Below are 914683 nucleotides of genomic sequence, written 5' to 3' on the forward strand. Positions count from 1 at the left end.
TGATTCACGGCGATCAGTTCGATGTGATCACACGCTATCACCGCTGGCTGGCGTTCCTTGGTGACTCCGCCTACGAATTCACCCTGACCCTCAATCGCTGGCTCAACCACTGGCGTGCGCGCTATGGCTACGGTTATTGGTCGCTGTCGGCGTATCTGAAGCACAAGGTGAAGACGGCAGTGAGTTTTATCAGCGACTTTGAAGAAGCCATCGCCCACGAATGCGTGAAGCGCGAGTTGCATGGTGTGGTGTGCGGGCACATTCACCACGCCGAGATCCGCAAGGTGGGCGAGGTGGATTACCTCAATTGCGGTGATTGGGTGGAGTCGTGCACAGCGCTGATCGAGCATTGGGACGGCACGATCGAGTTGTATCGACTGGCAGATGCGCAGGCGCGGGAGGCGGAGCTCAAGGCGGCCAAAGTCGCTGAACTCGCCTAATGCTCTGGTGATTGAGAGGGCCTCATCGCGAGCAGGCTCACTCCTACAGGGGTACGCATTTCAACTGTAGGAGTGAGCCTGCTCGCGATGAACCGCGCAGCGGTTCCCGAGGATGATTACGCTGGCGAGTGTTCCTCCATCGCGGCCTTGTAAATCGAGTTCTTCGGCTGCGCAAACAACCGCTCCATCATCGGCTCAAAGAAGCTCAACGGCAGCGTGTCATAGTCAGGATCAAACGCCGCCGCATCGTATTTGGCACAAAACTCGGCGGTCGCTTGATACTGCGGATGGCCGGCGAACTGCTCGCGCAGATGCCGATCCATGCCCAGGTGATGAAAGAAGTAATAACCCTGAAACACACCATGCTTTTCGACCATCCACAGATTCTCGGCACTGACGAATGGCTTGAGAATCGCTGCGGCAATGTCCGGATGGTTATACGAGCCGAGCGTGTCACCAATGTCATGCAGCAACGCGCAAACCACGTATTCCTCGTCGCGCCCGTCACGAAAGGCACGGGTCGCGGTTTGCAGCGAGTGGGTCAGGCGATCCACCGGAAAGCCGCCGAAATCGCCTTCGAGCAATTTCAGGTGAGTCATGATCCGCGAGGGCAACTGTTTGGCGTAGGCACTGAAATCTGCGGCGATGATCGCCCAGTCTTCCTGCGTACCGTCCTTCATGTGAGTGAAGCGGGCATTGGCATTCATTGGCTGACCCTCATTCAGAACGCCACGCGACCCAGAATCATGTCGCGGTACATGACGAAGTCGCCGAACAGGCTGTACAGCGGATGCTGGAAAGTCGCCGGCCGGTTCTTTTCAAAGAAGAAGTGCCCGACCCAGGCAAAGCTGTAGCCGGCCAGCGGCACGGCCAATAACAGCAGCCAGGCGCCCTTGGCGATGGTCATCGCGACAATGAAGATCACCAACGTGGTGCCGATGAAATGCAGGCGCCGGCAGGTGCTGTTGCTGTGTTCGCCGAGGTAGTACGGATAGAACTCAGCGAAGCTGTTGAAATGCTTGATGTTTTCCACGACCGCGTTCTCTGTGGTTATTGTTCTGGCGACGAGTTGTTCTGCGGGTAGCTTATTTGAGTCTAGAGTGATCATTGGCGTGGGCCAGTGACAATCGGCGCCACTTTAGTATCCTTGGCAAATCAGGCCGTAGCATGCGGCCCCTCATGTAAAAGAAAAACGCCATGAGCGAACGAACGACTTCTGCAAGCTGGGCGATGGGGATTGTCAAAGCATTGGAGATGGACGGCCTGGATTGCCGGGTTCTGTTCAAGCAACTGGGGCTCGATTACACGGCTCTGGATGATCCGGATGCACGCTTCCCGCAAGATTCCATGACCCGTCTCTGGCAACGGGCGGTCGAGGTGTCCGGTAATCCGGCGATCGGTCTGAACATGGGCAAGGTGGTGCGACCGGCGTCGTTTCATGTCGCCGGCTACGCGTTGATGTCGAGCAATACCCTGGCCGAAGGCTTCCAGCGACTGGTGCGTTATCAGCGGATCATCGCCGAAAGTGCCGACCTGAGCTTCCGTCTGCTGGAAGAAGGTTATGCGCTGATTCTGACCGTGCACGGCGACCATCTGCCGCCGACCCGGCAGAGTGCCGAAGCCTCGCTGGCCTGTGCACTGGGGCTGTGCGGCTGGTTGACCGGGCGCACGCTGCATCCGGTCAAAGTGCTGGTGCAGGGTGATCAGCCGGAAAATCTGCAACCCTACAAACAAGCCTTCCACGCGCCATTGGTGTTCAACGCGCCGTACGATGCGCTGATCTTCGAACGCGCCGACATGGAAGCACCGCTGCCCACCGCCAACGAGGCGATGGCGCTGTTGCATGACCGCTTTGCCGGGGAGTATCTGGCACGATTTTCCGAAAGCCGCGTCACCCATAAGGCGCGACAAGTGCTGTGCCGGTTGCTGCCACAAGGCGAACCGAAGCGCGATACCGTGGCGCAGACCCTGCATCTGTCGCAGCGCACCTTGCAGCGGCGGTTGCAGGAGGAGGGCACGAGTTTTCAGCAACTGCTCGATGACACGCGCCGCGAACTGGCCGAGCAGTATCTGGCGCAGCCGAGCATGACCTTGCTGGAAATCGCATACCTGTTGGGTTTTGCCGACCCAAGCAACTTCTTTCGTGCGTTCCGCCGCTGGTTCGACACCACGCCCGGCGATTACCGGACGCGGTTGTTGCAGGCGCCGGGTGCGATCAGTGACGCCAAAAGGCCGGAATACACAGTACAAACACCGTAATGATCTCCAGTCGGCCGAGCAGCATGCCGAACGACAGAATCCATTTGGCCGCATCGGGCAGGGTGGCGAAGTTGCCCGCCGGGCCGATGGTTTCGCCAAGGCCTGGGCCGACGCCGGACACGGTACTGGCGGCACCGGTCAGGGCGGTCATCCAGTCGACGCCGAGCAGCGACAGCAGCAGAGCGATCACGCAGATCGTGATGGCGAAGAAGAACGAAAAGGTCAGAATCGAGCGCACGATCTCTTCGTCGAGGCGGTGACCGTTGTACTTCTGCTTGATCACCGCGCGCGGGTGAATCAGCTGATTAAGGTTGGCCTTGAGCAGGATATAAGCGACCTGGAAACGGAAAATCTTGATCCCGCCCGCCGTCGACCCGGAACAGCCACCGACAAACCCCAGATAGAAAAACAGCATCAGCGAGAAGTTGCCCCACAGGCTGTAATCACCGAGGGCAAACCCGGTGGTGGTGACCACCGACGTCACGTTCAGCGCCACGTGGCGCAGCGCTTCGAGCCAGTGCAGCTTGGTCGTCCACCAGTACCAGGTACCGAGCACCAGCCAGGTCACCAGCAGCATCCCGAGCAAACCCTGCACCTGTTGATCCCTGATCAGCGCTTTGCGGTTGCCGCGCAGCGTCGCCACGTACAGGGTGAACGGCAGGCTGCCGAGAATCATGATGACCACCGCGACCCAGTGCACCGCCGGTTGCGTCCACTTGGCCAGGGATTGGTCGGAGGTCGAGAATCCGCCGGTGGAAATCGCCGACATCGCATGGTTGATCGCATCGAACGGGCTCATCCCGGCCCACCAGAATGCCAGGCTGCCAAGGATGGTGATGCCGACGTACGCGGCTACGATCAGCCGCGCCACCATGTGCGAGCGGGGCATGACTTTTTCCGAGCGGTCCGAGGACTCGGTCTGGAACAGGCGCATGCCACCGATGCGCAGCAGCGGCAGAATCGCCACCGCCATACCGATAAAGCCGATGCCGCCGATCCAGTGCAGCAGCGAGCGCCACATCAGAATACCGGGGGACATGGTGTCGAGGCCGTTGAGCACGGTCGAACCGGTGGCGGTGATGCCGGACATGCTTTCGAAGAACGAATCGGTGTAGCTGATGTGCTGGGTCAGCAGAAACGGCAGCGCGGCAAAGATGCACACCACCAGCCAACTGCTGACCGTCAGCAGATACATGTCACGCGGACGCAGGTGAATGTGTTCCGGTCGGCCGGGAATCACCAACGCAAGGCCGGCGACGAAAGTGATCATGCTCGCCCAGAGGAACGACGGCAGGTCGCTGGTGCGCTCGAAAATCACCAGGGTGGCCATGGGCACGACCATGGCGACAGCCAGGGTGATCAGGAAGATGCCGATGATGAAACCAATGATCCGTAAGGTCGGCAACGCCATGAAGTCCGCTCGGGCTGATGTGGGAAGGGCGCCATTCTACCCGTGGGGCAGGGCATGTAAACCGGCATCCTGTGTACAGATGAAGCTAGAATAGCTGCACATTTTTCTCAGGAGGTGGCCGATGCAGGCTCTCGACGCGTTGCTCAACCGTGTTTCCGTTCCACGACTGGTCGAACCGGCCCCCACTGCCGAGCAGCGCGAAGCCCTGTTTGGTGCAGCATTGCGCGCGCCGGATCACGGGCATTTGCAGCCGTATCGCTTTCTGACTGTCGAAGGCGCGGCGCGTGAGCAGATGGGCGAGTTGCTGGCCGAGGCTGCGCAGATGCAGGATGGCGAAGTCACCGAAGCGATGATCGACAAGGCGCGCAACGGCCCGCTACGGGCGCCGCTGGTGGTTGTGGTGATCGCCAGGTTGCAGGAACACGTCAAGTACCCGAAGGCCGAGCAGTTGCTGGCGGCCGGGTGTGCGGCCCACGGGATTTTGCTGGCGGCGTATGCGCAGGGGATTGGTGCGGTGTGGCGTACGGGTGATCTGGCGTATTCGCCGCATGTGGCCAAAGGTTTGGGGCTGGCGGACGGTGAAGAGGTGATTGCGTTTCTTTACCTCGGCACGCCGCAGAAAGAACCGCGTGTGGCGGAGAAGGTTGATCTGGCTGAGTTTGTTAGTGCCTGGCCCGGTAAGGCGTAAAGCGAAGAGCCCCTCACCCTAGCCCTCTCCCAGAGGGAGAGGGGACTGATTGGGGGATGCTTTAGAGATACGCCGACCTGAAAGTGCTCGGCTGAATCCAGAATCGATAACGGCTCCAATGCATTTCGAGCTCGGAGTCGATAACGGTTCCGATGCATTTCGAACCCAGAGTCGGCGACGATTCACGTGCCTTCCGGGCCCATAATCGACTCGGTGTTTCAGGTCGATGTATGACGCAAGACACCGCGGTCGGCCCCCTCTCCCTCTGGGAGAGGGTTGGGGTGAGGGTCGCTTTTAGCTCTTAAAGTTGCACCACCGCTCCCGGCACCAATGGCAATTCCAGACTGGCAATAAACCCACCCTGCGGATGATTGGCCAACGTCAAACTCCCGCCATGGCGCTCCGCCGCCCTGCGTGCAATCGCCAGCCCCAAGCCATGCCCTGCCGCCGTCTGCCCCGGAGCGCGATAAAACGGCTCGCCCAACTGACTCAAATGTTCGGCCTGCACCCCCGGCCCATGGTCACGCACACTCACGACAATTTTTTCGCCCTGACGAGAGGCCTGCATTTCTATCGCCTGACCTTCCGGGTTGAAGCGCTGGGCATTGCGCAACAGGTTATCGACGGCGCGCTCGATCATGGTCGGCCAGCCCTTCAGATTCAGTTGCGGCTCGGCATCGAGACGCACGATCTGCTCGGGCGATCCAAGTTCCGCATCCTTCTGCAACGTGCCGAGCAGGACATTCAGATCCACATCTTCGGCACTGGCGTTGTCGGCATCGACTCGCGCCAGCACCAGAATTTCACTGATCAACGCTTCCAGCCGATCACACTCGCGGGTCAGCCGTGGCCAGAGTTTCTCGCGTTCTTCAGGATTCGCTCGTTCGGCCAGCGCCAAGGCAATCCGCAGCCGGGCCAACGGTGAGCGCAATTCATGGGAGACGTCGCGCAGCAACTGACGCTGGCTGCCGATCAGGCTTTGCAGGCGCGCACCCATGCGGTTGAAATCGGTAGCGAGTACGCCGAACTCGTCGCGGCGGTTGGCCAGTTTCGCCAGGCTGTTCTGCTGATACGTGGTCTGCCCCAGATCATGCACTGCGCCGCGCAAACGGCTGAGCGGGCGGGTGATGGAGAAGGTCACCAGCAGACTGAACAAGGTCAGCACCACCAGCGCGATGCCCAGCGCGCTCAGCGGCCAGAGCAGGCTTTCGCGGTGCCAGGCGTCGAGTTCCGGGTGCGGGATGCGGTAGATAAAGAGGTAGGTGTCACCGGTTTTTTCGCTGGTGAACTCATCGGTCAGGCGGCGCCAGGGCAGACGGCGGTCGTCGTTATTCTGGCGAGCTTCGAAGGCAGCGGCGCGGCGCGGGAAGGTGCCGCGCACTACCGGGTCGCCGGATTCGTTGAGTACCTGAACGTCGATGTGATATTGGCGTTTGCGCTGTTCGAGAATGTCCTGAGCGGCTTCTTCGCCCTGGGCTTCGTAAGTTTGTGTCCATTCGCCGGCGAGGGTGTTGAGGCCCGGATGACGGCTGAGGATCCACGCGTCCTGGTTGAGCATGTGCCCGAGCAGAATGGACAGCCCGGCCACCAGAGCGATGGCCAGCCAGAAGCTCGCGAGAATACGCCAGAACAATGAACGCACAGAAAATCCTCAATCAAACACAAATCCCTGTAGGAGTGAGCCTGCTCGCGATAGCGGTGAGTCAGACAAGTATCCGTTGACTGACACACCGCTATCGCGAGCAGGCTCACTCCTACATTGGATCGGTGGAAAAAGACCCGACGGTGTTTAGCCGTCGGGTCCGGGGTCAGAACATTATTGCGCCTTTTGCGCCTGTTGCGCCTTCCACGCCTTGAACTCGGCCCATTCGGCGCGACGCTCGGCCTGTTTCTTCTGGATCTCGTCGAATTTCTTCTGTTGATCCGGTTTCAGCACGGCGCGGACATCGGTCTCGGCTTTCTTGTGGTTGGCCGCCATCTCGTCCTTCATGGCTTTCTGGTCAGCCGGCGAGAGTTTTTCCAGGTACTTGTCGACCACTTGCTTACGCTCGTGCATCTGCTCGCCCATGATCTTGCGGATCTGTTCGCGCTGTTCGCGGGACAGGTCGAGTTGGCTGTACGGGCCTTTGCCGTGCATGCCGTGCATCTGACCGCCGTGGCGTGGGCCGTCAAGCGGGCCACCCATCGGGCCGCCGTCTTGCGGCATGGCCATGGCGACGGTTGGCAGAGCGGCAGCGAACATCAGAGCGATAAGAGTCTTGCGCATGGTGAATCTCCTTGTCTCGTTCCCGGTACGTTCCGGATGAGTACAGATTACGGAGATCAAGGTCAGCGGCGGTCAGCGCTGCGTAAAGCTTCGGTAAAGACGCTCAAGCGCTGACCTGACAAAACCTACAGGCTATAGAAGTAACCGCGGCTGCGCAGAGCGACGATGCGCGGGCGGCCGTCGGGGTGCGGACCGATCTTCTTGCGCAGGTTGCTGACGTGCATGTCGAGGCTGCGGTCGTACAGGGTCAGCTTGCGGCCGAGGGCGAGCTGCGCCAGTTCCTGTTTGTCCAGTGGTTCGCCAGGCTGCTTGAGCAGCGCTTCGAGCAGACGGCTTTCGGACACGGTAAGGGTCAGTTCTTTTTCGTCGATGCTGACCACACCACGCACCGGGCTGAAACTCAGGTCGCCCAGTTCGAGTTGCGTCGACACGGCCGCAGGATGACTGCGGCGCAACACCGCACGCAGGCGCGCAGTCAGTTCGCGCGGATCACAAGGTTTGGCCAGGTAATCGTCGGCGCCCAGTTCCAGGCCGAGGATACGGTCCAGCGGCTCACCACGGGCCGAGAGCATCAGCACCGGCAGGTCGGCGTGATCGTTGCGCAATTGCTTGAGCAGCTCCAGACCGCTGCCGTCGGGCAGCATCACGTCCAGCACCACCGCCGCCGGGGCCGTTTCAGCCAAGGCCTTGCGGGCGCTCTGGCCATCGTGGCAGGCACGCACCTGGAAGCCTTCCTGGCTCAGCCAGCTACTCAGGAGTTCGCACAACTCCTGGTCATCATCAATCAGTAACAGCTCGCTCATGACTCACTCAATTTAGCCATTGCCGACGTTTTCGGCTTGCTCCACTGGCAAAGATACCGCAGAGCAGCGCCAATAGCGCTACTCCGCCTCCCGTAACGAACCACTGCTGCTGGTCGGTCAGCAGGCGCGGCAAGGGACTTGCCTGGGCTTCCTTGAGTTGCAGCTTGAGACGCTGGTTCTCCTGGCGCAACCGGGCAAGCTGGGCGCTCTCGCGGGTATTGTCGGCATTTTGCAGTTGCTTGCTCAGTTCTTCCCGCTGCTGCTCGCTGGCCTTGAGGCGCTGCTGCAACTCGGTGATCTGGCTGCCGGCGCTTAACGACAATGGCGTGGAGCTGCCGCCTTCGGTGGATTCCTCACCATGGGCGGGCGCCATGATCGACAACGTGACCAACATCAGACACAACGGACCCTTGCGCATCGCAACACCTGCTTCCAAATGGATATTGGGCAGGTTGTCGGCAGGCAAACGAGAATAATGAGCGATTGAGAACGCGATGAACCGACAAGGTTCATCGCGTGGGAGAGACTTGCGCAGGAAAGTTACGGCAGGACTTGCTTGAATGGTTTGACGACCACGTTGGCGTAGACGCCAGCGGCGATGTACGGGTCGGCGTCAGCCCACGCTTGCGCGGCGCTCAGGGAGTCGAATTCGGCAACGATCAGGCTGCCGGTGAAACCCGCTGCGCCCGGATCATTACTGTCGACGGCCGGGTGCGGGCCGGCCAGTACGATGCGGCCTTCGCCCTTGAGCGCTTGCAGGCGTTCCAGATGCGCAGGGCGCGCGGCCAGGCGGGCTTCCAGCGAGTTGGCGACGTCGGTGGCAATGATGGCGTAGAGCATGTCAGTCCTCGGTTTTTGGAGTTGTGGTATCGGCATCGTGCAGATGGCGCGACAGGTAAATGCCCTGTGCGACCAGGAACACCAGGGTCATGCCCAGGCTGCCGAACACCTTGAAGTCCACCCAGTAGCTCTGGAAGGTGAAGGCGACGAACAGGTTGGCAGCGCCGCAGAACAGGAAAAAGGCGATCCAGGCGATGTTCAGGCGGGTCCAGACCGGATCCGGCAGGGTCAGCGCGTGGCCCATGATACGTTTGATCAACAGGCGATCGCCGATGAAGTGGCTGCCGATGAAGGCCACGGCAAACAGCCAGTTGACCACCGGCGCTTTCCACTTCAGGAAGGTTTCGCTGTGGAAGGCCAGTGTCAGGCTGCCGAACACCAGGCAGGCGATCAGGGTCAGCCATTGGCTCTTTTCCAGCTTGCGCTGTTTGATGAACAACGCGCCGTACACCACCAGGGAACTGATGATCAGCATCGCCGTGGCGCTGTAAATACCGCCTACAGTCACTTCATGGCCAGCGATGTCGACGACCCGTGGATCAAGTTTGTAAACGATGAAGAACAGCAGAAGCGGGATGAAATCGATGAATTGTTTCACAGTGAGAGCCAGAAGCTGGATGTGGCGGCATAATAACAAACATATGGGCGCGCGATAGCGCCAGCTGATTTGAGGTTACAACTCCCCGTGAATGTTGATTTGCACTGCCATAGCACGGCCTCCGATGGCGCCCTGGCGCCTGCGGTTCTGGTTGCGCGTGCGTTCGAGAACGGCGTGCGAGTCCTGGCGTTGACCGACCACGACACCCTCGAAGGTCTCGCCGAAGCGCGCACGGCGGCCAATGAATTGGGCATGCAGCTGGTCAACGGCGTCGAGTTGTCCTGCACCTGGGGCGGCGCGACCATTCATGTGTTGGGCTACGGTTTCGACGTCAATGCGGTACCGTTGGTCGAGGCCATCGCCAAATTGCACGATGGCCGCTGGCTGCGGTCGGAAGAAATAAGCCGCAAGCTCGCCCTTAAAGGCATGCCCGGTGCGCTCGACGGTGCGCGGAAAATCCAGCAGGAACTGGGCGACAGCGGCAACGCGCCGGCCCGTCCGCATTTCGCCGACTGGATGGTGCGTGAAGGTTTTGTAAAGGATCGCGCCGAGGCATTCCGCAAGTGGCTCGGTGCCGGCAAGCTGGGCGACGTCAAGTTGCACTGGCCGACGCTGGAAGACACCGTCGGTACACTGCGAGCCGCCGGAGCCTGGGTCAGCCTGGCGCATCCGTGGCACTACGATTTCACCCGCAGCAAGCGCCGAAAGCTGATTGCCGACTATATTCAAGCAGGCGGGCATGCGATCGAGGTGGTCAATGGCCATCAGCCTGCGGAACAGGTGGGCAGCCTGGCAATCCTTGCCCGTGAGTTCGGTCTGCTGGTCAGCGCCGGCAGTGACTTCCATGGCCCTGGCGGCTGGTCCGAGATCGGCCAGTACCGGCCGGTTCCCGAGGACCTTCCACCCCTGTGGTGTCGGTTCAAACATGACACAGATATTGCCGCCGTCTGAACAGGTAGAGAATGTGAGTCAATTTTTCCAGATACATCCGGAAAACCCGCAAGCGCGCCTGATAAAACAGGCGGTCGAGATCATCCGCAAGGGCGGGGTGGTGGTTTATCCCACGGACTCTTCCTACGCGATCGGTTGCCAAATCGGCGATAAAACCGCGATCGAGCGCGTGCGTCGCCTGCGTCAGCTCGATGAAAAGCACAACTTTGCGCTGATCTGCAGCGACCTGTCGCAACTGGGCAACTACGCCAAGATCGACACCGGCACCTTCCGCATTCTCAAGGCGCACCTGCCGGGGCCGTACACCTTCATTCTCAACGCCACCCGCGAAGTGCCGCGCCTGCTGCTGCATCCGAAGAAGCGCACCATCGGCTTGCGTGTGCCGAGCCATCCGATTGCGCTGGCGCTGTTGGCCGAACTCGGCGAGCCGCTGATGAGCGTGACCCTGATCATGCCCGGCGATGAAGACCCGCTGAGCGATCCGTACGAAATGCGCCAGTTGCTCGAACATCAGGTGGACTTGATCGTCGACGGCGGCTTCGGCGGCATCAAGGCCTCCACGGTGATCGACCTGACCGGTGACGACCCGGAAGTGGTTCGCGTCGGTTGCGGCGATCCGACGCCGTTCATGGTCGAGGCCTGAATGTCCGCAGTGGAAACCGTTGCCGATCCCCAGGCCGGCGCTCAGCAAGAGCTGCCGTTTGCCATGGTCTATGGCCAGGCGGTCATGGAAATGCCGCTCGACCTGTACATCCCGCCGGATGCGCTGGAAGTCTTTCTCGAAGCCTTTGAAGGGCCGCTCGACCTGCTGCTGTACCTGATCCGCAAACAGAACATCAACATCCTCGACATCCCGGTGGCGGAAATCACCCGCCAGTACATGGGCTATGTCGAGTTGATGCAGTCGGTGCGCCTGGAACTCGCCGCCGAGTATCTGGTGATGGCCGCGATGCTCGCCGAGATCAAGTCGCGCATGCTCCTGCCGCGCGCTGAAACCGTCGAAGACGAAGAGGACGACCCACGCGCCGAACTGATCCGCCGCTTGCAGGAATACGAGCGCTTCAAGGCGGCCGCCGAAGGTATCGACGGCTTGAGCCGGGTCGGTCGTGACGTGATCGTGCCCAGGCTCGACGCCCCGGAAGCCCGCGCGCGCAAGCTGTTGCCGGATGTCGCGCTGGAAGAGATTTTGATGTGCATGGCCGAAGTGCTGCGCCGTGGCGATATGTTTGAAAGCCACCAGGTCAGCCGCGAGGCACTGTCGACCCGTGAGCGCATGAGTGATGTGCTGGAACGGCTCAAGGGCGGCGGATTTGTGCCGTTCGTCGAACTGTTCACCGCCGAAGAGGGCAGGCTGGGTGTGGTAGTGACCTTTATGGCGATCCTTGAACTGGTCAAGGAATCCTTGGTCGAGCTGGTGCAGAATGAGCCGTTCGCCGCGATCCACGTGCGAGCCCGAGCCGAATAACGAGTCGAAACATGAACCTGACTGAACCCCGCGAGCTGGCATCCCTGCTTGAAGCCTTTCTGTTGGCCTCGGGAAAGCCGCAATCCCTTGAGCGCCTCTTTGAACTGTTTGAAGAGGGCGAACGCCCCGAGCCTGCAGTTTTCAAGAAAGCCCTGACCCTGCTCGGCAAGTCCTGCGAGGGCCGTGCTTTCGAACTCAAGGAAGTCTCGTCGGGCTATCGCTTGCAGATCCGCGAGAAGTTTTCGCCGTGGGTTGGCCGCTTGTGGGAAGAGCGCCCGCAGCGTTATTCCCGTGCGCTGTTGGAAACCATCGCGCTGATCGCCTATCGCCAGCCGATCACCCGTGGCGAGATCGAAGACGTGCGTGGCGTGGCGGTAAACAGCAACATCGTCAAAACCTTGCTGGAACGTGAGTGGATCCGCGTCGTCGGCTACCGCGATGTGCCGGGCAAACCGGCGATGTTTGCCACCACCAAGATGTTTCTCGATCACTTCAACCTGAAGAACCTCGAAGACCTGCCGCCGCTCGCCGAACTGCGCGAGATGGAAACTGACCCGGTGCTTGATTTCGACGACGCCCCGGTGCCGCAGGGCTTGCAGGAACTGGCCGACGCCAGCGCCGAGCCGGAGGAGGAGAAGGAAGAGACCAGTTTCCATACGCTGCTCCTGGAACTGGACAGCATGGAAGAGGGGATCAAGACCGACTTCGACGATTTGCTGCGGGATGCGGTGGATGGTGAGGCACCGACGGTTGATGCAGAAACCGAGACTGAGCCTGAGCCACAGATCGCCGAGCCCACCATCGAAGTTGAACTTGAAGCCGAGCCAGAAGCCGAACCGGAAGAGGACATTCTTGGCGTCGCCGAAGCCCGCGAAAAGCTGTTGGCTGTCGTCGCCGCCCTCGAACAACCGGCGCCAGAACCCGAACCGGAGCTGAGCGAAGAAGAAGCCGAGGCCCGCGCCCTGGCCGAAGCCATCGAAGCCGAACGCCGCGAATTCGAAGACTGATTACGAACAACTGTGGGAGCGAGCCTGCTCGCGAATGCGGTGTGTCAGACAACGATGATGTCGACTGACAGGGCCCTTTCGCGAGCAGGCTCGCTCCCACAGGAAACGGTGCATATTTGGAGTGAGTGATGAGTTCCACCAAAGACCCGTGCATCAGCCTCTGCAAATTCAGCGACGACATCTGCCTCGGCTGCGGCCGCAGCAAGCGCGAAATCAAAGCCTGGAAGAAACTCGACAAGGACGACAAGCGCACCGTGCTGGCCGAAGCCGCGCTGCGCCTGATCAAACTGGGCAGCGCCGGTCGGCGGAAAAAGAAATAACTGTCGATCGATCAGCTAGTCTCTGATGCGCGACGGCGCACATCCGCGTATGATTCGCGACCCTTCGCCGATCCCTTCGGCTGAGTACCCAGATTTCAATGCTTCAGGCGCCGCCTGAACAGACCACACCGGGAGGTGCCCAGATGAGCGACATCATTCAGAAAGACGACCAGGAAATCGGCCCAGCAGGCGAAAAACTGCAGAAAGTCCTCGCCCGTATCGGCGTCGGCTCGCGCCGTGACGTGGAATCCTGGATCAGCCAGGGCCGGATCAAGGTCAATGGCAAAGACGCCACCCTCGGTCTGCGCGTCGACATGCACGACGCCATCACCATTGATGGCAAGGTCATCAAGCGCGAAGAGGCGGCCGAATCGGTACGCCGCGTGATCATGTACAACAAGCCCGATGGCGAGATCTGCACCCGTGACGACCCGGAAGGCCGTCCGACCGTGTTCGACAAGCTGCCGCGTCCGAAAGAAGGTCGCTGGATCAACATCGGTCGTCTCGACATCAACACCACCGGTTTGCTGATGTTCACTACCGACGGTGAACTGGCCAACCGCCTGATGCATCCGTCTTACGAGATGGACCGTGAGTACGCCGTGCGTGTACGCGGTGAAGTCGACGACGAAATGATCGAGCGCCTGAAGGCTGGCGTGGTGCTGGAAGATGGCCCGGCCAAATTCACCGACATCAAGCAGGCCCCGGGTGGCGAAGGTTTCAACCACTGGTATCACTGCGTGGTGATGGAAGGTCGTAACCGTGAGGTTCGTCGTCTGTGGGAATCCCAAGGTCTGGTGGTCAGCCGTCTGAAACGCGTGCGTTTCGGCCCGGTGTTCCTCAACTCCGACCTGCCAATGGGCCGCTGGCGCGAAATGAGCCAGTACGAAGTCGACATCCTCAGTGCTGAAGTCGGCCTGACGCCGGTTGCGATGCCGCAGCTGAACGCCAAGAGCAAAGACAAGCTTGAGCGCATGCAGCGCAAATCGTCGCGTCCGATGGGCAAGACCGAGCGCGTCCGCACGCTGCGTCCAGCCGCTGGCGCGCCGACCGGCCCACGCCCAAGCCGTGAGCCGCAGATCGAAGGCGAGCGTCCAGGTCGCAAGCCAGTCGCCCGTGACGGCGAGCGCGCTCCGCGTCCGGCCAACGGTCGCACTGAGCGTGGCGAGCGTGGTGCACCTGCCGGTCGTGGTACGCCAGTGGCGGATCGTCCAGCAGACACCACCAACAAGCGTCCGGCCAAGCCTGCGCCGAAGCGTCCGGGGATCAAGCTGGTTGATGGCGACAAGCCGTCGGGCAAACGTCGTGGTGCACCGGCAGGTTCCGGTCAGCGTCCGGGGTTTGGTCGCAAGAAACCTGAGTGATCGGGTTTAGCGCCGAATGAAAAAACGCCAACCGCAGGGTTGGCGTTTTTTTTCGTCTGGCGCACACCGATCGTTCCAACGCTCTGCGTGGGAATGCCTCAACGGACGCTCCGCGTTCGGCTCTAGAGGGACGCGGAGCGTCCCGGGCTGCATTCCCACGCGGAGCGTGGGAATGATCAGGTGCCGGCCCTAAAACACAAACCGCCCATCAAACACCGGCTTGTCATCCAGCGCCAACACCCCGCCAGAAAAGATCAGATCCAGATGATGACTACCCTTGGCGCCACCACCCAACCCAAGGTGCAACCCACAATGCCGTTCCTCAAACCCGGCATTGCGCGCATACAGATCCTTCACGCCTTCGTTGGTGCCAATCCCCAGCTCTTCAATCCGCCGGTTCGAAGGATTGGCGTCCAGGTATTTGTTGAAGTCATGCTCCAGCCCCGGCACGTCCGTGGCGATGCGGCTGATGGTCGAGTTCTCGATCCACAGTTCCAGCGGTGATTCCAGCACGCCGTATTTGCGTGCAAACGGAATGGTGCTGAGGAATGTGCCCTTGAATTTCACATGGCCGTTGATGGCTTCGCTATGAGTCGCGATTTCCCCGGGGGCCAGGTCGAAGTTGCCGACGCCGTTGATGTCGGTCCATTTCTTGATGCTGCTCAGCGGCGTTTCAAACCATGAGCCGTCGTCGTCCTTGAAGCTCAGCGTGGTCGCCTGGGACATGCGCTGGATCAGGTGACTGTTGAGCCCGGCAATCCGCTGCGGGGTGACGCTGAAGGTGTCGTAGAAATACTCGCCGTAGTCCTTGAACAGCAGCGACTTCTTCCAGTTTTCCGCCATCACGCCTTGCAGCGCGCGGACGAACTCCGGGCCATCGGGGCGCGGGTTGGGCAGGGTGGAAGAGTCGTAGAAGAAAATGTACAGATCGCTGTCGGTGATTGCCGAGGTCAGCGTTGCGGTGCTTTCCAGGTCCAGGCGTCGGGCGCTGAACTGGAAACGAGGATGATCGCCAGCCTGTTCGGCGATGGCGCCGGTCAGCGCTTCGTAATCAGCCGTGTGGCCGAGCAGTACCTTCGCCGAGTCGAGGCCGGCAAGGGCAGGGTGGTGTTCGAGGTAGTAAAGGAAATGCGAGATCGCGCGGGGCTTATCCATGAGTCCTCCCTGACTGACCGTGAAGAAAGCGGCAGGCACGACCGGCCGGATCGTGCCTGCCCGGGATGTCTTACAGAGGCCACATCGCCGTGCCGAACGGAACTACCGCGTCGGCTTGCATCATTTCTACAGCCGCCTCGTGGGTCGGTGCTTCAAACCATTCGTCCAGTTGCAGTTCGGTATCCAAGTCTTTTTCCAGTGCTTGCATGGTCGATCTCCTAGATGACTTTCACGGTTGTGACTGGCCGGTCGAGGTGGCCGGCGAGACGTGAAGAACCTAGTTCAGGGACTTTTGTAATGCAAAAAATTATTTATTTAATTTTTAAATAGACTTTTTATTCTGTTTTTCAGCGGCAGTTTTCTTATTTGAAAACAAAAAACTAAACGGCACGTTTCATTAGCAAGCTAGCTACCGTCAATTTGCAGACGTCTGACAGATATTTCTGAAATGGAAACTCTGCGTTACGCGTCGTAAAGAAATGTTTACAAAAAAGCCGATAAAACCGAGTGAATCCAGACTTCCATGCGCGCTGTAAGGAAAAGCTGCCGAAGCCTGATTGGCCGGGCGTTGCGCAAGGCTCTGGCGCGCTTGTTTCAGCGGCGTTGGCAGGGTGAGATGCGCCCCATGCCTGTCGTGCAGGTGCATAACAAGAAGGAGGCGCAATGAACGCCGCGACTGATCTCCACCTCTCTCCGTGGGACGGTTTTTTCCTCGTCCACGCCGATGGCCTGCAAAGGCCTGACTCAATTTTTGCAGCCGCCCGAGCGTCTCGAGGCGGACACACGCAATCCCGGCAACCGACACGCTGATCCAGCGGGGTCTGGCAGCAGGGGGTTAGCGGTGTACAATGCGCCGCGTTTTAACTGTGACCCTCTGCGTAATCGCGCAATCTCAAGGCTACCCGCCTTGTTCACTCCGTGGCGCCACAAGCGTTTCGGGTTCGATTTCGTCACAGATAAAAACAAACAGGTGACGCATGACCGTTGTAAACAAGCTGAACTCCTGGTGCCTGCGCTGGGGTTTGATCGGGGCTGCCTGAAATCGCAACCTTGCAGCAACGTCTACTGAACACCATCAAACCTTGCGTGAGACCTTTTTCATGAGTGGACAACCCTCGCAATCAGGCGAGCTGAAACGCGGCCTGAAAAATCGCCACATTCAACTGATCGCCCTCGGTGGCGCGATCGGTACCGGATTGTTCCTCGGCTCGGCCGGGGTGCTGAAATCCGCCGGCCCGTCGATGATCCTCGGCTACGCCATCTGCGGCTTCATCGCCTTCATGATCATGCGCCAGCTCGGCGAGATGATTGTCGAAGAGCCGGTGGCCGGTTCCTTCAGCCATTTCGCGCACAAGTACTGGGGCGGCTTTGCCGGCTTCCTGTCGGGCTGGAACTGCTGGATTCTGTACATTCTGGTGGGCATGTCGGAGCTGACCGCGGTCGGCAAATACATCCACTACTGGGCGCCGGACATCCCGACCTGGGTCTCTGCGGCAGCCTTCTTCGTGCTGATCAACGCGATCAACCTGGCCAACGTCAAAGTCTTCGGTGAGGCCGAATTCTGGTTCGCGATCATCAAGGTCGTGGCGATCGTCGGCATGATTGCGCTCGGCAGCTACCTGCTGGTCAGCGGCAACGGCGGCCCGCAGGCCTCGGTGAGCAACCTGTGGTCGCACGGTGGTTTCTTCCCCAATGGCGTCAGCGGTCTGGTGATGGCCATGGCGATCATCATGTTCTCCTTCGGCGGTCTGGAAATGCTCGGTTTCACCGCTGCTGAAGCTGACAAGCCGAAAACCGTGATCCCGAAAGCGATCAACCAGGTGATCTACCGGATCCTGATTTTCTACATTGGTGCGCTGGTGATCCTGCTGTCGCTGACCCCGTGGGACAGCTTGCTGGAAACCCTCAACGCCTCCGGCGATTCGTACAGCGGCAGCCCGTTTGTGCAAGTGTTCTCGATGCTTGGCAGCAACACCGCCGCGCACATCCTCAATTTCGTGGTCCTGACCGCCGCGTTGTCGGTGTACAACAGTGGCACCTACTGCAACAGCCGCATGCTGTTGGGCATGGCCGAGCAGGGCGATGCGCCGAAAGGTCTGGCGAAGATCGACAAGCGTGGTGTACCGGTGCGTTCGATTCTGGCTTCGGCGGCGGTGACGCTGGTCGCTGTGTTGCTCAACTATCTGATCCCGCAGCACGCGCTGGAACTGTTGATGTCGCTGGTGGTTGCAACGCTGGTGATCAACTGGGCGATGATCAGCTTCTCGCACTTCAAGTTCCGCCAGCACATGAACAAGACGAAGCAGACGCCGCTGTTCAAGGCGCTGTGGTATCCGTACGGCAACTACATCTGCCTGGCGTTCGTCGCGTTCATCCTTGGCGTAATGCTGCTGATCCCGGGCATTCAGATCTCGGTGTACGCGATTCCGGTGTGGGTCGTGTTCATGTGGGGCTGCTACGTGATCAAGAACAAGCGCGGCGCGCAGCAGGCCGTGCATGCGGCAGGTGCCGCCAAGTAAGCGCTGACGCAGAAACAAGAAAACCGGCCTGAGTGCCGGTTTTTTTGTATGCGCAAATGCTGTGAGTCGAGGTGCTATACGTAGTCGGCGACCGGATAATCCCTGCACAAGGTTTCGACCTCTGAGCGAAACTGCGCAAGGAGCAGGGGTTCCAGCGTGTAATCCTGTTCGCCGAGCGGCGCCACAGTATTCAGAATCCGGCCGATCAAATTGACGATCTGGCGGCTGCCGTGGACATCGACCCGGCGTTGCGCCAAGGCACCCGTGCCGATGCGCAGCCCGCTGGTAACAAGTGCCGAGCGGGGGTCGCCGGGTACGCGATGTTTGCTGACGATGATCCCGCAATGCCCCAGCGCCGCCTCCGCGATGGCGCCCGTAATGCCGCCACGCAAGCGAACCAGTACCGTATGGTTTTCACTGCAGCCGCCGACCACTTCATAGTCCAGTGCCTGAAACGCCTTGGCCATTTCATCCGCCGTACTGCGGATCTGCGCCATGCAGGCATCGAATTCGGCAGACATTGCGTAGCCCAGCGCCGCAGCCTTTGCCGCGATCATATTGGCGGCAGGCGTGCCCTGCATTCGCGGGTAAGCGGCTTGATCGAGGAGGCGGCTGAAGGTGGTCCGCAAGCCGGGAATCTTGGTGTTCGCGTCACGCCCGCTGAGGATCACGCCACCCCGAGGTCCGGCGAGTTGTTTGTGCGTGCAAGTCACGGTGACGTGTGCGGCGTCGATCGGGCTTGGGTGCCTCCCGGTGGCGACAAGCCCGGCGATATGCGAAATGTCGGCGAGCAGGATGGCACCGGCTTCATCGGCAATTTCACGAAACCTTTTGAAGTCCACCACTCGCGAATAGGCGGTTGCGCCGCAGAGGATGACGCGGGGGCGATGGGCGAGCGCCAGCAGGCGTACCTTGTCGTAATCGATGAGGCCGTCGGATGTTGTGCCGTACTGGATCGCCTTGTAGTAGGCGCCGGAAAACGCAGCGAGGCTGCCATGCGTCAGATGACCACCGTGTTCCACTGCCATGCCCAGCAAGGTATCGCCCGGCTCCAGCAAGGCTGTCAGCACCTGGTAAACGGCGTTCGACGCCGAGTGCGGCTGGACGTTGGCGTATTGGGCCGCGAACAGTTCCCGCGCCCTGCGGATGGCCAGCGACTCGACCCGTTCGACGTTCTCGCATCCTGCGCTGTGAGGCTTGCCGGATATGCCTTCAGCTGTCACGTTGACCAGCACTGAAGCGCATGCCACCAAGGTTCGTGGTTGCACTGCGCAGGAAGATGAGATCAACGAAAGCGTGTGCTGTTGACGCGTGACTTCAGCATCGAGAATGGCCGCCAGTTCGGCATCTTCTGCGCGAAGATCCGCCAGGCCACGTCGCAACAAGTCAGCCTGATTCTTGAGCGGTTCAGTAGTGAATGCCATTGCTTGATTCCTTCCCTGTTTACTGTGCGCTGCGAACAGCAGCGCGCCTTCCCTGGTTTTGCGTGATGCGAACATCCTGCTTGCCGAATCTGTACAGGCGAATCCATGTTCTGCCGCGGTGCGTGCAAAACCAAACCCTGTACAGGCCTCCCGTTTTTTGTTGTTTCACTCTCTAAAATGAGAAGCCGGCTCGACGCATCATAGATTTTTCAGTGAGGAACGCCACAGAATTAATCAAAAAAATGAACATTATTCAAAGAAAATGATTCTTTTTGTAGGCGCTGCGGGTGTAAAACAGGCATTGCTCAGTGCCGACTTTCAGGCACCGGGTGAAAGGCAACAGAACGGACGGATCAGTCCAGAGGCTGAAATGATCCTGCAAGTGGGCGGGTTACAGCCTGTGAAAGCTGACTTTTTATACCGAATCCAGGGAGGGAGGGTGCTATGATTTCGCGCGGCACTGACAGGGATAAAACTGCAATTTCCTACCTCACTTGTGTATGTCCGGAATGATCATTCGGGACGTGACATTGATTGCAGTTCAAAATGGATGATAAGCATGTGATGCATAGAAGAGAAAGATCGGAGAATCTGAAGAACAATATCAAGTACCTGATCAAGAGTCGCGGGGAGACGCAGCTGTCCTTGTGTCACTCCAGTGGTTTGACCCGAACGACCATCTACAACATCCTTGAAGGCAAGGTGGTTAATGTCCAGCAGTCCACTGTTCGCAAGATTTCCGATTTCTTCGGGGTGTCTTACGAAGAAATAGAGACGCTTGATTTTGAAGAAAAGGAAATCATCGAAAGCAGTATTTCGCCACAGGGCAACATGAATCCAGCCGCTGTGCCTGTCATCAAGGAAAGCATGCTGCTGCAAAGTCTGGATAAAAGAATTGGTGAGTTGGCCACGATTTATCCGCTGACTTACTATTTTGGCGCGTCTTTCAACCTGATTGGCGTACTTCTGGAAAACGAAATCAGTGGCATGAATGAGCCCGGCGATCTGTTGATCGTGCAGAAAGGAGCGTCGAGCAGCGACAGGGAAAAACTGGTGTATGACAAAATCACAGCGAAGTTATCTATAAGCCATGAAGGCAGCTTTGACACGGATCGTGTATGCGTGATCGGAGATGTAATCGAGGAACGATTTAATGGATTGCAGTGTTGAAATGGAAAACAGCAAGTACAAGTTGCTGGGATTCGAGAATGGAAAAAGCCTGGCCGTCATCATGGTCATCGCGACAGGCAAAATAATTAAAATAAAGCTAAGTGAAGTGTTGAATAGTGAGATTATGGATAATCTGAACAAGATCGAAGTGAAAAACCTCTACAAGAAGTTTTACTCGCAGGGTGGAGCACTCACCGCTTACGAAATAAATGACCGGCATGAGAGTTCCTGGATGATCTACATCATCCTGAACCTGATGCTGTTCACGCTTTACATTTTCACCAGTATTGCTGCGACAAAACCGATCTACCTCGAGTATTTCGATATTGTCGTAACGCCGGGTACCTTCCTCTATCCGCTGACGTTTCTGATCGTCGACTTGCTCAACGAAACGTTTGGCCTGAGGCTCGCGCGAAAAGCGATCCTGTTCGCATTCATCAGTAATGCCGCGATTATCATTCTGCTGGCCATCACTACCCATCTTCCGGGACTGCCGGGCTGGAAACTCGATGGGGCTTACAATGATGTTATCAGTCAGTTGTCCGCAGTCCTGGTAGCGTCTTCTATATCCTTTCTGGTTTCCGAGAACATAAATTCATATCTGTTGTGCAAGATCAAGGAACTCACGAATTCCAGATTCCTGTTTTTGCGAGTGTTTTTAAGCACACTGTTTGCCGTGATCATCGACAGTTTTCTTTTCTGCTACATCGCTTTCTACGGGACGATGGAAAATAGCGCGATACTGGGCATGATCTACGTTCAGATCGCAATCAAAGTGGGTTTCGCATTCTTTAATATTTTGCCTGCGTACGGGGCAAGGTCTTTGTTCAAGAAATATCTGACGGGTGCGCAGACGCAGTAAGAGAGGAGGGCGCTCACTGTTGGCGGCATGCTGGAGTGAGCGCTTCTTGTCGCGGTTTTACTTTAAGCCGAGTTTCTCTTTCAAGCTTTGAGTGACCTGCAATTTATTGTTCAGGAACTCATTCAAGCCTTTTGCACGAAGATGGCAGGCATCGCAATCGGAACATCCAACGCCTTTGATGCCGTTGTAGCAAGTCAAAGTCTCTTCGCGAACCAGTTCCAGTTGATGGTGGTAATCAGCCAAGGCCCAGGTCTCTGCCTTGTTCAGCCACATCAATGGCGTATCAAGTTGCAGCTTATAGTCCATGCCTGATTCAAGGGCTTTATTCAAGGCCTTGACGAACTCATCCCGGCAATCGGGGTAGCCTGAGAAGTCGGTTTCACAAACACCGGTAATGACCGTTTTAGCCTGGACTTGATAGGCATAGATAGAGGCCAGGGTCAGAAAAAGAATGTTACGCCCCGGGACGAAGGTGCTTGGCAGGCTCTCGCCGGAGCTGTTAACGGTCGGGACCGGAATGTTGTCGCGCGTCAGACTGCTGATGGCTAGCTCGTTGAGCAAGGACACATCCAGCGTTTTATGCACGGTCACGCCGAGTTTTTTGGAAAGTTGCTGCGCAACTTCAATTTCCGCGTGGTGACGCTGACCATAATCAAAGGTAATGCAGTGGACTTCATCGTAGTTGGTCAGTGCATGGATCAGGCAAGTCGTAGAGTCCTGGCCACCACTAAACACGATAACTGCCTTGTTGCTCATAAGTCTGCTTCCTGCATTAAACGGGTAGTTTTAAAGGTCGCAATGGTAACTCGAAATGACGCTCGATATAAGTGCGCCGGAAGTTGCGCCTGCAGGCCACAGGTCGCTTTGCGGTTAATCGCGGTATCCTGTGCGCTCTGATTAAGGGCGTTTTTCCATGCTGGTGATTTCCAACAACGTGCATCTGCCGGATGCCGAGATCGAACTGACGGCCATTCGCGCACAAGGCGCCGGTGGGCAGAACGTCAACAAGGTCTCCAGCGCCATGCACCTGCGCTTCGACATTCCAGCCTCGTCGTTGCCCGAGTTCTACAAGGAGCGGCTGCTGGCGCTGCGCGACAGTCGCATCACCAGCGATGGCGTGTTGATCATCAAGGCCCAGCAATACCGCACGCAGGAAGCCAATCGCGCCGATGCGCTGGAGCGTCTGGTCGAGCTGATTCTCAGCGCCACCAAAGTCGAAAAGAAACGCCGTCCGACCAAGCCGACCCTCGGCTCAAAGAAGCGTCGGCTCGAATCGAAAACCAAGCGCGGCAGCATCAAGGCCGGGCGCGGCAAGGTGGATTTCTAGTCTTCGCGGTACTTTGCGGTGTGCTTGTAGAGATACACGCTCAGCGCCAATCCACTTAGCGAGGCGAGGGCGGCGAACAGGAAGATCGAGGCGAAACCGAAGCCTGCCGCAATCGCCCCGGCCAGTGGCCCGGTGATCCCCAGCGACAAATCAATGAACAGCGAATAGGCGCCAACCGCTGCGCCACGGCTGGACGCCGGCACCAGATTCACCGCTTCCACACCCAGCGCCGGAAATACCAGCGAGAAACCAAACCCGCTCAACGCCGCGCCGGCCAACGCCCAATGCGCGTCCGGCGCGAGCCACAACAGCAGCAGGCCAAGGGTTTCCACCGACAGACAGGCAATCGCCACGCGAAAGCCGCCGAGACGGTTGATCAGGTTGCCGAACAGCAGGCGCGCGCCGATGAAGCTGGCCCCGAACAGGCTCAGGCACAAAACCGCGTTGTCCCAATGCTGGGTGGCGTAATACAGGGTGATGAAGGTGGCGATGGTGCCAAAACCGATCGAGCCCAGCGCCAGACCGCAACCGTGGGGAAACACTTTGCCGAGCACATGCATGAACGGCAGGCGTTCGCCGGCGACAATCGGTGCCGGGGTTTTTGGCCAGGCGAGCAGAAGGCCGAGCGCGGCCAGCAGGATGATGCTGACGCCCATGCTCCACAAACCCAACTGGGCGACCAGCCACACGCCGAACGGCGCGCCGACCGCCAGTGCGCCATAACTGGCGATGCCGTTCCAGGAAATCACCTTGGCGGTGTTTGCCGCGCCAACGCGGCCAATGCCCCAGCCAATCGAGCCGGAGCCCACGAGGCTTTCCGCGCTGCCCAATACCAGTCGACCGATCAGCAGACTGATCAAACTAAGCATCGGCAGGTTTGGTGTCCACGCCGAAATCAGCATGAACACACCGCTCAAGCCGCACCCGGCGAGGCCAATCATCACCGCGCGCTTGCTGCCCTGGTTGTCGATGATCTTGCCGGCATACGGGCGGCTGAGCAGGGTGGCGAGGTATTGCACGCTGATCACCAGGCCAGCGATCACTGCGCCAAAGCCCAGATCGCTGTGGACGTAACCCGGCAATACCGCGAGCGGAATACCGATGTTCAGATAACCGATAAAGGTGAAGAGCACGATGGAGACGACTTGCAGCGTGACCGCCAGGGGACGCTGGGGTTCTGGCATAGAGGACGACATGGGTAACGATCCACGGGAACGGCAGATTAGATAGGCTGCTTATGATACCGGCGTGGAGGACTCTGGGGCGGGAAAAGTAAAACTATTTGCCGTAGGGCGGCTTCAAGGCTTGTCCGGGGCGACCATCTGCGTGGTAACCAGGGCAGCGAGGGCGTTTTCTTCAGTGCCGAAACGGGCGAGCAGGGCGGCCTGTTTCTCGGGCGAGAGGCGATTCCAGATCTCGATCATTTTCTCGGTCGCACCGATCAGTACGGCGGCTTGGCTTTCAGAGAATTCGTCGGTCATGGCAGGCTCGGGTTCAGGCAGTGTGGAAAGCGCATGTTAGCGCTTTCCACACGGTCTGTACGACGGGGTCTTACTCTTCGTTGTCGGCCGGGCGGCTCTCAACGGCTTCTTTCGGCTCGGGCTGTTGGGCGCCGGCTTGCTGCGTGGTCGTCTGCTCAGGTACGTGCAGGCTTGGGAAGGGGAGATTAGGAATCTCGTGCATGGTTGCGCTCCTCGCTAAGTCTGTTGATAGATCTGGTAGATCCGCGCTTTTGGAAAGCCTGCGCAGGATACAGCAGGAAAAATGACAATCAGACTTTTAATTCAAATTAATGCGACAGATGGCCGCAGGGGAGCAAAGTGGGCGGGTTGATCGTTCCAACGCTCTGCGTGGGAATGCCTCAATGGACGCTCTGCGTCCGCTGTTGGGACGCGGAGCGTCCCGGGCTGCATTCCCACGCGGAGCGTGGGAACGAGCATGGGAGGGATTACTTGCAGACGCTGGCGATGGCGTCGGCCAGCAGCGCGAGGCGCGTAGCGTCGATACCGGCAACGTTCGCCCGGCCTGAGCTGACCATGTACACGCTGTGATGCTCGCGCAGTTGTTTCACTTGCTCCGGCGACAGGCCGGTGTAAGAGAACATCCCGCGTTGCACGCCAATGTGCGCAAAGCGCTCGCGCAGGCCATGCGGCTCCAGGGCTTCGACCAGACCGCTGCGCAGTTGCGCAATACGCAGACGCATGGCTTCCACTTCATCGGCCCAGCGCGTTTTCAGCTCTGGGTCGGCGAGGATCGTTGCGACCACCGCCGCACCGTGATCCGGCGGCGTCGACCACAGGTTACGGGCGATATTGGCCAGTTGGCTGCGGATGTCGATGAGCTTGTCGGCGCTTTTCGCGCAGACGATCAGCGCACCGGTTCGATCGCGGTACAGACCGAAGTTCTTCGAGCAGGAACTGGTAATCAGCAGCTCAGGCACCTCGGCCGCGAACAAGCGTGTCGACCAAGCATCCTGTTCCAGACCATCGCCAAAACCCTGGTAGGCAAAGTCGATCAGCGGCAGCAGATTGCGCTTGCGCACCACTTCGAGCACGCGCTGCCAGTCGTCATGGCTCAAGTCAAAACCGGTCGGGTTGTGGCAGCACGCGTGCAGCAACACAACATCACCGTTCGGCACTTCATTGAGCACGGCAAGCATGGCTTCGACGTCGAGGCGGTTGTCACTGCCCACGTACGGGTAGTGACTGACCTTGACCCCGGCCGCGGCGAAAATGGTTTCGTGGATCGGCCAGGTCGGGTTGCTCAGCCACACGCCTTTGCCCGGCAGGCACTGAGCGATGAAGTCGGCAGCCAGACGCAGGGCACCAGTGCCGCCCGGGGTCTGAGTCGTGCCGGCACGTTGTTCGGCGATCAGCTTCGAGTCGGCGCCGAGCACCAGCTCATTGATGACTTTGCCGAACAGCGGGTTGCCGTGGCCACCGATGTAGGTCTTGGTGTCCTGGCTTTCGACCAATCGTGCTTCAGCAATTTTCACCGCTTCCGGGATCGGCGTCAGGCCCTGGGCGTCCTTGTAGACGCCAACGCCCAGGTCGAATTTGCGCGGGTTAGTGTCCTGCGCATACGCCTCCATCAAGCCGAGGATCGGGTCGCCGGGTACCCGGCCGATGGCGTCGAAGTGCATTACTTGCGTCCTTCTGCAGTCTTGGCCACTTCGTCAGTGCGCGCGGCCATGATGAAGTCGTTGCGGTGCAGGCCTTTGATCGAGTGGCTCCACCAGGTCACGGTGACTTTGCCCCACTCGGTCAGCAGGCCCGGGTGGTGACCTTCGGCTTCGGAGATTTCACCGACAGCGTTGGTGAAGGCCAGCGCGTGTTTGAAGTTCTTGAACAGGAAGACCTTCTCCAGTTGCATGATGCTGTCGCGTACTTCGATGTTCCAGTCAGGGATCTGCTTGATCAGGATCGGCAGTTCTTCGTCGCTGACTTGTGGCGCATCGGCGCGGCAGGCTTCGCAGTGGGCTTGGTTCAAAGTCGACATGGTGTATTCCTGAAATCGAGTGTGTTTTTTTTATTCAAGCGTTTGAGCCGTCAATGCCGTCACGCTAAACCAAAGTGGCGGCGACTGACAGGCTCAATTGTCAGCAAAAGTCGCGGTTCACGCGGCTTTGGGTTTCGGCGGAAATTTCGGTGCGTGCAGACCCAGCTGCATGCCTTGGCGAACCATGGCCATGATGTCTTCATGAGCCACGTCGAACAGACGCTTGAGGTTCGGCAGAACAAAGTACAGCGGTTGCAGGATGTCGATGCGATACGGCGTGCGCATGGCTTCGAGCGGATCGAAGGCTTGATGCTCAGGCTCGTCCGACAGCGAGTAAACGGTTTCTTTCGGTGAGGACAGAATGCCGCCGCCGTAGATGCGCTTGCCTTGCGGGGTGTCGACCAGGCCGAACTCGATGGTCATCCAGTACAGACGCGCCAGGTACACGCGTTCTTCCTTGGTCGCCTGCAAGCCGAGCTTGCCGTAGGTGTGGGTGAATTCGGCGAAATACGGGTTGGTCAGCAGCGGGCAGTGACCAAAGATCTCGTGGAAAATATCCGGCTCTTGCAGGTAGTCCAGCTCTTCGCGGGTACGAATAAACGTAGCGACCGGAAATTGCTTGCTGGCCAGCAGTTCGAAAAAGGTCTGAAAGGGAATCAGCGCCGGAACACGAGCAACCTGCCAACCGGTGGTCTCGCCGAGCACCTTGTTGATCTCGCCGAGTTGCGGAATGCGGTCGTGGGGCAGACCGAGTTTTTCGATACCGTCCAGGTACTCCTGGCAGGCACGCCCTTCGATCACTTTCAATTGGCGAGTGATCAGCGTGTTCCACACCGCGTGTTCTTCGGCGGGGTAGTCGATAAAACCTTGCGCATCGGGCTCGCGGGCCACGTATTGCGTCTGCTTCATACTGCTCTCCTGCTAGGGGAATTCGTTCTTGTTATGTCCAGCGATGGATTCAGAATTACCTGAGAGCGGGTTGATGTGCAGCAGGTTGAATGGCTTGCGCGTAGGAAATTTCTCTTTAATTCGTAAAGTTATCGTTACGGATTGACCGCCGTCGCGCATTTTCGGTGATTTTCAGGTTTGAAAAGCCTGATGGCTGTCACATAATCTTGACAACTATCTGCGTGCCACCACAGAAAAGTCTGGCGCGGTCCCCTGTAGGAGTGAGCCTGCTCGCGATAGCGGTGTATCAGTCAGCATCAATATCAACTGACCCAAAGCCATCGCGAGCAGGCTCACTCCTACAGGTTTCTCATCGTTTATTCGGGCGATTTATATGCGCATCAAAGTCCACTGCCAGAACCGCATCGGCATCCTGCGCGACATCCTCAACCTGCTGGTCGCCTACGGGATCAACGTGGCGCGCGGTGAGGTCGGTGGCGAGCATGGCAATGCGATCTACCTGCACTGTCCGAACCTGATCAATATTCAGTTTCAAGCGCTGCGCCCGAAGTTCGAGGCGATCGCCGGGGTGTTCGGCGTCAAGCGGGTAGGGCTGATGCCCAGCGAGCGGCGGCACATGGAGTTGAACGCCTTGCTCGGCGCGCTGGAGTTTCCGGTGCTGTCGATCGACATGGGCGGCTCGATCGTCGCGGCCAACCGCGCGGCGGCGCAGTTGCTCGGTGTGCGCGTTGATGAGGTGCCGGGGATTCCACTGTCGCGCTATGCCGAAGATTTCGACTTGCCGGAACTGGTGCGCGCGAATAAATCGCGAATCAACGGCATGCGGGTCAAGGTCAAGGGCGACATCTTTCTGGCCGACATCGCGCCGCTGCAATCGGAGCATGACGACAGCGAAGCCATGGCCGGCGCGGTGCTGACCTTGCATCGCGCCGACCGCGTTGGCGAGCGCATCTATAACGTGCGTAAGCAGGAGCTGCGGGGCTTCGACAGCATCTTCCAGAGTTCGAAAGTGATGGCCGCCGTCGTGCGTGAAGCGCGGCGTATGGCCCCGCTCGATGCGCCGCTATTGATTGAAGGCGAAACCGGCACCGGTAAGGAGTTGCTGGCGCGTGCCTGCCACCTCGCCAGTCCGCGTGGGCAGTCGCCGCTGATGGCGCTCAACTGCGCCGGCCTGCCCGAGTCGATGGCCGAGACCGAGCTGTTCGGCTACGGCCCCGGCGCCTTTGAAGGTGCGCGGGCCGAAGGCAAGCTCGGGCTGCTGGAGTTGACGGCGGGCGGTACGCTGTTTCTTGATGGCGTCGGTGAGATGAGCCCGCGCTTGCAGGTGAAACTGCTGCGCTTTCTTCAGGACGGTTGCTTCCGTCGCGTCGGCAGCGATGAAGAGGTTTACCTGGATGTGCGGGTGATCTGCGCCACCCAGGTGGACCTGTCCGAGCTGTGCGCGCGCGGCGAGTTTCGCCAGGATTTGTATCACCGCTTGAATGTACTGTCCTTGCACATCCCGCCGCTGCGCGAATGCCTCGACGGCTTGACCCCGCTGGTCGAGCACTTCCTTGATCAGGCCAGTCGGCAGATAGGCTGTTCGCTGCCGAAACTGGCGCCGGCGGCGATGGATCGACTCAGTCATTACCATTGGCCGGGCAACGTGCGGCAGTTGGAAAACGTTTTATTCCAGGCAGTTTCGCTGTGCGAGGGCGGCACGGTGAAAGCCGAGCATATTCGTCTACCGGATTACGGCGTGCGTCAGCCGCTTGGCGATTTCTCGCTGGAGGGTGGGCTGGACGAGATTGTCGGGCGCTTCGAGAAAGCGGTGCTGGAGCGGTTGTATTCCGAGCATCCGAGCAGTCGGCAGTTGGGTAAGCGTTTGGGGGTTTCGCATACCACCATTGCCAACAAGCTGCGTGAATACGAAGTCGGCAAAGAGTCGGGCAGCACGTGATCGTTCCCACGCTCTGTGTGGGAACGCAGCCCGGGACGCTCCGCGTCCCAAAGCGGACGCAGAGCGTCCATTGAGGCATTCCCACGCGGAGCGTGGGAACGATCATTCGAGGGATTGCCGCCAAGCGGCATAACACCGCCGGTTTTTCGACTTCGATACATTTCACATTTCCCCTCGCCATCCCTCAAGTCCTTTGTTTACCGGGCCTTTGTGCGCCAGAAAAAAGTTGGTCTGCAAATTGCTTATGGCTCAGCAGTACAGCGGTGGGCGGCAAACGTCCGGCATGCAGAGGAAAGAGTGTGGACAAGTACCTTTATGTGGCAATGACCGGCGCCAGCCAGAACGCGCTGGCGCAAAAGGCGCATGCCAACAACCTGGCGAACATCTCCACCAACGGTTTTCAGCGCGACCTGGAGCAGGCGCGTTCGATGCCGGTGTTCGGTGACAGCTTTCCGGCGCGTGCGTTTGCCATGAGCGAACGGCCCGCCACCGACTTCACGCCAGGCTCGCTGGTGCAGACCGGTCGTGACCTCGACGTCGCCGTCACCGGCAACGGTTTTATCGCCGTGCAGAACCCGAACGGCGGCGAAAGCTACGTGCGCACCGGCAGCCTCAACGTTGACGCCCTCGGCGTGCTGCGTGCCGGCAACGGTATGCCGGTCATGGGCAATGGCGGTCCGATCGCCGTGCCGCCCGAGCAGCAGATCGAAGTCGGCGAAGACGGCACCATCAGTATTCGTGCGATGGGCGAAGGCCCGCGTGTCATGGCGGAAGTCGACCGGATCAAGCTGGTCAACCCGGACATCAAGAACATGAACAAGGGCCTCGACGGCTCGATCTACACCAAGGACGGCCAGCCTGCGCCGGCCGATGCCAACGTCAAACTGGTGTCGGGTTTCCTTGAGTCGAGCAACGTCAACGCCGTTGAAGAGATGACCTCGGTGCTGGCCTTGGCCAAGCAGTTCGAGTTGCACGTCAAAATGATGAACACCGCCAAAGACGACGACCAGGCCATGGCTCGGGTCTTGCAGATCAGCTAATTATCAGAACGTCGCGCCGAAAAACAGGCGCACGAGGAGAATCGAATGCTTCCGGCTCTATGGGTTGCCAAAACCGGTCTGTCCGCCCAGGACACCAACCTGACCACCATTTCCAACAACCTGGCGAACGTGTCGACCACGGGTTTCAAACGTGATCGCGCCGAGTTCCAGGACTTGCTGTATCAGATCAAGCGCCAGCCAGGCGCCCAGTCGACCCAGGACAGCGAACTGCCGTCGGGTCTGCAACTGGGTACCGGTGTGCGCATCGTCGGCACCCAGAAAAACTTCACCGCCGGCAGCCTGCAAACCACTGAGCAGCCGCTGGACATGGCCATCGACGGTCGCGGTTTCTTCCAGATTCTGCAGCCGGACGGCACCACGTCCTACACCCGTGACGGTACCTTCCACCTCGACTCCAACGGCCAGATCGTCAACGCCAGCGGTTTCGCTCTGGAACCGGCCATCGTCATTCCGAACGATGCCCAGACCTTCACCGTCGGCCGTGACGGCACCGTGTCCATCACGGTTGCTGGCAACGCTGCGTCTCAGGTGATCGGCAATCTGCAGACCGCCGACTTCATCAACCCGGCCGGTCTGCAAGCCGTGGGCAACAACCTGTTCCTGGAAACTGCCGCTTCCGGCGCGCCGCAAGTCGGCACCCCGGGTCTGGCCGGTTTCGGTACGACCCTGCAGAACACTCTGGAAACCTCCAACGTCAGCACTGTTGAAGAGATGGTCAACATGATCACCACTCAGCGCGCTTACGAGATGAACTCCAAGGTGATCTCCACCGCTGACCAGATGCTCTCGTTCGTAACGCAGAATCTGTAATCAAGTCTATGAGGCGGCCATGAGGTCGCCTGCAACACCGTGAGGTAGGGTCATGAATCGCTTTGTATCTGTTCTGGCATTGAGTGGGGTCGTCTCGCTCGCGGGCTGCGTCGCCCCGACGCCCAAGCCCAATGACCCTTACTACGCCCCGGTGTTGCCGCGCACGCCGTTGCCGGCTGCCGCCAATAATGGCTCGATCTATCAGGCCGGCTTCGAGCAGAACCTGTACAGCGACCGCAAGGCTTTCCGGGTCGGTGACATCATCACCATCACCCTGAACGAGCGCACGCAGGCGAGCAAGAACGCCAACTCGCAGATGGACAAGAACAGCGACAACAAGGTCGGTCTGACCTCGTTGTTCGGCTCCAGCCTGACCACTAACAATCCGATTGGGGGCAACGACCTGAGTCTGAACGCCGGCTATAGCGCCGACCGTTCGACCAAGGGCGACGCCAAGTCCGGGCAGAGCAACAGCCTGACCGGTTCGATCACCGTGACCGTCGCTGACGTGCTGCCCAACGGCATCATCGCCGTGCGCGGCGAGAAGTGGCTGACACTGAACACCGGTGACGAACTGGTGCGCATCGCCGGTCTGGTGCGCGCCGATGACATCGCCACGGACAACACCGTGTCGTCGACCCGGGTCGCCGATGCACGCATCACCTACTCGGGTACCGGCGCGTTTGCCGATACGAGTCAGCCAGGCTGGTTCGACCGTTTCTTCCTCAGCCCGCTGTTCCCTTTCTAGGTGGCTACGTTGAATCTGAAAAGCCTTATGGTGGCCGCGCTGTTGATGTCGGCGGCCTTCAATGCACAAGCCGAACGGTTGAAAGACATCGCCAGCATTTCCGGCGTGCGCTCCAACCAGTTGATCGGTTACGGCCTGGTGGTCGGGCTTAACGGCACCGGTGACCAGACGACGCAGACCCCGTTCACCCTGCAGACCTTCAACAACATGCTCTCGCAGTTCGGCATCAAGGTGCCGCCAGGATCGGGCAACGTGCAATTGAAGAACGTCGCGGCGGTGTCGATCAGTGCTGACTTGCCGGCGTTCGCCAAGCCAGGTCAGCAGGTCGATATCACGGTGTCTTCGATCGGTAACTCCAAGAGCCTGCGCGGCGGCACCTTGCTGCTGACCCCGCTCAAGGGTATCGACGGCAACGTCTACGCGGTCGCTCAGGGCAACCTTGTCGTCGGCGGTTTCGACGCCGAAGGCCGTGACGGATCGAAGATCACCGTCAACGTTCCGTCGGCCGGTCGTATCCCTGGCGGTGCCTCGGTGGAACGTTCGGTACCGAGTGGTTTCAACCAGGGCAACAGCCTGACGCTGAACCTCAACCGTTCCGACTTCACCACCGCCAAACGTATCGTCGACAAGATCAACGACATGCTCGGCCCTGGCGTCGCGCAAGCCATCGATGGCGGTTCGATCCGCGTCACCGCGCCACTCGATCCGAGCCAGCGCGTCGACTACCTGTCGATCCTGGAAAACCTCGAAGTCGATCCGGGTCAGGCGGTGGCGAAAGTCATCATCAACTCGCGTACCGGCACCATCGTCATCGGCCAGAACGTGAAAGTGTCGCCAGCCGCCGTGACCCACGGCAGCCTGACCGTGACCATCACCGAAGACCCGATCGTCAGCCAGCCCGGCCCGCTGTCCAATGGCCAGACCGCTGTTGTGCCGCGCTCGCGGGTAAATGCCGAGCAGGAAGCCAAACCGATGTTCAAGTTCGGCCCGGGCACCACCCTCGACGAGATCGTGCGTGCGGTGAACCAGGTCGGCGCGGCACCGGGTGACTTGATGGCCATCCTCGAAGCGCTGAAGCAGGCCGGTGCGTTGCAAGCCGACCTGATCGTGATCTGAGGCCGACCCTTATGGATATGCGCAAAAGCGGTCTGGTCAGCAGCAGCGATTCGGGTTCCTACTCGGACCTCAATCGCCTGAACCAACTCAAGGTCGGCGACAAGAACAGCGATGCGAACCTGCGCAAAGTGGCGCAGGAATTCGAATCGCTGTTCCTTGGCGAAATGCTCAAGTCGATGCGCTCGGCCACTGAAGCGCTGGGCCAGGACAACCCGCTCAACACGCCGGCAGCCAAGCAGTATCAGGAAATGTACGACCAGCAACTGGCCGTTTCCATGTCCCGCGAGGGCGGTGGTATCGGTCTGGCCGACGTGCTGATGCGGCAGATGTCGAAGAACAAACCGCTGGCGCCGGGTGAGGCGGCGGCCGCGTCCGCCGCCAAGCAGGAAGAGGCCAAGGCGAAAGCTGCGGCCGTGGTCACACCGGTTGCCGCTGGCACCGTTGCTACCAACGGCCCGTTGTCGCGGCTCAATGGCGAGCGTCCGTTGTGGGCATCGCGTTCGGTGAGCGCGCCGAACACGCAACTGGCTCATCGCAATGACATGGAGCTGATCAATCAGCGTCGTCTGGCTCTGCCACCGAAACTGGCCGATCGTTTGCTCGCAGGCCTGGTGCCATCGGCTACGCCGGCAGCGGCCACGCAATTGCCGCAGCGCGCGACCACGGCTGCTACCACCGGCGCCGGCCCGCTGTACAACGGCGACTGGCTGGCACGTGCCGAGAGCGAAAAATCCGCTGGCGGGCAGATGCAGATCTACGGTCGCGCCATGGCGCAGATTCCGCTGGCGCCGGCGAAGAAAGCCTTCAGTTCCGCCGATGAATTCGTCAACACCATGCTGCCGATGGCCAAGGAAGCGGCCGACCGTATCGGCGTCGATCCGCGTTATCTGGTGGCGCAGGCGGCACTGGAAACCGGTTGGGGCAAATCGGTCATGCGCGCCCAGGATGGCAGCAGCAGCCACAACCTGTTCGGCATCAAGGCGAGCAGTAACTGGAAGGGCGATTCGGCCCGGGCGATCACCAGCGAGTTCCGCGATGGCGCGATGGTCAAGGAGACGGCCGAGTTCCGTTCCTACGCCTCGTACAAGGACAGCTTCCACGATCTGGTGACTTTGCTGCAGAGCAATAATCGCTATCAAGATGTCGTGAAGTCTGCCGATAACCCAGAACAGTTTGTACGCGAGTTGCAAAAGGCCGGTTACGCAACCGACCCGAACTACGCCAGCAAGATTTCGCAGATAGCCAAGCAGATGAACAGTTTCCAAAACTACGCTGCGGCGGGTGTATCCACCACGCCTTTATAAGGCACAAGGTATAAGGTCTGAACCATGAGTTTGCTCAATATCGGGATGTCGGGACTGTCGGCCAGCCAGTCCTCTCTGGCTACGACAGGCAACAACATTGCCAACGTCGACACCGCCGGTTATTCACGCCAGCAAACCGTGCAGGGCACCAAATCCTCGCAGCAGTACGGCACCGTGTTCATCGGCACGGGCACCACCCTGGCCGACGTGCGCCGGGTGTACAACTCGTACCTGGAAAGCCAACTGCACACGGCAACTTCGCTCGACAGCGAATCTGCCGCGTTTCTGGCTCAGGCCACACCGCTGGACTCGATGCTGTCGGACACCAACACCGGCCTGACCGGCGTGCTGCAGAAATTCTTCACCACGATGCAGGGCGTTTCGACCTCGGCGACCGATGACACTTCCCGTCAATCGGTGCTGACCGGCGCACAGGCGCTGACCAGTCGCTTCAACACCATCGCCAAGCAGCTCAACGACCAGAACACCACCATCAACGGCAGCCTTGGCGACATGGCAGCTCAGGTGAACAAGCTGGCCACCTCGATCGCCAACCTGAACCAGAAGATTGGCGAGATCTCCACCAGCGGTGGTGCGCCGAACGATCTGCTGGACAGCCGTAACGAAGCCGTACGTCAGTTGTCCGAGTTGACCGGCGCGCAGGTCGTCGAGCGTGGTACCAGTTTTGACGTGTATATCGGCAGCGGCCAGCCGCTGGTCATCGGTAACACCACCAACACGCTGAGCACCGTGCCGCTCAAGGATGATCCATCGCGCATGGGCATCCAGATGGATCGCGGTTCGAGCACCATCGACATTACCTCGGCGATGAGCGGTGGCGAAATCGGTGGCCTGCTGACCTATCGCAAAGAAGTCCTCGATCCATCGCTCAACGAGCTGGGCCGCGTAGCGCTGGTGATCGCTGATCAGGTCAACAGCCAGCAAGCCCAGGGCATCGACAAGAACGGTGACTTCGGCGCTGCGATTTTCAACAACATCAACAGTGCCGCGCTGGTCAGTTCGCGCAGCATCGCGCAGTCGGGCAACAGCACCGGTTCGGGTAACCTCGATGTCACCATCAAGGACACCGGCAAGCTGACCACCAGCGATTATCAAGTGACGTTCACCAGCGCCACTGACTACACCGTCAAGCGCTCCGACGGCACCGACCTGGGTGCCTTCAGCACCACGACCAATCCGCCACCAGTGATCGACGGTTTCACCCTCGCTCTCAAGGGTGGTGCGTTGAGCGCCGGTGACAGCTTCAAAATCACCCCGACCCGCAATGCGGCCGCGAGCATCCAGACGGTGCTCACCGATCCGAAGAAAATCGCCGCGGCCGGTCCGTTGACCGGTGTGGCCAGCGCCAACGGTCTGGGCACTTTCACCCAGCCGACGCTCACCAGCAAGATCGATATCTACAACCCGACTGCCCAGGCTGACATGCAGGCGGCGCTGAAGAACTCGACGCCGGTCAAACTGGTGTTCGGTGCGGTTACCGGGGGCAGCCAGTCCTACACTTTTGTGGATGCCAAGGGCGGCCTCATCAGCAGCGGCACTATCGTTCCCGGTCAATCGAACACGCTGGAACTTAAGGTCGGTATCGTCGATGCCAGCGGCAACCCGGTGCTGGACACCAGCGTTACGCCGAACGTGCAGAAAACCTTCTCCGTACAGACCACCGTTGGCGGCACGCCGAAGTCGGGCGAAACCTTCACCATGAACCTGACCGGTGCGGCGTCTTCGGACAACCGCAACGCGCAATCGCTGGTCGCCCTGCAAACCAAGCAGACCATCGACACCGGTTCGGCCAGCAAGGGCATCAGCCTGACTGACGGCTACAACAAGCTGGTGACCAACGTCGGCACCAAGACCGCTCAAGGCAAGTCTGACAGCGCCGCCACCACAGCGATTCTGGACAACGCCAAAGGCGCCCGCGATTCGCTGTCCGGGGTCAACCTGGATGAAGAAACCGGCAATCTGGTCAAATATCAGCAGTACTACACAGCGTCTTCGCAGATCATCAAAGCTGCGCAGGAAACTTTCGCCACGCTGATCAACAGCCTTTAAGGAGTCGTAATTCATGCGCATTTCCACCGCCCAGTATTACGGCACGCAAGCGTCGGACTATCAGCGTAACTTCAACAAGGCTGTTGCCAGCGCCAGCGAGGCGAGCAGCCTGCAGCGCATTACCAATGCGTCCGATGATCCGATCGGTGCCGGGCGTTTGCTGCAATTGGGTCAGCAGGCGGCGATGCTGGATCAGTACAAGACCAACGTTGATACCACCAAAAGTGCGTTGACCGTGCAGGAGTCCACGCTGGAGTCCATCACTACCGCATTGGCGCGCGCCAAGGAACTTGCCCTGGCGGCCAACAACGGCACGGCCACCGACAAGGACCGCCAGGCTTACGCATCGGAGCTGGGCCAGATCCAGCAACAAGTGCTGGGCCTGATGAACTCCAAGGATGCCGGCGGCAATTACCTGTTCTCCGGTTCGAAAACCGATACCGCACCGTACTCGCAGAATGCCGACGGCACCTACACCTACAACGGTGACCAGACCACGATCAATCTGGGCATCGGCGACGGTATGACGGTTGGCACCAACACCACCGGTTGGGCCGCTTTCCAGCAGACCATCAATACCGCGCGCACCAACGTCACCATGACGGCGCCGGCCGTGGACGACGGCCGCGTTGTGCTGTCCAACGGTACGGTCGGCACTGCCGCCACCTATGATTCCAAATTCACTGCCGGCCAGCCTTACACCGTCAGCTTCCTCAGCAGCACCCAGTTGAAAATCACTGATGCCCTGGGCAATGACGTGACCGCTGAAGCGAGCCAGAACGGTCTGGTCAGCAACAGCAGCGGCGCCAACCAGACGGTGAGCTTCCGTGGCGTCGACATGAAGTTGAATATCAACTTGAAGACCGGCGACACCAACCCGGACGCGGTGATTGCCGGCCACAGCTTCCAGTTGTCGACCGCGCCGGACTCGTTCACCACGACGCGCAGCCCGGGCAACCCGTCGACCGCGGTGATCACTGGCTCCAGCATTACCGACCAGGCGGCCTACACCGCGGCATTCCCGCAGGGCGGCGCCGTCCTCAAGTTCACCAGCGCCACCGCCTTCGATCTGTACGCAGCGCCGGTCACTGCCGACAGCAAACCCGTGTCCTCAGGCACTATCGTGGGTAACAACGCTACCGCGGCGGGCGTCACGTTCGCACTGGGCGCTGCCCCGGCTGCCGGTGATCAGTTTTCGATCCAGCCGAACGACCACCAGACCCAGAACGTGCTCGACACCCTGGGCCAGATGATCACGGCGTTGAACACTCCGATCGATGGTGATCCGGTGGCCAAGCAGAAATTCCAGGGCGCGATGGAGGCGGGTATCGGCAACATCGATGCGGCCAACAATCAAATCGGCAACGCAGTCACCGAGATCGGTGCCCGTGGGCAGGCTCTGGATATGCAAGCCATCACCAATGACAGCCTGAGCACCGCGAACACCACCACCCAAGGTTCGATCCGTGATTCGGATCCGGCCGAAGTGATGACTCGTCTGACCCTGCAGCAAACCATGTTGCAAGCCTCGCAACTGGCGTTCAGCAAGATCAGCCAGTTGGGTCTGTTCAACAAGATCTGACCGTCAGCGGGCGTGTAAGCGCCCGTTTGGCCTGCCCCTCAGTTATGTTTTTTAGCGGTTTCAAGGGCTCGCTTTTCCGAGCGGGCTCGTACCGCCTGTGAGCCCGCCGTGAATTCACTTCCTCTTGTCAGCCTCGTTATTCCCGCCTTCAATCCGCGCTTCTTCGAGCGGACGCTGAACAGCGCCGTCAGCCAGAATTACGCCAATCTTGAAATCATCGTATGCGATGACAATCGTGGCCACGAGATCGAAGACATCGTTACGCAGGTGACAGAGCAGACCGGGTTTGCAGTGCGTTACGTGCGCAACTCACGAACGCTGGGCCTGGTTGGTAACCTGAAGGCCTGCCTTGAGCAAGCCCGGGGCGAGTTCATCAAATTCCTGTGTGACGATGACCTGCTGTATTCGGCCTGTATCGAACAGCAAGCCCATGAGATGCAGCGCGAAGAAGTCAGTCTGGTGGTCGCGCAACGGTTGCTGTGGGATGCCAACGACATCATCCTGCCCGCACGTCTGGAAAACAGCTCGTTGTCGCCGGCCAGTGGCTTGCTCAAAGGCGACGACGTACTAAGCATCTTCGAAAAATTTCCAGTCAACGTGCTCGGCGGTTTCAGCAGCGCAATGTTCCGGCGCGCTGACGTCGCCGAACTGCTGCCGGCCCTGACCGAGGATGGAGCCTGCTTCGTCGCGACCCTGGATTTTGCCTTGTATGTCTGCCTGCTGCGGCGCGGCAACCTGGTGGTTTCCAACAATGTGCTGAGTGCCGAACGACTTTACCCTGAGCGTCTGAGCGCGCAGCAACCGATGAAAGACGCGGCGGAGATCGAGCGCGAGTGGATCTCGCAAATGCTCAAGGTCCGCAGCGGAGAGTCGGCGCCGGCGCCGGGATGGGTGCGCTATGTGCAATTGACCAAGGCCGACGAGACACCTCGGGTCTGGGAAGAACTGCCGCTGAGCCGTACCCTGGGTTCCAAGCAGAGCCGTCAGGAGTTGGGGGTCGGTGTCGACAGCTTCAGTTTCGGCGAACTCTATGCGCAGTGGCTGGCGTGTCGGGTGCTGACCGCGGCACAGCGCAAATGGCTGCCGGAAACCCTCGCCGGCTGGTCGCATCAGCCGCGCATCGTGCCGATCATCATTGATGGGCAAGGCAGCCGCGATGGTCTGGAACGTACGCTTGATGCGCTCGCCGCTCAGGATTATCCGCCGGAGCTGGTGCTAGTGCTGTCCACGGCTTGCAGCGAAGCGAAGCTGGACGGTCGGGTGTTCCACATGCCGTTGCAGGGTGACGGCCTGGAGCAGATCAACGCTCTGCTGCCGCAACTGGAAGGCGCCGACTGGTTTTATCTGCTGCAGCCAGGTGACTGCCCGGTGGCACCAGCGTTGCTGGTGATGGCTGATCGCATTGCACACACCAGCGCGCTGACGTGCCTGTACAGCGACGAAGGCAGCCTGCGCGATGGCGAGTCGGCAGAGCCTGCGTTCAAACCTGATTTCAACCTTGATCTCATGCGCAGTTATCCCTACGTCGGGCGTGCCTTGGCATTCCAGCGCGAACGGTTTCTGGCCCTTGGCGGTTTTACCTCGACGTTCGCCGAACTGGCGCCCCACGATGTGCTGTGGCGCATGGTTGAAAGCGATGGCCTGCAAGTCGTCGGGCACATTGCTGAAGTGCTGCTGGAGTCGAAATACGACCTGTCGCAATGGCTTATCAATCCCGGCGTCGTCGAGCAAAGTCCGCGAATCCTCGAAGCGCATCTGCAACGCCTTGGCATCGCTCATGAAGTCCGTGTCGGTAATAGCGGGCTGCTCAATCGTGTCGACTATCACCATGCCCGGCGCCCGCTGGTGTCGGTGGTCATTGTCACGCAGGACCAGACCGCCGCGTTGCAGCGCTGCGTCGAGACCCTGCTGGAAAAGACTGCCTACACCGAGTACGAATTGCTCTTGGTCGACAACGGCAGCGAAAGCGCCGAAGCGCTGGCGTGGCTGGACGGTATGGCGCAAATGGGCAGCGAGCGGATGCGTGTGCTGAGCTACCCGCAAAAGGGCAATGCGGCAGCGGTGCACAACTTTGCCGTCGGCCAGGCGCGCGGTGAGTATGTGCTGATGCTCAATGCCTTTGCGGTAATCACCCAGAGCGATTGGCTCGACGAACTGCTCAATCATGCGCAACGACCGGAGGTCGGGGTGGTCGGCGCCAAGCTGTTCAACCCGGACGGTGGCGTGCTGCACGCGGGTCTGATTCTTGGCTTGAACGGGCCGGTCGGGTTGCCGTTCTATGGCCAGCCGATGCAGTCGGAAGGGTATATGCACCGCCTGCAAGCGGTGCATGACCTGAGTGCCGTCGGCGGTGATTGCCTGATGATTCGCCGGTCGGTGTACGAAGCGGTCGGCGGGCTGGACGAGCAGGACCTCAAGCAAACGCTCAATGTCGTCGATCTGTGTCTGCGTGTTGGCCGTGACGGTTATCTGGTGGTGCTCAACCCTCATGCGGTGCTGGCCGTGGGGGCACGGCCAAGTGCAATGGCAACGCCTGAGGAAGAAGCGCAGCACACCGAGGAGAGGGAGACGTTTTACCAGCGCTGGCTGCCGCTCGTGGCGCGCGATCCGGCCTACAACGTCAACCTGACGTTGCAGGGCGTGGGCGCCACCAACTTCAGTCTGGAGCCTGGCCTGCGCACCGGTTGGAGTGCGTTCTCCAAGGCACAGCTGCCCAATCTGCTGGTGGTGCCGATCAACGCTTCAGCCATCGGCCATTACCGCATGAGCCAGCCGATGATCGAGCTGGAAGCGGCCAATCGGGCAGAAGGGCGCATTTGCTACGGCTTGCCGTCGATCATCGATATCGAACGTCAGTCGCCTGATGTGATCGTTCTGCAAGGGCGCTACTCGGAGCACGCCATCGATGAAATCCCACCGTTGAAAAAGTACTTCAACGCTCGACGGATCTTCGAACTCGACGACTACGTCATTGATGTTCCCCACCGCAATGCGCACATCCGTAATATGCCGAGCAAGCAGGACATGGAGCGTATGGTGCGGCGTGCCATCGGGCTGTGTGATCGCGCGGTCGTATCCACCGCGCCGCTGGCCAACGTGCTGTCGGACATGCACCACGACATTCGTGTCGTCCCTAACATGTTGGCCAAGGACTTGTGGGGCCACCTGCGCAGCCAGCGTCGGACCTCGAAGAAACCGCGGGTCGGTTGGGGCGGCGGCACCAGTCACCACGGTGATCTGGCAGTGATCGCCGAGGTTGTTCGTGAACTGGCCAATGAAGTCGACTGGGTATTTTTCGGCATGTGCCCGGATGATCTGCGGCCGTACATGCATGAGTTCCATGGCGTCATCGGCCTGGACGTGTACCCGGCGAAACTGGCCAGCCTCAACCTCGATCTCGCGTTGGCGCCGCTGGAATTCCATATCTTCAACGACTGCAAGAGCAACTTGCGGCTGCTGGAATACGGCGCCTGCGGTTACCCGGTGATCTGCACCGACACCGAGGCCTATCGCGGTTACTTGCCGTGCACGCGGATCAAGACCAACAGCACGGATGAATGGCTGCAAGCGATCCGCATGCACCTGGCGGATCCGGATGCCAGTTATCGCATGGGTGATGAATTGCGTGAGGTGGTGCTGCGCGATTACGTGTTGCGCGGCGATAACCTGCGCTACTGGGAATACGGCTGGCTGGCCGATTGATCGAGCCAGGCGTGATCTGAAAAAAACAGGCGACTTTTATAGTCACCTGTTTTTTTTTGCTTCTGAAAATCGTCTTTGCACCAGTTTCGATACAAATTTTTGCCGACGCTCAAGCTTCGCGTCTTTGCAGTCGATACCTCTTTATTCGTTTACTCATCCGGCAGGGATTGCACGCTTGAACGGTCTCTCTCTGCCGACAGAACCGCTTTCAACAACAACGCAAGGAAGACGCAAATGTCAGTAGTGAATGGAACGAGTGAAGCGGATGTCCTCTTGGGCACCGACGATAATGACGAACTCTATGGACTGGAGTCGGATGATGTACTGATCGGCAGTGCAGGTTCTGATGTGCTGGATGGCGGAGAAGGGTTCGACACGGCGACCTATTACGCGATGTCGTCGGGTGTCAGTGTCGAGTTCGGCAAAGATGCCACGACTGTCGCAGGGGCTGAAGGCAAGGTCGACACCCTCATCGGTGTCGAGAAAGTCTTCGGTACGTTCCACAACGATACGTTTACCAGTTCGGTCGGCGGTGTGACGTTCGAGGGTAGCGTCGGGGATGATCTGTACATCGTCGACAGTGAGGGTGTGACAATTGTCGAGGAAGACAACGGGGGTTTTGACGAACTGCGCACCAGCCTCAACACCCTCAAGATGGACCCGTTCATTGAAAAGCTGACGTTCACCGGCACCGGCGATTTCAAGGCTTACGGCAATGCCAGTGACAACGAAATCATTGGCGGTGCCGGTAACGACTGGCTGTGGGGCGGGGATGGTGCCGATCACTTCGTTGGTGGTGATGGCTACGATACGGTCAGCTACAGCGACAGCCTTGAGGGCGTGAGAGTCGAAGACTTCGCCAACTTTGACGGGCTGACCATTGCCTACGGTGACACCTTCACCGGCATTGAAGCGTTGCAGGGTTCGGGCTTCGATGATGTGATTTATCGTCACAAAGACTTTATGAGCATCGATGGTAGTGACGGCCATGACACCGTGAGTTATCGCTACGCTTTCGATCCGGTCAATGTTTTGATCGGCGGCGGTGTCAATGCGGCGGGCGACACACTGATGAATGTGGAAGAGGTTATTGGTTCCACCGATGCCGACCACTTCACCGTGAACACCAGTGGTGTGGTCGTCGCTGGCGGTGGCGGTGACGATGTCTACACGATCAACAGCGCCGGCGTGACCATCGAGGAAATCGAAGGCTACATGGGCGGTACCGATCACGTGTTCACCAGCCTGTCCGAGTTGAGACTGAGTGCGTTCGTTGAAAACCTGACCTATACCGGCAGCGCTGACTTCGTTGGCTACGGCAATGACGAGAACAACACCATCGTCGCCGGCGCCGGCAATGATGTGCTGTTGGGCGGTGCGGGTGCCGATAACTTTGAGGGTGGCGCTGGTATCGATATCGTCAGCTATGACGACAGTAGCGAAGGCTTGAGCGCTTCGCTGAAATGGGGCGTGCAGAGTGGTATTGCGTTCCACGATGTTTACATCGATATCGAAGGCTTGCGTGGTAGCCAGTTCAATGACGTTCTTGAGGGCGACTGGGGCGATAACATTCTTGAAGGCGGCGCGGGCGACGACCAGATTCAGGGTGGCGATGGCAACGATCACCTCTATGGTGGCCTGGCCTCCGGTCTCGATGTCGCCGGTCAGTCCGACAGCCTGTCGGGTGGCGCCGGTGATGACGTTATCGTTGGTGCGGTCAATGATCTGTTCACCTGGGCCAGTGGTGACGATGGCAATGACAGCATCACGCTGGGGCGAGGTTTTGCTTTCGGCGGCGAGGGTAATGACGTGCTCACCGGCACTGGCAGCGACTACATGCTGCAGGGCGATGGGGGGAATGATGTGTTGATTCTTAACCTTGCCGGTCAGTCGAATTCCGGAGGCAGTGCGTATGGCGGTCAGGGCGATGACACCTACGTGGTCAACACCACCGGGCTGGTGACGATTCAGGATGAGGGCTGGGATCTGAACGACACCCTGATCCTCAACACGATCGCCAATGCCAGCCAGTTGAACGTCACCCGCATCGGTGATGACGCTTATCTGCACAGTGCCAATGACGGCAGCACTGGTGTGCCGGACAACGGCGTGAAACTGGCGGGCTGGTACGCCGGGTTCAACAACATCGAGCACCTTCAGACTGCCGATGGTCAGGTTTTTGAGGTGCCGGTTAGTGGTGATGGGTTTGCCATGTTTGGGTAGTCGTTTGCATTGTTGATCTGGCTTGTGGAACGGGATGAATCTTTGGGTTCATCCCTTTTTTTGTCTGGGGCTTGGCGGCCTTTGGGCTGACCATGCTCTTGGGGGTTTGGGGGTGTATCCGTTGCTGTGGGTGTTGCTGATCAGGGTTCCGCCCTTACGGCGGGTCACTTTTTCCAGACGCCGAAAAAGTAACCAAAAAGGCTTGCTCCTGCGTGCGGCCCGCTCGCTGGGGCTCGGGGTTCCTTCGCTCCGGGATCGATCCGGGCGCAGCGCCTACGGTTTGCTTCGCTGCACCTCCTCTCGCTGTGTTTGGCTGCGCCAAACGGTCGCTGCGCTCCCACGCCCGGATCAATCCCTCCACTCAGCCTTCCGACGTCGCCCGTGGATCAAGATCAAGAGCAGGCGAGCTGACACTCGGCCTATTGAGTGGTGAGGAGCGCGGCGTGATCGGCTTTGGGTTTGTGGTGGATTTGCCCTTGCCCCAGCCCTCTCCCGGAGGTCGAGGAGCCGATTTTTGGGCTTTTCAACGCTTGAGTTCGACTCGGTATCGCACGTCGGCGTACTTCTCCCGAACTCCTCGGTCAGTCCCCTCTCCCTTTGGGAGAGGGTTAGGGTGAGGGGCTTGTGGAGCTGGCGCGTTTCCTGCAAGTCCCCTTTAAATCGCCATAAAACGAGCGCTCGCGGTCACTCCAGCGGCGCACGGATCGGCAAAAGGTTTAGCCAGAAGGCCCGCAAAGCTCAAGAAAGCGGCGCGCAGCCCGGTGAAGAACAAGAGGGGAGACGATGAAGGCAGTTATTTTGGCGGGTGGCCTCGGCACGCGCATCAGTGAAGAGTCGCACCTCAAGCCCAAGCCGATGATCGAGATCGGCGGCAAGCCAATTCTCTGGCACATCATGAAGCAGTATTCCGCCCACGGGATTCATGACTTCGTGATCTGCCTCGGCTACAAGGGCTATGCGATCAAGGACTTCTTCGCCAACTACTTCCTGCACACCTCCGACGTCACCTTCAACATGCGCGAGAACCGCATGGATGTGCACCAGAATTACAGCGAGCCGTGGAGCGTCACGCTCATCGACACCGGTGAGGAAACCATGACCGGTGGCCGGCTGCTGCGGGCCGGCCGTTATCTGAAAGATGAAGAGGCGTTCTGCTTCACCTACGGCGATGGCGTTTCCGACATCAACATCGCTCAGCTTGTGGATTACCACAAAGCCCACGGTCGTCTGGCGACCGTCACCGCTGTGCAACCGCCGGGTCGTTACGGCGCGCTTGAGCGTCAAGGCGATCAAGTGCTGGGCTTTACCGAAAAACCTCGCGGTGACGGTGGCTGGATCAACGGTGGCTTCTTCGTGCTCTCGCCAAAAGTGCTGCCGTACATCGCCGATGACGCTACCACTTGGGAAGCCGAGCCGCTGGCGCGTCTGGCGGCCGACGAACAGTTGAAAGCCTTTGAGCACGAAGGCTTCTGGCACCCGATGGACACCTTGCGCGACAAGAACCATCTCGAAGCCCTGTGGCAGAGCGGGGAGGCCCCATGGAAGCAATGGGCCTGAGTGCGGATTTCTGGCGCGGCAAACGCGTTCTCGTCACCGGACATACCGGTTTCAAAGGCAGTTGGCTGACCCTGTGGCTGCAAAGCCTCGGCGCGCAAGTCAGCGGCTTTTCCCTTGAGCCGTCGACCGAGCCGAGCCTGTTCGAGCTGGCGCGGGTGCACGAAGGCATCAACGATCAGCGCGGTGATTTGCGTGATCTGGGCGCCTTGCTGGAAATCATCGCCGAAACCGAGCCGGAGATCGTGCTGCACCTGGCCGCTCAGCCGCTGGTGCGCGAAGGCTATCGCGATCCGCTCGGCACTTACTCCAGCAACGTCATGGGCACGCTGAACCTGCTCGAAGCGATTCGTCAGGTCGGTTGCGTGCGCGCCTGTGTGCTGGTGACCACCGACAAGGTCTACGCCAACAAGGAATGGCTCTGGCCGTACCGCGAAGACGAAGCCCTCGGTGGCCACGATCCTTACAGCAGCAGCAAGGCCTGCTGTGAACTGCTCGCGCAATCCTATGCCGCGTCGTTCTTCCCGGCCGACAAGTACGCTGAACACGGTCTGGCCTTGGCCACTGCGCGTGCCGGTAACGTCCTCGGCGGCGGTGATTTTGCCCCTGAGCGACTGATTCCCGACGTGCTCAAAGCCTGGACGGCCGACGAGCCGGTGACCCTGCGCTATCCGCAAGCCGTACGTCCGTGGCAGCACGCGCTGGAGCCGTTGGCCGGTTACCTGCAACTGGCCGCCGGCCTCTACGAACAAGGGCCGGAATATGCCGGGGCGTGGAACTTCGGCCCGGGCGAAGCGGACATGTGCAGCGTTGGCGAAGTCGTCGAATTGCTCGCCAGCCGCTGGCCGCAGGCGCGCGGTTTGCGCATCGAGAAAAGCGAACTGCACGAGGCCGGCCTGCTGCGTCTGGACAGCAGCCGCGCCCGCCAGGTACTCGGCTGGCAGCCGCGCTGGACCTTGCAGCAGTGCCTGACCCAGACCCTCGACTGGCACCTGGCGTGGCAGAACGGCGATGACATGCGCAGCGTCACCCTCGGCCAATTGAACCTGTATCGAGGCGCGCTGTGAGTGAGTTTTCTCTGAAAGCGTTGCCGCTGGCCGGATTGTTCAGCGTCCAGCACAAACGTTTCGAAGATCAGCGCGGGCACTTCGCACGGCTGTTTTGCGAAGGCAGCCTGAGTGCGTTCGGCAGTGAATTCCATATCCGTCAGATCAACCATTCCTGCACCCGCGAGAAGGGCAGTGTGCGCGGTCTGCATTATCAGAATGGCAACGCCCCGGAAGCCAAACTGATCACCTGCCTTCGCGGTGAAGTGTGGGACGTGGCGGTGGACCTGCGTCCGGATTCCGAAACGTTTCTGCACTGGCACGCCGAGCATCTGAAGGCCGGTGATGGCCGCAGCTTGTTAATCCCGGCTGGCTTCGCCCACGGTTTCCAGACCCTGACTGAAGACGCCGAATTGCTCTATCTGCACAGCGCCGATTACGCGCCGGAGCACGAGGGCGGTCTGTCGGTGAACGATCCACGGCTGGCGATTGCCTGGCCGTTGCCTGTCAATAATTTGTCAGCGCGCGATTCCAGCCATCCCGCGCTCGATCAACACTTTGCTGGAGTGCGTCTATGAACTGCCGTGGGTGCGCCGCACCGCTGAGCCTGCCGCTGATCGACCTCGGCACCTCGCCGCCGTCCAACGCCTATGTGCACGCCGATCGCCTGGAACAGGCCGAGCAGTGGGTCCCGTTGAAGGTCGCGGTGTGCCAGCAATGCTGGCTGGTGCAGACCGAGGATTACACCAGCGCCGATAGCCTGTTCGACGCCGAGTACGCTTACTTCAGTTCGTTCTCTAGCACCTGGCTGGCCCATGCCGAACGCTATGTCGCCGAGATGGTCGAGCGCTTCGGCCTGACCGCCGATAGCCGTGTGGTGGAAGTCGCCGCCAACGATGGTTACCTGTTGCAATACGTGGCGGGCCGGGGCATTCCGTGCCTCGGTGTTGAACCAACGCGCAGCACCGCGCAAGCGGCTCGGGAAAAAGGCCTCGAAATTCGTGAACTGTTCTTCGGTCGTGAGACTGCTGCGCAGTTGCAAGCCGAAGGCTGGGGCGCCGACCTGATGGCGGCCAACAACGTGCTCGCGCATGTGCCGGATATCAACGATTTCCTCGGCGGCTTCGCGACGCTGCTCAAGCCAACCGGCGTGGCCACCTTCGAATTCCCGCAACTGCTGACGCTGATGGCGGGCGCGCAGTTCGACACGCTCTATCACGAGCACTATTCCTATCTGTCGCTGACCGCCGTGCAGACCCTGTGCGAGCGCAATGGTCTGGAAGTGTTCGACGTCAGCCAACTGACCACCCACGGCGGTTCGCTGCGCGTGTTCGTGCAGCGCAAGGACGGCCAGCGCCGAGCGGTTCAACCTGCGGTGCAACAACAGTTGCAAGCCGAACTGGATGCCGGGGTGAAAACCGCTGAGTACTACGCCACCCTCGCGCCTGCCGCTGAACGCATCAAGCATGAACTGTTGCGTTTCCTGTTGCAGGCCAAGGCTGACGGTAAACGTGTGGTCGGTTATGGCGCGGCGGCCAAAGGCAACACCTTGCTCAATTACGCCGGGGTCAAACCGGACCTGCTGGCCTGGGTCGCCGATGCCAATCCGCACAAGCAGGGCAAGTTCCTGCCGGGTAGCCGCATTCCGATTGTGGCGCCGGCGCAGATTGATCTCGAAAGACCGGATTACGTGCTGGTGCTGCCGTGGAACCTGCTGCACGAAGTCAGCCAGCAACTGGCGCAAGTGCGTCAGTGGGACGGCCGCTTCGTGATCGCCGTGCCTGAGTTGAAAGTGCTGTGAAGGTTCTGGTCACTGGCGCCACAGGGTTTGTCGGTCGGCATCTGGTCGCAGCATTGCTTGCACGCGGCTGCGATGTTCGCGCCGTGGCGCGCAACGCAGAAACCGCGCAAGGCATGCCGTGGATCAAGGACGTCGAGTTCGTCAGCGCGGATATTCACGCCGCCGATCTCGATGTCGCTGCATTGATCGCAGGTGTCGATGCACTGGCGCATCTGGCCTGGCCAGGCTTGCCGAACTATCGCGCGCTGTTTCATTTCGAGCACAACCTGATGGCCGATTACCGCTTTATCAAAAGCGCGGTCGAGGCGGGCGTGCAGCAGGTGCTGGTCACCGGCACCTGTTTTGAATACGGCATGCAGAGCGGGCCACTCAGCGAAAGCACCGAGCCTCAGCCGAGCAATCCTTACGGTCTGGCCAAGCACACGCTGCACCTGTTTTTGCAAAATCTGCAGCAGGAGCATCCGTTTACTTTGCAGTGGACGCGCCTGTTCTATCTGCATGGCGAAGGGCAAAACCCCAACAGTCTGTTGGCCGCACTGGACCGGGCGATCGATGCCGGTGAAGCGTCGTTCAACATGTCCGCCGGTGAGCAGTTGCGCGATTTTCTGCCGATTGAACGCGCTGCCGGTTACCTCGCCGCGATCCTGCAAAAAACCGACTTCAACGGCGTGATCAATTGCGCCAGCGGCCAACCGGTGTCCGTGCGTGCGTTGGTCGAACAACGCCTGCGCGAACGCGACGTGTCGCTGCATCTGAACCTCGGCCACTACCCATACCCAACCCACGAACCGCTGGCGTTCTGGGCGGTGAGCGAGCGTTTGCAACAGTTACTGGGAGAGCCGCAATGAAGCACGAGTTGTACCGGGTCACCGACCTGCCGGTGCTGCAGAACCGCACCTTTGCCGATGCCGCATCGGCACAGGCCTCGGCCAGTGCCGACATGCTGTTGGTGCAGGACGAGCGCAGCGGTTTGATCTACAACGCCGCGTTCGACGCCGACAAGCTCAGCTACGACGCCGATTACCAGAACGAGCAGGCGCATTCCGGCCAGTTCCAGAAGCATTTGAGTGACGTCGAAGGCATCATCGCCAAGCACTTCAAGGGTCAGGAACTGATCGAAGTCGGCTGCGGCAAGGGCTACTTTCTTGAGTTGCTCAAGGGCCTCGGTTATGCGATCACCGGCATCGATCCGGCTTACGAAGGCGAAAACGCCGACGTGATCAAGGCGCCGTTCAACCGTGGTCTCGGGCTCGCCGCAGACGCCATCGTGCTGCGCCATGTGCTGGAACATATTCAGGATCCGGTGAGCTTCCTCGCCGAAATCGCCAATGCCAATCAGGGCGGGCAGATCTACATCGAAGTGCCGTGCTTCGACTGGATTCTCGAGCACAAAGCCTGGTTCGACCTGTTCTACGAACACGTCAATTATTTCCGCCTCGATGACCTGCGGCGGATGTTCGGCACGGTGCACGAAGCCGGGCACCTGTTCGGTGGCCAATATCTGTACATCGTCGCTGACCTTGCGACGTTGCGCCTGACCCCGGAACAACCGGTGCCGCGCCTGACGCTGCCTGACGGTTTCACCGCCAGCCTTGATCGCGCCGTGCAGATCATTCAGTCCGCCCCCGAGCAGGGGTCCGCGATCTGGGGCGCCTCGTCCAAAGGCGTGATCTATTCGCTGTTCCTGCAACGCGCAGGTGTCGCAGTGGATCGCGTGGTGGATATCAACCCGGCCAAGCAGGGGCGTTATCTGCCGCTGAGCGGTGCCCGCGTTTCTTCACCGCAAGAGGCGATGGACGCGTTGCCCGAAAGCGCCAACCTGTTTGTGATGAATTCCAATTACCTCGAAGAGATCAAGCGGATGACCGGTGGACGCTACGTCTATCACGCCGTCGACAGCGCTTCGTTTCAGTGACCCTTGAGATTATTAAAATGACCGACAACAGCATCAACCAAGCCTTCGAAGCCGAGTGCCGGGAACAGATTGCCCAGCAGGGTGACGACCAGAAACTCACCGGTCTGGCCCGCGATTTCTTCAATGAATCGGCCAAGCACAAATACAGCTACCACTTCTCGTGGATGGGCCGTCCGATCATCCAGTTGCCACAAGACATGATGGCCATGCAGGAGATCATCTGGCAGGTCAAACCGGATCTGGTCATCGAGTGCGGCATCGCCCACGGCGGTTCGATCATCTACTACGCCTCTTTGCTGGAGCTGCAAGGCCACGGCGAAGTGCTGGGCATCGACCTCGACATTCGCCCGCACAACCGCGAGGCGATCGAAAGCCACCCGATGGCCAAGCGCATCAAGATGATCGAAGGTTCGAGCATCGACGCCGGCATTGCCGCCCAGGTGCAGGCTGCGGCCAAAGGCAAGAAAGTCATTCTGGTGCTCGACTCCAACCACACCCACGATCACGTCCTCGAAGAGCTGCGTCTGTACGCTCCACTGGTGTCGGTCGACAGCTACTGCGTGGTCATGGACACCGTGGTTGAAGACATGCCGGCCGATTTCTTCCCGGATCGTCCATGGGGCCCGGGCGACAACCCGAAAACCGCTGTGTGGAAATACCTGGAAGAGAATCAGGATTTCGAGATCGACCAGCAGTTGCAGAACAAGCTGCTGATCACCGTGGCGCCGGACGGCTATCTGCGTCGCGTCCGTTAATTCGCAACATCCCCAAAGCGTTATCTCGGCGAGTCGCCGGTTGTGGAGAGAAGTTATGCAAGGCAAGTACAGTTCTGAACTGACGCTACCGCTCAACGATCTGTTGACGGTGGTGCTGATTACTCACAATCGGCCGGCGTTTCTGCGCCGGGCGGTGAAGTATTACAGCAGCTTGCCCTGCAGAATCATGGTGCTCGATTCGACACTCGAACGACCTGAAGGCGACTTCTGCGCCGTCGATTACCACCATGTCCCGCAGTTCGCCTACTGGGGCATGCAGGCCAAACTGGCCTATGGTGTCGAGCATCTGACCACGCCATACATGGTGCTGGCGGCCGACGACGACTTCATCCTGCACGATTCACTGGCAGAGTCCGTCGGCTTCCTGCATGCCAACCCTGACTACGGCATGTGCCACGGCTATTGCCTGATGTACCTGTCACTGGCTCATGGCGTGAACTACTACCGCCGCGACAAGAAAGTCCAGGAAGACTATGCGTCCGAGCGCGCGCAGGATCGTGTCCTCGATTACATGAGCCAGTACATCCCGCCGTTCTACGCGGTAACCCGTACTGACTTGATGAAAAGCTGGCATTCGGCGTTGCCGCCGGGGACCAATTTCCAGTGGCAGGAAATCGGTCATGTCTACTACCTGCTGGCCAGTGCCAAGGCCCGCATCCTGCCGATTCCTTATGTGGTGCGCGAGATCAACTACGGTGTCTCCGAGCACAATACCGATGTGTATCACTCGCTGACCTACGTCGACGCCAAGTCGGTCGCCGAACGAGAGGCTTTTGCCGAGTTCCTCGTCTCACTGCCTACCGCTATCGAAGGGCTGGATATCGCGCAGGCCAAGGCCTTTGCCCTGGAAAGTTTCGAGGCGATGGCCGACAGCCTGAAGTCCGGGCGTGCGCTGACTGCCGAGCTGATTTTCGAATCGACCTGGAACCAGGCGTTGAAGGCGCCAGATCGTCGTTTTGGCCCGCTGCAGTATGTCGAAATGCCGTTTTACAACCAGGCATTCTTCGATCGTCTGGAGCAGTTCGAATTCATGTTGCACGCGCTGCCGGCCGGTCGCATGCAACTGGAAGGGCTGGAAGGCGTGTGGGCCCGTCAGGCGCACCTGTTGCAGGCGCGCAACAACGACACGCCGGAAAGTGTGGTTGACCGGTTGTGGCAGGCCCATGATCTCAACGCCTTCAACCAGGCTGTGGTCAAACGTCTGGCGGCGCAACTGGACGTTGTCGGTGACGAGAGCGCCGCGCAAGCCATGCACGAGTGGATTGCCCGTCTCGAAACGCTGACGGTCGACGATCATCAGCCGGTCTTCGGCAAAATGAAGTCCGGCCGCCTGTTGCAGTGGCTGGCGGCTCGCGCGCCGGCGATCGAACAGCTTGAGTCGATTGGCCAGCATCTGGCGACTGAAGGCGGCGGCCCGCAGTTCGGTATTTTCCTGCTCGACCTGGATAACGACATCGACAAGTTGCAGGTGTCGCTCGACAGCCTGCTCGAAGGTCACTGCAAAGCGTTCAGGATTGTCGTGTTCACCACCGGCGAAGCACCGGCGGCGACGACTGCACAAAACACGCTGCACTTTGTCCGAGTCACCCAAAGCAACTTTGTCGACAAACTCAACCAGGCCGCTCAGCAGTCGCCAAGCGATTGGTTGCTGCTGGGTGAGGCGGGTGATCAGTTCACCGCCAGCGGCCTGTTGCGCGCCAGTCTGGAATTGATGTCCGCCGAGGGGGTGCGTGCCGTCGCCACCGACGAGATCCAGCGCAAGGACAATGGCGCGCTGGTTGACGTGTTCCGCCCCGGTTTCAATCTGGATCTGCTGCAAAGCGTGCCGTCACTGATGGCGCGTCATTGGTTGATCCGTCGTGAAGTCTTGCTCGAAGCCGGCGGTTATCAGGCTGACTTCAGTAAGGCGCTGGAATTTGACCTGTTGCTGCGCATCATTGAGCAGGGTGGCCTTGACGGCCTGGCCCATCTCGACGAGCCGCTGCTGATCACTCGGGCGGCGGAGCTTGAAGAAAATGCCCATGAACGCCAGGCGTTGCTGCGTCATCTGGGCAATCGCGGCTACAAGGCCAAGGTCACATCGACGGTGCCGGGTACCTGGCAGATAGATTACCGTCACACCGAACAGCCACTGGTTTCGATCATTGTGCCGGTCATCGACGATCTAGCGGTGCTGCGTCGCTGCCTGGAAGGCGTGTTGCTCAGAACCCGTTACAGTCGTTATGAAGTGTTGCTGGCGGCAAACGCCAATCAATCGGCAGCGGTCAACGACTGGCTTGGCACGCTGCGCCACGCCAAGGTCAATGTGCTGCGTGCCGATCAGCCGCTGAGCGAAGTCGCACTGTACAACGCCGCCAGCGAGCAGGCTCAGGGTGAGTATCTGGTGCTGTTGGCCGCAGACAGTGAAGTCGTCAACCCGAACTGGATCGATTCGCTGCTCAACCACGCCCAGCGTCCGGAAGTGGGTATCGTCGGTGCCAAACTGGTCGACCGCGACGGCAAAGTCTCCCAGGCCGGCTTGATTCTAGGCTTTAACGATGGTGTGGGTTCGGCGTTCATCGGCGAAAAACACGCCGCCGGGGGCTACATGCAGCGTTTGGCTGTCGAGCAGAATTACTCGGCTGTGTCGAAGGTTTGCCTGATGGTGCGCAAAGAGCTGTTCAACGCCCTCGGCGGTCTGGATGAAGTGACGTTCGCTGACGGTTTCAGCGATGTCGACCTGTGCCTCAAGGCCGGTCAGAACGGTTTCCTCACTGTGTGGACGCCCTCGGTGCAGGTGCTGCATACCGGCGCGTTGCCAGAGGCTCCCCAAGCACTGGCGACACTGCGTGAGAAATGGAGCGGCGTCTTCGCGCAGGATCCGGCTTACAACGCCAACCTGGCCCTGACCGGCAAAGGTTTCACTCTGGGTGAAAATGCCTCGATCAACTGGGCTCAGTTGCTCGCTTAAGCGTGCCGGACAGGAATCAGCATATGTTCAACGGTAAATCAATTTTCATCTCCGGCGGCACCGGTTCGTTCGGGCGCAAATTCATCGCCCGACTGCTCGAGCAATACCAGCCCAAGCGCGTGGTGGTGTTCTCCCGTGACGAGCTGAAGCAGTATGAAATGCAGCAGACGTTCAACGCGCCGTGCATGCGTTACTTCATTGGTGATGTGCGTGACGCCGATCGTCTGCGCCAGGCCATGCGCGGCATCGACTACGTGGTGCATGCCGCGGCGTTGAAGCAAGTGCCAGCGGCGGAATACAACCCGACCGAATGCATCCGCACCAACGTCAACGGCGCGGAGAACATCATCGCCGCCGCCATCGATAACGGCGTGAAAAAAGTTGTCGCGCTGTCCACCGACAAGGCGGCCAGCCCGATCAATCTGTACGGCGCGACCAAGTTGCTTTCGGACAAATTGTTTGTCGCCGCCAACAATATTGCCGGCGAGCAGGAAACCCGTTTTGCTGTGGTGCGCTACGGCAACGTGGCCGGCTCGCGCGGTTCGGTGGTGCCGTTCTTCAGCAAGCTGATCGCCGACGGTGCTCAGGAGTTGCCGATCACCGACGAGCGCATGACGCGGTTCTGGATCACCCTCGACCACGGCGTGCAATTTGTCCTCGACAGCTTTGCGCGCATGCACGGCGGCGAAGTGTTCGTGCCGAAGATCCCGTCGATCCGCATCGTCGATCTGGCGCGCGGCATGGCTGAACATCTGCCGCACAAGCACGTCGGCATTCGACCCGGTGAAAAGCTGCATGAGTTGATGGTGCCGCTGGACGATGCGCGGATGACCCTTGAGTTCGAAGATCACTACACCATCCAGCCGTCGATTCGCTTCACCAGTGTCGATGTCGATTTCGCCGTCGACAGACTCGGTGAGCAGGGGCGTGTCGTCAGCGAAGATTTCGAGTATCGCTCCGACACCAACCCGCATTTTCTTTCGGTCGGCCAGATCGCCGATCTGCACGCGAAGCTCTCGGTATGATTCCCTACGGTCGGCAGAGCCTCGATCAGGCAGACATCGATGCGGTCGTCGAGGTGCTGCACTCGGACTGGCTGACCCAAGGGCCGAGCATCGAGCGTTTCGAGCAGGCAATGGCCGAACGTTGCCAGGCAGACTTCGCCGTTGCGGTGTGCAACGCCACGGCGGCGCTGCACATTGCCTGTCTGGCCGCAGGCTTGGGGCCGGGTGATCGTTTGTGGACGACGCCCAATACCTTTCTTGCCTCGGCCAACTGTGGACGTTATTGCGGGGCCGAAGTTGATTTCGTCGACATCGATCCGCTGACCTGGAACCTTGATGCCTTCGCCCTCGACGCGAAACTCGATCAGGCCGAGCAGGAGGGCACTTTGCCCAAAGTGCTGGTGGCGGTGGCGTTCTCAGGGCAGAGCTGCGACATGCGCAAGATTGCCGAACTGGCCGAGCGCTACAACTTCACCGTGATCGAAGATGCGTCTCACGCGGTCGGTGCGTGCTATGCCGGACGCCCGGTGGGTTGCGGCGAGTTCGCGGCGATGACCGTGTTCAGTTTCCACCCGGTGAAGATCATCACCAGTGCCGAAGGCGGCATGGTGCTGACTAATCGCCCGCAACTGGCCGAGCGCTTGCAGCGTCTGCGCAGCCACGGCATGACCCGCGATCCGCAGCAGATGACTGAATCGAGCCACGGCCCGTGGTACTACCAGCAGATCGAGCTGGGCTTCAATTACCGGATCACCGATCTGCAAGCCGCGCTGGGCTTGTCGCAACTGGGCAAACTGGACGAATTCATCGCCCGGCGCCGCGAACTGGCCGCGCGTTATGATCGCCTGCTGACGTATTTGCCGGTGACGTTGCCCAGTCTCCAGCCGGAGGCGGATTCGGCTTGGCATCTGTATGTCATTCGCTTGCAGACGGATCGCATCAGCCGCAGCCACCGTCAGGTGTTTGAAGGCTTGCGTGCTGCCGGTGTTGGCGTGAATCTGCATTACATTCCCATGCACTTGCAGCCGTACTATCGCGACCTGGGTTTCGCCGAGGGCGATTTCCCCGAAGCCGAGCGTTATTACGCCGAGGCGATCAGCCTGCCGCTGTTTCCGCTGTTGAGCGATGAACAACAGGATTACGTGGTCGAGCAATTGCGTCGGCTGACCGAATAATTGCCGCTGAGGCAAAGGATGAGTATCTGCAATGCGTCATTTGAGTGAGCAGGAAAAGTTCTGGCAGGGCGACTTCGGTAACCAGTACGTCGAGCGCAATGTCGGCCAACCGCTGGTGGCGACGAATCTGGCGTTGTTTGCCAAAGCCCTGAGCCGTGCCGCAGGCATCGAGAGCCTGGTCGAACTGGGCACTAACGCCGGTAACAATTTGCAGGCGTTGCATCAACTGCTGCCCCGTTGCGAGCTGTTCGGCGTCGAGATCAATGACAGCGCCTGTGCTCAGGCACGGGCGTTGGACATCGCACAGATCTGGCATGGCTCGCTGTTCGATTTCCCGCGCGAGCGCCGCTACGACCTGACCCTGAGTAAAGGCGTGCTGATTCACTTGGCCCCGGAGCTGTTGCCGACCGCTTATGCGCAGTTGTACGAGCTGAGCCAGCGCTACATCCTGATCGCCGAGTATTACAATCCGGCACCGGTGGAAGTGTCCTATCGTGGCAACAGCGGCAAGCTGTTCAAGCGCGATTTTGCCGGTGAGATGCTCGATCGCTATGCCGATCTGCACCTGCTCGATTACGGTTTTGCCTATCACCGCGATCCGCAATTCCCGGCGGACGACATCACTTGGTTCTTGTTGGAAAAACGTCCTTGAGCAACGTTGCAATCATCCCGGCCCGTGGCGGCAGCAAACGCATCCCGCGCAAGAATCTCTTGCCATTCGATGGCGTGCCGATGATTGTCCGTTCGATCCGCACTGCGCTGGAATCGGGCTTGTTCGATCAGGTCGTGGTCAGCACCGACGATGCCGAAATTGCCGATGTGGCGCGAGCCCATGGCGCGCAGGTGCCTTTTTTGCGCCCGGCAGACCTGGCCGACGATTTCACCGGCACGGCGGCAGTGATCGTGCATGCCTTGCAGCAGTTGCCGGCGTTCGATTACGCCTGTTGCGTGTATGCCACGGCGCCGCTGTTGCAGGCACGCTATCTGCGCCAGGGCATCGAGTTGCTTGAGCAGCACATGGACAAGTCTTTCGCGTTCTCCGTGTGCAGTTTCGGTTTTCCGGTGCAGCGTGCGCTGACGCTGGACGGGCAGGGTGCGTTGAGCGCTTTGTATCCGGAATTTCGCAATACACGTTCGCAGGATTTGCCCGAAGCATTTCAGGACGCCGGTCAGTTTTACTGGGGGCGCACTGAGGCGTGGTTGCGCGGCGAGGTGCTCTATTCGCCAGCCAGCCTGCCGGTGATTCTGCCCCGGCATCTGGTGCAGGACATCGACACCCTTGAAGACTGGAAGCGCGCCGAATACCTATACGCCGCGCTCAAGGCGGGTGGAGAGTTGCAATGAGAGTACTGATTCGTGCCGACGCCTCGCCAACCATCGGCAGCGGCCACATTGCCCGCTGCCTGACGCTGGCGCGAGTGTTGCGCGGGCAGGGCAGCCATGTCGCGTTTGCCTGTCGAAAATTGCCGGGGCATCGGCTCGATATGCTGAGCGCCGAAGGGTTCGAGACATTTGCGTTGCCGGATCTCTATTGTGATGAAGACCCACAGCAAGCCATCGAATCCATGCTGCCGTGGCAGGCCGACATCGACGCGCTGGATCTGTTGTTGGCCGGCCATGCCGGGTTCGACTGGATCATCGTCGATCATTACGGCCTCGATCATCACTGGCAAACCGCCGCCCGGCGCTGGGCGCAGCGCATAGCGGCAGTCGACGATCTGGCTACCCGGCGCTACAGCGCGGATCTTTTGCTCAATCAGAATCTGTCCGGTCTGCATGAAAATTATCAGCCGCTGTTACCCGACGGCTGTCGCACCTTGCTTGGCCCGCGCTATGCCATGTTGCGCGAAGAGTTCTGTTGCCCGGCCATCGAAATCAAACCCAGGGCTCGCCGCGTGCTGGTGAATTTCGGCGGCTTCGATGCGGCCATGCAGACTCATCACGCAATGCTCGCCCTGGCCGAATACAGCGATCTGCAAGTGGACTTTGTCGCCGGTGCCGACAATCCGGCGTGGACGCCGATGCAGGCCTTGGCCGAGACGCGGCCGAACTGGCGCCTGCACAGCTTCGTCAGCGATTTCCATCAGCGCATGACTGAAGCGGATCTGTTTATCGGCGCCGGTGGCGGTACCAGTTGGGAGCGGGCGGCGATGGGGTTGCCGACGATCTGTATCGCCGTGTCGAACAACCAGCAGAGCAACGGCGAAGTCATGGCCGCGGCGGGCGCGCATGTGTTCATGGGCGCTCGTGAGCAGGTCAGTGTCGAGCAGTTGCGCGACGCCATCGGCTTTGTCACCGGCAATCATTATTTGCGCCAAAGCCTGGCCGAGCGCTCGCGACAACTGGTCGACGGGCGTGGTGCCGAGCGTGTCGCGGTGGCACTGGCCGGTGCGGTGCTGAAGGTGCGTGCGGCGACTCTGGATGATGCGCAGTTGCTGTTCGAGGGGCGTAATGCCGAAACGGTACGGCGCTGGTCGCTGGACAGCGGCGTGATCGACTGGCCGCAGCACCTGAACTGGCTGACGGCGAGTTTGCGCAACCCACAGCGTCTGCTGTTGATCGCCGAGGCGGATGACGGCGCGGTCGGCGTTGTGCGGTATGACCTGCGCGGGTTTGAAGCCGAAGTCTCGATTTACCTGCTCGAACGGCGGATGGGTCTGGGGTGGGGCAGGGCGCTATTGGCCCGTGGTGAGGCATTTGTTGCCGCGCACTGGCCGCAACTGAAGGTCATCACCGCTCGGGTGTTGCCGGACAATCGTCCCTCGTTGAATGTGTTTCGTGACGCCGGGTTCACTCAGAGTGCTTGTGCGTTCACCCGTGTTTTGAAGGATTCCCCGCATGACTAGTTTCAAGATCGGCAACCGCTTGATCGGTGCCGACGCGCCACCCTTCATCATCGCCGAGATGAGCGGCAACCATAACCAGTCACTGGACGTCGCCCTGCAAATTGTCGAGGCAGCGGCCAAGGCGGGGGCGCATGCGCTGAAGCTGCAAACCTACACCGCCGAAACCATGACGCTGGATTTGTCTGAGGGCGAATTCTTCATCAAGGATCCGGGCAGTCTGTGGGCGGGTACTTCGCTCTACGATTTGTATGAAAAAGCCCATACACCGTGGGAATGGCATGCACCGATTTTTGCTCGTGCCAAGGAACTGGGGATGCTCGCGTTCTCGACACCGTTCGATGACAGCGCCGTGGACTTTCTCGAAAGCCTCGATGTTCCGGCCTACAAGATCGCCAGTTTCGAAAACACCGATTTGCCGTTGATCCGTCGTGTGGCCGCCACCGGCAAGCCGCTGATCATTTCCACCGGCATGGCCAGCATCGCTGAACTGGATGAGGCCGTTCGCGCCGCGCGCGAGGCCGGTTGCAAAGATCTGGTGTTGCTCAAATGCACCAGCACTTACCCGGCAACGCCGCTCAACAGCAACGTGCGCACGATTCCCCATCTGCGTGAGTTGTTCGGTTGCGAAGTGGGGCTGTCCGATCACTCGATGGGCGTTGGCGTGTCGGTGGCGGCGGTGGCGCTTGGCGCGACGGTGGTGGAAAAGCACTTCACCCTCGACCGTTCAGCGGGTGGCGTCGATGCCAGTTTCTCGCTGGAGCCGGCAGAAATGGCCAGTCTGGTGGTGGAAACCGAGCGCGCCTGGCAGGCCATGGGGCAGGTGCATTACGGCGTCACAGAGGCTGAACGCAAGTCGCTGGTGTATCGCCGCTCGCTGTATGTCACGGCTGACATGGCCGCCGGTGACACCTTTACCGGGGACAATCTGCGCGCCATTCGCCCGGGTCTCGGTCTGCCGCCCAAGCACACCGACGCCGTCCTCGGCCGCCGCGCCCGCGCGCCGATCAAGCGCGGCACGCCTCTGGACTGGTCGTTGGTCGAATAACCCGATCTGCACCGATTCGGCAAAATAGCGTGACCTGCGAGTCATAACGCGCATCTTCACTGTATTGTATTGATCGGGGAGATGGCGCCTGGCTCGTTTTCGATTCCAGTGATAGCCCTTTGCGCTCCCCGTGGCTGCCCGTTGTGGCGGCCGTTTTCTATTTGTCGGCGCCCCTCGAAATCCTTGCGAGCGGTGGTCTTGGGCTGTTTTTTATTGGGAAGCCGTAATGATTGGCATAAAAAGCATTGCGAGCTACGTTCCTGTAGCCGGCGTGGACAATTACGCACAAGGTGCAAAATTCGAGAAGGATGAAGAGTTCATCCTTGGCAAGATCGGTTCGGCGTTTCTGCCACGCAAAGACGCTGAACAGGAAACCTCCGATCTGTGCGTGGAAGCGGCCAATGCGCTGTTTGCCAGCAACCCTGAACTGAAGCGTGAGTCGATCGACGCCTTGATCGTCGTCACCCAGAACGGTGACGAAGAAGGCCTGCCACACACCGCCGCCATCGTGCAGGACAAACTCGGTCTGCCGACCAACGTTGCGGCGTTCGATATTTCCCTGGGCTGCTCCGGTTACGTCTACGGCATCTACGCGATCAAGGGCTTCATGGAAGCCGCTGGCCTGAAGAATGGTCTGCTGATCACCGCTGACCCGTATTCGAAAATCGTCGACCCTGAAGACCGCAACACCACCATGCTGTTCGGCGATGCCGCGACGGCTACGTGGATGGGCGAAGAGCCGACCTGGGCACTGGGCAAAGCCAAGTTCGGCACTGACGGTTCCGGTGCACCGCATTTGAAAGTGACCGATGGCGTGTTCTTCATGAACGGTCGTCAGGTGTTCAACTTTGCCTTGCTGAAAGTCCCGGCACACTTGCACGAGTTGCTGGATGACTCAGGTCTGAAGGCGGATGACATCGATGCCTTCTGCATTCACCAGGGCAGTGCGGCAATTGTCGATGCGGTGGCGCGACGTTTCGAAGGCGAGCCGGAAAAATTCATCAAAGACATGGTTGAGACCGGTAACACCGTGTCGTCGAGCATTCCGTTGCTGCTGGAAAAACACGTCATCGATTCCGACTGGCAGCGTATTGCCCTGAGCGGTTTTGGTGTCGGTCTGTCGTGGGGCTCGGCGATCATCTATCGTCCTTGAGTCTGATCAAAAACGGCGGATACAAAAATAGCGTTCAAGGTTAACCTTGAACGCTATTTTTTTGCCTGTAAGGGAGCGCGAGGCGCCATGAGCGAGTTTTTTCAAGCCAATGCCGAGGTGTTGCAACGGCGCTGGCCGGCGCTGTTCGAGCGACTGATGGCGGAAGACAGTGCGGCAGTCCAGGCCGAACTGGTGCAGGGGTTGGGATCGACGCTCAGCGTTAATGGTGTTCAGCTCACCAGCCGCCATGACCGCATCCATGAAGCCCGGATTCAGGCGGCAAGCCTGGCGGACAAGCCGCAATTGCATGTCTACGGTACCGGCCTCGGCGATTTGCCCAGCGTGCTACTGGAGCGTGAAGGGCTTGAGCGTCTGTACGTGCACATCCTCAATGGCGCATTGTTCGCGCTGGTGGTGCAACTGCTCGATCAGCGCCATTGGCTGGAAGATCCGCGCGTCGAGTTGTTTTACGCCGGCGACCATCCAGACTTTTTTACGCCGTTTTTTGCCCTGCCTGCCGAGATGCTGCTGGCCGACGATTTCAACGCGAAAGTGCGTGATCGCTTGGTCAGCGAAGTGCACCTGAGCTTCAACAATCGGGATTTCGATCCGCAGTCACCGCAGATTCAACAGCGTTTGCAGGAATGCCTGCCGGTGCTGCTCGCCGATGCGGATGTGGCGCAGTTGTTCGGCACCTGTGCCGGCCGGGAAGTCTATGTGATCGCCACCGGGCCGACGCTGGAGCAGCATTACCAGCGTCTGGCGGCAATCCGTCAACGCGCCGAACGCCCGTTGTTCATCTGTGTCGACACTGCGTATCGACCGCTGCGCGAACACGGGATTGTGCCTGACCTGGTGGTGAGCATTGATCAGCGCATCAGCTTTCGCCATCTGCCGTTCGAGGAGTCCGACGGCATCCCGCTGGTGTATCTGCCGATGAGCGATCCGTCGGTGTTGAAGGCGTGGAAGGGCAAGCGTTACGGTGGTTATTCCGCGAGTCCGATCTACGCGAATCTGCGTGAGCAACACCCGCGAGCGCAGTTGCACGTGGGCGGCAGTGTGATTCACCCGGCGGTGGATCTGGCGGTAAAGATGGGTGCCACCGGCATCACGCTGTTTGGTGCTGACTTCGCCTTCCCGATGAACAAGACCCATGCAGGCTGGAACGACGGCGATCTGGGGCCACCGGTGAATCAGGCGCGGCATTGGGTGCGCGATGGCCATGGTCAGCGGGTGACCACACAGCTCAACTTTCGCGGTTATTTGTGTGTGCTGGAGCGCTATATCGCTGCACATCCACAGGTCGAATTTCTCAACAGCAGCCGCTCCGGGGCGCTGATCGCCGGAACCGGCTTCAACCCGGAGTTTGTGCGATGAGTACGCTGAGCCTCTGTAAGGATGAATGTCGCCAGTGTGCGGGTTTGTTTCGCCTCGGGCGCGATGTCGAAGCGGCGCTGACGATGGTCGATGTGTTTGAAAAGGCCCAGCAATGTTTAGCGTCTGCCCCGGCAGAGGTTCAGCAGGAGTGGGCGCAGCTGTTAATGCAAATGCTCGAGTGCCAGGAGCGCCAGGACTGGTTGGGGCTGGCTGACTCTATGGAGTACGAGCTGGTGGATTTGCTGGGAAGTGTTCGGGCCTGAACACGCCGACAGCACTGGCCCGCAGGTTTGCGCGGCAGTCGGTTTTATGACGTCATTTTTTCGCGGCGGATGGGCTGCTAAGTCTTTGTTTTCTCGGGGGTGGCAGGGTGATGGCAAATTTTTTTCAAAAAGCCCTCAAGCAACCTGCAAACCCGACGATAACTATTACGAAGGTTCTCTAGGCCATACCCGGCGGTTGCCAGGGCCGGAAGCCGCAGTACCCAACCAACGAGGAATTCGTCATGGCTTTAACAGTAAACACCAACACCACGTCGTTGAACGTTCAGAAAAACCTGAACCGCGCTTCCGACGCTCTGTCGACTTCGATGCAGCGCCTGTCTTCCGGCCTGAAAATCAACAGCGCTAAAGACGACGCCGCTGGCCTGCAGATCTCGAACCGTATGTCCTCGCAGATCCGTGGTAACACCCAAGCCATCCAGAACGCCAACGACGGTATCTCCGTTGCCCAGACCGCTGAAGGCGCTCTGCAAGCTACTACCGACATCCTGCAGCGTATGCGTGAACTGGCTGTTAAAGCACGTAACGGTACCAACGGCACTGCTGACCAGACCGCTACCAACGCTGAATTCGCTCAGATGTCCGACGAGATCACCCGTATCTCGGCTTCGACCAACCTGAACGGCAAAAACCTGCTGGACGGTTCGGCTGGTACTGTGACCCTGCAAGTGGGCGCAAACACCGGTTCGGCTAACCACATCGACCTGGTACTGAGCTCCAAGTTCGACGCAGTAAGCCTGTCGGTAGGTAGCGGTACTCTGTCCCTGACCGGTGCTACCGTAACTGGCGCTTCGCAGAACATCGACAACGCGATCACCGCGATCGACGCTGCAATCGCTGCCATCGGTGCAACTCGTGCCAGCCTGGGTGCTTCGCAAAACCGTCTGACCAGCACCATCCAGAACTTGCAGAACATCACCGAGAACACCACTGCTGCACAAGGTCGCGTACAAGATACCGACTTCGCCGCAGAGACTGCTAACCTGACCAAGCAGCAAACCCTGCAACAGGCTTCGACCTCCGTACTGGCTCAAGCCAACCAACTGCCTTCCGCTGTACTGAAGCTGCTTCAGTAATTTCGGAATGAGTTTGAGCGGGGGGGTGCGCTTGTCGCGCTCTCTCGCTTTTTTCGTTAAGAGGTGATGGGCATGGACATGAGCGTAAAGCTTAACGTGTCTTATCCGGCTCCCAAGCCAGTGCCACCGGTTGCTGACAAATCGTCAGAGATGCCTAAAGTTGCCAAGACTGAAGCGCCGGTCGCTGCCAAGAGTCAGGAAACGGACGACGCCAAGTTGAAACTGGCGGTGCAGGAGATCGAAAAGTTTGTACAGTCGATCAAACGCAATCTGGAGTTTTCGATCGACGAACACTCCGGGAAGGTCATCGTCAAGGTGATCGCAAGCGAGACGGGTGAGGTCGTAAGACAGATTCCCTCCGCAGAAGCCCTCAAGCTGGCAGACAGCCTCGCCAATGCGAGTCACGTGTTGTTCGACGCCAAAGTCTGATAGCTGGCATGAATAGTGTTTGTCCGTTCTCAGGACGCGTGTAACGGTCAAAAGAATGGCAACAATCTGAAGGGAGATGCACATGGCAAGTCCAATTCTACCGGGTTCCGGACTGGGTTCCGGCCTGGACATCGGCGCGATCGTCACCGCGCTGGTAAACGCCGACAAGTCGCCGAAGCAGACGCAGATCGATACTGCGACCAAAACCAACACCCTGAAGATTTCCGGTGTCGGTACGCTGAAAAGCGCATTGGCGGCCTACCAGAAGGCAATGACCGATCTGAGCAGCAAGACCAACCCTGCGTTTGCCGGTTACACGGCGACCTCGGCTACCCCGGCAACGCTGACTGCTACTTCCGATAACACGGCTGTTTCGGGCACATACAGTGTCGTGGTGAATAACCTGGCCACCGGCTCGAAAGTAGCCAGTGCATCCTTCGCCGGCGGCGCGGCCAGTGCCATTCCGAGTGGTACCCTGAAAATCAGTCAGAATGGCACTGATTACAATGTCGATATTCCGGCCAATGCCACGTTGCAGACCACCCGTGACGCCATCAACAAGGCGCAGGGTGTCAACGGCATTTCCGCCAACATCGTGACCGACAGCTCGGGTGCTTCGCGTCTGGTGATCAGTTCGAACAAGACGGGCGCCGGCTCCGACCTGACGGTCAGTGGCATTGCCGGTCTGGAAATCGATGGCACCAAGGTCATGTCTGCCACCCCGACCGCCGGTGATTCAGGGTCTGTGGGCGCCATTGCCAAGGATGCGAAGCTGACCATCGATGGTCTTACCGTGACCAGCAAAAGCAACACGGTGAGCGGCGCCATCAGTGGCTTGACCATGAACCTGGTAGAAGCCAGCCCTACGGCGGTGAAGGTCTCAGTCGATACCAACACCAAGGGCTTGCAGGCTTCTGTTCAGCAATTCGTCGACGCCTTCAACACGCTCAAGACCACCATCGATAGCCTGTCCAAGGCAACGCCAGACGAAGATGGCAAGTTGACGGTGCAGGCCGCGTTTACCGGTGACTCTCTGCCGCGTACGTTGATTGCAGACATTCGTGCTCAGTTGACCACTTCGTCGCCAGGCGAGCTGGGTGTGCTGTCGCAGATCGGTGTCATGACTGATCGCGACACCGGTAAGCTGACGCTGGACGCTACTGCCTTCAACAAGGCTATGTCTCAGCCAGGCATGACGGGTCAGGTTCAGCAGTTGTTCACCGGCACCGACGACAAGAACGGTCTGCTGGCGCGCATGACCAAGGCGGTCGATCCGTACCTCAAAGCTTCTGCTGATGGTAAAACCACCAGCGGTCTGCTTGATCAACGTATGACCATTCTGAACAACAACACCCGCAGCCTCACGTCGCAGCAATTGGCGCTGGACCTGCGTGTGGCCAACCTGACCAAGACGTTGACTGCCAAGTACAACGCCATGGACTTGCTGGTAGGGCAGATGAAGGCTACGGCGAGCAACATCACGTCGTTCTTCAGCTCGCTGAACGCGCAGCAATCCGCGAAGTAACAGGCAGGAACGACAAAAACCCGGCTACGCTTTATCGGCGTGTGCCGGGTTTTTGTCTTCTGCTCTAAAGTTTTGTGATTCGTTGGCGATACACTGGTTATACGAGTCATTGTGGCAATGAGGTAGAACATGAATCCGATGTTAGCCCTTCGGCAGTATCAGAAAGTCGGCGCACACGCTCAGACATCCGAAGCGAGCCCGCACCGTCTGGTGCAAATGTTGATGGAAGGTGGACTGGCCCGTATCGCTCAGGCCAAAGGCGCCATCGAGCGCAAGGACATTCCAGGCAAATGCACTTCGATCAGCAAGGCGATCGGCATTGTCAGTGGTCTGCGCGAAGGCCTCGACCTTGAAAACAGCGCAGACACCCTGGCTGATCTGGACGGGCTGTACATCTACATGATGAAGCGCCTCGCCGAGGCGAACATCAGCAGTGATCTGCGCATTCTCGACGAGGTTGCAGGCTTGCTGAGTACGGTAAAAGAAGGCTGGGATGCGATCGCGCCTACGCCAGCTCCGCAGTTCTGAAGGAGATCGTCATGAGTCTTGTATTGCAGCGAATCGCCGATACCCGTGAAGCGTTGGTCACAGCATTGGCCGAGCGTAATTGGGAAGCCATTGGCGAGCTGGATCTGGCTTGCCGTTCCTGCATGGAAGACGTCATGGCTGAGGCTGCGCTTGATGAAGTCGCGTTGCGCGACAATCTTGAAGAGTTGCTCCATGTCTACAAGGAGCTTCTTGAGGTGGCCATGGGTGAGCGGCAAGCGATTGCCAACGAGATGTCGCAGATCACCCAAGCGCAGAACGCGGCAAAGGTTTACCATCTGTTTGGTTAATTAACCCCCAGTTAATCCAGACATGTGCGCCATAAATTTGACTGTGCACGGTTTTTTGACTTAACTAGTGGCTGTTTTCAGATTTCAGGCGTCTACAGGCACATGGTGTCCTGCAAGCGTCTCGCTTGCCCCATTTTTCGGGCATTGAGTTGACTAGGGAAGTTGCTATTGCATGTGGCGTGAAACCAAAATTCTGCTGATCGATGACGATAGCGTCCGCCGCCGCGACTTGGCGGTGATTCTAAATTTTCTCGGCGAAGAAAATTTACCCTGCGGCAGCCATGACTGGCAGCAGGCAGTCGGCTCTTTGTCGTCTAGTCGTGAGGTCATTTGCGTACTGATCGGGACCGTTAATGCTCCTGGCGCGCTTTTGGGCTTGTTAAAGACACTCTCAACCTGGGATGAGTTCCTTCCGGTTTTGTTGATGGGCGATAATTCTTCCGTTGACTTGCCTGAAGACCAGCGTCGCCGAGTGCTTTCGACCCTCGAAATGCCGCCCAGCTACAGCAAATTGCTCGACTCCCTGCACCGTGCCCAGGTCTATCGCGAGATGTATGACCAGGCCCGCGAGCGCGGTCGTCATCGCGAACCCAACCTGTTCCGCAGCCTCGTTGGCACCAGCCGTGCGATTCAGCACGTGCGCCAAATGATGCAGCAGGTCGCCGACACCGACGCCAGTGTTCTGATCCTCGGCGAGTCCGGCACCGGCAAGGAAGTGGTTGCGCGTAACCTGCATTACCATTCCAAGCGTCGCGATGCGCCATTCGTTCCGGTCAACTGCGGGGCGATCCCGGCAGAGCTGCTCGAAAGCGAATTGTTCGGTCACGAGAAGGGCGCCTTCACCGGTGCGATCACCAGTCGTGCCGGCCGCTTCGAACTGGCCAACGGCGGTACGCTGTTCCTCGACGAAATCGGCGACATGCCGCTGCCGATGCAGGTCAAACTGCTGCGCGTCCTGCAGGAGCGCACCTTCGAGCGCGTGGGCAGCAACAAGACCCAAAGCGTCGACGTGCGCATCATTGCCGCAACGCACAAGAATCTCGAAAGCATGATCGAGATCGGCACCTTCCGCGAAGACCTTTACTATCGCTTGAACGTGTTCCCGATCGAGATGGCGCCGCTGCGTGAGCGCGTCGAAGATATTCCGTTGCTGATGAACGAACTGATCTCGCGCATGGAGCACGAGAAGCGTGGTTCGATCCGTTTCAACTCGGCGGCGATCATGTCCCTGTGCCGTCATGGCTGGCCGGGCAACGTCCGCGAGCTGGCCAACCTGGTCGAGCGCATGGCGATCATGCATCCGTACGGGGTGATCGGCGTGGTCGAACTGCCGAAGAAATTCCGCTACGTCGATGACGAAGACGAGCAAATGGTCGACAGCCTGCGCAGTGATCTCGAAGAGCGCGTGGCGATCAATGGCCATACGCCGGACTTCACCGCCAACGCCATGCTGCCGCCGGAAGGCCTGGACCTGAAGGACTACCTCGGTGGTCTGGAGCAGGGCCTGATCCAGCAGGCGCTGGACGATGCCAATGGCATTGTGGCGCGTGCCGCTGAACGTCTGCGTATCCGTCGTACCACGCTGGTCGAGAAGATGCGCAAGTACGGCATGAGCCGGCGCGATGGAGATGAACAGGCGGAGGATTGACGCCTGTTTTTCAACTGCTTCATTTATAAGCAGTTTTTTTTAGGCACGGGTATTGCTACAGCCCTCGCAACGTTCCGTTTAACTGACGGTCAGCCAAGCGAGAAGCACAATGCCCCAAGCCGCCCAGATGTCTTCTGCCTCCAGTCCCGAGGGGCAACCGTCCTCCGTAGAACAGGCAAGCCGACAGGGTCTTGAGCAGGCCTTCGAGCTGTTCAGCCAGATGTCCAGCCAACTGACAGACTCCTACAGCATGCTTGAGGCGCGGGTGACCGAGCTCAAGGGAGAGCTGGCGGTAGTCAGCGCCCAGCGCATGCAGGAGCTGGCCGAAAAAGAGCGCTTGGCCAATCGTCTGCAAAACCTTCTTGATCTGTTGCCCGGTGGTGTCATCGTCATTGACGGTCACGGCATGGTGCACGAGGCCAACCCGGCTGCCATCGAGTTGCTCGGGCTGCCGCTTGAAGGCGAATTGTGGCGCCACGTCATTGCCCGCTGTTTTGCCCCGCGTGAAGACGACGGTCATGAAATATCTCTGAAAAATGGTCGACGCCTGTCGATTGCCACCCGCTCGCTGGACGCCGAGCCGGGTCAGTTGGTGCTGCTCAACGACCTGACAGAAACCCGTCATCTGCAAGATCAACTGGCGCGCCACGAGCGTTTGTCTTCGCTGGGGCGCATGGTCGCCTCGCTGGCGCATCAGATCCGCACGCCATTGTCGGCTGCCTTGCTCTACGCCAGTCATTTGACTGAGCAGGAGTTGCCGGTCGCCACCCAGCAGCGTTTCGCCGGGCGCCTGAAAGAGCGTCTGCATGAGCTGGAGCATCAGGTGCGCGACATGTTGGTGTTCGCTCGCGGTGAATTGCCGTTGACCGACCGCCTCACACCCAACGCTTTGATGCAGGCCCTGCAAGCTGCGGCGCTGACCCATGTGCAGGATCTGCCCATCCGCTGGCAGTGCGACAGTCATGTCGGCGAGCTGTTGTGCAATCGCGACACGCTGGTCGGGGCACTGTTGAATTTGATTGAAAACGCGATTCAGGCCAGTGCCGGCGACGTTCGCCTGAAAGTGCATTGCTACACCCGCGACAACAGCCTGCGCCTGTGCATCAGCGACAGTGGCAGCGGCATCGAACCGGCTGTTCTGGCGCGGCTCGGCGAACCGTTTTTTACCACCAAAGTCACCGGTACTGGCCTCGGCCTGACCGTGGTCAAAGCGGTAGCGCGTGCACATCAGGGAGAATTGCTGCTGCGTTCGCGAGTCGGGCGTGGCACGTGCGCGCAGGTCATCCTGCCGCTGTTTTCCGCAGTACAGGGAGCTGAGTGAACGTCATGGGCATCAAGGTTTTACTGGTCGAGGATGACCGCTCGTTGCGTGAAGCACTGGCTGATACGTTGCTGCTGGCCGGGCACGATTATCAGGCGGTCGGATGCGCTGAAGACGCGTTGACGGCGGTCACGCGCGAAGCGTTCAGTCTGGTGGTCAGTGACGTCAACATGCCAGGCATGGATGGTCATCAATTGCTCGCGCTGTTGCGTGCTCGCCAGCCACAATTGCCGGTGTTGCTGATGACCGCTCATGGCGCCGTCGAGCGCGCGGTCGATGCGATGCGCCAAGGCGCGGCGGATTATCTGGTCAAACCGTTCGAACCCAAGGCTTTGCTGGACCTGGTGGCGCGGCATGCACTGGGCACTATTGGCGCGAGCGAAAGCGAAGGCCCTATTGCCGTCGAACCGGCCAGTGCGCAACTTCTCGAATTGGCCGCACGAGTGGCGCGCAGCGATTCTACCGTGTTGATTTCCGGCGAGTCCGGTACTGGCAAAGAAGTGCTGGCGCGCTACATTCACCAGCAATCCCATCGTGCCAGCCAGCCGTTCATTGCGATCAACTGCGCGGCGATCCCGGACAACATGCTCGAGGCGACGCTGTTCGGTCACGAGAAGGGTTCGTTCACCGGTGCCATCGCGGCGCAGGCCGGCAAATTCGAACAGGCTGACGGCGGCACGCTGCTGCTCGACGAAATCTCGGAAATGCCCCTTGGCCTGCAAGCCAAACTGCTGCGCGTGTTGCAGGAGCGCGAGGTCGAGCGCGTCGGTGCGCGTAAACCGATTGCTCTGGATATACGCGTGGTCGCCACCACCAACCGCGATCTGGCCGGCGAAGTGGCGGCGGGGCGGTTCCGTGAAGATCTTTTTTACCGTCTGTCGGTTTTTCCTCTCGCTTGGCGTCCACTTCGCGAGCGCACTGCCGATATCTTGCCGCTGGCCGAAAGGTTGCTGGCCAAACACGTCAATAAAATGAAGCACGCCACAGCGAAACTCTCGCCTGAGGCGCAAGCGTGTCTGACGGCTTATCCGTGGCCGGGCAATGTGCGTGAGCTGGATAACGCCATTCAGCGTGCGCTGATCCTGCAGCAGGGTGGTTTGATTCAGCCGCAGGATTTCTGCCTGGCCGGTCCCGTGACGTACACCGCGATGCCCGTCAGCGCGCCGGTTTCTGCTGTGATTCGCGAAGTGGAAATCGAAGCGGATTCTGCCGGTGCACTGGGCGATGACCTGCGCCGCCGGGAGTTTCAGATGATTATCGACACCCTGCGCGCCGAGCGTGGACGACGCAAGGAAGCCGCAGAAAAGCTCGGTATCAGCCCGCGCACCCTGCGCTACAAACTGGCGCAAATGCGCGATGCCGGGATGGACGTCGAAGGTTATCTGTTCGCCACCTGAGACGTGCCGCAAAAAATTGAAAATGCTTTTCTGAAAGGGGTGTCCATGAGCTGGCACCCTTGTTGCTAATACCTGTGTACCCGCCGAGTGAGTGTCAAAAAATTGCGGGCCGCCCAAGAGAGTAGACCATGAGCCAAGGTATTGAATTTAATCGGTTGATGACAGACATGAAGGCCATGAAGCTGGATGCCATGTCTGCGCCGAAATCGACGACCGCTGTCCCTGAACTGGCGGGCAGCAGCTTTTCCGACATGCTCGGTCAGGCGATCAACAAGGTCAGCGATACCCAGCAGGCGTCGACTCAGTTGGCCAACGCATTTGAAGTGGGCAAGAGCGGCGTCGATCTGACGGACGTGATGATCGCTTCGCAAAAAGCCAGCGTGTCGTTCCAGGCTCTGACCCAGGTGCGCAACAAACTGGTTCAGGCTTATCAAGACATCATGCAGATGCCGGTTTAAGGACGAGATTGAGTCATGGCAGAAGCAGTCGCCGATAACGTTCCGGCCAAGGCCACCCCGATAGACGGCAAACCGCCGCTGTTCGGCCTGTCCTTCCTGGAAAACCTCTCCGAGATGACCATGCTGCGTCAGGTGGGCCTGTTGGTCGGCCTGGCTGCGAGCGTGGCGATTGGCTTTGCCGTGGTGCTGTGGTCGCAGCAGCCGGATTACCGCCCGTTGTACGGCAGCCTTGCCGGCATGGACGCCAAGCAGGTCATGGAAACCCTGGCCGCCGCCGACATTCCTTACAACGTCGAACCGAATTCCGGCGCCTTGCTGGTCAAGGCCGACGACCTGTCCCGTGCGCGGATGAAACTCGCTGCTGCTGGTGTCACTCCCAGCGACGGCAACATCGGTTTCGAAATCCTCGACAAGGAACAAGGTCTGGGCACCAGCCAGTTCATGGAGGCGACGCGTTACCGTCGTGGCCTTGAAGGTGAACTGGCGCGGACCATTTCCAGCCTGAACAACGTCAAGGGTGCCCGCGTGCACCTGGCTATTCCGAAGAGTTCGGTGTTCGTGCGTGATGAGCGCAAGCCAAGCGCCTCGGTCCTGGTCGAGTTGTATTCCGGTCGTTCGCTGGAGCCGGGTCAGGTGATTGCGATCATCAACCTGGTGGCGACTTCCGTTCCCGAGCTGAGCAAATCGCAGATCACCGTCGTCGATCAGAAGGGCAACCTGCTCTCCGATCAGGCGGAAAACTCCGAAATGACCATGGCCGGCAAGCAGTTCGACTACAGCCGTCGCATGGAAAGCATGCTCACCCAGCGCGTGCACAACATTCTGCAACCGGTGTTGGGCAACGATCGCTACAAGGCTGAAGTCTCGGCCGATATCGATTTCAATGCCGTCGAATCCACAGCCGAGCAGTTCAACCCGGATCAACCGGCGTTGCGCAGCGAGCAGTCGGTCAACGAACAACGTACCGCCAGCAATGGCCCGCAAGGTGTGCCGGGTGCCCTGAGCAACCAGCCGCCGTCGCCAGCCTCGGCACCGCAAACCACCGGTGGCGCCGCCGCGCCGGCCGCGATGGTGCAGCCAGGTCAGCCATTGGTCGATGCCAATGGTCAGCAGATCATGGATCCGGCCACCGGCCAGCCGATGCTCGCGCCGTACCCGGCGGACAAGCGTCAACAATCGACCAAGAACTTCGAACTCGACCGTTCCATCAGCCACACCAAACAGCAGCAGGGTCGCCTGAATCGTCTGTCGGTGTCGGTGGTGGTCGACGATCAGGTCAAGGTCAACGCGGCCAACGGCGAAACCACCCGTGCGCCGTGGAGCGCCGACGAATTGGCGCGCTTCACCCGTCTGGTCCAGGACGCCGTCGGTTTCGACGCCAGCCGTGGCGACAGCGTCAGCGTGATCAACATGCCGTTCTCCGCCGAGCGCGGCGAAGTGATTGCCGATATTCCGTTCTACTCCCAGCCATGGTTCTGGGACATCGTCAAACAAGTGCTGGGTGTGTTGTTCATCCTGGTGCTGGTGTTTGGTGTGCTGCGTCCGGTGCTCAACAACATCACCGGCGGCGGCAAAGACAAGGAGCTGGCCGGTCTTGGCAGCGACGTGGAACTCGGCGGGATGGGCGGCCTGGACGGCGAACTTTCCAACGACCGCGTGAGCCTCGGTGGTCCGCAGAGCATTCTGTTGCCGAGCCCAAGTGAGGGTTATGACGCGCAACTGAATGCAATCAAGAGTCTGGTGGCCGAGGATCCGGGTCGCGTGGCTCAGGTCGTGAAAGAGTGGATTAACGCAGATGAGTGATAACCGAGCCGCAACCGTCAAACTGAACAAGGTCGACAAAGCCGCGATTCTGCTGCTGTCCCTGGGTTCGACCGATGCCGCGCAAGTGCTGCGCCACATGGGCCCGAAAGAGGTTCAGCGCGTCGGCGTGGCCATGGCGCAGATGGGCAACGTCCATCGCGAACAGGTCGAGCAGGTCATGAGCGAGTTCGTCGACATCGTCGGCGACCAGACCAGCCTCGGCGTCGGTTCCGACGACTACGTGCGCAAAATGCTCACCCAAGCCCTGGGTGAAGACAAGGCTAACGGCCTGATCGACCGCATCCTGCTCGGTGGCAACACCAGCGGCCTCGACAGCCTGAAATGGATGGAGCCGCGCGCCGTTGCCGACGTGATCCGTTACGAACACCCGCAGATCCAGGCGATCGTGGTCGCGTATCTCGACCCGGATCAGGCCGGTGAAGTGCTCGGCAACTTCGACCACAAGGTGCGTCTGGACATCATCCTGCGCGTGTCGTCGTTGAACACCGTGCAGCCAGCAGCACTGAAAGAGCTCAACCAGATTCTCGAGAAGCAGTTCTCCGGCAACTCGAATGCCTCGCGCACCACCCTGGGTGGCATCAAGCGTGCGGCGGACATCATGAACTTCCTCGACAGCTCGATCGAAGGCCAGCTCATGGACTCGATCCGCGAAGTCGACGAAGACCTGTCCGGTCAGATCGAAGACCTCATGTTCGTGTTCAACAACCTTGCCGATGTCGACGACCGTGGCATCCAGGCGTTGCTGCGCGAAGTGTCTTCCGACGTGCTGGTGCTGGCCCTCAAGGGTTCGGACGAAGGCGTCAAAGAGAAGATCTTCAAGAACATGTCCAAACGTGCCGCCGAACTGTTGCGCGACGATCTCGAGGCCAAGGGCCCGGTGCGCGTCAGCGACGTCGAAACCGCGCAGAAAGAAATCCTCACCATTGCCCGTCGTATGGCCGAAGCCGGCGAAATCGTACTCGGTGGCAAAGGTGGCGAGGAAATGATCTAAGCCCATGGACAAGCACGACGACGATGTGACGGATCTGATCCGTGCCCGCGATGTCCGTGGTTTCGAATCCTGGGCCATGCCCAGCTTCGACCCGCCGAAACCGGAACCCGAGCCCGAGCCGGAGCCCGAACCGCCGGAAATGGAAGAAGTGCCGCTGGAAGAAGTCCAGCCACTGACCCTGGAAGAACTCGAAAGCATCCGTCAGGAGGCTTACAACGAGGGCTTCGGCATCGGCGAAAAAGAAGGTTTTCACAGCGCCACGCTCAAGGTCCGTCAGGAAGCTGAAGTGGCGCTGGCGGCAAAACTTGCCAGCCTTGAGCAACTGATGGCGAACCTGTTCGAGCCGATCGCCGAGCAAGATACGCAGATCGAAAAGTCGCTGGTCGACCTCGTGCAACACATCACCAAACAGGTGATCAAGCGCGAACTGGCCATCGATTCCAGCCAGATCGAACACGTCATGCGCGATGCGCTCAAGCTGTTGCCGCTGGGCGTCGACAACGTGCGCCTGTACGTCAATCCGCAGGACTTCGAACAGGCCAAGGCCCTGCGCGAACGTCATGAGGAAACCTGGCGCATCGTCGAGGACGAAGCGCTGCTGCCGGGCGGCTGCCGGGTTGAAACCGAGCACAGCCGCATCGATGCCAGCATTGAAACCCGCATTGTCCAGGTTATGGCCAAGCTGTTCGATCAGTTGCACGAACAGGCTTTGCACCCGGCTGAAGCGGATCTGAGCCTGGACATTCCAGAAGACGTAAAACCGGCGTCCTTGCCTGAAGAGCCGCTCGCGGACGAACCCGATGCGCCTTGAACGCACCAGTTTCGCCAAGCGCCTGAGCACTTACGCTGAGGCCACCGAGATTGCCGGCGCGCCGATTCTTGAAGGTCGCCTGCTGCGCATGGTCGGCCTCACCCTCGAAGCCGAAGGCCTGCGCGCGGCCATGGGCACACGTTGCCTGGTGATCAATGACGACAGCTATCACCCGTCCCAGGTGGAAGCGGAAGTCATGGGGTTTTCCGGCAGCAAAGTCTTTCTGATGCCGGTCGGCAGCGTCGCCGGCATCGCCCCGGGTGCCCGTGTGGTGCCACTGGCTGATACCGGGCGTTTGCCGATGGGCATGAGCATGCTCGGTCGCGTGCTTGACGGCGCCGGCCGTGCGCTGGACGGCAAGGGCGGCATGAAAGCCGAAGACTGGGTGCCGATGGACGGCCCGACGATCAACCCGCTCAACCGTGACCCGATCAGCGTGCCGCTCGACGTCGGCATCCGTTGCATCAACGGTTTGCTGACGGTCGGGCGTGGCCAGCGTCTGGGTCTGTTTGCCGGTACCGGTGTCGGTAAATCGGTATTGCTGGGCATGATGACGCGCTTCACCGAGGCCGACATTATCGTCGTTGGTCTGATCGGTGAGCGGGGTCGAGAAGTTAAGGAATTCATCGAGCACAGCCTCGGTGAAGAAGGCCTCAAACGCTCCGTCGTGGTTGCCTCGCCAGCGGACGATGCGCCGCTGATGCGTCTGCGCGCAGCGATGTACTGCACGCGCATCGCCGAATATTTCCGCGACAAGGGCAAGAACGTCCTGTTGCTGATGGATTCGCTGACCCGTTTCGCTCAGGCGCAGCGGGAAATCGCCCTGGCAATCGGCGAGCCGCCGGCGACCAAGGGTTATCCGCCATCGGTGTTCGCCAAATTGCCGAAACTCGTTGAACGTGCCGGTAACGCAGAGAAGGGCGGCGGTTCGATTACCGCGTTCTACACCGTGTTGTCCGAGGGCGATGACCAGCAGGACCCGATTGCCGACTCGGCCCGAGGCGTGCTCGACGGTCACATCGTCTTGTCCCGGCGTCTGGCCGAGGAAGGGCACTATCCGGCCATCGACATCGAAGCGTCGATCAGTCGGGTGATGCCGGCGGTGGTCTCGCCGGAACACATGCAGCGCGCGCAATACTTCAAGCAGTTGTGGTCGCGCTATCAGCAGAGCCGCGATCTGATCAGCGTCGGTGCCTACGTTGCCGGTGGCGACCGCGAGACCGATCTGGCGATCTCCCTGCAACCGCAGTTGGTCCGGTATCAGCGTCAGGGCCTCAACGACAAAATCAACATGGGCGAAAGCCAGGCTTACCTCGAAACCCTGTTTGCCCCGGCGGCGGGCGGCTAACCGGTCATGGCCACTGTCAGTCGAGCCGCGCGTCTGGCGCCGGTGGTGGACATGGCCGAACAGGCCGAGAAAACCGCCGTGCAACGCCTGGGCTATTTTCAGGGTCAGGTGAAGGTCGCCGAAAGCAAACTCGCCGACCTCAATGCCTTCCGTCTGGACTACTCCGAGCAATGGATCGTACGCGGCGCCACAGGCGTGACCGGCCAATGGCTGCTGGGTTTTCAGGGCTTTCTGGCGCAACTCGACACGGCGGTTGATCAGCAGCGCCAGAGCCTGGTCTGGCACCAGAACAAGCTCGAAAAGGCCCGTGAGGAATGGCAACAGGCGTTCGCCAAGGTCGAAGGGCTGCGCAAACTGGTGCAGCGTTATCGCGAAGAGGCGCAGCGCCTTGAAGACAAGCGCGAGCAGAAGTTGCTTGATGAGTTGTCGCAGCGCTTGCCACGGCAGAATCCGTTTTAAAACGCACCGCCAGACCCTGTGGGAGCGAGCCTGCTCGCGAATGCATTCGGTCAGTTGACTCAATTGTTGACTGGCACGACGCCTTCGCGAGCAGGCTCGCTCCCACATTTGTTCCTGCGTTGCGCCTTGCTGCAACCCTGTCCAAGTGCTAAACCTTGTACAGGTTCGTCAATGACAAGGAAGCCAGTCAATGTCAGTCGTTACAGAAGTCTCTCCAGATGGTCAAAAACTGACGATTTTGGTCAAGGGTCGTTTTGATTTTGGTCGCCATCAGGAGTTTCGCGAGTCCTATGAGCGACTTCCCAAGAAGCCTGACTCCATCGTGGTCGATCTGAAAGAAGCCACCTACCTCGACAGCTCGGCACTGGGCATGCTGCTTCTGCTGCGGGATCACGCCGGCGGCGATCACTCGGACGTGCGAGTAGTCAACAGCAGCTCCGACGTGCGCAAGATCCTCGCCATCTCCAATTTCGACAAACTCTTCGACATCACTTGACGGCCATGCAGGTGCAAGAGCCGCTGACGATCCTGATCGCCGAAGACAGCGCCGCCGATCGCTTATTGCTGTCGACCATCGTCCGCCGCCAGGGCCATGAAGTCCTGACGGCGGCCAATGGTGCCGAGGCGGTCGATCTGTTTCGTCGGCAACAACCCGATCTGGTCTTGATGGACGCGATGATGCCGGTCATGGACGGCTTTGAGGCCGCAAGGCAGATCAAGGCGTTGGCCGGTGAAACTCTTGTGCCGATCATCTTCCTGACGTCGCTGACCGAAAGCGAAGCGCTGGCCCGTTGTCTTGAAGCTGGTGGCGACGACTTTCTGGCGAAGCCTTACAACCAGGTGATCCTTGCCGCCAAAATCAAGGCGATGGATCGCTTGCGCCGCTTGCAGGCAACGGTTCTGCAACAACGCGACCTGATCGCTAAACACCATGATTACCTGCTCAACGAACAGCGCGTGGCCAAAGCGGTGTTCGACAAGGTTGCGCACTCCGGCTGCCTGAGCGCGGCGAATATCCGTTATCTGCAATCACCGTATGCCTTGTTCAACGGTGATCTGCTACTGGCGGCCTACACGCCGGCGGGCGACATGCATGTGCTGCTGGGCGATTTCACCGGTCATGGCCTGCCAGCAGCGGTCGGGGCGATGCCCTTGGCCGAAGTGTTTTATGGCATGACCGCCAAGGGTTACGGCCTGGCGGAAACCCTGCGCGAAATGAACGCCAAGCTCAAACGCATCCTGCCGGTGGACATGTTCTGCTGCGCCACGCTGCTGTGCCTGAGTTTTCAGCGACGTTCAGTCGAAGTGTGGAACGGCGGCATGCCTGACGGTTATTTGCATCGGATCGCCAGCGGTGAGCGTGTACCGCTGGCAGCGCGGCACTTGCCACTGGGTGTGCTGAGTGCGCAGGCGTTCGACGACCGTACGGAAGTGCATCCGATGGCCGCTGGTGATCGGGTGTTCCTGTTGTCCGACGGCGTCATCGACACCAGTGATGCCAGTGATCAACTGTTCGGCGTCGAGCGCTTGCAGCAGGTGTTCGCCGCCAACCGCGAGCCGGATCGCTTGTTCGAGGACATCGAGCAGGCGCTGCGGGATTTTCGCGGCGAGGCGCGCGACGATATCAGCATGGTTGAGGTCAGCCTGCTGGAACCGGCGCAGGTCAAGCCGTCGGCACCGGTGTACTCCGACAGCGGCCAGTCTTGTCCGCTGGACTGGTCGGTGAGCTTCGAATTCCGTGGCGCGACGCTAAAACGTTTCAATCCGTTGCCGTACCTGTTGCAGTTGCTGCTTGAGGTGCATGGGCTGCGGGCGCAGAGTGGTGCTTTGTACAGTGTGCTGGCCGAGTTGTATTCCAATGCGCTGGAGCATGGCGTGCTCGGTCTGGATTCCAGTCTCAAGCGCGATGCGGCGGGGTTCGCTCGCTACTACCAGCAGCGCAACGATCGGCTGGAGGCGCTGCAGGACGGTTTCGTGCGCGTGCATTTGCAGGTGCAGCCACAAGGCGAGGGCGGTTGTCTGGTGATTCGGGTTGAAGACAGCGGCAAGGGTTTTGATGTAGCGCGAGTCATGGAGCGACCGCTGGACGGAGTCCGTTTGTCGGGACGTGGCGTCAGTCTGGTCCGGCAATTGGGGCGCAACGCCAGTTGGTCGGACGAAGGTCGTAGTGCTCGCGTGGAGTTTTCCTGGGAGGTTGAGGCATAATCCGCGCAATTCTTGATCAAGGAGTGAGCAAGTGGCTGACACACATATTGATCGCGAGGCGCTGAGCGTACTGCGCGAAGTCATGGAGGAGGGTTATCCGGAGCTTCTGGATACCTTTCTGACGGATTCCGAAAGTCGCTTGGTTGTGCTGCAAAAAACAGCGGATGCCAAGGTGTTGTCGGAAGTGGCCCATAGCTTCAAGGGCAGCGCCAGCAATATGGGAGCTGTCCGCTTGGCGGCGCTCTGCCAGGAGCTGGAATCGGAAGCCAAAGATAAAAGCCCCTCGGAAATCGCCAGGCTGGTGGCTGACATCAGTGGCGAGTTCGCAGATGTCCGCCCGGTTTACGAAGACGAGCGACAGCACGCGTTGACTCACTGATCCCGCCGTCCGGCGCTTTTCTCAAGCGCCGGACAAAACTGGCCCGGCACTTGCAGCTATCTCCGCAACTGTACCTACGATCCCAGTGCAGCGGAGACCGTTTCATGCCTGCGACCCCCAACATCCTTCTTCAGAACGCCGCTCAGGCCAAGGCGCAAGCCGCCTCTGCGAAAACGTCGGCCATGGCCGTAGATACCGGGGATAAGGCCTCAAGCTTCGCAAAAGTGTTCGCCGATCAGGGACCGGGCAAGCCAGTCGCAAGCACCGATAATTCGCCCAAGGCGTCGCGCGACAAAGTCGCTGACAGCAGTGGCAAAAAGGATGTCGGCAAGGATCCGTCTGCCGCTGCGCAACCGGCGGTTGCCGATAGCGGCAACGACTTGCCTGCCGATAAAACCGCAGCTAGCGATGACACATCCGCCAGCAGCGACGACAGCACCAATACTGCCCAGACGCCAGTGGTTGATGCGGCACCGGTTGACCCGACACTTGATCCGGCATTGGCCGTCGCTGTGCAGCCGGTTGTCACCACGCCAGTGGTGCAAGCCCCGGCCGCCGTCCAGCCTGAAGCTGAAAACCCCGCGCTCGCCGTGTTGCCGGGAGTGGTCAAAGATCCGGCACCGACCACCGACAGCGATTTCGACCCTTCGGCCGATCCGCTCGACTCGATGCCGGCCGTGCGTATGGCGATGGAGCAGGGCGGGCACATTTCCGCTGCCAGCCAGGCGCAACCGAAGGCTTCGCCGGCTCAGGCTCAGGCTGACGGCGAATTGACTGCGGCGCAGAACTTCGCCGCCGGCATGGCCAGCATGCTTGACGTGCAAGCCGACAAGGACAGCACCAGCCAGGGCGGCGAAAAAGCCTTCAGTGGTTTGATCGACGATGGCCTCAAAGATCTCAAGACGGCGACCAGCGATACCCGCGTGGATGACTTCGCCAACCGTCTGGCGGCATTGACTCAAGCCGCCACGCCGAAGACCGCGAACGCGGTGCCGGTAAATCAGCCGATCGCCATGCATCAGAGCGGCTGGACTGAAGAAGTGGTCAACCGCGTCATGTATCTGTCGAGCGCCAACCTCAAGGCGGCGGATATTCAGTTGCAACCGGCCGAACTGGGGCGCCTGGATATCCGCGTGAACATGGTCCCGGATCAGCAGACGCAAGTGACGTTCATGAGTGCGCACCCGAGCGTGCGTGAAGCGCTGGATGGTCAGATGCATCGCCTGCGCGACATGTTCAACCAGCAGGGCATGGGCCAGGTCGACGTCAATGTCTCCGACCAGAACCGTGGCTGGCAGGGGCAGCAAGGCCAGGAGCAGGCACAGCAGGGCCGGAGTGGTCGCACCAGCGCCGCCGGCGGTCGCCTCGACTCGGCGGATGAAGAGTTGGCGCCTGCCGCCATTGCTGAAGCCGCTGCTCAAACCACCAGCGTGATTGGCACCAGCGCCGTCGACTATTACGCCTGATCAAATCAAGAGCCCCTCACCCTAGCCCTCTCCCAGAGGGAGAGGGGACTGATTAGGGGATATTGGAGATTTACACCGACTTGAAATAGCGTCTGTGAATCCATGATCGCCAAGACTTGTTGGATGACTCCCTAATCGACTCGGTCTTTCAGGTCGACGTATCACGACAAAGCAACTCGGTCGGCTCCCTCTCCCTCCGGGAGAGGGCTGGGGTGAGGGTGCCTTTGACTTTAGCGTTGTGTCCACCATCACCGACACTTCTGGCATAACACTTGCTCTTGCCTTGCCGTGCGACTGTGAAAACCCGAATAGTGACGGATTATTGGCATGGCGAAGAGCGAAACAGCAGCAGTGAAAGACCCCGCAACCAAAGGCAAACTCAAGCTGATCATTGTGATCGTGCTGGCGTTGCTATTGGCCATTGGCGCATCCGTGGGGGCGACCTGGTTCTTCATGCACAGTGCCCAGAGCAAGCCTGCCGAGGCCGCCGATGCAGCGCCCGTCGGCAAGCAGCCAGCGATTTTCGAGCCGATGGCGCCAGCCTTCGTTGCCAACTACAACCAGAACGGCCGTCAGCGCTACATGCAGGTGAGCATCACCATGCTGGCGCGTAATCAGGCCGATCTGGAAGCGCTCAAAGTGCACATGCCGGTGATCCGCAACAACCTGGTAATGCTCTTCTCCGGTCAGGATTTCGCCACCTTGGCGACCCCGGTCGGCCAGGAGATGTTGCGCCAGAAGGCCACAGCCAGCGTCCAGGAAGTGGCGCAGAAAGAGCTGGGCAAAGTGGTGATCGAACAGTTGCTTTTCACTAATTTCGTACTGCAGTAGGAACACGACATGGCCGTGCAGGATCTGCTGTCCCAGGATGAAATCGACGCGCTTTTGCACGGCGTCGACGATGGTCTGGTACAGACCGATAACGCTGCCGAACCCGGCAGTGTCAAAAGCTACGACCTGACCAGTCAGGACCGCATCGTCCGTGGACGCATGCCGACTCTGGAAATGATCAACGAGCGTTTTGCCCGCTATACCCGCATCAGCATGTTCAACATGCTGCGCCGCTCGGCGGACGTTGCCGTCGGTGGCGTGCAGGTGATGAAGTTCGGCGAATACGTGCATTCGTTGTACGTACCGACCAGCCTCAACCTGGTCAAGATCAAACCGTTACGCGGCACCGCGCTGTTCATCCTTGACGCCAAACTGGTGTTCAAACTGGTGGACAACTTCTTCGGCGGCGACGGTCGTCACGCCAAGATCGAGGGGCGTGAATTCACCCCGACCGAACTGCGCGTGGTGCGCATGGTGCTGGAGCAGGCCTTCGTCGATTTGAAGGAAGCCTGGCAGGCGATCATGGAAGTCAATTTCGAGTACATCAACTCGGAAGTGAACCCGGCCATGGCCAACATCGTCGGCCCGAGCGAAGCGATCGTGGTCTCCACGTTCCATATCGAACTCGACGGCGGTGGCGGCGATCTGCACGTGACCATGCCGTACTCGATGATCGAGCCGGTACGCGAAATGCTCGACGCCGGTTTCCAGTCGGACCTCGACGATCAGGACGAGCGCTGGGTCAACGCGCTGCGTCAGGACGTGCTCGATGTCGATGTGCCGATCGGTGCCACCGTGGCGCGCCGCCAGTTGAAGCTGCGCGACATCCTGCACATGCAGCCGGGCGATGTGATCCCGGTCGAGATGCCGGACGAAATGATCATGCGCGCCAACGGCGTGCCGGCCTTCAAGGTCAAGATGGGCTCGCACAAAGGCAACCTCGCGTTGCAGGTGATCGAGCCGATCGAGCGTCGCTGAAGCAGCGCTCAAATCCCCAAGCCTTTAACTGAATTTTTGCCCGCCGAGGACAAATGATGAACGATGATATGAACGCCCAGGACGATCAGGCACTGGCCGATGAATGGGCTGCGGCTCTGGAAGAAACCGGTGATGGTCAAGCTGACATCGACGCCCTGCTGGCCGCCGACGCAGCTGGCGGCTCGCGTCTGCCGATGGAAGAGTTCGGCAGCGTGCCGAAGAACAACGATCCGGTGACCCTCGACGGCCCGAACCTGGACGTGATCCTCGACATCCCGGTATCGATCTCGATGGAAGTGGGCAGCACCGACATCAACATCCGTAACCTGCTGCAACTCAACCAGGGTTCGGTGATCGAGCTTGATCGTCTGGCCGGCGAGCCGCTGGACGTGCTGGTCAACGGCACCCTGATCGCGCACGGCGAAGTGGTGGTGGTCAACGAGAAGTTCGGCATCCGCCTGACTGACGTGATCAGCCCAAGTGAACGCATCAAGAAGCTGCGCTGAGTGAAACGGTTTCTCTGGGCTCTGCTGGCATTGCCATTGAGCGTGCTGGCTGCCGAGCCGTCGACAGCCACGACAGTGCCTGCCGCCACCGCGCCGATGGTCACCAGCGGCGTGGCCGGGCAACTGACGCAACTGGTGTTTGGCCTGTTGCTGGTGCTGGGCGTGATCTTCTTCCTCGCCTGGCTGTTGCGCCGGGTGCAGCAGGCCGGGCCGGCAGGCAAGGGGCAAGTGATCGAGCTGATCGGCTCACGCGCACTGAGTCCGCGTGACCGCTTGCTGCTGGTGCAGGTCGGCAACGAGCAGATCCTGCTCGGTCTGAGCCCCGGCACCATCACCGCGCTGCACGTGCTCAAGGAACCGGTCGACGTGCCGGCGACCAGTGAAAAAGCGACCCCGGAATTTGCCCAGCATCTGCTGAAGATTCTCGGCAAGGATCAGAAGGATACGAAGTAATGGGTGCGCTACGCATCGTCTTGACGCTGGCCCTGTTGCTGGCCGCGCCACTGGCGTTCGCCGCCGATCCGTTGTCGATCCCGGCGATCACGCTGGGCACCAACGCCGATGGCGCGCAGGAGTATTCGGTCAGTCTGCAGATCCTGCTGATCATGACCGCGCTGAGCTTCATCCCGGCGGCCGTGATTCTGATGACCAGCTTCACCCGGATCATCATCGTCTTCTCGATCCTGCGTCAGGCCCTCGGCCTGCAACAGACGCCGTCGAACCAGATCCTCACCGGCATGGCGCTGTTCCTGACCCTGTTCATCATGGCCCCGGTGTTCGACCGGGTGAACAAGGACGCGCTGCAACCGTATCTGGCGGAAACCCTTACCGCCCAGCAAGCGGTGGAGAAGGCCCAGGTGCCAATCAAGGACTTCATGCTCGCGCAGACCCGCACCAGCGATCTAGAACTGTTCATGCGTTTGTCCAAGCGCACCGACATCGCCACCCCGGATCAGGCGCCGCTGACCATTCTGGTGCCGGCGTTCGTCACTTCCGAGCTTAAAACCGCGTTCCAGATCGGCTTCATGATCTTCATTCCGTTCCTGATCATCGACCTGGTCGTGGCCAGTGTGCTGATGGCGATGGGTATGATGATGCTCTCGCCGCTGATCATCTCGCTGCCGTTCAAGATCATGCTGTTCGTGCTGGTGGATGGCTGGGCGCTGATCATCGGCACCCTGGCCAGCAGTTTTGGAGGTGTCTCGCCATGACGCCGGAAGTTGCGGTCGATATCTTTCGTGAAGCCCTTTGGCTGACCACATTGATGGTCGCGATTCTGGTGGTACCGAGCCTGTTGGTCGGCTTGTTGGTGGCGATGTTTCAGGCCGCGACCCAGATCAACGAACAGACCCTGAGCTTCCTGCCGCGTCTGCTGGTGATGCTGGTGACGTTGATCATCGGTGGTCCGTGGATCGTGCAGACGTTCATGGAATACATCATCCAGTTGTACAAAAACATCCCGATGGTCATCGGCTAAGCCATGCAATCGCTGCTTCAGCTGACCGACACCCAGATCAGTACCTGGGTGGCCTCGTTCATGTTGCCGCTGTTTCGCGTGGCATCGATGCTGATGGTCATGCCGGTGTTCGGCACCACCCTGGTGTCGCGGCGGGTGCGCCTGTATTTCGCCGTGGCCATTACCGTGGCGATCGTGCCGAGCCTGCCGCCGATGCCGCCGGTCAGCCCGCTCGACCTGAGTGGCTTGATGCTGATTGCCGAGCAGATCCTGGTCGGTGCCGTGCTCGGGTTTTCCCTGCAGCTGTTTTTCCAGGCGTTTGCCGTGGCGGGGCAGATTGTCGCGATCCAGATGGGTATGGGCTTCGCCTCGATGGTCGACCCGGCCAACGGCGTTTCGGTGGCGGTGATCGGGCAGTTCTTCACTATGCTCGTCACGTTGCTGTTCCTGTCGATGAACGGCCATCTGGTGGTCTTCGAGGTGCTCACCGAGAGCTTCACCACGCTACCGGTCGGCAGCGGTCTGATGACTGCGCATTACTGGGAGCTGGCCGGCAAACTCGGCTGGGTCCTCGGTGCAGCGCTGTTGCTGGTATTGCCGGCAGTTACGGCGCTGCTGGTGGTCAACATCGCGTTTGGCGTGATGACCCGCGCCGCGCCGCAACTGAACATTTTTTCCATCGGTTTTCCGCTGACCTTGGTCCTCGGCCTGTTTATCGTCTGGGTTGGTCTGGCGGACATTCTCAATCAGTATCAGCCGCTGGCCACTGAAGCCTTGCAGCTGCTACGCGAACTGGCACGGGCGCGCTGAGTCATGGCAGAGAGCGAAAGCGGTCAGGACAAAACAGAAGACCCCACGGACAAACGCAAAAAAGATTCCCGTGAGAAGGGTGAGATTGCCCGTTCCAAAGAGCTCAACACCCTCGCCGTGATGATGGCCGGCGCCGGCGCGCTGCTGGTGTTCGGCGGCATGCTGGCCGAAGACCTGATGGAGCTGATGCGCCTGAACTTCACGCTCTCGCGCGAGGTGATCATGGATCAGGGCGCCATGGGCGCGTTTCTGTTGCAGTCCGGCCAGATGGCGCTGGTGGCGATCCAGCCGATCATGATCACCCTTTTGCTGGCGGCGCTGATCGGGCCGATATCTCTCGGTGGCTGGCTGTTTGCGGCGGGTTCCTTGGCCCCCAAGTTCAGCCGGATGAACCCGGCGGCAGGCCTCAAACGGATGTTTTCGTTCAAGGCTGTGGTCGAGCTGCTCAAGGCGCTGGCCAAGTTTCTGATTACCTTGGGTGTGGCGTTGGTGGTGTTGTCGGCGGACGTCGATGACTTGTTGCGTATCGCCCACGAGCCGCTGGAAATGGCGATCATTCACAGCGTCACGCTGGTGGGCTGGAGTACCTTGTGGCTGGCCTGCGGCCTGATCATCATTGCCGCCGTCGACGTGCCGGTGCAGCTCTGGGAAGCGCACAAGAAACTGCTGATGACCAAGCAGGAAGTGCGCGACGAGCACAAGGACCAGGAAGGTCGCCCGGAAGTCAAACAGCGCATCCGCCAGACCCAGCGCGAAATGTCCCAGCGGAGGATGATGGCGGCGATTCCCGACGCCGACGTGGTCATCACCAACCCGACCCACTACGCCGTCGCGCTCAAGTACGACTCGGAGAAGGGCGGCGCGCCGATATTACTGGCCAAGGGCAGCGACTTCCTCGCGTTGAAAATCCGCGAAATCGCCGTCGCCAACAACGTCATGCTCCTCGAATCGCCGGGGCTGGCGCGTTCGATCTATTACTCCACCGAACTCGAGCAGGAAATCCCCGGCGGGCTGTATCTGGCGGTGGCGCAGGTGTTGGCCTACGTCTACCAGATCCGCCAGTACCGCGCTGGCAAGGGCAAGCGCCCGGATCCGCTCAAGGACGACTTGCCGATTCCGCCGGATCTGCGTCGCGATTCCTGACGGTGCTGTGCAGCCATTGGTCTGAGATCTCCCTTCACTGTCAACTCTGACAGGTGCGCTCATCGTGATTTTGCAGTTTGATGCAAGGTGCTGCCGCGAACCTGGTGCGGTCATGCGAGCGAGTGCAAGGGAGCACGACAATGAAAGGTATTTTCAGCAGTTATGATGAAAAAACCGGAAGCGGCACCATCACGCCGAAGCAATCGGGACGCTGTCTTTCGTTTGCCGAAGCCACGGGTTTTTTTCTGACCGCCAAAGAATACCGCTTCAGCATTCCATTGGCTGATGCCTTGCAGGCGAATATCAAAGTGGGCGGCGAGGTCGAGTACGAATTGCCCAGGAACAAGAATGGAAAAGTGAAAATTCTTCGGTATTGAGCAATTGATCGCAAAGCCGCTGAAAACGGGGCGGCGGTTTTTTATGATCGTTCCCACGCGCAGCAAAGGAATGCAGCCCGGGACGCTCCGCGTCCCTTCCAAAGCCGAACGCGGAGCGTCCGTTGAGGCATTCCCACGCAGGAGCGTGGGAACGATCATCGCGTGTCGCTACTGCGGCAACTCCAGATTATCCATCACCCGATTCACCGCCAGCTCCCTGAGCATGATCAATTGCGCAATCCCCAACAGCGTCCGGCGCTGCGACGCGGGTATGAGGTGGGCGAAGTCATGGGCGATGGTTCTGGTTGAGGCGAGCGTTTCGCTGGCATCGGCCAGCAGTTCCTCGTTTTTGAAGTCGGCGGTAACGGCGTACATTCGGCGGGTTTTGCGTGACGGTGGCGGCTGTACGCGGGTGAACAGTCGGACGACGGTCTGGGTGAAGAAGTGATCTGTCCCCGATAACCAATGCTTACCGTTTGTCTGAAAAGCATATGCACCTGTCAACTCTGACAGTAGACGGCCCCGCTTCAAAAGGTTGTCATCGCTTCGGGGATATTCATAAAAGATCCCGATAGCAGCGCTTCAGTCCTACGGACGTGAGTTCGCGGGATAGGCGAATCATCAAGCAGAGGACGCGAGCATGACAGATATACCGGGTAGAAAGCTGCAAGGCATGGAGGTCGAGTTCGTTTCAGGGGAAATGAAAGAGTGTCCTGATGATCGCTCGATCGGCTATACCGTGACGTTCAAACTGTTCCTTGATTTCACCCATTTCAAGCAAATGGCACACCTCTACAGTGCAAACTTCTTTGACGTAACGACCAATGCGGTGCGGCCGCAAATGAAGGGCCTGGCAGCTCACCTCCATTACGAGGTCATTGGGCCCGCTGCCGGGAAAATCGTGAATAACGCGACGTTTTTCGAACTCTTTACCGACCCGGCTAACTATCTGGATGGCTGGATCAACCATGATATGGAGTGGCGCTACGCCAAACCCGTGTTTGAGTCCAGAGTCGATCACTTGCTGATCACTGCGCAGCAATATTTTCGCTGGGAAGACCCGGGCCGCCAGATCAGGATTGAAGATCTTCCCATCATCCCGTTCGATTGGGCGATTACTCTGATAGAGCAGCGTTTCAGAGGATCCTGGTGGTGGCCGTGGCGCAGGACGCCTGTATCGATAGTGACCTTTATGTACACGCAGGAAGAGGTTGTCGAAATCGAAGGTACGTTATTGCTCAAGGGCGGACGCTACTTGAAAGGCAACACTCTCAGCTTCGGACCCATTGCGCCTGAGCAGGTATTAACGGCGTAGGTCTTTGTCCAGCGAAAAGCCCGCCGTCCCGGTTGATACGGGACGGCGGGCTTTTCTGTCTTGATCGTTCCCACGCTCAGCAAAGGAATGCAGCCCGGGACGCTCCGCGTCCCTTCAGAGCCGAACGCGGAGCGCCCGTTGAGGCATCCCCGCGCAGGAACGTGGGAACGATCTGATCGGGGGAGGCGCTACTGCGGCAACTCCAGATTATCCATCACCCGATTCACCGCCAACTCCCCCAGCATGATCAGTTGCGCAATCCCCAGCAGCGTCCTGCGCTGCGACGCGGGGATGAGATGAGCAAAGTCATGGGCGATGGTTCTGGCTGAGGCGAGTGTTTCGCAGGCATCGGCCAGCAGTTCCTCGTTTTTGAAGTCGGCGGTGACGGCGTACATCCGGCGGGTCTTGCGCGGTGGCGGCGTGGAGCCAGGTGGGCAGAGGTAGTGATCGAGGGCGCGGTCGGCGGCTTCGTGGAGTTTTTTTGAATCGAGGGATTCGTAGGGGGAGGTGGGGTCGGTTTCGGGTGGGTTGGGTGTTGGTTTGATCATGGTGAGACTCCTTTGAAGTGGAGCCGCTACAACCTGTCGCTAAACAGGAGGGGTGGCGGCTGTACGCAGGTTAGCGAACCGGTCAAAGGCACCCGGCAGACCCGAAGGTCTCCCGCATACAGCCACCATGACGAAATCGCGAAAATACAGATCCGCAACGAAGCCTGGAACGCCGATGCACCTTTGACTTGAATTCGAGTCGCTAAACCCGATCGCTGATTCGTCAGCGACCGCACCACAATAGAACCCGACCCCAAGGCGCACAAGCCGGCGGATTCTGGCGTAGCTGTAGGCAAAGGCGCAAGAATTTGTAGCCTTGAAGGCGTGTCTGAAGGTGTCTTTTAAACACCTGAGTTAAAAAGCGATTTGCGCTGACTTCACTGGCCCCTTCGTGAGCAAGCTCACTCCCACATTTGGAATGAGTTTTCCTGTAGGAGTGAGCCTGCTCGCGAAGGGGCCATCCAGGTCAGCAAAAAAATCTCGGTCAAGCCCCGCTGTTTAAATCACTGGTTAAATAAATCCGTCCCCTTTGTGCTCAAGAATTTGTAGCCTCGAAGGCGTGTCTGGAGGTGTCTTTTAAACACTCCAGTTTAAAAGGCGAAAAGTCGGGCGAAGATCTGGGACGTAAATAAATGCGTCCCTTTTTCCCCTTTAAGGCCCTCCTATTAAGGGGAGTAAGTTGTTTTAATTTTTGAATGGCTCAATCCGGATATTGTCAAGCCAAATGGTGTCCCTGTATTTGGTAGGGCTTACGAACTGAGTAGATATAATAAAATAAGTAAACCATTGCTCTTCCGGTAGCTTGAAGTTCCCTAGTTGGGCGTAGAAAGTTTGTACTGTGCCTTTCTCATTGTAAAGGGTGATTTCGTTGTTCGGTGTTTGATTATCTATGAGTACGAAGTTGATGCTGTTTGCTCTATAATTTTTTAAATCTATTCTTGTTATGTCCGAAGTGACTAGGGCTTTGTTCTTATTTTGTAGGTCGTAAGCTACTCCGCAAGTTCTACCATTTGGGTATACGTTGTCACCCCTCATATTGATGATCATCATAGAACCTAAATCGTAGGATTCGCCTACTCGCAATTCTTTAGTCCCTATATTTGTAAAGTCTTCAAATATAGGGGCGATGGCCGCAGTCACGGTCAGCGACCTGACCGCCGACTCGGCACCTGTGCCATACAACGCCTTGGCCTTGAAGCTGTGTGCGGCCTCGCTCAGGCCTGTAACCGGAAGTTCCCATATGCCCGTTACGAGATCGGCAATCGATTTACCTTTCGAGGTTGTACCGTCGAATACTTCGATTTGCTGACCCTTGGCAGCGACCCCGGACAGCGTTACGGCGGTTTCTACCGTGGTGCCATTCTGCGGAATTTCATTGCCGCTGATTGTGCCTATAACAGAGTCAATGGTCGGGACAATATCTTCTGTCACCGTCAAATTACGCACATTCGAATACAACGGATTACTCGGATAACAGGCCTCGGCGTACAGCCGCCGCGCGCCGAGTGGCACGGTAATCGGAAGTTCCCAGATACCTGTCGTTCCGTTGGCGGTCGCGGTTCCCCTTGTGGCCGAGCCGGAACCGGTGCCGTCACGGATATTGATCTGCTGACCCAGGCTCGCGGTTCCTTTAAGTGTCAGCTCGGTACTGACCGTCGTTGTGCCTTCCAGCACTTCCACATTGCTGGCGTCCCATACATTGCTCAGCGTTGGCACAACTACGGCCGTGACGATCAACGTTCTGGCAGCCGAGGAGGCCCCCGAACCGTATAACGCCCTGGCGGTAAAACTGTGCGGCGCGACGCTCAGGCCGGTGACGGCCAATGTCCAGATCCCGGTTGCTGAATCGGCGGTCGGTTCACCTTTGGACGTTGTGCCGTCAAGCACGCTGACTTTCTGGCCTTTGGCGGCACTACCGGTCAAGGTCACGGCCGTTTCGACGATGATTGCGCCCTCGATAACTTCATCACCGCTGGGCGATCCAGTGACCAAAGTGATGCTCGGCGTCACATCTTCGATGGCCCTGATCGTATAAACCTTCACCGGCGCATCAATCGCCTCGGCTTCCTCACGACTCAACGTCAACGCCGCTTTGAAATACAACTCCAGCCGACTGCCATCCGCCAGGTCCTTGATGGCGTTGTACGCCAGCGTATGTGTGTATTGACCGCTGTTGAACCAGTTTTGATTAACGTAGGAAGACGGCCACGGCCATACCACGTGATGGAAGGCATCGCCGTTACTCTTCGTACCTTTGAAGTTCAGTCCTACCCGATGATTGGCGGCTATAAACGCCCAGACGCCAGCGAGAATCGTTGCGCCCAACGTCACCTTCGCCAGATCCAGCACCGTGCCCTCGGCTTGTTCAATGCTGATTTTGTCCAGCTCTGTCGCAGGCAGCGGCGTGACGCTGACGGTCAAAGGCAAAGATGGAGTTGTCTGGCCTGCGGTGACTTCGTAGCTGAGTGTGAAGGTTTTGGTTTCATTGCCGATGTTGGCTGCGATGGCTGTGGCGGGAATCAGGAACTCGACGCTGCCGCTGGCGACGCCCGGTTTGGCGGGGATTTCCGGTGAGCCGACGCCGGGTGTCCCGAGCATGCTCAGTTTGATGTTATGTGTTTCGTTCATGCCGGTGTAGGCCACGATCACGCGGGCGCCCGCTTGGGCGTCGAGTGGCGCCAGGGTCACGCTGGCACCATTGCCTGTGGCTTCCGGCATTTGTGGCAACGGTAAAGGATTTTCCAGCGCCACCCCGACACTGAACTCCAACGGCTCGGCATAACTCGTCCGCCCATCCGCACGCTTGATTTCGTACCTGGCGATCACCGTCCCGCCTTCATTGCCCTTGATCTCCTCGGCCGGGATGGTGAACGGCACTTGCTTACCGGCGGTGAATTCGTTCAGCTTGATCGAATCGGGGTATTCGCCGGTGATCGAGCCGATCCAGAACATGAAGACTTCATCGCCTTTGACCGTTTCGGTGTACGGCACCGTCAGGGTTGTGCCGGCGGTGTCGGCAGGCAGAACCCCGTCGACCACGCCAGCCACCACCGGTTCAGGCAGTTCCAGGCGCGGTTCGCCGACTTGCAGTATGTCGGTGTGGATCGACTCGCGAATGGCGCGGGTGGCCTCGAACGGGTTCAGTGTGGCGAGCACTGCGTCGGCGATCAGTTGCTGGTAGTAGAACTCCGCCGTGCCACCGTTGACCGGGGCCAAGTGTTTGCCGTCGATGCTGTACGCCAGCGGTGCCTCCGCGATGATGTCGTTGCGTGTGATGGGGCGAAGAGGCAAGTCAGGCAGGTAAGGCTTGAGACCAGGCGTGGTGCCGAGCATGAATATCTTGAGGACCTGGCCTTCGGCAAAGGATTTGTCGAATGGAATCTCCAGGCGTATCTGGGCCAGCGTGGGGTCCAGCGCCCCGGAGTCCTCGTCCAGCATGATCGGCGCGGCCAGCCGCTGGACTTCGCCGATGGCGCGGATGAATTGGCTTTTGGATTTCAGATCTTTGGAACCGTCGGCTTTTTTCAGGCGGTATGACAAGGTGATCTGCGACTTGGCCAACTGGCGCAGCACGGCGTTGGGGGCCTTGATTTCAATAATGCTCGGCACGCTGGTCAACGCCGCGCCTTCTACTTCCAGATCAATCGGCGCACCTTCGACCGGCGTGCCCTTGATCTTGATGAACGGGATGTCACCGATTTTGAAGTTGGTCGTGTCTGTGGCGATAATTTGCACGGTGCCGTCAGCGTCACCCAGTTGGTCGACATCCAGCACGTTGTTCAGCGTTTCCTTGAGCAACGGCGCGATCAGCCGGGTCGCATCAACGGCCACTACCACACGCTGTTCGGGGCTCCAGTCCTCGGAACGGTTGAAGACCTTGTCGTACACCTCGAACACCACGGCTACGCCGGGAAACTCTGCATCACCGGCGTCGGTGATGAAGTCTTTTTCGATTTTCACGATGATCGGCGTCTTGCCTTCGGCCTGTTCCTGAGTCAGCGGTTCACTGAGCACGAAGATCCCGCCCCAACTCACGCGACAAATATCGCCGGCTGCGGCGTAGGGATAGGGGGGTGTGCCGTCGGCCTTGCCAATGCTGATCTTCACGCCTTTTTCCGCAATCTCCTTGTCGATGCCACCGTCAAGAATGTCTTGGGGAATGATCATGATCAGCTTGGAATGCCCGCCGTCACCGTTTTCGTCATGGCCGCCCGGGCGCGTCAGCTTGACCAGCACCTGCATGACTTCAGACGGTTGATCCGTGCCGCCCAACGGCTTGACGACATAGGACACCGCGAACTGACCATCGACCATGTGCCGGGAAGGCACGAACATGCGCAATTGCGTGCCGACCTCATCCTTGAGGACGGTCTTGCCCCCCGCGTCCAGCCCGGTGCCCCAAAAGATCGTCAACCTGTCGCCGCTCGCCATATTCCCCCATGGTCCGGCCTGGCACTGCAGGCCATGCAGGGGAAAGTTGCCCAGCGCGGCGGCGATGTTGATGCCCCAGATATCGGGATCCGTCGACACCGGGTCCTTGCTGCGACCCGGGATGCCGAGTTCCGCGAGTAGCAGGGGTTTGTTGGGGCTGGCCATGGCAACGACTCCGGGCGGGAAAGTGACGGAGTGATTGAACGGCTAAAAGCGAGATTGCGCACCTGTCAGATCTGACAGGTGGCGACGAGTGGTCATTGGCGCGAGACTGAAAAGCCAAAGATCGCAAAAGCGGAAAGCGTGGTCTGGCCTGTTTAGCCCGGCAACTCCAGATTATCCATCACCCGATTCACCGCCAGCTCCCCGAGCATGATCAATTGCGCAATCCCCAGCAGCGTCCTGCGCTGCGACGCCGGTATCAGATGGCCGAAGTCATGGGCGATGGTTCTGGCTGAGGCGAGTGTTTCGCTGGCGTCGGCCAGCAGTTCTTCATTTTTGAAGTCGGTGGTGACTGCGTACATTCGGCGGGTTTTGCGTGGCGGTGGGGTGGAGCCGGGTGGGCAGAGGTAGTGATCGAGGGCGCGCTCGGCGGCGTCGTTGAGTTTTTTTGAATCGAGGGATTCGTAGGGGGAGGTGGGGTCGGTTTCGGGTGGGTTGGGTGTTGGTTTGATCATGGTGAAGCTCCTGGAGTCGTTGGAGCTGCCAGCGTTCGCTGCGAGACGAATGAGGGTGGCAGCTATACGCGGGTCGCAGACCGGGACTCTAGAACCGGCAGACCCGAAGGTCTCCCACGTACAGCCGCCATAAGCAAAGCGGATGTTGTGCGTCCAGAGATCGACGGGCTGCGAGACCCGATCGCTGATTCGTCAGCGACCAATTCACAATAGAACCCGACCCCAAGGCGCACAAGCCGGAGGATTCTGGCTTGGCTGTAGGCAATGGCGCAAGGATTTGTAGCCTTGAAGGCGTGTCCTGAAGTGTCTTTTAAACACCAGAGTTTAATAGGCACTTTGTGCTGACTTCACTGGCCCCTTCGCGAGCAGGCTCGCTCCCACATTTGGATTGCATTCCACTCCAATATTTGGAATGCATTTCCCCTGTGGGAGCGAGCCTGCTCGCGAAGGGGGCATCCCGGTCAGCAGAAAATCCACGGTCAAAACCCCTCTGTTTAAATTCCAGGCAAAAGTTGGAAAGCTTCTTGCAGTACCCGCCGTGAGCCCGCTCTGGGCGTCAAAAGTTTGCTTTAAAGGAACGGGGAAAACCGGTGGATCGCTCTCAGTTATTCAACACTGCTCGCACGAATGTTGCCGACCTCAGTCGAGGCAATCTGGGCGTGCCGTTGTTGCTGCTGGTTATGTTGGCAATGATGATGTTGCCGATTCCGCCGTTCCTGCTCGACGTGTTTTTCACCTTCAACATCGCGCTGTCGATCGTCGTCCTGCTGGTCTGCGTGTATGCGCTGCGGCCGCTGGATTTCGCCGTGTTCCCGACGATTCTGCTGGTCGCGACGTTATTGCGGCTGGCGTTGAACGTGGCCTCGACGCGGGTGGTGATGCTCCACGGTCAGGACGGCCACGCCGCTGCCGGTAAGGTGATTCAGGCCTTCGGTGAGGTGGTGATCGGCGGTAACTACGTGGTCGGTATCGTGGTCTTCGCGATCCTGATGATCATCAACTTTGTCGTGGTGACCAAAGGTGCCGGGCGGATTTCCGAGGTGAGCGCGCGTTTCACCCTCGATGCGATGCCCGGCAAACAAATGGCGATCGACGCCGACCTCAACGCCGGTCTGATCGACCAGAACCAGGCCAAGGCACGCCGTCAGGAAGTCGCCCAAGAGGCCGAGTTCTACGGTTCGATGGACGGTGCCAGTAAGTTCGTCCGTGGTGACGCCATCGCTGGCCTGCTGATTCTGTTCATCAACCTCATCGGCGGCATGGCCGTCGGTATCTTCCAGCACAACATGAGCTTCGGCGATGCGGGCAAGGTTTACGCCTTGCTGACCATCGGTGACGGTTTAGTGGCGCAATTGCCATCACTGTTGTTATCGACAGCGGCAGCGATCATGGTGACCCGTGCTTCCGGTTCGGAAGACATGGGCAAACAGATCAATCGCCAGATGTTCGCCTCGCCGAAAGCGCTGGCAGTGGCGGCCGGTCTGATGGCGGTCATGGGTCTAGTGCCGGGCATGCCGCACTTCTCGTTCCTGACCATGGCCGCGCTGGCTGCGGGCGGCGCGTACCTGTTCTGGAAGAAGCAGAACGTGGCCAAGGTCGTAGCGCTGGAAGAGGTCAAGCGCCAGCAGGAACTGCTGCCGTCGCCGGCTCGCGCCATGGAAACCAAGGAGCTGGGCTGGGACGACGTGACGCCAATCGACATGATCGGTCTGGAAGTCGGTTATCGCCTGATCCCGCTGGTGGATCGCAACCAGGGCGGGCAGTTGCTGGCGCGGATCAAGGGTGTGCGCAAGAAACTCTCGCAGGATCTGGGCTTCCTCATGCCGACCGTGCACATCCGCGACAACCTCGATCTGGCGCCAAGCGCCTATCGCCTGACCCTGATGGGGGTGATCCTCGCCGAAGCGGAGATCTATCCGGATCGTGAACTGGCGATCAACCCGGGTCAGGTCTACGGCACGCTCAACGGTATCAACGCCAAAGATCCGGCTTTCGGCCTGGAAGCGGTGTGGATCGAAATCAGCCAGCGCGCGCAGGCACAATCGCTCGGTTACACCGTGGTCGACGCCAGCACCGTGGTTGCGACGCACTTGAACCAGATTCTGTACAAGCACTCCAGTGAGCTGATCGGCCACGAAGAAGTGCAGCAACTCATGCAATTGCTGGCCAAAAGCTCGCCGAAACTGGCAGAAGAGCTGGTGCCGGGCGTGGTCACGTTGTCGCAGTTGCTCAAAGTGCTGCAAGCGCTGCTCGCTGAACACGTACCGGTGCGCGATATCCGCAGCATTGCCGAAGCCATCGCCAACAACGCCGCGAAGAGTCAAGATACCGCCGCGTTGGTGGCCGCTGTGCGGGTCGGCGTATCGCGCGCCATCGTCCAAAGCATTGTAGGCACTGAGTCCGAGCTGCCTGTGATCACCTTGGAACCAAGGTTGGAACAAATATTGCTCAATAGTCTGCAGAAGGCAGGACAAGGCTCGGAAGAGGGCGTTCTGCTGGAGCCAAGCATGGCCGAGAAGCTGCAGCGCTCGCTCATCGAAGCGGCGCAGCGTCAGGAAATGCAAGGTCAGCCGGTGATCCTGTTGGTCGCTGGCCCGATCCGCGCGATGCTCTCGCGCTTTGGCCGCCTCGCAGTCCCTGGGCTGCATGTGCTGGCCTACCAGGAAATACCGGACAACAAGCAAGTGACCATCGTTGCGACAGTAGGGCCCAACGGCTGAGGTAGTGGTTTATGCAAGTTAAGCGTTTCTTTGCCGCCGATATGCGTCAGGCCATGAAGCTGGTTCGTGATGAGCTGGGCGCTGATGCCGCCATCATTGGCAACCGCCGCATTGCTGGCGGTGTCGAGCTGACGGCGGCACTGGATTACAAATTGTCGGCGCTGGCGCCACGGGTTCCGAACATGGAACTCGAAGACGAGCTGCGCAAGACCCAGTCGCGCATCGTCACCGCCCAGGCCGAACTGAGCCTGCGTGGCGAAGCCGACGGCAACAGCAATCGCCAGATCTTCGCCGGGCTGCCGTTGACCGCTGGCCTGCCGCTGACTGCCGCTGAACCGCTGAGCGAGCCGACTTACGCTGCTCCAGCGCGTCCGGCCCCGGCGCCTGCGCAGTCTTCTGGCGGCGTTGATCCGCGTGCACTGGATTCGATGCGCTTTGAATTGAACAGCCTGCGTGAGCTGATGGAAGTTCAGCTCGGCACCCTGGCCTGGAATCAGTTGCAAGGCAGCCGTCCGGCGCAAGCCAACCTGTATCGCCGTCTGCAACGTATCGGTCTGTCCGGCCCGTTGTCGCGCGATCTGCTGGCGATGATCACTGACATCGAAGAGCCGCGTCAGGCCTGGCGCATGCTGCTTGCGCACCTGGCGCGGATGATTGCCGTACCGGAAGTCGAGCCGCTGGAAGAGGGCGGTGTGATTGCCATGGTCGGCCCGGCCGGCATGGGCAAGACCACCACGCTGGCCAAGCTGGCCGCGCGTTATGTGCTGAAATACGGCGCGCAGAATGTCGCGCTGGTGAGCATGGACAGCTTCCGCATCGGTGCGCAGGAACAGCTGAAGACGCTGGGCCGCATTCTCAATGTGCCGGTGACTCACGTCGATCCGGGCCAATCGCTGGTGCAAGCGCTGGATCCACTGCTGCGCAAACGCGTGGTATTGATCGATACTGCCGGCCTGCAAGCCAGTGATCCGGCCCTGCGCATGCAGCTCGAAAGTCTGGCCGGGCGTGGCATTCGTTCAAAAAATTATCTGGTCTTGGCAACCACCAGCCAGAAACAGGTTCTAACCGCCGCTTATCACAGTTACAAGCGTTGCGGGCTTGCCGGCTGCATCCTGACTAAACTGGATGAAACGGCCAGCCTTGGCGAAGTGTTGAGCCTGGCGATCAGTCATGAATTGCCGGTCGCGTACCTGACCGATGGCCCACGGATTCCGGATGATTTGCATCTGCCGCGCCGTCATCAACTGGTCAGCCGCGCCGTCAGCGTGCAAATGCAGGAAGAACCCAGCGAAGAAGCCATGGCTGACATGTTCGCTGATATCTATCACAGCCCGACCAAGCAGGTAGGCTGAGGTATTCATGAACAGTTTTTGTACCTACATCGATGGTCTGCCATGCATTGTTCCGGTTGTGAACGCGCAGCCAGTAATGTGGCCTCCGTCTATGCAAGACAAGGTAAAGAAATAACATGGGCAGCATGCATCCCGTACAGGTGATCGCGGTGACCGGCGGCAAAGGTGGCGTCGGCAAGACTAACGTGTCAGTGAACTTGTCTCTGGCGCTGGCAGAGCTTGGCCGTCGGGTCATGCTGCTGGACGCCGATCTGGGACTGGCGAACGTCGACGTTTTGTTGGGTCTGACCCCTAAACGCACATTGGCCGACGTGATCGAAGGCCGCTGCGAATTGCGCGACGTGCTGTTGCAAGGCCCCGGTGGCATTCGCATCGTCCCGGCCGCGTCCGGCACGCAGAGCATGGTGCACCTGAGCCCGGCGCAACATGCCGGTCTGATTCAGGCGTTCAGCGACATCGGCGACAATCTCGACGTACTGGTGATCGACACCGCTGCGGGTATTGGTGACTCGGTAGTCAGTTTCGTACGCGCAGCGCAAGAAGTGTTGCTGGTGGTCTGCGACGAGCCGACCTCGATCACCGACGCCTACGCGCTGATCAAATTGCTCAACCGCGATTACGGCATGAACCGCTTCCGCGTCCTCGCCAACATGGCGCAGAGCCCGCAGGAAGGGCGCAACCTGTTCGCCAAGTTGACCAAGGTCACGGATCGCTTCCTTGACGTGGCCCTACAATACGTCGGCGCCGTGCCTTACGACGAAAGCGTGCGTAAAGCGGTGCAGAAGCAGCGTGCGGTGTACGAAGCCTTCCCGCGTTCCAAGTGCGCACTGGCGTTCAAGGCGATCGCGCAGAAGGTCGACACCTGGCCGCTGCCCGCCAATCCGCGTGGCCACCTTGAGTTTTTCGTCGAGCGCCTCGTGCAGCAAACGGCAGGGCCCGTGCTATGACCGCAAGCGGTATGAACTACTACAAGAAGTCGGCACGTGACGCGCAGTACGAACTGATCGAGCGTTACGCGCCACTGGTCAAACGCATTGCCTACCACTTGCTGGCACGCTTGCCGGCGAGTGTGCAGGTCGAAGACCTGATCCAGGCCGGGATGATCGGCCTGCTCGAAGTCTCGACCAAATATGACGCCAGCAAAGGCGCCAGTTTCGAAACGTACGCGGGCATTCGAATCCGCGGCGCGATGCTCGACGAAGTGCGCAAAGGGGACTGGGCGCCACGCTCGGTTCACCGCAATACCCGTATGGTCAGCGACGCAATTCGCTCAATTGAAGCTAAAACCGGCCGTGATGCTAAAGATCACGAGGTTGCGGCCGAACTCCAATTGAGTCTCGACGATTACTACGGGATTTTGAATGACACCTTGGGCAGCCGCCTGTTCAGTTTCGACGACCTGCTGCAGGACGGCGAACACGAAGGGCTGCACGAGGATGGCGCGAGTGCTCATCTTGAGCCGTCACGCGATCTGGAAGATGAACGTTTCCAGGCTGCGTTGGCGGACGCGATTGCCAATTTGCCGGAGCGTGAGCGACTGGTGTTGGCGCTGTACTACGACGAAGAGCTGAACCTCAAGGAGATCGGTGAAGTCCTTGGCGTCAGTGAATCGCGGGTCAGCCAGTTACACAGCCAGTGCGCGGCCCGTTTGCGGGGGCGTTTGGGGGAGTGGCGAGCGCGCTGAAGGCAGTGTGGGGACACTGCGAACGAGGCTGGTGCGGTGATGAACGGCACCGGTCTTGCTCTGTTGTGCTCCAGACAGTCTTCGAGTGCTGCGCCGATTGATTGAAGTGGCGCGTCCAGGTGCTGGGCGCGTTTAAGACTGCTTGGAGGTCGAATTGAACAAAGACATGAAAATCCTCATCGTTGATGACTTCTCAACGATGCGGCGGATCATCAAGAACCTGCTGCGTGATCTTGGGTTCACCAACACCGTCGAGGCTGACGATGGCGTCACTGCCATTCCGGTGCTCAACAGCGGCAGCATCGACTTTCTGGTAACGGACTGGAACATGCCGGGCATGACCGGTATCGACCTGCTGCGTCACGTGCGTGCCGATGAAAAACTCAAGCACTTGCCGGTGTTGATGGTGACGGCTGAAGCCAAGCGCGAGCAGATCATTGAAGCCGCTCAGGCCGGTGTAAACGGCTACGTAGTCAAACCTTTCACGGCTCAGGCGTTGAAAGACAAAATCGAGAAGATTTTCGAACGCATCGGCTGATGAACGCGCGGGGGAGCTATGGAGCATAACGAATCTTCACAGGGCGATTTCGAGTCGACCCTGAAAAAACACGCGGTCGAACTGGTCGAAAGCCTTGAAAAAGGCAGGTTCGGTGACGCTGTGCAACTGATCCATGAGCTCAATCAGACCCGTGACCGTGGCCTGTACCAGGAAGTGGGCAAGCTCACACGTGAACTGCACAGTGCGATCGTCAACTTCCAGATCGACCCGAACATGCCGCAGGCCGAGGAAGTGTCGCAAATCACCGACGCCACCGAACGCCTGGGCTATGTGGTCAAGCTGACAGAGGCCGCGGCCAACCGCACCATGGATCTGGTGGAAAGCGCCACGCCGGTGGTCAACAGTCTGGCTGATGAAGCGCAGACGTTGAGCGCCGATTGGGGTCGTTTCATGCGTCGCGAGGTCGGGGCTGAAGAGTTCCGCGAACTGGCGCGCCGGGTCGACGGTTTTCTGTCACGCAGCAGCACGGACAACCGTGCGGTGTCGAGCAATCTCAACGACATCCTGCTGGCCCAGGATTACCAGGACCTGACCGGTCAGGTGATCAAGCGTGTGACCCAACTGGTCACCGAAGTCGAAAGCAATTTGCTCAAACTCGTGCTCATGGCCAGTCAGGTTGACCGCTTTGCGGGCATCGAACATGACCGCGCCGCGATGCTTGCAGAAAAAGATCCACAAAAACATCTCTCGCAGGGTGAAGGTCCGCAGATTCATGCCGATAAACGAGAAGACGTTGTGTCCGGTCAGGACGATGTGGACGATTTGTTATCCAGCCTTGGATTCTAGTGTTTTGGAATTTTAGGTTTTTTGGGTTTTTAGACCTGTAGGAGCACCCCATTAATGAGCTTCGGCGCCGATGAAGAGATCCTTCAGGATTTCCTGGTTGAGGCCGGCGAGATTCTTGAGCAACTGTCCGAACAACTGGTCGAGCTGGAAAGCCGCCCGGATGACGCAGATCTGCTCAACGCAATTTTTCGCGGTTTCCACACTGTAAAAGGGGGCGCCGGCTTCCTTCAGCTCAATGAGCTGGTGGAGTGCTGTCACATCGCCGAAAACGTGTTCGACATCCTGCGCAAGGGTGAACGTCGCGTTGATGCAGAACTGATGGACGTTGTTCTCGAAGCACTGGACGCGGTGAACAGCATGTTCACTGAGGTTCGTGAGCGTGCTCCGATCACCGCCGCCACCCCGGAACTGCTGGCCGCCCTGGCGCGTCTGGCCGAACCGCAATCGGCGGACGCCGCCCCGGCTTCGCCAGTGGCCGAGATGATCGAAGAACTCGTCGTTGAAGGCGACGCGTCGGGCGACATCACCGATAACGAATTCGAACAGCTGCTGGATTCGCTGAACGCCGTCAAGGCCGAAGCCGAAGCCCCGGCCGCTGCTGCACCTGCGCAAACGGCCAATGAAGCAGCGAGCGATGAAATCACCGATGCCGAGTTCGAGTCGTTGCTTGATCAGTTGCACGGCAAAGGTCAGTTCGCGGTGGACGCAGTTGCACCAGCGGTGGCAGCCCCTGCGGCACCGGCCAAGGGCGACAGCTCTGACATCACCGACGACGAATTCGAAGCCCTGCTCGATCAGTTGCACGGCAAGGGCAACTTTGCCGTCGATGCGCTGGAGTCGGCGATTGCTTCGGCACCGGCGCCGGCTGCTCCAGCGGCCGCCGCTGCCGGCAGTGATCTGATCAGCGATCACGAGTTCGAATCGCTGCTCGACGAATTGCACGGTAAAGGCAAGTTCTCCGAAGTCGGCACCGCTGCTGCTGGCAGTGCTTCGACCGTCGCCACGCCTGCTGCCAAGGCACCGGCCGCTGCTGCAGCGCCCAAGCCTGCCGCCAAGCCTGAGCCGAAAGCCGAAGCGCCAAAACCGGCTGCCGCTGCTGCACCGGCTCCGGCCCGTGCTGCGCCGACACCGCCACCGGAAAAACCGGCGAGCGAAGCCGAAACCACCGTGCGCGTCGACACGGCACGTCTCGACGAAATCATGAACATGGTCGGCGAGCTGGTGCTGGTGCGTAACCGTCTGGTGCGTCTGGGCCTGAACAGCGGCGATGAAGCCATGCAAAAGGCAGTGTCTAACCTCGATGTGGTCACGGCTGACTTGCAGACCGCCGTAATGAAGACGCGGATGCAGCCGATCAAGAAGGTCTTCGGGCGCTTCCCGCGTCTGGTTCGAGATCTGGCGCGGCAGTTGAAGAAAGAGATCAACCTGGAACTGGTGGGCGAAGAAACCGACCTCGACAAAAACCTTGTCGAGGCCCTGGCCGACCCGCTGGTCCACTTGGTGCGCAACGCGGTCGACCACGGCATCGAGTCGCCGGAAGAACGCGAAGCGTCGGGCAAGGCCCGTGGCGGTCGTGTTGTTCTGGCGGCCGAGCAAGAGGGCGACCATATCCTGCTGTCGATTTCCGATGACGGCAAAGGCATGGACCCGAACGTCCTGCGCGCCATCGCGGTTAAACGCGGGGTGATGGACAAGGATGCGGCCGATCGCCTCAGCGATACCGAGTGCTACAACCTGATTTTCGCCCCGGGTTTCTCGACCAAGACCGAGATCTCCGACGTGTCCGGCCGTGGCGTCGGCATGGACGTGGTGAAGACCAAGATTTCCCAGCTCAACGGTTCGATCAACATCTACTCGACCAAGGGCCAAGGCTCGAAGATCGTCATCAAGGTGCCGCTGACCCTCGCGATCATGCCAACCCTGATGGTCATGCTCGGCAATCAGGCGTTTGCGTTCCCGTTGGTCAACGTCAACGAAATCTTCCACCTCGACCTGTCGACCACCAACGTCGTCGACGGTCAGGAAGTGGTGATCGTGCGGGACAAGGCGCTGCCATTGTTCTACCTCAAGCGCTGGCTGGTCAGCTCCGCCGCTCACGAAGAGCAGCGTGAAGGCCACGTGGTGATCCTTTCGGTGGGCACGCAGCGGATCGGCTTCGTCGTCGATCAACTGGTCGGTCAGGAAGAAGTGGTCATCAAGCCATTGGGCAAAATGCTGCAGGGCACTCCGGGCATGTCCGGCGCCACCATTACCGGTGACGGCCGCATCGCGCTGATTCTCGATGTTCCAAGCATGCTCAAGCGTTACGCCGCACGGCGTATTTGAATCCGGGGCGGCGGGGCGACAACGTCCCGCCGCACCTAATGGAGTGTTTATGGCAGTCAAAGTCCTGGTGGTGGACGATTCGGGTTTTTTCCGCCGCCGCGTCTCGGAAATTCTTTCAGCGGATCCGAGCATTCAGGTGGTCGGCACCGCTACCAACGGTAAAGAGGCGATCGATCAGGCGCTGGCACTCAAGCCGGACGTGATCACCATGGACTACGAGATGCCAATGATGGACGGCATCACGGCAGTGCGGCACATCATGCAGCGCTGCCCGACCCCGGTGTTGATGTTCTCCTCGCTGACCCACGAAGGCGCCCGGGTCACCCTCGATGCGCTGGACGCCGGCGCGGTGGATTTCCTGCCGAAGAATTTCGAAGACATCTCGCGTAACCCCGAGAAGGTCAAGCAATTGCTGTGCGAGAAGGTGCATAGCATCTCGCGCAGTAATCGTCGTTTCAGTGCTTACAGCGCACCGGCTCCCGTTGCTGCCCCAGCACCGACGCCTGCTCCGGCGCCGTCGAGTTTCGGCAGCCACAGCAGCAGTCACAGCACCAGCGCGCCGGCTCGTCCGGCTCCAGCGCCAGCACCGACTCGCGCCCCGGCCGCCAGCGCTTCGTCGCCCGCGCCGAAACGCAAAGCTTACAAACTGGTTGCCATCGGTACTTCGACGGGCGGCCCGGTTGCTCTGCAACGTGTGCTGACTCAGTTGCCAGCGAATTTCCCGGCGCCGATCGTGTTGATCCAGCACATGCCGGCGGCATTCACCAAGGCTTTCGCCGAACGTCTCGACAAGCTGTGCCGCATCAGCGTCAAGGAAGCCGAGGATGGTGACATCCTGCGTCCGGGCCTGGCGTTGCTGGCACCGGGTGGCAAGCAAATGATGATCGACGGCCGTGGCGCGGTGAAAATCCTCCCGGGCGACGAGCGTCTGAACTACAAGCCATGCGTGGACATCACCTTCGGTTCGGCGGCGAAATCCTACGGCGACAAAGTTCTGGCGGTGGTGTTGACCGGCATGGGCGCTGACGGCCGTGAAGGCGCGCGTCTGCTCAAGCAGGGCGGCAGCGCGGTGTGGGCACAAGATGAGGCAAGCTGCGTGATCTACGGCATGCCGATGGCCATCGTCAAAGCTGACCTCGCCGACGCGGTGTACAGCCTCGACGACATCGGCAAACACATTGTCGAGGCGTGTATCTGATGGATGTTTTAAGCCTTATCGGGATCATCATGGCGTTCGTCGCCATCATCGGTGGTAACTACCTTGAGGGTGGTCACCTCGGTGCGCTGGCCAACGGCCCGGCGGCATTGATCGTACTGGGCGGCACCATCGGTGCCGCACTGCTGCAATCGCCGATGAGCGCGTTCAAACGCGCCATGCAGATCCTCGCCTGGATTCTGTTTCCGCCACGGGTCGATCTGGCCGGTGGCATCGATCGCGTCGTCAACTGGAGCCTCACCGCGCGCAAGGAAGGCTTGCTTGGTCTGGAAGGCGTGGCCGATGCCGAACCCGACAACTACTCGCGCAAAGGCCTGCAATTGTTGGTCGACGGCGCCGAGCCGGAAGCGATCCGCAGCATCCTCGAGGTGGATTTCTACACCCAGGAAGCCCGCGATATCGAAGCAGCGAAAGTCTTTGAAAGCATGGGCGGCTACGCGCCAACCATCGGTATCATCGGTGCGGTGATGGGCCTGATCCACGTGATGGGCAACCTCGCCGATCCGACGCAACTGGGCAGCGGCATCGCCGTCGCCTTCGTCGCGACCATTTACGGCGTCGCCAGTGCCAACCTGGTGTTGCTGCCAATCGCCGCCAAGCTGAAGTCAATCGCGTTGCGGCAGTCGCGTTATCGCGAAATGTTGTTGGAAGGGATCCTGTCGATCGCCGAAGGTGAAAACCCTCGCTCCATTGAGTTGAAGCTGCAAGGCTTCATGGACTAAGGGAATAACCTCATGGCTCGTCGCAGGCATCAGGAAGAACACGTCAATCACGAGCGCTGGCTCGTGTCCTACGCGGATTTCATCACGCTGTTGTTCGCGTTCTTCGTGGTGATGTACTCGATTTCGTCGATCAACGAAGGCAAGTACAAGGAAATTTCCGAAGCGCTGGTCGGTGTCTTCAAAGACTCCGACCGCGCGCTCAAACCGATCCAGATCGGCGACGAACGGCCGAAAACCGTGACACCGGCCAAGCCGCTGGTCAAGGACGCCGAGCAGATCGATGCCGGTATCGCCGGCGCCAGCGATCCGTTGAAAAGCATCGCCGATGACATCAGCGCCGCATTCGGCGACTTGATCAGCTCCAACCAGATGACCGTGCGCGGCAACGAGTTGTGGGTCGAGATCGAACTCAACTCCAGCCTGCTGTTCGGCAGTGGCGATGCCATGCCAAGCGACATCGCCTTCAACATCATCGACAAGGTGGCGGCGATTCTGAAACCGTTCGATAACCCGATTCACGTCGAGGGTTTCACCGACGATCAACCGATCCGCACGGCGCAGTATCCGACCAACTGGGAACTGTCTTCGGCGCGTTCGGCGAGCATCGTGCGCATGCTGGCCATGCAGGGTGTGAACCCTGGCCGATTGGCATCGGTGGGTTACGGCGAGTTTCAACCGGTGGCCAACAACGCTACCGCTGAAGGCCGGGGGAAAAACCGCCGGGTGGTTCTGGTGGTCTCGCGAAACCTCGATGTGCGCCGCAGCCTGACGGGCACTGGAACCGCTAACGCGCAACCGGACGCTGCGTTGAAGCGTGCTGGCACACAAACTGCACCGACCCCGGTCAAGACGCCGGGACGCGAGAGTGCCGTCAATTCTCCGTCACCCGCATTAACACGCTGAGCTATGTCTCGGTCGAGCATATCGGCCGGGAGGAACGAACTGAATGAGAGTCTGGGCAGTCGCCAATCAAAAGGGTGGTGTCGGTAAAACCACATCTTCCATCGCTTTAGCCGGATTGCTGGCCGAGGCGGGCAAGCGCGTGGTTGTGGTCGATCTCGACCCGCACGGCTCGATGACCAGCTATTTCGGCTACGACCCCGACAGCCTGGAACACAGCAACTACGACCTGTTTCTGCACAAGGGCAGCGTGCCGCAAGGCCTGCCGGGGCAGTTGTTGTTGTCGACCAGTGACGAACGTATTTCCCTGCTACCGTCGAGCACCGCACTGGCGACCCTTGAGCGTCAGTCGCCGGGGCAGAGTGGTTTGGGTCTGGTGATCGCCAAGAGTCTGGCGCAGCTGTGGCAGGATTTCGATTACGCGGTGATCGACAGCCCGCCGTTGCTCGGTGTGCTGATGGTCAACGCCCTCGCGGCGAGCCAGCAACTGGTGATCCCGGTGCAGACCGAACACCTGGCCGTCAAAGGTCTGGAGCGCATGGTCAACACCCTGGCGATGATCAACCGCTCGCGCAAACAGGCGCTGCCGTTCAGCATCGTGCCGACCCTGTTTGATCGCCGTACCCAGGCCTCGATGCATACCTTGCGCGTGCTGCGCGACAAATTTCCCGACGAGATCTGGCAGGGTTATATCCCGGTCGATACCCGTCTGCGCGACGCCAGCCGGGCCGGTGTCACGCCTTCGCAATTCGACGGCAAGAGCCGTGGCGTGCTGGCGTATCGCGCGCTGCTCAAGCACCTGTTGGCGCAACAACTTGTTCCGCAGGTGGCTTGAGATGAACCTGTCCCGATCACGCCTGCCTGACTTGCACAAATCCTGTGGGAGCGAGCCTGCTCGCGAAGCAGGCGACGCGGTTTCCCTATCCGGCGCTGTTGACCGATGAACCGCCCAGTCAAGCTCACATCGCGTCCGCAATTGGCGCTGCAGTCTTATCTGGATAATTTGCTGCAGGAAATTCCTGAGGAGCTGCCGCCGGTCATTGAGGCGCAGCCTGAAGTTGTGGAAAGCAGCGAGGCGCTGGACGAGTTCCAGGCTGCGGTACTGGAAGAGCAGGCACGTGATGCGCAGAAGGCTGCCCGGCCTGCTGCGCCGGTTGCCGCGCCTGCCGCCGCAGCGGTGACCAAAGCACCGGTTGCATTGATCGAAGAGGCCGAGCCGGTTCGCGCATCGGTGTCGACACTCGCACCGCTGCTGCAAACCCAGTTGCTGAAAACCGCGCCGGAACCGGAAGTGGTCGAACCGGCCCCAGCACCTGCTCCGGTTGCACCCGCACCCGTCGAGCAGACGCTGGTGCCGCCGCTGGTGGAAGTGCATCTGCCGCCTAACAACACGCCGCCACCGGTGGAAACCGATGGTCGCCCGGCCTGGGCCTCTGAAGCCTTCGAATGCCTGCTGTTCGACGTCGCCGGCCTGACCCTCGCGGTGCCACTGGTGTGTCTCGGCTCGATCTATTCGCTGGCCGGTCACGAGCTGACGCCGTTGTTCGGTCAGCCGGAATGGTTCCTCGGGATCCTGCCGAGTCAGGCCGGCAATCTGAAAGTGTTGGATACCGCGCGCTGGGTCATGCCGGATCGCTATCGCGATGACTTCCGTCAGGGCTTGCAGTACGTGATTTCGGTACAAGGTTACGAGTGGGGGCTGGCGGTGCATCAGGTCAGCCGCTCGTTGCGTCTGGACCCGAATGAAATCAAATGGAGAAGTCACCGGGGTCAGCGGCCATGGCTCGCCGGCACCGTGATTGAGCACATGTGTGCATTGCTTGACGTTTCCGCACTGGCCGAGTTGATCGCCAGCGGTGGGGCAAAGCACCTGAGCGGCCACAAGCCGCTACATAAACCGACATAGCAGCCGACATAACAATCAGGCGACGGCATTGTTGAATGCCGCCACACAGAACACACACCGCCCAGAGCGGTTTTTTCGAGGGGTCAGGGTATGAGTAGTCAGGCGACGAATGCAAAAGGTTCTGAAGATCCGATCCTGCAATGGGTTACCTTCAAACTGGACAACGAAACCTACGGCATCAACGTGATGCGCGTTCAGGAAGTGCTGCGCTACACCGAGATCGCTCCGGTGCCGGGCGCGCCAAGCTACGTGCTGGGCATCATCAACCTGCGCGGTAACGTGGTTACCGTGATCGACACCCGTCAGCGCTTCGGCCTGAACAGTGGCGAGATCAGCGACAACACCCGTATCGTCATCATCGAAGCCGACAAGCAAGTCGTCGGCATCATGGTCGACAGCGTGGCCGAAGTGGTTTACCTGCGTCAGTCGGAAATCGAGACGGCGCCGAACGTCGGCAACGAAGAGTCGGCCAAGTTCATCCAGGGCGTGTGCAACAAGAACAACGAGTTGCTGATCCTGGTCGAGCTGGACAAGATGATGAGCGAAGAAGAATGGTCGGACCTGGAGAATATCTGATTGATTCTCGAGGTTGCGGTCATTGTCCTGTTCCTCTTCTGGGCAGGCACGCTGGCAATGTTTGTGTCGTACATCAAGGCGCAAAAAGTCATTGCTGCGCAACAGGCTCAGGGCGATGCGCTGCGTGATCAGCGCATCAAGGACCTGGCCAAGCGCGTCGACGATTACCAGAACGGTAATGTGCGCATGGGCGAGGCGCTGCACGAGTTGCGTGCGGTAGTCAGCCCTTTGCCGGACAAGATCGTTCAGCTGGAACAGCGCGATCCATCGAGCCTGTCGTTCGCCCAAGCGGCGAAACTGGTGGGCATGGGTGCGAGCGTTGATGAACTGACTCAGTCCTGCGGGTTGACCCAGGCTGAGGCGGAGTTGATGCGCAAACTTCACAAGAACTGATTGTCGTACCGGGATCGTTCCCACGCTCTGCGTGGGAATGCATCTTGGGACGCTCCGCGTTCCGCCTGTGAAATGTGACGCAGAGCGTCACGGGCGGCATTCCCACGCAGAGCGTGGGAACGATCAGTAATCATCCCCGCGATCGGTGATGTCCTTCTCGACCATCGGCGCATTCGGGTCCTGCCCCTCTGGGAATTTGCCCTTCAGATTCCACGCAAACGCGATGATCTCGGCGATGGTGCGATACAGCTCCTCTGGAATGCTGTCGCCCAATTCCATGCGCGCCAACAAGCGCACCAATTCGGCGTTCTCATAGATCGGCACTTCGCAATCGCGAGCAATGCGCAGGATTTCTTCGGCCAGTTCCTCATCACCTTTGGCGGTGAGGGTCGGGGCGTGGTTGCCGTCGTATTTGAGGGCGATGGCCTGGCGTGGGGCAGTGGAATCGTTCATGCGGTTTCGTCGACCCAGCGGTGTTCGAGGCGGGTTTGGTTGCCTTGCGGCGGGGTGCCGAGGTGGCAGTCGATGTCGCCGACGTTGAGCCCGCGATCAAGCAGGCGCTGACGCAGGGCGAACAGGTTGTTGCCGATCAGATCGGCGGTGTACGGCCGTTCGGCCCACAGTTGGCTGGACAGGCTGCCGGCGATCAGTTGCGCCTGAATCTGCATCGGCCCGAGCGGCTCCATGTCGAACGCCAGATCGACGCGCCACAGCTGTTGCTTGGGCTCGCGCTCGTCGCGGCGTTCGTTTGGTTGCGGCTCTCGCTCCGGCGCTTCTTCACGCTGGAACTTGACCTGCAACGGCACGATGTCCTGCAGGTTGCGCATGGGGATCTCCAACTGCCAGGTGCTGAGCAGACGCCCGTCGTCGGTAACGCCGGTCTGTTCCAGGCTCGACAGTTGGTGGCTTTGCAGGCGCGAAACCGCTGCGGCGGCGAGGCGCAACAACTGTTCCAGATCACCTTCGCCGTCCAGGCTTTGCAGCAAACGCTCGGGCAGCGGGAAGCTGCTCGGTACCGGTTTGGCGCTGACCTGGCCGAGCATGCCGAGGGCGTTGCGGACGAAACTCGGCAGCGCTTGCGCCAGGGTGTTGGCGGCGATGATCGCGTTGAAACTGGTGTTGCTCGGCAGGCCCGGGGTCAGTTGTGCGATCAGCTTGAGCAAATCGGCTTTCATGTCCGGAGCCAGCGTCGGGTTCTGGCCGGTCAACAGTTTGGCTTCGAGGAACACGCCGCTGTTGGCCAGCGCCAGTGCCACGCCTTTGGCGGTGCTCAGTTGTTGCACGTCCGGGAGGCTGGCGAGCAGTTTTTCGACCGCCGCACGCAGATCTGCCGAGGTCGAGTCATCGGCTGGCGGCAGATTCTGTAATGCGTTCAACAGACCGCTGAGCGAAGCCTGGCGACTTTGCTGGCCGACCAGTTGCTGACTGACGGCCAGTTGTTCCTGGCGGCTGCTCATGGGCAGAAACTTGAGAGTTTGTGAATCTTCCACCAACGCCGAAAGCAAAGTGCCAATGCGCAGCGGCTGCGGGCTGTCGATGGTCAGTGTGCTGCCGCTCTGCGCGGTATTGAGCAGGGTGACCAGCGAGCGGAATACCGCGGCTTGCCCCGGCGTCTGCGGCAGCGCCTGCGAGGTCAGCACCTTGCCTTGCAGCAGCGTACCGACCGGCAATTGTGCGGTGTCGATGCGGGTGAGGGCGGCGACGCTGCTGGCAATGGCTTGCTGCACGGTAATCGCCAGGTTGCCCGCCGATGGCTGGGTGATCGCCAGGCTGGTGCCTTGGGGCAGCGGCAGATTGCTGGTCGCCTGCACGGTGGTCTGGCGTCCGCCGTCGACGGTGACCTTGAGCAATAACTGAAAGGTCTGATCCGCCTGCTTGAGCGACAACACCTCGGCCTTGGCGCTTTGCCCGGCGCCGATCAGGCCTTCGACCGGGGTCAGCAGCTTGAGCAGCTCACCGACCTGCGGGCGAACGGTCGCCGGGGTAGTGGGCGGGAGCGGGAGGATGTTCATTTCGCCTGTCATACGCGGACACAACCTGAGGAAAATGCACTCTTGAGAGTAAGGCACGACATGTATAATGCCGCCCGTCTTGCGCTTCGAATAAAAAACATAGCAATTGTTTGACCCAGCTCTCTAGATCGAGCCGTCAATGCATCTATGCTGCATCTCTTTAACGGCCGCGCCAGAGCCGACTTGAACCGTATAAGGCCCGTGATCCCTTGACCAGTCCTGTCCTGCAAACCGTTGCCCTCGCGTGTGAACGTGATCTGCGGCTGCTCTTCGAAAATCTCGAATTGAGACTCGCCAGTGGCGATATGGTGCAGATCAGCGGACCCAACGGCAGCGGTAAAACCAGCCTGTTACGCCTGCTGTCCGGGCTGATGCAGCCGACCGCTGGACACGTCCTGCTCAATGGCCTGCCGCTGACCGAACAACGCAGCGAACTCGCCCGCAACCTGCTGTGGATCGGCCACGCCGCCGGGATCAAGGATCTACTGACTCCGGAGGAGAACCTGTCGTGGCTCTGTGCCCTGCATCATCCCGCCGAACGCGAGGCCATCTGGCAAGCGTTGGCAGCTGTAGGATTGCGCGGCTTCGAAGATGTTCCCTGCCACAGCCTGTCCGCCGGTCAGCAACGCCGTGTGGCGCTGGCGCGTTTGTATCTGGACAGCCCGCCGTTGTGGATTCTCGATGAGCCGTTTACTGCCCTTGATAAACAAGGCGTGGCACAACTTGAAGAACATCTGGCCGGGCACTGCGAACGCGGCGGTCTGGTGGTGTTGACTACGCACCACACGCTGAGCCGGATGCCGGCCGGTTATCGCGACATCGATCTGGGGAACTGGGCAGTATGAGTGTGTTTGGCCTGCTGGTTGCCCGTGAATCCCGACTGCTGTTTCGCCGCCCGGCGGAGCTGGCCAATCCACTGATTTTCTTCGCCATCGTCATCGCATTGTTCCCGTTGGCCGTCGGCCCGGAAACTCAAGTGTTGCAAAACCTGTCCCCCGGGTTAGTCTGGGTGGCGGCGCTGTTGTCGGTCCTGCTCTCGCTGGACGGTCTGTTCCGCAGTGATTTCGAAGACGGATCCCTGGAACAGTGGGTCCTTTCGTCGCACCCGCTGCCACTTCTGGTCTTGGCCAAGGTGCTGGCACACTGGCTTTTCTCCGGTCTGGCACTGGTTCTGCTCTCACCGCTACTGGCGTTGATGCTCGGTTTGCCTGCCGCCTGCCTGCCGGTTTTGCTGTTTTCGTTGCTGCTGGGAACACCGGTGCTGAGCTTGCTCGGCGCGGTGGGCGCGGCACTGACAGTCGGTTTGAAACGTGGCGGCCTGTTGCTGGCGCTGCTGATTCTGCCGTTGTACATCCCGGTGTTGATCCTTGGCAGTGGCGCCTTGCAGGCCGCCTTGCAAGGCATGCCGGCGACCGGGTATCTGCTGTGGCTGGGTAGCCTGACCGCCCTGGCGATCACCCTGACACCTTTTGCAATAGCTGCTGGCCTGAAGATCAGCGTCGGCGAATAATGAGGTCTGGTTAAAATTTAACCAGCAAAGACCCTGAGACTGCTCACACCGATGAGCGGCACCCGTGATGGAAACAGTATGAACTGGACCTGGTTTCACAAGCTCGGCTCGCCCAAGTGGTTCTACGGCATCAGCAGCAAGTTCCTGCCGTGGTTGAGCATTGCAGCGTTGCTGCTGATTGGCGTCGGCGTCGTTTGGGGCCTGGCCTTCGCGCCGCCGGACTATCAGCAAGGCAACAGCTTTCGCATCATCTATATCCACGTACCCGCCGCGATGCTCGCTCAGTCGATCTACGTGATGCTGGCGGTGTGTGGTGTGGTCGGGCTGGTGTGGAAAATGAAACTGGCCGACGTCGCCCTGCAATGCGCCGCTCCGATCGGCGCGTGGATGACCGCCGTGGCGCTGGTCACCGGGGCGATCTGGGGCAAACCGACGTGGGGCTCGTGGTGGGTCTGGGATGCGCGCCTGACCTCGATGCTGATTCTGCTGTTCCTGTATTTCGGCGTGATCGCGCTGGGCAATGCGATCAGCAACCGCGACAGCGCCGCCAAGGCCTGCGCGGTGCTGGCCATCGTCGGTGTGATCAACATTCCGATCATCAAATACTCGGTGGAGTGGTGGAACACTCTCCACCAGGGCGCGACCTTCACCCTCACCGAAAAACCGGCGATGCCGGCGGAAATGTGGCTGCCGCTGTTGCTGACGGTGCTGGGTTTCTACTGCTTCTTCGGCGCCGTGCTGTTGCTGCGCATGCGCCTTGAAGTGCTCAAGCGCGAAGCCCGCGCCAGTTGGGTGAAAGAAGAAGTGCAGCACAGTCTGGAGGCCGCTCGATGAGTTTTGCTTCATTCGGCGACTTTCTCGCCATGGGTCATCATGGCCTGTATGTCTGGTCGGCTTACGGCATCTGTCTGGCGGTGCTGATCCTCAACGTGGTGGCGCCGATCGCGGCCCGCAAGCGCTATCTGCAACAAGAGGCGCGTCGTCTGCGCCGGGAGAACGGCAAGTGAATCCGCTGCGCAAGAAACGTCTGATCATCATTCTGGCCATTCTGGTCGGGGTCGGCGCTGCCGTCGGCCTGGCCCTCAGCGCCCTGCAGCAGAACATCAATCTGTTTTACACGCCGACTCAGATCGCCAATGGCGAAGCGCCGCAAGACACGCGCATTCGCGCCGGCGGCATGGTTGAGGCCGGTTCGCTGCAGCGCTCGAAGGATTCGCTGGACGTCAAATTCGTCGTCACCGACTTCAATAAATCCGTGACCATCGCCTATCGCGGCATCCTCCCGGATCTGTTCCGCGAAGGGCAGGGCATCGTCGCCCTCGGCAAGCTCAACGCCGACGGCGTGGTGGTGGCCGATGAAGTGCTGGCCAAGCACGACGAAAAGTACATGCCGCCGGAAGTGACCAAAGCCTTGAAAGACAGCGGTCAATCCGCGCCAACGCCTGCGAAGGAGGGTTGATCGATGACGTCGGCAATTTTTATTCCTGAGCTCGGCCATCTGGCGATGATTCTGGCGCTGTGTTTCGCGCTGGTGCAGGCCGTGGTGCCATTGATTGGCGCCTGGCGCGGTGACCGTTTCTGGATGAGTCTGGCCCAGCCGGCGGCGTGGGGGCAGTTTGCTTTTTTGCTGTTTGCATTTGGCATTCTGACCTACGCGTTCATGACCGATGACTTCTCCGTCGCCTACGTGGCAAACAACTCCAACACCGCGTTGCCGTGGTATTACAAATTCAGCGCGGTGTGGGGTGCCCACGAAGGGTCGTTGCTACTGTGGGCGCTGATTCTCGGCGGCTGGACCTTCGCCGTGTCGGTATTCTCACGCCAGTTGCCGCAGGTGATGCTCGCCCGCGTTCTGGCGGTGATGGGCATGATCAGCACCGGTTTCCTGCTGTTCCTGATCCTGACGTCCAACCCGTTCAAACGCATCCTGCCGCAGATGCCCAGCAACGGCGCTGACCTCAATCCGCTGCTGCAAGATATCGGCCTGATCGTTCACCCGCCGATGTTGTACATGGGGTACGTCGGCTTTTCGGTGGCGTTCGCCTTCGCCATTGCGGCGTTGATGGGCGGTCGACTGGATGCCGCGTGGGCACGCTGGTCGCGTCCTTGGACCATCGTCGCCTGGGCCTTCCTCGGCATCGGCATCACCCTCGGTTCGTGGTGGGCGTACTACGAACTCGGCTGGGGCGGCTGGTGGTTCTGGGACCCGGTGGAAAACGCTTCCTTTATGCCTTGGCTGGTCGGCACCGCGCTGATCCACTCGCTGGCGGTCACGGAAAAACGTGGCGTGTTCAAGAGCTGGACGGTGTTGCTGGCGATTGCCGCGTTTTCGCTGAGCCTGCTTGGGACTTTCCTGGTGCGTTCCGGCGTACTGACTTCGGTGCACGCGTTTGCTTCCGATCCGGAGCGCGGCGTGTTCATTCTGATCTTCCTGCTGTTCGTGGTCGGTGGCTCGCTGACGCTGTTCGCCCTGCGCGCACCCGTGGTCAAGAGTCAGGTCGGTTTCAACCTGTGGTCGCGGGAAACCTTGCTGCTGGGCAACAACCTGGTGCTGGTGGTGGCGGCGTCGATGATTCTGCTCGGTACGCTGTATCCGCTGATTCTTGATGCCCTGAGCGGCGCGAAAATGTCGGTCGGCCCGCCGTACTTCAATGCGCTGTTCATTCCGTTGATGGCGTTGCTGATGACGGTCATGGCGGTCGGCGTTATCGTGCGCTGGAAAGACACCCCGGTGAAATGGCTGGCCAGCATGCTGACGCCAGTGCTGCTCGGCAGCGTCGCGCTGGCCGTGGTGGCCGGTGTCGCTTACGGCGATTTCAACTGGGCAGTGATCGCGACCTTCCTGCTGGCCGCGTGGGTGTTGCTCGCGGGCGTGCGCGACATCGTCGACAAGACTCGCCACAAAGGTTTGATCAAAGGCCTTCCAACCCTGACCCGCAGTTATTGGGGCATGCAGATCGCGCACCTCGGCATCGCCGTGTGCGCGCTGGGCGTAGTGTTGTCGAGTCAGAACAGTGCCGAACGCGACTTGCGTCTGGCGCCGGGCGAGTCGATGGACCTGGCCGGTTATCACTTCGTCTTCGAAGGCGCCAAGCACTTCGAAGGGCCGAACTTCACCTCTGATAAAGGCACCATTCGGGTGATCCGCGCCGGCAAGGAAATCAGTGTTCTGCACCCGGAAAAACGTTTGTACACCGTGCAGAACTCGGTGATGACCGAAGCCGGGATCGACGCCGGTTTCACCCGCGACCTCTACGTTGCCCTCGGCGAACCGCTGGACAACGGCGCGTGGGCGGTGCGGGTGCACGTCAAACCGTTCGTGCGCTGGATCTGGTTCGGCGGTTTGCTCACCGGGTTCGGTGGTTTGCTGGCAGCGCTGGATCGACGGTATCGGGTCAAGGTAAAAGCCAAGGTGCGTGAAGCGCTGGGCATGACGGGAGCGGCGGCATGAGACGTTGGTTGATGCTGGTGCCATTGGCGATTTTCCTGCTGGTGGCGGTATTTCTTTATCGCGGTCTGTACCTCGATCCGGCGGAGTTGCCGTCGGCGATGATCAACAAGCCGTTCCCGGAGTTTTCCCTGCCAAACGTGCAGGGCGACAAGAGCCTGACCAAGGCTGACATTCTCGGCAAACCGGCGCTGGTCAACGTCTGGGGCACCTGGTGCATTTCCTGCCGGGTCGAGCATCCGGTGCTGAACAAGCTCGCCGAGCGTGGCGTGGTGATCTACGGCATCAACTACAAGGACACCAACGCCGATGCCTTGAAATGGCTGGCCGAATTCCATAATCCGTATGCGCTAGACATCCGCGACGACGAAGGCTCGCTGGGCCTGAATCTCGGCGTCTACGGTGCGCCGGAAACGTTTTTCATCGACGCCAAGGGCATCATCCGCGACAAGTATGTCGGCGTGATCGACGAGCAGGTCTGGCGCGAAAAACTCGCCGCGAAGTATCAGGCGCTGGTCGATGAGGCCAAGCCATGAAGCGCTTTATGGCTGCGCTGGTATTGGGTTTGAGTCTGGTCGGTGTTGCCCATGCCGCCATCGACACCTACGAGTTCGCCAAAGAAGGTGATCGCGAGCGTTTCCGCGAACTGACCAAGGAACTGCGCTGCCCCAAGTGCCAGAACCAGGACATCGCCGACTCCAACGCGCCGATTGCCGCGGACTTGCGCAAAGAGATTTTCCGCATGCTCGGCGAGGGCAAGGACAACCAGCAGATCATCGATTTCATGGTTGATCGCTACGGTGATTTCGTCCGCTACAAACCGGTGCTCAATGCCAAAACGGCGTTGCTGTGGTTCGGCCCGGCTGGGCTGCTGCTCGGCGGTGTCGTGGTGATCGCGGTGATCGTCCGCCGTCGTCGCAGCCAGCGTGCCGAGACTCCGCAAGCGCTGTCCAGCGAAGAGCGTCAGCGCCTCGACCAACTGTTGGATAAAAACCAAGAATGATTGATTTCTGGCTTGCCGCAGGGCTGTTGCTTCTGGTCGCCCTGAGTTTCCTGCTGATCCCGGTGCTGCGTGAACGTCGCGCCCAGCGTGAAGAGGATCGTACTGCCCTGAACGTCGCGCTGTATCAGGAGCGTGTCGCCGAGTTGCAGTCGCAACAGGCTGAAGGCGTACTCGACGCTGCGCAAATGGACAGCGGTCGTGCCGAGGCTGCGCGCGAGTTGCTGGCGGATACCGAAGGGGTTGCCGCACCGCGTATCTCGAAACTGGGTAAACCGTTGCCGTTGCTGGCGGCGGTGTTGGTGCCTGTGTTGGGTCTGGGCCTGTATATGCACTTCGGTGCTGCCGACAAGGTCGAGCTGACCCGCGAATTCGCCCAGGCACCGCAGTCGATGGAAGAGATGACCCAGCGTCTGGAACGTGCCGTCGCGGCGCAACCGGATTCTGCGGAAGGCCTGTATTTCCTCGGCCGTACTTACATGGCGCAAGAGCGCCCGGCGGACGCGGCGAAGATGTTCGAACGCGCCGCCAATCTGGCCGGTCGCCAACCGGAACTGCTCGGCCAGTGGGCGCAGGCGCAGTATTTTGCTGATGGCAAAAAGTGGTCGGCGAAGATACAGGCGCTGACCGACGAAGCACTGAAGGCTGATCCGAAAGAGGTCACCAGCCTCGGTCTGCTCGGTATCGCTGCGTTTGAAGGCGAGCGTTATCAGGAAGCCATCGATTACTGGAACCGCTTGCTCGCGCAACTGCCGCCGGAGGATAACTCCCGCGCCGCGCTGCAAGGCGGGATCAAGCGCGCCGCCGAACGTCTGGAAGCCAGCGGTGGCAAGGTTGCTCAGGCACCGGTAGCCGCGAAAGCCGCGCTGTTGAAAGTCAGCGTCGATCTGGCCAGCGAACTCAGAAGCAAAGTGCAACCGGGTGACAGCGTGTTCATCTTTGCCCGCGCCACCTCCGGCCCACCGGCACCGCTGGCGGCCAAACGTCTGACCGTGGCCGATTTGCCGGTGACCGTCGAACTGGGCGATGCCGACGCAATGATGCCGCAGTTGAAACTGTCGAACTTCCCTGAAGTCCAACTGGTTGCGCGCATCTCACGGGCTGGTCAACCGACCGCCGGTGAGTGGGTCGGTCGCAGCGGCCCTCTGGCCAGCAGCACCACTGCGCTACAAAAACTGACCATCGACAGCCCGGACAAATAGCCGGACACAACAGGAAAGCACCGCCATGCACACCATCGCCCGAATCACAGTCCTCACACTGGCCCTGGGCTTGAGTGCATGTGCGGTGCAACGACCGGAACCGACGACGAATTTGCCACCAATCCCGCCGTCGCAACCAAGCCCGACCCCATCGACTTCGCCGACCCCAGGCAAAAGCATCCCGGCAAAACCGGCCAAACCGGTTCCGCGCACCTCAGCCAGCTTCGCCCCACCACCGGGCGGCAACAGCCACTGGGACCAGAAACTCGGCGTCTACGTCCTCGACGACCAGACCAATACCTTCTACCGCCAGCGCACCTATTACCGCTGGAACAACGGCTGGAGCCGCTCCGTCAGCCCCAACGGCCCGTGGGAAGACACCAACATCCACGGCGTGCCGCCGGGGCTGGGCAAGCAGTTCGGGCAGTAAATGAAAACGGCGATCTTTGGATCGCCGTTTTGCTGTGTGCCTGTTGGGTTCGCACAGAAATTGCTCAAGGAAGCGCTGCGCAAAGCTCAGGGCCTAGCGTTTCAATCACACTCTGTAAAACAACCGGACGTCGCTCTCTGGATTCCTGTGCTTGAGTAAAGATAACTCTAGGGTTATTTTTAAAGGACCAAGCCAAGGAGGCGATTGGTGCAAAGCAGGCAATTGATCAAGGAGCTGGAGGAGGCTGGCTGGGTGCTGGATCGGATCACCGGCAGTCATCACATCTTCACTCACCGATACAACCCGTACACGATTCCCGTCCCTCACCCGAAAAAGGATTTGCCGCTGGGGACGGTCAAAAGCATCAGGAGGCGTGCCGGGTTGCACAACCCGCCAGCCAGTTATCAAGGAAATCCATAATGCAATATCCAATCTGCATTGAATGGGGTGACGAAAATACCGCCATCGGTATTCAGATCCCCGATATTCCCGGCGCCGTTACAGCAGGGGATAGCTTTGAAGATGCCTACAAGGCGGCGGTTGAAGTCGCCCACATCATGCTGCAGGAGATTGCGGCGGACGGGGAGTCGATTCCTATGCCGACTTCGGCATCCGCTCATCGCAGTAATCCCGAATTTGCCGATATGGGCTGGGGCATGCTTGAGCTGGACATTTCGCCCTATCTCGGCAAGACCGAGAAGGTCAACGTAACGCTGCCCGGTTACGTGATTCAGCGCATCGATCGTTATGTGCGCGAGCACAACGTCAAAAGCCGCTCCTCCTTTCTGGCGGATGCGGCGATGGAAAAGCTGGTTCGATATTAAGCCTCATCGCTCCCCCAGGCTCAATGAATAACTTGTGGGAGCGAGCCTGCTCGCGAAGCTTTTGCGGCCTTACGCCGTTGCCAATGAACTGCGCTGCGAAGCACTCAAAAACCGCAACAACGCCAACAGCGGAAACACACTGCCCACAATCACGATCCACAACCAGCCGCCATGCTCATACACCGCACTGGCCACCGACGAGCCGAAGGCGCCGCCGATGAAGATGCTGGTCATGTACAGCGCGTTCAAACGGCCACGGCTTTTCGCGTCCAGCGAGTAGACGGCGCGCTGACCGAGGACCATGTTCATCTGCACGCAGAAATCGAGCACCACGCCGGTCACGGCCAGGCCGATGACGCTGTAAGCCGGGTGAATGAAGGCGGGCAGGAAGCTCAGGCTGGCGAACAGCATGGCCAGCAGCGAAGCGATGCGAGTGTGGCCGGCGTCGGCCAGGCGTCCGCTGATCGGTGCGGCGATGGCACCGATGGCGCCGACCAGGGCGAAGATGGCGATTTCGCTTTGTGACAGGCCATGGTTGCGTGCCAGTTCCAACGGCACGGCAGTCCAGAACAGGCTGAACGTGGCGAACATGCAGCCTTGGTAAAACGCCCGTTGGCGCAGTACCGGTTGCTGGCGCAGCAACGTCCACAGCGAACCGATCAACTGACCATACGTGGCGCTGTGATCCGGCTTGCGCTTGGGCACGGTCAACGCGAGCACCACGCTGATCGCCGCCATCAGTGCGGCGGCAATCATGAACATCGCCCGCCAGCCCAAGTGGTCGGCAACCACGCTAGAAACCGGCCGCGCCAACAAAATGCCCAGCAGCAAGCCACCCATGATCCCGCCAACCACCCGGCCACGGGATTCTTCCGGTGCCAGATGCGCCGCCAGTGGAATCAGGATCTGCACCGACACCGAACTGAAGCCCACCAGCAACGAGATCAGCAGGAACACGTTCGGCTGATCGGTAAACGCCGCCGCCAACAGGCTGGCAATCGCCACCACCGTGGTGATGATCATCAACCGGCGGTTTTCCAGTAGATCGCCCAGTGGCACCAGGAAGAACAGGCCCAGCGCATAACCGATCTGCGTCAGCGAGACGATGAAGCTGGCCATGGTGTCGGAGAGACCGATGTCCGGCGCGATCAGGCCGATGATCGGCTGTGCGTAGTAGATGTTGGCAACGATGGCGCCGCAGCAGAAGGCGAACAGCAGCACCATGCCTCGGGTCATTATGTGAGTGGTGGTCATAAGGTTTCTCGATCCAGCGAAAGGGAATGCGGTGAGGCTATGGGACAAACCCGAAGGGCAGAAGACGCCGTCGGTTGATATCAGTTATTCCGTTGCGGAATGACCGGGGCTATCGGCCTGTCATCCATCGGCAGACCTTGCGTCTGACCGCTGAGGGTCGATGATACATTCACTTACATCCTGTTCGATAGCGTGCTTATGTTTGCATTGGCTTGTTCAATCTTGATGACTGGAGGATTGCAATGTTTCGTCAGAGGCTTCACCACATAGCAACGATTGTCGTGATCAGCCTGCTGGCTGCGATGAACGTGCAGGCCGCCGATGCTCCTGGCATGCGCCTAGGCGTGCGCGGCGAGATCACCGGGGTCAGCGCCGACACCTTGAAAGTCCACGTCAACAGCGGCGAGAACGTGGTGATTCAGTTGACCGGTGACACCAAGGTCCGCGCCGTCACCCTGGCCAATATCGAAGACATCAAACCCGGCAGTTACATTGGCTCGGCGGCCATGCCGCAGGAGGACGGCACGCTCAAGGCGCTGGAGGTGCATGTGTTTCCGCCGGAGCTGGCGGGCAGCGGTGACGGGCATCGACCGTTCGACCTGGCTAAGGGCAGCAGCATGACCAATGGCAGCGTCGGCGATCTGGTGGTGAGCAACGGGCGGGTGCTGACGGTGAACTACAAGGGCGGGCAGCAGAAGATCTTGGTGCCGGAGGATGTGCCGATCGTTAATTTGATGCCGGGGGATCGGAGCTTGCTGAAGGTTGGGGTGAAGATCGTTACGTTCGTCACGCAGAGTGCGGATGGCACGCTGACGGCGCAGTCGATTTCTGCGGGGAAGGATGGGGTGACGCCACCGATGTAAAAGCCCCTCACCCTAACCCTCTCCCGGAGGGAGAGGGGACTGATTGGGGGATGCATGAGAGGTACGCCGACCTGAACGTGCTGTGGTGAATCCATAATCGATAAGGTCTTTCAGGTCGATGTAACTCGCCAGACACCTCGGTTGGCCCCCTCTCCCTCTGGGAGAGGGCTGGGGTGAGGGTAAAGCGGCCACAAAAAAAGGCGACCTTAGTGGGTCGCCCTTTCATACCTGCTTAAACCTTACTGCCCGCTATAGATCTGATCGAAAACCCCACCATCATTGAAGTGAGTCTTCTGCACCGTACGCCAGTCACCAAAGGTCTTCTCCACCGAGAGGAAATCAACTTTCGGGAAGCGATCGGTGTACTTCGCCAGTACCGCCGGATCACGCGGACGCAGGTAGTTTGCCGCGGCAATCTCCTGACCTTGCGGCGACCACAGGTACTTCAGGTACTCATCCGCCGCCGCACGCGAACCTTTTTTGTCGACCACTTTGTCGACCACAGACACCGGCGGCTCAGCCTCAGCCGAAACACTTGGATAGATCACTTCAAACTGATCACGACCAAACTCGCGGGCAATCATTTCCGCTTCGTTTTCGAAGGTCACCAGCACGTCGCCGATCTGGTTGGTCATGAAGGTCGTGGTGGCGGCGCGGCCACCGGTATCGAGCACTGGCGCTTGCTTGAACAGTTTGCCGACGAAGTCTTTTGCCTTGTTCTCATCGCCACCGTTCTTCAGCACATAACCCCAGGCCGACAAATAGGTGTAGCGGCCATTACCCGAGGTTTTCGGGTTTGGCACGATCACTTGCACGCCATCCTTGAGCAGATCCGGCCAGTCTTTCAGGGCTTTCGGGTTGCCTTTGCGGACGATAAACACGGTGGCCGAAGTGAACGGTGCGCTGTTGTTCGGCAGACGCGTGACCCAATTCTCCGGGACCAGTTTGCCGTTGTCGGCGAGGGCGTTGATGTCGGTGGCCATGTTCATGGTGATGACGTCAGCCGGCAGGCCATCGATCACCGAACGCGCTTGCTTGCTCGAGCCGCCGAAGGACATCTGTACGGTGATGTTTTCGTTGTGCTCGGCTTGCCAGTGTTTCTGGAACGCAGTGTTGTAGTCCTTGTAGAAATCGCGCATCACGTCGTAGGAAACGTTGAGCAGCGTCGGGGCTGCCTGGGCGATGTTGGCCAAGGCCAGGCCGGCGGCGAGAAGTGAGGCGCCAAAGAGTTTTTTCACTGCGCATTCCTTGTTTTATCTGTGTAGGAGCAGGGGGTGATATTCAATTGCCACTGACTATAACGGGGCGCGCATAGTCGTTTAAAGATTTAAAAGCTCTTTGCTTATTCCAATTTCTTGAACAACGCATTGCCACATCGCGAGCAAAACGCCGCGCCGTGTTCATGGCTGTTTTTCTTGCACACCGGGCAATCGTGTTGCAGTTGTTCACCGCGCATGGCGTTGGCCAGTTCAGCGGTGAAAATCCCCGTCGGCACGGCGATGATCGAGTAACCGGTGATCATCACCAGCGACGAAATCACCTGACCCAGCGGGGTCTTCGGCACGATGTCGCCGAAGCCGACGGTGGTCAAGGTGACGATAGCCCAATAGATGCCTTTGGGAATGCTGGTGAAGCCGTGCTCCGGGCCCTCGATCACGTACATCAAGGTGCCGAACACCGTCACCAGCGTGCAGACGCTGACCAAGAACACGACGATCTTCTGCTTGCTGCCACGCAGCGCTGACATCAGGTAATTGGCTTGCTTGAGGTACGGGCTGAGTTTGAGCACACGGAAGATCCGCAGCATGCGGATGATCCGGATGATCAGCAGGTACTGCGCATCGCTGTAATACAGGGCGAGGATGCCGGGCACGATCGCCAGCAAATCCACCAGCCCGTAAAAGCTGAAGGCGTAGCGCAACGGCTTGGGCGAACAGTACAAGCGCAGGATGTACTCGCCGAGAAAGATGATCGTGAAGCCCCACTCGATGTAGGCCAGCACGTTCGCGTAGTTCTGGTGAATGCTGTCGATGCTGTCGAGCATCACGATCACCAGACTGGCGAGGATGATCAACAGCAGGATGCCGTCGAAGCGACGCCCGGCGCGGGTGTCGCTCTGGAAAATCATCACGTAAAGCCGTTCGCGCCAACTGTTGCTGCTGTCCATGGATAACGCCTGAATCGAAGATCAGCGCAGCCTAGGTTGATTCTCCCCGTGAGCGCAAGACGCGTTGTCGACCGAGGCTTTGCCAAGCATCTGAATACCGGCGCGGATCAGCCAGCAAGCGAGGATGAATGGCGCGGTCAGAGTGGCGAGGCCGACGGCAGCAAATAGCGGAGTGACCAGCAGCGCCAGCACGATGCCGAGTAGTGGCAGCCATGGTTGTTGGCGTTGCGTGCTGAAGGCGAGGGCGGCGAGCACGGCGTTGTAGCTGCCGAGACCGAGCAAAGCGGAGCTGGTTTCGTGATGCAGCAGGCTGGAGGCGAGGCCGATTGCAGAAGCCAGCATCGCCCAGCAAAACGCGCGACGATCAGCGATCAGCAATCCGGCAGCGATCAGCGCGCCGGCCAGCGGATGGCCGAGGAACATCACCTGGCCCAGTCCACGGAGTTCGGCAGCGAGCAGATTGATCGTATTCGTCTCGATCTGCGCTATCGGTGCCGAAGGTTCGGCAAACAGCAGCAATACCCAGCTCATGGCCACGAACGGCGAGGTGTAGGCCGGTATGGAGCGGCTGCTGTATACATGTTTCAGCCATTGCTGCGTGACCATCGCGCTCAAGCCGCCAGCGGCGAGAATCAGCGGTGGCAGCAGCGGCGACCACGGGAAATAAAGGCTCAGCAACAGGCCAAGCAAAATGCCGTTGTAGCTGAACAGCCCGGCCTGGCGATCAGCCTTGGCGTAGTTGCGCCGTTGCGCGGTGAGCAATCCGGCGACGGCACCGAGCAGCGCTCCGGCGAACAGCACCGGCGCGGTCAGCAGGATCGCCAACAGACACAGCAGGCCGCACAGCGGATGGCGCTGGAGGAATATTTGACTGAAGCCGTTGAGCAAAGCCTCGGCCCAGTCGGGGCAGTGGGTGTTGAAATGATTGGCAGGCATGGCAGGTCATTCGATACTGATCGTTCCCACGCTCTGCGTGGGAATGCCTCAAAGGACGCTCTGCGTCTGCTCTTGGGACGCAGAGCGTCCCGGGCCGCATTCCCACGCAGAGCGTGGGAACGATCATGGTGGGGGGCTTAAATCAATGTTTCGATCCGCAGCGAGTTAGTCGAACCCGGCTGGCCGAACGGCACGCCGGCAGTAATCAGCAGCGTGTCACCACGCTCGGCCATACCCTGCGCCTGGGCGATTTCCAGCGCGGTCGAGCAGACTTCGTCGACCTGACGCAGGCGATCGTTGACCACCGAATGAATCCCCCACGCCACGCTCAAACGGCGTGCGGTTTGCAGGTTCGGCGTCAGGTTGAGGATCGGCGCTTTCGGCCGCTCCCGCGCCGCACGCAAGCTCGACGTTCCCGACTCGCTGTAGTTGACCAACACCGCCACCGGCAGCACGTTGCTGATGCGCCGGATCGCGCAACTGATGGCATCGGAAACGGTTGCCTCGGCTTTCGGCCGACTGACGTCGAGCTGGGTCTGATAATCCGGACCGTTCTCAACCTGGCGAATGATCTTGCTCATCATCTGCACGGCTTCCAGCGGGTACTCGCCGGAGGCGGTTTCCGCCGAGAGCATCACCGCATCGGCACCTTCGGCCACGGCGTTGGCAACGTCCGTCACCTCAGCGCGGGTCGGAGCAGGGGAGAAGCGCATCGATTCCAGCATCTGCGTCGCCACCACCACCGGTTTGCCCAGTTCACGGCAAGTGGTGATGATGTTTTTCTGAATCTGCGGCACGCTTTCGGCCGGCACTTCGACGCCGAGGTCACCGCGAGCCACCATGATCGCGTCGCTCAATTCAGCGATTTCACGCAGCTGCTCAACGGCCGAAGGCTTCTCGATTTTCGCCATCAAAAAGGCTTTGTCGCCGATCAGTGCGCGGGCTTCGATGATGTCCTGCGGGCGCTGCACAAACGACAGCGCGACCCAATCCACACCCAGTTCCAGCCCGAAGCTCAGGTCGCGGCGATCCTTGGCGGTCAGCGGGCTGAGGTCGAGCACCGCTTGCGGCACGTTGACGCCTTTGCGGTCCGACAGTTCGCCGCCATTGAGCACGGTGGTATCGATCGCATCGTCGTACTTGGTGACCACGCGCAGACGCAGTTTGCCGTCGTCGAGCAGCAGATCCATGCCCGCTTCCAGCGCCGCGATGATTTCCGGATGCGGCAGATTTACCCGGCGTTCATCGCCCGGCGTCGCGTCCAGATCCAGACGGAACGCCTGTCCACGATGCAGCTGCACCTTGCCGTCAGCGAACTTTCCGACGCGCAGTTTCGGCCCCTGCAAGTCCATCAGAATGCCCAGCGGATAGTTGAGCTGGCGCTCGACTTCGCGGATCCACTGATAGCGCTTGGCGTGGTCGGCGTGATCGCCGTGGCTGAAGTTCAGGCGGAAGATATTCACCCCGGCCTCGACCAGCTCACGGATGTCTTCAATGCCGTCGACGGCAGGCCCAAGGGTGGCGAGGATTTTGACCTTTTTATCAGGCGTCATGATTTGCAGCTCTCAAGGATCAGAATGGCGCGGAAGTCGTTGACGTTGGTGCGGGTCGGCTCGGTGACGATCAGCGCATCGAGCGCCTCGAAATAGCCGTAGCCGTTGTTGTTATCCAGCTCGTCGCTGGCGCTCAAACCGAGGGCGGCGGCGCGGGCGTAGCTGTCCGGGGTCATGATCGCGCCGGCGTTGTCTTCCGAGCCGTCGATGCCGTCGGTGTCACCGGCCAGGGCGTAAACGCCGGGTTGGCCTTTGAGGTTCTCGGTCAGGCTCAAGAGGAATTCGGCGTTGCGCCCGCCACGGCCATTGCCGCGCACGGTCACGGTGGTTTCGCCGCCGGAGAGAATCACGCACGGCGCTGCCAATGGCTGACCGTGATGGATGATCTGGCGGGCGATGCCGGCGTGGACTTTCGCCACTTCACGGGATTCGCCTTCGAGGTCGCCGAGGATCAGCGTGCTGAACCCGGCCTGACGGCATTTCACCGCAGCAGCGTCCAGGGATTGCTGAGGACGGGCGATCAACTGGAAGTGGCTGCGCGCCAAGGATGGATCGCCGGGTTTGACGGTTTCCGACTCAGGGCTTTGCAGCCAGTTGCGCACGGAAGCGGGGATCTCGATGCCGTAGCGTTTGATGATCGCCAGCGCTTCAGCGGAAGTGCTTGGGTCGGCCACGGTCGGGCCGGAAGCGATGACCGTGGCGAGGTCGCCCGGTACATCGGAAATCGCGTAGGTGTAGACAGTGGCAGGCCAGCAAGCCTTGCCGAGACGGCCGCCCTTGATCGCCGAGAGGTGCTTGCGCACGCAGTTCATCTCGCCGATGGTCGCGCCGGATTTCAGCAGGGCTTTGTTGATCGACTGCTTGTCAGCGAGGGTGATGCCTTCGGCCGGCAACGCCAGCAGGGCAGAGCCGCCACCGGAGAGCAGGAAGATCACGCGGTCGTCTTCGCTCAGGTTGCTGACCAGTTCGAGCACGCGTTTGGCCACGGCCAGACCGGCAGCGTCCGGCACCGGATGTGCGGCTTCGACCACTTCGATTTTTTCGCACGGGGCGCCGTGACCGTAACGGGTCACCACCAGGCCAGACACTTCACCTTCCCAGCAACGCTCGACCACTTGCGCCATCGCGGCGGCGGCTTTGCCGGCACCGATGACGATCACCCGGCCGCTGCGATCGGCAGGCAGATGGGTTTCGAGGACCTGGTTCGGATGGGCCGCGTCGATGGCTGTGGCAAACAGCTCGCGCAGCAGTTGTTGCGGATCGACCGACATGGCGGGCTCCCAATCTTATTGTTCTTGGTTAATGCTGATGATCGTTCCCACGCTCTGCGTGGGAATGCCTCAATGGACGCTCTGCGTCTGCTTCGGCAGGGACGCGGAGCGTCCCGGGCTGCATTCCCACGCGGAGCGTGGGAACGAGCGACGGGGCAGGGCTTATTTGTTGTCGCGAATCGAGAAGTTGGCCATGTGCTCCAGACCTTTGATCAGCGCCGAGTGGTCCCAGTTGCTGCCACCGATGGCCGCGCAGGTGCTGAACACTTGCTGGGCGTTGGCGGTGTTCGGCAGGTTGATGTTCAGCTCCTTGGCGCCTTGCAGGGCCAGGTTCAGGTCCTTCTGGTGCAGGCTGATGCGGAAGCCTGGATCGAAGGTGCCTTTGATCATGCGCTCGCCGTGCACTTCAAGGATCTTCGAGGACGCGAAACCGCCCATCAGTGCTTCACGCACCTTGGCTGGATCGGCACCGTTTTTCGAAGCGAACAGCAGGGCTTCAGCGACGGCCTGAATGTTTAGGGCAACGATGATCTGGTTCGCGACTTTGGCGGTTTGACCGTCGCCATTGCCACCGACCAGGGTGATGTTCTTGCCCATGGCCTGGAACAGCGGCAGAGCGCGTTCGAAGGCATCGGCGTCGCCACCGATCATGATGCTCAGGGTCGCGGCTTTGGCGCCGACTTCACCACCGGATACCGGTGCGTCGAGGTATTGCGCGCCTTTCTCGTTGATCTTCGCCGCGAACGCTTTGGTAGCGGTCGGCGAGATCGAGCTCATGTCGATGACGATTTTGCCTTTGCTCAGACCTGCGGCAACGCCGTCGGCGCGGAACAGTACGTCGTCGACCTGTGGGGTATCCGGGACCATGACGATGATGAATTCTGCTTCCTGCGCGACTTCGCGCGGGTTGGCCAGGGCGACGGCGCCAGCGGCAACCAGGTCAGCAGGGGCGGCGTCGTGGTGCGCCGACAGGAACAGGCTGTGACCGGCTTTCTGCAGGTTCGAAGCCATTGGGTGGCCCATGATGCCGGTGCCGATAAATCCGATTTTAGCCATGAGAAAATCCTCTTGTTTTTATAAACAGCCGTAGGAGCTGCCGAAGGCTGCGATCTTTTGACTTTGCTTTTGAAGGTCAAGATCAAAAGATCGCAGCCTTCGGCAGCTCCTACAGGGTCATGTGTAAGTCAGATTGCGTTGTGGGTTTTCAGCCAGCCCAGGCCTGCTTCGGTGGTGGTCAGCGGCTTGTATTCACAGCCGACCCAACCCTGATAACCGATGCGATCGAGGTGTTCGAACAGGAAGCGGTAGTTGATTTCACCGGTGCCTGGTTCGTTACGCCCAGGGTTGTCCGCGAGCTGCACATGGTTGATCTCGCTCAGGTGCGATTGCAGGGTGCGGGCCAGATCGCCTTCCATGATTTGCATGTGATAGATGTCGTATTGCAGGAACAGATTGGCGCTGCCGACCTGTTCGCGAATCGACAGGGCTTGCGCCGTGTTGTTCAGGTAGAAGCCCGGGATGTCGCGGGTATTGATCGCTTCCATCACCAGTTTGATGCCCGCTGCCTGCAGCTTGTCGGCGGCGTATTTCAGGTTGGCAACGAAGGTCTTTTCCACGGTGGCTTCGTCAACGCCTTGCGGACGGATACCGGCCAGGCAGTTGATCTGGGTGTTGCCCAGCACTTGCGCGTAAGCGATGGCCAGATCGACACCGGCGCGGAACTCTTCGACACGATCCGGCAAGCACGCGATACCGCGTTCGCCCTTGGCCCAGTCACCGGCCGGCAGGTTGAACAGCACTTGGGTCAGACCGTTGGCGTCGAGCTTGGCCTTGATTTCGGCGGAGCTGAAGTCGTACGGGAACAGGTACTCGACACCGCTGAAACCAGCCTTGGCGGCGGCGTCGAAACGGGCAAGGAAATCCTGTTCGGTGAACAGCATGGACAGGTTGGCTGCGAAACGCGGCATGGTGGTCTCCCGTTCTAGATTCTCGTTCCCACGCTCTGCGTGGGAATGCCTCAATGGACGCTCTGCGTCCGCTTTGGGACGCAGAGCGTCCCGGGCTGCGTTCCCACGCAGAGCGTGGGAACGATCAGCGGTCAGCAGTTAATCAAGCAGCGAAATCGCCGTTGGCGCATCGTTGCCGACCAGCGCCAGGTCTTCGAATTCGTTGACGGCGTTGATCTCGGTACCCATGGAGATGTTGGTCACACGCTCCAGAATGATCTCGACGATCACCGGCACTTTGAACTCTTCGATCATCTGTTCGGCCTTGCGCAGGGCAGGGGCGATTTCCGAGGGTTCGAACACACGCAGTGCCTTACAGCCGAGGCCTTCAGCCACTGCGACGTGGTCAACACCGTAACCGTTGAGTTCCGGCGCGTTCAGGTTATCGAAGGACAGCTGCACGCAGTAGTCCATTTCGAACCCGCGCTGTGCCTGACGGATCAGACCCAGGTACGAGTTGTTCACCACGACGTGGATGTACGGCAGTTTGAACTGAGCGCCGACCGCCAGTTCTTCGATCATGAACTGGAAGTCATAGTCCCCCGACAGGGCCACGACTTTACGGTTCGGATCGGCCTTCACCACGCCCAGCGCTGCCGGAATGGTCCAGCCCAACGGGCCTGCCTGGCCACAGTTGATCCAGTGACGCGGCTTGTAGACGTGCAGGAACTGCGCGCCGGCAATCTGCGACAGACCAATGGTGCTGACGTAGCAGGTGTCCTTGCCGAACACCTGGTTCATTTCTTCGTAAACGCGCTGTGGTTTGACCGGCACGTTATCGAAGTGGGTTTTGCGATGCAGGCTGGCTTTGCGCTGCTGGCAGTCTTGCAGCCAGGCACTGCGGTTTTTCAGCTTGCCGGCGGCTTGCCATTCACGGGCCACTTCGATGAACACGGTCAGTGCTGCAGCGGCGTCGGAAACGATGCCCAGATCCGGCGTGAACACACGACCGATCTGCGTGCCTTCGATGTCGACGTGAATGAACTTGCGACCTTCGGTGTAAACGTCAACCGAACCGGTGTGACGGTTGGCCCAGCGGTTGCCGATCCCCAACACCACGTCGGATTTCAGCATGGTCGCGTTGCCGTAACGGTGCGAAGTCTGCAGACCAACCATGCCGACCATCAACGGGTGATCGTCAGGGATGGTGCCCCAGCCCATCAGGGTCGGGATCACCGGGATGCCGGTCAGTTCAGCGAATTCAACCAGCAGATCGCTGGCGTCGGCGTTGATGATGCCGCCGCCGGCCACCAGCAGTGGACGTTCAGCCTGATCCAGCAAAGCCAGAGCCTTTTCGACCTGCACGCGGGTCGCGGTCGGTTTGGCCAATGGCAGCGGCTGGTAAGCGTCGATGTCGAATTCGATCTCGGCCATCTGCACGTCGAACGGCAGATCGATCAGCACCGGGCCTGGACGGCCGGAGCGCATTTCAAAGAACGCTTTCTGGAACGCATAAGGCACTTGGCCTGGTTCCAGAACAGTGGTCGCCCACTTGGTGACTGGCTTGACGATGCTGGTGATGTCGACAGCCTGGAAGTCTTCCTTGTGCATACGGGCGCGGGGTGCCTGGCCGGTGATGCAGAGGATTGGAATCGAGTCGGCCGAGGCGCTGTAGAGCCCGGTGACCATGTCGGTACCGGCAGGGCCGGAAGTCCCGATGCACACGCCGATGTTGCCGGCCTTGGTGCGGGTGTAGCCCTCGGCCATGTGCGAGGCGCCTTCAACGTGGCGAGCAAGGACGTGATCGATGCCACCGACTTTCTGCAAGGCGGAGTACAGCGGGTTGATGGCAGCGCCCGGGATGCCAAAAGCGGTATCAACCCCTTCACGGCGCATCACCAGAACGGCGGCTTCGATTGCTCTCATTTTGCTCATGGTTTTGTGCCTCTTTACGTTTTGTAATTGTATACAAGTGGCTTTGCGCAGAGTGTATTCACGGCGGACGGCGCAGGTCAATCCATTTTCTCAAGCGCCTGTTTCATTCGTCGGAAGCCTGTCTGAGTGTGGCTTTTCGTCGCATGTGGCGCTTTTCGAGAATTATTGTATACAAAAAAATAACTCATTGTGTTCTATTTGTTGCATCGGCCTGCGGCAGAAAACCGCAGGTCCACGACTTTCCCTATAACAAAATGAGGACGGCACCATGAGCGCTTTAACCTTGAAAGTCGCAGTCAACCTGGTCAACGAAGCCATCAATACAGGGCGGGGCATCAACGCCGCGCCGCTGACCATCGCGGTACTCGATACCGGCGGCCACCTGATCGCCCTGCAACGCGAAGACGGCGCCAGCCTGCTGCGTCCGAATATCGCCATTGGCAAAGCCTGGGGCGCCATCGCCCTCGGTAAAGGCTCGCGCCTGCTCGCACTGGACGCACAACAACGCCCGGCGTTTATTGCCGCGCTCAACAGCATGGGCCAGGGCAGCGTCGTGCCGGCGCCGGGTGGTGTGTTGATTCGGGATCAGGCGGGGAATGTGCTGGGCGCGATCGGGATTAGCGGGGATTTTTCGGATATTGATGAGCAGGTGGCGATCAGGGCGGTGGAGGCGCTGGAGTTGCGGGCGGATGCGGGGGGGGCTGCTTGAATCTGCGTTGATTGAATAACCGCTATCGCGAGCAGGCTCACTCCTACAGGAATTTTTGTTCAGACACAAAATGTATGAACACCCCAGATCCCCTGTAGGAGTGAGCCTGCTCGCGATTGCTATCTACCAGACACATCCAGCCAACAGTTGACCGCTCCATTTGTCTTTCCCGGTACTAGCCTTTTCATGACCTGATCACAGAGGGCAAAGGAATGCCGGATCTACCTGCTGCACATAAATTGCGAGTCGGGCGCTATACCGAAGTCAGTCGAATCTATCTGTTAACCAGCACCACTTATCAACGAAAGCCGATTTTCACGGATTTTGCCTTGGGAAAACTGGTCGCTGATCAATTTCGACACGCGCAAGATTCGGGGCTGGTGAACTCATTAGCCTGGGTAGTGATGCCAGATCATTTCCATTGGCTGATTGAATTGCGACGAGGTTCATTGAGTGAGGTGATGCAAAAAACCAAATCGCTGAGTACCAAGGCCGTCAGGCAAGCTTCCGGTGGAAACAGCGTTCTCTGGCAGAGAGGGTTTCATGACCGCGCGCTGAGGCGGGAAGACGATTTGGTGAAAATGGCGCGATATGTCGTGGCCAACCCGTTGCGGGCCGGGCTGGTGGAGAAGCTTGGCGACTATCCGCTGTGGGATGCGATTTGGGTTTGAGCGTTATTCTGTGTTGCCGCCATTCGCGAGCAGGCTCGCTCCCACAGGGGATTTGTGAACGCCACAGATCCAATTTGGGAGCGAGCCTGCTCGCGAAGCAGTCTCCACGGTGTTTCAGTCCGGCTCACACCCCTTCAACACCAACCGGATAATCGTCTGCGCCGCCGCTTCATAATCTGCCTCGTCCAGCTTGTCTTTACCCGTGACCGCAGAAATCTGCCAGTCGAAGTCGGCGTAGGTCTGGGTTGCGGCCCAGATGCTGAACATCAGGTGGTTGGGGTCGATCGGGGCTATTTGCCCGCGGTCGATCCAGCTCTGGATACAGTCGATGTTGTGCTTGGCCTGGCCGTTGAGCTGCTCGACCAGGTCGGCGCTCAGGTGCGGGGCGCCGTGCATGATTTCGCTGGCGAATACTTTCGAGGCGAAGGGCAGGTCGCGGGAGATGCGGATCTTCGAGCGGATGTAGCCACTCAGCACTTCGCTTGGCACGCCGTCCGGGTTGAACGGGGTCGAGGCCTGCAAAATCGGCACGATGATGCTTTCCAGCACCTCGCGGTAGAGGTTTTCCTTGGACTTGAAGTAGTAGTAAACGTTGGGCTTGGGCAATCCCGCCTTGGCGGCGATGTCGCTGGTTTTGGTCGCAGCGAAGCCCTTGTCGGCAAACTCCTCACTGGCGGCACGCAGGATCAGTTCTTTGTTACGCTCGCGGATTGTGCTCATAAACCCGGTGGTTCCTTGCCTGTTCTGGCGGTTGCTCATGGTAGCACCGGCCTCGCGCGACGCTCAAGAATGCCCCGCGTGGTCTAAGGTCGCGTTATGCTTCGCAACATTCATACATAAAAGGAAACAGGATTCATGGCAGGAAGCAGTTTGCTGGTGCTGGTCGACGATATTGCCACCGTGCTGGACGACGTGGCGTTGATGAGCAAAATGGCCGCCAAGAAGACTGCCGGCGTGCTCGGCGACGATCTGGCGCTCAACGCCCAGCAGGTCTCCGGTGTACGTGCCGAGCGGGAAATTCCCGTGGTCTGGGCTGTAGCCAAAGGCTCGTTCGTCAACAAACTGATTCTGGTGCCCTCTGCGCTGGCGATCAGTGCGTTCGTGCCGTGGCTGGTGACGCCGCTGTTGATGGTCGGTGGTGCGTACCTGTGTTTCGAAGGTTTCGAGAAGCTTGCGCACAAATTTCTGCACAGCAAGGCTGAAGACGAGGCCGAACATGCGCAACTGACTGAAGCAGTTGCTGATCCGGCGACCGATCTGGTGGCATTCGAGAAGGACAAGATCAAAGGCGCGATCCGCACTGACTTTATCCTCTCGGCAGAGATTATCGCGATCACCTTGGGCACCGTGGCGGATGCATCGTTGACGCAGCAAGTGATTGTGATGTCTGGTATCGCCATCGTCATGACTGTCGGCGTTTATGGTCTGGTGGCGGGCATCGTCAAGCTCGACGATCTCGGTCTGTGGCTGACGCAAAAACCTGGGCAGTTCGCGAAGAAAGTCGGCAGCGCCATCCTCAGCGCCGCACCGTACATGATGAAAACCTTGTCGGTGGTCGGTACGGCAGCGATGTTCCTGGTCGGTGGCGGCATTCTCACCCACGGCGTGCCGGTGATTCATCACTGGATTGAAGGTGTTGGCGCGGCGGCCGGCAGTGTCGGGTTTGCGGTGCCGATGTTGCTCAATGGCGTGGCGGGGATTATTGCCGGTGCGGTGGTGTTGGCGGTGGTTTCTGTCGTCGGCAAAATCTGGAAAGCCCTGAAAAACTGACATTCAACACAAAACCCTTGTAGGAGTGAGCCTGCTCGCGATAGCGGTGTATCCGCCTCATAAGTGTCGCCTGACACACCGCCATCGCGAGCAGGTTCACTCCTACAATTTGATCTGTGTGATGCCATGAAAAAGGGCCATTCGACTCGCATCGAATGGCCCTTTTTTGTGCCTGTCGGAATTACTCGGCGATCTGCAACTTGCGCGCTTCGGTGTACACGTAACGCACTTTCTCGTACTCGAACGGCGAGTTCATCTGGCCATAACGGAAACTGGTCTGATAACGCTTGTCGACCGCACGCAGGGCCCAGACTTCCGGATGGTTGGAGCTGACTTCCGAGACGTTGAGGAAGTTGATCGCCGATTCGGTGGTGTAATCCACGGCCAGACCTGCGGTATCGCGGATGTTCGACGGGCCGAAGATCGGCAGCACGAAATACGCACCCCCCGGCACCCCATAGAAGCCCAACGTCTGACCGAAGTCTTCGCTCTGACGCGGCAGGCCCATGGCGGTGGCCGGATCCCACAGACCGGCGATGCCGATGGTGGTGTTGAGCAGCAGGCGCGCGGTGGTTTCCATCGAACGCTGGCCCTTGAACTGCAACAGGCTGTTGACCAGGTTTGGCACGTCACCGAGGTTGTTGAAGAAGTTGCTCACGCCCGTGCGCAAAAAGCTGGGTGTGATGTAACGGTAGCCATCGACCACCGGCAGGAACACCCATTGGTCGAAGCGATAGTTGAAGTGGTAAACCCGGCGGTTCCACGATTCCAGCGGGTCGTAGACGTTCAGCGCGTTGAGCGTCGAGCGCTCGAACTCGCGCTGATCCAGCCCCGGGTTGAATTTGAGTTTGGACAGCGGCTCCTTGAAGCCGTCGCTGTCGACCACGACGGGCGCGTTAGCTTTGCTGTTGTCGGCCTGGGCCACGCCTGCGCAGAGAAGCGCTGCAATCAGCAGGAGATATTTAGCCACGGAAGAACTCCAGCATGGCGTCGCTGTTGACGCGGTAGTTAAGGTTGCCGCAGTGGCCGCCCAGTGGGTAAACGGTCAGGCGATCACCGAAGGTCTTGCGCAGGAAACCGAGGTCGCCCGGGCCGAGGATCACGTCATCGGCGTTGTGCATCACGGCGATTTTCGGGCTGTCATGCAGATAATCCTTCAGCGCATACAGGCTGACCTGATCGATCAGTTGCAGCAGGCTGCCGCCGTCGGTGCGCGCACGCCACATCGGGATCACTTGATCGGTCAGGTAGCAATCGAAATCGCATTGCAGCGCACGCTTGAGGAACGGCGTGAGGCTGGTGCCTTCGGTGATCGGGAATTTCGGCGGGGTGATCAGGCCGCGACGGTTGATCAGGTCCGAGGTGAACGCAATGTCGGCTGCCGAGAAACGGAACGAGGTGCCAATCAACATCGCCATCTGTTCGTTGGTCAGGTGTTGCTTGGACTGCTGGAAGTCGTAGAGCAGCGCGTCATTGAGGTCGATGTAGCCTTTCTGCTGGAAGTAGCGAGTCAGCTTGGACAGCACCAGCTCATAGAATGTCGTGCTGGTGTTGATGCCTTTAACTTCGGTTTGCACCAGTTTGTCGAGGTTGGTGACCGAGGTGTAAAGGTTGACCGGCGGGTTGAGCAGCAGGACTTTCTTGAAGTTGAAGCTGCGGCGCGTCTCGTCCAGATGCGCGACGAACGCGGCATCCAGAGCACCGAGGCTGTAACCGGTCAGGTAATACTCGGTCACCGGCAGTTTCGGATTCTGCGCCCGTACAGCCTGCATCACCCGGTACATGTCTTCGGCGTCTTCCTTGGTCACGCCCGGGGTGGCGAAACGCGAGGCAGCGCTGATGAAGTCAAAACTGGTCGGCGACGACAACTGCACGACGTGGTAGCCGGCCTTGTAGTAAAGCTTTTTCAGGTATTCGTTGAGCGTGCTGTCATAGCGTGCGCCCGTGCCGGCGATCAGGAAGATCAGCGGAGCCGGTTTGTCCTGGGTGGCGATGCGGTAGGTGAGCTTTTTCACCGCCCAGAAGTTGTCTGGCAGGATGAACTCTCGCTCGGGGCGCAACGTCAGGCTGCGGTCCGACTGATTGATGTCGTCGTCCAGCGGCAGCTCCGGGCGTAAATCGGGCGGGGTCGTGGCGATGGTCGCCTCGAACGGATTGGTCAGCGGGTAGCCATAGCTGGCGGCATCGATATCCACCGCCAGTGCGGACGCACTCAAAATAAGGCCGCTGAACAGCGCGGCGAAGCGCAAGGAACGGAGCATGACTAGATCCCTTAGAGGAAGGTGCCGAATGAAGTTCGCAGGCTATGACCACCGGGGTTGCGCCAAAGTGCCATGCTGCGGCACCAAACAGGCAGAATTCGGAGTAATAGTAGCTGGACGATACACTTTGCACCGACTGAATGAACAGTTAACAGTTGTTAGTTCTTGCGAACGGCTGGCGGCAGATTAAGCTGGCCGCCGATTCCCGAAGATTGGAGTGTTTCATGTCCCGCCGCTTGCCCGTGATTTTGCTGCTCGTTCTGTTGCCGTTGTGGCTGGCCGCCAGTTATGGAGCGCGTTATGGCTTTATGGAAGACGGAAAATGGGTGGGCATCTGCGTGGATGAGGCCAGCCGCTGGGAATGTCAGGTGCGTTCGAATCTGGGCTTGATGATTCACTTCAAGGTGCTGGGCTGGACGGCGCTGGGCGCGGCGCTGATCGGTTTTGTCGTGCCCGGGCGGGCAGGGTGGTGGCTGGCGGTGCTGGCGCTGGTGTTTGGGGTGCCGGCACTGGCGTTGTACAACACCACGTTGGCGGTGTTTGCGTTGGTGATTGCCGGGTTGCGGTTGGTCCGTAAGTCCCGCAGCGTCTGATCGTCAGCTATCGCGAGCAGGCTCACTCCTACAAGGGGAACGCATTCCAAACTGTAGGAGTGAGCCTGCTCGCGATTGGGCATTTCAGTCGATGAATATTAAATCTTGTGAACGCGCAGGCAGCGCCACAAAGCAGCCACCATCAACACACTCACCAGCGCCCAGCCCCACGCCTGCTGATTCTGCAAACCTTCCTGATACAACTGTGGCGCAATCCCCGCGCCGACAATAAACGTCAGCAGGGCAATTTCCCGGCGCGGCACACTCACCGGGCGACACAGATAAACCAGCGCCGGCAGCACAAACGCCATGCTCGCAAAGCTGCGATAACGCGGATCGAACACCATCTCCAGCATCATCACCGCAGCGGCAAAACCTGCCGCCGCGACCAGCCAGCCGGCGCGTCGCTCCAGCAGATTGAACGCCCGTTCACGCCAGCCAGTGCGCGGGCTCAACGTCAATGCTGCGTGGGCCAACACCAACAGATTCAACGCGGTCAGTACACCGACCCATAGCCACTCACTGGCAAATCGCGTAGTCACCCGCGCCAGATCACCCCAAGCGCCAATCGAGCAGGCGGCGAGGGCGCCCAGCAGCGGCAACACCAGCGCCGAGCGCGCCGTGCGAACGCGACCGCCGAGCATCAGTGTGCCAAGAAAAATCAAACCACCGACCGCCAGCCATTCCTTCCAGTACGGCACGTTGGTCACCGGCCCGGCGAGCACGCCTTTGTCCTGACGATCCGCGTCGAACAGCCCCCAGTAACCGCCGACCGCGCCTTCACTGCCGCGCTTCCACGGTTGGTCAAAGGCTTCGATCAGGTTGTAATGCCAGCCTTCTTTCTCGGCCATTGCGACAAAACCACGAATGAATTTGGCCTCGTTGACCCGACTCGGCAGGGCGGTCTCACGCTGGCGGCCTTCGCTCGGCCAGCCGGTTTCACCGATCATCACGTCTTTCGGTGCGAACTTGTTGCCGAACACTTGGCGCACATCCGCGACATGTTGCAGGGCGGCATCGATGTTTGATGGATCATCTTCCCAGTACGGCAGCAAATGGATGGTCAGGAAGTCCACTGCCGGCGCGACTTCCGGATGCTTGAGCCAGAACTCCCAGACATCGGCGTAGGTGACCGGTTGCTTGATCTGGCTCTTGACCTTGTTGATCAAACGGACCAGTTGCGCGCTGGTGACTTCCTTGCGCAGCAGCGCCTCGTTACCGACGATCACTGCACTGACCACGTCCGGGTTGGCGTTGGCCGAGGCGATCAGCAGGTCGACTTCTTTCTCGGTGTCTACCGGGTTGCTGTTGACCCATGCGCCGATCATCAATTTGAGACCATGTTTACGCGCCAGATCCGGTAGCGCCTCAAGGCCCGTCATCGAATAGGTACGAATGCACTCAAAGCGAGTCGCCAGCAACGCGAGGTCGGCGTCCATGCGCTCCGGGCGCAGTTTGAATGGCACGTCGAACGGTGATTGGTCTTTATCGAACGGTGTGTACGAGGCGCACTGCAGCTTGTGCGTCGGCGTCGCCGCATCCGGCAGAATCACCGGTTGGCCGAGGCCGTACCAGAAACCACCGAGGGCAAACAGCCCGAGCAGGCAGGCGAAGAGATAAGGCAGAGTGGGGAAACGGGAAGTCGCGGACATGGTCAGGCCGAGTGGCTGCAAAGCGAGGCATGTTACCTGCATTTATAGAGGGGTTGGTGACCTGCATGATTTGCACATGCAAAGTTCGGGCGGATTATTTGGCGTCATTTATATAGTCGCGATTAATGGCCTTCTGATGTCGTTTCTCGTTGCCTTGAGGTCGCTGACAGAGCAGGTCGCCTGCGGCGTCAGGTTGATGATCAGGGCATCAGTACTCCGCTGATGTTCGAGTTGGTTTGCGGTCAGGCGTGATGGGGGCGCTGTGCACCATAACAATACGTTGACGATGCCCGGCATCCGTCGGGCGCAGCATTTCGGGGAAGTAACGATGAAGATGCGACGACTTTTAGGCGCAGGTGCCGCTCTGGTGCTTGCGATGAGTTCCACTTTCGCCAGCGCAGAAAAACAGACCCTGAACATCGGTTACGTTGACGGTTGGTCCGACAGCGTCGCGACCACCCACGTGGCGGCCGAAGTCATCAAACAGAAACTCGGCTACGACGTGAAGCTGCAAGCCGTCGCCACCGGGATCATGTGGCAGGGTGTTGCCACCGGCAAGCTCGACGCCATGCTCTCGGCCTGGCTGCCAGTGACCCACGGCGAATACTGGACGAAGAACAAGGATCTGGTCGTCGATTACGGCCCGAACTTCAAGGATGCGAAAATCGGCCTGATCGTGCCGGAGTACGTTAAAGCCAAGTCGATCGAAGACCTGAAAACCGATGACACCTTCAAGAATCGCATCGTCGGCATCGACGCCGGTTCAGGCGTGATGCTCAAGACTGATCAGGCGATCAAGGATTACGGCCTCGACAAGTATTCCCTCAAGGCCAGTTCCGGCGCCGGCATGATCGCCGAGCTGACCCGTGCCGAGAAGAAAAACGAATCCATCGCCGTCACCGGTTGGGTGCCGCACTGGATGTTCGCCAAGTGGAAACTGCGCTTCCTCGACGACCCGAAAGGCGTGTACGGTGCAGCTGAAACCGTGAACAGCATCGGCAGCAAAGAACTGGCAACCAAAGCGCCGGAAGTGGCCAAGTTCCTGAAGAACTTCCAGTGGGCGTCGAAAGACGAAATCGGCGAAGTCATGCTGGCGATTCAGGACGGTGCCAAGCCTGACGCGGCGGCCAAGGATTGGGTGGCCAAGCACCCGGATCGCGTGGCTGACTGGACCAAATAAAAGCTTCACCGCCTAACCCTGTGGGAGCGAGCCTGCTCGCGAATGCGATCTATCAGTTGATACAAACATCGACTGAACCGACGCCTTCGCGAGCAGGCTCGCTCCCACAGTTGTTTTGTGGCGTACCGGAAATTGGCAAAAGTGTCATGGCGTTCTACTACTAAGGTCGTCTGTTACCGCGCTCGCAGCCGCATACATTAGCTATGTTCCAATAATAATCTGTGCTGCGAGGATAAAAACAATGAACGACAGCATTTACCTCTCGATTCAAAACAGTCCCCGATTCAAGGAGCTGGTGCGAAAAAGGGAAAAGTTCGCCTGGATACTCTCGGCGATCATGCTTGGGCTTTACTCTGGCTTCATTCTTCTGATCGCTTACGGGCCGCATATTCTGGGCGCGAAACTCAGTCCTGAGTCCTCGATTACCTGGGGCATCCCGATTGGTGTCGGACTGATTCTTTCTGCATTCATCCTCACCGCTATCTATGTGCGCCGCGCCAATGGCGAGTTCGACGACCTGAACAATGCGATTCTCAAGGAGGCTCAGCAATGATCCGGCGTCTACTGGCTTTATTGAGTGTTGCGACTTTCGCACCGGGTGTCTGGGCGGCTGACGCGTTGACGGGGGAGGTGGCCAAACAGCCGCTGAACATTCCTGCGATCCTGATGTTCGTCGCCTTCGTTGGCGCGACGTTGTACATCACCTACTGGGCCTCGAAGAAAAACAACTCGGCGGCCGACTACTATGCGGCGGGCGGTAAAATTACCGGTTTCCAGAACGGTCTGGCGATTGCCGGTGACTACATGTCGGCGGCGTCCTTCCTGGGGATTTCCGCACTGGTGTTCACCTCCGGCTACGATGGCCTGATCTACTCGATCGGCTTTTTGGTGGGCTGGCCGATCATCCTGTTCCTGATCGCCGAGCGTCTGCGTAACCTGGGTAAATACACCTTTGCCGACGTGGCGTCCTACCGCCTCGGGCAAACCCAGATTCGCACCCTGTCTGCCTGCGGTTCGCTGGTGGTCGTGGCGTTCTACCTGATCGCGCAAATGGTCGGTGCCGGCAAGCTGATTCAGCTGTTGTTCGGTCTGGACTATCACGTCGCGGTGATTCTGGTCGGTGTGCTGATGTGCATGTACGTGCTGTTCGGCGGCATGCTGGCGACCACCTGGGTGCAGATCATCAAGGCTGTGCTGTTGCTGTCCGGTGCCTCGTTCATGGCGCTGATGGTGATGAAGCACGTAGGCTTTGACTTCAACACATTGTTCTCCGAAGCGATCAAGGTTCACGCCAAGGGCGAAGCGATCATGAGCCCGGGCGGTCTGGTCAAGGACCCGATTTCGGCCTTCTCGCTGGGTCTGGCGCTGATGTTCGGTACCGCTGGCCTGCCACACATTCTGATGCGCTTCTTCACCGTGAGTGACGCAAAAGAAGCTCGCAAGAGTGTGCTCTACGCAACTGGCTTCATTGGCTACTTCTACATCCTGACTTTCATCATCGGCTTTGGCGCGATCCTGCTGGTCAGCACCAACCCGGCCTTCAAAGATGCTGCTGGCGCGCTGTTGGGCGGCAACAACATGGCGGCGGTGCACCTGGCCAACGCAGTTGGAGGCAGTATCTTCCTCGGCTTTATCTCGGCGGTGGCGTTCGCAACCATTCTGGCGGTTGTGGCAGGCCTGACGCTGGCGGGTGCCTCGGCGGTTTCTCACGACCTGTATGCCAGTGTGATCAAGAAGGGCAAGGCGAACGAGAAGGACGAGATTCGTGTCTCGAAGATCACCACCATTGCCTTGGCTGTGTTGGCGATTGGCTTGGGTATCCTGTTTGAAAGCCAGAACATTGCCTTCATGGTGGGCTTGGCGTTCTCGATCGCGGCGAGCTGTAACTTCCCGGTGCTGTTGCTTTCGATGTACTGGAAGAAGCTGACCACTCGTGGGGCGATGATTGGCGGCTGGTTGGGGCTGGTCAGTGCCGTTGGTTTGATGGTGCTTGGGCCGACCATCTGGGTGCAGATTCTGCATCATGAGAAGGCGATCTTCCCTTACGAGTACCCGGCGTTGTTCTCGATGATCATTGCTTTTGTGGGGATCTGGTTCTTCTCGATTACTGACAAGTCGGCGGCTGCGGACAATGAGCGGGCGCTGTTCTTCCCGCAGTTTGTGCGTTCGCAGACTGGGTTGGGGGCGAGTGGGGCGGTTTCGCATTGATGGTTTGATGGTTTTGTAATGTTGTGCTGAATGCCCCGGTTGAGAGATCGGGGCATTTTTATTGGGCGGTTATCGGCTAGAGCTGTGTACATATCCGTTGCTGCGGTAACGGCTTCTTAGGGTTTCGCCCTTACGGCGACTCACTTTTTTTACAAACGCCTAAAAAAAGTAAGCAAAAAAACGCTTGCTCCTACGTGCGGCCCGCTCGCTGGGGCTCGGGGTTCCTTCGCTGCGGGATCGATCCGGGCGCAGCGCCTACGGTTTGCTGCGCTGCACCTCCTCTCGCTGTGTTTGGCTACGCCAAACGGTCGCTGCGCTCCCACGCCCGGATCAATCCCTCCACTCAGCCTTCCGACGTCGCCCGTGGATCAAGATCAAGAGCAGGCGAGCTGACACTCGGCCTATTGAGTGGTTAAGAGCGGATGTTCGGCTTTTGATTTGCGTTGTTGCTGCCCCTCAGCCCAGCCCTCTCCCGAGGGAGAGGGAGCCGATTTGTGAGCTTTTCAGAATCTGAGTTCAACGCGGTATCGCACGTCGGCGTATCTCCCCCAAACACCACGATCAGTCCCCTCTCCCTCCGGGAGTGGAAGGAGAGGGTGCTGATTTCGGTGCTTTTCAAAGCCTGAGTTCAACGCGGTATCGCACGTCGGCGTAGCTTCCCCAAACACCTCGATCAGTCCCCTCTCCCTCCGGGAGAGGGCTAGGGTGAGGGGCTCTTGATCTGGCTTTTGATCTTGCTTTGGCTTTGGCTTTGGCTTTGGCTTTTGATCTTTTGCCCCATCGGCAGGCCGAGCGTAGGTGTTCATCCGGGGGGTAGGCGCGCAGCGCCGTGCGGCGCAGCCGCATTCAAGCGAAGCAAACCGTAGGCGATGCCCCCGGATGGACACCGTAGCGAGGGAATACTGAGCCTAAGCGAAGTGCCGTACGCCAGGGGCAAAGCCTGTTGGTTCCTTTTTGGCGTTTGAAAAAGGGACTCGCTGTAAGAGCGAAACCGCCAGCGGCAGCACCCGAAGAAACGGATATGCCCCCAATCCCAAACCCCAGACAAACAAAAACGGCCCCTATATAAATAGAGGCCGTTCCCGGTACAACTCAAGACTTCATCGCAAGACAAATCTTATTTGCGGTCTTCCAGCTTGGTAATGTCACGCGACTCGTAGCCGGTGTACAACTGGCGCGGACGGCCAATCTTGTACGGGCTGGAGAGCATTTCTTTCCAGTGGGAGATCCAGCCAACGGTACGTGCCAGCGCGAAAATCACGGTGAACATGCTGGTCGGAATGCCGATCGCCTTGAGGATGATCCCCGAGTAGAAGTCGACGTTCGGGTACAGCGAGCGTTCGATGAAGTACGGGTCGGTCAGCGCGATCTCTTCCAGGCGCATGGCCAGTTCGAGTTGCGGATCGTTGTTGATGCCCAGTTCCTTCAGTACTTCGTCGCAGGTCTGCTTCATTACAGTCGCGCGAGGATCGCGGTTCTTGTAAACGCGGTGACCGAAGCCCATCAGTTTGAACGGATCGTTCTTGTCCTTGGCCTTGGCGATGAACTTGTCGATGTTGGAAACATCGCCAATCTCGTCAAGCATGGTCAGCACGGCTTCGTTCGCACCGCCGTGGGCAGGGCCCCACAGTGCGGCGATACCGGCGGCGATACAGGCGAACGGGTTGGCACCCGAAGAGCCGGCCAGACGCACAGTGGAAGTCGACGCGTTCTGCTCGTGGTCGGCGTGGAGGATGAAGATCCGGTCCATGGCCTTGGCGAGCACCGGGCTGATCGGTTTGATCTCGCACGGGGTGTTGAACATCATGTGCAGGAAGTTTTCCGCGTACGTCAGATCGTTGCGCGGGTACATCATGGGTTGGCCCATGGAGTACTTGTAAACCATCGCTGCCAGGGTCGGCATCTTGGCAACCAGACGGATCGCGGAAATTTCGCGATGCTGCGGGTTATTGATGTCGAGGGAGTCGTGGTAGAAGGCCGAGAGGGCGCCGACTACACCGCACATGACGGCCATCGGGTGGGCGTCGCGACGGAAACCGTTGAAGAAGGTTTTCAGCTGCTCGTGAACCATGGTGTGGTTTTTCACGGTGCTGACGAACTGGGCCTTCTGCTCTGCGGTCGGCAGTTCGCCGTTGAGCAGCAGGTAGCAGGTTTCCAGGTAGTCCGATTTTTCAGCCAGCTGTTCGATCGGGTAGCCGCGGTGCAACAGAATGCCGTTGTCGCCGTCGATATAGGTGATCTTCGATTCGCACGAGGCGGTCGACATGAAACCTGGGTCGAAAGTGAAGCGGCCCGTGGCCGTCAGGCCCCGAACATCGATTACATCGGGACCAACGGTGCCGGTTAAAATGGGCAGCTCGACGGGGGCTGCGCCCTCGATGATCAACTGCGCTTTTTTGTCAGCCATGTGGCCTCCTATTTATGCTTGAACCATCAGACAGACCCCCCACGCAGGGCCCGCACCACTATAGTGAGATAAATTCGAATGTCAATTTGCCTAAAGTCTTGCTCCAGAAGGCTTTAAGCGCACTTTTTCCTCGAAATTGACTGCCATTTACGCCTTTTATACGACTTGTGCAATCAGCTATTGGGGGTAGGTGATTGCGTTGTCATTAGTAACCTAACTGTCTATACTCGGCCACCGACCGCCAAGGGCTTTTGGGCCAGCTTTGTTGGGGGTCGCATCCCTGGGTGGTGGTTACCTGACCAGTGCACTCCCCAACAACTTTGCCCTGATTGTTAGGGGCTCTTCAGTGTGAAAAAAAAGCCGTGAAAAGCCAACGACCTGTAAACCTAGACCTAAGGACCATCAAACTCCCCATCACCGGCGTTACGTCGTTTCTTCACCGTGTTTCCGGCATCATCCTCTTCCTGGGTATCGGCTTCATGCTTTATGCATTGGGCAAGTCTCTGGGTTCCGAGGAAGGTTTTGCCGAGGTGAAGGCATGCTTGACCAGTCCGCTGGCCAAGTTCGTAGCATGGGGCCTCCTGTCCGCTCTGCTGTATCACCTGGTAGCCGGTGTGCGCCACTTGATCATGGACATGGGCATCGGTGAGACGCTGGAAGGCGGCCGCCTGGGCTCGAAAATTATCATCGCCGTTTCCGTGGTGCTGATCGTTCTGGCAGGAGTTTGGATATGGTAACCAGCGTTACGAACCTTTCGCGTTCGGGCCTCTATGATTGGATGGCGCAACGTGTGTCTGCGGTTGTTCTCGCGGCTTATTTCATCTTCCTGATCGGATACCTTGCAGCGAATCCGGGCATTGGCTACGACCAGTGGCACGGCCTGTTCGCTCACAACGGGATGCGTATCTTCAGTCTGCTGGCCCTCGTTGCCCTTGGCGCTCACGCCTGGGTCGGCATGTGGACCATCGCGACCGACTACCTGACGCCAATGGCGCTGGGCAAGTCCGCGACTGCAGTACGTTTCCTTTTCCAGGCAGTATGCGGCGTTGCGATGTTCGCTTACTTCGTCTGGGGTGTGCAGATTCTCTGGGGTATCTGAGTCATGGCTAACATTCCAACGATTTCTTTCGACGCCATCATTATTGGTGGTGGCGGTGCCGGCATGCGCGCTGCGCTGCAACTGGCACAGGGCGGTCACAAGACTGCCGTGATCACCAAGGTCTTCCCGACCCGTTCGCACACCGTATCCGCCCAGGGCGGCATCACGTGCGCAATCGCGTCCGCTGACCCGAACGATGACTGGCGCTGGCACATGTACGATACCGTCAAGGGTTCCGACTACATCGGTGACCAGGACGCTATCGAATACATGTGTCAGGAAGGCCCGGCTGCAGTTTTCGAGCTGGACCACATGGGTCTGCCGTTCTCGCGTACCGAGCAGGGCCGTATCTACCAGCGTCCGTTCGGTGGTCAGTCCAAGGATTACGGTAAAGGCGGTCAGGCTGCACGTACTTGCGCCGCTTCCGACCGTACCGGTCACGCACTGTTGCACACCCTTTATCAGGGCAACCTGAAAGCCGGTACCACGTTCCTGAACGAGTACTACGCTGTCGACCTGGTGAAAAACCAGGAAGGTGAATTCGTCGGTGTGATCGCTATCTGCATCGAAACCGGCGAAACCACCTACATTCGCGCCAAGGCCACCGTACTGGCTACCGGCGGTGCAGGTCGTATCTACGCTTCCACCACCAACGCCCTGATCAACACCGGTGACGGCGTCGGCATGGCTCTGCGTGCTGGCGTGCCGGTACAAGACATCGAAATGTGGCAATTCCACCCGACCGGCATCGCCGGCGCCGGTGTACTGGTTACCGAAGGTTGCCGTGGTGAAGGTGGTTACCTGATCAACAAGCACGGCGAGCGTTTCATGGAGCGTTATGCTCCGAACGCCAAAGACCTTGCCGGTCGTGACGTGGTTGCTCGTTCGATGGTTAAAGAAATCATCGCCGGCAACGGTTGCGGTCCGAATGGCGACCACGTAATGCTCAAACTCGACCACCTGGGCGAGGAAGTGCTGCACAGCCGTCTGCCAGGCATCTGCGAACTGTCGAAGACTTTCGCTCACGTTGACCCGGTTGTTGCGCCGGTTCCGGTTGTTCCGACTTGCCACTATATGATGGGCGGCGTTGCCACCAACATTCACGGCCAGGCGATCACCCAGAACGCTGAAGGCGTGGACCAGATCATCCCTGGTCTGTTCGCAGTAGGTGAAGTGGCTTGCGTATCGGTGCACGGTGCCAACCGTCTGGGCGGCAACTCGCTGCTCGACCTGGTGGTATTCGGCCGCGCTGCTGGTCTGCACCTGGAAAAGGCGCTCACCGACGGCATCGAATACGACGACGCTACCGAAGCCGACATCGAAGCTGCCCTGTCGCGTCTGAACGCGCTGAACAACCGTACCGATGGCGAAGACGTTGCTACCCTGCGTCGCGAGCTGCAAAGCTGCATGCAGAACTACTTCGGTGTATTCCGTACCGGCGAATACATGCAGAAAGGTATCGCTCAGCTCGCTGACCTGCGTACCCGCATTGCCAACGTGAAGATCAACGATAAGTCGCAGGCGTTCAACACTGCCCGTATCGAAGCGCTGGAACTGCAAAACCTGCTGGAAGTGGCTGAAGCTACCGCCATCGCGGCCGAAGTACGTAAAGAGTCGCGCGGTGCTCACGCCCGTGAAGACTTCGAAGATCGTGACGACGAAAACTGGCTGTGCCACACCCTGTACTTCCCGGGTGACAAGCGCGTCACCAAGCGTGCCGTGAACTTCTCGCCGAAGACTGTTCCGACTTTCGAACCTAAAGTCCGGACTTATTAAGGGTGACCGCCATGTTGCAAGTCAGTGTTTATCGCTACAACCCTGATCAGGACGCTGCGCCGTTCATGCAGGAATTCCAGGTCGATACCGGTGGTAAAGACCTGATGGTGCTGGACGTGCTGGCCCTGATCAAAGAGCAGGACGAGGGTTTCTCCTATCGTCGCTCTTGCCGTGAAGGCGTCTGCGGCTCCGACGGCATGAACATCAACGGCAAGAACGGTCTGGCGTGCATCACGCCGCTGTCCGCCGTTGTAAAAGGTAACAAGTTGATCGTTCGTCCGCTGCCAGGTTTGCCGGTTATCCGTGACCTGGTTGTCGATATGAGCATCTTCTACAAGCAATACGAGAAGGTGAAGCCTTACCTGCAGAACGACACGCCGGCTCCGGCCATCGAGCGTCTGCAGTCGCCAGAAGAGCGTGAAAAACTCGACGGTCTGTACGAGTGCATCCTGTGCGCTTGCTGCTCGACTTCGTGCCCGTCCTTCTGGTGGAACCCGGACAAGTTCCTGGGTCCAGCTGCGCTGCTGCAAGCTTATCGCTTCCTGGCAGACAGCCGTGACACCAAGACCAACGAGCGTCTGGCTTCGCTCGATGACCCGTTCAGCGTATTCCGCTGCCGGGGCATCATGAACTGCGTCAACGTATGTCCGAAAGGCCTGAACCCGACTAAGGCCATCGGTCACATCCGTAACATGCTGCTTTCGAGCGGCGTGTGATTCAGCTGCTGTAACCGCTGCACCGTAGAGGCTGTGGCGCGGGCTTCAACCCGCGTCATGGCTATAACCAGAGCAGTAGCCATAAGCTGCGGCTCTTATTTTGAAGAAATGAGACAAGCAGGGGCATCCGGGCTGGTACCCGGACTATCAGTGTGATCCTAAGTGGCTTGTTTTAGTCGCTGCATTCGGACTTCTGCAAGTTTGCTCGGTGTCGACATCGATGGTGTTCCCCTAACCGAGGGTGACCAAGCATGCAAGAAAGCGTGATGCAGCGCATGTGGAACAGCGCCTACCTTTCAGGTGGAAACGCTGCCTATGTGGAAGAGCTTTATGAGCTCTACCTGCACGACCCTAACGCTGTGCCAGAAGAGTGGCGCACCTACTTTCAGAAGTTGCCTGCCGACGGCAACTCTGCCACTGATGTTTCGCACTCGACAATTCGCGATCATTTCGTGCTGCTGGCAAAGAACCAGCGCCGCGCCCAACCGGTTTCCGCCGGCAGCGTGAGCAGTGAGCACGAGAAGAAGCAAGTTGAAGTGCTGCGATTGATCCAGGCCTACCGTATGCGTGGCCACCAGGCAGCCCAGCTTGACCCGCTGGGGCTGTGGCAGCGTCCTGCACCTGCAGACCTGTCGATCAATCATTACGGCTTGACCAATGCCGATCTTGATACGACCTTCCGTGCCGGCGACCTGTTCATCGGCAAAGAGGAAGCGAGCCTACGCGAAATTCACGAAGCGTTGCAGCAGACATATTGCCGCACCATCGGCGCTGAATTTACGCACATCACCGATTCCGAGCAGCGCCAGTGGTTCCAGCAGCGTCTGGAAAGCGTGCGTGGTCGTCCGACGTACTCCGCCGACATCAAGAGCCACCTGCTTGAGCGCGTGACCGCCGGTGAAGGCCTGGAAAAATACCTGGGCACCAAATACCCGGGCACCAAGCGTTTCGGTCTGGAAGGCGGCGAAAGCCTGATTCCGATGCTCGACGAACTGATCCAGCGTTCCGGTTCCTACGGCACCAAGGAAGTTGTCATCGGCATGGCCCACCGTGGCCGTCTGAACGTACTGGTCAACACCTTCGGCAAGAACCCGCGCGAGCTGTTCGACGAGTTCGAAGGCAAGAAGAAGGTCGAGCTGGGTTCCGGTGACGTTAAGTATCACCAGGGCTTCTCGTCCAACGTGATGACCGCCGGCGGTGAAGTTCACCTGGCCATGGCGTTCAACCCGTCCCACCTGGAAATCGTTTCCCCGGTGGTAGAAGGTTCGGTTCGCGCCCGTCAGGATCGTCGTAACGACCCGACCGGTGAGAAGGTTCTGCCGATCTCCATCCACGGTGACGCTGCATTCGCAGGTCAAGGCGTGGTCATGGAAACCTTCCAGATGTCGCAGACCCGCGGTTTCAAAACCGGCGGTACCGTGCACATCGTGATCAACAACCAGGTCGGTTTCACCATCAGCAACCCGCTGGACTCGCGTTCCACCGAGTACGCCACCGACGTTGCGAAGATGATCCAGGCGCCGATCCTCCATGTGAATGGTGATGATCCGGAAGCCGTGTTGTTCGTGACCCAGCTGGCCATCGACTACCGCATGCAGTTCAAGCGTGACGTGGTGATCGACCTGGTCTGCTACCGTCGTCGCGGCCACAACGAGGCCGACGAGCCAAGCGGCACCCAGCCTCTGATGTATCAGCAGATCACCAAACAGCGCACTACCCGTGAGCTGTACGCTGATCGTCTGACCCAGGGTGGTGTGCTGGATGCAGAGCGTGTTCAGGCGAAAGTCGACGAATACCGCAACGCGCTGGACAACGGTCTGCACGTCGTGAAATCGCTGGTCAAAGAGCCGAACAAAGAGCTGTTCGTGGACTGGCGTCCGTATCTGGGCCACGCCTGGACCGCGCGTCACGACACCCGCTTTGATCTGAAGACCCTGCAAGAACTGTCCGCCAAGCTGCTGGAAATTCCGGAAGGCTTCGTGGTTCAGCGTCAGGTCTCGAAGATCTACGAAGACCGTCAGAAAATGCAAGCCGGCGGCCTGCCGATCAACTGGGGTTACGCCGAAACCATGGCGTACGCGACCCTGGCGTTCGAAGGTCACCCGATCCGCATGACCGGTCAGGACATCGGCCGCGGTACGTTCTCGCACCGTCACGCTGTGTTGCACAACCAGAAAGACGCAGGCACTTACATTCCGCTGCAGCACCTGTACGACGGTCAGCCACGCTTTGACCTGTACGACTCGTTCCTGTCGGAAGAAGCGGTACTGGCATTCGAATACGGTTACTCGACCACCACGCCGGATGCGCTGGTGATCTGGGAAGCCCAGTTCGGCGACTTCGCCAACGGTGCACAGGTTGTAATCGACCAGTTCATCACCAGCGGCGAGCACAAGTGGGGCCGTCTCTGCGGTCTGACCATGTTGCTGCCACACGGTTACGAAGGTCAGGGCCCTGAGCACAGCTCGGCACGTCTTGAGCGTTACCTGCAACTATGCGCCGAGCACAACATTCAGGTCGCCGTTCCGACCACGCCAGCACAGATCTACCACTTGCTGCGTCGTCAGGTGATTCGTCCGTTGCGCAAGCCGCTGATCGTGCTGACGCCGAAGTCGCTGCTGCGCCACAAACTGGCCATCTCGACCCTGGAAGATCTGGCCGAAGGTTCGTTCCAGACCGTGATCCCGGAAATCGATACTCTGGACCCGAAAAAGGTCGAGCGTGTTGTTCTGTGTAGCGGCAAGGTCTACTACGACCTGCTGGAAAAACGCCGTGCCGAAGGCCGTGAAGATATCGCCATCGTGCGTATCGAGCAGCTGTACCCATTCCCTGAGGACGACTTGAAAGAAGTCCTGGCTCCATACACCAACGTCAAAAATGCCGTTTGGTGTCAGGAAGAGCCGATGAACCAGGGGGCCTGGTACTGCAGCCAGCACCACTTGCGTCGCAGTATCGGGAACCTCGACAAGTCTCTCGTACTTGAGTACGCGGGCCGTGAGGCTTCTGCTGCCCCAGCTTGTGGTTACGCATCGATGCACGCCGAGCAGCAGGAAAAACTCCTGCAAGACGCGTTTACCATTTAATGCCTTCGCGCACCTGAAACCGAATTTAAGGAACCACAGATAATGGCTATCGAGATCAAAGCCCCCACTTTCCCGGAATCGGTTGCTGATGGCACCGTTGCCACCTGGCACAAACAACCGGGCGACGCTGTCAAGCGCGACGATCTGATCGTCGACATCGAAACCGACAAAGTCGTACTGGAAGTGCTGGCCACCGCTGACGGCGTGCTGGGCGCAATCGTCAAGAACGAAGGCGACACCGTTCTGTCCGACGAAGTGCTGGGCTCCATCGAAGCGGGCGGCGCTGCTGCCGCTGCTCCCGCCGCCGCTGCTGCTCCGGCCGCTGCTGCAGCTGCACCGGCTGCTGCCGAAGGCGAAGATGATCCTGTTGCTGCACCGGCTGCGCGCAAACTGGCTGAAGAAAACGGCATCAACATCGCTTCCGTTGCCGGCACCGGCAAGGGCGGTCGTGTGACCAAGGAAGACGTGGTTGCAGCTGTTGCTGCCAAGAAAGCCGCTCCGGCTGCCGCGCCTGCCAAGGCTGCTGCTCCTTCGGCCGCCGCTCCTGTGTTCGCTGCTGGCGACCGCATCGAGAAGCGCGTACCGATGACCCGCGTTCGTGCCACCGTGGCCAAGCGTCTGGTTGAAGCTCAGTCGAACATGGCGATGCTGACCACTTTCAACGAAGTCGACATGACTGAAGTCATGGCCCTGCGTTCGAAGTACAAGGACCTGTTCGAGAAGTCCCACAACGGCGTACGCCTGGGCTTCATGTCGTTCTTCGTCAAAGCAGCTACCGAAGCGCTGAAACGCTTCCCGGCTGTCAACGCGTCGATCGACGGCGGCGACATCGTTTACCACGGCTATGCGGACATCGGCGTTGCCGTTTCCAGCGACCGTGGCCTGGTGGTTCCGGTTCTGCGTAACGCCGAGCTGATGAGCCTGGCTGAAATCGAAGGCGGCATCGCCACTTTCGGCAAGAAAGCCCGTGACGGCAAATTGTCGATGGACGAGATGACCGGTGGTACCTTCACCATCACCAACGGTGGTACCTTCGGTTCGATGATGTCGACCCCGATCGTCAACCCGCCGCAGGCAGCGATTCTGGGCATGCACAACATCATCCAGCGTCCTATGGCCATCAACGGTCAGGTCGTTATCCGTCCGATGATGTACCTGGCACTGTCCTACGATCACCGTCTGATCGATGGCAAAGAAGCTGTGACCTTCCTGGTGACCATCAAGAACCTGCTGGAAGATCCGGCTCGTCTGTTGCTGGATATCTGATAGAAGCAGTCGCGGGCTTCAGGTTTCAAGCTGCAGGAAAGGGCAGCTTGGCTTGGGGCGCGCGGCTTGAAGCTTTTCGCTAAAGAGGATTTTTTGAATGTCGCAGAAATTTGACGTAGTAGTGATCGGTGCTGGCCCTGGTGGCTACGTGGCTGCCATCAAGGCCGCGCAGCTGGGTCTGACCACTGCCTGCATCGAGAAGTACACCGACGCAGAAGGCAAGCAAGCCCTGGGCGGCACCTGCCTGAACGTGGGCTGCATTCCTTCCAAGGCGCTGCTCGACAGCTCCTGGAAATACAAGGAAGCGAAAGAAAGCTTCAACGTTCACGGTATCTCCACTGGCGAAGTCAAAATGGACGTCGCTGCGATGGTTGGCCGCAAGGCTGGCATCGTCAAGAACCTGACCGGCGGCGTTGCCACCCTGTTCAAGGCCAACGGCGTTACTTCGATCCAGGGCCACGGCAAACTGCTGGCTGGCAAGAAAGTCGAAGTCACCAAGCCAGACGGCTCGGTTGAAGTCATCGAAGCTGAAAACGTGATTCTGGCTCCAGGTTCGCGTCCGATCGACATTCCGCCAGCTCCGGTTGATCAGAAAGTCATCGTCGATTCGACTGGCGCACTGGAATTCCAATCCGTACCTAAGCGTTTGGGCGTGATCGGCGCTGGCGTGATCGGTCTGGAACTGGGTTCGGTGTGGTCGCGTCTGGGTTCGGAAGTGGTTGTCCTCGAAGCTCTGGACACCTTCCTGATGGCAGCGGATACCGCTGTTTCCAAGGAAGCGCTGAAAACCCTGACCAAGCAAGGTCTGGACATCAAACTGGGCGCTCGCGTGACCGGCTCGAAAGTCAACGGCGACGAAGTCGTTGTGAACTACACCGATGCCAACGGCGAACAGACCATCACTTTCGACAAGCTGATCGTAGCCGTTGGTCGCCGTCCGGTGACCACTGATCTGCTGGCTGCCGACAGCGGCGTGACCCTCGACGAGCGCGGTTTCGTGCACGTTGACGATCACTGCGCGACCACCGTACCGGGCGTTTTCGCCATCGGTGACGTGGTTCGCGGCATGATGCTGGCGCACAAGGCATCCGAAGAAGGCATCATGGTTGTCGAGCGCATCAAGGGCCACAAAGCCCAGATGAACTATGACCTGATCCCTTCGGTTATTTATACTCACCCGGAAATCGCGTGGGTTGGCAAAACCGAGCAGGCCTTGAAAGCTGAAGGCGTTGAAGTTAACGTCGGCACCTTCCCGTTCGCCGCTTCCGGCCGTGCCATGGCCGCCAACGATACCGGTGGTTTCGTCAAGGTCATCGCTGATGCCAAGACTGACCGCGTATTGGGCGTGCACGTGATTGGTCCGAGCGCTGCAGAACTGGTTCAGCAGGGCGCGATCGGTATGGAATTCGGCACCAGCGCTGAAGACCTGGGCATGATGGTTTTCTCCCATCCGACCCTGTCTGAAGCCTTGCACGAAGCTGCTTTGGCTGTGAATGGCGGCGCCATCCACATTGCCAACCGCAAAAAGCGTTAACAGACAATAAGAAACCACGGCGGTAACGGCCCGTCGTGAGCCTTGCGAGCAAGTCTCACCGCGGAATGTCCGCTGGACGCAGTCTTGCGTAGCTCAGCTACGCAAGCAGCAGTCACAGGTGGCGCGGCACTCAAACGAGCGCAGCGCCGAATGCGCAGTACCTAACGAAGACGGTAAAAAGCATGAATCTTCACGAGTATCAGGGTAAGCAGCTGTTCGCTGAATACGGCCTGCCAGTTTCCACTGGTTACGCAGTAGACACCCCGGAAGCAGCAGCAGAAGCTTGCGACAAAATCGGCGGCAGCGAGTGGGTTGTCAAAGCCCAGGTCCACGCCGGTGGTCGCGGTAAAGCGGGCGGCGTCAAGCTGGTTCGCAGCAAAGAAGACGCCAAAGCCTTCGCACAGCAGTGGCTGGGCAAGCGTCTGGTGACTTACCAGACTGACGCCAATGGCCAGCCAGTCACCAAGATCCTGGTTGAATCGTGCACTGATATCGCTAAAGAGCTGTACCTGGGCGCTGTCGTTGACCGTTCGAGCCGTCGCATCGTGTTCATGGCTTCCACCGAAGGTGGCGTGGACATCGAGAAAATCGCTCACGACACTCCAGAAAAAATTCTCAAAGCCACTATCGATCCACTGGTTGGCGCTCAGCCATTCCAGGGTCGCGAGCTGGCATTCCAGCTGGGTCTGGAAGGCAAGCAGGTTGCTCAGTTCGCCAAGATCTTCGTAGGTCTGGCCAAACTGTTCAAGGATCACGACCTGGCTCTGCTGGAAGTGAACCCGCTGGTGATCAAGGCTGACGGCGATCTGCACTGCCTGGACGCCAAGATCAACATCGACGCCAACGCAATGTACCGTCAGCCTAAGCTGAAGACTTTCCACGATCCGTCGCAAGACGATCCGCGCGAAGCGCACGCTGCCAAGTTCGAACTGAACTACGTGGCACTGGAAGGTAACATCGGCTGCATGGTCAACGGTGCTGGCCTGGCCATGGGTACCATGGACATCGTCAACCTGCATGGCGGCAAGCCAGCCAACTTCCTCGACGTAGGTGGTGGCGCTACCAAAGAACGCGTAACCGAAGCGTTCAAGATCATCCTGTCCGACACCAACGTCGCTGCAGTACTGGTCAACATCTTCGGCGGCATCGTTCGCTGCGACATGATTGCCGAAGGCATCATCGGCGCTGTGAAAGAAGTCGGCGTGAAAATCCCGGTTGTTGTTCGCCTTGAAGGCAACAACGCTGAGCTGGGCGCTAAAGTACTGGCAGAAAGCGGTTTGAACATCATCGCTGCTACCAGCCTGACCGACGCTGCTCAACAAGTTGTCAAAGCTGCGGAGGGCAAATAATGAGCGTCCTGATCAATAAAGACACCAAAGTTATCTGCCAGGGTATTACCGGTTCGCAAGGTAGTTTCCACACCCAGCAAGCCATCGAATACGGCACCAAGATGGTGGGTGGCGTTACTCCTGGCAAAGGCGGCACCGAGCACCTGGGTCTGCCAGTGTTCAACACCGTTAAAGACGCAGTAGAAGCCACTGGCGCTACCGCCAGCGTGATCTACGTTCCGGCTCCTTTCTGCAAAGATTCGATCCTGGAAGCAGCTTTCGGTGGCATCAAGCTGATCGTCTGCATCACCGAAGGCATTCCTACCCTGGACATGCTGGACGCTAAAGTTAAGTGCGACGAGCTGGGCGTAGTCCTGATCGGCCCTAACTGCCCAGGCGTGATCACCCCAGGCGAATGCAAGATCGGCATCATGCCAGGTCACATTCACTTGCCAGGCAAGGTCGGTATCGTTTCGCGTTCCGGCACCCTGACCTACGAAGCTGTGAAGCAGACCACTGACGCCGGTTTCGGTCAGTCGACTTGCGTCGGCATCGGTGGTGACCCGATCCCGGGTTCGAACTTCATCGACATCCTGAAGCTGTTCCAGGAAGACCCGAAGACCGAAGCGATCGTGATGATCGGTGAGATCGGCGGTTCGGCTGAAGAAGAAGCGGCTGCCTACATCAAGGCACACGTGACCAAGCCCGTTGTTTCCTACATCGCTGGTGTGACTGCTCCTCCGGGCAAGCGCATGGGCCATGCTGGCGCAATCATCTCTGGCGGCAAAGGCACTGCAGACGAGAAATTCGCTGCACTGCAAGACGCAGGCGTAAAAACCGTGCGTTCGCTGGCAGACATCGGCAAGGCCCTGGCCGAGCTGACTGGTTGGGCTGTCAAGTAAGCCTCGCGCTTAGCTTGCAACTCTGCTGACAAAGGCCACCTTCGGGTGGCCTTTGTCGTTTCTGGCATTCGCTGATTTATAGGCTTGCCCCCAATTACATGCAAAAACGCGACACGGAAACGTCGCGTATCGGATAGTTCGCCCTCTAACAGTGCGTTTGCAAAGCAAATTGGTTAGGCTAGCAGCCATTTTTGCGTCTGCCGCCCACAAGGCATGCAACGCGCTTTAAGGGTCAGTCCCATACGGATCGACAGCATTTCCCTAATTACACAGGGCAATCCCCCTCTAAATTCCGATTCAGTAGTGTGGTATTACCTTAATGAAAGTTTTGAAAGGTCAGGACATCCTGGCACTTGGCTTTATGACGTTTGCCCTGTTCGTCGGGGCTGGCAACATCATTTTCCCGCCTATCGTTGGCTTGCAGGCCGGACCTCACGTCTGGATGGCCGCGCTGGGCTTCCTGATCACCGCAGTGGGTCTGCCGGTGATCACCGTCGTTGCACTGGCCAAGGTCGGTGGGGCAATGGATGCGCTGAGCAGCCCGATCGGCAAGCTGGCTGGCGGCATTCTGGCGGCGGCGTGCTATCTGGCGGTCGGCCCGTTGTTCGCCACCCCGCGCACCGCGACGGTGTCGTTTGAAGTAGGTCTGGCGCCGCTGACCGGCGAGAGCCCGTTGGCACTGTTCCTCTACAGTTCGGTGTACTTCCTGCTGGTGTTCTTCATTTCGCTCTATCCGGGCCGTTTGCTGGACACCGTTGGCCGTTTCCTCGCGCCATTGAAGATCATCGCGCTGGCGGTCCTTGGCATCGCTGCATTCGCCTTGCCGGCGGGTGACATCGGTCACGGCACGCCGGAATACGTGGCGGCACCGTTCTCTCAGGGCTTCATCAATGGTTACCTGACCATGGATACCTTGGGTGCACTGGTGTTCGGCATCGTCATCGTTAACGCGATCCGCTCCCGTGGCGTCGAGTCGCCGGCGCTGATCACCCGTTACGCGATCATCGCCGGGCTGATTGCCGGTGTCGGTCTGGCGCTGGTGTATGTCAGCCTGTTCCGCCTCGGTTCCGGCAGCCACGAAGTGGCAGCAGGCGCGACCAACGGCGCGGCGGTATTGCACGCTTACGTGCAACACACCTTCGGTTCGCTGGGCAGCGGTTTCCTTGCCGTACTGATCTCGCTGGCGTGTCTGGTGACAGCGGTCGGCCTTACCTGTGCTTGCGCTGAGTACTTCAGCCGTGTGCTGCCACTGTCCTACAAGACCCTGGTGATCATTCTGGCGGCGTTCTCGCTGCTGGTGTCCAACCTGGGCCTGACCAAGTTGATTGCCTTCTCGATTCCGGTGCTGACCGCGATCTATCCGCCGTGCATCGTGTTGGTGGCGCTGAGCTTCTGCAAAGACTTCTGGCATGAGCACGGCCGGATTCTCGGTCCGGTGATGCTGGTGTCGTTCATCTTTGGCACCATCGACGCGCTGAAAGGCGCCGGTCTGGCCGACTGGATGCCATCGCAACTGGCGCACTTGCCGCTGAGCGAGCAGGGCCTGGCGTGGCTGGTGCCGTGCGTGATGACCCTGGTGGTTGCAGTGGTTTGCGATCGCCTGCTGGGCAAGCGCAGCGAAGCGGTTGCCTGACGTTGCCTGACCCGCCATAAGCGGGTCTTCAACGCTTGAACAGAAATGCCCCGTATCAATCGATACGGGGCATTTTTTATGCGCGTCAGGCAGTGTCTTTTTCCCTAGGCTAACGTCGAAGGGTTGCCGAAATCTCAATGTGGGAGCGAGCCTGCTCGCGAAAGCGGCGTATCGCGCAACATTGATGGCGGCTGACACACCGCTTTCGCGAGCAGGCTCGCTCCCACAAGTAATCAGTGCGTGTACACACCTCACAAGGAATTGCATGTCGTTCATCCAAGCCAACCTGATCCACCTGCTCGCGGCCGTCTGGTTCGTCATCTGCTGGGGCGGTTATACCCGTTATGCCTCTTGGAAGGGCCGCGATACAGCATGTCTGGCGAGTGTGCTGCACCTGTACCGCGAAGACTGGATGCGTCGCATGTTGCTGCGTGACAACCGCATCGCCGACGCCAGTGTGATCGGCAATCTGGAGCGCAACGCTTCGTTCTTCGCCTCCAGCACGTTGATCATCCTCGCCGGCATTCTCACCGTGCTTGGCGCGTCCGAGCGGGCAGTGTCGTTGCTGGCAGACATTCCGATGGTGCAACAGGCGTCGCAGGGCATGTCGGAAATCAAGTTGCTGTGTCTGGCGATGGTGTTCGTCTACGCGTTCTTCACCTTCAGTTGGTGCATGCGCCAGTACAACTTCGCGGCCGTGTTGGTTGGCTCGGCGCCGATGATCGGTGAACGACATGTTTCCGAACAGGAGCGCAAGGCTTTCGCTGCGCGGGCGGCGCGGGTGATTTCGATGGCGGCCAACCAGTTCAACTTCGGGCTGCGCTCCTACTACTTCGGCATGACCATGCTGGCCTGGTTTGTCAGCCCGTGGTTGTTCATGCTGATGAGCGCCGGAGTGGTATTGGTCTTGTACCGCCGCGAGTTTCACTCCGACGTTCTCGATGTCATGGTCTATACCCCTACAGAAGCCCCCCTTCCTGAAACAAACAAAGAGGTCGCTTGATGAGTATTCCGTTCTGGTGTGTCTTTATCACTGCGCTGTTGATTTATATCGCGCGTATGCCGGTGGGCAAGGCGATGAAAGAGCAGGGCGGGTACAACAATCACCTGCCGCGCCAGCAGCAGGCGCAACTGACCGGTTACGGTGCGAGGGCGCTGGCGGCTCACCAAAACAGTATCGAAGCTTTCATCCTGTTCGCAGTCGGTGTGTTGATGGCGCACACCACGCAAACGGCAGGCTGGCTGATCGATACATTGGCGATCATTTTCGTGATCGCGCGGATCCTCTACTTGTGGTTCTATCTGGCCGATCTGCCCAAGCTGCGCAGTCTGGTATGGCTAGTTGGTTTAGTCTGTTCGCTGTTGTTGATGATTAGTCCGACTTTTAGAACGGTCTTGCTCTAAGGCGACCTTGTCACTAAATGACAGGCAAAAGAAAACCCGCACTTGGCGGGTTTTCCTTTTTCTGCAGCAAAAAGCGAATTATTGCTTCTTGGCAGCTTCTTCTTGTGCAGCAGCGTTCGATTCAGCCTGAGCTTTGGCAGCTTCGGCGTTTTCTTTCGCAGCGTCGTTCACTTTATCCTGAGCTTTGTTCATGTCTTGCTGAGCTTGTTCAGCATGTTGGTTGGCATCTTGAGCTTTGTCCTCGGATTTTTTATCGCAGGCAGCGAGACCGAGGGAAGCGGTCAACATCAAGGCAATAGCAAAAGTCTTACGCATGGGGTGTTTCTCCTTATGGAAAATAACTACTGGCCTTAAGAACTCGGCGCTACAGGTTAAGTTCCTCATTTCTTTCAGATATATAAGTTTGTTTTGCTACGGAACTTTTGGTCTGTTCGCTACTACTGGCCAATGGCTTTAACGAGAGTAATTATCATATGGCTGAAAACCCCGTTTTTGAGCGCGCGACGCGATTTCTTTCAGCGTTAAGACACTGTCAGGTACTTGGTTTGCGAGTACATGAAGCCTCCAGCGAAGGGCTCACGGTGGTCCTGCCTTATAGCCCGCAAATAGTCGGTAATCCGCAGACCGGGGTTATTCATGGTGGCGCAATTACCTCGTTAATGGACACCGCTTGCGGGATGTCAACGCTCTGTGTGTTGCCGGAATTCGAAGTCTGCCCGACCCTCGATTTGCGCATTGACTATATGCACGCCGCCAAACCGAACAAAGACGTCTATGGCTTCGCCCAGTGCTACCGGGTGACCACCGATGTGATCTTCGCTCGCGGTTTCGCCTATCAGGACGATCCCGAACAACCCATCGCCCACGTCGTCGGTACATTCATGCGCATGGGTAAGGGGCTCAAAGGCACCAAAGGCTTTGGCGGCGTGATCAAGGGAGAAGGGCAATGAGCGACGACCTGAAGCTGCAGTTGCAGCAGGCTCACGCTCAGGGCGATTACGCGCCGCTGTTGCAGTTGATTCCCTACGCCGGGCTGATCGGCATCGAATGCTCACGCGTCGGCGATGAACTGTTGTTCAAGCTGCCGGCGAACAAGGACAACATTGGTAACCCTTTATTGCCGGCGATCCACGGCGGGGTGATTGCCGGGTTCATGGAGCTGGCCGCCGCCCTGCATCTGTTGATCTTCACCGGCGCACCAGGTGTGCCGAAGATTATCGACTTCTCCCTCGATTACCTGCGTGCCGGGCAATTCCGCGATACCTGGGCCAAGTGTCAGGTCTGCCGCCAGGGCCGGCGCGTCGCCAACGTCGCGATCACCGCCTGGCAAAGCACGGAAAGCGAACCGATTGCCACTGCTCGTGCGCACTTCAAAATCGATGAGCCCTTGAAATCCTGAACAGCGCCCCAAACTCACAAGACAACCCGCCGCAGACCATTTCGGGTCGCGGCCACTGCCATCTGATTGGAGTTTGATGACCATGAGTGTGGAAACTCAAAAGGAAACCCTGGGCTTCCAGACCGAGGTGAAGCAGCTGCTGCACCTCATGATCCATTCGCTGTATTCCAACAAGGAAATCTTCCTTCGCGAATTGATCTCGAACGCCTCTGACGCTGTCGACAAGCTGCGCTTCGAAGCCCTGGCCAAGCCAGAGTTGCTCGAAGGTGGCGCTGATCTGAAAATCCGTGTGAGCTTCGACAAGGACGCCAAGACCGTCACCCTCGAAGACAACGGTATCGGCATGAACCGTGACGATGTGATCACCCATTTGGGTACCATCGCCAAATCGGGCACCGCCGATTTCATGAAAAATCTTTCGGGCGATCAGAAGAAAGATTCGCACCTGATCGGCCAGTTCGGTGTGGGCTTCTACTCCGCCTTCATCGTTGCCGACCAGGTTGACGTGTACAGCCGTCGCGCCGGCACTCCAGCCAGCGAAGGCGTGCACTGGTCGTCGAAAGGCGAGGGCGAATTCGAAGTCGCCACCATCGAAAAAGCAGAACGTGGTACCCGCATCGTCCTGCATCTGAAAGCGGCAGAAGACGAATTCGCTGATGGCTGGCGTCTGCGCAACATCATCAAGAAGTACTCCGACCACATCGCTTTGCCGATCGAGCTGCCGAAAGAAGCGGCTGCTGCCGAAGGTGAAGAGGTTCCGGCCGTTGAATGGGAAACCGTCAACCGCGCCAGCGCCCTGTGGACCCGTCCGCGCACTGAAGTGAAGGACGAGGAATACCAGGAGTTCTACAAGCACATCGCTCACGACTTTGAAAACCCGCTGGCCTGGAGCCACAACAAAGTCGAAGGCAAGCTCGAATACAGCTCGTTGCTGTACGTGCCGGCCCGCGCCCCGTTCGACCTGTACCAGCGTGAAGCGCCGAAAGGCCTGAAGCTGTACGTGCAACGCGTGTTCGTCATGGATCAGGCCGAGTCGTTCCTGCCGCTGTACCTGCGCTTCATCAAAGGCGTGGTCGATTCCAACGACCTGTCGCTGAACGTGTCGCGTGAAATCCTGCAGAAAGACCCGATCATCGATTCGATGAAGACTGCGCTGACCAAGCGCGTGCTCGACATGCTGGAAAAACTGGCGAAGAACGAGCCTGAGCAATACAAAGGCTTCTGGAAGAACTTCGGTCAGGTCATGAAAGAAGGCCCGGCAGAAGACTTCGCCAACAAGGAAAAAATTGCCGGTCTGCTGCGTTTCGCATCGACCCAAGGCGACGACGGCGAGCAGATCGTCGGTCTGGCCGACTACCTGGCACGCGCCAAGGAAGGTCAGGACAAGATCTACTACCTCACCGGCGAAACCTACGCGCAGGTCAAGAACAGCCCGCACCTGGAAGTCTTCCGCAAGAAAGGCATCGAAGTGCTGCTGCTGACCGACCGTATCGACGAGTGGCTGATGAGCTACCTCAGCGAATTCGACGGCAAGACCTTTGTCGACGTGGCACGTGGTGATCTCGATCTGGGCAACCTGGACTCGGAAGAGGACAAGAAGGCCGCAGAAGAAGTCGCCAAGTCGAAAGAAGGTCTGGTTGAGCGTCTGAAAACCGCGCTGGGCGATTCCGTGGCTGAAGTACGGGTTTCCCATCGTCTGACCGATTCGCCGGCGATTCTGGCCATCGGCGAGCAGGATCTGGGTCTGCAAATGCGCCAGATCCTCGAAGCCAGCGGGCAGAAGGTGCCGGATTCGAAGCCGATCTTCGAATTCAACCCAAGCCACCCGCTGATCGAGAAGCTCGATGGCGAGCAGAGCGAAGAGCGTTTTGGCGACCTGTCGCACATCCTCTTCGACCAGGCTGCGCTGGCGGCGGGTGACAGCTTGAAGGATCCGGCCGCTTATGTGCGCCGTCTGAACAAGCTGCTGGTTGAACTGTCGGTTTAACCAAGTTGTAGAAAAGCCCGCTTCGGCGGGTTTTTTCATTCTGGTGTTTAACAAATCAGGAGTCAGAAATGAGCCAAGTCACTGTACGTTCCGTGGTCTATCAGATTGACGGCCAGCCTTATGAAGGTCGTCTGGCGTTCGACGTCGAGCACAAAGGTGCGCGTCCGGGTTTGTTGATGGCGCCGAACTGGATGGGCGTCAGCGCCGGTGCAGAGGAAATCGCCAAATCGGTCGCGGCCAAGGGCTACGTGGTATTGATCGCTGACGTTTACGGTCAGGCTGTGCGTCCGCAGAATGCCGATCAGGCTGGCGCGGCGATGATGCCGTTGAAGGACGACCGTGCGTTGCTGCGCACGCGTATGCAAGCGGCGTTCGAGCAGTTGCAGAAGCAGGGTGAGGCGGCGGTTGATACGTCGAAACTGGCAGTGTTCGGCTTCTGCTTTGGCGGTTGCTGTGCGCTGGATCTGGCTCGCACGGGGGCGGCGGTGAAGGCTGCGGTGTCGTTCCACGGTACGCTGGATTCGCCGAATCCTGCCGATGCGCAGAACATCAAAGGCTCGGTTCTGGTGTTGCACGGTGCCGCAGATCCGTTGGTGCCGAAAGAGCAGTTGCCGGCGTTTGAAGACGAGATGAATGCGGCGAAGGTCGATTGGCAGTTGCTGAGCTATGGCGGTGCGGTGCATTCGTTTACCGATCCGCATGCCAATGTGCCGGGCAAGATGATGTACGACGCGAAGACCGCCAAGCGTGCGTTCAAGTCGATGCATGATTTGCTGGATGAAGTGTTTAAGGGCTAAAAGCCTGAAAAGCAAAAGCCCCTCACCCTAACCCTCTCCCAAAGGGAGAGGGGACTGAATGGGGAATGCTTGGGAGTGACGCCGACCTGAAAGGGCTGTGCTGAATCCATAGTCGCCAAGACTTTTCAGGTCGATGTATGACGCAAGATACCTCGGTCGGCTCCCTCTGCCTCCGGGCGGTCCGACGTTTCGGGAGGGCAGGGTGAGGGTGCTGATGGTGGACGCTCAACCAATGCGCCGACCTGATAGGGCATTACCGAATCCATAATCGATAAGGTCTTTCAGGTCGGCGTATAACCTGAGACCACTCGGTCGGCCCCCTCTCCCTCCGGGAGAGGGCTGGGGTGAGGGTGCTTTTCAGCGCGGCAACTCGATCCGCTCAACTTCCCCCGGCACCGTCGGCCAGTCCCCGGCCGCCCATTTACGCCGTGCTTCATCAATCGCCGCCGGATCGCTCGCGACAAAATTCCAGTTGATCCGCCGTGGCCCGTCCAATGGCGCACCGCCAAATACCACGGCATGCACATCGCTTTCGGCAAACAGACTCATCTCTTCCCCCGCCGGCAATACCACCAACGCATGCGGCTCAATCGCTTCGCCATTCAATTGCGCATCCCCACTCAACACATAAACCGCCCGCTCTTCATGCTCGGTCGGAATCAGCAAAGTGGTCGCGGTTTGCATGTTCACTTCCGCATACAACGTAGGAGAAAGCACCGGCACCGGCGATTCCAGGCAAAAGCCTGACCCGGCAATCATGCGGATCTGTACGCCAAGGTTATCGCTGACCGGCAATGTCGCTGCCGGGTGATGGCTGTAATGCCCCGGGCCTTGCTCGTGATCCTTGGGCGACGCCAGCCAGATCTGCAAACCGTGCATCGTGAAACTCTGGTCCCACAACGGTTCCGGTGTGCGCTCGACGTGTGCAATCGCACTACCAGCGGTCATCCAGCTGACGTCACCGGCACTGACCACCTGATCCGAGCCAAGGCTGTCCTTGTGCTGGATCTGTCCTTCAAACAAATAGGTGAGCGTCGACAGACCGATGTGCGGGTGCTGTCGGATGTTCATGCCTTTGCCCGTCGGATAAACCGTTTCGAGCATGTGATCAAAAAACACGAAAGGCCCGACGCTGCGGCATTTGGCTGACGGCAGCGGGCGCAGAATCGGCTGCCCTTCGACGTCTTCGGCGCGTGGGCGGATGATCAGAGGTTGCGTGTCCATGGTGCATTCCAGGCTGAGCGGGTGATGCCAGAAGCATAACCCGCCGCTGGCGTGAGGAGGATTACTGGCTGTCGAAGCCTTGTGGGGCGTGGGTTTCGATGCTGACGTCGGTGGTCGTCATCAGTTTGTGAATCGGGCAGCGGTCGGCGACGCGCAGCAGTTCCTCGCGCTGGGCGTCGGTGAGCACGCCTTTCAGGGTGAGGGTGACGTGCAGCACGTATTTGCCTTTCTGCTCTTCACTGTTGTCACGTTTGACGTCGACACCGACGCCGGTCAGCGGGATGTCTTTCTTCTTCGCGTACATCTTCAGGGTCAGGGCTTTGCAGGCGCCGAGGGCCGCATCGAAATAGTCGTGCGGCTCAGGTGCCGAGCCTTCGCCGCCGGCCGTTTTTGGTACATCGGCAAACAGTTCGTGGTCATCAATCTGTACGGTATGGCGAAAACCTTCAGCGGAGACGGTATTGACGGTAACGGTCATGGGAACCTCACTGGCAGTAGGAAAAGTCGCTTCGATCAAAAAAGACCTTGCAGTTATAGAGCATTCCCACCGGTACGCGTTCCACTTTCCTGCGGGATGAACCCTTGTCCTCAGGGCGGGGTCTAGGCTATGCCTACTTTCTGGAGATTACTTGTGTCCCTGTATCGTTTGAGTCTCGCCTGCCTTCTGCTGCTTGCCGGCAACGTCAGCGCCCGCGAATACGCCTACAGCGATGCGCACCTGCATTACGTGGATTTTTTCCAGGAAAGCGCGGGCATGGCGAAATTGCTGACGGCCATGCAGGACAATTCCATCGAGCATGTGATGATTTCCGGCATTCCGGTTGCTAAGAAGTGGCATGAGGACGAACCCAAGCGCCCGCGCTATTACGCCGGGGATGACGCCGATGCTTACTGGTATAGCGCGACTGACGTGATTGTCGCCGACGCCGTGCAAAAACTGAGCGCAGAACAACGCCCGTACTTTCATCCGTTTCTTTCCGGATTCAACCCGAACGACAAGAACTCCGCCGCGCACATCCAGCGCATGCTCGATCTTTATCCGGGGCTGTGGCAGGGCATCGGCGAGGTGTTCACCCGCCATGATGACCTGACAGCGCTGACCTCTGGCGATACGCCGCGCGCCAACAACGAAGCGATGACCAAGATCTATCACCTGGCAGCCGAGAACGATCTACCGGTCATGCTGCATTCCAACATCACTTCCAAGCGTGAGAAGAATCCGCTGTACCTGAAGGAAATCGAAGAACCGCTGCGTAATCATCCGCACACGCGATTCATCTGGGCCCACGCCGGGACCAGCGCGGAGATTCATCGACATCAGACCCAGCTGACATTTCTGCTGCCAACCCTGACGCGTATGCTTGAGGCGTATCCCAACCTGTTTATCGATCTGTCCTGGAGCATGCTCACGCCGTATCTGCTGGACGAGCAGGGCAAACCGCGACCGGAATGGCTGGCGTTGGTCGAGAAATACCCCGAACGCTTCATGCTTGGCTCCGATGTGGTAGGGCGTTTCAATAAGCTCGGTCAGGAAATACACAGCTTCAAGCCGTTCCTTGATGCCCTGCCGGAGAACATTGCGCAAAAGGTCGCGAGAGATAACTTCCTGGCTATCTTGCCGCGAACGGAGTTCAAGTCCGGCAAAACCACGCTGAATCGTTAATGCCGACGGTTCGAAGGATCAAGGCCTTTTGATATCGCCTTTTCGTCTTACGCAAATTTTCACCGGGCCGATACCTTCTAAAGCAACCAGCTGCAGGGTTGATGCAGCGCTTTTGGAAGGAACCAGAGCAATGAGTATCCGTAGTCTCAATATTGCCCCGCGCGCCGGCCTCGGTTTTGGCTTGTTGGCGTTGATGGTATTTGCCCTTGGGGCGTTCGCTTTATTGCAAATGTCGAACATGCGCGCGCAGTCCGACGAGGTTGATAACAACTGGCTGCCGAGTGTCATGGCAGTCGGTGAGATGAGTCAGGACATGCTGCGCCTGCGCGCGCTGACCATGCGTCTGTTGCTCAATCGGGATCCGCAGACGCTCGAACAGAACGTTGCCAAGCTCAATGAATTACGCGGTGTGCTCAGTGAGGCCCAGCAGCGTTATGACGTGCTGATCGTACTGCCCGAGGAGCGCAGGCTGTTCGACCGCTTCAAGGTTGCCGAGCACCAGTATCTGGAGTTTCAGGCACAGGTCATGCAGTTGTCGGCGCAGAATCGGGTCGAGGAGGCCGCGACCATTCTCAATGGGCAGATGAGTCCCTTGGCCGATGAAATCGCAGTGCTTTTGCGCGAGCTGGTTGAGCTGAATAAACACAATGCCAATCTCGCCACCGAAGCAGCGCGGCTGGTGTTTACCAATTCGCGGGTTTGGGTCGGGGTGATGATCGGCGTTACCGCGCTGATCACCATAGGCCTGGCCCTGCTGCTGACGCGCAGCATCGTGCTGCCGCTGGCGCAATCGCTGGGTGTCGCCGAGGTGGTGGCCGGTGGCGATCTGACTGGCGATATCAGCATCAGTGGCAAGGACGAGCCGGCGCGACTGCTGCACGCACTCAAGAGCATGCAGCACAACCTGCGCGACACGATTCGGCAAATCTCCGAGTCCTCCAGCCAATTGGCCTCGGCGTCGGAGGAGCTGAGTTGCGTCACGGAAGACGCTACGCGCGGGTTGCACCAGCAGAGCCTGGAAATCGAACAGGCGGCTACGGCGGTCAATCAGATGACGGCCGCAGTGGAGGAAGTGGCAAGCAATGCCGTGGCCACCTCCGAGGCGTCTCGTGAATCCGATCGCATTGCCCAGCATGGCCGCGAGCAGGTGCATCAAACGGTGCTGTCCATTGAGTCGCTGGCCGATGATGTGACAGCCAATGCGAGTCAGGTGGAAGATCTGGCGCAGAAGGTCTACAGCATCAGCAAAGTGCTGGATGTGATTCGTTCGATTGCCGAGCAGACCAATTTGCTCGCATTGAATGCCGCGATTGAGGCTGCTCGCGCCGGTGATGCCGGGCGTGGGTTTGCGGTTGTAGCGGATGAGGTGCGGGCGTTGGCCCATCGCACGCAGCAGTCGACCCGGGAAATCGAGCAGATGATCGGCGGGATTCAGCAGGGCACCGATTCGGCGGTGAGTTCGATGCAGCAGAGTAATGTGCGCGCGCGTTCGACGCTGGAGCTGGCCAAGGCGGCCGGGACTGCGCTTGAAGAGATCGCCTCGGCGTTCACGCTGATCAACGAGCGTAATCTGGTGATCGCCAGTGCCTCGGAGGAGCAGGCAGCGGTGGCGCGTGAGGTGGATCGCAACCTGATGAACATTCGTGATCTGGCGATGCAGACCTCGGCGGGGGCCAATCAGACCAGTGCGGCGAGTCAGGAGCTGTCGCGGTTGGCGGTGGATTTGAACAGCATGGTCGCCAAGTTCTCGGTTTGAGGTTTGCCTTCAAAAGCCCCTCACCCTAACCCTCTCCCAAGGGGAGAGGGGACTGACCGTGGGGAATTAAAGAGCTACGCCGACCTGATCTTGCTTTGGCGAATCCCTAATCGACTCGATTTTTCAGGTCGATGCATAAAGCCAGACACCTCGGTCGGCGCCCTCTCCCTCGGGAGAGGGCTGGGGTGAGGGGCGAGCCAGGCACAAGTCTCCAATCCAGCAGGCAAAAAAAAGCCCCGCATTTCGCGGGGCTCTTTGTTCTTGCGGCGGATCAGCTGCCTTTAACGGTTTTACCGTTGACGGTGCCGTCCTGGAGCATGATGTTGTACTCCTTGCCGTCGGTTTCAACCTGTTGCAGGCGAACCAGCAGGTAATCCCAATCCTTGGCGAACCACAGCACGGTAGTGCGCTTGCTTTGTGTCGGGTCGCGTACGCGCTCGACCTTGATCGCATCGATCTTGCCAGCCTTGGTCTCGACTTTTTCCGAGCCCAGCACGCGGAAGTCATAGGTATCGACTTCACCATCATCGACCACTTGATAGCTCATGGTCTTCTTGCCGGCAGCGACGTCATGCTGCAGTGCCAGCTGATAGGTGGACTTGTCGACCATGCCACGGTTCAGCGGGATCTTCACCGCGTCGCCACGGTCGGTACCGGTGACCATTTTGCTGTTCCAGTCGAAATCCAGATCAGCCTTTTTCGCTTTGCCCAGACCACCACGTTCAAAGTGGTAGGACTGCGGCAGCAAAGTGTCCTTGTCCAGGGTCAGGGTGCTTTCTTCCGTCAGGCTGGCGATCATCATCGAGGCCTTGAAGCTGAGCTTCCAGACGCCGTTGGCTTCCTTGACCAGGCTGCGCTCGGCGGTGCCGCTCATTGGCAGTTGCTTCCAGTCGGCGGTGTAGCTGGCGGAGAACGGTTGAAGGTCCGCTGCCTGCGCGAAGGGCAGGGCGAGCAGAGCGCAAGCGAAGAGCAGGGCGCGACGCATAATATCTCCTAGTGTCGAATCAAGTGGCCGCTGGCCGCGAGTAACTGGCCATCCAGTAAAGCACCGTGTTCACCGAGTGCCAGTCTGCCCTCGGCGAACCAGCGAACTGCCATCGGGTAGATCAGGTGTTCCTGAACGTGTACTCGCTGCGCAAGACTCTGCGGCGTGTCGTGCAACTCTACCGGTAATACTGCTTGTACGACCAGTGGTCCGCCATCGAGTTCCTCGGTGACGAAGTGCACGGAGCAGCCATGCTCAGTGTCGCCGGCCTCCAGCGCGCGCTGATGAGTGTGTAACCCTTTGTATTTGGGCAGCAGCGACGGGTGGATGTTGAGCAGGCGACCCTGGTAGTGGCGAACGAAATCAGCGCTGAGAATGCGCATGAAACCGGCCAGCACCACAAGTTTCGGATTGAATTCGTCGATCAGTTCGATCAGAGCAGCATCGAAGGCCTCGCGACCTTCGAATGCCTTGTGATCCAGCGAGCGGGTAGCGATACCCGCGTCACTGGCGCGTTGCAGGCCGTAGGCGTCGGCGCGATTGGAAATCACTGCAGCGATGCGGACCGGGTTGTCGCCGGTCCGCGTGCTGTCGATCAGAGCCTGCAAGTTACTGCCGGTGCCGGACAACAGCACCACGACATCACAGGTTGCGGACATTAATGAGCCTTAAGGTTCTGCAGATCAACCTGGGCAGCGCCTTCGGCAGCGGCAGCGATCTGACCGATGACCCAAGGCTGTTCGCCGGCGTCACGCAGGGTGTTCAGGGCCACTTCAACGTGCTCCTGAGCCACGCAGATAACCATGCCAACGCCGCAGTTCAGCACGCGGTGCATCTCGGTTTCGTCAACGTTGCCTTTTTCCTGCAGCCAGTCGAATACCGCCGGGCGAGTCCAGCTAGCCACGTCAACCACCGCCTGAGCGCCTTTTGGCAGAACGCGCGGGATGTTGTCGAGCAGGCCGCCACCGGTGATGTGGGCCATGGCTTTGACGGCGCCGGTGTCTTTGATCAGCTTGAGCAGCGGCTTCACGTAGATGCGGGTCGGGGCCATCAGCAGGTCGGTCAGCGGTTTGCCGTCGAGCTGGATGTTTTCGATGTCGGCACCGGAAACTTCGATGATCTTGCGGATCAGCGAGTAGCCGTTGGAGTGCGGGCCGGACGATGGCAGCGCGATCAGCGCGTCACCGGTGGCGACTTTCGAGCCGTCGATGATTTCAGCTTTTTCCACGACGCCGACGCAGAAGCCGGCCAGGTCGTAGTCTTCGCCTTCGTACATGCCTGGCATTTCAGCGGTTTCGCCGCCAACCAGCGAGCAACCCGACAGTTCGCAGCCAGCGCCGATACCGGTTACCACTTGGGCAGCGGTGTCGACATTGAGTTTGCCGGTGGCGTAGTAGTCGAGGAAGAACAGCGGCTCGGCGCCGCAAACCACCAGGTCGTTGACGCACATGGCAACCAGGTCGATGCCGATGCTGTCGTGCTTGTTCAGGTTCAGCGCCAGACGCAGCTTGGTGCCAACGCCGTCGGTGCCGGACACCAGCACTGGCTGCTTGTAGCCGGCCGGGATTTCGCAGAGGGCGCCGAAACCGCCCAGGCCGCCCATGACTTCCGGGCGCGCAGTGCGCTTGGCGACGCTCTTGATGCGTTCGACCAATGCTTCACCGGCGTCGATGTCTACACCGGCGTCCTTGTAGCTCAGGGAGGGTTGCTTGCTCATGATCCAGGCCTTTAGGGGAGGGGATTCAGGGGTAACGACCGAGTTCAGCGGGAACTTCGAAATCGTGGGGGCGATGGCCTCACGCGAGTTTCGAGGTGCCCGGCTGTTGCCGGTCTGCGAAGGCGCGCGATTTTATCAGGCTTGAGGGGCAGCGGCCATCCTCGCACCGACGGGCAGGGCCATATCAGCGGAAATTTTTTGCAATTGAGGTGTATGAACGCCTGTATAAGGTGGGGCGATTAACCGTCTATCGTTATCACTGTGCAAAAACTTACCGCTGTCGTGTGAATGTTTGGCACTGGCAGATTGTCACAGCCTTGCTCAACCGGTTCACGCGGCGTGTTCCAGCCGCTCCTGTCGACGGGAATTCTCCATGCGTTTTTGTAAATTGTTGTTTGTGGGTTGTTTGTCTCTGATCAGCCTGGCGAGTCACGCCGAAAACCTCAAAGGCCTTTATCAAGTGCGCGAGCCGGTCAACGGTCAGGCGCCGGAAGAACGTGATCGCGCCACGCAGGCAGCGCTCGATACCCTGGTGTTGCGCCTGACCGGTGATCCCAAAGCCCCGCAGAGTCCGGGGCTGGCGGCGGTTCGCAAGGATCCTCAGCAAATCATCAGTCAGTTCGGTTTTGATGCCGGGCCACCGGAGGTGCTGAAGGTCGATTTCGATCCGGCGACCACCGAGCAGGCGTTGCGGCGTGCCGGGTTGTCCGTGTGGGGCGCCAGTCGCCCGTCGATTCTGAGCTGGTGGCTGAATGATTCGGCTGAAGGTTCGAGTCTGGTCGGTGATGGTCAGGCCGCTGCGGCGCCGTTGCGTACGGCTGCGCAACACCGCGGCTTGCCGTTGCGTTTGCCGCTGGCTGATTTGAGTGAGCAGTTGGTTGCCACTGCGCCAGCGCTTGAGGGCACGGATCCGGCGCCACTGCGCGGTGCTTCGGAGCGCTACAACGCTGACGCCCTGCTGGCGGTGCATGCCCGTGAAGAAGGCGGGCAGTGGCAGGCCAAATGGCACTTGTGGCTGGGCGATCAGAAAGAGGCGGGCAGCGTGCAGGGCGCCGATCAGGCTGCTGTCGCTGACGCAGTGATGCTGGCGGTGGCTGAGCGGCTGGCGCCACGTTTTGTCGCAAAGCCCGGCGCTTCGGGGCAGCAAACCCTGGAAGTGCAGGGCATGAATCTGGAGCATTACGCGGCGCTGTTACGGTTACTCGAACCGTTTGGCGTGCGTCTGCAAAGTGTTGATGGCGATCGTATCGTTTATCGGGTCAATGGCAGTGCCGATCAGATGCGTGCGCAGTTGTCGCTGGCCAGGTTGCAGGAGTTGCCCGCCGAAGCACCCGCCCCGGTGGCGGCGCCGCAGCCAGTGGCTGGCGGTGCAACACCTGTCGCGGCGCCAGCCCCGACACCGGCAGCACCATCGTTGCGGTTTCGCTGGTAAGTCTTTCTTTATATAGAAGCAACAGGAGTGGTAAATGGCCGATACGCGGCGTTGGTTCTGGCTCGGTGGGGTTGTCCTGCTTTGCGCGTTTGTCTGGTTGCTGCACCCGATCCTCACGCCGTTTCTGGTGGCGCTGCTGCTGGCCTATCTGTTCGATCCGCTGGTGGATCGCCTGGAGCGGCTTGGTTTGTCGCGAACCTGGGGTGTGATCGCGGTGTTTGCTCTGTTCACCTTGATCGTCACGGCGCTGATGCTTGTGCTGGTGCCGATGCTCGCCAAGCAGTTGCTGCGTTTGTACGAACTGGCGCCGCAAATGCTCGATTGGCTGCAGCACACGGCAGTGCCGTGGGCGCAGTCGAAGCTGGGGTTGTCGGACGGTTTCTGGAAGTTCGATAAGGTCAAGGCTGCGATCAGCGAGCACATGGGGCAGACCACCGATATTGTCGGCGTGGTGCTGAGTCAGGCAACGGCCTCCAGCCTGGCGCTGATCGGCTGGCTGGCCAATCTGGTGCTGATCCCTGTGGTAAGTTTCTACCTGTTACGCGACTGGGACGTGATGATGGCCAAGATCCGCAGCCTGCTGCCGCGTGATCGGGAAGAGACCATCGTATCGCTTGCCGGTGAATGTCATGAGGTACTGGGCGCGTTTGTTCGCGGTCAGTTGCTGGTGATGGTGGCGCTGGGCGTGATTTACGCGGCGGGCCTGATGATTGTCGGTCTGGAGCTGGGGCTGTTGATCGGTTTGATCGCGGGTCTGGCGGCGATCGTGCCGTACATGGGCTTCGTGATCGGTATTGGCGCGGCACTGATTGCCGGGTTGTTCCAGTTCGGTGGTGATCTGTATCCGATGGTCGGGATCGTCGCGGTGTTCATGGTCGGTCAGGCGCTGGAAGGCATGGTGCTGACACCATTGCTGGTGGGTGATCGTATCGGTCTGCATCCGGTGGCGGTGATTTTCGCGATTCTGGCCGGCGGCGAGCTGTTCGGTTTCACCGGCGTGCTGCTGGCGTTGCCGGTGGCGGCGGTGATCATGGTGCTGGTGCGCCATGTGCACGACTTGTACAAGGACTCTGACATCTATAGTGGCGTTGACGATCCGCAGTTGTAATGGCACAGGGGCGGCCCGGCGAATAGCCGGGTTGGCCCGTGTCCTGCAGGCGCTGGCGCCAAAGAATCTGTCATAAAACCAGCGTGTTAACGCAAACCTTTGATTTTGCTTGGACTCTGTCGCATTGTGCGCTCAGCTTCACGGGTATAAACTTCGCAAACTTTACACAGAGGCCACTAACGGTTCCTTGAGAACTGTTCAGTCAGCATGAAACCGATTCAGCTGCCCCTAGGTGTGCGTCTGCGTGACGACGCCACCTTCATCAACTACTACCCAGGCGCCAATGCCGCTGCACTCGGCTATGTCGAGCGTCTATGCGAAGCCGACGCCGGCTGGACAGAAAGCCTGATCTACCTGTGGGGCAAACACGGCGTAGGGCGTACGCATCTGTTGCAGGCGGCGTGTCTGCGATTCGAGCAGATGGGGGAACCGGCGGTGTACTTGCCGTTGGCCGAGTTGATGGACCGCGGCGTCGAAATCCTCGATAACCTCGAACAGTACGAACTGGTTTGCCTGGATGACTTGCAGGTGATTGCCGGCAAGGCTGACTGGGAAGAGGCGATGTTTCACCTGTTCAACCGTCTGCGTGACAGCGGTCGGCGCTTGCTGATTGCCGCTTCCACCTCTCCGCGTGAATTGCCGGTCAAACTGGCTGACTTGAAATCGCGCCTGACCCTGGCGCTGATTTTCCAGATGCGCCCGCTCTCCGATGAAGACAAATTGCGCGCCTTGCAATTGCGCGCGTCGCGTCGCGGTCTGCACCTGACCGACGAGGTCGGGCATTTTATTTTGACTCGCGGCACCCGCAGCATGAGTGCGCTGTTTGACTTGCTTGAACAGCTCGATCAGGCCTCTTTGCAGGCTCAACGCAAGCTGACCATTCCCTTCCTGAAGGAAACGCTAGGCTGGTAACGGCGCGGCTTTCAGCGTGTTTCGGCATATTTCAGGCGCCAGAAAATCCGCTTTCCAGCGCAGTGTGCAGGCCGCGTATCGGTTCAAATGGGCTTAAGCGCTTAGATGTAAACGAGAAACCGGGAAGTCACAAAAAGATCGATTGAATTTGCAAATGAGACTGATAGCGGGCATAGTCTCGGCTTCTTTACAACTATCAGCCACGGTCGTGCCCATGCTAAAGCGCTTCGCACCCCTCGTGCCTCTCGCACTCGTCACCCTGTTGTACGGTTGCGCTGCTCATTCTCCAGTCCAAGAGCAGCCTCAACAGGTTAAAAATTCTGCCACGGCTCAGTCTTCCGTTATTTACCAGGAAGAACTGGACACCGAAAAAGAACTCAACGAATTCAATGGCAAGAAGCCTTATCAGCTTCCTGTTCTGGCCGACAGCATCCTCGAACGCGGCATGTCCCTGATTGGTACCCGTTACCGTTTCGGCGGTACCTCTGAAGCCGGTTTCGATTGCAGCGGTTTCATCGGCTACCTCTTCCGTGAAGAGGCCGGCATGAACCTGCCGCGCTCCACCCGCGAAATGATCAACGTGGATGCGCCGCTGGTCTCGCGCAGCAACCTTGAGCCGGGCGATCTGCTGTTCTTCGCCACCAACGGTCGTCGCGGTCGTGTCAGTCACGCCGGGATCTACCTCGGTGACAACCAATTCATCCACTCCAGCAGTCGTCGCAGCGGCGGTGTTCGCATCGACAGCCTGGGTGACAGCTACTGGAGCAAGACCTTCATCGAAGCGAAACGCGCTCTGGCCAACGCTCCGACCGTAGTCACGGCTCGTAAGTAATCCCCCCGTTGTCGCTGCGTTCGCGGCGACAATCGGGCTTCCGGCAACGGAGTAGACGTATACTTTACAAGGTGAAGTTAAAGTCTTACTTGAAGTTTGCCGCGTAGCCGCTAGAATCCTGAATCTATATTGATGGCAAACCGCCTGCGTGCTCACGCAGGCGGTTTTCTTTTCTGTCCATCGGCAGAAAAAGCCGCAGCCAGATCAGGATGTTCTGCTTATGACGATGTCGGCCCGCCTCACATTGATGCTCTGCGCAGCGCTGCTCAGCGCCTGCGCCAGTCGCACGCCGCCACCTGCGCCGGTGGTTCGTGCCCCGGTCGTGTTCGGCCCCTCCCAAGCTTTTTCGCCTGCTGCTGAAGACGTGCTGTTTCGCGCGCTCGGTCTGGTCGGCACGCCTTATCGCTGGGGCGGCAACACGCCGGATTCAGGGTTTGATTGCAGCGGGCTGATCGGTTTTGTCTACCGTGATGCGGCGGGCATTTCTTTGCCACGTTCGACGCGTGAGCTGATCGTCATGCAGGCACCGAATGTCGGTAAGGAAGGCTTGCAGACCGGCGATCTGATCTTCTTCGCCACCAATGGCGGCTCGCAGGTCAGTCATGCGGGGATCTACGTCGGCGAAGGGCGCTTTGTGCATGCGCCGGCCACGGGCGGCACGGTGAAGCTGGACAGTCTGTCGAAGGCGTATTGGCAGAAGGCTTATCTGAGTGCCAAGCGGGTGTTGCAGCCGGAGCATCTGGCGCATAACCCGTAGTAAAAATCGCAGCCGTTCTAATGTGGGAGCGAGCCTGCTCGCGAAAGCGGTGTATCAGTCAACTCAATGGATGCTGACACTATGCATTCGCGAGCAGGCTCGCTCCCACAGTTGTTTCAGGTCACATTCAACATCACTTCGTGGCTGAGACTCGCCAAACCTTATTGCCAACATCATCCGCCACCAGCAAGCCACCCTGCTGATCGATCACCACGCCCACCGGGCGGCCCAGTGCATTCTCATCCTTGTCGAGGAACCCGGTCAGCACATCCACCGGTGTGCCACTCGGCTTGCCGCCGGTAAACGGCACGAAAATCACTTTGTAGCCACTGTGCGGTTTGCGATTCCATGAGCCGTGCTGGCCGATAAAGGCACCTTCCTTGAACTGCGCCGGCAGGTTGTTGCCCTCGGCGAACGTCAGGCCCAAAGACGCAGTGTGCGGCCCGACGGCGTAATCCGGGGCAATGGCCTTGGCCACCAGATCCGGGTTTTGCGGCGTAACGCGGACATCGACATGTTGGCCGTAGTAGCTGAACGGCCAGCCATAGAAACCACCGTCCTTCACAGAGGTGATGTAGTCCGGCACCAGATCACTGCCGATCTCGTCACGTTCATTCACTGCCGTCCACAGCGCGCCACTGGTGGGTTCCCAGGCCAGGCCATTGGGGTTGCGGATGCCCGAGGCAAAGATCCGGTGATTGCCGGTCGCCCGATCAACTTCCCAGATCGCGGCGCGACCTTCTTCCTTATCCAGACCATTTTCGCCGACGTTGCTATTCGAGCCGACCGTGACGTACAACTTGCTGCCGTCCTTGCTGGCGATGACGTTTTTGGTCCAGTGGTGATTCAGCGTGCCGCCAGGCAAATCGACAACCTTGATTGGCTGCGACTTGATCTCGGTCGCGCCCGGTTCGTAGTTAAAGCGCAGCAGGCGATCGGTATCGGCGACGTACAGATCGTTGCCGACCAGCGTCATACCGAAAGGTGAGTTGAGGTTTTGCAGGAACACTGTGCGCGTCTCAGCGACGCCATCGTGGTCGGCGTCACGCAGCAAGGTGATGCGGTTTGGGCTGGGCACGCCAGCGCCGGCCTTGCCCATGACCTTCTTCATGACCCAGCCGCGAATCCCGCTGCTGTCATCCGGTTTTGGCGGAGCATTGGTTTCCGCCACCAGCACATCGCCGTTGGGCAGCACATACAACCAGCGCGGATGATCGAGGCCTTCGGCGAACGCTGCCACCTGGGTGCCAGCCGCCGCTGTCGGTTTGCCGCCCTCGGGCCAGCCGATCGCCGGGGCGATGTTCACCGTCGGGATCAGGGTCTTGTTCGGTTCGGGCAGCTTCGGCGACGGGCCGGTGCCGTCGGAGACTTGCAGGCTGGAGGTCTCACCGCAGGCGGCGAGCCCTCCGGCGAAGGCGATGACAAAAACGAGCTGGGGCTTGCGCATTGCTGATCTTCCCTATGAATGCATTCCTAATCATAGAGGAGGGCGCAAGCCCGATGGTTCAACTGCTCAGCCGCGGGCTTCCTTGAACAGCACGGCGATTCCCGGGTGATAGTTGCCCGCTTCGCTGCGCAACTTGCGGTAGGCGTAAGGGAAATACCAGGCGACCGCGCAGGTGTGTTCCTTTTGCAGATCGTCGACCATGTCCTGCAGCTCTTCGGGGCTGGCGCTGTGCTGGGGTTTTTGCGGCGCGATAAACAGGCAGCCGAGCTTGAGATCGCTGGCGTAGCTGATGCGTTTGGCGTCGTTGGTGATATCGAGCAGGGCTTGGGTCAGATTCAGGTTGGTGACCTTCGGCCAGCGCTGAGTGGCCTGGATAAAGGCGCGGTCTTCGGCGCCGGCAAGAAACAGATCGGCGCGAGCGTTGCGCTCGCCTTCTTCGTTCTGCTTGCGCGTGGGAGTTTCGTTCAAGGTCACCAGCTCAGCCATCCAGGCCGCCGCCGAGAGCAGTCCGAGATTGGCTTTCTCGTCATGCCAGTAAGGGGTATCGCTGTCGCCGCGCACGGCGTTGTAACGGTCGATACAGTCAAACCAGCGTTCGAGCACCGGGCGCAGGAATTCCAGGCGCGGGTTGCTGATGATCATGCCTTGCATCGTCATCATCCTTTATTGTTGTGGTGGGCTTTTCGGGAAAAGCATGGCTCTTTGATATCATTTGTATCAGTGTGGCACAAGATTGGCGGCAGATAATTGATCGGCGGCAGTTATTCGCCCGATGGCCGCCTCTTTAATTGACGCTCCACCCCCAACCCTCTAACCTTCGCGGCTTGTTTCAGGTGCTCTGTGACCTGCGTCGACAGAGTGAAACAGGGAAGCCGGTGAGGGTTGTCTTCAAGCGAAGAACTACCACGATCCCGGCGCTGCCCCCGCAACGGTAAATGAGTGAAAGCTGCGCCTTGAGCCACTGCCTCGAAAGAAGCGGGAAGGCGCGCAGTCAGGCCAACGCCGCTCATGAGCCCGGAGACCGGCCTGATCCATCCAGCGGCATCACGGTGGGCGATGCCAGGCTTTTTGCCGTCTATTCTTGTGCCTGCCCGCCGTTATCCAGCCTCAACGGAGAGCTCCCCATGACTGATTCCCCCGAGCGCGACGAACGCCATCTGGCGCGTATGCAGCGCAAAAAAGCCGTGATCGACGAACGTATCGCCAACTCGCCTGACGAGTGCGGCCTGGTGCTGGTGCTGACCGGCAACGGCAAAGGCAAAAGCAGCTCGGCGTTCGGCATGCTCGCCCGTGCCATGGGCCACGGCATGCAGTGCGGTGTGGTGCAGTTCATCAAGGGCCGCAACAGCACCGGCGAAGAGTTGTTTTTCCGCCGCTTCCCTGAGCAGGTGCGCTTCCACGTGATGGGCGAAGGCTTCACTTGGGAAACCCAGGATCGTCAGCGCGACATCGCCGCCGCCGAAGCCGCGTGGGCGGTGTCCCGCGAACTGCTGCGCGATCCGTCGATTGGTCTGGTGGTGCTCGACGAATTGAACATCGCTCTCAAGCACGGCTACCTCGATCTTGATCAGGTGCTCAGCGATCTGCAGGCGCGTCCGCCGATGCAGCACGTGATCGTCACCGGTCGCGCGGCCAAGCCGGAAATGATCGAGATGGGCGACACGGTCACCGAAATGGGCATGCTCAAACACGCCTTCCAGGCCGGCATCAAAGCGCAGAAAGGCGTCGAACTTTGAATCAACCACGTCACTGCCCGGCGGTGCTCATCGCCGCGCCGGCTTCCGGTCAGGGCAAGACCACCGTCACCGCCGCGCTCGCCCGTTTGCATCGCAATCAGGGGCGCAAAGTGCGCGTGTTCAAATGCGGCCCGGACTTCCTTGATCCGATGATTCTCGAGCGCGCCAGCGGTGCGCCGGTGTATCAATTGGACATGTGGATGGTTGGCGAGCAGGAGAGTCGTCGTCTGTTGTGGGAAGCCGCTGCCGAGGCGGATCTGATTCTGATCGAGGGCGTGATGGGCCTGTTCGATGGAACGCCGTCCAGTGCCGATCTGGCGCGGCACTTCGGTGTACCGGTGCTTGGCGTGATTGATGGGACGGCGATGGCGCAGACCTTTGGTGCGTTGGCGCTGGGTCTGGCGAGGTATCAGCCGGACCTGCCGTTCGCTGGCGTGCTGGCCAATCGTGTCGGTACTTTGCGCCATGCGCAATTGCTCGAAGGCAGTCTCACTGAAGGCCTGCGCTGGTACGGTGCATTGTCCCGCGAGACCGGTATCGAACTGCCGAGCCGGCATCTCGGCCTGGTGCAGGCCAGCGAACTGAATGACCTCGATGTGCGTCTCGACGCCGCTGCCGACGCTCTCGCCAGCAGCTGTGAGGTAGCGCTGCCACCGGCGGTTGAGTTCGCCGCGCCTGACATCATCGCTGTCGAGCCACTGCTGAAGAATGTACGCATTGCCGTCGCCCGTGATGAGGCGTTTGCCTTCACCTATGGCGCGAGTCTGGATCTGCTGCGGGCGATGGGTGCTGAGTTGAGTTTCTTCTCGCCGATCCGCGACACGCAATTACCTGAAGCGGACAGCGTGTATCTGCCCGGTGGTTATCCGGAGTTGCATCACGTTGCGCTGGCGCAGAACACCGCGATGGTTGAAGCGATTCGTGCGCATCATTCAGCGGGTAAACCGTTGCTCGCTGAATGTGGCGGGATGCTGTATCTGCTCGATTCGCTGACGGACGTTGAAGGTACTCGCGCCGAATTGGTTGGGCTGCTCAAAGGCGACGCGGTGATGCAGAAGCGTCTGGCGGCGTTGGCGTTGCAAGCGGTGGATCTGCCGGAAGGTTCGCTACGTGGGCACACTTATCATCATTCCCTGACGACTACCGAACTGGCGCCGATTGCACGGGGTTTGAGCCCGAATGGTGGGCGTGGGGCCGAGGCGGTTTATCGGGAAGGGCGGATGACGGCGTCGTACGTGCACTTTTATTTCCCGTCGAATCCGACTGCGATTGCCGCATTGTTTACGCCAGACCGTGAGGCCGCCTTCGCGAGCAAGCTCGCTCCCACAGGGGATCGCGTTTCTTGAGCAAGCACCCCGTCCAATGTGGGAGCGAGCTTGCTCGCGAAGAGGCCATGACCGACAACGCATTCTCCGAAGCCGAGCGCGAAGCGGTTTACCGAGCCATCGCCGAACGCCGCGACATGCGCCATTTCACCGGTGGCAGCGTTGAGCCGGATCTGCTGCGCCGACTACTGGAAGCCGCCCACCAGGCCCCAAGCGTCGGCCTGATGCAGCCCTGGCGTTTCATCCGTATCAGCGACCGAGCCCTGCGCGGGCAGATCCAGAACCTCGTGGAAGAAGAACGCGTGCGCACCGCTGAAGCCCTCGGCGAGCGCAGTGACGAGTTCATGAAGCTCAAGGTCGAGGGCATCAACGATTGCGCCGAAGTGCTGGTCGCCGCGCTGATGGATGATCGCGAAAAGCACATTTTCGGTCGTCGCACGCTGCCGGAAATGGACATGGCGTCGTTGTCTTGTGCGATCCAGAATTTGTGGCTGGCCTCGCGCGCCGAAGGCCTCGGCATGGGCTGGGTCTCATTATTCGAGCCGCAGGCGCTCGCCGATTTGCTGAAGTTGCCCGAAGGTGCCAAGCCTCTGGCCGTTTTATGTCTGGGCCCGGTCAAGGAATTCTATCCGGCGCCGATGCTGGTACTCGAAGGGTGGGCGCAGGCGCGTCCGCTCAATGAGTTGCTGTACGAAAATTATTGGGGAGTGAGTCAATGAGTGTGGCGTTGTTGAGTGTCGCCGCGGTGGCGCTGGATGCGCTGCTCGGTGAACCGAAACGCTGGCATCCGCTGGTGGCGTTCGGCAATTTTGCCGGGCGCATCGAGCAACGTTTCAACGCCGGTGGTCGTGGCTGGCGCAGCCATGGCGTCACCGCGTGGGTGATCGCGGTGCTGCCGCTGACCTTGCTCGCCACGGCGTTTTCCTGGGCGCCGTACGTGGGCTGGGTCGTCGAGATTCTCGCGTTGTATTGCGCCCTCGGCATGCGCAGCCTCGGCGAGCATGTCGCGCCAGTGGCTGCTGCCTTGCGCGCGGAAGATCTTGAAGAGGCGCGCAAACGCGTCGGCTATCTGGTCAGCCGCCAGACCGATGAACTCGACAGCACCGCCGTCGCCCGCGCCGCCACCGAATCGGTGCTGGAAAACGGCAGTGACGCGGTGTTCGCCGCGCTGTTCTGGTTTGTCGTGGCGGGTGCGCCGGGCGTGGTGCTCTATCGCTTGAGCAATACGCTCGATGCGATGTGGGGTTATCGCAACGAACGCTTCGAACGTTTCGGTTGGGCGGCGGCGAAAATCGACGACGTGCTCAACTACATTCCTGCGCGTCTGGTGGCGTTGACCTACGCGCTGCTCGGCAAAACCCGACTCGCGTTGAAGTGCTGGCGTACGCAGGCGCCAAAGTGGGACAGCCCCAACGCCGGCCCGGTGATGGCGGCCGGAGCCGGAGCCTTGGGCGTGGAGTTGGGCGGCCCGGCGATCTATCACGGCGAACTGCACGAGCGACCGCAACTCGGCGAAGGCGCTCCAGCGGATGCCGATTCCATCGACCGTGGCTGGCAATTGGTCCAGCGCGGCGTATGGTTATGGCTGCTGATTCTCTGCGTGGGGGCTGAATTCTATGCTTGAGCACGGTGGCCGGCTGCGCAAGGCTGCACTCGATTACGGCATTGCCGAAGCGGATTGGCTCGACCTGTCCAGCGGCCTCGCGCCGTGGCCGTTCCCGATCCCGGAAATCCCGCTGCGCGCCTGGGCGCGTTTGCCGGAAACCGATGATGGTCTGGAGCAAGCTGCGTGCGATTACTACGGTGCCGCGCAAGTGCTGCCGGTGGCCGGTTCGCAGATGGCCATTCAGTTGCTGCCGCGCTTGCGCCGCGCCGGCAAAGTCGGCGTGTTGTCACCGTGTTATGCCGAACATGCCGAAGCCTGGCGCCGCAGCGGTTACATCGTGCGCGAAGTGCTGGAGCAGGAAGTCGAATTTTTTCTCGACAGCCTCGACGTGCTGGTGGTGGTCAACCCGAACAACCCGACCGGCCTGAGCCTGACCCCGGCACGATTGCTCGACTGGCACGCGCGGCTTGCCCGGCGTGGCGGCTGGCTGGTGGTCGATGAAGCGTTCATGGATAACACGCCGCAACTGAGCCTGGCGCCGCATGCGCATCAAGTCGGGCTGATCGTGTTGCGTTCGTTCGGCAAGTTTTTCGGTCTGGCCGGGGTGCGTCTGGGCTTTGTGCTGGCCGAGCGCAAGTTGCTCAAGCTGCTCGCCGAACAGGTCGGGCCATGGGCGGTGAGTGGGCCGACGCGGGTGCTCGGGCAAGCGTGTCTGCAAGACACCGAAGGGCACACACGCCAACGGATTCGCAGTGATGAGGCCAGTGAGCGGCTGGCAGCGCTGCTTGAACGCTACGGCTTCAAGCCGCAGGGCGGTTGCGCGCTGTTCCAGTGGCTGATCACCGAGCATGCCGAAGCGATGCACGGGTTCATGGCCCGTCGCGGCATTCTCCTGCGCATCTTCACCCACAACAGCAGTTTGCGTTTTGGCCTGCCTGCCAATGCAACTGAAGAGGCACGTCTCGAACACGCTTTAAGCGCTTTTGCCAAGGATCACCCATGACCACCCTGATGGTGCAGGGCACCACTTCCGACGCCGGTAAAAGCACACTGGTGACGGCGCTGTGCCGCTGGGCGACCCGCCAAGGTGTCGCGGTCGTCCCGTTCAAGCCGCAGAACATGGCGCTCAACAGCGCGGTGACCGCTGATGGTGGTGAGATCGGTCGCGCGCAAGCCGTGCAGGCGCAAGCGGCGTTTCTTGAACCGCACACCGACATGAACCCGGTGCTGCTCAAGCCCAACAGCGACACCGGCGCGCAAGTGATCATCCATGGTCGCGCCGTGACTTCGATGAATGCCGTGGCGTATCACGACTACAAAGCCATCGCGATGAAAGCGGTGCTTGCGTCCCACGAGCGGCTCAGCGCTGCGTATCCGCTGGTGATGGTCGAAGGCGCGGGTTCGCCGGCGGAGATCAATCTGCGTGCCGGCGACATCGCCAACATGGGGTTTGCCGAAGCGGTGGATTGCCCGGTGCTGCTGATCGCGGACATCAATCGCGGCGGGGTTTTCGCCCATCTGGTCGGCACCCTGGAGTTGCTCTCGCCAAGCGAACAGGCGCGGGTCAAAGGTTTCATCATCAATCGCTTCCGTGGCGACATCGCCTTGCTGCAACCGGGCCTTGACTGGTTGGAACAGCGTACCGGCAAACCGGTGGTGGGCGTGTTGCCCTACGTGATGGATCTGCATCTGGAAGCCGAGGACGGCATCGATCAGCGCCAGACCGACAAGGCTGAGCAGGTGCTGAAAGTGGTGGTGCCGGTGCTGCCGCGCATCAGCAATCACACCGACTTCGATCCGCTGCGTCTGCATCCGCAAGTTGATCTGCAATTCGTCGGCCCGGGGCAGGCGATTCCGGCGGCTGACCTGATCATTCTGCCGGGCTCGAAAAGCGTGCGCAGCGATCTGGCTTATCTGCGCGCCAATGGCTGGGATACGGCGATCTCTCGGCACTTGCGTTACGGCGGCAAAGTGCTGGGGATCTGCGGCGGTCTGCAGATGCTCGGCGAGCAGGTGCATGACCCGCTCGGCCTCGAAGGCGCGCCGGGCACGAGTGCCGGTTTGGGCTTGCTGGCGTTCGAAACCACACTTGAAGCCGAGAAGCAGTTGCGCAATGTGCGTGGACGGCTGGCGCTGGAAGATGCTGACGTCAGCGGTTATGAAATTCATGCGGGCGTGACCAGCGGATCGGCGCTGGAGAATGCGGCGGTGCATCTGGATGACGGCCGTTGCGACGGTGCACAGAGTACCGATGGGCAGGTGTTCGGCACGTATCTGCATGGGCTGTTCGAATCGCCGGCGGCGAGTGCGGCGTTGTTGCGCTGGGCCGGGTTGAGCGATGTGCAGGCGGTGGATTACCACGGCTTGCGCGAACGCGATATCGAACGGCTGGCGGATCTGGTGGAGAAGTATCTGGATACGGATCTATTGCGTCGACTCTGTGGGATTTGAGTTGCCTGGGCTGGCCTCTTCGCGAGCAGGCTCGCTCCCACAGTGAATGCGGTTAGCCATACATTTTGAGTACAACTCATAACCCTGTGGGAGCGAGCCTGCTCGCGAAAGCGGCGGCTGCCTCACTTGAATTTTCCTGGATGAACCCATGCTCCAACTGATCCTCGGCGGCGCCCGCTCCGGCAAAAGTCGCTTGGCGGAAAAACTCGCCAGCGATAGCGGCCTCGCTGTGACCTACATCGCCACCAGCCAACCGCTGGACGGTGAAATGAGCGACCGCGTCGCCCACCACCGCGCGCGCCGTCCCGCCGAATGGGCGCTCATCGAAGAGCCGCTGGAGCTGGCCCGCGTCCTGCGTGAATCCGCCAGCGCCGAGCGTTGCTTGCTGGTCGATTGCCTGACCCTGTGGCTGACCAATCTGCTGATGCTCGATGACGCCGAACGCCTCGCCGCCGAGCGCGAAGCCTTGCTCGAATGCCTGGCGTCTTTGCCGGGTGAAATCATTTTTGTCAGCAACGAGACCGGAATGGGTGTCGTGCCGCTGGGCGAATTGACTCGCCGCTACGTCGATGAAGCCGGTTGGCTGCATCAAGCTTTGGCCGAGCGCTGTCAGCGTGTTGTCCTGACCGTTGCCGGCCTGCCCCTGACTCTGAAAGGACCTGCGTTATGACTCAAACCTGGTGGCTGAACCCGTGCAAACCGGTCGATCTCTACGTCGTTGAGCAAGCGACGGCGCGACAGCAGCAATTGACCAAACCGGCCGGTTCCCTCGGTCGACTGGAATCGGTCGCGGTGCAACTGGCCGGCCTGCAAAGCCAGGTCAAACCGACACTCTCGCAAGTGTGGATCGCGATTTTTGCCGGTGATCACGGCGTGGTCGCGGAGGGTGTTTCGGCGTTCCCGCAGGAAGTCACCGGGCAGATGCTGCTCAACTTTGTCAGCGGCGGTGCGGCGATCAGTGTGTTGGCGCGGCAGCTCGGCGCGCAGCTGGAAGTGGTCGATCTGGGCACCGTGAATCCAGCGCTGAACCTGCCGGGTGTGCGTCATTTGAACATTGGCGCGGGCACGGCGAACTTCGCTCAGGGCGCGGCAATGACTCAGGCCCAGGGCGAACTCGCGTTGCAGGCCGGTCGCGACAGTCTGCTGCGAGCAAAAGCGGCGGGCGCGCAGCTGTTCATCGGTGGCGAAATGGGCATTGGCAACACCACCGCGGCGAGCGCATTGGCCTGTGCCTTGCTCGATTGCCCGGTGGCGCATCTGACCGGCCCCGGCACCGGGCTGAATGCCCAAGGCGTCAGCCATAAAGCACAAGTGATTGAGCGTGCATTGGCGTTGCATGCTGCACAGCGTGGCGATGCGTTGCAGACGCTGTTCAATCTCGGTGGTTTTGAAATCGCCGCGTTGGTTGGCGCGTATCTGGCGGCGGCTCAAGAAGGTGTGGCGGTGCTGGTTGACGGCTTTATCTGCACGGTCGCTGCGTTGGTCGCGGTGCGTTTGAATCCGGCCTGTCGCGAGTGGTTGCTGTTCGGTCATCGTGGCGCGGAGCCGGGCCATCGTCATGTGCTGGAAACCCTGCAGGCCGAGCCGTTGCTGGAACTCGGTTTGCGTCTGGGCGAGGGCAGTGGCGCGGCGCTGGCGGTGCCATTGTTGCGTCTGGCCTGTGATCTGCACGGGCAGATGGCGACATTCGCCGAAGCGGCGGTGGCGGATCGTCCGGCATGACCTTGCAACTGGATCTGCTGCGCCACGGTGAGACGGAACTGGGCGGTGGTCTGCGTGGCAGTCTCGACGATGCGCTGACTGAAAAGGGCTGGGCGCAGATGCGTGCGGCCATGGTCGAGGGCGGGCCGTGGGATCGGATCGTCAGTTCGCCGTTGCAACGTTGCGCGCGGTTTGCCGCAGAGCTGGGTGAGCAACTGAACCTGTCAGTGCATCTGGACAAGGATCTGCAGGAACTGCATTTCGGTGCGTGGGAAGGGCAGAGCGCGGCAGCGTTGATGGAGACCGATGCTGAAGCGCTGGGGTTGTTCTGGGCCGATCCGTATTCGTTTACGCCGCCGCAGGGTGAACCGCTCAGCGAGTTTTCTTCTCGAGTGCTGGCGGCCGTTGCGCGCCTGCACAGTGCTTACGCCGGTGAGCGGGTGTTGCTGATCAGTCATGGCGGCGTGATGCGTTTGTTGCTGGCGCAAGCGCGCGGGTTGCCGCGCGAACAACTGCTCAATGTCGAGGTCGCTCACGGCGCGTTGTTTGCGCTGACGGTCGAAACTGATGGTTCGCTCAAGGAAGGTCACTGACATGTTGCCGCTGTGGATCGCCCTGCAATTTCTCAGCAGCCTGCCGATTCGTTTGCCGGGGATGCCCGAACCGGAACAGCTTGGGCGGTCGCTGCTGTTTTATCCGCTGGTTGGGCTGCTGTTTGGCGTGATCCTGTGGGCGTTGAATCTGGCGTTGGCGGGCGCGCCGTTGTTGTTGCATGCGGCGCTGTTGCTGACGGTGTGGGTGTTGCTCAGTGGCGCGTTGCATCTCGATGGCCTGGCCGACAGCGCCGACGCCTGGCTCGGCGGTTTTGGTGATCGCGAGCGCACGCTGACGATCATGAAAGATCCGCGCAGCGGGCCGATTGCGGTGGTGACGCTGGTGTTGGTGTTGCTGCTCAAGTTCGCGGCGCTATTGGCGCTGGTCGAGCAGCAGCAAGGCCTTGCGTTGATCATCGTGCCTTTGCTCGGGCGGGCGGCGTTGCTTGGGTTGTTTCTGACCACGCCGTATGTGCGCGCGGGCGGGTTGGGGCAGGCGTTGGCGGATCATTTGCCGCGCAGGGCTGGTTGGTGGGTGTTGGGCTTCAGTGCGTTGGCCTGTGTGTTGATCGCCGGGTTTGGTGCGGTTGTGGCGCTGGTGATTTCGGTCGTTGTGTTTGTCTGGCTGCGGCAGGTGATGATGCGGCGGTTGGGCGGGACGACCGGTGATACGGCGGGGGCGTTGCTGGAATTGCTGGAGATGGTGGTGCTGGCTGGATTGGTTTTGGTCTGACAGTTTTGGATTGTCTGTGCTGGCCTCTTCGCGAGCAGGCTCGCTCCCACAGGGGATCGCATTGCAAATGGGGGAGCGAGCTTGCTCGCGAAGGCGGCCTCACCGGCAGCACAATGTTATGGGTAAACTCATCTGTAACTTGATTTAACACAGTCGCGGGTATATACACGCATCATGCTTCCATCTCAGTGTTTGTGCACCAACCTGCGTCGCGCCGCTCGTGGCGTCAGCAGGCATTACGACGGCGCTCTCGACGGCTTCGGGATCAACGTTGCCCAGTATTCTTTGCTGTGCAATCTGCAGCGTCTGGATCAACCGAGCATCTCGGAACTCGCCGAAGCCATGGGTCTTGATCGCAGCACTCTCGGGCGCAATCTGCGGGTGCTGGAAGGCGAGGGGCTGGTGGCGCTGGCCGAGGGTGAGGACATGCGTAACCGCATCGTCAAACTCACCGAAACCGGCGTGCAACGCCTGGCCGCAGCACTGCCGGCCTGGGAGGCGGCGCAGCAGCGGTTGATCGATCGACTGGGTGCCGAGAAGCGTGAAACCTTGCTCAGATTGCTGGATGAACTGGCCTGAGGCCGGTTTTTTCCAAACTCAAGCGGGTATATACCCGCAAGCGGAGAACAACAATGACATCGATGTGGCGTACGTGCGGTTGGGTGTTGGTGGGGAGTGCGCTGATCCTGGCGTTGTCATTGGGCGTGCGACACGGTTTTGGCTTGTTTCTGTCACCGATGAGCGCGCAGTTCGGCTGGGGGCGCGAGGTGTTTGCCTTCGCTATCGCTTTGCAGAATTTGATCTGGGGCCTGGCGCAGCCGTTCACCGGGGCACTCGCTGACCGCTTCGGTGCGGCGAAAGTGGTGCTGATCGGTGGTGTGCTCTATGCCTTGGGCCTGGTGTGCATGGGCCTGTCGGATTCGGCGATGACGCTGTCGCTGAGCGCTGGTCTGCTGATTGGTATCGGCCTGTCCGGCACGTCGTTCTCGGTGATTCTCGGTGTGGTCGGCCGTGCCGTGCCGCCGGAGAAACGCAGCATGGGCATGGGCATTGCCAGCGCCGCCGGTTCGTTCGGCCAGTTCGCCATGTTGCCGGGCACCCTCGGGTTGATCGGCTGGCTCGGTTGGTCGGCAGCGCTGTTGGTGCTGGGCCTGTTGGTGGCGTTGATCGTGCCGCTGGTGAGCATGCTCAAGGACAAGCCGCTGCCGGTACTCGGCCATGAACAAACGCTGTCCGAGGCCCTGCGCGAAGCCTGTTCACATTCGGGTTTCTGGTTGTTGGCATTCGGCTTTTTCGTCTGCGGTTTTCAGGTGGTGTTCATCGGCGTGCACCTGCCGGCCTACCTGGTCGATCAGCATCTGCCCGCCAGCGTTGGCACCACGGTGCTGGCGTTGATCGGATTGTTCAATATCTTCGGCACCTACACCGCTGGCTGGCTCGGCGGACGCCTGTCCAAGCCACGCTTGCTGACCGCGTTGTATCTGTTGCGCGCGGTGGTGATCGTGCTGTTCCTGTGGCTGCCGGTGACGACCACGTCGGCCTACCTGTTTGGCATGGCGATGGGTTTCCTGTGGCTGTCGACGGTGCCGTTGACCAACGGTACGGTGGCGACCTTGTTTGGTGTGCGAAACCTGTCCATGCTCGGTGGCATCGTGTTCCTGTTCCATCAGCTCGGCTCGTTTCTGGGCGGCTGGCTGGGCGGGGTGGTGTATGACCGAACCGGGAGTTACGACTTGATCTGGCAAGTGGCGATTCTCTTGAGTCTGCTGGCGGCCGCGCTGAACTGGCCGGTGCGTGAGCGGCCGGTCGCACGTCTGCAAGCCGCTGCGAGCGCCGTATGAGTCAACTCTGGTCGCGAATCGTCATCAGCGCACTCGGCGCCGCATTGCTGGCGCTGGTGTGGTGGGGCTGGCAGCAGGGTGGTCTGGCCCTGATGCAGTTGGGCATGAGCATTTGCTAGAAACAGGCATGGCGAGTAACGTCAAACTCTGACGACTGCTCAAGGATGTTCGACATGCTGATGCGCTGGTGTGCTGTTCCCGCGTTGTTGATGGCGTTGACTGGTTTGGCCCAGGCCGCTGACTGTCCCGAATTGCTGCAAGGCTCGCTGCCCAAGCTGCGAGCCAAGGAATCCATCGATTTGTGCAAGCAGTACGCCGACAAGCCGTTGGTGGTGGTCAATACCGCGAGCTTCTGCGGTTTCGCGCCGCAGTTCGAAGGCCTGGAGGCGCTGCATAAGCGCTACGAAGGTCAAGGGCTGGAAATGCTCGGTGTGCCTTCCAATGACTTCAAGCAGGAGTCCAAGGACAGCGCCGAGACCGCCAAGGTCTGTTACGCCAATTACGGCGTGACGTTCGCCATGACCGAGCCGCAGAAGGTTCGTGGTGATGACGCGACGCATCTGTTTCAAGTGCTGGCGGCACAGAGCAGCGCGCCGAAGTGGAATTTCTACAAGTATGTGGTCGATCGCCAGGGCAAGGTGATCGCCAATTTCTCCAGCCTGACCAAGCCTGATGATCCGGAATTTATCGCCGCGATCGAGAAGGCCATCGCCTCGAAACCGCTGAAGCCTTGAATCCGAAGGCCGGCGATGATTTTGTAGGAGCTGCGGCACGCTGCGATCTTTTGACTTTAAAAAACAGATCAAAAGATCGCAGCCTCGTTGCACTCGACAGCTCCTACAGGTCGCACAAATTTCAGGCATAAAAAAGCCCCGCCTCTGCAAAGAGAGCGGGGCTTTATTGTGGGCGAGGGGTCAGCCTCGCCATGCAGCATCAGAAGCGGTAGGTCGCGCCGACACCGAAACCGTTTGCCGAGTTTTCATACTTGGCGTCGTAGGTCTGGCCACGATTGTTTTCGTTGCGGATCTTCACCGACTCTTCCTTCAGGTACGAGTAAGCGACGTCGATGGTCAGGTCGTCGGTCGGGCTCCAGCCGGCACCGATACTGAAGATAGTGCGGTCGCCAGTCGGAATGCGTGGCGAACGGTCTTCGTTATTGGTCGGCGACTGGTCGAAGGTCAGGCCGGTACGCAGTACCCATTCCTTGTTCAGCTGGTACGAAGTACCCACGGCGTAAGCCCAGGAGTCGTGCCAGTTCTGGTCTTCGTTGATCGAACCGAACTGGCCGGCCAGCAGCGGCTGAACGCCAGAGTTTTTCACGGTAATTTTTTCCAGCTGGCTCCAACGGGTCCAGGTGGTACCGGCATACACGTTCCAGCGATCGTTGATCGCCTGGGTAACCGAGAGGTCGACCGATTCAGGTGTGGTGATCTTCAACGAAGCGTCGTACTTCTGGCTGGAGCCCAGGCCGACTGCGGCCAGTGCGCCGTAGTTGACCTTGGTGTTGCCTTCGAGCTTGTAGTCGACTTTCGAGTGGTAGGTCAGGCCCACGCGAGTGGTGTCGGTGGCTTGTACCAGCAGGCCGACGTTGTAGCCCAGTGCGGTGTCGTCACCCTTGATCTTGACCTTGCCGTCCGGCAGGGCTTGAGTGATCGACAGGTTGGATTCCAGCGCACCGTCAATGCGGTTGATGGTTGGGCCGAAACCGATCGACACTTTGTCGTTGAAGGCGTAGCTGACGGTCGGTTGGAAAGTGATGACTTGCACTTCGGACTTGCTGCCGAAGTAACGGCCGGCAAAGCCGTTTTCATAATCCGTGATCAGGCCGAACGGCACATAAACGCCGAGGCCGAATGCCCAATGCTCATCGATCGGTTTGACGTAGAAGCCCATAGGTACAGCGGTGAGGGGCACCATGTCGCCTTTGTTGCTGCCGCCATTGGGGCTGGAACTGGCATTGCTGATATCGGTGTGAGCATCGACAACGGCTACACCACCGGTAACCTGTTCGCGCTTGATGCGCGACATGCCGGCAGGGTTGCCATAAACAGTGCTTGCGTCGTCGGCAGAAGAAGATCGCCCGGCAAAACCAGTCCCCATCCCACTGATGCTTTGTTCGTTGAGGGCAAAGCCGGCCGCGAAAATTTGCGTGGAGGCGAGGGTAACGGCGAGGCTAAGGGTGGTTTTGAGCATGACTTTTTTCATTATTAGAACTCCTGGTGATCACCGGGGCGAAAATTACCAACATTTTCGTCCCAGCGCCATAGTCCGTATGCCTTGAGTTAGAGCGGTTTTGTAGGACAATCAGACCAGATTCGCCACCTGTTGGCAGATCTTCGGAAACCGGTCGGTCAGCACGCGACCTGATTCACCGGTGAAACACAGGTGCGCCATGCGTAAGTGAAATCACGCAGACGACCCTGGGGTTGAAAGGTCTGACGCCAGATACGCGCCATTGCGAGCAAATCGTTCGGATCGGGGAGGGTGGGGTTTTGTTCTTCAACCAGTAGCCAGGCGATGGCGGTGGCGTAACGCAGATTCACCGTCAGTTCCAGGTGTGGGCCAGTCAGGAATGCATGCTGACTGGCGAGACCGCGAACCAGGCTGGCGCGTTCCGGATCGAGCGCCAGATAGTCGTCCCACAGGGCTTGATGGCGATGCTCGGCGATGCGGTAGAGGCCGTGGCCACGGCGGTCATGCAGGGCGGATCCGAGGGCTGACTGGCTGGCGGCGATGCCCAGCAGCAATGATTCGGCGGTGGCGCAGTGACGTCCCAGATAGATCAGCGTTGGACGGATCACATATCGACACAGTTCGCTGGCAGCGATACCCATAAAACCCTCGGATCTTGTTAGGAATGGCGAGTCCTGAAGGGGGCTTGGCAGCAATGGATCGGTTCAGGCTCGCCGTAAGCGGATCACGCCGCTTGAGTTGAAGTGTAGTGTCATATTCGCGACGTAAAGGCCTGTTTTTAAAATATTTCCGGCTTCGAGTTATAACCGTTATACCCGTTGGTGCTTAGGCGCCAAGGGCAAAAAGTGAAACATCGGGCAATAAAAAGCCCCGCATTTTGTGCGAGGCTTTTGCTTTTGCAGCCTTTTCGGCTCTCAGGCAATCAATGCCTGACGTGTACGGTCGATCACGGCCTGCAGCGGTTCGGCGCTGGAGTACTGATCGGGGTACAGACGCTCGCTGTGGCGGGCGATACCGTGTTCGTTGACCAGTGTGAAGCTGAAGCAGCCTTTGCGAGCGGCCATGATCAGGCAGTTCATTGGTGCAAAAGCGTTGGTTAGGGTGCGAATGGCATCCTGAGTGTGGATTTGAGTAGACATAGTTATTAGGTGTTCCTACAAATGACACGGATAAGAACCGTGCAACGTTAAAACGTTCCAGTAACGTCGACCACCATTGGTCGAACGAAGAACCCGACTGGAACAAAGCAGCCAGTTTGAAGCGCTATTAAGTTGGCGCGCTTGGGCTGGCAGGTAGGTACTTAGGAGGGCAGGCAGCACAACGAGGGCAAAGGTTCTGGGCCCGGGGTGAAGATCCTGATCAATTTGCAGGTTGGTTCGGTCAGAGTAAGTGGTCTTCGCAACACCCTTCGCATCATTGGAAGGCAGTGTTGTCGCAAGATTTACCTGGAAACCATCGAGGGGTCGTTCCCGCTTTTTTCGGTAGGTCTTCTTTGTAGAAGGCTGACCGTGGGGATGTGTTCGACCGGAATTGACTTTCAGCTTGGTACTAACGCCGCGGATACTAACGGATCGAAACCGGTAACGCAAACTTCCTGTGGAAAAAGATTGCAGTGACTGACCGAGTCTGCTTTGCGAGCCGCTTGATTGCGCGTAATTGGCGCATTTTTTGACCGCCGGTCGGTGAAGATATCTTCATCAAAGCGTGCGCCAGACTGGCTTATCCCCAGACCGACTGCCAAAACGACCCGAAAAAGCGCACCGATATAACCGGGTAACAGGTACTTGTGCACATTAGTTGCGCAAGCTGTAACGGCACTGTCACATCAATCCTGACCCCGATGGCTGCCTGTATCGAAAGTTTAAGTCAATGAAAAACATCGCTTTTTTTTGTTGGTGAAAAAATCGTCAGTTTGACTGCGAGCCCCATTCCATAAGGCTTTGCGAGGGTTGGAGAGCGGTTGTCCACTGAGTTATCCACAGCTTCTGTGGATTGTCCCGAGCGCTTGCTCTAGGACGGGCGTGCCGGGTTGTTTTTCGACTTTACCTGTAAGAAAAAGAGAGTAGAGTGGCGCGCCTTCCGATTCGTCCCACAGTGCTTTATGAAGTTTCGCTCAGTATCAGACTCTGTTACCTCACAACCTCCTCCTGTTACCCCGCCCAAGCGATTTACTGTTCGCGTCGCCGAGTGGTTGCTCGACAGCCCGCGCCTGAGCGACAGTCATAATGCCAAGCACCTTGCTGGCCGCCTCCTCAAGCAACCGGCACGAGAAGGTGTGGTGGCTGCGCAAAGCCGTCTTGGGCAGTTGATGTGCCGTGAGTGTGGCAACGCACGGGATCGTCGCATCGGTCAGGATCTGCTGCGTCAGGCCGCCCGCGCCGGCGACCGTCGCGCGCAACAGGAACTCGGTCTGCTCGAAGACTGAGCTGTCCAAGACCTGACGCCTTGGTTAACCTTCAGGCTTTATAAGATCGGCGGGAGTGGCTATGGCTATGGACTTGACCAGCGTCTTGCTGGGGCTTGCAGGGGCGGGACTGCCACTGTTGGCGCTGGCCTGGCAACTGCAACGCCGGGCAAGCAACGGCCAGGCCGAGGTCGCTTTGCTCGAAGAACGGCTGGCCATGGCGCAACTGGCGCAGGACGGACTCAACGCGCAGCTCGACGCCAGCCGTGATGAAATCGCCGATCTTGGCCAGGCCAACGCCGCCAAACAGGCTGACCTGGCGGCCCTGCGCCGGGAAGTCGAACTGTTGCAGATCGAGCGCGACGACGCCCGCGACGCCTCCCACGCCTGGAACCTCGAACGCGCCAACAAGGAAGCTGAGCTGCGCCGCCTGGATGCACAGGCCGCTTCGCTGAACGCTGAACTGCGCGAGCAACAGGAAAGCCACCAGCAACGCCTCAACGACCTGCAAGGCTCACGCGATGAACTGCGTGCGCAGTTTGCCGAGCTGGCCGGGAAGATCTTCGATGAGCGCGAGCAGCGCTTTGCCGAGACCAGTCAGCAACGGCTCGGTCAGTTGCTCGATCCGCTCAAGGAACGCATTCAATCCTTCGAAAAACGTGTGGAAGAAAGTTATCAGGCCGAGGCCCGCGAGCGCTTCTCGCTGGCCAAGGAACTGGAGCGCTTGCAGGCACTCAATCTGCGTCTGAGCGACGAAGCCACCAACCTGACCCGTGCCCTCAAAGGCCAGAAAACCCAAGGCAACTGGGGTGAGCTGATTCTCGAACGGGTGCTTGAACACGCCGGCCTGGAGAAGGGCCGCGAGTATCAGACCCAGGTCAACCTCAAAGGCCCGGATGGCGAGCGCTTCCAGCCTGACGTGATCATCTATCTGCCGGGCGACAAGCAAGTGGTGGTGGATTCCAAGGTGAGTCTCACCGCCTATCAGCAATACGTGGCTGCCGACGACGACACCCTCGGGCAGATCGCGATCAAGCAGCACGTCCTGTCGTTGCGCAATCACGTCAAAGGTCTGGCCGGCAAGGACTACAAACGTCTGGAAGGCCTGCACAGCCTCGATTTCGTTTTGCTCTTCGTGCCGATCGAAGCGGCGTTTTCGGCGGCGTTGCAGGCGGAGCCATCGCTGTTTCAGGAAGCCTTCGACCGCAACATCGTCATCGTCAGCCCGACCACCTTGCTGGCGACTCTGCGGGTGATCGACAGTCTGTGGAAGCAGGAGCGTCAGAGCCAGAACGCCCGGGAAATCGCCGAGCGCGCCGGGTGGCTGTACGACAAGTTCGTGCTGTTTATTCAGGATCTGGACGAGGTTGGCAATCGTCTGCAACAGCTGGATAAAGCCTACAGTTCAGCGCGCAACAAGCTCACCGAGGGGCGCGGCAATCTGGTCAGTCGCAGTGAACAGCTGAAATTGCTCGGCGCGCGGGCGAGCAAAAGCTTGCCGGCAGATTTGCTGGAGCGGGCGATGACCGATGTCGATGGTCTTGTCGAACTCCCTGAATAAAGATCAAAAGATCGCAGCCTCTATAGCGGCAAGTACCGACTCAACAACGCCCGCAACGCCGCCGGTTTCACCGGTTTCGGCAGATAATCCAGCCCCGCCGCATGCACCTGCGCAACCATCTCCGGTCGCCCGTCAGCACTGATCACCACCCCCGGCACAGGCTCGCCCAACGTGGTGCGCAACCACGCCATCAGCTCGGTGCCGGTATCACCGTGGTCGAGGTGATAGTCGACCAGCGCCAGTTGCGGTCGTACGCCTTCACTCAACAGTGCCGCACATTCCTCACGATTGCGCGCCGTCCACACTTGGCAGCCCCAGCGGCTCAGCAGGCTGTTCATGCCGATCAGAATGCTGTCTTCATTGTCGATGCACAGCACCTGCGCGCCGCTCAGCAACTTGCCATTCAATTCGACGGCGGCGCTGGCCGGCACGGCTTGTGAGCGGGCCAGCGGCACGCTGACACTGAACACACTGCCGCGCCCCGGCCACGAGCGCACCCGCAAGGTGTGACCGAGCACCCGGCACAAACCATCGGCAATTGCCAAACCCAGGCCGAGGCCTTTTTCAGCGCGGGTCTGATGACTGTCGAGGCGTTTGAACTCTTCGAAAATCACTTGCTGTTTATCTTCCGGGATCCCCGGCCCGCGATCCCACACTTCCAGACACAGTTCGCCGCCACGTCGGCGCACGCCCAGCAACACCGGGCCTTTGGCATAACGGAATGCGTTGGTGAGGAAGTTCTGCAAAATGCGTCGCAGCAATTTGATGTCGCTGTCGATGCGCAAATGACTACCGCGCACTCGAAAGGTCAAACCCTGTTCCTGCGCCAATGCCTTGAACTCGGCGCCGAGAATGTCGAACAGCTCATTGACCGCAAACGGCTTGCGATCCGGGTTGATCTTGCCGTTTTCCAGTCGGGAAATATCCAGCAGATCACTGATCAAATCCTCGGCCGAACGTAAAGAGCTGTCGAGGTGCTGCACCAGTTTCTGCGCCTCGCTGCTCAAACCGTCGTCCTGATGGGAGAGGGCGGCGGAGAACAGTCGGGCGGCGTTCAGCGGCTGCATCAAGTCGTGGCTGACCGCCGCGAGGAAGCGGGTTTTCGACTGGTTGGCGGCTTCGGCGGTGCCCTTGGCTTCGGTCAACGCGACGTTGAGTTGCGACAGTTCCTGAGTGCGCTCGCTGACCCGTTGCTCCAGCCCTTCGTTGGCCTCGGTCAGCGCTTGTTCGGCTTCGCGGAACGCGGTGATATCAGTGAAGCTCATAACGAAACCGCCACCGGGCATCGGGTTACCGATCAGCTCGATCACCCGGCCGTTGGGGAACAGCCGCTCAGACGTGTGGGCGCGGCCCTGGCGCATCCAGTGCAAACGGCGGGCAACGTGCACTTCGGCTTCACCGGGGCCGCACAGACCACGTTCGGCGTTGTAGCGAATAATGTCGGCAATCGGTCGGCCGACGCTGATCAAACCGTCCGGGTAGTTGAACAGTTCCAGATAGCGGCGGTTCCACGCCACCAGTTTCAGCGACTGGTCGACCACGCTGATACCTTGGGTGATGTTTTCGATCGCGCCTTGCAACAGCGCGCGGTTGAACTGCAGCACTTCAGAAGCTTCGTCGGCGATGCGGACTACGTCCTCCAGTTGCATTTCCCGACCTTCGATGGCGGCTTTTACTACAGCGCGCGTCGAAGAAGCGCCGAGAACACCGGCCAGCAAACGCTCGGTATGAGCAATCCATTCGCCGTCGGCATTCTGGTTCGGGTTGAAGCCTTTGCCCTGGCGATAGGCGAAGCGAATAAAGCTCTGGCGTGCACGTTCTTCACCAACAAAGCGCGCGGCCAATTGCAGCAAATCGTCGATCTGCACCGCCAGCATCGAGCGAGCACTCGGGCGGGCGCTGATTTCCTGACCGATGAAACGCCCGGCCTGCCAGTGCTCCGAGACGCGCGTACGCGACAGCACCGAGACCCAGGCGAACAAAGTGAAGTTGCCGGCCAGCGACAGCACCACACCTTGGGTCAGCGGGGTGATCGGCAAATTCAGCGGATTGCTGTGCAGCCACGCCAGCCCCGGAAAACTGTTCAATGACCAGCCGAGACTGTGCGCGGCGATCGGCAGAATCAGTGTGTAAAACCACAGGAAAGTGCCGGCGGCCAAACCTGCAAAAACGCCACGGCGGTTGGCCTGCTTCCAATACAAGGCACCGAGCATGGCGGGTGCCAGTTGCGTGACGGCTGCAAAAGCGATCTGGCCGATGGTCGCCAGGCTCGCCGTTGAACCGAGCAAGCGATAGCTGACGTACGCCAGCAACAGAATCACCACGATGCTCACCCGGCGCACCGAGAGCATCCACTGACGGAACACTTCGAATGGGCGCTCGGCGTTATTGCGGCGCAGCAACCACGGCAACAGCATGTCGTTGGAGACCATGGTCGATAGTGCCACGCTGGCGACAATCACCATGCCCGTGGCCGCCGACGCGCCGCCGATAAACGCCAGCATCGCCAGCGCTGGATGCGCCTGTGCCAAGGGCAGGCTGATCACGAAGGAGTCTGGCAGTACGTCGCTGGGCAACATCATCTGACCGGCTAAAGCGATCGGGACTACAAACAAAGCAGCCAGTGCGAGGTAGGCCGGAAACACCCATTTGGCCAGACGCAGATCCTGCGGATCGATGTTCTCCACCACGGTGACGTGAAATTGCCGGGGCAGGCAGATGATCGCCATCATCGCCACGCCGGTCTGCACCACCATCGACGGCCAGTTGATGGTTTCTTTCCAGTATTCCTCAAGTCGCGGGGCGAGCATGGCCTGGTTGAACAGGTCTTCGAAACCGTCATACAGCCCATACGTGACGAAGGCGCCGACGGCGAGAAAGGCGAACAGTTTGACCAGCGACTCAAAGGCAATCGCCAGGACCATGCCGCGGTGGTGCTCGGTGGCGTCGAGGTTGCGCGTACCGAAAACGATGGTGAACAGCGCCAGCACCAGCGACACGATCAGCGCGGTGTCCTGGGCGCGGGTGCCCATGGCGTCTGCCCCGGCACCGATCAACAGGTTCACGCCGAGGACGATACCTTTGAGTTGCAGGGCAATGTAGGGGAGGACGCCGACCAGGCAGATCAGCGCAACGACCACTGCCAGCGATTGTGATTTGCCGTAACGCGCGGCGATAAAGTCAGCGATGGAGGTGATGTTCTCCTGTTTGCTGATCATCACCATTTTCTGCAGGACCCACGGCGCGCCCACCAACAGCAGGATCGGTCCGAGGTAAATCGGCAGGAATGACCACAGTTGTTCGGCTGCCTGGCCGACCGCACCGAAGAACGTCCAGCTGGTGCAGTAAACCGCCAGCGACAGGCTGTACACCCAGGCACGCATACGCGGCGGCAATGGCGCGCTGCGTCGGTCGCCGTAGAAGGCGATGGCGAACATGATGGCCATATAGGCCAGGGCGACGGCGGCGATCAGCCCGGTGGACAACGACATGCAACACTCCCGACAAAAGACTCCCCGGCACTCCTGCCCGGGCGGACAGTCTCGCATGCGCGGGGCGGTTAGTCAGTGTCGACCAAGGTCGTGGCGTGGCGGGGTGTCGCAGGGGCGGAACCGGGTGGTTTTGGTGGTGACTCTTGAGGCCTCATCGCGAGCAGGCTCACTCCTACATTTGAAATGCATTCCCCTGTAGGAGTGAGCCTGCTCGCGATGGCGTCAGTCCAGCCGCAGCGCGATATCGATCAGATAATGCAATTCTTCCACTTCAAGCGCCGCCGCCGAAAACAGAATCCGGAACACCACCGGCGCCACCACCAGATTGATCAACCGATCAACGCTCGGCGCCACCTCATCCGGGTGCCGCTCAATGATTGTCTGCAACTGCGCGCCAATGATCGTCACGCAATAGCCCGGCGTAGCGCTCGCCTGCACGTCGCGCATCATGTTGCGCCCAGGCTCCGAACTCATCTCATCGAGATACTGCTCGGCCCACGCACGAATATCGCTGCGCAAGCTGCCGGTTTGCGCCGGTTCGCTGTCCGGGCGCATGCGGGCGAGGGCGACGTCTGCTAGCAACGCGGACAGATCACCCCAACGCCGATAAATCGTCGATGGCGTAACCCCGGCGCGAGCGGCGATTTGCGGGACGGTCACGGTCGAACGCTCCTGTTCTTGCAGAAGCGCGCGGACTGCCGAATGAATTGCATGTTGCACCCGGGCACTGCGGCCGCCGGGGCGTAAACCTTCTTTAATAGCCATGGCGCAGACCTTAACACAAAGAATTTGCTTTAAGCGCGAAGCGGTAGCACACTCCGCAAAAGCAAAAAATTAGCTTTTGCGGAGTGTGCACATGACCAGCCTTGCTTCCAATCGATCCAGCCTGTGGTTTCTGGCGATCACCTTACTCAGTTTTCTCGCCGCCTCCACCGCGCCGACGCCGTTGTATCACCTGTATCAGGATCAACTGCAATTCTCGGCTGCGGTGCTGACGCTGATCTTCGGCGTTTATGCGCTCAGTCTGTTGGCGGCCTTATTAACCGTCGGCTCGCTGTCCGATCACCTTGGACGCAAACCGGTGATCTTCACCGCCGTTTTGCTCAACGCCTTGGCGATGCTGCTGTTTATCTACGCCGACAGCGTCGCATGGCTGATCAGCGCGCGAGTCCTGCAAGGGTTTGCCACCGGCATGGCCACCGCTGTTTTAAGCGCGACATTGCTCGACACCGATCGTCAGCAAGGGCCGCTGATCAACAGTGTTGCACCGTTGCTCGGTATGGCATTGGGCGGCATGGGTTGCGGCTTGCTGGCGGAGTTTGCGCCTGCGCCGTTGCAACTGACCTATTGGCTGCTGCTCGCGCTGTTCGTCTTGCAGGGCGTCTATGTCTGGCGCTTGCCGGAAAGCGTCACCCCGCAAGCCGGGGCGTGGGCTTCGTTGCGCCCGACCTTGCACGTGCCGGTGCAGGCGCGCTCGACGTTGTGGCGCGTGTTGCCATTGAACACCGCGACCTGGGCGCTCGGTGGTTTCTATGCGTCGCTGGCACCTTCGCTGGTGCGCACCGCCACCGGTTCGACTTCCAATCTGATCGGCGGCGCAACCGTGGCAGCCCTGACGGTGACCGGAGCATTGATGATTTTCACGCTACGCAATCGTCCCGCGACAAGGGCGTTGCAGTTGGGCGCGAGCCTGTTGCCGATCGGCCTGGTGTTGATTCTGCTGGGTGTACACAGCGCCAGTCTGTCGCTGTTTTTCCTCGGTACGCTGGTGGCCGGTTGCGGCTTCGGTTCGGGATTTCTCGGCGCCGTGCGCAGTTTGGTACCGCTGGCTTTGCCCCATGAACGAGCAGGATTGATGGCAGCCTATTACGTGCTCAGTTATCTGGCGTTCTGCCTGCCGGCGTTGCTCGCCGGGCACTTGTCGCGCAATTACGGTTTGCTGGCGACCACCGATGGTTACGGTGCGGTGTTGATTGTGCTGGCCGTCGGCGCACTGTTGCTCAGCCTGCGTCCCGTGGCAGCCAAGGCGTGCAGCGCTCCATAAGCGTTGCGGTTTCGGTTAGCCTTGGCCAGCCCTGTTCTCACGGATCGACTCATGAAGATTATTCGCAGCAAGACCTTCACTGCCGAGCGCGCTTGGGGCGCGCTGGACATCGCCAACATGAACGGCATCACTACGCGCCTGCACTGGACCGATCAGCCGTACAAATGGCACATCAACGACGGCGAGGAAGTGTTTGTGGTGCTCGATGGCCAAGTGGTCATGCGTTACCGCGAGCTGGGCGAAGAAAAACAGGTGCAGCTCGACGTTGGTGACATCTTCTACGCGAGCGTCGGCACCGAGCACGTCGCCCATCCGCAGGGCGCAGCGCGGATTCTGGTGATCGAGAGCGAAGGCAGCGTATAACCGCTTATTGGTAAAACAGATAACAGTTAGAGATATTACCCGTTATATAGATATTCGATTCGGTTCTACCATGGGCTCAACCTCACCAGAGGACAGGAGTTCATGATGATTTGCCCCAATAGCGCCAAACCCGGCATCAAGCCGTTCCGCCAGCTTCAGCATCCGCGCGAAGTGATCCGCCAGTTCACCCCGAACTGGTTCGCTGCCACCATGGGCACGGGTGTGCTGGCGTTGGCGCTGGCGCAATTGCCTTTGGCCATTCCAGGCCTGCACGCCATCGCCGAAGGTTTGTGGTTGTTCAACATTCTGTTGTTCAGCCTGTTTACCGCTGCTTATGCCGCGCGCTGGATCTTGTTCTTTGATGAAGCGCGGCGGATCTTCGGTCACTCCACGGTATCGATGTTCTTCGGCACGATTCCGATGGGCCTGGCGACGATCATCAACGGCTTTCTGTTGTTTGGTCTGTCGCGTTGGGGCGACGGTGTGATTCATCTCGCCGAAGTGCTGTGGTGGATCGATGTGGCCATGTCGCTGGCTTGCGGCGTGTTGATTCCGTACATGATGTTTACCCGTCAGGAACACAGCATCGACCAGATGACCGCCGTTTGGCTGTTGCCGGTAGTCGCAGCCGAAGTGGCGGCGGCCAGTGGTGGTCTGCTTGCGCCGCATCTCACCGATGCTCACTCGCAACTGGTGGTACTGACAACGAGCTACGTGCTCTGGGCCTTTTCCCTACCGGTAGCGTTCAGCATTCTGACGATCCTGCTGCTGCGCATGGCCCTGCACAAACTGCCCCACGAAAACATGGCTGCCTCGAGCTGGCTGGCCCTCGGCCCGATCGGCACCGGTGCGCTGGGCATGTTGCTGCTGGGCGGTGATGCGCCAGCGATCTTCGCGGCAAACGGTCTGCCGGGCATCGGCGAAATCGCTTCGGGTCTTGGACTTATTGCAGGGATTACGCTGTGGGGCTTTGGTCTGTGGTGGATGCTGATGGCGCTGCTGATCACCGTGCGGTATTTGCGTGACGGCATCCCGTTCAACCTTGGCTGGTGGGGATTTACCTTTCCGTTGGGTGTGTATTCGCTGGCAACCCTGAAACTGGCGAGCACCTTGAACCTGACGTTTTTCAGCGTAGTCGGCACGCTGTTGGTGATGTTGCTGACGGTGATGTGGCTGATCGTCGGTAAACGCACGGTGCAAGGCGCCTGGCGTGGCGAGCTGTTTGTCTCGCCGTGTATCGCAGGTTTGAAGAGGTTTGAAGAAATAACCTGAAAAGTTTAGGTAAGGTGTGGCCTGGATCGCGGTTCGAGAATCCAATAAGCAGTACCCAGGCCTCTCTACCTTAAACATCAGGGAAACACGGAAGATGAGTCACCCCTCACAGTTCAACCTGCTGCGCACCCGGCGCTTCTTGCCGTTCTTCATCACGCAGTCGCTCGGCGCCTTCAACGACAACGTGTTCAAGCAGTCACTGATCCTCGCCATTCTCTATCGGCTGACCATCGAGGGTGACCGTTCGATCTGGGTCAACCTGTGTGCGCTGCTGTTTATCCTGCCATTTTTTCTGTTCTCGGCCCTGGCCGGGCAGTTCGGCGAAAAGTTCGCCAAAGACGCGCTGATCCGTCTGATCAAGCTCGCGGAAATCGCGATCATGGCCGTGGGATCGGTCGGTTTCCTCTTCGATCACTTGTCGCTGATGCTGGTGGCGCTGTTCGCCATGGGCACGCACTCGGCGCTGTTCGGGCCGGTGAAGTACTCGATCCTGCCGCAGGCGCTGCGCGAGGATGAACTGGTTGGCGGCAACGGCCTGGTGGAAATGGGCACGTTTCTGGCAATTCTCGCCGGGACGATTGGTGCCGGGGTCATCATGTCTTCGAGTCACTATGCGCCGTTGGTGTCCTGCGCAATCGTCGGGATTGCCGTGCTGGGCTATCTGGCCAGCCGCAGCATTCCCCGTGCCGCGGCGTCCTCCCCGGAAATGCGCCTGAACTGGAACATCTTCAGCCAGTCGTGGGCGACGTTGAAACTCGGTCTGGGCCAGACTCCGGCGGTGTCACGCTCGATTGTCGGCAACTCGTGGTTCTGGTTTGTCGGGGCGATTTATCTGACGCAGATTCCGGCTTACGCCAAGGAATGGATGCACGGCGATGAAACTGTTGTAACGCTGATTCTCACTGTGTTCTCGGTCGGTATCGCGCTGGGTTCGATGCTTTGCGAGAAGCTGTCCGGGCGCAAGGTCGAGATCGGTCTGGTGCCGTTCGGCTCATTTGGTCTGACTGTGTTCGGCCTGCTGCTGTGGTGGCACTCCGGCGGAATTCCCGACAGTGTCACTGGCCACAGCTGGATCGAGGTGCTGGGCTTCGTGCACACCTGGGCGGTGTTGGTCGATATTCTTGGCCTCGGCATCTTCGGTGGTTTCTACATCGTGCCGCTGTATGCCTTGATCCAGTCACGTACCGCCGAGAACGAGCGGGCGCGGGTGATTGCCGCCAACAACATTCTCAACGCGTTGTTTATGGTGGTATCAGCCATCGTCTCGATCGTGCTGCTGAGCGTGGCCAAGCTGTCGATCCCGCAGTTGTTCCTCGTGGTGTCGCTGCTGAACATCGGCGTCAACGCCTACATCTTCAAGATCGTCCCCGAGTTCAGCATGCGCTTCATGATCTGGCTGCTCAGCCATTCCATGTACCGCGTCGAGCACCGCAACCTTGAAGCGATTCCCGATGAAGGCGCGGCATTGCTGGTGTGCAACCACGTGTCGTTCGTCGACGCCTTGCTGATTGGCGGCGCGGTGCGTCGGCCGATTCGCTTTGTCATGTACTACAAGATCTACAACTTGCCGGTGTTGAACTTTATCTTCCGCACGGCGGGGACGATTCCGATTGCCGGACGTAATGAAGACATCCAGATTTACGAAAAGGCCTTCACGCGCATTGCTCAGTATCTGAAGGACGGCGAGCTGGTGTGCATCTTCCCGGAAGGCAAGTTGACTGCCGATGGCGAGATGAACGAATTCCGGGGCGGGCTGACGCGGATTCTTGAGGAGACGCCAGTGCCGGTGATTCCGTTGGCGTTGCAGGGGTTGTGGGGGAGTTTCTTCAGTCGCGATCCGAATAAAGGTGTATTTCGGCGGTTGTGGTCGCGGGTGACGTTGGTGGCGGGATCGCCGGTGGACGTTGAAGCGGCTGTGCCGGCGCAGTTGCAGGTGTTGGTCGGGGAGTTGCGCGGGGCAGTCAGATAGTCGGCGATTTTAAAGGGCTCTTCGCGAGCAGGCTCGCTCCCACAGTTGATCGTATTCCTCTTGCGGAGCGCGATTGAATGTGGGAGCGAGCCTGCTCGCGAAAGCGGTAGTGGCTTAAGCGCTGACCTTAAGGCCAATCAACCCGGTAATGATCAACGCCACACTGGCCAGGCGAATCAACGCCATCGATTCGCCAAACAGGATAATCCCGGCAATCACCGTACCCACGGCACCAACACCGGTCCAGATCGCATAGGCCGTGCCCAGCGGCAATTCCTTCATCGCAAGGCCCAGCAGGCCCAGGCTGATGGCCATGGCCGTGATGGTCAGAACGGTGGGGAGTGGGCGGGTGAAGCCGTCGGTGTATTTCAGGCCGACGGCCCAGCCGACTTCGAACAGGCCGGCGAAAAACAGAATGATCCAGGACATGAAAGACCTCCATCGATTGACGGGGTCGTCCCCAGATTAATGACTCGATCGAGCCGCAGGGTCGTCCCCGCGTTGCGCAATAGTTTGACGAGCATTAACCCGGGGATCAAGTTTCGAGGTCAGTCAGCCGCTCGCTGCGCCAGTGTTTCGCGATCTTCCTTTTCACTCATACGCCGGAAGTACGTCGACAGCAGTGCGCCGGAAATATTGTGCCAGACGCTGAACAGCGCACTCGGCACCGCCGCCAACGGCGAAAAATGCGCACTGGCCAATGCCGCGCCCAACCCTGAATTCTGCATGCCCACTTCCAGCGCCAGCGATTTGCGCTGGGCCAACGGCAACTTGAACAGGCGCCCGGTGAAATAGCCCAGCAAATAACCGAAGCTGTTGTGCAGCATGACCACGGCCATGATCAACAGGCCGGACTCGGCGATCTTTGCCTGACTGGCGGCCACCACGGCGGTGACGATAATCACGATGCTGACCACCGACACCAGCGGCAATACATCCACTGCGTGACGCACTTTGTCGCCGAGCAAACGCTGGGCAACCACACCGAGAATGATCGGCAGCAGCACCACTTGCAGGATCGACCAGAACAGCTCCATGAACGACACCGGCAACCACGCTGAAGCCAGCAGCCAGATCAGCGCCGGCGTCAGCAGCGGGGCGAGGAGGGTGGTGACGGCAGCGATAGCCACCGACAATGCCAGGTCGCCGCGAGCCAGCCAGGTCATGACGTTGGAAGAAGTACCACTCGGGCAGCAGCCGACCAGAATCACCCCGACGGCGATTTCCGGTGGCAGGTGAAACACCTGGCAGAGTAACCACGCCACGCCGGGCATGATCACGAAATGTGCAACCACGCCCAGCGCCACGCGCCACGGATGGCGGGCAACGGCAGCGAAGTCGTCGAGTTTGAGGGTCAGGCCCATGCCGAACATGACAAGCCCGAGCAACGGTACGATCGCGCTTTTCAGGCCGAGGAACCATGCTGGTTGCAGGAACGCAATCACAGCGAAAATCAGAACCCAGTAAGCGAAGGTATTGCCGACAAAGCGGCTCAGTGCAGCCAGTGCGCGCATGGCCTGATCCTTATTATTAAATGAACAACACAAAACAAATGTAGGAGTGAGCCTGCTCGCGATAGCGGTCTTTCAATCAACACATTAGTTGAATGTCAGTCCCTCATCGCGAGCAGGCTCACTCCTACAGTTTGGACATCACAAGGCGTTAGATCCCCTGCGGAGTCTCTTCGCCACCCAACGCTTCAACCAGCGCTGGCAGGAAGTCGCCGAACGTCAGCATCATCAGGGTGAAGCTGGCGTCCAGTTGCCCCAGTGCCTCATCACCGCCGTCCTGTTCCGCTTGATCCTGCAGCAGATCTTCGAACTTCAGACGTTTGACGGTCATCTTGTCATCGAGCATGAACGACAGTTTGTCCTGCCAGGCCAGCGACAGTTGAGTAACGACTTTGCCGGTGCTCAGGTGCAGCTGGATTTCTTCGCTGGTCAGGTCCTGACGTTTGCAGCGGACGATGCCGCCGTCCTCGTGGGTGTCGCGCAGTTCGCACTCGTCCAGTACATAGAAGTCATCGGCCGCTTTCTGCGTGGTGACCCACTCGGTCATGACGGCTGTCGGTGCCATTTTTACCGTCAGCGGACGGACGGGCAGGGTGCCGATTACTTCGCGCAGGGTCGACAGCAGGTCTTCGGCGCGTTTCGGGCTGGCCGAGTTGACCAGAATCAGGCCTTGTTTCGGCGCGATGGCGGCGAAGGTCGACGAGCGACGGATAAAGGCGCGCGGCAGGAACGCCTGGATGATTTCATCCTTGATCTGATCGCGTTCCTTCTTATAGACCTTGCGCATCTGTTCGGCTTCGATCTCTTCGACCTTTTCCTTGACCGCGTCGCGCACGACGCTGCCTGGCAGAATGCGTTCTTCTTTACGCGCGGAAATCAGCAGGAAGTCACCGCTGACGTGCACCAGCGGAGCATCTTCGCCTTTGCCGAACGGCGCGACGAAACCGTAGGTGGTCAACTCCTGGCTTGCACATGGACGCGCCAGTTTGGTGGCCAGTGCAGTTTCCAGCGCCTCGGCATCGACAGGCAGGTCTTGGGTCAGGCGATAGATAAGCAGGTTTTTGAACCACATGGGGTGAGTCTCTCCTTTATACAAAGGGGGGCATTATTGTCTTCGCCGTCTCATAGGCCAACCCTTCTCTAAGCCTTTGGAAGGCCTGAGAAAATTATTTAAAAAAGTGCTTGCCAGAGGTTGGGTCGCTCCGTAGAATGCGCGCCACACCGAAGCGAAGGGTGATTAGCTCAGCTGGGAGAGCGTCTGCCTTACAAGCAGAATGTCGGCGGTTCGATCCCGTCATCACCCACCATTCGTTTCAAGTGTTTAGCGCAGCGGTAGTTCAGTCGGTTAGAATACCGGCCTGTCACGCCGGGGGTCGCGGGTTCGAGTCCCGTCCGCTGCGCCATATTCGGTAACCTGGACCACTGAACGCCAGGTCACCACGGAAGAACCCGCCAAGGCGGGTTTTTTTCTGCTCCAAGGTTGTACCCGCGGGATGTGTCGTTTCACCGGTTTTCGGATTTATTTGAAAAAAAATTCAATTAAATCAACACTTTACGAAAACTTGTGGCATAATGCGTCCCGTAACGAAGCGAAGGGTGATTAGCTCAGCTGGGAGAGCGTCTGCCTTACAAGCAGAATGTCGGCGGTTCGATCCCGTCATCACCCACCATTCGTTTCAAGCGTTTCGCGCAGCGGTAGTTCAGTCGGTTAGAATACCGGCCTGTCACGCCGGGGGTCGCGGGTTCGAGTCCCGTCCGCTGCGCCATATTCGGAATCTGGAACACTGAACGCCAGATTCCACAGAAAGCCCGCCTTGTGCGGGCTTTTTGCTGTCTGGCGTTTGGGTATTTTTCGCTGCGTATAACTATGTAGTGCCTGCCGGGCGTGCCGCTTTCGGAGAATGGGCGATGTTTTTCATGACTCTCTGCCGTCATGAAATCAAACCCATTGCCTGACGAGAGCTGCCCCAATGTCTGCAAATCCTGCTGAAACCCTTGCTCCGCCCGTCGCCGATGATGTGCAGGCGTTGTCCTTTCTGTCGTCCAGCCCAGCCTTTCTTTCGAGCGATGACGCCGCGGCATGCCTGCACGCTCTGTTGAAGCATCCGCGAAACAGTGAGTTCAATGGATTCATTCTGAAAACTCGCGATGCGCGATTCATTTGCGCACAGCTTATCGAAGCGCCAATAACCGCTGCCGATAATCATCCGGGCGCCACGGTATCCGTTCAGAGCGGCACACCGGCTGTAACAGTCGGCGTAGCGGGGGAGCTGATTATCCCGAGTGGTCTCACTCTCGAAGCAAGTTTTCACGCCCGTCCTGTCAAAGCTCAAGGTATTGATGAGGCCACCGCCGAATGGATTCAGCGCACTCGTTTTTTCGCGATAGCGGATTTGTCGGCCGTGATGAGTTCGCATCGTAAATATTCAAAATGTTATCTGGCCGCACGTAACGGTGGCCTGCTTTCCTACACATCGAAAAATCGGCCTTTTGAACAGGAACTGGCGCCCCGGCTTTCCAGGAAAAATGATGGTCAGCCACGACAATTCGAGACGTTGTATGAAAATGGTTCGATTCCCAGCAGTCTGTGGATCTTGCTGGCTTTGGCGGCCGGGGATGTAAGGGTCGTGGTAAACGGTGATCTTTGGCGGCGCCGAGGGCAGCTCAAAGCCAGTTGGAGGGCGGACCTTCTGCAGGTGCCGGCTAAAATCGAATCAATGCCGATTTTCGGGCCGATTTTTCGCGATGCCAAGGATGTTGCGCTCTACCTGCGAAACCAATTGCCTGCGCCGACCGCTGTTCTGCCCAACACAGGCTTCATTCTTAAACATAATGTCAGTGACTTCTTTATCGTCACCGAGCCGGTTTCCAGTGATTACGCCACCTTTGACCAAGAGCGAATGTTTCCCAAGGGGCGGCAGGGCACGCCATTGATCCCTCGCGAGTTTCGGATGCATGGCCTTTACCATTCAATCCTGCCTCTGCCTGCGGCACTCCTGGCACCTCGTGAGGCGGAACTTCAGCAGAATTTCTTTTCTGCAGCGGATCTCAAGGTCGGTCTGGAACGTGTCAGCGTGGCACCGCATCAACGTTTATTTTTCGTCACCCCCGACGGGGCGGTGCTGCGTTTTGCCAAGCCAATAATGCCCAAGGTCCGGGCGTTGCTCGTTGAGTTGGCGGACAGTCTTGAGCAGAAAATAATCTCAGGTGCGATCGCACCGCAGATGCTGGTCGACAAAGTGGCGAGCGCCGGCATTCTCAGCGTCCTGCTGGCAAGCAAAACCTGGCCCGACACTGGAAGGATCCGCGCATCAGCCACTGCCATTACACAATGATCACTCGCCATTTCGCTGATGGCGATAGTCACTGACGGCCTCGTAAACCGCTTTGCGCAGCCGGTTGATTCCGCCGATCGGTCGATGCGCCTCAATGCCAAACCACGGGTTGAACGCCAGATTGTCGCATTGCAGATTCAGCGCCGGAGTATCGAAATCCTGCGGCGGCAAAGTGATCCGCGCGACGGTTTCGAAGGGCGAATCCTGCTCGCGCCATTCGATGCTGGTGTCCTCGATCGGCATGTATTGATGGGCATCCTGACGCTGGATCTGCAGTACGAAACAGGCCGGCGCGCGATCCGTCGACAACTGCTGACTCAACGCGCTGCGCAGGAAGTTCGGCAGGTCGTGGTTCTGTTTGGGTAATGTGTACGCAGGGCAATTGTCCGGATCCGGCGCGACCCGGAACTTTGCATTCGCCTCACCGAATTTGTAGGGCGAAACTGAAAAGTAGGTAGTCCCGGTCGGGCTGTCCGGCGGCGGCGACAAGGTTGCCAGTGCAATAAACAAATGACGGATCTGCCAGGTGCGTGGATCCCATCCGGGGAAAAACGCCATGACCTTTTTGCCTTCAGCCTGCGCCGCCACATTCTGACGGTACTCGGCGACATCACTGACAAAGAAGTTCGGGTGGCTGAACATCACGAAGTCCTGTTCAGGCTGTGCCTGGCGGTTGCCGAGCAGCTGTTTTGCGGAAACGTCGAGCAGTTTGATCGCCATGCCTCTGGCATCGCGAATGCTGTCGAACTGCGGGTAGGCATTGCCGTTGGACAGACGAATCATCGCTTGCCAGGTTTTGCCTGGCTCACTGAACACGCCCTGTCGCAGCGACTGCGCGAGTTCCGGCAGCACCTGCACTTGCGCCTTCACACAGCCATGGGCCTTGGCATGGGCGTCGCGAAGATACCGTGTGCTTTCGCGATGCTGATCGACGATGCGCACGGCGGTCTGGATCACGTCCTGGGTCATTGCCGCTTCGCCGAGTGGAATCTGTTCCAGCGCCGACACCGGGCCGCGGTGTTGCCAGGCAAACCATGCTGTGGCGATGGCCCAGCCGAGCAGGCCAATGGCGAGCGCTATCAGCAGCGCTTTGCCAAGCAGACGCCCAAGCCATAACCAGATTCTGGCCAGCAGTGACTGTTCTTTCTTGAAGGTCGAGATCATGGCAATTGCGCCTCCAGTGGACCGCCAAGGACTTTCAGGTATTCAAGCAGCGCCCAGCGTTCTTCCGGCTGCAACAACCGGCCAATAACGCCGTTACCGCGCTCGCCTGCACGGAATTCATGGCCGCTGTTATGGTTGCCGGTGATCCGCGTATCGAACAGGAAGCCATTGGTAAACGCTTCAGTGCGATACCCCAGGTGGCGCGGATCGAATTCGAAGGTGCCTTTGAAGAAGGTCGTGGCGCGCTCGTCCTGTGGCGACAGCAACTGATAAATGCTCGGCACCGAACCGTTGTGCAGGAACGGCGCGGTGGCCCACACGCCAGCCAGCGGGCGCGCCTTGTAGGCGACTTTTTCGCGCACGCCGATGGGCAGGCCGAAACCGTCCATGCGGGGTTTTTCCTGCGGCGTGATCTTGGCTTCGCGGTAGGCGCGCTCTTCGACAAAAGCGGTGACGTAAGCCAGGCCCTTGGCCACCGACAACCGACTGAGGTCCAGCGGCTCCTTGGGCGTCGGGTGCAGTTTGACGTCCATGGTTTCGAGTTCCTTCAGGTCCCATTGCAGGGCGGTCAGATCGAAACGGTGAGTGGCGATATTGTTGGCGGCATTCGGATCGGTGCCGATGACAGCGACCGGCAGCATGTGCAAATGCTGCACCCAGCGATCACCTTCCTGAGTCTGGCGCGGGACGTGGCAGCCGGCGCAATTTTCGCTGAACAGCGTGCGTCCCTTGGCGGCGAGGGGCTTGTCGATGGCGCCAAACAGCTCCTCTGGCCAGGCGGGCGGCTTGAGCTTTTGCAGGGTTTCTTCGATCTTGTGCAAATCACGCACGCGCACGCTCGAGGCATAACGCGCATCGCCTTGCAGAGGCTGGCCGTTGGTGTCAAAGAAATTCAGAGTGGCGCCGACGCCCAGTGCCTCGCCGATGTTGCGCGCCATCGGCTGCTGCGCCGAGCCGTTCCACTGCACCCAATCAAATGTCCACATGTCCCACAGTTGCGGGTAATCCACTGGCGCATTGGCCACGCGGTAGTTGGCCGGGGATATCGCATCGCCGAACGTCGCATTGGCAATGCGGCCAAAGGCATCGGTGCGACCGGGGCCTTCTTCGGTCGGATAGAGGCCGCGATGGGTATCGTTCCAGGCGACCTTGAGGAATGTGTTCAGAGAGGTTTTGAAGTCTTTGCGCAATTGCTCGTGGCGCGCGTCGTACTCGTCGCCCAGCACGGTTCTGGCAAAACGTTCGAACTTCCATGGGTTGTAGTAAGTCGAGGTCAGGCTTGCCACCAAAGCCTGTCCGAAACTGCCGCCTCGTAAAGTAGGAACACTGGAAGGCAGCACGTGTTGCGCTGTACCGCCGTCAATCCGCACGGCCTGGCCTTTAAAGCGCAATTCGCCGGTGTGGCAAGCGGCGCAAGTGATGTCCAGATATTGCTCGGAGCTGCCCGGATTTTGATGCCGGGCAAAACCGACGGGGAGGTTGCCGGGGTTGTTCGACGTGGCGTTCTGCTGCGGATCGATCAGAAAACCAAAGCGTGCGAGGTAATCGGGTGCGGCGAAACGTTGCTGCGAGAATGGCAATTCCAGCGCCTGGAACCACTCATAGCGCAGGCCTTTGACCTGCGTGCCCTGAGGCGTGAAATAGTAGGTTTGCCGCTCTTCGTCACTCCACTGATTCAGGTAATGCACCTGCTCGGCGGGGGTGTAGAAGGGCAATTTCGGGTTGGCGACGTAATACAGCACCACGGCGAGAACGAGCACCAGCAGCACGACGATCAGGGTCAGCACACGGATTAAGAGGCGCAAGATAAACATCCTTGTCGAATTGTTGCGCAGTTATGCCTGAGCCGGACCCTATGCGGCAAGTGGCCATTACGCCAGATGATGCAAGCAGAGTCGCCGGGCATTGTCGGGACAAGATGACAGAAGCTTCATCGCGCCTTTGCCCAAATGCGTTTTAATCCCTGAACTTATCGTCGCTTTACTGCTCTCATGCCGGTAGCCATTGGTCGTGGCGGCCTGATAAGCTCGCGGCTTTACTCGATTGCCCTTTCGGCGCATGAACAAGGAAATAGCATGAAACAGCATCGGTTGGCGGCGGCGGTTGCCCTGGTTAGCCTGGTCCTCGCGGGTTGTGATTCGCAGACCAGCGTAGAGCTGAAAACCCCGGCGCAAAAAGCTTCCTACGGTATCGGCCTGAACATGGGCAAGAGCCTGGCTCAGGAAGGCATGGATGATCTGGACTCCAAAGCGGTAGCCCAGGGCATCGAAGATGCCGTCGGCAAGAAAGAACAGAAGCTGAAAGATGAAGAACTGGTCGAAGCCTTTGCCGCGCTGCAAAAGCGTGCTGAAGAGCGCATGGCCAAGATGAGCGAAGAGTCGGCTGCGGCTGGCAAGAAATTCCTCGAAGAAAACGGCAAGAAGGCTGGTGTGACTACCACCGCTTCCGGCCTGCAGTACGAAGTGGTCAAGAAAGCCGACGGCCCACAGCCTAAGCCGACTGACGTAGTGACCGTTCACTACACCGGCAAGCTGACCAACGGCACCGTATTCGACAGTTCCGTCGAGCGCGGCAGCCCGATCGATCTGCCGGTAAGCGGCGTGATTCCGGGTTGGGTTGAAGGTCTGCAACTGATGCACGTTGGCGAGAAGTACAAACTGTACATCCCTAGCGATCTGGCTTACGGCGCTCAGTCGCCAAGCCCGGCAATCCCGGCCAACTCGGTTCTGGTCTTCGACCTGGAACTGCTGGCCATCAAGGATCCAGCCAAAGAAGCTGCCGCTGCCAAGTAATTGGCAAAGGCTTCAACAACAACGCCTCGCTTATGCGGGGCGTTGTTGCATCTGGAGTCTGGCAAGGGTAAACAGAGCGAACCGATGGCGGTCGCGAGAGTCATAGCCATTGAGGCTGCCCGCGCTAGCCGCCCTGAGCAGCCAAGTCAATGAAATATTGGGGTTTTTTATGTGAGTAAAAAACGCCCGATCTGAGCGCAGCCCTTATGAAACGGGGCTTTCAGCGCTGAAATGCAGCTCTGTTCACAAGGTTATCCACAATTTGTGTGGATAACATTTCAACGGGAGGAATAGATGAAAGCTCCGTGGAATTTCGCTCGATTCCTGCCTCTGGCCGGCCGTTTGTTAGCCCGTGGACGTTTGCCAACCTTATTGTTTGCGGTCGCCAGCAAAGGCGCCGCGCAAGGCAATCGCCTCGGCAAACTCAAAGACGATTTACGTTTACTCCAGGCATTGTGCCTGGCCTATTGGCGCGGTGAGTATCGGGCCATCAGCGGCAAAGCACTGGTTTCGGTGGTGGCGGGTCTGATGTACTTCCTCAGCCCGGTCGATGCGGTTCCGGATTTCATTCCCGTGTTCGGCATGCTTGACGACATCGCTGTCCTCGCCTGGCTGATGAAAACCCTCGACGATGAACTCAATGCCTTCCGCCTCTGGCGCAACCGCCAGCAGCCGGAAAAACTGGCAGTCGTCGAACGCCTGCCGGATACCCCCGAACAATTGCAACTTCAGGGGCCGAAAAAGTCCTGATTATCAACCCCCTCTTACAGATAGATACCCCCCGCGACCTTGGCCGCTGTTAGGATTACACTTCTAGGGAAAAGTGCCGACTCGCTAAGTGTTGTTGTCCTACGGGGTAGTCATGGATATTCAGATAATTGCACGCGATGGCGAACCCGAATACGCGGTTCTGCCGTGGGCTCAGTATCAGGCTCTACTAAAAGCAGCAGGCATCAACGAAGCACCGTCGCGTCCGGCAGCCACGCCGCTCGCGGCCACACCAGACACGATTCTTCCAGGTCTGGATCAACTACGCAGTTTGCGCGAAGGGAAGGGCATCGCCATTGAGGCGTTGGCCCGCACGGTAGGCATCAGCCCGTCATATCTGGCCATGATCGAAAGTGGCGAGCGTCAGCCCGACGCCGCGATTCGCCGCAGCCTGGCCTGGGAATTGACGGTGCCAGGGTGGAGGGATGAATCGTGAGCGTACGCATTAGTCGTCAACATTGGGACGGATTGCTGGGGGAACTGGATCAGGCGCGTCGCCAGCGCCATCTGCTGACTTATCGGGCCTTGCTGGAGCGGTTGCAACTGCCGACACCGGCGATGCAGACCCTGACCGCCGCCCTCGAGCATCTGGCCGCGCTGGATGCGAAGGCCGAACAACCGTTGCGCAGCTCGCTGGTGATCAGTCAGGGCGCGAGCCGCCTGCCACGCACCGGTTTCTTTGAATGTGTCGAACGTCTGGGGCGTTTTTCCGGGCCATCCGATGGTGTAGCAGCGGCCTCTTGGCATGCTTCGGAAGTCGTCCGGGTTTTTGAATACGAGTACCCGGAATCGGCGGAGGCCTGAGTGTTTTTACGACTCAAGGCGCGGGCAAGTTACTGGCTGGCCCTCCGGCTGTTTCACTGGTCATGGTTTGTCCGCCAACCACGCGGCTGGCGTTGGCTTGAGGGTCAGTTTGCGCGCATGGCCAACCTTGGCGATGTCGGTGCGCAAAGCTTTTATGGGCATATCCTGACCTTTCGTGGCGCCGGCCTCGGAGCACGTGAAGAAGGTGTGCGCCTATTGCGGCTGGCGGCACTTGCGGGTGATGGCAAGGCGGCTTATCAGGTCGGCGTGATCAGCCTGGCCGGAACCCCGAGCAAGCCCCCGGATCCTGTTGAAGCCGCACGCTGGTGGGGTATGGCTGCCAAGGCCGGACACCCGTTGGCTGAGCTCAAATTGAAAGAGCTGAGCGCTCGGGATTCAACGCAGTAAATCCAATTTTGTCCGTCCTGATAAACGCGGCGTGAGGTTTTCCTCACGCCGCGTTTGCGTTTTGCGTGACTGTTTATCTATTGCTCATTTATTACAGACAAGTCCTACAGCCATCGCCTACTTGCCTGACTTCTTTCCTGATTGATCCCCCGCACAGTTCCCGCGCCTAATTTTTTTGCGCGAGGGAACGCTCATGTTTGATCCACTTATTCAGTCCACTTCGCACACCCGCGTGCGCTGATGGAAGCCGTCACCCGCATCGAGCAAGCACTCGACAGCTTTCCCGCCACCCTCAGTATTTACCGCGAACAGCTCAGGCATTGGGCCAGTCGAGCGGCGGACAAGGTCAGCCACGCGGCGGATCTGCCGTCGTTGATGGGGATGGAGCGGGTCATCCGCTTCGGTGCCGACAGCACTGTCGTCAGCAGCACCGACAACGAGTTTTTCTCCGGCGTCGTCCAGTGCCCGAAGGGCGGGGTGATGGAGATCGAGAGCAAGTTTGAGTCGGTGTACGACATTGCGCTCGGCAACATTGTGGTCGATGTGATCGCCATGGATGGTGGTGAAACCACGCCCGTGACGCTCGACGCGCAGGGCAAGGGCTCGTTCAGAGGCGTCGCGGGGAAGTTCTACCGGGTGCAGGTGCACAGCGAGGTCACTGAGAGTCAGGTCGAGGCCCTGTTCAAAGCCTATGACGGCCTGACCGCTGAGCTGGACGGCTGGTTACGCAGCGAGTGGCAGGGTTTCAAACCGCAGTGGTCGCAGTCGGTGGCGACGGCAGCGGGCAACGGCATGCTTGCCGGGAGTTGGGCGGCGATCGAGGGGGTGTGGGACAGCATTGGCCTGCTGTCGGACATTCTCAAGGATCCCGGAGCGTTCGCCGAGCGGCTGGGTGAGGGCGCCACGCAGTTGATGGCGCTGGCAGCGACAGCCCCCGACGTCATGGAAAAGCTTCAACTGCTGGTCAGTGACGAAGCTGCATTGTGTTTATTGCTGCGCACGGCCAGCCTTTGGCTGGAGATGCTGTCGCCCAGTGAAATCGCCGGCAAAACCGCGGAAGCGGCGTCGATGATGATGGTGCAGTTGCTCATCGATGTGCTGATCAGTGTCGTTCTGACGTTCGTCAGTGGTGGCGCAGGCATCGCTTATCTGACGTTGCGTCTGGCGGATCGCGCCGTTCAATTGCTGTCGGCGGTGAAGCGTTTGGTGAAGGCGATGTTCGGCATCGTCGAAGGGTTCATCAAATACGTCGATCAATACAAAGCCGTTGCCGCCCGCGGCATCGCCGCCGGGGTGAAAAAGGGCCGGATGCAGTTGCGCTGGGATGCGCAGCGCAACACCTTGTTGAAGAAAGACGAGCCTCACGACGACTCGCCGGATCAGGCGAAAAACCCCAACGGCGACAGCGCCGATTGCGTGCCGCGCACCTGCACCAACGGTTGTCCGGTGTCGATGGTCACTGGCGAGGAACTGCTGACCCTGACTGATGGGGTGCTTGATGGCGTGTTGCCGTTTGAGTTCACGCGGTTGTATCGCTCTAGCGCCGCTGAGATCGATGTCGGGCTGGGGTTTGGCTGGAGCCATTCGCTGGCGCATCGGCTGGAATTTTTCGCTGATGAGGTTGTTTGGGTCGATCACGAAAACCGGCGTACCCGTTTTCCGTTGCCGAGTATTGAACGCCCGGCGATTCACAACAGCCTGTCGCGGGCGGCGATCTTTCTGGGCGATGAGCCGGAGGAACTGATCCTCGCGCTGGCCGGGGACGCGGCGCGGTTTTATCACTTTCGTGCAGGACGGCTGACGGCGATCAGCGATGCCTATGGCAATCGTCTGACGGTGCAGCGCGATCGATCTGACCGGGTGCAGCGACTGGATAACGGCGCCGGGCGTTCGCTGCTGTTGCGGTATGTCCGCGCGCAGTTGCTCGGTGTGGATTATCAGGTGTTTCGCGAAGGTGCCTGGAGTACCGAGCAAGCGCTGGTCAGTTACCGCTACGACGCTTATCGGCACCTGATCGAAGCGACCAACGCCGTCGGTGAAAGCGAGCGTTACGACTACGACGACACGCACGTGATTCTGCAGCGGCAACTGGCCGGCGGCGCGAGTTTTTTCTGGGAGTGGGAGCGGTCGGGGAAAGCCGCGCGTTGCGTGCGTCACTGGGCCTCGTTTTCGCAGATGGACACGCGTTACGTCTGGAATGACGACGGCAGCGTGGCGGTGCATTACGTCGATGGCACTGAAGAAACGTACGTCCACGACGAGCGGGCGCGGCTGGTGCGCAAGGTCGAGGCCGACGGTGGCGAGCAGCTCAAGGCTTATGACGATGCCGGGCGCTTGATCGCCGAGCAGGATGCGTTAGGCGCGGTCACCGAATACCGCTACGACGAGGTCGGACGGCTGATTGCGCTGATTCCGCCGGATGACGCGCCCACGTCCTACGAGTATCGCAACGGTTTCCTGTTTCGCCGTTCGCGCGGTGACGCGGTGTGGATCTACCGGCGCAATGCCGAGGGTGATGTCACCGAAGCGGTCGACCCCGACGGTCAGGTCACCCATTACTACTACGACACCCGGGGTCAGTTGCTGTCGATCCGTTATCCGGACAGCAGCCGCCATCGGCTGGTGTGGAATGCCCTCGGCCAGTTGACCGAGGAAACCCTGCCCGACGGTGGCGTGCGGCGTTTTTCCTACGATGCATTGGGGCGGCGGACCACAACCGCAGACGAACACGCTGCGGTCACCCGTCAGCATTGGGACGCCGTTGGCCGACTGATTCAGACGACATTTCCTGACGGTGCGACCCGCGCCTACAGCTACGGCGCCTACGGTCAGGTCACCGCCGAGCGCGATGAACTCGGGCGCATCACCCGCTACGAATACGACGATGACCTGCACCTTGTCTCGCGGCGGATCAACCCCGACGGCACGCGGGTGCAGTACCGCTACGACCATGCGCAACTGCTGCTCACCGAGATCGAAAACGAGTCCGGGGAAAAGTACCGACTCGACTACACGCCGACTGGGCTGATTCGTCAGGAAAGCGGTTTTGACGGCCGGCGCACGGCGTACGCCTATGACCTCAACGGCCATCTGCTGGAGAAGACCGAGTTCGGCGATGACGGCTCTTGTTTGCTCACTGCGTATGAGCGCGATGCTGCCGGGCGTCTGCTGATCAAGACCCTGCCCGACGGCCTCAAGGTCACCTACCAATACGACCGTCTCGGCCGTTTGATTGGCGTCGACGACGGCCAGCAACACCCGCTGGCCTTCGAGTACGACCGCCAGGACCGCTTGATCACCGAGCATCAGGGCTGGGGCACCCTGCGTTACCGCTACGACGCCTGCGGCCAGCTCAAACGCATGCGCCTGCCGGACAACAGCGTGCTCGACTACCGCCACGCCAAGGGCGGCGCGCTGACCGACATCGACCTCAACGGCACGCCGCTGACCCGTCACGTCTATAAGTCCGGTCGCGAACAACAACGTCAGCAGGGCCTGCTGCTCAGCGAATACTCCTACGACGATCAGGGACGATTACTCGCCCACGCCGTAGGCCATCAGCGCGATGCGTTGTACCGCCGCGATTATGCCTACAACGCCAACGGCAATCTCGCGCACATTGCCGACAGCCGCCACGGCCAGCGCACCTACGGTTACGACGCCCTCGACCGGCTGATCCGCGTACGCCACTCACGCGACGAACTGCCGGAAAGCTTCGCCCACGACCCGGCCGGCAACCTGCTGATGCAGGACCGTCCCGGCCCGAGCCAGATCAAAGGCAACCGCCTGCTCATGCAGGGCGATCGTCATTACGACTACGACGCCTTCGGCAACCTGATCCGCGAGCGTCGTGGTCGCGCGCAGACTCTCGTCACTGAATACCGCTACGACTGCCAGCACCGTCTGATCGGCCTGACCCGTCCGGACGGCCAGACCGCGTCCTACCAATACGACGCCTTCGGCCGGCGCATCCGCAAAACCGTCGGCGACGCCACCACCGAGTTCTTCTGGCAAGGCGACCACCTCGTCGCCGAAAGCAGCGAAAGCGAATACCGCAGCTACGTCTACGAACCCGGCACCTTCCGCCCCCTCGCGCTGCTCGACGGCAAAGGTCCGAAAAAAGCCTGCCCGTTCTACTACCAACTCGACCACCTCGGCACCCCGCAGGAACTCACCGACTACAGCGGCGACATCGTCTGGTCCGCGCAATACGACGCCTACGGCAAAGTCGCCGCCCTGACCTTGGCCGGCGAGGACTACCTGAACCAGCCGCTGCGCTTTCAGGGGCAGTACTTCGACGGCGAAAGCGGCCTGCATTACAACCGGCACCGGTATTACGACCCGAGGCTGGGGCGGTATCTGACACCGGATCCGATCAAGTTGGCTGGTGGGTTGAATCAGTACCAGTACGTGCCGAATCCGACAGGGTGGGTGGATCCGTTGGGATTGAGCTCTAACTGCCCTCCACCCAAAAAAAATAAGAACCAGAAGTGCTCGGTACCAACTCAGGCTAACAAGCCTAATGTAAATCAAGGGTTGCCTGTCGTTCCGGCTGTTGGCAAAGATGGGCCGCAAAATGAAGCTGAAGCTAAGCGTCAGGTATTAGCTTGGAACAGACAATACAGAATGCACTCAGTAGAAAAACATGGGCCAGAGATTGATGATGCAGCTTTAAAGCAGAGGTCAATAGACGGCTCGCATCCAACAAAAAAAGGCGTTAGAGGGATGGTGGGCCCGAGCTCTCAATTCAGTAGTTGGATGATGCAATTTCGAGCGTTGCATTTTGCTTTATCTAGAATGCATAAAAAAAATCCTGAGCCGACAGGATATGATGCTGACCAAAACCCTATTGTTAGGATGAAACTGCCAGGGGCAGGCCGTGGCTACAAGCCCAATACAAGAGATCTAAGCAATCCTCGTTATATAGATAGCTTGGATGGGGCAGAAGTGAAGTTTGACAAGCGAGATGTTACACGACCATTTACTGGCTTTCCAAGATAGGTGAACTTATGTTGATGCTACCATTTACAAGGTTGCCATATGAGCCCCGGCTCTCTAACGTTCTGAGTGGGATATCGATTTATGATCGGGAAGAGACGCTTGGTCAGGCATTGTGGAATTATGATCCAAATAAGTATGCTGATCGACAAGAAATAATTAAAAATTTCATTGTTCCGGAGTTTGATTATTTAACCTATCGTCATAGATATTTGATTCATAATCTCATTGAAAGTCATTTGCAGGATGCTTGTTTTGATTTTTCTGGAGAGTTTGAAAGTAACTATGAAGATCCGAGAGTGCTCGCATGGGACGAAACAAAAATAATAGACGCTCGTGGTTTTTTTGAACATATATACGAAGTCGTAAGTGAGTCATGGAAGGATGATTTACTTCGGGCGAGTCTTGAAGATCAAACACAATGGTGATTTTGATTGATCTAGCTAATTCGCGAAGTTGAAGGAATCAACGTTGGCCGACTAGTTGCGATGGATGGAGGTCTGGAGCAGTGAGACTATCTATCACGTGCACGCTATACCCCGGAACATTCTTCGCATGATGCTTCGCCTGGGAAGCCATTTCCGCAAGCTGACTGGCGTCGAGTTGTGCGCAGGCTTCAGGGTGTAGATGCACCACGCCAATGGAAAGCGACAACAGCGGAAACTCCTGCCGCACCCCTTGGCGATTCGGCGCAATAAAACATCCCGCCTCAAGGTGTTCGGGGCGATAGAAGCGTCGGCATTGGCTCTGAAAGTCATCAAGCAGTTGATTGAGGCGTTTGCGCCAGTCTTCCGGGCCGAGGACGAGCAGGAAGTCGTCGCCGCCAATATGGCCAACGAAGTCGCGGGACGGGTCGACCCGTTCATTCAGGCATTGCGCCAGACACAGCAGAACTTCATCACCCCGTCCGTAGCCGTAGATATCGTTAAAGGGTTTGAAACTGTCGATGTCGACGTAGCAGATGACCGACTCTCGGCCTTGTTGCAGCAGGCGAGTCAGGCACTGCTGGATCGGCACATTGCCGGGCAGCAGAGTCAGTGGGTTAGCGTAGCGAGCCTGTTGGATTTTCAGTTCGGTGATCAGTTTGAGCACGTCGATCACTCTGCCAAGGCCGAGATACCCGCCGTTGAGGGTGATGATGAAGTCCTCTTCGATGCGCTGGCGGGCACGGCTGGTGATCAGGCGGCTGATCTGTTGCAGCGACTGGCTCATTTCCACGGCGAGGAAGTCGTCGTTCATCAGGCGACTGATCGGTTTACGGGCGAACAGGTCGGTGGCGAACGGTTTGAGCAGGGCATCGGACAGGGAATGACGATGGACGATGCCGCAGGGTTGGCCTTGTTCGTCGAGTACCGCCAGTGAATTGAGGTTGGCCTGGCGGCGAAAGGCCTCCAGTACGTTGGCGGTGGGTGTGTCGCGATGCACGGCCGGTTGCTCGTTGAGCAGGGCGCTGAGGTCGCTGCCTTCGTCGTTCAGCGCAACGCTGCTGCTGTCGTGTTTGGGCATCAAGGCGCGGGCATCGCGCGGTGGGTGTTCCTGAGGGCGGCCGAGCAAGTAACCCTGAACCAGATCGACACCCATCTCGGTCAGCACCGCGAGTTCTTCCGGCAACTCGATGCCTTCGGCGATGACTTGCGCCCGAGAGGCTTTGGCGATTTGCAGAATCGAGCCGACGAACTCGCGCTTCAACGCATCCTGATGAATGCCGTCGATGAAGTGTCGATCGATCTTCACGTAGTCCGGACGAAGTTCTGACCACAACCGCAGGCTCGAATAGCCGGCACCGAGATCATCCAGTGCAATCGAAAACCCCATTGCCCGATAGTGATGCAAGGCAGTTTGCAGCAACTGAAAGTCGTCGATCGGCGTTTGTTCAGTCAGTTCGATGACGACCTGGCTGGGCGGAATGCCGAAATCCTGCAGCAACTGCAACGTGCGCCCCGGTTGATGCGCGGCTTCAAGCAAGGATTCCGGCGAGACGTTGAGAAATAGTTTGCCCGGCAGTTGCTGCTCGTTGAAGCGGCGACAAGCGCTCTGGCGGCAGGCGATCTCCAGTTCGCTCAAACGTCCGGCCTGACGTGCCACGGCGAACAGTGCGATGGGCGAGTGAAGAGGGCTGTTGGACGGGCCACGGGTGAGGGCTTCGTAGCCGAGAATGCGGCGTTCCGAGAGAGAGATGATCGGTTGGAACAGGCTGTGTAAACCGCTTTGAGTCAGGATCGAGCTCAAGGCACTCAGCTGTTCGGTCGTGGTCATGGCAATCTCTGGCGATAAAAAAAGGACTGGGAGCGTTCTCGATGAAGAGAGTGGCTCCCAGTCCTTTATTGCACGACAGAATGATGACTGTTTGATGACGATCCGAGGATCGTCAGCATTAAATTGCCATCACCTTACTTCTTGGCCACCTGATTGCTCAGCTTCAGGTAATCCAGCAACACGCGCCCGGTTTCGCTCAGGTAGGCATCGTCTTCTGGTTTGACCTTGTCCGGGTCGGCCGCCGCGAGGGCGTCTTCATCTTCCTTCTTCAGCTCTTTGAGCGGTTCTTCGCCTTTGGCTTTGCGACGGATGTTTTCCATCGTCAGTTGCTTGGCGTCGATGTCGTTGTGCTGGGCACGGCGCTCGGCTTCGTTAAGGCTGACGGTTTTTTCTTCCATCAGTTTCTGCGCCAGGGCCAGCTTGTCGCGGATGAACACGAACTCGGCATCCTTGGCGGTGCGCGTGTCATGCTCGGACTTGAGCTGGGCCAGGAACGGCTTGAACGGATCGGCCGCCGGTTTGATTGCCGCGCGGATGGTGTCCCACGGCATGGCTTCCGGCAGGGCGCTCTCGCCGATTTCCTTGGTGTCGATCAGCGACGGATAGTCGATATCCGGCAGCACGCCTTGATGCTGGGTGCTCTGACCGGACACACGGTAGAACTTGGCCAGCGTCAGCTTCAGTTCGCCATGGTTCAGCGGTTGAATGGTCTGCACGGTGCCTTTACCGAAGGTCTGGCCACCGATGATCAGCGCGCGGTGGTAGTCCTGCATGGCGCCGGCGAAGATCTCCGAAGCCGAAGCGGACAAGCGGTTGACCAGCAACGCCATCGGGCCTTTGTAGAACGCGCCCGGGTTTTCATCTTCGAGTACGTCGACACGGCCATCGGCATTACGTACGAGTACGGTCGGGCCTTTGTCGATGAACAGACTGGTCAGCTCGGTGGCTTCCTGCAGGGAACCGCCTCCATTGTTGCGCAGGTCGATGACCACGCCGTCGACTTTGTCTTTCTGCAGCTCGGTGAGCAGCTTCTTGACGTCGCGGGTAGTGCTCTTGTAATCCGGATCACCGGCACGGAACGCCTTGAAGTCGAGGTAGAAGGCTGGAATCTCGATGACGCCGAGTTTGTAGTCCTTGCCGTCCTGTTTCAGGTTGAGCACGGACTTCTTCACGGCCTGGTCTTCGAGCTTCACCGCTTCCCGGGTGATCGGCACGATCTTGGTGGTCTGGTCGTTCGGCGCATTGCTCGCCGGAATCACTTCCAGACGCACCACGGTGCCTTTCGGACCACGGATCAGTTTGACCACTTCGTCCAGACGCCAGCCAACCACGTCGACCATTTCTTTGTTGCCTTGGGCAACGCCGATGATCTTGTCGGCCGGGGCGACCTGTTTGGTCTTGTCGGCCGGGCCTGCCGGCACCAGACGCACGACTTTCACCTGGTCGTTGTCGCTCTGCAACACGGCACCGATGCCCTCGAGGGACAGGCTCATGTTGATGTCGAAGTTTTCCGCGTTATCCGGCGACAGATAGTTGGTGTGCGGATCGTAAGACATGGCGAAGGTGTTGATGTACGCCTGGAAGATGTCTTCCGGACGGGTCTGGTCCAGGCGCGCCAACTGATTTTTGTAGCGCTTGGTCAGGGTTTCCTGGATCTGCTTCGGCTCTTTGCCGGCGATCTTCATCCGCAGCACTTCGTCCTTGACGCGTTTTCGCCACAGGTCGTCGAGTTCAGCGGTGGATTTGAGCCAAGGGGCGTCCTTGCGATCGATCAGCAAGGTTTCCCTGGTGGTGAAGTCCATCTTGTCGACGCCTTTGTTCAGCTCGGCAAGGGCGAAGTCCAGACGCGACTTGACGCGGTCCAGATAGCGCTTGTAGATGGTGAACCCGGCGTTGAGGTCGCCGCTTTTGAGGAAGTCGTCGAACTGCGTCTTCCACTTGTCGAATTCGGTGATGTCGCTGGCCATGAAGTAGCTGCGCGACGGATCCAGCAGCTTGAGGTAGCTGTCGTAGATGATCACCGAGCGCGCATCGTCGAGCGGCGGCTTGCTGTAGTGGTGACGCTTGAGCAACTCGACGACGTTCAGGCTGGCGATGACTTCATCGCGATCAGGCTGCAATTTGTCCCAGCTGTTGGCTGCGAATGTATTGCCCGACACCGGCAACAAACCGATACCGATGAAAAGAGCGAGGGCGGTGCTGGGGAGCAAATGCTTCATGCTGATTCGACGCGGGGACAATTGATAACGCATATTAGGCCGTCTTTGAAGTCGCCGGTTCTACGAGAGCCGGTCGCATAATGCAAAAAGCCCGGCGCTACAGCTTCGGGCTCAGTCCAGACTCACTATGGAGGCACTGTGAAGGCATTGCAAGGCGTTGACGGTCAAGTGGCATGGGTTGAAGAGCCGAGTCCTACGTGCGATGTAGGACAAGTCCGCATCCGAGTGGCGGCTGCGGGTCTCAATCGCGCCGATTTATTACAGAAAGCAGGGCTCTATCCGCCGCCGCCAGGGGCCAGCCAAGTGCTTGGTCTTGAGTGCTCAGGGGTCATCAGCGAGGTCGGCGCGGGCAGTGCGTGGCAGGTCGGCGATCGGGTTTGCGCCTTGCTGGCCGGGGGCGGCATGGCCGAAGAGGTGGTGGTTGACGGGCGGCACGTGCTGCCGGTTCCCGAAGGCGTCTCGCTGATCGAGGCGGCAGCATTGCCCGAGGTTTATGCAACAGTCTGGCTGAATGTGTTTCAACTTGCGGCGCTCAAACCGGGTGAGAAAGTTCTCTTGCACGCCGGCGCAAGTGGAATCGGTTCAGCCGCCATTCAGTTGTGCAAGGCGTTTGGCAATCCGTGTTGGGTCAGCGTCGGTTCGACCGAACGTTTGGCTTATTGCGAGGCGCTGGGCGCGCAGGGCGGGGTGGTGCGCACCGATGATCTGGAGAGCCTGCGTGATTTCGGGCCGTTCAATGTGATTCTCGATCCGGTGGGTGGCAATTATTCGGCGTTGAATCTCAAGCTGATGGCGCTGGATGGGCGATGGGTGTTGATCGGTTTGATGGGCGGTCGTGAGGCGAAACTGGATCTGGCGCAGGTCTTGGCCAAGCGTGTGCAACTGCTGGGCTCGACGTTGCGCAGTCGTGACGATCAGTTCAAGGCGGATCTGTTGAGTGATCTGGGCCAGCAGGTGTGGCCGTTGTTTGCTGAAGGGCGGTTGCGTCCACAGTTGGCCAACGCGTTTGCGGTGAAGGATGCCGAGGCGGCGTTTGCGGAGTTGGCGAGCAATACTGTTGCTGGAAAACTGGTTTTGGTGATCGACGACAGTCTGAGCTGAGCACGGAAAAGCCCCTCACCCTAACCCTCTCCCAAAGGGAGAGGGGACTGACCGGGTTGTTCTGTCGGGCTACATCGACCTGATGCATCGGGTCGAACTCAGGTTTGGAATATCAGCCTGCCTGTGCAGATTAAATCTTTGTCATTTCCAGAGATGGATTGGCCAGTTGGCCTTTTCGGCGTGTTCCAGCAGCACTGGGTCTGGATTCACCACGTGCGGGAAATCCACTTTCAGCAACAACGGCAGATCATTGCGTGAGTCGGAATAGAAACTCGCACCTTCCAGGTTCTCTTCTTCAGCATCCAGCCATTCCAGCAAACGGGTGATCTTGCCTTCGCGGTAGGTCAGGGTGCCAACGGTATGCCCACTGTAAACGCCATGGGCGACTTCCAGTTCAATCCCCAGAATTTCATCAATGCCCAATCGATCGGCAATCGGTCTGACCAGGTGCGTGCCTGACGCCGAGATCACCAGAATCCGGTCGCCGGCCTTGCGGTGGGCGGCGATGGTTTTGGTCGCGTCGCTGAAGATGATCGGTTCGATGAAGTCTTCAACCCATGGCCCGACCAGGTGTTCGACTTCTTCCGGCGTACGCCCGATCAAGGGCTCCAGGCTGAATTCCATGTAGTCTTCCATGCGCAATTTGCCATGGCTGTAGGCGTCCATCAGTTCGTTGTTCTTGCGCATGAACGACTCGGGATCGACCCAGCCCAGGCGCCCCATCTGCTCGCTCCAGAGGGTGGCGCAGTCGCCGTGGATCAAGGTTTCGTCCAGATCAAAAATTGCCAGGGCCATCAGTGCAGTTCTCTCTTCAACGTCAGCAAAGTCATCAGGCTACCTCACACAGGGCCGTTGGATCGATGGAAAGCGCCAGACGCTGACCGTCGGGATGGAGATCGGCCGCCGAGCGGTTGAGCACATCCACCACCAGTTCCACGCCGCGCGCTTCGATCCGGTAGCGGATGACGTTGCCAAGAAGGCTGTGGCTACGGATCTGCGCGTCGAGTTCACCTTCGAGGCTCAATTCGATGGCTTCCGGGCGAATGGCGATGCGGTGGCTGATCGGGCGCTGCAGCAGCTTCGACGCATCGTCGGCATCGAGCAGGTTGTAGTTGCCGATGAAGCCTGCGGCGAACACATCGACGGGTGCGGTGTACAAGGTTTCGGCATCGCCGCTTTGTACGATTTTTCCCTGATTCATCAGGAAAATGCGATCAGACATGGTCAGCGCTTCTTCCTGATCGTGGGTGACGAAAATCGTCGTCAGGCCGAGTTCGCGCTGAATCTGGCGGATCTGTTCACGCAGGTGTTTACGAATCCGCGCATCGAGCGCCGACAGCGGCTCATCGAGCAGCAGCAAACGCGGACGTGTGACCAGCGAGCGGGCGAGGGCCACGCGCTGACATTGTCCGCCGGACAGTTGATGTGGATAGCGGCTGGCGAAGTCGTTCAGTTCAACAAGTTTCAACACCTCGGAAACGCGTTTATGGCTGTCGTCGGCATTGACCTTCTGCATGCGCAAACCGAAGGCGACGTTTTGCTCGACGGTCATATTGGGGAACAGCGCATAACTCTGAAACACCATGCCAATCCCGCGTTTCTGCGGACTCAACGGCACGATATCGACGCCATCCAGCAGAATCTTGCCGCCATCGACCGGCGTCAGACCGGCAATGCAACGCAGCAGGGTCGACTTGCCGCAGCCGGAGGGGCCGAGCAGGGTGACGAACTCGCCCTTGTTGATCTCGCAGTCAATGTCGCTGAACACGGTGGTGCCGGCGTAACTTTTCTGCAGGTGTTGGACGCTGACATAGCTCATTCGCTTTTGTCCTTGTTCAAGATGTTGGCGATCCAGGTCAGGACCAGCACGAAAAAGAAATACGAAATAACCAGCGCGCTGGTGAAGTGGCCGCTGCTGTTGCGCATGTTGTTCAGATAAACCTGCAAGGTTTCGTAACGCGTGCCGACCAGAATATTGGCGAAGACGAACTCACCGAACAGGAACGAGAACGACAGCAGCAACGCGACCATCAGGCCTTTGCGCAGGTTCGGCAGCACCACCAGAAACGCTGCCTGAAAGGTGCTGGCGCCGAGCAGTTGCGCAGCGTCCATCAGGTCTCGCAGGTTGATCGCTTGCAGGTTGTTGGTGATCGCCCGGTACATGAACGGCAGCGCCACGGTGAAGTAGCAACCGATCAGAATCCACGGCGTGCCGACCATCGCCATCGGCCCGGAACCGTAAAGTTGCAACAGTCCCACCGACGACACCACTGGCGGCACCGCGAAGGGCAGCAGGATGAGGATGTTCATCAGCGCATCGAGTTTCGGAAAGTGGTAATGCACCACGAACAGCAGCGGCAGGATCAGTACCACCGACAGCACCAGCGCGCCGACACACACCAGCAGCGACTGGCCGAAGGCGTGAAGAAAGCGCGGATCGCTCCACAACTGGATGTACCACTTGAAGGTGAAACCGCTGGGCAGGATGGTCGCCGACCAACTGCTGGCGATCGAATAGACCAGCGTGCCCACGAGTGGCAGCAAGAGGATGGCGAACAACAGATAAACCACGACGCGGTGGTAGAGGCCGGCCGGGCCGGATTCAGCGCGAGACATGGTAGCTCCTCTTCAACAGCAGTTGATGCACGACGGTGACGATGGTCATCAGCGCCACCAGCACCACGGCCAAAGCGCTGGCCAGATTCGGATCGAGGGAAATATCGCCGGAGACCATCGCCGCAATGCGGATCGGCAGGACGTTGAAGTTGCCCGTCGTCAACGCGTACACCGTGGCGTAGGCACCGAGGGCGTTGGCCAGCAGGATCACGAATGTACCGAGCAGCGCCGGGGTCAGCACCGGCAAGCCGATATGCCGCCAGAATTGCCAGCCATTGGCGCCAAGCAGTGCGGCGGACTCGCGCCAGTCTTCACGCAAGGCGTCGAAGGCGGGATAGAGCAGCAGCACACCAAGGGGAATCTGGAAGTAGGTGTAGAGGATGATCAGCCCGGTTTTCGAGTACAGGTTGAAATCCTGAATGATCCCCGACTGCTTCAGCATGATCGTGATGCTGCCGTTGAAACCGAGCAGGATGATGAACGCGAAGGCCAAGGGTACGCCGGAAAAATTGCTGGTCATGTTGGCGAAGGCATTCACGAAATTGCGCAGTTTCGAATCGACCCGGCGCAGGGAATACGCACCCAGTACGGCAATGATGATGCCGAACACGCTCGACCAGAAACTGATTTCGAGGCTGTACTGGATCGCCTGCAAATAGAACTTCGAGCTGAAGATCTTGCTGAAGTTGGCCAAGCCCCAGCCGAATTCTTCTGATTGCAGGCTGCTGATCATCACCCAGGTCAGCGGAGCGATTTCGAAGACGATAAAGAACAGCGCGAAGGGCACCACGCACAGGGCTGCCAGCCATTTACCGCGAGTCATTGAGTTCACTTGAGCAACTCCCGGCACACCGGTTTGTCATGGGGCACGCCGAGCAGTTCGCAGACCGTGCCGCAGATTTCGGTCTGCTTCGGTGCGGCGTCAGCGTTGAGGCTGAACGCGTCACCGAGGACAAACAGCGGCACCTGACGCTCTTCCGGCAGCAGGCCGTTGTGCGAGCGATCGTTGTTCATGCCGTGGTCGGCGGTCACCAATACCTGATAGCCAGCGTCGAGCCAGTTCTGCAGATAGTCGGCGAGGATGATGTCGGCGAAGCGCGCGCTGTTGCGGTATTGCGAAGAGTCGAGGCCGTGTTTGTGCCCGGCGTCGTCAATGTTCATCGGATGGATCAGCAGGAAATCCGGATCGTGGCGCAGGCGCAGGTTTTCTGCGTCGGCGAACAGGTGCGAGTCCGGGTAGTGATCGCTCCAGTAGAAATGCCCGTGCTGGATCGGCAGCGACAGATTGTCGGTGTGGCGGTCGCGTGCTGCCACGAACGGCGAACGGTTATACAACTCGCTAACCCAGTGATACGCCGCTGCCGCGGTTTTCAGGCCGGCATCGCGGGCGTAGTGATAAATGCTGCGCTGATTGGACAAGCGCGAGACGTTGTTGTGGACGATGCCGCTGTCGATCGGCGGCACGCCGGTGAGGATGCATTCATAAAGCGGTCGGGACAGGGCCGGCAGTTCGCACTCCAGTTGATAGAGCGCGGCGCGTCCTGCGCCAACATAAGCCTGCAGATGCCCCATGGCGTGACGCGCGACCTCGTAGTTGAGGCCGTCGAGCACGACAAGGATGACGTTGTGCTTCATAGGGGCAAAAACTCCGCGAAACAGGAAATTTCAGATTCAACCGAGATCCCCTGTAGGAGTGAGCCTGCTCGCGATAGCTGTTGAACATTCAACGACAATGTTGACTGAATTACCGCTATCGCGAGCAGGCTCACTCCTACATGGGGATTTGTTTCAGATCACACAGTAGTGATCAGTCGCTTTATTTCATCTCTACGATGACTTCCTCGTTCCACTGCTGTGGCAGGGCCTTGGAAGTCTTTTCCCACGCATCGGCGTCTTTGATCGGGGTGACCTTTTTGTACTGCTCGTTCGGCAGCAGTTTGGCTTTCACGTCTTCCGGCAGTTGCAGGTGTTCGGCGCGGATCGGACGGGCGTTGCCGCGCGCGAGGTTGGTCTGGCCGGCGTCACTGAAGATGTATTCGCGGGTCAGCTTGGCGGCGTTCGGGTTTTTCGCGTACTTGTTGATGATCGTGGTGTAGCCGGAAATCACCGAACCGTCGGACGGGATCAGCACCACGTAGTCATCCGGGTTGGCCATCTTGGCTTTGTAGCTGAGGCCGTTGAAGTCCCAGACCACACCGACTTCGATCTCGCCTTTTTCCATGGTGGCGATGGTCGGGTTAGCCATCGACAGACGACCTTGCTTGGCGATGTCGGCGAACAGCAGCAGCGCAGGCTTGATGTTTTTCTCGTCGCCACCGTTGGCCAGTGCTGCAGCCAGAACGCCGTTGGCGGCTTGTGCGGCGGTGCTCACGTCACCGATGGAAACCTTGTATTTGCCGCCCTTGAGGTCTGCCCATTTGGTCGGTACTTCGGAGCCGTGCAGCAGTTTTTTGTTGACGATGAAGGCGATGGTGCCGGTGTAGGCCAGCGCCCAGTTGCCGTCCTTGTCCTTGGCCCAGTCCGGAACCTGATCCCAGGTGCTTGGCTTGTACGGTTGCACCACGCCTTGCTTGACCGCGATCGGGCCGAAGGCCGCACCGACGTCGCCGATATCGGCGGTGGCGTTATCTTTTTCCGCGGCAAACTTGGCGATTTCCTGGGCCGAGCTCATGTCGGTGTCGATGTGTTTCAGGCCGTAGGTTTTGGCCAGGTCTTCCCAGGTGCCTTTCCAGTTGGCCCAGTCATCGGGCATGCCGACGCTGTTGACGGCACCTTCCGCTTTCGCAGCGGCTTCGAGGGTTTTCAGATCGGTGCCGGCCGCCATGGCGGAGGTGCACATTGCAATGGTCGAGCCTAACAGTGTTGCCAGGAAAAGCTGTTTCATTCCGAAGCTCCTTGGTCGTGTTCAACGCTGCGATTGCGGTGTGTGTTGGTCTAGGTCAGCAATACCTGAGCCAATTTAGGCGGGCTGGATGACACTTTGATGTCGGCGGCCCTGCGGCAGGTCTTTTGTTTGCTCGGTATCAGCGGTTGCCAGATAAGCGTAGACCATGCCCAAGCCCCGGCGGACAAGGGACTTGGCCGATGTATTGCAAGTCATGAGGACGACCGTTCGGTAGTTTTGTCATCTCTCGGTCATCTGCACTGCCTAGGCTTGCAATACCACGCAACGGCTCGATTGCCGTGCGATTTTGCCCTGAAACAGTGCTGGTCTAGTCCAGATAGGTAACGTTGATGCGCGATGAGGCAACAAAAGCGGTGACAGCGATTGGCCAGGTGCTGCAGGAACAACTCGATCACGGGTTGCTGGCGGCGGGCAGCAAGTTGCCGGCCGAGCGCAAGCTCAGTGAGTTGTTCGGTACGACGCGGATTACCGTGCGTGAGGCGTTGTTGCAGTTGGAGGCGCAGGGGCAGATTTATCGCGAGGAGCGACGGGGCTGGTTCGTTTCGCCGCCGCGTCTGGCGTACAACCTGATGCAGCGCAGTCACTTTCACGCAATGGTCAGTGCGCAGGGGCGGGTGCCGTCGACCGAGGTGATTTCGGCACGTTTGCAGCCGGCGTCGGCGGCGGTGTGTGCCTGGTTGCAGTTGCCGGCGTTGTCGAGTGTGATTCAGATTTGTCGGTCACGGCGGATTGATGGGCGGTTGGTGTTGTATGTGGAGCACTATTTGAATCCGCAGTTTTTTCCGGGGATTCTTGAGTTTGATTTGAATCAGTCGATGACCGAGTTGTATGCGCGGCATTACGATTTGCACTATGGGCGGGTGCGTTTTGAGATTGTGCCTACGTCGTTGTCGGTGGATGCGGCGGCGGCTTTACGGGTGTCGGTGGGGAGCCCGGGGTTGCGGATTGCTCGGGTCAATTATGATCAGCATGAGCGGTTGATTGATTGTGATCTGGAGTTTTGGCGGCATGATGCGATTCACGTTGGGGTTGATGTTGTTTGAGCTTTGAGCTTTGACCTTGGCGGCCTGTGGGCCGACCAGGCTATTGGGTTCTGTGTGAATATCCGTTTCTGCGGGTGTCGCGGCTGGCGGTTTCGCTCTTACAGCGACTCACTTTTCCAGGCGCCGAAAAGTAAGCAAAAGGCTGGGCCCCGGCGTTCGGCCCGCTCGCTGGGGCTCGGGGTTCCTTCGCTCCGGGATCGATCCGGGGGCATCGCTTCCGGTTTGCTTCGCTGCACCTCCTTTCGATGTGTTCGACTTCGTCGAACGGCGCTGCGCGCCCACCCCCGGATCAATCCCTCCACTCAGCCTGCCGAAGGGGCCAGCACGGCAAGATCAAGAGCGGTACTCGAGCTTGCGCTCATTGTGTTGAGTGGGGCGGCTTTGCCGCGTGGGTTGTTCGCAAATCAAAACTGTGGGAGCCAGCCCTGCTGGCGATGGCGGCCTGACAGCCGACCAATTTCTGGAAGGGTGCATATAGTCCAAATGTGGGAGCGAGCCTGCTCGCGAAAGCGCCCCCACAGTCACCTCATCCCTATTTGCCTACCCCCGCATTGGCATACAAATAATCCGTCGCCAACGAGGCCAATGTCCTCACGCCCACCACCAGCGCCGACTCATCCACAAAGAACCCGGGATTATGATTCGGCGCTGCCTTGCTCATGTCCTGATCCCTCGGTGTCACGCCGAGAAACACAAACAGCCCCGGCACTTCCTTGGCAAAGAACGAAAAATCTTCCGCGCCCCCCACCAGCGGTGCATTCACCACATCATCCTTGGCCGCCCACTTCAACGTCGGCAGCATCTTTTCCGTCAGCACCGGATTGTTGATGGTCGGGTCGTATTTTTCGATGATGGTGACGTCGGCTTTGGCGCCGCCGCTTTCGGCGATTTTTTTCCACGGTCTGGCGTACGTCGGCATGCAGTTTCTGGCGGATGCCGTAGTCGTAGGAGCGGATCGTGCCGGTCATGTCGACCGTTTCGGGAATGATGTTGTAGCGCGTTCCGCCGTTGATTGTGCCGATGCTGACCACTGACGGATAAGAGGAGATGTCGGTGCGGCGGCTGACCACGGTTTGCAGGCCGACGATGGTTTGTGCGCCGACGGTGATCGGGTCGATGCCGTCCCATGGGCGGCCGGCGTGGGTTTGTTTGCCGAGGATTTTGATGCGCAGGTCGTCGGAGCTGGCGAGGGTGGCGCCGGGGCGGTAGGCGATCTGGCCGGCGGGGACGCCGGCCCAGACGTGCAGGCCGAAAACGGCGTCGGGTTTCGGTGATTTCATCACGCCTTCCTCTACCATCATTTTCGCGCCCCAGGTGTTTTTGCCGTCGGGGATGAAGTCGCTCGGGCCTTCCTCGGCGGGCTGGAAATAGAACACCACGGTGCCGGGCAGGGTGTCGCGCATGCCCGTGAGAATTTTCGCCGTGCTCAGCAGGATCGCGGTGTGGGCGTCGTGGCCGCAGGCGTGCATGACGTCGACTTCTTTGTCCAGATAGATGCCTTTGGCTTTCGAGGCGAACGGCAGGTCGGCGACTTCCTTGACCGGCAGCGCGTCCATGTCGGCGCGCAGGGCCACGGTCGGGCCGGGCAGGGCGCCTTTGAGGACGGCGACCACGCCGGTACGGGCGACGCCGGTTTTCACTTCCAGGCCCATGGCCTTGAGTTGTTTGGCGACCAGTTCGGCGGTGCGTTTTTCAGTGTTGCCGAGTTCTGGATGAGCGTGGATGTCGCGGCGGGTTTCCAGCAGTTCCGGCTCAAGCTTTTGCGCTTGTTCGGCGATTTGCGTGCGGGTGCTTTCCAGCGTTGCGGCGCCAGCGTGGCTGGCGAACAGGGTGAATAGAACGGCTTGGGCAATGCGCGTCAGTTGCATCGGGTTCTCCTTGATTATTGTTGTCGGGCTTCCCTGCCTGTGACTGCAACCGCGCGCCTGAGTGCTATTCCTTCGGCTGACCGCCACCGGCAGTGATCACTTGCACGCTCATGCGCGGCGTTGCCAGATCGAGTCCGGCTTCGTCGAGGTGGCGTTTGAGCGACAGGTTGAAGGCTCGGGACACTTCCCATTGTTTGATCGGCGCAGTCTTGAACCGCGCGCGCAGAATCGCGCTGCCGGATTCGAAACTCTCGACACCCTGAATCTCCAGCGGCGACCAGATATTGCGCCGCTGTAGCGGATCGGTACGCATCTTCTGCCCGACTTCACGCATCAGTTTGATCGCGTCGTCGATTTCCATGTTGTACGGCACCGCGACGCGGAAGATCGCGTAGCCGAATTCGCGGGAGTAGTTCTTGATGCTTTTGATTTCGCTGAACGGGATGGTGTGGACGATGCCATCGATGTCGCGCAGGCGCACGGTGCGGATGGTCAGGCCTTCGACGGTGCCGAGGTGGCCGCCGACGTCGACGTAGTCATCGATGGCCAGCGAGTCTTCGATGATGATGAACAGGCCGGTAATCAAGTCCGCGACCAGCGACTGTGCACCGAAACCGATGGCCAGACCGATCACACCGGCACCGGCCAGCAGTGGCGTGACGTTCATGCCCATGTTCGCCAGCGCGACGATCAGCGCAATGATGAAGATCGCCACGAACAGCACGTTGCGGATCAGCGGCATCATCGTTTGCGCACGGGCATTCGCCAGGCCTTTGCGCGAGCGGGTGAGGGCGTGGTGTACAGCGGTGTCGGCGAGGATCCAGATCAGCCAGGAGAAAATCAGTGTGCCGATCAGGCTGAACAGTTTGACGCTGACATCATGCCCTTCGCCCTCGGCGAAACCGATCAGCGACTGGCCCCAGACGCGCAGGCCGAGTTCGATGAAGACCAGCCACACCAGCAGATGCGCGAGGGTGTAGAAGAAGCTTTTCAGCCGCTCCGAATACAGCGCGTGACGTTTCGGCCCGCGTTGCGGTTTCAGTGAGTGACGGCGCACGAGGCCGTTGATCACCATGCACAACACCAGCAACACGGTGCAGATCAGTGACTGGCGCAGTGCGGTGCTGGTGTCGCCGGCGGAAACGAACGTTGCAAACAGCGAGATGCCGACCAGCACCAGCGCCGGCACGTACCAGAAGGTGCCGAGGATTTCGATGGTGTCGCTGAGGGCGCGGCGGGTCAGGCGTCGTGACAGCGGCTGGTTGCGGATCAAGTGCGCGATCGGTCGACGGAAACGCAGAATGAACAGGCCGGTCGACAGTGCCGCGAGGACATTGGCGATGGTTGCGGCGGTGTGGGCCAGATGCACGCCGAGGCTTTCGATCAGGCGCGGATCATTCAACGCTTCGCCGAACGCGGCGAAGCTGCCGATCAGCCACAGCGGACGGAACGCCTGATGACGCAGGATATACAGCGCACGATGGCGGTGCGGGCCATCGAGCAGGGAAAACGCGATCACGCAGATCGCCGAGAAGCAGGTGCCGACCACCAGCGCATAGGCCAGCACCATCGCCAGGCTTTTGCCCAGCGACGACGGCAGGGCGTAGCTCATGTAGACGGTCATCACCAACGCGATCAGCCACGGCCCGAGCTTGCGCAAAGCGAAGCGCAGCATGTCGAGGGCCTTGGGGTGTTGCGGCAATTCTTCGGTGAGGCCGAAGCGCATGCGCACCCGGTGACCGAGCCAGATCAGCGCAGCGGCGAGCAGACTCCACACCATCAGAATCATGGCGAAACCGAAGATGATCGGCAGCCATTCGTTGGCCGGCAGCATCATCGCGCTCAGTTCGTCCTTGGCCTGTTCGAACTCGTTGCCCCAGCGGTTGAGCGGGCTGTCGGCGCCGGTGAATTGTTTTTCGAAGTTAGCGAGGGTGCCGCCGATCAAGCCGAGCACGCCTTCTTCAGGGCTGGCCTGAGCCTTTTTGGTGGCGTCGCGCAGCTTCTTCAGATCGGTCAGCAGCTGTGCGCGTTGCTTGTCGTTTTCCAGCGACTTGATGACTTCGTCGAGGGACTGGCCGAGCGGTTCCTGGGCTTCCGGTTGGGCTTTGTTGGTGTTGAGCAGACCGGGCAAGCCGACCGCGTGGGCGGGCGCCAGCGGCAACAGCGTCATCAGGCAGACGAGGAACAGACTGGGCAAAGCAAAAAGACGAGCGAACACTAGGCGATCAACCTCGCAAGGGGCGGATTCGCTGGAGTGTACGAGGCCCACCCCGTCAATGCGAGCCGGGTGCGGATTTATTCGTTGAGTTTGGCGAGGATCTTGTACACCACGGTGGCGAGGATCGTCAGCATGCCGACCCACATGGCAAACACCCCGGCGTTCTTGTCGCGGAAGTTGAAGCCGATGGCCAGCAGGATCATTCCGCTCAGAATCGGAACGAGCATGGCGTGGAACGAAGACATCGAGATCATGGAGACTGCCTTGTCGAAATGAATGATGTAAGTCTAGGTCGGTTTTGGCGGAGCGGTTCTGATGTGTATCAGAATTGAGCCGGTTTCAGGATGAAATTTGTAGGGTCTGAACTGGCGCTTTCGCGAGCAGGCTCGCTCCCACAGTTTGGAATGCATTCCAGGGTGGGAGCCAGTCTGCTGGCGAAGTTTTACGGCAACTCGCGGCAGGCGTAGAACGCGCTGAGCACTTTAACCAGGTGCGCCAGGTCGTGGCTGCCGCACAGTTCGCGGATCGAGTGCATGGCGAAGGTCGGCAGGCCGATATCAACGGTGCGCACGCCGAGGTGGCTGGCGGTGATCGGGCCGATGGTCGAGCCACAGCCCATGTCGCTGCGTACCACGAAGCTTTGCACCGGGACTTCTTCGGCCATGCACAGATGACGGAAGAAGCCGGCGGTTTCGCTGTTGGTCGCATAGCGCTGGTTGCTGTTGACCTTGATCACCGGGCCGGCGTTGAGTTTCGGGCCGTGGTTGGCGTCGTGCTTTTCGGCGTAGTTGGGGTGTACACCGTGGGCGTTGTCGGCCGAGACCAGCAGGGATTTCTGGATGGTGCGGACGAACTCGTCACCTTCCGGCAGCAGACGGCGCAGGGTCTGTTCGAGCATCGGGCCGTCGGCACCGCAGGCCGAGCAGGAACCGACTTCTTCGTGGTCGTTGCACACCAGCACGCAGGTTTCGTCGGTTTCGGCGGTGAGCAAGGCTTGCAGGCCGGCGTAGCACGACAACAGGTTATCGAGGCGCGCGCCGGCAATGAAGTCGCCATTGAGGCCAATCACTGCAGCACTTTGCGTGTCGTAGAAGCTCAGCTCGTAATCGAGCACGACGTCGGCGTTCAAGCCATGTTCGCGGGCCAGTTGATCGGTGAGTACGGCACGGAAGTCGACGCGTTCGTCACCGGCAAATTGCGCGAGGATTGGTGGCAGTTCGGTCTGCGCGTTGATCGCCCAGCCCTGATTGGCTTCACGGTTGAGGTGAATGGCCAGGTTCGGAATGATCGCGATTGGCGCCTTGAAGTCGATCAATTGGCTTTCGACTTTGCCGTCGCGGCGGAAGGTGACGCGGCCGGCCAGCGACAGGTCGCGGTCGAACCACGGTGCCAGCAACGCACCGCCGTAGACTTCAACGCCCAGTTGCCAGAAGCCCTGACGCTGCAGTTCCGGTTGCGGCTTGACCCGCAGGCACGGGCTGTCGGTGTGTGCGCCAACCAGGCGGATGCCGCCGTGCAGGGGGGAGGTGCGGCCCATTTTGATCGCGACGATCGAAGAGTCGTTACGGGTGACGTAGTAGCGGCCGTTAGGCTCGGTGGTCCATGGCTCACGCTCGTCGAGGCGCACGTAACCGGCAGCCTCCAGACGCTGCACCAGACTGGCGGTGGCGTGGAACGGGGTAGGGGAGGCCTTGAGAAAGTCGATCAGGCCTTGGTTCAACTCTTCGCGCATAAGAAACTCCAGACAGCAATGGGCGGGAGTTTAACGCATCGGCCGGGGAATTGAATCTGCACCCGAACCCTTGTGGGAGCGAGCCTGCTCGCGAAAGCGATTGATCAGTCAACATCAATGCTGAATGTGAAACCGCTTTCGCGAGCAGGCTCGCTCCCACAGGGAGTCAGTGTGGTCTTTCAGAACGGCGCGGGGCACTCGAAGCGCAGGCGTTCGCCGGTTTGCGGATGAGTAAAGCTGAGCATGCTCGCGTGCAGGCACAAACGGGGCCATGCCGCCAGCGCCTGCTCATGGGCGTAGAGCCCATCACCGAGCAGCGGATGCCCGATCGACAGCATGTGCACGCGCAATTGATGCGAACGGCCAGTAATCGGCGTCAGCTCTACACGACACCAGTCACCGCAACGCTCCAGCACACGCCAGAAAGTCAGCGCATGCTTGCCGAATTCATGGTCGACCACATGACGCGGCTTGGTCGGTGGGTCGTAACGCAGCGGCAAGTCGATGCTGCCACTGTCGAGTTCCGGCTGACCCCAGGCCAACGCGGTGTAGGCCTTTTCGGTTTCGCGGTCGTGAAACTGGCGCGACAGTTCGCGATGAGTGTCGGCGTCACGCGCGAGCAAAATGATGCCGGAGGTTTCCCAGTCCAGGCGATGGACGATGCGCGCTTCCGGGTAGCCGTTTTCCTGCAAACGGGTAATCAGGCAGTCCTTGTTGTCGTCAGCGCGACCGGGCACCGAAAGCAGCAAGGTGGGTTTGTCGACCACCAGTACAGCGGCGTCCTGATGAATGATGCGGATGTTGGACAGCGGCATTAAAACAGCCTCGTAACAAATGCCAACGGCGGTTCAGGGCCATTTCACTGAAGGAATGGCCCTGAACCGCCGTCGTACCTGCCAAATCGACTCAGCGATCGGGCAGGGTGATGTTGAGTTCCAGAATCGAGCAACTGCCCTGGCTTTCCAGTGCAACATGTACGTCGTCGTTGCCGATGTTGACGTACTTGCGGATCACGTCGACCAGTTCCTTCTGCAAGGCTGGCAAGTAATCCGGCGTGCTGCGCTGGCCGCGCTCATGCGCCACGATGATCTGTAGACGCTCTTTCGCTACCGAGGCGGTACTTGGCTTTTTGTTGGCACGAAAGAAGTCAAAAAGGTTCATTACCTACCTCCAAACAGGCGCTCGAAGAATCCCTTCTTCTCGACATCGAGGAAACGGTGGGCTTTTTCTTTGCCCAGCAAACGGTCGACGGTATCGCTGTACGCCTGACCGGCATCGCTCTGGTCGTCGAGAATCACCGGAACGCCCTGGTTGGATGCCTTGAGCACCGCCTGGGATTCCGGGATCACGCCGAGCAGCGTTACCGAGAGGATTTCCTTGACGTCTTCAACGCCCAGCATTTCGCCCTTTTCAACACGCTCCGGGTGGTAGCGGGTGATCAGCAGGTGTTCCTTGATCGGATCTTCGCCACGTTCGGCGCGGCGCGATTTGCTCGCCAGCAGGCCGAGCATGCGGTCCGAATCTCGTACCGAAGACACTTCCGGGTTGGTCACGACGATCGCTTCGTCAGCGAAGTACATGGCCAGGTGCGCACCTTTTTCGATGCCCGCCGGGGAGTCGCAGACGACGAACTCGAATTGTTCCTTGAGCTCCATCAGGACTTTTTCCACGCCTTCGACGGTCAGCGCGTCTTTGTCGCGGGTCTGACTGGCGGCCAGTACGTAGAGGTTTTCCAGGCGCTTGTCTTTGATCAGGGCCTGTTGCAGGTTGGCTTCGCCGTTGACCACGTTGACGAAGTCATACACCACGCGGCGCTCGCAACCCATGATCAGGTCAAGGTTACGCAAGCCCACGTCGAAGTCGACGATCACTGTTTTGTGGCCGCGCAGTGCGAGGCCGGTACCGATAGCGGCGCTGGTGGTGGTCTTACCCACACCACCCTTGCCGGATGTAACCACGAGAATCTTGGCCAAGGTGTTTCACCCCTAAGGAAGAAGGACTTTTTAGCCCCTGAAAAACATCTCTTGAAAACTACTGCAGTCGGACAGCCTTGGCTGGAATTCGGCGTTGAGCCTTTTTCCTACTTCGTTTGAGCCGTTTTCGCTACGTTTTAGAGATGCTTGGAAAATGCGGCAGTATCCGTTAAAGCCGAATGATGTTCAACACGTCGCCCGACAGGCTGACCTGTACGCCCGAGCCCCACATCGGGTCGCGGCGCAAATCTTCGGAAACCTTGTAATGACCGGCGATGGAGATCAGTTCAGCGCTCAATTGCTGACAGAAAATCCGTGCCTTGGTGTCACCCTTCACGCCGGCCAGCGCCCGACCACGCATCGGGCCGTATACATGGATGTTGCCATCGGCGAGAAGTTCCGCCCCCGGACTGACCGAAGACACCACGACCAGATCGCCACCCTGGGCATATATCTGTTGGCCACCACGTACTGGCGTGGTGATGACGCGGGTCGGTTTGACCGTTGGCTCCGGCGGTTTTTCCGGCTTCTTTTTGACTTCGGCTTCGGGAGTTTCCAGCGGCCGTTCGCGGGCGCCCGACGGCGGCAGCACCGGAATATCGATGGCGATGGCGGCGGCGATGTCTTCGATGCGGCTGGCGCGAATCGCCAGGGTGCGCAGGCCATGTTGACGGCAGACGCGCATCAGGCCCGGCAGATCGACGGCGCCTTCGCTCGGTGGCAGTTTGTCCAGCGCCAGAACCAGCGGCGCGTTGCTGAAGAAGTTCGGCGCCTGGGCGACTTTGGCGGCCAATTGCCGATCGAGGCTTTCGAGGTCGTTACGGGCCAGTTCCAGCACAGTAATGGCCAGCATGCTGCCCTTGAGCTGGAATACGGGATCTTGGTCTAACGGTTCGGTTTGGCTCATGTCGGCATACAACGGCTTGTCACTAAAAGTGCCGAGACTTATAACGAGAACGCCCGCGAGCCGCAAGCCGGGTCGAACGATGTAGAATGCGCGGCCACTGTATTTACGGAAGCTTTAATGGATCGCCCGCGTTTTCGAAAAGCATTTTTATCGCCACGCTTCTGGCCGCTCTGGTGCGGTCTGGGGCTTTTGTGGCTGATCGTGCAGCTGCCTTATCCGGCGTTGCTGACCATCGGTCGAGTTTTGGGCGCCTTGATGTATCGCGTGGCTGGCGACCGGCGGCGCATCGCCAAGCGCAATCTTGAGCTGTGCTTCCCGGAAAAATCCGCCGCCGAGCGCAAACGTCTGCTCAAGGAAAATTTCGCCTCCACCGGCATCGCCTTTTTTGAAATGGCCATGAGCTGGTGGTGGTCGCGTGAGCGCCTGGCCAAGCTGGCCCATGTCGAAGGCCTGGAGCATTTGCAAAAGGCCCAGCGCGAAGGCAAAGGCGTGATCCTGATGGCCGCGCATTTCACCACGCTGGAAATCGGTGCAGCGCTGCTCGGCCAGCAGCACACCATCGACGGCATGTACCGCGAGCACAAGAATCCGTTGTTTGACTATGTTCAGCGTCAGGGCCGTGAGCGGCACAACCTCGATTCGCTGGCGGTGGAGCGTGACGACGTGCGCGGCATGCTCAAGTTGCTGCGTTCCGGTCGCGCGATCTGGTACGCACCGGATCAGGACTATGGCGCCAAGCAGAGCATCTTCGTGCCGCTGTTCGGCATTCAGGCAGCGACCGTGACGGCGACCACCAAGTTCGCGCGTCTCGGCAAGGCGCTGGTGGTGCCGTTCACGCAGGAGCGTCTGGCCGACGGCAGCGGTTATCGCTTGGTGATTCATCCGCCGTTGGAAGATTTCCCCGGCGAAACCGAAGAAGCCGACTGCATTCGCATCAATCAGTGGGTCGAGAGCGCTTTACGTGCCTGCCCTGAGCAATACCTGTGGGCGCATCGACGCTTCAAGAGCCGTCCACCGGGCGAGCCGAAGTTGTACGCCAAACGCGGTTGATTGACCCATCCCTATAAGCACCATGGAGCGTTGCGATGAGCCCAGCTGAACCGGTCACAGGTTTGATTCTTTCCGGCGGCGGGGCTCGGGCGGCGTATCAGGTGGGGGTGCTGGCGGCGATTGCCGAATTGCTGCCGTTGGGTGCGGACAATCCGTTTCCGGTGATCGTCGGCACCTCGGCCGGGGCAATCAATGCGGTCAGCCTCGCCAGTGGCGCAACCGATTTTCGCGCTGCGATCGAGCGTCTCACCTTGTTCTGGCAAGGCTTTCGCAGCCATCGCGTGCTACGCAGTGACTGGCCCGGTGTTATTCGTCAGGCCAGCCGCTTTGTCAGCCACAGCTTGTTGGGGATGGGGCGGCAACTACCGGTGGCGTTGCTCAACAGTTCACCGCTGCGCAAACTGCTCAATGAAAAACTGCACATGCCTGGCATCGCCGAATCCATCGCGCGCAAGCAATTGCATGCGGTGGCGGTGACCGCGTTCGGCTATGAGTCGGGGCAAGCGGTGACGTTCTATCAGGGCGGCGGCACGATCGATTCATGGCTGCGCCATCGGCGTATTGGTGTGCCGACGCAACTGTCGGTGGACCACTTGCTGGCCAGTTCGGCGATACCGTTGTTGTTCGCGCCGGTGAAAATTGGCGATGAATACTTTGGCGATGGCGCGGTGCGGCAGTCGGCGCCGATCAGCCCGGCGCTGCACTTGGGCGCGAGCCGGGTGCTGGTGGTCGGTGTCAGCGGCAACCCGCGCGGGTTTGATCCGCAGCAGCCGCTGGAGCGCACTTACACGGGGCAACAGCCGACGCTGGCGCAGATTGGCGGGCACATGCTCAACAGCACGTTCATCGACAGCCTCGAGAGCGATATCGAGTTGCTCCAGCGTCTCAACCAGTTCAGCCACTTGATGCCTGCCGGCACGCCGACGCGCGAGCTGGGCGTGGCGCCGGTGGAGGTGCTGGTGATTTCGCCGAGTCAGCCGATCGACGAGATTGCGGCGCGGCATCGCCAGGAGTTGCCGGCGGCGTTGCGTTTGTTTCTGCGTGGGCCGGGGGCGACCAAGACCAGTGGGGCAGGGGTGTTGAGTTATCTGCTGTTCGAGGCGGGGTATTGCAGCGAGTTGATTGATCTGGGGCGCAGGGATGCATTGGCCAAGCGCGAGGAGCTTTGCCGGTTTTTGGGCATATCCGAAGCGGTGGTCCCGGCCTGAAATCTGCGGGGAGGCCTTCGCGAGCAGGCTCGCTCCCACATTGGAACTCGGTCGAATGTGGGAGCGAGCCTGCTCGCGAAGCTCTTGAAATCAGAAGTGGAACTTCACCAGGAAGCTCGTGGTGCTCTGATTGGTCTTGAACGCACCGGTGTCGTCGATGCCGTACTTGTCTTTCCAGTAGTCGTATTCAACACCGACATACAACTGCTTCTCGCCAAAACTCAACGCCTTGCCCAAGTCGTATTTGACCTGTGGGTTGAAGTGCAGGTTGGCGTGGTAGTCGCCTTTGGAGTTGGAGTCGTTGTCGGTGACCCAGTCCATGAAGCCGTCGATCAGGATGTCCGACTTGCCGACCGGGATGGTGTAGGACCAGACCGGGGTGATCTGCCAGACGTTGTCACCGGCGCGAGCACCCTGGGTGTGACGCTGGTAGAAGTTCAGCTGGAAGTAGTCGAAGCCCGGAATCGCCAGGTCGAAGCCTGGACCGATCAGGTACGACTCGGTGTCGCCTTCGCCGAACTCGTAAGTCATCGCCACCAGGACGTCTTTGATCGGGCCGAACTCGATTTTCTGGTCGAGCACTTTGCCCAGCGAGATGCGCGGGCTGAACTCACCGTAGTAGGTGTTTGGACCGTTGCTGAAGTCCTTGCCACCGTTGTAGAAGATCTTGTCGAAGAAGAAGAAGTTGTCCCCATAAGTCCACGCATCGGCGTGCTCGAAGGTAACGGTTTGCTGGATGCGCGGGTTGACCTGGAAGTCCTTGCCATACAGGTAGGTCAGGCTGTTGTTCTGCCACTGCAGCAGGCCCTCGGCCATGGCCTGGCCGCCGGCCAACATCGATCCCGCGAGCATCAGGCTGGTGCACATACGTTTCATTCGGTTGCTCCCAAAGTAGGTGTTCCACGTTTATTTTTTTAAGATCGGCGCTCTGGTGTGGCGCCTTTTTTCGTTGCTGCAAAAGTCATCCGATCGGTCAGCTTCGTTGCTGTTAGCAAGAGCCGAGCCAAGGCTTTCGAAAAGCAAAAAAACACCCGCTCGGCTGCTGAAAAACAGTCGATTGAGTGTGTTTTCGGGATGCCTCGGTACTGACCGGGGCCGGGATAAGTTGGCTTTTCGGTCAGGAATTAAATCCGGGCTTTTTTTTAGACCGAATTCAAGAGGCCGCGGAGAATACTGACTCAACGGCCAGGCCTCAAGTGCCCCGCAACAGAGCACCGACGACAGGTATGGGGCACGGTTGCGGGCCATCTTAAAAGTGCACCTTGACCAGCAGGCTGGCGGTGTTCTGATTGGTGTCGAAGTTGTGCGTGTTTTCAACGCCGTATTTATTTTTCCAATAGCTGTATTCGGTGCCGACGTACAGCTGCTTGTGGCTCCAGCCGAGGGCTTTGCCCAAGTCATATTTGATCTGCGGATTGATGTGCAGGTTGGCGTGGTAGGTGCCGCGCGAGTTCTCATCGTTGTCGACCACCCAATCGAGATAGCCGTCGATCAGCACATCGGAATTACCGAGGGGAAAGCTGTAGGACCAGCCGGGGGTGATCTGCCAGACGCCGTCGCCGGGGCGCGGGCCTTCGGTCTGGCGGCGGAGAATGTTCAGGGTGACGTAGTTGAAGCCAGGCACCTTGAGGTCGAAGCCGGGGCCGATCAGGTAGGCCTCGCTGTCGCCTTCGCCGTACTCGTAAGTCATCGCCAGCAAGATGTCTTTGATCGGGCCGAACTCGAGTTTCTGGTCGAAGATCTTGCCGAACGAGAAGCGCGGGGTGAATTCACCGTAGAAGGCGTGCGGGCCTTTGTTCGCGTCTTCTTTGCCGTTGTAGAAGATCTTGTCGACGAACAGGAAGTTGTCGCCGTACTTCCACTTGTCGGCGTGCTCGAAGGTCAGCGTCTGCTGAATCGACGGGTTGATCGCGAAGTTCTTGCCGTACAGATAGCTGAGGCTGTTGGTCTGCCACAGCAGCAAATCGCCGGCCATGGCCTGACTCGCGGCCAGCAGGCCGCCACTCAACAGAACGTTGGTTTGCGTGCGAATCATCTGTTGCTCCCTCTTGTTTTTATTGTTTGAGGCGCAGAGCTGTTGCGCGCCCTTGTAGGAGCGAGCCTGCTCGCGAAGAGGGCGTGTCAGTCGCCATCACTGTTGAATGACATACCGCTTTCGCGAGCAGGCTCGCTCCCACAGGGTTTTGTGGTGACTCCGTCAGTGCTGGTGGGCGTGGCAGTCGTTGATCGCTGCGCGCTCTTTACCGCCGAGAATGTTGAACAGCAGGTTCAGCGTCAGCGCGCTGAGGGTCGCCATGGCGATGCCGCTGTGTGTAATCGGGCTCATCCACAGTGGCAGATGCGCGAAGAACTCCGGACGCACTACCGGGATCAGGCCCATGCCGATGCTCACCGCCACCAGCAACTGGTTGCGACGGTCACCGATGTCGGCTTCCTGGAGAATCTTGATGCCGGTGGCCGCGACCATGCCGAACATCGCAATCGCTGCGCCGCCGAGTACTGCCGGTGGAATCGATGCCACCAGGAACGCGGCTTTCGGCAGCAGGCTCAGCACGATCAGCAAGCCACCGGCAACGATGGTCACCGAGCGGCAGCGCACGCCGGTCATCTGCACCAAGCCGATGTTTTGCGCGAACGAGGAGTGGGTGAAGGTGTTGAAGAAACCGGCGACAAACGACGCGCCGGCATCACACAGCAAGCCGCGACGCAGCATGCGCGGGCAGACTTCCTGGCCGGTGATTTTGCCCAGCGCGAGGAACATCCCGGTAGATTCCACGAAGATGATCACCACCACCAGACACATTGACAGGATCGGCGCGAGTTCGAATTTCGGCATGCCGAAATGCAGCGGAGTGACGAACTGAACCCATGGCGCGTTGGCCATGCCGCTCAGATCCACCATGCCGATCGCGCCGCACAGGATGTAGCCGAAGCACATGCCGATCAGTACGGAAATGTTGACCCAGAATCCGCGCATGAAGCGGTGGACCAGCAGAATGGTACCCAACACCAGTGCGGCGATGGCCAGATAAATCGGTGAGCCGAATTGCGCTGCGGCGGCGCCGCCACCGGCCCAGTTCACGGCCACGGGGAACAGCGACAAACCGATCGAGGTGATGACCGTGCCGGTCACCAGCGGCGGAAAGAAGCGCACGACTTTGGACATGAACGGCGCGATGAGCATGCCGAAGAAACCGGCGGCAATCGTCGCACCGAAGATGCCTTGCAGACCGATACCGGGCATGCCGGCCATGGCGACCATGCTGCCGACAGCTGCAAAACTGGCGCCCATCATCACCGGCATGCGAATGCCCATCGGGCCGATGCCCATGGACTGCACGATGGTGGCGATACCGGCGACCAGCAGGTCGGCGTTGATCAGGAAGGCAATTTCTTCACGACTCAGGCCAGCGGCCTGTCCAATGATCAGCGGCACCGCGATGGCACCACCGTACATCAGCAGAACATGTTGCAAACCGACCAGGATCAGTTGCAAAAGGGGCAATCGCTGAATGGCGGGTGCGTCGGGGATGCGCGCTTTGGACAGCTCGGACATGCAACACCTCGGATCTTTTTATTCTTGTGATTGAACAGCTGCCGGGTTGCTCACAGCTGTTTCTTTGCATCAGGCAGACCGCATTGCGGCCATTCGCGAGCAGGCTCGCTCCCACAGGGATTGAAGGTGTCCTTGTGGGAGCGAGCCTGCTCGCGAAGCTTTGTTGCTTAGTTGGTCTGTGCTCCCTGGGCAATCCATGCACCGATCAGGTCACGTTCCTGCTGGGTCATCTGCGTGATGTTGCCCAGTGGCATGATCTGCGTGGTGATGGCTTGCGCCTGGATGCGCGCCGCGTTCTGACGGATCTGCTCAGGGGTGTCGAGCATCACACCCGCTGGAGCTGCGCTGAACAACGGACTGGTTGGTTTGGCCGAGTGGCAAACCGCACAACGTTCTTGAATCACGGTGTGGACTTTGTCAAAGCCAGGACCTGCGTTGGAGGCTTGTGCGGGTGCAGCAGGTTCAGCAGGGGCTGCCGGTGCTGCTTCAGCCGATTTCGCGCCACCGCCCAGTGCCGTTTCCGGCAGCGGTTGGTACTCGATTTTCGCTGGTGCCTTGGCCACTTCCGGCGCGGTCGACATCGGCATCGGGCCGGTGACGTACGCCAGACTGATCATGCCCACCGCTGCCACAGGCAAGGTCCAGGCAAACTTGTGGCTGTCGTGACGGGTGTTGAAATAATGACGCACCAACACCGCCAACACGGCGATCCCGGCCAGGATCAACCAGTTGTACTGGCTGCCATAGGTGCTCGGGAAGTGGTTGCTGATCATGATGAACAGCACCGGCAGGGTGAAATAGTTGTTGTGACGCGAACGCAGCAAGCCTTTGGCTGGCAGCGCCGGATCCGGCGTACGGTTCTCGGCAATCGCCGCGACCAGTGCGCGTTGCGCCGGCATGATGATGCGGAACACGTTACCGACCATGATGGTGCCGATGATCGCGCCGACGTGCAGGTACGCACCACGACCGCTGAACACTTTGCTGAAGCCATACGCCGCGCCGATGATCAGCACGAACAGAATGAAGCCCAGCAGAGCAGGGCGTTTGCCCAAGGCTGAGTCGCACAGGAAGGAGTAGATGAACCAGCCGATAAACAGCGAGCCGATACCGATGGCTACGCCTTCAGGGCCGCTCAGTGTGCTGCCCGGAGCCAGCAGGTAGAGCGTTGGATTGGAGTAGAACACCACGCACAGCAGCGCGATACCCGACATCCAGGTGAAGTAGGCTTCCCATTTGAACCAGTGCAGGTTCTCCGGCATCGCCGGCGGGGCCAGTTTGTATTTTTCGAGGTGATAGATACCGCCACCGTGGATCGCCCACAGGTCACCGGCCAGACCGGTTTTCGGGTTGACGCGGTTGAGGTTGTTCTCCAGCCAGACGAAGTAGAACGACGCGCCGATCCAGGCCACGCCAGTAATCATGTGAACCCAGCGCACGCTCAGGTTCAGCCATTCCAACAGATGTGCTTCCACAGTCTTTACCTCTCGCCTGTCACTCTTGTTGTCGAGTGATCAGACCTTCTCTTATTGGTGGGGGGCGAGGATCAAACGCTCATCCTCTTTGAAAAAATGCTCATCGCAGTTATTGCCTGTGCCACTGCGATCAACCACCAGGAAGTCATCCCGCTTTTCGATCGTCAGCACCGGATGGTGCCAAACGCCGCGATGGTAATTAATGCCCTGCCTGCCGTTGGTGACGAAGGCGCGGACCAAGCCTGATACAGGTTCATCACCAAGTGGCGCGACCACGATCAGAAAGGGGTTGCCGAGCAGCGGTATGAAAGCCTGGCTGCCCAGCGGATGGCGTTCCAGCATGCAAACGGTCAGCGGCATGTCCTGCGCGTCGGCGCGGAAAATGCTGATGATCGCGTTGTCCTCAGGCTGAGCGGTTTCGACCGTCGCCAGTTTATGGAAGCGCATGGTCGAACCGTTGTTGATCATGAAGTGATCGCTGCCGTCGGTTTCGATCACGTCACCGAAAGGGGCGAAGGCTTCTTTGGTCAGCGGTTCAATCGTTAGTGTGCGCATGCTGTTCTTCTTTTCGTTGAGTGATCGTTCCCACGCTCCGCGTGGGAATGCAGCCCGTGACGCTCCGCGTCACATCCAGAGTGGACGCAGAGCGTCCAGTGATGCATTCCCACGCAGAGCGTGGGAACGATCATTGCGGTGTTATTTAGCGACCTTGCCGAGAACGCGCAGGCGACTCACACCACCATCCGGGAACACGTTCAGGCGGATGTGGGTGATCGGGCCCAGCGCTTTGATCTGCTCGACGAAGGTGTGCTCGGCGTGCATTTCCAGCTTCTGGCTTGGCAGCAGTTCACGCCAGAACAGCGACTGGGTTTCGATCTGGCTGTCAGTACCGCCCTTGACGAACGCGCCCTGGATCGAGCAAGTGTCCGGGTAGTTGCCTTTGAAGTGCAGGGTGTCGACGACGATCTTCTCGATCTCGCCCGGGTGACCCAGTGCGACGATCACCCAGTCATTGCCCGGCGTGCGGCGACGTGCGGTTTCCCAGCCGTCGCCCATGTTGATGCCACGACCCGGGTTGAGGATGTTGCTCATGCGGCCGAAGTGTTCGTCGGAGCAGGCGAGGGCGCGGCCACCATTGAGGGCTGCTGCCAGATCGACTTGCTCGTTGTCGCCAACAGCGGACCAGTCGCGGAACGGAATGCCATACACGCGCAGACGGGCTACACCGCCGTCCGGGTAGATGTTGAAGCGCAGGTGGCTGAACGCTTGGTCGTTGCTGATTTCGTGGTAGTGGTGGCTGTTGCCCTGCAGCTCGACGGCCGACAGCACTTCCGTCCACTGGGTGTTTTCATCAGGCTCGCCCGACGCCAGGAAGCACGCTTCCAGAGAGGCCGATGGCGGGAAGTTGCCGGTGAAGAATGAAGTGTCGATGTCCACGCCTTTGATCGAGCCCGGTACGCCCAGACGGATCACTGCGCTGTCGAAGCCTTCGAAGCGCTTGCGGCGCGATTCCCAGCCGTCCATCCACTTGCCGTTGTCATCGAACACGCCCTCCTTCCATACGGCCGGGGTCGGTTGGAACAGACGATTGGCGTCTGCGAACCAGTCATCGGTGACCGAGATGATTTTGGTGCCCAGACGGGCATCGGCCAGGTTGACGAATTTTTCGAAAGGTACGGCGTAAGCTTTCATTCTTCTTGTCTGCCTTTAAATAAGTGGCTGGGGATGCTTGCAAGACCCTGGGTGCTCTCCGCGTCTGATGCACTCGGGTCAGGCTTCGCTAAAGAGTCAGTAAACGGAACAGGGCGATCTTGTTGATCTCCGCCAGCGCGCATTTGAACTCGGTGTCTTGCGAGTTGTGAATACGCGTTTCGAACGCCGCGAGGATCTGATGCCGGTTGCTGCCTTTTACCGCCATGATGAAGGGAAACTTGAACTTGGCTTTGTAGGCGTCGTTCAGCTCGGTGAAGCGCTGGAACTCTTCGGCCGTGCATTGGTGAATACCGGCGCCAGCCTGTTCATTGGTGCTGGCTTCGGTCAGTTGGCCCTGGACGGCGGCTTTGCCGGCCAGGTCCGGGTGAGCGTTGATCAGTGCCAGTTGACTGGCGTGATCGGCGCTCAACAGGATGTCGCTCATGCGCTGGTGCAGGGTTTCGATCTCGTCGATCGATGTGTCCGCGCCCAGGTCGTAGGCCTTCTCGGCCACCCATGGCGAATGTTCGTAGATGTCGGCGAAGGCTTTGACGAAAGCGTCGCGGCTCAGGCTCGACGGTTGCAGGGTTTGAAAGCGGCTCATTGGGCGGCCCCTTGGTACGGCTGGGTTTCGTGCCAGTGACGCGCGATGTCGACGCGACGGCTGAACCACACCTGTTCATGACTTTTGGCGTATTCGATAAAGCGTTTGAGCGAGGCGATGCGACCCGGACGGCCGATCAGGCGGCAGTGCAGACCGATCGAGAGCATTTTCGGTGCTTCAGCGCCTTCGGCGTAAAGCACGTCGAACGCATCTTTGAGGTATTCGAAGAAATCGTCACCCTTGTTGAAACCCTGCACTTGGGTGAAGCGCATGTCGTTGGTGTCGAGGGTGTACGGGATCACCAGATGCGGTTTGCCGGTCGGGTTGTTCGGTTCCCAGTAGGGCAGGTCGTCGTCGTAGGTATCGCAGTCGTAGAGGAAACCACCTTCTTCCATGACCAGACGACGGGTGTTCGGCCCGGTGCGGCCGGTGTACCAGCCCAGTGGGCGCTCACCGGTGATTTCGGTGAGGATGCGGATTGCTTCGAGCATGTGCTCGCGTTCCTGCGCTTCGTCCATGTACTGGTAGTCGATCCAGCGGTAGCCGTGGCTGCAGATCTCGTGGCCGGCATCGACCATCGCACGGATCACGTCCGGGTGGCGCTGAGCGGCCATGGCCACGGCGAAGATGGTCAACGGAATGTCGAATTCCTTGAACAGTTTCAGAATCCGCCAGACGCCGGCACGGCTGCCATACTCGTAAAGCGATTCCATGCTCATGTTGCGCGCGCCTTGCAGCGGCTGAGCGGCAACCATTTCAGACAGGAAGGCTTCGGATTCTTTGTCGCCGTGCAGAATGTTGCGCTCGCCGCCTTCTTCGTAATTGAGTACGAACGACAGAGCGATGCGGGCATTGCCCGGCCAGTGTGGGTGAGGAGGGTTACTGCCGTAACCGATCAGGTCGCGTGGGTAGTCAGCGCTCACTGCAGTCTTCCTTCTTGTTCGTTGACAGATGTATGTGGCGGCCTGGTAGGCTGGCGTCACAGCGATGGGCTGATTGTATACAACTTTATTCGCAATTTGTAAGCCTGAATTTTCGCATTTTTCACCGACTGTCATCTTTAACTGCTATTGGCGTGAGCCTGCAAGAAACCTGCCTGACCAGTCAGCTAATGGATAGGAGGTTCAATGAATAGGCGTATCGCTGGCTCATCGGCTGGAAACCCCCGAATGGCGGGGGTGATGAGAAAAATGTCGTTTTTATTGTGTACAATTTTTTTGAAAAGTGTCTTAATCAATCGCTCGCCGCAGCGTTTCGTGCTCCGAATCGGTGCGGTCTCCTTTTTATCTGACTTCGGGAGGCGCGAGGTCTGACTGCTCCACGCAGGCAGGCGCGCAGAATCAATGGGACGTTTGACAACACACGTTTTGGACGCTGCACACGGTTGCCCGGGCAGTTCGATCAAGGTCGAGCTGTACCGCGTTGAAGGTTCGCACCTGGAATTGGTCGCCAGTGCGATAACCAACAGCGATGGCCGGGTCGATGCGCCGCTGCTGCAAGGCGACGATTATCGCACCGGCGTTTATCAGGTTCAGTTCCACGCGGGCGATTACTACCGCGCCCGTGGCGTTCAGTTGCCGGAACCGGCATTTCTGGACGTGGTTGTGCTGCGCTTCGGCATTTCTGCCGAACAGGATCACTACCATGTGCCATTGCTGATTTCGCCGTACAGCTATTCCACGTACCGGGGCAGCTGACCCCCAAGCAGCTGCCCCCACCGGGAAGCGACTGCGCATATAGCTTCTTTGGTCTTTCGCCCGCTCACACTGCGGGCTTTTTTTCGTCTGCGCACTTGCCTGTCAATGAATGGCAGGCCAAGAAGTGGCTGAGATTTTTCAGTTCAAGTGAATTTCGCCAGTTTGCGTTGCGTCGAGGAAAAGTCAGCGAAGCCTGGTGATGACAAGACTGTTTCCCTTGGCGGAATGCGGATCGTTGGTACCCACTAAATAAATGATCTTGTCCGCAGCGAGATGATCTTGCAGGGTTATTTTGTCGTGGACTGCGATTTTATTGACCAGTGCCTTTTTCTTCAGCCAGACAGTCGGGTCCTCGGCAAACATGCTGTCGCCCCTGAATTTGTTGGTGAGCAGGATGAACACCGTATCGATACCCTGTCGCTGGATCAGCAGTGCATCCTGCGCTTTATTGCGAAAGCTATAAGACACCCGGTAGCCATTTCCGCGAAGAACAACGTTGAACAAATCGCGTATGGAGTGACCCTCTGTCAGATAGTGCGTTTCGAAAAACGTGTGTGCCTTGAAGTCGATTCGCTGCAATCCTTCAGCGGAAGGCAGAGGCATATGGACGTAATCGTTCGCGTCGACCGCAAGGGGGGACAGGAGCATCAACGGATCGCTCAAGTCCTGGCGCAGGGTTCTTTGATCGCTTACCGACGTTGGGCGATTTTCCCAGTACTTGATCGTGTCGAATAAATCATTGATACCCGGACCAGTCAGTTCTTCCGAGTGACTGGCCCGATTGAAAATCTCCCGCGCCACCTTGTTCGCGGAGTGATTTGAAAGATAAGCAAAGTGGTCGCTGACGTACTGCGTCAGGCTTTTACGAAATGGCAGGCCATCGACGATTCGCCATGAGTCTGCAGCGTGGCCGGTTCTCGAATCCGCCAGCTTCACCACGCCTTGGGGTTGTAACTGTGGAGTAGTGAGGAGCATGTTTTCGAAAGCATCGAAACGTGTGGCAGAAAACTGTGGATGTTTGATAAAGGCCAGCGCGTCAACAGCGTGCGTGGGTTGATCAAGTATGGAAAAGTGCCTGCCGGCGATTTCGATGGAGTCGCCTGCAATGGGTTTTGTGGCGCTCCCCCAGGTTTGCCAGTCGCCAGGATTGTTTACAGAAATCGATGGGCCGGGCAGGTCGCTGTCTCCGGGTAAGCGCGCACGTTTGCTCGGGCCTGGGCTGGCCTCTTCCGGCGGCTGGAGGGTTCGCGAGGTGCCCGGTTGTGGATCCGGTTGCGCACTTGCGGTCTGAAACTGGAGGCGCCAGAGAAATTGCCCGGGAATCTGTTCGACAGTTAAATCGGGCACGTTCGTAGTCGTCGCAGAGGTGAGTTTGTATTCGCCTCGTTCATTCCTGCGAACCATGATGGTTCCGTCTGCAATATCGACGTAGGTTTTCCCCCGTGGCCCTTTTCTGATGCCATTCGGGGATTCATGTGCGGCCGGAAGCAATGTCGCCAGATACGGGTCGACGAAGAGAATCGTTGATGGCAGCTCGGCAGCCACTCCAGGCACTGGCAGACGTCCCGTCGCGGATCGGGCGACATACCACGGTGCTTCAAGGCGCCAGCGTGGCTGGCCGTCGATTTTTCTCAGAATAGGCGGCGTTACCCCCGGTGCCGCGGGCCACGGGATCTGGTAGATACCGTCGCTGTTGAGTTCTGCCCGGTAATACCCGCCTTCTTCCAGCTGTGCGTAAATCTGCCCTTCTGGTGTTACATGCAGCCCGTCAACGGATTCGTGCGCCCGTAACAGGTGAGCCTGCAATCCTGGCAGGGAAATCTCTGCCAGCCGGGCGTTGGCTTCGGTAATCAGCGGATCGGTAATGTAGCTCACCACCACATGGGGCTCGGCTACGACGTCGCGGCCTGACGCAGTGGCAATCAACGGGTCGGGCACTCGATTGGGGTCAGGAGATAAAGTGGCAGGATGTCCGTTGTTGCTTGCACGGTCCGTGACGACATCGACATCGACATCGACATCGACTTCGATCACGGGCCTGGTGGTTGTGGATGTGTCGGGCGACACAGGGCGAACGGTGATTTTGCTCGTTTTAATCATGGCAATTGCTCTAAACGGTCCTTCGTCATATCGCCGACTGGCTCGATTGATTTCTCATCGATCCCTGATGATAAAAAGCGTGATTTGCCCCAACGCATCGGTCTGGATTCCACCGAGCAGATAGCTGATCCGGTTTTCCTGCCGGTAAGCAGCGAGAGGCTTTTGTCCACTGATCGGGGTTTGCAATAACGCTCCATTCAGTTCGGCACCCTCTGCGCTAAATCGCGGCAGTCTGCCGTTGACGAGAGCTGGCAGTTTGAGCACAAACACATGATCGATTTTCTCGCGATGAAACACTAACGCGTCGCCATCGAGCCTCTGCTCCGTCGAAGTCATGACGTAACCGTCATCGTTCAGAAGCTGGCTGAACAGTCTTCGCAGGTGGGCCGCAGTCGGCTTGCTGGCGTAGTCGTTCCAGTGCCTGGGGAAGCGGCCCGGATCAAAATCCAGGCGCATCAGACCTTCACCGAGCGCTAAGGGAATCGCCAGGGTATCCGCCGTTTCGGGCTGGCTGCGTAACATCAACAGTGGGTCAGCCAGTTCTCGATGTGGCGCCTTGCGCAGCCCCCTGTTTTCCCAAAAGCGAAACACCTGATTGAGCATTGCCAACCCCGGGCCGATGATGATCTCGGAGCGGTTCGCTTGATTGAACATGGCCCGGGCAAGTGAACTGACCGATAGATCCGACAGGTATTTGAAGGTTCTGGAAATGTACTGCGTGATCGGCATTTCAAACGGAACGACGTCGTCCAGTACCGTCCAGTGTTCGGATCGTTTAACGGCGAATTTTGGCTGCAGCGACGGGTTATCCCGCAGCATGAATTCGAAGGCGTCATACAGGGCCGGTGAAAACAAGGGATGTTGCAGATACACCAGATGCGGGTCCGGTCCCAGTTGCTGTTGCACGATTCGGTAAAACTGTCCGTCTATTTCAATGTGCTGACCCAACTGCGGCCGGATACTGCGCCCCCAGTTTCGCCACAAGCCGAAACTCAGGTTGATCGCCTCGGGATTGGCTGACAGCAAGCTTTCGGTCAGCGCATGCGTGGTATCTGCCCCTTCGTCCACATGAGGGCGTTTGCTGGGGCCTGCCGTGGCTTCTGGCATTTCGGTCGCGACGACACCCGCTTCCCCGGTGGAACTCTGCGAGTCAGGTTGGTCGTCAGCAAACTTGCGTCGCCACAGTCGGGTTCCGGGAATCTGTTCGAACAGCAACTTGGACGAGTTGCGTGTCGTCGCAGAGGTTTGCTCATACTGACCGTCGGCGTTTTTACGCACCCTGACGGTGCCATGCGCGGTGTCGATGTAGGTCTTGCGGTGCTTGTCGTAGCGGATTCCTTCGGCGGTATACAGGGGCGAAGAGAGCAGGGCGGCGTCATCGGGGGCCAGGTACATTGGCTGTTCGACAGCGGGCCCTTCAGCGCCCGCATTTCGCCTGTCGCTCTCTGAGTGTTGCGTCATCCAGGCCGGTCGTTCGAAAGTCCACAGGGGTTGGCGTTCTGCTTTGACCAGAAAGGGTCCAGGCAGGTGCGGAGCGAACGGGAAAGGAATCTGGTAGCGACCATCGCGCTGAAGTTCGACCAACAGGTGCCCTTCATGCTCGACATGGGCATATAGCTTGCCGTCAGGGCTGATGAACAGTCCGCTTTCGGCATCCATACGCTGCAGCAGATGTACTTGATCGGCAGGCCAGGTGATTGAGCGCAGAGCGGCTGCGACTGACAGTGGCGAAGGCGCTGGTATTTCGTTGACGTGCACTGACGGTTGCCGCGCAGGTGTGTCTGGCAAACCTGTGGAGGATTGTGTGGTGATCAGGCTTTCGCCCGAGAGTCTGTGGGAGGTGCTCCCGGTGTTCGGACGGATATCGGGCGCAGTAATCCCTGCCACACGCTTCGGTGGTTTGACCATTGATTTAATCTCGCTGTGTGAAATGAGCGGTTGTTCAGATTGAGGGTTGCCCACAGGCACTTGCGGACAACTCGCTGAAAAGCCAGTTGGCGCAGTCAACCTTCTCTGACAATGAACAGGGTCGAGCTATCGGGGGATATCTGCTCTTTGCCGCCCAGCAGATAAATCACTTCGTATTTTTGCAAATGCTCGGCCAGCGCCTGTTTATCCTTTGCACTGAGTGTGCTCAGGAAAAGCGGTTGGGAAAGTTCGGAACCAACGGCGGTATAACGAGGAACAGGTCCTTGCGTAGCAGGGGACAACCTCAACACGAACACAGCGGCGATGCCGTCGCGGTGAAAGATCATGACGTCTTCGCCACTCGGATGCGGATGTCTTTTCGGATTGATGCTGTAGCCGCTGAGCCCAAGGAACCTTTCGAACAAGTCGCGTGTGCTTGAAGGGTTCGGCATGATATCCGGTTGTTGGACGTCGAAGTCCAGGCGCTGCAATCGGTTCGAGGAGTACGCCGGCAAGGAGAGTGTTCCGCCGGCATATTGGGCATGGTGCTGGGCGGGCAATGTGGGTAGCAGCATCAGCGGGTCGGAAAGAACGCGCTGGGGCGAGGTGTTGTTGATTCTGTCTGTCCAGTGCCGAAACGTCTGCGTCATTACCGACAGCCCAGCGGCATCAATCCCTTGATGTGTAGACACACGATCAAACACGGCTCTGGCGAGGTTATTTGCCGAATGTTCAGACAGGTGGCTCATGGCCCGGGATGCATATTGCGTAGGCGACATTTCAAACGGCAGTTGATTATCCACCACCCTCCATTGGCCATCGCGTTTAAGCACCCATTTCGGCTGCTTCGAGGGTTCATGGCGCAGCATGTTTTCGAACCCGTCAAAATCCTCAGGTTTAAACCCCGGGTGTTGCAGATAAACCAGTTCGGTATCGGCGCGTAAAACCTGCTTCACCGTCGGATAGTGCAGTCCATCTATCTCGATCGACTCACCCGTTTGCGGTTTCGTGGTTTTCCCCCAGTTCTTCCACTGTGCCGTGGACAAATCCAGCGCAGGTGACCGTTGGACCGACAGGCGTCTGACCAGCGTGCCTGCATTCGATGTCACGTCGACTTCTTCGGACAGGTGTGGGCGCTTGCTCGGACCGGGCGTGGCATCGGTCGTTTCAGTGGACGCTGCATCGGTTGCGGCTCGATGGCCTTGTCGAGGCCCGTCAATTTCACGCCAGAGCTTAGAGCCTGGAATCTGTTCAACCCTTTTACCCGTCGGCGTCGATTCTCCGGCATACGTCTGCCTCCAGCCGTCCGGGGTACTGCCCAGCATGATCATGCCGCCTTGCATTTCGACATACACTTTATTGTGCTTGTCGTACCGAATTCCCTCTTTGGTGTCTGGCTGCAACTTCAGCCGGTTTGCCGATTCGGCGTTGATAAAGACCGGGTGTTGCACTCGCCCGCTTGTGGAGCTGCTTGCGACCGCAGCCTGCTGGTTTTCGCTGTAGTGAAGGGCTACCCAATTTGCGACATTTGATGGGCCAGCACCCTCAGGGAAGTGGTGAACGATGACCGAGGGGCGCTCGGCGACGGGAGCCGGAAGGTGGTGGATGGTGATAGTGGGGCGGTGTTCGGGCAACGCCCCAAAGGCGCTTGAAGAAGACGAACCGGCTGCGGCAGGCAGGCTAGCAGTGCCTGGAACAGGATGAACGATTTCGCCGGTAGTGGCCCCTCGAGGATTGCCTGAATGTTCGGTGGGTGTCCCGGACGAATCGGCTGGAAGCGTGCGCGGAACTTTCTTGGGTGGCTTGGCCATTGGGTGACTCCTTGGAATTGCTGATCCGGTCGTTTGCATAGAGGCAGATGATCAGGTCGACGCGGTGAAGCTCTCTGACCACTGACTGTGGAGGGGGCATGTTCGTGAAAAAATCTCCCGGATGTGCGGTACATATGTATTGCTCTGCCAGCAAGTACCGCACGATGTTGCACAATCTTCCAAGTGTGAAAAAACGCTCGCCGGCGCACGGCCGACGAGCGTTTTTTATCGTTCCTCAGCGCTCTCTGATGATGAATACCGAGTCCGGAGTCGACTCGACCTTCAAGACGCCACCGATCAGCCATACCACTTTGTTTTGTGCCGTTGCGGTGGTCAGGGCGAGAAACGCATCGTTGCCAATCCTCGCCGGCAACCCCGGGTCTGCCAGTTCATTCCCCGGGGTGTGCGACAGGCCGACATGTTCTACCGAGCCCAATTTCAGAAAGTAAACCTGATCATGGGTGGCATGCCTGAACACCAGCGTTGGCATGTGATGTTCGTGTGTCAGTGGAAAAACGTCGTAGCCGCTGCGAATCAGCAAGGCACCGAGCAGGCGTCTGAGGTTCAGGTCTGTGGGGTACGTTTTATAGTGGCCCCACTCGATGGGAAACCGCTGTGGATCGAAGGTGAGCCGTTGCAGTTCGCTGTCCACCTGGGAGGGCATCGGAATAAGCTTTTTTCTTCCGGCATCGATGGATGGCGCCACCGCCAGCATATTGAGCGGGTCGGCGTACGCCGGTGCGGTGGGAAACGGCTTCTGCTTCCACTGATGCAGGACAGCCTGAATATTGACCAGGCCGGTGCCGGTAATGACGGCGGAGTTGTCTGCCAGTTCGTAGAGTCTTCTCGCAACAGCCCATGAGGTCGGCGCAGAAAAGTCGGGAAACGCACTGGCCACCGACTGCGCTAAAGGCTCCTCGAAAAAGCGTTTGCCGGGGTGTACTTCTCCCGGATCGTTACCGATGCGAAAGGTGGCAACAGGTTGCAGTGACGGTGCTGTGCGCAGCATCGTTTCAAAGGCAACGAAGCCGGCCGGGGCAAAGTCAGGGTGCTGCACAAAATAGACTTTTGGTGAGCGGTTGGAGCCAATCGGCACGATCGGATAATGAAACCAGCCAAGCTGCACCGACTCGACCACTGGCGGCTTGTTCAAATGCCCCCACGGTAACCAGAAGAACGGTGTCTGTTCGGTCGGGACGGTGGCGTCGAGAGTGGCCGCTGGAAATGGCTCGGGTGGCCTGGACGTATCAAGGCGTGGACGTTTGCTGGGGCCGGGTACTTGCTCGTCCGGTTCCGCGGCGGGCCGGGACTGACCCGCAACAGGGCTGTCAGCGGCCTGTGCTGTTTGAACCCTTTGGCGCCAGAGTAGCGTGCCGGGCATCTGTTCAAACGTCAGATTGAGCGAGTCTCTGCTGGTCGCTGAGGCATATCGGTATTCACCCTGTTGGTTTTTACGCACCATCACCGTGCCTTCTGCCGTATCGACGAAGGTTTGCTTGAGCTTGTTGTAACGGATCCCCTCCGATGAAAGTTCCGCTCGGGTCAGGGTGTTTGCATCCTCCGGCGACAGGTAGGCGAGGGGCTGCGCTGTGACAGGCGTCTCGGATCGGGTCCGCATGGGTTGCCAGCCGGGGCGCTGAATGTGCCAACTGGTCAGGCCTTCAGACCTCGTTACCACCGGTCCCGGCACACCGGGTGCAAAGGTCAGCGGCACGTAATAGTTGCCTCGCCGATCCTGTTCGACGACGAACCGGCCTTCGTTGCCGAGTTGGGCGTAGGTTCGTTGATCCGGTCCGGTGAACAGTCCGGGGGTTTCTGCGACCGGTGTCAGCTCATTCAAACGGTTCTGTGGCCAGGCTATCGCACTGCGTGCGGAGCTGTAGGTGTCGCTACCGAGGCCCGGCATTTCGCTGACGGTAACAGCCGGCGGCCGTGTGACTGAGGTCCCGGACGCCGTAGATCCAGTGGTCGAATCGATGCCAGACATCGGGGTGTCGGGCAAGTGAATACTGTGAGGAGCGCCTGAGCCTGCTTGCACAGGTCTTGTTGTAACTGTTGTATCGGCGGCGGCTGCTGTCACAGAAACTTTCTTGGGGGGCTTGGCCATACTCAATTACTCATGGAGGGGTGATATCGAGCGCAAAAAGCGTCTCGTCGCATTGTTCAGGCGCACTCGTCGACATCCCGCAGGGCCGTGGCCGGGAACGAGATGAAGAAGTCGGGTTACTTCAATTTCGGAGTGCGCGAGGGGAATGGGGCTTGGCTGATGGAGGCAGGTTACGCAGGAGGAACTTTGAGCAAGGTAATCAGGGGGGCCTGATGGGTACAACGATTGACGACCCGAAGTTCTGAAAACTCAACGCGGGACTTGTCGCTGCGCAGGATCCAGCTGTAAGCGGAAAAACTGTAACTGAACGCTCCCGGCCAGTTGTCGGCAAAGATGATATTGCGCACTTTGACCTCTTGATTGGCCATCGACGCAAAAGCGTCAGGCAAGGCTTTTGTCGAGTCAGGCTCTTCAAAGAACCGCGCATCAAGCCCATCCAGATAGATCCGGTCAAAGGAAAGATCCACTACATGGACAATGCCATGTTCGGAAATAACGCGTACCTGATCGATCAGGTCTTCTTCGTTTTCGTAAACCGGTAGATGAACAATGCAGGAGCCGATGAGTAACTGATTGTTTTCCAGTTTGACCTCGACCTTGCCGAGCTTGGTCGCATCGAGTTCCCAGGTCGATGAGTAAGGCAGTCTTGTCACAGCGTTCGCCAACGCACCGGGGGTCGTGAGTTTCAAGGTCATATTGGCAACCAGATGGACCAGGTAGGTGGCACCTTCACCTTCCAGGCTTTCCATCGCGGTCCGAATGGCTCTGGACTCGATGCTGGCGCAAGCATTCAGTGCATTGAGCTTGTACGCCTCGTTTGACGGCAACTCATAGGCGAATTGCTTCTGTCGAAATTTCAAGGGCAAGCGAAGTGGTGTTGTCCAGTGCTTGAAGGAATGCATCTCGTAATTGTCGTCGGCCGGAGCCACGTCTGTTTCAGGTGTAAGCCCGGCATTAAGAGCGACGCCGTCATTGAAAATCAGCAAATATTTATGACTTGGGCGAACAGCCATGGTCCGCAGGATCTTGATCATGTTCTTTGGATCAGAACCGCCACGCGCCCAGGAAAAGTGTTTTAGCGTCACGATCTTTTCGCCAAAGTGATAGGTCAGATCACAGCCGGCTATCAGATCTTCACGTTTTTCGGACTGCCTTGCACTAAAGTGCGCTTCAACTTTGCTCAATTCGTCGCTGGCGTAATCCAGGTAAACGAAGGTGACGACGTCGGGACGATCGGCTGAATAGAATGTGACACTTTGCTCGGAGCGCGGAATGTAATAACGCGCTTCATGCTGGTGCTTTGTCCAGCATTCGGAGTTGTAAACAATCAGCGGTTTCGCGGGTTGCCCGTGTTTAATGATGTCGACTTCGATATCGATATTTTTGCCGCTTTCGATTGTTTCAGGCAGATCAGGTTTCAGCTGATAACGGTCCTTGGTCAAAAAGACCAGTTTGCCGTTTTTCAGTCGGGTTTCTTTCTCGTCTGTTTCATAGATGTCGTGGATGACGACGACGCTTTTTGGCTTGTCGTGAAAGTAGAATCCGGAGGTAATGATCAGCGAATTCTTTTCGATTACCCAACTTTCAATGAGATCGATCGGCCAGTTCAATTCAATGGTACTTTGCTGTTTACCATCCTCGAAGATGCACACACGACCTTCCAGGTGGTCGATGAAATACTCGTCGATACCTTCTTCACCCGAGGCTGTTGCACTTTTATGCAACAACTGTATCTGGTCGTTCCCAGCCCCCGCTTTTATGACGTCCTGGCCGCGAGACTTGATAATGTTGCGCTCATGGGTGCCTGTCACTACGTTCGCCGCGCCGCTCAGGGTTTCAACGTTTTCGATATTTTCCAAAAGACTGTGAAATTTATAAGTCGCGCCGTCCTCTGCATCGGGATTCGGAGTTCTTACCTGCAGTGTGCCTGCGCTTAAATCGATGTCATATCCTTTCGGCGTCTGGTGAACACCGTTCAGAGACAGGGTGTCGTTACCGGCGCCCCCCTTCACCTTCGAATAGGTTGATACTTCGATGTTTTTCTTGATCAGATCGGCGGCAGCCTCGAACACGAAGTGATCGTTTTTTTCACCACCTGTCAGGTCTTTGATCCCCGAGCCATAGTGGAAAATATTCGGTTTTTTTATCACTCCTTTGATCGAATCACGACCGTCACCCAAGTACCACAAGGTATTTTTGTTTTCCCCGGCAACGCCTACTACTGCGCCGGGCATATCCTTGGTAACGCCGTCGCTAGCATCAATAGTGTCGTCACCACCGCGTATTACGGGTACGTTTTCCGTTTGCCAAGAGTCTATTTTCGTCCACCAGTTGCGCTTCCAGACTTGCGTGGGAACGAGATCAACTTCAAACGAGCCATTGACGACGGCTTCGGTGGAATCCTTTAGCTGAACGTCGAGCAATCTGCGAGCATTGCGTTTTAGCTGTTCCGTGTGCTGGATCAGGGTTCTTGCCTGGTTGTAGCGGTCCTTGACGCCTTGCTCGACGTCCCACATGCAGAATGAAAGGAAGCCCGAGCGCCACCGCTCACCCAAGGTCAGTTCAATGTAGTCATCAATGTCATCGACAATGCGCACCGCGCCATACACCTGTGATCCGATTGCCAGAAACGCACCGAACAAAAGGCCCGCCGGACCCACAAAAGACAATCCTGCCATTGCCGCTGTACCGAGGATAACGGTCATGGCCGCGCTGGTGATGCTCAACCCGGCGCTGATGTAATGATCCATGGCTTCTTTGCCGGTGGCATTGCTTGCGGCCTTCAGGGAGTTGACGGTGGTGTACACATCAAATGGCAAAGTCAGCGCCCCGCCAATCAAGCCACCGGATCGACTCAACCTCAGCGCAAACCTGGTTTTGGCGAAATCCTTGAAAGCATTTTTTCCGGCCGCCAGCATCTCGTTGGCAATCTTGCTGACGCCAACGTCAACGGCGATGGAGCCAATTTCCGAGGCAACACCTGTGGCGTTGATTACAACCTCTTTGGTATCGCCGGATTTCATCGCAACCAATATTCCGCGCAATCCCGTGTATATCCCGAATGCCTGGAGTCCGACACTGGAGCCGACTGTCAAGTGGGCCTTTACCGAGGCGACCCAGCGCCGAGTATTGTTTGGTAGTTGCGTGTGCTGCAAATCCAGCTTCTGCGCAGAGCTCAGAAGCTTCTCGATTTTGCTGCGGTAGTTTCCAGGATCAACCTCGATTGATGATGTTTCTCGGGTTATGTTTGGGGCGGTTATCGGGCGGTGGCTGGCCATGTCGAACAGCAAAGAAGGCAATAGATAAATATCGTAACCCGTCGCGGACTTCATATGATGTGCGATATCGCTGGCGCTGAATTGTAACGAGTTGATGAATGAGCGCTTGGGAATGCGGAAGAATGTGTTTGTGCCGTTCAGCGGGTGCCCGTCAATTGTCGCACCCAAGGCGTCGAGGGATACCCGTGTTATCGATATCTCGCCAATTTGTATTGGCCCGAACACCGAGTCGTTAGTTCTTAACTGTTCGATTTTTCGCTTTTGAGGCTGGTCCAGTGGCTTGTCGGAATTGCTGTTGATATCGATGGTTGAATCAGTATGTTTGTTCGACTCGGCGTGCATATCGGTAATGACGACTGCATCACTGTCTATTAAAGCTTCGCTTATCAGGGTGGCCATTTGAACTTCCTTGTTCTGGCGGGTGGGAAAAGCAGGCCGAGATAGTACGGGGGACGTACGAGGAATGTATATAAACGGGTTGTTGCGGTGTATTGCATATCAAAGGCATGCAATTACTGTCGGGAGAATCTGTAGTGCGCGATGCCGATCGGTCGTGGAGAACACCAGCCAGACTCGGAACTTTCAAGTCTGGCTGGCTGCAGCCAAGTAACAATCAGCCAAACAACCATTCAAATGCCTCAGTGACTGCTGAGTAACGATGCTGCCCCAGCGCCGCCGAACAAACCGGCGCTGATCCGGTTAAACCAGCTCTGTCCTTTGCCGCTGCGCAGATAACGCGCGGCACCGTGGGCGCCCAGACCGTAGGCCAGTTTGCACAGCAGATCCAGCAGGGTCCAGGTTACGATCATCACCAGCAGTTGTGGCAGGAATGGTTGCTCGGCACTGAGAAACTGCGGCAGAAACGCGGCGAAGAACAGGATGTCTTTGGGGTTGCTGGCACCGAGCACGAAAGCGCGTCCGAACAACGCGCGAAAACGTGGCACAGGCGCGGCTTGCGGCACGTCAGCGCCGACTGCTGGCTGACGCGATTGTTGCCAGCTCTGCCAGGCGAGGTAGAACAGATACAGTGCGCCGACGATTTTCAGCACGCTGAAGAGTTGCTCCGAGGCCAGCAGCAATGCGCCAAGGCCCAATGCCGATGCACTGAGCAGACAGATCGAAGCCGTCACGCCGCCGAGAAATGCCGGGTAGGAACGACGCAAACCGTAATTCAGACTGTTGCTGATCATCAGCAACGACAGTGGCCCCGGAATCAGGATCACCACCAATGCAGCACCGCTGAACAGCAGCCAGGTTTCCAGACTCATCACTTTGCTCCTTTCTATTGTTATCAAGATGCACAAAAGCCCCACCCGCAAAGGTGAGGCTGTTTGGAAACCTGAACCGCGTAGCGCTTACAGGAAAATGAACTTGGCGATGAAGATCGCGCAGAGCACCCACAGGCTGACGGAGATTTCCTTGTACTTGCCGGTACCGGCCTTCAACGCCACGTAGGTGATGAAGCCCAGCGCAATGCCGTCGGCGACCGAGAAGGTCAGCGGCATCATGATTGCGGTCACGATGGCCGGGATCGCATCAGTGGCTTCGTCCCATTCGATGTGGGCCATGCCGCCCATCATCAGCATCGCAACGTAGATCAGTGCACCGGCGGTGGCGTAAGCGGGAATCATGCCGGCCAGCGGTGCGAAAAACATCGCCGCTATAAATAGCACACCTACAGTGACGGCGGTAAGACCAGTCCGACCACCAGCGGCCACGCCGGCAGCACTTTCCACATAGCTGGTGACTGGAGGCACACCGACCACGGCGCCGAAAACGCTGGAGGCACTGTCGGCTTTCATGGCGCGGGAGAGGTTTTCGATACGGCCGTCAGCGTTGACCAGATTGGCGCGCTGGGCCACGCCCATCAGGGTGCCGGCGGTGTCGAACATGTGCACAAAGAGGAAGGCCAGCACCACGCTGATCATGCTGACGTTGAACACGCCGGCGACGTTCATGGCCATGAAGGTCGGCGCCAGACTCGGCGGCGTCGACATGATCCCTTCGTAGTGCACGATGCCCAGGCCCCAACCGGCGAGGGTCACGGTGATGATGCTGATGAGGATCGCGCCGAATACACGGTGATAGCTGAGGATTGCAATCATCAGGAAGCAGATGGCCGCTAGCAGCGGGCCGGGTTCACGCAGGGAGCCGAGTTTGATCAGCGTCGCCGGACTGTCGACGACGATGCCTGCGGTTTTCAGACCGATCAGGCCGAGGAACAGACCGACACCGGCGCCCATCGCAAAACGCAGACTGACTGGAATACTGTTGAGCAGCCACTCGCGAATCCGCGAGAAGGTCAGGATCATGAACAACACGCCCGAGACAAACACCGCACCGAGCGCGGTTTCCCAGTTGTACCCCATGGTGCCGACCACGGTGTAGGTGAAGAACGCGTTGAGGCCCATGCCCGGCGCCAAACCCACCGGCCAGTTGGCGTAGAGGCCCATCAACAGGCAGCCCAATGCAGCGGCGATACAGGTGGCGACGAAGGCTGCACCGTGATCGATCCCGGCATCGGCCATGATGTTCGGGTTGACGAAGATGATGTAGGCCATGGTAATGAAGGTTGTCAGACCGGCAATCAGCTCGGTCTTCACCGTGGTGCCATGCAAGCTGAGTTTAAACAGACGTTCCAGCAAGCCACTGCGTAATGGTGGCGAGAGATCCAGCGGCGATGCTTCGGATTTGCGGCTTTCCACAGCGAGTACTCCTCAAGAGTTTTATTGTTATTTCCAGGGCCGGACCCATGAGGGGTGGCAGCGGCCCTTTGAGGCATACGCGAATTTGTTGACCATGCGGTCAGGAACTCGCACGCTGTGGATTATGCTTTTGTGTACAAATAAAGCAAATATTGTTTTTGGTTTTGTTTACGAAAGTTCCGTCGATAGCGATATATCGCCTGTACTGGCCCCTTCGCGAGCAAACTCGCTCCCACATTTGAAATGCGTTCCCCTGTGGGAGCGAGCTTGCTCGCGAAGAGGCAGTCCCATTCAATCGAGAGCCGTCTGACTTTTCCCCAATGCCAGATTCACCGCCAACCAGCCATTCACCGCCGCCTCCCCAGCCTCGGCGAACACCCGCTCCAGCAACTTCACCTGCTCACGCCGCAAAGCCTGCTCAAACTTCGCGCCTTCTGCCGTCAACTCCAGCAGGCGCTTACGCTTGTCGGCCTCGGACGCCACGCTGTCCACCAAATGCATTTCCTGCAACTGCCGCAACGGCATGTTCAGCGCCTGCTTGCTCACACCGAGCAATGCCAACAACTCCTTCACGCTCAAGTTCGGATACCGCGCGATGAAAAACACAATGCGTTGATGCACTCGGGAGAGGCCGCGCCGCTCGAGCATTTCATCAGCCTTGGCGGTGAACGCCTGATAGCCGAAGAAAAAAGCTTCCATCGCCTGTTGCTGACTGGAGGGGTTTTTAAGGTCAAGCATGTTGACGTACTCGCTCAAGCTGTCGTAATTTCAGTCAACCAGTTTGACTCATATTTCACACGCCTCGCTACCGGTGACTTCCATGGCTTTTTCCGAACGTGTCTCGCGCCTTAAAAGTTCTTTGATTCGTGAAATCCTTGCCGCCGCCCAGCGCCCGGAAGTCATGTCGTTTGCGGGCGGCTTGCCCGCCGAAGCCATGTTGCCGAAGGTCGAGTGGGCCGACATGCCGCTGTCGCTCGGCCAATATGGCATGAGCGAAGGCGAGCCGGCGTTGCGTGAAGCGTTGGCGGCGGAGGCGAGGGCGCTTGGGCTGGAATGTCAGGCGAGTCAGGTTCTGGTGGTCAGTGGGTCCCAGCAAACCCTTGATCTGGCGGCCAAGCTGTATATCGACAAGGGCACGGAGATTTTGCTGGAAGCGCCGACCTATCTCGCCGCGCTGCAAATCTTTCAGTTGTTCGGTGCTGATTGCCTGACCGTGCCGCAAGAGTCCGACGGCCCCAACCTCGCGCAATTGCGCGAGCGTCTGGAGCAACATCGTCCGGCGTTCATCTACTTGATCCCGACCTTCCAGAACCCGTCAGCCGTGCGCTACAGCGAAGCCAAGCGCGCAGCGGTCGCGGCATTGCTCGATGAATTCGGCGTCACCCTGATCGAAGACGAACCCTACCGCGAACTGACTTTCGATGGCGGCAGCGCCAAACCGATTGCCGGTCGACTGAAAAAATCCAGCTGGATCTACACCGGTACCGTATCGAAAACCCTGCTGCCGGGTCTGCGCGTTGGCTATCTGATCGCCAGTCCCGATCTGTTTCCGCACTTGCTCAAACTCAAGCAATCGGCGGATCTGCACACCAATCGCATCGGTCAATGGCAGGCGTTGCAGTGGATCGGTAATGACAAGTATCAGCAGCATTTGAGTGAGTTGCGCGGTTTCTATCGGCAGCGGCGCGATGCCTTTCAAACAGCACTGGAAAGGCATTTTGCTGATCTGGCCGATTGGAACACGCCACAGGGCGGGCTGTTTTTCTGGCTGACGTTGAAGCAGCCGCTGGATACGCGAACGTTGCTCAACGAGGCGTTGGCCAATGATGTGGCGTTTATGCCGGGGGAGCCGTTCTTTCCAGAACCGGATAACCATCATGGGCACTTGCGCTTGAATTTCAGCCACATTGATCCGTCGCGGCTGGATGAAGGATTGAAGCGATTGGCGGCGGTGGTGCGTCAGGCGCAGCTGGATAAGGCTGCCTGAAAACAAATAAACCGGCTCACACGCCGGTTTATTTTTGACTGGTATTCGTGGTGACTGAGAGGGCCTCTTCGCGAGCAGGCTCGCTCCCACAGTGGAAATGCATTCCAAAGGTGGGAAGGGGCCATCAGCCCCAATACAGAAACATCAGACCGCCGCGAAGCGCTTATCCAGATAATCAATGATCACCTTGGACTCATACATCCAGGTCGTCTGCCCGTTCTCTTCAATCCGCAGGCAAGGCACCTTGATCCGGCCGCCCTGATCCAGCAGGGCCTGACGATCCTGTTCATTGTTCTTCGCATCCTTCAGCGTCACCGGCACATTCAAACGACGCAAGGTGCGGCGGGTTTTCACGCAGAACGGGCAGGCGTGGAACTGATACAAGGTCAGGTCTTTTGCAGCTGCATCCACCTGAGCCTGAGCAGCGGCGGGGCGCTTTTTCTTGCCCGGACGGGTGATGAAGTCGATGAAGATAACCAGTTGGCCGAGGCCGACACGAAGCGCTTTGACGAACACGTTGAAGCCTCACGGTGCATATTGAGAAAGGCGCGCAGCTTACCCGATTTTTCACGGACGAAAAAAAACCGGCGATGAATGCCGGTTTTCTTCGTGCCGCAAATTACTTGATGAGGCTGAGGAATTCGCTGCGGGTCGCTGCGTTTTCACGGAACTCACCGAGCATCACCGAGGTGATCATCGACGAATTCTGCTTCTCGACACCGCGCATCATCATGCACATGTGCTTGGCCTCGATCACCACGGCAACGCCCAGCGCGCCGGTGACTTGTTGCACTGCATCGGCGATCTGACGGCTGAGGTTTTCCTGAATCTGCAGGCGGCGGGCGTACATGTCGACGATCCGCGCGACCTTCGACAGGCCCAGCACTTTGCCGCTCGGGATGTACGCAACGTGCGCCTTGCCGATGAACGGCAGCAGGTGGTGTTCGCACAACGAGTACAACTCGATGTCCTTGACCAGCACCATTTCGCTGTTGTCGGAGCTGAACAGGGCACCGTTGGTAACCTCTTCGAGCGTCTGTTCATAACCGCGGCAGAGGTACTGCATGGCTTTGGCGGCACGCTTTGGCGTGTCGAGCAGGCCCTCGCGGGACACGTCCTCGCCCAATTGGCCGAGAATCGCGGTGTAATTCTGTTCCAGGGACATGAAACTACCTGTGGGGATTTTCGCAAAGGGCAAGGGTACGGTGGCGGACACAACCCTGCAAGTTCGGTGTAACGCGATTATTCGTCGCGGCCTTCCATCATGGTGCGTTTGAGCATCACGTAAACCGCGCCGGCACCACCGTGTTTCGCCTGGCATGAGCAGAAACCCAGCACTTGGGCATGCTGGCGCAACCAGGTGTTGACGTGGCTTTTGATCATCGGCCGCTTGCCGTCCAGGCGCACGGCCTTGCCGTGGGTGACGCGTACGCAGCGGATTTCGAATTTGGTCGCTTCGGCGAGAAACGCCCAGAGGGTTTCGCGGGCCTTTTCCACGCTCATGCCGTGCAGGTCGAGGCTGCCTTCGAACGGAATCTGGCCGACCTTGAGCTTGCGCATCTGACTTTCCTGCACGCCGTCGCGGGCCCACATCAACTCGTCTTCCGGGCCGACGTCTATCACGAATTGATCGGACAGACCATCCACGGTAGCGGTGTCGGTGCGCACGGTGGCGGACTGGCGCAGCTTGGCAATTTGCGCGCGGTCAGCCTTGGGTTTGCCGGTGTCGGCGCGGTCGTGCTTGATCGGCTTGACGCCTTGGATCGCACTTTTGAACAGGGAAAAATCGTCGTCTTGCATGTCAGCCTCCGCGAAGGGCGGCCAGTTTACCCAAGTCGAAACAAAACGGCCCGGCAAAAAGCCAGGCCGGTGAGTCAGTCGTGTTTTTTCATCAGGTGCGGGGACATGTTCAGTTCCCGCGATTGCCGTGCGCGACGGCGGCAGCGGCGCCACAGGGCGACACCGAAATACAGAAACAGCAAGCCGACCGCCAGAATGATCGCCGAGCCCATCGGCGTAGCGTTCAAGTCACCGAGTGCCGGTGGGCGCCCGAGCAGGCTGGCCGCCCCGGCCATCGCCAGCAGCACGCCGAACGTCGCCAGAATGGCCGCGATCGCCGCGCCGAATCGAAATCGCCAGTTGCTTTGGCCTTTGGGCCGCAAGCGGCGTGCGTCAAATCCATCGGATAACTTCATTCCGACCTTCCTCAATGGGTATCGGCCCTTCGACCGGGAGTTGACCGGGTTGTTCCTGAGGCTATGGCATTTGCGGCAAATGAGAGGGATTTGCGGATGAGCGGCGTGCTGAGCCGCTCATCAGAGCAGATCAGATCAGGTCTTGAGTCAGTGCGAGGGTGGCGAAGTTATCCGCCATGATCGCCATTTCAGCTTCCTGCACGACTGCGGCGCTGAGCACGCGGCCCTTGAACGGCAAGTCGCGGGTGGCGCAGGCGTCTTCTACCAACGTACAACGGAAGCCCAGATTTTTAGCCGCGCGCACCGTGGTGCTGACGCTGGAGTGGCTCATGAAACCGCAGACGATCAAGTCCAGCGAGCCAAGGTTTTGCAAACGATCGAGCAACTCGGTGCCATGGAACGCGCTCGGCAGCAGTTTGCCGATAATGGTTTCATCACCTTGTGGCTCCAGGCCCGGGATGAACTCGCCGCGCTCGCCCTGCGGGTCGAACAGGCCACCGACGGTGCCGAGATGACGCACGTGCACGATCGGCCGACCGGCTGCACGGGCTGCGGCAACCACTTGTTTGATGTTCGCGACGGCCGCGTCCATGCCGCTCAGGGCCAGCGGGCCACTGAGGTATTCTTTCTGGGCATCGATGATGACCACGGTGGCATGGCTCAGTGTGGCCGCTGCGTAACCGCGACCGCTGAGTTGAAACATCGTTTTTGGAACGGACATTCTGGGGCTCCTTGGGGTGGGGCTTTTGCGACATTGTCCTCTGGCTGAGCGGTTCTGTGAATCGCTACCATCGTAGGCACCGTCGTTACTGGCCTGCAGCCTTGTCAAGTTACACGTTCTGTTCAATAGCTGATGCAAAAAACAGAAAACTCCTACCGTCGGGGCGATGTTTTTCCTGCGTCGTCGTCACGCGTTTTGGCTGGTAGAATCGCCAGTCGTTTTTTCTGGAGTTCTGCCCCGTGATCACTTCCCGACTTCGTACCCTGCGCGACCACATCCGTTGGGCCGTCAGCCGCTTCCATGGGGAGGATCTGTTTTTCGGCCATGGCACCGACAATGCCTGGGACGAAGCCCGGCAACTGGTGCTCGGCGCGTTGCACCTGCCGTGGGAAATCGCCGACAGCTATCTCGATTGCGCGCTGGAAGACGACGAGCTGGTCAACCTGCAACGCCTGCTCAAGCGCCGTATCGAAGAACGCATTCCCACCGCTTACCTGTTGGGTGAAGCGTGGTTCTGCGGCATGTCGTTTATCGTCGATGAGCGTGTGTTGATCCCGCGTTCGCCGATTGGCGAATTGATCGAAAACCACTTCGCCCCGTGGATCGGCACCGAACCTGCGCGCATTCTCGACCTGTGCACCGGCTCCGGTTGCATCGGCATCGCCTGTGCCTACGAGTTCCAGAACGCCGAAGTGGTGCTGGCGGATCTGTCGTTCGAAGCGCTGGAAGTGGCCAACCAGAATATCGAGCGCCATGGCGTTGATGAGCGCGTCTATACCGTTCAGGGTGATGGTTTCGATGGTTTGCCGGGTCAGCGCTTCGACCTGATCGTGTCGAACCCGCCCTACGTGGATGCGGAAGATTTCGCTGACATGCCGGACGAGTATCAGCATGAGCCTGAGCTGGGTCTGGCGTGTGGCGATGATGGTTTGAATCTGGTTCGGCGGATGCTGGCTGAAGCGGCGGATCACCTGACCGAGAAGGGCTTGCTGATTGTCGAAGTGGGCAACAGCCAGGTGCACGTTGACGCGCTGTACCCGGAAGTCGATTTTGCCTGGCTCGAATTCGAGCGTGGTGGGCATGGGGTGTTCATGCTGACGGCGGAACAGTGCCGCGATCATCAGGCCTTGTTCGCTTCCCGCATCTAATCGAGACTGATCGTTCCCACGCTCTGCGTGGGAATGCCTCAATGGACGCTCTGCGTCCGCTGTTGGGACGCTCTGCGTCCCCGGCTGCATTCCCACGCGGAGCGTGGGAACGATCAAGCAGGGTTGGTGTACGACACAAATCCTGTGGGAGCGAGCCTGCTCGCGAATGGCCGCGACGCGGTCTCAAGCCATCAACGGTGCGTAGCAATCCAGATCAACAGCCCCGCCTGAAACACCGCAAACGCCACCAGACACGTAATCGTGAAGCGCAACCCGGCGTCTTCACGCTTGAACTTGCTGACTTTGTCTTCCTGCTTCTTCAGCTTCACTTCCTGCTCGGCCAGATTCTGCTCGGCCTGTTGAAGCATTTGCGCCGCTTCAAGAATCTCGACGATCTGCAGCTTCTCGCTGTTCCAGTCACCGAGCAAATCGCCAACCTGCACTTCCTTGACGCTGCCCTTCAAATGCTGGGCATCGGCGTACACCACATCAAAACCATGCACACGCAGGAAATGATCGCGGCGCAGACGCGTGTCTTCGTTCAGCGCGTCCTTGTTGTTCAAGTCCATGCCGTCGACGGTGTAGGTCGGCCAGCGCTTTTTCGCCCAGTTGATACCTTGCGCGGCCATGTAACGGCCGATGCCACGGTTCATCGGTTCGATCTGCAGGCCGCTGTCCGGGCCGAAGTGCACACGCTTGGTGGTGTGAGCAACCCACACATCCAGCTGATTCTGCTCTTTGCGCACACGCTGACCGGGTAGTTTGATCGCCATGCGCATCAGGCTTTTTTCTTTGCTGCTGCGCTCGGCATAGCCGAACTCGACGAAGCGCAAGGGGCGGCCGCCGGTGTTGCGGTCGGTTTGCAGCGGGGCCAGGCGGAGCATCTTGTGGTGCTCGACGTGGACATCCGCCCACGGCAGCTCGACCGCTGGCGGTGCGTCTTTTTCAGCGGTGGTGTCGGGTGAAGTCTGGGTATCAGTCATAACGGCGAGATCCTGTCCAAGCCCTGCTTGCCGCCAGCCATTGCGCTGGCGACAAAGGCTTATCGGCCGTTTTTTGCAGGACTAGAGGGCAAACAACGGTTAACTGGCGCGAAGTCCGTCAATAAATTCGATGATTTTGCTGCCCAGTTCCGCAGCCAGCGGCAAATTAGGATCCTTGTACGAAGCCAATTGCCGCTTCATATCGTTGTGCACGATGCGCATGACGTGGTTCATGCCTTCGATCACCACCAGATCGGCGTCCGGTTTGACGGCTTTGAGGCGTTTCGCGTCCTCGGTACCGACCTGAATGTCGTTGCTGCCCTGAACAATCAGCGCCGGCATCTTCAGTTGCGCGAAGGCTTTTGCCGGATCCTGACGGAACAGTGAAATCAGATACGGCTGCACACTCGGGCGGAAAATCACCTGCAACGGCTGCGGCACATTGTCATCGGTGTGACCGGCCTTGAGGCTGTCGAGCAGTTCGTTACTGCGCAGCATCAGCGGTGGCGGCAGGCTGCGGGCCAATTGCTCGCGGATCACCTGATCGACCGGTCGGGCACTGCCGGACAGAGAAATCACCGCCGCCGCATCGACTTTCGGCGCAGCGAGGCTGGCAATCAGCGCGCCTTCACTGTGGCCGAGCAGGATCAGTTTGCCGAAACGCGGATCGGCCTTGAGCTTCTGCCCCCATGCCACCGCATCCGCGGCGTAGGCTTCTATCGACAAATTGCGCTCATCCGGCGTCGCCGCCAGGCTCGCGGCCACCCCGCGTTTGTCATAACGCACGCTGGCGATATTGTGTTTAGCCAGCACCCAGGCCAAGCGCTTGAGGCTATCGTTGCGCCCGCCGTCGGGGTTGTTTCCGTCACGGTCTGTAGGACCCGAGCCAGAAATAATCAGGACAACCGGCACCGGGTTGTCAGATTTTGGCAGCAGCAGCGAACCGAAAAGTTCGCCGGTGCCGGTATCCAAAGTAACCGGGCGTTGTAGGACCGTCGCTTGGGCAAAGCCCGTAAAGAGGGTAAGACTCAAGATCAAAACTCGCAGCATCATCACGCCATCATTCGCTAAGGTGCCGGTTGGACTCGCCAGCACCACTAAGGTTCGAGGATGAACTACTCGGTTAGCCTGCGTATACTGGCGCGCATCAAGAATTTGGGTTTGATTTCACGGAGCGTCCTGCATGTCCGGCAATACCTACGGCAAGTTGTTCACTGTCACCACCGCTGGCGAAAGCCATGGTCCGGCGTTGGTCGCCATTGTCGACGGCTGCCCACCGGGCCTGGAGATCTCCCTCGAAGACCTGCAGCGCGACCTCGATCGGCGCAAGCCGGGCACCAGCCGCCACACCACCCAGCGTCAGGAAGCCGACGAAGTCGAAATCCTTTCCGGCGTGTTCGAAGGGCGCACCACCGGTTGCTCGATCGGCCTGCTGATCCGCAACACCGACCAGAAGTCCAAGGACTACTCGGCGATCAAGGATCTGTTCCGCCCGGCCCACGCCGACTACACCTATCACCACAAATACGGTGAGCGCGACTACCGTGGCGGTGGCCGCAGCTCGGCGCGCGAAACCGCGATGCGCGTGGCGGCGGGCGCGATTGCCAAAAAGTATCTGGCCAGCCAAGGCATCGTCATTCGTGGCTACATGAGCCAGCTCGGCCCGATCGAAATCCCGTTCAAGACCTGGGATTCGGTGGAGGAGAATGCCTTCTTCAGCCCCGATCCAGACAAAGTCCCGGAGCTGGAAGCCTACATGGACCAATTGCGCCGCGATCAGGACTCGGTCGGGGCGAAGATCACTGTTGTTGCCGAAGGCGTGATGCCGGGTCTGGGCGAGCCGATTTTCGACCGCCTCGACGCCGAACTGGCCCATGCGCTGATGAGCATCAACGCCGTCAAAGGCGTGGAAGTCGGCGCCGGTTTTGCGTCGGTCGCTCAACGCGGCACCGAGCACCGCGATGAAATGACCCCGGAAGGTTTCCTCAGCAACAACGCGGGCGGCATCCTCGGCGGCATTTCCTCCGGTCAGCCGATCGTTGCGCATCTGGCGTTGAAGCCGACTTCCAGCATCACCACCCCGGGCCGTTCGATCGACATCCACGGCAACCCGGTCGATGTCATCACCAAGGGCCGTCACGACCCGTGCGTTGGCATCCGCGCCACGCCGATTGCCGAAGCGATGATGGCCATCGTGCTGATGGATCACCTGCTGCGTCACCGTGGCCAGAACGCCGATGTGCGCGTGAGCACGCCGGTGCTGGGTCAGCTTTGATGGCAGGCCTTAAAGCCGTCGCGGCATAACCGGCGTGGCGGCGCTTCCTTACTGGCGACTGTCCAGTTTCTACCTGTTCTATTTCGCCTTGCTCGGATCGACAGCGCCGTTTCTGGCGCTGTACTTCGATCACCTCGGCTTCAGTCCGGCGCGGATCGGTGAGCTGGTCGCCATCCCGATGCTGATGCGCTGCGTGGCGCCGAACATCTGGGGCTGGCTCGGCGATTACACTGGCAAACGCTTGGCCATCGTACGCTTTGGCGCGGTGTGCACGCTGCTGACCTTCTCGTTGATTTTTGTCAGCAAGACCTACGCCTGGCTGGCGATGGTCATGGCGCTGCACGCATTCTTCTGGCACGCGGTGCTGCCGCAATTCGAAGTCATCACCCTGGCGCATTTACAGGGGCAGACTTCGCGTTACAGCCAGATTCGCCTGTGGGGCTCGATCGGTTTCATCATCACCGTGGTCGCGCTCGGCCGGTTGTTCGAATGGCTCAGCCTCGATATCTACCCGGCGGCGCTGGTGCTGATCATGGCCGGCATCGTCCTCAGCAGTCTGTGGGTGCCGAATGCGCAACCGCCGCAGGGCAATCGGCCGAACGGCGAGGGCTTTCTCAAACAGCTGCGCAATCCCGGCGTGCTGGCGTTTTACGGTTGCGTGGCGTTGATGCAGATGAGCCACGGCCCGTATTACACCTTTCTGACCCTGCACCTTGAACGACTCGGCTACACACGCGGCACCATCGGCATGCTCTGGGCCGTGGGTGTGGTCGCCGAAGTGCTGATGTTCATGGCGATGAGCCGGATTCTTGCGCGGTTTTCCCTGCGTCGGGTACTGATGGCGAGTTTTCTGCTGGCGGCGCTGCGCTGGTTGCTGCTAGGTTCGTTCGCCGAGTTTCTCTGGGTGCTGTTGTTCGCGCAGATTCTGCACGCAGCAACCTTCGGTAGCTTTCACGCCGCTGCCATCGCGTTCGTGCAACGTAGCTTCGGCGCGCGCCAGCAAGGGCAGGGCCAGGCGCTGTACGCCGCACTGGCCGGCACCGGCGGTGCGCTCGGCGCGTTGTATTCCGGTTACAGCTGGAATGCCCTCGGCGCGACATTGACCTTTAGTATTGCCAGTCTCGCGGCGCTCGCTGCTGCCGTTATCATTGCCACACGTATGCAAGAGGACAGGCCATGAGCCTTACGCGTGAACAACTCGCCCAGCAAATCGTCGATGCCGGGCGCTTTCTTTATGGTCGCGGCTGGTCGCCGGCCACCAGCAGCAATTACTCGACACGCCTGTCGCCGAGCGAAGCGCTGCTGACCGTGTCGGGCAAGCACAAAGGCCAGTTGGGTCTGGACGATGTGCTCGCCACCGACCTGTCGGGCAACAGTCTGGAACCGGGTAAAAAGCCGTCCGCGGAAACCCTGCTGCACACTCAGCTGTATAGCTGGCGGCCGGAGATCGGCGCAGTGCTGCACACCCATTCGGTCAACGCCACGGTGCTGTCGCGCCTGACCCCGCAAGACTTCATCGAGTTCGAAGACTACGAACTGCAGAAAGCCTTCAGCGGCATCTCGACTCACGAATCACGGGTGCGCGTGCCGATTTTCGACAACGATCAGGACATTGCGCGCCTCGCCGCCAAGGTGCAGCCTTGGCTCGACGCCCATCCCGATTGCGTCGGTTATCTGATTCGCGGTCACGGCCTCTACACCTGGGGCGCGCAGATGAGCGATGCGTTGCGGCAGATCGAGGCCTTTGAATTTCTGTTTGAATGCGAGTTGAAAACCCGCAGCGTCATGAACCGCCAAGGCTGACTTCACCAGAAGTAGCCCATTTGCCTGATGAAATGCTGTGCCCGACCGGTCTGCAAGAACCGGACGGCAAGGCCGATACCGAGGAATTGCCCCAATGAGCAGCCTGTCCGTCTATCACGTTTCCAGCCCCGACATTCCGAACAAGGTGCTGACCCATTTCGAAGACATCGCCTCGACCCTGGCCGAGCAGGGCGTGCGCTTCGACCGCTGGCAAGCCGCCGCAAAGATTCAGCCCGGCGCCACCCAGGAAGAAGTGATCAGCGCCTATCAAGAGCAGATCGACCAACTGATGACCGAGCGCGGTTACATCACTGTCGACGTGATCAGCCTGAACAGCGATCACCCGCAAAAAGCCGAATTGCGCGCCAAGTTTCTCGAAGAGCATCGCCATGGCGAAGACGAAGTCAGATTTTTCGTCGCCGGCCGTGGCCTGTTTACCTTGCACATCGACGATTATGTCTACGCCGTACTGTGCGAGAAGAACGATTTGATCTCGGTTCCGGCCGGCACCAAACACTGGTTCGACATGGGCGAGCATCCGCACTTTGTCGCGATCCGTCTGTTCAACAACCCGGAAGGCTGGGTTGCCAACTTCACCGGCGAAGACATCGCCGGCCGCTTCCCGCGTCTGGAGGACTGATTCGATGTCGATCAAAGCCATCGTCACTGACATCGAAGGCACCACCAGCGCGGTGAGTTTCGTCTTCGACGTGCTGTTTCCGTATGCCGCTAAACACCTGCCGGATTTCGTCCGCCAGAACGCCGAACGTGCCGATGTTGCCGAGCAACTCGACGCCGTACGCCGTGACAGCAATGCGCCGCAAGCCGATGTTGAACGGGTTGTTGAAATCCTCTTGAGCTGGATCGAGGAAGATCGCAAAGCCACGCCACTCAAGGCCTTGCAAGGCATGGTCTGGGCCCAGGGTTATCACGCCGGGCAGTTGAAGGGGCATGTTTATCCGGATGCCGTTGAAGCGTTGCGACGCTGGCATGCTGCCGGTTATCAACTGTTTGTGTACTCGTCGGGATCGATTCAGGCGCAGAAGCTGATTTTCGGCTGCTCGGAGGCGGGGGATCTGACACCGCTGTTCAGTGGTTACTTCGACACGACGTCGGGGCCCAAGCGTGAGGCGCAGTCGTACACCAATATCCAGAAAGCCATCGGCGTTCAACCGCAGGAGATCCTGTTCCTCTCGGACATCGTCGAAGAACTCGACGCTGCTCAAGCAGCCGGCCTGCAAACCTGCGGCCTGGCCCGTGAAGGCGGGGAGCTGGGAAGCCACGTCACCGTCGACACCTTCACCGGCATCGAACCCGAAGCCTTCTGATCTCACCGATCTAGTGTGGGAGCGAGCCTGCTCGCGAAAGCGTCCGTTCAGCCAGCATTTTCAGTGGATGACACACCCTATTCGCGAGCAGGCTCGCTCCCACAGGGTTTTGCATCAGGCACAAAAAAACAGGCCGTGAAGCGAAAGCTCCACGGCCTGTTTTGTTTAAAGCGCTTTAAAAATTACAGCGAGTGATACGTCGGCAGGGCAAAACGCTGCTGGCTCTGCAGCATGGCAATTTGCGGCAGTTCACTGGCTTGTTCAGCCAGGTCGCGGCGAATTGCACTGATCGCCCACGACAGTTGGTCGCCGGCATGCAGTTGTTGATAAGTCAGTGCACGCTTAAACACTTTGCCGTCGCTGCTGCGCAGAGTCAGCAGAATCCCGCCATCGGGACGTGGCGCAGTGGTGACGTCGAAGTTGGAGAACAGGGAGGTAAATTTTTCTTGGATCAGGCTCATGTCTATCAGCTCCGTATGCACTTGAATGGCAAGCATGCAGAGGAGGTTGCAGCGATTGTGCCAGCATTTGAAAATAATAAAGTTCTTATAAATCAATAAGTTAGAAACTATGAAAATTCAAGTCGTCGTGCAAACTGCATGAATGGCCATCGTGCATCCTGCATTTTGCGGGATCGTTATCGAAACAACGGAACCAATCGCTTACCCGATGATCACCGCCACCGTCGGCCGATCAGCGGATACAAAACATTGCAAAAACCGCGTGTACAGCCCGAGAAGCGCTGACGTATTTTCGATCTCGACCCGCGCTTGAGTGCGCTGGTTGCTTCAAGCAAGCCCGAAAAATAAAAACATCGACCTGCACGCCAAGGTCGGACGGGGAGCTTTCATGAGCCACGCGCCAAGCGACACGATTACCTGGGGCATGATGCTCCGCAAACTGCCGATGATTGCCAAAGCCATTCCGCGAGTGGTCAAGGGCATGAAGGTGGCCAACGTCACGGATCCGACTCAAAGCTGTGGCCTTGGCTGGACATTCGAACAAGCGACGCTGCGCAATCCCGAGGGCCCGGCGTTACTGCAGGGCGATGTGCGGCTGACCTATGCGCAGGTCAACCAGTGGGCCAACCGCATCGCGCACTATCTGAACGGGCAGGGCATCGGCAAGGGCGATGTAGTCGCGGTGTTTATTGAAAACCGCCCGGAATTGCTGGTGACCATTCTGGCGCTGGCCAAGGTCGGCGCGGTCAGCGCGCTGCTCAATACCTCGCAGACGCGCGACACGCTGATCCACAGTGTGAATCTGGTGGCGCCGGTGGCGATTGTGGTCGGCGAAGAACTGCTTCCGGCTTATGCGGCGATTCGCGAGCAAGTGGCGATTACCGCGCCGCGCACCTGGTTTGTCGCCGATCAGGACACCTATAGCCATCCGGGCATTGCGCCCGAAGGCTACGTCAATCTGATCAGCGCCAGTGCCGATGCCTCCAGCGAGAATCCGTCGAGCAGTCAGCAGGTGTTTTTCGACGATCCGTGTTTCTACATTTACACCTCCGGCACCACCGGCCTGCCCAAGGCCGGGGTGTTCAAACATGGCCGCTGGATGCGCAGTTCTGCCAGTTTCGGCATGATCGCCCTCAATATGGGCCCCGACGATGTCGTCTATTGCACCTTGCCGCTGTACCACGCCACCGGTCTCTGCGTGTGCTGGGGCTCGGCAGTCAACGGCGCCTCAGGCTTCGCAATTCGCCGCAAATTCAGCGCCAGCCAGTTCTGGAACGATGTGCGCCGTTATCGCGCGACCACGATCGGCTATGTCGGCGAGTTGTGCCGTTATCTGGTCGATCAACCGGCCAGCGCCGATGACAACCGCCACGACGTGCGCAAAATGATTGGTAACGGCTTGCGCCCGGGCGCCTGGGCCGAGTTCAAGACCCGTTTCGCCGTCGACCACATCTGTGAGCTGTACGCGGCGAGCGACGGCAACATCGGCTTCACTAACATTCTCAACTTCGACAACACCATCGGTTTTTCGCTGATGGCCTGGGAGTTGGTGGCTTACGACCATGACAGCGGTGAGCCGCTGCGCAGCACCGACGGTTTCATGCGCAAGGTCGGCAGGGGCGAGCAGGGCCTGTTGCTGGCGCGGATCGACGAGAAGGCACCGCTGGACGGTTACACCGATCCGCAAAAAACCGCCAAAGTTGTCCTTCACGACGTGTTTAGCAAAGGCGATCGTTTTTTCAACACTGGCGATCTGCTGCGCAACATCGGTTTTGGTCACGCGCAATTTGTTGATCGCCTCGGTGACACCTATCGCTGGAAGGGCGAAAACGTCTCGACCACTGAAGTCGAAAACCTGCTGCTGCAACATCCGCACATCTCCGAGGCGGTGGCGTATGGCGTGGAGATCCGCAATACCAACGGCCGCGCCGGCATGGCGGCGATTACGCCGGCGGAATCCCTCGCGACCCTGGATTTCGCCGAGTTGCTGACCTTCGCCCGCGAACGTATGCCGGCCTACGCGGTACCGTTGTTCCTGCGGGTGAAGGTGAAAATGGAAACCACCGGGACCTTCAAATACCAGAAAACCCGACTGAAAAATGAAGGTTTCGACCCTGGCCAGACGGGCGATGATCCGATCTACGCATGGCTGCCTGGCACGCAGACTTACGTTCGGGTCACCGATGAGGTGCTGGCGGAAATTCATCAAGGCAAGCATCGTTATTGAATCTGGCTATGAGTCGGCTTGAGAAAAAGGGGGTGACAGCCACCGTCTCGCTCGGGAAACTGTCGGCTTTCCGATTGACCGAAAGTGGAGTTGCCCCATGTCCGACCAAAGCCGCCAGATGACCCCTGAAGAAGCTGCCGAATTCACCGAGCAGGTTTTCAACAAGGCGCGCGACGGTGATGCCGAGATGCTCGATCGCCTGGTCACCGCCGGTTTGCCGGTCAACCTGAAAAACAGCAAGGGTGACACGCTGCTGATGCTGGCCAGTTACTACGGCCATGTCGATGCGGTGAACGTACTGCTTAAACACAAGGCTGACCCGGAAATGCGCAATGGCAACGGCCAGAGCCCGATTGCCGGTGCGGCGTTCAAAGGCGATCTGGCGGTGGTCACGGCGTTGGTCGAGGCGGGCGCCGAGATTGAAGGCTCGTCGTTCGATGGACGTACGGCGCTGATGATGGCGGCGATGTTCAACCGTGTTGAAATCGTTGATTACCTGATCAGCAAAGGCGCCAACGCGCAAGCCAAGGACGCCAACGGCGTGACGGCGCTGGACGCGGCCCGCACCATGGGCGCGGTCGACACCACCGCACAGCTGGAAAAACTGTTGGGTTGATAAGATCAGAAGATCGCAGCCTGCGGCAGTTCCTGCACGGATCCCTTGTAGGCGCTGCCGCAGGCTGCGATCTTTTGCTTTGTGCGCTATCCTCCGCGCCCTCGAAATTCACCTGCCACAGGATCCGCCCTCATGAAAGCCGCACTCGCCGAACTCATCAGCAAAATCAGCTCCGGCTGCATGGGCGAGGACGAGATCCTGAAAGTCGCCGACGAAGCGGCGCAGGCCTACGCCGATGCTGATGCCTTTCTGACCGCCAACCCCGACATCAACTACGACGAGACCTTCCCGATTCCGCTGGGCGAGTGGGTCGTGGTCGGCAGCCTGCCGGAAACCGTGCTGTTCCAGGCAGACACCTATGTCGACCTGTTCGCGCAGATCGTCGCCTCGTTTGGCCCAGGTGTGGATTTCAACCTCAAGCCCAAGCAATTGGCCAAGACCGAAGCCCTGACTGCACTCAACCGCATCCAGGTGCAGATGAGCAGCATGAACAAGGAAAACGGCGGCTACACGCTGATGAACTTCAGCCAGTTGCTCGACGACGAACTGCAGATGGTTTTGGTCTACGGCAACGACGTGCCTCGCGTACTGGAGTTGTGCGCCGAGGTCGGCATCGCCGCCGCTCCTTCGCTGGAAGCCTTGAAGATCGCCGTTCACGTCTGAACGCAATAAAAGGGAACCCTGCGCGCGACCGTCTATCCTAAAAGTGCATGCCACTATTCTGGAGCGACACCATGGGTTCCACGTTCAACGGTCTGATTGGCCTGATCATTCTTGCCCTCGACATCTGGGCCATCATCAACGTGTTGAAAAGCGGCGCGACCACCGGGATGAAAATCGTCTGGGTGCTGCTGATCATCCTCCTGCCGGTGCTGGGCCTGATCATCTGGGCGATCGCCGGACCGCGCGGCAACGTGCGGATCTGAATCAGCTAACACCGCAATACCCCTGTAGGAGCGAGCCTGCTCGCGAACGCGGTAGATCAGTCATCGACAATGTTGGCTGACACGCCGCCTTCGCGAGCAGGCTCGCTCCCACATGGGATTGTGGTGGGCCGATGAAGTGAGGTTCGACCTGTCATCTTCGGCAACGTAGAATGCGCGCCTTTCCCGGGCAATCGTCCCCACGATTGACGCCCGCGCATTCATCGGAGCACTTCACCATGACCGTTACCAAAACCAGCGAGTACCTGGAAACCCTCTACGAAGGCTACGGCCAGCGTTTTCGCATGGAAAAACTGCTGCACGAAGTGCGCACCGAACACCAGCACCTGGTGATCTTCCAGAACCCGCGCATGGGCCGTGTCATGGCACTGGACGGCGTGATTCAGACCACCGAAGCCGACGAATTCATCTACCACGAAATGCTCACCCACGTGCCGATCCTCGCCCACGGCAGCGCCAAGCGCGTGTTGATCATCGGCGGTGGTGACGGCGGCATGCTCCGTGAAGTGACCAAACACGCCGGCGTCGAGCACATCACCATGGTCGAGATCGACGGCACCGTGGTCGACATGTGCAAAGAGTTCCTGCCGAACCATTCCAGCGGCGCCTATGACGATCCGCGTTTGAACCTGGTGATCGACGACGGCATGCGTTTCGTCGCCACCACCACGGAAAAATTCGACGTGATCATCTCCGACTCGACCGACCCGATCGGCCCGGGCGAAGTGCTGTTCTCGGAGAACTTCTACCAGGCGTGCCACCGCTGCCTGAACGAGGGCGGCATCCTCGTGACCCAGAACGGCACGCCGTTCATGCAGATCGACGAAGTGAAAACCACGGCCGGTCGCCTGAACAGCCTGTTCCCGGACTGGCACTTCTATCAGGCTGCGGTGCCGACCTACATTGGCGGCTCGATGACCTTTGCCTGGGGCTCGACCAACCCGGCTTACCGCAAGCTGAGCCGTGAAACCCTGCAACAGCGCTTCATCGGCAGCGGCATCGTCACCCGCTACTACAACCCGGAAATCCACATCGGCGCGTTCGCCTTGCCGCAGTACGTGCTGCAGGCGATCAACAAGCCAAGCAACGACTAAAAGAACACTGCAACTCCCCTGTGGGAGCGAGCTTGCTCGCGAAATCGGACTGTCAGCCAACATATTTGTTGAATGAAAAACCGCTTTCGCGAGCAAGCTCGCTCCCACATTTGCTTCCCCGTAATGTAGATTTCGTTTTATTCATGTTCGTGCGCTGTAATCCTTTTGAACCAACTTTCGGCGCACCAGTCGATTTAGGTGTAAGCCCATTTGCGGGTTTGATCGAGGAGGCACCGATGCAAAAGTGGAAAGTCACTTTCGTGGACGATCATGGTGAAATTGTCGATGAGGTGTTCGAGCGCGCGGAATGCCCCAGCGACGATGAGGCCGCTCGATTGATCAAGGCACGGCTCCTGCCCGTCGCCGCCGAACTGGATCTGAACGATCTGGAAGGGCGCACCGCCGATGCTGGCGTCAAAAGCCTGAAAACCCAGAACAGCATCGAAATCCGCAGCATCACCCCAATCTGAAAATCTTCCTTCATCCGAAGCAACCAGGCCTTGGCAGCAGCTCTATCTTGGGGCTACTCTGCAAGCGAGATCAGCGAACGGATCGCTAAGGTCTGGTCTTGTCAGCTACATGCTTGTTCCCGCGTGCAACCACGTTGCCGTCGTACTTTGGCCAGAGGCCCGGGGCGGGAATACGGAAAGTCTATCCATCTATGCGAGGGGGACGATTCATGAGCACAGCCTATCAAGAAGACATCAGCAGCAATGTTCTGCGCCGCATGAAAGAAGGCGGTTTCGATTTTTCCCGATTCCATCCCATCGAGTTCTACGCGATTTTCCCGGACGAGGAGCGGGCGCGCAGGGCGGCAGGCAAATTTCGCGGTGAATCCATCAATGCCCAGGTCAGCGTGCGTGATGACGGTGCGTGGGCGCTGGAATTAAGCAAAGTGATGTACGCGACCTATGACGATATCGGCGACTTCGAGCAGGGATTCTCTGCCGTGGTTGAGCCTCTGGGCGGCATTATCGAAGGCTGGGGTGTGAAACAGGAGGTGCGCAACCGCCACCGTTTGAACTGATCTCTGGTTCCATTTGTTGAACAACGGCTGACCTTCGGGTTGGCCGTTGTCATTTCCGGCGTAAGCAAACGCTGTGGCAAAACCCTGAAACAAGAAACCGAGGCAAAAAAAAGCCACCGGAGAGGGTGGCTAAAAGGGAAGACCGATAAGGAGAGGAAACCGGTCAGGGTTACAGCGGGGCGGGCTGCCGAGGCAATCCCGATCAGTTGAGCTGGGCGCTTCGTGACGTGGTAGTCGGCGAAGTTTGCAGCGAATGCGCGGATTATCCGCAGGCAGCGCCGGGCAGTGAAATCAACTCTGACTATGCTGGTGATAGGCGATGCAGTGCGTCGCAATGAAGCGGGGGCAATCCGGTTGGGGCATTTGCCGCACAGGAATGGTGCGGTGTCTGTAGCGTGAATATCCAACCGATTGAAATCAAAGCGTTTATGCCGATGGCACGGGCCTTGCGAAGGCCTGTAGGTCCGGGTGACAAGGAGTACGGCATGATCCGCACCTATTTTGATGAGATGTACGATGCCGGCGGCCAGGTTCGCCCGCATTATCGGGAGTTCGCCCGATGGCTGGCCGACACGCCTGACGAGCTGCTGGCTCAACGGCGACGCGAGGCCGATCTGCTGTTCCATCGCGCCGGCATTACTTTCACGCTCTATGGGGATGAGCAGGGCACCGAGCGCCTGATTCCCTTCGACACCATTCCGCGCAGCATTCCCGCCAGCGAGTGGCGGATCGTCGAGCGCGGCTGCATCCAGCGGGTCAAGGCGCTGAACATGTTTCTCGCCGACCTCTATCACGAGCAGCGCATCATCAAGGCCGGGATCATTCCTGCCGAACAGGTGCTGGCCAACGAGCAATATCAGTTGGCGATGCAAGGTCTGGATCTGCACCGCGATATCTATTCGCACATCTCCGGCGTCGATCTGGTGCGCGATGGCGACGGCACCTATTACGTGCTTGAAGACAACCTGCGCACACCGAGCGGCGTCAGCTACATGCTCGAAGACCGCAAGATGATGATGCGCCTGTTCCCGGAGCTGTTCGCCGCCCAGCGCATTGCGCCAATCGATCACTACCCGAACCTGCTGCTCGACACCCTGAAGAGCTCGAGCCCGATTGACGACCCGAGTGTGGTGGTGCTGACGCCGGGTCGCTTCAACAGTGCATTCTTCGAACACGCGTTTTTGGCGCGGGAAATGGGCGTGGAGCTGGTCGAGGGCGCGGATCTGTTCGTGCGTGATGACAAGGTCTTCATGCGCACCACCGACGGCCCGAAAGCGGTGGACGTGATCTACCGCCGGCTCGACGACGCTTTCCTCGATCCTCTGGCGTTCAACCCGGACTCAATGCTCGGCGTGCCGGGGCTGCTGTCGTCCTATCGCTCGGGCAACGTAGTACTGGCCAACGCCATCGGCACCGGTGTGGCGGACGACAAATCGGTGTATCCGTTTGTCACTGACATGATCCGTTTTTATCTCGACGAAGAACCGATCCTGAAGAACGTGCCAACCTGGCAGTGCCGCAATCCGTCTGAACTTTCCCATGTGCTGGCCAATCTTCCAGATCTGGTGGTCAAGGAAACCCAAGGCTCCGGCGGGTACGGAATGCTGGTGGGTCCGGCGTCGACGACGGCCGAAATCGACGCGTTCCGCGAGCGGATCAAGGCCAAGCCCCACGCGTATATCGCGCAACCGACGCTGTCGCTGTCGACTTGTCCGACCTTTGTCGAAAACGGCATTGCGCCGCGCCATATCGACTTGCGTCCGTTTGTCTTGTCCGGTCGCGAAACCCGCGTGGTGCCCGGCGGTTTGACCCGCGTCGCGCTGCGCGAAGGCTCTCTGGTGGTGAACTCCTCCCAGGGCGGCGGAACCAAGGACACCTGGGTGGTCGAGGATTGAAGGAAGCTTGCCATGTTAAGTAGAACTGCCTCGGATCTGTATTGGATGTCGCGTTACCTGGAGCGGGCGGAAAACCTCGCCCGGATGCTCGACATCAGTTATTCGCTGTCGCTGATGCCGCAGGACGGTCGCGGCGATGGTCTGCACGAACTGGCGATGCCGCTGCTGATCACCGGCACCCTTGATGATTATCTGGAGCGTCACGGCGCGTTGCATGCCGAACGCCTGCTGCACTTTTTTGCCCTTGATGCGGCTAATCCGGCGAGCATCTACAGTTGCCTCGGCGCGGCGCGGGCCAGCGCCCATGCTGTACGTGGACGCATCACCGCAGACATGTGGGAAAACATCAACGCGACGTGGCTGGAGATTCGCGGGATCGCCGAGCAGGGTCTGAGCCGTTACGGCATGAGCCGCTTTTGCGAATGGATCAAGGAACGCTCGCACCTGTTTCGTGGCGCGTCCTACGGCACGATCATGCGCAACGATGCGTTTCGCTTTATTCGTCTCGGCACGTTTATCGAGCGCGCCGACAACACGCTGCGGTTGCTCGATGCACGTTATGAAATGGCCGGCGATCAGGCTGAAGCGGTCAGTGACGGCACGGCGCACGCTTATTACCAGTGGAGTGCCTTGCTGCGCGCCTTGTCATCATTCGAGGCCTACACCGAAATCTACCGCGATGCGCCCGGCGCCCGTCACGTCGCCGAGTTGCTGCTGTTGCGTGCCGATGTCCCGCGTTCACTGCGTGCCTGCACCGAGGAGATCGATCAGATTCTCGCGCAGTTGCCCGGCGCCAATGGCCGACCGGCCCAGCGCCTCGCGGCAGAGATGGACGCGCGCCTGCGCTACACCGGCATCAACGAAATTCTCGAGGAAGGCCTGCACGCCTGGCTGACCGAATTCATCCCGCTGGTGCGCCAGTTGGGTAACGCCATTCACAGTTCCTACCTGGAGGCTGCATGAGACTTTCCATAAGCCACGAGACCACCTATCACTACGAAGATCAGGTGCGGGCGAGCATCCAGTACCTGCGGCTGACACCCCACGACAGCGAGCGTCAGCACGTGTTGAGCTGGCAACTCGACCTGCCACGCCCGGTGCGCGCGCAACTCGATCCGTTCGGCAACATCCTGCACGTGCTGACCATGGATGAACCGCACGAAGCGATCATCATTGGTGCTCGCGGTCAGGTTGATATCGATGAGCTGCGCGAGGCCGAGCATGAGAGTCAGTCGGCGCTGCCGTTCCTGCGCTTTACCCGATTGACCGAGGCCGACGAGGCATTGCGCGCGTTCGCCGAGAGATCCTGCAAGCAGCGGCGCGATCGCACCGCGCTGATCGATCTGATGCACGGTTTGAATCAGCACATGACCTACACACCGGGTTCCACCGAAGTCGACACCAGCGCGGCGGAAGCCTTCGCCGGGCGTGCCGGGGTTTGTCAGGATCACGCTCATGCGTTCCTGGCTTGTGCACGTAGTCTCGGGATTCCGTCGCGTTATGTGTCGGGCTACTTGTACAGCGAAGATTGCGAGCATCTGGCCAGCCATGCCTGGGCGGAGGCCTGGCTGGATGACGCTTGGTACAGCTTTGACGTGACCAATGAACTGGCACGGCCGGAGCGGCATCTGAAACTGGCGGTGGGTCTGGATTATCTGGATGCCTGCCCGGTGCGCGGCATGCGCCGGGGCGGTGGGTGTGAGCAGATGCATGCGAAAGTGTTCGTCTCACCAACCCCAGTCATCTCCGTGCAACAACAGTAACGGGCTAACACAAAACCCTTGTAGGAGTGAGCCTGCTCGCGATAGCGGTCTGACAGTTGAATTATCAGTGTCTGACACTCCGCTATCGCGAGCAGGCTCACTCCTACAAGGAAATATGTTCAGGGCTTAACTTTGCGTCCGGCCATGTGCTTGAGATATCCCACCAGCAATTCCAGATCCCCATCCGGCAACACCTCCACCGAAAACCCCGGCATCTTCGCCTGCGGCCACTGCCGCAAACTCTGCGGATCACGAATGTAGCGCTTGAGGAAATCCGCGCCGAAATACTCGGTCGGGTTATACGGAATGTTCAAGTCCGGCCCGAATTGCGCATCCCCCGCACCGTTCAACCGGTGACAGGCCAGACAATTCTTCTGAAACAGCGAAAAGCCCAGATTGACTGGGTCATCCGCCTTCAACGCAGGATCCGGCAGCAGGGCAGGGAAGCGCTCAGCCACCGGCGCCATGCGCTTGATGCTCGCGACTTCGAACGGCCATTGCTCCGGGCTGATATTGCCGGCCTGCGGATCGGTCCAGACCAGATAGAACGGCCCGGCGCTGTGCTTGCCCTCTGACAGCGCTGGCCACGGCTGAGCCGGATCCTCAATGGCCAGCCAGGCCCGTGCGCCCTTTGCGTTGAGCAGCGGCGCTGCGGCCAGCTCGGCCGCGAACCCGTCCAGCGCCACCGCTTGCAGGTGATCTTGCGGTTTGATCCCGGTCAGCAGCGCGGCCACGGGCACGGCGCGATAGGTCATGTCCTTCTTGTAGGACACATCGTTTTTGATGGTGAGGGTTTGTACCTGAGGATGCTTGAGTAATTCCTCGGTCTGCCAGGTGCGGCTGTTTGCGCCCAGCTGCAGATCCAACTGTGCGGCAGCCAAGGGCATGCTCAGCAGCATGGCGCCGAATACGATGAGCGCTTTCAAATGATCGCCGTCCATGTCGTGGGAGTGCGCAAAGATTGGCACAGCCACGCTGGCCCGGGTAGCGGGCCAGTCACATTTTCAGTGGCGATAAACAGCACCTGCCGCTCGATTCAGCCGATGACCTTGGTCAGATTCGGCAAAATCAACAACAGCGTCGTGGCGAAAAGAATGAGCCCTGCTTGACGAACTTTCGGTTGTTTGAACATGGCTTGACCGCCTTTATTGTTATTTCCTGATGCTTGCCTGCATATCCATGACGGCAAGCGCTGCACTTCCTGTTGAAGAACGTCGGCCTCGGCAAAACCCGACGACCCTGACGTACATGTACTACCTTAGGGCCCGCGTCACGCTTGGCTTAGATCCATTTCATATGGAGCTGTGGTGAATTGCGATTAAAAAGGCATGAGGCTTATTGCCAGCTTCTGTGCCGCCCGCTTGCTAGACAACTCGCCGACCTGAACCGGTTCACCCAGCCGCCGACGACCGTCCGTCTGAGCGCGTGCGTCAAGCGCATTGAGCGCTGTGGTCATTGAATCAATGGCCGCTCGGGGCAAGAGTGGAGCCACAGGAAATCACTCACCGCACTGGTTCGAGGACGTCATGACCCAAGCTTTGATATTCGATGCGTTACGTACGCCACGCGGCAAAGGCAAGGCCGATGGTGCCTTGCACAGCGTCAAACCGGTGAACCTGCTGGCCGGTCTGCTGACCGCGCTGCAAGCGCGCACCGCGTTGGACACCAGTCAGGTCGATGACGTGGTGGTCGGCTGCGTGACGCCGATTGGCGATCAGGGCTCGGACATCGCCAAAACCGCTGTGCAAGTCGCCGATTGGGACGTCAGTGTCGCGGGCGTGCAGATCAACCGCTTTTGCGCCTCGGGGCTGGAAGCGGTCAACCTTGGCGCGATGAAAGTGCGTTCGGGCTTCGAAGACCTGGTGGTGGTCGGTGGCGTCGAGTCGATGTCGCGGGTACCGATGGGCAGCGATGGCGGCGCCTGGGCGCTGGACCCGCAGACCAATCTGCACAGTCATTTCACCCCGCAAGGTGTTGGCGCGGACCTTATCGCCACGCTGGAAGGCTTCAGTCGACAGGACGTCGATGCCTACGCCTTGCACTCGCAACAGAAAGCCGCACGGGCGCGGGCTGACGGCTCGTTCAACAAGTCGCTGGTACCGGTGCAGGACCAGAACGGCATCATCCTGCTCGATCATGATGAGTTCATTCGTGCCGAGTCGACCCTTGAAGGCTTGGGCAAGCTTAAGCCGAGCTTCGAAATGATCGGGCAGATGGGTTTCGACGCGACGGCATTGCGGGTCTACAGCCATGTCGAGCGAATCAACCACGTGCATACGCCGGGCAACAGTTCCGGGATCGTCGATGGCGCGGCGCTGATGTTGATCGGCTCTGAAGCCAAAGGACGGGCGCTGGGCCTGCAACCTCGGGCGCGCATTGTCGCCACAGCGGTCACCAGTACCGACCCGACCATCATGCTCACCGGCCCTGCGCCGGCGACGCGAAAGGCACTGGCCAAAGCCGGGTTGCGCGTTGAAGACATCGACCTGTTCGAGGTCAACGAAGCGTTCGCTTCGGTGGTGCTGAAATTCATCAAGGACATGGCTGTCGATCCGGACAAGGTCAATGTCAACGGCGGCTCCATCGCCATGGGCCACCCGCTGGGCGCCACCGGTTGCGCGATCCTCGGGACTTTGCTCGATGAGCTGGAAGCCCGGCGCCTGCGCTATGGCCTGGCGACGCTGTGCGTCGGCGGCGGCATGGGCATTGCCACCATCATCGAACGCCTCTGAGCCCCGAATACAAGGAACCTTGTTATGAGCGAAGCCATTCGTTACGAAAAAGGCCAGGACGCTATCGTCGTGCTGACCATCGACATGCCGGGCCAAAGCGCCAACACCATGAACGCCGTGTACCGCGAGGCGATGGCCGAGTGTGTCGCCCGTCTGGTGGATGAAAAAGACCACATTGCCGGGGTCATCATCACCTCGGCGAAGAAAACCTTCTTTGCCGGCGGCGACCTCAATGAGCTGATCAAGGTCGGCAAGCCTGAAGCCAAAGCTTTCTACGACATGGTGCTGACCCTCAAAGCGCAATTGCGTACTTTGGAAAACCTTGGCAAACCGGTGGTCGCGGCGATCAACGGCGCGGCGCTGGGCGGCGGTTGGGAAATCTGCCTCGCCTGTCATCATCGCGTGGTGCTGGACGATGCATCGGTGCAGCTCGGTCTGCCGGAAGTGACTCTCGGCCTGTTGCCGGGCGGCGGCGGGGTGGTGCGCATGGTGCGCATGCTGGGCATCGAGAAGGCGCTGCCGTATTTGCTCGAAGGCAAGAAAGTGCGTCCGCAACAGGCGTTGCAGGCGGGTTTGATTGATGAACTGGCGGCGAACCGCGATGAAATGCTGGCCAAGGCGCGCGCCTGGATCGTTGCCAATCCGACGGCAGTGCAGCGCTGGGATGTGAAGGGTTATCAGATTCCGGGCGGCACGCCGTCGAACCCGAAAGTCGCGCAGATGCTGGCGATTGCGCCGTCTATTCTGCGCAGCAAGACCCAAGGGACAATGCCGGCGCCGGAGAAAATCCTCTGCGCGGCAGTCGAGGGCGCTCAGGTCGATTTCGACACTGCACATCTGATCGAAACCCGTTACTTCACTGAACTCACCACCGGGCAGATTTCGAAAAACCTGATCGGCACGTTCTGGTTTCAGCTCAATGAGATCAATGCTGGTGGTTCGCGGCCACAGGGATTTGCGCCGTATGTCACGCGTAAGGTTGGCGTGCTTGGCGCAGGGATGATGGGCGCGGGGATTGCCTTTGTCAGTGCTTCGGCGGGTATTGAAGTGGTGCTCAAAGACGTCAATCTGGCGGCCGCCGAGAAGGGCAAAGCACATTCTGCAGCGTTACTGGACAAGAAAGTCGCTCGCGGTCAGATGGATGCTTCGAAGCGTGATGAGGTGTTGGCGCGCATCACCCCATCCGAAAGTGATGCGGACCTCGCGGGTTGCGATCTGATCATCGAAGCGGTGTTTGAAGATCGCGATCTCAAGGCCAAGGTTTCCTCTGCCGCCCAGCAAATTGTCGGCGCCGAAGCTGTCATCGCCTCGAATACATCGACGCTGCCGATCACCGGCCTGGCAAAGGCTGTGCCTGATCCTGGAAAATTCATCGGTCTGCACTTCTTCAGCCCGGTGGAAAAAATGCCGCTGGTGGAAATCATCAAAGGCGCGCAGACCAGCGACGAAACCCTGGCTCGAGGTTTCGATTTCGTCCTGCAAATCAAGAAAACCCCGATTGTGGTCAACGACAGCCGCGGCTTCTTTACCTCGCGGGTATTCGGCACGTTCACCAATGAAGGCATTGCCATGCTCGGCGAAGGCGTGAGCGCGCCAATGATCGAGACCGAAGCGCGCAAGGCCGGGATGCCGGTCGGACCTCTGGCGATCTCCGACGAAGTTTCCCTCAGCCTGATGAGCCATATCCGTCAGCAAACTGCCAAGGACCTACAAGCAGAAGGGAAATCGCTGATTGAGCACCCGGCCTTCGCCGTGATTGACTTGCTGCTCAATGAATACAAGCGCCCGGGCAAAGCGGCGGGTGGCGGTTTTTACGATTACCCAGCGGGTGCACAGAAACATTTGTGGCCAGAACTGAAGGAGCGTTTCGAGAAGGTCGACGGGCAGATTTCGCCCAAGGATGTGCGTGATCGGCTGCTATTTGTACAAGCCATCGAAACCGTGCGCTGTGTTGAGGAAGGTGTGATGACTTCGACGGCGGACGCCAATGTCGGTTCGATCTTTGGTATCGGTTTTGCCGCGTGGACGGGCGGTGCGTTGCAGTTCATCAACCAGTATGGCGTGAAAGATTTCGTCGCTCGCGCGCAGTATCTGGCTGAGCAATATGGCGAGCGTTTTGCGCCGCCTGCGTTGCTGTTGGATAAATCAGCGAAAGGTGAAATGTTCTAAGGGCAGCGAGCATTCCGGGGCTTGCCTTGCCAGGGTGTTTCAAGGCAGGCTCTGGGGTGTTCATTATTCCCATCACGTGTCAGGTATTTTTTATGTCGCTACGCATCTGCATTCTGGAAACCGACATCCTGCGTCCGGAACTGGTCGATCAATATCAGGGTTACGGGCAGATGTTTCAGCGCCTGTTCTCGCAGCAACCGATTGCCGCCGAGTTCACCGTCTACAACGTGATGCAGGGCGAATACCCGAGCGACGACCTGAGCTTCGACGCGTACCTGGTCACCGGCAGCAAGGCTGACTCGTTCGGTACTGATCCGTGGATCCAGACCCTCAAGGAATACCTGCTGACTCGTTACGAGCGTGGCGACAAACTGCTCGGCGTGTGCTTCGGCCATCAACTGCTGGCGCTGTTGCTCGGTGGCAAGAGCGAGCGTGCGACGCAGGGTTGGGGTGTCGGCACCCATAACTACAAACTGGCGGCGAAGGCGCCTTGGATGAGCCCGGTGCGTGAGGAACTGACGCTGCTGATCAGCCATCAGGATCAGGTCACAGCGCTGCCGGAAAACGCGACGGTTATTGCTTCCAGCGATTTCTGCCCGTTCGCGGCGTATCACATCAATGATCAGGTGCTGTGCTTCCAGGGGCACCCGGAGTTCATCCACGATTATTCGCGAGCATTGCTCGATTTGCGCCAGGAGGCGCTCGGTTCGCAGATATACAGCAAAGGCGTGGCGAGTCTGGAGCAAGAGCACCATGGTGCGACGGTTGCGGAGTGGATGATGCGTTTTGTGGCGCATAAGCCAGAAACTGTCTAAGGCCAAAAGCTTCGCGAGCAGGCTCGCTCCCGCATTAGATTTTCGGTGCACCACCGATCAATGTGGGAGCGAGCCTGCTCGCGAATGTTCCAGACAACTCGGTCTGCTCTACAACCACCCGGATTTCTTGAAACTCGCCCACAAACTCACACACCCCACCGCAATAAACCCCAGCACGCCGAAATAGCCGTAGTGCCAACTCAACTCCGGCATGTTCTGGAAGTTCATCCCGTAAATCCCCGCCACCGCCGTCGGAAACGCCAGAATCGCCGCCCAGGCAGCAAACTTGCGCTGCACCACGCTTTGCCGTGAGGCCTCGAGCAATACCCCAATCTCAATGGTCTGGCTGGCAATGTCGGCGAGCGTGCTCAGGTCTTCCATCTGCCGCGTGACGTGGATCTGCACATCGCGGAAGTACGGGCGCATGTTCTTGTCGATGAACGGGAAGCTCAGCTTCTGCAGTTCCTCGCCAATCTCCACCATCGGCGCCGCGTACCGGCGCAGGCGTACAACGTCACGGCGCAAGCCATGCAGCCTCTGAATGTCACGCTCATTCAGTGCGCTACACAGCACGTTGCGCTCCAGTTCATCGATTTCGGCATGGATCGCTTCACCGACTGGCTGATAGTTCTCGATGACGAAATCGAGCAGCGCATAGAGTACGAAATCTTCCCCATGCTCCAGCAACAGTGGACGCGCCTCACAACGTTGGCGGACATGGGCGTAGGACGCCGAGTGGCCGTTACGCGCGGTGATGATGTAGCCCTTGCCGGCAAAGATGTGCGTCTCGATAAATTGCAGAATGCCGTTTTCGCGTATAGGCGAGTAGGTGACGATAAACAAAGCGTCGCCAAAGGTTTCCAGCTTCGGTCGACTGTGTTTTTCCAGAGCATCTTCGATGGCCAGTTCGTGCAGGTTGAACTGACGTTGCAGATTGGACAGTTCTTGAGCGTCCGGCTCTTCCAGACCGATCCAGACAAAATGTCCGGTTTTCGCGGCCCAGGCGGCGCCTTCGTCGAGGCTAATATTGGTGACTTTCTTGCCTGCGCTGTACACCGCAGCAGCAACAACTCGACCCATGGTGGTGATTCACTTCTTCTTGGCAGGTGGCAGGGAATGCAAGGCTTCAGCTTAGCCGTGTCGCTGCTTGAGAGTCAGTGAAATCTGTACAGTTCACCGGGCAAAAGAAAACCCGCACAGGGCGGGTTTGCTTTTCACGCGGCTTGTAGCTGTCGATCCATCGAATCAATGCACTCGCGCATCTGTTCTCGGCACTGATTGATGAGCATGGGCATGTCATCCATGGTCAATCCGGCTGTGGGAATTGCCGGCAGCGAGCGTATGAGGACTTTCCCGCTGCGCCAGCGATTCAGACGCATGTGCTTGATGTAACTGCTCACGCAAACCGGAACGATCGGTACACCAGCGGCAATTGCCATCTGGAACGCGCCTTTCTTGAACGGCAGCAATTCTTCGCCGAGGTTGCGCGTGCCTTCCGGGAACACCCAGATCGAGGTGTCTTCGTTCTGCAAGGTATTGGTGGTGGTCAACATCGACTGGCGCGCTTTGTGCGCATTCCCGCGATCGATCAGTACATTGCCAGCCAGCCAGAACAGTTGCCCGAACAGCGGCACCCACTTCAGGCTCTTCTTGCCGATACACACAGTACGACGGGGCACGACGTTGCCGAACACGAACAGATCGTAGTTGGACTGATGGTTGGCGATGATCACGCAGCTGTCAGGCTTGTTCATCAAGCCACTGACGTCTGTTTTCACCCGCAGGCGCAAAATGCACATGGCTGGCAATGCGTAGAGGCGGGCGCACAGACGGCTGTTGTCCGGATTGAACGGACGGCAGATCCCGAGGATCACCCCGAGCACACCCGCCAGAATAAAGTGCAGGCCCATCAATAACATACGAAACACGAACAGCATTTTCAGGCCCCACCGGGACAAAAGGTGGCGCAGTGTACGGATGTGCACTGTTTTCGGCAATTGCCGCTATAGAGTGCGGAGATAGCCGATGTTTAAGCGCATGTTTCAGACTTGCTTGTCAGACCCGTCCTAGAGCAGCCACGGCGTCTTCAACCGAGCGTGCAAGAAAAAGCCCGACACGATGGTCGGGCTTTTCTTTATTGCATGTGTCTGGGGTTAACCGAGATGTTCCTGATCCTGGATGATCGCGTTATCCAGGGTTTCCAGCAGCGCCTTGCGTACTTTCAACTTGGTGTTTTTGTGCGCAAGCATGTTGATCTTCTTCAGCTGACGCGCAGCGGCGAGGGCGGCACCTTGCAACTCCTCGGCGGAAACCACTTTGTCGAGGAAACCGGCATCCACGGCGCTTTGCGGATCGAACATCTCGCCGTTGATCACTGAGCGGTGGAACGCCGAACGACGCAGACGATCACGCGCCAACTCGATACCAGCGTGGTGCATGGTCATGCCGATCTGCACTTCGTTCAGGCCGATGCTGAACGGACCGTCGACGCCGATACGGTAGTCGGCAGATAACAGAATGAAAGCGCCTTTTGCCACAGCATGACCCGGGCAAGCGACGATGACCGGGAACGGGTGAGAGAGCAGGCGACGCGCCAACGTCGAACCGGCAGTCACAAGCGCCACGGCTTCTTTAGGGCCGGCGGTCATCACTTTCAGATCGTAGCCGCCGGACAGAATCCCTGGCTGACCGGTAATGATCACGATGGCACGATCAGTCACTGCCTGATCCAGCGCCGCGTTGAATGCCGCAATCACGTCCGGAGAAATGGCATTGACCTTGCCATTGCTCAAGGTCAGGGTCGCGATACCGTCTTCGAGGTGGTAGGAAATCAACTCACTCATGACGCTATTCCTTGTAAGAAAGATGGGCAGACGTTACCCACCGCCGCAGGCCAGGTAAAGCGCCGTGACTGACCCGCCAGTCACCGTTTCCCGGCGTAGCCAGCGCGGCGAGGCATTCTGCTTCTATATAGAAGGGTCACCTCCACCGAAGATTGGCCGGTTTGCCATGGCCTGACGGTCGGCGAAACGGCTTTTTCTCTTAACCGCATGAAAATTCTGAAAAAAAGTTTGCCATCGCAAAAGCTTTCGACTACATTAGCGCGCCTCGACAGACAGAACATGTTTGAAGAGATACGGTGAAGTGTCCGAGTGGCTTAAGGAGCACGCCTGGAAAGTGTGTATACAGGAAACTGTATCGAGAGTTCGAATCTCTCCTTCACCGCCACATTAAGTACACAAAACCCCTGACTTCGAGAGAAGTCAGGGGTTTTGTGCATTCTGGCGTCCGGATTTTATTGGCGGCGAGTTGAGTTCAGCGTTGAGCGATTACAATCGCCGACTTATCTATCAGTAAAGGAACGCCATTCCATGATCATTTCCACCACTCACGCCATTGAAGGCCGGCAGATCACGGCCTATCTGGACATCGTCAGTGCCGAGTCGGTGCAGGGCGTGAATGTGATCCGTGACATGTTTGCCGGTATGCGCGACTTTTTCGGCGGGCGTTCGCAGACCCTGGAGCGGGCTTTGAAGGAGGCGCGTATTCAGGCGACCGAAGAAATACGGGAGCGTGCGCGTGCTCTGCAGGCTGATGCGGTGGTCGGGGTGGATTTCGAGATCAGCATGCCCGGCGGCAAGGGCGGGATGGTTGTGGTGTTTGCGACGGGAACGGCGGTGAAGTTGCGCTGAGTTTGCTTGACGGTGTGTGAGCCCGTTCAGAGATTGAACGGGCTCAATCTTTCTGTGTAATCAGCCTTGTGGCTTGAGGATCACAGCGCCTCTCGCGTCATAGGTGAGCGGCGTGTCGATGGCGACAAGCGGAGGTGTGTCGGAAGGTTGGTTCGGTTGCACTGGCTGGCTCGGATGGTAAATGACGCCAGGCTGCAGAACCGGCGTATCGGGGCCCGGATATTTGATGGTGATTTCACCGGAAGCGATCTTGTCCTTGAGTTTTTCCGCCCCGGCTTTGCCGGCTGCGATTTGTTCGTCCGTGAGCTTTACGACAGGTAGATTCGGGAATCCGTTGATTTGCATGTTCTCTCCTTGAGATTCATTTGTATGAAAAAGGGCAACGGCCTACCTCCGGAATTCTTTAGCGGTGCAGGACCAATGGCAATTCTTCGCGTTGAGTTTTTGTAGGCCATTCGTCGGGCATCAGGAGATCTGAATAACAAGTCCAGGAATGACCAGCTAGTCTCAAAAGCGTTGGAGGTCGATATTTTTTCAGGCGAATGGGTTTTTGCCGGTGTCGACCGGTGGCGAAGGGGCGATGGTATGACTGATCCGTATATCGAAGACGATGGCGCTGAATTTTCCTTCAATAACTGTGTACGGTGCGGTCAGACCGAGTACCAGTCAGGCTTTGGCGAGGACCGGGTACAGACCGGCAAGATCAAATCCACAGCACCGAAAGGGCCGAAGGCAAAATTTCTGCCCAAAGTCAGCGCGCGATCCAGAAAATAATCTGTCACTGGCATAACCCCGTCATTGAACGGGGTTTTTTATGGCTGATTGAGTGAGGACATGTCCTACGCAGTTTGGTGGCGAATGCAGTGGGCTTTCACAAACTTTTCACGTCTACCCCGGTAGGGTGAAGCCATCCGTTAGAAAGCAAGTCTCCAGCCCGTCTCCCCAGCGGGCTTTTTTTTGCCTGTCATAAAACCTTTTCCGGAATCGCTGTCCAATCGGCGCCAAGTGCGCGAAGCCACTGATTTCGGCTGGACTTTTTCGCGGCGACGGCATTAAATCCCGGCCCTTTTTGTCATCCCAATTTTTGAGGTTTTCGTCATGCGTTTAACACTGCCTGCTCTGGTTCTGGGGCTTCTGGTTGCTCAAGGTGCAATGGCTGCCGGCGATGGCACCGCTGCGCTGGGCGGTGGTCTGGGTGGCGCGCTGGGTAATGTGGTCGGCCAGAAAATGGGCGGTAGCACTGGCGCGGCAATTGGCGCAGGCGTTGCTGGCGCGGCAGGTAGCGCAATGGCGGCGCGTAAGGGCAGCCGGACGAAAGCGGCGATTGGCGGTGGTGTTGGTGCAGCTGGCGGTTCGGTGATCGGCAACAGCCTGGGCGGCAAGACTGGCGCCACGATTGGTGCAGGCCTGGGCGGTGCGGCTGGCGGCGCGGTGGGCAGCAACCTGTCCAAAGGGCATAAGCGTCACTGAGATTGATCGTTTGTCAGAGAAAGCCCGGCTTGATGCCGGGCTTTTTCATGGCTGAACGTTTTTCCCGTTTGCGTCTCCAATCTCACATAGGCCCATGTCTGGGCGGACTGTCCCGCTTCGGGAACTGTGAGGTTCATATGCGATTGTCATTATCTGCACTGTTTTTCGGGTTGCTGGTCGCTCAGGGGGCTATGGCCGCCGGTGATGGCACCGCCGCTGTGGGTGGCGGCTTGGGCGGCGCGCTCGGCAATGTGGTCGGTGGACAACTCGGTGGCAGTACTGGCGCGGCGGTAGGTGCGGGTGTTGGCGGCGCGGCCGGCAGTGCCGTCGGGGCGAATAAACGCAATCGAACCGAAGCGGCCATTGGCGGTGGTCTCGGCGCGGCGGGTGGCTCGGTCGTCGGCAACAGCCTCGGCGGCTCTACGGGTTCGACCATTGGCGCAGGGTTGGGCGGCGCGGCGGGTGGTGCGGTCGGTAATAACCTCGGTGACGATGGTGGCTCTCATTCGGGTGGTGGTCACAAACACAAGAACAAACATAAAAACCGCCATCATTGATGGTGGGTTAAACGGAAACCCGGCATTTTGCCGGGTTTTTTGCATTTGCTCGTCGGACTCTGGAACGATTGGCTGTAGGGCTATTCGAAAGTCATACACTCCACCAGATGACGAGGTTTGCCATGACTCCCGAAACTGAAGGCAAGGAAGAGAAAGGTTCGAGTGGACTGCCGTTTATCAATGACCCGGGGAATGAGGATCCGGGGTCGTTGATGGATGATGCGACGGTGCCGTTGAATGATTCGGATGAGGCGGATATGGAGTATGAAGAGGATGAGGATGAGCAGTGAACGGTTGTTTTTAAACCGAGCCCACTGATTATCTGAACCTGAATCCACGGGCCTGTAATGTCAGGCCCTTATAGGCGTGCATGATAGTCAGCCAGATTTTCGTTTAACTTCCTTTCGATGTGACGCAACCAAGCTTCACCAGAGGCCCATTCGTTCCAGTAGCAATAGTAACAATGCAGTTCTTTTAAGAAAAACGCTCGCAGGTCGATTTCGTTTAGCTTGTTACTGAGCAAGGCTCGCAGTTCGTTACGAACTAAAATCAATACTGCTTTATCTGAGTTTCTCAAAAAATCGTCAATCACTTGATCAGCTGTGTCGTGCTCCACCGGCCAATCTTGATGAAAGTAGGCGCCAAAAAAATCTTTAGCCTCTGGAAAGTCATTTGTCATAGTTCTGGAAATCCCGTTAATAAAAAATATCCCAAAGGTAGCGCAGGGTCTTTTTTCAAGACCAATAGTAATTTTGATGCTGATTGAGAGTGCGTAAGGCCACTGAGCATACTCACACCCACTGGTCGGCCGAGAACATGCGAAAAACTCGTTTTTCCTTTGTTGCTGTTCAAGAATTGAGTCACTTTTTGCGAGTTCGAGCTTAATGCTTCAGATACTGCAGCTTCAGCTTCGGCGCGATTCATGAAAGTAGAAGCTGCAGGAATGTTGGGCTCTGCTTGTAGTCTTTGAGCCAGTTGGATATCAGTTCTTCCAACATGCTTGATAATCAGATGACCACCCTGGGCTTCGTGAGCTGCTAGTCCCCCACCTGGAACAATTTCACTATACGGCCCATCTGCCTGTATCGCTCCCGGGCACGGAGTGCAGGCCAACCCCAACGGATCCACCCACCCCGTCGGATTCGGCACGTACTGGTACTGATTCAACCCACCGGCCAACTTGATCGGATCCGGCGTCAGGTACCGCCCCAGCCTCGGGTCGTAGTACCGATGCCGGTTGTAATGCAGGCCGCTTTCGCCATCGAAGTACTGCCCCTGAAAACGCAGCGGCTGGTTCAGGTAGTCTTCGCCGGCCAGGGTCAGTGCGGCGACTTTGCCGTAGGCGTCGTATTGCGCGGACCAGACGATGTCGCCGCTGTAGTCGGTGAGTTCCTGCGGGGTGCCGAGGTGGTCGAGTTGGTAGTAGAACGGGCAGGCTTTTTTCGGACCTTTGCCGTCGAGCAGCGCGAGGGGGCGGAAGGTGCCGGGTTCGTAGACGTAGCTGCGGTATTCGCTTTCGCTGCTTTCGGCGACGAGGTGGTCGCCTTGCCAGAAGAACTCGGTGGTGGCGTCGCCGACGGTTTTGCGGATGCGCCGGCCGAAGGCGTCGTATTGGTAGGACGCGGTCTGGCCGTCCGGACGGGTCAGGCCGATCAGACGGTGCTGGCAGTCGTAGCGGTATTCAGTGACGAGAGTCTGCGCGCGACCACGACGCTCGCGGATCAGGTTGCCGAAGGCGTCGTAGTCGTAATGACGATCGCCCTGCATGAGCAGGCGGTTGCCTTTGATCTGGCTCGGGCCGGGACGGTCCTGCATCAGCAGGTTGCCGGCCGGGTCGTGGGCGAAGCTTTCCGGCAGTTCGTCGCGTGAGTGGCGTACGCGGATCAGCCGGTCGAGGGCGTCGTAACCGTAGGTGCGCTGGCCGTGGCGGCTGTCGGCAATGTGCGCGAGATTGCCGTTGGCGTTGTAGGCATAATCGCGGCGGTACAACGCATCGCGCTGATGGCCTACGGCGTGGGCGAGTAATCGTCCCTGATCGTCGTAGGAGTATTCGCTGAGCAGCAGGCCCTGCTGACGTTGTTGTTCGCGACCGGACTTATAGACGTGACGGGTCAGCGGCGTGCCGTTGAGGTCGATGTCGGTCAGCGCGCCGCCCTTGGCGTGGCGGTAGTCGAGCACGCTGTTGTCCGGCAGGCGCATGCGTTTGAGCTGGCCGCAGGCGTCGTAGCGGTAACGCAGGGTGCCCCAGCCCTGATGCTCGGTGATCAAGCGGTCCTGGCGGTCGTACTCGAAGGCCAGCGGGTGTTGCTGGCCGTCGTCGACGCCAATCAAACGGCCGAGACGGTCGTATTGGTAGGTGACCTTGAGGCCGTCGGGCAGGGTCTTGATCAGCAGACGCCCGGCAGCATCGCGCTCATACGCAGTGAGCAAACAAGAGCCGTCATCGCCGAACTCGGTCTTCTCCAGCAGATGGCCGTTGAGGTCATAGGCGTACGCCGTGCGCCGGCCGTCAAAACCGCTTTCCTGACGAATCAGCCCAGTCGGCGTGTAGTCGAGTCGGTACTTTTCCCCGGACTCGTTTTCGATCTCGGTGAGCAGCAGTTGCGCATGGTCGTAGCGGTACTGCACCCGCGTGCCGTCGGGGTTGATCCGCCGCGAGACAAGGTGCAGGTCATCGTCGTATTCGTAGCGGGTGATGCGCCCGAGTTCATCGCGCTCGGCGGTGACCTGACCGTAGGCGCCGTAGCTGTAGGCGCGGGTCGCACCGTCAGGAAATGTCGTCTGAATCAGTCGGCCAACGGCGTCCCAATGCTGACGGGTGACCGCAGCGTGTTCGTCTGCGGTTGTGGTCCGCCGCCCCAATGCATCGTAGGAAAAACGCCGCACGCCACCGTCGGGCAGGGTTTCCTCGGTCAACTGGCCGAGGGCATTCCACACCAGCCGATGCCGGCTGCTGTCCGGGTAGCGGATCGACAGCAACTGACCCCGGGTGTCGTAGTAGTAATGGGTGACCTGACCGTCGGGGTCGACCGCCTCGGTGACATCGCCCTCGGCATTGCGCCGGTAGATCCACACCGCGTCACCGCGAGAGCGTTTATGCAGGAAACCGTTGCGATACTCGTAGGACGTTGGCGCGTCAGCCGGCGGAATCAGCGCGATCAGCCGTCCGACCTCGTCGTAGCGGTATTCAGTGACAGCGCCCAAGGCATCCTGCTCGGCGATCAACCGCCCCGAAGAGTCATAGGCCTTGAGCTGCTCGCCACCGTCGGCCTCGACCTTGCGCACCAGCCGCGCACGCTCGTCGTGGACGTAAACCTCTTCGGTGCCATCGACGTAATGCACCGCGACACTGCCGTCGTCGTTCCAGACGTAGCGCGTGTCCATCTGCGAAAACGAGGCCCAATGCCTGACACAGCGAGAAGCCTTGCCCGAGCGCTCCCACTCCCAGAAAAAACTCGCGCCGCCGGCCAGTTGCCGCTGCAGGATCACGTGAGCGTCGTCGTAGTCGTAACGCTCGCTTTCACCGACGGCATTGCTGGCTTCGATCAGGTGCTGATAGGCGTCGTAGCGGTAACTGACCAGCGCCTGTTCGGTGCTCCAGACACCCTCGCGAAACACCTGGTAATCGACACCCAGCAACTGCGCGCGGTCATAGCGCAACAGCAGCGAGCGCCCGGCGCCGTTATCCAGGCGTTGCACCCGGTCAGATCGATCGCGCTGCACCGTCAGACGATTGCCATAGGCATCGCTGATCGCCGTCAGCCGTCCTGCACGAAAGTGATAAAACCGCGCCGTTTCCCCGGCCAGTGCGAGGATCAGCTCTTCCGGTTCATCGCCCAGGAAAATCGCCGCCCGCGACAGGCTGTTGTGAATCGCCGGTCGCTCAATACTCGGCAGCGGAAAGCGGGTGCGCCGGTTCTCGTGATCGACCCAAACAACCTCATCAGCGAAAAATTCCAGCCGATGCGCCAGCGAATGACTCCAGCCAAACCCCAGCCCGACATCGATCTCAGCGGCACTAGAGCGATACAACCGCGTGAACTCAAACGGCAACACGCCATCAAGCACCCCATCAGTCAGGGTCAGCAGTTCTTCGCCAGTGACCATCGACACCGGGCAGCCGTTGGTACAGGTGCGCGGCACGCAATCGGCGCTGTCACCGTTGGGATTTTTCGCCTGATCCGGCGAGTCGTCATGCGGCTCATGTCGCTCGATCCGGCTCGAACCGCCAGACTTGTCCCGCACAACAGGCGCCGGATTCGGCACCGTCAACACCACAGAATCAGCCTGACGAATGTTCAGCGGTATCGACGGTGTCGGTTTCAACTCAACGTCACGCACATTGAGCATCAGCGGCTTCAAAACGCTGGCATGCCGCGTCAAATCCGCCGAGGACGTCAGTTCGGCCAAGCGCAAAGCCGAAGCCGCCAACCACTCCCGAGCGCGTGGTGACTTGACCTTCGCCAGCACCTTGCTGCTCAAGCGCAGTGGCACGCCGATGCCACCCGACAACCCCATCAACAGAAAACTGATCAGCAGTTCGACCCGCACCTCGGCCACCACTTCGGCCAGGTATTGCGGCGGCAGCATCTTCAGCCAACTGGTAAACGCGGCCAGATGAATGAACAGCAGCGGTTCGTCACTGAGGATCAGCAAGCCGTTGGCAATGGCGTCGCTGGAGGCATTCAACAACGCCTCAAGCTCGGCCTCGCTGAGGTATTCCAGAAGCTTTTCGCTGTTGGCCTGCAGGTCGGCGAGGAGGGCGAATACCTGTTTAATGTCGTCCCAAACGCCATTCAGGGCTTTCTCGAACCCGCGCCAGTCGGCCTGTTGCAACTGACCGTAACGCTGAAGAAACCCGGCGCTGGAAAACTCCGTCCACTGGGGTTGAAACCCTGCCCACTCAGCGCGCAGCCAGCCTTCCAGGCCTGCAATGACACTTTCATAAGAGGCATACAGCGCACGCACATGGTCGGTGGACACATCGGGAAAGAAGGTGATGCGATAACGCTGGCCCCGATCGCAGTCGGTCACTTGCAGAATGCCGCTGGGGCCGATGGTGTAATGCAGCGCTTCGCCGAAAGTCAGCACGCCGCCGACATCGGCAAGCACCGCTTCGAGCGTCACCGGGGTGTTGCCAATCGGCACGAACCGCGCGGCCTCGAACATGTGCACCAGCGTCAACGTCCCGCTGGCCGAGCACATGACCATCGATGAACTGAGCGGTTGTTGCGACTTGATCGGCGCGCTGAGGCGCACGTCGTTGCCGACAGTGAACACCTGCTCGATATCCAGCGCGGCGCCTGTCCAGAACTGCTCGGCCCAGGCGTCGTAGTGGTTCAGGCACAGGCGGAATTCGCGGATCAGATGTTCGAAGTCCGGCTCATCGGGATTCAAAGCAGCAACAACGAGCAGGCCGATGCTGTTGTTCAGGGCCAGCAGCCGATCGGTTGGAAGCATTCGCAGTCTCTCGCGCACATCAAAAAGGTGCGGGGACTTTGCGGGGGATCAAACAGGAAAGAAGTCGGGCGAGTAGGTGATGTCTGTAGGATGTTTCGCTAAATGTCTGCGAGTAGTTCATCGCCCAACAAACATTGCCCGTTGCTCAATGTCTGTCGCGCTCGTTATGCTGCTGAACCCTTTAATCAGATCCGAGCAGCGGCATCACCTGCCGCCTGGGATGTCTTTGTTAACGGATCCGATGATGAATGCACCGCTGAAGGCGTTCGGCCCGATCAAGGCCGTGATTTTCGATATGGACGGTTTGCTGCTGGACACCGAGGGCATTTATACCGAGGTTACCTCGCTGATTGCCCAGCGTTACGGGCGCACCTTCGACTGGAGCGTCAAGCAGAACATCATTGGTCGCGGGGCCAACGATCTGGCCAATTACGTGGTGCAGGCGCTGGATCTGCCGATCACCGCCGAAGAGTTTCTGGTCATCCGTGAACCGCTGATGCGTGAGCGTTTCCCCACCGCGCAGGCGATGCCCGGTGCCGAGGAGCTGATTCGCCATCTCAAGGCGCACAACATCCCGATTGCCGTGGGTACCAGCTCGTCGCGTCAATCGTTCGGGCAGAAAACCACGCTGCACCGCGACTGGTTTGCGTTGTTCGACTTCATCGTCACTGCAGACGATCCGGAAGTCGGCGCGGCCAAACCGGCACCGGATATTTTCCTCACCGCCGCTCGCCGTCTGGGCGTGGCACCTGAGGATTGCCTGGTGTTCGAGGATTCGCCGTTTGGCGTGACCGCTGCGAAAGCCGCAGGCATGACAGCGATCGCCATCCCCGATGCCGCCATGGCCGATGAAAAATACGCACACGCTGACGGGATTCTTCGTACTCTGAAAGCGTTCACGCCCAGTGCCTGTGGTTTGCCGGCGCTGGAATGGGCGTAAACATCTGACACAAAAAACGCCGCCCCTCTGTAACAAGATGGGCGGCGTTTTTCGTTCGGGCGACGCGGAGATATCAGGCGCCGAAACCACCGTCGATGGTCAGGCTTGCACCGGTGATGTAGCCGGCTTCCGGACCTGCCAGATAAGCGACGAAGCTGGCGATTTCTTCGGCTTTACCGTAACGACCCACCGCCATCAGCGGAATCAGGCTTTCGGCGAAGTCACCGTGCGCCGGGTTCATGTCGGTGTCGACCGGGCCGGGCTGCACGTTGTTGACGGTGATACCGCGTGGGCCGAGGTCGCGGGCCAGGCCTTTGGTCAGGCCGACCAGTGCCGATTTGCTCATTGCATACACACCGCCACCGGCGAAGGGCATGCGGTCGGCGTTGGTACTGCCGATGTTGATGATGCGCGCGCCTTCGCCCATGTGTTTGGCGGCTTCCTGCGAGGCGATGAAGACGCTGCGAATGTTGATCGCTACGGTCTGGTCGAAGTCTTCAAGTTTGAAGTCTTCCAGTGGTGCGACGGCCAGCACGCCAGCGTTGTTGACCAGAATGTCGAGGCGGCCAAAAGCTTCGACGGTGGCGCTGACGGCGTGGCGGATGGCAGCGGCATCGGCGCTGTCGGCCTTGATCGCCAAGGCTTTGCCACCGTTGGCGGTGATGCTGTTCTGCAGCTCTTCGGCTTTTGCGCTGGAGCTGACGTAAGTGAAGGCTACAGCGGCGCCTTCAGCGGCCAGGCGGTTGACGATGGCAGCACCGATACCACGGGAACCGCCTTGAATCAGAGCGACTTTGCCGCTGAGGTGTTGAGTGGTCATGTTCGATCTCCAGACTATTCAAGGCGAAATGCCTTGGTGTTGGTGCCGAGTATCGGCGTGGTATCGACAACTGTGTAGACCATGATTGCTATAGTCTGTGTAAACCAGAAGTTTATAGTGGCGAACATGGAAACCTTCAGCAGCATCGAATGTTTTGTGCGTAGTGCCGAAGTCGGCAGCTTTGCCGAGGCCGCACGACGCTTGAGTCTGACCCCGGCAGCCGTCGGCAAAAGTGTGGCCAAGCTCGAAGTGCGGCTCGGCGTGCGGCTGTTCCAGCGTAGTACACGCAGCCTGACGCTGACCGAGGCCGGGCAACTGTTCCTCGATCAGGTGAGTGGCAGTTTGACGACCATTCAAAATGCCGTGGCCAATCTGTCCAGTGTCGAAGGGCTACCGGCGGGAACGCTGAAAGTCAGCATGGGCGCAGCATTTGGCTGTCTGCATATCGTGCCGATGCTCGGTGAGTTTCTACAACGATATCCGGCGATCAATCCGGACTGGCACTTCGATAATCGACAGGTCGATCTGATCGCCCAGGGCTTTGATGCGGCCATCGGTGGTGGTTTCGAACTGCCGCAAGGCGTGATCGCACGCAAGTTGAGCCCGGCGCATCGGATATTGGTCGCGTCCACCGACTATTTACAGGCCAATCCCGAGATCATCGAACCAGACGACCTCAGCCACCACGACGGTATTCTGATCCGCTCGCCGCAAACCGGACGCGTGCGTTCCTGGCAATTGACCGGACGTAATCCACAGAATTGTCGGCCGTTGATGCTCAAGGCGCGAATGACCATGAGTGATTCCGAGGCCGCTTGCAGGACTGCAGCACAAGGCTTGGGAATCGCGCTGGTGAGCATGCCGTTTGCGGTGGGCTATCTGCAGGCGGGGACGTTGCAGCGGGTGTTGCCGGACTGGTTTGTCGATGACGGCAACATCTCGATTTACTACGCCGAGCATAAATTGTTGCCGGGGAAGACGCGGGCGTTTGTCGATTTTCTGATTGAGCAGTTTGCGGAGCGGGGGTTGGCGCAGCGGTTCAGTGCTATCTGAGCAAGGTATCAGATCGAGTTGTCGCCTTCGCGAGCAGGCTCGCTCCCACATTTGGAATGCATTTCCCCTGTGGGAGCGAGCCTGCTCGCGAATGGAGCGACTCGGTCTACGATGAAGAATTCAGCGGGCAAACCGCCCCGGCCAGCCAATAATGTTCTTCGGCCGTGGCGTTGCATAAGTCCGCACTTTTGACGTCGATAAGCGCAACCGCACAAGCGATTCCGCAATCGTCACCGCCGCCGTCACCCCATCCACCACCGGCACGCCAGTACGTCGACGAATCTGCTCATCCAGCCCGGCCATGCCGCCGCAACCCAGGCAGATCACCTCGGCTTTGTCCTGCGTCACCGCCAACTCCGCCTGATGCACGATCGCTTCCAGCGCGCGCTGCGGCTCGTGCTCCAGCTCTAGAACGGCCAGGCCACTGGCCCGCACCGATGCACAACGATCCCACAGACCGGACAATTTCAGCCGATCCTCGATCAGCGGCACGGTGCGATCCAGTGTGGTCACCACCGAATACGCGTGCCCCAGAAACATCGCCGTACTCGCCGCCGCATCGGTGATGTCCACTACGGGCACATTGAGCAATTCCTGCAAACCTTCACGGCCATGTTCGCCATAACCGGCCTGAATCACCGCATCGAACGGCTGATCGTAGGACATCACCCGATCCATCACCGCGATGGCCGCCAGATAGCTTTCGAAGTTGCCTTCAATCGAATCGGCGCCGAAGTACGGCGTCAAACCGACAATTTCAGTTCCGGGCGAAGCAACGGCCTGTGCCGAACGGGCGATGGCCTCAGTGATGGATTCGGTGGTGTTGACGTTGACCACGAGAATACGCATGGGGAAATCCTTATAGCGGGCAGTTCTGCGGCCCGAAGTCCGGGCCGCGAGGGAGTTAATGGCAGACGTTGTCGACAGCGATCGATTCGCCGCTGATGTCGGCGTAGTGCGGTTGGCGTTTGGCGATGATCAGATAGAGCATTCCGGCGATCCCGGCGCCGATCAGCCAAGAAAACGGCGAGACACTGTGGAAGCCCGGAACCAGCGCCAGGACAATGGCGATCAATGCCGCAGGAATAAACGCCGCCACCGCGCGGAAATTGACGCCGTGGCTGTAGTAATAAGCGCCGTTGGGATCTTCGCTGTAGAGCTGCGGTACGTTGATCCGACCTTTGCGGATCAGCCAGTAGTCGACCATGATCACGCCGTACAACGGGCCGAGCAGGGCGCCGAGGCCGGACAGGAAATACACGATCACCAGCGGGCTGTTGTAGAGATTCCACGGCAGGATCAGCACGGCGATGGTCGCGCTGATCAGCCCGGCGCGGCGGAACGTCAGGTACTTCGGCGCCAGGTTGCTCAGCACGAAGGCCGGGGCGACGAAGTTGGCCATGATGTTCACCGCAACGGTGACGATCAGAAACGCCAGGCAACCGAGCACCAGGAAAAAGGTGTTGGGAATCGAGGCGATGATCTCGGTCGGGCTTTCGATGATCCGGCCATTGATCTGAAATTGCGCACCGCAGAGCAGGACCGTGATCGCGGCGAACACCAGAATATTCACCGGCAAACCCCAGAAGTTTCCTACCTTGATGGTCTTGCGGCATGGCGAAGAGCGGGCGAAGTCGCAGAAATTGAGGATCAACGTGCCGTAGATCGCCAGCCACAAAGCGCCGCCGGCAAAGATGTTGCGCCACATCTCGCCACCCGTGAGCGGTTCGCGGGTCGACCAGGCGATGGTCGCGTCGGCCTGGAAGTACATCCACGCGGCGAGGGCGGCCACGGTCAGCAGAATCACCGGTCCGGCAAACGCTTCGTAGCGGCGCACCATTTCCATGCCGTAGGCAAGGATCGCCAGTTGCACGAACCAGATCGCCACGAAACACACCCAACCCAAAGTCGACAGACCCAGAATCGCGTTGTGGTCGTATTCGGCGAAACCGGGATGCACCGCTGTGAGCAGTACGCGGAACACCACTGAGGCCAGGTACGTCTGAATCCCGAACCAGGCAATAGCGATAACCGCCCGGATCAGTGCAGGAATTTGCGCGCCATGGATGCCGAAACTGATCCGGCTGATCACCGGAAACGGCACGCCGGTTTTCTGCCCCATGTAACCGGACAGGTTCATGAAGAAGTACACCAGCGCCGCACCAATCCCCAGCGACAGCAGAATCTGCCAGCCTCCCAGGCCCAAAGCGTAGAGGCCGATGGCGAAGGAGTAGTTGGCGATGTTGTGCACGTCGTTCGTCCACAGGGCGAAGATGCTGTATTTGCCCCAGCGCCGACCCTCGGCCTTGGTCGGCGCGAGATCGCTGTTGTGCAGGCGCGGGCTCAGTTGTAACGGCTCGGTCAGACCGTCATCGGGTAACGGTTGGTCGAGGGCAGAGGCGGGCAGATTCAGCGCGATGTTATTGGAGAGACTTGTACGCATTCCGGCAGGCTCCTGATGTGCAGGGCCGCGATGACTGTGCATGAGCGTTCAGGCTCGACATATCTTCGTCGCGGCCAGCGAACATCACTGGTTACGGGGCATCTGCAGCCTGTACGGGATAGGGCGCTTCAGGCTTGCGGATCGAAAGTGTGTATGTTTTGCAGTTTTGTATACAAAACATGTATGCACTAAAGCCAGATTTGTGCCAGTTGGCGATCTATGCGCAGCCGTGTTCATTTCGAAAAGTTATCGATGAACGCTAAGTGGTTGAAAATAATTGGTTAAAAATTGACCGATTGAACAAGTATTTATTTTTGGCGGGGGATTTTGACAGCGGGCGAGGGCGGGGAATTTTTAGGCGTGATGTAACTTTTCAGGGCGTGGAAACAAAAAAGTGCACACATAAATGGCACCGATGGTGACATTGCTGTGTACACATTTATTGAGTCGCTAGTGACCTTTGTAGGAGTGAGCCTGCTCGCGATAGCGGTGTATCAGCCAAAAAATTTATCGACTGAGACACCGCTATCGCGAGCAGGCTCACTCCTACAGGGGGAAATCAGCGCGGCAGGGCGTTACGCCTTGCTAATGATATTGCCGGCATGCAGTCCGCACTCTTTCTGCGTCGCCTCTTCCCACCACCAGCGGCCTTCGCGCTCATGCTGGTTCGGCAGCACCGGGCGGGTGCACGGTTCGCAGCCGATGCTGATAAAGCCGCGTTCATGCAGGCTGTTGTACGGCAGCTCAAGCATGCGGATGTAGCCCCAGATCTCTTCGCTGGTCATCTGCGCCAACGGGTTGAACTTGTACAACGTGCGCTCCGGCGTGGAGAACGCGGTGTCGATTTCCATCACCGCCACAGCGCTACGCGTGCCCGGGCTCTGATCGCGGCGCTGGCCGGTGGCCCAGGCTTTGACGCCGGAGAGTTTGCGCCGCAGCGGTTCGATCTTGCGGATGCCGCAGCATTCGCCGTGGCCGTCCTTGTAGAAACTGAACAGGCCTTTTTCCTTAACGAACGGTTCCAGTTTCGTGTAGTCCGGCGACACCAGTTCGATGTCGATCTTGTAGTGCTCGCGCACCTGATCGATGAAGCGGTAGGTCTCCGGGTGCAGGCGGCCGGTGTCGAGGCTGAACACCTTGACGTTCTTGTTGAGCTTCCAGGCCATGTCCACCAGCACCACATCCTCGGCGCCGCTGAAAGAGATCCACAGGTCATCGCCGAACTCGGCAAACGCGAGTTTCAGAATGTCCTGGGCGGATTTATTGGCATAGGTCGTGGCGAGTTCCACGACGTCGAACGTTGCACTCATCAGGGCGGCTTCCTACAGGTCGGTGGCGCTGGGCGCTCTATATGGCGCTGATGGTAACAAAAAGCTGCACGGCTCGGGGGCGTGCTGTGCGTTGCGCGTCTGCATGTGAGTCGCTAGAGTTCGGCCTCGCTCGACTCAAATAATCAATACAAACGGGAGTGTCTTGTGGAAATTGCTTGCCTGGATCTTGAAGGGGTGTTGGTGCCGGAAATCTGGATCGCCTTCGCCGAAAAAACCGGAATCGAATCCCTCAAGGCCACCACCCGGGACATTCCCGATTACGACGTGCTGATGAAGCAGCGTCTGCGCATCCTCGACGAGCACGGCTTGAAGCTGTCGGACATTCAGGAAGTGATCGCCACGCTCAAGCCGCTTGATGGCGCGGTGGAGTTCGTCAACTGGCTGCGTGAGCGCTTTCAGGTGGTGATTCTGTCGGATACGTTTTACGAGTTCTCGCAGCCGCTGATGCGCCAACTGGGCTTCCCGACCTTGCTTTGCCATCGTCTGATCACTGACGAGACCGGGCGGGTGACCAGCTATCAGTTGCGTCAGAAAGATCCCAAGCGTCAGTCGGTGCTGGCGTTCAAGAGCCTGTATTACCGGGTGATTGCGGCGGGGGATTCGTATAACGACACGACGATGCTGGGCGAGGCGGATGCGGGGATTCTGTTCCATGCGCCGGAGAATGTGATTCGCGAGTTCCCGCAATTTCCTGCGGTGCATACGTTTGCTGAGTTGAAGCAGGAGTTCCTGAAGGCTTCGAACAGAGAGTTGAGTTTGTAGTCGTCTGAAAAGACGCCATCGCGAGCAGGCTCACTCCTACAGGGGATCGCATTCCAAATGTAGGAGTGAGTCTGCTCGCGATAGCTTTTAAAGGTTTTGCAGGGTTTCGAGGAGGATTCTGACTTTGGTGATCGACTCCTGATACTCCGCCTGCCAATCCGAATCGGCGACAATCCCGCCACCGCCCCAGCAGCACACTTGCCCATCCTTGACCAACAGACTGCGAATCGCGATGGAGCTGTCCATCTCGCCGCGTACGTCCAGATACAGCAACGAGCCGCAATACAAACCGCGTCGGGTCGGTTCCAGCTCATCAATGATCTGCATCGCGCGAATCTTCGGCGCGCCGGTGATAGAGCCGCCGGGGAAACTGCCGGCAATCAAATCCAGTGCGTCGCGATCATCCGCCAGTTCACCGGTGACGCTGCTGACCAGGTGATGCACGTTCGGATAGCTTTCCAGACTGAACAGCTCCGGCACGCGTACCGAGCCGATGCGGCAGGTGCGGCCGAGATCGTTGCGCAGCAGGTCGACGATCATCAGGTTTTCTGCGCGATCCTTGGGGCTGGCCAGCAGTTCGGCGGCGTTGGCGGCGTCTTCGGCGGGTGTCAGGCCACGGGGGCGAGTACCTTTGATCGGGCGGGTTTCCACTTGGCGTTCGCTGACTTTGACGAAGCGCTCCGGCGACAGGCTCAACACCGCGCCGCCCTCGGGCAGGCTCTGGAAACCGGAGAACGGTGTCGGGCAGGCTTCGCGCAATGCGCAATAAGCCAGCCACGGATCGCCCTGACACGCCGCACGGAAGCGCTGAGCGAAGTTGACCTGATAGCAGTCGCCGGCCTGGATGTAGTGCTGAATGCGTTCGAAGGCTTGGCGGTAATCGTCGGCCGAGAGGTCGGCGGTCATCGGGGCGTTCAATTTGAACGGGGTCAGCGCATCAGCATGTGGCTGAGTGAATAACGCAATCAGGCGTTGTTTTTCGCCGTCGATCACGGACGGGTGGAAGACCAATTGGCTGGTGGCCATCTGGTGATCGCTGATCAATGCCCAGGCGTACAGGCCAAAACGCGCGTCCGGCAATTGCAGATCATCCAACGCCTGGCTCGGCAGGTTTTCCAGATGCCGACCGAAATCGTAGCTCAGGTAACCGATCAAACCGCCAGCGAATGGAAGCTCGAAACTTGCTGGCAAATCAGCCTCACCGAGGCGATTCAGATTGTCACGCAGACGTTGCAGGAAATGATTGCCGCTTTCGTCGGGCAACACCGCCAGTTGTTCCAGCGGCCAGGCGCTGAGCAGGTCATAACGACCACGGTCGGCACTTGGCCGGCCGCTGTCGAGCAGTACGGCGCCGGGCGCGTTGCGGATGGCCGCGAAGTAGTCGGCGGGATTGGCGCGGTAGGGCAGCGGGTGTACGGAACAGGTCAACATGGGCGGGGCAGATCGGCCGTTGAGGCGGGGAGGGGATTGTAGTCCTCTCTCGGCTGTCAGATCAAAATCAAAAGCCTACCCCCTCACCCCAGCCCTCTCCCCCAAGGGGGGCGAGGGGGAAAGGGAGCAGATCGGGGGCTTTTCAAAACTTGGGTTCGCTCGATATCTTGGGGGATGGAGCCGATCTGCATGCTTTTCAAGGCCTGAGTTCGAATCAAGACTTTCAAGTCGGCGTAGCTCTAATATCCACCTCGGTCAGTCCCCTCTCCCTCTGGGAGAGGGCTAGGGTGAGGGGCTTTTAGCTTTTCAGCTCTTGAGCTTTTAGCCTTCGACCGCAGGAATATGCCCAAACATTTCCTGAGTAAACGCCACCCGCTCTTCAACCGATTCCGTCACCCCACGCGCCTTCAGCTCTTCCAGTCGCGCTTCCACCGCGTGCGTGCGCAACGTCAGCCCACAGTCATTGGCAATCTGGATATTCAGCCCCGGCCGCGCATTCAGCTCGAGAATCAGCGGGCCTTTCTCTTGATCGAGCACCATGTCCACACCGATATAGCCCAGCCCGCACAGCTCATAACAGCCTGCCGCGAGCTTCATGAAACCGTCCCAGTAGGGCAGTTGCACGCCGTCCACCGCGTTGGTGGTGTCGGGGTGTTTGGTGATGATGTTGTTCAGCCAGGTGCCGCGTAACGTCAGACCGGTGGCCAGATCCACGCCGACGCCGATGGCGCCCTGGTGCAGGTTGGCCTTGCCGCCGGACTGCCGGGTCGGCAAACGCAGCATCGCCATCACCGGATAGCCCATCAAGACGATGATGCGGATGTCCGGCACGCCTTCGTAGCTGATGCTTTTGAAGATCTGGTCCGGGGTCACCCGGTATTCGATCAGCGCCCGATCGCGGTGGCCGCCCAGCGAATACAAACCGGTGAGGATGCTCGAGATGTGATGCTCAAGCTCTTCGTGGGCAAGGATCTTGCCCGACACCGTGCGATAGCGACCCTCGAAACGGTCGGCGATGACAATGATGCCGTCACCGCCAGCGCCCTGGGCCGGTTTGATCACGAAGTCGCTGCGCCCGCCGATGATCTCGCCGAGCTTGTCGATTTCCTTTTCGGTGGAGATCACGCCATACAACTCCGGCACGTGAATGCCGGCCTTGATGGCGCGCTCCTTGGTGATGATCTTGTCATCGACGATCGGGTACAGGCTGCGCTTGTTGTACTTGAGCACGTAGTCGGCGTTACGCCGATTGATGCCCATGATGCCCCGCGCCTCCAGCGCCTTCCAGGTCTTCCAGAAACCGAACATCAGGCGTCAGCCTTCTTCAGGAAAGCCTTGAAACGCACCAGTTCGGTCAGGCGGTAGCCGCGATAGCGACCCATCGCCAGCATGAAGCCGACCAGAATCAGCAGGATCGCCGGGAAGGTGAACACGAAGTACACCAGCTCAGGCACGGTCATGATCAGGTGCGCCAGAGATGCGGCGAACAGCGTACCAATCGCGACTTTCATCGCATGGCTGGCACCGCGCTCTTCCCAGGTGATCGACAGGCGTTCGATAGTCATGGTCAGAATCACCATCGGGAACAGCGCTACAGACAAGCCACGCTCCAGACCCAGTTTATGGCTGAACAGACTGATCGCCGCGATCAGCACCACGACAAAGGTCAACACCACCGAGAGTCGCGGCAGCATTTGCAGCTTCAGGTGTTCCAGATATGAACGTAATGACAGGCCCAGCGCCGTGATCACGGTAAACAGCAGAATGCCGAAGCCCAGCTGCGTTTCGCGGAAGGCGAGGGCGATCAGTACCGGGGTAAACGTGCCGAGGGTCTGCAGGCCGATCAGGTTGCGCAGAATCAGGATCACCAGCACGCCGATCGGGATCATCACCATGATCATGAAGGTCTGCTGGGTCTGTAGCGGCAAGCCGTACAGCGAGTATTCGAGGAAGTTGGCGTCGGTGTTTTCGTCGGTCAGCTTGGCCAGACGAATCGCATTCATCTCGCTGTTGTTCAGGCTGAAGGTCACGTTGGCTTTTTTGCCACCGTCGACGGTGATCAGGTTTTCATCGCCGGTCCACCACAGCAGGCGGTCGGTCGGCAGGCCTTGCTCGCCGGTTTCCGGGTTGAAGTACAGCCAGTCGTTGCCGTTGAAGCTGCGCAGCCACAGCTCAGGCATTTGTGGCTGGTCGGCGACGAGGCGGATGGTGTGGACCTTTTCCACCGGCACGTGGGCGATGGACAGCAGCAGTTCGACGATTTTGGCTTTGTGCGCGGTCGATGGATCGCCGGCCAGCAGCAGTTTCACGTTGTCATCGTTGACGTTGTTGACGCGCTTGATCGCCTCGCCAATAAAGGTTTCGACGTCAGCCGAGTGCTGGCGGATCGGCGCAAGCAGGGCTTCGGCGGCGATTTTCTCCGGGCCTTCGATGGCCATGCTGTCGCGGAAGGTCGGGCCTTTGACCTTGGATTTTTCGGCGGTGTAACGCTTGGTCAGTACCAGACGGTAATAAAGGGTCTGGTTGCCCTTGGCGCGGCGTGCCGACCAAGTGACCTTGCGGTTGCCATCGACGCGGTTCACCGCAACGCCGTAGTTATTGGAGATAAAGCTCTCGTTGAGGCTGACGTAATCGCGGCTCAACGGCGGCACAAACATCTGGATCTTCACCGGATCCTTGGTGCTGGCGACGAACTCGACCTTGGCGTCGATGTTCCACAAGTCGTCGGTGGCGTCTTCGGTCACCGGGATGCCGAGCACGAAAATCTGATAGGCCGTAACCGAAACGCCCAGGAGCACCAGAATGGTGATCAGGATTTTCAGGTGGAAGGTTAGAGAACGCATGGAAATTACTCGGCGGTATGAGCGGCGATGGTGCAGGCGGGTTTGCCGGCAGCGTATTTAAGACTGGGGTCGACCAGCGCGTCGAAGCGTTTCAGCGCCTCGGAGCCGATCAAAAGCGGATATTGGAACGCACTTCGGTCGGTCAGGTTCACTTCGATGCTGCGCATCGCTGATCCCATGCAGATATCCAGCTCGATCACCGGACGGGCGGTGTACTTCTTGCCTTCTTCCGGGTCGTAGTCGCCAGCACGGCGCTTGATCTTGCTGACCCGGGCCAGCGGCCGTTCGATCGGGTGCGAGTGCGCGGCGTCGATGGCCAGGTAGAAACGAACCCAGGACTCACCGTTGCGTTTAAAGCGTTTGATGTCGCGGGCACTCAGCGAGGCGGTTTTCGCGCCGGTGTCGAGCTTGGCCGCGACTTCGAGATTGATGCCGTCAAGCGAAGCGTATTCGTTGAGGCCGTACACGGTTTTTTCCCCCGCGGCGGCGAGGCCGGGCAGGCAAAACAGGGCAAAGAATGTGGGGAAGGGCTTGAGTCTCATAAATCCTGGTGCGCAGCGTTCCGTTTTCGGTTCAGGTCCTTGGCAAAACTTGCGCAAGGCCCTTCGTGTGCCTGGCAGCTTTATATGACAAGCCGTACAAATGGCCAGCAAATGCGGGCGGCATTCTAGCACGGTGGGTTTATGGCGCCAGCGCCCGAGCCGGTCTATACCCCTTTGGGAACCCTGTGGGAGCCTGCTCGCGAAGGCGGTGCGTCATCCCATGCAGATGCTGACTGACAGTACGCTTTCGCGAGCAGGCTCGCTCCCACAGGGATTAATCGACCAATGGGAGATTGCCTACGGTTATTAGACGATTGTCGACAATACCTATTTATCCTTTGACTGATGCGGGCGAATTGGCTAGTTTTTGCCGCATTGGATTTGAAGGTGTCGACAATCATGCTGGATCAACTCGATCCCCCGGTCATCAGCGGCGACGATTCCGAGACACTCTCGGAAAACGTCTTCCGGCGCATTCAGGCAGCCATCGTCAAAGGCGAGATCGCCCCGGGCAGCAAGATCTCCGAACCGGAGCTGGCACGCACCTACGGCATCAGCCGTGGACCGTTACGCGAGGCGATTCACCGTCTCGAAGGCCAGCGTTTACTGGTACGCGTGCCGCACGTCGGCGCGCGGGTGGTGTCGCTCAGCCACGCCGAATTGCTCGAACTCTATGAAATCCGCGAATCCCTCGAAGGCATGGCCTGCCGTCTGGCGGCCGAACGCATGAGCGTTGAAGAAATCGACGAACTGCGCCGGGTGCTGGAAACCCACGAGCGCGACGCGGCGTTTCAGGCTGGCGTTGGCTACTACCAGCAGGAAGGCGATTTCGACTTTCACTACCGGATCATCCAGGGCAGCGGCAATCGCACGCTGACGCAGATGCTCTGCGGCGAGCTCTATCAATTGGTGCGCATGTACCGCATCCAGTTTTCCACCACACCGAACCGCCCGCGCCAGGCTTTTGCCGAACACCACCGGATTCTCGATGCCATCGCCGACCGTGACGGCGAGCTCGCGGAATTGTTGATGCGCCGTCACATCGGCGCCTCGAAACGCAACATCGCCCGTCATTACCAGGACGGCGCCCACAATAAGACAGCCACTGAACGAGGTGAGTCATGAGTTCCAAGCACAGCACTCCAGGCCAGCGTTTCCGCGATGCGGTCGCCAGCGAGCATCCATTGCAGGTGGTCGGCGCAATCAACGCCAACCACGCGCTGCTGGCCAAGCGCGCCGGTTTCAAGGCGATCTACCTGTCCGGTGGCGGGGTGGCCGCAGGTTCCCTTGGCGTGCCGGATCTGGGCATCACCGGTCTGGACGATGTGCTGACTGACGTTCGGCGCATCACTGACGTCTGCGATCTGCCGCTGCTGGTCGACGTCGACACCGGTTTCGGCTCCTCGGCGTTCAACGTGGCGCGCACGGTCAAGTCGATGATCAAGTTCGGCGCGGCGGCGATCCACATCGAGGATCAGGTCGGCGCCAAGCGCTGCGGCCACCGTCCGAATAAAGAGATCGTCAGCCAGCAGGAAATGGTCGACCGCATCAAAGCCGCCGTTGACGCCCGTACTGACGACAGCTTCGTGATCATGGCGCGCACCGATGCGCTGGCGGTGGAAGGTCTGGAATCGGCACTCGATCGCGCTGCCGCGTGCATTGAGGCCGGTGCGGACATGATTTTCCCGGAAGCGATCACTGAGCTGGAGATGTACAAGCTGTTCGCCAACCTTGTGAAAGCGCCGATTCTGGCCAACATCACCGAGTTCGGTTCGACACCGCTGTACACCACCGAGCAACTGGCCGGCGCCGACGTGTCGCTGGTGCTCTATCCACTGTCGGCGTTCCGCGCGATGAACAAAGCTGCGGAAAACGTCTACACGGCGATCCGCCGTGACGGCACGCAGCAGAATGTCATCGACACCATGCAGACTCGCATGGAGCTTTACGATCGCATCGATTACCACACCTTCGAGCAGAAGCTCGATGCGTTGTTTGCCGCCAAGAAATAAAGATCAAAAGATCGCAGCCTGCGGCAGCTTCTACACAGCTCCCTGTAGGAGCTGTCGAGTGCAACGAGGCTGCGATCTTTTCGCCACACTCCCTAACAAATTCAAGATTGGAGAACACAATGGCCGAAGCAAAAGTACTCAGTGGCGCCGGGCTCCGTGGCCAGGTCGCCGGGCAAACCGCACTGTCCACCGTGGGCCAGGCCGGTGCCGGGCTGACCTATCGCGGCTACGACGTGCGCGAACTCGCTGCCGATGCGCAATTTGAAGAAGTCGCTTACCTGCTGCTCTACGGCGAGCTGCCAACCCAGGCGCAACTCGACGAATACCAAGGCAAACTCAGCAAGCTGCGCGACCTGCCACAAGCGCTGAAAGAAGTGCTCGAACGCATCCCCGCCGACGCCCACCCGATGGACGTGATGCGCACCGGTTGCTCGTTCCTCGGCAATATCGAGCCGGAGAAAGACTTTTCCGAGCAACGCGACAAGACTGACCGCTTGCTGGCCGCGTTCCCGGCGATCATGTGCTACTGGTATCGCTTCAGCCACGACGGCAAACGCATCAATTGCGTCAGCGACGAGCCGACCATCGGCGGCCACTTCCTGCACCTGCTGCACGACAAGAAGCCGATCGAATTGCACGTGAAAGTGATGAACGTCTCGCTGATTCTTTACGCCGAACACGAATTCAACGCCTCGACGTTCACCGCGCGCGTCTGCGCCTCGACCCTGTCCGATTTGTATTCTTGCGTAACGGCCGCTATTGGTTCGCTGCGCGGTCCGTTGCACGGCGGCGCCAATGAAGCAGCGATGGAAATGATCGAGCGCTTCGCGTCGCCGGAAGAGGCGATCAAAGGCACCCTCGGCATGCTTGAGCGCAAGGACAAGATCATGGGCTTCGGCCACGCGATCTATAAGGACAGCGATCCGCGCAACGAGGTGATCAAGGGCTGGTCGAAAAAACTCGCGGATGAAGTCGGCGACAAAGTGCTGTTCCCGGTTTCCGAAGCCATCGACAAGACCATGTGGGAGCAGAAAAAACTGTTCCCCAACGCCGATTTCTACCATGCCTCGGCGTACCACTTCATGGGCATCCCGACCAAGCTGTTCACGCCGATCTTCGTCTGCTCGCGCCTGACTGGCTGGGCTGCGCATGTGTTCGAACAACGCGCCAACAACCGCATCATCCGTCCAAGCGCCGAGTACGTCGGCGTCGAACAGCGCAAGTTCGTGCCAATCGAACGTCGCTGAAATGGTGAGCTGACGCGATCCCGGAAAACACCGCAAATCCCTGTAGGAGTGAGCCTGCTCGCGATGACGGACTGACATTCACCATCGATGTCGACTGATCCACCGCTTTCGCGAGCAGGCTCGCTCCCACAGTGGATGGTGTGTAACTCAGGTTTGTGTCAGCCACCCTTTGCAACTACCGTGACCCGAGTCCTGACCCGATGAACACAGAATTTCGCAAAACCCTGCCCGGCAGCCCTCTGGATTATTTCGACGCCCGTGCGGCTGTCGAAGCGATTCAGCCCGGCAGTTACGACACCCTGCCGTACACCTCCCGCGTGCTGGCGGAAAACCTTGTGCGTCGCTGCGACCCGGCCACGCTCACCAATTCCCTCAAGCAACTGATTGAACGCAAACGCGACCTCGACTTCCCGTGGTTCCCGGCGCGCGTGGTCTGCCACGACATTCTCGGTCAGACCGCGCTGGTCGACCTCGCTGGCCTGCGCGACGCGATCGCCTTGCAGGGCGGTGACCCGGCGCAGGTCAACCCGGTAGTGCCGACGCAATTGATCGTCGACCACTCGCTGGCAGTGGAGGCAGGCGGTTTCGACAAGCAGGCGTTCGAGAAAAACCGCGCCATCGAAGACCGTCGCAACGAAGACCGTTTCCACTTCATCAACTGGACCAAAAAGGCCTTCAAGAACGTTGACGTGATCCCACCGGGCAACGGCATCATGCACCAGATCAACCTGGAGAAAATGTCTCCGGTGATCCAGGTGCGTGAGGGCGTGGCGTTCCCCGACACTTGCGTCGGCACCGACAGCCACACCCCGCACGTCGATGCTTTGGGCGTGATTGCCATCGGCGTTGGCGGTCTCGAAGCCGAGAGCGTGATGCTCGGTCGCGCCTCGTGGATGCGCCTCCCGGAAAGCGTCGGCGTCGAACTGACCGGCAAGCTGCAACCGGGCATCACTGCCACCGACATGGTGCTGGCGCTGACCGAATACCTGCGCAAACAGAAAGTCGTCGGCGCGTGGCTGGAGTTCTTCGGCGAAGGCGCCGCTGCGCTGACCCTTGGCGACCGCGCGACCATCTCCAACATGGCCCCGGAATACGGCGCCACGGCGGCGATGTTCTACATCGATCAGCAAACCATCGATTACCTGAAACTCACCGGTCGTGAAGACCAGCAAGTGCAGTTGGTCGAGCAGTACGCCAAGCTCACCGGCCTGTGGGCAGACAGCCTGAAAGGCGCGCAATACGAGCGCGGTCTGACTTTCGATCTGTCCTCGGTGGTGCGCAACATGGCCGGCCCAAGCAACCCGCATGCTCGCGTTGCGGTGTCGGATCTGGCCGCCAAAGGCATCTCCGGTCAGTGGGATGACGTGCCGGGGCAAATGCCTGACGGCGCGGTGATCATCGCCGCCATCACCAGTTGCACCAACACCAGCAACCCGCGCAACGTGATTGCCGCCGGACTGCTGGCGCGTAATGCCAACAAACTCGGTCTGACCCGCAAGCCGTGGGTGAAATCTTCGCTGGCGCCAGGTTCGAAAACCGTGGCGCTGTACCTCGACGAAGCGGGGCTGACCACGGAGCTGGAGCAGCTCGGATTCGGTGTCGTCGCCTTCGCTTGCACTACCTGCAACGGCATGTCCGGTGCGCTCGATCCGGTGATTCAGCAGGAGATCATCGACCGCGATCTGTACGCCACCGCCGTGCTCTCGGGCAACCGCAACTTCGACGGCCGCATCCACCCGTACGCCAAGCAAGCGTTCCTCGCTTCGCCGCCGCTGGTGGTCGCCTATGCGATTGCCGGGACCATCCGCTTCGATATCGAAAAAGACGTGCTCGGTGTCGTGGACGGCAAAGAAATCCGCCTGAAAGACATCTGGCCGAGCGACGAAGAAATCGACGCTGTGGTGAAATCTTCGGTCAAGCCTGAGCAGTTCCGTCAGGTCTACATTCCGATGTTCGCCGTCCATGAAGACACTGGCCCGAAAGTCACGCCGCTGTACGACTGGCGCGAGATGAGCACCTACATCCGCCGTCCGCCGTACTGGGAAGGTGCGCTGGCCGGCGCGCGTCCGCTCAAGGGCATGCGCCCGCTGGCGGTGCTGCCGGACAACATCACCACCGATCACCTGTCGCCGTCCAACGCAATCATGCTCGACAGCGCCGCCGGCGAATACCTGGCGAAAATGGGCTTGCCGGAAGAGGACTTCAACTCCTACGCAACGCACCGTGGCGACCACTTGACCGCGCAGCGCGCAACGTTTGCCAACCCGAAACTGTTCAATGAAATGGTCGTGGAAAACGGCAAGGTCAAACAGGGTTCGCTGGCCCGTGTCGAGCCGGAAGGCAAAGTGATGCGCATGTGGGAAGCCATCGAAACCTACATGGAACGCAAGCAGCCGCTGATCATCATTGCCGGCGCCGATTACGGTCAGGGTTCGTCCCGCGACTGGGCGGCGAAAGGCGTGCGTCTGGCCGGTGTCGAAGCGATTGCCGCTGAGGGTTTCGAACGCATTCACCGCACCAACCTGGTGGGCATGGGTGTGTTGCCGCTGGAGTTCAAGCCGGGCACTGACCGTCACACGCTGGCCATCGACGGCAGCGAAACCTATGACGTGATCGGCGAGCGCAAGCCGCGCGCGGACCTGACGCTGGTGATCCATCGCAAGAACGGCGAGCGCGTTGACGTGCCGGTGACTTGCCGTCTGGATACCGCTGAAGAAGTCTCGATCTACGAGGCTGGCGGCGTGTTGCAGCGCTTCGCTCAGGACTTCCTTGAAGAGTCGGCGGTTGCCGTTTAAATCAACTGATGCGGGCATGGGATTTTAAGTCCCATGCTTTCGGTAAGGAGCAATATGGCTCACGCACCACAAATAAAAATCCCCGCCACCTACATGCGCGGCGGCACCAGCAAAGGCGTGTTTTTCAGCCTCAAGGATCTGCCTGAAGCGGCGCAGATTCCCGGTCCGGCTCGCGACGCTTTATTGCTGCGCGTGATCGGCAGTCCCGACCCGTACGACAAACAAATCGACGGCATGGGCGGCGCGACGTCGAGCACCAGCAAAACCGTGATCCTGTCGAAAAGCATCAAGGCTGATCACGACGTCGATTACCTGTTCGGTCAGGTCTCCATCGACAAGCCCTTTGTGGATTGGAGCGGCAACTGCGGCAACCTCTCGGCAGCGGTCGGTTCGTTCGCCATCAGCAATGGCCTGGTCGATGCCAGCCGCATTCCGCACAACGGTGTCGCGGTGGTGCGCGTGTGGCAGGCCAACATCGGCAAAACGATTATTGCCCACGTGCCGATCACCAACGGCGAAGTGCAGGAAACCGGTGATTTCGAACTCGATGGCGTGACTTTTCCGGCTGCTGAAGTACAAGTCGAATTCATGGACCCGGCGGCGGAAGAAGAGGGTGGCGGTGGTTCGATGTTTCCTACCGGCAACCTGATCGATGAGCTGGAAGTGCCGGGCGTTGGCACGTTCAAGGCGACCATGATCAACGCCGGCATCCCGACGATTTTCGTCAACGCCGCAGACATTGGTTATACCGGCACTGAGCTGCAAAGTGCGATCAACAGCGATCCGAAAGCATTGCAGATGTTCGAGACGATTCGGGCTTATGGCGCGCTGCGCATGGGACTGATTGCTAATCTTGATGAAGCGGCGAAACGGCAGCACACGCCGAAAGTCGCGTTCGTTGCCAAGCCTGTGGATTACGTGGCGTCGAGTGGTAAAGCGGTTGCCGCTGGTGACGTGGATTTGCTGGTGCGGGCGTTGTCGATGGGCAAGTTGCATCACGCGATGATGGGCACGGCGGCGGTGGCGATTGGTACGGCGGCAGCGATTTCCGGCACGTTGGTGAACCTTGCGGCGGGTGGCGTTGAACGGAATGCCGTGCGCTTCGGACATCCGTCCGGAACGTTGCGTGTTGGCGCTGAAGCCAGTCTGGAAAACGGCGAGTGGGTGGTGAAGAAAGCCATCATGAGCCGTAGCGCACGCGTTCTCATGGAAGGCTACGTACGCATCCCGGGTGATTCTTTCTGATTTGAGATTTTTCACCCTCACCCCAGCCCTCTCCCAAAGGGTGAGGGGGCCGATCGAGGTGTCTGGAGTAGTACATCGACCTGAAAGATCGAGTCGATTATGGGTTCAAGGGGCCGACCGAGGTGTCTGGGGTTGTACATCGACCTGAAAGAACGAGTTGATTATGGATTCAGGGGCCGACCGAGGTGTTTGAAATTGTGCATTGACCAGATCGATTATGGATTCAATGGCGATCGTTCACGTCGGTGAACCTCCACAGCATCCCCCAATCAGTTCCCTCTCCCTCGGGAGAGGGCTAGGGTGAGGGGCCTCCGACTGAAGAAACACAAAAAGAGCAGGCACCCCAGACCTGCAATCACCCAGACCAAACCCGCCAAGCCCTGAGGAAGACCGCACCCACTCATCATTCCCGCACAGGAGAACCGCAATGAGCGCCAACGTCGACCTGAACAACCGCCCCGACTACGACCATGTCCTGCAGGACATCGCCGACTACGTCCTCACCTTCAAAGTCACCTCCACCGAAGCTCTCGACACCGCCCGCAACTGCCTGATGGACACGCTGGGCTGCGGCCTGCTGGCACTGCGCTTTCCCGAATGCACCAAGCATCTTGGCCCAATCGTCGAAGGCACCGTCGTGCCGTTTGGTGCGCGAGTCCCGGGTACGTCTTATCGCCTCGACCCAGTGAAAGCCGCGTGGGACATCGGCTGCATCGTCCGTTGGCTCGACTACAACGACACCTGGCTCGCCGCCGAGTGGGGCCATCCATCGGACAACCTGGGCGGCATTCTTGCGGTGGCCGATCACCTCTCGCAGAAGCGTCTGGCCAATGCTGAAGCGCCGCTGACGATTCGCGATGTGCTGGAAGCGATGATCATGGCCCACGAGATTCAAGGCGTGATTGCTCTGGATAACTCCTTCAATCGTGTAGGACTCGATCACGTCATTCTGGTGAAAGTCGCCTCGACCGCCGTTACCGCCAAACTGATGGGCGCCAATCGCGAGCAATTGTTGTCGGCGCTTTCCCATGCGTTCGCCGATGGTCAGGCGCTGCGCACCTATCGTCATGCGCCGAATGCCGGCTCTAGAAAGTCCTGGGCGGCGGGGGATGCGACGAGTCGTGGCGTGCGTCTGGCCGACATCGCCATGCGCGGCGAAATGGGTATTCCCGGCGTGCTGACTGCGAAACAGTGGGGCTTTTATGACGTACTGTTCAGCCACACCAATAGCGATCTGGCGCTGAAACCGGAAGATAAACGCGCTTTCAGTTTTTCGCGGCCGTTCGGCAGTTACGTGATGGAAAACGTCCTGTTCAAAATCAGCTTTCCCGCCGAGTTCCACGCGCAAACCGCCTGCGAAGCGGCGGTGACCTTGCACCCGCAGGTGCGCAATCGTCTGCACGAGATCGACAAGATCGTCATCACCACCCACGAATCGGCAATTCGCATCATTTCCAAGGTCGGGCCGCTGGCCAACGCCGCCGACCGCGACCACTGCATCCAGTACATGACCGCCGTGCCGCTGGCGTTCGGCAATCTGGTCGCCGAGCAGTACGAAGACGATTTCCACCGGGCGCATCCAGTCATTGATGTGCTGCGCGAAAAAATGGTCATCGTCGAAGAGCCACGTTTCACCCGCGAGTATCTCGAGGCCGACAAACGTTCGATCGCCAACGCCGTACAAGTTTTTTTCAAGGACGGCAGCAGCACCGAAAACGTCGTGGTGGAATACCCGATCGGCCATCGCCGGCGCCGTGCCGAGGGCATTCCGTTGCTGGAGGACAAGTTCAAAGCCAACCTGGCCACGCGCTTCACCGGTCAGCGCAGCAGCGAGATCTTCGCGTTGTGCAAGGATCAGGCGCTGCTTGAAGCAACGGCTGTTAACCGCTTTGTGGATATGTTGGTTATCTGAACCACTTTTCCACAGGCAATTTGGTGATCGCAAAACCGCTCAACAAAATCGCCGAATAGATCATCAGTTCCCGGGACAGGGTTTGCCCTTCGTACCAGGCGCCGATGATCACGGCGAACACCGGGAAAATGATAAACACGAACGACAGGATGATCGGGCTCAAGCGTTTAAGCAGCAAAAAGTAAACGATGAATCCACCCACCGATGCCACCAACCCGAGATACAGCAGGGCGCCCCACGAGCGGGCGCTGACGTCACTGAACGCCGGCGTCTCAATGCTCAGACCGACAATAAATAACATCAGGCCGGCAATGCCGATCGGCAGCGTGTTGTAGGTGATCACGCTGATCGCGCTGCCGTGTTTTTTCGTCACCACGTAGCACAGCGCATGCATCACCGCTGCACACAGAATTGCCAGTACGCCAAGCCATTCCGCCTGATCCAGATGCAGACCCTGACTGCGAATAATCATGAACAGACTGCCAAAGCCAATCGCGATGCCGAGCATTTGCGACGGGTAGATTTTCTCGCGCAGAAACAGCGCCGAGAACAGCAGGATAAAAACTGGCATGCAACTGAACAGCAGGGCGGTCAGGCCCGATGACACGTGCATCTCGCCGTAGTTGAGCAGGTAGTAGGGCAGGCTGAAATACGACAGCGTGACGAACACAAAGAACCAGCGACTTTGCTTTGGAAAAAACAGCGGTTCCTTGCGCAACAGCGCGAAGCTCAGGAACAGCGGAAAAGCGATCAGAAAACGCAGCCCGGCGGCGGTCAGCGGTGGCACGCTTTCCACCGCAATCTTGATACCCAGCCACGTCGTGCCCCAACTCAGGCAGACGATCAGAAACAAGGTACTGGTGATCAATCCGGCGAGCCAGGGTTTGCTGATGTTCATCGGTGTGCTGACGGCGGTCGACATGCGGCGTGCTCCGAACGGTGGAATTGACCTGATCGCGGAAACGGTCTATTCCTGATTGAATCTGTTTTAAGCACGCTATTCGGGGTGACAATGACTGTCAAAGTAAGTATTGCCATGGTGTCAATCCTTCGCGATGGCCTCGTCAACGGCGTGGGCGTGAAGTACAAACGTCTGGCGGATGCAGTCGCGCAAGCCATCGATGAGGGCGTCATCGATGCGGGATGCAAGTTGCCGCCGCACCGTTTGCTGGCGGACAGCCTGGGGGTGACCATCGGCACCATCAGCCGTGCCTACGGTGAACTTGAGCGTGTCGGATTGGTGGTGGCTCGCGTAGGAGATGGCACCTATGTGCGTCAGCGCGGGATGGAGCGGCCGCAGGACAAAGGCTTTCGCAATGTCAGTGATGAGCCTTCGGCCTGTTTCGACATGAGCCGCAATCAACCGATTCCAGCGCAAGAAGCGGCGTTCATGAGCCAGAGCCTGCAGGAGCTGGCCAGCGATCCGCGGGTGTTGCAGCAATTGACCGGGTATACCGCTGAAGGTGGGCTGGCACGGCACCGCTTGGCGGGTGCGGTCTGGCTGCAGCACGGGGCGTTTGTCCCGCACGTCGATCAGGTGTTGTGCGTCAACGGTGGTCAGCATGGTCTGTTGTGCGCATTGATGGGCTTGCTCAAGGCCGGCGACACCGTTGTGACCGAGCATCTGTCCTACCCGGGATTGATCGGCGTCGCACGCCAGCTCGGGATAAAACTCCTTGGCGCGGCGATGGACGACGAAGGGCTTTTACCGTCGGCGCTGGAGGATATTTGCCGTCAGCATCGTGTTTCAGCGCTGTATTGCACCCCAACGATCCAGAATCCTACAGCCGCTGTGATGTCGATCCCACGGCGCGAGGCGCTCGCCGAGCTCTGTCGCCAGCACAATTTGTTGATCATCGAAGATGAAGCCCACGCAGTACTGGATCGCCAGCGCCCGTTGCCGCTCAGTTATTTTGCGCCGGAGCGTTCAGTGCTGATCGGCAGTTTGAGCAAGGCTGTTTCAGCGGGTTTGCGCGTTGGTTATCTGCACGCGCCGCAAGCGTTGATCGGGCGTTTGAGTGCCGCCATCCGCGCCACCTGCTGGATGGCCAATCCGTTATCGATGGAAGTGGCGAGCCTGTGGATCGAAAGCGGCATGGCCGAGCGTTTGCTGGACGAGCAGATCAGCGAGATCGCTCGGCGCAAAGCGTTGGTGGCGCCTGTTCTGCAGGGTTTGAATTACAAGACTCACCCTTACAGTCCGCATTTCTGGGTGGAGGTGCCTGAGCTGTGGCGGGCGTCGCAGATTGCGGCGGAGTTGAAGGAAAACAACTATCTGGTAGCCACCGCCGAGGCGTTTGCGGTCGGGCATTCAGCGGTGCCGCAGTTCATTCGGGTAAGTGTGTGTAATGCGGTGGGGGATGATCGGTTGTTGCTGGCAGGTTTTGAAGCTCTGGCCAAGGCATTAACAGACACCGTGTAATAGTTCTTCGCGAGCAGGCTCGCTCCCACATTCGACCGCATTTCAACGGGATAAACGCGATCAAACTGTGGGAGCGAGCCTGCTCGCGAAAGCGTCAGCCCAGACACCACAAATCTATTTGAACCGCCGCTCCACACCTTTCTCCACCAGAATCTTCGCCGAAATCTCTTCCACCGAAAAATGCGTGGAGTTGATGTTGGGGATGTTTTCGCGGCGGAACAGATTCTCCACTTCACGCACTTCGAATTCGCACTGGGCGTAGCTCGAATAGCGGCTGTTGGGCTTGCGCTCGTTGCGGATCGCGGTGAGGCGGTCCGGGTCGATGGTCAGGCCGAACAGCTTGTGCTGATGCGCGCGCAGGGCAGTAGGCAGGGTCAGACGCTCCATGTCGTCTTCGGTCAGCGGATAGTTGGCCGCGCGGATGCCGAACTGCATGGCCATGTACAGACACGTCGGCGTTTTGCCGCATCGCGACACGCCCACTAGTATCAAATCGGCTTTGTCGTAATAGTGCGTGCGCGCGCCGTCGTCGTTGTCGAGGGCAAAGTTAACCGCCTCGATGCGCTCCATGTAATTGGAGTTGTGCCCGATCGAATGGGATTTGCCGACGGTATAGGAAGAATGCTCGGTCAGTTCCTGCTCCAGTGGGGCGAGGAAGGTCGAGAAAATGTCGATCATGAAACCATTGGACGTTGCGAGAATCTCACGGATGTCCTGATTGACGATGGTGTCGAAGATGATCGGACGGAAGCCGTCGGTTTCAGCGGCTTTGTTGATTTGTTGTACCATGGCTCGCGCTTTATCCACGCTGTCGATGTACGGTCGCGTGAATTTGCTGAAGGTAATGTTTTCGAACTGCGCCAGGAGGCTTTGACCCAGGGTTTCGGCAGTGATGCCGGTGCCATCGGAGATGAAGAAAGCAGATCGTTTCATTTGCACCTTGGGCCTTAAGCTAGTCATCAATCTTGGATATGATAGGCGCGATTTGCCGGCCGCCAATGGCCAGCATTCTCACTTATTTTCCAGGTCCAGGCCATACAACCGGCCAAGGCTCCCCCGGGCCGCCGGTTTCTGAGCTTTTCCAACACAGTTAGTGGAGAGATCACCTTGGTAGAGTACGTAGTTTCCCTCGATAAGCTCGGCAAACACGATGTTGAGCATGTGGGGGGCAAGAACGCATCCCTGGGCGAGATGATCAGTAACCTGGCAGGCGCCGGTGTTTCGGTCCCCGGCGGCTTCGCCACGACGGCTCAGGCCTATCGTGATTTCCTCGAACTGAGCGGCCTCAACGACCAGATCCACCAGGCCCTCGACGCGCTCGACGTCGACGACGTCAACGCCCTGGCCAAGACCGGCGCGCAGATCCGTCAATGGATCATGGAAGCCGAATTCCCCGAAAAACTGAATGCCGAGATCCGCACCGCGTTCGCCGCGCTGTCGGCCGGCAACCCTGACGTGGCCGTGGCCGTGCGTTCTTCCGCTACCGCCGAAGACCTGCCGGACGCCTCCTTCGCCGGTCAGCAGGAAACCTTCCTGAACATCCGTGGTGTGGAAAACGTTATCCGCGCCGCCAAAGAGGTGTTCGCTTCGCTGTTCAACGACCGTGCGATTTCCTACCGCGTGCACCAGGGCTTCGACCACAAACTGGTCGCCTTGTCGGCTGGCGTGCAGCGCATGGTGCGTTCGGAAACCGGCACTGCCGGCGTGATGTTCACCCTCGATACCGAATCCGGTTTCCGTGACGTGGTGTTCATCACCGGCGCTTACGGTCTGGGCGAAACCGTTGTACAAGGCGCGGTCAACCCGGATGAGTTCTACGTCCACAAGGGCACGCTGGAGGCCGGTCGTCCGGCGATTCTGCGTCGTAACCTCGGCAGCAAAGCCATCAAGATGATCTACGGCGACGAGGCCAAGGCCGGTCGTTCGGTCAAGACTGTCGATGTCGACAAGGCTGATCGTGCACGTTTCTGCCTGAGCGACGCTGAAGTCAGCGAGCTGGCCAAGCAAGCGATGATCATCGAAAAGCATTACGGCTGCCCGATGGACATCGAGTGGGCCAAGGACGGTGACGACGGCAAGCTGTACATCGTGCAGGCCCGTCCGGAAACCGTGAAAAGCCGCACCCAGGCCAACGTCATGGAACGTTACCTGTTGAAAGAAACCGGCACCGTGCTGGTGGAAGGTCGTGCGATTGGCCAGCGCATCGGCGCCGGGAAAGTGCGCATCATCAAGGATGTGTCCGAGATGGACAAAGTCCAGCCGGGCGACGTACTCGTTTCCGACATGACCGACCCGGACTGGGAACCGGTCATGAAGCGCGCCAGCGCCATCGTCACTAACCGTGGCGGTCGTACCTGCCACGCAGCAATCATCGCTCGCGAGCTGGGTATCCCGGCAGTCGTCGGTTGCGGCAATGCCACCCAACTGCTGAAGGATGGCCAGGGCGTGACCGTGTCTTGCGCCGAAGGCGACACCGGTTACATCTTCGAAGGCGAGCTGGGTTTCGACATCAAGAAGAACTCCGTCGACGCCATGCCGGAGCTGCCGTTCAAGATCATGATGAACGTCGGCAACCCGGACCGCGCCTTCGACTTCGCGCAGCTGCCGAACGCCGGTGTCGGCCTGGCCCGTCTGGAATTCATCATCAACCGCATGATCGGTGTGCACCCGAAAGCGCTGTTGAACTACGACGGTCTGCCGCAGGAAATCAAGGAAAGCGTCGACAAGCGTATCGCTGGTTACGACGATCCGGTCGGTTTCTATGTCGAGAAACTGGTTGAAGGCATCAGCACCCTCGCTGCCGCGTTTGCACCGAAGAAAGTCATCGTGCGTCTGTCGGACTTCAAGTCCAACGAATACGCCAACCTGATCGGCGGCAAGCTCTACGAGCCGGAAGAAGAAAACCCGATGCTGGGCTTCCGTGGCGCTTCGCGTTACATCAGCGAATCGTTCCGCGACTGCTTCGAGCTTGAATGCCGCGCGCTGAAGCGTGTGCGCAACGAAATGGGCCTGACCAACGTCGAAATCATGGTGCCGTTCGTCCGTACCCTCGGCGAAGCCAGCCAAGTGGTGGATCTGCTCGCCGAAAACGGCTTGAAGCGCGGCGAGAACGGTCTGCGCGTGATCATGATGTGCGAATTGCCATCCAACGCGATCCTTGCTGAAGAATTCCTCGAATTCTTCGACGGTTTCTCGATCGGTTCCAACGACCTGACTCAGCTCACGCTGGGCCTGGATCGCGATTCCGGTATCATCGCGCACCTGTTCGACGAGCGTAATCCGGCGGTCAAGAAGCTCTTGGCCAACGCGATTGCCGCGTGCAACAAGGCCGGCAAGTACATCGGTATCTGCGGTCAGGGTCCATCCGACCACCCGGATCTGGCCAAGTGGCTGATGGAGCAGGGCATCGAAAGCGTGTCGCTGAACCCGGACACCGTGCTGGAAACCTGGTTCTTCCTGGCGGAAGGCCAAGCGCCGGCCTGATAAGTATGTGAACGGCCCGTTCCCTGTGGGAACGAGCCTGCTCGCGAAGACGGAGCAACATCCGCCATGGATATTGGCTGACACTCCGCTTTCGCGAGCAGGCTCGCTTCCACAGGAGGCGGGTTTTGAGATTCAAGTAGGGCGGGCTCCTGTAGATGCCGCCCTTTTTTGTGCAAGAGCATTATGCAAAGCAGCAGTGACCTATTTCCTGTCGCCCTGATCAGCGCCGAACGGCGCGGCGATCTGAGCGAAGACGTGTATCGCCTGAAACCCGGCAACAGCCCCGACTGGTCCGTGGAAATCGCTGTGACCCGGTTGGGCATGGCCGATGACTCGGCGCCTCGCGGTGTGCCGGTGATTTTGCTGCACGGCAGTTTTTCCAATCGACGTTTCTGGTTTTCACCGAAAGGCCTGGGCCTGGGCGCGTATCTGACGCGACTTGGGTTCGACGTGTGGATTCCGGAGATGCGCGGTCACGGTTTGTCGCAGCGCAACGAGGAATACCGGCGCAACCGTGTCGCCGACTACGCCCGTTACGACTTGCCGGCGATTGCCGCGTTCGTGCGAGAGCAGAGCGGGCAGGTTCCGCACTGGATCGGCCATTCGCTGGGCGGCATCACCCTGGCGGCGGCACTCGGTGGCGAATATCTTGGCGAGCCGGCAGTGGCTTCGGCGGCATTTTTCGGCACCCAGGTCAGCCGTACTTACTGGCCGCTGAAAATCCCGCCGGTCGAGTGGAGCGGGCGCTTTATTCTCAAGCGCTTTGCGCAATTGTCGGGTTCGCGGCTTAAACGAGGCCCGGAAGATGAACCGATCGGCCTGGCGCTGGAAAGCATGCGCTGGTACGGCTTGTTCGGCCGTTTTGGTGACAAGGACAAGGATTGGTGGGCGGGTCTGGCCGACGTCAAGGTGCCGGTGCTGGCAGTGACGGCGGCGGGGGATCATCAGGATCCGGCCTGGGCCTGTCGCAAACTGTTCGAACAGATCGGCTCCGAGCACAAGCAATTCGTCAATCTGGGGCGCGAGCAGGGTTTCACCGATAATTTCGGTCATGTTGAAATGTTGGTGAGCAAAGCGGCGCAGAATGAAGTGTGGCCGTTGGTAGCGCGCTGGTTGAACGATCAGCACACGCCGTTACTGGGCGAGAAGCCTGATCTGGCTGCTGCGGTCTGAGACGGGGCTGGGTAAAGGGCATTTCGTTCAGGTCGGCTTGCGGCTAAGATATGACGAATTGTGCGGTTCTGGTCATATTCGGTGGCAGTTTAGCGATTACGTTTCAGCGTTTGTTCAGGTTCATTCAGCGAACATTCAATGAGCTAAGGTAAACAGCGACCACCGGCACTCGTCTCTTCAGAACGCGGCATCCTTGATCGTCTTGCTTTTTACAGGAGTTTTTCGATGAACCATTACCTTACGCCTGACCTGTGCGACGCCTATCCGGAGCTGGTGCAGGTGCTGGAACCGATGTTCAGCAATTTCGGTGGCCGTGATTCATTCGGCGGCGAAATCGTGACTATCAAATGCTTCGAAGACAACTCGCTGGTCAAGGAACAAGCCGAACTCAAAGGCAACGGCAAGGTGCTGGTGGTCGATGGCGGCGGTTCGCTGCGACGTGCATTGCTGGGCGACATGATCGCCGAGAAAGCCGCCAGGAACGGTTGGGAAGGGCTGGTGATCTACGGCTGCATCCGTGACGTCGACGTCATTGCCCAGACCGATCTGGGCGTGCAGGCGCTGGCCAGCCACCCGATGAAAACCGAAAAACGCGGCATTGGTGACCTCAACGTCGCGGTGACGTTTGCCGGCGTGACGTTCCACCCGGGCCACTACATTTATGCGGACAACAACGGCGTGATCGTCTCGCCGAGCCCGCTGAAAATGCCTGAATAAGATTTTCGACAAAGGGATGCGGATGTTCGAGGAAGAAAACGCGCAATGGGGGCTGGTGCATGCCCTGGTGCTGGACGGTAAAGGCGGTGCGCGTTCGATAGCCCGGACTGAGCTCGACGATTTGCAGTTGCAGGCCCATGAAAGCCTGTGGCTGCATTGGGATCGCAGCCATCCGCAAACCCAGACCTGGCTGCGCAAATCCAGCGGCCTAAATGAATTCACCTGCGACTTGCTGCTGGAAGAGAACACTCGACCGCGCCTGTTGCCGTTGACCGATTCCGAATTGCTGTTGTTCTTGCGCGGCGTCAATCTAAACCCGGGTGCCGAGCCGGAAGACATGGTCTCGGTGCGGATTTTCGCTTCCGCCCAGCGGGTGATTTCCCTGCGTTTGCGTCCTTTGCGTGCCACTGATGAACTGTTGGTGCAATTGGCGGACGGCAAAGGCCCGAAAACGGCTTCTGAACTCATTCTTTATCTGGCGCAGTTCCTCACCAACAAGGTGCAGGATCTGGTCACCTGCCTCTCGGAAATCGCCGATGAGGAAGAAGAAAAGATGGATGCCGACGAACGGTATACCCCCGAGCATGGTGCCATTTTGCACATCCGGCGCAGGGCCGCTGGGTTGAAGCGTTTTCTTGCGCCGCAGCGGGATATTTTCGGACAACTGACGCGGATAAAACTGCCTTGGTTTGTCGATGACGATGCCGATTACTGGAACGAATTGAACAACAGCCTGACCCGCTATCTCGAGGAGCTCGAATTGACCCGGGAGCGCGTGGGGCTTGTGCTGGAGGCGGAAGACCGGCGTTTGAGCGAGCGCATGAATCGCACGATGTACCGCTTCGGGATCATCACCTGCATCTTTTTGCCGATGAGTTTCATCACCGGTCTGCTGGGCATCAACGTTGGCGGAATTCCATTCTCCAGCAGCCCTTATGGCTTCCTGATCGCCTGCTTGACGGTGCTCGCTCTGGCCTTCGGTCAGTGGTGGTTATTCCGTCGTTTGCGCTGGGTCTGAAAATGGCGCATGTGACCCGACCACATCTGCCCGCGTCTTTCACAGACATCACGAGAGGTGCGTATGCACGATCCGTTTGAACAGTCTTTGCGCGACATGCTCAACGCTTCGCCGTCCAGCCGCGACGACGATGCCTGTCTGGGCCGCGTACTCAAAACCGCCAACCGCCAGGTTGGCGCCGGTGATCTGTTCAGCCTGCTGGGCCGCTGGCTGCCCGCGCTGATGATCGCCCTGAATAACGGCTCGGCCCATGTCTCGCCGGTTTCCCGTCTTCGTAAACCTACCGCTCGCACTGCTGATAAGGCTGATTGAATATGGAACTCGACCTCTGGACTCAGAGCCTCGTCACTGCAATGACTGCGTTGTGGACCAAAGTAGCCAACTTCATTCCGAACCTGTTCGGCGCACTGGTCGTGCTGCTGTTGGGTTTCGTCGTGGCCAAGCTGCTCGATACTTTGCTCTCCAAACTGCTCGCCAAACTCGGCCTCGATCGCCTGATGGGTGGCACCGGCCTGACCAAATTAATGTCGCGGGCCGGGCTGCAGGTTCCAATCTCGACCCTGATCGGCAAAATCGTTTACTGGTTCGTTCTGCTGATCTTTCTGGTTTCGGCAGCAGAATCCCTTGGCCTTGAGCGAGTTTCAGCTACGCTGGATATGTTGGCGCTCTATTTGCCGAAAGTATTCGGCGCGGCGCTGGTGTTGCTGGTGGGTGTATTGCTTGCGCAATTGGCCAACGGGCTGGTGCGCGGGGCGGCAGAAGGTGTGGGCCTGGACTACGCTTCGGGGCTTGGGCGAATTGCCCAAGGGCTGGTGATCATCATCAGCATCTCGGTCGCGATCAGTCAGCTCGAGGTCAAGACCGACCTGCTGAACCATGTGATTGTCATCGTTTTGATTACCGTTGGTCTGGCGGTTGCGCTGGCCATGGGGTTGGGAAGCCGGGAAATTGCCGGTCAGATTCTTGCGGGAATCTATGTGCGTGAGTTGTATCAGGTTGGGCAACAAGTGCGTGTTGGCGAGGTCGAAGGGCAGATCGAGGAGATCGGCACGGTGAAAACCACATTGCTGACCAATGAGGGTGAGCTAGTCTCTCTTTCCAATCGGATCCTGCTGGAACAGCATGTGAGTAGCCGCTAATCCGGCAAACCCTGCTAATGTATGCCGCCGCGAAATGCCAGCTGATGCTGGTCGCGGTGGACATTGACCTGACTGTCGGCACGACTTGTTTTGAATAAAGCCCAAACGCTATCCACGCGCTACGACCCCCGCGAGCTCTCTGATGAGGAGTTGGTCGCGCGCTCGCATACCGAGCTGTTTCACGTAACGCGCGCCTATGAAGAACTGATGCGGCGTTACCAGCGAACATTATTTAACGTTTGTGCGAGATATCTTGGGAACGATCGCGACGCAGACGATGTCTGTCAGGAAGTCATGTTGAAGGTGCTGTATGGCCTGAAGAACTTCGAGGGGAAATCGAAGTTCAAAACGTGGCTCTACAGCATCACGTACAACGAATGTATTACGCAGTATCGGAAGGAACGGCGAAAGCGTCGCTTGATGGACGCATTGAGTCTTGACCCCCTCGAGGAAGCGTCCGAAGAAAAGGCGCCGAAACCCGAGGAGAAGGGCGGGCTTGATCGCTGGCTGGTGTATGTGAACCCGATTGACCGTGAAATTCTGGTGCTACGATTTGTCGCAGAGCTGGAATTTCAGGAGATCGCAGACATCATGCACATGGGTTTGAGTGCGACAAAAATGCGTTACAAACGTGCTCTAGATAAATTGCGTGAGAAATTTGCAGGCATTGCTGAAACTTAGTTCAGCGCAAATATCTCTTACGTGTAGGCAAGTTCTGATAGACTTGCCGCCGAGTTGTCCCCCGGTTTGCGGGACTGCTTCACAATCACCAGATGGGGATTTAACGGATGAAACTGAAAAACACCTTGGGCTTGGCCATTGGTTCTCTGATTGCCGCCACTTCGTTCGGCGCTCTGGCACAAGGCCAAGGCGCAGTTGAAATCGAAGGCTTCGCAAAGAAAGAACAATTCGACAGCGCTCGTAACTTCAAGAACAACGGCAACCTGTTCGGCGGCTCGATCGGTTACTTCCTGACCGACGACGTTGAACTGCGTCTGGGCTACGACGAAGTGCACAACGTACGTGCCGATGATGGCAAGAACGTAAAAGGCGCTAACACCGCTCTGGACGCTCTGTACCACTTCAACAACCCAGGCGACATGCTGCGTCCATACGTCTCGGCCGGTTTCTCCGACCAGAGCATCGACCAGAACGGTTCGAACGGTCGTAACCGTTCTACCTTCGCTAACGTTGGTGGCGGTGCCAAGCTGTACTTCACCGAGAACTTCTACGCCCGTGCCGGCGTTGAAGCTCAGTACAACATCGACCAGGGCGACACCGAGTGGGCTCCTAGCGTTGGTATCGGTGTGAACTTCGGTGGCGGCTCCAAGCCTGCTGCTGCTCCAGTTCCAGCACCAGCTGAAGTCTGCTCCGACAGCGACAACGATGGCGTTTGCGACAACGTTGACAAGTGCCCGGACACCCCAGCCAACGTAACTGTTGACGCTGACGGCTGCCCAGCAGTTGCTGAAGTTGTTCGTGTTGAGCTGGACGTTAAGTTCGACTTCGACAAGTCGGTTGTGAAGCCAAACAGCTACGGCGACATCAAGAACCTGGCTGACTTCATGAAGCAGTACCCATCCACCACCACTACTGTTGAAGGTCACACTGACTCCGTCGGTCCTGACGCTTACAACCAGAAACTGTCCGAGCGTCGTGCAAACGCCGTTAAGCAAGTTCTGACCAACCAGTACGGTGTTGAATCGTCCCGCGTTCAGTCTGTTGGCTACGGCGAATCCCGCCCAGTTGCTGACAACAAAACTGACGCTGGCCGCGCTGTAAACCGTCGCGTAGAAGCGCAGGTTGAAGCTCAAGCTAAGTAATTAGCTGCCGCTCTGAGAAAAGCCCGGCTTAGGCCGGGCTTTTCTTTGCCTGCGATTTGGCTTTGCAGCTTTAAAAGATCGCAGCCTTCGGCAGCTCCTACATGAAATCTGCATACGTCCTGTAGGAGCTGCCGCAGGCTGCGATCTTTTGATCTTCACCAGCAGCCGCCACCGCACCAATCACCAGAATCGCCGGGCTCTTCAATCCGAAAATTCCTGCGTCATCGCTCATGCTCATCAGATCACTGCGGCATTCGCGCTGCTCTGGCAACGAGGCATTCTCGATCATCGCCACCGGCGTATCTGCGGCCATCCCGCCCGCCAACAACTGATCGCGAATCTCGCCCAGCTTGGCCACGCCCATATAAACCACCAGCGTCGTCCCGCCCTGCGCCAGCGCCTGCCAGTTCAATTGGCTGTCATCCTGCGTGTGCGCGGTCACCAGGGTCACGCCGCGTGCCACACCGCGCAACGTCAGCGGAATATCGCACTGCGTCGCCCCAGCGAGCCCAGCGGTGATGCCATTGACCAACTCCACCTCAACGCCACGTTCACGCAACCACTGCGCCTCTTCACCGCCACGGCCGAAAATGCATGGATCGCCACCCTTGAGCCGCACCACACACTTGCCGTGGCGGGCATAGCGCAGCATCAGCCGATGGATGAACGCCTGCGGTGTCGAACGGCAACCACCGCGTTTACCCACGGCAATGATTCGCGCGCCAGGGCAATGTTCCAGCACCGCGTCGTTGACCAGATCATCGATCAGCACCACATCGGCCTCGCGCAACGCACGCACCGCTTTTAGGGTCAGCAATTCGGGATCACCAGGACCTGCACCCACCAGCCAGACTTTTGCGTTCATGGTGTTTTCCTCATCAGATGACGGCGACCGGCTGCACATCGGCAGCCAGCAAGCGTTTTATTTCCGGGACACAGGAGCCGCATTGCGTGCCGCAGCCCAAATTGTTTTTCAAACCTTGCAGATCCAGACCCTGGCGAATGCCGGCGCAGATCGCGTTGAGGCTGACGTTCTTGCAGTTGCACAGGGTTTTATCCGCAACAATTTGCGCCCCGGCACTGCCCGGCGGCGCACTCATCGGTGCCAGCAACCAGCGCCGCAGTTGTTCGTCTGCACGACCTTCCAGCCACAACCCCTGTAGCCAATGCTGGGCAAGGGTTTCACCGGCCAGGCGGATGGCGGTGATGCGGCCGTTTTCAATACGCACGCGCTTGCCAATGGCCCGGCGCGGATCGTCGTAGGCCAAAACCGGGCCGTCGATCAGCGACAAGCAATGATCGATTTCACTGAGCAATTGCGCATCCGGTGCCTCTCTGTTGGCAGCGCGTATCAGCAATGCCGATCGTTCACGTCCGACAAGGCTGAGACTCACGTAGGAAAATGCCTCACAGAGCGGTCGTAGGGCCTCGAAATGCCGTTGAACATCACCCTCGATGAGTGCGAAAAGCTGCCACGGCAGATTGACCGGCTCCAGGCGCACGCCGCTGTGTTTCAGTTCCGGTTGTTTCGACAACGGATCGAAGGCCGGCAGGGTCAGGCTGTTCACGCCGCCCTTGAGAAACCGGTCACCCCAGTGCATAGGTAGAAACGCTTGTCCCGGACGTACGCTGTCATCACTACCGACAGCAACAATTACTGCGCCGCGACGACTTTTCAGATTGACCAGATCGCCCGGCTGCAAACGGTGCCGGCGCATTTCGTCTGGATGCAGACTCAACACCGCTTCGCTGACATGCCCGAACAGTTGCGCCGCCGTGCCGGTGCGGCTCATACCGTGCCATTGATCGCGCAAGCGGCCAGTGATCAATGTCAGCGGAAAGCGTGCATCACGCTGTTCTTTGGCGGCGCGGTAAGGTTCGGCAATGAAATGAGCGCGTCCGTTGGCGGTTGGGAAAATCCCGTCTTCGTACAGTCGTGGTGTTCCTTGTCGTGCGCCGACAGGGAAGGGCCATTGCTGCGGTCCGATCTCGTCGATCAGCGCATGACTGATCCCGGACATATCCAGATCGCGGCCATGCGTCAGCCCTTTAAATTCATCGAACAACTGCGCGGGCTGAGTGAACGTGAACAGGCTTGGCTCGGCGGGACGCAGACGTTTCTCCAGACGTTGTGCGAAATCTACCGTGATCGCCCAGTCCGGCCGCGCTTCGCCCGGTGGGAGGATGGCTTTGCGCACGTGGGAAATGCGTCGCTCGGAGTTGGTCACCGAGCCTTCCTTCTCGCCCCAACTGGCGGCAGGTAGCAGGAGATCGGCGAATGCTGCGGTTTCGGTGGTGCGAAAGGCTTCTTGCAGAACCACAAACGGGCAAGCTTCCAGCGCCGCGCGCACCGCACTCTGATCCGGCATCGATTGCGCAGGGTTGGTGCAGGCAATCCACAACGCCTTGATCTTGCCGCTGCGCACTTGCTCGAACAGTTCGATGGCGCTGAGACCAGTGCTTTCCGGCAGTTGATCCACACCCCAATAAGCCGCCACTTCGGCGCGGTGTTCGGGGTTGGCCGCGTCACGATGACCCGGCAACAGGTTCGACAAACTGCCAGTTTCCCGTCCGCCCATGGCATTCGGCTGACCGGTGAGAGAGAAAGGTCCTGCACCCGGACGGCCAATTTGCCCGGTGGCCAAGTGCAGATTGATCAGCGCGCTGTTCTTCGCGCTGCCGGCTGTGGACTGGTTCAGCCCCATGCACCACAGCGACAGAAAACCTGGCGAAGTGCCCACCCATTCGGCGCACTGCTGCAATTGCTCAACGCTGATGCCGCACAACTGCGAAACCATTTGTGGGGTGTAATCACGCACCAGACTTTTCAGTTCAGCGAGGCCATCGGTGTGCGCCTTGACGAAGTCGCGATCAATCCAGTCTTCCCACAACAACAGATGCAAAATCCCATGGAACAAGGCGACGTCGGTGCCGGGCAGAATCGCCAGATGCAGGTCGGCGAGGTCGCAAGTGTCAGTGCGCCGTGGATCAATGACGATGACTTTCATCTGCGGGCGGCGGGATTTTGCCTCTTCCAGCCGACGGAAAAGTACCGGGTGGGCGTAGGCCATGTTACTGCCGACAATCATCACGCAATCGCTGAGTTCCAGATCCTCATAACTGCAAGGCGGGGCGTCGGCACCTAGGCTGCGCTTGTAGCCGACCACGGCTGAGGACATGCACAGGCGCGAATTGCTGTCGATGTTGTTGGTCCTGACCAGTGCCCGTGCCAGCTTGTTGAAGGCGTAATAGTCCTCGGTCAGCAACTGTCCGGAGATATAGAACGCCACACTGTCCGGGCCATGCTCGGCGATGGTCTCGGCGAACACGTTGGCGGCGTGTTCCAGTGCGGTGTCCCAGTCCGTGCGGCTGCGGGCCAGGCCTTTGCCCAGGCGCAGTTCCGGGTACAGCGCGCGAGCCGCGAGGTCGCCGGTCAGGTGCAGGGTCGAGCCTTTGCTGCACAGTTTGCCGAAGTTGGCCGGGTGCGCCGGATCGCCGCTGACGCCGAGGATGCGCTCGCCGTCATGCTCGATCAGCACGCCGCAGCCGACCCCGCAATAACAGCAGGTCGAGGCGGTCGTCTGGCGGTTCATCAGATGGCGTCCCGCAGGGCCAGTTGCACACGACCGTTTTCGACCCGCGCCGGGTGATGGTGCGCGCAACCGATGTCCGGCGCCTGAGCTTCGCCGGATTCGAGGTCGATTTGCCAGTTGTGCAGCGGGCAGGCGACGCGTTTGCCGTAGATCAACCCTTGTGACAGTGGTCCGCCCTTGTGTGGGCAGCGGTCGTCGAGGGCGAAAACTTCGTCGTCGCTTGTACGAAAAATCGCGATGTCGCCTTTCGGTCCGGCAATGATCCGCGAACCGAGGGTATTGATCTCGTCGAGGGCACAGATATCGAGCCAGTTCATGCCGGCACCTCCAGATTTTTCACCGGGATTACGTCGAATTCTTTCTTCAGTTGCGGCTGCGCCAGACGTTCTTTCCACGGGTCTTGCTCGAACGACAGGGAGAATTGCAGGCGCTCGTTCAGGGCTTTGCGGCGCTCGGGATCTTCCAGCACGGCTTTCTTGATGTGTTCCATGCCGACCCGTTGCAGGTAGTGCACGGTGCGTTCGAGGTAGAAGGCTTCTTCGCGATAAAGCTGCAGGAAGGCGCCGTTGTATTCGCGTACCTCTTCGGCGGTTTTCAGCTTGACGAAGAACTCGGCGACTTCGGTTTTGATCCCGCCGTTACCGCCGATGTACATCTCCCAGCCGGAGTCGACGCCGATGATTCCTACGTCTTTGATCCCCGCTTCCGAGCAGTTGCGTGGGCATCCGGAGACAGCGAGTTTCACTTTGTGCGGCGACCACATGTTGAACAGGTCGTGCTCAAGCTCGATGCCCAGTTGTGTCGAGTTTTGCGTGCCGAAGCGGCAGAACTCGCTGCCGACGCAGGTTTTCACCGTGCGGATGGATTTGCCGTAGGCGTGGCCGGAGGGCATGTCGAGATCCTTCCAGACGCCGGGCAGATCCTGCTTCTTGATGCCGAGCAAATCGATACGCTGGCCGCCGGTGACCTTGACCATCGGCACCTGATACTTGTCAGCCACATCGGCAATTCGCCGCAGTTCCGAAGGGTTGGTCACGCCGCCCCACATGCGGGGTACCACCGAATAGGTACCGTCCTTCTGAATGTTGGCATGCGCACGCTCGTTGATCAGGCGCGATTGCGGGTCGTCCTTGGCTTCGCCGGGCCAGGTGGAAATCAGGTAATAGTTGAGGGCAGGGCGGCACGTTGCGCAGCCGTTCGGCGTGCGCCAGTTGAGGTAGCTCATGGTGCCGGCGATGGTCAGCAGATGCTGTTCGCGAATCGCTTGGCGAATCTGCCCGTGGTTGAGATCGCTGCATCCGCAGATGGCTTTTTCGCTTTTCGGTTTGACGTCGGCCGCGCCGCCAACGGTGTTGATCAGGATCTGTTCGACCAGCCCGGCACAGGAACCGCAGGAGCTGGCAGCCTTGGTGTGTTTCTTCACCTCATCGACGCTGAACAGGCCGTGTTCCTGAATCGCTTTGACGATGGTGCCTTTGCACACGCCGTTGCAGCCGCAGACTTCGGCGGTGTCGGCCATGACCATGGCTTTGTCCTGGCCCTGATGTCCTACGTCGCCGAGTGCGTTTTCGCCGAACATCAAGTGATCGCGGATCTCGCCGATGGCGTGATTCTCACGAATCTGGCGGAAATACCAACCGCCATCTGCCGTATCGCCGTACAGACAGGCGCCGACCAGCACGTCATCCTTGATCACCAGTTTTTTGTACACGCCGCCGATCGGGTCGGAGAGGGTGATGGTCTCGGTGCCTTCGCCGCCCATGAAGTCGCCAGCGGAAAACAGGTCGATGCCGGTGACTTTCAATTTGGTCGACGTCACTGAGCCCTGATAACGGGCGAAACCCAATTGTGCGAGGTGGTTGGCGCACACCTTGGCCTGTTCGAACAGCGGCGCGACGAGACCGTAGGCAATCCCGCGATGGCTGGCGCACTCGCCGATCGCGTAGATGCGCGGGTCGTAGGTTTGCAGCGTGTCATTGACCAGAATCCCACGATTGCACGGGATGCCAGCCTTTTCCGCCAATTCGGTGTTGGGGCGAATGCCGGCCGCCATCACCACCAGATCAGCGGGAATGATGTCGCCGTTCTTGAATTGCACCGAGCCGACCCGGCCATTGCCGGCATCGTGCAGGGCCTGGGTCTGTTCGCACAGACGGAAATGCAAACCTCGGGATTCGAGGGCAGTTTGCAGGAGTTGGCCGCTGGTTTTGTCCAGTTGCCGTTCCAGCAGCCATTCGCCGATGTGCACCACGGTGACGTGCATGCCGCGCAGCATCAGGCCATTGGCGGCTTCGAGACCGAGCAGACCGCCACCGATGACCACCGCGTGTTTGTGGGTTTTGGCGGTGTCGATCATCGCTTGGGTGTCGGCGATGTCGCGGTAACCGATCACCCCGTGCAAGGTGTTGCCGGGGATCGGCAGGATGAACGGCGTCGAACCGGTGGCGATCAGCAGGCGATCGTATTCGGCTTCGGTGCCGTCCTCGGCGATCACCCGGCGTTTGACCCGGTCGATCTCCACCACTTTGCGGTTGAGTAGCAACTTGATGTGGTTTTCCAGGTACCAGTCGAGGTCGTTGAGCACGATCTCCTCGAAGGTCTGCTCACCGGCCAGCACCGGTGAGAGCAGGATGCGGTTGTAGTTGGTGTGCGGTTCGGCGCCGAAGACGGTGATGTCGTACAGCTCGTTGCTCAGCTTGAGCAGTTCTTCGAGGGTGCGGACTCCGGCCATGCCATTGCCGATCATCACCAGTTTGAGTTTTTTCATCAGGTTCTCCGGGGAGCTGCGGCTGGCCTCTTGTGGGCAGTCAGGCCTTGCTCGAGAAATTTTGCGCAAACAAAAAAAGGCGTCCCGCTAGTTGCCTAGCGAGGACGCCTTTGTCCTGGTCCCGTTCTCTCGGGAAGCGCAGCCTTCGTCGTTGAAGGTTGGGCTTTATGTGTGTGTTGAGTGGGGTAATGCAGTGGTTGTGCCAAGTGGGGACGGTGGCGGGTTTATTGGGGGGGACAGATTTTGAGGGTGGATTTTTTGCACTGATTCGAAGCGGGTTGCTCGTTCGTGGGGCATTCAGGCAGTTGAATTTGTAGTGATTGGGTGGGCGCCTTCGCGAGCAAGCTCGCTCCCACAGGTGATTTGCGAACGACACGAATCCCTTGTGGGAGCGAGCCTGCTCGCGAATGGCGCGACGCGGTGTCAGCCATGAAACAACAAAACCAGCAGCACCAGATTCCCCAATAAAGCCACGATCGCCATCGTCCGCCAGACCTTCAGCGGCTCACGCTCCAGCAACGGCCGAGGCCGCGCACTCAAACTCCGCCGCTCGCCCTGTTCCAACACCAGCAACCACTCCTCAGCCGTTTCAAAGCGCAACTGCGGATCAGCCGCAACGCCGCGCTCCAGACTCTGCGCCAGCCATTCCGGCAGGTCCGGCCGAAATCGACTGGCACTCACCGCCACACCAAATCGCGGCCGCTGAAACGCTTCGATCTCGCCGTAGGGAAAATGCCCGGTGAGCAAGAAATACAGGGTCACACCGACCGCATACAAATCCTGCTGCACATTCGGCGGATCACCGCGAAACGCTTCCGGGGCGATGTAACTGGGGGTTCCGGGCAGCGTCGACGGCGCGTCTTCGGACAGGCCAGGACAATACGCCAGGCCAAAATCCAGCAGCCGCAGTTCACCGTCATCACTCCAATGCAGATTTTCCGGTTTGATGTCCCGGTGCAGAATCTGCCGTCGATGCAGCAGTCCGGCCGCGCGTAGTAGACGCTCCGCGATGTCCTGCCATTGCGCTAGGGGTAAAGGCCCATTTTGTTGAAGAATCTGCGCCAGCGTCGTCCCGGAATATTCGCGCATCACGTAGTACAAATGCTGACGTTGCTGGCACGCATGGACTTCAGGAAAATGCCGTCCGGCCACACGTTTCAGGAACCATTCTTCGGACAACAGTGCTTGCCCGGCGTAGGAATCATCAGCGGAGCGCGTGGGCAGGGTTTTCAGCAACCACCTCTGACCCTGACCATCCAGCACTCGATACAGCAGCGATTGCTGGCTCTGAGCAACAACGTCCAGCACTTGCCAGCCTTCGAACGACTGACCGGGTTTTAACGGTGGCGGCAGGGGCCATTGCTGCAGATGAATCAGCGCATCGCCGATACTGGCCTCACCCAAAGCATCCACCCGCACCAGCAAGGCACTGGCATTGTCCTGGCTCCCCGCCAGATGCGCGGCGTTGACCAGCGTCTGCGCGGCGCTGTGAAGATCCGGCTGATCACGCAGAATCGCCGCAATGGCGGTATCGCCGAGTGTCGACCAGACACCGTCACTGAGCAAAACAAAGCACTCGCCGTGGCGCAGTTCACCGTCAAGGAAGTCCAGCACCAGATGCTGATCCAGCCCCAATGCACGTTTGAGCACATGCTGCATGCCCGGCTGATCCCAGACATGATCTTCAGAGATCCGCTGCAAACTGTCGGCGTGCCAGCGATACACCCGGCAATCGCCGACGTGGGCGAGGGTGAAGCGCCGACCGCGCATGACCAAGGCGCTGACCGTGGTGAGCAGCGGTTGCCCACCGCCATTGGCCTGCAGCCAGCGGTTTTGCGCGAGCAGCAGGCGATCCAGTGCCTGCGCCACGCTCCAGGTTTCCGGCGTGGCGTAGTAGTCGAGCGCCAAGGCCTGCAAGGTCGAGCGCGCAGCCAGTCCGCCATCGGCGCATTGGCTGACGCCGTCGGCGATGGCAAACAGAAAACCTTTGCTCGCCGCCAGCGCCGGAGCGGGTGTGACCAGGCGCAAAGCGTCCTGATTCTCCGCGCGTGGGCCGGTGGCGCTGGCTTCGGCAAAGCTCAGTTGCAGGGCCATTGATGCCTCAGACCCGCGCCGCCGTCACCGCTGCCGAGCCCCAGGTGGTTCTCCAGCGACGCTTGACGCCGTGCAGACCAAACCACGCCAATACGCCGAGGCTGGCGAACAACCACAGGGCCAGTTGATAGCTGCCGGTGCTCTGTTTGATCGCGCCCATGCCGGCGGCCAAGGCAAAACCGCCGATGCCGCCGGCCATGCCAATCAACCCGGTCATCACGCCGATCTCCAGGCGAAAGCGCTGCGGCACCAGTTGGAAAACCGCACCATTGCCTGCCCCTAAACCGAGCATCGTGCAGACGAAAAGCGCCAGTGCCGCGTAGGAACTTGGCAGGTTGAAGCCGACGGCCGCGATGCACACGGCAGCGACGGTGTACATCGCCAGCAAGGTGCGTATGCCACCGAAACGGTCAGCCAGGGCGCCGCCCAGCGGACGCATCAGACTGCCGCCGAACACGCAGGCTGCGGTGTAGTAACCGGCCGTCACCGGGCTCAGGCCGTATTGATCGTTGAAGTAGCCGGGCAGGGCGCTGGCCAGACCGATGAAACCGCCGAAGGTCACGCTGTAGAAAAACATGAACCACCAACTGTCACGGTCGCCGAGGGCTTTGAAGTAGTCAGCCATGGCTTTGGCTTTTGGCCGCTCAGGCGCATTTTTTGCCAGCCAGGCGAACAGCACCAACGTCAGGATCAACGGAATCAGAGCGAAACCGAAAACATTGCTCCAGCCGAACGCAGCGGCGAGCACCGGCGCAAGCAATGCGGCGAACACGGTGCCGGAGTTGCCCGCACCGGCAATGCCCATGGCTTTGCCCTGATGCTGCGGTGGATACCATTGCGAGGCCAAGGGCAGGGCGACGGCAAACGACGCGCCGGCCATGCCGAGGAACAGGCCGAGTATCAGCGCCTGCTCGTAGCTATGAATGCCGATTTTCCAGGCGCCGAACAGCGCGCAAATCACAATGACCTGACCGATCAGCCCGGCGGTTTTCGGCGACAACCGATCGGCGAGCATGCCCATCACAAAACGCAGCACCGCACCGGCGAGGATCGGCGTGGCGACGACGAGGCCGCGTTGTTGGGTGGTCAGGTGCAGGTCGGCGGCAATCTGCACCGCCAACGGGCCGAGCAGGTACCAGACCATGAAGCTCAGGTCGAAATAGAGGAAGGCCGCGAACAGGGTCGGGGTGTGGCCGGATTTCCAGAAGCTTGAATTCATCGCGCACCTCAGCTGAAAAGAGTCTCGAAAGGAGTCATGCAACAGCAGGTGGGGCGCCGCCACGGCCGCACCACCAGCCCCGAGCTGTGGGGCCAAAACGCAAAAACGCCGCTACCTGATTCGCCGAAGGGGCGAACGGGGTGAGCGACGTCTTTGTCGTGGGTGGGGCAACCGCCGTTGGTTACCTGTGCGTTTTACATAGCGAGATTTGTGCCAACTGGTGAAAGAGCAAAAGCCCCTCACCCTAACCCTCTCCCGGAGGGAGAGGGGACTGACCGAGGTGTCTTGCGCCAAACATCGACCTGAAAGACCTAGTCGATTATGGATTCACAGCAGAAATTGCAAGTCGGCGTACATCGCGAGCATCCCCCAATCAGTCCCCTCTCCCTTTGGGAGAGGGCTAGGGTGAGGGGGCTCTTAAGAGGACACCTCAACCCAGCAACTCACTCATGGCAATAATCTGCTCCGCCACCTGAATCAGCTTCTGCTGCCGGCTCATCGCTTGGCGCCGCATCAAGGTGTAAGCCTCTTCCTCATTGCAGTCCTTCATCTTCATCAGCAACCCTTTGGCCAGCTCAATACGCTTGCGCTCAGCCAATTGCAGGTCACGCGCCTGAAGCTGCGCGCGCAAGGCCTGATCACTCTCGAATCGTGCCATCGCCACATCGAGAATCGGCTGCAAACGCTGTGCGTGAATGCCTTCGACGATGTAGGCACTGACCCCGGATTTGATCGCCTGGCGCATCACTCCGGGGTCATGCTCGTCGGTAAACATCACGATTGGCCGTGGTTGGTCGCGGCTGACCAGTACCACTTGTTCCATGACATCGCGGCTCGGTGACTCGGTATCGATCAGGATTACGTCCGGACGCACCGTTTCGACGCGCGCGGGCAGGTCGATGGTCAGGCCGGACTCATCAATCACCTCGAAACCGGCTTCGGTCAATGCGGCTTTCAGGCGCCCGACTTTTTTCGCGGTGTCGTTGATCAACAGAATGCGCAACATGTTCGCGGTCTCCTGTCAGCGGCGGGCGAGAAGAGGGGCGTCGTCGTTCAACGCGTGCAGCTTGAAACTGCGCGCGTAAGCGGCCGGGTCGCTGCCGTCCCAGATTTTGCCGTCGAGCAACTGGCTGCTGCGCATGTCGGTGCCCCACGCGGCAACACCGACCTCAGTAGCGGCGTCGCGATACAGATCGAGTTGCTGAACCTGACGGGCGACAGCGAGGTAATCCGGGTCTTCGCGCAGCAAGCCCCAGCGGCGGAACTGGGTCATGAACCACATACCGTCCGACAGATAAGGCAGATTCACTTCGCCGTTACCGTGAAAGCGCAGCGCGTGCGGATCCTGCCAGCGATTGCCGAGGCCATCGGCATAATCACCGAGAAAACGCGGCTCGATGCACGAAAGCGGCGCGTCCAGATACTCCGGCGCGCTGAGCAATTGCGCGGTGCTGCGACGGTTCTCCGGGCTTTCCTCAATGAAACGGCTGGCCTCAAGAATCGCCATCACCAACGCCCGCGCGGTGTTCGGGTATTGCTCGACAAAATCGCGGGTGCAACCAAGGACTTTTTCCGGGTGATCGGGCCAGATGGTCTGGCTGGTGGCCAAGGTAAACCCGAGATTCTGCTGCACCGCGCTAGCAGCCCAAGGCTCGCCGACGCAAAAGCCGTCGATGCGCCCGGCTTGCAGATGCGCAACCATTTGCGGCGGCGGCACCACCACACTGTCGACATCCTGCAACGGATGAATGCCCTGACTCGCCAGCCAGTAATACAGCCACATCGCATGAGTGCCAGTGGGAAAAGTCTGGGCGAAGGTGAGTTTTGCGCGGCTTTGGTGCACGTGCCGATCCAGCGCTTCAGGACTGCTCACGCCGAGGTTCTGCAGGCCGTGCGACAGGTTGAGACTTTGGCCGTTCTGGTTCAGCCCCATCAGCACCGCCATGTCAGTCGGGGCGACACCGCCGATGCCCAAGTGAACGGCGTAGATCAGACCATACAGACTGTGGGCGGCATCCAGTTCGCCGCTGACCAGATTGTCGCGCAGATTCGCCCAAGAGGCCTGGCGCTTCAGGTTCAGCGTTAGTCCATAAGGCTGGGCAAAGCCCTGTGTAGCAGCAACGACAACCGATGCGCAGTCGCTCAACGCCATGAAACCGAGGTTGATTGCACTTTTTTCCGGGGCATCGCTGCCGTTGACCCAGGCCAGTGGCCCTACCGAAGGTTCATTCATACACCGCCACCTCGAAAAAAAGCGCCGCCGCGGACTTTGCGCAGGCAAAACCCGGGACGACGCCATTGTCCTTGCCCGCGTGCCGTCATTGGCCTGCGCGCTGATAGTCAAGGAGGGTGCAAGGCATATGCCAGTGCCAGTGATTTGCGCGTGCGCCTCGCGCCGCAGGTCGATGCCCGGCTATAATCGCCGCCTCTTTTCGCCGCCCGAGTCATCGCCGCCCATGTACACCCTGGCCCGTCAGCTGTTGTTCAAACTTTCCCCGGAAACCTCCCACGATCTGTCGCTGGATCTGATCGGCGCGGGTGGGCGTTTGGGTCTCAACGGCTTGCTGTGCAAGGCGCCGGCGAAGAAGCCGGTGACGGTCATGGGCCTGGAGTTCCCGAACCCGGTGGGGCTGGCGGCCGGTCTGGACAAGAACGGCGCGGCCATCGATGGCTTCGCGCAACTGGGTTTCGGTTTTGTCGAAATCGGCACCGTGACCCCGCGCCCGCAGCCGGGCAACCCGAAACCACGGATATTCCGCTTGCCGGAAGCCGAGGCGATCATCAACCGCATGGGTTTCAACAACCTCGGTGTCGATAACCTGCTGGCGCGTGTGGCCGCAGCGAAATACAAAGGCGTGCTGGGCATCAACATCGGCAAGAACTTCGATACGCCGGTTGAACGCGCGGTCGACGACTACCTGATCTGCCTGGACAAGGTCTACGCCCACGCCAGCTATGTGACGGTCAACGTCAGTTCGCCGAACACCCCGGGCCTGCGCAGCCTGCAGTTCGGTGATTCGCTCAAGCAGTTGCTCGCCGATCTGGCCACGCGCCGTGCTGAACTGGCGTTGCGTCATGGCAAGCATGTGCCGTTGGCGATCAAGATCGCGCCGGACATGACCGATGAAGAAACCGCGCAGGTTGCCCAAGCGCTGATCGAAACCGGTATGGACGCGGTAATCGCGACCAACACCACCCTGAGCCGTGTTGGCGTTGAAGGCATGGAGCATGGCGACGAGGCGGGCGGTTTGTCAGGTGCGCCAGTGCGTGAGAAGAGCACCAATACCGTGAAGGTGCTGGCCGGTGAGTTGGCTGGGCGGTTGCCGATCATTGCGGCGGGTGGGATTACTGAAGGCAAGCATGCGGCCGAGAAGATTCTCGCCGGTGCGAGCCTGGTGCAGATCTATTCCGGCTTCATCTATAAAGGCCCGGCGCTGATCCGTGAATCGGTAGACGCGATCGCCGCCCTGCGCTGATCCAATTGTGGGAGCGAGCCTGCTCGCGAAGGTGCCAGTTCAGTCAATACTTCTGTGACTGACACGCCGCTTTCGCGAGCAGGCTCGCTCCCACAGGTTTCGTGTTCCAGCACAAAAAATGAGTTTTCCGGCATAAAAAAGGGCTCCTCGAAGGAGCCCCTGGGCCGGAGCCCGCCGTCCGGGAAGGACGTGCATGGTAAGTCGTTACAAATTCAGATTGTCGTGTCGGAATTAATGCCCTGTGTCAGCCGACGGCGTGAAGTTCGTTGAGTCTGTGGATTCCCGCAGTGCCGGTCATACCGTCCCAGTTGTCGCCGCGTCCTTCTCGCCAGCCGTTAATCCAGGCTTGGCGTACCGACGGTAGAGTAAATGGGCAAAGCTCACGGGATTTGCCACCAACGCCATATTGATATCCGCGCAAAAATGCTCTTTCCAACGGATCACGCTTAAGTCTTCTCATAGGGTGTTTCCCTCACTTGTTGACTGTTTTGTGTCGCGTTGACCTCAACTGAGGTCTGGCAGAAGAAACCTGCCATGGTGCGGCTCGCTGCCGGCGTGGCGAGCCAAGGTGTTGACGCCGTTGCGACGTCAACCTGTGTTCATTTCTAACCAATGAGTCACAGCGATGGAATGACCGTTTTGTCATAAGGACGTAACGAAAAGAGTGCTATAGCGATAAGTAACCGCTTATTTATTGAACGTTTATTGAGCAAACCCCGGTATGATCGGCCCCGCGCTGGATGATGGGGTTAATTCTTTAGTGAGAATGACCCACGTTTGCGCTGGGGTATAAAGCGACGAAGGGTCGCTTTAAGACTTTTTGTTGCATCACCTTTTTTATCTGTCCCGGCATCTAAGCTCTTTTAACCCGAGCAGCGGGGATGGAACGGCACACCTTCGTGCCACGCGGGCGCTCTTTTAGAAAAGCGCCTGATTGAAAACCGGATCGGCAATGCGTTGCCGATTCACTAGCCAAAGGCTCTGGAAATACCATGTCCGACCGTTTCGAACTCTTCCTCACTTGCCCTAAAGGCCTTGAAGGCCTGCTCATCGAGGAAGCCGTCGGGCTTGGCCTTGAAGAAGCGCGCGAGCACACTTCCGCCGTGCGTGGCATGGCGACCATGGAAACCGCTTATCGCCTGTGCCTCTGGTCGCGTCTGGCCAACCGCGTATTGCTGGTGCTCAAGCGTTTCCCGATGAAAGACGCTGAAGACCTCTACCACGGTGTGCTCGACATCGAGTGGCAGGATCACATGCTCAGCGACGGCACCCTGGCCGTCGAATTCAGCGGCCACGGCTCAGGCATCGACAACACCCACTTCGGTGCCCTGAAAGTCAAAGACGCCATCGTCGACAAACTGCGCACCCCGCAGGGCGACCGTCCGTCGATCGACAAGCTCAACCCGGATCTGCGCATTCACCTGCGTCTGGATCGCGGCGAAGCGATCCTCTCCCTCGACCTGTCCGGCCACAGCCTGCACCAGCGCGGCTATCGCTTGCAGCAAGGGGCGGCACCGCTGAAGGAAAACCTCGCGGCAGCCATCCTGATCCGTTCCGGCTGGCCGCGCATTGCCGCTGAAGGCGGCGCGCTGGCTGACCCGATGTGCGGTGTCGGTACGTTCCTCGTCGAAGCCGGCATGATTGCCGCCGACATGGCGCCGAACCTGCGCCGTGAGCAGTGGGGCTTTACCGCGTGGCTCGGTCACGTGCCGGCGCTGTGGAAAAAACTCCACGAAGAAGCCGTCGAACGTGCCGCTGCCGGTCTGGCCAAGCCACCGTTGTGGATTCGTGGCTACGAAGCTGATCCGCGTCTGATTCAGCCGGGTCGCAACAACGTTGAGCGTGCGGGCCTGAGCGAGTGGATCAAGATCTACCAGGGCGAAGTCGCGACCTTCGAGCCGCGTCCGGATCAGAACCAGAAAGGTCTGGTGATCTGCAACCCGCCGTACGGCGAGCGTCTCGGTGACGAGGCCAGCCTGCTGTATCTCTACCAGAACCTCGGCGAGCGTCTGCGTCAGGCCTGCTTGAACTGGGAAGCGGCGGTGTTCACCGGCGCCCCGGATCTGGGCAAGCGCATGGGCATTCGCAGCCACAAGCAGTATTCGTTCTGGAACGGCGCGCTGCCGTGCAAGCTGCTGTTGATCAAAGTGCTGCCGGATCAGTTCGTCACGGGCGAGCGTCGCACTCCGGAACAGCGTCAGGCCGAGCGTGAGCAAGCGGCTTACGACCAGACCCCGGACGAACCGCAAGAGCGCAAGTTCAACAAGAACGGCAACCCGATCAAACCGACGCCAGCCCCGGTTCCGGTGATCGAGCAGCCGCGCTTGAGCGAAGGCGGGCAGATGTTTGCCAACCGCCTGCAAAAGAACCTCAAGGCCATGGGCAAGTGGGTCAAGCGCGAAGGTATTGATTGCTACCGCGTCTACGATGCCGACATGCCAGAGTACGCGATGGCCATCGACCTGTACCACGATTGGGTGCACGTTCAGGAATACGCCGCGCCAAAATCGATCGACCCGGAAAAAGCCTCGGCACGCATGTTCGATGCACTGGCAGCGATCCCGCAGGCACTGAACGTCGACAAGAGCCGCGTGGTGGTCAAACGCCGCGAGCGCCAGAGCGGCACCAAGCAGTACGAGCGTCAGGCTGCGCAAGGCAAGTTCAATGAAGTCAGCGAGGGCGGCGTGAAGTTGCTGGTCAACCTCACCGACTACCTCGACACCGGTCTGTTCCTCGACCACCGCCCAATGCGCATGCGCATCCAGAAAGAGGCCGCCGGCAAGCGCTTCCTCAATCTGTTCTGCTACACCGCGACCGCCAGCGTGCACGCGGCCAAGGGCGGCGCGCGCAGCACCACCAGCGTCGACCTGTCGAAGACTTATCTCGACTGGGCACGTCGCAACCTGTCGCTGAACGGCTATTCGGACAAGAACCGTCTGGAGCAGGGCGATGTGATGGCGTGGCTGGAAAGCAGCCGTGACGAGTACGACCTGATCTTTATCGATCCGCCGACCTTCTCCAACTCCAAGCGCATGGAAGGCATCTTCGACGTGCAACGTGATCAGGTGCAGTTGATTGACCTGGCCATGGCCCGTCTGGCGCCGGGTGGTGTGCTGTATTTTTCCAACAACTTCCGCAAGTTCCAGTTGGAAGAAAACCTCGCCGAGCGTTACGCGGTCGAGGAAATCAGCGCGCAGACCATCGATCCGGATTTCGCCCGCAACACCAAGATCCACCGCGCCTGGAAAATCACGGCTCGTTGACGCTTTGCGCAATTGGATCCACAGAGCCTTGATTTTTAAAGGCTCCGTGGATCTGCCCGCGCTAGCTAAATTAGTGGCTAATAGCTATAACTCACACACGGTCAATGGGGTTTTCCCGTAAATGCTGGCGTAGTGAGTTGTCTTTATGTCGTTGCACCCCGTGCGCCCAAAGATTCTGGGTTTCATCAGCGAAGACGTCTCGGCCTGGCTGGTCGCGCTGCTGGTATTGCTCGCCGGTGGGATTCTCACGGGGCTGCTCGCCTGGGCCACCCTCAATCAGTTTCAGCAACAATCCCGTCAGCGTTTTCAACTGTTGGCCAACGAACGTTACAGCCGCATCGAAGAACGCTTTCAGGATCAGGAGCAACGCCTCGACGGTCTGCGCCGCTTCTTCGCCAACTCTGAATCGGTATCCCGCACCGAATTCGACGGTTACACCCAACCCTTATTAATGCGTACCCAGGCCTATTCGTTTGCCCTCAAGGTCAGCGGTGCCGAGCGCGCGGCATTCGAGCAGCGGGTGCGTGATGAAGGTCTGAGCAACTTTACCCTCCGTGAATTGAATGCCCAGGGCGAGCTGCAACTGGCTGGCGTGCGCGATGAATACGTGCCGGTTCTCTACAGCCAGACGCAAAGCCGGCTCGGCTCACCGTTGGGTTATGACTTGCTGGCGCAACCGCTGCGGCGCGACACCCTGCAACGTGCCGATAAGCTCGGCGGGCTGGCGGTGTCGCAACCGATGCACCTGGTTAGCATTGAGCCGTCCTACGCGCGCGGCGTGTTGCTGGTGGCGCCGGTCAGCCGCAACGGCGAGCGGCAGTCGTTCGGCTACGTGATGGCGGTGATCAGCATGCGCCAGTTGCTGGCTGACGGTTTGCCGGATGCCTTCCATGATTACCTGTCAGTGCGCATTCTCGACATGTCGACCCATGATCAGCACGAGGTGTTGTTCGAGTCGAGCAACGACCCGGCACTGAGCGATTTGTCCGCCACGCGTCTGGTGCGCATGGCCGATCACGACTATCAGGTCGATATCTTGCCGAGCGACGCGTTCGTTCAGGCCAACCATTCGTCGGTGGGCAGTGTGATCATTCTGGGTGGGTTACTCAGTCTGCTGCTCAGCGCCTTGCTCTACGTGTTGGTCAGTCAGCGCCAGCGCGCCTTGCTTATGGTGGAGCAGCGCACGCAGGAATTGCATGCCAGCGAACAGGAGCTGCGCGGCACCCACGGCCAGTTGCGCGGCGTGCTGAATGCGGCGACGCAGGTGGCAATCATCGCCACCGACTTGCGCGGGGTGATCAACACCTTCAACCCCGGCGCCGAACAAATGCTCGGCTACAGCAGCGCCGATGTCGTCGGCCACATGACCCTGGAAAACCTGCACCTGCCCCGCGAGCTGACGGCCCGCGCTGCCGAGTTGAGTGCGCGTTACGGCAAGACCATCCCGACCTGCCACGCGATGCTGGTCGAGGGCGGCGAAGTCGGCGGCCATGAGGCACGCGAGTGGACGCTGGTGCGCAGCGATGGCAGCCATATTCCAGTGAACATGCTCGCCACCCCGGTGCTCGATGAGCAGGGTTTGTGGGTCGGGCATCTGGCGATCTGCATCGATATCACTGAGCGCAAGCGCGTGCACGAGGTGCTGGCGGCGCGGGATGTGTTGCTGAAGAAGCTCAGCGCTCACGTGCCCGGTGGCATCTATCAGTTCAAGATGGAATTCGACGGACGCTTCAGTGTGATCTACGCCAGCGACGGCATTCGCGAGATCTACGAACTGGAGCCGGATGTGCTGCTGTTCAACGCGGAAGCGATCTTCACGCGCATTCATCCACAGGACGTTACTCGTGTGCGCTCTTCGATTCGCGCCTCGGCCGACAGCCTCAGCCCGTGGCGCGAGGAATACCGTGTGCAGTTGCCCGAGCGCGGTCTACGCTGGGTACGCGGCGAGGCGACGCCGGAAGAACTGCCGGGCGGCGGCGTGCTGTGGCATGGCTATATCTCGGACATTTCCGACCTCAAACGCGTGGAAGAAGAACTGCGTGCGCTGTCAGTGACCGACTCGCTGACCGGCATTCATAACCGTCGCTATTTTCAGGAACGCCTGACCACCGAAATGGCCCGGGTCGAGCGCGGTGGCGGCGAGCTGTCGGTGATCATGCTCGACATCGACCATTTCAAACGCATCAACGATCAGTATGGCCACGCCGTCGGTGACCGCGTGCTGCAAGCGGTGTGCGAACGCATCGGCCATCGTCTGCGGCGTACCGATGTGTTCTGCCGGTTGGGCGGTGAGGAGTTCATGGTGCTGTGCCCGGACATCGACGGCGAACATGCGTACATGCTGGCGGTTGAACTGTGGCAGGGTTTGCGCAGTGCGCCGGTGGATGTGGTCGGCGTGGTCACGGCGAGTTTCGGTATCGCCAGTTGGCGGTCGGGGGAGGGCGCGGATGCGCTGTTGCTCAGGGCGGATTCGGGTGTGTATATGGCAAAGCAGCGCGGACGCGATCGTGTCGAGCAGATGAGCTAGCCGCGACGCTAAACCCTTGTAGGAGTGAGCCAGCTCGCGATCGCGATATGTCAGTCACTTTGATGTGCCTGAACTGACGCTATCGCGAGCAGGCTCACTCCTACAGGGGGCCGCGGTGATCAGAGGACCGAAGCGGTCTGCGCCAGTTTCGGTTGCTTGTACAGATCCAGCAGCACCTGATCGAGCACCGACGACGCGCCAAACGGCGCCTTGTCATTGAGGATCGCCACCACCGCCCAGGTATTGCCATTCACATCACGGCTGAAGCCGGCAATCGCCCGCACAGTGTTCAACGTACCTGTCTTGACGTGTGCCTCACCGCGCATCGCCGTGGTTTTCAGGCGTTTACGCATGGTGCCGTCGGTACCGGCGATCGGTAGCGAGCTGATGTATTCCGCGGCATACGGGCTGTGCCACGCCGCTTGCAGCATGCCCGCCATTTCACGGGCGCTGACGCGTTCGGCGCGAGACAGGCCGGAACCGTTCTCCATTACCAGATGCGGCGCGGTGATGCCTTTCCTGGCCAGCCACTGGCGCACGACGCGTTGCGCAGCCTTGGCGTCGTCACCGTCGGCATCGTTGCGGAATTTTTGTCCCAGGCTGAGGAACAGCTGCTGGGCCATGGTGTTGTTACTGTATTTGTTGATGTCGCGGATGATCTCCGCCAGATCCGGCGAGTAGGCACGCGCGAGCAGTTTGGCGTTGCCCGGTGTCGAGGCCAGACGATCCTTGCCCTGAATGCTGCCGCCCAGTTCTTTCCAGATCGCGCGCACGGCGCCGGCGGTGTAGGTTGCGTGGTCGAGCAGCGACAGGTAAGTCTGCGAGCTGCAACCTTCGCCCAACTGGCCGGCAACGGTCACGTTGACGCTGCCATCGGCCTGCGCCACCGGGTTGTAGCGCACGCCACCGGTGCATTGTTTGGACGGCAGGGCTTTGACGGTGTTTTCGATGTGGATGCTGGCAATCGGCGGTTCTACCGAGATCAGCACGCGACCGCCGTCATTGCGCGCAACGAAGCGCAGGGCCTTGAGGTTGACCAGCAGCGAATCCGGTTTGACCAGGAACGGTTTGTTCTCGTCATTGCCGTCATCGTTGAATTCCGGCAGTTGCGGCTGCACGAAGAAGTTGCGGTCGAGTACCAGATCACCGGTGATCTGCGTCACGCCGTTGGCGCGCAGGTCGCGCATCAGCAGCCAGAGTTTTTCCATGTTCAGCTTCGGATCACCGCCACCCTTGAGGTAGAGGTTGCCGTTGAGGATGCCGCCGTTGAGGTCGCCGTCGGTGTAGAACTCGGTTTTCCACTGATGATTGGGGCCGAGCATTTCCAGCGCCGCGTAAGTAGTGACCAGTTTCATGGTCGAGGCCGGGTTGACCGACACGTCGGCGTTGAACACGGTCGGCGTGCCCGGGCCGTCGAGCGGGACCATCACCAGCGACAGGGCGCTAGGCTGCAATTTGCTCGCCTTGAGGGCTTTTTCAACGTTGGGGGTCAGGGAAGTATTGATGGTGGCAGCAGAAACAGGCAGCGCCAGAGGCAGAAGAAGGCCGGCGAGAAACAGTGGACGCAACGATTTGATCATATGAAATAAAACCCTACAGCCGAGGGGAAAAAGACGAGGACATGGATGAAAAGGTCCTCAGTGGTCACGAAAGTGTCGGCATTATGCCCCAACCTGTAACAGGTTGTGCCTTGTCCGGGCAGGCCAATACGTTATTTTTTTACAGGCGGTCGGTCGCTGTGTCCAGAGAGTCGGGCAATCGATTGCTTAAACTGGTAAAGTGCCCGCCGTATTTACTTAAGAGGATTGTTCCAATGGCGACTAACCGTTCCCAGCGTCTGCGCAAAAAACTGTGCGTTGATGAATTTCAAGAGCTGGGTTTCGAACTGAACCTGGACTTCAAAGAAGACTTGTCCGAAGAAGCCATTGACGCTTTCCTCGAAGCCTTCATCAAAGAAGCCATGGAAGCCAATGGTCTGGGTTATGTGGGCGGCGACGACTTCGGTCTGGTTTGCCTGCAGAAGCGTGGCTCGGTCAACGAAGAGCAGCGCGCTGCCGTTGAAGCCTGGCTGAAAACCCGCTCCGAGCTGACCAAGTATGAAGTCAGCCCGTTGCTGGACGTTTGGTATCCGGAAAAGCCGATCAACGCGGCTAAGTGATACTGAAAAAAACGGCGACCTGAGGGTCGCCGTTTTTTTTCGTCTGGTGGTTGGGTGTTTGGGTGTTCGGTTTGGGATTTGTGGTGAGTCTGCCCCTCACCCCAGCCCTCTCCCGGAGGAGAGGGAGCCGATTTGCGAGCTGTTCAACACCTGAGTTCGACTCGGTATCCCACGTCGGCGTATTTCTTCCAAGCACCTCGGTCAGTCCCCTCTCCCCCGGGGAGAGGGTTAGGGTGAGGGGCTTTTGACCTTAAGCCTTACGCCAATTCAAAATCACCAGCGTCAAAACCCCCGCGACAATCCCCCAAAATGCCGAACCAATGGAAAACAGCGTCAACCCCGATGCCGTGACCATAAAGGTAATCAACGCCGCCTCACGCTCCTTCACCTCGGTCATGGCAATGCTCAAACCATTGATGATCGAACCAAACAGCGCCAGCGCCGCAATCGACAGCACCAGTTCCTTCGGCAACGCGGCAAACAACGCCGCCAACGTGGCGCCGAACACCCCGGCAATCCCGTAGAAAATCCCGCACCAGACCGCAGCGGTGTAGCGCTTGTTGCGATCCTCATGGGCGTGCGGCCCGGTGCAGATCGCTGCGCTGATGGCCGCGAGGTTGATGCCGTGGGAGCCGAACGGCGCCAGCAATAGTGAAGCGATGCCGGTGGTGGTGATCAGCGGTGAGGCCGGGACGTTGTAGCCGTCGGCGCGCAGTACGGCGATGCCGGGCATGTTCTGCGAGGTCATCGCCACCACGAACAACGGAATGCCGATGCTGATGGTCGCGGCGAGCGAGAAGTGCGGCGTGGTCCACACCGGCGTCGCGACTTCCAGATGAAAGCCGCTGAAATCCAGCAAGCCCATGAAGCCCGACAGCGCGGTGCCGATCAGCAGCGCCGCGAGCACGGCGTAACGTGGCGACAGGCGTTTGACCAGCAGGTAGGTGAAAAACATCCCTAGCACCAGCCCGGTACGGTGCTGCGCGGCGACGAAAATTTCGCTGCCGATCTTGAACAGAATCCCTGCCAGCAATGCCGCCGCCAGTGAGGCTGGAATCTTTTTCACCAGCCGTTCGAAGCTGCCGGTCAGGCCGCAGATCGTCACCAGCACCGCACAGGTGATGTAGGCGCCGATGGCCTCGCCATAGCTGACGCCGCCCAGACTGGTGATCAGCAACGCCGCGCCGGGCGTCGACCAGGCGATGGTGATCGGCGTGCGATAACGCAACGACAGGCCGATCGAACACACGGCCATGCCAATGGAAATCGCCCAGATCCACGAAGAAATCTGCCCGCTGGTCAGGCCCGCCGCTTGCCCGGCCTGGAACATCAGCACCAGCGAGCTGGTGTAGCCGGTCATCATCGCGATGAAACCGGCGACGATCGCCGAGGGCGAGGTGTCGGCCAGAGGGCGCAGTCGGATTTGGGTGGCGTCGTTCATGACGGCGGTGTTCCTTATAGCAATGAAGATGTCCCCTGTACGCCAAACCCCTGTGGGAGCGAGCCTGCTCGCGAAAGCGGTGTGTCAGTCAACATTCATTTTGAATATGAAACGGCTTTCGCGAGCAGGCTCGCTCCCACAGGGGATTGTGGTCGACCAGCGGATTCTGCGAACAAGCCTAAACTCAAACGTAACGGATCGTTGCAATACAGCCGAAGTCACAAACAGCCGTACAGTCGTGTTGCCACCTTTCATTGTGTACAATCGCGCTGTTTTTTACGCGATACTTGCCAGCGACCTACTGTGCCGTATTACAGTCACGGTCTATTCGCCGCAGTTCTCCCGACTCGAGTGCCCATGAACGAACAGTTGCAACCCCTCAAGAAACAACCGCGAGCAGGCAAAGCCGGTCGCAGCGGAACCCAGGACGATATTGTCTACGCACATATCTTCGAGGCCATCCTCGAACAGCGTCTGGCGCCCGGCACAAAATTGAGCGAAGAAGCGCTGGGGGAAATCTTCGGGGTCAGCCGCACCATCATTCGCCGCGCGCTCTCGCGTCTGGCCCATGAAGGCGTCGTGCTGTTGCGGCCGAACCGTGGCGCCGTGGTCGCCAGTCCGAGTGTGGAAGAGGCGCGTCAGGTGTTTCTCGCCCGCCGTCTGGTCGAACGCGCGATCACTGAGCTGGCGGTGCAACACGCCACCGCCGAGCAGATCGCCGAGCTGCGGCAGATGGTCAACGATGAGCGCGACAGCTTCTCCCGTGGCGATCGCGGCGCCGGTATTCGTCTGTCGGGCGAATTCCACCTGAAACTGGCGGAAGCGGCGATGAACGCTCCGTTGATCAGCTTCCAGCGCAGCCTGGTGTCGCAGACATCGCTGATCATCGCTCAGTATGAAAGCGGCAACCGTTCGCACTGTTCGTATGACGAACACACCCAGTTGATCGACGCGATCGAGAAACGCGACGATGAGCTGGCGGTGAATTTGATGATGCATCACATGGATCACATCGACAGCAAGCTCAATCTCGACGAGGAAGGCGCGTCGGATGATCTGCATGCGGTGTTCTCGCATTTGTTGCAGACCAAGAAGCCGGGGCGCCCTGCGGCCAAGCTCTAACTGACCGATAGAAAAATCCCCCGCAGCTGAAAAGTTGCGGGGGATTTTTTGTGCCTGCCTGATCGTTCCCACGCTCTGCGTGGTAATGCCTCTGGGGACGCTCCGCGTCCAGTGACGCGGAGCGTCACGGGCTGCATTCCCACGCGGAGCGTGGGAACGATCATGGGGCGGGGGAAATTAGCGCTGATGCACCAAAGCACCCGCCGCATACGTCTGCTGCACCGTGCGGTCATCGCCCAGCGTCATCAACACAAACAACGTCTCGGCAATGTTGTTGGCCTGCTTCAGGCGATAGCTCAGCAGCGGCGTGGCATTGTAATCCAGCACCAGGAAGTCAGCGTCGGAACCCGGTTGCAGGTTGCCGATCTTGTCTTCCAGGCGCAGCGCCCGTGCACCACCCAGTGTCGCCAGATACAGCGACTTGAACGGGCTCAGTCGCGCACCTTGCAGTTGCATCACTTTGTACGCTTCGTTCAGCGTCTGCAGCAGCGAGAAACTGGTACCGCCGCCGACGTCAGTACCCAGACCGACATTGAGTTTGTGCTTCTCGGCCATCGGCAGGTTGAACAAGCCACTGCCGAGGAAGAAGTTGGAAGTCGGGCAGAACGAGATCGCCGAGCCGGTTTCTGCCAGTCGCGCGCATTCTTCGTCGCACAGGTGCACGCCGTGAGCGAACACCGAACGCTCGCCGAGCAATTGGTAGTGATCGTAAACGTCGAGGTAGCCCTTGCGCTCCGGGAACAGCTCCTTGACCCACTCGATTTCCTTGAGGTTTTCGCTGATGTGGGTCTGCATGTACAGATCCGGATACTCGGTCAGCAGTTGGCCGGCGAGGGTCAGCTGTTCCGGGGTGCTGGTCGGTGCGAAACGCGGGGTGACCGCATAGTGCAGACGACCCTTGCCATGCCAGCGCTCGATCAGCGCTTTGCTGTCGACGTAGCTCGATTCGGCGGTGTCGGTCAGGTAGTCCGGGGCGTTGCGATCCATCATCACTTTACCGGCGATCATCCGCAGGTCGAGCTTCTCGGCCGCTTCGAAGAACGAGTTCACCGATTGCGGGTGCACGCTGCCGAACACCAGCGCGGTGGTGGTGCCGTTGCGCAGCAGCTCTTTGACGAAAATGTCAGCGACTTCGTCGGCGTGGGCCTTGTCGCTGAACTGGCTTTCGCACGGGAAGGTGTAGGTGTTCAGCCAGTCGAGCAGTTGCTCGCCGTAGGCACCGACCATGCCGGTTTGCGGAAAGTGAATGTGAGTGTCGATGAAGCCCGGGGTGATCAACGCGTCTTGGTAGTGCTCGATTTCGATGTCCGCCGGCAGGGTCGGCAGCAAATCACTGGCGTGGCCAAGGGCGCTGATCTTGCCGCCATCGACCACCAGCAGGCCGTCCTCGAAATATTCGTAGGAGGCTTCGATCCCGACTTCGGCGGGGTCGGCGATGCTGTGCAGGATGGCGGCGCGGTAGGCTTTGCGAGTCAGAGGCATGAGGGTTCTCTAATCAGTTTGAGGCTTTGAGTTTGGTCGCCTGACTGCGCCGCGAAACCGGCAGCAGTTTGGCAATCGGTTCGGCGCTGGCAGTCTGCTGGCCGAAGTTGGCGTTGTAGGTGGCGATGATTTCGCCGGCGATGGAGATGGCGATTTCCACAGGCAATTTGCCTTTGACTTCGCCGATGCCCATCGGGCAGCGCATGCGTTGCACCACGCCGCTGTCGAAACCGCGATCACGCAAGCGATGTTCGAACTTGACCCGTTTGGTCTTCGAACCGATCAGGCCGAAGTAGGCGAAGTCGTTGCGCTTGAGGATCGCAGCCGTGAGTTCAAGGTCGAGCTGATGGTTGTGGGTCATGACGATGCAATAACTGCCAGCGGGCAGCTCATCGATTTCATCCACAGGCTCTTCGGCGACGATTTTACGCACGCCGTGGGGGATCTGTTCGGGGAATTCGGCATCACGCGAATCGATCCAGCGCACGCGGCAGGGCAGGCTGGCGAGCAATGGCACGAGGGCGCGGCCAACGTGGCCGGCACCGAATACAGCGATCTGCGCCTGCACCTGGCCCATCGGTTCGAACAGCAACACGGTGGCGCCGCCGCAGCACTGACCCAGGCTGGCGCCGAGACTGAAGCGCTCCAGATGAGTGTCCTGCTTGCCGCTGGCGAGCATCTCGCGGGCGATCTGCATGGCTTTGTATTCCAGATGCCCGCCACCAATGGTGTCGAAGCTCCGGTTAGCGCTGATGACCATTTTCGAGCCGGCGTTGCGTGGCGTCGAGCCGAGTTCTTCGATGATCGTCACCAGCACACAGGGTTCGCCCTGGTTCTGCAGGTCGGCGAGGGCGTCGATCCAGTTGTACATACACACCTCTCAGATCGTTCCCACGCTCTGCGTGGGAATGCATCACTGGACGCTCCGCGTCCGCTGTTCAGGATGCGACGCAGAGCGTCGCGGGCTGCATTCCCACGCAGAGCGTGGGAACGATCATCAAACAACCGCGGTTTCAGCTTCAACGGCTTTCACCGCTTTCAACTGACGCATCTGCTCACACCCCCACAACACCCGCTCCGGGGTCGCCGGCGCATCGATCTGCGGCTGATGTTTGTAGTCACCGAGACTCGCCACTGCATCCTTGATCGCACACCACGAAGCAATCCCGAGCATGAACGGCGGCTCACCGACAGCTTTGGAATGGAACACCGTGTCTTCCGGGTTCTTGCGGTTTTCCACCAGCTTCACGCGCAGGTCCAGCGGCATGTCCGCCACGGCCGGGATCTTGTAGCTGGCCGGGCCGTTGGTCATCAGCTTGCCTTTGTTGTTCCAGACCAGCTCTTCCATGGTCAGCCAGCCCATGCCCTGAATGAAACCACCCTCAACCTGACCGATGTCGATGGACGGGTTCAGCGAGGCGCCGACGTCGTGAAGAATGTCGGTGCGCAGCATTTTGTACTCGCCAGTCAGGGTGTCGACGATGACTTCGCAGCACGCCGCGCCGAAGGCGAAGTAGTAGAACGGACGGCCACGCGCCTGGCTGCGGTCGTAGTAGATTTTCGGGGTCTTGTAGAAGCCGGTGCTCGACAGCGACACCTGATTGAAATACGCCTGCTGGATCAGCGCTTCAAAGGTCAGGATATGGTCGCGAACGCGCACGTGGCCGTTGTGGAATTCAACGTCTTCCTCAGTGACTTTGTAGTGCCGCGCAGCGAATTCGATCAGGCGTTTCTTGATGATTTCCGCCGCGTTCTGCGCCGCTTTACCGTTCAGGTCAGCACCGCTGGACGCCGCTGTCGGCGAGGTGTTCGGCACCTTGTCGGTATTGGTCGCGGTGATCTGCACGCGATCGATTTCAACCTGGAACACTTCGGCCACGACCTGCGCGACTTTGGTGTTCAGGCCCTGGCCCATTTCCGTGCCGCCGTGGTTCAGGTGGATGCTGCCGTCGGTATAGATGTGGATCAGCGCACCGGCCTGGTTCAAGAAACTGGCGGTGAAGGAAATACCGAATTTCACTGGGGTCAGCGCCAGGCCTTTTTTCAGGATCGGGCTGTTGGCGTTGTAGCGACGGATCGCTTCGCGGCGTTCGTGATACTGGCTGCTTTCTTCCAGTTCGGCGGTCATCTCTTCGAGCATGTTGTGCTCGACGGTCTGGTAATAATGGGTGACGTTGCGCTCGGTCTTGCCGTAGTAGTTGGCCTTGCGCACCGCGAGCGGATCGAGTTGCAGGTGACGGGCAATCGCGTCCATCACTTCCTCGATGGCGACCATGCCTTGCGGGCCACCGAAACCCCGGTAAGCGGTGTTCGACGCGGTGTTGGTCTTGCAGCGGTGACCGTTGATGGTCGCATCGCCGAGGTAGTACGAGTTGTCCGAGTGGAACATCGCGCGGTCAACGATCGAGGCAGACAAGTCCGGCGAGCAGCCGCAGTTGCCGGCCAGGTCCATGTTGATCCCGTGCAGGCGCCCGGTGCTGTCGAAGCCGACGTCGTACTCGACGTAAAACGGGTGACGCTTGCCGGTCATCAGCATGTCTTCGACGCGCGGCAGGCGCATCTTCGTTGGCTGACCGGTGAGGTGCGCAACCACCGCGCACAGGCAAGCCGGGCTGGCCGCCTGGGTTTCCTTGCCACCGAAACCACCGCCCATGCGGCGCATGTCGACGACGATTTTGTTCATCGACACGTCGAGCACTTCGGCGACCAGTTTCTGCACTTCGGTGGGGTTCTGCGTCGAGCAGTAGACGATCATGCCGCCGTCTTCGGTGGGCATCACCGAGGAGATTTGTGTCTCCAGATAAAAGTGTTCCTGGCCGCCGATGTGCAGCGTGCCTTGAATGCGGTGTTCAGCCGTCGCCAGTGCGGAAACCGAATCGCCGCGCTGGTGAGTGTGGCTGTCGAGGACGAAGTGGCGTTTGCGCAAGGCTTCAACCACGTCGAGCACAGGTTCGAGGTCTTCGTATTCGATGATCGCGGCCATCGCGGCTTTGCGCGCGGTTTCCAGATCTTTCGCGGCGACGGCGAGCACCGGTTGACCGACGAATTGCACGTCATCGATGGCCAGCAGCGGGTCGCCCGGCATCAACGGGCCGATGTCTTTCAAGCCCGGGACGTCTTCGTGGGTGATGGCGATGCGCACGCCTTCGAAGGCATAGCACGGCGAGGTGTCGATGCTGATGATTTTCGCGTGGGCGCGGTCCGACATGCGTGCATACAAGTGCAACTGGTTGGGAAACTCCAGGCGATCATCGATGTACTGCGCTTCACCGGACACGTGCTTGGCGGCGCTGTCGTGCTTGACGCTGCGACCGACACCGGAGGTCAGATCCTTGGCGAACAGTTCAGCCAGTTCAGCCTGGGTTTTCTCTACGCCGTGATGGTTAGACATAAGCGGTCACCCGAGTCTCGATGTGCGGTGTTTGCAGTTCGATGAAGTATTTGCGCAGCAGGTTCTGCGCGCTGAGCAGGCGATATTCCTTGCTGGCGCGGAAGTCCGAAAGCGGCGTGAAATCTTCGGCCAGCGCGGCGCAGGCACGTTCGACCACGGCGTTGTTGAACGGCGCACCGATCAGCGCGGCTTCACAATGGGCGGCGCGTTTCGGGATCGCAGCCATGCCACCGAAGGCCATGCGCGCATCGGTGATCACGCCGTTTTCGACGCGCAGGTTGAACGCGGCGCAGACGGCGGAGATGTCGTCGTCCAGACGCTTGGAGACTTTGTAGGCGCGGAACAACTGCTCGGCAGTGGCGCGCGGCACGATGATCTTCTCGATGAATTCACTTTCCTGACGGGCGGTGACTTTGTAATCGATGAAGTAATCGTCGAGGTTCAGGGTGCGGCGGGTTTCGCCTTTGCACAGCACCACCTGCGCGCCGAGGGCGATCAGCAGCGGTGGCGAGTCACCGATCGGCGAGGCGTTGCCGATGTTGCCGCCGAGGGTGCCCTGATTGCGGATTTGCAGCGAGGCGAAGCGGTGCAGCAGTTCGCCGAAGTCCGGGTACTCGGCGTTCAACGCTTCGTAGCAGTCGGAGAGGGCGGTGGCGGCGCCGATTTCGATGCGGTCTTCGAAGGTGTCGATGCGCTTCATTTCCGCGACGTTGCCGACGTAGATCATCACCGGCAAGGTGCGGTGGAACTGGGTGACTTCCAGTGCCAGGTCAGTACCGCCAGCGAGAAGCCGTGCTTGTGGATAAGCGTCATAGAGATCGGCCAGATCAGCGACGGTCAGCGGTACCAGGCAGCGCTTGTCGCCGCTGTTCAGTTCGCCGATATCGGTCGGGGCGATGGCTTTCAGTCGGGCGATGGTTTCCGCTTCGCGGGCATCGAACTGATCCGGTTGCTTGCCGCAGCAGGATTGCTCGGCAGCCGCCAGAATCGGCCGGTAGCCAGTGCAGCGGCAGAGATTGCCGGCCAGCGCTTCGTGGGCCTTGGCGTGATCCGGTGCATCGCTGTTCTTTTGCAGGGCGAACAGCGACATGACGAAACCGGGGGTGCAGAAACCGCACTGCGAGCCGTGGCATTCGACCATGGCTTTCTGCACGCTGTGCAGTTCGCCTTGGTGTTTGAGGTCTTCGACGCTGATCAGTTGTTTGCCGTGCAGCGACGAGACAAAGGTCAGGCACGAGTTGAGGCTGCGATAGCGAATGTGTTCGCGGCCAGCGTCATCCGTTTGCAACTCGCCGACCACCACGGTGCAGGCGCCGCAGTCACCGCTGGCGCAACCTTCTTTGGTGCCGGACTTGCCCACGTGTTCACGCAGGTAATTGAGCACAGTCAGATTCGGGTCCAGGGCGTGCTCGCTACGGAGTTCCTGGTTAAGTAAAAACTGGATCACGGAAGGCCTCGCAGACTCATTATTGTTGTTAACCGACTTGAGCCGAATTTAGCAGGTCTGACTTTTCGGTCAATGGTTTTCTGACTTAAAGGTCAGGAAAGTCCATTTCGTCGATCAACAACGTGTCTATTCATTATTGACCTTCATCGGTCACCCTGCTTTTTTGCGGGAATCGTGCCAAAAACCGCTGAGTGGGCACTCCGCCATGACCGTGCATTTGCGCTACACTGCGCCGCTTGTGCAGATCGATAGAGTTTGAAGGACAACCATGACGTTCAAGGCGCCGGACAGCCTCGCCGAGCAAATCGCTCACCACCTCGCCGAACGCATCATTCGTGGCGAAATGAAGCCGGGAGAGCGCATCCAGGAACAGAAGGTCACGCTGGCACTGAATGTCAGCCGCGGCTCGGTCCGCGAAGCCTTGCTGATCCTCGAACGCCGCCACCTGATCGCGATCCTGCCGCGCCGTGGCGCGCACGTCACCGAGCTGACGCCGCACAAGGTGCAGAGCCTGTGCACGCTGATGAGCGAGTTGTACATCCTGCTCGGCAACTCGGTGGCCAATGGCTGGCAAGTGCAGTCGGACATGGCGCCGTTCGTGCAGATCCAGCAGCGCCTGACCGCCAGCTACGAGCGTCAGGATATCCGCAGCTTCGTCGACGACAGCTTCAGCGTGATGCGCGCCGCCTATCCGTTCGCCAACAATCCGTACCTGCAAGAAACGGTAGAGAACCTGCAGCCGGCGATGAGCCGCGCCTATTTCCTCGCCCTCGAACAGCGCAAGGCCTCAATGAGCGAGTTCCTCGAACTGTTCGAACGCCTGCTAGCTGCCGTGCTTGCCCGTGATTTGCCGCAGATCCGCATCGTGCTGACGGCTTACGCCCAGCGCAGTTGCGATCTGGTGGTCTCCGCGCTGACGGTTGCCTAAGCGTGCGGCTCAAGTGCATCAAACTGGCGGGATTCAAATCCTTCGTCGACCCGACCACGGTGAACTTCCCCAGTAACATGGCGGCGGTCGTCGGGCCGAACGGTTGCGGCAAGTCGAACATCATCGACGCCGTCCGCTGGGTGATGGGCGAAAGTTCGGCGAAGAACCTCCGTGGCGAGTCGATGACCGACGTCATCTTCAACGGTTCGACCAGCCGTAAACCGGTGAGTCAGGCGAGTATCGAGCTGGTCTTCGACAACTCCGACGGCACGCTGCTGGGCGAGTACGCCGCCTACGCCGAGATTTCCATTCGCCGCAAAGTCACCCGCGACAGCCAGACCACGTATTACCTCAACGGCACCAAATGCCGGCGGCGCGACATCACCGATATCTTCCTCGGCACCGGTCTCGGCCCGCGCAGCTATTCGATCATCGAGCAGGGGATGATCTCCAAGCTGATCGAATCCAAGCCCGAAGACCTGCGTAACTTCATCGAAGAAGCGGCCGGCATCTCGAAATATAAAGAGCGCCGCCGCGAGACCGAAAACCGCATCCGCCGCACCCACGAAAACCTCGCGCGTCTGACTGACCTGCGTGATGAGCTCGAGCGTCAACTTGAGCGCCTGCACCGTCAGGCCGAAGCGGCGAAGAAGTATCAGGAATTCAAAGCCGAGGAGCGCCAGCTCAAGGCGCAACTGTCGGCCTTGCGCTGGCAGGATCTCAACGATCAGGTCGGCCAGCGCGAGTCGATCATCGGCACCCAGGAAATCAGTTTCGAAGCGCTGGTCGCCGAGCAGCGAAACGCTGATGCGGCCATCGAACGCCTGCGTGACGGTCACCATGACCTGTCCGAACGCTTCAATCTGGTGCAGGGGCGCTTCTATTCGGTCGGCGGCGACATCGCCCGGGTCGAGCAAAGTATCCAGCACGGCCAGCAGCGTTTGCGGCAGTTGCAGGACGACTTGAAAGAAGCTGAACGTGCGCGCCTCGAAACCGAGTCGCACCTGGGCCACGACCGCACGTTGCTGCTGACCCTCGGCGAAGAGCTGGACATGCTCACCCCCGAGCAGGAAGTCACCAGCGCCGCCGCCGAAGAAGCCGCCGCTGCACTGGAAGATTCCGAATCCGTGATGCACGGCTGGCAGGAACAGTGGGACGCCTTCAACCTGACCGCCGCCGAACCGCGCCGTCAGGCCGAAGTGCAGCAATCGCGCATCCAGCAGCTGGAAACCAGCATGGAGCGTCTTGCTGACCGGCAAAAGCGTCTTGGCGAAGAGCGCGCGTTGCTCTCGGCCGACCCGGAAGATGCGGCGATCATGGAACTCAACGAGCAGCTCGCCGAGTCCGAAGCGACCCTCGAAGATTTGCAGACCAGCGAAGAAGCCCAGGTCGAAAAACTCGAACAACTGCGTCAGGAATTGCAGCAAGCGCTGACCGCGCAGCAGCAGGCGCAGGGCGATCTGCAGCGCCTCAACGGTCGTCTCGCGTCCCTTGAAGCCTTGCAACAAGCCGCGCTCGACCCGGGCACCGGCACCGCCGAATGGCTGAAGGAACACAACCTCGCCGAGCGTCCGCGTCTGGCCGAAGGCTTGAAGGTCGAGGCCGGTTGGGAACTGGCGGTGGAAACCGTGCTCGGCGCCGATCTGCAAGCGGTGCTGGTCGACGACTTCAGCGGCTTCGATTTGTCCGGTTTTACTCAGGGCGATTTGCGCCTGCTCAGTCCGGCCAGCGATGGCGTGCGCGTGGCGGGCAGCTTGCTCGACAAGGTCGACGCGCAGATCGATCTGTCGCCGTGGCTCGGTCAGGTCAAACCGGTCGACAGCCTTGAGCAGGCGTTGGCCTTGCGTGGGCAGTTGAGCACCGGCGAAAGCCTGATCAGCCGCGACGGTTACTGGGTCGGTCGGCACTTTTTACGCGTGCGTCGGGCCAGCGAAGCGGAAAGCGGCATGCTCGCCCGGGGCCAGGAAATCGAAGCGCTGCACCTCGAGCGGGAAGAGAAAGAAGCCACGGTCGAGGCCATGGAAACCCGTCTGCAAACCCTGCGCGCGCAACAGCGTCAGCAGGAAAACGGCCGCGAGCATTTGCGTCGTTTGCTGCAAGACGAAGCGCGTCAGCAGGGCGAATTGAAAGCGCAGCTGTCCGCTGGCAAAGCCAAGGCCGAACAGTTGACCCTGCGTCGTACCCGTCTTGATGAAGAGCTGGTCGAACTCGGCGAGCAACGCGAACTCGAGCACGAGCAGATCGGCGAAGCGCGCATGCAATTGCAGGACGCGCTGGATGCCATGGCGCTGGACACCGAGCAGCGCGAGTTGCTGTTGGCCCAGCGCGACAGTCTGCGCGAACGCCTCGACCGGGTGCGTCAGGAAGCGCGGCAGCACAAGGATCACGCGCATCAATTGGCCGTGCGTCTTGGCTCGTTGCGCGCGCAGCACGACTCCACGCGTCAGGCGCTGGAGCGTCTGGAAATGCAGGCCGAGCGCCTGACTGAAAAGCGCGAACAGTTGAGTCTGAATCTGGAGGAGGGCGAGGCGCCGCTGGAAGAGTTGCGCCTGAAGCTCGAAGAGCTGCTCGACAAGCGCATGACCGTCGACGAAGAACTGAAGACCGCGCAGATCGCCCTCGAAGACGCCGACCGCGAATTGCGCGACGCGGAAAAACGCCGGACTCAGGCTGAGCAGCAATCGCAGTTGATTCGTGGCCAGCTCGAACAGCAGCGCATGGAATGGCAAGCCCTGACCGTGCGCCGCAAGGCTTTGCAGGACCAACTGCTGGAAGACGGCTACGATCTCAATGGCGTCCTTGCCACACTGACTGCACAAGCCAGTGAACGCGAAGCCGAAGAAGAACTCGAACGCATCAACGCGCGGATTCAGCGCCTGGGTGCGATCAACCTCGCGGCCATCGACGAATACACGCAACAATCCGAGCGTAAACGTTATCTGGATGCGCAGGACGCCGATCTGGTCGAAGCGCTGGAGACCCTGGAAAACGTTATTCGCAAGATCGACAAGGAAACCCGCAACCGCTTCAAAGATACCTTTGATCAGATCAATGGCGGTTTACAGGCACTTTTTCCAAAAGTTTTCGGTGGTGGACGGGCGTATTTGGAACTGACGGGCGAAGATCTACTCGATACAGGGGTAACGATCATGGCGCAGCCGCCAGGGAAGAAGAACAGCACCATCCATTTGCTCTCCGGCGGGGAAAAAGCCCTGACCGCGCTGGCACTGGTTTTTGCCATCTTCAAATTGAACCCGGCGCCGTTCTGCATGCTCGATGAGGTTGACGCGCCACTGGATGACGCTAACGTTGGACGCTACGCACGATTGGTCAAAGAGATGTCGCAGACCGTGCAGTTCATCTATATCACCCACAACAAGATCGCCATGGAAATGGCCGAGCAGTTGATGGGCGTGACGATGCATGAGCCGGGTTGTTCGCGACTGGTAGCCGTGGATGTCGAGGAGGCGATGGCGATGGTGGACGCCTGAGCCAGCGTGGTGTCGGAAAGGTAATTGAGGGTTGTAGGACTTTTTTACCGGGTTCGACTTGCTGGCCAATCGACATATTCGCGCAAGCCAATGAGACAGACGGTGTAAAGTTGTCTTTGGTCGTGCTAGTTTAATGTCAATTTTTCGTATACGTGGGCAAAACGCCTGTCAGAACATAGAGTTGGCGCCACGTTTTAAAGCGGTTTGCACAATGTAAACCCCTTATTTTTCAGCATTTTTTATAGAGGCACGGGATTACATGGAAATCGGTCTGCGCGAGTGGCTGATCGTCATCGGCATCATTGTGATAGCCGGTATTCTTTTCGATGGCTGGCGCCGTATGCGCGGCGGCAAGGGAAAACTGAAATTCCGTCTTGACCGAAGTCTGTCCAACCTGCCGGACGAGGACACCAGCGCTGAGTTGTTGGGCCCGGCCCGTGTATTGGATACGCATCAAGAACCGCAACTGGATGAACACGATCTGCCGTCGGTGAGCATGCCGGCCCGCGAAGCACGCGAGCCTCGCGAGTCCGGCTCGAAACGTGGCAAGCGCGGCAGCAATGGCCCGGCTCAGGGCGACCTGAACCTCGACCTGGATCTGGACGGCGGCCCGAGCTTCAGCAGCCGTGACGACGACTTCGTTGAAGGCACCAAGCCTGCGCCGGCGGCGGTCGACAAGGATCAGCCACAAGCCGAAGAAGTATTGGTCATCAGTGTGATCTGCCGTGACGCTGCCGGCTTCAAAGGCCCGGCACTGTTGCAGAACATCCTGGAAAGCGGCCTGCGTTTTGGCGAGATGGATATTTTCCACCGTCACGAAAGCATGGCTGGCAACGGTGAAGTACTGTTCTCCATGGCCAACGCGGTCAAGCCGGGCATCTTTGATCTGGACGACATCGACCATTTCAGCACCCCGGCGGTGAGCTTCTTCCTCGGCTTGCCAGGTCCGCGTCATCCGAAGCAGGCCTTCGACGTGATGGTGGCAGCAGCACGCAAGTTGTCCCAGGAACTGAACGGCGAACTGAAAGATGACCAGCGCAGTGTTCTGACCGCGCAGACCATCGAGCACTACCGTCAGCGCATCGTCGAATTCGAACGTCGCGCCCTGACCCAGAAGCGTTGATTGAAAAGATTGCCTCGGCATAAGAGGCAGTCGGCAATATAGATTGAGCAGCCTCGGCTGCTCTTTTGCTTTATGAGAGAACACCCATGACCGCCGCCAAAAACCGCATTCTCGAGCTGCGCGCTGAACTCGATCAGCACAACTACCGTTATCACGTCCTCGATGAACCAAGCATTCCGGACGCCGAGTACGACCGGTTGTTCCACGAGCTCAAGGCACTGGAAGCGGCCAATCCGGAATTGATCACCAGCGACTCGCCAACCCAGCGCGTCGGCAGTGTGGCGCTGACCGCGTTCACCCAGGTGCGTCACGAAGTGCCGATGCTCAGCCTCGGTAACGCCTTCGAAGACACCGACATGCGCGAGTTCGATCGCCGCGTCACTGAAGGCCTGGATCTACCGGTCGGCGATCTGTTCGGCGGCAGTGCGGCGGTGGAATACAGCTGCGAGCCGAAACTCGATGGCCTGGCGGTCAGCCTGCTCTATCAGGACGGCGTGCTGGTACGCGGCGCCACGCGTGGCGACGGCACCACTGGCGAAGACATCAGCGTCAACGTGCGCACCGTGCGCAACATTCCGCTGAAGCTGCACGGCGAAGGCTGGCCGGCGACCCTGGAAGTGCGCGGTGAAGTGTTCATGTCCAAGGCCGGTTTCGAGCGCCTCAACGCCTCGCAACTGGAAATCGGCGGCAAGACCTTCGCCAACCCACGTAACGCTGCGGCTGGTAGCCTGCGCCAGCTCGACTCGAAGATCACCGCCAACCGTCCGCTGGAGTTCTGCTGCTACGGCATCGGTCAGGTTTCCCACGATATTTCCGACACCCACATCGGCAACCTCAAGCAGTTGCAGAAGTGGGGCATGCCGATCAGTCACGAATTGAAATTGGCCAAAGGCATCGATGAATGCCTGGATTACTACCGCGACATCGGCGCGCGCCGTAACTCGCTGACGTATGAAATCGACGGCGTGGTGTTCAAGGTCAACAGCATTGCCGATCAGCGTGAACTGGGCTTCCGGGCTCGTGAGCCGCGTTGGGCGATCGCGCACAAATTCCCGGCGATGGAAGAACTCACCGAGCTGCTCGACGTGGAATTCCAGGTTGGCCGCACCGGCGCCGTGACGCCAGTGGCGCGTCTGAAGCCGGTCAAGGTCGCCGGCGTCACCGTGGCCAACGCCACGCTGCACAACATGGATGAAGTCGCACGTCTGGGCTTGATGATCGGCGACACCGTGATCATCCGCCGTGCCGGTGATGTGATCCCGCAGGTGGTGCAAGTGGTCACCGAGCGTCGTCCGGAACACGCGCGCGCGGTGCAGATTCCTGAAAGTTGCCCGGTCTGCGGTTCGCACGTTGAGCGCACGCAACTGATCAAGCGCAGCAAAGGCAAGGAAACCGTCAGCGAAGGCGCGGTGTATCGCTGCGTCGGCCGTCTGGCCTGTGGCGCGCAACTGAAGCAGGCGATCATTCACTTCGTCTCGCGCCGCGCGATGGATATCGAAGGCCTCGGCGACAAAAGCGTCGAGCAACTGGTCGATGAAGGCCTGGTCAGTTCGCCAGCCGATCTGTATGCGCTGAAGTTTGACGATATCGTCGATCTGGAAGGCTTTGCCGAAGTCTCCAGCAACAAGTTGTTGGCGGCGATCGAAGACAGCAAGAAGCCGGGGCTCGCACGTTTCATCTATGCCTTGGGCATTCCCGATGTCGGCGAAGAGACCGCCAAGGTGCTGGCGCGCTCGCTGGGTTCGCTGGAGCGCGTGCAGCAGGCGTTGCCACAAGTGCTGACCTACCTGCCGGATGTCGGCCTGGAAGTGGCGCACGAGATTCACAGCTTCTTTGAAGATGCGCATAACCAGCAGGTGATCACCGAGTTGCTCGGCCATGGTTTGCAGATTCAGGATCAGGGCGAGTTGGGCGCCGAGTTTGCTGCCAGCACGACGCTGGGTGGCTTCCTCGACAAGCTGCACATTCCTTCGGTCGGCCCCGGTGGCGCGCAGAAACTGGCGGACAAGTTTGGCTCGCTGGAAGCGGTGATGGATGCGGACTGGCTGGACATGCGTCAGGCTTTGCCGGAGAAACAGGCGAATTCGGTGCGCGAGTTTTTTGCACTGCCTGAGAACCGGCAACTGGCTGAGGCCTCCGAGAAGCAACTGCGTGATTTCGGCATGCACTGGCAGAGCGAGAAGAAAGTTGTCGAGGGCTTGCCGCTGTCCGGAGAGACCTGGGTGCTGACCGGCAAAGTTGAGTTGATGAGCCGTGATGTCGCCAAGGAACATCTGGAAAGCCTTGGCGCCAAGGTTGCCGGTTCGGTGTCGGCGAAGACTCATTGCGTTGTGGCAGGCCCCGGTGCCGGTTCCAAATTGACCAAGGCCAATGAGCTGGGTGTGAAGGTGATGGACGAAGAAACTTTCATCGCGTTCCTAAAAAAACACGGCCTGAACGTCTGATCGTTCCCACGCTCCCGCGTGGGAATGCCGCTCCGGACGCTCCGCGTCCGCTGTGACGCAGAGCGTCACTGGATGCATTCCCACGCAGAGCGTTGGAACGATCAACCCGCAAGAATGATCTAGTCTTGGCAAGCCCCAGGGAGAGATCGCCATGCACCGCTTTTTCGAGCAGCTCAGTTCCCGCATCATCGCGCCGTTCATGGGCGAATCCTCACGCAACAGCAAAGTCTGGCCGTGCCGCTGCGGCCAGTCGCTGTTCTTTCGTAACAGCCAGTGCCTGGCGTGCAATGCCTTGCTCGGTTATCAACCCGAAGAAAGCCGTCTGACTTCGCTGCAACCGGGCCCGTACGAGGGCACCTGGACGCTCGACGCCGATTCCGACGCTGGGCTGTTCCGCCGCTGCGCCAACCTCGACACAGCCGCCGCGTGCAACTGGCTGCTGCCGGCCAACGATCACGACAGCCTGTGCATCGCTTGCAGCCTCAACCGCACAATCCCCGACCTTTCTGATCCGGACAATCCCGAACGCTGGCGCAAAGTCGAAATCGCCAAGCGCCGTCTCGTCGCGCAACTGATCACCCTCGGCTTGCAGGTCATCCCGAAAACCGTCGATGAAGACACTGGGCTGGCCTTCGATTTCATCGGCGTCGACCTCGAAGGCAACGCGCCGATGACCGGCCACGCCAACGGCCTGATCACCCTCGACATCAAGGAAGCCGACGATGCTCACCGTGAGCAGGTGAGGGCGGCGATGCACGAACCCTATCGCACGCTGCTCGGGCATTTCCGTCATGAGGTCGGCCATTATTACTGGGATCGCCTGATCGCCAACGGTCCATGGCTCGGCTCATTCCGCAACCTGTTCGGCGACGAGCGCGCCAGTTACGCCGAGGCGCTTGATCGCCACTATCAGCAAGGCGCACCGCTCGATTGGCCGCAGCACTACGTCAGCGCCTACGCAACCATGCATCCGTGGGAAGACTGGGCGGAAACCTGGGCGCATTACCTGCACATGATGGATGCGGTGGACACGGCGCTGGGTTTTGGCATGAGCGCACGGGAAATGGATTTCGACTACCAGCCGTTTCCGACCAGCACGCTCTACGACCCGGAGCATCCCGGTGGCGAGGCGTTCCTGTCATTCGTCAATGCGTGGATCGAATTGGCGGGGATGCTCAACGAATTGTCGCGCAGCATGGGTCAGCCGGATTTCTACCCGTTCGTGCTCCCGGCGCCGGCGATTGCCAAGCTGCACTTCATTCATCTGGTGATCCAGCAGGCGGGCGGCAGGGCGGATGAGGTTCTGGCCCTCTAGAAGCTGCCGCAGGCTGCGATCTTTATGTCCTTGAACCCGTTCATATTTTTAATCTGCAACCAACGGTTGTAACTTCGTCTCAGATAGGTACAATGGCGCGGCTCGCCGACAGGCAAGCGTCGTTATGGTGACCCCATCGGTCCCCCCGCAACGATTACCCGTGAACCTGGTCAGAGCCGGAAGGCAGCAGCCACAGCGGGAACATTGTGTGCCGGGGTGTGGCTGGTGGGGTTACCACCTTAACGAACAATCGAACGCTTCAATCAGAACTGCATGGGTTTCGCCCACTGCGGTTTTTTTGTGTCTGCGATTTGTCAGGTCGGCACAAATCCCTTGTAGGAGTGAGCCTGCTCGCGATGGCGGTGTGTCAGTCAGTTCATTTTTGGGAGACAGGACGCCATCGCGAGCAGGCTCACTCCTACAGGGGTTATGGGGTGTTTTCAGAGCTGCCGGTATAGAGCCGGATAATCTGATCAATCTCCCCCGACATTTTCATCCGCAACAACGTGCGCAATATCCGCTGCACCGGCACCTTCGGATCATTCCTTACATAACAACCAACCTTCTGCTCCTGCAAAACTGCTACCCCTTGCAGTTGCTGCGCGGGCATCAAGCGCTGATTGAACCAGTCCAGCGTCCACTGATTGCTCACCGCATAGCGATAACGGCCGGCCAGCAGTTTCTCCAGCACCTGCTCCTGATTGCGCGCATCTTCGCGTTGCAGCCGATCAGCATCAAACAGCGGTTGCAGAGTGGGGTAGGTGTAGCCGAGGACGGTGCCGATGGATTGGCGGGGCAAATGCGCGGGGACGATACTGGCAGGTTGATCCTTGCGGCTGATCAATAGATCGCGCTGGAAGAACAACGGCAGACTCCAGATGTAATCCCCCGACTGGTTCGGCAGCCACGACTGTGCGGCATAGCAGCGCACGTCGATCTCGCCGTGTTCCATGGCGCTCTGCACGCGGGCGCGGGGCAGGACGTGAAACTCGGCCGGTACGCCGACCTGCGTGGCCAGGCTGAGCATCAGGTCGTAGAGAATGCCTTGCGTGGGTCGGCCGCGTTCGTATTGCACCATCGGCATCGCCCAGCTGTCGGGCATGGCAAAGCGCAACGGGGCTTGCGCTGCCGTTACATTCAGGCTGATTCCCAGCAACGCCCCCACGGCCCACCGCATAAACGCTCCGGTAATTCCCGATCCCGAGCCGATAAAAGCCTCTGCTGATGCAGCTTAGCCATATTAGACGAGGACACCGGATGCAATTTTGCCCTTGCTCCGCTAGCATTAGCCGCTTCTGCTTCCTTCGCTGCGACGGTTTTCGATGAGTTATCAGGTTCTTGCACGTAAATGGCGTCCGCGCTCGTTCCGCGAAATGGTCGGCCAGACCCATGTGCTCAAAGCTCTGATCAATGCCTTGGACAGCCAGCGGCTGCACCACGCGTACCTGTTCACGGGTACGCGCGGGGTGGGTAAAACCACAATTGCGCGGATCATTGCCAAATGCCTGAACTGTGAGACAGGTATCACTTCCAGCCCGTGCGGCGAATGCTCGGTGTGCCGCGAAATCGACGAGGGTCGTTTCGTCGACCTGATCGAGATCGACGCCGCGAGCCGCACCAAGGTCGAAGACACCCGCGAGCTGCTCGACAACGTGCAGTACGCGCCGAGCCGTGGGCGCTTCAAGGTCTACCTGATCGACGAAGTGCACATGCTTTCCAGCCATTCCTTCAATGCGCTGCTGAAAACCCTCGAAGAGCCGCCGCCGTACGTCAAGTTCATCCTCGCGACCACTGACCCGCAGAAACTTCCGGCAACGATTTTGTCGCGCTGCCTGCAGTTCTCGCTGAAGAACATGACGCCGGAACGTGTGGTCGAGCATTTGACCCACGTCCTGACCGCCGAAAACGTGCCGTTCGAAGACGATGCATTGTGGTTGCTCGGTCGCGCCGCTGACGGTTCGATGCGTGACGCCATGAGCCTGACCGATCAGGCCATCGCCTTCGGTGAGGGAAAGGTTCTGGCCACGGATGTGCGGGCGATGCTCGGCACGCTGGATCACGGTCAGGTCTATGACGTCCTGCATTCGTTGATCGAAGGCGATGCCAAGGCGTTGCTTGAGGGCGTGCGTCATCTGGCCGAGCAAGGCCCGGACTGGAATGGCGTGCTCTCGGAAATTCTTAACGTGCTGCACCGTGTGGCCATCGCTCAGGCGTTGCCGGAAGGTGTCGACAACGGGCATGGCGACCGCGATCGTGTGCTGGCTCTGGCCCAGGCGTTGCCGGCCGAAGATGTGCAGTTCTATTACCAGATGGGCCTGATCGGCCGCCGCGATTTACCGCTGGCGCCGGATCCGCGCGGTGGTTTCGAGATGGTCTTGCTGCGGATGCTCGCCTTCCGGCCGGCAGATACGGCGGACGCCCCGAGGCAACCGCTAAAGCCAGTGGGGATCAGCCAGGCCACAGTTGATTCCGCAAACTCCGTGGCTGCCGCGCCTAAGCCTGCGCCGGTAGTCGCTGCGGCGGTTGCGCCGGCTCCAGCTCCGGCACCCGTGGAGGTACCAGCGCCTGCACCGGCTCCCCAGCCCGCGCCGGTTGCTCCTGTTGCCGCGCCAGAACCTGCGCCTGTCGTTGCCGAAGCCGTCGTCGATCTGCCGTGGAATGACCCGGTAGCGCCCGAGGCTGAGCCCGAGCCCGAACCCGCGCAGCAACCCGCCGTCGAACCCGTGCTGGAAACCACCGCCGAGCAACCCGAGTTGCCGCCAATGCCGTTGCCGACCCCGGACAGCGTCGTTCCGGAGGCTCCAGAATGGGCTGCCGCACCGATTCCCGAGCCGTCGGTCGCCGACGTCGATGCCGCCACACCGGGCATGGACATGGACGACGAGCCGCCACTGGACGAGGACTACATCGAGCCGGACATGGATTCGGCCTACAGCTACCTCGACGAACTGGCCAGCGAACACGCCGCCGAGCCTGCCCCGGAACCCGAGCCAGAACCGGCTGCGGCGCCGGCCACAGGTCTGGCGCTGCAGTGGCTGGAGCTGTTCCCGAAACTGCCGATTTCCGGCATGACCGGCAGCATCGCCGCCAACTGCACATTGATCGCCGTCGATGGCGATCATTGGCTGATGCACCTCGATCCGGCGCACAGCGCACTGTTCAACGCCACGCAGCAGCGGCGTCTGAACGATGCGTTGAACCAGTTCCACGGTCGCACGCTGAGCCTGACCATCGAGCTGATCAAGCCCGAGCAGGAAACCCCGGCCCAGGCCGCGTCCCGTCGCCGTGCCAACCGTCAGCGCGAGGCGGAGGAATCGATCCACGGTGATCCGTTCATCCAGCAGATGGTTCAGCAGTTCGGCGCGGTGGTGCGACACGATACTATTGAACCTGTCGAGGCTCTGGTCACTCAGGGCTAATAACTGAAGGCGTTCGGCTCCATTGGCCGGGCGCTGTTTTGATCCAAGTACTTTGAGGTGATTCCCATGATGAAAGGTGGCATGGCCGGCCTGATGAAGCAGGCGCAGCAGATGCAGGAAAAAATGGCCAAGATGCAGGAAGAGCTGGCCAACGCCGAAGTCACCGGTAAGGCCGGCGGCGATATGGTCACCGTGGTGATGACCGGTCGTCACGACGTCAAAAGCGTGAGCATCGACCCAAGCCTGGTCGAAGGCATGAGCGAGGACGACAAAGAGATGCTGGAAGCGGTCATTGCCTCCGCCGTCAACGACGCTGTGCGCAAGATCGAAAAAAACAGCCAGGACAAAATGGGCAACATGACCGCCGGCATGAACCTGCCAGCCGGTATGAAACTGCCATTCTGATTCGCCAATCGGCGGCAGATGAGCTACACAAAATGCCAGGCATTGCGCCTGGCATTTTTGTTTCTGACTGATCGTTCCCACGCTCTGCGTGGGAATGCAGCCCGGGACGCTCCGCGTCCCAAGTACAGAGCCGAACGCGGAGCGTCCGATGAGGCATTCCCACGCGGAGCATGGGAACGATCAGCCCCGACACCTGAATAAACATCGAACGCCCCATCGCCTCAACGGTCTGCTCCCTATACCCGCTGAATTCACCATTCACAGGAGACGCTGACATGTCCGACCCGCTTACGCTCAACCAACGCTTCGTCCTCGCCTCGCGCCCGGTCGGCGCGCCGACCCCGGAAAACTTCCGCCTCGAACGCGAAGCGCTGCCGGATCTGGCGGACGGCGAGGTACTGCTGAAAACCCTGTACCTGTCCCTCGATCCCTACATGCGCGGACGCATGAGCGACGCACCGTCCTACGCTGCCCCGGTACAAATCGGCGAAGTGATGACCGGCGGTGCTGTCAGCCGTGTCGAGGATTCGCGTCATCCGAAATTCCATAAGGGCGATCTGGTCGTTGGCGCCACCGGTTGGCAGAGCCACAGCATCAGCGACGGCCGCAACATCATCCCGATCCCGGCCGGGCTGCCGAGCCCGTCGATGGCCCTGGGTGTGCTGGGCATGCCGGGCATGACCGCATACATGGGCTTGATGGACATCGGCCAGCCGCAAGAAGGCGAAACCCTCGTTGTCGCAGCGGCTTCCGGTGCGGTCGGCTCGGTGGTCGGGCAAGTGGCGAAGATCAAAGGCCTGCGCGCGGTTGGTGTGGCCGGCGGTGCCGAGAAGTGCAAATACGTGGTCGAGGAACTGGGCTTTGACGCCTGCATCGATCACAAGGCGGCGGATTTTGCCGAACAACTGGCCAAAGCCTGTCCCGATGGCATCGACATCTATTACGAGAACGTCGGTGGCCATGTGTTTGATGCCGTGGTGCCGCTGCTCAATCCCAAGGCGCGCATTCCGTTGTGTGGCCTGATCGCCGGTTACAACGCCTCCGAAGCGCCGCAAGGCCCGGATCGCCTGCCGATGCTGCAACGCACACTGCTGACCAAACGCGTGCGGATTCAGGGTTTCATCGTGTTCGACGACTACGGTGATCGACAGCCGGAATTCATCAGCCACATGGTGCCGTGGGTGCGCGACGGCAAGGTCAAATTCCGCGAGGACGTGGTGGAAGGCCTGGAGCAGGCGCCCGAGGCGTTTATCGGTCTGCTGGAGGGGCGCAACTTCGGCAAACTGGTGGTGAAGGTCGCCCAGGACTGAGTATTTGACGCTGGCCAGAGGCGCGGGTATAAACCGCGTCTCGTTGTTTTGTCGGACTTTTTACCCATGAGCTTCAGCCCTTTGATTCGCCAACTGATCGACGCGCTGCGCACCTTGCCGGGCGTGGGGCAGAAAACCGCCCAGCGCATGGCGTTGCAGATGCTTGAGCGTGACCGCAGCGGCGGCTTGCGCCTGGCCCAGGCCCTCAGTCAGGCCATGGAAGGGGTCGGTCACTGCCGCCAGTGCCGCACGCTGACCGAAGACGATCTGTGCCCGCAGTGCGCCGATACCCGCCGTGACGACACGCTGCTGTGCGTGGTGGAAGGGCCGATGGATGTGTATGCCGTCGAGCAGACCGGCTTCCGTGGGCGCTACTTTGTGCTCAAGGGGCATTTGTCGCCGCTTGATGGTCTGGGCCCGGAAGCGATCGGTATTCCGCAGTTGATGACGCGGATTGAAGAGGCGGGGACGTTTACCGAAGTCATCCTCGCAACTAACCCGACGGTGGAAGGTGAGGCGACGGCGCATTACATCGCGCAGCTGCTGAGCAACAAAGGTCTGATCGCTTCGCGAATCGCTCACGGCGTGCCGCTGGGTGGTGAGCTGGAGCTGGTCGATGGCGGCACGCTGGCGCATTCGTTTGCCGGGCGTAAACCGATTTCCCTCTAAGTTATGCGGCGTCTGATTTGACGCCTTCGCGAGCAGGCTCGCTCCCACATTGGTTTTGTGTCATTCACAAATCCCCTGTGGGAGCGAGCCTGCTCGCGAATGGCGCACCTCGGTCAATCTGATTCACACAATTGAGTTGAAAACCAAGCAAGCGCTCGGTTAAGTTCGGCGAACCCTTCCGTGGAGCTCGCCCATGCCTGCCTTTCAGGAATACTTCGATCCCAGCCATCAATTGGTCCGCGACAGCGTCAGGCGCTTCGTCGAGCGCGAGATCCTGCCGGACATCGATCAGTGGGAAGAAGCCGAAAGCTTTCCCCGCGAGCTATACCTGAAGGCTGGCGCGGCAGGCATCCTCGGCATTGGTTACCCCGAAACGCTGGGAGGCAGCCATGAAGGCGATGTGTTCGCCAAGGTCGCCGCCAGTGAGGAGCTGATGCGCTGCGGCTCAGGCGGGCTGGTAGCGGGTCTCGGCTCGCTGGATATCGGCTTGCCACCGATCGTCAAATGGGCCCGTCCCGAGGTGCGTGAGCGTGTCGTGCCGCCAGTGCTCGGCGGCGAGAAAATCAGCGCTCTGGCGGTTACCGAGCCGGGCGGCGGCTCCGATGTCGCCAACCTGCAAACCCGCGCCGTGCGCGACGGCGATTTCTATCGTGTCAGCGGCAGCAAAACCTTTATCACCAGTGGCGTGCGCGCCGATTTCTACACCGTCGCGGTGCGCACCGGTGCGCCGGGTTTCGGCGGTATCAGCCTGTTGTTGATCGAAAAGGGCACGCCGGGCTTCACCGTTGGCCGTCAGCTTAAGAAAATGGGTTGGTGGGCGTCGGACACCGCCGAATTGTTCTTCGACGATTGCCGCGTGCCTGTAGGAAATCTGATCGGCGCCGAAAACATGGGCTTCGCCTGCATCATGGGTAACTTCCAGAGTGAACGGTTGGCGCTGGCGTTGATGGCCAACATGACTTCGCAGCTAGCGTTGGAAGAGAGCCTGAAATGGGCGCGCGAGCGTGAGGCGTTTGGCAAGCCGATCGGCAAGTTCCAGGTGATCAAACATCGCCTCGCCGAGATGGCGACCGCGCTGGAAGTCTCACGGGAGTTCACTTACCGGCAAGCGGCGAAGATGGCGGCGGGGCAGAGTGTGATCAAGGAGATTTCCATGGCGAAGAATTTCGCTACGGATACTTCGGACAGGATTACTACCGAGGCGGTGCAGATTCTTGGCGGGTTGGGTTATATGCGCGAGAGTCTGGTGGAGCGGCTGTATCGGGATAACCGCATCTTGTCGATTGGCGGCGGGACGCGGGAGGTGATGAACGAGATCATCAGCAAGCAGATGGGGCTTTAGGTTTTGCAGTGAGGCTACCGGCCTCATCGCGAGCAGGCTCACTCCTACAGGGGAACGCATTCCAAATTGTAGGAGTGAGCCTGCTCGCGATGGCGGCCTGAAGGGCGCTGCTTACTTATCGGTTAACGCAAACTGCGTCAGGCAGAACGTCGGAATCCCCATGTCCTGCAGGCGTTGTGAACCTTGCAACTCCGGCAAATCAATAATCGCCGCCGCTTCATGCACCCGCGCGCCCATGCGGCGAATCAGGTTGGCCGCTGCGATCAGCGTGCCGCCAGTGGCGATCAAGTCATCGAACATCACCACCGAGTCGCCTTCACACAGGCTGTCGGCGTGCACTTCGAGGAACGCTTCGCCGTACTCGGTTGCGTAACCCTCGGCCAACACGTCCGCCGGCAGTTTGCCCTGTTTGCGGAACAGCACCAGCGGCTTGTTCAACTGATAGGCCAGCACCGAGCCGATCAGAAAACCGCGCGCATCCATCGCACCGATGTGGGTGAAATCGGCTTCCACGTAGCGGTGGGCGAAGCTGTCCATCACCAGACGCAGGGCCTTAGGCGATTGAAACAGCGGGGTGATGTCGCGAAAGATCACGCCCGGTTTCGGGAAGTCGATCACTGGGCGGATAAGCGATTTGATGTCGAAGGAGTCGAAGACCATCGTCGAGGTGTCCTGGCAGGGCTGCAAACGGCGCAGTATACCCGCGGCTGAAACGCTTCGCTCAACCGCGGATCGACATTAACCTTCGAGTGAGCCACCGGCCAGCGCGCAGAGCTGGATCGGGTCGAGGATGTGAATCTCCTTGCCCTCGGCGGCGATCAGCTCATTTTGCTGGAAGCGCGTGAACACGCGGGACACGGTTTCCACCGCCAGACCGAGGTAGTTGCCGATTTCATTGCGCGACATGCTCAGGCGGAACTGATTGGCCGAGAAGCCGCGAGCGCGGAAGCGGGCGGACAGGTTGACCAGGAAGGTGGCGATGCGCTCGTCGGCGGTTTTCTTCGACAACAGCAACATCATTTGCTGGTCGTCACGGATCTCGCGGCTCATCACGCGCATCAACTGGCGGCGCAGCTGCGGCAGTTGCAGGGCCAGTTCGTCGAGGCGTTCAAACGGGATTTCGCAGACCGAGGTGGTTTCCAGCGCCTGGGCCGACACCGGATGTTTCTCGGTGTCCATGCCGGACAGACCGACCAGTTCGCTCGGCAGGTGGAAACCGGTGAGCTGTTCTTCGCCGCTGTCGCTCAGGCTGAAGGTCTTCAGGGCGCCGGAGCGTACTGCATAAACGGAATCGAACGTGTCGCCCTGGCGGAACAGGAACTCACCCTTTTTCAACGGGCGGCCGCGTTTAACGATTTCGTCCAGCGCATCCATGTCTTCCAGATTCAGAGAAAGTGGCAGGCAGAGAGGGGCCAGGCTGCAATCCTTGCAATGGGCCTGGTTATGAGCGCGCAGTTTAACTGGCTCGGACATTTCTTTAATCCTTGTGGGAAAACACACATAAGCCGTAAGGGTAACCCACGGGAGGACATTCAGGCCAGTCTGGGGCGACTTTGCCCTACAGCCATAAAGCCACAGGGCCAGCCGCCGATAAACAGGTATCAGAACGCATACAAGGAACGCTTCGATGGCCGCCATTGGCACGCTGGGCCCCGGTAGCAGCGACGTTGCGGCAATGCCGGAAACGTTTAAAACCTCTTTAGACAATGCACGGGAAGCAGGCTCGACCGAAGAGGCAACCCCGACCTTGGTCGAGGGCGTCAAAGTGTCGCTGTCCGGTGCCTCGATTGAAAAAGCCGCCAGTGTCGGTGGCGAAAACAGCGACATTGACGACAGCGGGCTGCCTGAGAACATCCAGCAATTGCTGAAGATGATCCGTAAGTTGCAAAAACAGATCGCCGAGAAAAAGGCACTCATCGAAGCGGTCATGACCGACAAACGCCTTTCCAACGAAGAAAAGATCAACAAACTCGCGGCTCTGCGCGGCGCCATTGCTGCGTTGAACACTGGGCTGATCACCGCCAATCTGGCCTTGTCCAAAGTGGTCGGGCAGTCGGGCCTGACGTCGGATCAGAATCTTAAAGTCGGTTCGCTGCTGACGAAAAACTAAATCACCCGCGAGAAACGCTGGCGGTTTTGCTGCTCAAGGTAGGCATCAAACACCATGCACACCGAGCGCACCAACAGGCGTCCCGCCGGCAACACCTCGATTCGTTCGCGATCCAGCTCAATCAGGCCATCGCTGGCCATGCCTTGCAGCTGCGGCCACAGCGCGCCGAAGTAACCCTGAAAATCGATGTTGAACTGTTGCTCGATCTCGGCGAAATCCAGGCTGAAATTGCAGATCAGTTGCTGGATCACCGCGCGGCGCAAGCGATCATCGGCGTTGCACACCAGGCCTCGGCTGGTCGCCAGTTGCGCGGCGGCGAGGGTGTTCTGGTATCCGTTGAGGTCGCTGCTGTTCTGACAGTACAGGTCGCCGATCTGGCTGATGGCCGAGACCCCCAGACCAATCAGATCGCAGTGACCGTGCGTGGTGTAACCCTGGAAATTGCGTTGCAGGGTTTCCTCTTCTTGGGCAATGGCCAGCTCATCGTCGGGCAGGGCAAAGTGGTCCATGCCGATGTAGCGATAGCCAGCGGCGGTGAGCTGTTCGATGGTGCGTTCAAGCATTTCCAGTTTCTGCGCGGGCGCCGGCAACTCATTGCCATTGATCCGCCGCTGCGGCATGAAACGTTCCGGCAGGTGCGCATAGTTGAACACCGAGAGTCGGTCCGGTTGCAGGCTGATCACTTCCTCGACGGTGCGGGCGAAGTTTTCCGGGGTCTGCTTGGGCAAGCCGTAGATCAAGTCGATATTGATCGAGCGAAACTGCAGAGTGCGCGCGGCGTCGATCACCGCACGGGTTTCTTCCAGACTTTGCAGGCGATTGACCGCACGCTGCACCGCCGGATCGAGGTCTTGCAGACCGATGCTGACACGGTTGAAACCCAGTTCGCGCAGCAGGCCCATGGTCGACCAGTCGGCTTCGCGCGGGTCGATCTCGATGCCGTAATCGCCAGAGTCGTCATCCAGCAGATTGAAATGCTTGCGCAGGTGCGCCATCAACTGACGCAGTTCGTCGTGGCTGAGAAAGGTCGGCGTGCCGCCGCCAAAGTGCAGTTGCTCGACTTTTTGTGCCGGGTCGAGGTGGCAGGCGATCAACTGGATTTCCTGCTCCAGCCGCTGCAAGTACGGCAACGCACGACCGCGATCCTTGGTGATGACCTTATTGCAGGCGCAGTAGTAGCAAATGTTCGCGCAGAACGGCACATGCACGTACAGCGACAACGGGCGCAGGGCCTTGCGGCTGTCGCGCAGGGCATGGAACAGGTCGAAGGTGCCGACCTGACCGTGAAATTGCACGGCCGTCGGATAGGAGGTGTAGCGCGGCCCCGCCAGGTCGTAGCGGCGGATCAGATCAGAGTCCCAACGAATGGCGTCGAGCATGCGGGCATTCCCCCGGATAGGCTGGCAGTGTGAGCGAGTCTATCGGGGTGCGGCGATGGGGCTCTTGATTTGCATCAACAGCATAAGATCAAAAGATCGCAGCCTTCGGCAGCTCCTACAGGGAAACGCATTCCAAAGGTAGGAGCTGCCGAAGGCTGCGATCTTCTGATCTTAATGGCCCATGAGCCAATGCTGATGCGGGCCGGGAAGGGTCCAGATGCCGAACAGAATCACCAGCAAACCACCGGCCATGCGCACACTTCGTTTGCGCAAAATGGCGGTGACGCGTTCTGCCGCAAGCCCCGTTGCCAGCAAAACCGGCCAAGTCCCCAGCCCAAATGCAAGCATCAACAACGCACTGTCCAGCGCATTGCCCTGACTCGCCGACCACAGCAACGTGCTGTAAACCAGTCCGCACGGCAGCCAGCCCCACAGCGCGCCAAGCAATAGCGCACGAGGCAAACTCGACACCGGCAGCAAGCGATTGGCGACCGGCTGAATGTAGCGCCACAAACCGCGTCCAAGACTTTCAATGCGCGTCAGCCCGCTCCACCAGCCGGCCAGATACAAACCCATGGCAATCAGCAGCAGCCCGGCCAGCACGCGCATGAACAGTGCCGCCGGACTGTTGGCCACCGCCCAGCCCGCCAGGCCGATCAGCAATCCTGCGGTGGCATAACTGAGGATTCGCCCAAGGTTGTACGCCAGCAGCAAACGAAAGCGCCGACTGCGCTGTTCCTTGGGAATCGCCAGGGTCAGCGCCCCCATCAAGCCGCCGCACATGCCCAGGCAATGACCGCCACCGAGCAGGCCGAGGATCAATGCTGAGACCAGCAATGGCGCCAGTTCAAGCATGGGGTGGGGCCTTGTCGTCCGGTTTGCTGGCGTTGGCTTCGTCCACGGCAGCGGTGTGTTTCGGATCCTGATCATCGAAGAGGATGCTGTGCGCCGGGCCGTCGAGGTCGTCGTACTGACCGCTGTCCACCGCCCAGAAGAAGATGTACACGGCGATGGCCACGATCAGCAGGGCGGCCGGGATCATCACGTAGAGAGCTGGCATCTGTACTCCAGGCCCGCGCGGCTCAGGCCGGCAGCGGGCGGGTTTGCGAGTGGGTGCTGGCGGGCGGCGGACTCGGCAGGCGAGTCAGGCGCAGCGCGTTGAGCACCACGGTCAACGAACTGATCGACATGCCGACGGCGGCCCACACCGGGGTTATCCAGCCGAGGGCGGCGAACGGCAACATGAGGCCATTGTACAGCGCCGCCCACAGCAGGTTCTCGATGATTACCCGGCGGGTGCGCCGTGCGAGTGTGAAGGCTTGGACCAAGGCGTCGAGGCGATTGGACAGCAGCACGGCATCGGCGCTGGTTTTCGCCAGATCGGTGGCTGAACCCATGGCCACGCTGATATCAGCGGCAGCCAGCACCGGCACGTCGTTGACGCCGTCACCGAGCATCAGCACTTTGCGACCTTCCTTGTGCAGTTGCTGCAACACTTGCAGTTTGTCGTCCGGGCGCAAGCCGCCACGGGCCTCGTCGATGCCCAGCTCCGTCGCCACACTAGCGACCATCGGCGAGCTATCGCCGGACAGCAACAGCGTACGCCAGCCACGTGCCTTGCACGCAGCGAGCAAGGCTGGTGCGTCATCCCGCAAGCGGTCGTCGAGGGCGAACCATGCCAGCGGACCCTGAGTGTCGGCGAGCAGCAGCCATTGGCCGGCCTCGTCCGGCATTGTCGGCACGGGCGCACCGCTGAGGGCGCAGACAAACTCGGTCTGGCCGATGCGCAAACGCTGTCCGCCCACCAAGCCTTCGAGGCCAAGCCCCGGCGTGCTGTGGACGTCTTCAGCGGCCAGCGGTGCACGGCCGAAAGCGCGGGCAATCGGGTGTTCCGAACGGTTCTCCAGCGCGGCCGCAAGGCTCAGACATTGATCACTGTCGAGCGCCGCGAGTGGACGAATCGAGCGCAGCACCAGTCGGCCTTCGGTGAGGGTGCCGGTTTTGTCGAAGATCACCGTGTCGATCTGATTCAAGCCTTCCAGCACATGGCCGCGCGTCAGCAGCAAACCCAGTTTGTGCAAGGTGCCGGTGGCGGCCGTGAGCGCGGTCGGCGTCGCCAGCGACAGGGCGCACGGGCAGGTGGCGACGAGCATGGCGAGGACAATCCAGAACGCGCGCGACGAATCCAGTTCCCACCACAACAGGCCGATGGCCGCAGCTGCGATCAGCGACAGCAGCAGGAACCATTGCGCGGCGCGGTCGGCGATTTCTGCCAGTCGCGGTTTTTCCGCCTGGGCGCGATCGAGCAGGCGGACGATGGCCGACAGGCGAGTGTCTTGGCCCAGCGCCTGCACTTCCACGGTCAACGCGCCTTCGACGTTGAGCGTGCCAGCGGTGACCGCATCGCCCGGCATGCGCGGTTGCGGCAGGTATTCGCCGGTGAGCAGCGATTCGTCGATGCTCGATTGGCCGTCGATGATTTTGCCGTCCGCCGGCAAGATCGAGCCGGCCTGCACCAGAATCCGCTCGCCGAGGCGTAGTTCGCTGAGCAGGATGCGTTCGCTCTGGCCGTTGTTGTCCAGCCGCAGACACGAGGCCGGCAATAGATTCACAAGTTGTGCCGTGGCGGCAGCGGTGCGCTCGCGGGCACGACGTTCGAGATAGCGCCCGGCGAGCAGGAACAGCGCAAACATGCCGACCGCATCGAAATACAACTCACCGACGCCGGTGATCGAGGTCCAGATCCCGGCGATGTAAGCGCTGCCGATCGCCAGCGACACCGAGACGTCCATGGTCAGGTGGCGCGTGCGCAGATCGCGCATCGCGCCTTTGAAGAACGGCGCGCAGCTGTAGAACACGATCGGTGTGGTCAGAAACAGCGCGACCCAGCGCAGGATCGTGTGCAGCTCGGGGCTGAGGTCGATGTTGAATTCCGGCCAGGTGGCCATGGTCGCCATCATCGCCTGAAACCACAGCAGGCCGGCGACGCCGAGCTGGCGCAGGGCCAGACGATTTTCGCTGGCCAGTTGTTCGCTGGCGCGATCAGCCTGATACGGGTGGGCGGCGTAACCGATGTGGCGCAGTTCGGCGAGGATCTGGCTCAGTGGCAGTTGCGCGTCGGCCCAGCTCACGTGCAAGCGATGGTTGGACAGGTTCAGCCGCGCCTCGGCCACCGCCGGCAACGTACGCAGGTGTTTCTCGATCAGCCAGCCGCAGGCGGCGCAACTGATGCCTTCCATCAACAGGGTGGTTTCGGCCAGTTCGCCTTCGTGGCGCACGAAAGGTTGCTGCACATCGGCGCGGTCGTACAGCGCCAGTTCGTCGGTCAGTTGCACCGGCAGCGCTTCGGGGTTGGCTGAGGCTTCACTGCGATGCTGGTAATAGCTTTCCAGACCGCCGGCGACGATGGCTTCGGCCACAGCCTGACAGCCCGGGCAGCAGAATTCGCGGGATTGCCCAAGCACGACGGCGGTGAAGCGGCTGCCGGACGGGACGGGCAGGGCGCAGTGGTAGCAGGGGAGTGGGGTGGTCATGGCATTGTTGAGGGGGTAAGCCCTTGCATTGGAGTTGTCCGCTTGCCCTCACCCCAGCCCTCTCCCAGAGGGAGAGGGAGCCGATCGGTGTGAGCCTGGATCTTCACTGTCATACACAAAACGTGCAAACGCTCGAGATCAGTTCCCTCTCCCAGAGGGAGAAGGAGCCGATCGGTATGAGCCTGGATTTTCACTGTCATACACAAAACGTGCAAACACTCGAGATCAGTTCCCTCTCCTGGGGGAGAGGGCTAGGGTGAGGGGGCTTTCGAAGTTGCTTATTTCTTCAGGTCTTCGGCGCCTTGCAGCGGCTCGTCACCCAACAACAGATCCTTGTCATGGCTGACCAGCTCTTCTTCGAACATGCGCCACACATGATCATCCTGACTACCGAGCAATTCGACAAAACGACGACCTTCGACCTTGTCACCCAATTGACCGATGTAGCGCCCCGTTTCAGTCTCGCTGCGAGTCAGAACAATCTTGCGATCCTTCTCCGGCTGCGTCGGCGAGATCAGATTCAATTCCAGCGTCTTCGGTTGACTGTCACCGCTCAAACGCAAATCAACTTCACCGGTCATGCCATCCAGATGCACAGCCGCACGCATCTTCAAATTCTGCGCCAACAATTCACGGTCCAGCGAGCGGTTGATGCCTTTGCCCGCCTCGTAGTAGTTGTCGTTGACCAGGTTGTCCGGGTTGTTCACCGCGATGGTCACCATCGACAGGGTCAGGGTCACCGAACAGGCCAGAATCCCGATGATGATCCATGGCCAAAGGTGCTTGTACCAGGGACTTGCGGCGTTTGCTGCGGGCATGTTCAGTTCTCTCAACGGATTTGTGGGCCGATGAATCGGCTCTTGGCTTCAACGTGGACGCTGTCGTCATCAGCATCCTTGAGGATGAATTTCACCTCGTTGGTGCTCGATGGCAGTTGTTCCGGTGCGCTCGACAACTCGACCGGCATGCTGACGATGTCGCCGGCCGCGACCTTGATCTCGCGTTTGCCTTGCAAGCGCAGATCCGGCAAGCCGGCGGCTTCGAGCACGTAGGTGTGGTCGCGCTGATCCTTGTTCATGATCTTCAGGCTGTAGACGTTTTCGATTCGGCCTTCAGCGTTTTCGCGGTACAGCACGCGGTCCTTGCTGACGTCGAAACCGACCAGCGAGCGCATGAAGAACGCGGTAACCAACAGGCTGATCATCGCCAGCAACACCACGGCGTAACCGATCAAGCGTGGCCGCAGTTTATGGGTTTTCTGCCCGGACAGGTTGTGCTCGGTGGTGTAACTGATGAGCCCGCGCGGGTAATCCATCTTGTCCATGATGCTGTCGCAGGCATCAATGCACGCGGCGCAACCGATGCACTCGATCTGCAGGCCGTCGCGGATATCGATGCCGGTCGGGCAGACCTGCACGCACATCGTGCAATCGATGCAGTCACCGAGTCCCTGAGCCTTGTAGTCGACGCCTTTCTTGCGCGGGCCACGGCTTTCACCGCGACGCGGATCGTAGGAAACGATCAGCGTGTCCTTGTCGAACATCACGCTCTGAAAGCGCGCATACGGACACATGTAGATGCACACTTGTTCGCGCAACCAACCGGCGTTGCCGTAGGTGGCGAGGGTGAAGAAACCCACCCAGAAGTACGACCAGCCATCGGCCTGGCCAGTGAAGAACTCGAAGACCAGTTCACGGATTGGCGAGAAATAACCGACAAAGGTCATGCCGGTGACAAAACCGATCAGCAGCCACAGCGAATGTTTGGCGGCTTTGCGCAGGAATTTGTTGGCGCTCATCGGCGCCTTGTCGAGCTTGATACGCTGGTTGCGGTCGCCTTCGGTGACCTTCTCGCACCACATGAAAATCCACGTCCAGACACTTTGCGGGCAGGTGTAACCGCACCAGACCCGGCCGGCATACACGGTGATGAAGAACAGGCCGAACGCGGCAATGATCAACAAACCCGAGAGCAGAATGAAATCCTGTGGCCAGAAGGTCGCGCCGAAGATGAAGAACTTGCGCTCAGGCAGGTTCCACCACACGGCCTGATGGCCGCCCCAGTTCAGCCACACCGTGCCGAAATACAACAGGAACAGGGCCGCACCGCCCATCATCCGCAGATTGCGGAACAGGCCGGTGAAAGCACGGGTGTAGATTTTTTCTCGAGAGGCGTAAAGATCAACGCTGTTGTTCGCGTTTTTGCTCGGTGGTGTGACGTCGTGTACCGGAATCTGGTTGCTCATCATTGCATCCCACGGCAGTGGAAAAATGCCTTGGTCGATACGTGCCAACCAAGGTCAAAAAGGGGCGTTGCAGTGGCGCAATGATACGCCGGTCGCTCTGGCTCAAGGGTGCGACCTTTGGTCGCGTTGGGGAAAAAACCTGAATGGTGTAGCGAACGTAGCAAAGCCTGACGCAGGTCAATTGACTTGTTGAGTATGGACGGTTTTGGCGTGGCAGCTAATCCATTGTTGTCCCTGGGGGGATCAGTTCGACGCCGTTGCCACCACACGCCTCACTGAGAGTGCGCGCACGGACGCGGTGATCTTCAGGTTTTCAATTGCAGCAGTCGATACATGAGTCTTTTAAGTCGCAACTTCAAACATTGTCTTTTGCATTGGATGTTGCTGTAAGTTTTCTGTGGCTGAAATATATCTAATTAATTGCTCTCGGTCGTGGCTTTGAAGTTTTCCGGTTTTTCGAATAAGTTGCGCTTTCGCGAAATATTATTTGCGTGCAATTAATTAATTTAAATGGAATTTAAGGTATGGCTTTCAATAAGTTTGCAAGCGTTGTGCTGAGTATTTGTTTACTGGCTTCGGTCACTTCCGTTCAGGCTATAACAGGAACACCGAAACACATGGTCTTTGCCTCGGATACTCAATATCCATGGACAGACAAGACGGATAGCGGGGACTTTGAATCCGGCTCCGAATTCGAAACCCGCTCCAAGTGGCTGGTTGAAACACAGTTGGCGAGCATTGCCGATTTCAGAAATCAGCAGGGCTCGCAAGCCCAGGTGCCCCTGATGATCAATGGCGATATAACTGCTTTTGGTCATGGCTGGCAGCGCTCGTTCATGAAGGGCATGTTGGACAAACACTTCAAGGGTGAGTACTTGTACGGCTTGGGTAATCATGATTATGAAAACAATGTCGATGATTGTTTTAGCAATAGCTGTGCGGCGGGAAGCATCGTCGAGTTTAAGGAACATCACGAGGGCAAGGTAGATAACTTTGATCTGAAAGTTACCGGTGGATTTCTGAGCAGGACCTATTCTGGCAGCCTCGCTTATTCAAAAACCATCGGTGAAGTTCATATGGTGCAGCTCAATAATGAGCCAACCTATACCACCCGGATCTCTCATCCACTGAACCCGACAACGTTTGAAATCAACGACGCACTGGACTGGTTGGAGACCGATCTCAGGCTGGCCCGTGTCGGGGGTTACGCCATTATCATCAATATGCATAAACCGTTCGGCGACAAAGTTTCCCCGGCGCAGAATAAGCGTTTCCTCGACATGATCAGCAAATATCAAGTGACCGCCATTTTTGCCGGCCATTTGCATAGGGACGGAGGTGATGCCTACTGGAAGGGAAACGTGCCGATGTATCTGAGTGGCAGTACTTCTCAGCAAACCTATCTGATCACCAGCTTTACCGAAGACCGTAAGCAGCTGCAGATCTATCTGGTGAAAAACAACCAGTGGCGCGATCGAACGCTGATCGATACCGTCGAGGTGCATTCAATCTTTGCCAGGCGTCCATAAGAAAGGCCCCGCCAATGTTCATTGGCGGGGCCTTTTTTTGTTTCAAGCGATGGCCTTATTCGGCGTTCGCTTCCGGTGCTTTTTCACCGTGGGACAGGCTGTAAACATACGCCGCCAGCAGGTGCACCTTGTCGTTGCCTTGCAGTTGTTCCTGCGCCGGCATCTGGCCCTGGCGGCCGTAACGGATGGTTTGCTGCAGTTGCGCGAAGCTCGAGCCGTAGATGAAAGCACCCGGGTGGGTCAGGTCAGGCGCGCCCATGGCGGGTGTGCCTTTGCCGGCCGGACCGTGGCAGGCCACGCAGTTGGCGGCGAACAGTTTGCCGCCGTTGGCCGGATCAGCCTTGATGCCTTCCGGCAGTTTGCGGCCATCCAGGTTGGTCACGACAAACGCTGCCACGTCGGCAACGCCTTGCTCCCCAATCACTTCAGCCCAGGCCGGCATCACCGCGTGACGACCGCCCATGATGGTGGTCTTGATGGTTTCCGGCTCGCCGCCCCAGCGCCAGTCGGCGTCGGTCAGGTTAGGGAAACCGTAAGCGCCCTTGGCGTCGGAACCGTGGCACACCGAGCAGTTGGAGGCGAACAGACGACCACCCATTTTCAGTGCTTGCGGATCCTTGGCGACTTCTTCGATTGGCATCGCGGCGAATTTGGCGAAGATCGGACCGAACTTGGCGTCCGAGCGAGCCATTTCCTTTTCCCACTCGTGCACGCCGGTCCAGCCGGTCTGGCCGTTGGCGAACGCGGTCTGTTTGTCGTTATCGAGGTAGTTGTAGCCCGGCAGCAGGCCTTTCCAGTTGCCCAGGCCCGGGTACAGCACCAGGTAACCCAAGGCAAAAATGATGGTGCCGACAAACAGCATGAACCACCATTTCGGCAGTGGGTTGTCGTACTCCTCGATCCCGTCGAAGGAGTGCCCGACCGTCTCGTCCGTCTGTTCGCTGCGCTGGCCCTTGCGGGTCGACAGCAGCAGCCAGGTCAGGGCGAAGATCGTACCGAGACTGAGGACTGTGACGTACAGACTCCAGAATGTAGTCATTCTTTGTTACTCCTAGAAGCTTGCTCGACGTGCTTGATGGCTTCGGGATCATCCGCAAAAGGCAACAAGGTCGCGTCTTCAAACTCCGACTTGCGCTTGGGGCTGAACACCCACAGCGCCAGACCGATGAAGGCCACCATCACAACAACGGTGCCCAGGCCACGAATCATCCCGATATCCATCTAATTCACCGTTTGCTTTTGATGATGGTGCCCAGGCCTTGCAGATAGGCCACCAGCGCGTCCATTTCGGTTTTGCCCTTCACGGCATCCTGGGCACCGGCGATGTCTTCGTCGGTGTAAGGGACGCCGAGGGTGCGCAAAACCTCCATTTTCTTGGCGGTTTCCTTGCCGTCGAGCTTGTTTTCCACGAGGAACGGGTATGCCGGCATTTTCGACTCGGGCACCACGTTGCGCGGGTTGTACAAGTGCGCACGTTGCCAGTCATCGGAGTAACGACCACCGACACGGGCCAGATCCGGACCGGTACGCTTGGAACCCCACAGGAACGGGTGATCCCAGACGCTTTCACCAGCCACCGAGTAGTGGCCGTAGCGTTCGGTTTCGGCGCGGAACGGACGGATCATCTGTGAGTGGCAGCCGACACAGCCGTTGGCGATGTAAACGTCGCGGCCTTCCAGTTCCAGTGCCGAACGCGGCTTCATGCCTTCGACCGGTTTGTTGGTGACGTCCTGGAAAAACAGCGGAACGATTTGGGTCAGGCCGCCAATGCTGACGGCGATGACCATGAAGAAGGCCAGCAGGCCAATATTCTTCTCGACAGCTTCATGCTTCATCAGTGAGCTCCAACGACAGCGATCTGGGCAGCGGCTTCGGCTTCCGCCGGGTTCGAGGCGCGCACGGTGCGCCAGACGTTGTAAGCCATCAGGAACATGCCGCTGGCGAAGAATGCACCGCCCAGCGCACGGACGATGTAGCCCGGGTGGCTGGCTTGCAGCGCTTCAACGAACGAGTAGGTGAGGGTGCCGTCGTCGTTGATTGCACGCCACATCAGGCCCTGAGTGATGCCGTTGACCCACATCGACGCGATATACAGCACGGTGCCGATGGTCGCGAGCCAGAAGTGCGCGTTGATCAGGCCGACACTGTGCATCTGCGCACGACCGAACAGACGCGGGATCATGTGGTAGATCGCGCCGATCGAAATCATCGCCACCCAGCCCAGAGCGCCGGCGTGTACGTGGCCGATGGTCCAGTCGGTGTAATGCGAGAGCGAGTTGACGGTCTTGATCGCCATCATCGGACCTTCAAAGGTCGACATGCCGTAGAACGCCAGCGATACCACGAGGAAGCGCAGGATCGGGTCGGTGCGCAGCTTATGCCAGGCGCCCGAGAGGGTCATCATGCCGTTGATCATGCCGCCCCAGCTTGGCGCCAGGAGGATGATCGACATCGCCATGCCCAGCGATTGTGCCCAATCCGGCAGCGCGGTGTAGTGCAAGTGGTGCGGGCCGGCCCAGATGTACAGGGTGATCAGTGCCCAGAAGTGCACGATCGACAAGCGATAGGAGTAGATCGGACGCTCGGCCTGTTTCGGCACGAAGTAGTACATCATCCCGAGGAAACCGGTGGTGAGGAAGAAGCCCACCGCGTTGTGGCCGTACCACCACTGGATCATCGCGTCGGTCGCGCCCGAGTAGGCAGAGTAGGACTTGAACAGGTTCACCGGCAGGGAAGCGTGGTTGACGATGTGCAGCATCGCCGTGACCACGATGAACGCACCGTAGAACCAGTTACCCACGTAGATATGCTTGGTTTTGCGCTTGGTGATGGTGCCGAAGAACACCAGACCGTAGGTGACCCAGACAATGGCCAGCAAAATGGCGATCGGCCATTCCAGTTCCGCGTATTCCTTGGTGGTGGTGTAACCCAGCGGCAAGGTAATGATCGCGCCGACGATGACCGCTTGCCAGCCCCAGAAGGTGAAGGCCGCGAGGCTGTCGGAAATCAGTCGCGTCTGGCAGGTTCGCTGCACGACATAGTAGGAAGTGGCAAATAGTGCACAACCACCGAAGGCGAAAATCACCAGGTTTGTGTGCAACGGGCGAAGGCGTCCAAAGCTCGTCCACGGCAGACCGAAGTTCAACTCCGGCCAGACCAGTTGCGAGGCGATGAAGACACCGAGCCCCATGCCAAGGATCCCCCAGACCACCGTCATGATGGCGAACTGGCGGACTACCTTATAGTTATAAGCAGTCGGACTGATTGCTGTGCTCATTCTAAGGTTCCACGGTTTGGGTGTTTTATTAGGATTAAAATCGGCCGCAAGTATGCAGAGAGCAGGGGGTCATTGCAACGCGCCATGACCTGGGTCAATGCTTTCCAACGCTGATTCTGCGGCCTTTCCATGCGCCGCGTAAGGACAAAATCGGCCTCGGACAAAATGTCGCAGCGGACGAAAAAAGCGAGGGGTTCAGGTCGCTTGTAACGGGGTGTGTTCAAACGCTCAGTTCGGGTGACGGATGGCAAATGGCACGACAGCCGGTATCTACCGGCGTTTGCGGCCACATCAGTCAGCCGGTTCGCAGAACACAGCAGTCAGCGTTGACCTGGAACCGGCACAAGCCAGTCCGCATCGAGCAAGCGTAGACCCGAATCCGGGGAACCGAAAGGAGAGGGTGTGAAGGGGTGCGACAATGCGTCGCAAAGGGGCTGGATGCTGCCGCACCGAGAAAGGTGCGGCAGGGGTGTACGCAATGCTTACTTCTTGTTGTCTTCAGTAATCAGTTTTTCTGTGTTCAATCCGTGCGACAGGCTGTACACATAAGCGGCCAGCAATTGCACTTTATCGTTGCCCAGCAGTTCGTTTTGCGCCGGCATATGACCCTGACGACCGTGGCGAATGGTCTGCTCGAGTTGGGTCAGGCTGGTGCCATAGATAAACCCGGCCGGGTGCGTCAGATTCGGCGCACCCATGGCTTCAGTGCCGTGGCCGGTTGCCCCATGACAGGCAGCGCAAGTGGTGCTGAACGCTTGCTGTCCCGCTTGCAGGTCAGCCTTGCTGTCAGCGGGCAATGGCAGACCGGCCAGCTCGTGACGCACATACGCAGCAACGTTCTTCACCCCGGCCTCGCCGAGCACTTCGCCCCAGGCCGGCATCGCCGCCATCCGGCCACCCATGATGGTGGTCTTGATGGTCTCGGCCTCGCCGCCCCAACGCCAGTCGCTGTCGGCGAGGTTAGGGAAACCGAACGCGCCTTTGGCGTCCGAGCCGTGGCACACCGAGCAGTTGGAGGCGAACAGGCGGCCACCCATTTTCAGTGCCTGCGGATCCTTCGCCACTTCTTCCACCGGCATCGCGGCAAATTTGGCGAAGATCGGCCCGAACCTGGCGTCGGCCTTGTTCATTTCCTTTTCCCACTCGTGCACACCGGTCCAGCCATCCTCGTATCCCGGCAGGATGCCTTTCCAGTTGCCCAGGCCCGGATAGAGGATCAGATAGCCCACGGAAAACACCAGCGTGCCGGCGAACAGCATGAACCACCACTGCGGCAGCGGGTTGTCGTACTCCTCGATGCCGTCGAAGCTGTGGCCCATGGTCTGGTCGACGCTGCCCTTGGTTTCGCCCCGGCGGGTGCCGATCAGCAGCCACGTCAGGCCGATCAGGCTGCCGATGGTCAGTACGCAGATCCACGTACTCCAGAAGGTGGTCATGGCCGGGTACTCCTTGGTTCAGGTGCTTGGGTTGTTTCAAATGCTGGGGTAGTTTCGGGCTGTGGCTCGTCGGCAAACGGCAGCAGACGTGCTTCGGCGAACTCCGGGGTGCGCTTGCGGTTGAATACCCACAAGGTCAAGCCGACGAACGCTACAAACACGACAACGGTGCCTAAACCACGGATCAGCCCTGCGCTCATTTCAAAGACCATCGTGCTCACCTCTTGCTCTTGATCGCAGTGCCGAGCACTTGCAGGTAGGAGACGAGGGCATCCATTTCGGTCTTGCCCTTGAGGCTGGCCACCGCGCCGCTGATGTCGTCGTCGGTGTACGGCACGCCGAGGGTGCGCATGGTCTTGAGCTTGGTTTCGGTGTGGCTGCTGTCGACCGCTTGCGTGACCAGCCATGGATAGGCCGGCATCTTCGATTCCGGTACGACGTTGCGCGGGTTGTACAAGTGCGCGCGGTGCCAGTCATCCGAGTAGCGTGCGCCGACCCGGGCCAGATCCGGACCGGTACGTTTCGACCCCCACAGGAACGGGTGATCCCAAACGCTTTCACCGGCCACCGAGTAGTGCCCGTAGCGTTCGGTTTCGGCGCGGAACGGGCGGATCATCTGCGAGTGGCAACCGACGCAGCCTTCGCGGATATAGATGTCGCGGCCTTCCAGTTGCAGCGCGGTGTAGGGTTTCATGCCTTCCACCGGTTTGTTGGTGACGTCCTGGAAGAACAGCGGGACGATCTGGGTCAGGCCGCCGATGCTCACGGCGAACACCATGAGCAACATCAACAGGCCGACGTTCTTTTCAATCGTTTCGTGTTTCATGGCGGACTCCTCAGGCCATCTGCGCGGCAGCAACGACGTCAGCAGGCTGCGAGGCCCGCACGGTGCGCCAGGTGTTGTAAGCCATCAGGAACATGCCGCTGAGGAAGATCGCCCCACCGATCAGCCGCACGACGAAGCCTGGGTGGCTGGCCACCAGGGTTTCGACGAAGGAGTAGGTCAGCGTGCCGTCCTCGTTCACCGCACGCCACATCAGGCCCTGGGCGATGCCGTTGACCCACATCGACGCGATGTAGAGCACGGTGCCGATGGTTGCGAGCCAGAAGTGCGCGTTGATCAAACCGACGCTGTGCATCTGCGCTTTACCGAAGATTTTCGGGATCATGTGGTACAGCGCGCCGATGGAAATCATCGCCACCCAGCCGAGGGCGCCGGCGTGTACGTGGCCGATGGTCCAGTCGGTGTAGTGGGAGAGGGCGTTGACGGTCTTGATCGCCATCATCGGACCTTCGAAGGTCGACATGCCGTAGAACGCCAGCGACACCACGAGGAAGCGCAGGATCGGGTCGCTGCGCAACTTATGCCAGGCGCCCGAGAGGGTCATCATGCCGTTGATCATGCCGCCCCAGCTCGGTGCCAGCAGAATCAGCGACATCACCATGCCCAGCGACTGTGCCCAATCCGGCAGCGCGGTGTAGTGCAAGTGGTGCGGGCCGGCCCAGATGTACAGGGTGATCAGCGCCCAGAAGTGCACGATCGACAAACGATACGAGTACACCGGACGTTCGGCCTGCTTCGGCACGAAGTAGTACATCATCCCGAGGAAACCGGCGGTGAGGAAAAAGCCTACGGCGTTGTGGCCGTACCACCATTGCACCATCGCGTCGGTTGCACCGGCGTACACCGAGTAGGACTTGGTGAAACTCACCGGCAACTCAAGGTTGTTGACGATGTGCAGAATCGCCACGGTGATGATGAACGCACCGAAGAACCAGTTGCCCACATAGATGTGCTTGGTCTTGCGCTGCATGATCGTGCCGAAGAACACGACGGCGTAGGCGACCCAGACGATGGTGATCAGGATGTCGATCGGCCATTCCAGCTCGGCGTATTCCTTGGAACTGGTGTAACCCAGTGGCAGGCTGATCGCCGCCAGCAGAATCACCAGTTGCCAGCCCCAGAAGCAGAACGCGGCGATTTTCGGCGCAAACAGCTGAGTCTGGCAGGTGCGTTGCACCGAGTAGAACGAACTGGCGAACAGCGCACAGCCACCGAAGGCGAAGATCACCGCGTTGGTGTGCAGCGGGCGCAGACGGCCGAAACTGGTCCAGGGCAAATTGAAGTTGAGTTCGGGCCAGACCAATTGGGCCGCGAGAAAAACCCCGAGCCCCATGCCGACGATGCCCCACACCACCGTCATAATGGCGAATTGGCGGACCACCTTGTAGTTGTAGGCGGTACTGATAGAAGTGTTCATGGTTCCCCATCCACGGTTCAGCCGAAGTGAGCGCGCGCACAACACGCGGCGAATCCTTCGTCTGGAGTTATAGGCAGACTAAAAGCGAGGCAAGCATGGACAAACAGCACAAGGCCAGTATTGACGGGGATCAATGGGCGCAGTGCGTGCGTGATCATGGGTGGCTTTGGGATGCTGCCAGTGGCGAGGCTTCGGCGACGTTGATCCTCGCTCACGGTGCTGGTGCGCCGATGGACAGTGACTGGATGAACGATATGGCTGGGCGCCTTGCCGGGCTTGGGGTGAATGTGTTGCGGTTTGAGTTTCCTTATATGGCGCAGCGGCGCGTTGATGGGGTGAAGCGGCCGCCGAATCCTGCGGTGAAATTGCAGGAATGTTGGCGTGAGGTGTTTGCTGAAGTGCGACGTCATGTCACTGGGGTTTTGGCCGTTGGCGGGAAGTCGATGGGCGGGCGAATGGCGAGCTTGGTGGCGGATGAGTTGAGGGTTGATGCGTTGGTATGTTTTGGGTATCCGTTTTACGCGGTGGGTAAGCCGGAGAAGCCCAGGGTTGAGCATTTGGCTTCTTTGCAGACTCGGACGTTGATTGTGCAAGGCGAGCGGGATGCGCTGGGCAATCGGGAGGCGGTTGAGGCTTACACCTTGTCACCGAGTATTGAGGTGACGTGGTTAGCGGCAGGGGATCATGACCTGAAGCCACTGAAGGTTTCCGGGTTTACCCATGAACAGCATTTGGCCAGCGCTGCGCAGAAAGTAGCCGAGTTTTTCAAGGATTTAGCGAAGTTCTGACCCCGCATGAAGATTGGTCCCCGCGCCCGACAAGGCGCGCGGGGCGCCAGTGTCTACCCCGCAATGCCTATGACATTTGTTGTACATTTCAACGCTTTAGACTAGCCTCGCGGATTCGACCAGCATTTGAGCAGAGCATGGATTTTCCTTCGATTGGCGATGCGCCCCAGTATTTGGAAGTAGCTACTGCGTGCGCGCATTTCCTCTTGGGCAGCGATTCCCCGGGCGCTACCTGTTATCACGACTATCGCCCCATCGGCATTGTGCTTTATTACGCCCTTCCGTTGCTGTTCACGGATGATCCGATTCTGGTGAGCTATATCACGCTGTTCCAGAACCTCCTGTTCCTCATGCTGTTGGTCTATGCGGGCCTTACGCTTCTGCGACGATTCTCGGGCGTCGAGGCCGACACTTTGCGGTCCCGTGTACAGGGGCGGCCACTCTTCGGCGATGCCTTGCTGGTCATTCTGATCACACTGTTCTCAATCGGCTACATATCAGTGCGTCTGTCCGATCTTCAAAGTCTCACGCTATTTCTGCTGTCATTCTGTTTGTTAAGTGCTGACGGACTTAACCCATCGAAAGGCAAGGCATTCCTGGCCGGGATATTGATAGGCGCTTCGATATTGATGAAGCAGAATTTCGCGGTAAGCGCGGTGTTGATTGTGCCACTGTGGCTCGCTCTGGTTGGCAGGCGCGATATAAAATCCGCACTTCCACCACTCATCTTTTTCTGCTGCGGTGCATCGCTGGGATTCGTACAGATTTTGTGGGTTTATCTGCATTCGGGAATGCCGTGGCTATATGATCCGCGGGCGATGGCCGTATTCGATTCCGCCAATCGTCAACCCTATGTAGAACTGGCTGTGTATATGGAGCCGACACCGTTTGTGTATTTTTCGAAGTTGGTCACACAGGTTCCGGAGTTTCAGTATTTCGCCACCAAGTTCTGGAACGGCCTGTCCAAGTTCTACTGGGCGGTGTACGCAGGGCGGCCACCGGCCGACGCATTGTTGCCGATAATCAACTATACCGCCGCCGAAGTTACCGGCACCGTGGTCGCATTTTTGCTGGTTGCGCTCCTGTCCTTTGCGTCGATCGCGTCTGGCCAGCCGTGGCTCGCGCTGCTGGTGATCACTGCGTTCTGCTCGGTATCACTGAACATGGCAATTGCCCACGTCGAAAACCGTTACTTTTACTTCCTGCGTGTTGTGTTCGTGATCTACTTTATCGCGCTCGCTCGTCTTGCGCTCGCGCGATGGCAGTGTCGACGAGCGCTAGTCGTGCCTGCGTCGGCGGATCCAAAATGACCAAGAAAGTTGCCATTCTTCAGTCGAACTATGTCCCATGGAAAGGTTACTTCGATTTGATCCGCGCAGTTGACGAGTTCATCCTGTACGACGAGGTGCAGTACACAAAGAATGACTGGCGCAATCGTAATCGCATCAAAACTCAAACCGGCGTGCAATGGCTTACTATTCCGGTCCGGCAGGATCGACTGGGACAGAAGATCAGCGAGACGCGAGTAGCCGATTCGCGCTGGGCAGCACGGCACTGGAGAACGATCGCTAACAATTATGCACGTGCGCACAACTTCGAAAAATATGCTGCGATGGTTGAAGCGTGGTATGGCGAGGCCAGTGCGTATGAACTACTGCCGGACATTAATGTGTTTTTCATTCGTAAGGTCTGCGCAATTTTAGGCATCACCACACCCATCACGTCATCAAAAGACTATGAGCTCGAAGGTGATCGGGTAGAGCGGCTGGTGGGTATCTGCCGACAGGCGGGTGCAGATGTTTATCTGTCGGGACCGGCCGCTCGTGAATACCTCGACGAAACTCTCTTTATCGATGCAGGTGCGCGCGTCGAATGGATGCAATATGATGGCTATCCCGAATACCCGCAGCTCTTTCCTCCGTTCGCTCATGGCGTGAGCATACTCGATCTGCTTTTCAACGTAGGCCCCGAGCATTCGGCCTTCATGAGGGCCAGATGATGCTAAAGCTTTCCGTAGTCACCAGCCTGTACCGGTCGACACGCTACCTCGACGAGTTTTATCGGCGCATAGTGGTTGATGCGCAAAAACTCACATCGTCTTTTGAGATTGTGTTTGTCAACGATGCGTCTCCCGACGATTCGTTAGACGTGGCGCGTCGGTTGTGCGCGATTGATCCGCGCGTCAAGGTGATCGACCTTGCGCGCAACGTCGGTCAGCATCGCGCGCTGATGGCCGGCATGCGCTATGCAGGCGGCGAGCGTGTTTTCGTGATAGACGTCGATCTCGAGGAAGAACCGGAAAATCTTGGTCACTTCTGGCGCGTTATGGACGAGGATCCGGAAGCCGACGTAGTGGTAGGGCAACTCGAAAAGAAGACGCTTCCTTTCGCGAAAGCGCTCACCAGCGACCTCTTTTACAAAGTGTTCAATGCGCTCTCGCCGGTGAAGGTGTCAGATCGCGATATCGTCTCGCGCCTCATGAAACGTAGCTACGTGAGCGGACTGCTGCAGTACGGTGAAACGGAGCTGTTTCTGCCCGCAGTCTGGAAAGATGCGGGGTTCAGGCAGAAGCGCATCGTTGCGACAAAAACATTCGATGGCAACTCGTCGTATACCTTTCGCAAGAAAGTATCAATGGCAGTCGACGCGATCACCTCGTTCAGCAGCAAGCCGCTTACCGGGATCTTCTATCTGGGCCTTCTTTCGTCAGGCATCGCTGCGACAGTGATTCTCTACCTCCTCGCGCGAAAGCTGTTCTGGGGCCATGTATTTCTCGGCTGGACGTCGCTGATGGCAGCGCTGTTCCTGATTGGCGGCGTCATTATTTTTTCGATCGGTGTGGTCGGAATCTACATTTCCAAGATCTTTCTCGAAGTGAAAAAACGACCGGCTTCGCTGGTTAGAGCCATCTATCATGGCGACCGCGTTCACGCACCATCCGACGAATCACACAAGGAGCGCGAATGGCAGGGTTGATCATTTTTGGTGCCGGTCCGTTTGCACAACTCGTTTGCCGCTACGCTACAAACGATCTCGGCATACAGGTTCACGCGTTTACCGTCGACGAATCGTATCTGCCCGAGGGAATCTCAGAGCTCGACGGCATACCGTTGCTCGGCTGGCAAACTGTGCGCAATCGCTTCACACCCACTGACGTGATGCTGTTCGTCGCGGTTGGCTATCGGAGCATGCCGGGAAGGGCAAGCGTGTATCGCGCGATTAAACAATGCGGCTATCCCCTTGCCAATTTAATGCATCCGGCCGCGTGGATCGCGACCGATGCGGTCATCGGGGATAACGTGATTGTCATGCCTGGCGCTGTCATCGAGACAGGTGTAAAGCTCGGCTCGAATAACGTGGTCTGGTCGAACGCAACCCTGTGCCACGACAGCAATATCGGCGATCACAATTTCATCGCCGCGAATGCGACACTCGGCGGGAATGTCACGATCGGTGCTCGCAATTTCATCGGCTTCTCGGCCGTGGTGATGCAAGGCAGGCGCATCGGAGACGATACCCTGATTGGGGCCCAGTCGATGGTCAATCGTGACACGGAAGATCTCTGCGTCTATGTTGGGGTCCCGGCAAGACGGCTACGCACGCTTGATCCGGCAACGGCCGTAACCGTCAGCGATCCAGTGTGAGTAGGCAATGACACCGCAATCGTGCGCATCGCTCGCCCAACTGCTTCGTTATGGCCTTGTTGGTGGGGCCGTAAATTTAGGCGGCTATCTCCTGTTTCTGTTAATCACTTGGCTCGGCATGGAGCCGAAGACGGCCATGACGGTACTTTATATTGCGGGAGCGGTCGCTGGGTTCTGGAGCAACCGCAACTGGACATTCGGCTACCGCGGCGGTATTGCCGGGCCAGCGTTCAAGTACCTAGCTGCCCATGTGTGCGGGTATCTGCTGAACTACGTGATTCTTGCGTACTTCGCCGACCACCTGCACTTTCCATATCGTGTTGTGCAAGCGGTGGCGATACTGGTGGTAGCGGTTTTCTTGTTCGTCACATTCAAATTTCTAGTGTTTCCTCGTCCCGATCCGATCGTCAGGAGCAACCCGTGAAGCGGTGCCTCAGTTGCGACACGTTGTACCCGGTCAGCGATATGGCCTGCCCGGCTTGCCGCTGGCAGCCGGAGCTGGAAAACGGGCTACCGACATATGCGCCAGCACTGAGTGCAGAAAGCTCCGGCTTTAAGGCAAGCCACTTTGCCGAGCTCGCAGCGGTCGAAGCTGGCAATTTCTGGTTCGAAGCTCGTAATCGGTTGATCATTTGGGCGCTAAACCGCTATGCGCGCGACTTCGACTCGTTTCTTGAGGTGGGCTGTGGCACCGGCTATGTGCTATCCGCCCTTGCCGCGGCTTTTCCGCAAGCACGCGTCGCAGGTAGCGAGATTTTTTCGGCAGGGCTTTCGTTCGCGGCAAACCGTCTGCCCGGCGCTGTTTTCATGCAAATGGACGCGCGCGACATTCCGTTTTCTGGCGAGTTTGGCGCGATTGGAATGTTCGATGTGCTCGAGCACATCGTGGAGGATGAAACGGTGCTGAGCCAGGCGCATGCGTCGTTAAGGCCGGGCGGTCATCTACTGCTGACTGTGCCTCAACATCAGTGGCTGTGGAGTTCCACCGACGAGTACGCATGTCATGTGCGCCGCTACGCTGCTGCTGATCTGCACGCGAAGGTACGTGCTGCGGGGTTTTCGATCGTCCGTAGCACGTCTTTCGTCGCAATGCTGTTGCCTCTGATGATGCTGTCGAGATTCAGTCGTCGCGGCGCCGATGCTGAAGCAGGCGGAACTGAACTCAGTGTTGCGCCGTGGTTGAATCGTCTGCTTGGCGCGGCAATGGTGACTGAAGCGCGGATGATCCGCGCGGGCGTCGATTTCCCGTTGGGCGGCTCGCGTTTTCTCATTGCAAGGAAGATATGATCCACATCCCGTTCAATAAGCCGTATATGACAGGGCAGGAGCTGGCCTACATCTCCGACGCGCACGCGAATCTGCAATTTGCTGGCGATGGTGCGTATACAAAGCGCTGCCATGCATGGCTTGAGGCACGCACTGGTGCTGCGCGAGCTCTGCTTACGCATTCATGCACAGCGGCGCTGGAAATGAGCGCCATACTCGCAGGAATCAGGCCCGGCGACGAAATCATCATGCCGTCCTATACATTTGTATCGACCGCAAATGCGTTTGTATTGCGTGGCGGTGTGCCTGTATTTGTCGATGTTCGCGCGGATACTCTGAATCTCGACGAGCGTCTCATTGAAGCCGCGATCACGCCGCGCACGCGCGCAATTGTGCCGGTGCACTACGCGGGTATCAGTTGCGAAATGGACTCCATCCTCGCGATCGCTCGGCGTCACAACATCCTTGTTATTGAGGACGCGGCGCAAGGCGTAACATCTACATATCGGGGGAGGGAGTTGGGCAGTATCGGAGATTTTGGTACGTACAGCTTTCACGAAACCAAAAATGTGATTTCCGGCGAGGGCGGTGCTCTTCTGGTCAACAATCCAGAGTGCGTACTGCGCGCCGAGATCATCCGAGAGAAAGGTACGGACCGGAGTCGTTTTTTTCGCGGCGAGGTGGACAAGTACACATGGCAGGAGGTCGGCTCGTCATTTCTGCCGGGCGAACTGACAGCGGCTTTTTTGTGGGCGCAACTGGAGCATTCTGAACGCATCCGGGAAGAGCGCCTCTCGTCGTGGCGCTATTATCATGATTGCCTGGAGGCTGCAGAGGCCGCCGGCGTTCTGCGCCGCCCGATCGTGCCCGACACGTGCACGCATAATGGACATATGTACTACGTTCTGCTCGCGGCGGATGTGGATCGTGACGCAGTGCTCCAACGCATGAAGAGTTGTGGTATTGGCGCAGTATTTCACTATGTGCCGCTGCACACGGCGCCGGCCGGACGCGTTTTGGGGCGTGCACATGGCGCGCTGCATGTTACCGAAACGCTACCAGCGCGACTGATCCGACTGCCGTTATGGGTGGGCTTGACACATAACGAGCAGAACGAAGTAATTGAAGTGCTGTTGCGCTCCATCGACCTTGCGAAACGATAATCCGATGTAAACGAGAGGGCAGGTCAAGTGGTGCTGATGGCTGAAAACCCGCGAGCACCGCTCTTGCTCTTCTGTAGAAGTGCTCCCCTCGTGATTGTGGCCTGGGACTCACTCGTGAGCGCCGGGTTCCTGTTGCTGCCGGTCTACCAATCCGCGTACGGCCGCCACCCACTCGTTTGGTAGCGATGGTGACGGCTCGAACTGAATGTGCGGGGTACGCCGACTTGAGATACCGAGTCGGACTCAAATTCTGAGATGTACAGAGATCGGCTCCCTTTCCCCTCGCCCCCTTAGGAGCGATCCGACGTGATGGATATCCGTTGCTGCGGCAACTCTATAGGTCGTCTCTATGCAGGTGGAAGTTTCCCTGCACTTCTAGCAGTTTTCCGGAATTATGATAAAGCGCTCTAAAGCTTGCGTCGACTGTTCCTGCGAGCGGATCCAGGTTCCTGATGTCCAGTTGCGCGCCTTCGGGACGAACAACGATAAACTCCGTACCGTTTGGAAGTCTGCGGCTATATATGTATGAAGCTACAAGTTCATCCGAGAGTGTATAGACTTTACTGAAAGGCTCGTCGCTGATATAGGGCACTGAAAAAACGAGTCCGATATAGGTGCCGTCGTCGGTACTGCCGAGCCAGCCATAGAATTCCCAGGTTTTTTTGTCAAAGTTTTCATTGTAATAGTATTCAAATACTGTGCCGTCAGCGACTGATTCATCGCCATTCGAGCGCCATTTAAACTTGTTGTCCGGTTTGAGTGTGGTGCGGGAACCTGGAATATAGAATCTTTGCATGTTCATCGTCTTTCCTCGGAATTTTTTGGTAATGGGGGATTTAACAGGCTTTTGAAGTGTTTGAGTCATTGGGGGAGATGTCAACTGTCATTGTTGACAGCTATACAGGTAGGATTTTTTGTGATTTTTCTACCGGGGTGTTGAATTAAACACGGATAAACTGGATTAACGCTTGTCAGGCTGGGTGATTAATAATTGAGTGGCTGAGTGTTTAAATTGCGAAGAGGACCAACGCTGACGACATACAATTCAACAATTGACATCTGGAAGCTTGTGCTATCGATTTTTTCAATGAAGAGGAGGATCAAGAATGCAGACTGCCACTTATTTTTTCGCCCTAATGGCGACTCACTTTTTTACAAACGAAACGCCTGAAAAGTAAGCAAAAAAACGCTTGCTCCTACGTGCAGCCCCCTCGCTCCGGTATCCATCCGAGGCATCGCCCTCGGTTTGCTTCGCTGCACCTCCTCTCGCTGTGTTTGGCTGCGCCAAACGGTCGCTGCGCTCCCACGCCCGGATCAATCCCTCCACTCAGCCTTCCGACGTCGCCCGTGGATCAAGATCAAAAGCAGGCGAGCTGACACTCGGCCTATTGAGCGGTGAAGAGCGGATGTTCGGCTTTAGTGTTGTGGTGGATTTTCCCCTCACCCCAGCCCTCTCCCGGAGGGAGAGGGAGCCGATTTTTGAGCTTTTCAGAATCTGAGTTCAACTCGGTATCGCATGTCGGCGTACCTCATCCAATCACCTCGATCAGTCCCCTCTCCCTCTGGGAGAGGGTTAGGGTGAGGGGCAATTTCGCTGTCACGATAAAGAACTGGAAGCACTCACTGTCCAGCATTTTCTGTGCGTAAACATGATTTTGTGAGCACGTTTAAATTACACAACCCGTTACGCCACGGGGCCTACAACACCTTGCGCCGTTACCTACGCGTACGCCAGAATCCGCCTGCTTACGCGGCTATGAGGCGGGTTGTATCGTGTCCCTGTCACTGAAAAACAGTGATCGGGTTTGGTAGCCCGCTTCGAAACCGTATGACGTCACCGTATGCAGTCCCTTTTTGGGGGCTCAGATTTTTATGGTGGACATGCGTGGGGCTCATTCGTGAGCGCCGGGTTTCCCGTTTCGACCGGTCTACCAACCCACGTATGGCCACCACCCACTCGTTTGGTAGCGAGGGTGATGGCTCCTAATATTCGAAACTGGAGTTACACCTATGTTCAAAATCACACCAAACCCACCCGTTACCGATCCAATCCCACACGACCCCGCGATTAGCCCGCAAAAGGTCAAAGAGGCAACCGATCGCGCCCTCGACTATTACCTCAGACCAGAAGCATTGGGAGCCCCACCAAGCTCGCCAAAATTTCGCCCCGTCTATCTCGTCGACCCCACGCTGGATGACGAAACCCTCCTGGTCGAGGCGAGCGAGTCGCTTTCATACGCCCATGCCATGGCCGGTAATATCGCCAACTCAATCGGCGGCCCGGAGCGCAAACCGCTGCTGGCGCTGCAACAGGTGATCATGCTCAACGAGCTGTTGGTCAATCGACTGCTGGATAAGCTGAAGCTGCCTCAATAATTTCGCCGGCTGTTATGGCCCCTTCGCGAGCAGGCTCACTCCTACAGGAGATTGTTGTCGGGCACATGACCTGTGGCCACCGCATATCTAATGTAGGAGTGAGCCTCCTCGCGAAAGCGTTACACGGCTATAAGGTGTGCTATATCGATTGCCTGTCACTGAAAAATCTTTTTATGGCAGAGCGGGTCGAGGCGTTGTTCGAAGAAGATCACAAATCATCTCTTAACAAGTTGAAAGTTCCTTTAGGCTGCGTACGATAACCATGACTTTTAAACTTTGCTTCAAATGTACCTGTAGCAATCCCCTTGGTGGGATGGATGTCGATCTTGACTGTAGCCTCATCAGCATCAACGTAGGTAAATCCATAAAATCCAGATGGTGCAGGCGATGAGTGGCCGTGCTGGAATATCAGTCCATCTTTTAATGTATAGGTTTTATTGAACGGGGCGTCATTGGTATAGGGGATCGAGAAAAGGTAGAGAAAGATATTTTCGTCCTCCAGCGTTCCTGTCGATCCTGAGATTGACCAGCTCTTTTCGCCTGTCGGGATAAAATGGTTTAGATCAAAAAAAGTTATTGTGGACGTCGTTACGGGATTGGTGCCGAATTGCCAAGTGAGGATATTTCCCTGTTTCTGAGTGAAGTTTGTTTTCGGTAAGTAAATGTGTTGTGCAGTCATCTTTAACTCCTTGGTCATATCGTGAGAACAATTGCGAGTTGTCTGTCCGAGGATTTATAGATAAACCCATGAAAGTTGACTGTCTACTGTCAGACCTGACAGTAGACAGTTGCAATGTTTTGTGGGTTTGTTTTGGAATGTTCAACACAAGGTTTTTTAGAGAAGCGCACCGTGGACTTTAGATTTCCAGGGGTCGGCGGTTGTAGCGAAATGTGTGACTGAGCTCTTCATGCGCAGCTCGACTCAAAGCGAACCCCGGATTGGGTAATTTCACTGACCCAACAAAAAACCCGGAAGCTCTCGCCCTCCGGGTTTTTTGTTATCGCCAGTTCAATCAGCGGTTAAACCGCTCCACCAACGAGTACTGCGTATTAGCCGTTTTCGTCAGCTCTTCACTCAGCAACGCCGAGTTGTGCGCCTGTTCCGACGTCTGATCCGCCAACTCCGAAATGTTGCTGATGTTGCGGCTGATCTCTTCAGCTACCGCACTTTGCTCTTCGGTCGCGGCAGCAATCTGCGTGGTCATGTCGGTGATGTTGGCCACCGCTTCACTGATCCCGACCAACGCCTGATCCGCTTCCAGCACCCGCGCTACACCTTCTTCAGCCTGACGATGCCCGGCTTCCATGGTCTGCACGGCGCTCGAAGCCGTCTGCTGCAACTTGGCGATCAAGGCGTGAATCTGCCCGGTCGATTCGCTGGTGCGTTGCGCCAGTTGACGCACTTCGTCAGCCACCACGGCAAAGCCACGACCCATCTCACCGGCCCGTGCGGCTTCGATCGCCGCGTTGAGGGCGAGCAGGTTAGTCTGGTCGGCGATGCCTTTGATCACATCGACCACGCCGCCGATTTCGTCGCTGTCCTTGGCCAGTTGGGTCACGGTCAGACCGGTTTCACCGACCACTACGGACAAGCGCTGAATGGCTTCGCGGGTTTCGCCGGCGATGTCACGACCGCGACCGGTCAGGCGATTGGCTTCCTGAGTGGCGTCAGCAGTGCGTTGTACGTGGCTGGCCACTTCCTGAGTAGTGGCGGCCATCTGGTTGACGGCGGTGGCGACCTGTTCGGTTTCCACGCGCTGACGTTCCAGGCCGGTGGAGCTGTTGTGCGCCAGGGCGTCGGACTGCTTGGCCTGATCGGTCAGGTGTTCGGCGGTGTCCTGCAGACGGGTCAGGCAGGTTTTCAGGCGTGCTTCCTGGCTGAGGATCGACATTTCCAGACGCGCCTGGGCGCCACGACTGTCGGTGTACATCTGCGCGATCAGCGGGTCGGAGGTGGTTTGCTCGGCCAGGCGCAGCAGGCGCTTGAGCCCGCGTTGCTGCCATTGCAGGCCCATCAGGCCCAGCGGCACCGACAGACCGGCGGCGAGGGCGAAGCCCCACTGCGAGTTCAGGGTGGCGCCGATCATGAAACTCAACTGGCTGACCAGAATGAACGGCAGCCAGTCTTGCAGCACCGGTAGCCATTTATCGGTGGAGGGGATCGCCGACTTGCCCTGGTTGATGCGTTGGTAGAGCGCTTCGGCACGGCGGATCTGTTCGGCGGTGGGTTTGACCCGCACCGACTCGTAACCGACCACCTGATTGCCGTCGAACACCGGAGTCACGTAGGCGTTAACCCAGTAGTGGTCACCGGTCTTGCAGCGATTCTTGACAATGCCCATCCATGGCAAGCCTTGTTTCAGTGTGCCCCACATGTGCGAAAACACCGCCGCCGGGACGTCGGGGTGACGGACCAGGTTGTGCGGCGCACGGATCAGTTCCTCACGCGAAAACCCGCTGATTTCGACGAAAGCGTCGTTGCAGTAGGTGATCACGCCCTTGGCGTCGGTTGTGGAAATCAACCGCTGCTGAGCCGGGAAAGTCCGTTCGCGTTGTGTAATGGGCTGGTTATTACGCATGGTTTTTCAATCCGCAAGGCTTTGAAAGGTTGTCGGCGGTGACAGCTTTTTATTGAAATTTTTTTTCAATAATCAGCACAGCGTCGCAAAACGGCGCTTGCTTCAGCCGGCGAGCATCGGATAGGTGAACAGGCCGAAATGCAGCAAGTTCAGGCCGAAATGCGTGGCGATCGCCGCGCCGAGCCCGCCAAAACGGTAGGCCAGACCATAGCCGACCCCCGCCAGGCCTGCCAGCAACACCCAAGTCCAGCCCGCGCCGGCGTGCACCAGACCAAACAGCAGCGAGGCCAGCAGCAGGGCGAGGTTTTCACCGTAAGGCAGGTGTTTGAGGCGCTGGCTGAGGCCGCCCTGTATATAGCCGCGAAACAGCGCTTCTTCGACCAAGGTCACCAGCAGCAGGTTATTCAGGACCCACAGCCACGCCTGATCGGGCCACTTCGGTGCCCAACTGATCACACCCAGCAATAGCGCGCCGCCGAGGGCGAGAATCGCGCTCAGCGTCAGGGCGAGGGCGGTGGCGTACACGCTCAGGCGCAACGAACGTCGCCCGACAATCCATGGGCACACCAGCAACAGCCAGAAGCCAACCAGCGGTTTATCAAGATTCAGGTACATCGCGAACGGCACGGCGTTGTCTGTGAAGCGTTGCGGATCAATGGCGCGACCGTTGGCGAAGCCCGGCAGCCAGTGCAGAGCCAGCGCCAAGGCCAGCACGATGAACAGGCCATGGCCGAGAAAACGTGCGACCGGCACCTGTTGCTGGCGCACGGCAAAGCCTGCGAACACCAGCAATCCAACGGAAATCAAAGCCAGCCAGCCGAGGTGGCCGTAGCTTAGCGCCCATCCGTAACCGAGGCTGAGAAGCGCCAGATAGAGCCATGGCAAAGCCTTCATCGAAAGTCCCTGTGCAAATTTGTGGAAGGGCTTTCTACACGGGTGGGGGCGTGGGGACAAGTGAAGCTGTGGCGGAATGTGGGGACGGCAAACAAACCCTCGCCACACACAAATCCCATGTGGGAGCGAGCCTGCTCGCGAAAGCGGTCGGACAGACAACATTGATGTCGACTGATCCGCCGTCTTCGCGAGCAGGCTCGCTCCCGCATGGGATTTGTGTAGCGCTTGGGATCAGCGCAAGTTAAGTTTCGCGGCAGCACGTTCGGTGATTTCCGTGCGCAGCTTCAGCGATGGCGCTGCACGCAAGCGAGCTTCATCGACAATCGCACCCGGCGCAGTCTCCGGGGTGCCCGCGTTGAACGGCGGCGCCGGGGCATATTCCAACTGCAACTGGATCAGTTGCGCCGCGTCGGCCCCCACCAACTCTTCAGCCAGCACCAAGGCAAAATCGATCCCCGCCGTAATCCCGCCACCGGTAAACAGATTATCGTCACGCACCACCCGATCCTTCACCGCGATCGCGCCCAGCGTCGGCAGCAGATCGTGATACGCCCAATGCGTGGTCGCGCGCTTGCCTTGCAGCAGGCCCGCCGCGCCGAGGACCAGCGAACCGGTGCACACCGATGTCACGTACTTCGCCTGAGCAGCCTGACGCTTGATGAAGTTCAGCGTCACCTCGTCTTCCATCAACGCCCCAACGCCACCACCGCCGGGCACACAGATCACATCCAGACACGGGCAATCCTCGAACGTGATGGTCGGTTTCAGCAGCAGGCCGGTGCTGGCGGTGACCGGCATCAGATCCTTCCAGATCAGATGCACCTGCACGCCCGGCAACGAGGCGAGCACGTCGTAAGGGCCGGTCAGGTCAAGTTGCTGAACCTGTGGAAACAACAGAAAACCGATCTGCAACGTCATCGTTCTTGCTCCATGAAAAAGGGTGGACGGCTTCACTGTAGGCGCGTACGTTCTGGCGCATACGCCAATTACCCCACGAATTACGCCAAATGCCCAAAGCCATCCACGTACTCGCGTTTGCCAACATGCAGATCCTCGACGTCACCGGGCCCTTGCAAGTATTCGCTTCTGCCAACGACATCGCCCGTCAGCGCGGCTTGCCGATCCCTTATGCGCCGAGCGTGATCGCCAGCGGTGGCGGGGCGGTGATGTCGTCGGCCGGGCTGGCAGTGTTGGCCGAGCCGTTGCCGCAAGCGCCAAGCGATACGCTGATCATCGCCGGCGGCTGGGGCATTTATCCGGCGGCTGAAGATGTGCTGCTGGTGGGTTGGGTGCGCGAGCACGGCGGCAAGTGTCGACGCGTGGCGTCAGTGTGTACTGGTGCTTTTCTATTGGCGGCCAGCGGCTGGCTCGACGGTCGACGCGTGGTTACCCACTGGACTCGCTGCGAACAACTGGCGCAGCAGCATCCGAATCTGCACGTTGAGGCGAATCCGATTTTCATCAACGACGGCCCGGTGTGGACCTCGGCGGGTGTCACCGCTGGCATCGATCTGGCCTTGGCGATGGTTGAAGAGGACCTGGGCAGCGACATTGCTTTGGACGTCGCCCGGCATCTTGTGGTGTTTCTCAAACGTCCGGGCGGACAGTCGCAGTTCAGCGTGACCTTGTCGCTACAGAATCAGGGCAATCGATTTGATGAACTGCACGCGTGGATCGCCGAAAACCTCACCTGCGACCTCGGCATCCCGACCCTGGCCGAGCAAGCCGGAATGAGTGAGCGCAGCTTCGTTCGGCACTACCGCGCCGACACCGGCCAGACCCCGGCGCGAGCGATCGAACTGATCCGCGTCGAGACGGCACGGCGGCTGTTAAGTGACACCGGTCTGCCGGTCAAACGCATCGCGGCCAATTGTGGATTTGGCAGTGAAGAGACGTTGCGCCGCAGTTTTCTGCGCGCGATCGGGGTGACGCCGCAGGCGTATCGGGAGCGGTTTTCGGTTAGCGCTGCAACAGATCCGCTAACGCCGTGAGCGGGGTTCCTTGCCCTAAGCCTCGGCTTCCGCCACCTGATTGAAATACTTCGTCCGATCCGGCGTAAACGTCACCCGCATCTTCGTCCGCGAACACGTCAGCGAACGCTCTTCGCTCAAATCTATATCCAGATTCTCGCCACGCAAGCCTTGCCACTGAGCGAGGTACTTCAGCGAGCCGTACTTTTCGTTTTTCTTCAGGCTGCGGCTCACACCACCTTTCCAGCCGAGCACCGGCAGTTCGTCGGCGAGGCATTTTTGTGCGAGGTCGGGGAAGCGGATTGCGCGCTGGCGGCCGATTTCCCAGCATTTGATCAGGCCTTTGTCCGCGGCTTCCCAGATTTGGGTGCGGGTCAGGCCGCTGCGAAGGGGCGTGTCGATGGTGCGCTGGACGTGCTGAGACATTCTGGTTCCTTGAATTCGGGTTTTATTGGACAGCTCCGCTGTGCCCGTTGCGGTGGATGGTAGGGGCGGATGTAACGGCTGGCAACAAGGTATTTCGGGGTGTAAGTGCAAGTTACGAGGGTGGCTCTGCGTGGCGTTTGTGAGTTTTTTGCAGGCATTGATTTACACAAAGTGTCGCCGCAGGTAACCGGTGCAGGGGGCAGCGCCGAAATTCGGCGCTGGGTTATGTGTGTGGTGTGTAGTCCGGCTTCCTACAAATGGCGTTTAAAGTGCGATTTATCTGACAGACGCTGACGAAGAACCGGACGACATCAAGGCTGCCACTCACTCTTTTCCCCGCTCAAACGTCGATCCAGAAAGCTCGCCGCGCTGATCAACGCCAAATGCGTCAGTGCCTGCGGTGTGTTGCCCAGATGCCGGCCATGGCTGTCAAACTCTTCGGCGTATAGTCCCAGCGGATTGGCGTAACGCAACAGCTGTTCAAACTCCAGATGGGCTTTTTCCACCTGGCCGGCCCGAGCCAAGCATTCGACGTACCAGAACGAGCACGCCGCAAACGCGCCTTCGGTGCCGGCCAGGCCATCGATATTGCTGTCGTCGTTGCGGTAGCGATAAACCATCCCATCACGGACCAAGGTCTTTTCGATGGCTTCGAGGGTCGAGAGCCAGCGCGGATCCTTGGCGCTGACGAAACGCACCAACGGCATCAGCAACATCGAGCCATCCAGTGCGGTGCCGCCCTTGTACTGAACGAAATGCCCGCGTTCTTCGTTCCAGAAGTTGTCCCAGATGTCGGCGTAAATTGCTTGCCGAGTCTGGTCCCATTGCGCGAACGGCGCCGGCAACGAGCGTTTCGAGGCCAGCCGAATGGCCCGGTCCAGTGCCACCCAACACATCAGCCGCGAGTGCAGAAAGTGGTGCTGCTCACCGCGCATTTCCCAAATGCCGACGTCTTTGGTCTGCCAGGTCTCACAGACTTGATCGACCACTTCGCGCACATGCTTCCAGCCTTCGTGGGAAATCGCATCACCGTACTTGTTGACCAGATACACCGCGTCCATCAGCTCGCCGAAGATGTCGAGCTGGATCTGGTCATACGCGCCATTGCCGATGCGCACCGGTTTCGCGCCGCCGTGTCCCGACAGGTGATCCAGTTCGGTTTCCGGCAATTCCTGTTGTCCGTCGATGGCGTACAAAATATTCAACTTCATCGGTTGCCCGTGGCAATCGCTGACGCGTCCGCGCAGCCAGCCCATATAGGCATTGGCTTCACCGACGAAGCCCAGGCGCATGAACGCGTACACCGTGAACGAGGCGTCGCGGATCCATGTGTAGCGGTAGTCCCAGTTGCGTTCGCCGCCCGGCGTTTCCGGCAGACCGAAAGTGGCTGCGGCGAGAATGGCGCCGTGTTTGCGCGAGGTCAGCAGTTTGAGCGCGAGTGCCGAGCGGTTGACCATTTCCCGCCAGCGCCCGCGGTAAATCGATTGGCCGAGCCAGTCGCGCCAGAACTTCAACGTGCGTTCCATGCACAGTTGCGCCGCGCCTTCCTCGAAACGCGGATCGTCTTCACCGCCGAGCATAAACGCGGCAGTCTGATTTTGTTTCAAGGTGAACGACGCCAGTGCAGCGTCGGCCTCAATGTGCAATGCCTGATCCGAAGTCAGGCGCATCGATGGCTGGCCATCGGCACTGAAAATCACCGCTTGCCGGTCCATCCGCGCGCGAGTGTCGGCGCGAGCGTAGTCATGGCGCACCGCGCAACGCACGTAGAAGGTCGCTTCACCGCTGACCACGCGCACCCGGCGCATCAGCAGCGGCAAGTCGTCTTCGTTGTCCGCTACCGGCAACAGATCGGTGACTTCAACCACGGCGCGCTCACTCAGCCAGCGGGTTTGCAGGACGTTGGTGTCAGGCAGGTAAATCTGCTCGCGGCGCGCGTCGGGCAAGTCCGGGGCCAGTTGGAAAATCCCCGCGTCGGGAGTATCCAGCAGCGAGCAGAAAATCGACGGGCTGTCGAACTCCGGCCAGCAGAAAAAATCCACGCTGCCTCGGTCGTTGATCAGCGCCGCACTGCGCATGTCGCCGATGATGCCGTGGGCATCGATGGCGCTTTGTCGTTCCTGGTGATGCTCAGCCATTGCCGCGAAACTCCGGATAGAGGCTCATGCCGCCGTCGATGAACAGGGTGGTGCCAACGATGTAATCAGAGGCATCCGAGGCGAGGAAAACCACCGCGTTGGCAACGTCTTCGACCTCGCCGATGCGGCCATAGGGAATCAGTTCCAGCAGCTTTTCAGCGGCCGCGCCTTCGGTGGCTTGTTGATTGATTGCCGTGCGAATGGCTCCCGGGGCGATGCCGTTGATGCGGATGCGTTGGTGGCTGACTTCCTGCGCGAGCGTCTGCATCAACTGATCGACGCCACCCTTGGATGCGGCGTAATTGACGTGCCCGGCCCAGGGAATGCGCTGGTGCACCGAACTCATGTGGATGATCTTGCCGGCCGCGCGGGACACGCCTTCGCGAATGCCCTGGCGATTGAAGATCCGCAGGGCGGCGCGGGCGCAGAGAAACTGGCCGGTGAGGTTGACGCCGATCACCGCGTTCCAGTCGTCGAGGGTCATGTCCACGGCGGCGGCGTCTTTTTGCATCCCCGAGTTGGCCAGCAGAATATCCAGCGAGCCGAAGGCGTCGAGGGTTTCGGCGAACAGTCGTTCAACGTCGTCTTCCTGCGAGACGTCGGCGCCGATGGCCAGCGCCTGACCGCCCTCGGCAATGATCTGCCGGGCCAGTGCTTCGGCCGGTTCTGCCTGGCGGTTGTAGTTGATGACCACCGCCGCGCCGGCTGCGGCCAGGGCTTTGGCGGCCGCGTGGCCGATGCCGGAGCTGGCGCCGGTGATCAGGGCTACTTGTCCGGTGAGGGAGATGTGCATGCGGTGGCGCGCCTTGAGTGAGGGCTTATTTAGCTGACCGGCGGCTGACGCTGAGAGTTCATTCGGCAGAAAGGGCTGTGGTGATTTCGTAGACGTTTTCGCGAGCAGGCTCGCTCCCACAGGGGATTTGTGTACACCGCTGATTCAGTGTGTGAGCGTGCCTGCTCGCGAAAGGGCCTTCACATTCCACCAACAATTCCCCGCTTCCCCGACACCCGACCCTATGGCAACTTGGCGGCCCTTGATGAGGCCGCAGTCCATGGCAAACCCCTACCGCGAATTATTCACCGCCCCCGGCGCACGAAATTTTGTGCTGGCCGGGATGATCGCGCGCATGCCGATCTCCATGACCGGTATCGGTGTGATCACCATGCTTTCTCAGTTGAAGGGTGGCTATGCGTTGGCCGGTGCGGTGGCAGCGATGTTTGCCTTGGCCACGGCGTTTTGCGCGCCGCAGGTGTCGCGTCTGGTTGACCGTTATGGCCAGCGAAAAATTCTCCCGATATCGGCGTTGATCGGCGGCGGGGCACTGTTGATGTTGCTGCTCTGCACCCGCTTGCAGGCACCGACCTGGACGCTGTTCATCTTCGCCGCGCTGGCCGGGTGCATGCCGAGCATGTCCGCAATGGTGCGGGCGCGCTGGACCGAGATCTATCGTGGCCAGCCGCAATTGCAGACCGCGTATGCGTTGGAATCGGTGCTCGACGAAGTCTGTTTCATCGTCGGCCCGCCGTTGTCGGTGGGGTTATGTGTGGCGGTGTTTCCCGAGGCCGGGCCGTTGGCGGCGTTGCTGGCGCTCGCGATTGGTGTCACGGCGTTCGTCGCCCAGCGCAGCACTGAGCCGGCGGTGCATCCGCAGGAGTCGCATCATCAGGGTTCGATCATTGCATCGACGGACATTCAGCTACTGCTGGCGTTGATGATTGCCATGGGCATCATCGTCGGTGTGATTGATGTGGTCAGCGTCGCGTTTGCCCAGCAGCAAGGGCAGCCGGCGGCGGCGAGCATCGTCTTGTCGGTTTACGCCATCGGCTCGTGCCTGGCCGGTATCGCCTTCGGCGCCATGCGTTCGAAACTGCCGTTGCCGCGGTTGTTTTTGTACGGCGGCGTGGCGACAGCGGTGACGACGTTGCCGCTGTTATTGGCGAGCAATATTTTTGGCTTGTCGGTGGCGGTATTCATCGCCGGGCTGTTTTTTGCGCCGACGCTGATTGTGGCGATGGCGTTGATCGAGCGCATCGTGCCACCAGCCAAACTGACGGAAGGCCTGACCTGGCTGGTGACCGGTTTGAGTATCGGCGTGGCCGTCGGGGCTGCCGGCTCCGGTTGGCTGGTGGACGCTTTCGGTGCGCGCAGCGGTTTCTGGCTGGCGATTGCGGCGGGGGCGGTGGTGCTGGGTTCGGCAATACAGAGTTACCGCCATCTGAAATGAAATTTCCATTGTGGGAGCGAGCCTGCTCGCGAAAGCGGTGTGTCAGGCAACATTCAGATTGAATGTGAAATAGCTTTCGCGAGCAGGCTCGCTCCCACAGGATTTGCAGTGTTACCAGCCCCGTCCCGAGTTGACCCAGAAATTCACTGACAGTGAAGTCGACACCGATTCCACCTGATGGAACCAGCCCTCCGGCAAAAACAGCAAATCCCCAGCCTCCAGCGTTACGCGCAGGAAGGTCACGTCCCGAGCGGCGGGGAAGCGCTCGTAGTCCGGCGCATCGGGGTTGAAATCACAACCATCCAGACCGCCCTTGGGCGCCGTCGACCAGGTGCCCAAGGCTTCACGATGATGCGGCGCAGCGAGGGTGAATTTCTTCTGCCCCCAGACCTGCGCGAAGAGGTTGTCGGTGTCGTCACGATGCAACGGCGTCAACGTGCCTTTCGGCCCGATCCAGATACGCGGCGGAATGAATAACGAGGCGTCGAAGTAGGCCGGGTATTTGATCTGTTGCATCAACTGCGCCGGCAGGATGTTGTTGCCCATGTAGGCGGGTGGTTCGCCATTCGCACCCTTGACCGCCGGTTGATCCAGCGAGGCGATGAAGTCGGCCATCGACGTGGAGCGAAAATCACGTTCGGTGGAGAAGGTCTTCTTCACGTAGTCGCCATGGCGGGTGATGCCTTGCAGCTCGGCGAAATGCACCAGCGATTCTTCACGGCTGAGCTTGAACAGTGGCCAGTCGTGCAGCGCATTGCTGACCACCACCGGAATGCCATTGGGCAGATAGCGGCTGTTGAATTCGGCGACCGACAGATCACTGCGGGCAAGGCGTTCGATGCTGCTTTGGGTCGGCAGGCTGGCGGTGAGTTTTTCACTGAAGCGTGGCGGGGTCGGGTAGCGCTTGTTCATGTCGACTTTTTCCGCCACGGCGCGACCGTGCATCGCATGTTCGATGATCTGCGGCAGCATCGTTGCCAGGCCCATGTTGCCGCCGATCTTCAGGCGCCCGCTGGCGAACAGCTCCTCAACGTTGGCCATGCCGCTCATGATCCCGAGAAAGTCGCGCTCGGCGACTTCAATGGTCACGTCCGGGCTGGCGTGGCGTCCGGGCACGGTGCGGCTGCTGGCCTTGACCTCGGACCAGTAGGCCTGCTGCGGACCAAACACGAATTGAAAAACGCCTTCGATGCCGACGGCGCCGGCATTGGCGAACAGTTTGCCCAGGATGCTCTGCAGGTCCACGGTGATCCCTCATTATTGGTTTTGGCCTGAACAGTTAACGAGCGCCTGTTGGGGGAATTTACTGGTCGATGACTAATTTACCCGGCGTGGGATCCGTCTCTCTCTACAGATGAATTTTTCGAGGAAAGCGTGGTGACCAAGCTGACCCTGCTGTGCCTGCCGTATTCCGGCGCCAGTGCCATGGTCTACAGCCGCTGGCGGCCGAAACTGCCGCAGTGGCTACACTTGCAACCGGTTGAGCTGCCGGGACGTGGCGCACGTTTTGGTGAGCCGCTGCACACCGACATGCGTGGGCTGGCGATGCAGCTGGCCAAGGAATTGCGTCCGACACTCAACGCGCCTTATGCGCTGTTCGGCCACAGCCTGGGCGCGTTGCTGGCCTGCGAAATGGCGCACGCCCTGCGTGCGCTGGGTTGCCCGGAACCGGTGGCGCTGTTCGCTTCCGGCACGGCGGCGCCGACCCTGCGTGCCGATTACGATCGCGGCTTTGCCGAGCCCAAGACCGACGCCGAGTTGATCGAACAACTGCGCACGCTCAATGGCACCAGCGAGGAAGTGCTGGCCAACGAAGAGCTGATGAGCCTGACCTTGCCGATCCTGCGCGCGGATTTTCAACTGTGCGGCAAGTTCGAGCCGCTGGCGCGACCGCTGCTCAACTGCCCGGTGCATGTGCTTGGCGGCAAGGCTGATCGCGCCACCACTGAACAATTGATCGGCTGGAGCAAGGAAACCCGCGGCAGTTTTTCGGTGAACATGCTCGCCGGCGGGCACTTCTTTATTCATGAGCATGAAGCCAAAGTGCTCAAGGTGATCAAGGATCAGCTCGATGTGCATCATCGCCGCCACGCCATGGTCGCGACTGCCTGAACACTACGCGGTGCCCTCCTGTAGGAGCTGCCGCAGGCTGCGATCCTTTGATCCTGAGCTTTAAAACAGGATCAAAAGATCGCAGCCTCGTTTCACTCGTCAGCTCCTACAGGGGTTGTGTTGACGACAGATAACCTTCGTTATACCTCCCGCCTGACAGTTCTTCTCATTCGCTAATTTTTCCGGTCTGCATTCGTTTTATAGGGACGACGTGCCTTTGTGCTTCCTGCCTATTGATCCGGATGCTGAGAAATGAATGCTGAAGACTCCCTGAAACTTGCTCGCCGGTTTATCGGGCTGCCCCTGGAAAAGCGCCAGATGTTCCTCGCTGCCCTGCAGAGGGAAGGGGTGGATTTTTCCCGGTTTCCGATTCCGACCGGCGTCGAGGCCGAGGATCGGCAGGCGCTGTCTTACGCACAGCAACGCATGTGGTTTCTCTGGCAGCTGGATCCCCAAGGTGGCGCCTATAACCTGCCGGGCGCGGTACGGCTCAATGGCCGCTTGAACCTGGCGGCACTGGAGCAAGCCTTCGCCAGCCTGGTCGAGCGTCACGAAACCCTGCGTACGGTGTTCCAGCGCCAGGCCGATGACAGTCTGTCGCAAGTGCCAGCCACCGCTCCGCTGGTGATCCGCCATGAAGACTTCAGCACACTGCCGGCCAGCGAGCGTGAACAGGCCGTGATGCAGGCCGCCGAGCAGCAGTCGGTGTTGCCATTCGACCTGGCCGTGGGTCCGCTGCTGCGGGTGACGTTGCTCAAGCTCGCCGATCAGGAGCATGTGCTGCTGCTGACCTTGCACCACATCGTTTCCGATGGCTGGTCGATGAACGTGCTGATCGACGAATTCATCCGTTGCTACGACGCGTTCGATGCCGGTCAGCAGCCGCAACTGGCCGCGCTGCCGATCCAGTACAGCGACTACGCCTTGTGGCAGCGCCGTTGGCTGGAGGCGGGCGAACAGGCGCGCCAACTCGATTACTGGCAGGCGCAACTGGGCGACGAACACCCGGTGCTGGATCTGCCGCTGGATCATTCGCGTCCGGCGATGCCGAGCTATCGCGGCACTCGCTATGAGTTCGCTGTCGATGAACAACTGGCCGGGCAACTGCGCAACACCGCGCAGCAGCATCAAGTCACGTTGTTCATGCTCTTGCTCGGTGCCTTCAACGCGCTGCTGCATCGCTACACCGGCCAGACCGACATCCGTGTCGGCGTGCCGATTGCCAACCGCAACCGTGGCGAAATCGAAGGGCTGATCGGCTTCTTCGTCAACACTCAAGTGCTGCGTACCCAACTGGACGGGCAGACCCGGGTCGACGATCTGCTGCGCGCCGTCAAGGACACCGCGCTCGGCGCTCAGGCGCATCAGGATCTGCCGTTCGAGCAACTGGTCGAAGCGCTGAAGCTGGAACGCAGCCTCAGTCACACGCCGCTGTTTCAGGTGATGTACAACCACCAGCCGCAAGTAGCGGACATCGCCAGCATCCGCACTGCCTCCGGTCTACTGCTGAACAGCCTCGACTGGCAGAGCCGTACCACCCAGTTCGACCTGACCCTCGATACCTACGAAAAGGGCGGCAAGCTGCATGCGGCGCTGACGTACGCCAGCGACTTGTTCGAGCCGGCGACCATCGAGCGCATGGCGCGCCATTGGTTGCGCTTGCTCACGGCCATGGTTGCCGATCCGTCGCAACGCGTCGGCGAATTGTCGCTGCTGGAGGCCGAGGAACAGCACACGCTGGTGCACGACTGGAACAACGTCCAAGCGGTTTACCCGACCGGAACACCGATCCATCAACTGATCGAAGCGCAGGTTGCGCGCACGCCGAATGCGCCTGCACTGGTGTTCGGTGAGCAGACGCTGAGCTACGCCGAACTGGATGCCCGGGCCAACCGCCTCGCGCATTTGCTGGGTGAACAAGGCGTGCGGGCCGACAGTCTGGTCGGCGTTTGTGCTCTGCGTTCGGTGGAAATGGTTGTGGCGCTGCTGGCGATTCTCAAGGCTGGCGGCGCTTATGTGCCACTGGATCCGGAGTACCCGCAGGAACGTCTGGCGTACATGATCGAGGACAGCGGCATCAACTTGCTGCTGACCCAGGATGCTTTGCTGGCATCGCTGCCGACTGACGGCGTGCAGGTCATTACGCTGGATCAGCCGGGCCTGCTCGACCGCTACAGCGATAGCCGCCCGAACGTCAGCGTCGATCCGCTGAACCTGGCCTATGTGATTTACACCTCGGGTTCCACCGGCAAACCGAAAGGCGCCGGCAACAGCCACGCGGCGCTGGTCAACCGCTTGTGCTGGATGCAGGAAGCGTACGCGATCGACGCCAGCGATTCGGTGTTGCAGAAAACCCCGTTCAGCTTTGACGTTTCGGTCTGGGAATTCTTCTGGCCGCTGCTGACCGGCGCGCGTCTGGTGGTTGCCGCGCCAGGTGCGCACCGCGATCCGCTGCAACTGATCGACATCATCAACCGCCACGGCATCAGCACGCTGCACTTCGTGCCGTCGATGTTGCAGGCGTTCATTCATGAGGCGGGCGTTGAAAGCTGCGTCGGCCTCAAGCGCATCGTCTGCAGCGGTGAAGCGCTGCCACTGGACGCGCAACTGCAAGTCTTCGCCAAACTGCCGAATGCCGGCCTCTACAACCTCTACGGCCCGACCGAAGCGGCGATCGACGTGACCCACTGGGCGTGTGTTGACGAAGGCGCCGACAGCGTGCCGATCGGCCGGCCGATCGCCAACCTGCGCACCCATGTGCTTGATGCCGAGCTGCTGCCGGTACCGAGTGGCGTGGCCGGCGAACTGTACCTGGGCGGCGCCGGGCTGGCGCGCAGTTATCACCAGCGTCCGGCGCTGACCGCCGAGCGTTTTGTGCCGTGCCCGTTCCATGACGGCGCGCGCCTGTACCGCACCGGTGACCGTGTTCGTCAGCGTGCCGACGGGGTGATCGAATACCTGGGTCGTCTCGACCATCAAGTGAAACTGCGCGGTCTGCGCATCGAGCTGGGTGAAATCGAAACCCGCCTGATGCAGCATCCGCTGGTGCGCGAAGCGGTGGTGCTGGTGCAGGGCGGCAAGCATCTGGTCGCGTATCTGGTGCTGGAACAGGCTCAGCCGGACGAACAGTGGCAGCAGGACGTCAAGGCGTGGCTGCTCGGCAGCCTGCCGGAATTCATGGTGCCGACCTACCTGATGACGCTGGAAAAACTGCCGGTAACGGCCAACGGCAAACTCGATCGCAAAGCCTTGCCGCAACCGGACGCCGCGCCACAACAAGCGTTCGTCGCGCCGCAGGATGTGCTGCAAAAAGCCCTGGCGGCGATCTGGGAGGACGTGCTCGGCCTTGAGCGCGTAGGCCTCGAAGACAACTTCTTCGAACTGGGCGGCGACTCGATCATTTCGATTCAAGTCGTCAGCCGTGCGCGCCAGGCCGGGATTCGTCTCAGCCCGCGCGACCTGTTCCAGTACCAGACCGTGCGCAGCCTTGCGCTGGTCGCCACGCTGGATAATCAGACCTTGGTGGATCAGGGGCCGGTGACCGGCGACGCCGTGCTCGGGCCGATTCAACAGCATTTCTTCAGCCGCGCGATGCCGCTGCGTGAGCACTGGAACCAGTCGCTGCTGCTGACCCCGCGCGACACCTTGAACGCGCAGTGGCTCGATGCTGCACTAACCGAGGTGATCAATCATCACGACGCGTTGCGCCTGCGCTTTGTCGAAAGCGCCGACGGCTGGCAGCAGAGCCATGGCCCGTTGGTTGGCAGCGCTGACTTGTGGCAGCGCGATGCCGAGTCCGCAGAACAACTGCAGACGCTGTGCAACGAAGCCCAGCGCAGCCTCGACTTGGAGAACGGTCCGCTGCTGCGTGCATTGCTGGTGACGCTGGCCGATGGCACTCAGCGCCTGAACCTGATCATTCACCACTTGGCGGTAGACGGCGTTTCCTGGCGCGTGCTGCTGGAAGATTTGCAACAGGCTTACGAGCAGCGCTCGGCGGGCGGCGGCATTCAGTTGCCGGCCAAGACCAATGCCTTCCAGAACTGGACCGCGCGTCTGGAAAGCGCCACTGCACGCTTCGATGAACAACTGGATTACTGGAAAACCCAGCATCAAGGTGCGCAGGATCTGCCGTGCGAACGTCCCGATGGCAGCCTGCAAAACCTGCACAGCGAGAAAATCGAATGGCGCCTCGACGCCGAGCGTACCCGTCAGTTGCTGCAACAGGCGCCTGCGGCGTATCGCACGCAAGTCAATGACCTGCTGTTGACCGCACTGGCGCGCACCATCAGTCGGTGGAGCCAGCAGCCCGGCACGTTGATCGAACTCGAAGGCCATGGCCGCGAAGACCTCTTCGATGACATCGACCTGACCCGCACCGTGGGCTGGTTCACCAGTTTGTTCGCGGTCAAGCTGACGGCCGCCGACGATCTCGACGGGTCGATCAAGTCGATCAAGGAGCAACTGCGCGCCGTGCCGGACAAAGGTCTGGGCTACGGCGTGCTGCGTTATCTGGCGGCACCGGCGGTGCGCGCCGAACTGGCGGAGTTGGCGCCGCCACGGATTACCTTCAACTACCTCGGCCAGTTCGATCGTCAGTTCGACGACGCGGCGCTGTTCGTGCCGTCCGCTGAAACCAGCGGCGTTGCGCAGGATCCGGCAGCGCCGTTGGCCAACTGGCTGACGCTGGAAGGCCAGGTCTATGGCGGTGAGCTGTCGATGAGCTGGGGGTTCAGCCGCGAGATGTTCGACAGCGCGACCGTGCAGTATCTGGTCGATCAATACGCGCTGGAACTGCATGCGCTGATTGAGCATTGCTGCACGTTGCAAGCCGCACAGGCAACGCCATCGGACTTCCCGCTGGCGCGCGTGACCCAGGCACAACTGGATGGGTTGCCGGTGCCGGCAGGTCAACTCGATGATGTTTATCCGCTGTCGCCGATGCAACAGGGCCTGCTGTTCCATACCCTTTATGAACAAGCGGCGGGTGAGTACATCAACCAGTTGCGCGTCGACGTCGAGGGTCTCGATCCCGAACGTTTCCGCGCCGCTTGGCAGGCCACCGTCGATGCGCAGGACATTCTGCGCAGCGGTTTCGTCTGGCAGGGTGAGCTGACGCAGCCGGTGCAGATCGTCCACAAGCAGGTGCAACTGCCATTCAGCACGCTGGACTGGCGCGACCGCGAGGATCAGCCGGCAGCGCTCGCGGCGTTGGCCGATGCTGAACGTCAACAAGGCTTTGATCTGAGCTGTGCGCCACTGCTGCGACTGGTTCTGGTGCAGACCGGTGCCGAACAATGGCATTTGATTTACACCCATCACCACATCCTGATGGACGGCTGGAGCAACTCGCAGTTGCTCGGCGAAGTCTTGCAGCGCTACAGCGGGCGCACGCCGGCGAATGGCGGCGGGCGTTATCGCGACTACATCGCCTGGCTGCAACGTCAGGACGGCCAACTGAGTGAAGATTTCTGGAACGGCCAACTGGCCGCCCTGCAAGAGCCGACCCGGCTGGCGCGCGCGGCCACCACTGGCGAGATTGCCAGCGGCCACGGCGATCACTACCTGACGCTGGACGTGCAGCGCACCCAGGCGCTGGAAACCTTTGCCCGCCAGCAAAAAGTCACCGTCAACACCTTGGTGCAAGCGGCGTGGCTGCTGTTGCTGCAACGCTATACCGGTCACGAAGCCGTGGCGTTCGGTGCGACCGTGGCCGGGCGTCCGGCGGATCTGCCGGGCATCGAGCAGCAGGTCGGTCTGTTCATCAACACCTTGCCGGTGATCGGCGCGCCGCGTCCGGATCAAAGCGTTGGCAGCTGGCTGCAAGCGGTACAGGCGCAAAACCTCAGCCTGCGCGACTTCGAACACACGCCATTGGCGGACATCCAGCGTTGGGCCGGGCAGGGCGGTGAAGCACTGTTCGACAACATTCTGGTGTTCGAGAACTACCCGATTGCCCAGGCGCTGAGTCAGGCCGGGCAAGGGCTGACATTCGGTGATGTCGGTAATCTCGAACAAACCCATTACGCGCTGAGCGTGGCGGTCACCCTCGGTCAGCAGTTGGCGTTGCACTACAGCTTTGATCGCGGCCAGTTCGCCAGCGATGTCATCGCCGGCATCAGTGCGCACCTGCTGCAATTGCTTGAGCAGTTCGCCCTGTCGGCCGAGCGCAACCTCGGTGAAATCGCTTTGGCGGACGCTCAAGAGCAGGTGCGCCAGCAAGCCGAAAACCACCCGCAGCCGTACCCGGTGGACATCGGCGTGCATCAGCGCATTGCCGCGCTGGCTGCGCAAAATCCGCAGCGCACGGCGGTGATCTTCAACGGTCAGCGTTTCAGCTACGGCGAGATCGACCAGCGTGCCAACCAACTGGCGCACGCACTGATCGCCCGTGGCGTCGGCGCGGAAACCCGCGTCGGTGTAGCCCTGCTGCGCAGTGAGTCGGTGATCGTCGCGCTGCTGGCCGTGCTCAAGGCAGGCGGCGCCTATGTGCCGCTGGATACCAGCTATCCGCGCGAACGCCTGGCCTATCTGATCGAAGATTCCGGGCTGGCGTTGTTGATCAGCGACTCGTCGGTGTCGACGCAATTACCGGTCGATGAATCGGTGCCGCTGCTGGAACTGGATCGTCTCGATTTGCGCGAGTTGCCGATCAAGGCGCCGCACGTGCAGCTCGATCCGCACAACCTCGCCTACGTGATTTATACCTCCGGTTCCACCGGCAATCCGAAAGGCGTCAGCGTCGCCCACGGCCCGTTGGCCATGCATTGCCAGGCCATCGGTCAACGCTATGAAATGCGCGACAGTGACTGTGAATTCCATTTCATGTCGTTCGCCTTCGACGGTGCCCACGAACGCTGGCTGACCAGCCTGACCCACGGTGCGTCGCTGCTGATTCGCGACGACACGCTGTGGACGCCGGAGCAGACCTACAACGCGATGATCGAACACGGCGTGACCGTCGTCGCATTCCCGCCGGTGTACCTGCAACAACTGGCCGAACACGCCGAGCGCGTCGGCAATCCGCCGAAAGTGCGGATCTATTGCTTTGGCGGTGATGCGGTGCCGAACGCCAGTTTCGAGCGGGTCAAGCGCGCGCTCGATCCGGACTACATCATCAACGGTTACGGCCCGACCGAAACCGTGGTCACCCCACTGATCTGGAAGGCCGGTCGCGAAGTGCCGTGTGGCGCTGCGTATGCGTCAATCGGCAGCCGTATCGGTGACCGCAGCGCCTACGTGCTCGACGCTGATCTGAACCTGCTGCCGCAAGGCATGGCCGGTGAGCTGTACCTTGGTGGCACGGGGCTGGCGCGGGGTTATCTGAACCGTCCGGGGCTGACTGCCGAGCGTTTTGTGGCTGATCCGTTCAGCACCAACGGCGGTTTGCTTTATCGCACTGGCGACCTGGTCCGTCAGCGTGCCGATGGCACGTTCGATTATCTGGATCGCATCGACAATCAGGTGAAAATCCGCGGTTTCCGCATCGAGCTGGGCGAAGTCGAAGCGGCGCTGCAAGCCCTCGACGGCGTACGCGAAGCGGTGGTCGTGGCGCAGGAAGGCAGCGCCGGCAGTGGCAAGCGTCTGGTGGCGTATGTGGTGGGCGATTCCAGCCGTGCCGACTTCACTGACGATCTGCGTGCACAACTCAAGGCGACGTTGCCAGCGCACATGGTGCCGGCGTATGTGCTGCGTCTGGAGCGCATGCCGCTGACGCCGAACGGCAAACTCGATCGCAAGAACCTGCCGAAACCGGACGTCAGCCAACTGCAGCAAACTTACGTTGCACCGCAAACCGCGCTGGAGCAGCAACTGGCGACGATCTGGCAGGACGTGCTCAAGCTTGAGCAAGTGGGCGTCAGCGACAACTTCTTCGAGCTGGGCGGCGACTCGATCATTTCGATTCAGGTGGTCAGCCGTGCGCGGCAGGCCGGGATTCGCTTCACGCCCAAAGACCTGTTCCAGCACCAGACCATCGCCGCACTGGCGTTGGTGGCGCAGACCGGCGAAGCGCTGCAATCGATCGATCAGCAACCGGTGACGGGCAGCACTGCGCTGTTGCCGATTCATCAGGAATTCTTCGCGCAGGCGATTCCCGATCGTCATCACTGGAACCAGTCGGTGATGCTCAAGCCGATGCAGGCGCTGGACGCGCAACTGCTGGAACAGGCGCTGGATGCCTTGGTGCTGCATCACGACAGCTTGCGTCTGGAGTTTGCCGAGCAGGCTGAGCGTTGGGTCGCGCAATACCGCGACGTTGCCACGCAAGCCGGCGAGACCATCCTCTGGCAAGTCGATGTGGCTGATCTCGCGGCGCTGGAGGCCCTGGGTGAAAAGGCCCAGCGCAGCTTGCAATTGAGCGGCGGCTCGCTGATTCGCGCGGTGTTGGCGAACCTGGCTGACGGTACGCAACGCCTGTTGCTGATCGTGCATCACCTGGTGGTCGATGGCGTGTCGTGGCGGATTCTGTTCGAGGATCTGCAAAACGCTTATCGGCAGATCCTTGCCGGTAACCCCGTGCAATTGCCGGCCAAGACCAGTGCAGTCAAAGCCTGGGCGGCAGCGTTGCAGGACTATGCGGCAAGCCCAGCGCTGCAAACCGAACTGGGCTTTTGGCAGCAGCAGTTGCAGGGCGCCTCGGCTGCCTTGCCTTATGACCATCCGCACGGCGGGCAGCAACACGATCAGGCGCTGACGATCCGCAGCAAACTGGACAAAGCCCTGACCCGTCAACTCTTGCAGGATGCGCCGCAGGCCTATCGCACGCAGGTCAACGATCTGCTGCTGACGGCGCTGGCGCGAGTGATGGTGCGCTGGACCGGTGACGACAGTGCGTTGGTCTTGCTCGAGGGTCACGGTCGCGAAGACCTCTTCGACAGCATCGACCTGACCCGCACTGTGGGCTGGTTCACCAGCGTGTTTCCGGCGCGTCTGTCGCCGGTCACCGAGTTGGGCGCATCGCTCAAGCAAGTGAAGGAGCAGCTGCGGGCAATCCCGCACAAAGGCATCGGTTTCGGTGCGCTGGCACATCTGGGCGCTGCGCCGTCTCGCGAGGCACTGCAAGGCTTGCCGGCACCGCGCCTGACCTTCAACTATCTGGGCCAGTTCGACGGCAGCTTCAATGCGGCCGATGAAGCCTTGTTCGCACCGACCAGCGAAGCCGGCGGCGCAGAAGTCAATATGCAAGGCCCGCTGGGCAACCCGCTGGCATTGAACGGCAAGGTCTTCGGCGGCGAACTGGACCTGAGCTGGACCTACAGTGGCGCCATGTTCGACGCGGCGACCATTCAGCGTCTGGCCGATGACTACGTGCAAGAGCTGACCGCGCTGATCGGCCATTGCTGTGACAGCGGCAACCGTGGCGTGACGCCGTCGGACTTCCCGCTGGCGCAACTGTCGCAAGCGCAACTGGATGCGCTGGTGCTGGAACCGCAAGGCATCGATGACATCTATCCGCTGTCGCCGATGCAGCAAGGCATGTTGTTCCACACCTTGCTCGAACACGGCAATGGCGACTACATCAACCAGATGCGCCTCGACGTCGATGGCGTCGACCCGCAGCGTTTCCGCGCGGCCTGGCAAGCAGTGGTGGATGCCCACGATATTCTGCGCAGCGGATTCTTCTGGCAGGGCGACTTGCCGCAACCGGTGCAAGTGGTGCAGCGGCAGGTGGACGTGCCGTTCAGCGTGCTCGACTGGAACGGCAAGGTTGATCTGGAGGCGGCGCTGCAAATCCTGGCTGACGAGGAGCGAGCGCTGGGCCTGGACCTGACCTGCGCGCCGCTGTTGCGCCTGGTGCTGGTGCGCACGGCGACTGATCGTCATCACCTGATCTACACCAACCACCACATCCTGATGGACGGCTGGAGCAGCGCGCAGTTGCTTGGCGAAGTGCTGCAGCACTATCGCGGCGAAGCGGTGCCGCGCCCGGCGGGTCGCTATCGCGATTACATCGGTTGGCTGCAACGTCAGGATGCAACCGCGGCTGAAGCCTACTGGCTGGCGACGCTGGTCAATCTGCACGAGCCGACGCGTCTGGCCAATGCCATTGCACGGCCAGTCGACGCTTTGCCGAATGTCGGTTATGGCGACCATTACCAAGTGCTGGACGCTGATCTGAGCGTACGTCTGGGTGAATTTGCCCGGGCCTCGAAAGTCACTGTTAACACGCTGGTGCAAGCCGCGTGGCTGTTGCTGTTGCAGCGCTACACCGGCAAGGACTGCGTGGCGTTCGGCGCGACCGTAGCCGGACGTCCGGCGGATCTGCCGGGGGCCGAAGAACAGATCGGTCTGTTCATCAACACCTTGCCAGTGGTGGCCGCGCCGCAAGCGCAGCAGAGTCTGGCCAGTTGGCTGCAAGCCGTGCAGGCGCAGAACCTCGCTTCACGCGAGTTCGAACACACGCCGCTGGCGGACATTCAGCGCTGGGCCGGGCAGGGCGGTGACGCACTGTTCGACAGCCTGATGGTGTTCGAAAACTACCCGATTGGCGAAGCGCTGGAGCGCGGTGCGCCGCAGGGTTTGCGTTTTGGTGCAGTGGTCAATCAAGAGCAGACCAACTATCCGTTGACCTTGCTGGTGAGCATGGGCGCGCAACTGTCGGTGCATTTCAGCTATCAGCGCGACAGCTTCGCCCCGGCCAGCGTGGCGCAGTTGGGCGCGAGTCTGCAGCGTTTGCTGACGCAGATGGCTGCAGCAGGTGAACGCTCGTTGAGCGAGTTGAACCTGATCGACAACGGCCCAAGTGTCGAGACCGACTTCGTCACCGAGCTGTGCATTCATCAAGGCATTGCCCGCCAAGTGGCAGCAACCCCGGATGCGCTGGCGGTGACCTTCGCCGATACGCGACTGACCTACGCCGAACTGGACGCGCAAGCCAACCGTCTGGCGCACAAGCTGATCGAGTTGGGTGTCGGCCCGGAAGTGCGCGTGGGCGTGGCGATGCCGCGTTCCGAGCAGTTGCTGATTGCCTTGCTGGCGGTGCTCAAGTCGGGTGGCGCGTATGTGCCGCTGGACCCGGATTATCCGGCCGATCGCGTTGCCTACATGCTCGAAGACAGCCGTGCGCGGGTGTTGCTCACCGAGCAAGCGGTCGCTGCGACGCTGAGCGTGCCGGGCGATACGCAAGTACTGCTGATGGATCAGGTTTCGCTGAGCGGTTACTCAGATGTCGCGCCGCAAACGGCGGTGCAGCCGGACAACCTCGCCTACGTCATCTACACCTCCGGTTCCACCGGCAAACCGAAAGGCGTGGCGATTGCTCACCGCAACGTCATGGCGCTGATCGACTGGTCGGCCAAGGTCTACAGCCGCGACGACATCCAGGGCGTGCTGGCCTCGACTTCGGTGTGCTTCGACCTGTCAGTGTGGGAGCTGTTTGTCACGTTGGCCAACGGCGGTTCGCTGATCATCGCGCGCAATGCTTTGGAGCTGGCAAACCTGCCGGCTTGCGATCAGGTGCGTCTGATCAACACCGTGCCATCGGCGATCGCTGCGCTGCAACGCGCCGGGCAGATTCCGCCGAGCGTGCGCATCATCAACCTGGCGGGTGAGCCGCTCAAACAAGGGCTTGTCAACGCGCTGTATCAGCAGTCGACAGTCGAGCATGTCTACGACCTGTACGGTCCGTCGGAAGACACCACCTATTCGACCTGGACCCGCCGCATCGCCGGTGGTCAACCGCGCATCGGTCGTGCTCTTGATCACAGCGTCAGCCATTTGCTCGACGCCGATCTGCAAGCGGTGCCGCAAGGGATTTCGGCGGAGCTGTACTTGTCCGGCGCCGGCATCACCCGCGGTTATCTGGGGCGTGCGGCGATGACCGCCGAGCGCTTCGTGCCGAATCCGTTCGTCGGCAATGGCGAGCGCATGTACCGCACCGGCGACCTGATTCGTGAACGCGAAGAGGGCGCGCTGGAGTACATGGGCCGAATCGACCATCAGGTGAAAATTCGTGGATTCCGCATCGAACTGGGCGAGATCGAGGCGCGATTGCTCGCTCAACCGGCGGTCACCGAAGCGGCGGTGCTGGCCGTTGAAGGAGAGGGCGGTGCGCAACTGGTGGCCTACGTGGTCGCCCCGCAACTGGATCTGTACGACGGCGAAGCGCAACGGCAACTGCGCGACGGACTAAAGACTGACCTCAAGTCTTCGTTACCTGACTACATGATTCCCGCGCACCTGCTGTTCCTTGAGCAGTTGCCACTGACCCCTAACGGCAAACTCGACCGCAAGGCCCTGCCAGCGGTGGATGCCAGCCAGATGCAGGCCGCGTACGTCGCGCCGCAGAGTGAGCTTGAGCAGCAGGTCGCGGCGATCTGGCAGCAGGTGCTCGAGGTTGAACGCATTGGTCTGAACGATCACTTCTTCGAACTGGGCGGGCACTCGCTGCTGGCGGTCAACGTGGTGTCGCGCATGGCCCTTGAGCTGGGCCTGACGCTGACCCCGCAACTGTTATTCCAGCACCCCGTCCTGAGCGACTTTGTCGCTCGACTCGATACAGGAGGCGGGGCAATCAACGAACAGAAACTGAGCAAGCTGGAAGCCCTGCTTGACGATATGGAGGAAGTCTGATGGACAAGAGTGTTGCTTTGAGGGTAGCCAAGCGCTTTATCACTCTGCCGCTGGACAAACGTAAGCTGTACCTGGAAAAGATGCTCGAAGAGGGCGTCTCTCCGGCCAACCTGCCGATCCCGGAAACACGTTCCGGGTTTGCAGCGATTCCTCTGTCGTACGCTCAGGAACGCCAACTGTTCCTCTGGCAAATGGACCCGCACAGCACCGCGTATCACATCCCCAGCGCCTTGCGCCTCAAGGGGCAACTGGATGTGGCGGCGCTGGAACGCAGCTTCAATGCGGTGGCGGCGCGTCATGAAAGTCTGCGCACCACGTTTGCCGAGCACGGCGAAACCTTCTGCCAGGTGATTCACCCGCAATTGCCGCTGCGCATCACCCTGGCACCGTTGCCGGCAGGCCTCGACGCCGCTGGCGAAGAGGCGGCGATCAAGGCGTTTGTCGAAAGCGAAACCGCGCGCCCGTTCAATCTGCAACAGGGGCCGCTGCTGCGCGTGGCATTGCTCAAGGTCGCTGATGACGATCATGTGCTGGTGTTGATCCAGCACCACATCATCTCCGATGGCTGGTCGATCAAAGTGCTGGTCAACGAGTTGATCCAGCATTACGCCGCCGACACCGCCGGGCAGCCACTGGCATTGCCGGAACTGGAGGTGCAATACGCCGACTACGCGATCTGGCAGCGTCACTGGCTGGAAGCGGGTGAGCGCGAGCGGCAGCTGGCTTACTGGATCAAGACGCTGGACGGCGAGCAGCCGGTGCTGGAATTGCCGATCGATTTTCCGCGTCCGGCGGTGCAAAGCCTGCGCGGTGCACGTCTGCAACTGGACCTGCCAGCCGCCCTCGGCGATGCGCTCAAACAACTGGCTCAGCGCGAAGGTGCGAGCCTGTTCATGGTGTTGCTGGCGTCGTTTCAGGCGTTGCTGCATCGCTACAGCGGCCAGGCGCAGGTTCGCGTCGGCGTGCCCACGGCTAACCGCAACCGGGTCGAAACTGAAGGCCTGATCGGCTTCTTCGTCAACACCCAAGTACTCAATGCCGAAGTGCATGGTCAACTGCCGTTCAACCAATTGCTGGCGCAGGTCAAGCAAGCGGCGATGGCCGCGCAGGCGCATCAGGATCTGCCGTTCGAGCAGTTGATCGAAGCGCTGCAACCGGAGCGCAGCCTGAGCCACAGCCCGGTGTTCCAGGTGATGTTCAACCACCAGACCAGCCGTGATCAGGGCCGTAGCGCGGTGCAACTGCCGCAGCTGAGCGTCGAAGATGTGCAGTGGGAAGGGCGCACCGCGCAATTCGACCTGACGCTCAATACCTATGAATCGAATGACGGTTTCGCCGCCGAGCTGACCTACGCTACCGATCTGTTCAAGCCGGAAACGGTCGAGCGTCTGGCGCGTCATTGGCAAAACCTGTTGCAAGGTATTGTGGCCGCACCGACTCAACGGGTTGGCGAGTTGCCCTTGCTGGAAAGTGCCGAGCACGGCGTGTTGTTGCAGGACTGGTTGCGTGTAGCTGATCACAGCGCGCAGGCCGAGTGCGTGCAGCAGGACTTTGCCTTGCAGGCGCAACGAAACCCGCAGGCCACGGCGCTGATCATCGGCGACGATGTACTGACGTATGGCGAACTGGATGCCCGGGCCAATCAACTGGCGCATCACCTGATCGAGGCCGGCGTCGGCCCGGATCAGCTGGTCGGCATCGCGGTGGAGCGCAGCGTTGAGATGATCGTCGGCCTGTTGGCGATCCTCAAGGCCGGCGGCGCTTATGTGCCGCTGGACCCGGCGTATCCCGAGGATCGCCTAGCCTACATGATCGAAGACAGCGGTCTGCAATTGCTGCTGACCCAAATGCATTTGCAAGCGCAGTTGCCGATCCCGGCGGGTGTGCACACCCTGTTGCTCGATCAGTCAGGTGACTGGCTAGCGACTTATCCACAGACCGCGCCGGACGTTGCCGTCAATGGCGAGCTTCTGGCGTACACGATCTACACCTCCGGCTCCACCGGCAAACCGAAAGGCGTGATGGTGCGCCACGCGGCACTGAGCAATTTTGTCGCGAGCATGATCAAGCAGCCGGGGATTGCCGCTGCAGATCGCATGCTGTCGCTGACCACGTTCTCGTTCGATATTTTTGGCCTGGAAATCTATGGCCCATTGCTCGCCGGCGCCTGTGTGGTGCTGACCGGCAAGGATGTGCATCAGGATCCGCAAGCGGTGCTCGAACTGATCGAGCGTCATGCCGTCAGCGTCCTGCAAGCCACGCCATCGACCTGGCGCATGCTGCTCGACAACGAACACGCAGCGATTCTCAAGGGCCGCACGTTCCTCTGTGGTGGTGAAGCGCTGCCGCAGGAGCTGGCCAATCGCATGCTGGCGCTGACGCCGAGCGTGTGGAACCTGTATGGCCCGACCGAAACCACGATCTGGTCGGCGCAACACGCACTGAGCGCGGACCACAGCCGTCCATTCCTCGGCACGCCGATAGACAACACCGCGCTGTACATTCTCGGCAGCGACCTTGAGCTCAATCCGCTCGGCGCACCCGGTGAATTGCTGATTGGCGGTGACGGTCTGGCCCGTGGTTACTTCCAGCGCCCGAGTCTGACCGCTGAACGGTTTGTGCCGGATCCGTTCTCGGCAAACGGTGCGCGTCTGTACCGCACCGGCGACCTGACCCGTTATCGCGCAGAAGGCGTGATCGAGTACATCGGGCGCATCGACCATCAAGTGAAAATCCGTGGTTTCCGAATCGAGCTGGGCGAGATCGAGGCCCGTTTGCTCGCGCTGGACAGCGTGCGTGAAACCGTCGTCGTCGCTCAGGACGGCCCGACCGGCGCGCAACTGGTCGGCTATGTGGTGCCATCCGCCAGCGCTGTTGACGAAGTCGAACTGCGCGCCGCTCTGAAAGCCAGCCTCAAGGCTGAACTGCCGGAATACATGGTGCCGGCGCACCTGCTGTTCCTTGCGCAACTGCCGCTGACCCCCAACGGCAAAGTCGACCGCAAAGCCTTGCCGGCACCCGATGCCAGCCAGTTGCAATCGACCTATATCGCGCCGCAAACCGCGACTCAACACAGCGTCGCCGAGATCTGGCAAGCGGTGCTCAAGCTTGAGCGTGTCGGCCTGAGTGACAACTTCTTCGAGCTTGGCGGCCACTCCTTGCTGGTGACCCAAGTGGTCTCGCGAGTGCGCCAGGCGTTGAACGTTCAGGTACCGCTGCGCACGCTGTTCGAGCACAGCACGCTGGAAGATTTCGTTGCCGCGCTGGGTGTCGATCAGGCGACGCAGGAACCGGCGATTGTCGCGCTGCCGCGTACGCAACCGATGGCACTTTCCTATGCGCAGGAACGTCAGTGGTTCCTTTGGCAACTGGAGCCGACCAGCAGCGCTTATCACGTTCCGGCCGCACTGCGTCTGCGTGGTGAGTTGAATCTGCCGGCGTTGCAGCACAGCTTCAATGCACTGATCGAGCGTCACGAATCCCTGCGCACCTGTTTCGTCGAACAGCAGGGCCAGACCCTGCAAGTGATTCAGACGCAGGGCACGCTGGATCTGCAAGTACAGGACGTAGCAGGGCTGGACGATGCAGCGCTGCAAGCGCTGGTCGCCGAAGAAACCCTGCACTTGTTCAACCTGCAGCAAGGCCCGTTGCTGCGAGTGAAACTGCTGCGTCTGGCTGCCGATGACCATGCGCTGGTGATCACCTTGCACCACATCGTCTCCGACGGTTGGTCGATGAACATCATGGTCGATGAACTGGTGGCGCTCTATGCCGCGTACAGCCAGGGCCAGACCGCGCAATTGCCGGCGTTGCCGGTGCAATACGCCGACTATGCCGTGTGGCAGAAACAGTGGATGGACGCCGGTGAGCGCGAGCGTCAGTTGAATTACTGGACCGCGCAACTCGGCGATGGCGATCAGCCGTTGCTGGAGCTGCCGACCGACCGTCCGCGCCCCGCCGAGCAAAGCTATCGCGGCGCGCGTCGCGACATCCCGCTGAGCCTCGAACTGACCACGGCCCTCAAGCACGTCGCGCAGCGTGAAAACGTTACCCTGTTCGCGCTGTTGCTGGCGTCGTTCCAGACCTTGCTGCACCGCTACAGCGGTCAGGCCGACATCCGTGTTGGCGTACCGGTGGCCAACCGTAATCGGGTCGAGACGGAAGGGCTGATTGGCTTCTTCGTCAACACCCAAGTGCTCAAGGCTGAATTCGACAGCCAGCAGACCTTCCGCAGCCTGTTGCAGCAAGTGAAGAACACCGTGCTCGGCGCTCAGGCGCATCAGGATCTGCCGTTCGAGCAACTGGTCGACGCGCTGCAACCGGAACGTAGCCTCAGCCACAGTCCGCTGTTCCAGGTGATGCACAACCACCAGAGCCAGGCGCGGCAGGCACAAGGCGCGACACGCTTGCCGCAACTGCAGATCGAAGGCTTGCCGTGGGCGTCGAATACTGCGCAGTTTGATTTGACCCTGAACACTTTTGAATCGACCGACAATGTCTGGGCCGAGCTGACTTACGCCACCGACCTGTTCGACGTCGAGACTATCGAGCGCCTGTCGCAACACTGGACGAATCTGCTGCAAGGCATCGTCACCGACAGCGGCCAGCGTATCGCTGAGCTGCCGCTGCACGACGCCGCCGAACGCGCAGCAACCCTGCTGCAATGGAACCCGGCCGTGGCCGATTTCCCTAACGAGCAGTGCCTGCATCACTTGATCGAAGCCCAGGCCGCCCGCGCACCGCAAGCGGTGGCCGTGACGTATGCAGAACAGTCCTTGAGCTACGGTGAACTCAACAGCCGCGCCAACCAGTTGGCCCACAAACTGATTGCCAGTGGCGTCGGCCCGGACGTGCGCGTCGGCCTGGCCGTTGAGCGCAGCCTCGACATGCTGGTCGGACTGCTCGCCATTCTCAAGGCCGGCGGTGCTTACGTGCCGCTGGACCCAGGCTATCCGGAAGAGCGCCTGAGCTACATGATCGGCGACAGCGGCATCGGCCTGCTGTTGAGCCAAAGTCATCTGCTCGGCCGACTGCCCGTACCGGACTCGGTGCGCAGCCTGATGCTCGATCAGGATCGCGAAGACCTCGAAAGTTACAGCGACAGCAATCCGCACGTGCGCATGAGCGCCGACAACCTCGCGTACGTGATCTACACCTCGGGTTCGACCGGTCAGCCAAAGGGCACCTTGCTCGCGCACCGCAACGTGCTGCGCCTGTTCGAAGCCACTGCGGCGTGGTTCGATTTCGGCCCGCAGGATGTCTGGAGCCTGTTCCATTCCTACGCATTCGACTTCTCCGTGTGGGAGATTTTCGGTGCGCTGCTGTACGGCGGCAAACTGGTGGTAGTGCCTTACGAGGTCAGCCGTGCGCCGGAAGATTTCTTCGCTTTGCTGTGCCGCGAAGGCATCACCGTGCTCAACCAGACGCCGTCGGCGTTCAAGCAGTTGATGCAAGTTGCTTGCGCCCCGGAGCACACCGCGCAACAGCCGGCGCTGCGTTATGTGGTGTTCGGCGGTGAAGCGCTGGACGTGAAGAGCCTGCGTCCATGGTTCGAGCGTTTCGGCGATCAGGCGCCACAACTGATCAATATGTACGGCATCACTGAAACCACCGTGCACGTGACTTACCGGCCGTTATCGATGGCCGATTTGCAGCGTGACGCAAGCAGCCCGATCGGCGAGCCGATTGCCGACCTGTCGTGGTACCTGCTCGATGGCGACCTGAACCCGGTAGCCAAGGGTTGTATCGGTGAGCTGTATGTTGGCCGCGCCGGTCTGGCGCGCGGTTATCTGAACCGTGCCGACCTGACCACGCTGCGTTTCATTCCCGATCCGTTTGCCGCTGACGGCGGTCGTCTGTATCGCACCGGCGACCTGGCGCGCTATCGCGCCGACGGCGTGATCGAATACATCGGGCGGATCGACCATCAGGTGAAGATTCGCGGTTTCCGCATTGAGTTGGGCGAAATCGAAGCGCAACTGCTCGAACAGGCTGCCGTACGCCAGGCGGTGGTGCTGGCGCAGCCGGGCCTCAGTGGTCAACAACTGGTTGCGTATCTGGTGCCGACTGATGCGGCATTACTCGACGCCAGCGCCGCTGAACAAGCGCAATGGCGCGACAGCGTGCGTGCCGAGCTCAAGGAAAATCTGCCGGATCACATGATCCCGGCGCACCTGTTGTTGCTCGCACAATTGCCGCTGACCGCCAACGGCAAGCTCAACCGCAGCGCGTTGCCGTCGCCGGACGTCAGTCAGGCGCAGCAGGCCTATCAGGCACCGCAAAGTGAGCTGGAACAACGCTTGGCTGCAATCTGGCAAGACGTGCTGAAGCTGCCGCAAGTGGGCCTCAACGATAACTTCTTCGAATTGGGTGGCGACTCGATCATTTCGATTCAGGTGGTCAGCCGCGCGCGTCAGGCCGGTATTCGCCTGAACCCGAAAGACCTGTTCCAGCACCAGACCATTCAACGTCTGGCCTTGGTCGCGCAGTTGGGCGACGACGAATCGAGCATCGACCAACAAGCGGTCACCGGCGCAGCGTTGCTGTTGCCGATCCAGCAGCAGTTCTTCGACGATGAAATCCCTGAGCGTCATCACTGGAACCAGTCGGTGCTGCTCAAACCGCGTCAGCCGCTGGACGGGGAGAAAATCGAGCAAGTATTGCGCGCGCTGGTCGCACATCACGATGCCTTGCGCCTGAGCTTCACTCAGCACAACGGCGTGTGGCAGGCCGAGCACCGCGCGGTTGAAGATCAGCCGCACAACCTGCTGTGGCAGGAAGACGTCGCCGATGCGGCTGCGCTGGAAGCCTTGGGCAACCGCGCGCAGCGCAGCCTCGATCTGCAGAACGGGCCGCTGTTGCGCGCGGTGTTGGCGAATCTGGCCGATGGCACGCAACGCTTGCAGTTGGTGATCCATCACCTGGCCGTCGACGGTGTGTCGTGGCGGATTCTGCTGGAAGATCTGCAAAACGCTTATCAGCAATTGCTCGACGGTCAGCCACTGAAGCTGCCGGCGAAAACCAGCGCCTTCAAGGACTGGAGCGAGCACTTGCAGCGCTACGCCAACAGCGCGGCGTTGCAACAGGAACTGGCTTACTGGCAGGCCTGCCTGAGTGATGTCGGCAGCGATCTGCCGTGCAAGCGGATGGACGCCGGTCAGCAGAACAGACTGGCGCAGACGGTACAGACCAGACTGGGCGCGGAGCTGACCCGACAACTGCTGCAAGAAGCGCCGGCGGCGTATCGCACTCAGGTCAACGACCTGTTGCTCACCGCACTGGCGCGGGTTATCGGGCGCTGGAGCGGGCAGGCTTCGACACTGATTCAGCTCGAAGGTCATGGTCGTGAAGAGCTGTTCGACGGTGTTGACCTGACCCGTACCGTCGGCTGGTTCACCAGTCTGTTCCCGGTGCGCCTGACCCCGGCAGCTACGGCCGGCGAGTCGATCAAACAGATCAAGGAACAACTGCGCTCGATCCCCAACAAGGGCATCGGTTTCGGCGCACTGCGTCATCTTGGCGATGCTCAGGCACAACAGAGCCTGCGTGAATTGCCGACCCCGCGCATCACCTTCAACTACCTCGGCCAGTTCGACGGCAGTTTCGAGGGCGATGACGGCGCGCTGTTCGCACCGGCGCCGGACAACGCCGGTCTCGACCAGAGCCCGGATGCGCCAATGGGCAATTGGTTGACCCTCAACGGTCAGGTGTACGGCGGCGAATTGCGCGTAGGCTGGACATTCAGCAGCGAGCGTTTCGACAGTGCTGTGATCGAAGCACTGGCGGCGGATTACGCCGAGGAACTGGCCGCTTTGATCGGCCATTGCCTGACCCCGGGCGTCGCTGGGCTGACGCCTTCGGACTTCCCGCTGGCCGGCCTGACCCAGGCGCAGCTTGACGGCTTGCCAACCCGCCCACAGCAGATTGAAGACATTTATCCGTTGTCGCCGATGCAGCAGGGCATGCTGTTCCACACCCTTTACGCGCAACAGTCCGGTGATTACATCAACCAGATGTGTGTGGCCGTCGATGGCTTGCAGGTCGAGCGTTTCCGCGATGCCTGGCAAGCGGCGATGGACAGCCACGAAGTGCTACGCAGCGGTTTTGTCTGGGAAGGCGATCTGCCCAACGCCCTGCAAGTGGTGCACAAAGGCTTGCAAGTGCCGTTCAGCGTGCTCGACTGGCGTGATCGCGGCGACCTGGCGCCAGCCCTGAAAGCCCTGGAGCTTGAGCAACGCCTGCAAGGTTTTGATCTGCACGTCGCGCCGTTGCTGCGTCTGGTCGTGGTGCAGGTGGCGGCTGAGCGTTTCCATCTGATTTACACTTCGCACCACATTCTGATGGACGGCTGGAGCAACTCGCAGTTGCTCGGCGATGTATTGCAGCGCTATCACGGCCACGCGCCGGCGATGGGGGCGGGGCGTTATCGCGATTACATCGAGTGGTTGGCGCAGCAGGATGCGCAGGTCACGGAAAACTTCTGGAAGGGCCAACTGGCCGACTTCGAGACACCGACGTATCTGGCCGATGCTGTGCCGCACCTCGTTGATGCAACCGTCACCGGTCAGGGTGAATACCTGCTGACCCTCGACACTCACGCGACCGCCGAGCTCAACAGTTTTGCCCGGGCGCAAAAGGTCACGGTCAACACGCTGGTGCAAGCCGCGTGGCTGTTGCTGTTGCAACGCTACACCGGGCAGGACACTGTCACGTTCGGCGCCACGGTATCGGGGCGACCGGCGCAGTTGAATGGCGTCGAAGGCCAGATCGGTCTGTTCATCAACACCTTGCCGATCATTGCCAGCCCACGTGCCGAACAGTCGTTGCCGCAATGGCTGCAACAGGTGCAGGCACAGAACCTGTTGCTGCGCGAGCAAGAGCACACACCGCTGTTCGATATTCAGCGTTGGGCAGGGCAGAGCGGTGAGGCGTTGTTCGATAACATTCTGGTGTTCGAGAACTACCCGATTGCCGAAGCCTTGCAGCAAGCCGAATCGGCTGACCTGCGCTTTGGCGAGGTTGACCGTTATGAGCAGACCAACTATCCGCTGACGTTGATGGTCAACCTCGATCAGCAACTGACCGTGCACTTCAGCTATCAGCACACAAGCTTTGCCGCCAGCACCGTGATCAAACTGGCGACACAGTTGCAGCAACTGTTGAGCGGCATGCACGCCAGCGTCGATGCCTGCCTGGGCGAGTGGAACTTGCTGGAGGAAGGTGACGAGCAACGTATTCTGCGTGACTGGAATCCGCAGGCAACCGCTGACCTAGAGCCGATTTGCATCCACCAGGCCATTGAGCGTCAGGTCGCTGCCCAGCCGGACGCGCGCGCCGTGACGTTCGGCCAGCAGTCCTTCACCTATGGCGATATCGATGCCCGGGCCAATCGTCTGGCGCACCGTTTGATCAGCACGGGCGTCGCCGCCGAAGTGCGCGTCGGTGTGGCGATGCAGCGCTCCGACAATCTGCTGGTGGCATTGCTCGCGGTCCTCAAGGCCGGTGGCACCTACGTGCCGCTGGACCCGGATTACCCGGCGGATCGGGTCGCCTACATGCTTGAGGACAGCCGCGCCCGCGTGCTGCTGACCGAGACCGATGTGGCGGCCACCTTGTCGCTCGCCAGCGACATGCAAGTGTTGCTGCTGGATCAACTGGATCTCTCGGCCTACAGCACGGTCGCGCCTGTCACTGGCGTGAGTGTGAACAATCTTGCCTACGTGATTTACACGTCTGGTTCCACCGGCAAGCCCAAAGGCGTATCGATCAGCCATGCCAACATCATGGCGCTCAGCGACTGGTCGAAGCACCTCTACAGCCGCGAGGACATTCAAGGTGTGCTCGCTTCGACGTCGGTGTGTTTCGACCTGTCGGTGTGGGAGCTGTTTGTCACCCTGGCCAATGGCGGTTCGTTGATCATTGCGCGCAACGCACTGGAGTTGCCGCACTTGCCGGCGCGCGATCAGGTGCGCCTGATCAATACCGTGCCGTCGGCAATCAATGCCTTGCAAGACTCTGGCGATATTCCTGCCAGCGTACGCATCATCAACCTGTGCGGCGAAGCGCTGAAGCAGAACCTCGTGGACACGCTGTATCAACAGGCGACCATCGCCGATATCTTCGACTTGTACGGCCCGTCGGAAGATACCGTTTACTCCACCTGGACCCGTCGAGAGGCAGGCGGCACGGCGAACATCGGTCGACCGATGATCCGCACCGCCAGTTATGTGCTGGGCGGCGATCTGCAACCGGCACCACAGGGTGTGTCGGCGGAGTTGTACCTGGCCGGTGCCGGCCTCAGCCGTGGCTATCTGGGCCGGGCGGCGATGACCGCAGAGAAATTCGTGCCCAATCCGTTCGCCGGCAATGGCGAGCGTATGTACCGCACGGGCGACCTGACCCGTTATCTGGGCGACGGCACGTTGCAATACGTCGGGCGTATCGATCACCAAGTGAAGGTGCGCGGTTTCCGTATCGAGCTGGGCGAAATCGAAGCGCGTCTGTTGCAGATCGACAACGTCAGCCAGGCACTGGTGGTGGCGCAACCGATCGCCTCCAGCCATCAACTGGTGGCGTATGTGGTGGTCGATGATGCGACCGTGGCCAGCGCCGATGCGGCCGCGCAAGCGCTGCTGCGCGAAGCGTTGAAGACGCAACTCAAGGTGCACCTGCCGGACTACATGATTCCGGCGCACGTGCTGTTCCTCGCCAGCCTGCCGCTGACGCCGAATGGCAAGGTCGACCGCAAAGCCTTGCCGAGCGTCGACGCGTTTGTCGCGGCGGGTGACTTCGTTGCCCCGGTCGGTGAACTGGAACAGCAGATCGCAGCCATCTGGCAAAACGTCCTGGAGCTCGATCAGGTCAGCCGTGAGGATCACTTCTTCGAACTGGGCGGGCACTCGCTGCTGGCCACTCAGGCAGTCTCGCGTTTGCGCCATTTGACCGGCGGCACGTTGAGCCTGCGGGACCTGTTCAACCATCCGCGTCTCAAGGATCTGGCCACCTGGATGGCCGAAGATCAGACACCGGCCCTCGGCGGGGCGGCCAGTCAGGCAGTTCCACTGAAGGCCTGGGGCGTCAAGTCGACGGCACCGCTATCGTTGGTGCAACGTCGTTTGTGGGTCGCCGAACAATTGTCCGGCGGCAGCTCGGCCTACGGCATGCCGCTGGCCTTGCGCTTGCGCGGTGAGCTGTCGGTCGAGCGCTTCATGAGCAGTTTTGCCGAAGTGGTGCGCCGTCATGAAGTGCTGCGCACCGCGTATTCGCAGGATGACGAAGGTGATCCGATTGCGCTGATTGCCGAGACGGTCGATGTCGACTTCCCGTTGCTCGATTTGTCCGGTCTGTCGCGCAGTGCTCAGGAAGAACAGGTCGCACAAGCAGCGCTGGATAACGCGCGAACGCCGATCGATCTGGAGCAGGCGCCATTGTGGCGCGGGCGCATCCTGCATCTGTCGCCGACCGAGCATGTGCTGCTGTTCTCCATGCATCACATCATTTCTGACGGTTGGTCGATGGGCGTACTGGTCAACGAACTGGTGCAGATCCATGAGTTGAGCAAGGCCGGTGACACCACGCCGTTGCCGGCGCTGGAAGTGCAGTACTCGGACTTTGCCCTGTGGCAACAGGAACTGGAACGCCAAGGGATTCTCGGCCAGCAGGCGGATTACTGGAGAGATGCACTCAGTGGCTACAGCGGGCAGCTCAACCTGCCGCTGGACACCCCGCGCGGGCCGGTGGCGTCGTACGACGGTGATGCCGTGCAGTTTCATCTGCCGAAGGATTTGAGCCAGGCCTTGCGCAAGGTTGCCAGTGAAGCGGGCGTGACCTTGTACAGCACGCTGCTGGCGTCGTTCCAGGTGTTGTTGCATCAATTCAGCGGCGACGACGACGTACTGGTCGGCGCCGACGTTGCCGGGCGCGAGCAGGCGCAGCTGGAGCGGCTGATCGGCTTCTTCGTCAACGTCTTGCCGCTGCGTTCACGCTTCTCGGCAGACACGGCGTTCTCGACATTCCTGGCGCGCACTCAGGACAGCCTGCTCGGCGCGCTGGAGCATCAGGACCTGCCGCTGGACATGATCGTCGAATCCTGTGGCGTGCCGCGACACAATGGCATGAACCCGTTGGTGCAAGTGTTGTTCGTGATGAACAACCTGCCGGGCCGCACCCAATCCATGGGCGGTCTGAGCGTCGAGCCGCTGGCGGCGCTGCAGAGCCATTCTAAATTCGACATGGCATTGTTCGTTGACGAAGAAGAAGGGCAATTGCTGGGTAATTGGCAATTCGCCACAACCTTGTTCGGACACGAGCGCATTCAGTACCTGGTGAAGGCCTGGATAGCCCTGTTGGAACAGATCGTCGCTGATCAGGACATTCAATTGGGAGCTATCAGCATGCCAGTCGACAATTTAGCAGTGGCCGCCAAACCCGCTGCCCCCGGACCCAAGGCCGACAAACTGGGCAAGTTCCTCAAGCGTGGCGCCGCCCCGGTGGCCAAGGTTCGCCCGGCGCCGATCCGCGAATCGCTGATCGCTGCGCCGCAGCCGTTCCCGCTGTTGATGGAACCGAACGAGCCGCAGCTGGATTTGATCGAGTGGATCAAGCACAACCGGCCGCTGATCGAAGAAAAACTGGCGACTCACGCCGGCATTCTCTTTCGCGGTTTCGAGCTCGACGGCATTCAGGGTTTTGAAGCGTTCGCCGAAGCGATCCAGCCAGGTCTGTACGGTCAATACGGCGATCTGCCGAAGAAGGAGGGCGGCAAGAACACTTACCGCTCCACGCCGTACCCGGAACGCAAGATGATCCTGTTCCACAACGAGAGCTCGCACCAGGATCGCTGGCCGCGCAAGCAGATGTTCTATTGCGAGCAAGCGGCGCCGGTCGGCGGTGCAACGCCGGTAGTCGACTGCCGCTTGATGTACGAAAAACTGCCGGCAGACCTGCGTGACAAGTTCGAGTCCAAAGGCTTGCTGTATGTGCGCACCTTCACCGACAACCTCGACGTGTCGTGGCAGCACTTCTTCAAGACCGAAGACCGTGCCGAAGTCGAAGCCCGCTGCCGCGCCGGCGGTATCGAGTGGCGCTGGCTCGACAACAACGAACTGCAAACCCGCACACCGGGACCGGCGATCATTCGTCACCCGATCACCGGCGCCAAGTCGTTCTTCAATCAGGTGCAGTTGCACCACATCTACTGGCTGGAGCCGGATGTGCGTGAAGACCTGTTGTCGATGTTCGGCGCCGAGCGCATGCCGCGTCACGTGTACTACGGCGACGGCACACCGATCGAAGACGACGTGATGCAGCGCATTGGCGAGCTGTACGAAGAGTGCGCCGTGCGATTCGACTGGCAGAAAGGCGATGCCATTCTGCTCGACAACATGCTGGTGGCGCATGCCCGCGATCCGTTCGAGGGTCCGCGCAAGATTGTCGTCGCCATGGGTGACATGTACGACCACAGCAGCCTGGAGCGCCCGGCCAGCAACGCCCGGGCGGCATTGAACACCGAGGAAAGCGGCGCATGAGCGAAGTCATGAAGGACGAGCAGGATCCGGGTTTCGCCCTGACGCCTGAGCAACAGGCGCTGCTTGAGCGCCTGTCGAACACCGCCACCTGTGGCGAGGCCTTGCGCTGGCTCAGCGTTGTCATTGACGGAGATCTTGACCCGCAACGTTTGCAGGCCGCGTTCGATACCGTGCTGACACAGCAGCCGATGCTGTTGGCGCGGCTGGACAAGGTCAGCGGTTTCCACGGTTTGCGTCAGGCTGCGGCCGACGCCGGACGTTTCCCGCTGATGATCCATGCCGGCGAGCAGTGCGCCGAGGACGTTCAGGCGCAAATCAGCGAATCGCGGGAACGCGCCTTTGTCGTCGGCGAATCAGCCAGTGTCGAGGCCGTGCTTTATCGCCTGGCGCCCCAGCAATGGCAGCTGCTGCTGGGCATTGCTCGCTACAGTGCCGACACGCCATCGTTGAACCTTGTGCTGGAGCAAGTGCAGCAAGCGTACGCCGGGGTTCAGCCAGCCGAAGACGAAGAGTCGGGGGAGTTCGCCCAGTATCTGGAATGGCGCAGTGAGGTGGTGCTCGATGAAGACGCCGTCACCGCGCGCAGCTACTGGCAGCAGCACCTGCAAGGTGTGCAGGCGGACATCGCAACGCCATGGCTGGCCGCTCGCAGCGCCAGCCTCGAAGCGAGTGCTGCCGATTCGCGCGTATCGCTGAATCTGCAGTCGGCGCAGCGTGATGCTCTGCAGGCCTTGGCCGAGCAGCTCGGTCAGCCAGTCGCCACGTTGCTGCAAGGTGCGTGGTGGGTGTTGCTGGGGCGTTTGAGCGGGCTTGATCAGGCACTGGTCGGTCTGCGGCATGACAGCCGTGCTGACTATGAATATTTCGCCAACGCTGTGGGCGTGTTCGAGAAAACCTTGCCGCTCTCGCTGGAACTGCCTGGCAGTGCGCGCTTCAGTGACTGGCTGGGGCAACTGGCGGCGCGCCTCGAAGAGCATCGCACCTGGCAGGAATACTGGACGCCGGAACTGGCGCCCGACGCAGCACGTTCGGCCTACGGCTTCAGCCTTGGCCAGATCGGCGTTGCCGCGAGCAGCGGCGGTCTGCGCTGGAACGCGGCTGACGCCGTGCAGGTGCAACCGGATGCTTTCGAGTTGTTGTTGCAGGTGCAACTGGACGACAACCAGCGTCTTGCCGGTGTTGGTCTGCAGTACGCCGCTTCGCGCTATTCGCCAGCGGCAGCCAACGCCGTACTGGAACAGTTCGGCGTGCTGTTGAGCGCGATTGTCGATGCGCCGCACACCGTGCTGGCGCAACTCAACCTGCTCAGCCGCGCCGCCGAACAGCGCTTGCTGGCGATCAATCCGGCGATACAGATGCTGGCCGACCAGCGTTATCTGCCACAGCGCATCGCTGATCTGGCGCTGCGTACGCCGGATGCCATCGCCTTGACTGATGCTGGGCAGCCATTGAGCTACAGCCAGTTGCAAGCCCGCGTCGAAAGCGCCGCCCAGGGCCTGAACAATCAAGGTGTCAGCGCAGGCTCGATCATCGCGCTGGCGTTGCCACGCTCGGCGGATCTGGTGATCGCAATGTTGGCGAGCTGGCGCCTCGGGTGCGCGTATCTGCCGCTGGATGTGCAATGGCCGCAGGCGCGTCAGGCATTGATGCTGGAACAGGCCGGCGCCGCACTGTTGCTGACCGATGCGGCGCACGTCACGGCTTGGCAGGATCAGCCGTACAAAGCTCGCACGCTGGCAGAACTCGGCGCATCGGGCGCACCGTTGCCGGCGCTCGCGACGCAAGGCACCGACATCGCTTATGTGCTGTTCACCTCCGGCTCTACCGGCATGCCTAAAGGTGTGGTGATCGAGCATCGGCAATTGCTCAATTACGTCGCTCAGGCCAGTCAGGCACTGGGTCTGGAGCAGTGCAAAAACATCGGCTTCAGCTCCACTGTCGCGGCAGATCTGGGCAACACGGCGTTGTTCGGGGCGTTGTTCAATGGGGCGACCCTGCACGTTGCCAGCGATGCGCAGATGCAGGACGGTGCGTTGTTCGCCGAGTACCTGCAGCAGCATCAGATCGATTGCCTGAAAATCGTCCCGTCGCACCTTGCGGCGTTGCTCGATCATCAGCAGGCAACCTTGCCGCACACGCTGGTGCTGGGCGGCGAGCCGGTTGCGCCGACGCTGATCGAACGCATTGCGCGGCTGCGCAGTGATTGCCGGGTGTTCAACCACTATGGCCCGACCGAAGCCACCGTCGGCGTGATGATTCATCCACTGACACTGGACGGCACGGCCAGCGAGTGCTCGGCGCTGAGCCACGTGCTGGGCAACAATCAGGTGTATGTGCTGGACGCTGATTTGCGTCTGGCCCCCGTCGGTGTGCTGGGCGAGTTGTACCTGGGCGGTGCGCAATTGTGCCGTGGTTATCTGAATGCCGAGGCTGATGCGCAGACGTTCGTGCAGAGTCCATTCGATCCTGCGCAGCGTCTGTATCGCAGCGGAGATCTGGCGCGTTACCGCGCTGACGGGGCGATCCAGTTGCACGGTCGGCGCGATCAGCAGGTCAAGGTGCGCGGATTCCGTATCGAACTCGCGGAGATCGAAGCCGAGCTGCTGCGCCTGCCAGCGGTTGCCGAAGCGCTGGTGCTGCCTGCCGCGTCGGCTGAACAGGGCCTGCTGGCATTTATCGTGGCGCAACCGGGGGCAACCGCGGGTCAGCTCGACACCGCACGTGCCGAACTGAGTGCACGTCTGCCCGCGGTGATGGTGCCGCAACACCTGCAACTGATCGAGCGTTTTCCACGGCTGGCCAACGGCAAGATCGATCGCAAGGCGCTGCAACAATTGGCCGCTACGGCAGCGGATGACGAAGGCGTTGCGCCGCGTGATGCACTTGAGCAATTGCTCGCCGTGCGCATGGCGCAACTGCTTGGGCTTGAACGCTTGAGCATCGAGCGCGACTTTTTCGCGGCCGGAGGCCATTCGTTGTTGGTGATCAAACTGGTGGCCGGTATTCGCAAGTTGCTGCAATGCGAAATCCATCCGGGACTGGTTTTCGATCATCCGACCGTGGCGTCGTTGGCGCTGGCGTTGCGGGCGGTGGAAAGCAGCCCGGGGCAGTTGGAAAAAATGGCTCAGGTACGACTGCGCATGGAGGCGATGAGTCCCGAGGAAAAGGCGCGTCTGACCGAGCAGGCGCGACAGTTGCAGGCCGCCAAGGCTGCGCAAACCAGCTGACACAGAAAGAAACAAAAGGCCGTCGCCCAACAGCGTCGGCCTTTTTTTTAACTTTTTGCGTTAATGATAAATAAACTCATTCCGGTTTTTTGGAGGTGCTGCGTCTTAATAGGGTATGTGGGCAAATCGTGTCAGGCAGGGCCGCCAATGCACCGGTTTGTTCAGCAGAAAATATTTCGCCGATGTCCAGCCAGATGATCGAGCCCGGGGAGGGGCAGATCGCCACGCACTGCCAGGTCGCCCGCAGGGCCAGCGACAGTGTGCGGTTCACGTGTGCAGACAGCGGCGGGCCCGTCGGCCCAATGGACTTTCACTTCTACCAATAATAGAGAGCACGATGTCAGCAATTCATGAGTTGAAACCTTTGTTCAAGGCACTCGTCATGTCCCGCGGCCTGCGTTCACGCCGAGTGTTGACGGGGCTGGGGCTGGTCTGTGTATTGCCTTTGAGCGCTCAGGTGATGGCTGAAAGCGTCAGCATCAATATCCCGGCGCAATCGTTGCCACAGGCGCTGCAGGCGTTTGGTCAGCAGACCAACCAGCAAGTGATCTATAACGCTGACGACATGGCCGGGCTCAAGAGCCACGCGGTCAGCGGCAAGATGAGCCCGCAGGCGGCCATCGCCGAATTGCTCAGGGGCACCGACGTGCGCTACAGCGTCGAGGGCAACACCCTGATGCTGGTGCGGGGCAGCAACACCCAGGGCCTGGAACTGGGCGCGACCAACATCAGCGCAAGTCAGGTCGGCGCAACGACCGAAGGCAGCAACTCCTACACCTCCAACGCAGTGACGATTGGCAAGGGCACCCACACCCTCAAGGAAATCCCCCAGTCGGTCACGGTGATGACCCGCAAGCAGATGGACGACCAGGACCTGGTCGACCTCAAGGATGCGCTGAACCAGACCACCGGTGTCGTGGGTCTGCAGGGCGTCGGCAAGGGTTTGATCATCTCCTCGCGCGGTTTCCAGATCGATGACTGGCAGTACGACGGCGTACCGATTCCACGCAACACCTATTCGCTGGGTAACTGGGCGACTCAGGATCTGGTGTTTTTCGATCGCCTGGAAATCCTGCGCGGTGCCTCCGGGTTGCTGCAAGGCACTGGCAGCCCGGGTGGCGCCATCAACCTGGTGCGCAAGCGCGGCCAGGCTGCACCGACTGTGTCCGTGACCGCCAAGGCGGGCTCCTGGGACCATTACGGTCTGCAAGTAGACGCGGGCGGCCCGCTGAACCAGGCCGGCACCATCCGCGGTCGCCTGGTGGCCGATCAGGATCAAAGCAACTCGTTCATTGATCACGACTGGAGCCGGACGCTGTCGCTGTACGGCTCGCTGGACTTCGACCTGAGCGAAGACACCACCCTGGGCCTGGCCGTCAGCCGTTCCGACGGTGATTCGCGGCCGATGATTCGTGGCCTGCCACGTTACGCTAACGGCAAGATGCCGGATGTCTCGCGCTCCACCTACACCGGTGCACGCTGGAACAGTTCCGACATCGACGTCACCACGCTTTACGCCGACCTCGAACATCGCTTCAACGAAGACTGGGCACTCAAGGTCGGTGCGGTGCGCATGACCGAGAGCAACAAGGCGAAAAACCAGCGCGTGCAAAGTGCCGGCGATGGTCTTGAACCGGATGGCAGCGGCGTGCAGTACGCCAACTTCGTGACGGATTTCGACTCGACAAAAGTCGGTATCGACATGAACCTGAATGGCAAATTCGAAGCCTTGTCGATGCAGCAGGAAGTGATGTTGGGCGGTAACTTTTCCCAGCTCGAAACGGACGATCAGCTCGCCCGTACCTTCAGCAACAGTAGCGACACGATTTTCGGCGTCAACAATGACCGTCCCGATATCAACTACGACAGCCTGATCGCTTCGGGTGGTCGCGGCACGCTGAGTAAATACGACGTACGCCAGAAAGGCCTGTATGGCACCTGGCGTGTCAAGCCGATCGACGATCTGACCTTGGTGCTCGGCTCACGTGTCAGCTGGTATGACTTCAGCTACAAATCCAAGGCGCAATCCTCGTTCGGCGGCATCACCAAGAACGACCCAAGCACCGCGACCGAAACCGGGGAAGTCACGCCTTACGCCGGTATCGTCTATGACCTGAGCCGCGAGTGGGCGGTTTACGCCAGTTACACCGACGTGTTCCAGCCACAGACCAACCGCGATGCCGGTGGCACCGTGCTCAAACCGGTGGTCGGCAGCAACTACGAAATCGGTCTCAAGGGCGAGCTGATGGACGGCCGGGTCAACACCTCCTTGGCGCTCTTCCGCTACGACCAGGAAAACCGTGCGGTCAACGATATTGCGGGTGGCTTCGAGTGCGACGGTTCGTACTGCTCGACGGCCTCGGGTAAAGTGCGCAGCCAGGGTATCGACGCCGAGATCAGCGGCGAAGTGGTGGAAAACCTGCAACTGTTTGCCGGTTACACCTACAACACCACCAAGTACCTCAAAGACCCGGACAGGGAAGGTCGCGTGTTCAGCACCTGGACGCCAAAACACATGCTGCGCATGTGGGCCAACTACCAGTTTCCGGGTGAGTGGGATCGTGTCAGCACCGGTCTGGGCTTCACCACTCAGAGCCATACGCTGGGCTATGAAGGGACCTACGATGTCGCGGGTTACACCGTATGGAACGCCCGTGTCGGTTACCAGCTGACACCGGAAGTCGATCTGGCCGTGAACGCCAACAACCTGTTCGACAAGAAGTACATTGCGGCCGGTTACAACCAGCTCGACGGCAACAACAACTTCGGTGATCCACGCAACCTGATGTTCTCCGTGAAGTGGACCCCAAAGTTCTGATGCACTGAAGGGCCTTCACCGAAGCGGCCCACACTTCTCGAAAGAGGGTGTGGGCCGTTTTTTTTGGCATGCCGCCCACAGGTTATGTTTCAAATCACGCAAACAAAAACGCAGAAGCCAGCGCTTCTGCGTTTTTTGTTTGCCAGTATGAAAGTCAGTTGTTCAGTGCCGCCTCACACGTCAGGAACACCGCTTCAAAGGACTCAAGCAACGACTCACCGTAAATCATGCTGCGGTGGGGCAGGGTGGAATGCACCGAGCCTTGCAGGCGTCCACTGACGGTGTGTTCACGCAGCACCTGTTCCGAGTGCAACACCTGCTCCAGCGTCTTGTGCGACAGCGACCACCAGCAACTGGCCTCGACCTTGAGCGTCGGCAGCGTGAACGCGTCGTAGGATTTCACCAGTCGGTCATGAATCTCGAACGCCTGGGCGTTCATGATTTCCTGTCTGATGGCGTCCAGTGTCGCCACCATTTCCTGTTCGCTGGTGGCGGCCTGTTGGCTGGCCCACTGGTAGAAAGCCTTGAGATCGGTTTGCGGATTTTCGGCGAGGAAGCGTGCCGCCGGCTCGTGCAGGTGAGCGAACATCAGGCTGAACATTTCCACCGCCGTCGCCAGTTCATTTTCGGCACTGAAGTACTCGGGATTTTCCTCTTCCAGCGGTTTGCGCGGCAGATCTGCCGGCAGCAGGCTGTCCGGCAGTGTGGTATCGACCAGACCGAGGAAGCTCACTTCACGTCCCTGACGCTCCAGTTCGGCGGCGATGTCCATGGCGATGGAGCCGCCGAGCGACCAGCCCATCAAACGATACGGGCCGTCAGCCTGTTTATCGATAATCTGTCGGGTGTAATCGGCGATCATTTGCGCCCATGTCTGGGCGTGGGCGTGTTTGTCGGCGAAGCCTGTGTGCATCACGCCGAAAGTGCGCGCGTGTTTGCTCAGGCGTTTGGCCAACGGTTGGTAGCAGAACACGATGCCGCCGCTGGGATGCAGGCAGAACAGCGGTGGGGCGCTGGCGGCCGAGGCCGAGAGTTCTACCACGCATTGGGCTTGCTGCTGGTGTTGCGTAGCAATGAATTGCGCCAGGGCTTCGACGGTGGAGTGGGCGAGCATTTGCTGCAAAGCGAGTTTGATCCCCAGGCGCGCATTGAGTGCGGCAATAAACTGGATGGCCAGAATCGAATGCCCGCCCAGTTCGAAGAAGTTGTCGTCGAGGCCGACCCGGTCAACGTGCAGGGTTTCCTGCCAGAGTTCGGCCAGCGCTTGCTCCAATGCAGTTTCCGGGGCCTTGAAGCGGGTCTCCGATTGACTGATGTCAGGCAGCGGCAACGCCTTGCGATCAAGTTTGCCTGTCGGGCTGACGGGCATGGCTTCCAGCACCAGCAGATGGCTCGGCACCATGTAGGCGGGCAGACGGCTTTTCAGTTCAGCCTTGAGGGCTGCACGCAGTTGATCGTGCTGTTCACTCGACAGATCACCGTCGCTCGGCACGATATAACCGATCAACTGCATCCCGGCCAATCCTTCGCGGGCAAGGACCAGGGCTTCGCGAACGGCCGGGATTTGCAGCAGGCAGGATTCGATTTCACCGAGTTCGATACGGAAGCCGCGAATCTTCACTTGATGATCGAGTCGGCCGACGTATTCGATGACGCCATCGGCGCGATAGCGCGCCAGATCACCGGTTCGGTACAAACGCCCGCCCTGCGTGCTGAACGGGTCAGGCATGAAGCGTTCGGCGGTCAGATCCGGGCGCTGGAAATAGCCCCGGGCCAATAGATCGCCGGCAATCACCAATTCACCGACGACGCCCACCGGGACCGGTTGGCCACCGCTGTCCAGCAGGTAAATGGCGCGTCCAGCCAAGGGGCGGCCGATCGGCATGGTTTTCGGCAGTGGCGCATGCCCGGTGACGTAGTCCTTGCAATCGAGCACCGTGGCACTGACCGTGGTTTCCGTCGGGCCATAGGTGTTGAGCAGGCGCACATGGTCAAGTCCCGCCTTGCCCCACGCCGCCACGCCTTCCGGTGGCATGGCTTCGCCGCCCACGATCACCTGGCGTAACGGGCCATAGTCACGGACACCGACAGCGGCAAAATCCCTCGCCAGCATGTTCCAGTACGTGGTGGTGAGGTCGCTGACCGTGAATTGCTTGTCGAGCAACTGCTGGTACCAGGTTTGGCTGTCCCAGATGTCCGGCCCGCGCAGTACCACCGACGCGCCGCAGATCAGCGCCGGGTAGAGCTGTTCGACAAAGGCATCGAAGTTGAACGTGGCAAATTGCAGCGAACGATCGGCGGCTGTCAGGCCGAGGAATTCCAGGGCGACTTGCGCGTGCCGGGTCAAAGCCGCCTGGGTAATCCCCACACCTTTTGGTCGACCGGTGGAACCTGAGGTGAACATCACGTACGCCAGGTTATGGCCATGGGTACGGCAGGTCGGGTTGTCGCTGTGCGCGCTATCGGCGAGGTCGAGTTCGTCGACGCACAGCACGCTCACCGCGTCTACCGAGGGCAGGCGCTGGAGCAAGGAGCGCTGGCTGAGCAGCACGCTCAAGCCGCTGTCTTCGATCATCCAGGTCAGGCGTTCCTGCGGGTATTCGGGATCGAGGGGCACGTACACACCGCCGGCCTTGAGCACCGCCAGCAGGCTGACGATCATCCGCGCCGAGCGCTCGACCGCGATGCCCACCCGCACTTCCGGGCCCACGCCATAGCCGTGCAGGGTCTGCGCCAGGCCATTGGCTACCGAGTTGAGTTGGGCATAGCTCATGCGCACGTCATCGCAAATCAGCGCGAGGGCATGCGGCGTGGCCAGTGCCTGGCGTTCAAAGAGCTGATGCACGCCTTCGCTCGGCAATGGCGCAACGGCTGGGTTCCATTGTTCGCGTTGCTGGCGGCACTCGGTGTCGCTCAGCAGCGGCAATTCGCTCAGGGCAACATCGTGATTTGCGGTGATGGCGTGCAACAGGTTCTGCCAATGCCCGGCCAACCGCTCGATGGTGGCGGGGCGGTACAGGTCGCGGCTGAATTCGATGTTGGCGTCGATGCGGTTCAGGGAATAACTGACGTCCAGCGACAGGTCGAATTTCGCCTGCCCGCTGCCGGCATCGACAAAGTCCAGGGTCAATTCGCCCAGGTTCAGCGGCACCGAGGTGCCGCCGTCCGTGCGCCAGTTGAACAGTACCTGGAACAACGGATTGATCTGCTGACTGCTTTGCAGTTGCAGGTCGTCGAAGCTCAATTCCAGGGGGTAGTCGGCATGGTCGAGCGCGGCCAGCGATTCGCGGCGCAGACGCAGCAGAAAGTCCTTGCAAGGCAGCTGCGGGTCAATCCGCACGCGATACACCTGCGTGCTGACAAAGAACCCGACCAGGTCCTGAATTTCACTGCGGTTGCGTGTGGCGTTGGGCACACCGACGGTGAAATCGTCCTGGCCACTGTAGCGGCTCAGGAGCAATTGCCAGGCACCCAACGCGACCACAAAGGGAGTCAAACCGTGCTGCTGGCAGAAGCGATTGAGTGCTTGCGCCAATGTGGCGGGCAGGCTGAAGTCGTGTTTGCCGGCCGCATGGCTATGCTGGTCATTGCGCGCAAAGTCCACCGGCAGATCCAGCGGCGGCAACGTCTGGCCCAGATAATTCTGCCAGTATTCGGCGCTGGTCTTGCAGGCCGGGCTGTGCAGATAGTCGCTACGCTGCCAATCGGCATAGTCGGCGTACTGGATGGCCGGGCGCGCCAGTGGTGCGCTCATGCCCATTGCCGCTTGCGCGTAGGCGCGGGTCAGGTCCTGCATCAGAATCGCGTTGGACCAGGCGTCCGAGGCGATATGGTGCATGTTGAGCAACAGCAAGTGCTCCGTGTCAGCGACTTGCAGCAGTGTCGCGCGCATCAGTGGCGCCTGTTTCAGGTCGAAGGGCTTGGCGGCCTCTTCGCCAATGCGCTGGGCAATCTGCTGTTCACGCGCTTCAGCGCTCAGGCCGCGCAGATCATCGAACCCCAACTGCAGCGTTGCGTGTGCATCGACCACCTGCATGGCTACGCCGTCGATCTCGACGATCGCGCTGCGCAAGACATCGTGGCGTGCGATGACTTTATTCAGCGCCATTTCCAGATGCTGTGCTTGCAGGGCGCCGCTCAGGCGTACGGCGCGTGGCAAGTTGTAAGCGGCACTGTCAGGTGTCAGCTGTTGTACGAACCACAGTCGCTGTTGCGCGAAGGAGAGGGGGGCCGGTGCCGGGTGGGGACGGGCAATGATGCCTTGGGATTGCTCGCCGGCATCTGCCATCAGCAGCGCCAGTACCTCATCATCGAGTAAGTCGTTCATCGGGCTCTCGTGGTTGGCAGCACCGTGAGCGCTGACGGCGTTGCCGACAGTCGGGTCCACGGCGATAAACATTCGGATTGAAGGCCGGCAGGACGGGTGTCCGGCCGGCTGCAAAGGTGCAATCGATCAAGCAGTCTCGAGGGGCTTTTTGTGGGTGACCACTCGGCCTCCCTCCATCCTCACCAGTTGATCGGCGACGTCGAAGTAGCGGTCATCGTGGGAGATCACGATGATGGTCTTGCCCATCTGTTTCAGCTCCGGCAGCAGCTCGGTGTAGAAAATGCGCCGGAAGGCCGGGTCCTGATCGGCAGCCCATTCGTCGAACACCAGCACCGGACGCTCTTCCAGCCAGGCGTTGATCAGCGCCAGGCGTTTGCGCTGGCCGGTGGACAGATCGGTGGTGCTGAAAACACCGTCGTTAATGCTCACCTTGTGCGCAATCTCCAGGCGTTCCAGATAGCGGCTGGTGTCGGCCGGCACTTGTTTGTCGCCCTGTACCAGTTCATCGAACAGGTAGTAGTCGGCGAAGATCGTGGTGAACAGTTGGCGATAGTCATCGCGAGCCTGGGCATCGACCACCTGGCCATTGAGCAGGACTTCCCCGCGTTGTGGCGCATAGAGTCCCAGCAACAATTTGATCAGGGTGGTTTTACCGCCGCCGTTCTCGCCGACGATAAACACGATGTCACCCTGCGCGATGTCCAGATTGACCGGCCCCAGTTCAAACGCTGCGCTGCCCTGAACCGGCGGGAAGGCGTAATGCACGTTATGCAGTTGCAACTGCTGCACGGCGGTCTTGCTCGCGGGCGTCGACTCGCGCAGGAGCAAGTGCGGTTCCGGCGAAGAAAACTGTTCGGCCAGCTCGGCGATGCGTTTGAAGGCAATGTTCGCGCGACTGACCACCGGCAACGTGGTGACCAGATATTCCAGTGGGCCTTTCATGTACAGCAGCACCAGCACGAAACCGCTGAGCACCGCTTTATCGGTACCGAGCCAGAACGATTGCAGTGCCAGGGCCAGACCGATCACCACGAAAAACAGCATCGAGCCAAAGGTTTTCGCCACCACGAACGTGTTGATCGAGCGGATGTGCGTGTTGCAGATGTAATCCGCCGTGCCCTCGATGCGCTGGCTGAACATGCGTTGGCGGCGCGGGCGATGAATACGCAGTTCCTTGGCACCCGCAGCGATTGCGCTGTAGTGCTTCTGCAGTTCGTCTTCGGCCTCGCGCGCCGCTTCGAAACCTTTGATGCCTTTGGCGCGGGCAATGTATTGGACGACGGTGCCGATCACGATCGCGATCAACAGCAGGGCAAACATCGGCAGGGACAGGTAGGCCAGGTAACCCAGGCAACCGAGGGTGACGGTGAAAGCGATCGCCAGCGGCGCGAAGGAAAACGCGAAATCACTGACGGTGTCGACATCATGGGTCAGCACCGGAATCAGGCGATGGCTGCGAAACCGTTCGATCTGCTCGATAGGCGCGAGCAGGACTTTTTCGCCGAGTGATTTACGCAGGCCGGCGATGATGTGCTGGCCGACGTGGTTGGTGCCGATGTCCGACAGAATCGAAGTCAGCAGTGCAAACGCGCAGAGGCCGGCAAATGTCAGCAGCACGCTGGCTGACGGAACTCCGGTGCCGTTCAGGGCTTTGTTGATGGTCGCCAGCAGGGCAGTGACGCTGACGCCACCGAGCATGCCGAGCAGGATCGACAGCGCCACGACGACCCGGTAAGGCTTGAGCAGGCCGAGGACTTCACTGATGGCTCCGCGCGATTTTGTGGTCATGGAGGTTTCCGCTTCTAGTGCCGCTAACGGCATCGTTTCAAGGATTGGGCTGGTTAAAAGACGAAACCCGTGGGCGGCGATTTAGCCGACCACGGGTTTATCGAGGCTGAAGCGACGAGCGAGCGGCCAGCGCCGTCGTGGCGGCTGCCGGTGCAGCTGTCCTTACAGATCGCGCGCGACGCGAAAACCAATCCAGTCGCCGCGGGTGTCGCTGTAGGTGGCATTGCGATTGCCCGAGCGCGAGAACACCGGTGCTTCACCCCAGTCGTTGCCGCGGATGCGGCGAATCTTGCAGTCACCGGTCAACCAGGCGCTGCCATCACTCGGCGCGCCGACATAGTTTTCGTTGTAGCAGTCGGCGGTCCATTCGTAGATGTTGCCGTGCATGTCGTAGACGCCGAAGGCATTGGCCGGGAACTTGCCTGCCGGAGCGGTGAAGTTGTAGCCGTCGGCGGCGCCATAGGTGTTGGCGTGTTTGGCGATGCTGTATTCCTTGCCCTCATCGAAGGGGAACGGGAAAGGCCCGGTGCTACCGGCACGGGCGGCGTATTCACGCAGCGATTCGCTGACCAGTCGATACGATTTACCGGTTTTCTTCGACAGCCAGGCTACATAGGCCTCGGCCTCGGGAAAGTCCATGCACACAGCCGGATGCTTGTCGGTGTACTGCTTTTTCGGATCGCTGCCCGCGTAGTCGGGAATACCGGCCTTGCACGCGCGGCCCGGGCGTTTGTCGCCGTCGGGCATCTGATAGCCGGTGTCGGCTAGGTAGGCGTCCCATTGCCCTTTGAGCACCTGGAAACGACTGATGGCCAAGGGTTGGGCAAAGGTCACCGGGTGCATCGGACCTTCGTCCGGCTCGCGGCCGACTTCGTCCTCCGGGGTGCCCATGGTGAAGGTGCCGGTGGGCAGCACGACCATTTCCGGGCAGTCCTTGCAGTCCTTGAAGACTTTGCCCGGTTTGAGCGGTTCGGCCGCTTGCGCCAGCCCCGGCAAGGCACAACCGAGCAATGCGGCCAGACCGAGCGCGGGCAACGCTTTCAAGGAAAAATTACGCGGTTCACTACTGTTCATCATGACTCTCGATAACAGGTTGAAAGGAAACGTGGGAACGTGGCGCCTACAGCTGTTTGGCCAGTAACGCCATCAAACGATCGATTTGCGCTTCGTCGTTGAGCAGGCCCGGTGCAGTACGAATCACCGGGCCCACGTCGCGGTTCACGGCGTCGGCGACCACGCGGTTCTGCATCAGGTACGCGGCGACTTTGTCGCTGTCCTGGCCCTTGACTCGAAAGAAGGTAAAACCGGCCGACAGTTGCGGACTCAGCGGGGTGACGAGTTCGATTTGCGGGTGTTCCAGCAGGCGCTTCTTCAGGTAGCTGTTGAGCGCGTGGATGCGCGCTTCGACCTCGGCCTTGCCCAGTTGCAGGTGCAGCTTGAAGGCTTCGTCCAGCGCCCAGCGATACTCGAAGGAGTGATAGCCACCGGGCGTCATGGTGGTGGAAAACGCTGTGGCCTCGGAGAAGGTCGGGGTGATCGGCGTCACGTATTTGACCTCCTCGAAACGGCTGCAGACGATGCCGGTGCCGCGCGGGCCAAACATCCACTTGTGGGTGCCGGCGATGAAGAAATCACAGTTCATCTGCGCGAAACTCAGGTTGTCGACGCCGAAACCGTGCACGCCGTCGACCACATAAATGATCCGCTCGGCATCGCTGCGGCCACGGTTGTGCTTGTCGACGATGGCGCCGATGTCACCGATCGGCAGCTTCACGCCGCTGCCCGAATGCACCCAGCACATGCCCAGCACACGGGTTTCCGGGCGGATGGCCGTGTCGATGGCGGCGAGGATTTCGGCTTTGGTCGCGGTCTGCGGATCCTTGAACAGACGGATCTTGCGCACCTGCGTGCCTTCACGTTCCTTGCGCAAGGCGAGGATGGTGTGGGTGGCATAGTGTTCGTGGGCGGTGGTGAGGATTTCCTGATCGGGGCGCACATGCACACCGCCGTAAATCATCGTCAGACCTTCAGTAGTGCTGCCGGTCAGGGCGATCTGTTTGGCCTTGGCTTGCAGGTATTGGCCGGCCCAGACTCGCACGTTTTCCTCGCGCTGCTCGATCACGCCGAGGTCCCAATCCATGGCCAGGCCGGGATTTTTGTCGAGGGCGGCGCGATGTCGTTCGATCGCTTCGCGCACGGGTTTCGGGTGCGAGGTGATCAGGAAGTTGGAAAAGTGCAGGTAGTCCGGATCCTGATCGAACAGTTGCTGCAACTGCGTCCATTTGTTGCGCGGTGCAGGTGCGGAGGCGGCAACCGCGGCGCTGGCAATAGTCGGCAGGCTGGCGCCCAGTGGCAACGCGGCGGCGAGCACCCCGGCCTGTTTCAGAAACTCACGGCGGTTGCTCATGGCTTGGCAGTTCCCTGTGCGCTGGCCAATGCCGGTTTCGCGGCTTTCTCGACTTCGCCCCAGACGCGCAGGAAGTTGCCACCCCAGAGTTTGCCGATGTCGGCTTCGGAGTAACCGCGCGACAGCAGTTCAGCGGTGACATTGCGGATCTCGCCGACGTTCTCGAAACCTTTGACGCCGCCGCCTTCATTGAAGTCGGAGCTGATACCGACATGGTCGATGCCGATCTTGCGCACGGCGTATTCGATGGCGTCGCCGAAATCCTTGAGGCTGGCCTTCGGTTCGTCTTCGAGGATCGCGTAGAGGCGGCTGGCGTACAGGCCGAATTTCGTTTCGGACCAGGCCGCAATGATCGGGTCGCCCGGCATCAGCGCCATCGCCAGGTTCGGCAGTGGCGGCAGGCCGAACTCCTTGCGCAGCTCGTTGAGGCGATCCTGGGTCTTCTGGGTCAGCGGGCGCAGGTACTGCGAGAACGCGACGATCTGCACCACGCCGCCGCTGTTCTTTATCAACTGCATCTCTTTGTCGCTGAGGTTGCGTGGGATGTCGACCATCGCGCGCGGCGCCGAGTGCGAGGCAATCAGCGGCGTACGGCTCAACTGTGCGACTTGCTCAAGGGCCTTGGTCGACATCTGCGATACGTCGATGATCACGCCCAGATCATTGAGGCGCTTGACCGCCTGCTTGCCCAGATCGGAGAGACCGTCGAGGGCGTCCGGTGAGTCATTGAGGAATGGCAGTGGGCGAGACGAATCCGCCCAGTCGTTGTTGCCGATGTAGCTGAAGCCGAACATGCGCATGCCACGCGCTGTCCACAGGTCCAGCAGATTCAGATCATGGCCCAGTGGATAGGCGTTGAGCATGCTGATGAAAATCGCGAACTTGCCTTCGCCGTGCAGGCGGCGCATATCGTCCGGCGTGTAGGCGATCGCGACTTGATTGGGGTAGTCGCGAACCATGCCGGAGATGATCCGGTAACGGATTTCCTGCTGGTTACGGGCTTCGTCGATGAAGCCGGCAGTCGGCTTGTGGGGGGCATCGGGGCCGTTCCACATTTCCGGCCAGCCGAAAATGGTCAGTGCCGCTCCAGACAAGCGACCGCGACTGGTTTTGGCCAGATCGAACTGGCCGGAGCCATCCTTGTCGGCTTCGTTACCGTTGGTGCCGAAGTTCTGCGTCAGGCTGACATGGCTGTCGAAAGAAAGCATGCGTTCGTGCAGTTCATCTGCCTGTTTCACAATCTTGGCGTCATAGCCAAGGTCGTCCTTGAACCAGTGCTGCCAAGCGGCAAAGCCTGCACCGGCGCTGATCGCCAGGGCTAAGGGCAGGCCGATGAATAGAGCCTTTTTCGAACGTGGTTTTGTCATTGCCATCTCAGTCGGGTTCGCCATCGAGGTGCAGGCGCAAAGCCTTTGCTATCTGGGAGGAACGAGTGGATGGCCGTGGAATTTAGGTTGCCAGGTTAAAAGATCGCAGCCTTCGGCAGCTCCTGCAGGGATATACATTCGATGCAGGAGCTGCCGAAGGCTGCGATCTTTTCAAACCCACATAAATTTACCCGCGCAACAAACGTTCTAGCTTGGATAAAGCCTGCTTCATGGCTGACACAGGTAGGGCAATGAAGATTTCTCGACGATGGTTCATGGCGGGCCTGGCGCTGACCGGCGCTGCCGTGCCGGCGGCTTATTTTGGGCATCGTGAATGGACGAAGCCGGATCCGACGATCACTCCGGGTGAAGCGTCTTTCGACGTCGCCGATCTCGCCGGACAACGTTTGGCCAGTGCCTTGCGGGGCGTCTGGGATATTCGCTTCGAAGGCCGTGACGCAGGCCTTGAAGGGCTTCCGGCCCAGGGGCTGCAAGTGTTCCTCGACATCGGCCAGAAAGGTCGTGGCGTCTGTGGTTTTCTTGATACGCCGGAGCGTTTGCGCTCCGGCGAAACACCTCGTTACCGAATTCTTGGCGATCTGGCCGGTGCCGATGCGGCGAAACTGAGTTGGCGGCTGGTGGGTGCACAAGGCCAGATCAACTATGAGCTGGAAATGATCCTCGATGAGGTCTGGGCCGATTTCGGCAACGCCGGCAAAGGCACCCTCAGCGGAAAAGCGATGCGTCTGGATCGCCCCCTGGCCTTGCCAGCAGAGGACAATGGATTTGTCGCAGTCAAGCGACTGTTTCCCGAGGCGCGTGAACGGACACCGTTGAATCCGACGCTGCTGGCCTGGTTGATTTCCCCCGAGCACCGACTGTTCCACCAGTTGTGGCATGCCACGCGGGACAAGTGGCACACCTTGCCTGAAGACAAACGTGAAGCCTTGCGCGGCATCGGCTGGCAGCCCGGACCGCGTGACAAGGAGCGCGATGCCCGTGGGCCGCGCAAGGACCGCAACGGCTCCGGTGTGGATTTCTTCTTCATGCATCGGCACATGCTCGGCACGGCGCGTTCAATGCAGGACCTGCCATCGTGGCAATACTTTCCGCTGCCACAACCGGAATTGATCCGTGATCGCCCGGGCTTCGCCCGTTACTTCGACAACCATGACGGCACGGCGCTGCCGCCCGCATGGCTGGCGGACGGTGATGACGAGTACAGCAAGTGGGTCAGCGACATCAAGACGGCCGAGACCTACGAAAGCAACTTCCAGGTCTGGGAGTCGCAATACCGTGATCCGGTGTACCTGGCCAGACTCACGCTCGGTCAGTTCGGTTCCGAGGTTGAATTGGGGCTGCACGACTGGCTGCACATGCGCTGGGCGTCGGTGCCGCGTGATCCGTCCAATGGCCAGCCAGTGCCGTTTGCCCGCGATCAGGCCGATTTCGCGCCGCGCTGGTATGGCGCGGAAAACGACTTTCTGGGCGATCCCTTTTCGTCTCACGTCAACCCGGCGTTCTGGCATTTCCATGGCTGGATCGACGATCGCATTGAGGACTGGTTCCGCGCCCACGAGCGCTTCCATCCGGGTGAAGTCACGCGCAAGGTGGTCAATGGTGTGCAGTGGTTTGCACCGGGACGCTGGAACGAAGTCGATGATCCCTGGCTAGGGCCAGTCACCCATGGTTGCAGCACCACACCGGGGTTGCAGGCGGGCAAGACGGTGGAGATGGACCCGGAGACCATGAAGCTGGCGCTGCGCATCACCTTCCTCAATGACGAGAAGAAACTCGCCGGGCTGTTCCGCCGCGTGCCGCCACGGCCGTGGTATGCGCGCAATCTGAAGGCCAAACAGACTCAGGCCTGATTACCGCTTCAGCTTCGTCGCGAGCAGGCTCGCTCCCACAGGTTGGCCGCATCCCACAAGTTGAAATGCGATCTCTTGTGGGAGCGAGCCTGCTCGCGAAAGCGCTTGGCCGGGCTGCGCGATTACAGTGCCTGCCACCCGCCGCCCAGTGCCTTGTACAAGGCAATACTCGCCTGCATTCGCGACAGCCGCAGTTGCACGTTCTGATCCTGCGCCGCATACAGCGTGCGCTGGGTTTCCAGTACGGTCAGCAAATCCTCGGCGCCGGCCTGATAACGGCTCTGGGCGATGTTGAAGGCGGTTTGCGCCTGGTTCAGCTCTTCGCTCTGCCACTGCCGTTGTTGATCAAGTCCACGGATGCTGTTGAGGGCTTTTTCGACGTCGGCGAAACCGTTGATGATGGCGCCGCGATAAGTTTCCAGCAGCTCCTCCTGACGAGCCGTCGCTTTGTCGCGTTCGGCACCCAATCGGCCATTGTTGAAGATCGGTGCGATCAGCCCGGCGGTGAGGTTGTAGAACGGACTGCGCAACAGGTCATCCGCCTGGTTGGCGCCGGAGCCGATGCTCGCGCCCAGCGTGATTTTCGGCAGCATCGCCGCTCGTGCCACTGTGACGTTCGCCTGAGCTGCCGCCAATTGGGCCTCGGCACGGGCAATATCCGGGCGCCGCGTCAGCAGTTCGCTGGGCACGCCGGCGGATATCGGCGGCCACTGCAACTGGTCGAAGGACTCGTGGCTGGCCGGCAGGTCTTGCACCGGGCGGCCGAGCAGTGCGGCCAGAGCGATCTGCGCGTCTCGGGTCTGTTGCTGGACGGTCGGCAGTTGGCGTTGCTGCGCGGCCACCAGGCTTTTTTGTTGCGCCAGCTCCAGCGCGGTGGCGGAGCCGGCGTTGTAGCGTGTCTGTACCAATTGCAGAACGTTTTGCGCGTTGGCCAGATTAAGCTCGGCAATGCGACTCTGTTCCTGCAGTGACAACACCTGCGTGTAGCTGTTGGCGACGCCACTGAGCAACGTCAGCTCGACGGTGGCGCGATCGAACTCGCTGGCTTGCAGGCTGAATTGTGCGCTGTCGCGCGATGCGCGCTTACCGCCCCAGAAGTCGATTTCGTAACTGGCGCTGAGGCCGACGTCGAAGTAGTCCACCGCCCTGTTACTGCTGTCGGCATCCAGTTGACGATAGCCCTCGCCACGCAACAGCTTCTGCCGATTGGCATTGCCGGTGCCTTGTATTTCCGGCAGCTGCGAACCGCCGGCAATCACCGTGTCGGCACGCGCCTGACGGACGCGAGCGATGGCCGCGGCCAGGTCATAACTGCCGACCTGGGCCTGTTCGATCAGTTGATTGAGTTGCGGGCTGGCGAAGCGCGTCCACCAGCGCAGGGCGTCGCGTTCGGCGCTGGTGTCGTGCGGTGATTGCCAGGCGGCCGGCGGCACGATGCCGCTGTCCGGGGGTTGTGGGGTACTGCCGCAAGCGCTGAGTATCAGGCAGACGGTCAACAGACTGAGGCGCGGTTTCATAGAGCGATCATTCACTGGTAAGGGCCGTGACCGGGTCGAGTCGGGCAGCTTTGCGGGCCGGCATGAAGCCGAAGACAACACCGGTGACCAAGGCGCAACCAAAAGCGCCGAGTACCGCCATCAATGAGAACGCCACCGCGACTTCACTGAGAATCAGCACGCCGCCAATGATCAGCGCCAGAGCGATGCCGGCGATGCCGCCGACCACCGAGAGCATCACCGCTTCAGTGAGAAACTGGCGCAGGATGTCGCGCTGGCGGGCGCCGGTGGCCATGCGGATGCCGATCTCGCGAGTGCGTTCGCGAACGGTCATGAGCATGATGTTCATCACGCCGATGCCGCCTACCAGCAGCGAGATCGCCGCAATCGAGCCGAGCATCAGCGACAGGGTGTTTTGCGTGCGCGCTTCGGCCTGGATCATCGCGGCGTTGTTGGTCAGTTCAAAATCCTTCTTGCCGTTGTGCAGGTTCAGCATCAGTTGTTCGATGGCGTGTTCGCTGTCCTTGACCTTGCGCGCGTCGGCGGCAGCGATGGCCACGTACTCTGGATTGCGCGTGCCGAACAGTCTTACGCTGGCGGCGGAGTAGGGCACGGCGATGCGGTTGTCACTGTCGGAATCGCCGGAACTGGCGCCTTTTTCCGCCAATACCCCGACCACCTGAAACGGCACGTTCTCGATCAGAATGTACTGGCCAATCGGGTTGGCAACGTCTTTGAGGAGTTTGGTCCGCACCTTGTGGCCAATCACCGCAACGGCTGCCGCGTTCTGTTCATCGGCCTCAGTGAAGTAACTGCCCTGAACCACTGGCCAGTTGAAGATCGCCAGGAAGTTGGTGTCATTGCCGCCGACGTAACTCAGGTGGTCGGCATTGCCGAAGCGCACACCGGCCTCGGCGCCATTCACCGGCATGATCCGCTGCACTTGCGGCAGGCTTGCCAGGGCATGCACATCGTCGAGGGTGATGATGCCCGGTGGCGTTCGCGGGTTGGGCGCCGAGCCGCTGAGATAAATGATGTTGGAGCCGAACGCGCCCATTTGTGCCATGACCTGGCGCTTGCTGCCTTCGCCGACCGCGAGCATGACCACCACCGAGGCCACACCGATGATGATGCCGAGCAGGGTCAGCGCGGTGCGGAAGCGGTTGATCCACATCACCCTCCACGCCGCGTGCAGGGCGTCCACCAGTTCGCCTTTCCAGGCCCCGGTGGCTTCGGCACCTTCGCTCAAGCGCTTGCGCAGATCCACCGCTTGCAGGGCGCCGGGATTGGCGCTGGTCTGGGCGTCAGGATTGTTTCTGGCGCTATCGCTGATGATCAAGCCATCGCTGATTTCGATGATGCGCTTGGCCCGCGCCGCCACTTCGCGGTCGTGGGTGATGAGAATGACAACGTGGCCCTGGCTCGCCAGTTCATCGAGCAGCGCCATGACTTCCTTGCCGCTGTGGCTGTCGAGGGCGCCGGTCGGTTCGTCGGCGAGGATGATGTGGCCGCCATTCATCAGTGCGCGGGCAATCGATACGCGTTGTTGCTGGCCTCCGGACAGTTGATGCGGGCGGTTGCCGGTGCGCGCGGCCAGACCGAGGCGGTCGAGCAGGGCGGCGGCGCGGGCATGCCGTTCGGCGGCGGGGGTGCCGGCGTAGATGGCCGGCATCTCGACGTTTTCCTGGGCCGAGCCGGACGGAATCAGGTGATAGCCCTGGAACACGAAACCGAAGGCTTCGCGCCGCAGCCAGGCGAGTTCATCGCTGTCGAGGCCGGCGACGTTTTCCCCGGCAAAACGGTATTCACCGTTTGTCGGTCGGTCGAGGCAGCCAAGAATGTTCATCAATGTTGATTTGCCGGAGCCGGACGCGCCGACAATCGCCACGAATTCGCCGGCGTGAATCGACAGGTCAATCCCGCGCAACACGTGAACTTCGGGAGCGTCACCGCCGCCGTAGGATTTGCGGATGTCCTGCAGTTCGATCAGAGGCGTTTGCATTCAACCTCCGCTGCCGTCGGCCGGGCCGATCAACAAGTGATCGCCTTCGTTCAAGCCCTCGACAATCTGCACTCTAAGACGGTCGCTGATGCCGGTGCGTACTTCGCGGGACTGAATCTCGCCATTGGCGGTGATGACCTGCGCGGTCTGCCGATTGGCCACGGCGCTGCCTTGCAGGGCGGCGACCGGTGCGGTGAGCACGTTTTTCGCCTGGTCAGCGACGAAGAACACTTGCGTGGTCATCTCTGCCATCAAGGCGTTGTCGGCGTTATCAACGTCCAGCAGCACGGTGTACAGCACCACGCGCGCGCTGCCGCTTTTACTTGAGCTGGCCGGGCTGCCACCGCCTTGACTGGTCTGGTCCAGCGGCTTGGGTGGCACCGGCAGAATTTGCCGAACGGTGCTGCTCCAGCGCCGATTACCCCCGCTGAGCGTGGTGAAGTAAGCGGTCATGCCCGGTTTGACATGGCCGATATCGGCCTCGGAAACCTCGGCCCAGACCGTCATCGGCGAAAGTTTGGCGATGCGCAGAATCAGTGGCGTCTGTTGCTGGGCATTGAGTGTCTGGCCTTCGCGGGCATCGAGTGCGACCACGGTGCCTTCCATCGGCGCATAGATGCGTGTGTAGCCGAGCTCGGCCTGATCACTGCGCAGGCTGGCCTCGGCTTGGCGGATCTGGGCGCGGAACATGTCGATACGCGCCTGGGTGGCCTTGAGTTCGGCGCGGGCTGTCTGCACGTCTTCTTCACGGGTGGCGCCGCCAGCCGCGAGGTTCTGCTGGCGCTGGTACTTCTGCTGCGCCAGTTCGTGCTGGGCCTGTTGTTCTTGCAACTGCGCCTTGAGGTTTTCGATGGAGAACTGGCTGGCGTCGAGCTTGGCCTTTTGCGTGGACGGATCGATTTCCACGAGCAATTGGCCTTGCTTGACCACGTCGCCGACTTCCACATGGATTTTGCGGATTTGCCCGGAAGCCTGGGCGCCGACGTCCACATAGCGCCTGGGCTGTAACGTGCCCAGCGCGGTGACGCTGCTTTCAATGTCGCCACGACTGACTGGCACGGTGGCGAACTTGTCCCGGCCAGGGGGCAATATCTGCCAGGCGGCTACGGCGACAACGGGAATCAGACAAAGGGCTGCGAGCAGGGCGCGTCGGGCGGGGCGGGGACGTTTCATGCAGGGTTCCGGCCAGTGAAAATCGACCCGTCATCCAGCCGGCACCGCACGCGGGCCACGACCGAACGCTGACGCAGGAGGCGACAGATACGGGGAACTGTCCTTTAAACGAGAGACGCGATGGGTAATTTAAGCGCTGCAAAACGCGGTAACAGGTATAGCGGGCAACAATTTGTCGGGCAAATCGAAACAGCGCTTTAAATCTATATGAGAATTACTATAAATTACGCATCTGAAATTGCCACCATCCTGCCATTGTCGTTTTGACCATCGCGGATCTGGCTCAAGGATCGAAACCGCACCGCAGCGGTCGGGAGTCATGTTGGAGAACTACTATCGCGAGCTGGTGTGTTTCCTTAACGCCAGGCTGGGCAACCGTCAGGTGGCCGAAGATGTGGTGCATGACGCTTATGTGCGGGTGCTGGAGCGTTCCAGCGATACGCCGATCGAACAACCGCGGGCTTTCCTTTATCGCACGGCATTGAACCTGGTCATCGATGATCATCGGCGCAACGCCTTGCGTCAGGCCGAGCCGCTTGACGTGCTGGACAGCGAAGAGCGCTATTTCACCCCGTCGCCCCATGGCACACTTGATCACGGTCAACGTCTGGCGATGCTTCAGCGCGCACTGGCAGAATTGTCACCGCTGTGTCGCGAAAGTTTTTTGCTGCGCAAGATCGAAGGTCTGTCCCATAACGAAATCGCCGAGAGCCTGGGGATTTCCAAAGCGCTGGTGGAGAAACACATCGTCAATGCGATGAAACATTGCCGGGTGCGGATCAAACAATGGGACGCCCATTGATCCTTCCTCAGTAAATTTTTTTTCACCGTCCTCGTTCCTACTCAACAGACGATCTGCTGTCCTGCTTCGGGCCGGTCAGGTCACCCAGGCTTTATCCCCACGGTTGAGGGGTTCATCCAGAGGACACTGGAAATGACACAGGCAATTGCATCGCCCATCGTTCACGACCTGATCGGCGTCGGTTTCGGCCCTTCGAACCTGGCGCTGGCCATCGCTCTGCAAGAGCGCGGCCCGATCCAGGGCGAGCTGGATGTGCTGTTCCTCGACAAGCAGGCCAACTACAGCTGGCACGGCAACACCCTGTCGACGCAAAGCGAGTTGCAGATTTCCTTCCTCAAGGATCTGGTGACCCTGCGCAATCCGACCAGCCCGTACTCGTTCGTCAACTATCTGAAGGATCACGGCCGTCTGGTCGACTTCATCAACCTCGGCACCTTCTATCCGTGCCGCATGGAGTACAACGATTACCTGCGCTGGGTCGCCGGCAAGTTCACCGCGCAGAGCCGTTACGGTGAGGAAGTGCTGACCATCGAACCGGTGCTGCACAACCATCAGGTTGAAGCGCTGCGCGTGATTTCCCGTGGCAGCGACGGCCTGCAACATGTGCGCACCACCCGTTCGGTGGTGGTCAGCGCCGGCGGCACGCCGCGTATTCCTGAGGCGTTCAAAGCGCTGAAGGGTGACACTCGCGTGTTCCACCACTCTCAGTATTTATCGCAAATGGCCAAACAGCCGTGCGTGAACAATCAGCCAATGAGCATTGCGATCATCGGTGGCGGGCAGAGTGCGGCGGAAGCCTTCATCGACCTGAATGATTCGTTCCCGTCGGTACAGGTCGACATGATCCTGCGCGGCTCGGCACTGAAGCCTGCGGACGACAGCCCGTTCGTCAACGAAGTGTTCTCGCCGGAATTCACCGACCTGGTGTTCCAGCAAAACAGCGCCGAGCGTGAGCGTCTGGTCAACGAGTACCACAACACCAACTATTCGGTGGTCGACATCGATCTGATCGAACGCATCTACGGCATTTTCTATCGCCAGAAGGTTTCCGGGATCGCCCGTCACGCATTCCGCACTCTGACCACCGTGGAAAAAGCCACCGCCACCGAAAACGGTATCGAACTGGCCGTGCGCAACAGCGCCACCGGCGAAGTCACCGTGCGCAATTACGACGCTGTTGTTCTGGCCACCGGTTACGAACGGCAGATGCACCGCAAACTGCTGGCGCCGCTGGAAGAATACCTGGGCGACTTCGAGGTTGATCGCAACTACAAACTGATCACCGACGAGCGCTGCAAGGCCGGCATCTACATGCAGGGCTTCTGCCAGGCCAGCCATGGTCTGAGCGATACGCTGCTGTCGGTGTTGCCGATTCGCGCGGACGAGATTGCCGGCTCGCTGTACGAGCATGGCAAGAACCGTGGGCATCGGTCGATGGCGGATCTGTTGTTGGCGACTGCCAGCTGAATCAGCATTGCCTGATACACCGCCTTCGCGAGCAGGCTCGCTCCCACAATGGTTCTGTGTACGCAGGACAAAATGTGGGAGCGAGCCTGCTCGCGAAGGGGCCATTAAAATCACCGCAAAATCCGAATCCTGAACCCTTCCTGAACATCCCCCCACATTCCCCGACTCACTGCCTTTTGCGGGTTTACTCTCCAATCATCGGAGCGTAAGCTTCGCGCGTTTTCATCAATAGCGGAGACCCACAGTGGGTACTTGTTCGAGTGACAGTTGTCGGCCGGTCTCGGTAACCGGCAGATTCTCGGCAAGATAACGCGCAGACTTTCTCTGTCGTTGTCTCGCCGTAAAAGCGAGCAGCGGCATCCCGTGCATGACCCGTCCTGGGCCATGTCTCGACGTCCCTCTCATCGACGCTGAACAGAGCGTGATTTCGACTTCACTGTCGAGATCGCAGCCCTATCGACACGCCTGTCTTTTCTGACCGGCGCGCCAGGCCTTGCCGTGCCGGTTTTTCCGGCGGACGAGGCGCGGCCGTACCTGCTCGACGGTTTCCCGGCTGACCATAGGGGCAACAGCCATGAAACTTACGCTCAAGGAATTCTTCGCAGGTTTTCTGCGGACCCGCCACATCGCCCGGCACTTCCGTCGCCTGGCGCTGCTGGAATCGATCAACGGCACCACGGTCAGCCGTGAAGTCCCACCCACGCTGGCCAACACCCTGGTCGATGCCGCGCAGTGCGACAGCGGTGTGTTGCTGTCTTCACTGGGCACGCATGCCGATGGCCTGACCGATTTCGAAGTCGATGCGCTGCGTGCGCAATACGGCCTCAACGAAGTCGAACACGAGCAGCCGCTGCCATGGTGGACGCACCTGTGGCACTGCTACAAAAACCCCTTCAACCTGCTGCTGACCCTGTTGGCGGTGATCTCGTGGCTGACCGAAGACCTCAAGGCAGCCGTGGTGATTTTCTCCATGGTCGTGCTGTCGACGCTGCTGCGCTTCTGGCAGGAAAGCAAATCCAACCAGGCCGCCGATGCGCTGAAAGCCATGGTCAGCAACACCGCCACGGTGATGCGCCGTGACGCGCCACGCAGCGAATTGCCGATCAAGCAATTGGTGCCGGGCGATCTGATTGTGCTTTCGGCCGGTGACATGATTCCTGCCGATTGCCGCGTGCTCAGCGCCAAGGATCTGTTCGTCAGCCAGGCGGCGATGACCGGCGAATCGATGCCGGTGGAGAAGTTTCCGCGTCAGGCTGATCGCGACACGCGTAATCCACTGGAGCTGGACAACATCCTGTTCATGGGCACCAACGTCGTCTCCGGCACCGCTGTAGCGGTGATTCTCACCACCGGCAACAGCACTTATTTCGGTGAGCTGGCCCAGCGTGTTGGCGCAACCGATCGCGCGGTCACTTCGTTCCAGCAAGGCGTCAACAAAGTCAGCTGGTTGTTGATCCGCTTCATGTTCGTGATGGCGCCGCTGGTGCTGTTCATCAACGGTTTCACCAAGGGTGACTGGACCGAAGCGCTGCTGTTCGCACTGTCGATTGCGGTCGGCCTGACCCCGGAAATGCTGCCGATGATCGTCACCTCGACGCTGGCCAAAGGCGCGGTGTTTCTGTCGCGCAAAAAAGTCATCGTCAAACGCCTCGATGCGATCCAGAACTTCGGCGCCATGGACGTGCTGTGCACCGACAAGACCGGCACGCTGACTCAGGACAAGATTTTCCTCGCGCGCAATGTCGATGTCTGGGGCGCAGATTCCGACGACGTGCTGGAGATGGCGTATCTGAACAGCTACTACCAGACCGGCCTGAAAAACCTGCTCGATGTCGCTGTACTGGAACACGTGGAAGTCCACCGCGAACTGAAAGTCGGCACAGCGTTTCGCAAGGTCGATGAGATCCCGTTCGACTTCAATCGTCGGCGCATGTCGGTGGTGGTCGAAGGGCGTGGCCAGCCACATCAACTGATCTGCAAAGGCGCCGTGGAAGAAGTCCTGGCGGTGTGCAGCCGCGTGCGTCACGGCGAGGTCGATGAAGCCTTGAGCGATGAATTGCTGACCCGGATTCGTCAGGTCACCGCAGCATTCAACGCTGAAGGCTTGCGCGTGGTGGCGGTGGCTGCCCGCTCGATGCCGGAAGGTCGAGAAGTTTATAGCCTGGCCGATGAGCAGGAACTGACGCTGATTGGTTATGTGGCGTTCCTCGATCCACCGAAGGAAAGCACCGCACCAGCGCTCAAGGCCTTGGCCGAACACGGTGTGGCAGTGAAGGTGCTGACCGGTGACAACGAACTGGTCACCGCGAAAATCTGCCGCGAAGTCGGCCTGGCGCAACAGGGCCTGTTGCTGGGCAATGACGTTGAGCGCATGAGCGATGCCGAACTGGCCGTGGCCGTAGAGACCACCAATGTGTTCGCAAAACTGACGCCGTCACACAAGGAGCGCATCGTGCGCATCCTCAAAGGCAATGGCCACGTGGTCGGCTTCATGGGCGACGGCATCAACGATGCGCCAGCGCTGCGTACCGCTGACATCGGTATTTCGGTGGACAGTGCGGTGGACATCGCCAAGGAAGCGGCCGACATCATCCTCCTCGAAAAGAGCTTGATGGTGCTGGAGGAGGGCGTGCTCGAAGGGCGTCGCACCTTCGCCAACATGCTCAAGTACATCAAGATGACTGCCAGTTCCAACTTCGGCAACGTCTTCTCGGTGCTGGTCGCCAGTGCGTTCATTCCATTCCTGCCGATGCTGCCGATGCATCTGCTGGTGCAGAACCTGCTCTACGACATTTCGCAGATTGCCATTCCGTTCGATAACGTCGACGAGGAGATGCTGAAAAAACCACAACGCTGGCAGCCCGGCGACGTCGGGCGCTTCATGCTGTTCTTCGGCCCGATCAGTTCGATCTTTGACATCACCACGTTCGCCTTGATGTGGTACGTATTCGATGCCAACACCCCGGATCACCAGACCCTGTTCCAGTCAGGCTGGTTCGTGGTCGGGTTGCTGACCCAGACGCTGATCGTGCACATGATCCGCACGCCGAAGATTCCGTTCCTGCAAAGCCGTGCCGCCATGCCGCTGCTGGTGATGACCGGGATCATCATGGCGGTCGGCATCTTCCTGCCGATGGGGCCGCTGGCGCACTACTTCAAATTGCAGGCGCTGCCGTCGCTGTACTTCGTGTTCCTGCCGGTGATTCTGCTGGCGTACATGGCGCTGACCCAGGCCGTGAAAGGTTTTTACATCCGCCGGTTCGGCTGGCAATAACAGCACGGCCAACACCGTTCCCCTGTGGGAGCGAGCCTGCTCGCGAAGGCGTTTTTTCAGCCACAGCTGTAGTGGCTGACACTCCGCTTTCGCGAGCAGGCTCGCTCCCACAGGGGGAATTTGTGTTCTCAAGGATTTCATCATGCAAGCCATCAACAACCTCAACCTCGATTCGCTGCTCGACACCCTCGTCAGCCTCAGCGCCGCGTTCATTCTCGGTGGTCTGATCGGCTTCGAGCGCCAGTACCGGCAACGCACCGCCGGCCTGCGCACCAATGTGCTGGTCGCCGTCGGTGCAGCGATTTTCGTCGACATGGCCAACCGTCTCGCCGGCGCTGAAGGCGCGGTGCGCGTGGTTGCCTACGTGGTGTCCGGCATCGGTTTTCTCGGCGCCGGGGTGATCATGCGCGAAGAAGGCAACGTGCGCGGCCTCAACACCGCCGCAACCCTGTGGACTTCGGCGGCGGTTGGCGCCTGTGCCGGGGCCGATCTGCTCGCCGAAGCCGTACTCGGCACGCTATTCATTCTGGCCGCCAACACTTTGCTGCGGCCGATCGTCAACAACATCAACCGCCAGCCGCTGGACGTGGTTTCGGCGGAAGTCACCAATATCGTCTATGTCATCGCCCGCCGCTCGCAGCAGACCGCCGTGTTCGCCTTGCTTGAAGCAGAGCTTGAGCGCAGCAACTACCCGGCCAGCGACGTCGATGTGCATGCGTTCGGCGCCGATGAAATCGAGATCGAAGCGACGCTGGCGACGACGTCGGTCGATGGTGATGAACTCGACGCACTGGTTGCGCGGATTTCCACGTCGGCGCTGGTGGTGCAGGCGTTCTGGAGTCCGAGTACCACCGAATGAACCGCGCTCGTCCGTTCAGTAGCAACGCCACATCCGGTCATGCCGGGTGTGGCTTTTTTGCTTGCTCTCAGCTGTTCTCCATTCATTTTTAAGATTCGTCCTACAGGCGTCACGGCTCCTTTTGCTTAGCCTTGTCATTCACGTGATGAGCGTGATTTTCCTGGGCTGTGAAAGACAATGTCCTACAAACGCTGGCGAATCCTTATTGCCGACGAGCAACGGGCGCTGCATGTGCGAATAAGCAAATGCCTCAACGAACTCGGCTGTCGCGGCAACGTGTCGGTGTATTCGTTTCGTGAGCTGCTGGGTGCGACGCATTACTCGTCCGATCCGTTTGAGCACTATGACCTGCTGATCATCAACGCTGAGCTGATGGCGGTCGGTGGAGTCGATCCTTTGCGTTTTTTTCAATGCAACCTGCAGATTCGTCATGCCGTTATTTACGACAAACGTCGCGGCGAGGCATGCGCAAAGGCGATATGCAGCACTGATCGACGCTATTTGACCCTGATCCGTACACCGGATCGGCAGACACTCGGCCCTTTGATCGCTGACCTGGCGACAGCACAGTGATGGGCATGACTCGGATGAGTGACCTTTTTTTTCGGATTATTCCTACAGAACCCGACACGCAGCTTGCGTAGTCTTGCCGCACCCAGAAACCGTGACCCCGGGAGATCGATCATGATCAATAAAGCCCTGCGTATCCTGATCGCAGACCCTCAGCATTTTCACCGAATGAAAATCGAGCGACTGTTCAACGGCCTCAATTATTACCGCATTGCTCCGGTGCAGAACCTTACCGAGCTGCTGACTCTGGTGGACTACGGTTGCGAGCCCTTCGATGTGGTGGTCATCAACGCCGAACTCGCTGCAGGCTCGCTGGATCTGCCGGGTTTTTTCCTCGATAACCCGCAGGTTCGTCAGGCGTTGATCTACAACGAGCAAACGGCGCCGTTGCAACTGTCCTCCGGCTTCGCTCAGGAAAATGTACAGATCAGCCATTTGTCACTGCCATCAAAACAGTCGATCGACCAGTTGATGGCGCTGGTCGACGCTCCGGCACGGGCACAGACGTTATCAGCCCCCAGGGTAAATCCGTTGGTGCAGAGCGCTGCGCATGCATAGAAAATCATTTCCTGCAACTGTCAGATCTGACAGGTGATTTGCGCGCCGTTACGTGTAACAGTCCCTGCGCAGCCACTGAGTCCGGAGCAGCCCCAATCGGTGGCCTGTTCGTCAGACTTTGCATCGGGAGTGGCCATGAAGTCAGCGCTTGTCGTCGATGATCATCCGGTGGTGCGCGCCGCCATCCGAATCGTGTTGCAAGGCGAAGGATTCAAGCGGATATACGAGGCGTCCCAAGGCAACGAGGTGGTGTCGCTTATTCGTGAGCACGCGCCGCAACTGGTGATACTCGATCTGAATTTGCCAGTACTCGATGGGCTCGACGTTCTGGAGCGGATAAGGGTCAATTATCCACGATGCCGAGTGCTGGTTTTCAGTACACACGAACCCATGTTCTATCAGGAGCGCTGTGTGCGTGCCGGGGCCATGGCCTACGTGACCAAAACCAATCAACTGGAGCAGTTGCGCAATGCCATTCAGGCGGTCGTTTCGGGACATACCTATTTTTCCGTGCTTCCGGACTACCTCAGCACGCTGAATGCCGTGCAAACCACCGAAAAACAGATGATCGATCAGCTCTCTGATCGTGAGTTGACTATTTTCGTGCAACTGGCGCGGGGCAAATCGAACAAGGCGATTGCCGAGGACATGCACCTGAGCCACAAAACCGTCAGCACCTATAAAACCCGTCTGATGAAAAAACTCGGGGTTTACTCATTGGTGCTCTTGCGCGAATTCGCCAAGCGCAATCATGTGATCTGAGCAATTGCACATGCGGCAGGGATGCTGGATTGTCTGCCTGTGGTTGAGCCTGATCGCCAGTAGTTGGGCGGGTGACGCGCCGCAGGTGCTGCAGGTACTGACCCGTACCGGCCTGGCAAACGTCCAGCTGCGGCTGGACGAGCAGGACCGCCAATGGCTGCGTCAGCGCCCGGTGCTACGCATGGGTATTTCCGGTCCGGATTACCCACCGTTCGAGATCACCCGCAATCAACAGGAACTCGAAGGGCTCACCGCCGATTATGCTGATCTGCTGGCGCAGTTGCTCGGCACACGCATTGAAGTCCGGCGCTTTGCCAACCGCGATGCGGTGATGGCGGCACTCAAGCGTGGTGACCTCGATCTGCTGGGAACCTCGAACAATTTTGAAGCCGCCGACCCGGATTTCATCCTGTCCCGCGCTTACGCCGAAGATCAGCCGATGCTGGTGACTCGCCTCGATGAAAAGCTGCCGGCAGATCTTGCCGGCAAGCGCGTGGCCATGGTCGAGGATTATTTGCCACTGGCGAATGTGCAGGGGTTTTATCCCTATGCCAGTGTGCAGCGTTACCCTTCGGCGATGGATGCGCTCGGTGCGGTGGCCTTCGGCGCGGATGATGTGTATCTGGGCGACTTCATCAGTGCCAACTACCTGATCAACACCAATTATCGCAACGACCTGCAATTGGCCGGCCCGTCGGGGCTGGACGCCAATTCGTTCGCTTTTGCCTTGTTGCGCAGCGATGTACGCCTCAAGCGCATCGTCGACAAGGTGTTGACCGCCATTCCCATGGAGCATCGCCAACGCATCGAGCAGCGCTGGAGCGTCGGCCTTGCCGAGATGGCTGAACAATCACGGGTGCAACTCAGTGCCAGTGAGCAGGCCTGGCTGGACCAGCATCCACGGGTGCGGGTCGGTGCCATCGACGATTTTGCGCCGCTGACTTTTTTTGATGCCGACGGCCGCTTCAACGGGTTGTCCGCGCAGTTGCTGAGTGTGATCAGCCAGCGCAGCGGATTGAATTTTGAAATCGTGCGCGGTGTGTCGCTTGATCGTCAGATCGAACAACTCAAGGCCGGTGAGCTGGATGTGTTGCCAGTGGTGACGCCGAGCAGCGAGCGCGAAACCGAACTGCAATTTACTCGCGCCTATCTGAACAATCCGTTTGTGCTGGTCAGTGCAATCACCGCGCAGGGGCCGCTCAACCTTGATGACCTGGCCGGTAAACGGCTGGCGATTTATCGCGGCCACCCGTTGCGCGGATATCTATTGGAACGCGTGCCGGGCATCCGTCTGATCGAAGTCAAAAGCCCTGCCGAAGGCATGGCGCTGATTGCCAAGGGGCAAGTCGACGCCACGGTGAGTTCGTTGCTGGTGGCGCGCTTTCTGATCGCCCGGCACTACCGCGAACGTCTGCGCATTACCGGCACGGTCGGCGATCAACCGGCGCGCATTGCGCTGGCGACCGCACCGCAAATGCCCGCACTGCATTCGATCCTGAACAAGGCGTTGTTGAGCATCGCCCCACAACAGATGGACGAGTTGGTTGAACGCTGGAGCCACGATGTGGTGGTGGATGACAGTTACTGGTTACAACATCGCCGCGAGATTCTCCTCGGCTTTGCCGGTGCGGCGGTCTTGCTGGCACTCGCGCTGGCCTGGATCGTTTTTCAGCGCCAGCAGATCCGCCGACGCCAGCAATGGTTGCAGCAATTGCAGGAAGCCAAGGACGCAGCAGACGATGCGAATCGGGCGAAAACCACGTTTCTGGCGACCATGAGCCATGAAATCCGTACACCGATGAATGCCTTGATCGGCATGCTCGAACTGGCCCTCAAGCGCGCAGAAGAAGGCGTGACCGATCGTCTGGCGATTCAGGTGGCGTCCAATGCCGGGCAACAATTGCTGGCGCTGATCGGCGACATTCTCGACATCGCACGGATCGAGACGGGGCACCTGTCACTCGCGCCCGAACGCGCCAACCTGCGCGAACTGGTGGCGTCAGTGTGTCGGGTGTTTGAAGGGCTGGCGCGGCAGAAGCGCTTGTTGTGGCACATCGAACTGGATCCCCGCAGCAACGTTGATGTGTTGATTGATCCGACGCGGTTCAAACAAGTGCTATCGAATCTGCTGAGCAATGCGATCAAGTTCACTGAAGAAGGCGAGGTCAGTCTGCGGCTGGTGGTGAGCGCAGCGGTGACAGAAACACTGGCCGTGAAAGTGCGGATCGAGGACAGCGGGGTCGGGATCAGCCACGACGATCGGCGGCGCTTGTTCAGCCCGTTCGTGCAGGCGAGCAATCACTCGCAGTCGGCACGCAGCGGCTCCGGGCTGGGCCTGGTCATCAGTCGCAGCCTCTGCGAAATGATGGGCGGCACGCTGCGGCTCGACAGTGCGCCGGGCGAGGGAACGCAAGTCGAAGTCAGTCTCGAACTGCCGCTGTTGGCCGCCCTCGCTCAGACCCCGGCACCCCCGCAAGCCGTCGTTGCTGCTGCGTGTTCTCTGAGTGTGCTGGTGGTGGACGATCATCCGGTGAACCGTCTGCTGCTGTGCTGGCAGTTGAGTGAACTCGGCCATCGCACGGTCGACACCGAAAACGGCGATGAAGGCCTTGAGCGCTGGCGCACGCAAGTGTTCGATGTGGTGATCACCGATTGCAATATGCCGAGGCGCAACGGTTATCAACTGGCGCAGGCCATTCGTGAAGAAGAAGCGATTGCCGGGCGCAAGCCTTGCCTGATTCTTGGCTTTACCGCCAACGCGCAGGCGGAGGAACGGACGCGCTGCCTGAAGGCTGGCATGGACGAGTGCCTGTTCAAACCGATCCGCTTGCACGATCTGGCGCAGGCATTGACGGCGGCCAGTCATTGCGACATCGCGGCGGCCTCCAGCGCGGCGCCAGCATTGGCGGAGATCGATCTGAGCACCCTGGAGCAAATGGCCGGGAATGATCGTGGCTTGATCGAGCATTTACGCAAGGAGGTGCTCAACAGCTTGCACATCGATCTGCAACGTCTGGATCTGTTGCAGCAAGAGCAGGATCGCGCGGGGCTTCGCGAACTGGCTCATCACATCAAGGGTGGGGCGCAGATGGTCGGGGCTGCGCGGGTGGTGGCGGCGTGTATCGAGCTTGAGCAGGCGTGCAGCGAAGCGCACGCGGCGACGTTGGGCATGGCAAGCGATACGTTGCGCGAGGCCATGGCCGGCCTCGCGCAACATCTGCAATCCTGAACTGGCAATATTGCTGAATCAGTCCCAGTCTGGCGCGATGCCTTTCGGGCTGGTCAGACGATGGCCGCGATCCAGCGTGGCAATCAGCGCCATGTCGGCGTCGCTCAAGGTCAGCGCCGTGGCGGCAAGGTTGCTTTGCAGGTTGGCGCGTTTGGTCGACGACGGGATCACCGCGTAGCCCGACTGCATCGCCCAGGCGAGGGTGACTTGTGCCGGGGTGGCTTGCCGGCGTTCGGCGATCTGCTGGATCAGCGGGTCTTTCAGCACTTCACCGTAGGCGAGGGTCATGTACGAAGTGATGTGGATGCCCTGGCTGCGGGCGAACTCGACGACTTTACGGTTTTGCAGGTACGGATGCAGTTCGATCTGGTTGGTCGCGATGTTTTCTGCACCGACCGCAGCAATCGCCTGCTTCATCAAATCGATGGTGAAGTTGGACACACCGATCTGCCGGGTCAGGCCCAGACGCTTGGCTTCGAGCAGGGCGCCCATGAACTCTTCCACCGGGACCTGGTTATCCGGCGACGGCCAGTGAATCAAGGTCAGGTCGAGGTAGTCGGTCTGCAATTTCTGCAGGCTGTCCTTGAGGCTGTCGATCAAGCGATCCTTGGCGAAGTTGGCGACCCAGATCTTGCTGGTGAGGAACAGCTCTTCGCGCGGGATGCCACTGGCGGCGATGGCCTGGCCGACATCGGCTTCGTTTTCGTAGATTTGCGCGGTGTCGATGACCCGGTAGCCGAGTTCGAGGGCGGTACTTACCGAATCGATGACCACCTGGCCTTGCAGACGAAACGTACCGAGACCGAAAGCGGGAACAGACATGAAAGACTCCAGAGGTTGCAGTGGGAATGGGCAGGAGTATCCGCGTCTGTATCGTTGAGAAAAACCGCTGGTGGGGCAAAGCACTGTTGACCGGAAGTCATGAATCATTTCCAGGATTTGTGTTGTCCGGGCTGGCCTCTTCGCGAGCAGGCTCGCTCCTACATTGGAATGCGTGCTCATGTGGGAGCGAGCCTGCTCGCGAAGGGCGCACCGCCGATTCAGGCAATGTCGCTGTGGGCAAACTCCTCCCCGAGAAAATCAATTAACGTCCGCACCGACGGCAACAACCCGCGTCGCGACGGAAAAATCGCATGCACCACTCCGCACTTCGGCGCCCAGCCCGGAATCAATTCCACGACGCGTCCGGCGGCAATATCCTCACGCACCACTACGCTCGGCAGATGCGCCACGCCAACCCCGGCAATCACCGCCTGACGCAAGGCAATCAAGTCATCGGTGACCATTCGTGGCGTATGGCGGATCAGCGCCGTATTGCCATTCGGCCCCAGCAACTCCCACTGATATTCCCGCTGCGCCGCGCCCCAATGCAGGCTTGGCAAACCATTGAGGTCAGCGGGCGAGGGCGGTGATGACAGGCGTTCGACAAACTGTGGGCTACCGACCACCGATTGCGTGCTGTTGCCCAACACCTTCATGACCATGTCGGTGTTTTCCAGCGGCGGAAAACGCACGCGCAGCGCGATGTCGAACCCTTCATGAATCAAGTCGACCCGGCGATTGGTGCTCTCGATGAACAACTCCACCAGCGGGTACTTGAGCATGTAACGCGTGAGCATCGGCCCGACCCAGGAGTTGAGCAGCGCCGTCGGGCAACTCAGGCGCACCAGACCCTGCGGTTCGGAGCGGTTGCGTTCAATCAGTTCGGCGGCGCTCTCGGCTTCGATGCGCATGGCCAGGCAACGCTGGTAATACGCCTGGCCGATTTCGGTCAATGAACAATGACGGCTGGTGCGGTGCAGCAGGCGCACGCCGAGGCGTTCTTCCAACTCGGCAATGCGCCGGCTGAGTTTCGATTTGGGCATGTCCAGTGCGCGCCCGGCGGCGGCGAAACCATGATTTTCGACCACTTGGGTAAAGTAATAGAGGGTGTTGAGGTCTTCCACCATCGTTCTCCAGATAGAACGCTAAGGCTGATTTTTGCAGTCTAGTGCATTAATGGTCATGGATTTAAGCTTAATCCATCGCATCACTCACCCCCATTGGAGACAACCATGAAAAACATCATCGGTATCTACACTAGCCCGCGCGGCCATTGGGTCGGCGATGGTTTCCCGGTTCGCACGCTGTTTTCCTACGACAACCTGGGCAAACACATCAGCCCGTTCCTGCTGCTCGATCACGCTGGTCCCGCCGATTTCACCCCGACCACCGAACGGCGTGGCGTTGGTCAGCATCCGCACCGTGGTTTCGAAACCGTGACTATCGTGTATGAAGGCGAAGTGCAGCACCGCGACTCGACCGGCAGTGGCGGCGTGATCGGCCCGGGCGATGTGCAATGGATGACGGCCGCTTCCGGAATCCTCCACGAGGAGTTCCATTCGGAAAACTTCGCCAAAACCGGCGGCAAACTGGAAATGGTGCAGCTGTGGGTCAACCTGCCGGCCAAGGACAAAATGGCCGCGCCGGGCTACCAGACCCTTCTCGACAGCGACATCCCGAGCATCGCGCTCAAGGACAACGCCGGCAGCCTGCGCCTGATCGCCGGTGAATTCGATGGCCACACCGGCCCGTCGCGCACCTTCACACCGATCGACGTGTGGGATCTGCGCCTCAACGCCGGCAAATTGCTGACGCTGGATCTGCATGAAGGCCGCAACACCGCGCTGGTGGTGTTGAAAGGCTCGGTGCAGGTCAACGGTGTGGAAGCGGTGCGCGAAGGGCAGTTGGCGCTGTTCGAACGTGACGGCCATCAGATAACGCTCGAAGCCAGCCAGGACGCGGTGGTGTTGCTGCTCAGCGGCGAGCCGATCGACGAACCGATCGTCGGCCATGGCCCGTTCGTGATGAACACCGAGCAGGAAATCCACCAGGCGTTCGCCGACTTCCAGTCCGGCCGCTTCGGCCAGATGCACGCTTAACGCACCACCACTCCGCTCTACACAGGACGCGTAGGCCGGTTCGCAGGCCAGGGATGGCTATTGCCTAAAGAAAAGAGGACACGCACATGAACACTGTCAATGCAGCGAACTTCGACGGCCAGAAACCGACCATCGATGCCAGCGACGCGGCCATGTTGTTGATCGACCATCAGAGCGGTCTGTTCCAGATCGTCAAAGACATGGACGTGCCGCAACTGCGCGCCAATGCCATCGCACTGGCCAAAGCCGCGACCCTGTTGAAGATGCCGGTGATCACCACCGCCTCCGTGCCGCAAGGGCCGAACGGGCCGTTGATCCCGGAGATTCACGAAGCCGCACCGCATGCGCAATACGTGGCGCGCAAGGGCGAAATCAACGCCTGGGACAATCCGCAGTTTCACGCGGCGGTCAAAGCCACCGGGAAGAAAACCCTGGTGATCGCCGGGACCCTGACCAGCGTTTGCCTGGCGTTCCCGTCCATCGCCGCTGTGCATGAGGGCTACAAGGTGTTCGCCGTGGTCGACGCGTCCGGTAATCACTCGAAACTGGCCACTGATCTGACCGTTGCCCGTTTGGCCCAGGCCGGGGTGGTGCCGATCGACATCATGGCTACGCTTTCCGAGCTGCAAGGCTCGTGGAACCGTCCCGATGCCGAGCAGTGGGCGGCCGTCTACGCCCAGGCCATGCCGCATTATCAATTGCTGATCGAGAGCTACCTCAAGGCTCAGCAAGTCGCGAACGAACACGAAGTGCTGGATTCCCAGCGCTGATCGAGTCTCCGGAGGTCGACCCTCGTCGGCCTCTACCACCCGCGAGGATTACTGCAATGACCACTCAATACAAACGTCTGGATAAGAACAACGCTGCGGTACTGCTGGTCGACCATCAGGCCGGGCTGCTGTCGCTGGTGCGCGACATCGAGCCGGACAAGTTCAAGAACAACGTGCTGGCGCTGGCCGATCTGGCCAAGTACTTCAAGCTGCCGACGATCCTCACCACCAGTTTCGAAACCGGCCCCAACGGCCCGCTGGTGCCGGAGCTGAAAGCGCTGTTTCCGGAGGCGCCGTACATCGCCCGGCCAGGCCAGATCAACGCTTGGGACAACGAGGATTTCGTCAAGGCGATCAAGGCGACTGGCAAGAAACAACTGATCATTGCCGGTGTAGTGACGGAAGTTTGCGTGGCGTTCCCGGCGCTGTCGGCATTGGAAGAGGGCTTCGATGTGTTCGTGGTGACCGATGCCTCGGGCACGTTCAACGAACTGACTCGCGAATCGGCGTGGAACCGCATGTCCAGCGCCGGTGCGCAATTGATGACCTGGTTCGGTCTGGCCTGCGAGTTGCACCGCGACTGGCGCAACGACATCGAAGGGCTGGGCACGCTGTTCTCCAACCACATCCCCGACTACCGCAACCTGATGACCAGCTACAGCACCCTGACTAACGGTAAATAACCCCGGGCCACACCGCAGTCCCCTGTGGGAGCGAGCCTGCTCGCGAAGGCGTCATGTCAGTCGATGCACCTTTGACTGATCGACCGCATTCGCGAGCAGGCTCGCTCCCACATTTCGTTTTGTGGTGTTTTGGCGCGGGCATTCATGCTCTGAAATCAATTGCTCCTACACTTGCTCAATCTGTGCGATCTTCTCGCGATTGGCCCCCGTCGGAGTTGTTTGATGCTGTCTCTGCTCACCGAACACCCGTTGTTCTGCGCGTTGATCCTGATCCTCCTCGATCTGGGCCTGTGGCGTCTGATCAGTTCCCATGGCAGTGAGTGGAAACTGCTGGTGCGGGTGCTGATTTTCACGCTGTTCAGCGTCCTGTTGTTCAACGAAGGCCTCAACCCGATGGAGCCCGCACCGTGGGCCGACAACGTGCCGCTGCATCTGGCGGCGACCGGGTTGCAGATTGGCTGGTGGCTGTTCGGTGCGCGCACCCTGACGGTGTTGATCGGCGCGGTAATGATGCAGCGGGTCGGCCACACCGGGCGGCTGCTGCAGGATTTGCTCGGCGCGGTGATTTTCCTTATCGCGATCATCGCGGCGCTGGCCTATGTGCTGGATCTGCCGGTCAAAGGCGTGCTGGCGACGTCCGGTGCGCTGGCGATCATCGTCGGTCTGGCTTTGCAGAGTACGTTGAGCGATGTGTTCTCCGGGATCGTCCTCAACACCACCAAGCCTTATCAACTGGATGACTGGATCTCGATCGACGGCACCGAAGGGCGGGTCACCGATATCGACTGGCGTGCCACGCGCCTGCAGACCAGCCAGGGCAGCATGGCGGTGATTCCCAACTCGCTGGCGGCCAAGGCCAAGATCATCAACTTCAGTCGGCCGAGCAATATGTTCGGCGTCGCGGTCAGCGTGCAGGTCAGCCCGCATGCCCGGCCCAGCTCGGTAATCGATGCGCTGGAGCGGGCCATGCAGGGCTGCCGTCAACTGCTCGACACGCCTGCACCGAGCGTCGCCCTGAAAAGCTCCGGCAGCAGTGGCGCGGAATACGAGATCAGCGGTTTCGTCGCTTCGATGGGTGAGAAGCGGGTGGTGCGCAATCAACTGTTTGACCTAGCGTATCGGCACTTGCAGGCGTCCGGGGTCAATCTGCTGTCGAGTGATGAAAGCACTGCGCCGACCAATTTGTCGCGACCACGGGCGCTGCTCGACAGTTCGCCGATCTTCTCGACCCTGCGCCAGGAAGAAAAAGACACCTTCAGTCAGAACATGAGCCTGCAAACCTTCCGTGCCGGCGAAGTCATTCTCGCGGGCGGCGAGGTCAGCGATCATCTGTTCATTATTGAGTCCGGTGTGGTGTCGGTGACTTTGAAGCGTCACGGCACGCCGTTCGAATCCGGGCGCATGGGGCCGGGCGAGGTCATCGGCGAGGCGGGGATTCTGTCCGATTCCTCGTTGCCGGCGGACTTTTCGGCGAAAACCTTTTGCGTGCTGTACCGCATTGAAAAGTCCTACCTGAAGCCATGCCTCGATGCCCGTCACGACATCAACGACGCGATGCAAGCCTTGCTCGATTATCGCCTGCACAAGGCGCAATCGCTGACCGAGGAAACACCGGTGGTCGCACCGAAAAAAGGCTTCCTGCAATGGCTGCGCAATCGCGCCTGAGCATTACCGGTCGCCGGCGAGTTTCTGTTCCAGGTGCAGACGCACCTGCGGCCACTCGTCGTCGATGATGCTGAACCGTACCGAATTGCGCTTGCGCCCGTCCGGCATGATCCGCTCATGACGGACGATGCCTTCCTGCTGTGCGCCAAGGCGCAGAATCGCATTGCGTGACTTCTGGTTATTCTCGTCGGTGGTGAACTGCACCCGCACGGAATCGAGCACGTCGAAGGCGTGACACAGCATCAGGTACTTGGCCTCGGTGTTAACGAAGGACTTCTGCCAGCGTGCCGCAATCCAGCTGCTGCCGATTTCCAGCTTGCGATTGAGCGGGTCGATCTTCCAGAAGCGCGTTGAGCCGATCACTTCGCCAGTGTCTTTCAAGACAATGACAAACGGCATGACCGTGCCAGCGTCACGGCCATCGAGGGCTTTTTTCAGGTAGCTGTCGACGGTGCTGGCCGACGGCACGACCGTGACGGTGAGGTTCCACAACTCGCCGTCGGCGGCAGCGTGGAGCAGGGCGGCGGCATCTGAATACTGAAGCGGGCGCAAGAGGATGCGCTGACCTTGCAGCGTGGTTGACATGGGATTGCGGTCTCGGCAGTGCGGGCGAATGGCGAGCGCCTATTACGCCGCAGCGGGTGGATCCGATGCAACCGTGGCGATGTTCACGAGGTCACAATTTTCACAGCCCATGGGCAGGAGCCTCAGCCGATGAAAAACCTGCGGATCGCCACCTACAACGTCAACGGCCTGCGCGCGCGGTTGCCGAATCTGCTGGATTGGCTCAAACGCGAGCAACCGGACATCGCCTGCCTGCAAGAACTCAAATCCCTCGACAGCGCATTTCCTGCGGCGGAACTGGAATCTGCGGGGTATGGCGCAATCTGGCAGGGCCAGGCCTCGTGGAACGGCGTGGCAATTCTCGCCCGCGATGCGCAGCCGCTAGAAAGTCGACGCGGCTTGCCGGGAGATCCCGCTGACAAGCACAGCCGTTATCTGGAAGCAGCGGTGCACGGCGTTCTGGTCGGGTGCCTGTACCTGCCCAACGGCAACCCGCAGCCCGGACCGAAATTCGATTACAAACTGGCCTGGTTCGAACGACTGATCAGCTATGCGAAAGACCTGCAAAGCAGCGATCACCCGGTGGTGCTGGCCGGTGATTACAACGTCGTGCCCACCGACATGGACATCTACAACACCCGCTCCTGGCTCAAGGATGCGCTGCTGCAACCTGAGAGTCGCGAGTGTTATCAGCGCTTGCTCGATCAAGGCTGGACCGATTCGCTGCGGCATCTGTATCCCGAGGATCGCCTCTATACGTTTTGGGACTACTTTCGCCAGCACTGGCAAACCAACTCCGGACTGCGCATCGATCATCTGCTGCTCAACCCGGCGCTGAGTCCCTATTTGCACGAGGCCGGCGTAGACGCCTGGGTGCGCAACGAACCGCACGCCAGTGACCATGCGCCAACGTGGATTCGTATCGGTTCACGCAAGAAACGCTAGCGGGCGATTGGCGAAATCAATTGTCGAAAACAGTGCCCGATCCCGTATACATGGCGACCATCAACGCAGTGACCTGCGGCCCCATGCATAAGGATCGAGCAATGAGTGAGCCACGCCTGACGAATCTGAAGCTGTACCTGCAACGCCTCGGTTTCGAAACGCCACCAGCACCGACACTCGAGACCTTGCGCCTTCTGCAATTGCGCCACACCGGCGTGTTTCCATTCGAGAACCTGGCGACGATTACCGGTGCTCCGGTGTTGATCGATCTGCCGTCCATCGAAGAAAAAATCCTCGTCGGTGGCCGTGGTGGTTACTGCTACGAACTCAACAACCTGTTCTTTGCCTTGTTGCTTGAACTGGGCTTCGACGTACGCGCTATCAGCGGGCGCGTGGTGATGAATCAGCCGGAAGGCAGCTGGACGGCGCGCACGCACCGCTTGAGTCTGGTGACCATCGACGATGTGCGCTACATCACCGATGTCGGTTTTGGTGGCATGGTGCCGACTGCACCGCTGCTGCTCGACACCGAAGCGGAGCAACCAACGCCACACGAACCTTATCGCATTGAAAAACAGGCCGACGGCTACATGCTGCGTGCCAACGTGGCGGGGGAATGGCGGCCGATGTACCTGTTCGACCTGCAACGCCAGGAAGACATCGATTACACCGTCGGCAATTGGTATGTCTCGACTCACCCTGAGTCACCGTTCAGCCAGCGTCTGATGGTGGCGCGCACCGGGGAGGGCTGGCGCAAGACGCTGAACAACGGCAGTTTCGCTGTTCACCGCATGGGCGCCGAGAGCGAGCGGCGTGAGGTCGCGGACGTCGAGGATCTACTCGATCTGCTTGAGGCTGAGTTCGGGATACGTGTCGCGCGCCCAGAGTTGTCAAGGCCGGTGCTCGGACACCTTATCCAGCCTGGTCAGGGATCCTCAGCGTAAGCATCGACCTGGATCGTGAAGCGATTGATCTTCGCCCACGACTCCCGTTGCCTGACCTCTGTTTCCTCTGAGCCAATGCTGATCAGGTAGTTGATGCCTGTTGCTGGATCTCTGAATCCATTTTGGGTCGAGTCCCAGACACAACAGGCGCGCGTGATCGGCGAAATCCCGAAGTGCTGTTCAAGGTACTGTTCGGCTTTCGAAGCATTGGCCCCGGATACTTCATAGCTGGCGGAAAATGGCTGGCCCATGCGATCAAGCGCCTGTGTGCAGCCTTTGAATTCAACAAACGATGGCTTGTCTGCGAGCTTCGACAGAAAGTCATCACAGCCAAAGTCGGCACTGGCACTGGCACTGCTGGCAATGACCAGCAACAGCGCGGGTATCAATCGGATAAGTAGCAACCGTTTCAATTATTTCTCCACCAGCAATTCACCGACATATTTCCCGCCTTCACCTTTGACTCGCCGGTAGATCAGGTAGTCGTAGATGTCGTTCCATTTGATCAACTCATAAAAGGTGACACAGCCGTCGGACAAATGACCGACGTGGATGTAACGGCTGCTGTTGCCTTTTGTGCCTTGCAGTTCGATTGGAAACCAGACGTCGGTGCAATGCAGATTACCTTGTACCTTGTAGCCATCCGTGGAGATATTTCCGTGGGAGCGGTCAGGCGCCATGATCCGGTGGCGTCCGGGTGGGATCGGGGTAAATTCGCCGCCCCACTGGCTGTTCAGCGTCACCTTCGCCGTTTTGCCATTGAAGCTGACCTGTGCCCATTGCTGCAGCAGTTTGCCTTTGAACTCCGAGACCGCATGGGTCGGTGCACCGGTGTACTTGACCTTGACGGTGGCCGGCGCCGTTGGCGGGGTATCCATCAGGTACTTCAAGGCATTTTCGGTTTTCAGGCTGGCCGTCTGCCCGACGAACTCCGAATTGCCATCTGCAATCCTGAAGTAGGTTCGACCACCGGACTCCTTGGTGAAGGTCACTTTAGTGTATTCGCAGAGGGCGACAAGTGTGCCCTTAGGCTCGAGTTTGACACTCAGCCAACCGTTTTCGTCGGCTCGTTTGGTGTATTTGGTGACAACGACCGCCGGATGCGTACTGCCACCCTGTCGGTTCGAGGGAGCCTGGTTATTGTTGAGGATTGCCTGCGCCATGCTGGTTACAGCTCCTTTCAGGTGAATTCAGCCGCTGGTTTTTTTCTGCTCAGGCTAGGTCGTCAGGCTCCAGATGCAGCATTTCGCTCGCGCGGGTCGACACTCTTTGAGTCAGTCCGCGCTCATTGGTGACACCGCGGATTACCTTGCCCGACGCGGTGGTGATCTTGTAAGCGAAGTCGGGTACGGGCTCGCCATCGGCGTCCAGCAACGTGAACTGTTCGTCGAAACCCAAGTTGATCGGCGGAACGGGGCTGATCGCTGCGCCACCGCCGCTCTGGCCAATGATGACGGTGCCGGAACCGCCGACGATAACGTCGCCGTGGCTGCCCAGGCTGCCTTGCGTGGCGGCGTTTTTACCATTGATGAAAACGGTCGCGGAAATGTTGCCGCTGATAGTGCTGCCGCAAGAGGCTGGATCGCCAAGGCGCGCGGCAGGCAAACCATCGAAAAATACGTCGGGAGAGCCGGCAACTATTTTCTGCGCCGCATGGGCAGGGCATGTTGTGGCGTCTGTGGCGCGTGCAGCGGGTTTTCCACTCATGGTGACTTCCTTTTCTTGCCCGGCAGGGGCATCCGTTGATCCGTACGGCATGGCTTCTGATCGTGCCACGTGATGAGGGGGGTACTCAAGTCATCAGGGCGTTTGAGTGACGAGTAACCTGCCTCTGATATTTTGTATACAAAACCATGGACACTTGTCGCGAGTTTTGAATACAGTGTGCGCATAACAAAAACCAGGGAACCCCCCACCATGAAAACGCCCCATGTTTCACACCAACGGCCCGAGGACGAAAATCTCGGGGTCGGCGCGAATATGGCTTACGGCCTGCAACATGTTCTGACCATGTACGGCGGTATCGTTGCGGTGCCACTGATCATCGGCCAGGCGGCCGGCCTGTCGCCGGCAGACATAGGTTTGTTGATTGCTGCTTCATTGTTTGCGGGGGGGCTGGCGACACTGCTGCAAACCCTGGGTCTACCGTTTTTTGGCTGTCAATTGCCGCTGGTGCAGGGCGTGTCGTTCTCCGGCGTGGCGACCATGGTCGCGATCGTCAGCAGTGGTGGGGAGGGCGGCTTTCAATCTGTGCTCGGCGCGGTGATAGCGGCGTCGTTGATTGGCTTACTGATCACGCCGGTGTTCTCGCGAATCACCAAGTTCTTCCCGCCCTTGGTCACCGGTATCGTGATCACCACCATCGGCTTGACGCTGATGCCAGTGGCCGCACGCTGGGCGATGGGCGGCAACAGCCATGCGCCGGACTTCGGCAGCATGCAGAACATCGGTCTGGCGGCGGTCACGCTGGTATTGGTGCTGCTGCTGAGCAAGGTCGGGAGCTCGACCATCTCGCGTCTGTCGATCCTGCTGGCCATGGTGATCGGCACGGTGCTGGCGGTGTTCCTCGGCATGGCGGACTTCTCCAACGTCACCACCGGCCCGATGTTCGGCTTCCCGACGCCGTTCCATTTCGGTATGCCAACCTTCCACTTCGCCGCGATCCTGTCGATGTGCATCGTGGTCATGGTGACGCTGGTAGAAACGTCGGCAGACATTCTGGCGGTCGGTGAAATCATCGGCACCAAGGTCGATTCCAAGCGCCTGGGCAACGGTCTGCGGGCGGACATGCTGTCGAGCATGTTTGCGCCGATCTTCGGCTCGTTCACCCAGAGCGCTTTCGCCCAGAACGTCGGGCTGGTGGCGGTCACCGGGATCAAGAGCCGTTACGTGGTCGCTACGGGCGGTATCTTCCTGGTGATCCTTGGCCTGCTGCCGTTCATGGGCCGGGTCATCGCGGCTGTGCCGACTTCGGTGCTCGGTGGTGCCGGTATCGTGCTGTTCGGTACCGTGGCGGCAAGCGGCATCCGTACGCTGTCGAAAGTTGATTACCGCAACAACGTCAACCTGATCATCGTCGCTACTTCGATCGGCTTCGGCATGATCCCGATTGCTGCGCCGAACTTCTACGATCATTTCCCGAGCTGGTTCGCGACCATTTTCCACTCGGGCATCAGCTCGTCGGCGATCATGGCGATCCTGCTCAACCTGGCGTTCAACCACTTCACCGCCGGTAACTCGGATCAACAGTCGGTATTTGCCGCAGCGGAAGAGCGCACCCTGCGTTATCGCGATCTGGCGGCGCTGCGTGAAGGTGATTACTTCAGCGACGGCAAGCTGCATGACTGCGACGGCAAGGAAGTGCCGGTGATCGAGCCGGATGATCACGATCATGGGCAAGGTGCGCCGAAAGCGCAGGTGAAAAGCAGCGAGCATGTCTGACGGCTGACTCTAAATAAAAAGGGCCGATCTGTTACACACAGATCGGCCCTTTTTCATTTCAAGATCAAAAGATCGCAGCCTTCGGCAGCTCCTACACAGATCTCATACTCCGCCGATTCTGCGGATGAACGCTGAATCTGTAGGAGCTGCCGAAGGCTGCGATCTTCTGATCTTTTCCATCGCCCACAAAAAAGCCCCTGAATCTTTCGATTCAGGGGCTTTGCTATTTGGCTCCACAACCTGGACTCGAACCAGGGACCCAATGATTAACAGTCATTTGCTCTACCAACTGAGCTATTGCGGAATTGGTGCGTATGTTACTGATTCAAAAAGAGAAGTCAAGCACCGGTTGCAAAAATGAGTGAATTTTCGGGATGGATGGTGGTTTGTCAGCGATTGGCGGTTACCAGAACCGTAGCAGAGGTCTACCATGGCCGCCCGGAAGTGGTCACACGCGCTGCCGGCCATTCGCCGCAAAGGTACGTGCCATGAAGCAGTCAATCCGCAACAACGAGGTGTTCGCATGAGCATCGCGCAAATCAGCTTGCCCAAAGGCGTCGGCCCCCACGCCGAAAAACTCTTGGATGCAATCACCCAGGCCAGTACCGCCGAGGAATTGAACCGCGCGGGCGGTAAGGCTGAAGGTTTTGTCCTGGGTCTTGAAAGCACCAAGGCGATCAAAAGCCAGATCGCCGAATCGCTGTACGTCGTCTATGACGATGCCGCGACTCAGCGCGCGACTGAACTGGCTTAACTGCCGAAGGTGATAGTGCCCAGCATCAGTTTGGCGTAGGCCGCAGTGGCTGCCAGTTGCACCAGCCACAGCGCCAGGCCACCCAGAAACACCCCGGCGGCGACTTGCAGCACCAGGCTTTTTTCGCGTTTGGCCGAGGCGCGGGGGATGAAATCATCCAGGTCGTCACGGTCGGCGCGCAGGTTGTCGTTTTTCATATGGGGTCTCTTCAGAAATCTCGGGTGTACACAAAACCTGTAGGCCTTCGCCTGCTCGCGATAGCGTCGTGTCAGCCGAAGCTTCATTACCTGACACGCCGCTATCGCGAGCAGGCTCACTTCTACAGTTTGGATTTGTGTGCAGTCTAGAGGTTATGGGCGCTGTTCATCAGGCAAATAAAAACGGGAAGCCCAAAGGCTTCCCGTTTTTCATCACGCGGCGAAATCAGATGACCTGAACAATCGCATCCGTCACAGCCTTGATGTTGCTCTGGTTCAGCGCTGCTACACAGATACGGCCGGTATCCAGTGCGTAAATGCCGAACTCGTTACGCAGGCGATGCACTTGTTCAGTGGTCAGGCCCGAGTAAGAGAACATGCCGCGCTGACGACCAACGAAGCTGAAATCGCGGCCCGGTGCTTTCTCGGCCAGCAGGGCAACCATCTGCTCACGCATGCCGCGAATGCGCAGACGCATTTCAGCTAGTTCCGCTTCCCACTGCGCACGCAGTTCCGGGCTGTTCAACACCGCAGCAACGATGCTTGCACCGTGGGTCGGCGGGTTGGAGTAGTTGGTACGGATCACGCGTTTGACCTGCGACAGCACGCGCGCGCTTTCTTCTTTCGATTCGCTGATGATCGACAGCGCACCCACGCGCTCGCCGTACAGCGAGAACGACTTGGAGAACGAGCTCGAGACGAAGAAAGTCAGACCGGATTCAGCGAACAGGCGCACGGCAGCGGCGTCTTCGTCGATACCGTCGCCAAAACCTTGATAGGCCATGTCGAGGAACGGCACGTGACCTTTGGCTTTAACCACTTCCAGCACGTTGTTCCAGTCCGCCGGGGTCAGGTCGACGCCGGTCGGGTTGTGGCAGCACGCATGGAGGATAACGATCGAGCCGTTCGGCAGGGCGTTGAGGTCTTCGAGCATGCCGGCACGGTTAACGTCGTGGGTGGCAGCGTCGTAGTAACGGTAGTTCTGCACCGGGAAACCGGCGGTTTCGAACAGCGCGCGGTGGTTTTCCCAGCTCGGGTCGCTGATCGCCACAACGGCGTTCGGCAGCAGTTGCTTGAGGAAGTCGGCACCGATTTTCAGGGCGCCGGTCCCGCCGACGGCCTGAGTGGTGATGACGCGACCGGCGCTGATCAGCGGCGAGTCGTTGCCGAACAGCAGCTTTTGCACGGCCTGGTCGTAGGCAGCGATGCCATCGATCGGCAGGTAACCGCGCGAAGCGTGTTGAGCGACGCGAATCGTCTCGGCTTCGATCACGGCGCGCAGAAGTGGAATTCGCCCCTCTTCGTTGCAGTAAACACCCACGCCCAGGTTGACCTTGGTGGTCCGGGTATCGGCGTTGAATGCTTCGTTGAGGCCCAGGATTGGATCGCGGGGTGCCATTTCGACAGCGGAGAACAGGCTCATTATTGCGGCGGCTCTGAATGGAGAATGGAGGGACGTGTCGCGCTCCAGCCGGATGCACTAGAGCGGTGCACAAACGGGGAGCTAGTATAGAGGCCATTACGGAACAATGGCGACAGGCGATTCGGCTTTTAGGGTAAGTTTTTCCGATTATTTCTTGACCGTTAGTCGACTGCTCGTGTCAGAGTCTTTAGCGGATGTAGGACGTTTGCCTTGAAAGAGCGGGCAATCGCCACCACATTGAGCACAATCCAGGTTTTTTCTTGCGCGACACCGGTCGTTTGCGGTCGTCCCCGTGGTGCTCCGCTTTGCTCGGAATGCCGCGATCCCAGAGGTGTATATGTCCGAATTCCAGCTCGTCACCCGCTTCGAGCCCGCCGGCGATCAACCGGAGGCCATCCGCCAATTGGTGGAGGGCATCGAGGCCGGGCTGGCGCACCAGACGCTGCTCGGTGTGACCGGCTCAGGCAAGACCTTCAGCATCGCCAATGTCATCTCGCAGATTCAGCGTCCGACCCTGGTGCTGGCGCCGAACAAGACCCTCGCTGCGCAGTTGTACGGCGAGTTCAAGGCGTTTTTCCCGAACAACGCCGTCGAATACTTCGTTTCCTACTACGACTACTACCAGCCCGAAGCCTATGTGCCGTCGTCCGACACCTTCATCGAGAAGGATGCATCGATCAACGACCACATCGAGCAGATGCGTCTGTCGGCGACCAAGGCGCTGCTCGAGCGCAAGGACGCGATCATCGTCACCACGGTGTCGTGCATCTACGGTCTCGGTAGCCCGGAAACCTATTTGAAGATGGTCTTGCACGTTGATCGCGGCGACAAACTCGACCAGCGCGCATTGCTGCGGCGTCTGGCCGACTTGCAGTACACCCGCAATGACATGGATTTTGCCCGCGCGACCTTCCGTGTACGCGGCGATGTCATCGACATTTACCCGGCGGAATCCGATCTGGAAGCGATCCGCATCGAGCTGTTCGATGACGAGGTCGAGAGCATTTCCGCGTTCGACCCGCTGACCGGCGAAGTCATCCGCAAGATGCCGCGCTTCACCTTTTACCCGAAGAGCCACTATGTGACGCCACGGGAAACCCTGCTCGACGCCATCGAACACATCAAGGTCGAACTGCAGGAACGCCTCGAATACCTGCGCAGCAACAACAAACTGGTCGAAGCCCAGCGGCTGGAGCAGCGCACCCGTTTTGATCTGGAAATGATCCTCGAGCTGGGTTACTGCAATGGTATCGAAAACTACTCGCGCTATCTGTCCGGACGTCCGGCTGGTGCCGCGCCGCCAACCCTTTACGATTACCTGCCGGCCGATGCCTTGCTGGTGATCGACGAGTCCCACGTCAGCGTGCCGCAGGTCGGCGCGATGTATAAGGGCGACCGCTCGCGTAAGGAAACCCTCGTCGAATACGGCTTCCGTCTGCCGTCGGCGCTGGACAACCGGCCGATGCGTTTTGACGAGTGGGAAGGGGTCAGCCCGCAGACTATTTTTGTCTCGGCGACGCCAGGCAACTACGAAGCCGAGCACGCCGGGCGCGTGGTCGAGCAAGTGGTGCGGCCGACCGGTCTGGTCGACCCGCAGGTAGAAGTGCGTCCGGCGCTGACTCAGGTCGACGATCTGCTCTCGGAAATCAGCAAGCGTGTCGCGGTCGAAGAACGGGTGCTGGTCACCACGCTGACCAAGCGCATGGCCGAAGACCTCACCGATTACCTCGCCGACCACGGCGTGCGCGTGCGTTATCTGCACTCGGACATCGACACCGTCGAGCGGGTCGAGATCATCCGCGACCTGCGCCTCGGTACATTCGATGTGCTGGTGGGGATCAACTTGCTGCGTGAAGGTCTGGACATGCCGGAAGTGTCGCTGGTGGCGATTCTTGATGCGGACAAGGAAGGCTTCCTGCGTTCCGAGCGCTCGCTGATCCAGACCATCGGCCGGGCGGCGCGTAACCTCAATGGTCGGGCGATTCTCTACGCTGACCGCATGACCGGTTCGATGGAGCGAGCGATTGGCGAGACCGAGCGTCGTCGCGACAAGCAGATCGCCTTCAACCTGGAAAACGGCATCACCCCGCGCGGTGTGATCAAGGATGTCGCCGACATCATGGAAGGCGCCACTGTGCCGGGCTCGCGCAGCAAGAAGCGCAAAGGCATGGCCAAAGCGGCCGAAGAGAACGCCAAGTACGAAGCCGAACTGCGCTCGCCGAGCGAGATCACCAAGCGTATTCGTGCGCTGGAAGAGAAGATGTATCAGCTGGCGCGGGATCTGGAATTTGAAGCGGCGGCGCAGATGCGCGACGAGATTGCCAAGCTGCGTGAACGGCTTTTGGCTGTGTAAGGAGGATCGTTCCCACGCTCTGCGTGGGAATGCAGCCCCGGACGCTCCGCGTCCGCTGTGACGCAGAGCGTCACCGGAGTCATTCCCACGCGGAGCATGGGAACGATCAGTTGCAGTTAGTGGGACTCCCCAGCCTTCAATCCTTGTGGCAATTTTTTGGTCAACAAAACCGCCAGCATGCTGATCCCCAACGCAATCCCGACAAAGTGAAACGCATCGTTGTAAGCCATGATCGCCGCCTGCTGATGGACGATCTCGCTCAACTTGCCCAACGCCGCCGCGTCACTGCCAAACCGATCGGTCATCGACGCCAGTCGCTCGGCCACTTGCGGATTGGTCGGCACCACCGCTTCACGCAGATAATCGAAGTAAGTCTTGGTGCGCGCGTCCAGCAGCGTCGCCAGCAGAGCAATGCCAATCGCACCGCCGAGGTTACGCAGAATATTGAACAGACTCGACGCCGACCCCGCATCCTGCGGCAGGATGTACGCCGTGGCGATCAGCGAAATGGTCACCATGATCAACGGCTGGCCCAGTGCGCGGATGATCTGGATCTGATTGAACTGCGGCCCGGCAAAATCCGGGTTGAGCACCCCCGACGAAAAACTCGCCAGACCAAACAAACCAAACCCCAGCGTGCACAGCCATTTCGGCGAAACAAACTTCATCAGCTTCGGCACCAGCGGAATCAGAAACAGCTGCGGCACGCCCATCCACATGATCACTTCGCCGATCTGCAGGGCGTTGTAGTTCTGAATCTGCGCCAAATACAGCGGCAACAAATAGATCGAACCGTACAGTCCGACACCCATGCCCAGGCTGGAAATACTCGATAAACCAAAGTTGCGATTGCGCAGGATTCCCAAGTTGATCAGTGGATTCGGTTTGGAGATCTGCACGATGACAAAGGTGATCAGACTCACCAGCGCAATGCTGCCCAGCGTCACAATCAGGCTCGATTCCAGCCAGTCCTTGCGATGACCCTCTTCAAGAAACACCTGCAAGCACCCGAGGCCGATGCCCAGCGTGAGGATGCCGGTGTAGTCGGTGCTTTTCAGTAATTCCCAGTGCGCTTCTTTCTTTTCCAGTCCGTACATCAACCCGGCGATCATGATCAGGCCCGGCGGAATGTTGATATAGAAGATGTATTCCCAACCCCAGTTTTCCGTGAGCCAGCCGCCCAGCGTCGGGCCGATGGACGGCGCGAAGGTCGCGGTCATGGCGAACATCGCCATGCCTTTGGCGCGGTGGTGTTCGGGGAGTTTGATCAGGGTCAGGGTGAACGCCAGCGGGATCAGCGCGCCGCCGGTGAAACCCTGCATGGCGCGGAAGACGATCATGCTCTCCAGGCTCCAGGCCATCGAGCACAGCAGCGATGACAGCAGAAAGCCCAGCGACACCCACACCGCCAGACGGCGCGCCGACAGCAGCTGCACCAGCCACGCGGTCAGCGGGATCATGATGATTTCCGCGACCAGATACGAGGTGGAAATCCACGAGCCTTCTTCCAGCGTCGCCGACAGTGCGCCCTGAATATCTTTCAGCGACGAGTTGGTGATCTGAATGTCGAGCACCGCCATAAAGGCGCCGAGCATCACGCTCATCACCGCAATCCAGTCGCGCCGGGTCGGCTCGCCGACCGGGCGGATCAGCGAATCACCGGCCATTTTCCGGGGCGTCTTTGATGTTCACGGTGGCGGTGACGGACATGCCCGGACGGATCTTGCCGTGCAGCGGGTTGTCGGCCTTGAAAGTCAGTTTCACCGGAATCCGCTGTACGACTTTGGTGAAGTTACCGGTGGCGTTGTCCGGCGGCAGCAGGCTGAACTGCGCGCCGGACGCGGCGAACAGACTATCGACCCGCGCTTCGATCGGCGTATCGCCATAGGCATCGAAGGTCAGCTCGGCTTTTTGGCCGGGTTGCATATGACCGATCTGGGTTTCCTTGAAGTTGGCCTGCACCCAGATGTCTTCGTCCGGGACGATCGACAGCAGATAAGCGCCGGCCTGCACCACTTGACCATTGCGCGCGGCGCGCTGGCCGACAAGACCGCTGATCGGCGCGTGGATTTCGCTGCGGGTCAGGTTGAGTTCGGCTTGCGCGAGATCGGCGCGGGCGTTGGCAATCTGTGCGTCGAGGCGTTTGATTTCCGCGTTCAGGGCGTTGACCTGTTGGCGCTGGCCTTGCGCATCAGCCTGCGCCTTGGCCACTTGCGAGCGAGCAATGTGGGCGTCGGCGGAGAGGGTGGTCACCCGTTCTTCGGAAACATAGCCGGGTTTGCGCAGGGTTTCGGCACGCGACAAATCCATCTGCGAGCGGCCGAGGGTGGCTTGGGTGGTTGCCACTTGCGCATCACTGGAAGCAATCAGACTGGCTTGCTGAGTCAATTTGCTTTGCGCTTGCAGGCGTTCCGCTTCGCGGGTGGCGAGGGCGGCATTGGCGCGATCGATGGCCAGGCGGAAATCATTGGGTTCGAGGCGCACCAGCAACTGGCCTTTTTCGACGTGCTGATTGTCCTGTACCAGCACTTCGTCGATGCGCGCGCTCAACTGGCTCGACACACGGGTGATTTCGCCCTGGACATAAGCGTTGTCGGTGCTTTCATAGAAGCGTCCCTTGAAAAACCAATGGGCGAAAAAGCCCCCGGCGATCAGCAGGACGAGCAGCAGGAAAATCAACAGGCGACGCTTGAGTTGGGCAGGCATGGGCAAACTGTAGTCAGGAATTGTAAGGAAAGTTATCAGCAGGCGAATCTGGCATACAGCCGATAAACGGTAAATGCCATCCGCTGATATTTGCCCATTCACCACGACTTACCGGCGTTCCAGAGGCAAACTTGGCTTAAATGCCCTGCCTGCTGGAGCGGGGCGGGTGTCGCCTGTTACCATTCGCCGCTTGATTGTTTTGCTTTTCATTCTTTTCGAGACATGCCATGACCACCGTCCGCACTCGCATCGCGCCATCGCCTACCGGGGATCCCCATGTAGGTACCGCTTACATCGCATTATTCAACTACTGCTTTGCCAAGCAGCATGGCGGTGAGTTCATCCTGCGGATCGAAGACACCGACCAGTTGCGTTCGACCCGCGAGTCCGAACAGCAGATCTTCGACGCCCTGCGCTGGCTGGGTATCGACTGGAGCGAAGGCCCGGACGTCGGCGGCCCGCACGGCCCGTATCGCCAGAGCGAGCGCGGCGAGATCTACCAGAAGTACTGCCAGCAACTGGTCGACATGGGCCATGCGTTCCCATGCTTCTGCACCGCTGAAGAGCTGGATCAGATGCGCGCCGAGCAAATGGCTCGCGGCGAAACTCCACGTTACGACGGTCGCGCGCTGCTGCTGTCGAAGGAAGAAGTCGCCGCCCGTCTGGCTGCCGGCGAACCGCACGTGATCCGCATGAAAGTGCCGAGTGAAGGCGTTTGCGTGGTGCCGGACATGCTCCGTGGCGATGTCGAGATCCCGTGGGATCGCATGGACATGCAAGTGCTGATGAAGACCGACGGCCTGCCGACGTACTTCCTCGCCAACGTCGTCGACGACCATTTGATGGGCATCACCCACGTGCTGCGCGGCGAAGAGTGGCTGCCATCGGCGCCAAAACTGATCCTGCTTTACGAATACTTCGGCTGGGAACAACCGGAGCTGTGCTACATGCCGCTGCTGCGTAACCCGGACAAGAGCAAGCTGTCCAAGCGCAAGAACCCGACCTCGGTGACGTTCTACGAGCGCATGGGCTTCATGCCTGAGGCGATGCTCAACTACCTCGGTCGCATGGGTTGGTCGATGCCGGACGAGCGCGAGAAGTTCTCGCTGCAGGAAATGGTCGACAATTTCGACCTCAAGCGTGTGTCCCTTGGCGGGCCGATCTTCGACATCGAGAAGCTGTCGTGGCTCAACGGCCAGTGGCTGCGTGATCTGCCGGTGGAAGAGTTCGCCAGCCGTCTGCAGACTTGGGCGCTGAATCCGGAATACATGATGAAGATCGCGCCGCTGGTGCAGGGCCGCGTTGAAACCTTCAGCCAGGTTGCACCGCTGGGCGGGTTCTTCTTTGCCGGCGGCGTTAACCCGGATGCCAAGCTGTTCGAATCGAAGAAGCTTTCGGGTGATCAGGTTCGTCAGTTGATGCAGTTGATCCTGTGGAAGCTGGAAAGCCTGCGTCAGTGGGAGAAGGACGCCATCACTGCAACGATTCAGGCGGTGGTCGAATCGCTGGAGTTGAAATTGCGCGATGCGATGCCATTGATGTTTGCCGCGATCACCGGGCAGGCGAGTTCGGTGTCGGTGCTCGATGCGATGGAAATCATTGGCCCGGACCTGACCCGTTATCGTCTGCGTCAGGCAATCGACCTACTGGGCGGCGTGTCGAAGAAAGAAAACAAAGAGTGGGAAAAGCTGCTGGGCGCTATCGCTTAAGCACGCCTGACTCTGCAGGAACCACCGAAGGCCGGGATCTTTTGATTCCGGCCTTCGGCGTTGTTCCCCCCGAATTTACGGGGGAGGGCGGTAAGTGATTGTTATGCCGACGAAAAACTTTGAAAAATTTCAAAAATAAGTTTGACAGGCTTTCGATACGCCCTTAAGATTCGCCCCGTCCTCAGCGATGACATCAACGATGAGGGGCTATAGCTCAGCTGGGAGAGCGCCTGCATGGCATGCAGGAGGTCAACGGTTCGATCCCGTTTAGCTCCACCAATTTACACTTCGAAGCCTGGCCACACCGGCTTCGAAGCGATCAACACTCAGCGTTGATCAGTTGTATAGAAGGGTTTGCGTCCCCTTCGTCTAGTGGCCTAGGACACCGCCCTTTCACGGCGGTAACAGGGGTTCGAGTCCCCTAGGGGACGCCAGTTTTACAGAAGCGATGTTGCAAGATGTCGCTCCGCCGCGAGGCGAAAAATCCGGGGCTTTAGCTCAGCTGGGAGAGCGCCTGCATGGCATGCAGGAGGTCAGCGGTTCGATCCCGCTAAGCTCCACCAATTTTACACGTTCAAGGTCTGGCCACACCGGCCTTGAATCGATCAGTTCTCAGCGCTGATCAGTTGTATAGAAGGTTTGTGTCCCCTTCGTCTAGTGGCCTAGGACACCGCCCTTTCACGGCGGTAACAGGGGTTCGAGTCCCCTAGGGGACGCCACGATTACCCGCTCTGCGGGATTTTATAAGGGTCATTCAATTATTGAATGGCCCTTTTGTTTGTCTGGCGTTTGGCCAACTCTCCTTTTTCCTTACACTGTGCTTCAGACCAGCGGTCATATCCTTGACTTGCAGAATATTATTATGCGAATAATATTCTAGTCGTAATATTCGGAGGCAACGATGAACGATAAAAAAGCTCAAACCCGCGAACGCATCCTTAAGGCTGCCAGCGCCGCACTGATTCAGCGTGGCCCGGCTGACCCGAGCGTGGGCGAAGTGATGGGCGCAGCCGGCCTCACCGTCGGTGGCTTCTACGCGCACTTCGAAAGCAAGGACGCAATGATGCTCGAAGCGTTCAAGCAATTGCTCGGCCGCCGCCGCGACCTGATTGCCGACATGGATGCCGAACTGACCGGTGAAGAGCGCCGCGCCCTGGTCGCTGCGTTCTACCTGTCGCGCAAGCACCGTGATTCCAGTGACGCGGCATGTCCGATTCCAGCTTCGATCGGCGAATTGGGCCGTTTGCCGGAGTCGTTCCGCATCGCGCTGAACGAGCACCTGGAATTGATGATTGCGCAGTTGGCGTCCAGCCCTGAGGACACCGACAAAGCCTTGGCCGATGTGGCTTTGATGGTGGGTGGTCTGGCACTCGCAAGAGCGCTCGGCCCGGGAGATTTATCCGATCGATTGCTGCGCGCTGCCAAGTCGGCGGTGCGTTGACCTGAAGGCAACACGCCTGAGGAGAGAGCGATGAACACGTTGAAGTGGATTCGTGGCGTTAATGGCACCTTGGGCTGGATTGCACCGAAACGGGTTGCGAGCAAAATGCGTCTGGCGTTCATGACGCCGCGTACGCTGCCACTGCGCGATTGGGAGTTGCCGCTGCTGGCAAGTTCCGAGCGGATCACTTTGCGCTTCGGTCTCTCGGCGCTGCGCTGGGGCCAAGGCCCGGCGGTGTTGCTGATGCACGGCTGGGAAGGGCGGCCAACTCAGTTCGCCGCGCTGATCACCGCGCTGGTCGACGCCGGTTATACCGTCGTCGCGCTCGATGGTCCGGCCCACGGACGTTCGCCGGGGCGTGAAGCCAATGTCGTGTTGTTCGCCCGGGCGATGCTCGAAGCGGCTGCCGAGCTGCCACCATTGCAAGCGGTCATCGGTCATTCCATGGGCGGCGCCAGCGCCATGCTCGCCGTGCAATTGGGCTTGCGCACCGAAACCCTCGTCAGCATCGCCGCGCCTGCGCGCATTCTTGGCGTACTGCGCGGATTTGCTCGCTACGTTGGTATGCCGCCTCGGGCCCGTTCCGCTTTCATTCGCCAGGTCGAGCAAGATGTCGGCATGCGCGCCGCGACTCTCGACGTTGCCCACTATCAACTGGATATGCCCGGCCTGATCGTGCATGCCGAGGACGACAACTTCGTCTCGGTCAAGGAATCGCAACTGATCCACGAATCCTGGTTCGACAGTCGCCTGTTGCGCCTTGAAGGCGGCGGTCATCAGCGCGTGCTGGCCGACCCTCGATTGGTTGATGGCGTGTTATCACTGCTGGCCGGCCGCAGCCTTCAGGCGCGCCAATCGGCCTGAGCTCCGTTACACTGCCCCGGTTGAATACATTGACCGGGAGTGGGGCATGGGCTGGGATCGGGCAACGCCGTTTACCATTGATCTGCAAGTAGGCGCCGAGGACATCGACGGGCTGGGCCACGCGAATAACGCGGTCTACGTGACCTGGCTCGAACGCTGCGCCTGGCGCCACTCGCAGCGTCTGGGTCTGGATCTGGTCGAGTATCGGCGACTGGATCGGGCGATGGCCGTGGTCCGTCACGAGATCGATTATCTCGCTGCGGCCTATGAAGGCGATGAACTGCAATTGGCGACCTGGATCGTTGATTGGGATCAGCGTCTGAAGATGACCCGGCATTTCCAGCTCAAGCGCCCGAGCGACAACACCACGCTGCTGCGCGCGCAAACCACGTTTGTCTGCATTGAACTCTCCACGGGCAAGCCCAAGCGCATGCCGGCCGAGTTCATCGAGGGCTATGGCCCGGCGATCCAGATCCCGGAATCTGCCCGAATCTAAACTGTAGGAGTGAGCCTGCTCGCGATAGCGGTGTGTCAGCCGACATATGCCTCACTGACACACCGCTATCGCGAGCAGGCTCGCTCCCACAAGGTTTCTGCGATTTCTTGCGATATCCAGTAAACTGCCGCACGTTTTTCTTCAAGTAGTGTTTTCCCATGCAAATTGCTCTGGCGCCCATGGAGGGGTTGGTCGACGACATCCTCCGCGACGTGCTGACCCGCGTTGGCGGCATCGACTGGTGCGTGACCGAATTCATTCGGGTCAACGATCAGTTGCTCACGCCGGCCTATTTCCACAAGTTCGGCCCGGAGCTGCTCAACGGTGCGCGCACCGCGTCCGGTGTGCCATTGCGCGTGCAATTGCTCGGTTCCGACCCGGTGTGCCTGGCGGAAAACGCTGCGCTGGCCTGCGAACTCGGCTCCGAAGTGATCGACCTCAACTTCGGCTGCCCGGCCAAGACCGTCAACAAATCTCGTGGTGGTGCGGTTCTGCTCAAGGAGCCGGAACTGCTCAATCAGATCGTCGAACACGTGCGTCGCGCCGTACCCGCGCATATTCCTGTGACCGCAAAGATGCGCCTGGGCTTCGATAGCCCCGACGGTTCGCTGGTCTGCGCCACGGCATTGGCTGAGGGCGGCGCCGAGCACATTGTGGTTCACGCCCGAACCAAGATGGATGGCTACAAACCGCCCGCACACTGGGAGTGGATTCCGCGTGTGCAGGACGTGGTCAAAGTCCCGGTGTTCGCCAACGGTGATATCTGGAGCGTCGAAGACTGGCGTCGTTGCCGCGAGATCAGTGGCGTGGAGGACATCATGCTCGGTCGCGGTCTGGTGTCGCGCCCGGATCTGGCCAAACAGATCGCTGCCGCCCGCGCTGGCGAAGAAGTGGTCGAGATGACGTGGGCCGAGCTGATGCCGCTGATCCAGGACTTCTGGTTGCAAGCCAAAGCGCAGATGACTGCGCGCCAATCGCCGGGCCGTTTGAAGCAATGGCTGGCCATGCTGACGCGCAATTATCCCGAGGCCACCGAGCTGTTCACTGTTCTGCGCCGTGAGACGGAACCGGATCACGTCTCGCGTTTGCTCGGTCTGCCGGTCGCCGAAGCGGCCTGAAAAAAATCTGCAAATAGTCTCTTGAAATCATTTCAGCGGTCCCTATCTAAGGGTTACGCGATGCCGAATTCGGGTCGCGGAGTCAAAAAAACTTGCTGATTGTTTTCAGGAGATTTGAACCATGAGTACTGCATTTTCCCTCGCGCCACTGTTCCGTTCCTCGGTAGGTTTCGACCGTTTCAACGACCTGTTCGAAACTGCCCTGCGCAACGAGCCAGGCAGCAGCTACCCACCTTACAACGTCGAAAAGCACGGTGATGACCAGTACCGTATCGTCGTTGCCGCCGCCGGTTTCCAGGAAGATGACCTGGAGCTGCAAGTCGAAAAAGGTGTGCTGACCATCAGTGGTGGCAAGCGTGATGCCAACGAAGGCGTGACCTTCCTGCACCAGGGCATCGCCCAGCGTGCGTTCAAGCTGTCCTTCCGTCTGGCCGATCACATCGAGATCAAGGCTGCCGATCTGAAAAACGGTCTGCTGAGCATCGACCTGTTGCGCGTGATCCCGGAAGAAGCGAAAGCCAAACGCATCCCGATCAACGGGACGCAGAAGCCGGCGCTGCAGCACTGAGTCATGAGCCGCAACACAATCGCCTGAACCGGCGATGAGCCGCTGAATGAAGGCCCCGATACGTCGGGGCCTTTTTTGTGCGCGCAAGAAAAGCGCTGTGCGACTTTGCCGCTGGCGGCGGTTTCTCTACAATCCGCCGCAGTTTTGCCGACCCCCATTCCTCACCGGTCGGCCTGGAGCCTTTTTTCATGGACGAGATTCAACAGCGCTGGCTGTGCGCCCTGTCTGCGCCAATGGCGGCGATCAATACCGGTGCCAGCTACGACGACCCGGCGTTCTGCAATGATCGCTACATCGATCTGCAGGACAGTTGGGGGATCGATGACCGTGGGCAATTGTTCGACATGCTCGAGCGGATGACCGACGACGGCCATGCCAAGCACCTCAGCGCGGCCTACTTGGCGTGGCAGCGTTGTCTGCCAAGTGAATGGCAGGCTCTGCTAGACGACCTGAGTCCCCGCGAACGCATCCTGCATGAGTTTGCCAGTCGCACGTTCGGCAGTTGCGGGCCGGGTGGGATTTTGTCCTGGGACTATGGCCGCATGGGTTTTCTCTTGCGCTGTGCGGTGCGCAATCAGTGGGTCGACCTGGACGAAAGCAACTGGCTGCACAGTCGTTTGGCCCTCAGAGCGCAATTTCACTACGGTAGCTGGATGGCTTACTTCGACGGCTTTGTCGTGGGCCGGACCTTTTGGTCCTGCCTGAGCGCCAGCGACGATGAGCTGGCGCGCGAACTCGATCGACAAGGCGCCAACGCCCTTAACGTGCGGATTGCCCGTGGGCTTGCCGAAAACATCCCTCGGTTCCTTGCTGATTTGCCGTGGCATATGGAAATCGATTTGCCGCCACGCCCGGCATCGCTCAAGGAGTTCGACTGGTCATGAGTTGCTGGATCCGCCTGGGCATCGAGCCTACTAACGACGAAAACCTTATCCGCAACGCCTACCGTGCACGTTTGCCGGCGCATCACCCGGAGACCGACCCGCAAGGCTTCCAGGCGCTGCGCGCGGCCTACGAAAACGCCCTGCGTCTGGCGCGTGAGGAAGAGGAAGAAGAGCCTGAGGACGAGTACCAGTCCCAAGCCTCTGAGCAACATGTGGTTGAGGTCCCTCCGGTATTCGGGGAGTTCTGCGAGCTGCTGGATGATCCCGCGCGTCGGTTCAATTTCGCCGCGTGGCAGTTATTTGTCCGAGGGCTGGATGAGCTGTCGCTGGACGTGCTCGATGAAGTCAGCTGGGGCCTGTACCACCGGATGGCCGACGCCGGTCCGTTGTCGTACCGCTGCGCGAATCTGTTGGCCAAGCGTATGGCCTGGGATCAACAGTTGCTGGATCTGGGCTTCGACGACGCGCATCAGGTGGGGTTCTTTCTCCAGCGAATCGAAACGCCGGATCCGTTCGATACGGATCTGATGAGCACATGGTCAGAGGCAGCCCAGACTGAATCGCTGTGGTACGCCCGTAGCCTCGACTTCATCTTCAACCAGCGTCCACTGCAGGAGTTCGCCGACTTCGCCAGTCAGCACACCTGCCTGCCGTTGCCGGAGGATGCCGCGTTCCTCAAGCGGCTGCTGGTGCAGTTCACTCAGGCAGGTATCGGCGGCCCGACGTTTTTGCAGTGCTGTGTCGAACAGCAGCTTGCCGCACCGGATGATGTCGACTGGCTTTATCTGCTGGCGTGTCAGAGCAGTCTGCTGGGCCGGGACGATCAGGCATTGCCGTGCTGGATCCGGCTGTGGAACGAGCATCGCCATCCGATGGCGGAAAGTCGTCTGCTGGAGCTGTGTGCCAAGCGCCAGCCGACTTTTCTGCCGCTGCTGATTCAGGCGTTCGATCGCCTGCAGGGCGTCTGTGACTGGCCAGAGGATCTTGGCGATGACACCCAGGTGTATGGCTGTCCGTCACAACACCCCGAGACGCTGAACCGTTGGCTGGGTGTCGGACGGTTAAAGCTTGAGAGCCTTGCGCAAAGCTTTGTCGATTGGCGCATGAGCGGTGATGAGCTGCCCTTGCTCGCGCAATTGCTGGGCGAAAATTCCGATAGCCGATTGCTGCATTTGTACCGCCACGCCTGGGCGCTGCATCGGGGTGATACGGCGTTGTTGCAGCAGATTGTGGATGCGCCGCTGCCCATTGATGCCCTCGAAAGCCTGGTGATGAGCGGATTCAAGTATCAGGCCGCGCAACACCTGCTCTGGCTGAACGAGGCACCGATAGCGCTGGCCATGAGTGCTTTCTGCGATGCGCATTCAAGTGCCCGGCCATTGCCGCAGGTGCTGACAATAGGTGAGCCGCACAAAGTCTGTCGTCTGTGGTTGTGTCGCTTGCGGCCTTACAGCGACGCTGCGCTGGAACGACTGGCAGACGCGTTCACGCTGGCCGCGGTCAAAGATGATTGCGACTTGTCCGAACTCGATTTGATTCTGCAGTTGAGCCGGCGCGGGATTCAGTTGCCACCGGTCGGGCTGGGTGAGGCCACCTGGGAGTGGCACGCGCAGACCTTGTTCTTGCTGGCATTGCTGGAACAACCCGAACGCTGGCTGCAAATGATGGATGCGCAGTGCGTGGAGCGCCTGCCTTTCAATCCGGCCCATCCCTTGAGTCGCCTGCAACCTTTGTTGCGGCGCTTGCAGCGTGAGCAAGGCCACTGCGCCGGCTTGCTCGGATGGCTGCAGGGCAGTGACCCGGTGCACGGCTTGTTGGTGCAGCAATTGTTCAGCGTACAGCAGGCACTCGACAGCGCGCGATTGCCGGCCAATACCCTGCTTTACACCTGCCTCGAAAGTGATCGTGCGGCATGCGGCGACGATTTGCTGGGTTTGATGATGTTCTGGGGCGTGCTCTATCACGACCCGAGCCTGAGTGCCGAGCAGCATCGTGCATTGTTGCAGTCGATCGCGGCGGTCAGCTGCGAGGACGATTGGTTCGAAGGCTTCCGCGACGGTTTGATCAAAGGCGAACCGGTGTGGCCGCCGCGCAAAGTGCTGACCGATTTTGGCGTCGACAAACTGCTGGTGTATGAAGCGCTGGATGCGCTCAAGGGCTTGATTCGCTATGGCGCTGCCGGGGTGCCGAAAACGCGCGTCCTGCGCCAACTGCAACAGGGCAAGGACGATGTGCAGAACAGTGTCGGGTTGCGCCTGGCCCTGTGCGCGATATTGTCCTGGTCGGAACGATTACTGTTGGCGAAAAGCGATGTGCAGCCGGTACCGGCGAGAGCGATCTGGCGTCTCGGCTCGCGGTTGGGGCGCAAGGCTTTTATCGCTCAGGTCTTGGGGTGTTTGGTGATTGCGCCGGTAGCGGGGTTGATCAGTGGCACTACGGGCGCTGGCATTCTTATCCTGTTATTGGCCGTGCTGCTGGTGTTCGGCGCTATTCTGCGCCGCTTGCACGACATGGGCCGGGGCATTCCGACGTTGCTGATCTTCATGGCGCTGACGCCGGTTCTGCCATTTTTGCCGTTGGTGTTGTTCGGGCTTGCCGGTGACAAGTTGCCCAACCGCTATGGTGTGCCACCGGACAGCGGCGATTCCGAGATGCTGTCCGGCGGCCTGCAGGCTGCCTTGCGGCGACTCAACGGCTAGAGGCGCAGTTGATCCAGCGCCTTGTTCAGCTCTGAGCGATGGCTGGCAATCTCCGAGGGTTGCTGGCCGCCGAGCACGGTAGTGAAGTTGTGCAGCCATTCGGCAATGTGCTCGCGTTGCGTGCCGAGGCTTTGCATCCATGCCCGCTCCAGGCGGGCCAGCAACGTGCGGTTGGGCAACGCATCGCGCGGATGGACTTTCAGTGTCGACAGCCGGTTATGGCTGTCGCGACGTGCTTGCTCATTCAGACCGGTGGGGCTGCGGTCGATGCTGTGACTGTGGCGCTCACCGGTTTCGAGCAGGGTGACGTCCACCTCGAGCAAACCGTTGATGTCATAGCTGAAGCGTACATCCAGCTCCTGGATGTGTTCAGTGGGCGTCAACGTCACATCGAAAGCATCAATCAGAATGTTGTCGCAAACCCACGGCCGTTCACCCTGATAGACGGCGATGCGCAGCAGCGATTGCTTAGGCTGGGTGGTGTAATAGCGCTCCACCCTTGACGTCGGAATGATGGTGTTACGTTCGATGATGGGCGAGAACGCGCCTTTGATGTCTTCGCCACGCAGGGTCGCAATCCCCAGCGTATACGGGCAGACATCCGTCAGAATCAACTCTTCAACCGCACCGTCACGCGCCTTGCACGCCGCTTGCGTCGCCGCCCCCAGCGCAACAATCGTGTCCGGATCAAGATGCCGGTAAGGCAGGCGTCCGAACAGCGTGGCGACCATTTGCTGGACTGCCGGCATGCGCGTGGCGCCGCCGACCAGCACCAGGCTGTCGAGGTCGCGAGGTTTGAGGCGAGCATCGCGCAAGGCCTGTTCGATCGGCGCGCGCAAACGCGCCAGCAGCGGCTCCCAGATTTTTACCGCCGCCGCTTCGTCCAGAGACCATTCAAACGTCTTGTCGGCGTGACGCCAACTCAGTTTTTGAATGCCTTCACCGAGTTTGCATTTGAGCTGCTCAAGCGCATCACCGAGGCTGGCCATGCTTTGCGCATCGACCATGGCCGGGGTCAGTTGCCAGTGTTTCAGGCAGGCCTGCAACAGCGCGGCGGTGAAGTCTTCGCCACCGAGAAAGTTGTCGCCGGTGGAGGCGTGCACTTCGATCAGTGGCAAAGCGTATTCCAGCACCGTGACATCGAAGGTGCCGCCGCCCAGATCGAAGATCAGCGTGCGTTCGAATTTCTGCTCATGCAGCCCGTAAGCCATGGCCGCAGCGGTCGGCTCGTTGATCAGGCGTGTCACCGAGAGCCCGGCCAGTTCGGCGGCAAACAGCGTGCGTTTGCGTTGTTCGTCGCTGAAATACGCCGGGACGGAAATCACCGCTTCTGCAACCGGGTGGCCGAGAAAGGCTTCGGCGTCCTGCTTGAGTGAGCCGAGCACCAGCGCCGACAACTCTTCGGGGCTGAACTGACGTGTGCCGAGCTGGACTTGTTTGTCGCTGCCCATGAAACGCTTGAATGCTGCAGCGGTTCGTTCCGGGTGCGTGGTCAGGCGGGCGCGGGCGGCTTTGCCGACCAGAATCGTGTCGTCTTCATCGAGGCTGACCACCGAGGGCGTCAGCACATCGCCCAGAGCGTTGGGAATCAGGCGGGCCTGACCGTCCTGCCAGACGGCAATCAGACTGTTGGTGGTGCCAAGGTCGATGCCCAGCAGAGCCGGGCGGGGGAGGGATGCATCCTGCATGACAGATCTCGAAACGGCGCAAAAAACGCGACCCTACAGGTTGCCGCAAATCGTGGCAATTGCGCGTCTGTTGCAACGTGCACCGGTTATGGCAGGAGCTTTTTCAGATCCTCCAGCGCAACCGGTCGACTGTGCAGATAACCCTGATACAAATGGCAGCCCAAACCCTGCAGGAACGCCAGTTGTTCGCGGGTCTCCACACCTTCGGCAATCACCTCCAGCTCCAGACTGCGCGCCATGGCGACAATCGCGCGAATGATCTCGGCGTCGTTGGGGTCAGTGGTTGCATCACGAATAAACGACTGATCGATTTTCAGCGTGTCCACCGGTAGCCGCTTGAGGTAAGTCAGCGACGAATAGCCGGTGCCGAAGTCATCCATGGCGAAACTCACACCGAGCTTTTTCAGCCGGCGCATTTTGCTGATGGTGTCTTCCAGGTTCTGGATGACGATGCCTTCGGTGATTTCCAGTTTCAGCAGCGAGCAGGGCAGACCGTGGCTGGTCATGCTGTGCTCGATGCGCTCGACAAAATCGTTCTGGCGGAACTGTCGCGGGCTGATGTTCACGCACAGGCTGAACTTGAGCGGGTCGACCAGTTTCAGTGCGATCAGTTGTTTGAAGGCATTGCAGGCCTCGTCGAGGATCCACGTGCCGACCTCGAGAATCAGGCCGCTGTCTTCCAGCACCTTGATGAATTCGGTGGGTGATTGCGCACCCAGCTCCGGGTGATTCCAGCGCACCAGCGCTTCGGCGCCGATGATGCGGTCGTCGCGGGCATCGACCTGCGGCTGAAAGTGCACATTGAATTCACCGCGCGACAGCGCCAGGCGCAAGTCGGTCTCCATGCGCAGCCGTTCGCTGGCCGCTTTCTGCATGGTGTTGTGGTACATCTGCGTGGTGTTGCGTCCGGAGTCCTTGGCCCGGTACAGGGCAATGTCGGCGCGTTTGAGCAAGTCGGTCGGCGTCGAGCCGTGATCGGGGATCAGCGCCACGCCAATGCTCGGCGTCACCTGCAAGCGTTGGCCGTCGAGGAACATCGGTTCCGACAACAATTCGCGCAGAGTGTCGGCCAGATTGCGCACTTGTGTGCTGACGTCGTTACGCGAACCTTCGAGGCCGCTGAGCAATACCACGAACTCGTCGCCACCGAGCCGCGCGACCGTGTCTTCCATGCGCACGCTGGCTTCGAGCCGCGCGGTGATGATCTTCAGCACCGTGTCGCCGACCGGGTGGCCGAGCGAATCGTTGATGTGCTTGAAGTGATCAAGGTCGAGAAACAGCAAGGCACCGCGCAGGTTGTGGCGCTTGAGCAGGGCGATCTGCTGGCTCAGGCGATCCATCAGCAAGGCGCGGTTGGGCAGGTTGGTCAGCGGGTCGTGATAAGCCAGATGACGAATCTGCGCTTCGGCATTTTTCAGCAGGCTGACGTCGCGCGCGGTCAGCAACAGGCACGCGGTTTCATTGAGGGTGATTGGTTCGATCGAAACCTCCACCGTCAGCAACTCGCCGCGCTTGTTGCGGCCGAGCATTTCCTGATGGTGCACGCGGCCCTTGATCTGCAGCTCGGCGAGTAATGCCGAGCGCTGCTTTTCTTCGGCCCAGATACCCACCTGATACACCGTTTTGCCCACCACTTCTTCGGCGCGATAGCCGGTGAGCCGGCAGAAACCGTCGTTGACCTCCAGATAACGCCCGGTGTCGCGCTCGGTGATGGTGATCGCGTCGGGGCTGGAGTGGAACGCTTTGGCGAATTTCTCTTCGCTGGCTTTCAGTGCCGCTTCCGAGCGCTGCTGCTGGGTAATGTCGCGCAGGGTCGTAACGATGCATGGCTGATCGCCGACGCTGATCTGCCGGCTGGAAATCACACAGGTCAGCGACTGGCCGTCCTTGTGCTGGACGATGATCGCGACGTTGCTCAAACCCTGTTCGCGGATCACCCGCTCGATGCGCTGCAGGCTTTTCGCCGAGGCGTCCCACAGGCCGATTTCTTCGGCGGTGTGGCCAATGACGTCGGTGGCGCTCCAGCCGAAGGTCTGGGTAAAGCTGTTATTGATTTCGATGAACTCGCCACTGTCCTGGCGGGTGACGCAGATCGGGTCGGGGCTGACCTGGAACAGCGTGGCGAATTTCTCTTCCGAGGCCACCAGCCGCTGCTCGCGCTCGACCTGATCGGTGATGTCGAGCAGCGTGCCGGCCATGCGCAGCGGCGCGCCGTTGTCATCACGATAGAGGCGCGCGCGACTTTCCAGATAGCGCGAGCTGCCGTCCGGCAGTTGCACGCGATAGGTCAGTTGGTAATTGCCTGCCGGGCCTTCGCGCAGGCTGCGGTAGGCGTCGCGCATGCTGTCGCGCTCTTCGCCGGGCACGCCTTCGAAAAACTCTTCGAACGATTCATGAAACGGTATCGGTTCGAGCCCGTGCAGTTGCGCGGCGCGGGCCGAGCCGTAGAGCATGCCGCTGGGAATGTGCCAGTCCCAGGTACCTAGCTGCGCGGAGTCCAGCGCCAGGTCGAGGCGTTCCTGGCTGTCCTTCAAGGCGTGTTCGGCGGCTTTGCGTTCGGTGGTGTCGAGGAAGGTGCTGAGCAGATACGGCTGGCCTTCAAGTTCGACTTTCTGCGCACTGAGAATGCCATCGTGAACTTGCCCGTTGCTGGCGCGAAACTGCACCTCCATGCTGATCAGTTCGCCCTTGGTGTTGGTCTTCTTGACCAGTTCGGCGCGCTGCTCGGGGTGCACCCACAGGCCCAGTTCCAGCGTGGTGCGGCCAATAGCGCTTTGTACCGGCCAGCCGAACAGGCTTTCGAAATACTGATTGGCCTCGCTGATCAGGCCGTCTTCCTGACGGGTCAGCAGGACCATGTTCGGGCACAGGTGAAAAAGTGTCGCGAAACGTTTCTCCGAGCTGCTCAGCGCCTGTTCGCGTTGACGCTGGTGGGTGATTTCACGAATCACCCCGATCATTCGGGGGCGGCCGTGTTTATCCGGCAGCAGGCTGCCGCTGATTTCCAGCCAGTGCAGGCTGCCGTCAGGCCAGCGGATGCGGTGGTGCATCGCTTGTTCCAGCGGTGCACCGGCAATTACCGCGTGGAAGGCGCGAACGGTTTTCGCCCGGTCTTCCGGCGGCAACAGGTCGAGGTATTCCAGATCTTCGGGCAACGGTTGCCGAGGATCGAAGCCGAACAATGCCTGCGTACCGCGCGACCAGCTGATCTGCCCGCGCTCGATGTCCCAATACCAGGCGCCGAGCCGCGCGCCGTTGAGCGCCGCCAGCAATTGCGGCGCGCTTTCCCAGCTCTGCTCGGAATGACGCGGGTCAATCGCCTGAATACGCGGCATCGGCGGAATTCGGTCAACAGATTTCGGCATTGTGGACAGGCCTTGAGCTGATGGTGGCGTTAGGCACAGGAGCAGCGGCTCTATAGGAGTAGCACAAGTTGGCCTCAAGTCCCTGGCAGATCGATTTGTGCGTCGAGCAGTGCCATAAAGGCTTTTGCCGCATTCGATAGCGTCCGTTCGGTGTGCAGGATATAGCCTAGCTGGCGAGTGAGCTGTATGCCCGGTAAAGCGATGCTCGCCACCTGCTCATCGAGCATGGTGCGCGGCAAAACGCTCCAGGCCAGGCCAATCGAGACCATCATCTTGATGGTTTCCAGGTAGTTGGTGCTCATGGCGATGTTCGGCGTCAGGCCCTGAGCCTCGAATAACCGTTGGACAATATGGTGGGTAAAGGTGTTGCCACCGGGGAAAACCGCCGGATGACCGGCAATGTCCGCCAGGCTGACGGCGCCGTTATTGATCAGCGAATGCTCCGGGGCGACCACAAAGTCCAGCGGGTCGTCCCACACCGGCGTGGCTTTGACCAGTGCGTGCGGCTCCGGCGCGAGGGTGATGACCGCCAGTTCGGCGCGGCCATGGAGAATTTCCTCGTAGGCCACTTCCGAATCGAGGAACTGAATATCCAGCGCCACCTGTGGGTAACGGCGGGTGAATTCCCTCAATAGAGGCGGCAAACGGTGCAAACCGATGTGGTGACTGGTGGCGAGGGTCAGGCGACCGCTGACTTCGCCGGTCAGGTTAGTCAGCGCGCGGCGGGTGTCATCCAGCACGTTGAGAATCTGATAAGCCCGGGGCAGCAGGGCGCGGCCGGCCTCGGTCAGGCCGACTTCACGGCCCAGCCGATCAAACAGGCGCACCTTCAATTGCTGCTCCAGCCCGGCGATGCGTTTGCTGATCGCCGGCTGCGTCAGGTGCAGGCGTTCGCCGGCGCCGGAGAAGCTGCCGGTCTCGGCAATTGCGATAAAAGCGTTGAGGTTGGCCAGATCCATGTTCGTATTCCAGTTGGTTATCCAAAGCATAAAAAATATGAATTTGAGTTATTTAATCTAACCCCATAGGATCGGCCTCACAAGCCAAAGGGTTATTGATAAGCCCAGGGCATAGAAACAAGCTGATGAGGAACCGTCTGATGGCCGGCAAAACGCTCTACGACAAGCTCTGGGATTCGCATTTGGTCAAGCAGCGCGACGATGGCTCGGCGCTGATCTATATCGATCGTCACATCATTCACGAAGTGACCTCGCCGCAAGCCTTCGAAGGCCTGCGTCTGGCCGGGCGCAAGCCTTGGCGCATCGATGCCAACATCGCGACCCCGGACCACAACGTACCGACGACCCCGGAGCGCAAGGGCGGCATCGAAGCCATTGCCGATCAGGTCTCGCGCTTGCAGGTTCAGACCCTTGATGACAACTGTGATGAATACGGCATCGTCGAGTTCAAGATGAACGACGTCCGCCAAGGCATCGTCCACGTCATCAGCCCGGAGCAGGGTGCAACCATGCCGGGCATGACCGTGGTCTGCGGCGACTCGCACACCTCGACCCACGGCGCATTCGGCGCTCTGGCGCACGGTATCGGCACTTCCGAGGTCGAGCACGTGCTCGCCACCCAGTGCCTCGTTGCGAAGAAAATGAAGAACATGCTGGTGCGCGTTGAAGGGCAATTGCCGTTCGGCGTGACCGCCAAGGACATCGTCCTCGCAGTGATCGGCAAGATCGGCACCGCCGGCGGTAACGGCCATGCCATCGAATTCGCTGGCAGCGCGATCCGCGATTTGTCCGTTGAAGGCCGCATGACCATCTGCAACATGTCTATCGAAGCCGGCGCCCGCGTCGGTCTGGTGGCTGCGGATCAGAAGACGGTCGACTACGTGAAGGGTCGTCCGTTTGCACCGAAAGGCGCCGAATGGGACATGGCCGTCGAAGCCTGGAAAGACCTGGTCTCCGACGCCGATGCCAAATTCGACACCGTGGTTGAACTCGACGCCGCGCAGATCAAGCCGCAAGTCAGCTGGGGCACTTCGCCTGAGATGGTTTTGGCCGTTGATCAGAACGTGCCGGATCCGGCCAAAGAGATGGATCTGGTCAAACGCGACTCGATCGTCCGCGCCTTGAAATACATGGGTTTGACCGCCAATCAGGCGATCACCGACATTCAGCTGGATCGTGTATTCATCGGTTCCTGCACCAACTCGCGGATTGAAGACTTGCGCGCTGCGGCGGTGATCGCCAAGGGGCGCAAAGTCGCTTCGACCATCAAGCAAGCGATCGTGGTGCCGGGCTCGGGTCTGGTCAAGGCTCAGGCAGAAGCCGAAGGTCTCGACAAGATTTTCCTCGAAGCCGGTTTCGAATGGCGTGAGCCGGGTTGCTCGATGTGCCTGGCGATGAACCCGGACCGTTTGGAGTCCGGCGAGCATTGCGCCTCGACCTCCAACCGTAACTTCGAAGGCCGTCAGGGCGCCGGTGGCCGTACCCACCTCGTCAGCCCGGCCATGGCGGCTGCGGCAGCGGTGAACGGTCGTTTCATCGACGTTCGTGAATTGATTTAAAGGAGCGCAGCATGAAAGCTTTTACCCAGCACACTGGTCTTGTCGCGCCTTTGGATCGTGCCAACGTCGACACTGACCAAATCATTCCGAAACAGTTTTTGAAGTCGATCAAGCGCACCGGTTTCGGCCCGAACCTGTTTGACGAGTGGCGTTACCTCGATGTCGGCCAGCCGTATCAGGACAACTCCAAACGTCCGCTGAACAAGGACTTCGTCCTCAACGCCGAGCGTTACCAAGGCGCCAGCGTGTTGCTGGCCCGCGAGAACTTCGGTTGCGGCTCCAGCCGTGAACACGCGCCGTGGGCCCTGGAAGAATACGGTTTCCGCAGCATCATCGCGCCGAGCTACGCCGATATCTTCTTCAACAACAGCTTCAAGAACGGCTTGTTGCCGATCATCTTGAGCGACGCTGAAGTCGATGAATTGTTTAAGCAGGTTGAGGCTGAGCCGGGTTATCAATTGCAGGTCGATCTGCAGGCGCAGACCGTCACCCGTCCGGATGGCAAGGTGTACAGCTTTGAGATTGATGCGTTCCGTAAGCACTGCCTGTTGAATGGTCTGGACGATATTGGTCTGACCTTGCAGGACGGTGATGCAATTGCGACGTTTGAGGCCAAGCACCGTGTGAGCCAGCCGTGGTTGTTTCGCGACGCATAATTTGCGTATGGCGAATGGCGCCATCGCGAGCAGGCTCACTCCTACATTTGAAATGCGTTCCCCTGTAGGAGTGAGCCTGCTCGCGATGAGGCCCTCAAAAGCACCACAAGACTCACCCTAAAAAGGAAGTCCCCAATGACCAGCACCGCCCAGCACACCCAGGTCGTACAAAAGCAATTCGGTGAACAGGCCGCTGCCTACCTGAGCAGCGCCGTTCACGCTCAAGGCACCGAATTCGCACTGCTACAGGCTGAGCTGGCCGGGCAGGGCGAGGCCCGGGTGCTGGACTTGGGTTGCGGCGCCGGTCACGTCAGTTTTCACATCGCGCCGCTGGTCAGGGAAGTGGTCGCCTACGACCTGTCGCAGCAGATGCTTGATGTGGTCGCCGCCGCGGCCGTTGATCGCGGTTTCACCAACATTGCCACGGTCAACGGCGCCGCCGAGCGTCTGCCGTTTGCCGATGGCGAGTTCGACTTCGTGTTCAGCCGTTATTCGGCGCATCACTGGAGCGATCTCGGCGTGGCCCTGCGCGAGGTGCGTCGGGTGCTGAAGCCGGGCGGTGTGGCGGCGTTCGTTGATGTGTTGTCACCGGGCAGTCCGTTGTTCGACACTTACCTGCAAAGCGTCGAAGTGCTGCGCGACACCAGCCACGTGCGCGATTATTCAGGCGCCGAGTGGCTGCGTCAGGTCAGCGAGGCTGGTTTGCATGTACGCCGCACCACGCGTCAGCGTCTGCGTCTGGAGTACACCAGTTGGGTTGAGCGCATGCGCACGCCGCAAGTGATGCGCGCAGCGATCCGCCAGTTGCAGCAGTCGATGGGCAACGAAGTGCGCGAATATTTTGAGATTGATGCCGATGGTTCGTTCAGTACAGATGTCATCGTGCTGATGGCCGAGCGATAAGAATTTTTCCGGGCGTGCCGGTAAAGGCGCACCGACTGAAGACACGAGGAAAGCATGAGCAAGCAGATTCTGATTCTCCCAGGTGACGGTATTGGTCCGGAAATCATGGCCGAAGCGGTCAAGGTGCTGGAACTGGCCAACGACAAATACAGCCTGGGCTTCGAGCTGAGCCATGACGTGATCGGTGGCGCCGCCATCGACAAGCACGGCGTGCCGCTGGCCGACGAAACCCTCGACCGCGCTCGTGCTGCCGACGCTGTGCTGTTGGGCGCCGTTGGCGGCCCGAAATGGGACACCATCGAACGTGACATCCGCCCTGAGCGCGGCTTGCTGAAAATTCGTGCGCAACTGGGTCTGTTCGGCAACCTGCGTCCGGCGATCCTGTACCCGCAACTGGCCGATGCTTCGAGCCTGAAGCCGGAAATCGTTGCCGGTCTGGACATCCTCATCGTTCGTGAGCTGACCGGTGGCATCTACTTCGGCGCGCCACGCGGCACCCGTACTCTGGAAAACGGCGAGCGTCAGTCCTACGACACGCTGCCGTACAGCGAAAGCGAAATCCGCCGCATCGCCCGTGTCGGTTTCGACATGGCCATGGTTCGCGGCAAGAAGCTCTGCTCGGTGGACAAGGCCAACGTGCTGGCCTCCAGCCAACTGTGGCGTGAAGTGGTCGAGCAAGTGGCCAAGGATTACCCGGAAGTCGAACTGAGCCACATGTACGTCGACAACGCCGCCATGCAACTGGTGCGCGCACCGAAGCAGTTCGACGTGATCGTCACCGACAATATGTTCGGCGACATCCTGTCCGACGAAGCGTCGATGCTCACCGGTTCCATCGGCATGCTGCCGTCGGCCTCGCTGGATTCCAACAACAAGGGCATGTACGAGCCTTGCCACGGTTCCGCTCCGGACATCGCCGGTAAAGGCATTGCCAACCCGTTGGCGACCATTCTGTCGGTGTCGATGATGTTGCGTTACAGCTTCAATCTGCATGACGCGGCCGATGCCATCGAGAAAGCCGTGAGCGTGGTGCTGGATCAAGGCCTGCGCACTGGCGACATCTATTCGGCCGGTTGCACCAAAGTCGGTACGCAGGAAATGGGCGACGCAGTAGTCGCCGCGCTGCGGAATCTGTAATCTCTCGGGCCCGCTGCGAAATTCAATACAAAGCAGCGGCCCACTTTTCAAGAAGGTGTAGTTGCGATGAAACGTGTAGGTCTGATCGGTTGGCGCGGGATGGTCGGTTCCGTGCTCATGCAGCGGATGCTGGAAGAGCAGGATTTCGATCTAATCGAGCCGGTGTTTTTCACCACGTCCAACGTCGGTGGCCAAGGCCCGTCCGTGGGCAAGGACATTGCTCCGCTCAAGGATGCTTACAGCATTGATGAGCTGAAGACCCTCGACGTGATTCTGACCTGCCAGGGCGGCGACTACACCAGCGAAGTGTTCCCGAAGCTGCGCGAAGCCGGCTGGCAGGGTTACTGGATCGACGCGGCCTCGAGCCTGCGCATGAACGATGACGCGGTGATCATTCTTGATCCGGTCAACCGCAAGGTCATCGACCAGCAACTTGACGCGGGCACCAAGAACTACATCGGCGGCAACTGCACCGTCAGCTTGATGCTGATGGGCCTGGGTGGTCTGTTCGAGGCCGGTCTGGTCGAGTGGATGAGCGCCATGACCTATCAGGCGGCCTCCGGTGCCGGCGCGCAGAACATGCGTGAACTGATCAAGCAAATGGGCGCGACCCACGCCGCGGTCGCCGATCAACTGGCCGATCCGGCCAGCGCGATCCTCGACATCGACCGCCGTGTGGCCGACGCCATGCGCAGCGAAGCGTACCCGACCGAAAACTTCGGCGTACCTTTGGCCGGCAGCCTGATCCCGTGGATCGACAAGGAACTGCCGAACGGCCAGAGCCGCGAAGAGTGGAAAGCTCAGGCCGAGACCAACAAGATCCTCGGTCGCTTCAAGAGCCCGATCCCGGTCGACGGCATCTGCGTGCGCATCGGCGCCATGCGTTGCCACAGCCAGGCGCTGACCATCAAGCTGAACAAAGACGTGCCGATCGCCGACATCGAAGGGCTGATCAGCCAGCACAACCCTTGGGTCAAACTGGTGCCGAACCAGCGCGAAATCAGCATGCAGGAGCTGAGCCCGACCAAGGTCACCGGCACCCTGAATGTTCCGGTGGGTCGTCTGCGCAAGCTGAACATGGGTTCGCAATTCGTCGGTGCCTTCACCGTCGGCGACCAACTGCTGTGGGGCGCGGCCGAACCGCTGCGTCGCATGCTGCGGATTTTGCTTGAGCGTTGATCGTTTGAAGCAATGAAAGAACCCGTGCCTTGTGAGAGGTGCGGGTTTTTTTATGCTTTGGATTTCTCGGTTGCCTGGTCTGGCCCCTTCGCGAGCAGGCTCGCTCCCACAGGGGGAATGCATTTCAAATGTGGGAGCGAGCCTGCTCGCGAAGAGGCCGGTACAGCCGCCGCAAATGTAGGGCAGAAATTGCCTGTGCGCCAGTCACCCGGTAAAGTGCCGCTCCCCCCGTTTCGCCAGAGGCTCGCACCATGACCCAGACCCTAGATATTGCCGTGATTGGCGCCACCGGTACTGTCGGCGAAACCCTCGTACAGATTCTCGAAGAACGCGACTTCCCGGTCGGCAACCTGCATCTGCTGGCCAGCAGCGAATCTGCCGGCAGCTCGGTGCTGTTCCGCAACAAGAACGTGCGCGTTCGCGAAGTCGACGAGTTCGATTTCAGCAAGGTCAAACTGGTGTTCTTCGCTGCTGGCCCGGCGATCACTTTGAGCTACGCTGCGCGCGCTCATGCCGCCGGTTGCTCGCTGATCGACCTGTCCGGCGCCTTGCCGGCCGATCAGGCGCCGCAAGTGGTGCCGGAAGCCAATGCCAAAGTGCTCGCCGCTTTGAAAGCACCGTTCCAGGTCAGCAGCCCAAGTCCGTCGGCTACTTCGCTGGCCGTGGTATTGGCGCCGCTGCTCGATCTCATTGACCTGCAATATGTCAACGTCACCGCCAATCTGGCTGTTTCCGCGCAGGGTCGTGAAGCTGTGACCGAGCTGGCGCGGCAGACCGCCGAGCTGTTGAACATGCGCCCATTGGAGCCGACTTTCTTCGACCGGCAGATGGCCTTCAACCTGCTGGCCCAGGTCGGCACGCCTGACGCGCAGGGCCACACGCTGCTGGAAAAATGCCTGGTGCGCGAGTTGCGTCAGGTGCTGGCCAAGCCTTTATTAAAGATTTCCGCAACTTGCGTTCAAGCCCCGGTGTTTTTTGGCGATAGCTTTAGCGTGACCTTGCAGTCAACGTCGGCTGTCGACCTGGCAAAAGTCAACGCTGCACTCGAAGATGCGCCGGGTATCGAGTTGGTCGAGGCCGGCGATTATCCGACAGCGGTCGGTGACGCGGTGGGGCAGGACGTTGTCTATGTCGGTCGCGTGCGCAGCGGTGTCGACGACCCGGCGGAACTAAATCTGTGGCTGACGTCAGATAACGTACGCAAAGGCGCGGCCCTGAACGCTGTGCAGGTGGCTGAGTTGTTGATAAAAGACCTGCTGTAAAAGATACTTGGCAACAATTTGTCGACTGATTCTAGGTGAGCGCTATGCTTGCCCAGATTGCTTGATAACGTGTCACCCTCCGGGACATTCCGGGGCATCAAAGAAATGATCGCGCGCGACATCTGTCGTCGTCGCGCGCAATGCCTTACGGCAGCGGTATTCAACATCTTCTCGCTGGCCGAGGAACGTTCAAACAAAGGATGAGGCTATGGTTCAAGTTCGCAAACTGGTGTTAGCAATAGCGGCCGCCTCGGCGCTGTCCTCCGGTATGGCGCATGCCCTCGGGCTCGGGGAGCTGACCCTGAAGTCGACCCTGAACCAGCCGCTGGTGGCTGAAATCGAGCTGCTCGACGTCAAGGATCTCACCGCTGCCGAAGTGGTGCCGAGCCTGGCTTCCCCTGAAGATTTCACCAAGGCCGGCGTCGATCGTCAGGCCTTCCTCAATGACCTGACCTTCACTCCGGTACTCAACGCCAGTGGCAAAAGCGTGCTGCGCGTAACGTCGAGCAAGCCGCTGTCGGAGCCGATGGTCAAATTCCTCGTGCAGGTGATGTGGCCGAACGGCCGTTTGCTGCGCGATTACAGTGTGCTGCTGGATCCATCGAAGTTCTCGCCAGAGACCGCTGACGCCGCCGCACAACCGGCGCCGTCGCAGACCATCACCGCACCGACCACTGGCGCCACGCACCCGACGCAATACACCACCACGCCGCGCGATACCCTCTGGGAAATCGCCGCGAAGGCGCGCAACGGTGGTTCGGTGCAGCAGACCATGCTGGCGATTCAAGCGTTGAACCCTGATGCGTTCATCGGCGGCAACATCAACCGTTTGAAAACTGGCCAGGTATTGCGCCTGCCGGATGCGGTGCAGAGCACGGCGTTGCCACAGTCCAAGGCCATTGCCGAAGTCGCGGCGCAGAACGAGGCCTGGCGCTCGGGCCGTCGTTACGTGGCGAAGCCGGGCACCGGTCAGCAGCAACTCGATGCGACCAACCGTGGTCGTGGCAATACCGGTGCAGCACAGAATGCCCAGGACAATCTGAGTCTGGTCTCCGCTGAAAGCGCCAAGGCGCGCGGTAAAGGCCCGGCGGGTGACGCCAAGGCGCTGAGTAACAAGCTTGCGGTCACTCAGGAAAGCCTCGACACGACCCGTCGTGATAACGAGGAACTGAAAAGCCGCATGTCCGATCTGCAAAGCCAGATGGACAAGCTGCAAAAACTGATCGAGCTGAAAAACAATCAACTGGCGAAACTGCAGGCTGAAGGGGCGGGCGCTGCGCCAGCCGCCGACGCTGCTGCACCAGCGGTGCCTGCAATCACGGCTGAACTGGCCGCCACGCCGCCAGCCACTCCGGCAGAAGCGGCGCCGACGCCAGAGTCGGCGATTGCGCCGCCGGCTGAAACACCAGTCGTCGAGCCAGTGGTCGCGCCGAAGCAGCCTGTCGATGAAGAGAAAACCTTCAATGAGCTGCTGACCAACCCGATTCTGCTGGGGCTTGTCGGTGGTGGTGCGGTGGTTCTGCTGCTCCTGCTGTTGCTGCTGGCACGTCGCCGCAAAGCTCAGCAGGAAGCCGAGAAACATCTGCGCATGGCCCGCGCCCTGTCGGAAGAGCAAGAGTTCTCCGCCGAGCAGGATCTGCCGGAAAGCAGCTTCGAAGGTCTGGAAACCCCGGCGGCGAGCGTCAAGCTCAACACCCCGGCGCCTGCTCCTGCTCCAGTCGTGGCTCCGGTAGTGGCGCCGATCGTGATGGCTGAGCCGATCGCCGCGCCGCTGGTGGCACCGGCCGCCGAACGTTCCGATGACGTGCTCGACAAGGCGCAATCGCACATCAACGCCGGTCGCCTGAATCAGGCTGCCGCGTTGCTGGAAGAAGGCGTCAGCCTGGAGCCGCAGCGCAGTGATCTGCGTCTGAAGCTGATGGAAGTCTACGGTCAGCAGGGCGATCGCGATGCGTTCGTCGGTCAAGAGCGTCAGCTGGTGGCCAATGGCGACAACTTCGCCAAGGTCGAAGAGCTGAAAAGCCGCTTCCCGGCCATGGCCGTGGTCGCGGCTTCGGGTCTGGCCGCTGCTGCGGTGGCCGCCGAGCTGGACGCGCAATACGTCAAGGATCTGCTGCTGGACGAGCCAGAAGCACCTGCGCCAGCGCCGGCTGAAGATGACCTGGACAGCGCGTTTGATCTGAGCCTGGACGATCTCGATAACATCACCCCGGTAGAGCCTGCGCCCGTGGTTGAGCCGGAAGCGCCGGTCGAGCTGGACGAATTCCCGTCCGACGATGACCTGAGCTTCGAATCGGTGCTGCAACAGCAGACCGATATCAAAGAGAATCTGGATGACCTGTCGGACTTCGACCTTGATCTGGACCTCGGTGCCGAGCCGGCGGCTCCGGCAGTTGACCTGGCGGACGATGACTTCCTGCTGGATCTGGACGAAGGCGTGAAGGATCTGCCGCCGGTCGAGGCACCGGTGGTGGCTGACGTGCCACAGGATGATCTGGAGCTGCCGGCCGACTTCGATCTGTCGCTGGCCGACGAAATGGACAGCAATCCTGCGGCCGAACCTGATGCGTTCGCTACCGAACTGGATGATGTCAACGCCGAGCTGGATCGCCTGTCGCAAAGCCTGGCCGAGCCGACCTTCACCGAAGCCGATGCCATGAAGGGTGATGATCTTGGCGAAGACGATTTCGACTTCCTCGCCGGCACCGATGAAGCGGCGACCAAGCTTGATCTGGCTCAGGCCTACATCGACATGGGCGACAGTGACGGTGCGCGCGACATCCTCAACGAAGTGTTGACCGAGGGTGACGAGAAACAGCGTGGCGAGGCCAAGGACATGCTTTCGAGTTTGTAGTAAGTCCAGCGGTAAACGAAAGCGGCAGCCCATTGAGGCTGCCGTTTTTGTTTGGGCCGGATTCAGTGGTGTCTGAAGGATTGCTATCGCGAGCAGGCTCACTCCTACATTTGGAATGTGTTCCCCTGTAGGAGTGAGCCTGCTCGCGATAGGGCCAGAACTGCCAATAGAGAGTTCTGGCATCCCTGAACCACAGCCTTATAATGCCCGCCTTTGCACAAACAGCAGGCTGTCCCACATTGGCAAACATAGATAACCCGGTCGCCGAAATGGCCCCCGACGGCTTTTACCGCGTCGCGCTGGGCGTTGAGTACAAAGGCTCGCGCTACAGCGGCTGGCAGCGTCAATTGACAGGTGTGGCGACGGTCCAGGAAGAACTCGAAAAAGCCCTGTCGAAAGTCGCCAATTCGCCGGTTTCGCTGCAGTGCGCCGGGCGCACCGACGCCGGCGTGCATGCCTGCGGACAAGTGGTGCATTTCGATACGACGGTCGATCGTTCGCTGAAGGCCTGGGTCATGGGCGCCAATATCAATCTGCCGCATGACATCAGCGTCAGTTGGGCGCGGGTGATGCCGGCGCATTTTCACGCGCGGTTCAAAGCCATCGCGCGGCGTTATCGCTATGTGATCTACAACGATCAGATCCGCCCGGCGCATCTCAACGAAGAAATCACCTGGAACCACCGCCCGCTGGACGTCGAGCGCATGGCCGAGGCTGCACAGTACTTGATCGGCACTCACGATTTCAGTGCTTTTCGCGCCGGCCAGTGCCAGGCCAAGTCGCCGATCAAGAAGATGCATCATCTGCGCGTGACCCGGCACGGCAAGATGATCGTGCTCGACATCCGCGCCAATGCGTTCCTGCATCACATGGTGCGCAATATCGCTGGCGTGCTGATGACCATCGGTGCCGGCGAGCGCCCGGTGGAGTGGATGAAGGAAGTGCTGGAAAGCCGCGAGCGCCGTTCCGGCGGTGTCACGGCGCATCCGTACGGCTTGTATCTGGTGCAGGTCGAGTACCACGATGAATTCCCGTTGCCCGAGCGTTTTATCGGGCCACATTTCCTTACGGGTTTCTCCGAACTTGACGGCTGACGCCCTCGAACGCTTTTGTTACCATCCGGGACTTTCCCGGATTTTGCCTCGGAGTTTTTCTCGAAATGTCAGCCGTTCGCAGCAAGATCTGCGGGATTACCCGCATAGAAGATGCGCTGGCCGCCGTTGAGGCCGGGGCGGATGCGATCGGGTTTGTGTTCTACGCAAAGAGTCCACGTGCTGTCACCGTGCAGCAGGCGCGGGCGATTATTCAGGCATTGCCGCCGTTCGTAACCACCGTGGGCCTGTTCGTCAACGCCAGTCGCTGCGAGTTGGGGGAAATCCTCGATGCAGTGCCGCTGGATCTGTTGCAGTTCCATGGCGATGAAGTCGCTGAAGATTGTGAAGGCTGGCATCGTCCGTACATCAAGGCGTTGCGGGTCAAGGCCGGCGATGACATTGCGGCAGCGGTTGATGCCTACCCGAGTGCCAGCGGCGTGCTGCTCGACACTTATGTCGAAGGTGTGCCCGGCGGAACCGGTGAGGCGTTCGACTGGTCATTGATTCCGCAGGTTTTGAGCAAACCGTTGATTCTCGCGGGTGGTTTGACGCCGGAGAACGTCGCAGATGCCGTGGCTCGGGTAAAACCCTATGCGGTAGACGTCAGTGGTGGAGTAGAGGCAAGCAAGGGTATCAAGGATCACGCAAAGGTTCGGGCGTTCATCGACGCTGTACGCAAAGCGCCATATTGATGTGACGGCTGGCAGTCTGCCGCCGTCCATCAATGCACTTGCACAAAGCAGGCGCGGCTGAGGGTTTCTGGATCGCACGCAGGTCATGTTTCGCGCTGACCGTGGCTGTCCATCAACCATCGCCACACACATGAATTTAGCTGAAGGGCATACGCGGGGCTGCGAACCAGAGCGTTCGGGCCGCCGGTACTGGAGAAAGAAAGCATGAGCAACTGGTTAGTAGACAAACTGATCCCTTCGATCATGCGTTCCGAGGTCAAGAAGAGCTCGGTCCCTGAAGGTCTGTGGCACAAATGCCCGTCTTGCGAGGCGGTGCTGTATCGTCCGGAGCTGGAAAAGACCCTGGACGTTTGCCCTAAATGCAACCACCACATGCGCATCGGCGCACGTGCACGCATCGACATCTTCCTCGATGCTGAAGGTCGCAACGAACTGGGCGCCGATCTGGAGCCGGTTGACCGTCTGAAATTCCGCGACGGCAAGAAGTACAAGGATCGCCTGACCGCTGCACAGAAGCAGACCGGCGAAAAAGACGCGCTGATCTCCGTCAGCGGCACCTTGCTGGGCATGCCGGTGGTGGTTTCGGCGTTTGAATTCAGCTTCATGGGCGGTTCCATGGGCGCCATCGTCGGTGAGCGCTTCGTACGCGCGGCCAACTACGCCCTGGAAAACCGCTGCCCGATGATCTGCTTCGCCGCTTCCGGCGGTGCGCGCATGCAGGAAGCGCTGATCTCGTTGATGCAGATGGCCAAGACCTCGGCAGTGCTGGCACGCCTGCGTGAAGAAGGCATTCCATTCATCTCCGTACTGACCGATCCGGTCTACGGCGGTGTTTCCGCGAGTCTGGCGATGCTCGGCGACGTCATCGTCGGTGAGCCGAAAGCCCTGATCGGCTTCGCCGGTCCGCGTGTTATCGAGCAAACCGTGCGTGAAAAGCTGCCGGAAGGCTTCCAGCGCAGCGAATTCCTGCTGGAACACGGTGCAATCGACATGATCATCCACCGTCAGGAACTGCGCCCGCGTCTGGGTAACCTGCTGGCACAAATGACTGGCAAGCCGACGCCGAAATTCGTCGCCGCGCCAATCGAGCCGATTGTGGTTCCACCGGTACCTGCTGGCCTATGACCGAGCGCACCCTTGGCGAATGGCTCGCCTACCTTGAGCAGTTGCATCCGTCGGCCATCGACATGGGCCTGGAACGTTCGCAACAGGTAGCGTCCCGCATGGGGCTGGGCCAGCCGGCGCCTCGGGTGATCACGGTCACCGGCACCAACGGCAAGGGTTCGACCTGCGCTTTCGTGGCTTCATTGCTGCGGGCGCAGGGCCTGAGCGTTGGTGTCTACAATTCTCCGCACCTGCTGCGTTACAACGAGCGGGTGCAGCTCAATGGCCTCGAAGCCACTGACGCGCAGCTGTGCGAAGCCTTTGCAGCAGTCGAGGCCGGGCGCGGCGACACTTCCCTGACTTACTTCGAAATGGGCACCCTCGCGGCGTTCTGGCTGTTTCAGCAGTCCGGGCTTGATGCGGTGGTGCTGGAAGTCGGTCTGGGTGGGCGTCTGGACACGGTTAACGTGGTCGATGCCGATATTGCGCTGGTCACCAGCATCGGCGTCGATCACGCCGATTATCTGGGCGACACCCGCGAATCCGTGGCTTTCGAGAAAGCCGGAATTTTCCGTCAGGGCAAACCTGCCTTGTGCGGCGATCTGAATCCTCCGCAACCGTTGCTCGACAAGGCGCGTGAACTGGCCTGTCCGTTCTTCCTGCGTGGGCGTGACTTCGATCTCGGCATCACTGATCAGCACTGGCAGTGGCGCGGTACCGATGCGCAAGGGCAGGCTGTCGAATTGCGTGATTTGCCGCTGCTCGATCTGCCGATGGAAAACGCCGCGTTGGCGTTGCAGGCGTACTTGCTGCTCGGTTTGCCGTGGAATGCGCAGCAGATTGTGGCGGCGTTGCAGGCGACTCGTGTGGTCGGTCGACTGGATCGCCGCTCGTTCGAGTGGAACGGCAAGCGTCTGAACCTGTTGCTGGATGTCGGGCATAACCCGCATGCCGCCGAGTATCTGGCCCGTCGTCTGGCCTCGCGCCCACCGGTCGGCAAGCGTCTGGCGGTATTTGGTTTGCTGTCGGACAAGGATCTGGATGGTGTTGTCAGCGAATTGAATGCTAGTGTCCAGCACTGGGCTGTGGCGCCGCTGGATTCACCGCGCGCGCGCCCTGTGGCTGAGTTGCACGCGGCATTGCAGAACCTTGGTGCCGCTGTCACGTCTTATGACAGTGTCGCGGCCGCACTGGAAGGGCAGTGCGCAGTAGCTACCAGCGACGACGAGATTCTGTTGTTCGGATCATTTTATTGTGTCGCCGAGGCCCTCGAATGGCTGTCCCGGCGCTCCACGGAGGAAGCGGCAAATGGCTTTGCTGGATAAAGCGTACAAGCAGCGCATGGTTGGCGCTTTGGTGCTGGTTGCGCTGGCGGTGATTTTCCTGCCGATGCTGTTTTCCCGTCAGGATGAGCAGCGTCAGGTGACGGTCGAGGCGCCTGCCGCTCCGCAAGCGCCTGTCGTGCCGCAAGTGCAAATGGAAACCGTGGCTGTTCCCGAGCCGCAAGCCTTGCCGCAAGAGCCAGTGCCAACGGATGAAGAGGTCGCCGAAGACACGGCGCCTGCTGCGCCCGTCGCACCGGCACCAACGGCTCCCATCATGATCACCAAGCCTGTTGCGCCGCCCGCGGTGGCCAAGCCGATTCCTGCGCCAGCCCAGCCGATTACCTCTGCATCGAGTAAGCCCGACACCACGCAAAGCCGCGTCGATGCCAACGGTCTGTCGGTGAGCTGGTCGGTGCAACTGGCCAGTCTGTCGAGTCGCGCCAGTGCCGAGAGTCTGCAGAAAACCCTGCGCAGCCAAGGCTATAACGCCTATATCCGTTCGGCCGATGGCAAAAATCGGGTGTTTGTCGGTCCGCTGATCGAGCGTGCCGAAGCCGATCGTCTGCGTGATCTGTTGGGTCGTCAGCAGAACCTCAAGGGTTTTGTTGTGCGCTTCCAGCCTGAGCGCGGTTAAAAACTATCGCCTCGATTGAAATGCACTGACAATCGCAGCTTACCGAGAGGCATGCGCTCTGCTAAAATGCGCCGCCTTATCCGTCTGTAGGCTGCACTGTGCCATTTACCTGGGTTGACTGGGCGATCGTTGCAATCATCGCCATCTCCGCTTTGATCAGTTTGAGCCGCGGCTTCGTCAAGGAAGCATTATCGCTGGTGACCTGGATCATCGCAGGAGTCGTCGCCTGGATGTTCGGTGGCTCATTGTCCGAGTACCTCGCCGGATACATCGAAACCCCATCGGCTCGCGTGATCGCGGGCTGTGCCATCATGTTTGTCGCCACACTGATCGTGGGCGCAATGATCAATTATCTTATCGGCGAGTTGGTTCGCGTCACCGGGTTGTCCGGGACCGATCGATTCCTCGGCATGGCCTTCGGCGCAGCGCGTGGCGTGTTGCTGGTGGTCGTGGCGGTCGGGCTGTTGAGCCTGGGGCCGGTACAGCAGGACGGGTGGTGGAAAGAATCACAGCTCGTACCAAAATTTCTATTGGTCGCTGATTGGTCCAAAAACCTGATTCTCGGGTGGAGCAGTCAGTGGCTTGCCAGCGGAATCAGCGTACCCGCTGATATTCCGTTCAAGGAGCAACTCTTGCCGTCGGCGAAAACGCCTCAGTGAGTGTTGTTCAGTTCAGATCCATTAAGTAGGGGTTGCGTCGCATGTGTGGCATCGTCGGTATCGTCGGTAAGTCGAACGTCAATCAGGCGCTGTATGACGCGCTAACCGTGCTCCAGCACCGCGGCCAGGACGCTGCCGGTATCGTGACCAGCCATGATGGCCGGTTGTTCCTGCGCAAGGACAATGGCCTGGTGCGTGACGTGTTTCAACAGCGTCACATGCAGCGTCTGGTCGGCCACATGGGTATCGGTCACGTCCGTTACCCGACCGCGGGCAGCTCGACTTCGGCCGAAGCCCAGCCGTTTTACGTCAACTCGCCTTACGGCATCACCCTGGCGCACAACGGTAACCTGACCAACGTTGAGCAGTTGGCCAAAGAGATCTACGAATCCGACCTGCGTCACGTCAACACCAGTTCCGACTCGGAAGTGCTGCTGAACGTGTTCGCTCACGAGCTGGCCCAGCGCGGCAAGCTGCAGCCGACCGAAGAAGACGTGTTTGCCGCCGTGACCGACGTGCACAACCGTTGCGTCGGCGGTTACGCCGTTGTGGCCATGGTCACCGGTTATGGCATCGTCGGCTTCCGTGATCCGCACGGCATCCGCCCGATCGTGTTCGGCCAGCGTCATACCGACGAAGGCGTCGAATACATGATCGCGTCCGAAAGCGTTTCGCTGGACGTGCTCGGTTTTACCCTGATTCGCGACCTGGCACCGGGCGAAGCGGTCTACATCACTGAAGACGGCAAGCTGCACACCCGTCAGTGCGCGACCAATCCGTCCCTGACCCCGTGCATCTTCGAACACGTCTACCTGGCGCGTCCGGATTCGATCATCGACGGCGTGTCGGTCTACAAGGCCCGTCTGCGCATGGGTGAGAAGCTCGCCGAGAAGATCCTGCGCGAGCGTCCAGAGCACGACATCGACGTGGTGATCCCGATTCCGGACACCAGCCGTACCGCGGCACTGGAGCTGGCCAACCACCTGGGCGTGAAATTCCGCGAAGGTTTCGTCAAGAACCGTTACATCGGCCGTACCTTCATCATGCCGGGCCAGGCGGCGCGCAAGAAGTCGGTGCGTCAGAAGCTCAACGCCATCGAGCTGGAATTCCGCGGCAAGAACGTGATGCTGGTCGATGACTCGATCGTGCGCGGCACCACGTGCAAGCAGATCATCCAGATGGCCCGCGAAGCCGGCGCGAAAAACGTCTACTTCTGCTCGGCAGCCCCAGCGGTGCGCTTCCCGAACGTGTATGGCATCGACATGCCAAGCGCCCACGAACTGATCGCGCACAACCGTTCGACTCAGGACGTGGCGGATCTGATCGGCGCTGACTGGCTGATCTATCAGGACCTGCCTGACTTGATCGAAGCGGTCGGTGGCGGCAAGATCAAGATCGAGAACTTCGATTGCGCTGTGTTCGACGGCAAGTACGTCACCGGCGACGTCGACGAGGCGTACCTGAACAAGATCGAACAGGCGCGTAACGACTCCTCGAAGATCAAGACCCAAGCGGTCAGTGCGATCATCGATCTGTACAACAACTGAGTTGTCACCGGCCCTGAGGGGCCGGTTTTGTATCTGACTTTCAATTTTCGCGAACAGGGCAAGGAGTGACAGCATGAGTCAGGAATGGGATGCCGGTCGGCTGGACAGCGACCTTGAAGGCGTAGCGTTCGATACCCTGGCCGTACGTGCCGGTCAGCACCGTACGCCGGAAGGCGAGCACGGTGATCCGATGTTCTTCACCTCCAGCTACGTGTTCCGCACCGCTGCCGACGCAGCCGCGCGGTTTGCCGGTGAAGTGCCGGGCAACGTTTACTCGCGTTACACCAACCCGACCGTGCGCGCGTTCGAAGAGCGCATCGCCGCGCTGGAAAGCGCCGAGCAGGCTGTTGCGACTGCAACCGGTATGGCCGCGATCATGGCGGTGGTGATGAGTCTGTGCAGCGCCGGCGATCACGTGCTGGTTTCGCGCAGTGTGTTCGGTTCGACCATCAGCCTGTTCGAGAAGTACTTCAAGCGTTTCGGTGTGGAAGTCGATTATGTGCCTTTGGCTGACCTGTCAGCCTGGGATGCGGCGATCAAGCCGAACACCAAGCTGCTCTTCGTCGAATCGCCATCCAACCCTCTGGCTGAGCTGGTCGACATCGCCGCACTGGCGGAAATCGCTCACGCCAAAGGCGCGATGCTGGTAGTCGACAACTGCTTCTGCACCCCGGCGTTGCAACAGCCCCTGAAAATGGGTGCGGACATCGTCGTGCACTCGGCGACCAAGTTCATCGACGGCCAGGGCCGTTGCATGGGCGGTGTGGTAGCCGGTCGCAGCGAACAGATGAAAGAGATCGTCGGCTTCCTGCGCACCGCCGGGCCGACCTTGAGCCCCTTCAATGCGTGGATCTTCCTCAAAGGCCTGGAAACCCTGAACCTGCGGATGAAGGCCCACTGCGCCAACGCGCAGGAGCTGGCCGAATGGCTGGAGCAGCAGGACGGCATCGAGAAGGTGCATTACGCCGGTCTGAAGAGCCATCCGCAGCACGAACTGGCCCAGCGTCAGCAGAAGGGCTTCGGCGCGGTCGTAAGCTTTGAAGTCAAGGGCGGCAAAGAGGGCGCCTGGCGCTTTATCGATGCCACCCGGTTGATTTCGATCACTGCCAACCTCGGTGACAGCAAAACCACCATCACGCACCCGAGCACTACGTCTCACGGCCGTCTGGCGCCGCAGGAGCGGGAAGCGGCGGGCATTCGTGACAGTCTGATTCGCATCGCGGTCGGTCTGGAAGATGTCGCGGATCTGCAAGCCGATCTGGCGCGCGGTCTGGCAGCGTTGTGATCGAATTGTCGACCCCGAAAGCCGGTACCCATGGCCGCGTTGCGCTGGTCACGGGGGCCGCGCGTGGTATCGGTCTGGGGATTGCGGCGTGGCTGATCAGCGAAGGCTGGCAGGTGGTGCTGACGGATCTGGATCGTGCGCGCGGTTCGAAAGTGGCGAAGGTGCTGGGCGAAAACGCCTGGTTCATCGCGATGGATGTTGCCGATGAGGGCCAGGTAGCGCTCGGTGTTGCTGAAGTGCTGGGGCAGTTTGGTCGTCTCGATGCGCTGGTGTGCAACGCGGCGGTGGCTGACCCGCACAACATCACCCTGGAAAGTCTCGATCTGGCTTATTGGAATCGCGTGCTGGCGGTGAATCTCAGCGGACCGATGCTGTTGGCCAAGCACTGTGCGCCTTATCTGCGCGCGCACAACGGTTCGATCGTCAATCTGGCCTCGACCCGAGCGCGGCAGTCGGAGGCGGACTCTGAGGCCTATGCGGCGAGCAAGGGTGGCTTGCTGGCGCTGACGCATGCGCTGGCGATCAGCCTGGGGCCGGAGATTCGCGTCAACGCGGTCAGTCCGGGCTGGATCGATGCGCGCGATCCATCTGCGCGTCGAGCCGAGCCTTTGGCCGATGCCGATCATGCTCAGCATCCAGCGGGCAGGGTAGGGACAGTTGAAGACGTCGCGGCCATGGTTGCCTGGTTGCTGTCGAGGAATGCCGGGTTTGTCACCGGGCAGGAATTCGTCGTCGATGGCGGTATGACGAAAAAGATGATCTATAGCGAGTAGATCGCCTTTTTCTACTGAATTTGCGTTGAATGAACTGACGCCTTCGCGAGCAGGCTCGCTCCCACATTTGGAATGCATACCCCCTGTGGGAGCGGGCTCGCTCGCGAAAGCGGTTTTGCAGGATGGAAACAATTTCGTCTTTTTTAGAAAAACTTCAATCCTGCTATTGACTTAGGTTCGCTATCTGCGTAAATTTCGCGGCCTCGGAGATGCAAACGGGTGATTAGCTCAGCTGGGAGAGCGTCTGCCTTACAAGCAGAATGTCGGCGGTTCGATCCCGTCATCACCCACCACTCCCGAGATACTTGCGTAAGCAAGAGCGTAGGCTGAAAGTGCCTGCACCGACGCGCAGCGGTAGTTCAGTCGGTTAGAATACCGGCCTGTCACGCCGGGGGTCGCGGGTTCGAGTCCCGTCCGCTGCGCCATATTTTACGAGTCAGACGTTGTCTGGTTCGCGATTGCAAAGCACCGAAGCTTGCAGTCAACACGAGTTACTTGAGCGCAAGCTCAAAGCGATACGCAGCGGTAGTTCAGTCGGTTAGAATACCGGCCTGTCACGCCGGGGGTCGCGGGTTCGAGTCCCGTCCGCTGCGCCATATCTGCTTCAAGGACCACTGAACGCCTTGACGCACCGAAAGCAACCTTTGGTTGATTCGGAATCGATAGCAAAGACCCTGGTCGAAAGACCGGGGTTTTTTGTGTCTGAAATTTGGCTATTCCTTTTCCTCTCTCCTGAATCCGGCACTAATCCCTGTGGGAGCGAGCCTGCTCGCGAAGGCGTCGGCACATTCAAAATCTGCATTGGCTGGAAGAGTGCTTTCGCGAGCAGGCTCGCTCCCACATAGGCATGCCCACCTATCTCCACGGGTTTGCTGCGGTCTCACGTCGCATTGATTTTTTGATTCTTTAGTCAAATTTTTGTAACTGGTTGTTTGCTGCGAGCGCAGAAACCTTTAAAGTTAACCTTTCGGTCAGCTTTGCACTGTCAACACGCCCTTTGTTTCGCCAAAGAGGGCTTCTGCAAGACTCGAGATTCCCCAGTAGATAACCAGAAGGGCGGACACATAACCGCCCAGAGGATGATCCATGTCCAACCGTGATATATCCCGGCGCTCGTTCCTCCAGGGCGGGCTGGTGGCGGGTGTGAGCGTCACGCTCACGCCGCTCAGCAGTCAGGCGCTGGCTGCCTTGATGGAAAACAGCGTCACCGTGCCGTCCGAGAAATGGCTCGGCAATAACGGTAAGGCGCGTCAGCGTAACGACGCACTGTCCAAGGTCTGCGGCAGCAAAGTCTTTGCCCGCGACATCCGTTCCAAGGACATGCCGGGCTGGCCCGAGCAGCAAGGCCACGCCATGCTGCTGAAAACCATCAAGGCTGACCGCATCTACGCCGGTTACGACCTGTCGTGGCTCGGCGCCGATTTGCAGCCGGACCGCATCGTCACCGCCGCGGATCTGGACAAGGACGGCATCGTCTTTCCGGAAGAGCACGCGCCGGACCCACTGCTGCCGGAAGGCAAGGTGCCGATGTTCATCGGTCATCCTGTGGCGATCCTGATCTGGAACGACTTCGAGCGTTTCCGTCAGGCCAAGAACAAACTCAAATTCAATGACAAGGCGATTCGTTACGGTGCCCAAGTGCCGTTCTACGAAGGCGACCCCTATGGCAGCTTCCGCTACGTACGTGTGGGCGGCGCGACCTCGGCAGACGAAGATGAGTTCGCCAGCCTCAAGGACTCGATCCTGTTCCCGATGCTGAAAAACCGTCGTCCGGTGTGGAATTCCCAGCCGAACCTGCACGGCAACCTGACCGAGCGCGGCCTGTTCTACGCCGATCGCATGAAGAAAGAGATCGATACACCGCCGAACAACTGGCTGGTGTTCGACGAGCGCTACAAAACCCCGTCGATCGAGCCGGCCGCGATGGAGCCGGACAACGGCAACGGCTGGTACGACCCGAAAACCAAAACCCTGCACTTCGTGGTGGCCACCCAGTGCCCGTTGGAAGCGGCGACCGAGACCGCGAAAATGATCGCGCCGTCGCGCTTCGGCCTCGACAACCTGAACATGCACCCGGGTTATACCGTGGGCTACGGCTCCAAAGACCACAACATCTTCGTTTACTACGCAGCCCTTGCTGCGTTGTATGGCGCCGGCGTGCCAGTGCGTCTGGCCAACGACCGCTACGAACAATTTCAGAGCGGCATCAAGCGTCACCCGTTCGACATTCGCTACCAACTGGCGGTGGACAAGAACGACTACACCTTCAAGATTTTCCGCGCGGAAATGAGCGTCGACGGTGGTGGTCGCATCAACTACAGCCCATCTGTAGCGGCGGTTGGCGCCACGGCCGCGCAGTCGATCTACTACATGCCGCAGAACGATCTGCAAGTCACCGCCTACCACTCGCGTGGCGTTGAGGCCGGTTCGATGCGCGGTTACGGCACCCTGCAAAGCATGGCGGCGACCGAGATGATGGTCGACGAAATCGCCAATCGCCTCGGTGTCGATGCGATTGACCTGCGTCGCAAGAACGCCCTGCGTTCGGGCATGAAAAACACCCAGGGTGCGATCCCCGCTGGTGCTTTGCGCCTGCATGAAATTCTCGACAAGGCCTCGGTGCACGAAGTCTGGAAAAACCGCGACGCGATCAAGAAGCAACGCGAAGCCGCCGACCCGGATAACTGGTACGGCGTCGGTTTCGCCATCTGCCAGAAAGACTTCGGCACCGGTTCCGAAGCGCCGATGGCCAGCATCGAATTCACCGCCGACGGTCGCATCACCCTGCGCCACATCGGCATCGAAATCGGTACCGGCATGTCCACCTCGCAAGCTCTGGTCGTGGCCGATTTCCTCGGCAGCCCGGCGCACGAAGTGAAGACCGGTGAAACCGAATGGAAGGAAATGCAGCTGATCACCAGCGGCAACCCTTACATCATGAGCCAGACCGAGCAGGACAACCTGCTGCGCAACCCGCGTTGGGTCGGCAAGTTGGCTTCGGCCTCGTCGGCGACCAACTCGGCGTACTACTTCAGCCATGCCACCCGTGAAGCGGCGCGCGTGCTGTTCAACAACGGTTTGTGGCCGGCGGCCATGGAAATCTGGCGTCAGGGTCCTTACGGCGGTCAAGCCAACCCTTACGTTGTACGTCGCGAAGATGCGCATTGGGTTGACGGCAAACTCACCGCCAACGGCATGCAGCCGTTGAGCTTCGAAGAGCTGGCCAAACACGCTCACGAGCGTGGCCTGGTGACCGGCGCCACCGTTCATGCGTTCAACCGCTGGAGCTGGGCTGAAGCCGAATACAGCATCGACGGTGTGCGCGAGCGTCTGCCGCTCGATGGTCTCGCCGTGAAATACGGTGACGGCGCGCCGAAAGCGAAGAAAGCGTTGATGACCACGTCCGGTTTCCACCTGTTGGATCGCCAGAACATCAATTACCCGGTTGTCCAGTTGAACAACGCTGCGGTGACTTACTACAGCCCGGTCGCCACGTTGGTCGAACTGAAGGTCAACAAAGGTTCGGCAGAAGTCGAAGTGCTCAATCACCATTCGTGGGTCGAGTGCGGTCGTGTGCTCGTCGAGGAATTGGTCAAGGGCCAGCTCGAAGGCGGTATCGCCATGGGCATCGGCCACGCCTTGATGGAAGAGATGCCGCTGTATGAAGGCGGGCCGGGGGAGGGTGACTGGAACTTCAACCGTTACCGTCTGCCGATGGCGCGTCACGTTGCCGTGTGGAAGCAGACTGCGGAGATTCTGCCGCCGCTGTCGCCAAGCGATCCGTCGAAAGGCATCGCCGAAGTGGTGATGATCCCGATTGTCGGTGCCATCGGTAACGCCGTGGCGCACGCCATCGGTAAACGTGTTCGCGATCTGCCAATCACTGCTGCGCGCATCAAGGAGGCCCTCAATGGCTAACCGTCCGCTTCAACTGACCCTCAATGGTCAATCCGTCGGCCCGGTGGACATCCCTGATGACCTGCCGATGATCGACTACCTGCACGAATACAAAAACCTCACCGGTTCGCGTCTGGGCTGTGGCCAGGGCATCTGCCACGCCTGCGTGGTGATCGTCGATAACCCGGACGGGACCAGCGAAGAGGTGCGCACCTGCATCACTGGCGCGCATTATTTCGAGGGCAAGAAAGTCCGCACCATCGAATCGCATGCCAAGCGCGACGAGGCGGGCCAGGTCACCGAGCTGAACCCGATCCAGCAGCGCTTTGTCGACGAGTTCGCTTTCCAGTGCAGCTACTGCGCGCCGGGCTTCGTCAACGCCGCGACCGTGCTGGTTGAAAAGCTGCAACGCCAGCCGACCGTACAAAGCAAGCTCGAACAAGTCATCGAGGACAGCCTCGGCCACCACGTCTGCCGTTGCACCGGGTACGTGCGTTATTACAACGCCACCCGCAACGTGCTGACGGATCTCGGCCTGGTCAAGGAGGGTTAAGCATGAAGCTTTTTCTGACCCGCCTGACCCTGGCGGTCGGCCTCGCTGCGCCGGTGTTGTTTGCCCATGCCGATGATCAGGTCAAGCGCGGCGAGTATCTCGCTCGAGCCGCTGACTGCATGGCCTGCCACACGGCAGCGGGCGGCGCACCATTTGCTGGTGGCCTGCCGATTGTGTCGCCGTTCGGCACGATCTACGGCACCAACATTACGCCGAGCAAGGAGCACGGCATCGGTCTGTACAACGATGACGAGTTCTTCGCTGCACTGACCGAAGGCAAGCGTCGCGATGGCGCGAACCTGTATCCGGCGATGCCGTACACCTCGTATCACTTGATGCCGCGTGCAGATTCGGATGCGATTCATGCGTACCTGAAAACCATCGAGCCGATCGAGCGCGCAGCTCCGGTCACCAGCCTGAGCTTTCCGTTCAACGTACGTCCGGGCCTGATTGGCTGGAACATGATGTACGGCAAAGCGCTGAAGCTGGAGCCGGCCGAAGGCAAAAGCGAAGCCTGGAAGCGTGGCCAGTACATGGTCGAAGTGCTCGGTCACTGCGGCGAATGCCACACTCCGCGCGGTCTGCCGGGTGCGATGCAACTGGACAAGCGCCTCACGGGCGGCATCCTCAATGGTTATCTGGCGCCGAGCCTGCTGGCCACGGATCTGGCCGCTCGCGGCTGGAACGAGCAGGATCTGGGCACGTTCCTCAAGCACGGCATGAGCGCGCAGGGGACGATGTTCAACGAGATGTTCCCGGTGTTCCACAACAGCACTCAAGGCCTGAGCGATACCGATCTGGCGGCGATGGCGACGTTTCTGCTCGGCGAGCAACCGCCGGCAGCCAAAGCCCTCGTTGAAGTGCCAGTAGAGAAACTCGGCGCCAGCGCCCAGCGCGGTCGTCAGGAATATCTGAACGTCTGCGCCGGTTGTCATGCGGTCGGTGGCGAAGGCAAGCCGCACATTGCGGTGGCCATGCGCGGCAACACCACGTTGCGTCTGGAAGACCCGCGCAACCTGTTGCGGGTGATCGAGGATGGTATCGGCGAGCAGAAGTTCTCCGGTTTCGAGCACATGCAACCGATGCCGGGTTTCGCCGACAAGCTCAAGCCTGAACAACTGACCGACCTGCTCAACTACTTGCGTCAAGGTTGGGGCGGTCAGTCGGCTGAACTGGCGGTGAGCGACGTGCAGAAACTGCAAGCCGACGCACCGTCCATCGAGCACAAGGCGCACTGACATGCAGCATCTCGATCTACAAGTGGTGCGGCGAGCGCTGGAGTGGTCGTTGGCGGGGCAGCGTATCTGGCTCTGCACCGTGCTGACCACCTACGGTTCGGCACCGCGTGCGCCGGGTTCGCTGCTGGCGGTGAATGACGGCGGACAGTGGATCGGCTCGCTGTCGGGTGGCTGCGTTGAAGAGGATTTTCTCGAACGCGTTGCCGAGGGGGCGTTTCTCGATGCAGTCAATGTCGTGCGTTACGGCGAAGGCGACGATCCGCGCTCGCGGGTCAGTCTGCCCTGTGGCGGCATTCTCGATGTGCTGGTAGAGAAATTTGACGCTGGCTGCGAGGTGCAGGCGCATCTGCGCGAATTGGAGTCGGCGCTGCTTGGTCAGCGTCGCTTGATTCGCGAGGTTGATCTGGCCAGTGGTGCGCGCACTCTGTTCGCTGATCGCGAGCAGGGTGCGCGGATCGAGCGCGAGATTGATCGGGTGCGGATTCGCGTTGGCGCGGCGCAGCGTTTGTTGCTCGCCGGCTATTCCAGCGTGGCGCAGGCGTGTGCCGAATTTGCCGTCGGCCTCGGGTTTGAAGTGATTCTCTGTGATCCTCGCGATGAAGTGCTGGAAGGCGTAGTGCTGGATGGCGTGGAGATTCGTCGGCAATTGCCGTCGGTGTTTATTGCTGACGGTGGTTGTCATCGTGATACGGCGGTCGTCGCGCTGACGCATGATCCTCGTATCGACGATCTGGCAATGATGGAAGCGGTGCGCACAGAGGCGTTCTACATTGGCGTAATGGGGTCGCTGCAAACATCGCAGAAGCGCTTCGAGCGGTTACGTCGGATTGGCGGCTTGGGGGAGGCTGAGCTGGCGCGGATTCATGCGCCGATTGGTCTTAATCTTGGCAGCAAGACGCCGGCGGAAATCGCCCTGGCGGTGCTGGCGGATATCCTGCGCATCCGTAGCGGGATTGCTCGGGATCAGCTCTGAAACCGTTCAGTGTTGAATAAAAAGGGCCGCTGTTCAGCGGCCCTTTTTTACATCCCGAATTTGTCGCGTAAGCCGTAATACCAAGCGCCCAAGGCAGCAAACGGCGTGCGTAACAGTTGCCCGCCGGGGAACGGGTAGTGCGGCAAGTCGGCAAACGCATCGAAGCGCTCAGCCTGACCGCGCAACGCTTCGGCGAGGACTTTTCCTGCCAAATGCGTGTAGGTCACGCCATGGCCGCTGCAGCCTTGCGAGTAATAAATGTTGTCGCCCAGGCGCCCAACCTGTGGCAAGCGCGACAGGGTCAGCAGGAAATTTCCGGTCCAGGCGTAGTCAATCTTCACATCCTTGAGCTGGGGGAACGCCTTGAGCATTTTCGGGCGGATGATCGCTTCGATATTGGCTGGATCGCGCGCGCCATACACCACGCCACCGCCGAAGATCAGGCGCTTGTCACCCGTGAGACGGTAGTAGTCGAGCAGGTAGTTGCAGTCTTCAACGCAGTAGTCCTGCGGCAGCAGCGCTTTCGCCAGCTCGTCTCCCAGCGGTTCGGTGGTGATCACTTGCGTGCCGCATGGCATCGATTTGGCCGCCAGTTCCGGTACCAGGTTGCCGAGATAGGCATTGCCGGCGACGATGATGAACTTGGCCCTGACCTTGCCTTGCGGCGTATGCACCACCGGATTGGCACCGCGCTCGATGCGCGCGGCGGGTGACTGTTCATAGATAGTACCGCCGAGGGATTCAATCGCAGCCGCTTCGCCGAGCGCGAGGTTCAGCGGATGAATATGCCCGCCGCTCATGTCGAGCATGCCACCGACGTATTGATCGCATGCCACCACTTCGCGAATACGGCGTTGGTCGAGCAATTCGAGTTGTGTATGGCCGAAGCGCTCCCAGAGGCGTTTCTGCGATTCCAGATGGCCCATCTGCTTGGCGGTAAGGGCTGCGAATACGCCGCCGTCCTTCAGATCGCACTGGATGTTGTACTTGGCCACACGCTCGCGAATGATCCGGCCACCCTCGAACGCCATATGTCCGAGTAGCTGCGCTTGCTTGGGGTCGACGCTGCGCTCGATCACGTCGATGTCGCGGCTATAGCTGTTAACGATCTGCCCGCCATTGCGCCCCGAAGCGCCGAAACCGACCTTGGCCGCTTCCAGCACGGTGACGCGAAAACCGTTTTCCAGCAGAAACAGGGCAGAGGACAATCCGGTATACCCGGCGCCGATCACACAGACGTCCGTCTCCACATCATCCTGCAAGGCAGGGCGGGGCGGTACGGCATTGGCCGACGCAGCGTAATAGGACTCTGGGTAAGGGGTGTTCGCCATCCTGCAGCCTCTGTTTAATATATTTTACGAGTGCGTCGATCCTACCCGAGTTGAAAAACCTCCGCCAGCCACCGGAAAATCTTCGTCGGAGCCCCGAAATTAAATATTTTGCATATTCATAGGGTTAGGTGAAAAAAAGGTGTTGACACCCCTCCGGAATTCCGTAGAATGCCGCCTCACAGCAGGCACGTAGCTCAGTTGGTTAGAGCACCACCTTGACATGGTGGGGGTCGTTGGTTCGAGTCCAATCGCGCCTACCAAACAAAATCCGCTCTGCTGGGCGGTCTGGAAGGGCTCACCGACAGGTGGGCCCTTTTTTGTTGTCTGCGATTTGCAAAACGTTTGCAAAACCCCCATCTCAGAACAGCTAATTCGGGTCTGGTCAGGGGCCTCCGATAACATCGCAAGATTATCAATCCAGGCATTATCAATGAAGACATGGATGGCAGTAGGGATAGTACTAGCGGCTATGCAGGCAAGCGGTACGGTATATGCCGACGATAGTGGGGATGGGGTGAAATTTTTAAAGTCTTGCAAAGGACTCCTAAACTACTGGGATGGTAAGCCGACGGAGGCTAGCTATGATGCAGGAGCCATGGGCTACTGCGTGGGAGTCGTACGAGGTGTCCGCGGCACCCTGCAAATTCTTGGCAGCGAATTAAAGGACGGCCGTCTTAGGGTGTGCCTGCCTGAGGATTACACAGAGCAGGCTGGAGTTCGCTCAGTCGTTAACTACCTTGATGATCATCCTGAAAAATTGACGTCCTTAGTTGAGAGCGTCACGATGCTGGCGCTCCGCTCTTCATATCCCTGTAGGTAACGGCGGCACCGCAGTTTCAAATCCGCAGTCACTTTCATGTAGACCGGGGCGGCTATGATTTTTCGACTTCTCGGGTAATCCCTTGATGGTGTGCTGCTCGAGGTCAACGCCCGACTTCAGCTACAGCACAATATCCTCCCGCCGCTGAAGGCTGAGGTATCTGAGTTACCTTTCGAGAAATTCACTTAGGTAGTTCATGTTGCGATTCGAGATTTTCAGTAATGAGCAACGTATCGGGTGGTCCGATCTCGAGCTTGGCGATCCGCCTATGGGGGTTGCCTTTGGTGTGTTTGTACCAAGTCCTGACTACTCCAGCTTCCAGCAGCAAATCAGAGCCTCTACTCAGCGTGACCAGAGACACTTCAACTTTGCTGTTCACATTGTGGAAGGGCGGCAGATTCGTGCCTCCGGCGTGTCCATTGCAGACTACTCGGCTGATTGTGGGCCGGATGCAATAGAGATCACCGTTCTAGGTATCGAGTACCCGGACTATGGTGAAATTTTTCCAGCGCACGTTGACGCTTATCGGCACCAATTTGATGTCTAGCTGTATCAGCAATTGAGAGTCTTGGATGGTTTACGGATCTATCGCTGCGCAGGTTATGGCGAGGGATGCTGATCCACTGTGAGTGGTACTTCATCGTTTTGCGGTCCTTGCTGAATTGCGCGCGCATGTCTTCGTTGTGCGCCCATCATGATCGAGTTGCTGCATCGTCGAGCCGGGCAGTTAGCTGACAATTCGCCCGTTCGTCGCCAGCGTCCTTTAAAAAAGTGTGGATATTGAACAGGTTACGACTGTTACTAACCAACCGGTTATCAAAAAAACGTTGTTACTGTTGGTGGAATTAAGTAACATCCGCCCCGCGTTCACCACCACGGTTTATGCATTTTTAAATCCCAAGCTTCCATCAGCTGCTTGGGATTTTTTTTGCCTGCGATTTGGCATCTGCTGTTTCAAATTCTCCTCGCAATGCGTCATCGCGCCCGGCGATTGCGCCGCAAGCAAGTCCCTGCTTTTTCGACTACTACTGACTGGCCGATTTTCAACTCATCTTGATGGGGGTGTATCGATGCTGGTTCATTGGTTTCTTGCAGCTATTCATCTACTGGCTTTTGCCCTGGGCTTTTGGGCGGTTCTGACTCGAGGGACGGCATTCAGCCGCCTTGCTGCTGGCGCAGGTGAGGCAAGGCGCGTTTTGCTCGCCGATAATCTATGGGGTATTTCTGCGTTGATTCTGCTGGTGACAGGTGGAATGCGGGCGTTTGGTGGCTTTGAAAAGGGCACTGACTATTACCTTCATCAGCCACTGTTTCATCTGAAGATGACGCTGTTTGTGCTGATACTGATTGTCGAGCTCGCCCCGATGATCACGTTGATCAAGTGGCGGATCGCGTCCGCACGTGGCGCAGCAGTCGACACCGGACGCGCGAAACTGTACGCGCGAATCAGTCATGTCGAGGCGTTGCTTTTGGTGCTGATGGTGATTGCGGCCACGGGCATGGCGCGAGGCGTGACATTCGGTTAGAGGGCGAATTCTCTGCGCGCTATCGGAAACGTCCGACAGCCAGTCTCGGGGATGGCAGGTAGTATCGGGCGGCAAGGAGATAGTGGGGGGATGTAGTGGAATCGGAATTGGATTTGGTGCGTCAGGCGCCGTGCCCAGCAGAGTGGGGAGCGGATGGCAATACGGCGCGTGAATCTCTAGCCAGTCATTCCACAAGGTAAACGGACTGGCTACTGACTGCGATTGGTTCAGGGAGTTTGTGGCTTGTCCGGGGCGGTCAGGCCAGCCTGAATGCGCTGGTAAATCTCTTCACGGTGAACGGCAACGTTTTTCGGAGCGTTGATACCAATGCGAACCTGTTGGCCGCTTACGCCCAGAATGGTGATAGTGATGTCATCACCGATGTTTATGCTTTCACCGACTTTGCGGGTGAGTATCAGCATGGTCTTCTCCTTGATTGCTTTGTAGGGCACCTGATTCAGACAGTGCAGAGGTCGGTGGTACGTATAGATTAGTGCGAAGTCTCACGGTTTGGGTGCCTCTTTCTGACGCGCAGAAGCGGCATTAATTCCCAGGGCGTAACTATACAGAGGCTGCAACCATCAATCTCGTTGTTTTGTGCCCATTTTGCGGGGCTCGCGAAGTATTTATGAATGATAAGATCGCGGCTTTGAGAATTTCGAGGAAAGCGTTGTGCGCAAATTGGTTTGGGTAGTCGCGGCACTGGTATTGGCAGGGTGTGGCGAAGGCAAGAACGTAGACGCACCGAAACCACAGTCGGCCGCAGTGACGGCACCGGCGGCGGTTGCACCACAATGGGATCTCGAGGTGCGCGGCGAAACTCCGCAGGCTGTCAGCGACCTGAGCGGCTGGTTGATTGAGCACGCCTTCGTGCCTACGGTGATCAAGGACAGCAGTGGCAAAGCGCGAATTCTGATTGGTCCCTTCAGCTCGCAAGCCGAAGCTGAAGCCCGAAAAGTACAAGTGGATGCCGCTCTGGTGAAAGCCAAGAAGCAGAATATTGAATCGGTGGTGATTGAGCACCCGCTCACGCCGTAACTGCTGCAGTTCAGCGGAGCGACCTAAAGGACCTCGGATGTGGCTCGTCTTATACGAGTCAGTCACGATTTTCCGAAGGAGCTCCGCATGGCCTCCGCCAATCCTTACAAGCTGTTCGACGTCATCCTGCATCGCAAAACCTTACTAAGCCCGCACATGATGCGGATCACGCTGGCCAGTCCTGCCGTTAAGGAAATGGCCACTTGGGCGCCGGATCAAAGGGTCAAACTGTTTTTTCCTGCGGCTGATGGTTCGCCTGCCAGGCTTGCTCAGGGCGAAGGTTGGTACGCCCGCTTCAAGGCAATGATTGCCGATCGACGTCCGGCCATGCGCACTTACACCATTCGCCATTTGCGTGCAGAACAAGGCGAAGTGGACATTGATTTCGTCCTGCATGGTGAAACCGGGCCGGCTTCGCGTTGGGCGCTTCGGGCGCAGCCCGGTGATTCGATGCAGATTCTCGCCCCGGATCGCCGCTTTTCAGCACGGGACGCCGGAGGATTCGAATGGAAGCCGCCGCAGATCCTCAAGCAGGTTCTGCTGGTCGCCGACGGCACGGCGCTACCTGCGGCCATGGGCATTCTTGATGAGTTGGCTGCTATGGCCGAGCCGCCCCTGACGCAGGCGTTCTTCGAGGTCGACAGTCCTGAAGATATGCTGCCGGTTCCCGATTGGGCGGGGCTCACGGTGCAGTGGCTGATCCGGGGCCAAGCCAGTGCTGGTACGTTGATGGTGGCGGCGGTACAGAAAGCGGTTTCGCCCATTCATGCCTCATCCATCGGCCAGGCTGTCGAGTTGGCCGAGGTCGATATCGATAAAGAGATTCTTTGGGAAATAGCCGAGACAGCCAGTGAGGGTTTCTATGGCTGGATCGCTGGAGAAAGCGCTGCGGTGATGAGCCTGCGCAGGTACTTGATTAAAGAATGCGGGATCGCGCGGCAGTCGCTCAACCTGATGGGGTACTGGCGCTACAACAAGGCAGGCAGCTAGCCACAAAAAAGGCCTCGGACATGACGTTCGAGGCCTTTTCTTTTAAGTGTCGATCAGCCGCAGGCTTTCATGTTCACCGGACCGACAAACTCATTGCCGCGTCCCATCACGCACGCCACGCTCTGATTGCGCTGACGCTCCCAGTCCTGCACCGGGTAAGTCTTGTCCCACGCTTCATACAATTGGCGATCCTGCTTCGATAGGCGCAAGCCGTATTGCTTGCTCATGTAGAAGTAGGTGCGGGCGATCATGCCGCGAATCGACGGGCGAGGCATGACCTTCTTCGCCTTGAAGTCGACCTGGGTCAGACATGAGCCGTACTGCCCGGACTGCACTGGCAACCAACCGTAGCTGAAGTTGCTGCGATCGCCATTGACCTCGCCAATGCTCGGCACCAGGTTATGCAGATCGGCTTCAGCCTTCTGATAGCTGGGGTCGTAACGGGTGCAGTTCTTGCGTCCGCCTTCCTGCCAGCATTGGCGCTGATGGCCGAATTGCCAGGCCGGCACGATGTGCTCCCATTCGATGCGTGATGCACGTTTGGCGTTCTTGCGTGGTACATAACCGCAGGCTTTGAGATCAACCTTGTTGCCGGTGTATTTGCACCCGCAGTAAAACTCTGTGGACTGTGGTGCGTACAGCTTCCAGGCGACCTTCTTGGCTTCGGTAAATGTGCGGGGTGCGCCAGCCTGCGCGCCCATGGTGATGAACAGCAACAGCAATGCAAAACAGCGGACACTCATTGAATCAATCTTCCTTCGGTACAACCCAAAAAATCTGCACGCCACCGTCGTCGCGATAGGCGAGGGTGACGTTGTCGTTCTCGTCGATTTCCTCGAGCAGGCGCTCCCACTCATCCATCGGTTCGTCCGGCAGACGGAAGATCAGTGCGGCTTTGGCTTTTTGGGCGGTGGGAGAATTGATGATTTTCTGAACGCGCATACCCATGCGTTCGTAAGCGTCAGGAGCATCAGGGGAGGTGGCCACGAGGTTATCCTTATTAAGCTGTACGTGCATACAGTATTTAACTGTAAGCATTTTCGCAACTGCTTAAAATTCAAGAAAATCCTCTGACAGCGCTTTTCCTGTTTTGGTGTAGGCCGTGTCGATTTTTTTGTGGGAAAAATGCGAGAGCGTTGTAGGTGACACACCACCCGCCCTAGAGCGAGTGGTGTGCAGGGTGCCCGATCAGGAATGGATCGGGCGAAGATCAATCAGTATTCCCAGAACATCCGTTGCAGCTCTTTGCTGTCATTGGTTTTGGTCAGGGCGACCATCGCCAGGATGCGGGCTTTTTGCGGGTTCAGGTCGTGTGCAACAACCCAGTCGTACTTGTCGTCTGGCTGTTCGGCGTTACGCAGAACGAAGCCGCCAGCATTGACGTGGGACGAGCGAATGATTTGTACGCCATCCTTGCGCAGTGCTTGCAGGGCCGGAACTACGCGAGAGGACACCGAGCCGTTACCGGTACCGGCGTGGATGATCGCCTTGGCACCGGACTGTGCGAGAGCCTTGTAGGCAGTGTCGCTGACGTTGCCGTAGGAATAGGCGATTTCTACGTCAGGAAGGCTCTTGATGTTTTTGATGTCGAATTCCGAATCCATGGTGTGACGCTTGGCTGGCAAGCGGAACCAGTAGGATTTGCCTTCAACCACCATGCCCAATGGACCCCAGGCGCTTTTGAACGCTTCGGTCTTGATGTTGATCATTTTGCTGACATCGCGACCGGACTGGATTTCATCATTCATGGTCACCAGTACGCCTTTGCCGTGCGCTTCTTTGCTGCTGGCCACGGCCACGGCGTTGTACAGGTTGAGCATGCCGTCTGCAGACATGGCGGTGCCCGGACGCATCGAGCCGACGACGATGATCGGCTTGTCGGTTTTTTCCACCAGGTTGAGGAAGTAAGCGGTTTCTTCCAGGGTGTCGGTGCCGTGGGTGATGACGATGCCGTCGACGTCTTTGCTGTCAGCCAGTTCGGCCACGCGGCGACCCAGTTGCAGTAGGTTTTCGTTGGTGATGCTTTCCGAGGCAATCTGCATGACTTGTTCGCCACGCACATTCGCCAGTTTGCTCAGCTCGGGAATACCGGCGATCAATTGTTCGACACCCACCTTGGCCGCCTGGTAGGTGGCGCTGTTGGCGGCGCTCGCGCCAGCACCGGCAATGGTGCCGCCCGTAGCAAGTACCACAACGTTAGCGAGCTTGGTCTGGGTTTCGACTTCTTTTGCCTGGAGGGCGGTGGGCAGGAGCAGGAGGAGGGCCAAAGCGCCCGGAACCAAAGTATTGAAAGCAGATTTCATTATTTTTCTCTCTAGTAGTGAGACGGTGCTGATGCAGGTTCATCTAGATGCACCCCAAGCCGATCTGGATTCTTGGGATGCGATGAAGGGAGCAGGATCTGTACCAGCGCTACTTTGCGTTATAAAAATGTTTAACCTGATGATTTGCATCAAGATTTTCTCAGTTTGAAAATCCTGCGCACCATCCTCTATCCGGGTTTCCGAACAATGGACGCCTTCGCGTTCGGCTCTCCGAAAAGGACTACTGCTTCTGTCGAGTGATTCGGGTTGCCGGTTTGGGGTTTTCTGCTAAAGAAAGCTTCGCGCAGGCCGATGGGTGTTCAAGGAAACTAAAAGGTAGGGAGTTCACATGTCACTGACGGTCGGTTTTTCAAATCCCGGTGCAGTCACCATCGGCGGCAAAACCGCAGCGACGATCAACGCATTGAGCGAGGCAGAGGCGGACGCCTCTGCCGAGGCGCTGGGTACGGAGAAAGATCAAGGCAACCAGGTCAGAACCGGTGGAGCTGCCGCGCCAGAAGACAGCAAGGCTGAAAGCGGCGACAACCTGAGCGTCACGGTCAAGATGTTGCTCAAGCGAATGCAGGAGCTGCAGAAGCAACTTCAGGAGCAGCAACAACAACTGGCGGCCGCACAAGCCAAGACCTATCCGACGCCTGAGGCCAAATCGCAAGCGGTGATGTCCATTCAGGGGCAAATCGCGCAAACCAGCGCTGCAATGGCAGAAGTGGCCGGTGCACTGGTCAAGGAAATGACGAAGAGTTCTACCAGCGGTAACCTGGTCAGCACCACGGCATAAGAAGCGAAGGGGCGAGTCCGACGATTCGCCCTACAACAAATGACGATTTCTGATTGTTGACAAATGTCGGCGGGATTCGCATAGTTCGGTCTACGCAAACGTTTGCGCGGCTTTTTCGGCGCAGTATCGGCCAGAAAAGCCGGTGTAGCTTACGCCAGCGCAAACGTTGCTCACAATAATCATAAGATCGGAGTGAACCCATGAAGCTGCCATTCGCTGGACGTCTTCTTGCTGTCGCTATGCTGGCTGCCACAGCCGCCGCACTACCTGTCTCCTCGGCATTCGCCGAATCCGCCGAAAAACCTAAAGTCGCGCTGGTCATGAAGTCTCTGGCCAACGAATTCTTCCTGACCATGGAAGATGGCGCCAAGGCCTACCAGAAAGAACACTCCGCCGATTTCGACCTGATCTCCAACGGTATCAAGGACGAAACCGACACTGCCGGCCAGACTCGCATCGTCGAACAGATGATCCTGGCCAAGGTCAATGCACTGGTTATCGCACCCTCCGATTCCAAGGCCATGGTGCCGGTGATCAAGAAAGCCGTCGATGCCGGCATCACCGTGATCAACATCGATAATCAGCTCGATCCGGCCATCGTCAAAAGCAAAAATATCAGTGTGCCTTTCGTAGGCCCGGACAACCGCAAAGGTGCGCGTCTGGTCGGCGAATACCTGGCCAAGCAGCTCAAGGCCGGTGACGAAGTCGGCATCATTGAAGGCGTCTCCACGACGACCAACGCCCAGCAGCGCACCGCCGGCTTCAAGGATGCGATGGACGCTGCACAGATCAAGATCGTTTCCCTGCAGTCCGGTGACTGGGAAATCGACAAGGGTAACAAGGTTGCCGCGTCGATCCTCAGCGAATACCCGGATGTCAAAGCGCTGCTGGCCGGCAACGACAGCATGGCTGTAGGTGCGGTCTCCGCCGTGCGCGCTGCCGGCAAGGCCGGTCAGGTCCAAGTCGTCGGTTACGACAACATCAATGCCATCAAGCCAATGCTCAAAGACGGCCGCGTGCTGGCTACTGCTGACCAGTTCGCTGCGAAGCAAGCTGTGTTCGGCATCGAAACCGCGCTGAAAATCATCAAAGGCGAGAAAGTCGACAGCGGCGCCAACGGCGTGATCGAAACACCGGTCGAACTGGTCACCCAGTAAGTCTTCTGGCGACACAACGGCGCTCGTCCGTCCGGGCGAGCGCATGGAGAGTTTTTATGTCAGTTTCCGCCCCGAACGCTGTCCTCTCGGTCAGCGGTATCGGTAAGACCTATGCGCAACCGGTGCTCAGCGGCATCGATCTGACGCTGATGCGCGGTGAAGTGCTGGCGCTGACCGGCGAGAATGGTGCCGGCAAAAGTACGCTGTCGAAGATCATTGGCGGACTGGTCACGCCGACCACCGGCCAGATGCAATTCCACGGCAAGGACTACCGTCCGGGCAGCCGTACCCAGGCTGAAGAGCTTGGCGTGCGTATGGTCATGCAAGAACTCAATCTGTTGCCGACGCTGTCGGTCGCGGAAAACCTGTTTCTCGACAACCTGCCAAGCAACGGCGGCTGGATCAGCCGCAAGCAACTGCGCAAAGCGGCGATCGAAGCCATGGCGCAGGTCGGTCTTGACGCGATCGATCCGGATACGCTGGTCGGCGAGTTGGGTATCGGGCATCAGCAGATGGTCGAAATCGCCCGCAACCTGATCGGCGATTGCCATGTGCTGATTCTCGACGAACCGACCGCGATGCTCACCGCGCGCGAAGTCGAAATGCTCTTTGAGCAGATCACCCGCTTGCAGGCGCGCGGCGTTTCGATCATCTACATTTCCCACCGTCTCGAAGAGCTTGCCCGAGTGGCGCAGCGCATTGCCGTGCTGCGTGACGGCAATCTGGTCTGCGTCGAGCCGATGGCCAATTACAACAGCGAGCAACTGGTTACGCTGATGGTCGGTCGTGAACTGGGCGAACATATCGACATGGGGCCGCGCAAGATTGGTGCTCCGGCGCTGACGATCACCGGTTTGACTCGCTCTGACAAAGTGCGCGATGTCTCGTTCGAAGTGCGTGCCGGCGAGATCTTCGGGATTTCCGGACTGATCGGTGCAGGGCGCACGGAATTACTGCGTTTGATATTCGGTGCAGACACCGCTGACAGCGGCAGCATTGCACTTGGCTCGCCAGCCAAAGTAGTCAGTGTGCGCTCGCCAGTCGATGCGGTGCGCAATGGCATCGCGTTGATCACCGAGGACCGCAAGGGTGAAGGCCTGCTGCTCAGTCAGTCGATCAGCGCCAATATCGCTTTGGGCAATATGCCGGAAATCTCCAGTGGCGGTGTCGTCAACAACGGCGACGAGATCGCATTGGCGCAACGTCAGATCGACGCTATGCGCATCCGCAGTTCAAGCCCGACGCAGCTGGTTTCAGAGTTGTCCGGTGGTAACCAGCAGAAGGTCGTGATCGGCCGCTGGCTGGAGCGTGATTGTTCGGTGTTGCTGTTCGATGAGCCGACCCGTGGCATCGACGTTGGCGCCAAATTTGACATTTATGCCTTGCTCGGCGAACTGACGCGCCAAGGCAAAGCGCTGGTTGTGGTGTCCAGTGACCTGCGCGAACTGATGTTGATCTGCGACCGGATCGGCGTGTTGTCGGCAGGACGGCTGATCGACACCTTCGAGCGCGACAGCTGGACCCAGGATGACTTGCTTGCCGCCGCGTTCGCCGGCTACCAAAAACGTGATGCGCTGCTCAATGAAGCGGCGCCTAGGGATCTCCCATGAAAACTGCATCTCCTGCCGGCAAACGTGGTGGCAACTTCTATGGCCTTGGCACCTATCTTGGCCTGGCCGGTGCCTTGCTGGCGATGATTGCGCTGTTCTCGGTCTTGAGCAGCCACTTTCTGTCGTATAACACCTTCAGTACCTTGGCCAACCAGATTCCTGATCTGATGGTCTTGGCGGTCGGCATGACCTTTGTACTGATCATCGGTGGCATCGACCTGTCCGTTGGTTCGGTACTGGCATTGGCGGCCTCTACGGTCAGCGTCGCCATTCTCGGTTGGGGCTGGGGCGTGTTGCCGTCAGCGCTGCTCGGCATGGCAGTGGCGGCACTGGCCGGCACCGTTACCGGTTCGATCACCGTGGCGTGGCGGATTCCATCGTTCATCGTTTCCCTGGGTGTGCTGGAAATGGCTCGGGGTCTGGCGTATCAGATGACCGGATCGCGCACCGCGTACATTGGTGATTCGTTCGCCTGGCTGTCGAATCCGATCGCGTTCGGCATCTCGCCATCGTTCATCATTGCCTTGCTGGTGATCATCATTGCTCAAGCAGTTTTGACCCGCACCGTGTTCGGTCGCTACCTGATCGGCATCGGCACCAACGAAGAGGCGGTGCGTCTGGCGGGGATCAATCCGAAACCCTACAAGATTCTAGTGTTCAGCCTGATGGGCCTGCTGGCCGGTGTCGCCGCGCTGTTTCAGATCTCTCGTCTGGAAGCCGCTGACCCGAATGCCGGTTCCGGTCTGGAGCTGCAAGTGATCGCCGCGGTGGTGATCGGCGGTACCAGCCTGATGGGCGGACGCGGTTCGGTGATCAGCACGTTCTTTGGCGTATTGATCATCTCGGTACTGGCGGCGGGTCTGGCGCAGATCGGCGCGACCGAGCCGACCAAACGAATCATCACTGGCGCCGTCATCGTGATCGCGGTGGTGCTCGATACTTATCGCAGTCAGCGCGCCAGTCGCCGGGGCTAAGACATGGCAACGATCAAGGACGTGGCAGCCCTCGCGGGAATTTCCTACACGACGGTGTCGCATGTGGTGAACAACACCCGCCCGGTCAGTCAGGAAGTGCGGCTGAAAGTCGAGGCGGCGATCAAGAGCCTCGACTATGTGCCGAGCGCGGTGGCGCGCTCGTTAAAGGCCAAGACGACTGCGACCATCGGCCTGCTGGTGCCAAACAGTCTCAACCCGTACTTCGCGGAATTGGCACGGGGCATCGAGGATTACTGCGAGCGTAACGGCTACTGCGTGATCCTCTGCAACTCCGACGATAACCCCGACAAGCAGCGCAGCTATTTACGCGTCCTGCTGGAGAAGCGCATCGACGGTTTGATCGTCGCCTCCGCTGGCGGTGACAGCGGTCTGGCGCAAGGGCTGGCCGGGGTGAAAACGCCGATGGTCATCGTCGACCGTGGTCTGGACGGTGTCGATGCCGATCTGGTGCGCATCGACCACGAATACGGCGCATACCTGGCGACCCGGCACTTGTTGGAATTGGGTCATCGCGACATTGCCACCATTGGCGGTCCGGCCAGTACCAGCGTGGCGCAGATGCGTCAGGCCGGTTATTGCCGGGCGCTGAAAGAGGCGGGCATTGAAGTTCGCCAGGAGCGCATGCTGGAAAGTGATTTCACCAGTACCGGCGGCTACAACGCGGCAGCGATTCTCCTCGAGAGCAATCCACCGAGCGCGATCTTTGCCGGTAACGACATGATCGGCATCGGCGTGCTGCGCGCCGCAGCGGAGCGCAATGTTCGCGTGCCGAGCGAGCTGTCGGTGATCGGTTTCGACGATATCCAGATGAGTCGTTACGTGTATCCGGCACTCACCACGGTGGGGCAATCGATCCTGCAGTTGGGCGAGATGGCGGCCGAAGTGCTGTTGCGAAGGATTGCTACGCCGACTCTGGGTACCGATCAGCGGATCGTGACCCCGAGTATTGTCTTGCGCGAATCGACCGCCCCGTTGTCCGGCGTGTTCACCGAATACCGCTGAAACCGAATTGACGAGTAATGATGTATGCCAGCAAATGTAGTGGTAATAGGCAGCCTGAACATGGATCTGGTGACCCGGGCGCCGCGGCTTCCCGTCGGTGGTGAAACGCTGATCGGTCATTCGTTTGCCACGGTTTCCGGCGGCAAGGGTGCCAATCAGGCGGTGGCCGCCGCGCGTTTGGGCGCACAGGTGGCAATGGTCGGCTGCGTTGGCAATGACGACTATGGCGTGCAATTGCGTAACGCCTTGTTGGCCGAGCAGATCGATTGTCAGGCAGTGAGTACAGTCAATGACTCCAGCGGCGTGGCGCTGATCGTGGTCGATGACAACAGTCAAAACGCGATTGTCATTGTCGCCGGTGCCAACGGTGCCATGACGCCCGCAGTGATCGATCGGTTTGATGCGGTGCTGCAAGCCGCCGACGTGATCATCTGCCAGCTCGAAATTCCCGATGCCACGGTGGGGCATGCGCTCAAGCGTGCCCGCGCCCTCGGTAAAATCGTCATTCTCAATCCGGCGCCGGCCAGTCGTCCGTTGCCGGCAGACTGGTTTGCCGCAATCGACTACCTGATTCCCAACGAGAGCGAAGCGGGCGCATTGAGCGGATTGCCGGTGGATTCTCTGGAAACCGCAGAAGGTGCTGCCAGCAAGCTGATCGCCATGGGGGCAGGCAAAGTCATCATTACCCTCGGTGCTCAAGGTTCGCTGTTCGCCAATGGCAACGGCTTCGAGCATTTCCCTGCGCCGAAAGTGAAGGCTGTCGACACCACAGCGGCGGGGGACACCTTCGTCGGTGGTTTTGCCGCTGCGCTGGCCAATGGCAAGTCCGAGGCTGAAGCGATTCGCTACGGGCAGATCGCCGCCGCGCTGTCAGTAACTCGTGCCGGTGCGCAACCGTCTATTCCAACCCAATCCGACGTACAGGCTTTTAAACCCGCATGAAAAAGACTCCTCTGCTCAACGTCGCCTTGTCGCGGCTGATCGCGTCCCTGGGCCATGGCGACATGGTGGTTATTGGTGATGCCGGGCTGCCAGTGCCGCCGGGCGTCGAGCTGATTGATCTGGCGCTGACCCATGGCGTCCCGGATTTCATCAGTACCCTGAAAGTCGTGCTCAGCGAGATGCAGGTGGAAAGCCATGCACTGGCCAAAGAAATCTTCGACAAGCAACCGACCGCGCTGAATACGCTGGACGCGTTGAATGAAGAGGGCGCTCTGGGCCGTCGCGATTTGCTCAGTCATGAGCAATTCAAGGTTCTCAGCCGACAGGCTCGGGCGATTGTTCGTACAGGCGAATGTCAGCCGTACTGCAACATCGTGCTGGTCGCTGGAGTCACCTTTTAACTTTTGATTTCACAAGCACAAGGAATGCGCCATGCAACGCTATGCTCAGAAACTGCATCAACTCATCCGGGGTTTACTGCTTTTGTCCGTAATCACTGCGACCGGCGCTCAGGCGGCGGAAAAAATCGACCTGATCATCGATACCGATCCAGGGGCCGACGATGTGGTCGCCCTGTTGTTCGCGCTGGCCTCGCCAGACGAACTGAACATTCGCGCGCTGACCACCGTGGCCGGCAACGTGCGCCTCGACAAGACTTCGCGTAACGCGCGCCTGGCTCGCGAGTGGGCAGGGCGCGAAGACGTACCGGTTTATGCGGGCGCGCCAAAGCCGCTGATGCGCACGCCGATCTACGCCGAGAACATCCATGGCAAGGAAGGCCTGTCGGGTGTCACCGTGCACGAACCGAAAAAGGGGCTGGCTGAAGGCAATGCCGTCAACTACCTGATCGATACCCTGAAAAAAGCCAAGCCGCACAGCATCACGATCGCCATGCTCGGTCCGCAGACCAACCTGGCATTGGCGCTGATCCAGGAGCCTGAAATCGTTCAGGGCATCAAGGAAGTGGTGATCATGGGCGGTGCGCACTTCAACGGCGGCAACATTACCCCGGTGGCGGAGTTCAACCTGTTTGCTGACCCGCAAGCGGCCGAAGTGGTCCTGAAAAGCGGCGTGAAACTCACCTACCTGCCACTGGACGTGACCCACAAGATTCTCACCAGTGATGCGCGCCTGAAACAGATCGCTGCGCTGAACAACAACGCGAGCAAGATTGTCGGCGACATCCTCAATGAGTACATCAAAGGCGACATGGAGCACTACGGTATTCCGGGTGGCCCGGTGCATGACGCTACCGTTGTGGCCTATCTGCTCAAGCCGGAACTGTTCACCGGTCGCTCGGTGAATGTCGTGGTGGATAGCCGTGAAGGGCCTACTTTCGGTCAGACCATCGTCGATTGGTACGATGGCCTGAAAGCGCCGAAGAACGCCTTCTGGGTGGAAAACGGCGACGCGCAAGGCTTCTTTGACTTGCTGACCGAGCGCCTGAAACGCCTGAAGTAAACCATTCGCCCGCAGGTGCCAGCCTGCGGGTTTTTACACCCTCTCAGTGTGTTCGTTCTGTTCGCTCGGATAGCGTTCGAAAATCTGCTTGATGAATTGCTTGGCCGCTTCCGTACCCAGCTCTTTGACCAATAGATCGATACCAATCAGCGCCAGTTCTTCTGTGGTTCCCGGGCTGTAGGAACTGTGGCCGTCTGCCCATTTGGCTTTGATGTCGGCGTCGATGCTGATGGTGGTCATGGGAGCGCTCAAAGGTCGGAAGGTCTGTGCATCGAGTTAAACATTTTGTCGGCCATTTGGCACTGCGACTTAGGCATGAACGGAGCGCTATGCGACACTTGGTATTTCAAGGCTTTCCAAGGACCGTTCTGTGCAGATCGATTTGAATACCCCTGACGGCCTCACGCTCGACGCAGTGCGCCAGTTGCTCGCCTCGGCCAGTGATGACGAGCACACGCAGCTGCGCGTGACCAAGGGCGGTATCGCTTACATTTCTTCCGGCGTTACCGGCGGGCAGGATATCGACGGTTTGCTGTTTCGCCTGGAAACCTGGGCCAAGGGTTCAGGGTACGTGGGCAATGTCGCGGCCAGTGATGAGGTGTGGGTGATGCAGATTTTCAATGCGCTGAAGGACAACTGGCCGAATCCGCCGTATGACTACATCGACGTCTACTGAGCGCCATTAATATTCAGTCACGATTGATTGATGAAGTGACGCATGCCGCTCAGGCACACTCGGCGTTTTTCCGATCGTGGGGCAGGGTGATGGCCTTGGCTGTGAAACCAAACGCCGGATTGGCGGTCGCACGATCTCAGCTTAACCATTTTGAAAACAAGGAGGCTTCATGCCTTTGAAGTTCGCGACACTGGGTGCACTTATGGCCGCTGCCATGTTGGCCGGTTGCAGCACGACCTCCAGCGAGTCGGCAAAGGAAACTGCGGCGACCGAAGCCGGTCACAGCCGCTGTGAAGCAACGGCGGCGGAGTTCGCCATCGGCAAGAAAGCTTCGCCAGAGTTGCTGGAGCAGGCACGCAACAAAGCCGGGGCGCAAAATGCCCGCTTTCTCAAGCCGAACGACATGATCACGCTCGAGTACCGCTCCGATCGCTTGAATCTGAACACCGACAACAACCTGCTGATCACTCGGGTCAACTGTGGCTGATTAGCGAAGGCTTTTGTTGCAGACATAAAAAACCCCGTCACATGGACGGGGTTTTTTTAGTGCGCGCAGAAATTACTCTGGGCGAACCTGTGCAGCTTGCATACCCTTTTGGCCTTTCTCAGCCACGAAGGAGACGGTCTGGCCTTCTTTCAGGCTTTTGAAACCGTCGGATTCGATAGCTTTGAAGTGTACGAACAGGTCGTCACCGCCACCTTGAGGAGTGATGAAGCCGAAGCCTTTTTCATCGTTGAACCACTTAACGGTGCCGGTTTGGCGATTAGACATGGTGTATCTCCAAGAAACATATATTTTTCAGTACTGTGCTGCTCAGGCCAACTGGGCACACCCGGGTATCATAGTCGAAATGTTCGCTTTGGTAGCCCCCCGGACGTGCTGTTTGCCAATCAGTCGTGTTTTCTTTACTTCCTGTTTCCGCTGAAAGCCCCGGTTTAAAAGGCTTTGCGCGTAACGTAAAGACAATAAAAAAACCTGTAAAACCTGCATAAATCGTCTGAAAAGGCTCAAATTCAGCCCGTTTCCGGGGCGCTGAGCCGAGTCAGAATGGTTTTTTTATCACTTTTTGGCCGGTGTATTTGCCTTGCATTTGGCAATTTGGCCTAGCGCTTTCTGCTGAAGTTCAGGAGAGGCCTTGTTGTCCATCAGGGCCTGAATGTCAGCTGCAGGATAAGGCTTGATGGCATCAGCGCCACAAGCGCAGTGCGATTTGGCCGCAGCAGCACCGATTTGCGGAGTCGCCGCCTGGGTGCACTGCGCCATGTACTTCTCGCGCTCGCCCTTGGGCCAGTCGGCGTGGGCACTCAGCGGCAGCAACATAACGATAGGGGCGACGACGGCGAACAGGGTATTCAGACGCATGCGAGGATGCTCCTTGTGGGTCAATGTCTTGTTATCTGAGGGCTGAAGAGGCCATCAAGTTCAGCACTCTGGCATAAAAACGGACGATTTGCCTTCTGATCAAACAGAGGCATAAGTGACCGCTCATCTGTGCTAGCATGCCGGGCTCAAGCGTTCTCAGGCTCCGGATGACCTACAGTCCCGGCAGCGGTCGACGTGCGAATATTTCGATTTGAATCCCAGTCACTCTGGTTCGGTTTTCCGGTTGGCCGCAAGGCTCCTGCCGCTGTAAGGCAGGCGTTCGTCATTGAATGGCCTGGATCGGATCTTGTACTGGCTCATCCCAACCCACGTGACCTTTGGTAGGGGTCACCACTAGGAGAGGAGGCGCCATGCCAACTATTACTCTTCCCGACGGCAGTCAACGTTCATTCGATCACCCGGTTTCCGTAGCCGAGGTCGCCGCATCCATTGGTGCCGGTCTGGCCAAAGCCACCCTGGCCGGCAAGGTCAATGGGCAACTGGTCGACGCCAGCGACATCATCAGCAATGACGCGACCCTGCAAATCATCACGCCAAAGGATGAAGAGGGGCTGGAGATCATTCGCCACTCTTGCGCTCACCTGGTTGGCCACGCGGTCAAACAGTTGTACCCGACTGCGAAAATGGTCATCGGGCCGGTCATCGACGAAGGCTTCTATTACGACATCGCCTTCGAGCGTCCTTTCACTCCGGACGACATGGCTGCCATCGAACAGCGCATGCAGCAGCTGATCGAGAAAGATTACGACGTCATCAAGAAAGTCACTCGGCGCGCCGAAGTGATCGAAGTGTTCAAGGCCCGTGGCGAAGATTACAAACTGCGCCTGGTCGAGGACATGCCGAACGAACAGGCCATGGGTCTGTACTATCACGAAGAATACGTCGACATGTGCCGTGGCCCGCACGTGCCGAACACTCGCTTCCTGAAATCCTTCAAGCTGACCAAACTGTCGGGCGCCTACTGGCGTGGCGATGCCAAGAACGAGCAATTGCAGCGCGTTTACGGCACCGCTTGGGCAGACAAAAAGCAGCTGGCCGCTTATATCCAGCGTATCGAAGAAGCTGAAAAGCGCGATCACCGCAAGATCGGCAAGCGTTTGGGCCTGTTCCACACCCAGGAAGAATCCCCGGGCATGGTGTTCTGGCACCCGAACGGCTGGACGCTGTACCAGGTGCTCGAGCAGTACATGCGCAAAATCCAGCGCGACAACGGCTACCTTGAGATCAAAACCCCTCAAGTCGTTGACCGCAGCCTGTGGGAGAAATCCGGGCACTGGGCCAACTACGCCGACAACATGTTCACCACGCAGTCGGAAAACCGCGACTACGCCATCAAGCCGATGAACTGCCCGTGCCACGTGCAGGTGTTCAATCAGGGCCTGAAGAGCTACCGCGAACTGCCGATGCGTCTGGCCGAGTTCGGTGCCTGCCACCGTAACGAGCCGTCGGGTGCGTTGCACGGCATCATGCGCGTACGTGCGTTCACTCAGGACGACGCCCACATCTTCTGCACAGAAGAGCAGATGCAGGCTGAATCCGCTGCGTTCATCAAGCTGACCATGGACGTTTATCGTGACTTCGGCTTCACCGATGTCGAGATGAAACTGTCCACTCGTCCGGAAAAACGCGTCGGTTCCGACGAGCTGTGGGATCGCGCTGAAGCTGCACTGGCTGCAGCCCTTGATTCTGCGGGCCTGCCGTACGATCTGCAGCCGGGTGAGGGTGCGTTCTACGGTCCGAAGATCGAGTTCTCGCTGAAAGACTGCCTTGGTCGGGTCTGGCAATGTGGTACTCTGCAGCTCGATTTTAACCTGCCTGTCCGTTTGGGCGCTGAATACGTCTCCGAAGACAACAGCCGCAAACACCCAGTGATGTTGCACCGTGCGATCCTCGGTTCCTTCGAGCGTTTCGTCGGGATTCTGATCGAGCACTACGAAGGTGCGTTCCCTGCGTGGCTCGCGCCAACGCAGGCGGTGATCATGAATATCACTGATAAACAGGCAGATTTTGTTGCAGAAGTTGAAAAAACTCTCAACGAAAGCGGATTTCGTGCCAAGTCCGACTTGAGAAATGAAAAGATCGGCTTTAAAATCCGCGAGCATACTTTGCTCAAGGTTCCCTATCTTTTGGTTATCGGAGATAAGGAAGTCGAGATGCAGACTGTCGCTGTGCGTACTCGTGAAGGTGCTGACCTGGGCTCGATGCCCGTCGCCCAGTTCGCTGAGTTTCTCGCGCAAGCGGTTTCCCGGCGTGGTCGCCCAGATTCGGAGTAATTATTATTAAGCGTGAAATGAGACAAGATAAACGAGCTGCACCGAAAGCCCCGATCAACGAGAATATCTCGGCACGCGAGGTTCGGTTAATTGGCGCTGATGGCGAGCAGATTGGCATCGTCTCGATTGATGAAGCGCTTCGTATTGCTGAAGAAGCAAAGCTTGATCTGGTGGAAATCTCCGCAGACGCAATCCCACCGGTTTGCCGTGTGATGGATTACGGCAAATCGATCTTCGAAAAGAAGAAGCAGGTTGCCGCGGCGAAGAAGAACCAGAAGCAGATTCAGGTAAAAGAAATCAAGTTTCGTCCAGGGACGGAGGAAGGGGATTACCAGGTAAAACTGCGCAACCTGGTACGTTTCCTGAGTGATGGGGACAGGGCCAAGGTATCCTTGCGATTCCGCGGCCGTGAGATGGCCCACCAGGAGCTGGGGATGGAACTCCTCAAGCGGGTTGAAGCTGACCTGCTCGAGTACGGTTCGGTCGAACAGCATCCTAAGATGGAAGGACGCCAGCTGATCATGGTCATCGCCCCGAAAAAGAAGAAGTAATCAACAGGGCACGGCAGGCCTTCTGATTATGTTTATCAACTGAATGCGGAGTATCCGAACATGCCAAAAATGAAAACCAAAAGTGGTGCTGCTAAGCGGTTTCTGAAAACTGCTAACGGTATCAAGCACAAGCACGCTTTCAAGAGCCACATCCTGACTAAAATGTCGACCAAGCGTAAGCGTCAACTGCGCGGTAGCAGCTTGCTGCATCCGTCTGACGTGGCAAAAGTCGAGCGCATGCTGCGCCTTCGTTAATTTTAGTCAAGAATAGAGGAAGTAACTCATGGCTCGTGTAAAGCGTGGCGTCATTGCCCGTAAGCGTCACAAAAAAATTCTGAAACTTGCTAAAGGCTACTACGGCGCACGCTCCCGCGTATTCCGTGTTGCCAAGCAAGCGGTAATCAAGGCAGGCCAATACGCCTACCGTGACCGTCGTCAGAAAAAACGTCAGTTCCGCGCTCTGTGGATCGCTCGTATCAACGCTGGTGCTCGTGTTAACGGTCTGTCCTACAGCCGTTTCATCGCTGGCCTGAAAAAAGCGTCCATCGAGATCGACCGTAAGGTTCTGGCTGATCTGGCAGTGAACGAAAAAGCGGTGTTTGCTGCGATTGTCGAGAAAGCTAAAGCCACCTTGGCTTAAGTACCCCCGACAATCACCCGGCCTCACTTCCGTGGGGCCAGGTGGTAAACGTCTTAAATAGGGGAAGAGCCTTCAAGCTCTTCCCCTATTTTGTATCTGGAGTCTGTACATGGAAAACCTGGATGCGCTGGTCTCTCAAGCACTAGAGGCTGTGCAAAGCGCTGAAGATATCAATGCCCTGGAGCAAATCCGGGTTCAATACCTTGGCAAAAAGGGTGAATTGACTCAGGTGATGAAGACCCTGGGGAATTTGCCGGCAGAAGAGCGTCCGCAAGTCGGCGCTCTGATCAACGTTGCCAAGGAACGTGTCACAGGCGTTCTCAATGCGCGCATGGCCCTGTTTGAAGAAGCCGAACTGGCTGCCAAACTGTCCGCCGAATCCATTGACGTGACGTTGCCGGGCCGTGGCCAGACCTCCGGTGGTCTGCATCCGGTGACCCGGACTCTGGAACGTGTAGAGCAGTTCTTCACCCGCATCGGTTACGGCATTGCCGAAGGCCCTGAGGTCGAAGACGACTATCACAACTTTGAAGCGCTCAACATCCCAGGCCATCACCCGGCCCGGTCGATGCATGACACCTTCTATTTCAATGCCAACATGCTGCTGCGCACCCATACCTCGCCGGTACAGGTCCGCACCATGGAATCGAAGCAACCGCCGATCCGCATCGTCTGTCCAGGCCGCGTGTATCGCAGCGACTCCGATATCACCCACTCGCCGATGTTCCACCAGGTCGAAGGCCTGCTGGTTGATCGCGACATCAATTTTGCCGATCTCAAAGGCACCATCGAAGAATTCCTGCGAGTGTTCTTCGAGAAAGAGCTGGCCGTACGTTTCCGCCCTTCGTACTTCCCGTTCACCGAGCCATCCGCTGAAGTCGATATGGAATGCGTGATGTGCAGCGGTAAAGGCTGCCGCGTCTGCAAGCAAACCGGCTGGCTGGAAGTGATGGGCTGCGGCATGGTTCACCCGAACGTGCTGCGCATGTCCGGCATCGATCCGGAAGAGTTCTCCGGTTTTGCCTTCGGCATGGGCGTCGAGCGTCTGGCCATGCTCCGTTACGGCGTGAACGACTTGCGTCTGTTCTTCGACAACGACTTGCGGTTCCTCGCGCAATTTCGCTAGTCGTAACGAATTCTTAGGAGAGCAGGATGAAATTCAGTGAACAATGGCTGCGTGGCTGGGTTAGCCCGCAGGTAAATCGCGACGAGCTGGTTGCTCGTCTGTCGATGGCTGGCCTTGAGGTCGATAGTGTGACCCCGGCCGCCGGTGTTTTCAGCGGCGTGGTCGTGGGCGAGGTGCTGAGCACCGAGCAACACCCTGATGCCGACAAGTTGCGCGTGTGCCAGGTTAGCAATGGCGCGGAAACCTTCCAGGTCGTGTGCGGAGCGCCAAACGTGCGTCCGGGCCTGAAGATTCCGTTCGCCATGATCGGTGCTGAACTGCCGGGCGATTTCAAAATCAAGAAAGCCAAACTGCGTGGCGTTGAGTCCAACGGCATGCTCTGCTCGCAATCCGAGCTGCAGGTCGGTGAAGGCAATGACGGTCTGATGGAACTGCCGGCCGATGCGCCGGTGGGCGAAGATTTCCGTGTGTACCTTGATCTGGAAGACGCCAGCATCGAGGTCGACCTGACCCCGAACCGCGGCGACTGCCTGTCCCTGGCCGGTCTGGCCCGTGAAGTCGGCGCGCTGTACGACGCGCCGGTTACCCGTCCGGTGGTCATGACCATTCCTGCCGTGCACGACGAAGTGCGTTCGGTAGAAGTGCTGGCGCCAGCAGCATGCCCGCGTTACCTGGGTCGAGTTATCCGTAACGTTGACTTGTCCAAGCCGACGCCGCTGTGGATGGTGGAACGTCTGCGCCGCGCCGACGTGCGCAGCATCGACGCTGCCGTCGACATCACCAACTACGTGATGCTCGAACTGGGTCAGCCACTGCACGCTTTCGATCTCGCCGAAATCAATGGCGGCATTCGTGTGCGCATGGCGGAGGAGGGTGAGAAGCTGGTACTGCTCGACGGTCAGGAAGTCAGCCTGCGTAGCGATACGCTGGTGATTGCCGACCACACCCGCGCGCTGGCGATTGCCGGTGTCATGGGTGGCGAGCACAGCGGTGTGTCCGCGACCACTCGCGACGTATTCCTGGAAAGTGCGTTCTTCGACCAGATCGCTGTCGCTGGCAAGGCTCGTTCCTACGGCCTGCACACCGATGCGTCGCACCGCTACGAGCGTGGCGTCGACTGGCAACTGGCCCGTGAAGCCATGGAGCGGGCCACTGGCCTGCTGCTGGAAATCACTGGCGGCGAAGCCGGCCCGATCATTGAGACCGTCAGCGAGCAGCATCTGCCGTCGATCGCGCCGGTCACTCTGCGTGCTCAGCGCATCACTCAGATGCTCGGTATGGAAATGGATTCCGCCCAGGTTGAGCGTTTGCTCGGCGGCCTGGGTCTCGGTATTTCCGCCGACGGTGAAGGCCAGTGGCGCGTAGAAGTGCCAAGCCATCGCTTCGACATCAGCCTGGAAGTCGATCTGATCGAAGAGCTGGCCCGTCTGTACGGCTACAACCGTCTGCCGGTTCGTTACCCGCAAGCGCGTCTGGCGCCGCAAGCCAAGGCTGAAGCGCGTAGCCATCTGCCGGAGCTACGTCGTCTGCTGGTGGCGCGTGGTTATCAGGAAGCGATCACTTATAGCTTCATCGATCCGCGTCAGTTCGAACTGTTCAACCCGGGCGTCGAGCCGTTGTTGCTGGCCAATCCGATCTCCAATGACATGGCTGCCATGCGTTCGTCGTTGTGGCCGGGTCTGGTCAAAGCGCTGCAGCACAACCTCAACCGTCAGCAGGATCGCGTGCGTCTGTTCGAAAGCGGTCTGCGCTTCGTTGGGCAGCTCGAAGGCCTGAAGCAAGAGCCGATGCTGTCCGGTGTGGTTTGCGGTAGCCGTCTGCCGGAAGGCTGGGCACAAGGTCGCGACACCGTCGACTTCTTCGACGTCAAAGCTGACGTGGAAGCGGTGCTGGGCTTTGCCGGTGCACTGGATTCGTTCACTTTCGCTCCGGGCAAACACCCGGCGCTGCACCCGGGTCAAACCGCGCGCATCGAGCGGGAAGGGCGTGAAGTCGGCTTCATCGGCGCCATCCACCCGGAATTGTCGAAAGCCCTGGGGCTGGATCGTCCAGTCTTCGTTTTCGAGCTGGTTCTGGCGGAAGTGGCGCTCGGTAAAATGCCGAAATTCCACGAGTTGTCGCGCTTTCCTGAAGTGCGTCGTGACCTTGCACTGATTGCGCACAAAGACGTCGCGTCCGCAGCCGTACTGGACGTAATCCGTGAAAATGCAGGCGAATGGCTCACAGATCTCAGGCTGTTTGACGTGTATCAGGGTAAAGGTATTGATCCTGATAGAAAAAGCCTTGCAGTTGGCTTGACCTGGCAGCATCCATCGCGCACTCTTAATGACGATGAGGTGAATTCGACGACGCAAAATATCCTCACCTCGCTCGAACAAAGGTTGAACGCCACGTTAAGGAAGTGACGTATGGGGGCTTTGACGAAAGCTGAGATGGCGGAACGTCTGTATGAAGAGCTGGGCCTGAACAAGCGGGAAGCCAAGGAATTGGTAGAGCTGTTTTTCGAGGAAATCAGGCACGCTCTTGAAGACAACGAGCAGGTCAAATTGTCCGGTTTCGGCAATTTCGACCTTCGGGACAAACGCCAGCGGCCTGGCCGCAACCCGAAAACGGGGGAAGAAATCCCGATCACGGCTCGCCGTGTGGTCACCTTTCGTCCAGGGCAGAAGTTGAAGGCCCGAGTTGAGGCTTATGCTGGAACCAAGTCATAACGACGAACTACCCGTCATCCCGGGCAAACGCTACTTCACCATCGGTGAAGTCAGCGAGCTGTGTGCCGTAAAGCCACACGTGCTGCGCTACTGGGAGCAGGAGTTTCCTCAGCTCAACCCCGTCAAACGCCGCGGAAACCGCCGGTATTATCAGCGCCAGGACGTGCTGATGATCCGGCAGATCCGCGCGCTCCTTTACGATCAAGGTTTCACCATCGGCGGCGCACGCTTGCGTCTGTCCGGCGATGAAGCCAAAGACGACACGACTCAGTACAAACAGATGATTCGGCAGATGATTGCCGAATTGGAAGATGTGCTGGTGGTGCTTAAGAAATAAAAAGCAGCGTTTGAATACTTCCAGTTTTCAAACGCTTGCGCTATATTCTTGAGCGTTCCTCGAGGTGAAGAACGAGTTGCAAAACCAGTCGGGGCGTAGCGCAGTCCGGTAGCGCACTAGCATGGGGTGCTAGGGGTCGAGTGTTCGAATCACTCCGTCCCGACCATATATTTCAATGACTTAGCCCAATCTGAAAAGATTGGGCTTTTTCATGCTTGGGGAATTTTGAGGGGGTATCCCGTTTCTCTCCTCAAGATGGTCGGCGGCAGTCCTCTCGAATTGATTGCCCTCGATGCGGACTCAGCCATCGGCTGCGACGTGGGCTGCGTGGGTCATGCTGTCGTATACGCATGACTGCACCGATGCATGCTAGATGTCGATGAAAGCCATTACTCTCGATGTTAGACGACATTGCTTCTAGGGTGTCGCGTCTGTGAGGGCACCAATCAAATCTCTTGCTCTACAACTTAGCACTTTCGAAATAGCGCTATAGTGCTGATGTTACTTTGTAGGTCTGGTATATAGAAGTATATAGGCCGTAAGTATCTTTGACGCCAAGAAATGTCGAACTATATTTTTTTGCAGCAGACAAAATTCTATTTATTGGATGATGAGGTGTTGCTCAATGGAAAGTAAAATTCATGCAAATAAGGGCTGGCAGCGTATCGGGAAAATCCCATCGGCAGGCAATCTTTATGCAGATGGTACATGGTGCTTCAATACTCGCGAGCGAGACGCCAGAACCTGTGATGCTAAAGGATATGGTGTAGGTAAGGGCAACTACTACATTATGAATATTGATAAGGGAGACAAGAAGTATCCTTATAGCGGTGAGAAGGCAATAGTGGGGCAGGCAATATTTAGAGTCGGTGAGAATGGATCGCCAGAGGCGCTAGGTCTGCGAGGGGCGTTCAGTGGTGGTGAGGATGTGTGGATGATGATCAATGACACGTTCGACGGCCTTGATGACAATGACGGCTCCCTCCAACTCAGGTTTGTTCCGGCGGGAGGACGGTCGCTAGACCCGACAAACTCTCTCGGTGATCCCATCGGTACTCAATATCCAAAGGACACGTTCACGAACTAAGAATGGTTGCGTGGTTCTTCGCGTTTCTATTCGTGCGGGATTATGATGTTCCCACGTTCCAATAGTTTTCGTTCGATTTAACTTTGCTGGCCGTGCAGTTGTTGGGTTTTTCTGGTGCTAAAAATCAATAAAGTTGGGGGCTTGGGGGCGAGCACAAACAGGAGGGGCCATTGAGCGACTATCAGAGTCACTCTGTCCCGGTCGTTTAATTCATTCAAAAAGGCCAATGCATTCTGTATTGGCCTTTTTAGTACGTGTGCCTTTGGCTCGTGGTTGGTCGGTACATCCAAAGGCAAGTTGATTCCCTTTTTACTGATCGACGCGCCATTTTCATTGGTGGTCGATACCGTATTCTTCCCCTTCGAATATCAATACACCTGCAATTTATGACTTGCGGGTAGTGCAAGCTAAATCGGAATAAATCTCCCGTAGAAAAGCCTTGGCACACGCCAAGGCTTTTTCGTTTCCGACGCCACAGCCGATAAAACTCAGGACGATCCGACCCTGCCGTCCCGAACCTGCATCAGTGCAAACCCCAGAAGATTCAGGCCTTTCCACAGATTCGGATCGTTCACATCCGCGTGATCTTGCGCGAGCCCAATTCCCCAAATGTCATCAACCGGGCTCGCTTCGACAATGACCCGAGATCCAGTGCGCATCAGGTATTCGTCCAGCTCCGGGTTTTGGGAAAACTTGGCTTGGTTTGCCCGGACGACGATGTCGTATCGGTGTTGCAGCCAGCGTTGGTCGTTGAACCCGCGCACCTTGCGGCCGAGGGCTTTGGCGGCGTTCGGGGTCGGGGCCAGCAGCACTTGTGCACGAATTTCCTGGTCGTCGAACAAGGCTGCCTTCTCGGCCATCATGAAGTGTTCGGCTGTCGGGTAGCGTTGCCCCTCGACAACGAATTCGGCTTCGTACCACTGGCTGAAGCACGAAGCCGTGACGGCGTTTTTGCTTCGCTGGTGTCCCCAGAAGAAGGTGAAATCCAGAGGCTCTCCAGCGTTGAAGCGAGCGCGTAGATCTTCGAGAAGTTTAGAGTCGTGCAATGAGATTTCCTCGGTAACTGACTTTCGACGTTACAGTTGCTGTGCGTGTCAGGGCAATACGCAATATCGCCCAGAGACTAATCCAGTGGGCCCAATACCTGGCGGTAGTGTTCTTCGCCTTGAAGCGTCTGCCGGGTCAGGCGGATTTCCAGGCCTTGGGGGTTTTCTTTGCGATTGCCACTGAGCTGGCGCCAACCCATCTCGGGTTCCCAGACGCGCACTTGCAGATCGCTGATTCCGTCGAGCACCGCCACTGCCTGTTTCGGCGCAGGCAACGGGTAGCGATCACGTGGCGTGGCGGCGGCGCGGTACAGGGTTTGATCTTTCAACCACCAGCGCACGCGCTGCAAGCCGTTCTGCGAGGTGGCTGCACTGCGGATCACGTCAAGACGAAAGCGCTGGTCGTCGGCGCTGCGCACGCTGATTGCCGCTGGCTGCTCGGATCGTTCGTCATCGTTGTCGTTCAACTGTGGTTCGCGCAGTTCGATGCTGGCGCGCAAGGCGACATCTCGTTCCAGTTGATGCAGCGTGCGCAGCAGTGCTTCGGTGTGTTCGGTGCTCGCCTGCAGGTGCGTGTCGGCGCGGGTCACGCTGTCCAGACCGCGCCAGGCAATCAGGCTGACGATCGCCATGAGCATGATCGCGACCATCACTTCGATCAGGGTAAAACCCTCTTGCCGGTTATTCATGGCTGGTTGGCCAAGGTCAATTTGCCCGTGGCTGTGCGCTGCACGGTGAGCGTGTTCTGGCCGTCCGAGAGTTGCAGTTGCACGGGTGAATCGAACCACTCGGCGTTCAGTATCAGCGGCTGCCTGGGTGTCACTCGGACCTTCAGCGATGGCGTTTCCCAGTGACGGGGGCGCAGTTGCGGATCGGCGAGAAAGTGATCGAAGCCTGGGCCTTGTTCATTGCGACGGCTGAAACGAAAGCCGTTTTTCTCCGCCTGCCAAGTGATCGGGCGTCCATCGGCCAGGGCTTCGGCATGGGCGATTTGCAGCAACTGGATCAAGCGATTGGCGTCCTTGCGCAGCAGTTGCGCCGGGTCAGGCTTGATACTCAGGCTGACGGCGGCGCTGGCAATACCGATGATGATCAGCACCACCATCAATTCGATGAGGGTGAAGCCCGTTTGTCTGTCCTTGGTCATACCGCAACGTTCCTTCGTTGTGAATCCATTCTGGCGGATTCGAACCTTCAATCCCGATAGAAAAGCGAATGTTGTCCTGTAGACTGCGACGCAGGACAACAGGGAGGTTGGGTCTTGGCATTTACTTTTCGCTTATCCGCAACGCAGCTGGTGCAATCGGCGGCGCTGATCGCTGCACTGGCAGGGGGACTGTTCTGGTCTGTGCTGTTGCTGACGCCGGCAGAATCCCACGTTCCGGCGGTGGACCCCCAAGTGCTGCCGACGCGCGCTGAGACAGCGGCTTTGCAGTGGTTTTCCAACCAGCCGGCACCGTTGGATATCAAGGTTTCCGGAGTGCTGGCAGGGGCGCACGCTGCGGTGGCAATCCTGAGTCTCAACGACGGTCCGCCGCGCAGTTTTCTGGTGGGTGATCGCTTGACCCAGGGTGTGCGCGTGATAGCCATTGAACAGGATGCGGTGGTCATTGAGCGTGGCGCAGAACAGAGCCGATTAAAAGTCAGCACGCTGCCAGACTCCCTATCGCTGCCTCGACTGACTCGACCCTGAGCAGCGTCATTGGCGCTTTTCCTGTGGTCGGCCGAGTAAGGTTTCGAGTCGCGCCAGGGGCGGTGCCTGACGTTCGCGATCGGAAACCAGCAGCGTCACGCGCATCAATCGTCCATCGGTGCTCGGGGTCACGCGTTGGTCACAGCGCAGTTGCAGGCGACCTTGATCACAGTCGAAGGTTTTCACTCCCGGGGCAAAATCTTCCTCCAGACGCAGCTCGGCGAGCCGGGTTTGCGCCGCCAGCAAAGCGATCGAGCGATCACGCAGCAGACCATTGCTCTGGGTCATCAGACCCGCAACGCGAACGGCCGCAGACATGGCCACGGCGATGATTGCCAAGGCCACCAGAACCTCGATGAGGGTGAAACCTCGCTCCTTGCGCAACGCTTCCATGCTTGACTCTGCGGGTTGAAACCGGCCCGCAGAATAACACCCGCCCTTTGGCGAATGTGCAGAAAAACAGTGCGTTAATGATTGTTGTACGATGACTGGCTTTTGTTACACTGCGCGCCGAATGTAATCATGCCAAGGAAGGTTGAAATGGATTTCGCGCGCGTCAAATCTCAGTCCGCAGGCCGTCGAGGCCAGCAGGGTTTCACCCTGATCGAGATCATGGTGGTGGTGGTCATCCTCGGCATTCTGGCGGCGATGGTCGTGCCCAAGGTGCTCGACCGACCTGATCAGGCCCGAGCTACTGCGGCGAAACAAGACATCGCCGGCCTGATGCAGGCGCTCAAACTCTATCGCCTCGACCACGGCACTTATCCGACCCTGAATCAGGGTTTGAAAGTGCTGGTGGAGCGCCCAGCGGATGCGAAGAACAGCAACTGGCGCTCTTATCTGGAGCGCTTGCCCAACGACCCGTGGGGTCGTCCTTACAACTATCTGAATCCTGGCGCGAACGGTGAGATCGACATCTTCTCCCTCGGCGCAGACGGCCAACCCGACGGCGACGGCGTCAATGCCGATATCGGTTCCTGGCAGCTCTGAGAGCGGCCATGAACTCATCCTCGCCACAGGCGCAGAAGCAGCGCGGCATGGCCATTATCAGCGCCTTGCTGATTGCCGCCGTGGTTGCGGTGATTGCGGCTGGCATGCTCACCCGGCAGAGCGTCTTTACCCGTTCTCTTGAAGCGGAACAGTCCCGAGTGCAGGGTGCTGCCGCGCTGTTGGCGGGTCTGGAGCTGAGTCGGCAACTGCTCAGGGACACGCGTCAACAGGGCGCGCAGACCCGGCTCGATCAACCTTGGGCGCAGCCTGTCAAAAGCCACTTGTTGAATTCGCCGGGGGGCGGTTTCGAGGGGCGCATCGAGGATCAGCAAGGCAAGTTCAATTTGCGCAATTTACTCAGCAATGAGCGCGTCGATGGCGGGCAGTTGCGCAGCTTTGAACGCCTCTGCGAAATGATCGGAATCGATGCTGCCCTCAGCCAGCGCATCAGCCAGCGAGTCATTGCCTCCTACCCGAGAATGCCCGACCTGCAAGCCGTCGGGCAAAGCATGGCGCAGGCGGGTTTTGGCAGCGTCCGCGCGACGTCACCGAGTGCGCGTCGCCAGCCATTACCGGCCACTCAGCCGATGTTGCGCAGCCTTGATGATTTACGTGGCCTCGAAGGCATGACCGAGCAACTGCTTGGTCGTTTGAATCAGTATGTCAGCCTGATTCCGGCCAAGACCTGGGTCAACGGTAATACCGCCAGCGCCGAGGTATTGGTGGCGGTGGTACCGGGTTTATCGCTCGCGCAGGCCAGGGCCGTGGTGGGAGAGCGGGATAGTGGCAAGTGGTTCGTCAACCGCGGGGACTTCGTCAACCGTCTGCACTTGCCGCATCTGACTGTCGACGGACTGAACGTCGGCATCAGCAGCGATTGGTTTCTGCTGCGCGGACACGCGCGTCGTGATCAGCGCCGCGTCAGCCTGGATGCGTTGCTGCATCGACCTGCCGACGACCTGCCGAAAGTGGTCTGGTCGAGGCTCGGCGTATGACTCGCCTGCGAATCGCCTTGCCGCCGCTGGCGGGTTTGACCTCAGACTCTGAGGTTGAATTTGCGCGTCTGGATCGGCACGACCAGGTCAGTCAGACCGGTGTCAGTACGCTGTTGCTGATTGAACAGGAGTGGCCGTTACAGCCGGTTGAATTTTTTCTGCATCCGGCGGACAGCGTACTGACCAGTTTGCCGTTGCCACCGCTGACGCCGGTGAAGATCGAGGCGGCGGTGAAGTGTGCCGCGCAGGCGCTGATTCTAGGTGGCACTGAACAAATGTACGTTGCACACAGTGCTCGTGAGGTCTCGGGGCAAGTGGCGCTGGCCTGGCTCGCGCAGGCGTCTCTGGATCGTTTCGGGCAGTTATTGACTCAGCACCGATTGAAGCTGCGAGGCCTTTATCCGGCGCCTTATGCGTTGCCGGTCCCCGCGCAGGGGCAGGTCAGCGTGTGCGTGTTGGAGGGACAATTGCTGCTGCGCTTCAGCCGTGCGCAGGCTTCGGTAGAACCTTTGGCGCAGGAGCGTCTGGATGAACTCGTCACCAGTGGTCGCGGCTTGCAGTGGATCGGCGCGGATGCTCCTGCAACAGTCGTCGAACCACGACCTGCGGAGCAGCGCTGGTGTGGCGTTGCGCCGGGATGGGGGTTGCATACAGGCATCGGCAAGGCTGCCGGCCCCGCTTGCGGTTGGGGCAAGGCCGTCTTCTGTTGCGCCTTGGCGATCGCGATCTGGGTGTCGGGGCTGAACCTTTACGCGGCCCGTGAAGTGACCGAGGGCGAACAGCTCAAGGCGCAAATGAGCCAGCGGGTGAAGCAGGCTTTTCCAGAGTTACCGGTGATTCTCAATCCGTTGCAGCAGGCTCGCCAGCAATTGGCAGCCCGGCACAGCGGTGTGGCGGCCGACGCGAATCACGGGTTTGCCTATCTGGTGCAACACGCCGCGAGCGCGCTGCCGTTTATGGCGGGCAGCGTTCAGCGCATGACCTTTGAGCAGGGACGTTTGCAGTTGGAGTTGGCCGCCGATACTGCGCAGGCACCCGCCGACGGCGCATTGCCGGGAGCGCTGACACAGGCCGGGTTGGTCGCCAGGCGCGAAGACAACGTGTGGATTTTCAGCCCGCAGATTGAGCCGGCAGCGGTTGAGGACGATGCCGTCATGGACAGCGACGATGAATAACCTACTGGCGATCTATCGGGCTCGCTGGCTGCTGCTGCGAGCACAGATTCATCGGCATTGGGCGCCGCTGAGCTTGCGCGAAAAGCGCCTGGTCGCGGGCACCGCATTGATGTTGGGGGGCGTGCTGATCTGGCTGTTGCTCGTCCAGCCACCGCTGAAAAAAATTGAACATTGGCAAACCGAAACGCCGAAGTTGCGTGGCCAGGCCGAGGCGCTGGATCTGTTGTTGCGCGAGGTGGCGACAGCGCCCACTGGGCAAAACTTTGAGGGATCATTGCAGCAATCTCTCGATGGCAGCGGGCTGCTTGGTCACTACCAGTTGCAGGCAATTGGCACCGCTTGGCAGTTGACGTTCGAGGATGCACCTGCTGATGCCGTCATCAGTTGGCTGTTAATCCACCCCGTGCAGTTTTCACTTGAAGTGGTCGAGGCTCGTTTGCAGCGTGCAAGTGAGGTCAAGGTCGATGATACGGCAGGCACTCTGTCGGGAACCGTTCGCATGGATCAGGCGCTGGGCGCTAAGGAAGCTTCATGAAGTGGTCAGGTTCCAATTATGTACGTACGGCCGCGCCGTTACTGTTGTTGGCACTGAGCGCGTGCAGCAACACCAGCACCACGCCGCAGAATCAGCCGCCATTGCTGGTCGACAGTGAACTGGGCCGGCCGTTGGCCAACACCCAGCGCAGCGGCGACGCGGTGCTCGACCGCGAACGCGCACAGGCGCAGGCGCGACCTGCGCCGAAGCCATTGCACAACATCAGCAAGAGTGCGCGCAGTGGCGCGGCGGCGTCGTCGGGTATCGCATTGCCGAGCAATCCGTTGGGCGATCAGCCGGTGACGCTGAATTTTGTCGACGCGGATATTCAAGCGGTGGTGCGCGCTTTGTCGCGTTCGACCGGGCAGCAATTTTTGGTCGATCCTCGGGTGAAGGGCACGTTGACGCTGGTGTCGGAAGGTCAGGTGCCAGCGCGGCAGGCTTACGACATGTTGCTGGCGGCGTTGCGTATGCAGGGTTTCAGTGTGGTAGATGTTGGTGGCGTGGCGCAGGTGGTGCCGGAGGCGGATGCGAAGTTGCTCGGCGGGCCGATTTACAGCGCTGACAAACCGGCGGGTAACGGCATGCTCACCCGTACGTTCCGTTTGCAATACGAGAACGCGGTGAACCTGATTCCGGTGCTGCGGCCGATCGTTTCGCCGAACAATCCGATCAACGCCTATCCGGGCAATAACACCATCGTCATCACCGATTACGCGGAGAACCTGACGCGCGTTGCGCAGTTGATTGCGAGCATTGATTCGCCGAGTGCGATCGACACCGACGTGGTGCAGATTCAGAACGGCATCGCCGCTGACATCGCGCCGATGGTGGCGGATTTGCTCGATGCACCGGGCAATGATCCGACGCAGAAAATCGCGGTGATTGGGGATCCGCGTTCCAACACCATCATCATTCGCGCCGGCAGCCCGGAGCGCACGGAGCTGGCGCGTAATCTGATTTACAAACTGGATAACGCGCAGAGCAATCCGAGCAATCTGCATGTGGTTTATCTGCGTAACGCGCAAGCGGCGAAACTGGCGCAGGCCTTGCGCGGTTTGCTGACGGGCGAGAGTGACAGCGGCACCAGTGACAGCGCGCGTTCGGTGCTTAGTGCGATGGGTGCTAGCACTGGCGGCAATGCTGGGCAGAGCGGCCAGAGCGGTACGCAAACCAGCGGCACAACATCGACCAGCAATAGCAGCGGCAGTACCGGCGGCAGTTACGCACAAGGCAGTGGCGGCACCAGTAGCAGCGCTAATCAGACGAGCGAGCAGAACGTCGCCTTCAGTGCCGGCGGCGTGACCATTCAGGCTGACGCCACCACCAACACTTTGCTGATTTCCGCGCCGGAGCCGTTGTATCGCAACCTGCGCGAGGTGATCGATCTGCTCGACCAGCGTCGTGCGCAAGTGGTGATCGAAAGCCTGATCGTCGAAGTCGGCGAGGACGATGCCAGCGAGTTTGGCGTGCAATGGCAGACCGGCAATCTTGGCGGCAACGGCGTGATCGGCGGGGCGAATCTGGGTGGTTCGGGGATCAACACCAACGGCAAGACCAGCATTGACGTACTGCCTCAAGGGTTGAATCTGGGCTACGTCAACGGCACCGTCGACATCCCCGGCATCGGCAAGATTCTCGATCTGAAAGTGCTGGCCCGGGCGTTGAAGAGCAAGGGCGGCACCAACGTGTTGTCGACGCCGAATCTGCTGACCCTGGACAACGAAGCGGCGAGCATTTTTGTCGGCCAGACCATTCCGTTTGTCAGTGGTAGTTACGTTACCGGCGGCGGGGGCACCAGCAATAACCCGTTCCAGACCGTGACCCGCGAAGAGGTGGGTTTGAAGCTCAATGTGCGCCCGCAAATTTCCGAGGGCGGTACGGTGAAGCTCGATATCTATCAGGAGGTCAGCAGCATTGATGAGCGGGCTTCGGCCAGTTCGACGTCGGCGGGGATTGTGACCAACAAACGGGCGATCGACACCAGTATTTTGCTCGACGACGGCCAGATCATGGTGCTCGGTGGGTTGCTGCAGGACGGCTACAGCCAGAGTAACGACGCGGTGCCATGGCTGGGCAGCCTGCCGGGGATTGGCGCACTGTTTCGCAACGAGCGCCGGGCGATTACCAAGACCAACCTGATGGTCTTCCTGCGTCCGTACATCATCCGCGACAGCGAAGCGGGGCGCAGCATCACCCTCAACCGCTACGACTTCATGCGCCGTGCGCAGGGCGGTTTGCAGCCTGAGCGCAGCTGGGCGATGCCGGACATGCAGGCGCCGCAGTTGCCGACGGCGGCGCAAGGTGTGCCGGCGGTTTTACCTGGGTCGGGTCCGCGCGCAACCATCAAAGCGGTGCCGATCCAATGAGTGCATTGCCTTACGCCTGGGCCAAGGCGCAGCGCATTCTGTTGTGCGATGGCGTGTTGACGGTGTGCCCGTCGACGCCGGGCTGGTCGATCAGCGAGGCGCGGCGTCAGTTTGGCGCGACCACGATTCAGCGGGTGCGCGATGACGAACTTGATGGCTTGCTTGCCAGCGCGTATGCCGACACTGGTAGTGCAGCAGCGGTGGTCGGCGCGGCGGAAAACGAAGTCGACCTCGACCGCCTGATGCAGGACATGCCGGAAATCACCGACCTGCTCGACACTCAGGACGGCGCGCCGGTGATTCGCATGATCAATGCCTTACTCACGCAAGCGGCGCGCGATGAGGCCAGCGACATCCACATCGAGCCCTTCGAAACCCATTCAGTGGTGCGCTACCGCGTCGACGGTACGCTGCGCGATGTGGTCTCACCGCGCAAGGCGTTGCACGGTGCGCTGGTGTCGCGGATCAAGATCATGGCGCAGCTCGACATCGCCGAAAAACGCCTGCCGCAGGATGGTCGTATCGCCTTGCGGGTGGCCGGGCGGCCGATCGATATTCGTGTTTCAACCGTGCCGACCGGGCATGGCGAAAGGGTGGTGATGCGTCTGCTCGACAAACAGGCCGGGCGTCTGCATCTGGAAACCCTCGGCATGGACGCACAGGTGTTGGCCAAACTCGACCACCTGATCCGCCAGCCCCACGGCATTGTGCTGGTCACCGGCCCCACCGGCAGCGGCAAAACCACCAGCCTCTACGCGGCACTGGCACGGCTCGATGCGAGCACCAGCAACATTCTCACCGTCGAGGATCCGGTGGAATATGACCTACCGGGGATCAGCCAGATTCAGGTCAACGCCAAGATCGACATGACCTTCGCCCTCGCACTGCGGGCAATTCTGCGCCAGGACCCGGACATCATCATGATCGGCGAAATCCGCGATCTCGAAACCGCACAGATCGCCGTGCAGGCTTCGTTGACCGGTCACCTGGTGCTGGCAACCTTGCACACCAACGACGCAGTGTCGGCGGTCAACCGCTTGATCGACATGGGCGTCGAACCGTTTCTGCTGGCGTCTTCAATGCTCGGGGTTTTGGCGCAGCGACTGGTGAGGCGGCTGTGCAATCAATGCAAGGAAGAAGACCCCACTGCGCCCGGCACCTGGCGCCCGGTCGGTTGCCCAGCGTGCAATCAAACCGGCTACAGCGGCCGCACCGGCATCCACGAATTGTTCTGCATCGACGACGATATCCGCACACTGATCCACCAAGGGGCAGGGGAGCAGGCTCTGCGCGCATCTGCTGCCAAGGCCGGGATGTTCAGCCTGCGCGAGGACGGTGAACGCTGGATCCGCAGCGGCGCCACCGCGCCTGAAGAAATCCTCCGTGTGACACGGGACGCCTGATGAATCGCTATCGTTTTGAAGCCGCCGATGCCAGCGGCAAGATCGAAACCGGGCACCTTGAGGCGGACAGCCAGGCTGCCGCGTTCACAACATTACGCGGGCGCGGTTTGACTGCGTTATCGGTGCACAAGGAAAGCAACGTCGCCCAGCACGGCGGCGGTGGATTGTTCAGCGCCAAGCTCTCGGACAACGATCTGGCCTGGGCCACGCGGCAACTGGCGAGTCTGTTGGGCGCGAGTCTGCCATTGGAAGCCGCGCTGAGTGCCACGGTCGAACAGGCTGAAAAAAAGCACATCGCCCACACCCTCAGTGCCGTTCGTGCGGATGTACGCAGTGGCATGCGGCTGGCGGAATCGCTGGCGGCGCGGCCACGGGATTTTCCCGAGATTTATCGCGCGCTGATCGCCGCGGGGGAGGAGTCCGGCGATCTGGCGCAGGTCATGGAACGGCTGGCGGATTACATCGAAGAGCGCAACAACCTGCGTGGCAAGATTCTTACGGCGTTCATCTATCCGGGTGTGGTTGGTCTGGTGTCGATCGGCATCGTGATTTTTCTGCTCAGTTACGTGGTGCCGCAAGTGGTCAGCGCGTTTTCCCAGGCGCGGCAGGATCTGCCGGGGCTGACCCTGGCAATGCTCAACGCCAGTGATTTCATCCGCAGTTGGGGCTGGCTGTGCGCAGCGATCATGACCGCTAGTTTCTGGAGCTGGCGCCTGTATTTGCGCAATCCGGCGGCGCGTTTGAGTTGGCATCATCGGGTGCTGAAGTTGCCGCTTTTCGGTCGTTTCATCTTGGGGCTGAACACTGCACGGTTCGCCTCGACGCTGGCGATTCTCGGCGGCGCCGGGGTGCCGTTGTTGCGTGCGCTGGAGGCGGCGCGGCAGACGCTGTCCAATGATCGTTTGAGTTTGAGCGTCACTGAGGCCACGGCCAAGGTGCGTGAGGGCGTGAACCTGGCGGCAGCGTTGCGGGTGGAGAACGTGTTTCCGCCGGTGCTGATTCACCTGATCGCCAGCGGCGAAAAAACCGGATCGCTACCACCGATGCTCGAGCGCGCAGCGCAAACCCTGTCGCGGGATATCGAGCGGCGGGCGATGGGCATGACGGCGTTGCTGGAGCCGCTGATGATCGTGGTCATGGGCGGGGTGGTGCTGGTGATTGTGATGGCGGTGTTGTTGCCGATCATTGAGATCAACCAACTGGTCCAGTAAAGGTGTGTCTGATGTTTTGGTGCTGACTGGGCTGGCCTCTTCGCGAGCAGGCTCGCTCCCACAGGGGGAACGCATTTCAAATGTAGGAGCGAGCCTGCTCGCGAAGGGGCCAGTCAGGGCAATGAATAATCAAAATTTTCCCAGAACTCCAACTCCACCCCGGCACCATCTTCAAGCAGACATGAAAAAGCCCTCGTCACCGAGGGCTTTTCATTGACACGGTTACATCGATCAATCAGATCTTGCCAGCGCCAGCCTTGGCCTTAACATCGGCCGCGACTTTGTCCGCGTTCAGCGGGGTGTAGCTGTAAGGCGGGGTCCAGCCGATGTTGGTGCCCCACTTGCAGGTCAGCAAGGTGCCATTGAGCGTAGAACCCTGATCAAGGTAGGTGCTGCCACCGTAGTCGCCGGCGATTTTGTCGCAGCCGCTGATGCCGGAGATTTCGAAGGCGTTTTTCTCGGAGAAAATCTTCGAGTTTTTGCCCACGCCGTGCGCGTAGCTGAACGGGTAGACCTTATGGCTGGTGCTGCCCACGTGATAGTTGTTGTACAGATGCACCTGGCCGAAGCGCACGCGTGGCGCGCGTGCAGAGATGTTTTCGAACAGGGTGTTGTGGATCGTGACCTTGAGCTTGCCATCATCGGTGGTACGGCTGTCGCTGGAACCGATCAGGTTGTTTTTCTCGTGCGATTTGAACGCCGAGTAGGAAATGGTCACGTAGTTGGCACCGTTTTTCACGTCCAGTGCGCCGTCGTGGTGTTGCTTTGGACGACCGTTGGCGGTGCCGTTCTGGTCATCGGTGCGGCGGCCATCGGTGAAGGTGACATGGTCGACCCACACATTGTTGGCGCCTTCGATGGTCAGCCCGTCGTACTCGGAGTTCCAGTTGCCGGCGCTGCCGTCATTGGCGTCCCAGATCGGCTCGGGATCCCATGGGTTTTCGATGGTGATGTTGCGGATGATCACATCGTTTTCCTTGGCATAGAAGAAACCTTCGCGGATCTCTGCCGTGCTGCTCGTACCGACGATGGTCGTCTTGCCCGGGATATCCAGACGACCGCGCTTTTTCATATCGGCGGTCGTCGTATAAGCTTTGCCTTCGCTGATGTCGATAGGCCCGGTAATCTTGATGATGCGCCCGTTGGTGCCGACCGAAGCGCTGAGTGCGGCTTTCAGTTCGGCGGCGTTCTTCACGGTGTAGATATTGTTGGCTGCCGCTCTGGAGCCACCTTTGGTGCCACCGTTTTGCGTGGCCCAGCCAGTCGTTGCAACATCCAGCCAGATATCGGCCGCTTGTGCAGGGAGGCTGGAAAACAGCAGGCTGCCGACGATGGCGCTGGCCAGTTTGCAGGCCGTGAAGGTTGTTGGTTTTGTCATGAGTAATCAGATCCTTGATTAACTTGAGTGTTTTACACGCGAAATTTCGACGTGTTTCTCGAGCGGACGTCCTTATCGCCATTGCAGCGAATCGAACGTCCGCTGCATGAGAAATCCTATCATTGAACTGGTGCGTTGTCGTACAACTGAATGGGCTATGATGCGTAATTATTCGAAAACTCGAGATTTTTGTTGCTGATGGACAGATCCAACGCCACACCCAATGTTCGTCGTCGGCATCGCAGCCTGGCGGAGGACCTGGTCACCGAGCTGTCCCGACGCATTTGCAGTGGCGAACTCGCGCGCGCGACGAAGCTGCCGACTGAATCTCAGGTCATGGCCGAGCACGGCGTCAGTCGCACAGTGGTGCGCGAGGCAATATCGCGTCTGCAGGCAGCAGGCTTGGTGGAAACCCGTCACGGTATCGGTACCTTTGTTCAGGACATTCCCAGCCCGAGCGGTTTTCGCATTGATCCGGACAGCATCGTCACGCTTCAGGATGTCTTGGCAGTGCTTGAATTGCGCATCACCCTTGAGGTCGAGGCCGCTGGCCTGGCGTGTGCGCGGCGTACCGATGAGCAACTGCAACTGATGCGTGATTCGCTGGACGCCATCAACTCCCGCGCCGTCAGTGTCGACTACGCCGTGTCGGCGGATTTTCAGTTCCACCAGCAAATTGCGCTGGCCACCGGCAACCGCTATTTCACCGACATCATGCTGCACCTGGGCGCGAACATTCTGCCGCGCACACGCTTGCATTCCAAACGCCTGGAGAATGACCGCAAGGAGCCCTATCTGGAGCGCCTCAGTCGCGAGCATGAAGACATTTACATTGCGATTGTCCGACGTGATTCCGACGCCGCCCGCGCAGCCATGCGTTTGCATCTGTCCAACAGCCGCGAGCGTCTGCGCCGTGCCTACGAGGCCGCAGACGCGGCGGCGTTGAACGTCTGAAGCCTCAGGCGCGGGCCTTGGGTTCGGGCAGGCCTTGAACGCCCGGGTTGAGGGCGAAGACTCCGCCCGCCAATGGCTGGTCAGCGAGATCGATGCCTTGCGGGCGAATCGAGGTGACAAACAGGGTGTCGAGCCGAGGGCCGCCAAAGGCGCACATCGTCGGTTTCTTTACCGGTACCGGCAGCGCGCGATCCAGTTTCCCCTGCGGGGTAAAGCGCAACACCAGGCCGGCATCAATCGCGCAGATCCAGTAACAACCGTGTGAATCGACGGCGGCACCGTCCGGTCGACCGGGGTGGTCGTTCATGTCAACAAACAAGCGGCGGTTGTGCGGCGTGCCACTGTCGATGTCGTAATCGAAGGCCCAGATCAGTTGCCGGCTCGGGTGCGAATCGGACAGATACAGGATGCTCCCGTCGGGACTGAACGCCAGGCCGTTGGGCACCACAAGGTCCTCCAGTTGCGGCGCCAGCACCGATGCATCATTCGGGTTTTGCGCGTCGTATCGATACAGCGCGCCGACCGCCTCGGCACCCATAGCGGTTGGCATCGAGCTGGCCCAGAAGCGTCCCTGACGATCGCAGCGACCATCATTGAAACGCATGCGCGGGCGGGCGTGCTCGACGCCGATGAGCTTTTCCGCAGCCAGACGTCCGTCAACCTGCGGGCGCAGTTTGAACAGGCCACTTTCCTGCGCGCCCAGCCAATGTCCCGCTTCGCTGCGGGCGATACAGGCGAGCATTTCATCCGCCTGCCAGCAGTCGGTCTGGCCATCGAGCTGCCAGCGATGCAAGCGACCGGCCGGAATATCCACCCAATACAAGGCATTTTCGTCGGCTTGCCAGACCGGGCTTTCACCGGTGGCGTTGCGCGCATCGACAATCAGTTCAGCACTCATGAGCGCGTCTGCGCCGGCGTTTCAAACGGACCTGCTGCGGTAAAAGCGCCGCCCTGATACAAGCGGTCCGGGTGGTCGGCAGCGAGTGCCGGTTGTTGTTCGACCTTTGCGCGAAAGGCTTCGGAGCTGTCCTGCGGCGCAAAGCCCAGGTGCGCGGCGTGCCGGTTGTTCCACCACTGATCCCGGTTGGCGGACACCCCGTACACCACGCTGTGCCCGACATCGCTGGCCAGCAGTGCGCGGGCGATCAGGTGCTGCAGATCGGTATAGCTCAGCCAGGTCGCCAGCATGCGCAGGTTGCGCGGTTCGGGGAACGAGGAGCCGATGCGCAGGCTCACTGTTTCGATGCCATAGCGGTGGAAATAGAAGGTTGCCAGGTCCTCGCCGTAAGCCTTCGACAAGCCGTAATAACCGTCCGGGCGACGCGGCGAATGGGCGTCGATCTGTTCGTCCTGCGAGTAAAAACCGGTGACGTGGTTGGAGCTGGCGAACACGATGCGCTTGACCCCGTGCAGGCGCGCGGCCTCATAAACATGAAAGGTGCCGCGAATATTCGCCTCGAGAATTTCTTCGAAGGATCGCTCCACCGAGATCCCGCCCAAATGCACGATGGCATCGACGCCCTCGACCAGCGCGGCGACAGCGGCCTTGTCGCTCAGATTGCAGTTGATCACTTCGTCATGCGCGCCGCGGCTCGGCGTCATCGCACTGATGTCCGAGGAGCGGACGATGTCGGCGTGAACCTGCAGTGTTTCGCGCAGAATCTGGCCGAGCCCACCGGCGGCGCCGGTCAGCAGAATACGGTTGAAAGGTTTGGCTTGCGTAGCGTGTGTGGTCATGGTCGGGTCTTCCATTACGCGGTGGTGAAGAGGGTGGGGCGGCAGGGTGTCTGCCCGACAAGCGATGCGCGCTCGCCAGGCAAAACCAGTGCGCGGCTTACATGAAGTTGTATTGCACGCCCAGACGCCAGCGAGCCTGGCGGTCGGGTGAGGTGGACTCGACTTTGATGTCGCCGATTTCCATGAAGGGCGCCCATTGTTTGGTGAGCTTGTATTTGACGATCAGGTTCTGTTCGTAGTCGCTCTTCTTGTTGTCGTAGCGGATGTAGTCGGTCTTGAAATAGATGAACTGATATTCGTAAGCCCACTTGTTGGCTGGCGTGTAGCCGAGCCAGCCTTCGAAGCGGTGGGTGGTCTGGTCATCCTTGTAGTGATCGGGCATGTCTTTGTTGACCTGATCGCGATCGAGTTTGCGCAGGTCCAGGCGATAGCGCGTCGCTACGTAAAAGGCGTCGTCGATCTTGTAGTTGTACTTGAGGCCGAACTTGTAGGCGGTCGCATCCTTGGAGCTGTCCATCTGAAACGCCGGGGCCAGCGTCGACTGCGCGCTGAGCTTGTAGTTGTAGCTCACCGTGAACTCATGGCCGTTGTTGACCATGTTGTCGTAGGCGACATCTTTGCGGTCACCGGCCGTGCGGTATTTCATCTCCGCCTCAAATCCCAGGCCACTGTCCAGGCGGTAGTTGAGCTTGATTCGGTCGGCGTGGGCGCTGTCCTCCTCGGTGTACTGGTGGCGGTAGTTGAGGCTGGCGGAGTCAGCGTTGACAGCGAAGGGCAGGCCGAGGGCCGCGACAGTGACGAGCGTGCGTAGGGTGGTGTTCATACGGTCTTCTTTTTTTGTTTTTGTTAGGGTCGTTTGACGAGTACTACAGGCACCGCGATGTTGCGTATGGCTCTCATTTTAGGCGCAGATATAAGTTATCGTACGACAAGATGACTCGTCTACGTGATTTTGCTGGTTTAGAAACATATTGATACATATACGCCCTGTGAATAGGGGTCTAAAGCAAGTCCTGTTATTCCGTAGTCATCTTTAAATATGGCGCTTTGCTGGACGTTTAGCCGCAAAGGCTTCGATTCGAAGAGGTGTTATTGGGTCTTTTCAAGTGTTGTACGATGACCTATGATCGATCGCAACCGACGACACTCCTGTCACAAATCCAATAAGAAGGCTCAAGACGTCCATGAGAATCACAGCAGTCAACGTCCAGGTTTTTTCCTATCCCACCCGCCGCGCAGTCGACAGCGCCGGTCATGCTCATCCCGGTGATGTCAGTCAGGCGCAAATGGCGTTGCTGCGCATCCAGACCGAAGACGGCAAGGAGGGTTACGCCCTCGGTGCGCCGGAGCTGATTCGTCCTTATGTGCTGGACGGTTTTGTGCGCAAGGTGCTGGTCGGGCAGAACGCCTTTGATCGCGAAAAGATCTGGCATGACCTGGCGCACTGGCAGCGTGGTAGCGCCAGCCAGTTGACTGATCGCGCGCTGGCATTGGTCGAGCAGGCGTTGTGGGACTGGGCGGGGCGCAAGCTCGGCGTGCCGGTGCACAAGTTGATCGGCGGTTTTCGCGACAAGGTGCCGGCGTACGGCTCAACCATGTGCGGCGATGAATTGCCTGAGGGCCTGGCGACGCCGGAAGACTACGGACGCTTTGCCGAAACGCTGGTCAAGCGCGGCTACAAGGCGATCAAGTTGCACACCTGGATGCCGCCGGTCTCGTTCGCACCGAGCCCGCGCATTGACGTCAAAGCCTGCGCGGCGGTGCGCGAAGCGGTGGGCCCGGACATCGCCTTGATGCTCGACGGTTATCACTGGTACAGCCGCACCGAAGCGTTGTACATCGGACGCGAACTGGAAAAACTCGACTTCGCCTGGTTCGAAGAGCCGATGATGGAAGAATCCGCCGAATCCTATGCCTGGCTGGCGGGGCAACTGGACATTCCGGTACTCGGGCCGGAAACCTTGTCCGGCAAACACCTGAGCCGGGCCAGTTGGGTCAAGCACGACGTTTGCGACATCCTGCGTGCCGGCGTTGCCGGGGTCGGCGGGATCGGGCCTTGCCTGAAAGTCGCACACATGGCCGAGTCGTTTGGCATGGACTGCGAAATCCATGGCAACGGCGCAGCCAACCTGACGGTGGTCGGCGCGATCAAGAACTGCACCTGGTACGAGCGCGGCTTGCTGCACCCGTATCTGGATTACGACGAGGTGCCGGCGTACCTCAAGCGCCTGGTCGACCCGATGGACAGCGATGGTTTTGTGCACCTGTCCGACCTGCCGGGTCTGGGCGAAGACATCGACTTCAACTTCATCGAGATGAACACGCTTAAAAGCTTCTGACGTGTACGCGGGCTGCCCGGTACATGCCGGGCTGTCCGAGAGCCCTATAAATATAAGAAAGGCACTCTCGCTATGAACATTCTTCCTTCGCTGTGGGCGCGGGTTCTGGCGGCTACCCTGGCGGTGACCGCGCTACCTGTCGTCCATGCCAAAACCCCGGCCGATCAATTGATCGTCGGCATGAGCATGATCAATTTGCTGTCCCTCGATCCGGCGGCGGCCACCGGCCTGGACGTGTCGGAGATCAATGCCAATCTCTATGACATGTTGCTGGTGCAAGACGTCGCTGCGCCGGATCGGCTGTTGCCGGCACTCGCCGAGCGCTGGCAAGTCAGCGACGACCGCAAGACCCTGACCTTCAATCTGCGCCACGGCGTGCAATTTCAATCGGGCAACCCGTTGAGCGCCGAAGACGTCGCCTGGTCGTTGCAGCGCGTGCTCAAACTCAACCTTGCGCTGGCGTCGACCTGGAAGGCTTACGGTTTTACCGCCGACAATGTCGAGCGTTCGATGCGCGCGACCGATGCCAATACCTTTGTCATTGAACTACCGCGACCTACCGATCCGCAGTTGGTGCTCAACACGCTGGCGACGTCGCCCAGCGCCTTCATTCTTGACCGCAAAAAAGTCCTCGAACATCAGAAGAACAATGACCTGGGCGCCGCCTGGCTGGTGACGCACGCCGCCGGCAGTGGTGCCTTCGTGCTCAATGACTGGCGCGCCAACGACGTGATTCTGATGAGCCGTTTCGACGGTTACTGGGGTGGCCCGGCCAAGCTCAAGCGCATCGTCATGCGCAACATGACCGAGTCGCAGTCGTTGCGTCTGATGATCGAACGGGGCGACCTCGACATCGCCAAAGGCATGTCGGCGCCGGACATCCAGGCCTTGCAGAAAAGCGACAAAGTCCGCACGCAAACCCTGCAACGCGGCACGCTGTATTACGTCGCACTGAGTGTGAAGCAGCCGATGTTCGCCGACGCGCGCGTGCGCAAGGCTGTGCGCTCGTTGATCGACTACCAGGGCATCAACCAGACCGTCATGCCGCACTACGGCGTGATCAATCAGCGCCCGATGCCGTTGGGACTGGCCGCGCGCTTGCCGGATCCCGGTTATCGACTGAATGTCGATGAGGCCAAAAAACTCCTGGCCGAAGCTGGTTACCCGAACGGGTTCAAGACCAGTATTCGCGTGCTGGCCGAACCGCCCTTCATCAACATTGCCTCCAATCTGCAATCGACGCTGGCGCAGGCCGGGATCGAAGCCAGCATCATCACCGGCACCGGTAACCAGATCTACGGCGCCATGCGTGAGCGCAGTTTCGACATCATCGTCGGCCGTGGCGGTGGCGGTGCCGAACGTCATCCCCATTCGAGCCTGCGCACGCTGGTGTACAACCCGGATAACCGTGACGAAGCCAAGCTGAGCAACTTCCAGGGCTGGCGCACTTCGTTTTACAGTCCCGAGTTGAATCAGTTGATCGAGAGTGCCGAAGTCGAGCCCGATGCGCAGAAACAGCAGGCGCAGTATCAGGACATCCAGCAGCAACTCGATCAGCAAGTGGGCGCGATTCTGCCGGTCTCGCAGATGACCGACACAGTGCTGGTCTACGCCGATGTTGCCGATTTTCAAGGGCACACGGCCGCGACCACGCGCTACAAAGACGTCTACAAAAAACGCTGAAATGCACGGATGAACTTCGCGTGCCGGGTGCACCGGTGACCGTTTTATCAGGAGCTGACTATGTTTGTTATGACTGCCTCTGCCATGGGAGCCCGCGCCTCCAATACTGCGCGGCGTGCCAGCACGGTACTGGTGACGTTGCTGGGCCTGCTGGCGCTGACGTTTATCATCGGTCGGGTCATGCCGCTCGATCCGGTGCTGGCGGTGGTCGGGCCGGACGCCGACAGTTCGACCTACGATCAGGTGTACCGGGCGATGGGGCTCGACAAGCCGATCTGGACCCAGTTCGGCCTGTACCTCAACGACTTGCTGCACGGCAATTTCGGCAACGCGCTGTTGACCGGGCACCCGGTGCTCGATGACATCCGCCGGGTGTTCCCGGCCACCATCGAACTGGCGACCCTGGCCATCCTCTTCGGTGTGCTGATCGGTTTGCCGCTGGGTGTATGCGCGGCAAGTAATCAAGGGCGACTTGGCGATCATGTCGCGCGAGTGATTACCCTGTTCGGCTATTCCACGCCGATTTTCTGGCTGGGCATGATGGGCCTGCTGGTGTTTTACGCCTGGCTCGGCTGGGCCGGGGGCGCCGGTCGCATCGACCTGGCGTACGACGGCATGGTGCCCGAAGTCACCGGGCTGTTGCTGATCGATTCGGGCCTGGCCGGTGATTGGGAAGCCTTCGCCAGCGCCTTGCGCCACATCGTCTTGCCGGCGCTGATCCTCGGGCTGAACTCGGTGGCTTACATCAGTCGGATGACGCGCAGCTTCATGCTCGAGCAACTGTCCCAGGAATACATCATCACCGCTCGGGTCAAGGGTTTGTCGCGCCGCCAGGTGGTCTGGGGTCACGCCTTTCGCAACATCCTCGTGCAATTGCTGACGGTGGTGGCGCTGGCTTACGGCTCGCTGCTCGAAGGCGCGGTGCTGATCGAAACGGTCTTTGCCTGGCCGGGTTTCGGCCAGTACCTGACCAGCAGCCTGATGCTCGGCGACATGAATGCGGTGATGGGCTGTGTGCTGGTGATCGGTTTGATTTTTGTCGCGCTCAACCTGATCAGCGATGCCTTGTACAAGGTCTTCGATCCACGCACCCGTTAACGCGCCTGGCTGCGGCACCAAAACTATAAAAACAAGGATTTTTCAAATGACGACTGCATTTACCAAACTGCACGCCGGCCTGTTGGCGGCGATCCTCGCGCTGGTGCCGATGACCCAGGCCAGCGCCAAGACGCCGGCCGATCAACTGATCGTCGGCATGAGCATGGTCAACCTGTTTTCCATCGATCCTGCCAACGCGCCGGGCCTCGACGCTTCCGGCGTCAATGCCAATCTTTACGACACCTTGGTCAAGCGTGATCAGGGCAATCCGGAACAGCACCTGCCGCAACTGGCCGAGCGCTGGACGATCAGCGACGACGGCAAGCAGATAACCTTTCATTTGCGTCAGGACGTGAAGTTTCACTCCGGCAATCCGCTGACCGCTGAAGACGTGGCCTGGTCGTTGTACCGGGTGATGAAACTGAATTTCGGCCTGGCCACGACCTGGAAAGCCTACGGTTATAACGTCGACAACATCCAGTCACTGATCCGTGCCAGCGATGCCCACACGCTGGTCATCGACTTGCCGCAAACCATGGATCCGCTGTTGCTGATCGACTCGCTGGCGATCTCGCCGAGCGCGGTGGTGATCGATCGCAAAACAGCCTTGGCGCATGAGAAAAACGCTGACCTCGGTGCTAACTGGCTGGTGACCAACGAGGCCGGTAGCGGCCCCTTTGTGCTGAGCAAATGGACGGCGAACGACTCGTTGTTGCTGACCCGCTTCGACGGTTATTGGGGTGGTGCTGCCAAGCTCAAGCGGGTGGTGGTGCGGCACATGACGGAATCGCAGTCGCTGCGCCTGATGCTGGAACGCGGAGACCTCGATCTGGCGTACGGCATGGCCGCACCGGACATCCGCGCCATCGACGGTTCGGAAAAAATCCATGTTCAGTCACTGCCGCGCGGCACCATGTACTACGTCGCGCTGAGCATGAAACAGCCCGAATTTGCCAATCCCAAAGTGCGCGAAGCGGTGCGTAACCTGATCGACTACAAGGGCCTGGACGAACAGGTGATGCCGTATTACGGCCAGCTGAATCAGCAGCCGATGCAACTCAGTCTGGCGGCGCGCCTGCCGGATCCGGGTTATCACATGGACGTCGCCAAGGCGAAAAAACTCCTCGCCGAAGCGGGTTATCCGGACGGCTTCACCACGACCATTCGCACATTGTCAGAGCCGCCCTTCATCGACATCGCCGCGCGCCTGCAAGCGACATTGGCCGAGGGCGGGATCAAGGCCAGCATCGTCAACGGCACGGGCAACCAGGTGTACGGCGCCATGCGTGCGCGCAACTTCGACATCATCGTTGCGCGCGGGGCCGAGCGCTATCCGCATCCGTATTTCAGCCTGCGCACGTTTGCCTACAACCCCAACAACAGCGATGACGCCGGCCTGCCGAATTTCCAGGGCTGGCGCGCGTCGTTTTTCAGTCCGCAGCTCAATAGCCTGATTGATCAGGCCGGGGTTGAGCGCGATGCCGGCCAGCGCCTGAATCTGTATCACCAGGCGCAGAAAATCTACGACGAGCAGGTCGGCCCGATCATGATGATTTCGCAGATGACCGACACCGTGGTCAGCGCCGCCGACGTCAAGGGCTTCGCCGGTGATGATGCCGAGGCGACGCGTTATCTGGGGGTCTACAAACAACGCTGAACGCTGCCCGGTGCGTCGGCGTACGCGCCGGGTGATCCTCAATTCAATCCGAGAACATGCCCATGATTGCCAACATGTCTTCTACTGATTCGAGCGCCAAGCGGCGGTTGGATCGTACCCCCGGATCCAGCTTCGACGCCTTCTGCAAAAGTGCCCTGAAAGTCTTGCGGCACCTGCTGCGCAACCCGATGACCCTGGCCGGATTGCTGGTCGCGCTGGTGCTGGTGGTGGTGGCGCTGTTTGCGCCGTGGATCGCCACCCATGATCCGGTGGCGCAGAACCTCGCCAATGCCCTGCAGGCGCCGGGCGCTGCCCACTGGTTCGGCACCGATGAATACGGCCGGGATATCTTCAGTCGGCTGGTCTACGGCTCGCGCATCACGCTGTACATCATCACCCTGGTGACCGTGATCGTCGGCCCGATCGGGCTGTTTATCGGCACCGTCTCCGGCTACTACGGCGGTGTTGTCGACACGGTGTTCATGCGTCTCACCGACATCTTCATCTCCTTTCCCAGTCTGGTGCTGGCGCTGGCGTTCATCGCTGCGCTCGGTCCGGGCCTGGAACACGCGGTGGTAGCGATTGCGCTGACGTCGTGGCCGCCGATTGCGCGACTGGCGCGGGCGGAAACCCTGTCGTTGCGCAAGGCTGACTTCGTCGTGGCGGTCGAGCTGCAAGGGGCTTCGTCCACGCGAATCATCCTGCGGCACATCGTGCCGATGTGCATGTCGTCGGTGATCATCCGCCTGACCATGAACATGGCCGGGATCATCCTCACCGCAGCGGCTTTAGGCTTTCTTGGTCTCGGTGCGCAAGCGCCGTCGCCGGAGTGGGGCGCGATGATCTCCACTGGGCGTCGCTACATGCTCGAGTGCTGGTGGCTGGTGGCTGTTCCGGGGGCCGCAATCATGTTGGTCAGCCTGGCTTTCAACCTGTTGGGCGACGGCCTGCGGGACATTCTAGATCCGCGCAGCGAGTAATCGGAGGCTGTATGTCTGCAATCAAATTGAACGTCGAAGGGCTCAATGTGCGCTTCGTCAATGCTCAGAAAGAAACCCATGCCGTGCGTGACGTGTCCTTCACCCTGGGGCGGGAAAAACTCGCCATTGTCGGTGAGTCGGGGTCGGGCAAATCGACGGTCGGTCGCAGCTTGCTGAAGCTGCACCCGGCCAGCGCGCGGATCACCGCCAAGGCCATGCAGTTCGGTGAAGTCGATCTGCTGTCGGCCGGCGAAAAGGTCATGCAGAAGATTCGTGGCCAGCGCATTTCGATGATCATGCAGGACCCGAAATACTCGCTGAACCCGGTGGTCAAGGTCGGCGATCAGATAGCCGAGGCGTATCTGGCGCACCACAAGGCCAGCCGCAGCGAGGCCCGCGAGCGGGTGCTGGAAATGCTCGAAAAAGTGCATATCCGTGATCCGCAACGGGTCTACAACCTGTACCCGCATGAGGTCTCCGGTGGTATGGGGCAGCGCATCATGATCGCGATGATGGTCATCACCCGTCCACAGGTAATCATTGCCGACGAGCCGACCTCGGCCCTTGATGTGTCGGTGCGTCAGCAAGTGCTCAACGTGCTGGAAGAACTGGTCGAGCAGCAGGAAATGGGTCTGATTTTCGTCAGCCACGACCTCAACCTTGTGCGCAATTACTGCGATCGCGTGTTGGTGATGTACGCCGGCAGGGTGGTCGAATCGCTCGCCGCCGGCGATCTGCAACATGCACAACATCCCTATACCCGCGGCCTGATGGCGGCGTTACCGAGCATGGACAACCGACGTGAACGGTTGCCGGTGTTGCAACGCGATCCACTGTGGCTGACTTGCTGAGGAATCGACCATGTCCATGATCCAAGCACACGCGCTGAACCTGAGTTTCGGTGCCGGCCCGGCCCTCAATCAGGTGCTGCACGACGTCAGCCTCAGTGTCGCCGACGGCGAATCCTTCGGCCTGGTGGGGGAGTCCGGCTCCGGCAAGACCACCGTTTTGCGCTGCCTGGCTGGGCAGTACCGGCACTGGACGGGCGAGTTGAGCATTGCCGGCGCGCCGCTGCAGCACAAGATTCCCAAGGAACATTTCCGTCAGGTGCAGATGGTGTTCCAGGACCCTTACGGCTCGCTGCATCCGCGCCACACCGTTGACACGGCGCTGCGTGAGCCGCTGATTATTCACGGCGTACGCGACAAGGACGACCGGATCAACGAGATCCTGCTCAAGGTCGGTCTGAACGACAGTTACCGTTTTCGCTATCCGCACCAGTTGTCCGGTGGCCAGCGCCAGCGCGTGGCAATTGCCCGTGCGCTGATTCTCGAGCCGCGGGTGTTGCTGCTCGATGAGCCGACCTCGGCGCTGGATGTCTCGGTGCAGGCGGAGATTCTCAATCTGCTGGCGGATTTGCGCCGCCGCGAGAAACTCACCTACCTGATGGTCACTCACGATCTGGGCGTGGTCACGCACCTGTGTGATCGGGTGGCGGTGATGCAGCAGGGCAAGATCGTCGAGCTGCTCGACAGTCAGGCGCTCAGCCAGGATCTGGCAAGCCACGCCTACACGCGGATGCTGGTACAAGCCAGTCGTGATTTCAGCCAGGAATCGGCGTGCCAGCTCGCTGGTTAAACCGACCCATCAAGGAGCGCGACATGCCGCATTGCCTTATCGATTGCCCGCAAACCCTGGCCCGACGTGTCGGCGAGCAAACCCTGCTCGCTACCGTGCATGACGCCCTCGATGCCTTCGGCCTGTTCAAGGCCGGGGACATCAAGGTGCGCCTTAATACGTTCACGCATTACCGCTGCGGCGCGGGCGAGGACGATTTTATCCACGTCGTCCTGTCGGTGTTGTCCGGGCGCAGTGCTGAACAGCGCCGGCGTCTGGCCTCGGCGACCGTGGCGGCGCTGGTCGCTTTGCTGCCGGACGTCGAGTCGCTGTCGATGGAGGTTGTGGAAATGCCCCGCGAGACGTTCGTCAATCGCAGCCAATATCTGCAAGAAGCCGGATTGTCGGCCTGAACAAGGAGTGCTCATGCCTTATCGAAATGTTGTTCCGACGCAGCGCAAACAGCCTTTGGCCTTGTCGCTGGCAGCCACGTTAACGCTGGTTTGCAGTGTGCCGTCGTGGGCGCTGGAGGCGCCGGCAAAACTGCAGGTGCCGACCCTGGCCTACGATGATCAGCAGATCATCCTGGTCTGGGAAAAGCCCGCCGATCACGCCGATATCAGCGACTACCGGGTCTACGCCAACGGTGTGTTGCTGGGGGGCAGCAACGCCAACAATGACCGCGTCTCGCCGGCCAAACCTTACATCGACCGCTTCTACGAACAGGATGTTGCCGGTTTTCATCATCGCATCGGCATTCACAGTTACACCGCGCAAGGCTTGAAACCGGATACGGCCTATCGGTTCACCGTGCGTTCGGTGGGCGCCGATGGCAAGGAGTCGGCAGACAGTCCGGCCGTTGTACAGCGGACGAGCAAGGTCGCCGCCGTGTTCGATGTCAGGAAGTACGGCGCCAAGGGTGACGGCAAAAGCCTTGATACTTTGGCGATCCAGAACGCCATCGACGCCTGCACCCCCGGCTGCAAAGTATGGTTGCCCAAGGGCACTTACAAAAGCGGGGCGCTTTACCTGAAGAGCAACATCACCCTGGAAATCGCCGAGGGTGCAACGCTGTTGGGTTCCGAGCGTGCCGAAGACTATCCGCTGGCCGGCTACATCCAGTATCCGTATTCGAGCACCGTGCGCCCGGCGTCGCTGATCAATGCCTTGCCGCGTGATCCGCGTCAGCATCAGTCGTTCGAAAACATCCGCATCGTCGGCAAAGGCACGATTGACGGCAACGGCTGGAAGCGCCGCGCTGATGTCGTCGACGAACGCGGTCAGCCATTGCCGTTCTACCTGCCCAGCGACAATACCCGCTACCAGCAGGACGGCATTCTGGCCAAGGCGCAAGTCGAGCAAGCGGTGGCAAGCGGCATGAACGTCAAGGATGCCTACGGGCAGATGCGCTCGTCGCTGATCACCCTGCGCAACGTGAAAAACGTGTTCTACGGCGGTTTCACCGTGGTGAACCCGGCATTCCACGGGATCATGAACCTGGAAACCGAAAACGTAGTGCTGGCCAATACCACGCATAAAACCTACGACGCCAATAACGGCGACGGCATCGAATTCGCCAACAGCAAGGGCGCGCTGGTCTTCAACAACTTCTTTGATACCGGCGATGACTGCGTCAATTTTGCTGCGGGCACCGGGGCTGATGCCGTGCAGCAAAAGCCGCAGGAAGATGCCTGGATCTTCAATAACTACTTTCGCAAGGGTCACGGCATGGTGGTTGCCGGCAGCCATACCGGCGCGTGGATTCAAAACATTCTGGCCGAAGACAACGTTTCCGATGGCACCGATGCCGGACTGCGCATGAAGAGCACCAACTTCATGGGCGGCGGCGCGCGTAACGTGATCTTCCGCGACTCGGCGATCCGCAATACGCTCAAGCAGGCGTTCATTTTTACCCTCGACTACAACGATCCGAACGCCAAGCTGGATTACCAGCGCTCAACCATTCCCGGGCAGTTCCGCGATATCCGCGTCGCCGACGTGAGCGTCGAAAATGCTCAAGGCAAGGCGATCGAGGTCAAGGGCGACAGTCAGCACGACGCCTGGCATCAGGGGTTGGTGTTCGAGCGCGTGCGCTTCAGTGGTCCGGCCAAAGCGCAGATCGACGGGTTGAAGGATTCGCTGTTCGACCATGTGTCGTTCAGCGGGTATGGCGCTGCCAACCCGTGGCAAATCACCGGGAGTGTCGGGCTGACGTTCACGGATGTGCAGCCACCACCTCCGTAGAACCCTGATCAAGGTTTCGGCGATTTACCGAGGTCTTCCGAGTCGCTCGAAGTGGCAGCATCTTTTGCCGTTTCATGCGACTCGGCGCCGGAGTTCGAGCCCGACGCCTCTTCACCTTTCTTGTCGGCCTTGTCGGCGTTGGACTGAGCTTTGCCGGCCTGATTCACGCCAGGAAGCGCGGTCGGTGGCGCGGCAGACTCGTCAGCAGTCTTCGCGGCTGCCGAGGCGAAAAGCGAGCAGGCCGCGAGCAGGCCGGCCAAGGTGATCGCTGCAATTTTTCTGTTCATGATGGTTGTCTTCCGGTCGAGGCAGATGGTGATTCATTGGAAGCGCCCTGCGAGCGAAGGTGCCCGCGGTTGGACGAGCGGTTAGTCGCCTGCCGTCCGCATCATGTGAGGTCGACGATCTGGCTCCACTCAAGCCCGAACCGGCCGAGGTATTTCCTCAGTCGATCGGCATCGTTGGCTTGTGCCTTGGCCTGGCGCGATATTCCGAACAGTCGGCGGCCGGCATCGGACAAGCTGTCCGCCTGCCGGCACACCTCGATCACGGCCTTCAATTGCAAGCGGTCAAACAGATCCATGGTTTCGGCGTCCCCCGGCAATTCTCCTGAAATCGCCTGCGGTTGCGCCAAGCCCCACGCGTAGCGCAGCCGATCAATTTCCTCCTGCACCTGTGCCTCGTCGATACGTCCGCTGTCGGCCAGGGTCGCCATCCGCGTGATCGAGGCGGACAGTTCGCGGAAGTTGCCCAGCCACGCCGCCTCGCGAGAGCTGGCGAACGCCAGATAACTGCGTCGGGCTTCCAGGTTGAAACGCACCAGTTGCCCGTGTTCGCGGGCGTGGCGTTCCAGCTCGAAATCAATGTTCGGTTCGATGTCTTCGCGGCGACCGGCGAGGCCGGGCAGGTCGAACGTCCACAGGTTGATGCGCGCGTACAAATCTTCGCGGAACAAGCCATCAGCGACCCGGCTGCGCAGATCGCGGTGAGTGCCGGCGATGATCAGGAAATCACTTTCGACCTCCTTGTCCGAGCCCAGCGGAAAGAAGCGTTTTTCTTCAATCGCCTTGAGCAGCATCGCCTGTTCGTCTGCGCCCAGTTCGCCGATCTCATCGAGAAACAGCATGCCGCCATCGGCAGCGCGCAACAGGCCATCGCGAGCGTTCTGTGCGCCGGTGAAGGCGCCTTTGACATGACCGAACAACGCCGACATCGCGCCATCGCCACGCAAGGTGGCGCAGTTCACCTCGACAAAACGCCCCTGCATCTGATGGCGACTGCGTTTGAGTTCGTAGATGCGTCGGGCGAGGAAGGATTTGCCGGCGCCGGTCGGGCCGATCAGCAGCATCGGCGCCTTCGAGCGCACGGCCACGCGTTCGATTTGCTCGATCGAGCGGTTGAAGGCGGCGTTGCGTGTGGCGATGCCGGACTTCAAGAACTCCAGGCCTTCGAGGCGCTTGCTGGCGAAGCGCGAAGCGATGCGATCGTAGCGAGACAGGTCGAGATCGATCAGGGCATGCGTGCCGATGGCGTGATCGCTTTCGCTGTTGCGCTTGGCCGGGGAGGTCTGGATCAGCCGCGCCGGCAGATAGCGCGCCTCGGTCAGCAGGAACCAGCAAATCTGCGCGACATGGGTGCCGGTGGTGATGTGGACGAGGTAATCCTCGCGCTCGGTGTCGAAATCGTAGGCGGTGGTGAAGTCGTGCAGTGCGCCGTAGACCTCTTCGAAATCCCATGGGTTGCGCAGTGACATCGGGTGCAGGCGCACCTCGGTCTCTGGTGAAACCTGCTGGATGTCGGCGCGCACCCGCTCGGCGAGGCTGACGTCGCGGGCGTCGATGCCGTGAATCAGCTCGAGCCGGTTGATCAGCACGTCCTGCTGTTGGCACAAGCCAACGCTGGGGCGCCAATGGCTCCAGCGATTGGCGCCCTTGCCGACGCGATCAAGGGTGGCGCCGATAAAACCGATGGCGACGGTGTGCTTGTTTGGCATGTTTATCTCAAAAGATAAAAGACGATATCCAATGATAAGTATTCGGTGAGGGTTTTGTCGCCAATTCATTCGATGAAAAACGGATTAGTAAATAAAGTCGATTTAAATCAATAAGATATGAATTTTTTTCGAGAGAAATCAAAAGCTGGCACAGCCGCTGCAATACCTGTCGCAACGAACAGGACAACACAGCGAGACGCCAAGATGGCCAACTCAAATCTCTTCAACACGCAATCGAATCACCTGCCGGCCTGCGACACCTTGAATGCTTCCGGTGCCAGCGCTTATGCCTACAGCCCGAAGCATCAACTGGCGCAATTGGCAGTCACCGGTTGCCTGAACCAGACCTTCTACGCCTCCGCAGAAAGTCAGTTGGACCAAGTGTTGAAGCTGGTGGCCGAGCTCGACAGTCGTTTCGTGGCGAAAGCCGCGATCTACGCTCGCAAGAAAGGTCACATGAAAGACATGCCGGCATTGTTACTGGCGGCATTGACCGCGCAGCGCTCAAGTCTGGTGCCAGAGGTTTTCGAGCAAGTGATCGACAGCGGCAAGATGCTGCGCAATTTTGTACAGATCCTCCGTAGCGGTGCCACCGGGCGTAAATCCCTTGGCTCGCAACCCAAGCGTCTGGTGCAGAACTGGCTGAACAGCGCGACCGAGCGGCAACTGCTGCAAGCGTCGATCGGCAATCAACCGTCGTTGGCGGACGTGGTGAAGATGGTTCACCCCAAACCTGCCGAAGCGTGGCGCGAAGCGTTTTTCGCCTGGTTGATTGGCAAACCGGTGGAGGCAAAGGCCTTGCCGGAGCTGACCCGCGATTTGCTGGCGTTTCGCAGCGGCGCGAGTGATGAAGTGCCGGCGGTACCGTTTCAGTTGCTCGGCAACGAAACACTGAGCAAGGAGCAATGGGCCACTCAAGCCCGCAACATGGGCTGGCAGGGATTGCGCATCAACCTCAACAGCCTGGCGCGCCACGGCGCGTTTGAAGTACCGGGCTGCATCGAATATGTTGCGGCGCGGTTGGCTGATCCACAGGAAGTGGCGAAGGCGCGGGTGTATCCGTACCAGTTGTTGTCGGCTTATCGGATGATGGGCGAAAACACCCCGGCAGCGATCCGCGACGCCTTGCAGGAGGCGCTGGAGTTGTCGCTGGCCAACGTGCCCAAGCTTGAGGGCGCGGTGGTGGTTTGCCCGGATGTGTCGGGTTCAATGGGCAGCCCGGTAACCGGTTATCGCCCTGGTGCGACCTCGCAGGTGCGCTGCATCGACGTGGCGGCGTTGGTGGCTGCAGCGGTATTGCGCAAGCAGCCGGCTGCCCGGGTGATGCCGTTCGAGATCAACGTGGTGGGTATCCAGCTCAACCCGCGTGACAGTGTGATCAGCAACGCCGAGAAGCTCGCCGGCATTTTTGGCGGCGGCACCAACTGCTCGGCACCGCTGAAGAGGTTGGCGGACAGCAAGGCCAGGGTCGATACGTTGATCATGGTCTCGGACAACGAATCGTGGATCGATTCGCAGCGTTACGGTGCCAGCGAAACGATGCGGCAATGGGAGCGGATCAAGAAGCTCAACCCACAGGCAAGGCTGGTGTGCATCGACATCCAGCCAGGCCATGCAACACAAGCGGCGGATCGTGATGACATCTTGAATGTCGGCGGTTTCAGCGACGCGGTGTTCGACGTGATCGAGCAGTTCACCGGCGGCCAATACAGTGCGCAGCACTGGGTCGAGGCGATCGAAAGCGCGTCATGAATTGATTGATCACCGGCGCTGAATGCCGATGGGACTACATCCAAGACGTCTCATCAAGCCCTTGTCAGCGCCAGTGACGGCACGAATGCCTGATGGCTGTACATCCAAGGCCGGTTAAGTCCGGAGCGCGGCAACGCGCAACAGTCATCAACTTTTGTCGTGCCACCTTTTTTGCGGTTATTGGCAGCGAATGCGACAGGTACTCCATCGGAACGCGGGTTCGACTCCCGCCCCGGCAACGGGGGCTCAACTGGCAGAGCCACAGTGCCTGTGTTTTTGTCGCTGCGACTTACAGAACAACGCCGAATCATCGGCCAATGAATAAAGAATGAAGATATGAAAGAACACACTTACCAACTGCTCGAAGTCGCCAACGGCAAACCGATCAAACTCTGGACCGAAGGCGTCCCGGTGGAAAACGAAGCTCGCGAGCAGTTGATGAACACCGCGAAAATGCCGTTCATCTTCAAACATCTGGCGGTCATGCCGGACGTGCACCTGGGCAAGGGCTCGACCATCGGCAGCGTGATCCCGACCGTCGGCGCGATCATTCCGGCAGCGGTCGGCGTCGACATCGGCTGCGGCATGATCGCCGCGCGTACGTCGCTGACCGCCGCTGATTTGCCGGACAACCTGCACGGTCTGCGTAGCGCCATCGAGCAAGCGGTGCCGCATGGCCGCAGTTCAAACCGTTCGCGACGCGACAAGGGCGCCTGGGATGAAATCCCGCAGCAAGCCGATCAGGCCTGGGCGGGGTTGCAGCCACGGTTCAAGTTGATCACCGACAAGTACCCGAAACTGGCCAACACCAACAACCGTGGGCACCTCGGCACGCTCGGCAGCGGCAACCACTTCATCGAAGTGTGCCTGGATGAAGCCAACCGGGTCTGGTTCATGTTGCACAGTGGCTCGCGCGGTGTCGGCAACGCCATCGGCAACCTGTTCATCCAGATGGCTCAGGCGGATATGCGTCAGCACATCGCCAACCTGCCGGACCGTGACCTGGCCTACTTCGAAGAAGGCAGCCAGCACTTTGATGATTATGTGGAGGCGGTGGGTTGGGCGCAGGACTTCGCCAGGCAAAACCGTGAGCTGATGATGCGCGCAGTGATTCAGGCGACACGGCAGATTATTCGCAAGCCGTTTGAAGTGGCGCTGGAAGCGGTCAACTGCCACCACAACTACGTGCAGAAAGAGCGGCATTTTGGTGAAGAGGTGCTGGTCACCCGCAAAGGTGCGGTGTCGGCGAAGAAGGGTGAGTTGGGGATTATTCCGGGCTCGATGGGCGCCAAGAGTTTCATCGTTCGCGGTCTGGGCAACGAAGAGTCGTTCAGTTCCTGCAGCCACGGTGCCGGCCGCACCATGAGCCGCACCAAGGCGAAAAACACCTTCACCGTCGAGGATCAGATTCGCGCAACTGCCCACGTGGAGTGCCGCAAGGACGAAGCGGTGATCGACGAAATTCCGATGGCCTACAAGGACATCGACAAAGTCATGCACGCCCAGCGTGAGCTGGTGGAAGTGCTGCACACCTTGCGTCAGGTGGTGTGCGTCAAAGGATAAAGGAAAGCAGGTCATGGAACTGCAAGAGCGTCATCCGCTGTGCGCCACGATGCGTGCGCGGGTACTGGAAGAGCTGACGCGCATAGAGCGTGAACGCAATGTCACGGTGTTATACGCCTGTGAGTCAGGCAGTCGGGCCTGGGGTTTTGCCTCGACCGACAGCGATTACGACGTGCGGTTTGTCTATGTGGAGAAGCCCGAGTGGTTCGTCCAGGTCGATGCGCCGCGTGATGTGATCGAACGTCCGCTGGACGATGAACTCGACGTCAGTGGCTGGGAACTGCGCAAGACCCTCGGGTTGTTGCGCAAATCCAATCCGACCTTGCTGGAGTGGCTCGACTCGCCGCTGGTTTATCGCAGTGAAACCGCGCAGGTGGCACAGCTGCGCGAACTCGCCGAAGCGTTCTACAGCCCGCCAGCGGCGCGTAATCACTATCTGTCGATGGCGAAGAAGAACTTTCGCGGTTACCTGCAAGGTGAAACCGTCCGTTTCAAGAAGTACTTCTACGTGCTGCGGCCGCTGCTGGCGGTGCGCTGGATCGACCAGGGCCGCGGCCGGCCGCCGATGACGTTCGCCGACCTGCTGACCACCGTCGACGACCGCGCGCTGCTCGCGGAAGTCGACGAATTGCTGGCCCTTAAACGCAATGTCGACGAGAGCGCCTACGGGCCGCGTCGTCCGGCGTTGCACGGGTTCATCGCCGCCGAGCTTGAGCGCGAAGTGCCCACCTTACTCAGAACTCAGGAAGATTCGCGACGCCTGGATCGGTACCTCAGGGAAACCGTCGGGTTGTACGCGTAAGGAATGCAATGAAACAGGAAGTGATAGAACTGGACGGTGCCATCGGTGGCGGCCAGGTGTTGCGCAGTGCCTTGAGCCTGTCGATGGTGACAGGCCGGGCGTTTCGCATTAAACAGATTCGTGCCAAACGCAGCCGTCCGGGACTGCTGAGGCAACATTTGACGGCGGTCATGGCGGCGGCTGAGGTCTGCGGCGCGACGGTTTCCGGTGCGCAGTTGGGCTCGCAAGCGTTGAGCTTTGAGCCCGGCGCGATTCGCTCTGGCGATTACCAGTTCGCCATCGGCACGGCCGGCAGTTGCACGCTGGTGTTGCAGACCTTGTTGCCAGCGCTGTTGCGGGCACCAGAGGCGAGTCGGGTGCGCATCTCGGGTGGCACGCATAACCCGCTGGCGCCGCCGACCGATTTCCTCTCGCGCAGTTGGCTGCCGCTGCTGCGGCGTATGGGCGCCAACGTCGAGCTGGACTTGTTGCGACATGGATTTGTCCCGGCAGGCGGTGGCGAGATTGAAGTGAACGTGCAACCGTCGAGCCTGACGCGGATGGACCTGTGTGAACGCGGCGAAGCCATTTCGCAACAGGCGTCGGCGCTGACCGCCGGGCTGGCACCGACGGTGGCCGAGCGTGAGTTGAGCCAGGTGGCCAAGCGTTTGAGTCTGCCGCCTGCGGCGCTGCAACATGTCACGCTCGATCCGGCGCGGGGACCGGGCAATGTGTTGTTGCTGGAGTACGCATTCGAGCACGTCACCGAGGTATTCAGCGCGTTTGGCCAAGTGTCGTTACGGGCAGAAAAAGTAGCCGACGCCGCGATCAATCAGGCCGCCGACTGGTTGCGCAGTGGTGCTGCGGTCGCCGAGCACCTTGCCGATCAGTTGCTGTTGCCAATGGCGCTGGCCGGTGGCGGCTCCTTCACTACGCCGCGCATGACCGAGCATCTGCACAGCAATATCGCGGTGATCGAGGTGTTTTTGCCGGTTCGCATCGATTGTCGGGAGGAGGGCGCGGATCGTTTGCGCGTTGAGGTCAGCGCCAATTGATAGTCAGCCTAGGGGCGGTGGGATTTCATCAGGAAATCCCACCGCCCTTTTTTACGTCCGCAAAAAACTCGCGAAAGGCGGCAAATTGCTGGCCCCCGGATTTTTGCTTCCCCGGCAAAATCGCCTTTTTTCAAAAGGTTAGGTTGGCTCTATGCGGACGATTGTCATCACCGTTGCAACGCTTTCCCTGGCTGTTTTCGCGGTGGGGGTGCAGGCGAAAGAACTGAGCAAAAGCCATCGCTTTGCCTGCACCTGGGGCTCGGACATTGCTGCCGGTGCCCAGCAATCGAAGTTGTCGGGCGTCTCGCTGTACGGCGCACGCAAACAATTGCAGGTGCGCCGATTCCAGCAACCGTGGATGCGCATGACCGCGATGGGGATTACCGAGCAAACCTACAACAGCACCTCGAAGCTCAAGCCGGCGGCGGTCAAGCAGACCTATTACGAACAATGCGTGCGCCACGAACTGGCCCAGCGATAACGCAGAAAGCCCAACCTGTTCAGGTTGGGCTTTTTCATGCCTGACGAAATGCCAGGGTCACTTTTCACTTTCGCAATTGACCATCCACGAAACGCCAAAACGATCCACCAGCATGCCGAAGCGCACCGCCCAGAACGTCGCTTCTAACGGCATGTCGACGCGCCCGTCCTTGGCCAAGGCGTTAAACACTCGATCGGCTTCAGCAATGCTGTCGACATTCAGCGAAATCGAGCAGCCGCTCATGCCCTGAGTCGGGCGGTCGGGAGTGGTGTCCGAGGCCATGATCATCTGGTCTCCGACCTTCAGACAGGTATGGATGATCAGAGAGTGATGCTCTTTGGGCACATGCTCGGCGGCGGGTGTCTCTCCGAACGTCATCATCGCCTCAAGCTTCCCTTGCAAGGCTTGCTCGTAAAAGGTGAACGCCTCACGGCAGTCACCATTGAAGATCAGGTACGGGTCGATTCTCATGTCTCTGCTCCCGGCAGTCAGGCGCGGAGCGTGGCGGGGGGGTCGCCGGGTTCCGCGTAGGGCGGTTAAAACATAGCAGAGCGTTGGACGCCGGAAAGGCCTGAGTCTTCCAGATGTTTTTGTTCTGAAAAACGCGTCGACAATAACGCGCTCGTCGTTTGAAGTTCAGTCGTAGCGCTGGAGTACCATAACGCACCGCCATCACCAGCAGAGTCCAATGCCCCATGCCTGATCTATCGCGTTTCACCTCTTTGTTCGATCAGGCGCAGCGAGCCTTGCGGCTGGTCTGGGGGACATCGCGAGGCTTGTTTCTGGGGCTGGTGCTGGCAACGTTGGTGGCCGGGCTGCTGCCGGCACTGGCGGCATGGTTGGGGCAGCGAATTGTCGATGCCGTGGTGGCGGCGATGCAGTTGCACGCACAATACGGCAGTGCGCCGCTGTGGCCGGTGTTGCGTTATGTGTTGTTGGAGGCCGGGGTGTTGGCGCTGCTGTCTGGTACACAACGGGCACTCTCGGTGCAGCAGTCGCTGTTGCGGGTGCAGCTGGGGCAGAAGGTCAATACGCTGATCCTGGAAAAAGCGCAGACCCTGTCACTGGTGCAGTTCGAGAACTCCGAGTTCTACGACAAACTGGTGCGTGTGCGTCGCGAGGCGTCGACCCGGCCACTGGCGCTGGTCATGAAGTCGTTAGGCTTGATTCAGAACCTGATCATGCTGATCAGTTTTGGTGTGCTGCTGGTGCATTTCTCCCCTTGGGCGCTGGTGCTGCTGGTGGTCGGTGCGTTGCCGGTGTTCTTTGCCGAGGCGCATTTTTCCGGTGACACCTTTCGGTTGTTCACCCGCCGCGCGCCGGAGAGTCGGCAGCAGAATTACATCGAAACCTTGCTGTCCCACGAAACTTATATCAAAGAGGTCAAGCTGTTCGGCTTTGCACCGTTGCTGCTGCAACGCTACCGCGACACGTTCGCCAGGCTGTATGTCGAAGACCGGCGCCTGACACTGCGGCGCGACGGCTGGGGTTTCGGCCTCGGCCTGCTCGGTACTGCGGCGTTTTACGTGGCCTATGCCTGGGTGGTGATCGATGCCGTGCATGGCCAGATCAGCCTCGGTCAGATGACCATGTATCTGGTGCTGTTCAAACAAGGCCAAAGCGCCGTGAGCAGCAGCCTGAGTGCGATCAGCGGCCTGTACGAAGACGGCCTCTATCTGACCAGTCTTTATGAATACCTGGCCGAACCGGTGCAGTTGGATACCGGCCACCTGACTGTTGGAGTGTGCCCGGGCGATGGTTTGCGCTTCGAAAATGTCGGCTTCCGTTATCCCGGTGCCAGTCGGCCAGCGCTGGAAAACATTGACCTGCAACTGCTGCCAGGCAAGAGCATGGCGCTGGTCGGCGAGAACGGTTCAGGCAAGACCACACTGATCAAGCTACTGACCCGGCTCTATCGCCCCGACCAAGGGCGAATCCTGCTCGACGGCAGCGATTTGCAGGATTGGCAGGAGACCGCGTTACGTCGGCGAATTGGCGTGATTTTTCAGGATTACATCCGCTACCAGTTCAGCGTCGGAGAAAACATCGGCGTCGGCGATACCTTGGCGTTCAACGACTCGCAACGATGGAAAGAGGCGGCTGCCCAAGGGATGGCGGCACCCTTTATCGAAGGACTGGACAAGGGTTATGCCACGCAACTGGGACGCTGGTTTGCCGGTGGCCAGGAGTTGTCTGGCGGGCAGTGGCAGAAGATTGCCTTGTCCCGCGCTTACATGCGCCGTGAGGCCGACATTCTGATCCTCGATGAGCCGACTTCCGCCCTTGATCCGGCGGCCGAAGCGGCGGTGTTCGAGCATTTCAGCCAGCACAGCGAAGGTCGCATGACGTTGCTGATTTCCCATCGATTTTCCAGCGTGCGCAATGCCGACCACATCATCGTCCTGCAACAAGGCCGGATTCTGGAGCAGGGTGGCCACGATCAACTGATCGCCGCGGCCGGGCATTACGCGCAACTGTTCGATTTGCAGGCTCGCGGCTACCGTTAAGTGTCCCGTCCGCTGCGCACAGTCGCAGGCCCGGCAACCCGAGGGACGGGTGGGCTTTGCATCAAGTTGTCGAGCGCCTTGCGATAATTCTGCCCGCCGAGCGCCATGCTGTTGTTGTGCGTCGCGCCCGGCACCAGCAACAGGCGCTTGGGTTGTTGCGCGGCGTTGAACAGTTGTTCGCTGAAACGCGGTGGCACGAAAGCATCAGCCAGGCCGTGCACCACCAGCAGTGGCATATGAATATCGGCGATCTTGTCGATCGAATCGAATTTTTGCGACAGCAGCCAGCGTACCGGCAGGGAAGTGTTGGCCACGGAGGCGGCAACATCCGCCAGCGTGGTGAAAGTGGACTCGATCACCAGCCCGCGCACAGGAAGCGCGGAATGATCGCGGGCGGCGGTCTGCCCGAGTTCTGCGGCCAGATCGATCGCCACGGCGCCACCGAGGGAATGTCCGTAGATCAGGCGTTTGGACGGATCCGGTTGCAGCAGTTTGAAGCGCTCCCACGCCACCCGCGCATCTTCGTAAACGCTGCTTTCCGATGGCAGATCACCGTGACTCTTGCCGAATCCGCGATAGTCGATGGCCAGCACTGAATAACCCGCCGCGCGCAGTTGCTCGATGCGGAACAGCTGCCCGGTGAGGTTCCAGCGCACGCCATGCAGATAGAGAATGGCCGGCGCGTTGGCCTTTTCCGCCGGCCACCACCAGGCATGAATGTTCTGCCCGGCCTTGAAGCTCTTCGGTTGCAGGTCGAGTTCCTGCACGCTGCCGGGCAGGCCGCGATACCAACCGGCAGTGCCCGGTTCGATACGAAACAGCAGTTTGCGTTCGGTGTGTTCGAGTACGGCACAACTGGTCGGCACGCCGATAATCAGCGCGGCCATGCAGGCGAACGCCAAACGGCGGCGGCGCAGACGCGTCACGAAGGACAGGAACATTAAACGTTTCACCCAGGCGCAGACAAAGAAGGCTTTTTACCAGATGACTTGGTCTGCGCGTGAGTTTTTCGACCACCGTCCCGGCGCAACGATTACAAAATGCTGCAACGACTCACACCACCCGTAGCACGATCTTGCCGATATGGTCGCCGGCCTCCATGTGCGCGTGAGCTTGAGCCGCGTCGTTGAGTGAATAAACCTTGTCGATCATCGGCAGGCAGCGCCCGGCAGCCAGTGCTGGCCAGACGTGCTCGCGCAGTTGAGCGGCGATCTCGGCTTTTTCGGCAGCGGTGCGGGCGCGCAAGAGAGATCCGGTGATGGCCGCACGTTTGGCCATCATTGCCAGCAGATCAAAGTCGTTGGCCCGCGCGCCGCCGAGGAAACCGAGCATGACCAGACGGCCATCCATCGCGAGGGCGCTGACGTTATCGTTGAGGTACGAGCCGCCCATGATGTCGAGGATCACATTGACGCCCTGGCCTGCGGTTTTCTCGGCGATCACCTCAGCGAAGTCCTCATCGCGATAATTGATCGCTTGACCACCCAGTTCGCGAATCGCTGCGCATTTGTCCGGGCTGCCGGCGGTGGCAAACGCTTCTATGCCGAATTCTCGGCACAGCATCAGTGCGGTAGTTCCGATGCCGCTGGTGCCACCATGAATCAATGCGCGTTGACCACGGCTGGCGCCGCCGAGACCGAACAGGTTGGCCCACACGGTGAAGAAGGTTTCCGGGATCGCGGCTGCCTGCACCCAGTCCACGCCATCAGGAATCGGCAGGGTCTGGCCGGCCGGGACTGCACAGTATTCGGCATAACCGCCGCCATTGGTCAGCGCGCAGACTTTGTCGCCCACGGCGAACTGGCTGACACCTGCCCCGAGTGCCACGACTTCACCGGCGACCTCCAGCCCGGGAATCGGGTTCATGCCGGGTTTCATCGGGTATTTGCCGGCACGCTGCAAGGCGTCCGGCCGGTTGATTCCGGCGGCGTGTACGCGGATCAATACCTCGCCTTCTGCGACGGCTGGAAGCGGCACGCGTTTGGGTTGCAAGACGTCGGGGCCACCGGGTTCGATGATTTCGATTCGGGTCATTTCGTTGGGCAGCGACATATCGATTCCTGTTGGCATAAGTTCTGTAGATGGGAGCGTACTGCGCGCGCAATGATTCCCTTCAATTTGCACAGCAGCGCTGCTCAATACGGGCAGGCAGCCATTTCATGGCCTGCTCCAGCAGCAACGCCACGACGATCGCGACAGCGGCAATGATGAACAACAATGCGTGATGACCGCCGCTGGCATTGAACAGCGCTGAATAGGCAAATCCGGCCAACGCCTGAAACGTGGCGAACGAAACCGTGGCACGGCTCCAGGCGATTTGCTGGCGATGGTGCTCCGGCACCAGTTCATGCACCCGCGCCAGGGCCAGCGGCACGATGCCAGGCGGAAATGAACCGAGAATCACCGCCAGCAACGCCAACGCCAGAAACGAATGGGAGATCGCCAGCAGTCCGAGGGCAAGCGCCTGCACCACCAGCACCAGACGAATGCCGGACCTTGCGCCAAGCTGATCGGCGAGAAAGCCATAACTCACCGGGCCGACAATCGCGCCCAAGCCATACATCACCCAGATCAACGCACCGATATGCGCACCGGCACCGAGTCCACGCGCCACGTAATCCACCAGAAATACCATCGCCGGTACCAGGCCGGCAGCCATAAAGGCGTATTGGGCGAACAGCAAGTACACCCCGCGCGGTGTTGGTTCTGCGGACACCGCTTCTTGTGTAACGACCGGGTGGAGGAAATCAGGCGGCCAGCCAAACCAGCTCAGCGCGGTCAGCAACAGGGCCAAAGCCCCGAGGCCCAGCCACGTCGCCTGCAAACCCAGACTCAACAGCGGCGGCACAAGCGTCCCGGAGCCGGCAATGCCGAGACCGATGCCGAGGAAGATCGCGCCACTGGCCAGCCCTTTACGCGCCGCCGGAACATGCGGCAGGACCGTCGCGGCGACCAGCACCATGATCGCGCCGCCGGCGATCCCCGACAGCAGCCGCCAGCCGAAGAACCAGCTCACCGACAAGGGAAACGCACAGGCAAAAAATGCGGCGGTGACGATCAGCATCATCAACCGCAAGGCATTTTTATTGCCGAGCTGGCGCGCTGTCGGCCGACCGAGCAGCGCGCCGATCAGGTAACCCACCAGATTGGCCGCACCGAGGTAAACCACATCATTGGCGCTAAACCACTGCGCTTCAATCAGCGAAGGAATCAACGGCGTGTAAGCGAAACGTGCCAGTCCGATGCTGACCAGGCTGGCGCACAGGCCTGCAAAGATCGGCAACCAGATACCGGTGGGACTTGGAGTGCGCATGTCAGCAATCTCGTGGAAGGTTTATGGCGCTCAGCATATCGGCTATCTTTGCTGCGTTAATGCAGCGATTAAGCGGCACGCTGATGCGTATTTGCATCGCCTGGAGACAGTATGAATTGGGATGACGCACGGGTATTTCTCGCCGTTTGCCGCGAGTCGACACTGCGCGGGGCCGCACGGATTCTGGGGGTGGATCAGGCGACCGTCGGGCGGCGGATCACGGCGCTGGAAAAGTCCCTGGGCGCGACGTTGTTTTTGCGCACCTCCGACGGCTACGCCTTGACCGCCGTCGGCGAAGCGGCGCTCAAAAGCGTGGAGAAGATGGAGCATTCGGCGCTCGAACTGGAACGGCAGATTCAAGGCCTGGACGATCGCCTGACCGGCACGGTACGCGTCAGTACCACCGATTCGCTGGCCATCGATTTTCTGATTCCGGCGATTGCCCGTTTGCACGAGCAGCACCCGGACGTGTGCGTGCAGCTGGATGCGTCCACACAGATTCTTAGCCTGGCCAAGCGCGAGGCGGATATCGCCGTGCGCAACACCCGGCCGGACAATCCGGACCTGATCGCTCGGCGAATTGCCCGATGGCCAGTGGGGCTGTTCGCTTCTCAAGCCTATATAGACGCCAATGGCGTGCCGCAGCCGGGCACGGCATTTGAAGGGCATGATCTGGTGGTTTATCAACCGTATCTGCAAGGCAAAAAGGACCTGACGTTGGTATCGGAGCCAATGAGTCGCGGTCGTATCGTTGCCAGCCTCAGTTCCAGTTTGCTCGTTCGTCGTTCGATTGCAGCAGGGTTGGGTGTAGGAGAAATCCCTGTGTACATGGGCGAGCGCGATGGCCTGATCAGGCTTTGGCCGGAGCGCACCACGCCATTGCCCTATGAGGTGTGGCTGGTAACCCACGCGGACCTGCGCCATACCGCACGGGTGAGGGCGGTGATCGAGAAGATTGTCGATGTGTTCGCGTCGGAGAATGACTAGGCAGGAGCTGTTTTGGCAGGGCTACAACCTCTGATGAAACGGCCTACACCAGAGGCAGAATCTCCCGGCTTGTCAGCATTCTGGATGCGGCCTATCGTTTCATCAGCTCGGTGAGGGGGCGCACGCTCGCACTGATGTCAATACCAGGGACGGTATCGGTTTAACCAGGAAGGTGTCGAGTTGAACGACAGTGAAGCGAGTCAGTACCCATACAGTGAACCATTGAACGAAATCCGGAATACACAAACCATGAGCACGATAAGCCGCGAAGAGTTCGATGCCAGGATCGAGACCATTGAGACGAGAATGGATGCTCGGATGGAAGGTGTATCGATGAGAATCGATGCGTTTCTGGCGGCTCAGGCAGAGCGGGACAAGGCCAACGGCCGGATTCAGTCAGAGATGGACAGGGCTCAAGCAGAGCGAGACAAACGTTTCGAACTGATGTCGTCTGCCATCCAGACCATTGCAGAAGAGTCGAAAGAAGCGATCAAACAAGCGAGTACCACGAAAGCCAACGTCTGGGCAGCGACTGCCGTTCAATTGGTAGGGCTCGTTGCGATCGTCGTCGGTGCCTGTTATGCCAATCAAGCCAACATGTATGCAGCGATCCAGACCACGTTGGCGGCGATTCAGGCGGGCAAGGAGTTCACCGTCCCAATGCCCCCGACGCTGCCATGGCTCAACCCGCCACAATAAAAACGGCCTTCATCGGAAGGCCGTTTTTGTGGGCATAGAAACTCCACATCATGGCATCTGCGGCAACTCCTGCGGCCGCAAGTCGAACACCAACACCTCGGCATCGACACCGTTGCTCAAGGTCAGCAACTGTTCCTCGCGAACCCGCACGCCGTCGCCTTCACGCAGTTGCTGGCCATTGAGTTCGACACTGCCGCGCGCCACATGCACATAGGCATAGCGGTTGGCCGCCAGTTCCAGCGTGGCGCTTTCCTTGCCGTCGAACAGCCCGGCGAAGACCCGTGCATCCTGGCGCACTTTCAGTGAACCGTCGTGGCCGTCCGGCGAAATGATCAATTGCAGACGACCGCGTTTTTTCCCGGCGCTGAAATGTTCCTGTTGATAGCGCGGTTTGGCGCCGCTGACTTCTGGCACGATCCAGATCTGCAGGAAGTGCACCGGTTTGGTCGCCGAATGATTGAACTCGCTGTGCGCCACACCGCTGCCGGCGCTCATCAGTTGCACGTCACCCGGGCGGATAACCGAGCCGGTGCCCAACGTGTCCTTGTGTTCCAGCGCACCTTCCAGCACATAGGAAAAGATCTCCATGTCGCGATGCGGGTGCTGGCCGAAACCTTTACCGGCAGCAACGCGGTCGTCGTTGATCACCAGCAGGTCGGAAAAACCCTGTTCGCGAGGGTCGCGATAGCTGGCGAAGGAAAAAGTGTGAAAGGACTTCAACCAGCCATGATTGGCGAGGCCACGATCGGAGGCTTTGCGAAGGGTCAGCATGATGAAATCTCCTTGCGGGACGTGAATTCGTCCGAGTGAGGAGAAGGTTACTGGTTACTGTTCAGTGCAATAAGTAGATGGAAATTGAAAGACTGTCCTGATCAGGTTGACAGTTGTGCGACGCGCTTCGCATAAACTTTTGCGCCCCGAATGTCGTACTTGTCCATAATGTCTGGCCTGTCTCATGTCTCCTTGATTTAAGTGATGTCTTCCCATGAAAACCGTGGCAATGGTGCTGTTTCCCGACTTTCTCCTGCTCGACATGGCCGGGCCATTGGAGGTTTTTTCGGTTGCCAACCGCTACCTGAAAGCCGAAGCGCATTATCAATTGATCACGCTTGGCACTGAACGTGGCCCGCTGCGGGCATCCAATGGCGTGTTGGTACATGCTGATCGGGCCATTGATGATGCCGATACAGAGCGTTATGACTTGCTGCTGGTGCCGGGAGGCCCCGGTGCCTACAACCAGCAGTTTCCGGCGCTGTTCGCCTGGCTCAAGGGCGCTGTTCAGCGCGTCGATCATTACGGTTCGATCTGCACCGGCGCCTTTGTACTGGGCCATGCCGGATTGCTGGACGGTTATCGGGTGACCACCCACTGGAACTACACCGAACGGCTGATCAAGGGCTTTCCGAGAGCCCATGTCACCACGGATCAGATCTATGTCGAAGATCGCAATCTGATCACCTCGGGCGGTGTCACGGCCGGGATCGATATGGCGCTCGCCGTCATCGCCCGCGATCACGGCAAAAAACTTGCCCAGGATGTGGCCAAAGTCCTGCTGGTGGTGATGAAGCGGCAGGGCGGGCAGGCGCAGTTCAGTCCGCTGATGGCCGCTGTGGCTCCGCAAGAAACACCGATCACCCGCGCGCAAAGCTACGTGCTGGAGCATCTCGACGAAGCGTTCACGGTCGAGCGCATGGCCGCCATCGCCAACATGAGTGCGCGGCACTTTGCACGGGTGTTCGCCCGTGACATCAGCATGACGCCGATGGAGTTTCTGCAAAGTGCGCGCATCGACTGCGCGCGCAATCTGCTGGAAACCAGCGATCTGCCGCTTAAAACCGTGGCTTACAAAAGTGGCTTCGGCAGTGTGCGGCACATGCGTTCGCTGTTCGCTGAAAAGCTCGGCCTGACCCCTGCGCAATACCGCGAACAGTTCAGCTAGAGCGCTTGTGTCCGTCTGGCGCACCCGGATGTCCGTACTGCGCCTCGTGTAGCGGTTGTCGCGTCATCTGAGGCTGCCAAGATAGTTGGCATGGATAGCCTCAACGATTTGAACACGGCGTCGGTGCTGCATTTCGGCCCTTACGCCTTCCACCTGCGGCAACGGCTGATACTCGATGGAGATCGACCCTTGCGCATGGGCGGTCGCGCGCTGGACATTCTGCAAGTGCTGGTCGAGCGTGCCGGTCGAGTGGTCAGAAAGGAGCTATTGATCGCTCTGGTATGGCCAACGTCGGTGGTCGAGGAGATCAACCTGCGCGTGCACATCGCTGCGCTCCGGCGAGCCTTGGGTGACGGCGAAAATGGTCAGCGTTACATCGTTAACGTGCCGCAATGCGGTTACAGTTTTATCGCCCCGGTGCGTTGCGACAGCGCCGCGCAAGTGGTTTTCGAGGGCTTGCAGACACCCCAGCATAATTTGCCGGCTCGACTGACTTCGGTCACCGGTCGTGACTCGCTGGTTGGCGGGTTGGTGCGACAAATGCCGCTGTGTCGGCTGATGACCATCACCGGAGCGCCGGGCGTAGGCAAGTCCACCGTGGCGTTGCGGGTCGCGGAACTGCTTTTGCAGTACTACAGAGACGGTGTGTGGCAAGTAGATCTGAGCTTGATCGACGACGACACGCCGCTGCTCGACCATGTGCTGCGCACCCTGGAGAGCGATTTGACCGGGCTGTCGACCCGCCATGCGTTGCTGCTGCTGGATAACTGTGACCAGCGCCGCGACGCTTGCAGAGCAGCGGTTGAAACGTTGCTCGAAGCCGCGCCTCGTCTGTCGATACTCGCCACCAGTCGTGAGGCCTTGCAGGTCAGTCTGGAAACCCTGCAGCGTGTGCCACCGCTGGCCATCCCGAAACGCTCGGCGACCGATTGCATCACTGAAGCCATGGGCCATTCTGCGGTGCAGTTGTTCGTCAGTCGTGCCCGGGCGCGACAGCATGATTTCAGCCTGCGCGAGCAGGACGTCAAAGTCGTGGTCGAGATCTGTCGGCAACTCGACGGTTTACCGCTGGCAATTGAACTGGCCGCGGCGCAGATCGATGCACTGGCGTTGCTAGGCTTGCAGGCGCAAATGGCCCACGGCCTGCAAGTGCTCAGCCATGGTCGGCGCACCGCAGCGTCGCGGCACCAATCGATGCAAGCGGCATTCGACTGGAGCTATCAGCGCTTGAGTGAGCAGGAACAACGCGTGCTGCGGCGCTTATCGGTGTTCAAACTGACATTTACGCTGGAGGCTGCGTTGGCGGTGATCAGTTGCCCGCAACTGGCTGTGTCGGAGCTTGCCGCGATCATCGAAGGCCTGGCGCAGAAGTCTTGGCTGTCACTGGAACGCGGCGCCAGTGCGGGCCGGTACCGGATGTTCAATACCACCCGATGCTATGCCCGCAAGCAACTTGAGCGCAGCGGTGAGGGAATTGATCTTCAACGCCGGCATGCCCGTTACATCAAGCGGATGCGTCTGGCCTCAGGCGTGCACGCCCTCGCGTAATTCGTCGATCAGCAAGCGCACCTTGCGCAGGTCCGGGGTCGCGTAGCCCTCGGTGAAGCGTTGATAGATCGGAGTGAGCAAATCCAGCGCCTCGCGACAGCGCGACTGGCGCTGCCAGAGTTGCGCCAGTGACGTGGCGCTGCGCAGTTCCCAGGCGAGCGCGCCTTGGGTGCGAGCGATGGCCAGGGATTGTTGCAGGAGTGCTTCGGCCTCCTTGAGGGCCTCTTCGCGAGCAGGCTCGCTCCCACATGGCGTCTGAGTACACCCAAAATCCCTGTGGGAGCGAGCCTGCTCGCGAAGGGGCCCGTCCAGACAACCCGGATCGTCACTCAATAACGCATCTGCCCGAGCCCGCAGAATCTCCGCCGTGCTCCACCCCGCATCACCACTCAACGCCCGCACAAGCAGCGCGTCATCCATAAAGCGGCCATCCAGCGTCACCATGATTTCCCGGATCAGCCCGCTGCTGTCCGTCGGCACCGGCGCCTTGGCTTGCGCGTCAATCACCTGCGCGTAGTGCCGCGCCCAAGTGTTGAACAGCAGCACCGAATGTTTCTGCGACTGCTCGAGCAGCAACTGCAACAGCGCCCGGGCGTTCTGCTGATCGCCGTTGTAATGAGCGATCAGGCAACTCGCCAGCGCGAGGGTGTAGCAAATCGAGGTGCCATGGTCGATCTGAACGGCGATATCGAGGGCCTGCCGCGCCGTGCGCCAGGCTTGTTCCGGCAGACCTTGCATCCATAAAACCCGTGCCAGCACCGTCAGCGACGCGACGCTCTGGTCGTACTGCACGCCAAAACCGTGAGTGAAACGATTGACATGGCCGCTGTGCGCCATGCGCTGGAGGACCTGTTCGGCGTGAATGCGCGCCTGCAACTGGTCGCCGGCATAGTGCAGGGCCAATACGCGCAAGCGGTGGGTACTCAGTGACAACAGCGGGTCGCCGTGCAGGCCGAGGCGGTCGAACTGTTCACTCTGGGCCAGCGCCATGCGGTAGTGCCCGCAACTGAGGTTGACTGCCATGTGCCCGGACACCGCGCGCAACTGCCCGGCAACGTCGTCGTGCTCATTGGCCAACTGGCGAGCTTCGGCGAACGCTTCGATGGTTTCCGGGGTGCCGCCCCAGGTGTGATAGCAGGCACTGCCAAGGGCCAGTTTGAGGGCGACTTTCAGGCGCGGGCAGGGTTCGCCGAGTTCATCAAACAGGCTCAGCGCCCGGCGCACATAGGCGCCGTACTCCTTGAGCAGCGACAACTCCTGCCACAAGGGTGCCGACGCCGCCGTCAGCCGAATCCCCAAACCACCAGGGCCGACACCGTTAAGGCTCCAGTCCAGCGCTGCGCGCAAATCTTCCAGCCCTCGGGCATAGCGATCGATCCATAACAATGTCGGCGTGCTTTCCCAATCGTTCTGCGCCTGCTGCATCAACGCCAGACAGCGTTCGGCATGCCGTTCGCGGGTTTCTTCGCATTCGGCAGCGTGATCGAGTTTTTCCAGCGCGTAACGCCGGGTGGTGTCGAGCAAGCGGTAGAACACGTCCTCGTCACCGACCTCGACGGCGAGCATGGACTTGGCCACCAGTTGCGTGATCGACACAAACACCACACCGAGGTCGATCTGTTGGCCGACGATAACGGCCGCCGCGGATTCCAGGGTGAACCCCCCGCGAAACACACCCAAACGGCGCAGGCAGGTTTGCTCGCAAGGGGCGAGTAGATTGAAACTCCAGTCCAGCGTGGCGCGCAGAGTGAGGTGGCGCTCCAGACTGGTTTGATTGCCCGCTGCCAGCGGCGGCAAACGGCCCTGCAATTGGCTCAGCAGACCGTCCAGTCCGAGTTCGGCGACCTGCGCGGCCGCCAGTTCCAATGCCAGTGGAATGCCGTCGAGCCGATGGCAGATCTCGATTGCCTGCGGCAACTGGCTATCGCTCAGTTCGAAGCTTTCCTGCGCGGCCGTCGCTCGTTCGACGAACAATTGCAGCGCCGAAAAATTCAACGTTCGCTCACGATCCAGCGTCGTTGTCATCGGCGGGTATTCGAGGGAGTCCAGACGCTGCACGTATTCGCCTTCAGCCCGCAGACTTTCGCGGCTGGTGGCGAGGATATGCACGTGCGGCGCCCCGCGCAGAATGCTTTCACTGAGCGCCGCAACGGCATCAATCAAATGTTCGCAGTTGTCGAGCAGCAACAGCATCTGCCGCTGTTGCAGGCCTTTGACCAGCGCCGTCTGCGGGTCGCCTTCGAGGAGCGCCAGATCAAGCAGGGCGGCCAGGTGTGAGCAAATCAGCCGGGGATCGTTGAGCGGTGCCAGGTCCACCAGCCGAATACCGTCGCGGTAATGCCCGATCAACTGCTCGGCCACGCGCAGGGCCACAGTGGTCTTGCCGATTCCGCCGGAGCCGACCAGGGTGATGCAGCGTTGACGCGGCAACTGCCTCATCAAATTGTCGACCAGCGGCTGACGGCCAATCATCCGCGTGCGCCGCAAGGGCAAGTTGTGCCGACCATCAGCATCGCCCACAGGACGCTCCTCCATGGATTGCAGTAAAACCGGTGCGACAAAACTGTAGCCGCGTTGCGCCACGGTGATGATGTAACGCTGGCCGGCCTGACCGTCCCCGAGCGCCTTGCGCAGCGCTGCCATGTGCACACGCAGGTTGATGTCTTCAACGACACTGTCAGGCCAGACCCCGGCCATCAATTGCTGCTTGCTCACCACTTCGCCGGCGTGGGCCAGCAGAATCAGGAGAATGTCCATCGCCCGTCGGCCCAGGCGTAACGGCTGCTCGCCTTCGAGCACCCGCCGTTGTCCGGGATGAATCCGATAGGGGCCAAAACCGAGGGCCTGATTCGGCGAAAGACTCAACAGCTCACTCCTGCGGTGCTGCGGCGGACAGGGCGGATTAGCGGCGGGCGCGTGCACAGGCCTTCTAATCCGGGGTGTCCCGGCATAATCCTCAGGTTTGAGCGTCAGTGCAACGGGGGCCGCGATCAAAACACAGCGGGCTGTGAACGGTGAGTCTTGGGTTCACGCATGATCTGGCAGCGCCAGGCAAACGGATTGATGCCTTCGCTGCGGGTGAACATATGGCAAAAATGCGCCTGATCGCAGAATCCGCATTCGAGGCTGATTTGCGTCAGGCTCAGGTCAGTGTGCTGGATCAGCAGCTTGGCCCTGGCCAGGCGCTGGGTACGAATCCAGTCCTGCGGCGAGAACCCGGTGCTGCATTTGAAGGCGCGGGAAAAATGGCTGCGCGACAGCGAACAGGCGCGGGCCAGTTCGGTTACTTCCAGGCTTTCGCCGAGGCGTTCGAGGATCAGCTGTTTGACGTGGCGTTCGCGCTGCGGACTGAGCCCGCCGATCCCGGTCTTGCGCGGTTCGCTGGCAGGGGCGAGGGCGACGCTGTGCTGTAAATGAGCCATGGCCAAAGTCCGTGTCGATGGGGAATGCACGGTCGGCGCATCCCCTCAGATCAAAAAACAACGCTGCGCAGAGGGCTTCATTGTTGGGCGAGGGCGGGGGGCTGACGAGTTAATCGTTGTTAATTTCGCGCTGTAGCGGCGATCACAGGCCCGTTGATCGCGTAAAGTGCGCAGCACTGGCGTCTGACTGGCTAAAAGGAATCCGTGCCCATGAACCGTAACGATCTGCGTCGCGTCGACATGAACCTGCTGGTGATTTTCGAAGCGCTGATGTTCGAAAAGAACCTGACCCGCGTTGCCGAAAAGCTGTTCATGGGGCAACCGGCCGTCAGCGCGGCGTTGGGGCGTTTGCGCGATCTGTTCGACGATCCGTTACTGCTGCGTAACGGTCGCGGCATGGAGCCGACCGCGCGGGCACTGGCGATTCTCAAAGAGCTGCAACCGGCGATGGATGTGATTTCCGGTGCGGTCAGTCGGGCCAAGGAGTTCGAACCGGCGAGCAGTTGCGAGGTGTTTCGCATCGGTTTGTCGGACGACGCCGAGTTCGGTCTGTTTCCACCGTTGCTGCGTCAGCTTCAGCAAGAGGCGCCGGGGATTGTCGTGGTGGTACGCCGCGCCAATTACTTGTTGATGCCGGCACTGTTGGCCTCTGGAGAAATCTCCGTCGGTGTCAGTTACACCACGGAGTTGCCGGCCAACGCCAAGCGCAAAAAACTGCGCGACATTCCCTGCAAGGTTCTGCGCGGCGACGACCGTCCGGGGCCGCTGACGCTCGACGAATACTGCGAGCGCCCGCATGCGATGGTGTCGTTCTCCGGCGACTTGAGCGGCAACATCGACATGGACCTGGCCAAGGTCGGACGCAGCCGCCGCGTCGTTCTCGGCGTGCCGCAATTCAGCGGCTTGCGCGCCTTGCTGGCCGGCACCGAGATGATCGCCACCGTGCCGGATTACGCCGCCTGCGCGTTGGTTGAAGGTTGTGCCTTGCGTGCCGAAGATCCGCCATTCCCGATTGAGGCAGCGCAATTGTCGATGGCGTGGAGCGGGGTGCATGACAACGATCCGGCGGAGAAATGGTTGCGCGCGCGGATCAGCCAGTTCATGGCGGCGCCGCTGGATATTCCAGCGGTTTAAATCCCTGCGCATATCTCACAAACAACACCAATCCCCTGTAGGAGTGAGCCTGCTCGCGATGGCGTCGTGTCAGCCAAAATCTATGTCAGTGGAATACCACTATCGAGAGCAGGCTCACTCCTACAGGGATCGGGTGTGAACCTCGAGCTGTCGGTGGGTTAAACATCGCCGTTTAAGCAACACCCTCAGACACTCTTTCAGGCTACGCAACCTTGCGCCTTTGCCTACAGCTACGCCAGAATCCGCCGGCTTGTGCGCTTGTGGTCCGGTCTCTATCGTTTGGTGGTCGCTGAAAACTCAGCGATCGGGTTTAGCGACTCGGACCAAAAAAAGTGCATCAGCGCTCCATGCTTCGTTGCAGGCTATCGTCTGCACTTCGCTATGGCGGCTGTATGCGGGAGACCTTCGGGTCTACCGGGTTGCCTTTTTACCGGTTCGCTAACCTGCATACGGTCGCCACCCATCCTGTTTAGCGACAGGACGTGGTGATCCCGGTTCTAAAAAGGAGATTCACCATGTTCAAAGTCACACCCAACCCGCCCGACATCGACCCCACATCCCCCTACGAATCCATCGATTCCCGAAAACTCCACGAAGCCGCCGACCGCGCGCTCGACCATTACCTCCTTCCACCCGGCTCCACGCCACCGCCACGCAGAACCCGTGGTATGTACGCGGTAACTGCCGACACCAAAAATGAAGAACTGCTGACTGACGCCAGCGAAACACTCGCCTCGGCCAAGACCATTGCCCAGGACGTCGCCCACCTGTTGCCCGCGCCGCAGCGCCGGGCGTTGTTGGGGATTGCGCAGTTGATCATGCTCGGTGAGCTGGCGGTGAACCGGGTGCTGGATAACCTCGAGCCACCGGCCTAAGCACACCCCCTGTGGGAGCGAGCTTGCTCGCGAAAGCGGTGTTTCATTCAAAACATTTGTTGACTGCCCCGACGCCTTCGCGAGCAGGCTCGCTCCCACATTGGCTCGGTGCGATCCATAGATTTTCGGTGGTTTAAACATCGATGTTTAAGCAACACCCACAGACACTCTTTCAGGCTACGCAACCTTGCGCCTTTGCCTACAGCTACGCCAGAATCCGCCGGCTTGTGCGCTTGTGGTCAGGTCTCTATCGTTTGGTGGTCGCTGAATAGTTCAGCGATCGGGTTTAGCGACCCGAATTGGATACAGGCGCACAGTGCACCCTACGTCTTTGCAGATTGTCTTTTTGCAATTGATGTTATGGCAGCTGCGCGCGGGAGGCCTTCGGGTCTGCCGGGTTCCTGTTCCTCCCGGTTCGCTAACCTGCGTGCAGCTGCCACCATTATTTGTTTAGCGACAAGTCATGGTGGTTAACCCAGGGCAGGAGATTCACCATGTTCAAAGTTACACCCAACCCACCAGACATCGACCCCACATCCCCCTACGAATCCATCGATTCCCGAAAACTCCACGAAGCCGCCGACCGCGCCCTCGACCACTACCTCCTGCCACCCGGCTCCACGCCACCTCCACGCAGAACTCGCGGCATGTACGCGGTAACTGCCGACACCAAAGCCGAGGAACTGCTGACTGACGCCAGCGAAACACTCGCCTCGGCCAAGACCATCGCCCAGGACGTCGCACATCTGTTGCCCGCACCGCAGCGCCGGGCGTTGTTGGGAATTGCGCAGTTGATCATGCTCGGTGAGTTGGCAGTGAATCGGGTGCTGGATAACCTCGAACCACCGGCCTAAGCACACCCCCTGTGGGAGCGAGCCTGCTCGCGAAAGCGGTGTGTCATTCAAAGTATTTATAACTGACCCGACGCCTTCGCGAGCAGGCTCGCTCCCACAGTGTTCTGCGGTGTTTCAAAAATCCTGGCACGCCGTGGAACTGAGCACACCCATCCAATTTCCTCCCACCCAACCCCGGCATGATTCACCCAATAATTATTCACGGGTGAGTCCATGCACGTTTCTCAACGGGATGAACAGGCACGCGACATCGGTTTGCTGTTCCTGCGGGTCAGCGGCGGATTGTTTCTGCTGTGGGTCCACGGCTTGCCCAAGCTGCTCGACTTCACCGCGCAACTGCAATTGATTGAAGACCCGTTCCACCTCGGTTCTCACCTCACCTTGATCCTGGCGATCTTCGCCGAAGTCCTCTGTCCACTACTGATCGTCGCCGGGTTACTGGCGCGATTGGCCTGCGTGCCTATTCTCTTTGTGCTGCTGGTGGCGTTGCTGGTCGTGCATCCGCAATGGAGTGTGGCCGAAGGGCAGTTCGGCTGGTTGCTGCTGATCGTGTTTACCACTGTGTTGATCGCCGGGCCGGGACGGCTGGCGATTTCTGTTCGTTTGCCCGGAGTGTTGCGTTATGCCTGAAGTCCTCAATCCACAGTCACCGGGGGCCGATGAGACGGTCACGTTGATCATCAAACACCGGGTCAAGGCCGGTTTCGAGTCAGCGTATGAGGCCTGGCTGCGCAATATCGTCCGCGTGGCGGGGCAGCGTGAGGGGCATTTGGGTGTGGACGTGGTGCGCGGCAAGCGCGGGCGTCTCGATTTTTACACTTGCGTGCTGCGTTTCAGCTCCACTGAAGCGATGCAGGGGTGGCTGGAGTCGTCGCAGCGTCAGGCGCTGGTCGCCGAAGCCGCGCCGATGCTGGCTGATGGCGATCAGACTGAAGTCGCGCCGATCAACGAATTCTGGTTTACCCCACTGGCCGATGCCGCTTCGCCGCCGCCGCGCTGGAAGCAAGCGGTGGTCACGCTGCTGGTGATCCTGCCGCACACCTTGCTCGTGCCGCTGATCTGGGGACCGCTGCTGGCGCTGCATCCGCTGCTTTCCAACTATGTGGTCGCCACGTTCCTGATCACCCTGACCATCGTACTGTCGGTGGTGTACGTGGTGATGCCGCCGGTCACCCGTTTGTTTTCGCCATGGCTCGAAGCCAGCCAGGCCCATGAACACCTCGATTCCCAAGACACCTCGCCGCGTTGAGCGCGCGAGGTTCGCTCCTTTTCACTTTGCTTGAGGAACTGCGATGAGCGCCGATCTGATTTTATTCAATGGCCAGTTTCATACCGTAGACCGCACCAAACCACTGGCCAGCGCCGTGGCCATCACCGACGGCCGCTTCGTCGTCGTTGGCAACGACAACCAGGCCATGGCCCTGCGCGGGCCGAACACGCAAGTGGTCGATATGCACGGTCGCTGCGTTATTCCGGGTCTCAACGACTCGCACTTGCACTTGATCCGTGGCGGTTTGAACTACAACCTCGAACTGCGCTGGGAAGGCGTGCCGTCGCTGGCCGACGCGCTGCGCATGCTCAAGGATCAGGCCGACCGCACGCCGACCCCGCAATGGGTGCGCGTGGTCGGTGGCTGGAACGAATTCCAGTTCGCCGAAAAACGCATGCCGACCCTCGAAGAAATCAACCAGGCCGCGCCGGACACCCCGGTGTTCATCCTGCACCTGTATGACCGCGCGCTGCTCAACCGCGCCGCGCTGCGCGTCGCCGGTTACACCCGCGACACGCCGAACCCGCCGGGTGGCGAGATCGTCCGTGACAGCAACGGCAACCCGACCGGCATGCTGGTTGCGCGACCGAACGCGATGATTCTCTACTCAACGCTGGCCAAGGGGCCGAAGCTGCCGCTGGAATATCAGGTCAACTCGACCCGTCAGTTCATGCGCGAACTCAATCGCCTCGGCCTGACCAGTGCGATCGATGCCGGCGGCGGTTTCCAGAACTACCCGGACGATTATCAGGTGATCGAACAACTGGCCAAAGACGACCAGTTGACCGTGCGCATCGCCTACAACCTGTTCACCCAGAAGCCGAAAGAAGAGCTGAGCGATTTCCAGAACTGGACCGGCAGCGTCAAGTTGCATCAGGGCGACGACTTCCTGCGTCACAACGGCGCCGGCGAAATGCTGGTGTTCTCGGCAGCGGATTTCGAAGACTTCCTCGAACCGCGCCCGGACCTGCCGCAAACCATGGAAGAAGAGCTGGAGCCGGTGGTGCGCCACTTGGTCGAGCAACGCTGGCCGTTCCGTTTGCACGCGACTTACAACGAATCGATCAGCCGCATGCTCGACGTGTTCGAGAAGGTCAATCGCGACATTCCGTTCAACGGCTTGCCGTGGTTCTTCGACCACGCCGAAACCATCACCCCGCAAAACATCGAGCGGGTGAAAGCGCTGGGCGGCGGCATCGCGATTCAGGATCGCATGGCGTTCCAGGGTGAGTACTTTGTCGACCGCTACGGCAAGCAAGCCGCCGAGGCCACACCGCCAATCAAGCGCATGCTCGCCGAAGGCGTACCGGTCGGCGCCGGCACCGATGCGACGCGGGTGTCCAGCTACAACCCGTGGACTTCGCTGTACTGGATGGTCAGCGGTCGCACCGTCGGTGGTCTGGCGCTGTACGAAGAAGGTCTGCCGCGCACCACCGCACTGGAACTGTTCACTCATGGTAGTGCCTGGTTCTCCTCTGAGCAGGGCAAGAAGGGCCAGATCAAGGTCGGGCAACTGGCGGATCTGGCGGCGCTGAGCGCGGACTTCTTCCATGTCGAGGAAGAAGCGATCAAGTGGATCGAATCGGTCATGACTGTGGTCGGCGGCAAGATTGTTTATGCCGCTGGCGACTTCGAAGACCTCGGCCCGCGTTCGATTCCAGTACTGCCGGACTGGTCGCCGGTGGTGAAAGTCCCGGGCCACTGGCGGCCGAACTCGCCATTGCAGGCGCAGGTTCACCAATGCAGCGGGCCGTGCGCGGTGCACACCCACAGCCATGAAAAGGCACGGATGTCGAACGCACCGGTCAGCGACTTCGCCGGTTTCTGGGGCGCGTTCGGCTGTTCCTGCTTCGCTTTCTGATTTCCCCTGAAGCGCCGGCCATCCGGTCGGCGCTCAACGCTTCATCCATCCGTCCATCAGGAGTTTTCCCATGAGCGTTCCTTACACACGTCTGAACAAAGATGATGCGGTCGTACTGCTGGTCGATCACCAGACCGGCCTGATCTCGCTGGTCCAGGATTTCACCCCGAACGAATTCAAGAACAACGTGCTGGCGCTGGGCGACATCGCCAAGTTCTTCAAGCTGCCGACCATTCTGACTACCAGTTTTGACGCAGGTCCCAACGGCCCGATCGTGCCTGAATTGCGCGAGCAGTTTCCGGATGCGCCGTTCATTCAGCGCCCGGGGCAGATCAATGCCTGGGACAACGAAGACTTCGTCAAAGCGATCAAGGCCACCGGTCGCAAGCAACTGATCATCGCCGGTGTGGTGACTGATGTTTGCGTGGCGTTCCCGACCTTGTCGGCCATCGCTGAAGGTTATGAAGTGTTCGTGGTGACTGACTCGTCGGGCACTTTCAACACCACCGTGCAGCAGGCGGCGTGGGCGCGGATGTCGGCGGCGGGTGCACACTTGCTGAACTGGTTCTCGGTGGCGTGCGAGCTGCAGGGTGACTGGCGCAATGATATGGAAGGTCTGGCGCATCTGTTGTCGGAGCGTCTACCGAACTACCGCAACCTGATCAACAGCTATACCAAGTTCACTGCCAAGTAATCGGCTGATCCTGAAAAGCCCCTCACCCTAGCCCTCTCCCAGAGGGAGAGGGGACTGACCGAGGGGATCTTTCGAGGTACGCCGACGTGCGATACCGAGCCGAACTTCAGTTTTGAACAGCTTGAAGATCGGCTCCCTTTCCCTTCGAGGTCTTGGGGAGAGGGGCTGACCGAGGGGGTTCTTTCGGGATACACCGATCTGGGGAAATCGAGCCGAACTCTGGACTTGAAGCACACGGAGATCGGCTCCCTTTCCCCCTCGCCCCCTTGGGGGAGAGGGCTGGGGTGAGGGGGAGGCTTTTGATCTTGATCTTGCCGCTTCAACGCTTCTGCAACCAACCCAAAAACCCACCTTTCCTCACCGCCACCGGTTTGGCCATCAACGCGAGGCGACTGTTCTGCTGACGCACCGCCTGCAACTTATTCAACGCCCGACCCACCTCCGTGCGCTGTTCCATGCACTCACGAGTCAGGCTCTTGTCGAGACGATAAATGATGCTCGACGTCAACGCCGTGAACGTCGCCTGCGACGGCGTATCCGCCAGAATGCTCTGCTCGCCCATGACCTCACTCGGCCCCATCCGCCCGGCCTCGACCTTGCTGTCGCCGTCAGCCACGGTCGCACTGACCACACCGGTCGCAATCACGAACAGACTGTCCGGCACTTCGTCCAGATCCAGCACCACTTGGCCCGCCGAGTACTGTTGCGCGACCATCGATTCGGCGAGGCGATCTCGTTCCTCACTGCTCAGCGAGCGGAAGATTTTCACCTCATCGAGCAACGCGCGGGCGCGGGTCGAGGGTTCGATCACGCCATCCGGATGCCGCGAAATCCCTGCCGCTTCCAAATGACGGTGGGCGAGGTCGAACAGTTGATTGCGCACTTCGCTTTTTTTGCCCAGCTCTGCGATGAAGCCGCTGGCGACATATTCCGACATGGTTTCGCCGGCCTCTTTCAACACGGCTTTTGGCGCCGGGCTGAGAAGAAGAGAGCTGCTGCCCTGCAAGGTGCGATCAAGCGCATCGAGTACCCGACGCGGGCGGATGTGATTCGGCACCTGAATGCTGATCGACACGCCGTGCATGTTGTTCGGGCGGCTGAGGTTGACGATTTTCGCCTTGGCCGCCACCGAGTTCGGCACCACGGCCATGGTCCCAGCGCTGGTCAGCAGGTGCGTAGCGCGCCAGTCGATGTCGAAGACCTTGCCTTCGACGCCGTCGATCACCACGAAATCATCCACCTGATAGGGCTTTGTGGTGTTGAGCACAATCCCGGAAAACACATCGGCCAAGGTGCTTTGCAGCGCCAGACCGACAACGATGGCCACCACACCGGACGTCGCCAGCAAGCCCTTTACCGGCAGCTCCAGCACGTAACCGGCTGCGGCGACAGTAGCGACCAGAAACACCAGTGCGCCGATCACGTCCTGCAGCAAGCGACCGCTGTGACCGATACGGCGCATCAGCGCCAGCCCGATCACTTCGGTCAACACGCGCGCAGCGTACAACCACCAGAGAATCCCCAACGCCGTTGCGCCCAGTTGTGCGACCCGGTCATCGACGAACACCGGCGCTTGCAACGGACTGACACCGGCGTTGATCACCAGCGCGGTGAACGCCAGAAACAGCGCCAGCCGCACACCGACTCTCGGGGCACGATGGGTGAAGGGCGTGAAGTGCCAGAGCATGGCGTCGAGCAGCAGCAGGGCGGCGCTCCAGGACAGCAGGTGGGTGTAGAAAAGGGTCATGACCGAAGCTCCGCAGTGTCTGCCAATAAAAAGATCGCAGCCTGCGGCAGCGCCTACAGAAAATTGCATTCCAATGTAGGAGCTGCCGAAGGCTGCGATCTTTTGCTGTTAAGGCTGCAAGTGGGTTTTCAACTCAGCCGCCGCTTGACGCACGGCCGCTTTCACTTCAGGAATCTGACTCAGCGGATTGAGCAGGCCAAAGTCATGAATCATCCCGTTGTAACGCACCGAGGTCACCGCCACGCCGGCCGCATCGAGGTGTCGAGCATAGCCTTCGCCTTCGTCACGCAGCACGTCGAATTCGGCGGTCTGTACCAATGCCGCAGGCAAGCCTTTGAGTTGTTCGGCGCTGGCATTCAGCGGCGAGGCATGGATCTGCGCACGCTCGGCCGGGTTGGTGGTGTAGTTGTCCCAGAACCACTGCATCATGCCTTTGGTGAGGAAGTGGCCCTCGGCAAATTGCTGGTACGAACCGTCGTCGAATTGTGCGTTGGTCACCGGCCACATCAGCAACTGGAAGCGCAGCGCCGGGGCTTTCTGTTCCTTGGCCATCAACGCCACGACCGCCGCCATATTGCCGCCGACGCTGTTGCCGGCCACGGCCAGGCGCTTGCCGTCGACACCGATGTCCTTACCGTGCTCAGCCACCCATTTCGTCGCGGCGTAGGCCTGGTTGATCGCGGTCGGGTACTGCGCTTCCGGCGACGGCGTGTAATCGACGTACACCGCAACCGCGCCAGAGCCCACCACCAAGTCACGAATCAAGCGTTGGTGCGTCGGGAAATCACCGAGCACCCAGCCACCGCCGTGGAAGAACATGAACACCGGCAACTCGCCTTCGACCTTGGCCGGACGCACCACTTTCAGGTTGATCGTCTGGCCGTCGACCTTGATCGCCTTGTCGCTGACTTCAACACCCGACAGATCCACTTTCACCGAAGCCTGCGCGCCGGTCAGCACTGCACGGGCGTCTTTCGGGCTCAGTTGCTCCAGTGGTTTGCCACCGCCGGCGGCGAGGGCGTTGAGGAAGGCCTGGGTGTTGTGTTCGACACCGCTGCTTTCGGCGGCGAAAGCGTTGCCGATGGACAGGGCGAGGAGGGACGCGGTGAGGGTTTTCTTGACGATGTTCATGGTGGAAATCCTTTTGAATGTTTTTGAATTTTTATGCCTGGGTTGCGGGCTGCTGTGGCGCTGGGCTTCAGGCCTCAGCAACACCGTGAGCACAGATTAATGAGCTGCCGAAAAGTGAAAAAGCGGCTATAAAGCGTTTAACTGTCCACCAGAGAGTGACAATGAACCCGTTCGAAGACATGCGTATTTTTTGCCAGGTCATGGACTCCGGCAGCTTCACCTCAGCGGCCGATCAATTAGGCCTGTCCAAGCAGTTCGTCAGCCGACGCTTGATGCAACTGGAGGAGCGTCTTGGCGTGCGGTTGTTGAATCGCTCCACCCGGCGTCTGGACGTGACGCCGCTGGGGCAGAGTTACTACGAATCGGCATTGCGCCTGCTCGGCGAAGTCGAACAGGTGGAGCAGGGCATCGCCGGGCAAACCGCCGAGCCACGCGGGACGATTCGCTTGAGTGCGCCGCTGTCGTTTGCGGTGGCGCATCTGGGCTGTCTGTTGCCTCTGTTCTTGCAGCGCTATCGGGAGGTCACGGTCGAGGTGGACTTGAGTGACCGCCCGGTGGATTTGCTCGGTGAGGGCTACGATCTGGCGCTGCGCATTGGCGTGCTGGAAGACTCGACACTGATTGCCCGACGCATCGCGTCGATCGAACGGGTGTACTGCGCCAGCCCGGCGTACCTCGCAGAGCGCGGCACGCCGCAGCAACCTGAAGACCTGCACAGCCATGACTGCCTGCCGTATGGGCATGGGCGTTCGGTGCAGTGGCGTTTCAATGCCGGGCAGGGCAAGCCGCTGTTGGTCAACGTCACCGGGCGCATGCGGGTGAACAACGGCGAGTTGCTCAGGGATGCGGCAGTGCAGGGGATGGGCATTACCTATCTGCCGACGTTCATCGTTGGCGCGGCGCTGAAGGATGGTCGGCTGGTGCCGGTGCTGGATGATCTGCGGCCGGAACCGCTGACACTTTCAGCCGTTTACCCACAGCATCGCCAGGCCTCGAGACCGGTGCAGGCGCTGGTTGAATTTTTGCGAGAGCGCCTGAACCAGAGCCACGTCGCTCTCTGAGCCTTACGCAGATCAAAACTGTAGGAGTGAGCCTGCTCGCGATAGCGTTCTGTCTGTCACAGCTTCAGTGTCTGAATGACCGCTATCGCGAGCAGGCTCACTCCTACAATTGATGGTGGTCGTCTGCGGAATCTGCGCATGCCACAAAACCCTTGTGGGAGCGAGCTTGCTCGCGAAAGCGTTGTGTTAGTCAAAACATCATTGGCTGACCCACAGCATTCGCGAGCAAGCTCGCTCCCACATTTGATAAGGGTCATCTGCGTAATCTGCGTACGCCACAAAACCCTGTGGGAGTGAGCTTGCTCGCGAAAGCGTTCTGTCTGTCACAGCTTCAGTGTCTGAATGACCGCTATCGCGAGCAGGCTCACTCCTACAATTGATGGTGGTCATCTGCGTAATCTGCGTACACCACAAAACCCTGTGGGAGCGAGCTTGCTCGCGAAAGCGTTGTGTCAGGCAAAACATCATTGGCTGACCCACAGCATTCGCGAGCAAGCTCGCTCCCACATTTGATAAGGGTCATCTGCGTAATCTGCGTACGCCACAAAACCCTGTGGGAGTGAGCCAGCTCGCGAAAGCGTTGTGTCAGTCAAAACATCATTGGCTGACCCACCGCATTCGCGAGCAGGCTCACTCCTACAATTGATGGTGGTCGTCTGCGGAATCTGCGCACGCCACAAAACCCTGTGGGAGCGAGCCTGCTCGCGAAAGCGTTGTGTCAGTCAAAACATCATTGGCTGACCCACCGCATTCGCGAGCAGGCTCGCTCCCACATTTGATAAGGGTCTTCTGCGTAATCTGCGTACGCCACAAAACCCTGTGGGAGTGAGCCTGCTCGCGAAAGCGTTGTGTCAGTCAAAACATCATTGGCTGACCCACCGCATTCGCGAGCAGGCTCGCTCCCACATTTGATAAGGGTCATCTGCGTAATCTGCGTACGCCACAAAACCCTGTAGGAGTGAGCCTGCTCGCGATAGCGTTGTGTCAGTCAAAACATCATTGGCTGACCCACAGCATTCGCGAGCAGGCTCGCTCCCACATTTGATAAGGGTCGTCTGCGGAATCTGCGCACGCCACAAAACCCTGTGGGAGCGAGCCTGCTCGCGAAAGCGTTGTGTCAGTCAAAACATCATTGGCTGACCCACCGCATTCGCGAGCAGGCTCACTCCTACAATTGATGGTGGTCGTCTGCGGAATCTGCGTACGCCACAAAACCCTGTGGGAGCGAGCCTGCTCGCGAAAGCGTTGTGTCAGTCAAAACATCATTGGCTGACCCACAGCATTCGCGAGCAAGCTCGCTTCCACAGGTTTTGTGGTGCTTCTAAAAATCAGTTGGCGCGCTTGTCATCGCCCGGCTCTCCGCCGACATGTACGCCACGATCATCGCCGACTTCGCCCGCGCGGTGGACCCCGTGGTCATCACCGACTTCACCAGCGCGGTGGACGCCATGGTCATCTCCCGCTTCAGCATGGGTGCCGCTGCGGCCGGATGAGGCGCTGTCGCCCGAGTGCCCCGAGCCGTGGTCGCTGCCGCTGTGGCCACTGTTGCCACCGCCACCGCCACTACCACTGTTGCCGCCACCGCCGTGACTGCCTCCGCCGCCACTTCCGCCCCCACCATTTCCACCGCTGCCACCGTGACCGCCGCCGCCCCCGCCACTTCCTCCGCCGCCCCCTCCGCTACCGCCACCACCACTTCCACCATCCTTGGCATGAGCACTGGAAACCCCGGACAAACTGTCGGGAATCAGCACGGTGGACGCCGACAGAACTGCGCCGATGGCCATTGCGAGCACGAGCTTTTTAATGTGCATATCGTTCTCCGTCTTTGTGGTCTTTTTGGGAACGTAAAAGTGCGTTGTTGCAGAGACCGTCCCCGTTCCCGAGGTCAGTGAATACTCGAAGCCAGTTCGAAAATCGGGATGTACATCAGGATCACGATGACCCCGATCAGCAGGCCGATAAACGTCATCAGCAGCGGTTCGAACAACTTCACGAACCACTCCAGCCAACGACTGATTTCCTCGTCGTAGAAGTCGGCGCTGCGTTCCATCATCTGCCCGAGGTTGCCCGACTGTTCGCCGGCCCGAAGCAGCCGTAACGACACTGGCGTCACCAGATGATTGAGCTCCAGCGCGGTAGACAGTGACTGCCCCTCGCGCACCCGCTCGCAGGCCTGATCCAGCCGCGTCCGCGAAGCGACGGTGAGCAAGCCGCGCACCATGCTCATGGCGGTCACCAGCGGAATCCCGCCTTGCAGCAGAATCCCCAGCGAGCGATAAAACCGCGCCAGCTCATACATGAAAATCCGTTGATGCACGGCCGGCAGTCTCTCCACCAGCCGATCCAGACCACGGCGAAACGCCGGTTGCTTTTGCAACACGGCGAGGGCGATGACAATCGCCGCCAACCCAGCGAAGAATTCAGCCTGATGCGCATGCAAAAACATGCCACTGCTCATCAACACCTGCGACAGCCACGGCAGGTTATCGCCCAAGCCTTCAAACACCAGACTGAAACGCGGCACCACATAACCCATCAGGAACAGCACCACGCCACCGCCGACGATCAGCAACAGCATCGGGTAGATCGAGGCGCTGATGATCTTCTGCCGCACCTCGTCCATGCGCTGGCGATAGCTGACGTAGCGCCCCAGCGCATCGCCGACCGCGCCGGTCTTTTCGCTGGACTGCACCAGCGCCACGTACAGCGGCGGGAACACCGCCGACAACTGGCCCAACGCCTGCGAAAAGGATTTGCCCTCGTACAGCAGGCGCACCAGCTCACTCAAGGTTTTGCGGGCAGCGGGAGCAGTTTCTTTTTCGGCGAGACTTTCCAGCGCATCGATCAACGGCAGGCCGGCATTGAGCAGGGTGGTCAGTTCCTGGCTGAACAACACCAGATTGAAGGTCTCGCGCTGACGCAGTTTCAGCGAACGCCAATGCTTGTCGGCGTGCGAACTGAGCACACGCAAACCCTGATCCTCGGCGATCCGCCGTGCTTCGCTGTCGCCGGGTGCTTCGACGCTCAAGGACACCACCCCAGCCTTGCCGACCGCTTTCACATGAAATCGCATGGGCCGCGCTCCGCTTACTGCCAGTTGGTCACTTCGGCGTTTTCGCCTTCGCCGCCGGGCTGGCCGTCCTTGCCCATCGACAGCAAGTCGTACTCGCTGTTTTCGCCGGGATAGCGGTAAGCGTAATTACGCCCCCACGGATCCTGCGGCAGTTTTTTTTGCAAGTACGGCCCTGTCCATTTCGCCTCGTCACTCGGCGCGATGACCAAGGCTTGCAAGCCCTGTTCGGTGGACGGGTAGTGGCCGACTTCCAGCCGATAGATATCCAGCGCTTTGCTCAGACCTTCGATCTGCGCCTTGGCCACTTTCACTTCGGAGCGACCGAGTTGGGCGAAGTATTTCGGTGCGACGATCCCGGCCAACAGGCCGAGCACGACCAGCACCACGAGCAATTCGAGCAGGGTAAAACCGCGTTGGCTACGCGGACGAAATTGCAGCTTCATGATGACCTCCCGTGAGTGGCAGCCGTGTCGCCAGAACGGCTTATGCAATTGCCATGCTCAGCCCCACTGAAAATCACTGGATTGGCTGAAACCCCTGTAATCCGGGCATCTCCAGAGTCGGCACAGTGCTTGCGTATGGCTCAAACGTGATCGGCCATTGGGGCATTTCCCCCAATTTATCGGGGTCGATCCGGGGAGGCCCGACATGAAATTTCTCGCCAGCGGATTGCTCGGATGTGTGCTGCTCAGCGGCGCCGCGCAAGCCGATGTGTTCATTTCGGTGGACGCCAAGGGCAGCTATGTACTGTCCAACGTTCACCGGCCCGGACGCACTTACGAACGGGTGGTCCGCGAGGCTGAAATGCCTGTGGCCAGCCTCGATCAGCAGCCGCAAATGATCGCCAACCAGCCCTACGCGGAACTGGTCTCGGCAGCGGCCAAGGTCAATCAATTACCCGAGGCGCTGCTGCATGCAGTGATCAACGCCGAGTCTCGCTACAACCCCGGAGCCACTTCACCCAAAGGTGCGGGCGGGCTCATGCAGTTGATGCCCGACACCGCACGGGAGCTGGGCGTCACTGACGTCTACGACCCCAAGGCCAACATCCAGGGTGGGGCCAAATACCTCAAGCGCCTGATGACCCTGTTCGACAACGACATTGCCCTCGCCGTGGCGGCCTACAACGCCGGGCCAGACGCGGTGCTCAGCCGTGGCCGGGTGATTCCGCCGTTCGCCGAAACCCAGCGATATGTACCGAATGTGTTGCGTCAGTACCGGCGTTTGCAGGGCCTGGCGATGGACGCGCCGTTGTGACCCCTAACCCGGTTTCCCCCACTTTCGGGGCAAACCGTGGAGGCCCGAAAAGTGGGGAAAACGGGTGGGGAATATCCCCCGGATTCTCAAGTGGCCGCAGTAACTGATTGAACGCTAATGCAATTTTTTGTGGCACGCGGATTGCTCCGAGGCATTTGTCGAGAAGTGTTCCCAAGAGCACCCACTACGAGGTTACTGATCATGGCTGGCTTTCCTCACGCTCCGTCCCTGATTAACTGGCTGCTGATTCTGGCCTCGATGCTCAGCGTCGAGCTGGCCGGCGCGGCCGTACGTTGCGAGCGCAACCTGGTGGCCAACGTCGTAGCCTTCGATCAGCCACTGATGTTCAACCGCCTCGGCGCGCAGAACATCAACGGCATGATGTTCGCCCTGCGCCGCGATGTGGTCGATGAACATGAGCAGTCACTGGCTTACGGCGGCGCCGCAGTGCCAGGCAAAGTCTCGTTGCGCCCGGACAAGCGTCCACGGCCATTGGTGCTGCGCGTGGCTGCCGGCGATTGCCTGACGATCAATCTGCAGAACCTGCTCGACTATCAGGCCAACCCGAACAAGCACTTTGAAAACGAGGGCGAAGAAGAGGGCGCGGAAAACGCCAACGGCACCGAAGACTTCAAAGTCGATGAGCAGGTGGCGGATCGTCACGTCGGTTTCCAGGTCAATGGCCTGCAAGCGGTGAACAGCATCGATGACATTTCTTCGTTCACCGGGCGTAACGCCAACACCCTTGTGCCTCCCGGCGCGAGCCGTTCCTACACCTTGTTCGCCGAACGTGAAGGCGCGTTTGCCGTGAGCAGCCGTGGCGCAACGTTTGGCGGCGAGGGCGCGGCCGGCAACGTTGCCAACGGACTGTTCGGCCAGGTTGTCGTACTGCCCAAGGGCGGTCGCACCTATCGCAACACCCTTACCGAAGAAGAAATGCGCCTGGCCACGACTGGCCGCGCACCCACCGGCCAACCGATCGTTGATTACCAGGCGCGCTACCCACAGCGCGAACCGTGGTTGCGCGAAGGCAAGGCTGGCACGCCGATCATCGGCATGGTCGACGGCAATGAAATCATTTCCAGCGAGAGCGATGCGATTGTCATGGGCAGCAACGCCGACGGCAGCTTCCCATCCAGCACCTATCCGCTGGAATCGGTCGGCAAACGCAACCCGGCAATCCCCAACCGCCTCGAAGCGTTCCGCGATTTTGCCTCGCAATTCCAGGATGAAACCGCCGCCACTCAAGCATTCCCGGCGTACTGGGCTGATCCGGTGATGGCCCATGTGCTGGAGCCGACCCGCGACTCGTTCATGATCAACTATGGCTCCGGCGGCATGGGTGCCGAAGTGGTCGCCAACCGCTTGGGCGTGGGGCCGATGCACGACTGCCTGTCGTGCGCCTATGAAGAATTCTTCCTCAGCTCGCACACCGTCGGCGATGTGGCGATGCTGGTGGATGTGCCGGCCAACACCGGGCTTGAGAACATCGCCCCCGGCCAGATACCGCGCGCCGATCAGATCGGCGTGAAAGCCACCATGGCCCTGTATCCGTCGGAGCCGTCGAACGTCAACCACAGCTACATCGGTGACTTCGTCAAATTCCGCAACACCCACAATGGCCACGAGCAACACATCTTCCACCTGCACGGCCATCAGTGGCTGTTCAACCCCAACGACGACAATTCCGATTACGTCGACGCCCAGGGCATCGGCCCGGGCGCCGGTTATACCTATGAAATCGCCAACGGTGGTTCGGGCAACCGCAACCGCGTGGCCGGCGATGCGATCTATCACTGCCATTTCTACCCGCACTTCGCCCAGGGCATGTGGGCGATGTGGCGGGTCCACGATGTGTTCGAAGAAGGCACTCGACTCGAAGTTTCGCAGCAGGGCGCCGACGGCTATCACAGCGAACCGTTTGCCTTGCGCAGCGGCAAACCGGCGGCCGGCGCGCGCGCCTTGCCTGACGGCGAGATCGTTGCTGGCACACCCATTCCGGCGATTGTGCCGCTTCCGGGCAAAGCCATGGCGCCAATGCCCGGCAAAGTCGTGGTGGTGCCGAAAATCGGCGAAACCCTGGTCGCCGGCAATGATGACGACGATGACGAAGAAGAGGGCGATGACGACGGCGAGCACCATGGCGGCAACGCCGGCGGTCAAGCCATCGGCTCGCTGGCGCTGGTCGATCGCAGCGAAGCCAACCGCAACGCCGACGGCAGCCTGAAAAACCCTGGCTATCCGTTCTGGATCGGCGGCATGGAAAGTTCGGTCGGCCAACGTCCGCCAACCCCGCCGCTGGACATGCTCGACGCCGCCACCGCGCAATCGCTCAAGGCCAGCGGCAAAGCGCTGTGGGCCAACCTTGATCCCGCGCAGTCCGGCGGTTGGGATGGCGGCTTGCAACGGCACGCACTCGACGGCGTCGCGGCCGGTGGCGAAGCGCACACCGTGACCACCTCGCTGGATTTCTCCAAGGAAGTCACCCGTGCCAAGCCGATTTACCTGCCGGAAGAAGGCACCGAAGTCGAACAGGCCGCGATGGCTTTCCACGCGAAAAAAGACCATCCAAGCTATGCCTTGCTGCCCGGCAATCAAGTGGTGGCCAAGGCGTTCCGTACCAACGGCGCCTTGCCAATGGCCGGCGCGCCGTACTACGAACCGTGCATGGACGACCGGCAAAAACGCCTGACCGCCAGCGCTGGCAGCGGTGAGTTTGCCAGCGGTGAGCGCATCGACGGCATGTCTTTCGTCGGCGCCTCGAGCTTCACCGCCGACCGCCCACGGATCTATAAAGCCGCCAACATTCAGTTCGACGCGGTGTACAACAAGGTCGGCTATCACTTCCCGCAAGCGCGCATTCTCGCGCTGTGGGAAGACGCCTGGCCGGTAATCACCAAGCAGCGTCCGCCAGAGCCGCTGGTGATGCGCATGAACACTTTCGATTGCGTGCAATACCAGCAAACCAACCTGGTGCCGGCCACCTATGAGATGGACGACTATCAGGTGCGCACGCCGACCGATGTAATCGGTCAGCACATCCACTTGCCCAAGTGGGATCTGACCTCGGCGGACGGCTCGTCCAACGGCTGGAACTACGAGGACGGCGTGCTCTCGCCCGGCGCCGTGCAGGAACGCATTCACGCGATTCGCGAGTTCAACCAGTGCACCGGCACCGATCCACGTGACGGCACCCAGGCCTGCCCGAAAGCCAAGAACCATCCGTTCTTCGGCCAATACGGACGCGCCGATTGGGTCGGTGCGCGCACGGCGATGCAGCGCTGGTTCGTCGATCCGGTGGTCAATGCAAAAGGCGTCGATCGCGGCCTCGGCACGATCTTCACCCACGACCACTTAGGCCCATCGACGCACCAACAGATCGGTTTGTACGCGACTGTGCTCGCCGAGCCGGCCGGTTCCACCTGGTTCCACGCCGAAACCGGCGAGCCTCTCTATAGCGGCGCGCGGCAGGACGGTGGGCCGACCTCGTGGCAAGCGGTGATCAACACCGGCGACCTCGATGGCGACGGCAAAAACGACAGCTTCCGCGAGTTCTTCCTCGAGTACAGCGACTTCCAGCACGCCTATGAAGCTGGCGTCTATGTCGGTGCCGGTCCCAACGGTGTGCCGAATGCGCAGGCGTTCCCGGCCACCGCCGACAGCTTCCGCTACGCGATCAACCCGCCAGTGCGTAACAACGCCAGCAACTTGCTAGAGGGCGTGCTGGAAGTGCAGGGCGGTCAGGTCCCGGGCTGCCCGAGCCGGCCATGTCCGCAGGCGATTTCGGTGGATGATCCGGGCATGTTCGTCGTCAACTATCGCAACGAACCGCTGGCCCTGCGCGTGTACGACCCGAACAAGGTCGGCCCGGATGGCAAGCGTGGCATGCAGGCCGATGGCCTCGGTGGCGATCTGTCGTTCGCCATGCAAAGCCGCACCGACCGCGCAATTCCGGCGATGAACCTGGCGCCGAATCTGCTCACCTCGGCCACCGGCCCTACCGGCGGCACCACGTTGTTCCCGCCACACATCAACAAGGGCGGCGCCGAACCCGGTGACCCGTTCACGCCGATGCTGCGCACCTATACCGGCGACAACGTGCGGCTGCGGGTGCATGCCGGCGGCCATGAAGAAGAGCACAACGTCACCCTGCACGGTGTGAAATGGCTGCAGAGCGGTTCCGGTTTCGGCAACAGCTCCAACTCCGGCTGGCGCGCGTCGCAAATGATCGGCATCTCCGAGCAGATGGGCTTCATTGCGCCAGTGTCGATGCTCTCCAGTTCGGCGGCGACCACGGGCGACTATCTGTACTCGATGGACGCCTCGATCGAAGGCTACTGGAGCGGTATCTGGGGCGTGATGCGCAACTACACCGCCAAACGCGCCGACCTGTTCGCCATCCCGAACAACCCGAGCCCGGCGGGCATGCGCAACACTGTGGCGTTCGAGGGCAGTTGCCCGCGCTATGGCGCCAACCCTAACGGCATTGGCACCCGGCCAACCGTGCAGCGCAACTATGAAGTGGTCGCGGCGCTGGCCAACGACATCCTCGGCAATACGCTGGGCCTGACCATCGGCGATCCCGAAGGGCTCGGCCAGCATGTCGGTGGGCCGCTGAATCCTGCGGGGGGCACCCTGGTGCTGAACTCGCGCACGGTGAGCATTCCGCAGGTCACGGTGACCGATCCCGAGGATGGCGAAACCATCACCATTGGCGGGCAGAGCGGGCCGCTGCATGACCCGACCGCGATTCTGTATGTGCGCAAATCCGATCTCGATCCGGTGAGTGGCAAGCTCAAACCCGGCATCCCGGTCGAACCGCTGGTGCTGCGCGCAGCGGCGGGAGATTGCATCAACATCACTCTGGAAAACCGCCTGCCGAGCGTCATGCCTGACCTGACCCAGACGGCTGTGATGCAGGGCATGGTCAAGCGTGATCGCAACAGCGGTCTGGGTTCGACCACCTTCAGCAACAACCTGATGCGGCCGTCCAGCCACGTCGGCCTGCACGCGCAGTTGCTGGCGTATGACATCACCAAATCCGACGGCGCCAACGTCGGCGCCAACCCGATCCAGACCGTGCCACCGCGTGTCGGCAGCAGCGGCGCGTACCCGACCCGTACTTATCAGTACTACGCCGGGCACCTGGAGCGTGAAGGCAAACCGGTGACTCAACTGGGGCGCAGCGTCGACAACATCAACGCCACGGCGGTGGAGTTCGGCGGCTTGAACATCACCCCGGCGGACGTGATCAAGCAGCCGCAAAAAGGCCTTGGCGGGGCGATGAGCATCCTGCCGATCGGCGCGACGTGGGTCGACGATGCGCGCAAGGTCAACGCCACGGTCACCGCGCCTGGACAAACCAGCTACCGCGACTTTGCGATGGTCTGGCACAAGGCGTTGAACACCCGTTGGGCCAATGGTCGGCCGGTGGAAGGGATTGCCGCTGAAGGCTTCGGCGTGCCGACCGATCCGCAGGACAACTCGAGCATGGCGATCAACTACAAGACCGAACCGCTGTGGTATCGCTTCGGCCTCGCCCCGGATGCACCGTTTGGTCATGCCGATGGCGCGGGTTACGGCGATATGGTCAACGCGCACATGGCTTACAGCAATGCGTTGGTAGGTGGCGATCCGCAGACGCCGGTGCTCTACGCCAAACCGGGGCAGCCGTTGCGTACGCACATCCTGATGCCGAGCGGTGGCAGTCGTGGCACCACGTTCCAGCTTGACGGGCATGTCTGGTCGGTCAATCCGTTCCAGGCCGAGAAGAGCGATGTAGGTGGTTATCCGATGGGTTCGCCGGGCGTGGGCTCGGTGCGCTTCGGCTACAACCCGATGTCGATGTACATCGGCGCCCACGAAAGCATCCTGCCGGCCGCGCACTTCAGCTTCATGATCCCCAGCGCCGGCGGCAGCAATGCGATCCCGGGGGATTACCTGTTCCGCGACTACGCCGCCTACGGCAATACCTCCGGGTTATGGGGACTGCTGCGGGTGACCAACGAACCGGAACCGGCGCCGCCAAGCCAGTAGGCACAACGAAGAGCCTTGTGGGAGCGAGCCTGCTCGCGAATGGGCCCGACTCGATTCTGGACGGTGCGGCAGATGACGCCTTCGCGAGCAGGCTCGCTCCCACAGGGGATGGTGGTGGACAGTGAGGGAGTGGGATGGATGCAAATCCCTTGTGGGAGCGAGCCTGCTCGCGAATGGGAGCAACCCGGTTTTTGAGGGTGAGGCAGAAGACGCCATCGCGAGCAGGCGAAGGCCTACAGGGGCCGGTGGTGGGTAGTGAGGGAGTGGGATGGATGCAAATCCCTTGTGGGAGCGAGCCTGCTCGCGAATGGGGGCAACTCGGTTTCAAGGGTGCCGCTGAAGACGCTTTCGCGAGCAGGCTCACTCCCACAGGGTCGGTGTTTTGCCAGGTAAAGAAGTAGGGGAGTGCGAGATGAACAGGATCATCAACATCATCGGTATTTGCTCGCTGGCCATGGCCGGGGCGTTGTTGACGCTGAGCGAGGTTGCGCTGGCACAAACCGGCATCGGGCAGACGTTGAACCGTGACGGTGTGGCGGTGGATTTCAACCTCAAGCCGCTGGCCGCCGACGGCAAACTGCGCGAAGGCGAGTTCGCCGATGTGCAGTTCCGCGTCACTGACAGCGCCTCCGGCCAGCCGCTGTCCGGAGTGGCACCGGGTGCCTGGGTCGATCCGCAAGCCCTTGCCGCCGATCAGGCTCAGGGCCGCGATCAGAGCTGCAAAGCCCGGGTCGGCGTGTTCCTCAAGTCCAACATAGGCGCGCGGCCATTGTTGGATCTGAACAGCTATTTCCTGCTGGTGATGAACCGCGACGCGAGCATCGCCGTGGTCGATCCGTCGGTATCGGTCGGCGGCATCACCAGCACCCTCGCGCGGATCGAACTCAAGCAACCGCCGATGGACTGGGTCACCCCCAAAGACAACAAACGCGTATTCGTCTCGATGCCGACAGCGGGCGAAGTGGCCGTCATCGACAGCGAACAATTCAAGGTTCTCGATTCGATCAAGGCCGGCAGCCAACCAGTGCGCGTGGCGCTGCAACCCGATGAACGCCTGCTGTGGGTCGGCAACAACGCCAGCAAGGCGCAAGAGTCCGGCGTGACGGTGATCGACACGCAAAGCCTCAAATCCCTCAAACATCTGCCGACCGGTCGCGGCCACCACGAAATCAGCTTCAGCAAGGACAGCCGCTTCGCCTTCGTCAGTAACCGTGACGACGGCACCGTCAGCGTGATCGACATCGCCAACCTGAACATCGTCCAGCAGATCAAAACCGGCTCCCATCCGTTATCCGTCGCTTACTCGCCATTGTCCGGCGCGGTCTACGTAGCTGACGGCAAGGACGGCACCGTGAGTGTGATCGACGCTAGTACTCACGCCATCCGCCGGGTGATCAAACTGCAACAAGGCCTCGGCCCCATGGGCTTCAGCGCCGACGGCCGCTTCGGTGTAGTGCTCAACACCGTGGAAAACCGCGCCAGCATCATCGACGCCGCCACCAACACCGCCATCCATGATCTGGACGTCAGCGCCGAACCCTACCAAGTGGTGTTCACCCAGGCCTACGCCTACATCCGCGGACTGGCTTCACCGAAAGTCACCATGATCAATCTGTCCTCCCTCGGCGAAGGTCGCCAGCCGATCAGCCAGGGTTTCGAGGCTGGCCCGCAAGCGCCGCGCCTGGCCGGGGATTTGCCGCTGGCCTCCAGCCTGGCGGTGTCGCGCGATGACAACGCGGTGTTCGTGGTCAACCCGGTCGACAACACCACCTATTTCTACGCCGAAGGCATGAACGCGCCGATGTCCGGTTACCCCAACCGTGGCCAGATCGCCCGCGCCGCCATGGTTATCGATCGCAGCCTGCGCGAAGTCTCGCCGGGGCTGTACAGCGCGCGGGTGAAGCTGCCGGCGGCGGGGCGCTTTGACGTGGCGTTTCTGCTCAACCAGCCAAACATCATTCACTGCTTTACCGCGCAAATTGATCCTGACGGCAAACAGCCAAAACACCTCGGCCAGCCGAAAGTCGAGTTCCTCCTCGACAAGACGGCCGTGGCACTCAACGCCCCCTACGTCGTGCGCTTTCGCATCGTTCAAGGCAAAGACAAAGCCCAGCGCAGCGGCGTCAAAGACGTGCAACTGCGCTACTACCTCGCGCCCACCTCGCATCCCCGCGAAGTGGCGGCGCTGGAAGTCGCCGACGGCGTATACGAGGCGCCAATCACCCTCGACCGCAGCGGCGCCTGGTATCTGCATGTGCGCGCGGCGTCGCTGGGTGCCGGTTTCGATGACAAGACCTTTGCCAGTGTTCGGGTAGCCCCCGGCCAGGCCCGTTGAAGAGGAGTTTCGACATGAACCGATTTGCATCCACTGGCCTGCTGACCCTGTGCCTGTTGAGCCTTGGCATTCAACAAGTCCACGCTCATTCGGCCGACGAACACGCCGGACACAAAGCCCCGGCCAGCAGCACTCAGGAACACGCCCAGGTGAAGTTCGCCAACGTGCCGCTGCTTGATCAAAACGGTAAAACCGTGCGCCTCGAACAAGACCTGGTGCAGGGCAAAATCGTCGTCATGAGCTTTATCTACACCAGTTGCACCACGGTGTGCCCGGTGGTCTCGTCGATCATGGGCAAGGTGCAGAAACAGCTCGGCGCGCGCGTCGGCGACGAAGTGCAACTGGTGTCGATCAGCATCGACCCGCAGCGCGACGACCCGAAACGCCTGCAGGATTATGCCCGTACCTTCCAGCGCGGACCGGGCTGGAGCTGGCTGACCGGATCGCCGCAGTCGATCAATGAAACCCTCAAGGGCCTCGGCAGTTTCAGCGGCGACCTGAAGAGTCATCAACCGCTGATCCTCGTCGGCGACGGCGACAGCCGCCACTGGATGCGCTACTACGGCTTCACCGACCCGGCGCTGCTGGCCAAGGAAGTGGAAAAGCTCAGCGGCCTGCGCACCCACGCCAAACACACCGCCATCGCCATGGAGCAACAGCCATGAGAACGCTCGACTGGATCTCCCTGACCGTGTGTTTCTGGATTCTCAGCAACGTCGCGTTCGCTCACGAAGGCCACGTCTCTGAGCCGCAAGCCGCTGTGGCCGCCGCCCCGGCCAAAGGCACTCACGATGCGAAAACCTGGTTCACCGACACGCCGTTGCAGGATCAGAACGGCGACACCTTGCGCTTCTACAGCGACGCGCTGCAAAACCGCATCGTGCTGCTCAACGTGATCTTCACCAGTTGCAACGACGCCTGTCCGCTGATCACCCAAAAGCTCAAGGAAGTGCGCGAGTTGCTCGGTGACAAGGCGCAGGACATCACCTTTATTTCCCTTACCAGTGACCCGCTGCGCGACACGCCAGCGGTGCTCAAGGCTTACACCTTGAAGCAGGGTTCCGATGACCCTCATTGGCTTTTTCTTACTGGCGACAAGGCGCAGATGGATCTGGTGCTGAGCCGCATCGGCCAGATCGTGCCGACCCCCGAGCAACACTCCACGCAGTTGATCGTCGGCGATGTCGCCAATAAACGCTGGAGCAAAATCCGCCCCGACGCCCCGGCTGCCGCCATTGCCCAGCGCTTGCAGTTGCTGACAATGCCCGTGGCCGGCCGCTGAGTCCGCGCCATGAACCTGCGCGGCGTACTCGCCCTGATCCTGCTCGCTGGCGTCAGCCTTGCCGCGAGCGCTGCGCCGCTGACCCCGGAAGAAGCGGCGGGCAAGCGTCTGTACCGCCAGGGTCTGTCGGCCAGCGGCGAAGCGATCATGGCGCGGGTCGGTGCGGCAGATGTGTTGCTGCCGGCGACCAGTCTGCCGTGCGCCAATTGCCATGGCGCCGATGGCCTCGGTCGACCGGAAGGCGGGGTACGTCCGCCGCCGCTGAACTGGGCGCGACTGACCAGCACCTACGGCCAGCGACAGGTCAATGGGCGCAGCTATCCGGCCTACAGCGAAAGCACGCTGGCCACGGCCATCGAGCAGGGCCGCGATCCCGGGCACAATCGCCTCGACCCGAGCATGCCGCGCTTTCTGCTGTCGATGAAAGATCAGCGCAATCTCACCGCGTACCTCAAACGTCTCGCCGATGAGCGTGATCCCGGCCTCGACGCCGAGACCTTGCACCTCGGCACGCTGCTGCGCAGTCAGGGCCCGCTGGCGGAAGAAGGCATGACCATCGCAGCGATACTTAACGGCAGCGTGGCGCGGATCAATCAGGCCGGAGGCATTCATGGACGGCAGCTGCGTCTGACCGTGGTCGATCCCGGCCCGGATCGCGCCAGTGCCGAACAAGCCCTGCAGCAGTTGATCGAGCAGGAACAGGTGTTCGCCCTGATCGCACCGCTGGCACCGGCCCTCGACAGTGAACTGGGGCCGCGCCTGGAACAGGCCGGCGTGCCGCTGATCGGCGCCTTGTCGTTGCTCGGGGCGATGCAGGCCAGTCCGCAGATTTTCGAGCCGTTGCCGGGTTTGCGCGAGCAATTGATCGCGCTGGCCGACTACGCCACGGCCAGCCTGCGCGTGCTGCAAGGGCCGACCCTGATTGCCTATCCCGATGACCCTTTACAAGCGCAAGCGGCAACCACCCTCGCTCAATACTTACAGGATCACGGCTGGCAGAAAGTCCTTCTGCAAGCCTACGACCCGGCAGCAGAGGCTTTGCCGCTGGGTTCGCGATCGGTGTTCTATCTGGGCACTGGCGGCGGCTTCAGTCGTCTGGCGACACGACTGCAAAGCGCCGGGCAAGTGCCGTATCTGTTCGCCGCTTCAAGCCAGGTGGCCGGCGATCTGCTGCAAGTCCCCGACGGCTTTACTCGGCGGGTGTTTCTTGCCTATCCGTTCGTGCCCAGCGACTGGACTCAGACCGGGCGCATGGCCCTGACGCTGCTGCGCGAAGGCCAGGGCCTCGGCGCCGAGCATGCGGTGCTGCAAGTCGGCGCCTACGCCTCGATGTTGCTGCTCAGCGAAGGCATGAAACAGGCCGGCCGCGACGCCAGCCGCGAAAAACTGGTGACGGCGCTGGAAGGTCTGCACGACTTCGACACCGGCCTGACTCCGCGCCTCAGCTTTGGCCCCGGCCGACGCCTGGGCTTGAGCGGCGCCCATGTGGTCACCGTGGATTTGCCCGATCAGCGCTTTTATCTGGTCGCACCCTATAAATCGATTGTTGCCAGCCCCTGAATGGAGGGCCCGATCATGAAGCTCACAACGCTGATAATGCTGCTGACCTGTTGGCTGCCGCTGGCGTGGGCCAATAACGAACCGGCCGTGGCGCGAGTCAACGGCGAGGAGATTTCCGGGTTTCGCTTTGAGCGTTTCTTTGCCGAATACCTGGAAGATCAGGGCCGCGCCGTGGCGAGCATTCGTAGTCCCAAAGCCTATAAACAGCTGCGCCAGGCAGCACTGCAAGCGCTGATCGACAAAGAGCTGCTGTGGCAGGAAGCGCAAAAGCGCGGGGTGCAGATCGACGATCAAGTGGTGCTTCAGCAAGTCGAGCAGACCCGCAGTGCCATCGGCGGCACGGATAAATTCGTCCGGCGCTTGCAGGACGCCGGTTTCGACGAAGCGTCCTTCACCGAGTACACCCGCCGGGAAATGGCGGCGCAGCAGATGTTTGCCGAACTGATCCGCGCCAATACCTTGCAACCGCGCCACCTGTTGATCCGCGTGCCCGTGCAAGCGGATGCAGCCACAGTGGCTCAAGCGCGTCTACGCTTGATGCAAATGCGCGCCTCGATTGTCAGCGGGGCCACGTTCGCCAGCGATCCGGTGCGTTCACCGTTTGGCTGGCATGTGATTTATTTGCCGAACCACCTGGAGGCCGCCGATGTCCCAGATTTGCAGGGGCTGGACACAGTCAGGGCACAGCTCGCCCGACAGCAACAGACCCAGGCTCGTCGTCAGGTGCTCGCGCAATTACGAGTGCAGAACAGGATCGAACGAATTGACGACGACTGAAGGTTCCCCCCCAATAGTGGGGAATGGCTTCGATGCCCATTCAGGTGCTTCCCCGTTTCTGGGGAACGGGGTACCGGGACGAGCGGGCATTGTCATTAAATTCAAGGACATGAAGACGTAAAATTACCGGCACTCAGCCTGGCATGAAGTGTGCGTTACCGATGGTAAGGCGCACTCTCAGGGCGGGGTCATCGGACCTGCTGTTTCAAGGAGTCGACCTTGGTTAACAAAGTACTGGTTGTCGAAGACGAACAGCTGCTTGCACAGAACCTTCAGGATTATCTGTCGGCGCAGGGGCTGGATGTCCGGATTGCACATGACGGAGCGACGGCGATCGGCCTGGCCGAAACCTTTGCCCCCGACGTGCTGGTGTTCGATTACCGCTTGCCCGATATGGAAGGCTTTGAGGTGCTCGACGCGGTCCGCCAGAACAGGACGTGCCATTTTGTGCTGATAACGGGTCACCCGACCGCTGAAGTCTGTGAGCGGGCGCGGCAACTGGGGGTCAGCCACATCCTGTTCAAACCGTTTCCTTTGGCGGAACTGGCCCGAGCTGTCTGCGACCTTCTGGGCTTCAAGCGCGAAGCGAAACCCGGTGCAAACCCTTCCGAGGGTTTCGTCGAACGACGCCAGAGCAGGACCGAGAGCTTCCCGTTGCAGTTGTACGATGGCAGTTGGGTGTTGGCGGATCGGCGACGGCAGTCGCGACCCATGGCGCCGGACGACGATCAAATGCTCACCGGGGAGTAATGGCGCGAACAGACGTTCCGGCACTTGCCGCCAAGGTTTGCCGCGCCGACAGGGCTCTAAGCCCCGGTTGGAGAGCAAGCCATGGAACGTCTGTCCGTTGTCGTCGAACCGCTGCTGGCCGAATGCGCCCCCGAGCGCTTTTCCAGTGAACAGCTTGCCCAGGCCCGGGCGCGGGCCGCCACCTCTGGCGAACGCGTGCTTGAAGCCCTTTGCGTACTCTGTGAACTGGCGCCGATGCCGTTCATTCATACCCTCGGCGCCACCCTGCATTACCCGGTGCTCGACACCGACAGCCTGTTTCAAGCGACGCCGGTGTTCGACCGCGTCACCCTCGCACAATGCCTGAAACGCGAATTCATCCTGCTGCGCCACAACGACGAAGTCATCGGCGTGTTTGCCGACCCCTTCGACCCGGCGCGGCTGGCCTGGATCGACGATTGCCTGCACGGCGCGCCGCTGCATCTGGTGCACGCCGATGATCTCAAGGCCTATCTGGCCCGCCACGAAGAAAGCTTCCACGCGGTCGAATCGCTGAACGCCCAAGGCGACACCCACAACGAAATCGACACCCTGCAAAGCCTGTCGCTGACCAGCATCAGCGAAGACGCCAGCAGCGTGGTGAAACTGGTCAACTCGACCCTCTACGACGCGCTGAAAATGCACGCCAGCGACATCCACCTCGGCACCACCGGCCACGGTCTGGTGATCAAGTACCGCATCGACGGCGTGCTCAACAACATCAGCAAAGTCCAGGGCAACGAGTTCGCCGAGCAGGTGATCTCGCGGGTCAAGGTCATGGCTGAGCTGGACATCGGCGAAAAACGCGTGCCGCAGGACGGTCGCTTCAAGATCGGTATCAGCGGCCGTCAGATCGATTTTCGCGTGTCGATCATGCCGAGCATTTTTGGCGAAGACGCGGTGCTGCGGGTGCTGGACAAACAGGATCTGGCCGACAAGGTCTGCGGCGTGCAATTGCAGGCACTGGGCTTTGAAGACGAAACCCTGCGCCAGTTGCGCCGCCTCGCTGCCGAACCCTACGGCATGGTCCTGGTCACCGGCCCGACCGGCAGCGGCAAGACCACCACGCTGTACGCGATGATCACCGAGATCAACCACGGCGTGGACAAGATCATCACCATCGAAGACCCGGTCGAATATCAATTGCCGGGGGTGCTGCAAATCCCGGTCAACGAGAAAAAAGGCCTGACCTTCGCCCGAGGCCTGCGCTCGATCCTGCGCCACGACCCGGACAAGATCATGGTCGGCGAAATCCGTGATCCGGACACCGCGCAGATCGCCGTGCAATCGGCGCTTACCGGCCACCTGGTGTTCACCACCATCCACGCCAACAACGTCTTCGACGTGATCGGCCGCTTCACCCAAATGGAAATCGACCCCTACAGCCTGGTCTCGGCGCTCAACGCGATTCTCGCCCAGCGCCTGATCCGGCTGGTGTGCGCCAGTTGCAGCGCGCCGGTCAATCCAAGCGATGAAGAGCTGCGCGCCTCGGGCCTCGATCCACAGAAAGTCGATCACTATCACTTCGTCCACGGCAAAGGCTGCGGCCACTGCCGGGGCAGCGGCTATCGCGGGCGCACGGCGATTGCCGAGTTGCTGCACCTCGACGACGAACTGCGCCAGATGATCGTCGAGCGTCAACCGATCACCCAAATCAAAGCCCTGGCCTGCGCCCGTGGTTTGCGCCTGTTGCGTGAATCGGCGCTGGAGCTGGTGGAACAAGGTCGCACCACGCTGGAGGAGATCAATCGTGTCACTTTTATCGCGTGAGCGTTTTGTCGCCGTGCTCGGCGCCAGCGGTGTTGGCCTCGGTCAGCGGCGCGGCAGCGACACCCTGTGGCTGGGCAGCGTCGGGTACATCGACGAAGGCTTCCAGAGCTACGCGGTGGCGCTGGACACCCTCGATCGCCTGCTCGGTGAGCACGCCCGCGCCGGTGCCGAATTGAGCGTGGTCATCTCCGGGCACTTCAGCCGTTTCTGCCTGGTGCCGTGGAGCGCGCAGATCAGCAGCCCTGAGGAACTGCGCGGCTTTGCCCAACTGTGTTTTGAAGACCTGTTTGGCGCGCCGACCCAGCCGTGGAGTCTGGTGCTATCCGCCGAACCGGCCGGTTACGACCGCATCGCCAGCGCTTTGCCGCAGGACTTGCTCGAACGTCTGCGCACGCTGGTCAGCGGTCGCGGTTTGCGCCTGCGCTCAGTGCAGCCGTACCTGATGGCGGCGTTCAACCGCTTCGACAAAAGCCTCGATGCCGGCGACTTCCTGTTCGTCGTCGCCGAGCCGCAACGCAGCGTGTTGTTGCTGGCGAGGGAAGGGCGCTGGGCCGGCGTGCGTTCGGTGGGCGGCAGCGACAGCGATGCCGCGTTGAATGCCCTGATCGGTCGCGAACGCCAGCTGCAAGCCTCGACCAGCGAACGCGCGTTCAACGTTTATCTGCATGCACCGGCGCGCCTCGATACGCATCCGGACGTGGCGGGTGTGCAACTGCGCACCCTTGAAGACGACTCGATGAACGTGCGTGACGGCTTGTACGTCATGTCCCGGGCGGTGGCCTGATATGCGCGCGCTCAATCTCGACTTTCAGCCACGGCCACGTTCCGGCCCGTTGGGTTGGAGCCTGCTTGGCGGCGGTGTGCTGCTGGCGGCGCTGTGCTTCGGCGTGCAACAGCACCTCGACGCGCACACCGACCAGCAACAAGGCCACCTGCAAACCACCCAGCGCCAGCTCACCGGCGACAGCGGCGCCAAGTCCACCTTGAGCCCGGCGGAGACCCGTGAGCAAGCGGCAAACCTCGCCGAAATGCGCAAGGTCTCGCAGCAACTGCGCCGGCCGTGGGAACGCCTGTTCGCCATGCTCGAAGCGATGCCGCGCGATGACGTCGCGCTGCTGACCCTGACCCCGGATGCGCGCAAAGGCCAGGTGCGCATCAGCGCCGAAGCACGGGATCTGCAAGCGATGCTCGACTTCCACAAACGTCTGGAAGCCAGCGACGAGCTGTCCGACGTGTCGCTGCTGAGCCACGAAATCGTCGTCAAATCGCCGGAGCAACCGGTGCAATTCAACCTGTCGGCGACTTGGGAGATTGGCGATGCGAATCCCTAGACTGATCGTCCACGAATACCTGCAAGGCCTCGGCATTCCGGGCCTCGCCGGGCTGGCATTGCTGCTGGTCGCCGTGGCTTGGGCACTCGGTGGCTTGCTGCCGGGTTGGCAATCATTGCAGCACCTGAGCCTGCAGACTCGGGAAGCGAGCGCGTATCTGGCCAAGGTTGAAGACGGCAGCATCGCGCCACCGGTGGTGCCGCAACGTCAGCTCGACGACTTCCGCAACAAACTGCCGGCGCAGCCGCAAGCCACCGTCGCCATCGACCGCATCTACGCCCTCGCAGCGCAAGAACACATCACCCTGGCGCGCGGCGAATACGCCCTCGGCGTCGACCCGAAAACCCATCTGGCGCGCTATCAGATCCTCCTGCCAGTGCGCGGCAGCTACCCGCAATTACGCCGGTTCCTGCACGCCTTGCTCGGCCAGTTGCCGGCGGTGGTGGTGGAAGACCTCGAGTTGCAACGCAAGAAGATTGGCGACACCGACCTCAATGGCCGGATCCGTATGACCCTTTACCTGTCGAGGTCGTGATGAATACCAAGCGCGTGACAGGTTGGTTGGCGTTCTTCGGCGTAGCTGCTGCGCTGGCGTGGTTGCCGGAATATTTCTCGCCAAGCGAAGACGCCGATTCCAACGAAGTCGCCGTCGCCACGCCGGGGAAACCCCGGGGCGCGCTGCCGGCCAGTAACGCCAAAGCCAAGGATGCGTCGATCAAGGACCTGAGCCCGGCCGGCGACTTGTTCGCGGCCAAATCCTGGAAGGCCGCGCCGACTCTGGCCACGGTCACCGAAATGGCCATCAATCCAGCAACTGTGGTGCAAGCCCCGAGCCTGCCACCGGTGCCGTTTCAGTTCGTCGGCAGGCTGCATGACCGCAGCGACCTGCAAGTGTTTTTGCAGAACGGCGAAAAGATCTACGTCGTGCGCAACGGGGATGTGATCGACGACACCTGGAAGATCACCGGCATTTCCGATGTGGAATTGAGCCTGGTCTACCTGCCTTTGCATTTGTCGCAGACCCTGTCTGTGGGGAGTACGCAATGAACCGTTCCCGTTTGCTGATGAGCCTGGGCCTGTGTGCCGGGCTGGCCGCGTGCAGTTCTGCACAAGTGGCCAACAAGGAGGCCGCCGACCTGATTGAACAGGGTCAGTACGAGGCGGGGCTGGCCCGAATCGAAGAAGGCCTGCGTGAGAATCCTCGCGACACCGAGTTGCACCTGCTGCTCAACAGCGGTCGGGCCAAGGCGATCACGGCGTTGCTGACGACCGGTGATACCGACCGCTCGCGCCGCGATTTTGCTTCGGCGCGGGTGGCCTACAACCGCGTGCTGACCATCGAACCGAACAACCGCCGCGCCCAGGATGCCCTGAAGCAGATGGACTACCTGCGCAGCATGGACGAGAAACTCGAACTGGCCCGTGGCGACCTGCGTCGTGGCGACATCTACGGCGCTGATCGCCAGGTCAAACAGATCCTCGAACTCGACCCGAACAACGAAGGCGCGCTGGAGCTGCAAGGCAACATTCGTCTGGTGCAGAGCCGCAACGTAATTGCCTATCCGCAACTGCGCACCAAGCTTGATCGGCCAGTGACTCTGGAGTTTCGCGACGCCAACCTCAAGACCATTTTCGAAGTGCTGTCGCAGGTCGCCGGACTGAACTTCATCTTCGACAAAGACCTGCGCCCGGACATGAAAGCGACGATTTTCGTGCGTGACGTGCGCATTGAAGACGCCGTGACCCTGCTGCTGCAACAGAACCAGTTGCACCAGAAAGTGGTGAACGAAAACACCTTGCTCATCTACCCGGATTCACCGCAGAAAGTGAAGGATTATCAGGAACTGGTGATGCGCACGTTTTACCTGACCAGCATCGACGCCAACACCGCGCTGAACATGGTCAAAACCATGCTCAAGACCCGCGACGTGTTCGTCGACGAACGCCTCAACACCCTGACCATGCGCGACACCGAAGACGCCGTGCGCATGGCCGAGAAACTGCTGCAGTCGCAAGACCAGTCCAACCCGGAAGTGGTGCTGGAGGTGGAAGTGATGGAAGTCGCCACCCAGCGCATTCTCGACCTAGGGCTGCAATGGCCGAACACCTTCGGCGTGGTCAACAGCGACGGTTCGGCGGTGACCCTGCTTGATCAACTGAAAGGTATCAACTCCAGCCGGATTTCGATCTCGCCGTCGCCGCAAGCCAAGATCAACGCTCAGGACAATGACATCAACACCCTGGCCAGCCCGGTGATTCGCGTCAGCAACCGCGAGCAGGCACGGATCCACATCGGTCAGCGCGTGCCGATCATCAGCGCGACTTCGGTGCCGTCGACGCAAGGCCCGGTGATCACTGAGAGCGTCACTTACCTCGACGTCGGTCTGAAGCTCGAAGTGCAACCGACCGTGCACCTGAACAACGAAGTGGCGATCAAGATTGCTCTCGAAGTGAGTAACGCCACGCCGCTGGAACCGACCCGTCAGGGCACGATTCCGGTGCAGGTCGACACCCGCAACGCGCAAACCTCGCTGCGCCTGCATGACGGCGAAACGCAGATCCTCGCCGGCCTGATGCGCAATGATCACGGCGCCACCGGCAACAAGATTCCGGGCCTCGGCGATATCCCAGGGATTGGCCGGCTGTTCGGTAGCAACAAGGACACCGTCGGCAAATCCGAACTGGTGCTGTCGATCACCCCACGGATCGTGCGCAACCTGCCGTATCAGAGCCCGTCGGACATGGAGTTCTCCACCGGCACTGAGACCAGCATGCACATTCAGGCCCCGGATCGTTCGCAGAGCTACGTGATGCCGTCGCCTGCCGCGCAGCCGCGTGCCGTCGGTGAGTCGGCTGTGGCCACCACCCGCGTCACCGTCGAGAAGCCTTGATCATGAACGCCTCCCAGCGCGGTTTCAGCCTGATCGAAGTCGTGGTGACGCTGGCCCTGATCGGTCTGTTGGCGAGCATGGCCGCGCCGCTGACCGAGACCCTGGTGCGGCGTGGCAAGGAGCAGGAATTGCGCAACGCGCTGTACCAGATTCGCGATGGCATCGACGCCTACAAGCGTGCCTTCGATGCCGGCTATATCGAGAAGTCGCTGAACAGCAGCGGCTACCCGCCGAACCTGCAAGTACTGGTCGAGGGCGTGCGCGATGTGCGCAGCGCCAAGGGCGCCAAGTTCTACTTTTTACGCCGCATCCCGCGCGATCCGCTGGTGCCGGCCAAACGTGACGACGAAGGGGGTTGGGGCGTGCGCGCCTACAACAGTTCGGCTCAGAACCCGCGCGATGGCGAGGACGTGTTCGACGTCTACTCCCACGCCCGGGGCAAGGGCCTCAACGGCATCGCCTACCGCGAGTGGTGAACCTCATGCGCCGGGAAAAAGGTTTTACCTTGCTGGAGCTGATGGTAGTGATGGCGATCATCGCCACGCTGATGACCATCGCGCTGCCGCGCTACTTCAACAGCCTCGAAGCGTCGAAGGAAACCACCCTGCGCCAGAGCCTGTCGGCGATGCGCGAGGCGCTGGATCACTACTACGGCGACACCGGCCGCTATCCGGATTCCATCGAGCAACTGATCGAACAACGTTACCTGCGCAACGCGCCACTCGATCCGATCACCGAACGCAAAGACCAGTGGGTGCTGATCGCGCCACCGGACGGCGTTGCCGGTGGTGTGGCCGATATCAAAAGCGGTGCTACCGGGAGGGCGCGTGATGGCAGCCAGTATTCCGAGTGGTAACCGTGCGCAGCAGGGTGGCTTCACCTACCTCGGCGTGCTGTTCCTGATTGTGGTGATGGGCATGGGCCTGGCCAGTGCCGGCGAGTTGTGGTCGACCGCTTCACGCCGTGACCGTGAACGCCAGTTGCTCTGGGTCGGCACCCAATACGCACAAGCGCTGCGCAGCTACTACCGCAGTTCGCCGGGGCTGGCGCAGTACCCGAAAGAGTTGGTCGATCTGCTCGACGATCAGCGTTTTCCAGAAGCGAAACATCATTTGCGTCAGCTCTATCCGGACCCGATCGGCCAAGGTGAATGGGCGCTGCAACGCGGTTTCGATGGACGCATCACCGGTCTCAACAGCCCTTCGACCGAGCTGCCTTTGAAGCAATCGGGCTTCCCGACGCAATGGTCGGATTTCGAAGGCATGCAGCGTTATTCGGACTGGCAGTTCGTCGCCGAAAAAGCCTTCCTCGACGGCACCAATGGCCCGGCGAAAGGCCAGTCGAATTTGCCACAGGCTCTGCAGCCATGACTCGCCAATGGTGGTGCGCGTTGGTCCTCACCGTGGTGGCGGGCTGCGTCCATGCCGGTGAAGAAGACGAAATGATGGGTTTCATCGTCGATGACACGATCTCGCACATCGGCCACGACTTTTACTACTCGTTCAGTGAACGCCTGCGCGACACCAGCCCGATGGATTTCAACCTGGTGGTGCGCGAGCGGCCCGACGCGCGCTGGGGCAGCCTGGTGACCGTGGAATATCAGCAACGCCTGGTTTATCGGCGCTTCCTGCCGCCGAACACCGTGGAACTGAAGGACGAGGCCTACGCGGCCGCCGACTGGGTTCGACGCCAGGTTGTCCAGCGCAAGCTGGAGGCTCTGTTGCAGGACACCACCGACCTTGAGAAGGACGAACTATGAACAGCACAACGTTCTCACGGCGCAGCGGATTCTGGATCTCGGGGTTGTTGATCGGGCTCGCCAGCGCCGCTGCCGTCCAGGCCACCGAACTGGTCTACACACCGGTCAATCCGTCGTTCGGCGGCAACCCGCTCAACGGCACCTGGTTGCTCAACAACGCGCAGGCGCAAAACGATCACGACGATCCGGATTTGAAAAGCCGTTCGAGCGTGGCCGGCACCTCGGCGCTGGAGCGTTTCACCAGTCAATTGCAATCGCGGCTGCTAGGGCAGTTGCTGGACAACATCTCCACCGGCAACACGGGGAGCCTGTCCACCGACTCTTTTATCGTCAACGTCATCGACGACTCCGGGGCACTGAGCATTGAAGTGACCGATCGAGCGACCGGTGAGGTTTCGGAAATTCAGGTGAACGGCCTCAACCCATGACGGGCTGACGGTTCCGGGGAGAACGGACATGAAAAAGATCATCGCGTTAGGGCTGCTGTTGGCGACATTACAAGGGTGCAGTCTGCGTGAGCCGATGTCGGCCGAGCAGGACACCGAAACCCCGACCCTGACCCCCAGGGCTTCGACTTATTACGACTTGCTGAAGATGCCGCGACCCAAGGGGCGGTTGATGGCGGTGGTGTACGGCTTCCGTGATCAGACCGGGCAGTACAAGCCGACGCCGGCGAGTTCGTTTTCCACCAGCGTGACCCAGGGTGCGGCGTCGATGTTGATGGACGCGATGCAGGCCAGTGGCTGGTTTGTCGTGCTGGAGCGGGAAGGGCTGCAGAACCTGTTGACTGAGCGCAAGATTATTCGCGCGTCGCAGAAGAAGCCGAATACGCCGGTGAATATTCAGGGTGAGCTGCCACCGTTGCAGGCGGCGAACATGATGCTCGAGGGTGGGATCATCGCGTATGACACCAATGTGCGTAGCGGTGGGGAAGGGGCGCGGTATCTGGGGATTGATTTGCAGCGTGAGTATCGGGTGGATCAGGTGACTGTGAACTTGCGTGCGGTGGATGTTCGCAGTGGGCAGGTGTTGGCGAATGTGATGACCAGCAAGACGATTTATTCGGTGGCGCGCAGTGCGGGGATTTTCAAGTTTATCGAGTTCAAGAAGTTGCTTGAGGCTGAGGTTGGGTATACGACGAATGAGCCGGCGCAGTTGTGTGTTTTGTCGGCGATTGAGGCGGCGGTGGGGCATATGGTGGCGCAGGGGATTGAGCGGCGGTTGTGGCAGGTGGCGGGGGACGCTTCTGTGCCTGGGCAGGATGATGTGTTGAATCGGTATTTGAGCCAGAACAAGATTGATCCGGATGCGGAGTGAACGTGGCGGCCTTCGGGCCGACCAGGTTCTGGTTGGGCGGGTACATATCCGTTGCTGCGGTAACGGCTGCTTAGGGTTCCGCCCTGACGGCGGGTCACCTTTTCCAAACGCCGAAAAGGTAACCGAAAAGGCTTGCTCCTGCGTGCGGCCCGCTCGCTAAAGCTCGGGGTTCCTTCGCTCCGGGATCGATCCGGGCGCAGCGTCTCCGGTTTGCTTCGCTGCACCTCCTCTCGCTGTGTTTGGCTGCGCCAAACGGTCGCTGCGCTCCCACGCCCGGATCAATCCCTCCACTCAGCCTTCCGACGTCGCCCGTGGATCAAGATCAAGAGCAGGCGAGCTGACACTCGGCCTATTGAGTGGTGAGGAGCACAGAGTGGTCGGCTTTGGATTTGTGGTGGATTCGCCCCTCACCCCAGCCCTCTCCCGAGGGAGAGGGAGCCGATTTTTGGGCCTTTCAAAATCTGAGTTCAACGCGGTATCGCACGTCGGCGTACCTCTACCAAACCACTCGGTCAGTCCCCTCTCCCTCTGGGAGAAGGCTAGGGTGAGGGGCTCTTGCTTCAACGCTTCAAAACCTGAATTCAGCTCGGTATTTCAAGTCGGCCTACATCTCCCAAACACCTCGGTTGATCTGGTCAAACGATTCTGGACACAGTTATAGGGTTTTGTTCATTTCTCATGCCGCCAAGGCCTCCATGGCTACCGGAGTCCTATAACCGTTGTGGCTGTGCAGCCTGATCCGATTGTAATAGTGGGTCAGGTAGCGCAATACATCGGTGCTGGCTTCGTCTTCGTTTCGGTAACCAGCCTTGGGTATCCATTCAGATTTCAAACTGCCAAAGAAACGTTCCATCGGAGCGTTATCCCAGCAGTTTCCCCGTCGACTCATGCTTTGTTTTATCCGCATGTCCGCCAGCGTTTCACGAAACACTTTACTGCTGTAATGACAGCCCTGATCCGAATGGAACATTAGGTTTTCAGGGCGTCCTCGCGACTCGAAAGCCACCTTCAAGGCTTGGCAGGTTAGTGCTGAATCCGGGCTTCGGGACATCGCCCAGCCGACAATGCGTCGGGCATGCAGGTCTAGTACCGCAGCCAGATAAACCCAGTAAGTACCGGCCCAAATGTAAGTCACGTCACCACACCACACTTGATTGGGCGCCTCAACGTTGAATTTACGTTCCAAATGATTGGGGGCGTATTGAGCCTCCGCGCCGCTAGGTTTGTAACGATGCCTGCGCCGTTGCTGGCTCTTCAAACCGAGCTCTCGCATCAGGCTACGAGCCATGTAACGACCTACTGACTCCTTTTCGTTACACAACGCCTTTGACAGGCTGCGCGCGCCCATTGAGCTGCGACTTTGCTCATGTAATTCAGCAGCCTTGATCTTGAGGCGATCGCGCTCGACATCCACTTTTGTCCGCTGTTTCAGACGCTCGTAATAACTGCTGCGGTTGATACCAAATACGCCACACAACTCGGATCTTGGAAATTGCTCGCTTAACTCCTCGATCAGCCTTACCGATCGAGGGAATCCGACATCAAGAGAGCCGTAGCCTTTTTTAAGATTTCCTTCTCTCGCTCAATCCGTCGGATTTTTGCTTCCAGTTCCTGGATGCGTTGTTGGTCAACGGTCATGGCCTTGGACTTCTCAGGCGTCTTGCCGCTGCGCTCCGCACGCAGTTGCTCAACCCAGCGGCGCAGAGCTGTAGGGCCCACGCCCATTGCTTCACAGGCTTCACTCACCGAATAGTCTTTATCCAAAACCAGGCAAGCCGCATCCCGTTTGAAATCTGTCGAAAAATATCGTCTGGTCAAATCACACCTCGTCGTTGGGCGTAGATTAACGCCCTTTAGGGGTGTCCAGAATCATTAAGCCAGATCAGGTCAGTTCCCTCTCCCTCCGGGAGAGGGCTAGGGTGAGGGGCTCTTGCTTCAACGCTTCAAAACCTGAATTCAGCTCGGTATTTCACGTCGGCGTACCTCACCCAAACACCTCGGTCAGTTCCCTCTCCCTCCGGGAGAGGGCTAGGGTGAGGGGCTCTTGCTTCAACGCTTCAAAATCTGAGTTCAGCTCGGTATTGCACGTCGGCGTATATCTACCAAACACCACGGTCAGTCCCCTCTCCCTCCGGGAGAGGGCTAGGGTGAGGGGCTCTTGCTTCAACGCTTCAAAATCTGAGTTCAGCTCGGTATTGCACGTCGGCGTACATCTACCAAACACCACGGTCAGTTCCTTCTCCCTCCGGGAGAGGGCTAGGGTGAGGGCTGCGATCTGAAGTGTGTTTAAAGAAGTGTCTGAATCAGCGGAACCTTCCCACAAGGTTTTCAGGTTGTCCGTCGGACGTCCTGTCTCTAGCCTGTGTTCGTCGCTGCCAATTCAGCGACCGGGCATGGAAACCCGAAGACACGAGAGAGCAGATACTCCTTTCATAACGTATGCTTGCGCACTTTCATTGTGTGCACTCTGTTATGGCGGTTGTGCGCGGGAGACATTCGTGTCTGCCGGGTTGCTCTCTCCCGGATTTCCAGCCTGCGTACAGCTGCCACCCATTTTTCCTGGAAGTCGAATGGGCCAGCTGCAACTATCAATGAGAGAGAATCACCATGAAAAAACCAACACCCAACCCCCCAGAACCAGACACCAACACCACATCCCCCTACGCCTCAGTCGACAGCAAAAAACTCCACGAAGCCGCCGACCGTGCCCTCGATTTCTACCTCAACCCCACACCCCACATCATGTCCAGCGCCAACGAGCCGGAACCCATGTACCTCGCCAATCCCAGGTACAACACCGAATCCCTGCTCGCCAACGCCAGCGAAACCCTCGGCTCGGCCAGCGAAATGCTCATCAACTTCGCCGCCTCGCTGGAAACCTCACACCGCAAGACTGCACTGGGCATCGCTCAAGTCGTCATGCTGGGCGAACTCGCCGTCAATCAAGCGCTGGATCACGTCGAGTTGAAGGATGGCTGATTGATCGTTCCCACGCGGAGCAAAGGAATGCAGCCCTTAAAGCTCTGCGTCAAATTCGCGAGTTGGAACGCGGAGCGTCCCGAGAGGCATTCCCATGCAGAGCGTTGGAACGATCAAGAACAGAAACCGCGTTTACACTCAGTCCGGAGGCACCATGGATCCCCTGTTTTCCTCAACCGTTCCAGAGTTCGAAAGCGAAGAACAAGCCGCCAGCTACGACCGTTGGCTCTGTGCCAAAGTCCAGAAATCAATCAATGACCCGCGCCCCAGCATTCCGAATGAGCAGGTAATGGCAGAGATGAAGGCATTGATGGCTGAGCTACGAATCAAGCATGAGGCTCGTGAGGCGTTACGCTAGGAGGATCCGGCTGCTACAGGTTGATCGATCCCAATAAAAAACCGCGCTCCTGAAGGCAGCGCGGTTTTTTTGTTGATGAATGGCTTAGAAAGAATCGCGTCGCGGATACTCCTGACGCGCATGCAGAACGTTCACGATCTCGATCCGATCTGTCACTCGATAAATGATCAGATAGCTGGAATTTACGACGATCTCCCGAGTGCCGGTGATCCGGCCTGATCGATAGAGATAGGGATGATCAGGAAGATAAGCTATGGCCTTTCCAACTGCCTTCAAGATCTCCTTGGCTGCCCCAACATTCCTTTCGACTATGTATTCGAGCACTGTTACCAGCTTCGCCCGCGCTTCGGGCCTCCACTCAATCGGCCTCGAAACCATTGTCTTTTGCCTTGATCAAGGCATGTATCTCGGCCATTACGTGTTCATGCGAAAGATTCGGGCGGGGATCATCGAGAGACGCTTGTACTTCCGCCCTGAACCAACGGTCATAACTCGCAGCCTGTTCTTCAGGATCAAGGTCCGAGACGACTGGGCACAGTGGGTCAATCATCTTTGGGTCGATCATGGCACCTCCGGGATCAATGCCTGGAAGTCTATTCGGTAAGGGGAATGTTGTCGTGGTTGTCTGGATGAATTGCACGTTGGTCGAGCTCCGTTGGGTTCAGGTTGTCCCGAAAAATCCTAGTCCTTGCGCTTCCGACGGCCAACCGCCAGAGGTAGTAGGAAAACGTGCAGCTTTTCCAGAAGCCATTCCTTTTTCTGTAGGACGTGGCTGATCTGAAGCTTTAAAGAACGCGTGTCGTTGATCGGTCCTACGGACACAAAAAAACCGCGACCCCCTCACCAGAGAATCGCGGCCCATCAACACCCAACCTCTACTGCTGCAACACCGTCGCCTGGTTAGCCGACCCAAACTGCTGAATATTCGCCGTCTGCGTAACCCCACTCTGATCCACATTGGCAATGTTCCCCGTGCCGCCCTGGGTCACATACGCCACGTTCATCGTGTCCGCCTGTTTCACCGTGATCATGTTGTCACTGCCATACAGCTGCGCGGTATACGCCTGGTTCCCCGACCCGGACTGATCAAACTCAGCACTGTTCCCCGTGCCATTCGACGAACCCTGCACCAGGTTGCCAGTGCCGCGCTGATCGGAAATCAAAATGTTGTCGCTACCATTCTGATCAAAATACAGCTCGTTATACGACTCAGCCTGACTGACCGTGGTCTTGTTGCCAGTCCCGGTTTGATGCGTGGTCATAACTTGCCCAACGCCATCCTGAGTGAAGCTGGCGATGTTGCCATTGCCCGCCTGAGTAACTGTCGCGCGTTGGCCGCTGCCGAACTGGCCGCCGGATTGCGGGCCTTTCCAGTTGCTGGCGTAGACCTTGTTGTCGTTGCCCACGGAGGTGGCGCTGAGCACGTGGCTGTCGCCGTTCTGGTAGGTGAAGTGCACGTTGCCGTTACCGACCTGATACAACGCCAGTGTCGAGTTGACCGATTCGAATTGGTCGGCGTAGATGGCGTTTGTATTCCCGACCTGGGTGACGGCGGCGGTGTTGTTTTCGCCGAAGCTTTGGTCGACCACGGTTTCGTTGCTGTCGCCGTACTGGTTGACGGTGGCTTGGCTGGCCAGTTGCGCGTCCTGCCAGATTTCAGTGCCGTTGAGGTTACCGAACTGGTTGATGGTGATGTTGCCGCCAGTGCCGTTGCGCTGGTCGCCGTAGGCGTAGTTGCCTTCGCCGGCCTGGTTGATGCCGATCTGGCCGCCGTTGTGCAGCACTTGTTCGGCGGTGCCGTAGTTGGCCGTGCCGTATTGGGTAATCACTGAACTGTTGCCGCTGCCTTCATAAAGTTGCTCGATGTTGGCTTCGTTGCTGTCGCCGAACTGGAAGGTTTTGCCTTCGCTGCCGTTCTGCGAATCCTGATAGATGAACGAGAAGTTGCCGGTGCCTTGCTGCTGTTGCAGCGCGTTGTTCGGTGAGCCGAAGCCCAGCGACTGGCTGGCGTGGGCGGTGTTGAAGGCGCCGACTTGTTGCTGGGTGATGGTGGCGTTGTTTTCGTAAAGTTGTTCCGCGTAAGCCGCGTTGTAATCGCCGACTGCGTCCTGGGTGATCACGCTGGTGGCGTGATCTTGCACGGCGGCGGCGTCGTTGCCTTGGCCCAGCTGGGTTTGGGTGGCGGTGCTGAACGGGGCCTGGGTCTGTTTCACGTCGGCGATGTTGGCGGTACCGACCTGGCTTTGGTTGGACAGGCTGTCGTCGGCCATGGCCTGGGCACTGATCATGACCAGGATGGCGGCGGTGAGGGGCGTCAGTTTGAACATGATGAACTCTCCGATGATTGGCAGTGCTTAGCGATATTGCTTGACCGAAACGCTCATGCCGTTGCCCGACTGGGTCACGGCGCTTTGCAGCCCCGCGCCGGCCTGCTCGATGCTGGCGTCGTTGTTGTTGCCGTTTTGCGAAATCTGCGCGCGGTTATGGCTGCCGTTTTGGGTAATGGAGGCGGCGTTGCCGGAACCGTTCTGGTTGATCAGGGCCATCAGGTCGCTGCCCTGTTGCAGGATGTACGCCTCCTGATTGCTGCCCGACTGCACGATCTGCCCGAGCAGCGACTGACCGTTCTGTTGCAGCAGGGCGACGTTGGCCTGGCCGAGCTGGTCGATCAGGGCTTGCTCACCCACCGGTGGGGGCAGTTCGCCGAGGTCGCTGCTGGTCGGGGCCAGGTCGTCGTTTTCCATCAGGTCGTCGGCGCGCACGCTCGCAGTGCTGCACAGCAGGAGCAGGCAAAGCAGGGCGGCGGTCGGCGTGTTCATGGCGAAAATCCTGTGTGGCGTTATCCGGTTGCGAAGCACGCCCCAGCCACCCGCAAGTGGCTGGGGCGCAGGCCTACAGCGTGGTCACCGAGACCGTGCGCACGGTGCCTTGGGACGAGCGGATCGTCGCGGTCGGGTTGGCCGATGGCACCACCAGCGTGTTGTTCAGCGTCAGCCGCCAGCGTCCGGTCAACGGCACCGTGGTGGTGCCAAGGGTGACCAGCCCGGAAGGGGTGGTGACCTGCACGGTGATGGTGTTACCGGTGGTCACTGACGAGGTGCCGGTGAAGTCCCAGTTGAAGCGCCCGCCGGAGCGTGCCTGCACCGTTGACGCGGTGACGGCGAAGGTTTCCGCTGCTGGCCGTGGCGAGACTTGCACCGTGACCGTGGCCGGCGTCGACAGGGCACCGAAGGCGTCCCGGGCGATGTAGGTGAAGGTCGTGGTGAATGCCGTGGTCACGGTGGCCGGTGGGGTGTAGGTGATCACCGTGCCGTCAGTGCTGACCGTGCCGCGTCCGGCGGCGGGTTGGGTCAGGCTGTTGACGGCCAGCGGTACGTTGCCTTCCGGATCGGTGTCGTTGGCCAGCACGTTGATCGGGATCGCAACACCAAGCGTGGCGACGCTGTCGGCGACGGCGGTCGGTGCCTGGTTCGGTGCAACGGTGATGGTTACGGTGGCCGGGTTGGCCGAGGCCAGGCCTTTGGCGTCCTGCGCTTTGTAGGTGAAGGTGGTGGTCAGTGGCGCGTTGACCACCGCTGGCGGGGTGTAGACCACCGATGTGGTGCCGTTGAGCGCGACGCTGCCTTGGCCGGCGGCTGGTTGAGTCAATGCGGTGATGCCCAGCGGATTGTCACCATCAGGATCGCTGTCGTTGGTCAACAGACTGAGGGTGATCGGCACGCCGAAGCTGGTGCTGCCGCTGTCGGCGTTGGTGATTGGCGCTTGGTTTTCACCCGTGTCCGGCGCGCTGCCGACCACGACGACCGCTTCGGTGTCACCACCGCCAGCGGCAGATTTCACCGTCACGGTGGCCGGTGGCTGAGTCAGGTCGGCGACGGTGATGCGCTGCAGGGTGCCGGTCTTCGACAGACGCCCGTATCCCTGGGCAACCATGTCCGGGATCGCCACTTCATCGCTCGATGTCGCTTCGATCAGCAAGCTATGGTTGGCCCAGTTGTAGCGAGCGGTCTGCACTTTCACCACGTCGGTGAGCTTGGCCGACACGGCCGTCGGACGCGTGGTGCCGGCGGGGTTGGTGGCGGTCACGACGATTACCGGAGGTACCGCGCCAGTGCCCAGTCGGTGGCCGAAGAACAGACCATTGTTGTCACCCAACAGACTGGTCTGGCACGGCGTTGGCGGTGGGCCGGGCAGCAGCGCCACGGTTTCGCGGAAGCACAGGGTCGAGCTGTTACTGGCCTTGGCAAACACTTCGGCACGCACGCCAGCGGCGGTGCGGCGATAGGTGGCGCGGTCGATTTCCACCTGGGTCTGCTGACGGTTGTCGAGCACTTTGCCGGACAGGCTGAACACGCTTGACTGGATCGTCCCGGCAGGCCCGGTGATGCGCAGGAAGTTGGTGTTGAACGGGCTGCCGGTCACCGCTTCGTTGAGGTTCGGGTCGCCGACGAAAGTTTCCGTGGCGCCGGTGTCCGGGTTCACTTCGGTGTACGGACCGTTGACGCTGCGCAGGAACGGTCCGATAGCGCCATTGACGGCACCGGTGAAATTGCCCGGTGCGCCGATGCCGATGTCGCGGGTGATGTTGATCGCGCGGCGTCCGGGTGCGGTGACATTGACCGTCTCGACGCCATACGGGTGCGTGATGGTGTAGGTGCCGGCAACGGGTACGTTCACCCGGATGCGAATCCGCGCAAAGCTTTGCTGATCACCGTCCGCGGGATTTTCCGAGGCGAATGCCGCTTCGATCCCGGCGACATAGGCGTCCACACCATAACCGGCAGCGTTGTCGGCAATCGTGGTTTCGGCCAGGAACCAGAAGGCTTCCGGCGGCCAGTTGTCTGGGAAAATCATCGGCTGGGCGTCGTCGTAGATGCCTGGCTCGGCCAAGAGAATGCACATGTAGGCCGGCGGCGTGGTCGCGGCAACGCGCGAACTGGCAGCACGCGACTGACAGAGCTCCATCGATAGCTGATTTTCGTCCTGATACCACATCGGGAATTTCCCGGTGGCGAAGGTGTAGGGACCGGGGTCGACGGCGGCGAGTTGCGCGTAGGCACTGCCGGTCAGCGAGAGAGCGAGCCCGAGCGCGTTGAGCGCAAAGCGTGGCCACTTGTTCATGATGCCTCCTGATGCGGATCTGGGCATGTGAGCGTTCATTGCACGATGACCACTTCTTCGGTATCGCTGCCGCCGTTGGACGACGTCACGCGGACCTTGGCCGGCGGTATTGGCGAGATCCCGGTGGCGAGGGTTTTCACTGCGCCGTCGCCGCCCAGCGCACCAATGGCTGCACCGCTGCCGGAGGTGGCGGTGAGTACGGGTGGCGAAGTTTCGTCACTGGTCGAGGCCACCACGGTGAGTTGTCCGGAGCTGAGGCTGTATTGCGCGCTCTGGATCACCACCAGATCGGTGAGGGTCATGGGCAAGGTGGTCGGCGTACTGCTGGCGATGGCTAGGTGGTTGTCAGCAGTCACCTGCAAGACGCTCGGCAAGGTCGGGTTGGCCGACGATTGCGCGTACCAACTGCCGGTGGAGTTGGCCTCGGTCATGTTCAGCACCGGGGTGCTGCTGGTCACGGCGACAGTGCCCGGCGCGGGCGGCGCGAGAACGAACACGTCTTGTTGGGCGACCGGCGCACTGGTTCCCGCTTTGCGCGAGTAGGTGCTGCGCTGGGTGATCATTGGCGTTGGCCGGACCACCGTCGACAACTTGCCGGAGACGGCGAACACGTTCGTTCGCAGATCGAGGCCGTTAGGGCCTTCGATGCGTACGTAGTTAGTGTTGAACGGGCTGCCGGTGACTGCCTCGTTGAGGTTCGGGTCGCCGACGAATTGTTCGGCGGCACCGGTCAGCGGGTTGGTCTCGGTGTACGGGCCGTTGACACTGCGCAGGAACGGTCCGATGTCACCCTTGAGCGCGCCGTCATAGGTTTTCGGCGTGCCGATACCGATGTCGCGGGTCATGTTGATTGCGCGCCGCCCGGGGGTGTCGATGTTGAACACGTCGACGCCATACGGGTGGGTGATGACATAGGTGCCGGCGGTCGGTACATCGACGCGAATGCGGATTCGGGCGAAGCTGACTTGATCGCCCTCGACCGGCTCTTCAGCGGCGAATGCGGCTTCGATGGCGCTGACGTAGCCCAGATCAATTCCCCGGGCGGCGTCGACGAGGGCCGTTTCGCCGGTGAACCAGAACGCTTCGTCGGGAAAGTTTGTCGGGAAGACAATCGGTTGGGTGTCATCGAACACGCCGGGGGTCGGCAGCAGCGAGCACATGTACGACGGTGCGCCGGGGGCGCTGGGTACTCGGGAGCTGAGCGCTTTGGACAGGCACAGATCCAGGGTGCGACCGTGGGAGTCCTGATACCAACTGGCGAAACCACCGTTGGCCGGCGTGTACGGGCCCGGATCAACAGCAAACAAAGCGGCCTGGGCAATGCCCTGGGCCAAGGCGCTCACGACCAGGATGGTCGCGGTTTTGGACAGTAAAGGGTGCATGAGTTAATCCCTCTATCAAAGTACCTGCCCCTTGGGGATGGGTCAGTTGCACAGGGCCTGTACACCTTCCATGCCAAGGTGTGGTGAATGGGCGGCAGAGGGCCGGATTAGAGGGGTTTGCAGGTGTGAGGTTGGGGTTTGTGGCCAGCGGGGAAAGGGCGTCATTCCCCAGAATCGGGGACGGTGGGGATGACCATCATTGCCCGCCGTACACAAACCCCCTGTAGGAGTGAGCCTGCTCGCGATAGCGGTGTGTCTGTAATGAAAATGTCGACTGGCCCACCGCGATCGCGAGCAGGCTCACTCCTACAAGGGATTAGCGGTGTCTGTGGGATCAACTCAACCGGGGCGATATCCCCGCAACCGGGCAAACCCCCACCCGTGGGCTATAACCCTATAGGGACGTATAGAGAAGTCGCCGCCATGAACATGCAGTCGAAATCGCTACCGGTCGAGGAGGGCAATCTGCGCTTGAGCTCGCGCAAGCAGTCGTTCAACCTGCTGCGCTGGTTTTCGCTGATCAGCATGGCGGTGATTGGCACGGTGGCTGTGGCCCTCGGCGCGGTGTCGACGCGTTTTGTCATTGATGAAAGCGTGCAGCGCGATGCCTTGCTCACCGCGCAGTTCATTCAGGCGATCGCCTCGGCCGAGGTGCGCCATGTGTCGATTCCCAATGTGCGGACCATGGGCGAATTACTCGATCCGCGTCAGGACATGCACTTTCCCGACGTCAGTCCGCAAGCCCGGGCCGATGCAAGGGGCGAGTTTCTCGATCACATCGAACACTTGCCGGACGTGATTCTCGCCAATATTTATGCGCCCGACCGCCAGGTGATCTGGTCAACCAACCCCGCGCTCATTGGCACCAACATTCATGCCGATGAAGATCTCGATCGCGCCTTTAACGAAAAAATCCCGGTGTCCGCCAGTTATCACGACGTCGACAAGGCCCGCGAAGAACAGAAATTCATCACGCCGCCGGACTACATCTTCATCGAGAACTACATCCCGCTGTTCGACGCTGAGGGCAAAAACGTCACGGCGATGGTCGAGATCTACAAGGAACCCAAGGATCTGATCGCACGCATGGAGCGTGGGATGGTGCTGATCTGGCTGGCCACCGCGCTTGGCGGCGGACTGATCTATTTGGGCCTGTACTGGATCGTGCGGCGTGCGGCGATTCTGCTCGCCGCCCAGCAGAAACAACTTATCGCCAATGAAACCTTTGTCGCCTTGGGCGAGATGTCTTCCGCCGTGGCGCACAGTTTGCGCAATCCGCTGGCGACCATTCGTTCCAGCGCTGAACTGGCGCTGGAGTTCGACGCCGGCCCGGCAGAGAAGAACATCAAGGACATCATTGGCCAGGTCGATCGCATGTCGAAATGGGTACGCGAACTGCTGCAATCGCTGCGTCCGCTCAACGATGATCCGGAACCGGTGAATCTGGTGGCAGCGCTGCACGAAAGCCTTGTCGCGTTTGAACAGCAGATCGCCAGAGCCGGCGTGCAGGTGGTGTTTCATCCGCAGCACACACCCATGGTGCTCAGCCAGCCTGTGCAACTGACACAGATCCTCAACAGCCTGCTGGCCAATGCACTGGAGGCGATGGACAAGGGCGGCACGCTGACCGTCAGCCTGGAACCGAGCGAAGAGCGTGGCGTGTGCGTGGTGCTCAGCGACACGGGTAAAGGCATGAATGAGGAACAACGCACCATGGCCTTCCGGCCGTTTTTCACCACCAAGTCTGGCGGCCTCGGAGTCGGTCTGGTCCTGGTCAAGCGCATCATGGAGCGCTTCGGCGGCGGCGTGACCCTCGACAGCCGCGAAGGCGAGGGCACCACGGTGCGCCTGGCCTTCCAACTCGTCTCTTGATCCACAGTTTCCCCACCAATGGGTGTCAGGCCCCAGTCAACGGGAAAGCACAGCCTGGCCAATTGGCTGCAAACGCCGACGCTCGCTGCTCCATGAGGAACTGGCGGGAGAATTGCACAACCCCATTACCCTGCCTCGGTGGCAGCCTGTCGCGCATTCGCAGCAGCTCCGGTGAATGGTTTTCAGTAGCGGCAAACTAGCATCACTGAGCCGTGTGTCGCGGTCAGAGCGACCTACACTGAAGGCAGTCATCGACTCGATACAAAATCTCCAGGGCATTCCCATGCAGAGACTGGAAACACAAAAATCATCTGCGCCAACCTTGGCGGCTGCTGCCTGCAAGGGCTGGCGCGAGCAGTTCAATTTGCTGCGCTGGTTCTCGCTCGCGAGTTTTTTTATCATCGCCGCCGTGGCGTTGGGGCTGGGTTATATCTCCACACGCTTCGTGGTCACCGAAAGTGTCGAGCGCGATGCGCTGCTCACCGCGCAATTCGTTGAGGCCATCGGCGCGGCGGAAATGCGTCACGCGAAAATCAATCCGAACCGGACGATGGGCGAAATGCTCGACCCGCGCCAGGACAACCACTATCCCGATGTTGACCCGGCGTTACAGGCTTCGGCACGCACCGAGTTTCTCGATCACGTCGAACACTTGCCGGACATTTTGCTCGCGACCGTTTATGCGCTGGATCGCACGGTGATCTGGTCAACCAACGCTGAGCTTATCGGCGTGCACATCAAGGATGACGATGAGCTCGACGAGTCATTCGAGATGAAAGTGCCGGTGTCCTCCAGCTACCACAAGATCGACGATGAGAAACCCGAACAGCAAATGTTGCGCGAACCGAAATACCTGTTCATCGAGAACTACATCCCGATGTTCAACGCCGACAAAAGCAAAGTCGTCGCGATGGTTGAGGTCTACAAGGAGCCGGCGGATCTGGTCGATCGCATCGACCGTGGGTTCGCCTCGATCTGGGCGGCGACTTGCTTCGGCGGTGCGGCGATTTTTCTCGCGTTGTTCTGGATCGTCCGCCGCGCGGCGAAATTGCTGCAGAGCCAGCAGCAACAACTGATCAGCAACGAAACCTTTGTCGCCCTCGGCGAGATGTCCTCGGCGGTGGCGCACAGCCTGCGCAATCCACTGGCGACCATTCGTTCCAGCGCCGAACTGGCCCAGGAGGTGGCCAGCCCCGGCGCGCAGCGCAACATCGGCGACATCATCAGCCAGGTCGATCGCATGTCGCGCTGGGTGCGCGAATTGCTCGTGTCACTGCGGCCGATGAATGACGACGGCGAGGCGGTGGATCTGGTGTTGGCGGTTGAAGATACCTTTGGCGCATTTGATGCATTGATTAAACGCAGTGGCGTCGAAGTGCGATTCAGTCCGCAAAACTGTGCGCCGGTCGTCAGTCAAAAGGTGTTGCTCACGCAAATACTCAATAGCCTGTTTGCCAATGCCCTGGAAGCCATGCCCAAGGGCGGTGTGCTCAGCGTCGAATTCGAATCGCCGCAGCCGGACCGCGTGCGCATGACCCTGAGCGACACCGGCAAGGGCATGAGCGCGCAGCAGCAACTGTTGGTGTTCAAACCGTTTTTCACCACCAAACAGGGCGGCCTCGGGGTTGGCCTGGCGTTGGTCAAAAGAATCATGGAGCGTTTTCAGGGCTCGGTCGTTTTGACCAGCAAAGAGCAGGAGGGAACCCGCGTCAGTCTCAACTTCAAAGTGGCATCGGGAGGGGAATATGGAACACAGCATTCTGCTGGTCGAGGATGACGAACTGTTGGCCGAAAATATTCAGACCTACCTGGAGCGCAAAGACTTCGAGGTGACGGTCTGCCATTCGGCCGAAGACGCGCTGGGGCAACTGGAAACCTTCATGCCCGACATCGTGCTGACCGACAACTCGCTGCCGGTCATGAGCGGGCACGAGCTGATCCAGAAGCTGCGCATCAGCGCGCCGGATCTCAAAGTGATCATGATGACCGGCTACGGCAACGTCGAAGACGCCGTGGTGGCGATGAAGGAGGGTGCCTTTCATTACGTGACCAAGCCGGTCGCATTGCAGGAACTGAAACTGCTGCTCGACAAGGCCCTGGCCACTGAACGAATGGAGCGCACTCTGTCGTTCTATCAGGAGCGCGAGGCGCAGAAATCCGGGGCGCAGGCGCTGATTGGCGACTCGGCGCCGATGCAGTATTTGAAGAACACTATCGGCCAGTTGCTCGACGCCGAGCGACGCATGGCCAACACCGATCTGCCCCCGGTTCTGGTCGAAGGCGAGACCGGCACCGGCAAAGAGTTGGTGGCCCGGGCATTGCACTTCGACGGCCCGCGCAGCAAAGGCCCGTTTATTGAATTCAACTGTGCGTCGATCCCGTCGAATCTGGTGGAGTCGGAACTGTTCGGCCATGAGAAGGGCGCGTTTACCGATGCCAAGGACCGCCGGGTCGGGCTGGTGGAAGCGGCGGACGGCGGCACGCTGTTTCTCGATGAAATCGGTGAGATGGATCTGCTGTTGCAGGCGAAGATTTTGAAGTTGCTGGAGGATCGCACCATTCGCCGGGTCGGTTCGGTGAAGGAGCGTAAGGTCAATCTGCGGGTGATCAGCGCGACCAACTGCAACCTTGAGCAGATGGTTCAACAGGGCAAATTCCGCCGTGATCTGTTCTTCCGTCTGCGGATCATTTCGATCAAGGTGCCGCGTCTGTATGCACGGGGCGATGACATTCTGTTGCTGGCGCGGCACTTCCTCGCCAGTCACGGCAAACGCTATGGCAAACCGAATCTGCATTTCAGCCAGCAGGCCGAGGAGTTGCTGCTCAGTTACACCTGGCCGGGCAATGTGCGCGAATTGCGCAACATGCTTGAGCAAACGGTGTTGCTGGCGCCGAGCGACACAATTGCTGCGCATCAATTGAACGTGTGCATGAGCCTTTGTGACGAGTTGCCGCCGCAGCATCAGCATCAGCATCAACATCAACACCACGAACCTGTGTCGCCCTACGAACCGCGTCCGGCGAGCAATATGGAGTCGATGAACCTGCCGGAAGTCGAACGCGACATGGTGCGCAAGATGCTCGACAAGACCGACTGGAACGTCACCAAATCTGCACGCCTGCTGGGCCTGAGCCGCGACATGCTGCGCTACCGCATCGAAAAACTCGGCCTCGCCCGCCCGGATAAACGGCAGTGGTAGCCCAGGCACACCGCATTTCCCCTGTGGGAGCGAGCCTGCTCGCGAAGAGGCCATGTCAGCCGACATCAATGTTGACTGGTCCACCGCATTCGCGAGCAGGCTCGCTCCCACAGGGTTTTGTGGTGTCTGGTTAATACTTGGTCGTCAGAATCAATGCTGCTGCCGACTCAAACACTCCAGCACACAACCCGGATCCAGCACCTCGTCATTCACATAAATCCCGCGCTCGGCATCGTACGTGCGGATAAACACCCGCACCGTCGCATCCGCCACGGTCGGCAACTGCGAATCGGAGAATTCATGGTCACCCGGAAGCACCACAAAATCCCGCGGCGCCGTATCGTCGTAAGGCTTGGGCGGCGTGGAACTCAGTGAATACGGAGCCGGGTGGGCGAAGGGCTGGTTAGGCCCGTAATAATTGAAATTGCTGTCCAGCGCTTGCGCCTGTGTGGCAGCGAGCAGACAGCCGGTCAACAACAGCCGAGCGAGCATATGCATGGCGGCACCTGCGAGTGCGGTTTTCCCCAAGGCTATTAACTATAGCTGCCCGACATTCAAACAACCGGGTGATTGATCGCATGCCCCGGCTGTGCGTAAAGATCGATGCCGAGGGCATGCATAACTTTCAAAACCGTTTCGAAGCGAGGCTTTGCGCCGGGCGCGAACGCCTTGTACAGACTTTCGCGACCCATGCCAGAGGTTTTGGCTATCTGCGTCATCCCGCGCGCCTTGAGCACATAGCCGATTGCGCGAAGAAACTCTTCGTTATCCCCGTCTGCAAGAACCTGGGACAGGTATTCGCTGATGGCTTCGTCACTGTCCAGCAATGCTGCCACGTCGAAAATCGTTAACGTCTGGCTCATGGTTAAACCTCCTTAGCCATTTTTTGTGCGCGTCGGATGTCTGCGCTTTGTGAAGACTTGTCGCCTCCAGCCAATAGAACGATGACTGCACCGTTACGCATCGTGAAATACACCCGATAGCCTGCACCCACATCTACGCGCATTTCAGATACGCCATCACCCACCGATTTAACATCGCCGAGATTTCCCGTTGAGGCCCGATCAATGCGGCGGGCGATGGCCACCTTGGCCCGCAGGTCTCGAACCGATTGGTGCCAAGCCTGGAAGACGGCTGTTTGTCGAATAAGATAATTCATTGCTCGACTGTATCCAAGTAGATACAGATAGGCAGTCAGCCAAGTCTTCTAACAAACCTTGAAAAGTCGTCGGTACTTGTAGGCGAGAGTTTCCTCATTTGTAGGAGTTGCCGCAGGGTTTGGCTTACAAGTTTGCAACAACCGCAATTGCCGGGCTGATCTAGACTCGGATCCGCTCAATCACGAGCATCGTCCGGAGTGCGCCATGGAAGTGCCCAACAATAAAACCGCCATCGAGAGCAATCGACAGGCGTGGAACGATTCCGCCCGCCATCACCAGGATTCGCCTGATTGGCAGGCTTTACTCGGCGAAGTTGCGCAGGCGGATTTCTCATGCCTCGATGAGACCCTGAGCGGGTTGCTGGAGGTCGATGGTAAGGATGTGATTCAACTGGGTTGCAACAATGGCCGCGAGAGTCTGTCGCTGTTTGCGCTGGGTGCCAGAAGCGTGGTCGGTGTCGATCAGTCGGCGGCGTTTCTCGAACAAGCCCGCGAGCTGAACAAGCGTTCACCGCACAACGCTGAATTCATCGAAACCGATATCCATCATCTGCCGGCGTCTTTGCACAATCGCTTCGATGTGGCGCTGATCACCATTGGTGTTCTCAATTGGATGCCGGACATCGGCGAGTTCTTCCGCCACGTCGCGTCGACCCTGAAACCGGGTGGCAAACTGGTGATCTACGAAACCCATCCGTTCCTGGAGATGGTCGATCCCGACGCTGAGGATCCTTACCGCCTCGCCAGTTCGTATTTTCGCGCCGAGCCGTTTGTGCAGGAAGAGCCGATTGTGTATGTCGGCAAGGTTGAACAGCAGTCGGCGAAGTCGTATTGGTTTGTGCATACGCTGGGGGCGATTTTCAGTGGTGCCATCGGGGCAGGGCTGAACATTGCGCACTTCAGGGAGTATGCGCATTCGAATCGGGAAGAGGTGTATGACCAGTATTTGAATCGAGAGGCGCAGATGCCGATGTGTTTTACCCTGGTTGCCACCAAGGCCTGAATTCTTGATCGCGACAACCGGCCTCTTCGCGAGCAGGCTCGCTCCCACATTGGTTTTGTGTACTGCACAGATCCAGTGTGGGAGCGAGCCTGCTCGCGAAGGCGGCCTCGCCACCGCTACAAATCCTGAGATTGAATCAAGCCTGCGCCGCCACTGTCACTGCCGGTCTTTCCGGCTTGCGCAGTGCCTCCAGTCTCGAGTTGCTGTAGTTCGATTCGCGGAAGAAACGCCAGTGCCCGAACAGGTCGTAAACATGCGTGATATGCCCTTGTTCCTGATAGCCCAGGCGAATATGCATCTTCAGGGCCTGTACATTGGCGTTGTCGCAGATATCCACGACTTTTTTGAAGCCTCGGGCAGACATGACTTGCCAGAGTGCGGTCTGTGCATCGACGGTCAAGCTACTGCCGAAATAGTGCCGGGTAATTTCGGCACCGAACTGAAAGTATTCACCGGGCTTGACCGGGAACGTGCAGCGGTAGAAGTGGCGGTCGTAATAGTCGCGAGTGCTGGCCCAGACGAACCCGACGGTGTGATCGTCCTGGTCCAGGTACATGTGCCCCGTATGTCCTTCAGCGGCCAGTTCGGCCATGGTCTCCACGCGGTCACCAAAGTACTTGCCGAATGCCTTGGCGTTGTCCTCGGTGATGTCGACTCTGCGCAAACCTTCGCAGGGGCGCAGTTTGTTCGGGGCAATCGGCGTGACCAGGTCGCGCTCCATCCACAGCAGTTCACGGTGAGCGAACACGTAACGTTTCCACAGCGCGCCAAGGGTGCGGCGCAGGCCTTTTTGTTTGATGCGCAGAAGCAGATTTTCGATGACGCTCATGATGCCCTCCGAGGCGATAGCCCAGGTGTGTTGGATGGTGTTGCCGGTTGAATTTCGGATGTGTTCGCCGCTGTCGAGTTGCCGGCACGCGGTGCGCGCCATTTTTGCAGGGCCGGTTTGACGTGGTGCCAAAGGCGTAGCCCCAGGCCCAGTAGCAGACCGCTCGGGCGCCATGAGTAGAAACTCCAGCGCCAGTGTTCCAGTTGCCCGGTCATGCGTTCGTGCAGTTGATGGCTGGAATTTTCCAGGCTGACCCGCGACGCATCGATCCAGCGCCAGTGCTCATCCAGCCCCCAACGAATCCATTCCTCCAGCAATACCCGGCCACTACCGAGGTCGGCGTACTGCGGCAAAAACGCCAGGTTGTAATCGTAGAGCCGGCCCTGTTCGAGCAGACCGAGGCGATAGCTGATGCAGCGGCCGTTCAGCTCCAGCGTCACGACCCGCACCAGGCCTTGAGCGGCGAGGGCGGTGAAAGCGCTTTGCATCCACTGATGACTGCGTTCGGTGGCGAAAATCCCGACGCCCTCGTCACCTTTCCAACTGACCGACTCGACTTCCTGCAGCGCTTCCAAAATCGTAGGCATCGACAGCGCATCGGGGATGATTCGCCGCACTTGCGCACCGCATGCGGCAATCCGTTTGCGTGCCCGACGCAGCTTGTAGCGCGGGTCACCGGAGATCTCCTGATGATCGGCGTCGCTGATCAGATGCACCGGCACCCGGCAACTCAGGCGTCGTTCAGCCGTGGAACTGCGCGCCATCCATTCGGTGAGCGCACTTTCTTCACCGGCAGGTTCCGACAGTTCGTTGAGTTGCAGCAGCGCATGGGGCAGATGCTTACGGATCAGCACCAGCGCCTTGTGCATGTCTTCGCTGCCGAGCAACGACAGCAGGGCCAGGCGATCGGCCATTGGATAACCCAAGTGATGCAAAACGCGAAACGGTACGCCAGCGAAGCGTTCGCGGCTGGCCACCAGTGGCAGGCACAGCAGCAATTGCTCGGCTTCCCAGCCGAGCAGAATGTGCAGGCGCTGATCCTCGCCCAGGGCCTTCTCTGCCGCGCACAACCAGCCGAGGTTGTTGAACGGCGTGTGGTCGGCCACGCGCGGGCGCAGTGCTTCGTAGGCCGTCGCCGGGAAGTCGGCAGCGCACAGGGACGTGCGCCATTCGAATCGCATCACCATGGGTTCAGGCCGCCGTTGCTTTGACAGGTGGACGGGAAGTTTTACCCAGCGCCGCCAGACGCGAGCCGCTGTAGCGGGTTTCGCGATAGAAGCGCCAGCGGCCGAACAGCGTGTAGATATTCATGATCCGCTGTTGTTCGGTATAGCCCATGCGCAGGTGCAGCTTGAGCGCCGGGACGTTGCTCGAGTCACAGACATCGACCACTTTGCGGCAGCCTTTCAAGGCCATGGCTTCCCACAGGCGCAGTTGCAGATCTACCGACAATTCGGTGCCCCAATAGGCACGGGTCAGTTCGCCGCCGAACTCGAAAAATTCGCCGGGTTTAACCGGGAACCGGCAACGGTAGTAATGCCGATCGAAATAGTCGCGCGGCGTGCCCCAGATAAACGCCACGGCATCGCCTTTGTCGTCGACATGCATATGCCCGGTGTGACCGTCACTGGCCAAATCGGCCATGACTCCGACGCGGTTGCCGAAGTGGCGGGCAAAGGCGCTGACGTTGTTTGCGGTGATCTTCATCATGCGCAGTGGCGGGTAGGGTTTGAGGTTGTGCGGCGGCACGGGGCTGACCAGATCGCGCTCCATCCACAGCAGTTCCTGATGGGCAAAAATGTACATTCTGCGGATCTTCGCCAAGGTCGCTCGCAGGCCTTTACGACGGATATGTCCGCTGAGTCTTCGCAAAACATCCATGGTCTCTTCTCCTGTTGAAGGTCCCACGCACAGCAAGACGCTCGCGGGACAGAACATCGAAGGGCGGTTCATGAAGCGCTCCAGTTCAGGGCAAACAGGGTTTGCCCCGGTAATTCGAAACGAATGCGCCCGTTTTCGCAGGCAAACGGTATGTCGCGGCTGCGATTGTCAGCGCCGAAGAAACGCAAGGCGCTTTGGTTCAGCGGGCACTTGGCGCCGCTCAGATCAACGCGTTGCAGGCGCGTGCCTTTGTTCACCCCGAGCAGTGCGCGCTGCTCGTCGCCGGCCATCGCCAGGACATCCACCTCAAAAGCGTCGTTATCCAGTTGCAGGACTTGCGGCAGCCAATGCCGGGCGATGAATTGCTGGGCAAGGCCCACCGGTTTCAATTCAAAACGACCGTTGTCCAGCACCCGCACCATGCCCTTACCGTAGGGCGGTTCGTCGGCCGCCTGAAACCAGTTGAGCATGCTTAGCAGGCCGTCCTGAGAAGCATTGATCACCACCGAGGCCCACCACAGCGCGGTGTAATGGGTTTCCTGATCGTAGGGGCTCAGGGCTGAGCCACTGGACAGATTGGTCTGATCCAGCAGCAACGCTTTGCGTGGCTGACCGTTAGCGTCCAGCCCCACCAGGTCTGCTGCGCGGCGTACGCTGTCGCGGTAGACCCGGGTCGCCAGCAAGTCGCGAATCATCCATTCATGCCAGGCCAATGCATCGACCTGATCGGCGGATTCACTGAGTAGACGCCGCGCCCAATCGATGCCGCGCTTGTCCGCTGCGTTGCGGGCTAACGGCCCGTTGATAAAACGTGAGCTGGCCGGCATGGCGATGCGTACGCCGGCCTTGGCATTGGCCGGATCGCTGCGCACCTGGCGGGCCATGCTGACAAAAATCGCCCGATAATCTTCGTAGCTCGAATAGTTCAGGTTCGGCTCGTCGGCGAAACCGATGTAATGCGTGCCTTGACCCTCCAGGGCACGAGTGCCGGCGAGCCATGCCTCAAGGCCGTTGTTGCTTTGCACGTCGGCACGCAGATCGGCCCGACGCCCGGTGCCAGCGAGCAGGGTGATGTCCTGGCGGATGCCGAAGCGAGTCTGATAGAGCTGACGAACCGGGTCTGCGAAACGGGTATTTTTCGAAGTCACGTCAACGTAGCTGTAATAACTCGCCGCACTCGGTTTCAAGGCATCCAGTGCGGCATGACTGGCCGTGGGCGGCATGAGATTGGGCAGGGCAATGCCCAGATCGGGGGTGCGACCGATGACCTTATCGTGCAGGGTCAGGCGTACCTGGCCCGGCTCTTCACGCAAGGGCTGGAGCTGCTGCGGATTTTGCGCAAACAGATTGGCCGTGCCGTCGAGCCAGAATGCCGCTTTACCGCTGCCCTGCAGGCGCAAGCGCCAGACTTGGGGCTGGTCGCTGACCGGCAAGGCCACTTGGTCGAATTGCCAATAGGCGCGGTAAGGCTTGAGGGCCAACGACCGTTGTTGTCCATCGTCCATGCGCTCGGCTTGCAGCGCGCTGACCCCGCCATGGTATTTGCCGTTCAGCACCGCGTGTTCTCCCGGTGCCACTTGGAAAAACAGCTCATCGCCATTGCCGGTTTCGACACTGAAATGCACTTTGGCCGGGCTGAACAGCGCCACTGTTTTATCGTCATGCTCGACGCGATAACTGCGGAAGCTGTAGCCGGGAATCTCCAGCCGATAACTGGCAGCCCCGGGCAGCAACGGCCAGCTCTGCGAACCGCGAGTTTCGCTGGCTTTGATCAGCCGTTCACCCTGCAACTTGCCCTGACCGTCGAGCAGATAAATATGCTCTTCATTGGCCTCGGCCTGCCACGCCGGAACCCAGCGCACTGTCACGGTGTCCGGGCGATCTGCTTGCAGATACAAACTGCCGTCACGGATATCGCCCCACTGCATCGGCGCCGCGAAGGCGTTCAGCGTCAGGCCGAGTCCGAACAGCAGGGCCAGGCGTTTCATGCTGTCTTCCGACGTTGCAGCATCAACCACATCGGGCTGAGGTCGCTGGGCAGGATGATCAAGGTTTGCCAGAACGGCACGTTGCTCAAGCGGCAATAAAGCACCAGCATCGCCACCGTCACCGCCAGATAAGCGATTGATGACGCCGCCGCTGCACCGACAATGCCGAAGGCAGGAATCAACAGCAGATTCAGCGCCAGGTTGAGCAGCGCGCCGATGCCCATCAGCAACGACACCGTGCCGGGGCGATCCTTGCCAATCAGATCCAGGCGCAGAATGCTCGCATAGCACAGGCCCAGCAGACCGGGCAGCAAGGCGAGCAGCGCCGGATACGCCGGTTGATACGCCGCACCGAACAGGGTGACGATCAGCCATTCGCCGATCACTGCCATGGTCAGGCAGGCGCCGAGCATCACCGTGGCGGTCAGGCGCAGCGCCAACGGCGTGACCTTGTCCATGCCTTTGTCCTGTTGCAGCAGTCGCTTCATCAGCGGTGTGGTGACTGCCTCCGGAACGATCAGCAACAGTTCGGCGGCGGCGCTGGCCATGGCGTAGTGGCCGAGCGCGGTACTGCCGAGGAGGGCGCCGATGAACAAGTAGTCGGAGCGCAGAATGATCTGTTGAAACAGCAGGTCCGGATGGCTGCGCGCACTGAATCGCAGCAGTTCGTTCTGGCTCGCACGGTCCCATTGCAGTTGCAGCGGTTGTGCGCGTTTGAGCCACATCCAGCCGACCAGCACCACCAGGCTGATGCCGGCCAGCCAACTGATCAGCGCGGCTTCGAGTGCTGCCTCCTTCCACATCCAGAACAGCGCGACAAACAACAGCAGCGGCGCGAGGGATTCGATCAGACGCAGAACATTGAAGGCGACCACGCCGCCCGATGCGTTGTGCAAGGTCAGCAAGCCGCTTTTAAGCACGGTCAACGGCACCGCCAGCAGCAACAGCCACGCCAGCAGACCGAGCTGCATCGTCACATCGAGTTCGCTGCCGAACTCACGGGCCAGCGCGACCACCAGCAAGGTCAGCAGCCCGGCCAGAAGACAACCGAACACCAACACCTGAGCGAGCAACAAGCCCATCGGCCGCTGATTGGCCGCTTGATAACCGACTGCCGAATTCAAGCCGCCGCTGGTCGCCGCGCTGATCAGATCCGGCAAGGTGCTGAGCAGGGCGAACAAACCGCGTTCACTCGGGCCGAGAATCCGTGCCAGCAACACATTGCGCAGCAGGCGCAAGGCGATCATTGCCAGTTTGGTGCCCATGCTCAGGGCCAGATGCTTGAGGTAGCTGCCGCGACTCATGGCCGTGCCCCGCGATAAATGCGCCACGACAACAGCGCTGGATTGCACGCGATGCGCTGACTGATGCCGAAGCGCGGTAGGTTCAGCGGGTCGCCTTCGCCGCGATAAATGCCGGTGCCGGTGCCGAGGGCGAACGGATAATCGTGATTGGCGATCTGCTCGCGCACGCGTTCATCGTTGTCGCCGTTGGGGTAGCAATACACCGGCAGTGGGCGGTTGCAGCCGTTGTACAAGGCATCGCGGCTGCGGCTGATTTCTTCGTTCAGGCGCTGATCATCAAGGCCGGTGAGGATGGCGTGGCTGGCACCGTGCGGGCCAAAGCGCACCAGACCGGAAGCCTCCAGCGCGCGCACTTGATGCCAGTCCAGCGCTTGCGGCTGTGATTCGGCTGGGCACTCATCGGTGAGTTTTTCCAGTTTCTGCGGGTCAAGCGTCTTCAACCCTTGGAGGAAATGCAGCAGCGCCAGGCTGCGGCGGTCGACATCGATGTCATCGAGCAGTACCGGCAATGGGTGATGCATGAACTGCAGGCACTCGATCAAGTGCATCCGCGCTTTTTCCCCGTGGCTGCCCCACAGGGTTTCGCCAAGGCTTTCCCACCAGAAACGCTGACGGCTGCCGATGAAATCGGTGGAGAGGAAAATGCTCGCCGGCACCTGATGTTTCTGCAGCAGCGGGAAGGCGTTGACGGCGTTGTCGCGCCAGCCGTCATCAAAGGTCAGCGCCACCCGTGGGCGCTCGCTGCGCAGCGAATTGGGCTGGAGGATTTCCATCAGCGGCACGCAATCGAAATGCCGACGCAGCCACAGCAGTAAATGCTCGAAGGCCTTGGGCCCGACGCACAGTTCATTGCGGTGCGGGAGGTTGGCGGCACGGTCGTTGGCCAGCACCCGGTGCAGCATCAGAATGACCCCGGCACCGTGCAACTGGTTGCGGCCCACTGACGAGTTGAGATAGAGCCAGCCGCTGGTGCGTTTTAGCAGTTGTTTGATCGCCATGGCATGAGTCCTCTCAACGATTCTGGTCAGGATTCCACTGTGCGTAACGTTGCCCGCGCAAGAACTGCCACAGACCGACGCTCATGCCGGCCAGCGTCACCAGCAGGAACGCCGCGAGGCGGAACGGCTTCGGCAAACGGTGTTGCGAATCCAGCAGGCCGGCGATGGCCACCGCGTAACCGAGCAATTGCGCGACCAGGCTCAGGCGATAGAAACCGTGCTCGTTCCACAGCCAGAAATTGCTCAGCAGCAGCGGCAGCAAGAGAATCGGCGCGAGGCGGCGGATCAGTTTGTGGCTGATCAACGCGATGGAATAAAGGCCGTACTTGAACGGATTCAGCAGGGCGCTGCGTTGCGCCAGGCTCTGCAGGCCACCGACGGTGACCCGCTGGCGGCGGCGCCATTGCTTGCCCGCTTCGTCGACGCCCTGGTCGATCACTTGCGCCTGGGGTACGTAAACGATGCGTTTGTGCGCGACCGGCGCGCAGGTACTGATGAAGAAGTCGTCGTTGACCTCGGCCGGTACGTTCTGGAACAGCTCGCGGCGCAAGGCGAGCAGGGCGCCGTCGGCGGAGACCATGCAGCCGGTGCGATTCTCGACCCGGCGTAACCAGCCTTCGTAATGCCGATAGAGGCTGTCGCCAATACTCAGGCCACCACCGGTGACCGGGATCACCATATGCCCGGCGCAGGCACCGACCTGCGGATCGCTCAACGGCGCGAGCAAATGGCCGAGGGTGTCGCGCGACCATTGGTTGTCGGCGTCGGTGAACACCAGAATATCGCCGCTGCTCACGGCAACGCCGGCATTCAGTGTGGCGGCTTTGCCCTGGCGCGGCAGGTCGAGGACGGTGATGCGCGGATCGATCACTTTGTGCGCGCAGGCCACGGTGTCATCGCTCGAGCCGTCGCTGGCGAGAATGATCTGCAGCGTCGCCGGTTGATAATCCTGGGCCAGCAGGGTGCGCAACTTGTGCTCGATGTGTCGCGCCTCGTTGTGCGCGGCGATGACGATGCTGACGTTCAGCGGCGGCGCCGGCGCGTGCCGCCAGGCCGGGAACAGCGGCGCCAGCAAGGTCAGCAGCAGCGGATAGCCGATGTAGGCGTACGCCGGCAGCAGCAGGCACAGGCAAAAAATGAATTCAGCCACGGGCGGGCCTCCTGGCGTTCCAATGACACAGACTGAGAACAAGTGCCGCGCTGGGCAGGTGCAGGCGTAACCAGTGCAGACCCCACAGTTGCAAGGTGAGGCGAGCATTGTGGTGCTTGATACTCTGCCGCACGCTGAGCGTCAGACTCGGCAGCAGGGTCAGCACCAGCAGGATTATCGCGAGCTGCGCGAGGCCGGCGAGCAAGGCAACGATCAGTAGAAAATCCGTCATCCAGACCAGCAACGACAGCAGCGGAAAACGCAGCAGGCGCAGGCTCATGCCATGGGTGCGCAGCAACTGCAGGTGGCTGCCCTGGCGCCACAGCTCCTTGCCCATCCACTCGCGCCAGTTCATTTCGTAGCCCCAATGCAGGGCGATGCTGTTACTGGTCGACAGCAGCCGTGCGCCCTGTGTGCTCAGACGCAAGGTGTATTCCTTGTCTTCGCCGGTGCGCAGGGTTTCGTTGAATCCGCCGACGACGTCAAACCAGCGTTTGCGCATCAACAGGTTGGCGCTGGGCAGCCAGTCCACGGTGCGACTGGCGTGCGCTGATGGACGCAACATGCGCCGTTGCCAGGCGGTCGCGTACCACGGCGCGGCGGCGGGGGTGTGCAGATCCAAGCCAAAAATGTCGCCCTGATTCTGCGCTTCGAGAGCGAACAATTCGCTCAGCCAGTTTTCGGGCATTTCGATATCGGCATCAATGAACGCCAGCCATTCACCGCTGGCAACCGTAGCGCCACGATTGCGCAAGGCGCCGATCAGCAGGCCGGGCAGCACCAGCACCTGTGCACCGAATGCGCGGGCGATCTGTGGCCCGTCATCAGTGGAACCGTTGTCGACGACGATCAGCTCACAGTCGATGTCGGCGGCGTTCGCGGCTTTGCGAGCGGCCAGGAGGGTGCGGCCGATGTGCCGTGCCTCGTTGTACATCGGAATGACGATGCTGATCCGGCTCATGCCTTGGCCTCCGTCAGCGGCGCTTGCTCGGCTTTCAGGCGCAGCACCCAGGTCAGTGCAAGCATGATCCACAGGTATTTCAGGTTCGGCGCGCTGAGAAACATCAGAAACAACGTCAACGACAGAAAACTCATTCCAAGATGGGTGATCAGGTCGGCGTGCTGCCACTCGCGCCGTTGCAGCCATTCGCGTCGTGCGCGGATCAGGTTGTAGAAACCCTGCACGAGCATGCCGACAAACAGCAGGCCGGCGGGAATCCCCAATTCGCTGAAGATCTCCAGATAAGTGTTATGCGCCCGGCGATACAGGTCGCCGATCTTGCGGTTGGCCGAGAATGCCTTGGCATAACCGGTGGTCGCATAGTGCAACGGGAAGGTTCCGGGGCCCGAGCCGAGCAGCGGATGCTCGCGGATGATCTGGCTGCCGACGACAATGTACGAGGCGCGACGGCCGAGGGATTCATCCTGAGCCTTGGCCCCGGCGCTCAAGATACTCAGCGACTGGATGCGCGCCAGATAACCGGCAGGCATCGCATAAATCGCCAATGGCAGCACGATGGCGGCGCCGAGCATGGCGAATCCGAAATGCCGCGGACGGATACGGTTGAGGTGCTGGCGGTAATGCCAGACCCCGATCGCCAGACTCAAGGCCAGTACCACCAGGCCTGAGCGCGACTCCGTTTTGGTCATGCCGCCGAGCAGCAAAAGGCAGCAGCCCGCCCAGAACAAACGCTGCAGCAGATTCGGGCTGCGAATCACCAGCAGCAGGCCCAGCGGCACGGCGAAGGCGATCAGCAGAGCAAAGGCATTCGGGTCTTCGAGCAGGCCGGCGGCGCGGCCCTTGTCCTGAAATCGGCTGGAAAACATCGCCATCGCGCAGGTCGTGCTGACGCTGAGCGTGACCAGCCGGGCGAACAGATCGAGGTTCAGTTCGCGGCCGATCAACAAAGTGATCACGAACAGAATCAGGCCCACGCTCAGCTCACGCAGATGACTCTGTGACATGCCCATATTGTCGGTGGCGAGCAGGCTCAGCAGGTACAGCGCCATGAAACCGATCAGGTAGCGCCACAGATTGCTGCGCAGACGCTGCGATGGAATCTGATGCAATGCCAGTTGCAACGCCAGGATCAGCGCCAGCGAAGCACCGAGGAATTTGCTCCCGGAAAACGCGCTGTCCTTGAAGAACCCTTCAAACGGCACCAGCGCGGCAATACCCAGCAGGCCCCAGGCCGGTTTGCGGTAGAGCACCGTGAAACCCAGCAGCCCCAGCACTGCCCCCGGCGCCAGATACGGATAAGGACTGACCAGCAAAGCCATGCAGACCAGTGCCAGCAGGCTGACGATCGAGAGCGGGAAAATCATGCGCGTGCCTCCCGTGCCGTGTGGATGTACAGCTGCGACCAGCGTTCGGCCAAAGCCTTGAGGTCGTAGCGTTCCTGTTGTGTGCGTCTGGCGTTATCGCGCAGTTGGGCGGCCAGCTTCGGTTCGGCCAGCAACGTGTCGAGCTGGCGGGCGAGGGCGGCGGTATCGGTCGGTGCGGCGAGCAGGCCGTTGTGGCGGTCCTGCAATACATCGGGAATGCCACCGACCGCGAACGCCACCACTGGCACACCGGCCTGCATCGCTTCGAGCAGAATCATCGGCGTGCCCTCGGTGCGCGAGCTGATCACCAGCGCATCGAGTTGCTGCCACCAGCCTTGCATCGCCGTTTGATAGCCCGGCAAGCGAACCCGCTGTGGTAAACCGGCAGCGTCGATACGCGCCTGCAAGGCCTCACGTTCCGGACCGTCACCGAGCATCACGGCGTCCAGTTGCGGATGCTGGTGACACAACGCAATCAGCGCGTCGAGAAACAGATCCGGGCCTTTCTCGCTGCTCAACCGGCCGACGTAACCGACCAGCCAGCGCTGTCGTTCCAGCGCCGGCGGCAGCGCTGGCGCCGCTGGCAAACCGTTGGGAATCACCTGCAACTTCTCGGCACGGACGCCGGCCTGACGGTGCAGCACAGCGATGCTTTGCGCGACGCAGACCACTCGCTTCACCGAGGCCGTGCGGCACAGTTGCAGGCTTAGCCAGGTGTAGAACTTCTGCTTGCGACTGCGCGGGGTGAAACCGTGCTGAGTGATCACCAGCGGCAGGCGCAACAGAGCTGCGCCGACCCAGCCGAACACTAGCCCTTTGAAGTTGTGCGTGTTGAGCAACGGCTTGTCACCACGGCACTGATGCAAGTGCCACAGCAGTCCGCCGAGCCCGGCACAGGCGCGAGCGTCCACCCCGGCCTGGCGAAAGCGCTCGATCAGCTCTGGTGGCCCGTCGAGGAACAGCACCTGGTGCTGCCCCGGCGTCGCCAGGCAATGATCCAGCAACATCCGCTCGGCTCCGTAGAAGCCGCCGCTGCTGAGCAAGTGAATGATCGGCAGGGCGACGCACGGGGTGGACGCCGCGTTCAATTGCGCACCCAGTGAACCAGGCTCGGCACGGTCCAGTTCTTGTGCGGATTGCCCGGCTGCGACGTTTCTTCGTTGAGCACCAATAGCACCGGCAGGCCCAGTTCATGGCTGATTTGCGCCGGATGCTTGAAGCGGTGATCGAAGAACTCACGTACATAGACGAAGGCAATGGCCAGCAGCAGTCCGGTGAGCAGGCCGAATGGGATGATCAGCATCGGTTTCGGAAACGCCGCCTCGGTCGGTTCATACGGCGGACTCAAGACACGGGCGTTGGACAAGTCGTTATCCAGCGCGCGCGTCGTGCTGCTTTCGGCAAAGCGTTGCGCATAGGTTGAGAACGCTGCGTGCAATGCGCCGATCTCGGTGTCCATCTGGCGCAGCTTGCTTTGGGTCTGCTGCAATTGATGGATGCGATTCTTGAACTCGGCAATGCGCGCGGTTTTCTGCTCGATGACCTGGCTGACCACCGACAGGTCGATCGTGCGTTCCTGGATGCGGTTGTTGACCACTTTGAGGAATTGTTGGCGTGTGCGGGCAATTTGCTCGCGGGCCAGCAACATCGGTTCGCTGCTGGGCTGAAATATCGCCAGGTCGTTCATATAGCGGCTGACCTGAGTGGTCAGCGCCTCGCCCATCTGCCTGATCTCGCGGTCTTCGAACGCGATGTTGTCGACCGTCGTCGTGAAGGTGAACGGAAAGGTGTAGTCATTGAGTTTGTTGGTGTTGGCGGTGGCCAGGCTGGTTTTCAGGTAATCGAGCCAGCGTTGGCTTTGCAGCAAGCGATCGCGATACAGGTTGAGTGCCTGCTCTTCGGTGTTGATCGCGTTGAGGCGAAAGGTGATTTCCTCTTTCGGATCGGACGAACCGACGCTTTCCAACAGGCTCAACCGTGCGCCTTCCAGACCGTCGAGGCGGACCTGATACTGATGCTTCTTGGTCTCGTAGAACGATTGCGGCAGCTCGATCGATTGCAAGGCCTGGCGATCGACCAGATAGTTGCGCAACAGCGTGGCAACGAACGTCGTGCCTTGGGCAGGATCAGGGAAGCTGTAGACGATCGAGATGACATTGGAACCCGGCAGGGTTTCGATCTTCAGATTGTCGATGGCTTCCTGGGTCAAGCCATCCAGCACCGTGTCGCGCACCGGATCGGTTTCCATGCTCAGTGCATCACGCAGCGGATTGATCACGTATTCGCGCAGCGGCGTGCTGACGTAACGCTTGAACGGTTCGGCCAGCTTGCTGAGCATCCCCGGCGGCGGGTTGTACTGACCCTGGTCGCGCAGTTCGCTGATGGTCTGACGAATCAGCGCCGGCGAACGGAGGATATTGCTTTCGGTTTCCATGTCCGCCAGCGATGGCGGAATGAAAGTGGCGTTGTCCTGGGTCAGCGAGGTGGTCGCATCGCCCTGGGAGAGTTTTTTCGACTGCACGATCACCTGCGCGGTGATATCGAAGCTCTGTTTGAGCAACAGCGGCAGCAACAGCGCGATCACTGCAAAGATCAGGAAGATGCGCTTCACCAGTTGCTTGTTGGCGAAGAAAATCCTGAAGAACTCGTGCAGGTAATTTTCTTTTGGGTTCATGTCGTTCACCTGAGAGTCAGTTGTCACTGCCTTTGTTGTCGACGCGGTAGCCGAAGCTGAACCCCACGCCCTGGAACAGCACCACATCGGCCAGTTGGCGGGCGAGTTCGCCGGCGCTGGCCAGTTTGGTTTTCGGTACGTAGAGCATGTCGTCCGGTTGCAGGTAGGCGATCTGTGGCGCATCGCCCGACAGCGCTTTCTCGACGTCGTAGTTCATGGCCTGAACCTGATTGCCGTTGCGCCGCATGATCACTACCGAATCGAGACGCGCCTTGACATTGGTACCGCGCGCCAGAGTCAGCGCCTCAAGCACCGACACCGGCCGGCGGATCGGGTACGAGCCCGGTTGAGCGACTTCGCCGAGCACGTAGATCTCGTTGCCAGCGGTGGATTTCAGCAGCACATCCACCGTCATCCGTCCTGGCAGTTGCGCGTACTTGCTGTTGAGGAAGGTTTCCAGTTGATTGACGGTCATGCCTTGCAGCGGCACGGCGCCGATTTCCGGAAAACTCGCATAGCCATCGGTGCCGACGGTGATTTCGCGGCTCATGCCGGTGGCCGGGTGGTTCAGCGCGCTTTTAAGGTTTTGCTCGTTGCTCAGCGGGCTCAGAATCTGCACCGAGAGCTGATTGCGGTTGGGCTGGAACAGCTGCTTGCGTTGATAGGCGCGCTGGATTTCCTGCCGCGCCTCGTCGCTGGTCAGTCCGGCAATTTTCACCGAGGTGTTGGCGCCCGGCAGTTCGATGGTGCCGTCAGGCAGCACCAGTTGCGTGCCGTTGAGCTGACTGGCGGCGGTGAAGTTCAGGCCGATCTGGTCACCCGACTGCACGCGGTAAGCGTCCGAGCCGCTGGTACTGATGTGGAAAATCACATCCAGCACGTCTTTCGGGCGCAGGGTCTGCTCGACCCTCGGCATGTCGGTGGCTTGCGCATTGGCCGGTGTGGCGGTGAGGATATTCACCGGCATGTTGCGGGTGTCGGAATTGCTGGAGCAGCCTGCAAGCGGCAGCAACAGCAGGACAAGCATTTTGGCGTTCATGGCGTCATCCTTTGCGTTTGCTTACAGGTTTTTGTAAAGCCATTTGGGCATGTAGTACTTGCGCCGGTTGAACACGCTACCGACCACTTTTGCCCCGGCCTGAGTCAGGCGTTGCACGGCGGCTTGCGCGACTTCCCTGCGGGTGTCTTCGGCGCGTACGACAAGCACCACGCCATCGACTTGCGTGCTGATCACCAGCGTGTCGGCGTCGGAGTACACCGCGTCGCCATCGATCACCACAAAGCGGTACTGGCTGCCCAATTGATCAAGCAACGGGCTCAGCCGCTCGGCGGTCAGGTGTTCCAGGGTGCGGATCGGCCGGCCGTTGGGCAGCACGTGGAACGGCAGGCTTGAGACCTGCACTACGCAGTCCTGCAACAGCGGCGGTTTGTCGGGGTTGAACAGCAAGTCGCGCAGACCGCGCTCCTTGCTCAGGTTCAACTGCTGGGTGAGATTGCTCGCCGACTGACTGGCATCGACCAGCAGCACTTGGCCGCTGCTCATTTGCGCCAGTTGGCTGGCCAGCGCCAGCGCACTGGTGGTGGTGCCTGAGCCGGGGTTGGCGGCGGTCAGGAACAGGATCCGCAGATCGAGATCCAGCACGGTCGAGGTCAGGTTCGATTCGCTGGGGGTGGCGATGCTCAGGCTTTTGTTGGTTGAACCGTCCATTAGCTTGCTCCGTGGCCGCTGAATACTTTGAAGGGGGTTTTCAACAGAATCTTCAGATCAAGCAGAAGGCTCTGCTCGGCGATGTAGCTGAGGTCCAACTCAACGCGCTGGTCGAAGTCGATATTGCTGCGTCCGGAGATCTGCCACAGGCCGGTCATGCCGGGGTAGATCGCCAGACGCGCGAGGTGATTGTCCTTGTAGCGGTAGGCGTTGAACGAGGTCGGACGCGGGCCGACCAGGCGCATGTCGCCGGTCACTACATTGATCAGGTTGGGCAGTTCATCAAGGCTGGTGCGCCGCAGGAAACCGCCGATGCGGGTGATGCGCGGGTCGTGGTCGATCTTGAAATCGATCGCGTCGGCACCGTGTTTGTTGAGGTGGCGCAGCGATTCTTTCAAGTCTTCGGCGTTGGCGACCATGGTGCGGAATTTGTACATGCCGAATTTGCGCCCGCGATAACCGGTGCGTTTCTGCACGAACATCACCGGACCTGGGCTGCTGAACTTGATGACCAGCGCCAGACCCAGCAACAGCGGGGAAATCAGCACCAGGATCAGCAGCGCCCCAAGGCAGGCGACCACGCGATTGGTGCGTGACAGTTGCCATGGCCGACCGCCGTCGCGGCCGGTGAACCAGCCGCGACCCTGGCGATGAATCGCCGCGTCGAGACGCATTCGGTGCTCGGGATCCACGCGCTTGTCGCGGCGCATTTCTAGGATCGGTACACCTTTCTCATGTCCAGTCATGGAGTCCTCCACATGAATTCAGCCGCGAACGGCGCGTGGGCGATAGGCAGTGGGGTAGTAGTCGCGGAACCAGGCGATAAAGCGCCCGAGTCCCTCATCCAGCTCTATCCGGGGCTGAAATCCGGTAGCCTGGGCCAGATCGCTGGCCTCGGCGCAAGTGTTGAGCACGTCGCCCGGTTGCAGCGGCAGCAACTCGACAATGGCGGTCTGACCGAGGTGCTTTTCCAGCAGCGCCAGATAGGTTTTCAGCTCGATCGGGTGCTGCCCGCCGATGTTGAACAAGCGCCACGGCGCCATGCTGCTGGCCGGGTCGGGCTGCTCGCGATCCCACTGCGGATTGACCTGCGGTGGCTGCTCGATAAGGCGGGCGATGCTTTCGATGATGTCGTCGATGTAGGTGAAGTCGCGCTGGTGCTCGCCGTAGTTGAACAGCTTCAGCGGCGTGCCTTCGCTGATCGCCCGGGCGAACTGGATCGGCGACATGTCTGGCCGGCCCCACGGCCCGTATACGGTGAAAAAGCGCAGGCCAGTGCAGGGAATGCCGAACAGATGGCTGTAACTGTGCGCCATCAGCTCGTTGGCTTTTTTAGTGGCGGCGTACAGCGACAGCGGGTGATTAACGCCGTCCTGCACCGAGTACGGCGTGTGCTGGTTGGCGCCGTACACCGAACTCGACGAGGCGTAGATCAGATGCTCGACCGGGTGATGCCGGCAGCTCTCCAGAATGTTGAGGAAACCGTTGAGGTTGCTGTCCAGATACGCCCGTGGATTCTCCAGCGAGTAACGCACCCCGGCCTGCGCCGCCAGGTGAATCACCACTTGCGGACGTTCGCGGACAAACAGTGCTTCGATGGCCGAGGCATCGGCCAGGTCAACCGTCGCGAGCTGGAAATCGCCGGCCTGCTCGCGTACCCACTGCACGCGGTCGTGCTTGAGTTGCGGGTCGTAGTAGCCGTTGAAATTGTCCAGACCGACCACCGCGTGCCCGTCGTGCAGCAACCGCAACACGCAATGGGCACCAATGAAACCGGCCGCACCGGTGACCAGCACCTTCATGGCCGCAGTCCTTCAGGGGCAATGTGGCGCAGACCGATGCCGCTGTAATGCAGGCCGGCGGCTGCCACTTGTTCCGGGTTGTACAGGTTGCGACCGTCGATGATGACCTTTGAACGCAGTTTTTCGGCGAGCAGTTCGAAATCGACCACGCGGAAGTTTTTCCACTCGGTGCAGATCACCAGTGCATCAGCGTCTTCGAGGGTGTCGTCACGGGTGGCGCACAGGTGCAGGTCGTTGCGATAACCGTAAATGCGCCGGCATTCGGACATCGCTTCCGGGTCGTAAGCCTGCACGCTGGCACCCTCGGCCCACAGCGCATCCATCAGATAACGGCTCGGGGCTTCGCGCATGTCATCGGTGTTCGGTTTGAACGCCAGGCCCCAGATCGCGATGGACTTGCCGGCCAGCCCTTGCGGGAACTGTGTTTTGAGTTTGCTGAACAGGATATGCCGCTGCAGGTCGTTGACGTCGGTGACGCTGCGCAGCAGTTTCAGCGGCATGCCGTTGTGTTCGGCGGTGTGCAGCAGGGCGCGCAGGTCCTTGGGAAAGCATGAGCCACCGAAGCCGCAGCCCGGATAGATGAAGTGGTAACCGATGCGCGGATCAGAGCCGATGCCTTTGCGCACCGCTTCGATGTCGGCGCCAAGCAGTTCGGTGAGGTTGGCCAACTCGTTCATGAAGCTGATGCGCGTCGCGAGCATGGCGTTGGCCGCGTACTTGGTCAGCTCGGCGCTGCGGTTGTCCATGAACATCAGTTTTTCGTGGTTGCGGCAAAAGGGTGCGTACAGCTCGCTCATCTGCTCGCGGGCTGCGTCGTCGCCGGTGCCGACGATGATCCGGTCCGGGCGCATACAGTCGGCGAGGGCGCTGCCTTCCTTGAGGAATTCCGGGTTGGACACCACCCGCACTTGCAGATCAGTCTTGCGGCGACGCAGCAATTCGCTGTTGGCGGCGGCGAGTACTTGATCCGCCGTGCCGACCGGCACCGTCGATTTGATGATCAATGTGCGATCAGCCTCCATGTGCGAGGCGATTTGCCGGGCGACGTTGAGCACGTGGCTGAGGTCGGCAGAGCCATCCTCATCGGCCGGGGTGCCGACGGCGATGAAGATCAGCTCGGCATGCTCGACCGCGTCACTGGCCTGGGTGCTGAACAACAGCCGGCCGGCCTTGATGTTTTCCTCGAGCGTGCTCGATAAACCTGGCTCGCTAATGGGCGGTACTGCTTGTTGCAGTTGTTTAATTTTGTTTGGGTCAATGTCCACGCATAAAACCCGATGACCGACATCTGCAAGTGCGGCGGCTTGTATAAGTCCGACATAGCCAGTGCCAAATACGCTCACGTCCATCTGCGCACCTCAATAACACCAAAAAGTTAACTACGGAATGAGATAGTTAAAGGGGTATAGCGCAGCGTTTGAAAAGCGTGTCAGCAAAATGACATGTTGCATCGGTATAACACTTGAGCATTTTTTGGCGATTGGCCATCAAGTCATTGCTGCGATTGAATTTGTTGCTTTTGTGCAGATTTGTTCAGATTTCAAATATGCGATAAACGGTCGAAAGCCGCTAATTTAAAGGCTTGTGGCGTCGTCGATGTGTCAGATTTGAGTCACCGGTTTTTTGACGCTCTCCCTGATAAAACAGTCAATTCTTGCGCTTTGATGGCCGGGTGCTAGTGTCAGGTTCTGACTGACAAACCTTTGACTCCCTGCCGTTTTGCCCGATCGGTATCGCCATGTTCAGATATGCCAAAGAATTGTTCTTAATTGTTTATTTGTTGATGTATTCCGAATATTACATTGATCGGTTAAATGCTATCGGCCTCGGTTTTGCTGTACTTCTTTTTGGCGCGATGTTTTTGGCGCTTACTTTTGCGTTATATCTAACGGCGTATATAAGGCAGACTCTCATTCGCCACGTGTTCGCATTGGCAATGTTTGTTTCGGCAGTGTTTTTCGATGTCTATACCCGGGTCACGGCGGATTACCTGACCTACAGCGGTTTTGTCTCATTGGTTTACTCCGGCGGTTTCATCCAGGAAGCGGCGTACCAGTACCGGGACGCGCTCCTGCGTGGCGTGCTCAGCGGTTTGCTGTTGCTGTTCGGCATCGGCCTGAAACCCCGCCATGGGCTGGCGATTCCCAACGCGTTACGTGTGGCGGCGCCGGTGTGCGGCGTGTTGCTGCTCAGTGCGGTGCTGTTCTTGCGTGCGGGAGAGGGCGCCCGTGGCTTACCGATCATGTACACGCCGCTGGCCTATCTGAATCTGTTTGCCTACGAAGCGCTGCATAACACGGTCGGCCCGCGCGAACCGGTGACACTGGCGCGCACCTCGCAAGCCGTCGGCCATGACATCGTGCTGATCATCGACGAAAGCATCTCCGGCAATTACCTGGACATCAACGCGCCGTTCGGCGTGCACAGCAACCTCAAACAGGCGCGTCCCGGCGTCGATATCTTCAATTACGGCTACGCCGCGTCCATCGCCAATTGCAGCGCCGACACCAACGTGACCCTGCGCTACGGCGGTACCCGCGCCGATTACATGCGCATCAACACAACGTTGCCATCGATCTGGCAGTACGCCAAAAAGGCCGGGCTGCGCACCGTCTACATCGACGCCCAGCGCACCGCCGGCAATCTGCAGAATCTGATGACCGATACCGAAAAGAAGGACATCGACCAGTTCGTGCAATTCGACCAGACCAGCGTGCGCGATCGCGACATGGCGGCAGCGGCGAAGCTCATCGAATTGCTCAACGATGACACGCCGGAGCTGGTGGTGATCAACAAGGTCGGCGCGCACTTCCCGGTGCACGACAAATATCCCGATGCGTTCATGGCCTACCGCCCGACCTTGCCGCGCGGGCAGTTCACCGAGGTAGCGGATACCGGCGAGCGCAACGGTTTCAATGGTCAGCCGGATGACTGGGTGCTGTACCGCAATGCCTACAAGAACACTGTGTTGTGGAACGTCGGCGAGTTCTTTGCGCGGGTGTTCGCCCAGGGCAATCTGAACAATGCGCTGCTGATCTATACCTCTGATCATGGCCAGGATTTGCATGAGCGCGGTAATCCGGGCTTGAACACTCACTGCGGTGGCGATCCAGTGGAGGAGGAAGGATTGGTGCCGCTGGTGGTGATTCAGGGCAGCGATCTGAAAACGCTGGACTGGTCGGCACAACTGGCGGCGAACAAGGATCGTTCCAGTCACTACAACATCTTCCCGACGCTGTTGCAGTTGATGGGCTACGACCTGGCGGGGATCGAGGCGGTTTATGGCAAACCACTGAGTGTCGCGACGGCGGATGAATTCACCTTCAACTATCGCTTCAACGCGCGGTTGGGGGCCAAGCCTGAGTGGAAGCACATTGATCTGGGCAGCATTGTCACGCCGACGCAGGCGCCGGCGAGTGTGGCAGTCGGGCAGTAAGTTTTGAGATGGCTGGGCTGACGCTTTCGCGAGCAGGCTCGCTCCCACATTTGAAATGCGATCAACCTGTGGGAGCGAGCCTGCTCGCGAAGGGGCCGGTCAATTCAACGCTGAATTCAAGTCTGTCATCGCCATCCGCTATCCTTGCCCCACACTGACCGATCAGGTGGCGGCATGCTTCGTGTTGAAAACGTCTTCAAAAGCTATCTCACCCCGCAAGGCCCATTGCCGGTGCTGCAAGGCATCGACCTGACGCTCGAATCCGGCGGCAGCCTGGCGCTGATGGGCGAATCCGGCAGTGGCAAAAGCACGTTGCTGCACCTGGTGGCCGGCCTCGACAAAGTCGACAGCGGCAGCATTCGCAGTGGCGAGCATCGGCTGGAGGCGATGAACGAGGCGCAACTGGCGAATTGGCGGCGCACAGAAATCGGTCTGGTGTTCCAGCAGTTCAACCTGATCGGCAGTCTGCGCGTCGAAGACAATCTTGCGTTTCAGGCGCGTCTTGCCGGGCGGCATGAGCCGCGTTGGCAGGCGCATCTGGTGCAGCGTCTGGGGCTCGGCGATTTGCTCAAGCGTTATCCCGAGCAACTTTCCGGTGGTCAGCAGCAGCGTGTTGCGTTGGGCCGGGCATTGGCCTCGCAGCCGAAATTGCTGCTCGCCGATGAGCCCACCGGCAGCCTCGATGAAGCCACCAGCGATGAAGTGCTGCGGCTGTTGCTGGAGTTGCTCGATGACACCCCGACCACCTTGTTGATGGTCACCCACAGCCAACGGGTTGCGGCGCGATTGGCGCAGCGAGTGGTGTTGTCCAACGGACGGCTGACGTGAACGTTTTCCGTCAGACCCTGCGCGCACTGCTCAGCCATTGGCGGCGCCATCCGGTGCAGTTTTTCAGTGTGCTGACCGGGCTGTGGCTGGCGACCAGTCTGCTCACCGGCGTCGAAGCGTTGAACAGTCAGGCGCGCGACAGTTACGCGCGGGCCAGCCAATTGATCGGCGGCGAACCGCAGGCCAGTCTCAGCACGCCAAACGGTGCGACTTTTGCGCAGCAATGGTTCGTTGATCTGCGCCGACAGGGCTGGCCGGTGTCGCCGCTGTTGCAGGGCCGGTTGCAGCTCAAGGGCATTGAGAATCAGCGGCTGCAATTGATGGGTATCGAACCGGTGTCGCTGCCGGCCGATTCGGCGGTGGCCGGGCAGGCGCTGCCGATCGAGCGCGTTGTCGAGTTTTTCACGCCGCCGGGCAGCACGTGGATTTCTCCGGAAACTTTGCAAGCGCTGGATCTGCGCGAAGGTGACACGCCGCAAACGGCTAATGGTCTGCGATTGCCGCCGTTGCTCGCGCAAAAGGACATGGCGCCCGGCCTGTTGCTGGTGGACATCGGCGTCGCGCAAACCCTGCTGGAACAACCCGGACAATTGTCGCGGCTGTTGCTGCCCAAGGATTTTCACGCCGAGTTGCCCGCCGCGTTCAAGGGTCAGTTGCAGCTCAAAAGCAGCGGCGAGGAAAACAATCTGGCGCGGTTGACCGAGAGCTTCCACCTCAATCTCGATGCCTTGGGTTTTTTGTCATTCGTGGTTGGCCTGTTCATCGTCCACGCCGCTATCGGGCTGGCGCTTGAGCAACGGCGCGGTCTGCTGCGTACGCTGCGCGCCTGCGGCGTCAGCGCGCAAATGTTGATTTTCTGCTTGATCGTTGAGCTGGGTGTACTGGCACTGATCGGTGGACTGTTCGGTGTGATCAGCGGCTATTGGTTGGCCAGTGTCTTGCTGCCGGATGTCGCCGCCAGCCTGCGCGGATTGTATGGCGCGGAAGTGGCGGGACAGTTGCGCCTCAGTCCTTGGTGGTGGTTCAGCGGCATCGGTTTGAGCCTGCTCGGCGCTTTGCTCGCCGGGGCCAATAGTCTGTTGCGTGCCGCACGCTTGCCGTTGTTGGCGGTGGCCGATCCGCAAGCTTGGCATCAGCAATATGCGCGCTGGTTGCGCCGTCAGGGTTGGCTGGCGGCGCTGCTGGGTTTGCTTGCCTTGGTGGCATTGATCTGGGGCGACAGCCTGGCCAGTGGTTTTGTCCTGATGGCCGGATTGCTGATCGGCGCCGCATTGGCGCTGCCGGTGTTGCTCAGCGCGCTGTTGAATCAGTTGCTCGGGCGCAGTCGCTCGGTGCTGGGTCAGTGGTTTCTCGCCGATTGCCGCCAGCAACTGCCGGCACTGAGTCTGGCGTTGATGGCATTGCTTTTGGCGCTCGCCGCCAACATCGGTGCGGGCAGCATGACCTCCGGTTTTCGCCAGACCTTCAACGACTTGCTGGAACAACGCCTGAGTGCCGAGTTGTATATCAACCCGAGCAATCCGGCACAGTCGCGGGAAATGTACAGTTGGCTCAAACAGCAGCCGAATATTGCGGCAGTGCTGCCCAACTGGCAGGTCGCGGTGACGTTGCAAGGCTGGCCGGCGGAGGTGTTCGGCATTATCGATCACGCGTATTACCGCCAGCACTGGCCGTTACTCGATGTCAGTGGCAGCGACCCGTGGGCGCATCTGGCTACCGACGATGCGGTGATGCTCAGCGAACAACTGGCGCGTCGGCTGAAGGTGCGGGCGGGTGATCGACTGACGATTCCTGCGCCGAATGGTGCGTGGTCGCCGCGCATCGTTGGCGTCTACGCCGACTATGGCAATCCCAAGGGGCACTTGCTGGTCAACATCAACCACCTGCTACGCGGCTGGCCGCAGTTGACGCCGAACCGTTTCAATCTGCGCATCGAACCGCAGAACATTCCGGCGTTGTTGAATAGCTTGCAGGCGCGCTTTCAACTCGATGACAGCCGCATCGTCGATCAGGCGCGGCTCAAGGGCTGGTCGGTGCAGGTTTTCGAACGGACCTTTGCGGCGACGGCGGCTTTGAACAGTTTGACCCTGGCGGTGGCGGGTGTGGCGCTGTTCATCAGCCTGCTGACCCAGAGTCAAAGTCGCCTCGGCCAACTTGCACCGCTATGGGCGTTGGGCGTGACGCGACGGCAGCTGATGCTGCTCAATCTCGGGCAGACCTGGCTGCTGGCGGTACTGACGCTGGTGCTGGCGTTGCCGCTGGGGATCGCGCTGGCGTGGTGTCTGGACGTGGTGATCAACGTGCAAGCGTTTGGCTGGCGGCTGCCGTTGCGGGTGTTTCCGTGGCAATTGCTGCAGTTGATGGGGTGGGCGTTGCTGGCGACGTTGCTGGCGTCGGCATGGCCGCTGTACTCGCTGTACCGCACGCAACCGGCTGATCTGCTGAGGACGTTTGCCCATGAGGATTAACCTCGTTGTGCTGATGGTTTTGTTGCTGCTCGGTGGTTGCGATCAATCAGCGCCGGAGCAGAAGGGTTTTGCCGGGATGGGCGATCAGGCGTTGGCGTTTACGCCGGTGGTGCCGGGTCGGGTGTTCAGTTTTCCGGCGGATCATGGCGCGCATGAGGGGTTTCGCATCGAGTGGTGGTACGTCACCGCCAATCTCAAGGATCAGCAGGGCAATGAATTCGGCGTGCAGTGGACGCTGTTTCGCAGTGCGCTGAAACCGCTGGCGGAGCAGGCCGGGTGGGGTAATCAGACGGTCTGGCTGGGGCACGCGGCGGTGACTTCGAGCACGGTGCATCACGCCGCCGAACGTTACGCCCGAGGTGGAGTAGGGCAGGCGGGTGTGCAACTGGCGCCGTTCGAGGCGTGGATCGATGATTGGCGGTTCGCCAGTCAGGCGCAGGATCCGCTGAGCGACCTGCAACTCAGCGCGCGCGACAAGGATTTCGCCTATCAACTGCACCTAACGTCCAGTCGTCCGTTGGTGTTGCAGGGCGACAAGGGCTTCAGTCAGAAATCCGAAGAAGGTCAGGCGTCGTATTACTACAGCCAGCCGTTTTTTCAGGCCAGCGGCACGTTGCAGATCGACGGCCAGAGCTACACCGTCAGCGGCCCGGCGTGGCTTGATCGCGAATGGAGCAGCCAGCCGCTGACCGCCAATCAAACCGGTTGGGACTGGTTCTCTCTGCACCTGGACAGCGGCGAACACGTGATGCTCTACCGCATGCGCCAGAAGGACGGCGCGCCGTATCTCACTGGCACCTGGATCGCTGCCGACGGCCAGACGCAAACCCTGCGCAGTTCGCAGATCCGGCTCACCCCGCAAGACACCGCCAACGTCGCCGGCCGGGCGATGCCGGTGAAATGGTCGATCAGCATTCCCGATAAACACCTCGACATCACCCTCGACGCGCTCAACCCCAATGCCTGGATGAACCTGCGCATTCCGTATTGGGAAGGCCCGGTGCGCATCCGCGGCAGCCATCCCGGCCAGGGCTATCTGGAAATGACCGGCTACTGACAGCGCCTCGTAGAAACTGCGAGTTGTAACGGGCGCAGAATCCGGATCTGACCGAGATCAAAATGTGGGAGCGAGCCTGCTCGCGAAAGCGCCCGCCCAGACACCACAGAGAAATTGGCCGGAACTCCGCTACTTCTCAACCCCTCTACCAAATATCTCTCACACCTTTGCGAAACGCCGTCGAGGACTCCCCCATGAGCGACGACCAGCAACCTCCAGACCTGAATTCCTGGCAACGCCTGTTCGACGACGAAACCTACTGGCAGCAATCCCCCGACGCGCACTATTTTGACTTGCAACGCATCGCCGACGACCTGCTCGGCCAAGGCGCCATCGACCTTGAACAATGGCAGATCCTGCGTGCCAAGGCCGACGACCTGCACAAGGATTCACCCGCGATCAACGTCGCCCGTGAACTCGACGACCCCGAAGCCTGAGGACACCCCCATGAAACCGATCACCCAAGGCGAACACCCCGACGAACCCCGTCCACCGGGCGAAACCGAACGCGACAACGACGCCCTGCGGCCCACCGACCCGAAACAGCGTGAAAACAGCGGCAAAGGCACGCCCAGCGGCGAATCCACCGCGCAGGACACCGCAAAACAACAGACCGCCTCGACACAAACCAAAGCCAAGCCCTGAACAGCGTCTATGCTCAGTGGCACGTTCGTCGCCGAAGCTAATTCGGCGCCGGGCGCTGCCATTCATCACAGGGAAAGTATTGCTTATGAAGCTCGACGCATTGGCCAAGGCCATCACCCTCGCAACCGTACTGTCCGCCACCAGCTTCGGCGCCTTTGCTGCCGATATTCCGCTGTCTGCCACTGTTGAAGCAGATCAGGTCATCACCAAAGTGATCTCCGTCGATGCCGCCAACCATCAGGTTGTGCTCGAAGGTGCCGAAGGCAAGCCGGTTCACGTTCAGCTCACTGATAAGGCGAAAAACCTCGCCAATCTCAAGCCCGGCGATCAGGTCAACATTCAGGTACAGCGTTCTGTCGCCGCTTACCTCGACACCGATGTGGATAAAGGTCTGCCTGGCACCACCGAACGTACCGGTGAGTTGCGTAAGGCCCCGGGCAGCGATAACCCCGGTGGCGAGGCGTATCGTCAGGTTCAGGTGCAATTGAAAATCACCAAAATTGATTTGAAGACAAATCAGGTGACCCTGCAAAACCCGGCGGGTGTGTCGAAAGTTCTCGACGTGAAAAAGCCTGAAATCCAAGCCAAACTGAAAGATCTGAAAGAAGGGCAGAGCGTCATCGTCACTTACACCGATATCTTAAAAGTGACCAGCCAACACGAAAGTTGAGCATTAACTCTACAGAATGATTGTTCTTGTACAGGTTTATGTATGAGAACAATCATATAAAAAAGTCTGTCGGAAGTTTCCCGGTAAATATCGGTGGTACACACTTTTTAACTTTCTGGTACATAAATTTCATGTTTAAGCATGAGGACATATCTGCCAACTTCCATTAAAATCCCTCCCGTTCGCCCAGTGTCAGGGCTCTTTACCGGTGCATGGATTGCCAGGCCATTACACTGGGCGAACACCTCTACGGAGTAGTTGTATACAATTTTCACAAACAAAAAGGGCGACTTTGAAGTCGCCCTTTTTGTTTGCCATGAATCAAGTTGAAGCTTGCATCTCAGGCATTGCCTTGCTGCCCTTGAAAGCGCTTCAGCGTGGCCTGATACATTTTTGTCCTACGGTGATTTGCGCCGTAGGTACCCGCCGCCGCGACAGTTCCTGCCTGGATATGATCCAGATAACTGAAAATCTTGCGCGGCGACAGGAACTTGATGCCATAGCCCAAGCTGCTCATGCGATCTTGCAGCGCATAACCAGGCACCTGCTCATCCATGCAGAAGTGCAGGCCTTGGGACTTCATCAAGCGCGCATTCCACAATGTGCAGAAACTTTTCAGATGCGTTTCTTTGTACGGCCTTGGCATTTTCGAACGCATACCCAGACGCACTTTCGCTTTACGAACATAGTGCTTGCAGAAACGCGAAGTTAAACGCCAGGTATCACGCACAATCCCGCGATTGAGTTGTTCGACACAACCGACTGCAGCCATGTCCGGCGTTTTCGTGCACTCGCGCATCATCATGGCAAACACTTCCTTGTCATAGACAAAGGTGTCGGTGTGCAACAGAAACAGATAATCGGTGTCGACTTTTTCCAGTGCCAGATCCAGTGCTTTACCGTGCGCAATATGGCCAGCTTCCTTGCCCGGCGAAGGCCGTTCGATCAAGTTGATCCAGTCGAGCGAACGCAAGTAATCGAGACTGGCATCCGCCGAATCGTTATCCACCACCCACACCGGAATGCGTTGCTCCTGGACGTGCTCGCGCAGAAGTTCGAGGCACATTTTAGTGATGTCCGGGGTTTTGTAATTTACCAGGACAAGGCTGAAATTCGACGCTGGCTGGGCTGGTAAATCAAACGCTTTCATGTCGGAAGGACTCATCTGCGATTCAAGGGCAACAAGGTTTCTTGGCCGCGATCGTAGCGATGCAACCTTAGGCGAACCTTAATTTGCGGATGTGACGGTAAATGTATGCCGAAGAAAGACGACTGATCTTATGAAATGCATGGGGTGCTGCCGGTCATTCCCGGATAAAATGCGCGCCCCCTCACGGTTCAAGGAAGAAACGGCGCACGCCGTTGTGTCACGGATGAAACCACTTTCCCTCTACCACCCGGCCTTGTATTGGCTGCGCGTGTGGCAAAAAAGACTGTTCCGCCAAATTGCCTGGCGCTGTTCCAGCAAACGCTACGCACGCCCCGTCGCCACGGCCGAGCGCCTGCCATTTCGCTACCTCAAACACACCTCGAAACTCATCCGCAAACTCGGCGACTCGGACCTCGCCCTGCAACACAACAAAGTCATCAACCTCAAACTCGCCGTCGCCGCCATTGACGGCGTCATCATCGCCCCCGGCGAACACTTCTCCTTCTGCCGCCTCGTCGGCCGCCCGACTTTGAAACGCGGCTACGTTGAAGGCATGGAACTGTCCTTCGGCGAGGCACGACGCGGGGTAGGCGGTGGAATTTGCCAACTGAGCAACCTGATCCACTGGATGGCGATTCATTCACCGCTGGTGGTGGTCGAGCGCTCCAACCACAGCTTCGACCCGTTTCCGGATGAAGGGCGGGTGCTGCCGTTCGGGTCAGGGGCGGCGATCTTCTACAACTACGTTGATCTGGTGCTGCATAACCCGACGGATCGGAGCTTTCAGCTGAAGTTGAACGTCGGCGAGACACAACTCGAAGGGGAGTTGTTGTGTGATCGGGTGAGAGAATATCGCTATCACGTGTTTCAAGAGGCGCATCGGTTTGTGCGGGAGGGGGCGCGGGTGTATCGGGAGAATGAGATTTGGCGGGAGGTGCGGGAGAAGGGGCAGGTTGGGGAATTGGTGGAGAGGGTGAGGTTGTATCGGAATCGGGTGGTGGTTAAGTACGACGTGGCAGATGAGTTGATCGGGTAGGGCGCGTGAAAGCACTTCGCTGACGATGGCGCCCTTTGATCAGTTTCTGAAATACAACTCATCCAGCTGGCGTCTGCGTATCGAGAGGTACTCCTCCCATACCTTGGGAAAGTCCTCATCTTTGGTTAGAGGGAAGGTCAGATAAATGTACTTTCCAACAACGCTGATGTATTGCCTCGCGCGTTTGAAGGCCGGCTGCTCGTAAGCTGCGACGCTTTCATCGTAGGCGTCATGGTAGTGATAGATGCTTACCCGATGGGGAGCGATCATGCATCGCGAAAAATCGATCACCCAGCAGCTATCAACGGCTGTGCTCAAATAACCGTAAACACCATCAGTAGATAGACGCAGGCATGAATTTGCCTGGGTGCCGTCGTCATCGTTGACCAGAATGATCTGGTCCGCGAAGTAATGAATATTCCTGCCGTCCGGCCCTTGCAAAGACAAGCTCCAACCTTCGGCTCCCATACGGAATTCACCGTTGTTATCAAAGGTTGCTGTCCATCCATTGGCTAGAGTGATCTGATGTTTATTCATGAGGACTGGTCAAGTATCGAGCTTACGGTGGTATGAGGTAGTCACATTAAATATCTTGCTCAAAGGTGTTCGAGGTCAATTAGACAGCCTTTGAGTTTTAATCGCTTGATCTCATCATTAAATTTGTATCTTGGCAAGAGTTCGTTTTTTATGTCGTAGTGCTGTCTAAGGAGACGGAATAATTTCCCTATGTTGTTTTTGCTTTTTTCGTCAAGGCTCTCAATCAAGTCGTAATTATTGTCCGGCAGAAGTGCGATTTTGTTTTTAAGTGTGTAGTAAGCGCTTATGTTTGAAAGCAATCCTTCTGCATCTGAATAATCTTCTTTTAAGTGTTCTAGATAATTTTCAAATATAGTTGTCAGCAGGTGTTGTGCTGCTTTTTGATGTTTTAAAGTTCCGCACATTTCCTGCCAGTTGCTAATGAAAAGATGATCTCCCCAGTCAGAGCCGCGAGCAAAATATTTTCCATTGCCTTTAAAGAAATCAGATGTTTCATGAGATTCTAAAGCTGTTTCAAAGGTGGTCATCATTGAAGCTTTTCCCAAGCATAAAAATTTTAATGACGTTCCGGAGAAAAGGGGGGGTGTTTTTAGTTTGTAGAAAATAATTCTGTTCCCTTTTTGGTTACCTTTTTATAGTGGGTTCCGTCGAAAGAATTAGAGGCTCTTTATATTGGTTGGGCCGCCGTCATCAATGAGTTTTCTCATGCGGCGATTATAGAGTTCAAGGTTTTGAATATCATTGTTGGCTTCGATTGTTTTTCTCAGAAAGGTCATGATATGTGAAATTTTCTGTTTCTCACTATCAGCAGCATCGCGTACAAGATCAAATCCATCTTTTGACAAGAAAGGATGTTTATTTCTTAGGTAGTAATAGCAGCCAATGTTTTCAAGCAGGTCGCTGGCGTCATTTTTTGTAAACTCAACCGAGTTTAAGTATACGCTAAATGCATTCCTCAATATTTCGATCGAGCTTTCTAGGGATTTTAAATAGCCGCATAGTCCTTGCCAATTTATGATATGCAACTGGGTTCCCCAGTCGGGGTCTCTTGTGAAATATTGGCCATTACCTCTGAAGTAGTCAGGGAGTTCATTCTTTTTCAAAGCTATTTCAAAGTTGGTTGTCATTGAAGTTGTTCCCAGTCGTCAAATTGGCTTAGAAGCTTGTTCATGTCGGCGCCGTGGTCGATTTTTTCAGAGCCAATAAGAAAAGGGGACAGATTTATTTTCTCTAGCTTTAATGTTTCTGACTCTTTGTTCAAGCTGCGCCGAAGGCGTCTTAATACCAGGGCTTAAACGGTTTATGGATAAAAAAGTGGGGAAAATTTATTTTTAGCGTGTAGAAAATAAATCTGTCCCCTTTTTTCGAACTCGAGTTAGTCAAAATAATATTGTATCTACGTTGCCAATGTGTGCTGTTAATTTTTCACGGAAATCCGTTTCGCTGGTGAAGCTAGTGTTGTCAATCATGTTAAGGAACCAAGTCACATCTAGATCTGTGAATATTTCAAGCCATTCTGGTCTTTTAGCTTTCGATTCAGGCATGTCGTTCGCGGCAAAGCCGTTGCCTTTGCCTTCGGATAAGTAAAAATAGTTATCTGCGAAGGAATAGCCTATAACCTTTGGCCAGTTTGAGCTATGCAGGAGGTTTGGCTCCATATCTTTATTAGCAATCACATAAAAAGTTCTCATTTTTTTCCGGAAGTACGTCGAATGAAGAAAAGAGACAGATTTATTTTCAGTGGGTAGAAAATAAATCTGTCTCTTTTTAGTCAATTTTTTGTATTCCCCCTTCTTTCACGGTTGAAAGTTAAGTTCTGAGTTCGACGTATTCCTCAAAGAATGAATAGAAGTTTTCCGCTATTTTCTTAGACGGTTTGCGCTTAAATAGATCGTAGCTAATGACCTGTCCATTTCCCGTGGGACCGCAATCAATTGCCCAGCAAACTTCGTCGTCTTTTAAATAAATGACGGCAAAATGACTAGGTAATTCAAACTCTGAACGGCAGTACATGGTGCTGTAATTTACAGTTCCGCCGTTATCTAGAGTTGCATCATTATTCTCAATTCCGCATATTTCTGAGTCTGCTGCACCACCACCACCACCGCATATACTCAAGAAGTCAACGAAATCTTCAGGCAGCTTTATGCCTAGAATATTCTCGAGTTTTTTAATTTGCTCGGCAGTGGCGGGCCCGAGCCAAAATGTTTCTTCATCGGAGTTTTCGAGTTTCGTTATCAAGTCTTGATATTTATGCATGGTTCTGCTCACTCAAAGTCTTTGGCTCGTTCTTTCCAATATGCTTTTCTAAATTTTGCATACCAGGCGTTACAGGGACAGACCACGTTAAATAGCGAGAAAGAGGAGAGTTTCCAAAGGGCAGATTATAGATACAAAAAAAGAAACCGTGGTCTGTCCCGTTTTCTACATATTTTGTTTGAGATTTAAGATGTCAATATTTTTAGTTCTACGTCAAAGACGTAAAAAACGTGGTCTGTCCTCGATCACACCCATTTTTGGCGAATTTTTATTTTAATCTAGTGGGTAGTCACAAGTCCATGGAGGGGTGAAAAGTTTGGGGTTTATATTGTGTTCATGAAGGAAGGAGTTTATCTCTTCTTCTGTCTCTAAGATTTTCCATGTTGTGATTGTTGTGTCGTTGGCGCCAACACTATCTCTTGTTTCAAGAATGTGAGTTGGAAGAGTAAACTCTACAATAACGTACTTAGAGTGCCTTGCATCTTCTAGGAATTTATAGTAAAGCTCTCCAGGGTGCCTATCTTCGAAATTTAAATGATAAACAGCGTAGATTGCGACCCACTTTCGAAGTGACTCATCCTGCGTCGGAAGCTCTTGAGCAATTTCTGTATATGATTTTGCCTCTAGGCCCCACCACACTTTTCTAGGGATTGTTTTGGGAGTGTTCATTTTTGTCCTTCAAATGGGTTTGGCCAATAGATTCGAATTACTTTTCCATCTTTCGGGTGCAGTTGCAAGTGTGGCATGGCCGCATCTGGGTCAGTAGGGCTATGATTTGCCATATGAACTTTTCGAGTCTCCAAATTTGATGCTGGCGTATCATCCCAATGTAATAGTTTTATTTAGGGGCGGACCACGTTAAATAGCGAGAAAGAAGAGAGTTTCCATGCGGCAGTTTATACATGTAAAAAACTGTGGTCTGCCTCGTTTTAAAATAAGGAATGGTGGTCTGCCCCCGTTTTACCTTCAGGGACATACCTCCTTCAGACAAAATAAAACGTGGTCTGCTCCCCGTTTACAGCGTTACTATTTCAGTTGGTAGCTAAAATTCTCATCCAGTCCAAAGCTTTCATCTTGGGTTTTGACTCGTTCAAGAATAATTAATACTTTTCTATATGAGTCGCCCATTAGTTCTTCTGAATGTTTTGAGTTTGTCCAAATTAATTCAATTGGGCGCTCTACATCGGTGCTGAGCAGATCCCAAAGCGCATTAAGATTATTTCCATAGTATTGAGTGACAGAAAAAGCAGACGCTATCCGCTTATGGAATTCTTGCTCAGATGAGATGGATAATCCATCAAGCTCAACTATCATTTTGATTTACTTCCACTTTCCGATAGAGTTAACAGTTTCGTAATGATCACTAATTATGTAAAGAAGTCCGTCGTCTGAGTAGAGTAGCCTGGTCCCCGGCTGATTGCTCCGCGATATCGTGTTATTGAGATCGACGTCAGCTTCATACTAGGTTCGGCCGGGGGCTGAAGGAAGTACATTTGTATCGTTGTAACAAACCTCACCGCCTAGCTGCCCGCCAGGAACGCTATTGTTGACTGCTTTACCCTTTTTCCATCCGCTTTGTGTTACCTGATCCTTTGTAACGTGGTCTGGGGGAAGATCACCAGTGGCCCGCAAACTTTCGACTAAAGCATAAAAGGGGACAGATTTATTTTCAGTTAGTAGAAAATAAATCTGTCCCCTTTTTGTCTTTTTATTCGTTTGGTTCGCTCCTTTTTTAAAGATTTTTAATGGTGTGAGGTTTAATATGTTGTTAAGGGGCAGACCACTATAAATAGCGAGAAAGAGGAGAGTTTCCAGAGGGCAGATTATAGATACAAAAAAGAAACCGTGATCTGTCCCCGTTTTCTCGTGGTCTGTCCCCGTCTTACGGAGGCAGCGAAGACTAGGAAAGATTGAAGAAAGCTTTGCGCGATGATGTGCATCATCAGCCGCAGAACCTGTAGTGGATTTGTGGGGAACCCACAGGGTTTTTCCCCGATTGCGACCGATTATGGCTTTAGGGTTTCCAGAATTTAATTTTTTCCAGGTGGCGCTCTATATCATCCATGTCATCATCTCCAAGTGTTGAGTCAAAGTTCTTGCTGATGATTTTTCTTACTTTGGCAAGGCGCTGAGTAACCTTTTCATTATCAATAAAGTCGGTGGTGGCCTTCCGGTAATCTTCGACGGGTTTATCCGCGTAGTAGCTTCCCATTTTGTGTAGTGAAATTAGGATGAACTCGATGTCTGCTAGAACTTCGAGTGCATCCTTTCCATTAAGAACTATCTGTTTGTTTTTTTCTAGCATCATTTCCGCCGGTTGAATGTTGGATTCTCTAGCTTCACATTTCCTTTAATCGTAAGCTCCATTGTGCCGTATCTAGGGTTTTTTACCCATTCAAGTTGAGAGTCCGGCACGTCTGTTTCAATGTAGTCTCTGCCGCGTCCTCTGCCAATTTGATACTTATCTTCAGCATCTAGTTGACTCAATGGCTTTTTGTTGGCAGGTTCCACGTAGACACGATTGTTATCCTGAGCTTGGATTGCTCCATCACGTTCGATGCCAGTGGATCCCTTTCTGTTGGTGTAATGCCGGACGCGAGTCGTACTTTCTCCGCGTGGTGCGGGAGCAGGTACTGCAGGTGCGCCTTCATTGACTCTCGCTTTTTCTGTAGGGTTTCCGACATTACCCGTAGATTTGGATTTTTTCTTTGGGCACTCACTATTCAACCCCAGCGGATCCACCCACCCCGTAGGGTTGGGCACGTACTGGTAGCTATTCAACCCACCCGCAAGCTTGATCGGATCCGGCGTCAAAAACCGTCCAGTCCCCGGATTGTAGTAGCGGTGCCGGTTGTAATGTAACCCTGTCTCGGCATCGAAATACTGACCCTGGAACCGCAACGGGTTATCGATCTCGCTGACGTCCAGCGCGGCGAGATTACCGTAGGCTCGGTACTTCGCCGACCACATGATTTCACCGCTGTAGTCGGTGAGCTCCTGCGGTGTGCCGAGGTGGTCAAGTTGGTAATAGAACGGCGTGGCTTTACGTGGGCCTTCGCCATCGAGCATCGCCAACGGCCGGAAGCTGCCCGGCTCGTAGATGTAGCTGCGGTAGCGGTTTTCGGCGCTTTCGGCAATCAGGCGTTCGCCTTGCCACAGGAATTCGGTGATGTGGCCGTCGACGGTTTTTTCTATACGTCGACCGAAGGCATCGTACTTGTAGGTTGCAGTGCTGCCACCCGGTAGGCTAACGCCGATCAAGCGGTGCTGGCAGTCGTAACGATACTCGGTGACGAGTTTCTGTCCTGTGCCACGGCGTTCGCGACTCAGGTTGCCGTACGCGTCGTACTCGTAGTGACGATCACCCTGCATCAGCAGGCGGTTGCCTTTGACGTTGGCGAGGTTTGCTGTGCCTTCATTGCTTTGGCCCAGCAGGTTGCCCGCCGGGTCATGGGCGAAGCTTTCCGGAGTAGCACCGCGCACGCTGATGAGTCGATCGAGCGGGTCGTAGTGGTAGCTGCGATTGCCTTTGCGGCTGTCATCAATGCCAGCGAGGTTGCCGTTGGCATCGTAATTATAACGACGCTGGAACAGGTTCTTGTCTCGCTGGCCAACAGTGTGGGCTTGCAGGCGGCCTTGTTCGTCGTACTGGTATTGGCTGAGCAGCAAACCTTGCTGACGTTTTTGTTCGCGCCCAGCACTGAACTGGTGAGAGGTCAGGCGCGAGCCATTGAGGTCGATGCTGCTCAGTTGTCCGCCCGGTTGGTGACGGTAATCGAGTTTGCTGCCGTCAGGGAGGCGGCAGTGTTTGAGCTGACCAACGCTGTCGTACTCGTAGCGCAGGGTGCCCCAACCTTGGTGTTCTTCGATGAGGCGGTCTTGCAGGTCGTATTTGTAGGCGAGCGGCCAGTTGCCGTCATCGACGTTTACGAGGCGACCGAGGGCGTCGTAGCTGTAGTGGATTTCTTCGCCATCGGCCAGGGTTTTCACCAGCAGCCGGCCAGCCGCATCGCGCTGATACTCAGTGACCAGTTCGCTGCCATCGTCGCCGAACTCGGTTTTCTTCAGCAGTTGGCCGTTGAGGTCATACTCGTAAGCCGTGCGACGACCGTCGAAGCCTGTTTCCTGCTGGATCAGGCCGTTCGCGTAGTAGTCGAGGTGGTATTGCTCGCCGCGCTCGTTTTCGATTTCAGTCAGCAGCAGACGAGAGTTGTCATAGCGATAGCGAAGTTGGCTGCCGTCCGGATTGATGCGGCGGCAGACCAGATGCAGGTTGTCGGCGTATTCGTACCGAGTGATGCGGCCGAGTTCATCGCGTTCAGCGGTGACATTACCGTAGGCGTTATAGGTAAACGCACGGGTTGCACCGCCCGGCAGTGTAACTTGGGCGAGGCGATTAGCGGCGTCCCACTGGTATTGGGTAATGGCGCCGGACTCTTCCTGGCGGGTAATCTGCCGACCCAGCGCGTCGTAGCGATACTTGCGCTGGCCGCCATCGGGTAGGCGTTCTTCCAGCAACTGGCCGAGGTTGTTCCAGCCGAGTTGATGACGGCTGCCGTCCGGGTGGCGAATCTCCAGCAGACGCCCCTGGCCGTCGTAGCTGTATAGCGTGGCATTGCCGTCCGGATCGATTTGCTGGGTGATATCGCCTTGACGGTTGCGTTGGTACTTCCAACTGGCTTTGCCGCGATGAACATCACTGACGAAACCGTTGACGTATTCATACGTGGTGGCTTCGTCTTCCGGCGGGATGACGGCAATCATCAAGCCGTTGTCGTTGTAGCGGTACTCGGTGACGGCACCCAACGGATCCTTTTCCGCGATCAATTGGCCTTTGTCGTTGTAGGCCTTGAGATGCTCGGCACCGTCCGGGTCGATCTTGCTGATCAGTCGTGCCTGATCATCGTGGGTGTACACCTCTTCGCTGCCGTCGGCGTTGGTGACAGTCACGCTGCCTTTGTCATCCCAGGCGTAGTGCGCCTCCATCTGCGAGAAGTTGGCCCAGTGATGTGTGCAACGAGACAGTTTGCCTTCGTTCTCCCACTCCCAGTAGAACGCAGCGCCGCCCGCCAGTTGCCGCTCGAGAATGACGTGCTGTTCGTTGTAGCGATAATGTTCGGCTTCACCGGCCGCGTTCTTCGCCTCGATCAGACGATGCTGGGTGTCATAGCAGTAGGTGACCAGCGTCTGCACCGTATTCCAGGCGTCTTCCAGATTGTCCGCGGGCAGGAACTGCTGATAGTCGACCGCGACAATGTGTTTGCGGTCGTAACGTAGAAGCAGGGCGCGACCGGCGCCGTTGTCGAGGCGTTTGATGCGACCGTGGATGTCGCGTGTAACGTGCAGTCGATTACCGTAGCTGTCGCTGATGGCGATCAGCGTTGCGCCTTTGCTGTTAAAGCGAAAGTGGTAGAACGATGGACGCTTGCCGGCTTGGGCGAGAATCAGTTCCGATGGATCGTCACCGAGGAAAATGGCAGCTTTTGAAAGGCTGTTGGTGATCGCTGGACGTTGTTCACTCGGGAGCGGGAACGGCGTTGCGCGGTTTTCGTGGTCGGTCCAGATTACTTCATCGCCATTGATGTCAATGCGATGAGCCAATGCATGGCTCCAGCCATAACCCAGACCGCAATCAATTTCCACGGCACTGGTTCTGTAGAGGCGCGTCCACTCAAACGGCAGTAGCCCGTCGAGTTGACCGTCGGTCAGCGTCAACAGCTCTTCACCGGTCACCATCGAAACCGGGCACCCATTAGTGCAGGTATCGGCGGCAGGTTCTGCACTTTTGTCGGCCGGGGTCTTCGCCTGCTTAGAAGCATCGTCAGCTATTTTTCCGTCCGCGAGTTTCGCGTTTTTCTTGCCATCAAACCGCAACTCGGAAATCCCGTTTCTCACCTTGGCCGTCACGCCACGCGCCGCAACAGCGGTGTATTTCGCGACGTATTCCATAAAGCCGTTGATAATCTTGAACAACGACTTCACAAAACCGATGACGGCGTTGAGGACAAGCTCACCGTATTTCTTCAAGCGGGCGATCAGGTAGATAACGCCCGTGCCTTCAGCCGCAATGGTGAGTACCACGCCAATCACGATGTCGATGGCGATACCGACCACCATTGCCGTGGTGGCTTTCGCGATGTCGCCCGCCATCTTCATCGGCGGCAGGCCTGCCAGCCAGATCACGGCGCTGCGTACCAGCAGGAACAGCGCGGCTTCGTCACTGGCCAGCAACATGGCCTTTTTCATGATGTCCGGCGAGCTTTTGGCAACTTTGATCAGTTCATCCGCACCCGCGCCAAGATCCTTCGCAAACTTGCCGGGGTCCTGCAGGATATCGAGCACTTGGTTGATGCCATCCCACACACCCTTTATCGCCTCCCAGCCACCTTCAAGAATGCCGGTGCCAATCGCCATCGCGGTGCCCGAGGTGGAAACGTTCGACCATTGCGGTTTGAATCCGGCCCACTCTTTGCGAAGAAAACCTTCCAGGTCTGCGGTCACGCCGCTGTAGGAGCTGAAGAGGGCATCGATTTGTGCCGGCGTCACTTCGTTATGAACGCGGATCTCGTAGAACTTGCCTGGAATACCGCCGGTCCAGGCGGCTTTGCCTTGAGCATCGAGTTTGACCTTGCTGACTGCACCACCCTCAACGGCGACGATCTCGACTTCGATTTCGCCGATAGGAATGTCGTAAACCGACTCGAATTTGCTTTCGATCAGCAACGGCCCCTTGAGCGGGCACTGCGCCACGTTCGAGGTGAAATTGCCGTCGGTCATGCTCACCGCTTTGCTCAAGTCACCAACCTTGATTACTCGCTCCATGCCCAGCAGGGAAGGCAGGTCAGCGGCCCGGCTGGCCTTGTCAGCGACGCGTGCGTACCAGGTTTTGGTTTGTTCCTGATACAGCTTCAGACTGTCCTTGAAGGTGTTCAGTTGGTTGTCAACAAAGGCAACGCGATCCATCAGCCTTGCTCCAGAATCAGGTGGTTTAACAGTGCTTCTTTAAGGTTTTTCGGTGCGTCCGGACGGCGCACGAAACGGCTGACTTTCAGCTTCAGGTTGCTTTCGGGCCAAGCGGTGTAAATGTCCGGGCGGTCTTCTTCCAGCCACTGCATCAGGTTGCTGATCAGCGTCGTCGGATTTTCCTTGGCCAAGCCATCCAGTAACGGATCCGGCACCTCCCACCACGGCCAATCCTTCACCTTCGGCACAACCCGCGTCCCAACCTCCAGCGACTGCCCATTAATCAAATACCGCTCAAACATCGGCAGCACTTCCCCAGCCTTCTCCCCAAGCCCATGCAGAATCGGGTAGATATGCCGCCCATCCCAAAACCGGAAAAACACCTCGGTCCCGTCCGGCATCTTCACCTGTGTCAGGCTGCGCAGATGCTCGAAAACGTCGTTCGGCTCGGAACGCGACACCGCCAGCCAGCCCCAATCGAGGGCATCGGTTTCAGCGATCCACGGCAGGAACGCGGAATTGGCTTTGAGTTCGGTGACATACGGCATCACCGGTTGCCAAGTGGAGTAGGGCGTGCCGCCCCAGATCGGGATGAGCTGGGCGGTGGGTTCGGTCAGGTAGAGATTTTTCAGCGCGTCGGAATCACTCGCCGCGCTGATGACCAGATACAAGCGCTCGCCAGTCTGCAACGGCTGTTGCGCGAGCCAATCCTTGGGTGTAATTCGATCAGATGGCACAGGCACCTGCCTTGCATTTTTCGCATTCTTCGCAGAACGGCGCGTTACGTTTGAGGGTGTTGATCTGGGCCGGGGTCAGGACCTGGCCGGCCTTGTCGGCGTCGGCCTGTTTCAGGATGCCAGGCATCAGCGGGGCGGCGCCGGTGCCGCTGCCGGGGCTGCCGCCGGAGTTCATGTTGATCACCGGGCCGCTCATGGTCACGCCGCCAGCGTCGATCTTGATGAAGCTGCCGCCGCCGATCAGGGTCAGCTCTGCGCCGGCTTCCATTACCACTTTCATGCCGCTGCTGAGGTGGATTTCTTGCCCGGCGTCGATGAACTGGCCGGTGCCGATCTTGATGTGCTGATTGACGCCGACAGTCAGGTGGTCGTTGGCGCGCGCTTCGACTTTGCGGTCGGCGTAGACGGTGTGGTGTTCTTCGGCCTTGAACTCGCTGTAGCTGTTCTTTTCGACGGTGTCGTGGCGTTCGTTGCCGACGCGGATTTTCTGGTCGTGCTCGATGTTTTCGTCCCAGTCGCGCTGGGCGTGCAGGTAGATCTGTTCCTGACCTTTTTTGTCTTCGATGCGCAGTTCGTTGTAGCCGCCACCGCCCATGGAGCTGAGGGTCTTGAAGGTGCTGCGGGTCTTGTTCGCCGGCAGCTCATACGGGACGGTGTTTTCCTTGTGGTACAGGCAGCCGCTGATCAACGGTTGATCGGGATCGCCTTCAAGGAAGGTGACCAGCACTTCCATGCCGATACGCGGGATGGCAATGCCGCCGTACTGGGCGCCGGCCCAGGCGCTGGAGACGCGCAGCCAGCAGCTGGTTTTGTCATCGGCCTGGCCTTCGCGGTCCCAGTGGAATTGGACTTTGACGCGGCCGTATTCGTCGCAGTGGATCTCTTCGCCTTTCGGGCCCGTGACCACGGCACTTTGGCTGCCGAGGATGCGCGGTTTTGGATGGCGCAGGGGCGGGCGGTTCGGCACGTCCCACGGCGTGGCCTGGAAGCGGTTGCGGTAGCCCTGATGGAAATCGTCTTTCAGCGCAGTGGTGTCGCTGGTCACCGACTCTTCGAGCACTTGCGGCTGTTTGCCTTCGTGGAGGACTTCGGTGAGCAGCCAGAGGTCATTCCATTTGGCTTTCGGGTGCGCGGTCAGCGCGAGGAAGTGGCCGCTGACCAGCAACGGTTGATCACTCTTGCCTTCAGCCAACTGGAAGTCGCTGCGATGACGTTCGAGGGCGCGTTTGGCCAGGTGTTTGCCGCGCTCGCGGTCGATGAAACGACCTGGGTAATCGTAGTCTTCGAGGTCGGGCAGGGCGTCGCCACGGTTTTCGCTTTCGAGGGTGAGGCGCGGTTTTTCGAAATCGTAATCGCGGCGGGTGGTGCGGCTGGTGCGGGTTTCCAGGCGCAGGTCGAAGCGCTTGATCACCGGGTCGCTGGCGACCATGCCGGAGTCTTGCTGATAGGCCACAGGCTTGAGTTTCGGGAACACCGTCTGGTCATCGCCGAATACCAGTTTGTGCGCCGTCGCCGTGTGCTCGAAGTGGTAGTGGATACCTTCTTCCTCGCACAGGCGCTGGATGAAATGCAGGTCCGATTCATCGTATTGCACGCAGTAGATGCGCTCGGGATAAATCGAACCGGTCTTGAATTCGTAGGCGTTGCTTTGAATACCGTGCTCTTCGAGGACCATACCGATGATTTTCGGCACGCTGAGGTTCTGGAAGATGCGCTGGTTGACGCGATGCGCCAGGTAGGACAGTTGCGGGCGCAGGGTCACCGAATAACGGGTCAGGCGTTTGCCGGAATCGCCTTGCGCGGCGCGGTAGATCTGGCCGTGAATGCCGCTGCCGTCGGGCGACAGCTGCAGGAAGGCCGGTTTGTGCAGCAGGGTTTCGAGGTCCAGCGACGGCTGCTCACTGACCAGCTCCACCTCGAACACAAAAGGCTGGCTGATGGCTTCGCGACCTTGCAGGGTGAATACCTGAAAGTCAGCGGAAAGACCTTCGATGGTCAGGGCAAAGTGAGTTTCATTGGCCGGCGCGAACATCCCTTGTTCCTCGTGCTGTACAGCGGCGTGAGTCGACGACCGCAAAGCGGCTCAACTTACGCGAAATTCTGGAGGGCGAAAACAACATCGACCAGCAGAGCTGGCCGATGCTTGTAACGATCAGCCGTAATTAAACGACTGGAGCACGCCAGTCATCGGAACCCGAAGTACCGGATACTTCGTGGGTCCAGGTGATTTTACGGTAGGTGAACTGCACTTCTTCCAGGTGGGTGAAGTGCGAGTTGCCTGGATCCTGGCAGTTGTGCATTTTGTTGTTGATGGCGACGATGATCGCGTCTTCCAGTTTGGTGGTGTAGTAGTGCTCTTGGGTACCTTGAGCAGAAGTACGGAACCACTGGATAACGATTTCGCTCATGCGCTCGCCGGAGGTCAGAGCGGCTTGCAGCAGTGGCGAAGCCTTGTCGTAGACCTTAGTGATCACAACTGGCTTGTGAACGCGCTGACCGGTTGGCTGACCGGATTGTGGGTCACGCGGGATGATCACGTCGTGGCTGAAAGCCTGAACCATAACCTGGTCTTCGTGGCCTTCCTGGTAGGTGTTGCCTACGGAGTCAGCGGTGAACGCGCCTGCAGTGATCAGGCCTTGTTTTTCGCCGGTAACCGACATGTACGCTGGTGTTGCCATGGGGTGCTCTCCTTGCGGAATAATTTAAGGTGCCCGGGAGGCGAAATCGCCCGGTGGGTGCCTGACTGTTATCAAGGAGCGTGCCAACAATTGTGGCGGCCATACGGGCCGGGGTGTTTGCCCGGTTTTTCCGGTGGACGTGCGAAATAGAGCGGCCATCCAAGGCAAAAGTGCGCAAGAAGTTGCGCAGTACTGCGCAACTTCTTGCGCACTTGGCTGCAGGCCTTGTACCACGGTGCTTTCAGAGGTTTTTCCGGTCGATTTTGCAAAACAAGTGCGCAACTTCTTGCGCACAATGGCCACGCGCCATTATTTGGTCGAGGCGGCTGCTTAAAACTTTTAGATCAAAAGATCGCAGCCTGCGGCAGCTCCTACAGGGGAAATGCATTCCAAATGTAGGAGCTGCCGCAGGCTGCGATCTTTTGATTTTTCAACGCGCAAATTGGGTCAGACACTCATTGATCGAACGCTGCTGCGTCGCCGCATACAACCCCAACTCATCAATGGTCGCGCGCCCCAGCGCCTGCTCGAAGGTCTGCCGATTGGAATGCTCGCCATAATGCGCCTGCGCCGCGTCGCCAAGGTTCGACTGAAAAATCCCTGCCGCACTCACCGGCAGGAAATCTTCGTACACCAACGGTTCCGCTTTCACATAACCATCGCGCAACAAGTCCTCCAGAGACGACTGCCCAAGTCCTCCAGCGGCCAGGCCCTTTTCCGTGGCGAAATAGCGAAAGTACGCCAACCCTTTTTCTCGCATACCCTCGACACTGTCAGGAAATTCGCCAAAGTGCTGAGCCATCAGCGCGTTGTAGCGTGCGGCGTTGACTTCGTTGGGGAAGTCGCCGAGTTCATCGCGCGCTGCATTCAGCAAGCGGTCATACAGCGCCCTGCCTTTGGGCGTGAGTGCCGCGCCGCGCTGTTCGATTTCGCCGAAACGCGCGCTGTGACTGCCACGGGTCACGCTTTGATCGGTGAAGGCAATCGGCTCGTCCAGCGCCTTGAAACTGGTTTGGCGCAAGAGGATCGGGCATTGCCGGCGCGGCGGGCCTTCGATGACCGCTTTCGGGGTGATGCCATGGGCTGGCATTTGCTCCTGGACGCGGTCGATGTCCAGCGTGCGCGGCGTCAGGTGATTGATGTGCGGTCCTTTGAACGCCACCACATCGGCGATCAAACGGTGTTGGGCACTCAAAGTTTGATATTGCGCAGCGGTCACCGTAGCGCTGTGATGCCAGCGAAAAGTTTCCAGCGCCTGCAGGACGAATGCCTCGGCCTCGCTTTCATTCAAACCACCTGCGGTTTCAGCTTGCGCGATCAGGCGCAACGCCTCCGAGGTAAAGATCGAACGCTTGGCCAATACCGACTCTGCAAAGGCGCGCAGTTGCGCATCCTCAATCAACTCCAGGCGCAACAACGACGTGAACACCCGAAACGGGCTGACTTGCAGCGCGTCCTCATGCACTGCGCGAAAAGCTGTGGAGTGCACCGGCACGCCCGCCGGGGTCAGGTCGTAATAACCCACCGGTTGCATGCCCATCACCGCAAACAGACGGGCGAGGGTGGCCAGTTCCGTCGCGGTACCGACGCGAATGGCGCCATGGCGCTCCATGTCCAGTCGTTCGATTTCACCGGTGCTATCGAGCTGCCGGGCGATGTCCGGCTGACGTGCGAGCACTTCGCGGTTGGTCTGTTCCACCAACTGCATCAGCGCGCCGTACAGCGGCACTTCTTCGCGGTACATGTCGGACATCGCTTTGGAGAAGCGTTGACGGATCAGGTCGGGGCTGACGAACGGCTGCACGGTCATGAAAAAAATTCCTGCCACGGTCACGGAATGGATGAGGGAAAAGATCGCAGCCTTCTCGCACGCGGGCAAACGAAGAATCCTACGAACTTCATTCTGCCAACGACTGATCCACCAGTTCGATCCAGTGCATCACCCGCGTGCGTCCGGCACTGGCCAGATGGCTCTGACAGCCGACGTTGGAAGTGACGATCAGCTCAGGGCGGCCACTCTCCAGCGCATTGAGGCGGTTGTCGCGCAGTTGCCGGGCCAGCACCGGTTGCGTCAACGAATACGTACCCGCCGAGCCGCAGCACAAATGGCCGTCGGGCACGGCGGTAAGATTGAAACCCAGGCGCGTCAGCACGGCTTCCACTGCCCCGCCCAGTTTCAACGCATGCTGCAAGGTGCAAGGGCAATGCACGGCAATCCGCCGTTCAGTGGCGGCGCAGATCTGTTCGAGCGGTTCCTGCGCGAGTATCTGCACCAGATCCAGCGTCCGCTCGCTGATTTCCCGGGCCTTGGCCGCATACACCGGATCGTCTGCCAGCAAATGCCCGTAATCCTTGATAAATGCGCCGCAACCGCTGGCGGTCTGCACAATCGCTTCGGCACCGTTTTGCAGGTGCGGCCACCAGGCATCGATGTTTTGCCGGGCGCGGTCGAGGCCTTTGGCTTGCGCGTCGAGGTGATAGTCCAACGCGCCGCAACACCCGGCCTCGGCCACCGGCGTGACACTGATGCCCAAGCGATCCAGCACCCGCGCCGTGGCGTCATTGGTATTTGGCGATAACCCCGGTTGTACGCAGCCTTCAAGCAACAACACCTGCCGGGCATGGCGCCGGGCGGGGCGCAAACCGGAAAACGGCAGATGCTGCGGTAGTTTACTTTCAAGCAAACGCGGCAACAGCGGCCGAAACGTCGTGCCCATGCGCAGCAAGCCTTTGAACAACCCCGGATTCGGCGCCAATGCGCGCAGCCCCTCACGCAACAGACGTTGCGCCGCCGGACGCGGCACCGCTTGATCGACCACCGCGCGGCCAATGTCGAGCAGGTTGTGATAGTCGACGCCGGACGGGCAGGTGGTTTCGCAGTTGCGGCACGACAGGCAGCGGTCCAGGTGCAGTTGCGTCTGCGCCGTCGCGGGTGCGCCTTCGAGCACTTGCTTGATCAGGTAGATGCGCCCGCGCGGGCCATCGAGTTCATCGCCGAGCAATTGATAGGTCGGGCAGGTCGCGTTGCAAAAGCCGCAATGCACGCAGGTGCGCAGAATCTTTTCTGCCTCGGCGGCGCGGGGCAGTTGTCGCGATTGTTCGCTGAGGGTGGTTTGCATGGCTAGAACTCCGCGTACATGCGCCCGGGGTTGAACAGCCCTTGCGGGTCGAGTTGCGCCTTGAGTTGTCGGTGATAGCGCAGCAGTGTCCAGGCCAGCGGCTGGAACGGCGAAGAGCTGGCGCCGTGGGTGAAGCAGGTGGCATGGCCGCCGAGTTCCTGAGCGAGAATATGAATGTGCTCAACGTCGGATTTCAGCCAGCGTTGTGCACCGGCCCAGTCGATCAGTTGCTCGCCGGGCAGATCCAGTGGCCCGAGATTGTTCGGCAACGACAAGCGCCACAGCGGCAGACCTTCGTTGAAAAAACCTAGACGCTGCTCATTCAGATCGCGCCAGAACCCTGAGTCCAGCGGCTCACCACCAAGGCGTTGATGCGCCGCCGTCACCGAACCTTCGCCGCCCTCGAGACGCAGATACAGACTCTGGCCATCGTGGCAGGCGGCACTGATTGGCAGCGGTTGCTGACCCCACTCGGCAAGCCTGGTCAGCGCCCGCGCGCACTCCATGTCGAGGCGAATGCTCAGGCACTGGCGCGGTTTCGGCAGGACTTTCAGCGAGACCTCGGTGAGCACGCCGAGGCAGCCATAACTGCCGGCCATCAGCCGCGACAGGTCATAACCGGCGACGTTTTTCATCACTTCGCCGCCGAAGCGCAGGTGCTGACCGAGGCCGGTGATCACCCGCGTGCCGAGGACGAAGTCGCGCACCGAGCCAGACCACGGCCGCCGAGGCCCGGACAGCCCCGTGGCGATCATGCCGCCGACGGTCGCGCTGTCGGCGAATGCCGGCGGTTCGCAAGGCAACATTTGTCCGGCGGCATCCAGCGCCGCCAGCAGCTCGGACAACGGCGTGCCGGCGCGCGCCGTGACCACCAGTTCGGTCGGCTCGTAACGGACGATGCCGCGGTGGGCGCGGGTGTCGAGTACTTCGCCGGCGACCTCGCGGCCGAGAAACGCTTTGCTGTTGCCACCCTGAATTTTCAGCGGCGTGGCATTGGCCCGCGCCTCGTTGACCTGATCGAGCAGGGCGCTGGCGGCGTCGACATCGGCCATCAGAAACGCTCCAGTTCGGGGAAGGGCAATTGCCCGGCGTGAATGTGCATCGCGCCGAATTCGGCGCAGCGGTGCAGGGTCGGAATGTTCTTGCCGGGATTGAGCAGGCCTTGTGGGTCGAACGCGGCTTTTACCGCATGGAACAGGCTCAGTTCGTCGCTGTTGAACTGCGCGCACATCTGGTTGATTTTCTCGCGGCCGACGCCGTGTTCGCCGGTGATGCTGCCGCCGACCTGCACACACAGTTCGAGGATCTTGCCGCCCAAGGCTTCGGCGCGATGCAGTTCGCCGGGTTGGTTGGCGTCGAACAGAATCAGCGGGTGCATGTTGCCATCGCCGGCATGGAACACGTTGGCCACGCGCAAACCGTATTCTTCACTGAGGCGGGCGATGCCTTGCAGGACGCCGGGCAATTCGCGGCGCGGGATGGTGCCGTCCATGCAGTAATAGTCCGGTGACAAACGGCCGATGGCCGGAAAGGCATTTTTGCGCCCGGCCCAGAACCGTACGCGCTCGGCTTCGTTACGGGCCTGACGCACTTCGGTGGCGCCGGCGGCGGTCATGACCTCACGCACCCGTTGGCAATCGTCGTGGACATCGGCCTCGACACCGTCGAGTTCGCACAGCAGAATCGCCTCGGCATCGACCGGGTAACCGGCGTGGATAAAGTCTTCAGCGGCGCGAATGGCGAGGTTGTCCATCATCTCCAGCCCGCCGGGAATGATCCCCGCCGCGATGATTTCGGCGACCGCGCGGCCGGCCTTTTCCACTGAGTCGAAACTGGCCAGCAGGACTTTCGCGACTTGCGGTTTGGGCAGCAGTTTGACCGTGACTTCGGTGATGATCCCCAGCAGGCCTTCGGAGCCGGTGAACAACGCGAGGAGATCGAAACCCGCTGAGTCGAGTGCATCCGAACCGAGGGTCAGGCGTTCGCCTTCGATGGTCAGCACTTCGATTTTCAGCAGGTTGTGCACGGTCAATCCGTACTTGAGGCAATGCACGCCGCCAGCGTTTTCGGCGACGTTGCCGCCGATCGAACAGGCGATCTGCGACGATGGATCCGGCGCGTAATACAGGCCGAAGGGCGCCGCTGCCTGAGAGATCGCCAGATTGCGCACCCCCGGCTGAACCCGCGCGGTGCGGGCGGCGGGGTCGATGTGCAGAATATTATTGAAGCGCGCCATTACCAGCAGCAGGCCCTGTTCCAGCGGCAAGACGCCGCCGGACAAGCCGGTGCCGGCGCCACGCGCAACCACCGGGACGTTCTTCTGATGGCAGAGTTTGAGCAGGGTTTGCACCTGCTCGAGTCGACGGGGCAGGGCGACCAGCATCGGCGTGGTGCGGTAGGCGGAGAGACCGTCGCATTCGTAGGGTTTGAGTTCTTCGTCTCGCCACAAGATGTCGAGGTCTGGCAGCGTTTGCTGCAATGCCTTGAGGAATTCGGCCTTGTTCACCTGCGGCAATGGACCGTCGAGGCGTTCGTCATAAAGAATATTCATCTCAGGCTTACCCCTTGCTGATCGTTCCCACGCTCTGCGTGGGAATGCAGCCCGCGACGCTCCGCGTCACTGGACGCGGAGCGTCCCTTGAGGCATTACCACGCAGAGCGTGGGAACGATCAGGGGCCGGGCGCGTTGTCATCTCTGGCTTCCCAAAAACTCGCGATAAAGCTCTGCCGTATTCCCCGGCTGTTCAACCATCGGCATGTGCCCGACGTGATCCCAGACATCCACGCGCAAATTGGCGATGCCCTTGCTCCAGACCGGCACGCTGCTGACATCGATCAGCCGATCCTTGCGGCCCCAGAGCAACAGCGCCGGGCATTTGATGTCGGCGAGTTTCGGCTCCATCGGCGGGCTGGCGCGAAAATCGCGGAAGATCTCCTCGAGTTCATCGCGTTGTTGTTCGTAGCGCTGGGCGATGGCGTCCAGCACCAGGTTCGGTACCCACGGCGGCGATTCCATGGTCATTGCATAAAACCGGCGAAACTCCTCCCGGGAATTGATCAGAAACGGGTTATGCCCGCGCGCCAGATGCCGCTCCATGTCGCTGACCTCGGGCGCGGTGACGCCTGCCGGGTCGATCAGCGCCACCGAGGCGATGCGGTCGGGATAAGTCGCCGCCAGCCACGCGGCAATGTAGCCGCCCATCGAGTTGCCGATCACATGGACTTTCTCCACGCCGCAAACGTCGAGCAACTGGATCATGCGTTTGGCCTGCAACGGAATGTCGTAGCCGCCGCCCGCCTTGAAGCCGGTTTCACCATGGCCGGCAAGGTCCGGGATGATCACCCGATACTGGCGCACAAAGTGCCGGGAAAAGCGCAGCCACAGGTTCTTGTCGGCGCTGTAGCCATGCAGCATCAGAATCGCGCTGGCCGCTTCGTACGGCCCTCCTTGCCAGGTCGAGACGGTCATCTCGGCGATCGGCACTTCGATCTTGTGCAATTTGTACAACTTGGCCTCGATGGCCATGTTCAGGTCGTACAGCCAATGACCGACCGCCGGATAACTCAACCAGCTCCAGGCCACGAAAACCGCGAGGGCGACAAACAGCAAAAGCATCGACGTCTTCCTTTTACGTGTTCAGGACAGAATGTGGTCGGCCGGTTTCAGCGCTCGGGTCAAGCGGTGATAGCTGAAACTGAAGCCGGGAAACATCGCGATCACATGACCGCTCTTGCTTTGATACCAACTGTGGCAGCCGCCGGACTTCCAGACCGTGCGCTCCATCTCCCGATGAATCATCTCAGTGTAGGTACGTTCCGCATCACGGCGCACTTCGATGCTGCGCAGACCCTTCGCCCGCACGGTGCGAATGCAGTCGAGGATGTAGTTCATCTGCGACTCGATGATGAACAGCGCCGAGGTGTGGCCGATGCCGGTGTTGGGGCCGGTGACGATAAACAGGTTGGGAAAGTCCGGCAGGCTGGTGCCCAGATACGCGCGCGGGTATTGCGCCCAGACCTCTCTGAGTTGCACGGCGTTTTTTCCGCTGACCGGATAGGAAATCACCCCATCGGTGGCGTCGTAACCGGTCGACCAGACGATCAGATCAACATCGATGTGTTGGCCGTCCTCAGTGTTGATGCCGCTTTCGTCGATGGAAGCGATGCCTTGTTCGCGGGTATGCAAGGTGACATTGGGACGGTTCAGCGCCGGGTAATACGTGCTGGAAACCAGTACCCGTTTGCAGCCGATGGTGAAGTCCGGGGTGAGTTTTTCTTGCAGCAGCGGGTCCGGCACCTGGCGTTTGAGAAAGCGCAGGGCGTGCTGCTGGACCATGTGAATCGCCGCTTTCGAGTATTTGAACGCGATGACCCGGGTTTCGAATTGCCAGTAAATCAGCCAGCGCAACAGTTTGTAGGCGGGTTTGCGGCCAAGCAGCCAGCGTTGCAACGGCCCGAACTGGCGATCGGCGCGGGGCAGCACCCAATGGGGCGTGCGTTGGAACACGTGCAGTTGCTCGACCTGTGGCGCAATCGCCGGAATCACTTGCACCGCACTGGCACCGCTGCCGACGATGGCCACGCGTTTACCGCGATAGTCGTAGCTGTGATCCCAGTTGTTCGTATGAAAAGTCTCGCCTTGAAAGCGATCCCGGCCGGGAAAGTGCGGGATAACCGGTTGGCTCAGCGGCCCGGTGGCATTGATCAGGAACTGCGCATAAAAGGTGCCTTTGCCGGTGTGCACGGCCCAGCGTTTTTCCGTGTCGTCCCATTCGACGCGCTCGACATTGGCTTGCAACTCTACGCGTTCGCGCAAACCGAACTGCTCGATGACATGCTCGGTGTAGCGCTGCAGTTCGGCCTGCCCGGCGAACATCTGCGACCAGCGGTACGGCGCAAACGACAGCGAATACAGCGGCGACGGCACGTCCACCGCTGCGCCGGGGTAGGTGTTCTGGCACCAGGTGCCGCCAAAGAAGTCCCGTCGCTCCAGCAGGCGAAAATCGTCGATCCCGGCCTTGAGCAGGTTGACCGCAGCACATTGACCGCCAAAACCGCTGCCGATGATCAACACGTGGTAGGTGTGCATGGGCCTCCTTCTTATAGTTGTTTTTCCATTTTGCTCCTTTCATGTATAGCCAAATATTTGCACGGCGTGTGGCCCTGATGTCGCTCTATTCAGCCCGCTGGCCGGTGATGGCTATTTAACGTCGCCCTGTTAGACTTCCAGCACATCCGTCCTGCGGTGTGCGTGATCGAGGTCCTTATGGGAAATACCGGAGGAAAGGGACTTTCATTGGCCAGGAGGCTTTATACATCGCGCATCCTCGGGTTGATTCTGGGGCTTGTGTGCGTGAGCGTGGCGATGTACTCGCTCGATCCGCCGCTGTGGGTCTGGGCGCTGATGTTCTTCAACGGCCTGGTCTGGCCGCATCTGGCGTTTCAATGGGCGCGCCGCGCCCGGGTTCCTTACCACGCTGAACACCGCAATCTGTTGATCGACGCCTTTTTCGGCGGCTTTTGGCTTGCCGCCATGCATTTCAATCCGCTGCCTACGGCGACGACTATTTCAATGATGGCGATGAATAACGTCGCTATCGGTGGTTCACGTTTTCTGTTGGCAGGCTCTGCGGCGCAGTTGCTCGGGGTCGGCGTCGGGCTGGTGGTGTTTGCTCCGGCATTCGTTCCGCAGACCACGCCTGCGCAAATGTACGCCTGTTTCCCGTTACTGCTGCTGTACCCGCTGGCGCTGGGCTGGATCTGCTTTCGCCAGGCCTACACCCTCGGTCGACATAAACGCGAATTGCTTGCCCTGAGCCGCACCGACAGCCTTACCGGGCTGCTCAATCACGGCGCCTGGAAGGATCAACTGGAGATTGCTTTTCAGCGCTGCAAACGGCAGAAGCAGGGCGCGGCGATTGCGTTGATCGACATCGATCACTTCAAGGCAATCAACGACACTTACGGCCACGTTGCGGGCGACATCGTGTTGCGCCAGTTGAGCAAATTACTTAAACAAAACCTGCGGGCGACTGACGTTGCCGGGCGCTATGGCGGTGATGAGTTCTGCGTGATTTTGCCGGATCTGCCGCTGTTCAACGCCGCGCAGGCCATGGAAGCGTTGCGCGAGCGTTTCGCGATTCTGGGTTATGAGCAGAATCCGGCATTGAAGGTCAGCTTGAGTATTGGCCTGGCGGCTTACGATCCGGCGCATGCCGACGCGACGCGCTGGCTTAACGATGCCGATCAGGCGTTGTATGAAGCCAAGGCAGGCGGGCGTAATCGGGTGATCTGCAATTGCGATGACAAGCCCCGGCAGACATTGCTGGATTCGGTTTGATCCGCATCACAACAAATCCATTGTGGGAGCGAGCCTGCTCGCGAAAGCGCTGGGTCAGCCAACATTGATATCGCCTGACACGACGCCTTCGCGAGCAGGCTCGCTCCCACAGGGGGTTGTGTGTTGTCGGTTAGATCAGTGTCGCATTCGGTGTAGAGCCTCGCGCCGATGTCGGGTACGGTTAAATCCCCTCCGACGCGAAACAAGGATCGCTTCATGACGTGCTCATTTTCTCGCTCCCTGCTGGCTGCCAGTCTTGGCCTGTCTCTCGCTTTCTCCGCTGCCCACGCTTTCGCCGAACCGCACAAACAAGTGCTCGCCGATGCCGAGCAATACCAGCCAGAAGCCCTGAAGCTGCTGGAACGGCTGGTCAATATCGACTCCGGTTCCGGCTATGAACCGGGCCTCAAGCAAGTCAGCGACATCGCCATCGATGAGCTGAAAAAGCTCGGCGCGACCATCGAACTGGTGCCCAATACGCCGGAAAAATCCAACCATGTACTGGCCACGTTCAAAGGCACCGGCAAGGCGAAAATCCTGCTGATAGCGCACATGGACACGGTGTTCAAGGAAGGTTCGGCGGCCGAGCGGCCGTTCCACATCAAGGACGGCCGTGCTTACGGGCCGGGGGTGATGGATGACAAGGGCGGCATCGTCGCCGGGATCTATGCGTTGAAAGTTCTGAAAAACCTCGACTTCAAGGACTACGCGCAAATCACCTTCCTGCTCGACGCCAGTGAAGAAACCGGCTCGGACGTCGCCACCGACCTGATCAAGAAAACCGCCAAACAGCACGACGTGACCCTCAACCTCGAGCCGGGCCGCCCGGCCGATGGCCTGGTGGTATGGCGCAAGGGCAGCGCGACGGCGCTGGTCGAGGTCAAGGGTAAAGCCGCGCACGCCGGCGTCGCGCCGGAGCTGGGGCGCAACGCCGCGATGGAGGCCGCGCACCAGATTCTGCAACTGGGCAAACTTGGCGATGAGGCGAAGAAAACCACCATCAACTTCACCGTGCTCAAGGCCGGTGACCGCACCAATGTGATTCCCGATCAAGCCACGGCCAAGGCTGACGTGCGCGCGGCGGTGCCGGAGGAGTTCGACCGGATCGAGAAGGATCTGGCGCGGGTGTCGCAGGACAAGCTGATTGCTGAGACGGAAGTGAAGACTTCGTTGCAGCGCGGCTTGCCACCGATGCCGCAGACGCCGGAGTCGGACCGTCTGATGGCCATGGCCCAGGGGATTTACGGGGAGATTGGCCGCAAGTTGACGGAGGAGGGCAGTGGCGGTGCGGCGGATGCGAGTTTGTCGGCCGGGGTCGGCACGCCGACGCTGGATGGTTTCGGGATTGTTGGCGGCAATATTCACACGCCGGAGGAATACGCCGAAGTGGCGAGCGTGGCGCCGCGGATTTATCTGTTGTCGCGGATGATTATGGAGTTGGCCAAGCCGCGGTGAAGGGGTGATCGTTCCCACGCTCTGCGTGGGAATGCCTCAACGGACGCTCCGCGTTCGGCTTTGTGTGGGACGCAGAGCGTCCTGGGCTGCATTCCCACGCGGAGCGTGGGAACGATCATTAAGCCGCGGTGAGGTGGTTTGCGGTGTGATGAGGTCGGCGGGGTGCCAGATAAATCGGCCCCTCACCCTAACCCTCTCCCAGAGGGAGAGGGGACTGACCGTGTTGTTTGTGGTCCATGTGGCAACCAGCAGATCAAGTTGAATGCAAATTCGCATTCAACGGGTCTCTCACGTCGGCAGTATTTGTGTTCAACACTGATCAATTGTAGGAGTGAGCCTGCTCGCGATGGCGTCAGCCCGGCCAACCCATCACTCCTTGACGCTCATGTATTCCTTGGCCCAGAGAATGTATTCCTCCGGTTGGGTATAGGTGTGCGTCAACTCGGTCGCGCTCAAATCGGACGCCTGGGTAAAGATCTGCCGCTGTTCACGCAAGCTGTCATACGTCGCTTTGATCGCCGCAAAGTACGCACCATGCCCATCAATGGTCACGCGCACACCGAGTTCGGCCAGACGTTTGTCATCGCGCAACGCGGGGTTGCCGTAGGTCACCAGCATCAGCGGAACGGTCAGGTGTTCGGCGATTTGCTCGAGCTGATCGAAATCCTGAATCCCGACCATGCAGATGCCGTCAGCCCCGGCAGCCTGATACTGGCGAGTGCGGCTGATGATTTCCTGGTTCGGCAGGATGCCGGCGTTGGTACGGGCGATGATCGCCATTTCCGTATCAACCCGGGCTTCCAATGCCGCGCGGATCTTGCCGACGCCTTCGGCAACGGTGATCAGGTCGGTGGATTTGCGGCCGAATTGGGCCGGCAGCAAGGTGTCTTCGATGGTCAGGGCGGCGACCCCGGCGCGTTCCAGTTCAACGATGGTGCGCATCACGTTGAGGGCGTTGCCGTAGCCGTGGTCGGCGTCGGCGATCACCGGCAATTGGGCGACGCGGCCGATGCGGGTGGCCTGTTCGGCGAACTCGCTGAGGGTGATCAGGGCAAAGTCCGGGGCACCGAGCACCTGCAACGAGGCCACGGAACCGCCGAGGATCCCCACTTCAAAACCGAGGTCAGCGGCAATGCGCGCGGACATCGGATCGAACACCGACGCCGTGTGATAGCAGGTGTCAGAGGCCAGCAGTTGACGGAAGTTACGGCGCAAATCTTGATGGGAAAGCCTGGTCATACGAGTTCCACCAATACAAAGGAATGGAAAGGCTTGAACAAAGGTGTCAACGCCGAAGAATGAAAAGGCTATCACGCGAATGGGTCAATGATCATGACGAATTTGCAAGGGACAGGTTGTCGCGGACCCTTTTGCTGAAAGGATTTACCTTTTTGCGGTGATGACCGTCAGGCCGCCACCGCCTGTTGCTGTTGATTAGGCAGTATCGCCGCGCGCACCGAATTGCCTGGTTGCAGTTGCAGGCGCTTGGCGGTGAGGCGGTCGATCACCAGGCTGCTGCCGACCCGGCGGGCGCGGGCGACGGTGATGCGGCAGTTTTCCAGACGGCGGTTGTGAATCAGCCACAACGGTGCCTGTTCATCCGGGCTGCCGAGGCTCAGGGTCAGCTCGACGCTCTCGCGCACGGTGCGGATATTGCGCACCGGCGCTTCGATCACCGGGCCGCCGTCGAAGATGTCGATGTAGCCTTTGTGGGTAAACCCTTCGGCCTGAAGGATTTTCAGCGCCGGCTCGGTATTCGGGTGTGCCTGGCCGATCGCCGCTTGCGCCTGTTCGGTGAGCATGCAGGTGTACAGCGGCTGGCGCGGCATCAGTTCGGCGATGAACGATTTGTTGCCTAGCCCTGACAAGTGATCGGCATGGCTGAAGTCCATCTGGAAGAAATGCCGGCCCAGACTGTCCCAGAACGGCGAACAACCGTGTTCATCGGCGCTGCCGCGCAGCTCGGCAATCATCTTCTCGCCGAACAGATGCGGGAACTCGGCAACGAACAGCAACCGCCCCAGCGACAGCAGGCGGCCATTGCTGCCGTGGCGCTGATCATGGCCAAGAAACAGCGAGCACAGCTCCGATTGGCCGGTCAGTTCGTTGTTGAGAAACAGCGTCGGTATCTGCCGCTGAATGCCCAGATCCGGCGCCGAACTCACGGTCAACCCGACCCGATAGTTGTACCAGGGCTCGCGCAGGCCGACCGCCCCGGCCAGTGCGCTGACGCCGACCACGCGCATGTCGTCGTCTTCGAGCACAAACAGATAGTCCGCGTCGGCCCGTTCCACCTGTTCGGCGAACGCTCGTTGCGCCCAGCGGACCCGGTGGGACAGGCGATCTTCGTTGGCCGGCAGGGTGGTGAACCCCGGGCCGGCCTGTTGCACCAGCGCCATCAAGGCTGGCAGGTCGCTGACTTTGACCGGGCGGACAATCATGCTGTAACTCCTTCGCGCCTGTTCGGGCACTGTCGTTGGCTGCGCAACCGGGCGGGTTTCACAGGGCAATCAGCCGAATCGGGCTGCCATCGGTCACGTTCAGCGCCGCACACATTGCAGGGGTGAGGGACAGCGGTTGATCGGGTTGGTAATCGAGTTCGGCAATCATCGCCCGGAAGCCGTGCAGCGCGTCATTGCTCAGCAGATAACGGCCACGGGCATCGATCTGTGGCTGTTGCTGCACCGTTGCCATCTGGCTACGCGCGATCGAACGGATATTGGCGGTGCGCGCATACAGAGTCGGGCCCGCGTCGAACAGGTCGATGTAGCTGTTGGTTTCGAAGCCTTCACGCTCAAGGATGTCGAACGCTTCCTGACCGTCCGGGTGGATACGACCGATACAGTCTTGCGCCGCTTGCGGCAGCATCGGCACGTAAATCGGGTATTGCGGCATCAGTTCGGCGAGAAAGGTGCGGCTCTGCAGCCCGCACAGGCGTTCGGCTTCAACGTAGGGCAGGTCGAAGAAGTGTTTGCCCAGTGCATCCCAGAACGGCGAATGACCTTCCTCATCGCTGTAGCCGACGATTTCGGTAATCACCGCCTCGGCGAAGCGCGGCGCATGAGCGGCCATGAACAGCAGGCGCGCCCGTGACAGCAACTCGGAGAACGGCGTGCGCACCAGATTGGCGTCGATGTGAAAGCCGCGCAGAAGTGTGTGATCGTTGAGATCGTGGCACAGCGACAGCGCTGGCACGCCGTGTTCAATGTTCAGCTCGCGGGACGCACTGGTGAAATGGCGATTACGCAGGCTGTAGAACGGCTCGTCGAAACCCGCTGTGGCGAGAATTTCCGAGCAGCCAACCAGACGCTGTTCGTCGAGGTCTTCCAGCACAAAGAAGTAATTCTCCGGGCCGTTAGCCGCCGCCGCGCTGGCAAACGAGGCGCAGGAACCGGCGATTTTCGCGCGCAGGCGCTCGCTGTCGTCCGGCAGGGAGGTCACGCCCACCAGACTGTCGCGGGCCAATTGTTGGAGCTGGGGCAGGTCAGTCTGCTCGACTGGGCGTAAGACCAGCATGGATGTACTCCTGTATCAAAAGGTTCGGCAAAGTCGCCGAACCTGACTATCACTGTCGGTTTCCACGCGATAAATCGGCGGTCGCCTGATTTGTTGTCAGACGCCGCTCTTTTTCTTGTCAGCCGTTGCTCGGGTCAGGCAGCGCGGTACTGGCGCCGAGCTTGTTGAGGAAGAACAGGTACACCAGACCCAGAGCAATCCAGATCAGCCCGAGTTTCTGCGCATCGACGCCCATGTTGTACATGATGGCCGCGACGATGATGAAGCCGACCACCGGGCAGATCAGGTGACGCACGACCTGACCGGACTTTTGCCGACGCCAGTAGTAGTTGATCACTGTCAGGTGCAGCAGCATGAAGCCGCTGAGCGCGCCGAAGTTGACCAGCGAGGTCAGGGTGTCGACCGAGTTGATGAACAGGTAGCAGATGACCAGCGACAGCACCGCCACCAGATAAATGCTCAGGTACGGCGTGTTGTGTTTCGGATGAACCTTGGCCAGCACTTTTGGCAGTTTGCCGTCGCGCGCCATGCCGAACAGCAAGCGCGAAACCGCGGCTTGCGAGGTGATGGCCACGGCCACGCCCCAGGCCAGCGCCGTCGCGACAGCGGTCAGAGTCGCCAGCCAACTGCCGGCGGCGATTTCGGCGATTTCATAGAACGCGGTGTCGGCGGACTTGAAACCCATGCCCGCTGCCAGATCGGTGGCGATCCAGGTTTGTGCAACGAAAATCACGCCCATGACCACCAAGGTGATCAACGCGGCTTTACCGACGCTCTTGCCCGGATCCCCTTTGATTTCTTCGGCGAGGGTGGAAATCGCATCGAAGCCGAGGAACGACAACACCGCAATCGACACCGCCTGCATCAGCAGGGCGAAGTTGAAGGTTTCCGGGTGATACAGCGGCGCCAGGGTCAGCTCGCCGTTACCGCCACCGTTGTGCAGGGCATTCCACGCGTAGAACAGGAAGATGCCGAGTACTACCAGTTGCGCCAGCAGGAAGATGATGTTCATCCGCGCGGTAAAGGTGATGCCGCGCAGGTTGACGAAGGTCGCGCTGACCAGAAACGCCAGAATAAAGCCGACTTTCGGGATGTCCGGGTACAAATGGTTGAGCGCCATCGCCGCGTAGACGTAAAGCAGCGGCGGAATCAGCAGGTAATCGAGCAGCATCAGCCAGCCGGCGATGAAGCCGACATGTTGATTGAGGCCGCGTTGCGCATAGGAATACACCGAGCCGGCAATCGGAAAGGCCTTGGCCATGCTGCCGTAGCTCAATGCGGTGAACAGCATCGCCACCATGCCGATGATGTACGCCAGCGGCACCATCCCCGGGGCTTCGGCGTTGACGTAGCCGTAAACCCCGAACGGGGCGATTGGGATCATGAAGATCATCCCGTACACCACCAGGTCGGTCAGCGTCAGGCTACGTTTCAACTCTTGCTTGTAGCCGAATTCTTCAATTTCCATGAAGCGCAACTCCTTGTCAGCCAGTCGGTCGTTTTAGTTGTTATCGGTCCATCGTTTACAGCGTCAGCAGTCTTTCATTACAGCAATGGCGCGAGGTATCCGGCCCAGCGCGATACGGCTTCGGGGCTGCGCAGCAAGTCGTTGCGCACCTCGATCAACACCGAGTCGAGGCCACGGGCATCGCCGTGCACGGGCACGGTCATGTCGCCCAGCGGATCAATCCTGTACGGCTGATTACCGGCCACTTTCAGCGGGTGTTCGCCGAGTCCATCGAGCAAACGTTGCGCGTAGGCCTTGGCCTGACCGAACAGCACGCCGGCTTCCAGCGGTCGCGGCTGGCCGTAATACACCGGAGTGAAGCTGTGAATCCCCACCACACGCACTGCCTGGCCCTGAGCAACACGCTCGTCGATCAAGGTTTGCAAGCGCGCGTGAAACGGCTTGAACAGGGTCTGACGGCGGTATTCGCGGGTGGCTTCGTCCAGCTCGCGGTTGCCCGGCACCTGATAAATCTCGCTCTGCGCCGGAATGCTGTCCGGGGCATGGCGTGGCCGGTTCAGATCGATCAGCAGGCGCGAATAACTGGCACTCAACAGAGTGGCGCCGAGCCTTTCCGATAACTGCTCGGCCAGTTGCAACGCGCCGATGTCCCAGGCGATGTGTTCGCGGGCGGCGGTAGCGTCCAGGCCCAGATTGTTCAGGGCCTCGGGGATGTAGCGGCTGGCGTGTTCGCATACCAGAATCAACGGGTGCGTCGAGTCGGCGCGGCTCAGGTTGTAGGCCGGGCGGGTGTACAACCCCAGTTCGGCGGATTCAGTACAGGCGTGCATAGTACTCACACAAGTCAGCGGGCGAGAGCTGTTCCGTCAGCGCCAGTTCCTCGGTTTTCAGGGCGTAGTAGGTGTCGAGCAGCGGCTTGGGCAGCCATGCAGTGAAGGCGCCACTGTTGCGCAGGCAATCCAGCGCCTGGGCCAGCGAGGCGGGCAGGGCGACGATGCCCCGGGCCTTGCGTTGCTCGTCGTTGAGTGAATCGGGAATTTCATTGGTGATCGCGTTCAGCGCCAGGCGTTGTTCGATACCCAGTCGCCCGGCGATCAGCAGTGCAGCCATGGCCAGATGCGGTGAGGCAGTGGCGTCCATGGCGCGGAATTCGAGGTTGAACTGGTTGGCCACGGGCTTGCCGCCGAGGGTCACGGTCGGGCAGATGCGCAGCGCTGCTTCACGGTTTTGTTGGCCGAGACAAGCGTAAGAGGCGCTCCAGTGATGCGGCTGCAAGCGTTCGTACGACACCGGAGTCGGTGCGGTAAACGCACACAGAGCCGGCAAGTAATGCAGGATCCCCGCCGCCCAATGCTGGCCGAGGCTCGACAGACCATTGCTGGTACCAGCGTCGTAGAGCATCGGCAGACCGCCCAGATCGAGCAGGCTGACGTGCAGATGCACGCCGTTGCACACCGCGTCGGCGGCGGTCTTCGGCGCAAAGCTCAAATCGAGACCCATTTGCCGGGCGATCTCGCGGCTGATCTCGCGCACGTTGACGGCACGATCGGCCGCCGCCACGCCGAGCGTCGGGCGGCAGGTGATTTCGTACTGGTGCTTACCGTACTCGGGCAGAAACATTTCCGGCTCGACACCGCCGGCGCGCAGGGCACTGAGCAGCCAGCCACCGAACTCGGCACCTTGGCGCTGGGCTTCGAGGGAGAACGCCAGATGCTCGGCAAAACCGGCGTGCAGGTTGAATTCATGTTCGAACGCGGCGTTGACCTGCAAGCCCAGTTCATCGCGATAACGTTCGATTTCGTCACGCAACAGCGTGCGCGGGCAGGCGCCCCACGGGCGGCCATCGGTTTCGCGAATATCGCCGTGAATGAAATCCAGCGCCGGCGCGTTGGCGTCGGGGCCGTTGCCAACGGTGACGCGGCTGCTCAGATCGGGAATCAGCCGCAAGTCGCCATATGCACCCCACGGATTGGTTGAAGCAATGATGTCCTGCGGCGTCAATGCGCTGTTGGCTGGCACCCAGCCGCAACCGGCGGCCTGATAATGCTCAAGCTCATCAGTAGGAAACGAGCGACCCCGGGTGATGCCGATCAGGTCAGTGGTGACCAGCGTGGTCATCGGCAGCGGCGTCAGGCGCGTGCTCATGGCTGCATCTCCTGCAGGCGGGCGAGCACGGTGTCGGTGTCGGTGATCCAGCAGTAACCCTTGATCGCATTCAGGCAGGCGTGATGGCGTTCGGCGCTGTAGGTGGCGCAGGCATCTTCGACCAGCGTGACCAGATAGCCACGGTCGGCGGCGTCGCGCACGGCCATGTCGACGCACTGGTCGGTGACGATGCCGGCGATGATCAGGTGGCGGGTTTCGAGGTTGCGCAGCACGTAGTCGATGTTGGTCGAGTTGAACACCCCGGACGAGGTCTTCGGCAGGACGATTTCGTTTTCCACCGGGCTCAGGTCTTCAATGATCCGCGCCTGCACGCTGCCTTTGGGCAGGTGCATGTCCGAGAGCTTGTGATCGAGCGAACGGTCGCGGCCATCGGCGGTAAGGCTTTCGATAATGGTGTGCAGCACGTTCTGCCGCGCCTCGCGAAAAGCACTGAGCAAACGACGTTGATTGGGTACCACCTGCATGTGCGCGCGGGTCAGGAAATACTCGGCTTCAGGACCGTTGAGGTGCGCGTCGAACTGCGGCTCGAGCCAGGCACGCTGCATGTCCACCAGCAACAGCGCGGTGTGATCGGTGACAAACGGCAAGTCCCGCGGCGAGCGGTGGGGAAGGCTGAACATCCTTATTTATCCTCCAGCAGGTGGGTGTTGAAGTCATTGCGCAGGGCATCGATGCCTTCCAGGCGATCGGCGAGGTTTTCGGTGCGCAGGGTCAGGCAGGCAATCAGTGCTTCGACCTGAGCCAGCGCCGGCACCATGGTGTCGAACGGCGAGGCCGATTCGACCGGGGCGCTGATGATCAGGTCGGCCAGTTCGCGCAGCGGCGAGGCGTAGATGTCGGTGAACAGCACCACACGGGCGTTGTTGTTCTTCGCGGCACTGGCGACGCGCAGGGCCTGAGTCTGGTAGCGGCGATAATCGAACACCAGCACTACGTCCTGGCGTTGCAGATCGAACAGACGATCGGGCAGTTGCGCGTTGTCTTCCAGAGCGAAGCAACCGGGGCGCAGCAGGCGCAAGTGATTGAGCAGGTAAGTGGCCATCAGGCTGCTGAAACGCCCGCCGAAGCAATAAACCTGATGCCGCGCGTCGAGCAGCCAGTCGGTGAGAATGCGCACGTCTTCGGGTTGGGTCAGCGATTGGGTTTCGACCAGCAGGCGATGGCTGTCGCCCAGATAGTGGCTCCAGGCGTCGTCCTTGTGCTGATGGGCGCGCGGTTGCAACAGCGTACGCGGCGAGCGCAGACGATGATCCATGTCGCTGAGCAGGGCATCCTGAAATTCGGCATAACCGCCGAAGCCGAGTTTTTTCACCAGCCGCACAATGGTCGGATCGCTGACGCCGGCGTGTTCGGCCAGACGCGCCATCGGCCCCAGACCGTTACGTGGGTACTGATCCAGCAAGGCGCGAACGACTTTGCGCTCCGACGGCGTAAGATCCAGGCCGGGGTCGGTGATCAGGTCTCTGAGAGGGGGCATCCGGGCTCCTGCTGGATGGAGGGTGTTGAATTCGCTTCATAATCCGTTAAAACAGTATTTATGTAACTGACGTTACATGTCTAGTGAATTTTTCAGTGTGTTGAAAAGGCTCCAGAATGGAGCGAGATGCCCGTGTAACAAGGGCTACACGTAATTCGATCGCGCTTGTAGTCCATTGCCCACAACGCTGTCAGATATTGCCGTATTCCTGGCGTCGTCGTTTTTTGCCGTGGCGATCCAGTAGCCCCGCAACCCCCGGTTTACGGCACAATTGCCCACAGAGCGGCTTGGCGCCGTTGATTTTCATGAAGGCCTACCGGAGCGATCCCTGTGCAGACCACTCGTTTGACATTGATTTGCCATGCACGAACCGTCGCACAGAAATTGGCGTGTTTTCCTACGAATGAACCTGTTGAAAATAGTGGGTTGGCGCCAGGATCTCTGGCCGACCGTTTCGATGCCTCGCGGCGCTTGATTTGCGCGCCGGAATTGCGCACGCAACAGACGGCGGCATGGTTTGGTGCGGATGCGCAAATTGAAGAGGCGCTGCGCGATTGCGACTGGGGCCGCTGGCATGGGCTGTCGATCAAGTCCCTGCAACGCTCGGAAGCCGCCGCGCTGCATGCCTGGCTGGAAGATCCCCACGCCATACCCCATGGTGGTGAGTCGGTGGCGCAGTTGTGTGAACGCGTGGCGCAGTGGCTGACCAGCCTGCAAGCCACGCCGGGGCATGTAGTGGCGGTGACGCATCCGTTTGTCATCCGCGCCGCGCTGATCCACGTGATGCGCGGCACCGCGTTTCATGACATTGATGTCGAACCATTGTCGATGGTCGAACTGCGCTTCACCGGGCGTTGGCGGCTACGCTTGCCGGGCCTGGACGTTAAAGGAGCACGTTGATGAAACAACTGCTGGTGATCGGCATCGGTGCCGGTAATCCCGACTACATCACGATGCAGGCCGTGAAGGCGCTGAATCAGGTCGACGTGTTCTTCCTGATGGATAAAGGCCAGAGCAAAGACAAACTGATCGACCTGCGCCGTGAGATCTGTGAGCGCTACATCGACGACCCCGACTATCGCTTCGTCGAAGCCCACAGCCCGGAACGCGAGCGCGGCGATGTCGACTACACGGCCAGTGTCGATGAGCTGAACCGTGCCAAGCAGCAGACCTTCGAGCGGCTGATCAATGACGAATTGTCTGATGGCCAGTGCGGCGGTTTCCTGGTGTGGGGCGACCCGGCGCTGTACGACAGCACCGTGCGCATCCTCCAGGCCATTCTGGCCTCGGGCACCTGTGCCTTCGAGTTTGACGTAATTCCCGGGATCACCAGCGTTCAGGCATTGGCGGCGCAGCACAAGGTGCCGCTGAACACGATCGGCCGTTCCATTGAAATCACCACCGGGCGGCGTTTGGCGGCCGGGCAGGTGAGTGATGCGGACAGTCTGGTGGTGATGCTCGATGCTGAAGATTCGTATCACCACGTCGCGGATCGGCAGACCGAGATTTACTGGGGCGCGTACCTGGGCACGCCGGACGAGATTCTGATCAGTGGCAGGCTGGCGGATGTCGCGGATGAGATCGAGCGGGTGCGCAAGGCGGCGCGGGCGGAGCATGGGTGGATCATGGATACGTACTTGCTGCGTAAGCCTTAGATTTTCGCTGGCCGGGCTGGCCCCTTCGCGAGCAGGCTCGCTCCCACAGGGGAACGCATCTCAAAATGTGGGAGTGAGCCTGCTCGCGATAGGGCCGGAACATTCAACGCACATTTCGAACAGGCAAAAAAACACCCGGTGCAACGCAAGTCGCACCGGGTTTTTGTTGCCAGCGAGCGGCGGATGTCGTGGATCCGCCATTCACCGTTGAACTCTGGTTAAGCGCGTTCCAGCGCCAGCGCCACACCCTGGCCGCCGCCGATGCACAGGGTCGCCAGACCCTTCTTCGCATCACGCTTGATCATTTCATGCAGCAAGGTCACCAGCACACGGCAACCCGATGCACCGATCGGGTGACCCAAGGCGATGGCACCGCCATTGACGTTGACCTTGTCCAGATCCCATTGCAGATCCTTGGCCACCGCAAGCGATTGTGCGGCGAACGCTTCGTTGGCTTCGATCAGGTCGAGCTGGTCGATGTTCCAGCCAGCCTTGTCGAGGCAGCGGCGGGTGGCCGACACCGGGCCGATGCCCATGATTGCTGGATCAACGCCTGCGTTGGCGTAGGCGGCGATTTTCGCCAGAACCGGCAGGCCGAGGGCTTTGGCTTTCTCGGCGCTCATCAGGATGACCGCAGCAGCGCCGTCGTTCAGCGACGAAGCATTACCGGCGGTGACGCTGCCGTCCTTTTTAAAAGCCGGACGCAGTTTCGCCAGGGATTCGGCAGTGGTGTCGCCACGCGGTTGCTCATCAACCTTGAACGCCACCGGATCGCCTTTGCGCTGCGGGATCAGGATCGGGGTGATCTCATCGACAAAGCGGCCGGCTTCAATCGCGGCGGCGGCTTTCTGCTGCGAGGCTGCCGCAAAGGCATCCTGCTGCTCACGGCTGATCTGGTATTTGTCGACCAGATTCTCGGCAGTGATGCCCATGTGGTAATCGTTGAACGCATCCCACAGACCGTCACTGATCATGGTGTCGACGATTTGCGCGTGGCCCATGCGCAGACCGGTGCGTGCGCCCGGCATCACGTAGTTGGACAGGCTCATGTTTTCCTGGCCGCCGGCGATGATCACCTCAGCGTCGCCGCAACGGATCGCCTGTGCGCCGAGGTGCAGGGCTTTCAGGCCCGAGCCGCACACTTTGTTCAGGGTCAGCGCTGGTACGGCGTGGGGCAAGCCAGCCTTGATCGCCGACTGACGCGCCGGGTTCTGGCCGGCGCCGGCAGTCAACACCTGGCCCATGATCACTTCATCAACCTGCGCACCGTCCAGACCGGTCTGCTTGAGTAGCTGGCGGATCACCGCCGCGCCCAGATCAACGGCGGAAACGCTGGCCAGGGAACCCTGGAAACTGCCGATCGCGGTACGCGTGGCGGCAACAATTACGACGTCTTGCATTTTCGAATTCCTCACTGGGCAGCGAACTGCATTTCCGGTACGTGATCCGGGACGATCAGTTTACCAGCGGTTTTGGCGACGATTTCCTCGACGCTGACGCCAGGTGCGCGTTCCTTGAGGACAAAAGCGCCATTTTCGATTTCCAGGTACGCGAGGTCGGTCAGCACGCGCTTGATGCAACCGGCGCCGGTCAGCGGCAGGCTGCATTTGGCGAGCAGCTTGGACTCACCATCCTTCGATGCGTGGGTCATGATCACGATGATGTTGTCGGCGCCAGCCACCAGATCCATCGCGCCGCCCATGCCCTTGACCAGTTTGCCGGGAATCATCCACGAGGCGATGTTGCCTTCGACGTCCACTTCGAACGCGCCGAGCACGGTCAGGTCGACATGGCCACCCCGGATCATCGCGAAGGATTCGGCGGAGTTGAAAATCGACGCGCCGATGCGCGCGGTTACGGTCTGTTTGCCGGCGTTGATCATGTCGGCATCGATGGTGTCTTCGGTCGGAAACGGGCCCATGCCGAGCAGGCCGTTTTCCGATTGCAGCATGACTTCCATGCCTTCGGGAATGTAGTTGGCGACCAGGGTCGGAATGCCGATGCCGAGGTTCACGTAGAAGCCGTCCTGCATTTCGCGGGCGACGCGCTGAGCCATTTGTTCGCGGGAAAGTGCCATTTTTTATTCTCCGTCAGCCTGAATTATTTGCGGATGGTGCGCTGTTCGATGCGTTTTTCGAACGTGCCGCAAATGACCCGATCGACGTAGATGCCCGGGGTGTGGATCTGCGAGGGGTCGAGTTCGCCGGGTTCGACGATTTCTTCGACTTCAACCACGGTGATCTTGCCGGCGGTGGCGGCCAGCGGGTTGAAGTTCTGCGCGGTGTGACGGTAGACGACGTTACCGAAGTGGTCGGCTTTCCAGCCTTTGACGATGGCGAAGTCGCCAGTGATGGATTCTTCCATCAGGTACTTGCGACCCTTGAACTCACGCACTTCCTTGCCTTCGGCGACCGGAGTGCCGACTCCGGTGGCGGTGAAGAAGGCCGGAATGCCGGCGCCGCCTGCGCGCATCTTCTCGGCGAGGGTGCCTTGCGGGGTCAGGATGACTTCGATGTCGCCCTTGAGCAGTTGCTCTTCGAACAGCTTGTTTTCGCCGACGTAGGAGGCGATGACTTTGCTGATCTGGCGATCGGTGAGCAGTACGCCGAGGCCGAAACCGTCGACGCCGCAGTTGTTGGAGACGACGGTGAGGTCGCGGGTGCCTTTGCGTTTGATCTCGGCGATCAGGTTTTCCGGAATGCCGCACAGACCGAAGCCGCCGGCGATGACGGTCATGCCGTCCTCAAGCCCGGCCAGGGCTTCCTCGTAGGAACTCACGCGCTTGTCGAAACCTGCCATATGCACCTCTTTTATTATTTGCGGGCGGCTGGCTAGCCGAATGGTTGGAGTGTCGCGCTGAAGGATATATTTGTTAAGTTGATTTTTAAGGTCGATTGATTGATAAAGCTCAATAATCGCGTTATGTCTTGTTGCTTAACGCTTGACCGTTCCCACGCTCTGCGTGGGAATGCCTCTAGGGACGCTCCGCGTCCAGTGACGCGGAGCGTCACGGGCTGCATTCCCACGCAGAGCGTGGGAACGATCATCACCGACGATCCTGAGGCTTCAGTATGACCATCAAACAGATCCGCGCCTTCCTCGCCGTCGCCCAGAGCTTGAGTTTCGCCGTGGCCTGCGAGCGCCTGCACCTGTCGCAATCAGCCTTGAGCCTGACCATCAAAGCGCTGGAGGAGGGCCTGGGCGGACGCCTGTTCAGCCGCAACACGCGCAACGTCGCGCTGACTGCCGAAGGTGAATCCTTGCTGCCTCTGGCGCGACGGCTGATTGCCGACTGGGACAACGCCGAAGACGAAATGCGCCAGCGCTTCAGCTTGCAGCGCGGGCGAGTGACGCTGGCGGCGATGCCGTCGTTTGCCGGTAATCTGCTGCCGCCGATCCTCAAAACGTTTCGCGCGCGCTATCCGAACGTCAACGTCACGGTCAATGACGTGATCAACGAGCAAGTGCTGGAGATGGTTCGTGATCGTCAGGTGGAACTCGGCGTGGCGTTCGAGCCGATGCAAAACACGGCGATGACGTTCACGCCCTTGTACATGGATCGCTTTGTTGCGGTGGTATCGAAGGATTCGCCGTTGGCCCAGCGCGCTGAGATCGATTGGCAGACGTTGCTTCAGGAGCCGTTTATCACCTTGCAGCGGCCCTCGACGGTGCGGGTGATGCTCGAAGAGCACTTACAGGCGCGGGGTATGAAGTTGCCGGTGGAGTTTGAGAGCCATCAATTGGCGACCGTCGGGCGCATGGTCGCCAGCGGTCTGGGCGTCAGCGCCGTCCCGGCGTTGTGTGCCGAGCAGATGCAAGAACTGGGCGCCCATTGCCTGACGCTGGACGACTCGGTGGAGCGGGCGATTGGTGTGCTGACCGAGCCGGGCAATGAACTGTCGGCAGCGGCGCAGGCGTTGTTCGATATTCTCAAGGCTGAAGATCTGGGGCGACTGTGAGATCTACCCCCTCACCCCAACCCTCCCGAAACGTCGGACCGCCCCCAGGGGGGCGAGGGGGAAAGGGAGCCAATTGGGGATTTCTCAAATCCTGAGTTCGACTCGAAATTTTCAGGTCGACGTATTGCTTGAGAACAACACGGTCAGTTCCCTCTCCCTTGGGAGAGGGCTAGGGTGAGGGGCCTGGGTCCTGAGTCGAGCACAAAGTGCAGCAACTCACCGATCCAGCACTTCCACCAACAACGGCAAAAGCTGTTCACACGACGCTTCAATCTTCAAATCCAGCAAATCATCCGCCCGGGTCTTGCCCAGATTTATCGCAATCAACGGCTTGCCACGATCGGCAATCACCCGGCACAAACGAAACGCCGAATACGCCATCAACGAAGACCCCACCACCAACATCCCCGAAGCATTTTCTGCCGCCATCATCGCCCGAGCCGCCGTATGCTGCGCGACGTTCTCGCCGAAAAAAACCACGTCCGGTTTCATCCGCTCGCCGGCGCAATGCGGACAGTGCGGTACCTGAAAACGCGCCTCGAACGCCGGGTCGAGCAGGGTGTCGCCATCCGGTGCCTGCACCGCATCGACCCCGGCCAGATACGGATTGTGCAATTCCATCAATTGCTGAATCGAATCACGCTCACTGCGCTGGCCACAGTCCAGGCAGAGGACGCGATTCAGGCTGCCGTGCAGTTCGATCACATCGTGGCTGCCAGCCTGATCGTGCAGGGTGTCGACGTTCTGGGTGATCAAATCGCGGATCAGCCCACCGTGCTGCAAATCGGCCAATGCTTCGTGAGCCGCGTTCGGCTGCGCCTGACGCACCCTCGGCCAGCCGAGCATCGCACGTGCCCAATAGCGACGGCGTGATTCGGCGGCGGCCAGAAACTCCTGATACATCATCGGTTGTCGGCCGCGGCGTACACCGTCGCTGTCGCGGTAATCCGGAATGCCCGACGGCGTGCTGATACCGGCCCCGGTCAGCACGAGGAAGTCGCCATCGGCCATCACCTCTTGCAAGGTGTCGAGGTGTTCGCGGGTCGGGCTGTCGAGCATGGTCAGCGCTCCGGAGAAGGACGTTGCCAGCAGGTTAGCACGCGACCCGCGCGGGTTACTTGCGTGCCTCCAGAATCAGGTTGAACGGTGTTTGCGTGGCCCGGCGGAAGTGCTTGAACCCGGCCTCGACAAACACTTTGCGCAAACGCATTTCCCCCGCCTGCGCACCCAGGCCGAGGCCGACTTCCTGCGACAGCGAGTTCGGTGTGCAGATAAACGTCGAGGCCGCGTAGAACAGGCGTCCGACCGGGTTGATGTTGTCGTCCAGCGTGTCGTTGGCGAATGGCTCGACCAGTAACACCGTGCCGTCATCTTTCAGCGAGTCATAGGCGTGACGCGCGGCGCCGACCGGGTCACCCATGTCGTGCAGGCAGTCGAAATAGCAGATCAGGTCGTAGTCGTTGCCGGGGTAGCTCTTCGCCGAACCCTGAAAGAACTTCGCCCGGCTGCTGACCCCGCCTTCCTCGGCGCGCTGGGTGGCGACAGTGATCGAGGGCGCGTGATAGTCGTAGCCGACGAAGCGCGAGTTGGGATAGGCCTGGGCCATGATCACCGTCGACGCACCATGGCCGCAGCCGATATCGGCGACTTTGGCGCCTTCCTCCAGTTTGGCCACCACACCGTCCAGCGCCGGCAGCCATTCGGCGATCAGGTGGCCTTTATAACCCGGCCGGAAGAACCGCTCGGTGCCGGTGAACATGCACGGATGGTGATCACCCCAGGGCAGGGCGCCGTTGCCGCGCATGGCTTTGACCAGTTTGTCCTTGTCGTGGAAAAACGACGCCACCACTCCAAGGCCACCGGCGACGTAGACCGGCGAGTCTTCAACGGCCAGCGCCAGGGCCTGCTCTTCCGGTAAACGGAACTGGCCGTCGTGGTGTTCCATATAGCCGGACGCCGCGTGAGCGCTAAGCCATTCGCGCACCAGACGCGGGTTACAGGTGGTTTTCGCCGCGAGGGCATCGGCACTGATCGGCTGACTGTCGGCCATTGCCCGGTACAAGCCGAGTTCTTCGCCGACGATGACATTGGCCAGCATCGCCGCGCCGCCCATGTCGTTGACCAGTTTGCCCATGAATTGGTTGAGCTTCGCCTCGTCCATCATGTGTGCTCCTGAAACAGGATCACGGTCCGGCGGCGTCGAAGGTCGAGGCGTGCGCCACCGGGCGGTGGTCACGGAGTTGAGCAGGGCACGGCTGACGTCCTGCATCCCCCTCGACTGGGTAATAAAGGAGTCTAGCCCCGGTCCGCGACTGCCGCTGTATTTGTAAACACTGAAGAACCTGTGGGAGCGAGCCTGCTCGCGAAGGCGGCATTTCAGGCAGTTCCTATATTGGTAGTGCCGACGCTTTCGCGAGCAGGCTCGCTCCCACAATATTGATCGGCAGCAAGTCTGTATCACCGTGTATCGCCGTCATCGCCGGATACACAGGGCTGCAAATGCCCGGTCATCTGCACACAACCGCGATACAGCCAGCGGCTCAAATGTGGAAAATCCACTGCTGAGACACATCCCATGCAAACGCCGCCCTCATCACGGCCACCCAGCGTCGGCCTCGGCCTGCGCCGTGGCTTGCTGAAAGACCTGCAAGCTGCCCGCACCGGCGATTTCGATTTTCTCGAAGTTGCCCCGGAAAACTGGATCGGCGTCGGCGGCGCCCTCGGTGCGGCGTTGCGTGAGCTGGCCGAGCGCTACCCGTTGTCCTGTCACGGCTTGTCGCTGTCACTTGGCGGGTCGGCACCGCTGGATGTCAGCTTCTTGCAGGAAGTCCGAGTGTTTCTCGATCGTTACAACGTGCCGCTGTACAGCGAACACCTGAGTTATTGCAGTGATGACGGGCATCTTTACGACTTGCTGCCATTGCCGTTCACCGAAGAGGCAGTGCACCACGTCGCCGCGCGAATCCGTCAGGCTCAGGACATTCTCGGTCGGCGTCTGGCCGTGGAAAACGTCTCCTACTACGCCGCCCCCCGTCAGGATATGGATGAAGTGACTTTCACCAACGCCGTGCTGCGTGAGGCCGGTTGTGACCTGCTGCTGGACGTCAACAACGTGTACGTCAATGCGATCAACCACGGCTTCGATCCGCAATCGTTTCTCGCCGCTATCGAGCCGGGCCGGGTGGTCGGCATGCATGTGGCCGGGCATTTCGATGAGTCGGATACGCTGAAAATCGACACCCACGGTGCCTCGGTAAAACCGGCAGTGTGGTCGCTGCTGGCCGAGGCCTATGCGCGGTTTGGTGCGCAGCCAACGCTGCTCGAGCGGGATTTCAACTTTCCGGCGTTTTCCGAGTTGGTCGTCGAGTTGCAGACCATTCGCCACTTGCAAGCGGAGGGTAGCCTTCGTGGATAACCTGATGCAGCAACAACAGGCGTTGACCCGATATTTGCGCGACCCCGAGCATCAATCGCCACCGGCCGACATGAACGCGGCGCGGGTCAACGTCTATCGCGATCTGGTGTTCAACAACGTATCGCAACTGTTGAGCGGCACGTTTCCGGTGTTGATCCGGATCATCGGTGAGCAACGCTGGGGTCTGCTGGTGCGCGGCTTTTTGCGCGACTGGCGGGCGCAGACCCCAAAGTTTGGCGAGATTGCCGAGACGTTTCTCGACTATCTGGCCACGCCACCGCAGGTGTTGCGCGAAGGTGAGTGGCCGGCGTTTTTGCTGGAGCTGGCGCATTACGAATGGGTCGAGATGGTTTTGCAGCAGTCCGATGCTCAGGCGCTGCCGGCGACCGATCCGGCGCTGTTGCTGGACCGCCCGTTGCAGATCTCGGCACTGGCCTGGCCGTTGGCGTATGCGTGGCCGGTGCATGAACTCGATCCAAACCATCAGCCCGCCACGCCACCAGACCAACCGACGTTTTTGCTGGTGCGGCGTGCGGCGGACTGGAGTGTGAAATTTTCCGAGTTGAGTCCGCTGGCCTGGCGGTTGCTGCAGCGCATCACCGAGTTTGCACCGTTGACAGGGCGCGCGCAGTTGCAAGGTCTGGCGCAAGAGGCCGGGCAGTCGGCGAGCGCTTCGTTCATGGACAGTGGACTGGCGTTGTTGCAGCAGATGCATGAGGACCAGGTGATCGGTCTGGCATCTTGAACACTTAAACCGCGCCGCACACTGTGGGAGCGAGCCTGCTCGCGAAAGCGATCTTTCAGTCAACTTGAGCATCGACTGACAGGACGCCTTCGCGAGCAGGCTCGCTCCCACAGGGACTTTCGCTGTTCTCAGGGGTGCAGGGGGAGTTTCAGTTCCGCACACAACCCGCCGCCCTCGCGGTTGCTCAAGGTCAGCGCACCCCCCAGCGCCATGGCCAGTTGCTGGGCGATGGCCAAGCCGAGGCCGGTGCCGCCGGTATCGCGATTACGTGAGTTCTCCACGCGATAGAACGGTTGCAGCACCTGCGCCAGTTCGGCATCGGCGATGCCCGGGCCGCGATCCATGACGGTAATCGCCAGACTGCCCTTGTTGGCTTCGACCCAGACTTCGGCGGCGCCGGCGAATTTCAGCGCGTTGTCGGTCAGATTCACCAATACCCGGCGCAAGGCATGGGGCCGGGTGTCGATGACCACCGCACTCTTGCCGACCAGGTGCACCTGCTTGCCCATGTCCTGATAGTCGAACACCAGGCTTTCGAGGAAGGAGTCCATGTTGGTGCGACGGCTTTCCTCGGTCGAGCCGTGGATGCTGCGCGCATAGGCCACGCCTTCGCGCACCAGATGCTCCATCTCGCTGAGGTCATTCCACAGTTTGTCTTTCTCGGCGCAATCGTCCATCAGCTCGGCGCGCAGTTTCATCCGCGTGATCGGCGTTTGCAGGTCATGGGAAATCGCCGCCAGCAATTGCATACGCTCTTTGAGGTAAGCGGCGATGCGCGCCTGCATCGCGTTGAATGCACGGGCGGCGTAGATCACTTCGGTCGGGCCGCTTTCGTCGAGGTTGATCGGGTGGGCGTTGGGGTCGAGGGTTTCTACGGCGTCGGCCAGCCGGGTCAGGGGGCGGACCGCAATGCGCACCGCCAGCCAGGTGCAGGCGATCATCAACGCCAGTTGGCCGAGCAAGACTATCGGCAACCAGGGTGACAACGGCACCATGGCGGGGCGCACGTCGATGGTCACCGGGCTGCCGTCGCTCAGGCGCAGATGGCCCTGGAAGTGTTTCTTCGGCCCGGGGATATCAGTGAAAGTCAGCGGATAGCGTTCACCAATGGCTTCGGTGATCGAGGTGACGGCTACCGGCACATCACTGGCCTCGATCGGCGTGCCCGGTTCACCTTCGCTCAACAGGTAGCCATAATTTTTTCGCGCCAGACGCTCGAGCCAGGCCGGGCGCTCTTCGGCAGGCAAGCGATCGAGGATCGCAATCGAGGTCGACACGTCGGTTTCCAGATTGCCGAGCATGGTGTTTTTCGCACTCTGGTAACGCTCGTAATACTGCGCGCCGAACGACAATGCCTGGGCCAGCAGCAAGCCGATCAGGAAAATCAGCGACAGGCGCGAGGCGAGGGTACGTGGCCAGTGCAGATTGACGCTCATGCCGGCGCCCCGAGAATTTCGACTGGCAGCGAGAACACATAACCTTCACTGCGCACGGTCTTGATGTAGGCCGGCTCGCGCGCATCATCCAGCAGACGCTGGCGCAAACGGCTGACCAGCAAATCGATCGAGCGGTCGAACAGGTCAGCATCACGACCCTGCGTGAGATTGAGCAATTGATCGCGGCTGAGCACCCGTTGCGGGTGATCGAGAAACACCCGCAGCAAACGGTATTCGGCGCCGCTGAGGGCGACCATGGTGCCGTCCTTGTCGAGCAGGTGGCGGGCTGAGGTGTCCAGCTGCCAACGGCCGAAAGCCAGCAAGCGACCGGCCTCGGTGACCACCAGATTCGGCGGCAGCATCCGCGTGCGGCGCAGCACGGCGTTGATCCGCGCCAGCAACTCACGGGCGGCGAACGGTTTGGTCAGGTAATCGTCGGCGCCCATTTCCAGGCCGATGATGCGGTCGGTTTCATCGTTGCGCGCGGTCAGCATCAGTACCGGCGTGGCCTTGTGTTTGCCCACGCGCAGTTCCCGGCACAGCTGCAGGCCATCGTCGCCGGGCATCATGATGTCGAGCACGATCAGGTCGACGGTGTTGGCTTCGAGAAAGCTGCGCATCTGCCGGCCATCGGCGACCACGGTGGTGCGCAGGCCGTTTTTCTTCAGGTAGTTGCCCACCAGTTCGCGGATCTCGCGGTCGTCATCGACGATGAGAATGTGATCGACATGTTCCATCGGGTTCGAACCTCTATCAAAGGGGAATGCCGTGCAGTCTATCGAGCCTCGCGCGGCTCGCCTGCCTGCCTTTGTATTGCAGTGTATCTGCCGTGACGACGGATACATGAACACGCAAAAACGCAGTTTTTTCAGGGTTTTGTATCGCTGTGTATCCCCCGCCGAGCGGGATACACAGCGATTGAAACGCGGCCTTTCCTGACACAGACGCGATACCTCTCGAGCCTCAAATAGGCTCCATCGAGGCCCACACAGATCGCCTCGGCTCAAACCCACTGAAGCCTTGAGGAAAACGCCATGAACAACAAATCCGTAATCGCCGCCTGCCTGTTTGCCGCGCTCAACATCTGCACGCTGTCGGCCCGTGCCGAAGCCGCTGTCACCGCGCAAACCTACACCTACGGCACCCACCTGGATATCCAGAAAGTTCTCTCGCTGAAACAGGACAACTCGGTGACGTGCGGGATTGTCGAGGCGCGCATGACCTACCTCGATTCGGCCGGTCAGACCCGCGTGCTCGATTACAGCAAATTCGCCGACGGCTGCAACAACGACAATTGAGTCATCACTCTTTAGAAGGAAACAACCATGAACAACGTATCGCGCTTTTTGACCGCTATCGCTTTCTCCCTGGCCGGCGTCGCCGCCCATGCCCACGCTGCGGTTGAACAGCATAGCTGCCACAGCGGCAGCTGCTTTCAACTGACGCCGGTGGCCAAGCAGGGCGGCGATGGCTTGATTGCTGCGGACGGCTCCAGCCGCACGCCACAGGGCCAGATGTTTGCCGAGAACGGCGCCAGCCGCACACCGCAGAGCCAGATGTTTGCAGCGGACGGCGCCAGTCGCACACCACAAGGCCAGATGTTTGCCGAGAACGGCGCCAGCCGCACACCGCAGAGCCATTGGCTGGAAAGCCAGAACGTCTGAATGCTTCATCACAGTCATTGAACCAGGGTGGACTCACTATGTACCTCATCGCATTCCTCGGCGGTCTGCTGACCGTGCTCAGCCCCTGCATCCTGCCGGTGGTGCCGTTTCTGTTTGCCGGTGCCCAACGCAGCCGCACCTCGATTCTGCTGACCCTCGGCGGCATGGCACTGACCTTCGCGCTGATTTCCAGCCTGGCGGTGGTCAGCAGCGAATGGGTGATCCAGGCCAGCAACAGCGGGCGTTACGTCGCGTTGATCGTGATGAGTGTGTTCGCCCTGTCGCTGATCTCGGCGCGCGTCGGTGACTGGTTGACGCGACCTTTCGTGATGCTCGGCAACCGCCTCGATCCGGACTCCCGGAAGAAGGCCGGGCCGATGGCTTCGATCATGCTCGGCGTAGCCACGGGGCTGCTGTGGGCACCGTGCGCCGGACCGATTCTCGGCGTGATCCTCACCGGCGCCATGCTGCAAGGGGCGAATGCGCAGACCAGCCTGTTGCTGCTGGCCTACGGTGTCGGCAGTGCATTGTCGCTGGGTACGCTGATCTTCACCGGGCGCGGTTTGGTCAATCGCCTGAAACCGTCGATTCCGTTCACTGGCTGGTTGCGCCGTGGTGCCGGGGTTGCGGTACTGGCGACGGCAGCGGTGATTGCCACCGGCTTCGATAAAACCTTGTTGGCGAAGACCTCCTCTGAAGGCGTCGCCAGTGTCGAAAAAAACGTCTTGGAGAACGTGCCGAAAGTGCTCGACTACTTCATCAGCAAAGTCCGCGCGGACTCGCCGATGGAGCAGGGCAAAGGGCCGATGCCGTCGCTCTCCGGCGCGGTTCAATGGCTGAACTCGCCCGAGCTGAGCGCTGAGTCCCTGCGCGGCAAAGTAGTGCTGGTGGACTTCTGGACCTACGACTGCATCAACTGCCAGCACACCCTGCCGTACGTCAAAGACTGGGCAAAGAAATACGAAAAGGACGGGCTCGTGGTGATCGGCGTCCACACCCCGGAGTACGGTTACGAGCGGATCATCGACAACGTCAGGGATCAGGTGAAAAAACTCGGCATCACCTACCCGGTGGCCATCGACAACAACTACGCGATCTGGCGTAACTTCGACAATCAATACTGGCCAGCGCACTACCTGATCGACGCCAAGGGGCAGGTGCGTTACAGCCACTTCGGCGAAGGTCGCTACGAAGCGCAGGAGCAGATGATCCAGCAGTTGCTGCAGGAGGCAAAGGCGCCTGCGGCCTGATCAGCAAAACCAATGGCTCAGAGGTCACGCACCATGAGCCATTGTTCGTTGTCCCAGGCGCGAAAACGCTCCAGCACCTGCCAGCCGCGTTTGGCGTAGTAGTCCTGTTTGGTCTGTGTGTGCAGGTAAAGACGCGCAAACCCGCAGTCTTTCGCTTCCTGACAAACCCCCTCAATCAAGCGTTCCGCCAGACCTTGCCCGCGTGCTTCAGGGCTGACGAACACGCAGGCCAGCCAAGGTCCGAGATCGGGGCGCAGAGCGAGGTCATCACGTGCCAGCGCCGCGCCGCCGAGCAGACGCTCACCGTCCATGGCAATCAGACAGGGCCACTCACCATTGCCTTGGCCCTCGGCAAATTCGCGCTGCCACTCGGCCAGTGGGTGGTCGACGTATTCGTAGGGAAATTGCTGGTGGATCCATTGGGCATAACGGTCGCTGTGGTGCATGTGATGCGCGAGCCAATCGATTTGCAGTGACATCAGTCGAATCCGTTCCAGAAGCGAGAACGCATCAGAAACCAATCCCCCAACCTTGGCAATCCTCAAGGTGTTCCAGACCCTTTACAGATTTCCACCGCTCATCGGCAAACCCCCGGTTTTACCGGGTTGCCAGACGATTGGCAGGGACGCCGCGCGGTCTCGGCGCGATAGTGCGTGAGCAGGGTCACTGCCGGCCTTGCCCCATAACAAGAGCGCGAGGTTGCCATGCCTAAATTCGTGATTGAACGCGAGATTCCAGGGGCTGGGAAGCTGTCGGAAGCAGAACTCAAAGCCGTGTCGAAAACGTCCTGTGATGTATTGCGCGAACTCGGCCCGCAGGTGCAGTGGCTGCAGAGCTATGTCACCGCAGACAAAATCTATTGCGTGTACATCGCGCCGGATGAAGAGCAGGTGCGTGAACACGCCAGGCTTGGAGGATTTCCTGCCAACAGTGTGGCGCGTGTGATGACGGTCATCGATCCGACGACGGCCGAATGATCACCGACCCACCCGCAGCGGAGTTCACGCTTATGAGCACCCCGATTGATCTGACTGCCTTGAAAGAACGCCAGAAAGTCGCCTGGGCCAGTGGCGACTACGCCGTGATTGGCACGACGTTGCAAATCGTCGGCGAAAACCTCGCCGAAGCCTGCGACCTGCGTTGCGACGAGGAGGTGCTGGATGTCGCTGCCGGCAACGGTAATGCAACGCTGGCGGCGGCGCGGCGCGGCTGTCTGGTGACGTCCACCGATTACGTCGCGGCATTGCTGGAACGCGGACAGGACCGTGCCCGGGCAGAGCATCTGGACGTGACGTTTCAGGTGGCCGATGCCGAAGCGCTGCCGTTCGCCGACGAGAGCTACGACGCCGTGCTGTCGACCTTTGGCGTGATGTTCGCACCGGATCAGGACCAGGCTGCTGCTGAACTGGGCCGGGTTTGTCGCCGTGGCGGGCGGATCGGTCTGGCCAACTGGACGCCGGAAGGTTTCGTTGGCCAGATGTTCAAGATTCTCGGCCGGCATCTGCCACCGCCTGCCGGTGCTCAGCCGCCGTCGAATTGGGGCTCTGATGCGTGGCTGCACAAGCATTTCGATGACCGCGATTTTCTGCTGCGTGTGACGCGGCGCGAGTTCAATTTTCGCTATCGCTCGGCCGCGCACTTCATCGACATCTTCCGCCATTGGTACGGGCCGGTGCACAAGGCCTTCGCGGCACTTCAGCCGGAGAGCGGGCAGGCGCTGGAAAATGATCTGGCGGATTTGCTCAACCGTTTGAATCGGGCGGGGGAGGAGTCGCTGGTGGTGCCGAGCGAGTATCTGGAGGTGGTGATCACCAAGCGCTGAATGAAGATCCCTGTGGGAGTGAGCCTGCTCGCGATAGCGGTCTTTCAGTCAAAAATATTCAGCTGACAGACCGCTATCGCGAGCAGGCTCACTCCTACATTGGATGTGTGTTTGGCTCTGGGGCCTATTTCACCTGCGGCCGATCAAACCACTCCAGCGCCGTGCGCCAGATGCAGATCCCCAGAAAGTACGCCGACATCAGCAACCACAAGCCCATCACCAACGGGTTGATCACCGGGTGGTTGAGCACCAGCGACAAACTGCACAGCAGCCAGATCGCCGTCACCGCAATGTTGATCGGCATGAACCGCCGTACACGGAATGGATGGAGGAACTTCATCCGCGTCACGGTCAGCAACGCCAGGCCGATCACCGTCAGAAAAGTGATCCACGGTCCGGGCCCGATGATGTACAGACACAGCGCGACCACATTCCACGCCGCCGGAAACCCGACAAAGTAGTTGTCCTTGCTCTTCATGTTGACGTTGCAGAAGCAGAACAGCGACGACACCAGAATCAGCGACACGGTCAGCAGCAGGGTGTAGTCGGGCAACGGAATGTAGCGATAGATGAACAGCGCCGGGATGAACACGTATGTCAGGTAATCGATCACCAGATCAAGGATCGAGCCGTCGAAGCTCGGCAGCACCGATTGCACGTTGACCTTGCGCGCCAGTGCGCCGTCGAGGCCGTCGACAATCAGCGCCACGCCCAGCCACATCAGGCAGTGGGTCGGCTGGTTTTCCAACAGGGCGAGGGTGGCCAGAAAAGCGGTGACCACGCCAGTCGCGGTAAAACCATGGGCGCCCCATGCTTTGAGCCTGGCGATGTGTACGGTCGATATCACTGGGGCGTTCTCCAGAAAGTGATGCAAGCCGGGTATCACCCTCGGTTAGAAGGGCGCCGGCAAACCGGGTTGGGGTTGCAGCTATCGACCGGTCTGGCCGGGATAAGGTTCAGCATCCTTGAATCTTAGCTGGCCGGTGCAAAAATACGCAGGCGAAATCCGCCAAGGTTTTGCGTGTCAGCCAAACGGTGCTGGCGCTCTGGCTTCAGGGGGCTATCGTTGCCAGACGGTCACTGCCCTTGCCTGAGGATGACGTCATGAACACCAGCGATTTGCTTGAACAACTGCTGCGAGGCCAAGCCTCGGCGGGACAACAATCTTCAGCCTCCGCCGGTGCTGGTTTGGGTGGCCTCGGTGGCTTGCTGGGTGGTCTGCTCGGTGGCGCGGATTCAACCGGTACACGTGGCGGTGCGCCGGCGGGCGGGTTGGGTGGATTAGGCGGTTTGCTCGGTGGTTTACTCGGCGGCGGTGCCGGTGGTGGCCTGGGCGGCGCGTTGGGTGGGGCGCTGGGTGGCGGGGGCGGTACGCAAAGTCGTTCCGGCGGTAGCAATTATGCGGCGCTGGCCTCGCTGGGAATGATGGCGTTCCAGGCGTATCAGGCCTGGCAACGCAGCCAGGCCAGTTCGGCCCCGCAACAAACGCCGCAAACGGCTAACCTCCTGGCCGGCTCGGAGATTGAAGAGCACGGCCACGCGGTTCTGCGCGCGTTGATCGCGGCAGCCAAGGCTGACGGGCGTATCGATGAATCCGAGAAACACCTGATCAGCAGCGAAATCGGCAAACACACCGACGATCCGCAGTTGCAGCAATGGCTCGATGCCGAAGTCGCCAAGCCGCTGGACCCTGATGACGTGGCGCAGGCGGCCAATGGGGATCCGGCCGTCGCCGCCGAAATGTACCTGGCCAGCGTCATGCTGGTGGATGACCAGCAGGACGCCGAGCGCAGATATCTGGATGAGCTGGCAGCAGCATTGCAGATCGACCCGGATTTGCAGGTGCATCTGGAACGGCAGGCCAAAGGTTCGGCCTGAAGTCACGTTAAATAAATCATTGTCACCAGCAGCTCCGCCAAGGAGCTGCTTCGCCGTCCGTCCGGGCAATTTTCACGTCGATTGAATTTTTCGCAGGCGCTGCCTCTCTGCTGCTGTAGAGGCGTTTGGAACAGCGTCCTGCCAACCGACCGAGAATTTTGCCATGACTGTCCTGACACACCTGCAAGCTGCGCCTGCCCAACCGCATGTGATGAACGCCGCCGGGAGCATCCGGCAGGTCTATGAAGCGTTGTTGCGCGAGGATAATTCACAGGATCTTGCGCGGGCGTTTTTGCAGGAGCAGCTGCAACACGCCGCGCAGCTCTCCGATTCCCTGCCCGAAGATCCCACGACCTGGCACGCCTGGGTGGCCGGGCATTGCGCCGATGTCGCCCGGCAATACGCCGACTATCTGCAACAGCGCAAGGCCGGCGGGCCACGGCAATTTTTCCGTGGCAAGGCGCAGGCGCTGTATTTCCTGCAAGCGGTGGCACCGACCAAACTGGTCGACGGCGCCTGGCTGTCTGGCTTGTTGCCGCGCTGGCAGGATCCGCGTTTCCAAGGCCTGCTACGCACCTTTCTGGAAGAACTGGGCGAGGGCAATCCGGCGCAGAACCACGTGGTGATCTACCGCAAACTGCTCGCCGAGCACGACTTGCAGGACAGCAGCGCGATCGACGATGAACGCTACCTGCAAGGCGCGATACAACTGGCGCTCGGTGTCTGTGGCGCGGATTACTTGCCCGAGGTGATCGGCTACAACCTCGGTTATGAACAACTGCCGTTGCACCTGTTGATCAGCAGCTACGAACTCAGCGAACTGGGCATCGATCCGTACTATTTCACCCTGCATGTGACCATCGACAATGCCAGCACCGGCCATGCGCAGAAAGCCGTGCAGGCGGTGCTCGATCTGCTGCCGCTTGAGGCCGATCGCGGCGAATTTCTGCGTCGGGTGGCGCTGGGTTATCGGCTCAACGACTTGGGGCAGGGCAGTCGCGCGATCATTGAAGGTTTCGACCTTGAGCGGGAGTTGCTGGCGATGCTCGAACGCAAGTGTCCGTTCGCCCAACACATGCATTCCGATTACTGCCGCTTCGAAGGGCAGACCGTCAATCAGTGGCTGGCTGCACCGGAGCAATTACCCGGATTCCTGCAGGCATTGCAGAACAAAGGCTGGATCAAACGCCACGAAGACCCGCAGGCCAGTCGCTTTTGGCAGCTGATCGCGGGCGATGGTGCGGCGATGTTTGGCGTGTTCAATGCCTACGAGAAACAACTGGTGCACGACTGGATTGCTGGTGACTGGACCTCTTCGGATAAAACCAAACCCGCTCGACGGCACAGTCAGACCGCAGCGGCCATCGAAGGGCTTGAACAGGATCCCGACGTACAGGCGCTCAACGCCGCGCTGCAAGGTAAGGATGCAATCGCGCAGATGGCGATTCTGATCCCCTGGCTTGCTCCGGCCCGCCACGCACATCCGGCCGGACTGCTCGCTACCCGCCGTTTTATCGAACTCAAATCCCGCTTTCCTTAAGGACATCACCGATGAATCAGGAAGAACAACTCTGCCCAAACGACCTCGTGCTGCTGCAACTGGGCCGGCGTTTGTTGGCAGACGGCTATCGGTTTATCACCCCGACGCCGTTGACCCATCAGCGGGTCAACCAGCGTGACGAGGGCCAGATGGCCGACTCGTTGCGCGACGTTTTTGGCTGGTCGCGTCCATTCGCGCCGGGGTTGTTGTCCGCCGATGAACAGCGGCAACTGCAGGACGCGCAGGTCATTGATAATTACGAAGGCCATCTGAAGAGTCGCGTGCGCTGGTCGAGTCTGGATGATTTGCTGTTCGTGCATTCGGCGTTCCCTACCGACGCGGCCGACGCGGTATTTTTCGGCCCGGACACCTATCGTTTCGCCCAATTGATTCATGCCCACTTGCAACAGAACTTCGCGCCCATCCATCGCGCGGTGGACATTGGTTGTGGGGCGGGCGTCGGGGCGATTCTGATCGGCCGTGCCCGTCGTGAGGCGCAAGTGCTGGCGCTGGACATCAACCCCGCAGCGCTGCGCTTGACTTCGATCAACGCCACACTCGCGGAGGTCGCCAACGTCGAGGTGCATGCCAGTGATCTGTTGCAGGGGGCCGACGGCGAGTTCGATCTGATCGTCGCCAACCCGCCGTACATGGCCGATCCGGCTGAGCGCGCTTATCGTCACGGGGGCGGGACGCTGGGGGCAGGGCTGTCGCTGCGCATCGTCGAGCAGGCGCTGAACAGGCTGGCGCCGGGCGGCTCGCTACTGCTCTACACCGGTGTGGCGATGGTCGATGGTCGCGATCCGTTTCTCGACACCGTGCTACCGCGACTCGATGAAAAGCGCTTCGGCTGGACATACCGCGAACTCGATCCGGATGTCTTCGGCGAAGAACTGCTCAACCCCGGCTATCAAAGGGTCGACCGCATCGCCGTGGTGGCGTTGACCGTGACCCGAATGGGCTGAAGCAAGGCAGGTGCGCGATGAACAGAAATCTCGACGACTACAACCGTATGCGCGACTTCTCGGCGACGTCGGAACCGGCCGCCGTCAAGCGCTCGGGACGTAAAACCGCCACGGATCATGCCTTGCAGTTCTGCATCCAGAAGCACGACGCTTCGCACCTGCATTACGACTTTCGCCTGGAACTCGATGGTGCGTTGAAGAGTTGGGCGGTGCCGAAGGGGCCGTCCCTCGACCCCAAGGTCAAGCGGCTGGCGGTGCATGTCGAGGATCATCCGCTGGATTACGCAACGTTCGAGGGCAGCATTCCCGAAGGGCATTACGGCGCCGGAGATGTGATTGTCTGGGATCGTGGCGTGTGGATTCCGCTGGAAGATCCGCACAAGGCCTACGAAAAGGGCAAGCTCAAGTTCGAGTTGCAAGGCGAAAAGCTCGGCGGCATCTGGAACCTGGTGCGCACGCACATGCCGGGCAAGAAGGAACAATGGTTTCTGATCAAGCATCAGGACGATGCCGCGCGGCCGCAGGATGATTACGACGTGCTGCTGGCCGAGCCGGACAGTGTGCTGAGCGAACGCACGATCGTCGACAAACCCAAACTGGCCGCCGAGCAAAGCAAACCGCTGAAGAAACCTGCGGCGAAAACCCGCAAGCCCGCGAGCGGCAAGCTCACCGGTGCGCACAAGGCCAGACTGCCGACGCAGCTCAAGCCGGAACTGGCCACCCTGGTCGACAGCGCGCCCGAAGGGCAGTGGAGCTACGAGATCAAATTCGACGGCTATCGGATCATGGCGCGCATTGATCATGATCAGGTGCAGTTGTTTACCCGCAATGGTCATGACTGGACGCACAAGTTGCCGCAACAGGCCGCAGCCCTGGCCTCGCTCGGTCTTGAATCAGCGTGGCTGGACGGTGAAATGGTCGTCGCCAACGAACAAGGCGTGCCGGACTTTCAGGCCCTGCAAAATGCTTTCGAGGCCGGGCGCAGCGGCAACATCCTTTACTACCTGTTTGATCTGCCGTATCTCAACGGGGTCGACCTGCGTGAAGTGCCGGTCGAGGAACGTCGCGCCGCACTGGCCACGGTGCTTGGCAGCCATGAGCAACCGTTGTTGCGCTTCTCCGAAGCCTTTGACGAAACGCCGGACGCGCTGCTCAACAGCGCCTGCCAGATGCAGATGGAAGGCCTGATCGGCAAACGTCTCGGCTCGCCGTATGTGTCGCGGCGCAGCAGCGACTGGATCAAGCTCAAGTGCAAGCATCGTCAGGAGTTCGTGATCGTTGGTTACACCGATCCGAAAGGTTCGCGCAGCGCGTTCGGCGCCCTGTTGCTGGGGCTGCATGATCGTGACAGTGGCGAGTTGCGTTACGCCGGCAAGGTCGGCACTGGCTTCAGCGAGTCAACGTTGAAAAGCATCCTCGCCCAACTCAAACCCTTGCAGGTGAAGAAAGCCGCTGTGGTCAATCCGCCCAGCGGTTTCGAGGTCAAAGGCGTGCACTGGCTCAAGCCAAAGCTGCTGGCGGAGGTTGCGTTTGCCGAAATGACCAAGGACGGCTCGGTTCGCCACGCGGTGTTCCATGGCTTGCGCGACGACAAACCGGCCAAGGGCATCACAGAGGAGCGAGCGAAACCGGTGAAGACTGCAGAGAAGAAAACCGCCGCGAAAAAAACCACGGAAAAAGCCCCGGCGAGCAAAGCCGACACCGCGCCGTCGCAACTCGGACTGGCCACCGGCAAGGTGCGCATCACCCACCCGGATCGTGTGATCGACGCGGTCAGTGGCACCACCAAAATGCAACTGGCCGAGTATTACGCCAGCGTCGCCGAATGGATCCTGCCGCAACTCAAGGATCGCCCGGTGGCACTGGTGCGCGCGCCGGACGGCATCGCTGGTGAATTGTTTTTCCAGAAGAACGCCGAACGCTTGGCAATACCCGGCATCACCACGCTGGACAAAGATCTCACCGGGCAACCGGTGATGCTGATCAACAACGCCGAGGCGCTGATCGGCGCCGTGCAGATGAGCACCGTCGAACTGCACACCTGGAACGCCACCACCGTCGATCTGGACAAGCCTGATCGCTTCGTCCTCGACCTTGACCCTGATCCGGCGCTGCCGTGGAAAAGCATGGTCGAAGCGACGGCACTGACGCTGACTGTGCTTGATGAACTGGGATTGAAAGCGTTCCTGAAAACCAGTGGCGGCAAGGGCATTCATCTGGTGGTGCCATTGACCCGCAAACTCGGCTGGGATGAGGTCAAGGACTTCAGCCATGCCATCGTCAGCCATATGGCCAAGCTGTTGCCGGATCGCTTTTCGGCGGTGTCCGGGCCAAAGAATCGTGTCGGGCGGATCTTCATCGATTACCTGCGCAACGGTCTGGGCGCCACCACCATCTGCGCTTACGCCGCGCGCACCCGCGAAGGTCTGCCGGTGTCGGTGCCGCTGTTTCGCGAGGAAGTTGCCGAGATCAAGGGCGGTAATCAATGGAACGTGCGCAACGTTCATGAGCGTCTGGCGGAGGTCGGCGACGCGCCATGGGCCGAGATGAAGAAAACCCGGCAGAGCATCACCGCCGAGATGCGCAAGCGGGTCGGGCTGAAAAAGTGATCAGGTGTCGCGCAGCAAGTCGTGGGCGTTGAGCAGTTCGAAGGCGATTTCGGGATGGTTTTCCAAGCCGCGACGAATGGCGGCGGGGATGGCCGCGCGCGTCTTGCGGCAAAGGCCCGGCAACTCTTCGATCTGAATGGCAATGCCGCGCATGGTGCGCACTTCGTTGAAACCAGGGGCGACTTCGACGCGCAATCCCAGTTGTTCATACATGCGTTGTTTCAGGTGTTCGAGATCGGCGAGGTCTTTGAGTTTTTCCAGCCGCGCCAGCAGGACTTTCTCTTCTGCGCGGGTCAGGCGCAGGATGCGCAAATCCGCGCCGGGTGTCTCCAGCAACGGATCGCGCCCGCAAATGCAGGCGCCGGGCGGGCAGGGTGAGCGCAGAGGCGCAGAAGTCGTCATGGCCTCCATCATAGAGGCCGTCGGACAGTTTTGCCTATGCGCCTTCAGCGGCCGTCCATCGGCTGCTTCATCCGTGACGGCTACTGATTCAGGCCTTCGTAATGCACCAGAATCGCGTTGGCGAGATCTTCATCACTGGCGTTCAGGCCAGGATTGTCTTGGCGAACCTGTTGCAGCACCGACTCAAGATAAACCCCACGAATGGCCCCGCCACTGGCGACAAATGCAGACAAGTCGTCACGGGCCGGAATCACCATTTTGTGATCCTTGAAGGTCGAGTACAGCGACGCGGAGACACCGGCCGAGGTGGCGACATCTCCGGCATCGACTTTGGCCAGAGCGGAACCAACGGGCAGGCATAGGAGTAAAGAAGAAACGAGCACTAACTTGCGCATGACGGTGTTCCTCCACAAGCGCGAAGCAAAAAGGGAAGGACTGCATAATGTGAGAGGGGCGCGGCGAGCGGGAGTTCCGTGGGGCTGGAAAGTCTGCGTTATTGCAAAACAGACGCGGGCAACGCGATTACGGGTTGCCCGGCCTTTAGACTGCGACGGCTCAGATCACCCCGCAGGCCATGCGATCACCGCCACCGCCCAGCGGTTTGGGCATGTCGGCGTGGTTGTCGCCACCGGCGTGGATCATCAGCGCGTGCCCCTTGATCTCGGAGATCTTTTTCAGGCGCGGCGCCAATACCGGGTAGTTGGCGATGCCGTCCGCCGTCACGTAAACCGCCGGCAAGTCGCCCAGATGGCCGTCGGCGTAGGGGCCGAGGTGCTTGCCGGTTTTCTGCGGATCGAAATGCCCGCCAGCGGCGAGTGCGGCGCCTTTCACGCCATCCTTCATACCGGCTTCGCAACTGCCGTTTTCATGGACGTGAAAACCATGGATGCCGGCCGGCAGGGATTTCAGATCCGGGGTAAACAGCAGGCCATACGCGGTTTCACTGATGGTGACCGAGCCGATCGCTTGCGGTGCACCGTCGGCGCTGACCAGATTGATGGCGACTTTTTCCGTCGCCGCCTGTGCGCTGCCGATGGCCAAAGTGCCAAGCAAACCCAACCACAATGCGCGTTTCATAGCGTTTCCTTTTGCTGCATGAGAATTCGGAACGACGGACTCAATAGCCTGCGGGCATTAACCGGCGATGAAGGCGTTAGCCGTGCGCGTTGAAAATTGAGACTTGTCGCGCAATCCGAAAGTTTTGCGGCATTTGGCCCTCATGCCGACACCTGCTGACACGCTCTGGCACGGCAGACCTGCGCAAATAGGCTTAACTGAAGGTCTGACAGGCGTTTGCGGGCGTGGCCAAGGAGGAAAAACCGGTGTCGATCAAACTGCGTTTAGTGTTGCTGATTGTGACAAGTCTGCTGACGGCCTTGATCGTGAGTCTGGTCAGTTACGTCGGCAACCAGCGGATGGCTTCGGCGGTCAGCGACAACGCGGTCAGCATGAGCGCGCTGCGCAACCACATGGAAGCCGACATGATGCACGACGCCCTGCGCGCCGATGTCTACTCGGCAATGCTTGTGGGACTGAGCAAAAGCACCAGCACGGCGGCCGAGGTGCGCGATTCGATCAACGAACATGCGGGGCATTTTCGTGAGGTGCTCGAGGAGAACCTCAAGCTGCCGATCAACCCGACATTGCGTACCGCACTGGAGCAGATCAGACCGAGCCTCGACACCTACATCAACACCGGCGAGCGAATTGTCAGGCTGGCACTCGACAGTCCCGATGCCGCTCAACAGGAACTGGGCACGTTCAACACGGCGTTCAGTCAGCTCGAAGAGCAGATGGCCGCGCTCAGCGAATTGATTGAAACCAGTACACGGCAGACCAGCGCAGGCACCGAAGCGGCGATCCGCAATGCCAACGTCGCGCTTGGCGTGGTGTTGCTCGCCAGTCTTGTGCTGCTGTTGATTCAGGGGCGCTGGGTGATTCTGAGCATCATGGGACCGTTGAAGACCGCCAGTCGCATCGCCGAAAGCATTGCCCATGGCAATCTCAGTGAGCCGATCGCCGAGCCGTCCGGCAAGGACGAAGCCAGTGTCCTGATCCGCACGCTGGCAATCATGCAGCGCGATTTGCGCAACATGATCGATGTGGTGCGGCGCAATGCTCATGGCGTCAGTGGCATGAGCGAACAACTCAGCCAGGGCTGCCATCAGGTCGCCGACAGCAGCCAGCAACAAAGCGTCGCCGCCGGCACCATGGCCGCCGCCGCGAGCCAGATGACCGCGAGCATCGAGGAAATCACCCGCCATGCCGAACGTGCCCTGAGCATGGCCAATCAAGCCGAAACGCTGGCGAAAGAGGGGGGTGGTGTGATTCATCAAGTGGTCAGCGACATGGACGATATCGCGCGCTCGGCGCAACAGTCGGCACAGGTGATCCGCACGCTGGATCAGGAATCCGAAGCCATTTTCAACATCATTCAGGTGATCAAGAGCATTGCCGACCAGACCAACCTGCTGGCGCTCAATGCCGCGATTGAAGCGGCCCGCGCCGGCGAGCAGGGCCGGGGCTTTGCCGTGGTGGCTGACGAAGTGCGCAGTCTGGCGGCACGCACCAGTGCCTCAACCCAGGAAATCGCCGCGATGGTCGCGCGCATTCAGCACAGTACCCGCGAGGCGGTCAGCAGCATGGAGGCGGGGGTAGCGCAGGTCGACAAGGGCATGGCGGTGACGGCGGACGTCGAACGCGCTATTCGCGAAATCCTTGAGGCGACGTTGAGCACGACACAACTGGTCAACGACATCACCCGCACGATTGGCGAGCAGAGTCAGGCCAGTAACGAGATTGCCCATCAGGTGGAAATGATTGCCGGGATGTCCGAGGGCAACAGCCGGGTGATCGGGCAAACGGCGAATACTACCGATGAGCTGTCGAGCCTGGCGGGGCAGTTGGCGCAGTCGGTGGATCGGTTTCGGTTGTAACCAGGAAGATTTGTACTGCCTGGACTGCCGTCTTCGCGAGCAGGCTCGCTCCCACCTTTGGAATGCGTTCCCTTGTGGGAGCTAGCCTGCTCGCGAAGACGGCAGCCCAGTCAACATCTATTCAGAGTCGGTTAACCCCGATCAGAACTTGAACGCCTGCCGCCCCACCAGCAACCACTTGCCGTCCTGCTTCTGCCAGATCTGAAAGTTCTCGATCTCGGTCGGTATCACTTCAGTGCCCTTCAACGCCTGCGCGGAAAAGTGGTGGCGCACCAGCGCGGTATCGCCGGACAGGGTGATGGTCTGGTTCTGCATTTCCAGGGTCTTGAACGCGCTCTTGCCGGTTTCGATATCGGCGATGAATTCTTTCTTGTCCTGAATCTTGCCGCTGGAGTGGCCGTAGGTCAGGTTGGGCGCGGTGAGGGCGTTCAGTTCGGCGATGTCCTTGTGCAGCATCGCCTGGGTCAGATGATCGACCGCTTGGGCGACATCTTTTTCTGCCGGGGCCGAGGCGGCCATGGCGTAACCGTTGAAGGCACAGAGAAAAACGATCAGTAGTCGAGTCTTGGTCATTGCGGTTGTTTCCTTGTTGTTATGGGGTTGACGACTTATTTGTCAGTCGTCGTACAACTTAGCAGATAATTTCTGAGTAAGGCACTGCGCAAAAGCACTCAATCGCTGGGCAACTACACTTGAATGCTGGAGGGTTTGAGTCGCTGCACTGATCGGAGGGTCATGTTCAGCGTCTGGCGGCCGATAAGTCCCTGAGCGGAAAAAGACTCTCAAGTCGGGAACAGACGCGCGGGTTTGCCCTGACGTGATATTCTTCGCGCCAACTTGGTTTGACCTTATTCAGTTTGCTTGCCTCTGGGCGGGCCGACGGAATCCCTGTCGCTCAAGTAGCTGAGCCAATAATGATAAGAAGTCAGTTCAGAAGGGACATTAACTGAGGTCGATGCAGCATGTCGGCCTTGTGTGCCCACCCGTCAAAATTGAAGTGTGCCGGAATCTGCGACGCTAGCCTGAGCGTCATCAAAGCGGATCGCATGCAGATAACAGCGGCGGGCGGAAGGCGTTTTATCATAGGTGCAACAGATGTTTAAAAAAGTGAACACAGCCCTGCTGGGTCTGGCTTTGGCGATGGGGATGACATCCGCCAATGCTGACGAAGCAAAGAAAGTCGACGTCCTGCTGATCGGCGGCGGCATCATGAGCACCACCCTCGGTGTGTGGATCAATGAGCTGGAGCCAAGCTGGTCGATGGAAATGGTCGAGCGCCTTGACGGCGTCGCCCTCGAAAGCTCCAACGGCTGGAACAACGCCGGTACCGGTCACTCGGCGCTCGCTGAGCTGAACTACACCCCGGAAGACGACAAAGGCAACGTAACGATCCCGAAAGCCGTCGAGATCAACGAAGCGTTCCAGGTCTCCCGTCAGTTCTGGGCCTGGCAGGTTCAGCAAGGCGTTCTGAAGAACCCTCGCTCGTTCATCAACACCACGCCGCACATGAGCTTCGTGTGGGGCGATGACAACATCAAGTTCCTGAAAAAGCGCTACGAAGCCCTGCAAGCGAGCCCGCTGTTCGCCGGCATGCAGTACTCCGAAGACCCGGCTGTGATCAAGAAGTGGGTCCCGCTGATGATGGAAGGGCGTGACCCGAACCAGAAAATCGCGGCCACCTGGAGCCCGCTGGGTACCGACATGAACTTCGGCGAAATCACCCGCCAGTTCGCCACGTACCTGCAGACCAAGCCTAACTTCGATCTGAAACTGTCGAGCGAAGTCCAGGACATCACCAAGAATGCCGATGGCACTTGGCGCGTCAGCTACAAAAACCTGAAAGACGGCACTAAAACCGAAACCGACGCCAAGTTCGTCTTCATCGGCGCGGGCGGCGGTGCACTGCACCTGTTGCAGAAGTCGGGCATTCCTGAAGCCAAGGAATACGCTGGCTTCCCGGTAGGCGGCTCGTTCCTGGTGACCGATAACCCTGCCATCGCTGAACAGCACCTGGCCAAGGCCTACGGTAAAGCGTCGGTTGGCGCGCCACCGATGTCCGTTCCGCACCTGGACACCCGTGTCCTGGACGGCAAGCGCGTCATCCTGTTTGGCCCATTCGCGACCTTCAGCACCAAGTTCCTGAAAGAAGGCTCGTACCTGGACCTGCTGACCAGCACCACCACCCACAACATCTGGCCTATGACCAAGGTCGGCATCAAGGAATACCCGCTGGTCGAGTACCTTGCTGGCCAACTGATGCTGTCGGATGAAGACCGTCTGAACGCGCTGAAGGAATACTTCCCGAACGCCAAAGCCGAAGACTGGCGCCTGTGGCAAGCCGGCCAACGCGTGCAAATCATCAAGCGTGATGAAGCCGCTGGCGGCGTGCTGAAACTGGGCACCGAAATCGTTGCTGCACAAGACGGCTCCATCGCCGGCCTGCTGGGCGCATCGCCAGGCGCGTCGACCGCTGCACCGATCATGCTGAGCGTGCTGCAGAAAGTCTTCAAAGACAAAGTCGCAACGCCAGAGTGGCAAACCAAGCTGCACCAGATCGTTCCAAGCTACGGTACTCAGCTGAACAGCGATCCAGCCAAAGTGGCTGCAGAGTGGGCTTACACCGCCAAAATCCTCGAACTGCCGACGCCTCCAGTGATCGGTCAGGTGGCTGCTCCGGCCGCACCTGCAGCTGAAAAAGCTGAAGCTCCGAAGGAAAACGCTGCACGTGACATGGCGCTGTAACTAGCCGCCAGTTGCACAAAGCCCACTGAACCGGCGACGGTCAGTGGGCTTTTTTATGGCAAATAGTTTTTAGGAGCTGTCGAGTGAAACGAGGCTGCGATCTTTTGATCTTGATCTTGATCTTGATCTTGCTTTTGAAAGATCAAGATCAAAAGATCGCGGCCTGCGGCAGCTCCTACAGGGCCTTTGCGGACGCCAGAAAAGCGCCGAGGCGCCGACCCATCTCTTCGCCCAACGCCTGCAATCCACTCAACGGGCGAACCATCACCTCGAACTCGACAATCTTGCCGTGCTCATCAAAGCGAATCATGTCGATGCCTTTCAGCTCTTTCGCCCCGACCCTGGCGCTGAACTCCAGAATCACATTCAAGCCATCGGCAGTCGCCAGTTCGCGGTGGTATTTGAAGTCTTCAAACACCTCAAACACGGTATTGAGGATCATCGACACTACCGGCGCGCCCGGGTATGGCGTGTGCGCCATCGGCGAGCGGAACACGGCTTGCGGGTCGAGCAGACCGGGCAGGGCACTTAGGTTGCCGGTGTGGATCATTTCGTGCCATTTGCCTAGCGATTCAGCGACGTTGGGTTGCAGGTTCAGATCGGTCATGTTCACTCCAGGATTTTTCTTGTTGTTGTCGCGACGGCAATGACTCTAGATCAACCACGCCGAAATTGAACCCTTGTGCCGCGATCTGAATATCGGCCCATGGCCCATGCGGATCAGATGCGCATCTGATCCGTATTTTTTCACTGGATCTGCCTCTGTTACCAGCTCAGTCATCCGCTCAAAATAGCCCCACGGTTCGGCACTCGCGGCAGTCCTTCATCCCGAAGCGCCCAGTGCACCGCAAGCTCAGCATTGAGGAGAGCAACATGAACAAGATGGCGATTTTTCTGGGTGGCTTTCTGACACTGACCATTCTGATCGGCCTGCTCGCAACGATTTCTCCGGTCTGAGGCGAGCCTTTTCCAGTGACGTCCACGGGTGTGTCGCGCAAAGCATGTTTAAATGCCGCGCCCCCACACCTGTAAATGGACTTCAGTCATGGCCGAACACCGCATTCGCGCGCTCGCACTTTGCGTTTTTCATCACAACGGCAAAATTCTGGTTAACGAATTTCGCGACCCGGTCAGCCAGCAAACCTGCTTTCGGCCCATCGGCGGCGGTATCGAGTTCGGCGAGACGAGCGCCGAAACCATCGTGCGTGAAGTGCAGGAGGAGTTGGGGCTGACCATGACGGACATGCGTCTGCTCGGCACACTCGAAAGTCTTTTCGTTTACAACGGCAAACCGGGACACGAAATTGTCCAGGTATACGACGCGACGTTTGTCGATCAGGGCGTCTACGACCACGCACAGATCGATGGCCATGAAAGCGACGGCGCGCCCTTCACCGCGCGCTGGCATGACAGCTCAAGCTTCAGCGAGCAGGCGCCCTTGGTGCCAAAAGGCTTGCAGGAGCTGCTGAGGAGCACCGGATTGCTCGGCTGAATCCACTCACGCTTCCCCCGACCAATACCAAAGCGTATCGCCCCAATTCGAGCCACTGAACCGAGGCATTATTTCCCCCAAGTCGAAGTAACGTCGGGAGTTTGCCTGTGCGGGGCTGAACCAATAACCCGCGGCGCTACAAGGCTGACCGGCCTCTATTCGTGCTGGAGTTTTCGAATGCGCATCGTCTTGGTCGAATCGCGCGTACCAGCGCTCGGTACTGTCTTGTTCGAAGCAGTTACCGTAGGGTGAATAAGTGTGCAGTTGATCGGGTTTTGGATTACGAAGCTGTTTCAAAACGCGGTTCACCGCTACATAGGTTACGGGCAGAGGTTCATGGATAGCGCCCAGTTCGGGTAAAGCGCCGGCGCGAATGATCAGTCCGCCCTGATAATCCAGCATCTCGACGTCGCCACGTCCGCTTAAGGCGTGGCGTAATCCGTCTTTACCTCCCAGTTGCTCGGTAAATCGAGTGCCTACAATGGTGTACCAGTTGACACCTTTGATGTGATCAAGCAATTCTCGTTTGAAGTTGTGCACCATTGAGTCAACTTCCAGACCGACATATTGCTGCGCCAGTTGAAATTCCATGGGCATGTAACGATCGAAGTCGTAGGGCAGTATGCTCGAGAGTCCGCCGTAGCCATGTTCGGCTTCAACCTGATCGCACAAGTAAACCAGCCATTCTTCAAAGCGCGCGACGCCATCGGGCTCTTTCAGGAAACTCCAGGGCAATGTCATCTTCAGGTATGAGCGTTTTTGATCGCCATGCATCTCGAACGAGTTCAGTGCGGACAGGCTGTACGCAGCAGCTTCGTTCGCCGTTGCGGCGCTGCTGATGTGCCATTCGTATTGTTCGTTTGGCCCTGACTCGCGGATTTTTTCCTGGGTTTTGCTGAATCCGGAATCTGTCAGCTTCTTGTAGCGGTCGTCGAACTGTCCCTTCAGATGCTGGCCGAACTCTTCCTTGAATCGGGTGAAGCATTGCATGACATTGCGCTTGCTTTGCAGCGAGTAGCCTTCCTTGAAGTAGAGGGTTGCGATCAGCCCGAGTCGTACAACGGGGGTGTTATCGGGTAGCTCAAACGTCAGGTTCGCAGATTGTTCACTCAGGTTGTTCAAGCTCTCCCTGATCGAACCTTCGTCCTGAAGGACTGACTTCAACTCAAACTTCCCCCGACCAATACCAAAGCGTATCGCCCCAACGGGAGTCGTTGATCTTCGGCATGAGTTCACCCTGTTGGAAATGACGGCGGGAGTTCGCCTGAGCAGGAGTGAACCAATAGCCGGTCCGGCTGCATGCATCGCCGGCAACGATTCGGCCAACTTGTGTCATTCGTGGGCTTTGGTGATTTCTCGCATAGTCGACCAGATCTTTTGGATAAACCATATGGTCGACTTTGCTGTCGTCGATGCCATACAAAAACGCGATGGCGGCGGCCTCGATTGCCCAATAGCCAACGTAATTGCCGTCTTCTCCTTGTAAATGAGTGTCGTGCCACGGTGCTTGTTTAAAAGCGGGGTACCAGCCCTGGCAATACTTTTTCAGCAGGGCGGACGCCTCTTCGCGCGTGTCGGCGTAGATTGCTTGTATTAGCGGGGTGTATACGTCGTGATACCACTGGTCAACGTCATGACGGTTGGGCAGTACCTTCTTCAACAGATCTTCGAATAGCGTGTCGTCCCCGGCATAACCTGCGTTGTCCAGCATTTTGACAAAGCGTACGAGCAAGTCGTTACGGTGCAGCAGAATACACAGACCGATTACTTGCACAGCTTCTTCGTACTGATCTGGCCAGTCATCGATAGCCAACGGAGAAATCTGTGGCGCTCCTTCGAAGTCGGCGAGGGTTTGCTGGCGCACTTCATATTTTTCGATCAGGTCCTCAAGTAACGGAACCAGAGACTCAATGTCCATTCCTGCGGTGTAAGTTGCCAACAATTTGTCCAAAGCCAGACTTTGGAAGTATCGGGCACGCTGGGATGCTTCCTCTTCATCGGAGTCGGATTTGAAACGATTGGTCTTGAAGAACTCGATGACTTCGTCATGTTCTTTCAGGAAGTGGTTGTACTGATGATCAGAGAAGAATTTCTGGCGTTTGCTCATTGATGTCATGCCTCAAGCTTGAGGGAGTCCCTCGCGCCATATTTTTTTGCCAAGGACTTTTTGCGCTTGTTTACAGCCGCTTTCACCTCGGTTTCGTTGTAATGAAACGCCTTGTGTGTGCGATGGGTGCTTTCTGCAAGATTCTGAAACCGCGCTTCGGCATGGTCTTTCGGGCTTGCGCTGGAATGATAAAGCGGGGAATAAAACAGATGGCGACTGTAAGAGGCCAGGACCTGTGCGGCAAGTGCGCGACCAGCCACAGCCTTGTTCAGGTTTTGGGTGATCCACTGACTGCTCATTTGAACCAGTATTTCTTTGATCTTGGCAGAGGGGGCCGGTGAGCGGCTGGATGCCTGTGGTTTGTTTTTTCCGGTTCTCATCGACGTTGAGGGCTTGCTGGCACCGGCCTCAGGGGTATCTTCGATCGGTTCAAGCAGTTGGCTTGCGTCGGCGATGCGCGTTACGCCCGATATGCCCGATTCTCCCAGTTTGGAGGCGATGCCGGGTTTTCGAGTGTTATTGGCTCTACGCATGAATTTTGGTGCATCTTCTTCGCGGCTCGCCTTCGCTTCGACAATCGCGAATTTTTCGCCGCCATTGTTCGCTGGCTTCGCGCGCCAGACCGCGTCGATACCGGTTCCATTGGCGCCGTCAGACAGTTTGTAAAGGACATGCCTGGCTTTAGGGCTGCCTCCCGAAGAAAGTTTTCCGGTTTTCGTGGCACCCGGCAGCCCCTCCAGCCATTTGCCATCCGCCCCCTTGTCATGTCCATCCCAATCTTTGCCCCAACCGAATTCGACTGCGCAGATGTAATCGGCGATATGTTCGCCGCTGACGCCCAAGCCTTCATTCAAAATGCTCGAAGGCGCCTGAACGCCGACCTTGGAGGATTCGACACGGTTGGAGTGGGTGCCGCTGGCGCCGTCCTTGCCTTGAGTGCCGACGGAGGAATCGCGGTTGGCGGGTTTTTCCGCGCGCCGTGGGTGACTGGTGCCAGACGACGCGGCGGAGCTGTTGCGCTGCATGCCTTTCCATTTGATCAGGCGTTTTTCAACAATGCCAAGCATCGCCGGCATGTTGTCTCGGGCGGTAGCGAGGACGGTCACCACGGCGGTTTGAACCCAACCCGGCGAGCCCTTGTAAACAGAGGAACTTCTGATCGCGGAAATGATGTCGTCCATTTCCGCACGCAGTTTGCCGGCGTTGAAAATACGTGACAGGAGTTCTTCCGGACTGGTCTTGATGCCGCATTCCTGCAGAACGAACCGCAGCAGATCGAACAAAACCGGGGCGAATCGTTGAGGGTTGCGGTTGACGATACGCATGCTTTTTTTCAAGCCGTCACCCGCGCCGGGTATCCAGCCGATCACTGCCAGGAGCAAGTCGAACTGGGCATCTTCCTTGGCTCCGGGCGTGTCCGATTTGTACAGCAGAACGGCGGATTCAATGGTGTCGTACACGTCAATGGCCTGGCCCAGAAATGGCACCGCACCCATCGCAATGCCTTTGCCCAGTTCGATAGCCGCTTCCTGATAAGCCCCGGTGCGGTCGTCGTTGCTGCTTGTTTGTTCGCTCATGCCAGCCTCCCTGCGGCTTTTTCGACCAATGCCTGTAGATCAACGGTGGCGGGGTCAAGACCCAGTTTTCGCAGATCTTCGTCGATTTTATCGTCAGAAGCGTCAACCACGGCCACTGCCGGACGATCATAGGGACGAGGGTCTTCACCGTAATAGACTTTCGCGGGGCCTTTTGGCACGTCTTCCAGCCGGGCGAATCCGTCGCTGTCGAGCACACCTTCGCGAGTCGAACCATCGGCGAATTCAACGCGATAAGACGCGCCGGGTACGGGTTCGAGATTGTCGTAGTGCAGGTTCAGTTCAAGCCAGGTGGGATTGGTTTTGGCCCGTTCCATCAAGTTGCCGGCCGTGTCAGTCGCCGCCAGTCCGGGAATCAGCGGAGCAAGAATGGCGATCCCGGTCCCCACGCCAGGCGCGCCGCCGGTATTCACCTTCACCTCAGCCCCGCTAATGGTCACACCACCGGCATCCACCTTCACAAAACTCCCGCCAGCCTTGGCCGTGAGTTCCATGGCGCCTTCGACCACAACCTTCTGGCCGGCGTAGTAATGGATTTCTGACCCAGCCTCGACAAACTGCGCAGTCCCCACCTTCAAATGCTGGGTGACACCGACGGTCAGGTGATCATCCGCACGCATCTCGCTAATCCGATCCAGATGCGTAATCCGGTGCTCTTCAACCTTGAACTCGCTCAGCGTGTTGGCTTCGACGGTGTCGTGCCGTTCGTTGCCGACGCGGATCTTCTGGTCGTGCTCAATGTTCTCATCCCAGTCGCGCTGGGCGTGGATGTAGATCTGCTCTACACCTTTCTTGTCCTCGATACGGAATTCGTTGTAGCCCTTGCCGCCCGGTGAGCTCAGGGTCTTGAACGTGCTGCGGGTTTTGTTTGCCGGCAGGTCGTAGGGGACGACGTTTTCCTTGTGGTACAGGCATCCGGTGACCAATGGCTGATCGGGATCGCCTTCAAGGAAGGTGACGAGGACTTCCATGCCGATGCGCGGGATGGCGATGCCGCCGTACGCTGCGCCGGCCCAGCCGCTGGCGACGCGCATCCAGCAGGTGGTTTTGTCGTTGGATTGCCCGTCGCGGTCCCAGTGGAATTGCACTTTGATGCGGCCGTACTGGTCGCAGTGGATTTCTTCGCCTGCGGGGCCGGTGACGACGGCGGTCTGGCTGCCGAGGACTTGCGGTTTCGGGTGTTCAAGGGCAGGGCGGTAGTGTGCGTCCCACGGGGTGGCGAGGAAGCTGTTGCGGTAGCCCTGGTGGAAATCGCTTTTGTTGTCGGTGACGTCGCTTGTGACGTTTTCGCCGAGCACTTGCGGCTGTTTGCCTTCGTGGAAGACTTCCAGCAGCAGCCACAGGTCGTTCCACTCGGCGCGCGGGTGTTCGGCGAGTGTGAGGAAATGGCCGCTGGTGAGGGTTGGTTCGTCACCTTTGCCTTCGGCGAGTTTGTAGTCGCTGCGATGGCGTTCGAGGGCGCGGGTGGAGAGGAACTTGCCGCGCTCTCGAGTGGTGAAGCGGCCGGGGTAGTCGTAGTCCTCGAGGTCCGGGGCGAACTCGGTTTTGACCGCGCCTTCGGGGAGGATCTTCGGTTTTTCGAAGTCGTAGTCGCGGCGGCTGACGCGGGTGGTGCGGGTTTCCAGGCGCAGGTTGAAGCGCTTGATCACCGGTTTGTCGGCGGCCATGCCGGAGTCTTGCTGGTAGCTCACCGGTTTCAGTTTGCGGAACACGGTCTGGTCATCGCCGAACACCAGTTTGTGGCCGCTGCTGCTGTGCTGGAAGTGGAAGTGAATGCCTTCCTCTTCGCACAGGCGCTGGATGAAATGCAGGTCGGATTCGTCGTACTGCACGCAGTAATCGCGTTCCGGGTATTCGGCGTTGAGCTGGAAGCTGTAGGCGTCGGCGAGGATGCCGCGATCTTCCAGGACCTGGGCGATGATCTTCGGCACGGTCAGTTGCTGGAAAATCTGCTGATCGTGGTTGTGCCGCAGGTAGGCCAGTTGTGGCACCAGGCTGAGGCTGTAACGGGTCAGGGTCTTGCCGGAGTCGCCTTGCTCGATGCGATAGACCAGACCGTGGATCTTGCCTTCGCCGGTCGGGCCGAAAGTCAGGACGCCGCGCTTGTGCAACAGCTCTTCGAGTTTGAGGTCGGGGCGGGCGCTGACGAGTTCGAGGTCGAAACGGAACGGTTGGTTGAGGGCTTCGCGACCGGTGAAGCTGAGGACTTGCAGGTCGGCGTTGGCGCCTTCGACAGTGAAGGTAATGTGGCTAGCGTTTGCATCCAGCATGCTCGACTCCATCCATTGGAAAAGCTGTGCCGATGTTGCAACAACTGAAACAGCCGATCAAGCGTCCAAACGCGCCATAATCAGCGATCAGACTCAGCTCACGATTCAGCCATCGAGGGACGGACGAGCCATGGATTCGCTGATCAACGCCGCTGGCCGCGCGCTGTCCGCCGGTGACCCGCTAGGCGCGTTGAACTACGTCGCTCTGCGTGATGACCCGCCGGCGCTGGCCCTGCGCGCAATTGCCATGGCTCAGCTCGGTGATCTGCCCCGTGCCAAGGCGTTGTTGCAACGGGCGATAAAGGCGTTCGGCAGCAATGAACCGTTGTCGCGGGCGCGTTGTGTGGTCGCCGAGGCCGAGGTGGCGCTGGCAGCGCGGGATCTGGGCTGGCCGGTGAAGGCGCTGGAGGCGGCGCGGCGGGTCTTGCAGGCGCACGGTGACGGCGTGAACGCGGCGCACGCGCGCTATTTGCAGATTCGCCGGTTGCTGTTGATTGGCGAGCTGCAAGAGGCCGAAACGTTGCTGGGTGAAACTGACCCGGCGCCGTTGCCGCCGGCGCTGCGTACTGCTCATGAGTTGATTGCCGCCGGGATCGCCGTGCGTCGGGTCCAGGCACACAAGGCCCGCGCGGCGCTGGCGCGGGCGCAGGCTGCGGCGCAACAGGCCGGGATCGCCGCACTGCGCGCCGAGGTCGATCAGGCCAGTCACATGCTCGCTGCGCCGGCAGCGCGGCTGAGCGTTGCCGGTCAGGCGCAACGGGTGAATCTGGCGCAGGTTGAAGCGTTGTTCAACTCGTCGACACTGATCGTCGATGCCTGCCGCTATAGCGTGCGCGGTGCTGGCATGACGGTGGCGCTGGCCACGCGGCCGGTGCTGTTCAATCTCGCACGGTTGCTTGCGCAAGCCTGGCCGGGCGACGTGGCGCGCGAAACGCTGTTCGCCACAGCCTTTGGTTTTGCCCTCACGGATGAGTCGCACCGTGCCCGCTTGCGGGTCGAAATCGGCCGGTTGCGTGCGGCGTTGGCACCGCTGGCGAGCATTACCGCAACGCCAAGAGGCTTTGCGCTGGTGGCCGGGGATGTGGCGTTACTGACCCTGCCGGTCGAGGACAAATACGCGGCGTTGCTGGCCTTGCTTGCCGACGGCGAGAGTTGGTCGAGTTCGGCGTTGGCACTGGCCTTGGGCAACAGTCAGCGCCAGGTGCAGCGGGCGTTGAAGGCATTGGCGCTGGTGGGCAAGGTGCAGGCCTTCGGTGTCGGCCGGGCGCGGCGCTGGATGACGCCGCCAATACCGGGTTTCGCGACGATCTTGTTACTCCCGGTGTCGCTGGGCAATGGCTAGGCTGGACCCACACATCCACGAGGAAGCCCCCATGAAACACGCAAACGCAGAAATCCTTCGCGAGTACGGCCCGTTTGATGACATCAAAGGCATTCACGGCGTGACCTTCGATGGCCAACAGGTCTGGTTCGCCAGCGACGGACAGCTCAACGCACTGGATCCGGCCAGTGGCGAAACCGTGCGCACGCTCAAGGTCGGCGCCGACGGTGGCACCGCCTGCGACGGCCAGCACCTGTACCAGATTGCCGACCGCCACATCCACAAAATCGACCCGGCCACCGGACGCGTACTGCACACCATTCCGGCACCGGGCAATGGTGGTGACTCAGGCATGGCCTGGGCGGACGGCTCGTTATGGGTGGGGCAGTATCGCGAGCGCAAGATTCATCAGATCGATCCGCAGACCGGCGAGATCCAGCGCACGCTGGAGTCGAACCGTTTTGTCACTGGGGTGACCTGGGTGGATGGTGCCTTGTGGCATGGCACTTGGGAGGGAGATGAAAGTGAGTTGCGACATATCGATGTGCAGGACGGGGAGGTGCTCGAGTCGCTGAAGATGCCGGCGGGGCAAGGTGTCTCCGGGCTGGAGGCGGACGGTGCCGATCGTTTCTATTGCGGTGGCGGTGACAGTGGGCGGGTGAGGGCGGTGCGTCGGCCTCAATGATCAAGGTGTCTGCACCGGCCTCTTCGCGAGCAGGCTCGCTCCCACAGTGAGCTACCCAAAACCCTGTGGGAACGAGCCTGCTCGCGACAGCGGAGTGTCAGTCACCGCTGTTTCGACGGCGTTCGATACCGTCCGGATTACCGATGTCCAGCAACCTTCTTTCCACCAGGACATTCTCAAGGGCCTGACGCTCGACCGGCGCCATTTGGTGTTCGCGCTTTTTCAGCTCCAGCAGAATCGGGCTGGACCAGGTGCGGTAGGTCTGTTCGATGTTGCGACGCGACGTCATCAGTCTCTCCTTGATCAAGAGCCCGGTGTTGCGGGCAGGGGCTCAATCCGATGAGGTATTAACGTTAGACGACAAAGCCGGAAGTCGCGAATGCACCGCGATCCCCTGTAGGCGTTGTTGCGCAAATTAATGGCTCGGCACGATCACGGGTGGCTGCGGTCGTACTCTTCACATGGGCGTATCACTTGTGGAGATCCAATGAGCCAGGAAGTCCTGACCACCGAAACCAACCGCCGCCAGTTGCAGCAGATCATCGCCGGGCTGTCCGACGGGGTGATTCTGCTGGAGCTGGATCAGAGCATTCTCTGGGCCAACGAAGCCGCGCTGGCCATGCACGGTGTCAGCCGGATCACCGATCTTGGCCACAATGCCGACGAATACGCCAAAAAATTCAACCTGCGCTATCGCAACAATCACTCGATCACCGCGGAAAACTACCCGATCAGCCGGGTGGCGCGCTGTGAGAGTTTCAATGACGTGCTGATCGAAGTATCGCCGACCGATGATCCGGAACGTATCTGGGTGCACAGCGTGCGCAGCATGATTCTCACTGATCGCGAAGGGCAGCCCGAGTCGCTGGTGCTGATCATGAGCGACGTCACCGACTGGGCCAACGCCGAGCAGCGCTTCGAAAAGACCTTCAACGCCAACCCGGCGCCGGCGGTGATCTGCCGCCTCAGCGACCTGCGCTACATCAAGGTCAATCCCGGTTTTCTCGAGATGACCGGCTATACCCGCGAGCAAGTGATCGGCACCTCGGCCTATGAAATCGACATCTTTGAGCAAGCCGAGAAAAAGGATCTGGCGATTCAGCGTCTGCGCGACGTCGCGACCATTCCGCAGATGCAGGCCGAACTGCGCCTGCCCGATGGCGGCAGCAAGCAAGTGATCGTCGCCGGCCAACCGCTGACGCTCAACGATGAGGATTGCATGCTGTTTTCCTTCGTCGACATGGAGCCGAGGCATAGGGCCGAGGTGGCGTTGCGTCAAAGCGAGGAGCGTTTTGCCAAGGCGTTTCGCTTGACGCCGGTGCCGATCCTGATTTGCAGTGCCGACGAGCAGCAAGTGATCGACGTCAATCAGGCGTTCCTCGAAACCTTGGCCTACGACAGTGAGGACATGCTCGGCAAAACCGTGACGCAGCTGGATTTCATCGATGACAGCGGTGCGCGCACGCGGTTGCTGGCCGCGCTTGAGAAAAACGGTCGAGTGGATCGGGTGGATGTGCGGGTGCGCAAGAAGGATGCGGAACTGCTCGAGTGTGCGCTGTCGGCCGACACCGTGAATATTCAGGACATGCCATGCTATTTGCTGGTGTTGATGGACATCACCGAGCGCAAGCGCACCGAGCTTGAGCTGGTGGCGGCGATTGAAGAGGTGATGAAAGATGCTTCGTGGTTCAGTCGGACGCTGATCGAAAAACTGGCCAATGTGAAGAAGGTCAACTCGCCGCAATTGCCTAGCGTTTCGTTCACTGATCTGACGGCGCGTGAGCGTGATGTGCTGGGGTTGATCTGTGAAGGGCTGGCGGACAAGGAGATCGCGGCGCGGCTGAAACTGGCGCCGAACACCGTGCGTAATCATGTCGCGACGGTTTATTCCAAGCTGGATGTGCACAGTCGCAGCGAGGCAATTGTCTGGGCGCGCGAGCGTGGATTGTTTGCCGGGGATTCGAGCGTTAAGGGCCAGCGATAGGGTGCAAATGCACTAGTTGATCTGGTGCAATTTGAGGTGTTGATGTCGGGCGGCTGTTCTTAGTCTGTTGGGGTGCGGTGCGAGCCTTTTGAGGTTTGTGGTCGCGTCCCTTCGAAGTTGCTAAAGGAACAGCCGCAATGATGAATCTTGTGCAGTTGCGCGCACAGCTTGAGCGTAGTTTTTCGCCGCTGGCGTGTGAGTGTCTGGTCGATGGTGATCATTCGCTGACGGTGAAGCTGTATCACCCGGTGTCGGGGCAGGTGGATCTGGTGATCAGCGGGTTGAAGCTTGATGCGTTGCGTACGCCTGAGGCTGTTGAGGCGTTGATTGAAGAGTTGCGGTATGAGCTTGAGAGCAATTCTTTGCGTTTGTTTCGGGATCCGGATTTGGCTTAGGGCTTTTAGGCTTGGCGGCCTTTGGGCCGACCATGCTCTTGGGGTTTTGGGTGTATATCCGTTTCTTCGGGTGCTGCGGCTGGCGGTTCCGCTCTTACAGCGGGTCACTTTTTCAAACGCCAAAAAGTAACCAAAAGGCTGGGCCCCGGCGTTCGGCCCACTCGCTAAAGCTCGGGGTTCCTTCGTTCCGGGATCGATCCGGGGGCAGCGCCTACGGTTTGCTTCGCTGCACCTCCTCTCGCTGTGTTTGGCTTCGCCAAACGGTCGCTGCGCTCCCACCCCCGGATCAATCCCTCCACTCAGCCTGCCGAAGGGGCCAGCACGGCAAGATCAAGAGCTGCAGCCGAGCTAACGCTCATCCTGTTGAGTGGTGAGGAGCCGAGGCGATGCGAGGTGGGAGGTGCCTTGCTTTTGCTTTTCTGTGGGAGCGAGCCTGCTCGCGAAGGCGGCCTGACAGCCGACCTGTTTTTTGCAGATGTACTCGGTTCCACTTTGGGAGCGAGCCTGCTCGCGAAGGCGGCCTGACAGCCGACCTGTTTTTTGCAAATGTACTCGGTTCCACTGTGGGAGCGAGCTTGCTCGTGAAGGCGGCCTGACAGCCGACCTGTTTTGTGCAGATGTACTCGGTTCCACTGTGGGAGCGAGCCTGCTCGCGAAGGCGGCCTGACAGCCGACCTGTTTTTTGCAGATGTACTCGGTTCCACTGTGGGAGCGAGCCTGCTCGCGAAGGCGGCCTGACAGCCGACCTGTTTTTTGCAGATGTACTCGGTTCCACTGTGGGAGCGAGCTTGCTCGCGAAGGCAGCCTGACAGCCGAGCTGTTTTTTGCAAATGTACTCGGTTCCACTGTGGGAGCGAGCCTGCTCGCGAAGGCGGCCTGACAGCCGAACTGTTTTTTGCAGATGTACTCGGTTCCACTGTGGGAGCGAGCTTGCTCGCGAAGGCGGCCTGACAGCCGACCTGTTTTTTGCAGATGTACTCGGTTCCACTGTGGGAGCGAGCCTGCTCGCGAAGGCGGCCTGTCTGGCAAAGCGAATCCCAGCCTGCCAACCCTCGCTGATTCCAACGCAAAATCGACAGCCATACCCCTCCGATCCGGCCGATTCACTGGCGCTTGCGGGGGCCTCGGCTATAAAGAATGAGTGGTCAGGTCTTCCGTGGTCGGTTCGGTCGCGGGAGTTGCTCTTCCATTCATCGCGGATCGTCCTATGAACCCTCTTGGGAAACGCGTGTTGCCGTTGGCTTTTTTTGCTGTGTTGCTGGCGGGTTGTGCCAGTCCACCGCCACCTCCACCGGTAGCGCCACCTCCGCCACCGGAACGTACTTGCCAGGTCCTCGAAAACACCGAGGTCGCCGGTGACGTGTACGCCGACGGGCAGGTTACTCGACACATCACTACAACCCGTTGCGTCACGCAGTAGCGCCGGCGGGGCGTAAGTCCCGGGTTGAGCGGATTGTGCTGGTGGCCGACCTGGCCGGCACGGCGGTGTTTGCTGTCGAGGGTGCGATTGCGGCAATGCGCAGTCAGCTCGATTTGCTCGGGGTGATGGTGATTGCGTTTATCGTCGCCCTTGGCGGCGGGGTCACCCGTGATCTTTTGATTGGTGCGACGCCACCCAATGCCGTGGCCGATTGGCGTTACCCGGCGCTGGCGTTTTTCATGGGCGGGTTGGCGTTTGTCTTTCATGAGCAGGTGCTGGGTTGGTCTGGATCGACGCTGATTGTGCTCGACGCTGCGGGGTTGGCGTTGTTCGCCGTGGCGGGTGCGCAGAAAGCGTTGAATTTCGGCATTACGCCGTTTGTGGCGATGCTGATGGGCACGATCACGGGGGTTGGCGGCGGGGTGATTCGCGACATTGTGCTGGCGCGGATACCGGTGGTGTTGCAGGTGGATTTGTATGCGAGTTCGGCGTTTGTCGGTGCGGCGGTGTTGATCGTTGCGCGCAGGCTGGGCGTTTCGCCGGTAGCGGCGGCATTGCTGGCGGGGGCGGGGTGTTTGACGTTGCGTTTGCTGTCGGTGCATTTCGGCTGGCAATTGCCGAAAGTCATCGCCTGATACAAAACCCTTGTAGGAGTGAGCCTGCTCGCGATAGCGGTGTGTCAGATCATAAATGTTGACTGACCACCGCTATCGCGAGCAGGCTCACTCCTACAGGGGGTTATGTATTTGCTTTGGGGATCAGGACAGGAACCCACCGTCGACGTTGAGCGCAACCCCGGTGGTGTAGCTCGACGCATCACTGGCCAGGTACAACACCGCACCGGCCATTTCACTCGGATCCGCCACACGCTTAAGCGGAATCTGCGTCAGTGCTTGCTTGAGGATCGCGTCGTTCTTCACCAGTGCCGAGGCGAACTTGGTGTCGGTCAGGCCCGGCAACAGGGCGTTGCAGCGGATGCCGAACTGCGCGCATTCCTTGGCGAAGACCTTTGTCATGTTGATCACCGCCGCTTTGGTCACCGAGTAGATGCCCTGGAAGATCCCCGGCGAAATGCCGTTGATCGACGCGACGTTGATGATGCTGCCGCCACCGTTTTCACGCATCAGCTTGCCGGCCTCAACCGACATGAAGAAGTAACCGCGAATGTTCACGTCGACGGTCTTCTGGAACGCGCTCAGGTCAGTGTCCAGCACGTTGCAGAATTGCGGGTTGGTCGCAGCATTGTTGACCAGAATGTCGAGGCGGCCGAACTGTTCCTTGATCCCGGCGAAGACTTGGCTGATCTGCTCCATTTCACCGATGTGGCAAGCCACGGCTGTTGCCTTGCCGCCAGCGGCGATAATCGCGTCGGCAACGTGTTGGCAGCCGTCGAGTTTGCGGCTCGAAACGATCACGTGGGCACCTTGCTGGGCCAACAGTTTGGCGATGGCTTCACCGATGCCACGGCTGGCGCCGGAAACGAAAGCGATCTTGCCGTCGAGGTCGAACAACTGAGTCTTGGACATAAGGGTTCCTTGGTGTGGGCCGTCAGAGGCTCGATTTCGCAATGACTTGCAGGCTCATCTGCTCCAGCAGTTTGTTCATGTGAATGAACTGCGCGAAGCGTTTGTCCTGGGTCTGGCCATGGTAGAAGCGGTAGTAGATCTGCTGCACGATGCCGGCCAGGCGGAACAGGCCGTAGGTGTAGTAGAAGTCGAAATTGTCGATCTGGAGGCCCGAGCGTTCGGCGTAGTAATCGACGAATTCGCGGCGCGTGAGCATGCCCGGCGCGTGGCTCGGCTGGCGGCGCATCAGTTGCACCGGCGCCGGGTCGTCCGCCTCTATCCAATAGGCGAGGGTGTTGCCCAGGTCCATCAGCGGGTCGCCGAGGGTGGTCAGTTCCCAGTCGAGCACGCCGATGATCTGCATCGGGTTGTGCGGGTCGAGAATGACGTTGTCGAAGCGGTAGTCGTTGTGGACGATGCTTGAGGTCGGGTGGTCGGCCGGCATCTTGTCGTTGAGCCAGGCTTTGACCTTTTCCCAATGCGGCGCATCCGGGGTCAGGGCTTTCTCATAGCGCTCGCTCCAGCCTTTGATCTGGCGGGCAACGTAGCCTTCCGGCTTGCCCAGGTCGCCGAGGCCGCAGGCGTTGTAGTCGACGCGGTGCAGTTCAACAAAACGGTCGATGAAGCTTTTGCACAGCGCTTCGGTTTTTGCCGAATGGAGGCCCAGTTCCGGCGGCAGTTCCGAGCGCAGGATGATCCCTTTGACCCGTTCCATCACATAGAACTCGGCGCCGATCACCGATTCGTCGATGCAGTGCACGTAGGCTTTCGGGCAATACGGGAAGCCGTCACGCAGTTGATTGAGGATGCGGAATTCGCGGCCCATGTCGTGGGCCGATTTGGCCTTGTGGCCGAACGGCGGACGGCGCAGGACGAATTCCTGTTCCGGGTATTCCAGCAGGTAGGTCAGGTTCGACGCACCGCCGGGGAACTGGCTGATCGCAGGCTGGCCGCTGAGGCCCGGAATATGTGCCTTGAGGTACGGATCGATCAGGCTGGCATCAAGTTCTTCGCCAGAGCGGATACGGGTGGACTGGTCAGTAAGCGCCATGCTTATCCCTTCTGCTTATTTTGGAGGCCAGACATCATTGGCTAATCTAATGGGGCGCTCGGGCGGTCACAAGCGCGGGTCGGTCTTATAGGTTAGCGTGTTGCCGGATAATCACCTTTGGGAATGTGCGCGACGGGCTGCGGCAGACTAAGGTTTAGCGGGTATGCCATGGTCGAAAAGGAGCTTTGAAATGGGCTGTCCGCAAGTCTGTGCCACGGCCACGTTGCAGTGCAGCTTCGGCGCCGTGCCGTCGATGCTCAACGTGTTGCCGGTCAACCGCACGCTGACCGGCGGGATGCCAGCGGCGAACATCATGGATCACATTCCGCTGGTCAACATCCTGCCGTTCGGTGTGTGCATGAGCATGGCCAATCCGATGGTGGCCGCTGCGACCGCGGCCGCGTTGGGGGTGTTGACGCCAATGCCGTGTATTCCGGCGACGGCCACGCCGTGGATTCCCGGCGGGGCGCCGACGTTGCTGTTGGGAGGGATGCCAGCGATCGATGCCAACTCGACGTTGATGTGCAACTGGGCGGGCGTGATCAAGATTGTGGTGCCGGGGCAGATGCAGATGTTGATTCCCTGAACCGCTACCCTCACCCCAGCCCTCTCCCGGAGGGAGAGGGAGCCGACCGAGGTGTCTTTCGTTGTACGTCGACCTGAACGACCGAGTCGATTATTAGCACTGCCTCGGCCTATCCAAGGAACGGGTCGATTATGGATTCACTGCATATCCTTCACGTCGGTGAACCTCTTCAATATCCCCCAGTCGGTCCCCTCTCCCTCAGGGAGAGGGCTAGGGTGAGGGGCTCTTCAGGCCTGCTGCGGATCCGCCCACTGCCGATACCACCAGCGCACCCGCGAAATCGGCTTGCCATCCGCACCCAATGGCCGCCCGTCCTCGGCAAAACCTTGCTCCGGCTCCAGCAGTTGGCCATTCACATAGCGCGCTTCCACCGCCGGTTTGCCATTCGGATGAAAGCGCTGATAACGCCCCTCACGTACGCCATCGCGATAGAATTCCGCCTCCGCCACTTGCCCATCCGGGAAGTAATTGAACGCTTCGCCATGCAACAACCCGCGCCGATACGTCGCCTTGCGCTGCAGAAAACCTTCTGGCGCATAAAAGCTGGCCACCCCCTGCAGCTTGTCGCGCACAAACGGCATCTGCGCGCAGACCTTGCCGTTGGGGTGATAGAGCAACGACGTGCCTTGCAGCTCGCCCTGGCTGTAATGCAGATCGGCTTGTTTGCGCCCGTCATCCTTGATGTTCAACGGGCCATCGAGTTGACCGTCCTGCAAGCGCCCCTTGAGCTGTTTGTCATTCTGCTGAAGATCCAGCGGTGTGATCGCCATGGCTGCTCCTTGTCAGTTGACCTGCACCAGACCGCCCTTGATGGTCAGCATGCCGCCGCCATCCACGGTCTGCGAGGCTGCGCCCTTGTTGGTCAGGCTGATGCCGGCGTCGTTGGTCAGCGTGGTTCCGGCCTTGTTGTCCAGTGAAGTACCGGCCTGATTGGTCAAGGCCGTTCCAGCCTTGTGGGTGATCGAGGTGCTGGCGGACGTCGCCAGATCGGCGCCGCTCTTGATCGTGAAGCTGCCGCCACTTTGCAGGGTCAGGGTGCCGCTGACCTTGATCGTCAGGTTGCCGTCGACCGTCAGGCTGTAATCACCGGTGACCTTGTCGGTGTAATTGCCGCCGGTGCTGTGATTCTGGTCGGCGCCGACTTTCACCGTGCGGCTGTCCTTTACATCGAGGCTGTCGCTGCCGGTCTGAATCGTGACGCTGCGTTTGCCTTTTTCCAGCGTCACCGTCTCGTCGCCGTCCTTCACTGTGCGGGTGCGCGCGTTCTGCACGGTGAGGGTTTCGTCGTGGCCGACGGTGGCGGTAGTGTCGTTGAGCACGTTGATGTTGAAATCCTTCTGCGCCTGCAAGAACACTTCTTCAGCGTCCTTTTTGTCCTCGAAGCGCAATTCGTTGAAACCGCCGCCACCCTTGGACGACTGAGTCTTGATCCCCGATTGCGTCTGATTGGCCGGGAGGGCATAGGGCAGGGCGTTGTCGCCGTTATAAACGCAACCGGTGACCAGTGGCCGGTCCGGATCACCGTCGATAAACGTGACGATGACTTCCTGGCCGATGCGCGGGATGAACTGCATGCCGAAGCCTTTGCCGCTCCAAGGCAACACCACGCGCACCCAGCAGGAGCTGGTTTCATCGTTCTTGCCGTCGCGATCCCACGGGAACTGCAACTTGATCCGGCCGTATTCGTCGGTCCAGATTTCCTCACCGGATTTACCGACGACGATTGCAGTCTGCGGATGCATGCGCGGCTTTGGCGTCACACGTTGCGGGCGAAACGGCGTGGCTTTGGGGATGGCTTCGAAGCGGTTGCGATAACTGTCGTGGCTGGCGTCATGGGTGACTCGCGTCACCACCCAATCGATGTTCAGACTGGCATCGTCGTACCCTTCGAGGGTGAACCAGTGCCCCGGCACCAGCCATCGACAATCGCTTTCACCGACAAAGCGTTTCTCTTCGCTGCGCAAGCCGTCAACCCGTTGCTTGGTCAGCGCATCACCGCGCGCCTTGGCGTTGTAGCCGCCCGGATGCTCGTAGATCGAAAGCGGCCCGGCCACCGCTTCGGCCTGGTCGTACAGTGAGGTTGTCGGCGTGGTGAACTCATAATCCGTCGCCCGATACACCCCGGACACAGCTTGCAGGCACACCTGCCCGGAGCGAATGCCGTGCAACTCACGCTCACCCAGACCTTGCCCCAAATACTTGACCGTCGGCCCGTTGGGGATCTGTACGAAGGCATCGTTGCTGTCGCCGAGCACCAGCGTGTGCTTGCCTTCATCGTGGGTGAAGAACCAGAAGATGCCTTCTTCTTCCATTAACCGCGAGACGAAGGCGAAATCGGTTTCGCCGTACTGCACGCAGTATTCGCGAGGGGTGTAACTGCCGGTCAGCGAGAGTTTGAAATCGGTGAAGCCGTGAGCCTTGAAAATCGTCGTGACGATGTCCGACGTGGCGAGGTTCTGGAATACCCGGTTGTTGCTCGCGAGGGTCAGCCACCACAGCCACGGTCTGAGCAGGATCTTATAGCGCTCGGCTGTGGCATCGGCGGGCAGTTGGCGGATCTCGGCTACCAGTGCGTCGAACTCGCGCATCTGCGCATCGTTGTGCAGAGTGGTGGTGACGTGGGTAGCGATAGCGCTGGTCAGCGTAAGAGAAGTGCCGTCGTTGAGACCGTTGAGGGTTTGTGAACCCAATATGTTCAGGGCTTCGTCGCCTGAAAACGACTCAGGGAACAGCGCCGACAGCGAAGTGGCGGTGAGTGAAATCGTAGTGCTGCTGTCGGTGGCGCGAGGCATGAATTGGCCTTTGGTGAGCTTTCAGTTCATGGAGGACGGTGACGATTTTTTCCGCTGGCAGCACTCACGGCGTGGTGTAGTGATTGCCGTTTCTGTATTCAATTTGAATGGGCGCTGTTTCAGTCGTTGCATTGAACGCAATCATTGAAGTAAATCCCTGATTGGGGATCATGACGTTGATCTTTACATTATATATTTGCGCAATGATCGCTATTTCTATACCTCCACCCCAAGTTCCGGATAGTCGCATGTTTGTAATGTACGCCACCGTGATGCCCCAGGTTTCACAGAAGGCCGGGTTGTTATCCATGTACAAGCAAACGTAGTTTCTGAGGTCCTCGTGTGATATTCCATGCATACCCCTTTGCTGAAGACATCTTGAGAGCGTATGGAACAAACAGTTGCCATCTGTGGGTATTCCATTTTCATCACGAGATTCACTGATTGGTAGTCGCGGAAGATCTGATGAAAAACCGTTGCTTTTCTTGAGTAACTCGATGTCCTTGGGTGAAATCAGGTCAGTGTCTATCGTGCTGAATATGCCGAACCATGGTGCGTCGGAAGGCGCGTTAAGGGCTTCATTTTTCTTGGTTTTGGCTTTGATGATGAGATTGACGACTTTGAATGTACGACGAGTGGTCTGAAATATGCTTAGAGGGGAGCGGGCGAGGTTTTTGTTGGAAGCCTTGATTGTTCCCTTGTTGGTCCAACCATTGGATTGAGTCTGGCCAATACCCCAAGACATGTCGCCGCTTTCCGCCTTTCCGGTTGACCACCCGTGGGTGTAAAGCTCCTTGATCCATTGGGGAGCATAAACTTCGACGAGTACCGCATAGTTACTACGCCCGAACATTTTGTTGAGGTAGGCTTTGCTGTAGTTGCGGAATGATGCGAATCCCTGATGGCCAGCGGCGGATAACACGGTGCCGAACCGGAACGCCTCGAACTCTTCGGCGGTCATCGCCCGATAGAAACAGGTTTGGTTCTCAGCGGAATTCAGCGGAGTGGAATCATCGAAACGAGCAGGTGCAGAGTAAATGGTGTACTCCAGCGGTTTGCTTTGATGGGGGTCGATGGTTAGCCGAAACTCATCAATAATGCTTTCGATCGTAATTATCTTTTTGAAGTTGCACATGATGCACCGCTTCTCGGTTGGGGATGGGAGGGACTGTTTGTTTATTTATGGGTAGACGTTGTCAGCGCTTACCCGATGTCCATCATGTCGGGAGTCCAGTCAATATCCATTGCTTCGCTGACTTCGGCGTCAATCTCCATTTCGTTATAGGAAAATTTCACCTGCTGGTTTTTGCTGCTATCCCAGTAGTAAGTAACTTTTGCGAATGACTGTTGATGAAGATGTTTGCCCCCTGGCGTGCGGGTTGTTTTTCGACCTGTATGGGCGCCTGCATTTTTAACGACACTATTGTTCATTGTTCTGCCGTGCATGGTGGTGTACAGGTTGTACTTGTTTCCAAGCAGCTTATGTAGCCTGCCGACGAAGCTGTCATAAGAGGGCTGAAAAACTTTTTCGGTGGTGGATTGATCTGTGCCGAGTGCCAATTTGCACGAAGTCACCGAAATGACGTCTGGCAAGTTGGTGCCGAGCCCACACTCACTGAGATACCAGGCAACCTGATCAACGGAGAATGATCCCAGCGTTTGCTTGGAATGACTGCCATGACCACGCACGTAGAGACGCCATGGCCCCATCGTTCCGGACGCTGTCTGTGCGACGGTTTGAGGGGATGTTGTATTGGCAATGAACGAGTGCGAAGTGACCCCGGTTGTATTTCCTTTGGCGATTATGGAGTTCGTCCCGTTATTGATGGTGTCGTCACCGTGTCCTGAAAGGAAAGACAGGAGGACTTGCGATAGGTATTTGGACATTTTTTATCTGCCGCTGGATGGTTGAAAGGCCCGTCTGGACGGGAGCATCGCTGAGAATGAACCGCTGTTAGCACGCAACTACTGAGATTGGTTTCTCCCTATCACGTCAAGCTATTCCAACACCCACTCTGCCAACTTCCCCGTCACCTGCGTCATCAACACATTCTCGACATCCCGCGCACCCGCCGCGCTGCACTTGGCGAGCACCGCTTTGACAATTCCCGAATCAAACTCGAACTGTTTGCCGGTCGCTGCCTTGTAGCGGCCACGCAACTTCTCAAGTTTGGCGAGCACAATCCCTTCCAGCGTCGCCTCATCCAGCGGCCGATAGGCAACCACGGTCATGCGCGCCAGAAACGCCGGGCGGAAGGCTTGCAGCAGGACCTTGTGCAACGCTTCGTTGAAGACTTCGGAGCCGAGTTGTGCAACCGGCGTATCAAGTAGAAGCTCAGCGCCGACGTTGCTGGTGGCGAGCATCACGGTGTTCTTGAAATCGACCACCAACCCGGTGCCGTCCTCCATCAAGCCCTTATCGAACACGTTGTAAAACGCCTCGAGCACATCCGGGTGTGCCTTCTCGATCTCATCCAGCAATACCACCGAATAGGGTTTGCGCCGCACCGCTTCGGTCAGCACACCGCCGCTGCCATAACCGACATAACCCGGTGGTGCGCCTTTGAGTTGGCTGACGGTGTGGGCTTCCTGATATTCCGAAAGATTGATGCTGATCAGGTTGCGTTCACCGCCGTACAACGCATCGGCCAGGGCATAAGCGGTTTCGGTTTTGCCCACGCCCGTGGGGCCGACCAACAGGAACACACCGACTGGTTTTTGCGGGTCGGTGAGTCCGGCGCGATAGGCTTGCAAGCGTTGTGCGATGGTATTGAGCGCGGTGCTTTGGCCCATCACTCGTTGGCCCATGCGCTGGCCGAGGGTGCGCACAGCGTGGGCTTCGTCGGCAAGCATTTTGCCGACGGGGATGCCGGTCCAGCCGGCAATCACGGCGGCGACGGTTTTGGTGTCGACCTGTTCCGGCACCAGTGGATCGTCCTGACGAATCGCGTCGAGTCCGGCCTCAAGGCGCAACAGCTCGGCGGCGAGATGATCGATGCGGCTGTCGGTGGCTTCATCGGGTTTGTCGCTGTCGGCACGTTCGCTCAAGGTCAGCAGTTCACGACGCGTGTCGAGCAGTTCGCGTACGGCTACACGCTCTTCGCCCCAGCGGGTTTCCAGTTCGCGGATGGCTTGCACATTGGTCTTCGATTCACTTTCCAGCAGCGTGATGCGTTCGCGGTGGTCCAGCCCGGTGGCCTGTTCGCGGCGCAGACGGTCGACTTCTTCTTTCAGACTTTGCTGGCGGTGGCGCAGGCTCTCCAGCGGCGGCGGCACATCATGCTGGCCGAGGGCGACGCGGGCGCACGCGGTGTCGAGCACGCTGATGGCTTTGTCCGGTAACTGGCGGCCGGAAATGTAGCGGTGCGAGAGCTTCACCGCTTCATGAATAGCGGCATCAAGCACCTGTACGCCGTGGTGCTGTTCAAGTTTGGCGGCCACGCCGCGAAGCATTTCCACGGCAGTGATTTCGTCCGGTTCTTCAACCTGCACCAGTTGAAAGCGGCGGGCGAGGGCAGGGTCTTTCTCGAAATATTTTTTGTATTCCATCCACGTCGTGGCAGCGAGGGTGCGCAACTCACCCCGAGCCAGCGCCGGTTTCAGCAGGTTGGCGGCATCGCTGCCACCCTCGGCACCGCCAGCACCGATCAGGGTATGGGCTTCGTCGATGAACAGGATGATCGGTTTGTCGGCACTGCGCACCGCGTCAATCACGCCCTTCAAGCGCTGTTCGAATTCACCTTTGACCCCGGCACCGGCCTGCAACAGACCGAGGTCGAGCACGCGCAGGCTGACTTCCTGCAACGACGGCGGCACATCCCCGGCAGCGATGCGCAGGGCCAGGCCTTCGACCACGGCGGTTTTACCCACACCCGGTGCGCCGACCAGAATCGGATTGTTTTGCCGACGGCGCAGCAGAATGTCGATGCACTGGCGAATCTCACCGTCGCGACCCACGATCGGATCAATGCGCCCGGCATGCGCGTCGGCCGTCAGGTCCTGGGTGTATTGATCGAGCACCGAGTCCCGGCGTGGGGCTGAATTGGCCGATGAACCCGGACGCGCACCGACATGTTCACGAGAGTTTTCCGTCCATTCCAGCAGGTTCGCCCTGAGTGCTTCCTTGGGAATCCGCAGCAACGACGAGGCGCTGTTGAGCAACAAGCTGCGGCGCTCATCGCGATCGATCAACGCCAACAACAGCAACCCGGAACGAATGCTGTCGAGCCCCAGCACACTGGCCTGCACCACTGCATCTTCGAGCAAACCGAGGGTGTGCGACGACAGCGCCGGCGTGCGCGTACTGCCCGCCTTGAACAGGTCCAGCGCCTTGTTGATCTCCGCCGTGAGCGCATCACGTTCCAGGCTGAAACGCGGCAGCAGAAAAGCCAAATCACCGCCCTCGATGTCGAGCAGTTCCAGCAACAGATGTTCGATCTCGACAAAGTGATGGCCGCGTTGCAAACAGCGCTGCGCGGCGCGTTCGAGGGCGCGACGGTTGTCCGGGTTGAGGCGTCCGATCAGGCTGGCCAGTTCCATGTTCAGGTGATCTCCAGCTGACGAAGGCGGGTTTCGATGGTTTGCACGCCGAGGCTGGCCTGACGCTGCAAACCGCCGTTCCAGCTCAGCAAAACCGGGGTCTGGCGAGCGAGTTTCAGCGGCCCGGCCCCGCGCACCCGCAGCACCAGTCTGACGTCCAGATCCGGGCCGAAATACAACCCGGCGAGGCTGGCCAGTGCCGGGTGTGATTCGCCATCCGGTAGAAAGCGCGCCGCCTGTATCGATGGCAACGGCCCGAGGGTCAGGCGAATGCCGGCGTGTTCATCCCAGACCCGCGTGCCAGCCACGGCGCTGCGGCCCAGTTGCAAGTTGCGTCCACCCGGTTTGATCACGCTGCGGCTGGCCGGCGGGATCTGTCGCCAGGCACCTTCGTAAGCGCTCAATTCGACCGGCACGCCAAACTGCTCGCGGACAATCGCGGCGAACCCCGCCAGTGAGCGACGGCCATCGGCAAACAACGCCGTGCACGCGAGCACGGCGCAGTCGGGAACAGCCTGGCGCTCCTGCAAAGCCTTGGGCAGCAAACCGGTCAGTGCGCGCAATTGCGCCTGCACCGGCGAAGCCCCCGGCGTGACAAAACCCAACGCGACCCGGTGTTTGCGCATCACTTTGTAGAGCAGGCTGAGCAAGCGATGCTGGAACAGATCGAGAAACGCGGCCGGTGCATGATCCTTGGCCCGCGCCCGTTGTTGCAGCCAATCCTGATAGGCGTAGGGGAGAGGGCCGTCCGGGCCGCCGAGACCGAATATCGGTGTGTCGAGTGTCAGCGGTTCGCCAGGCTCTTCGTGCAGGGCTTCGATCTGGCTGGCGGCAAACGCCGGTGTCAGTGGCCCGCGCAGTTTCAGCGCTTCGGTCTGCGGCGAGGTGCCGCTGCCGAGTGGATCGGCCTGCGGCTGCTCGCGTTCGAGCAACAGCAACGCCTGCAGCCATTCGAAGGCCTGCGGCTCACGGCGCAGGCGTTGGCTCAGGGTCAGAGCGACAGGGGCATGCCGGCTTGGGGTTGCCATGCCTTGACCTCCTTGTCGGACTGCATCAGGACGGTGCGCACAAAGCGATTGGCCGTGGCGTACAGGGAAAAGAATTGCGCCAGCACCGCCGAAAACAGCACCGCGCTGCTGCCGACAAAGTGCTGCGGATCAAGCTGCAACTGCACTTCCAGACCATTGCGCCAGCCGCGCCAGGCATCGGCGCCGACATGGCCGATCACCCGTTCGCAGCTGAGTTGCAGCAGACCTTCGATCTGTCTCAAGGCGCTGGCCTCATCGCGCAGATTGTGCAAATGCAGAATCTCTTTCAAGGCATCCAGCGCCTGTGGCCCTTCGACCAGAGATAGATGATTGAGGGTCAGTTGCGACACCAGACGCCAGCGCGAATCACCGTCCAGCCGCGGCAGACTCTGTGCGCTCGGCGAATTGCGCAGGCGTGCCCAGGCGACCGGGCCGGGGCGCTCGAAACCCAGCGGCGTACCGGCCGGCAGACTTTGCGCCAGATACCGGTTGGTGCAGAGCAACTCGGCGGTAAGGCTGTAGTCGGGCAGGTCGGTTTGCGGTTCAAAACGGGTGTCGACCACGCTCACCAATAAATCGCTGCCGAGGCGGTTTGGCGTCATGCCGTTGACCCGCCGCGCATGCCAGTAACGCTGTTGATCGCCAGCGCTGTGCTGGCTGCCGTAATACGCCGGCAGGCGCTGCACGCCGGTGCGGGTACTGGCGCGCATGCCGCGAATGCTGTGGATCTCGACGCTGTTCTCGCGGTGGCTGTCGGCGATCAGTCGATACTCGCTGCGCGTACCATCGGGACGCAGCGGTTCGGAAGTCCGTGGGAACAGGTTGATCACCGGCGCGCAGCCCAAGGTGATGTCGCTGGCCTGCAAGTGCAGGCGGCTAGCGGGGGCACGGTCGAAAACGATGTACAGATAGAGGGTCTGACTGTCGCTGGAAACTCCGCGCAACGGCAGATCGAAAAAGTGGAATTTGTCCGGGAAAGCAAAATACTCGGCCAGCAAGCGCATGCCTGGATGGACACCGTCTTCATCCGGCAACAGTGCTTCGTCATCGCTGAAACCGACGATGTTCGGCAAGCCTTTCAGCGCCGTCGGAACACTGCCCGGCGACCCCGCCAGCACCTGCACCGCATGCGCGCCGAGCAGGTCATACAGGCAGGCATTGACCACCGGTGACGCGGCCAGATGGATGCGCAGTTGCTCAATGCCCAGATCTGCCCATTGGCTCTCGCCCAGGCAACGCAGGCTCAAACGCAACGCCGAGCGCGACTGCGCGACGCCGGTCAACGCCTGGGCTTCATCGCTGCCCAGCAGCAGTGCCTCGCTGACTTCGATCGGCCATAAACGAACGGCGGCCGAGGTGCGAAAGTGAATGCTCTCGCCTTTGCTGGTGGTGACGAATAACGGCGTATCACGGGGCAGGGTATAGCCGTCGTCGAGGTTGCCTTTGCTCGGGTCCGGCTCGAACTGCACGATGGCGCAGGACGGCAACGGCCGCATCGCCAACGGATAAAGTTGTTCGAGCAACGCATCGCTGAACTCGGCGTAGTCGTCATCCAGGCGCCGTTGCAGGCGTGCGGCGAGCAGTGCAAAACCTTCCAGCAAACGCTCAACGTGGGGATCGGGGCATTCGCCCGGGGACAGTTCCAGGCGCCGTGCGACTTTTGGATAGCGTTCGGCAAACTGGCTGCCGGCGTGACGCAGCCAGGTCAGTTCGCGTTGGTAGTAGTCGAGCAGTTGCGGGTCAATCGAGTCGCTCATGGCGCACCTCCAGCCCCTCGCCGCCGGGCTCGATGACAAACGCCACCGGCCAGTGCTGCTGGCCGCTGCGCAACTCGCCGAGCAAGCGAATGCGCATTCGCTGCGGATGTTCGGGTAACGGATTGACCTGAACTTCGCCCAACAGCAGGCGCGGTTCAAAATGACTGATGGCTTCGCGGATGTCTCGCGCCAGCTTGCGCCGATCATCGCTGCGCTGCTGTTGCAAGGCGCTCCAGTCGGCGATGCCGTAGTCGATCACACTCGCTGGCGTGGTCCGTGTGAGTGGGCCACGGCGGGTGTTGAACAGGCGCCCGAGCTCGGCGTGCACCGAGTCGAGCAAGTCCTGCCGATCGAATGCGCGCGGGTTCTCGGCCTCGCTGGACGCGAGGCGTTCGAACAGCGGTGCGCGCATGCCGGTGCCTGCCATGGCCAGGACGCCGGGTTAGCTGACAAGCTTGTTGGCGGCCATGTCCCAGGTCGACGCGGCGGTGCCTTCCTTGGTGCCGTCGTCTTTCTGCGCGGTGAGTTCCCATTTGATCTTGGTGAAGTTCAGCGACACGGTTTCCACCGGTTTGCCACCGGTGCCGCCGCTGACGCTGACGTTGGACAGCACCACGTTGGTGAGGGTGTAGACGATGAAGGGCATCAACTGCCCGCTGCCCTCGGCGGCGTTGCGGCCGATGGTGATGACCGCTTCGGGGATCGGTTTGCCGGCGCAGCAGTACTCGTTGAGCGAGGGTGTCGAGCTGTCGACGAACTTGGTAACCGTGAATTCACCGATATGCGGTTTGCCGGAGGTGCGCTCCGAGTTGCTGACGTCGTTGGTGACTTGCATTGCCACATTGTGGCTGTAGGACATGACTTCGATCTTGTCCGCAAAACCTTCGAGCAGGCTGTCGCCTTTGATGTCGCCGCCGAGGTCGAGAATGATTGCATCCATCGCTTGAAACTCCTGAAGAAATTCACATTAGGCAAGTGGGCTGAACACGGAGCTCGTGGCGAGGGGATAAATCCTCTCGCCATCAGGGTTTTCTCTGGAGCTTTAAGCGGCAACCGGCGGCGGCAACGTCGCCACCAGACGGATCGACGCGGTCAACTCTTCCAGCTGGAAGTGCGGCCGCAGGAACACCGTCGCCCGGTAGGCGCCAGGCTTGCCGGCGACTTCGGTGACGTCCACCCGCGCTTCACGCAACGGGTACTGCGCCTTGATTTCCTGCGGCGCGTTGTCGTTGATCAGCACGTAGTCGGCGATCCAGTTGTTGAGGTAGGTCTGCACGTTGTCGCGGGTCATGAAACTGCCGACCTTGTCGCGCATGATCACCTTCAGGTAATGGGCGAAACGTGACGCAGCGAGCACGTAGGGCAGCATCGCCGAGATTCGCGCGTTGGCATTGGCCTCGTTGGTGTTGTAGACCTTGGATTTGTTGGTGGTCTGGCCACCGAAGAACACCGCCACATCGCTGTTTTTCTTGTGGCACAGGGCGATGAAACCGAGGTCGTTAAGCTCTTTCTCGCGACGATCGGTGATCGCCACTTCGGTCGGGCATTTCAGCGACAGATCGCCGGAACTGGTGCGGAAGGTATGCGCTGGCAGACCTTCCACCGCGCCGCCGCCTTCAGCGCCACGAATCGCCGCGCACCAGCCGTACTTGGCGAACGCTTCGGTGATGCGTTGCGACAGCGCCCACGCGGCATTGCCCCACAGGTATTTGCTGTGGTCGGTGCCATTGACGTCTTCGACGTAGTTGATGCCTTCCACTGGCGAGGTGTCCGGGCCGTAGGGCAGGCGCAGGAGGAAATGCGGCAGCACCAGAGACACGTAACGCGAATCCTCGCTCTCGCGGAACGAGCGCCACTTGATCAGTTCCTGGCTCTCGAAGACCTTGGACAAATCACGCGGCACGGCCAGTTCGGTGAAGCTGTTCATGTCGAACAGGCGCGGGCTGGCGGCGGCAATGAACGGCGCGTGGGCCGCGGCGGCGACGTTCGACAGTTTCTCCAGCAGGCCGATGTCCTGCGGGTGCCGGCCAAAGGTGTAGTCACCGACCAACAGGCTGAACGGATGGCCACCGAAGGTGCCGTATTCCTCTTCGTAGATCTTCTTGAACAGCGCGCTCTGGTCGAATTCGACGGCTTTTTCCAGGTCGTTCTGCAACTCTTTCTGCGTGACGTTGAGCAGGCGCAATTTCAGCCGGGTGCTGGTTTCGGTGTTCTGCACCAGCAGGTGCAGACCACGCCACGAGGCTTCGAGTTTTTGCAGATCGGGGTGGTGCAGCACCTCGTTGAGCTGGGCGCTGATCAACTCGTCGATCTGGCTGATACGGTCGTTGATCATCGCCACGGTGTCCTTGTCGATGGCCATGCCTTCGTCAAGCACCTGGGTGGCGAATTCCGCGAGCATGTCGCGGGCGTAATCCTGCTGACTGTCATCGTGGGCCATGCGGCCGTCGAGAATGATCTGGTCGAGCAGGGAAAGTGTCTCGGTCGTACTGTCGCTGGCTTGTTTCTGAGCTGAAGCGGGCATGGCGAATTCTCCCCTCGATTAAGTGGACGATCAGGCTTGCGGTTCGGCCGGCGCCTCGGCATCAGCTGCCGGGGTAGCGGTGTCTGGGCGGGCCGATTTGATTTCCTGCAGGCCTTCGGTGTTGGCGATGACGTCGCGCAACAGCTTGTCCAGGTCATCGTTGCCGTCGAGTTTGGTCAGCAGATCGCGCAGGCGCTGGCGTGCCTCGAAAAGGCGCCGCAGCGGCGTGACTTGCTCCACCACCTTGACCGGGTCGAAGTCGTCGATGTGTCTGAAATTGAGTTCGATGTTGAGCTTGCTGTCGTCGCCGCTGAGGGTGTTGTTGACCTGCAACGTAGCGCGCGGACCGATCGAGGCGAGTACGTCGTTGAAATTGTCGCGGTCGATTTCGGTAAAGCGCCGCTCAGTCAGTTTTGCCAAAGGTTCAAGTGGCTTGCCCGACAGATCGGCGAGAATCCCGACCACCAGTGGCAGTTCCTTTTTCTCGATGGCATTGCCGATTTCGACGTCGTAGGTGATTTGCACTCGGGGCGGGCGCACCCGGTCGAGCTTGTGCTGAGTACTTTCTGCCATGTCGGCGGACTCCGATGCGATGAGCGGGCGCAATGCATCGGGGAGGCCCGTTCATCGCTTTCCCTTGCTGGACCGTAGGTTAGAAAGGGAGGCAGATGACCTGTCGTTCCTTTGACAAACCTTCTTGATTCGGCTGTAGGAACCGAACTACCCAAGACGCTAGAACAGGTCTATAAAAAAGCAAGCAAAAACATTTTTGGACAGGTTCGCGAAAAGGAAAATTCATTTTGCGTAGACGACTTTTTCTAACACTGCTGTTTGCGTCCCTGGCCGGTTGCTCCCTCTTCGGGCCGAAGGTGGACCTCGACAGCCTGACCCTCGACGTCGCTCCGAAAGCCAACGACGACACGCCGATTGCCGTCGACTTCATTGCAGTCGCCGACCCGGATCTGCTCAAGCAGTTGTCAGGCATCAGTGCCAGCCAGTGGTTCGCCGGGCGCGAACAGTACCAACGCGACTATCGTCAGTTGATGAGCGTGTGGGGACTGGAGCTGGTGCCGGGGCAATTCATCGACCGCCAACCCTTCCCGTTGGGGGGCAAGAAGGCCGCTGGACTTTTGGTCTTCGCCAGCTATACCACACCCGGAGCACACCGCTTGCGCCTCGACGATCAGAGTGAGGCGTGGCTGAAATTCGACAGCCGCGAGATGAGCCTGGTCAACGCCGAACACTGACACACCACCGCTGCCGCCGGATTGCGGCCTTGTCGAAGGGAGTCGTATGAGTCTGCTACCTGACGCGGTTTGCTGGCACGAAGGCATGCAATTGCTGCCGCAGCATTTTCAGTTGCAAGGGCTGCGGGCCGAAGCGCTCGGTGCGCATCTGGCGCAAGCCTGCAACCCGTGGTTCTGGGGTGTCAGCCACATGGAGTTCGATCCCTCGGCGCTGAGCGCTGGCGTGGTGCGCGTATTGTCGCTGCAAGGGACGATGCCCGACGGCCTGCCGGTGGATTTGCAGGCCGGGATCGGGCCGGCACTGGAACTGGATGTGAGTGCGGCGATCGATGCCACCGACGATGCCACTGTCACCGTGTACCTGGCGATCAGCCCGATGTGGCGTGCCGGGCAGTTGCTGCCGCTCAAGGGCCGCTTGCAATCGGTGGTGGGTGACGCATTGCCGGATCTCACCAGTGGTGAATTTCCTGAGTCGATCACCGTGTGGCGACCTAATCCACGCCTGTGCACGCAACTGAACAAAGCCGATTCGATCTGCCTGCCGTTGCTGAAAATCCGCAAGGAGGGCGGCGGCTTCTTGCCGCTGACTTACACCGCGCCAACACCGCTGCTGCTGCCGGAGTCTGCGCTGGGGCGACGCATCGCCGGCCTCTGCGCGCGGGCGCGGGAGAAGTGCCTGTTTCTCGGCGGCCGTTTGCGCCAGGCGCAACAGGCTGGCAATCAGGACGACGCGCTGGAAATCCGCCGGCAGTTGACCGCGTTGTGGGCACGCCTGCCGGAAGTCGAAGGCGCGCTGAGCAGTCGCGTTGCTCATCCGCAGTCTCTGTATGTGCACCTGCTCGGCCTGGCTGGCGCCTGGGCGGCGCTCGATCCGCTGGCCGGTGTACCAGCGTTTGCACCGCTGGATTTTCTCGAATTGCAGCGCGGTTATGACGCGGTGCTGCAATGGCTGGAAACCACCCTCGAACTGATCCGCGCCGGCTACCGCAGCCTGCCGTTCGAGCGCGGTGAGCACAGCTTTTCCATCCAACTGCCGGACGAGCAGCCGAGTCAGCGTCTGGTGATCGGTCTGCGCATGCCCAACGGTGCCAGCGAACAAGCGGCAATTGACTGGTTACGTGGCGCGATCATCGCCTCGGCGCCGCACATTGCGCTGCTCAGTCGTCAACGCATGAGCGGTTTGCCGCACCAGGTCATGAGCCGCAGCGAACAGGTGGCCTACAGCGTCGGCGAGGACACGCGGCTGTTTGTGATCACGGCCGAAGGCACGTGGTTCGACGCGCAACTGCCGCTGGTCATTGCGGCACCGGCGGCGAAGCTGACCAGCAGTCCGTGGCAAGTGGTGCTGTTTATCGCCCAGAACAGTGAAAGTGCCTGATCACACAAGGAACGCCGTATGTCGCAAGGAAGTGCCGCAAGCCTTGGGTTGCAGGACGCACCGTTGAGCAGCGCGTTTCGCCAGACGTGGCAGCAATGGCAACAGGACTGGGTGCAATTGCCCAAGGACAGCGAGGACGAAGCAGCGCTGGTGGACACCGTGGTCGAATTGTCCACGCAAGCGTCGCAGCGGTTGTGGCGCACCGCTTATTCGCGGGTCGGTGATTCGGCGACCGATCAGGTCAAGGCGCTGGTCTATGCGTTCGTCGCGCTGGTCGACGAAACCCTGCTGTTCACGCCGTGGCCCGGGCAGTCGGCGTGGCAGGACAAACCTTTGGAGTCGCGTCTGTATTCCAGTCGTCAGGCCGGCGAACACGTGCCGTCGGCGATTCAGACATTGCTCGACGAACAGCAACCGACCAGCCGCGATCTGGCCAACGTGTATCTGCAGTGCCTGATCCTTGGTTTCCATGGGCGTTTGCGGGGCGAACACAGTCAGGCGCAACTGGAGAAATGGCGGCTGGCGCTGTACACCTTTGCCTGGCAGGACGAGGCCAGTTATGCCGATGTCAGTCAGCGTCTGGCGCAGCCGTCGCTGACCACGCCATTGCAACTGCCGGTGCGCACGGCGCTGCCGGACGGCTTTCGCCTGGCACTGGGGATTCTGGCGATGGTTTTGTTACTGACCGGGCTTGGCCAGTTCCTCTGGCGGGACATTCGTTCGGAGCTGGACCCGGTGCTGCAGATCATCGACTCGGTGGCGCCAGCGGAGCAAGACTCATGAGTACCCTGACGATAGTCGCGTGGGTGGTCGCTCTGCTGCTGGTTGTGGTGATCATCGCCGTGGCGGTGTGGTGGCTGCGCACCCAGAGTGGCGCAGCGATCCGCAGTTTCTACGCAGCCGTGCGGCAAATGGAGCAGGAGCAGGGCAGTCACGATCGCTATCAGATGCCCTGGCTGCTGATGCTCGGCGACGAAACCCAGGGCACGCAACTGGTCAGTGAATGGCGTCTGCAACCGACCGACAAACCGGCGTGGTTCGGCCGCTGGTGGTCGGACCCGGAAGGCGCTGTACTGGTGGTGCCGCAGGCATTGTTTCTGCCCGACGACGGTATGCATTTGCAGCGTGGCGGCTGGTGGCGTTTGCTCGGTTTGATCTTGCGGATGCGCAGCAAGCGGCCGCTGGACGGGGTGGTCTGGCTGGTGCCGGTCAGTCGCCTGAGTAATCTCGAACAGGCTGCGAGCCTCGGTCTGGCCGCGCGCCGGCGCTTCATCGATCTGCTGCAACGTTTTGGCTTGAGTGTGCCGGTGTACGTGGTCATCACTGGACTTGAAGAACTGCCGGGGTTCCAGGAGTTGATCAGCGCGCTGCCCGACGAGGCCCGCGAACGAACCCTTGGCTGGTCGTCGCCTTATTCGCGCGATGCGGTTTGGCAAGGGCAATGGAGCGATCAGGCGCTTGATCGCATCCATCGCGCTGTGGCGGAAGCCATCATCGAAATCGGCACCTTGTCCGGCCAGTTGAGCGCCGATCTGTACGCCTTGCCGGAGCGTCTGGAAACCTTGCGACGCGGTTTGCAGAGTGTTCTGGAACCGGTGTTTCAAGGCAACGCTCAGGGTGAGGCGCCGTGTTTTCGCGGTGTCTATTTCAGCGCCAGTCAGGCCTCGGAGGATGCCAAGGACGGATTCTCCGCCGACGACAGCGGCTTGCAGCAAAGCGTGTTCGTGCGCCAGTTGTGGCGCCAGCGCCTGGTCGGCGAGCGCGGGCTGGCGCAAGGCGTGCCGCGTCTGCTGCGTTTGCGTCAGCGCTGGCAGCGGCTGACGGCCGGCGTGGCGCTGGTGATCGGGGTTATCTGGGCCGTGGCGATGCTTTGGGTCTGGCACGTGTCGGTCAAGGATGCCCACGAACTGGCGCGGCAGATGCAAGGCGCGCAAAAGGGCTACGTGGCGATCAGCGATGAGGCGCAGCGGGTCGACTCGACCCGGCGTAACGTGCAGACATTCTGGCGCGTGCTGGAGCGTGCGCCGCACTGGAACTATGTTTCTCTGGTGTTTCCGACGTCGTGGTTTTCCTCGCTCGACAATCAGCTTGAGCAGCAAGTCTTGCAATCCACCCAGCGCCACATCATGGTGCCGCTGCATGATCTGTTGAGCGCGCAACTGGCGCAGATCAAGGCGATCCGCAGCACCGATCGGCGCAGCAGCGTCGAAAGCGACGACCCGGCGCAGTGGCAGAACTATCTGAAGGCGAACGATCTGGTGGATCGGGCCTTGCGTCTGGAACAGCAGAACCAGTTGTTCAATCAAGTGCAGAACAACCCGCGCGCGCCGCTGGACGACCTGGTGCAACTGAGCAACAACGCGCTGTCGCTGAACCTCAACACGGGCACCTTGCCCTACGCGGCGTTCTACAATCGGCTGCTCGTGGCCGGGGAAGACGGCAGCTTGCAGGCGCTTGATCTGAGCGTCGACCGGCCGCAGATCGTCAGCAATTTTTCCGGACTGATGCAGCGCTGGCTGGATCAGTATTTTCTCGCCGACAACTTTGTCAGCAAGGCTGGCTACCTCAAATTGCATCTGGATCAATTGCAAGCCGGCAGCGGCAACAGCCTGCGGGAGCTGGAAGACCTGACCGCGCTGGTCGACGATCTGCAAGCAGCGATCGCCCTGACCAATTCGACGTGGAGTCGCGGCAAAGGCCAGGAATTGGTGCCGGGTTATGGTGACTTCCTCGCCAAAGTGGGCAAGAGCACATTGTTGGGCGCGCAAGTCCAACAAGACCTCGACACGCAAGCGTCACGCTTGCAGCAGAGTTTCCGCGATCAATGGATCGCCCAGATCGGTTCGCGGGACAACCTGCTGGTGCAGCAAGTCAGCGGGCAGCTGGCCTTGCAGGAACAAGTGATCAAGCTGGATAACGCGATACAGGCGCTGTTCAAGCGTGACTTCGTTTCGGTCGCCCTGCGTGCCAGCGAAGACAACGTCAATATGCAAGGCCAGACCGTGGACGGCGATGACCTCAATGAGTCGCTGAAGTATTTCGCCGACTACAACAGCTACATCGCCGAAGAACTGCCACGCATTCCACCGGACTATCGCGTTGCAGTGCTCAAAGCCGCCGAGCGTGCCGCCGCCCAGGCAATGTGGTTGAGCCTCAAGGATCACAACGACCAGGCGCACCCTTACGCTGTGTTCAATGTGCAGGCCGAGCAAGCCATGGCCCTGCAGAAAGCCTTTGTCGAGGTGCACCGCGCGGATCTCTCCACGCGCCTGCAAGCGGCGCTCAATCGCCGCGCGATGGCGCAGATTACCGGGGGGATCGAGGAAATCACCGCGCAACCGCTGTTCGGTGGCCGTGCCGAAATCAGCCAGTGGGACGGTTCGAAAAACCTCGGCTTGCAATTGTTCGGCGCCAGCGATGTGCAGGATCTGAAGCTGAGCCTCAAGCAGCAGTTCAACACCATGCTCGGCATCACTGAGCGGCGCACGTCTTCGTTACAGTGGTTGACGACGCAGCAAGCCAACCTCTCGGCACTGGATTACGAACGCGTGACGCAGTTCAGCGCACTGAACGATGAACTGCGTAAATACAAGGAAGCCAATCCGGCCAGTTCGCCGGCGCAGATCGAGCAACTGGTCAGCCGTGATTTCATCGAAATGGACGTCAACTCCTGCCTGCAAATGTTGCAGACCGCCAACGTCGCCGGCGGACGCGGCACGTTGGCGATGCGCGCGGTGGAGCTGCAACAGGAAGCCATGCAGCGTTGCCAGCAGTTGCAAGTGCAACAGGCGGCAGCCGCGTGGAATGAGCTGGCCAACTACTTCAATCAATACCTCGCTGACCGCTTTCCATTCGCCAACGGCGTGCAGATGCCGGATGCCGAGCCGGCGCGGGTTCAGTATTTGCTGGAATTGATCGACAAGCGCTTACCGGTCGCCCAGGCCGGACTGGCCACGAATCAGACGCCGGAGCGCGTGGCCGCCGCAGACTTTCTCAATCGTTTGAAGCAGGCCAGCACTTGGCTGACGCCGCTGTTCGTACGCGACAAGAGCGGCATCCTCGGCGTCGAGCTCGACGTGCGCTGGCGCACCGATCGCGATAATGAGCAGGGTGCCGATCAAGTGATTGCCTGGGGTTTGCTCGCCGGCAATCAGCAGATCAACTACCCGGTCGCGGCCGAGCAGCCGAGTCTGCGCTGGATGGTCGGTCAACCCATCCGCCTGACCCTGCGCTGGGCGCGCAACGGCAAGGAACGCCCGGTCAACGACCCGCTGCAACCGAATCTGGTGGTGCGCGATCTGGAGGCCGGTTGGGAGTATGGCGGGCCATGGTCGCTGCTGCGGATGATGCGTGCGCACTTTTCGGTGCAGCGTCAGCCGAGCATGGATTACACCGACTTCCCGCTGACACTGCGGCTGCCAGTGACCGCCTCGACCGACAGCGTCACCAGCGAATTCACCCGCATGTTTGTGCGCTTGTCATTGATGAGCCAAGGATCGAAATTGCCGCTGTCGATTGCACCGTTGCCCACCCGTGCACCGCGCTCACCGTTTCAGGTGACCGGCAGCACCGCCGCCCTTGAATCGCAGAAGGAGGACCTGTGAGCCTGCCATCGACCGCTGTGCCAGACCTGATTGATCAACTGCTCGCGCCGATCAGCGCGGATGCGCCCTGCGGCGTCGATTTGCGTTATGAGCGTGAATTCGATCAGTTGCGCGACTTGCGCCGCGAGGATGATGCCAGCCTGCCGACCGGGGTCTGGCAGTCGACACTGAAGCGGGCGAACTGGCCGGAGGTCGAGAAGCTCACCACTGCTTTATTGCTCGAACGCAGCAAGGACTTGATGCTCAGCGCCTGGCTCGGCGAAGCGTGGCTGCACCTGCAAGCACTGGACGGTTTGCCCGGCAGCCTGGCGCTGATCGCCGGTTTGTGTGAGCGCTTCCCCGAGCATTTGCATCCGCAAGCCGAGGAGGGCGATCAGTCGTGGCGCGTGATTCCGCTGGAATGGCTGGTGCGTCGCTACAGTGAAGTGTTGCTCACTCGCGTGCCGCTGTTCGGCACGCGCAACAGCGATTTTGAAGCCTATACCCTGGAAGTCTGGCGACGTTTGCAGATTCAACAAGTGCAGGTCAACGACAGCAAGAATGCCAAAAGCTCGGCAGAAACTGCACGCAACGAACAGAAAAAACTCAGCGACCAGATTCGCGCCACACCGCTGGCGTTCTGGTTGCGCACCCAGGGCAACCTGCTGCTGAGCCTGCAACACCTGCAACGACTCGACAGCTGGAGCGATGCTTATCTGGGTGAGCAAGGTCCGGGATTGCGCCCCTTGCAGGACATCATTCAAGCGCTGCTGAAGCTGGTTCAGGAGTTTATCGCCATGCACCCACAACAACCGGCACCGCCAGCACCCGTGGTCGAAGCCCCCGTCGCCATGCCACAGCCTGAAGAGCCAGCGCCGGTTGCCCAGGTATTTCGCGAACCGGCCAACCGCGAGGAAGCGTATCGGCAATTGCTGCTGATCGCCGAATACCTGGCCCGCACGGAACCTCACAGTCCCGTGCCCTATCTGATCCGTCGCGGCGTCGAGTGGGGTAATAAACCGCTGAGCGAATTGCTGGGTGAGTTGATCAGCGCCGATGCTGAATCACGGCGCCTGTGGACGTTGCTCGGCGTGCTCTAGTGCACGCGCTGGTTGCTGAGTTTCGGTGGCAGCGCAATGGGCGTCAGTACCGGCTCGCCGGAGAAGAACGCCACGAGGTTTTTGCCTACCAATTCGACCGTGCCTTGCGTCGCTTCCGGTGACAGGCCGGCGACGTGTGGCGTCAGCAGCACGTTGCTCAGGGTTTTCAGCGCATCCGGCACTTGCGGTTCGTCGTCGAACACATCGAGTGCGGCGCCGGCAATTCTGCGTTGTTCAAGGGCAGTGATCAGATCCGCCGTAGCGATGACGCTGGCGCGGGCAATGTTGACGATGAAGCCTTTCGGCCCGAGTGCATCGAGCACCGCGCGGGTGACCAGATGTTGGGTGCCAATGCCGCCGGGCGTGGCGACAATCAGAAAGTCCGAAGCCCGGGCCAGTTCGGTCGGTGTCGAGCAGAACGCATAAGGCACATCGCTGCGCACCTGGCGGCTGTGATAGCTGATTTCCATGTCGAAGCCGAGGTTCGCGCGTTTGGCGATCGCCAACCCGACGGCGCCCAGCCCGAGGATCCCCATGCGTTTGCCAGCCAGCGACGGGCGCATGATCTTTGGCCATTCACCCCGGCGTACTGCGGCATCACAACGCGGGATATCCCGGACCAGTGCCAACAACATCGCCATTGCATGGTCAGCCACCGACGAGGCGTTGACCCCGGCGCCGTTGGTGACGGTAATGCCACGGTTGCTGGCGGCCTGCAGATCGACCTGTTCGTAGCCGGCGCCGATGACGGTAATGATCTTCAACGCGGGCAGGGCGGCGATCTCTTCGGCCGTCAGGCCCAGCGGACCCCGGGTCAGTACCGCATCGATGCGGTTGCCTTGGGAGGCAATGGCGTGCGCACGTTCGGCGGGCGTGGGGGCGAGAATCAGGTGAAAGCCCTGATGTTCGAGAATCGGCAAATAGTCATTGATGGTTTCAACCAGTACCAGAACGGTTGCGGGCATTGCGCGGCTCCTGTGAACGTCGGCGGGTAGGTCGCGATAGTCGTTTCAGAGTGCTGAATCCGCAGCGACTTGGCAATCGTTGTCATTCGCGCAGTGGTGCTTTGATTCTGGACGGCTTCGGACAAGAAGCAAGGCTGGCAGCACACCGGTGATCCGGTGTGCTGCCGGCATCATTGAGCCGCTTGGGCTTTGGCTTGCTCAGCCATCGCGATCGGCTTGATATCGTAGGTCGGATAGAACTCGGTGCGGTAACTGCCCCATGCGGTGTTTTCCAGCGCAAGGTTCACTTCCGCCAGACGCGAGACAGGAAAGCGCACGGTCACGACCTGGCCGATACCCATCATGATGTTCCAGCTCACCACCTCGACCCCGGCCGGAGGAAAGGTTTTATGGAACCCCTGTTGTGCGAGCTGGGCCTTGAGTTCACTTAACGGTCGGGTTTGATCATGTTTCAGAAACACGGTCAGCATCATCGCGTTGTCGGCGGTGGCGACGGCATTTTTTGCGGGCTGGGTGGCAGCTTGTGCGCTGACCCCGGCGCAATAGACGGAAGAAATCAGTAACGACGACATCAGCAGGGTTTTAAGTGACTTTTGCATATCGTACTCCTGGTTTTATTGTTTGATGGCGGACTTGGTTTCTATCGTTCCGGTATAGGGCGCGTGAACGACATGAATGCGTACGAGAGGGTTGTTGTCGACCATGTCGCGGGGTACTTCCCGAGAATACGTGAATTCACGTTTGTTCAATGTCTCCAGACGCCTGACAACTGTTTTGGTCGGGCCGATATCGGGTACAAGAATGTGCTGTTGCTGATCGCCGGTGACAAAGAAATAACCGCCACCACCGTTGTTGTATTTTGACTCGCCTGTCTCGGTGTAAAAGAACTCATATCGATTGCGCTCGGGATCCCACGTCGATATGCCAACGACACCGGGGTACTTCGCTTTGACGTCGGTTTCAGGGGCGCCGTCGACATAGACCTTGGTCGTCAGCCATCGCGGCGAGGAGGCCAGCTCGCGGACTTCGGCATTGGTGCTGGTGAGCGGGACGAGCAACGCGGCCAACAACAGGCCGGTCATCATGTACTTTTGCATGTTGTGTCCTCTTGATTGCACTTTAATTGTCAGTCGTTGAATTCAGGGCGATAAAAATATAGACCTGCTGCGGAATATTGTTCAATGGCTGGGTAGTTGCTTGTAACAAATGGCTGGTATTCGATTTTAAGTAATGTTTTGTCGCGAGTTTTTTGGCTGTTTAAGTTGTAGGAACATTCTGAAGGATTAGTGGCTGATTGACTTGTTTGTTGGCGTTTCCGGTAGTTAATGTTGCTGGCCCCCTTAATTGATTACACAACGCTGTAGGACAAGGAATGGCGTAACAAATGTCTGGTTGACGCAACCGTAGCAAGTCAAGTTGCGTCAATTTCAGCGAGGACTTCCTCAGAACGTCACTTCATCGCTGTCGACTAATCGTGCGAAGGCGGCACCGAGGGTGGCGTTGTGATGTTTGATGATCGCTTCGGCGGATAGCGCGGCAGTGTCCATGCAAGTGTGGGCGTCAGCGACCAGCAATGGTCTGAAGCCCAGATCGGCAGCGCTGCGACAGGTGCTGTCGATGCAGAACTGGCTTTTCATGCCGACCACATAGAGCTCTTCTACCTGTGCGGCCTGGAGTTGCCGCGCAAGGTCAGTGCCATGGAAAGCATTGGGTCGGGATTTATCGAAGAGGGTGTCAATTTCAGCGTCCAGCTCAAGCGCTGGCAGTAATTGCCAGAAAGGACTGCCAGCGGCAATCGGTGAGCCGTCCGGGCCAGTGTGGCGCGCGGCGAAGATCGGTACTTGATTCCTGCGGGCCTGAGCGACCAGGCGCTGGATGTTGGCCAGAACCCGTTCGCCTTGGTAGGGCTTTTCCGGTCCGTGGAACAGACCGACCTGCATATCGATGATCAACAGTGCTGCGGGCATGGTGTTTCTCCTTGGGGGCTGCAGATGCCGCACGGACGGGAGAAACAACAAGGCCCCGTCCATTGCTGGCGGGGCCTTGGGTTTGCTGCGCTGGATTTACCTCAGACAGAAACACCACGACCCGCCGGTGGCGGTCGTGGTGGTACGGGTGAGTTGCAGCGCGCGAATGTTCATGGGCCGATCATGCTGGCGCTGATACCGGGCTGTCAATGAGCGGATCAAGTGACGTACTGCGCGACGCCATTGCCGAATGACCAGTTCTCTTTTTTTACCTCGACCAGATTGATGAAGACGTCTTCCAGGCGCACCGCCAGTTGGGTGTGCAGGCTTTCGGCGATGGTTTTGAACAGCAACTGTTTTTTCTCTATCGAGCGCCCTTCGCTGATGGTGATCTGAATGAACACCACGCCATCGCTGCGCTGGATTCCCAGATACTGCGGGTCATAGACGAAATGCTGGCTGTCGTGCTCGGTGAGGATCTGAAAGTTGTCGTGCTCCGGCACATCGATACAACTGCGCAGGGCGGAATAAATCTGCTCGCCGATGCGTTTGGCGAACGTGGGGTCGGGGTTTTGTTTGATGTCGATGCGAACGAGGGGCATGGGCAGAGACTCTGGGGGAGGGGACTCATTCACGCTAGAACATATCAACCAAATTGAAAGTGTGGGGTGATGACCTCGTTGTTGTTTTTGTATGAGGCTACCTACGAAACTCGCGGATTTTACCTACGCATTTGGCAGAGCCATCTGCTATCGGGCAGACGGTTAACGCGAAATCATGGGGCAGCAATGGGAGGTGGTCCAGGATGGAAAAACTTCCCGAGCGTTAACTGTCAGCAGCCAAGGAAGGTTCATGCATCTGGATGACCACAAAAATGTGGAACTCGAAAGGCTACAAACGGAAACCCAAAAGCTCGGCGCGGAGAGGCGCAAGCTTTTGGCGGAGGAAGCAAAACTGAAACTTGAGACTTTCTTGTATCCCCTTGTGGTGGGGGCTGGGGCATTAACTGCAATTGCCACCGCCGTTGGGCTTTATTTGAAGCTGTAAGAGAGCGCAGCAGGTTGCAGTTGCGCATGCGTGTTGATTCAGAGCACCAAAAAAAGGGAAGGGGGCAGTATGAGCACAGAGGAAAGCAGAGCCAGGATAAACCGACTGTATCAAGAGGAGTTTGAGTTCAGAGAAGCCATGAAGCCCTTTCGCAAAGCCGAAAGGCGTGAAACGGTTTTGCTGTTTAGCCTTGGAATGTTGATGGGCGCGGTGGGGATCGCTTTCGTGATGGTGTTGGCTCGAACCATCTGAATACCCTTGCATGTGCCTGTTAACGACATCACGAATACCTGTTTGCGACAGATAATTTCCCGAAAACGACGCCAAACGGATCTGCTCCGCACAACCATTCCTCAGCTAAGTCTTTGCTTCTGCTCATTTATCGCGGAGAATCGCGCCCCTGTTTCGGCCGGAGCATGTCTGTCGGTTTTTTCCGACGCGTCCTGACCGAGTGGCAAGTGACCGGAATGCGGAGATCCGACCGGATGAATGATCAGGCCAATAGCGTCGAAGAGCGCTTTGATGCAGCAGCACCCGCTGAACTTTCGAGCTGGAATCGCCAGGACACCACCTGGATGTTGGGACTGTTTGGGACGGCCATCGGTGCCGGCACCCTGTTTTTGCCGATCAACGCAGGTCTGGGTGGCTTCTGGCCGCTGGTGATCCTTGCGCTGCTGGCCTTCCCGATGACGTTCTACGCGCACCGTGGCCTGACCCGCTTCGTGCTGTCCGGTCGCGAAGGCGCCGACATCACGGAAGTGGTGGAGCAGCATTTCGGCATCAAGGCCGGCGCGCTGATCACCTTGCTGTACTTCTTCGCGATCTTCCCGATCCTGCTGATCTACAGTGTCGGCCTGACCAATACAGTCGCCAGTTTCCTCGAACATCAACTGCACATCACGCCACCGCCGCGCGCGCTGCTGTCGTTCGTGCTGATTCTCGGCTTGCTGGCGGTGGTGCGGTGCGGTGAGCAGGCGATCGTCAAGGCGATGAGCCTGATGGTTTACCCGTTTATCGTCGCGTTGCTGTTTCTTGGGGTGTACCTGATTCCGCACTGGAACGGCGGCATCCTCGCCACCGCTTCGCACGTGCCGGCACCGTCGGCGCTGCTGCACACGCTGTGGCTGGCGATTCCGGTGATGGTGTTCTCGTTCAATCACTCGCCGATCATTTCCGCGTTTGCAGTGGATCAGAAGCGTCAGTACGGCGTGCATGCTGATGAGCGCAGCTCGCAGATCCTGTTCCGCGCCCATGCGTTGATGGTGCTGATGGTGCTGTTCTTCGTCTTCAGTTGCGTGCTGACGTTGTCGCCGGAGCAATTGGCGGAAGCCAAAGAGCAGAATCTGTCGATCCTGTCGTACCTGGCCAACCACTTCAACAATCCGACCATTGAATTCGCGGCGCCGCTGATTGCGTTCGTAGCGATCTCAAAATCGTTCCTCGGTCACTACATCGGCGCCAGTGAAGGCCTGAAAGGCTTGATCGTGAAGAGCGGCAAGCGTCCGGGCGCCAAGGCACTGGATCGCATTGTGGCGGCGTTCATGCTGGTGATCTGCTGGATCATCGCGACCCTGAACCCGAGCATTCTGGGCATGATCGAGACCATTGGTGGCCCGGTAATCGCGGCGATTCTGTTCCTGATGCCAATGTACGCCATCCGTAAAGTGCCAGCGATGGCGCGTTATCGTGGTCAGGCGTCCAACGTGTTTGTCACGGCTGTAGGTCTGGTAGCGATTTCGGCACTGGTTTACAAGTTGACGATGTAAACCTGGTTCCATCAATAAAACCGCTGTGCCTGCCCAGGCACAGCGGTTTTTTTTGCCCGGGAGCCGAGCTTGCACGCGAAAGCGCTGAGACATCAGCAATGATGTCAACTTACACTCCGCCATCGCTGGCAAGCCAGCGATGAGGCCCGAACAGGCAACCGTCATTCTGCAGGCATAAAAAAACGCCGCTCATCTCACGATGGGCGGCGTTTTTCATTGCGTTGTTACGTTAGGCTTGAACGACCGGGATGTTGGCGTTCGCAGCAGCTTCACGGAACTCGGCGATCTGGTCGAAGGACAGGTAGCGGTAGATATCGGCCGCCATGCTGTCGATCTTGCCAGCGTATTCCATGTACTCCTCGACGGTCGGCAGGCGACCCAGGATCGAAGCAACGGACGCCAGCTCAGCCGAAGCCAGGTAGACGTTCGCGCCGTCGCCCAGACGGTTCGGGAAGTTACGGGTCGACGTCGACACCACGGTGCTGTTCGGCTCAACGCGTGCCTGGTTACCCATGCACAGCGAGCAGCCTGGCATTTCCATGCGTGCGCCTGCCTTGCCGTAGATGCCGTAGTAGCCTTCTTCGGTCAGTTGGTGAGCGTCCATCTTGGTCGGCGGCGACAGCCACAGACGGGTTGGCAGCTGACCCTTGACCTGATCCAGCAGTTTACCGGCAGCGCGGAAGTGACCGATGTTGGTCATGCACGAACCGATGAACACTTCGTCGATCTTCTCGCCAGCAACGCTGGACAGCAGACGGGCGTCGTCCGGATCGTTCGGCGCGCACAGTACCGGCTCGCTGATGTCGGCCAGATCGATTTCGATGACTTCGGCGTATTCGGCGTCGGCATCGGCTTCCATCAGTTCCGGGTTGGCCACCCAGGCTTCCATCGCTTGAGCACGACGTTCCAGGGTACGCGCATCGCCGTAGCCTTCGCCGATCATCCAGCGCAGCAGGGTGATGTTGGAGTTCAGGTACTCGGTGATCGACTCTTTCGACAGCTTGATGGTGCAACCGGCAGCCGAACGTTCGGCCGAGGCGTCGGACAGTTCGAACGCCTGCTCCAGGGTCAGACCTTCCAGACCTTCGATTTCCAGGATGCGGCCGGAGAAGGCGTTTTTCTTGCCTTTCTTCTCGACGGTCAGCAGACCGTTCTGGATAGCGAAGTAAGGAATGGCATGAACCAGGTCACGCAGGGTGATGCCAGGTTTCATTTTGCCTTTGAAGCGCACCAGGATCGATTCCGGCATGTCCAGCGGCATAACGCCGGTGGCTGCAGCAAACGCAACCAGACCGGAACCGGCCGGGAACGAAATGCCCATCGGGAAACGGGTGTGCGAGTCACCACCGGTACCGACGGTGTCTGGCAGCAGCATGCGGTTCAGCCACGAGTGGATGATGCCGTCGCCCGGACGCAGGGAAACGCCGCCGCGGGTCATGATGAAGTCAGGCAGGGTGTGGTGGGTGGTCACGTCGATCGGCTTTGGATACGCCGCGGTGTGGCAGAAGGACTGCATCACCAGATCAGCCGAGAAGCCCAGGCACGCCAGGTCTTTCAGTTCGTCACGGGTCATTGGACCGGTGGTGTCCTGAGAACCTACGGTGGTCATCTTCGGTTCGCAGTAGGTGCCAGGACGAACGCCTTGGCCTTCTGCCAGACCGCAAGCCTTGCCGACCATCTTCTGCGCCAGAGTGAAACCCTTGGTGCTTTCAGCTGGGGCTTCTGGCTTCTTGAACAGGTCGAACGGTGGCAGACCCAGTTCGGCGCGAGCCTTCTCGGTCAGGCCTCGGCCGATGATCAGCGGGATACGGCCGCCAGCACGGACTTCGTCCAACAGCACCGGGGTCTTCATTTCGAAGGTGGTCAGGACTTCGTCGGTGCCGTGTTTGCAGACTTTGCCAGCATGCGGGTACAGGTCGATCACGTCGCCCATGTTCATGTTGGAAACGTCGAACTCGATTGGCAGTGCGCCGGCATCTTCCATGGTGTTGTAGAAGATCGGAGCGATTTTGCTGCCGAAGCAGAAACCGCCAGCGCGCTTGTTCGGCACGTAAGGTACGTCGTCGCCGAAGAACCACAGTACCGAGTTGGTGGCCGATTTACGCGACGAACCGGTACCGACGACGTCACCGACGTAGGCGATCGGGAAGCCTTGACCGCGCATTTCTTCGATCTGCTTCATCGGGCCGATGGCGCCCTGCTGATCAGGAACGATGCCGTCACGGGCCATTTTCAGCATGGCCAGGGCGTGCAGCGGGATGTCTGGACGCGACCAGGCATCTGGAGCAGGGGACAGGTCGTCGGTGTTGGTTTCGCCGGTTACCTTGAAGACGCGCAGGCTGATCTTGTCGGCCAGGGTCGGGCGGTTCTTGAACCACTCGCCGTCAGCCCAGGATTGCAGCACGGCTTTAGCGTGAGCGTTACCGTTCTTGGCTTTTTCCGCGACGTCGTGGAACGCATCGAACATCAGCAGGGTGTGCTTGAGTTGCGCGGCAGCGACTGGCGCCAGCTCGGCGTCGTCCAGCAGGTCAACCAGAGTCACGATGTTGTAGCCGCCCTGCATGGTGCCGAGCAGTTCTACAGCGCGCTTTTTGTCCAGCAGCGGGGAGGAAACTTCGCCCTTGGCCAGTGCAGACAGGAAGCCGGCTTTTACATAGGCCGCTTCGTCCACGCCTGGTGGAATGCGATTGGTGATCAGGTCAACGAGAAATTCTTCTTCGCCAGCCGGAGGGTTTTTCAGCAGCTCGACCAGGCCTGCTGTTTGTTCGGCGTTAAGCGGCTGGGGAACGATACCCAGGGCTGCACGCTCTTCGATATGTTTGCGGTAGGCTTCAAGCACAGTTATTACCCTCATCAGTGGTCCCAAATGGGTGTCCGGGACGCTCATCCCGAAATTGCCGTACTCATGCTCCTCACGACGTTGTGGGTCGTTCGGCCAGAATTACCGGCAATTCCTTACAGAAGCTGCTTTCAAAGTTTTACGCCTGCAGAACGGGGAGCTGATGAGGGTTGGCGCTGGATTTTTCCCCGCTGGAAAAATCCCTCGCCAACACCGCTCTGAAGGAACGACTGTGCTCGTGACGCTTTGAAAACAGCTTCTAACGGACATTGGCGCCTTAAAAGGCTGGCTGATTCTACGGCAAAAAAAATTTAAAGGTAAGTCGCGCTCTATTGGACTTTCGTGGCAATGCGCGTGGCCGGGCCAAACACTCAGTACGGCTGAGACCCTGATGTTTGAGGGGTGATCAATGCCCGACAAAGGGCTAAGATGCCGGTCTGTTCCGCGTTTCAGTGCCTCTGCCTACTTTATGCCCAATCAGACCATCAAGACCCCCTGCGTCGGCCTCTGCTCCACTGTTTACGGTGATCTGGTGTGCCGTGGCTGCAAGCGTTTCCACCACGAAGTGATCCATTGGAATGGTTACAACGAGGAAGAAAAACGCGCGGTGTGGTTGCGTCTGGAGCAATTGCTGTCACAAGTGATGGCAGGCAAGGTCGAGATTTTCGATTCTGCGCGCCTGCGCGAGCAGCTCGAACAACGCAAGATCCGCTTCGTGCCGCATCAGTCGGAATATTGCTGGGCGTATCAGCTGATTGCCCGTGGTGCGCGGGTGATCATTAATCTGGAAGCCTACGGGATGGTGTTGCTGCCGGAGTTTCGCGACTGGAGCCTGCCGGAGTTGCGTGATGCCATTGATCGGGAATTCTTCCTGCTGTCGGAAGCGCACTACCAGCGCTACATCGCCCCGGGCTTTCTCAAGGACGCCTTCGGCGCCTGAAGATCGAAAGCTTCGCGAGCAGGCTCGCTCCCACAGGGGAATGCATTCCAACTGTGGGAGTGAGCCTGCTCGCGATAGCGGTAGTGCATTCAAAGAAGGTGGTGACTGACAGGACGCCATCGCGAGCAGGCTCACTCCTACAGGGATCGCATTTCAAATGTGGCTGTTCAGTGCTTCACCGCCAGCTCCACCAGATGATCCTCAACCTCCTGCGGTTTCAGCACCAGCACATCGCTCTCCAGCGCATCCAGAATCACTTCCGCGGTATTGCCGATCAACGCCCCTGACAACCCGGTGCGCGCCACCGTGCCAATCACGGTCACTGCCGCCTGCAGCTTGTGCGCCATGAACGGGATCAACACATCCGCCGGGCCTTCTTCTATGTGCAGATGCTCATCATCGACATCGAATTCAGCCTGAAATGCCCGGCATTGCTCGCGATAGCGCGCCGCGATGGTTTCACTCAGTTGCAGCGTCGGGTCAGCCGCCGACAGCATCGGCGACGGATGGGCGCTGATTACGTGCAGATGCGCCTTGGCCAGACTGGCAATGTCGTAGCCATGATCAATGATTGTCGTGTGCAGATGCCGGTGTTCGCCATCGGCATTGCCCACGTCCACCGCCGCCAGAATCACCTTGTCCTTCCACGAACCTGCGGTTTTCACCAGCAGCACCGGGGTAGGGCAGTGGCGCAGGAGTTTCCAGTCGGCCGGGGTCAGCAGGGCTTTTTTCAGCGAGCTGTCGGGGAAATGCTGCTTGATCACCAGCCCGCAACCCTCGGCCTGCTGCACATCGATGATGGTTTCATGCAGGCTCTCGTTCCACGCCTGCTCGGTCGTCACGCTGTAACCGTCGGCCAGCAGTGCGGTCTTGAGCACGCCGAGCATACCGGCGTGATCGTGCTTCTTGTCGCACACCAGCAGGTGCAGATGGGCCTGGGTCACGCCAGCGATCAACTTGGCGCGCTTGAGCGCCAGGCTTTCCGAATGTTCGGGTTCAATGACCACCAGAATGCTGCGAATGGCTTGCATGAGCGGAGTCTCCAGCAAAGAAAAGGCACGGCGTTGCACAACTATAGTTGCTGCTCGATCATCCGTGACTTGATGCATATCAACGCGCGCGACTGGTGGTCTGCGGGCAGGCCGGTATAATCGGCGCCTTTCGCTCGAACACCTTTACCGTGAGCCCCATGATCCTTCCCGAAATCCACGAATTCCTTGGCTGCCGCACGCCCGACGCCTGGGTTAAGGCGGCACTGGCCGATCAGGAAACGCTGCTGATCGACCACAAGAACTGCGAGTTCAAAGCCGCCAGCACCGCCCTGAGCCTGATTGCCAAGTACCATTCCCACGTCGACCTGATCAACATGATGTCGCGTCTGGCCCGGGAAGAACTGGTGCACCACGAGCAGGTCATGCGCATCATGAAACGGCGCAAGATCGAACTGCGCCAGCTGCATGCAGGCCGTTACGCATCGGGTTTGCGCAAGGTTGTGCGCAGCCATGAGCCGGTGAAACTGGTCGATACGCTGGTGGTCGGCGCGTTTATCGAAGCACGCAGTTGCGAGCGGTTCGAAGCGTTGGTGCCGCACCTGGACGAAGAACTCGGCAAGTTCTACTTTGGCCTGCTGAAAAGCGAGGCGCGGCATTTTCAGGGTTATCTGAAGCTGGCCTATCAGTACGGTGATGCAAAAGACATTGCCCAGGTCATCGACAAGGTCCGTGCCGCCGAGCAAGAATTGATCGAGTCGCCGGATGAAGAATTCCGCTTCCACAGCGGTGTGCCTGCATAAGATTGTTAAAAACTCTTAAGAGTATGAAACATCACCGAAAACCGGCCCCAGCGGCCGGTTTTTGCTGCCTGAAACAAACGCCACCCCCACGAAAGCCGCCATAATGCCGACCACTTCACAGATGGGTGGCAGACGGGCGTTATGGATAACCTGGGTTTTGGCAAAGTCCTGTTGGTGGAAGACGATGAGCGCCTCGCGGCACTGATCGCCCACTTTCTCGAACAACACGGCTACGAGGTGCGCACCGTGCTGCGCGGTGACCTGGCCGTGGCTGCCTTTCTGGAATTCAAGCCGAAAGTCGTGGTGCTCGACCTGATGCTGCCGGGGCAGAGCGGTTTGCACGTGTGCCGCGAGATTCGCAGCGTGTCGGACACGCCGATCGTGATCCTGACGGCCAAGGAAGACGATCTTGACCACATTCTCGGTCTGGAGTCCGGCGCCGACGACTACGTGATCAAACCGATCAAACCACCGGTGTTACTGGCCCGGTTGCGAGCGCTACAACGACGCCAGATGCCGGACAGTAACGTGGTCAGTTTTCTTGAGTTCGGCCAGTTGAGCATTGACCGCAGCTGTCGTGAAGTACGGCTGGCGTGCGAGGTCATTGAAATGACCACCATGGAATTCGAGCTGCTGTGGTTGCTGGCCAGCGCGGCGGGCAAGGTGCTGTCGCGCGATGACATTCTCAATCGCATGCGCGGGATAGCCTTCGACGGGCTCAACCGCAGTGTCGACGTGTACATCAGCAAGCTGCGCAACAAGCTCAAGGACAACCCCCGCGAGCCGATCTGTATCAAAACCGTGTGGGGCAAGGGTTATCTGTTCAATCCGTTTGCGTGGGAGCTGTAGATGCTGCGGTTATTTCTCGGGCTGTTTCTGGTCATGACGATTGGTCTGGTGCTGGCGTTGCAGACGGTTGAACGCACCTTTGATGCCTTGCTCGATTATCAGATGCAGGACTACAACCGCGAGGCTGTGCGGGGGCAAGCGTGGACGTTGGCTCAGCAGTTGCGTGACCTCGATGGCCCGGCGCGGGAAAAACAGCTGGAAACGATTCGCCCGCATTACGGTTTGGGGCTGACGCTGGTCGATACCTCTGAACTGGCCCTCAGCGACGAGGAAAAAGCCGAGCTGGCCAAAGGGCTGCTAGTGACCCGCGACAAGTACAGCCAGTACATTTCCGCCATTGACGATGGCCCGCAACTGCTCAGCATCCGTTTGCCGGCCGAGCCGAGCCTGATGCCGTTCTACATCGCCGGTGCCTACCTGATGATTGCTGTGCTGATCGGCTTCGTCCTGTTTTTCTGGGTGCGCCCGCACTGGCGTGATCTGGAGAAACTGCGCCTGGCCGCCGAACGTTTCGGCGATAACGATCTGTCGGTGCGCATCCAGTTGTCGAAACGCTCGAACATCCGCGATCTGGCCGAGCACTTCAACCTGATGGCGGCGCGCATCGAAGGGCTGATCGCCAATCAGCGGGAACTGACCAACGCCGTCTCCCACGAGCTGCGCACGCCGATTGCGCGGCTGTCGTTTGAGCTTGATCAGCTCAAGCAGCAGTCGGACCCCAGCCAGAACCGCGAGCTGATTGCCGATATGTATGCCGACCTCGGGGAGCTGGAGGAAATGGTTTCGGAACTGTTGACCTACGCCAGCCTTGAGCGCGGCGCGACGGTGATCAAGCGTGAAAACATTCAGGCTGCCAATTGGCTCGACAGTGTGGTTGGCAGCGTGGCGCTGGAGGCAGAGGCGGCGGGGGTGCAGTTGTTGATCGGTGATTGCCGGCTCGACACCGTGCGTATCGAGCCGCGATTCATGGCGCGGGCGGTGATCAATCTGCTGCGCAACGCGATTCGTTATGCCGAGCAGCGGGTTGAAGTGACGCTGGTGCGCACCGGTGATTATTACGAAGTGCGGGTCAACGACGATGGGCCGGGCGTGCCGCTGGACGGGCGGGAGAAAATCTTTGAACCTTTTTCGCGACTGGATGCCAGTCGCGATCGGCGTACGGGTGGGTTTGGTTTGGGCCTGGCGTTGGTGCGACGAGTGTCGCAGTCTCATGGCGGGCTGGTTGAAGTGGGCGATTCGGCGTGGGGTGGGGCGTCGTTCCGGATGACCTGGGAGCATCTGGATTAATGATGTGATCTGTGCCGGCCTCTTCGCGAGCAGGCTCGCTCCCACAGGTTTCGGCGGCGCGCACAAATCCAATGTGGGAGCGAGCTTGCTCGCGAAGGGGTCAGTTCAATCAGCATTTTTGCTGCTGACCCACCGCTATCGCGAGCAGGCTCACTCCTACAGTGATCTGCGGTGTTCACAAATCCAATGTGGGAGTGAGCCTGCTCGCGATGGGGCCATCCATGGCGCCGTCAACTCAAGGTTTGTTAACGATCAGAAATCCCACTTGGTCGTCAGCATCAAATTGCGCGGCTCACCGTAGAACGTAGTATCGAAGTTGCCCAGTCCCGTCAGATAACGCTTGTCGAAGACGTTGTTGGCGTTGACCGTGAAGCTCAGGTGCTCGTTGTACTGATAACGGCTCATCAGGTCGACGAGGGTGTAGCCGCCCTGTTTGATCCGCGTGTAGTCGCCGGCCGGGGCGCTGTAGATCTTGCCGTAGAACGCGCTCTGCCAGCTCACGCCACCACCGACAGTGACCTTGTCCAGCACGCCGGGCAAACGGTAGGTGGTGAAGGTGCGCACCGTATGTTCAGGCTTGGTGGTCGACAACGGATAACCGTACATGCGCTGTTCATCGGCATCACGGGTGCGCGCGTAGGTGTAACCGGCGGAGACGTTCCAGCCTTCGGCCAGTTCGCCGGCCAGTTCCAGCTCCACGCCTTTGGTGGTGGCTCCATCGATGGCTTTATAGATGCCTTCGTTGGTCACCGCGTTGGTGCCGATCGATTCGGCCACGCCGTCCTGCTCGATGCGGAAGAACGCCAGGCTGGCGTTGAGGCGACCGTCAAAATACGCCGCTTTCAAACCGGTTTCGTAGCTGTCGCCCTCGACCGGCGCGAGGGTCGAACCGTTGGCGTCCTTGTAGGTCTGCGGCTGATAAATACTGGTGTAGCTGGCGTACAGCGAGTAGGTGTCATCGAGGTCATAAATCACCCCGGCGTAAGGCGTGACCACGCCGTGTTCCTTGTAACTGGTGTGGGTGTCGTCGAGGCCGGCCCCGGGGTTGTAGCGGTAGTCTTCGTTGTACTTGAAGGTGCTCAAGCGGCTGCCGAGGATCACCGAGAGATCGTCGGTCGGGCGCAGGCGCGTGGCCAGATAAATACCATTCTGGCTTTGGGTGCGCTCGTATTTGCCGTTTTTCGGGAAGTCCTGTTTCGGCAGATTGCCGTCCCATTCGTAAATGCTCCCCGGTACTTCGGAAAACGCACTGGTGTCGTAAGTCGAACCGGTCTGGCGCGAGTGCGAGGTCATGACCCCGGCGATCAGCTCATGCTCGCGACCGCCCAGCGTGAACGGGCCGGAGACGTTGACGTCAGCGGTGTTCTGTACACGATGACCTTCCCAGCGCCCCCAGTACATGAACATGCCTTCGCCCGTGGTGCGGTTCGGATTGCCACCGCTGGCCGAGGCCAGGCGCGTGTCGTGATCGGTGGTTTTCTGGTCGAGGCTGACCTTGAATTTCCAGTCGTTGGCCAGCGCCTGTTCCAGGGAGGCGAAGTAGGTGATGTTGTCGAAATCGCGGCGGCTCCAGTCCGCGGCGGAGTTGAAGTGGCGACCAAAATCGGTTCGCCCGCCATCGGCGAAATACACCGGGTTACCGGTCCACGACGAACCCCGTGGTGTGGTGCTGGATTTGTCGACGCCGAAGGTCAGCAGGGTGTCGTCGCTCAGGTCGGCTTCGAGGATGCCGTAGAACAGGTCTTTGCGCTGGCTGTAGTGATCGAGGTAAGAGTTCTGATCGGAATAGGCGCCGACGAAACGTCCGCGCACGTTGCCCGATTCAGTCAGCGAACCGGAAATATCACCGACGGTGCGGTAGGCATCCCACGAACCAACGGTGCCGCTGATTGAAGCTTTGAACTCTTTGGTCGGCTTCTTGCGGATCAGGTTGACCGTGGCCGACGGGTCGCCGGAGCCGGTCATCAGGCCAGTCGCGCCTTTGATGATTTCAATGCGGTCGATGCTGGCGGCGTCATCGCCATTGTTCGGGTTCTCGCCGTAGACGCCATCGTAGGGGATGTTGACGCCGTCGTACTGGAAGTTGGTGATCGCCAGGCCGCGGGCGGAAAATTCGGTACGGTCGCTGTCGTACTTCTGCATGGAAATGCCGGGGGTGTTGCGCAGCGCATCACCAATGCTTTGTACACCGCGATCGTCCATTTGCTGACGGGTGATCACCGTCACCGACTGCGGGGTTTCGCGAATCGACAGCGGCAGGCCGGTGGCCGAAGACATGGCGCCGGTGGTGTAGGAGCGGGTGTCTTCGGTGGTGGCGCCGAGGCCTTGCGCGGAAATATTGGTGGCGCCCAGTTGCAAGGTCTGCTCGGTTTTTTCAGCGGCGTTGGCAGAAATGCTCAGCAGGGCCAGTGCCAACGGGCACAGGGCGAAACGGAAACGGACGTGCGACATGGAGATCCCTTTGCATCGAATCGATCGGTAGTTGAAGTGCTTCTGAGGGGTTAACCGAACGAACAACGCAAAGGGGAACTGCTGGAACAAAAAATAGTGAAGCAGTGGAGTTCCCCTGTAGGAGTGAGCCTGCTCGCGATAGCGGTCTATCAGCAACATTGTTGTTGTCTGGCACACCGCTATCGCGAGCAGGCTCACTCCTACAGGGGGTAGGCTGGAGTTGCGAGGTCAGCAGGCCAAACCGAGGCGTTCATGCCACTGCGCAATGGATTCTTCGGGGTAGACGTCGAACTGTTTGTCTTTCGCTTTGGCCTCGACTTCGACCCAGGGTGCTTTCGAACCGAGCATCAAATGCGTGTGCTCCGGCGGCACCGGCAAAGGCGTGTCGATGGCCGAGGCGAACGGGTGGATCAGCTCCGGCCATTCCGGGCTGAACAGCCACAAGCCGCTGCCGCACAGTGAACAGAAGTGCCGCTCAGCCGTGCTGCGATGGGCGCGTTTGTCGCCCTCGTCTTTCATCTTCGCGTGATAGACGCTGATGTGCTTGCGCCCGCGGACCTTGAGGCTGGACGCGTCGCCGCCGAGGTTGATCGCATAACCGCCACCGCCCTGGGTCTTGCGGCAGATCGAGCAATAGCAGCGTTGATAAGGGTAGGGGTGGGCGCTGGTGAGGCTGAACGTGACCTCGCCGCAATGGCAGGAGCCTTCGAGATGCATGGGTGCTCTCCGGTTTCTGAATGTGCGGTTGAGCCTAGAACATTCAGTGCGATTGCGGCCGGTGTGATTCGACGGGCGGGCGCAGCGTCTAGCCCCAGTGTCCCCGCAATCCCATGGGGCGAGACTTCGGAACCCGGCATGCAAGCGCTGTTGAACGAGATTCTTGACGCTGTCCGCCCGCTGATCGGGCGGGGCAAGGTGGCTGACTACATTCCCGCCCTCGGCACTGTGCCGGCCAATCAACTGGGCATCGCCGTGTACGGCAATGACGGCGAGATGTACTGCGCCGGTGACGCCGAGACACCGTTCTCGGTGCAGAGTATTTCCAAGGTGTTCAGCCTGGTGCAGGCGATCGATCATTCCGGCGAAGCGATCTGGGAACGCCTCGGCCATGAGCCGTCCGGGCAACCGTTCAACTCGCTGGTGCAGCTGGAATTCGAGCGCGGTCGGCCACGCAATCCGTTCATCAATGCCGGAGCGCTGGTGATCTGCGACATCAACCAGTCACGCTTTGCCGCACCGACCCTGTCGATGCGCGATTTCGTCCGGCGCCTGTCCGGCAATCCGCAGATCATGATTGACGGCAAAGTCGCCGACTCCGAATACCAGCACCGCGCGCGTAATGCGGCGATGGCGTATCTGATGCAGTCGTTCGGCAATTTTCACAACGATGTCGAAGCGGTGCTGCGCAGCTATTTCAGCCACTGCGCGTTGCGCATGAACTGCATCGATCTGGCGCGGGCGTTCTGCTTTCTGGCCAACGACGGTTTTTGCAAACACAGCGGCGAACAGATCCTCACGCGTCGGCAAACCCAACAGGTCAACTCGATCATGGCCACCAGCGGGCTGTATGACGAGGCGGGCAACTTCGCTTATCGCGTTGGCTTGCCGGGCAAGAGCGGTGTCGGTGGCGGGATTGTTGCGGTGGTGCCAGGGCAGTTCACGGTGTGCGTGTGGTCGCCGGAGTTGAATGCTGCGGGGAACTCTCTGGCGGGGATGGCGGCGCTGGAGATGCTTAGCGCGCGGATTGGCTGGTCGGTGTTCTGATCCGGCCACACAAACACCACAAAACCCTGTGGGAGCGAGCCTGCTCGCGAAGGCGTCAGGTCAGCCAACATTTGTGTATCTGATCCACCGCTATCGCGAGCAGGCTCGCTCCCACAGGGTTAGCGGTTGCTTTGGAGGATTGTGTTCCTATACATTTTCCGGCCGCTCCCTGCATGGTGAATCCGCTTCATGTCTCTTGCGCTCGAACGTCTAGTCGCTGGCACGCCGATCCCTTTCGCTGGTAACCGCGTCACCGTGGTCAGCCCCGAACTGGCCGCGCGGTTTCAGCCCGGTGACCACCTGCTGGTGGAGCAGGTCAGTGGCGAGTTGCTGCTGATCCCCGTGGCGGATCAGCAAGCGGCGTCCGTGGCGATCGAACGCGCGGCAGCGGCATTCACCGCGTTGTCGGCGGTGTCCGATGAGGCGATCAGCCAGTTTTTCGACCTGTTTGCGCAGCGTCTGGAAACCCCGGCGTGCTGGGCGCACATCGAAACCGCCAACCGCGCCGACATCGAAAGGGCCAAGGCGCGCGGCCGCTCCACCACCCGACTGCTCGCCGATGAGCGCATGCGTCGCGACATGATCGCCGGTCTGCGTGCCTGGCGAGACGCAGCGGCGACGCGCGGTAAAGTCATCAGCAGCGTCGAGCACGACGGCTGGAAGGTTGAGCAAGTGGTCTCGCCGTTGGGCATCGTCGCGTTTGTCTTTGAAGGCCGGCCGAACGTGTTCGCCGACGCCGCCGGTGTCTTGCGCACCGGCAACACCGCCGTGTTGCGCATCGGCAGCGATGCGTTGGGCACCGCGCAAGCCATCGTCACTCACGCCTTGAACCCGGCGCTGGCCGATGCCGGTCTGCCGGCCGGTGCGGTGTCCTTGGTGGAAAGCGTCAATCATGCCGCCGGTTGGGCGATGTTCGCTGACCGACGTTTGTCGCTGGCGGTGGCGCGTGGTTCGGGTCGTGCGGTCAGTCAACTGGGCAGCATTGCCCAGCAGGCCGGCACCGCCGTCAGCCTGCATGGCACGGGGGGCGCGTGGTTGATCGCCGATCGTGCTGCCGATGCCACACGTTTTGCCGCCGTGGTGCGCAACTCGCTGGATCGCAAGGTGTGCAACACCCTCAACGTCTGTCTGATCCAGCGTGATCGCGCGGCGGAATTGGTGCCGTTGTTTCTTGATGCGCTGCAACAGGCCGGCACCGCGCGTGGCCAGGGTTGCAAATTGCACATCGTCGAAGGCTGCGAAGGCTGCTTGCCGAGTGAGTGGCAGAACGCGACGGTCGAGGTCTACCGCGCCGAGGGCTATCAGACCGAGGCACTGGCAGAACCCTTGGCAGAATCCGAGTTGGGCCGCGAATGGGAATGGGAAGAAACCCCGGAAGTCAGCCTGATGATCGTTGACGATGTGGATCAGGCGATTGCGCTGTTCAACCGCTACAGCCCGCAATTCACCGTGTCGTTGATCAGTGAGGATGCAGCCGTACAAGAGCGTTTCTACAACGCGGTGAATGCGCCGTTCGTGGGCAATGGCATTACCCGTTGGGTCGATGGGCAGTATGCGTTGAACAAGCCGGAGCTGGGTCTTTCGAACTGGGAGAGCGGGCGCTTGTTTGCGCGCAGTGCGATTCTTTCCGGTGACGGCGTGTTCACTGTGCGCAGCCGCATGACCCAAGTAGACCTCACAGTAAAACGCTGATCTGGCGGACAATCATCGTTCCCACGCTCCAGCGTGGGAACGCAGCCCGTGACGCTCCGCGTCACTGGACGCAGAGCGTCCCCCGAGGCATTCCCACGCAGAGCGTGGGAACGATCAGTTGCTCAGGCCGCGTGGGTGGTTTGTGCATGGATCGCGCAAGTCGCTGGTTGCTCGGCCAGCGGCACAAACGTGCGGCGGTCCGAGGCCAGCGCATCGATCGAACCGGTCTCGATGTCATACACCCAGCCATGCAAATTCAGCAGGCCTTTCTCCTGAGCCAGACGCACGCTCGGGTGGGTCTGAATGTTCGCCAGTTGCGCGATCACGTTCTCGCGCACCATCGAACTCAATTTCGCCGCGTCATTGGCGTGCGGCCGCGCCTCGTTAACCACTTTCGCCGACTCGGCATGCTGCAGCCAGCCGCTGACCGCAGGCAGGTGATCCATGCATTTGCACTGCGCGATCGCGGTCATCGCACCGCAGTCCGAATGCCCGCAGATGACAATATCGGTCACACCGAGCACCGCCACCGCATATTCCACCGTTGCCGAAACCCCGCCCGGATGCGGGCTGTAGGACGGCACGATGTTGCCAGCGTTGCGGATCACAAACAGCTCGCCAGGTTCTTGCTGGGTCAGCAGTTCCGGCACGACACGGCTGTCGGAACAGGTGATGAACAAGGTGCCGGGCTGTTGCGTGGTCGCCAGGTGTTTGAACAGTTCGGTGCGTTGCGGGAACGCTTCGCTCTGGAATTTCAGGAAGCCATCAATCAGGTTTTTCATGGTGTTGTCCTCTCAGTTCGAGCAACCGCTGCCGAATTCGCTGTATTGAAGAATGTGTTTGCCGCCGTGGCTGTCCAGATACGTCATCTCCACCGGCACCACGCCACACACATCGGCAACCGGGGTAATGCTCAGCACTTGGGCGATATCCAGTTGCATGCCGTAGCGGTAGGCGACGGCCTCGTCAGCGGCAGATGCCTGGGCGCAAACGCCGCCGAGCAGGGCCAGAATCAACAGAATTTTTTGCATGGAGCAGCCTCCAGATGTGTTGGTGACGGGTAGCCATTTGAGGTGTGTTGGCCCGCACGCAGGGTGCGGGCCGGTGCGGATCAGAACGGACGCAGGGGCAGGAACTTGCCGTCGAGGGTGACCACAGCGCGGGAGCCGCCTTCCGGGTCTTCGACTTTCTTGATGTCGAGTTTGAAGTTGATCGCGCTGATGATGCCGTCGCCGAACTGCTCGTGAACCAGCGCTTTGAGGGTGGTGCCGTAGATCTGGATCATCTCGTGGAAGCGGTAGATGGTCGGGTCGGTCGGTACGCCGCTGAGGCTGCCACGCAGGGGGATGATCTGCATCGCCGCGACATCTTCAGCGCTCAGTTCAAGCTTGTCGCCGACCACTTGGGCGGCATTTTCTGGCAGCGGGTGCTGGCCGAGCAGGGCAGCGGTGACGTACGCCAGGCTGAGGCCGGTGCCGTCGGCCAGATCCTGCCACGACAGATCTTTGCGTGCCTTGGCGTCGAGAACGCGGGTGGTCAGGGCCAGGCTGGTGTCGTTGTAGGCGTGGGACTGTTGCATGGTGTCACTCCTTTCAGGGGTTGGCTTGCTGTGTGGGATTGATCTTCTGCTGAATGATCCATAGCGTCCAAGACCGATATACAATGCTTGGCATAAGTCCTGCCTATAGATGGTGTTTCCCATGCTGCTGCGACATCTGCGTTACCTGCTCGCTGTTGCCGATCACGGCGGCTTTACCCGTGCCGCCGAGGCATTGCATGTTTCACAGCCGACCCTGTCGCAGCAGATTCGCCAACTGGAAGAAACCCTGGGGGTGAACCTGTTTGATCGCACTTCGCGCACGGTCAAACCGACGGATGCCGGTGTGGCCTACATCGAATGTGCGCGGCGAGTGTTAGTGGAACTGGAGGCGGGCAAACGCGCGTTGCATGACGTGAAGGATTTGTCTCGCGGGACGTTGCGCCTGGCGATGACGCCGACGTTCATGGCGTATCTGGTCGGGCCGTTGGTGCGCGACTTTGCCGCGCGGTACCCGGGGATTCATTTGCAGATTTTCGAGCTGTCGATGGACGACATCGAGGCGGGGCTGGCGGATGACTCGCTGGATATTGCGATTGCGTTTACGCCGGTGCGTAACGTCGATATCGAATGTATTCCGGCGTTTACCGAAACGCTGGGGATCATGGTTGGGCGTGAGCATCCGCTGTATGACAGTCGCTCGGTGCTGGCGCCGGAAGATATCGCGTCATTGGATTTCGCCTTGTTGGCGCCGGACTTCATCACGCGGTTATCGGTGGATGAGTATTTTCGCCAGCAAGGGATTACGCCGCAGGTGCGGATCGAGGTGAACTCGGTGAGTACGTTGCTGGAAGTGGTGCGTTGTTCGCCGATGGCGACGATGTTGCCGCAGGCGATTGCCACCGAGGATCGGGCGTTGTGCCGGTTGCGGGTTGAAGGTGATGCGCCGCAGCGTGGAGCGGCGTTGTTGCGGCGGCGCAATAATTATCACAGTGCGGCGGCAGTGGCGTTTGTGGAAATGGTGTTGGGCTGGGGGATGCCCTCACCCTAACCCTCTCCCAGAGGGAGAGGGGACTGACCGAGGGATGCTGGAGTAATACACCGACCTGAAAGTGCTCTGCTGAATCCATAATCAACTCGGTGTGTCCGGTTGACGAATGACTTTATACAACTCGATCGGCTCCCTCTCCCTCCGGGAGAGGGCTGGGGTGAGGGGCTACAATTCCAGTCACGCCAAATCAATGCAAGCGAACAAAAAAAGGCCTGCTTCCATTAAGGAAGCAGGCCTTTCAATTATTTAATGACTAACTCAGCAGAACCGATCAATCACCCGAACTTCATTCTTGTTCTGCATCGAATCCCACGCCTGTTTCAGCGTTTGCAGAACATTACCGATGAAGTCCTTGTCGGCCGCGGCTTTCTTGCCAACATAACCGTGGCCGCGACGGTACATCTTCAGGCGGGCCAGCAGGTTCTGATGGTTGCGGTCGAACTCTTCTTCGCCAGCATGCGGTGCCAGGCAGTCGATATGCACCTGACCCGACTTGCTGATCCACAGAATATGGCTGTCGTGGCTGTCTTTTTGCGCAGCGAACATACGAGCCAGTTCTTCGATAGTAGGTTGATTGTTCAGATTCATGATATTGCCCCTTGACCAGTCTGGTGATCTTTCAAAGTTGATTCGCTAATACAGGTAGCCCATCGGTTAGTTGATCCCTGGCACCGAAACCAGGACGTCAGCGCTCGCCCGTGGAAAGTACGGGGTCGTGCATCTGTTGCATGTAGTCGTGTTGAATAACTGCTACGCAATAGCGTCACAACGAGGAGAAGCAGCGAAAACCGGGAGGCTCCTTGACGACATTTACCGTGTCGACCACAAGCGTCTTGAGAATTTTCGCCAGCGCTTCTCGTCCTTGTACTGGACGTTCAGGCCAGGTCAGCTTCTTCAATCTGCCTTGTGGGCAGCGTGTATCCGGAAAAAACAACTCGGCGGTCAGACGAGTTTGCTCAAGCGTGTTACCGATGTTCCCGATCGGGGAACGTCTTCATCATGCAAAAGCAAAACGATGCCGTCAACGGTTTTGTAGTGATTATTTTTGCTCACTACATATTGTCGGACAAAGCTGTTTTGGAATGAGAAAGAATCCGTTCAGGCAACGGAAAAAGGCGTGCGCAGCCCGTAGAAGGTGCACGGATAACCGTCTACTTCGCGCTGCTGCAGGGTGAAGTGGCCATTGCTCATCAACGGAATCAGCCTGGCCCAGAAGCGCTGCGCCGGCAGGTTAGCGTCGATGTGGAAAATCTGCCATTGACCGGGGATCTGGCTCAAGAGGGCAGAGACGACAAACTGCGCGACGCCTTGGCCACGAAAGCGTCGCGCGATGAAAAAGTAGCCGATGTTGTGTTCGGCGCCGGGAATGTGGATTTCGTTATCGACGGTCACGAAGCCGGCCAGTTCGCCGTCGACGCGAATCAGAAATGGCTGGGTGGCCGGGTGGCGCCAGTAGTCGATTTTCGGCTGGATGGAGAAGAAACCATGCGCAGCGAGCTTCAGCGGCAGCCATTCGCTGAAGTCGTACATGTAGAACTGCATGAGGTTTTCGATGATCTCCAGCTCATCGCGCCGGGCTGGATGCAGTTCGATATTGGCCATACGCCGGGTTCCTGAAAGTGATGAGCCTTGCAGAAACAGTAGCGCGTTTTATTTGCCCGCCGGTTTCGCCGTGCGTTTGGTGGTGCCTGCGGTTTTGCTGCGCGTCGATTTACGTTTCTTCTTCCACGGTGCTGCGGCTTTGCCGGCGGGTGGCGGGCCGCTGATGGTCAGGCTGAGGCTGGAGCAGCGGGTCACCTGTTTGCTCATCCACGCCGCTTGTTTGGTGACGAATTCTTCCAGACTCATTTCGCCGCTTTGCACCATGTCCAGCGCCTGTTCCCAGATCGCCGTGGTGCCGGGGTCGGCAATCGCGCGTGGCACTGCGTCGATCAGGCTGAACGCCGCCGGCGTAGCAGCGAGGGCCTTGCCGTTTTTCACCAGATAACCACGGTCAATCAAGCCCTGAATGATCGAGGCGCGGGTGGCTTCGGTGCCGATACCGGTGGTGTCCTTGAGTTTCTGTTTGAGCAGCGGATCCTCGACCAGTTTGGCGACGTTTTTCATCGCCTTGATCAGATCGCCCTCGGTGTAGGGTTTGGGCGGTTGCGTCCACAAATCCTTGAGCTTCACAGCGGCGATGGCGCATTCGACGCCTTGGCTAAGGGCCGGCAAGGTTTGCGGTGCGGGTGCTTCGCGGCCCTTCGCCGCTGCCAGCGCTTCGGGCAGAGCACGCTTCCAGCCCGTTTCGATGATTTGCTTGCCGACCGCGCGCAATGCTTCACCGGCGCAATCGAAGTCGGCCTGGGTGCGATCGTATTCGTGATTGGGCAGGAACTGCGCCAGATAGCGTGCGCGGATCAGCGTGTACACCGCGCGATGCTTGCCGGTCAGGCGTTCAAGATTCTTCGCAGCAGCGGTGGGGATAATGCCGTGGTGAGCGCTAACCTTGGCGTCATTCCAGGCTCTTGATTTTCGTTGCGGCTCCAGAAACCCGTTGAGCGCTTCAAGGCCTGGATCTGCCTGACGCAACGCGGCAAGAATCCCCGGCGCCTCACTGTGCTGGCTTAGCGGCAAGTAGCCGCAATCACTGCGCGGGTAAGTGATGACTTTGTAGGTTTCGTAGAGCGCCTGGGCGATGTCGAGGGTTTCCTGCGCGCCGAGGCCGAGCTTCTTCGAACAGACTTCCTGCAAGGTGCCGAGATCGAAGGGCAGGGGCGCCACTTCGCGCATGCGCTCGGTTTTCAGCTTGATCACTCGAGCACTGGCAGCGCTGCTGATCGCCGCAGCTGCTTGCTGGGCCAACGCCTGATTCAGGCAGCGCTCCTGATCGTCACAGACATCCGAAGGTGCGCGCCATTGCGCGGTAAACGGAATGCCGTTGTGCAGCAGATCAACATCGATCGCCCAGAAGGGCACTGGCACGAAATCGGCGATGCTGCGGTCGCGATCCACCACCAGGCGCAAGGTCGGTGTCTGTACGCGGCCAACCGGCAACACCCCTTGATAACCCGATTGTCGCCCGAGCAGTGTGAACAGCCGGCTCATGTTCATGCCGATCAGCCAGTCTGCCCGCGAGCGGCCCAGCGCCGAGTGATACAGGCTGAACGTCTCGGCACCCGGTTTCAGGGCGGCCAGGGCCTTGCGGATCGAGGCTTCGTCCAGCGCCGACAGCCACAAGCGGCGAATCGGCCCGCGATAACGACAGTGCTCGACCAGTTCCCGGGCGATCATTTCGCCCTCACGGTCGGCGTCGGTGGCGATGATCAGCTCGCTGGCCTCGCCGAGCAGGCGCTTGACCGCTTTGTACTGGCTTGCAGTACGTGGCTTGACGGTCATTTTCCATTTGTCCGGAATGATCGGCAGATCGGCCAGTACCCAGCGCTTGTAGCGCGCGTCATAGGCATCCGGCGGTGCGGTTTCGAGCAAATGGCCAATGCACCAGGTCACCGTGACGTCCGTTCCCAGCCAGCAGCCGTCGCCCCGACGCTTGGCGCCGAGCACGGCCGCAATGTCTTTGGCCTGGGAGGGTTTTTCACAGAGGTACAGCCGCATAACCACCATCGTCGATCAAGGTCGGAACAGGTGCACAGAATGGCCGGACTTGGCCTCAGGGGCAACTTTTATCTGTATGGATATACAGATAAAAAGCATTGCAGAAGGTGACGGGCAATACAGGGACGTAGGCCCGGCTATCGAGAAATTGATTAGCGCCCGGTTTGCGCCTGTGTCAGGTTTTTCGCCGATTCAAACACGCGAGTGACAGGACGATCTCGCCAGAAGATCGCCGTGGTCTGTCGACACTGACTACTCAGAAACAAGGAAGTCCATCATGGCTCAAGCCAAATCGAAAACCAGCAGCGCCTTCGACGAAATCAATACATTCAGCCACCTGTATGACCGTGGCGTCGGGCTGGTCAATGGCAAACCTTCATTCACTGCCGATCAGGCTGCGGATGAAATCCTGCGTAAAGGCCTGTCGTGGGGCGACAAGAACGCTGACGGCAAGATCGACCTCAGTTACACCTTCCTGACCGAGAAACCGGCGAACTACAACGTCAAACTGGGCAACTTCAGCGAGTTCAGTGCCCAGCAAAAAGCCCAGGCCGTGCTGGCCATGCAATCCTGGGCTGATGTCGCCAACGTCACCTTTACTGAAGGCAAGGGCGGCGATGGCCACATGACCTTCGGTAACTACGACGTCAGCACCGGTGGCGCAGCGTTCGCTTACCTGCCGAGCGGCGGCAGCTATGACGGGCAGTCGTGGTACTTGATCAACGATCAGTATCAGGTCAACAAAACTCCGGACACCAACAACTACGGGCGCCAGACCCTGACCCACGAGATCGGCCATACCTTGGGCCTGTCACACCCGGGCGCGTACAACGCCGGTAATGGCAACCCGACCTATAACGACGCCAAGTACGCCGAAGACACTCGCGGCTACAGCCTGATGAGCTACTGGAGCGAAGCCAACACCGACCAGAACTTCAGCAAGGACGGCAGCGGCGCGTACGCTTCGGCGCCATTGCTGGACGATATCGTCGCGGTGCAGAAACTGTATGGTGCCAATTACGCGACCCGCGCCGACGACACCACCTACGGCTTCAACTCCAACGCCGAGCGCGATTTCTACAGCGCCACTTCGGCATCCTCCAAAGTGGTTTTCTCGGTGTGGGATGGCGGCGGTAATGACACGCTGGATTTCTCCGGTTTCAGCCAGAACCAGAAGATCAACCTCAATGAAGGCTCGTTCTCCGATGTTGGCGGCCTGGTCGGTAACGTTTCCATTGCTCACGGCGTGACAGTGGAAAATGCCCTCGGCGGTTCAGGCAATGACCTGCTGATCGGCAACGCCGTTGCCAACGAACTGGTTGGCGGTGCCGGTAATGACATCCTTTATGGTGGTGGCGGTGGCGACACCTTGTGGGGCGGTGCAGGTGCAGACACCTTCGTATTCGGTGCTGCCAGTGAATCGACCATGACGGCGCCGGACTGGATCATGGATTTCACCAGCGGCCTGGACAAGATCGACCTGTCGGGGATCGCCGGTTTCGCCACGGGCGCGGCGTCGCTGAACTTTGTCAGCGGCTTCACTGGGCATGCGGGCGATGCGATTCTGACCTACTTCGCGCAAACCAATCAGACCAGCCTGATGGTGGACCTGACGGGGCAGGGTTCGGTGGACTTTGCCGTGGGTGTGGTGGGGCAAGCGGTGGCGACTGATATCGTTGCGTGATGCCTGAAGAGCGGCCCTCACCCTAACCCTCTCCCAGAGGTAGAGGGGACCGATTGGGGGATATTGGCGAAATTCACCGACTTGAACGATTGGCTTTGAATCCATAATCGAAACCGCACGTTCAGGTCGATGTAGAACTAAAGACACCTAGGTAGGCTCCCTCTCCCTCTGGGAGAGGGCTGGGGTGAGGGGCTTTTGAAGTTGATGGGCCGTTCGGCTGTAAAACCACCCCAACCATTACCGATGGGCTATACCTGAACCGGTCTCTTCGCCGTATTCAGGAGAACCCCCATGAAAACCCCCGGCCCCAGTCCTGTGATTGCCCTCGAACAACTTCCCGGCTGCCTGATAGTTAAATTCCACGGTATCCAGGTCGCCGCTTCTTCCCACGTCATGATTCTCAACGAAGCCAACTACCCGCCGGTCTATTACATCCCCCGCGAAGACATCGACGAAAAGTACTTCGCCCGCACCGACCACACCAGTTATTGCCCGTACAAGGGCGACGCCAATTACTTCAGCCTGCAAGTGCCGGGGCATGAAGGGGCGAACGCGGTGTGGACTTACGAAAATCCGAAAGTGTCAGTCGCTCCGATCCGCGACTACGTGGCGTTTTATCCGGATCAGGTGAAGTTCGAAGTGATCAAGGCTGATGCCTGAGCAAAAAAACGGCGAGGGTAAAAGTCCTCGCCGATTGATGTGTCTGGTTGAGTTTCAGTTCTTGTCGAGATCGATATTCTTCGTCTCACGCAAACAGATCATCCCCACCACCAGGCTCACCCCGGTAATCAACACCGGATACCACAGCCCATAGAAAATGTCCCCGGTGTACACCACCAGCGCAAACGACACCGTCGGCAGGAATCCGCCAAACCAGCCGTTGCCGATGTGGTACGGCAGCGACATCGAGGTGTAGCGAATGCGCGTCGGGAACAGTTCGACCATCAGCGCTGCCAGCGGGCCGTAGCACATCGCCGAGATGATGATCAGCGCCACGATCAGGGCGACGATCATCGGTTTGTTGATTTGCTGCAGATCGGCCTGTTGCGGGTAGCCGGCGAGGGTGATCGCACCGCGCAGGGCGGCCTCGTCGAAGCCATCGAGTTTGACATCGCCGACGCTCACTTGCACGGCGCTGCCCGCAGGCGCAGCGGCGCTGGAGTAGGGCAGGCCTTGCTTGACCAGGAAGGTTTTGACCTTGTCGCACGGGCTGTCGAATTTGGCTTTGCCGACCGGGTCGAACTGGAAGGTGCAAGTCGCCGGATCCGCCAGCACGGTGATCGGTGCCTGACGGCTGGCCTGATCGATCGCCGGGTTGGCGTAGTGCGCGAGGGATTTGAAGATCGGGAAGTACAACGCGGTCGCCAGCAGCAAGCCCAGCATCAGCACCGGTTTACGGCCGACCTTGTCCGACAGCCAGCCGAAAAAGATGAAGAACGGTGCGCCGATGACCACGCTGATGATCAACAAAGTATTGGCCACCGCCGGGTCCATTTTCAGAAACTGGGTGAGGAAGAACAGCACGTAGAACTGCGCCGCGTAGAAGGTCACCGCTTGGCCGGCGTTGATGCTGAACAGGGCGATCAACACGACTTTAAGATTTTCCCATTTGCCGAAAGATTCTCGGATTGGCGCCTTCGAGGTTTTGCCTTCCTCTTTCATTTTCAGGTACGCCGGCGACTCGTGCAGGCTCAGGCGAATCCAGGTGGAAATGCCCAGCAGCACGATCGACAGCAGGAACGGAATACGCCAGCCCCAGACTTCAAACTGATCGCCGGTGAAGTAGCGGCAACCGAGCACCACCAGCAGCGACAGCAACAGGCCGAGGGTCGCGGTGGACTGAATCCAGCTGGTGTGGAAACCGCGCTTTCCGATCGGCGCGTGTTCGGCAACGTAAGTTGCCGCACCGCCGTATTCGCCGCCAAGCGCCAAGCCCTGAAGCATGCGCAGCACCACCAGAATGATCGGCGCGGCGATGCCGATGCTGGCGTAGGTCGGCAGCAGACCGACGCAGAACGTCGCCACACCCATCAGAATGATCGTCGCGAGAAAGGTGTATTTGCGCCCGATCATGTCCCCCAACCGACCGAACACCAGCGCCCCGAACGGTCGCACGATAAAGCCGGCGGCGAAGGCCATCAGCGCAAAGATAAACGCCGTGGTGTCGTTTACTCCGGCGAAAAACTGCTTGCTGATCACCGCCGCAAGGGCGCCGTAGAGGAAGAAGTCATACCACTCGAACACCGTACCGAGTGATGAAGCGAAGATGACTTTGCGTGTATCCGGGCTGGTCTCGACGCTGCGCACGGCGTCCAGCGGCTGAACGTGTTCTGACATATCGGTATCCCTCACAGTGATTGTTTTTGTTGTTCCACTGGTGTTGCGTGTCCGGGTGATGCGCGATGCTTTGAATCTGTTGATGATTCCTGTGGGAGCGAGCCTGCTCGCGAAGGCGTCGTGTCAGTCAACGTTTATGTTGAATGTGCTACCGCATTCGCGAGCAGGCTCGCTCCCACATTTGGACTGTGTACAGGTCCAGCCAGGATGAGTTGTGCCGCTTTCTCGGCAATCATCAGCGTAGGCGAACAGGTGTTGCCCGAGGTGATGCGCGGCATGATCGACGCATCGGCGATGCGCAAACCGGGCACGCCGTGGACGCGCAGTTGCGCATCGACCACCGCATCGCCGTCATTGCCCATGCGACAGGTGCCGACCGGATGGAAAATCGTCGTGCCGATCGTCGCTGCTGCTTGCTGCAATTGTTCTTCACTTTGCAGGCTGGCGCCGGGCAGGTATTCCACCGGTTTGAACGCTTGCAGGGCAGGGGCGCTGACGATGCGGCGTGTCAGGCGAATCGCATCTGCCGCGACGCGCAAATCCTCTGGATGACTGAGGTAGTTGGGTTGAATCAGTGGCGCCTCTTGCGGATCCGCTGAACGAATGTCGATGCGGCCACGACTCTGCGGACGCAGATCGCACACCGAAGCGGTGAAGGCAGGGAAGCTGTGCAACGGCTCGCCAAAGCGCTCCAGGGACAATGGCTGCACGTGGTACTCAAGATTCGCCGAGGTCTGCTCCGGCCCCGAACGCGCAAACGCGCCCAACTGACTCGGCGCCATCGACAGCGGCCCGCTACGGTCATACAGATAACGCAGGCCCATGCCCATCTTGCCCCACACGCTGCCAGCGATCTGGTTGAGCGTGCGCGCATTTTCCAGTTTGTAGATCAGGCGCAGTTGCAGGTGATCCTGCAGGTTGCCGCCGACGCCTGGCAGCTCATGAATCACGCCGATTCCCAAGCGTTCGAGCAGTGGCCGTGGGCCAATCCCGGAGCGCTGCAAAATGCTTGGTGATCCGACCGCGCCGGCACACAGGACGATCTCCTTGCGCGCCTTGAACTGCTTGGTCTGACCTTCATGACGGGCACTGACTTTTGTTGCGCGACCGTCCTCAAGCAACACCCGATCCACCTCAACCCCGGTCAGCACTGTCAGATTGGCTCGGTCACGCACCGGTTTCAAAAACGCCTTCGCCGCGTTCCAGCGCACGCCGGATTTCTGATTGACCTGAAAGTAGCCGCAACCTTCGTTGTCGCCCTGATTGAAGTCATCGATGCTGGCGATGCCGTTTTGCTCAGCCGCACTGCGAAAGGCATCCAGAATCGGCCACGACAGACGCTGCTGCTCGACCCGCCATTCACCCTTGGCGCCGTGAAATTCAGCCGCACCGGCAAAATGGTTTTCGCTCTGTTTGAACAGCGGCAACACGTCATTCCAGGCCCAGCCCGGATTGCCCTCGGCCGCCCAGCCATCGTAGTCGTTGGCCTGGCCGCGCATGTAGATCATGCCGTTGATGGACGAACAACCGCCCAGCACTTTACCGCGCGGATAGCTCAGCTCGCGGCCGTTGAGACCGGGTTGTTCTTCGGTCTTGAAGCACCAGTCGGTGCGCGGGTTACCGATGCAGAACAGGTAACCGACAGGAATGTGAATCCACGCATAGTTGTCGCGCCCGCCGGCTTCGAGCAACAGCACGCGCTGCTGCGGATCTGCCGACAGTCGATTGGCCAGCAAGCACCCGGCAGGGCCGGCGCCGACCACGATGTAGTCGTATTCATCGAGGGAAGTCTGCATTCCCTGACCTCGCTTTTTGTTTTTATTGTCGGACACTCTAGTTGTTAGCTTTCGTTAAAAGAATGTTAGTTTTTGCGCAGCCGCTGTGCGTTTTCAAACAGCCTGCATAGACCATAGCCGACAAGGACACGCCATGTTCGACTGGAACGACCTGCGGTTTTTTCTCGAACTGCAACGCAGCGGCCGCCTGCTCACCGCTGCCCGCCGCCTCAACACCACCCACGCCACCGTCGCCCGCCATATCGAAGCCATCGAAAAAAGCCTCGGCACCGCACTGTTCGTCCAGCACGCGCAAGGCTACGAAATGACCCCGGCGGGGGAGGCGCTGCTTAAACACGCTGAAGCGATGGAAAACGTTGCGCTGCTGGCGCAGGAGGAAATCACCCAATCCACTGCGCCGTTGGGCAAGATTCGTGTTGGCGTCACCGAAGGGCTGGGCATCAAGTTTCTCGCCAGTCGCATGATCGGCTTGTTCGAACGCTATCCTGGATTGGAGGTGGAACTGGTCGCCGTGCCGCGCTTCGTCAGCATCCTCAACCGGGAGGCGGAAATCAGCATTCATCTCGAGCGCCCGGCGGCGGACATGCTCGTCACGCGCAAACTCACCGACTATCGCTTGGCGCTGTACGCCAGCCAACGCTATCTCGATAAAGCCCCGCCATTGCAAAGCCGCGAAGACCTTGGGCGGCATGCGTGGATTGGTTATGTCGATGACTTGCTGTTCAGCCAGGAACTGATGTTTCTCAACAGCTTCTGCCGCAGTCCGCGCGTGGTGTTTCACAGCACCAGCGTCATCGCCCAGCAGGAAGCGGCGCGGTCGGGATTGGGCATTGCGGTGTTGCCTTGCTACATGGCCGAATCGGATCCCGATCTGGTGCCGTTGCTGCCGGATGAAAGCATCGAGCGCAGCTACTGGATCAGTACGCGGCGCGAGTTGCACAAATCGGTGCGGCTGCGGGTGGTCTGGGATTATGTGGTGGCGTTGTGTGAGGCGGAGCAGGGGTTGCTGCTGGGCAGATCGCAGGTTGGCTCCTCTTTTGCTTGAAAGCGCCAAGGCCTTTTAACAATGGAGAGCAGCAATGAGGAAATGGCTCACCGTTCGCGACATCAATGCGGACACCTTGAAGGCCATCAGTAACGGCGTCTTACGCCATGGCCGAGCCTTGTCTGAGGCGCGCGGCGGGCACGCGGAAGCCATCGCCTGCGCGCTGATGGAGGAGGGAACACTGATCGGCGGCGCTACCGGCAGAACCGAATTCAGGCGCCTGTTTGTCAATTACCTGTGGATCGACGCGCAATGGCGCGGAACCGGGCTGGGTGCTCAGGCGTTGCACAAGCTTGAGGCGCTGGCCGTTGAAAGGGCGTGCGTGGATGCGTTGATCGAAACGCTGGATGACGACGTCGCCCGTTGGTACACCCGCTGCGGCTACCGATTGATCGCGCACGTGCCTGAATACTGCGGCCCGTGGAGTCGTCATACGCTGTTGAAAACCCTTGGCGCAACCCAAGGAAATGCCGCCGATGACCAATAGCGATCTGGGCAGTACACCGAAAACCGGCATGCTTCATCACGTTGAAATCAATGTCTCATCGCTGGAAGTCTCGCTGCGTTTTTGGCAGCCGTTGCTCTTGATGCTGGGTTATGCGCAGCATCAAAACTGGCCCGCCGGGCGCAGCTTTATTCTCAACGGCACCTACCTGGTGTTCGTTCAGGCAAGCGATCTGCAACAGGGCTTCAACCGCCGGGGCGTGGGCTTGAATCATCTGGCGTTTCAGGCGGGTTCACAGGCGCAAGTGGATGAAATGGCGGGTTGGCTGCGAACCTCCGGTTTTCGTCTTCTCTACGAGAGCGCCTATCCGTACGCCGGCGGCCCGGAGCACTACGCCCTCTACTGTGAGGATCCGGACAAGATCAAAGTAGAGATCGTCGCGCCGGTGGACACGCACCTGTAGTCCCGTTTGCAGGGCTGGCAGGAATGACGTTGCGTGCGGCATTGAAGACTGTGCCTTCTACAGCGCTTTGGCAAAAAGGAAATTCTTGGGGTTGATTAATATATGGATATCCGTATATTCGAATTTCCATATGTACAGAGCTCGTCCCATGATCACTCCCACCGAAGTCTTCAAGAGCCTCGCTGACGAAACCCGCGTCCGCGCCATGCTGCTCATTTCCGAACAAGGTGAACTCTGCGTCTGCGAGCTGATGTGTGCGCTCGACGACAGCCAACCGAAAATCAGCCGCCACCTCGCGCAACTGCGCAGCAATGGCTTGCTGCTCGATCGCCGTCAGGGCCAGTGGGTCTATTACCGCCTCAACCCTGATCTTCCTGCGTGGGTTCGCGAAATCCTGCAAGTGACGTCCAAAGCCAACGCCGATTGGTTCAAGGACAACGCCGCCCGTCTGCAGAACATGGACGGGCGTCCGGTGCGCGAAGCCGCCTGCTGCTGAATCCGGATTTAGAGAGTTCTGACATGTTGCTGGCTTTCGCTGTTTTCGTCTTCACCCTCGTACTCGTCATCTGGCAGCCCAAAGGATTAGGCGTCGGTTGGAGCGCCACGTTCGGTGCCCTGATCGCCCTGGCCGTCGGTGCCGTTTCGCTGCAGGACATTCCCACAGTGTGGGCCATCGTCTGGAACGCCACCGCCACGTTTATCGCGGTGATCATCATCAGCCTGCTGCTGGATGAAGCCGGCTTCTTTGAATGGGCGGCACTCCACGTTGCACGATGGGCAAAGGGCAGTGGTTATCGATTGTTCGCGTTCTGCGTGTTGCTCGGCGCGGCGGTGGCGGCGGTGTTCGCCAACGACGGTGCGGCGCTGATCCTTACGCCCATTGTCATGTCGATGTTGCTGGCGCTGCGCTTTTCACCGACGGCGACGTTGGCATTCGTCATGGCCGCCGGGTTTATTGCCGACACGGCCAGCCTGCCGCTGGTGGTGTCCAATCTGGTCAACATCGTGTCCGCCGACTACTTCGGCTTGGGCTTTGCCGAATACGCATCGGTGATGGTGCCGGTGAGTCTGGTCAGTGTCGCGGCGACGCTGCTGGTGCTGTTTGTGTACTTCCGGCGCGATGTGCCACAGCGCTACCCGGTTGAGGCGCTTCAGGAACCCAAAGCAGCGATTCGCGACCACCCCACCTTCGTGGTCGGCGGCTGGACACTGCTGATATTGCTGGTCGGGCTGTTCGCTCTGGAACCGCTGGGGATTCCTGTCAGTGCCGTCGCGGCAGTGTGTGCGGCGATCCTTTTTGCGGTCGCTGCCAAGGGCCACAAGATCGCTACCCGACGGGTTTTGCGCGATGCGCCGTGGCAGATCGTGGTGTTCTCGCTGGGCATGTACCTGGTGGTGTATGGCCTGAAGAATGCCGGGTTGACGGACCTGCTGGCCGTCGTCCTCGACCGCTTGGCCGAGCAAGGTTTGTGGACCGCCACCCTCGGCACTGGCCTGCTGTCCGCGCTGTTGTCATCGGTGATGAACAACATGCCCAGCGTGCTGATCGGTGCGCTGTCGATCCAGGCCAGCGACGCCCAGGGGCTCGTTCGCGAAGCGATGATCTACGCCACCATCATTGGCTGCGACCTCGGCCCGAAAATCACCCCCATCGGTAGCCTCGCCACGTTGCTCTGGCTGCATGTGCTGGAACGCAAAGGTCTGCGCATCACCTGGGGCTACTACTTCAAGGTCGGCATTCTGCTGACCCTTCCGGTTCTGTTGATCACTCTTTCGGCCCTGGCACTGCGCCTGAGCCTTTGATGTCCGCCAAAAGCGGTAGGAGCAATCCATGCGAGTTCTGTTCATGTGCACGGCCAACAGCTGCCGCAGCATCCTGTCTGAAGCCATGTTCAATCATCTGGCGCCAGCGGGATTCGAAGCGGTGAGTGCCGGCAGTTTCCCCAAAGGCCAGGTGTTGCCGCGCAGCCTGTCGACGCTGCAACAGGCCGGCATCGCCATTGATGGTTTGCACAGCAAAGGCAACGACGCTTTTGAAAGCAACCCGCCAGATATCGTCATCACCGTGTGCGACAAAGCCGCTGGCGAGGCCTGCCCGGTGTATTTCGGCCCGGCGCTGAAATCCCATTGGGGGCTGGAAGATCCCTCCGAAGTGAAGGGCGACGAAGCCACTGTCGACGCGGCTTTTCACGCCACCCTTATGCGCATCGGCCAACGCTGTCAGGCCTTCCTCGATCTGCCTTTCCACTCGCTCAGCCGCGACCAACTCAAGGCTGAGCTCGACCGCATCGGCGCGCTTTAAGGAGGATTTATGTCCGAACTGCCCAACCTCGATCTCAATCTGTTCGATAACGCCAAACCGTCGCAAGCGGGCGTGCACAAACCGCGGATCCTGCTGCTCTACGGCTCGACCCGCGAACGCTCGTTCAGCCGTTTGCTGGTAGAGGAAGCCGCGCGCCTGCTCGAACACTTCGGCGCCGAAACGCGCATCTTCAACCCGTCCGGTCTGCCACTGCCCGACGACGTTCCGGTCGACCATCCCAAAGTGCAGGAACTGCGCGATCTGGTGCTGTGGTCAGAAGGCCAGGTCTGGTGTTCGCCAGAACGGCACGGCGCCATGTCTGCCGTATTCAAGGCGCAGATCGACTGGATCCCGCTCGAACTCGGTGCAGTGCGTCCGACCCAGGGCAAGACCCTGGCCGTGATGCAGGTCTGCGGCGGTTCGCAGTCGTTCAACGTGGTCAACCAGTTGCGCGTGTTGGGCCGCTGGATGCGCATGTTCACCATCCCCAACCAATCCTCGGTGCCCAAGGCCTACATGGAGTTCGACGACACCGGGCGGATGAACGCGTCGCCGTTTTATGATCGTGTGGTCGATGTGATGGAAGAACTGGTGAAGTTCACCGTGCTGCTGCGCGATCAACAGGCGCATCTGGTCGATCGTTACTCCGAGCGTAAGGAAAGTGCAGAGCAATTGATGGCGCGGGTGAATCAGCGTTCTATTTGAGGTCGTCCCTCGGCGAGGGACGGCTGCGTTCACGTGCGGCATCGGCGATGCGCAATCCAGCATTGATTGATGGTGATCAACCTTGTGTCGGTCAGTTCGGCGCAGCCTTGGAAAGGTGCTGAACTCACTGCAAACACCTGCACAGGAGTCTTGATCATGGCCATGATGAAAGCGGCGATATTCGTCGAAAAGAATCGCATCGTGCTGGATGACAAACCGATCCCCGAGGTTGGCCCGCTGGACGCGCTGGTGCGCATCACCACCACGACAATCTGCGGCACCGACGTACATATCCTGCGTGGCGAGTATCCGGTGGCCAAAGGTTTGACCGTCGGGCACGAACCGGTGGGCGTGATCGAGAAACTTGGCTCACAGGTGCGCGGATTTTTCGAAGGCCAACGGGTGATTGCCGGCGCCATCACCCCCAGCGGCCAAAGCTACGCTTGCCTGTGTGGCTGCGGCTCCCAGGACGGGCCGGACACCCGCCACGGCTTTCGCGCCACCGGCGGCTGGAAATTCGGCAACATTATCGATGGCTGCCAGGCGGAGTACGTCTTGGTGCCCGATGCCTTGGCCAACCTGTGTCCGATCCCCGACGGGCTGAGTGACGAACAGGTGCTGATGTGCCCGGACATCATGTCCACCGGATTCTCCGGCGCCGAACGCGGCGAAGTCAGTATCGGCGACAGCGTTGCGGTATTCGCGCTTGGGCCGATCGGACTGTGCGCGGTGGCCGGGGCGCGGCTCAAGGGCGCGAGCGTGATCATTGGCGTCGACGCGGTGGCCGAGCGCATGAGCGTCGCGCGGCGGTTGGGCGCGACCCATGTGGTCAATTTCAAGGACGGCGACGTGGTCGAGCAAATCATGGCGTTGACCGACGGGCGCGGCGTGGATGTGTCCATCGAAGCCTTGGGCACCCAAGGCACGTTCGAGTCTGCGTTGCGGGTGTTACGCCCGGGCGGACGCCTGTCGAGTCTGGGGGTTTACGCATCGGACCTGCGCATTCCCTACGATGCCTTCGCGGCAGGGCTGGGCGATTACAGCATCGTCAGCACCCTGTGCCCCGGCGGCAAGGAACGCATGCGCCGGTTGATGGCGGTGGTGCAAAGCGGTGGTGTCGATCTGTCGCCGCTGGTGACACATCACTTCAAACTCGACGATATCGAAGCCGCCTATGAACTGTTCGCGCATCAGCGCGATGGGGTGATGAAGGTGGCAATCACGCCGTGATCGGCAACGCGCCCCGCAACGTTTAAAGGTGCGGGGCGCAGGAATGTCGCTACAGACTCAGGCGATGAATGACCTGATGGGCATCATCAGGATCGCTGTGGGTTTCAAAGCCCAGTGATCGGGCGAGGTCGCGCATGGCCGTGTTGCTGGCCGAATCCACCGAATACAGATGCTTGAAACCGTTGTGCCGGGCAGCCTTGATCAAATGTTCCATCAGCAACGTGGCCAGACCCAGGTGCATCCACTCATCGGCGACCGTGACGGCGCATTCACAGTCCTGTTCGCCCGTGGCGGCGTAGCGGCTGATCCCGATCTCGATCAATTCGCCATTTTCGTGAACCAGTGCGATGAAGGCCGCGCGTTGTTTGTAGTCGACGTCCATCAACTGATCGAGCAACGCGGTGCCCGGCTCACTGATCTGCGCAAGAAAGCGCAGGTGTCGGGACTCGGGCGACAAGCGCTTGATGAACGCGTATTCGCGTTCGCGATCCTCGGCGGCCAGGGCACGGACCAAGACGTGGCGGCCATCCCTGAGCGACTCGATCCAGTATTCACCTTGGTGCGCGGCATAGGCCGGCGCCGCGCGGTCATTGTGGTCTTTGACAGTGAGCATGAGATGAGCCTCCATCGGGGCTGAACGAGCAACGCGCAGGAGAGTGCGCTGAGTCTGTTCTACACCGATGTCAGCCCCGGAAGCTGATCTGGATCAGATTCCGACGCGCGGCCACTGTTTTACCGGACGGTGGCGCTCCTGGCGCCGCGACAGGCTCAGCCCTTAGACGGCTCGCGGGTGCTGCGTTGCGATGCGGGGCGCGGTTGCCCGTCGGGAATCGACAATGTTGCGCGCAGGCCGCCCTCAGCGCGGTTGACCAAAGTGATCCGCCCGCCCAACTGCGTGGCGATGGTGTTGACGATGGTCAGTCCCAGCCCCGCACCGTGGGCATTGCCGCGACTGTAGAAGCGCTCGAACAAGCGTGCCCGGTCCGTTTCATCAATGCCCGGCCCCTGATCTTCGACGCTCAAGTGATAAAACCCCTCGGACTGGCTGAGCAGCACGGTGATCACGCCGTGTTCGGGGGAGAAGTTCGCAGCATTGGTGATCAGGTTGTTCAGGGCAATGTCGATCGTGCCGGGGCTGGCCATGATGTTGAACGGCTGGGCGCTGTCTTCGAAGGCCAATTCCAGGTGCTTGCTCAGCAACCATGGCGTCAGCTGCACCAAGCTGTTGCGCACGGTTTCGCTGAGGTCGATGGGTTGCAGCGGCGGCGGATTGGGTTTCGGTTCCAGGCGCGCCATGGTCAGCAACTGGTTGACCAGGCGACTGGTGCGGTCGACCCCGGCGATCAGAAACGCCAGCGACTCGCGGCGCTCCTGTTCGGTGCCGGCCTCCTGCAGGTTCTGCGCATGCACGCGCAGCACCGCCAGCGGCGTACGCATCTCGTGGGCGGCGTCGGCGATAAAGCGCCGTTCACGGCCGAGCACTTCCTGGATCTGCGCGAGCATGCGGTTGAGCGCTGCCTGCATCGGTTCCAGCTCACTGGGCAGCGGCGCCAGTTGCAACGGTTCCAGCGAACCGCTGTGACGGGCGCGCAAGGTCTCGGCCATGTTCGCCAAGGGCTTGAGGCCCCAGCCGATGGCCAGCCAGACCATCGCCGCGAGCAGCAGGCTGCCGACCACGTTCGGCCACAGCGTGTGGCGGACGATGCGGTCGACCAGATCGGCGCGCACATCGTCACGCTCACCGACCCAGATGCGCAGGCCGTTCTGTTTGTCTTCAAGGAGAAAGGCGCGCCAGTGCCGATTGTTCAGATCCACCACATCGCTGAAGCCGGGCTGTGTTGGCGGCGCCTTGAAGGACGGTGCGCTGGCGGTGTGCACCAACACATCACCGGCAGGATTCCACACCTGAAAGGCGATTTTGCGTTCGTAAGGATGACCCTCGCCGCGCGGCACCGCTTCGCCCAGCGCCGAGTTGAACGCCTGGTAAAGCTCTGCGTGCTGTTTGCTGGCCAGGGGCATGCGCATCACCCCTTGCAACAAGCGCGCGTTCTGCGCCAATTGTGCGTCGTAGACTTCGGCGATTTCGTGGTTGCTGTCGTGCAGGTTGAAGGTGCTGAGCACCGCGAGCCCGGCCAGCAACAAGCCGATAATCAGGGTCAGCGTGCGACGGCGGATCGAGGTCATCGACGCTCCTCCACCAGATAACCCACGCCGCGAATGGTGCGGATCAGGTCGGTGGAAAACTTCTTGCGCAAGTGATGGATGTGCACTTCGAGGGTGTTGCTTTCGGCTTCTTCATTCCAGCCGTAAAGCAGCTGCATCAGTTGATCGCGGGTCATGACCCGGCCCGGCGGTGACAGCAGTTCGTGCAGCAACTGATATTCCTTCGGCGTCAGGGCCACAGGCTGGCCCTGATAGCTGACTTGCTGGGTGCCGGGGTTGAGGCTGATGCCGGCATGCTCGATCAACGCCTGGGCGCGCCCGGCACTGCGGCGCAACAAGGCGCGCAAGCGTGCCTTGAGCTCATCCAGGTCGAACGGTTTGATCAGGTAGTCGTCGGCCCCGGCGTCGAGCCCGGCGATACGATCTTCGGTGGCGTCGCGCGCGGTCAGAATCAGCACCGGCAGATTCGAACCGCTGTCGCGCAGGCGGCGCAGCACTTGCAGGCCGTCCATGCGCGGCAGACCGAGATCGAGCACGGCGACATCGAAGGTTTCACTGAGCAGCGCATGCAACGCACTGCTGCCGTCCTTGAGCCAGTCGACGGTGTAACCCTCGCGGCCCAGCGCCTGATGAATGCCTTCACCCAGCGCGACGTCATCCTCAACCAGTAATAAACGCACGCGGACTCCTGTCAGTCGAGTTTCTTGTTCACGTCCACCAGCAGCGCGGCGATGTCTTTGCGGCGCCCGGCATCGGCACTTTCGCGGCCCGGGCGCGGCGCGGCTTGCTGGGCTTTGAGCAGCGCAGCTTTGGCTTCAGCGTAGCGCTTCTGACGGTAGAGGTGATCGCCCCAGAAGTACAGGCTGTCGATGCCGTTAGGGTTGAGTTGCAAGGCTTGTTTGAGCAGTTGCTCGGCCTTGTCGCTGTCGCCGAAACCGATGGGCCAGCCGGGCACGCGGTCATACAGCGCGGCGAGGCTGGTGTAGGCCGAGCCTTGCAGGGCTTTGGGGTCGAGGGTCAGGGATTTTTCCAGATCGGCCTTGGCATCCTTGGCTTTGCCCAAGGCACCGAGGCCGCCCTCGGCACCGGCCCAACTGCTGGTGACGATGCCTTTCCAGATCCACGCTTCGGCCACCGCCGGGCGTTGCGTGGTGAACGTGTTGGCCTCGCTGGCCAATTGTTCGAATGCGGCGGCACGCTGTTTTTCCGCCACTTCATATTGGATGTGCGCCCAACTCTGCTGGATGCCCTCAAGACGTTTCTGGTCTGCCGGTTCCAACGCCCAGACGCTTTGACTCAGGGCGGCGAGCAACAGGCATGCGGATAGTTTTTTCATGGTTTTGGCGACTCGTTGTCAGGTTTTTCACTGAGGCGACGGATCAGCGGCAACTGCTTGCGCAGGCCTCGATCCACCAGATGCGGGAGCAGATTGTTCAGGCGGACGAAGAAGCGTTCCGGCCAGCCCAGGTAGAGGTCGCGACGATCACCGGCAATCGCATGGATCACCGCCGAGGCCACGGTTTGCGGATCGTCGACGTTGGCCTTGAGCGCGTCGTTCAACGCTTGTGCGGCGGCGCTGTTCATCGAGGTGCGCGTGGCGCGTGGCGCGACGTACAGCACGCTGACGCGGGTGTCGGCGAGCTCCCGGCGCAGCGCTTCGGAAAACCCGCGCAAAGCGAATTTGCTCGCGCAGTAACTGGCGTAACCGGGGTAGCCGATCGAGCCGTAGGTCGAACCGACGTTGACCACCATCGCGCTGTCGGCCTGCTTGAGCAGCGGCAACAGCAGTTTGGTCAGGCACATCGGCGCACTGATATTCACCGCCAGCATCGCGTTGATGTCGCTGTCATCCAGCTGTTCGAGCATGGCGAAGTGATTGACCCCGGCGGCATTGATCAGCAGGTTGACGCCACCGATGGCTTCGGCGGCGACCAGCACTTTGCGCCGGTCACTGAGAAAGGTCAGGTCGGCGGCGACCCAGCACAACGACTCGGGGTAGCGTTTGAGCAGCGGCAGCAGTGCCTCTTGATGCCGCGCCACCGCGAGCACGTGGGCACCGGCGGCGCACAAGGTTTCGGCGATGGCCAGGCCAATGCCGCCACTGGCACCGGTCAACACCACCCGCGCATCACGCAGCTGCATGTTGAGCCTCCGCGTCACGCGGCAAGCCACGGAACATGTCGGTGTACAGGCGATAGACGACTTTCGAGGCATGGATCACGGCGGCTTGATCGGCAGGATCTTCCAGCTGATTCATCAGTCGCCGATAGGTCTGCATGTGCTCGATATCGAGCGAACCGTGGGAGCTCAGGTAACTGAACGCCGTTTCCGGCAAGGCCAAACGCTCGCGAATGCTGCCCGCCGCGTGGGTGGCCAGGGCGATGCTGGTGCCTTCGAGCACATTGACCATCCCGAACAGACCCACCGGATTGCCACGGGCGATCAGGTCGTAAAGAAAGCTGACCATCAACTCGATCGACAACGACGGTTGACCATCGCGCACCGCATCGCGATCGCCGCCACACGCGGCGATGTCGTTGAGCACCCAGTGCTCGTGGCCGTATTCGTCTTCGATGTACTCGGCCACCGCTTTGCGCAGCCATTCCAGGCGCGTCGGCAGGCGTGCACCGCAAGCCATCATCAGCGGCACGGTGTGGCGCACGTGGTAGTACGCTTGCGCGAGAAATGCCCGATAGCTGTCGAGGCTGACCGTGCCTTGCAGGGCATCGACGATGATCGGCAGGTTGAACAGTGCGTGGCGTTCCTGTTGCGTGGCTTCTTGCAGGGTGTCAAAAAAACTCATGATGCGGACTCCTCGGAAACAGCGGATTCGGTCAATTGGTTGTGGTACTGCGCGACGATGGCGTCGCGACGCGGGCGGCCGTTGGCGGTGAGCAAGCCATTGGCGGCAGTGAAGGGGTGCGGCAGGCGCGTCCACTGATGCACCTGGGCGTAATCGGGCAAAGTCTCGTTGGCTTCGGCGACGGCAGCGGCCAGTTCGGCGTCGGTGCAGTCCGGGCGATGCGGCCAGAGCAGGGCGTGATTGCGCGGCAAGGCCTCGCCGTAAACGAAGGCCTGGGCGATGTGGCGGCGCTGGGTCAGCTCGGACTCGACCCATTCCGGGTTGACGTTGCGCCCGAAACTGGTGACGAACTGGTGCTTCTTGCGGCCCTTGAGATGGAGAAAACCTTCCGGGTCGAACTCGCCCAAATCGCCGCTCGGCCACCATTCCTCGGCGTACGGCGCGTCGCCCAGATAACCGAGCAGCGTCGAGCCCTTGATCAGTACTTCGCCGTCCTCGGCCAGCCGCACTTCAACATGCGGCAGCGGTCGGCCGACGCTGCCGGGGCGGCGTGCGCCGGGGCGATTGAGGCACACCACCGAGGCGCATTCGGACAGGCCGTAACCTTCATAAACCGGCAGCCCGACTCGTTGCGCGCGATGCAGCAGATCCTCCGAGACCCGCGCACCGCCGACAGCGGCAAAGCGCAGGGTTTGCGGGTCGAAGGCTTTTTGTTCGGCGGCGCTGACCAGCAACAGCAGCAACTGCGGCACCAGGATCAGACTCTCTGGCGCACGGCTGGCCAGATAACCGAGCAAGCGCGGAATCTCGACGCCACTGGCGCCTTGAATGCCGAGGGTTTTCTGGCTCGGCAAACTCAACATGGCGCCGGCATACAGCGCGGCGTAACAGCCGAGGTTCTCCAGCAGGATCGCCAACGGCAACAGCGCCAAGTGATGCTGCGGGCCGGTGGCTTCGCTGGCCTGATCCAGCTCCCGTGCCACGCGCAGCAGGCTGTCGGCGCTCAGGCACACACCTTTCGGCGTGCCGGTGGTGCCGGACGTGAAGGTCAGTTTCGCGGTACCGGCCGGCATACGATTCGGGCCACTGAACGAACGGCACCAGAACTCGCCACGTTGTTCATAGCCGGCCGCGAGCAGTTCTGCGTCCAATTCTGGCTCGGCGATCACCCGTTCGGCCTGGCTCTGTTGCAGACAATGAGCACGTTGTGCCGCACTGAAAAACGGCGGCAGCGTCACGCAAGTCAGGCCTTCGAACAGCACAGCCAGATCCCAGAGCATCGCGTCGACGCCGTTGTCCAACGCCAGCGCAATCACCTGCGCCTGCTCGTCGCGCAAACGCTTCTGGCGATACAACACCTCGGCGTACAGCGTGGCGTAATCGAGTTTCAGCGTGTCGCCCCACAGGGCCGTCGCGTGGTCATTGCGCCGGGCATGGTCGCGCAGGGTTTCCTGGAAGCGTTGAAGTTCAAGCGACATGACAGGCTCCTTCAATCGAACCCGGTAATCCCAGGCGGGCAAACAGGCCGATATTGCGCAAATGGACGAACCCGGCGCGGATGTTGCCGACGTGCACCCAAGGTTTACTTTCGTAATAACTGCCCCAGTGTTGACGCTCGTCACCCAATCGTTCCGGGTCAGCGGCGCACAATGTCACTGGCTTCAAACCCAGGCGATGGAAGCTGTTGACCAGGCCGATGTTGCCGGTGAACGTCACCCATTCCAGGCCGCCCATGGCCAGCAGATAGGTGATGGCGATGATGCTCAGGCGCGCGCTGCCGGTGTCGCTGGCGGCGAGATTGCCGACTTCGACGATGGCGCTGCGCTCGACCGCACGATCCGCCGCCGCGCTGATCAACGGCTCGATCGGCTCATCCAGATAGCGCTCAAGGAACAGTGATTCCAGATGCGCGCGACGCACCCCGGCCACGGCGCACAACTCGCCGTTACCGTTGTGCATGCCGAACAGCTCGGGCATGAAGTGACGGATGTCGGCGCCATGGGCCTTGCGAAAACGTTGCTGGATAAAGGCTTCGAACGTCTCTCGCAGGGCATCGTCGGGCAGCGCGCCGGTCAGTGTCATCTGCGGTGTTTCGGCTTGACCGAAGCGCAGGGGCAGGACGATGTTCCAGTCAAAATCGGGCATGGGCAGAACGCCTCCCTCAATAGGTTTGAGGCGAGTATCGGAGGCATTTCTTAACGAAGTCTGAAGGTGAAAAAAGGTTAACGTGAGGGTCTGTCTTCAGACTCTCTTAAGACTGGGCGGGCAGGGTAACGCCGTCGGTTCGCCCAACAACCGGAGCGAGGCGGTCGAACGAATCGGCCGTCACTCACGACAATCACGAGGCGCAGCTTATGACCCGCGACACCGCCGTAACCCGTTATGGAAAACTCTCAATCACCCTGCACTGGCTGATGCTGGCGCTGTTTGTCGGCGTCTACGCCTGCGTCGAAATCAAGGGCTACCTGCCCAAGGGCAGCGAAGCGCGCGGCTTGCTGATGGGCTTCCACGGCCTGTTCGGCGCGAGCATCTTCGCCCTCGTCTGGATCCGCCTGCTCGGCCGTCTCACGCCACGCCCGCCGATCACTCCAAAACCACCCGCGTGGCAGACCGGCATCGCGCACCTGACACACCTGGCACTGTACGGCCTGATGATCGCCACACCGATCCTCGCCTGGCTGATGCTCGCCGCCGCCGACAAACCGTTCCCGTACTTCGGCTTCCACGTCCCGGCACCCGTGGCCATCGACCCGGACTTCGCCAAGCAACTGAAGTACTGGCATGAACTGATTGGCAGCACCGGCTACTGGCTGATCGGGCTGCACGCGCTGGCGGGGTTGTTCCACCATTATTGGGTGCGGGATAACACCCTCGTGCGGATGCTGCCGGGCCGCACCGAATAACCCTGATCCACTACAACCCCTGTGGGAGCGAGCCTGCTCGCGAAAGCGGTGTGTCAGCCTACGATGATTTTGGCTGACATGGCCCCTTCGCGAGCAGGCTCGCTCCCACAGTTTTTTGTGGTGTCTGGCAGAGCGGGGCAGTTGCCGGAACCGCACTTCGCGTCCAATCTATGACCTGCCGACAAGGAGCGTCCGCCGACCCTCCGTCGTGACCACAGGGAGCTTGCAGCATGAGCGAAGACAACAAGGTAAAAGGCCCGGCGTCATACTTTCCCTCCATCGAGAAAAAATACGGCCAGCCCATCGATCACTGGCTGAACCTGCTCGCCGGCATCAGCGACAAGAAACACATGGAACTGGTGGCATGGCTCAAGGAAGAACACGGCATGGGACACGGTCATGCCAACGCCTTGGTCGCGCATCATCTGGCGGGTAAAAAGTGAGGGCAGGGCAGCGATGAATTTCTCCCACCGGCCAGTGACGGCCGACGACGTCAACACCCTCTGCAGCTTTCCCCAGGGCGAACAAGAGCTGTTCTTCATGTTCCCGAAAGCCAACTTCCCGCTGACGGAAGAGCAGATGCACAGCGCAATCAGCCAGCGCTTCGATTCCACGGCTTTTCTGGCCAACGGCGAGTTCGTCGGCTTCGCCAACTTCTACCGCGCTGAGCACGACGGCATCTGCTGCATCGGCAACGTCATCGTCGCGCCCTACGCCCGTGGCCAGGGTGTTGCGCGATACATCGTCGAGACCATGACCGCGCTGGGCTTCGAAAAATACCAGGCCAAGGAAGTGCAACTGTCTTGCTTCAATGAAAACACCGCAGGCCTGCTGCTCTACCCAAAACTCGGCTTCGTGCCGTTCTCCATCGAAGAACGCCCGGCACCGGGTGGCAAACGTTCAGCGCTGATCAACATGACGCGCAGCAGAGGCGCAGCGCATGCCACTCACCTTCCATAAGATGCACGCCAACGGCGATGACTTCGTCGTGATCGACTCACGCAACATCAGCAACCCCGTCACCAGCCAACTCGCCCGGCGCCTGGGCGATCGTCATCGCGGCATCGGTTTCAACCAACTCGCCGTGGTCCTCGATTGCGCAGACGCCGATGCGCGCGTGGAGTTCTGGAACGCCGATGGCTCGCCGCTCGACGTGTGCGGCAGCGCCACCCGTGGCGTGGCGGACAGGTTGATGCGCGAAGCCAGCCGGACATCGATCACCCTGCGCACCAACCGTGGCTTGCTCACCTGCGAACGCACGCCCAGCGGATTGATCGCCGTCGACATGGGCGAACCGTTGTTCGACTGGCAAGACATCCCTCTGGCGCAAGAACACGAAACGCTTTTTCTACCGCTCGCCGGCGCTCCAACCGCGTGCAACATGGGCAATCCGCACTGCACCTATTTCGTCGATGACCTCAGCTCCGTCGATATCGCCGCCCTCGGCCCAAGCCTCGAAACCCATCCGTTGTTTCCGCACAAAACCAACGTCCACTTCGTGCAAATCATCGACCGCCAACACATCCGCCTGCGCATCTGGGAGCGCAACGGCGCCATCCCGCTCGGCTCCGGCTCATGCTCATGTGGCGCGGCCGTCAACGGCATCCGCCGAGGCCTGCTCGACCACACCGTCAATGTCGAATGCGACGGCGGCCCCGTCACCGTCCACTGGAATGGCTCAGGCTCCGTAACCCTGAGCGGCCCGGTAGAACCCACTTTCTCCGGCACAATCCCCGACACCCAACTCGACCTCAAGTGAACACAATCTCCCTGTAGGAGTGAGCCTGCTCGCGATAACGCCAGCCCAGCCACCGCAAAATCCCAACCCAACCACAAACCCCTGTGGGAGCTAGCCTGCTAGCGAAGACGCCAGCCCAGTCACCACCAATCCCAACCCAACCACATAACCCTGTGGGAGCTAGCCTGCTAGCGAAGTCGCCCACCCAATCACCCCATCAATCACTGACCGAAATAAACAGTAAAAACCACCACTGTTTAAACGAAGCCTCAAGTAACCACCGAAACCCTACAACGCCTTGCGCCGTTACCTACGACTAAGCCAGAATCCGCCGGCTTGTGCGTCTAGGTCGCGGGTTCTATCGTCTGTCGGTCGCTGAAAAACAGTGATCGGGTTTGGTAGCCCGCCATAACTAGTCGCATCGCGAACCGTTTGCAGACCTCATCAGGTCTCTGCTCAATGGTGGCCATGCGCAGGACACCTTCGGGTGTGCCGGGTCCTAGTTACCGGTCTACCAACCCGCGTATGGCCGCCACCTTCGTTTGGTAGCGAATGTGAAGGCTCCTTATTATTAACTAGGAGTTTCACCATGATCAAACCAACACCCAACCCACCAGAAACCGACCCCACATCCCCCTACGAATCCCCCGATTCCAAGCGATTCCACGAAGCCGCCGAACGCGCCCTTGATCACTACCTCAAACCCGCCAGCCAAATCATGGCCAGCACCCAACAACCCGAACGCATGTACCTCGCCAACCCGAAGTACAACAGCGAATCCCTGCTCGCCAACGCCAGCGAAACCCTCGGCTCCGCCAGCGAAATGCTCCTCAACTTCGCCGCCATGCTCGACACCCCGCACCGCAAAACCGCACTGGGCATCGCCCAAGTCGTGATGCTCGGCGAAATCGCCGTCAACCAAGCGCTGGATAACGTCGAAATCGCCAGCTAACCCCACCCCGACGAGGGGAAACCCTCGTCGAACCCAGCTGTCACAACCCGGCTGGCACACGGCCACGGCTTGCGCCCCCCAGCCACGGCTGTCACCCTTCGGGCCGTTCTCAAGGATTAGAACCAGGAATCACGGATGAGTGGCTACGTACCCAACCCCCCGAAAAACTACCGCTACGAAGAAGCCAAACCCGTCGATATTCACGCCCAGCGTTGGGCGGAGTATGAGAAGCATGGGAAAGAGCCTGCGCGCGAACCTGAGAAAATCGGGATCGCGTTGAGGATTGGGGTTTTCTTTGATGGCACTGGGAATAATGCGAATAACACGGCGGCGGGATTGCTGTGTGGGGCGCAGCATCCGATAGCGCCTCAGGATATCCCTGCTAGTTGCCAGCCTTATATGAGTGATCCCGACAGCAGCTATGGCGCGGGACTCACCAATGTCAAAAAGCTGAGTGAGCTCTATGACGCCCCAGAGGGGGCAGAAGGTGAAGGGCTCCGAAAGCAAGCTTTCCGTATGATTTATGTCGATGGAATTGGCACCAGCGCTGGTAAGAAAGACAGCTCCCTCGGAGGTGGCACCGGACGAGGTGATACTGGAGTTGCAGGTAGAGTTCAGTCTTCGTTTGCATCGATTAAATTGCGTATCAAAGAGCTCTTGGACGATAACCCAGGTAGTGAGGTGACTTCGCTGACCTTCGACACATTTGGATTCAGCCGTGGTGCAGCTGCCGCTCGACACTTTTCCAATGAGGTGGTGCGGGGCAAGCAAGGCCCCTTAGGTGAAGTCCTGCGAAGCAATTCTGAAGCGTTCAGCAAGACCTTCAATGAGCAATACAATGGCGACATCAGAATGGGCTTTATCGGGCTATTCGATACAGTTCCGTCGATTGCTGGTTGGTCCAATTTCGGCAACGTGAAAAGTCCTGTTGCAACGGGCATCAAACTTTACCTGGACCGGCGTTTTTTTACCGACGTCGTTCACTTGGTCGCGCGGGATGAATGCCGAGGTAACTTCGCTCTGAGCCGTGTAAAGCCCGCTCATCTGGAGATTACGTTGCCAGGTGTTCACTCTGATATCGGAGGTAGTTACCTCGATGAAGCGGAGGAGTGCGTGCTTGTCAGTCCTATGCAAGCACTAGAAGTCCCTCTCCAAACTGATGTGCTCACGACTTCGATTTACCGCGACGCGGTGATTGTAAGAAATCAGTGGATAGCGAATGGCTGGCCTTCTGAGATGCTGGAAATCGTAACGCCGCCTGCGCTTCAAATGCCGAACAGTCCGCAAGATCGGATGAGCCCGCGTGTCAAACACGTCTACGCTGCTGTACAGCTCAAGCGTCCGGTTAGTGGCCTGTTGTCGAGAGTTTATCTGCGGGTGATGCACAAACTGGCGAAAGATAAAGGCGTTCGTTTCAACGATATTTCAGACACGCCTGATCTGGCACTGCCATCAGAACTTCAGGCTATGTGTGATCGATTTGTCGCCGGTGACTACAGCATTACGCTAGACGAGGAGCGAATGCTCAAACTCAAGTACATTCACACTTCCGCAAACTGGAACCATCCACTGGGCAGGAGAGATGGAAGCGGTGTGAGAGCGGTGTACATCAACGCCCCCACGCCTGACGGCATACGCGTACAACATCCTCACGTACCTGATTGGACGCTTTTTTGATGAAATTTCTTGTAAGTCTGCTTTGTGCAACCCTCATGACCGGCTGTCACGCCGATCCGCTGTCCACAAAAAATGATCCTAGGTCTCCATGGTGGGAGCTCGCGTTCACCGAGCCTCATTACATGAAGGTTTGGGTCGAGGACACCGCAGTAGAAGACATCAAGGGAGAGACCTTCTTGCGCACTGGCGGAGGATCCGCCTCAGGCGGTCAACCGGAAGACGGCACTGACTCTGCCCGTGGTTGGCACGGCGTGGGAAGTACAGGAAAAGCGGTTGTTGGTGCTGATCTTCCCAAACGTATCTATGTCCGCTGGCAATCCATTGTTGAACCGCAAACGTATAAGGTATGGGTGGACATTCCAGAGCAAGCCAGACAACTCATGCTTGAGTCCGTCAACCAGCGCTGCGCAAAAACACCTGAACAAGAGGGGCGTTATAACGCATCTATCTACTTGGGCCTGGCTCCCGGTGGTGTCGTGCAAGTCTGGGTCAGGGACTCATGCCACCATCCTGTCAAAGTCGCCAGAGCACAAGCGGAGATCGAACCGCTAGGGCCTAGTCAAGGCAAGAACCAAGGGCGCTATGCGTATCCCGTCAGCGAAAAGTCCAAGCGGTATATCGAGAAATTCGGCATCCCTTACGGGAGTTGGTAACCCGTCCGCCAATGAAGCAAATCATATTAATGTTGAGTAGTTTTCTGGTAGCTGGATGCCAAGCTACCGACCCACTTTCAGCCGAGAACGACCCGCGATCCGATTGGTGGGGACTAGCCTTCACTGAACCGGCTTACATGAAGGTTTGGGTAGAAGACAGCACAGTTCTGGATATCAAAAACAGGACGTTTTTCAAGGCGGGCGGGAGAACCGCTGCCGGAGGTGAACCAGAAGATGGCACAGAGTCTGCCCGAGGTTGGGGTACTGTCAGTGGTTCCGGTATGCCGGTAATCGGTGCCGATCTTCCCAAACTCATCTTCGTCCGTTGGCAGTCCATATCAGAGCAGAAGACCTACAAGGGATTCATCGGAATCCCAGAATCAGCCAGGCAATTGATGGTGGACTCAACGCACCAACGTTGCCCGGAAACACCCGAAAGGGCCGCTCGATACATGGCGTCGCTGTACGTGGGGCTGGCCCCAGGTGGCGTATTACAAGCTTGGGTCAGAGACTCATGCCATCGCACGATCCAAGTCGCTCATTCTCAAGGTGAACTTGAACCACTAGGCCCAGAGCAGGGGAAGCACGGTGGGCGTTATGCCTATCCAGTGAGTGAAAAGGCTAAGCACTATATCGATAGATACGGGATTCCGTATGACAGTTGGTAATGCGAAAAAGGGGACGTCAGTTTTTGATGGTGAGCTGTCCCCGAGCCTTCACGATATTTGCCTTATTGTCTGGTCGTATTTGTCTTGTAAGTGCGATTCTTTAAATGCGCCTTTTATTGCTTGGCGAAGGAAGACCTCCAGGTCCTTTTGTGTTAATACAATTACGATGCCGGACTTGTTTCGGTTTACGATGTTTGATATGTGGCGATAATAGTTCGCCCTGATTTCCTCTCCTCTAAATGCGATAATTCCGAATCTTCCGAACGTGTCGTTTAGGTAGTAGTTTAATTGATGGAAGTCGTCTGCCTTCAAAGTGTCGTAGTTTTTGCACTCCCAAACTATCTGCGTAGATCCGTATTTGTTTCTAATGACTTCCCAGAACCCATCAGGAGCACGATTTGACGCTACCCAATCCCTTATTATCGTACCTTCTATGTCTCTCTCGCGAGGTTGAACGTTTGTGAGTGATCGAAAAAAGCAAAGTTTAATAATGTTTCCAACAATCTCCTCAAACTCCTTTGCACCCGAATGACCTTTCGGGAGGGTCCTGAGGTTTTCGAGTGTTTCCTGAAGTGCTCCCTTGTATTCGTCCCGATTAAATGCATCGGGCAAATCCTCAAGGATTCCCTCATTCTTCAGTTGGGTTTCGTCTTTTAGGTCTTTGAGTAGTAAGGGTTGAAGGTTTAGTGCTTCGTGATACGTTGGATGAATAAAGAACGTAGAACTGTTGTCGAAAGAAGGTTTGGCGTTAGAATCCTTCCCTGATTCTTTGTACTCAACCTCTTTTTTTCTTCTGATTCCCAAAAAACCGATGCCATATAGCACCTCAACAAAGCGAAAAGGAGTTGTATGATCGTAAAACCATGCATTGCAGTATTTGTTGATTGATTCCGTTACAAGCAATTTTTGTATAAAGTCTTCAATCGCCACAAGAGTGTATTCATTACCTAGTCCAAAGAAATACTCTAATATAAGACTGATGTTTGGGAAGTTTTCTGCGTATTCGTCTCCAAGGTCTTTTAAACGACTAGTGCTATATCGCTTAGATGCAACAGCCATGTCGGCATCTTTAACGGTAAGATTCCCATGATTAATAGCTGAGTCGATGGCGTAGCTAGTCAGCATCAGAATGTCACGAGGGCGATTTTGACATAAGCTCATGACGGATGAAGAGCTTGTTTTTAAACCCTCAGGATCAAAAAAACACTCCCAAGCCTCCCCGCCCAGTTTTGGTTTAGTAGTAAATGGTTTCACAAGTCGGCGCTCAACAAGCTCAGTCAGCTTCTCAGAGGACCAATCTAAAAAAACCACCGACGTTTCGAGGCGAGAAAATTCGTTATCAAGAGAACGTATGCGATCATATATATTCTCTCTGATGAAAACATAGGGTTTTACGTGTTTGGTAGAGGCGATTAATCGAACTGTTGCGTGCATTAATGCCATCAAGCATATAATTGCACTGTTCGAGCCATCCCATGATTCATCCAGTCGATCTATTAGTAGTACGTAGTTTAGCGGGGTTGTAGTGGATATTTGATTGATTTCTGAAATTAGGTTTTTGCTTCTGCTGATTTGTCTTAACCATAATTTATCATTGTCTTTAGTGTAAGCGTCGAATATCTCCTCGGTGAGATTCAGTACGCGCTGATCAAAGTCACAGTCCTCAATTAGGCTTCTTTCTCGCCTTATAGTGTCAGAGGTCTTCTCAAAGTTCATGCTGCCCTCTGCCACCCAAGTCTTGATAACTTCGTCGATCAGGGCCCTCTCCATTGAGTGCATTAGTGACTTAAATGGGCGTTGTCTAGTGTCAAGAAATTGTTCATGGTCTAACGGTAGTGTGAGTAAGTCGAATATTTGGGGGACAATATTGATTGTCCGAGCGAAACGGCGTTCGACTTCAAAGGTGATTGCAGTTTTACCGGCGCCCCTGCGCCCGACAAAAAAACAATTCGAGCTATCATGGTTTAATGCGGAGAGCGTCGCAGGTGTAGTGACAAATAACTCATGGTCATTGCGGATAATATCGTATTCAGCGAATGCTTGGCCGAGTTTAATACGCTGCAATGCGTCCTTAGGAAGCTGAATTTTCGCCATCACTGATACCCTCCTTGTGCTCACGAATGCATTGTTGCTATTAAGGAGCCATCACAAGGCTAGCTTCGATTCTGCAGGCGTCAAATGAACCACTAAAACTCAAACTTCTTATTTGATGTATTTTTTAGCTGAATTTGGCTTGCTCAAACCACTTTTTAACCCTGCCACTATTTTCATTTGGAGTTTGAACCTTCCGGGATGTTGAAAGCGGTAGTAGCCAACACCTCCCCATTAACCATCACCCGAACCCCATGCCGCCCCACAAAATGCTTCCGCGTCGTAAAATCCTTAATCACCTGCCGCCTCCCCACAACCACACTCCCAAACCCCACCAAAACCACCGTCTTCAACTTAAAAACCTTCCCCGAAACCCCACCATTCGCCTTCACATAGTCAATCGCATAATCAATCACCAACCGCTGCTCATGCGCCACCGTCGACTTCACCACAAACGACAACGTAATCGCTTCCCCCAACCTAACCACCGCCGGCTCAACCCGCACATCCAACAACTCAACCTCAGCCTTCGCCCCGGCACCAATCACCGTCAGCGCCCTTAAATCCCCCTGCTTAATCAAACTCCGCAACGCATGCTTGGCAATCCAGGCCGTGTGCTTGTTCTCCAGCGACCAACCTTCAATCGTGTCCAACACCCACCCCGGATGCACCTTCGTCACATCATTCAAATGGTTTGCCACGGATTTGCGCACGTACAAACTCTCATCCGCCTTCAACCGATCGAGTATCCCGGCGGCCAACTGCGGATCCGCCTGCACCGCGTCCAACCGAAACGACCAGGGCAGGCGAGGGCGGGTGCCTTCGCTGGCGAGTCGTCGAACGTGGTGGTTTTCGTCTCGGGTCCAGTCGTGCATCAATTCCAGCGAGCGCTCAAGGTCGCTGCGCAAAAAGTGGCGGATTGCGAATTCGGAGGAGCCGAAGGTGGTGAAGTACTTCAGGGCGTCCATCGAGGTGTCGAACGCGTGCCCGCCGTAGCTCGCGACGTAGTGCGGCAAACACATGCTGACGAATCCGCTGTTCAGCCTTGGCGCGAGTTCGAAAAGCACTTCCAGGGAATCTTGGTAATCCAGCGGCAACACGGCGTGCAGGCTTTCGCTGACACGCGCCATACGTTGCATCACTGATAATTCTGCGAGTCCGTCCTGGGCATGTTTGAGAAACGCCTTGGCCTTGAACGCCGGGTACACGGCGCTCATTTCGCTGGCGATGTGCTGCAAGCGCTCGGCGTTGAAGATTTCCTTTAATGCCGGGGCGGCGGTGTCGGGGGTGCTCATGGTCAGGTCATCGGGGTGCTGACGAACGCTTCGAGGGTTTCAGCGTAGGCGGTGTATTGGGCCATATGGGGGTAGCGGCGGGTGTCGATCTGGTCGGGGACGACGAGGCCGGTGAAGCTCCAGGCGACGGCGAGGCTGATGCCGGCCTGGGTGAGGGTGCCGTCGGTGGGCAGGCCGTTTTTTTCCAGTTCTTGCTCGAGGGCGATGAACGCGGCGGCGAGTTGGCCTTCGACGCGTTCGACCCACGGCTGGTATTGGATGTCGGCCGGGCGCAGGTTGCGTTCGTAATAGAGCTGCACGGCTTTTTCGCAGGCGGCGAGGCTCAGGCCGATCAGGCGCAGGGCGTGGGCGCGTTGTTTCAGATCGGTCGGCAGCAGGCTTTTGCCGGAACTGGCTTCGAGGTAATCGAGGATGAGGGTCGAGTCCATCAGGACCACGCCGTCGTCGAGGATCAGTGTGGGGGCTTTGACCACCGGGTTGATCTGCTGGAATTGCTCGAAGTGGCGGAACACCGAGACCGACTCGTGTTCGAGGTCGATGCCAAGGCGTTTGGCCGAGATCGCCACGCGGCGCACGTAAGGGGAGTCCAGCATGCCGATCAGTTTCATGACGCGTTCCTTCAAGTCAAACCGGTGGGAAGGCATAACCTAGCTGACGTTGAGGCAATTGTCAGTCGTCGAAGCCGGGTTGTTCGTGAATCTCATCGACATTCAGTTCCAGCCGATACGCCACCGCCACAAACAACGCCTGACATAAACACAGCGTCGCACTCAGCGAACGAAAGGCGAGGGCGCTGCCTTCGTTGACCAGCAATACGCTGTGGGCGAGTTTCGCCAGCGGCGAGAGGTGGCTGTCGGTGAGGATCAGGGTGTTGGCCTGCTGTTGTCGGGCGAAGCGCAGGCAATGTTGGGTTTCCTTGGCGTAGGGCACGAAGCTGATGGCGATGACCAGGTCGTTCGCGCGCACGCTGCGCATTTGCTCGCGATAACTGCCGCCTAGCCCGGACACCAGATGAATTCGTTTCTGAGTGTGTTGCAAGTTGTAAACGAGGTAGTCGGCGACGGCGAAGGAGCGGCGCACGCCGACGACATAAATGTTGTCTGCGTTGACGATCAGGTCGACGGCTTTTTCGAACGCGGCGTCGTCGAATTCGCGGCCCAGGCGTTCGATGCCGGAGCGCGTGGCGTCGATGCATTCGCGGGCGAGGTCGCCGGCGCTGGCTGGCTGCGACTGGTTGGCGATCATGCTGCGGATGCGTTGCTGGTAGTTTTGCACCGGCGAGGCTTTGTGCGTGTAGGCACTGCGGAACAGTGCCTGCATTTCGCTGAAGCCGCTAAAACCGAAGCGTTGCGAGAAGCGGACGATGGCGGACGGGTGGACCTCGCACTCGCGGGCGATGTCGCTGATGCGGTCGACCATGATCCGGTCGCTCTGCTGGCTGATGTAGCTGGCGATGCGTTTGAGCTGGCGCGGCAGGGCGTCGTATTCATCGGTGATCTGTTGCAGCAGGCGCTCGGCATTGATCGGGGGGCTGGCGAGTGAAACCTCGTCGGTGGCCGGCAGATCGGGGCGGGGCATAGGTCATCCTTCAGGCTGGTTGATCACACGGTGGGCCTGATAGTAGGGGGGCTTTTGCAGGTCTGCTTTGCTGAAACGATGCAGTGCGTGGTAAAAAATCGCGTCTGAACGCTGCGCGGTTAGCCGTTTGTCTTCTATATACAGCCGCTCGACTGAATTTCTTGCTATAAACGCACTCCGATGGCCGTGTAAACGCTGTGTCAGAGCAGTTTCCGGCCTTTGTCGGACAAATTCCCTGTATTTACAGTTGCTGAGGCCTCATTCGGGCCTTAGACTGCCGCCCCTCGTAAATTGAGTGCCGGGTGGCATTTGCAATAAACGATGCCTTTTCGCCGACCGCACGCGGTTCGCCGAAACGCTCCCTAATTCGCCTTAATGCACGTTTTTTTATAGAGATATCAATGACAAAGGACAAGTTGCTGGCCATGCCGGCAGATGACTACATGAATGCCGAGCAGCACGCTTTCTTCACTGAGCTGTTGCAGAACATGAAAGTCGAAACCCACGAGCGCATTGAGCAAAACCGTATCGCCATCGAAAGCCTGGACACCCCGGCTGACCCGGCGGACGCGGCTTCGGTTGAAGAAGAGCGCACTTGGCTGGTGAACGCGATCGATCGCGACCAGCGCATGCTGCCACAACTGGAACAAGCCCTTGAGCGCATCAAGGAAGACAGCTTTGGCTGGTGCGATGACAGCGGCGAGGCCATTGGCCTGAAGCGCCTGCTGATCAGCCCGACCACCAAATACTGCATCGAAGCTCAAGAGCGTCACGAGCAGATCGACAAGCACCAGCGTCAGGCCTGATTCTGTGAGGTGACCCTTTCGATAGGGGCGCCTTGAAAAGATCGCAGCCTTCGGCAGCTCCCACACGGGCGTTGCTGGAGGCTGCGATCTTTGTTTTTGCTCGTCTGCAACAATCCAGAGCCGTTCCATTGACCTGCTACAGACCCCACGACTAACGGACCATGGATAATGGCGTTGTAGTGGCGTTTAATGCAGTCACAACAATGAGAACAAGCGTGGGGTGTTGATATGACGAGAGATGGATCTCTGGTTGGGGCTTTGCCTGCACCAGTGCTTTTGCCGAAAAACCGCTGGATCGCACCGGCCCTGCAAAGCATCGCCCTGATGCTGTTGCTGGCCGGCATGTCCCTGGCCGGATGGTCGCTGTACATTGGCATGCCGCTGGCGGTGCTGATTGTCTGGCTACCGCGCCTGCGCTCTCGCGCCATCCCCGATACCCAGCCTGCCGACAGCGGCAGCGCAATGTCCGAACTGACCCGCGACCTTTCCTACACCACCAGCCATAACGCTTTGTCGGCGGCGGGCGTGGCGTTTTCGGTCAAGGAGCTGGCGAGCAAACTCGAATCGCAACTCGATGCGGCAGCGCAAATTGTCAGCAACGCCGAGGTGATGATCGCGACTGAACACGCCACTTCACAGCTCAGCCGTGCAGCGCTTGAGGCGGCCAGCCAGGCGCATCACAGCAGCGCAGCGGGGCGCACGGAACTGGTGGATTCGATCGCGCGTATGCATCAACTCAGTCAGCGCGCCAATGCCAGCCGTGAATTGATCGAAGCCTTGAGCCTGCGCAGCGACGACATTCAGCGCGTGACCCTGGTGATTCAGTCGATTGCCAGCCAGACCAATCTGCTCGCATTGAACGCGGCGATCGAAGCGGCGCGGGCCGGTGAGCATGGTCGTGGTTTCGCGGTGGTGGCGGACGAAGTGCGCGGGTTGGCGGCGCGTACGGCCTCGGCAACCGGTGAGGTCGGTGAGATGGTGGCTGACATTCAGCAGCGCACGGCGCAGGTCGTGGAGCAGATTCGTGAGCTGTCGAGTGATCTGCAGACCGGTGTCGAGCAGGTCGAACACACCGGTCAGCATCTGGAGAACATCGCGCGACTGGCCGCCGGGGTGGAAACCCAGGTCGGTGAAATCGCCCAAGGCGCGGAAACCAATCGCGAACAACTCGACAGCCTGTTCAAGGCTATCGAGCAGATGCGTAGCGACCTGGCGATCAGCGATCAACAGACTCGCCGTCTCGCTGCAGCCGCCGTGCAAATGGAAGGGCAGGCGGAAACCATCAGCGAGCGTCTGGCCGAAGTCGGGCTGGATGACTATCACCAGCGCATTTACGATCTGGCCCGCGAAGGCGCAAGCCAGATTGCTGCGCGATTCGAGGCGGATGTCGAGCAGGGGCGAATCAGCCTTGAAGACTTGTTCGACCGCCAGTATCAGCCGATCCCGAATACGCAGCCGGCGAAATTTCAGACCCGTTTCGACCGATACACCGATCAGGTGCTGCCGGCGATTCAGGAGCCCTTGTTGCCGCGTCACGAGGGGTTGGTGTTCGCCATTGCCTGTACGCAGCAGGGTTATGTGCCGACGCACAATCAGCTGTTCAGTCAGCCGTTGACTGGCGATGCTCAGGTCGATGCGGTGAACAACCGCACCAAGCGCAAGTTTGCCGACCGCACCGGTATTCGCTGCGGCAGCCATCAACAACCGGTGTTGTTGCAGACTTACACCCGCGACACCGGTGAGCTGATGCATGATCTGTCGGTGCCGATCATGATCAAGGGCCGGCACTGGGGTGGATTGCGTCTGGGCTATAAGCCGGAAAGTCCGCGCTGAGGGATTGTTACCTCCGGTGCAATGAATCTGTGCACGGAGCTTGCTGTTTCCGCCCGCAAGAAACCATTAACCTGCCCGCTTAGTTAGGGTGCTAATGATTTCGGGAGGGCTGCATGCAGTGCAGAGTTGATGTCGCCGTGATGATCGGCAGTGGCGTGCCTGCCGGATTGCGCGCAATGGGTCGGAGCGTCTGCTGGGTGGTGTTGCTCAATGGCGAGCGTCGCGGCACGGCGTTTGCCAGCCGCGACGAGGCCGAGGAGTGCAAGGCTGCGTGGCTTGCACAACTGCATGCCGAACCGAGTGACAGCCTGCACTGATCAGGACTACTTGCCACGGTGCAGGCGTACATTCAGTTCATCGACCATTACCGCTTCTTCACCATCGGCCCTTAACCATTCCTTGAGCAATTGCGCCTGTTGCGGTGACCAGAAGTCGGCGTCGATCAGTTTGGTGTTGGCGTCCAGTGGATGCGCCTCGATGAAATCGTCGATTGCGTTATCGTCTGAAGGCAACCCCAGTTGATCGAACAGGGTTTTCAGATCGTATGCTGGCAGTTCCATCGTGTACTCCTTCGGTGGGCACCGGTATGGCGCGGTCGTTCGCTCTCTTTATCTGAGGCAACCACTCGCCAGTAGTTCGATCTTTGACTCCAGTGAGCGGGCGAGGGCGCAGGCTTCGTTGTGATCTTCGCGGAAACCTCTTACACGGCCGGTCGATGTTTCCTTTATGTGGAAGAAGGCGTTGCCGGCCGGTACGACTTGAAAGCGTGGGCAATGGTCGTTCATATCAGTGGCACGCAGGATCAGCGGTGATTCGATCCGGGCGTCTGTGGTCATGGCAAAGTGAGTCCGAGTGCACATATGAAGTCCTTTTCATCAGTTGGCCGATGTTTACAGGCCGTTTCGGGTAGTCGGAATGAGCATCGCTGCTCTAGAATCGCCAGTACCTGTTGACGACAGGGCTTATCTAAAGCAATTTTTCGCCAGCGATATGTCGGAAAAGTGCTTTTTTTCGTGAGAATTTTCCCTAAAGTTCGTAGTCAGACAGCTCTTGCCAGCGGTGAGGATTTTTCCTTCAAGCTTTGGCGAAAAAGGGATGAGTTTCGCGAGTGACAATCCAGTAGTCTTACGGACCTCGCGCTGAATCAGCACTCTGCTCGATTCGGGTTTTTATTTGAGTCATCTGGTAGTTACATCGGCCTGGCTTTTTTTATGCCGTGCGCGTTTTCCGTGTGCGGTTTTTTCAGATGTGGGGATGTTTCTTTGGCAGTCAGTAATCTCGATATGCATGCTTTGTTCGTGTTGGGTGATTTGCGTGCAAAGCTGGTCAAGCTGTTCCAGTCGCGTTTTGTTTACATCACCGAACAGAACGCTGAAGGCATTTACGTGGCCGAGATCGACACCGAAAGCGCCTTGGTGGTCGATGACAAACCGGGGCTCAAGCTCAAGGTTGGCGATCATTTCAGTGCATCGGTCTTGCCCAGCCGCGAAGGCGGCAAGATGGATATCCGTTTTCGCGAAATCAAACTCACGGTGTATGGACTGGGCGATTACGCCTTTGTCGACACTGCCGACGGGCACGCGATCCTGTTCAAGGAAGGTCACAGCGTGGTGACCGTGTTTGCGGCCAGCCAGCAGTTGCAGGAAGGGCTGACCAAGACCCTCAAAGCCGTTACCGCCAAAGCCGCCAAGTGGCGCAAGGGTGAGCTGGTGACGTTCAAGGCCAGCGAGTGAGCCGCTCGGATTTTCATTCGCAGAACCTCGACACGGCGCGCGAGGAGGCTCGGCGTTTGTTTACCGCCAAGGCCGAGTTGCAGGGCGCCTGGCTGAACTGGGTGGCTGCGCAGATTTATCAATTGCGTCCCGCGGAATACGCCAGCATGGTCAGACGCGAGCTGCAAAGCCTGCAGGAAAAGTCTGATTCATAACCTCGTCCGGAGCGCGGCCCGGAAAAAGCAGGAACCTCGGCTACAGTCAGTTGACTGAGTATTCAGAGGCTTGCGGTCTTCTGTCAGGCCAACCTGCCATTGCTGTGAACAGCACGAGGTGCAATGCATGAACGGATTTCGACGGTTATTGGCCGCCAGCGTGGCCACGTTCGGTTTGCTGACATCAGCGCAATCGGTGACGGCCGCCCAGGCGCCGATCCACTTTGCTGACCTGAACTGGGAAAGCGGTAGTCTGATTACCGATGTATTGCGGATCATCGTCGAGAAGGGTTACGGACTGCCGACCGATACGTTGCCTGGCACCACCATTACTCTGGAAACCGCACTGGCCAACAATGACATTCAGGTCATTGGCGAAGAATGGGCCGGGCGCAGTCCGGTATGGGTCAAGGCCGAAGCCGAAGGCAAAGTCGTCAGCCTGGGCGATACGGTCAAGCGCGCGACCGAGGGTTGGTGGGTGCCGGAGTACGTGATCAAGGGCGACCCGGCCAAGGGCATCAAGCCGCTGGCACCGGATCTGCGCAGTGTCAGTGATCTGAAAAAGTACAAGGACGTGTTCAAGGATCCGGAAAACCCGAGCAAGGGACGGTTCCTCAACAGTCCAATCGGCTGGACCTCGGAAGTGGTCAACAAGCAGAAGTTGACCGCTTATGGTCTGCAGGACGATTACACCAACTTCCGCAGTGGCTCGGGCGCGGCGCTGGATGCCGAGATCAGCTCATCGATTCGTCGCGGCAAGCCGGTGTTGTTTTACTACTGGTCGCCCACGCCGTTGCTTGGCAAATTCAAACTGGTGCAACTTGAAGAGCCGCCGTTTGACGCCGAAGCGTGGAAGACCCTGACTGACGCCGATAATCCCAATCCGAAACCCACTCGGTCACTGGCCTCGAAGCTATCGATCGGTGTGTCTACGCCGTTTCAGAAGCAGTATCCGCAGATTGCCGAGTTTTTCAGCAAAGTGGATTTTCCGATCGAACCGTTGAACAAGGCATTGGCCGAGATGAGCGAGAAGCACACGGCGCCGCGTGATGCGGCGGTGGCGTTCATGAAGGCCCACCCGGATGTGTGGCAGGCCTGGTTGCCGAAGGATGTGGCGGAGAAGGTTTCGGCTGATTTGAAATAGAGGCTGATGCGGCTGGCCTCATCGCGAGCAGGCGAAGGCCTACATTTGGAATGCATTCCCCTGTAGGAGTGAGCCTGCTCGCGATGCTTTTAAAACTTCGTTTGCACCGCCAATTCAAAGGTGCGCGGTGTTCCGAGGTAATACGCCGGCGAAACATGCGCAAACTCGGCATACACCTCATTGGTCAGATTACGCAAGCGCCCGGTCACGGTGGTGTGCGAATCAACCTTGTAGCTGAGGAAGCTGCCGAACAAGGTGTACGACGGTACGGTCATGGTGTTGGCCGTGTCCGCATACACCGACGCCACATACCGCGCATCAACCCCACCTTGCCACTGCGGCGAAAAGTCATAAGTCAGCCACAGATTACCGACCCGATCCGGCACATTGGTCGGTGTGTTGCCCTTGCGTGACACGACCGCACCGGCGGCATTCTTTTCGGTGAAATCATCGTACTGCGCGTCGACCCAGGCGAAGTTGCCTTCGGCTAGCAACTTGTCAGTGATGCGCAACGAACTGGCGATTTCCACCCCTTTCGACGTCTGTTGACCGACCGGAATACTGCCGGCCGGATCAAGCGGATCCGTCACGGCGAAGTCCTTTCGCTCAATGGTGTAGGCGGCAATCGTCGCCGAGCCGCGCCCGTTCAGATAATCAAATTTGCTGCCAATCTCCCACTGCTTGCCGGTCGAGACGTCGAAATTCTGCGTGCCATTCGGTTGCTCGGCGGCGGTGCTGTATTGCACGTAGACGTTGGCCGACGGAATGAACTGGTAGGTCAGGCCGGCGCGGCCGGTGACTGGCTCCCAACTGCGCTTGAGGTGTTTCGGGTTGGCAGCGGTCACGGTGCGATGGTTGGTCACGTCGAGGTCAATGTCGTCATAGCGCAGGCCGGTGAGCAGCGACAGTTTGTCGGTCAACGCCAAACGGTTTTCCACGAACAGTGCCTTGGTGGTGACCTCGTTGGTTTTGTCGCTGATCAATTTCGGGTTGGTGCCGGGAATGTCGTAGAAATGCCCCGGACGGTAGTTGTTCGGATCCACCGTGCTCGGACCTTTGATGTTCAGCGGCGAGTTGGTGGTCTGGTTGACCTTGTATTCAAAGCCACCCGACCACGTCGTGTCGAGACCGAACAGCGTGTTGTCGTGGCGCAGCTCGAACTGGTTGCCGTTCTGCTCGCCCTGATGGCGTACTTGATACGCGGTGGAGCGATTCACCGCGGTGTTGTCGGCGTTGTACTGATAGGTTTCGAGGTTGCGGTAATCGCGCTGGCTGTCGAGGTGATACAGCGTATTGCGCAGGGTGGTGCTGTCGTTGATCCGGTAGTCGATGATCGAACGGACCCAGATCGTTCGCTGCTCGTAACGACCGTCCTCGACGTTGTAGTTGTTGAAGCGGTTGTGTTTATCGATCTTCAACTCGCCGGCCTTGGGATTGAGCACCGGCGTGCCCCAGTAGGGGCTGTCCTCGTGTTCGTCCTGATATTCCAGGGCAAGGGTGTGCGACAGGTCGGGTGTAAGGTCGCTGAGCAGCGAGAACGCCACGCTCCAGGCATCGCGCTCCTGGCGGTCGATGTAGCCGTTGCTGGTGTTGTGGCTGACGTCGAGTCGCGCGTAGTGCTGCACGTCGGAGCCCGGTTCGGTCAAGGCGTGGTTGAGGCCGAACGCGGTTTCGGTGGTGTCGTAGGTTCCGTAGCTGACCCGGCCTTCAACAGCTTGTTCGTCGCGGCTGGCCAGTTTGGTCACGTAGTTCAGCGAACCGCCGACCGAACCGGCGCCGTTGATCAGCGATGACGGGCCGCCGACCAATTCCACTCGGTCGTAGATCCACGAATCGACAGGACGGGCGAGGCCACCGGAAACGTTGACGCCGTTGAACATCTGGGTGATCTGGCTACTGGTGAAACCGCGATAGGAAACGAATCCACCAAAACCCGGCGGAGCGCTGGCGTTGACCCCGGGCAGGGTGTTGGCGGCGTCCTGGAAGTTCTGTGCGCCGTGGCGCTCGATGTCGTTGCGATTGGCGATGGCCACTGAAGCCGGTGTGTCGCGCACGCTCAAGCCGAGGCGTGAGGCCATGCCGCTGGACTGGTCGAGGCTCAGGCCCGGTTCTGCGCCGGATTCACCGTCGATGGTGATCGGCGCCAGATCCACGGTGGATTGCGCCCAGACGTTGATGGACAGGCAGCCGCACAGGCTCGCCAGCAAAGTGAGTTGTTTCATCATTGAATCCTGAATGCTTGTCTAGGAGTCAGCGCACAGGCGAACGCCGCGCGTTGGCGCAGTGGGCTGACAAATCAAAAAGGCAAAGACACTCAGGCGAGCGGTGGGGCGCGAGGGTTGGCCGAAGGCCAGGTGAAGCGGGCAGGTAGGTCGGCGCTGACGATGGGCGCCAGCGGCGGGCTGTGCTGTTCCGGCAGGATTGCCAGGGTCAGGCTGGAATTGAACGCTGGGCCCATGCCGCCGACCGAGCACAGCGGGCAGCCAAACGCCTTGGACAGGGTCGGCAATTGTTCTTCGGTGGGATTGCTGGCGAGCGGCGCTTGAGTGGCCGGGTCGACTGTACAGAACTGGCCGCCGATGCCGTTGAGTTGCATGCCGACCATTTGTCCGTGACCGATGCTGCAGGCGAACACGTTGAACAGGACGCAGCAATAAAGCATCCAGGCCAGCAGTGAGCGATCGGAACGGGAGAATTTCATGGGGCGGCACTTTACCGTACCGCTGATCGGTCGTGCACTTGAAAAAAATCCGACTAGGATGATTTGTTCAAATCCCTTTCCAAGGATTTCAACCATGACCTTTGTGTTGGCTCAATGGCTGGTGACTACTTTCGCGGTGATCGCCTTGATGCATGTGTATTGGGCGCTGGGCGGGCAATGGGCGGCGGCAGTAGTCGTGCCGCAGGTGCCGGTGCGTGGATTGGTCGCAACGGTGCGACCGGCGTTCAAGCCTTCGGGCTGGCTCACGTTGATCGTGGCGGCGGCGCTGTTGGTGATTGCGGCATTGGTGTGCATGCGAGTTGGCTGGGGCATGCCGGCGGTGACGCACAAGGCGCTGCAATGGGTGATCAGCGCAATTGCGCTGTTGATGTTTGCCCGGGCGATTGGTGATTCGAATCTGGTCGGGTTCTTCAAGGAAGTGAAGGACTCGCGGTTTGCGCGGCTCGACACCTGGGTGTATTCGCCGTTGTGTGCGGTTCTGGGGGCGGGGTTGTTGGCGGTGGCTTGGGTTTGAGGTGAGTCGGATATCGCCATCGCGAGCAGGCTCACTCCTACATTTGGAATGCGTTCCCCTGTAGGAGTGAGCCTGCTCGCGATGGCGTCATATCAGCCGCTACAAATCTTCAGCTACCACTCTCGGTACGGCGGCTACTGACCTCGGCCGGCACATCATCCCCAGCCATGCGCTTGCGGAACAATGCCGCCCGCGCCAGCAGCAAAGTAGTCACCGGCACAGTGATCGCCAGCAATATCGGAATCAGCCAGGCATGCACCACCGGACCGGATTTCAACGCCGAAAAGCAGATGATCGACGCCAGCGCCACACACCATGCCCCCAGCGTTGAAGCCAGCGCCGGCGGGTGCATGCGCTGGAAGTAATCCTTCATGCGCAGTAACCCGATCGCGCCGATCAACGCAAACAGACCGCTGAGCACCAGCAGGATCGCCACCGGAATTTCGACCCACAGAGACAATTCAGCATTCATTCGATCACCTCGCCACGCAGCAGGAATTTCGCCAGGGCAAACGAGCCGACGAAGCCGAACAGCGCAATCAGCAGCGCCGCTTCGAAGTAAGTGTCACTGGAATAACGAATACCCAGGGTCAGCATCATCAGCATGGCGACGATGTACAGGTAGTCCAGCGCCAATACCCGATCCTGTGCCGACGGGCCTTTGAACAGGCGCACCAGGGTCAGCACCATCGCCAGCGAGAACAGGAACAGCGTTAGCAGAATCGCGTTCGACAGTAATGGGCTCATTCGAAAATCTCCATCAACGGCCGTTCGTAGGTGCTCTTGAAGTGCTCGATGAATTGCGCTTCGTCATCCAGATCCCAGACGTGCAGCAGCAGAATGCTGCGATCCAGCGCCAGCTCTGACCACACTGTGCCGGGCACCACTGTGCAGATCATCGCCAGGGTCGCCAGGCCATGGGCATCGCGCAGGTCCAGCGGTACTTTGACAAAGCCCGAGCGCGGAGGGCGACGACCGGCATTCAGTACGCCCCAGGCGACGATCAGGTTGGACATCACCACATCACGGCCCACGACCAGGAACAGGCGCAGGATCGTCCCCGGCCGGCGAATGCGCGCTCGTTTCGGGCGCAATTTGCGCATCATCAACGGAGCGGCAAAGCCTAGTATCGCGCCGAGCAACAGGTTGCCCGGGCTGATCGACAGGTTCAGGGTCAGCCACAAGGCGCAAAGTGCCAACGACAGCAGCGGTGCAGGAAACACACGGTTCATGGCTGCACCTCCAGCATCGCGGCTTTCGCTTCCGGACTCGGTACGGCACGGGTGCCGAGCACCGCCATCACGTACTGCTGCGGGTTGTGCAACGCCTCGGCGGTGGCCTGGGTGTAACGCAACAGGGGTTCAGCCTTGAAGGTCAGGACGATGCTCAGTCCCAGCAACAGGAAGATCGGCGCGCATTCGAGTTTGCGCAGCAGCGGCGAAGGGCGCTCCTCCGGGGTCCAGAAGCGCTGGATGCCGAGGCGCGAGAACGCCATCAACGACGCCAGTCCGGTGAGGATCAGCAGCGCCAGCAATGCCCAAGCCGCGTTGGAAATCGGCGCACCAGTGCCTATGCCCAGCGGATTGAGCAATGCACCGATCAGGCTCAGTTTGCCGATAAAACCGGACAGCGGCGGCATGCCGATGATCAGCAGCGCGCAAGCAATAAAGCTCAGGCCGAGAAACGCCATGGTCCACGGGATGACCTGCCCGACCACAGCTTTTTGCTCGTCGTCGAGGTTGATGCCTTTGGGCGGTTGCAGGGATTCCTGCGGGCGCGGCAGCAGTTCGCTTTCGTCTTCCAGCGGGATTTCATTGGCCGAGCGCGAACGTTCGATCAACTCGGCCAGCAGGAACAGTGCACTCAACGCCAGAGTCGAGCTGACCAGATAGAACAGCGCCGCGCCGATCAGGTTCGGCTGGGCGAACCCGATTGCCGACAGCAGAATCCCCGCCGACACCAGAATGCTCAGGCTGGCCATACGCTCCAGGCGTTGTGCGGCGAGAATTGCCAGCGCCGCGCAGGCCATGGTCGCCATGCCGCCGTAGATCAGCCATTCGCCGCCAAAGAACGCCGAGGCACCGGCTTGCCCAGAGAACAGCAGGGTCCACAGGCGCAGCAAGGTGTAGACGCCGACCTTGGTCATGATCGCGAACATCGCCGCCACCGGCGCACTGGCCGAGGAATAGGCTGGCACGAGCCAGAAGTTCAGCGGCCACATGCCGGCCTTGGCCAGGAACGCGACGGCGAGAATCCCGGCGCCGGCGTGGAGCAAGCCCCGGTCGGCTTCCGGCACCAGCGGAATCTTCAGCGCCAGATCGGCCATGTTCAGCGTGCCAGTGACACCGTAGATCAGTGCCGCGCCAATCAGGAACAGCGATGAGGCGAGCAGGTTGATCGAAATGTAATGCAGCCCCGATGACACCCGCGCCCGCCCCGAGCCGTGCAGCAACAGGCCATAGGACGCGGCGAGCAACACTTCGAAGAACACGAACAGGTTGAACAGGTCTGCGGTCAGGAACGCGCCGTAAAGACCCATCAACTGAATCTGGAACAGCGCGTGGAAGCTCGAACCGGCGCCGTCCCACCGGGCCATGGCAAACAGCAGGGCGCTGACGCCGATGATCCCGGTCAGCACCAGCATCAGCGCCGACAGTCGATCGACCACCAGCACAATGCCGAACGGTGCCTGCCAGTTACCCGGCAGGTACACGCCAATGGAGCCGGGCACGCCGTTGGTTTGCGTCCATTGCAGCAACAGCACCGAAATGAACAGGCCGACGAGGCTGGAGAACAGGTTGATTTTTGCCTTCAGCGGTCGGTGCCGCTCGCCGAGCATCAGCATGATGGCGGCGGTCAGCAGCGGCAGCAGAATCGGTGCGGCGATCAGGTGAGTCATCGCCATCATTCTTTAGGCTCCCGGCCGTCGACGTGGTCGGTGCCGGTCAGGCCGCGCGAGGCGAGCAGAACGACGAGGAACAGCGCGGTCATGGCGAAGCTGATGACGATCGCGGTGAGTACCAGTGCCTGTGGCAGCGGGTCGGTGTAGTGCAGCAAATCCTGGGTGACGCCGTCCTTGATCACCGGCTCCTTGCCGATAAACAGGCTGCCCATGCTGAAGATGAACAGGTTGACGCCGTACGACAGCAGGCACAGGCCCATGACCACCTGGAACGTCCGTGGGCGCAGGATCAACCAGACGCCGGACGCGGCGAGCACGCCGATGGCGATTGCGATGACTTCTTCCATCAGACGGCTCCTTTGCTGGCGACGGACTTGGGCAGCGATGCGGTCTTGTGACCCCGCACCGATTGGTGGGCGAGGGCGGTGAGGATCAACAAGGTCGAACCGACCACCACGCCGTACACGCCAACGTCGAAGAACAGCGCGCTGGCGATATGGATGTCACCCAGCACTGGCAAAGTGAAATGCCAGGTGTGCGTGGTGAGGAACGGATAGCCGACCAGCATCGCCCCCAGGCCGGTGGCGGTGGCGAACAGTAACCCGGTGCCCATCCAGCGCAGCGGCCGCAGACTCATTTGCGCCTCGACCCACTGTGTACCGGCGACCATGTATTGCAGGATGAACGCCACCGACATCACCAGACCGGCGACGAAACCGCCACCCGGTTGGTTGTGCCCGCGCATGAACAGGTAGAACGACACCACCAGCGCAATCGGCAGCAACAGGCGAACCAGCACTGCCGGCACCATCATGAAGCCGAGTGCGGTGTCGCTAGCCGAACGCGGGTTGACCAGATCGGTGACCACGTCCGGCGCCAGCAAGCGTTGCTGGGCGGGCAGTTGCAGGCTTTCTTTCGGTGGGCGGAAACGCCGCAGCAGAGCGAACACGGTCAGCGCCACGGCGACCAGCACGGTGATTTCGCCGAGGGTGTCGAAGCCACGGAAATCCACCAGCATCACGTTGACCACGTTGCTGCCACCGCCCTCGGGCATGGCGCGGCTGAGGTAGAACGAAGAGATGTCGTTCGGCGTCTGCCGCGTGAGCATCGCGTAGGACAGCAGCGCCATGCCACCACCGACGGCAATCGACAGCAGCAAGTCGCGCAGACGACGAATGCGTGCCTTGCGCAGGCTGCTTGGCAGTGGCGAGACTTCTTCGATACGGCGTGGCAACCAGCGCAGGCCGAGCAGGATCAGCACGGTGGTGACCACTTCTACCGCCAGTTGCGTCAGCGCCAGATCGGGCGCGGAGAACCAGACGAAAGTCACGCAGGTCATCAAGCCGCAGACGCTGACCATGGTCAAAGCGGCGAGACGGTGATACTTGGCCTGCCACGCGGCGCCGAGGGCACAGGCAATCGCCAGCAGCCACAAGGTCACAAAGACGATCGAGCCGGGAATCTTCGGCCGGTCGCCCCAGCTCAGGCTGCTGTGCAGCATCGGAATCAGGCCGGCGAGCACGGCCGCCAACACCATCAGGAACAATTGCATCTGCAGACGCTTGGTGCCGAGTCGCCGCTCTGCGCGCCGGGCCATGCGCATCATCACCACCAGGCTGCGCTCGAACAGGCGCTTGCCGTTGAAGCGGCCAACCAACGGCGGGTACTTGAAGCGTCCGCGCTTGAGCTGATTGCGCAGCAACAGATAGACAATGATGCCGCCTGACATGGCGATCAGGCTCATGATCATCGGTGCGTTCAGACCGTGCCAGATCGCAAGGCTGTATTCCGGCAAAGTGCCGCCAACCACTGGCAGCGCGGCGGCGGCGAGCAACGGGCCGACGATCTGCGCCGGGAAAATCCCCACCAGCAAGCAAGTGAACACCAGCAACTCGACCGGCGCCCGCATCCAGCGCGGCGGCTCGTGCGGGGTGTGCGGCAGGTCGGTGGCCGGCGGGCCGAAGAACACATCGACGGTGAAGCGCAGCGAGTAGGCAACGCTGAATGTGCCGGCGATGGTCGCGACAATCGGCAGCGCCGCTTCGACCCACGCCGTGGCGTTGATGAACACGGTTTCAGCGAAGAACATTTCTTTCGACAGGAAGCCGTTGAGCAACGGCACCCCGGCCATCGAGGCGCTGGCAACCATGGCCAGCGTCGCGGTGAATGGAATCAGTTTGATCAGGCCGCTGAGTTTGCGGATATCGCGGGTGCCGCTTTCGTGGTCGATGATGCCAGCGGCCATGAACAGCGAAGCCTTGAACGTAGCGTGGTTGAGGATGTGGAACACCGCCGCCACGGCAGCCAGCGGACTGTTCAGGCCCAGCAACAGGGTGATCAAGCCGAGATGGCTGATAGTCGAGTAAGCGAGCAGACCTTTGAGGTCGTTCTGGAACATCGCGCAATACGCGCCGAGCAACAGCGTACACGCGCCGGCCCCGCTGACGATGTAGAACCATTCTTCACTGCCAGACAGCGATGGCCACAGACGCGCGAGCAAGAACACCCCGGCCTTGACCATGGTTGCCGAATGCAGATAGGCAGAAACCGGTGTCGGCGCCGCCATTGCGTGCGGCAACCAGAAGTGGAAAGGGAACTGCGCACTTTTGCTGAGTGCGCCGATAAGAATCAGAGGAAGGAGAATAGGGTAGAGGGCGTGTGCACGAATCATGTCGCCGGCGGCCAGGACCTTGTCGAGGTCATAGCTGCCGACGACATGGCCGAGAATCATGACCCCCGCCAGCAGGCATAATCCGCCGGCACCAGTGACCATCAGCGCCATGTAGGCGCCGCGACGGGCGTCCGCGCGGTGGTGCCAATAGCCGATCAACAGGAACGAGAAGAGGCTGGTCAGCTCCCAGAAAAACACGATCTGAATCAGATTGCCGGAGATCACCAGACCGAGCATGGCGCCCATGAATGCCAGGAAAAAGGCGAAGAAACGCGGCACCGGATCGTCCGGCGACATGTAATAACGGGCATATAAAGAGACGAGGGTGCCGATGCCCAGCACCAGCATCGAGAACAGCCAGGCGAAGCCGTCCATGCGCAGAACGAAGTTCAGACCGAGGCTGGGCAGCCACATGAACTCTTCGCGGATCACACCGCCGTGGGCGATTTGTGGGTACAACAGCGCGACTTGGACGGTACCGATCAAAGCGACCAGGCCAGCCAACAGGGACTCGGTATTACGCGCATTGTGAGGCAGCACCGCTGCCAGACAGCTGCCAATGAATGGCAGAAGCAGTAGAACTATCAGGGACATAGGCTTCTAATCTGCGGAAGTTTGTGAAGCATCATACGTGCCAGCTCCCCGATCACCAAACGCCAGGATGTCTCAGAATCCTACAAAGTAGTCTGGAATTTTCTGTTTGGCATTGTTTCAGGAAGGTCGATGTTGCTTGGAATGGCCTCATCGCGAGCAGGCGAAGGCCTACATTTGGAATGCGTTCCCCTGTAGGAGTGAGCCTGCTCGCGATAGCAATAATTCAGACTGTGAAGATTTCGGAGCTTTATCCCTGTGCTTCCCGCTCCAGCTCCGCTTCGGCTTCCGCAACCTTACCCTTGGTCTTCAACTCACTGACAATCACCGCCGCCACAATCAACCCCGCACCCACCAGCGCAATCGCCGGCAAGCGCTCTCCGGCAATCCGCCCGACAATCCCGGCCCACACCGGCTCGCCCGCATAGATCAACGTCGCCCGAGTTGGCGAAACACTCTTCTGCGCCCAGTTCATCGCCACCTGAATCGCTGCGCTCGCTGCGCCCAATCCCAGCGCAGTCACCAGCAAGGTCCAGGAAAAATCCGGAATGGCTTCACCGGTCGGCACCACCAGCAGGAACGACAGCACCGATGTGGTTGCCAATTGCACGACAGTCACTCGGCGCACATCCACCTGGCCGGCGTAGGTGCTGATCAGAATGATTTCGGCGGCAATGGCAATAGCGCTGATCAGCGTGGCGATTTCGCCCGGACTGAAATTCAGCGCAGCCCCGGACGGCCCCGACAACAACATCAACCCGGTAAATGCCAGCATGATGCCGATGCTGGGCATCAATCCCGGGCGTCGCCCCAGCACCAGCCATTGCAGCAAAGGCACGAACGGCACATACAACGCGGTGATGAACGCCGACTGACTGCTCGGGATCGTTTGTAAACCGACCGTCTGCAGGCCGTAACCGAGCATGATCGCCACGCCGATGAAGGCGCCAGCCTTGAGTTCGAACAGCGTCAGTTCGCGCAGATGACGCCATGAGAACAGTGCGACGATAGCCGCCGCAGCGGCGAAGCGCAGGCCGACAAAAAACATCGGGCCGCTGACGGTCATCGCATGCTGAACCAGCAGGAAAGTACCGCCCCAGATCATGGTGATCAGCACCAGCACGCACTCGGCTTTGCTGAAACGAGAGAAACGAAGGGGAGTGGGGGAGCTGTTCTGCGACGTCATGACCTTGCGCACTATAAAAAGGAGGCCGCACAATGCGCCCAACGTTGCGCAGTATACTGCCCAACCTCACCGAGTGAGCAATATAGTGCACAAAGATTCAACGCAACGGGCGTCCGTCCTGCAACACGTCAGCCTGAATGTGCGACGCCTACGTCATGCCGCCGACATGAGCCAGACTGCGCTGGCGGAAAAATCCGGGGTCAGCCGGCGCATGCTGGTGGCGATCGAGGCGGGCGAGAAGAATGTCAGCCTGACCACGCTGGATCGCGTCGCCGAGGCGCTTGATGTGGCGTTCAGCGATCTGATCCAGGCGCCAGATGCCCGCGACCCGAGCCGCATCAACGAGGTGGCATGGGCGGGCACCCACCCGGGCAGCAAAGCGGTGTTGCTTTCCAAAGCCACGGCGACCCGCGAAGTCGAGCAATGGGAGTGGTGCCTGCAACCCGGCGAGGTCTATCCGTCGCAAGCGGATGCCGAGGGCTGGAGCGAGCAGATTTTCGTCTTTGAAGGTTGCCTGACCCTGATGCTCGGCGATCAGCCGCAGCACATCGGCACGGGCGAGTTTTTCATGTTTGCCAGCAATCAGCCGCATTCCTATCGCAATGATGGGGAAGTTGCGGCGCGGTTTGTGCGTAATGTGGTGATTTGAATGAGTCAGAGCGCAGACATCCTGATTATCGGTGGTGGCCTCAGTGGCACGATGCTGGCGGTGCAATTATTGCGTCTGCCTGGCCGGCGCAAGGTCTTGATCGTTGAACCGCGTGCGGAACTGGGACGGGGCGAGGCGTACAGCGCGGTCGAGTTGGGTCACACACTCAATGGCAACGCCGCACGCATGAGTGTTGATCCGGATAATCCTGATGATTTGACGCAATGGCTGACCGAGCACATTGCCGGTGGTGGCTGGCCTGAATCGGCCGAGCAGGATGTGCCGGTCAGCGAACTGTTCCCGCCGCGTGGTTTGTTTGGTGTCTATGTGCAGCAACATCTGGCTGAAGCGCGCACTGTCGGGGCGCGTTATGGTTCGAGCGTTGAACACATTCGCGCGGAGGTCGTCGACCTGCAAGTCGAGGCCGATTCGGTGCAGCTCACACTGAGCAATGGTCAGGCACTGCGCGGTGGCTACGCGGTCTTGGCGACTGGAATGTTCCCTGCCGCGCGAACCCCGCAGAAAACCTCCAGCGGTCTCAACGCCACCGCGCTCGATCCTTGGGATGTCGCGGCCATGCGCCAGCTCGATCCGCAATCCACCGTGATGATCATTGGCTCCGGCCTGACCATGGTCGATGCCGTGGTATCGCTGGAGCAAGCCGGGCATCGCGGGCCGATTGAAGTGTTTTCCCGCCATGGTTTGTTGCCCCATGTACGCCGACAACCGCCGGCCTGGGTGGATTTTCTGGGTAAAAATCACGGCATTCGCACACCACGGCAGTTGCTCCGTGAATTACGCCGGCAGTGCCTAGACGCTGTTGCCCAAGGCATCGATTGGCAGGCCCCGCTGGACACAGTCCGCGTACACATCGCCCGGTTGTGGAGTCAGGCGACTGACCGGCAGCGTCGACAATTCGTACGGCATGTTCGGCCGTGGTGGGAAAGCCATCATCACCGTTCACCGCCGTTGAGCGCGAAGCTGGTTGAGCGATTGCACAAAGAAGGGCGATTGCGCATTCAGGCGGCGTCGTTCAAGGGGCTGGAGCCAAATGTGGAAGGTGGTGTGAGTATTCGCATTCGACGTCGCGGTGAGTCGCAAACCTGCGTGGTGCAGGGCGCCGCGTTGGTCAACTCCAGTGGCATCGAATACGACTGGCGTCGGGTGGCGCGACCGTTGCCGCAACAGGTGCTGGCGCGCGGTCTGGTGCAGCCGGGACCGTTGGCGTTGGGGATTGCGGCGGCGGTGGATGGTGCGGTGCTGGATGCCGAAGGGCTTGCGGCTGACCGATTGTTTGCCATGGGGCCGCCATTGCGCGGGATGTCGTGGGAGAGCACGGCGGTGACGGATGTGGCGTTGCAGGCGAAGGCGTTGGCTTTACGACTGGTGCGTTAAAGCCGAGGTTGCCGTTGGTCGGAATAAAGACCCCACCTGTAATTTCTGACAGTTGTGGATCTTCGCCGGCATGGGCCTAATCGCTTCGTACGCGATAGCTTCGCGTGCTCAACCAATTTTTAAAGGAATAAAGAGATGGCTAAGGCTCTTGAACCACTTGTAATCAACGAAGCTGTAGACGGCATCATAAAACTGACCGATGTCCCAGATGGCGCTACTGCACGGATCCCGCCGGGTCCTCTGGCGGAGGATGGTCCCATTACCCCATTTTTCGTTCAGGTTGTTTTAGATGGCAAGTTGATCGGTGAAAGATTTACCGGTACCACTCCTCATTCGGAGACTATCGAAATAAAGGTGTCTCGCGCAGACTTACTGAAAAACATAGGCCCGCAGGGCGCTGAGTTTGCCTATAGGGTGAATTTGGGCGGAAATCCAGTGGACGCACCTTTTACGAAGTACGAAATTACCCATTAGGTTAGATGTCTGTCTGGAGAATCCATTGGCATCCGGCGTTTAGGGCGCCGCATGTCAATGGGAGTCTAACTTTGATCGCTGGCAAAACAGCTCCCAAGGTTTTGGGTGTGCTGTAAGTGTTACGCCACCACCCTATAGCAAGGCACATACGCCGCGCCGCCCGGCAGTTTCATCCGGTGCTGGGCGACGAAGGCTTTGAGCAGCGCATCGAGCGGTTGCATGATCGCCGCATCACCACGGATCTGGTACGGCCCGTGTTCTTCGATCAGGCGAATGCCCTTGTCCTTGACGTTACCGGCGACAATGCCGGAGAACGCCCGACGCAGGTTCGCCGCCAGTTCGTGCGGTGGCTGGTCGCGGTGCAGTTTCAGGTTGGCCATGTTTTCGTGGGTCGGATCGAACGGGCGCTGGAAGCCTTCGTCGATTTTCAGCAGCCAGTTGAAGTGGAACGCGTCGTTGCGCTCGCGGCGGAACTGCTTAACCGCTTTCAGCCCCTGAGTCATCTGCCGTGCCACTTCGGCCGGGTCGTCGATGATGATTTCGTAGTGTTGCTTGGCTGCTTCACCCAGGGTGGCGGTGACGAAGGCGTCGAGCTGTTCCAGATACGGCGCCGCATGTTTCGGTCCGGTGAGGACCACCGGGAACGGCAGCCCTTTATTGTCAGGGTGCATCAGTATGCCCAGCAGGTAGAGGAACTCTTCCGCCGTACCCGCACCGCCCGGGAAGATGATGATGCCGTGGCCGACACGCACGAAGGCTTCCAGACGTTTTTCGATGTCCGGCAGAATCACCAGCTCGTTGACGATCGGGTTCGGCGCTTCGGCGGCAATGATGCCCGGCTCGGTCAGGCCGAGATAACGACCGCCGTGAATACGCTGTTTGGCGTGGGCGATGGTTGCGCCTTTCATCGGGCCTTTCATCACGCCCGGGCCGCAACCGGTGCAGATGTCGAGGCTGCGCAGGCCCAGTTCGTGGCCGACTTTCTTGGTGTATTTGTATTCTTCGGTGTTGATCGAGTGACCGCCCCAGCACACAACGATTTTCGGCTCGACGCCGGGACGCAGAGTGCGTGCGTTGCGCAGCAGGTGGAAGACGTAGTCGCTGATGCCTTGCGAGGTGCTGAGGTCGATGCGTTGGCTGTCGAGTTCGTTTTCGGTGTAGACGATGTCGCGCAGGGCGCTGAAGAGCATTTCGCGGGTGCTGGCGATCATTTCGCCGTCGACGAAGGCGTCGGCCGGAGCGTTCAGCAGCTCCAGGCGCACGCCGCGATCCTGTTGGTGAATGCGGATTTCGAAGTCCTTGTAGGCTTCAAGGATAGTCTTGGCGTTATCGACATGGGCGCCGGTGTTGAGGATGGCCAGGGCGCACTGGCGGAAGAGGGTGTAGGTGCTGCCGGATCCGGCTTCGCTCAGTTGCTGAACTTCACGTTGAGAAAGGGTTTCCAGGCTGCCTTTCGGGCTGACCGAGGCGTTGATTACGTGTCGTTGGGTCATGCAATGATCCTTAAAACGATGTCATCACGAAGCTGAGCAATGGCATCCGAATAGTGTGTATCCATGAATGAAGATGGCACGATCTGCGCTATACCGCCATGTCCCCTTTGGACGCTGAAAAGATGAAGAGGAGCCCCAGCATAGCTAAATCCGTCGTAGAGGCGATAATGCCCCGGCCGCTTTTTTCTGTTAGCCCTTTTGTCGCTCAAGGAAGTCATTTGTGATGTTCGAGATTCAGCCGATGGATGCCGCCACCTTTCGCCAGCAGACCCGACGCAGCACGATCATCATCGCCGTGCTGTTCCTGGTGCTGGCGATGTTGTTCTCGAGCGTGGCGGTGGCGTTGTTCGGCGAACCTGGCGGCGATAACCTGCGCTTCAATGTCGGCGGGGTTTTTCTGGCATTTCTGCTGACTGCGGGGTTACTGCGCGGGCGCTTCTGGAATCAGCGCTGGATGGCGCCAGCGGTGTATAGCTGGCGACTCAAGCGCAACCTGATGAGCATCACCAATGTGATGCATCAGGTGACGGCGGCGGTGGAGCAGAACGATCCGGTGGCGATGAAGGTTTTGCGTTTCTACCACTTGGGGTTGACGCAAATGCACGAACTGGACGGTAACTCCAGCGATCATGGGCAGCTGTGGCGGGAAGTCGAGGCGCACAAGGAACGGATGCAGGTGCTGGGTCTCGACACCGAGCAGACGCGTCTGGATCCGTCCTGGCTGGAGGCGTTGAAGCCAACTTCGCGCTGAAACGTCCGCAGTATAAGTTTCAGCCAAAGATCAGTGAGCGATGAGTGCCTGCACCGGCGCGGGCCCCATCGCCAACTGCCAGCGCTACTGAACCGGCAGCCAATGCCGCATCTCCGCAGGCAAATACGCCGGCGACGCTGGTTTGTTGTGTCGCGTCAGTCTGAATAAACGGTCCCATCGGGCCATCCTCGAATGTACATCCCAGTTGTTCAGCCAGCGGGCTGGCCATGCGTGTGCGTGGCATGGCGAACAGGCCTGCAACAGCGATGACCTGACCATCGCTGAGTACCACGTCCGCACGCTCGCCACGGATGTGACTGACCGGCCGGGTTTCCAGGGTTACACCGCGGCGATCCAGTTCCGCCAATTGTTCGGCATCCGGCTCGAACACGCCGTTGGTGAAGAACGTGGTCGGGCCCCAATCCCGCAGTAGCAGGGCGTGATGAATCGACATGGGTGACGTCGCCAATACGCCGATCGCGTCTTGATTCAGTTCATAACCGTGGCAGTACGGGCAATGAAAAACACTTTGGCCCCAGCGTTGCCTGAGACCGTCGATGTCCGGCAACTCGTCGATGACGCCCGAGGCCAGGATCAGTCGCTTGGCGCTGAGCCATTGTCCGCTCTCGGTGCGCAGATCGAATCCGCTGTCAGTCCGAGTCGCTTCAACTGCTGTATCCGTTAGCCATTGCACGCTGGGGTAAGCCAGTAACTGTGCGCGTGCTTCGTCAGCAATTTGCCCCGGTGCACGTCCATCCTGGCCGAGGAAACCGTGGGATGTTTCGGCAAAACGGTTGCGTCGCAGTCCTGAATCCAGCACCAGCACATTGCGTCGGGCGCGGGCCAGTTGCAGGCCGGCGGACAGCCCGGCATAGCTGCCGCCAACGATGATGACGTCGTACACCATGAGCGAATCTCCTCTTGAATTTTCAGAGTACACCGTAAGTTACGAGAAATATTGCTGTCAATAGTCTCGTAACTTCAGACCTTGCAAGCGATACTCGGCGCATCTTCGCAACGGCTTGAAAAAAGGATCATCGATGAGAAACGACACGCGGTTATCGCGCATGCTCCATGTGTTGATTCACATGGCTCGCCATGAAAAGCGCGCGACCTCGGAAACCATCGCCGGCATGCTTGGCACCAACCCGGTGGTGGTGCGGCGCACCATGGGTTTGCTCAAGGAGCAGGGGTTTGTGACGTCAGAGAAGGGCCATCAGGGAGGCTGGGCGCTGGCCAAACCGCTGGCGCAGATCACCCTGCTGGATATCCACCAGGCGTTAGGCACGCAGTCGATTTTTTCCATCGGTTTGTCGACGGATCACCCGGAGTGTCTGGTCGAGCAAGCGGTGAACGCCGCACTGACACGCACCTTCGATGAGGCGCAGGCGCTGTTGCTGTCGCGGTTGGGTGGCATCACCTTGGCGGACCTGGCAGCGGATTTCGAGGCCCGCTTCAAGTCAGTCGGCGAGGATAATTAAAGCGGCGAAGCGGCGCGCCGATGTTTCCATGAGCGAAATGCCCGCCCATACACCAGCAGGTTGACCGCCAGCACCACGCTGCCGAGCGCCAGTTGAATCTGCGGGGTGAGCCCGGCCGGATAGATGATCGGCCAGATGTAATGCTCGATAAAGCCGCCGGCGTATTCAGTCTGTCCGGCGGCGTGGCGCATGAGGTTTTCCCAGTAGGTCAGTGGGCAGGTCAGGTGCAACACCTCGACCGCCACGCCCCAGGCGGCAGCCGGCAAATGCAGCCACATCACCCGTGGCCATTTGAGTACCAGCAGCCCGCCAAACAGCACGAACAGAATGAAGCACAAATGAAACAGCACCAGCCCGTCGGCTGCGATTCGGTACAGCATGTCGTCTCCCTGACGCGATTGTGAATGGCGCTATGTTACGCCGCTCAGGGCATTAAAAGTCAGTGCGAAAGTCAGCCTATTCCGCGCGCATCCGGACGATTTCCCACAAGTGCGCAAGATTGTTCAAGCCAGAAAAGCGAATTTACTGGCACAGTCGCCGACCGTTTTCCTGGTTGAAGAACGTTTATGTCTGACTCAGTAATGCCACGCAGTGCGTTCCTTCGTGGCGCTGTGGCGATCATGCCGTTGTCTCTGGCCACCGCACCGTGGGGGCTGCTGGCCGGTTCCATGGCGATCGAGGCCAACCTTACGCCGCTGCAAGGTCAAGGTTTATCGAGCATCGTGTTTGCCGGTGCCGCGCAATTGGTGGCGATCGGCATGCTCAAGGGCGGTGCGGGGATTTTCTCGATTCTGCTGACCACGTTGCTGCTGACGTCGCAGCACTTGCTGTATGGCATGAGCATGCGTTCAGTGATTGCGCCGCTGCCTGGGCGTTGGCGCATAGGCCTGGGCTTTTTGCTCACCGATGAGTTGTTCGCGTTGACCAGTCAGCATGACCGCCAGCAGTTCAATCGCTGGTATGCGCTGGGCGTCGGCCTGACGTTTTACATCGCGTGGAACCTGTTCACCCTCGCCGGCATTGTCCTTGGCAGCAGCATTCCGGGGCTTGAGCACTTGGGGCTGGATTTCTCGATTGCCGCCACGTTTATCGCGTTGATCACACCGGTGGTGCGTAACGTACCGACGGTGGTGTGTGTGGCGGTGTCGCTGTTCTGTTCAGTGCTGTTCAGTTACTGGCAATGGGGCTCAGCGCTGGTGTTGTCCGGACTGGCAGGAATGACCGCAGGGTTTATCTGCAACAAGCTGTATCGGGAGCGCACATGATGGTTTGGGCAGTGATTTTCGGCATGGGGATTCTGGTTTTTCTCAACCGCTACGTGTTTCTCGAACCGCGTTTACCGGTACGTTTAAGTAGCAATGCACGGCAGTTTCTCGGGTTTGCGGTTCCCGGAATGCTCACCGCCATTTGCGGGCCGATTGTCTTCATGCCCGACAAACAGTTGAATCTGCAGTGGGATAATCCTTATCTGCTTAGTTCGCTGGTAGCGATCGCACTGGTGATCTACACGCGCAGTACTTTGCTCAGCATGTTGTTGAGCATGGCGTTCTTCTTTTTGCTGCGCTGGTGGTTGTAAGTTGTCTGTTCTACGCTTCAGGGATGGAGATTAACTGATAACTGGAGGTGCACATGGCGACTGAGCAGAAGCATCCGGAGACGGATGAGCAAGAGACTGATGAGCCGACTGAAGAGGAAATAGAGCGGGAAAAGCACAAGGAGCAAACCTGGAAGCACGATGACGGCAGAGAGCTTTCAGATCCTGATCGCAAGTTTTGAGTGATTTCTACGAAAAAGCCCCGAAAATGCGGGGCTTTTTTACGGTTTCAAAGATCGTCCAACTGCGTGAAGTCGGGGTGTGTGGCCCGATATCCCAAGGTTCGATCAATCCACGCATTCAGCTCGTTGACCATCACCGGCGCATGGCCAGGATACCCTTCGAGGGTGGTGCGCAGGATGCGTTCGATATCAGGTACGGAACGCAGGTTTCGGGTCTTGATGTAGTGGCCGATAAAACAGTCGAGTTCAAAGCGTTCTGTCATCGACAGATAAATACACTCCAGGCCGCTGACCTGTTTGATTGCAAAATCGTCGCGCAACTTATTTCTCTGCAAGGCTTGTAGACGTTAGGGGGTTCCTGGTTTGTTGACTCTTTGGTCAACTGGTATACCAAATGGAAATGCGGCGCGCATGCTAGCCGTAGTGCATCTAAATGTATGTATGACGGTTGAAATGTCAGACAGGCGGTTAGTTCATTCGAACGTGTGTTTTATGTGCGCCGTCTCAAAAATGAAACAGGGTTTGTAAAGGCAGTGATTCGCTTTATGAATTGCTCAAATTTGCAATAGTTTTATTTCTTATAACGCTGCGTCAAAAGATCGCAGCCTTCGGCAGCACCTGCATTGATAGACGCGTGAAGTCGGCAAATGTTTAAGTCTGCTCCATAATCAAACTGGCCCCCTGATTGCGCACGTTACCGACAGCTTTGCCGACTTTGTACCATTCGAACACTTCGCTGCATTCACCTTCAAACAGCAGCATTTGCTCGGCGCGTTCAACCGGCGTCGCCGGATCGAGCCACTCGCGCGCCAACTCTGCGCGGAACACTATCGGTCGGCGATCATGGATATCGAGCATGCCGCCGACGGCATTGGCGGTGATGATCACGAAACCGTCGTCATCCCGGGCTGCTGCTTCAGTTGTCGGAAATTGTCCGATGGCGGCGCAGAAAACTGTCCCATGATCCGCCCGACGGATCAGCCACGGTTGTCGTGTTTTGTCCTCGGTGTCGACCCATTCAAACCAGTTATCGACGGGCACAATCAAACGATGGCGCCAGATCGCCCGGAAGAACGGGCCGTGGGCGACTTTCTCCACCCGGGCATTGATGGGTGGGGGGCGATCCTTGGCCCAGTGCGGGCGCCAGCCCCAGCGCAGATTGTCGGCATGCAGTTGCTGTCCTTGTTGATGCAGGACGGCCAGCGCGGTGGTCGGCGCCGCGTTGTAGCGACTGAGCGGCGCATCGCCGACGTGATTGATCAAGGCGTCGGGAATGCTCAGCACCGCGACAAAGTCGTGAATGCCACGGTACTGCGAGAGTCTTCCGCACATGGGCTGAATCTCCGGTGGGAGATTTCAGCTTAGTCGCTGGCGTCCTGACCGGTGAAGGTGTCACGCCATTTCAACCAGCGACGTTCGAGCATGGCCAGCAAGCCGTCACTGAGTTTGCCGAGCAAGGCGAGCACGATGATCGCGGCCAGCACGATGTCCGGCCGCGAGGTTTCCCGACCGTCACTGAGCAGATAGCCTAAACCCTTGGTGGCCGCGATCAATTCCGCCGCCACCAGAAACATCCACGCCAGGCTCATGCCGCTGCGTAACCCGGTGAACAGGCCGGGCAGGGCGGCCGGCAGCAAGATCCGTCGTACCAGTTGCAAGCGGCTGAAGCCATAGATGCGCCCGACTTCCACCAGTTTGCGATCAATGTTGCGAATGGCTGCGACCACGTTGACGTACACCGGAAAAAACGCGCCGATGGCAATCAGGACGATTTTCGACGTCTCGTCGATGCCCAGCCACAACAGCAGCAGTGGCACCCAGGCCAGGCTCGGAATGGAACGCAGGGCGGCAAACGTCGGCTCCAGATACGCCTCGGCCTCACGGCTCAAGCCAACCCAGGCAGCAAACACCAGCGCCAGACTGGCGCCAATGGCAAAACCCAGCAACACGCGAATAAGGCTGGCGCCGATGTGTTTCCACAGTGCGCCTTCGGCAAGGTCGGTGAGGGTCAGGGCGATCTCGCTCGGCGCCGGCATCTGGTAGGACGGCAACCAACCGATGCGTACGATAATTTCCAGTGCAACGATGATCAGCAGGGGCAGGGCCAGGCCTTTGCAGCGGCGCTGCCACGTCGGATTCAAACTCGCAGGACGCTGGCGCGGTACGGCAAGTGGCGCGGGCAAGTCTTTGCTGTGGGTGGTCATGGTTTTGGCTCCGCTCACGACAAATCCGCGACGGGCGCGGAGTTGTTGTGAGGCTGATCAGTTACTGGTGGGCGACGGCTTGCTGCACACCGCTGTCGAGCAATTGATCGATGACTTGATCGACATTCACCCCACGGCGCACCAGTTCCTCGGAGACCAGAATCGGCGCCGCTGCCTTGGAGGCGCTGATGTCCTGCTGAGTGAGTTGCGGGTTGCTCAGGTCCGTTCGCGACAGTTGCAGCCTGGCCACATCCAGCGGTAAGCCGGACTCCTTGGCGAGGAGGGCGGCGAACTCATCAGGGTTTTTCACGGCCCAGTCGCGGGCCTGTTCGTAAGCCTTGATGACGGTGTCGATGGTCTGCGGGTGTTCCTTGGCGTATTGCTCGGTGACGCTGACCACGCCGTAACTGTTGAACGCCGGGTTGCGGTAGAGCAGGCGCGAACCGGCCTGCACCTGACTGGCGGCCATGTGCGGATCGAGTCCGGCCCAGGCGTCGACATCGCCTTTTTCCAGCGCGGTACGACCATCCGGGTGTTGCAGATGGACCAGTTCGACGTCGTCTTTTTTCAGCCCGGCCTGTTGCAGGCTGCGCAGGGTAAACAGGTAAGGATCGGTGCCTTTGGTGGCGGCGATCTTTTTGCCCTTCAGGTCAGCGACGGTCTGGTACGGCGAATCCTTGCGCACCACCAAGGCTGTCCATTCGGCGCGGCTGTAGACGTAGACGGATTTGATCGGGCTGCCATTGGCCCGACTCAGCACGGCGGCCAGGCTGGCACTGGAAGCGAAATCCACGCCGCCACTGTTGAGGTATTCCAGCGAGCGGTTGCTGCCTTGACTCAATACCCAGCTGACTTTGGTTTGCGGCAAGGCCTTTTCGAGGAAGCCGAAGTGCTTGAGCACCAGACTGACCGGCGAGTAATAGGCGTAGTCGAGATGCACTTCCGCCGGCGCGGTCTCAGTCGCATGGGCGAACGGTTGCAGGCTCAGCACCATGGCGCTGGCGGCCAGCAGTGGCTTGAAATGAGAGAAGAACGATGTCATGGGGCGCTCCGGCAAAGGCACAGGTTTCTTATGTCCAAAAAGATATTTTTATCGAATGCTTCCTGCATGACTGGAATATTGCAGGCTCTGTGCCATGTGCTTGGAAGTGCCGTTTTACAAGGGTTTGAAGGCCGGATGCAGGATATGCGCTGTTGCATGGGCAACAGTGTGATTCGCCACTGTTGCCACGCGAACAGCAGGCATCAAGCGTGATGAGCTTATGCGTTAATCGAATTTCAACACCGAGAAATAACAGCGTTATGGTCTATGCAATTTCCCTTTGCAGGACAAGCCATGAAGCTTTCTCGTTTGCTACGCAGTGCGTTATTAACAGCACTGTTCACCTCGCCGCTTTCCTACGCAGCCGACCCATTGGTCCTGCATGTCGGTGATCAGAACTACTACAACATTCGAGCTTCAGTAGAGGCGTCCGGCGTATTGAAAGACGCGCCTTATACTGTCGACTGGAAACACTTCCAGGCCGCAGCACCCTTGGCGGAAGCCTTGCAGACCGGCTCGCTGGATCTGGGTTTTCTCGGTGATTCCGGCTTTCTGTTTCTGGCCGCCAAGCAGGCGCCAGTGAAGTTGATCGGCGTCTCGCGGCAGAATCCCGACACCATCGCGTTGCTGGTGCCGAAGGATTCTCCGGTGAAAACCATCGCCGACCTGAAAGGCAAGAAAGTCGCTTACTGGCCGGGTGCCTGGAGTCAGCAGTTGACCTTACGCGCCCTCGAGCAGAGCGGTCTGCCGGAAAACTATGTCGACTTCGTCAAGCTGATGCCGATCGATGCCGCCGCCGCGTTGCCTCAGGGCAGTATTGACGCCTTTCCGGTGTGGGAACCGTACATTTCCCAGCAGATCGTGTTCTCCGGCGCGCGGCCAATCCTGACCGCAAAAAATCTGATGCCGGGGCTCAGCGCTATCGCCGCGTCGACGCCGTCCATGGACAGCAAGCGTGCCGCCATCGCGGATTTCCTCGGCCGTTTGAAACAGGCGCGAGCCTGGGTCGACAGCCATACGGACGAATACGCCGATCTGTGGGCAAAGAAAGCCAATCTCGATCAGCAGGTGTCTCGGCACTGGTTGCGTCAGGCGCACATGACGGTCGGGCCGGTGGATCAGCAGGCTGCGACGGACCTGCAAAGCACTGCCGACTTCCTGTTCAAAGTGAAAGCGCTGCCGGTGCCGTTGGCCACCGCCGCCATTATCGACACGTCTTTTCAGCAGGCATTGACGCACTGAGCGAGCGCCGGAACCAAACCCTGTGTACCTTATCCAACCTCGGCTCGAATATCCGAGCGCAGGGATGGATAAGGGCGAGGGAGTTTTGCCAATCGATCACATGACGGCCGTCGCCGTGCTCAAGGCAAAACATGACATCCGGATTCAAACTTCTTTGTGTTGCGCTGATTGCGCTTGGGCTGGCCGGTTGCATCGCCGCCCCGATAGAAATGACCGCGCAAACCGAAACGCGCCTGAAGACCCAGGCGCCGGTGCGTTTTCTGTTGACGTTCGACGATGGCCCCAGCGCTTCGAGTTTGTGGAATCCGTCGGCCACAGTGCTCGACAGTCTCAAGGACAATCCGCTGCAGCCAGACATCAAAGCGGTGTTCTTTGTGCAGACGCGTGCGCCACGAGCGGGCAACAGTGACATTGGTCGCAGCATCATGCGTCGTGAACATGATGAGGGGCACATTCTCGCGTTTCACACCGCGACCCACTGGCACACCAATCATCGTTTGCTCGACCCGCAAGAACTCGAAGAGTCGCTGAGCAACGGCACGGCTGATATCGCCGCCATCACCGGCGCGCCACCGACATTGTTGCGCCCACCGTTCTGGAACTACGACAAACGCACCTTTGCCGCCTATCAGCAGCACGGTTTGCATGTATTGCTTACGGACTTGAGCGCCAACGACGGCAAGATCTGGGGCTTCAATGCCAGCCCGCGGCGCCGGGCAAACATGCTGCGACAGTTATCGCAGGTTCGTGAACGTATTGCCCTTGGCGAATTGCCAACCGTGGACGGGGTCATTCCGGTGGTGGTGACGTTCCATGATCTCAACCGCTATACCGCGCGGCACACGCGCGAATACCTGCAGATTTTGCTGGATAGCGCCGCCGCCACGGGCGTGAGGCTGGCGGACAAGCCTTTTTATGACGATCACGTCGCGCTGGAGAAAGCGGCGCTGGCGCGCACGGTGGAAAAAAGCTCGGAAGCGGTGAGTTTGCCGGGGATGTGGAACTGGATCTGGGATCATGACGCGCACTGACGAAGTTGTGACGCGCTTGGCATTTTTGTGTCGAGCAAGACACAAATTGCTCATCTATGCTCTACGGATTCAGCGAACCATCGCCTGCGAGGCGTCCACCCATGCTTGTCATTGCCGATATTTGCCGCATCGTCGAGTCTGGCTTTCCGGCACGTAAATGTGACTGCACCCCCTCAGCGCAGGGGCTCCTGCAGATCAAGGTTTATGACCCGGAAAGTGGGCGGGTGGATTTATTGCTCAATGGCGTTTCCCCCGAGCATCTGGTCACCGTCCGTGACATTTCCAACTTCATCGGTGAATTACGCACCGAAATGAGCGCCGGTCGTCGCGCGTTCGCTGGCTAAGCCCTCATAAACGTCGTTGAAACGCTTGAACAATGCGCAGCGTCGCTTCGCTGGTGTTCAGATTGCGCACCGCATCCAGCGGATGCCAGATGCAATCGATGATCTCGTTTTGAGGGCGCACCTGCTCAAAGTCCTGCACGGACGCCTCGTAGACATGATGCCGCGTGCTGCCGCTCTGCAGTTCCATCAAATACAACACCTCGTCGGCATCCAGGCCGGTTTCTTCCTGCAATTCGCGCACGGCAGCCTGCGCCCGGGTTTCCCCTGGCTCGACCTTACCGCCGGGCAATGTCCAGCGGCAGCGGTGTTTGCGCACCAGGAGAATGTGGCGATCCTGTTCGCATATAACGGTTGCACGTACTTTCATCTGTTACCTGGTTTAATGACTGTCACAAAATAGAAATAAAACTGCAATATTTGAGCCGGGCCTTGAGGTAAAGGTTTCATGGGGATTTGGAGAGCTGATTTTCGGGAAAAGTGCCGGATCCTTGACTGCTGGGCTGGCGACACCCGGTCGGCCATTTGTGCGAATGCGGGTGTAAGGTAAAAGCGTGAGCTGGATCTGACCGTTAGCAAAAATGGAGGTGTCCATGAGCATGCCGATGTTGAACAAGATGCACATGAACGGCTATGACGTGCTTAGCGTGAACAATGGCCCATGGCGGGTTTGCACCCAAGGCGATCGGCTGGCGTCGTTTGGTAGCAGGGAGGAGGCGCTGGCCTATGCCGCAGCGCTGCCTGGCTACAAAAAACGCACGACGCGCGCGCAAAGTCACAAAACCCACTGACAGGCTGGCTGTAATGAAAGAGCCCCGGCAATTGTCGGGGCTTCTGTTTTTGGGGAGGGTGGTCTCAGTGGACCTTGGTCCGGCTGATGGCGCGGGCCTTCACTTCCCTGGCATAGAGTTGCAGCCGTTCTTCATCGCTTTGCAGCACCTCGCAGGATCTCAGCACAGTTTGCGCATCCGCCTCGTTGCCGGATTTGCGCAGTTGTTCCGCGATACGTTTCAGGTCGACCGCCGACCATCGCAGGTCCGATGCAACGCTTTGCAGGTCGCGTTGAAGTTCGTGTTCGTATTCATTGAGCCGCATGATCACCTCCAGAACATTCTCGGTAGAAAAGAGTAGTCGCATTTTTCATCGATGGGCAAAGCGCGTTCGTCAGCACGCCGAGCGGTTGTGAAAAGTTGTGCAGATTACGCTGACGGCGCGGTGCCACGATGGATGTGCGCCGGCTTACGCGCTACATTCACTTTTTTCAGATCAGGAAAACACTATGCGGATATGGATCGGGACGTTGGCGTTGGCCCTGTTGGCGGGTTGCTCGTTGCCGGCGTCGTTGGTGCCGGGTGAGCCGAATGTCAACAAGACCAGTGACAAGGCACCCAAGGACTATGCCGCGTGTGTATTACCGTTGTGGCAGAAGGATGTCGCCAAAACCTCGCAGACATCGATTTCCAACGGCTATCGCATCACCGCGCCAAGCATCATCACGGCCGATGAGATTCTCGACATCGTCAAATACAAGAATGGCAGCCGGGTTTCGTTGTATCAGGGGCCGCCGTGGGCGAAGTCCGGGTCGTTGCGCCAATCGGTACGTGATTGCCTGTAACGGCATTTCCGGATGCAAAAAAAGCAGAAACAGCATGGGCGGTTTCTGCTTTTTTTTGGTTGCTTGCGGGCTGAAGGTCAGTCGGAAATATCGGTCAGGGAAATGCTGCGGCTCAATTTGCACGACAAGAATCCCGCGCCCTGCGTGGATTTGATTCGCGAAATGAACGGTGACAGTTGCTCGCGAGGATTTGCAGTTGTGTGCACTAGGCTTTTGAGGGCTGGTGGATAGTCAGGCCAGTACGACCTTTCAAGGAGCCTCGGATCATGGATGATCTGGTCAAAGAAGTTATTCCGCTGTTGCAGTATCTGATTCCCGGGTTTTTGTCAGCGTGGATTTTTTACTCACTGACGGCGTTCAAACGACCGGATACGTTCGGGCAGATTGTGCAGGCGCTGATTTTTACGTTTGTGATTCAGGGCGCGGTACTGGGGATTGGGGCAATTTGTCTGTGGGTGGGGTCGAAAGGCTTTTCCGTAGGGAAATGGGATGCTCGGGCGGAGGCATTGTGGGCATTTATTGTTTCAGTATGTCTCGCCGGGCTTTTCTGTTATTTGGCTTCAAACGGGGTGTTGCATGTGTGGCTACGCAAGCGAAACCTGACACGTAAAAGCTCTCATCCCAGCGAGTGGTACAGCGCTTTTGAGCGACAGGATCGCCTTGTCACTTTGCAACTGAATGACGAGAGGCGATTGTTTGGCTGGCCCTTGGAGTGGCCTTCTGGCCCCTGGGAAGGGCAATTCATCTTGCTGAATCCACAATGGCTTGGCGATGGTGGCGAGGTGCTCACTTTTGGCGCCGAATCAATGGTGATAGATTCCTCAAAAGTTCAGTGGGTCGAATTCAATTCTGTCGAGGAGGTTGTTTCATGAGCGCAAAAGCACCCAATCCCATGCCGCCTCACGTGGCGCGTCTCTTCGTGGGCCCAGACGGCAAGCCGTTGGCAAAACCGCTGGTCAAAGGGCCGAGTGCGCCTCCACCGCCAAAGCGCTGATCAGCGCCGCCAGCCACTAGCCCCAACCCTCAGCCACCGCCCGGCGAATCGCTTCCAGCAACATCGCAAACGCCGGGTTGTCGTTGTTCTCCCGCCAGATCAGATGCAGCTCGCTCTGCACCCCTTCGCCCAGATCGATATCGCGAAACACCACATTCTTGAACACCACACTGGTAGCGCAACGCGGCACCAGCGCCAGGCCCATGCCGGCGTTGACCAAGGCCAGAATCGTCAGAGAAGAACCCAGCCACTGCACATAATCCGGCGCGACCCGTGCCGAGCGCAGCATGCCGGTCAGCAGTTCATTGAACGGCGGATACGCGGCGTGGGAATACATCAGGAACGGTTGTTTATCCAGGTCACTGACCGCCACTTCAGCCGCCGTTGCCAATGGATGTCCACTCGGCACCGCCAGTACAAACGGCTCGCGCACCAGGCATTCGGTGGCGTAGCCCGGCTCCAATAACGGCGCACGGGCGATGCCCAGATCGATGCGGCGGGCGCGCAGGGCTTCGTGTTGCTGGTAAGTGTTCATTTCCGACAGATCGATTTTCACCTGCGGCTGTTTCAGTCGCGCCTCGGCGATCACCTTCGGCAGAAACTCATACACCGCGCTGCCGACAAAACTGATGTTCACCGAGCCGATATCGCCCTCGGCAAACCGTCGGGCGGTGACGGCTGCCTGCTGCGCGCGCTCCAGCAGGTTCTGTGCTTCGATGAAAAATGCACGGCCGGCGGCGGTCAAGGCGACGCTACGGGTGCTGCGGGTGAACAGCTCGACGCCGAGGTGATGCTCAAGCAGCTGGATCTGCCGGCTGAGCGGCGGCTGCGTCATGTTCAGTCGCTCGGCGGCGCGGCGAAAGTTGAGTTCGGTGGCGACGGTGGTGAAGCAGCGCAGTTGGGTCAGTTCGAACATTGATCTAATCCGGGTATCAATCGAATGCCAAGTTAGATTAGACGGGATCAATGATCGCCGTCCATGATCGGCCCATCGCTTTACGCCATCCCTAAAAAAACAAGATCGGGAGTCGCCCCTTGAAAACCCTCCAGAGTCCGCTGGACGTCACGGTTCTCGCCCGTGCCGCCGCCAAGGTCAAGCGCCACGTGCTGCCGCTGTTCGTGGTGATGTTCATCGTCAACTACATCGATCGGGTCAACATCGGTTTCGTGCGCAGCCACATGGAAACCGATCTGGGCATCGGCGCTGCGGCTTATGGCCTCGGCGCCGGTTTGTTCTTTGTGGGCTACGCACTGTTCGAAGTGCCGTCCAACATGCTTCTGCAGCGTTATGGCGCGCGGGTCTGGCTGACGCGGATCATGTTCACTTGGGGCGCAGCGGCCATGGCCATGGCCTTCGTCAGAGGGGAAACCAGTTTCTATGTGTTGCGCTTTATTCTCGGTGCGGCGGAGGCGGGGTTCTTTCCGGGGATCATTTATTACTTCACCCAATGGCTGCCGGCCTCCGAGCGCGGCAAGACCATGGCGGTGTTCCTCAGCGGCTCGGCCATTGCCTCGGTGATCTCCGGCCCGGTCTCCGGTGCGTTGCTGCACATCAGCGGACTGGGCCTGCATGGCTGGCAGTGGATGTTTTTGATTGAGGGCGCGGCTTCAGTGGTGCTCTGCGCATTCGTCTGGTTCTGGCTGCAATCGCATCCGCGTCAGGCCAAGTGGCTGAGCGAAGAAGAGCGCGAAGCGCTGGTGGCGGCGATTGCCGAGGAGCAGCGCGCTCGTGAGGCGTCGCAGGTGGCCAAACCGTCGATGTTCAAGCTATTGGCGGATCGGCAGATTGCGCTGTTCTGTTTCATCTATTTCTCCATCGCCCTGACCATTTACGGCGCGACGTTCTGGCTGCCAAGCATGATCAAGAAGATGGGCAATCTCGGCGACTTCCAGGTCGGCCTGCTCAACTCGATCCCGTGGATCATTTCGATTGTCGCCATGTACGGTTTCGCGGCGATGGCCGGCAAGTGGAAATTCCAGCAAGCCTGGGTCGCGCTGACGCTGGTGATCGCAGCCGTCGGTATGTTCATGTCGACCACCGGCGGGCCGATCTTCGCCTTCGTCGCGATCTGCTTCGCCGCCATCGGTTTCAAGGCAGCGTCGGCATTGTTCTGGCCAATTCCGCAAAGCTATCTGGATGCGCGTATCGCCGCTGCGGTGATCGCCCTGATCAACTCCATCGGCAACCTCGGCGGTTTCGTTGCGCCGACCGCGTTCGGCTTCCTCGAAGAAACCACCGGCTCGATCGAGGGCGGTCTGTATGGCCTGGCGGCGACGTCGCTGATCGCGGCGGTGGTGATCTTTTTCGCCCGCACGGCGCCAGGAGCCAAAGGCAAAACCCCGGCAAAGCCGCATGGCGACACCGCCGTTATTGCGACGGCCAGCCCGGCCGCGAGCCATTGAATTGATTGTTGATCTGTCAGGAGTCTTATCTTGAAAATCACCCGCGTAACTGTGACCCCGATTGCCTTTCGCGATCCGCCGCTGCTCAACGCCAGCGGCATTCATGAACCCTTCGCCTTGCGCTCGATCATCGAGATCGAAAGCGACAACGGCTACATCGGCCTCGGCGAAAGCTATGGCGATGCCCCGGCGCTGGCGATCCAGCAGCAGTTGCAGGCGCAACTGATCGGTCTCGATCCGTTCAACCTCAACCAGTTACGCGCGATCGTGCAGGCCACCGTTGCCGCCAACAAACCCGCCACTATTGCCGGTGCCGAACTCGCGCCCGGTTCTCATGCCAGCAAAGCGGTGAGCAATGCTTATTCGGCGTTCGAAGTAGCCTTCCTCGATTTGCAGGCGCATTACCTGAATGTGCCGCTGGTGGACCTGCTCGGTGGCGCGATTCGCGATGAGGTGCCGTTCAGCGCCTATCTGTTCTTCAAGTACGCGCAGCATGTCGATTCGCCCTACAAACCGGACAACTGGGGCGAAGCACTCAGCGAGCAGCAGATCGTTGCGCAGGCCGCGCGGATGATCGAGGCGTACGGTTTCAAAAGCATCAAACTCAAGGCCGGGACGTTGCCGCCGGAGCATGAAGTGGCGTGCATCAAGGCGTTGAAAAAGGCCTTCCCCGGCTACCCGTTGCGCATTGATCCGAATGGCAACTGGTCACTGGAAACCTCGATTCGCATGGCCGAGTTGCTCGGCAATGATCTGCAATATTACGAAGACCCGACTCCGGGCCTCGACGGCATGGCCGAGCTGCACAAGCGCACCGGTCTGCCGCTTGCGACCAATATGGTTGTCACCGATTTCGACGAGTTCCGCCGCAGCATTGCGCAAAACAGCGTGCAGATTGTTCTCGCCGACCACCATTACTGGGGCGGCCTGCGCGACACGCAGACCCTGGCAAAGATGTGCGATGTGTTCGGCGTTGGTGTGTCGATGCATTCCAATTCGCACCTGGGCATCAGCCTGATGGCGATGGCCCATGTCGCGGCGGCGGTGCCGAATCTGGATTACGCCTGCGATACGCATTACCCGTGGCAGGAGCCGGATGAAGAAGTGATCAAGGGCGGCAAGCTGCCGATTGTCGATGGCTGCGTGAAGATCACCCGCGCACCGGGGCTTGGGCTGGAGCTGGATCATGATCAATTGGGCAGGCTGCATGATCAGTATCTGACGTGCGGGATTCGTCAGCGTGATGATGTGCGGCAGATGCAGCGGTACAAGCCGGACTGGAGGGCGGTTAAACCAAGGTTTTGAGGTGCCTGAATTGGCGCCATCGCGAGCAGGCTCACTCCTACAGGGAAACGCATTCCAACTGTAGGAGTGAGCCTGCTCGCGATTGGCGTCCTCACGGTTACAACGTTTCTACCAGCCAATCCCGAAACGCTTTCAGCGACGGCAAACTCTCATTGCGTGGCGGATACACCAGGTAGTAGCTGCGCCGGCTGTTGATCGGCTCGCCCAGTTGCAGCAACTCGCCGCTGAGCAATTCATCCTCGACCAGAATCCGTGGCACCAGCCCGACACCGATATTCGCCCGCACCGCCTGAATCAAGTGCGAAGTCATTTCAAAACTTGGCCCGATGCGCATACCGCGATGCGGCAATCCGTGATGGCTGAACCATTCCGCCCACGCCTGCGCATTGCTGCTGACATTGAGCAGCAGTTGCCCGGCGATGTGTTGTTCGGCGTCGTCGCGCTCAGCGTCGGACAGTTGCGCACTGGCGATCACCACCAGTTCCTCGGTGTGCAAGGGCAGGGCCGTCAGCCCCGGCCATTCACCGCCACCGACGCAGATCGCCGCATCGATTTCGCTGGTATCGAAGTCAATCGCTGCGATACGCGAATGCAAATGCACGGTCATGCCCGGATGCGCGGTGTAGAAATCTTTCAACCGTGGCAGCAACCATTTCGAGCCGAAGGTCGGCAGCGTCGCCAGGCGCAGACTGTGAATGCCCGAGCCAAACGCCATCGCCTGCAATGTCGCACTGCGAATCTGCCCGAGCGCTTCGGCGAGTTCGCGCTGATACATGCGGCCGACATCGGTCAGCACCACTTGCCGACCTTCGCGGCTGAACAAGCGCATGCCGAGCATCTTCTCGAGAATCTGCACCTGCCGGCTGACCGCACTCTGCGTCAGCGACAGTTCGTGGGCGGCGCGGGTGTAGCTTTCATGGCGCGCGGCGGCCTCGAAAGCCAGCAATAACGACATGGAAGGGGTGAGCGTGCGCGGATTCATTCGTAAAAGTCATCAATAGCGGGTCGAATTTACGGTTGTCCCGGCGTTCGCCAGCAATGAACATGGGCACCATGAGATGGCGGAGCCTGACGCAATCATTCGTTGCGTACAACTGTTCACCGCCACGCGGCCCGATTTGACCGAGATAACCTGACCGATGATTGCCCAGCTGTCCCCCGCCAAAGCCCTCACCAGCGATTACCAACAGTTCCTCAAAGCCCTGAAAACCAGCGGCTTTCGTGGTGAAATCAGCGCTGATTACGCCAGTTGTGTGGTACTGGCGACTGACAATTCGATCTATCAGCGCCTGCCGCAAGCGGCGGTGTTTCCGATGGACGCCGAGGACGTGGCGCGGGTAGCGCGGTTGATCGCCGAGCCGGCGTATCAGCAAGTGGTGATCACCCCGCGCGGTGGCGGCACCGGCACCAACGGCCAATCACTGACCGACGGCATCGTCGTCGATCTGTCGCGGCACATGAACCGCATCCTCGAAATCAACGTTGAGGAACGCTGGGTGCGCGTGCAGGCCGGGGTGGTCAAGGATCAGCTCAACGCCGCGCTGAAGTCCGCCGGGCTGTTTTTCGCCCCGGAATTGTCGACCTCCAACCGCGCCACCGTCGGCGGCATGATCAACACCGATGCCAGTGGCCAGGGCAGTTGCACTTACGGCAAGACTCGCGACCATGTGCTCGAACTCGACATGGTTTTGCGCGGTGGCGAGCGTCTGCACGGTTTGCCTCTTGAGGAAAGCGAACTTGAAGCACTGTGCGCCCGCGAAGATCGCGTCGGTGAGGTCTATCGCTGCGCGCGGCAGATCATTGATGAGCAGGGTGAGCTGATCAAAGAGCGTTTCCCCGATCTCAACCGCTGCCTGACCGGTTATGACCTGGCGCATCTGCGTGAGGCGGATAACCGTTTCAACCTCAACAGCGTGCTGTGCGGTGCTGAAGGCTCGCTGGGTTTTGTCGTCGAGGCGCGGCTGAACGTACTGCCGATCCCCAAACACACGATGCTGGTGAACATCCGCTACGCCGGGTTCATGGACGCCTTGCGCGATGCGCGGGCCTTGATGGCGCTCAAGCCGCTGTCGATCGAAACCGTGGACTCGAAAGTCTTGCTGCTGGCGATGCAGGACATCGTCTGGCACGGCGTTGCGGAGTATTTCCCGGAAAGCGCCGAGCGGCCGACCTTGGGCATCAATCTGGTGGAGTTTTGCGGCGACGATCCGGAGGACTTGCAGCGCCGGGTCGAAGCATTTGTCGACCACTTGAGCTGCGACCGCACGGTTGAGCGTTTGGGTCATACGCTGGCGGTCGGTCATGCGGCGGTGAACAAGGTCTACGGCATGCGCAAGCGCGCGGTGGGCCTGCTCGGTAACGTCGCCGGTGAAGCGCGGCCGCAGCCGTTCGTTGAAGACACCGCGGTGCCGCCGCAGCACTTGGCCGAGTACATCGCCGAGTTGCGCGACCTGCTCGACAGCCACGGTTTGCAGTACGGCATGTTCGGTCACGTCGACGCGGGCGTGCTGCACGTGCGGCCGATTCTCGACATGAAAGACCCGCAACAAGCCGCGCTGGTGCGTCCGGTGTCCGATGGCGTCGCCGCGTTGACCCAGCGTTACGGTGGCCTGCTGTGGGGTGAGCACGGCAAAGGCTTGCGCTCGGAATACGCGCCGGCATTTTTCGGTGAGCTGTATCCGGCACTGCAAGCCTTGAAGGCTGCGTTCGACCCGTTCAACCAGTTCAACCCGGGCAAGATCGCCACCCCGGCCAACACCGGCGCTGCGCTGCTGAAAATCGACGAGGTCACGTTGCGCGGCGAACTCGACCAGCAGATCGACGAGAAGGTCTGGCAAAGCTACGGCGCCGCGATGCATTGCAACGGCAACGGCGCCTGCTACAACTTCGATCCCGATGACGCCATGTGCCCGTCGTGGAAAGCCACCCGTGAGCGCGCTCAGTCGCCCAAGGGCCGCGCCTCGTTGATCCGCGAGTGGTTGCGTTTGCAGGGCGTGGCGGGTGTCGACGTGTTGTCCGATGCGATTCGCAAGCCGGCGTTTTTCAGCACGTTGTGGCAGCGCTGGCGCAATAGCCGTACGCAGTCCGAGGACTTCTCCCATGAAGTCTACGACGCCATGGCCGGTTGTCTGGCGTGCAAATCCTGTGCGGGGCAGTGCCCGGTGAAGGTCAATGTGCCGGAGTTTCGCTCGCGGTTTCTGGAGCTGTATCACAGCCGTTATCTGCGCCCGGCGCGGGACTATCTGATCGCTTCGCTGGAATACAGCATCCCGTACATGGCGCGGATCCCGGCGTTGTACAACGGTTTGATGGGCGCTTCATTCGTTCGCAGCTTGCTGGAACGGGTCGGCGGCATGATCGACGTGCCGTTGCTCAGTCGTTTTGATTTCCATGCGGCGATGCGCCGTTGGCAGGTGCAACCGGCGAAGGTTTCGACGTTGTCGGCGCTGACCGAGGCGCAACGTGAACGCAGTGTGGTCATCGTGCAGGACGCCTTCACGCGTTACTTCGAAGCGCCGCTGTTGGCGGATCTGGTCGAGTTGATTTCGCGTCTGGGTTATCAGGTCTATCTCGCGCCGTTCAGCGCCAACGGCAAGCCTTTGCATGTGCAGGGCTTCCTCTCGGCATTCAACCGCGCGGCGTTGCGCAACGCTCGGCAACTGCGTGAATTGGCGGATGTGGGCGTGCCGTTGCTGGGCCTCGATCCGGCGATGACGTTGGTGTATCGCCAGGAGTACTTGAAAGTGCCGGGCATGGAGCAATGCCCGGAAGTGGCGCTGGTGCAGGAGTGGTTGCTCAAGGTGATGCCGGAGCAGGCGCCACAGGATGCAACCGCGTCGTTCCGACTGCTGGCCCACTGCACCGAGAAAACCAACGCCCCGGCCGCGACGCGGCAGTGGGAGCAAGTGTTCGAGCGTGCGGGTTTGAAGCTGGCCACGCAGGCCACCGGTTGCTGCGGCATGTCCGGCACTTACGGTCACGAGGCGCGCAATCGCCAAACCTCAGCGGTGATCTACGAGCAGTCCTGGGCACGTCAGGTAGCGGCGTCGGCAGAGCAGGGCGAAGCCTTGGCGACCGGTTATTCGTGCCGCAGTCAGGTCAAGCGCCAGTCGGATCAGGCACTGCGTCATCCGTTGCAGGTGCTGCTTGAGGTTCAACGTCGCTGAGGTCGTCGCCCGTGTCCTTGTCCCAGATCAGGCGCGGGTCGAAGCTCATCGCCGCGAGCATGGTGAACACCACGACCAGGCCAAAAAACAGAATGCCCGGTCGTGGCTCGATATCGCCCAGCGCCTGAAACTTCACCAGTGCCGCGACCAGCGCCACCACCAAAACGTCGAGCATCGACCAATAGCCGATCAGCTCGACGAAACGGTACAGCTTCGAGCGCTCTTTGCGCGCCCAGGCGCTGTCGCGTTGCACGGTCATCAGCAGCAACGTCAGGGCCACGAACTTGACTCCCGGCACGGCGATACTGGCGATGAAAATGATCAGCGCAATGTCCCACGCGCCGTGTTCCCAGAACTCCAGTACACCGCTCATGATCGTGCTGTCGGCGCCACTGCCGAGCATGGTGGTGTTCATTACCGGCAACAGGTTGGCCGGCACGTAAAACGCTAGCGCCGCGAGCATGTAGGCCCAGGTGCGCGCCAGTGAATTGGTCTTGCGCCGGTGCAGGGGCGCATCGCAGCGCGGGCATTCATGCGGCTCGTCGGTCATGTCGCAGGCCAGGCCGCAGCTGTGGCACAGGCACAGATTGAGTTCGCGGGCAGTCGGTGGCCGTTTCATAGAATGTCCCAGAGATCGCGGATATCGCGGCCGGCAATCCTGATCATCATCAGGCTCAGCACGGCCAGCGCGAACAGGCCGATGCCGGGCAACACATCGAGCAATCCGGCCAGTTTGAACACCGCCACCATCGCTCCGAGCAGGCATACCTCAAGCATGCTCCACGGCCGCAGGGTTTCCAGCCAGCGCATGCACAGCTTGAAGCCCGGTGCACGTCGCGATGACAGCGCGAAGCTGAGCACCCAGATCAGCAGCACCAGTTGAAACGCCGGGGCAATGATGATCGAGATCGCCGCGACCATCGCCATGAACGTGATCGGCCCCTGACTCAGCGCCAGCACCGAATCCCACAGCGTCGCGCTGTTTTTCAGGCCTTTGAGGCTGATGCTCATCACCGGATAGAAGTTGGCGAACAGCCACAGCATCGCCGCCGTGAACGTCAGGGCCAGACGCTGTTCAACAGTCAAACCGTTGAAGCGCTGCAGCACGCCACCGCAGCGCACGCACGAGGTTTTCTGGTGTTTGGCCAGCACGGCTTTTTCGTACACACAATCGCAGTGCTCGCAGATGATCAGGTGTTCGGTGTTGACCATGGACAACGCTCGACAGCAGGCCGCAAGGGCAGGGGACTTGATCACTATAGAAGCCTGAGGCTATTGGGCAACTTGCCCGGCTTGATCGGCTGAGGTTTTTCTGAGAATCGCTATCGATTGGGCTTGGGTTTTTGCTGGTTATTGTTATAAGGTAACGCGAATTTCAGGGGTGGTCCTTGTAGGCACCCGGTGTTATCCCTTCGATTGCGAAACGCTCATGACGATTGTGCTTCCTCGTTCTGCCCCGTTGGCCACTGGCCGGCTGATGTCCATTGACGCCCTCAGAGGCCTGGTCATTCTGTTCATGCTGCTCGACCACGTGCGGGAAACCTTCTTGCTGCACCGTCAGGTCAGCGACCCGATGGACATTGCCAGCACCGAGCCGGCACTGTTTTTCAGCCGCACATTGGCGCATTTGTGTGCGCCGGTGTTTGTGTTGCTGACGGGATTGTCGGCGTGGTTGTTCGGAGAAAAGTACGCGGGCAAGTCTGATGTCAGCGCCTTTCTGTTCAAGCGTGGTCTGTTTCTGGTGGTGCTGGAGTTCACCCTGGTGAACTTCGCGTGGACCTTCCAACTGCCACCGAGTGTGATTTATCTGCAAGTGATCTGGGCGATCGGTTTGAGCATGATTGCCTTGTCGCTGCTGGTCTGGCTGCCGCGCTGGCTGTTGCTGACGTTGAGCCTGATGATCATCGCCGGACACAACCTGCTCGACACTGTGCATTTTCCGCTGGAGTCAGCGCTGCACGTGCCCTGGGCGATTTTGCATGATCGCGGCTGGATCGACGTCAGCGACACTCTGCGTCTGCGCACCTCCTATCCGTTGTTGCCATGGATCGGTGTGATTGGTCTGGGTTATGCGCTGGGACCGTGGTTTGCTCGCGGCGTTGAAGCGAGTTTGCGTCAGTGGCAACTGCTGATCGCGGGGAGCGCAGGACTGCTTGGCTTTGTCGGGCTGCGGTTGATCAACGGCTATGGCGAGAAACCGTGGGCCGTGGGCGACACGTCGGTGCAAACCCTGATGAGCTTTTTCAACATCACCAAGTACCCACCGTCGTTGCTGTTTATCGCGCTGACCGCGAGCGTCGGGCTGTTGCTGCTACTGGCATTCGAACGCTTGCAGGATCGTCGCTGGATTCGCTGGTTGACCGTGTTCGGTTCGGCGCCGATGTTTTTCTATCTGCTGCATCTGTACGCGTTGAAGGTGTTGTACCTGATCGGCGTCGCCCTGTTCGGGCTGAATCAGGGCAGCTATTTCGGCTTCTCCTCGGTGGCGGCGATCTGGCTGGTGTCGGCCATTCTGGCGATCGGGCTGTTCCCGGCCGTGCGCTGGTTCTCGGCATTGAAGGCCCGTCGTCGCGACATTGCCTGGCTGAAGTATTTGTAAGCACCTAACGCCGGTTGCGCACGAAGTCGACAAAGGCTTTGAGCGGTGCCGGCACATGGCGCCGGCTCGGGTAGTACAGGTGCAGGCCCGGATAGAACGGGCACCAGTCTGCCAGCACTTGCACCAGCCGCCCGCTGGCGAGGTGTTCGCTGACCATGTCTTCGAACACATAGGCCAGGCCCAGCCCTTGCAGCGCGGGGCCGACCATCAGGCTGACATCACCGAGGGTCAGCGGGCCGTTGACCTCGAGTTCCTGGGCGATGCCGCCGCGTTCAAGTTCCCAGCGATACAGCGATCCGCTGGGAAAACGGTGGCGGATACACGGCAGTCCGTGCAGGTCCTCGGGCTTTTGCGGTGCCGTGTGGCGCTCGAAAAATGCCGGTGAACCGACCACCACGGAGCGCATTGTCGGGCCAATCGGCAGCGACACCATGTCGGCCTCCAGGCGATCGCCGAAGCGCACGCCGGCATCAAAACCGCCCGCGACGATATCCAGCAGCGCATCGCTCTCGACCACTTCCAGGCGAATGTCCGGATATACCTGCAAAAACTCACTGGCAATCGGTAGCAGCACCAGCTCACAGGCTTGCCGCCCGCAGGTGATGCGCAGGTTGCCTGAGGGTTTATCGCGGAAATGGTTGAGGTCTTCCAGCGCATCGTCAATATCACGGAACGCCGGTTTCAACCGCGCATACAGACGCTCGCCAGCCTCGGTCAATGCCACGCTGCGGGTGGTGCGATTGAACAGGCGCACGCCGAGCCGGTTCTCCAGCGCTTTGACCGAATGGCTCAGGGCCGAGGGCGTGAGGCCGAGTTCGATGGCCGCTTTGCTGAAGTTCAAGTGCTGCGCGGTGTACAGAAAGACCGACAGATCGGCTGCCGAAGGTGATTTCATCTGTGAATACCTTTCACAAAGTTATGCAAAATTGTTGGGATTATCACATCAGTAGCACGGCCTTAAAGTCGCATCAACTCATCAAGAAGACCTGGCACCCTCGCCAAAGGTCGCAGACAGGAGGAGTTGAAATGCGTACCTGGTTTATTACTGGCGCTTCCCGTGGTTTTGGCACCCTCATCGCAGAACGCGCCTTGCGTGCCGGTGACGCGGTGATCGCTACCGCGCGCAACCCGCAAGACATCACCGATCGTCTCGGCGAGCAACCGAACCTGCTGGCGGTGCGCCTCGACGTCACCCGCGAGGACGAAGCGCATCAAGCGGTTGCTGAAGGGATCAAGCGGTTTGGCTGTATCGATGTGCTGATCAACAACGCCGGGTTTGGCGTGCTGGGCGCGGTAGAAGAAACCAGCGCCAGCGAGACCGAGCGCCTGTTCGCCACCAACGTGTTCGGCCTGCTCAACGTCACCCGCGCCGTGCTGCCACACATGCGTGCACAGCGCAGTGGCCGGGTAATCAACATCTCTTCGATTGGCGGCTATCAGGCGTACATGGGCTGGGGTGTTTACGGCGCGACCAAGTTCGCCGTCGAAGGCATTACCGAAGCGTTGCATCAGGAACTGGCACCCTTGGGCATTCAAGCCACGGTGGTCGAGCCGGGTTTCTTCCGCACCGATTTCCTTGATGAACAGTCGTTGATCAAAACGAAACTTGAACTGCCGGACTACGACGAAACCGTGGGCAAGATGCGAGTGTTCGCCGAAGCGGCCAATCATGCACAACCGGGTGATCCGCTGAAGTTTGCCGAAGCGATGCTGGCACTGGTCAATGCGCCGAACCCACCGCTGCGACTGGCATTGGGCAGTGACACGGTGGCGCGGATCGAGGCGAAGAATCGGCTGGTGGCGCAGGAGTTGGCTGATTGGAATGAGCTGGCGCTGTCCACCGACTTCGCCAACTGAACGCCTGAGCTGTGAGAGCGAGGTTGCTCGCTCTCATCTCTTTCGTGCGCAGACTTCGGTGGATTTTTCTGTGTATTTCGCGCCTTATTCGCTGCGTGACGCAGCTTTGTGATTTCTCAAAGGATGGAACGAATGATTTCTTTGACTCAGCCGCACGGAACGCGCGACAAGTTGCTCATACTCGCGGCCGTGTGCCTCTCGGCACTGGTCTTGCCGTTAAGTTTTACTGGCGGCGCGGTAGCGACACCGGCCATCGGCCGTGACTTGGGCGGCAGTCCGGTGGCGCTGACCTGGATCACCAATGCGTTCATGTTGTCGTTCGGCAGTTTGCTGATGGCCGCCGGCGCATTGGCTGACGTGTACGGACGCAAACGCCTGTTCACCTACGGCATGTTGCTGTTTACCGCCGCCTCGATCGCGCAGAGTCTGGCGCCTTCGGTGTTCTGGCTGGACGTGTTGCGTGCCGTTCAAGGTGTGGCGGGGGCAGCGGCGCTGGCCAGCGGTTCGGCGGCACTGGCGCAAGAGTTCGAGGGGCATGCCCGGACCCGGGCGTACAGCGTACTCGGCACGACGTTCGGCATCGGTCTGGCCTTCGGGCCGCTGGTGGCGGGCGCGCTGATCGAGGCGTTCAACTGGCGGGCGATTTTTGTCTTCACCGCGTTGATTGGAATCATCGCGTTGGTTTTCGGGGTGCCGCGTATGCGCGAAACCCGCGACCCGGATGCCAAAGGGCTGGACTGGCCGGGCACGCTGCTGTTCAGCGCAATGCTGGCGCTGTTCACGTTTGGCCTGATCCAGGCACCGGACAGTGGTTGGGACAGTCCGCAGGTGATCGGTTTGCTGGGCGCTTCGGCCGTGTTGCTGGCAGCTTTCGTGATCGTCGAAATGCGTGTCGAGCGGCCGATGCTCGATCTGACCCTGTTCCGTTATCCGCGATTCATTGGCGTGCAGATGCTGCCGATCGGCACTTGTTTCTGCTACATCGTGCTGGTGGTGATGTTGCCGCTGCGCTTTATCGGCGTTGAGGGCCTGAGCGAGATCGACGCCGGTCTGCTGTTGCTGGCGTTGTCGGCGCCGATGCTGGTGGTACCGATGCTAGCCGCATCGATGGCGCGCTTCGTTTCCGCCGGCATCTTGTCCGGTGCCGGCTTCCTGATTGCCGCCGTGGGCCTGCATTGGCTGAGCCTGTACAACGTAGGTGACGCGAAATTTGCGCTGGTGGTGCCGATGCTGCTGATCGGTATTGGCGCCGGTTTGCCGTGGGGGCTGATGGATGGATTGTCGGTCAGCGTCGTGCCGAAAGAACGCGCCGGCATGGCAGCGGGCATCTTCAGTACTGTGCGAGTGGCGGGAGAGGGCATTGCCTTGGCGATTGTCGCGGCACTGCTGGCGTCATTGCTCCACGCTGATCTGTCGAGTGCCGTGCACGCGCTGGCGGGCAGTGCCGAGGCGTCGCTGATTGCCGAGACCGCGCACCGGGTGACCACCGGCGATATGGCGCATGCGATCAACACCGTTCCGGGGCTGGCCAACGGACGTCTGGTAGAAGGGTACGCTGCGGCGTTTCAGTATCTGCTGCACATCCTGACGGTGATCACGCTGGTGTCGGCGGCGGTGGTGCTGGGGTTGTTGAGCAAGGATCGCAGCGTCGCAGCACCACAACAGGCTGCCGCATAAACCCACTGTGGGGGCGAGCCACCTATTTTCAATCTGTCTGCAAATCCCTGTGGGAGCGAGCCTGCTCGCGAAAGCGGTGAGTCAGCAACGGATGTGTTGACTGACACTCCCGCTTCGCGAGCAAGCTCGCTCCCACTTTGGATTGTGCCAAGCCACCTATTTTCAATCTGTCCGCGAATCCCTGTGGGAGCGAGCCTGCTCGCGAAAGCGGTGAGTCAGACAATGCAGATGTTGACTGGACCGGCCTCATCGCGAGCAGGCGAAGGCCTACAGGGTTTTCCGGTGTGTGGATTATTTGCGATCCAGCCAAACGGTCTGGGCGTTGCAGAATTCGCGCACGCCGAAGTGCGACAGCTCACGACCGAAGCCGCTCTTCTTCACACCACCAAAGGTCACGCGCGGATCGCTGGCCGAGTAGCCGTTGATGAACACGCCGCCGGTGTCCAGTTCGCTGGTCAGTTGCTGGGCCAGTGCCACGTTGGCGGTGTAGATCGTCGCGGTCAGGCCGAATTCGCTGTCGTTGGCCAGGGCCACGGCATGCGCGCAATCGCGGGCGGTGATGATCGACGCGACCGGGCCGAACAGTTCCTGTTTGAACGAGGTCATGCGGTCGGTGACGTCGGCCAGCACGGTCGGTTCGTAGTAGTTGCCCGGGCCTTCGGACTTGCCGCCGCCGAGTAGCAGGGTCGCGCCTTCTTCCAGGGTGTCACGCACTTGCTGGTCGAGTTCATCACGCAGATCAAAACGCGCCATCGGGCCGATGTAGGTGTCGGCGGACAGCGGATCACCGACCTTCAACTTGCGCGTGGCTTCGACGAACTTGCGGGTGAATGCTTCGACCACGCCTTCTTCGATGATCAGACGCTTGGCCGCTGCGCAGACTTGCCCCGAGTTCTGATAGCGGCCGATGACTGCTGCCTGCACGGCTTCGTCGATATCCGCATCGTTGAGCACGATAAACGGATCGGAACCGCCCAGTTCCAGCACGCATTTCTTCAGTGCGGCACCGGCCTGAGCACCGATCGCCATACCGGCACGCACGCTGCCGGTCAGCGTCACGGCGGCAATGCGTGGGTCAGCGATGGCGGTGGAAACGCCTTCCGGGGTGACGTTGATCACTTCAAACACGCCTTCAGCGAAACCGGCGCGGGTAAAGGCATCGCGCAGCAGATAGGCGCTGCCCATCACGTTCGGCGCGTGCTTGAGCACGTAAGTGTTACCGGCAATCAGCGCCGGAACGGCACCGCGCAATACCTGCCAGATCGGGAAGTTCCACGGCATCACCGCGAGAATCGGGCCGAGCGGACGGTACTCGATGCGCGCCTTGCCACCTTCAACCTGCGTCGGCTCAGCGTCGAGCATCGCCGGGCCGTGTTCGGCGTACCACTCGCAGAGCTTGGCGCATTTCTCGATTTCACCACGGGCTTGAGCAATCGGCTTACCCATTTCCAGGGTGATCATTGTGGCCATGGCTTCGCTGGTTTCACGCAGCGCACCGGCGAGGGCGCTCAACAAACGCGAGCGATCCTGCAACGGCTTGCGCTTCCACTTGCCAAAGCCATAGGCAGCGCGGGTCATCGCGGCGTCGAGGGCGGCAGCGGATTCAAACGCGTAATGACCGATCTGCTCGCCGTTGGCGGGATTGATCGAGATGGCGTGGGTCTGGCTGGAAATCTGGCTCATGGCATCGTCCTGCAGGTTCGTCGGATGAGCCTAGAGTAGGGTGGTGTTTGTTTTCTGGAAACTGAATAATAAAGATCGTTTCTTTCACGATTGGAGAATGACTGTGGATCTGGTGCAGCTGGAAATCTTCAAAGCCGTTGCCGAACACGGCAGCATCAGCGCCGCCGCCGCGCAGATCCATCGCGTGCCGTCGAACCTGACCACGCGGATCAAGCAGCTTGAGCAGGATCTCGGGGTGGATCTGTTTATCCGCGAGAAAAGCCGTCTGCGTTTGTCACCGGCGGGATGGAGTTTTCTCGAATACGCGCGACGGATTCTCGATCTGGTGCAGGAGGCTCGGGCCACGGTGGCGGGGGAGGAGCCGCAGGGCGCATTTCCGTTAGGCTCGCTGGAAAGTACGGCGGCGGTGCGCATTCCCGAGTTGCTCGCGGCGTACAACCAGTTGCACCCGAAAGTCGATCTCGATCTGTCCACCGGACCGTCCGGCACGATGATCGATGGCGTGCTCTCCGGGCGCCTCGCCGCAGCGTTTGTCGACGGCCCGGTGCTGCATCCGACGCTGGAAGGCGTGCCGGCATTCGAGGAAGAAATGGTCATTATCGCGCCGCTCAATCACGCCCCCGTAAAACGTGCAGCGGATGTGAATGGCGAGAATATCTATGCCTTCCGCTCCAACTGTTCCTACCGTCACCACTTTGAAAAATGGTTCAGCACCGATGCCGCTGTGCCGGGCAAGATCTTCGAAATGGAGTCGTACCACGGCATGCTCGCCTGTGTCAGCGCCGGCGCCGGACTGGCGCTGATGCCGCGCAAAATGCTGCAGAGCATGCCCGGCAGCGCTACCGTCAGCGTCTGGCCGTTGGCGGCGGATTTTCGCTATCTGACCACGTGGCTGGTGTGGCGGCGGGGCACGGTGTCGCGCAGTCTGAGCATGTTTGTGCGCTTGCTGGAAGAGCGCGGGGTGGTGCGGGCTGAGGAGTAAATGCTGCACAACCGCTGCCCTTGGGCGCAGCGGTTTTTTCGTTATGGCGTGCCGTTGCGGCCGTACAGGCGATAGCCGTCGCGTTGCTGCAAACGGTCGTAGTAGGCACTGACGGCGGGCAAGTGTGGATGCTTGAGTGGTGTTTCGAACCATCGGTTCACCGACAGTCCGATCGGGATATCTGCCAGTGAAAATGTCTCTCCGCTGACGTAGGCACCGGTCGACTCCAACTGTCGATCAAGGATCGCCATGTTCTTCGACCATTGCTCGATTCCGACGGCCAGCGCCGCGCTGTCCTGATGCTCCGGCGATTGCCGCACCAGCGACAAAAACGCATACGACCACGAGCGATTCAGCTCCGAAGCCTGCCAGTCGATCCACTGATCAATCCGCGCCCGAGCCATCGGCTCCGTCGGATAAAACTGCGCGCCGTCGTAGCGCGATACCAGATAACGAATGATCGTGTTCGACTCCCACAGCGTGAAATCACCGTCCTGAATCACCGGCACCATGGCGCAGGGATTCAGCGCGAGAAACGCCGCATCGTTGGTCGATTTGAACCCTGACCCCCAGTCTTCCCGCGTGAAGGGAATCTGCAATTCAGCGCATGTCCACAGCACTTTGCGCACGTTGATCGATGAGGCTTTACCGAGTATTCGCAGCATTGGATGTCCCTTTCCTCAGAGTCTTCAGACTTGAAGAAATACCATACCGAAATAAAGAAGGCCCGCACTAAGCGGGCCTTGGTTTTTCATCAAATCAATCTCACAGACTGCTCGCCAGTTTCCCGCCCATCATCCGCCGACGGTAGGACGTATCCCGATTCGCCAGCCAGAAGTACAACGGCGAGGTCACCAGCAGTCCCACCAGCCACGACAGATCCGCGCCGTTGATGTGTGCCGACACCGGGCCGACGTACAGCGGCGTGTTCATGAACGGGATCTGCACGGCGATGCCGATCGCGTAGGCCAGCAGCGCCTGCGGGTTGTAGCGGCCGTAGATGCCGCCATCGACCTGGAAGATCGACTGGATGTCGTACTGGCCTTTGTGGATTGCGTAGAAGTCGATCAGGTTGATCGCCGTCCACGGCACCAACACCACCAGCAACACCAGCACCATGTCGACGAAGTGGCCGATAAAGTCTTTCGAGGCGCCGACGGCGGCGAAGCAGCAAGCCAGCAACACAATGATCGAGATCACTGCGCGGCTCTTGGCGGTGGGGATCCAGCGGTAGGCGAAGGTCTGCACCAGGGTGATCAGCGACAGCACCGCGCCGTACAGGTTGAGAGCGTTGTGACTGATCACGCTGAGCAGGAACAGCACCAGCATCAGCGGGCCGATCGAGCCGGTGGCGAGTTTCACCGCGTCCATGGTGTCCATGCCCACAGGCGTCGCCAGCACAGCGACGGCACCGAAGATGAACGCCAGACTCGAGCCCAGCGCCGAACCCAGATACGTCGTCCAGAATGTCGACGAGACTTTTACGTCCGCCGGCAAGTAACGCGAATAGTCGGACACGTAAGGCGCAAACGCGATCTGCCACAACGCCGCCAGCGACACGGTGGCGAGCCAGCCGGACAGGTTGAAGCTGCCGCGAGTGAGGAAGTCATCGGTTTGAATGTGGGTGAAGATGTAGCCGAAGCCGACCACGATACCGATCCCTAACACCCAGGTGCCGATGCGGTTGAGCACGTGGATGAAGCGGTAACCGATGATGCCGATGATCCCCGAACCGACTGCGCCAATAACGATGCCGACCGGCACGGGAACGATGTCGACCACGCCGTGCAATGACTTGCCGGCCAGCACGATGTTGGAGGCGAAAAAGCCGATGTACATGACGCCGGCAATCAACACCACCAGCAACGCGCCGAGGGAGCCGAACTGGGCGCGGCTCTGAATCATTTGCGGAATGCCCATCTGCGGGCCTTGAGCCGAGTGCAGCGCCATGAGCACGCCGCCGACCAGATGGCCGACGAGAATCGCGACGATGCCCCAGACCAGATTCAAGTGGAACAACTGCACGCCCAGCGCACCGGTGACGATGGGCAACGGCGCGATGTTGCCGCCGAACCAGAGCGTGAACAGATCCCTGACCTTTCCGTGGCGATCTTCGGGGGGCACGTATCCTATCGTGTGTTTTTCAATCAGCGGAGCGGAGGATGCTGCAGGGGTAGCCATGACGAACTCCAAGGCAAGGATGAGTACGTGGACGTACTTCGGCAAGCGCCGGCACGGGCGGCGCATTTCTTGTTGAAGTGATCATGTGCAAAGCGTCGGGATAGATAAATTAGTAAGTTTGTTGCTTCAGACCTTAAAAAAAATATGCTTCGGATGGCGCGGGCGTCCGGTATGTTCAAACCTGATCGTGCGCCAGGGAAACAGGGCGAACACCCGCGCTCTTTTGGAGACTCACATGGCCGCCTACAACCTGCGCCAGCTCAAGTACTTCGTCACTACCGCCGACTGCGGCAGCGTCGCCGAGGCCTCGCGCAAGCTCTACATCGCGCAGCCGTCGGTATCGACCGCGATCAAACATCTGGAAGAAAGCTTTGGGGTGCAGTTATTTATCCGCCATCACGCCCAAGGGGTTTCCCTGACGCCGAGTGGCTCGCGCTTTTATCGCAAGGCGCTGGAACTGCTGCGGGTGGCCCATGAGTTCGAGCAGAACGCTTTGGCCGACAACGACGTGGTCGCGGGGCAGATCGATATCGGCTGTTTCGAAACCGTCGCGCCGCTGTATCTGCCGCGCCTGATCGCCGGGTTCAAGGCGCGTTGGCCGGGGGTGGAAATCCGCATTCGTGACGGTGAGCAACAGGAGTTGGTGCAAGCGCTGACCGCCGGCAGTATCGATGTGGCGATGATGTTCGAGCACGATCTGGACAGCACCATCGAAACCGCACCGCTGATGCCGCCGCAACAGCCTTATGCGTTGTTGCCGGCCAGCCATCGCTTCGCGCAACAGGCGAAAGTTTCGCTGCATGATCTGGTGCTGGAACCGATGATCCTGCTCGATGTAGTGCCGAGCCGCACCTATTTCGTGAGCATTTTCGAAGAGCGCGGGCTGGCGCCGAATATCGTCTTCAGCTCACCGTCGATCGAAATGGTGCGCGGCATGGTCGGCAACGGTTTCGGCTTTTCGATTCTGGTGACCAAACCGTTCAGCGACTACACCTACGACGGTCAGCAAGTCGTCTGTGTGCCGCTGGCGGAAAACGTCACCGGATCGGGATTGTCTGCAGCCTGGCTGCGGCGGGTGCAACTGACCAAACCGGTGCAGTTGTTTGTCGATCATTGCCGCGAAGAGTTGGCCCGGCTGCACCCGTGAGTGCCGTCGGGCCGATAGTCAGAGGCTGATAAACGCCAGCATTCGTTGCAGCATGGCATCGCAGGCTTGCAGTTGATCGAGGCTGACAAACTCATCGGGTTTATGGCCCTGGTCCATGCTGCCGGGGCCGCAGACCACCGTGGGAATCCCCACCGCATCAAACAGTCCACCCTCGGTACCGAATGCTACGGTGCCGAAATCCTTCGAGCCGCAAAAAGCCGAAATCAACTCGGCTGCCTGACTCTGCGCATCTGTGGCCAGCCCCGGATACGCCGACAAGGCGCTGAAGCGGATATCGCTTTGTGCACTGACGGCGCGCATACGCGGCAGTACTTCGCGCTCGGCATAGGCTTTCAGCGCCTCGGCAACCAGCGCCGGATCCTGCGAGGGCAGGGCGCGGATTTCGAAGTCGAATCGGCAATCGGCCGGGACGATATTCAAGGCCTTACCGCCGCTGATCACACCGGTCTGCACCGTGCTGTAAGGCGGATCGAAGCGCGCATCGTGATGCTCCGGCGCTTTCAACTGCTGGCCGAGCCGACCCAGTTCAGCGATCAGTTCGGCGGCGTATTCAATCGCGTTGACCCCGAGCGGCGCATAGGCCGAATGGCACGGATGGCCGTGCACATCGCAGCGCATCGCCAGTTTGCCCTTGTGGCCGAGCACCGGTTTCAGCTCAGTCGGCTCGCCGATGATGCACAGCAACGGTTTGATCGGGCGTCGCTGCAAGACCTCAAGCAACGAGCGCACGCCGAGGCAGCCGACTTCTTCGTCATAAGACAGGGCAATATGCACCGGCAGGCGCAACGACGCCTGCACCAGCGCCGGCACCAACGCCAGCACACAGGCGATATAACCCTTCATGTCCGCGGTACCGCGCCCGAAAACCTTGCCGTCGCGCTCGGTCAATTCGAACGGCGGCAGCGTCCACGGCTGGCCATCGACCGGCACCACATCGGTGTGCCCGGACAGCACAATGCCCGGTTGATCCACCGGGCCGATCGTGGCGAACAGGTTGGCTTTGCTGCGCTCATCGTTGTAGATCAGCGCGCACGGTACGTCGAAACCTTCGAGGTAATCGCGAACGAATTCGATCAGTTGCAAGTTGGATTCACGGCTGGTGGTATCGAACCCCACCAGCACTTTGAGCAACTCGACGCTGTTCATCGGTCATCACCGGCCACGCCATAACCCGGCGCCTTGGCCGGATCGAGGGCGCGGTCGATGTAGTCCTGAAGCTGCGGCTCGTAAGCGTTCCAGAGTTTTTGCAACTGACCGATCGGGTCTTCATCAGCCCAATCCACGCGCAGGTTGACGATCGGCCAGGTCTGTTCGCCGACCACCACGACCGCGGCCGAATGCACCGGGCCGGCTTCGCCACCGAGCGCTTGTGCGGCGTGCAGGGCTTTGAGCAGACGATCAGCGAGTTGACCTTCGCCGTCCTCAAAAGCACTGACCATCGCTTCGATCACCGAACGCCCGGCGAGCATGTTGCCGGCGGCGACGCACTGCTCGCCGCTGACGGCGTTGTGCACACCGAGGGTTTGCGCACCGCTGAAATGTGCGGTCTGGCCGAGGTGGTTGATTGCGGTGATCTGGCGGTACTGGCTGTAGCCGTTGCGGGTGAGGACTTTATCCAGCGCATCATCGGGGGCCAGGCCTTGCTCCATCAGCGCAAGGACTTCCGGGCCGAGGGAGGGCAGGGTGATGTTCTGGCTCGACACCGCGCCAACGCCTGGCAGCAGCCACGGGCAACGGGCACCCACGGCGATGCTGGAGGAACTGATGGCGACCCCGAACTGGCCGGTTTCGGCGCAGCGGGCTGTGATTGAAAAGGTCATCTAATGAACTCCTTGTGTGTCTGGACTGGCCTCTTCGCGAGCAGGCTCGCTCCCACATTTGGAATGCATTTCAAATGTGGGAGCGAGCCTGCTCGCGAAGGCCGCGACTCGGTGTGATGCCTTACTCAGGAATCACCGCAATCACATCAATCTCCATCAGCCACTGCGGCTGCCCGAGCGCCGACACCACCAGTCCGGTGGAAATCGGGAACACACCTTTGAGCCACTTGCCGACTTCGCCATACACCGCCTCGCGGTAACGCGGGTCGATCAGGTAGGTGGTGGTTTTGACGATGTGGCTCATGTCGCTGCCGGCTTCTTCGAGCAGTTGCTTGACGTTGCGCATGGCCTGTTCAGCCTGCGCACGCGGATCACCCAGACCGATCAGATTGCCGTCGAAATCAGTGCCGACCTGCCCACGGACATACACGGTGTTGCCTGCACGCACGGCCTGGCACAGGTCGTTGTCCAGCGTCTGGTTCGGGTAGGTGTCTTTGGTGTTGAACATGCGGATGCGAGTGTGGGTTGGCTTGCTCATGTGCAGCTCCTGAAAGAGAGGTTGCCCGGCGCAATCGGCGCCGGAGCGAAAAGGACATCAAGCGTCGACGGTGTCAGCGGCCTTGTTGTGGGCGTTCGAATGCAGTGCGGCTTCACGCTGCTCGGCATCGCGATAGTCCAGATACTTGCGCTGGGTGGCGATGTGATCGGCGACGTGCTTGGCGTCGTGCCACACGCCCCAGATGAACGACGAACCACGACGCGACTGCCACGGCAAACCAAGGAAATACACGCCCGGCTCACTCGACACGCCGCGCTGATGCACAGGCTTGCCCTTGTCATCGAACGCCGCGACCTGCAGCCACGAATAATCCACGGCAAACCCGGTGGCCCAGATGATCGAGGTGACGCCAGCCTTGGCCAGATCCAGATCGGCCAGCGGATTTTTCACGCACTCGGGGTCCGGATAGGTTTCGCGCGCCTCAGGTTCTTCCGGCAGATCCAGACCGTTGCGCTCGATGTAGGCGTCGGCAGCATCCAGCAACGCCAGATAATTCTCGTCGCCGCGAGTGAGGTTGCCGACGAGGTCCTGCTTGAAGCTCACCACGCCGTTATTGAACGATTCGGTAACGCCGACCAGGGTCATGCCGCGATGGGCCAGACCACGGAAATCGATGGTGCGACCGCCATGGGCGCCGCTGACTGCGATGGTCACGTGCTCACGCCCCGGTTTCATCGCCGCTTGATCCCACTCACCGAGCACGCCCAGCCACCAGCAGAAATCCCGATTGCGGTAAGCGCGAGGCGGGCGATCGTGGGCGCCGACCGACAGGTAAACCTGCTTGCCGGAACGCTGCAGCTCATCGGCGATCTGCACGCCGGAAGAACCGGCACCGACCACAAGCACGGCGCCCGCCGGCAATTGCTGCGGGTTACGGTAGTCAGCGGAATGGATCTGCAACAGACGTTCG

At 59.5% G+C, this 914683-nt stretch carries 814 protein-coding genes, 15 tRNA genes, 1 other RNA gene, 4 pseudogenes and 1 riboswitch (2 of these 835 running past the window's edge); of the genes and pseudogenes, 478 read left to right on the forward strand and 356 right to left on the reverse strand.

Translation table 11 applies throughout. The annotated features are described in order from the left end of the window. Positions 1 to 440, forward strand: partial view of a UDP-2,3-diacylglucosamine diphosphatase gene (locus QOM10_RS07825; protein WP_095122780.1) — the 3' portion only. The gene continues 376 nt to the left of window position 1, outside the view; 440 of the gene's 816 nt are visible here — the last part of the coding sequence; its start codon lies beyond the left edge, outside the window; its stop codon occupies positions 438 to 440. 116 nt (positions 441 to 556) lie between these two features. On the opposite strand, the gene QOM10_RS07830 is transcribed toward QOM10_RS07825, so the two are convergent. Continuing rightward, positions 557 to 1147: an HD domain-containing protein gene (locus tag QOM10_RS07830; RefSeq protein ID WP_150749272.1), complete on the reverse strand. Its 591-nt coding sequence runs from the start codon at positions 1145 to 1147 to the stop codon at positions 557 to 559. Between the two features lie 14 nt (positions 1148 to 1161). Further along, positions 1162 to 1473 carry a DUF962 domain-containing protein gene (locus QOM10_RS07835; protein ID WP_316917834.1) on the reverse strand — a complete coding sequence of 104 codons (312 nt, stop codon included), beginning with the start codon at positions 1471 to 1473 and terminating at the stop codon, positions 1162 to 1164. A 164-nt stretch (positions 1474 to 1637) separates the two neighbouring features. On the opposite strand from QOM10_RS07835, the gene QOM10_RS07840 reads away from it, so the two are divergent. Then, the gene (locus QOM10_RS07840; protein WP_202978061.1) at positions 1638 to 2699 is read left to right on the forward strand and encodes an AraC family transcriptional regulator; all 1062 of its coding nucleotides are present in this window, start codon (positions 1638 to 1640) and stop codon (positions 2697 to 2699) included. Here the strand turns inward: QOM10_RS07840 and QOM10_RS07845 are convergent. Beyond that, positions 2656 to 4110 carry a TrkH family potassium uptake protein gene (locus QOM10_RS07845; protein WP_127926275.1) on the reverse strand — a complete coding sequence of 485 codons (1455 nt, stop codon included), beginning with the start codon at positions 4108 to 4110 and terminating at the stop codon, positions 2656 to 2658. The genes QOM10_RS07840 and QOM10_RS07845 overlap by 44 nt on opposite strands. Positions 4111 to 4231: 121 nt before the next feature. Here QOM10_RS07845 and QOM10_RS07850 point away from each other — a divergent pair, with 121 nt between their 5' ends. Continuing rightward, the gene (locus QOM10_RS07850; RefSeq protein ID WP_150749270.1) at positions 4232 to 4798 is read left to right on the forward strand and encodes a nitroreductase family protein; all 567 of its coding nucleotides are present in this window, start codon (positions 4232 to 4234) and stop codon (positions 4796 to 4798) included. Between the two features lie 301 nt (positions 4799 to 5099). Here the strand turns inward: QOM10_RS07850 and QOM10_RS07855 are convergent, their stop codons facing one another. The 6 genes from QOM10_RS07855 to QOM10_RS07880 form a co-directional block, all read right to left on the reverse strand. Next, positions 5100 to 6440: a sensor histidine kinase gene (locus QOM10_RS07855; RefSeq protein ID WP_127926277.1), complete on the reverse strand. Its 1341-nt coding sequence runs from the start codon at positions 6438 to 6440 to the stop codon at positions 5100 to 5102. 174 nt (positions 6441 to 6614) lie between these two features. After that, positions 6615 to 7064, reverse strand: a complete 450-nt coding sequence (locus QOM10_RS07860) for a Spy/CpxP family protein refolding chaperone (RefSeq protein ID WP_016987938.1) — start codon at positions 7062 to 7064, stop codon at positions 6615 to 6617. Positions 7065 to 7189: 125 nt separating this feature from the next. Further along, positions 7190 to 7867, reverse strand: a complete 678-nt coding sequence (locus tag QOM10_RS07865) for a response regulator transcription factor (RefSeq protein WP_007919679.1) — start codon at positions 7865 to 7867, stop codon at positions 7190 to 7192. A gap of 7 nt (positions 7868 to 7874) precedes the next feature. After that, positions 7875 to 8285, reverse strand: coding sequence for a translation initiation factor 2 (locus QOM10_RS07870; RefSeq protein WP_127926279.1), 411 nt, complete (start codon positions 8283 to 8285; stop codon positions 7875 to 7877). Positions 8286 to 8407: 122 nt separating this feature from the next. Beyond that, a complete protein-coding gene (locus QOM10_RS07875) occupies positions 8408 to 8707 on the reverse strand; it encodes a YciI family protein (RefSeq protein ID WP_007919677.1) in 300 nt (99 codons plus the stop codon). Position 8708: 1 nt separating this feature from the next. After that, positions 8709 to 9305 (reverse strand): septation protein A, encoded by a 597-nt coding sequence (locus QOM10_RS07880; protein WP_127926280.1) that lies wholly within the window; start codon positions 9303 to 9305, stop codon positions 8709 to 8711. Positions 9306 to 9392: 87 nt separating this feature from the next. Here QOM10_RS07880 and QOM10_RS07885 point away from each other — a divergent pair, with 87 nt between their 5' ends. The 6 genes from QOM10_RS07885 to rluB all read left to right on the forward strand — a co-directional run bounded on the left by QOM10_RS07885 (position 9393) and on the right by rluB (position 14412). Beyond that, on the forward strand, positions 9393 to 10256 hold the full coding sequence (locus QOM10_RS07885; RefSeq protein WP_160038759.1) for a PHP domain-containing protein: 864 nt from the start codon (positions 9393 to 9395) through the stop codon (positions 10254 to 10256). A gap of 13 nt (positions 10257 to 10269) precedes the next feature. Further along, the gene (locus QOM10_RS07890; RefSeq protein ID WP_038363745.1) at positions 10270 to 10899 is read left to right on the forward strand and encodes an L-threonylcarbamoyladenylate synthase; all 630 of its coding nucleotides are present in this window, start codon (positions 10270 to 10272) and stop codon (positions 10897 to 10899) included. A gap of 123 nt (positions 10900 to 11022) precedes the next feature. Continuing rightward, complete coding sequence (locus QOM10_RS07895; RefSeq protein ID WP_174245102.1) at positions 11023 to 11721, forward strand: segregation and condensation protein A; 699 nt, start codon at positions 11023 to 11025, stop codon at positions 11719 to 11721. An 11-nt stretch (positions 11722 to 11732) separates the two neighbouring features. Beyond that, positions 11733 to 12728 carry an SMC-Scp complex subunit ScpB gene (gene scpB, locus QOM10_RS07900; protein WP_316917835.1) on the forward strand — a complete coding sequence of 332 codons (996 nt, stop codon included), beginning with the start codon at positions 11733 to 11735 and terminating at the stop codon, positions 12726 to 12728. 128 nt (positions 12729 to 12856) lie between these two features. After that, positions 12857 to 13048, forward strand: a complete 192-nt coding sequence (locus QOM10_RS07905; protein ID WP_127926283.1) for a DUF1289 domain-containing protein — start codon at positions 12857 to 12859, stop codon at positions 13046 to 13048. A 143-nt stretch (positions 13049 to 13191) separates the two neighbouring features. Then, positions 13192 to 14412, forward strand: a complete 1221-nt coding sequence (gene rluB, locus QOM10_RS07910; RefSeq protein WP_038363752.1) for a 23S rRNA pseudouridine(2605) synthase RluB — start codon at positions 13192 to 13194, stop codon at positions 14410 to 14412. Positions 14413 to 14601: 189 nt separating this feature from the next. Here rluB and QOM10_RS07915 read toward each other — a convergent pair whose 3' ends face one another. Both QOM10_RS07915 and QOM10_RS07920 read right to left on the reverse strand, forming a co-directional pair. Then, positions 14602 to 15567 (reverse strand): leucyl aminopeptidase, encoded by a 966-nt coding sequence (locus QOM10_RS07915; protein ID WP_127926284.1) that lies wholly within the window; start codon positions 15565 to 15567, stop codon positions 14602 to 14604. A 70-nt stretch (positions 15568 to 15637) separates the two neighbouring features. Next, positions 15638 to 15775, reverse strand: coding sequence for a hypothetical protein (locus tag QOM10_RS07920; RefSeq protein WP_003222780.1), 138 nt, complete (start codon positions 15773 to 15775; stop codon positions 15638 to 15640). An 892-nt stretch (positions 15776 to 16667) separates the two neighbouring features. On the opposite strand from QOM10_RS07920, the gene QOM10_RS07925 reads away from it, so the two are divergent. Continuing rightward, complete coding sequence (locus QOM10_RS07925) at positions 16668 to 18086, forward strand: amino acid permease (RefSeq protein WP_160038767.1); 1419 nt, start codon at positions 16668 to 16670, stop codon at positions 18084 to 18086. Positions 18087 to 18160: 74 nt separating this feature from the next. Here QOM10_RS07925 and glyA read toward each other — a convergent pair whose 3' ends face one another. Beyond that, a complete protein-coding gene (gene glyA / locus QOM10_RS07930) occupies positions 18161 to 19510 on the reverse strand; it encodes a serine hydroxymethyltransferase (RefSeq protein WP_316917836.1) in 1350 nt (449 codons plus the stop codon). Positions 19511 to 20074: 564 nt separating this feature from the next. On the opposite strand from glyA, the gene QOM10_RS07935 reads away from it, so the two are divergent. Next, complete coding sequence (locus QOM10_RS07935) at positions 20075 to 20680, forward strand: helix-turn-helix transcriptional regulator (protein WP_127930367.1); 606 nt, start codon at positions 20075 to 20077, stop codon at positions 20678 to 20680. Next, positions 20664 to 21542 (forward strand): queuosine precursor transporter, encoded by an 879-nt coding sequence (locus tag QOM10_RS07940; protein ID WP_122608336.1) that lies wholly within the window; start codon positions 20664 to 20666, stop codon positions 21540 to 21542. Before QOM10_RS07935 ends, QOM10_RS07940 begins: the two co-directional genes overlap by 17 nt. Positions 21543 to 21599: 57 nt before the next feature. On the opposite strand, the gene queC is transcribed toward QOM10_RS07940, so the two are convergent. Further along, on the reverse strand, positions 21600 to 22298 hold the full coding sequence (queC, locus tag QOM10_RS07945; RefSeq protein WP_316917837.1) for a 7-cyano-7-deazaguanine synthase QueC: 699 nt from the start codon (positions 22296 to 22298) through the stop codon (positions 21600 to 21602). Between the two features lie 157 nt (positions 22299 to 22455). Here queC and arfB point away from each other — a divergent pair, with 157 nt between their 5' ends. Continuing rightward, a complete protein-coding gene (gene arfB / locus QOM10_RS07950) occupies positions 22456 to 22869 on the forward strand; it encodes an alternative ribosome rescue aminoacyl-tRNA hydrolase ArfB (RefSeq protein ID WP_007920134.1) in 414 nt (137 codons plus the stop codon). Here arfB and QOM10_RS07955 read toward each other — a convergent pair. The 6 genes from QOM10_RS07955 to phhA all read right to left on the reverse strand — a co-directional run bounded on the left by QOM10_RS07955 (position 22866) and on the right by phhA (position 27276). After that, entirely contained in the window at positions 22866 to 24053 is a 1188-nt protein-coding gene (locus tag QOM10_RS07955; protein ID WP_174245103.1) for an MFS transporter, read from the reverse strand. The genes arfB and QOM10_RS07955 overlap by 4 nt on opposite strands. Positions 24054 to 24167: 114 nt before the next feature. After that, the gene (locus tag QOM10_RS07960) at positions 24168 to 24350 is read right to left on the reverse strand and encodes a hypothetical protein (RefSeq protein ID WP_127926289.1); all 183 of its coding nucleotides are present in this window, start codon (positions 24348 to 24350) and stop codon (positions 24168 to 24170) included. Between the two features lie 70 nt (positions 24351 to 24420). Further along, positions 24421 to 24552: a hypothetical protein gene (locus QOM10_RS07965; RefSeq protein ID WP_008088845.1), complete on the reverse strand. Its 132-nt coding sequence runs from the start codon at positions 24550 to 24552 to the stop codon at positions 24421 to 24423. A 265-nt stretch (positions 24553 to 24817) separates the two neighbouring features. Beyond that, positions 24818 to 26011 carry an amino acid aminotransferase gene (locus QOM10_RS07970; RefSeq protein WP_160038771.1) on the reverse strand — a complete coding sequence of 398 codons (1194 nt, stop codon included), beginning with the start codon at positions 26009 to 26011 and terminating at the stop codon, positions 24818 to 24820. After that, a complete protein-coding gene (locus QOM10_RS07975; protein WP_003222798.1) occupies positions 26011 to 26367 on the reverse strand; it encodes a 4a-hydroxytetrahydrobiopterin dehydratase in 357 nt (118 codons plus the stop codon). The genes QOM10_RS07970 and QOM10_RS07975 overlap by 1 nt, the downstream gene beginning before the upstream one ends. 117 nt (positions 26368 to 26484) lie before the next feature. Beyond that, entirely contained in the window at positions 26485 to 27276 is a 792-nt protein-coding gene (phhA, locus tag QOM10_RS07980) for a phenylalanine 4-monooxygenase (RefSeq protein WP_007920123.1), read from the reverse strand. Between the two features lie 373 nt (positions 27277 to 27649). Here phhA and QOM10_RS07985 point away from each other — a divergent pair, with 373 nt between their 5' ends. The 54 genes from QOM10_RS07985 to QOM10_RS08250 all read left to right on the forward strand — a co-directional run bounded on the left by QOM10_RS07985 (position 27650) and on the right by QOM10_RS08250 (position 87028). Then, positions 27650 to 29215: a sigma-54-dependent transcriptional regulator gene (locus tag QOM10_RS07985; RefSeq protein ID WP_127926292.1), complete on the forward strand. Its 1566-nt coding sequence runs from the start codon at positions 27650 to 27652 to the stop codon at positions 29213 to 29215. A 299-nt stretch (positions 29216 to 29514) separates the two neighbouring features. Next, positions 29515 to 30255: a flagellar basal body rod protein FlgF gene (locus QOM10_RS07990; protein WP_064119567.1), complete on the forward strand. Its 741-nt coding sequence runs from the start codon at positions 29515 to 29517 to the stop codon at positions 30253 to 30255. A 45-nt stretch (positions 30256 to 30300) separates the two neighbouring features. Beyond that, positions 30301 to 31086, forward strand: a complete 786-nt coding sequence (gene flgG, locus QOM10_RS07995; RefSeq protein WP_007920118.1) for a flagellar basal-body rod protein FlgG — start codon at positions 30301 to 30303, stop codon at positions 31084 to 31086. A gap of 52 nt (positions 31087 to 31138) precedes the next feature. Next, complete coding sequence (flgH, locus tag QOM10_RS08000) at positions 31139 to 31834, forward strand: flagellar basal body L-ring protein FlgH (protein WP_038363773.1); 696 nt, start codon at positions 31139 to 31141, stop codon at positions 31832 to 31834. Between the two features lie 27 nt (positions 31835 to 31861). After that, positions 31862 to 32950: a flagellar basal body P-ring protein FlgI gene (locus tag QOM10_RS08005; protein ID WP_064119566.1), complete on the forward strand. Its 1089-nt coding sequence runs from the start codon at positions 31862 to 31864 to the stop codon at positions 32948 to 32950. Between the two features lie 11 nt (positions 32951 to 32961). Then, positions 32962 to 34254 (forward strand): flagellar assembly peptidoglycan hydrolase FlgJ, encoded by a 1293-nt coding sequence (gene flgJ, locus QOM10_RS08010; RefSeq protein ID WP_127926293.1) that lies wholly within the window; start codon positions 32962 to 32964, stop codon positions 34252 to 34254. A 24-nt stretch (positions 34255 to 34278) separates the two neighbouring features. Beyond that, positions 34279 to 36324, forward strand: a complete 2046-nt coding sequence (gene flgK / locus QOM10_RS08015) for a flagellar hook-associated protein FlgK (RefSeq protein ID WP_127926294.1) — start codon at positions 34279 to 34281, stop codon at positions 36322 to 36324. A 13-nt stretch (positions 36325 to 36337) separates the two neighbouring features. Next, positions 36338 to 37906 carry a flagellar hook-associated protein 3 gene (locus tag QOM10_RS08020; protein WP_160038775.1) on the forward strand — a complete coding sequence of 523 codons (1569 nt, stop codon included), beginning with the start codon at positions 36338 to 36340 and terminating at the stop codon, positions 37904 to 37906. Positions 37907 to 38014: 108 nt separating this feature from the next. After that, a complete protein-coding gene (locus QOM10_RS08025; protein ID WP_316917838.1) occupies positions 38015 to 41608 on the forward strand; it encodes a glycosyltransferase in 3594 nt (1197 codons plus the stop codon). 234 nt (positions 41609 to 41842) lie between these two features. Continuing rightward, the gene (locus QOM10_RS08030) at positions 41843 to 43831 is read left to right on the forward strand and encodes a calcium-binding protein (protein ID WP_316917839.1); all 1989 of its coding nucleotides are present in this window, start codon (positions 41843 to 41845) and stop codon (positions 43829 to 43831) included. Positions 43832 to 44614: 783 nt separating this feature from the next. Beyond that, entirely contained in the window at positions 44615 to 45388 is a 774-nt protein-coding gene (gene rfbF / locus QOM10_RS08035; protein WP_108226864.1) for a glucose-1-phosphate cytidylyltransferase, read from the forward strand. Beyond that, positions 45370 to 46452, forward strand: coding sequence for a CDP-glucose 4,6-dehydratase (rfbG, locus tag QOM10_RS08040; RefSeq protein WP_127926298.1), 1083 nt, complete (start codon positions 45370 to 45372; stop codon positions 46450 to 46452). The genes rfbF and rfbG overlap by 19 nt, the downstream gene beginning before the upstream one ends. Further along, positions 46449 to 47009, forward strand: coding sequence for a dTDP-4-dehydrorhamnose 3,5-epimerase family protein (locus QOM10_RS08045; protein ID WP_116033117.1), 561 nt, complete (start codon positions 46449 to 46451; stop codon positions 47007 to 47009). The genes rfbG and QOM10_RS08045 overlap by 4 nt, the downstream gene beginning before the upstream one ends. Continuing rightward, positions 47006 to 48232: a class I SAM-dependent methyltransferase gene (locus QOM10_RS08050; RefSeq protein WP_316917840.1), complete on the forward strand. Its 1227-nt coding sequence runs from the start codon at positions 47006 to 47008 to the stop codon at positions 48230 to 48232. The genes QOM10_RS08045 and QOM10_RS08050 overlap by 4 nt, the downstream gene beginning before the upstream one ends. Further along, a complete protein-coding gene (locus QOM10_RS08055) occupies positions 48229 to 49080 on the forward strand; it encodes an NAD(P)-dependent oxidoreductase (protein WP_316917841.1) in 852 nt (283 codons plus the stop codon). The genes QOM10_RS08050 and QOM10_RS08055 overlap by 4 nt, the downstream gene beginning before the upstream one ends. After that, the gene (locus QOM10_RS08060; protein ID WP_316917842.1) at positions 49077 to 50147 is read left to right on the forward strand and encodes a class I SAM-dependent methyltransferase; all 1071 of its coding nucleotides are present in this window, start codon (positions 49077 to 49079) and stop codon (positions 50145 to 50147) included. Before QOM10_RS08055 ends, QOM10_RS08060 begins: the two co-directional genes overlap by 4 nt. Before the next feature lie 17 nt (positions 50148 to 50164). Then, on the forward strand, positions 50165 to 50902 hold the full coding sequence (locus QOM10_RS08065; protein WP_093439633.1) for a cephalosporin hydroxylase family protein: 738 nt from the start codon (positions 50165 to 50167) through the stop codon (positions 50900 to 50902). A gap of 55 nt (positions 50903 to 50957) precedes the next feature. Next, positions 50958 to 53873, forward strand: coding sequence for a TIGR00180 family glycosyltransferase (locus QOM10_RS08070; protein ID WP_316917843.1), 2916 nt, complete (start codon positions 50958 to 50960; stop codon positions 53871 to 53873). Between the two features lie 23 nt (positions 53874 to 53896). After that, positions 53897 to 54898 (forward strand): UDP-N-acetylglucosamine 4,6-dehydratase (inverting), encoded by a 1002-nt coding sequence (pseB, locus tag QOM10_RS08075; protein WP_095122719.1) that lies wholly within the window; start codon positions 53897 to 53899, stop codon positions 54896 to 54898. After that, on the forward strand, positions 54895 to 56052 hold the full coding sequence (gene pseC / locus QOM10_RS08080; RefSeq protein ID WP_316917844.1) for a UDP-4-amino-4,6-dideoxy-N-acetyl-beta-L-altrosamine transaminase: 1158 nt from the start codon (positions 54895 to 54897) through the stop codon (positions 56050 to 56052). Before pseB ends, pseC begins: the two co-directional genes overlap by 4 nt. Positions 56053 to 56083: 31 nt before the next feature. Beyond that, complete coding sequence (locus tag QOM10_RS08085; protein ID WP_127926304.1) at positions 56084 to 56704, forward strand: pseudaminic acid biosynthesis-associated methylase; 621 nt, start codon at positions 56084 to 56086, stop codon at positions 56702 to 56704. Further along, positions 56701 to 57396, forward strand: coding sequence for a pseudaminic acid cytidylyltransferase (gene pseF, locus QOM10_RS08090; RefSeq protein ID WP_316917845.1), 696 nt, complete (start codon positions 56701 to 56703; stop codon positions 57394 to 57396). The genes QOM10_RS08085 and pseF overlap by 4 nt, the downstream gene beginning before the upstream one ends. Continuing rightward, the gene (gene pseG / locus QOM10_RS08095; RefSeq protein WP_316917846.1) at positions 57393 to 58898 is read left to right on the forward strand and encodes a UDP-2,4-diacetamido-2,4,6-trideoxy-beta-L-altropyranose hydrolase; all 1506 of its coding nucleotides are present in this window, start codon (positions 57393 to 57395) and stop codon (positions 58896 to 58898) included. Before pseF ends, pseG begins: the two co-directional genes overlap by 4 nt. Further along, positions 58891 to 59943, forward strand: coding sequence for a pseudaminic acid synthase (pseI, locus tag QOM10_RS08100; RefSeq protein ID WP_095050171.1), 1053 nt, complete (start codon positions 58891 to 58893; stop codon positions 59941 to 59943). Before pseG ends, pseI begins: the two co-directional genes overlap by 8 nt. 226 nt (positions 59944 to 60169) lie before the next feature. Continuing rightward, positions 60170 to 61096 carry a ketoacyl-ACP synthase III gene (locus QOM10_RS08105; RefSeq protein ID WP_016984292.1) on the forward strand — a complete coding sequence of 309 codons (927 nt, stop codon included), beginning with the start codon at positions 60170 to 60172 and terminating at the stop codon, positions 61094 to 61096. An 87-nt stretch (positions 61097 to 61183) separates the two neighbouring features. Beyond that, positions 61184 to 62473, forward strand: a complete 1290-nt coding sequence (locus tag QOM10_RS08110; RefSeq protein WP_316917847.1) for a motility associated factor glycosyltransferase family protein — start codon at positions 61184 to 61186, stop codon at positions 62471 to 62473. After that, the gene (locus tag QOM10_RS08115) at positions 62470 to 62736 is read left to right on the forward strand and encodes a hypothetical protein (protein WP_127926309.1); all 267 of its coding nucleotides are present in this window, start codon (positions 62470 to 62472) and stop codon (positions 62734 to 62736) included. Before QOM10_RS08110 ends, QOM10_RS08115 begins: the two co-directional genes overlap by 4 nt. Before the next feature lie 242 nt (positions 62737 to 62978). Next, on the forward strand, positions 62979 to 63830 hold the full coding sequence (locus QOM10_RS08120; protein ID WP_007920059.1) for a flagellin domain-containing protein: 852 nt from the start codon (positions 62979 to 62981) through the stop codon (positions 63828 to 63830). A 72-nt stretch (positions 63831 to 63902) separates the two neighbouring features. Next, positions 63903 to 64259 carry a flagellar protein FlaG gene (locus tag QOM10_RS08125; RefSeq protein WP_108226850.1) on the forward strand — a complete coding sequence of 119 codons (357 nt, stop codon included), beginning with the start codon at positions 63903 to 63905 and terminating at the stop codon, positions 64257 to 64259. An 82-nt stretch (positions 64260 to 64341) separates the two neighbouring features. After that, positions 64342 to 65784, forward strand: coding sequence for a flagellar filament capping protein FliD (fliD, locus tag QOM10_RS08130; RefSeq protein WP_150773757.1), 1443 nt, complete (start codon positions 64342 to 64344; stop codon positions 65782 to 65784). Positions 65785 to 65913: 129 nt separating this feature from the next. Next, on the forward strand, positions 65914 to 66312 hold the full coding sequence (gene fliS / locus QOM10_RS08135; RefSeq protein ID WP_095122701.1) for a flagellar export chaperone FliS: 399 nt from the start codon (positions 65914 to 65916) through the stop codon (positions 66310 to 66312). Between the two features lie 11 nt (positions 66313 to 66323). Further along, positions 66324 to 66620 (forward strand): flagellar protein FliT, encoded by a 297-nt coding sequence (locus QOM10_RS08140; protein ID WP_316917848.1) that lies wholly within the window; start codon positions 66324 to 66326, stop codon positions 66618 to 66620. Between the two features lie 172 nt (positions 66621 to 66792). After that, positions 66793 to 68268 carry a sigma-54 dependent transcriptional regulator gene (locus QOM10_RS08145; RefSeq protein ID WP_007920053.1) on the forward strand — a complete coding sequence of 492 codons (1476 nt, stop codon included), beginning with the start codon at positions 66793 to 66795 and terminating at the stop codon, positions 68266 to 68268. 109 nt (positions 68269 to 68377) lie between these two features. Then, complete coding sequence (locus tag QOM10_RS08150) at positions 68378 to 69589, forward strand: sensor histidine kinase (RefSeq protein WP_127926311.1); 1212 nt, start codon at positions 68378 to 68380, stop codon at positions 69587 to 69589. A 5-nt stretch (positions 69590 to 69594) separates the two neighbouring features. Then, on the forward strand, positions 69595 to 70986 hold the full coding sequence (locus QOM10_RS08155; RefSeq protein WP_150773856.1) for a sigma-54-dependent transcriptional regulator: 1392 nt from the start codon (positions 69595 to 69597) through the stop codon (positions 70984 to 70986). Positions 70987 to 71114: 128 nt separating this feature from the next. Beyond that, complete coding sequence (gene fliE / locus QOM10_RS08160) at positions 71115 to 71444, forward strand: flagellar hook-basal body complex protein FliE (RefSeq protein WP_123452716.1); 330 nt, start codon at positions 71115 to 71117, stop codon at positions 71442 to 71444. Between the two features lie 15 nt (positions 71445 to 71459). Continuing rightward, positions 71460 to 73247 (forward strand): flagellar basal-body MS-ring/collar protein FliF, encoded by a 1788-nt coding sequence (gene fliF / locus QOM10_RS08165; RefSeq protein WP_316917849.1) that lies wholly within the window; start codon positions 71460 to 71462, stop codon positions 73245 to 73247. Further along, entirely contained in the window at positions 73240 to 74259 is a 1020-nt protein-coding gene (gene fliG, locus QOM10_RS08170) for a flagellar motor switch protein FliG (protein WP_007920042.1), read from the forward strand. Before fliF ends, fliG begins: the two co-directional genes overlap by 8 nt. A gap of 4 nt (positions 74260 to 74263) precedes the next feature. Then, positions 74264 to 75070, forward strand: a complete 807-nt coding sequence (gene fliH, locus QOM10_RS08175; RefSeq protein ID WP_316917850.1) for a flagellar assembly protein FliH — start codon at positions 74264 to 74266, stop codon at positions 75068 to 75070. Then, positions 75060 to 76418: a flagellar protein export ATPase FliI gene (gene fliI / locus QOM10_RS08180; protein WP_064119534.1), complete on the forward strand. Its 1359-nt coding sequence runs from the start codon at positions 75060 to 75062 to the stop codon at positions 76416 to 76418. The genes fliH and fliI overlap by 11 nt, the downstream gene beginning before the upstream one ends. 6 nt (positions 76419 to 76424) lie before the next feature. Further along, positions 76425 to 76877 carry a flagellar export protein FliJ gene (gene fliJ, locus QOM10_RS08185; RefSeq protein WP_127926314.1) on the forward strand — a complete coding sequence of 151 codons (453 nt, stop codon included), beginning with the start codon at positions 76425 to 76427 and terminating at the stop codon, positions 76875 to 76877. Positions 76878 to 77067: 190 nt separating this feature from the next. Then, positions 77068 to 77373, forward strand: coding sequence for an STAS domain-containing protein (locus QOM10_RS08190; RefSeq protein ID WP_316917851.1), 306 nt, complete (start codon positions 77068 to 77070; stop codon positions 77371 to 77373). Between the two features lie 5 nt (positions 77374 to 77378). Further along, positions 77379 to 79082 carry a fused response regulator/phosphatase gene (locus QOM10_RS08195; RefSeq protein WP_150749248.1) on the forward strand — a complete coding sequence of 568 codons (1704 nt, stop codon included), beginning with the start codon at positions 77379 to 77381 and terminating at the stop codon, positions 79080 to 79082. Between the two features lie 31 nt (positions 79083 to 79113). Continuing rightward, positions 79114 to 79461 carry an Hpt domain-containing protein gene (locus tag QOM10_RS08200; protein ID WP_127926317.1) on the forward strand — a complete coding sequence of 116 codons (348 nt, stop codon included), beginning with the start codon at positions 79114 to 79116 and terminating at the stop codon, positions 79459 to 79461. 104 nt (positions 79462 to 79565) lie between these two features. Next, complete coding sequence (locus QOM10_RS08205) at positions 79566 to 80927, forward strand: flagellar hook-length control protein FliK (RefSeq protein WP_316917852.1); 1362 nt, start codon at positions 79566 to 79568, stop codon at positions 80925 to 80927. A gap of 327 nt (positions 80928 to 81254) precedes the next feature. Further along, positions 81255 to 81758, forward strand: a complete 504-nt coding sequence (gene fliL / locus QOM10_RS08210) for a flagellar basal body-associated protein FliL (RefSeq protein WP_007920033.1) — start codon at positions 81255 to 81257, stop codon at positions 81756 to 81758. Positions 81759 to 81767: 9 nt separating this feature from the next. Next, a complete protein-coding gene (gene fliM / locus QOM10_RS08215; RefSeq protein ID WP_007920032.1) occupies positions 81768 to 82736 on the forward strand; it encodes a flagellar motor switch protein FliM in 969 nt (322 codons plus the stop codon). Between the two features lie 56 nt (positions 82737 to 82792). After that, positions 82793 to 83242 (forward strand): flagellar motor switch protein FliN, encoded by a 450-nt coding sequence (fliN, locus tag QOM10_RS08220; RefSeq protein WP_095122682.1) that lies wholly within the window; start codon positions 82793 to 82795, stop codon positions 83240 to 83242. Next, a complete protein-coding gene (fliO, locus tag QOM10_RS08225; protein ID WP_127926319.1) occupies positions 83243 to 83695 on the forward strand; it encodes a flagellar biosynthetic protein FliO in 453 nt (150 codons plus the stop codon). Then, a complete protein-coding gene (gene fliP, locus QOM10_RS08230; RefSeq protein WP_150649707.1) occupies positions 83695 to 84453 on the forward strand; it encodes a flagellar type III secretion system pore protein FliP in 759 nt (252 codons plus the stop codon). The genes fliO and fliP overlap by 1 nt, the downstream gene beginning before the upstream one ends. Next, a complete protein-coding gene (fliQ, locus tag QOM10_RS08235) occupies positions 84450 to 84719 on the forward strand; it encodes a flagellar biosynthesis protein FliQ (RefSeq protein ID WP_038363854.1) in 270 nt (89 codons plus the stop codon). Before fliP ends, fliQ begins: the two co-directional genes overlap by 4 nt. Positions 84720 to 84722: 3 nt before the next feature. After that, entirely contained in the window at positions 84723 to 85508 is a 786-nt protein-coding gene (gene fliR / locus QOM10_RS08240) for a flagellar biosynthetic protein FliR (RefSeq protein WP_127926320.1), read from the forward strand. Positions 85509 to 85511: 3 nt separating this feature from the next. Next, a complete protein-coding gene (gene flhB / locus QOM10_RS08245) occupies positions 85512 to 86651 on the forward strand; it encodes a flagellar biosynthesis protein FlhB (RefSeq protein WP_127926321.1) in 1140 nt (379 codons plus the stop codon). A gap of 140 nt (positions 86652 to 86791) precedes the next feature. After that, positions 86792 to 87028, forward strand: coding sequence for a hypothetical protein (locus QOM10_RS08250; protein ID WP_316917853.1), 237 nt, complete (start codon positions 86792 to 86794; stop codon positions 87026 to 87028). 168 nt (positions 87029 to 87196) lie between these two features. Here QOM10_RS08250 and QOM10_RS08255 read toward each other — a convergent pair. Next, positions 87197 to 87427 (reverse strand): annotated as a pseudogene (locus QOM10_RS08255) (DUF6124 family protein); the annotation flags it as partial. A 241-nt stretch (positions 87428 to 87668) separates the two neighbouring features. Between QOM10_RS08255 and QOM10_RS08260 the strand changes: the two are divergent. After that, on the forward strand, positions 87669 to 88343 hold the full coding sequence (locus QOM10_RS08260) for a hypothetical protein (RefSeq protein WP_150773753.1): 675 nt from the start codon (positions 87669 to 87671) through the stop codon (positions 88341 to 88343). A gap of 188 nt (positions 88344 to 88531) precedes the next feature. On the opposite strand, the gene QOM10_RS08265 is transcribed toward QOM10_RS08260, so the two are convergent. From QOM10_RS08265 to QOM10_RS08275, 3 genes are all read right to left on the reverse strand, one after another. Continuing rightward, entirely contained in the window at positions 88532 to 88891 is a 360-nt protein-coding gene (locus QOM10_RS08265; protein ID WP_316917854.1) for a DUF6124 family protein, read from the reverse strand. A 684-nt stretch (positions 88892 to 89575) separates the two neighbouring features. After that, a complete protein-coding gene (locus QOM10_RS08270) occupies positions 89576 to 93487 on the reverse strand; it encodes a hypothetical protein (RefSeq protein WP_316917855.1) in 3912 nt (1303 codons plus the stop codon). Positions 93488 to 93639: 152 nt separating this feature from the next. Continuing rightward, positions 93640 to 93999, reverse strand: a complete 360-nt coding sequence (locus QOM10_RS08275) for a DUF6124 family protein (RefSeq protein ID WP_127926325.1) — start codon at positions 93997 to 93999, stop codon at positions 93640 to 93642. A 590-nt stretch (positions 94000 to 94589) separates the two neighbouring features. Between QOM10_RS08275 and flhA the strand changes: the two genes are divergently transcribed. The 14 genes from flhA to QOM10_RS08345 all read left to right on the forward strand — a co-directional run bounded on the left by flhA (position 94590) and on the right by QOM10_RS08345 (position 109138). Beyond that, entirely contained in the window at positions 94590 to 96719 is a 2130-nt protein-coding gene (gene flhA / locus QOM10_RS08280) for a flagellar biosynthesis protein FlhA (RefSeq protein WP_127926326.1), read from the forward strand. An 11-nt stretch (positions 96720 to 96730) separates the two neighbouring features. After that, entirely contained in the window at positions 96731 to 98071 is a 1341-nt protein-coding gene (gene flhF, locus QOM10_RS08285) for a flagellar biosynthesis protein FlhF (RefSeq protein WP_008077677.1), read from the forward strand. A 116-nt stretch (positions 98072 to 98187) separates the two neighbouring features. Beyond that, entirely contained in the window at positions 98188 to 99018 is an 831-nt protein-coding gene (fleN, locus tag QOM10_RS08290) for a flagellar synthesis regulator FleN (RefSeq protein WP_003222917.1), read from the forward strand. After that, positions 99015 to 99755, forward strand: a complete 741-nt coding sequence (gene fliA / locus QOM10_RS08295; protein ID WP_007920004.1) for an RNA polymerase sigma factor FliA — start codon at positions 99015 to 99017, stop codon at positions 99753 to 99755. Before fleN ends, fliA begins: the two co-directional genes overlap by 4 nt. Before the next feature lie 166 nt (positions 99756 to 99921). Continuing rightward, entirely contained in the window at positions 99922 to 100293 is a 372-nt protein-coding gene (locus QOM10_RS08300) for a chemotaxis response regulator CheY (protein ID WP_161986607.1), read from the forward strand. Positions 100294 to 100311: 18 nt separating this feature from the next. Beyond that, the gene (locus tag QOM10_RS08305; protein ID WP_007920000.1) at positions 100312 to 101100 is read left to right on the forward strand and encodes a protein phosphatase CheZ; all 789 of its coding nucleotides are present in this window, start codon (positions 100312 to 100314) and stop codon (positions 101098 to 101100) included. 54 nt (positions 101101 to 101154) lie between these two features. Then, positions 101155 to 103425, forward strand: coding sequence for a chemotaxis protein CheA (locus tag QOM10_RS08310; RefSeq protein ID WP_316917856.1), 2271 nt, complete (start codon positions 101155 to 101157; stop codon positions 103423 to 103425). Between the two features lie 49 nt (positions 103426 to 103474). Next, positions 103475 to 104623: a chemotaxis response regulator protein-glutamate methylesterase gene (locus QOM10_RS08315; RefSeq protein ID WP_150752210.1), complete on the forward strand. Its 1149-nt coding sequence runs from the start codon at positions 103475 to 103477 to the stop codon at positions 104621 to 104623. Then, the gene (locus tag QOM10_RS08320) at positions 104623 to 105363 is read left to right on the forward strand and encodes a flagellar motor protein (protein WP_016987476.1); all 741 of its coding nucleotides are present in this window, start codon (positions 104623 to 104625) and stop codon (positions 105361 to 105363) included. The genes QOM10_RS08315 and QOM10_RS08320 overlap by 1 nt, the downstream gene beginning before the upstream one ends. Positions 105364 to 105375: 12 nt before the next feature. Beyond that, complete coding sequence (motD, locus tag QOM10_RS08325; RefSeq protein ID WP_064390875.1) at positions 105376 to 106266, forward strand: flagellar motor protein MotD; 891 nt, start codon at positions 105376 to 105378, stop codon at positions 106264 to 106266. Between the two features lie 43 nt (positions 106267 to 106309). Then, a complete protein-coding gene (locus QOM10_RS08330; protein WP_008077691.1) occupies positions 106310 to 107098 on the forward strand; it encodes a ParA family protein in 789 nt (262 codons plus the stop codon). Between the two features lie 105 nt (positions 107099 to 107203). Next, the gene (locus tag QOM10_RS08335) at positions 107204 to 108169 is read left to right on the forward strand and encodes a CheW domain-containing protein (RefSeq protein ID WP_316917857.1); all 966 of its coding nucleotides are present in this window, start codon (positions 107204 to 107206) and stop codon (positions 108167 to 108169) included. Between the two features lie 90 nt (positions 108170 to 108259). After that, positions 108260 to 108745 (forward strand): chemotaxis protein CheW, encoded by a 486-nt coding sequence (locus QOM10_RS08340; protein WP_007919980.1) that lies wholly within the window; start codon positions 108260 to 108262, stop codon positions 108743 to 108745. Next, the gene (locus tag QOM10_RS08345) at positions 108746 to 109138 is read left to right on the forward strand and encodes a DUF2802 domain-containing protein (RefSeq protein WP_008083419.1); all 393 of its coding nucleotides are present in this window, start codon (positions 108746 to 108748) and stop codon (positions 109136 to 109138) included. Positions 109139 to 109261: 123 nt separating this feature from the next. Here QOM10_RS08345 and QOM10_RS08350 read toward each other — a convergent pair whose 3' ends face one another. Together QOM10_RS08350 and QOM10_RS08355 are read right to left on the reverse strand one after the other, a co-directional pair. Further along, complete coding sequence (locus QOM10_RS08350) at positions 109262 to 109591, reverse strand: EscU/YscU/HrcU family type III secretion system export apparatus switch protein (protein WP_150774407.1); 330 nt, start codon at positions 109589 to 109591, stop codon at positions 109262 to 109264. After that, positions 109588 to 111162, reverse strand: coding sequence for a flagellar hook-length control protein FliK (locus QOM10_RS08355; protein WP_316917858.1), 1575 nt, complete (start codon positions 111160 to 111162; stop codon positions 109588 to 109590). Before QOM10_RS08355 ends, QOM10_RS08350 begins: the two co-directional genes overlap by 4 nt. Positions 111163 to 111359: 197 nt before the next feature. On the opposite strand from QOM10_RS08355, the gene ccmA reads away from it, so the two are divergent. The 12 genes from ccmA (at position 111360) to QOM10_RS08415 (ending at position 119564) form a co-directional block, all read left to right on the forward strand. Then, the gene (gene ccmA, locus QOM10_RS08360) at positions 111360 to 111995 is read left to right on the forward strand and encodes a cytochrome c biogenesis heme-transporting ATPase CcmA (protein ID WP_316917859.1); all 636 of its coding nucleotides are present in this window, start codon (positions 111360 to 111362) and stop codon (positions 111993 to 111995) included. Further along, positions 111992 to 112660: a heme exporter protein CcmB gene (gene ccmB / locus QOM10_RS08365; protein WP_008083427.1), complete on the forward strand. Its 669-nt coding sequence runs from the start codon at positions 111992 to 111994 to the stop codon at positions 112658 to 112660. Before ccmA ends, ccmB begins: the two co-directional genes overlap by 4 nt. 78 nt (positions 112661 to 112738) lie before the next feature. Beyond that, positions 112739 to 113494 carry a heme ABC transporter permease gene (locus QOM10_RS08370; protein ID WP_016987487.1) on the forward strand — a complete coding sequence of 252 codons (756 nt, stop codon included), beginning with the start codon at positions 112739 to 112741 and terminating at the stop codon, positions 113492 to 113494. Beyond that, entirely contained in the window at positions 113491 to 113667 is a 177-nt protein-coding gene (gene ccmD, locus QOM10_RS08375) for a heme exporter protein CcmD (protein WP_003222944.1), read from the forward strand. Before QOM10_RS08370 ends, ccmD begins: the two co-directional genes overlap by 4 nt. Further along, positions 113664 to 114119: a cytochrome c maturation protein CcmE gene (ccmE, locus tag QOM10_RS08380; protein WP_007919964.1), complete on the forward strand. Its 456-nt coding sequence runs from the start codon at positions 113664 to 113666 to the stop codon at positions 114117 to 114119. Before ccmD ends, ccmE begins: the two co-directional genes overlap by 4 nt. Before the next feature lie 3 nt (positions 114120 to 114122). Continuing rightward, entirely contained in the window at positions 114123 to 116111 is a 1989-nt protein-coding gene (locus tag QOM10_RS08385; protein WP_316917860.1) for a heme lyase CcmF/NrfE family subunit, read from the forward strand. Beyond that, complete coding sequence (locus QOM10_RS08390; protein WP_007919961.1) at positions 116108 to 116644, forward strand: DsbE family thiol:disulfide interchange protein; 537 nt, start codon at positions 116108 to 116110, stop codon at positions 116642 to 116644. Before QOM10_RS08385 ends, QOM10_RS08390 begins: the two co-directional genes overlap by 4 nt. Next, positions 116641 to 117111 carry a cytochrome c-type biogenesis protein gene (locus QOM10_RS08395; RefSeq protein ID WP_316917861.1) on the forward strand — a complete coding sequence of 157 codons (471 nt, stop codon included), beginning with the start codon at positions 116641 to 116643 and terminating at the stop codon, positions 117109 to 117111. Before QOM10_RS08390 ends, QOM10_RS08395 begins: the two co-directional genes overlap by 4 nt. After that, complete coding sequence (gene ccmI / locus QOM10_RS08400) at positions 117108 to 118310, forward strand: c-type cytochrome biogenesis protein CcmI (protein ID WP_316917862.1); 1203 nt, start codon at positions 117108 to 117110, stop codon at positions 118308 to 118310. Before QOM10_RS08395 ends, ccmI begins: the two co-directional genes overlap by 4 nt. Before the next feature lie 25 nt (positions 118311 to 118335). Then, entirely contained in the window at positions 118336 to 118740 is a 405-nt protein-coding gene (locus QOM10_RS08405) for a hypothetical protein (protein ID WP_016987493.1), read from the forward strand. 207 nt (positions 118741 to 118947) lie between these two features. Beyond that, the gene (locus QOM10_RS08410) at positions 118948 to 119160 is read left to right on the forward strand and encodes a type II toxin-antitoxin system HicA family toxin (protein WP_150774404.1); all 213 of its coding nucleotides are present in this window, start codon (positions 118948 to 118950) and stop codon (positions 119158 to 119160) included. Beyond that, complete coding sequence (locus QOM10_RS08415) at positions 119160 to 119564, forward strand: type II toxin-antitoxin system HicB family antitoxin (protein ID WP_123374656.1); 405 nt, start codon at positions 119160 to 119162, stop codon at positions 119562 to 119564. Before QOM10_RS08410 ends, QOM10_RS08415 begins: the two co-directional genes overlap by 1 nt. 69 nt (positions 119565 to 119633) lie before the next feature. On the opposite strand, the gene QOM10_RS08420 is transcribed toward QOM10_RS08415, so the two are convergent. After that, positions 119634 to 120800, reverse strand: coding sequence for an MFS transporter (locus QOM10_RS08420; protein WP_316918370.1), 1167 nt, complete (start codon positions 120798 to 120800; stop codon positions 119634 to 119636). A 260-nt stretch (positions 120801 to 121060) separates the two neighbouring features. Here QOM10_RS08420 and QOM10_RS08425 point away from each other — a divergent pair, with 260 nt between their 5' ends. Then, a complete protein-coding gene (locus QOM10_RS08425) occupies positions 121061 to 121681 on the forward strand; it encodes a DUF5666 domain-containing protein (RefSeq protein WP_316917863.1) in 621 nt (206 codons plus the stop codon). 239 nt (positions 121682 to 121920) lie between these two features. Here QOM10_RS08425 and QOM10_RS08430 read toward each other — a convergent pair whose 3' ends face one another. The 8 genes from QOM10_RS08430 to gcl all read right to left on the reverse strand — a co-directional run bounded on the left by QOM10_RS08430 (position 121921) and on the right by gcl (position 131489). Continuing rightward, positions 121921 to 122919 (reverse strand): sulfate ABC transporter substrate-binding protein, encoded by a 999-nt coding sequence (locus QOM10_RS08430; RefSeq protein WP_038363913.1) that lies wholly within the window; start codon positions 122917 to 122919, stop codon positions 121921 to 121923. A 104-nt stretch (positions 122920 to 123023) separates the two neighbouring features. Next, on the reverse strand, positions 123024 to 123848 hold the full coding sequence (locus QOM10_RS08435) for an ion transporter (RefSeq protein WP_038363916.1): 825 nt from the start codon (positions 123846 to 123848) through the stop codon (positions 123024 to 123026). A 21-nt stretch (positions 123849 to 123869) separates the two neighbouring features. Further along, complete coding sequence (locus tag QOM10_RS08440) at positions 123870 to 124784, reverse strand: urea transporter (RefSeq protein ID WP_150774401.1); 915 nt, start codon at positions 124782 to 124784, stop codon at positions 123870 to 123872. A gap of 137 nt (positions 124785 to 124921) precedes the next feature. After that, positions 124922 to 126337: a pyruvate kinase gene (gene pyk, locus QOM10_RS08445; RefSeq protein ID WP_110720781.1), complete on the reverse strand. Its 1416-nt coding sequence runs from the start codon at positions 126335 to 126337 to the stop codon at positions 124922 to 124924. Further along, on the reverse strand, positions 126334 to 127608 hold the full coding sequence (locus QOM10_RS08450; protein ID WP_316917864.1) for a glycerate kinase: 1275 nt from the start codon (positions 127606 to 127608) through the stop codon (positions 126334 to 126336). Before QOM10_RS08450 ends, pyk begins: the two co-directional genes overlap by 4 nt. A 162-nt stretch (positions 127609 to 127770) precedes the next feature. Next, positions 127771 to 128664 carry a 2-hydroxy-3-oxopropionate reductase gene (locus tag QOM10_RS08455; RefSeq protein WP_007919937.1) on the reverse strand — a complete coding sequence of 298 codons (894 nt, stop codon included), beginning with the start codon at positions 128662 to 128664 and terminating at the stop codon, positions 127771 to 127773. Positions 128665 to 128792: 128 nt separating this feature from the next. Continuing rightward, entirely contained in the window at positions 128793 to 129575 is a 783-nt protein-coding gene (hyi, locus tag QOM10_RS08460; protein ID WP_316917865.1) for a hydroxypyruvate isomerase, read from the reverse strand. Between the two features lie 138 nt (positions 129576 to 129713). Then, on the reverse strand, positions 129714 to 131489 hold the full coding sequence (gene gcl, locus QOM10_RS08465) for a glyoxylate carboligase (RefSeq protein ID WP_008083509.1): 1776 nt from the start codon (positions 131487 to 131489) through the stop codon (positions 129714 to 129716). 268 nt (positions 131490 to 131757) lie between these two features. Here gcl and QOM10_RS08470 point away from each other — a divergent pair, with 268 nt between their 5' ends. Further along, complete coding sequence (locus tag QOM10_RS08470) at positions 131758 to 132198, forward strand: GlcG/HbpS family heme-binding protein (protein WP_150752218.1); 441 nt, start codon at positions 131758 to 131760, stop codon at positions 132196 to 132198. Between the two features lie 212 nt (positions 132199 to 132410). After that, a complete protein-coding gene (locus QOM10_RS08475) occupies positions 132411 to 132869 on the forward strand; it encodes an REP-associated tyrosine transposase (RefSeq protein ID WP_150774397.1) in 459 nt (152 codons plus the stop codon). A 114-nt stretch (positions 132870 to 132983) separates the two neighbouring features. On the opposite strand, the gene QOM10_RS08480 is transcribed toward QOM10_RS08475, so the two are convergent. Further along, positions 132984 to 133589: a TetR/AcrR family transcriptional regulator gene (locus tag QOM10_RS08480; RefSeq protein ID WP_007919931.1), complete on the reverse strand. Its 606-nt coding sequence runs from the start codon at positions 133587 to 133589 to the stop codon at positions 132984 to 132986. Positions 133590 to 133724: 135 nt separating this feature from the next. On the opposite strand from QOM10_RS08480, the gene QOM10_RS08485 reads away from it, so the two are divergent. Beyond that, complete coding sequence (locus tag QOM10_RS08485) at positions 133725 to 134639, forward strand: DUF808 domain-containing protein (RefSeq protein WP_160038819.1); 915 nt, start codon at positions 133725 to 133727, stop codon at positions 134637 to 134639. Positions 134640 to 134820: 181 nt separating this feature from the next. Here the strand turns inward: QOM10_RS08485 and QOM10_RS08490 are convergent, their stop codons facing one another. Together QOM10_RS08490 and QOM10_RS08495 are read right to left on the reverse strand one after the other, a co-directional pair. Continuing rightward, complete coding sequence (locus QOM10_RS08490; RefSeq protein ID WP_127926343.1) at positions 134821 to 135609, reverse strand: VacJ family lipoprotein; 789 nt, start codon at positions 135607 to 135609, stop codon at positions 134821 to 134823. Continuing rightward, on the reverse strand, positions 135602 to 136900 hold the full coding sequence (locus QOM10_RS08495; RefSeq protein ID WP_034151543.1) for a serine/threonine protein kinase: 1299 nt from the start codon (positions 136898 to 136900) through the stop codon (positions 135602 to 135604). Before QOM10_RS08495 ends, QOM10_RS08490 begins: the two co-directional genes overlap by 8 nt. Positions 136901 to 137124: 224 nt before the next feature. Here QOM10_RS08495 and QOM10_RS08500 point away from each other — a divergent pair, with 224 nt between their 5' ends. Continuing rightward, a complete protein-coding gene (locus QOM10_RS08500; protein WP_077571702.1) occupies positions 137125 to 137493 on the forward strand; it encodes a hypothetical protein in 369 nt (122 codons plus the stop codon). Positions 137494 to 137591: 98 nt separating this feature from the next. Here QOM10_RS08500 and QOM10_RS08505 read toward each other — a convergent pair whose 3' ends face one another. After that, positions 137592 to 139187 carry a glycosyl hydrolase family 17 protein gene (locus QOM10_RS08505; protein WP_316917866.1) on the reverse strand — a complete coding sequence of 532 codons (1596 nt, stop codon included), beginning with the start codon at positions 139185 to 139187 and terminating at the stop codon, positions 137592 to 137594. Positions 139188 to 139473: 286 nt separating this feature from the next. On the opposite strand from QOM10_RS08505, the gene QOM10_RS08510 reads away from it, so the two are divergent. From QOM10_RS08510 to QOM10_RS08520, 3 genes are all read left to right on the forward strand, one after another. Beyond that, positions 139474 to 140325: a glycine betaine ABC transporter substrate-binding protein gene (locus QOM10_RS08510; protein ID WP_105709413.1), complete on the forward strand. Its 852-nt coding sequence runs from the start codon at positions 139474 to 139476 to the stop codon at positions 140323 to 140325. A gap of 241 nt (positions 140326 to 140566) precedes the next feature. Next, positions 140567 to 140878, forward strand: a complete 312-nt coding sequence (locus tag QOM10_RS08515; protein WP_007919908.1) for a DUF485 domain-containing protein — start codon at positions 140567 to 140569, stop codon at positions 140876 to 140878. Further along, on the forward strand, positions 140875 to 142533 hold the full coding sequence (locus QOM10_RS08520; RefSeq protein WP_150752222.1) for a cation acetate symporter: 1659 nt from the start codon (positions 140875 to 140877) through the stop codon (positions 142531 to 142533). Before QOM10_RS08515 ends, QOM10_RS08520 begins: the two co-directional genes overlap by 4 nt. A 1117-nt stretch (positions 142534 to 143650) precedes the next feature. Here QOM10_RS08520 and gltA read toward each other — a convergent pair. Further along, a complete protein-coding gene (gene gltA, locus QOM10_RS08525; RefSeq protein ID WP_003222994.1) occupies positions 143651 to 144940 on the reverse strand; it encodes a citrate synthase in 1290 nt (429 codons plus the stop codon). A gap of 362 nt (positions 144941 to 145302) precedes the next feature. Here gltA and sdhC point away from each other — a divergent pair, with 362 nt between their 5' ends. The 12 genes from sdhC (at position 145303) to QOM10_RS08585 (ending at position 159681) form a co-directional block, all read left to right on the forward strand. Beyond that, entirely contained in the window at positions 145303 to 145677 is a 375-nt protein-coding gene (sdhC, locus tag QOM10_RS08530) for a succinate dehydrogenase, cytochrome b556 subunit (RefSeq protein ID WP_034156251.1), read from the forward strand. Further along, positions 145671 to 146039 (forward strand): succinate dehydrogenase, hydrophobic membrane anchor protein, encoded by a 369-nt coding sequence (sdhD, locus tag QOM10_RS08535; protein ID WP_007977503.1) that lies wholly within the window; start codon positions 145671 to 145673, stop codon positions 146037 to 146039. The genes sdhC and sdhD overlap by 7 nt, the downstream gene beginning before the upstream one ends. 3 nt (positions 146040 to 146042) lie before the next feature. Beyond that, a complete protein-coding gene (gene sdhA, locus QOM10_RS08540; protein WP_038363946.1) occupies positions 146043 to 147815 on the forward strand; it encodes a succinate dehydrogenase flavoprotein subunit in 1773 nt (590 codons plus the stop codon). 11 nt (positions 147816 to 147826) lie between these two features. Beyond that, positions 147827 to 148531: a succinate dehydrogenase iron-sulfur subunit gene (locus tag QOM10_RS08545; RefSeq protein ID WP_038364054.1), complete on the forward strand. Its 705-nt coding sequence runs from the start codon at positions 147827 to 147829 to the stop codon at positions 148529 to 148531. Positions 148532 to 148782: 251 nt separating this feature from the next. Further along, complete coding sequence (locus tag QOM10_RS08550) at positions 148783 to 151614, forward strand: 2-oxoglutarate dehydrogenase E1 component (protein WP_077571705.1); 2832 nt, start codon at positions 148783 to 148785, stop codon at positions 151612 to 151614. Between the two features lie 42 nt (positions 151615 to 151656). Then, positions 151657 to 152880, forward strand: a complete 1224-nt coding sequence (gene odhB, locus QOM10_RS08555) for a 2-oxoglutarate dehydrogenase complex dihydrolipoyllysine-residue succinyltransferase (RefSeq protein WP_077571706.1) — start codon at positions 151657 to 151659, stop codon at positions 152878 to 152880. 97 nt (positions 152881 to 152977) lie between these two features. Further along, positions 152978 to 154414 (forward strand): dihydrolipoyl dehydrogenase, encoded by a 1437-nt coding sequence (gene lpdA, locus QOM10_RS08560; protein WP_007919881.1) that lies wholly within the window; start codon positions 152978 to 152980, stop codon positions 154412 to 154414. 182 nt (positions 154415 to 154596) lie between these two features. Further along, positions 154597 to 155763 (forward strand): ADP-forming succinate--CoA ligase subunit beta, encoded by a 1167-nt coding sequence (gene sucC, locus QOM10_RS08565; RefSeq protein WP_007919879.1) that lies wholly within the window; start codon positions 154597 to 154599, stop codon positions 155761 to 155763. After that, positions 155763 to 156644 carry a succinate--CoA ligase subunit alpha gene (sucD, locus tag QOM10_RS08570; protein ID WP_008082972.1) on the forward strand — a complete coding sequence of 294 codons (882 nt, stop codon included), beginning with the start codon at positions 155763 to 155765 and terminating at the stop codon, positions 156642 to 156644. Before sucC ends, sucD begins: the two co-directional genes overlap by 1 nt. Before the next feature lie 319 nt (positions 156645 to 156963). Further along, the gene (brnQ, locus tag QOM10_RS08575) at positions 156964 to 158277 is read left to right on the forward strand and encodes a branched-chain amino acid transport system II carrier protein (protein WP_127926346.1); all 1314 of its coding nucleotides are present in this window, start codon (positions 156964 to 156966) and stop codon (positions 158275 to 158277) included. A gap of 265 nt (positions 158278 to 158542) precedes the next feature. Further along, a complete protein-coding gene (locus QOM10_RS08580) occupies positions 158543 to 159280 on the forward strand; it encodes a DUF599 domain-containing protein (RefSeq protein ID WP_077571709.1) in 738 nt (245 codons plus the stop codon). Then, positions 159280 to 159681 (forward strand): MAPEG family protein, encoded by a 402-nt coding sequence (locus QOM10_RS08585; RefSeq protein WP_316917867.1) that lies wholly within the window; start codon positions 159280 to 159282, stop codon positions 159679 to 159681. Before QOM10_RS08580 ends, QOM10_RS08585 begins: the two co-directional genes overlap by 1 nt. Positions 159682 to 159759: 78 nt before the next feature. Here the strand turns inward: QOM10_RS08585 and QOM10_RS08590 are convergent, their stop codons facing one another. Beyond that, a complete protein-coding gene (locus tag QOM10_RS08590; RefSeq protein ID WP_007919867.1) occupies positions 159760 to 159996 on the reverse strand; it encodes a hypothetical protein in 237 nt (78 codons plus the stop codon). 158 nt (positions 159997 to 160154) lie between these two features. Here QOM10_RS08590 and QOM10_RS08595 point away from each other — a divergent pair, with 158 nt between their 5' ends. The 4 genes from QOM10_RS08595 to QOM10_RS08610 all read left to right on the forward strand — a co-directional run bounded on the left by QOM10_RS08595 (position 160155) and on the right by QOM10_RS08610 (position 163864). Beyond that, the gene (locus QOM10_RS08595; protein WP_127926347.1) at positions 160155 to 160631 is read left to right on the forward strand and encodes a PaaI family thioesterase; all 477 of its coding nucleotides are present in this window, start codon (positions 160155 to 160157) and stop codon (positions 160629 to 160631) included. Beyond that, on the forward strand, positions 160628 to 161080 hold the full coding sequence (locus QOM10_RS08600) for a PaaI family thioesterase (RefSeq protein WP_127926348.1): 453 nt from the start codon (positions 160628 to 160630) through the stop codon (positions 161078 to 161080). Before QOM10_RS08595 ends, QOM10_RS08600 begins: the two co-directional genes overlap by 4 nt. 82 nt (positions 161081 to 161162) lie before the next feature. Continuing rightward, positions 161163 to 163067: a molecular chaperone HtpG gene (gene htpG / locus QOM10_RS08605; RefSeq protein ID WP_316917868.1), complete on the forward strand. Its 1905-nt coding sequence runs from the start codon at positions 161163 to 161165 to the stop codon at positions 163065 to 163067. A gap of 68 nt (positions 163068 to 163135) precedes the next feature. Then, a complete protein-coding gene (locus QOM10_RS08610; RefSeq protein ID WP_316917869.1) occupies positions 163136 to 163864 on the forward strand; it encodes a dienelactone hydrolase family protein in 729 nt (242 codons plus the stop codon). Between the two features lie 357 nt (positions 163865 to 164221). On the opposite strand, the gene QOM10_RS08615 is transcribed toward QOM10_RS08610, so the two are convergent. After that, positions 164222 to 165088, reverse strand: a complete 867-nt coding sequence (locus QOM10_RS08615; protein ID WP_316917870.1) for a pirin family protein — start codon at positions 165086 to 165088, stop codon at positions 164222 to 164224. Positions 165089 to 165149: 61 nt separating this feature from the next. After that, positions 165150 to 165566, reverse strand: a complete 417-nt coding sequence (locus tag QOM10_RS08620; RefSeq protein ID WP_127926352.1) for an OsmC family protein — start codon at positions 165564 to 165566, stop codon at positions 165150 to 165152. Between the two features lie 129 nt (positions 165567 to 165695). On the opposite strand from QOM10_RS08620, the gene QOM10_RS08625 reads away from it, so the two are divergent. Together QOM10_RS08625 and QOM10_RS08630 are read left to right on the forward strand one after the other, a co-directional pair. Next, complete coding sequence (locus QOM10_RS08625; RefSeq protein ID WP_410479210.1) at positions 165696 to 166751, forward strand: amidohydrolase family protein; 1056 nt, start codon at positions 165696 to 165698, stop codon at positions 166749 to 166751. A 130-nt stretch (positions 166752 to 166881) separates the two neighbouring features. Then, on the forward strand, positions 166882 to 168507 hold the full coding sequence (locus QOM10_RS08630) for a methyl-accepting chemotaxis protein (protein ID WP_127926354.1): 1626 nt from the start codon (positions 166882 to 166884) through the stop codon (positions 168505 to 168507). Between the two features lie 271 nt (positions 168508 to 168778). Here the strand turns inward: QOM10_RS08630 and QOM10_RS08635 are convergent, their stop codons facing one another. From QOM10_RS08635 to purM, 3 genes are read right to left on the reverse strand one after another with little or no spacing between them, the layout of a single operon-like run. Next, entirely contained in the window at positions 168779 to 169492 is a 714-nt protein-coding gene (locus QOM10_RS08635) for a DUF3108 domain-containing protein (protein WP_127926356.1), read from the reverse strand. A gap of 8 nt (positions 169493 to 169500) precedes the next feature. Beyond that, positions 169501 to 170151 carry a phosphoribosylglycinamide formyltransferase gene (purN, locus tag QOM10_RS08640; RefSeq protein ID WP_077571718.1) on the reverse strand — a complete coding sequence of 217 codons (651 nt, stop codon included), beginning with the start codon at positions 170149 to 170151 and terminating at the stop codon, positions 169501 to 169503. Further along, complete coding sequence (gene purM / locus QOM10_RS08645; RefSeq protein WP_077571719.1) at positions 170151 to 171209, reverse strand: phosphoribosylformylglycinamidine cyclo-ligase; 1059 nt, start codon at positions 171207 to 171209, stop codon at positions 170151 to 170153. The genes purN and purM overlap by 1 nt, the downstream gene beginning before the upstream one ends. 373 nt (positions 171210 to 171582) lie before the next feature. Here purM and QOM10_RS08650 point away from each other — a divergent pair, with 373 nt between their 5' ends. The 5 genes from QOM10_RS08650 (at position 171583) to QOM10_RS08670 (ending at position 176250) form a co-directional block, all read left to right on the forward strand. Beyond that, positions 171583 to 172641, forward strand: coding sequence for a DUF2066 domain-containing protein (locus QOM10_RS08650; protein ID WP_316917872.1), 1059 nt, complete (start codon positions 171583 to 171585; stop codon positions 172639 to 172641). 34 nt (positions 172642 to 172675) lie between these two features. Beyond that, entirely contained in the window at positions 172676 to 173749 is a 1074-nt protein-coding gene (locus tag QOM10_RS08655) for an AI-2E family transporter (RefSeq protein WP_102900818.1), read from the forward strand. Positions 173750 to 173956: 207 nt separating this feature from the next. Further along, positions 173957 to 174661, forward strand: coding sequence for a DnaA regulatory inactivator Hda (gene hda / locus QOM10_RS08660; protein ID WP_007919828.1), 705 nt, complete (start codon positions 173957 to 173959; stop codon positions 174659 to 174661). 214 nt (positions 174662 to 174875) lie between these two features. After that, positions 174876 to 175493 (forward strand): C40 family peptidase, encoded by a 618-nt coding sequence (locus tag QOM10_RS08665; protein ID WP_007919826.1) that lies wholly within the window; start codon positions 174876 to 174878, stop codon positions 175491 to 175493. Positions 175494 to 175713: 220 nt separating this feature from the next. After that, positions 175714 to 176250: a C40 family peptidase gene (locus QOM10_RS08670; RefSeq protein ID WP_122608421.1), complete on the forward strand. Its 537-nt coding sequence runs from the start codon at positions 175714 to 175716 to the stop codon at positions 176248 to 176250. 133 nt (positions 176251 to 176383) lie between these two features. On the opposite strand, the gene QOM10_RS08675 is transcribed toward QOM10_RS08670, so the two are convergent. Further along, positions 176384 to 177697, reverse strand: a complete 1314-nt coding sequence (locus QOM10_RS08675) for a PQQ-dependent sugar dehydrogenase (RefSeq protein ID WP_127926359.1) — start codon at positions 177695 to 177697, stop codon at positions 176384 to 176386. A gap of 66 nt (positions 177698 to 177763) precedes the next feature. Continuing rightward, on the reverse strand, positions 177764 to 178348 hold the full coding sequence (locus tag QOM10_RS08680; protein WP_316917873.1) for a hypothetical protein: 585 nt from the start codon (positions 178346 to 178348) through the stop codon (positions 177764 to 177766). Between the two features lie 163 nt (positions 178349 to 178511). Beyond that, a riboswitch (cobalamin riboswitch) is annotated at positions 178512 to 178742 on the forward strand. 79 nt (positions 178743 to 178821) lie between these two features. Here QOM10_RS08680 and cobO point away from each other — a divergent pair. The 14 genes from cobO to QOM10_RS08750 all read left to right on the forward strand — a co-directional run bounded on the left by cobO (position 178822) and on the right by QOM10_RS08750 (position 190417). Next, on the forward strand, positions 178822 to 179433 hold the full coding sequence (cobO, locus tag QOM10_RS08685) for a cob(I)yrinic acid a,c-diamide adenosyltransferase (protein WP_003223053.1): 612 nt from the start codon (positions 178822 to 178824) through the stop codon (positions 179431 to 179433). After that, the gene (locus QOM10_RS08690; protein WP_150752232.1) at positions 179430 to 180779 is read left to right on the forward strand and encodes a cobyrinate a,c-diamide synthase; all 1350 of its coding nucleotides are present in this window, start codon (positions 179430 to 179432) and stop codon (positions 180777 to 180779) included. The genes cobO and QOM10_RS08690 overlap by 4 nt, the downstream gene beginning before the upstream one ends. Before the next feature lie 47 nt (positions 180780 to 180826). Then, on the forward strand, positions 180827 to 181477 hold the full coding sequence (bluB, locus tag QOM10_RS08695; RefSeq protein WP_316917874.1) for a 5,6-dimethylbenzimidazole synthase: 651 nt from the start codon (positions 180827 to 180829) through the stop codon (positions 181475 to 181477). Further along, positions 181474 to 182382 (forward strand): adenosylcobinamide-phosphate synthase CbiB, encoded by a 909-nt coding sequence (gene cbiB, locus QOM10_RS08700; RefSeq protein ID WP_123592709.1) that lies wholly within the window; start codon positions 181474 to 181476, stop codon positions 182380 to 182382. Before bluB ends, cbiB begins: the two co-directional genes overlap by 4 nt. Next, a complete protein-coding gene (gene cobD, locus QOM10_RS08705; RefSeq protein WP_150752234.1) occupies positions 182375 to 183367 on the forward strand; it encodes a threonine-phosphate decarboxylase CobD in 993 nt (330 codons plus the stop codon). Before cbiB ends, cobD begins: the two co-directional genes overlap by 8 nt. Beyond that, positions 183364 to 184815, forward strand: a complete 1452-nt coding sequence (locus QOM10_RS08710) for a cobyric acid synthase (protein ID WP_316917875.1) — start codon at positions 183364 to 183366, stop codon at positions 184813 to 184815. Before cobD ends, QOM10_RS08710 begins: the two co-directional genes overlap by 4 nt. 148 nt (positions 184816 to 184963) lie before the next feature. After that, positions 184964 to 185485 carry a bifunctional adenosylcobinamide kinase/adenosylcobinamide-phosphate guanylyltransferase gene (gene cobU, locus QOM10_RS08715; RefSeq protein ID WP_095119961.1) on the forward strand — a complete coding sequence of 174 codons (522 nt, stop codon included), beginning with the start codon at positions 184964 to 184966 and terminating at the stop codon, positions 185483 to 185485. Next, entirely contained in the window at positions 185482 to 186537 is a 1056-nt protein-coding gene (cobT, locus tag QOM10_RS08720) for a nicotinate-nucleotide--dimethylbenzimidazole phosphoribosyltransferase (protein WP_316917876.1), read from the forward strand. Before cobU ends, cobT begins: the two co-directional genes overlap by 4 nt. Beyond that, the gene (gene cobC, locus QOM10_RS08725; protein WP_316917877.1) at positions 186534 to 187109 is read left to right on the forward strand and encodes an alpha-ribazole phosphatase family protein; all 576 of its coding nucleotides are present in this window, start codon (positions 186534 to 186536) and stop codon (positions 187107 to 187109) included. Before cobT ends, cobC begins: the two co-directional genes overlap by 4 nt. 1 nt (position 187110) lies before the next feature. Continuing rightward, the gene (locus QOM10_RS08730) at positions 187111 to 187842 is read left to right on the forward strand and encodes an adenosylcobinamide-GDP ribazoletransferase (protein WP_316917878.1); all 732 of its coding nucleotides are present in this window, start codon (positions 187111 to 187113) and stop codon (positions 187840 to 187842) included. A gap of 174 nt (positions 187843 to 188016) precedes the next feature. Beyond that, positions 188017 to 188421 (forward strand): MarR family winged helix-turn-helix transcriptional regulator, encoded by a 405-nt coding sequence (locus QOM10_RS08735; protein ID WP_007919794.1) that lies wholly within the window; start codon positions 188017 to 188019, stop codon positions 188419 to 188421. Between the two features lie 53 nt (positions 188422 to 188474). Next, complete coding sequence (locus QOM10_RS08740; RefSeq protein ID WP_316917879.1) at positions 188475 to 189683, forward strand: MFS transporter; 1209 nt, start codon at positions 188475 to 188477, stop codon at positions 189681 to 189683. Then, on the forward strand, positions 189680 to 189802 hold the full coding sequence (locus tag QOM10_RS08745) for a hypothetical protein (RefSeq protein WP_263596555.1): 123 nt from the start codon (positions 189680 to 189682) through the stop codon (positions 189800 to 189802). The genes QOM10_RS08740 and QOM10_RS08745 overlap by 4 nt, the downstream gene beginning before the upstream one ends. A 54-nt stretch (positions 189803 to 189856) precedes the next feature. Further along, the gene (locus tag QOM10_RS08750) at positions 189857 to 190417 is read left to right on the forward strand and encodes a glutathione peroxidase (RefSeq protein WP_007919788.1); all 561 of its coding nucleotides are present in this window, start codon (positions 189857 to 189859) and stop codon (positions 190415 to 190417) included. Between the two features lie 199 nt (positions 190418 to 190616). Here the strand turns inward: QOM10_RS08750 and QOM10_RS08755 are convergent, their stop codons facing one another. The 3 genes from QOM10_RS08755 to QOM10_RS08765 all read right to left on the reverse strand — a co-directional run bounded on the left by QOM10_RS08755 (position 190617) and on the right by QOM10_RS08765 (position 193015). Next, positions 190617 to 191888, reverse strand: coding sequence for an OmpP1/FadL family transporter (locus QOM10_RS08755; RefSeq protein WP_127926372.1), 1272 nt, complete (start codon positions 191886 to 191888; stop codon positions 190617 to 190619). 146 nt (positions 191889 to 192034) lie between these two features. Continuing rightward, positions 192035 to 192517, reverse strand: coding sequence for a hypothetical protein (locus QOM10_RS08760; protein ID WP_127926373.1), 483 nt, complete (start codon positions 192515 to 192517; stop codon positions 192035 to 192037). A gap of 273 nt (positions 192518 to 192790) precedes the next feature. Next, positions 192791 to 193015 (reverse strand): hypothetical protein, encoded by a 225-nt coding sequence (locus tag QOM10_RS08765; protein WP_034156218.1) that lies wholly within the window; start codon positions 193013 to 193015, stop codon positions 192791 to 192793. 962 nt (positions 193016 to 193977) lie between these two features. Between QOM10_RS08765 and QOM10_RS08770 the strand changes: the two genes are divergently transcribed. Together QOM10_RS08770 and rmuC are read left to right on the forward strand one after the other, a co-directional pair. Next, on the forward strand, positions 193978 to 194301 hold the full coding sequence (locus QOM10_RS08770) for a sel1 repeat family protein (RefSeq protein ID WP_127926374.1): 324 nt from the start codon (positions 193978 to 193980) through the stop codon (positions 194299 to 194301). Positions 194302 to 194476: 175 nt separating this feature from the next. Continuing rightward, a complete protein-coding gene (rmuC, locus tag QOM10_RS08775) occupies positions 194477 to 195841 on the forward strand; it encodes a DNA recombination protein RmuC (RefSeq protein WP_171057259.1) in 1365 nt (454 codons plus the stop codon). A 20-nt stretch (positions 195842 to 195861) separates the two neighbouring features. Here rmuC and QOM10_RS08780 read toward each other — a convergent pair whose 3' ends face one another. Together QOM10_RS08780 and QOM10_RS08785 are read right to left on the reverse strand one after the other, a co-directional pair. Further along, positions 195862 to 199332, reverse strand: a complete 3471-nt coding sequence (locus QOM10_RS08780) for a PAS domain-containing hybrid sensor histidine kinase/response regulator (protein WP_127926376.1) — start codon at positions 199330 to 199332, stop codon at positions 195862 to 195864. A 222-nt stretch (positions 199333 to 199554) separates the two neighbouring features. Continuing rightward, positions 199555 to 200097 (reverse strand): TetR/AcrR family transcriptional regulator, encoded by a 543-nt coding sequence (locus tag QOM10_RS08785; RefSeq protein ID WP_316917880.1) that lies wholly within the window; start codon positions 200095 to 200097, stop codon positions 199555 to 199557. Positions 200098 to 200188: 91 nt separating this feature from the next. On the opposite strand from QOM10_RS08785, the gene QOM10_RS08790 reads away from it, so the two are divergent. The 4 genes from QOM10_RS08790 (at position 200189) to QOM10_RS08805 (ending at position 204980) form a co-directional block, all read left to right on the forward strand. After that, positions 200189 to 201376 carry an MFS transporter gene (locus QOM10_RS08790; RefSeq protein WP_150752243.1) on the forward strand — a complete coding sequence of 396 codons (1188 nt, stop codon included), beginning with the start codon at positions 200189 to 200191 and terminating at the stop codon, positions 201374 to 201376. A gap of 51 nt (positions 201377 to 201427) precedes the next feature. After that, positions 201428 to 201739, forward strand: a complete 312-nt coding sequence (locus QOM10_RS08795) for a cupin domain-containing protein (protein WP_316917881.1) — start codon at positions 201428 to 201430, stop codon at positions 201737 to 201739. A gap of 105 nt (positions 201740 to 201844) precedes the next feature. Continuing rightward, positions 201845 to 203011: a TDT family transporter gene (locus tag QOM10_RS08800; protein ID WP_127926379.1), complete on the forward strand. Its 1167-nt coding sequence runs from the start codon at positions 201845 to 201847 to the stop codon at positions 203009 to 203011. 94 nt (positions 203012 to 203105) lie between these two features. Beyond that, positions 203106 to 204980: an MFS transporter gene (locus QOM10_RS08805; protein ID WP_150752245.1), complete on the forward strand. Its 1875-nt coding sequence runs from the start codon at positions 203106 to 203108 to the stop codon at positions 204978 to 204980. A gap of 114 nt (positions 204981 to 205094) precedes the next feature. Here QOM10_RS08805 and sugE read toward each other — a convergent pair whose 3' ends face one another. The 3 genes from sugE to rdgC all read right to left on the reverse strand — a co-directional run bounded on the left by sugE (position 205095) and on the right by rdgC (position 207563). Beyond that, a complete protein-coding gene (gene sugE / locus QOM10_RS08810) occupies positions 205095 to 205409 on the reverse strand; it encodes a quaternary ammonium compound efflux SMR transporter SugE (RefSeq protein ID WP_150774376.1) in 315 nt (104 codons plus the stop codon). Between the two features lie 119 nt (positions 205410 to 205528). Beyond that, a complete protein-coding gene (locus tag QOM10_RS08815) occupies positions 205529 to 206494 on the reverse strand; it encodes a bile acid:sodium symporter family protein (protein WP_077571745.1) in 966 nt (321 codons plus the stop codon). A 148-nt stretch (positions 206495 to 206642) separates the two neighbouring features. Beyond that, positions 206643 to 207563, reverse strand: coding sequence for a recombination-associated protein RdgC (rdgC, locus tag QOM10_RS08820; RefSeq protein WP_127926381.1), 921 nt, complete (start codon positions 207561 to 207563; stop codon positions 206643 to 206645). Between the two features lie 159 nt (positions 207564 to 207722). Between rdgC and QOM10_RS08825 the strand changes: the two genes are divergently transcribed. The 5 genes from QOM10_RS08825 to QOM10_RS08845 all read left to right on the forward strand — a co-directional run bounded on the left by QOM10_RS08825 (position 207723) and on the right by QOM10_RS08845 (position 209826). Beyond that, positions 207723 to 207798: transfer RNA gene (locus QOM10_RS08825), tRNA-Val, on the forward strand. A 19-nt stretch (positions 207799 to 207817) separates the two neighbouring features. Continuing rightward, a tRNA-Asp gene (locus QOM10_RS08830) sits at positions 207818 to 207894 on the forward strand. Positions 207895 to 208085: 191 nt separating this feature from the next. Further along, positions 208086 to 208161, forward strand: a tRNA-Val gene (locus QOM10_RS08835). A 19-nt stretch (positions 208162 to 208180) separates the two neighbouring features. After that, positions 208181 to 208257, forward strand: a tRNA-Asp gene (locus QOM10_RS08840). A 204-nt stretch (positions 208258 to 208461) separates the two neighbouring features. Then, positions 208462 to 209826, forward strand: a complete 1365-nt coding sequence (locus QOM10_RS08845; RefSeq protein WP_316917882.1) for a hypothetical protein — start codon at positions 208462 to 208464, stop codon at positions 209824 to 209826. Here the strand turns inward: QOM10_RS08845 and QOM10_RS08850 are convergent, their stop codons facing one another. Together QOM10_RS08850 and QOM10_RS08855 are read right to left on the reverse strand one after the other, a co-directional pair. After that, positions 209827 to 210960 carry a catalase family protein gene (locus tag QOM10_RS08850; RefSeq protein ID WP_316918371.1) on the reverse strand — a complete coding sequence of 378 codons (1134 nt, stop codon included), beginning with the start codon at positions 210958 to 210960 and terminating at the stop codon, positions 209827 to 209829. Between the two features lie 26 nt (positions 210961 to 210986). Beyond that, a complete protein-coding gene (locus tag QOM10_RS08855) occupies positions 210987 to 212795 on the reverse strand; it encodes a di-heme-cytochrome C peroxidase (protein WP_316917883.1) in 1809 nt (602 codons plus the stop codon). Positions 212796 to 213065: 270 nt separating this feature from the next. Between QOM10_RS08855 and QOM10_RS08860 the strand changes: the two genes are divergently transcribed. The 7 genes from QOM10_RS08860 (at position 213066) to QOM10_RS08890 (ending at position 221188) form a co-directional block, all read left to right on the forward strand. Then, positions 213066 to 213782, forward strand: coding sequence for an FKBP-type peptidyl-prolyl cis-trans isomerase (locus QOM10_RS08860; RefSeq protein WP_007919751.1), 717 nt, complete (start codon positions 213066 to 213068; stop codon positions 213780 to 213782). Positions 213783 to 214076: 294 nt separating this feature from the next. Continuing rightward, complete coding sequence (locus QOM10_RS08865; RefSeq protein ID WP_316917884.1) at positions 214077 to 214532, forward strand: YkvA family protein; 456 nt, start codon at positions 214077 to 214079, stop codon at positions 214530 to 214532. Between the two features lie 112 nt (positions 214533 to 214644). Next, complete coding sequence (locus tag QOM10_RS08870) at positions 214645 to 214986, forward strand: helix-turn-helix transcriptional regulator (RefSeq protein ID WP_316917885.1); 342 nt, start codon at positions 214645 to 214647, stop codon at positions 214984 to 214986. Continuing rightward, entirely contained in the window at positions 214983 to 215354 is a 372-nt protein-coding gene (locus QOM10_RS08875) for a hypothetical protein (RefSeq protein ID WP_003223109.1), read from the forward strand. Before QOM10_RS08870 ends, QOM10_RS08875 begins: the two co-directional genes overlap by 4 nt. Then, positions 215355 to 215762 carry a sel1 repeat family protein gene (locus tag QOM10_RS08880; RefSeq protein ID WP_316917886.1) on the forward strand — a complete coding sequence of 136 codons (408 nt, stop codon included), beginning with the start codon at positions 215355 to 215357 and terminating at the stop codon, positions 215760 to 215762. A 240-nt stretch (positions 215763 to 216002) separates the two neighbouring features. Further along, complete coding sequence (locus tag QOM10_RS08885) at positions 216003 to 220763, forward strand: RHS repeat-associated core domain-containing protein (protein WP_316917887.1); 4761 nt, start codon at positions 216003 to 216005, stop codon at positions 220761 to 220763. Between the two features lie 8 nt (positions 220764 to 220771). Continuing rightward, positions 220772 to 221188 carry a hypothetical protein gene (locus QOM10_RS08890; protein ID WP_150776496.1) on the forward strand — a complete coding sequence of 139 codons (417 nt, stop codon included), beginning with the start codon at positions 220772 to 220774 and terminating at the stop codon, positions 221186 to 221188. A 37-nt stretch (positions 221189 to 221225) separates the two neighbouring features. Here QOM10_RS08890 and QOM10_RS08895 read toward each other — a convergent pair whose 3' ends face one another. Together QOM10_RS08895 and QOM10_RS08900 are read right to left on the reverse strand one after the other, a co-directional pair. Continuing rightward, entirely contained in the window at positions 221226 to 223016 is a 1791-nt protein-coding gene (locus QOM10_RS08895) for a bifunctional diguanylate cyclase/phosphodiesterase (RefSeq protein ID WP_316917888.1), read from the reverse strand. A 134-nt stretch (positions 223017 to 223150) separates the two neighbouring features. Further along, complete coding sequence (locus QOM10_RS08900) at positions 223151 to 225235, reverse strand: carboxy terminal-processing peptidase (protein ID WP_176470064.1); 2085 nt, start codon at positions 225233 to 225235, stop codon at positions 223151 to 223153. Positions 225236 to 225373: 138 nt separating this feature from the next. Between QOM10_RS08900 and QOM10_RS08905 the strand changes: the two genes are divergently transcribed. After that, positions 225374 to 226336, forward strand: a complete 963-nt coding sequence (locus tag QOM10_RS08905) for a zinc-binding dehydrogenase (protein WP_316917889.1) — start codon at positions 225374 to 225376, stop codon at positions 226334 to 226336. 141 nt (positions 226337 to 226477) lie between these two features. On the opposite strand, the gene QOM10_RS08910 is transcribed toward QOM10_RS08905, so the two are convergent. From QOM10_RS08910 to QOM10_RS08940, 7 genes are all read right to left on the reverse strand, one after another. Further along, positions 226478 to 227131, reverse strand: a complete 654-nt coding sequence (locus QOM10_RS08910; RefSeq protein ID WP_007916329.1) for an HAD family hydrolase — start codon at positions 227129 to 227131, stop codon at positions 226478 to 226480. Between the two features lie 34 nt (positions 227132 to 227165). Then, positions 227166 to 228155, reverse strand: coding sequence for an ABC transporter ATP-binding protein (locus tag QOM10_RS08915; protein WP_316917890.1), 990 nt, complete (start codon positions 228153 to 228155; stop codon positions 227166 to 227168). Then, entirely contained in the window at positions 228152 to 228952 is an 801-nt protein-coding gene (locus QOM10_RS08920; protein WP_007916333.1) for an ABC transporter permease, read from the reverse strand. Before QOM10_RS08920 ends, QOM10_RS08915 begins: the two co-directional genes overlap by 4 nt. Continuing rightward, on the reverse strand, positions 228939 to 229775 hold the full coding sequence (locus tag QOM10_RS08925; protein WP_410479219.1) for an ABC transporter permease: 837 nt from the start codon (positions 229773 to 229775) through the stop codon (positions 228939 to 228941). Before QOM10_RS08925 ends, QOM10_RS08920 begins: the two co-directional genes overlap by 14 nt. Positions 229776 to 229780: 5 nt before the next feature. Continuing rightward, positions 229781 to 230587, reverse strand: coding sequence for an alkaline phosphatase family protein (locus QOM10_RS08930; protein ID WP_137219056.1), 807 nt, complete (start codon positions 230585 to 230587; stop codon positions 229781 to 229783). Positions 230588 to 230768: 181 nt separating this feature from the next. Continuing rightward, on the reverse strand, positions 230769 to 231836 hold the full coding sequence (locus QOM10_RS08935; RefSeq protein ID WP_007916337.1) for an ABC transporter substrate-binding protein: 1068 nt from the start codon (positions 231834 to 231836) through the stop codon (positions 230769 to 230771). 75 nt (positions 231837 to 231911) lie between these two features. Further along, positions 231912 to 232052, reverse strand: a complete 141-nt coding sequence (locus tag QOM10_RS08940) for a hypothetical protein (protein WP_160038873.1) — start codon at positions 232050 to 232052, stop codon at positions 231912 to 231914. A gap of 134 nt (positions 232053 to 232186) precedes the next feature. Here QOM10_RS08940 and QOM10_RS08945 point away from each other — a divergent pair, with 134 nt between their 5' ends. Beyond that, positions 232187 to 232900, forward strand: coding sequence for a UTRA domain-containing protein (locus QOM10_RS08945; RefSeq protein WP_007916338.1), 714 nt, complete (start codon positions 232187 to 232189; stop codon positions 232898 to 232900). Between the two features lie 532 nt (positions 232901 to 233432). On the opposite strand, the pseudogene QOM10_RS08950 reads toward QOM10_RS08945, so the two are convergent. The 8 genes and pseudogenes from QOM10_RS08950 to minC all read right to left on the reverse strand — a co-directional run bounded on the left by QOM10_RS08950 (position 233433) and on the right by minC (position 241598). Further along, positions 233433 to 234768 (reverse strand): annotated as a pseudogene (locus QOM10_RS08950) (amidohydrolase). A 64-nt stretch (positions 234769 to 234832) separates the two neighbouring features. Further along, positions 234833 to 236986, reverse strand: a complete 2154-nt coding sequence (locus QOM10_RS08955; protein ID WP_316917891.1) for a mechanosensitive ion channel family protein — start codon at positions 236984 to 236986, stop codon at positions 234833 to 234835. A 77-nt stretch (positions 236987 to 237063) separates the two neighbouring features. After that, positions 237064 to 237240: a hypothetical protein gene (locus tag QOM10_RS08960; RefSeq protein ID WP_174245051.1), complete on the reverse strand. Its 177-nt coding sequence runs from the start codon at positions 237238 to 237240 to the stop codon at positions 237064 to 237066. A 188-nt stretch (positions 237241 to 237428) separates the two neighbouring features. Then, a complete protein-coding gene (locus QOM10_RS08965; RefSeq protein ID WP_034151767.1) occupies positions 237429 to 238718 on the reverse strand; it encodes a M18 family aminopeptidase in 1290 nt (429 codons plus the stop codon). A gap of 179 nt (positions 238719 to 238897) precedes the next feature. After that, a complete protein-coding gene (locus QOM10_RS08970) occupies positions 238898 to 239533 on the reverse strand; it encodes an RluA family pseudouridine synthase (protein WP_007960625.1) in 636 nt (211 codons plus the stop codon). A 91-nt stretch (positions 239534 to 239624) separates the two neighbouring features. Beyond that, on the reverse strand, positions 239625 to 239879 hold the full coding sequence (gene minE, locus QOM10_RS08975; RefSeq protein WP_003223146.1) for a cell division topological specificity factor MinE: 255 nt from the start codon (positions 239877 to 239879) through the stop codon (positions 239625 to 239627). Further along, entirely contained in the window at positions 239879 to 240691 is an 813-nt protein-coding gene (gene minD, locus QOM10_RS08980; RefSeq protein ID WP_007913953.1) for a septum site-determining protein MinD, read from the reverse strand. Before minD ends, minE begins: the two co-directional genes overlap by 1 nt. Positions 240692 to 240860: 169 nt before the next feature. Then, positions 240861 to 241598, reverse strand: a complete 738-nt coding sequence (gene minC / locus QOM10_RS08985; RefSeq protein ID WP_026000431.1) for a septum site-determining protein MinC — start codon at positions 241596 to 241598, stop codon at positions 240861 to 240863. 117 nt (positions 241599 to 241715) lie between these two features. Here minC and QOM10_RS08990 point away from each other — a divergent pair, with 117 nt between their 5' ends. Together QOM10_RS08990 and QOM10_RS08995 are read left to right on the forward strand one after the other, a co-directional pair. Further along, positions 241716 to 242648, forward strand: a complete 933-nt coding sequence (locus QOM10_RS08990; protein WP_095114336.1) for a lipid A biosynthesis lauroyl acyltransferase — start codon at positions 241716 to 241718, stop codon at positions 242646 to 242648. A 35-nt stretch (positions 242649 to 242683) separates the two neighbouring features. Next, positions 242684 to 243856, forward strand: a complete 1173-nt coding sequence (locus tag QOM10_RS08995) for a patatin-like phospholipase family protein (RefSeq protein ID WP_127926398.1) — start codon at positions 242684 to 242686, stop codon at positions 243854 to 243856. A gap of 90 nt (positions 243857 to 243946) precedes the next feature. Here the strand turns inward: QOM10_RS08995 and QOM10_RS09000 are convergent, their stop codons facing one another. The 8 genes from QOM10_RS09000 to puuE form a co-directional block, all read right to left on the reverse strand. Next, positions 243947 to 244732, reverse strand: a complete 786-nt coding sequence (locus QOM10_RS09000) for an outer membrane protein OmpK (RefSeq protein ID WP_095119997.1) — start codon at positions 244730 to 244732, stop codon at positions 243947 to 243949. A 373-nt stretch (positions 244733 to 245105) separates the two neighbouring features. Further along, complete coding sequence (locus tag QOM10_RS09005) at positions 245106 to 245891, reverse strand: outer membrane protein OmpK (RefSeq protein WP_316917892.1); 786 nt, start codon at positions 245889 to 245891, stop codon at positions 245106 to 245108. A 162-nt stretch (positions 245892 to 246053) separates the two neighbouring features. Further along, positions 246054 to 247412, reverse strand: a complete 1359-nt coding sequence (locus QOM10_RS09010; protein WP_007913967.1) for a nucleobase:cation symporter-2 family protein — start codon at positions 247410 to 247412, stop codon at positions 246054 to 246056. 167 nt (positions 247413 to 247579) lie between these two features. After that, entirely contained in the window at positions 247580 to 248887 is a 1308-nt protein-coding gene (locus tag QOM10_RS09015; protein ID WP_316917893.1) for a urate hydroxylase PuuD, read from the reverse strand. A gap of 51 nt (positions 248888 to 248938) precedes the next feature. Beyond that, a complete protein-coding gene (locus QOM10_RS09020) occupies positions 248939 to 249442 on the reverse strand; it encodes an ureidoglycolate lyase (protein ID WP_016982872.1) in 504 nt (167 codons plus the stop codon). Between the two features lie 141 nt (positions 249443 to 249583). After that, positions 249584 to 250579 (reverse strand): allantoicase, encoded by a 996-nt coding sequence (gene alc / locus QOM10_RS09025; RefSeq protein WP_007913974.1) that lies wholly within the window; start codon positions 250577 to 250579, stop codon positions 249584 to 249586. 88 nt (positions 250580 to 250667) lie between these two features. Then, a complete protein-coding gene (gene uraD / locus QOM10_RS09030; RefSeq protein ID WP_127926403.1) occupies positions 250668 to 251183 on the reverse strand; it encodes a 2-oxo-4-hydroxy-4-carboxy-5-ureidoimidazoline decarboxylase in 516 nt (171 codons plus the stop codon). Then, positions 251180 to 252106 (reverse strand): allantoinase PuuE, encoded by a 927-nt coding sequence (puuE, locus tag QOM10_RS09035; RefSeq protein WP_038366990.1) that lies wholly within the window; start codon positions 252104 to 252106, stop codon positions 251180 to 251182. Before puuE ends, uraD begins: the two co-directional genes overlap by 4 nt. Before the next feature lie 420 nt (positions 252107 to 252526). On the opposite strand from puuE, the gene uraH reads away from it, so the two are divergent. Continuing rightward, the gene (gene uraH, locus QOM10_RS09040) at positions 252527 to 252880 is read left to right on the forward strand and encodes a hydroxyisourate hydrolase (protein ID WP_003223171.1); all 354 of its coding nucleotides are present in this window, start codon (positions 252527 to 252529) and stop codon (positions 252878 to 252880) included. Positions 252881 to 253063: 183 nt separating this feature from the next. Here uraH and QOM10_RS09045 read toward each other — a convergent pair whose 3' ends face one another. The 8 genes from QOM10_RS09045 to QOM10_RS09080 all read right to left on the reverse strand — a co-directional run bounded on the left by QOM10_RS09045 (position 253064) and on the right by QOM10_RS09080 (position 267527). Next, complete coding sequence (locus QOM10_RS09045; protein ID WP_316917894.1) at positions 253064 to 254980, reverse strand: hypothetical protein; 1917 nt, start codon at positions 254978 to 254980, stop codon at positions 253064 to 253066. Positions 254981 to 255034: 54 nt separating this feature from the next. Further along, positions 255035 to 256888, reverse strand: coding sequence for a hypothetical protein (locus QOM10_RS09050; RefSeq protein ID WP_316917895.1), 1854 nt, complete (start codon positions 256886 to 256888; stop codon positions 255035 to 255037). 95 nt (positions 256889 to 256983) lie between these two features. Then, positions 256984 to 258699: a hypothetical protein gene (locus QOM10_RS09055; protein WP_160038883.1), complete on the reverse strand. Its 1716-nt coding sequence runs from the start codon at positions 258697 to 258699 to the stop codon at positions 256984 to 256986. 235 nt (positions 258700 to 258934) lie between these two features. Next, on the reverse strand, positions 258935 to 260806 hold the full coding sequence (locus QOM10_RS09060) for a hypothetical protein (RefSeq protein WP_150775442.1): 1872 nt from the start codon (positions 260804 to 260806) through the stop codon (positions 258935 to 258937). A gap of 170 nt (positions 260807 to 260976) precedes the next feature. Further along, on the reverse strand, positions 260977 to 264483 hold the full coding sequence (locus QOM10_RS09065) for a calcium-binding protein (protein WP_316917896.1): 3507 nt from the start codon (positions 264481 to 264483) through the stop codon (positions 260977 to 260979). 239 nt (positions 264484 to 264722) lie between these two features. Then, positions 264723 to 265352, reverse strand: a complete 630-nt coding sequence (locus QOM10_RS09070; protein ID WP_127926409.1) for a LysE family translocator — start codon at positions 265350 to 265352, stop codon at positions 264723 to 264725. An 87-nt stretch (positions 265353 to 265439) separates the two neighbouring features. Continuing rightward, entirely contained in the window at positions 265440 to 266789 is a 1350-nt protein-coding gene (locus QOM10_RS09075; protein ID WP_150751660.1) for an NCS2 family permease, read from the reverse strand. A gap of 291 nt (positions 266790 to 267080) precedes the next feature. Next, positions 267081 to 267527, reverse strand: a complete 447-nt coding sequence (locus QOM10_RS09080; protein WP_316917897.1) for a MarR family winged helix-turn-helix transcriptional regulator — start codon at positions 267525 to 267527, stop codon at positions 267081 to 267083. Between the two features lie 82 nt (positions 267528 to 267609). Between QOM10_RS09080 and QOM10_RS09085 the strand changes: the two genes are divergently transcribed. Then, positions 267610 to 268776, forward strand: a complete 1167-nt coding sequence (locus QOM10_RS09085) for a PLP-dependent aminotransferase family protein (RefSeq protein WP_316917898.1) — start codon at positions 267610 to 267612, stop codon at positions 268774 to 268776. Between the two features lie 144 nt (positions 268777 to 268920). On the opposite strand, the gene QOM10_RS09090 is transcribed toward QOM10_RS09085, so the two are convergent. The 5 genes from QOM10_RS09090 to QOM10_RS09110 all read right to left on the reverse strand — a co-directional run bounded on the left by QOM10_RS09090 (position 268921) and on the right by QOM10_RS09110 (position 271692). Then, entirely contained in the window at positions 268921 to 269292 is a 372-nt protein-coding gene (locus QOM10_RS09090; protein WP_127926412.1) for a glutaredoxin family protein, read from the reverse strand. 103 nt (positions 269293 to 269395) lie between these two features. Then, complete coding sequence (gene folE / locus QOM10_RS09095) at positions 269396 to 269941, reverse strand: GTP cyclohydrolase I FolE (RefSeq protein WP_003204506.1); 546 nt, start codon at positions 269939 to 269941, stop codon at positions 269396 to 269398. A gap of 77 nt (positions 269942 to 270018) precedes the next feature. Beyond that, complete coding sequence (locus QOM10_RS09100; RefSeq protein WP_127926454.1) at positions 270019 to 270576, reverse strand: Smr/MutS family protein; 558 nt, start codon at positions 270574 to 270576, stop codon at positions 270019 to 270021. 74 nt (positions 270577 to 270650) lie between these two features. Then, positions 270651 to 270971 carry a hypothetical protein gene (locus QOM10_RS09105; protein WP_007914024.1) on the reverse strand — a complete coding sequence of 107 codons (321 nt, stop codon included), beginning with the start codon at positions 270969 to 270971 and terminating at the stop codon, positions 270651 to 270653. 130 nt (positions 270972 to 271101) lie between these two features. Then, positions 271102 to 271692, reverse strand: a complete 591-nt coding sequence (locus QOM10_RS09110) for a cysteine hydrolase family protein (protein WP_007914026.1) — start codon at positions 271690 to 271692, stop codon at positions 271102 to 271104. Between the two features lie 239 nt (positions 271693 to 271931). Here QOM10_RS09110 and prmB point away from each other — a divergent pair, with 239 nt between their 5' ends. Continuing rightward, positions 271932 to 272840, forward strand: a complete 909-nt coding sequence (gene prmB / locus QOM10_RS09115) for a 50S ribosomal protein L3 N(5)-glutamine methyltransferase (RefSeq protein WP_064118639.1) — start codon at positions 271932 to 271934, stop codon at positions 272838 to 272840. Between the two features lie 191 nt (positions 272841 to 273031). Here the strand turns inward: prmB and QOM10_RS09120 are convergent, their stop codons facing one another. Both QOM10_RS09120 and QOM10_RS09125 read right to left on the reverse strand, forming a co-directional pair. Next, positions 273032 to 273823, reverse strand: coding sequence for a hypothetical protein (locus QOM10_RS09120; protein ID WP_316917899.1), 792 nt, complete (start codon positions 273821 to 273823; stop codon positions 273032 to 273034). 99 nt (positions 273824 to 273922) lie between these two features. Then, positions 273923 to 274876 carry an alpha/beta hydrolase gene (locus tag QOM10_RS09125; RefSeq protein ID WP_127926456.1) on the reverse strand — a complete coding sequence of 318 codons (954 nt, stop codon included), beginning with the start codon at positions 274874 to 274876 and terminating at the stop codon, positions 273923 to 273925. 130 nt (positions 274877 to 275006) lie between these two features. Between QOM10_RS09125 and aroC the strand changes: the two genes are divergently transcribed. From aroC to mtnC, 5 genes are all read left to right on the forward strand, one after another. Then, a complete protein-coding gene (gene aroC / locus QOM10_RS09130) occupies positions 275007 to 276098 on the forward strand; it encodes a chorismate synthase (RefSeq protein WP_316917900.1) in 1092 nt (363 codons plus the stop codon). Positions 276099 to 276132: 34 nt separating this feature from the next. Further along, positions 276133 to 277278, forward strand: a complete 1146-nt coding sequence (locus QOM10_RS09135; RefSeq protein WP_034151740.1) for an MFS transporter — start codon at positions 276133 to 276135, stop codon at positions 277276 to 277278. Continuing rightward, positions 277275 to 277901: a methylthioribulose 1-phosphate dehydratase gene (locus QOM10_RS09140; protein WP_007959997.1), complete on the forward strand. Its 627-nt coding sequence runs from the start codon at positions 277275 to 277277 to the stop codon at positions 277899 to 277901. The genes QOM10_RS09135 and QOM10_RS09140 overlap by 4 nt, the downstream gene beginning before the upstream one ends. 94 nt (positions 277902 to 277995) lie before the next feature. Continuing rightward, positions 277996 to 278541 (forward strand): 1,2-dihydroxy-3-keto-5-methylthiopentene dioxygenase, encoded by a 546-nt coding sequence (locus QOM10_RS09145; protein WP_110721160.1) that lies wholly within the window; start codon positions 277996 to 277998, stop codon positions 278539 to 278541. Between the two features lie 4 nt (positions 278542 to 278545). After that, positions 278546 to 279229 (forward strand): acireductone synthase, encoded by a 684-nt coding sequence (mtnC, locus tag QOM10_RS09150; protein ID WP_127926458.1) that lies wholly within the window; start codon positions 278546 to 278548, stop codon positions 279227 to 279229. A gap of 182 nt (positions 279230 to 279411) precedes the next feature. On the opposite strand, the gene QOM10_RS09155 is transcribed toward mtnC, so the two are convergent. Continuing rightward, positions 279412 to 279690, reverse strand: coding sequence for a DUF3509 domain-containing protein (locus QOM10_RS09155; RefSeq protein ID WP_008080936.1), 279 nt, complete (start codon positions 279688 to 279690; stop codon positions 279412 to 279414). A 388-nt stretch (positions 279691 to 280078) separates the two neighbouring features. Between QOM10_RS09155 and QOM10_RS09160 the strand changes: the two genes are divergently transcribed. The 10 genes from QOM10_RS09160 to QOM10_RS09205 all read left to right on the forward strand — a co-directional run bounded on the left by QOM10_RS09160 (position 280079) and on the right by QOM10_RS09205 (position 289256). After that, complete coding sequence (locus tag QOM10_RS09160) at positions 280079 to 281917, forward strand: long-chain-acyl-CoA synthetase (protein WP_127926460.1); 1839 nt, start codon at positions 280079 to 280081, stop codon at positions 281915 to 281917. A gap of 97 nt (positions 281918 to 282014) precedes the next feature. Beyond that, positions 282015 to 282533, forward strand: coding sequence for an ankyrin repeat domain-containing protein (locus tag QOM10_RS09165; RefSeq protein WP_160038899.1), 519 nt, complete (start codon positions 282015 to 282017; stop codon positions 282531 to 282533). Positions 282534 to 282665: 132 nt separating this feature from the next. Continuing rightward, positions 282666 to 283196, forward strand: a complete 531-nt coding sequence (locus QOM10_RS09170) for a hypothetical protein (RefSeq protein WP_150775449.1) — start codon at positions 282666 to 282668, stop codon at positions 283194 to 283196. A gap of 71 nt (positions 283197 to 283267) precedes the next feature. Then, positions 283268 to 283459 (forward strand): PLDc N-terminal domain-containing protein, encoded by a 192-nt coding sequence (locus QOM10_RS09175; protein ID WP_007914053.1) that lies wholly within the window; start codon positions 283268 to 283270, stop codon positions 283457 to 283459. 236 nt (positions 283460 to 283695) lie between these two features. Next, positions 283696 to 284571, forward strand: coding sequence for a polyamine aminopropyltransferase (gene speE / locus QOM10_RS09180; RefSeq protein WP_016982904.1), 876 nt, complete (start codon positions 283696 to 283698; stop codon positions 284569 to 284571). A gap of 236 nt (positions 284572 to 284807) precedes the next feature. After that, positions 284808 to 285041 carry a hypothetical protein gene (locus QOM10_RS09185; protein ID WP_007914057.1) on the forward strand — a complete coding sequence of 78 codons (234 nt, stop codon included), beginning with the start codon at positions 284808 to 284810 and terminating at the stop codon, positions 285039 to 285041. Positions 285042 to 285250: 209 nt separating this feature from the next. Next, positions 285251 to 285598: a ribonuclease E inhibitor RraB gene (locus QOM10_RS09190; RefSeq protein WP_007914059.1), complete on the forward strand. Its 348-nt coding sequence runs from the start codon at positions 285251 to 285253 to the stop codon at positions 285596 to 285598. Positions 285599 to 286083: 485 nt separating this feature from the next. Then, positions 286084 to 287493, forward strand: a complete 1410-nt coding sequence (locus QOM10_RS09195; RefSeq protein WP_016982906.1) for a circularly permuted type 2 ATP-grasp protein — start codon at positions 286084 to 286086, stop codon at positions 287491 to 287493. A gap of 12 nt (positions 287494 to 287505) precedes the next feature. Further along, positions 287506 to 288456, forward strand: coding sequence for an alpha-E domain-containing protein (locus QOM10_RS09200; RefSeq protein ID WP_007914063.1), 951 nt, complete (start codon positions 287506 to 287508; stop codon positions 288454 to 288456). Then, entirely contained in the window at positions 288453 to 289256 is an 804-nt protein-coding gene (locus QOM10_RS09205; protein WP_038366909.1) for a transglutaminase domain-containing protein, read from the forward strand. Before QOM10_RS09200 ends, QOM10_RS09205 begins: the two co-directional genes overlap by 4 nt. Before the next feature lie 119 nt (positions 289257 to 289375). Here QOM10_RS09205 and QOM10_RS09210 read toward each other — a convergent pair whose 3' ends face one another. After that, positions 289376 to 290197 (reverse strand): cytochrome c, encoded by an 822-nt coding sequence (locus tag QOM10_RS09210; protein WP_316918372.1) that lies wholly within the window; start codon positions 290195 to 290197, stop codon positions 289376 to 289378. A gap of 585 nt (positions 290198 to 290782) precedes the next feature. Between QOM10_RS09210 and QOM10_RS09215 the strand changes: the two genes are divergently transcribed. The 3 genes from QOM10_RS09215 (at position 290783) to QOM10_RS09225 (ending at position 294972) form a co-directional block, all read left to right on the forward strand. After that, a complete protein-coding gene (locus tag QOM10_RS09215; protein WP_150751653.1) occupies positions 290783 to 291988 on the forward strand; it encodes an acetyl-CoA C-acetyltransferase in 1206 nt (401 codons plus the stop codon). Positions 291989 to 292012: 24 nt separating this feature from the next. After that, positions 292013 to 294157 (forward strand): 3-hydroxyacyl-CoA dehydrogenase NAD-binding domain-containing protein, encoded by a 2145-nt coding sequence (locus tag QOM10_RS09220; protein WP_316917901.1) that lies wholly within the window; start codon positions 292013 to 292015, stop codon positions 294155 to 294157. A gap of 92 nt (positions 294158 to 294249) precedes the next feature. Continuing rightward, positions 294250 to 294972 carry an amidotransferase gene (locus tag QOM10_RS09225; protein WP_127926465.1) on the forward strand — a complete coding sequence of 241 codons (723 nt, stop codon included), beginning with the start codon at positions 294250 to 294252 and terminating at the stop codon, positions 294970 to 294972. A 108-nt stretch (positions 294973 to 295080) separates the two neighbouring features. Here QOM10_RS09225 and QOM10_RS09230 read toward each other — a convergent pair whose 3' ends face one another. The 3 genes from QOM10_RS09230 to QOM10_RS09240 form a co-directional block, all read right to left on the reverse strand. Then, positions 295081 to 296052: a magnesium and cobalt transport protein CorA gene (locus QOM10_RS09230; RefSeq protein WP_150751651.1), complete on the reverse strand. Its 972-nt coding sequence runs from the start codon at positions 296050 to 296052 to the stop codon at positions 295081 to 295083. Between the two features lie 134 nt (positions 296053 to 296186). After that, on the reverse strand, positions 296187 to 296909 hold the full coding sequence (locus QOM10_RS09235; protein ID WP_127926467.1) for a lysophospholipid acyltransferase family protein: 723 nt from the start codon (positions 296907 to 296909) through the stop codon (positions 296187 to 296189). A gap of 216 nt (positions 296910 to 297125) precedes the next feature. Next, positions 297126 to 297815 (reverse strand): crotonase/enoyl-CoA hydratase family protein, encoded by a 690-nt coding sequence (locus QOM10_RS09240; RefSeq protein WP_016985527.1) that lies wholly within the window; start codon positions 297813 to 297815, stop codon positions 297126 to 297128. 295 nt (positions 297816 to 298110) lie between these two features. Here QOM10_RS09240 and QOM10_RS09245 point away from each other — a divergent pair. Both QOM10_RS09245 and QOM10_RS09250 read left to right on the forward strand, forming a co-directional pair. Continuing rightward, positions 298111 to 298200, forward strand: a tRNA-Ser gene (locus tag QOM10_RS09245). A 143-nt stretch (positions 298201 to 298343) separates the two neighbouring features. Then, entirely contained in the window at positions 298344 to 298664 is a 321-nt protein-coding gene (locus QOM10_RS09250; protein WP_016985528.1) for a YbjQ family protein, read from the forward strand. Positions 298665 to 298724: 60 nt separating this feature from the next. Here QOM10_RS09250 and QOM10_RS09255 read toward each other — a convergent pair whose 3' ends face one another. After that, positions 298725 to 299009 (reverse strand): hypothetical protein, encoded by a 285-nt coding sequence (locus tag QOM10_RS09255; RefSeq protein WP_127926469.1) that lies wholly within the window; start codon positions 299007 to 299009, stop codon positions 298725 to 298727. 240 nt (positions 299010 to 299249) lie between these two features. Between QOM10_RS09255 and QOM10_RS09260 the strand changes: the two genes are divergently transcribed. From QOM10_RS09260 to QOM10_RS09275, 4 genes are all read left to right on the forward strand, one after another. After that, positions 299250 to 299438, forward strand: a complete 189-nt coding sequence (locus QOM10_RS09260) for a hypothetical protein (protein WP_095050941.1) — start codon at positions 299250 to 299252, stop codon at positions 299436 to 299438. Between the two features lie 324 nt (positions 299439 to 299762). Next, entirely contained in the window at positions 299763 to 300134 is a 372-nt protein-coding gene (locus QOM10_RS09265) for a hypothetical protein (RefSeq protein WP_038366883.1), read from the forward strand. Positions 300135 to 300271: 137 nt separating this feature from the next. Further along, the gene (locus tag QOM10_RS09270) at positions 300272 to 300691 is read left to right on the forward strand and encodes a YMGG-like glycine zipper-containing protein (protein WP_007914081.1); all 420 of its coding nucleotides are present in this window, start codon (positions 300272 to 300274) and stop codon (positions 300689 to 300691) included. Between the two features lie 122 nt (positions 300692 to 300813). Beyond that, entirely contained in the window at positions 300814 to 300981 is a 168-nt protein-coding gene (locus QOM10_RS09275; RefSeq protein WP_007914082.1) for a hypothetical protein, read from the forward strand. Between the two features lie 68 nt (positions 300982 to 301049). On the opposite strand, the gene QOM10_RS09280 is transcribed toward QOM10_RS09275, so the two are convergent. Both QOM10_RS09280 and QOM10_RS31250 read right to left on the reverse strand, forming a co-directional pair. Next, a complete protein-coding gene (locus QOM10_RS09280) occupies positions 301050 to 301370 on the reverse strand; it encodes a contact-dependent growth inhibition system immunity protein (RefSeq protein ID WP_150775456.1) in 321 nt (106 codons plus the stop codon). Further along, the gene (locus QOM10_RS31250; RefSeq protein ID WP_410479211.1) at positions 301367 to 306151 is read right to left on the reverse strand and encodes an RHS repeat-associated core domain-containing protein; all 4785 of its coding nucleotides are present in this window, start codon (positions 306149 to 306151) and stop codon (positions 301367 to 301369) included. Before QOM10_RS31250 ends, QOM10_RS09280 begins: the two co-directional genes overlap by 4 nt. A 244-nt stretch (positions 306152 to 306395) precedes the next feature. Here QOM10_RS31250 and QOM10_RS09300 point away from each other — a divergent pair, with 244 nt between their 5' ends. After that, complete coding sequence (locus QOM10_RS09300; RefSeq protein ID WP_026000652.1) at positions 306396 to 307091, forward strand: HAD-IA family hydrolase; 696 nt, start codon at positions 306396 to 306398, stop codon at positions 307089 to 307091. 73 nt (positions 307092 to 307164) lie between these two features. Here the strand turns inward: QOM10_RS09300 and QOM10_RS09305 are convergent, their stop codons facing one another. Beyond that, positions 307165 to 307911: a 3-oxoacyl-ACP reductase family protein gene (locus QOM10_RS09305; protein ID WP_160038913.1), complete on the reverse strand. Its 747-nt coding sequence runs from the start codon at positions 307909 to 307911 to the stop codon at positions 307165 to 307167. Between the two features lie 126 nt (positions 307912 to 308037). On the opposite strand from QOM10_RS09305, the gene QOM10_RS09310 reads away from it, so the two are divergent. Continuing rightward, positions 308038 to 308964: a LysR family transcriptional regulator gene (locus QOM10_RS09310; protein ID WP_160038915.1), complete on the forward strand. Its 927-nt coding sequence runs from the start codon at positions 308038 to 308040 to the stop codon at positions 308962 to 308964. Positions 308965 to 309084: 120 nt separating this feature from the next. Here QOM10_RS09310 and QOM10_RS09315 read toward each other — a convergent pair whose 3' ends face one another. The 3 genes from QOM10_RS09315 to QOM10_RS09325 all read right to left on the reverse strand — a co-directional run bounded on the left by QOM10_RS09315 (position 309085) and on the right by QOM10_RS09325 (position 312717). Beyond that, the gene (locus QOM10_RS09315) at positions 309085 to 309813 is read right to left on the reverse strand and encodes an aspartate/glutamate racemase family protein (RefSeq protein WP_007916448.1); all 729 of its coding nucleotides are present in this window, start codon (positions 309811 to 309813) and stop codon (positions 309085 to 309087) included. Positions 309814 to 309868: 55 nt separating this feature from the next. Next, positions 309869 to 311407 (reverse strand): NCS1 family nucleobase:cation symporter-1, encoded by a 1539-nt coding sequence (locus tag QOM10_RS09320; RefSeq protein WP_150751647.1) that lies wholly within the window; start codon positions 311405 to 311407, stop codon positions 309869 to 309871. Between the two features lie 575 nt (positions 311408 to 311982). Then, complete coding sequence (locus QOM10_RS09325; RefSeq protein WP_141129074.1) at positions 311983 to 312717, reverse strand: phosphoadenylyl-sulfate reductase; 735 nt, start codon at positions 312715 to 312717, stop codon at positions 311983 to 311985. 165 nt (positions 312718 to 312882) lie between these two features. Between QOM10_RS09325 and thrH the strand changes: the two genes are divergently transcribed. Further along, positions 312883 to 313500: a bifunctional phosphoserine phosphatase/homoserine phosphotransferase ThrH gene (gene thrH, locus QOM10_RS09330; protein ID WP_095047760.1), complete on the forward strand. Its 618-nt coding sequence runs from the start codon at positions 312883 to 312885 to the stop codon at positions 313498 to 313500. A gap of 87 nt (positions 313501 to 313587) precedes the next feature. On the opposite strand, the gene pabB is transcribed toward thrH, so the two are convergent. The 4 genes from pabB to QOM10_RS09350 form a co-directional block, all read right to left on the reverse strand. Continuing rightward, positions 313588 to 314931: an aminodeoxychorismate synthase component I gene (pabB, locus tag QOM10_RS09335; RefSeq protein ID WP_316917902.1), complete on the reverse strand. Its 1344-nt coding sequence runs from the start codon at positions 314929 to 314931 to the stop codon at positions 313588 to 313590. A gap of 321 nt (positions 314932 to 315252) precedes the next feature. Next, positions 315253 to 316239 (reverse strand): alpha-L-glutamate ligase-like protein, encoded by a 987-nt coding sequence (locus QOM10_RS09340; protein WP_122605876.1) that lies wholly within the window; start codon positions 316237 to 316239, stop codon positions 315253 to 315255. Beyond that, positions 316239 to 317774 (reverse strand): inactive transglutaminase family protein, encoded by a 1536-nt coding sequence (locus QOM10_RS09345; protein WP_150751645.1) that lies wholly within the window; start codon positions 317772 to 317774, stop codon positions 316239 to 316241. Before QOM10_RS09345 ends, QOM10_RS09340 begins: the two co-directional genes overlap by 1 nt. 5 nt (positions 317775 to 317779) lie before the next feature. Beyond that, positions 317780 to 318316: an ATP-dependent zinc protease gene (locus tag QOM10_RS09350; protein WP_016983749.1), complete on the reverse strand. Its 537-nt coding sequence runs from the start codon at positions 318314 to 318316 to the stop codon at positions 317780 to 317782. 402 nt (positions 318317 to 318718) lie between these two features. On the opposite strand from QOM10_RS09350, the gene QOM10_RS09355 reads away from it, so the two are divergent. From QOM10_RS09355 to prpD, 6 genes are all read left to right on the forward strand, one after another. Further along, positions 318719 to 319441 (forward strand): GntR family transcriptional regulator, encoded by a 723-nt coding sequence (locus QOM10_RS09355; RefSeq protein WP_172828118.1) that lies wholly within the window; start codon positions 318719 to 318721, stop codon positions 319439 to 319441. After that, a complete protein-coding gene (gene prpB / locus QOM10_RS09360) occupies positions 319438 to 320328 on the forward strand; it encodes a methylisocitrate lyase (RefSeq protein ID WP_316917903.1) in 891 nt (296 codons plus the stop codon). The genes QOM10_RS09355 and prpB overlap by 4 nt, the downstream gene beginning before the upstream one ends. A 119-nt stretch (positions 320329 to 320447) precedes the next feature. Next, positions 320448 to 321575 carry a 2-methylcitrate synthase gene (gene prpC, locus QOM10_RS09365; protein ID WP_160038921.1) on the forward strand — a complete coding sequence of 376 codons (1128 nt, stop codon included), beginning with the start codon at positions 320448 to 320450 and terminating at the stop codon, positions 321573 to 321575. 200 nt (positions 321576 to 321775) lie between these two features. Continuing rightward, positions 321776 to 324370: a Fe/S-dependent 2-methylisocitrate dehydratase AcnD gene (gene acnD / locus QOM10_RS09370; RefSeq protein WP_316917904.1), complete on the forward strand. Its 2595-nt coding sequence runs from the start codon at positions 321776 to 321778 to the stop codon at positions 324368 to 324370. A 54-nt stretch (positions 324371 to 324424) separates the two neighbouring features. Continuing rightward, positions 324425 to 325615 (forward strand): 2-methylaconitate cis-trans isomerase PrpF, encoded by a 1191-nt coding sequence (gene prpF / locus QOM10_RS09375; protein WP_316917905.1) that lies wholly within the window; start codon positions 324425 to 324427, stop codon positions 325613 to 325615. A gap of 427 nt (positions 325616 to 326042) precedes the next feature. Beyond that, positions 326043 to 327527, forward strand: coding sequence for a 2-methylcitrate dehydratase (gene prpD / locus QOM10_RS09380; RefSeq protein WP_316917906.1), 1485 nt, complete (start codon positions 326043 to 326045; stop codon positions 327525 to 327527). Here the strand turns inward: prpD and QOM10_RS09385 are convergent. Next, positions 327520 to 328425, reverse strand: a complete 906-nt coding sequence (locus QOM10_RS09385) for a DMT family transporter (RefSeq protein WP_174245107.1) — start codon at positions 328423 to 328425, stop codon at positions 327520 to 327522. The two genes, prpD and QOM10_RS09385, sit on opposite strands and share 8 nt — an antisense overlap. Positions 328426 to 328539: 114 nt before the next feature. On the opposite strand from QOM10_RS09385, the gene QOM10_RS09390 reads away from it, so the two are divergent. Beyond that, positions 328540 to 329949 (forward strand): PLP-dependent aminotransferase family protein, encoded by a 1410-nt coding sequence (locus QOM10_RS09390; protein ID WP_316917907.1) that lies wholly within the window; start codon positions 328540 to 328542, stop codon positions 329947 to 329949. A gap of 114 nt (positions 329950 to 330063) precedes the next feature. On the opposite strand, the gene QOM10_RS09395 is transcribed toward QOM10_RS09390, so the two are convergent. Then, positions 330064 to 330882, reverse strand: a complete 819-nt coding sequence (locus QOM10_RS09395) for a pyruvate, water dikinase regulatory protein (protein WP_007916411.1) — start codon at positions 330880 to 330882, stop codon at positions 330064 to 330066. A 174-nt stretch (positions 330883 to 331056) separates the two neighbouring features. On the opposite strand from QOM10_RS09395, the gene ppsA reads away from it, so the two are divergent. The 8 genes from ppsA to QOM10_RS09435 all read left to right on the forward strand — a co-directional run bounded on the left by ppsA (position 331057) and on the right by QOM10_RS09435 (position 339302). After that, entirely contained in the window at positions 331057 to 333432 is a 2376-nt protein-coding gene (ppsA, locus tag QOM10_RS09400; protein ID WP_127926486.1) for a phosphoenolpyruvate synthase, read from the forward strand. A 183-nt stretch (positions 333433 to 333615) separates the two neighbouring features. Beyond that, a complete protein-coding gene (locus tag QOM10_RS09405; protein WP_127926488.1) occupies positions 333616 to 334605 on the forward strand; it encodes an alpha/beta fold hydrolase in 990 nt (329 codons plus the stop codon). A 225-nt stretch (positions 334606 to 334830) separates the two neighbouring features. Further along, positions 334831 to 335322 (forward strand): ribonuclease E activity regulator RraA, encoded by a 492-nt coding sequence (rraA, locus tag QOM10_RS09410; RefSeq protein WP_127926489.1) that lies wholly within the window; start codon positions 334831 to 334833, stop codon positions 335320 to 335322. A 22-nt stretch (positions 335323 to 335344) separates the two neighbouring features. Next, positions 335345 to 336340 (forward strand): zinc transporter ZntB, encoded by a 996-nt coding sequence (locus QOM10_RS09415; RefSeq protein WP_150775088.1) that lies wholly within the window; start codon positions 335345 to 335347, stop codon positions 336338 to 336340. A gap of 63 nt (positions 336341 to 336403) precedes the next feature. After that, the gene (locus QOM10_RS09420) at positions 336404 to 336652 is read left to right on the forward strand and encodes a hypothetical protein (protein ID WP_008076827.1); all 249 of its coding nucleotides are present in this window, start codon (positions 336404 to 336406) and stop codon (positions 336650 to 336652) included. Positions 336653 to 336654: 2 nt separating this feature from the next. Continuing rightward, positions 336655 to 337479 carry a mechanosensitive ion channel family protein gene (locus QOM10_RS09425; RefSeq protein WP_316917908.1) on the forward strand — a complete coding sequence of 275 codons (825 nt, stop codon included), beginning with the start codon at positions 336655 to 336657 and terminating at the stop codon, positions 337477 to 337479. Between the two features lie 90 nt (positions 337480 to 337569). Then, positions 337570 to 338160 (forward strand): RNA polymerase sigma factor SigX, encoded by a 591-nt coding sequence (gene sigX / locus QOM10_RS09430; RefSeq protein ID WP_011333251.1) that lies wholly within the window; start codon positions 337570 to 337572, stop codon positions 338158 to 338160. 107 nt (positions 338161 to 338267) lie between these two features. Continuing rightward, positions 338268 to 339302 carry an OmpA family protein gene (locus QOM10_RS09435; protein ID WP_126361745.1) on the forward strand — a complete coding sequence of 345 codons (1035 nt, stop codon included), beginning with the start codon at positions 338268 to 338270 and terminating at the stop codon, positions 339300 to 339302. A 97-nt stretch (positions 339303 to 339399) separates the two neighbouring features. Here QOM10_RS09435 and cobA read toward each other — a convergent pair whose 3' ends face one another. The 8 genes from cobA to QOM10_RS09475 all read right to left on the reverse strand — a co-directional run bounded on the left by cobA (position 339400) and on the right by QOM10_RS09475 (position 351208). Beyond that, positions 339400 to 340167, reverse strand: coding sequence for a uroporphyrinogen-III C-methyltransferase (gene cobA, locus QOM10_RS09440; protein ID WP_127926490.1), 768 nt, complete (start codon positions 340165 to 340167; stop codon positions 339400 to 339402). A 13-nt stretch (positions 340168 to 340180) separates the two neighbouring features. Next, entirely contained in the window at positions 340181 to 342895 is a 2715-nt protein-coding gene (locus QOM10_RS09445) for a molybdopterin-dependent oxidoreductase (protein WP_316917909.1), read from the reverse strand. After that, a complete protein-coding gene (nirD, locus tag QOM10_RS09450) occupies positions 342895 to 343212 on the reverse strand; it encodes a nitrite reductase small subunit NirD (RefSeq protein WP_095120050.1) in 318 nt (105 codons plus the stop codon). Before nirD ends, QOM10_RS09445 begins: the two co-directional genes overlap by 1 nt. After that, positions 343209 to 345662: a nitrite reductase large subunit NirB gene (gene nirB, locus QOM10_RS09455; RefSeq protein WP_038365456.1), complete on the reverse strand. Its 2454-nt coding sequence runs from the start codon at positions 345660 to 345662 to the stop codon at positions 343209 to 343211. Before nirB ends, nirD begins: the two co-directional genes overlap by 4 nt. A gap of 423 nt (positions 345663 to 346085) precedes the next feature. Then, positions 346086 to 347756 (reverse strand): bifunctional protein-serine/threonine kinase/phosphatase, encoded by a 1671-nt coding sequence (locus QOM10_RS09460; RefSeq protein ID WP_316917910.1) that lies wholly within the window; start codon positions 347754 to 347756, stop codon positions 346086 to 346088. Positions 347757 to 347763: 7 nt separating this feature from the next. Further along, positions 347764 to 348975, reverse strand: a complete 1212-nt coding sequence (locus tag QOM10_RS09465; protein ID WP_095111816.1) for a nitrate/nitrite transporter — start codon at positions 348973 to 348975, stop codon at positions 347764 to 347766. A 430-nt stretch (positions 348976 to 349405) separates the two neighbouring features. Beyond that, positions 349406 to 349981 (reverse strand): ANTAR domain-containing response regulator, encoded by a 576-nt coding sequence (locus QOM10_RS09470; protein WP_038365449.1) that lies wholly within the window; start codon positions 349979 to 349981, stop codon positions 349406 to 349408. A 15-nt stretch (positions 349982 to 349996) separates the two neighbouring features. After that, complete coding sequence (locus tag QOM10_RS09475) at positions 349997 to 351208, reverse strand: CmpA/NrtA family ABC transporter substrate-binding protein (RefSeq protein ID WP_316917911.1); 1212 nt, start codon at positions 351206 to 351208, stop codon at positions 349997 to 349999. Positions 351209 to 351431: 223 nt separating this feature from the next. Here QOM10_RS09475 and QOM10_RS09480 point away from each other — a divergent pair, with 223 nt between their 5' ends. After that, positions 351432 to 352451: a quinone-dependent dihydroorotate dehydrogenase gene (locus tag QOM10_RS09480; RefSeq protein WP_034152862.1), complete on the forward strand. Its 1020-nt coding sequence runs from the start codon at positions 351432 to 351434 to the stop codon at positions 352449 to 352451. Between the two features lie 244 nt (positions 352452 to 352695). Here QOM10_RS09480 and rmf read toward each other — a convergent pair whose 3' ends face one another. Further along, complete coding sequence (gene rmf, locus QOM10_RS09485; RefSeq protein WP_003223300.1) at positions 352696 to 352911, reverse strand: ribosome modulation factor; 216 nt, start codon at positions 352909 to 352911, stop codon at positions 352696 to 352698. 532 nt (positions 352912 to 353443) lie between these two features. Here rmf and rlmKL point away from each other — a divergent pair. Then, positions 353444 to 355714, forward strand: a complete 2271-nt coding sequence (gene rlmKL / locus QOM10_RS09490) for a bifunctional 23S rRNA (guanine(2069)-N(7))-methyltransferase RlmK/23S rRNA (guanine(2445)-N(2))-methyltransferase RlmL (protein ID WP_316917912.1) — start codon at positions 353444 to 353446, stop codon at positions 355712 to 355714. Between the two features lie 145 nt (positions 355715 to 355859). Next, complete coding sequence (locus QOM10_RS09495) at positions 355860 to 358241, forward strand: diguanylate cyclase (RefSeq protein WP_127926496.1); 2382 nt, start codon at positions 355860 to 355862, stop codon at positions 358239 to 358241. Positions 358242 to 358360: 119 nt separating this feature from the next. Here the strand turns inward: QOM10_RS09495 and dacB are convergent, their stop codons facing one another. After that, on the reverse strand, positions 358361 to 359821 hold the full coding sequence (dacB, locus tag QOM10_RS09500) for a D-alanyl-D-alanine carboxypeptidase/D-alanyl-D-alanine-endopeptidase (protein ID WP_127926497.1): 1461 nt from the start codon (positions 359819 to 359821) through the stop codon (positions 358361 to 358363). A gap of 233 nt (positions 359822 to 360054) precedes the next feature. On the opposite strand from dacB, the gene QOM10_RS09505 reads away from it, so the two are divergent. Further along, on the forward strand, positions 360055 to 360399 hold the full coding sequence (locus QOM10_RS09505) for a YggL family protein (RefSeq protein ID WP_007916365.1): 345 nt from the start codon (positions 360055 to 360057) through the stop codon (positions 360397 to 360399). Between the two features lie 250 nt (positions 360400 to 360649). On the opposite strand, the gene QOM10_RS09510 is transcribed toward QOM10_RS09505, so the two are convergent. Beyond that, entirely contained in the window at positions 360650 to 361840 is a 1191-nt protein-coding gene (locus QOM10_RS09510; protein ID WP_127926498.1) for a benzoate/H(+) symporter BenE family transporter, read from the reverse strand. Positions 361841 to 362197: 357 nt separating this feature from the next. Here QOM10_RS09510 and QOM10_RS09515 point away from each other — a divergent pair, with 357 nt between their 5' ends. After that, a complete protein-coding gene (locus QOM10_RS09515) occupies positions 362198 to 362962 on the forward strand; it encodes a GntR family transcriptional regulator (protein ID WP_127926499.1) in 765 nt (254 codons plus the stop codon). A gap of 177 nt (positions 362963 to 363139) precedes the next feature. On the opposite strand, the gene guaD is transcribed toward QOM10_RS09515, so the two are convergent. The 4 genes from guaD to xdhA all read right to left on the reverse strand — a co-directional run bounded on the left by guaD (position 363140) and on the right by xdhA (position 369282). Beyond that, entirely contained in the window at positions 363140 to 364444 is a 1305-nt protein-coding gene (guaD, locus tag QOM10_RS09520; RefSeq protein WP_316917913.1) for a guanine deaminase, read from the reverse strand. Between the two features lie 13 nt (positions 364445 to 364457). Then, positions 364458 to 365315 carry a xanthine dehydrogenase accessory protein XdhC gene (gene xdhC / locus QOM10_RS09525; protein ID WP_150751627.1) on the reverse strand — a complete coding sequence of 286 codons (858 nt, stop codon included), beginning with the start codon at positions 365313 to 365315 and terminating at the stop codon, positions 364458 to 364460. Positions 365316 to 365441: 126 nt separating this feature from the next. Continuing rightward, complete coding sequence (gene xdhB / locus QOM10_RS09530) at positions 365442 to 367835, reverse strand: xanthine dehydrogenase molybdopterin binding subunit (RefSeq protein WP_127926502.1); 2394 nt, start codon at positions 367833 to 367835, stop codon at positions 365442 to 365444. Further along, complete coding sequence (xdhA, locus tag QOM10_RS09535; protein WP_316917914.1) at positions 367828 to 369282, reverse strand: xanthine dehydrogenase small subunit; 1455 nt, start codon at positions 369280 to 369282, stop codon at positions 367828 to 367830. Before xdhA ends, xdhB begins: the two co-directional genes overlap by 8 nt. A 268-nt stretch (positions 369283 to 369550) precedes the next feature. On the opposite strand from xdhA, the gene QOM10_RS09540 reads away from it, so the two are divergent. The 6 genes from QOM10_RS09540 to ffs all read left to right on the forward strand — a co-directional run bounded on the left by QOM10_RS09540 (position 369551) and on the right by ffs (position 378814). Further along, positions 369551 to 370210: a GntR family transcriptional regulator gene (locus QOM10_RS09540; RefSeq protein WP_038365421.1), complete on the forward strand. Its 660-nt coding sequence runs from the start codon at positions 369551 to 369553 to the stop codon at positions 370208 to 370210. A gap of 2 nt (positions 370211 to 370212) precedes the next feature. Then, positions 370213 to 373701, forward strand: a complete 3489-nt coding sequence (gene smc / locus QOM10_RS09545; RefSeq protein ID WP_150751624.1) for a chromosome segregation protein SMC — start codon at positions 370213 to 370215, stop codon at positions 373699 to 373701. Between the two features lie 259 nt (positions 373702 to 373960). After that, complete coding sequence (zipA, locus tag QOM10_RS09550) at positions 373961 to 374824, forward strand: cell division protein ZipA (protein ID WP_150751623.1); 864 nt, start codon at positions 373961 to 373963, stop codon at positions 374822 to 374824. An 86-nt stretch (positions 374825 to 374910) separates the two neighbouring features. After that, on the forward strand, positions 374911 to 377268 hold the full coding sequence (ligA, locus tag QOM10_RS09555) for an NAD-dependent DNA ligase LigA (protein WP_316917915.1): 2358 nt from the start codon (positions 374911 to 374913) through the stop codon (positions 377266 to 377268). A gap of 151 nt (positions 377269 to 377419) precedes the next feature. Further along, positions 377420 to 378583: a putative zinc-binding metallopeptidase gene (locus QOM10_RS09560; RefSeq protein ID WP_160038953.1), complete on the forward strand. Its 1164-nt coding sequence runs from the start codon at positions 377420 to 377422 to the stop codon at positions 378581 to 378583. A gap of 134 nt (positions 378584 to 378717) precedes the next feature. Continuing rightward, an RNA gene (ffs, locus tag QOM10_RS09565) (signal recognition particle sRNA small type) lies at positions 378718 to 378814 on the forward strand. 196 nt (positions 378815 to 379010) lie between these two features. Here the strand turns inward: ffs and QOM10_RS09570 are convergent. Next, entirely contained in the window at positions 379011 to 379760 is a 750-nt protein-coding gene (locus tag QOM10_RS09570; protein ID WP_316917916.1) for a substrate-binding periplasmic protein, read from the reverse strand. 145 nt (positions 379761 to 379905) lie between these two features. On the opposite strand from QOM10_RS09570, the gene dnaX reads away from it, so the two are divergent. From dnaX to QOM10_RS09595, 5 genes are all read left to right on the forward strand, one after another. Beyond that, entirely contained in the window at positions 379906 to 382002 is a 2097-nt protein-coding gene (gene dnaX, locus QOM10_RS09575) for a DNA polymerase III subunit gamma/tau (protein WP_316917917.1), read from the forward strand. Positions 382003 to 382068: 66 nt separating this feature from the next. Continuing rightward, positions 382069 to 382407, forward strand: coding sequence for a YbaB/EbfC family nucleoid-associated protein (locus QOM10_RS09580; RefSeq protein WP_016984747.1), 339 nt, complete (start codon positions 382069 to 382071; stop codon positions 382405 to 382407). Between the two features lie 275 nt (positions 382408 to 382682). After that, positions 382683 to 383717 carry an NADP-dependent oxidoreductase gene (locus QOM10_RS09585; protein ID WP_127926510.1) on the forward strand — a complete coding sequence of 345 codons (1035 nt, stop codon included), beginning with the start codon at positions 382683 to 382685 and terminating at the stop codon, positions 383715 to 383717. A gap of 66 nt (positions 383718 to 383783) precedes the next feature. Then, positions 383784 to 384386, forward strand: a complete 603-nt coding sequence (gene recR / locus QOM10_RS09590) for a recombination mediator RecR (RefSeq protein ID WP_007918335.1) — start codon at positions 383784 to 383786, stop codon at positions 384384 to 384386. A 193-nt stretch (positions 384387 to 384579) separates the two neighbouring features. Beyond that, on the forward strand, positions 384580 to 385728 hold the full coding sequence (locus QOM10_RS09595; RefSeq protein ID WP_316917918.1) for an acyl-CoA dehydrogenase family protein: 1149 nt from the start codon (positions 384580 to 384582) through the stop codon (positions 385726 to 385728). Positions 385729 to 385839: 111 nt separating this feature from the next. On the opposite strand, the gene QOM10_RS09600 is transcribed toward QOM10_RS09595, so the two are convergent. Together QOM10_RS09600 and fnr are read right to left on the reverse strand one after the other, a co-directional pair. Continuing rightward, positions 385840 to 386388 carry an adenine phosphoribosyltransferase gene (locus tag QOM10_RS09600; protein WP_016984743.1) on the reverse strand — a complete coding sequence of 183 codons (549 nt, stop codon included), beginning with the start codon at positions 386386 to 386388 and terminating at the stop codon, positions 385840 to 385842. A 78-nt stretch (positions 386389 to 386466) separates the two neighbouring features. Continuing rightward, positions 386467 to 387201 carry a fumarate/nitrate reduction transcriptional regulator Fnr gene (fnr, locus tag QOM10_RS09605; RefSeq protein ID WP_003223347.1) on the reverse strand — a complete coding sequence of 245 codons (735 nt, stop codon included), beginning with the start codon at positions 387199 to 387201 and terminating at the stop codon, positions 386467 to 386469. A 154-nt stretch (positions 387202 to 387355) separates the two neighbouring features. On the opposite strand from fnr, the gene QOM10_RS09610 reads away from it, so the two are divergent. Further along, positions 387356 to 387838, forward strand: a complete 483-nt coding sequence (locus tag QOM10_RS09610) for a hypothetical protein (protein WP_102900754.1) — start codon at positions 387356 to 387358, stop codon at positions 387836 to 387838. On the opposite strand, the gene hemN is transcribed toward QOM10_RS09610, so the two are convergent. The 6 genes from hemN to ccoG all read right to left on the reverse strand — a co-directional run bounded on the left by hemN (position 387835) and on the right by ccoG (position 394995). Then, entirely contained in the window at positions 387835 to 389217 is a 1383-nt protein-coding gene (hemN, locus tag QOM10_RS09615; RefSeq protein ID WP_316917919.1) for an oxygen-independent coproporphyrinogen III oxidase, read from the reverse strand. The two genes, QOM10_RS09610 and hemN, sit on opposite strands and share 4 nt — an antisense overlap. Before the next feature lie 171 nt (positions 389218 to 389388). Then, complete coding sequence (locus tag QOM10_RS09620) at positions 389389 to 390072, reverse strand: sulfite exporter TauE/SafE family protein (RefSeq protein WP_016984739.1); 684 nt, start codon at positions 390070 to 390072, stop codon at positions 389389 to 389391. Next, complete coding sequence (ccoS, locus tag QOM10_RS09625; RefSeq protein WP_102900752.1) at positions 390065 to 390277, reverse strand: cbb3-type cytochrome oxidase assembly protein CcoS; 213 nt, start codon at positions 390275 to 390277, stop codon at positions 390065 to 390067. Before ccoS ends, QOM10_RS09620 begins: the two co-directional genes overlap by 8 nt. A 22-nt stretch (positions 390278 to 390299) precedes the next feature. Next, positions 390300 to 392750, reverse strand: a complete 2451-nt coding sequence (locus QOM10_RS09630; RefSeq protein WP_316917920.1) for a heavy metal translocating P-type ATPase — start codon at positions 392748 to 392750, stop codon at positions 390300 to 390302. 278 nt (positions 392751 to 393028) lie between these two features. Continuing rightward, positions 393029 to 393568: a FixH family protein gene (locus QOM10_RS09635; protein ID WP_077571860.1), complete on the reverse strand. Its 540-nt coding sequence runs from the start codon at positions 393566 to 393568 to the stop codon at positions 393029 to 393031. Between the two features lie 11 nt (positions 393569 to 393579). Then, entirely contained in the window at positions 393580 to 394995 is a 1416-nt protein-coding gene (ccoG, locus tag QOM10_RS09640) for a cytochrome c oxidase accessory protein CcoG (protein WP_160038965.1), read from the reverse strand. A 524-nt stretch (positions 394996 to 395519) separates the two neighbouring features. On the opposite strand from ccoG, the gene QOM10_RS09645 reads away from it, so the two are divergent. Beyond that, positions 395520 to 396524 (forward strand): metallophosphoesterase family protein, encoded by a 1005-nt coding sequence (locus QOM10_RS09645; protein WP_316917921.1) that lies wholly within the window; start codon positions 395520 to 395522, stop codon positions 396522 to 396524. 55 nt (positions 396525 to 396579) lie between these two features. Here the strand turns inward: QOM10_RS09645 and ccoP (QOM10_RS09650) are convergent, their stop codons facing one another. The 8 genes from ccoP (QOM10_RS09650) to ccoN (QOM10_RS09685) form a co-directional block, all read right to left on the reverse strand. Then, positions 396580 to 397563, reverse strand: coding sequence for a cytochrome-c oxidase, cbb3-type subunit III (ccoP, locus tag QOM10_RS09650; protein WP_127926519.1), 984 nt, complete (start codon positions 397561 to 397563; stop codon positions 396580 to 396582). After that, complete coding sequence (locus QOM10_RS09655; RefSeq protein ID WP_003175465.1) at positions 397560 to 397745, reverse strand: CcoQ/FixQ family Cbb3-type cytochrome c oxidase assembly chaperone; 186 nt, start codon at positions 397743 to 397745, stop codon at positions 397560 to 397562. The genes ccoP (QOM10_RS09650) and QOM10_RS09655 overlap by 4 nt, the downstream gene beginning before the upstream one ends. Positions 397746 to 397750: 5 nt before the next feature. Then, entirely contained in the window at positions 397751 to 398359 is a 609-nt protein-coding gene (ccoO, locus tag QOM10_RS09660) for a cytochrome-c oxidase, cbb3-type subunit II (protein ID WP_064391307.1), read from the reverse strand. Next, positions 398359 to 399801 (reverse strand): cytochrome-c oxidase, cbb3-type subunit I, encoded by a 1443-nt coding sequence (gene ccoN / locus QOM10_RS09665; RefSeq protein WP_064391308.1) that lies wholly within the window; start codon positions 399799 to 399801, stop codon positions 398359 to 398361. Before ccoN (QOM10_RS09665) ends, ccoO (QOM10_RS09660) begins: the two co-directional genes overlap by 1 nt. A gap of 482 nt (positions 399802 to 400283) precedes the next feature. Beyond that, positions 400284 to 401237: a cytochrome-c oxidase, cbb3-type subunit III gene (ccoP, locus tag QOM10_RS09670; RefSeq protein ID WP_316917922.1), complete on the reverse strand. Its 954-nt coding sequence runs from the start codon at positions 401235 to 401237 to the stop codon at positions 400284 to 400286. Further along, complete coding sequence (locus QOM10_RS09675) at positions 401234 to 401449, reverse strand: cbb3-type cytochrome oxidase subunit 3 (protein ID WP_053118838.1); 216 nt, start codon at positions 401447 to 401449, stop codon at positions 401234 to 401236. Before QOM10_RS09675 ends, ccoP (QOM10_RS09670) begins: the two co-directional genes overlap by 4 nt. A 5-nt stretch (positions 401450 to 401454) precedes the next feature. Beyond that, positions 401455 to 402063: a cytochrome-c oxidase, cbb3-type subunit II gene (gene ccoO, locus QOM10_RS09680; protein WP_003223389.1), complete on the reverse strand. Its 609-nt coding sequence runs from the start codon at positions 402061 to 402063 to the stop codon at positions 401455 to 401457. A 10-nt stretch (positions 402064 to 402073) separates the two neighbouring features. After that, the gene (gene ccoN / locus QOM10_RS09685; RefSeq protein WP_034152830.1) at positions 402074 to 403498 is read right to left on the reverse strand and encodes a cytochrome-c oxidase, cbb3-type subunit I; all 1425 of its coding nucleotides are present in this window, start codon (positions 403496 to 403498) and stop codon (positions 402074 to 402076) included. A gap of 95 nt (positions 403499 to 403593) precedes the next feature. On the opposite strand from ccoN (QOM10_RS09685), the gene QOM10_RS09690 reads away from it, so the two are divergent. The 8 genes from QOM10_RS09690 (at position 403594) to rffA (ending at position 410359) form a co-directional block, all read left to right on the forward strand. Continuing rightward, a complete protein-coding gene (locus QOM10_RS09690) occupies positions 403594 to 404286 on the forward strand; it encodes an alpha/beta family hydrolase (RefSeq protein WP_316917923.1) in 693 nt (230 codons plus the stop codon). Positions 404287 to 404423: 137 nt separating this feature from the next. Further along, entirely contained in the window at positions 404424 to 405596 is a 1173-nt protein-coding gene (locus QOM10_RS09695) for a hypothetical protein (RefSeq protein ID WP_316917924.1), read from the forward strand. After that, positions 405593 to 406285 carry a WbqC family protein gene (locus tag QOM10_RS09700; RefSeq protein WP_150774911.1) on the forward strand — a complete coding sequence of 231 codons (693 nt, stop codon included), beginning with the start codon at positions 405593 to 405595 and terminating at the stop codon, positions 406283 to 406285. Before QOM10_RS09695 ends, QOM10_RS09700 begins: the two co-directional genes overlap by 4 nt. After that, complete coding sequence (locus QOM10_RS09705; RefSeq protein ID WP_202982100.1) at positions 406282 to 407262, forward strand: glycosyltransferase family 2 protein; 981 nt, start codon at positions 406282 to 406284, stop codon at positions 407260 to 407262. The genes QOM10_RS09700 and QOM10_RS09705 overlap by 4 nt, the downstream gene beginning before the upstream one ends. Beyond that, complete coding sequence (locus QOM10_RS09710; RefSeq protein ID WP_150774910.1) at positions 407250 to 407930, forward strand: NeuD/PglB/VioB family sugar acetyltransferase; 681 nt, start codon at positions 407250 to 407252, stop codon at positions 407928 to 407930. The genes QOM10_RS09705 and QOM10_RS09710 overlap by 13 nt, the downstream gene beginning before the upstream one ends. A 7-nt stretch (positions 407931 to 407937) precedes the next feature. After that, the gene (locus QOM10_RS09715; protein ID WP_150774909.1) at positions 407938 to 408354 is read left to right on the forward strand and encodes a GtrA family protein; all 417 of its coding nucleotides are present in this window, start codon (positions 407938 to 407940) and stop codon (positions 408352 to 408354) included. Next, positions 408351 to 409217, forward strand: coding sequence for a class I SAM-dependent methyltransferase (locus tag QOM10_RS09720; protein WP_202982101.1), 867 nt, complete (start codon positions 408351 to 408353; stop codon positions 409215 to 409217). The genes QOM10_RS09715 and QOM10_RS09720 overlap by 4 nt, the downstream gene beginning before the upstream one ends. Next, positions 409214 to 410359: a dTDP-4-amino-4,6-dideoxygalactose transaminase gene (gene rffA, locus QOM10_RS09725; RefSeq protein WP_316917925.1), complete on the forward strand. Its 1146-nt coding sequence runs from the start codon at positions 409214 to 409216 to the stop codon at positions 410357 to 410359. Before QOM10_RS09720 ends, rffA begins: the two co-directional genes overlap by 4 nt. Before the next feature lie 334 nt (positions 410360 to 410693). Here the strand turns inward: rffA and QOM10_RS09730 are convergent, their stop codons facing one another. Then, the gene (locus tag QOM10_RS09730) at positions 410694 to 411161 is read right to left on the reverse strand and encodes a hypothetical protein (RefSeq protein WP_160038973.1); all 468 of its coding nucleotides are present in this window, start codon (positions 411159 to 411161) and stop codon (positions 410694 to 410696) included. 1208 nt (positions 411162 to 412369) lie between these two features. On the opposite strand from QOM10_RS09730, the gene QOM10_RS09735 reads away from it, so the two are divergent. After that, positions 412370 to 412735 (forward strand): DUF6124 family protein, encoded by a 366-nt coding sequence (locus tag QOM10_RS09735; protein ID WP_316917926.1) that lies wholly within the window; start codon positions 412370 to 412372, stop codon positions 412733 to 412735. Positions 412736 to 412943: 208 nt separating this feature from the next. Here QOM10_RS09735 and QOM10_RS09740 read toward each other — a convergent pair whose 3' ends face one another. The 4 genes from QOM10_RS09740 to inhA all read right to left on the reverse strand — a co-directional run bounded on the left by QOM10_RS09740 (position 412944) and on the right by inhA (position 417126). Then, on the reverse strand, positions 412944 to 413414 hold the full coding sequence (locus tag QOM10_RS09740) for a hypothetical protein (RefSeq protein WP_316917927.1): 471 nt from the start codon (positions 413412 to 413414) through the stop codon (positions 412944 to 412946). 334 nt (positions 413415 to 413748) lie between these two features. After that, positions 413749 to 415314, reverse strand: a complete 1566-nt coding sequence (locus QOM10_RS09745) for a methyl-accepting chemotaxis protein (RefSeq protein WP_016983500.1) — start codon at positions 415312 to 415314, stop codon at positions 413749 to 413751. 102 nt (positions 415315 to 415416) lie between these two features. After that, the gene (locus QOM10_RS09750; protein ID WP_150774904.1) at positions 415417 to 416208 is read right to left on the reverse strand and encodes a CPBP family intramembrane glutamic endopeptidase; all 792 of its coding nucleotides are present in this window, start codon (positions 416206 to 416208) and stop codon (positions 415417 to 415419) included. 231 nt (positions 416209 to 416439) lie between these two features. Then, positions 416440 to 417126 carry an isonitrile hydratase gene (gene inhA / locus QOM10_RS09755; protein ID WP_316917928.1) on the reverse strand — a complete coding sequence of 229 codons (687 nt, stop codon included), beginning with the start codon at positions 417124 to 417126 and terminating at the stop codon, positions 416440 to 416442. Between the two features lie 89 nt (positions 417127 to 417215). Here inhA and QOM10_RS09760 point away from each other — a divergent pair, with 89 nt between their 5' ends. Beyond that, the gene (locus tag QOM10_RS09760) at positions 417216 to 418199 is read left to right on the forward strand and encodes a GlxA family transcriptional regulator (protein WP_316917929.1); all 984 of its coding nucleotides are present in this window, start codon (positions 417216 to 417218) and stop codon (positions 418197 to 418199) included. Between the two features lie 15 nt (positions 418200 to 418214). On the opposite strand, the gene QOM10_RS09765 is transcribed toward QOM10_RS09760, so the two are convergent. From QOM10_RS09765 to QOM10_RS09775, 3 genes are all read right to left on the reverse strand, one after another. Continuing rightward, positions 418215 to 418604 carry a hypothetical protein gene (locus QOM10_RS09765; RefSeq protein WP_316917930.1) on the reverse strand — a complete coding sequence of 130 codons (390 nt, stop codon included), beginning with the start codon at positions 418602 to 418604 and terminating at the stop codon, positions 418215 to 418217. 311 nt (positions 418605 to 418915) lie between these two features. After that, on the reverse strand, positions 418916 to 420742 hold the full coding sequence (locus QOM10_RS09770) for a glycoside hydrolase family 15 protein (RefSeq protein ID WP_316917931.1): 1827 nt from the start codon (positions 420740 to 420742) through the stop codon (positions 418916 to 418918). Next, a complete protein-coding gene (locus tag QOM10_RS09775; RefSeq protein WP_316917932.1) occupies positions 420735 to 421535 on the reverse strand; it encodes a glucose 1-dehydrogenase in 801 nt (266 codons plus the stop codon). Before QOM10_RS09775 ends, QOM10_RS09770 begins: the two co-directional genes overlap by 8 nt. 259 nt (positions 421536 to 421794) lie before the next feature. Here QOM10_RS09775 and QOM10_RS09780 point away from each other — a divergent pair, with 259 nt between their 5' ends. After that, on the forward strand, positions 421795 to 422967 hold the full coding sequence (locus QOM10_RS09780) for an MFS transporter (RefSeq protein ID WP_316917933.1): 1173 nt from the start codon (positions 421795 to 421797) through the stop codon (positions 422965 to 422967). 111 nt (positions 422968 to 423078) lie between these two features. On the opposite strand, the gene QOM10_RS09785 is transcribed toward QOM10_RS09780, so the two are convergent. Then, positions 423079 to 424212 carry a cupin-like domain-containing protein gene (locus QOM10_RS09785; protein ID WP_316917934.1) on the reverse strand — a complete coding sequence of 378 codons (1134 nt, stop codon included), beginning with the start codon at positions 424210 to 424212 and terminating at the stop codon, positions 423079 to 423081. 129 nt (positions 424213 to 424341) lie between these two features. Between QOM10_RS09785 and QOM10_RS09790 the strand changes: the two genes are divergently transcribed. From QOM10_RS09790 to QOM10_RS09810, 5 genes are all read left to right on the forward strand, one after another. After that, complete coding sequence (locus QOM10_RS09790) at positions 424342 to 425079, forward strand: thioesterase II family protein (protein WP_316917935.1); 738 nt, start codon at positions 424342 to 424344, stop codon at positions 425077 to 425079. Between the two features lie 252 nt (positions 425080 to 425331). Next, on the forward strand, positions 425332 to 437652 hold the full coding sequence (locus QOM10_RS09795) for a non-ribosomal peptide synthase/polyketide synthase (protein ID WP_316917936.1): 12321 nt from the start codon (positions 425332 to 425334) through the stop codon (positions 437650 to 437652). Then, positions 437652 to 451178: a non-ribosomal peptide synthase/polyketide synthase gene (locus QOM10_RS09800; RefSeq protein ID WP_316917937.1), complete on the forward strand. Its 13527-nt coding sequence runs from the start codon at positions 437652 to 437654 to the stop codon at positions 451176 to 451178. Before QOM10_RS09795 ends, QOM10_RS09800 begins: the two co-directional genes overlap by 1 nt. Then, entirely contained in the window at positions 451175 to 454405 is a 3231-nt protein-coding gene (locus tag QOM10_RS09805) for an amino acid adenylation domain-containing protein (protein ID WP_316917938.1), read from the forward strand. The genes QOM10_RS09800 and QOM10_RS09805 overlap by 4 nt, the downstream gene beginning before the upstream one ends. A gap of 337 nt (positions 454406 to 454742) precedes the next feature. Continuing rightward, positions 454743 to 457223, forward strand: coding sequence for a TonB-dependent siderophore receptor (locus QOM10_RS09810; RefSeq protein ID WP_316917939.1), 2481 nt, complete (start codon positions 454743 to 454745; stop codon positions 457221 to 457223). Between the two features lie 154 nt (positions 457224 to 457377). Here QOM10_RS09810 and QOM10_RS09815 read toward each other — a convergent pair whose 3' ends face one another. From QOM10_RS09815 to pvdM, 5 genes are all read right to left on the reverse strand, one after another. Continuing rightward, positions 457378 to 461622, reverse strand: a complete 4245-nt coding sequence (locus tag QOM10_RS09815) for an amino acid adenylation domain-containing protein (RefSeq protein ID WP_410479212.1) — start codon at positions 461620 to 461622, stop codon at positions 457378 to 457380. Between the two features lie 54 nt (positions 461623 to 461676). Then, the gene (locus QOM10_RS09820; RefSeq protein ID WP_127926542.1) at positions 461677 to 463338 is read right to left on the reverse strand and encodes a cyclic peptide export ABC transporter; all 1662 of its coding nucleotides are present in this window, start codon (positions 463336 to 463338) and stop codon (positions 461677 to 461679) included. A gap of 162 nt (positions 463339 to 463500) precedes the next feature. After that, complete coding sequence (locus QOM10_RS09825) at positions 463501 to 464412, reverse strand: formylglycine-generating enzyme family protein (protein ID WP_150751596.1); 912 nt, start codon at positions 464410 to 464412, stop codon at positions 463501 to 463503. A gap of 46 nt (positions 464413 to 464458) precedes the next feature. Continuing rightward, positions 464459 to 465745, reverse strand: coding sequence for an aminotransferase class V-fold PLP-dependent enzyme (locus tag QOM10_RS09830; protein ID WP_316917940.1), 1287 nt, complete (start codon positions 465743 to 465745; stop codon positions 464459 to 464461). Further along, complete coding sequence (gene pvdM, locus QOM10_RS09835; RefSeq protein ID WP_316917941.1) at positions 465742 to 467112, reverse strand: pyoverdine-tailoring dipeptidase-like protein PvdM; 1371 nt, start codon at positions 467110 to 467112, stop codon at positions 465742 to 465744. Before pvdM ends, QOM10_RS09830 begins: the two co-directional genes overlap by 4 nt. Before the next feature lie 251 nt (positions 467113 to 467363). Between pvdM and QOM10_RS09840 the strand changes: the two genes are divergently transcribed. After that, positions 467364 to 468983, forward strand: a complete 1620-nt coding sequence (locus QOM10_RS09840) for a PvdJ/PvdD/PvdP-like protein (RefSeq protein ID WP_127926546.1) — start codon at positions 467364 to 467366, stop codon at positions 468981 to 468983. Positions 468984 to 469105: 122 nt separating this feature from the next. On the opposite strand, the gene QOM10_RS09845 is transcribed toward QOM10_RS09840, so the two are convergent. From QOM10_RS09845 to QOM10_RS09855, 3 genes are read right to left on the reverse strand one after another with little or no spacing between them, the layout of a single operon-like run. Next, a complete protein-coding gene (locus tag QOM10_RS09845; protein WP_316917942.1) occupies positions 469106 to 470500 on the reverse strand; it encodes an efflux transporter outer membrane subunit in 1395 nt (464 codons plus the stop codon). Between the two features lie 7 nt (positions 470501 to 470507). Further along, positions 470508 to 472481 carry a MacB family efflux pump subunit gene (locus tag QOM10_RS09850; RefSeq protein WP_316917943.1) on the reverse strand — a complete coding sequence of 658 codons (1974 nt, stop codon included), beginning with the start codon at positions 472479 to 472481 and terminating at the stop codon, positions 470508 to 470510. After that, positions 472482 to 473654, reverse strand: coding sequence for an efflux RND transporter periplasmic adaptor subunit (locus QOM10_RS09855; RefSeq protein ID WP_316917944.1), 1173 nt, complete (start codon positions 473652 to 473654; stop codon positions 472482 to 472484). Positions 473655 to 473973: 319 nt separating this feature from the next. Between QOM10_RS09855 and QOM10_RS09860 the strand changes: the two genes are divergently transcribed. From QOM10_RS09860 to QOM10_RS09895, 8 genes are all read left to right on the forward strand, one after another. After that, complete coding sequence (locus QOM10_RS09860) at positions 473974 to 474456, forward strand: sigma-70 family RNA polymerase sigma factor (RefSeq protein WP_127926551.1); 483 nt, start codon at positions 473974 to 473976, stop codon at positions 474454 to 474456. 132 nt (positions 474457 to 474588) lie between these two features. Further along, the gene (locus tag QOM10_RS09865) at positions 474589 to 475923 is read left to right on the forward strand and encodes a lysine N(6)-hydroxylase/L-ornithine N(5)-oxygenase family protein (RefSeq protein ID WP_127926552.1); all 1335 of its coding nucleotides are present in this window, start codon (positions 474589 to 474591) and stop codon (positions 475921 to 475923) included. 574 nt (positions 475924 to 476497) lie between these two features. Beyond that, positions 476498 to 479197: a magnesium-translocating P-type ATPase gene (gene mgtA / locus QOM10_RS09870; protein WP_316917945.1), complete on the forward strand. Its 2700-nt coding sequence runs from the start codon at positions 476498 to 476500 to the stop codon at positions 479195 to 479197. Positions 479198 to 479339: 142 nt separating this feature from the next. Then, positions 479340 to 480056, forward strand: coding sequence for an MgtC/SapB family protein (locus QOM10_RS09875; protein WP_007913384.1), 717 nt, complete (start codon positions 479340 to 479342; stop codon positions 480054 to 480056). A 177-nt stretch (positions 480057 to 480233) separates the two neighbouring features. Then, a complete protein-coding gene (locus tag QOM10_RS09880) occupies positions 480234 to 480629 on the forward strand; it encodes a hypothetical protein (RefSeq protein ID WP_316917946.1) in 396 nt (131 codons plus the stop codon). A 111-nt stretch (positions 480630 to 480740) separates the two neighbouring features. Further along, entirely contained in the window at positions 480741 to 481184 is a 444-nt protein-coding gene (locus QOM10_RS09885; RefSeq protein ID WP_316917947.1) for a chemotaxis protein CheY, read from the forward strand. 135 nt (positions 481185 to 481319) lie between these two features. Next, complete coding sequence (locus QOM10_RS09890) at positions 481320 to 481946, forward strand: response regulator transcription factor (protein ID WP_127930374.1); 627 nt, start codon at positions 481320 to 481322, stop codon at positions 481944 to 481946. Between the two features lie 10 nt (positions 481947 to 481956). Beyond that, positions 481957 to 485175: a transporter substrate-binding domain-containing protein gene (locus QOM10_RS09895; RefSeq protein WP_316917948.1), complete on the forward strand. Its 3219-nt coding sequence runs from the start codon at positions 481957 to 481959 to the stop codon at positions 485173 to 485175. A gap of 18 nt (positions 485176 to 485193) precedes the next feature. Here the strand turns inward: QOM10_RS09895 and dkgB are convergent, their stop codons facing one another. Together dkgB and QOM10_RS09905 are read right to left on the reverse strand one after the other, a co-directional pair. Beyond that, on the reverse strand, positions 485194 to 485997 hold the full coding sequence (gene dkgB, locus QOM10_RS09900) for a 2,5-didehydrogluconate reductase DkgB (RefSeq protein ID WP_316917949.1): 804 nt from the start codon (positions 485995 to 485997) through the stop codon (positions 485194 to 485196). Positions 485998 to 486215: 218 nt separating this feature from the next. Further along, complete coding sequence (locus QOM10_RS09905; protein ID WP_316917950.1) at positions 486216 to 487124, reverse strand: LysR substrate-binding domain-containing protein; 909 nt, start codon at positions 487122 to 487124, stop codon at positions 486216 to 486218. A 105-nt stretch (positions 487125 to 487229) separates the two neighbouring features. Here QOM10_RS09905 and QOM10_RS09910 point away from each other — a divergent pair, with 105 nt between their 5' ends. The 4 genes from QOM10_RS09910 (at position 487230) to QOM10_RS09925 (ending at position 491214) form a co-directional block, all read left to right on the forward strand. Beyond that, complete coding sequence (locus QOM10_RS09910; RefSeq protein ID WP_316917951.1) at positions 487230 to 488096, forward strand: pirin family protein; 867 nt, start codon at positions 487230 to 487232, stop codon at positions 488094 to 488096. Between the two features lie 86 nt (positions 488097 to 488182). Beyond that, positions 488183 to 488866: an isochorismatase family protein gene (locus QOM10_RS09915; protein ID WP_316917952.1), complete on the forward strand. Its 684-nt coding sequence runs from the start codon at positions 488183 to 488185 to the stop codon at positions 488864 to 488866. Positions 488867 to 488922: 56 nt separating this feature from the next. After that, positions 488923 to 489549, forward strand: a complete 627-nt coding sequence (gene ycaC, locus QOM10_RS09920) for an isochorismate family cysteine hydrolase YcaC (RefSeq protein ID WP_127926560.1) — start codon at positions 488923 to 488925, stop codon at positions 489547 to 489549. A 222-nt stretch (positions 489550 to 489771) separates the two neighbouring features. Further along, positions 489772 to 491214: a mechanosensitive ion channel family protein gene (locus tag QOM10_RS09925; protein WP_150773980.1), complete on the forward strand. Its 1443-nt coding sequence runs from the start codon at positions 489772 to 489774 to the stop codon at positions 491212 to 491214. A 3-nt stretch (positions 491215 to 491217) separates the two neighbouring features. Here the strand turns inward: QOM10_RS09925 and QOM10_RS09930 are convergent, their stop codons facing one another. Further along, on the reverse strand, positions 491218 to 491799 hold the full coding sequence (locus tag QOM10_RS09930) for a GNAT family N-acetyltransferase (protein ID WP_160039028.1): 582 nt from the start codon (positions 491797 to 491799) through the stop codon (positions 491218 to 491220). A gap of 129 nt (positions 491800 to 491928) precedes the next feature. Between QOM10_RS09930 and xth the strand changes: the two genes are divergently transcribed. Both xth and QOM10_RS09940 read left to right on the forward strand, forming a co-directional pair. After that, positions 491929 to 492723, forward strand: coding sequence for an exodeoxyribonuclease III (gene xth, locus QOM10_RS09935; protein WP_127926563.1), 795 nt, complete (start codon positions 491929 to 491931; stop codon positions 492721 to 492723). A gap of 101 nt (positions 492724 to 492824) precedes the next feature. Further along, positions 492825 to 493667: an arylamine N-acetyltransferase gene (locus QOM10_RS09940; RefSeq protein WP_316917953.1), complete on the forward strand. Its 843-nt coding sequence runs from the start codon at positions 492825 to 492827 to the stop codon at positions 493665 to 493667. Here QOM10_RS09940 and QOM10_RS09945 read toward each other — a convergent pair. Genes QOM10_RS09945 through QOM10_RS09955 form a run of 3 tightly spaced genes read right to left on the reverse strand, consistent with a single transcriptional unit; the run spans position 493649 to position 495374 of the window. Continuing rightward, complete coding sequence (locus QOM10_RS09945; RefSeq protein ID WP_127926565.1) at positions 493649 to 494080, reverse strand: DUF4952 domain-containing protein; 432 nt, start codon at positions 494078 to 494080, stop codon at positions 493649 to 493651. The two genes, QOM10_RS09940 and QOM10_RS09945, sit on opposite strands and share 19 nt — an antisense overlap. Then, positions 494081 to 494830, reverse strand: a complete 750-nt coding sequence (locus QOM10_RS09950; RefSeq protein ID WP_316917954.1) for a hypothetical protein — start codon at positions 494828 to 494830, stop codon at positions 494081 to 494083. Between the two features lie 49 nt (positions 494831 to 494879). Further along, positions 494880 to 495374, reverse strand: a complete 495-nt coding sequence (locus QOM10_RS09955; protein WP_150751577.1) for a PAAR domain-containing protein — start codon at positions 495372 to 495374, stop codon at positions 494880 to 494882. A 210-nt stretch (positions 495375 to 495584) separates the two neighbouring features. On the opposite strand from QOM10_RS09955, the gene QOM10_RS09960 reads away from it, so the two are divergent. Beyond that, on the forward strand, positions 495585 to 497108 hold the full coding sequence (locus QOM10_RS09960) for a nucleobase:cation symporter-2 family protein (RefSeq protein WP_150751576.1): 1524 nt from the start codon (positions 495585 to 495587) through the stop codon (positions 497106 to 497108). Between the two features lie 228 nt (positions 497109 to 497336). Here QOM10_RS09960 and QOM10_RS09965 read toward each other — a convergent pair. Next, positions 497337 to 497412: transfer RNA gene (locus tag QOM10_RS09965), tRNA-Asn, on the reverse strand. Between the two features lie 219 nt (positions 497413 to 497631). Between QOM10_RS09965 and QOM10_RS09970 the strand changes: the two genes are divergently transcribed. Further along, the gene (locus QOM10_RS09970) at positions 497632 to 497862 is read left to right on the forward strand and encodes a hypothetical protein (RefSeq protein ID WP_127926567.1); all 231 of its coding nucleotides are present in this window, start codon (positions 497632 to 497634) and stop codon (positions 497860 to 497862) included. Here the strand turns inward: QOM10_RS09970 and QOM10_RS09975 are convergent. After that, on the reverse strand, positions 497859 to 498059 hold the full coding sequence (locus tag QOM10_RS09975) for a hypothetical protein (protein ID WP_016983541.1): 201 nt from the start codon (positions 498057 to 498059) through the stop codon (positions 497859 to 497861). The genes QOM10_RS09970 and QOM10_RS09975 overlap by 4 nt on opposite strands. Before the next feature lie 226 nt (positions 498060 to 498285). Then, positions 498286 to 499482: an amino acid aminotransferase gene (locus tag QOM10_RS09980; RefSeq protein WP_038363598.1), complete on the reverse strand. Its 1197-nt coding sequence runs from the start codon at positions 499480 to 499482 to the stop codon at positions 498286 to 498288. A gap of 337 nt (positions 499483 to 499819) precedes the next feature. Between QOM10_RS09980 and uvrB the strand changes: the two genes are divergently transcribed. Beyond that, positions 499820 to 501835: an excinuclease ABC subunit UvrB gene (uvrB, locus tag QOM10_RS09985; protein ID WP_007913411.1), complete on the forward strand. Its 2016-nt coding sequence runs from the start codon at positions 499820 to 499822 to the stop codon at positions 501833 to 501835. A 116-nt stretch (positions 501836 to 501951) separates the two neighbouring features. On the opposite strand, the gene QOM10_RS09990 is transcribed toward uvrB, so the two are convergent. Both QOM10_RS09990 and QOM10_RS09995 read right to left on the reverse strand, forming a co-directional pair. After that, complete coding sequence (locus QOM10_RS09990; RefSeq protein WP_316918375.1) at positions 501952 to 503442, reverse strand: MDR family MFS transporter; 1491 nt, start codon at positions 503440 to 503442, stop codon at positions 501952 to 501954. 49 nt (positions 503443 to 503491) lie between these two features. Continuing rightward, complete coding sequence (locus QOM10_RS09995) at positions 503492 to 504541, reverse strand: HlyD family secretion protein (RefSeq protein ID WP_316917955.1); 1050 nt, start codon at positions 504539 to 504541, stop codon at positions 503492 to 503494. Between the two features lie 227 nt (positions 504542 to 504768). On the opposite strand from QOM10_RS09995, the gene gltX reads away from it, so the two are divergent. The 12 genes from gltX to QOM10_RS10055 all read left to right on the forward strand — a co-directional run bounded on the left by gltX (position 504769) and on the right by QOM10_RS10055 (position 514320). After that, entirely contained in the window at positions 504769 to 506250 is a 1482-nt protein-coding gene (gltX, locus tag QOM10_RS10000) for a glutamate--tRNA ligase (protein ID WP_316917956.1), read from the forward strand. Positions 506251 to 506453: 203 nt separating this feature from the next. Next, a tRNA-Ala gene (locus QOM10_RS10005) sits at positions 506454 to 506529 on the forward strand. 79 nt (positions 506530 to 506608) lie between these two features. Further along, positions 506609 to 506684 (forward strand) — tRNA-Glu (locus tag QOM10_RS10010). Between the two features lie 53 nt (positions 506685 to 506737). Continuing rightward, positions 506738 to 506813, forward strand: a tRNA-Ala gene (locus QOM10_RS10015). Between the two features lie 80 nt (positions 506814 to 506893). Further along, positions 506894 to 506969 (forward strand) — tRNA-Glu (locus QOM10_RS10020). 182 nt (positions 506970 to 507151) lie between these two features. Continuing rightward, on the forward strand, positions 507152 to 507691 hold the full coding sequence (locus QOM10_RS10025; protein ID WP_007913421.1) for a TetR/AcrR family transcriptional regulator: 540 nt from the start codon (positions 507152 to 507154) through the stop codon (positions 507689 to 507691). A gap of 30 nt (positions 507692 to 507721) precedes the next feature. Continuing rightward, complete coding sequence (locus QOM10_RS10030; protein WP_316917957.1) at positions 507722 to 508555, forward strand: alpha/beta fold hydrolase; 834 nt, start codon at positions 507722 to 507724, stop codon at positions 508553 to 508555. A gap of 46 nt (positions 508556 to 508601) precedes the next feature. Then, on the forward strand, positions 508602 to 509051 hold the full coding sequence (locus QOM10_RS10035; protein ID WP_127926571.1) for an acyl-CoA thioesterase: 450 nt from the start codon (positions 508602 to 508604) through the stop codon (positions 509049 to 509051). A gap of 158 nt (positions 509052 to 509209) precedes the next feature. Then, entirely contained in the window at positions 509210 to 510169 is a 960-nt protein-coding gene (locus QOM10_RS10040; protein WP_116031011.1) for a tRNA dihydrouridine synthase, read from the forward strand. 121 nt (positions 510170 to 510290) lie between these two features. Continuing rightward, positions 510291 to 510737: an Hsp20 family protein gene (locus QOM10_RS10045; RefSeq protein ID WP_127926572.1), complete on the forward strand. Its 447-nt coding sequence runs from the start codon at positions 510291 to 510293 to the stop codon at positions 510735 to 510737. 188 nt (positions 510738 to 510925) lie between these two features. After that, complete coding sequence (locus QOM10_RS10050; RefSeq protein ID WP_127926573.1) at positions 510926 to 511621, forward strand: DUF1266 domain-containing protein; 696 nt, start codon at positions 510926 to 510928, stop codon at positions 511619 to 511621. Next, on the forward strand, positions 511618 to 514320 hold the full coding sequence (locus tag QOM10_RS10055) for a DUF805 domain-containing protein (RefSeq protein WP_316917958.1): 2703 nt from the start codon (positions 511618 to 511620) through the stop codon (positions 514318 to 514320). Before QOM10_RS10050 ends, QOM10_RS10055 begins: the two co-directional genes overlap by 4 nt. On the opposite strand, the gene QOM10_RS10060 is transcribed toward QOM10_RS10055, so the two are convergent. From QOM10_RS10060 to QOM10_RS10070, 3 genes are all read right to left on the reverse strand, one after another. Next, positions 514317 to 516008, reverse strand: coding sequence for a molecular chaperone HscC (locus tag QOM10_RS10060; RefSeq protein WP_316917959.1), 1692 nt, complete (start codon positions 516006 to 516008; stop codon positions 514317 to 514319). The two genes, QOM10_RS10055 and QOM10_RS10060, sit on opposite strands and share 4 nt — an antisense overlap. A gap of 86 nt (positions 516009 to 516094) precedes the next feature. Beyond that, the gene (locus QOM10_RS10065) at positions 516095 to 519373 is read right to left on the reverse strand and encodes a bifunctional diguanylate cyclase/phosphodiesterase (RefSeq protein WP_127926576.1); all 3279 of its coding nucleotides are present in this window, start codon (positions 519371 to 519373) and stop codon (positions 516095 to 516097) included. A 74-nt stretch (positions 519374 to 519447) separates the two neighbouring features. Beyond that, positions 519448 to 520332, reverse strand: coding sequence for a LysR family transcriptional regulator (locus QOM10_RS10070; protein ID WP_095124821.1), 885 nt, complete (start codon positions 520330 to 520332; stop codon positions 519448 to 519450). Between the two features lie 140 nt (positions 520333 to 520472). Here QOM10_RS10070 and leuC point away from each other — a divergent pair, with 140 nt between their 5' ends. The 23 genes from leuC (at position 520473) to QOM10_RS10185 (ending at position 545656) form a co-directional block, all read left to right on the forward strand. Then, the gene (leuC, locus tag QOM10_RS10075; RefSeq protein ID WP_316917960.1) at positions 520473 to 521891 is read left to right on the forward strand and encodes a 3-isopropylmalate dehydratase large subunit; all 1419 of its coding nucleotides are present in this window, start codon (positions 520473 to 520475) and stop codon (positions 521889 to 521891) included. 11 nt (positions 521892 to 521902) lie between these two features. After that, positions 521903 to 522547 carry a 3-isopropylmalate dehydratase small subunit gene (gene leuD / locus QOM10_RS10080; RefSeq protein WP_007913445.1) on the forward strand — a complete coding sequence of 215 codons (645 nt, stop codon included), beginning with the start codon at positions 521903 to 521905 and terminating at the stop codon, positions 522545 to 522547. Positions 522548 to 522682: 135 nt separating this feature from the next. After that, positions 522683 to 523450 (forward strand): class I SAM-dependent methyltransferase, encoded by a 768-nt coding sequence (locus tag QOM10_RS10085; protein WP_150751566.1) that lies wholly within the window; start codon positions 522683 to 522685, stop codon positions 523448 to 523450. A 54-nt stretch (positions 523451 to 523504) separates the two neighbouring features. Further along, entirely contained in the window at positions 523505 to 524587 is a 1083-nt protein-coding gene (gene leuB / locus QOM10_RS10090) for a 3-isopropylmalate dehydrogenase (protein ID WP_003226430.1), read from the forward strand. A 66-nt stretch (positions 524588 to 524653) separates the two neighbouring features. Continuing rightward, the gene (asd, locus tag QOM10_RS10095) at positions 524654 to 525766 is read left to right on the forward strand and encodes an aspartate-semialdehyde dehydrogenase (protein ID WP_007913448.1); all 1113 of its coding nucleotides are present in this window, start codon (positions 524654 to 524656) and stop codon (positions 525764 to 525766) included. Positions 525767 to 526017: 251 nt separating this feature from the next. Continuing rightward, positions 526018 to 527028: an aspartate-semialdehyde dehydrogenase gene (locus tag QOM10_RS10100; protein ID WP_316917961.1), complete on the forward strand. Its 1011-nt coding sequence runs from the start codon at positions 526018 to 526020 to the stop codon at positions 527026 to 527028. A gap of 208 nt (positions 527029 to 527236) precedes the next feature. Further along, entirely contained in the window at positions 527237 to 529882 is a 2646-nt protein-coding gene (locus QOM10_RS10105; protein ID WP_316917962.1) for a FimV/HubP family polar landmark protein, read from the forward strand. A 269-nt stretch (positions 529883 to 530151) separates the two neighbouring features. After that, on the forward strand, positions 530152 to 530976 hold the full coding sequence (gene truA / locus QOM10_RS10110; protein ID WP_034152768.1) for a tRNA pseudouridine(38-40) synthase TruA: 825 nt from the start codon (positions 530152 to 530154) through the stop codon (positions 530974 to 530976). A gap of 65 nt (positions 530977 to 531041) precedes the next feature. After that, the gene (locus QOM10_RS10115) at positions 531042 to 531668 is read left to right on the forward strand and encodes a phosphoribosylanthranilate isomerase (RefSeq protein ID WP_127926581.1); all 627 of its coding nucleotides are present in this window, start codon (positions 531042 to 531044) and stop codon (positions 531666 to 531668) included. Between the two features lie 204 nt (positions 531669 to 531872). Then, on the forward strand, positions 531873 to 532793 hold the full coding sequence (gene accD, locus QOM10_RS10120; RefSeq protein WP_016984535.1) for an acetyl-CoA carboxylase, carboxyltransferase subunit beta: 921 nt from the start codon (positions 531873 to 531875) through the stop codon (positions 532791 to 532793). Next, the gene (folC, locus tag QOM10_RS10125; RefSeq protein ID WP_127926582.1) at positions 532790 to 534097 is read left to right on the forward strand and encodes a bifunctional tetrahydrofolate synthase/dihydrofolate synthase; all 1308 of its coding nucleotides are present in this window, start codon (positions 532790 to 532792) and stop codon (positions 534095 to 534097) included. Before accD ends, folC begins: the two co-directional genes overlap by 4 nt. Further along, positions 534081 to 534731, forward strand: coding sequence for an SPOR domain-containing protein (locus QOM10_RS10130; protein WP_127926583.1), 651 nt, complete (start codon positions 534081 to 534083; stop codon positions 534729 to 534731). Before folC ends, QOM10_RS10130 begins: the two co-directional genes overlap by 17 nt. A gap of 98 nt (positions 534732 to 534829) precedes the next feature. After that, positions 534830 to 535390: a CvpA family protein gene (locus QOM10_RS10135; protein ID WP_007913461.1), complete on the forward strand. Its 561-nt coding sequence runs from the start codon at positions 534830 to 534832 to the stop codon at positions 535388 to 535390. Positions 535391 to 535431: 41 nt separating this feature from the next. After that, complete coding sequence (purF, locus tag QOM10_RS10140) at positions 535432 to 536937, forward strand: amidophosphoribosyltransferase (RefSeq protein ID WP_007913462.1); 1506 nt, start codon at positions 535432 to 535434, stop codon at positions 536935 to 536937. A 73-nt stretch (positions 536938 to 537010) separates the two neighbouring features. Continuing rightward, positions 537011 to 538222, forward strand: a complete 1212-nt coding sequence (locus QOM10_RS10145) for an O-succinylhomoserine sulfhydrylase (protein ID WP_122609029.1) — start codon at positions 537011 to 537013, stop codon at positions 538220 to 538222. Further along, the gene (locus tag QOM10_RS10150; protein WP_077571931.1) at positions 538219 to 538995 is read left to right on the forward strand and encodes an SDR family oxidoreductase; all 777 of its coding nucleotides are present in this window, start codon (positions 538219 to 538221) and stop codon (positions 538993 to 538995) included. The genes QOM10_RS10145 and QOM10_RS10150 overlap by 4 nt, the downstream gene beginning before the upstream one ends. Before the next feature lie 217 nt (positions 538996 to 539212). Beyond that, positions 539213 to 539288, forward strand: a tRNA-Val gene (locus QOM10_RS10155). A 55-nt stretch (positions 539289 to 539343) separates the two neighbouring features. After that, a tRNA-Asp gene (locus QOM10_RS10160) sits at positions 539344 to 539420 on the forward strand. Between the two features lie 94 nt (positions 539421 to 539514). Next, positions 539515 to 539591: transfer RNA gene (locus QOM10_RS10165), tRNA-Asp, on the forward strand. 490 nt (positions 539592 to 540081) lie between these two features. Then, positions 540082 to 542913 carry a xanthine dehydrogenase family protein molybdopterin-binding subunit gene (locus QOM10_RS10170; RefSeq protein WP_127926586.1) on the forward strand — a complete coding sequence of 944 codons (2832 nt, stop codon included), beginning with the start codon at positions 540082 to 540084 and terminating at the stop codon, positions 542911 to 542913. Next, positions 542906 to 543445: a (2Fe-2S)-binding protein gene (locus QOM10_RS10175; protein WP_122609025.1), complete on the forward strand. Its 540-nt coding sequence runs from the start codon at positions 542906 to 542908 to the stop codon at positions 543443 to 543445. The genes QOM10_RS10170 and QOM10_RS10175 overlap by 8 nt, the downstream gene beginning before the upstream one ends. Positions 543446 to 543447: 2 nt before the next feature. Further along, entirely contained in the window at positions 543448 to 544683 is a 1236-nt protein-coding gene (locus tag QOM10_RS10180) for a c-type cytochrome (RefSeq protein ID WP_150773998.1), read from the forward strand. 1 nt (position 544684) lies between these two features. Then, on the forward strand, positions 544685 to 545656 hold the full coding sequence (locus tag QOM10_RS10185; protein ID WP_150773999.1) for an XdhC family protein: 972 nt from the start codon (positions 544685 to 544687) through the stop codon (positions 545654 to 545656). 47 nt (positions 545657 to 545703) lie between these two features. On the opposite strand, the gene QOM10_RS10190 is transcribed toward QOM10_RS10185, so the two are convergent. Continuing rightward, complete coding sequence (locus QOM10_RS10190; RefSeq protein WP_150774000.1) at positions 545704 to 546987, reverse strand: NAD(P)/FAD-dependent oxidoreductase; 1284 nt, start codon at positions 546985 to 546987, stop codon at positions 545704 to 545706. A 183-nt stretch (positions 546988 to 547170) separates the two neighbouring features. Here QOM10_RS10190 and QOM10_RS10195 point away from each other — a divergent pair. From QOM10_RS10195 to QOM10_RS10205, 4 genes are all read left to right on the forward strand, one after another. After that, positions 547171 to 547247, forward strand: a tRNA-Val gene (locus tag QOM10_RS10195). A 209-nt stretch (positions 547248 to 547456) separates the two neighbouring features. Continuing rightward, the gene (locus QOM10_RS31255; protein ID WP_224790141.1) at positions 547457 to 547807 is read left to right on the forward strand and encodes a Rap1a/Tai family immunity protein; all 351 of its coding nucleotides are present in this window, start codon (positions 547457 to 547459) and stop codon (positions 547805 to 547807) included. Between the two features lie 196 nt (positions 547808 to 548003). Beyond that, positions 548004 to 548354 (forward strand): hypothetical protein, encoded by a 351-nt coding sequence (locus QOM10_RS10200; RefSeq protein ID WP_316917963.1) that lies wholly within the window; start codon positions 548004 to 548006, stop codon positions 548352 to 548354. Between the two features lie 523 nt (positions 548355 to 548877). Beyond that, positions 548878 to 549333, forward strand: a complete 456-nt coding sequence (locus QOM10_RS10205; protein ID WP_127930375.1) for a DUF2214 family protein — start codon at positions 548878 to 548880, stop codon at positions 549331 to 549333. Between the two features lie 227 nt (positions 549334 to 549560). Here the strand turns inward: QOM10_RS10205 and csrA are convergent, their stop codons facing one another. Continuing rightward, a complete protein-coding gene (gene csrA, locus QOM10_RS10210; RefSeq protein WP_003179932.1) occupies positions 549561 to 549755 on the reverse strand; it encodes a carbon storage regulator CsrA in 195 nt (64 codons plus the stop codon). Positions 549756 to 550005: 250 nt separating this feature from the next. Between csrA and QOM10_RS10215 the strand changes: the two genes are divergently transcribed. Continuing rightward, entirely contained in the window at positions 550006 to 550371 is a 366-nt protein-coding gene (locus tag QOM10_RS10215; protein WP_034152756.1) for a sporulation protein, read from the forward strand. Between the two features lie 87 nt (positions 550372 to 550458). Then, the gene (locus QOM10_RS10220) at positions 550459 to 551361 is read left to right on the forward strand and encodes a siderophore-interacting protein (RefSeq protein WP_160039058.1); all 903 of its coding nucleotides are present in this window, start codon (positions 550459 to 550461) and stop codon (positions 551359 to 551361) included. A 53-nt stretch (positions 551362 to 551414) separates the two neighbouring features. On the opposite strand, the gene QOM10_RS10225 is transcribed toward QOM10_RS10220, so the two are convergent. From QOM10_RS10225 to QOM10_RS10235, 3 genes are all read right to left on the reverse strand, one after another. Then, a complete protein-coding gene (locus QOM10_RS10225; protein WP_095111733.1) occupies positions 551415 to 552104 on the reverse strand; it encodes an endonuclease in 690 nt (229 codons plus the stop codon). Between the two features lie 4 nt (positions 552105 to 552108). After that, positions 552109 to 552378 carry a DUF1654 domain-containing protein gene (locus QOM10_RS10230; protein WP_166219800.1) on the reverse strand — a complete coding sequence of 90 codons (270 nt, stop codon included), beginning with the start codon at positions 552376 to 552378 and terminating at the stop codon, positions 552109 to 552111. Positions 552379 to 552575: 197 nt separating this feature from the next. Next, positions 552576 to 553664, reverse strand: a complete 1089-nt coding sequence (locus tag QOM10_RS10235) for an asparaginase (protein ID WP_034152752.1) — start codon at positions 553662 to 553664, stop codon at positions 552576 to 552578. Positions 553665 to 554013: 349 nt separating this feature from the next. Here QOM10_RS10235 and QOM10_RS10240 point away from each other — a divergent pair, with 349 nt between their 5' ends. The 8 genes from QOM10_RS10240 to QOM10_RS10275 all read left to right on the forward strand — a co-directional run bounded on the left by QOM10_RS10240 (position 554014) and on the right by QOM10_RS10275 (position 561630). Then, positions 554014 to 554463 carry a hypothetical protein gene (locus QOM10_RS10240; protein ID WP_127926593.1) on the forward strand — a complete coding sequence of 150 codons (450 nt, stop codon included), beginning with the start codon at positions 554014 to 554016 and terminating at the stop codon, positions 554461 to 554463. A gap of 200 nt (positions 554464 to 554663) precedes the next feature. After that, on the forward strand, positions 554664 to 555620 hold the full coding sequence (locus tag QOM10_RS10245) for a sugar ABC transporter substrate-binding protein (protein WP_077571943.1): 957 nt from the start codon (positions 554664 to 554666) through the stop codon (positions 555618 to 555620). A gap of 56 nt (positions 555621 to 555676) precedes the next feature. Further along, positions 555677 to 557230, forward strand: coding sequence for a sugar ABC transporter ATP-binding protein (locus QOM10_RS10250; RefSeq protein ID WP_160039060.1), 1554 nt, complete (start codon positions 555677 to 555679; stop codon positions 557228 to 557230). After that, on the forward strand, positions 557227 to 558204 hold the full coding sequence (locus QOM10_RS10255; protein ID WP_127926595.1) for an ABC transporter permease: 978 nt from the start codon (positions 557227 to 557229) through the stop codon (positions 558202 to 558204). The genes QOM10_RS10250 and QOM10_RS10255 overlap by 4 nt, the downstream gene beginning before the upstream one ends. 3 nt (positions 558205 to 558207) lie before the next feature. Further along, complete coding sequence (locus QOM10_RS10260; protein ID WP_127926596.1) at positions 558208 to 559227, forward strand: LacI family DNA-binding transcriptional regulator; 1020 nt, start codon at positions 558208 to 558210, stop codon at positions 559225 to 559227. Positions 559228 to 559251: 24 nt separating this feature from the next. Further along, positions 559252 to 560169, forward strand: a complete 918-nt coding sequence (gene rbsK, locus QOM10_RS10265; protein ID WP_316917964.1) for a ribokinase — start codon at positions 559252 to 559254, stop codon at positions 560167 to 560169. After that, the gene (gene rbsD, locus QOM10_RS10270; protein WP_123592850.1) at positions 560166 to 560570 is read left to right on the forward strand and encodes a D-ribose pyranase; all 405 of its coding nucleotides are present in this window, start codon (positions 560166 to 560168) and stop codon (positions 560568 to 560570) included. The genes rbsK and rbsD overlap by 4 nt, the downstream gene beginning before the upstream one ends. Positions 560571 to 560601: 31 nt before the next feature. Beyond that, positions 560602 to 561630, forward strand: coding sequence for a nucleoside hydrolase (locus QOM10_RS10275; RefSeq protein WP_016984942.1), 1029 nt, complete (start codon positions 560602 to 560604; stop codon positions 561628 to 561630). A gap of 33 nt (positions 561631 to 561663) precedes the next feature. On the opposite strand, the gene QOM10_RS10280 is transcribed toward QOM10_RS10275, so the two are convergent. Continuing rightward, positions 561664 to 561870 carry a hypothetical protein gene (locus tag QOM10_RS10280; RefSeq protein WP_102901219.1) on the reverse strand — a complete coding sequence of 69 codons (207 nt, stop codon included), beginning with the start codon at positions 561868 to 561870 and terminating at the stop codon, positions 561664 to 561666. Positions 561871 to 562000: 130 nt separating this feature from the next. Here QOM10_RS10280 and QOM10_RS10285 point away from each other — a divergent pair, with 130 nt between their 5' ends. Then, entirely contained in the window at positions 562001 to 562306 is a 306-nt protein-coding gene (locus QOM10_RS10285) for a hypothetical protein (RefSeq protein ID WP_007913485.1), read from the forward strand. 169 nt (positions 562307 to 562475) lie between these two features. Next, positions 562476 to 562793 carry an I78 family peptidase inhibitor gene (locus QOM10_RS10290; protein ID WP_150751553.1) on the forward strand — a complete coding sequence of 106 codons (318 nt, stop codon included), beginning with the start codon at positions 562476 to 562478 and terminating at the stop codon, positions 562791 to 562793. Between the two features lie 72 nt (positions 562794 to 562865). Here QOM10_RS10290 and QOM10_RS10295 read toward each other — a convergent pair whose 3' ends face one another. Both QOM10_RS10295 and QOM10_RS10300 read right to left on the reverse strand, forming a co-directional pair. Continuing rightward, a complete protein-coding gene (locus tag QOM10_RS10295) occupies positions 562866 to 563078 on the reverse strand; it encodes a cold-shock protein (protein WP_003179963.1) in 213 nt (70 codons plus the stop codon). A gap of 288 nt (positions 563079 to 563366) precedes the next feature. After that, positions 563367 to 563669 (reverse strand): hypothetical protein, encoded by a 303-nt coding sequence (locus QOM10_RS10300; protein WP_150774008.1) that lies wholly within the window; start codon positions 563667 to 563669, stop codon positions 563367 to 563369. Between the two features lie 371 nt (positions 563670 to 564040). Here QOM10_RS10300 and thrS point away from each other — a divergent pair, with 371 nt between their 5' ends. The 11 genes and pseudogenes from thrS to QOM10_RS10355 all read left to right on the forward strand — a co-directional run. After that, positions 564041 to 565963, forward strand: coding sequence for a threonine--tRNA ligase (gene thrS, locus QOM10_RS10305; protein ID WP_316917965.1), 1923 nt, complete (start codon positions 564041 to 564043; stop codon positions 565961 to 565963). Beyond that, positions 565963 to 566514, forward strand: a complete 552-nt coding sequence (gene infC / locus QOM10_RS10310) for a translation initiation factor IF-3 (RefSeq protein ID WP_171057393.1) — start codon at positions 565963 to 565965, stop codon at positions 566512 to 566514. Before thrS ends, infC begins: the two co-directional genes overlap by 1 nt. Before the next feature lie 60 nt (positions 566515 to 566574). Beyond that, on the forward strand, positions 566575 to 566769 hold the full coding sequence (rpmI, locus tag QOM10_RS10315) for a 50S ribosomal protein L35 (RefSeq protein WP_002553160.1): 195 nt from the start codon (positions 566575 to 566577) through the stop codon (positions 566767 to 566769). Between the two features lie 28 nt (positions 566770 to 566797). Continuing rightward, complete coding sequence (rplT, locus tag QOM10_RS10320) at positions 566798 to 567154, forward strand: 50S ribosomal protein L20 (RefSeq protein WP_007913489.1); 357 nt, start codon at positions 566798 to 566800, stop codon at positions 567152 to 567154. Positions 567155 to 567263: 109 nt separating this feature from the next. Further along, positions 567264 to 568280 (forward strand): phenylalanine--tRNA ligase subunit alpha, encoded by a 1017-nt coding sequence (gene pheS / locus QOM10_RS10325; RefSeq protein WP_003226365.1) that lies wholly within the window; start codon positions 567264 to 567266, stop codon positions 568278 to 568280. Between the two features lie 26 nt (positions 568281 to 568306). Beyond that, the gene (gene pheT / locus QOM10_RS10330; protein WP_316917966.1) at positions 568307 to 570685 is read left to right on the forward strand and encodes a phenylalanine--tRNA ligase subunit beta; all 2379 of its coding nucleotides are present in this window, start codon (positions 568307 to 568309) and stop codon (positions 570683 to 570685) included. 3 nt (positions 570686 to 570688) lie between these two features. Next, positions 570689 to 570991, forward strand: coding sequence for an integration host factor subunit alpha (gene ihfA / locus QOM10_RS10335; protein WP_002553164.1), 303 nt, complete (start codon positions 570689 to 570691; stop codon positions 570989 to 570991). Beyond that, entirely contained in the window at positions 570972 to 571328 is a 357-nt protein-coding gene (locus tag QOM10_RS10340) for a MerR family transcriptional regulator (RefSeq protein WP_003179985.1), read from the forward strand. Before ihfA ends, QOM10_RS10340 begins: the two co-directional genes overlap by 20 nt. 89 nt (positions 571329 to 571417) lie before the next feature. Further along, positions 571418 to 571494 (forward strand) — tRNA-Pro (locus QOM10_RS10345). A 459-nt stretch (positions 571495 to 571953) separates the two neighbouring features. Then, a complete protein-coding gene (locus QOM10_RS10350) occupies positions 571954 to 572415 on the forward strand; it encodes a hypothetical protein (protein WP_150774009.1) in 462 nt (153 codons plus the stop codon). 270 nt (positions 572416 to 572685) lie between these two features. After that, a pseudogene (locus QOM10_RS10355) lies at positions 572686 to 572805 on the forward strand (YceK/YidQ family lipoprotein); the annotation flags it as partial. A gap of 98 nt (positions 572806 to 572903) precedes the next feature. Here QOM10_RS10355 and QOM10_RS10360 read toward each other — a convergent pair. The 3 genes from QOM10_RS10360 to gspH all read right to left on the reverse strand — a co-directional run bounded on the left by QOM10_RS10360 (position 572904) and on the right by gspH (position 574608). Continuing rightward, positions 572904 to 573461, reverse strand: coding sequence for an NADAR family protein (locus QOM10_RS10360; protein ID WP_316917967.1), 558 nt, complete (start codon positions 573459 to 573461; stop codon positions 572904 to 572906). Positions 573462 to 573538: 77 nt separating this feature from the next. Continuing rightward, on the reverse strand, positions 573539 to 574150 hold the full coding sequence (locus QOM10_RS10365; RefSeq protein WP_127926603.1) for a type II secretion system protein GspJ: 612 nt from the start codon (positions 574148 to 574150) through the stop codon (positions 573539 to 573541). Further along, entirely contained in the window at positions 574147 to 574608 is a 462-nt protein-coding gene (gene gspH / locus QOM10_RS10370; RefSeq protein WP_127926604.1) for a type II secretion system minor pseudopilin GspH, read from the reverse strand. The genes QOM10_RS10365 and gspH overlap by 4 nt, the downstream gene beginning before the upstream one ends. Before the next feature lie 114 nt (positions 574609 to 574722). Here gspH and QOM10_RS10375 point away from each other — a divergent pair, with 114 nt between their 5' ends. Further along, complete coding sequence (locus tag QOM10_RS10375) at positions 574723 to 575154, forward strand: type II secretion system protein N (protein WP_150751550.1); 432 nt, start codon at positions 574723 to 574725, stop codon at positions 575152 to 575154. Positions 575155 to 575160: 6 nt separating this feature from the next. Here QOM10_RS10375 and gspI read toward each other — a convergent pair whose 3' ends face one another. Next, positions 575161 to 575547, reverse strand: a complete 387-nt coding sequence (gspI, locus tag QOM10_RS10380) for a type II secretion system minor pseudopilin GspI (protein ID WP_316917968.1) — start codon at positions 575545 to 575547, stop codon at positions 575161 to 575163. Positions 575548 to 575694: 147 nt separating this feature from the next. Between gspI and gspG (QOM10_RS10385) the strand changes: the two genes are divergently transcribed. The 7 genes from gspG (QOM10_RS10385) to gspF are packed head-to-tail and all read left to right on the forward strand — an operon-like array spanning position 575695 to position 583832. After that, positions 575695 to 576144 (forward strand): type II secretion system major pseudopilin GspG, encoded by a 450-nt coding sequence (gene gspG, locus QOM10_RS10385; RefSeq protein WP_016984958.1) that lies wholly within the window; start codon positions 575695 to 575697, stop codon positions 576142 to 576144. 8 nt (positions 576145 to 576152) lie between these two features. After that, a complete protein-coding gene (gene gspK, locus QOM10_RS10390; protein WP_316917969.1) occupies positions 576153 to 577139 on the forward strand; it encodes a type II secretion system minor pseudopilin GspK in 987 nt (328 codons plus the stop codon). Then, entirely contained in the window at positions 577136 to 578314 is a 1179-nt protein-coding gene (gspL, locus tag QOM10_RS10395; RefSeq protein WP_316917970.1) for a type II secretion system protein GspL, read from the forward strand. The genes gspK and gspL overlap by 4 nt, the downstream gene beginning before the upstream one ends. Continuing rightward, positions 578307 to 578849 carry a type II secretion system protein GspM gene (gene gspM / locus QOM10_RS10400; protein ID WP_316917971.1) on the forward strand — a complete coding sequence of 181 codons (543 nt, stop codon included), beginning with the start codon at positions 578307 to 578309 and terminating at the stop codon, positions 578847 to 578849. The genes gspL and gspM overlap by 8 nt, the downstream gene beginning before the upstream one ends. Beyond that, a complete protein-coding gene (gene gspD / locus QOM10_RS10405; protein ID WP_316917972.1) occupies positions 578846 to 581218 on the forward strand; it encodes a type II secretion system secretin GspD in 2373 nt (790 codons plus the stop codon). Before gspM ends, gspD begins: the two co-directional genes overlap by 4 nt. Further along, on the forward strand, positions 581215 to 582621 hold the full coding sequence (gspE, locus tag QOM10_RS10410; RefSeq protein WP_095122795.1) for a type II secretion system ATPase GspE: 1407 nt from the start codon (positions 581215 to 581217) through the stop codon (positions 582619 to 582621). Before gspD ends, gspE begins: the two co-directional genes overlap by 4 nt. After that, a complete protein-coding gene (gspF, locus tag QOM10_RS10415; RefSeq protein ID WP_316917973.1) occupies positions 582621 to 583832 on the forward strand; it encodes a type II secretion system inner membrane protein GspF in 1212 nt (403 codons plus the stop codon). Before gspE ends, gspF begins: the two co-directional genes overlap by 1 nt. A gap of 235 nt (positions 583833 to 584067) precedes the next feature. Here gspF and QOM10_RS10420 read toward each other — a convergent pair whose 3' ends face one another. Then, positions 584068 to 585210, reverse strand: a complete 1143-nt coding sequence (locus QOM10_RS10420) for a polysaccharide lyase family 1 protein (protein WP_175554793.1) — start codon at positions 585208 to 585210, stop codon at positions 584068 to 584070. A gap of 198 nt (positions 585211 to 585408) precedes the next feature. Between QOM10_RS10420 and QOM10_RS10425 the strand changes: the two genes are divergently transcribed. Beyond that, the gene (locus QOM10_RS10425; protein WP_038364752.1) at positions 585409 to 586164 is read left to right on the forward strand and encodes a FadR/GntR family transcriptional regulator; all 756 of its coding nucleotides are present in this window, start codon (positions 585409 to 585411) and stop codon (positions 586162 to 586164) included. Positions 586165 to 586168: 4 nt separating this feature from the next. On the opposite strand, the gene QOM10_RS10430 is transcribed toward QOM10_RS10425, so the two are convergent. The 3 genes from QOM10_RS10430 to QOM10_RS10440 all read right to left on the reverse strand — a co-directional run bounded on the left by QOM10_RS10430 (position 586169) and on the right by QOM10_RS10440 (position 588724). Further along, positions 586169 to 587062, reverse strand: a complete 894-nt coding sequence (locus QOM10_RS10430; RefSeq protein ID WP_316917974.1) for an SMP-30/gluconolactonase/LRE family protein — start codon at positions 587060 to 587062, stop codon at positions 586169 to 586171. After that, complete coding sequence (locus QOM10_RS10435; protein WP_150774021.1) at positions 587059 to 587901, reverse strand: NAD-dependent epimerase/dehydratase family protein; 843 nt, start codon at positions 587899 to 587901, stop codon at positions 587059 to 587061. Before QOM10_RS10435 ends, QOM10_RS10430 begins: the two co-directional genes overlap by 4 nt. Positions 587902 to 587998: 97 nt before the next feature. After that, entirely contained in the window at positions 587999 to 588724 is a 726-nt protein-coding gene (locus QOM10_RS10440) for an oligogalacturonate-specific porin KdgM family protein (protein ID WP_316917975.1), read from the reverse strand. A 361-nt stretch (positions 588725 to 589085) separates the two neighbouring features. Between QOM10_RS10440 and QOM10_RS10445 the strand changes: the two genes are divergently transcribed. The 9 genes from QOM10_RS10445 to QOM10_RS10485 all read left to right on the forward strand — a co-directional run bounded on the left by QOM10_RS10445 (position 589086) and on the right by QOM10_RS10485 (position 599519). Continuing rightward, positions 589086 to 590240, forward strand: a complete 1155-nt coding sequence (locus QOM10_RS10445; protein ID WP_008079679.1) for a mandelate racemase family protein — start codon at positions 589086 to 589088, stop codon at positions 590238 to 590240. Between the two features lie 72 nt (positions 590241 to 590312). Continuing rightward, complete coding sequence (locus QOM10_RS10450; RefSeq protein WP_160039193.1) at positions 590313 to 591923, forward strand: ABC transporter substrate-binding protein; 1611 nt, start codon at positions 590313 to 590315, stop codon at positions 591921 to 591923. Between the two features lie 84 nt (positions 591924 to 592007). Next, positions 592008 to 593021 (forward strand): ABC transporter permease, encoded by a 1014-nt coding sequence (locus tag QOM10_RS10455; RefSeq protein WP_410479220.1) that lies wholly within the window; start codon positions 592008 to 592010, stop codon positions 593019 to 593021. A gap of 46 nt (positions 593022 to 593067) precedes the next feature. Continuing rightward, positions 593068 to 594678, forward strand: coding sequence for an ABC transporter substrate-binding protein (locus QOM10_RS10460; protein ID WP_102902871.1), 1611 nt, complete (start codon positions 593068 to 593070; stop codon positions 594676 to 594678). A gap of 62 nt (positions 594679 to 594740) precedes the next feature. Further along, the gene (locus QOM10_RS10465) at positions 594741 to 595658 is read left to right on the forward strand and encodes an ABC transporter permease (RefSeq protein ID WP_038364768.1); all 918 of its coding nucleotides are present in this window, start codon (positions 594741 to 594743) and stop codon (positions 595656 to 595658) included. An 11-nt stretch (positions 595659 to 595669) separates the two neighbouring features. Further along, on the forward strand, positions 595670 to 596509 hold the full coding sequence (locus tag QOM10_RS10470) for an ABC transporter ATP-binding protein (protein ID WP_026000816.1): 840 nt from the start codon (positions 595670 to 595672) through the stop codon (positions 596507 to 596509). 10 nt (positions 596510 to 596519) lie between these two features. Beyond that, positions 596520 to 597296: an ABC transporter ATP-binding protein gene (locus QOM10_RS10475; protein ID WP_150774024.1), complete on the forward strand. Its 777-nt coding sequence runs from the start codon at positions 596520 to 596522 to the stop codon at positions 597294 to 597296. Between the two features lie 23 nt (positions 597297 to 597319). Next, positions 597320 to 597688 (forward strand): 5-carboxymethyl-2-hydroxymuconate Delta-isomerase, encoded by a 369-nt coding sequence (locus QOM10_RS10480; protein ID WP_150774025.1) that lies wholly within the window; start codon positions 597320 to 597322, stop codon positions 597686 to 597688. Between the two features lie 13 nt (positions 597689 to 597701). Continuing rightward, entirely contained in the window at positions 597702 to 599519 is a 1818-nt protein-coding gene (locus QOM10_RS10485) for a glycoside hydrolase family 28 protein (RefSeq protein WP_316917977.1), read from the forward strand. 8 nt (positions 599520 to 599527) lie between these two features. On the opposite strand, the gene QOM10_RS10490 is transcribed toward QOM10_RS10485, so the two are convergent. After that, on the reverse strand, positions 599528 to 599806 hold the full coding sequence (locus tag QOM10_RS10490; protein WP_316917978.1) for a hypothetical protein: 279 nt from the start codon (positions 599804 to 599806) through the stop codon (positions 599528 to 599530). Positions 599807 to 599907: 101 nt separating this feature from the next. Further along, complete coding sequence (rtcR, locus tag QOM10_RS10495) at positions 599908 to 601512, reverse strand: RNA repair transcriptional activator RtcR (RefSeq protein WP_316917979.1); 1605 nt, start codon at positions 601510 to 601512, stop codon at positions 599908 to 599910. Positions 601513 to 601716: 204 nt separating this feature from the next. On the opposite strand from rtcR, the gene QOM10_RS10500 reads away from it, so the two are divergent. The 5 genes from QOM10_RS10500 to QOM10_RS10520 all read left to right on the forward strand — a co-directional run bounded on the left by QOM10_RS10500 (position 601717) and on the right by QOM10_RS10520 (position 607144). Beyond that, positions 601717 to 603264 carry a TROVE domain-containing protein gene (locus QOM10_RS10500; RefSeq protein WP_127926623.1) on the forward strand — a complete coding sequence of 516 codons (1548 nt, stop codon included), beginning with the start codon at positions 601717 to 601719 and terminating at the stop codon, positions 603262 to 603264. 336 nt (positions 603265 to 603600) lie between these two features. Then, positions 603601 to 604827 (forward strand): RtcB family protein, encoded by a 1227-nt coding sequence (locus QOM10_RS10505; RefSeq protein WP_316917980.1) that lies wholly within the window; start codon positions 603601 to 603603, stop codon positions 604825 to 604827. Between the two features lie 13 nt (positions 604828 to 604840). Beyond that, positions 604841 to 605629: a nucleotidyltransferase domain-containing protein gene (locus tag QOM10_RS10510; RefSeq protein WP_316917981.1), complete on the forward strand. Its 789-nt coding sequence runs from the start codon at positions 604841 to 604843 to the stop codon at positions 605627 to 605629. Positions 605630 to 605637: 8 nt separating this feature from the next. Then, positions 605638 to 606663, forward strand: coding sequence for an RNA 3'-terminal phosphate cyclase (gene rtcA, locus QOM10_RS10515; protein ID WP_127926626.1), 1026 nt, complete (start codon positions 605638 to 605640; stop codon positions 606661 to 606663). Positions 606664 to 606814: 151 nt separating this feature from the next. Beyond that, positions 606815 to 607144 carry a hypothetical protein gene (locus QOM10_RS10520; protein ID WP_016987808.1) on the forward strand — a complete coding sequence of 110 codons (330 nt, stop codon included), beginning with the start codon at positions 606815 to 606817 and terminating at the stop codon, positions 607142 to 607144. A gap of 57 nt (positions 607145 to 607201) precedes the next feature. Here the strand turns inward: QOM10_RS10520 and QOM10_RS10525 are convergent, their stop codons facing one another. After that, entirely contained in the window at positions 607202 to 607615 is a 414-nt protein-coding gene (locus tag QOM10_RS10525; protein ID WP_150752119.1) for a VOC family protein, read from the reverse strand. 224 nt (positions 607616 to 607839) lie between these two features. On the opposite strand from QOM10_RS10525, the gene QOM10_RS10530 reads away from it, so the two are divergent. Then, positions 607840 to 609651, forward strand: a complete 1812-nt coding sequence (locus tag QOM10_RS10530; protein ID WP_316917982.1) for an ABC transporter ATP-binding protein — start codon at positions 607840 to 607842, stop codon at positions 609649 to 609651. Here QOM10_RS10530 and QOM10_RS10535 read toward each other — a convergent pair. From QOM10_RS10535 to QOM10_RS10545, 3 genes are all read right to left on the reverse strand, one after another. Beyond that, complete coding sequence (locus tag QOM10_RS10535) at positions 609648 to 610592, reverse strand: alpha/beta hydrolase (RefSeq protein WP_316917983.1); 945 nt, start codon at positions 610590 to 610592, stop codon at positions 609648 to 609650. The two genes, QOM10_RS10530 and QOM10_RS10535, sit on opposite strands and share 4 nt — an antisense overlap. A 112-nt stretch (positions 610593 to 610704) precedes the next feature. Then, positions 610705 to 611703, reverse strand: coding sequence for an NAD(P)H-quinone oxidoreductase (locus QOM10_RS10540; protein WP_316917984.1), 999 nt, complete (start codon positions 611701 to 611703; stop codon positions 610705 to 610707). Between the two features lie 61 nt (positions 611704 to 611764). After that, entirely contained in the window at positions 611765 to 612964 is a 1200-nt protein-coding gene (locus QOM10_RS10545; RefSeq protein WP_316917985.1) for a YbfB/YjiJ family MFS transporter, read from the reverse strand. Positions 612965 to 613075: 111 nt separating this feature from the next. On the opposite strand from QOM10_RS10545, the gene QOM10_RS10550 reads away from it, so the two are divergent. Together QOM10_RS10550 and QOM10_RS10555 are read left to right on the forward strand one after the other, a co-directional pair. Then, entirely contained in the window at positions 613076 to 613951 is an 876-nt protein-coding gene (locus QOM10_RS10550; protein WP_150752124.1) for a LysR family transcriptional regulator, read from the forward strand. A 180-nt stretch (positions 613952 to 614131) separates the two neighbouring features. Next, positions 614132 to 614650, forward strand: a complete 519-nt coding sequence (locus tag QOM10_RS10555; RefSeq protein ID WP_316917986.1) for a hypothetical protein — start codon at positions 614132 to 614134, stop codon at positions 614648 to 614650. A 48-nt stretch (positions 614651 to 614698) separates the two neighbouring features. Here QOM10_RS10555 and QOM10_RS10560 read toward each other — a convergent pair whose 3' ends face one another. Beyond that, positions 614699 to 615421, reverse strand: a complete 723-nt coding sequence (locus QOM10_RS10560) for a pirin family protein (protein ID WP_127926633.1) — start codon at positions 615419 to 615421, stop codon at positions 614699 to 614701. A gap of 214 nt (positions 615422 to 615635) precedes the next feature. Here QOM10_RS10560 and QOM10_RS10565 point away from each other — a divergent pair, with 214 nt between their 5' ends. Both QOM10_RS10565 and QOM10_RS10570 read left to right on the forward strand, forming a co-directional pair. Next, entirely contained in the window at positions 615636 to 616589 is a 954-nt protein-coding gene (locus QOM10_RS10565) for a GlxA family transcriptional regulator (protein ID WP_127926634.1), read from the forward strand. 90 nt (positions 616590 to 616679) lie between these two features. Beyond that, positions 616680 to 618137, forward strand: coding sequence for an ATP-binding protein (locus QOM10_RS10570; protein WP_316917987.1), 1458 nt, complete (start codon positions 616680 to 616682; stop codon positions 618135 to 618137). Here the strand turns inward: QOM10_RS10570 and QOM10_RS10575 are convergent. Together QOM10_RS10575 and QOM10_RS10580 are read right to left on the reverse strand one after the other, a co-directional pair. After that, positions 618114 to 621002: an ATP-binding protein gene (locus QOM10_RS10575; protein WP_316917988.1), complete on the reverse strand. Its 2889-nt coding sequence runs from the start codon at positions 621000 to 621002 to the stop codon at positions 618114 to 618116. The genes QOM10_RS10570 and QOM10_RS10575 overlap by 24 nt on opposite strands. A 125-nt stretch (positions 621003 to 621127) precedes the next feature. Next, on the reverse strand, positions 621128 to 621559 hold the full coding sequence (locus QOM10_RS10580) for an AraC family transcriptional regulator (protein WP_316917989.1): 432 nt from the start codon (positions 621557 to 621559) through the stop codon (positions 621128 to 621130). Between the two features lie 210 nt (positions 621560 to 621769). Between QOM10_RS10580 and QOM10_RS10585 the strand changes: the two genes are divergently transcribed. The 7 genes from QOM10_RS10585 to ycaC (QOM10_RS10615) all read left to right on the forward strand — a co-directional run bounded on the left by QOM10_RS10585 (position 621770) and on the right by ycaC (QOM10_RS10615) (position 628247). Next, positions 621770 to 622693, forward strand: a complete 924-nt coding sequence (locus QOM10_RS10585; protein ID WP_160039208.1) for a LysR family transcriptional regulator — start codon at positions 621770 to 621772, stop codon at positions 622691 to 622693. A gap of 515 nt (positions 622694 to 623208) precedes the next feature. Then, positions 623209 to 623568 carry a DUF6124 family protein gene (locus tag QOM10_RS10590; RefSeq protein ID WP_095120147.1) on the forward strand — a complete coding sequence of 120 codons (360 nt, stop codon included), beginning with the start codon at positions 623209 to 623211 and terminating at the stop codon, positions 623566 to 623568. A gap of 494 nt (positions 623569 to 624062) precedes the next feature. Further along, positions 624063 to 624422: a DUF6124 family protein gene (locus tag QOM10_RS10595; RefSeq protein WP_016987821.1), complete on the forward strand. Its 360-nt coding sequence runs from the start codon at positions 624063 to 624065 to the stop codon at positions 624420 to 624422. A gap of 213 nt (positions 624423 to 624635) precedes the next feature. Further along, the gene (locus QOM10_RS10600) at positions 624636 to 625052 is read left to right on the forward strand and encodes a DoxX family protein (RefSeq protein ID WP_150794223.1); all 417 of its coding nucleotides are present in this window, start codon (positions 624636 to 624638) and stop codon (positions 625050 to 625052) included. Further along, entirely contained in the window at positions 625045 to 625671 is a 627-nt protein-coding gene (locus tag QOM10_RS10605) for an antibiotic biosynthesis monooxygenase (RefSeq protein ID WP_095111652.1), read from the forward strand. Before QOM10_RS10600 ends, QOM10_RS10605 begins: the two co-directional genes overlap by 8 nt. A 43-nt stretch (positions 625672 to 625714) precedes the next feature. Beyond that, positions 625715 to 627553: an amidohydrolase gene (locus QOM10_RS10610; protein WP_016987824.1), complete on the forward strand. Its 1839-nt coding sequence runs from the start codon at positions 625715 to 625717 to the stop codon at positions 627551 to 627553. Between the two features lie 70 nt (positions 627554 to 627623). Next, positions 627624 to 628247 carry an isochorismate family cysteine hydrolase YcaC gene (gene ycaC, locus QOM10_RS10615; protein WP_007913541.1) on the forward strand — a complete coding sequence of 208 codons (624 nt, stop codon included), beginning with the start codon at positions 627624 to 627626 and terminating at the stop codon, positions 628245 to 628247. A 319-nt stretch (positions 628248 to 628566) separates the two neighbouring features. Here ycaC (QOM10_RS10615) and QOM10_RS10620 read toward each other — a convergent pair whose 3' ends face one another. Beyond that, positions 628567 to 629994, reverse strand: coding sequence for a mechanosensitive ion channel family protein (locus QOM10_RS10620; RefSeq protein ID WP_316917990.1), 1428 nt, complete (start codon positions 629992 to 629994; stop codon positions 628567 to 628569). Positions 629995 to 630102: 108 nt separating this feature from the next. Further along, positions 630103 to 631125, reverse strand: a complete 1023-nt coding sequence (locus QOM10_RS10625) for an alpha/beta hydrolase (protein ID WP_316917991.1) — start codon at positions 631123 to 631125, stop codon at positions 630103 to 630105. A gap of 161 nt (positions 631126 to 631286) precedes the next feature. Here QOM10_RS10625 and QOM10_RS10630 point away from each other — a divergent pair, with 161 nt between their 5' ends. After that, complete coding sequence (locus QOM10_RS10630) at positions 631287 to 632186, forward strand: LysR family transcriptional regulator (RefSeq protein ID WP_316917992.1); 900 nt, start codon at positions 631287 to 631289, stop codon at positions 632184 to 632186. Between the two features lie 1328 nt (positions 632187 to 633514). Here the strand turns inward: QOM10_RS10630 and QOM10_RS10635 are convergent. From QOM10_RS10635 to gspG (QOM10_RS10645), 3 genes are all read right to left on the reverse strand, one after another. Further along, complete coding sequence (locus QOM10_RS10635; RefSeq protein WP_316917993.1) at positions 633515 to 634000, reverse strand: hypothetical protein; 486 nt, start codon at positions 633998 to 634000, stop codon at positions 633515 to 633517. A gap of 74 nt (positions 634001 to 634074) precedes the next feature. Next, entirely contained in the window at positions 634075 to 635262 is a 1188-nt protein-coding gene (locus QOM10_RS10640; protein ID WP_316917994.1) for a type II secretion system F family protein, read from the reverse strand. Between the two features lie 14 nt (positions 635263 to 635276). After that, positions 635277 to 635705, reverse strand: a complete 429-nt coding sequence (gene gspG, locus QOM10_RS10645; RefSeq protein WP_095124788.1) for a type II secretion system major pseudopilin GspG — start codon at positions 635703 to 635705, stop codon at positions 635277 to 635279. 205 nt (positions 635706 to 635910) lie between these two features. Between gspG (QOM10_RS10645) and QOM10_RS10650 the strand changes: the two genes are divergently transcribed. From QOM10_RS10650 to QOM10_RS10745, 20 genes are all read left to right on the forward strand, one after another. Continuing rightward, positions 635911 to 636519, forward strand: coding sequence for a lytic transglycosylase domain-containing protein (locus tag QOM10_RS10650; RefSeq protein ID WP_095124787.1), 609 nt, complete (start codon positions 635911 to 635913; stop codon positions 636517 to 636519). Between the two features lie 201 nt (positions 636520 to 636720). After that, positions 636721 to 642555, forward strand: coding sequence for a manganese-oxidizing multicopper oxidase MnxG (gene mnxG / locus QOM10_RS10655; RefSeq protein WP_316917995.1), 5835 nt, complete (start codon positions 636721 to 636723; stop codon positions 642553 to 642555). A gap of 412 nt (positions 642556 to 642967) precedes the next feature. Next, on the forward strand, positions 642968 to 644890 hold the full coding sequence (locus QOM10_RS10660) for a YncE family protein (RefSeq protein ID WP_316917996.1): 1923 nt from the start codon (positions 642968 to 642970) through the stop codon (positions 644888 to 644890). A gap of 14 nt (positions 644891 to 644904) precedes the next feature. Beyond that, a complete protein-coding gene (locus QOM10_RS10665) occupies positions 644905 to 645555 on the forward strand; it encodes an SCO family protein (protein ID WP_150752138.1) in 651 nt (216 codons plus the stop codon). Next, entirely contained in the window at positions 645552 to 646172 is a 621-nt protein-coding gene (locus QOM10_RS10670; protein WP_150776336.1) for an SCO family protein, read from the forward strand. The genes QOM10_RS10665 and QOM10_RS10670 overlap by 4 nt, the downstream gene beginning before the upstream one ends. A gap of 9 nt (positions 646173 to 646181) precedes the next feature. Next, positions 646182 to 647732: an ABC transporter substrate-binding protein gene (locus QOM10_RS10675; protein ID WP_316917997.1), complete on the forward strand. Its 1551-nt coding sequence runs from the start codon at positions 646182 to 646184 to the stop codon at positions 647730 to 647732. Between the two features lie 15 nt (positions 647733 to 647747). Next, the gene (locus QOM10_RS10680; RefSeq protein ID WP_316917998.1) at positions 647748 to 648509 is read left to right on the forward strand and encodes a SurA N-terminal domain-containing protein; all 762 of its coding nucleotides are present in this window, start codon (positions 647748 to 647750) and stop codon (positions 648507 to 648509) included. A 219-nt stretch (positions 648510 to 648728) separates the two neighbouring features. Continuing rightward, on the forward strand, positions 648729 to 649259 hold the full coding sequence (locus tag QOM10_RS10685; protein WP_064392623.1) for a response regulator: 531 nt from the start codon (positions 648729 to 648731) through the stop codon (positions 649257 to 649259). Positions 649260 to 649340: 81 nt separating this feature from the next. Next, positions 649341 to 651047 carry a GspE/PulE family protein gene (locus QOM10_RS10690; protein ID WP_160039217.1) on the forward strand — a complete coding sequence of 569 codons (1707 nt, stop codon included), beginning with the start codon at positions 649341 to 649343 and terminating at the stop codon, positions 651045 to 651047. Further along, positions 651028 to 651831 (forward strand): hypothetical protein, encoded by an 804-nt coding sequence (locus tag QOM10_RS10695; protein ID WP_316917999.1) that lies wholly within the window; start codon positions 651028 to 651030, stop codon positions 651829 to 651831. The genes QOM10_RS10690 and QOM10_RS10695 overlap by 20 nt, the downstream gene beginning before the upstream one ends. A 1-nt stretch (position 651832) precedes the next feature. After that, the gene (locus QOM10_RS10700; protein WP_316918000.1) at positions 651833 to 652378 is read left to right on the forward strand and encodes a PilN domain-containing protein; all 546 of its coding nucleotides are present in this window, start codon (positions 651833 to 651835) and stop codon (positions 652376 to 652378) included. Beyond that, positions 652365 to 652913 (forward strand): GspMb/PilO family protein, encoded by a 549-nt coding sequence (locus tag QOM10_RS10705; protein ID WP_316918001.1) that lies wholly within the window; start codon positions 652365 to 652367, stop codon positions 652911 to 652913. Before QOM10_RS10700 ends, QOM10_RS10705 begins: the two co-directional genes overlap by 14 nt. Beyond that, complete coding sequence (locus QOM10_RS10710) at positions 652913 to 653425, forward strand: hypothetical protein (protein ID WP_316918002.1); 513 nt, start codon at positions 652913 to 652915, stop codon at positions 653423 to 653425. Before QOM10_RS10705 ends, QOM10_RS10710 begins: the two co-directional genes overlap by 1 nt. Further along, positions 653422 to 655269 (forward strand): secretin N-terminal domain-containing protein, encoded by a 1848-nt coding sequence (locus QOM10_RS10715; RefSeq protein ID WP_122597817.1) that lies wholly within the window; start codon positions 653422 to 653424, stop codon positions 655267 to 655269. The genes QOM10_RS10710 and QOM10_RS10715 overlap by 4 nt, the downstream gene beginning before the upstream one ends. A gap of 2 nt (positions 655270 to 655271) precedes the next feature. Continuing rightward, positions 655272 to 655745, forward strand: coding sequence for a type II secretion system protein (locus QOM10_RS10720; RefSeq protein WP_038364886.1), 474 nt, complete (start codon positions 655272 to 655274; stop codon positions 655743 to 655745). 5 nt (positions 655746 to 655750) lie between these two features. Further along, a complete protein-coding gene (locus QOM10_RS10725; protein ID WP_095124774.1) occupies positions 655751 to 656125 on the forward strand; it encodes a type II secretion system protein in 375 nt (124 codons plus the stop codon). Then, complete coding sequence (locus QOM10_RS10730; RefSeq protein WP_123374842.1) at positions 656100 to 656639, forward strand: type II secretion system protein; 540 nt, start codon at positions 656100 to 656102, stop codon at positions 656637 to 656639. The genes QOM10_RS10725 and QOM10_RS10730 overlap by 26 nt, the downstream gene beginning before the upstream one ends. Next, a complete protein-coding gene (gene csgE, locus QOM10_RS10735) occupies positions 656636 to 657028 on the forward strand; it encodes a curli production assembly/transport protein CsgE (protein WP_316918003.1) in 393 nt (130 codons plus the stop codon). Before QOM10_RS10730 ends, csgE begins: the two co-directional genes overlap by 4 nt. Continuing rightward, on the forward strand, positions 657025 to 657456 hold the full coding sequence (locus QOM10_RS10740) for a curli assembly protein CsgF (protein ID WP_016987875.1): 432 nt from the start codon (positions 657025 to 657027) through the stop codon (positions 657454 to 657456). The genes csgE and QOM10_RS10740 overlap by 4 nt, the downstream gene beginning before the upstream one ends. A 28-nt stretch (positions 657457 to 657484) precedes the next feature. Beyond that, positions 657485 to 658345 carry a CsgG/HfaB family protein gene (locus QOM10_RS10745; protein WP_095111635.1) on the forward strand — a complete coding sequence of 287 codons (861 nt, stop codon included), beginning with the start codon at positions 657485 to 657487 and terminating at the stop codon, positions 658343 to 658345. 676 nt (positions 658346 to 659021) lie between these two features. Here QOM10_RS10745 and QOM10_RS10750 read toward each other — a convergent pair. Together QOM10_RS10750 and QOM10_RS10755 are read right to left on the reverse strand one after the other, a co-directional pair. Further along, positions 659022 to 660163, reverse strand: a protein-coding gene (locus QOM10_RS10750; protein WP_410479213.1) for an IS3 family transposase whose coding sequence is annotated in 2 segments (ribosomal slippage) — positions 659022 to 659902 and positions 659902 to 660163 — 1143 coding nt in all. Because the reading frame shifts where the segments join, the coding sequence is not laid out codon by codon here. Between the two features lie 166 nt (positions 660164 to 660329). Further along, entirely contained in the window at positions 660330 to 660668 is a 339-nt protein-coding gene (locus QOM10_RS10755; RefSeq protein ID WP_316918005.1) for a hypothetical protein, read from the reverse strand. A gap of 284 nt (positions 660669 to 660952) precedes the next feature. Between QOM10_RS10755 and QOM10_RS10760 the strand changes: the two genes are divergently transcribed. Both QOM10_RS10760 and QOM10_RS10765 read left to right on the forward strand, forming a co-directional pair. After that, entirely contained in the window at positions 660953 to 661324 is a 372-nt protein-coding gene (locus QOM10_RS10760) for a DUF6124 family protein (protein ID WP_316918006.1), read from the forward strand. A 154-nt stretch (positions 661325 to 661478) separates the two neighbouring features. Further along, positions 661479 to 661682 carry an antitoxin gene (locus tag QOM10_RS10765; RefSeq protein ID WP_316918007.1) on the forward strand — a complete coding sequence of 68 codons (204 nt, stop codon included), beginning with the start codon at positions 661479 to 661481 and terminating at the stop codon, positions 661680 to 661682. Positions 661683 to 661766: 84 nt separating this feature from the next. Here QOM10_RS10765 and QOM10_RS10770 read toward each other — a convergent pair whose 3' ends face one another. The 6 genes from QOM10_RS10770 to QOM10_RS10795 all read right to left on the reverse strand — a co-directional run bounded on the left by QOM10_RS10770 (position 661767) and on the right by QOM10_RS10795 (position 668185). After that, the gene (locus tag QOM10_RS10770; protein ID WP_081265248.1) at positions 661767 to 662060 is read right to left on the reverse strand and encodes a type II toxin-antitoxin system RelE/ParE family toxin; all 294 of its coding nucleotides are present in this window, start codon (positions 662058 to 662060) and stop codon (positions 661767 to 661769) included. Next, a complete protein-coding gene (locus QOM10_RS10775) occupies positions 662041 to 662247 on the reverse strand; it encodes an antitoxin (RefSeq protein ID WP_081265247.1) in 207 nt (68 codons plus the stop codon). Before QOM10_RS10775 ends, QOM10_RS10770 begins: the two co-directional genes overlap by 20 nt. A gap of 310 nt (positions 662248 to 662557) precedes the next feature. After that, positions 662558 to 664009, reverse strand: a complete 1452-nt coding sequence (locus QOM10_RS10780; protein WP_160039239.1) for a curlin — start codon at positions 664007 to 664009, stop codon at positions 662558 to 662560. 27 nt (positions 664010 to 664036) lie between these two features. Further along, the gene (locus QOM10_RS10785; RefSeq protein ID WP_316918008.1) at positions 664037 to 664501 is read right to left on the reverse strand and encodes a curlin; all 465 of its coding nucleotides are present in this window, start codon (positions 664499 to 664501) and stop codon (positions 664037 to 664039) included. Positions 664502 to 664574: 73 nt separating this feature from the next. Then, positions 664575 to 666803, reverse strand: a complete 2229-nt coding sequence (locus QOM10_RS10790; RefSeq protein ID WP_316918009.1) for an Ig-like domain-containing protein — start codon at positions 666801 to 666803, stop codon at positions 664575 to 664577. 35 nt (positions 666804 to 666838) lie between these two features. Next, positions 666839 to 668185, reverse strand: a complete 1347-nt coding sequence (locus QOM10_RS10795; RefSeq protein WP_150774456.1) for a hypothetical protein — start codon at positions 668183 to 668185, stop codon at positions 666839 to 666841. A gap of 423 nt (positions 668186 to 668608) precedes the next feature. Between QOM10_RS10795 and QOM10_RS10800 the strand changes: the two genes are divergently transcribed. From QOM10_RS10800 to QOM10_RS10810, 3 genes are all read left to right on the forward strand, one after another. After that, positions 668609 to 670057, forward strand: a complete 1449-nt coding sequence (locus QOM10_RS10800) for an ATP-binding protein (protein WP_316918010.1) — start codon at positions 668609 to 668611, stop codon at positions 670055 to 670057. A 283-nt stretch (positions 670058 to 670340) separates the two neighbouring features. Beyond that, positions 670341 to 671834, forward strand: coding sequence for a sensor histidine kinase (locus tag QOM10_RS10805; protein WP_316918011.1), 1494 nt, complete (start codon positions 670341 to 670343; stop codon positions 671832 to 671834). Beyond that, positions 671803 to 673257, forward strand: a complete 1455-nt coding sequence (locus QOM10_RS10810; RefSeq protein WP_316918012.1) for a sigma-54 dependent transcriptional regulator — start codon at positions 671803 to 671805, stop codon at positions 673255 to 673257. The genes QOM10_RS10805 and QOM10_RS10810 overlap by 32 nt, the downstream gene beginning before the upstream one ends. Before the next feature lie 150 nt (positions 673258 to 673407). Here QOM10_RS10810 and QOM10_RS10815 read toward each other — a convergent pair whose 3' ends face one another. The 3 genes from QOM10_RS10815 to QOM10_RS10825 are packed head-to-tail and all read right to left on the reverse strand — an operon-like array spanning position 673408 to position 674416. Beyond that, positions 673408 to 673755: a hypothetical protein gene (locus QOM10_RS10815; RefSeq protein WP_127926671.1), complete on the reverse strand. Its 348-nt coding sequence runs from the start codon at positions 673753 to 673755 to the stop codon at positions 673408 to 673410. 56 nt (positions 673756 to 673811) lie between these two features. Beyond that, on the reverse strand, positions 673812 to 674120 hold the full coding sequence (locus tag QOM10_RS10820) for an addiction module antidote protein (protein WP_127926672.1): 309 nt from the start codon (positions 674118 to 674120) through the stop codon (positions 673812 to 673814). A gap of 2 nt (positions 674121 to 674122) precedes the next feature. Beyond that, positions 674123 to 674416 carry a type II toxin-antitoxin system RelE/ParE family toxin gene (locus QOM10_RS10825; protein WP_038369612.1) on the reverse strand — a complete coding sequence of 98 codons (294 nt, stop codon included), beginning with the start codon at positions 674414 to 674416 and terminating at the stop codon, positions 674123 to 674125. 205 nt (positions 674417 to 674621) lie between these two features. Between QOM10_RS10825 and QOM10_RS10830 the strand changes: the two genes are divergently transcribed. Continuing rightward, positions 674622 to 675419, forward strand: a complete 798-nt coding sequence (locus QOM10_RS10830; protein ID WP_316918013.1) for a class I SAM-dependent methyltransferase — start codon at positions 674622 to 674624, stop codon at positions 675417 to 675419. 136 nt (positions 675420 to 675555) lie between these two features. Here the strand turns inward: QOM10_RS10830 and QOM10_RS10835 are convergent, their stop codons facing one another. The 16 genes from QOM10_RS10835 to QOM10_RS10910 all read right to left on the reverse strand — a co-directional run bounded on the left by QOM10_RS10835 (position 675556) and on the right by QOM10_RS10910 (position 693427). Then, positions 675556 to 676248: an N-acetyltransferase gene (locus QOM10_RS10835; RefSeq protein ID WP_316918014.1), complete on the reverse strand. Its 693-nt coding sequence runs from the start codon at positions 676246 to 676248 to the stop codon at positions 675556 to 675558. After that, positions 676245 to 677435: a GNAT family N-acetyltransferase gene (locus QOM10_RS10840; RefSeq protein ID WP_316918015.1), complete on the reverse strand. Its 1191-nt coding sequence runs from the start codon at positions 677433 to 677435 to the stop codon at positions 676245 to 676247. Before QOM10_RS10840 ends, QOM10_RS10835 begins: the two co-directional genes overlap by 4 nt. A 4-nt stretch (positions 677436 to 677439) precedes the next feature. Further along, positions 677440 to 678129 (reverse strand): GNAT family protein, encoded by a 690-nt coding sequence (locus QOM10_RS10845; protein WP_316918016.1) that lies wholly within the window; start codon positions 678127 to 678129, stop codon positions 677440 to 677442. Positions 678130 to 678197: 68 nt separating this feature from the next. Then, positions 678198 to 680117, reverse strand: a complete 1920-nt coding sequence (locus QOM10_RS10850; RefSeq protein WP_316918017.1) for a hypothetical protein — start codon at positions 680115 to 680117, stop codon at positions 678198 to 678200. Continuing rightward, positions 680114 to 681421, reverse strand: coding sequence for an oligosaccharide flippase family protein (locus QOM10_RS10855; protein WP_316918018.1), 1308 nt, complete (start codon positions 681419 to 681421; stop codon positions 680114 to 680116). The genes QOM10_RS10850 and QOM10_RS10855 overlap by 4 nt, the downstream gene beginning before the upstream one ends. After that, the gene (locus QOM10_RS10860) at positions 681418 to 682419 is read right to left on the reverse strand and encodes a polysaccharide deacetylase family protein (RefSeq protein ID WP_316918019.1); all 1002 of its coding nucleotides are present in this window, start codon (positions 682417 to 682419) and stop codon (positions 681418 to 681420) included. The genes QOM10_RS10855 and QOM10_RS10860 overlap by 4 nt, the downstream gene beginning before the upstream one ends. Positions 682420 to 682432: 13 nt before the next feature. After that, complete coding sequence (locus QOM10_RS10865; protein ID WP_064392926.1) at positions 682433 to 683569, reverse strand: glycosyltransferase; 1137 nt, start codon at positions 683567 to 683569, stop codon at positions 682433 to 682435. Then, a complete protein-coding gene (locus QOM10_RS10870; protein WP_160039270.1) occupies positions 683562 to 684530 on the reverse strand; it encodes a glycosyltransferase in 969 nt (322 codons plus the stop codon). Before QOM10_RS10870 ends, QOM10_RS10865 begins: the two co-directional genes overlap by 8 nt. Then, positions 684527 to 685894, reverse strand: coding sequence for an O-antigen ligase family protein (locus QOM10_RS10875; RefSeq protein WP_127926681.1), 1368 nt, complete (start codon positions 685892 to 685894; stop codon positions 684527 to 684529). The genes QOM10_RS10870 and QOM10_RS10875 overlap by 4 nt, the downstream gene beginning before the upstream one ends. Then, entirely contained in the window at positions 685891 to 686982 is a 1092-nt protein-coding gene (locus QOM10_RS10880) for a glycosyltransferase family 4 protein (RefSeq protein WP_316918020.1), read from the reverse strand. Before QOM10_RS10880 ends, QOM10_RS10875 begins: the two co-directional genes overlap by 4 nt. Continuing rightward, a complete protein-coding gene (locus tag QOM10_RS10885; protein WP_127926683.1) occupies positions 686979 to 688568 on the reverse strand; it encodes a GumC family protein in 1590 nt (529 codons plus the stop codon). Before QOM10_RS10885 ends, QOM10_RS10880 begins: the two co-directional genes overlap by 4 nt. A gap of 16 nt (positions 688569 to 688584) precedes the next feature. Beyond that, the gene (locus QOM10_RS10890) at positions 688585 to 689607 is read right to left on the reverse strand and encodes a polysaccharide biosynthesis/export family protein (protein WP_038369600.1); all 1023 of its coding nucleotides are present in this window, start codon (positions 689605 to 689607) and stop codon (positions 688585 to 688587) included. Positions 689608 to 689628: 21 nt separating this feature from the next. Continuing rightward, positions 689629 to 690276: a CpsD/CapB family tyrosine-protein kinase gene (locus QOM10_RS10895; RefSeq protein ID WP_316918021.1), complete on the reverse strand. Its 648-nt coding sequence runs from the start codon at positions 690274 to 690276 to the stop codon at positions 689629 to 689631. Next, complete coding sequence (locus QOM10_RS10900; RefSeq protein WP_038369594.1) at positions 690276 to 691022, reverse strand: sugar transferase; 747 nt, start codon at positions 691020 to 691022, stop codon at positions 690276 to 690278. Before QOM10_RS10900 ends, QOM10_RS10895 begins: the two co-directional genes overlap by 1 nt. 18 nt (positions 691023 to 691040) lie before the next feature. Then, positions 691041 to 692078, reverse strand: coding sequence for an NAD-dependent epimerase (locus QOM10_RS10905; RefSeq protein WP_316918022.1), 1038 nt, complete (start codon positions 692076 to 692078; stop codon positions 691041 to 691043). Beyond that, positions 692075 to 693427: a UDP-glucose/GDP-mannose dehydrogenase family protein gene (locus QOM10_RS10910; RefSeq protein WP_316918023.1), complete on the reverse strand. Its 1353-nt coding sequence runs from the start codon at positions 693425 to 693427 to the stop codon at positions 692075 to 692077. Before QOM10_RS10910 ends, QOM10_RS10905 begins: the two co-directional genes overlap by 4 nt. Positions 693428 to 693816: 389 nt before the next feature. Here QOM10_RS10910 and QOM10_RS10915 point away from each other — a divergent pair, with 389 nt between their 5' ends. The 7 genes from QOM10_RS10915 (at position 693817) to QOM10_RS10945 (ending at position 701182) form a co-directional block, all read left to right on the forward strand. Further along, the gene (locus tag QOM10_RS10915) at positions 693817 to 695514 is read left to right on the forward strand and encodes a sulfatase-like hydrolase/transferase (RefSeq protein ID WP_316918024.1); all 1698 of its coding nucleotides are present in this window, start codon (positions 693817 to 693819) and stop codon (positions 695512 to 695514) included. 174 nt (positions 695515 to 695688) lie between these two features. Continuing rightward, a complete protein-coding gene (locus tag QOM10_RS10920) occupies positions 695689 to 696342 on the forward strand; it encodes an ABC transporter ATP-binding protein (RefSeq protein WP_150752169.1) in 654 nt (217 codons plus the stop codon). Then, positions 696339 to 698810, forward strand: coding sequence for an FtsX-like permease family protein (locus QOM10_RS10925; protein ID WP_316918025.1), 2472 nt, complete (start codon positions 696339 to 696341; stop codon positions 698808 to 698810). Before QOM10_RS10920 ends, QOM10_RS10925 begins: the two co-directional genes overlap by 4 nt. Beyond that, positions 698800 to 699867 (forward strand): lipocalin-like domain-containing protein, encoded by a 1068-nt coding sequence (locus QOM10_RS10930; protein WP_316918026.1) that lies wholly within the window; start codon positions 698800 to 698802, stop codon positions 699865 to 699867. Before QOM10_RS10925 ends, QOM10_RS10930 begins: the two co-directional genes overlap by 11 nt. A 194-nt stretch (positions 699868 to 700061) precedes the next feature. Then, positions 700062 to 700304, forward strand: coding sequence for a hypothetical protein (locus QOM10_RS10935; RefSeq protein WP_316918027.1), 243 nt, complete (start codon positions 700062 to 700064; stop codon positions 700302 to 700304). Between the two features lie 10 nt (positions 700305 to 700314). Then, positions 700315 to 700512 (forward strand): hypothetical protein, encoded by a 198-nt coding sequence (locus QOM10_RS10940; RefSeq protein WP_316918028.1) that lies wholly within the window; start codon positions 700315 to 700317, stop codon positions 700510 to 700512. An 85-nt stretch (positions 700513 to 700597) separates the two neighbouring features. After that, positions 700598 to 701182 carry a hypothetical protein gene (locus tag QOM10_RS10945; RefSeq protein WP_160039292.1) on the forward strand — a complete coding sequence of 195 codons (585 nt, stop codon included), beginning with the start codon at positions 700598 to 700600 and terminating at the stop codon, positions 701180 to 701182. 340 nt (positions 701183 to 701522) lie between these two features. Here the strand turns inward: QOM10_RS10945 and QOM10_RS10950 are convergent, their stop codons facing one another. Further along, positions 701523 to 702332 (reverse strand): glycosyltransferase family 2 protein, encoded by an 810-nt coding sequence (locus QOM10_RS10950; RefSeq protein WP_316918029.1) that lies wholly within the window; start codon positions 702330 to 702332, stop codon positions 701523 to 701525. A gap of 223 nt (positions 702333 to 702555) precedes the next feature. On the opposite strand from QOM10_RS10950, the gene QOM10_RS10955 reads away from it, so the two are divergent. Then, the gene (locus QOM10_RS10955; protein WP_316918030.1) at positions 702556 to 703368 is read left to right on the forward strand and encodes a VanW family protein; all 813 of its coding nucleotides are present in this window, start codon (positions 702556 to 702558) and stop codon (positions 703366 to 703368) included. A gap of 39 nt (positions 703369 to 703407) precedes the next feature. Here QOM10_RS10955 and QOM10_RS10960 read toward each other — a convergent pair whose 3' ends face one another. The 18 genes from QOM10_RS10960 to QOM10_RS11045 form a co-directional block, all read right to left on the reverse strand. Continuing rightward, entirely contained in the window at positions 703408 to 703905 is a 498-nt protein-coding gene (locus QOM10_RS10960; RefSeq protein ID WP_064392907.1) for a hypothetical protein, read from the reverse strand. Between the two features lie 59 nt (positions 703906 to 703964). Next, positions 703965 to 704435, reverse strand: a complete 471-nt coding sequence (locus tag QOM10_RS10965; RefSeq protein ID WP_316918031.1) for a hypothetical protein — start codon at positions 704433 to 704435, stop codon at positions 703965 to 703967. A 126-nt stretch (positions 704436 to 704561) separates the two neighbouring features. Continuing rightward, on the reverse strand, positions 704562 to 705032 hold the full coding sequence (locus QOM10_RS10970; RefSeq protein ID WP_102902786.1) for a hypothetical protein: 471 nt from the start codon (positions 705030 to 705032) through the stop codon (positions 704562 to 704564). Positions 705033 to 705284: 252 nt separating this feature from the next. Beyond that, positions 705285 to 705596 carry a hypothetical protein gene (locus tag QOM10_RS10975; protein ID WP_110721076.1) on the reverse strand — a complete coding sequence of 104 codons (312 nt, stop codon included), beginning with the start codon at positions 705594 to 705596 and terminating at the stop codon, positions 705285 to 705287. Between the two features lie 118 nt (positions 705597 to 705714). Beyond that, positions 705715 to 706164, reverse strand: coding sequence for an SMI1/KNR4 family protein (locus QOM10_RS10980; RefSeq protein ID WP_316918032.1), 450 nt, complete (start codon positions 706162 to 706164; stop codon positions 705715 to 705717). 273 nt (positions 706165 to 706437) lie between these two features. Then, positions 706438 to 706833, reverse strand: coding sequence for a hypothetical protein (locus QOM10_RS10985; RefSeq protein ID WP_110721078.1), 396 nt, complete (start codon positions 706831 to 706833; stop codon positions 706438 to 706440). 357 nt (positions 706834 to 707190) lie between these two features. Then, positions 707191 to 707478, reverse strand: coding sequence for a barstar family protein (locus QOM10_RS10990; RefSeq protein WP_316918033.1), 288 nt, complete (start codon positions 707476 to 707478; stop codon positions 707191 to 707193). 700 nt (positions 707479 to 708178) lie between these two features. Continuing rightward, complete coding sequence (locus QOM10_RS10995) at positions 708179 to 708469, reverse strand: hypothetical protein (protein WP_102902781.1); 291 nt, start codon at positions 708467 to 708469, stop codon at positions 708179 to 708181. Beyond that, a complete protein-coding gene (locus QOM10_RS11000) occupies positions 708469 to 713127 on the reverse strand; it encodes an RHS repeat-associated core domain-containing protein (protein WP_316918034.1) in 4659 nt (1552 codons plus the stop codon). The genes QOM10_RS10995 and QOM10_RS11000 overlap by 1 nt, the downstream gene beginning before the upstream one ends. Then, a complete protein-coding gene (locus tag QOM10_RS11005) occupies positions 713127 to 713864 on the reverse strand; it encodes a DUF4123 domain-containing protein (protein WP_102902779.1) in 738 nt (245 codons plus the stop codon). Before QOM10_RS11005 ends, QOM10_RS11000 begins: the two co-directional genes overlap by 1 nt. Then, on the reverse strand, positions 713854 to 715896 hold the full coding sequence (gene tssI, locus QOM10_RS11010) for a type VI secretion system tip protein TssI/VgrG (protein WP_316918035.1): 2043 nt from the start codon (positions 715894 to 715896) through the stop codon (positions 713854 to 713856). The genes QOM10_RS11005 and tssI (QOM10_RS11010) overlap by 11 nt, the downstream gene beginning before the upstream one ends. 130 nt (positions 715897 to 716026) lie before the next feature. Then, complete coding sequence (locus QOM10_RS11015; RefSeq protein WP_007919523.1) at positions 716027 to 716542, reverse strand: Hcp family type VI secretion system effector; 516 nt, start codon at positions 716540 to 716542, stop codon at positions 716027 to 716029. A 430-nt stretch (positions 716543 to 716972) separates the two neighbouring features. Next, the gene (locus tag QOM10_RS11020; protein ID WP_316918036.1) at positions 716973 to 718352 is read right to left on the reverse strand and encodes a VOC family protein; all 1380 of its coding nucleotides are present in this window, start codon (positions 718350 to 718352) and stop codon (positions 716973 to 716975) included. Positions 718353 to 718440: 88 nt separating this feature from the next. Continuing rightward, entirely contained in the window at positions 718441 to 719661 is a 1221-nt protein-coding gene (gene glcF / locus QOM10_RS11025) for a glycolate oxidase subunit GlcF (RefSeq protein ID WP_150774491.1), read from the reverse strand. A 2-nt stretch (positions 719662 to 719663) separates the two neighbouring features. Then, on the reverse strand, positions 719664 to 720713 hold the full coding sequence (gene glcE / locus QOM10_RS11030) for a glycolate oxidase subunit GlcE (protein WP_316918037.1): 1050 nt from the start codon (positions 720711 to 720713) through the stop codon (positions 719664 to 719666). Next, complete coding sequence (gene glcD / locus QOM10_RS11035; RefSeq protein ID WP_316918038.1) at positions 720713 to 722212, reverse strand: glycolate oxidase subunit GlcD; 1500 nt, start codon at positions 722210 to 722212, stop codon at positions 720713 to 720715. Before glcD ends, glcE begins: the two co-directional genes overlap by 1 nt. Before the next feature lie 138 nt (positions 722213 to 722350). Continuing rightward, positions 722351 to 723277: an alpha/beta fold hydrolase gene (locus tag QOM10_RS11040; RefSeq protein WP_150774494.1), complete on the reverse strand. Its 927-nt coding sequence runs from the start codon at positions 723275 to 723277 to the stop codon at positions 722351 to 722353. 21 nt (positions 723278 to 723298) lie between these two features. Further along, entirely contained in the window at positions 723299 to 724750 is a 1452-nt protein-coding gene (locus QOM10_RS11045; protein WP_316918039.1) for an NAD(P)/FAD-dependent oxidoreductase, read from the reverse strand. Between the two features lie 177 nt (positions 724751 to 724927). Between QOM10_RS11045 and QOM10_RS11050 the strand changes: the two genes are divergently transcribed. Together QOM10_RS11050 and QOM10_RS11055 are read left to right on the forward strand one after the other, a co-directional pair. Continuing rightward, positions 724928 to 726001: a diguanylate cyclase gene (locus tag QOM10_RS11050; protein WP_127926705.1), complete on the forward strand. Its 1074-nt coding sequence runs from the start codon at positions 724928 to 724930 to the stop codon at positions 725999 to 726001. Positions 726002 to 726217: 216 nt separating this feature from the next. Continuing rightward, positions 726218 to 727456, forward strand: a complete 1239-nt coding sequence (locus QOM10_RS11055) for a M20/M25/M40 family metallo-hydrolase (RefSeq protein ID WP_316918040.1) — start codon at positions 726218 to 726220, stop codon at positions 727454 to 727456. Between the two features lie 369 nt (positions 727457 to 727825). Here QOM10_RS11055 and QOM10_RS11060 read toward each other — a convergent pair whose 3' ends face one another. From QOM10_RS11060 to QOM10_RS11095, 8 genes are all read right to left on the reverse strand, one after another. Further along, the gene (locus QOM10_RS11060; RefSeq protein WP_007919546.1) at positions 727826 to 728695 is read right to left on the reverse strand and encodes an oxaloacetate decarboxylase; all 870 of its coding nucleotides are present in this window, start codon (positions 728693 to 728695) and stop codon (positions 727826 to 727828) included. Between the two features lie 167 nt (positions 728696 to 728862). Continuing rightward, complete coding sequence (gene astA, locus QOM10_RS11065; RefSeq protein WP_316918041.1) at positions 728863 to 729897, reverse strand: arginine N-succinyltransferase; 1035 nt, start codon at positions 729895 to 729897, stop codon at positions 728863 to 728865. A gap of 58 nt (positions 729898 to 729955) precedes the next feature. Beyond that, positions 729956 to 730972 carry an arginine N-succinyltransferase gene (locus tag QOM10_RS11070; protein ID WP_316918042.1) on the reverse strand — a complete coding sequence of 339 codons (1017 nt, stop codon included), beginning with the start codon at positions 730970 to 730972 and terminating at the stop codon, positions 729956 to 729958. 118 nt (positions 730973 to 731090) lie between these two features. Next, a complete protein-coding gene (locus QOM10_RS11075) occupies positions 731091 to 732440 on the reverse strand; it encodes an APC family permease (RefSeq protein WP_007919552.1) in 1350 nt (449 codons plus the stop codon). Between the two features lie 77 nt (positions 732441 to 732517). Further along, positions 732518 to 733270 carry an N-formylglutamate amidohydrolase gene (locus tag QOM10_RS11080; RefSeq protein WP_316918043.1) on the reverse strand — a complete coding sequence of 251 codons (753 nt, stop codon included), beginning with the start codon at positions 733268 to 733270 and terminating at the stop codon, positions 732518 to 732520. Continuing rightward, on the reverse strand, positions 733254 to 734585 hold the full coding sequence (locus tag QOM10_RS11085; RefSeq protein ID WP_316918044.1) for a glutamine synthetase: 1332 nt from the start codon (positions 734583 to 734585) through the stop codon (positions 733254 to 733256). Before QOM10_RS11085 ends, QOM10_RS11080 begins: the two co-directional genes overlap by 17 nt. Continuing rightward, positions 734582 to 735226: an isochorismatase family cysteine hydrolase gene (locus QOM10_RS11090; protein WP_127926711.1), complete on the reverse strand. Its 645-nt coding sequence runs from the start codon at positions 735224 to 735226 to the stop codon at positions 734582 to 734584. The genes QOM10_RS11085 and QOM10_RS11090 overlap by 4 nt, the downstream gene beginning before the upstream one ends. A gap of 2 nt (positions 735227 to 735228) precedes the next feature. Continuing rightward, positions 735229 to 736083: a MurR/RpiR family transcriptional regulator gene (locus QOM10_RS11095; protein ID WP_016983252.1), complete on the reverse strand. Its 855-nt coding sequence runs from the start codon at positions 736081 to 736083 to the stop codon at positions 735229 to 735231. Between the two features lie 330 nt (positions 736084 to 736413). On the opposite strand from QOM10_RS11095, the gene QOM10_RS11100 reads away from it, so the two are divergent. Both QOM10_RS11100 and cobF read left to right on the forward strand, forming a co-directional pair. Next, positions 736414 to 736983: a histidine phosphatase family protein gene (locus QOM10_RS11100; protein ID WP_127926712.1), complete on the forward strand. Its 570-nt coding sequence runs from the start codon at positions 736414 to 736416 to the stop codon at positions 736981 to 736983. After that, a complete protein-coding gene (gene cobF / locus QOM10_RS11105; RefSeq protein ID WP_127926713.1) occupies positions 736983 to 737738 on the forward strand; it encodes a precorrin-6A synthase (deacetylating) in 756 nt (251 codons plus the stop codon). The genes QOM10_RS11100 and cobF overlap by 1 nt, the downstream gene beginning before the upstream one ends. Before the next feature lie 218 nt (positions 737739 to 737956). Here the strand turns inward: cobF and QOM10_RS11110 are convergent, their stop codons facing one another. From QOM10_RS11110 to QOM10_RS11120, 3 genes are read right to left on the reverse strand one after another with little or no spacing between them, the layout of a single operon-like run. After that, positions 737957 to 739138, reverse strand: coding sequence for an acetyl-CoA C-acetyltransferase (locus QOM10_RS11110; protein ID WP_316918045.1), 1182 nt, complete (start codon positions 739136 to 739138; stop codon positions 737957 to 737959). An 11-nt stretch (positions 739139 to 739149) separates the two neighbouring features. Beyond that, on the reverse strand, positions 739150 to 739815 hold the full coding sequence (locus QOM10_RS11115) for a CoA transferase subunit B (RefSeq protein WP_016983256.1): 666 nt from the start codon (positions 739813 to 739815) through the stop codon (positions 739150 to 739152). Positions 739816 to 739838: 23 nt separating this feature from the next. Then, complete coding sequence (locus QOM10_RS11120; RefSeq protein ID WP_007919568.1) at positions 739839 to 740537, reverse strand: CoA transferase subunit A; 699 nt, start codon at positions 740535 to 740537, stop codon at positions 739839 to 739841. Between the two features lie 272 nt (positions 740538 to 740809). Between QOM10_RS11120 and QOM10_RS11125 the strand changes: the two genes are divergently transcribed. Then, entirely contained in the window at positions 740810 to 741697 is an 888-nt protein-coding gene (locus QOM10_RS11125; protein WP_150650758.1) for a LysR family transcriptional regulator, read from the forward strand. A 216-nt stretch (positions 741698 to 741913) separates the two neighbouring features. Here QOM10_RS11125 and QOM10_RS11130 read toward each other — a convergent pair whose 3' ends face one another. Continuing rightward, positions 741914 to 742756 (reverse strand): NAD-dependent protein deacetylase, encoded by an 843-nt coding sequence (locus QOM10_RS11130; RefSeq protein ID WP_316918047.1) that lies wholly within the window; start codon positions 742754 to 742756, stop codon positions 741914 to 741916. A gap of 55 nt (positions 742757 to 742811) precedes the next feature. Next, positions 742812 to 743858 (reverse strand): class I SAM-dependent methyltransferase, encoded by a 1047-nt coding sequence (locus QOM10_RS11135; RefSeq protein ID WP_150752207.1) that lies wholly within the window; start codon positions 743856 to 743858, stop codon positions 742812 to 742814. A 414-nt stretch (positions 743859 to 744272) separates the two neighbouring features. On the opposite strand from QOM10_RS11135, the gene QOM10_RS11140 reads away from it, so the two are divergent. Together QOM10_RS11140 and QOM10_RS11145 are read left to right on the forward strand one after the other, a co-directional pair. Beyond that, positions 744273 to 745112, forward strand: coding sequence for a DUF692 domain-containing protein (locus tag QOM10_RS11140; RefSeq protein WP_316918048.1), 840 nt, complete (start codon positions 744273 to 744275; stop codon positions 745110 to 745112). Further along, the gene (locus QOM10_RS11145; RefSeq protein ID WP_316918049.1) at positions 745105 to 745857 is read left to right on the forward strand and encodes a DUF2063 domain-containing protein; all 753 of its coding nucleotides are present in this window, start codon (positions 745105 to 745107) and stop codon (positions 745855 to 745857) included. The genes QOM10_RS11140 and QOM10_RS11145 overlap by 8 nt, the downstream gene beginning before the upstream one ends. A gap of 128 nt (positions 745858 to 745985) precedes the next feature. Here QOM10_RS11145 and QOM10_RS11150 read toward each other — a convergent pair whose 3' ends face one another. After that, positions 745986 to 747293, reverse strand: coding sequence for an ATP-binding protein (locus tag QOM10_RS11150; protein ID WP_316918050.1), 1308 nt, complete (start codon positions 747291 to 747293; stop codon positions 745986 to 745988). Then, on the reverse strand, positions 747290 to 748030 hold the full coding sequence (locus QOM10_RS11155; RefSeq protein WP_064392669.1) for a response regulator: 741 nt from the start codon (positions 748028 to 748030) through the stop codon (positions 747290 to 747292). The genes QOM10_RS11150 and QOM10_RS11155 overlap by 4 nt, the downstream gene beginning before the upstream one ends. Before the next feature lie 297 nt (positions 748031 to 748327). On the opposite strand from QOM10_RS11155, the gene QOM10_RS11160 reads away from it, so the two are divergent. Genes QOM10_RS11160 through QOM10_RS11170 form a run of 3 tightly spaced genes read left to right on the forward strand, consistent with a single transcriptional unit; the run spans position 748328 to position 750207 of the window. Next, positions 748328 to 748591: a DUF2790 domain-containing protein gene (locus tag QOM10_RS11160; protein WP_077572182.1), complete on the forward strand. Its 264-nt coding sequence runs from the start codon at positions 748328 to 748330 to the stop codon at positions 748589 to 748591. A gap of 27 nt (positions 748592 to 748618) precedes the next feature. Beyond that, positions 748619 to 748957 carry a hypothetical protein gene (locus QOM10_RS11165; protein WP_316918051.1) on the forward strand — a complete coding sequence of 113 codons (339 nt, stop codon included), beginning with the start codon at positions 748619 to 748621 and terminating at the stop codon, positions 748955 to 748957. Positions 748958 to 748995: 38 nt separating this feature from the next. Beyond that, positions 748996 to 750207 (forward strand): cytochrome c biogenesis protein DipZ, encoded by a 1212-nt coding sequence (locus tag QOM10_RS11170; RefSeq protein WP_316918052.1) that lies wholly within the window; start codon positions 748996 to 748998, stop codon positions 750205 to 750207. A gap of 17 nt (positions 750208 to 750224) precedes the next feature. Here QOM10_RS11170 and QOM10_RS11175 read toward each other — a convergent pair whose 3' ends face one another. Then, positions 750225 to 750686 (reverse strand): GNAT family N-acetyltransferase, encoded by a 462-nt coding sequence (locus QOM10_RS11175; protein WP_316918053.1) that lies wholly within the window; start codon positions 750684 to 750686, stop codon positions 750225 to 750227. Between the two features lie 225 nt (positions 750687 to 750911). Between QOM10_RS11175 and QOM10_RS11180 the strand changes: the two genes are divergently transcribed. Then, positions 750912 to 751184: a DUF4242 domain-containing protein gene (locus QOM10_RS11180; protein ID WP_095047497.1), complete on the forward strand. Its 273-nt coding sequence runs from the start codon at positions 750912 to 750914 to the stop codon at positions 751182 to 751184. A gap of 32 nt (positions 751185 to 751216) precedes the next feature. Then, complete coding sequence (locus tag QOM10_RS11185; RefSeq protein WP_316918054.1) at positions 751217 to 752029, forward strand: class I SAM-dependent methyltransferase; 813 nt, start codon at positions 751217 to 751219, stop codon at positions 752027 to 752029. Between the two features lie 124 nt (positions 752030 to 752153). Here QOM10_RS11185 and pcsA read toward each other — a convergent pair whose 3' ends face one another. Next, positions 752154 to 752876 (reverse strand): phosphatidylcholine synthase, encoded by a 723-nt coding sequence (pcsA, locus tag QOM10_RS11190; protein WP_007919592.1) that lies wholly within the window; start codon positions 752874 to 752876, stop codon positions 752154 to 752156. Positions 752877 to 753133: 257 nt separating this feature from the next. On the opposite strand from pcsA, the gene QOM10_RS11195 reads away from it, so the two are divergent. The 4 genes from QOM10_RS11195 (at position 753134) to ligD (ending at position 759021) form a co-directional block, all read left to right on the forward strand. Next, positions 753134 to 753907 carry a tellurite resistance TerB family protein gene (locus QOM10_RS11195; RefSeq protein ID WP_316918055.1) on the forward strand — a complete coding sequence of 258 codons (774 nt, stop codon included), beginning with the start codon at positions 753134 to 753136 and terminating at the stop codon, positions 753905 to 753907. A 163-nt stretch (positions 753908 to 754070) separates the two neighbouring features. Then, positions 754071 to 755447 (forward strand): iron-containing redox enzyme family protein, encoded by a 1377-nt coding sequence (locus QOM10_RS11200; protein WP_316918056.1) that lies wholly within the window; start codon positions 754071 to 754073, stop codon positions 755445 to 755447. An 11-nt stretch (positions 755448 to 755458) separates the two neighbouring features. Continuing rightward, positions 755459 to 756412: a methyltransferase gene (locus tag QOM10_RS11205; RefSeq protein WP_127926726.1), complete on the forward strand. Its 954-nt coding sequence runs from the start codon at positions 755459 to 755461 to the stop codon at positions 756410 to 756412. 17 nt (positions 756413 to 756429) lie between these two features. Beyond that, positions 756430 to 759021: a DNA ligase D gene (gene ligD, locus QOM10_RS11210; protein ID WP_316918057.1), complete on the forward strand. Its 2592-nt coding sequence runs from the start codon at positions 756430 to 756432 to the stop codon at positions 759019 to 759021. Here ligD and QOM10_RS11215 read toward each other — a convergent pair whose 3' ends face one another. The 3 genes from QOM10_RS11215 to sodC form a co-directional block, all read right to left on the reverse strand. Next, a complete protein-coding gene (locus QOM10_RS11215) occupies positions 759022 to 759423 on the reverse strand; it encodes a hypothetical protein (RefSeq protein ID WP_316918058.1) in 402 nt (133 codons plus the stop codon). 80 nt (positions 759424 to 759503) lie between these two features. Continuing rightward, positions 759504 to 759818, reverse strand: a complete 315-nt coding sequence (locus tag QOM10_RS11220) for a DUF2388 domain-containing protein (protein WP_008082402.1) — start codon at positions 759816 to 759818, stop codon at positions 759504 to 759506. Positions 759819 to 759978: 160 nt separating this feature from the next. Further along, a complete protein-coding gene (sodC, locus tag QOM10_RS11225) occupies positions 759979 to 760500 on the reverse strand; it encodes a superoxide dismutase family protein (protein ID WP_127926729.1) in 522 nt (173 codons plus the stop codon). 245 nt (positions 760501 to 760745) lie between these two features. Here sodC and QOM10_RS31260 point away from each other — a divergent pair. Both QOM10_RS31260 and QOM10_RS31265 read left to right on the forward strand, forming a co-directional pair. Further along, positions 760746 to 761501: pseudogene (locus tag QOM10_RS31260) on the forward strand (MCP four helix bundle domain-containing protein); the annotation flags it as partial. A gap of 132 nt (positions 761502 to 761633) precedes the next feature. After that, the gene (locus tag QOM10_RS31265) at positions 761634 to 762359 is read left to right on the forward strand and encodes a methyl-accepting chemotaxis protein (protein WP_371043887.1); all 726 of its coding nucleotides are present in this window, start codon (positions 761634 to 761636) and stop codon (positions 762357 to 762359) included. Between the two features lie 141 nt (positions 762360 to 762500). Here QOM10_RS31265 and QOM10_RS11235 read toward each other — a convergent pair whose 3' ends face one another. Continuing rightward, positions 762501 to 762932 carry a nuclear transport factor 2 family protein gene (locus QOM10_RS11235; RefSeq protein WP_150774513.1) on the reverse strand — a complete coding sequence of 144 codons (432 nt, stop codon included), beginning with the start codon at positions 762930 to 762932 and terminating at the stop codon, positions 762501 to 762503. Positions 762933 to 763454: 522 nt separating this feature from the next. Between QOM10_RS11235 and mqo the strand changes: the two genes are divergently transcribed. Next, positions 763455 to 765101, forward strand: a complete 1647-nt coding sequence (gene mqo, locus QOM10_RS11240) for a malate dehydrogenase (quinone) (RefSeq protein WP_038369330.1) — start codon at positions 763455 to 763457, stop codon at positions 765099 to 765101. 175 nt (positions 765102 to 765276) lie between these two features. Here the strand turns inward: mqo and QOM10_RS11245 are convergent, their stop codons facing one another. Beyond that, entirely contained in the window at positions 765277 to 765708 is a 432-nt protein-coding gene (locus QOM10_RS11245) for a nuclear transport factor 2 family protein (protein ID WP_316918059.1), read from the reverse strand. Between the two features lie 438 nt (positions 765709 to 766146). Here QOM10_RS11245 and QOM10_RS11250 point away from each other — a divergent pair, with 438 nt between their 5' ends. Next, the gene (locus tag QOM10_RS11250; RefSeq protein ID WP_127926732.1) at positions 766147 to 766593 is read left to right on the forward strand and encodes an NUDIX hydrolase; all 447 of its coding nucleotides are present in this window, start codon (positions 766147 to 766149) and stop codon (positions 766591 to 766593) included. A 6-nt stretch (positions 766594 to 766599) separates the two neighbouring features. Here QOM10_RS11250 and QOM10_RS11255 read toward each other — a convergent pair whose 3' ends face one another. Genes QOM10_RS11255 through tssI (QOM10_RS11270) form a run of 4 tightly spaced genes read right to left on the reverse strand, consistent with a single transcriptional unit; the run spans position 766600 to position 772565 of the window. After that, complete coding sequence (locus tag QOM10_RS11255) at positions 766600 to 767757, reverse strand: DUF3396 domain-containing protein (RefSeq protein WP_238704394.1); 1158 nt, start codon at positions 767755 to 767757, stop codon at positions 766600 to 766602. Between the two features lies 1 nt (position 767758). Then, entirely contained in the window at positions 767759 to 768700 is a 942-nt protein-coding gene (locus QOM10_RS11260) for a PoNe immunity protein domain-containing protein (protein ID WP_174245055.1), read from the reverse strand. A gap of 5 nt (positions 768701 to 768705) precedes the next feature. Further along, positions 768706 to 770277: a hypothetical protein gene (locus tag QOM10_RS11265; RefSeq protein WP_127926734.1), complete on the reverse strand. Its 1572-nt coding sequence runs from the start codon at positions 770275 to 770277 to the stop codon at positions 768706 to 768708. Beyond that, positions 770274 to 772565: a type VI secretion system tip protein VgrG gene (gene tssI / locus QOM10_RS11270; protein ID WP_316918060.1), complete on the reverse strand. Its 2292-nt coding sequence runs from the start codon at positions 772563 to 772565 to the stop codon at positions 770274 to 770276. Before tssI (QOM10_RS11270) ends, QOM10_RS11265 begins: the two co-directional genes overlap by 4 nt. Positions 772566 to 772695: 130 nt before the next feature. On the opposite strand from tssI (QOM10_RS11270), the gene QOM10_RS11275 reads away from it, so the two are divergent. After that, the gene (locus QOM10_RS11275) at positions 772696 to 773907 is read left to right on the forward strand and encodes a helix-turn-helix domain-containing protein (RefSeq protein WP_316918061.1); all 1212 of its coding nucleotides are present in this window, start codon (positions 772696 to 772698) and stop codon (positions 773905 to 773907) included. Between the two features lie 31 nt (positions 773908 to 773938). Further along, complete coding sequence (locus QOM10_RS11280) at positions 773939 to 774571, forward strand: PQQ-binding-like beta-propeller repeat protein (RefSeq protein WP_316918062.1); 633 nt, start codon at positions 773939 to 773941, stop codon at positions 774569 to 774571. Between the two features lie 97 nt (positions 774572 to 774668). On the opposite strand, the gene QOM10_RS11285 is transcribed toward QOM10_RS11280, so the two are convergent. Continuing rightward, on the reverse strand, positions 774669 to 774860 hold the full coding sequence (locus tag QOM10_RS11285; RefSeq protein ID WP_038366183.1) for a hypothetical protein: 192 nt from the start codon (positions 774858 to 774860) through the stop codon (positions 774669 to 774671). 198 nt (positions 774861 to 775058) lie between these two features. Here QOM10_RS11285 and QOM10_RS11290 point away from each other — a divergent pair, with 198 nt between their 5' ends. The 3 genes from QOM10_RS11290 to QOM10_RS11300 all read left to right on the forward strand — a co-directional run bounded on the left by QOM10_RS11290 (position 775059) and on the right by QOM10_RS11300 (position 779005). Continuing rightward, a complete protein-coding gene (locus tag QOM10_RS11290) occupies positions 775059 to 776555 on the forward strand; it encodes a helix-turn-helix transcriptional regulator (protein WP_127926738.1) in 1497 nt (498 codons plus the stop codon). 137 nt (positions 776556 to 776692) lie between these two features. Next, entirely contained in the window at positions 776693 to 776950 is a 258-nt protein-coding gene (locus QOM10_RS11295) for a DUF1652 domain-containing protein (RefSeq protein WP_127926739.1), read from the forward strand. A 1404-nt stretch (positions 776951 to 778354) separates the two neighbouring features. Next, complete coding sequence (locus QOM10_RS11300; RefSeq protein ID WP_224794703.1) at positions 778355 to 779005, forward strand: trimeric intracellular cation channel family protein; 651 nt, start codon at positions 778355 to 778357, stop codon at positions 779003 to 779005. Positions 779006 to 779128: 123 nt separating this feature from the next. Here QOM10_RS11300 and QOM10_RS11305 read toward each other — a convergent pair whose 3' ends face one another. Further along, on the reverse strand, positions 779129 to 779896 hold the full coding sequence (locus tag QOM10_RS11305) for an SDR family oxidoreductase (protein WP_034152479.1): 768 nt from the start codon (positions 779894 to 779896) through the stop codon (positions 779129 to 779131). Positions 779897 to 779918: 22 nt separating this feature from the next. Continuing rightward, positions 779919 to 780986 (reverse strand): phosphotransferase family protein, encoded by a 1068-nt coding sequence (locus QOM10_RS11310; RefSeq protein WP_316918063.1) that lies wholly within the window; start codon positions 780984 to 780986, stop codon positions 779919 to 779921. A 190-nt stretch (positions 780987 to 781176) separates the two neighbouring features. Here QOM10_RS11310 and QOM10_RS11315 point away from each other — a divergent pair, with 190 nt between their 5' ends. Continuing rightward, positions 781177 to 781572, forward strand: a complete 396-nt coding sequence (locus QOM10_RS11315) for a DUF4280 domain-containing protein (protein ID WP_316918064.1) — start codon at positions 781177 to 781179, stop codon at positions 781570 to 781572. Positions 781573 to 781799: 227 nt separating this feature from the next. Here the strand turns inward: QOM10_RS11315 and QOM10_RS11320 are convergent, their stop codons facing one another. The 11 genes from QOM10_RS11320 to tssB all read right to left on the reverse strand — a co-directional run bounded on the left by QOM10_RS11320 (position 781800) and on the right by tssB (position 794785). Continuing rightward, the gene (locus QOM10_RS11320; protein WP_150751800.1) at positions 781800 to 782342 is read right to left on the reverse strand and encodes a toxin-antitoxin system YwqK family antitoxin; all 543 of its coding nucleotides are present in this window, start codon (positions 782340 to 782342) and stop codon (positions 781800 to 781802) included. A gap of 12 nt (positions 782343 to 782354) precedes the next feature. After that, the gene (gene tssI, locus QOM10_RS11325; protein WP_316918065.1) at positions 782355 to 784364 is read right to left on the reverse strand and encodes a type VI secretion system tip protein VgrG; all 2010 of its coding nucleotides are present in this window, start codon (positions 784362 to 784364) and stop codon (positions 782355 to 782357) included. Positions 784365 to 784428: 64 nt separating this feature from the next. Further along, on the reverse strand, positions 784429 to 785499 hold the full coding sequence (locus QOM10_RS11330) for an OTU domain-containing protein (protein ID WP_150751802.1): 1071 nt from the start codon (positions 785497 to 785499) through the stop codon (positions 784429 to 784431). A 68-nt stretch (positions 785500 to 785567) separates the two neighbouring features. Beyond that, positions 785568 to 786251, reverse strand: a complete 684-nt coding sequence (locus QOM10_RS11335) for a hypothetical protein (protein WP_174245056.1) — start codon at positions 786249 to 786251, stop codon at positions 785568 to 785570. A 111-nt stretch (positions 786252 to 786362) separates the two neighbouring features. Continuing rightward, positions 786363 to 788903 (reverse strand): type VI secretion system ATPase TssH, encoded by a 2541-nt coding sequence (gene tssH / locus QOM10_RS11340; RefSeq protein WP_316918066.1) that lies wholly within the window; start codon positions 788901 to 788903, stop codon positions 786363 to 786365. 2 nt (positions 788904 to 788905) lie between these two features. Then, positions 788906 to 789931, reverse strand: a complete 1026-nt coding sequence (gene tssG, locus QOM10_RS11345) for a type VI secretion system baseplate subunit TssG (protein WP_150751804.1) — start codon at positions 789929 to 789931, stop codon at positions 788906 to 788908. Continuing rightward, positions 789895 to 791688: a type VI secretion system baseplate subunit TssF gene (tssF, locus tag QOM10_RS11350; RefSeq protein WP_150751805.1), complete on the reverse strand. Its 1794-nt coding sequence runs from the start codon at positions 791686 to 791688 to the stop codon at positions 789895 to 789897. Before tssF ends, tssG begins: the two co-directional genes overlap by 37 nt. Further along, complete coding sequence (gene tssE / locus QOM10_RS11355) at positions 791672 to 792115, reverse strand: type VI secretion system baseplate subunit TssE (protein WP_316918067.1); 444 nt, start codon at positions 792113 to 792115, stop codon at positions 791672 to 791674. Before tssE ends, tssF begins: the two co-directional genes overlap by 17 nt. Before the next feature lie 15 nt (positions 792116 to 792130). After that, on the reverse strand, positions 792131 to 792628 hold the full coding sequence (locus QOM10_RS11360; RefSeq protein WP_150650720.1) for an Hcp family type VI secretion system effector: 498 nt from the start codon (positions 792626 to 792628) through the stop codon (positions 792131 to 792133). Positions 792629 to 792730: 102 nt separating this feature from the next. Next, a complete protein-coding gene (gene tssC / locus QOM10_RS11365) occupies positions 792731 to 794212 on the reverse strand; it encodes a type VI secretion system contractile sheath large subunit (RefSeq protein ID WP_007911038.1) in 1482 nt (493 codons plus the stop codon). A 30-nt stretch (positions 794213 to 794242) separates the two neighbouring features. Then, on the reverse strand, positions 794243 to 794785 hold the full coding sequence (tssB, locus tag QOM10_RS11370; protein WP_127926750.1) for a type VI secretion system contractile sheath small subunit: 543 nt from the start codon (positions 794783 to 794785) through the stop codon (positions 794243 to 794245). Positions 794786 to 795012: 227 nt separating this feature from the next. Between tssB and QOM10_RS11375 the strand changes: the two genes are divergently transcribed. The 5 genes from QOM10_RS11375 to tssA are packed head-to-tail and all read left to right on the forward strand — an operon-like array spanning position 795013 to position 802520. Further along, positions 795013 to 795459, forward strand: a complete 447-nt coding sequence (locus QOM10_RS11375) for a type VI secretion protein (protein WP_316918068.1) — start codon at positions 795013 to 795015, stop codon at positions 795457 to 795459. A gap of 46 nt (positions 795460 to 795505) precedes the next feature. After that, positions 795506 to 796837 carry a type VI secretion system baseplate subunit TssK gene (gene tssK / locus QOM10_RS11380; RefSeq protein ID WP_150751808.1) on the forward strand — a complete coding sequence of 444 codons (1332 nt, stop codon included), beginning with the start codon at positions 795506 to 795508 and terminating at the stop codon, positions 796835 to 796837. 18 nt (positions 796838 to 796855) lie between these two features. Beyond that, on the forward strand, positions 796856 to 797620 hold the full coding sequence (locus tag QOM10_RS11385; RefSeq protein ID WP_150751809.1) for a DotU/TssL family secretion system protein: 765 nt from the start codon (positions 796856 to 796858) through the stop codon (positions 797618 to 797620). Beyond that, positions 797617 to 801441, forward strand: coding sequence for a type VI secretion protein IcmF/TssM N-terminal domain-containing protein (locus tag QOM10_RS11390; protein WP_316918069.1), 3825 nt, complete (start codon positions 797617 to 797619; stop codon positions 801439 to 801441). Before QOM10_RS11385 ends, QOM10_RS11390 begins: the two co-directional genes overlap by 4 nt. Beyond that, on the forward strand, positions 801438 to 802520 hold the full coding sequence (tssA, locus tag QOM10_RS11395) for a type VI secretion system protein TssA (RefSeq protein WP_127926755.1): 1083 nt from the start codon (positions 801438 to 801440) through the stop codon (positions 802518 to 802520). Before QOM10_RS11390 ends, tssA begins: the two co-directional genes overlap by 4 nt. Here tssA and QOM10_RS11400 read toward each other — a convergent pair. The 5 genes from QOM10_RS11400 to QOM10_RS11420 form a co-directional block, all read right to left on the reverse strand. Further along, positions 802517 to 803485 carry a 2-hydroxyacid dehydrogenase gene (locus QOM10_RS11400; protein WP_316918070.1) on the reverse strand — a complete coding sequence of 323 codons (969 nt, stop codon included), beginning with the start codon at positions 803483 to 803485 and terminating at the stop codon, positions 802517 to 802519. The two genes, tssA and QOM10_RS11400, sit on opposite strands and share 4 nt — an antisense overlap. Before the next feature lie 170 nt (positions 803486 to 803655). Then, positions 803656 to 804084 (reverse strand): hypothetical protein, encoded by a 429-nt coding sequence (locus tag QOM10_RS11405; RefSeq protein ID WP_316918071.1) that lies wholly within the window; start codon positions 804082 to 804084, stop codon positions 803656 to 803658. A gap of 15 nt (positions 804085 to 804099) precedes the next feature. Beyond that, entirely contained in the window at positions 804100 to 804582 is a 483-nt protein-coding gene (locus tag QOM10_RS11410; protein WP_316918072.1) for a DUF4822 domain-containing protein, read from the reverse strand. 345 nt (positions 804583 to 804927) lie between these two features. After that, positions 804928 to 805452: a cysteine hydrolase family protein gene (locus QOM10_RS11415; RefSeq protein ID WP_127926759.1), complete on the reverse strand. Its 525-nt coding sequence runs from the start codon at positions 805450 to 805452 to the stop codon at positions 804928 to 804930. A 218-nt stretch (positions 805453 to 805670) separates the two neighbouring features. Then, on the reverse strand, positions 805671 to 806054 hold the full coding sequence (locus QOM10_RS11420; RefSeq protein WP_127926760.1) for a tautomerase family protein: 384 nt from the start codon (positions 806052 to 806054) through the stop codon (positions 805671 to 805673). 250 nt (positions 806055 to 806304) lie between these two features. Here QOM10_RS11420 and QOM10_RS11425 point away from each other — a divergent pair, with 250 nt between their 5' ends. The 3 genes from QOM10_RS11425 (at position 806305) to QOM10_RS11435 (ending at position 808265) form a co-directional block, all read left to right on the forward strand. Beyond that, positions 806305 to 806499, forward strand: coding sequence for a hypothetical protein (locus QOM10_RS11425; protein WP_034152472.1), 195 nt, complete (start codon positions 806305 to 806307; stop codon positions 806497 to 806499). 69 nt (positions 806500 to 806568) lie between these two features. After that, the gene (locus QOM10_RS11430; protein ID WP_150751816.1) at positions 806569 to 806751 is read left to right on the forward strand and encodes a hypothetical protein; all 183 of its coding nucleotides are present in this window, start codon (positions 806569 to 806571) and stop codon (positions 806749 to 806751) included. Positions 806752 to 806984: 233 nt separating this feature from the next. Next, positions 806985 to 808265 (forward strand): HAAAP family serine/threonine permease, encoded by a 1281-nt coding sequence (locus tag QOM10_RS11435; RefSeq protein ID WP_127926762.1) that lies wholly within the window; start codon positions 806985 to 806987, stop codon positions 808263 to 808265. Between the two features lie 229 nt (positions 808266 to 808494). Here QOM10_RS11435 and acnB read toward each other — a convergent pair whose 3' ends face one another. Then, positions 808495 to 811104: a bifunctional aconitate hydratase 2/2-methylisocitrate dehydratase gene (gene acnB, locus QOM10_RS11440; protein WP_042704862.1), complete on the reverse strand. Its 2610-nt coding sequence runs from the start codon at positions 811102 to 811104 to the stop codon at positions 808495 to 808497. A gap of 469 nt (positions 811105 to 811573) precedes the next feature. On the opposite strand from acnB, the gene QOM10_RS11445 reads away from it, so the two are divergent. After that, a complete protein-coding gene (locus QOM10_RS11445; protein ID WP_127926763.1) occupies positions 811574 to 812044 on the forward strand; it encodes a DUF1289 domain-containing protein in 471 nt (156 codons plus the stop codon). Between the two features lie 167 nt (positions 812045 to 812211). Here the strand turns inward: QOM10_RS11445 and QOM10_RS11450 are convergent, their stop codons facing one another. Beyond that, positions 812212 to 813075: a universal stress protein gene (locus QOM10_RS11450; protein WP_150751817.1), complete on the reverse strand. Its 864-nt coding sequence runs from the start codon at positions 813073 to 813075 to the stop codon at positions 812212 to 812214. A 158-nt stretch (positions 813076 to 813233) separates the two neighbouring features. On the opposite strand from QOM10_RS11450, the gene QOM10_RS11455 reads away from it, so the two are divergent. From QOM10_RS11455 to QOM10_RS11465, 3 genes are all read left to right on the forward strand, one after another. After that, on the forward strand, positions 813234 to 813836 hold the full coding sequence (locus QOM10_RS11455) for a tRNA-(ms[2]io[6]A)-hydroxylase (protein WP_316918073.1): 603 nt from the start codon (positions 813234 to 813236) through the stop codon (positions 813834 to 813836). A gap of 141 nt (positions 813837 to 813977) precedes the next feature. Next, a complete protein-coding gene (locus tag QOM10_RS11460; RefSeq protein ID WP_316918074.1) occupies positions 813978 to 814685 on the forward strand; it encodes a response regulator in 708 nt (235 codons plus the stop codon). Next, entirely contained in the window at positions 814686 to 815972 is a 1287-nt protein-coding gene (locus tag QOM10_RS11465; RefSeq protein ID WP_316918075.1) for an ATP-binding protein, read from the forward strand. Between the two features lie 252 nt (positions 815973 to 816224). Here QOM10_RS11465 and QOM10_RS11470 read toward each other — a convergent pair whose 3' ends face one another. After that, positions 816225 to 818423, reverse strand: coding sequence for a TonB-dependent siderophore receptor (locus tag QOM10_RS11470; protein ID WP_316918076.1), 2199 nt, complete (start codon positions 818421 to 818423; stop codon positions 816225 to 816227). Between the two features lie 228 nt (positions 818424 to 818651). Further along, positions 818652 to 819140, reverse strand: a complete 489-nt coding sequence (locus tag QOM10_RS11475) for a GFA family protein (RefSeq protein WP_316918077.1) — start codon at positions 819138 to 819140, stop codon at positions 818652 to 818654. A 138-nt stretch (positions 819141 to 819278) separates the two neighbouring features. On the opposite strand from QOM10_RS11475, the gene glsB reads away from it, so the two are divergent. Next, positions 819279 to 820187, forward strand: a complete 909-nt coding sequence (gene glsB / locus QOM10_RS11480; RefSeq protein ID WP_316918078.1) for a glutaminase B — start codon at positions 819279 to 819281, stop codon at positions 820185 to 820187. Positions 820188 to 820376: 189 nt separating this feature from the next. Next, a complete protein-coding gene (locus QOM10_RS11485) occupies positions 820377 to 821879 on the forward strand; it encodes an aldehyde dehydrogenase family protein (RefSeq protein WP_316918079.1) in 1503 nt (500 codons plus the stop codon). Between the two features lie 122 nt (positions 821880 to 822001). Here the strand turns inward: QOM10_RS11485 and QOM10_RS11490 are convergent, their stop codons facing one another. The 3 genes from QOM10_RS11490 to cynS all read right to left on the reverse strand — a co-directional run bounded on the left by QOM10_RS11490 (position 822002) and on the right by cynS (position 823458). After that, positions 822002 to 822661: a carbonic anhydrase gene (locus QOM10_RS11490; RefSeq protein ID WP_316918080.1), complete on the reverse strand. Its 660-nt coding sequence runs from the start codon at positions 822659 to 822661 to the stop codon at positions 822002 to 822004. A gap of 12 nt (positions 822662 to 822673) precedes the next feature. Next, on the reverse strand, positions 822674 to 822910 hold the full coding sequence (locus QOM10_RS11495) for a DUF2790 domain-containing protein (protein ID WP_316918081.1): 237 nt from the start codon (positions 822908 to 822910) through the stop codon (positions 822674 to 822676). An 80-nt stretch (positions 822911 to 822990) separates the two neighbouring features. After that, positions 822991 to 823458 carry a cyanase gene (gene cynS, locus QOM10_RS11500; RefSeq protein ID WP_016982959.1) on the reverse strand — a complete coding sequence of 156 codons (468 nt, stop codon included), beginning with the start codon at positions 823456 to 823458 and terminating at the stop codon, positions 822991 to 822993. A gap of 121 nt (positions 823459 to 823579) precedes the next feature. On the opposite strand from cynS, the gene cynR reads away from it, so the two are divergent. Beyond that, complete coding sequence (gene cynR / locus QOM10_RS11505; RefSeq protein ID WP_316918082.1) at positions 823580 to 824467, forward strand: transcriptional regulator CynR; 888 nt, start codon at positions 823580 to 823582, stop codon at positions 824465 to 824467. 258 nt (positions 824468 to 824725) lie between these two features. On the opposite strand, the gene QOM10_RS11510 is transcribed toward cynR, so the two are convergent. The 3 genes from QOM10_RS11510 to QOM10_RS11520 form a co-directional block, all read right to left on the reverse strand. Further along, on the reverse strand, positions 824726 to 825055 hold the full coding sequence (locus tag QOM10_RS11510; protein ID WP_108226457.1) for a hypothetical protein: 330 nt from the start codon (positions 825053 to 825055) through the stop codon (positions 824726 to 824728). Between the two features lie 510 nt (positions 825056 to 825565). After that, positions 825566 to 826069 carry a GNAT family N-acetyltransferase gene (locus QOM10_RS11515; RefSeq protein WP_316918083.1) on the reverse strand — a complete coding sequence of 168 codons (504 nt, stop codon included), beginning with the start codon at positions 826067 to 826069 and terminating at the stop codon, positions 825566 to 825568. A 48-nt stretch (positions 826070 to 826117) separates the two neighbouring features. After that, positions 826118 to 828061 carry a DNA topoisomerase III gene (locus QOM10_RS11520; protein WP_316918084.1) on the reverse strand — a complete coding sequence of 648 codons (1944 nt, stop codon included), beginning with the start codon at positions 828059 to 828061 and terminating at the stop codon, positions 826118 to 826120. 277 nt (positions 828062 to 828338) lie between these two features. Between QOM10_RS11520 and QOM10_RS11525 the strand changes: the two genes are divergently transcribed. Together QOM10_RS11525 and QOM10_RS11530 are read left to right on the forward strand one after the other, a co-directional pair. Continuing rightward, positions 828339 to 829745 carry a serralysin family metalloprotease gene (locus tag QOM10_RS11525; RefSeq protein ID WP_316918085.1) on the forward strand — a complete coding sequence of 469 codons (1407 nt, stop codon included), beginning with the start codon at positions 828339 to 828341 and terminating at the stop codon, positions 829743 to 829745. A gap of 291 nt (positions 829746 to 830036) precedes the next feature. After that, positions 830037 to 830405 carry a DUF427 domain-containing protein gene (locus QOM10_RS11530; protein WP_150751826.1) on the forward strand — a complete coding sequence of 123 codons (369 nt, stop codon included), beginning with the start codon at positions 830037 to 830039 and terminating at the stop codon, positions 830403 to 830405. Positions 830406 to 830459: 54 nt separating this feature from the next. Here the strand turns inward: QOM10_RS11530 and QOM10_RS11535 are convergent, their stop codons facing one another. Then, the gene (locus QOM10_RS11535; RefSeq protein WP_007910646.1) at positions 830460 to 832082 is read right to left on the reverse strand and encodes an MFS transporter; all 1623 of its coding nucleotides are present in this window, start codon (positions 832080 to 832082) and stop codon (positions 830460 to 830462) included. Positions 832083 to 832216: 134 nt separating this feature from the next. Beyond that, on the reverse strand, positions 832217 to 833878 hold the full coding sequence (locus QOM10_RS11540) for a GMC family oxidoreductase (protein ID WP_316918086.1): 1662 nt from the start codon (positions 833876 to 833878) through the stop codon (positions 832217 to 832219). Between the two features lie 133 nt (positions 833879 to 834011). On the opposite strand from QOM10_RS11540, the gene QOM10_RS11545 reads away from it, so the two are divergent. From QOM10_RS11545 to QOM10_RS11580, 8 genes are all read left to right on the forward strand, one after another. Next, positions 834012 to 834923, forward strand: coding sequence for a LysR family transcriptional regulator (locus tag QOM10_RS11545; RefSeq protein WP_316918087.1), 912 nt, complete (start codon positions 834012 to 834014; stop codon positions 834921 to 834923). A gap of 34 nt (positions 834924 to 834957) precedes the next feature. Beyond that, complete coding sequence (locus QOM10_RS11550) at positions 834958 to 835410, forward strand: GNAT family N-acetyltransferase (protein WP_316918088.1); 453 nt, start codon at positions 834958 to 834960, stop codon at positions 835408 to 835410. After that, on the forward strand, positions 835400 to 835831 hold the full coding sequence (locus QOM10_RS11555; RefSeq protein WP_316918089.1) for a VOC family protein: 432 nt from the start codon (positions 835400 to 835402) through the stop codon (positions 835829 to 835831). Before QOM10_RS11550 ends, QOM10_RS11555 begins: the two co-directional genes overlap by 11 nt. Before the next feature lie 148 nt (positions 835832 to 835979). Further along, positions 835980 to 836327, forward strand: coding sequence for a metalloregulator ArsR/SmtB family transcription factor (locus QOM10_RS11560; RefSeq protein WP_316918090.1), 348 nt, complete (start codon positions 835980 to 835982; stop codon positions 836325 to 836327). Positions 836328 to 836350: 23 nt separating this feature from the next. Continuing rightward, positions 836351 to 837634, forward strand: coding sequence for an arsenic transporter (locus QOM10_RS11565; protein WP_316918091.1), 1284 nt, complete (start codon positions 836351 to 836353; stop codon positions 837632 to 837634). A gap of 28 nt (positions 837635 to 837662) precedes the next feature. Next, positions 837663 to 838133, forward strand: a complete 471-nt coding sequence (locus QOM10_RS11570) for an arsenate reductase ArsC (protein WP_316918092.1) — start codon at positions 837663 to 837665, stop codon at positions 838131 to 838133. Positions 838134 to 838142: 9 nt separating this feature from the next. Further along, positions 838143 to 838838: an arsenical resistance protein ArsH gene (gene arsH / locus QOM10_RS11575; protein WP_316918093.1), complete on the forward strand. Its 696-nt coding sequence runs from the start codon at positions 838143 to 838145 to the stop codon at positions 838836 to 838838. 156 nt (positions 838839 to 838994) lie between these two features. Continuing rightward, entirely contained in the window at positions 838995 to 840068 is a 1074-nt protein-coding gene (locus tag QOM10_RS11580) for an NAD(P)-dependent alcohol dehydrogenase (RefSeq protein ID WP_316918094.1), read from the forward strand. A gap of 49 nt (positions 840069 to 840117) precedes the next feature. On the opposite strand, the gene QOM10_RS11585 is transcribed toward QOM10_RS11580, so the two are convergent. The 8 genes from QOM10_RS11585 to QOM10_RS11620 all read right to left on the reverse strand — a co-directional run bounded on the left by QOM10_RS11585 (position 840118) and on the right by QOM10_RS11620 (position 847179). Then, positions 840118 to 840681, reverse strand: a complete 564-nt coding sequence (locus QOM10_RS11585) for a GNAT family N-acetyltransferase (RefSeq protein WP_316918095.1) — start codon at positions 840679 to 840681, stop codon at positions 840118 to 840120. Between the two features lie 155 nt (positions 840682 to 840836). Further along, a complete protein-coding gene (locus QOM10_RS11590) occupies positions 840837 to 842252 on the reverse strand; it encodes an ATP-binding protein (protein WP_316918096.1) in 1416 nt (471 codons plus the stop codon). Continuing rightward, positions 842249 to 842911, reverse strand: coding sequence for a response regulator (locus tag QOM10_RS11595; RefSeq protein WP_007910671.1), 663 nt, complete (start codon positions 842909 to 842911; stop codon positions 842249 to 842251). The genes QOM10_RS11590 and QOM10_RS11595 overlap by 4 nt, the downstream gene beginning before the upstream one ends. 11 nt (positions 842912 to 842922) lie before the next feature. Then, entirely contained in the window at positions 842923 to 843567 is a 645-nt protein-coding gene (locus QOM10_RS11600; RefSeq protein WP_150751836.1) for a tetratricopeptide repeat protein, read from the reverse strand. Further along, positions 843564 to 844373, reverse strand: a complete 810-nt coding sequence (locus tag QOM10_RS11605) for an SDR family oxidoreductase (protein WP_316918097.1) — start codon at positions 844371 to 844373, stop codon at positions 843564 to 843566. The genes QOM10_RS11600 and QOM10_RS11605 overlap by 4 nt, the downstream gene beginning before the upstream one ends. Beyond that, complete coding sequence (locus tag QOM10_RS11610) at positions 844360 to 845034, reverse strand: TenA family transcriptional regulator (protein ID WP_150751838.1); 675 nt, start codon at positions 845032 to 845034, stop codon at positions 844360 to 844362. The genes QOM10_RS11605 and QOM10_RS11610 overlap by 14 nt, the downstream gene beginning before the upstream one ends. Next, complete coding sequence (locus QOM10_RS11615; RefSeq protein ID WP_316918098.1) at positions 845031 to 846512, reverse strand: AMP-binding protein; 1482 nt, start codon at positions 846510 to 846512, stop codon at positions 845031 to 845033. Before QOM10_RS11615 ends, QOM10_RS11610 begins: the two co-directional genes overlap by 4 nt. Continuing rightward, positions 846502 to 847179, reverse strand: coding sequence for a thermostable hemolysin (locus tag QOM10_RS11620; protein ID WP_316918099.1), 678 nt, complete (start codon positions 847177 to 847179; stop codon positions 846502 to 846504). The genes QOM10_RS11615 and QOM10_RS11620 overlap by 11 nt, the downstream gene beginning before the upstream one ends. Before the next feature lie 209 nt (positions 847180 to 847388). On the opposite strand from QOM10_RS11620, the gene QOM10_RS11625 reads away from it, so the two are divergent. The 8 genes from QOM10_RS11625 (at position 847389) to QOM10_RS11660 (ending at position 853625) form a co-directional block, all read left to right on the forward strand. After that, the gene (locus QOM10_RS11625; RefSeq protein WP_316918100.1) at positions 847389 to 847937 is read left to right on the forward strand and encodes a cytochrome b; all 549 of its coding nucleotides are present in this window, start codon (positions 847389 to 847391) and stop codon (positions 847935 to 847937) included. Between the two features lie 230 nt (positions 847938 to 848167). Then, the gene (locus tag QOM10_RS11630) at positions 848168 to 848380 is read left to right on the forward strand and encodes a DUF4287 domain-containing protein (RefSeq protein WP_034152439.1); all 213 of its coding nucleotides are present in this window, start codon (positions 848168 to 848170) and stop codon (positions 848378 to 848380) included. A 13-nt stretch (positions 848381 to 848393) separates the two neighbouring features. After that, entirely contained in the window at positions 848394 to 848897 is a 504-nt protein-coding gene (locus tag QOM10_RS11635; protein WP_316918101.1) for a GNAT family protein, read from the forward strand. Beyond that, the gene (dapF, locus tag QOM10_RS11640; RefSeq protein ID WP_316918102.1) at positions 848878 to 849696 is read left to right on the forward strand and encodes a diaminopimelate epimerase; all 819 of its coding nucleotides are present in this window, start codon (positions 848878 to 848880) and stop codon (positions 849694 to 849696) included. The genes QOM10_RS11635 and dapF overlap by 20 nt, the downstream gene beginning before the upstream one ends. Positions 849697 to 850264: 568 nt before the next feature. After that, positions 850265 to 850627, forward strand: a complete 363-nt coding sequence (locus QOM10_RS11645) for a DUF6124 family protein (protein ID WP_016982978.1) — start codon at positions 850265 to 850267, stop codon at positions 850625 to 850627. Between the two features lie 135 nt (positions 850628 to 850762). Further along, the gene (locus tag QOM10_RS11650) at positions 850763 to 852304 is read left to right on the forward strand and encodes a T6SS phospholipase effector Tle1-like catalytic domain-containing protein (protein WP_150751847.1); all 1542 of its coding nucleotides are present in this window, start codon (positions 850763 to 850765) and stop codon (positions 852302 to 852304) included. After that, positions 852304 to 852957: a DUF2931 family protein gene (locus QOM10_RS11655; RefSeq protein ID WP_150751848.1), complete on the forward strand. Its 654-nt coding sequence runs from the start codon at positions 852304 to 852306 to the stop codon at positions 852955 to 852957. Before QOM10_RS11650 ends, QOM10_RS11655 begins: the two co-directional genes overlap by 1 nt. Before the next feature lie 11 nt (positions 852958 to 852968). Beyond that, entirely contained in the window at positions 852969 to 853625 is a 657-nt protein-coding gene (locus QOM10_RS11660) for a DUF2931 family protein (protein WP_150751849.1), read from the forward strand. Positions 853626 to 853673: 48 nt separating this feature from the next. Here the strand turns inward: QOM10_RS11660 and QOM10_RS11665 are convergent, their stop codons facing one another. From QOM10_RS11665 to QOM10_RS11680, 4 genes are all read right to left on the reverse strand, one after another. Beyond that, positions 853674 to 855719, reverse strand: a complete 2046-nt coding sequence (locus QOM10_RS11665) for a P-loop ATPase, Sll1717 family (RefSeq protein ID WP_150751992.1) — start codon at positions 855717 to 855719, stop codon at positions 853674 to 853676. A 173-nt stretch (positions 855720 to 855892) separates the two neighbouring features. Beyond that, positions 855893 to 857011: a DNA alkylation repair protein gene (locus QOM10_RS11670; RefSeq protein WP_316918103.1), complete on the reverse strand. Its 1119-nt coding sequence runs from the start codon at positions 857009 to 857011 to the stop codon at positions 855893 to 855895. Positions 857012 to 857013: 2 nt separating this feature from the next. Then, positions 857014 to 857619, reverse strand: a complete 606-nt coding sequence (locus QOM10_RS11675) for a glutathione S-transferase (protein WP_316918104.1) — start codon at positions 857617 to 857619, stop codon at positions 857014 to 857016. 61 nt (positions 857620 to 857680) lie between these two features. Beyond that, entirely contained in the window at positions 857681 to 858589 is a 909-nt protein-coding gene (locus tag QOM10_RS11680) for a MurR/RpiR family transcriptional regulator (RefSeq protein WP_316918105.1), read from the reverse strand. A gap of 401 nt (positions 858590 to 858990) precedes the next feature. Here QOM10_RS11680 and QOM10_RS11685 point away from each other — a divergent pair, with 401 nt between their 5' ends. The 3 genes from QOM10_RS11685 to QOM10_RS11695 all read left to right on the forward strand — a co-directional run bounded on the left by QOM10_RS11685 (position 858991) and on the right by QOM10_RS11695 (position 861545). Continuing rightward, positions 858991 to 859395, forward strand: a complete 405-nt coding sequence (locus QOM10_RS11685) for a TraR/DksA family transcriptional regulator (RefSeq protein WP_003225981.1) — start codon at positions 858991 to 858993, stop codon at positions 859393 to 859395. A 609-nt stretch (positions 859396 to 860004) separates the two neighbouring features. Further along, positions 860005 to 861228 carry a methyl-accepting chemotaxis protein gene (locus QOM10_RS11690; RefSeq protein WP_410479221.1) on the forward strand — a complete coding sequence of 408 codons (1224 nt, stop codon included), beginning with the start codon at positions 860005 to 860007 and terminating at the stop codon, positions 861226 to 861228. A 113-nt stretch (positions 861229 to 861341) separates the two neighbouring features. Next, positions 861342 to 861545 (forward strand): hypothetical protein, encoded by a 204-nt coding sequence (locus QOM10_RS11695; RefSeq protein ID WP_122600076.1) that lies wholly within the window; start codon positions 861342 to 861344, stop codon positions 861543 to 861545. 6 nt (positions 861546 to 861551) lie between these two features. On the opposite strand, the gene QOM10_RS11700 is transcribed toward QOM10_RS11695, so the two are convergent. Continuing rightward, positions 861552 to 861788, reverse strand: coding sequence for a DUF2789 family protein (locus tag QOM10_RS11700; RefSeq protein WP_127926807.1), 237 nt, complete (start codon positions 861786 to 861788; stop codon positions 861552 to 861554). 48 nt (positions 861789 to 861836) lie between these two features. Continuing rightward, positions 861837 to 862088 (reverse strand): hypothetical protein, encoded by a 252-nt coding sequence (locus tag QOM10_RS11705; protein ID WP_127926808.1) that lies wholly within the window; start codon positions 862086 to 862088, stop codon positions 861837 to 861839. 423 nt (positions 862089 to 862511) lie between these two features. Here QOM10_RS11705 and QOM10_RS11710 point away from each other — a divergent pair, with 423 nt between their 5' ends. The 3 genes from QOM10_RS11710 to QOM10_RS11720 all read left to right on the forward strand — a co-directional run bounded on the left by QOM10_RS11710 (position 862512) and on the right by QOM10_RS11720 (position 864299). Beyond that, entirely contained in the window at positions 862512 to 862961 is a 450-nt protein-coding gene (locus tag QOM10_RS11710) for a hypothetical protein (protein WP_193559253.1), read from the forward strand. Continuing rightward, positions 862958 to 863155 carry a hypothetical protein gene (locus QOM10_RS11715; RefSeq protein ID WP_150693539.1) on the forward strand — a complete coding sequence of 66 codons (198 nt, stop codon included), beginning with the start codon at positions 862958 to 862960 and terminating at the stop codon, positions 863153 to 863155. Before QOM10_RS11710 ends, QOM10_RS11715 begins: the two co-directional genes overlap by 4 nt. Positions 863156 to 863282: 127 nt before the next feature. Beyond that, positions 863283 to 864299 (forward strand): ABC transporter substrate-binding protein, encoded by a 1017-nt coding sequence (locus QOM10_RS11720; RefSeq protein WP_316918107.1) that lies wholly within the window; start codon positions 863283 to 863285, stop codon positions 864297 to 864299. Between the two features lie 89 nt (positions 864300 to 864388). Here the strand turns inward: QOM10_RS11720 and QOM10_RS11725 are convergent, their stop codons facing one another. Both QOM10_RS11725 and QOM10_RS11730 read right to left on the reverse strand, forming a co-directional pair. Continuing rightward, positions 864389 to 866521 carry a TonB-dependent receptor gene (locus QOM10_RS11725; RefSeq protein WP_316918108.1) on the reverse strand — a complete coding sequence of 711 codons (2133 nt, stop codon included), beginning with the start codon at positions 866519 to 866521 and terminating at the stop codon, positions 864389 to 864391. Between the two features lie 92 nt (positions 866522 to 866613). Next, entirely contained in the window at positions 866614 to 867000 is a 387-nt protein-coding gene (locus QOM10_RS11730) for a DUF2946 domain-containing protein (RefSeq protein WP_316918109.1), read from the reverse strand. Positions 867001 to 867094: 94 nt separating this feature from the next. Between QOM10_RS11730 and QOM10_RS11735 the strand changes: the two genes are divergently transcribed. Further along, positions 867095 to 867535: a DUF3995 domain-containing protein gene (locus tag QOM10_RS11735; protein ID WP_127926813.1), complete on the forward strand. Its 441-nt coding sequence runs from the start codon at positions 867095 to 867097 to the stop codon at positions 867533 to 867535. A 109-nt stretch (positions 867536 to 867644) separates the two neighbouring features. Here QOM10_RS11735 and QOM10_RS11740 read toward each other — a convergent pair whose 3' ends face one another. The 7 genes from QOM10_RS11740 to QOM10_RS11770 all read right to left on the reverse strand — a co-directional run bounded on the left by QOM10_RS11740 (position 867645) and on the right by QOM10_RS11770 (position 874885). Then, positions 867645 to 868007, reverse strand: a complete 363-nt coding sequence (locus tag QOM10_RS11740; RefSeq protein ID WP_122600082.1) for a Na+/H+ antiporter subunit G — start codon at positions 868005 to 868007, stop codon at positions 867645 to 867647. Then, positions 868004 to 868282 (reverse strand): K+/H+ antiporter subunit F, encoded by a 279-nt coding sequence (locus QOM10_RS11745; RefSeq protein ID WP_007910754.1) that lies wholly within the window; start codon positions 868280 to 868282, stop codon positions 868004 to 868006. Before QOM10_RS11745 ends, QOM10_RS11740 begins: the two co-directional genes overlap by 4 nt. Further along, complete coding sequence (locus QOM10_RS11750) at positions 868279 to 868767, reverse strand: Na+/H+ antiporter subunit E (RefSeq protein WP_160039453.1); 489 nt, start codon at positions 868765 to 868767, stop codon at positions 868279 to 868281. Before QOM10_RS11750 ends, QOM10_RS11745 begins: the two co-directional genes overlap by 4 nt. Continuing rightward, a complete protein-coding gene (locus tag QOM10_RS11755) occupies positions 868764 to 870443 on the reverse strand; it encodes a monovalent cation/H+ antiporter subunit D (protein ID WP_316918110.1) in 1680 nt (559 codons plus the stop codon). Before QOM10_RS11755 ends, QOM10_RS11750 begins: the two co-directional genes overlap by 4 nt. Then, positions 870440 to 870784: a Na+/H+ antiporter subunit C gene (locus QOM10_RS11760; RefSeq protein WP_007910763.1), complete on the reverse strand. Its 345-nt coding sequence runs from the start codon at positions 870782 to 870784 to the stop codon at positions 870440 to 870442. The genes QOM10_RS11755 and QOM10_RS11760 overlap by 4 nt, the downstream gene beginning before the upstream one ends. Continuing rightward, positions 870784 to 873702 carry a monovalent cation/H+ antiporter subunit A gene (locus QOM10_RS11765; protein ID WP_127926817.1) on the reverse strand — a complete coding sequence of 973 codons (2919 nt, stop codon included), beginning with the start codon at positions 873700 to 873702 and terminating at the stop codon, positions 870784 to 870786. Before QOM10_RS11765 ends, QOM10_RS11760 begins: the two co-directional genes overlap by 1 nt. A 247-nt stretch (positions 873703 to 873949) precedes the next feature. After that, positions 873950 to 874885 (reverse strand): DMT family transporter, encoded by a 936-nt coding sequence (locus QOM10_RS11770; protein ID WP_150773917.1) that lies wholly within the window; start codon positions 874883 to 874885, stop codon positions 873950 to 873952. Between the two features lie 85 nt (positions 874886 to 874970). On the opposite strand from QOM10_RS11770, the gene QOM10_RS11775 reads away from it, so the two are divergent. The 3 genes from QOM10_RS11775 (at position 874971) to QOM10_RS11785 (ending at position 877403) form a co-directional block, all read left to right on the forward strand. Beyond that, positions 874971 to 875534: a helix-turn-helix domain-containing protein gene (locus tag QOM10_RS11775; RefSeq protein WP_127926819.1), complete on the forward strand. Its 564-nt coding sequence runs from the start codon at positions 874971 to 874973 to the stop codon at positions 875532 to 875534. Then, positions 875535 to 876929: an FAD/NAD(P)-binding protein gene (locus QOM10_RS11780; protein ID WP_316918111.1), complete on the forward strand. Its 1395-nt coding sequence runs from the start codon at positions 875535 to 875537 to the stop codon at positions 876927 to 876929. Positions 876930 to 877064: 135 nt separating this feature from the next. Further along, on the forward strand, positions 877065 to 877403 hold the full coding sequence (locus tag QOM10_RS11785; protein ID WP_316918112.1) for a hypothetical protein: 339 nt from the start codon (positions 877065 to 877067) through the stop codon (positions 877401 to 877403). Between the two features lie 119 nt (positions 877404 to 877522). Here QOM10_RS11785 and ppnN read toward each other — a convergent pair whose 3' ends face one another. Next, positions 877523 to 878896, reverse strand: coding sequence for a nucleotide 5'-monophosphate nucleosidase PpnN (ppnN, locus tag QOM10_RS11790; protein WP_150751861.1), 1374 nt, complete (start codon positions 878894 to 878896; stop codon positions 877523 to 877525). Between the two features lie 223 nt (positions 878897 to 879119). On the opposite strand from ppnN, the gene QOM10_RS11795 reads away from it, so the two are divergent. After that, on the forward strand, positions 879120 to 879647 hold the full coding sequence (locus QOM10_RS11795; protein WP_316918113.1) for a DUF3087 domain-containing protein: 528 nt from the start codon (positions 879120 to 879122) through the stop codon (positions 879645 to 879647). 19 nt (positions 879648 to 879666) lie between these two features. Here QOM10_RS11795 and QOM10_RS11800 read toward each other — a convergent pair whose 3' ends face one another. Then, on the reverse strand, positions 879667 to 880554 hold the full coding sequence (locus tag QOM10_RS11800) for an NAD(P)/FAD-dependent oxidoreductase (RefSeq protein ID WP_150751863.1): 888 nt from the start codon (positions 880552 to 880554) through the stop codon (positions 879667 to 879669). Positions 880555 to 880687: 133 nt separating this feature from the next. On the opposite strand from QOM10_RS11800, the gene QOM10_RS11805 reads away from it, so the two are divergent. Further along, positions 880688 to 881128 (forward strand): Rrf2 family transcriptional regulator, encoded by a 441-nt coding sequence (locus QOM10_RS11805; protein WP_095120329.1) that lies wholly within the window; start codon positions 880688 to 880690, stop codon positions 881126 to 881128. On the opposite strand, the gene QOM10_RS11810 is transcribed toward QOM10_RS11805, so the two are convergent. Further along, on the reverse strand, positions 881125 to 881508 hold the full coding sequence (locus tag QOM10_RS11810; RefSeq protein ID WP_127926825.1) for a DUF2784 domain-containing protein: 384 nt from the start codon (positions 881506 to 881508) through the stop codon (positions 881125 to 881127). The two genes, QOM10_RS11805 and QOM10_RS11810, sit on opposite strands and share 4 nt — an antisense overlap. 186 nt (positions 881509 to 881694) lie before the next feature. On the opposite strand from QOM10_RS11810, the gene QOM10_RS11815 reads away from it, so the two are divergent. The 3 genes from QOM10_RS11815 to QOM10_RS11825 are packed head-to-tail and all read left to right on the forward strand — an operon-like array spanning position 881695 to position 882904. Then, positions 881695 to 882393, forward strand: coding sequence for an AzlC family ABC transporter permease (locus tag QOM10_RS11815; protein ID WP_127926826.1), 699 nt, complete (start codon positions 881695 to 881697; stop codon positions 882391 to 882393). Next, on the forward strand, positions 882393 to 882704 hold the full coding sequence (locus QOM10_RS11820; protein ID WP_174244501.1) for an AzlD domain-containing protein: 312 nt from the start codon (positions 882393 to 882395) through the stop codon (positions 882702 to 882704). The genes QOM10_RS11815 and QOM10_RS11820 overlap by 1 nt, the downstream gene beginning before the upstream one ends. 53 nt (positions 882705 to 882757) lie before the next feature. Further along, positions 882758 to 882904 carry a hypothetical protein gene (locus QOM10_RS11825; RefSeq protein WP_177413856.1) on the forward strand — a complete coding sequence of 49 codons (147 nt, stop codon included), beginning with the start codon at positions 882758 to 882760 and terminating at the stop codon, positions 882902 to 882904. Positions 882905 to 882951: 47 nt separating this feature from the next. Here QOM10_RS11825 and QOM10_RS11830 read toward each other — a convergent pair whose 3' ends face one another. From QOM10_RS11830 to QOM10_RS11845, 4 genes are all read right to left on the reverse strand, one after another. Next, positions 882952 to 883224 carry a hypothetical protein gene (locus QOM10_RS11830; protein ID WP_077573339.1) on the reverse strand — a complete coding sequence of 91 codons (273 nt, stop codon included), beginning with the start codon at positions 883222 to 883224 and terminating at the stop codon, positions 882952 to 882954. A gap of 331 nt (positions 883225 to 883555) precedes the next feature. Next, positions 883556 to 884236 (reverse strand): SOS response-associated peptidase, encoded by a 681-nt coding sequence (locus QOM10_RS11835; protein ID WP_316918114.1) that lies wholly within the window; start codon positions 884234 to 884236, stop codon positions 883556 to 883558. A 29-nt stretch (positions 884237 to 884265) separates the two neighbouring features. Next, positions 884266 to 885108 (reverse strand): ABC transporter permease, encoded by an 843-nt coding sequence (locus QOM10_RS11840; protein WP_316918115.1) that lies wholly within the window; start codon positions 885106 to 885108, stop codon positions 884266 to 884268. A gap of 61 nt (positions 885109 to 885169) precedes the next feature. Beyond that, positions 885170 to 886150 carry an aliphatic sulfonate ABC transporter substrate-binding protein gene (locus QOM10_RS11845; protein ID WP_316918116.1) on the reverse strand — a complete coding sequence of 327 codons (981 nt, stop codon included), beginning with the start codon at positions 886148 to 886150 and terminating at the stop codon, positions 885170 to 885172. Positions 886151 to 886444: 294 nt separating this feature from the next. On the opposite strand from QOM10_RS11845, the gene QOM10_RS11850 reads away from it, so the two are divergent. The 3 genes from QOM10_RS11850 (at position 886445) to QOM10_RS11860 (ending at position 888767) form a co-directional block, all read left to right on the forward strand. Further along, complete coding sequence (locus tag QOM10_RS11850) at positions 886445 to 887392, forward strand: ABC transporter substrate-binding protein (RefSeq protein WP_316918117.1); 948 nt, start codon at positions 886445 to 886447, stop codon at positions 887390 to 887392. A gap of 131 nt (positions 887393 to 887523) precedes the next feature. Further along, positions 887524 to 888423, forward strand: a complete 900-nt coding sequence (locus QOM10_RS11855; RefSeq protein WP_316918118.1) for a polysaccharide deacetylase family protein — start codon at positions 887524 to 887526, stop codon at positions 888421 to 888423. Between the two features lie 101 nt (positions 888424 to 888524). Then, positions 888525 to 888767: a DUF1652 domain-containing protein gene (locus QOM10_RS11860; RefSeq protein WP_127926832.1), complete on the forward strand. Its 243-nt coding sequence runs from the start codon at positions 888525 to 888527 to the stop codon at positions 888765 to 888767. Positions 888768 to 888771: 4 nt separating this feature from the next. Here the strand turns inward: QOM10_RS11860 and QOM10_RS11865 are convergent, their stop codons facing one another. Together QOM10_RS11865 and QOM10_RS11870 are read right to left on the reverse strand one after the other, a co-directional pair. Then, positions 888772 to 889134, reverse strand: a complete 363-nt coding sequence (locus tag QOM10_RS11865; protein WP_127926833.1) for an NUDIX hydrolase — start codon at positions 889132 to 889134, stop codon at positions 888772 to 888774. Between the two features lie 12 nt (positions 889135 to 889146). Further along, positions 889147 to 889359 (reverse strand): hypothetical protein, encoded by a 213-nt coding sequence (locus QOM10_RS11870; protein ID WP_160039465.1) that lies wholly within the window; start codon positions 889357 to 889359, stop codon positions 889147 to 889149. Between QOM10_RS11870 and QOM10_RS11875 the strand changes: the two genes are divergently transcribed. Continuing rightward, positions 889358 to 889555 (forward strand): DUF2188 domain-containing protein, encoded by a 198-nt coding sequence (locus tag QOM10_RS11875; RefSeq protein WP_095120340.1) that lies wholly within the window; start codon positions 889358 to 889360, stop codon positions 889553 to 889555. The two genes, QOM10_RS11870 and QOM10_RS11875, sit on opposite strands and share 2 nt — an antisense overlap. A gap of 64 nt (positions 889556 to 889619) precedes the next feature. Here QOM10_RS11875 and QOM10_RS11880 read toward each other — a convergent pair whose 3' ends face one another. Beyond that, on the reverse strand, positions 889620 to 889859 hold the full coding sequence (locus QOM10_RS11880) for a hypothetical protein (protein ID WP_065259780.1): 240 nt from the start codon (positions 889857 to 889859) through the stop codon (positions 889620 to 889622). Between the two features lie 184 nt (positions 889860 to 890043). Here QOM10_RS11880 and QOM10_RS11885 point away from each other — a divergent pair, with 184 nt between their 5' ends. Beyond that, positions 890044 to 890379, forward strand: a complete 336-nt coding sequence (locus QOM10_RS11885) for a hypothetical protein (protein ID WP_127926835.1) — start codon at positions 890044 to 890046, stop codon at positions 890377 to 890379. 266 nt (positions 890380 to 890645) lie between these two features. Then, positions 890646 to 891251 carry a DUF6338 family protein gene (locus QOM10_RS11890; protein WP_316918119.1) on the forward strand — a complete coding sequence of 202 codons (606 nt, stop codon included), beginning with the start codon at positions 890646 to 890648 and terminating at the stop codon, positions 891249 to 891251. Positions 891252 to 891389: 138 nt separating this feature from the next. Here the strand turns inward: QOM10_RS11890 and QOM10_RS11895 are convergent, their stop codons facing one another. Next, positions 891390 to 892289 (reverse strand): LysR substrate-binding domain-containing protein, encoded by a 900-nt coding sequence (locus QOM10_RS11895; protein WP_127926836.1) that lies wholly within the window; start codon positions 892287 to 892289, stop codon positions 891390 to 891392. A 119-nt stretch (positions 892290 to 892408) separates the two neighbouring features. Between QOM10_RS11895 and QOM10_RS11900 the strand changes: the two genes are divergently transcribed. Both QOM10_RS11900 and QOM10_RS11905 read left to right on the forward strand, forming a co-directional pair. Beyond that, positions 892409 to 893776 (forward strand): MFS transporter, encoded by a 1368-nt coding sequence (locus QOM10_RS11900; protein WP_316918120.1) that lies wholly within the window; start codon positions 892409 to 892411, stop codon positions 893774 to 893776. Positions 893777 to 893806: 30 nt separating this feature from the next. Continuing rightward, positions 893807 to 895081 carry a glucarate dehydratase family protein gene (locus QOM10_RS11905; RefSeq protein WP_316918121.1) on the forward strand — a complete coding sequence of 425 codons (1275 nt, stop codon included), beginning with the start codon at positions 893807 to 893809 and terminating at the stop codon, positions 895079 to 895081. A gap of 97 nt (positions 895082 to 895178) precedes the next feature. Here the strand turns inward: QOM10_RS11905 and QOM10_RS11910 are convergent, their stop codons facing one another. Then, on the reverse strand, positions 895179 to 896063 hold the full coding sequence (locus tag QOM10_RS11910; RefSeq protein ID WP_316918122.1) for a LysR substrate-binding domain-containing protein: 885 nt from the start codon (positions 896061 to 896063) through the stop codon (positions 895179 to 895181). Between the two features lie 157 nt (positions 896064 to 896220). Between QOM10_RS11910 and QOM10_RS11915 the strand changes: the two genes are divergently transcribed. Beyond that, positions 896221 to 899247 (forward strand): FAD-binding and (Fe-S)-binding domain-containing protein, encoded by a 3027-nt coding sequence (locus QOM10_RS11915; protein WP_316918123.1) that lies wholly within the window; start codon positions 896221 to 896223, stop codon positions 899245 to 899247. On the opposite strand, the gene QOM10_RS11920 is transcribed toward QOM10_RS11915, so the two are convergent. Both QOM10_RS11920 and QOM10_RS11925 read right to left on the reverse strand, forming a co-directional pair. Beyond that, positions 899180 to 899866, reverse strand: coding sequence for a paraquat-inducible protein A (locus QOM10_RS11920; protein WP_150751874.1), 687 nt, complete (start codon positions 899864 to 899866; stop codon positions 899180 to 899182). The genes QOM10_RS11915 and QOM10_RS11920 overlap by 68 nt on opposite strands. Further along, positions 899863 to 900459 carry a paraquat-inducible protein A gene (locus tag QOM10_RS11925; protein ID WP_077573324.1) on the reverse strand — a complete coding sequence of 199 codons (597 nt, stop codon included), beginning with the start codon at positions 900457 to 900459 and terminating at the stop codon, positions 899863 to 899865. The genes QOM10_RS11920 and QOM10_RS11925 overlap by 4 nt, the downstream gene beginning before the upstream one ends. A gap of 217 nt (positions 900460 to 900676) precedes the next feature. Here QOM10_RS11925 and QOM10_RS11930 point away from each other — a divergent pair, with 217 nt between their 5' ends. Then, a complete protein-coding gene (locus QOM10_RS11930) occupies positions 900677 to 901846 on the forward strand; it encodes a DUF1624 domain-containing protein (RefSeq protein WP_316918124.1) in 1170 nt (389 codons plus the stop codon). A gap of 4 nt (positions 901847 to 901850) precedes the next feature. Here QOM10_RS11930 and QOM10_RS11935 read toward each other — a convergent pair whose 3' ends face one another. After that, positions 901851 to 902741, reverse strand: a complete 891-nt coding sequence (locus QOM10_RS11935; RefSeq protein WP_316918125.1) for a LysR family transcriptional regulator — start codon at positions 902739 to 902741, stop codon at positions 901851 to 901853. Positions 902742 to 902872: 131 nt separating this feature from the next. Between QOM10_RS11935 and QOM10_RS11940 the strand changes: the two genes are divergently transcribed. Both QOM10_RS11940 and QOM10_RS11945 read left to right on the forward strand, forming a co-directional pair. Further along, complete coding sequence (locus QOM10_RS11940; protein WP_160039477.1) at positions 902873 to 903703, forward strand: oxidoreductase; 831 nt, start codon at positions 902873 to 902875, stop codon at positions 903701 to 903703. Between the two features lie 132 nt (positions 903704 to 903835). After that, on the forward strand, positions 903836 to 905380 hold the full coding sequence (locus QOM10_RS11945; protein WP_160039479.1) for an MFS transporter: 1545 nt from the start codon (positions 903836 to 903838) through the stop codon (positions 905378 to 905380). Between the two features lie 291 nt (positions 905381 to 905671). Here the strand turns inward: QOM10_RS11945 and QOM10_RS11950 are convergent, their stop codons facing one another. After that, positions 905672 to 907063: an aldehyde dehydrogenase family protein gene (locus tag QOM10_RS11950; RefSeq protein ID WP_160039481.1), complete on the reverse strand. Its 1392-nt coding sequence runs from the start codon at positions 907061 to 907063 to the stop codon at positions 905672 to 905674. Between the two features lie 103 nt (positions 907064 to 907166). On the opposite strand from QOM10_RS11950, the gene ptrR reads away from it, so the two are divergent. Beyond that, positions 907167 to 908045 (forward strand): putrescine utilization regulator PtrR, encoded by an 879-nt coding sequence (gene ptrR / locus QOM10_RS11955; protein ID WP_026000443.1) that lies wholly within the window; start codon positions 907167 to 907169, stop codon positions 908043 to 908045. A 41-nt stretch (positions 908046 to 908086) separates the two neighbouring features. On the opposite strand, the gene QOM10_RS11960 is transcribed toward ptrR, so the two are convergent. Both QOM10_RS11960 and QOM10_RS11965 read right to left on the reverse strand, forming a co-directional pair. Continuing rightward, positions 908087 to 908710, reverse strand: a complete 624-nt coding sequence (locus tag QOM10_RS11960; RefSeq protein WP_160039483.1) for a glutathione S-transferase family protein — start codon at positions 908708 to 908710, stop codon at positions 908087 to 908089. A gap of 100 nt (positions 908711 to 908810) precedes the next feature. Further along, a complete protein-coding gene (locus tag QOM10_RS11965) occupies positions 908811 to 910226 on the reverse strand; it encodes a cytosine permease (RefSeq protein WP_316918126.1) in 1416 nt (471 codons plus the stop codon). A gap of 235 nt (positions 910227 to 910461) precedes the next feature. On the opposite strand from QOM10_RS11965, the gene QOM10_RS11970 reads away from it, so the two are divergent. After that, positions 910462 to 911373 carry a LysR family transcriptional regulator gene (locus QOM10_RS11970; RefSeq protein WP_316918127.1) on the forward strand — a complete coding sequence of 304 codons (912 nt, stop codon included), beginning with the start codon at positions 910462 to 910464 and terminating at the stop codon, positions 911371 to 911373. An 18-nt stretch (positions 911374 to 911391) separates the two neighbouring features. Here QOM10_RS11970 and argE read toward each other — a convergent pair whose 3' ends face one another. The 4 genes from argE to QOM10_RS11990 all read right to left on the reverse strand — a co-directional run. Further along, positions 911392 to 912540 carry an acetylornithine deacetylase gene (gene argE, locus QOM10_RS11975; RefSeq protein WP_316918128.1) on the reverse strand — a complete coding sequence of 383 codons (1149 nt, stop codon included), beginning with the start codon at positions 912538 to 912540 and terminating at the stop codon, positions 911392 to 911394. After that, the gene (locus QOM10_RS11980) at positions 912537 to 913214 is read right to left on the reverse strand and encodes a DUF1028 domain-containing protein (protein ID WP_095050052.1); all 678 of its coding nucleotides are present in this window, start codon (positions 913212 to 913214) and stop codon (positions 912537 to 912539) included. The genes argE and QOM10_RS11980 overlap by 4 nt, the downstream gene beginning before the upstream one ends. A gap of 121 nt (positions 913215 to 913335) precedes the next feature. After that, on the reverse strand, positions 913336 to 913752 hold the full coding sequence (locus QOM10_RS11985) for a RidA family protein (protein ID WP_127926852.1): 417 nt from the start codon (positions 913750 to 913752) through the stop codon (positions 913336 to 913338). Positions 913753 to 913809: 57 nt separating this feature from the next. After that, positions 913810 to 914683, reverse strand: partial view of an NAD(P)/FAD-dependent oxidoreductase gene (locus QOM10_RS11990; RefSeq protein ID WP_316918129.1) — the 3' portion only. The gene runs 446 nt beyond the window's last position; 874 of the gene's 1320 nt are visible here — the last part of the coding sequence; the start codon falls outside the window, past its right edge; it ends in the stop codon at positions 913810 to 913812.

This window comes from Pseudomonas sp. P108, from assembly GCF_032613195.1.
In the GTDB taxonomy this organism is placed as follows: Bacteria; Pseudomonadota; Gammaproteobacteria; order Pseudomonadales; family Pseudomonadaceae; genus Aquipseudomonas.

Excerpts from the sequence above, each read along its gene's own strand:
- tssI (WP_316918060.1), bottom strand. The coding sequence starts at position 772,565 with ATGCTGGATGCAAACGCTAGCCACATTACCTTCACTGTCGAAGGCGCC.
- QOM10_RS10205 (WP_127930375.1), top strand. The coding sequence starts at position 548,878 with ATGCTGGTTCATTGGTTTCTTGCAGCTATTCATCTACTGGCTTTTGCC.
- QOM10_RS11935 (WP_316918125.1), bottom strand. The coding sequence starts at position 902,741 with ATGAAATCACCTTCGGCAGCCGATCTGTCGGTCTTTCTGTACACCGCG.
- QOM10_RS08420 (WP_316918370.1), bottom strand. The coding sequence starts at position 120,800 with ATGACCCGAGGCATGGTGCTGCTGTTCGCCTTCTGCTGCGGCGCCATC.
- pseI (WP_095050171.1), top strand. The coding sequence starts at position 58,891 with ATGACTAGTTTCAAGATCGGCAACCGCTTGATCGGTGCCGACGCGCCA.
- QOM10_RS09080 (WP_316917897.1), bottom strand. The coding sequence starts at position 267,527 with ATGCTTGACCTTAAAAACCCCTCCAGTCAGCAACAGGCGATGGAAGCT.
- speE (WP_016982904.1), top strand. The coding sequence starts at position 283,696 with ATGACCGTTACCAAAACCAGCGAGTACCTGGAAACCCTCTACGAAGGC.
- QOM10_RS08270 (WP_316917855.1), bottom strand. The coding sequence starts at position 93,487 with ATGGCCAGCCCCAACAAACCCCTGCTACTCGCGGAACTCGGCATCCCG.
- QOM10_RS11390 (WP_316918069.1), top strand. The coding sequence starts at position 797,617 with ATGAGTACCCTGACGATAGTCGCGTGGGTGGTCGCTCTGCTGCTGGTT.
- QOM10_RS09235 (WP_127926467.1), bottom strand. The coding sequence starts at position 296,909 with ATGCTGTTCGTGTTTCGTATGTTATTGATGGGCCTGCACTTTATTCTG.
- QOM10_RS08475 (WP_150774397.1), top strand. The coding sequence starts at position 132,411 with ATGCCGGATCTACCTGCTGCACATAAATTGCGAGTCGGGCGCTATACC.
- QOM10_RS07865 (WP_007919679.1), bottom strand. The coding sequence starts at position 7,867 with ATGAGCGAGCTGTTACTGATTGATGATGACCAGGAGTTGTGCGAACTC.
- QOM10_RS11735 (WP_127926813.1), top strand. The coding sequence starts at position 867,095 with ATGACCTTTGTGTTGGCTCAATGGCTGGTGACTACTTTCGCGGTGATC.
- QOM10_RS09140 (WP_007959997.1), top strand. The coding sequence starts at position 277,275 with ATGAGCCTTACGCGTGAACAACTCGCCCAGCAAATCGTCGATGCCGGG.
- truA (WP_034152768.1), top strand. The coding sequence starts at position 530,152 with ATGGCCCCCGACGGCTTTTACCGCGTCGCGCTGGGCGTTGAGTACAAA.
- QOM10_RS08765 (WP_034156218.1), bottom strand. The coding sequence starts at position 193,015 with ATGTCTACTCAAATCCACACTCAGGATGCCATTCGCACCCTAACCAAC.
- rffA (WP_316917925.1), top strand. The coding sequence starts at position 409,214 with ATGATCCACATCCCGTTCAATAAGCCGTATATGACAGGGCAGGAGCTG.
- fliD (WP_150773757.1), top strand. The coding sequence starts at position 64,342 with ATGGCAAGTCCAATTCTACCGGGTTCCGGACTGGGTTCCGGCCTGGAC.
- QOM10_RS11320 (WP_150751800.1), bottom strand. The coding sequence starts at position 782,342 with ATGGCGATCACACCGCTGGATCTTCAGCAGAATGACAAACAGCTCAAG.
- minE (WP_003223146.1), bottom strand. The coding sequence starts at position 239,879 with ATGAACCTTTTTGACTTCTTTCGTGCCAACAAAAAGCCAAGTACCGCC.
- QOM10_RS08970 (WP_007960625.1), bottom strand. The coding sequence starts at position 239,533 with ATGCCGCTGTCCAACATCCGCATCATTCATCAGGACGCCGCTGTACTG.
- QOM10_RS09930 (WP_160039028.1), bottom strand. The coding sequence starts at position 491,799 with ATGTCAACCACGCTGCAAGGTCAGCGCATCCTCTTGCGCCCGCTTCAG.
- QOM10_RS08505 (WP_316917866.1), bottom strand. The coding sequence starts at position 139,187 with ATGCAGGTAACATGCCTCGCTTTGCAGCCACTCGGCCTGACCATGTCC.
- QOM10_RS08550 (WP_077571705.1), top strand. The coding sequence starts at position 148,783 with ATGCAAGAAAGCGTGATGCAGCGCATGTGGAACAGCGCCTACCTTTCA.
- uraD (WP_127926403.1), bottom strand. The coding sequence starts at position 251,183 with ATGAGCCGCTTTCAAACCCTGCAACCGTCGAGCCTGAGCCGCGACGCT.
- QOM10_RS11880 (WP_065259780.1), bottom strand. The coding sequence starts at position 889,859 with ATGCGGCTCAATGAATACGAACACGAACTTCAACGCGACCTGCAAAGC.
- QOM10_RS11235 (WP_150774513.1), bottom strand. The coding sequence starts at position 762,932 with ATGACCAAGACTCGACTACTGATCGTTTTTCTCTGTGCCTTCAACGGT.
- QOM10_RS09960 (WP_150751576.1), top strand. The coding sequence starts at position 495,585 with ATGAAAACGCCCCATGTTTCACACCAACGGCCCGAGGACGAAAATCTC.
- QOM10_RS09045 (WP_316917894.1), bottom strand. The coding sequence starts at position 254,980 with ATGATTAAAACGAGCAAAATCACCGTTCGCCCTGTGTCGCCCGACACA.
- QOM10_RS08060 (WP_316917842.1), top strand. The coding sequence starts at position 49,077 with ATGAAGCACGAGTTGTACCGGGTCACCGACCTGCCGGTGCTGCAGAAC.
- QOM10_RS11660 (WP_150751849.1), top strand. The coding sequence starts at position 852,969 with ATGAAGCAAATCATATTAATGTTGAGTAGTTTTCTGGTAGCTGGATGC.
- ccoO (WP_064391307.1), bottom strand. The coding sequence starts at position 398,359 with ATGAAGCATGAAGCTGTCGAGAAGAATATTGGCCTGCTGGCCTTCTTC.
- QOM10_RS11855 (WP_316918118.1), top strand. The coding sequence starts at position 887,524 with ATGACATCCGGATTCAAACTTCTTTGTGTTGCGCTGATTGCGCTTGGG.
- QOM10_RS10965 (WP_316918031.1), bottom strand. The coding sequence starts at position 704,435 with ATGATGACCACCTTTGAAACAGCTTTAGAATCTCATGAAACATCTGAT.
- QOM10_RS08675 (WP_127926359.1), bottom strand. The coding sequence starts at position 177,697 with ATGCGCAAGCCCCAGCTCGTTTTTGTCATCGCCTTCGCCGGAGGGCTC.
- QOM10_RS11960 (WP_160039483.1), bottom strand. The coding sequence starts at position 908,710 with ATGCTGCGAATACTCGGTAAAGCCTCATCGATCAACGTGCGCAAAGTG.
- QOM10_RS09340 (WP_122605876.1), bottom strand. The coding sequence starts at position 316,239 with ATGTTCGGTTTCTGGAAGACCTGGAAGGCGCTGGAGGCGCGGGGCATC.
- QOM10_RS08945 (WP_007916338.1), top strand. The coding sequence starts at position 232,187 with ATGCGCGATGAGGCAACAAAAGCGGTGACAGCGATTGGCCAGGTGCTG.
- QOM10_RS09735 (WP_316917926.1), top strand. The coding sequence starts at position 412,370 with ATGTTCAAAATCACACCAAACCCACCCGTTACCGATCCAATCCCACAC.
- prpC (WP_160038921.1), top strand. The coding sequence starts at position 320,448 with ATGGCCGAAGCAAAAGTACTCAGTGGCGCCGGGCTCCGTGGCCAGGTC.
- QOM10_RS09110 (WP_007914026.1), bottom strand. The coding sequence starts at position 271,692 with ATGTCCGTTCCAAAAACGATGTTTCAACTCAGCGGTCGCGGTTACGCA.
- QOM10_RS11610 (WP_150751838.1), bottom strand. The coding sequence starts at position 845,034 with ATGAGTTTTTTTGACACCCTGCAAGAAGCCACGCAACAGGAACGCCAC.
- QOM10_RS10720 (WP_038364886.1), top strand. The coding sequence starts at position 655,272 with ATGAACGCCTCCCAGCGCGGTTTCAGCCTGATCGAAGTCGTGGTGACG.
- dnaX (WP_316917917.1), top strand. The coding sequence starts at position 379,906 with ATGAGTTATCAGGTTCTTGCACGTAAATGGCGTCCGCGCTCGTTCCGC.
- QOM10_RS10295 (WP_003179963.1), bottom strand. The coding sequence starts at position 563,078 with ATGTCTAATCGCCAAACCGGCACCGTTAAGTGGTTCAACGATGAAAAA.
- QOM10_RS09185 (WP_007914057.1), top strand. The coding sequence starts at position 284,808 with ATGCAAAAGTGGAAAGTCACTTTCGTGGACGATCATGGTGAAATTGTC.
- QOM10_RS10830 (WP_316918013.1), top strand. The coding sequence starts at position 674,622 with ATGGAAGTGCCCAACAATAAAACCGCCATCGAGAGCAATCGACAGGCG.
- QOM10_RS09300 (WP_026000652.1), top strand. The coding sequence starts at position 306,396 with ATGAATGCACCGCTGAAGGCGTTCGGCCCGATCAAGGCCGTGATTTTC.
- QOM10_RS10650 (WP_095124787.1), top strand. The coding sequence starts at position 635,911 with ATGAAATTTCTCGCCAGCGGATTGCTCGGATGTGTGCTGCTCAGCGGC.
- QOM10_RS11810 (WP_127926825.1), bottom strand. The coding sequence starts at position 881,508 with ATGCTGTACCGAATCGCAGCCGACGGGCTGGTGCTGTTTCATTTGTGC.
- flgH (WP_038363773.1), top strand. The coding sequence starts at position 31,139 with ATGAATCGCTTTGTATCTGTTCTGGCATTGAGTGGGGTCGTCTCGCTC.
- QOM10_RS08895 (WP_316917888.1), bottom strand. The coding sequence starts at position 223,016 with ATGACCACGACCGAACAGCTGAGTGCCTTGAGCTCGATCCTGACTCAA.
- hyi (WP_316917865.1), bottom strand. The coding sequence starts at position 129,575 with ATGCCGCGTTTCGCAGCCAACCTGTCCATGCTGTTCACCGAACAGGAT.
- purF (WP_007913462.1), top strand. The coding sequence starts at position 535,432 with ATGTGTGGCATCGTCGGTATCGTCGGTAAGTCGAACGTCAATCAGGCG.
- glcD (WP_316918038.1), bottom strand. The coding sequence starts at position 722,212 with ATGAATATTCTTTATGACGAACGCCTCGACGGTCCATTGCCGCAGGTG.
- QOM10_RS08030 (WP_316917839.1), top strand. The coding sequence starts at position 41,843 with ATGTCAGTAGTGAATGGAACGAGTGAAGCGGATGTCCTCTTGGGCACC.
- QOM10_RS08845 (WP_316917882.1), top strand. The coding sequence starts at position 208,462 with ATGTCTGCAAATCCTGCTGAAACCCTTGCTCCGCCCGTCGCCGATGAT.
- QOM10_RS08680 (WP_316917873.1), bottom strand. The coding sequence starts at position 178,348 with ATGCAAGGCATGATCATCAGCAACCCGCGCCTGGAATTCCTGCGCCCG.
- leuC (WP_316917960.1), top strand. The coding sequence starts at position 520,473 with ATGGCCGGCAAAACGCTCTACGACAAGCTCTGGGATTCGCATTTGGTC.
- QOM10_RS07870 (WP_127926279.1), bottom strand. The coding sequence starts at position 8,285 with ATGCGCAAGGGTCCGTTGTGTCTGATGTTGGTCACGTTGTCGATCATG.
- QOM10_RS11950 (WP_160039481.1), bottom strand. The coding sequence starts at position 907,063 with ATGAGCCAGATTTCCAGCCAGACCCACGCCATCTCGATCAATCCCGCC.
- QOM10_RS11985 (WP_127926852.1), bottom strand. The coding sequence starts at position 913,752 with ATGAGCAAGCCAACCCACACTCGCATCCGCATGTTCAACACCAAAGAC.
- QOM10_RS08770 (WP_127926374.1), top strand. The coding sequence starts at position 193,978 with ATGAAGTTTCGCTCAGTATCAGACTCTGTTACCTCACAACCTCCTCCT.
- rfbG (WP_127926298.1), top strand. The coding sequence starts at position 45,370 with ATGGAAGCAATGGGCCTGAGTGCGGATTTCTGGCGCGGCAAACGCGTT.
- tssI (WP_316918035.1), bottom strand. The coding sequence starts at position 715,896 with ATGTTCGCGCCGGCCAATGAAACTCACTTTGCCCTGACCATCGAAGGT.
- prpB (WP_316917903.1), top strand. The coding sequence starts at position 319,438 with ATGAGTTCCAAGCACAGCACTCCAGGCCAGCGTTTCCGCGATGCGGTC.
- QOM10_RS11265 (WP_127926734.1), bottom strand. The coding sequence starts at position 770,277 with ATGAGCGAACAAACAAGCAGCAACGACGACCGCACCGGGGCTTATCAG.
- QOM10_RS08070 (WP_316917843.1), top strand. The coding sequence starts at position 50,958 with ATGCAAGGCAAGTACAGTTCTGAACTGACGCTACCGCTCAACGATCTG.
- QOM10_RS10425 (WP_038364752.1), top strand. The coding sequence starts at position 585,409 with ATGGACAGATCCAACGCCACACCCAATGTTCGTCGTCGGCATCGCAGC.
- QOM10_RS09405 (WP_127926488.1), top strand. The coding sequence starts at position 333,616 with ATGCAAAGCAGCAGTGACCTATTTCCTGTCGCCCTGATCAGCGCCGAA.
- csgE (WP_316918003.1), top strand. The coding sequence starts at position 656,636 with ATGACTCGCCAATGGTGGTGCGCGTTGGTCCTCACCGTGGTGGCGGGC.
- QOM10_RS10660 (WP_316917996.1), top strand. The coding sequence starts at position 642,968 with ATGAACAGGATCATCAACATCATCGGTATTTGCTCGCTGGCCATGGCC.
- motD (WP_064390875.1), top strand. The coding sequence starts at position 105,376 with ATGGCTCGTCGCAGGCATCAGGAAGAACACGTCAATCACGAGCGCTGG.
- gspH (WP_127926604.1), bottom strand. The coding sequence starts at position 574,608 with ATGACCAAGGACAGACAAACGGGCTTCACCCTCATCGAATTGATGGTG.
- tssB (WP_127926750.1), bottom strand. The coding sequence starts at position 794,785 with ATGGCAGAAAGTACTCAGCACAAGCTCGACCGGGTGCGCCCGCCCCGA.
- QOM10_RS11525 (WP_316918085.1), top strand. The coding sequence starts at position 828,339 with ATGGCTCAAGCCAAATCGAAAACCAGCAGCGCCTTCGACGAAATCAAT.
- ccoG (WP_160038965.1), bottom strand. The coding sequence starts at position 394,995 with ATGAGCAACCAGATTCCGGTACACGACGTCACACCACCGAGCAAAAAC.
- QOM10_RS11140 (WP_316918048.1), top strand. The coding sequence starts at position 744,273 with ATGCAAACGCCGCCCTCATCACGGCCACCCAGCGTCGGCCTCGGCCTG.
- pheS (WP_003226365.1), top strand. The coding sequence starts at position 567,264 with ATGGAAAACCTGGATGCGCTGGTCTCTCAAGCACTAGAGGCTGTGCAA.
- QOM10_RS31250 (WP_410479211.1), bottom strand. The coding sequence starts at position 306,151 with ATGCTTCCAACCGATCGGCTGCTGGCCCTGAACAACAGCATCGGCCTG.
- QOM10_RS10870 (WP_160039270.1), bottom strand. The coding sequence starts at position 684,530 with ATGAGCCGGATCAGCATCGTCATTCCGATGTACAACGAGGCACGGCAC.
- cobA (WP_127926490.1), bottom strand. The coding sequence starts at position 340,167 with ATGAACGCAAAAGTCTGGCTGGTGGGTGCAGGTCCTGGTGATCCCGAA.
- QOM10_RS10910 (WP_316918023.1), bottom strand. The coding sequence starts at position 693,427 with ATGGACGTGAGCGTATTTGGCACTGGCTATGTCGGACTTATACAAGCC.
- QOM10_RS10500 (WP_127926623.1), top strand. The coding sequence starts at position 601,717 with ATGGCCAACTCAAATCTCTTCAACACGCAATCGAATCACCTGCCGGCC.
- QOM10_RS09200 (WP_007914063.1), top strand. The coding sequence starts at position 287,506 with ATGTTAAGTAGAACTGCCTCGGATCTGTATTGGATGTCGCGTTACCTG.
- QOM10_RS11430 (WP_150751816.1), top strand. The coding sequence starts at position 806,569 with ATGAGCACAGAGGAAAGCAGAGCCAGGATAAACCGACTGTATCAAGAG.
- QOM10_RS10815 (WP_127926671.1), bottom strand. The coding sequence starts at position 673,755 with ATGCATATGCTCGCTCGGCTGTTGTTGACCGGCTGTCTGCTCGCTGCC.
- sdhD (WP_007977503.1), top strand. The coding sequence starts at position 145,671 with ATGGTAACCAGCGTTACGAACCTTTCGCGTTCGGGCCTCTATGATTGG.
- QOM10_RS11745 (WP_007910754.1), bottom strand. The coding sequence starts at position 868,282 with ATGAGCCCATTACTGTCGAACGCGATTCTGCTAACGCTGTTCCTGTTC.
- QOM10_RS08320 (WP_016987476.1), top strand. The coding sequence starts at position 104,623 with ATGGATGTTTTAAGCCTTATCGGGATCATCATGGCGTTCGTCGCCATC.
- QOM10_RS10590 (WP_095120147.1), top strand. The coding sequence starts at position 623,209 with ATGTTCAAAGTCACACCCAACCCGCCCGACATCGACCCCACATCCCCC.
- QOM10_RS10855 (WP_316918018.1), bottom strand. The coding sequence starts at position 681,421 with ATGAGTCGCGGCAGCTACCTCAAGCATCTGGCCCTGAGCATGGGCACC.
- QOM10_RS11930 (WP_316918124.1), top strand. The coding sequence starts at position 900,677 with ATGACGATTGTGCTTCCTCGTTCTGCCCCGTTGGCCACTGGCCGGCTG.
- QOM10_RS09890 (WP_127930374.1), top strand. The coding sequence starts at position 481,320 with ATGAAGTCAGCGCTTGTCGTCGATGATCATCCGGTGGTGCGCGCCGCC.
- QOM10_RS09630 (WP_316917920.1), bottom strand. The coding sequence starts at position 392,750 with ATGACCACCCCACTCCCCTGCTACCACTGCGCCCTGCCCGTCCCGTCC.
- QOM10_RS10300 (WP_150774008.1), bottom strand. The coding sequence starts at position 563,669 with ATGCGTCTGAATACCCTGTTCGCCGTCGTCGCCCCTATCGTTATGTTG.
- ccoP (WP_316917922.1), bottom strand. The coding sequence starts at position 401,237 with ATGACCACCTTCTGGAGTACGTGGATCTGCGTACTGACCATCGGCAGC.
- QOM10_RS10055 (WP_316917958.1), top strand. The coding sequence starts at position 511,618 with ATGAGTTGCTGGATCCGCCTGGGCATCGAGCCTACTAACGACGAAAAC.
- prpF (WP_316917905.1), top strand. The coding sequence starts at position 324,425 with ATGGCTCACGCACCACAAATAAAAATCCCCGCCACCTACATGCGCGGC.
- QOM10_RS11060 (WP_007919546.1), bottom strand. The coding sequence starts at position 728,695 with ATGACCAGGCTTTCCCATCAAGATTTGCGCCGTAACTTCCGTCAACTG.
- ligD (WP_316918057.1), top strand. The coding sequence starts at position 756,430 with ATGAACAGAAATCTCGACGACTACAACCGTATGCGCGACTTCTCGGCG.
- QOM10_RS09415 (WP_150775088.1), top strand. The coding sequence starts at position 335,345 with ATGTTCGAGGAAGAAAACGCGCAATGGGGGCTGGTGCATGCCCTGGTG.
- QOM10_RS11195 (WP_316918055.1), top strand. The coding sequence starts at position 753,134 with ATGAACACCAGCGATTTGCTTGAACAACTGCTGCGAGGCCAAGCCTCG.
- QOM10_RS08625 (WP_410479210.1), top strand. The coding sequence starts at position 165,696 with ATGCCTACTTTCTGGAGATTACTTGTGTCCCTGTATCGTTTGAGTCTC.
- QOM10_RS09995 (WP_316917955.1), bottom strand. The coding sequence starts at position 504,541 with ATGCCTGCCCAACTCAAGCGTCGCCTGTTGATTTTCCTGCTGCTCGTC.
- QOM10_RS11605 (WP_316918097.1), bottom strand. The coding sequence starts at position 844,373 with ATGCAGCTGCGTGATGCGCGGGTGGTGTTGACCGGTGCCAGTGGCGGC.
- QOM10_RS11870 (WP_160039465.1), bottom strand. The coding sequence starts at position 889,359 with ATGGACACCTCCATTTTTGCTAACGGTCAGATCCAGCTCACGCTTTTA.
- QOM10_RS10530 (WP_316917982.1), top strand. The coding sequence starts at position 607,840 with ATGCCTGATCTATCGCGTTTCACCTCTTTGTTCGATCAGGCGCAGCGA.
- leuB (WP_003226430.1), top strand. The coding sequence starts at position 523,505 with ATGAGCAAGCAGATTCTGATTCTCCCAGGTGACGGTATTGGTCCGGAA.
- QOM10_RS10700 (WP_316918000.1), top strand. The coding sequence starts at position 651,833 with ATGCGCGCGCTCAATCTCGACTTTCAGCCACGGCCACGTTCCGGCCCG.
- QOM10_RS09825 (WP_150751596.1), bottom strand. The coding sequence starts at position 464,412 with ATGAACAGTAGTGAACCGCGTAATTTTTCCTTGAAAGCGTTGCCCGCG.
- cobC (WP_316917877.1), top strand. The coding sequence starts at position 186,534 with ATGACCTTGCAACTGGATCTGCTGCGCCACGGTGAGACGGAACTGGGC.
- QOM10_RS08780 (WP_127926376.1), bottom strand. The coding sequence starts at position 199,332 with ATGTCGTTGTCCACCGGGCTGATCGCCGCCGTCGCCCTGGCCTATATG.
- QOM10_RS09190 (WP_007914059.1), top strand. The coding sequence starts at position 285,251 with ATGAGCACAGCCTATCAAGAAGACATCAGCAGCAATGTTCTGCGCCGC.
- QOM10_RS09510 (WP_127926498.1), bottom strand. The coding sequence starts at position 361,840 with ATGAACGACGCCACCCAAATCCGACTGCGCCCTCTGGCCGACACCTCG.
- QOM10_RS11555 (WP_316918089.1), top strand. The coding sequence starts at position 835,400 with ATGACCAATAGCGATCTGGGCAGTACACCGAAAACCGGCATGCTTCAT.
- gspF (WP_316917973.1), top strand. The coding sequence starts at position 582,621 with ATGAATCGCTATCGTTTTGAAGCCGCCGATGCCAGCGGCAAGATCGAA.
- gspM (WP_316917971.1), top strand. The coding sequence starts at position 578,307 with ATGAATAACCTACTGGCGATCTATCGGGCTCGCTGGCTGCTGCTGCGA.
- QOM10_RS09250 (WP_016985528.1), top strand. The coding sequence starts at position 298,344 with ATGATCATTTCCACCACTCACGCCATTGAAGGCCGGCAGATCACGGCC.
- bluB (WP_316917874.1), top strand. The coding sequence starts at position 180,827 with ATGACCGACAACGCATTCTCCGAAGCCGAGCGCGAAGCGGTTTACCGA.
- QOM10_RS11115 (WP_016983256.1), bottom strand. The coding sequence starts at position 739,815 with ATGGCACTTTCCCGCGAACAAATGGCTCAGCGCGTCGCCCGCGAAATG.
- QOM10_RS09730 (WP_160038973.1), bottom strand. The coding sequence starts at position 411,161 with ATGAACATGCAAAGATTCTATATTCCAGGTTCCCGCACCACACTCAAA.
- QOM10_RS10940 (WP_316918028.1), top strand. The coding sequence starts at position 700,315 with ATGAAACCGATCACCCAAGGCGAACACCCCGACGAACCCCGTCCACCG.
- QOM10_RS11260 (WP_174245055.1), bottom strand. The coding sequence starts at position 768,700 with ATGAGCAAACGCCAGAAATTCTTCTCTGATCATCAGTACAACCACTTC.
- QOM10_RS09780 (WP_316917933.1), top strand. The coding sequence starts at position 421,795 with ATGGCAAACCCCTACCGCGAATTATTCACCGCCCCCGGCGCACGAAAT.
- QOM10_RS31265 (WP_371043887.1), top strand. The coding sequence starts at position 761,634 with ATGGCCGCCGCCGCGAGCCAGATGACCGCGAGCATCGAGGAAATCACC.
- QOM10_RS10920 (WP_150752169.1), top strand. The coding sequence starts at position 695,689 with ATGCTTCGTGTTGAAAACGTCTTCAAAAGCTATCTCACCCCGCAAGGC.
- QOM10_RS11570 (WP_316918092.1), top strand. The coding sequence starts at position 837,663 with ATGCGAGTTCTGTTCATGTGCACGGCCAACAGCTGCCGCAGCATCCTG.
- QOM10_RS08580 (WP_077571709.1), top strand. The coding sequence starts at position 158,543 with ATGTCGTTCATCCAAGCCAACCTGATCCACCTGCTCGCGGCCGTCTGG.
- QOM10_RS10200 (WP_316917963.1), top strand. The coding sequence starts at position 548,004 with ATGTTGCGATTCGAGATTTTCAGTAATGAGCAACGTATCGGGTGGTCC.
- QOM10_RS09000 (WP_095119997.1), bottom strand. The coding sequence starts at position 244,732 with ATGAAACGTATGTGCACCAGCCTGATGCTCGCGGGATCGATGTTGGCC.
- folC (WP_127926582.1), top strand. The coding sequence starts at position 532,790 with ATGACCGAGCGCACCCTTGGCGAATGGCTCGCCTACCTTGAGCAGTTG.
- QOM10_RS10990 (WP_316918033.1), bottom strand. The coding sequence starts at position 707,478 with ATGATAGTTGAGCTTGATGGATTATCCATCTCATCTGAGCAAGAATTC.
- QOM10_RS11680 (WP_316918105.1), bottom strand. The coding sequence starts at position 858,589 with ATGCCCCGCCCCGATCTGCCGGCCACCGACGAGGTTTCACTCGCCAGC.
- dkgB (WP_316917949.1), bottom strand. The coding sequence starts at position 485,997 with ATGTCTGTTCCCGCTTTCGGTCTCGGTACGTTTCGTCTGCAAGGCCAG.
- tssI (WP_316918065.1), bottom strand. The coding sequence starts at position 784,364 with ATGCCTCGCGCCACCGACAGCAGCACTACGATTTCACTCACCGCCACT.
- QOM10_RS08105 (WP_016984292.1), top strand. The coding sequence starts at position 60,170 with ATGATTGGCATAAAAAGCATTGCGAGCTACGTTCCTGTAGCCGGCGTG.
- QOM10_RS09265 (WP_038366883.1), top strand. The coding sequence starts at position 299,763 with ATGCGTTTAACACTGCCTGCTCTGGTTCTGGGGCTTCTGGTTGCTCAA.
- fliH (WP_316917850.1), top strand. The coding sequence starts at position 74,264 with ATGGACAAGCACGACGACGATGTGACGGATCTGATCCGTGCCCGCGAT.
- QOM10_RS10145 (WP_122609029.1), top strand. The coding sequence starts at position 537,011 with ATGAGTCAGGAATGGGATGCCGGTCGGCTGGACAGCGACCTTGAAGGC.
- QOM10_RS10620 (WP_316917990.1), bottom strand. The coding sequence starts at position 629,994 with ATGACCCTTTTCTACACCCACCTGCTGTCCTGGAGCGCCGCCCTGCTG.
- QOM10_RS07915 (WP_127926284.1), bottom strand. The coding sequence starts at position 15,567 with ATGGATAAGCCCCGCGCGATCTCGCATTTCCTTTACTACCTCGAACAC.
- QOM10_RS10540 (WP_316917984.1), bottom strand. The coding sequence starts at position 611,703 with ATGTCGCTGCCCAACGAAATGACCCGAATCGAAATCATCGAACCCGGT.
- QOM10_RS08265 (WP_316917854.1), bottom strand. The coding sequence starts at position 88,891 with ATGATCAAACCAACACCCAACCCACCCGAAACCGACCCCACCTCCCCC.
- QOM10_RS11275 (WP_316918061.1), top strand. The coding sequence starts at position 772,696 with ATGGATTCGCTGATCAACGCCGCTGGCCGCGCGCTGTCCGCCGGTGAC.
- QOM10_RS09815 (WP_410479212.1), bottom strand. The coding sequence starts at position 461,622 with ATGTTTATCGCCGTGGACCCGACTGTCGGCAACGCCGTCAGCGCTCAC.
- fliI (WP_064119534.1), top strand. The coding sequence starts at position 75,060 with ATGCGCCTTGAACGCACCAGTTTCGCCAAGCGCCTGAGCACTTACGCT.
- QOM10_RS11180 (WP_095047497.1), top strand. The coding sequence starts at position 750,912 with ATGCCTAAATTCGTGATTGAACGCGAGATTCCAGGGGCTGGGAAGCTG.
- QOM10_RS10820 (WP_127926672.1), bottom strand. The coding sequence starts at position 674,120 with ATGAGCCAGACGTTAACGATTTTCGACGTGGCAGCATTGCTGGACAGT.
- QOM10_RS09860 (WP_127926551.1), top strand. The coding sequence starts at position 473,974 with ATGTTGGAGAACTACTATCGCGAGCTGGTGTGTTTCCTTAACGCCAGG.
- nirD (WP_095120050.1), bottom strand. The coding sequence starts at position 343,212 with ATGAACTGGCTCGATATCTGTGCCCTCGACGAGATCAATACCCTCGGT.
- QOM10_RS10875 (WP_127926681.1), bottom strand. The coding sequence starts at position 685,894 with ATGATTTTCCCGCTCTCGATCGTCAGCCTGCTGGCACTGGTCTGCATG.
- QOM10_RS11940 (WP_160039477.1), top strand. The coding sequence starts at position 902,873 with ATGCGTACCTGGTTTATTACTGGCGCTTCCCGTGGTTTTGGCACCCTC.
- QOM10_RS11290 (WP_127926738.1), top strand. The coding sequence starts at position 775,059 with ATGAGCCAGGAAGTCCTGACCACCGAAACCAACCGCCGCCAGTTGCAG.
- QOM10_RS09880 (WP_316917946.1), top strand. The coding sequence starts at position 480,234 with ATGTCCTACAAACGCTGGCGAATCCTTATTGCCGACGAGCAACGGGCG.
- QOM10_RS10885 (WP_127926683.1), bottom strand. The coding sequence starts at position 688,568 with ATGAACCCAAAAGAAAATTACCTGCACGAGTTCTTCAGGATTTTCTTC.
- fliQ (WP_038363854.1), top strand. The coding sequence starts at position 84,450 with ATGACGCCGGAAGTTGCGGTCGATATCTTTCGTGAAGCCCTTTGGCTG.
- dacB (WP_127926497.1), bottom strand. The coding sequence starts at position 359,821 with ATGATCAAATCGTTGCGTCCACTGTTTCTCGCCGGCCTTCTTCTGCCT.
- QOM10_RS11330 (WP_150751802.1), bottom strand. The coding sequence starts at position 785,499 with ATGTGCAACTTCAAAAAGATAATTACGATCGAAAGCATTATTGATGAG.
- QOM10_RS10840 (WP_316918015.1), bottom strand. The coding sequence starts at position 677,435 with ATGGTGATGCGATTCGAATGGCGCACGTCCCTGTGCGCTGCCGACTTC.
- fnr (WP_003223347.1), bottom strand. The coding sequence starts at position 387,201 with ATGTCCGAGCCAGTTAAACTGCGCGCTCATAACCAGGCCCATTGCAAG.
- QOM10_RS08815 (WP_077571745.1), bottom strand. The coding sequence starts at position 206,494 with ATGCGCGCACTGGCTGCACTGAGCCGCTTTGTCGGCAATACCTTCGCT.
- QOM10_RS11710 (WP_193559253.1), top strand. The coding sequence starts at position 862,512 with ATGCATGCTTTGTTCGTGTTGGGTGATTTGCGTGCAAAGCTGGTCAAG.
- QOM10_RS10760 (WP_316918006.1), top strand. The coding sequence starts at position 660,953 with ATGAAAAAACCAACACCCAACCCCCCAGAACCAGACACCAACACCACA.
- QOM10_RS09805 (WP_316917938.1), top strand. The coding sequence starts at position 451,175 with ATGAGCGAAGTCATGAAGGACGAGCAGGATCCGGGTTTCGCCCTGACG.
- QOM10_RS10895 (WP_316918021.1), bottom strand. The coding sequence starts at position 690,276 with ATGGACGGTTCAACCAACAAAAGCCTGAGCATCGCCACCCCCAGCGAA.
- sucC (WP_007919879.1), top strand. The coding sequence starts at position 154,597 with ATGAATCTTCACGAGTATCAGGGTAAGCAGCTGTTCGCTGAATACGGC.
- QOM10_RS09060 (WP_150775442.1), bottom strand. The coding sequence starts at position 260,806 with ATGGCCAAGCCCCCCAAGAAAGTTTCTGTGACAGCAGCCGCCGCCGAT.
- QOM10_RS08155 (WP_150773856.1), top strand. The coding sequence starts at position 69,595 with ATGGGCATCAAGGTTTTACTGGTCGAGGATGACCGCTCGTTGCGTGAA.
- zipA (WP_150751623.1), top strand. The coding sequence starts at position 373,961 with ATGGAAATCGGTCTGCGCGAGTGGCTGATCGTCATCGGCATCATTGTG.
- QOM10_RS09495 (WP_127926496.1), top strand. The coding sequence starts at position 355,860 with ATGTCGTTGCACCCCGTGCGCCCAAAGATTCTGGGTTTCATCAGCGAA.
- QOM10_RS11285 (WP_038366183.1), bottom strand. The coding sequence starts at position 774,860 with ATGACGTCGCGTCGCAACATCGAACAGACCTACCGCACCTGGTCCAGC.
- QOM10_RS11385 (WP_150751809.1), top strand. The coding sequence starts at position 796,856 with ATGTCGCAAGGAAGTGCCGCAAGCCTTGGGTTGCAGGACGCACCGTTG.
- QOM10_RS08085 (WP_127926304.1), top strand. The coding sequence starts at position 56,084 with ATGCGTCATTTGAGTGAGCAGGAAAAGTTCTGGCAGGGCGACTTCGGT.
- QOM10_RS11305 (WP_034152479.1), bottom strand. The coding sequence starts at position 779,896 with ATGTCCAAGACTCAGTTGTTCGACCTCGACGGCAAGATCGCTTTCGTT.
- QOM10_RS08005 (WP_064119566.1), top strand. The coding sequence starts at position 31,862 with ATGGTGGCCGCGCTGTTGATGTCGGCGGCCTTCAATGCACAAGCCGAA.
- ccoS (WP_102900752.1), bottom strand. The coding sequence starts at position 390,277 with ATGCCAGCTCTCTACGTGATGATCCCGGCCGCCCTGCTGATCGTGGCC.
- QOM10_RS11335 (WP_174245056.1), bottom strand. The coding sequence starts at position 786,251 with ATGTCCAAATACCTATCGCAAGTCCTCCTGTCTTTCCTTTCAGGACAC.
- QOM10_RS08885 (WP_316917887.1), top strand. The coding sequence starts at position 216,003 with ATGGAAGCCGTCACCCGCATCGAGCAAGCACTCGACAGCTTTCCCGCC.
- QOM10_RS09760 (WP_316917929.1), top strand. The coding sequence starts at position 417,216 with ATGCCCAAAGCCATCCACGTACTCGCGTTTGCCAACATGCAGATCCTC.
- QOM10_RS11085 (WP_316918044.1), bottom strand. The coding sequence starts at position 734,585 with ATGAGCACGCGCCTGACGCCGCTGCCGATGACCACGCTGGTCACCACT.
- cobT (WP_316917876.1), top strand. The coding sequence starts at position 185,482 with ATGACTCAAACCTGGTGGCTGAACCCGTGCAAACCGGTCGATCTCTAC.
- QOM10_RS09280 (WP_150775456.1), bottom strand. The coding sequence starts at position 301,370 with ATGACAAATGACTTTCCAGAGGCTAAAGATTTTTTTGGCGCCTACTTT.
- QOM10_RS09875 (WP_007913384.1), top strand. The coding sequence starts at position 479,340 with ATGCAAGCCATCAACAACCTCAACCTCGATTCGCTGCTCGACACCCTC.
- QOM10_RS09270 (WP_007914081.1), top strand. The coding sequence starts at position 300,272 with ATGCGATTGTCATTATCTGCACTGTTTTTCGGGTTGCTGGTCGCTCAG.
- QOM10_RS09390 (WP_316917907.1), top strand. The coding sequence starts at position 328,540 with ATGACTGTCAAAGTAAGTATTGCCATGGTGTCAATCCTTCGCGATGGC.
- QOM10_RS08890 (WP_150776496.1), top strand. The coding sequence starts at position 220,772 with ATGTTGATGCTACCATTTACAAGGTTGCCATATGAGCCCCGGCTCTCT.
- QOM10_RS08750 (WP_007919788.1), top strand. The coding sequence starts at position 189,857 with ATGCTGATGCGCTGGTGTGCTGTTCCCGCGTTGTTGATGGCGTTGACT.
- QOM10_RS10420 (WP_175554793.1), bottom strand. The coding sequence starts at position 585,210 with ATGACAAAACCAACAACCTTCACGGCCTGCAAACTGGCCAGCGCCATC.
- flgJ (WP_127926293.1), top strand. The coding sequence starts at position 32,962 with ATGGATATGCGCAAAAGCGGTCTGGTCAGCAGCAGCGATTCGGGTTCC.
- QOM10_RS11860 (WP_127926832.1), top strand. The coding sequence starts at position 888,525 with ATGCTTGTCATTGCCGATATTTGCCGCATCGTCGAGTCTGGCTTTCCG.
- QOM10_RS09570 (WP_316917916.1), bottom strand. The coding sequence starts at position 379,760 with ATGCGGTGGGCCGTGGGGGCGTTGCTGGGAATCAGCCTGAATGTAACG.
- QOM10_RS10610 (WP_016987824.1), top strand. The coding sequence starts at position 625,715 with ATGAGCGCCGATCTGATTTTATTCAATGGCCAGTTTCATACCGTAGAC.
- QOM10_RS10595 (WP_016987821.1), top strand. The coding sequence starts at position 624,063 with ATGTTCAAAGTTACACCCAACCCACCAGACATCGACCCCACATCCCCC.
- rtcA (WP_127926626.1), top strand. The coding sequence starts at position 605,638 with ATGAAACAGGAAGTGATAGAACTGGACGGTGCCATCGGTGGCGGCCAG.
- QOM10_RS11700 (WP_127926807.1), bottom strand. The coding sequence starts at position 861,788 with ATGGAACTGCCAGCATACGATCTGAAAACCCTGTTCGATCAACTGGGG.
- QOM10_RS11050 (WP_127926705.1), top strand. The coding sequence starts at position 724,928 with ATGGGAAATACCGGAGGAAAGGGACTTTCATTGGCCAGGAGGCTTTAT.
- QOM10_RS11630 (WP_034152439.1), top strand. The coding sequence starts at position 848,168 with ATGAGCGAAGACAACAAGGTAAAAGGCCCGGCGTCATACTTTCCCTCC.
- QOM10_RS09745 (WP_016983500.1), bottom strand. The coding sequence starts at position 415,314 with ATGCGTAATAACCAGCCCATTACACAACGCGAACGGACTTTCCCGGCT.
- QOM10_RS10525 (WP_150752119.1), bottom strand. The coding sequence starts at position 607,615 with ATGAGAATCGACCCGTACCTGATCTTCAATGGTGACTGCCGTGAGGCG.
- QOM10_RS09770 (WP_316917931.1), bottom strand. The coding sequence starts at position 420,742 with ATGGCTGAGCATCACCAGGAACGACAAAGCGCCATCGATGCCCACGGC.
- QOM10_RS11400 (WP_316918070.1), bottom strand. The coding sequence starts at position 803,485 with ATGCCCGCAACCGTTCTGGTACTGGTTGAAACCATCAATGACTATTTG.
- rlmKL (WP_316917912.1), top strand. The coding sequence starts at position 353,444 with ATGTCCGACCGTTTCGAACTCTTCCTCACTTGCCCTAAAGGCCTTGAA.
- QOM10_RS10115 (WP_127926581.1), top strand. The coding sequence starts at position 531,042 with ATGTCAGCCGTTCGCAGCAAGATCTGCGGGATTACCCGCATAGAAGAT.
- QOM10_RS08990 (WP_095114336.1), top strand. The coding sequence starts at position 241,716 with ATGGATCGCCCGCGTTTTCGAAAAGCATTTTTATCGCCACGCTTCTGG.
- QOM10_RS09105 (WP_007914024.1), bottom strand. The coding sequence starts at position 270,971 with ATGAAGTTATCCGATGGATTTGACGCACGCCGCTTGCGGCCCAAAGGC.
- QOM10_RS08300 (WP_161986607.1), top strand. The coding sequence starts at position 99,922 with ATGAAAATCCTCATCGTTGATGACTTCTCAACGATGCGGCGGATCATC.
- QOM10_RS11160 (WP_077572182.1), top strand. The coding sequence starts at position 748,328 with ATGAACAACAAATCCGTAATCGCCGCCTGCCTGTTTGCCGCGCTCAAC.
- QOM10_RS10640 (WP_316917994.1), bottom strand. The coding sequence starts at position 635,262 with ATGCGATTTCATGTGAAAGCGGTCGGCAAGGCTGGGGTGGTGTCCTTG.
- QOM10_RS07955 (WP_174245103.1), bottom strand. The coding sequence starts at position 24,053 with ATGCCAGAACCCCAGCGTCCCCTGGCGGTCACGCTGCAAGTCGTCTCC.
- QOM10_RS10825 (WP_038369612.1), bottom strand. The coding sequence starts at position 674,416 with ATGAATTATCTTATTCGACAAACAGCCGTCTTCCAGGCTTGGCACCAA.
- queC (WP_316917837.1), bottom strand. The coding sequence starts at position 22,298 with ATGAGCAACAAGGCAGTTATCGTGTTTAGTGGTGGCCAGGACTCTACG.
- QOM10_RS11020 (WP_316918036.1), bottom strand. The coding sequence starts at position 718,352 with ATGACCGTGCAGCCGTTCGTCAGCCCCGACCTGATCCGTCAACGCTTC.
- QOM10_RS07985 (WP_127926292.1), top strand. The coding sequence starts at position 27,650 with ATGCGCATCAAAGTCCACTGCCAGAACCGCATCGGCATCCTGCGCGAC.
- QOM10_RS10785 (WP_316918008.1), bottom strand. The coding sequence starts at position 664,501 with ATGAACACGCCGACCGCCGCCCTGCTTTGCCTGCTCCTGCTGTGCAGC.
- rtcR (WP_316917979.1), bottom strand. The coding sequence starts at position 601,512 with ATGCCAAACAAGCACACCGTCGCCATCGGTTTTATCGGCGCCACCCTT.
- aroC (WP_316917900.1), top strand. The coding sequence starts at position 275,007 with ATGTCCGGCAATACCTACGGCAAGTTGTTCACTGTCACCACCGCTGGC.
- QOM10_RS11410 (WP_316918072.1), bottom strand. The coding sequence starts at position 804,582 with ATGCAAAAGTACATGATGACCGGCCTGTTGTTGGCCGCGTTGCTCGTC.
- QOM10_RS08350 (WP_150774407.1), bottom strand. The coding sequence starts at position 109,591 with ATGAACGATTCCACTGCCCCACGCCAGGCCATCGCCCTCAAATACGAC.
- QOM10_RS10475 (WP_150774024.1), top strand. The coding sequence starts at position 596,520 with ATGTCCATGATCCAAGCACACGCGCTGAACCTGAGTTTCGGTGCCGGC.
- nirB (WP_038365456.1), bottom strand. The coding sequence starts at position 345,662 with ATGAAAAAACTCAAACTGGTGATGATCGGCAATGGCATGGCCGGAGTC.
- QOM10_RS09230 (WP_150751651.1), bottom strand. The coding sequence starts at position 296,052 with ATGGGTCGAGTTGTTGCTGCTGCGGTGTACAGCGCAGGCAAGAAAGTC.
- hda (WP_007919828.1), top strand. The coding sequence starts at position 173,957 with ATGAAACCGATTCAGCTGCCCCTAGGTGTGCGTCTGCGTGACGACGCC.
- glsB (WP_316918078.1), top strand. The coding sequence starts at position 819,279 with ATGCAAGCGCTGTTGAACGAGATTCTTGACGCTGTCCGCCCGCTGATC.
- QOM10_RS09215 (WP_150751653.1), top strand. The coding sequence starts at position 290,783 with ATGACCCAAGCTTTGATATTCGATGCGTTACGTACGCCACGCGGCAAA.
- QOM10_RS08595 (WP_127926347.1), top strand. The coding sequence starts at position 160,155 with ATGGCTGAAAACCCCGTTTTTGAGCGCGCGACGCGATTTCTTTCAGCG.
- tssK (WP_150751808.1), top strand. The coding sequence starts at position 795,506 with ATGAGTCTGCTACCTGACGCGGTTTGCTGGCACGAAGGCATGCAATTG.
- QOM10_RS08655 (WP_102900818.1), top strand. The coding sequence starts at position 172,676 with ATGGCCGATACGCGGCGTTGGTTCTGGCTCGGTGGGGTTGTCCTGCTT.
- arfB (WP_007920134.1), top strand. The coding sequence starts at position 22,456 with ATGCTGGTGATTTCCAACAACGTGCATCTGCCGGATGCCGAGATCGAA.
- QOM10_RS07975 (WP_003222798.1), bottom strand. The coding sequence starts at position 26,367 with ATGTCGACTTTGAACCAAGCCCACTGCGAAGCCTGCCGCGCCGATGCG.
- QOM10_RS11695 (WP_122600076.1), top strand. The coding sequence starts at position 861,342 with ATGCAGTGCAGAGTTGATGTCGCCGTGATGATCGGCAGTGGCGTGCCT.
- QOM10_RS08620 (WP_127926352.1), bottom strand. The coding sequence starts at position 165,566 with ATGACCGTTACCGTCAATACCGTCTCCGCTGAAGGTTTTCGCCATACC.
- uvrB (WP_007913411.1), top strand. The coding sequence starts at position 499,820 with ATGTCCGAATTCCAGCTCGTCACCCGCTTCGAGCCCGCCGGCGATCAA.
- QOM10_RS10505 (WP_316917980.1), top strand. The coding sequence starts at position 603,601 with ATGAAAGAACACACTTACCAACTGCTCGAAGTCGCCAACGGCAAACCG.
- QOM10_RS10240 (WP_127926593.1), top strand. The coding sequence starts at position 554,014 with ATGTCACTGACGGTCGGTTTTTCAAATCCCGGTGCAGTCACCATCGGC.
- QOM10_RS10810 (WP_316918012.1), top strand. The coding sequence starts at position 671,803 with ATGGAACACAGCATTCTGCTGGTCGAGGATGACGAACTGTTGGCCGAA.
- QOM10_RS08870 (WP_316917885.1), top strand. The coding sequence starts at position 214,645 with ATGGATATTCAGATAATTGCACGCGATGGCGAACCCGAATACGCGGTT.
- QOM10_RS11545 (WP_316918087.1), top strand. The coding sequence starts at position 834,012 with ATGTTCGACTGGAACGACCTGCGGTTTTTTCTCGAACTGCAACGCAGC.
- QOM10_RS08440 (WP_150774401.1), bottom strand. The coding sequence starts at position 124,784 with ATGCCTGCCAATCATTTCAACACCCACTGCCCCGACTGGGCCGAGGCT.
- ccmI (WP_316917862.1), top strand. The coding sequence starts at position 117,108 with ATGATTGATTTCTGGCTTGCCGCAGGGCTGTTGCTTCTGGTCGCCCTG.
- QOM10_RS09505 (WP_007916365.1), top strand. The coding sequence starts at position 360,055 with ATGGCGACTAACCGTTCCCAGCGTCTGCGCAAAAAACTGTGCGTTGAT.
- fliE (WP_123452716.1), top strand. The coding sequence starts at position 71,115 with ATGAGCCAAGGTATTGAATTTAATCGGTTGATGACAGACATGAAGGCC.
- QOM10_RS10930 (WP_316918026.1), top strand. The coding sequence starts at position 698,800 with ATGAGGATTAACCTCGTTGTGCTGATGGTTTTGTTGCTGCTCGGTGGT.
- QOM10_RS08665 (WP_007919826.1), top strand. The coding sequence starts at position 174,876 with ATGCTAAAGCGCTTCGCACCCCTCGTGCCTCTCGCACTCGTCACCCTG.
- QOM10_RS10970 (WP_102902786.1), bottom strand. The coding sequence starts at position 705,032 with ATGACAACCAACTTTGAAATAGCTTTGAAAAAGAATGAACTCCCTGAC.
- QOM10_RS09655 (WP_003175465.1), bottom strand. The coding sequence starts at position 397,745 with ATGGATATCGGGATGATTCGTGGCCTGGGCACCGTTGTTGTGATGGTG.
- QOM10_RS10730 (WP_123374842.1), top strand. The coding sequence starts at position 656,100 with ATGGCAGCCAGTATTCCGAGTGGTAACCGTGCGCAGCAGGGTGGCTTC.
- QOM10_RS10350 (WP_150774009.1), top strand. The coding sequence starts at position 571,954 with ATGGAAAGTAAAATTCATGCAAATAAGGGCTGGCAGCGTATCGGGAAA.
- QOM10_RS11705 (WP_127926808.1), bottom strand. The coding sequence starts at position 862,088 with ATGTGCACTCGGACTCACTTTGCCATGACCACAGACGCCCGGATCGAA.
- QOM10_RS08500 (WP_077571702.1), top strand. The coding sequence starts at position 137,125 with ATGTCCCGCCGCTTGCCCGTGATTTTGCTGCTCGTTCTGTTGCCGTTG.
- QOM10_RS09275 (WP_007914082.1), top strand. The coding sequence starts at position 300,814 with ATGACTCCCGAAACTGAAGGCAAGGAAGAGAAAGGTTCGAGTGGACTG.
- leuD (WP_007913445.1), top strand. The coding sequence starts at position 521,903 with ATGAAAGCTTTTACCCAGCACACTGGTCTTGTCGCGCCTTTGGATCGT.
- QOM10_RS08515 (WP_007919908.1), top strand. The coding sequence starts at position 140,567 with ATGAACGACAGCATTTACCTCTCGATTCAAAACAGTCCCCGATTCAAG.
- QOM10_RS11155 (WP_064392669.1), bottom strand. The coding sequence starts at position 748,030 with ATGGAACATGTCGATCACATTCTCATCGTCGATGACGACCGCGAGATC.
- QOM10_RS11915 (WP_316918123.1), top strand. The coding sequence starts at position 896,221 with ATGATTGCCCAGCTGTCCCCCGCCAAAGCCCTCACCAGCGATTACCAA.
- sugE (WP_150774376.1), bottom strand. The coding sequence starts at position 205,409 with ATGTCCTGGATCATTCTGTTTTTCGCCGGCCTGTTCGAAGTCGGCTGG.
- QOM10_RS11805 (WP_095120329.1), top strand. The coding sequence starts at position 880,688 with ATGAGAAACGACACGCGGTTATCGCGCATGCTCCATGTGTTGATTCAC.
- QOM10_RS10955 (WP_316918030.1), top strand. The coding sequence starts at position 702,556 with ATGAAACCACTTTCCCTCTACCACCCGGCCTTGTATTGGCTGCGCGTG.
- QOM10_RS11910 (WP_316918122.1), bottom strand. The coding sequence starts at position 896,063 with ATGAATCCGCGCACGCTCACCCCTTCCATGTCGTTATTGCTGGCTTTC.
- QOM10_RS09005 (WP_316917892.1), bottom strand. The coding sequence starts at position 245,891 with ATGATTCGCACGCAAACCAACGTTCTGTTGAGTGGCGGCCTGCTGGCC.
- QOM10_RS08920 (WP_007916333.1), bottom strand. The coding sequence starts at position 228,952 with ATGTCTCGCGCTGAATCCGGCCCGGCCGGCCTCTACCACCGCGTCGTG.
- QOM10_RS07935 (WP_127930367.1), top strand. The coding sequence starts at position 20,075 with ATGCATAGAAGAGAAAGATCGGAGAATCTGAAGAACAATATCAAGTAC.
- flgG (WP_007920118.1), top strand. The coding sequence starts at position 30,301 with ATGCTTCCGGCTCTATGGGTTGCCAAAACCGGTCTGTCCGCCCAGGAC.
- QOM10_RS10705 (WP_316918001.1), top strand. The coding sequence starts at position 652,365 with ATGCGAATCCCTAGACTGATCGTCCACGAATACCTGCAAGGCCTCGGC.
- QOM10_RS08415 (WP_123374656.1), top strand. The coding sequence starts at position 119,160 with ATGCAATATCCAATCTGCATTGAATGGGGTGACGAAAATACCGCCATC.
- QOM10_RS10670 (WP_150776336.1), top strand. The coding sequence starts at position 645,552 with ATGAGAACGCTCGACTGGATCTCCCTGACCGTGTGTTTCTGGATTCTC.
- brnQ (WP_127926346.1), top strand. The coding sequence starts at position 156,964 with ATGAAAGTTTTGAAAGGTCAGGACATCCTGGCACTTGGCTTTATGACG.
- QOM10_RS11690 (WP_410479221.1), top strand. The coding sequence starts at position 860,005 with ATGATCGCGACTGAACACGCCACTTCACAGCTCAGCCGTGCAGCGCTT.
- QOM10_RS10060 (WP_316917959.1), bottom strand. The coding sequence starts at position 516,008 with ATGCAGGATGCATCCCTCCCCCGCCCGGCTCTGCTGGGCATCGACCTT.
- QOM10_RS08260 (WP_150773753.1), top strand. The coding sequence starts at position 87,669 with ATGACAGATATACCGGGTAGAAAGCTGCAAGGCATGGAGGTCGAGTTC.
- QOM10_RS08755 (WP_127926372.1), bottom strand. The coding sequence starts at position 191,888 with ATGAAAAAAGTCATGCTCAAAACCACCCTTAGCCTCGCCGTTACCCTC.
- QOM10_RS10795 (WP_150774456.1), bottom strand. The coding sequence starts at position 668,185 with ATGCACCCTTTACTGTCCAAAACCGCGACCATCCTGGTCGTGAGCGCC.
- QOM10_RS07965 (WP_008088845.1), bottom strand. The coding sequence starts at position 24,552 with ATGCACGAGATTCCTAATCTCCCCTTCCCAAGCCTGCACGTACCTGAG.
- QOM10_RS09515 (WP_127926499.1), top strand. The coding sequence starts at position 362,198 with ATGAACGAACAGTTGCAACCCCTCAAGAAACAACCGCGAGCAGGCAAA.
- QOM10_RS11620 (WP_316918099.1), bottom strand. The coding sequence starts at position 847,179 with ATGCCCGATTTTGACTGGAACATCGTCCTGCCCCTGCGCTTCGGTCAA.
- fliG (WP_007920042.1), top strand. The coding sequence starts at position 73,240 with ATGAGTGATAACCGAGCCGCAACCGTCAAACTGAACAAGGTCGACAAA.
- QOM10_RS09750 (WP_150774904.1), bottom strand. The coding sequence starts at position 416,208 with ATGAAGGCTTTGCCATGGCTCTATCTGGCGCTTCTCAGCCTCGGTTAC.
- QOM10_RS10535 (WP_316917983.1), bottom strand. The coding sequence starts at position 610,592 with ATGTTCCTGTCCTTCGTGACGCGTCTGCGCCGCCGCCGTTTGGCGTTC.
- QOM10_RS09145 (WP_110721160.1), top strand. The coding sequence starts at position 277,996 with ATGAGCAGCCTGTCCGTCTATCACGTTTCCAGCCCCGACATTCCGAAC.
- QOM10_RS08480 (WP_007919931.1), bottom strand. The coding sequence starts at position 133,589 with ATGAGCACAATCCGCGAGCGTAACAAAGAACTGATCCTGCGTGCCGCC.
- QOM10_RS08670 (WP_122608421.1), top strand. The coding sequence starts at position 175,714 with ATGACGATGTCGGCCCGCCTCACATTGATGCTCTGCGCAGCGCTGCTC.
- guaD (WP_316917913.1), bottom strand. The coding sequence starts at position 364,444 with ATGCCTCTGACTCGCAAAGCCTACCGCGCCGCCATCCTGCACAGCATC.
- pheT (WP_316917966.1), top strand. The coding sequence starts at position 568,307 with ATGAAATTCAGTGAACAATGGCTGCGTGGCTGGGTTAGCCCGCAGGTA.
- csrA (WP_003179932.1), bottom strand. The coding sequence starts at position 549,755 with ATGCTGATACTCACCCGCAAAGTCGGTGAAAGCATAAACATCGGTGAT.
- QOM10_RS10690 (WP_160039217.1), top strand. The coding sequence starts at position 649,341 with ATGGAACGTCTGTCCGTTGTCGTCGAACCGCTGCTGGCCGAATGCGCC.
- QOM10_RS09345 (WP_150751645.1), bottom strand. The coding sequence starts at position 317,774 with ATGCGTTCTCTAACCTTCCACCTGAAAATCCTGATCACCATTCTGGTG.
- cynS (WP_016982959.1), bottom strand. The coding sequence starts at position 823,458 with ATGCAACAGTCCCACGCCTACAACGACACCAGCCTGGCCCTGACCACC.
- QOM10_RS08020 (WP_160038775.1), top strand. The coding sequence starts at position 36,338 with ATGCGCATTTCCACCGCCCAGTATTACGGCACGCAAGCGTCGGACTAT.
- QOM10_RS08860 (WP_007919751.1), top strand. The coding sequence starts at position 213,066 with ATGAAACAGCATCGGTTGGCGGCGGCGGTTGCCCTGGTTAGCCTGGTC.
- QOM10_RS08900 (WP_176470064.1), bottom strand. The coding sequence starts at position 225,235 with ATGAAGCATTTGCTCCCCAGCACCGCCCTCGCTCTTTTCATCGGTATC.
- QOM10_RS10365 (WP_127926603.1), bottom strand. The coding sequence starts at position 574,150 with ATGAATAACCGGCAAGAGGGTTTTACCCTGATCGAAGTGATGGTCGCG.
- QOM10_RS09155 (WP_008080936.1), bottom strand. The coding sequence starts at position 279,690 with ATGAGCCTGATCCAAGAAAAATTTACCTCCCTGTTCTCCAACTTCGAC.
- QOM10_RS09915 (WP_316917952.1), top strand. The coding sequence starts at position 488,183 with ATGAACACTGTCAATGCAGCGAACTTCGACGGCCAGAAACCGACCATC.
- QOM10_RS11615 (WP_316918098.1), bottom strand. The coding sequence starts at position 846,512 with ATGTCGCTTGAACTTCAACGCTTCCAGGAAACCCTGCGCGACCATGCC.
- QOM10_RS10630 (WP_316917992.1), top strand. The coding sequence starts at position 631,287 with ATGAACCCGTTCGAAGACATGCGTATTTTTTGCCAGGTCATGGACTCC.
- QOM10_RS10995 (WP_102902781.1), bottom strand. The coding sequence starts at position 708,469 with ATGCTAGAAAAAAACAAACAGATAGTTCTTAATGGAAAGGATGCACTC.
- QOM10_RS11455 (WP_316918073.1), top strand. The coding sequence starts at position 813,234 with ATGATCCTTCCCGAAATCCACGAATTCCTTGGCTGCCGCACGCCCGAC.
- QOM10_RS11055 (WP_316918040.1), top strand. The coding sequence starts at position 726,218 with ATGACGTGCTCATTTTCTCGCTCCCTGCTGGCTGCCAGTCTTGGCCTG.
- QOM10_RS07875 (WP_007919677.1), bottom strand. The coding sequence starts at position 8,707 with ATGCTCTACGCCATCATTGCCACCGACGTCGCCAACTCGCTGGAAGCC.
- QOM10_RS11485 (WP_316918079.1), top strand. The coding sequence starts at position 820,377 with ATGTCTCTTGCGCTCGAACGTCTAGTCGCTGGCACGCCGATCCCTTTC.
- QOM10_RS10030 (WP_316917957.1), top strand. The coding sequence starts at position 507,722 with ATGAACACGTTGAAGTGGATTCGTGGCGTTAATGGCACCTTGGGCTGG.
- QOM10_RS11760 (WP_007910763.1), bottom strand. The coding sequence starts at position 870,784 with ATGGAAGAAGTCATCGCAATCGCCATCGGCGTGCTCGCCGCGTCCGGC.
- QOM10_RS10960 (WP_064392907.1), bottom strand. The coding sequence starts at position 703,905 with ATGAATAAACATCAGATCACTCTAGCCAATGGATGGACAGCAACCTTT.
- QOM10_RS09905 (WP_316917950.1), bottom strand. The coding sequence starts at position 487,124 with ATGGTGGAAGACCTCAACACCCTCTATTACTTTACCCAAGTGGTCGAA.
- astA (WP_316918041.1), bottom strand. The coding sequence starts at position 729,897 with ATGATTGTCCGCCCGGTCAAAGTCAGCGACCTGCCAGCCTTGATGGCG.
- QOM10_RS08120 (WP_007920059.1), top strand. The coding sequence starts at position 62,979 with ATGGCTTTAACAGTAAACACCAACACCACGTCGTTGAACGTTCAGAAA.
- QOM10_RS09460 (WP_316917910.1), bottom strand. The coding sequence starts at position 347,756 with ATGGCCCTGCAACTGAGCTTTGCCGAAGCCAGCGCCACCGGCCCACGC.
- QOM10_RS08305 (WP_007920000.1), top strand. The coding sequence starts at position 100,312 with ATGGAGCATAACGAATCTTCACAGGGCGATTTCGAGTCGACCCTGAAA.
- tssG (WP_150751804.1), bottom strand. The coding sequence starts at position 789,931 with ATGGCAACCCCAAGCCGGCATGCCCCTGTCGCTCTGACCCTGAGCCAA.
- QOM10_RS09010 (WP_007913967.1), bottom strand. The coding sequence starts at position 247,412 with ATGTCCGAGCTGTCCAAAGCGCGCATCCCCGACGCACCCGCCATTCAG.
- gcl (WP_008083509.1), bottom strand. The coding sequence starts at position 131,489 with ATGAGCAAAATGAGAGCAATCGAAGCCGCCGTTCTGGTGATGCGCCGT.
- QOM10_RS11600 (WP_150751836.1), bottom strand. The coding sequence starts at position 843,567 with ATGAAAAAACTATCCGCATGCCTGTTGCTCGCCGCCCTGAGTCAAAGC.
- QOM10_RS08935 (WP_007916337.1), bottom strand. The coding sequence starts at position 231,836 with ATGAAACAGCTTTTCCTGGCAACACTGTTAGGCTCGACCATTGCAATG.
- QOM10_RS10050 (WP_127926573.1), top strand. The coding sequence starts at position 510,926 with ATGGACGAGATTCAACAGCGCTGGCTGTGCGCCCTGTCTGCGCCAATG.
- accD (WP_016984535.1), top strand. The coding sequence starts at position 531,873 with ATGAGCAACTGGTTAGTAGACAAACTGATCCCTTCGATCATGCGTTCC.
- cynR (WP_316918082.1), top strand. The coding sequence starts at position 823,580 with ATGCTGCTGCGACATCTGCGTTACCTGCTCGCTGTTGCCGATCACGGC.
- ccmD (WP_003222944.1), top strand. The coding sequence starts at position 113,491 with ATGAGTTTTGCTTCATTCGGCGACTTTCTCGCCATGGGTCATCATGGC.
- QOM10_RS08335 (WP_316917857.1), top strand. The coding sequence starts at position 107,204 with ATGAACCGCCCAGTCAAGCTCACATCGCGTCCGCAATTGGCGCTGCAG.
- QOM10_RS08150 (WP_127926311.1), top strand. The coding sequence starts at position 68,378 with ATGCCCCAAGCCGCCCAGATGTCTTCTGCCTCCAGTCCCGAGGGGCAA.
- QOM10_RS08485 (WP_160038819.1), top strand. The coding sequence starts at position 133,725 with ATGGCAGGAAGCAGTTTGCTGGTGCTGGTCGACGATATTGCCACCGTG.
- QOM10_RS11135 (WP_150752207.1), bottom strand. The coding sequence starts at position 743,858 with ATGGACGAGGCGAAGCTCAACCAATTCATGGGCAAACTGGTCAACGAC.
- QOM10_RS08470 (WP_150752218.1), top strand. The coding sequence starts at position 131,758 with ATGAGCGCTTTAACCTTGAAAGTCGCAGTCAACCTGGTCAACGAAGCC.
- QOM10_RS11450 (WP_150751817.1), bottom strand. The coding sequence starts at position 813,075 with ATGCAAGCCATTCGCAGCATTCTGGTGGTCATTGAACCCGAACATTCG.
- QOM10_RS08145 (WP_007920053.1), top strand. The coding sequence starts at position 66,793 with ATGTGGCGTGAAACCAAAATTCTGCTGATCGATGACGATAGCGTCCGC.
- cobF (WP_127926713.1), top strand. The coding sequence starts at position 736,983 with ATGAAACAACTGCTGGTGATCGGCATCGGTGCCGGTAATCCCGACTAC.
- QOM10_RS10435 (WP_150774021.1), bottom strand. The coding sequence starts at position 587,901 with ATGACCACACACGCTACGCAAGCCAAACCTTTCAACCGTATTCTGCTG.
- QOM10_RS09125 (WP_127926456.1), bottom strand. The coding sequence starts at position 274,876 with ATGATGCTGCGAGTTTTGATCTTGAGTCTTACCCTCTTTACGGGCTTT.
- QOM10_RS09635 (WP_077571860.1), bottom strand. The coding sequence starts at position 393,568 with ATGCCCGCAGCAAACGCCGCAAGTCCCTGGTACAAGCACCTTTGGCCA.
- QOM10_RS10290 (WP_150751553.1), top strand. The coding sequence starts at position 562,476 with ATGCCTTTGAAGTTCGCGACACTGGGTGCACTTATGGCCGCTGCCATG.
- QOM10_RS10900 (WP_038369594.1), bottom strand. The coding sequence starts at position 691,022 with ATGACTGGACATGAGAAAGGTGTACCGATCCTAGAAATGCGCCGCGAC.
- glcE (WP_316918037.1), bottom strand. The coding sequence starts at position 720,713 with ATGGCCGATGTCGACGCCGCCAGCGCCCTGCTCGATCAGGTCAACGAG.
- QOM10_RS11795 (WP_316918113.1), top strand. The coding sequence starts at position 879,120 with ATGTTCGAGATTCAGCCGATGGATGCCGCCACCTTTCGCCAGCAGACC.
- QOM10_RS08735 (WP_007919794.1), top strand. The coding sequence starts at position 188,017 with ATGCTTCCATCTCAGTGTTTGTGCACCAACCTGCGTCGCGCCGCTCGT.
- inhA (WP_316917928.1), bottom strand. The coding sequence starts at position 417,126 with ATGACGTTGCAGATCGGTTTTCTGTTGTTTCCACAGGTTCAGCAACTT.
- QOM10_RS10280 (WP_102901219.1), bottom strand. The coding sequence starts at position 561,870 with ATGACCACCATCAGCATCGACGCCGACATCAAAGCCAAATGGGCAGAC.
- ligA (WP_316917915.1), top strand. The coding sequence starts at position 374,911 with ATGACCGCCGCCAAAAACCGCATTCTCGAGCTGCGCGCTGAACTCGAT.
- QOM10_RS10100 (WP_316917961.1), top strand. The coding sequence starts at position 526,018 with ATGACCCAGACCCTAGATATTGCCGTGATTGGCGCCACCGGTACTGTC.
- QOM10_RS09690 (WP_316917923.1), top strand. The coding sequence starts at position 403,594 with ATGGACAAACAGCACAAGGCCAGTATTGACGGGGATCAATGGGCGCAG.
- QOM10_RS08610 (WP_316917869.1), top strand. The coding sequence starts at position 163,136 with ATGAGCCAAGTCACTGTACGTTCCGTGGTCTATCAGATTGACGGCCAG.
- sdhA (WP_038363946.1), top strand. The coding sequence starts at position 146,043 with ATGGCTAACATTCCAACGATTTCTTTCGACGCCATCATTATTGGTGGT.
- QOM10_RS09065 (WP_316917896.1), bottom strand. The coding sequence starts at position 264,483 with ATGGCCACCCTGATAAGCGAAGCTTTAATAGACAGTGATGCAGTCGTC.
- QOM10_RS11665 (WP_150751992.1), bottom strand. The coding sequence starts at position 855,719 with ATGGCGAAAATTCAGCTTCCTAAGGACGCATTGCAGCGTATTAAACTC.
- QOM10_RS11445 (WP_127926763.1), top strand. The coding sequence starts at position 811,574 with ATGCCCAATCAGACCATCAAGACCCCCTGCGTCGGCCTCTGCTCCACT.
- QOM10_RS07860 (WP_016987938.1), bottom strand. The coding sequence starts at position 7,064 with ATGCGCAAGACTCTTATCGCTCTGATGTTCGCTGCCGCTCTGCCAACC.
- hemN (WP_316917919.1), bottom strand. The coding sequence starts at position 389,217 with ATGCTCGACGCCATTCGTTGGGACTCTGATCTGATCCGCCGCTACGAC.
- QOM10_RS10275 (WP_016984942.1), top strand. The coding sequence starts at position 560,602 with ATGCAACGCTATGCTCAGAAACTGCATCAACTCATCCGGGGTTTACTG.
- QOM10_RS11175 (WP_316918053.1), bottom strand. The coding sequence starts at position 750,686 with ATGTCACTGCAAATCGATTGGCTCGCGCATCACATGCACCACAGCGAC.
- rbsD (WP_123592850.1), top strand. The coding sequence starts at position 560,166 with ATGAAAAAGACTCCTCTGCTCAACGTCGCCTTGTCGCGGCTGATCGCG.
- QOM10_RS08805 (WP_150752245.1), top strand. The coding sequence starts at position 203,106 with ATGAGTCACCCCTCACAGTTCAACCTGCTGCGCACCCGGCGCTTCTTG.
- flgK (WP_127926294.1), top strand. The coding sequence starts at position 34,279 with ATGAGTTTGCTCAATATCGGGATGTCGGGACTGTCGGCCAGCCAGTCC.
- QOM10_RS10465 (WP_038364768.1), top strand. The coding sequence starts at position 594,741 with ATGATTGCCAACATGTCTTCTACTGATTCGAGCGCCAAGCGGCGGTTG.
- QOM10_RS11315 (WP_316918064.1), top strand. The coding sequence starts at position 781,177 with ATGGGCTGTCCGCAAGTCTGTGCCACGGCCACGTTGCAGTGCAGCTTC.
- fliP (WP_150649707.1), top strand. The coding sequence starts at position 83,695 with ATGGGTGCGCTACGCATCGTCTTGACGCTGGCCCTGTTGCTGGCCGCG.
- QOM10_RS11675 (WP_316918104.1), bottom strand. The coding sequence starts at position 857,619 with ATGAAACTGATCGGCATGCTGGACTCCCCTTACGTGCGCCGCGTGGCG.
- QOM10_RS09620 (WP_016984739.1), bottom strand. The coding sequence starts at position 390,072 with ATGCTTGAACTGGCGCCATTGCTGGTCTCAGCATTGATCCTCGGCCTG.
- QOM10_RS09465 (WP_095111816.1), bottom strand. The coding sequence starts at position 348,975 with ATGAATTCAAGCTTCTGGAAATCCGGCCACACCCCGACCCTGTTCGCG.
- flhB (WP_127926321.1), top strand. The coding sequence starts at position 85,512 with ATGGCAGAGAGCGAAAGCGGTCAGGACAAAACAGAAGACCCCACGGAC.
- QOM10_RS11435 (WP_127926762.1), top strand. The coding sequence starts at position 806,985 with ATGAATGATCAGGCCAATAGCGTCGAAGAGCGCTTTGATGCAGCAGCA.
- QOM10_RS10225 (WP_095111733.1), bottom strand. The coding sequence starts at position 552,104 with ATGAGTGTCCGCTGTTTTGCATTGCTGTTGCTGTTCATCACCATGGGC.
- QOM10_RS11865 (WP_127926833.1), bottom strand. The coding sequence starts at position 889,134 with ATGAAAGTACGTGCAACCGTTATATGCGAACAGGATCGCCACATTCTC.
- QOM10_RS08315 (WP_150752210.1), top strand. The coding sequence starts at position 103,475 with ATGGCAGTCAAAGTCCTGGTGGTGGACGATTCGGGTTTTTTCCGCCGC.
- arsH (WP_316918093.1), top strand. The coding sequence starts at position 838,143 with ATGTCCGAACTGCCCAACCTCGATCTCAATCTGTTCGATAACGCCAAA.
- QOM10_RS08110 (WP_316917847.1), top strand. The coding sequence starts at position 61,184 with ATGAGCGAGTTTTTTCAAGCCAATGCCGAGGTGTTGCAACGGCGCTGG.
- QOM10_RS10905 (WP_316918022.1), bottom strand. The coding sequence starts at position 692,078 with ATGAAGGTGCTGGTCACCGGTGCGGCCGGTTTCATTGGTGCCCATTGC.
- xth (WP_127926563.1), top strand. The coding sequence starts at position 491,929 with ATGAAAAACCTGCGGATCGCCACCTACAACGTCAACGGCCTGCGCGCG.
- QOM10_RS11845 (WP_316918116.1), bottom strand. The coding sequence starts at position 886,150 with ATGACATCGTTCTTCTCTCATTTCAAGCCACTGCTGGCCGCCAGCGCC.
- QOM10_RS09765 (WP_316917930.1), bottom strand. The coding sequence starts at position 418,604 with ATGTCTCAGCACGTCCAGCGCACCATCGACACGCCCCTTCGCAGCGGC.
- QOM10_RS10835 (WP_316918014.1), bottom strand. The coding sequence starts at position 676,248 with ATGAGCGTCATCGAAAATCTGCTTCTGCGCATCAAACAAAAAGGCCTG.
- QOM10_RS11945 (WP_160039479.1), top strand. The coding sequence starts at position 903,836 with ATGATTTCTTTGACTCAGCCGCACGGAACGCGCGACAAGTTGCTCATA.
- QOM10_RS09315 (WP_007916448.1), bottom strand. The coding sequence starts at position 309,813 with ATGCGTATTCTCGTGGTCAACGTCAACACCACCGAATCCATCACTGAG.
- QOM10_RS10635 (WP_316917993.1), bottom strand. The coding sequence starts at position 634,000 with ATGCACATTAAAAAGCTCGTGCTCGCAATGGCCATCGGCGCAGTTCTG.
- gspI (WP_316917968.1), bottom strand. The coding sequence starts at position 575,547 with ATGGAAGCGTTGCGCAAGGAGCGAGGTTTCACCCTCATCGAGGTTCTG.
- QOM10_RS11515 (WP_316918083.1), bottom strand. The coding sequence starts at position 826,069 with ATGGCCAATATCGAACTGCATCCAGCCCGGCGCGATGAGCTGGAGATC.
- QOM10_RS08730 (WP_316917878.1), top strand. The coding sequence starts at position 187,111 with ATGTTGCCGCTGTGGATCGCCCTGCAATTTCTCAGCAGCCTGCCGATT.
- ycaC (WP_127926560.1), top strand. The coding sequence starts at position 488,923 with ATGACCACTCAATACAAACGTCTGGATAAGAACAACGCTGCGGTACTG.
- QOM10_RS09885 (WP_316917947.1), top strand. The coding sequence starts at position 480,741 with ATGATCAATAAAGCCCTGCGTATCCTGATCGCAGACCCTCAGCATTTT.
- QOM10_RS08355 (WP_316917858.1), bottom strand. The coding sequence starts at position 111,162 with ATGACAGGCGAAATGAACATCCTCCCGCTCCCGCCCACTACCCCGGCG.
- ccoP (WP_127926519.1), bottom strand. The coding sequence starts at position 397,563 with ATGACTACATTCTGGAGTCTGTACGTCACAGTCCTCAGTCTCGGTACG.
- QOM10_RS10085 (WP_150751566.1), top strand. The coding sequence starts at position 522,683 with ATGACCAGCACCGCCCAGCACACCCAGGTCGTACAAAAGCAATTCGGT.
- cbiB (WP_123592709.1), top strand. The coding sequence starts at position 181,474 with ATGAGTGTGGCGTTGTTGAGTGTCGCCGCGGTGGCGCTGGATGCGCTG.
- QOM10_RS10805 (WP_316918011.1), top strand. The coding sequence starts at position 670,341 with ATGCAGAGACTGGAAACACAAAAATCATCTGCGCCAACCTTGGCGGCT.
- QOM10_RS10250 (WP_160039060.1), top strand. The coding sequence starts at position 555,677 with ATGTCAGTTTCCGCCCCGAACGCTGTCCTCTCGGTCAGCGGTATCGGT.
- QOM10_RS09580 (WP_016984747.1), top strand. The coding sequence starts at position 382,069 with ATGATGAAAGGTGGCATGGCCGGCCTGATGAAGCAGGCGCAGCAGATG.
- QOM10_RS09645 (WP_316917921.1), top strand. The coding sequence starts at position 395,520 with ATGGCTTTCAATAAGTTTGCAAGCGTTGTGCTGAGTATTTGTTTACTG.
- QOM10_RS31255 (WP_224790141.1), top strand. The coding sequence starts at position 547,457 with ATGCAGGCAAGCGGTACGGTATATGCCGACGATAGTGGGGATGGGGTG.
- QOM10_RS10520 (WP_016987808.1), top strand. The coding sequence starts at position 606,815 with ATGCGGACGATTGTCATCACCGTTGCAACGCTTTCCCTGGCTGTTTTC.
- purN (WP_077571718.1), bottom strand. The coding sequence starts at position 170,151 with ATGTCCGCAACCTGTGATGTCGTGGTGCTGTTGTCCGGCACCGGCAGT.
- QOM10_RS09855 (WP_316917944.1), bottom strand. The coding sequence starts at position 473,654 with ATGAAACGTCCCCGCCCCGCCCGACGCGCCCTGCTCGCAGCCCTTTGT.
- QOM10_RS09980 (WP_038363598.1), bottom strand. The coding sequence starts at position 499,482 with ATGAGCCTGTTCTCCGCTGTCGAAATGGCACCCCGCGATCCAATCCTG.
- gltX (WP_316917956.1), top strand. The coding sequence starts at position 504,769 with ATGACCACCGTCCGCACTCGCATCGCGCCATCGCCTACCGGGGATCCC.
- QOM10_RS10455 (WP_410479220.1), top strand. The coding sequence starts at position 592,008 with ATGGGAGCCCGCGCCTCCAATACTGCGCGGCGTGCCAGCACGGTACTG.
- QOM10_RS11540 (WP_316918086.1), bottom strand. The coding sequence starts at position 833,878 with ATGCAGACTTCCCTCGATGAATACGACTACATCGTGGTCGGCGCCGGC.
- QOM10_RS10975 (WP_110721076.1), bottom strand. The coding sequence starts at position 705,596 with ATGAGAACTTTTTATGTGATTGCTAATAAAGATATGGAGCCAAACCTC.
- QOM10_RS09955 (WP_150751577.1), bottom strand. The coding sequence starts at position 495,374 with ATGAGTGGAAAACCCGCTGCACGCGCCACAGACGCCACAACATGCCCT.
- QOM10_RS07925 (WP_160038767.1), top strand. The coding sequence starts at position 16,668 with ATGAGTGGACAACCCTCGCAATCAGGCGAGCTGAAACGCGGCCTGAAA.
- QOM10_RS11850 (WP_316918117.1), top strand. The coding sequence starts at position 886,445 with ATGAAGCTTTCTCGTTTGCTACGCAGTGCGTTATTAACAGCACTGTTC.
- QOM10_RS07850 (WP_150749270.1), top strand. The coding sequence starts at position 4,232 with ATGCAGGCTCTCGACGCGTTGCTCAACCGTGTTTCCGTTCCACGACTG.
- QOM10_RS07840 (WP_202978061.1), top strand. The coding sequence starts at position 1,638 with ATGAGCGAACGAACGACTTCTGCAAGCTGGGCGATGGGGATTGTCAAA.
- pabB (WP_316917902.1), bottom strand. The coding sequence starts at position 314,931 with ATGTTGACCTGTTCCGTACACCCGCTGCCCTACCGCGCCAATCCCGCC.
- QOM10_RS09795 (WP_316917936.1), top strand. The coding sequence starts at position 425,332 with ATGAATGCTGAAGACTCCCTGAAACTTGCTCGCCGGTTTATCGGGCTG.
- QOM10_RS08600 (WP_127926348.1), top strand. The coding sequence starts at position 160,628 with ATGAGCGACGACCTGAAGCTGCAGTTGCAGCAGGCTCACGCTCAGGGC.
- QOM10_RS11250 (WP_127926732.1), top strand. The coding sequence starts at position 766,147 with ATGGCCGAACACCGCATTCGCGCGCTCGCACTTTGCGTTTTTCATCAC.
- QOM10_RS10445 (WP_008079679.1), top strand. The coding sequence starts at position 589,086 with ATGAGAATCACAGCAGTCAACGTCCAGGTTTTTTCCTATCCCACCCGC.
- QOM10_RS11070 (WP_316918042.1), bottom strand. The coding sequence starts at position 730,972 with ATGCTGGTCTTACGCCCAGTCGAGCAGACTGACCTGCCCCAGCTCCAA.
- QOM10_RS11800 (WP_150751863.1), bottom strand. The coding sequence starts at position 880,554 with ATGGTGTACGACGTCATCATCGTTGGCGGCAGCTATGCCGGGCTGTCC.
- QOM10_RS09715 (WP_150774909.1), top strand. The coding sequence starts at position 407,938 with ATGACACCGCAATCGTGCGCATCGCTCGCCCAACTGCTTCGTTATGGC.
- QOM10_RS08630 (WP_127926354.1), top strand. The coding sequence starts at position 166,882 with ATGAGTATCCGTAGTCTCAATATTGCCCCGCGCGCCGGCCTCGGTTTT.
- QOM10_RS11510 (WP_108226457.1), bottom strand. The coding sequence starts at position 825,055 with ATGAATCTGAACAATCAACCTACTATCGAAGAACTGGCTCGTATGTTC.
- QOM10_RS09840 (WP_127926546.1), top strand. The coding sequence starts at position 467,364 with ATGAAGATTTCTCGACGATGGTTCATGGCGGGCCTGGCGCTGACCGGC.
- QOM10_RS09775 (WP_316917932.1), bottom strand. The coding sequence starts at position 421,535 with ATGCACATCTCCCTCACCGGACAAGTAGCCCTGATCACCGGCGCCAGC.
- QOM10_RS11875 (WP_095120340.1), top strand. The coding sequence starts at position 889,358 with ATGAGCATGCCGATGTTGAACAAGATGCACATGAACGGCTATGACGTG.
- QOM10_RS10485 (WP_316917977.1), top strand. The coding sequence starts at position 597,702 with ATGCCTTATCGAAATGTTGTTCCGACGCAGCGCAAACAGCCTTTGGCC.
- QOM10_RS10550 (WP_150752124.1), top strand. The coding sequence starts at position 613,076 with ATGAATTGGGATGACGCACGGGTATTTCTCGCCGTTTGCCGCGAGTCG.
- pyk (WP_110720781.1), bottom strand. The coding sequence starts at position 126,337 with ATGACGCCTGATAAAAAGGTCAAAATCCTCGCCACCCTTGGGCCTGCC.
- QOM10_RS08395 (WP_316917861.1), top strand. The coding sequence starts at position 116,641 with ATGAAGCGCTTTATGGCTGCGCTGGTATTGGGTTTGAGTCTGGTCGGT.
- QOM10_RS11765 (WP_127926817.1), bottom strand. The coding sequence starts at position 873,702 with ATGTCCCTGATAGTTCTACTGCTTCTGCCATTCATTGGCAGCTGTCTG.
- QOM10_RS11655 (WP_150751848.1), top strand. The coding sequence starts at position 852,304 with ATGAAATTTCTTGTAAGTCTGCTTTGTGCAACCCTCATGACCGGCTGT.
- rluB (WP_038363752.1), top strand. The coding sequence starts at position 13,192 with ATGAGCGACATCATTCAGAAAGACGACCAGGAAATCGGCCCAGCAGGC.
- QOM10_RS11465 (WP_316918075.1), top strand. The coding sequence starts at position 814,686 with ATGCTGCGGTTATTTCTCGGGCTGTTTCTGGTCATGACGATTGGTCTG.
- QOM10_RS09425 (WP_316917908.1), top strand. The coding sequence starts at position 336,655 with ATGGAACTCGACCTCTGGACTCAGAGCCTCGTCACTGCAATGACTGCG.
- QOM10_RS08195 (WP_150749248.1), top strand. The coding sequence starts at position 77,379 with ATGCAGGTGCAAGAGCCGCTGACGATCCTGATCGCCGAAGACAGCGCC.
- QOM10_RS08590 (WP_007919867.1), bottom strand. The coding sequence starts at position 159,996 with ATGCGTAAGACTTTTGCTATTGCCTTGATGTTGACCGCTTCCCTCGGT.
- rfbF (WP_108226864.1), top strand. The coding sequence starts at position 44,615 with ATGAAGGCAGTTATTTTGGCGGGTGGCCTCGGCACGCGCATCAGTGAA.
- QOM10_RS08115 (WP_127926309.1), top strand. The coding sequence starts at position 62,470 with ATGAGTACGCTGAGCCTCTGTAAGGATGAATGTCGCCAGTGTGCGGGT.
- QOM10_RS11780 (WP_316918111.1), top strand. The coding sequence starts at position 875,535 with ATGAGTCAGAGCGCAGACATCCTGATTATCGGTGGTGGCCTCAGTGGC.
- QOM10_RS10600 (WP_150794223.1), top strand. The coding sequence starts at position 624,636 with ATGCACGTTTCTCAACGGGATGAACAGGCACGCGACATCGGTTTGCTG.
- QOM10_RS11840 (WP_316918115.1), bottom strand. The coding sequence starts at position 885,108 with ATGACCACCCACAGCAAAGACTTGCCCGCGCCACTTGCCGTACCGCGC.
- argE (WP_316918128.1), bottom strand. The coding sequence starts at position 912,540 with ATGAACAGCGTCGAGTTGCTCAAAGTGCTGGTGGGGTTCGATACCACC.
- cobU (WP_095119961.1), top strand. The coding sequence starts at position 184,964 with ATGCTCCAACTGATCCTCGGCGGCGCCCGCTCCGGCAAAAGTCGCTTG.
- QOM10_RS09055 (WP_160038883.1), bottom strand. The coding sequence starts at position 258,699 with ATGGCCAAGCCACCCAAGAAAGTTCCGCGCACGCTTCCAGCCGATTCG.
- QOM10_RS11650 (WP_150751847.1), top strand. The coding sequence starts at position 850,763 with ATGAGTGGCTACGTACCCAACCCCCCGAAAAACTACCGCTACGAAGAA.
- QOM10_RS10040 (WP_116031011.1), top strand. The coding sequence starts at position 509,210 with ATGCAAATTGCTCTGGCGCCCATGGAGGGGTTGGTCGACGACATCCTC.
- QOM10_RS09195 (WP_016982906.1), top strand. The coding sequence starts at position 286,084 with ATGATCCGCACCTATTTTGATGAGATGTACGATGCCGGCGGCCAGGTT.
- QOM10_RS08340 (WP_007919980.1), top strand. The coding sequence starts at position 108,260 with ATGAGTAGTCAGGCGACGAATGCAAAAGGTTCTGAAGATCCGATCCTG.
- QOM10_RS10680 (WP_316917998.1), top strand. The coding sequence starts at position 647,748 with ATGAAGCTCACAACGCTGATAATGCTGCTGACCTGTTGGCTGCCGCTG.
- QOM10_RS11520 (WP_316918084.1), bottom strand. The coding sequence starts at position 828,061 with ATGCGGCTGTACCTCTGTGAAAAACCCTCCCAGGCCAAAGACATTGCG.
- gspK (WP_316917969.1), top strand. The coding sequence starts at position 576,153 with ATGAACTCATCCTCGCCACAGGCGCAGAAGCAGCGCGGCATGGCCATT.
- QOM10_RS10480 (WP_150774025.1), top strand. The coding sequence starts at position 597,320 with ATGCCGCATTGCCTTATCGATTGCCCGCAAACCCTGGCCCGACGTGTC.
- QOM10_RS11720 (WP_316918107.1), top strand. The coding sequence starts at position 863,283 with ATGAACGGATTTCGACGGTTATTGGCCGCCAGCGTGGCCACGTTCGGT.
- QOM10_RS10510 (WP_316917981.1), top strand. The coding sequence starts at position 604,841 with ATGGAACTGCAAGAGCGTCATCCGCTGTGCGCCACGATGCGTGCGCGG.
- QOM10_RS10915 (WP_316918024.1), top strand. The coding sequence starts at position 693,817 with ATGTTCAGATATGCCAAAGAATTGTTCTTAATTGTTTATTTGTTGATG.
- QOM10_RS08545 (WP_038364054.1), top strand. The coding sequence starts at position 147,827 with ATGTTGCAAGTCAGTGTTTATCGCTACAACCCTGATCAGGACGCTGCG.
- QOM10_RS10890 (WP_038369600.1), bottom strand. The coding sequence starts at position 689,607 with ATGAACGCCAAAATGCTTGTCCTGCTGTTGCTGCCGCTTGCAGGCTGC.
- QOM10_RS11040 (WP_150774494.1), bottom strand. The coding sequence starts at position 723,277 with ATGCTTTTGCTGTTTGTCGCCCTCGCGGTTTTCGTGGCCTGGAGCTGG.
- QOM10_RS10985 (WP_110721078.1), bottom strand. The coding sequence starts at position 706,833 with ATGAACACTCCCAAAACAATCCCTAGAAAAGTGTGGTGGGGCCTAGAG.
- QOM10_RS09310 (WP_160038915.1), top strand. The coding sequence starts at position 308,038 with ATGGAAACCTTCAGCAGCATCGAATGTTTTGTGCGTAGTGCCGAAGTC.
- QOM10_RS09975 (WP_016983541.1), bottom strand. The coding sequence starts at position 498,059 with ATGAAAAACGACAACCTGCGCGCCGACCGTGACGACCTGGATGATTTC.
- sucD (WP_008082972.1), top strand. The coding sequence starts at position 155,763 with ATGAGCGTCCTGATCAATAAAGACACCAAAGTTATCTGCCAGGGTATT.
- fliN (WP_095122682.1), top strand. The coding sequence starts at position 82,793 with ATGAACGATGATATGAACGCCCAGGACGATCAGGCACTGGCCGATGAA.
- QOM10_RS10560 (WP_127926633.1), bottom strand. The coding sequence starts at position 615,421 with ATGCTGACCCTTCGCAAAGCCTCCGATCGTGGCCTCGCCAATCATGGC.
- sodC (WP_127926729.1), bottom strand. The coding sequence starts at position 760,500 with ATGAAACGCGCATTGTGGTTGGGTTTGCTTGGCACTTTGGCCATCGGC.
- QOM10_RS10740 (WP_016987875.1), top strand. The coding sequence starts at position 657,025 with ATGAACAGCACAACGTTCTCACGGCGCAGCGGATTCTGGATCTCGGGG.
- QOM10_RS11075 (WP_007919552.1), bottom strand. The coding sequence starts at position 732,440 with ATGGAAATTGAAGAATTCGGCTACAAGCAAGAGTTGAAACGTAGCCTG.
- tssH (WP_316918066.1), bottom strand. The coding sequence starts at position 788,903 with ATGGAACTGGCCAGCCTGATCGGACGCCTCAACCCGGACAACCGTCGC.
- QOM10_RS09205 (WP_038366909.1), top strand. The coding sequence starts at position 288,453 with ATGAGACTTTCCATAAGCCACGAGACCACCTATCACTACGAAGATCAG.
- QOM10_RS10780 (WP_160039239.1), bottom strand. The coding sequence starts at position 664,009 with ATGTTCAAACTGACGCCCCTCACCGCCGCCATCCTGGTCATGATCAGT.
- QOM10_RS08510 (WP_105709413.1), top strand. The coding sequence starts at position 139,474 with ATGAAGATGCGACGACTTTTAGGCGCAGGTGCCGCTCTGGTGCTTGCG.
- QOM10_RS08495 (WP_034151543.1), bottom strand. The coding sequence starts at position 136,900 with ATGCTCCGTTCCTTGCGCTTCGCCGCGCTGTTCAGCGGCCTTATTTTG.
- fliR (WP_127926320.1), top strand. The coding sequence starts at position 84,723 with ATGCAATCGCTGCTTCAGCTGACCGACACCCAGATCAGTACCTGGGTG.
- QOM10_RS10490 (WP_316917978.1), bottom strand. The coding sequence starts at position 599,806 with ATGAACAGAAAAATTGCAGCGATCACCTTGGCCGGCCTGCTCGCGGCC.
- QOM10_RS09740 (WP_316917927.1), bottom strand. The coding sequence starts at position 413,414 with ATGACTGCACAACACATTTACTTACCGAAAACAAACTTCACTCAGAAA.
- odhB (WP_077571706.1), top strand. The coding sequence starts at position 151,657 with ATGGCTATCGAGATCAAAGCCCCCACTTTCCCGGAATCGGTTGCTGAT.
- QOM10_RS09810 (WP_316917939.1), top strand. The coding sequence starts at position 454,743 with ATGTCAGCAATTCATGAGTTGAAACCTTTGTTCAAGGCACTCGTCATG.
- ppnN (WP_150751861.1), bottom strand. The coding sequence starts at position 878,896 with ATGACCCAACGACACGTAATCAACGCCTCGGTCAGCCCGAAAGGCAGC.
- QOM10_RS10045 (WP_127926572.1), top strand. The coding sequence starts at position 510,291 with ATGAGTACTGCATTTTCCCTCGCGCCACTGTTCCGTTCCTCGGTAGGT.
- QOM10_RS10790 (WP_316918009.1), bottom strand. The coding sequence starts at position 666,803 with ATGAACAAGTGGCCACGCTTTGCGCTCAACGCGCTCGGGCTCGCTCTC.
- QOM10_RS11420 (WP_127926760.1), bottom strand. The coding sequence starts at position 806,054 with ATGCCCCTCGTTCGCATCGACATCAAACAAAACCCCGACCCCACGTTC.
- QOM10_RS11670 (WP_316918103.1), bottom strand. The coding sequence starts at position 857,011 with ATGAGCACCCCCGACACCGCCGCCCCGGCATTAAAGGAAATCTTCAAC.
- acnD (WP_316917904.1), top strand. The coding sequence starts at position 321,776 with ATGAACACAGAATTTCGCAAAACCCTGCCCGGCAGCCCTCTGGATTAT.
- QOM10_RS08745 (WP_263596555.1), top strand. The coding sequence starts at position 189,680 with ATGAGTCAACTCTGGTCGCGAATCGTCATCAGCGCACTCGGCGCCGCA.
- QOM10_RS09240 (WP_016985527.1), bottom strand. The coding sequence starts at position 297,815 with ATGAGTGAGTTGATTTCCTACCACCTCGAAGACGGTATCGCGACCCTG.
- QOM10_RS11740 (WP_122600082.1), bottom strand. The coding sequence starts at position 868,007 with ATGAATGCTGAATTGTCTCTGTGGGTCGAAATTCCGGTGGCGATCCTG.
- QOM10_RS10470 (WP_026000816.1), top strand. The coding sequence starts at position 595,670 with ATGTCTGCAATCAAATTGAACGTCGAAGGGCTCAATGTGCGCTTCGTC.
- alc (WP_007913974.1), bottom strand. The coding sequence starts at position 250,579 with ATGAAAGCTTACGCCGTACCTTTCGAAAAATTCGTCAACCTGGCCGAT.
- pseG (WP_316917846.1), top strand. The coding sequence starts at position 57,393 with ATGAGAGTACTGATTCGTGCCGACGCCTCGCCAACCATCGGCAGCGGC.
- rplT (WP_007913489.1), top strand. The coding sequence starts at position 566,798 with ATGGCTCGTGTAAAGCGTGGCGTCATTGCCCGTAAGCGTCACAAAAAA.
- purM (WP_077571719.1), bottom strand. The coding sequence starts at position 171,209 with ATGAGCAAGCAACCCTCCCTGAGCTACAAGGACGCCGGTGTAGACATC.
- QOM10_RS11755 (WP_316918110.1), bottom strand. The coding sequence starts at position 870,443 with ATGATGGCGATGACTCACCTGATCGCCGCACCGATTCTGCTGCCGCTG.
- QOM10_RS10220 (WP_160039058.1), top strand. The coding sequence starts at position 550,459 with ATGGCCTCCGCCAATCCTTACAAGCTGTTCGACGTCATCCTGCATCGC.
- QOM10_RS08370 (WP_016987487.1), top strand. The coding sequence starts at position 112,739 with ATGAACTGGACCTGGTTTCACAAGCTCGGCTCGCCCAAGTGGTTCTAC.
- QOM10_RS10945 (WP_160039292.1), top strand. The coding sequence starts at position 700,598 with ATGAAGCTCGACGCATTGGCCAAGGCCATCACCCTCGCAACCGTACTG.
- QOM10_RS11965 (WP_316918126.1), bottom strand. The coding sequence starts at position 910,226 with ATGGCTACCCCTGCAGCATCCTCCGCTCCGCTGATTGAAAAACACACG.
- QOM10_RS11130 (WP_316918047.1), bottom strand. The coding sequence starts at position 742,756 with ATGCTCGACAGCCCGACCCGCGAACACCTCGACACCTTGCAAGAGGTG.
- QOM10_RS10450 (WP_160039193.1), top strand. The coding sequence starts at position 590,313 with ATGAACATTCTTCCTTCGCTGTGGGCGCGGGTTCTGGCGGCTACCCTG.
- QOM10_RS09600 (WP_016984743.1), bottom strand. The coding sequence starts at position 386,388 with ATGGTCTTCGACTCCTTCGACATCAAATCGCTTATCCGCCCAGTGATC.
- QOM10_RS10570 (WP_316917987.1), top strand. The coding sequence starts at position 616,680 with ATGGATAGCCTCAACGATTTGAACACGGCGTCGGTGCTGCATTTCGGC.
- QOM10_RS11625 (WP_316918100.1), top strand. The coding sequence starts at position 847,389 with ATGACCCGCGACACCGCCGTAACCCGTTATGGAAAACTCTCAATCACC.
- xdhC (WP_150751627.1), bottom strand. The coding sequence starts at position 365,315 with ATGTACAACTGGATCGACGCCCTCGCCGACCTGCAGAACCAGGGCGAA.
- QOM10_RS08275 (WP_127926325.1), bottom strand. The coding sequence starts at position 93,999 with ATGATCAAACCAACACCCAACCCACCCGAAACCGACCCCACCTCCCCC.
- QOM10_RS10190 (WP_150774000.1), bottom strand. The coding sequence starts at position 546,987 with ATGGCGAACACCCCTTACCCAGAGTCCTATTACGCTGCGTCGGCCAAT.
- fleN (WP_003222917.1), top strand. The coding sequence starts at position 98,188 with ATGGGCAGCATGCATCCCGTACAGGTGATCGCGGTGACCGGCGGCAAA.
- QOM10_RS08385 (WP_316917860.1), top strand. The coding sequence starts at position 114,123 with ATGACGTCGGCAATTTTTATTCCTGAGCTCGGCCATCTGGCGATGATT.
- QOM10_RS09895 (WP_316917948.1), top strand. The coding sequence starts at position 481,957 with ATGCGGCAGGGATGCTGGATTGTCTGCCTGTGGTTGAGCCTGATCGCC.
- QOM10_RS09210 (WP_316918372.1), bottom strand. The coding sequence starts at position 290,197 with ATGGACGGCGATCATTTGAAAGCGCTCATCGTATTCGGCGCCATGCTG.
- QOM10_RS09820 (WP_127926542.1), bottom strand. The coding sequence starts at position 463,338 with ATGACCACAAAATCGCGCGGAGCCATCAGTGAAGTCCTCGGCCTGCTC.
- QOM10_RS11815 (WP_127926826.1), top strand. The coding sequence starts at position 881,695 with ATGTCTGACTCAGTAATGCCACGCAGTGCGTTCCTTCGTGGCGCTGTG.
- QOM10_RS10980 (WP_316918032.1), bottom strand. The coding sequence starts at position 706,164 with ATGCATAAATATCAAGACTTGATAACGAAACTCGAAAACTCCGATGAA.
- QOM10_RS08910 (WP_007916329.1), bottom strand. The coding sequence starts at position 227,131 with ATGGCCCTGGCAATTTTTGATCTGGACGAAACCTTGATCCACGGCGAC.
- QOM10_RS09445 (WP_316917909.1), bottom strand. The coding sequence starts at position 342,895 with ATGAACCGCCAGACGACCGCCTCGACCTGCTGTTATTGCGGGGTCGGC.
- QOM10_RS08940 (WP_160038873.1), bottom strand. The coding sequence starts at position 232,052 with ATGACTTGCAATACATCGGCCAAGTCCCTTGTCCGCCGGGGCTTGGGC.
- QOM10_RS10800 (WP_316918010.1), top strand. The coding sequence starts at position 668,609 with ATGAACATGCAGTCGAAATCGCTACCGGTCGAGGAGGGCAATCTGCGC.
- QOM10_RS11295 (WP_127926739.1), top strand. The coding sequence starts at position 776,693 with ATGATGAATCTTGTGCAGTTGCGCGCACAGCTTGAGCGTAGTTTTTCG.
- ccoN (WP_034152830.1), bottom strand. The coding sequence starts at position 403,498 with ATGAACACTTCTATCAGTACCGCCTACAACTACAAGGTGGTCCGCCAA.
- QOM10_RS10235 (WP_034152752.1), bottom strand. The coding sequence starts at position 553,664 with ATGAAATCTGCTTTCAATACTTTGGTTCCGGGCGCTTTGGCCCTCCTC.
- QOM10_RS09170 (WP_150775449.1), top strand. The coding sequence starts at position 282,666 with ATGAAAGCCGCACTCGCCGAACTCATCAGCAAAATCAGCTCCGGCTGC.
- QOM10_RS11090 (WP_127926711.1), bottom strand. The coding sequence starts at position 735,226 with ATGTTCAGCCTTCCCCACCGCTCGCCGCGGGACTTGCCGTTTGTCACC.
- QOM10_RS10185 (WP_150773999.1), top strand. The coding sequence starts at position 544,685 with ATGCAGCATCTCGATCTACAAGTGGTGCGGCGAGCGCTGGAGTGGTCG.
- fliJ (WP_127926314.1), top strand. The coding sequence starts at position 76,425 with ATGGCCACTGTCAGTCGAGCCGCGCGTCTGGCGCCGGTGGTGGACATG.
- QOM10_RS11405 (WP_316918071.1), bottom strand. The coding sequence starts at position 804,084 with ATGCAAAAGTCACTTAAAACCCTGCTGATGTCGTCGTTACTGATTTCT.
- QOM10_RS09420 (WP_008076827.1), top strand. The coding sequence starts at position 336,404 with ATGCACGATCCGTTTGAACAGTCTTTGCGCGACATGCTCAACGCTTCG.
- QOM10_RS11785 (WP_316918112.1), top strand. The coding sequence starts at position 877,065 with ATGGCTAAGGCTCTTGAACCACTTGTAATCAACGAAGCTGTAGACGGC.
- QOM10_RS08930 (WP_137219056.1), bottom strand. The coding sequence starts at position 230,587 with ATGAAGCACAACGTCATCCTTGTCGTGCTCGACGGCCTCAACTACGAG.
- QOM10_RS11185 (WP_316918054.1), top strand. The coding sequence starts at position 751,217 with ATGAGCACCCCGATTGATCTGACTGCCTTGAAAGAACGCCAGAAAGTC.
- QOM10_RS11110 (WP_316918045.1), bottom strand. The coding sequence starts at position 739,138 with ATGCAAGACGTCGTAATTGTTGCCGCCACGCGTACCGCGATCGGCAGT.
- QOM10_RS09950 (WP_316917954.1), bottom strand. The coding sequence starts at position 494,830 with ATGGCGCAGGCAATCCTCAACAATAACCAGGCTCCCTCGAACCGACAG.
- rpmI (WP_002553160.1), top strand. The coding sequence starts at position 566,575 with ATGCCAAAAATGAAAACCAAAAGTGGTGCTGCTAAGCGGTTTCTGAAA.
- QOM10_RS08785 (WP_316917880.1), bottom strand. The coding sequence starts at position 200,097 with ATGGCTATTAAAGAAGGTTTACGCCCCGGCGGCCGCAGTGCCCGGGTG.
- QOM10_RS09225 (WP_127926465.1), top strand. The coding sequence starts at position 294,250 with ATGTCGCTACGCATCTGCATTCTGGAAACCGACATCCTGCGTCCGGAA.
- QOM10_RS08390 (WP_007919961.1), top strand. The coding sequence starts at position 116,108 with ATGAGACGTTGGTTGATGCTGGTGCCATTGGCGATTTTCCTGCTGGTG.
- rmf (WP_003223300.1), bottom strand. The coding sequence starts at position 352,911 with ATGAGAAGACTTAAGCGTGATCCGTTGGAAAGAGCATTTTTGCGCGGA.
- QOM10_RS08455 (WP_007919937.1), bottom strand. The coding sequence starts at position 128,664 with ATGGCTAAAATCGGATTTATCGGCACCGGCATCATGGGCCACCCAATG.
- thrS (WP_316917965.1), top strand. The coding sequence starts at position 564,041 with ATGCCAACTATTACTCTTCCCGACGGCAGTCAACGTTCATTCGATCAC.
- QOM10_RS10170 (WP_127926586.1), top strand. The coding sequence starts at position 540,082 with ATGTCCAACCGTGATATATCCCGGCGCTCGTTCCTCCAGGGCGGGCTG.
- QOM10_RS08615 (WP_316917870.1), bottom strand. The coding sequence starts at position 165,088 with ATGGACACGCAACCTCTGATCATCCGCCCACGCGCCGAAGACGTCGAA.
- QOM10_RS11980 (WP_095050052.1), bottom strand. The coding sequence starts at position 913,214 with ATGACCTTTTCAATCACAGCCCGCTGCGCCGAAACCGGCCAGTTCGGG.
- QOM10_RS07845 (WP_127926275.1), bottom strand. The coding sequence starts at position 4,110 with ATGGCGTTGCCGACCTTACGGATCATTGGTTTCATCATCGGCATCTTC.
- QOM10_RS09800 (WP_316917937.1), top strand. The coding sequence starts at position 437,652 with ATGGACAAGAGTGTTGCTTTGAGGGTAGCCAAGCGCTTTATCACTCTG.
- QOM10_RS10950 (WP_316918029.1), bottom strand. The coding sequence starts at position 702,332 with ATGAAAGCGTTTGATTTACCAGCCCAGCCAGCGTCGAATTTCAGCCTT.
- tssF (WP_150751805.1), bottom strand. The coding sequence starts at position 791,688 with ATGAGCGACTCGATTGACCCGCAACTGCTCGACTACTACCAACGCGAA.
- QOM10_RS09585 (WP_127926510.1), top strand. The coding sequence starts at position 382,683 with ATGTCCGACCCGCTTACGCTCAACCAACGCTTCGTCCTCGCCTCGCGC.
- QOM10_RS10025 (WP_007913421.1), top strand. The coding sequence starts at position 507,152 with ATGAACGATAAAAAAGCTCAAACCCGCGAACGCATCCTTAAGGCTGCC.
- pseB (WP_095122719.1), top strand. The coding sequence starts at position 53,897 with ATGTTCAACGGTAAATCAATTTTCATCTCCGGCGGCACCGGTTCGTTC.
- QOM10_RS11170 (WP_316918052.1), top strand. The coding sequence starts at position 748,996 with ATGTACCTCATCGCATTCCTCGGCGGTCTGCTGACCGTGCTCAGCCCC.
- QOM10_RS10035 (WP_127926571.1), top strand. The coding sequence starts at position 508,602 with ATGGGCTGGGATCGGGCAACGCCGTTTACCATTGATCTGCAAGTAGGC.
- QOM10_RS08995 (WP_127926398.1), top strand. The coding sequence starts at position 242,684 with ATGAGCCCAGCTGAACCGGTCACAGGTTTGATTCTTTCCGGCGGCGGG.
- QOM10_RS09970 (WP_127926567.1), top strand. The coding sequence starts at position 497,632 with ATGAGCATCGCGCAAATCAGCTTGCCCAAAGGCGTCGGCCCCCACGCC.
- QOM10_RS08520 (WP_150752222.1), top strand. The coding sequence starts at position 140,875 with ATGATCCGGCGTCTACTGGCTTTATTGAGTGTTGCGACTTTCGCACCG.
- QOM10_RS09175 (WP_007914053.1), top strand. The coding sequence starts at position 283,268 with ATGGGTTCCACGTTCAACGGTCTGATTGGCCTGATCATTCTTGCCCTC.
- gspD (WP_316917972.1), top strand. The coding sequence starts at position 578,846 with ATGAAGTGGTCAGGTTCCAATTATGTACGTACGGCCGCGCCGTTACTG.
- QOM10_RS11885 (WP_127926835.1), top strand. The coding sequence starts at position 890,044 with ATGCGGATATGGATCGGGACGTTGGCGTTGGCCCTGTTGGCGGGTTGC.
- QOM10_RS09120 (WP_316917899.1), bottom strand. The coding sequence starts at position 273,823 with ATGACTGATACCCAGACTTCACCCGACACCACCGCTGAAAAAGACGCA.
- QOM10_RS08330 (WP_008077691.1), top strand. The coding sequence starts at position 106,310 with ATGAGAGTCTGGGCAGTCGCCAATCAAAAGGGTGGTGTCGGTAAAACC.
- QOM10_RS10230 (WP_166219800.1), bottom strand. The coding sequence starts at position 552,378 with ATGCACGTACAGCTTAATAAGGATAACCTCGTGGCCACCTCCCCTGAT.
- scpB (WP_316917835.1), top strand. The coding sequence starts at position 11,733 with ATGAACCTGACTGAACCCCGCGAGCTGGCATCCCTGCTTGAAGCCTTT.
- QOM10_RS08140 (WP_316917848.1), top strand. The coding sequence starts at position 66,324 with ATGAGTCTTGTATTGCAGCGAATCGCCGATACCCGTGAAGCGTTGGTC.
- QOM10_RS10255 (WP_127926595.1), top strand. The coding sequence starts at position 557,227 with ATGAAAACTGCATCTCCTGCCGGCAAACGTGGTGGCAACTTCTATGGC.
- QOM10_RS11730 (WP_316918109.1), bottom strand. The coding sequence starts at position 867,000 with ATGAAATTCTCCCGTTCCGATCGCTCACTGCTGGCCTGGATGCTTTAT.
- htpG (WP_316917868.1), top strand. The coding sequence starts at position 161,163 with ATGAGTGTGGAAACTCAAAAGGAAACCCTGGGCTTCCAGACCGAGGTG.
- QOM10_RS10180 (WP_150773998.1), top strand. The coding sequence starts at position 543,448 with ATGAAGCTTTTTCTGACCCGCCTGACCCTGGCGGTCGGCCTCGCTGCG.
- QOM10_RS09845 (WP_316917942.1), bottom strand. The coding sequence starts at position 470,500 with ATGAAACCGCGCCTCAGTCTGTTGACCGTCTGCCTGATACTCAGCGCT.
- lpdA (WP_007919881.1), top strand. The coding sequence starts at position 152,978 with ATGTCGCAGAAATTTGACGTAGTAGTGATCGGTGCTGGCCCTGGTGGC.
- QOM10_RS09020 (WP_016982872.1), bottom strand. The coding sequence starts at position 249,442 with ATGCGCACACTAACGATTGAACCGCTGACCAAAGAAGCCTTCGCCCCT.
- QOM10_RS10130 (WP_127926583.1), top strand. The coding sequence starts at position 534,081 with ATGGCTTTGCTGGATAAAGCGTACAAGCAGCGCATGGTTGGCGCTTTG.
- ccmB (WP_008083427.1), top strand. The coding sequence starts at position 111,992 with ATGAGTGTGTTTGGCCTGCTGGTTGCCCGTGAATCCCGACTGCTGTTT.
- mtnC (WP_127926458.1), top strand. The coding sequence starts at position 278,546 with ATGTCGATCAAAGCCATCGTCACTGACATCGAAGGCACCACCAGCGCG.
- QOM10_RS11460 (WP_316918074.1), top strand. The coding sequence starts at position 813,978 with ATGGATAACCTGGGTTTTGGCAAAGTCCTGTTGGTGGAAGACGATGAG.
- QOM10_RS11495 (WP_316918081.1), bottom strand. The coding sequence starts at position 822,910 with ATGCAAAAAATTCTGTTGATTCTGGCCCTGCTCGGCGGCGTTTGCGCC.
- QOM10_RS07940 (WP_122608336.1), top strand. The coding sequence starts at position 20,664 with ATGGATTGCAGTGTTGAAATGGAAAACAGCAAGTACAAGTTGCTGGGA.
- cobO (WP_003223053.1), top strand. The coding sequence starts at position 178,822 with ATGACTGATTCCCCCGAGCGCGACGAACGCCATCTGGCGCGTATGCAG.
- QOM10_RS08915 (WP_316917890.1), bottom strand. The coding sequence starts at position 228,155 with ATGAGCTATGTCAGCGTCCAACACCTGCAGAAAAGTTACGCCGGCACC.
- QOM10_RS11970 (WP_316918127.1), top strand. The coding sequence starts at position 910,462 with ATGGCCGCCTACAACCTGCGCCAGCTCAAGTACTTCGTCACTACCGCC.
- gspL (WP_316917970.1), top strand. The coding sequence starts at position 577,136 with ATGACTCGCCTGCGAATCGCCTTGCCGCCGCTGGCGGGTTTGACCTCA.
- QOM10_RS09925 (WP_150773980.1), top strand. The coding sequence starts at position 489,772 with ATGCTGTCTCTGCTCACCGAACACCCGTTGTTCTGCGCGTTGATCCTG.
- QOM10_RS08050 (WP_316917840.1), top strand. The coding sequence starts at position 47,006 with ATGAACTGCCGTGGGTGCGCCGCACCGCTGAGCCTGCCGCTGATCGAC.
- fliA (WP_007920004.1), top strand. The coding sequence starts at position 99,015 with ATGACCGCAAGCGGTATGAACTACTACAAGAAGTCGGCACGTGACGCG.
- QOM10_RS08790 (WP_150752243.1), top strand. The coding sequence starts at position 200,189 with ATGACCAGCCTTGCTTCCAATCGATCCAGCCTGTGGTTTCTGGCGATC.
- folE (WP_003204506.1), bottom strand. The coding sequence starts at position 269,941 with ATGTCCCTGGAACAGAATTACACCGCGATTCTCGGCCAATTGGGCGAG.
- QOM10_RS11835 (WP_316918114.1), bottom strand. The coding sequence starts at position 884,236 with ATGTGCGGAAGACTCTCGCAGTACCGTGGCATTCACGACTTTGTCGCG.
- QOM10_RS08710 (WP_316917875.1), top strand. The coding sequence starts at position 183,364 with ATGACCACCCTGATGGTGCAGGGCACCACTTCCGACGCCGGTAAAAGC.
- QOM10_RS10765 (WP_316918007.1), top strand. The coding sequence starts at position 661,479 with ATGGATCCCCTGTTTTCCTCAACCGTTCCAGAGTTCGAAAGCGAAGAA.
- tssC (WP_007911038.1), bottom strand. The coding sequence starts at position 794,212 with ATGCCCGCTTCAGCTCAGAAACAAGCCAGCGACAGTACGACCGAGACA.
- QOM10_RS08965 (WP_034151767.1), bottom strand. The coding sequence starts at position 238,718 with ATGCGCGAAGAGTTGAACCAAGGCCTGATCGACTTTCTCAAGGCCTCC.
- minC (WP_026000431.1), bottom strand. The coding sequence starts at position 241,598 with ATGAGCCAAACCGAACCGTTAGACCAAGATCCCGTATTCCAGCTCAAG.
- QOM10_RS09695 (WP_316917924.1), top strand. The coding sequence starts at position 404,424 with ATGGATTTTCCTTCGATTGGCGATGCGCCCCAGTATTTGGAAGTAGCT.
- QOM10_RS10850 (WP_316918017.1), bottom strand. The coding sequence starts at position 680,117 with ATGAAACGCCTGGCCCTGCTGTTCGGACTCGGCCTGACGCTGAACGCC.
- QOM10_RS11685 (WP_003225981.1), top strand. The coding sequence starts at position 858,991 with ATGACAAAGGACAAGTTGCTGGCCATGCCGGCAGATGACTACATGAAT.
- QOM10_RS09540 (WP_038365421.1), top strand. The coding sequence starts at position 369,551 with ATGACGTTCAAGGCGCCGGACAGCCTCGCCGAGCAAATCGCTCACCAC.
- QOM10_RS11095 (WP_016983252.1), bottom strand. The coding sequence starts at position 736,083 with ATGCCCCCTCTCAGAGACCTGATCACCGACCCCGGCCTGGATCTTACG.
- QOM10_RS11635 (WP_316918101.1), top strand. The coding sequence starts at position 848,394 with ATGAATTTCTCCCACCGGCCAGTGACGGCCGACGACGTCAACACCCTC.
- QOM10_RS10065 (WP_127926576.1), bottom strand. The coding sequence starts at position 519,373 with ATGCCGAAATCTGTTGACCGAATTCCGCCGATGCCGCGTATTCAGGCG.
- QOM10_RS09560 (WP_160038953.1), top strand. The coding sequence starts at position 377,420 with ATGCACCGCTTTTTCGAGCAGCTCAGTTCCCGCATCATCGCGCCGTTC.
- QOM10_RS10545 (WP_316917985.1), bottom strand. The coding sequence starts at position 612,964 with ATGCGCACTCCAAGTCCCACCGGTATCTGGTTGCCGATCTTTGCAGGC.
- QOM10_RS10175 (WP_122609025.1), top strand. The coding sequence starts at position 542,906 with ATGGCTAACCGTCCGCTTCAACTGACCCTCAATGGTCAATCCGTCGGC.
- cobD (WP_150752234.1), top strand. The coding sequence starts at position 182,375 with ATGCTTGAGCACGGTGGCCGGCTGCGCAAGGCTGCACTCGATTACGGC.
- pseC (WP_316917844.1), top strand. The coding sequence starts at position 54,895 with ATGATTCCCTACGGTCGGCAGAGCCTCGATCAGGCAGACATCGATGCG.
- QOM10_RS11165 (WP_316918051.1), top strand. The coding sequence starts at position 748,619 with ATGAACAACGTATCGCGCTTTTTGACCGCTATCGCTTTCTCCCTGGCC.
- QOM10_RS09435 (WP_126361745.1), top strand. The coding sequence starts at position 338,268 with ATGAAACTGAAAAACACCTTGGGCTTGGCCATTGGTTCTCTGATTGCC.
- QOM10_RS11280 (WP_316918062.1), top strand. The coding sequence starts at position 773,939 with ATGAAACACGCAAACGCAGAAATCCTTCGCGAGTACGGCCCGTTTGAT.
- QOM10_RS10775 (WP_081265247.1), bottom strand. The coding sequence starts at position 662,247 with ATGATCGACCCAAAGATGATTGACCCACTGTGCCCAGTCGTCTCGGAC.
- QOM10_RS09675 (WP_053118838.1), bottom strand. The coding sequence starts at position 401,449 with ATGGTCTTTGAAATGAGCGCAGGGCTGATCCGTGGTTTAGGCACCGTT.
- QOM10_RS07970 (WP_160038771.1), bottom strand. The coding sequence starts at position 26,011 with ATGCACTTCGACGCCATCGGCCGGGTACCCGGCGACCCGATCCTCGGC.
- QOM10_RS09085 (WP_316917898.1), top strand. The coding sequence starts at position 267,610 with ATGGCTTTTTCCGAACGTGTCTCGCGCCTTAAAAGTTCTTTGATTCGT.
- QOM10_RS11895 (WP_127926836.1), bottom strand. The coding sequence starts at position 892,289 with ATGTTCGAACTGACCCAACTGCGCTGCTTCACCACCGTCGCCACCGAA.
- QOM10_RS08865 (WP_316917884.1), top strand. The coding sequence starts at position 214,077 with ATGAAAGCTCCGTGGAATTTCGCTCGATTCCTGCCTCTGGCCGGCCGT.
- pvdM (WP_316917941.1), bottom strand. The coding sequence starts at position 467,112 with ATGACAAAACCACGTTCGAAAAAGGCTCTATTCATCGGCCTGCCCTTA.
- QOM10_RS10440 (WP_316917975.1), bottom strand. The coding sequence starts at position 588,724 with ATGAACACCACCCTACGCACGCTCGTCACTGTCGCGGCCCTCGGCCTG.
- QOM10_RS09255 (WP_127926469.1), bottom strand. The coding sequence starts at position 299,009 with ATGCAAATCAACGGATTCCCGAATCTACCTGTCGTAAAGCTCACGGAC.
- QOM10_RS11490 (WP_316918080.1), bottom strand. The coding sequence starts at position 822,661 with ATGAAAAACCTGATTGATGGCTTCCTGAAATTCCAGAGCGAAGCGTTC.
- QOM10_RS08435 (WP_038363916.1), bottom strand. The coding sequence starts at position 123,848 with ATGGACAGCAGCAACAGTTGGCGCGAACGGCTTTACGTGATGATTTTC.
- QOM10_RS10715 (WP_122597817.1), top strand. The coding sequence starts at position 653,422 with ATGAACCGTTCCCGTTTGCTGATGAGCCTGGGCCTGTGTGCCGGGCTG.
- QOM10_RS11415 (WP_127926759.1), bottom strand. The coding sequence starts at position 805,452 with ATGCCCGCAGCACTGTTGATCATCGATATGCAGGTCGGTCTGTTCCAC.
- QOM10_RS08310 (WP_316917856.1), top strand. The coding sequence starts at position 101,155 with ATGAGCTTCGGCGCCGATGAAGAGATCCTTCAGGATTTCCTGGTTGAG.
- asd (WP_007913448.1), top strand. The coding sequence starts at position 524,654 with ATGAAACGTGTAGGTCTGATCGGTTGGCGCGGGATGGTCGGTTCCGTG.
- QOM10_RS08635 (WP_127926356.1), bottom strand. The coding sequence starts at position 169,492 with ATGCGTCGCGCCCTGCTCTTCGCTTGCGCTCTGCTCGCCCTGCCCTTC.
- QOM10_RS10665 (WP_150752138.1), top strand. The coding sequence starts at position 644,905 with ATGAACCGATTTGCATCCACTGGCCTGCTGACCCTGTGCCTGTTGAGC.
- QOM10_RS08190 (WP_316917851.1), top strand. The coding sequence starts at position 77,068 with ATGTCAGTCGTTACAGAAGTCTCTCCAGATGGTCAAAAACTGACGATT.
- QOM10_RS11220 (WP_008082402.1), bottom strand. The coding sequence starts at position 759,818 with ATGCGCAAGTTAGTGCTCGTTTCTTCTTTACTCCTATGCCTGCCCGTT.
- QOM10_RS09160 (WP_127926460.1), top strand. The coding sequence starts at position 280,079 with ATGAGCCACGCGCCAAGCGACACGATTACCTGGGGCATGATGCTCCGC.
- QOM10_RS09865 (WP_127926552.1), top strand. The coding sequence starts at position 474,589 with ATGACACAGGCAATTGCATCGCCCATCGTTCACGACCTGATCGGCGTC.
- QOM10_RS11310 (WP_316918063.1), bottom strand. The coding sequence starts at position 780,986 with ATGGCGCTTACTGACCAGTCCACCCGTATCCGCTCTGGCGAAGAACTT.
- QOM10_RS09710 (WP_150774910.1), top strand. The coding sequence starts at position 407,250 with ATGGCAGGGTTGATCATTTTTGGTGCCGGTCCGTTTGCACAACTCGTT.
- fliL (WP_007920033.1), top strand. The coding sequence starts at position 81,255 with ATGGCGAAGAGCGAAACAGCAGCAGTGAAAGACCCCGCAACCAAAGGC.
- QOM10_RS11470 (WP_316918076.1), bottom strand. The coding sequence starts at position 818,423 with ATGTCGCACGTCCGTTTCCGTTTCGCCCTGTGCCCGTTGGCACTGGCC.
- QOM10_RS07905 (WP_127926283.1), top strand. The coding sequence starts at position 12,857 with ATGAGTTCCACCAAAGACCCGTGCATCAGCCTCTGCAAATTCAGCGAC.
- QOM10_RS11645 (WP_016982978.1), top strand. The coding sequence starts at position 850,265 with ATGATCAAACCAACACCCAACCCACCAGAAACCGACCCCACATCCCCC.
- QOM10_RS08800 (WP_127926379.1), top strand. The coding sequence starts at position 201,845 with ATGATTTGCCCCAATAGCGCCAAACCCGGCATCAAGCCGTTCCGCCAG.
- QOM10_RS10625 (WP_316917991.1), bottom strand. The coding sequence starts at position 631,125 with ATGAACATCGTCAAGAAAACCCTCACCGCGTCCCTCCTCGCCCTGTCC.
- QOM10_RS11550 (WP_316918088.1), top strand. The coding sequence starts at position 834,958 with ATGAGGAAATGGCTCACCGTTCGCGACATCAATGCGGACACCTTGAAG.
- QOM10_RS10430 (WP_316917974.1), bottom strand. The coding sequence starts at position 587,062 with ATGAGTGCTGAACTGATTGTCGATGCGCGCAACGCCACCGGTGAAAGC.
- prpD (WP_316917906.1), top strand. The coding sequence starts at position 326,043 with ATGAGCGCCAACGTCGACCTGAACAACCGCCCCGACTACGACCATGTC.
- gspG (WP_016984958.1), top strand. The coding sequence starts at position 575,695 with ATGGATTTCGCGCGCGTCAAATCTCAGTCCGCAGGCCGTCGAGGCCAG.
- phhA (WP_007920123.1), bottom strand. The coding sequence starts at position 27,276 with ATGAAGCAGACGCAATACGTGGCCCGCGAGCCCGATGCGCAAGGTTTT.
- QOM10_RS11475 (WP_316918077.1), bottom strand. The coding sequence starts at position 819,140 with ATGCATCTCGAAGGCTCCTGCCATTGCGGCGAGGTCACGTTCAGCCTC.
- QOM10_RS09305 (WP_160038913.1), bottom strand. The coding sequence starts at position 307,911 with ATGACCACTCAACACCTCAGCGGCAAAGTCGCTCTGATTCAAGGCGGT.
- glcF (WP_150774491.1), bottom strand. The coding sequence starts at position 719,661 with ATGCAAACCACCCTCAGCGAACAATCGCGACAACTGCCCCGCGCCGCC.
- QOM10_RS10585 (WP_160039208.1), top strand. The coding sequence starts at position 621,770 with ATGAACCGTAACGATCTGCGTCGCGTCGACATGAACCTGCTGGTGATT.
- dapF (WP_316918102.1), top strand. The coding sequence starts at position 848,878 with ATGCCACTCACCTTCCATAAGATGCACGCCAACGGCGATGACTTCGTC.
- gltA (WP_003222994.1), bottom strand. The coding sequence starts at position 144,940 with ATGGCTGACAAAAAAGCGCAGTTGATCATCGAGGGCGCAGCCCCCGTC.
- QOM10_RS09385 (WP_174245107.1), bottom strand. The coding sequence starts at position 328,425 with ATGAACATCAGCAAACCCTGGCTCGCCGGATTGATCACCAGTACCTTG.
- QOM10_RS08650 (WP_316917872.1), top strand. The coding sequence starts at position 171,583 with ATGCGTTTTTGTAAATTGTTGTTTGTGGGTTGTTTGTCTCTGATCAGC.
- QOM10_RS07920 (WP_003222780.1), bottom strand. The coding sequence starts at position 15,775 with ATGCAAGCACTGGAAAAAGACTTGGATACCGAACTGCAACTGGACGAA.
- xdhB (WP_127926502.1), bottom strand. The coding sequence starts at position 367,835 with ATGTCTAACCATCACGGCGTAGAGAAAACCCAGGCTGAACTGGCTGAA.
- QOM10_RS09475 (WP_316917911.1), bottom strand. The coding sequence starts at position 351,208 with ATGAATGAACCTTCGGTAGGGCCACTGGCCTGGGTCAACGGCAGCGAT.
- QOM10_RS09165 (WP_160038899.1), top strand. The coding sequence starts at position 282,015 with ATGTCCGACCAAAGCCGCCAGATGACCCCTGAAGAAGCTGCCGAATTC.
- QOM10_RS11015 (WP_007919523.1), bottom strand. The coding sequence starts at position 716,542 with ATGGCAACACCAGCGTACATGTCGGTTACCGGCGAAAAACAAGGCCTG.
- QOM10_RS10845 (WP_316918016.1), bottom strand. The coding sequence starts at position 678,129 with ATGGATGTTTTGCGAAGACTCAGCGGACATATCCGTCGTAAAGGCCTG.
- QOM10_RS11120 (WP_007919568.1), bottom strand. The coding sequence starts at position 740,537 with ATGGCAGGTTTCGACAAGCGCGTGAGTTCCTACGAGGAAGCCCTGGCC.
- QOM10_RS11150 (WP_316918050.1), bottom strand. The coding sequence starts at position 747,293 with ATGAGCGTCAATCTGCACTGGCCACGTACCCTCGCCTCGCGCCTGTCG.
- QOM10_RS08740 (WP_316917879.1), top strand. The coding sequence starts at position 188,475 with ATGACATCGATGTGGCGTACGTGCGGTTGGGTGTTGGTGGGGAGTGCG.
- QOM10_RS09100 (WP_127926454.1), bottom strand. The coding sequence starts at position 270,576 with ATGCAAGACGACGATTTTTCCCTGTTCAAAAGTGCGATCCAAGGCGTC.
- QOM10_RS10935 (WP_316918027.1), top strand. The coding sequence starts at position 700,062 with ATGAGCGACGACCAGCAACCTCCAGACCTGAATTCCTGGCAACGCCTG.
- QOM10_RS09325 (WP_141129074.1), bottom strand. The coding sequence starts at position 312,717 with ATGAGTGCAACGTTCGACGTCGTGGAACTCGCCACGACCTATGCCAAT.
- gspG (WP_095124788.1), bottom strand. The coding sequence starts at position 635,705 with ATGAAGCTGCAATTTCGTCCGCGTAGCCAACGCGGTTTTACCCTGCTC.
- QOM10_RS10605 (WP_095111652.1), top strand. The coding sequence starts at position 625,045 with ATGCCTGAAGTCCTCAATCCACAGTCACCGGGGGCCGATGAGACGGTC.
- QOM10_RS11425 (WP_034152472.1), top strand. The coding sequence starts at position 806,305 with ATGCATCTGGATGACCACAAAAATGTGGAACTCGAAAGGCTACAAACG.
- mqo (WP_038369330.1), top strand. The coding sequence starts at position 763,455 with ATGTTTAAAAAAGTGAACACAGCCCTGCTGGGTCTGGCTTTGGCGATG.
- QOM10_RS11920 (WP_150751874.1), bottom strand. The coding sequence starts at position 899,866 with ATGAAACGGCCACCGACTGCCCGCGAACTCAATCTGTGCCTGTGCCAC.
- QOM10_RS10580 (WP_316917989.1), bottom strand. The coding sequence starts at position 621,559 with ATGGCTCATTTACAGCACAGCGTCGCCCTCGCCCCTGCCAGCGAACCG.
- mnxG (WP_316917995.1), top strand. The coding sequence starts at position 636,721 with ATGGCTGGCTTTCCTCACGCTCCGTCCCTGATTAACTGGCTGCTGATT.
- QOM10_RS09220 (WP_316917901.1), top strand. The coding sequence starts at position 292,013 with ATGAGCGAAGCCATTCGTTACGAAAAAGGCCAGGACGCTATCGTCGTG.
- QOM10_RS08250 (WP_316917853.1), top strand. The coding sequence starts at position 86,792 with ATGAAAGGTATTTTCAGCAGTTATGATGAAAAAACCGGAAGCGGCACC.
- rdgC (WP_127926381.1), bottom strand. The coding sequence starts at position 207,563 with ATGTGGTTCAAAAACCTGCTTATCTATCGCCTGACCCAAGACCTGCCT.
- QOM10_RS11200 (WP_316918056.1), top strand. The coding sequence starts at position 754,071 with ATGACTGTCCTGACACACCTGCAAGCTGCGCCTGCCCAACCGCATGTG.
- QOM10_RS10725 (WP_095124774.1), top strand. The coding sequence starts at position 655,751 with ATGCGCCGGGAAAAAGGTTTTACCTTGCTGGAGCTGATGGTAGTGATG.
- ccoN (WP_064391308.1), bottom strand. The coding sequence starts at position 399,801 with ATGAGCACAGCAATCAGTCCGACTGCTTATAACTATAAGGTAGTCCGC.
- QOM10_RS08925 (WP_410479219.1), bottom strand. The coding sequence starts at position 229,775 with ATGACTCGCGGTAAATGGCTGGCAGCCCTGTGCGTGGTGCCCTTCGCG.
- QOM10_RS11585 (WP_316918095.1), bottom strand. The coding sequence starts at position 840,681 with ATGCTCACTGTCAAAGACCACAATGACCGCGCGGCGCCGGCCTATGCC.
- QOM10_RS09910 (WP_316917951.1), top strand. The coding sequence starts at position 487,230 with ATGAAAAACATCATCGGTATCTACACTAGCCCGCGCGGCCATTGGGTC.
- QOM10_RS10565 (WP_127926634.1), top strand. The coding sequence starts at position 615,636 with ATGAAAACCGTGGCAATGGTGCTGTTTCCCGACTTTCTCCTGCTCGAC.
- gspE (WP_095122795.1), top strand. The coding sequence starts at position 581,215 with ATGAGTGCATTGCCTTACGCCTGGGCCAAGGCGCAGCGCATTCTGTTG.
- QOM10_RS11245 (WP_316918059.1), bottom strand. The coding sequence starts at position 765,708 with ATGACCGATCTGAACCTGCAACCCAACGTCGCTGAATCGCTAGGCAAA.
- QOM10_RS10340 (WP_003179985.1), top strand. The coding sequence starts at position 570,972 with ATGCTGGAACCAAGTCATAACGACGAACTACCCGTCATCCCGGGCAAA.
- QOM10_RS09320 (WP_150751647.1), bottom strand. The coding sequence starts at position 311,407 with ATGCGTACAAGTCTCTCCAATAACATCGCGCTGAATCTGCCCGCCTCT.
- QOM10_RS08450 (WP_316917864.1), bottom strand. The coding sequence starts at position 127,608 with ATGTCGGTCGATCCGCAACAACTGCTGCGCGAGCTGTTTGCCACAGCC.
- QOM10_RS11215 (WP_316918058.1), bottom strand. The coding sequence starts at position 759,423 with ATGACGACTTCTGCGCCTCTGCGCTCACCCTGCCCGCCCGGCGCCTGC.
- flhF (WP_008077677.1), top strand. The coding sequence starts at position 96,731 with ATGCAAGTTAAGCGTTTCTTTGCCGCCGATATGCGTCAGGCCATGAAG.
- QOM10_RS10105 (WP_316917962.1), top strand. The coding sequence starts at position 527,237 with ATGGTTCAAGTTCGCAAACTGGTGTTAGCAATAGCGGCCGCCTCGGCG.
- QOM10_RS08065 (WP_093439633.1), top strand. The coding sequence starts at position 50,165 with ATGACCGACAACAGCATCAACCAAGCCTTCGAAGCCGAGTGCCGGGAA.
- QOM10_RS11360 (WP_150650720.1), bottom strand. The coding sequence starts at position 792,628 with ATGGATGCAATCATTCTCGACCTCGGCGGCGACATCAAAGGCGACAGC.
- QOM10_RS11045 (WP_316918039.1), bottom strand. The coding sequence starts at position 724,750 with ATGCACACCTACCACGTGTTGATCATCGGCAGCGGTTTTGGCGGTCAA.
- mgtA (WP_316917945.1), top strand. The coding sequence starts at position 476,498 with ATGAAACTTACGCTCAAGGAATTCTTCGCAGGTTTTCTGCGGACCCGC.
- QOM10_RS11565 (WP_316918091.1), top strand. The coding sequence starts at position 836,351 with ATGTTGCTGGCTTTCGCTGTTTTCGTCTTCACCCTCGTACTCGTCATC.
- QOM10_RS11080 (WP_316918043.1), bottom strand. The coding sequence starts at position 733,270 with ATGCACGCCTGTACTGAATCCGCCGAACTGGGGTTGTACACCCGCCCG.
- ycaC (WP_007913541.1), top strand. The coding sequence starts at position 627,624 with ATGAGCGTTCCTTACACACGTCTGAACAAAGATGATGCGGTCGTACTG.
- QOM10_RS11750 (WP_160039453.1), bottom strand. The coding sequence starts at position 868,767 with ATGAACCGTGTGTTTCCTGCACCGCTGCTGTCGTTGGCACTTTGCGCC.
- QOM10_RS10460 (WP_102902871.1), top strand. The coding sequence starts at position 593,068 with ATGACGACTGCATTTACCAAACTGCACGCCGGCCTGTTGGCGGCGATC.
- QOM10_RS09070 (WP_127926409.1), bottom strand. The coding sequence starts at position 265,352 with ATGAGTCTGGAAACCTGGCTGCTGTTCAGCGGTGCTGCATTGGTGGTG.
- QOM10_RS11560 (WP_316918090.1), top strand. The coding sequence starts at position 835,980 with ATGATCACTCCCACCGAAGTCTTCAAGAGCCTCGCTGACGAAACCCGC.
- QOM10_RS09050 (WP_316917895.1), bottom strand. The coding sequence starts at position 256,888 with ATGGTCAAACCACCGAAGCGTGTGGCAGGGATTACTGCGCCCGATATC.
- rbsK (WP_316917964.1), top strand. The coding sequence starts at position 559,252 with ATGCCAGCAAATGTAGTGGTAATAGGCAGCCTGAACATGGATCTGGTG.
- fliM (WP_007920032.1), top strand. The coding sequence starts at position 81,768 with ATGGCCGTGCAGGATCTGCTGTCCCAGGATGAAATCGACGCGCTTTTG.
- QOM10_RS07830 (WP_150749272.1), bottom strand. The coding sequence starts at position 1,147 with ATGAATGCCAATGCCCGCTTCACTCACATGAAGGACGGTACGCAGGAA.
- QOM10_RS10260 (WP_127926596.1), top strand. The coding sequence starts at position 558,208 with ATGGCAACGATCAAGGACGTGGCAGCCCTCGCGGGAATTTCCTACACG.
- QOM10_RS09350 (WP_016983749.1), bottom strand. The coding sequence starts at position 318,316 with ATGAGACTCAAGCCCTTCCCCACATTCTTTGCCCTGTTTTGCCTGCCC.
- QOM10_RS11820 (WP_174244501.1), top strand. The coding sequence starts at position 882,393 with ATGGTTTGGGCAGTGATTTTCGGCATGGGGATTCTGGTTTTTCTCAAC.
- QOM10_RS08205 (WP_316917852.1), top strand. The coding sequence starts at position 79,566 with ATGCCTGCGACCCCCAACATCCTTCTTCAGAACGCCGCTCAGGCCAAG.
- QOM10_RS11925 (WP_077573324.1), bottom strand. The coding sequence starts at position 900,459 with ATGGTCAACACCGAACACCTGATCATCTGCGAGCACTGCGATTGTGTG.
- fliF (WP_316917849.1), top strand. The coding sequence starts at position 71,460 with ATGGCAGAAGCAGTCGCCGATAACGTTCCGGCCAAGGCCACCCCGATA.
- recR (WP_007918335.1), top strand. The coding sequence starts at position 383,784 with ATGAGCTTCAGCCCTTTGATTCGCCAACTGATCGACGCGCTGCGCACC.
- QOM10_RS10745 (WP_095111635.1), top strand. The coding sequence starts at position 657,485 with ATGAAAAAGATCATCGCGTTAGGGCTGCTGTTGGCGACATTACAAGGG.
- QOM10_RS08405 (WP_016987493.1), top strand. The coding sequence starts at position 118,336 with ATGCACACCATCGCCCGAATCACAGTCCTCACACTGGCCCTGGGCTTG.
- QOM10_RS11000 (WP_316918034.1), bottom strand. The coding sequence starts at position 713,127 with ATGGATCGCGTTGCCTTTGTTGACAACCAACTGAACACCTTCAAGGAC.
- QOM10_RS07960 (WP_127926289.1), bottom strand. The coding sequence starts at position 24,350 with ATGACCGACGAATTCTCTGAAAGCCAAGCCGCCGTACTGATCGGTGCG.
- QOM10_RS11530 (WP_150751826.1), top strand. The coding sequence starts at position 830,037 with ATGAAAACCCCCGGCCCCAGTCCTGTGATTGCCCTCGAACAACTTCCC.
- QOM10_RS11535 (WP_007910646.1), bottom strand. The coding sequence starts at position 832,082 with ATGTCAGAACACGTTCAGCCGCTGGACGCCGTGCGCAGCGTCGAGACC.
- QOM10_RS09940 (WP_316917953.1), top strand. The coding sequence starts at position 492,825 with ATGAGTGAGCCACGCCTGACGAATCTGAAGCTGTACCTGCAACGCCTC.
- QOM10_RS11205 (WP_127926726.1), top strand. The coding sequence starts at position 755,459 with ATGAATCAGGAAGAACAACTCTGCCCAAACGACCTCGTGCTGCTGCAA.
- QOM10_RS11725 (WP_316918108.1), bottom strand. The coding sequence starts at position 866,521 with ATGAAACAACTCACTTTGCTGGCGAGCCTGTGCGGCTGCCTGTCCATC.
- tssE (WP_316918067.1), bottom strand. The coding sequence starts at position 792,115 with ATGGCAGGCACCGGCATGCGCGCACCGCTGTTCGAACGCCTCGCGTCC.
- QOM10_RS11125 (WP_150650758.1), top strand. The coding sequence starts at position 740,810 with ATGACCATCAAACAGATCCGCGCCTTCCTCGCCGTCGCCCAGAGCTTG.
- QOM10_RS11770 (WP_150773917.1), bottom strand. The coding sequence starts at position 874,885 with ATGACGTCGCAGAACAGCTCCCCCACTCCCCTTCGTTTCTCTCGTTTC.
- QOM10_RS11890 (WP_316918119.1), top strand. The coding sequence starts at position 890,646 with ATGGATGATCTGGTCAAAGAAGTTATTCCGCTGTTGCAGTATCTGATT.
- QOM10_RS09395 (WP_007916411.1), bottom strand. The coding sequence starts at position 330,882 with ATGAAACGATCTGCTTTCTTCATCTCCGATGGCACCGGCATCACTGCC.
- QOM10_RS09260 (WP_095050941.1), top strand. The coding sequence starts at position 299,250 with ATGACTGATCCGTATATCGAAGACGATGGCGCTGAATTTTCCTTCAAT.
- QOM10_RS11825 (WP_177413856.1), top strand. The coding sequence starts at position 882,758 with ATGGCGACTGAGCAGAAGCATCCGGAGACGGATGAGCAAGAGACTGAT.
- QOM10_RS09850 (WP_316917943.1), bottom strand. The coding sequence starts at position 472,481 with ATGCAAACGCCTCTGATCGAACTGCAGGACATCCGCAAATCCTACGGC.
- QOM10_RS09470 (WP_038365449.1), bottom strand. The coding sequence starts at position 349,981 with ATGTTGCGCATTCTGTTGATCAACGACACCGCGAAAAAAGTCGGGCGC.
- QOM10_RS09705 (WP_202982100.1), top strand. The coding sequence starts at position 406,282 with ATGATGCTAAAGCTTTCCGTAGTCACCAGCCTGTACCGGTCGACACGC.
- QOM10_RS10860 (WP_316918019.1), bottom strand. The coding sequence starts at position 682,419 with ATGGCGATCAAACAACTGCTAAAACGCACCAGCGGCTGGCTCTATCTC.
- QOM10_RS09480 (WP_034152862.1), top strand. The coding sequence starts at position 351,432 with ATGTACACCCTGGCCCGTCAGCTGTTGTTCAAACTTTCCCCGGAAACC.
- glyA (WP_316917836.1), bottom strand. The coding sequence starts at position 19,510 with ATGGCATTCACTACTGAACCGCTCAAGAATCAGGCTGACTTGTTGCGA.
- QOM10_RS09700 (WP_150774911.1), top strand. The coding sequence starts at position 405,593 with ATGACCAAGAAAGTTGCCATTCTTCAGTCGAACTATGTCCCATGGAAA.
- QOM10_RS10770 (WP_081265248.1), bottom strand. The coding sequence starts at position 662,060 with ATGGTTTCGAGGCCGATTGAGTGGAGGCCCGAAGCGCGGGCGAAGCTG.
- QOM10_RS09830 (WP_316917940.1), bottom strand. The coding sequence starts at position 465,745 with ATGAGCAACCGCCGTGAGTTTCTGAAACAGGCCGGGGTGCTCGCCGCC.
- QOM10_RS08125 (WP_108226850.1), top strand. The coding sequence starts at position 63,903 with ATGGACATGAGCGTAAAGCTTAACGTGTCTTATCCGGCTCCCAAGCCA.
- ihfA (WP_002553164.1), top strand. The coding sequence starts at position 570,689 with ATGGGGGCTTTGACGAAAGCTGAGATGGCGGAACGTCTGTATGAAGAG.
- rraA (WP_127926489.1), top strand. The coding sequence starts at position 334,831 with ATGAACCATTACCTTACGCCTGACCTGTGCGACGCCTATCCGGAGCTG.
- QOM10_RS10070 (WP_095124821.1), bottom strand. The coding sequence starts at position 520,332 with ATGGATCTGGCCAACCTCAACGCTTTTATCGCAATTGCCGAGACCGGC.
- QOM10_RS08425 (WP_316917863.1), top strand. The coding sequence starts at position 121,061 with ATGTTTCGTCAGAGGCTTCACCACATAGCAACGATTGTCGTGATCAGC.
- QOM10_RS08795 (WP_316917881.1), top strand. The coding sequence starts at position 201,428 with ATGAAGATTATTCGCAGCAAGACCTTCACTGCCGAGCGCGCTTGGGGC.
- QOM10_RS10710 (WP_316918002.1), top strand. The coding sequence starts at position 652,913 with ATGAATACCAAGCGCGTGACAGGTTGGTTGGCGTTCTTCGGCGTAGCT.
- QOM10_RS08960 (WP_174245051.1), bottom strand. The coding sequence starts at position 237,240 with ATGATCTCGATGTCTTCGTTCCACGCCATGCTCGTTCCGATTCTGAGC.
- QOM10_RS11580 (WP_316918094.1), top strand. The coding sequence starts at position 838,995 with ATGGCCATGATGAAAGCGGCGATATTCGTCGAAAAGAATCGCATCGTG.
- QOM10_RS08760 (WP_127926373.1), bottom strand. The coding sequence starts at position 192,517 with ATGGGTATCGCTGCCAGCGAACTGTGTCGATATGTGATCCGTCCAACG.
- QOM10_RS09610 (WP_102900754.1), top strand. The coding sequence starts at position 387,356 with ATGGCCGCCATTGGCACGCTGGGCCCCGGTAGCAGCGACGTTGCGGCA.
- uraH (WP_003223171.1), top strand. The coding sequence starts at position 252,527 with ATGGGACGTTTGACAACACACGTTTTGGACGCTGCACACGGTTGCCCG.
- ccoO (WP_003223389.1), bottom strand. The coding sequence starts at position 402,063 with ATGAAACACGAAACGATTGAAAAGAACGTCGGCCTGTTGATGTTGCTC.
- QOM10_RS08585 (WP_316917867.1), top strand. The coding sequence starts at position 159,280 with ATGAGTATTCCGTTCTGGTGTGTCTTTATCACTGCGCTGTTGATTTAT.
- QOM10_RS10675 (WP_316917997.1), top strand. The coding sequence starts at position 646,182 with ATGAACCTGCGCGGCGTACTCGCCCTGATCCTGCTCGCTGGCGTCAGC.
- QOM10_RS11590 (WP_316918096.1), bottom strand. The coding sequence starts at position 842,252 with ATGACCTCGATCCGCCGTCGCACGCTGACCCTGATTATCGGCTTGTTG.
- QOM10_RS09595 (WP_316917918.1), top strand. The coding sequence starts at position 384,580 with ATGCCTGCCTTTCAGGAATACTTCGATCCCAGCCATCAATTGGTCCGC.
- fliS (WP_095122701.1), top strand. The coding sequence starts at position 65,914 with ATGAATCCGATGTTAGCCCTTCGGCAGTATCAGAAAGTCGGCGCACAC.
- QOM10_RS10245 (WP_077571943.1), top strand. The coding sequence starts at position 554,664 with ATGAAGCTGCCATTCGCTGGACGTCTTCTTGCTGTCGCTATGCTGGCT.